Here is a 922,746-nt window from a genome sequence, read left to right as displayed (position 1 = left end):
AAGATACCACATAATCTTGGCAAAGCACCTATAGTTATTTATACAATATACTAAAGTCTTGTACGATTTACTTTACTGCTATATATAGCGACCATATGGCAGAATAAGCTAAAGCATTTGACTACCCAAAAAACCTAACCGCTCAAGATAACAACATTTTCAGCAATAGGCTCTCTGACAAAATATCAATATATAGTTAATAAGTCTCTCCTTTCAGTTAGTCACGTTTAAATTGAGGTGCGAAATATACCAAAGCTAAGAGATGATAATATTCCTTATTACCAAATACCTAAATTTCAATAGACTATTACTATAGCATTACTGACCTTCAACACCATGTATGGGCTTAACTTCACCCCAGTGCTGACAGCTGGGACATTGCCAGTGCAGTTCTTGACCTGAGAAGCCGCAGTTAATGCAGCGGTAGAGTGGCTTTCCATCGGAGAGTTTCCTTGTTAGTTCCCTTAACAATCCTAGATTCTTTTTTGACTTGCCTTCAGCGATACCAATATGGATATCTATAAGCTGATTCAAGCCTCTTAATGAGGGGCGCCTAGCAAGCTGTTCAGCTATAAACTTGCCAGCATCTTTAGCCCCTTGTTTCATTTCTATTTCTTTTGCTAGTGATAAAACTATAGCTACTGACGGGTAATCCTTTAAGCACTTCTGTAAGTAACTATTTACTGATTTTTGTATAGACCCTGACTGCTCTGTACGTAATTCTTCTAATAGAGGGACTGATTCTGATATATAGTCTGGGTCCTGATTATATATTTTCTGTAATGCTTTTAATGACTCTTTTAAATTCCCTTGGCTGTATTCCAGCTTACCTAAAACCAAGCTTGCTCGTACACATTGTTTGTTATACTTCAACGCTTGCTTTAAATATTCCCTACCTTCAGTTGTATTCGACTTGGCTACTTGTTCTTCAGCAAGCTCACAATAAAAGTGAGCGACCAAATTTGAGTAGCTGACCACATTATTCTTTAATAATTTCTTCCCAATTTCAATAGCTAAAAGCCATTCTTTTTCTTGCTGATAAATTGCAAGTAATAACTCTAGCGCTTCGACTTGAAAACCGGCACTGACTTCTACCAGTTGTGTCAACAAACCTTCAGACCTGTCCAACAATCCAGCCGAGTAATAGTCCCGTGATAGTTCCAACTGCACCATCAAAGATTGTTTTTTAGTAAGACTTGGCCGTGCTAATAGGCTTTGATGAACTCTAATTGCTCGATCAACTTCACCACGCTTACAAAATAGCCTTCCTAATGCAATGCAAGTGTCGAATGTCTCTTGGCTATCTGGGTTGGTTTCTAGTGCTTTAATAAAAGTATCAATTGCTTCATTGGTTTGTTCATTCAACAAATAATTCAAGCCAATAAAATACTCTTTAGATAGCCGCTCCTTTGACTTTCTAACTTTTTTGCGCTTATCTCGACGCCCTAACCAAAACCCAATGGCAATTGCGCAAAAAAAACCAAGCAAGTAAACCGTATCGTTCAAAGATTAACCTTTATAGCGAACTGGTGCGAAGCTTTTGAATTTCATCATCTCTACGCTTCAACTTTGACTTTAACTGTTTGTTTTTCAGTTGTAGTACAATAAGCAAAACAGCCGCTGAGATTAGTCCCATCACTGCACCAACAATAAATACGACTATCAGTATTACTGACAATTTGATCTGCTCTAACGAATAACCCAAAAAGCCGATGCTGATTTCTTGTTGGTTAGCGCCAATAAACTCGACTCCCGCTAGCAATAAGATAACAAATAACACTAGCCAGCCAGCCCACTTCAAGTAATTTAGTAATTTAACCAACATTTAGCTCTTGACCCACATAAGACCATATTATTAGTCAGAATTATAATGGCAAATAGGTAGCAGTAAAATGACAAATGCCGTATTTATCATAGCCTGTGTTTAGTAATATGCCACTTGTCTTTATAGATTACATAAACATGAGTTTGCTCAATCTTTTTAGCCATTTACTTCTATCGGACTAAAAATAGCTAACCAGTTCTTAATTAGCAAGTAAGTTCCTGATTATTAAGAAGATATAATTGCGTCACAAACAAAAAAGGCGACCTATTGGTCGCCTTTTTTATCGTAGCAAGAAGTTATTATTCTTTGCCACCATCCATTTGAGCTTTAATCAGGTCACCAATTGTAGTAGGACCAGAAGCTTCCAGCTCTTGCTTCCGCAACTCTTTTAATGCCGCTTTCTCATCCGCCTCATCTTTTGCCTTAATTGACAAGCTGATTACACGGTTTTTACGGTCAATGCTAATGATTTTAGTATCAAGCTCTTCGCCTTCTTTTAAGACATTAGTCGCATCCTCAACTCGATCACGACTAATTTCAGAAGCTTTCAGAGTACCTTCCACTTCATTAGCTAAGGTGATAACCGCTGCTTTAGCAGTCACTTCTTTAATCACACCTTTTACGATAGAGCCTTTTTCATGCAAGCTTGCATAAGAAGCAAACGGATCTTCTTCAAGCTGCTTGACACCTAAGGAAATACGCTCACGCTCTGGATCGATAGACAGGATAACAGTCTCGATTTCTTCACCTTTCTTGTATTTACGAACGGCTTCTTCACCTGCCTCGCTCCAAGAAATGTCAGACAAGTGCACCAGACCATCAATTGCACCATCAAGACCAATAAAGATACCAAAGTCAGTAATAGACTTGATGTTACCTTTAACTTTGTCACCTTTGTTGTTCTTGGTAGAGAACTCTTCCCATGGGTTAACTTTACATTGCTTGATACCCAAGGAAATACGACGGCGCTCTTCGTCGATGTCTAGTACTTGAACTTCAACTTCATCACCCAATTGAACTACTTTTGATGGGTGGATGTTTTTATTAGTCCAGTCCATTTCAGAAACGTGAACTAAGCCTTCAACACCTTCTTCAAGCTCAACGAAACAGCCGTAGTCAGTTAAGTTAGTTACTCGGCCAGAGGTACGAGCACCTTCTGGGAAGCGATTCTTAACAGCTACCCATGGATCTTCACCCAGCTGCTTAAGGCCAAGCGAAACACGGTTACGATCACGGTCAAACTTCAATACTTTAACCAGAATTTCGTCACCCACATTAACGATTTCGCTAGGATGCTTAATGCGTTTCCAAGCCATATCAGTGATATGTAGTAGGCCATCAACACCACCTAGGTCAACGAAAGCACCATAGTCAGTCAGGTTCTTAACAATACCCTTAACTTCTTGGCCTTCTTGTAGAGACTCAAGTAATGCTTCACGCTCAGCACTGTTTTCTGCTTCTAGTACACTACGACGAGAAACAACAACGTTATTGCGTTTCTGGTCCAGTTTAATCACCTTGAAGTCAAGCTCTTTGCCTTCAAGGTGAGCTGTATCACGAACAGGTCTAACATCAACTAAAGAGCCAGGTAGGAAGGCGCGAATGGTATTAATGTCAACCGTAAAGCCACCTTTAACTTTGCCGTTAATAATACCTTTAACAATATTTTCTGCTTCGTAAGCTGCTTCCAGCTCAGTCCAGGCTTCTGCTCGCTTGGCTTTTTCACGGGATAAACGAGTCTCACCAAATCCATCTTCTACAGTGTCTAAAGCCACTTGGACTTCATCACCAACTTGAATGGCTAACTCACCGCTTTCATTAAAAAACTGCTCTTTAGGAATAACACCTTCAGACTTCAAGCCAGCATGGACTGTTACCCAGTCGCTATCAATATCAACCACGATTCCACTGATGATGGAACCAGGTTTCATGTCTAATTCTTTTAAACTTTCTTCAAATAGTTCGGCAAAGCTTTCGCTCATACTCATTCCTACATAAATCAATTGATAATGTCACCTGTATCTCCCAGAACAAAAAATGGTTAGATAAACTGGATGACAAACCGCATTTCCAGCTAATACGGGGTAATTAAAAATATAAGGCGGTAGTAAGTATCACTGGAATCCTTACTACCGCCCCCGGTAAAGCTATTGTATAAACCTTTACAAGCCTCTAGCTTCCACTTCAGCCATCACTTTTGTTACAACTTCAGTAATGGTTAGCCTAGACGTATCAATTATAATAGCGTCTTCCGCAGGCTTTAATGGAGCAGTTGCTCGCTTCATATCGCGCTCATCCCGAGCACAAATATCTTCTAAAATCTGATCAATGTTAGCACTAAAACCAGATTCTTTCAATTGCCTAAAGCGCCTTTCAGCACGAACCTCTGCTGATGCGGTTAGATAAATTTTTAAGGGCGCCTTGGGAAACACAACTGTCCCCATATCACGCCCATCAGCCACCAACCCAGGAGCTTCAGCAAAAGCCCGTTGACGCTCCAATAATGCTTGTCTAACTTGCGTTAATGCCGCAACTTGGGATGCCAGTAAGCTGATATCTTCTGCACGTATTGCACGCTCTACTCGCTCACCTTCTAGAATAATTTTGGCTGATTCAGTTTCTGTTGCAGCCACAAATTGCACATCTAAATGAGCAGCCAACACTTTTAAGTTATCTTCATCAGCAAGGTCAACCCCATGAATTTGAGCAGCTAATGCAGTTAAGCGATATAAAGAGCCACTATCTAACAAATGCCAGCCAAGCTGATTAGCCAACAATGAAGCCACTGTGCCTTTTCCTGAACCACTGGGCCCGTCGATTGTTATGACTGGCACTTTGGTAAAATACAAATCTGCCATCACTTAGCCTTCAACAGTCAGGTTAAAGCCAGATGCCTGAGCCAACTCAATAAAATTTGGGAATGAAGTAGCCACATTGGCGCAGTCTTTTATCACGATTGCACCTTGAGCAACCAGCCCAGCTACAGCAAAGGCCATTGCTATCCGATGATCGCCTAAACTATCTACTTCACCACCAGTAATTGAACCACCCACAATTTCAATACCATCAGGCAGTGCTGTAGCGTTTACCCCAAGAGCTTGTAAGCCATCAGCCATGGCCTGAATTCGATCACTTTCTTTAACTCTTAGCTCTTCAGCGCCACGTAAGACTGTTTTTCCTTCGGCACAAGCAGCAGCCACAAACAATACGGGAAATTCATCAATCGCAAGTGGCACTTGATCTTGGGGTATTTCAATTCCCTTAAGCTTCGCATGTTTTACTTGAATATCGGCAACGGGCTCGCCACCCACCATCCGTTCATTTTTAAGGGTTAAGTCCGCCCCCATGGCTTTTAAAATATTAATCACACCAATTCGAGTTGGGTTTATTCCAACATGCTCAATCAGCAAATCTGAGTCTGACGTTATGGAAGCAGCTACCATAAAAAACGCTGCTGAAGAAATATCAGAAGGCACTTCAATATCTGCGGCAGACAATTTGCCCCCACCTGTTATACGAATACTGTCACCCACCACCTCTACTGGGTAACCAAAGCCTTGTAGCATACGTTCTGTGTGATCACGAGTCGGTGCAGGTTCAGTCACTTCAGTAATCCCTTCTGCATACATGCCAGCCAATAGTAAGCAGGACTTCACCTGAGCACTGGCCATTGGCATATTATACTTAATACCTTTAAGCTGCTGGCCACCACTGATTTTTAAGGGCGGTGTGCCGCCTGCTTCTGTATCAATCACTGCCCCCATTGATCTGAGAGGATTACCCACTCGCTCCATTGGCCGTTTTGATAAGGACTCATCCCCTGCCAATGTGACATTAAAAGACTGCGCAGCCATTAAACCAGCAAACAACCGCATGGCTGTGCCAGAATTCCCTAAATACAGAGGCCCTGGTGCAGGCTTCAAACCGTGAAGCCCTACACCATCAATTGTCACTTTACCTTGATGAGGACCTTCTATCACTACTCCCATATCACGAAATGCTTGCAAAGTGGCAAGGCTATCTTCGCCTTCTAAAAAACCACTGACTTGAGTTGTTCCCTCAGCCAGTGAGCCCAAAATAATCGAGCGGTGGGAAATAGACTTGTCTCCAGGTACACGGATAGTGCCAGTCAAACAACTAGCAGGCTTTGAACAATAAACGAGACTTTGTTGCTTCATAGGTTCTAGATATGCTTTTCGTGCCAACATTTTAGAAAAGTGTTCCCGAGCGACTTTAGCTCGAGTAAAAACACCTTTCATATATTGGCTGTTTCCTGTTTGAACGGCCACTTTTAATTTTTCAAGGCCGTCAGTGAAATCATTGAGTGCTTGGAGAACAGCTGCTTTATTTGCTACAAAAATATCATGCCACATGGTGGGATCACTGGCGGCAATACGAGTAAAATCTCTGAAGCCACCCGCTGCGTAGCGAAAAATCTCCTGGTTATCTCGCTCAGTAGCCAAGGTATCAACCAGTGAAAACGCTAGCAAATGGGGAAGATGGCTAGTCACAGCCAGCACTTCATCATGGCGCTGAACATCCATTAATAAAACTTCTGCCCCCATTTTTTCCCATAAAGCAGCAATAATTGTCACTGCCTGCTTATCTGAAAAAGCGTGGGGCGTTAGAATTACCTTATGATTTGCAAATAAATCTGCTTTCGCTGCCATCACTCCGCTTTGCTCTGATCCCGCAATAGGATGCCCTGGTATATATTGGGGAAGCAGCTGGCCAAAAACCTGCTCCATAGCAGTTAAGATATTATTTTTAACACTACCCACATCAGTGATTATTTTTCCAGTAAAATCACACCCTTTGATGGCTGTAAAAATACCTTCCATGCTTAAAATAGGTACAGCCAACACAATCAGGTCGGCTTGCGCAACCGCCTCAGACAAATCAAGGTAATAGTCGTCAATAATGTCTTTTACTTTAGCCAGTTTAAGTGCTTGCTCATCACAGTCACAGGCAATCACCCGGCCGCATATTTGATTTGCTTTAACAGCTTTGGCAACCGAGCCACCAATCAGGCCCAAACCAACAATGAGTACAACAGACTCTGATAGTGTTACGGATTTATTCATAAAATAAAGGGATAAAGCCAACGCTTTGGCTGATAACTAAAATTAAACTTACTGCATCGATACAAGAGTCAGCAGAAATAGACTTCAGACAGCAATCACCTGTTTAAGCACCGTTAACAGCCGCTGGTTTTCCTCAGGTAATCCAATACTCACTCTCAAATGATTTGGCATCTGATAATTCGCTACTGGGCGTACGATAACTCCCTCAGCCAACAGCTGTTGATAAATAACCTGGCTTTGTGCTCCCACTTCCACCGCAACAAAATTACCTTTTGATGAAATATAGCTTAAACCCAGCTCAGCAAAACCTGCCTCTAATTGCGCCATACCCTGCTGATTAATAGCAATCGAGTCGACTAAATACTGGTGGTCTGCTAATGCAGCTGCGGCTGCGACAAGCGCCAGGCTGTTTACATTAAATGCCTGACGAAGACGGTTTAAAATGTTAGCAACTGCCGGTGATGAAAGACCATAGCCCACTCTTAGACCAGCTAAACCATAGGCTTTAGAGAAAGTACGGGTAACCACCAAATTAGGGTATAGGCTTAAGTAGTCCAATCCATTTGGGAAGTTAGGGTCGTCAACATACTCTATGTAGGCTTCGTCCAGCACAACAATTACTTGGCTAGGAACCTTGTCTAAAAAAGCCTTAAGCGCTTCTTTACTAAACCAAGTGCCCGTTGGGTTATTAGGATTGGCAACAAAAATCAGCTTGGTTTTTTTCGTCACGGCATTAGCCATAGCGGTTAAGTCATGCCCCCAGTTTACAGCAGGAACAACTACAGGCGTAGCCTCTACTGCTTTGGTAGCATGAGGATAAACCACAAAAGCATACTCAGAAAAAATTACCTCATCACCTGGTCCTGCAAATGCCCGAGCAATAAGCTCCAACACATCATTAGAACCATTACCCAACGTAATTTGCTCTTGTTGAATACCATATTTTTCAGCAAGAGCACGCTTTAAAACAAAGCCATTACCATCTGGGTAACGGCTAAGCTCAGTAGCGGCAGACTCAATTGCAGTTAATACTTTTGGCGACGGACCTAGTGGGTTCTCATTACTGGCCAATTTAATAATATTGGCAGGCTCCAAGCCAAGCTCACGAGCCAATTCATCAATAGGTTTACCTGGCTGGTAGGGGTGAATCGTACGCACCCCTGCTCTGGTTAACACTTCTACATCACATACCATGAATTCACTTCCTTAATTTTTTATTTATAAAACCCCTTTAGGATAAGACCCCAATACCTTCAACTCAGATGCTCGGCGACCTACCTCTACTAATACTTTGCTCACGTCTTCATTATCAATATGTCCAATAAAGTCGATAAAGAAAACATAATTCCACGTGCCGCTGGTTGAGGGACGAGTTTCCACTCGAGTTAAGTCCACATTATGGGTATGGAATGGTTCAAGTAACGCATGAAGCGCTCCAGGCTGGTTACGCATGGCAACTACTATAGAAGTTTTATCATCACCACTGGCAGGCACAGCTTGATTACCAATAATTAAAAATCGAGTTGAGTTGTCTGGGCGATCTTCAATTTTTTCTGAGATTTTTTCTAAACTATATAATTCTGCTGCCATATCACCAGCAATAGCAGCAGAGTGCCACTCCGACTTAATTCGCTTGGCAGCTTCAGCATTACTATTGACAGCTATCCGCTCCGCATGAGGATAATGAGAGTCCAACCATTTACGGCACTGGGCAAATGACTGCGCATGAGAATAAATACGAGAGATTTTGTCTTTTTTCGTTGTATCAGCAATGAGCAAGTGATGATGAATTCTCAACTCAACCTCACCACATATTTGCAAGGGAGAGCCAATAAAGCTATCTAGGGTGTGATTGATCACCCCTTCAGTGGAGTTTTCAACTGGCACTACACCGTAATTCACAGCACCTGCTTCTACCTCACGGAAAACCTCATCAATAGCTGACATTGGAATACTAATTGCCGACTGGCCAAAATGTTTCAAAGCTGCAGCTTGAGTAAAGGTACCTTCAGGGCCTAAATAAGCCACTTTAATTGGTTGCTCCAGCGCCAAACAGGCAGACATAATTTCACGGAACAACCGAGCCATTTCTTCATCATTTAATGGTCCCTGGTTACTATCCATTACACTGCGTAATACTTGAGCTTCCCGTTCTGGCCGATAAAAAAAAGCATCTGCATTAAATGTCTTCTTAACCTTAGCCACTTGCTGAGCACAGTTAGCACGTTCACTAATCAAAGTTAAGATTTTATGATCAATATCATCTATTTTTTCACGCAATGCTTTTAAATTTTTTGCTGATTCTTCAGACATAATGGTTAACCACAACGTTGCTCAAAGTCTTTCATGTACTCAATGAGGGCATCAACAGCCTGCTCAGGAATTGCATTATAAAGGCTAGCGCGCATTCCGCCTACCAACCGGTGGCCTTTTAAGTTTAATAACTGGTTTGCTTCTGCTTCGACTAAAAACTGCTTATCCAGCTTATCATCAGCCAGGGTAAATGGAATATTCATCCAAGAGCGGCAGCTGACGTCTACTGGGTTCTGATAAAAGCTGCTTTGATCAATAAATTGATAAAGCTTTTCTGCTTTACGCTGATTAAGTGCTTCCATTGCAGCCACTCCCCCTTGCTGCTTCAGCCATTTAAATACCAATCCCGCTAAATAAATTGCAAAACTCGGCGGCGTATTTAACATAGACTGTTGCTTGGCCACTTGCTCATAATTCATTATCGAAGGTGTAATAGGCAATGCATTACCAAATAGGGATTTTTTTACAATAATCACTACCAAACCCGCAGGCCCAATATTTTTCTGTGCTCCAGCATAAATTAAACCAAACTGACTAACATCAATGGGTCGAGAAAGAATAGAGGATGACATATCCGCCACTAAAGGTACTTCACCTGTTTCCGGTACCCAGGCAAATTCAACCCCATTAATCGTCTCATTAGGGGTATAGTGGAGGTAAGCTGCTTGTGGGTTAAGTCGCCACTCAGCCATTTCAGGAATTTTGCTGTAGTTATTTTCTTTAGCAGAAGCAACAATATTTACTTCCCCATAACGAGCAGCCTCTTTACTCGCTTTTTGCGACCAAACACCAGTATCTACATAATCCATTTGCTGCTTACTACCCAGCAGATTCATTGGAATTGTCGCAAACTGAGCTGTTGCTCCACCTTGCATGAATAAAACCGCATACTCATCAGGTATTGCCATTAAATCACGCAAGTCTTGCTCAGCTTCTTCGACCACAGTAACAAATTCAGGGCTGCGATGACTCACCTCCATCACTGAAACCCCCCTTCCCTGCCAATCCAACAACTCCTGTTGTGCCTGCGCCAAAACTGCCTCAGGCATCGAGGCTGGACCTGAGCAAAAATTAAAAGCACGGCTCATAAACGTATTACTCCTCAGAAGGTAAACACCCAAGCACTTTATTTAGTTGTTACCCAATTAATGGAGACAGCCATAAAAGCTAAGACGACACTATCCAACGTATAGTTAGGGCAACTCAAAAATAAAGGGCCAGTATTCTGGCCCTTATTCAACTTGCAATTAGCTGCTACTCATCAGCAGGCAAGTCATCTTCAGGACCTGCCGCTTCATCAGTAGCCTCAGTATCCATAACATTATCATCAGCTTCATCATCCTCGGGTACTTCCCCAGGCTCAGCGACTCGCTCAATACCCACCAAGTGCTCATCGCCCGCCAGCTTAATTAAGCGAACACCCTGAGTATTTCGGCTTAATATAGAAATCTCGTCTACTCGGGTTCTCACTAAAGTGCCCTGATCAGAGATCAGCATCATTTCATCACCGTCGTCAACCAAAGTAGCTCCCACTAACGGGCCATTTCGCTCATTGCTTTGCATAGCAATAACCCCCTGACCACCTCTACCATAAACAGGGAAGTCTTCCAGACGGGTACGTTTTCCATAGCCATTTTCACTGGCAGTTAGCACTTGGCCAGTCTCACCAGGAATAATCAATGAAATAACTTGCTGGCCTTCTTGCAGTTTAATACCTCGTACACCTCGGGCCGTTCTGCCCATTGCTCGCACATCTGCTTCTTTAAAGCGAATAGCTTTACCCGCACTACTGAATAACATGGCATCTCTTTCACCATCAGTAATAGCAGCTGCTACTAGATGGTCATCATCATCTAGATCTACTGCAATTAAACCTGAAGAGCGAGGGCGACTAAACTGCTCCAATGGTGTTTTCTTCACAGTACCTTTAGATGTTGCCATAAAGACAAAGTGGCCATCGTTATACTCTTCAACCGGCAGAATCGTTGAAATCCGCTCATCTTCTCCTAACGGCAGAATATTATTGACTGGACGACCACGGGAAGTACGAGTTGCTTGAGGAATTTCATACACTTTCAACCAATAGACCTTTCCTCTGGTTGAGAAGCACAAAATTTGGGTATGGGTGTTAGCAACTAACAAGTGCTCAATAAAATCTTCATCTTTAACCCCACTCGCTGACTTGCCTCGCCCACCTCTCCGTTGAGCTTGGTAAGTATCCAGTGGTGTCGTTTTGGCGTAGCCACCATGAGAAATTGTCACCACCATGTCTTCTTCGGTGATTAAATCCTCAACGGTTAAATCCTGACGAGAACTGGTGATCACAGTCCGACGTTCATCACCATAACTTTCCTTGATCACATCCAGCTCTTCACGAATCACTTCCAATAAGCGCTCAGGACTAGCCAGAATCAAACCAAGCTCAGCAATCTTATCCAGCAACTGCTTGTATTCTTCCAGCAGTTTATCATGCTCAAGCCCCGTCAACTTGTGCAAGCGAAGGTCTAGAATGGCTTGGGCTTGAACAGGTGATAAGTAATAATGGTTATCACGCAAACCATATTGAGCGGGTAGCTCATCAGGACGACAAGAGTCTGCTCCTGCTTTATCCAGCATTGACAGGACTAAACCTGCTTGCCAAGGGGTATTAATTAACTTTTGTTTAGCCTCTGCTGGTGTGGGTGATTCTTTTATTAACTGAATAACAGGGTCAATGTTAGATAATGCAACTGCTTGCCCCTCTAAAATATGACCACGCTCTCTGGCTTTACGCAGTTCATAAACTGTACGACGAGTGACAACTTCACGGCGATGACGAACAAAGGCTTCTAAAATTTCTTTCAGGTTTAGTAGCTTAGGCTGGCCATCAACCAGTGCTACCATATTTATCCCAAATACAGACTCAAGCTGGGTTTGGGCATACAGATTATTTAAGACAACTTCACCTACCTCACCACGACGCAGCTCAATAACGACTCGCATACCGTCTTTATCCGACTCGTCACGAATTTCGGTGATGCCTTCAATTTTTTTCTCTTTAACTAACTCGGCTATACGCTCAATCAGTCGAGCTTTATTTAATTGGTAAGGAATTTCAGTGATGATAATGGTTTGTTTATTTTTCTTTTCATCAACTTCAATATCAGCTTTAGCCCGTACATAAATTCGGCCCCGACCAGTGCGGTAAGCCTGTAAAATACCTGCACGGCCATTAATGGTTGCTGCCGTAGGGAAGTCTGGGCCAGGAACATACTCCATTAAACCATCAATATCTAACTCTGGATTTTCTATCAATGCTAAGCAGGCATTAACCACTTCATTGAGGTTATGGGGTGGAATATTGGTCGCCATGCCTACAGCGATACCTGACGAACCATTAACTAATAGATTAGGAATCCGAGTAGGCATCACGACTGGAATCTGCTCAGAGCCGTCATAGTTTGGCACAAAGTCAACGGTTTCTTTTTCAAGATCCGCCATGATGTCATGGGAAATCTTTTCCATGCGAATTTCGGTATAACGCATGGCTGCTGCCGAGTCACCATCAACGGAACCAAAGTTCCCTTGCCCATCGACCAAGGTATAACGCATTGAAAAAGGTTGCGCTAACCGGACAATAGTGTCGTATACAGCAGAGTCACCATGAGGGTGGTATTTACCAATGACATCACCCACCACCCGAGCAGATTTTTTATACGGTTTGTTCCAGTCATTGCTTAGCTCGCTCATGGCAAATAACACACGGCGATGAACCGGCTTCAAGCCATCCCGAACATCTGGTAAGGCACGCCCCACAATTACACTCATCGCATAATCCAAATAGGACTGCTTCAGTTCATCTTCGATATTGACTGGAAGGACTTCTTTGGCAATTTCACCCATTATGGAATACGTTCCTTAATTTTGAGTACAAGCTAAAAGCCAACTGCGCCTGTAACGACATAAGGATCAGGCATCGGCACTGTTTAGAAATAAGGTTAAAAAGTCTTGGCTTGATAAATGACAAAACGGTTTTTCAACAATAAGAAATGGACGCCAAGTATACCTCAAATCATAGCCGCTGTATATTCAATAGCAGCGGGCTAACTCTATGATTTGCAGACTTTTTATCGTTTCTTCAGAAGTGACTGGCCAGTAATAATTTTAAACAGCACACGCCTCAAACAGATTTTTCAATTTTTCCGCTGTCGGATTAGCTACAATACCTCGTTCAGTCACAATAAAGTCCACCAATTCAGCTGGGGTAATATCAAAAACTGGGTTATTGACAGCCACGTTATCAGGCGCCAACTGCCGTTCAGCTAAATAACATAACTCAGTTGCTTCCCGATGTTCCAATGGAATATCACTACCACTCGCCATGGATAAGTCACACGTTGACAGTGGAGCAACCACCATCAACTTAGCCTGATGATAACGAGCCAACACAGCTAAACTGTAGGTACCAATTTTATTAGCCACATCCCCATTGGCCGTTATCCGATCAGCTCCCACTATTACCCAGCTTACCTTTTCAGTTTTGATTAGATGTGCAGCCGCACCATCAACATTAAGCTGGAAAGGAATGTCTGCCTGCTGCAACTCCCAACAAGTGAGCCGAGAACCTTGCAGCCAAGGGCGAGTTTCATCCACAAACAGTTGACTAATCAGCCCTTGCTGATAAGCACGACAAATCACCCCTAATGCTGTACCACTTCCTCCTGTAGCCAGCCGACCAGTATTACAATGAGTCAGGATATTACAAGGTGCATTAGACTGGGCTATTAATTCAGCGCCATAGGCAGCCATTTGCTGGTTAGCCACGATTTCCTGCTGAAAAATCTCGTTTGCCTCTGCTAACAAACACTCATCTAATTGACCTTCCTGGTGATGAATAACCCGCTTTTTCATTCGCTTAACGGCCCAATGCAAATTAACAGCAGTTGGCCGGGCTTGAGCCAGTGAGTCTAAAGTGTTTAATAATTCAGCTGTATCATGTTGTTTGGCAGCTAGCACTGCCCCATACGCTGCGGTAATCCCAATAGCAGGTGCTCCTCTGACGACCATTAGCTTAATAGCATCAATGACATCCGCTACCTGATAGCATAAAAAATATTGTTGCTGGACAGGCAGTTTACGCTGATCCAATAGTTGTAAATGGTCTCCACACCACTTAATGACTTCGTACACAAACGCTCCTTCTTTTAATGGTCATTTTGGGATAAACAGTACAGAACCAACCCGTTTTTATTAATTACCCACCTAACCTCGAAAAGTATTTAACATTCGTTATATACTCGCCAAATAACTTTAAGGAAAGGTAATAAGTGATTTATGTCTGAGTCAACTCAACAGGTCGATACCCTCATTCATGCTGGCTGGGTCATTCCAGTCAATGCTAGCCAAGATATTCTTGAAGATCACTCAGTGGCCATTACCAACGGTAAAATCACCGCCATTATGCCAACCGCTGAAGCCAAGCAGCAGCTACAAGCCAAGCATAACTATGATTTAACTGCTCATGCAGTCATCCCAGGACTAATCAATGCCCATGGTCATGCTGCCATGACCTTGTTCAGGGGTAAGGCTGATGACCTAGCATTAATGACCTGGCTCAACGACCACATTTGGCCTGCTGAGGCAGCTTGTGTGTGTGATGATTTTGTTCGTGATGGCACCAAACTGGCAATTGCTGAAATGCTACGCTGTGGCACTACCACGTACAGTGACATGTACTTCTTTCCTGATACAGCAGCACAAGTAGCCATTGATGCCAATATCCGTGCACAAATTACTTTCCCTATCATGGACTTCCCCACCAGCTGGGCACAAAACCATGATGAGTACTTCAATAAAGGGCTTGCCGTTTACAAGCAGTTTAAACAAGCCGAACTGGTAGATATTGCTTTTGGTCCCCATGCCCCCTATACCGTATCCGATGCACCAATCGAAAAGATTGCGCAACTCTCTGCAGACATGAATGCAATGGTGCAAATGCATATTCATGAAACGGCTCATGAGGTAGAAGAAGGCATCAAACTTCATGGTAAGCGCCCAATGCAGCGCCTTGCCGATTTAGGGTTACTCAGTTCAAGACTACAGTGTGTGCATATGACCCAGATTGATGACAGTGATATTGCGCTGCTGCAGCAATATGGCAGTCATATTGTTCACTGTCCTGAATCTAATTTAAAACTGGCCAGTGGCTTTAGCCCCATTGATAAATTACGAAAAGCGGGTGTTAATGTCGCCTTAGGTACCGATGGTGCTGCCAGTAATAACGACCTGGATATGATCGGTGAAATGCGTACCGCCGCGATTCTAGCCAAGGCTGTACACCAGGATGCAGAAGCGGTATCAGCTTACGAAGCACTGAAAATGGCTACTCTCAATGGCGCCAAGGCATTAGGTATTGATGATACTACTGGTAGTTTGGAGCCAGGTAAGGCAGCGGATATTGCAGCCGTTCGTTTAGACGACTTAGAAAACCTACCTTTGTATAACCCAGTTTCGCAACTTGTTTATACTGCTAGTAGTCGCCAAGTCTCTCATGTATGGGTCAATGGCAAACTTGTACTTGATAACAGAGAGCTTACTACCCTGGATATCGATGAAATCAAGCAGCTGGTCGCTGACTGGAAATCCCGCATTCTCTCTGCTCAAGCCTAACTTAACCAAACTAAGACTGTATCTATGGCCACTGAACACACCAATGTCGACCCTCAAGAAATTGCTAAATTTGAAGCACTGGCCCATCGCTGGTGGGACAAGTCCAGCGAGTTTAAGCCGTTACATGACATAAACCCATTACGTCTTAGCTTTATAGAGCAATTTGTTAACCTAGCAGAGCAAAAAGTCGTCGATATTGGCTGCGGTGGTGGTATTTTATCTGAAGCAATGGCCCTGCGTGGTGCACAGGTAACGGGAATTGATATGGGGGAAGAGCCCTTAACCGTAGCCAAACTCCATGGGCTAGAGTCTGGGGTAAAAGTTGACTACCAGCAAATAACGGCTGAAGGCTTAGCGGCCCAACAGCCTGACACTTTTGATATAGTGACCTGCATGGAAATGCTTGAGCATGTTCCTCACCCCATCTCAGTGATAGAAGCATGTAGCCAATTGGTTAAGCCAGGCGGCCACTTGTTTTTCTCGACCATAAATCGTAACCCCAAAGCCTATGCTTTAGCGGTGATTGGCGCCGAGTACATTCTCAAGATGCTACCAAAAGGTACTCACGACTATGATAAATTTATTAAGCCTTCTGAGTTAGCTGGCTGGGCAAGACAGTGTGGGTTAACAGTCAGTCATATTAAAGGAATGGCCTACAACCCCATTACTAAAGTTTTTAAATTAAGTGATGATGTGGATGTCAACTATTTAGTCCATGTCACCAAAGACCAACATTAAGTCTTTTCGTTATATAAGCATAGGGTGTTAATTAGGGGAGAGTTTTCTATGCCATACCCACTCACTGCAATACTTTTTGATCTTGATGGCACCCTGGTAGATACTGCCCCTGATTTTGTGCAGCCCATTAATCAGTTAAGAGCACAGGGGGGCTTACCAGCGCTTACCGAACAGGCTATCCGCAACGAAGTATCTAATGGTGCAAAAGCACTGGTACAGCTAGCCCTTTCGCTTAGAGAAGACCATCCTGAATTTACTCAAGCAAGAAGCGAGTTACTTGAGCTGTATTACCAAACCATTGGGAAAAAAGCTCAGTTGTTTCCTGGCATTTCCAAGCTGCTTGATACCCTTGAACAAAAATCCATCCCCTGGGGCGTGGTAACAAATAAACCTTGGTATCTCACGGAGCGACTATTGGAAAATATGGCGCTGTCATCCCGAACCAGTGTCACGATTTGCCCCGAGCATGTAAAAAATACCAAACCAGACCCAGAGCCATTATTATTAGCCTGCCACAAGCTAAAGGTTGATCCATATCACGTAGTGTATGTGGGAGACCATCAAAGAGACATTACTGCTGGCAACTCCGCCGGTATGCTGACAGTAGCCGCCAGCTATGGCTATGTAACAGCAGACCATGACATTGCCCAATGGCAAGCTGATCACGCCATTAGCAGTGCCGATTTGCTGCTAACTTGGCTGGAAGAACTTAACTGGCAACGAACAACCCAAGAGCCCTAACGAAATATATGTTTGACTATCAAGCACCTGAAAACCTGTTAAAAGACCGTATTATTTTAGTCACTGGTGCCGGCGATGGCATTGGTAAGGCTGCTGCCATTAGCTTTGCTAAACACGGTGCAACCGTTATTTTACTAGGCCGTACGACCAAGAAGTTGGAAGAAGTTTACGATCAGATTGAAGCCTCAAGTGGCCCTCAGCCTGCTATTTACCCCATGAATCTTGAAGGTGCCAGCCCTAAAGACTACGATGACTTAGCCAGCACCATCGAAAAAGAGTTTGGCCGATTGGATGGCCTGCTGCACAATGCCAGTTTACTGGGTAACCTAAGCCCCCTTAGCCAGTATGATATTGAAACTTGGTATAAAGTCATGCAGGTTAATTTGAATGCGCCCTTTTTAATGACTCAAGCGTTACTGCCTTTACTACACAAGTCTTCAGATGCTTCTGTTGTTTTCACCTCCTCTTCAGTGGGTCGAAAAGGCAGAGCACACTGGGGGGCCTATGCTATTTCTAAATTTGCTACCGAAGGTATGATGCAGACACTGGCCGATGAAGAAGAAGGTATTGGTCCTGTCCGTGTCAACACCATCAACCCTGGAGCCACACGGACCCATATGCGTGCTCAGGCTTACCCAGCCGAAAACCCCGAACAGTTACCAGCTCCAGAAGAGATTATGAATGTCTATCTGTATTTGCTCGGCTCAGACAGTCAAAAAGTGACCGGTCAGGCATTTGACGCTCAATAACCTCTTCCTGTAACCACTAGTTTAGCCCCCTGATATCACTTGCTTTTAATCTTCAGCGGGGTTAATACATTATTACTTTCTTTATTAGATTGATTAATAATGGACTATGGCTCAACAAAATAGTAGAGAATACTCTTAATAGGGTGTCACAAGAGGTAGCGACTGAGGCAACTATTTGCCTTAGTTATGCCAAAAGATTGGCAAGGCCGATAATTTCAATATTTTTTCCAGCCACAGAATTGACACCAGTCAAAATATTCCTCTTCTCAACCTAACAACCGTTTTAGGTACTTAGTACAAGTTCTTGTTTTTACGTTATTTATCAAAAGTATAGGGCGCTTGGCACAGTTATCGCACAGACTTCAACATAACATCAAAAGGAAACAAGCTTTACACAAAGGGTTCGCGAATGCAGTCAATGCCAGCAGCAGATAAGCCAAATAGCAGCAACATCAAGTTAATCACTCCCCTACCAACTAAAGGGAAACACCCAAACTCTACTGAAAGCCAGCTTCTACTCAAAATCAGGCTCATGAATCGACTGCAAAACAGCCTTGAGGTTGAACGGGTGCTTACCGTTTTTTTCCATGAGATTCAAACCCATGTCACCATTCATGGACTTAACTACATTCACAAAGAACTGAATATCAATGTATCAGTAGGTGAGCAAAGTCATCACAGTTGTAACTATCGACTGATTACTGACAATGAAGCTGTTGGCGAGATTACATTCCGCCGCCAACAGCGATTTCAAGAGGAGGAGCTCGCTCATATTGAGTCATTACTAGGCTGCTTGGTTTACCCTTTGCGTAATGCCCTTCAGTATCAACTTGCCGTTACCACTGCGTTAAAAGATGCATTAACCGGGGCTGGTAACCGAATTGCCTTTGATAATGCCATTAAGCGGGAGCTAAATATCTGCCGCCGTGAAAAGCAGCCTTTATCATTACTAATGATTGATATTGACCACTTTAAAAATATCAATGATAGCTATGGCCACCCGGCTGGTGATTATATTTTGAAAAAAACCGTTGACTGCCTTCAATACTCATTAAGAAATATTGATATGACCTTTCGGTTTGGTGGAGAAGAGTTTGTCGTTTTGCTTTCCAAAACAGACCTTATCAATGCAGAACTCGTTGCTGAACGGTTACGGCAAAATATTGCAGCGATGCAGTGCCATTACGACGGCCAGTCTATTCCCGTCACTATTAGTATTGGCACTGCGATGTTTGGCGAGGGAGACAGTATTTTCTGCTTGCTAGAACGTGCTGATAAAGCACTCTACCAAGCAAAAAATCAAGGCAGAAATAAAGTCTGTGCTATTGCCTAAGGGATAAGGCCCAGTCTATTTTTAGTAAAAGGTGCTTAGCGCTTATGAGTAGTTTTATGCTTAGCTTTAGGCTTTGTATCTTTTTTATTATTAGGTCGCCCTTCTGGCTTTAGGCGTTTCCGCTGTAGTCGTTTACCTTGCTCTTGCTGTTTTGGGTTGAGTGGTGTCACCGGTTTTGGTGATAACCCAACTGCATCAGCTAGTTTATCTACTGCCTGTTGATCTAAAGACTCCCAACGCCCCAACCGCAAATTACTTGGCATAATGACAGAACCATAACGCACCCGCTTTAGCCGACTCACTTGTAGCCCTTGAGATTCCCATAAGCGACGAACTTCGCGGTTTCTACCTTCCATAATCACAACATGGAACCAGTGGTTGATGCCTTCCCCCCCAGAGTCAACAATATCTGTAAACCGGGCAAACCCATCTTCCAGCTCAACCCCATTAAATAGCTGTGTGGTTGTCTCTTGAGTGACTTCCCCCATGACTCGTACTGCATATTCGCGCTCAACTTGATGAGACGGATGCATCAATCGATTAGCTAACTCTCCATCCGTTGTAAACAACAACAAACCTGAGGTATTAATATCCAGCCGGCCAATCGCAATCCAGCGCTCACCTTTAAGTGGAGGTAAACGATCAAATACTGTAGGACGACCTTCCGGATCATGTCGCGAACAAACCACACCTTCAGGCTTGTTATACATTAATACCCGTCGCAAGCCCGCTTGCTCAGACAATATTTTCACCTGCTGGCCATCCAGCTTCACATCATCCTTGGTTGATATCCGTTGGCCCAGCTCAGCTAGCACACCATTTACTGTTATACGCTGCTCAGCTATCCATTTTTCAATTTGTCGGCGTGAGCCAACACCTGCTCTGGATAAAGCTTTTTGGATACGCTCAGATTGGGTTGTATCAGTGGTCATCAAGGTAATTCTTAAGTTAACTTAGGAGTCTTGGGAATCAGAAGAGCGAGTAGCTAGCGACTCATCTGACGGAGTATGGTCAGTTTCAGTCTCATCCTGAAATATAGAGGGAATAACCGTGTCTGCCGAGCTTGTCAGTAGCTCAGTTGCCAACACATCTGCCGCCATATGATCAGCAGGTTCTGAATCTGTACTAGTGATAGTTGTAACAACTTCAGCTGTACCACTATCTTCCTCTTCATCAGCCATGAAAGTTGCTTGCTCTACTAGATCAGTATCTTGCGATAACTGGGTTGCACTATCATTATCAGTGCTATTACTTGCATTAGTCGTGTTGTTACTCGTTTGAATATCATTGAATTCATCAGCATCAGGCTCAACAACCAGCTCTTCCCTCTCCTGCTCATCCATTGCTTCTAGCTCACTGGCAATTGCTTCTAGCTCACTGACAACTGGTTCTGGGGAGTCAGCAGACACATCATCAAACAGCGAGGTCAACCCAGCTAACTCAGCATCTTCGATTACATCGGCTGCAATAGTGTCCACAGTTACATCATCACCAGCTTGCACATCACTATTGATAGCAAGCTCATCTTTATTTGTGGCTGGCTCATCACTGCTTGAATCGGTAACAGCAATGTCTGCAACCTCTGCTGCTTCATACTCTTCTTGTGGTATACCTGCCTGGATCAGCGATGTATCATCCGTTTCAGTGTCTTCAGCAGTTTCAATCTGTTCAGCATCAACAGGAGAAAGAGCCGTATCTTCTGCTTCTTTTGAGGCTTCTTCTTCAGGGTCTGATTGCTGCTTTTCTTCTAGAGCAGCCAGTTCTTCTGGCTCAAGCTTAGCTGGATCAATAAAGTCTTCTGGTAGATCTTTTTGCATTTCCTCAATTTCTTGGAAAAGCGCTTCTTCATCTACCTCTTCAGACTCTGCTTCTAACGATTCAGCTCCAGCTTCAGCTGGCGAATCAGTTGAGCTTAAAGTGTCGGAAATCACACTAGTAACAGCCTCGTCACCTTCTTCAAGCGCCAATTCTTGATTGGCTTTTTCAATATCCTGTAACTCAGAAAGTGGGGGTAGCTCGTCTAAATTGGTTAAGCTAAAGTAATCTAGAAACTGTCGTGTAGTCGCATACATCGCAGGTCTGCCAGGCACATCACGATAACCCACAATACGCACCCACTCTCGCTCCAATAGCGTTTTCATTATAGAAGAGCTAACACTGACCCCTCGAATTTCTTCAATTTCCGCACGAGTCACTGGCTGTCGATAAGCAACCAGAGCCAATGTTTCTAGTAAAGCACGGGTATATCGCTGAGGTTTTTCTTCCCACAGCTTACCTACCCAAGGTGCCATTTCCTGACGTATCTGAAAACGATAGCCACTGGCCACTTCCTTTAATTCAAAGCCCCGTCCGTCACAAGCAGCAGCAATATCAATCAGTGCCTGCTGAATTTCTTCTTTGCTTGGCCCAGCTTCTTCAGGAAACAACTGTCGCATTTGTTCCAGGTTTAATGGCTTATTAGAAGCTAACAAAGCAGCTTCAATAATATTGGCTAATTTAATCGCTGGTTGTTCCGTCATCATGAACTGCCTTCGCTTTAACATGAATGGGAGCAAATGGCTCGGTTTGGACAATTTCTACAAGTGACTCTTTGATTAGCTCCATAACCGCTAAAAATGTCACTACTACCCCTAGCCTGCCTTCTTCAACTTTGAACAAGGAAACAAAGGGTGTAAATGAGTCTGCTGATAACATACTCAATACTTGGGTCATTCGCTCTCGAGTTGAGAGGGCTTCTTGCTCTATTTGGTGATTTTCCGATAGTTCTGCCCGCTTTAGTACACCAGACAATGCAAGCAGTATTTCTTTAAGGTCAACATCTGGATGCTGCTTTTCGGCCACAATGGTTGGTGGTGAAGCAGACACTGGATAATAATCTCGACCTTCTCTTGGTAAGTTATCTAAGTCTTCAGCTGCTTTTTTAAACCGTTCGTACTCTAATAAACGACGAATTAATTCTGCACGAGGATCTGCTTCCTCTTCCTCCTCTACGGTTTCAGTGCGGGGCAATAGCATTCTGGACTTAATTTCAGCCAGCATTGCTGCCATCACAAGATATTCTGCTGCCAACTCAAACTGGACTGCCTTCATTAACTCCACATAGTCCATGTACTGCCGGGTAATATCTGCCACACAGATTTCCAATACATCCATGTTCTGCCGTTTAATGAGGTATAACAATAAATCCAGGGGACCTTCAAATGCCTCCAAGAAAACTTCTAGGGCATCAGGTGGAATATACAAGTCCTGTGGTATTTCAGTAACAGGCTTACCTTGTATAACCGCAAAAGGCAGCTCTTGTTGTTGATTGTGCTGACGAAACCGGCGCTTAACGCCTTCCTGATCTGTTGTGTCAGTATCAACAACCGCTTCAGCCTGCTCTGCTGCAACCACTGTTTCATCTGCATCAACAACAGCAACCAATTCGTCTACTGTTTCATCAGCTGTAGAAAGATCAACCTGTTTATTCATCAGACGGTTCTACTATCAAACAACCAAACCCAAACGACCAAACCATTAAAGTATTGTAGAGGTAAAACGTTGAGCATTTTATCAGCTAAGCAACCCAATCTTTTCATATGCAGTGCAGCTAAGGGCTTTCAAACAAACTAAGCAGCTGAGGGCTTTTAAATTATGCAGCTGAGGGCTCCTTAAAAGGCGATGGATCACCCTTGCCTTCACGCAATATCTCAGGCACATCATCCAGCATTGAGATAACAGTTGTTGCCTCCATACCACAGTAACCACCATCAATAATTAAGTCGACTTGTTGCTCCAGCATTTGCCGCATTTCATAGGGGTCGATCATTGGCTCTTTGTCACCAGGTAAAATCATGGTAACACTCATCATAGGTGAGCCTAAGGCTTCCAATAATGCTTGAGTGACTAGACAGTCTGGCACTCGTAAACCAATGGTACGACGTTTAGGGTGTAAGAAACGCCTGGGTACTTCTCTGGTCGCCTGTAAAATAAACGTGTAAGCACCTGGCGTATAAGTTTTAAGCAACCGATATACTGAATTATCAACTTTAGCGTAAGTAGAGATCTCAGCTAAATCACGACACATCAAGGTAAAGTTATGCCGTGCATCGATTTGCCTTATACGACGGATGCGGTCAATGGCTTTTTTTTCACCAATATGACAGCCAATTGCATAAGCGGAATCTGTAGGGTAAATCACGACCCCACCCTCACTAATAATATCGGCTGCTTGATTGATAAGGCGCTGTTGTGGATTTTCTGGATGAATTTGAAAAAATTGACTCACAAAACACCTGCTTGGGTTAATTGTCATCTCGACAAGGAATGTGCGAATGCCCTAAATATATCATTAATCTAGCAGTAAACCTATTATTTATCCTTCAGGAAGTGTCAACAGAACCGCATCTTTTCCAGCACCCAATTTTCCCACAGTGGTTTACATTGCTTAGGTAAAGGTGGTGCACCGCCTAGCTCAATCCATCGATTAAATGGGCCATGAAAATCACTGGCAACTGAAGCCAGCAACTCAAACTGGCAGGATAACTCTGCTAAAAAATGGGTTGCATCTTGAGACTGCCCCGCCAGGGCAACTTCTATCCCTTCTCCCCCTGCCACTTTGAATGCTTTAATTAATGCTCTTAACTTGGTATTAGTCATTTTGTATTTTAGTGGATGAGCCAATATCGCCACGCCCTTCATAGAGGTAATCCACTCAACCACTTGAGCTAATGAAGGCCACTGGCTTTTGACATCTCCTACTTTTCCTGCCCCTAAGTAACGATTAAATGCTGTCGCCATATCGGGTACATAGCCTTCACTCACCAAATACTTAGCAAAATGAGGGCGGCCTATTTGCACCTCAGCGGTTGGTAAGCCAGACAGGCTTTGAGCAACAGCAAGCGCACCTTCCAGGGTATTAGCAAAACCTCGCTTAGCCAGCTTAGTCGCTATTTTCTCTGCACGCTGCTGCCTGGCCTGACGTTGTTGGTCCAGATAGCCTGCCAATAATGTATCATCCAACGAAAAACCCAACCCAACTACATGAATGGTCACCCCCGACCAAACGGCCGATAACTCAATACCCGGTATTAAATAAAGCTGCAAGAGTGCCGCTTGCCCTTTTAAGTGTTGGTAACCTGCCACAGTATCGTGATCAGTTAATGACAACACTTCTACTTTTTGCTCAATTGCTCTTTGTACCAGCGCTAAAGGGGATAAAACGCCATCTGATGCGGTAGAGTGACAATGTAAATCGATTTTCAATCAAATTTCCTTACTGCTTTGTGGCTTGCTTGCAAATAAACCTGCTTATCTATTGCTAATTATCCTATTCTTATGCAATAAGGGAAACTACCTGCTCAGTCGAAAATCGTATATCATAGCCTTCATCTAAAAGCGGACAAAATTTAGCCTATTATGAAATTTTTCTTTGACCTGTTACCCGTCATTGCCTTCTTTGGTGTTTATAAGTATACCGGCGATATCCTGACTGCCACAGCCACTATTATCGTAACCACAGTTTTTCAAATGGCCTATACCTGGCTGAAGCATAAAAAGATTGAGAAAATCCATGTCATTTCAATGGTGCTAGTGGTCTTCTTAGGTGGCCTGACATTACTGTTTGAAGATAAAGCGTTTATTCAATGGAAACCAACTATCCTTTATTGGGTTCTCGCTGCCGCGCTCCTCATAAGCCATTTTGTTACCCATAAAAATCTTACTCAGCGAGCCCTAGAAGGAATGCTCAAAACCTCCAACATTATAATGACGGATGTGCCGGCAAAAATGTGGGAAAAGTTAAACTGGTTTACCTGTAGCTTCCTGTTTTTTATTGGCATCCTGAACCTTTATATTGCCTATCAATTTTCTGAAGACACCTGGGTGAACTTTAAACTATTTGGCTTAACCGCTTTAACCATGGTTTATATGGTTGGAGTAGTCATGTCTCTTTCCCGCTATATGAGTGAGCCCGAGAAAAACAGCCAGTCAATCAGCCAGCAAACTAAAGATTAGCGTTTATCACTATTAAGGATTTTTATGCTGTTTGCGATTACCTGTCAGGACGTACCTGATAGCTTAGCCAAGCGCCAGTCTGCACGCCCAGACCATTTAGCTCGTTTAGACACTCTACAGCAACAAGGCCGTCTAGTTCTGGCAGGCCCTTTCCCTGCCATTGATAATAACGACCCTGGCTCTGCTGGCTTCACTGGTAGTTTAATTGTGGCAGAATTTGCCTCCCTGGCAGATGCTGAAGCCTGGGCCAGTAAAGACCCTTATCTTGCTGCCGGGGTATATGAGCATGTTACTGTTAAGCCCTTTAAGCAGGTATTTCCTAAGTAAGCCTCTACCGGTCGATATGACCGAGGCCCTGGTCAGGGGCAATAATGTCCCTGACTCTTCGCTTCAGTGCCTTTGCTTCAGGAAATCCTCCGTCTTTTACTCGCTCCCAAACCAGCTGACCTGCCACCTGAACTTTAAACACTCCCCCAGAACCTGGTATTAATGCTACTTCACCCAAGTCAGTGCCAAACGTATTTAGCAGCTCTTGGGCTAACCAAGCAGAGCGCAACAACCATTGGCATTGAGTACAATATTCAATGGTGATTCTTGGTTTATCCATTGTTTTATTCCTGAACCGTTACACTTGTTAATCATGGTATCGATAGTGACAGCCACTTTTTCGAACTTGCAGTATGACCAAAGATCACTACAATTGGCCATCATTTCGCTGTAGAAAAAGATGATGAAAGACTTCCTTGTAAACCCAGCCATCGATCAATATTGCTTTGATCAAACAACTCCAGAACCCCCTTTATTACAAGAGCTTATTGATGCAACCAATGAGCAGATGGGCTACCCGGTGAAATTATCTGGTCGGATAATTGGTCGACTGCTCAAACTTATCACTCAATTAAGCCAAACCAAAACCGTGCTAGAAATTGGTATGTTTACTGGCTATTCGGCTCTGTCGATTGCCGAAGCCTTGCCAGAAGACGGCAAAGTTATTTGTTGTGAAACGAACCCAAGAGCCATTGAATTTGCTCAATCATTTTTTGATCGCAGCCCCCATGGTCATAAAATAGAAGTGCGTTTTGGCAAAGCCCTGGATACCATTAATACCCTACGAGATTTGCAATTTGATATGGTATTTGTGGATGCAGATAAAAAGAATTACTTCAATTACCTTAAGGCTACTTTTCCTCTAGTACGATCAGGGGGATTATTTGTCATTGATAACGCCCTTTGGCAAGGTAATGTACTTAACCCAAACGATGAGCGTGATCAGGCTATCGTTGAGCTCAACCAGCATATTGCCACCAATCCGCAGTTAGAAAATGTGTTTCTCAGTGTTCGAGATGGCGTCAATTTAGTCAGAAAAAATAGCTAATATGCCATTGCTAGCTATCGCCATTAGAGGCTTGGCTAATGTGCATTCCAACCAACCGTGCCACTAAAATCGTGAGAAAAAACTGGCCAGTAATCGCTTCCATTGCAGCAATTGACTGCACAGGCCTGGCCAGCGGTACCATATCGCCATATCCCAACGTGGTCAGAGTCACATAGCTAAAATAAATAAATTGGCTTAAATCGTGGGCGCTCTGATAACCAATACCGCCAAATGCATCTACTATCAATAAGTCAAGTAAAGCATAAACAAATGCCCACATAATCCCCAGTAACAAGTAAATACTCATTGCCCCATAAATAATATTTCGAGTTACAACGGAAGCACTAAAAATAATCTTGATTAACTCAAAAATCACATAAAGGAAAAACACTACGTTAGTTGCATTATCCACAATAGCTAAGGCAGGAGCCCCACTGATGATGGATAACCATGTCGAGAGTGCCGTAGGAATTGCTAATACCAAGCATATAATCAATGCTTTCTTGTTGTGGCTGAATATATATACCGAAGCAATCAGTAAGATACTAAAACTGCCTTTCAACAAAATATTTTGGGTAATTAGCTTGGGTATGAATGGATACACAATACCCACAAAAATCAGACAGATAAATAAACTGGCAAAACTATAACGAGGAAAATTAATCATAAATTAAATCTAGTTTACGCAACTTTTCAGGACATTGTTCATCATTTTAGAAACAAGCCTAGTGTCTGATACGGAATAAAAAACCTTATTAATTACCACTTTGCGTAGTGATCCTCCACAAACCCCAACATATTATTAATGGCTATTTTTTCACCTCCCACTGTTTCCAAATAACCATTAAAACACCCAAAGAGTTGATGAAAGTTAGAAGCCATCAACCATAAATTAAGACACTCCGCATGTTTGCCCAGCGGCCTAAACGTTAAGTCAACCTTGCCATCATAAGATTGAAGGCGCCAGGGCTGAAATAAATCCTGTTTTTGATAATGAAAGGCAACTGTATCCACTTTATGCAACTGACCATTCAGCCAAAAGCAGTTTTCTGTAAAGCCGGTTTCATTGACACCACAAGACACATTAAGCCCAATTAGCTGGCCATCATTTGTACGGCCTGATAAGCACCCCCAATTCCAAAACGTTTCACGGCGCATGTAGCCACTGGAATAATCATGATGAGCGCAAGCACCGAGTCCAGCTAAGTCAAATGTTCCCCACTGACATTCAATTGTGCCTTCAACTGGTATTCCTGCGGCCTTTTGAGCATAGACCCAACCATTCACACCCGCTTTAGTGCAAATACGCATAGGGGTAAAACTGTCGTGTTCACAATAATGGCAATCAATTGTTAACCCATGTTTTGGTAAGGAAACCTGTAAATACCGACTTTTAGGTTGAGACTGATTGATCATATCAATCCGCTGCTTACCCTGTGCGAAGGTTGTATTGCCTGCATCAGGGCTCGCAGCAAACTGACAGGCATGGGCAAAAGGCGACTTTAATGAGTAAGCCAACATTTCACCCGTTTGTGGTCGATACAAATAGCAAAAAGCTACACCCACCAATTTAGTATCAGCAATAGCACAGCCTAAAATTAGCTCGCTTGAAATGACCCCAAAATACTGAAACTGATTAAAGCCAAACCATTGCTGCCAACGATTAGCCGGCCTGCCAAAGGGTGTTAATAGCTGAAAGTCATAGACATTTATATTGCTAATAGGGTGATCAAAAATGCCAAATAAGGGTTCACCATTAGACTGAATAAGCCGTTGTGCTGTCATATATTGTTATTATTTATCTGGCGGAGTAATGTAGACAGTATTCTATGCTAGAAATTATGCTTAAAGAAAGCCTGCTTTAGGAACACACGATTATGTGGCGCTGGGTTTATATTGTAGTTGGACATTTAGCTGTAGGGCTTGGTGTTGTGGGCATTTTTTTACCCCTATTACCTACTACTCCTTTTTTGCTACTTGCAGCAGGTTGCTATGCAAAAGGCTCAGACAAGTTTCACCAATGGCTTATCAACCACCCACAGTTAGGTAATTATATTCGTTATTATCTTTCTGGTGAGGGTATGCCTGCCAAGGCTAAAGCCTACACATTACTATTACTTTGGCCTTGTATGCTATTTAGCTGCTGGCTAGTCAATAACTGGCTATTAAAGGGGTTATTACTAATTATCGCCTGTTGCGTCAGTTATTATATTGTAGTTAAGGTGCCCACATTAAAAGTTAAGCCCTACTCCACAGTATCATCTCAACAAGCAGATTAACTTATTGTCAAACGCGTTAGCAATGACCACTTTTAAATACCTAGCCTTTTAGGAAAATAGTTCTTCAACTAAAGGCTGAAGTTGATCCCACCCCATGTAACCATTCACCAAGATATGCCATTGCTGCTGGTCGAAGTAAAGTAGTGTAGGAAAGCCCTGAATACCTAAATTATAAGCTAAATCAAAATCCTGCTGAGTCAGCTCCTTAATTTCATCTGCAAAAAATGCATCCATAAATCTATCCACAGGCAACTGCGCTTTAATAGCTGCCTGTTTAATCCCATGGGGAGTAGTGATATCCAGCTGATCCACATAAAAACTTCGTTGTAGTGCCTCAACTAATATTTTCAATTGATCAGGAAACTGCTGCCTTGCTGCCACCACGGCTCTACAGGCTGGCTCTGTATCGTAGACAAACCCCTCTGGAAGCGCGCCTGCAAAGTTAAATGGTTGCCCCGTTGCCTGGGCCACATGCTGCCAGTGATCAAGAATATATTGCTTTAGCGGTGGAGTAAGTGGCTGACACTGCCCTGCTCGCAACCCACCTACTCGATAATTAAGCTGCCCTCTTCCCTCAAGACTGGTAGACAGCTTGTTAATGACAGGAGAAAAACCCCAGCACCAAGAGCACATGGGGTCAAATAGATAGGTGATGTCCATTAGCAAATACAGCTAATCCTTCATTTTTAAGCCCACTGGGTGAGGCTGGTTACGTTGCTTGGCTAGTTCAATTTGTTTTTGTCGAGACTCTGCTCGTTGCCGAGTTTTTGCATCCTGAGAGTCAAAACAGTGGGGACAAGACACACCTTCTTTATACCGCTCAGACTGCTTATCTTGGTCAGAAATCGGCATTCGGCAGCCAAAGCACATATCATAGCTGCCCTTATTTAGCTGATGATCCACCGTTACTCGGTTATCAAACACAAAGCACTCACCTTGCCATTTCGTTTCTGTGGCAGGCACTTCTTCCAAGTATTTCAAAATGCCACCTTCTAGGTGATACACTTCGTCAAAGCCCTGTTCTTTTAATAGCGCGGTAGACTTCTCGCAACGAATACCGCCAGTACAAAACATAGCTACTTTTTTATGCTTGGCTGGATCAAGCTGTTGCGCCACATAATCAGGAAACTCTCGAAAGCTTTCAGTTTTTGGGTTGATTGCACCTTCAAAAGTCCCTACCTGATATTCATAATCATTGCGGGTATCAACCAGTAGCACATCTGGATCACTGATCAACTGATTCCACTCTGCGGGTTTGACATAAGTGCCAACCACATGGTTAGGATCAATACCAGGCACGCCCATGGTCACAATTTCTTTTTTCAGTTTTACTTTGGTGCGATAGAAAGGCTGCTTGATATCGTAGGATTCTTTATGCGTTAAGCCTGCCAATGGTTCATGAGAGTTTAAATAATTTAATAGTTGATCAACCCCTTCTCGGCTACCTGCAACTGTACCATTAATTCCTTCAGCAGCTAATAGCAAGGTGCCTTTCACCTCAAGAGCAAGCATTTTGTCCAATAAAGGCTGACGCATCGCCTCAAAATCGGGTAAGCGAGTAAATTTATAAAGGGCGGCAATAACAAACTGAGACATCTTAATTCCTCTACCTTGGCAGATCGCAAATCTGCTGGCACAACCAAATTGATTAAAACGTCTTATTTTAGAGATTTAGTCACAGCAAGACCAGTTTTAGAGAGAGTTCACTTAAATTAAAGAGGTTTGCTCAGGCTCGTCTAGCGTCGACTCCCCTTTATCAACAGCTGTTTGTAGGGAAATAACCCGTGGCCAGCGTCCACTGTCATGAGTGGACTGGGGATGGGGTTCAGTCACCACATAGACTCGCTGGAAGCTACCATCAGTGGCCAATAGTCCTTGGATAATTTCATGGTTGTTTAATGGAAACCAGCGACTTTGTTCAGTCTCATCTTTTTCCATAAAGGAGGTGACAACAATTTTGACTGGCCTAGGGGTAAATTGTTGCCAAGCACCACGCTGGATAGACTCTAACCTGGCCCAACCGCCTTGAGGTGTATTGCCTGGCTGATTTTCTCGCCTGCCCCAAGGGACCATGGTAATACTGCCATCTTTTTGCAGTACTGGTAGCTTGGCCTTAGGGTTAGGGAAAAATACTCGGAAACGTTCGTTGTTTTGAACAAACTCTGCACCGCCACACATAGGAATAACAGCTTATCTTTTATTGGCGCAATTAGGGGAGTCAGGTGCCGACTCAGCCTGTTTTTTCCACTCATCTGGTGTATAAGTGTGCAGTGCTAACGCATGAATTTTATGTTGCACTTCTTCTGCTAATAAGCAATAAATCAACTGATGCCTTTTTACGGGCATTTTCCCAGCGAAGTCTGCCGATACAACTACAACTTTAAAATGTGACTCAGACCCTGGAGGCACATTATGCATATGGCTTTCATTGATAACAGCTAAGTAGGCAGGATTTAAAGCTTTAGTCAATTTTTGTTCAATTTCAGTTTGTACACTCATCACCTGTCTCCCATGCTTAACCAACTAGGTTAATCTTAACCTGAAACCAGCCAAGCGGAAAGGCAAGTACAGGTGAAAGACATTGCTAATGATTTAAAAAAGGGAAGGCAGCCAATGCACAGACTAAAACAAAAAACAGGCAAGGTGGTAGGTTACATAAAACCTGACAAAACTAAGTAGCCACCACTCTTGCCTTAAAAGCTCTACGCAAATAGAGCATTCCTTACGTCTGTCTAGCCTCAAACGTTCAGATCTTAGCGACCTGATTTTTGGCCAGCAGCCTGAGCTACTCGCCAAAACTGTAAAAAACTGTATGCTTAACGGTGATTGTTAATATCCTTACGAATTAGCAGGCCTACACCAACAAAAAAGCCAATCATCAAACCAATTGTAATCAGCGAAGCTAAAACTGTTTCATCGATATACATCGCTTACCTCCTGTTGGCTATTGCCTCTAAACGCAAAACTACAGTAACAGTTACTCAACTCGCTTTTATTGATTAAAATCAATCAGTCCAGGCTAATAGCGGGTTAACCACTGGTTTTTATTGACTCAAAGCAAATTATTCCGCTTCGTAGCACTTAATAAAGAGTTTAAAAAAGTTTGAGGAAAGCAAAACACAGCAACCAAACAGCAGCCAGCCCAGATCAAGCTTATACAGCACTATTAGATAGGATAGATGATTACAAATAGGCCAAGTAAGCTTTCAGGTAATCCTTGGTTAGGGTGAATTTGGATTGTTCCTTAACAAACTAATTGGATACAATACAGCTCCTATGGACAAACACACTGTATTTTTATACAGTAACAACCATAATAGCTAGCTAAACATCCCGCTAGATTAAACAAGCTTTAAACCACAGGTCTTATAAAAGTACTTAACCTTAATGTACTCAAACTTAGACCTACATTAATTTGGTCCATGCAAGAGGTGAGCGAATGGCCGTTATACCCATGTGGAAATGCGATAGGGACGGTAGTATGTTCTCAGATAAAAAAGCCGCCGAAGAACATGATAAGATGCTTGAACTGGCAGCAAATATCACCATGCTGCTAGAACAAACCTATGACAATATCGACGAAAAAATTGCCGAAGACATTGGTTTATTATTCGCCAAACATAAAGAAACCCTGGCAAAAGCTATTAAAGGTAAGCCTGAACTAGTACTAGAGATTGGCAAAGAGTCTGCAGCAGATCAATCGGCTGATGAAGATTCTAGCGAATAATTAACCATATTTATACTAGCCTACTTCCCCAGTAGGCTATTTCCCCCCCACTACTAAAAATCTCTGCCGAAAATAAGGCAAATCGACTATTGTTATTCAAAATATATTCGCTACCATATCGCCTTTTTCTGAGGTAGATAGGCGTACAGAATGACGACATTTGTTCCAGGACAACGTTGGATTAGTGATACAGAAACAGAGCTAGGCCTAGGCACTGTTTTATCCTTGGATCAACGAATGGTCACATTACTGTTTCCCTCCAATGGGCAAACTCGACTTTATGCGGTAAAAAACTCTCCGCTTACCCGCATTCGCTTTGTTGCTGGGGATATCATCGAAAGCCATGAAGGCTGGAGCATGGTAGTCACCGATTCAGTAGAAGAAGATGGGCATATTACTTACCAAGGCAAACTAGCTAATGGAGAATCAACAGAACTGCCTGAGTCTTGCCTAGGCAACTTTATTCAATTTCAAAAACCCAAAGAGCGCTTACTAGCAGGGCAAGTTGATCAAAATAACCACTTTAGTCTGCGTTATAAAACCTGGGAGCAAACCCGTAACCTCTATCAATCTCCATTGTTAGGCTTGTGTGGTGCTCGTACTAGTCTAATTCCTCACCAACTACATATCGCTGATGAAGTGGGTAAACGCCAGGCACCTCGTGTCTTATTAGCAGACGAGGTAGGCCTAGGTAAAACCATTGAAGCGGGTTTGATCATGTATCAACAGTTGCTCAGTGGTCGTGCTCAGCGGGTGTTGATTGTGGTCCCTGAAAGCCTGCTGCATCAATGGCTAGTCGAAATGTTAAGGCGCTTTAACTTGCACTTTAGCTTGTTTGATCGTGAGCGACTAGTACAAGCAAAAGCCGCAGATACTGGGAACCCCTTCGAAAGTGAACAACTGGTACTCATCAGTCTAAATGAGCTAACTCAAGCTCAGCACCTTGACGACGCACTGGCCGCTGAGTGGGATTTATTAGTAGTAGATGAGGCTCACCACCTAAGCTGGACACCTGAAGCAGCAAGCGAGGAATATTCAGCTATTGAGCAGCTGGCACAAAAAACAGCCGGTGTTTTATTACTAACAGCCACCCCTGAGCAGTGTGGTCATAGCAGCCACTTTGCCCACTTACGATTGCTGGACCCAGATAAATTTCACTCCTTGTCAGACTTTGAAAACCAGTCGCAACAATTTCAAGCTGTAGCTGAAATGGCTGAGGAGCTAATTGATAGTGAGGTTTTATCTGAGCCAACAATCAGCCGACTGACTAGCTATTTAGGAGACGAAGCCAGCCAGCTAGCTTTTATTATCAATAGTGATCAAGCGGATGACATTAAGCAGCAAGCCAAACAACAACTGTTATCTCATCTACTAGATCGCCACGGCACCAGCCGGGTACTTTATCGAAATACTCGATCAGCCGTATCTGGCTTTCCTGGCCGTGTGATGCAGGCTTATCCTCAAGCCTTACCAGAACTTTACCAGCTTGCTCTAGAAAATGGTGGTCACCCTTATGCAGGTTTATTTCCTGAGCGCACTTATGAAAAAGAAATTCTGGTTGAAGATAAAGACCCATGGTGGCGCTTTGACCCCAGAGTAGACTGGCTCATCAACCTATTAAAGCTACTGAAAAGCCAGAAAGTGTTAATTATTTGCGCCCATGCCGAAACCTGTATGGAGCTAGATGAGGCACTACGGGTTCGCTCTGGTATTGCCAGCTCGATTTTTCATGAAGGTATGAGCATTATTGAGCGAGACCGTGCTGCCGCTTATTTTGCTGATGAAGAATACGGTTGCCAGACTTTAATTTGCTCTGAAATCGGTAGTGAAGGTCGTAATTTTCAGTTTGCCCATCACTTAGTATTGTTTGATTTACCTGCACTGCCTGATTTACTTGAGCAACGCATCGGCCGTCTAGACCGGATTGGCCAGACTGAAACAATTAAAGTTCACGTGCCGTATTTTGAAAACTCATCACAAACTGTTTTATTTCGGTGGTATCACCACAGCCTTAACGCTTTTGAACAAATTTGTACCACTGGCGATAGTGTTTACCAGCAATTAAAACCTTCTTTAGAGGCTTTATTAACCACATCAGTTAATGAACAACAGGATATTGATGCTTTTATTGATGAAGCCAAAACACTCAATCAACAGCTGCGATCTAACCTGCAAGCTGGGCGTGACCGCTTGCTGGAATTACACTCACAAGGCCTTAATGACACCAGCGAATTAATTGATGCTATTCAATCTGCCAATGAAACCAAACCACTGAAAAAGTATTTAGATGCTTTATTTGACTGTTTTGGCATTGATTCCGAAGATCACTCGGAGCATGCCATTATTGTTCGCCCTGGAGAACAAATGTTATTACCCAGTTTCCCAGGGCTACCAGAAGATGGAGCTACTATGACTTTTTCTCGTGAGCAGGCATTAAGTCGCGAGGACATGCAGTTTTTAACCTGGGAACATCCCCTGGTTCGTTATGGCATGGAACAAATGCTAGATACTGAATTAGGTAATACGGCGGTTGCTTTATTAAAAAATAAAGCATTAAACCCAGGCACTATGCTGGTAGAAGCCATTTTTATCGTTGAAGCCCCTGTTCAACAGCAGCCTCAATTAAAGCGGTTAATGGTACCTGCTAGTATCCGTACGTTAATTGACCCTCAAGGAAATAACCTAGCAGATAAAGTTGCCTTTGAAACCCTGGATGCTCAATTACACCCTATCAAGAAAAAAACTGCCAGAAAACTGATCAAGGCACAATCAGAGCCTATTTCTGAAACCTTAAAAATTGCTGAAGACAAGGCTAATGAACAGGTAACAGCCATTGTGCAAACCGCTACTGAGCAATTACTGGCTAAATTAGGAGAGGAAATCAATCGACTGGAAGCGCTACAAAAAGTCAATCCGAATATTCGCGAAACAGAAATTGAGCAGTGGCGTGCTTTAGCAGCTCAAGGGGTAACAGCCTTGCAGCAGGCTAATTTAAGATTAGACAGCATTCGAATTATGTTTGCAGGATAACCTCTATTAACTGGACTTTCTCTGGAGCTGCTGTAAATAAGCTTAGTGTCTGATATGGAATAACAAGGTATTCTTCCTCCATTTTTGAAGAGCCATCCTTGGCTCTTCAAAACTAAAGCGACAATCCAGCCAGCACCCTTTATTTCAATTAGTGGTGCTGTCGTTAATCATGCAGTTGCTGATTAACCCATGTCGCCGCGACAGAATACCCTGCTACTCCATATTCATTAGCTTTTATGACAACCTATTTATAAAACTTAATAGATTTTAGCCTCCCCTTCAGGTCGAGTTTTAAAGCGTCTATGCAACCACATATACTGATCCGGCCGTTTCCGAATTTCCATTTCAATTAGCTTGTTGACTGTCACTGCATCCGCTTCTTCATCGTCAGTAGGGAAATTTTCCAACGGTGGTAATACCTGCACATGATAGCCTTTTCCATCTTCTCGACGATGTTGAACAAAAGGCACAACTTTCGCCTTACCTAATTTTGCAAATTTAGCGGTTGCTGTCACGGTTGCAGCAGTCACCCCAAAAAATGGCACAAAAATACTTTGCTTGGGGCCATAATCCTGGTCAGGGGCATACCATACGGTTCTACCTTGCCGTAAGGCTTTCAGCATGGTTCGTACTTCCTTGCGCGGAATTGTTTGTGATGAGGGATGGTAATTTTCCCTACCTTGACGCTGAATATAATCAAACACAGGGTTTTTATGTTTACGATACATACCATCAATCGGCATTTCCCTACCTAATAATGCAGCACCAATTTCCAGTGTTGAAAAATGCATGGCTAATAATAGAGTTCCCTTACCTTCCTGTTGCTGTAAATGCTCCAGACCATCAATTGTTGATAATTTAGCCAGCCGCCATTTAGGCCACCACCAAGCCATCCCTACTTCCAGTAAACTCATTCCCATTGAAACAAAGTTATTTTTGAGCATTTGCTCCTGTTCATCTGAGGTAAGCTCAGGAAAACACAGAGCGATGTTCGTTTTTGCAATATGTTTCCGACGACCAGCCAAACAATACATCAATTTACCAATGGCTCGGCCTAACCACATTAAACATGAATAAGGTAACCAACTGATTAGCCAGGCTATACCTAGCCACAACCAGGTCAGCCAGTATTTTGGGTTGAGGAATTTCGCTTTAAAGCGATTGGGTTCCAGCATACCTTTAACTACCAACTCCAGAAAGCCCCGACAATGCAGTGCTACAACCCACTATTCAGGGCGCACATAACATTGACTAATGGCTCCTTATTTAATTTCAAATCCACACAGACATCCAAAAAGTGCTATCTTTTAAATGTCTATATCATAATTAAAAGCGCGCCATTGTACGCAATTTACCCCATTGATCATAGAGGGGCTTATCTAACGAGTATGTATTGACTTGTGTCCTAATAACTATGTGAGCATTCCGATGTTTTCAGATTGCTCGCTCACAATATTAGTTTTTCTATTTGTGAATGTCCGAGTATTATCGTTTAACCTATGAGCTTATAAAGCAGCCAACGCAGCAACGACTATGACAACCAATGCAAATTTTGCTTCAAAGGAAGACAGCTGTTTTCAATTAAAAACCTGTCGCGTCAACCTGACTTCAATTGACTTATACCGGTACCAGCCAGAAAAGTTTGTTACAGCACTCTCTGAAAAAGTAGAGCAAGCACCCAATTTTTTTAAGCAAACACCTGTAATTATTAATTTAGCAAAGTGCATTAATAACCATAATTTGGATCTGCTAGAACTAAGGCAACAGTGCGCAAACCATGGACTACAAGTGGTGGCTTTTCGTTCTGATAATATTTATATTCGCCAGGCTGCTAGCAGCGCAGGGTTAGCCTGGCTCCCTGAAGAAAAAGCAACAGCGGCACAACATTCATTAAATCATCATCAAACTGACAACGTAACAGCACATACTTCAACTCGTTCCACAACAACTGAAGCCTGCACAAAAGGAACTTTGCAGCCTGAACTACCCTCAAAGCAACAAGTAGCAACCAAGTTCATTACTCATCCAGTGCGTTCTGGACAACAGTTATTAGCACCAGAAGGTGATTTGGTAGTCGTTGCACCAGTCAGTGCTGGTGCTGAATTATTGGCCGCCGGCCATATTCATGTATATGGACCATTACGTGGCCGTGCCTTAGCAGGTATTAATGGCAATCACGAGGCACGTATTTTTTGTCAGCGCTTTGAACCTGAGTTAATAGCCATTGCCGGCTGTTATCAAGTCGATAATGGTATTGCTAGAGATCAGTGGCAACAGCCAGTACAAGTCGTATTGTCAAATGAAGAGTTGCAAATTATCGCACTCTGAATCAGAGTGTGCTAATTAATAATTAAGAATCGCTTAATAAATCAGCAATAGAATTTTTAAGGGTCCTATTTTGGCAACAATTATTGTGGTGACCTCCGGGAAAGGAGGTGTTGGTAAGACAACAACAAGTGCTGCCTTTGCCACTGGCCTCGCGCTAAAAGGGCATAAGACAGTTGTCATCGACTTTGACATTGGTTTACGCAACCTGGATTTAGTGATGGGCTGCGAACGACGAGTGGTGTACGACTTTGTTAATGTCATTAATAAAGAAGCAACTATTCACCAAACCTTGATTAAAGATAAGCGGGTTGAAAATTTACATATTCTACCTGCCTCTCAAACGCGCGATAAAGACGCCCTGACAATGGAAGGGGTTGAAGCCGTATTGAGCGAACTGAGAAAAGAGTTTGATTATATTGTGTGTGATTCCCCAGCAGGGATCGAAAAAGGCGCACAAATGTCACTGTATTTTGCAGACGAGGCATTAATCGTTACCAACCCAGAAGTCTCGTCAGTGCGTGACTCCGATCGAATTCTAGGTATTCTTCACAGTAAATCCAAACGAGCTGAAGAAAATAAAGAGCCAATAAAAGAGCATTTATTACTTACCCGCTATGACCCAGACCGAGTTAATCGTGGCGAAATGCTGAGTGTGGCCGATGTTGAAGATATCTTGGCCATCCCTCTACTTGGCGTTATACCTGAATCGAAAGCGGTACTTAAAGCTTCTAACCAAGGGGTTCCGGTAATCCATGACCTCGAAAGTGATGCAGGCCAAGCATATAATGATGCAGTTTGCCGTTTTAAAGGTGAAGATTTACCCCACCGTTTCTTAGAGGTACAACGTAAAAGCCTGCTAAAAAGGATGTTTGGAGGCTAATAATGATGAGCTTGCTGGAAATGTTTAGACAAAAAAAGCAACCGAGTGCCAGTGTTGCTAAAGAGCGTTTACAAATCATCGTGGCTCATGAAAGGGCCACACGTGATGGCCCTGATTATTTACCTAAATTACAGCAGGATATTTTAGCTGTAGTCAGAAAATATATAGAGATCGAAAATGACCAAGTAACCGTAAGTGTAGATAACGCCGACAACTGCTCAATCCTAGAACTCAATGTCACCCTTCCTGGCTAGCCGCTTTTACGGCTAGTCATTCTTCCTTTCTTGTTAAAATTTTTCCTTATCACTACAATTTGCCCCCCCATGAACAGTGCTGTTATTTGAGGCTCAAATTCTTCTATGCAGTATCTCAACTGTATTTATTATGATGATGATCTAGCGGTTTTCGATAAGCCCGCCAAGTTACTGTCTGTACCTAGCAATCGCCCTGAGCTGAATGATAGTCTTGCTGCTCGTGTTGCCCGAGTCTTCCCTACAGCTAGGATTGTTCACCGGCTTGACTGGCAAACCTCTGGCTTAATTGTAATGGCAATGCATTTAGACAGCCTGCGCCACCTCAGTAAACAATTTGAAACGCGCGTGGTTGATAAAACCTATCAAGCCGTCGTCGCAGGCAAGTTACCCCAGCCTCAAGGCCGAATTACGTTGCCACTTTGTGTTGACTGGCCTAACCGCCCCAAGCAGCGTATTGATTATCGCATGGGCCGCAACGCTGACACACGCTGGAAAGTCCTGGAATATGATGGTCAGAAAAGTAGGGTAGAATTAAAACCAGTAACCGGTCGCTCTCATCAGCTGCGATTACACCTTAAAGCACTAGGCACTCCTATTTTGGGAGATGAATGGTATGCTCCTGCTAGTATTCATGCACAATCATCTCGGATGCTACTGCACGCTCACATTCTAAAACTCTACCACCCCAAGACCAATGCACCACTGGAGTTTGCCTCCCCTATTCCATTTTGAGGCTGTCATTCAGGATTCTTGATATACTCGGCTAGATCACAACATAATCCTCACTGTGTACCGGTAAAACAAAGCAAATGATGTCACTTGAAGCCTTTAACCAAAACCTGCTTAGCTTTTTAGCTCAATCACCAACCCCCTTTCATGCAACTGCTGAGATGGCAAACGCACTCAAAGCCACAGGCTTTAACCAGCTGTTTGAAAATGAAACCTGGCAGCTCAAGCCACAGCAGGGTTATTTTGTTACGCGCAACGACTCATCAATCATTGCCTTTACCACAGGCAGCGAAAACTACACCCAGCAAGGTTTTCGCATGGTCGGTGCTCACACCGACAGCCCCTGCCTAAAGGTCATGCCCAATGCAGAACGTTATCAGCAAGGCTACTTCCAGTTAGGTTTAGAAGTTTATGGTGGCGTGCTATTAGCCCCCTGGTTTGATCGAGACTTATCTCTGGCAGGGCGAGTAAGCTACACCAGCAAATCCGGCAAGTTGAAGAGCAAGTTGATCAATTTTGAAAAGCCAATTGGGATCATCCCCAGCCTGGCTATTCATCTTGATCGCGAGGCAAATAACAACCGCTCCATCAATCCCCAAAAGGACATACCGGTTATTCTTGGCCAACTACCAAAGGATAAAACTAACGTTCGTCAACTATTGTTAGAGCAGCTCCACCAACAAGGAGCTGAGGATGCAGCTAAGGTACTTGACTATGACATGGTCTGCTATGACACCCAGCTGCCTGGCTATATTGGTCTTAATCAAGAGTTTATCGCCAGTGCCCGCTTAGACAACTTGCTCAGTTGCTATACCGGCATGGCAGCATTGCTTACTGCCTATCAACAAGACCAACAACAACCTATGTTGCTAGTGTGCAATGATCATGAAGAAGTAGGCAGTTTGTCTGCTTGCGGTGCCAACGGTCCATTTTTAAAGTCAACATTAGAGCGTATCGTTAGCACAGGTGAACCCCTGACCGTTTGCCTGGAAAACAGCTTAATGATTTCCGCTGATAATGCTCATGGTATTCACCCCAACTATGCAGACAAACATGAAAGTAACCATGGCCCTAAGCTCAATGAAGGACCTGTTATTAAGGTGAATGCTAATCAACGTTATGCCACCACTAGCGAAACCAGTGCACTATTTCGCTGGGTATGCGATGAGGTCAATGTGCCTGTGCAAACATTTGTGTCACGAGCCGATATGGCCTGTGGTAGCACTATAGGTCCAATTACCGCCGGTGAAGTAGGCGTTAGAACTTTAGATGTTGGGGCACCCACTTTTGCTATGCACTCTATTCGAGAGCTGGCCGGGTCACAAGATGCTTACGCACTTTGTAAAGCGCTTAGCTACTTTATGCAGCTACAACAGTTGCCTCACCAGTAAGAGAATGCTGCATCAGGGTATTCTTTACATCACTCTAAAGACCACTTATGGTCTTTAGAGCTTTGGCTGAGTCTAGCCAGCACTCTTTCTTTTATATTATTAGAATTGCTGCCGTTTGCCTTACAGTAGTTGGCTCGCCTTAACAACTGCTTCAGGGCACCCTATCACTCTATACTTTCCAACTTTCTCGACAGCCCCTATGAAATAATCGCACAAGTGAAAGTACCCAGTAATCCACTGTCAAAGCACCTTACATTTTTCAAACCATGCTCATGGGATTCAAAAAAGCTGACTACCCCTCAATAAATTAAGAAAAACTTCACACTTAGCTCGTTAAATTACGTATAGATACGGATTATTCGTTGATCAATTGTTGCTAGACTAATCCTGTCAGAAACAAGGAAGCGCTAGAAAGTAAGGGGTATAGAACAAATTACCGAAGAAACTGCGCTTTATTATTGGAGCTTTAGCTATGCCTAGAACACAAAAAAACAGCTTTGCCGATCATATCGCTTGTCAACGTTTTAGCAAGAAGGCAGAGAAGCCAGTTAACGCCATTGTAAACCCGCTCCTCAAATCTCAGTTTATTACTACTAAACGCTCTGACCAAGACTGTAGCTTCGTATTAGGTTATAACTAAACCGAATTATTATTAGGTGGTAGTTTATTAAAATTACTGCCTATCTTCAAAACCCTGTCTTTCTTCAATCATTTCTCCATCCAACTTACGCTAAACTTTACCCTAAGCCACTCCTGTGGTACTAACTTATCTTGAATCACAACGTCAGTGGAACTTAGTTTGCAAGACTATTCTCAAACTCTTGTAACAGCAGTAAACCTAGCGTTTCAAGATAACATGAAAAGGTACCTTAAATAAGTTAGGTGCCCATAATTAGCTGAGTTGCATCCAATGGTATTAAAATTTGACAAAGGGGCTTTTGTCCGCCCTGTTGTTTCTATCCTGGCAGTATGGCTCTCCCTGTCTGCTCAAGCCCAAACAAGCAGTACAAATGAAGACCTCCCTCTGCTTAAGCCAACCCGAGAACAAAAAATTGCAGCAGTCACTGCGGTGCGCAATCTGCGTAACCACTATGAGCAAATACCGTTAAATGATGTGACATCAGAAAAAATCTATAACCGTTACCTAGAGAGGCTCGACCCCAACCGTCTCTACTTTTTAAAACAAGATATTGATAAGTTTAATCAGTATCGCTACAAGTTTGACAATCAACTGAAAACAGGCAATATCAAACCGGCCTTTGAAATCTACAACGTCTATCAACAGCGCATCCGCGAATATTTAAAATATAAAATTGACTTTATTCAGTCTGACCTGAAAACGCTAGACTTTAACAAAAACGAAACCATTGAGGTCGATCGAGAACATGCTCCCTGGCCAAAAGACATACAGGCCCAGCAAGATTTATGGCGAAAGTTCCTTAAAGATCAGGTATTACGGCTTAAACTAAGCGGTGAGTCGACTACTGAAATCGGCAAAAAATTGGCTAAGCGCTATCAAAACCAGCTTCATCGTTTAAACCAAAGCAATAACGAAGACGCCTTTTCAGAGTTCCTTAATGCGTTTACCCAAATTTACGACCCCCATACCCAATACCTATCTCCGACAAAAGCAGAAAACTTTAATATCAACATGAGCCTTTCTTTAGAGGGGATTGGCGCACTGTTAGAGCAAGATGAACGCTATACCAAAGTTGTCAGATTAATTGCCAAAGGTCCTGCTGAAAAAGCGGGTCAGCTCCAACCCGCTGATAAGATTGTTGGTGTTGGCCAAGGCAAAAAAGGAGATATGGTTGATGTTGTTGGCTGGCGGCTTGATGATGTAGTGAAGCTTATTCGCGGCCCGAAAAAAACCGTGGTTCGCCTGGAAGTCATTCCCTCTAGCGAAGCAGGTGATAAAACCAAAACGTACAGCATCATTCGTGACAAAGTGAAGTTGGAAGAGCAAGCAGCACAGAAACAGATTATTGAACTAAAGCACAACGGCTCTCCTTTAAAAGTAGGTGTTATTCAAGTACCTGCTTTTTACATTGACTTTAAAGCCGCTCAACAGGGTGATCCAAACTACAAAAGCACCACCCGTGATGTAAGAAAGCTAATCAAAGAGCTTGAAAATGAAGGCGTTGATGGTCTTGTCATCGACTTGCGCAATAATGGTGGTGGCTCACTCCAAGAAGCTAATGAGTTAACAGGCCTGTTCATCCCCAGCGGCCCAACTGTTTTAGTTAAAAATCATTTAGGCCGGGTGACACCCAAGGTAGATAGTGACAATCAGGTTGCATACAAAGGCCCCATGGCTGTGCTGGTTAACCGCCTAAGTGCCTCTGCATCTGAAATTTTTGCTGGCGCCATGCAGGATTATCAGCGAGCAATAGTCATCGGTGGTCGCACCTTTGGTAAAGGCACGGTTCAAGCAATCCAACCTATTAACCATGGCGAGCTGAAGCTGACCTTAGCTAAGTTTTATCGCGTATCCGGTGAAAGCACCCAAAATCAGGGCGTTATCCCTGATATTCAATTTCCTGCTCTTTATGATGTAGATAAAGTTGGGGAAAGCTCATTACCTGACGCTCTTCCTTGGGATCGAATCAAACCAGGCAAGTATGCAACCTACCAGGAAATTACCCCTTATCTTAACCAGCTTGAAAGAAGCTACCGAGTACGAACCAAAAATAATCCTGACTTTATTTATTATTCTGACTACCTGAAGCTACAAAAGGACATTCAGCAAATCACTGTACTGTCTTTAAACGAAAAACAGCGCAAAACCAATAATGAGCTCATTGATGAAAAGCGTCTAAATATAGAAAACAAGCGTCGTAAAGCCAAAGGTGAAAAACCCTATGCTTCACTGGAAGAGCTTGAAAACAAAGAGAAAAAGCTTGCCCGAAGTAATAAGCAAGTACCCGTTGAGGATGATCCATTATTGGCAGAAACAGGCAATATTCTGGCAGACTATATCAATATCCAGCACCGCCTTGCTGCAACAACTAATAATTAACGCATTTACACAACAGCCCACAACAAATAAAGCCTGGCCCTTACATGATAAGAGCCAGGCTTTATTTTAAATCACCTCAGCTAACCGTAAATCCTGCAAATTAATACCCAAACTAACATCTTCTTTTAAGCGCACTAGCTGGTGGAATAAACTCAGTTGCGCCTGACTACTCTTTAACAACGAAATAATTTTATGCTGATTAGCACTATTTTGACCAACGCCTTGCACTTCTAAAGGCTTATTAATCATGGTATTTATCGAGTCATAGTCATTTAACAACTGCTTTGCGGTTTTAGGTCCTACTCCTTTAATCCCTGGAATATGATTTGTGCTATCCCCTACCAGCGTCCAATAATCAATAAGCTGTTCCACACGAATACCATACTTTTCCCTTACATATTGCGCATCACGGTTTTGCTTAGCAAAATGGTCACGAACAATGACAGATGACGATATTAGCTGACAAAAAAGCTTGTCCGTAGATAACACTGTTACTTTTTTTACCAGTCTTTTAGCCTTACTAGTAATAGATGCGATAACATCATCAGCTTCATAATGATCGAGCTGAAAGCTGTTAATTCCATGCTCAGCAAACAATTGAACAAAGCGAGGTAGATTTTCTACAAGCGGCTGAGGTGCCTCTGCTCGATTGGCTTTATAGTCTGGATAAAGCTGCTTCCGCCAATTAGGGCCTTTCCCTTCCAAAACTACCAACGCGTGAGTAGGCTGAGAATCTCTTAAAGCCCGTCTTAGCGATTGAGCAACCAACTGCAAACTTTGCTCTATATCAGGTTGCACAGCATAAACCCGCCGAATCAGGTTTAAACCATCGATCAAAAGCAGATTTATTGGTTTCAATAGCATTCTCTTCTATATTTCAAAACTGGTTTGATCTTATCAGAGAAATATACGAGTGGAAAAAATCATGGGGTCTTGAGTGATGGCGGAGCGGACGGGACTCGAACCCGCGACCCCCGGCGTGACAGGCCGGTATTCTAACCAACTGAACTACCGCTCCAAACTAGAACATTCTGATTTTATTTTCGCTGACCGGGATATCCACAATCAACTAAATAATAATGGTGGGCAGAGAGGGGTTCGAACCCCCGACCCTCGCCTTGTAAGGGCGATGCTCTCCCAGCTGAGCTATCTGCCCACCGCGTCAGAACGGGGCGCATTATAAGCAACCTTTTGCTAAGGATGCAAGCCTTTTTCTTTATAAACAATTAAAGCGCTCTTTCATTGCACAAAATAAGATAAGGACTTTTTGAAAGCCAGGATTGAAGGCAAGTACAATGGATAGACTTAAGTAAGTGATCAGCCACAGACAAAACCAGACACTCACCTCTTTTAAGACCATCGCAAAAGGGCGTTGAAAATAAGTCTAGTGTGAGGGGGTAGGAGAAAAAAGAGATAACAGGGTATGGCATGGTAGTCTATAGCCAAAATCAAAAGCATGGCTCTCAATCCCAACAGCGAATTGAACACTATAAAGGCGAACCAAATGCTGAAAGCACTCTATCGTGACTAGGAAGAAATAGAGAAAATATAGTTACCTAAGTAATTAATGTCTTGAATATATACGAGAGGAATTTAATAGTTGGCGGAGCGGACGGGACTCGAACCCGCGACCCCCGGCGTGACAGGCCGGTATTCTAACCAACTGAACTACCGCTCCAAACTAGAACATTCTGATTATTATTTACACTAATCCGCTTTTCGCAGACATATAAATAAATGGTGGGCAGAGAGGGGTTCGAACCCCCGACCCTCGCCTTGTAAGGGCGATGCTCTCCCAGCTGAGCTATCTGCCCACCGCGTCAGAACGAGGCGAATTATAAGAGTCCTTTTACACCAAATGCAACCGTTATTTTAATTTTTTCTTGTCGAGCATTTTTCAACCAACAAATCGATAGATTTTTAGCATCACGGTTACTTTTACTTTTAACACTGGTCTTGCCTAGGCGGTTTTTTATCTCTTTGTTAAGATAGCCCCCCCCTCCAATATTGATCGAGCTTATAATGTGGTTTAAAAATCTATTTATTTATCGGCTGTCTGATGACTTTTCAATTGATGACTCCAAACTAGAGTCTCTTCTTGAGCAAGGTTGCTTTAAGCCCTGCGGAAAAATGCAACCTTTCAGCCTTGGTTGGGTAGCTCCACTAGGAAAGCAAAGTGATCAACTAGCCCATATTAGCCAGGGTAATTATTTATTTTCACTAAAAAAAGAAGAACGATTACTTCCTTCAGCTGTTATTAATGAGTTCGTAGCCGAAAAAGTTGAAGTCATTGAAGAAGAGCAAAATCGTAAGGTTACTCGCAAAGAGCGAGAATCAATAAAAGACGACACTATCGCTGAGCTACTACCTAAAGCATTCACACGATCCAGCTTTAGTTTTGGCTTCCTGGATACAGCACAAAAACTACTCATAATTAATGCAGGCAGCAGCAAAAAAGCCGAAGAATTTACCAGCCACCTACGCCATTGCCTGGGTAGTCTGCCTATTACGCCATTTACCGCAAAGCACACACCAGCAGACCAGATGACAGCTTGGCTCAACTTATCCGAAAGCTGCCCAACAGGATTCACTATTGGCGATGAATGCGAACTAAGGGACCCTGCGGAAGACGGTGGAATTATCCGCTGTAAACAGCTTGATCTCACCAGTGATGAAATTGAAGGTCATCTCAGCACAGGGAAAAAAGTTAATAAGCTTGCTCTTACCTGGCGAGATCAAATCCATTTTGTACTCAGCGATGATCTAACCGTCAAGCGCATCAAATATACTGAATTATTAATGGAGCAATCAGAAGATCACGAGGACAAAGCCCTCCAGTTTGATGCCGACTTTATGCTGATGTCAGAGTCATTGGTTAATTTAATCAAAGACCTGGCTGATGCGTTAGGCGGTGAAGATCCCTCCATCACCAAGCAGGTTGTCGCAAAAAGCTAGCGGATATGGGGTGACCGGGTGTTCTGTAACTAAGGCATAGATACCTTTTGAGCACTTGATGGGCCAGGGACGGCACATCAAGTGCGGCAGAAGAATATCCTGTTATCCCATATCGGACACTAGACTTATTTACAACACCTTCTAAGACAGGTGTAGCAGCTTACAAAGCTAGCTCCTGATCAGCTCAAAGGGGATTACCCCCTTTACTAACAAAGCACTACCATTTAATAACAGAATTCCCATTAGCCATTAGTGTAAAAAACTAAACAACTGACGCCTAAATTGTTTGGCTATTGGATTTCCAGCTCCTAACAAATCAAACACCTGAATCATTAGTTTTTGAGCAGCACCTTCATCAAACTGCTTATCTTTACGTAAAATTGACATTAACGCTATTAATGCAGGTTCAAACTCATCATCCAGCACCTGATGTATAGCTAGCTGATAAATTAAGTTTAAGTTTTCTTGATCTTTACCCAACAACTCCTCTAACTCTCCTCGCTCAGGCAATTCTGCTGCTAGCTCATAAAAACCCAGCTTTGCCTTTGGCTGAGCAAGCCCTAGCGTATCCTCTGGGATAGTTGCCATGACTTGCTTAGCATCATCAATTCGCCCCTGCCGCAATAAAATATTTGTCATCATCACCCGCAAGTTGTGATTATTCGGCTCTTGTTGTAGAAGTTGCTGTAAAAGATCTAGTGCCTGTTGCGCCTCCCCTGCTTCAACCAGCTGGTCAACTTGCTGTTTAATTCGATCAGCTGGACTCATGGTGACCTCATCCAGCACTTTACGTAGCTCACTTTCCTGTTGTAAACCTGTAAAGTCTTTAACTAATTGACCTTGAAAGATAAGCTTTAATGACGGTAGGCTGCGGACCCCAAGATGCTGAGCAAGTGCAGGCTCTCTATCTGCATCTATTTTGGCAACAACAAATTTGCCTTGATATTCAGTAGCTAGCTTTTCCAAAATAGGGAGCTGAGCTTTACATGGCTGACACCAATCCGCCCATACATCAATTAATACAGGTACTTCCTGGGATTTTTCCAAAACATCAGACTGAAAAGTCTGGGTTGTGACCTCAATAATATGAGGGTTATCAGACATACCTTTCACCTTAAATTTTTGTTATCACACTGACTATTATTCTAATGAAAAAGCAAGCGACTATCAGCCTACTTAACAACTAGGACTTTCGTCATCAAACTTTCGTTAAATCATAAAATTGTCATCTTTACCCACAGAATCTGTGGATAACCTTGTGGATCACTGACCAAGATCCAGCGCTATAGCTTGTCTATACTATCTCTTTAACAGTTTGCATACTTTTTCAGCACAACAATTTTTGTACTTAATTTTCAATAGTTTACTCTTTTTAGCTAAGCAAAACTTTAACTGTTCAACAAGCACTCAGCCAAGTGTTCTAAGTCATTTATTGGCTACGCCAATACAATGGACTTATACACAACGTTTGATAAAAACCTTCTCTTTCACAGCCAAACAACAAAAAGCCAGCAATTGCTGGCTTTTTGTTCAATCATCACGTTTCAAGCAGCTCAGATACTAATCAAAATTGATACCCAAGCGTTGGCCGACAGCTTCATAGGCTTCTACAACACCACCCAAACCTTGTCTAAAGCGGTCCTTATCCAGTTTTTCACGAGTATCTTTATCCCACAACCGGCAGCCGTCTGGTGTAAACTCATCACCTAATACGACCTGTCCTTTATATATTCCAAATTCCAGTTTGTAATCAACCAAGAGCAAACCAGCCTCAGCAAATAACGCTTTTAACACATCATTTACTTTAAAGGTCAGCTCTTTCATTACTTCAATATGCTCAGCTTTGGCCCAACCAAATGATTCAATGTGATATTCATTGATCATAGGGTCACCTAAATCATCATTTTTCAGGAAAAATTCAAAAGTTGGCGGGTTAAGGTCTAGCCCTTCTTGAACACCCAATCTACGACAGATGCTACCAGCAGAAATATTACGCACCACACACTCTACAGGCACCATATCCAGGCGTTTAACCAGCGATTCCTGATCTGATAACAGTTGGTCCATTTGAGTTGGGATGCCAGCTTCTTCCAACTTCTGCATAATATAGGCGTTGAACTTATTATTAACCATTCCTTTACGGTCTAGTTGTGCCGTTTTTTTACCATCAAATGCAGATGTATCATTACGAAAATAAAGAATTAAACGATCAGGATCATCAGTTGTATAAACAGATTTAGCCTTACCCTTATACAACTCTTCACGCTTTTCCATTATCAACTCCACCCATTCAAACCCTAAAAAAGCCTATGGATTATAGTGCACCTTAATACTATTGGCTAATTTATAGCGTTAGTAGACAGATACATTATTAAGTTTTTAACAATAAACAAAAACTCCGGCAAAAGCCGGAGTTGAAGATTAGATAAGTTAGCTAGCCAAGATGCTCTTTGATTAGCTGCAACAGTTGCTGACTAACACTAGTCGGAGCAATGGTATTAATATTCCGCTCCACAGATACCTGCACCTCATCATTAAATGGTGTTAGGCGAATCTGATAGGTTTCTTGCCCTTCAGTGACAACCTCTTTTTCATCGCCACCTAAAATACCAGAGAAAAAGCCTTCTTCTTGCTTTTCTGGTACTGGCTGCTGTTCTGCATCCAGTGCAATATAAAATAGACCTGCGGTCCGGTTTTTATCTGTAACTCTCACATTGGCCGCTTTAAGTGCATCAGCAACTGAAGTCCAAGCTAAACCAAAGCCAGTTTTAATTAATAAAATCGGATTACCATTACCATCTTGTTCAATAAAGGTTCGATCAGTAACAGGAAGATTTTGATCAACCAAACCAACGGATGTTTTTGCGGCCCGCGTTAAATAAAGTAGCAACTCATTTAACATGCCGGCTGAAAGGGAGTCAGTGCGCTTAGCCAGCTTTTCCCAAGGTACTTGCTTGCCTTCTTCAACAGCTTCATGCGCTTCACGTACATGCTGAAGAAAGTATCGGGTCTCCCCTGGCACTTCACTATCGACGATGGTCAGCTTAAATTTATCGGTAGCCAGCTCGTCATTTTCATCTCCAATAACACCCAAAATAAACTGACCTATAACATCCTGCTCACTATAGGATTTTGGGCGAATCCAGTCCGTTTCAATTATACCTGCTGCCTTATCAGTCGTTTCTAAGGGGACTTTATTATCTTTCCAAAACTCAACTAATAATGGCCAAACTTCTTGTTTTGGTTTATTAGTCACCAACCAACGCAACTGACCTGATTTTTCAACACGAAACTCATTAGTTTCTGCTCGAACAACAACGCGTTCAGGTCTTGGCAAAATAAATTCTTTAGGAGGCTGTACTGACCCTCTGATTGTGGGCACCACCATAACCCCTTCAGTTGACTTGCCATCCAGCTCTTCTGGAATATTAAGGCGAGGGTAGGATTTTGCCTTTAAATAATCGTTGGATCGGTCACGAATATAACCGCCTTCACCCACAACACCACAAGCAGACAACGATGCTGCTGCCAGCAGCAATGCCAATGGTTTGGTTAGTCCTTGATATACTCTGGTCATTAACAAGCAGCCTCCCCCTACAGTCTTGATTTACTCACTAAGCCAACATGTTCCATAGCGGCTTTCAATGGCTGGTGAAATTCCGGGGAAAGCTCAGTCAGTGGTAATCGAATACCTGATTGTATTCTGCCTAGCTCAGCCAACGCCCATTTCACAGGAATAGGGTTAGACTCTAAAAACAAGGCTTGGTGCAATGGCATCAACTGTTTATTTAGCGCTCTTGCTTGATCAGTTTTACCAGTATTGGCCAGCTGGCAAAGTTCAGCCATTTGTTTGGGGGCGACATTCGCAGTAACAGAAATATTGCCTTTCCCCCCCAATAACATTAATTCAACTGCCGTTTCATCATCACCTGACAGCAGTACAAAGTCATCTGGGCACTGATCTAAAACCTGTTTTGCTCTAACCAAGTCGCCAGTGGCTTCTTTAATACCAACAATATTGGCTAAATCCGCCAGTTTGGCTACAGTCTCTGGCAGCATATCCACCGCAGTACGACCTGGTACATTATACAGCAGTTGAGGAATATCAACGGCTTTAGCAATATGCATAAAGTGCTGATACAGCCCTTCTTGAGTGGGCTTGTTATAGTATGGAGTTACCAGCAAACAAGCATCGGCTCCAGCTTGTTTTGCTTCTTTGGTCAATACGATAGCTTCTGCTGTCGAGTTTGCCCCTGTACCAGCAATAACGGGAATCTTCCCGTTAACTTGAGCAACCACCCGTTTAATCACCAGACAGTGTTCTGCAACCGACAAGGTGGCCGACTCACCTGAGGTACCAACTGCCACGATAGCATCAGTACCCTCAGCCAAATGAAATTCAACAAGCTGATCCAGTGCCTCCCAATCTAATTCGCCATTGGGATACATTGGGGTAACCAAAGCAACTATGCTGCCTGTAATCATTGGGTGACTCCGTGGTTTAAACTGGGCTAATGTTACTGACCACAACAACCAAGTACAAGGGATTAAGCCATTTCCTTCAAGAAAAAATCACTTGCTCCGTTTATTTAAAGTAGAATGAGAAAAGTTTCACTTGGAAGCTGTATAAAACGACAGGCTCAGTGTATGCTGCAAGCAATAATAAATAAACTGGCCAGAATAGTTTATTAACAAGCTTCAGCAATATAAACGAACTTCATCGCTCAAGTGACTGCAGCAGCCTCTTTAACATACGGCTACTGCACCCACGACTGACTATTTATACAACTGAATCGACCAACAAGATAAGGACTTGTTATGACAGTTGCTTTAGGACAACCTGTTCCAGATTTTAAAGCCGCCGCTACTAGTAATAAAGATGTGCTGCTATCTGCACTGCAAGGTTACAATGTGGTCTTATACTTTTACCCTAAAGACAGCACACCTGGTTGCACGACTGAAGGGCAAGACTTTCGTGACCACTATGAAGCATTTAAAGCAGCCAAAACCATCATTTTTGGTGTCTCCAGAGATAGCCTGAAATCACATGAAAACTTTAAGGCTAAGCAAAACTTCCCGTTTGAACTTATTTCAGATCCTGACGAAGAATTATGTCAGTTATTTGATGTGATCAAACTCAAAAATATGTATGGAAAACAAGTATTAGGTATTGAGCGGAGTACATTTGTCATTGATAAAAAAGGGAGCCTACATAAAGAGTGGCGCAAAGTCTCTGTTGCTGGCCATGTGCAAGAAGTTCTGAATGTGGTGGATGCACTCAACCAGATTCAAGACTAGACCCAAGCTACAGTGGTTAACCTAATCAAATAAATAAAAGGTGCTGATATTTAGCACCTTTCCAAAGCCAATCAACCAGTAGTATGTTTGAGCCTAACTGTATTTCACAATACATAGATATTTAAGATCTAGGTATTTAAGCAGCATCTATTTCTTCATTATGATTGTTTTTGTCTTGATGACGGGGCCAGGCAGACATGATAGCTTTGAGCAATGTAGCCAACGGTATAGCAAAGAATACTCCCCAAAACCCCCATAAACCACCAAACACTAACACTGCAACAATGATCGCCACAGGGTGTAAATTAACAGCTTCCGAAAACAGCAGTGGTACCAACACATTACCATCAAGTGCTTGAATAATACCGTAGGCAACCATCAGGATAATAAAGTCATTTCCCCACCCCCACTGAAAGAATCCAATCAGGGCCACTGGAATTGTCACGACAGCTGCACCAATATAAGGAACAATAACGGAAAGCCCTACTAGCAAGCCTAGTAAAGCCGCATAGTTTACTCCCAAAAAGGCAAATACAATATAAGTCACTGCTCCTACAATAAAGATCTCAATGACTTTGCCCCGCACATAGTTGGCTATTTGATCATTCATTTCATCCGCCACTTGTTTCATTAACGGACGGTTTCTAGGCAGCAACGAAGTAAACCAATTAAGCATTAGCTCTCTATCTTTCAAGAAAAAGAATACCAAGATAGGTACTAAAACAAGGTAAATCAGCAGTCCAACAAAGTTAGGCAACAAAGTTAAAGAAAATGACAACACTTTCTGACCTAACCCTCCAAGTTGCTCACTTGCCTCACCTATCCACAGACTCACTTGTTCAGGAGAAATAAAGTCAGGATATCGCTGGGGTAACAGTAAGAGCAGCTTACGCCCTTTTTGCAGCATTCTGGGCAACTCATTCACCAAGTTGGTCACCTGCTCCCACACCAGAGGAAACAATACAAATAAGATAACAATGAAGAGAGTAAGAAATATCAAGAAAACTATATTAACTGACCAGATATGCTTGATTGATTTACGCTCTAGAAAACCAACTAAACCTTGTAACAAAAAAGCCAATACAGCACTTGCTAATACAGGGGCTAAAATACTACCCATCGTTAAAATAATCGCAAAGCCAATCACTAGCAGCAGGGTTAACAGAATGGCTTCTTCGTCAGAAAAATAACGTGCCAGCCAGCCTTTAAAAACATTTAACATGTATTACCCCTAAGCCTTCTGCAAAATATGGATATAAACATCTGCTTCTTGCGTTGATGAAAGCAACTGATGACCACTTAGTTCACAGTAAGCTTTAAAATCTGCAACTGAACCCTGATCTGTTGCTTTAACACACAATACCTGTCCACTTTCCATACTAGCTAATAGCTGCTTGGCTTTAAGAAGTGGTAATGGGCAACGTAGCCCAATAGCATTGAGTTCACGATCAATAGTTACCATTAATCAACTATCCTCGTTAGATTGGCATGGAACTCTTCAGGCACTTTTTATGCCCAATAAAATTACAATGGAAAAAGGACACCTCTAATAATTGTTTGCTGTCTCTGGCCTTTTGGTAAATTCGCAATCGAGGCGTTGCTTTGAAGGCATGCTGGTGGCCTGTCGAAAAGCAACAACACAGAGTACAGGTTTACCAAAAGGCCCTGAAAGGTGCTGCCTGACGGGTTCTTGCACTGTGTTGGCTTGCTTGGAAAGGCAACGGCCTTACACTTCGTAAGCCGTCTTGCGCAAGAGCCCATCAGATTGCACAGAGACCATAAACAATTATTAGAGGTGTCCATGTCATTATTTAGAGAATTAACCATTTGCGCAATAGTAGTTGCTCGTTAATAATGGCGGATGGTAGATCCTCGAAATGAGGATAGCCTTATTAGGCGTGACAAATGTTACTCCAAATAAGCTAAAAATGTAGCTGATGGTAATAAAACTGTCTTTAGCTGCTTACAAATGAAACAGATTAACCAGCCAGGCTGGCACAGTAAATTTTCACTAAATGCACTATTAACGATAAGGGTACCTTAGTATTTTATTTTCGGTTTCCTTCCAATCCAAAGAAAATAGCTATGTCTATACGCAGACTCCTTATTTTTGCTTGTTGTTTTACTCTTTTATTCAGCCACATATCCACCAGTTATGCAGATAATGGTCTGCCTAGTTTAGGGGACTCCACCTCTAGCGTGGTATCTCCTGAAAAAGAGCATCTACTTGGTAGAGCATGGCTGCAAAATCTCCGTAGCCAGGTAAAAACGATTAGCGACCCCGAGTTGAAGGCTTATGTAGAAGGCTTGATTTACCGCTTGGTTGAAACCAGCCAAGTACAAGACAGCCGCTTAGAAGTCGTTATTGTTGATAGCCCAGAACTTAACGCATTCGCTGTTCCAGGAGGCATTATTGGTATCAATGCTGGCTTATTTTTATACGCAGAAACAGAGCAGCAGTTTGCTTCTGTGCTGGCTCACGAACTTGCTCACTTAAGCCAACGTCACTTTGCCCGCAGCATTGAAGCCGCTAAACGGCAGCGGGCACCTATGCTAGCAGCTACCTTAGCCAGTGTTGTGTTATTGGCTGCAGGCGGTGGTGATGCAGGACTGGCCGCCATTGCTTCAACTCATGCGGCAGCACTACAAAACCGGCTCAACTATAGCCGCCAACATGAACAAGAAGCAGACCGAATAGGCATTCAAAATCTTGTAAAGGCTGGAATGGATCCTCGCTCAATGGCAGCGATGTTTGAGCAGATGAATCGTGCCCAACGATTTGCAGGGAGAAAACCACCCGAATTTTTACTCACTCACCCAGTGACTGAAAGCCGAATTGCCGACACCAAAAGCCGAGCTGAGCAATATCCAAAACGTTCAGTCAAGGATAACCCTAGTTACTACCTGATGCGGGCAAAAGTTGAACTTCATTACGCTCAAACACCTCACCTCGCAGCCAAACGTTTTAACGCAAAAATTAAAAGTGGTAATTCACATTTATCATTTGCTTATCAATATGGCTTAGCACTGGCCTACAACAAAGCAGGCGATACACAAAAAGCCTCTGCAGCACTCGCCCCTCTCTTAAAACAACAGTCGGATAATCCACACTATGTCTTATTAAAAAGTAATATTGCGATTACCGATCAGCAATACAAGCAGGCTCAACAACAGTTAGCATCTGCTCTACGCTACCATATTAATGACTTTGCCCTAGGTTACACTCAAGCTGAGGCATTTATGGGAGAGAAGCAATATCAGTCTGCTGAGAAAGTGTTAAGAAAGCTTGCCAAGCAGCGCCCAACTGACCCAGATATTTGGTATTTATTAGCTGAGACCCAAGGGTTAGCCAAAAATATTGCAGGTTTACATCAATCGAGAGCAGAGTATTTCTTCTTAAATGGTGCTATTGATAAAGCCATTGAGCACTTAGAATATGCATTAAAATTAAGCCAGAAGAGCTTTGCAACTACAGCAAAACTGAAGCAGCGAATAAAAGATATGCAAGACTACAAAAACTTAAATTTTAAACTCTAATCACTCAGCGTTTGATATACATTGCTTGCTCTCTATTTTAATTATCCTTTGAAAAGGATAAACATATAGTCAACAAGCAATGTTGCTTTCCTTTACTGCTATTTTCCTTTTAAGCGTTACCCTTAACCTTCAATTTCAACTCAGCAGCAAAGCCCAGCATACGCCTTAATGGAATCATGGCTTTTTCAGCTAAAGCTGAGTCGACGTCGATGGTATTAGTACCTTGCTCAAGTGCTGTCGCCAAGTTTTCCAATTGATTCATTGCCATCCATGGGCAATGAGCACAACTACGACATGTTGCGCCGGAACCAGCTGTAGGCGCTTCAATGAACTCTTTATGCGGCGTCAGCTGACGCATTTTGTAAAAAATGCCTCGATCGGTTGCCACAATAAAAGCAGGATTAGATAGGGTTTGGGAGGCTTTGATTAACTGACTGGTTGAGCCAACAACATCAGCCATATCCACTACACTAGCTGGTGATTCTGGGTGAACTAACACAGCTGCATCCGGATATAACTGTTTTAAATCTAAAATACCTTTTGCTTTAAATTCTTCATGGACAATACAGGCACTATCCCACATCAACATATCGGCACCTGTTTGCTTCTGAATATAACTACCAAGATGTTTATCAGGTGCCCAAATGAGTTCTTCACCTTCATCAATTAAGTGCTCAACGATTTCCAGAGCAATACTCGAAGTCACCACCCAATCCGCTCGCGCTTTCACTGCTGCAGACGTATTCGCATAAACCACAACTTTACGGTCAGGGTACTGATCACAAAAAGCAGAAAACTCATCAATTGGGCAACCTATATCCAGTGAGCAGGTTGCTTCTAGAGTAGGCATAATCACCCGCTTTTCTGGGGTAAGAATTTTTGCTGTTTCACCCATAAAACGGACGCCTGCAACAACTAGCGTCGATGCTGAATGCTGATTGCCAAAGCGAGCCATTTCCAATGAGTCAGCAACACAACCACCAGTTTCTTCCGCTAAAGCTTGAATAATTTCATCAGTGTAATAATGAGCCACCAGTACAGCATCTTGCTGTTTAAGCAGTTGCTTGATTTTGCTTATATAATGGCTTTTCTCTGCATCACTCAGCTCAACCTGACTAGCTTCAGTCGCTAAGTGTTGCTGAACTAATTCACGGCTATTTATCACTGTCATCTCAATTTACTAATGATCAATCTCGTGGGGCAATTTTACCACATGCGCAATTTAGCGAGAATCTTTGTTGAAAGAAAGGAGTTTACTGTAAGAAAAGAAGAGAATAATAAATGAGGTTTAAATGGTGGGTCGTGCTGGACTCGAACCAGCGACCAATTGGTTAAAAGCCAACTGCTCTACCAACTGAGCTAACGACCCTTTGAAGGCTGGGTATGATACAGAATTGAGCTGTTACATCAAGTTTTTTTAGCAATTAATAACAACTCAGTTAGCTTGATAACTACTGCCCTAGCCAAAAAGAGGGCCTCAAACCAAAACAGCTTTCACTCAAAAATAATAGCTATTGATAAACGGTGGCATCATCCAGTCCCGCATCAGCAAAGCCTTTGGTTCTTAGGCGACAGCTATCACAAACACCACAAGCTTGACCATTAGAGTCTGCCTGATAACAAGAAACTGTCATTCGATAATCAACACCCAGCTCTGAGCCACAGTGAACAATATCAGCCTTGGTCATATCCTTCAGAGGGGTTTGGATTTTAAATGACTGCCCTTCTACCCCCACCTTAGTGGCCAAATTTGCAAGCTTTTCAAAAGCCTCTATAAACTCTGGGCGACAGTCAGGGTAACCAGAATAATCGATGGCATTTACTCCAATAAAGATATCATAAGCACCAATTATTTCAGCCCACCCCAGCGCCAGGGATAAGAACACAGTATTTCGCGCAGGCACATAGGTGACAGGGATTCCTTCTGATAATTCTTCAGGCACATCAATAGACGTATCTGTTAATGCAGAACCACCCAGCTCACCAAAATTTAATGTCATTATTCGGTGCTCTTCAGCACCTAAGACATCCGCTATACGCTTTGCTGCTTGTAGTTCAGCCTGATGACGCTGTCCATAATTAAAGCTCATAGCATAACAGGCATAGCCTTGTGCTTTTGCCATTGCCAATACAGTGGTCGAGTCCAAGCCACCTGACAACAAAACAACTGCTTTTTTAGGCTGTGTAGAATTTTTAACGGATTCTGTTTGTTTTGACTGTTCCATATTATTACCGGGTAAAACCTTAATCAAAAATCCTGACTGATTAATCAAATATGCTCTTTTTCCAAAAGCGGTTGTCACAGTCAACTAAATTCATTCTTCAGTAACTTTGCGACACTCTCAAAACAGAGAAAGAATAACTTATATAGCGATGCAGAAAAAAGGCTTATATCGTTAGGAGATATAAAAATGAAGGAAACGCCTTAGCCACACAGAACTGTTTAATGGCCAGGCTCATCATTCCAAAGATATTTATGTAGCTGAATTTGCATTCGAACAGGTAGATTATCCGTCAAAATCCACTCTGCCAACTCAGTTGGATTTAATTCGCCATAAACAGGGGAAAACAACACCTCAGATACTTTGGCTGTCAAGTCATACTCTGCCAGCTTAAAAGCAGCCCAGTTGAAGTCATCTCGATTAGCAACCACAAACTTCACTTGATCATGGGGGAGCAGCCACTGAATGTTTTCATAACGATTACGATGCATTTCACCAGAACTAGGCGCTTTCAAGTCCATGACCTTAACAACGCGCGGATCAACCGGAGAAACATCAAGCGCACCACTAGTTTCCAACGAAACTTCGTAGCCTTGCTCTGCCAGCTCAACCAACAGATTAAAGCAATTTCGTTGCGCCAACGGCTCACCCCCCGTTACAGTTACATAACGAGGATTGTATTTAGCCACTTCTGCCAGGACGCTAGCCACTGTCACTACCTCGCCACCGTTAAAGGCATAGGCAGTATCACAATAACCACAACGCAAAGGACAACCAGTCAACCTAACAAACACCGTTGGTAAACCGATGGTCTTGGTCTCACCTTGAAGTGAATAAAAAATTTCAGAAATGCGTACCTTGAGCTCGCTCATACTGCCAGCTATTTGACCTCACTCACTAGACCAAGTATGTACAAAAAAAACTCAAAATACCTGACTAGCCAACTCTGGATTGACAAAGCGGCCAATCATAACTGAAGCAGTATTGCCCAGCAAGCAAAAACAGTTGTTTTAGTCCGTGTCATAATCGAAAGCAATTAAGTCATCACTTTCACTCTATTAAAGGTAATGCCGAAAGGGGGTAAGAGAAAAGTAGAAGAGCAGCTATCACTTCCTACTTCACCTATTGTGAAAGTCTTGCTAAGGGAGGTCAGCCGAGACCACTGGATTCAAGGCTAATAGAATATCTAAACAGATCAGACGTGAAACAAAAAAGCAAAGTACTGGGTTATTAGCAGCACAGCCAACTAACAACCCTGCATCATGAATAAGAATATTAGCGAATAGTCTGCAGCAGAGCGCTAGATAACCTAGCAGCTGACGAGTTGGGATAATCTTTAGTCACTCGACTTAGCATTGATTTTGCCTGACTGGTTTTCCCTTGCTGGTACAGCACCCGCCCTAGCTTATAAATGGCATCAGGTACTTTGCGGCTGGAAGGAAACTGGTTAATCACTTGCTCAAATTCAGTTTTCGCTTGGTCCAGGGCTTGACTGGTAAAGTAAATTTCGCCTAACCAATAGTGAGCATTGGCAGCATAACTACCCTGAGGAAACTGTTTCAATAAAGCTGTAAAAGCAACTTTTGCTTTATCATACTGCTTTTGTCGTACTAAGTTAAAGGCATCTTTATAAGCTTGTTTTTCAACACTTGGTTGACCATCCGACTGGCTTGAGGCGTTACTGGAAGGATTTTGATTGAGGTCAGGGTTTGTTGTTGGCAGTCCAGTGGCCTGAGTAGCAGCCCCTCCTGATAACTGTGAAATACGGCGATCAAGATCCAAATAACGATCCTTCTGTTCTCGGCGCATCCGCTCGATGGTGTAGTTTTGTTCTTCCACTAAACCACGCAGTGTTTGTACTTCCTGCTGCAAAGACTCTAACTGAAATAACAACCCAGCTGTACTATTTTGACTGGAACCACGTTGACTACCTTGCTGCTTGCCAAGTGGTGTTGAGCTAACCACTGGTACTTCAGCATATGTAGTAGAGGAAACACCGCATATCAATGCGACTCCAAGCAAACAAGCTTTTGTGGTTAAGCAATTTACTTTTGCCATAATGATCAATTTCCCCTCAACTCTCTGAACTTATATTTAAGTATAAGAGAGCCTTAACTGGTACCTCAAAAAGACTCACTTAAAATCAAAAATACAGGATTAAAAACTCCTGTATTTTTTATCGGCAACCAATTTTTTAGGATCACTTAAATAATAACTTGAAGCTTTCTGACCCATCGCCCACTGACAAAAACAAACAGTGTAGACTTTACAGGCCTACACTAAATTATTGCACAAAATCAGCTGGATAAATTGGGGATAAAATACAAGCTAATTATTAGGTGTCCCCTTAGTTGGTAATAATAATTGCACGACGGTTTTGCGACCATGAAGCCTCGTCATGACCAAAAGCAACTGGTTGCTCTTCACCATAACTGGTTGCTTCTATTTGTGAAGGTGCAACACCCTTAATAACCAAGTACTTTTTAATCGCATTAGCACGACGCTCGCCCAACGCTAAATTATATTCACGAGTACCACGCTCATCTGTATGACCTTGAATAGTAATTGACTTATTACTATTCGCAACTAGAGCACTAGCATGAGCATCAAGTGCCGCATAGTCATCTGGGCTGATTTTGGAATCATCAAACTCAAAAAGGAAGATTTTCTTATCCAATAATGCAGCGGAAGATGAATCTACTCCACCATCAATGCTATCAGTGGTAATGCTTGCCGTAGAGTCATCTTCCACTGTATCAGTAGTACCAGTACCTTTACCTCCGGTAGAGCTACAAGCTGCCAGCCATACGACAGAAGAAGCAAGCAGAACAACCTTACTAAGTTTAACCAATTGCATATCCAACTCCTGTTTTATATCTTTTATTGGCGACGTAAAATATCAGATATTTCCAGCACTTTCACGCTTATTTATTAATGGGTGACCAGGCTGGCTCTCTCACATCTCCCTCGGATGATGGCAGGGTTAACTTCACAGCGCCATCCGCAGAAACCGCAGCCAATACTCCTCGCCCCCTTTGTTGGGTGGCATAAATTAACATAGAGCCATTCGGTGCAACACTTGGCGACTCATCAAGCGGTGTGGAAGTTAATAATCGTAAACGCCCAGAATCCAGTTCCAAAACGGCAATATTAAACTGAGCAATACCTTCGCCTTTATGAACCATGGCAATCGATTTTCCATCTGGGAAAACCCTGGCCCTTGCATTGTACTTACCTTCAAACGTTAATCGCTTAACCTTGCCTGTCTGCACATTGGCTTGATATATCTGCGGTGCGCCTCCACGGTTAGAGGTAAACACCAAGTGTTGCCCATCAGGCATCCAACTGGGTTCAGTATCAATTGCAAAGTGTCGTGTTATTTGCCGTAACTGACGAGTGGCAACATCCATAATATAAATATCAGGGTTTCCACCTTTCGATAGTACCATCGCTAGCTTACGACCATCTGGTGACCAGGCTGGCGCACTATTTAATCCTTTAAATGCTGTCATTCGCTGGCGTTTACCTTGATAAATATCCTGAATATAAATACCAGGCCGACCTTTACTGAAATTAACATATGCCACCTTTTTAGCATCAGGTGACCAGGATGGCGAAAGAATAGGCTCTGAAGAATTTAGTATGGTTTTGGCGCCAAACCCATCAGAATCAGCATAGTTCAACTTATATCTAATCTTGTTGGCAGCAGCTCGGGTAGAAGTAACATAGAGAATTTTGGTATCAAATGCACCTGGCTTACCTGTTAGCTTCTCATAAATATCATCACTAATATTGTGGGCGACCTTTCTGTGATTAGAGCTAGAATAACTGTGTTCTAACAACTGCTGCTGTTTAATCACATCATATAAAACAAAGGTCGCCTTATAGCCATTACCTTCTTTTTTAACGTTGCCAATTACTAGGTAATCGACACCTGACTTACGCCAGTCGCTGTACACCACATCTTCTTTCTGTTGTGGCAAGCTCAACATATTGCCAGGAGCAAAAGGCTCAAATAAGCCACTGCGCTTTAAATCAGCACCAATTATTTCAGCCACATCATGGGGAGGCGTATCTCCTCCAAAAGGCACCACTGCAATGGGTACTGCACTGTCATTACCCTTAGTGATTTCAATCGTTAAGCCAGCCCATGCCGCCTGCCCAATACACAATAATACAAGTGCTGTCAAAACAGCTTTTATATGTCGTCCTATCACCCTGCTAAATCCTCCGGATTAAAAACTAGCCTCATACTACGAAAGTCTCTTTCAAAGGTTACAGAATTTACCTGTCGCACTTCAGGAAAACGCTCTGCTTTCTCTACCGCACGAACAGCTGCACGATCAAAGGTGCTATCACCACTGGATTGGGTTACTGTGACATTAATCACTTCACCTGTAGGCACCATCTGAATTTGTAGAATAACCTGCATTCCTCTTCGAGCAGTCGGCGGGCGACTCCAGTAGTTTTGTACTGTTTGAGTTATCACTCCAACAATTGCTGACACTTTCTCAGCTTGAGTCGCAGCAATACGCGCATTTTCTTCCGCCTCCTCTTCCTCAGCTAGCAGAGCCGCAAGTTCTGCTTCTTGGGCTTTTTTAGCTGCTTCTCGTTGTTTACGGAGTTTTTCTTCACGCTCCCGCTTTAACTTGGCTTCCCTATCACGGCGCGCTTTTTCTTCACGCTGTTTCTTTAATTTCTCTTGTCTTAGCTTTTCTTTACGGGCTTGCTCTTCTTTTTGTTTTTTCAGTTTTTCCTGCTTTAATTTAGCTTCACGTACTTTGCGAGCCTGCTCTTCCTTTTGCTTTTTCAGTTTAGCCTGCTGAGCTTTGCGTGCTTTTTCTTGCTGAATACGTTTTTGTTTTTCCGCTTCTGCTTTTCTTTTAGCTGCCTCTTCTTGTGCTTTTTGCTCAGCCAATTTGTCTTTATCTGGTTGTGGACGTGGCTTTTGGGCAGGTGGTTGTTTAGCAACAGCTGGTTTATTAGTAGCTGGTTTTAAGGCAATCAGCTTTGCCTTAATGTGATCAGGATTCGCTTTAACAGGAGGCTGATGCTCCTTCTGCCAGATATTGACCACTGCCAATATTGCAGCGATATGCAGGATTACTGCTATCGTAGCAGGTAAGGTATAACCGTTAGGCAATCTCACAACAATAACTTCTTATTAACCTGTTTGTTCCTGTGGATCGGTAATCAAGCCAACATTGGGTACACCTGCTGCTTGCAAGGCAGCCATTGCCTGAACAACGGTGCCATAGTCAACCTGTTGATCCCCCTTGATTAACACTAAGCGGTTAGGTTTAACCTTCATTATTTTAGAAACCTGTTCCTGTATTTTTTCCAGGGAAACAGCTTGCTCTTGATCCTTACCAATATTGATGTAATACGTGCCATCAGGTTTTACTGAAACAATAATGGCCTCTTCATCTTCTTTAACATCAAGCGGCTTTGCATCAGTATTTGGTAAATCAACATTAACCCCTTGGGTTAACATCGGAGCGGCTACCATAAACACAATCAACAGCACCAACATCACATCAATGTATGGCACCACGTTGATTTCTGACATTGGCTTACGCCGAATACGTTTAGTAGCCATGCTGCTTATCCCTGCTTAATTCGTGTATGCACCTTACGGTGTAAAATACTGGAAAACTCATCAGAAAAGGTATCGTAACTATTTAATAATTGATCAACCTTTGCAGAGTATTTGTTGTAAGCCACTACAGCAGGAATCGCAGCTAATAGCCCCATGGCTGTTGCAACCAATGCTTCTGAAATACCAGGAGCAACCGTCGCTAAGGTTGCTTGAGTTTGATTAGCAAGCCCTCGGAATGAGTTCATAATACCAATAACCGTACCAAATAGACCGATATAAGGACTGATGGAGCCTACCGTAGCAAGAAAGGGTAAATTTTGCTCTAAACGTTCTTGTTCTCTCGCCAAGGCTACTCGCATTGCTCGTTGAGTCCCTTCCATCACCGCATCTGGGTCTGCATTGGAGTCTTGTCTTAACCGGGTAAACTCTTTAAAACCCGCTCGAAATAAATGCTCCATACCATTATCAGGGTCAGGCTCACTGGTGACTTGGCGGAATAATTTACTTAAATCCATCCCCGACCAGAACCGATCTTCAAATGCAATAGCACTCCGCTTGGTATTAGATAATAAAAAACCGCGCTGCAAAATCATTACCCATGACACAATCGATGCCAACAGTAATATCAGCATCACCAGCTGTACAATCCAGCTAGCACCGGCAATTAAGGACCAAATTGACATTTCTGCCACAATACTTACCCTCAAGCTATTTTATGTAAGGTGACACTTATATATTAAGCTGCATTACATCCTGGGCAATACAGCATAAAAGGTGACACAGCCTCAGCAGGCGAAAGGCCGATCATACCACCTCTCTTTTCCCATTTTCGTGAAATTACCTAGAGTAATTGTATTTTTTGTTGCAAACTGGTTGGAATCATTGTTGGTCTCATATTATTAGACGACACACAAGCCACTTTTACTTCAGCCTCACAACACAAAACATTTGTCCGACAATTAACCACTTGTTGTATAAAAATAATAGCTACTTTTGTCAACTTCTTAACTGTTGCTGTCACTTTTAATTCATCATCCAGCCTGGCTGGGCTACGGTAGTTTATTGATGAACTATGGACAACAAACATCACATTTTGTTCGAGAAGCGAATGCTGCTCAATCCCCAAGCTACGCAATAAATCCGTTCTTGCTCGTTCCATATACTTCAAATAGTTTACATAATAAACAATTCCACCTGCATCGGTGTCTTCAAAATATACGCGGCAGCGAATCGCAAAGTTATCCACTCACTGTTTCCTCAAGCAATATAAAAAAACTGGCGCCTAATTATGGTGAAAAAAAACACTTTATAAATTAAGGTTGATAAAATGTCGGATCAAGACTCAGGCACAGATAAACCAAAGTGGAGATAGGCCCGCTCAGTAACAACCCGGCCTCTGGGTGTTCGCATAATAAAACCTTGCTGAATTAAATAAGGCTCTAATACATCTTCAATGGTATCACGCTCTTCGCTGATAGCTGCAGCCAAGCTATCGACACCAACAGGACCACCTGAAAACTTCTCAATCATAGCCAACAGTAGCCGCCTATCCATTTGATCAAACCCTTGATGATCCACGTCTAGCATACTGAGTGCCTGGTCAGCGATTGTCTGGTTAATAACTCCCGAGCCCTTTACTTCGGCAAAATCTCTGACTCGCCTTAATAACCGGTTAGCTATTCGAGGTGTTCCTCTAGAACGTTTAGCAATTTCTACAGCCCCCGCCTCATCTAAAGAAACCCCCAGTATATTTGCTGAACGCTGAACAATCGTAGATAAATGCTCCACTGAGTAAAATTCCAGCCGCTGAACAATACCAAAACGATCTCTCAATGGAGAAGTTAGTAGCCCAGCCCGGGTAGTTGCTCCCACTAAGGTAAAAGGCGGCAGATCCAGCTTAATTGAGCGTGCAGCAGGTCCCTCACCAATCATAATATCCAACTGATAGTCTTCCATCGCGGGGTATAAAACCTCCTCGACCACTGGGCTTAAGCGGTGAATTTCATCAACAAACAGTACATCACCTGCTTCCAAGTTAGTTAACATTGCAGCCAAATCGCCGGCTTTTTCTAACACAGGTCCTGAGGTGGTTTTAATTTGGCCACCCATTTCATATGCCAAAATATTAGCCAGTGTGGTTTTACCTAAACCAGGAGGACCAAATATTAGGGTATGATCCAAGGCTTCGTTACGTCGCTTCGCCGCCTCGATAAAAATAGTCATTTGCTCACGCACAGAAGCCTGACCAATATAGTCAGCCAAACTCTTTGGCCGAATTGCTCGGTCTTGACTTTCCTCTATGGGCGTTGCAGATGCCGCAATTAAGCGATCAGCTTCAATCATTGTTTATAGATCACCTGTTTTATCTACCTAGATCGCCGCGTATTAAGTAGCTTGAAAAGCTTATGAAATAGAGTAACAGTGTATTCTGTAGCTGCGACTGGGATGTCACGTTAGCTCTTGATAGGCCAGGGATAGCACTTCAAGAACGGAGGAAGAATAGCCTGCTATTTCATATCAAACACTAGACTTATTTTCTAGCGCCCTTTGCGACAAGTTCATGTTTCTAGCTACACCATCGCTTTTAACGCCTGGCGAATCAACTCTTCACTGGGTAATTGCTGGTCAGGTAGCGCTTTTATCGCTTTGGTTGCCTGCTGTGGTTTATAGCCTAGCGCGACTAATGCACTGATTGCATCGTCTAAGTGACTTTCGGGACTAGTAATTTGCTGGGTAATATTGACAGTTAAATCTGCATCAATGGGTAGCCAACTGGTTAACTTATCACGCATTTCTACTAATAACCGCTCAGCAGTTTTTTTCCCAACCCCTGGCAACTTCACTAGGCTAGCCACATCATTATCCTGAACCGTTCGTACAAAACTATCAGAGCTCATACCCGACAAAATAGTTAATGCTAGTTTTGGGCCTACTCCATTGACTTTAATAAGCACCCGAAATAACTCTCGTTCTTGCTTGGCAGCAAACCCATATAACTGTTGAGCATCTTCTCTTACCACAAAGTGAGTGTATAGCACGACAGTTTGCCCTGTTTCAGGCAATTGGTAAAAAGTGGTCATGGGCGCATCCACCTCATAAGCGACTCCCTGTACATCAATTAGTAGATGAGGTGGTTGTTTTTCTAATAAAACCCCTTTAATTCGACCAATCATGTCTCAATATTCTCATTCATTGACAGTTGTTGCATGTTTAATTACAAGCATTGTAGCTAGCGAATTCTACGCCGGCGAACGCTTCTGGCTCCGGCAATTTTTATTAGGCTCTGCTGGGTATGGGCATGGCACAAGGCTACGGCCAGCGCATCAGCAGCATCACTGGGTGGGCATCGATTCAAGTGCAACAGTTGCTGTACCATATGCTGCACCTGACTTTTTTCAGCATTGCCTTTACCAACCACTGACTGTTTTATTTGCCGAGCCGAATACTCTGAAACAGGCAGCCCATGATTAACCGCAGCCACAATCGCAGCGCCTCTTGCCTGCCCCAGTTTTAATGCGGAATCGGCATTACGCGCCATAAATACTTGCTCCACCCCCACCTGTTGCGGTGAAAACTGCTCAATAATAGTGGAAATACCCTGAAAAATCTGGGCCAGCCGGTCAGGAAGAGAGTCAACACTGGTGCGAATACAACCACTGGTTACATACTCACAGCGGTTTCCAAGTTGATTAATGATGCCATACCCAGTCACTCTTGAGCCTGGGTCAATACCAAGGATAAGACTCATATAAAACTACATAGTCAGGTTAATAATACTGTACACATATACATAACTTGATGCCAATTTTATTTTGAGCTGATTTTTACAGAGTGATTTTTATATAAGCGAAAAACAACTGTCAGTTACAAAGTAGCAACGTTTGTTACTAAAAACCTGTACTTTAGCTGTCTTTTTGGGCGTAGGCTTATAGTAAAACTTACAATAGTAAAAATGATGGAATCACCCTGGCTACTACTCAAAATATCGGCCACTATCGGTCTACTGTTTTTGTTGATGCTACTGGGCTGGTGGCTAGTCGCTTAGTATATATTCAAAAGAAATAGCTTTAACTTGCTTGCCTAGTTAGTTCATTAGGCCATGCGTCGTTTACGGCCTAATGAAACCAGTCATTGTGGTTGGGGTGGGGTTGTCAGTATTATGTACAACAACAGGTAAAGGTATACCCGCTACTCTAATGCGTCAGCTGGAAAGTCCGCATTAGTATAAACATTTTGTACATCATCCAGGTCTTCCAAGTGATCTATCAACTTGATTACCTTTTCTGACTGATCTTTATCAAGAGCCACCATAGTTGAAGCAATCATGGTCACTTCTGCATTAGCTGGTTCCAAACCAGCCTCTATTAAAGCATCTTTAACCTGACCAAAATCTACTGGATCTGTAATAACATCAATAGAGTCGTCATCATTAGTCACTACATCTTCTGCTCCTGACTCAAGACCCACATCCATTAATTTTTCTTCATCCTCACCCGGAGCAAAACTTAACTGGCCTTTTTTAGAAAACAGATACGCTACTGAACCATCAGTACCCAAATTGCCACCATGCTTACTAAATGCATGACGTACTTCAGCAACCGTTCTATTGCGGTTGTCTGTCATTACTTCAACTAACACTGCTACACCACCAACTGCATACCCTTCATAGGTCAGCTCTTCCATGTTGTCCGCATCATTGGTACCCGCTCCCCGAGCAATTGCACGGTCAATGGTGTCTCTGGTCATGTTGGCTGCCAGAGCTTTATCCATTGTTGCCCGCAGCCGTGGGTTATCTTCAGGTAAAGGGCCACCCTGCTTGGCTGCAACAACAAGCTCCCGAATGATTTTAGTAAAAACTTTTCCTCGCTTGGCATCTTGCGCTGCCTTGCGATGTTTAATGTTGGCCCACTTACTATGACCTGCCATAAAAATCTTCCTCGCTAAGATAAAATCAAAGAGAGATAACCTGTTAAGGACATTTTTAAAGATGTCCCTTAAGTTAAAAACAAATAATACAAAAAAGGGTTAGCCGATAACGACTAACCCTTCAGAGATAATTTAATTACTCTGCAGCATTGGGTTTGCGGAGTCTGATATTAAGTTCGCGAAGCTGCTTACTATCCACCTCACCTGGTGCATCTGTTAACAGGCAGGCCGCACTCTGGGTTTTAGGAAAGGCAATCACCTCACGAATTGAGTTAGCTCCGGTTAACAACATCACCAAACGATCTAAACCAAATGCTAAACCACCATGAGGAGGGCAACCATATTTGAGCGCAGATAATAAAAAGCCAAACTTCTCTTCGGCTTCCGCTTCATCAATGCCCAGAATAGTAAACACCACTTGCTGCATATCTTGCTGATGAATACGAATAGAGCCACCACCCAGCTCACAGCCATTCAGCACCATATCATAGGCTCTGGATAGCGCTTCTTCAGGGTTTTGTTTAAGTGCCTCTACACTGCAGGCCGGCGCAGTAAATGGGTGATGAAGTGGAGTTAAATTTCCTTCGCTGGCATCTTCAAACATTGGAAAGTCAACTACCCACATAGGAGCCCAGTCGCTTGTATAAAGGCTTAAGTCTTCACCTAACTTAATCCGGAGCGCTCCCAGCGCTTCATTGACGACTCTGGCTCTATCTGCACCAAAGAAAATAATGTCACCGTTTTCAGCACCCACAGCTTCCATTACCGCCATGACTTGTGACTCGATATGTTTCACAATAGGCGACTGCAACCCTTCAACACCCTGGCTAAGATCATTGACTTTAATCCAAGCCAGTCCTTTAGCCCCATAAATACCTACAAATTTACCGTAATCATCAATCTGCTTACGGGTCAGCAAGTTAGCCCCATTAGGTAAGCGCAGTGCCGCTACCCGCCCTTTGGCATCATTGGCAGGCCCTTTAAATACTTTAAACTCAGCATCTTTAACTAGATGGTCAATATCAACCAATTCTAAAGGAATTCGCAAGTCAGGCTTATCACTACCAAAGCGTTGCATTGCTTCTCGGTAAGTCATTCTTGGAAACTCACCTAACTGCACACCTAACAAGTCATCAAACACCTGACGAACTAACCCTTCAGCCATACCCATAATGGCGTATTCATCCATAAAGGAGGTTTCAATATCAACCTGGGTAAATTCTGGCTGACGGTCTGCTCTTAAGTCTTCATCACGAAAACATTTGGCAATTTGATAATAGCGATCCACCCCTGCCATCATCAGCAATTGCTTAAATAGTTGGGGAGACTGAGGTAACGCAAAAAACTCGCCTGAATGGGTACGACTAGGAACTAGATAGTCTCTTGCCCCTTCTGGAGTAGCCCGAGTTAAAATTGGCGTTTCAATATCCATAAAGTCGTTTGACTCAAGGTACTGTCGGATAATAGACGTCAATTTCGCTCTAACTTGCAGCTTTTCAAACATTTCTGGGCGGCGTAAATCCAAATAACGATACTTCAAACGAATATCTTCACCCACCTGCACATGCTCATCCAACTGAAATGGAGGAGTGGCTGCAGTATTTAGGATTTCTAATGCACTGCCCAACACCTCTACCTCACCGGTTTTCATCTCAGGATTCACCGTACCCTCTGGACGATGCCTGACCCGGCCAGTTACTTGAATAACATACTCATTACGCACTTTATCAGCCAAATTAAAGGCGTCTTGCGTATCTGGATCAAACACGACTTGTGCAATTCCATTACGATCACGCAAGTCAAGAAAGATAACACCACCATGGTCACGACGGCGATGGGCCCAGCCGCATAAAGTTACTTCTTGGTCAATAAACGAGGTGTTCAGTTCGCCACAATAATGGCTGCGCATTGGTAATACCCTATCTGCAATTTTATTCATAGGATTAGCAAGAATGGTGCCTCTGCTAGCAATAGCTCACCAACAAATAACCCTTCTTTAATAGATTTTCTTGCTTAATGCCTGCTTCCAATACTAATCAATAGCAAGCAATGACTGCTTGTTCTTAATTACTCCCAGTTGCTGCTGGAGTTGATGTTGCTTTTTTTTCAGCTGCAGGCTTGCTTTTGCTTTCACCTGAATCAACTAAATTCTTTTTAGCACCAGTCTTAAAGTCTGTTTCATACCAGCCAGAGCCTTTTAACCGAAAAGCAGGGGCTGAAAGTAACTTTTTAAGCCCATCTTCTCCACACTGCGGACAAGTGATTAGCGGATCATCACTAATTTTCTGAATTGCCTCATGGGTATTTTCACACTGCTCACAAAGATACTCATAAATAGGCATGGACTATCATCCTCTTTATCACTGCTGAACCTACTTTACAAATCAACTCACAAAAGAGCGCCATTATAGCCTAACTAGAGAGGAAATGGGCAGTCTTAGTAAAAGGCATCTCTCATAATTGTTTGCTCAACACAGCCACTCTAGCCCTAACAAAATAAAATTTTACATATATGCTATGAACTAAAGATATAAAAATTAAAACAACTTGCACCTGATTTAATAAATTTTTAATAATACTGCTTGAAAACTAAGCTATTTAATTAAGTCAGACTGTTTATTTTTTAAGCTATATTAATACATACTAAATCATGAGCGACCCTTATGTTACTCGCTCAAAGCATTTCATTTAAATGCAAGTAAGTACCTTGTGCGCTAGCCATTTAAGCTAATCTGACGCCAACCCAGTAAATGGCGTCAGAGAAAAACCTTAGGAATAGGTAATCATAAATACCTTAGGAGTAGGTTCAACAATGAAAACACTTAAACTTTCTGTATTAGCCGCTGCGATAGTTGCTGCAACCACCTCATATACAACACCTGTTCAAGCCGAGAGCTTTATTGACGATAGCTCTTTGCAGTTACACCTCAGGAATGTTTATTTTAACCGCGATGGTCGAACCAGCCAGAATCGATTTGATAACCGGGAGTGGGGCCAAGGCGTTATGCTCAATTATTCCTCTGGTTATTTTGCCGATATTATCGGGTTTGATATGTCTTATTTTGGCGGCGTCAAGCTTGATGACCCCGGCACAAACTTTACCAATTTTTCTCAACGGGATTCAGAACAAGATGGTATAGACAGCATCAGTAAAATTGCCCGCGCTTTTGTTAAAGCCAAAGTAGGCGATGACAATATGAACCTGAATGGTATTTACGGGCGAGTAGATATGGGAACCAACTTATTAATGACCTCTGGTTCTCGTTTACTACCCAGTTCCTTTAAGGGTGGCATGATTGAGGCAAATCTATATGGAGCAAAATTTTATGTCAATCGAGTAACAGAAATCTCTGAACGGGATGGTTCAAGCTTCGATGATTTTGGCAATGATGTAGACTATGTAAATACCTTCGGCGGCAGTTATGAGTTAGATAATGGGTTAGGATTTGCACTAGACTATGGCAGCTCCGATAGCTTTCTTGAGCAAACTTTTGCAAAGATATACTACACAATCGACCTAGGAAATGACACCAAGCTTTATCTAGAAGCCAATAAACAATGGTCTGAAGAGGATGGCAGCAATCACCCTACTCATAACATGGCTGACGAGTATGACTCCAGCTATACAAACTACAATGCTCAGTTATCAGGTGGGCCCATCACTGTTTCTTTATCTCACTCAAGAATAGGCGGTGATGACTTCCAATATAGTTGGGATGGTGATAAAGATTATGGCCCCATCAGTGCCTGGACTTCACGAAACTGGTCTGACTTCAACTTTGAAGATGAAAAAACCTGGCAAGTTGCCTTCTCTTATGACTTTTCAGATCTAGGAATACCAGGGCTGTCACTGGATACCGCGTATACCTATGGTTATGATATTGATGATCGAGGTAATACAAGACGTGACTCCGAATGGGAACGCGGCTCTAATATCAAGTACTCCTTCCAAGACACCATGTTAAAAGGCCTATCAGTTCGTTGGAACAACTGGACCTACAGAGGAAACACTCTAGCCGGCGACACTAACGGTAACCGTATTTATATCGACTACAAAATAGACCTTTTATAGGATAGTAATTGCAAATCTACGACTAGTTAACCTCCCAATATCAGTAAAGCTAAGCAAAAAACGCCACCAAACAATAAAGCAGGTGGCGTTTTTTATTCCTGACACAACTAACTATTCAACGTAAGCGAATACAAACTCAATAATACAACCTAATTTAGCTTATACTAAACTTGTGGTTTTTATTGGGTTCACCTGAATATTTTTCAGCCAATCCAATTTTATTCAACAAATATTACTTTAGTCGTGTCTTATAATAGCAAGCCAGCCTCTTACAAAACTGGTTAAAAAAACAACTTTATATGCCAACTACTTTGCCTTTTAAGCAATGCTGTGTAGTCATTTTATTGCTTTTAGTTCACCAAACTTACATAATTCTTTAGTATAAATCACATGACTATTTCTTTTACGTTTTTGTAAAGGCATCAACATTTAATATTGCAATACTTTTGATTTTTTATTAAAAACGGCATAATGCGTTAGTTCTTTCTCAGAACAAACAGTAGGATCTGTCAAATAAAGGCATCAAATTCTAAAGTAATTTTTTGTCCACCATGGTGGGTAAATTATTCATTAACTTTTGATGTCTACTTGAAGGTGTTGCAAAAGGTTATGAGCGAAGCAAAGACAAGGCAACAATTGGCGAAAAGGCGGAGTTTATGGCTTATAAATAAGTACTTTGAGCCAGTTTTTAACGCAGTATTTGCAGCGTAGTAGTAGTTTTGCAACAGCTTCTAACAGGATGGTGAAACGCATTCGGTTAAGCAGAGTTTTAACAATCTATATAAGTTCCGCTCAACCGCAAACAGCAACCTGTAAGACAGTCGTGAGTAAGGGGATTGATATGTCTTGTATATCGCTCATTACACACAACACCTTAGGAGTAGTTAGGAGTAGGTCACATAATGAAAACATTTAAATTTTCCACACTGGCTGCTGCAGTTGTTGCTGCATCTGCCGCTTCAATCAGCGCTGCCCAAGCTGAAGGCTTTATCGAAGACAGTACGGGTAAGCTAAGCATTCGCAACTATTACTTTAATGAAAATGGTAAGAATGGCGACTTAAAAGATCGCCGAGAATGGGTTCAAGGCTTCCGCTTTGATTTTGTTTCAGGCTATTTATTCGACACTATTGGCTTTGACTATTCAGCTGGCGCTGCGTTTAAGCTCGATAACCCTGCAGACAATACCAAATACAACGAAAAGTATAGTGCTACAAACCTTCCTGTTGACTCAGAAGGCAACGATGTAAATAACATTGCCGGCACTACTCAAGCTTACGTTAAAGCTAAGTTTGGTGGTGAAAACCTGAATGTAAATGGTAAATATGGCTTAATGCAGCAAGGCACCGAAACCTTTGGTACTTCAGGCTCACGTGTATTACCAAGCTCGATTTTTGGTACCTATGCAGAAGGTAATGTTTATGGCGTAAAGCTTTATGGCGCACGCTTTACTGAAACCAGCCCCCGCCATCAGAGCTATTTCTCGAAAGACTTAGAAAATGGGTCTGGTGAAGAAATAGATCAGCTAGACATTATTGGTGCAGGCTATGAGTTGAATAATGGCCTAGGCTTTGTTGTTGAGCACGGTAAGTCTGACGATTATATTAAAAAGAGGTTTGCAAAAGTATATTATACTGTAGACCTAGGCAACGATATGAGTCTAGATTTAGATGCTCGCTATGGAAAAGCCGAAGAAAACGGGGACAAGTTTGACAAGTTTTCAGGGGCAAACGCATATAAAAACGATGACTATGAAAGCCGCTACTATAATGCAACTGCCACTTTAAATGTTGGTGGGGCGTCTTTTGGTGTTGGCTACAACCAAACTAAGGACGGTGACTGGCACTCAGGCTACTTCGACCAAGATCATGGAACATTTAACTCATCTCTATCACTTTACAGCAATGACTTTGCTAATGAAGGTGAAAAAGCCTGGGTTGTCAATGCATCATATGACTTCGCCAACGCAGGAGTTCCAGGCTTAACTGCTGGTGTGTCATACGGATATGGTGATGGTATTGAAAGAGCAAACGATAGTGATGACAAAGAGCGTGAGTTTGCTCAAGAGGTCACTTATAAATTCCAAGATGGCCCTCTGAAAGACTTATCTGTACAGTGGCAACATTGGAACTATAGCGGTCACCAAACTGACGAAGACTCTCACCGTATCAAGCTAATCTACGATATCGCTTTATTCTAATTTCGCGATTACTAGATTGCCATAAAAACGCCACAACTGTGGCGTTTTTTATTCCAACCCCAAAACAAAATAAAAGCCCCTCCTTTTTTATTGCTCAGTAGCCCTTCCTTTCCCCCAAAAGCTGGCAAATATGGAGTGATAGGGTATTCTGGAACTGCTGTTGGGAACAGCTAAAGCTCTAAAGGCCAGGGATGGCCTTATAGAGCGGTGGAAGGATATCCTGTTACACCATATTTATACTCTCCCCCCTTTTGCATCACCTTTTGATTCTATATTTGCCCTCCCCTTCTATTTACTACACATCCAACAACTAGCTGCTAGATTTAAGAGGGTTATTTAAAAAATAATTAATAATAAAGGATACGGGGATGAACAAGCGATTATGGGCTGCAGTGTTTTTCAGCCCTCTATTTGCCAGCACTACTTCAATAGCCACACCTTTTATCGATGACTCAGCAGCAAACCTGCACTTACGCAACTATTACTTTAACCGCGACTTCAGACACAACCAAGGCGGGCAGAGTTATCGAGAAGAGTGGGCACAAACAGCCATGGTGAATTATGAGTCGGGTTACTGGGCCAACCTTATTGGAATAGATGCCTCCATCTACAACACCCTTAAACTGGATAGCGGTAGAGGGACAACCAACTCGGGCTTATTAGTAGTCACAGATGATGGTGATGCAGAAAGTTATTCAGCACTAGGGATTGCATTATTAAAAGCCAAATATGCACAAACAGAAGTAAAGTGGGGGCGCCAACTCACCACCTCTCCTCTTTTCTATTATGGAGACTCCAGAGCCCAGCCCCAAGCATTTAAAGGGTTAAATATTAAATCAACTGACATCAACAACCTCACCATCAGTGGCGGGCGATTTACCCAAACCAAATTGAAAGCAAGCTCAAATTTTGAAAACCTCCCTAATACCGAGTATGGATTTGAAGGTAGAGCTGACGAATTTTATTACTTAGGCTTCGATTATAATTTTGATAACGGACCAAGTTTAAGTTTTCATTCTTCCTTGTATGAAGATATTTGGAAACAGTTTTACTTCAATTACAACCACAGCTTTACATTAACCGATACTATCAATCTTAACCTGGACTTAGTGCATTACCGTACAGTCAATGATGGTAAGCCCACCGATAGAAATTATACTGATAGGGATAACAAAGCCAGCAGCATCAGTTTACAACTGAGCAAAGGAGGAGCCAGTATTAAAACCGCTTATCAAACCATCACTGGCGACTACTTATATGACTATGTTTTAGACTCTGACTCAATATTTCTAGCAAATTCTTTACAGCTTTATGATTTTAATTATGAAGATGAAAGAAGTTGGCAGCTACGTTTTGACTATGATTTTAGCGATGTAGGAGTACCCGGCTTACATTTTATGATTCGTTATGTGAAAGGTGACAATATTGATTTAGATTCCAAGTTATCTGATGCAGCACTTGGTATTAGTGGCATTTCAAGCCGTGGAGAAGAATGGGAGCGAGACATTGAAGCAAAATATACCTTTCAGGAAGGCTCTTTAAAAGGCATGAACTTTAGGCTTAGGCTAGCCTCATTACGTACTAACTATGATGATAGCGATCGAGATGAAATTCGACTCATTGTCAATCATATATTTGATCTGCTTTAATTTTTAATTTGTTTAGCTTCTCTAAAGCCTAGAGCTGGACCATAAAACAGCAAGAGCAGTTTACACAGCTACTCTTGCTAAAAACTGTTTTTACCAGTAGTAAAACAGTGACATGGCTCGATTAGCTTAAAGCAAAGTCCTTGAGTTTTTTCAGAGGACGTACTTTTACCTGAACAGTTGCAGGCTTAGCTTTAAACATCATTTCTTCACCAGTAAACGGGTTAACCCCTTTACGAGCCTTAACTGCAGGTTTTTTCTTAGTTGAAACCTTCAACAAACCAGGCAGGGTGAACTCTCCACAGCCACGCTTCTTAATATGTCTTTCAATCAGATCAGACAGCTCGTCCAATACAGCTGATACGTCTTTTTTAGTTAGCCCAGTGTTTTCAGCCAACTCCGTTAAGATTTGGGTTTTCGTGTATTTTTCTTTAACAGCGGTCAATTTTTTTCCTGTCATTGCTAATATACTCCAGTAAAAACATGCATCAGTTGAAGTAGCATAAAGTGATTTAGCCTGAAGATATGCAAATTTTTAGAGAGAATTTGCTACAACATCTTCTAGCCATTTTGCATGCTACAACTCAAGGGTAAATGCCTTGCAAAATATACGGCAACCAGTTTTATGCTAGACGTTATACGTATCATTTATAGCTGCACGAATAAGCCTACAATAAAAGTAGGATAAACAAGCAACTCTCGCAAGGCACTATAATATAAGTATTAGGGGTACGCACGCACTTTCTCTATTTTTTTTTGTTTTTAGCTGTCTGTCACAGCATACCCTGCCAGAGCCGTATTTTCTTACAACACTTACTAGCCCAAATTGCTTACCTGGCTACCTAATTTTAAAGGCATTCTGACTAAGCAGACACAGGTACATTATGCAGTACCTTCAAAGCCCTACAGCCTTTAGACCTCGCCGGGTTAGCCTCCGCTGGCGATTATTGGTATGAATATATTTGCTGTTTTGTTAACACTTAAAAATGAGTCGTGACCAGTATATGTCGATGAAAGTGCTGAGTTAAAAGGATATATTACAATAACCATACAATAACAGTTTGTTATGAGCTAAAATAAAGCTCATGCTTTATCTTAATTATAATTTTCAGATAAGCAGTGTTGTAATTGTTATCAGTGATAACCCAAACCTTCGCTGTTTCCCTTATTAAAATAGGTTAGCAAGGTAGAAGCTCAGCCTAAAACAGCAGGCTGAATTGTACTAGTCATCTTTTTGGCGGTCCTACGTTTTCAGTAATATCAGAAGGGCCAAAATCACCTTATCAACAAACTAAAATAACAAACGATGAAACTATCGAAACACGCAAAATGTAGTCACCTGTGGCTGGGCTTAATCAGCTTGGTGGCATTTTTAACTAGCCCAGCGATCTATCAAAGTCGGTTTAGTGAGGTATACGCTAACTATAGCACTGCAGATTTGTATAGCTTACCAGGCGCTATCAGTCTGTTAGCCATCGGTTTAACTAGCCTGGTTCTTGGCTTGCATTTAACAGTTCCAGCCAGCCGAAGAATGGAGCTGCTTCAGTTAATAGGCAGTAGCTGTTTTATAATTGCCAACCTCACAGTGCTGTTTTATTGGTGGCAACACTCAACAGCCAGCCAGCTATGGGTGTGGTGGTTAGCCATTGTAGCAACACTTCTCCACTTTTTGCCGCGCATACATTTATTAAAGTCCAGCCTTCCAGTACTTGATGCATCCAACCGAAAAGCTGGCTCAGTTAAATGGTTTAATGTGTCTAAAGGTTTTGGCTTTATTTCACAAGATAATGGCGACGATGTTTTTGTGCATTTTAAAGCTATTCGAGGTGAAGGTCACCGGGCATTGGTAGAAGGCCAACGGGTTGAATTTTTAGTGACAACCCGAGATAAAGGATTACAAGCTGAAGATGTAATACCTGCCAGAACAGAGGGCTAAACCCCTCCCCTTACTCTAAAGGCCACCCATGGCCTTTAGAGCTCTAACTGGGTCCAGCCTGTTTCAGCTTTCGCGACATATTCAATAGTGAGGAGGTTTTTCCTGACCACTCATACCACTGCCAGGGTCATTCATAATGGCTGCAATTGCTTGCTTTAATAGAGTCACCTGATCAATTAATTGGTCTATTTGTTGTTGCTGCTTAATTAACACTTGGTTCAGCTGATCAATCGTATCATCTTGAAAAGCCAGCTTAGTTTCCAGATCAATTAATTTATCTTCTAAGCTTTGTTTAGTCATCGGCATACTGCAAATAGGTAGTAAACAACGTACGCAGCTTGTCTTTTATTTGTACAACTGTTGCGTCATCATAAGGTTTTCTGGCCACTTTCCCCCACACAGGCTGCGGCCAGGCAGCATCTTTTTCATTTCGAGCAATTACATGAATATGCAGCTGTCTTACTTGATTACCTAAAGTCGCTACATTCATTTTAGTGGCTGCAAATAAATCTTTAAGTTTTTCTGCTACATAACTGATTTCCCACATCAGCTGCTGCTGATCCTCTTCAGATAGCTGAAATAGTTCCTGAACTTCAGGTACTCGAGGTACTAAAATAAACCAAGGGTAATTAGCATCATTCATGAGCAACAACTGTGACAATTTAAAATCACCGATCAAACAGGTGTCAGCAGTTAATTGAGCATCAAGTTGAAAAGTATCCATAAACCTCCAAAAATTTATTCACTGGTTTGTTTACTTCATTTGCTTTAGAAACTACTGCTTTAGGCGCTAGAGCCCTGGAAGTAACAGGGCATTCTGGTGCTATAAGTTTGAATCGGCCAAAGCATAGTACTGGTACCAAGGAACGTGCACGCCCCTAATCAAACTATCTCAGATTCTGGCAATTTATACTACATTTGGATATATGCAACAGTTAAAGGCTTTTAGGGTGACAAACCCTGCTCTCACAGCGTAGAATGGCAATCTTTTTTCAATCAGGTACTGGTTAGCCTACAATTATGCGATTAAGCCAATACTTAGCTCCAACACTAAAAGAAACCCCAACAGATGCAGTGGTTATTAGCCATCAGCTAATGCTGCGCGCCGGTATGATTCGTAAGTTAGCCTCAGGCTTATATACCTGGCTACCGTTAGGGTTAAGAACCTTACGCAAAGTAGAGCGTATTGTCCGCGAAGAAATGGACCGCTCTGGTGCCCAAGAAGTACTGATGCCTGCTGTCCAGCCAGCTGAATTATGGCAAGAAACTGCTCGCTGGGATAAGTTTGGTCCCGAGCTATTAAGAATTCAAGATCGTCACCAGCGCGACTTCTGTGTTGGTCCAACTCATGAAGAAGTGATCACCGATATCGCCAGAAATGAATTAAACAGTTACAAACAGCTACCTGTGAATTTTTATCAAATTCAAACCAAGTTTCGTGATGAAACTCGACCACGTTTTGGGGTCATGCGTGCCCGTGAGTTTTTAATGAAAGATGCCTATTCATTTCATATTAGTAGCGAATCTTTACAAGCAACTTATCAGGTAATGTACGACACTTACAGCCGTATTTTTGACCGTTTGGGCTTAGACTATCGAGCAGTATTAGCCGACACAGGCAGCATCGGCGGCAGCGCTTCTCATGAGTTTCATGTACTGGCAAAATCGGGAGAAGATGCCATTGCATTTAGCGATAGCAGTGAATATGCAGCCAATATTGAAAAAGCGGAAACTTTACCATCCACAGAAAGCTGTCCTACAGCAAGTCAAGAACTGAAAAAAGTTGCTACCCCTGAGGTACACACTATTGACCAACTTTGTCAGTTTTTATCAGTTGAAGCCAGTCAAACGTTGAAAACATTAATTGTGGTTGGTCAAACAGAAGAAAATGAGCCCGTAAAACTCGTAGCCCTCGTTATTCGAGGTGATCATGAGCTCAATGAAATTAAAGCGTCTCATTTACCTGAAGTCACCAGCCCTCTTACTTTTGCTACTGATGAACAAATAAAACAAGTTGTCGGCTGTGAGCCTGGCTCACTTGGCCCTATTGGTTTATCTATTCCTGTGATCGTTGATTATAGCGCTGCTCATTTAGCTGACTTTATTTGTGGCGCTAATGAAAATGGCTTTCATTTAACAGGAGCTAACTGGGAAAGAGACTGCCAATATACCCAAACTGCTGACTTGCGTAATATTATTGAAGGTGACCCAAGCCCTTGTGGCAAAGGCCATATAAATATTAAACGCGGCATTGAAGTTGGTCATATTTTCCAATTGGGCGACAAATACAGTGAATCCATGGGTGCTACTGTTTTAAATGAAAATGGTAAAGCAGTTGCGATGAAGATGGGCTGCTATGGTATAGGTGTTTCTCGTGTTGTTGCTGCAGCGATTGAGCAAAACCATGATGAAAACGGTATTATCTGGCCAGATGCTATCGCACCTTTTCAGTTAGGTCTAATTCCATTAAATATGGATCGCTCTGACGCTGTCAAAAATACCGCTGAACAGTTATATCAACAGCTACAGCAAGCCGGGTACGATGTATTATTGGATGACCGGGATCGAAAAACCAGCCCAGGTGTTAAGTTTGCTGATATGGAGCTTGTGGGTATCCCCCACCGCCTTGTAATAGGCGATCGCGGCTTAGAAAAAGGCATTATCGAATACAAACACCGAGCCAGCGATGAAAAGATCGAAGTACCACTGGGTGAGTTGATGACGTTTTTATCAGGCAAGGTTTCTATAAAATAAGCGTGTCTATCAAATAACAATTAAAACCTGAGACATTACCTAATTATCAGCTATGCTTCACTTTGGTCGGCCAACCTATAATGCTTTCCACTTCATTCAGTGGAAAGCAGTTAAACTTCTGCTCTGCTTACTAGGCTGCCTGAATAGTGCAAATGTGGCCGCAAGTGCACAACAACTGCCAGATGCAGAAATGCGGGCCTATTTAAAAAATACTATTGCTAAAGCAGATAGCTTTCATGATCGCTTTGATGCAGAAGTGTGGTTAGTCGATATGTCAGGTCGACTAAAACGCTATGTCAAGGACCATAAAAAGCGCTTAGAGATTCTTCGACTAGTCCATAAAGAAGCCTCTCAAGCAGGCTTGCAACCAGAGCTAGTGCTTTCTGTCATTCATGTGGAAAGTTTATTTAATCATTTTGCCATTTCCCGTGTCGGTGCCCAAGGGCTTATGCAAGTGATGCCTTTTTGGAAAAAAGAAATTGGCAGGCCCAACGATAACTTAACTGATATTGCCACCAATATTCGCTATGGTTGCACAATTCTTAGTTACTACCTAAAAAAAGAAAAAGGCAACCTCACCCGAGCACTAGCTAGATATAACGGCAGCTTAGGCAAAACCTGGTACCCTAGCCGTGTATTTACTGCCTGGAATCGCTTTTGGCAGGCTCGTTAACGTTCTTTTAGCTATCCTTATAACTACTGTTGTATGCTTTTTTACACATAGGCCACTAACAAGTAACAAAACCTTCGCTAGCTTCGCTCTCAGCATCGGCCACCTTAAGCTCATTAACTACAGCCATCGGTGGCCCCTCTTCCAGCCACTCAAGCAGTTTAGCTACGGATACTTCATTGCCACACATAAATACCTCAACCCGACCATCCTCAAGATTTTTGGCATAACCACTAATACCTAACTGATCAGCTTGCTGTTTAGTTGAAGCACGAAACCAAACGCCTTGCACCTTTCCAGACACCCAAGCTTTTTTATACACCTTGCCCATGTTTGTTACCTTTTTTTGAGGGTAATTATGAGAGCTTCCCTTATTTATATAAGCTTATCACTTGGTGAATTGACTCTGCTGTTTGTGGCCCCAATAATGTTTTTACAGGCTTGCCAGCTGGGCTAATCAGTACAGTAAAAGGCAACACATTGGGCCTACTAAACTGGTAATATTCTCTAGGGTCTTGCTGCAACACCGAAAATGCTATTGCTAAATCCTGTATTTGTTTATTTAACTCTACCTGATCAGGCAAATCAAAGTTCACCCCAAGCACTTTGATATTATTATGCTGTTGATCAAGCTGATTGAGCTCAGGCACTTCTTTACGACAAGGGGAGCACCAAGCAGCCCAATAATTGATAAGTAACCACTGCCCTTTATATGACTCTAACTCAACTGTTTTATTATTGTGATCATAAAAAACTGCTTTACTACAGCCAAATATACTTAAGCAAAGCAGGCAAACAGTCACTATCCTAAACATAAAGGGGTTCCTTCGACTATTAATTACTTTTTTATGGGCACTTTCATTAACACCGGTTTTTGCCCACAGAAGTATAACCAAAGCGAATGGTTTTTAGCGACGACAACAAACCCTAACATCCATTCGAATTTAGGTATAACAACAGTTATTGTACAAGCTGGTTGCTAATGTATCAGGCAGTAGTCATGTTATCAGTTCCAAAGCAACAAATTACCAGAAACATTGTCATCAATTGCACACCACAGGCAATCAAACAAGAATTAAAAGACTTACCTATCCAGGATATGCCGTATACCCTGCGCCAAACCTGTGCACTATTGGCTCTCATTAATCGTACCCAAATTAACGACAATAAACGTTTAGGCATTATGCAATGCTTTGACTATGCTTTTCGCAACCTTGACGAGCATTATCACTTACGCAATCCTCAAGCACTGCTTCATAGTACCAACAAAGAAAAAGACAAACTGGCTGAGCTAAAACAGGAAATGGCTTACGGCTACAAAACCATTTTATTAGAAGCCATTGCCCGAAATGACCTTACCCACAAGCCTATAGCAGAAATTATTTATATGGCGATGTATTATCTCGGCCACAGTATTATGCAGTGCTATGATAATTACACACTACCAAATAACGACCTTTGGTATGAAATAAACCAGCTCTATAGTTTCGCAGAGCGTTATCAAGTGCACCGGGTAACAATTGGCAGAGCATTTTCTTTACCTGCAGCCAACACTATAGAAGACTATTTTAAACAAATATTGTTAGTAGAGCTTGCTAATCCTTATCAGCTAAGCCCTAGTGAAAGTTGGCAGGTGTATAGCTATTTAGGCCATTGGGTCAAGCATGTAAAGCTACTGAATGAACCTCAATACCTGAATCACTCTGAATATTTTTTATTAGATTTAGACAGTCAGCGGTGTCCTCACCAGATTTTTGCTCCCCCACAGCCCGACCAGCACAGCTTTCGTTATCTCACACCCGATCGGCTTATCGCTCTCATCGAACAGCATATCAATACCTTACGGGGTGGCCACCGGCCTGCTGAAATTGGCATCCCTAACAGCAATAACAACAAACGAGCCATTGAGTTATTAATGGTCATCGAGCGTCAGTGGCAACATTTGAAACATCGCCAAGGACTTAGGCTACCTTGTGACTCGTTTACTGCAGTGGCCTGGGGTGTAGATACAATTCACGAGATATTAATTCCAAGTGACAACCTACCCATTCAGACCAGCGGCCAACATCGCGCTACAGGAAAAATGGTGAATGAGAGCCCCGGGGGTTATTGTTTAAAAATAAACCAGGCGTTAATGAGTGAATTTTACAATGGCCAAATCATTGCCATGCGCAGTGACAAACAATCTCACCCTCGCTGGCTATTAGGGTTTGTGCGTTGGCAACAGCAGTTGCCCCAGACAGGTAGCAGCTTAGTGGGTATTCAGTATTTAAAAGGGCATGTTCGCCCTGTAACCTTACACCCCATTCAAAAGCTGTCTAAAAAGCAAACGTTAGCCGGTTTAATGCTGACCAATCAGGAGAATGATGGCAAGCAACAACATTCATTGCTTGCTTCAGCAGGTAGCCTAGCCCTGGGTAGAGAACTTAAGCTGGTAGTACCACAAAAACAAAAAGGTTATGAAATTCAAACCAATCATCTGCTAAACCATACTCCTCTTGTTGAACAATATTCTTTTAAGGCTTTTGCAGCTTAACAGGCTTATTATCACCTTGCTGAGCAATTAATGAGACGACATTACCAGATAGCTGTTTAGCCGCTGCCTGGTTAGTACTATTCAGTTTTTCAACTAACTGCTTGGCCCAGGGAGGCAGCTGACCAGGCTTAAGTAAAGCTAACTCTTCACTGCTAGGTAGTGGCCATGGTAGTCCTTGAATAAACGGCCAAAGTGGTACTTCAGCTAAGTCGCGAGCCAATATCAGTTCATTCTCTTCATTTTTAGTGACAATCCCTTGAGTCAATAAATAGTTGGTGTATTGCTCCCAGTCTTCTAGTGCCATTCCCCACCCCATTGTTCGTACATCCTTTAACTCAGTAGGTTTTCCATGCTGAAACTGCTGCCAAAATGTAGCTAACACCATTAACATCCCAACAGTTTTAGGTATAGGCTGTTGCCGGGTAACTTCCTCCAACACTCCTAAGGCACGAATCAGCTCCGCGCCTAACAATACAATAACCCAGGATAAGTAAATCCATAATAGAAAAATTGGCACAGCAGCAAAGGCACCATAAATAAGTTGATAAGTCGGTGTTAATGTAACAAAGTAGGCAAACCCTTGTTTTGCTACCTCAAACAGTAATGCAACAATAGCGCTACCAATTAAGGCGTGCTTAAATCTGACTGGGCGATTAGGCACTGCCATATAAATCAAACAGAAAGCAGCCGTGCTTAATAACAAAGGTACTACCCGTAAGATAATTTGCTCGCCGCCCAGCAGGGAGGTAGCATCACTAAATAATTTTAACGAGGTTAAATAAGAACTGAGAATAAAACCGGCACCCAAGAGTATTGGCCCTAAACTTAAAATGGCCCAGTACAATAAAAAGCTTGCCATACCTCTTCGGCTTTGTCTTACATGCCAAATCGCATTTAGCGCCCCTTCAATGGTCCTGAGCATCATAAATGCAGTGATTATCAAAAAAATCACACCCACGACTGTTAAGCTTCTAGCCTGCTCAGAAAACTGCATCAGGTACTGTTGTACTTTATCACCGGTATTAGGCAAAAAATTACTGAAGATAAATGACTGAATTTGCCCCCCAACATCCTGAAAAGCAGGGATTGCAGCAAACATGCTATAAGTAACCGTCATCAAGGGAACCACAGCAAACAGGGTGGTATAGGTCAATGCTGCTGCACTGTTTAAGCAGCCATCGGCAGCAAATCGTTGACCAATATGAATCAATAAGCGCTTAACCGTTATCCACCCCTTATTCATTGTTCTCCCCCATTTGATATAATCCCCCACCAAGTACATCTCCAGCCATTACATCGATAGAACCTAAGGTAACAGCCCCTATGAGCAACGTCACTATTTATCATAATCCTCGCTGTTCAAAGTCCAGACAAACACTGCAGCGTATCGAGGCAAAAAATATTAACCCCGACATTATCCGTTACCTGGAAACCCCGCCCACTGCAGCGGAGCTGAAAAACATCCTGCAACTGTTGGGTCTCTCCGCCAAACAGCTCATCCGTACCAGTGAAGCAGAATACAAAACCTTGGCCCTGGATCTTGAAACAGCAACTGAAGATCAATTAATTACTGCCATGGTCCAACACCCCAAACTGATTCAACGCCCTATTGTGATTGCCAATGGCAAAGCGGTTTTAGGCCGTCCACCTGAAAATGTTGATGAGATTCTTTAGCAATGGCTAGTCCTTATATTTTAGTACTTTATTACAGTCGGCATGGCGCTACCCAACAGCTGGCTCAGTTAATTGCTCGCGGCGTAGAACAAGTGTCGGGCATTGAAGCGCGGCTGCGTACAGTACCTGCTGTTTCTACTGTATGTGAGGCAACCGCCGACAGCATTCCTGATCAAGGCGCTATTTATTGTACTGAAGATGATTTACGTTATTGCACAGGCTTAGCCATCGGCAGCCCCACCCGGTTTGGTAATATGGCAGCGCCACTTAAATATTTTTTAGATGGCACCAGTGCTTTATGGCTGTCAGGCGCATTAATTAATAAACCTGCGACAGCATTTACTTCAACAGCCAGCCTCCACGGTGGGCAGGAAACCACTTTATTAAGCATGTTATTGCCTTTATTGCACCATGGAATGGTGTACTCTGGTATTCCTTACAGCGAACCAGCATTATTAGCAACTACAACAGGTGGTACACCTTATGGGGTAAGCCATACGGCTGGACCAGACAATGACTGGGAAATATCGGACAGTGAATCGCAATTATGCTTGGCAACCGGAAAGCGCATTGCTGAGCTGGCTTTACAACTGTCTCCCCTACAAAAGCAACCTCCACCACAATAGCAGCCTACTTAAGCTGCTTTTATTTAGTTAGTATTTTATATGCCTGAATTTAACCACCCTACTGTTAGTCGGCTTTATCAAATTAACGTACTTTTGCTTACGTTATTGTTAGCCACTTTAACGCTCTGGATTTTTGTGATTAACCCCCCTAGCGTGGACCGACCTTACATTATCTGGCTGGTGCAAATTGTGCCGATTGCTATCACCATACCAGGGATACTAAAAGGCAATCCAAGAAGTTTTGCTTGGTTGTGTTTTATTATTTTGCTGTATTTTACCTCTGCGGTTCTCAACACCTATGAATCGCCAAGTGAGTTATATGGCTGGATCAAACTAAGCCTTTGTATAAGCTTGTTTATAACCGCGATGATGTATATTCGCTGTTACTATCGGCTGAATGGGGCCAAACAGTGAACAAATAACAACCGTGAATGAGCAAGAGCTTATAGCCCTTGCCAAAAATTGCTAAGCAGCCTGTATGGCAGGTGAGCTGGCAGTTGACTTTTAAGACGACCGGTCGTACGCTTTTAGATATGAAGAACTCAGCAAAAGCCCAAGATACACGTAGCGCGTTAATCGAAGCGGGTATCGAACAGCTTTCGAACTATGGCTACCACGGGACTGGCATCAAACAAATTTTGGATGCAGTCAACGTACCTAAAGGCTCGTTTTATAATTACTTCCCCAGCAAAGAAGCCTTTGTTGCAGATCTTTTAACCCATTACATACAAAGCCATCTTGATGAACAGGACGCCTTTACAGCCAACAGCCGAGCGAGCCCATTAAATACGTTGCGCCAACTTTTTCAGAAGGGCATTGAGCGCTATGAAGCTCAAGGTTGCCAGCAAGGCTGCCTGATTGGCTGCTTGGCTGCTGAAATAGGCAGCACTAAAGGCTTGTGCCAGAATGCGATGAAAGCCGCCGCTCATGCTTGGGAGGAACGCATCACCACTCTCATTGAGCAAGCACAGCAACAAGGAGAGGTTAGACAAGACCTCCCAGCTGCTGCTCTAGCACGTTTAGTGTGGAGTTGCTGGGAAGGTGCATTATTGCGAATGAAACTGGAAGGTAAAGTCGACCCACTGCAAGACGTCATCGACCATTTTATCGATAGACTACTCGCAGTCTAATACCGAAAAGAGAGGCCTGAAGGTCTTTCTTTTTTGCGCCAAAATAAGACGACCGGTCTATTAAAATAGTACAAATAACACATAACAGGGAGCACACCAAATGAATAAGTTGGATATGAATACCTTTTATGGTGGCAACGCAAAAAGCGTAAAAACTTCAATTCCAAAAAACATTCAGAGAAACGAGAATAAAAAGGCAGCTGTAGTATGAAAAAAATTCTTCCACCACTCCATCCACGTGATCCTAAAGAAGCCCATCGTGCCGCTACTCAGTTGGAGTTATTTTTCGATTTGGTTAGCGTCATCGCAATCGCAGCGCTCACCGCCAGTTTTCATCATGCACTGAGCGAAGGTCACGGTCTTGAAAAACTCCCTAACTTTCTACTCATCTTTGTTTCCATTTGGTGGGTATGGATGAATTACACCTGGTTTTCATCTGCTTTTGATAACGGTGATGCAACCTTTCGAATATTCAGTTTCTTGATCATTACCGGGGAACTGATATTCACCGCCGGCGTACCCTATGTATTTAAAACCTTAGATTTCAGTTTCACCCTATTGGGGTGGATCATCATGCGATTGGGCATGGCACTACTGTGGTTAAGGGCTGCCCTGGCCAGCCACCGAGTCAAACCTGTTGCGCTACGCTATTTATTTGGTATTTTGCTGGCCCAAACCCTTTGGACACTGCTGTACTTTTCTATCGAGCCAGGTACTTCATTATTTTTAGCACTAGCTTGCGGTATTTTTGCCTTGGAATTTTTGGTGCCTATCGTCGCTGAACAAGCTGGCAACACGCCCTGGCACCGACATCACATCGTTGAACGCTACGGATTATTACACATCATTGTGTTAGGTGAGGTCCTACTCTCTATATCCTTCATGTTTCGTGGATTATTTGAGGATGGAATGGGCGTTAATACCATCATAGCTGCACTTTCTGCTTTAACCATTGTGTTCGTAATCTGGTGGTTGTATTTCATCGAAACGGCTCACCTAAAAAGCTCAAAGCCATCGGATCAATTTATATGGAGTTACATACATGTGTTTTTATTTGTATCAACCTCCATATTAGGCGCTGGGTTTGCCGGTTATTTAGATTTTTTACAAGGGCATTCGCATAGCAGCGCCACAACGCTTATGTGGTACATCCATCTGTCAATCACCTGCTATTTATTTACCCTATGGCTAATACGAGACCGTTTTGAGCCTCACTCAATCACCCGCTCCGTTTTGCTCATAGCCAGCCTCTTTTTCGCAACCACTCCGCTATGGAATTCAAGTCTAGCCATCACCAGCATGCTGATGCTGCTTACACTAATCATAAGAGCAGGTTGTGATCAGGTGCCCAGCCCTCTATTAGCATCAACGCGCTTAAAATAAACTCATTACCAAAAAGGCATAAATAAATGAAAGCTTCTCACTCTTACACTTTGATCATTGGCGCCGGCCAGGGGCTTGGGCGTTCACTGGCATTGAAGTTTGCTCAAGAAGGCCACAACATCGCCTTAATGGCACGCAAAACTCAAACCATTGAAAACATCGCATCTGATGTTATGGCATTGAACCAAAAAGCCCTGTGCATTGCCGCAGACGTTACGGATATCGGTAGCATTACGAAAAGTATCCAACAGACTCAATCAGAATGGGGTACACCGGATGCTGTGATTTATAACGCCGGCGCCTTACAACCCGGTACCGTAATAGAGTTAACGCCAGAGCAATTTGAATCCCTATGGAAAGTCAACTGCATGGGTGCCTTTTTGGTTGCCAACACAATACTGCCAGCCATGATAGCGCGCGGATCAGGCTCTTTCCTATTGACAGGCGCTACCGCTTCCATTCGCGCCAGTGCAAAAGTCCCAGGTTTTGCTGTAGGAAAATTTGGTCTTAGGGCGCTAGCACAATCCATGGCACGTGAATATGGACCACAGGGTATTCATGTTGCCCACGTATTACTCGATGGCATGATCGGTAATGCGGCGCCTCTCATTCAGTCAACTAAACAAAATTTACGGCATATGAACCCTAACGCCATTGCAGCAGAATATTGGAAGCTACATCAACAACACCCAACAACTTGGACATCCGAGCTAGACCTACGCACCGCCATTGAACACTTTTAAACACCCGTAGGGGAAGTAAAACCAAATGTCAAAAAATCATCCCCCCATTTTAAGCACTCAACGCTTGACTCAACAAGAATGTAATAATATAACATTACAATCTTTCCGTTATTGATATCATGGACTATAAACAGTCGCTTTAGCACGAGTTAGTGCTGTATCAAAAAAGTTTAGGAGCCAACATGAAGTCAAAATACCTGGTTACAGCTGTTCTTGCCTCTACCCTGTTTAATATCACCTACGCCAAAGAAGGCCATCAACAGCATGATGCTCATGAGCATGGCCACGCCCAATTGAATATTGCTCAGGAAGGCAGCACCGTCACCATGCAGTTTATTTCCCCTGCTATGAATATTGTAGGGTTTGAGCATCAGCCTAAAACAGAAGAACAAAAAACACAGGTCAAACAAGCGATTAAACAGCTGGAAAATGGTAATGCTTTATTTGGATTCCCTGAAAAAGCCGGGTGTAAACTCACCAGTGCTAAAGTAGAAACAGCATTGATGGAAGCGCATGATGACCATGACGACGAGCATGGTGAAAAAGAGAAACATCATAAAAAAGACCACCACGATGATGAAGACCATCATGATGAACATAAAGAAGAAAGCCACAGCGAATTTGAAGTAGAATACAGTTTTAGCTGCAGTCAACCAAAGCAGTTCCACCAGTTGCAGGTACGCCTATTTGAAACCTTTAAGGGCATTGAAGAAGTACGCACTCAATATATTAGTGATAAAGGCCAACAAGGATTTGAGTTAACCCCTAAAGTTTCAGTTTTTAATCTACCTTAATAGTGGTTTTCCCGGTTTATTCACTGAACAGCTGCTAGCGAGCCTCTACAATCAGCCGCAAGCAAAACATTAAGGTATTAGTAGCCAAATATTCAACATGGAACATATCCACTTAACTAACGTGCAATACAGCTGGCAACCCGGCCAGCTCACTATTGATATTCCTGAACTGGTCATCGAGCGTCACTCCAGGGTATTTATCAAAGGGCCCAGTGGTTGCGGTAAAACAACCTTACTTGGTTTATTAGGTGGCATTATGTTGCCTAACCAAGGTAGCATTAATTTATTAGGTACTGATGTTGCCAAACTATCCAGCATTCAGCGAGACCATTTTCGTAGTGAGCATATTGGCTTTATTTTCCAAATGTTTAATTTGCTGCCTTACCTATCAGTAGTAGATAACATTATCTTGCCCTGCCGTTTTTCAAAGCAGCGTAAACAAAAAGCGCTGGCAGAATATGCCAGCTTACCAACAGCAGCTATGTCACTGCTGGCACAGCTAGGTTTAAACCAACCTGATTTACATCAGCGTAAAGTCACTGAACTGAGTATCGGCCAACAGCAACGGGTTGCTGCAGCCCGTGCCCTGATTGGCCATCCGGAGCTGATTATTGCCGACGAGCCTACTTCTGCGCTTGATACCGATGCCCGTGAGGGTTTTCTTAAATTGCTATTTGATGTATGTGAAAAGGCTGGTGCTACCCTGCTTTTTGTCAGCCACGATGGCACGCTTGAACACTTATTTTCCAACACTTTGGATATGCGCCTGATTAACAAGGCCAGTCAAACAACAGCCAGCGAGGTTGCCTAACAATGGCTGTCATGAGTCTTGCTTGGCATAGTCTACTAAACCGAAAAGTGACAGCTTGCCTGACCGTCCTGGCAATAGGTCTTAGCGTTACCTTGTTGCTAGGCGTTGAAAAAATTCGTCATGAAGCAAAACGTGGCTTTATCAGCACCATTTCAGGCACCGATTTAATTGTGGGTGCCCGAACGGGGCCTGTACAGCTTCTGCTGTACTCTGTATTTCGTATTGGTGATGCCACTAATAATATTGCGTGGGAAAACTACCAGCACTTTGCGAACCACAAAATGGTGAAGTGGAGTATTCCCTTTGCCCTTGGTGATTCCCATAAAGGCTACCGGGTTCTGGGCACTAACCAGGCTTATTTTGAACATTATCGCCACGGAAATAAGCAGCGCTTAAAACTCGCTCAAGGTAAGCGGTTTACTGATTTGTATGATGCGGTCATCGGAGCTGAAGTAGCCAAAAAGCTGGGCTATCAGCTGGGTGATAAGGTTGTTTTGGCTCATGGTGCAGGCAAGGCTAGCTTTGTAAAACATGATAATCAGCCTTTTCAAATTACTGGTATTTTAGCCCCCACTGGCACACCGGTTGACCAAACCATTCATGTTTCTCTAGAAGCTATTGAAGCAATCCATCTAGGCTGGGAACGTGGTACTCCCTCTGCATTAGCCAAGTCCATTACCCCAGACCAGGCTCGTCAGTTAGACTTACAACCAAAAACGATTACTGCTTTTTTACTAGGACTTAAAAGTAAAATCGGTACGTTTGTATTACAGCGAGAAGTGAATAAGTTTGAACAAGAACCCTTGCTAGCCATTATTCCTGGGGTTGCTATTACTCAGCTCTGGCAGTTAATTGGTACCGCAGAAAAAGCCCTTTTGGTTATTTCAGGCTTTGTTGTAGTCACTGGTTTAATTGGTATGCTGACTACTATTTTAACTTCATTGAGTGAACGCCGCCGTGAAATGGCTATTCTCCGCTCAGTAGGCGCCCGGCCTTTTCACATTTTTAGCTTAATGATTAGCGAAGCCGGACTCATTGCCATTTTAGGCTGTCTAACCGGCATTGGCTTTTTATATGGTTTAATGGCTATTGCCCGACCCATTTTTATGGAGCTTTATGGCATTCATATTCAAATTAGCTTTCTTACTCAGCACGAAATAATGCTACTTAGTATTGTAATTATAAGTGGCTTTTTTATGGGTATTTTCCCCGCCTGGCGTGCTTATAAAAACTCATTAACCGACGGAATGACAATTAGGACTTAGCATGGCTAAATTAAATGTCAAAGCTGCACTAATGAGCGCAGTGTTATTATTTTCACCCGCACTCACACAAGCAGATGTAAAAACGCTCCAGTGGGAAGACTTAGTACCAGAAGATATGCGTAAAGCCTTTTTGGAAGAACAAGCACCAAAAGACATTAACGCCCTAGCTGAAGCGCTAACCAAACAGGCCAAGGAAAAAACCAAAGGCACTGCTTCTGCTCCTGTCGTAGTTGCTTTAGACAAAAAAGAAGTCAAACTACCTGGCTATATTGTGCCACTTGACATGAAAGATGATGGTTCAATTACTGAGTTTTTATTAGTGCCTTACTTTGGTGCCTGTGTCCATGTGCCACCCCCACCACCTAATCAGGTCGTTCATGTTATTCATGAAAAAGGTCTTAATCCAGATGCATTGTATGATCCTTTTTGGGTGACAGGCACTCTAAGTATCACTGGGATTGAAACTGAGCTGGCGCAGGCAGGTTACACAATGAAAGCCAAACAGGTTGAGCTGTACACTGAGCCAGCAGAAGAAGAGCAACCTCCCGCAAGCAAAGAGCAGCAAGACAAGCCGAAAAAACAAGGCTCTCAAAGTCAGGATCAAACTGAACCCGCTGAACAGAAAAATTCTACTACCTCTGAAAAACCAAGTAGTGATAAGAAAGCAGGTTAATGCTAAAAAGTGAACGCTACCACTCCATAGTGGCTTTTACAAAAGGAATAGTTAACTTTCTTTTGGCTGAGAGTGAAGCTGAATCAAGCTGGTTTAATACATCAAACAGCTTAACCATTTCACGGGGGGAGCGATAGATAATGTAACGAGCCACGTCTTCTGTTAATTCAAGCCCACGCTGCTGGGCTCTCAACATCAATACCCCCACTTTATCCTTATCAGATAAGCCATTAATTTTTAATACAAGCCCCCAATTAAGCCGTGACTTGAAATCCGCTAACTGAATAGGTAAGTGATTAGGTGATTGAGTAGCACCCACAATAAGACGATTGCCAATTTGCCGAATGCGATTAAATAAATGAAATAGCGCCTCTTCCCAGACAGGATCACCTGCAATAGCTTCCAACTCATCAATACAAATCAGGTCAAGCGCTTCCAGGCCTTCAAGTAATGCCGTATCACAATCAAGCAGCTCTGACATTGGTAGATAAACACTCGTCATTTTAACGCTATCTGCCTGGTGGCAGGCAGCCTGAAGCAAGTGGGTGCAACCAACCCCACCGGGACCATACAGAAACACCACCGGCTCTATATTGTCCAGACTTGTTTGCTCTAGATCTATTGCCGCGACGACTGCTTCATTACCAACCGCGTAAAAGTTGGCAAACGTCGCATCATCCCGTAAATAAATGCCCAGCGGGAGTTGTACAGGCAAACTCATACTGTTGTTCAATCATCTTGTTGTGTAGGCTCTGGCGCAGTATGGTATAAATCACTCAGTTTATAAATATCATGGAGATGGCGCAACAACACCATAATAATCGCCGCCACAGGAAGGGCAATCAAAATACCAACAAACCCAAATAGCTGACCACCGGCTAGAATAGCGAAAATAACCGCTACTGGATGTAATCCTATCCGATCACCTACTAATAAGGGGGTTAATACCATCCCTTCCAAAATTTGACCCACTATAAAAACAACCACTACCCCAACAAAAGGCAGCATACTATCAAACTGGAATGCCGCTGCAATTAATGCAGCACCAATACCAATGGCAAATCCCATATACGGCACAATACTCGCCAGCCCTGCTATCAGCCCAATAATCACAGCAAACTGCAAGCCAACTATCCAAAGGCCAGTGGAGTATATTAACCCTAAACACAACATAACTATAAGCTGGCCTTTCAAGAAAGCACCTAACACTTCATCACATTCACTAGCCAGCTGCCTAACTACAGGCTCAATACTGCGAGGCAATAGACTACTAATCTTTGCCATCATGATGTCCCAGTCTCGAAGCAAATAGAATGTGACAACTGGCACTAAAAACAAATTCGCCAACGCTGTGACTATTGCCACACCCGATGCTGTGGCTGACTTAATTATTGGCGTTAAAAAGCTACCGGCATCGCGCCAAGTAGCCGTAATATGTTGGGTAATCGTATCTAACTTGAATGCACTTGGCTCTATACCTAACTGGGTGTGCAATATAGGAATCACATTCACTTGCAGCCATTGCTGCCAGATAGGTAAGTTTTGAATTAGGTTTTTTATTTGTAAAATCAATTGAGGCAACAAAATTATCAATAACAAAGTGCCCACGAATGACAATACAGTAAAAACTATTGTTACTGCCCAAGTTCGACTCAACCCTTTTGCTTCTAGTTTATCAGCAATCGGATCGCCTAAATACGCTAACACCATACCAACTAAAAATGGGGGAAGAATGGGTTTTAGTAGATAAATTAGAGCTATTACGATCAGTAATATCCCTAAAATAAACCAGCGCTGTGAGTCTGTAATCATACTTTTGCCCGTTCCCTTAAATACTGTCGCCCCCATACCCAAACATAGTCAGCGCCACTTAAAATAGTAACTGTTAACGTAATTAGTATTAATCCTTCCGCCAGCCAAATGGGGATACTCACAATCATAGCCAGATTAATGATCAACAGTATGGCTAATATAATTTGACAAAAGGTACTGAGTTTTCCAAGGGAGGTCGGTTTAAAGTCGTAAGGGCCCACTAAGTGATGATAAGCGACAGCGCCACTCACAATAATAAAGTCTCTACCTAGAATAACAGCCGTTAGCCACCAAGGAATAATGCTGGTTAACGTTAGCATGATGTAGGTAACGACTAGCAAGAGCTTATCAGCTAACGGGTCAACCATTGCTCCAAATCGGGAGTGCCAATTAAAACGTCGAGCAAGAAAGCCATCCAGACCATCTGACAACCCTGCGACAATGAACAAGATAAATGCCAGTTGATATGCTCTCCACCATAGGGCTAAGGCTACTGGTATAACCAACAGCAGCCTGATCACTGTAAGCACGTTTGGAATGTAACTTAAACTCAAAGCAGGACTCATGAAACAGTAGGCATGTGGTGCTTTACAAAAGCAATTCTGCCCCACCGCTCTACAATGACTGTTAGGATAACTAGTGCCACTTATTTATAAGTCGTAGCACTAGCTACTATAAGGGCGTTTTTGTGAAATTCAACACAGAGACCTGGAATCACTCTCTACCCATTATTCGCTGCATATATTCTTTCACTTAACACCCCTACTACTATTTTGTTACCGCTAGTTTTATTACCGCTACTCTTTCACCCATTGATACACCAACTGTCGTGATGCACCTTCAGTACTTTGTGGCGCATCAATTAATTGCATATAGCCACTGGTTTCCAACTCATCTTGCAATGCATTCACATCACCTTTTAGCACTAGCTCAAAGCTTGCTTGCGAGTCAGTCACTTCCAGCAAACTCACCTCTTCAACAACAGCGAGTTTCTCCAAAAACTTGCTGACTGAAGCATAGGCCGTCAGCCCTTGTACTCCCTGTACTGTCAGTTGAAGCCCGCCTGTCGTTGTTGCAGGATCAGCTTGGTTTACTTGCTGCTTTGTATAGGCTCCAGATAGCTTGCTAGCGACCAGCTTGATCCCTGCTTGCATAAAGTCTTGCATAGACACTTTAGACAAATCTTCAACATATTGATTGCCTTGAAGCAATAATACCCAACGTCCACTGTATTGATTTGCTGATATAGCATAAATCCGTCCCGCCAGTACTGACTTTGCCTGATAACGGGTTGACGCTTTATTAATTGCATCTGAAAACAGTCCCCAGGCATCTACTTCTGACAGGGAACTACTGTCTTCAAAATCCATTATAGGAAGAATAAGTGGAATATGGTGCTGCTTTGCCTGAGCCTTTAGAGCATCAATGGTAGTTTCCTCTTCATCTTCTGAAGAGAAAATCTGCCTTTTACCACCTGGTTTTTCTTCAATCAGCCAAACCAACGTTTCTTCCCGTTGCTGATCCCAGGCATTAAAACCATTTTTTTTCAACAACAGGCGTACGGCAGTTGGATCAAAACTCACCGCCAATTGTTTTAATGATGCCTGTTCCCCATCACTGGCCTGGCGTTGCTCACCGTACTTCACCACATAACGACTGGCTTCTGCTGATGCCGCTTGAATCTCAGGGTGGCTTAACACCTCTTCACTGCCGGTTACCATTGTAACCACTTGCTTAAATGCTGCTTGAATCGCTTGCTGCTGAGACGCCTCTGTTTCATCTGCAAGCGGAACCACTGTTTCATAAAACTGCCGGTCCACTTCTGCCACCCCTTGCTGGATCATGCAAATGCTTACCAAGCAGCTCAATAGCAACTGTTTTATAAGTTTCATCTAATGGTCCTTGCCTTAAGTAACGACCTGTTAATTAACTGATTAACATCCCTCCTATCTGAACCCAGTTACAACCATGGCCTGATAGGTTAACAACTGCTAGAATACCGCAGCTCAAAAAGGGCCACGAAAAAAGTCGGCTACTCTTCAGACGACGATTTAGCCACTTTGTTCGTCATAACCCAGATTTTGATAATCCAGTTTAAAATTGTGTATTGACTGTTTACCCTCTGTATCAGGCCAATAAATTAACGGTTTCACTCCGGAAATACTACCCTGATTGCAGTGGAATCAACTGTTTACTACAAGTTAGGGATACCCATGACCCAACACAACGCTTCCTCAGACAAAGCCAAGTCCCTCAGCTACAAAGATGCTGGTGTCGATATTGATGCTGGCAACGCATTGGTTGAGCGCATCAAGTCTGTGGCAAAACGAACCAGCCGCCCTGGAGTATTGGCAGGTCTTGGTGGCTTTGGTGCCCTGTTTGAACTACCTAAGGGTTATCAAGAGCCAGTGCTGGTTTCAGGTACTGATGGTGTGGGCACCAAACTTAGATTGGCAATGGACCTCAATAAGCACGACACTATTGGTATTGACCTGGTTGCAATGTGTGTCAATGACTTAGTTGTTGCCGGAGCAGAACCTTTATTCTTTTTAGATTATTACGCTACCGGCAAACTGAATGTAGATGTTGCAGCAGATGTCGTTGCAGGTATTGGCCAGGGTTGTGAGTTATCAGGCTGCGCCTTAGTGGGCGGTGAAACTGCTGAAATGCCAGGTATGTATGAGGGTGAAGACTATGACCTGGCTGGTTTTTGTGTCGGCGTTGTAGAGAAAAGTGAAATTATTGATGGCAGCAAAGTAGCAACAGGTGATGTATTAATTGGGCTTGCTTCTTCCGGACCACACTCAAATGGTTATTCATTAATTCGTAAAATCCTTGAGGTGGCTGATGCCGATCTAACCCAAATTATTGGAGATGTCAGTTTAGCCGAAGCATTACTTGCCCCTACCCGGATTTATGTTAAACCCCTGCTTGAGTTAATGAAGACAGTACCCGTACATGCACTTTCCCATATTACCGGGGGTGGTTTTACTGAAAATATTCCTCGCGTATTGCCTGAACACTTGCAAGCGAATATTGATGCCGACAGCTGGACCATACCTGCCGTATTCAACTGGTTACAGCAAGCAGGCAATATTGATCAGACTGAAATGTACCGCACCTTCAACTGTGGTGTAGGCATGGTTATCTGCGTACCAGCTACTGAAGCAAAAACAGCAATTAGCCTGCTGCAGCAAGCAGGTGAAACGGCCTGGCAGCTCGGCACCATTAGCGAAAAAGCGAGCAGTGACTCACCTGCCGTTGTTATTAAGGGTGAGTAAACCATTCTTCACCTTTAGATTATTGGGGAAAAGGTTCAAACAATAAGTCTAGTGTCCGATATGGAATAACAGGCCATTCTTCCACCGCTCTAAAAGTCCATCCCTGGCCTTTAGAGCTAAAGCTGTTCTAGACAGCAGCTTCAGAATACCCTGTTACTCCATATCCGCTAGTTTTTGCAACAACCTCTTAATCTCAAGCCACTGTAATTGGTTATTAACATATTAGCCTCGACTAACGCTTTTACCCACACAGTCAAAGCGTTACTACTAAACAAAAAGTGACCAGGAATCTTACGCGAATGAAAAAGCCTATTAATGTTGTTGTTGTCATCTCTGGCAGTGGCAGCAACTTACAAGCACTCATTGATCAGGCTGCAGCAATTAATATTAATATTACGGGTGTCATTAGTAATATTGCTTCTGCCTATGGATTAACTCGTGCTGCTCAAGCCAATATTCCTACCCAAGTTGTTGACCATACCCAATTTTCAGATCGAACAACATTTGATACAGCATTAATGGCAGCTATCGATAGTTACCAACCAGACCTAGTTGTGTTGGCAGGCTTTATGCGAATTCTTACTCCAACGTTTACCAAGCACTATACTGGTCGTATGCTCAATATTCATCCTTCCTTGCTGCCCAAATACCGTGGCTTGCATACCCATAAACGAGCGCTGGAAGCTGGCGATAAAGAGCACGGCGCCACTGTACACTTTGTAACAGAAGAGCTTGATGGTGGTCCAAATGTGATCCAGGCCATTGTTCCAGTTGCAGGCTCAGACACTGAAGCCAGCTTGATGGAAAAAGTTCAACAAAAAGAACACAAAATTTACCCTCAAGCAGTTGCCTGGTTCGCGGAAGGCAATTTAAAAATGGAGCACAATAAGGCGTTCCTGCTGGGGGAAATGTTACCTCCTACAGGCAAGCGACTGCCAAACGATAATAGCAAGTGATGAGTCAAATGGACTTGCACGGGCAATACGTTTGGCTGGAACTAAACAAGCTAACAATTAGATGGATTACTATCGCTTATGATTAAAAAAGGCGTTCTAGCAATCGCAGCGAGTGTTTTATACCTAGTGAGTGCAGCTAGTGGGGTAAGCGCTGCCTCAATCAAACCTTTTAAAGCATCTTATGGAGCCAAAGCATCCAGCATTCCAGTAAAAGGGAGTGCTACCCGTGAGCTCAGCCTGAGTAAAGATGGCACTTATCAACTCAGCTTTAATGCGGACATCGTATTGGTAAACCTTAACGAAAGCTCTGCCTTCACTCTTGATGAAAAACAACAAGTTAAGCCTATTAGTTATCATTTCAGACGCGGTGGATTGGCTAAAAACAAAGAAATTAGCCTTAAGTTTGATTGGAATAACAAGCAGGCTCAGAACATTGCTGATGATAATGTAAAGCCTTTTGCTATACCCTCAGGAACCCTCGACAAAATCAGCTATCAATTTCAACTCCGCCAAGACCTCATCAATGACAAAAAAGAGTTGCATTACACCATTGCAGACGATGATGAGCTTAAAACTTATAAGTTCAACCGTGTTGGGGAAGAAATCATAGAAACCCCCATCGGCTCAGTAAAAGCAGTTAAAGTGGAGCGGGTTCGGGAAGGAGACTCCGACCGCCAAACACTGATTTGGTTTGCTAAAGACTGGGACTATTTAATGGTTCGACTCCAGCAAATTGAAGATAGCAAACGCTATGATATTTTCTTGAAAAGCGCTTCGATTGAAGGCCAGCAGTTAAAAACAAATTAATATATACCAGCCAGCGATTGCTCAACTCTTTGCAATCGCTGGCTGTTAATACTCCACCCAATAAGACTTCCTGATCTTATTCCTCTGCCCCCTATCATTTCTTCATATTTTCCAGCTTTTTCGACAATATTCTTTATGGATAGCTGACAAAAGGTACACTCAATATAAGATAAAACTCCAAACCTTTTCAGTGTCCAACCAATTACTCAATTCACCTTGAAAATAACAGAGAAAGGTACAATAAATGTTGATATTCAGTCATCCTTTGTGGAGGCCACTATGTTGAGGATAGCTTTGTTTATTGGTACTAATTTAGCTATTTTGGTCTTGCTCAGTATTACCTTCCAGCTCCTTGGAATTGAAAGCTTACTCCAGCAAAACGGGGTTGATTTAAATCTGACTGCCTTGCTTATCTATTCAGCCGTCATTGGTTTTGCAGGCTCTTTTATCTCTCTGTTTTTGTCTAAAACGCTGGCAAAAAGAAGTATGCGAGTACAAGTGATAAATCAGCCTAGCAATTCAGCAGAACAATGGCTGTTAAAAACTGTACAACAACAAGCCGACCGTGCAGGTATCGGAATGCCTGAAGTAGGTATCTTTCACCACCCTTCTCCTAATGCCTTTGCCACTGGTTGGAATAAAAATGCAGCACTGGTAGCAGTCAGCACCGGTTTACTGGAACATATGAGCCAAGATGAAGTGGAAGCGGTACTAGGCCATGAAGTCAGCCATATAGCCAATGGAGATATGGTCACCCTAACCCTTATCCAAGGCGTAATGAATACATTCGTTGTATTTCTGTCACGGGTCATTGGCTTTTTGGTTGACCGACTTGTGTTCAAAGTTGAGCGGGGGCATGGGCCTGCCTTTTGGGTTGTTTCAATTGTCGCAGAAATTGTCCTGGGTATTTTAGCAATGACAATTGTGATGTGGTTTTCTCGTTGGCGTGAGTTTCGAGCGGATGCAGGAGGCGCTTCACTCGCGGGCCGAAACAAGATGATTAATGCACTTCAACGTCTGCAATCAGCCCAAGGCGCACCCACTATGCCTGATGAAATGGCTGCTTTTGCAATTAATGCAGGACGTGTACAAGCACTGTTTTCTAGCCACCCACCGCTGGAAAAACGTATCGCAGCGCTACAGCAAATGTCATAACGCCATACAACGAAAAACTGGAAAGTTAGCCTATGAGACTGTTACACACTATGTTGCGGGTTGCAGATTTAGATCGCGCAATAAACTTTTATACTCAGGTAATGGGGATGAAGCTGTTGCGGCAATCGGAAAACCAGCAATACCGCTATACCCTTGCCTTTGTTGGTTATCAGGATGAAACCGAAGGGGCTGTAATCGAACTTACCTATAACTGGGATACTAACCAGTATGATTTAGGTAATGCCTTTGGTCATATTGCTATTGAAACAGAAGACTTATACAACACTTGCGACAAAATTCGGGAAGCTGGGGGCACGATTACTCGTGAGCCAGGACCGGTGAAAGGAGGCACTACTGAAATTGCTTTTGTTAAAGACCCAGATGGTTATCTACTGGAGTTAATTAACAAGAAACAGGCAGGTAAAGGGCTAGAGGGCTAAAAACAGAATCCTGTTGCTAATCAGTGATTAGCAACAGGATTAATCGACTTATTACAACAGTTTGCGCCCTTTATTGGCTGCAATTTTCAGCCGCAATGCATTTAACTTGATAAAGCCTGCCGCATCGGCCTGATCATAAGCCCCTGCGTCATCTTCAAAAGTAGCGATATTTTCATCAAATAGGCTGTTATCCGATTGACGGCCCACGACTGTCACATTGCCTTTATACAGCTTCAGTCTTACTTTGCCATTAACTGGCAACTGGGACTGGTCAATCATTTGCTGAAGCATTTCACGCTCAGGTGACCACCAGTAGCCGTTATAAATTAATTTGGCATAACGAGGCATTAGCTCATCTTTTAAATGAGCCACTTCCCTATCTAAGGTAATTGACTCAATGGCACGGTGAGCTTTTAGCATAATAGTACCACCAGGCGTTTCATAACAGCCACGGGATTTCATGCCCACATAGCGGTTTTCAACGATATCCAAGCGACCAATACCATTATCACCACCGACTTTATTTAAATAAGCCAATACTGTTGCAGGTGTCATAGGTTGGTCATCAATTGCAACAATATCACCCTTTTGGTAGCTTAACTCAATATAGGTGGATTGATCAGGCGCTTGCTCTGGAGAGACAGACCAACGCCACATGTCTTCTTCTGCTTCAGCCCAAGGGTCTTCTAAAATGCCTCCTTCATAAGAAATATGAAGTAAGTTAGCATCCATCGAATATGGTGATTTACCCTTTTTCTTTTCAACGACAATATTATGCTTTTCACAGTAAGCTAATAGGCTTTCTCGTGAATTTAAATCCCATTCGCGCCATGGAGCAATCACTTGAATACCTGGCTTCAATGCATAAGCACCCAGTTCAAAGCGTACCTGGTCATTACCTTTACCAGTAGCCCCATGGGAAATAGCGTCAGCCCCAGTTTCATTAGCAATTTCAACCAGTCGCTTGGCTATTAAGGGGCGCGCAATAGAGGTACCCAGTAGATATTCACCCTCATAGATGGTATTCGCTCGAAACATTGGAAATACGAAGTCTCGGGTAAACTCCTCACGCAAATCCTCAATAAAGATTTCTTTAATCCCCAGCGCTTCCGCTTTGGCTCTGGCTGGTTCTACTTCTTCACCCTGACCTAAGTCAGCTGTAAAAGTCACCACCTCACAGCGGTAAGTTTCTTCCAGCCACTTAGCAATGACTGAAGTATCCAGCCCTCCAGAATAGGCTAAAACGACTTTATTCACTTGCTTCATTTAAAAATGCTCCGACCGATTCCCCAAGCGCGATTGTAAAATGCAGCGACATTAGTAATACAATATTACAAGCCCGCTATATTATACCGGTAACAGACTCAAGGCTATTGCAAAAGCTAATCGATATTAGGAAAGAAGTGTTCTCTGAAGAGGCTTAAGACATCGCAAGTCAAACACCATTAGCAAGTTATTACAAACAAAACAAGAGAAAATAAGTGATGACCTGTCATGTCTTTCCAGTTAAAATACTGTAAATAAATACAGCTAAAGTTCAGTAGGCCTCTTAACACATTTGCTACCTATAATTTGTATTTTGTCATGTTTTTGCTAGGAACTAATTAACATAAATTCAATCTTATATGACAACTGTTGTCTTATTAGAAAAACCTTTTGATAAATTAATATAATTCAGCAGTTGTCGTAAAAGTAAGCTAGACAATAGATAACGTCTTTAATGGCAAAGGTCATTAATCAAACAGCTAAAGCGTTAATGATCATCCACCAAAAAGCCACCTTAAAAGAGTAGAGGAGAAACAAACAATGGGGGAAACACTGTGGCATTATCGTGCACAGTTTCTAGTCAATAAAAAGCAGTTTCAACCACTGCTAGAAGCACTTTGCTATCACCCCCAGGATATATCGCCTGACAATATTTATGCCTTTGTCATGACAGAATTTAGTAGCTTTAATTTTGCTGTCACCTTTAACAAAACTGGTGATCTAAATAAAATTGAATTAATCAGCACGCCTGAAGGTGATATAGACGACTTATTAGTACCTATTGCCCCTTATGTGGAACCATCAAGCTTTATTGAGTGTGCATTTCGTCCTTCTAATCAATACTTAGCTAACAATGAAATTGCGCTTATTCGATGGGAATTCAGTCATCAGACTGTCAACTCAGCACTGTATGCGATACAACGTGATTACTATAGCCAACAAGAAGTCAGTAGACGTCTGTTACCTGATTTACATATTGCCGCCTAATCCAGGACTGCACTAGGATTTATTCTCCTGATCATTTGCTTCATCAGGCTGCTCACTATTTTCCACTTGCGTTTTTAAGGGCTCTTTATCAAGCCTAATCGTTACCCTACGGTTACGAGCACGATTCTCAGCGGTATTATTTTTTGCCACAGGATAGCGTTCGCCATGAAAGCGCATAACAATCATTTCCTCAGGTATACCCTTTTTTTGTAGATAGATGCGGACCGACTCAGCACGCTCTTTCGAGAGCTCTCGGTTGGAAAGACGGCGTCCCAGTGAGTCAGTATGGCCATCAATGTACATCGCTTTTATAGAGGGATCAGCTTTGATATAAATAGCAATATTATCCAGCAGTTGTTCTGCATCATTGGGTACTTTGGTTTCATTCGTACCAAAGAATATCGCCGAGCGCTGTATTTGATCAAAGTTAACGGGTAATAAGCTGGCAAGACAGTTGATGTACCGAGGGTAAACCTGCTGGAAATTAACCGCTGAAATTTCTACCGTAATTTTTTCTGCTAAGTTTCCTCCATACCAAGACATATTGGTAAAAGAGGGATACATCCCCTGAGCTAACTGACTAATCATCCAACTGGGCAAGTCACCTGCCAATACAACAGGCTCTTTACTTCCTGATACTGTCACTTTACCTTTTGCTTTGGCTCCTTGGTCAAACCGCCAGGCAGGTGCACTCACACCAAGATCAGCACTTCCTTGTTGCATGGGCCTGCTCCAGCTCAGTAACTTAAAGCCTACTCGCTCCCCTGCCCGATGACGAAAGACCGCCTTACCATAGCGAGGAATATCTTGAATTAAAGTACACTCAAAGATCGACTCTTCTAGTTGCCACTGAGTATTATCTATAGGTGCCCGAAAAGTCGCCGCAACTGCTTGGCCACTACCCCAGACTGTCCACTCAACCAGTAACCACCCTGTCACCAAGCCAAGGATTCGCCATTGTTTCCCCAACAACATAACAGCCCCTTTGACAGATTCGCGCTTATATGAATGGCACCTCATAAAATAAAGAGGCACCACTATGCATATCGGCTAGCTGCTAGTAATCTTGAAATAACTACCTGATTAAGGTGCCCTTAATCAGCGGTAGCCAGGTGAAGTTCCTTTGGGTAAGATGCCTCCCTGATCACCGACCCAACAACCTGGAAAGCCCAGATGACAACCACATTAACCATTACCCGGCCTGATGACTGGCATATTCACTTACGTGACAATGCTGCCTTACAAACGACCGTGAATGATGCCAGTCGCTATTTTGGACGCGTCATTGTGATGCCTAATCTGGTGCCTCCGGTAACCACCCCCGCACAAGCCTTCGCTTATCGACAACGCATTGTAGCGGCAGTGCCTGATCAACGTGTCTGGCAACCATTAATGACTCTCTATCTTACTGACAATACCTCACCTAACACGATCCATGAGGCAAAGACTACAGGGCATATCTATGCCGCTAAACTGTATCCGGCAGGGGCAACAACTAACTCAGACTCCGGTGTTACTGACATAAAGAAAATCTATCCGGCTTTAGAAGCTATGGCTGCAACAGGTATGCCGCTACTCGTTCATGGTGAAGTGACGGATGATCATATTGACGTATTTGACCGGGAAAAAATATTTATTGACCGCTATCTAAGTGAAATCATCAAGCAGTTTCCTACTCTTAAAGTCGTACTTGAACATATAACGACAGCAGATGCAGTCAATTTTGTACAAGAAGCATCCGATCAAGTTGCTGCCACTATTACTGCTCATCACTTGTTGTACAACCGCAACCATATGCTAGTGGGTGGAATTAAACCACACTACTATTGTTTACCTATTCTGAAGCGACAAACTCACCAGCAAGCTCTGCAAGCTGCAGCAACCAGTGGCAACCCCAAGTTTTTCTTAGGTACTGACTCTGCTCCTCATACTCAGTCAGCCAAGGAAAGCAGTTGTGGTTGTGCCGGTTGTTATACAGCCTATGCTGCCATTGAGCTTTATGCAGAAGCCTTTGAACAACTCAATGCTTTAGAAAAATTGGAACCCTTTGCTAGCTGGTATGGTCCAGACTTTTATGGTCTACCGCGCAACCAAGACACAATTACTCTGACCAAAACACCTTGGCAAGCACCAGAACAATTTATGCTCGGAGACCAGCCATTGATTCCACTAAGAGCAAACGAAACCATTCAATGGCAAGTGATTGAAAAGTAGTTATGACCTATAACTACTACCATATAATTAAGGCTGTATAGTGACAGAAATGATTGAACAATGCCCCTTAATCAGTAACCGCTTTAGGGGCTTTTTACCTGTAATTATTGACGTAGAAACAGGCGGATTTAATGCAAAAACAGATGCATTATTAGAGGTTGCAGCAGTAATCGTCAAAATGAATGAGCAAGGCTACCTGCAGCCAGGGAAAGAAATCAGCTTTCAGGTGGCTCCTTTTTTAGGCGCTAATATTGAGTTGTCTGCGCTGGAATTTACTGGCATCGAGCCTTTTGCTCCAGAGCGCAAAGCGGTTGCAGAAGCTGATTGCCTGAAGGAAATATTCAAAGCCATACGCCAAGAGCTTAAGTACCAGGAATGCACCCGTGCCGTTTTGGTCGGGCATAATGCCACTTTTGATTTAAGCTTTATTAATGAAGCCACTGCGCGTAATGGTATTAAGCGTAACCCATTCCACCCATTTTCGTGCTTTGACACAGCTACTTTAGCTGGGCTTGCATTTGGTCATACGGTATTAGCTAAAGCTTGCCAGTTAGCGGGTATTGAGTTTAGCAACCAGTCGGCTCACTCGGCAGCATATGATGCCAGAAAAACAGCTGAATTATTTTGCTGTATTGTTAATCAGTGGAAACAGTTGGGTGGATGGCCATTATCATCAGCTAATGATTAAAAAATAAAAAACCTGCCAGATTGGCAGGTTTTTTTAACAGTAATCCAGCTAAAAAGGATTACAGCTCTTCAGCACTTTCACTAAGGTACTTAGCTACACCTTCTGGAGAAGCCTGCATACCTTTGTCACCTTTTTGCCAACCAGCTGGACACACTTCGCCATGCTCTTCGTGGAATTGAAGTGCATCAACTAAACGGATCAGCTCATCCATATTACGACCCAGTGGCAAATCATTAATGATTTGAGAGCGAACAACACCTTCCTTATCAATCAGGAACGCACCACGGAAAGCCACGCCACCTTCAGACTCAACATCATAAGCCTGAGCAATTTCATGCTTCATGTCAGCAGCTAAGGTATATTTAACTGGACCGATACCACCATTATCAACAGAAGTATTACGCCATGCGTTATGAGAAAAGTGAGAATCAATAGAAACACCAATGACTTCTACATTACGCTCTTTAAAAGCATCCATCCGGTGGTCAAGCGCAATAAGCTCTGAAGGACAAACAAAAGTAAAGTCTAATGGGTAGAAAAATACTAACCCATATTTGCCTTTAATGGCTTCAGATAAGGTGAAACTATCAACAATCTCACCATTTCCCAGTACCGCAGGTACAGTAAAATCAGGAGCACGTTTGCCTACTAATACGCCCATGTTTTTCTCCATTTAGGTATGCAGTTGCTTAATCAATCACATTAAGACCACAGCAAATGTACAGCTACTGGAAACCGTTTGCTTTGGCTATTCAGGCTGACTTTAACTGGTATACGACTTAGACTGTGTATCTTAACTAAATTGTTACTTTTCAGTTAGCCAATTGCCTTTCACACGACAATTTTGGCGCACATAATAACCCGCATTCTAAACTGAGCCCACCGCTTTTATGATTGAATTTTTTTTACAGCTTGATAGGTAAAATTTATTAGATTGCTAAAACCTTGCAAAACAAGTGTTTGTATCTTTCTCTGTCTTGACTAGCCAATGACCCTGACTACTGCTAGCAACAGCTTTTCATCGCTAATTAAGACCCACTTAAACCAAATTAAGTCATTCAAACCACTAGCGCATTGACAATCATTCTCATTACCATTAGCCTTAGTGATATGAAGTTGCTTAACACCTTTTGCTAACCACCAGGGGTCGACTCACCATGTATGTATGCATTTGCAAGAATGTTACCTGCCATCAAATTCGTAATGCGGTTTACAATGGTGCAAGCTCTCTAAAAGACGTTCGTCAAGAGCTCTGTGTAGGCACTCAATGTGGGAAGTGTGTCAAAGACGCCAAACAGGTTATCAAAGAAACCCTGGTTGATAACCAAGCTCTTAATATGATCACTGCTGTTGCTGTTTACTCGATTCCGAAGTTTTTTTAGGTTGACATAACTGCTAATTTATTTATGCAGCCGCTCTGTATTTTAATGAGTCAGTGGGCTCTTGTTTGCCCAAATCTAAACCCGCTAAATGCTTTTTCGAGCGGCGCTCAGGAAGCACACTGATTATTGCAGCGGTAAAGGCTTTCAGTTGCTGTTTTGGTTCATCAGCCGTGACAACTGCTTCTACAGTTTTTATTAGGGCTTCTGTTTTGATTCGCTCAGTCAAACAGCCAACAGGAAGCCCGGGCTGCTTATTTTCAAGGCGGACGGATTGCTCTGGATGTAGCAGTAACATATGGTCGTACAGCAGGCTCATGATCACGCCTCGCGTTGATCCTTCTTCGCCTTGTTGTTTGGCCAATCGGTTCCAGCCAGCATGTTGCTTCCAGTCCTCAATGAAAACCTCAACTAACCATCTCAATGTATAAACCCTAGCAATATCACCATGCCGCCAGGACATGTCGGATGCCACTAGATATCGATAATTTTTTTCTCCCTCATATTTCAAAGCAACCACAAACCGCTTTTTACCATGGGCTTTCACATAAACCCGAGCCGCCAGCATGGTGATTGACTGTGTTTTTTGGCCTCGGATAATTAACTTGGTATCGACGCCTGTTTGGCGTGCAAAGTAATGTGTAAGTCGTACTTTTTTTCCTTGGGAAAGGATTAGTTGATTGGAGCGTAATTGACTCACCACTTGAGCACCACCCGTCGCAATGGAAGCCTTATCCATGAATTCTGCTGTGCTATACAGTGCATCAGCAATGACCGCATTAATCTTTATATCAGAAAATGACAATGAAAATGCTTCAACCATCTCAAGTGCTAAAGCTTGTTTGGTCGGATAATCTGGGTTGGGCTTAGGTTTTTTGGGTCTTTCTTTTCCAGGAATACCCAGCCTCTTTAGGGCTTTATTTTTCTGACGCCAAGCACTTAACGCTGGATCAGGTGTATAAAAGCGAAAAGCAATCGGTAAGGTAGCTACAGGTGTCACCAGTAGCATAAACACTAGCTCTTGCCCTTGAACATAGCCGCCGGATTTTTTATGTTTTATTTTATGCACACCTTTAATACGTCGTGTTCTCTTGGAGCGGACTTTATCACTATCGTCAAAAATGAGTACTCCTCTCGTAATATGATAGTGATTGAGTACTTGTCGGACACTGGCTTGCAACAACAATGACCAGGCAATTTTACTATGGTAAAACATCCAACGTAATTGGTCCTGCTTGAATGCTCCTAAGCTACACCGCTCAAAAACAGCCCAGCAAAATACACCAGTGACACCAATTCCCATCAGCATAATAGTTAACCAGCGACACTGGATACGACTTAATCCAGGAGATTGAAAAGAAACAGTCAAGGTGTCGTTTAGAGTTTGAACAAACTTTATCACATGGGGAATAGGGGTAATCAACACAAGTCGTCATCAAGTCGCTATTGAAATACAAGCGCGATATACTACACCATCACTGGTCTGCAGGTGTCGTGTTGATCGTTCTTTGCTAGGCGAAGAAATGGAGCAATACCTGTAGTCCAGTCTTCTGAATCTCTCTCATCGTGCTAGTCAAGCATTAAAAACTTCGGAATCGAGTGTTTAGCCTTTTCCTCAGTATCTACTCTAATCTTTTCAAGCCAAGCCACCCACCCTTGGCTGTTCGCCTACCCTATTAAATTACCCCCTGTACCCCTATTTACTTCCACCGAAATTCAGACCTATGGGACAACCCGCCCCCCATATCAGGCTCAGACTCGTCACCCTAAATCCTAACCGAAATACAACTGATAACACTTATCAAAAACAAGTGATTATCATTACATTTTCCTTTTAAAATCAATAAGTTACATTTGACAGCTGCACTTAGCAGCGCCATACTTTTACAGATGCAGTGCCCATATGCGGGCATCATCTGTCATAGCCACATAACATCAAACAAATACCACTAAAAACCTGATGAGGAACTCCACATGAAAGGCGACCCTAAAGTTATTGAATACCTAAACAAGGCCTTAGGTAATGAACTGGTTGCCATCAATCAGTACTTTCTACATGCTCGCATGTACAAAGATTGGGGACTTAAAGAGCTTGGTGAAAAGGAATACCATGAGTCAATCGATGAAATGAAACATGCTGACTGGCTTATCGAACGTATTCTATTTCTAGAAGGCTTACCCAATCTTCAGGACCTAGGTCGGTTAAAAATAGGTGAAAATACTAAAGAAATGTTGGAGTGTGACCTGGAATTAGAAACTAAACAGGCAGTTCCTTTACTAAGAGAAGCCATTGCTTATTGTGAGTCAGTACAAGACTACATTAGCCGAGAGTTATTTGAAAAAATCCTAGAATCTGAAGAAGAACATATCGACTGGCTCGAAACTCAACTTGAGCTTATTAAGAAAGTAGGTATGGAAAACTACTTGCAAACCGCTATGGGATCAATTGAGTCTTCTTAATAGACATCATCGTTAGCGAACGTAATACTAGCCTTTTCCATTATTAATAAAGGAAAAGGCTTTTGTTACATACCAATATATTTGTTCACAATCTTTACCACCCTCCCTTCTTTTTTCATACTAACTAGCTCCTGATTAAACAGCTGTACAAATTCCGCCCACGGCTTTGTAAACATTATCCGATACGCCACCTCATCAATAGCCCCTTTTGAAACATAAAATATACCCTTCGCTTTTTGCTGCTTAATAAGCCATAAGCCAACAAACTCTGAAATAACAGCGGCTTTAGCTCGTTCGTAACGCAACATATTCAGCATATTTTCTTCACTATTAGTATACATAACCTGTATTAATTTATTATCAACTAAATCAGCCAGGGTTGGATAAATATAGCCTTTACGCAAAATAATAGTATGTGTTTTAAGCTCCTCAACCCGACTAAAGTCAACAGGCTGTGACAACAGTGAAAAAAGGACATCTCTTTGCAGTATAATAGGGCTGGTAAATACATAGCGGTTTGGGTTAGCTTCCCACTCTATTGCTCTTGGTGTCGCATCCAATTTGCCATGTTCTAAACTGACCCTAACCCTTTTTTTTGACATTTTAACAGGAACCACCATATAACCCTGCTTATTGGCAAACGCCTGTAAAACATCGTACATTATTCCATTAGCATTGCCATTTTCATCAAAAAACATATAGGGTGGATACTCTTTATCCCCCATATTAAAAATAACTTTTCGATCATCAATATCTGCTATCGCTATTCCAGCAGCTAGCCATAGAACAACAAACCACAACCCACTCTTAAAATATTTCATAGTAATACTGCACACGAAAATTTAAATAAACGGCACCTCGATTAATTGTCACTAATCTTCACGAAGATGGACCGTACAACCCGCTTGCTCAAAAACCGTTTTAACTAACTGAATATCTAACCCTACTGCTTCAGAGTTTTTACCGGTATACATAAAGGGGAAAAATTCACCATACCCCACGATATAGCTCTCTTTAGCACAGGCAAAGAGACTTTCACGAGGTAACAACATAGTGTAAATTGCTATGAGAAATAACTGGATATATTTATATTTCATCATTTACAACCCAGCCATATGAAATATAATCAGAGGTGCCCTAAAGTATAACAGTGAAACCGATGAGCAGATTGAGTTTACACGTTGGGAAAGAAACTGATTAATTAAAAACCGCCAGCTACATCATTTCACGTACTTCCGCTGGAGAGGCAATTTCTCTACCAACTATCTGGGCGCAAGTAACTAACGCTTCTATTAGTTCTGCATTACTACGAGCCTTTTCTCCATTAGGTAAATAAAATGTATCCTCAAGCCCAGTTCTTAAGGACCCACCCAACTCTGCTGCTCGCTGGTGAAGTGGCCATACCTCTCTCCGCCCAATCGCCGTAACCTGCCAAAATGTATCTGGAATGCGGTATTTTACTAGTAACTGCAATAATTCAGGGTCCGTAGGCATACCAGACGCAACTCCCATAACAAAATTATAATGTGGCCTGGCAGGTGCCATGCCATTTTCAACATATAAACCAATAGACCGGACAATACCCACATCAAAACACTCAAATTCAGGTGTTGTATTCGTTTCAGCCATTGCCTCTAACATTTGCTGAATCTTTTTCACCGGGTTATCAAATACCATCGGCGGCCAAGCCCAGCTGCCATCTTTGCGAGTTTTTAAATAATTTAGGGTACCTGCATTGCAAGCGGCAATTTCTGGCTTTACTTTTTTTAAACAATTAATCGGGCTACTCACATCACTGCCTATTACGCCAGTACTCATATTAATAATCACCTCAGGGCAAGCTTGGCGAATAGCGGCAACAATATCTGCCGCCACTTCAGGCTCCCAACTGGGAAGGTGACCTTTACCTGACTGTTGACAACGAAAATGTACGTGCATAATAGCAGCGCCTGCATTATAGGCACCTTTACAGGCTTCAGCCATTTCTTCTACAGTAACTGGCACAGGATATTTTTGAGGGTCGGTTAATACGCCAGTAACCGCACAGGTAATAATTGCTTTATCCATTACTCAAACTCTTACAATTTTTTTATTTTTATCATGATGGATGTATATCGATTAATAATGTGCCTGCCTGCACCTGCTGTCCTGATGCAATGTACACTTTATCAATAGTACCCGAAAGAGGAGCAACAACCATGTGCTCCATTTTCATAGCCTCTATAACGGCTAATCTATCGCCTTTTGTCACAGCTTGATTAATTTCAACTAACACTTTTACCACACAGCCAGAAATAGGTGCCGATATATTATTATGAGCTTGCTCTAACTGCTGAGTCGATTCAAAACTCAGTTGTTTCAAGCAAATCTGTTGAGCCTGATCAGCGACAAAAACCTGATCTTGCTCAACCAAAACATAAGCAGTATTCACAACCCCTTCAACACTGTAACGCCATTGATAATCATCGATACTCACAATTTCCAGATCAATGGCTGGTAGTTCATTAATCATTATTTGATAAAAAGGATACGATAGCTTTTGCAGTTTGCAATTAAAGACGCTGTTATTGCCTGCTTTTAAACGACAATACCCACTAGCCAACCCGCTGTTACGCCAACCCCAATGCCTATGAAAATGGACATTTTTCATTGATAAGGTCACGCTAATAGCCGCTAAAGCGATAAGTTGGCTATTAATTATTTTATCTCTTTCACTGGCTGACACTGATTTATTGACAAACTGCTCCTCAATAAATTGGCAATGGGTCTTACCTGCAATGAATACAGATGACTGCAACAGTTCAACTAAAAATTGTCGATTGGTGATGGGGCCTAATAATACTATTTGTTGCAAAGCACGTATTAAACGACGCCTGGCCTCTTCTCGGGTTTCACCTGTACCAATAATTTTGGCCAACATAGGGTCATAGTATGCCGATATAGCCTGCCCTGTTTTCACTCCTCGATCGTACCGCACCCCTTCTACTTTAGGAAATCGACAAAATTTAATGTCACCGGTTTGGGGTAAAAATTGTTGGTCAGGATCTTCAGCATACAGTCGCGCTTCAATCGCATGACCAGTCATTAGGATATCTTGCTGTTGCACAGTTAAAGGTTGACCATCGGCTATTTTTAACTGCCACTTGACCAAGTCGATTCCCGTTACCATTTCGGTAACCGGATGTTCAACCTGCAATCGAGTATTCATTTCCAGAAAATAAAACTCACCACTTTCTGCTAACAAAAATTCAACTGTTCCAGCACCTATGTAACCAATGGCTTTTGCCGCACCCACTGCCACTTCACCCATTCGTTGGCGCAATACTTCACTCAACGCAGGTGAAGGGGTTTCTTCGATTACTTTTTGATGACGTCGCTGCAACGAACAATCACGCTCCCCTAAATGGATAGTATGTCCCTGCCGATCAGCTAAAATTTGAAACTCTATATGACGACCATGAATAATGGCTTTTTCCAGAATCAGTTGATCATCGCCAACAGCTGACTTAGCTTCTGATTTTGCAGATTCAATAGCAGCAGGCAGTTCTTCTGTAGACATCACTTGCCGCATTCCCCTGCCCCCTCCTCCTAAAGCCGCTTTAATATAAACGGGAAAGCCTATACCTTCTGCTTGCTGCTGAAAAGTATGCAACTGTTGGTCATGGCCACGATAGCCGGGAATACAAGGCACACCCGCTACCTCCATACAGTCTTTTGCTTGCGCTTTATTGCCCATCATATGAATGGCTTCCGATGAAGGCCCAATAAAAATTAAGCCTGCCTCTTCACAGGCTTGCGCAAAATCAGCATTTTCTGCTAAAAAACCGTAACCAGGGTGAATTGCATCAGCCTCTACTTTTTTGGCTGCATTGATAACAGCAGCAATATTTAAATACGAGTCCCTGCTGTTTGCAGCACCTATCAATACTGCTTGATCAGCCAATGAAATATGTAATGCAGCCCGGTCTGCTTCACTAAATACTGCCACGGTTTGATAGCCTAACTGATGGGCAGCGTTAATCACTCTAACTGCAATTTCACCTCGGTTGGCAACCAGTACTTTATTCATCATCTGACTTATTTCTGTTGTGAGGGATAAATACCATTTAATTTACAAATAATCCCTAGCATAATTTCATCAGCCCCAGCCCCTATGGACATCAGTCGGCCATCTCTAAACTGGCGAGAAATGCGAGTTTCCCACATATAACCCATCCCCCCCCAAAACTGCAGACATTTGTCAATCACTTCTCGGCACAACCGCCCAGCTTTTAATTTCGCCATACTGGCCAAACGCGTGACATCTTGCCCATCAATATAATCTTGCGCTGCTCGGTACACTAACGCTCTTAACGCTTCTACCTCAGTGGCTAATTCGCCTAAGGTAAAGTGCACATACTGATTATCAATAACTGGCTTACCAAAGGTTTGGCGGGTTTGGGTATATTCAATCGTATCTTCAATAGCATTTTCCAGCATTGTTACCACATTAGCAGCTCCCCACATACGCTCTTCTTGAAACTGCATCATTTGTAGGGTAAAACCCTGATTTTCTGCTCCGATAACATAACGCTGTGGTACTTTCACATCATCAAAAAATAATTGTGCGGTATCAGAGGAAGCCATCCCCAATTTTTTTAGTTTTTGGCGAGTAATCCCTTTCTCATGCAGTGGCACTACAATGAGTGATTTATTTTTATGAACAGGTCCATCACCAGTATTAGCCAAACAACACATCCAGTCTGCTTGCAACCCATTGGTAATCCACATTTTAGTGCCATTAATGACATAATCATCACCCACTTTACGGGCAGTGGTTTTAACCGAAGCCACATCAGAACCTGCCGAGGGCTCACTCACTCCAATACAACCCACTAATTCGCCTTGAATAGAAGGAGCCAAAAAATTACGTTTTAATTCTTCTGAACCAAATCGTGCCAGGGCAGGCGTACACATATCACTTTGTACGCCTATTGCCATGGGCACCCCGCCACAGTTGATTCGCCCCCATTCCTCAGCCATAAGCAATGCATAAGAGTAATCCAACCCCATACCACCATATTGCTCAGGTTTATTGACGCCTAAAAAACCCAGTTTACCCGCCTTTGCAAAAAGCTCATGAGCAGGAAACTGTTCTTTTTCTTCCCACTCATCAACAAAAGGATTAATTTCATTTTCGATAAATTTACGTACTTGATCCCGCAGGATTATGTGCTGTTCTGTAAATAACATTCCTTGTCCTTATGATATTTATTTTTTATAAATTTACATTCTTGCTACACCGAAACTATTAGCCTTTAACTGTCGTGTTTCTGCCTCTGCACAGATAGCCAAACATTCAGACAACACTCGTCGGCTATCCCTGGGATCGATAATGCCATCATCCCAAAGCCTGGCGGTGGCATATAAGGCTGTTGACTGTTCTTTAAACTGCTGTTTGATTTTATCTGTCATGCCAGATAATACTTCAGCAGATATAGGCTTACCCTGTTTTTTGTATTTTTCAATAGTCACCAACTCCATTACTTTTGCCGCTTGAGCCCCCCCCATTACCGAAATCTGGCTATTTGGCCAACTAAAACAAAAATTGGGATCAAACGCCCGGCCACACATCCCATAATTCCCTGCGCCAAAGGAGCCACCAATCACTAACGATATTTTGGGCACAGTCGCATTAGTCACTGCTTGAATCATTTTAGAGCCATGTTTAATTGCCCCCATGGCTTCAGCCTGCTTTCCTACCATATAACCGGTAGTGTTGTGTAAAAAAATTAACGGCACTGCGCTTTGACAACACAACTGAATAAACTGCGCAGCTTTCATCGAACCTTCTGGATAGATAGGTCCGTTATTACCGATAATGCCGCAGGAAAACCCACTAATTTTGGCATGGCCACATATCAGCTCTTTACAAAATAAAGGTTTAAACTCTAGAAAATCAGAATCATCGACTAACCGGCTAATCACCTCTCGCACATCATAAGGGGTTTTATAATCGGGAGGAACAATGCCTAACACATCGCCAATAGGATAACGGGGCTCCAAAACGTTTGCTGCTTGATAATATTCACTTTGCTGCCAGGGAAGCTTCGCCAGTAAATCCCGTGCTATTTGAATACCGTGCTGGTCGTCCTCAGCTAAATATTCAGCCGTACCGGCACAAGTAGCATGCATAATAGCTCCACCTAATTCTTCATCGGTAGCCTCTTCACCTAGTGCTGCTTTTACCAAAGGAGGTCCTGCTAAAAAAACTTTGCTTTTATCTCGAATCATCACCACATAATCTGACATACCTGGCAAATAGGCGCCACCCGCCGTAGAAGAACCATGTACTACGGTAATTTGTGGAATACCCGCTGCTGATAAACGAGCCATATTGGCAAATAAACGTCCGCCATCAACAAAAATTTCAGCTTGATACAACAAGTTTGCCCCAGCACTTTCAGCCAAAATAACCATCGGTAGTTTATGTTGCAAGGCGATTTCCTGTGCTCTCAGGCTTTTTTGCAGACCCATTGGTGCAACTGCACCGCCCTTAATGGCTGAGTCATGAACAAATACCACACAGCGTACGCCTGATACCCAACCAATACCAGTAATTACACCGCCTCCTGCCGCATTTTCATCACCGTCATCATCATGCATCTGATAACCAGCTAATGAGGAAAGCTCAATAAAAGGACTAGCAGGGTCCAATAAGTAATCTAACCGTTCTCTTGGTAATAATTGATTACGTCGACGAAAAGTTGCTTCTCGCTTTTGCGAATTTTGCCTGACTTTATTTTCGATAGAACGAAAGGCTGTAATTAATGCTTCATTTTGCTGGTAATGCGCTTTAAATTCAGGCACATCAGAATTAACAGCAGTTTCTATCACTGGCATATCGGTTATTCCGTCTCATCCTGAGCCATTAATACTTTAGGCAGTTTTCCTCGATGAAAACCATTATATGGCTGTGAGCGTTGATGGGGTGACATTGGCCACATCACCGTGGATAAAGGTGCAGCACCATCCACTTGAATGGTCTCCCCATTAATAAAAGCAGCCGCGTCACTAAGCAAAAATACAATAGCGGCACTCACTTCAGACTCCGTACCAAATCGTTGCAATGGCACTGCCTGACTTAATTTAGGTAATAATGATTTAAAGTTACTGTCATAATGATCAAATCCACTAGAGGCAATCCAGCCTGGTGCTACCCCATTCACTCTGACACCAGACCCAGCCCACTCTACTGCAGCAGTTTTTGTCAGGTTCACCATGCCTGCCCGAGCCGCACCTGAATGCCCCATTATTGGCATCCCTTTCCACATATCAGCGACAATATTGACAATAGCGCCACCCTTTTTAGCCATTGATTGAGTGAATACCTCACGGGCCATTAAAAAACCACCTACCAGATTGGTTCTCACAACAGTCTCAAACCCTTTTTGTGAAATCTGCGATAAAGGCGCTGGAAATTGCCCTCCAGCATTATTCACCAATCCATCAATGACCGCATGCTGTTTAATGATGCTTTCAACTGTTTCTTTAACTGACGTTTCTTGTCTTATATCACAACAAAAATAATGGGCAGTGCCTCCATCGGTTTGAATTTCATCAACGGTTTTTGTCAGCTTATCTTCGTTACGCCCAATAAGCACAACCGTGGCCCCCAGCGCAGCTAACTCATGAGCAGTACAACGACCAATACCACTACCGCCCCCCGTCACCACCATGGTTTTATTTTGAAATAAATCCGGTCGAAATACTGATTGATATGACATTGTTATTATTCTTAGTTTTGTTTTTTGTAGTCAGTGATAATTTAAAATTTAATTGGATGTTTGTTAGACTTAAAATTATCACCAAAGCTAAAGACGCTATCGCTCACTATGCAGTAGCTAGTGAGCCCCTATCCCAAAGGGCGAGGAGGGTTAAAAATACTTTCTGCAATATCTCCGGTGAGCTGCTCCCCCCTTTTTCAAAGGAGTAGGTTAGGTTGTGCTAGGATTCTAATAATCACCTCAAAAAGAGACAGAAATTATTAGTGTTTTTTCAGTCATTAAAAAATATCAAATAAAAAAGTCCGGTAATAACTCTTTATCTGATAACTCTGGATTAACTTTATATTGTGAAAAATCAGTAACTCCTGACTCCCTTAATACTTCTTCGTCAATAAAAAAGTTACCCGTAAATTCCCGACTATTTTTATTTAAAATTGCATAAGCTGCATCAGCCATAATCTCTGGCGTTCTGGCTTTCGAACAAACGGACTCTCCCCCCAATAAATTACGCACTGCAGCCGTTTCAATGACCGTTTTTGGCCATAGTGCGTTAAAAGCAATGCCTTCTTTTTTAAATTCTTCCGCCATCCCTAGCACACACATACTCATCCCATATTTAGCCATGGTATACGCCACATGCGGACCAAACCAACGGGGCTCCATATTTAATGGTGGTGATAAATTAAGCACATGCGGGTTGTCACTTTCTTTTAAAAAAGGGATACAGGTTTTTGAACAAAGAAAAGTGCCACGAGTATTAATCTGATGCATTAAATCGTAACGCTTCATTTCAGTATCGGTGGTTTTGGTGAGACTAATAGCCGAAGCGTTATTGACTAAGATATCAATACCACCAAAGGTTTGTGCTGCTTTTTTTACTGCGTTCTCCACTTGATCTTCAAAACGAATATCGACAATACAAGGGAGGGCCTTACCTCCTGCCGCCTCAATTTCTTCAGCTGCCGTATAAATAGTACCCGGCAGTTTGGGATGAGGCTCTGCTGTTTTGGCAGCAATAACAATATTGGCACCATCTCGGGCCGCTCTTAGCGCAATGGCTTTACCGATTCCACGACTTGCACCAGAAATAAAAAGGGTTCTACCTGATAAGCTCACAGCCTATTCCTTTTTCTCTTCAATTGAATGATTCTTCCTTGAAGGTAAATCGATCTTAACCCTAAATAAAATAAAAATGTCCGACTATTTAGTCTTTAGGGTGCTTTTTAGTCATGTATTTGTGTTTTTATTGAGACCATAAAAAAGGCCGCTTACGCGACCTTTTGAAACAACACGATCAAATGCTAATAGCTGTGTTAACTATTCCGCAGGCTTCTCGTCTTCTTGGGTAACTTCTGCCACAGCGGCTTTTACCAGCTTTTGTAGTTCGCCACTTTCATACATCTCCATCAAGATGTCACTGCCGCCCACCAGCTCACCATTAACCCACAACTGAGGGAATGTGGGCCAGTTAGCATATTGGGGTAAACTGGCACGAATCTCAGGGTTTTGCAGAATATCAACATAAGCAAACTTTTCGCCACAAGCCATCATCACTTGTGCTGCACGAGAAGAAAAGCCACACTGAGGCAACTTAGGAGACCCTTTCATATATAACAAAATTGGGTTGGATTTTATTTGTTCTTCAATTTGCGCCATGATGTCCATTCGATTACCTCATCACATATCAGCTCATTAAACACTGCCACCATTTTACCTAAGCCCTAACAAAATTGCTTCTATAAAATTTTCTTTGTAGTTGTGTGTCTAACCTATTTGTGTAAGACCTGAGGCACTCTTACGCCATTTCCATAACCACCCCCTCCAGGGGTATTAATCGTAAGTACATCGCCAGGTTTGGCAACAAAACTACACTTACCACCAATATCTCGATAATTCAGACCATTCAACCCTGCCATGCCATTTCCACCCGCCGCTATTCCCCAGGGTTCATTGATTCGTCGCTCAGTAAGTAGTGTTACTTGGGTCGGCTGTAAAAACTCAAACTCTCTGACAACCCCGTCTCCTCCTGGATTTTTTCCTTGCCCGCCAGATCCATAACGAATGGCATACCGCTTTATCCGTAGCGGGTAGTGCATCTCTAAACTCTCTATCGGTGTATTCAAGGTATTTGTCATATGACTGTGCACGGCTGTCAAACCTGGGCCAGCCTGACTTGCCCCCATACCACCAGCAACAGTTTCATAATAATCCCATCCAGCTTGACTCCCCTTTGCAGGCCAGCCCATCGCAATATTATTCATGGTGCCTTGACTAGCAGCAGGAATTCTCTCTGGAATCGCTTGTGCTAATGCCCCTAACACCACATCAACAATTCGAGATGAAGTTTCTACATTGCCGGCAGCTACCGCAGCAGGTCGCTTGGCATTAACCAGACACCCCAGCGGCGCTTGCAGCTGGATGGGTCTAAAACTACCTATGCAGGCTGGTGTTACATCTGGCATTAAACATCGAAAGCTATAATAAACAGCAGCGGCAGTAACCGATAAAGGACAATTGATATTCCCTGTAACCTGTTGGGCCGTGCCGGTAAAATCAACCTGTACAGAGTCTCCCCTAATGTGCAGACTCATATTAATGACAATATCACTGTTCCCTTGCCCATCATCATCCATTACATCATCAAAACAATAAGTCCCATCAGGTATTTGCTGAATAGTTTGGCGTGCCAGACGCTCGCCATAATCATTTAGCGATTGTAATAAGCTATCAAAACTGTCCATCCCATAATGACGTAACAGCGTCATTAGCCGCTCACGACCTAGCTGACAAGCACTCATTTGTGCATAAAAATCACCTGCCTGCTCCACCTGATCTGATTTGGCTAGGCGTGCAAACACCGGCTTCACTAGACTTCCTTGTTGATAAATTTTAGTAGGGGGAATCACTTCGCCCTCTTCTTCCAACCGAGAAGAAACAGGCATCGAACCTGGGGTCGCAGCACCGATATTGGCATGATGAGCCCGATTGGCAACAAATGCTGCAAGCTGATTATCAACGAATACTGGCGCAATGATCGTTACATCTGGCAGGTGGGTTCCCCCCAAAAAAGGATCATTAACAACCACCATATCACCGGGCAACCATTGGACAGACTCCACAATTTGCTGCATAGCATAAGCCATACTCCCCAAGTGCACAGGAATATGAGCCGCTTGCGCAGCCAGTTCACCTGCCTTAGAAAAAACAGCACAAGAAAAGTCCAATCGATCTTTAATATTAGGCGAAAACGCAGAGCGCTTTAATACAGCTCCCATCTCATCACAAACAGCACTCAAACGATTGGCAAATACACCCAGCTCTACTGCATTCATTAATTTACCTTTTTCAGTTGCAAACGTAGCCTGATCAGCTCTAACATAGCTCAATTCCAACACACGACACTTAATCATTTATATTTAGACCACATTAAAGATGGAACCACCATTACTTGCGTTAGATGATGTCCATAGTGGCTATAATCACCATACCATAGTTCATCAGATTAGCTTTCATATTAATCCAGGCGACATTTGTAGTCTGTTAGGCCCCAGTGGTTGTGGCAAAACCACGACACTAAGGGCAATTGCAGGCTTTGAATCCGTAAGCCAGGGCTCGATAAAATTAGCGGACACCCTACTATCAAGCCCTAAAAAAAGCATACCACCAGAACAGCGTAAAATTGGTATGGTGTTTCAAGACTATGCCCTGTTTCCTCACTTAACCGTTGCTAAAAATATTGCCTTTGGACTACCCAAACAAGCCAGTAAAGCAGCAACCATTGAAACACTGTTAAAACTGGTTAACTTAACTGGCTATGAAGAACGCTACCCCCACGAGCTGTCTGGTGGACAACAACAGCGGGTTGCCCTGGCTCGTGCATTAGCCCCAGCCCCCAAGCTGTTATTAATGGATGAGCCTTTTTCAAACCTGGATGTTGACCTACGCCGGCGCCTTAGCGAAGAAGTCCGAGAAATACTAAAAAGCCAAGGGATCAGCGCTATTTTAGTAACCCACGATCAAGAGGAGGCGTTTAGTTTTTCTGACAAAGTTGGTGTAATGAAAGACGGCAAGTTACTCCAATGGGATACTCCTTACAATTTATATCACGAGCCACGCTCACACTTTGTTGCTAATTTTATTGGCCAGGGGCATTTTATCCGTGGCAATGCCATTAGCCCAGAAAGTGTCGCAACTGAACTGGGTGAGTTAACAGGCAACCGCTCTTACAACTGGGTTGTTGGCACCCCTATTGAAGTGTTGTTGCGCCCAGATGATGTGATAGAAGCACCCGATAGCCCAATCAAAGCGGAAGTTGTACAAAAAGTATTTAAAGGTGCAATGACCCACTATCACTTACGCTTACCTACAGGCAGCATTGTTGAATCATTAATTCCCAGCCACCACAATTATGAAGTTGGAGAACAGATAGGTATTAAAGTAGAAGCAGATCACTTAGTGGCATTTTCATCTCCTACCGATGGCAATAAACCATCAGTACCACTATAAAATGTATTAATCAAAATAACATCAACTTTACCTGGTGAGAAAATGGCCAAAGGATACGACAATTATCACGCTCGCTTAAGCGACCTAAATTTATTGGGGAAAGATCTTACCCGTCGTGCAAAATCCTGCTGTGAACTATGCGAAGCTAGTGGTGTAAAGTTAACTATTTATGAAGTACCGCCTGTTCCCGTTGAGCCTGAACTTGATCAATGCCTACTGCTTTGTCAAACCTGTTATGAACAATTAAATCGGCCAAAGTCTATTCAAGCCGATCACTGGCGTTGCCTAACTAAAACCATGTGGAGCACACTACCTGCAGCCCAAGTTATTGCCATTAGAATGTTAAAGTTCTTAGCTGTACAAGCTGATTGGGCTGCCGAGCTATTGGAGCAAGTTTATCTAGAGCCAGAAATAGCAGAACAGGTTGACCAAGCTTCAATAAACGAGAAAAAGTAACCCTGCAAAAATAGTCAACATCATGACAAATGTTTACCAGCTGTCCAACCATGGCCTTTTAAAACTGTATCTGCCAATGCTTTGGGAGGTTCTTCCAAATCAGTGGCCATGGAATCATTCCAGCGATTTAAAAAACCATATAAACAAACTGCCGCCAGTATCTCTACAATTTCTTGCTCTGACCAATAGTGCTTCATGTTAATCATTAAAGCCTCATCCACTCCATTGGGTACTGAGCCTGCTGCTAATGCAAAGTCCAACGCAACTCTTTCAGCCTCAGTATATAAACCATTTGTTTTATAGTCCCAGACAGCCGCCACTTTTTCATCACTAACACCGTGAATTTTGGCCGCGACTAGTGAGTGAGCTTCACAATAGCGACACCCAGCTGCTTTACTAGCAAAGTGTGCAATCAATCGCTTAAAGCCCATATCAACTGAACCATGAGGGCTCATTACGGCCTCTGTTAATACAGTAAAACCTTTTACTATTTCTGGGCAGCGTTGCATCGTTAACATACTGTTAGGTACAAAACCTAAAATTCGCTCAAAAACACTAAAACTATCTATTAAATCAGGGTGATGAGTTGCTGATAATGGTTGTAAATAGGCCATAAAGAATTATCCTTTTCCAGGCTAGAAACATTTTACTCTAGCCAAAAAAATCAAATTCGAACAGCTACCCTGAATAAAAGACACTCTCTTTCAGATAAACTATGCACGAGCGACCAATGTGCAAAATAAGGTAACAACCTCTTCTTCATTTATCTTCTGGTTATGTTACTTTTTCTTGACGTAGGCCCGCTATATCTGCAAAAAACATGTCTGCAAAAAAACATGCCTGCAATAAAAGCGCCTTACCAGAAAATAAATGTCTTTGGAGACTGTTACCCAACTTTAGGCATGGAGCACTAGCGTGATAACCATAAACGTAACTATCTTTTATTTGACGAGACACAATAATAAAAACAACACAGTCAAAGTGTTGATCAGGATCCCTGAAAAATTAAATAAAAAATAATAAGCTTTTTTGAATAAACTTTACTTAAGAGCAAACTCCCAAGGCATTGAGCTATTATCTGCCTGGTCATAAGCCACTACACATAAAGTAACCGGTAGTTGATCCTTACTAAGCAATATATTAGGCCAGAATGGGATTTTATAGCCAGCATGATCATTACAGTCAATGAGGTCAGCAGCACCATGCTTAACTTTCAATAAACTAACCTTGGGTGGTAAGTAGTTTAATGACACCCTAATAGTATCCCCCCAATCTGTCAGCTGAACTAGCTTTACCTCCGCAGCAATTGGTTTCACAGTTCCAACTATTGAGTCTGCTATACAGTAACTTTCAATGACAGGAAAAAAAATAGTTACCCCAATTAACTTCGTTACAATACCCCACTTTTTCACTCGTCTTCCTTTGCTCCCTTAGTTATAGGCTTGACAGCCCTGGTCCTACACTTCTCATTAGCCCTTTTGAACCGACACTCACACTATATATACACTCAACATTTAACGTACCCTGCCAATTTTACCTTACTTGCAAGCTTATTTTTTTGGCAGCAGCAAACCTCGTTTTTAATGTATCTATTAGTATGAATATCAACCAAGCAATATACTTCAGTTGAGGTAATTCTTAGTAAAATAATTTTTGCATAAATAAGGTATATTACACAAGCATCTTTTCGATACCCGACTGAATTTCACTATACACTTCTAGATTGAGCAAGAGGGAAAAATAAGCTCTTGTAAAGTCAAAACCCATAGACAAGCTTCACCCTTTTTATAAAAGCACTCACCATATTCAAACGGTCGATTAAAACTATCCAAGCAGTCAACCTCAGCATAAAAATGAATATAAAAAAATTCACCATAGAATAAAAGTAAGGAGAAGCCATTTTGTGGCGCTCAATAAAATCGCTACTATTAGTAGTACTTTATTACCATTTGGACTTATCCGACAAAATATACTTATCACTCATCGCAAATAAAAATCATTCCCAGGATATAACAGTTGGTACTTCTCAAATAAAGCTTTCATTTTGCCGGTTTTAACCAACTGAATAACCCCTTTGTTCATGATATCAACTAGCTTATCCCCTTGCTTTATACGACGACTCACCATCATATAGAAGGGTTCTTGCTTAAGGCCAGGAAGTTTTGCATAACCTAGTAATGGGTCCTTCATCAGTGGATTGCCAATATAAGAAAAGCCAATCATAATTTCATAGCCTTCAATAAAAACATCACAACGGCGGCCATGTTTATGCAGTGCATTAATCAATAAATCATAGTTTTTTGCCCAAGCATCCACTTCATTTGCAGCAAATCCTCTCGCCGCATAGCTATATCCAAAAATACCGCAGGTTTTAAAACGTTTTTTTAAGTCACCGACACCCGTCACCCTCGGTGGTTTTTTATGGTATTTTTTAGAATAAAAAAAGAATAGATTCAATTGATAATATGGTTTGGTCAGCAAATAAGTTTTATTGCGCTTATCACTATATGATGCATTTAACAACATATGATAGCGATTGCCCTTGGCTACTTCTGCCTGAGCTCGCTGCCAAGGCAACAGCTCCACAGTGTAAGCCATATTATTTTGAGTAAAAATCCATTCAATCACATCAATGGATAAACCGGCAATTTGCTTGGAAACCTCACCATTTTTTTTACGAACAAAATAAGTGTAAGGCGGCCACTCCGCCAAATCATCAGCAATCCTGACTACATGGGTAGACCAGTAATCGTCCGCTAACGAGCTGGTACAACAGCTTATGATCAGCAAACAACTGACAATCGTTCTTACACTTTTCATGCATGAGTAATCTTTTCATTTACTACCAAATTGTAGCTTGTAAGGGACGTGCACGAAATAACTTGCTAGAATTTTGTTCCAAGGCACCCGTTTTGGATAGCGCAATCCCCATGCCAATCTGTAGATTATGTTATTTCTCCTTGAGGTTTAAGTTATTGCTAACTATAAATGCTGTTATCCCCTGTTTTTAGGTGAAAACAGCTATGAGTTACAAACACACCTTAAAGATGAGCGAGCTAGTTACGCCAGAAGTAGCAAACTTTTCTGGAAAAATGCATGGAGGAGACTTACTTAAACTACTTGATCGAGTCGCTTATACCTGTGCCATGCGCTATTGCGCTTCCTATGTTGTCACCCTCTCAGTGGATAAAGTGCTATTTAAAGACTCCATTGAAATTGGTGAGCTGGTTACTTGTCTGGCCAGTGTTAACTATACAGGCAATACATCCATGGAGGTGGGGATTCGTGTAGTAGCAGAAGATATATGCCGACGTAAATCCCGCCATACAAACAGTTGTTATTTTACCATGGTCTCTTTGGATGAAAACGGCAAACCCACTCAGGTTCCTCCCTTTACCCCCCAAACAGCTAATGAAAAGCGTCGCTATCAAGAGGCAATTCGCCGTAGAAAAATTAGGCTTGAGACAGCTGAGCTGGCAAGTTAATCCTTCAGTTATTGTGACAACCCAACCTAATGATTTAAAATAACAGTGGAATATCTCATAAACGCCACTAGTTGAGTATAATTGCCCTATAGTTACTTGCTACTATACACCACTTGTTTCGTTTTTTTAGTGCGAACCACCCCACAAAAGATCCAATTAAAATATGCGATATTTCGCGCTCGTTTTTTAGCCTGCTTCAAATACTTGAAATCAAAAGGAAACTGAAAGCCCACTCTAAAAAACACATAACTACTATTATACCGCTTTAACAGCGTATATTGGGGGATATTTATGAAACGAGCTCTCTATTACTTAAAACACGTCGGTTTAGCCCTTAAATCCCTAGCAATGGCAATATACGAGACAGGCTTTACTTTATTGCCAATTATTGTGTATGTGCTTATTTTATTATCCATTGGTAAAGAGTGGGATAGCATTAAGCACCTACCTGAATGGTCATTTATTACCATCGCTTTATGGGGTATTATGCTGCGTGACTCACTCACGAACTTTAGGCAAAAAAAATCAGATAATATTTTACTAACAACTGGGTTAATCATGTCTATCACAGGGCTAGTATTAACTACTGCGTTACTGACAATTTCAACATTGAGCCAGAATAAAATAAATTTACCTTTATTAAAGGTCTACTATAACTATCAGTTCATTATGTTCGTTTGCGCATTAATCCAGTGCTGGTTTTTAAAGACGGTAGGCTTTTATCAAGCATTACCCAAACCAGAAAAAATTCTGCCAAAGCCTTCAACAACCAAGAAAACTGAAAAAAAGCCAGAGCGTAAAACCCGAGCTGGTCGTCAGCAGTCACCTGTTGTGGAAGAGGATGAGTTAGAGGATTATTAACAGCCTATTTATTTGTTTTAATAGGTTTACTACCTATTTTAACAAGCCAAATCATGAGTTATCTACCATTTCTACCCTATTATTTGGACTTTGTTTACGATCTTATTTGGTTAATCGTTGCGGTTATTGAGATTTGTATATTATCACTGGCTTATAAGTGGATAGTTAAACTTAATGAAACTACCGCTCAAGTAGACTAATCGTAAGGACAGCTCAATATTAGATCGTTATGAAAAAGACACCCACAATTTTTATAAGAAGCCCTGATCGGAGAATGGCCAAAATTAAAAAGCGAGATTTTGGCCAAGCAAGATAAAAGTCTACATGAAAAGAGTGCTAGGAGGCTTACATAATCGCTTTGCTATCAAATTTTAGTGGCTATCCTTAAAGGCAGCTTTTACCCAAAACTCAACGCTTTTTGGTAAGCCTGACGCTGCCTTATCTTGGTAAGATAGGCCAATGTATTTTCGCGGCCTTCCAGTAAGCCAATGCTATTCGCAATCTCCAACATAATGGTCATCATAATATCTGCCACGGTAAACTCATCACCAGCAAAGTACGCGCGCTGGCTCAACGTAGATTCAATATAAACAAAATCTACGTTAATTTCCTTGGCAATGTAGCTATCCATAGGCTGGTCACCATTGCGCTTCTCTCTCTGCATAAACAGGTGAGTAATAACAGGCAACCCCAAGGAACCTTCAGCAAAGTGGGACCACTCAAGATATTGATAATACTCTGGGGTTCCTTGGGCAGGCCTGAAGCGCTTCTGCTCATCCAAATCGATGATGTATTCCATCACTGCACTGGATTCGCATAAAACCACATCCCCATCGACCACAACCGGGGCCTTACCCAACGGATGAACCTTTTTTAAGCTCGCTGGGGCCAGATGAGTTGTTTGATCGCGCTGGTGGTCAACACGCTGATAAGGCATGGAAAGCTCTTCCAACAACCATAGTACTCGTTTGGAGCGGGATTGATTTAGATGGTGTACTGTCAACATAGCTAATCCTATCATTACAGTGCAGTAGTCAAAATGTTACGACTAACTTCAGGTGTAATCGCACCATGTTCACCTAACTGAATCATTCCATGCTGGGTTAGCTTGTCGACTAGAGCATCAATACCCGTTTCAGCAATGTCGAGCTGTGATAAACGCACAGGGACTTGCATCGTTTCGAAAAACTGCTCCGTTAACTCGATGGCTCTGTTGATACGAACATCATCATCGCCCTCTGTCAGGTTCCATATGCGTTCAGCATACTGCAATAGTTTTTCGCGCTTAGAATCTCTACAGATTTTCATTACTGCGGGTAAAACAACCGACAGGGTCCGTGCATGATCAACCCCATAGGTACCAGTGATTTCATGACCAATCATGTGGGTTGACCAGTCTTGAGGTACTCCCGCTCCTATCAAACCATTAAGCGCCATGGTGGCTGCCCACATAATGTTGCCGCGAACTTCCAAATCATGTTTGGTGTCTGCCGCTAAAGCCTTTGGCCCTTCTTCAATAAGCGTAAGTAGCAGACCCTCAGAAAACCGATCCTGTACTTTTCCATTTACGTTGTAGGTTAAATATTGCTCCATAATATGAACAAACGCATCGACAACCCCGTTACTGATTTGCCTATCAGAGAGTGATAAAGTGACTGATGGATCAAGTACTGCAAATAACGGGCGCACTAAGGGGCTTTGGAACGCTAGCTTAGCGTTATCACGCGTCACTACTGCGCCAACATTGGTTTCTGACCCAGTGGCCGGTAGAGTCAGTACACACCCAATTGGTAGAGCCTGCTCAATAGCCTGCCCTTTGGCGACAAAATCCCAGGGGTCATTACCTTTATACAACGCAGCACCCGCAATAAACTTGGTACCATCAATAACAGATCCCCCACCAACAGCCAGCAGGAAATCAATATTATGTTGTTGGATTAAATCCAGTGCCTTCATTAAAGTGTCATAACTTGGGTTCGGCTCAATACCAGAGAATTCAAACCAAGTATGCTCACTCAGCGCTTCAGCCACTTGCTCATAAACACCATTCGCTTTGATAGAGCCACCACCATAAGTAACCAACACTCTTGCTGACGCAGGTATTGCCTGTCTAATGGTTTTAATTTGATCTTCACCAAAGTGGATTTGAGTCGTATTTTGAAAACTAAAATTCAACATCACAGATTTTCCTTCCTATACATCAAGTGCAGTAAGTAATTTATCAGCTACTTTCTGATATTCAGCGCCGCGGCTAGCCAGCTCATCTTCCAGCAAGAAGGGACAACATTTGTTAATGTCACAGCCTCTTTTTCACTGTTACTAAAACCTGTTACCGCCTTACCTTTAACCACATAGTTAACTTGAGCATCTTTAGCATTTAAAAGTACTGCAGGTGCATCACATACAGCTGTGACAGGTTTATTGGTGGTTAGTGTATGGCTGCGACTTATTTCTAACAATATGAAAAAAATTGACTTCATTAGTCAAATAATTGATACAATGAGGCTATGACATTAAATTTCGAACAACTCAAAAGCATGGTAGTTTTTGCTCAAGTCGTTGAGCAAGGCAGCCTTACCGCTGCAGCTAAGCACATTGGTTTATCGCGAGCAGTCGTCAGCTATCACATCAAAAAACTGGAATCTCAACTGGGGGTGAAATTACTCAACCGCTCTACCCGATCCATTGCACTGACTGAAGCAGGCAGTGCGTATTACCAGTCCTGCCGAATCATTGCTGAACAGGCGGCCACCGCCAATCAACAGATAGAGAATCTGAAAAATGAGCCTGTTGGTTTATTGAAAATAACCTGTCCAGTGAATGTTGGATTACAGATGATCGTGCCAGCATTGAACAACTTCCGTCGCCTTTATCCCAAAATTGAACTGGATATCATGCTGACTGATGAAGTAGTGAATATCATGCAAGAAGGTATCGATCTTGCCATTCGGGGAGCACCACTGTCTGATTCAGGACTTCAGGCCAGTAAGCTTTCCACTTTAGCCACCTGTTTGTGTGGGTCACCTGATTACCTTAAAAAACGCGGACGCCCAAGCACGCCTGCTGAGCTGGGACAACATGATTGGGTAATCTATAAACTCACTTCCGGCGCCATTAAATTAAGCAAAGGCAGCCGTTCATACAGTATCGCCGTGACAGGCAGTATTACCACCAATAACGCTGCAGCTCGCACCGCCTTTATCGAAGGTGGTCATGGGTTAGGGCGTATTCCCGTTTACGATGCATGGCCAAAAATCCAGGCAGGTTCACTAGAATTGGTGTTAGAGGACTACCAACTGAGTGATATTAATGTCTATGGCGTTTTTCCACCTGGCAGTGCCAAATCAAAGAAACTACGTCTATTGATTGACTACCTGAAGGATTACTTTGTAAAGGTTGATCGTCAAACTGCGTTTTAACAGACATCACCACTTTAGCTTAATAACCATTAAAAAATTTTAAGCTAAGATTCTGTTTTTTTCATACAAAAACCAACTTACTACTTAAATTTCTCTAATAATCATTATATAGAGAATCTCTGCCTACTATCAAAATGTATACTTCAGTATAGTTATATCTCTTGTCGAAAGTAATACAAAAATTTAAATAAAGGACACCTCTAAAACAGAGATCATTCATATGAAATTATCAGTTTCTACATTGTTAGTCAGTGTCACACTATTTACTTCCAGTGCATACAGCAATAGTGGTTTATTCAATACAACAAACTCACCTTATACTTCACTGTCGCCTACTTATGAAGAAAAACGTATCAATGATATTCAAACAAATCACACTGAAATACTTGCCCCCTATCAAAAATTTATTGATAAGTTCAGCAAAAATATAGAATCCATAACTGAGTTCAGTTCACTTCTGAACTTTGCAAAATCAACAGGGCATCAACTTTGGGCTATCGCAAAAAAGCCAAGCAATAATCAACTAAAAGACGATAGGCCACTATATTGGGCCAGGCTCGCAATAAGTCAAATACTACGACAACACACCCAGCTATTAGATTTAGATACAAATAAGCGAACAGAAATTTTTTGGCAGTATGAGTTGGCTTCTCGTGGGAAAACCGACATCAATTTTAAACCCAGTGGCCACTTTCAAGTTATTATTACTGGATTTGATCCTTTTTATCTCGATCAAAATATTATCCAAAATAATCCTTCTGGAGCCATTGCGCTTTCTCTAGATGGTAAAACAATAAATATTGATGACCATCAAGTCACGATTAAATCATTTATTTTACCTGTGCGATTCGAAGATTTTGATAAAGGAATGGTAGAAACACTGTTAACATCGTATATGAGAGTGCCATTAGCCGATATGGTGTTAACTGTTAGTATGGGTAGGCCTAAACAATTCGATCTTGAACGATTTCCAGGGTTACGCCGTTCAACACCATTTCCTGATAATCTTGATATTTATACTGGTGCCTCAGCGTCCAACCCATTATTGCCACGGCTGAATGGAACCACTTTATCTGGACCAGAGTTTGTTGAATTCAGTCTACCTGCAGCTGCTATGCAAGAGGCGACTGGTGCCTATTTAATAAAAGATAATAACCGAGTCGTGACAAACCAAGGAGAACGTTTTCCTAAAAAACTCGTAGAGCTGAATAACTTGATATCAGTAGAGGGTTCTGGTGGAGGCTATTTATCCAATGAGGTGTCTTACCGTAGCATGCTATTACGCAATCAATTTAAGCCTACTTTACCAGTAGGACATATTCATACCCCTTATGTGTCTGAATATAATGCTGACGAGCAGAGGGCCATTCTACAACAATTTGAGCGTATATTGATATCAGCAGTAAAAGCATCTGCAGCCCAATAAAAGCACTTTTGTAAGTTTATTGCAATCAACCGTGATATACTCATCATGAATCATTTTTAGGGGTAAAAATAAAGTGGTAGATACTCACAGCGAAGGATTATTTAGGCAAGAGCAATGAAGCCCCAGGAGTTTAGATAAACTAAATGACTGGGGTGAAGAGTGTAGATAACAAAACCAAACCAATTTGACTGGATCAAATTGGAACAGCGAAGGTAAATGCCAGGAAGGCATTTATAAAAATCATTCGCGAAGAGTATATATGCAGCATTTTGACTGAATCTATTTGGCAGTCTTTAAAGCTGATCACTGGATATACACTCTGCTAGCACATGATAAACGTTCAGTTCATCATATGATAATTACGACGAAACCATCGCTTTAAGTTTAACGTGAATTTCCATTTCAATATGACCGTCAACTCTAACATCATTCAGATAATGCTCTAGCATAGGAAAGTTATCTGGCTCAAATCCGCTATCAGGCAACCAGTCTGAATAAATACTCAATTGTGCCTTAATGGTTTCTTCTGGAGAACCTTTAAAATACAATACGGCGTATTTACCTTTTGGTATTTCCGACAAGTTAAATGGAGGGTTAACTTGTATGTTACTACCAATCACAATTGCAGCTTCATAACGACATTTGTCAATGGGTGTAACCGTTGGATTATCAAAAGCAAATGCAAAACGCTGTTGTTCATCCCGCTTTATTCCATTGCTAGCAGCCCACCCGATCAGTTTATCCCATGCTTCATAAATTGCCTTGGATTCATATCCGCGAGTAGAAGGTAAAGCACATACACGATATCCATCAATATCTCTTACTTCGATATTCATAATTGTATCCTCTCTATAGATTGCACTCGTCATCTCATTTGTGAGGCGAGTAGGATACAAATCGGAAGGATTGAAATCTTTTCCATACTTGCTGTATATTTTTCCAATCTTGCTATCTTTAATTTTATCTGGATTTCTTATTTCCGACGGACTAAAACCAAAGTACAGTTTCACAGCCTTTGAAAAATTGGCACTCGATGAAAAGCCATTACCTAATGCTACCTGAGTCATTGAAAGATCAGGTTTAAAAATTAATGTGTTGATCGCCCGCTCAAGCCGTCGCCTTGCAATGTAATCATTGATGGTCTCACCTACAATTCCTGTAAAAATGCGATGAAAATGATAAGGTGAAAAATGGCTTACTTTTGCCACGTCGGTCAGTAAAATTCTCTTAGACAGGTTTTCTTCGATATATTGAAGAGCCTGATCAATACGAGTTTTGTACTTTCTATTCATGAGCACCAAATCTAACTAAATTTCAGTCAACGATCGCACTTCGAAAAATAAACATCAATACCATAAATGGAAATAGTGATTTATTTTCTTTCCATGTTTTTGTAAACCAGTTTTTCACTCATTAGTCCTCACCCTCTGTGTTTGCACAAGTAACCATTTACATGCACCGCTATAACATACTCATTAGAAAGGCGTTAGAGGCCTTAAGGCTATTTTGATTAAATTACATACATTTACTCTGGCAGCAGCCTTAACAACTCCCCAGGGCTTTGGTCAGTTAGCAAGTAAACAAAACCATCAGGGCCTTCTGTGACTGCTCTGATACGTTTATAAAAGTTATAATGCTGCTCTTTACCCTTTTGTAATCCTGTTAAGGTTACCCTAGCCAATAGCCTATCTTTTAAAGCTCCTACTAAAAAATCACCTTGCCAGTTTTTAAATTGGTTACCTCGATATAAAGCCATACCAGAAGGTGCAATAGAGGGCACCCAATACCAATGGGGCTGTTCCATATGAGGATCATGGGTTTTCTCTGTAATGACATCACCTGAATATTCTCGGCCATAGGTAATCATTGGCCAGCCATAATTCTCCCCTGCTTTAACTAAATTAATTTCATCCCCACCTTTAGGGCCATGTTCATGTAACCAGAGTTGTTGAGTGGTGCTATCAAACACCATCCCCTGAGGGTTCCTATGCCCATAACTATAAATTTCTGGCAATGCATTTGTTGTTTTACTAAACAACCACCTACTAAAGTAGGTGGGTTAGTAATATGGACTGAAAGTCCGGATACGGGTCGAAGACCCGTTTTTTTTATCAGTCTTCAGTCCTAAAATTATCATCAATCCTCGGCTCAAAGTGATGTTCTAAATATTCTTTTATCATTTCTTCTGTTACATCTCCTGAAGTTACACAAAAATAACCTCTAGCCCAAAAATGTCGACCCCAGTATCTTTTCCTTAAATCAGGATAGCTTTCAAACAGTTTTGCCGACGTTCGACCTTTTACTCTTCGCATTATTTCGCTAGGAGCCATATTGGGTGGCGCTGAAACTAGCAGATGTACATGATCCTTACTAATGACACCCTTTAATATATCAATTTCAAAAGTATGGCATGTCTGTCGTATTAACTCTCGAGCCTTTAAACCAACATCACCTTTTAGCACTTGATAACGATATTTCGTTACAAATACAAAATGATACTGAATTTTGAAAACTGTATGGCTACCATATCTATAGTCCATCGCAATACCCCTACAGCATTATATAAGTAGACTCAGAGTATCATAGCTAAAGCTGACCGGCTAAAAGCCGGTGGTTTTAACCTTTCAGGTGACTAATAAAGGGATTATCTTTTGCAGGTTTACCTTCTGCAGTTAATCTTAAAACTTTACCTGCATGGGTATCTAAACGCTGAGAATTACGGCGATCTCCTCGATCGCCAATAGTCATATAAAGATAGCCTTGTTGATCAAACACAATTCTTGAGCCAAAATGGTGACTCGCTCGACTAGTGGCTGAGGTAAGTAATAATTCTTTTATTTGTTTAAGCTGACCATCATTAAAAATGCTTCTAGCTAAAACAGTGGTATAGCCACCAGTTACCGCTTTACTATACGTCAGATAGACCCAGCGATTTTGCTTAAACTTAGGATGTAGCGCAATATCCAATAAACCACCCTGCCCCACTTGAGCCACGGGCAAAGTAGCAATGGTTTTACTGGTCTGTTTATTAAGTTGTATATATTTAACCGCACCGCCTTTTTCAGTAATTAATAGCTCAGTAGGTGTTATAAATGCCATCCCCCAAGGGTAACGCAAATCACTTATCAAAGTTTGCACTTTAAAGGGCAGTTCTGCTGCTAATACTGCCTCGATGATAAGTATCCATAACAAAACACTTTGAAAAATCCATTTCATAGCAAGTTTTTATTTCAGGTTTGATATATTCTTATGGCTACCATCACACAGTGGTTTATGCTCGCTTACTTTACAGCCACAAAAGAATACTTTTTTAGACTCTTCTGCTTCATACTTGATAGGAGTAATGCCTGTACCTGAATGGGAACCGTCACAAAAAGGTTGGTTTTTGCTACGACCACAGGCACACCAGAAATAACTCATACCGGCTTTTACTTCTACTGCAAATGGCGTATCAGAGGCTCTCACAGGTGCTGTCATGTTTAACTCCTTGGTTTTTGCAGTTTCACTCTATTAAAACGTTATTATTGAAACTGTAGCCATCAATGCCTAATTTGCCACAATGTACTTAGCGACTAGAACAAGCTCAACATTCACTAATCCCCAACCCCCGCATGATGTAAAACAAACGCATATTCCATGGCTAACTCACGATAAGCCTGATAGCGGCCTGATACCCCACTGTGCCCTGCTTCCATTTCGGTATACAACAGGATTTGATTATTGCTAGTGTCATGCTGGCGAAGTTTAGCCACCCATTTGGCTGGTTCCCAATATTGCACTTGCGAGTCATGCAGCCCTGCTGTTATCAGCATATTAGGATACGCCTGTCGGGTAATGTTATCGTAGGGAGAATAAGACTTAATGTACTCATAGGCATGGCGATCATGGGGGTTTCCCCATTCTTCATATTCATTCGTGGTTAGCGGAATGGTTTCATCCAACATCGTGGTTAACACATCCACAAACGGCACCTCAGCCACAATACCTCGATATAATTCAGGAGCCATATTCGCTACAGCCCCCATTAACAAACCACCTGCACTCCCCCCCATAGCAAACACATTATCTGCTGCACCATAACCTGCTGAGACCAAATAACGAGTAACATCAATAAAGTCATTAAAACTATTCAACTTATTGTCAAGTCTACCCGCTTCATACCATTGGCGACCTAAGTCTTCGCCACCACGGACATGGGCCAGGGCATAAACAACACCTCTATCTAGCAGGCTTAATCGGGCGGAACTAAAAAAAGGATCTAATGAACTGCCATAAGCCCCATAGCCATAAATTAATAATGGGTGTCCAGCCTGACGGCGAAATCCTTTCCGGTAAACCAACGAAACAGGCACTTTCGTTCCATCTCTAGCAGACACCATCAATCGCTCTGATTGATAAAGCGAAGGCTTGAAAGCACCAATGACTTTATCCTGTTTTAATAGTGTTTTCTGACGTGTACGCATGTTGTAGTCAAATACAGAGTCAGGTGTAGTCAACGAAGAATAACCAAAGCGAAGGATTTCTGTATCCAACTCTTCATTGTGGCCTATGTAAGCCGTATAGGCTGGCTCGCCAAAGTCTAGATAGTGATCTTTATTATCACTCAACTGGCGTATTCTAAGCTGCAGCAAACCATTGGTGCGCTCTGCTATAACCAAAAAACCTTTAAATGCTTCTAAATCTTCCAGAAAAGTATCTACCCGGTGAGGAATCACTTCTTTCCATGCTTCTTTATTCCCCATATGGCTCTTGTCCACGGTCATTAATCGAAAATTTTCTGCCTGCCAGTTAGTTCGAATAAAGAACTTATCGGCAACATCAACAACCTCATACTCATGACCAGGCTCTCGACTAACAAATGAAATAGGTTTAGTCAGTGGGTTATTTGCATCTATCAATTTAATATCACTGGTGCGGGTGCTGGTTAATTCAATCACTACATATTGGTGAGATTTAGTTGTATAAAGGGAAATATAAAACTGATTATCCGTTTCTTCATACACCAGCTGATCTTGTTTTTGGTCAGTGCCTAGCTCATGCCGATAGACTTGATAAGGTAATAAGGTTTTTGGATGTTTGCGAGTATAAAACAGGGTTTTATTATCACTGGCCCAGGCAATATCACCAGAGGTGTTAGTTAATTCATCAACCAGTAATTTACCTGTGGTTAAATCTTTGATATGAATACTATATTGTCTGCGTCCCTGAGTGTCTTCTGAAAAAGCCAACAATTGTTGATTAATGCTAACTTCAGCCTCCCCCAGCTGATAATAATTATAGGGGGCAGCTCGTTGGTTCAAGTCTAAGATGATAGTTTCAACAGCAGTTAAATTTCCTTTTCTCCGACATAACTTTTCATACTCTTCATCTCCTTCAAAACGACTGTAGTACCAATACCCTCCCCGTTGATAAGGCACACTACTGTCGTCCTTTTCTAATCGGCCAATCATTTCCTGATAAAGCTGTTCCTGTAAATGCGAGACAGATTTTAAGCTTGTCTGGGTATAGCTATTCTCTGCCAGTAAGTAGTCAAGTACAGGTTGAGCCTTTCGTTCATCATCTCGCAACCAATAGTAAGGATCTACTCGCTCCTCACCATGAACTTTCAGTGTTTTAGGCTGCTGCGCGGCAACTGGAGGGGATTTCAACATATTGACAATATTCTCCACTGGTGTTGATACAACATTATTAGAAATCAGGAGTATAGCCAAGCTAACCAGCCAGATTATGCTACCACTGCTGCATTGTTTCATTGTATTCCTTGTTATACTACACAAATGGTATTACCCATCAACAGATTGCAAGACCTATTAGTTTGAAAGGAAATTCAAGTTTAATCAACATGATACCGTTACTAAATAAAGTGGCCTCAGCCCTTTATATTCTCTTCTATCAGGCTATTGTGTTTAGTATCCATTTGCATTAGGGATTTATTATGTCATCAGTTGACCAGTTTGAAAGTGTTTTCAGGGCCGCAGTAAAAGATGTCTATCACCACAAGCCTATTAAAGTTGAATCGGTACTTTTAATAACCGATCAAAATGAAGCTGATAGTGTAAAAATAAAACAACAGTTACAGCAGTTTTCGCCCCAACTCTGTTCTAATAGTATTCAATGGCATATAAATGCAGGTGAAAAATCAAAAACGACAGAAGCGCTATTACAGGAGGTTGAAGCAGTCAAACCTGATCTAATTTGCAGTTATCGGAATTTATACAGCAATGCCTGGCAGTATCCCCATAGTTTAGGAGAACATCTTGATGTATTACTGCAACATACCACAATACCAGTTCTAGTTATTCCACACCCTAAAGCCAGCTATGCCGGTAAACATGCGTTAACCAAAAGTAGTTCTGTCATGGTAATAACTGATCACCTTACCCTTGATCATGATTTAGTGAGTTATGGAGTAGCCTTTACTTCACCTGGGGGGAATCTACACTTGAGTCACATTGAAGATGAGGCCTATTTTCAACGGATTATTAAAGCAATCAGTAAAATTGCCACTATTAATACGGATGATGCACAAGAAAAACTGGCTAAACAATTGCTAAAAGAACCCCATGATTTTATTCGCTCATGCCCTCCAGCTCTAACTGAAGCTAATATTAATCTTAATGTGATTGAGCATGTAAACTTTGGACATCATATTAGGGACTATAAAAAGCTAATTGAAGAGCATGAGCTGGACTTGTTAGTGATGAATACTAAAGATGAAGACCAACTGGCAATGCATGGTCTCGCTTACCCTTTGGCTGTTGAAATGCGGCAAATTCCATTACTCATGTTATAGAGTGGCCTTTTTAATATTTTAGCCAGCTTCTCTTTTTTTACTTAAAAATATTTTCAGGAAAATAATCAATGAGTAATACCCCACAAGTAACGACTGATACCGTCGCTCATGGTGTTCACCATGTCAGTACTGAAGTAACAATAATCTTTGTGATTATTTTAGTACTGATGATAATCAGCTTGGCCCTAGAAGAAAAAATTCACGCAAAAAAATCACTAATTGTTTCAGTATTTGCTGCCATAAGCTTACTACTTGGAGCATTTTTTGAACTATTACCCTTCGGTAGCGTTGCCTTGCCTAATGGCCACGAGATTAACATGCCAGTATTTATCCCTGCTGTAGATTGGGGGGTAATTTCCATTATTCTAGGCTCCAGTATTTTTGTTGACGTAACTTCCCGGTCGGGGTTATTCACCTGGGTGGCAATCAAACTGACCAAGGCATCGGCCGGAGATCCGCTCAAACTATTGTGGTACTACGGAGTAATGACAGTGATTTTTTCTGCTGTATTAAATAATGTGACGGCAATGATTATTGTTGGCTCATTAACTGCTGTATCACTTAACAAACTAAACCGCTCTGAAAAATTACTAGGTTTTTTATTAGTCCAAGGCCTACTCACCAATATAGGTGGTTTGTTAACCCTAATTAGCTCTGTACCTAACATTATTGTAGGTAATACCGCAGGTATCAGCTTTGTTGATTTTTTCCTGAAAGCCAGCCCTTATGTACTGGTTGCAACCGTCATTACGTTATGGATGGGTGCCAAACTGTTTTCCATTCAATCGCTTGCATCTGAAAAGGAAAAAAATCAAGCCAAAGAGCTAGTAGCCAGTTTTGATGAAAGCGATGGCATAGAAAGCAAACGTTTTTTCCAGTTTGCAGGAGTTATGCTGATCATGTTTATCTTAACCATTGCTACCACTTCTATTTTACCTTTGGTTAAAGACTTAGGAATGGGGTTCGTTGCACTTGGCTTTGCAACAGTAATGATGATTCGTTACAAATCGGAAGTCGACCAGTTTTATAAAACTGTCGATTGGGATTTAATCACCTTCTTCTGTGCTTTATTTGTAGTGATTAATGTAATGGAACATGCTCAAGTACTAGATTTAATCGGAAAAGGTATTTCCACATTAATTGGCACAGAAGAAACCCCATTTGGCATCAGCATTTTATTAATTCTCTCAGCTATTTTTAGCTCTGTTACTGATAATATTCCCCTAGCCGCTATGCTTGCAAAAATTTTAGGTACAGCAGGCACAGCAAGCGAATCATCCCTCTGGTGGTCAGTGGTATTTGGTGCCAACCTAGGCGGTAACTTAACCCCCATCGGCAGTGCATCAACTCTAGTTGCAGTAACAATTATGCATAAGTACAAGCTTTCTTTGTCTTTTGCTGGCTTTGTAAAAAAAGCTCTACCGTTTGCTGCACTACATATTATTCTGGCTACTATTTATGTATTGATCGCTTAGAAACAAATATTTATCTCATTGTTTGGGAGTTCGAGAAACGATAGAGAACCTTATGAGGCATAGATGCTAATTAGAGCACCCTGCTGCGTGCTCTATATCATTTCTTGGACTCTATATAGAATGTATACTAATTTCTTCAACTGCTCACCAAATATCCCGGTAATATTGCCAGATACAATGGGATCATAATAATTCCCAAGGCGGTGCTGGTTAATACGGCAACTGAGGCTTTTTGGGGTTGTACATTCAACTCAACAGCCAATGCGATTGTATTCGCTGCCAGGGGTACCACTGCAACCAGCAACATAACGAATATCATTTGTTGATCAAGCCATTGAGCATACTGCTGATCAGCAAAAATCAATGCGACTATTAAGAGCGGCCAGCATATATACTTGCTAAAAGTAGTAAGCAGAATTAACCGCCAATCAATATGTTGTCGACCAACGTTAGCTAGAGAAAAACCAATTAACATCATCCCCAATACCGTATATGCCCCTTTAAATACAGCAAGTTGGCTCATGATACTGTCAGGTAACTGAGAGTGGGTTAAGTTAAGCATTAATCCTGCGCTAAATGCATAAATAAAGGGAATTTTGGCTAACTTCATCAGGCTTTTCTTAACTGAAAAACGTCCGCGTGCAGTAATATAAAAACCAATTGTATACTCGTAAAAGGTAATACCTAACATTGAAAAAATTACCAGTGCTACGCCATTATCATCTAATATCGCCATTGCCACAGGTAACCCAAAATACCCCGTATTGGCCGTACTACAAGACAATGCAAATAAGTGTTGAGTATTATCTTTCCAGCAGCGTTGCCCCACCCGTAAGCCAACTAAACCAAAAATCACACAAATCACAAAGAATATTATGGGTACAGCTAAATAAGCGGGAGTTAATTCTGCTTTAGCAGTACCACTAAAAATAACAATTGGTGATAATACATAAAGTAATAAGGTTGATATTGTTTTTAGTTCAATAGTAAAACAACGGCCAATTACAAAACCAAGTAGTACCAGGAAAAATAAAAAGCTTACTTTTTCAAGCAAGAAAAGGAAGTCAACCACGGTCACTCCTATGAGTATACCTGACTAAAACATTAAAAAGAAAACGGTAACCTAGCAGGGCAAGGTTACCTCCCCAGAATGGGTAAACATATCCGGAAGCTATTAGACGTGATTGCTAAGACTCAAGCAAACGATTAAAATGAACAGCATCATGAGAAAAACTCATACTTGTGTTTTAAATTGATTGGGTACTAAAGAACTATATGCCTCGTTACCTTCCTTCACTAAATGCCTTGAAAGCCTTTGAAGCTGCAGGTCGCCATCAAAATTTTACTCTGGCTGCTAACGAGCTGTTTGTTACCCAAGGAGCTATTAGTAGGCAAGTCAAACAATTAGAGGAGTACTTAGGCTTTCCATTATTTGAACGAAGAGGTCAAACCTTACAGCTCACTGCAGCAGGTAAACAATATTTAGCGGCAATCAAAGAAGCTTTAGATACAATGGATGAAGCCACCCAAAGCCTTATCCAACAGTTTCGTCCTAATGAAACTCTCACCATTAGTGTTTTGCCATCATTAAGTTCACGCTGGTTGATCCCTAAAATCAACCAGTTTAAACAACAACACCCCCATCTGCAGCTTAACATTATTACCAGTGACAATTCCGATGCATTATTTGAAGAAAATGTTGATATTGTGATTCGCAGTAGCAAAGAAAAAAGCTGGTCTAGAGTGGATGCAACCTGGTTGATGAATGAAGAACTGATTCCAATTTGTAGCCCAGATTTATTACAAAAAAATTATCCAATTAATACGGTAGATGATTTTCATCACTACACCTTACTAGAACATACATCTAGAAAACACATGTGGCGTAACTGGTTTAAACAGCATAACAGCAAAGAACCAACGGAAAAACGGCTTGGCTTTGAACATTATTTTATGTTGATTCAAGCTGCTCAGGAAAAATTAGGCATCGCTCTGGTTCCCCGCTTTCTTATTGAGCAAGAGTTGACAAGTCACTCATTAATATCACCTATACCAACCCCTTGCACCAGCCGGTATAGTTACTATCTTATTACCCGTAAAATGAAACAAATACCTCAAAAAATCAGCCTATTTAAAGAATGGATTTTGTTTATTTGCCAAGCATCATCAACCTCTAATTAGTATGACGGCAGTAATTTTACCTTTTTCAAACCATTGCCTATACTGGTAGAGCATGTGCATGAATAAGGTAGCTACCTTATTCATGCACTACTAGAAATGCTGAAAATGAAACAGTACTATTTATGCAAGACAGTTCGAAGGCCCCGCTGTAGTACCTCGTCTCGTTCTACATAAGTAACTTCTGCACTTCTCAGCTTAGCTTTTGGCTGGCTTTAATCAATATAACAGTCTAAAGCAACCACTAATAGTTTGAAATAGGTAAATAGCTTCTGGAGTAATTAAATGTCCTCTAATATTGGTCATGTAAAATGGTTCAATGAGACTAAAGGGTTTGGGTTTATTGAACAAGAAAACGGCTCAGATGTATTTGTTCATTACAGTGCAATTAATGGTACTGGCCATAAAACTTTACTTGAAGGTCAAAAAGTTCAGTTCAATATCAAACAAGGTCAAAAAGGGCCACAGGCCGATAATGTCATAGTAGTGTAACCCATCCTTATTACATGGCTGCTTTTCATACCGATAGCAGCCTACATGAAATATCTAAATGCTACCCAAATAAAACCTTCATATATACCATACATACCCTATAAATGTAACCAACTCACAGCTTCTTTCAACTTCTGCTGACCTGCTTGCTCAATAACTTCTCCATGAGCCATGACAATTCGTTCAAAGTTCCAATGTAAAACTTGTTGCAGTTGTTCCCTAGCATGGGCTTTATTGCGCATTAATAAGCGAAACAACCTACTCATAGCCAGTTTTCCTAAAACACCCGACAACCGTAAATAAAGGCTAAATAAAGAACGGTCCGCTTTTTGAATATTACATACTAAGTCAGTCACAATTAGACTATTGCTTGCTGAATGAAAAAAGACCACCTCATTCAAAAGCGGCAAAGCCGTAAATACAAAATGATTAAGCTCTCCTTGCCAAGGCTGAAAAGAGTGATTATCAAATACATAATCAAATGCTAGATCCTTGCGCTTGTCAGGCAAACCAGGAGCAACTAATAACTTAGCCTCAGGAAAGTGTTGCTTCGCTTGTTCAGCATACAAGTGATGCATCAAGTTAGGCGCCACAATATAAGCTATATCACCTAATTGGTTTAATGCATCAACCAATGCCTCATCTAATACCACTGGACTAATTAATACCAATTTGCTATCTGATAAGCGAACTACAGTCATCCTAAGTGCAATATCAGCCCCTAAAAAGCGCATACCGCTTTCTACCGTCCATAGGTTTTCTGCCAGTTGTTTTAACATAATAATGAGTTGACCTTATATGCAGTGATATAGATATCAAGAAATTATGCTTAGAAAGTTACAAAAATACCAGCATGGCTACTACTCAATAGCTATCTTTTGGCTAGGAAACGGATACCTCGCTTTAATTTCTTTAACTTTTGCCAACCATTGGAGCTTTTTAGTCTCAGCATTTGCTGGGCTACTGATCAAGTCATAATCATATTCATTTTTTAATGGATCCGCTTCAGTTGTGTACGCCTGTCGTCTCTTAGATTTTATTTCCTCAATTTTTTCCTGGTATTTATCTTCATTATTTTTTACCCGCCATTGGTTGTTGTCGCGGAAGAGTTCGTCAGTATATTCACATTCTAAATACTGCCAAGCACCAACAAAACGAGTAATATGTTTAATACCTTGCTCGTCAATAAAAAATTTATTTTGAGTACGTGCATCGATAATATTATGCCCATCATATCTCAAGTAGCTTAATGACAGTTCAAACTCACTCCCTTTTACTATTTTATCTTTATTTCCCAACACCCAGGCATTTTCTGCCCCTGCGATCACTAAATCTCGCTCAGTTTCATAATACATGTTAGTACCAGCCTATGACTTTAATTGATGAGTTTTTTATGAATGCATGATTTGATTCATTTGTAGGTTTTGTTCCCCACCCATCCCAGACCATAATAACTGATCCATTTTTACCATCATTATTTTGCGATGGAACCCATATAAAGTATTTTTCTGAATTAAAGGCGACAGCAACTCCACCGTACTCATCTGTTTCATCATCAACGGTATTAGCACTACCAGAAATAAAAGTAGCATCAAGAATCTCCTGATTGCCTTGATTCCCTTCTTTGCCATCAGCTTTTACCTGTGCCACCCATCGAATTGGTGGTCTTCTTAAATGATGTTCACCTGCTTTATAAGATCCCTCACCTGCCTGTGCCGATATTTTTATCCAACCCGACTCAAAACAAGGTTTGGTTTTATCACTACACACCTTTTCTATTATTGGCTTATCTTTATCGGGTAATAACGTCGCTAGTAATACATCATCATAATTACTATCAAACTTCATTGAATCATGGCTCAACTTATTTGGGTTGTAGTTAGAATCACTAAGCGCTAACAACTGAAAGCCTTCTTGAGGGCTCCACCGTAAGTGATAGGTTTTATTACTTGTGTATGAAAATGTCCTTTGCTGAACAGAGTAATCACTAGTATTAAATGTTTTCCAGCCTCGCCATAAGATGGTTTGATTAGGTAATATCACTAACTGATTATTGTCAGCTGTTAGAGCTAGTTTATATTCTTCATTTTGGATTTCTGCATAGATAGGTAAATTAGCTAGCTGAGAAAACCTAACCCCCTGCGCCACGTCATAATCCACTTTTTTCAAATACTGCGAATGAGGGTTTTCTTCAGCCACATGCTCTACCAGCTTCTCGCCAACAAAATCCTGGGTTGCGAGTACAATGGATGGATCAATTTTTAACTGCACGACTTCCGCATTAGAAACCTCAAACATTACCTTTAAATACAGGCTGCTACCCGCCCCTTCTGTCAGTTTGGGTTTATAGGTTTTTGGGTAGCCTCCAATGGCAATTAAATCACCTTCTGCATCAAAAATACCAAACTCTGTGATATACCAACCGCCAATTCCTTCAGGGATAACCGCTTCAACTACCAGGTAGTTTTCATTTTTATCGTCCACATAGATACGGTTGATATTTCCTTCCCAGCATTGGTTAACTAATTGGGTATCGTCTTCAGTAGGAAATACAACGTCACCTTTTTTGTCTCCACCATTACCAACCTGAATTTTTGTTAAATTCAGCTTTGTGCCTAATACTTGAGAATTCGTCAGTTTAGCTTTGCCCTGCTTGGTTAGTAAACTGTAAAACTGTTGTGTCATTAACTTGCACCATTCACTTTGACTATATATCCACTACTTTTTCTTTATTATCAATAAAACAGCTTGCCAATATCAGGTGAAATATTTCACTATCTCAAAAAATCTAAAAGCGCAAATAAGACCAAGGGATAATAAGAAAGAAAAGATTGAGCGAACGCAGCTAATTGAACCTCGACAATTGTTCCGGTACCTACTTTATACAGCGGTATTTATACCATCATGCATAAACTACATTCACACAGCCCCCTGAACACAAAACAACCAGTTTTGTCTGTTTCATCACCAATACAGCTGAGTTTGAACACTATTTCTTCATGATGGTTTATAATCAAGCTTATGATTTACACAATAGACTTCATAAAACAGGGTAAGATTATGAAATGGAGCCTAGCCACCTTGCTGTTGCTATGCTTTGCCATAGCTAATGCAAGCCCCACAGCAACACCGCACCTTCCCAAGTGGGCAGTAAAGCTCAATTGCAAAGGGTGGTCTGATTGTTATGCGGTGAATAATGGTAGTTATGGTAATCGAAATAATGCCAAAACCTTTACCACACAGCACGAAGCTTTGCAGTTTGTGAAAACATTCACTAAAAGCCTGCTGCGACTGGACCCCCAAGTGGTAGAAATACACCTTGCCCGAAACTAATATCACTTCGGGCAAGGTGTACACATGAGCCCTTATTCCTGTTGTTCTTTAACTCTTTTCTATTCTTTACTCTTAACTCTTTCTACTGCATCTTGCCAACCCCGATACAGTTTCTCTCTTTGGACTTGCTCCATGCTGACTTCAAACTGTTGCTCAGAGTGCCAACACTCAGCAATATCTTCTATCGACGGATATATCCCTTTGTGCAACCCAGCTAAATAAGCAACACCAAGCGCGGTGGTTTCTGTCACTTGTGGGCGTTCAACGGTCACCCCCAAAATATCGGCCAAAAACTGAACCATCCAGTTATTTACCACCATGCCACCATCCACTCTTAAGGTCGTCGGCTCTACACCATCAGCAGCCATGGCATTCATTAAATCTTTGGTTTGATAACAAACCGACTGCAATGCTGCTGCAACAATTTCCGCCACTCCAGTATCGCGAGTTAATCCCAAAATAGCACCTCTAGCATGAGGGTCCCAGTAAGGTGCTCCTAAACCGGTAAAAGCAGGCACCATGTACACTCCATGGGTTTTCTTTGCCACTTGAGCTAACGCCTCCGTTACATTAGCATGAGGAATCAGCCGCAACCCATCTCGCAACCACTGCATAGCAGCCCCAGCAATGAAAATACTGCCCTCAATGGCATAATTCACCTGACCATTGAGTCGATAGCCAATAGTGGTTAATAGCCGATTTTCAGACTGAATCACCTGCTCCCCAGTATTCATAATGACAAAACAACCAGTCCCATAAGTGCTTTTTACCATGCCAGGTTTGAAACAGGCCTGCCCCACTAATGCTGCTTGCTGATCACCAGCCATTGATAAAATAGGAATTTCACCACCAAATAAAGTACGTTCAGTTACGCCAAACTCGGCACTACAGTCCATTACTTCAGGCATTAAAGTGACAGGTACATTGTGCAGCTTAAGTAATTCTTCGTCCCATTGTTGGGTGTGAATATTAAACAATTGGGTTCGGGAGGCATTTGTGGCATCGGTTTTATGGCTTTTGCCACCAGTTAACCGCCACAATAAAAAAGTATCAATGGTGCCAAATAATAGCTTACCCGCTTCGGCATTTTCTCGAGCGTCAGGTACATTATCTAATAACCAGTTAAGCTTAGATGCAGAGAAATAAGGATCAATTAACAATCCCGTTTTTTGATTAATTAAAGCTTCCTTACCTGCCTGCTTTAATTTTTTACAATAGCTGGCTGTTCGTCGATCTTGCCAAACAATAGCGTTATAAATAGGCTTGCCTGTTTCACGATCCCATACCACAGTTGTCTCACGTTGATTCGTAATACCAATTGCCGCAATATCAGTCGATCTTAGTTTGCCTTTTTGCATAACCTGCTGGCAAACTTGCAAGGTTGTTACCCATATTTCTTCAGGGTCATGTTCAACCCAGCCATCATCAGGATAATATTGTTTGAATTCCTGCTGTGCTTGCCATAACGGCAAACCTTTTTCATTAAAAATAATTGCCCGAGAACTGGTAGTACCCTGATCAATCGCCAAAATATAGGTGGACATGGTTACTCCTTTTTTTTATTTCTTACCTGCAATTCCAATCAATGTTATAAAGCAGCCCTGATAGCAACGAGATAAAACAAGTACCTTATTATCAGGTAAACAATTATTAGAGGTGCCCTAAAGGGATACACTATGTCACAACATAGCCGACATCAAGAAATCGTAAAATGGGTGATTCAACATGGCTATGCCAATATTGATGATCTTGCCCAACACTTTAGTGTCACTCCCCAAACAATTCGAAGAGACCTCAATAGCCTAGCCAACAACGGTAAAATTGTTCGCTATCATGGTGGTGCCGTATCACAAACAAGTACTCAAAATACGGCTTATCACACCCGCCAAATTATGCAATTAAACGAAAAAAAGCGGATAGCAAAACAATTAGTGACTTATATCCCCAATCATGCTTCGCTTTTTATTAACATTGGCACCACAACCGAAACAGTTGCCAAGGCCTTGTTAAAACATCAAGGGCTAAAAATTATCACTAATAACATCCATGTGGCCAGTCTGTTTTGCAATAAAACTGACTTTGAAGTCATTTTAGCAGGAGGTCAGCTTAGACAGCCCGACGGCGGCATTGTTGGACAAGCAACAGTTGAATTTATTCAACAGTTTAAGGTTGACTTCGGGATTATAGGCATAAGCGGTATTGATGCTGATGGAGCATTACTCGATTTTGATTATCAAGAAGTAAAAGTATCTCAGGCTATTATCAATAACTCACGCGCCGTCTTTTTAGCTGCAGATCAGTCTAAGTTTGGCCGTAACGCAGTGGTCCGCTTAGGTCATATTACCCAGGTTAGCAAAGTATTCACTGACTACTGCCCCTTCCCCAAATTAAAACAACGATTAAATGACTGTGAAGTCGAACTAATTGAGTGCTAATACTTTCTTACTATTTCTTTTTAATAGCCGCTTTCTTACTTGTATCTATCAATATGCACACGTTACACTTGGGATAATGTTCTTTTTCGAAAATAATGTTCGAGACCTTACATTTTAAAGCGTAGCTATAGCCGCTATAAGAACATGGCTAGCTATCAGGCATGGTTAATAGCAAAACCCAATGAAAAAAGTCATTTTTAGCACACGCCTTTAGGCTTTAACCTCAAAAGGATACAAGTAATTTATGGATGCATCCGTCGGTATTACCCCAGCCACCCCTTTAGACCTGATTATTATTGGTGGTGGTATCAATGGTGCAGGCATTGCTGCCGATGCAGCAGGGCGTGGATTAAAAGTGCTTATTTGCGAACAACAAGATTTCGCCTCTGCCACGTCATCAGCCAGCAGCAAACTTATTCACGGAGGTTTGCGCTACCTAGAGCATTATGAATTCAGGTTAGTGAAAGAGGCTCTACAAGAGCGGGAAGTGTTATTAAAAATCGCTCCGCATTTAGTGAAACCCATGCGTTTTGTATTACCTCATCAACCCCATTTACGCCCAGCATGGATGATTCGCACCGGTTTATTTTTATACGACCACTTAGGTAAGCGGGAGTCATTAGAAGCCTCTCGTGGTGTTCGTTTTGCTGAAGACTCTGCGTTAGACGAAAAAATTAAACAAGGCTTTGAATATGCTGATTGCTGGGTTGATGATGCCAGGCTAGTCATTACCAATATTCAATCAGCCTTTCAGCATGGTGCTAATATTCGAAATCGAACATCCTTTGTGGAAGCATTTCGTGAAAACCACCATTGGAAGGTGGTACTACGAGACGAGCAAACCCAGCAGCTTTCCACTCATTATACTAAAGGTATAGTAAATGCTGCAGGCCCTTGGGTTGCTAATATTCTACAACAAAACATACATATGCAATCCCCCTATAAAGTTCGCTTAATCAAAGGCAGTCATATAGTGGTGCCTAAGTTGCATAATGGCTCTGAAGCTTATATTCTGCAAAACAATGATCAACGAATTGTTTTTGTCATTCCCTATTTACATGACTTTTCATTGATTGGTACTACAGATATAGAATATAAAGGAGACCCCAGGCGGGTAAAAATCTCTGCCACAGAAATTGACTATCTGATTAATATCACCAACAACCATTTTAAGCAGCACATTAGTGAAGCAGACATTGTTTATAGTTATGCAGGTGTACGCCCACTGTGTGATGATGAGTCAAGCGCCCCCTCAGCCATTACCCGCGATTATACCTTAACCATTGACCACCAAGATGGGCATACCCCATTACTATCAGTGTTTGGCGGGAAAATAACGACTTACCGTAAACTGGCAGAAGCGGCGATGGAAAAACTTATCCCTTACTTTGCTAATATGGAAAAACCCTGGACTCAACATACTCCTCTTCCAGGTGGTGATTTAAGTGAAGGCGTTGAAGGTTTGCAGCAACAGCTAGAACAGGCGCTTCCTTGGTTAGAGCCTAAAATCATAGATCGCTATGTGCATAGTTATGGTCATTGCTGTTATCAATTTCTTGAAGGAATCCAAGGCCCTGAGATGATGGGTCCTTATTTTGGCGCAGGGCTATATGGGTGTGAAGTGGATTACTTGGTTAAACACGAATGGGTCAATCAAATTGATGATATTCTATGGCGACGAACAAAAGTTGGCTTATTGATAAACCGTAAACAATATAATCACCTGGCTTATTACTTAGAGAAACAGCACAATTTAGTTTCATAAAAAAGTAAACTGTCGCTTCTAGCCTATCCACACTAAAATAAAAAAACATCGACTTTTAAGCTAAGGTTAGGCATGAAGCGCTTTAATATTATAACACTCATAGTGTCTTTCTTACTCCCATCACTATTCTTTCAGGCAAGCTTCGCTGAAATAGATGACCGTATAATGAAATATGGCATCACCCCTGACTCTTATCCTCCTTATTTGTTTAATAAGCAAGATCAATTAGATAATTATGAAGGAATTATTACTGATGCACTAAAAATAATTGCCAATCAGCTTGGCTATGAAGTAAAAACGGTGCTACTACCTCAAAATCGTTTAAAAAGGCAGTTATACAGTGGTAAAATTGATGTACTGCCTTTCGCTATTGAGTGGATAGATCAACCAGATAAAGTTGTGTATAGTGATACTATCATGAGAGTAAAAGACGTTGTCTGGTCTCTTAAATCAACGCCGGTTAAATACAGCAAACCTGAAGACTTATTTGGAAAAAAAGTGGTGACTCATATAGGATACCACTACCCTACTTTACAACCTTATTTTGATAGTCAACAAATTATAAAAAAAGAAACCAATACCAATCTAAATGTTTTAAAACTCATTACTAAAAAGCGAACCTCTACAGGCATTGTTGCTCAATTAACGGGCCAATGGTTAGCTCTACAAAATAACTGGACGACAGACTTATATTTCTCTGAGCAAGAGGTTAATGGCTTTAACTATCGTTTTTTATTTAGTAAAAAGTGGAAGGATCTCGTTCCCAAGTTTAACAAACAATTAAATAAGATAAAAACCAATGGTACCTTGACTACCATCATCAATAAGTATACTCAACAAAAGAAAGTAGCCAGTGTTACTTTTTAACTAAAGAGTGGCTAAAAAACAACAACTCCCAAGGCCGCCGAATTAATCGGCGTTTTTTTTATCTTATTTTTAGCAACCGCTAGTGGTCCATGCGTAAAGTTGGGTAACAGTCTTCAAAGCCATTTATTTTCTGGTAAGGCGCTTTTTTGCAAGCATAGTGGGTCTACGTCAAGAAAAAGTAACACAGCCAGAAGCTAAATGGAGAAGAAGTTGTTACCTTATTTTGCACATGGCCCACTAGCATATTTTATTAAAAATATACACTACCTACAATTTAGATAACTCCTAATGCACTATGCCTAAACCTGGATACCCCACTAAACACTCCCTACTATCACACCAACAGCGCGCTCATCTATTCATGCAGTTGAGTCGGTTGGAACAGTCTGGGTTATCGATGGAACACACCCTCAATTTACTCTCCGACGGTGATGACCAAGTAGCTAAACGAGCAAGTTTTGCTTTAAAGGATATAAAACGAGGTCAACCATTATCAACAGCAGGTAAACGTGCCGGACTCTTAACAGAACGAGATGCTTATCTAATAACAGTGGCAGAAGCCGGTGGCGTTCATACGGCAATATTTCGTCAATTAGCTGAAATATACCAAACCAGTGCCTCTCAACTTAAGCAAATCAAAAGCCGTTTAGTATTTCCTATCGTCATTTTAATTTGCGCCGTGTTTATTCGACAGTTTCCGGCTTTATTTCAAGGCAATATAACACTGTTTACGTATATTGCTGGTAATTTGTTCTTGCTAGGCCAACTTGGTGCCATTGCCTACATTGGTTGGCGACTACCCTATTGGATTCGCTATGGCTTTTTAGGGGCACTGAAAGGCAGTTGGGATAAATTGACAATCCATTTCCCCTATTTTGGCAACTGGTATGTACGCATACAAACCCGAGACTTTATCCAGGCACTGGGGTTATTACTGCAAGCAGGGCTACCCATTATGGAAGCCATCCCTAAAGCCTATCGTTTTATAGAAAATCAGCTGCTACGCGAACAGTTTGAAGAAATCGAGCAATCACTACAAGCAGGCAATAATTTCACTCAAGCATTTTCAAGCTTAGAAAACACCGCCTCCACTATTGTTCAATTAATTTCAACGGGAGAACACGCAGGAGACTTAAGTGGAATGATGTTGCGTTGCGCCAACATGGAAACTGAACAAATTAACTTGTATACCAGCATGGTAACCGAGTGGGTACCACGCCTAGTTTATGTATTAATTGCCGTATGGATCGCTTATGGCATTATTAAAGGTGGAGCACCAATGACTACAGTACCTTAGGCGACCCCATCAGCTTTCTAAACAGCTTGATACTCTTCTCGTAACTCTTTAGCCACTGTCACCATATTCGCTAATGCCTGTTCTGTTTCGGCCCAATCACGGGTTTTTAAACCGCAATCTGGGTTAACCCACAACCGTTTCAGGGCAATTTTATTCGCTGCTTTTTTCAATAGTTGTTTAATCCATGCAGGGCTTGGCACATTAGGTGAGTGAATATCATAAACACCGGGGCCTATATCATTAGGGTATGCAAAATCCTCGAAGGCATCCAATAACTCCATATCTGATCGGGATGTTTCAATGGTAATTACATCTGCATCTAACGCGGCAATTGCCTCAATAATGTCATTAAATTCGCTATAACACATGTGAGTATGTATTTGCGTAGTATTTTCTACCCCGCAAGAGGCAATTTTAAAGCAGCGCACCGCCCAGTCTAAATATTGTTGCCATTCTGCCTTTCTTAAAGGTAAGCCTTCTCGAATGGCTGGTTCATCAATTTGTATGACATGAATGCCCGCCTTTTCTAAATCCTGCACTTCATCCCTTAAGGCTAATGCTAATTGTAAACAGCTAACTTCACGGCTTACGTCTTCTCTTGGAAATGACCAGCAGAGCATGGTGACTGGACCTGTTAACATGCCTTTTAAGGGCTTTTCCGTTAGGCTTTGGGCATAGCGAATCCACTCAACTGTCATTGGCTGCTCTCGCTTTATATCCCCTAAAATAATTGGCGGCTTCACACAGCGGGAACCATAGCTTTGTACCCAACCATGCTGACTAAATAAAAAACCTGACAATTGTTCACCAAAATACTCCACCATATCATTACGCTCAGCTTCTCCATGCACCAAAACATCCAAGTCCAAGGCTTCCTGGCGACTGATAGCTTCTGCTATTTGCCGTTGCATTTCTGTACGGTAATCCGCTTCAGTGGTTTTACCTGCTTTAAACGCTTTTCTAGCCGCTCGAATTGCTGTAGTTTGAGGGAATGAACCAATTGTCGTGGTTGGCAATAATGGTAACTTTAATTGCTGGCGCTGTAATTCAATTCGCTCATGATACGGCAGTTGACGTGTTGCTATAGTATCATCAATCGCCTGAATTCTTGCTTGCACGGTTTGATCATGAATACGACTAGAACTATGTTTTGCTTTAAAGGCTAAAGAGGATTTCTCAAATGCAGCGTTAATCTCTGCCGACTCATTTCCATTTAGCGCTTTAGCTAATACGGCAATTTCTTTATTTTTTTGTACGGCAAATGCCAACCACTGACGGACATCTTCAGCAAACCCTTGTTCCTGATCCACATCAACGGGTGAATGTAATAATGAACAGCTTGGCCCCACCCACAAGCGCTCTCCAAGTTTTTGTTTAACAGGTTGTAATCGATCTAACCAGCCATTTAAATCCGTACGCCACACATTTCGACCATTAACAACCCCAACCGATAACACTTTATAGGCAGGCAATCGGTCAACTACCGATGTCAACTGCTCAGGTGCTCGCACCAAATCAATATGCAAACCTTCTGTAGGTAAATTAATAGTAGTTGCTAGGTTATCAGCTAATGCACCAAAGTAAGTTGCTAATAGTATGTTTAGCGAGCTGCTTTGCAAGCGGTTATAGGCAGTCTCAAAGCCTTGACGCCAACTGTTAGGTAAATCTAAGGTTAAAATAGGTTCATCCAATTGCACCCATTCAATACCTAATGCCGCTATTTTAGCAAGTAATTCGCCATATACACTGACAAGTTCATCAAGCAGCGTCAGCTTATCAAAATCACTGCCTTTAGCCTTACCCAGCCATAAATAACTTAAAGGGCCTAATAAAACGGGTTTAGCCTTTAACCCCAACTGACTGGCCTCTTCTATTTCATCCAATAATTGATTACTGGAAATCTTAAACGATTGGTTTTCAGTAAATTCTGGTACCAAATAATGATAGTTAGTATCAAACCACTTAGTCATTTCACAGGCAGCGACTTCACCTTGATCATCGGTGTAGCCTCTGGCCATTTTAAAATAAAGATCTAAATCAACTGTTGTGGACGTTTGCTGGGCATCTGCTAAAAATCGAGAGGGAATAACTCCCAATGTGCAAGATACATTCAATACCTGATCGTACCAGGCAAAATCGCCAACTGGCACGTAATCCAGTCCTGCCTCTGCCTGCCATTGCCAATGCTGCTGTCGTAATGCTTTTCCTTCCGCCAAAAGCTGTTCTTGAGTTAGCTCTCCTCGCCAGAAGGCTTCAACCGCTTTTTTTAGCTCCCGTCGCTTACCAATCCGCGGAAAACCCAAACTATGTGCAATCGTCATTTTGATCTGTTCCCATGTTAGCCCTTCAACTTAATAGACCTTAGTATGGAAATCCCTTACACTTGAATCAAACTCATATTACTAATAACCAACTTGAAAAATATTAAACTTGATTCATTATGATGAGCCTTAATGACTATGCTTGAACTTCGCCACCTGAAAACGCTAGCCACCTTAAAAGAGTCTGGCAGCTTGGTAGAAACTGCTGAACGGCTACATTTAACTCAGTCCGCTCTGTCTCATCAGATAAAAGACCTGGAGGAAAGAATTGGCTGCCAGTTATTTATTCGAAAAACCAAGCCCCTGCGTTTTACAACCGCTGGAAAAAGACTACTCAATTTAGCGCAGGATGTGCTGCCATTGGTTCGTTCTGCTGAACGAGACTTAAGCCGTTTGGCAGGTGGAGAAGCGGGTAGGCTGCATATGGCCATTGAGTGCCACAGCTGCTACCAATGGTTAATGCCGACTATTGATCAATTTAGAAACAACTGGCCAGAGGTAGAAATGGACTTGGCCAGTGGCTTTAATTTTGCCCCATTACCCGCCCTGGCTCGGGGGGATTTAGATCTTGTCGTCACTGCCGATCCGCAAGAAATTACCGGCATTAGTTATATTCCGTTGTTTAAATATGAGAGCTTATTAGCAATAGCCAATCAACACCCCTTAGCCAACAAACCATTTATTGAACCAACAGACCTCATTCAGGAAACCCTGATTATTTACCCCGTTGAACATGATCGGTTGGATATTTTTAAACAATTTTTAGACCCTGCTGATATTGAGCCGGCGCATATTCGAACGGCAGAACTCACCTTAATGATGATTCAACTGGTTGCCAGTGGCAGAGGCGTATGCAACCTGCCCAATTGGGCGTTAACCGAATATCTGGAAAAAGGCTATGTGCAAGCAAAACCTCTTAGTGCTGAAGGCGTTTGGGCCACGTTATATGCAGCGGTTCGAGATGATCAGCTAAATACCCCCTTTATGAAAGACTTTTTATTAACTGCAAAAGATGTATCGTTTGAAGCACTATCGGGAATTAAAAACGCTGATACACTTGCAAGTTAAAGAAGCCCCTGTTCTATAGCTGGGAGCCACAGCAGGTGATGAACGTAGCAAAGGACACAAAAAAAAGCCTGCTAAAAATTAGCAGGCCTTACACTCTATCTAGGAGATAAAATAACTTAACTTAATAGAACACGTATGTTCTAACTACAACCTCACTTGCACCTGTTGCAGATGCCCGCCCCCTAATGTTGGCAAAAGCTTACTGTTAGTTCTATATAACCTTTGTAACTAATGGAAACAATTTGTAATAAAGGGCACTCCCAACGCTTTCATACTGTCAGCTGAGTTAAAAGTTACCCTACAAAATATACGGCGCTTGTCTATTCACGACAAATCATCTGCTAGTACTTGACTATCACTACTAGATCCAAACATTATTCACCAAAAAAAAGACAACATGAGTAGTTTATCTGCTTTATATTTACCATTCAGTCACTTAACTACATAATGATGATGAAGACAATTCTTACCTGGCTAACAGGTTTTCAGATTATTTTGGCTGCTTTATCTCAAGTCAGCTATGCTAACTCTCAATTATCAGCCGACTTTCTTAGCAAAATTGGCAAATGCAGTGCTCCCAACAGGATACTAGCAACCACTCCCCCTGTTGACCTTACAGATTTAACAGGCGGTGATCCTTTTTACTATACCAGCAACCAAACCCCAAGACCTTCTACTACTCACTCTAAAATACCCCACCTACCGGTTTATTTTGGCTATATGAGCACTAATAATACCTACCGTTTTGTGAATATTGTCGAGCAGGTATTTACCATGATCGGAGAAGGTAAACACGGCCTATGGCGTGTTCAAGACAATGGCATGATACGGGAGTATCGCAAAGCTGGCGCTAAAGGTATTCCTCAAAACGCTGATATTTTTGATAAAAAATATTTAACTACCTTAACTGAAAGCTATAGTCATTATTTACCTGACGAAAGTTGGAGTGGTTACAAGCTGCCACAAGATAAAGTAGATGAAAGTGGCTACTTAAAATACATTGACTTGCCGATTAACCACCCTAAATATCAAAGTAGATACGACAGTCACCAGCCTATTGATCTTCCCCACTGGTATTGCACCATGTCTGACTTCCAATTCCCATATGCAAAAAAAGCAATGGAGTTTGCCTTTACTCAACCTGCTGCTAATAAAGCAGGTCCCCTAGGCAAACGAGCAGGCTTAGACATTAATGAAAACTATACCAATATTTTAAGATTAAAACTGTTTGAAGATGCCAGAACCTGGGTAAATACAGGTACTGCTAATGAAGTTGACTGGCAAGCAATCGATACCAATAAAACCAAAGCAGAATTTTATTTGGTTGAGCGTCCCTTTTTTAATGAAAAATACCTGTTTTTAACTGCTGTATTTGACAATAAAACCAATCAGGATTTTTCTTATATTCGGCCTAATGGACCATACTATGAACATTTAGTTGCTAGCGGTGAGCGTCGTTTAAAAACCCAGGTTACCCAACAGCCTCGTTTTCATTTAGCAAACGCTCACCGTACCCAAACAGGTAAGAAAAAAATTGTTAGCGCTACCGGCACTCACTTATACGGCGTTCATCACCCTGATCGCGCCGCTTTTAATGGTGGTGGTGCATGTCCAATGAAAGGAGGTGATTGGGCAGAATATCCGAAAACCTCGGGTGGTGCTGGTTGGCCAACTAACTATGAAGAAGTCACTCCTCTTTGTGATGCAGTATTAATTGACATTAAGCTCACCACCAACTTGGATGGTGAAACCTGGAATGACCCCACCAAGTATTTGGGTAATGCTGGGCATGGCAGTTTAACCGTCGACTATAAAATCAATCCAGAGGGCTTCTATGGTGAATTTGTTGATCCCTATCATGTCAAGCGAGGGGTTACCAATCCAGCAGCCACTTATATTGGGCCAGTAGAAACCTTACACTATAAAACCGTCCGAGAGCCTGTTCGTTATACTCCCGTAAAGCAATAAGCTATTATTTATAATCTTTTAGTAGCCCTTATCAAAAGGGCTAACTGACTCTTTTACCCAATGAAGGTGCCTCAAACTTGATATTGAGTTAGCTTATGCTGCAAGTGTTGTTTAACTGCAGGCCACTCGCTATTAATTATAGAAAATACAACCGTATCTCGATATACACCTTCTGCAGTCTGATGATGGTTTCTTAACACCCCATCTTGCTTAGCACCCAGTCTCTCAATAGCTCTACGAGAAGCTTGGTTGTGCCAGTGAGTTCTAAATTCCACTGCAATGACATTTAGCTGCTCAAAGGCATGGGTTAATAACAATAACTTCGCTTCTGTATTAATCGCAGTCCTTTGGCAACGCCTTGCATACCAGGTGTAGCCTATTTCCAAGCGGTGATTTTTATTGTCAATATTACAAAAGCGAGTAGTACCAACAACAGTATTTGATTGTCTATCACGCACAGCAAAAGGTAAAGCTACTTGCTGTTCAGCCATCGCCAATGCTGTTTGAACATAATTGGTTGTTTGATCAGGAGCTGGCACAGAAGTAAACCATAACCGCCATAAAGCTCCATCTTGGGCTGCTTCCTGTAAACCAGGTATATGCTCCATTGTTAACGGCTCTAGCATAACCTGCTCACCAATCAGGGTAACGGGTACTATCCAACGACTGCTATTATTATTGCTATACCCATCTTTACTCATATTCATTAACTACACCTTCCAAAAGTCTACCTTTTACTTGCCAAGTGGCAGTCAAACAACACTAACCTTAACCGAAGATGAAGATAAAGTAGAACGGTAGCTGTCCAGCGGAAAAATAATCTCGCCCTGAAGGGTTATGGCTGTAAAAGCACTACTCGTTGTTGCTCATTGTTGATTTAGAACAACTAGATTTCTCTCTTCACGCCTAGATTAGCGCTTTTACAGTCATAACAGTGACGGTTCAAATAGTGTTAACAGGCCCTAGCTAAAAGTGTCGTTTTAAAAATTATTAGCTACTCTTGTGTGATGCATTCAAAGGATTGGGTCATGACTAGAATACCTTATATAGATAAACCAACTGGATTATCAGACGAACAAAAAGCAGTTTACGATTATATTTATCAAAGTCGTAAAAAAGTGGTGGGTGTTTTTTCATTTTTATTAAATAGTCCTCCACTGGCTCAACCTATAGCAGACCTTGGTGCGTATTTACGGTTTGATTCTATCCTGCCCGCAAATCTTAAAGAAATCGTTATATTAGTGACACTTAGTGAAAATTATTGTCAGTTTGAATGGTCTGCCCATGAAGAACTCGCTTTAAAAGCTGGTATTTCACAAGAGACTATTGACGTTATTAAATATAAACGCTCATTAACTGACGTAGAGTTAAGAGAGCAAACTATCATTCATTATGGGCGTGAGTTAATAAATAACAAGCGGGTCAGTGACACTGTATTTACGAAATGTAAACAGCAATTTAACAAGACAGAAATCACTGAAATCACTACCCTAATGGGTTATTATTCAATGGTGGCCTGTATATTAAACGCATTTGGGCTAGGCCCTCAACCTGGCAAACCTTCATTGCCAGAGCCTTCATTTAATCAACCAACAGCAAGCTCAATTAAACACACAATACCTGAAGAGCAATCAGTATAGCTTCAAATTATACATAATAAATAAAGCCTTTCGTGAAGAGTCTATACCCCATATGCGAAGGCTATCAAGTGACAAAGCCTCATAAGCCTATTGAAATAGGTGATTGGGGTAAGTAACGATGATAACAAAACCTAAACATGATTCGCGACGGGTATATTAGCCAGGGGATGAAAAAGGATGTCTGTTGACCTAAACCAAACCAATATTGATATTGATGACCCTAACTTTAAGCATATTTTTACCCACTTACAGGGTAATATATTAAAAAGTCATGGGCGAGATCATTCTCGTCATCTATTTATTAAATTTAAAGACAATGCTGAAAATAGTCGAAAATGGGTCAAGGCGTTTGCTGATAAAATAACGTCAACCCTGGAGCAAGAAAACCAGTCCACAGACTTTAAAAAAAATGGTAACAATCATCTATTTATTAACTTAATGTTAAGCCGCTCGGGTTATCAGGCATTAGCCGTAGATAAGTCACAATGGCCAACAGATAAAGCCTTTCTGGCAGGGATGAAAGAGCTTAGCCAAGAATATGATACCACCCCCAGACTTGATGAAAAGCGCCAACACCATCACCCCAAAGCGAATCCACTCAATGATAATTTATCTGACTGGGAACCTCCTTTTAAATCAACCATAGATGGCCTGATCATTTTAGCTTATGGCAGGCAACCCAGTGTCGATTTTGCGATAGCTGATGCAGCCGCAGAACAATACCTAGATAAACAAGTGGACCAACTCTCCTGTGAACTGGAAGCAGTAGCAGACATTATTACTGTACAACACGGCCATGTTATGCGTAACGATCAGGGCCAAGTCATTGAGCATTTTGGATTTGTTGATGGGGTCAGTAATCCCAAATTTTTATTTTCTGACTTACAAGAAGATTTTGAAAATGGTGGTTTTAACCATTATGACCCCAGTGCCTCGCTTCATACAGTCATGGTTAAAGATCCTGGTGGCGATGTTAGCAGTTATGGCAGTTATGTGGTTTACCGTAAGTTACAGCAAAATATTAAGGGCTTTTGGGACCGCTTAGCACTATTAGCCGGGACGATTAACGAAGTCAGTGGCAACTCAGAACCGATTAATGCTGAATATGCCGGTGCATTATGTGTTGGTCGGTTTAAAGATGGTACTCCTATTTCCGAACAGGCAACCAATGGTTGGACTAATTTATTCAATAACTTCAACTATGATGACGATATCAATGGCTTACGCTGCCCAATTCATTCACATGTACGAAAAACCAATCCACGAAATGATACTTTAAGACAATTTAATGCCCCACCAACAATAGAGCGCAGTCGCCGTATTGTTCGCCGGGGAATCAGTTATGGCTCAACTGACTTGTTGCCAGAAGATGAATGGACGGATGCTGGTTTGTTATTCCTTAGTTTACAAGCCAATATCGAGCAACAATTTATTTTTATGCAAAATACCTGGTGCAACAATAATAATTTTCTTAAAAAAGATACAGGGCTTGATCCGCTTGTAGGGGTGCCCACACCTAAGACAAAACCTGCCGCACAAACTTGGCCAAAAAAATGGGGCTCTAATGATCTGACAGGCAACCCTCCTGTTACTTTTGAGTTTTCTGGCTTTGTTAAAAATCGTGGTGGTGAATATTTCTTTATGCCCAGCATTAATTTTTTAAAACAACTATAGAGCATTTTTGTCACCAAAATACCGATTAACAATATTATTTATGGGGGTTGGCTATGACGGACGGAACAAAATCAACAAACTATTTATTGAATACCATCAAACAATATGATGTTTCACATGTATTTATGGTTCCAGGCGGTGTAGTCGACCCATTTCTTGATGAGTTTAGCGATCAACCAAATGGGATAAATGCAGTGGTGGCAGCCAGCGAAACAGGTGCCGCTTATATGGCCGATGGTTATGCTCGTGCCAGCGGTAAGTTTGGAGTTTGCATGGGAATTGGTGGCCCTGGCACCGCTAATATGATCGGTCCATTAGCCACCGCTTATACAGATCAATCTCCTGTGCTCGCCATTACAGGAGAAATACCTACATTGTGGAATGGTAGAGGTGGGTTTCAAGATGCCAGCGCTGCGGGCTTAAATGATATTAGTTTATTGAGGCCTGTTACCGCATTTGCCCAACAGATTCCTAACAGTAAACTGGTACCCCATTATTTACAGACTGCCATTAGAACCATGTTAGGGAATAAACCTCAACCCGTCAGTTTAAGCCTTCCCAAAGACATACAAACAGAAACAATTAATGATGAGCAAAATCTCGCTGCCTCCCTTCAAAATGAAATTAAACAACCGAGTTTTATAGACTTAACGGGTGCCAACCAATTACTCACAGGCCTTACTCAACATGCAACAGGCAATATTGCCATTCTTGCTGGCAGTGGCTGCACCCGTTCAGAGGCCAGTGAGGCGTTATATCAGTTTGCCAGTCATTATCAAATTCCCGTTGCAACCACATTAAAAGCCAAAGGCGTTTTCCCCGAAGACGATCCTTTATCACTTGGTGTATTTGGCTATGCAGGCACCAATCACTCGACAAGAGCACTATTAAATCATGACCCAGCCGATGCAAACTGCCCTAATCAAGGCGTTGACAATATTACTCTGCTTATCGTGATGGGTTCTAGCCTTAATCAGCGAGACACAATGCGCTGGGATCAACATTTAAGCCCCAAAGCTGGTATTTACCATGTTGATGTGGATAGCACCATATTCTCCAAAAACTTTCCGATTAATTATGCGGTTAACGCTGATGCAAAAACTTTATTAACCTGGTTGTTAGACCCCAATCAAGCCAAACAACTTGAAACACTAAAACAAGGCAACAAAAATCGGCAACAATGGCTGGCCACCATCAAAGAATATCCTCGCTATTATCAAGCGGAGGATATGCAAAATAATGCAACTCCTCTACACCCTGCGCGAGTTATTGCTGAGCTACAAAAAGCTGCACCTAGAAATACGGTGATTGTCGGTGATTCTGGTGCTCACCGCGCATTTGCTGGACATTATTGGAATAGTTGTTTGCCACGTAGCTACTTAACAGCCACTGCATTAGCGCCAATGGGTTGGGCCATTCCTGCTGGGGTCGGTGCTAAAATTGCCTGCCCGGAAAAACCCTGTGTCGTAATCACTGGCGATGGTTGCATGTTAATGAACGGCATCGAAATACAAACTGCGGCACACCATAATATTCATCTAATTGTTTTAGTGATCAACAACAGCGCACTAGGCAATGTATTTTTAAGAGCCAAATCCCCTATTGCCAAAAAAATTACCACACTCAGTACCCATGACTGGGCCGCTTTTTCTCGCTCACTAGGTGGTGGCGGTATTCGAGTAGAAAATCCAGATCAACTAGCAAAAGCATTTGAGCAAGCATTTAAAGCAACCGGTCCATTTGTTATTGATGCCCGGTGTGACCCACATTATGAAACACCAATTAACCCCTGGCGACAAGAAATGATAGAGCACACATCCTGGGTAGACGGATAGAAATATCCTTCGCATTGGGTATTTCTTTAACTGTAGGCACAGGACTGATTATAGAAAATAAGGACGCATCATTATGGCGAAACTCCCCTTACCCACTAGAGATGAACTTGATGATCAGGGCAAGGCTGTTTATGACAAACTGGCAGGCCCCAGAACAAGCTTATCCGGCATGTATCGTACGTTACTTAATCACCCCATATTAGCAGAGCATGTTGGTCAGTTAGGTACTTATGTTCGTTATGAAAGTAACCTGGCAGACGATATTCGTGAGTTGGGTATTTTAGCTACAGCCCGAGAGCTGGGCGCCCCTTTTGTTTGGGAAAAACATGTCCAACCAGCGCTTAAAGCAGGCTTACCCCAAAGTGTCATCGATCAAGTACTTGCTGGTGATATTGCGACTGCAGAAATAAAGCCTTTATATTTAACTACCTGGCAGGCTGCCCAACATATTGTTCACCAACGAAACATTCCGCCCAAAACCCAAAATATTTTAATCGAATTTTTAGGTTTAGATGGTTTACTTGATCTTACCATTGCTTGTGGTCTGTATCGAATGATTACCACTATTGTTTTTTCTTTTGAAGTGCCCTTACCGGAAGAAGGAGTCGCTCCTTTTTAAGCATATACCCTTCGCGAATAACTTTTAGGGGTTGTTTGTCGTCACTTCTCACCCCAACCACCTATTATTCATAGGTTCATGGGGCTTCGTCGCTTGACAGCCTTCCCTAAAAAATATTCGCATTGGCTATACTAACTATAAAAAAGGAATATATATCCTATTATCAAGGAGGAATTATGCCACATTTTACACTTAAAGATTTAGCCCATGATAAACAGGTTCCAGCCAATGCAGACGTTGTTGTCATTGGTGCAGGTATGTCTGGCTTATATGCCACCTGGCGTATTTTAAAAGATTCTCCAGACAAAAATATCGTTATTTTAGAACGCTCTCATCGTACGGGTGGCCGTTTAGACTCTGACTTGATTGAATTCAATGATGAGATTACTGTTAAGGAGGAAGAAGGCGGTATGCGTTTTACCTTCGATAATATGGACGATTTAATGAGCCTGTTTTTATTATTGGATATTGACAATCAGATTGTCCCCTTCCCAATGAACAGTGGTGGTAACAACAGACTGTTTTTTAGAGGTGAGAGCTTTAATAACCAAGTTGCCAAAGAAAATAATTATTCAATCTGGCAAGAGCTTTATAACCTTGAACCTATTGAGCAAGGTATCGATCCAAAATCAATCATTAATACTGTTTTTAATCGAATTCTTGATGTTAACCCTAATTTTACCGAACGACCAGACAAACGCACCCCCACCTTTTGGCAAAAGTTCCGGTTGGAATGTCAGTGGAATGGAGTTTGTCTAAAAGATTGGACGCTTTGGAATCTCCTCACCGAAATGGGTTATTCCAATGAGTGTATTACCCTTCTCTATCGTTTATTAGGTTTTAATGGCACATTTTTATCACAAATGAATGCAGGTGTTGCCTATCAGCTATTAGAAGACTTTCCTAATGATCCTCAATTTAAAACCTTTAAAGATGGCTTTAGTACTTTACCAAATGCACTGGTCAACGCAATTGGCAAAGAACGTATTTTCTTAAAAACCCATTTAGAAAGCATTGATAGACACGAAGAAAATGGCGATTATGCACTAAGCTATCAAACCACCGCACCTGATGGCACTACAACCTCTAATGTGATTCATGCCAAGCAAGTCATTTTAGGATTACCCCGGCTGGCTCTGGAAAAGCTGTTTATTAACTCCAATGCACTAAATCGCTTACCTGATGATCAATCCAAACAGTTATGGGATACACTGCAAACCACCACCAATCAGGCCTTACTAAAAATTAACTTATACTATGATAAAGCCTGGTGGGGTAATAACATAACTGGGCGTCCACCGGTTTCATTTGGGCCTAATTTTTCTGACTTACCATTAGGTTCAGTCTATCCATTTTATGCGATTGATAATGAACTGGTCGCAGCACTCGAATACCAAAGTTGGCTCAAAAGTCATCAAAAAGACGTGCCCGAACATTTACGAGAAAAAATTGACCAAATCAATCAAAATAAATACGAAAAACCGGCTGCATTAACTATTTACTGTGATTTTCTAAATATCAACTTCTGGAAAGCCCTACAACATAACGGTCCTTTATTTAACTCCCCCCTACAAGAGAAATATAAAGGGCATTTCTTTGCTGCTTCTCAGTCAGTGGTTAATACAGCTACTGAATTCTTTAAGTCACTGTTCTCAACTCACTATGTACCACAACCCACTTTAACTAGTGCACGTATTTGGGATGGCAGCACCCGCTTTGATGAAAACCCCAGTGAGCAATTTGGTTATGGTGTGCATCAGTGGGCATTGCATGCCAATGATAAGGCTGTTATGGAGCAGTTGGCTGAACCATTACCAGGCTTATATATTTGCGGAGAAGCCTATTCAGATTATCAAGGCTGGGTTGAAGGTGCGCTGCGCTCAACAGACATTGTGCTTGCAAAAGGGTTTAACCTGCCGCCTATCAGTGCCGTTTATGAGGAAACCCACCAACAGACACCTTCTGCTGCCATTAAAGAAAGTTACAATACCAATGCAACCCATTTAATTCGAGAATATATAGACCCCGACTTTGAACCCAATGCCCCCAAGGAGACAATTAACGCACCCGATTTAGATACTTCAAAAGAACATAATTATCATATATCATTAAATTACTTTAGTAAACGTTAGCTCCATCATTAATAGCACTAAAATATGTGCGCCTAAGAAGCCCGCCTCTGTGAAGCGGGCTTCATTAATTAATTATATCTGTATTAGCAGACTTCCGAATAAAGATACTCTTGTTTAACCCAACCACCACCACGAGGAGGATCAACCTTCAACATAGGCACTACTTGACGAGACTCAATTCTATATTCATGGTATTGATAGCCTCCAGCACTATCCGTAATTAAATAGTGAGCAACTCTGCATTGGTTTGTGATATTGATGATTCGAAGAGGGTTCTGGATAATTCTAAAATATTTTTTAAAGTCCGTAGTCATTACATAATCAGGCATACTATCGACGTATTCCTGATACTTACCAATATTTCCTGTCACCGTATTTGGCGAAGCAAAAACCCCACTAACAAACAGTGTAAAAACCACACCTATAACAGTATTAATTTTATTTCTATTCATTTTTAACCCTGTATATTTTATGTTTATTATTAACCAGACTTTAGTCGTACAAACAACATAAGCTGATAGCAAGAACTAACAATATAGTGAATTGCATGAACTCTAGAAATTATGCTTTAGTAGTAAGATGCACTCTAAAGGATAACAAGGCAGGTTTTTTCTTACATTTATGGATATGAAATAGTTCAGTCTCACGCATCCCTATCTATGCTTATATAATCAGTTAACAGCAACAATTATCATGAGTTGTATGAGTTGTATGAGTTGTATGAGTTGTATGAGTTGTATGAGTTGTATGAGTTGTATGAGTTGTATGAGTTGTATGAGTTGTATGAGTTGTATGAGTTGTATGAGTTGTATGAGTTGTATGAGTTGTATGAGTTGTATGAGTTGTATGAGTATCAGATCATATTGAAGTGTTATACTAAAAAGGGATAATCAATTCAGTGCAAATATTTATTAATGCACAATATTTACACCAAATCAACATCAACAAATATTGTTGCCTCTTTAGCAACAACTATTTTTTAATTACTTAAACTTCCAAAGCTGACCAGTTACATTTTGGCAATTATCCATAAATGCAGCACCACCAAGTGTAGATTCTGGAGCAAGCCTATTGCCTTCTAAACACTTATTTTTATTTTCTAAGAATTTGGTCGTTAGCTTAAAGTAACCATTTCCTACTGGAATTTTTTTCCACAGTTGACCCGTTACATTTTGGCAAGTGTCCATAAAAGCAGCACCGCCTAAAGTAGACCCTGGTGCAACCTTGTTTCCTTCTAAACATTTATTTTCACTTTCAAGGAACTGAGTGGTTAATTTGAAGTACTCACCTCCTACAGGAATTAATTTCCAACGCTGCCCTGTAACATTCTGGCAAGTGTCCATAAAAGCAGCTCCTTTTAAAGTCGATCCAGGCGCAACCCTATTTCCCTCTAAGCACTTATTTTCATTTTCAAGAAACATTGTAGTTAGTTTGTGGTAACGGCCAAAGTCGTTTGCTGAAACACTCGATACAATAGCTACGCTTGCCAACAACATTGAAATTTTTTTATAGTTCATAGGTTTTTAGTCCATAAAAACAAGATAATATTATGGTGAAAACACATCATAGTAAAACAGTGCATAACACCGCAGGCCATCTTAACAAACCAATGACTGAATCTCCAGAAACTCATTTGGCATAAGCGATACCAAAACACTACAACAGTTTTTAATCGACAATAACTTTAACAGTATTTATTATGGTCCTGATAAAGCAGTACAAATAAGAGTTAGCACTAACAATTTATTTATACATAAAGAATCTTCTATAAATATCTGGCTTATTCTTAAGCTAATCAACACATAAAATATAACAACAGCTATTTTTTTAATATAGCAACAATGACTAGCTTGCCTCATGGAGGAATAATGAAAATACTCAAATACCTAACAATAGCAATTTCAACCAGTTTACCACTTCAATTGTTTGCAACCCCTAACGAACTTGAAGTATTTAACGACTCAGACAAGAGCATTGATATGCAAATACATGGTAAATTCATAGGTCATGAAGTCCCTGCTGAAATAGCAAGTAGTATATCATGGTCGAACTTGAAAGAGTTATGCAACGCGGGTGCATCCAATACTATTTCAATTTCAGCTGATTTATGTGCAGCCGAGGTTTATTTATCTCCAAATACTTTGGATCAAAAAGCACTAGGTATAATACTGATTAATTTAGTCAGAGGTAATATAATTATTGTTCGTCAAGATCCAGTGTTGACTGGTTATCAGATAGTGCCATATGGAAATGGTCAATTACTAATAGAAAATACACAATAAAGTATATGGCTAGCAATGGTAGTTTTGAAGTAAAAGCAGTCTTAAAGTGAGCAGTGTTATACATACTGCTCATACTCAACTGGGGTTTCCTGCTTTCTGCTTTTGTTCGCGAAGGTAACCATGCAAAATTTCTGCATCTAACCCATGTAGCATTAACCGAAAACCTGCCTGAAGGGTAGAAAAAGGCACCGTTGGGTGACGGTTACTCACTAAGGTCACAGCCAAAGGATCACGCATCAATTTACTAATATAAATAGCAAAGGTTTCGTCTAACTGTAATGAGTTACTGGCTCGCCAAAAGTCATGGTCAGATAGCAGTAAGGCATATAACGGTGTATAGGCTTCAACGGCTGTCTGTAAGTCAATGATATTCATTATCCCCTGTTTACCTGGGTCTATATCAAACTCATCGTCGGTGATTGCATCGTAATTAATGACTTCAGGGGCTTCAAACTCACGCCCCGCATCTGTTAGCTTTTGGTTCAGTTCTGCTATAAAGTTATATACGTTAAGATCATGAATAAGGAAAGTATCGTCTTTTAAATCTTCAAGTTTTTTCGGCCTTAGCGGTATGGTTGACTCAATTGTTATCCCTGTATTATCAGCAATAAACTGAAGCAGCTCAGTACCAATGTTAAAGTGTCTTAAAATCAAATAATTAGCATCTTTTTTTACAAAGTGCTTTAACCCCCAATAAATGGTGTAATGTAACACTTTTGACGAACTCCACTTACTGGGAATAATCATCCTCAACAATTGCACGACAATAATCATTAGTCGCGCAAAAGGCCTTATAATTGGCAATAATAATCGCCGAGACCCACTATTTTGTCCTTGCAATAAAGCTCTTTTCGCAGACTTATGCATGGGCAGACTATTATCAAGGTATAATGCTAACCAGGGGTTAGGGTCATCTTTATGAATCTTTTGGTCAGAGAAATTATTATGCCATGTCATTTTAGTAATTGCCTAATTCTTCTAACTGCAATAGATAAAGCCTGGCTGTCACTTTAGCCGTACGGATAATTTCATTTTGGATATCAGGGATCGTTAAAATACCTGTGCTTAATATAGCTTCCAACTCATCAAGATGATCACCATCATGCTCGGCATGATAAGTATAAAACTCCAACTGCTCTGCTGATATGCCCATATTGTGCTGCAATGCTTCAGCAAACGTTCGGGCAAACTGCTTGCCTAATCCTTCGATAATAAACATTGCACCGATTAAATCAAAAGGGTTAGCTTGACTGGCTTTATAATACATCCAGGCAGATAATGCCTCAGAACCGATATTTTTGCCTTGTTTATGCAGTTCATTAATATCACCACCAACGGTCTGATAACAGCGTTCAAGCATTTTATAATCCTGATGTTCAGTTGTCGCATGACCAATGAACACTGCCCGTTGTTCCAAATAAGGCTCTGTAATTGAAGACGCTGCTCGACAAATCCAACCACTCCCCTCTTTTACTTGATGATAATGGTCTGCCAATAAGCGGCGATAGTCTTCTAATTGCAGCTGGTTATTCATTGCCCGATAAATAATCGGTACTTGTAGTAAACGGCTTTCAAAATCAGCCCACACAATCGTCAGTTGACGTAATACCTGCTGAGTAGAAATCAACTGAGAATCTGAATTTGTCATAATGACAACCTTAATTATTATCAAACACGGAGAGATGCATAAATGAACAAATACCCCGACCACTTTCAGGCACAAAACACAATATTTTTTGACCTGCTGTCAGTGGTTTGGCTTTTACCAGTTCATCTAACATAATGAATATTGAAGCAGTACCTGTATTACCACAATGGACTAAATTAGAAAACCATCGCTCTTCAGGAATCATCGCCCCTGTTTTAATTAACAGTTTTTTCATTTCTTGCCCCAAAGATTGGGCAGAATAATGGGGAAGAAAATAATCGATACCATTAGGATCAAGTTGATAGTTATCCAACAACTCAAGGTAATACCCAACCCAGGCAGGAAACATTTTATAGAGCAAAGTAAAGTCTTGTTTCAGCGCAATTGCCCCTGCCTGGTATGCCTCAGCAGGGCTGTTATATAAGTTCCATGGCTGGTTCTTGGCTGCTTTATTTGTAGCAGCACCAGCATACATACAAGGGGGAAAGCGGTCAGCGAATGACTTTTGCTTGATCCAGTCGACTCGCAAAGAGATTCCTGTTGCTTTAGGTTCTGGTTCAAACACCACGGCACCGGCTCCATCAGAAAGGGTCCAGCGTAAAAACTCCAGTTCAGGATCTGGTCTTGAGTCTTCATTATAGAAAGGTTGATAAAACCCTGGTTGAAACCAACGGCTGGAAAACTCACTACCACTGGCAACAGCCAGCCGAGCCTCATGGGTTCGTACCGCAAGCCAGGCACTTTTAGCCGCCATTAGACTACTGGCACAAACACTTTGGAACGAAGCTAGCTCCAACGGTGGAATACCTAACTCACCGTGAACTGCACTGGCAAAACCTGGTACTAGATAGTCACCTTGTGTTGTGCTTGTAGCTAAATAATCAGCGTTATCAGGTGAACGTTTAGCATGAGCAAATGCATCATGAATAGCTTCTGCCGCCATTTGTGCATTAGTATGGGTATAGTTACCACTGGCTGTTAATGCGTAATAACGCTTTTTAATGCCATTTTTTCGTAAGGTTGCTGTACCCAGTGAATCACTTCGGTCACTAATCTTACCAATAATAGAGCCGATCTCATCATTGCTCACCGGCTCACCCGGTAGACATTTACCAACGCCTGTTATAAATACGTCTGTCATCTCATACACACTTTGCTAACAAACTTAGATTGCTTTTAGGATAACTGATAAGGTGATAAATGTCGGTAACCATTCTCAAAGTTCAAGCACCTGATACTCAACAGCCTATGGAGTAATACTGCTATACTGGTTATTTAATAAATTAAATCAGTAATTCTAAATATCACATCTATTGTGTACTATCAGGTACGTTATAGTCATGCTTATTAATGTTTACACGGAGATGTTGAGTGAATATTTGGATTTTTAGTGCAGGGGTTTTGGGGTTGTTAACTTCACTGGTTCATATTTTTGCAGGACAAATCGACCCTGTTCGGCCATTTCTTAAATCTGAGCTAGACGATATCCCTAAAGCAACGTTATTAGCCTGTTGGCATATAGTAACAGTCATTCTTGTCACATCGTCAGCGATATTGACATATGCCGGATGGGTGAATGCAAACTACCTTACTACTGTAGTGTTAGGGCTCTCTCTAACCTATGTTTCTTTCGCAGCTGTTTTTATGTGTGTGGGCTGGTACTTTTTTAAACATCACACATTCATTAAACTTCCACAGTGGGTGCTGTTACTGCCGATTGGTGCCTTAGGTTTTATTGGTTCAGGGCAATACTAGCGATGACTCTACCAACTTAGAAGGAGTCTTGGGTAAGTATTATGGTGGGCTAACCTCAGTCACGACGAGTGAATTAAAAATATGAGCTTGCATTGCGAAAAGCCATCATCAGTTTTCACTGAAAAGGTCGCAGCTGTGAGCGACCTCTATCCGTTATTTGACATAATTTCCAAGTTTAATTGTTTTAGAAAGTTTAACATGAACTGAGTTCTTTTCTTTGCTTCTAGTTTAGCTGACTCAGTGTTTACACTGTCAGCAATCAACAAAAGCTTCTTATAAAAATGATCAACGGTATATTTCTCATCATCTGGTAATCTTAACTGGCAAAACGGATCATCAGTACTATAAAGCTCTCGTTCTAGCTTCGCGCTTACTTGCATACATCGAGCGATGCCTATTGCACCAAGCGCATCAAGACGATCAGCATCCTGGACAATTTTGGCCTCTAGTGTTCTTGGTGTGATGTTAGCGCTGAAGCTATGGGCAACAATAGCATGATGTATTGGCTCTAAATATTTTTCAGGGTAATTGATTTCACTTAAAAACTGAACTGCTTTATCAGCAGCATATTTTGAGCTATTGGTTCTGTCAGGATGGTTCTTAGGTAATGAAAAACAATCATGTAGCCAAGCCGCTGGAGTTACTATTTCACTAGCAGCTCGTTCTTGTTCACATAACTCTTTAGCTGTTTTTACAACTCTTAATATATGGTTAAAGTCATGAGCTAAGTCTGTTTTCATCTCAGCAATAACAAATGCCGAAGCTAATTCTTCTAATTGATTTAACAAAATTCTACCACTCTTACCCTATTATGTATTAGCTGTATTTTGTTTTATGGGTGCTAGCAACGCATAAAAAATCCAAGCAAACCATGAGATAAAAACCAAAGCTAATAACCAAGCCAGTTTTTCGCCACCAGTAGTTTTACTCGATGATATTACGACAATTAAGTTTAACGTTACTCATACTTAGATAAGTATTAAACGTAGCAACGTTTAGATTAAAGAGGGTTGGGTGTTTCCTAACTAAAAAAGAACCTATTTAAGCTCGATCACCTACTTCTATTGCATCAACCACACCATCACGAAAAATTACTACACCTAAAAATTTACCTTTTCCTCGATTATATTTCCATTTTTCTATATTTATGTATGTAACCGCTTCAGAAGAGTATCCGTTTAAGTTATTCCAATTTGATTTGTTAACAATTTTTTGACTTAAATCTTCTTTTAACATTGGTTCTTTACAAAGCAAGAGTACCTTAGCTTTTGAATCACCTGATGTAATTAATTTACTACCACAACGCATACGGTCTGTATATCCATTTGCAACTGATACGAAAGTTGTAAGTAAAACTAATACAGATCTAACAGTTAGTTTTTTAGTAGTGCTTAGCATAGCTTTTTACCTTTCAGGTTATCGATAGCTTAGCTTCTCCTTATAGGACAGGTAACAAGATCGTTTTTTAATCAGCTAGTACATTCTTGTAACATACATATAAAAACCAAGAGCAGCTACAAGGGATTATACCTACTATGAACTGGTTAAGCTTTATGAACCGGGGTTTGAGGCGTTTACTCTACAACAAGTTGCTCTTTAGCAAGCTCTCCTGATAAACACCTTGGTATATCAACATCCTCATTATATACCGCATGATAGTGGTATATACCGAAAGGATAGTGGAATGTTGCTCCAACATGGCCATTACATTTATCAAGGTTTTGGGGGGGTAACCCTGTTATTTCTTTACGCCCATATATAGGAAAGCCATCCATTGCATACCCTGTCAGTTGTGATTCGTATTTTTGTGGTATTGATTCACACTGAACTTCAAAAATATGATTACGAAGGAGTTTTTCATTAATTGTTTCAGGGATAATATGTGAGTGATAAAAACCATCTAAGATATGTCCTCCACATGGATCCAATGCAGGCACACTACCGCCTCCTATATTATTTGGTCCTTTTACAACAGATGGCGGCAATCCATTCACAGGAAGGCCATGTAATGATAAGCCAACAATATCAATGGCTGACGCCATGGGTGTCACTTTATTTGCAAATTCAGGGTAAGCAGGAATTTTATACGTTAGTTGTAGATTAATGTCTTTTTCTGCTTCAATACAGTAGTCATACTGTTGATCTGGAGGCGGTGCCTGTTTGTCTAATCTCATGAAGTATTTACGTATATTTTCGTTTTCATCTACAATGTCATAACCATCTATTTCCATATTAATAAAAAACATTTTATCGAGCAGTCTAAGCCCCGGATTGGTTTTACCGTCATATATATAAATACCACCAATATCATCAAGTGTTTCTGGGCAATAAGGACCATCATTGATCGGCGTACTTTTTACTTTCAACTCAAAACATTGCGTTTTTCTTCCGTTGTTTAATGTGCAATCAACTAATGAAATGTTTTTTATAAAATTACTAATATTGTAATATACCGGGTCTAAAATGGGCAGGTGATTATATTCTTTATCAACGTGCATATTGTTGTATGCAACAGCTTGACTGCTACTTACTGACAAAGACGTGAGTATAAGCAAAATATTTTTTACCAACAAAACAACACTCCTTGTATTTCTTGTTATAAATTTTTATTGCTTTATTATAAGCATTCCCTTAAACAAGGCTTATTAACCAGTATCTTTTGGTAGACTCTGGCTCAAAGAATACAAAGTGCTATACATATTTACGAATATCTAAAGTTTTAAAAATTAGCAAATTAATTTACAATATTTACAATCAAGCTCACCTAGTTAACACTAACCAATCACCAAGCTTAGCTGTTTAAGTTACTTTTTATTAGGTGTTTACCCCTGTGACGAGTAGCACTTTTACAGCCAGCCGTGTTACAAGTCATTTATATAGAATGACTACACAGCATTCCTTGTGCCTTGCTGGACAAAAAACAGTCTCCGGCAGTGGTGGTTCAAATAGTGTTAACAGGCCCTAGTTACAATTTCTAACCCTTTTGTTGTATTAAAGTCACTATGCTTATAGCGTCTATCAATACCATCATAGTCTCTCAATTTAGTTCCTCCTATTGAAGGGGCACAATGTCACTCTGATGTAGTATTTTGGGAACCAGATTATTCTCAATTACATAACTGGCTGGCTATATGGCTTCCCATTTAATGTAATTATAATTTCTCTGATGTCTGTTTTAATACATATTTGACTTTTGCTCATCCAGTGTATCCCAATAATACCATCAATTAGTTCATCATCTAGATCTTCGACATTTTCTGAATATTTTACTATCTCCGGAAAAACAATCTTTTTTACATCATTCATATCTTCTGGATTATCGACAGCTATTAATACAACCTCCCGCTTAATAGCATCATAGTAAAGTTTGCTTAGATATGGAGATGCTCCACTCATTAGTTCAGTTGTAATATCCATGAACAACCCTCTAAATCACATAACTAGCAATGAACTTCTCTCTAGCTGGAAGAGGTGAGTTGGTTATTAGATACCTGGTTACTGCCATAGTTGCCCATCCTTTTCTATTAAGCAGTGGTAACAAGCACTAAGTTTATTGTCAACATTGTACCACTCATGTTGACCACCTGCTGCTTCGCAGTTTTGTCCCTTATCAACTATACCAGTTTCAAGTATGAACCAGGGAAGTTTGCTTCGAAGAAACGTCCTAATTCTAAATGGGCCTCCCCAATACTTCGGCACTAAAACTACTCCTAACAATTAGCTACTAATAAATATCACTCTGACATACTTACTGATGCTGTATTTTGACTGAAACAGTCTTAAAGCACAAACCACAAGTCCCTCAAGACTGCTCAGAGCTCTATTCTCAATCCACTTCTCCTGTAGCCTTCTCAAAACCTGTCGATAAACCTGTCCAGTGGCAATTATCAGGAAATATAGGACAGATTAGCTGTAGATTGGTAGACAGAAACAATACAGACACCTATATATAAAACACTACTTAACTAGGTGCTTTCACTCTTCATCGAAAAAGCCCCTTTTTAAGAATATTGAGTATGCTTCACATGCAGCTGTTACCAAAGTAGACCACTCTGCACACTCCTTAAGCTCTTCTATCTTCCAGGTACTGGGTACTTTTTGGTAGCTGCTTTCTAGAAGATTATGAAAGAGCTTAATAGCATTTATTTCATCAGAACTAAATACAGGCTCATCATAAAAAGCTAAGCGGTCTTCATCCATGTAGTCATACCAGCACTCGATGATCTCATCAGTCCCAACTACACTAACAGTTTCTTCATCTACAAATGCATCTAGAGACTCTATAAGTCGGTTTCTTAGCCTTTGCTTTAAAAGAGTATCGGAAATACCCATATATTTACCTAATCTGATATTTATGTGGAAGTTAGCTAGATAACAGATGAAATGCCATATAAAGGGTCATCTTTCAGCCATGGCTCACTATTGACTTCATCAATTTTTCCATCAGCCAGCTAGGTCATTTTTTCATTAATATATGCAGCCGTACGTTTATTATACTTTCTTTGCTGAAAAGAATTTACCAAACCTAGTACTTTAGTTGATAGCTTCCCGAATAGTGAACGTACTCCATTTGCATACACAGTCGTAGTAATCCTAGTTCCACTCTCACACTCAACAAATGAGACCACACAGGTCAATGTTTCCCATGGTATAAATGAACATCCTTCATTTATTTTACCTTCTTCATTCTTGGTTTCATATGAATAATTAAGTATATACAGATAAGGCTTTTTTATTTTTTCTAATTTCAGCAAACATCTAACCGAAATATCGCCATAATTAGTAACTACACTGTAAATTTTGCCAATATCTTCAACCCCTAATTCATTTGTTGTTACATATGCCTTATCAAAAAGCCCAACCTTGGTATGAAGGGATAAAATATCTAGAGCTGAATCAAAAGTTAAACTAATTGGCTTATTTACAATATAGCTTGTTTCAAAATATTTCATATTAAAATTTAATTTAAACTGACCCTATTTATTAATTGGCTTTTCGCATATTAAATAGTAACTAACTCTTTTATTTTCACCAAATATTTTTAATATCTCTTACATATATAGATTCAGGCTCATCCTCATCGACATATAGCATACCATTATCTTGTAGGATACCTTGCGATATAAGAGTATTTATTAGCTCTTCAGTTTTATCAATATATTCCCATACAGAATCCCTACTACCAATATTAAATGGCCAGTCACTATATGTGTCTGAAACAAACTGGATTTGGTCCCCTTGATTACTTAGAAGATACCAAGTGACTATTGCAGATTGCACTGAGTTGCCTGCCAGCTCTCTTTTTTTGCTACCATTTAAATGGTTAAAAGAGATCATTTCTCTTTTGGTTTCATTGACTAGAATGTACTCTACGCCCATGGGCCTTTCTTAAACATAGCTATTTATGATGTATTTCTTGGCAATGTATTTTGAACGAAATGACCTTATAGGTCTACTCCTTATGGCGTGTATAAAATTCAACCACAAGATTCCCAAGACCATCAATGTAATCACTTACCAACAAACTGCCACTACCCTCAATTTAAAAGTCTCCAATAACACCACCTTGTGGTAGTTACCGCGCCCTAGGTAAATATGTGTTAGTATGAAAATGTTTCACAACATAGATCTGCCTGAAGAGGTACTTTTCTTCCAAATAAAAGCGTTTTTTTAAGCTTAAAATAGTAAAATAACTCCTTGCTATTTTATACGCTAAATTACCTTTCTAAGGAGCTATTTATGGCTGATAAATACGACTCTAATAATATTGTCGTTTTAAAAGGTTTAGATGCGGTTAGAAAACGACCTGGTATGTATGTAGGTGACCTAGACGACGGTACTGGTCTCATCCATATGCTAATGGAGGTAGTGAGTAACAGTGTTGACCAGTTCTTAGCTGATAAGGCTTCTGTTATCTCAGTGCTACTACATGAAAACGGTGATATGGAAGTCATTGATGATGGTGAAGGTATACCAATTCATGAGCTTCATGGTAAGTCAGCCTTAGAAGTCATCATGACCACCCTTCACACTGGTGCAACTTGGGATAACCATAGACCCCATACTCATGTTGGAACCACAATAGGTATTGGTTTAGCCCCTATAAACGCTCTGTGTGATTACTTTGAGGTAGACAGCTTCAAGGATGGAACTCATTGGTATATGAGATTTGATAACGCTGAAGCTGGAAAACTAGAAAATAAGGGAGCAACTGACAAAACTGGTACTAGAATGCTATTTCATCCTAGTAAAAAATACTTTACCCATCCAGAGCTTGATGAAAAACTCATTTCATCACGGCTCAAGGAGTTATCTTTTCTCTGCGCAGGATTAAAGTTTCAGTTTCAAAGTAAACAGCATTCAAAGCTAGAAGAATATTACTGTCCAAATGGGATCATAGGCTACCTAGAAAAGGTTATGCCATCTAACGATAGCTCTTTACTTCCTATTTTACATTTTGAGGCTATTGAACAAAATACGAAAATTGAATTAGCATTATGTTGGTCCAGTGGACTAGGCTATCAACATAGTTTTGCTAACCATTTATGTACCAAAGATGGAGGTGTTCATGTGGATGCCGTTATTCTGGGATTGATTAAAGCTGCTTCCATAAAATCCTCTTCACAGGTTGAAATCGAGACCTGGACTAAGCGTCTTTCTAAAGGGCTTTACCTAATTGTTCATGTAAACATAGCAGATCCTAAGTTTGCGTCACCTACTAAAGATCGGTTAATTAATGAAGAAGTCTTTAGTGCGGTTATTGAAGCAACATATCAACAGGCTAAAGAGTATTTTTCCAAGAATTGGGAGTTTTTCTTCTCTTTGGAGTTTCATGAACACCATATAATTCCTTAATTACAAGTAAGTGTGGCAAGCAAGTAATTAGCACATAAATCAGAAGTAATAACAAAGGACTCTTTGCACTAATGGCAGCATAAATGTACAACAAGACTAGTAATAGCAGGGCATATTTATTGCGTTTAGTAATAAGTTTAAAAAAAACCGCAAATATTAGCCCAATAGCAAGCAGCCATACTTTATTTGTAGTACTGTGTACAAAACTACTCATTATATCAATGCTGAATGGCGCTGTAATCGCGAAAATCACACTCAGGCCAAACAGGATATAATTAATACCATCTGATATATGGAAACATATTTGTGTGAACTTCGATCGCATCATTTACACTTAGTTATTAATGAACGTCAGCCTAACAGTGGTGTGAACTGGTAACTATCAGCTAAGCATAGTAGTAATTTTTCTTAAACTCTGCCCACTCCTTAAGAGCTTCTTCTCTAACAAGATCACCTAAGCCTGATAATGTAGCTCTTAACTGTCTTAAATTGAAGGTAGGCCACCATATTAAAGACATTTGAAAGATAACCTCGCTTGTCTCTCTTTGAGTGACACCGACCTTTAAAGCATTTTTAATGTTAATTCTCAACTGTGGTAATGTTTGAGCTCCTTGCGCCGTTAATACAGCAATTGTCGCAATAAATCGCGTTTTAATGTCTAAACCTGGTCTTGAAACTAACTAATAGTTTCTACTTTATGTTTCATCCACTTCCCGCTGAATACTCTGACTCCAAGCTGACTTAAAAGCTTCGTCACTACTAAACAACCTGTAAAGATCCATTTCCTCTTTTCGGCGTTTTAACATAATATCCTGAAGTATTCTCTCAAATACCAGCTCTCTATTATACGGATCTGGGTTATTTTTATATTTAGCCTCAAAATCTGGATGTTTTTTAACACTGTCTGCGATATTAACAAATTTTACCTTTTGTTCCTCTGGGGTAGTACTCCAGCCTTGAAACCAACGCTCGTTAAAGTTTTTAATGATTTCATCTAATGAATTGGTTTCTTTTTCACTGACATAAGCACTATGAGGGTTAGCACTCTGCGGTTCTAGTTGCGACTCCGCTGCTTCCAATTCAATACTATGGTTCAATTTTTCACGCTGTAAACCATAAGAACTTAAGTCAACTGAGTTTAGCAACTCATCTAATAAATCATCGTCTGGGTTGTCTAGCTTCAGTTTAGGAATTAAAAACTTCAGAAACCAATATAGTTTCTCCCAATCGACTATTTCATACGGCATAATCGACGCCATTTGGCCGTATACTTTGACAAACTGCTTTGCTTTTACCTTAAAGTCCGCCTGTTCTATACTTTCCAGCTCAAGTTCAGTGTCAAACCTTGCAACGGCAATATCAATTACAGGACTTAATGTTTGAGCATCTTCATTATCAAAAAAACGTGTAATAAATTCCTCTACCTCATACCACTCATACACGCCTACCTCATCTAATGCGTCTTTCAGCTCATGCAGCACATTAACATCGGTCGCTTTAGATAAGGTGGTTGAAGTATAGAATGGATCAAACGCTTCCTTAATATCATCTACTGAGTTAAAAAAATCTAGAATAAATAAGTCTTCTGTCTTTTTACTTAATTTGGGCGCGGAACGGTTTAATCGAGATAGAGTCTGCACACATAATACATCAGCCAGTTTTTTGTCCACATACATGGCGCACAGTTTAGGCTGGTCAAAACCGGTTAAATATTTATTGGCTACGACAAGTAGCCGATAGTCGTCCGTATCAAACTTATCTTTGGTTTCTGTTTCTGCAAAACCATTGATACCTGATTCAGTATAGTCTATTCCATCCACTGTTTTAGATTCTGAAAAGGCAATAGCTGCCTTAAAAGGGTTACCTTGCTTTTCTAAAAGCCTGGTAATAGCCTTGTGATAACGAATGGCTGCTTCTATATTTTGCGTAACCACCATCCCCTTGGCTTTACCCTTAAGTTTTTTAGCATTCACCACATGTGGGATGAAATGCTCTAACATAACTTCAGCTTTGATATCAATCGTTTGCTGACTACGTTCAACATAGGCTCTCAATTTCTTTTGGGCCTTTTTACTTTCAAACTGAGGATTTTCAACTATCGATTTTTCAATTTCGTAATAGCTCTTATAAGTTGTGTAATTGACTAACACATCTAGAATGAAGCCTTCTTCAATAGCTTGTTTCATTGAGTAGAGGTGAAAAGGCTCATAACTTTCATCTTCCAGCGGCTCCCCAAACTTTTCCAACGTGCTTTTTTTGGGGGTAGCCGTAAATGCCAGGTAAGAAGCATTGCCTCGCATTTTACGCGAACGCATGGCTCGTAGTATTTTGTCTTGAGTGTCTTCTACTTCCTCTTGCTCTTGCCCCTTATTAGCTCCATTACTGCCTATGGCACGGTTCATATTATCGTGAGAAGAACCTGACTGGGAACTATGAGCCTCATCAATAATTACCGCAAATTGTTTATCACTTAAATCACTAATCCCATCCAGAATATGATGAAACTTTTGAATAGTGGTAATGATTATTTTTTTGCGCCCTTCTAAAGCTTTTTTCAGCTCTGATGATTTATGAGCATGGGCAATAATATTTTTTACTTCAGAAAATTCTTTAATATTATCTCTTAGCTGTTTATCCAGCAGACGCCTATCTGTAACAACAATAACAGAGTCAAACAGCGGTTGCTCCATTCCCTTGGCTCCAGCCACATGAGGATTGGCCGGATATGTTTCAATTAATTGGAAAGCTGCCCAAGTAATGGAGTTGGATTTTCCCGAACCGGCTGAGTGCTGAATTAAGTAGGTTTTTCCCACACCAAAGGTAGATGCATGATTAACCAGTTTGCGTACCACATCAAGCTGATGATAACGAGGGAAAAACAAAGTACGTTTATTAAGTGGGTCTTTACGGTTGCCATCTAAGCGCACAAAGTGCTGGATAATATTGGCTAAGCTTTCTTTAGTAAAAACTTCCTCCCAAAGGTAAGTGGTTTTATGACCGCTCGGGTTAGGTGGATTCCCCTGCCCCCAATTATATCCTTGGTTAAAGGGTAAAAAGAAAGTGCTTTTACCTGCTAATTTAGTGGTCATATAGACTTCATCAGTATCCACAGCCATGTGTACCAGACAACGCCCAAAGTTGAGCAAGGGTTGATTAATATCCCGATTTTCCCGATACTGCTTTTGCCCATGATAGCGGGCGGTTTGTCCTGTCCAGGCATTTTTCAACTCAAGGGTAATCAATGGAATCCCATTGATAAATAGCACCATATCAATTGATTGTAGTGGGTTTGCCTGCGAGTAATGCACTTGCCGGGTACAACTGAAAACATTAGCCGTAAATAGTTGTTTTGCTTTGTCACTACTGCTCGCTACTGGGGCAGGATAAAACAGCTTGAAGTGGGCATCATCAACATCGAAGCCTTTTTTAAGTAAATGCAATATACCGTGTTTTTTTACCAACCGGTCAAACCGTTCCAGTAGCTTACGCTGCCAATCATTGGCAAAATTAGTTGAAACCGCTCGTTTAAGTTTTTCTAATTTTTCAGCTTGAGTCGCTTCTAAAAACTGCCAGAAATAACGTTTATCAATGGCATATTGACTATCAAAATCTACCGACAGGCCTGTCTGAAAGCGCCGGTTATGCAGGTCAACAACAACGTCGCTTACCCCTTTTTTACGCTCCTCCAAACAGCTGCCAGTTAAATATTTTTCAATGGCAGCTTCTAATGCCTGTTCGCTGGTATTACTGACCATCACTCTCCCTTACTTAACTTAGTTTTCTTATTGTTCCTTGAGCACAACAAAATGCTCAATCAGGCGAATCATCAACGTTTTCTGATCAGGCTGACTCTCTGCCACAAGCAAAGCTAAAGCCACCAAGGTGTTATCATTTATGAGCTGCTCAACGGGCTTTGCTAGCAAGTGTTGATTGATACGCAAGTACCATAAAAATAGAAATGAGCCACTCCGTTTATTGCCATCAGCAAGCGAGTGATTCTTAATGACGAAGTAAAGTAAATGGGCAGCACGGCTAGCCACATTGGGGTAAAACAATTGATCACCAAAGCCTTGTTCAATTGTTGCAATGGCTGAGGCTAAGCCATCACCACGCAACTGACCAAACAACTCTGTGGCTTCTCCTTTAGCAATTAGCTCTTGTTTGAGTTGATTGATAGCGGTAAATGCTGCCTGGAAATCCAACGCTATCATTGCTGTTTGCTTAGTACACACTTCAGCTAAAGATTGCTCATCATAACCCTGTAATAGGCTCCAACTACGCGCATAATCATTGATTACGCTAAGTACAGCTTGACCTTCAGTACTCACCAACTGCTGGTTGGCCAATGTTTGAGAAAGCAGCTTAACAGCTTGTTCAAACTCAACCCCTCGTTCCTGCAAACGACGCTGATTGAGGGTATAGCCTTCAATCAGGTGGCTTTTAAGGGTCCGCGTTGCCCACTGGCGAAACTGCACGCCTCGCTGAGATTTAACCCGATAACCCACTGAGATGATCACATCCAATGAGTACAAAGCAACAGGCTTGTCAGAATGGGCAATATGCATTTTTTGCATATTGCTTTCACGTACCAACTCGCCTTCCTTGAATACATTGTTGATATGACGGGAAATCACCGATTGGTCACGTTTAAACAATTCAATCATTTGCGCCTGGGTAAGCCACACGGTTTCCTGGCTTAAAGGGACTTCCAGTTCCAGCTCACCATCCGCAGACAGGTATAACTCAGTTTGACTGACCATTCTTACTCCTTGGTCGTTTAAGTCGTTCTGTTACTTACTAACAAAAGTTTTAGCTCAATTAATTAATGGCCCTATTAAGCCTCACATAATTGGGCAACAGCCTGCTGCCCAATTACCGATAAACCTGTTAACTTATACCCAAAGCGTAGGGTTTTTAGGGGAGGCCGCCAAGTGATGAAGCCCCATGAGCCTATGTAATAATAGGTGATTGGGGTGAAGAACGACGGCAACAAACCCTAAAAGCGATTCGCGAAGGGTATATTTATGCCACTTTTATTTTGCCGGTTACCGCACTGTTAATTAAAGTGGTTTTGTATTCTTTTAGTTTTTGGATTTGCTTATTTTGAAGCTCTATTAGCACATCAATTTTATTTGACTTATCTCGAATAAAGCAAGTAATGGCTATCTGTTCTTTAATAGGAGGGCAAATTGTATACAGTTGTTTAAATTCATCCCAGTAAAGCCGTTTCCTAAAATCAGTAATACCCTTAGAAAATTTATCCATTTGATGAATAAACCCAGGGCTACGATACATATACTCAAAGTATGTCGAATCAATTTGGTTTGTTGGCTCTGCAATAATATACGCAGGGCTTACCATCCCCTCTACAGTAACAGCTCCAATCGCTCCTTGCCAAGCCCTCATCATATTGAAAACAATATCACCTCTACGCACAAAATTGTATTTGCTTTTATCTTCAATTTTAACTCTACCTCTAATATTGTTTTCTTCAGATAACTCCTCTGAAGATACCCCTGTGTGAATTGATACTGATAATAGTGGTAGACCTTCCTTACCTGATTCATTTCGCTCTTTAAAAAGAAATCTGTTTGTTCGAACTTCCCAATGCTCCGGTATCTTCCCTATCCAATCCACCCCCGAATCTTTCATCGGCACATTAGGATCTAGCCCTTGAGTCACTGCTTTTTGAATTATAATTTGCCTGCGTTCTTTTAATAAGGCAATTTGTTTTTCTTTGATCACAATTGCTTGATCGATTTGGGCTGTTTTACTTTTGAGAAAATCAATAATTTTTTTTAATTCAATCCTTGGAGGCACTGGCATTAAAAAGGCTCTCAGGTCATCTCTTTGAAGTTCTGTTTGTTTCGTAGCCCCTTCTGACATTTTAGAGTTAATAAAATCATAAAGAGTTGAGAAAACATAGTATGTAAAGCAAGTACTAAAACGCCCCTTTTCATCTCTTAATATAGTCACATGTGAGTCTGCAAATGCTTTTGAATCACTACTGTAAACAGCACACTTTCCAAGAACTCCTAGTCCAGTTGAAGCAATTAATAAATCACCTTTAAACAAATTTCCTCGAAAGCTAGAGGAGTCAACTCTTGAGTCATGAAATTTAGCTTTTTTAAAATTAAGCGAGTATGAACTAAGGCATGACTGATTAATAACAGTTATACCCTCTTCTGAATAGGAGGGTGCAGTACCCCTCTCTGTAAAATCAAACAAATATTTTATTTTTTTAAGCTCCCAATGTTCTGGCAGTTTTCCAATCCACTCAACCCCCGAATCCTTATACGCCTCATACTTAGGCATGGTCACCAGTGCATTCATAATACGGCTTCCCCTTCACCCTGAACTTCAGAAATATCCACACCTAAAATTTCCGCAATCAGTCCTTCTGCTTGTTGCTCCAGGGCAATAATATCTGCGGCCACTTCTTCCATAGAGCGTAGAGGTTTATGCTGGTAAAAATATTTATTAAAGCTGATTTCATAGCCTATTTTGGTGCTATCCAAATTAATCCAGGCTTCCGGCACATGAGGTTTTACTTCTGCTAAAAAGTAATAATGAATAGTATCCGCTAAGGGGACTGACTCCGCATCTCGTAAATCACTACAAGGTTCATAGGTAATAAACTCATTGGCTTTTTGAGTGGGATAATAACCAAAATCGGGCAAGTCGTCTTTACAGCAGCCTAGGTGATCAAGCAGTACATCAAGCTTGTCATCACTGAGTTTAACTACTTTTTTAATCACTTTTTCCGCTGTTTCGTCATACCAGCTCACGGCATTAAGGATGGCATTTTTCTCACTTACGCCCAGTTTAATTTGTTGGGCTTTCAGAGCTTTATCGACCGTTATCTTAAATTGGTTAAAGTCGTAATATTCTGTATCCCCTATAGTTGCCATTACTTTTTCAGCGGCTTGAATAGTAGTACGCAACTTAAGCCAATTATTAGTATCCAATAATTTCTTTTTAGCTTTGCTGTTCAGCGTTATGTCATTATCTTCACACCAGTCAAGGATGTCTTTTTCGATAGTTTTCAAAAAGTCCTTTTGATATACCTTGTCACCCTGTGTGCTATAAATAAACTCCATTACCTCTCGTAAGGCCTTATCAAAACGCAATGGGGCGATACGTTCTGCGCTAAACTGGGACTTACGACGATCAGGCCGCTCGATATTGACTTTGTAATAACCAAAATCCTGGTTGTTAAATACCTTTGCGGCTATTCCAATAGGATCATTATTATCCAATCGTCGCTCTACACTCAGGCCATCCAAGTAAGTGCGGGTAATTTCAGTAATATGTTCAGCTGAAAACGCACAGTTTTTATTACCCAGATTTTTTCGCAGTTTTTGGAACAACAGACTTGCATCAATCAGTTGCACGGTGCCTTGGCGATTTATTGGCTTATTGTTATTTAGTAGCCAAATGTAAGTTGTGATACCTGTGTTATAAAACAAGTTATTAGGTAACTGGATAATGGTATCAAGTAAATCATTTTCTATAACATAACGGCGAATATTACTTTCACCTGAACCTGCATCCCCTGTAAACAAACTAGAACCGTTGTGCACTGAAGCCACCCGTGAACCCAATGGGCTGTCGGTCGTTGACTTCATTTTGTTCACCATTTCCATTAAGAACAATAATTGACCATCGCTAGAGCGTGGAGTGGCGTCTACTGCCTCTTGTTTACCCCAGTAATCAGCAAGCGTGACTTTGAAACGGCTATCCGTCACATCACTACCATCTTTAATGTATTTTTGCTCAGATGCCCAGCTTTTGCCGTATGGAGGGTTTGAGAGCATAAAGTCAAAGCGCTGTCCGGCAAACTCATTAAAGGATAACGTCGATCCTACTTTGATGTTTTCTGGGTTATTGCCTTTTATCATCATGTCTGACTTACAGATAGCGTAAGTCTCATCATTAATTTCTTTTCCAAACAGATAAACGTCACGCTTCGAGCCTGTTGCTGGATATTTTTCTTCGATAAAATTCTGCGCTTCGGTCAACATTCCACCACTACCACAGGCCGGATCATAAACCGTTAAGGTCAAGGGCAAATCATCCTTTATTGGATCAAACACTAAGTGCGTCATTAGTTCGATCACTTCTCTTGGGGTAAAGTGTTCGCCCGCCTCTTCGTTATTTTCCTCATTAAATTTACGAATCAACTCTTCAAATACATAACCCATCCCCAGATTAGTTAACGCAGGTAATTTATTGCCTTCAGGGTCTTGCTTTGGGGTAGGTGTTAAGTTGATATAAGGCGAGACAAACTTTTCGATGACCTCAAGTAATACATCCTTACTTGCCATATGACGGATTTGGGCTGTCAGGTTAAAGCACTCAATAATTTCTTTAACATTAGTGCTAAAGCCTTTTAAATACTCTTCTACATTGGTCAGCAAGATTTGTTGGTTGTTTGTCGCTGTTGAGAATAGTTTCTCTAGCGTCCACTTTGAGGTGTTATAAAATACATAACCTGAGGCTTCTTTTAATGGCCCATCATCAAACTCAGTGAGTTTCATTTCTTCAAGCTGAAACTGAACCTCCTCCATTACAGCTTTTTTGGTAGGCTCCAGCAAGGCATCTAAGCGACGTAAGACTACCATTGGCAAAATAACATCACGATATTTACCACGTACGTAGACATCACGCAGACAGTCATCAGCGATTGACCAAATAAAAGAAATCAGCTTGTTATGTACGCTGTGATCCATAAAACCATCCTAAATGGGTTACTTGCCAGAGATCTAAGAAGGGCAATTATACGATAGATAAGCGAAAATACAGAATTAAGGTCAGCACTTAACAGCAGTTTGACCATATAAAATTATAAAGCAACTGATGACTGTTGAAATACTATCCACTAACTCCCCTTCCGCTTTGGCCACACCAGGCTAAACTTTGCCCCACCCAAACTACTGTGATCAACTTGTGCGGTGCCATTATGCCAATACATAATTCGTCGTACGATGGATAAGCCTAAACCATAACCACCAGAGGCGCGGGTGCGACTGTCGTCTAGTCGAGCAAATGGGGTGAATACTCGGTCCCATTCTGTTTTGGGAATACCTGGTCCGTCATCTTCTACATCAACACGACAGGTTTCGGCATTCACTGAAAAGCTGACGAGTACTTGTTGGTTAGCATATCGACAGGCATTCGCCACCAGGTTTTGTACTGCTCGGTGCATATAGCGGCGTTCAACATCCGCTTTACGGCGATGCTCAGATAATTGACTGGGTTGAAAAGCTATCACAATTGATGGGTTTATATGGGACTGTTCATTGACTACCTGCTCTAGAATAGTGTCAATATCCACCCGCTTAAAATGAATAACAGGGGCACCTTGCTCCAAACTGGCATAGGTTAAAATTTCATCTACCAGGTGATCCAACTCTTGAATATCTTTATCCATACCATCTAGCTGTTTTTGCTGTTCTGCTTTGGAAGTGGCATCGGCCACCATTTCTAAGCCAAAACGCAACCGCGCAACAGGGGTTCTTAACTCATGGGATACCCCACGAATCATCTCTTTTTGGATACTTAACAATCGTTGTATATGGCTGGCCATGCCATTAAATGCCATGGCTAAACGGCCAACAGAATCAGAGCCCCTCACCCTCACTCTGGCATCTAAATTACCACGAGAGATATTGGTGGCAGCCTGTTCCATTTTTTTTAGTCGCTGTTCAAGCCCTCTGACTAAAATATAAATGGCTAAGCTAATGGAGGTGAGCACAAATAATACAATAGTAATCATTAAGCTCAGGGGGTATAGTTCTAAAAACCATACTGGACCAACGGCTAATACTTTCTGATCTTCATCAATGCCGATTAAATTGCCCCCTTCAAGCCCAACATACAGCTTAATTGACTGACCTTCTGGACCTAATATCATCACCATATGGCCATCGCGTAAGCGCTGTTGGTGCTGTGCTGATAAGCCTATCTCTGCTGTTTTCAGCATATGCAAAGGGTAACTAAAAGCATCCTTCAACTGTTGTAGTTGCTCTTCTCGATTGGGGCTGGGAAAGCTAATTAAGTGCTGCTTAATTAGCATCAAAGTACCATAGGCCAGTTGCTCCGAAATGGAAGAAACCGTTCCTCGGAGGAGGAGTCCTGGTTGAATCCAAGCATATATATGTGCTTGTTTTTCAGCCAGAGGAATAACCTTAACATCCCCTGACTTCAATAGTTGTATATCTTCTTTATTGATTTCAACTACATCAGGCTGCTTGACTAACTCCAGTGGAATGCCTAATAAATGTTCAGCTTGTTGTAATAGCAGCACCTGCAAGGGGTCCTGTTTATTTTTTAGTTGCATTGCGACTAAGCGAAAGGTGCCTCTGGCCATTTCGGCCCGATACTCCTGAACCCGCACACTATTAATAATGGTAACGGCCAAACCAGATAGCAGCGCAACTAATACCAGCGTAAACAGCAGGCCTCCATATATCCTTAAGAAAATACTCGTCACGGTAACCAGCCTGACTATTTCATCAAATCATGAAGACTATTTGCCATTGGCTTCTTTGTCTTTGACAAATAGATAGCCTCTGCTGCGCACAGTTTTAATTAACCGAGGATGCATCGGATCATCACCTATTTTGGGACGAATCCGAGAAACACGGACATCAATGGACCGATCTTGGCCATCATATTCAATGCCGCGTAATGAAGAAAATATCTCTTCTCGACTTAATATACGGCCTGCATGACTAGCCAATAACCATAATAAGTCAAACTCTGCACTGGTTAAGTCAATGCTTTCGCCTGCTAACCAGGCTTCACGCATGGCATTATCAATCACCAGCTCACCAAACACCAAACGGGCCTGGCTATCCACTGGCTTGACAGGTTCAACAGAAGGGGTTGGAACACTGCGACGAAGTAAGGCACGGATACGTGCCAATAATATTCTGGGCCTGGCAGGTTTGGATACATAATCATCAGCGCCCATTTCTAAACCTAACACCTGATCCAGGTCATCGGTACGTGCCGTTAACATTAAAATAGGGCCATGATAATCATTTCTTACTCGACGACAAATGGAGACACCATCTTCGCCTGGCAGCATTAAATCGAGTACCACAAGATCCGGCTGCTCGTTACGAATTCTTTCTACCGCTTTACCACCATCCGCTTCAATGCTTACTTTTAAACCATTGCTTTCAAGATAGTCTTTGGTTAAAGCGGCTAATCGTTCGTCATCCTCTACAATAAGAATTCGATCGTTATCTGAACGTTCCACTACACTACTCTTCTCAGTTGGTACTACTTGTGTTATTAGTCGATGCTACTTGTTAGACAATGCAATGTGTTAATACGAAAGCTTACAGTATAATGCTGTCAAAGTAAGCCAGCACCGATCATACCGTTCGCCTGTAATGGTTACTGTATCAATCATGTAACAGGATAGACAATATTATCTAGCCTGGATAATTCACCCAGCTGTTATTCTTTGGCTATAGTATTTAATAAGATCATTAATCTGTGCAGTAAGTAGACACAAAGGCGGCTGACGTTGTATTTTTTTTAAACAAAACAGTTGTTAAATTATTCTTGCAAAACCGCTAACTATCTGAGTAAAAACGACTTATCGTTAGTACTTGCTAACCAATTGTTTTGTCATATATTTTTCAACGTTTCCCATAGAGAATTACTACTTGCAATAAATTAGAAACCGCATTATCTTGTGCCGCTTTGGACTTTCAATACCACATATAGTACTGCTTATTTTTTCGAGCTCTAGCATCATGAATGAGCAATTTCAAGTGCAAAGTGAATTTTTTTCCATAGCCCGATACCAGCAGTTATTCAATGAGGCAGTTAACACCTTCTTAAGGTGTCTCGCTGTAAGCACAAACAACTTTTGTACAAAAAACAACCTTTACTAACATCTATTATCGGTGTAGGTAGGCTTGTTTGATTTTTTACTCAACATTTGGTAGGTATCCACTACATGAATAAAAACCTGATGGTTACTAAGCGCGATGGGCGAACCGAACCTATCGATCTGGAAAAAATCCACCGGGTGATTACATGGGCAGCAGAAGGCCTTAATAATGTCTCTGTTTCTCAGGTAGAGCTAAAGTCACATATTCAGTTTTTCGATGGTATCAAGACCGCCGATATCCATGAAACCATCATTAAATCGGCTGCTGACTTAATTTCAACTGATACCCCTGATTACCAGTATCTAGCTGCACGTCTGGCTATTTACCATCTGCGTAAAAAAGCCTATGGCCAATTTGAACCACCTGCACTGTATAACCACGTGTGTCGTTTAGTTGAGCTGGGTAAATATGACCGCCATTTGCTGGAAGATTATACCGAAGCTGACTTTACCCAAATGGATCGCTTTATCGACCACCAGCGAGACATGAACTTTTGTTATGCTGCTGTTAAGCAGTTGGAAGGTAAATACTTGGTGCAAAACCGAGTCACTGGTGAATATTATGAAAGCCCACAGTTTTTGTATGTTTTAATTGCTGCCTGCTTGTTTGCAAAATACCCTAAAGAGCAGCGATTAAATTATATACAACAGTTTTATGATGCCGTTTCACAATTTAAATTATCACTGCCAACGCCTATTATGGCAGGGGTTAGAACACCTACCCGCCAGTTCAGTTCTTGTGTGCTGATTGAGTGCGATGACTCATTAGATTCCATTAATGCTACCTCAAGTGCCATTGTTAAATATGTCAGCCAACGTGCAGGTATTGGCATTGGCGCTGGTCGAATCCGTGCCTTGGGTAGCCCAATTCGGAATGGCGAAGCCTTCCACACCGGTTGTATTCCTTTTTACAAGCACTTTCAAACAGCGGTTAAAAGCTGCTCACAAGGTGGTGTTCGTGGCGGTGCAGCCACTCTGTTTTATCCTATCTGGCACTTAGAAGTTGAGTCATTGTTGGTGTTAAAAAATAACCGCGGTGTTGAAGAAAACCGGGTACGCCATCTTGATTACGGTGTTCAGTTTAATAAACTGATGTATCAACGTTTAATTAAAGGCGAGCATATCACCTTGTTCAGCCCTTCAGATGTACCTGGTTTATACGATGCTTTTTTTGCCAATCAGGAAACATTCGAAGCCCTTTATGTGCAGTATGAACAAGACCCAGCCATCCGCAAAAAGCAAGTCAAAGCGGTTGAGCTGTTCAGCTTATTTTTACAAGAGCGCGCCAGCACTGGGCGGGTTTATTTGCAAAACGTTGATCACTGCAACACCCACAGCCCTTTTAAAGCCGATGTTGCACCCATTAAACAAAGCAACTTGTGTCTTGAAATTGCCTTACCTACCAAGCCACTTAACCGCTTTGATGACCCCAATGGCGAGATAGCCCTGTGTACACTTGCTGCATTTAACTTAGGTGCCCTCACCGATTTAGATGAGCTAGAAGGCCTGGCAGACCTGATTGTACGTGCTTTAGACAGCTTGCTCAGCTATCAGCATTACCCAATCCCAGCGGCACAAAACTCTAGCGACAATCGTCGTACATTAGGTGTTGGCGTCATTAACTATGCTTATTATTTGGCAAAGCATGGTGCCAAATATTCTGATGGTTCAGCCAATAACCTAACCCATCGCACTTTTGAAGCTATTCAATATTACTTATTGAAGGCCTCTAATAATCTAGCTCAAGAACAAGGCGCCTGTAATAAGTTTAACGAAACCACCTATGCTGAAGGTATTTTACCAATCGATACCTATAAAAAAGATCTCGATGAGGTATGCCAAGAGCCACTCCATTACGACTGGGAAACATTACGTACCGATATTAAACAATACGGCTTACGTAACAGCACCTTAAGTGCTCTAATGCCATCAGAAACCTCATCACAAATTAGCAATGCCACTAATGGTATTGAGCCACCACGTGGCTATATCAGCATTAAAGCCAGTAAAGATGGTATCCTAAAGCAAGTTGTACCGGAGTTTGAGCAACTCAAAGAAAAATATGAGTTACTCTGGCAAATCCCATCGAATCAAGGGTACTTACAGTTGGTTGGCATTATGCAAAAGTTTGTTGATCAAACGATTTCAGCCAATACTAATTATGATCCCAGCAAATTTGCTGATGGCAAAGTGCCAATGAAGCTTATGATTCAAGACTTATTAAGTGCTTATAAGCTAGGAGTCAAAACGCTTTATTATCACAATACCCGTGATGGGGCTGAAGATACCCAAAATGATTTGGATGACGGTTGCGCGGGAGGCGCATGCAAAATCTAGCACACAAATGCTAGAGGCCCTGGCAACAGGGCCAATTATTAGCCTGAACACCAATCTGAGCCGATATTGCAACCATGAGCTACACCACATTCAACCGTGAACACTTTTCTTCTACAAGCCAGCCAATGTTTTTTGGTCAGCTTGTCAATATTGCTCGTTATGATATTCAAAGATATCCAATATTTGAAAAACTGATCGAGAAACAACTGTCTTTTTTCTGGCGTCCAGAAGAAGTTGACCTATCTACCGACAGACGCGATTTCGTTGACTTGCCAGAGCATGAAAAGCATATTTTTATTAGCAACCTGAAATACCAGACCCTGCTGGACTCTATTCAAGGGCGATCACCAAACGTGGCTTTACTACCTATTGTTTCGTTACCAGAGTTAGAAACCTGGATCGAAACCTGGGCCTTTAGTGAAACCATTCATAGCCGCAGCTATACCCATATTATTCGTAATATCATGAGCCAACCCAGTGAGGTGTTTGATGATATTGTCACCAACCAAGCGATTCAAAAACGGGCAATTGCAATTACTCAGTATTACGATGAACTGATTGAAGGTATCAATTTATATCATACCCTCGGCACTGGCACCCACAAAATAGGCAACGAAACCATTACCATCAGCCTACGTGATCTAAAACGGAAGCTGTATTTAACCTTGGTATCGGTTAATGTGTTAGAAGCCATTCGCTTTTATGTTAGTTTTGCCTGCAGTTTTGCCTTTGCAGAGCGTGCAACTATGGAAGGCAATGCAAAAATCATCAAACTGATCGCCCGGGATGAAGCCCTTCACTTGACGGGTACTCAGCATATGCTGCAACTGATGGCTAGCGGTGAGGATGACCCAGAAATGGCCGAAGTAGCTAAAGAATGCCGTGAAGAAGCACATCGAATTTTCATTGAAGCGGCTGAACAAGAAAAAGAGTGGGCAGAATACCTCTTCAAAGATGGCTCAATGATCGGGTTAAACAAAGATATTCTGGCACAGTACGTGGAGTATATAACCAACCAACGAATGCTGGCGATTGGCTTTACTGCCCCCTTTGAAACTAAAAATAATCCGCTACCCTGGATGAATGCGTGGCTAGTAAGTGACAATGTACAGGTTGCTCCCCAAGAGGCAGAAATCAGTTCTTATTTGGTAGGTGCTATCGATAGCCAGGTAGATACCTCGGAATTTACTGACTTTGACCTCTAATCCACTAAAACCTTGTGCCAGACAAAAAGGCTGACACAAGCCTCGCAATAAAATATAGCCAAAGCGAAGGGCATTTAGGCGAGGCCATCAAGTGATGAGTTCCAGTAGCAGACTTGCCCCCAGGAGCTTAGGTAAAACTAAGTGACTGGGATGACAGTTAAACGCTCCATGCTTTAACTGAATTTCCACCTTCCATGGTGGTCAAGAACGAAGATAACAAAGCCTAAAGGTCATTCGCGAAGGATAAATATGGCAAATATTATTAAAATAATTGACGGCTTCAGCTTTATTCCCCGTGATGAGCATACTTTGCTGGAAGCGATGGAAGCCCAACAGTTGGTAACGGAATATCAATGCCGCCAAGGTTATTGTGGAGCCTGCCAGGTAGAACTAATTGATGGCAAAATCGAATACACTGAAGAGCCTATTGCATTTACCCCCAAAGGGCGCATTCTCGCCTGCTGTGCTAAGCCAACATCTGATATCACTATTGAACTGCCCTACCCAGTTAAGCGAATTTGATAACCTCAATCAATTTCTCAACCAGGTTAGTATCTACAGGTTCCGAGTTATTTTCAGCATGCACAGCTGACGCCGCAGTCAAGACTAAAACATACGCTACATTCCTTAGGATATTAAGTGCCTTTATGTTGTATTTAGTAAAAAACGTAAAATACAACAATAATCGTATGCTAAATGTAACGCTTATTTATTGAAGTGCTTTAATAGGTAAAAAGCACTATGATTGTATTTTACTACCTAATACCCCTATTAACGACTACCAAGGAATTTCCTGGCCATCATAGGCATAAAATGAGCCACTATTTTCCAGAGTTAATAGTTCAACCACCTGACGCAACCCCTTAATTGAAGTAGTGACATCAATCAACCCACTAGGGCCTCCCATATCTGTTTTTACCCAACCTGGATGCAACAATACTACCTTAATACTTTCACTGTGTAGGTCTTCTGCTAAGCTTTTGCCAACCGCATTCAACCCTGCTTTAGAGCTTCGGTAAATATAACTGCCTCCGCTGGTATTATCTCCCATACTACCCATTTTACTAGTCATTAACGCAATGGTTTTCTGTTGGCTACGACGGATATGAGGCAAAAACTGTTGTACCAATAACAAAGGAGCAACCGTATTAACTTTTAACGTGTCCATCCAGACATCAGCGGTAATTTCTCCCAAACCAACTCCCTTAGGGCCATAAACACCAGCATTGCACCAGAGCAAATCAACGGCCTGCTGATCAAGCTGTTGAGCCAATAAAGTCATCGACTTAAGGTCATTCATATCCAGTTGATAAACACTGACTGACTGGCTCGCCTTTGCCAGCTGATTCAGTTCTATTGCTGAGTCTGGTGCACGACAGGTTGCGATCACCTGCCAGCCAGCTTCGCTGTATTGTTTGACAGCTTCCAGCCCCAAACCACGATTTGCGCCTGTGATTAAAACGGTATAATTATTTTCCATATTAGAGGTACCCTTTATATAAACCTTTCAACTGATCTAGCGAACGGTTTATTTTATGAACTAGTCATAGCTAGGTCTACCATTAATTCTAAAGTCGACGCACTTCAAACTACTATAATCAAAGTATTATAAATTAAGCCCCTTATTTATAGTAGTTATCAAATACAGTCAATAATCTTTTCACAATTCATCCATTTATTGACTATATCATCATATAGCCCTGAGACTTTCATTTGTGACAATTCTGCATTAAAAGCAACTGACAAAGCACGAATATTTGGATAATTTGACCTTTTCACAAATGGCATAGTATACCCTTTTTCAAATAAGGTTTTCGTTGAATATGTTACTTTATGCCTGAGTTTCAAATCATTAACAACAAAATGGCCTACTGTTTTATCAATAATAAATAAGTCTATCCTTCCATTAGCTAGTTTCAAAAAACTCTGTTGGACATCTGTTGCTTCTTCTAGCAGCGGATTCAAAGTACCATCATTTCTATTTGGGTACTTTTGCCAAAATGAGTCATGGTAAGAATAACCTCTTACAACTCCAATTGTATTTAAATTTTTTAGCGGCGTATCATAGTCAATTTCAACCGGTTTACTCATTTTTCCTCTAGAAAAAAATATATAACTACTTTTCCACATATCTTCTTGAGGGTAGTACACAAACGGCTCTCTAACTTTTTTACGTGAGGCACCAAGAATTGCATCGACTCTAGCATTTTCAACTTCATGCCATGCTCTTTTCCACGGCATTAACCTAACAGTATATTCAACCCCAAACTTATCAAATATATGCTTAATAATATCTATATCAATACCAACAACCCTACCCTCGTATTCAAACTCATAAGGGGGAAATGACTCACCAACAATATGCAACGGGCGAACCTCTGCACAAACAGAATTAATCAGTATACAAGCTGATAAAGTTAAAAATGCTCTCAAGGTTTTCATAATTAACCGCCTCCAATCATTATGTAGACTAGGTTAAAATCTGCGAAATTACCATGAAGGGGCTCTATAGCAGGCTATCGGAGCAAGCCTTGCATCGCTACTTCCTGACGGTATAACGAACGATAAGACCTAGCTCTAACTCTGTTTTCTAGCAGCTCGAAATCCAATACCCATCCCCAATCCATTTGGATTTTCGGTCGCTTATGGGGGGTAAGTATGATTAAGTGATTAGCAATAAGGCTTAAGTTAAAACAAACTCTTGGCAGCCAAGACTCATTCACAAGATGCATAGCAAAGCTGCATATAACTAGCTCATATTGCTTGTTAGCTATACATCCTTCAGCAATATCTTCAAAGCTAAATTTTTCAGCATCCCTGCCGGTGCGCCTTTTATAAGCTTTATATGTGTAAGGGTCAATGGCATCTATATTAGTAAAACCATGCTTCTCCAGTATTATTGTAATTTCACCACTACCACAAGCTAAGTCGAGAACACAGCCCTGGCCCATTGGTTTTCTATCAAGCGACTGCTTCAATAAACTTTCAAGTAGTGGCTCATGGGGGTTTCTATAAAGCTCACCTTCATTTTTGTAAAAGCCAGCGATTCCTTTTGACCTGTATTCATCTGATATTTTTTTATGCATTTAGCAATCTTCTAAATAAGTTTTTAACTACGCAATTATTTGTTTTCAGTAAATGCCAATTTCATCCCTAATGCTGCGAAGCTTCCAGCAAAACCTTTCTGAATCAACATATTCACTTTTTCAGCGTGAATAATATAGTGACGAATACGGTTCGCTAGCAGGCCATATATTATAAATACGATAAAAGTCATAATCATAAAAAAACTACCAACCGCAACCCTAAAGCAGTGATGTCAATTACTTTCATTTTCAAACTCCATTAACTGTAGCTTTCGCTTGGCAACAATTTTCTTGTGAACCTCACGGTATGCTTGTAACGCCGTTTTACTACAGATACCGAGGCCAGGAAACTTCAATGTATTATGAAAAGTATCAACTGGCCATTTAAATAAATGACAATCAGCAAAGAAGTTGGTCGTTAATGTAACAGGATCAACAAGAAATAGTTCGACTCTAATAGAGTGGTATTCAAAAGCTCGTTTATGCGAGAAACGTTTTTCAGGAATATCTACAAGCGTACCGTCAGACTCAAGCAAATTATCTACATAAGTAAAACAATGGTCTCTTACCAATAGATCAATATCACTATGCCAGCCAGGCTCTCTTAATTGATACAGTTCCTCTGCCCATCCGCCAAAAACCCAATTATCAATACCTTTTGCTAACAAGTATTGATGTACTACGGTAAGAAGCTCAATACTATTCATTTTATAAATTCAGGCTTTTCCGCTCATGCTCTAATAACCAACGCTTTCTCTCTAGCCCACCTGCATACCCTACCAGTTTACCATTTTTGCCAATGACACGATGACAGGGGATGATGATTGCTATTCGGTTACAGCCGTTAGCGGTTGCAACGGCTCTTACCGCTTTAGGTTTATTTATTTTTTCTGCTTGCTGTTGATAGGAACAAATTTGGCCATAGGGTATTGTTTTTAAACATTCCCAAACGCTGTTTTGAAAATCAGTGCCTGGCGTGTGTAGTGTAACAGTAAAGGCTGTGCGTTCATTTGCAAAGTACTCGGCTATTTCTTGTTTAGTCTGTTTAATATGTTGATTTTCACCAGCAATGATTTTAGCTTTTAGTCGCAGTTGTAAATCTTTAAATTCGGTTTCTAACATGCGTCTGTCTACAAACTCCAGCAAACAAACGCCTTTATCAGTAGCACAAACAAACATAGGACCTAATGGTGTGGTCAATCGACTAATTAAAATAATGGACTGTTCAGTACTATTTTTGGGTGATTTGCCAACAAATTTTTTATAAGTATAACCAAAACCGCTGAGTGACTCATACCCTGTACCAAAGGCTGTTTCCGTGGCTGTCTTGCCATCTTTTAATTCTTGAAGCGCATTATTGATTCGGTACATCCGTTGGTAGGCCTGAAACGTCATCCCATAATTTTTTTTAAACCACCTTCTCACTAGCTCAGGGCTGATTTGATGTTCTCGCAGCTGCCAGTCTGTAATTTTTTCCTTGGGGTTATCCTTCACCAGATTGATTGCTTTTTCTACTAGCTCTGGTGCCTCATTAGCATTTTCGGCAGGCTTACAAACTTTACAAGGCCGATAGCCTGCATCCAAAGCTTCTTTTAAGGTGGTGAAAAATTCAACATTTTCTAGCTTGGGTTTACGCGCTCGGCAGGTTGAAATACAAAATATGGATGTGGTTTTCACCCCCACATAAAATATACCTACATAGCTTGGTTCTCTATCTAATAGCGCTTGGTAGTAGTTACTTATTGTTTTCTGATCTGTCACTAGCATGTATATAACCTTTACATCCATATAGCCCACAAGCCGAGGCCATATTCTCTTAGCTATACAGTAGCCAATATGGCTATCAACCGACAACCGAAAACTGAACAAGTATTTTTGGGTATCGCAGTATCTACTGGCTTTTAAGACAACTTACTTCATCATGGAGGGTTCGAGGAGAACTGATCAGATATTTCATTAGCTGTACCAATTGAAATACCCAATCAGCCTCAACTCATCAAGCTCAACCAGCAGTCTTAATTTTCAACGTAATTTGCCTGGGTAGTTGATAACTTTCAAACGACACCTTTAGTACTTCTCTGACTGCATCCCAATCCGTCGTCATATATTGACTCATACCTTGCTTAACTTCAATTTGCCAACCATTGGGAAAATGACGGCGTGCGGGAATATAAATTTCTGTTGGTGCAGTTATTTGAGGATTGTGGTTAAAGGTTAGGGTAAATTCTTTTTTATTAGGCTCGTATAAAAAGCTTACGATTTGTCCGGCTACCGCTCTGGGATATACCCTCACTAGACCATCCACTAATACGGTTTCTTTACCTTCTCCATCTGTAGGTGCCCATGAGCCTGGATCATTTGACCAAAATGCCCAGCTGGCCCCCATATGGTCTGCCATAGTGGTTACATCATTTACAAAACGTAAGGCGCCTTCCTGGTTAGGACTAATTCCAAACTCACCTACCACCAAAGGCACTTTCATTTTATTCAACTCTTTAACCCGTGCATCGGGCCAGGATTTAAATGCTAGTACATTACCTTTATAAGCCGCGCCTTCATGAACCAAAACAGGATAAAAGTGTGGTGCATAAACTATACGCGAATTGCCTTGTCTTGGGTCATCAATGACACCTAACGTAGAAGCCACGCCAAAGTTAACTCCAAATGCCTGGGGCTCAATAAATAACCAGGTGTCATTATCCACTGCCCGAATTCTGCTGATGACTCGATCATAAAAAGGTTTTAATTTGAGTGGCTCAAACAATGGCCATAGAGAACTGCCCCCATAAGGCTCATTCATCAGGTCATAGCCAATCACATTTGGGCTGTCTTTAAAGTATTTAGCGACCTGCTGCCAGGCATTGGCATAGTGTTGTTGTAAATAACTATGGCTACCTGAACCATCCCAGAAATTATCAAACGCTCGGGTGACGCCCAGTTCTAGATAAGTTAACCACCAAGGAGAACGAACAGCTACAGGTAAGCCATCAGTCACGGTTGCCCAATCAGGCGCACCATCACCACCAAACTGTAACGCATACAAATCCTGATGCATATCCAGCAGTACATACATATTGTGCTTGGCATACCAACGTACCCTTTCTGCTATTTCAGCTAAATATTGTTGGTCATAAACACCTGGTGCAGGCTCTAGGCGATCCCAAAAGATTAAAAACCGTACAAAATTAAATCCCCAATTATTAGCGGCCCTTGCTACATCTTTTTCCTCAATCCAAGGCAGTCGATTGGGTGCAGACTTAGCACTGCTGCTGGTATTTAGCCCATGCAACACTAGAGAGCGCCCGTGGGGGTCTGTAATATAACGAGATTGATCGGGTTTGATTTTACAACCGGCCACCACTAAAACCATGGCCATCAATATCAGCCAATGAAAAGACCGTAATAAATCCTTTACAGAGTCAGTCATAGGTAGTCCTTTTTTATTATTTTTACTTTATTGGATGTTTTTTAAACCACAATATAAGTATTTACCGAAACATTGTTACTCATCTACGTATAGTTCATTATAATGCCGCCCTTAATTTCAGCAATTGGCAGGTAATGTGGGCAACGCTATTAAAAACACCTGAGAAATAAGCTAATTTTTGGGTGTTTTCTGTCCAAAAGACATCAGCATGCAGCATTTATGTAGCCAGAGTGAAGCGCATACGCTTCGCTTTGGGTGTAACGGGCGTAACTATCAAAAACAGCCCTAACACCTTGGTGCTTACTTACCCAGTAGGAGCCCTATTCCTCATTACCCTACAGCTGAACTATTACATTTTTGCACGCTGATAGGTTTTTAATGAATCATAACGCTAGTTTAAAAACAGTTGATATTATTGCCATTGGGCTAATGACCTTCGCCTTATTTCTTGGGGCGGGTAACTTAATATTACCACCAGGCTTAGGCTATGATGCAGGTGCGGAACTAACACCTGTCATGATTGGCTTTTTGCTTACAGGCGTTGGATTGCCACTATTAGGTATTGTTGCCACCGCTAAAATGAATGGTGGCTTACCTACCATTACTCAGCATTTACCAGCCAAAGTTGCTTTCATTATTGGCGTGGTTATTTATTTATCAATTGGCCCTCTGTTTGCTGCCCCAAGGACTGCTGTAGTCGCTTACGAGATGAGTGTCCTTCCATTCGCTGAGTTAACAGCAGACCCAAACCAATATTTGTGGTTGTACACCATCGTTTACTTTAGTGCTGTGTTGTTAATTTCACTATTTCCAGGCCGGCTGATGGACTCAATTGGTAAAGTCATTACCCCTTTACTGGTTGTTGTATTAGTACTGATTGCGCTGGGTACCTTCCTTAACCCACAAGGTGAATTACAATCAACAACTCAAATAGAAGGCTCGCCATTTAGTAAAGGCTTTACAGAAGGTTACTTAACCTTAGATACCTTAGCATCACTGGTATTTGGAATTATCATTATTAATAGTTTGCGCCAACGGGGCATTACCGACTCGAAGCAGCTAACAAAGTACACCCTGGCTGCTGGCTTTATTGCAGCAGCTGGTTTGTCGATGGTGTATATCAGTCTGTCTTACCTGGGTGCTACCAGTCATAGCTTAGTAGCTGAGAAAATCAATGGCGCCCAAATGATTGGTATCTATATCAACCAAATTTATGGCCACTGGGGGCAAGTGATTTTGGCCATTGCGATATCTTTAGCCTGCTTCACCACTGCGGTTGGGTTGATGACCTCTTGCGGTGAGTACTTTCATAAATGCTGGCCAAAAATTTCATACCGTACCTTTGTGATAATTTGTACAGCCGTTACTGCCTTAGTCGCTAATGTTGGTCTGAATCAATTGATGGCATTGGCTATTCCTGCACTATTAGCCATTTATCCAGTAGCTATTGGCTTAATACTGTTGTGCTTTATCAGTGACCAGCTAGCAAATCCTCGCTTGGTTAATAGCCTAACCTTGTTTGCTATTTTCTGTGTGAGTTTATTTGATGGTTTGAATGCTGCCGGTATTGAAGCCATCAAACCAGTTTACGACTTGTATCAGCAGCTGCCGTTTGCCAGTCAGGGGCTTACTTGGTTAATCCCAGGTATCGCAGGCTTTCTAGCAGCAATAGCACTATCCAAGTTGTCAGCTAATAGTCGATTGGCGCCTACATCTTAAGTACCCACTTAAGCACCACACGTCAGGGCTGTCTTAATTAACAGCCCCTATTGCTATAACTGCTTTGCCTACAGCAAGCCAGCAGGCTAAAATAGCAGCACTTCATTTCTGATACAGGAAAACTGTGAGTATGCGTTATCTATCTGTTTCTATCTTAGCTACTCTACTTGCTTTAATAACAGGCTGCAGCAAAGTGACCAGTGAAAACTACAACAAAATTAAACTGGGTATGGAAAGCAGCGAAATAGAGCAATTTTTGGGCAAACCGACCAAGTGTGATGCTATTTTGACCGCCAAACAATGTGTATGGTCTTCTGGTAATAAGTCAATTGATGTGAAGTTTGTGAGTGACAAAGTGGTGTTATTTAGCAATACCGGGCTTTAAGTCAAACACTGCATCAGAATGTTTTATTTTCTACCCAAGGTTTTTAGTGTTTTTACTCATATCGTTGTGAACCGATAGTCAATGGGAATAGCATAAGCACTCTTTGAGGTACTGCCTCAAGGGTGCTTAATCAACGCTAGCGCTACACTGATTGACACTAAGCCAAACTCTCGCCTAACCGCATAAATATTTTTCAACCAATTATCCGACCAGTCGATCATAAACAACGCATAATGAAAGAAAACTAACGCAGCCAGCCAAGCTGCCCACCTCACTACTTTTAACGAATCAACGGTTAAAGCAGCACCCAGTGCAGCTAATAAAAAAGCCGGTGCAGCAAAGGTTGGTATATGACCAAAGCCACCAAACAGCGCAGCCACTACTAGTGGCAAAATTAACGCATAACGTAATTTACCCCACAGCCCATACCAGTATTTTTCAGAAATGATGCCATTCAATTCATTGCTAACACTATAGAACCCTGGCCCTAGTTTATATAAAACAAAGGCTGCGATTGCCATTGCCACTTCGCGGATTTGTACAAGTGGGGCTGGTGCGGTATAAACCGCTACTTCCAGCTGAACATTAGGAATCGTCATAACAGGCAAAGCAATGACATAAAAAACCAACATAAAAAATGTCAGCATCGCATTCCACTTTACCGCCAAGCCAGCAATCAAACTGCAACCAACAACTAATTCAACCATTGCCATCAGGGCTAGCAAACTGGCAGGCGTCAACAAGTGCCCCCAACTGCTTTGGAACAAAAAATACTGAAAAAATTGATTAATATAACCTGCTGTACCTAAATAGAAACCAAGCATGTCAGCAAACTGGGTGGGAGACAATAACCCTAAAAACTTGATTAACGCTTCAACGACCAACCAACCACCCAAGCCTAGCCGAAGAATAAAGGCTGTTCGCATTACCGAAACTTGATAAGTCGATCTGGTTTGAAGCCCCCCAATTAATGCCTGTAACATATGTCACTCTACACATAAAAAAATCTCTACTGATTATAAAGACCCAGAAGCCCAGCCATTCCTTTCAAAATATTCTTTGGAGAGCGTCTGTTATACCAGTCACAATTCATTGTTAATGACATATACACACCAACTATCCCCAGTCTGGCTGCCACTGGCTGACTCTAGTAGTCCCTGGACAAAATAAGGAAACAATTTCACCATGCATCATAAGCATTTATTTGTACTAACAACACACATAGTTTGCCCATACAATGCAACCTTGCACGCATAAATAAATTATTGACATTTATTGTTATAATTTATTTATCACTAATCACCATCTGCTTTCAGGACTTATTTTGGTGCAACATTCTCAGCAAATATTTCTCATACTACAGAATCAGCTACTATTTTCACGAAAGAAAAAACAAAAAATATAATTAAGTTAATTTATTTTGCTCTCAAAAAAGTAAGTATTCACGTTTTCATAGGTAAAGCATGTCACTTAGAAAATTTCAACGTTTTGCTTTATTATCCCCTCTGACTGATTTTGGATTAATTAACTCCCATCTTAAAGTGTCCTGACTCATAGGTTATGAAAGTGGATATAATCAAGCGCTTAGGCTTACTTGGCCTTTTAGTTGCTATTTCACAAGTAGTGATTGCAAAAAACAATACAAAAATAGTCGTTGTATACTCTGTTACCAGTTTTAGTAAACAAGCAAGTAAAGCTTTTAGAAAGGCAACTGGCATTAAAGTACATGTTTTAGGTAGATCTGGCAGTGGAGCAACTCTGGCACGAATTACAGGCGAAAGGCGAAGTCCTAAAGCCGATGTGTGGGTAGGTGGTAGTCTAGGGGCACATGCACAGGCTGCTTTTAGCGGCTTAACTGAGCCCTATCGCCCAAATAATTTTGATGAGCTTGATCCAGAGTTTCGCGACCCCTTAGGTAATAATCGAGTGACAGGTCTTTACACCGGTGTATTAGGATTTATTGTCAATTATGACGTGTTAAAAGCAAAGCAACTTTCTGCCCCAAATAGTTGGCAATCACTACTTGAAAACCGTTATCACGGTTTGATTGGTATGAAAAGTCCGTTAGTTTCAGGGACAGCCTATACTACACTCGCCACTTTAGTCCAAATGATGGGAGAAGATGCTGCATTTAGTTATCTGAAAAGTCTCTATCATAACCTTGCTGGATACACTCACTCACACACCAGGCTCACTTCTCTAGGCAAACTGGGAATTACAATTACCTTTCTTCACGAAGCCGTTGAAGAAAAGTACAAGTTCCCGGAAAAAATATTGACGCAATCATACCAAAAGAAGGTACTGGCTATGAAATAGGTGGTTTAAGTCTCATCAAAAATGGTCCAAACCCAATCGCCGCAAAGCATTTTATTAATTTCATTCTCTCAGAAAAAGGTCAAATTTTATTCAACCAAACTAACTATCAATTTCCAGTTAATTTAAAAGTACAAAAATTCTCCAAAGCGCCCAAAGTCGATAAACGCAAATTAATAAACTTTAACTTTGCTTGGTCTGGTAAAAACCGACAACGTCTTATCGACCTATATAAAAAAGAAGTATTAGCCAACCCAAACAAAGCCAAACTCGATTATTAAACAAATCTACAAATTTAAACAAAACCATAGAAATTAAAAAATGGCCAATAAAGTTTTCAACAATATAAATTTAAAAAACAAACTAATATTCACTTACTTAGTAATAGGTATTATTCCTTTTATTGCTATATCCTTACTAATGCTAAGTTACTTCACAAAAAACTTAGAGCAACAAGCATTTAACCAGTTACTATCACTTCGTGACATAAAAAAATCGCAATTAACTGAGTACTTCGAACAGGTAAAAAATCAAACACAGTATTTCATTGGTAGTAGTGATAAAGAAAACATGAACACTACTAATACTCGTGTACTCCAGTACTTGATTGATTTTAGAGAAGATATAAAGCCTTTAACAACCAATAGCCAAGATGCATATACTATTCTACAAAAACTATACGTTATTGGAAGTGAAGACCAGCCAACAGATATTCAATTTAACCGCGATTACTATGACTATACCCATGAGGAAATACATCCTTTCTTAAAAACATTTGTTAATCAGTTTCACTTCGATAACCTCTACCTTGTTACTAGTGGTGGTAATATCGTCTATTCAGTATTCAAAGAAGCAAGCTTTGGCACCAACCTTACCAATGGCAAATATGCTAGCAGTAGTTTAGGCCAAGCGTTTATACAAGTTAAAAATGCTGTAGCAAATATCAGTGCAACGAGTAGCAGTGTATTTTTTTCCGATTTTGATCAAATTAACTCCAATATATCAGCTTTTATATCAATGCCACTTTATGAATATGGTAAGTTTCAAGGTGTCATTATCTTTCAACTACCCTTTCGCCATATTAACAATATTATGTCAACTCGATCTGGGTTAGGCGAAACAGGTGAAACCTATCTAGTAGGTCCTGACCAACTGATGCGCTCTGAAGGTTATCGAGCACCACACCAATATTCCATAAAATCAACTCTCAATAACCCTGCTCCCCCTCCAATAGCAACATTGCCTGTACAAACAGCACTCAAAGGAGAAGCTAATATATTAGTGACAACCTCCTATTTAGGGGATGAGGTACTGAGTGCTTATACACCTATTGATGTCTTTGGCTATCGTTGGGCATTGATAGCAGAGGTATCAACCAACGAAGCATTTGCAACAATCAATCAGCTACAACTATTAGCTATCTTTATCGCCTTGGCAATAATCATTGCTATCATATTTATTGGTTATACCATTGCCAGCACTATTGCAAAACCTATTCTTACCCTAACAGGCGCTGCAGAAAAAATTGCTGCTGGCAATTTACAACAAGCAGTTGATATCCAGCGTCAAGATGAAATCGGCCGATTAGCTCATAGCTTTGCTATCATGCGTACGGCAGTAGCCGATAAAATACATGAAATTGAACAGCAAAATATAGCGCTTAAAAAACTTGATGAATTTAAAAATAATCTATTAGCAAACACTACCCATGAATTAAAAACCCCCTTAAATGGCATTATTGGACTCACTGAGTCGTTAGTTGGTCAAATACCACAACGTTATACAAAGACTTTACATAATATCATCAATAGTGGTCGACGATTATCAAACTTAGTCAATGATATTCTCGATGCAGCCAAACTTAAACAAAAACAAATTCAACTAAAAGCCCAACCGTTAAATCTACGTCAAATCGTTGATTTAGATATTTCAATATCAGCTTCCTTAATTGGTGACAAACCAGTCAACTTGGTTAATTTAGTACCAGACTCAATATGCGCACATGCAGACCAACACCGGCTTCAACAAATACTGCAAAACCTGATTGGTAATGCCATTAAATTCACTGATAGAGGTGAAATTCAAATCATCGCTCAATCACAACAAAATATTATTGAAGTCAGTGTGATTGATACTGGTATTGGTATTAACCCCAATGACCAACAACGTATTTTTGATGCCTTTGAACAGTCGGAGTCAAGTGCAAATCGTAGTTACAGCGGCACAGGTTTAGGCCTAGCGATTACAAAGCACTTAGTAGAACTCCATGGTGGAAATATTCGAGTAGAATCAGTTCCCTCCAAAGGATCAAGTTTTATTTTTACACTACCCATTAGCCATGAAACGCCCAAATTTCAGGAACCAACACTAGAACCTACTGTGGAGTTCAGTCAGGTACTTGAGCCACCTCAATTAAATCAAGGTAAAGAAAAAGATTTTGTCATTCTAGCCGTTGATGATGAACCCATTAACTTAGACATTATTTTAAACCATTTAGCCAATAGCAATTGCCAAGTTATCCCTGCCTATTCAGGTAAAGAAGCCCTTGACAGTGTTCAAAAAAATAAGCCAGACCTTATCCTATTAGATGTTATGATGCCACAAATGGATGGCTATGAAGTTTGTAAAGTATTACGTGAACAATACACCAGTTATGATTTACCTATTATCTTCCTGACTGCTCGTAACCAGTTAAGAGACTTAATCTATGGCTTTAATGTAGGTGGAAATGACTACCTGACCAAGCCCTTTTTCAAAGATGAATTACTAGCACGGGTTAAAGTCCAACTGGAGCTATTAATTCATCGCAAACCAATGAAACAACTACATCAGTTCTCAAATAACATCAGCCAGTTTAAATCCCATGAAGAAATGGTTCAGGCCACTTATGAGCTTCTTGTCAGTGATCCTTTAGTAGAAGCAGCCGCAACCTTTTTTGAAGGAAATGTAACCAACAATACACCCTCTGCTACAGACCAGTTGATTCAATATCCACCTTCATTAGATAAAGAAATAGAGCTGTATGAAATTAATAACCACTTAGTTTCAATGTATATCAAAGTTTCTAGCTTTTATGCATTAGCGGCAACTTTCCCTAAGTCCTCTTCAGAAGAGTGGCTTCGCAATATTGTATTACAAGCCCATAAAAGTATAGAGCAAATTCGGCGCATCAGCTCAAGTCCTGATAATGCTATTATTCACAAACATATTGTGCCGTGCCTTAACGATATTCTATATATCAGAGTTGAGAAAAATTATTGCATTCTTGTTAAACATAATGGCCAACGAGTAGCCGAAGAAATACTGCGTATTCCATTCAAACAAGTGCTTTTTTATATTGAAAAAAATCAACTGTTTCAGGTTCATCGTTCTTATGCAATCAACCCTGACAAAGTAAAGTCAGCAAGTAGTAACAAATTAACTATTTATCTTGAAGATGATTTAGAAGTACCTGTTGCTAAAAAGTACTTACCTGACCTTAAAAAGCACTACCCCGAAAAATTCACTGGCGCTGTATTAACTACTTAAATCGACAGGGCTTACGCCCTGTGATTATATACCCACTAAAGCAGGTATGTACTAAATTACTGAGAACAACTGACTGATTCACCGACTTCTAAAACTGTATAGCTTGAAGAATCAACACTAATGCTAGTGCATTTGTAGATAGGTCCATCCATTTGTTGGGTTTTCAATTCATAGTAGAACTTACTATAATCAGAGCTAGGCTTAGAATACTTCAAATGAATTAAGAATTGACCGCTAGTCAGTGCTTGCACATTAGCGTCATTACTAATATTTGTTAGTGTATTAGCGCTAGCAATAGTTGAAGTGAATGCTAAAGCACCTAATAACATAGCGATTTTTTTGTTCATGATAATTTCCTTACTGTTGTTCAACCTAATTGAGTTAGTTTTATTACTCATGAGTACAAGTAGCCTATCCAACAAATTAACAAAAAGCTTTTTGTGAAAGGGTTACTAAGCGAGTGTTCTTGAAACACCACCTATGCTAGCCAATCAAATCAAGCCAAACTATCACTTTGGGACAACACGAATTGTTATGGGATAAACAGGGTAGATACTGGGATAACAACAATATAGTTTGGGATAACAGCCTGTTTATCAACTGTTATTAAGTAAAGGGGGCTTCTAATTCTTGTTTATCCCATTTAAATACTTCGTTTAGTTGTATGTTATCCCTACTTAAACTTGCTTTATCCCAAAAACGTCATTCGTTATCCCAAAACGATTCTCCTTACCCCAAATCATTTTTTGCAAAGCAATTGGTGTGGTTATATTTATCTCGTCAACCAAAAATAGGTTCACTGAACAACAAACGTCCTGAATAAAACTCAACCACTAAAAGGTATCTGTTATGAAAAAATTATTACTATCTGCAGCTCTAGTAGGCTTGTCTTCAATCGCTTCTGCCGACTATTTCCATCCTGTGACCATTAATAGAATTACAATAAACGACGCCGTCTCAATTTCATCTGGAGAATCAATCCAAAACACTTGTAGTTACTTCGGAGCAAAATTGAAATTTGATGCTACAACGCCCAAAGGAAAAAGTATGCTTAGCCTGGTGTTACTGGCTAAAGCCACAGGCCAACCCATTTCTGTATGGTATACACCCACTACTGGAACCGGAGATGAAAACTCTGGATGTAATCCAGGTAACTTAGCTGTAGTTAATGAGGTTGGTATGTATTAACAACTTCTCCTTAGTAATAAGGAACAACTAATAACAATAACCAGCACTTGAATTAAGAGATAGCAAGGAAAAACAGATGAAAAAACTACTAATTGCCGCTTCATTATCCCTGATGGTATGTACCCACGCTAATGCAGGTTGGGATGATAACAGTGGAAGTGGATATACAGTTAATACTGTTATTATTGAAGGTAATGAAGATGCAACTTGGTATAATGTTACTTTGTTGCCGTCCATCTCGACAACTCAACCCAGTTGCCAACAGCCTTTTATAGAATTAAATGCATCTACACCTAAAGGTAAACATTTATACGCCGCTCTGTTATTAGCAAAAGTAACTAGTTCAAAGCTATCTGTTCATCTTGATTTATCAAACTGCCAAAATGGTGGGCGTGCTCGGTTTGGTTCAATATCATTTATGTAATAACTTCAAAAATCTACTTTATTCATAAATATAGTACTTAGTGGAATGCGCCATGAAACGCTTAATATTAATAATTAGTCAATTCGCATTAACTTGTTCCATATCGAACACAAGTTATGCCGATACTACATTCCTCAGTGAGGATATTATAAAACAATATGCACCTGTCGTTTATCTACACTCAGATGAAAAATATCAACCATCATCGTTAGAGTGGTTTACTGATAGTCCTCAAATCAGCTTTGATGGAGCAAGGTATAACTATAACCATTCATTCGATGGCAACTATCATAATCCACCCAATGCAACTGTATTGTATGGACAAAAACCAGGAGCATCAGACACTACCCCTCCCTATTATGCCATTGTTTACCCAAGAGGCAATAACACTACCGACGTAGTATATGCAATGTTTTATCCTTACAATCAAGGGAAAAAAGGCTGTGAGTTTTTACAAGGGGACTATAAATTCAATGGTTGGAAAGACTTATCATCCAGCAAAGCCTGCACACTGGCATCGGTAGCAAACTATAACAAGTCGTATGGGAATCATGTAGGCGATTGGGAATCCGTTACTGTTCGTTTTAATGGTAATACACCCGTTGCCGCCTATTTAAGTGCTCATGGGGATCGACCAAAGCATAACTGGAACGAACTGGAGTTTGATGGTCAACGCCCAATAGTGTATTCCGCCTTAGGTTCACATGCTTTGTATAAAAATCAAGGCTATCATACCTCTAATATCACTGACATGCCAACGACTGTAGATGTCGCCATGTGTGCAGCATTTCCGAAAACCTATTCATCCTGTAAAGAAGTATGTATTCCAGTAGTAGGTTGTCATGATGTGTGCTCTCCCCCTATTCCTGATGTTTGCACTAATGTCAGAATGAACTTACGGGAACCTACCAATCGAGGTACTCAATGGAAGCCCTCTGCCAATAATATTCAGGTAATTCATTGGCATGGTAGAGTAGCAGGAGCTGATAGCCCACTCGCTAGAAATTATGTGGGCAAAGAGTCCTGGTTAAACTTTACTGGTCACTATGGTAATCCGGCTCAAGGTGATGAAGAAAGCGGTGAAAGTGAGCTTAATAGTGGCCCCACTGGCCCATTAGATGAGAGCCTTTTTAATAAGATTAGTGGTGGTGAAAAAGACTTAAGCTTTTTAACCCCTAGTGAAAAGCAGCAGTGGACAGGCTTGACTACAGAAGTTATTGCTCACATTATTAATCAAACATTATCATATTAGCTCCAATATTAAAAAACAGTAAAGCTGAAAAGCTTTACTGTTTTAACTTTCAAGCCTCTCAGCACGCCAAAAAAGTAAAAGATTGCGTTCAAAATCCAACCCTGCACAAGTTTTGATTAACTATAAAAATAATCAACTTAGATAAAAGGTTATGCTATAGTCTTGATCATTAAAGAGTTTAACTCCAATTATGGTTGAACAATGGTCAGATTAATTTCAGCATTAATCATAGTTTTTGCTTCTTCAATAACAACTGCTCACGTTAATCCAACTCAATTAACAGTCAAACATATTCAGAAAGCTGATGAGTATGTACTCAAGCTCCTGAATTTAGCTCTAGAAAAAACTCGTACAACTTATGGTCCCTATCAATTAAAAGGGGTGTCAAATGGTTCGACATTAGGAAGACGGTTAAAAATGCTAGAACAGGGCTATTATGACATTCTTCATTTTGGATTCAGCCATGAAAGAAATAAACGCTTTACGGCAATTGAAGAACCTATCTTCCGAGGCTTAAAAGGTTATCGCCTATTTCTTATCCATAGAAACAATATAAATATTTTTGCTAAAATTAAAACATTGAACCAACTTAAAAAGAACTTTACTGCTGGCTTTGGAGCACACTGGGCTGATATTACTACCCTAAAACAAAATGGCATCAAAGTACAAGAAGCAGTGGCAAGCCACCATTTAATGGGAATGCTCAATGCAAAACGATTTGACTACTTCCCTAGAGGTATTGATGAAATCTGGCAAAATTTAAGAGAAACAAATTACTCTGACATTACCATTGAAACCAGTTTAGCATTTTTTTACCCTTACCCTATATACTTTTATGTACAAAAGGACAATAAGTCATTAGCAAACCGCATTCAACGTGGTCTAATAGCAGCTAAAAATGATGGTACATTTAAACAGCTATTCTTAACCTACCATTCCACTTATATAAAAAGAGCAAACATTCAAGGCAGAAAAATATTTCACCTTCAGAATTCTGAGTTATCACCAGCTGCGTCATCTATTGATACCAGCTGGTGGCAGTAATATATAAGCAACATCAGACTAACGTATAATAAGCCCAACGACGCTCCCCCACTCTCATCAATTGTCCACTTCTGTGTAGCTTCTTTAGTAAGTAAGATGCCCGCTGATGGGTTATATTTAAAAGCTTTTGACACTGGTTATTATTAATGCATTTATTAGCTGCTAAATAGTCTAAAATGACAGCTTCTGCATTTTGATTACTATAAATAGGCAGTGAACTATTCTTTGTATTACTGAGTTTTAAATCATACTTGTTTGAACATCGTGAGCTATCAAAATGTAAGTTAGCTATAGGTTTATTATTTAAAGGTAGATGATATGGCATTATTGTATTGCCTCCACTACGAATCAAAGCATATTCAATAAAATTCCTAAGTTCACGAACATTACCAGGGAAAGCATATTGCTCCAAAGCCTTAATTGCCTCATAGCTTATTGAAACTGGAGTAAAAGCCATTTCATCCACCAGTTGAGCAAGAAAATGGTTAGCCAATAGTTCAATATCCTCTTGTCGTTCACGTAAAGGTGGTGTTTGTAGGCAATAGCCAGATAAACGAAAATATAAATCCTGCCTGAAAACTTTATCAGCAATCGCTTGCTGCAAGTCTACGTGAGTAGCAGCAATGATACGAACATCAATATCACGTTCTTTTACATCACCAACCGGTATAATTTTTCCTTCTTCCAAAACACGAAGCAACTTAGCTTGTAAACGTAGCGGCATTTCTCCCATTTCATCTAAAAATAAAGTACCGCCATTTGCAGCTTCAAAATAACCTTTGCGATCGCCTTGGGAGCCTGTATAAGCACCCTTAATAGAGCCAAAAAAGGTTGCATCAGCCAATTCTTCAGGAATTGCCGAACAATTCACCGCAATAAAAGGACCACTAGACCTACTGCTACCAAAGTGAACCGCCCGTGCAACCAATTCTTTTCCTGTACCACTTTCACCTAATATTAATACATTGGTTTTACTTACATGATGCAAACGACGTATTTCAGTTAATAAGCCCATTACTGCTTTACTTTTACCAACAAATGTCGCAATGCCCCACTTTTCAGCCTCCAGCTTTGACAATGCAGATAGGGCGTGGCTAGCTTGGTTAAAAGCAGCTTCTGCCTTTCTACGCTGATTTTTCTCTTCCAATAATTGGTTATTGAGCAAACTTAACTCTCTATTTTTTTGTGCTAATTCAGTTATTTGATGCCTAACTGTTATGTGTGTTCTCACCCTGGCTAATACTTCTTCTGCTTCAAATGGTTTAGTGATATAGTCCACCGCTCCATTTGTAAAAGCATCAAGTTTATGCGTTGTTGAGTTCAACATACTAATAAAAATAATGGGTATATCCCTCGTATGTGGATTAGATTTTAATTTCTGGCAGGTATCAAAACCATCAATACCAGGCATCAGAATATCGAGTAAAATCAAGTCAGGGTAATGTCTAACTGGGAACTCACTGAATAACAACTTCAATACTTGCTCACCACTGATAGCAATACTAACATCATAGTGGGATGATAAAATTTCTCCTAATATAAGAATATTTGCTCGCTCATCATCTACTATTAGTATTTTTCCATTATTATTCTGCATAATCTGTAGTAACTTCTAATTTTTTTATCATGTTATCAATAATATTCAGCGCTTGATCAAAGTCAAAAGCTGTAATAGCGAGTATAAGCTTTTCAAAAACATCAGCACAAGTCGTAGGCATTTCACTTTTTATCTCTACTGCCTGCTGGTTTGCACAAAAAGCATGTTGAGACAAACTATCACGCAAAACTGTTATTTTCTTATAGGTAGTAACATCTACACTTATCTTTCGATCAATAGTAGTGTCTGTCAAGCCATTATTTTTAGGCACAGACTCCAATCCTGCCCAGTTGTATAAACCTACAATCAATTTATCATGTTCTTCTATAAAATCTGAAATATCTTGCTCTTTACAATTAAGCTGCTCACAACATTTTTCTAATTTTGTTGCAACGAAAACAAGTTTATCTGCACCAATATTAGCAGCCGCTCCTTTAAGTGCATGTAATTTTTTTTGAGCAGAGATAAAATTCTTTTGCTCAATTAGTTGTTTAATTTGCACACCATCAGTGTAATGATCGGTGTAAAACACATTCAATATTTTATTATAAAATAACTGATTTCCTTTAATTCGGTAAATTCCTACTTGTGTATTTATTCCAGGCAAATCATCTGGTATTGGATTATATTGTGTAGCTGTTTTTCTGTTTAATCTAACAACGGAGTTAGTACTGCAACCCTTCAGCCAATGAGATAAACAATTATAGAATACTAGGGGATCAATCGGTTTCGTTAAAAAATCGTTCATCCCGGCCTGAGTTGCTTTTTCTCTCTCACTATCCAAAGCATTCGAGGTCAGCGCTATTATGGGTACATCTTTTAACTCTGGTAACTCACGTATTTTTCTTGCTGTCTGATAGCCAGACATACCCGGCATTTGGATATCCATTAAAACCAACTGATAATACTCACAACTAAGCATAGCAACTGCTTCACTACCATTATTTGCAACACTTACATCAATTTCGACTTGGTTTAATAACTCACTAATTACCTGCTGATTAACTCGATTATCTTCTACCACTAAGATCCTACATCCCCTACAAGCAAATGGATTGTTTGGCTCAATTACTGGTTGAGAGGGCACATAACCTAAATTAAAAGGTATTTCTACAATAAACTCACTGCCACACCCTAATTGCGATTTTACGTTAATGACACCTCCCATTAGCTCTACTAATTGGCGACTGATAGCAAGCCCTAGACCTGTACCACCATAACGCCTGGTTGTAGCAGCTTCTGCTTGAGTAAAACTTTCAAACAATGAGTCTATTTTAGATTCTTCAATACCAATGCCTGTATCCTTTACACAAAAACGTATAAATACAGGGTTGCTTTCTGATACTGCTATATTTACTTGCTTACTAGTAATACTTTGTTGTGTGACATTAACACAATCACCACCCTCTGATATTTTTACACTCACTGTGCCTGAATCAGTAAATTTCATCGCATTGTTGACCAAGTTAATAAATACTTGTTGTAGCCTTAATGCATCGCCTATCAAATAATCAGGTATATCCGGATTCAAAGTCACTATAAAAAGCAAGCCCTTTTCTTGCATCTGTTCAGTAAACATTTGCTCAATATTTTTTACAATATTTCTTAAACTAAAATTTGCACTCTCAATAGCTAACTTACCAGCCTCTATCTTTGACATATCCAACGTGTTATTGATAATCCCCAGTAAAACTTGAGAAGCTGATTGAATTTTATTCAAATAATCTTTTTGTTTTGGCGATAGACGAGTTTTCAAAGCTAAATAAGCTAATCCCGTAATAGCATTCAGTGGAGTACGAATTTCATGGCTGATATTAGCAAGAAATTGGCTTTTTGCTTCATTTGCTTCACTGGCTTTCTGTTGTGCAATCTCTAGCTCTTGAGTACGAATATTAACAGTTTTTTCCAGTTCAGTATTATAATCCGCTATTACTTGCTCCGCCTTTTTAAGTTTTGTTATGTCTGTTGCAATTGTGCCAACATCTTTAATTTGAGTCGTTGAGTCATAAAGAGGAAACTTAACCAATAAATAAGTGTGATCACCATCAGCAAGCCTTATAGTTTCTTCCACTTCTATGGGTCGTTGCTTTTCAAAAACTTGATCATCATTTGTAGAAAAAGCTATACTACCCTGTTCATTAATATTATTTTGATTTACTTGTGCACCTGTCTGCTCAGAAGCAAATGAACCAAAAACTCTTTCATACTCTTTATTTACCATTACATACTGATTCTGCTTATTTATTATAGTGATAATTGCAGGTGCATTATCGAGTATAGCTTGGAAACGTGCTGAACTCTCACTCAGCTGTTTATTTTTTTCGTCAATAGTTGTTTTTGAACGATATAAACTTGTAAGCATTTGGTTAAATGCTTCAGCTAACAGACTTATTTCGTTACGTACTTTAGTGTTAATAGAAATTTTTTGGCTAATTAATAAGTTTAATCTGATACCTTTTATAGCATGGGTCAATTCAGCCAAAGGTTTACGAATTCTTTGATTAAAAACCCAGAAAAATAGTAGCCATAGCACAATTGTTTTTAAAACAGCATTAACAACGATAAAGAAAAAACCCACCTTAACTTCATTCAAAATAACATTCATACTTGAAAACAAGACTACTTCGCCTATATTGATTGGCTGCCCTTCGTGCATAAAGTTAACCGTGAATTTATAGACACTTTCGTCGATATACTGCCCATCATTCTTTAGACCTTCACTGGCTTTGGAAAGGACTAAGCTGGATAAAGTTGAACTAGGCACTTGTCCAGCATGACCAATGATATTGCCATTCTCTCCTTTGAGTATGACTCCTTCAACGGATGGGTAGGCAACTAAACCAGACAAAACACTACTTACCTGTTCTTGATTGACATCCCACAACGCTTTAGCAAGTATCGGTTGAAATGTCTTGGCAATAGCAAACAATTCTTGTGAAACACCAGACTTTGCATGCAGCCACTCACTTACCATATGAACAGAAGTAACTGCTAAGGTAATGAACAAATAAAAGGAAAAAACGACTTTAAGTAACTCGCTAGCAAGTGACTCCGTTATTTTAATAGGTAGACCACTCTTGCTACTGCTCAGTATTTCACTATGCATAACCAAATAAAAACCACCAAAGCAAGTATTTACTTTCTCGTATTTTAATAGGCAATTTGCTTATAACATGCTTATAAACGTTTTTACAAGCTTATAGGTTGCTTATAGTAAGTTCTTTACATTTTATTTACTTTAAGCACTTAAACACCAAATTAGTTGTTAATTTATAAACCACAAAGAGTAAGCAAATAGACACTTTAACAACAATTTTTATCTACTTCTTATAATTGGCATATTTGCTGCCTATCCCTATCTGAGCTTAATTATTGAGCTTAGTTGTACTTTCATTTTTATATGTGTTACCGACAACTGATTGAGCAACTCAAAAAGATATCCTCAAATAGTTAGTTGGAACACAAATACAAAAATATTATTTTCAAGGTATTAATTATGCGTTTAAAAAAATTGATCGTTCCTGTTCTTACTTCTACTTTTTTGCTAAATGTTGGCGCTGCTTCAGCACTTTCTATAAAAGCTGGACCTATCTACAATCAAGCTGACGCAGAACAGAAATGTCCAGAAGCAACAAAACACTATGGCGGTTGGAATGGCCAGTGGAGAACAATAGAAAGTGGCGTCATGTCTGTGTGTGGAGCAGTAAATGGCTTTACTGGTAGTAATCCTTATAATATTAATGTAGGTCCTATTTGGGATAACGCTGACGCTGCACAGAAGTGCCCTTCTGCAACTCAATACTATGGCGGTTGGACCGGTAATTGGATAACTACAGTACCAGGCTCAATGTCAATGTGTGGAACCAATGAAATAGTAAACACTGACTATTAGAGTTTTCATTATAAATAAAGGGATGGCTACTACTCTAAAAGACTAGTCGACAATATTATTATTGCTAGCCATTCTATTTTGTTTTGTTTTAATCAGTTAGTAATTAGCAATATTTTTATTGCTAATTACATTTTACTAATCTAGACTTTAGCAAAATGCAATTAATCATGAAATAGTCATTTTCACCATACTCGAATTTTCTTTATTTTATGTATTCTACTCTACCATCTTTAACTGCAGTATTTACGAGAGTGTTAACGCAGCCCATAGATAAAACCAGTAATAAAGCAGTAATTTATTCCATAAGATATAACTGTTTATAATCCTCAGTTTCTATAAATTTATTCAATGACCGGTTAATTTACTCAATATCCTTTACAGGTACTGTTTTCTTACTAAACATATAGCCTACGTAACTCGTCCTTTGTCTTTTCTAAAATTTGTTTCTGCTCATCATCAAGATTCTTGCTTGCTCGATTAATATATAATACCAGCATTGGCATAGCAGAGCGGGATGCTGTTTCTTTTCGTTACTTACTTTCATCTGCCGATAGTTAGAAAAAATCTACGTACTGGGTATACCATCGAGCTTTCATATCCCTACATGAAAAAAAAATTTATAAACAAGTGTTTCAATTAATGTTTTTCACCCATACAATATATTCAATTTTTAACCACTCTTATTTATTGTTATAAAAGAGTTACTATGACTGTAGCTGTACAAAACTCATACTTATCGCCCCAAACAAATACACTAAAAGAATCAAGTAACGAAAGAAGCACACCAACATTTTTTGGCGTAAAGGGAAGAATTAATCGTCTTAGGTTTTTTATATACAATTTAGGGTTTTCACTCTTATCTAGTATCGTTGCTATTCCAATATTCATGATGGCAGGTGTTTTTATAGCCACAAGTAATAGTGAAAGTGCAATGGGTGCTAACCTTATACTTATGGTTATCCTTTACGGCTTATTCACAATAGGTGGATTAGCGTATTTTATGACAACCTGTATTCGACGTTGTCATGATCTGGGTAAAACAGGCTGGTTAACGTTGCTCATCTTTGTACCTATCCTTAACTTATTTTTCTATCTTTATATGTTATTTGCGAAAGGCGAGGATGATACAAATCAATGGTGTAATGCGCCAATCCCCTGCCCAACATGGCACCAATTAATTGCAGGGATATTTATTGGACTGTTTTTACTTGCCTTTGTTGGTGGAATAGTTGGCTCAATATTAAACTAATAAAAACAGATTTTACTTATTAATTGAGCCCAAGTTACTTAAATGGCCTATTTTTAGAGGCCATTTTTTATTGCATATAAAATGCAGCTTCCAGTTAGTATAGATTTCAACTTGATCATTAATATCCGATACCAGGATTTTGATTAAAGTTGATAGCCCCTCTCATCCAAGATATTGTTGAGTTCCACTTATCAGTTGAATCCAAGCATGATCAAAGTTAATCCACTCCATACTTAGCAAAGATCGCCTTAACTTCTCCGTTTTCTTTCATTTGTTTTAGTATACGGTCATATTTGGGAATAAGCTCTTCTATAATCGGAAAGGTTGATGCTTTAACAAAAGTATTATAATAAGGTTTGTCTTTAACTGGCTTAGGCAAATAACTAATTTTATCACGGTAGTTACCAACCTTAGCCTCATATAGAGTCACCATTGTAGGTAAAGGAACTATGTCAATTCTACCCAACAACAATTTTTTCATATGTAAGTCGTTAATAGGTACTTTGTCCACATAAAAAACACCTGACTCAGCTGCTTGCAAGAATTCTGGCGTATAAGAAAAACCTTCCGTCATTCCCATCTTCAATCCTTTTAAGTCTGAAAATGTATCATACTTAATTTTTCCCATATTTTTGCGCAAAATAAAAAAATGATATTGTGTGGTAATATGAGACTCTTTTGGATATATCAAATATTTTGTTCGCCATTTTTTATAGGAATAAGTAAATACCATATCTAAGGTTTTACCGGTTTTCCATAGTTGTTCCAAGCGCGATGATGAACTAATAATTACCACTTTATAATCAAGATTTAATTGTTTAAATACTCTATCAATGATATCTACATCAATACCAACTAACTTTCCATCATCATCTATATAGCGAATGGGTATTTCTGGAATGCCGCCAATAATTAACTGCCTGGCTATCAGCTGATTACTAATTGCAATAAAGAACACCGTTATAAACAAGCGTTTTATAAAGAGTTGTCTTATCAAAAGTAGCAATACACTCTCTCCTTAGACATGTTCTGTTGACTTTTAGCCTTGTCATGTTAAACAATATAACTCTTATTTATGGGAGCAAGTCAATCAAGAAATTATCAAATCGACTACCATTACTTCCCCAACTATAAGGAGCAATTGTGCCTTGGGTTAAATGACTATCCTCTACATTAAATATTGTCTCATCATCAATGATAATTTGTATATTGCTTCCATTAACAATGATTTTCAATTGATAGGTTTTACCTTGCTGATAAACCACATTATCTTCAGCCAGTAAGGTATAACTGTCGCCTACCCGTTTCACTAAACGTCGATACTGTCGCTGCTTATCCCACGAAAAACGATAGTAATGTTGATGGTCTTGATAACGAAACCCTACCCCTACCGCATCATCATCATCACTGCGTATCAAACAGCTTAACTGGTAGTTTACCCATTGCTTCCCAGGTTGATAAACCAGAAAAGTACCTTTTTTGGTAATATCAGTCACATCTGTTGGTTGACCGAAAACATTCGCATCTTCAACTAACATGCCTTGTGAAATATGCCAGTGGGCAGGTGCTGCAATATTACCATCAGTCACAACTTGCCAAAATGCTTCATTAAACTCACTGAAATCTTCATCCATAACCCGATCAGGAAATTCACTGTCAGTAACAGTTCCATAGTATATTTGTTGAGTATTCAAGTTATTATTTGTTAGTGTGGCTACAACTTTTACTGGTTGTGCTTTATCTACTTCTGCTGCTTGATAATTAACTGCAGCAGTCGTTGTAGCACTTAACTGGCCTATTCCAGTCAATTGCCAGTTATACTGAGTAGTGGGTGCTGAATCATTATCTACAACCACCGATAAACCTACCTGGCTGTTTTCATTAATAATTGCAGGTAACCCCTGTTCAGTACTTATGTGAGGCGGTTTCAAGTCAGTACTTAAATCAGTCACCAGCAACTCACTGAACTCACTACCTATGTTTGCCCAACTATATAGAGCAATAGTACCTTGTAAATAACTATCATCATTTACCTCAAAAATAAGCTGACCGTTAATAAACACTGATATTTGACTACCTTTTGCTATCACTTTCAATGAATAGGTCGCCCAAGGCTGATAACCTATATTATCTTCCGCTAATACGATAAAATTACTCCCCTCACGTTTCACCAGTTGTCGCTTATTCCCTGAACTATTCCAGCCAAACCGGTAATAGTGCTGACTATCAACCACTCGAAACATAACGCCTATTTGGTCATCATCGGTCGACCTCAACTTCATTTCCACTTGATAGTCTACCCAATCATTACCGGGTAAATACTGGATATAAGTGCCTAATTTGACAGGATCAGTTGGCTCTATCGGTGTAGAGTGAACATTGCTGTACTGAATTAATTTGTTTTGTTGAATTTCCCATTGAGCTGGTGATTCAATAGTACCTTCTGTTATTACTTGCCAATTGGCAAAATCAAAATCAGTAAATGACTCTTCTAATAAAGGTGTTGAAGTCTGACTTCCACTATCAGTTACTGTTATTGTCTGTTGCTGGCTAACCGCATTAACCCCATCAGACACCGTCACCTGTAAAACATGCTGTTCAGTTTCACTCACATCATTTGGTGTATATAGGGTTTGTAGGCCATTGCTATTAGATAATTGTCCTCCCCCTGTTATTATTTGCCACTGAATAGTCAGTTGCTCAGTAGGGGTATCAGGATCAGAAACCTCTACAGTTAATTGCGCTTGTTGTTGATCATTGATTTGACTTTCACTCACTTGTAACTGGTTAATAATAGGTAACTTAGGTGACCCTGCGGCCAACTCAGTGACTTGCAAGTTATCAAAAATACTCCCTTCATTTCCCCAACTGTACAATGCTAAGGTGCCCTGTAAAATGGGATTAAGCGTATCTGTGATAGTCAATATCTGCTGCTGATTCACCGAAACCACTAATTGATTACCATCAGCTCGAACAGTTAAATGGTAACTTTGGCCAGTGATATAAGGCTCCTGATCTTCAGCCAACACAATGAAATTGCCATTATAATATTTCACCAATCGACGATACCCTCGTGATTGATCCCAAGAAAACCGATAATAATTTCCTGCACTATCCTGACGAAACATAATGCCAATGGCATCATCATCTTGTGATTGAATATCAACATCAATAACAACATTTTGCCAGTCAAAACCGTGCTGATAGCGTATAAAAGTCCCTAGTTTGTCAGGTATTGAGCCATCATCATTGGGTAATGACCAAATATTACTTAACTGCCTAAGCTGTCCTTGTTGTACTTGCCATATACTGGGCGCTTGCTGATCTCCCTGGTCAGTCACTTGCCAATCAGATAAACCCAGTTGGGTAAAGTCATTAAAATAAAGTAACGGTGGAGCATTTGCGTCAGTTATGATTATTTCTGCAGTTTGGCTAACTTGATTAACCCCATCAGATACCGTCACCTGTAAAACATGCTGTTCAGTTTCACTCACATCATTTGGTGTATATAGGGTTTGCAATTCACTATCATTAGATAACTGTCCTCCCCCTGTTATTATTTGCCACTGAATAGTCAGTTGCTCAGTAGGGGTATCAGGATCAGAAACCTCTACAGTTAATTGTGCTTGTTGTTGATCATTGATTTGACTTTCACTCACTTGTAACTGATTAATAATAGGTAACTTAGGTGACCCTGCGGCCAACTCAGTGACTTGTAAGTTATCAAAAATACTCCCTTCATTTCCCCAGCTATACAATGCTAAGGTGCCCTGCAAAATGGGATTAAGCATATCTGTGATAGTCAATATCTGCTGCTGATTCACCGAAACCGCTAATTGATTACCATCAGCTCGAACAGTTAAATGGTAACTTTGGCCAGAGATATAAGGCTCCTGATCTTCAGCCAACACAATGAAATTGCCATTATAATATTTCACCAATCGACGATACCCTCGTGATTGATCCCAAGAAAACCGATAATAATTTCCTGCACTATCCTGACGAAACATAATGCCAATGGCATCGTCATCTTGTGATTGAATATCAACATCAATAACAACATTTTGCCAATCAAAACCGGGCTGATAGCGTATAAAAGTCCCTAGTTTGTCAGGCATTGAGCCATCATCATTGGGTAATGACCAAATATTACTTAACTGCCTAAGCTGCCCTTGTTGTATTTGCCATATACTGGGCGCTTGCTGATCTCCCTGGTCAGTCACTTGCCAATCAGATAAATCCAGTTGGGTAAAGTCATTAAAATAAAGTAGTGGTGGTGCATTTGCATCAGTGACAGTAATTTCTACAATTTGGCTGACTACATCGGTACCATCAGAGACCTCAAGCAGTAACTGATGTTGCTCACTACTAGTGACATCTGTTGGCGTATAATTAATTGAGTTCGCTGATACTGAACTAATTTGACCATTACCCGCCACTTGTTGCCACTGATAAGTGAGTGGTTCAGGTCCATCACTATCAGTAGCAAACACTGTTATCGTCGTACTTTGCTCATCAGTAATTGGGTTGGCATCAATAACAACTTGGTTAATCACTGGAAGCTGATTAGTTTCGCCAGAAGGACTCTCAATACCATAGTTAACGGTTGTCACTCGACTATTGCGCAGCCCTGCTGCAATAGTCATTGCTTTAATCACAACCGGTTGGTTAACGGCAAAAGGGCCTGTATAAACTAATGATTGAGCAGTAGGCTCCGAGCCATCAAGTGTATAATAAATAATACCCAGCTGTTGTTGAGTTTGCATGGTGACATTAATAAGCCCAGAGTAATCTCCACTAATTGGGCTGATGGTAGGTTTAATAGCTCTTTTTCCAAGCTGTGGGTGCTCCCATCCAACGGGCTTATACAACCAAACATTCCCTTCAATATTACCTTGCAATCCCATAAATACATCTAACTGTGTAATATATTTCCACTTTCCTAATACCCCTACGCCCGGTCCTATACTGGGGCCTTGGGTTTGAGATACAGGCATTTTTATTATTTGCCAGCCATCAGATGATACCGAAGCAGGCGGATAAAGCGCCCATACATCACTATAACCTTCCCACAATAAGTAACGATGACGATTAGCATCGTAGTCCATACCAAAATTATCATTCACTGCAAACTGACCGCTTAAATCAGTAAAATTAACCGGCTGATTACGATTGTCACTTCCTGCCTTAGCTAAATCCCAAAAAGTAAAAGTACTAACCCCTGATCGAATATAAATATTTAAAACAGGATCATACAAACCAGCCCCCTGACCACCAATGCCACTCCAATAAATACCCACGAGTGATACTTGATCCAAGCTCGGATTATTCACATCATTAATTATATATTTATACAGATTAGCTCCTGTCCCAGGGCCAGGGCGAGCATTAATATATACAACTTCTTTGCCATTTTCCTGAGTATAAGCTGATGTTCCATTAACAAAACTGTATGGTAAAGGTGGATTGCCGGGAATATTCTGGTAAATATCCCGATTTTCCCACATTTCTCCACCAATAATTTCTAACGTTGGTTGTTCCCGTTGCACATGAGAACCTGTCGTTCCTCCAACTTTATTTCCATCCGCTTTATTGGGATCAAATAAATAAGGCCCGGTACGAATTACAGTAAATGGATCGATTTCTCTTAAGTACGCATCACCATTGTTATAGGCAGCCCCACCAAATGTGAGAAAGCGATCCGCTATAGGCAAAAACAGTTGATTATCATAAGTATGAGCAGCTATAGGGGCCGCATCCACCCCATCAATGGCTATCCAGTGATTAAGCACACTTCGGGTAATTTCACTGGGTAATGATGCCCGTTCCCACTGTCTTGTAGTACCTCTCCAACGATATACATCATTACCTGGATAGTTAGCATGACCACCACCATAAATAATTAAATCACCTCGATTACTATCCCAAGCAAAGGAACTCCAAGCACCAATAATAGTTTGCGGTGTTATTGGTATAATTCCATCATAAAGTGGGCGAAGCTCGGGGGGCGTCCAAACATCACTAAACTGATTAAGATTCACTTTGACCCAGCTGCCTTCTGGAAGCAACTCAACAATAGCAACTAACCCAGTTAAATCTGGTGCTGCGAGTACTTTTGGTTGAATAACAAGTAATAACAGGCTAGCAATAAAAAACCATTGTTTAGTGTATTTATTAATTAACATAGTAGGACTTTACTATTAGTTATAAATTGTCTTATGGATTTCATTTAGAAGTAAATAACTTGTCATCTAAAGTTAGCAGAAATCTTAAGAGTTTGTTAAAGTGACTTAGCTTAAAGTATTTCATCAGAGGTAAGTGAATTTCAGTATTCAAGCTGAACTCGTCACTTCCTTGATTAAAACAGCTCTTTACCTAAATACTCTAATGACATATCAAAACATTAAGGAAAAGGAAAACCTATGAGCAAAAATATCGTACTTTGTTTTGATGGCACCTGGAATCGACCAGATGACCCTGACGATGAAACCAGTCAGGAAACGAATGTACGACTCTTTTACAAACAACTCATTAATAAGTCGCAACCAAAAACCACCTCTGACCAACAACTTGCTTTCTATGATGAAGGCGTTGGCTGCCATTGGTACGATCGCATCCGTGGGGGTATTTCTGGGTTTGGTTTAACCAAAAATATTCTTGAAGGTTACTACCATTTATGTCATAGCTTTCAAAAAGGCGATAGAGTCGCACTAATAGGCTTCAGCCGTGGTGCTTTTACTGCTAGATCATTGGCAGGCCTTATTTACAGCTGTGGCTTGATTCCTACAGTAACACTATCAGAGCATACGATTGAAGAAGCTTGGGAAGTTTATAAAGAAGCAGAAAAGCCCGAGAGAAATGCTTATAAAGCCAGACACATTTCATGCCCCATTGAAATGATAGGTGTATGGGATACCGTCGGTTCGCTTGGAATACCAATAGGGTTGTTAAAAAAAATTTCAGACAAGCTGGTACAATTTCACGACACTCGTTTAAATCCTGAGGTAAAAGCGGCTTACCATGCCCTGGCTATAGATGAACAGCGCTCAACCTTTGAGCCAACCCTTTGGGAAGATACCAGTCAGTCCCCTAATCAAACAGTTGAACAGGTATGGTTTGCCGGGGTGCATGCAGATATTGGGGGAGGCTATGTAAAAAGACATCACTCTAATGTCAGCCTTGCCTGGATGATCAGTAAAGCCAAACAGCATCAGTTACAGTTTAAAGAGCCCCTCACACCTTTGAACCATGATATTAGCCAACCTCACCATGACTCTTACCATTTATTATTTGGTAGAAAAAAACGTCGAGTGGCAAGTACTTCAGATAGAGTGCATCAAACCGTGCAAGAAAAGATAAACACAACGCCAGCTTATACTCCGCTTGCTCTTGTCGATCGAGAACCTGAAGGGTTAAACCCATATCAGATTGTGAAATAAACGAAAAAGGCATCTGAGTTTAATTCATTCAGATGCCAGATTTTCCATCTTTATTATTTTTATACGTCTTGAAAGGTATATTCTACTTATAGGTGGCTTTTAAGGTAACCCCTTTATAACTTGAGTAGCCCCTAATCATGATCTGATATTTACCAGAAGCCGGACGGGTAAAGTTACATACCTCATCATTACCCCATTGGTATGGACGACAGTCGTAGTTGGTTCTACTTGGCTTGCCATTACGTAGTACATACATATCTGCATCACCTGAACCACCTGACATTTCGACTTTTAATAATGACTTACCAGCAGGAACATTGATAAAGTAGAATCTTTCACTACCAAACTTCCCATCCAACCCTGTTACAGGCACACCATTTTTCAACTCACCATCAGTTGGATCTGGGCCTGGATCATCATCACAGGCATTGACACCTACTGTTTTAAATGCCGCTACTACATCCTTTTCACTATATCCCAAGTCCTTACTGGCCTTCTTAACTCCACAGCCCCCTTCATCAAAGGTTGAGTTTTTAGTCCAATGGGCTTGGTTAGCTAAAACAAAAGCTCGAAACGCTTTTTCTGTATTCCAGCCCGGTTTATGTGAAAGAAGGTAAAATGCCCGGTTAAACACACCTGAACTGTAGTGTACATTTAAACCATCATAATAGTCATCAGCATGCCCAATAGAGCGACCATCTTTAGTGGGATCTTCAAAATATCTTAGTGCTTTACCCACTGCGCCTTTGAAAATAGTTCCTCCTACCAGCCAGTCATTTCTCATATTGGCAGGGCGATCACTATTCATATAATATTCTGATGCTTCACCAGAAATATCAGAGAATGCTTCATTCATACCACCAGACTGATTACGATATTCTAATCCTGAATTTTGTTCAGTAAAACCATGACTGACTTCATGGGCAACTACATCTAGGCTAACCAAAGGGTAAAACCGGCTAGCACCATCACCAAAAGTCATTTGCCGGCCATCCCAAAAAGCATTTTCATAATTACGACTATAATGCACTCGAAGTTTTAACTTAAATGTTAAAGGCGCTGAATTAAACCAGTCTTTAAACATATCAAAAACAACATTACCAAAATAGTGTGCATCATTTAATGGCGAGTATGCACCATTTATTTCCTTATGAGTGTTTTCATCACAGGAAAATGAATGTATTTTACCACCAGAGGTCGAATGATTTAAATCAATTGTAGCAACATTGACGCTATCCATACTACAGGTAGAGCCATTCACTTTCACATCCATCATCCCATAGTCTTTACCAAAATAATACTTGCCTGTTTTTTCATTACCACCAGGCCCTTTACCTACTTTTTGATGAGCCAAGCCTTCCCATTGATCAATGATACTTCCATCTACTGCATCCATTATTACAAAAGGTCTGCTTGGCTTTTGACTATCAATCACAAATGAAACTTCATAGACAAGTTTGGCAGCACCTGTTTCATCTTGTATTATATAAAGCGTTGCTTGCTCATTATGAGTAGCTTGACTAGCATCAATATTTAAAGTGGATTTAGCATTATATAACGCTTCACTTTCATCAAAAGCAGCAATTGCAGAAGGTAAATCATTAGTGACATTATCCAATAATGAGCCACTAATATTACTGTATACGCCCATCACTGATAGGTCAGCAGCAATTGAAGCATTTCTTATCGGAATATTTTGATAATATTGTTGAAGTTTTTGTTTTACTTTACCATTAGGCAAAACTAGTGTTTTTACTGGCTTAAAGTCGTAATTAGAGTCCATTGCTAGCATGGCATTAATATCATTACCGCTATCTAATAATGCACTTAACTCATCAACTTCAACATAGTCGGCAGCATAAGAAGAAATTGCAAGTAAGCTAGTTACTGCCACTGCAAGCGGCTTAAGTTGGTACTTTTTCATCGTCTATCCCTGTTTAGATACTATGATTCCATTCCCAAACCAGCAGAGTGCTGGGAGGAGTTTTAAGAGCGGCCGCAAAATCGTCAGTAACTTTAAAGATGCACAAGACCAACCCGCAATGCAAAAAAAAATAAGTACAAACCGAACCAAAGCACTCAAATTAAGCCCCAACGGTAAGCAAGCAGATCAGTTAGGCTTTGCTTTATAGTGAATTCTTTATACTTTAGTATAATACTGAATAATCAGGCAGGAAAAGCAACATCGTAGATAATCTATAGGAATATGAAACCAAAAAAATAAAACACATGAATTATAAAAAAACAAAAAGACAACAATAATTTCTCACAACCTTAATCAACTGCACTAATTTATAGCATCATCCAGCTTAAAATCATTAGCTGTAAGGGTACAATTAATAGTTATAAAAATAAATAATAGCAAGCACCATCTACTATTTTTCATAAAGCCAAATGTAAACTCTCTTTTTTAGCAAAGTAACAAATATTTCACAAATTGATAGGAGCCCACTCAACTCACTTCAACCAACAACAATATTTACTATTCGCAATTTAAAACTATTCATCTATCAAATACGAGTTAATAATGTTTTTATAAATGCCTTCTCGCTTAATTTTATTAAGACTTTCCTTAAACTTAGAAACAGTATTATTATCTGTATCTTTATTAAAAGCCATATAATACCCTTCTGTAGACAAATCAGCTAAGTGAAACACTTTTTTTATAGTATACTTTGGCAGGAGCTTTCTTTTTTTTACTAAATAATATGCTGCTAGCTCATTCATCGGCCATAAGTCAATGCGTCCCTTAAGTAGTTTGAATAAATTCTGATCATGATTGAGTGAAGTAGAAATCTCACTACCTATTTTAAAGCCTTTATCAATCAAATATTGCTCTCTAACATCATTCATTACAGTACCCAACGTATACTGTTTTGCTTCATTTAAAGAGCTAATTAAAATATCATCTCTATTATGTAAGGAGAATAAATAAAATTGAGCAGGAGAAATAACTCCTACCCATTTAAATAGCTTTTCTCGCCTTTTGTTTCTCCCTAACGGGAATATTAACGTGTTTTTTTCAGTTAATGCAATGTTATACGCCCTTACCCATGGGTAAACACTGATTCTCAATCCATTCAACTTCAAGTCGTTTAGTACGGTCTTAACAATCTCTGTGCTTATTCCTTCTAGCTGCCCATCAATATAAATACTATAAGGAGGAAAATACTCAGTTATAATCTTAATATGCTCATTAGCAATAGAAACTTGCATCCATATTAGAAAACAAAAAAAGCAGCTCATTATTGACTTCATATTTACCCAAACTAGCCAAAAGCCTTAACATTCATTAACTATAAGCTATTACCAGATAAAATTATAAATCAATTATAAAACCAGAATTACTTGCAATGCTCTTTGTTTACAGCCACAAATATATCCCATATAGAAGGATTACCCATCATTTGAGTCGCTTTAAGCTTCAAAATAAAATGGTATATACTCACAGCGAAGGGTTATTTAGACGAAATCACCAAACTGATAATAATGCCAAACTAATTTGACTGGATAAGATTGAAACAGCCTTAACTAGCCGAATGTAAATACCAAGACGGCATTTATAAAAATCATCCTTGAGTGAGTATAAATTTGCTATTGAAAACAGCCCCCAACATTATCTATGGAGTACTAATAGTCCACAGACAAAACAAAGTAGTATTTATTTTTACAGATATTTTAAGTATATTGAGCAAAGGAAATACAGCCACAGAAGAAGTTGCTACCTTATTTAGAATATACACGACTAGTGAAACAGTAATAGCTTGAAAAAATAGCCTCTTAGCTATACTTACAGAATTAACAAGCTAGCAGGTATATATCAATGCCAAAAAAGCTTATCGCTTCACTATTTGCAATACTTAGCTTTCTAAGTGTTGCTGATACTAATCGTGTCAATATTTTAATGGTTTTATGGCGTGGAGATACACCAGCAGAAATTGGTTTTAAGCAGCAACTAAATAACTATGGATACGACGTTTGGTATACTGTTTTTGATGCGAAGCAAAACAGAGATGATTTAGTTTGGTTTGTCCAATCCGAAATAAAACCAAACCTAAAATACTATGATTACATTTATACTTTTGGTACAACAGTATCTAGCTTGGTAAAGCAAAGACAAGTTTCTACGGTCCCACAGCTATTTATGGTTGTCTCTGACCCCGTTAAAGCTGGGCTTGTCAAGTCATTAGCAGAACCAGTGGGTGGAAACATAACAGGCACTACTAGTAGTGTCTCACTGTATAAGCAGTTATATAATGCTAAAAAGCTTCTAGCTTTCACTAAAGTTGGTTTTCTATTTAATCCTAGAGAACTAAATTCTCAACATATTTCAAACAAACTCTTTAGCTTACAATCAGAACTGGGTTTTGAAGTTAAACGATTTAGAATCAAACCTGATAAAGAAGCCTCTATTAATGATTTTAATATAATTATGACAAAAATTGTCAACACAGGCATCAATACTGTTTATTTATCCAGTGATAGTTTTCTATTATCAAAGCGAAAACTGATAGCGCAATCGCTCATAGCCCATAAATTGAAATCTATCGCATCTGAGGAGGCGTTTGTACTAGACGGTGCTTTGTTAGGTACTGTTGCCAGCTACGAAAAGTTAGGACAACAAGCGGCTGATATTATCCACAAACACCAGCAAGGTGAGAAGATTGCAAATATGAAAGTTGTCACTCCTCAACAAGTCAAGTTCATTATTAATGCAAATACGCTAAAAAAAATAGGACTAGAAGTTAATCCTTCTCAGCTAAAGGATGTGACATTCATCGGCAGTGGTTGATAGCTACAAAAAATCGCTTAATAAAGATGAGTATACTCTTGACTGTGAAAACACCGCGCTATAACACTTTATAGTGGTCCCTAAAAATGATTCATGATAAGTATAATATCCCCTGTAGCAAAGCTTGTGGTAACCATAGGTAAATATCAGTTAATAATGACTGATAGGTTATACCACATCTGTTAGCTGTCACTTTAATAGCTTGATTAATTGATGTTGTATTCTTACAAGCTAATAAAAACTCATATTGCCAGTTTGTGATTGACTCTACTTTAACTCGATAATTGTTCCGGTAAAGAATAAGATGCTCTGCTTTTGGCTCAGGTAAATTAGCTGACTGATTAGAGTCTAGTTTTTGTAAATATTCAGCCAGTGGAAATGAATAACACCCCAATCGCGCTGTCTTAGATAAAGCTACAGATGAGTTATCAATAACAGGCAATATATCAAGATCAACGTAAATGTTTGTGTCATTTTCATGGCCAACACACCGTATCAGCTCCACACGCTGTCGTTCCAGTTTAGCCAGCTCAATCGGTAGTAATAACTGTTTTTCAAGCTCAGGGGAAATATCATCTCCATGGGGTCGTGTACGTGCTAAAAAATCAGAAAAGCCTTTACCTAACTCAAACAATGTAAAAGAACTGGAAGGTGTTTCCATAATATAAGCACGAGCAAACGTGTCAAACAGTGGTTGGCCTAGCATTGTGCATAATGCAGAGTAATCAGCTCGTAAGCACTCTAGCAGCCTGGCTACATAGCCATTTGCATAAATAGCTAAACGAGGCTTGCTGCCTATATGACCTTCCACAATCATTTGCTCAGCAGTTAAGTCATACTCTTGTTCCGCAGCTTGTAATCCATAGTAAAGCCCACTTTTATGGGTTGTTACTGCTTGAAACCATTGCTGGTGTCTGCTGAGGCAGATCTTGACTGAACTTCCACCGTCCCATCCCCCTTGCTGATTACAAGATTCACTGATTAATTTTAACTGACTCACCTGAGCTACCTAACTGAAAGTTAATTGGGTTTGAAATCATCTGCTGTGTTGATTCAAAAACAGCTGTATTGGGTATTTGCCCATTAATCACTTGTTTCGCTTTAAATACTTCCTCTGTTAATTGAGGGTAATCGGGTATATTAGCATCCCACTCTAATAAGGTAGAAACGCCTCCTGTCAGATGATGCACACGCTGATAAAGAAGCCAAACCTCTGTAGGGACAGGTTGATCATGGGTATCGATTAAACAATCACCATTCTTTGTTGGGCCTGCTAAATGCACTTGAACAATGTTCTCATGGGGTAAATTTTCAATATAAACCCATGGATCAAACCTATGATTATAGGCAGACACAAAAACATTGTTGACATCTAACAGTAAGCCACAGGCCGTCAATGCCGTTAGCTCACTAAGAAACTCCCACTCTGTTAATGTAGACTGTGTAAACTGTACATAAGTACTTGGGTTTTCCAGAATAAGGGGGCGTTCAAGAAAGTCTTGTACTTGCCTAACACGCTCTGCTACATACAGCAATGACTCTTCAGTTAACGGTATAGGCAACAGGTCGTGGGTATTGATACCGGCAATACCTGTCCAGCATAAATGATCAGAAACCCATTGGACTTGTATCTCATCAGCCAGTTGCTTTAACTTATTCAGATAGTCCCTATCTAAAGGATCACTACTACCAATTGATAGCGAAACCCCATGCATAACAATCGGTACTTTCTCTCTAAGCGAATTTAACACATACCGATCATAGCCATAATTATCGATAAAGTTTTCACTGATAATTTCAAACCAATCAACCTGCGGTTCATTTTGCATTAGATGGGGAAAGTGCTGATTTCTAAGCCCGACGCCTAAGCCTAAATGAGTCAGACCCAGGCGCCTTTTGCAGGATTGTTGTTTACTTATCATGTGGAAGGAGGAAATGCTAAGCGTAAATCACTAACAGCTGGTGGCGAGCTTGGTGATGATTTTCCACTGGCTTCAAGTGACTTACAATATGCCTTCCAGGCAATTTGGTAAACAGAGTCACCTTCTTTAAACTCAATATGACCATCCACTGGATCAGACGTACAATCAGACCCAGTAAATTTATATACCTGCATTTCACCACTACAAGGATAAAGCTGTGCAGCAGACATCGGCACCGCACAACCACCAAAGCCCCCACAAAAATTATTGCCAGGTGCAGTATAAAGCCCCGAGTCAGCGCTTGTATTTCCACTGTTTGAGCAATTTCCACCACCACTCACACTATGGACAAAACCACAACCACCTTGTCCTTTACATTGATTAGAGCCCTTACAGCTATGATAAACAGCTTTAGAAGCACAGCTTTGGGTTTCCTCTCCAGTATAACTAAGTCCTTGGCACGCATGATACATTTGACCTGATTTAACCTTTTCAATACCCAGTGACAAATCAGGGGCTTTGCCAAATATAGCCCAACAAATAGAGACTCGATCGCCTGAACCAAACATTGAGGGTGAAGGAAACTCCGTATTTGGGTTTTGCCAATATTGATTTAATACACTTGTAATACCGTAGATAGAACCTGCCGCTGTTTGACTGAACAACTGGTAATTTGATTCCCGACCTTCTAACTTGAGGTTATTTAATGCACAAGCAATATCATTTGGATCAGGTAGAACCTCTTGATATTTATTACAACCATAATATTCAGTTTTTAAATCATCTGCTGTCCAGTGGTGCTCTGGATCAGTATGCCACTTTTCCCAAGTCACAATTTGACCAAGTTTACTTTTAACCTCGATAAATCGTTCATAATGGTCATTCATACCATTATCAGCACGTGCTGCGGCAATATTACTATGATTGTACTCTAACTGACCTTTAGCTGAATAGTTTGGATAATCTTTTTCTAATGCCAGCTTATCAGGGCGATACCTAACTTTAACACTTCTTAAGTGCTGAATTTTCAATAAGTGATCTTCTAAGGGTATAGTTTTTAAGGCTAACATTAAGTCTCGATCTGACTTATTCTGTTCTTTTTCTAAATGACTAAAAACTAAAGCGCGAATATTTTTTATATCTAACAGATTGGTATCTTCACCTTCTGCTTTGGGGTGTTTGGCGTTAGGCTCATTATTAATAAAAGCCAATATTTCTTCCAGTTTTTCTTTCAAATGACCATTTGTCTGCGCTTTGCGAATAAGCCGTTCAACTATATTTTTTGCTGTAGTGGTAAGAAAGTCTAAGGAAGGTGCAACTGTACTACCTTCACCTTGATCAGTAATCGCATTAATCATGGTAAAGACTTTTTTCTTAGCCACTTCTGCTGTATGCTTTGCACTGTCCTTAGTTTTATTCTTAACAGTTGCATCAAATTTAGGGTATTCCTCATATGGGTGTCCACTATCCACCGCATTAAACTGGTCACGTTGCATAGAAACTGGCTGATAAAGGGCCTCCCAAAGGGTTGTATTATCGCTGTACCTAATCTCAAGGTATTGAGTTAAACACTTATACATATAACCAATGGAGCCAAACAATGGTAGGTTACTCTCATTATAATCTTCTTGCCAGCCTTTAAAGGGGACTGAAGGAAAATACTTATCACGGCACAATTCGTATTTAATCTGGCAATTTTTAAAGTGTTTATCTGTACCCAGCTCTTCTTCAGCAACATCTGAAGGCTCTTCTATTGCCAAAAACAGATCTAACTGATTCTCATCCACTGCTCCCAGCCTCACTTTTACATGGCTATAATGCTTAGTATCACGCAAATCTAAAATATGAGGAATAGTTGTTTTATCGTCACCATAGCAAATCCAACCAGCGTTTTCATTCTGCAATTCTTTACTGGTAAATGTGGGTGCAACACCCACGCTGCTGGCTATATTTGCGGCTAATTGTAAATGCAGCATCTCATCGATAAAGACACTATAGATAGTATTAAATGCTTTTTCATTCTCAGTAATTGGCTTTGCTACCGGTGCAGAACCTGGCCATCGATAGCCTAAATAAAGCTCATTATTAGAATTAATTTCATGCATCCCTTTAATTGAGTAAAGGGTTGTCATATAAAGGGGAATTGTAAAAAGTTCTACATTAACAGCAGCTTGAACTAGTGCTTTTACAGCTGAAATATCCGTATTGACATATTTAGGATCACGCTTTTTAAGTGCAGTTGCGTTTTTATTTTTTTCTGCGTCCATACCAGGCTATCCTTTTTTATTTATACTATTTATATTTTTATTAGTCAATACTTACATATTGGCTAAATTTTTATAGTGACAACAATGACATCTCGGCTACTTACCTGTATTCGCGATGGCTATTTGCGCATTTACACAAATAAATGGTTCATTATCAGAGCTTTGATTTTCTAACGCCTCCTTGCTATAAATATTAACTGATAATTACACTTTTTTTACGATTTTATTTTCCAGATCATATTTTTTAAAATTTCTTCAAACCAACCGCAACTTAGGCACTCTAAAGTTAGTTGGTTATTGCATTAAGTTCAAACTACTGCTAATAAGCTTCAACATTGCTTGGAGCATATTTAGTATTCCCTATAAAGGCTAGATTAGTCACTATTCTGACAGAATAGGTGAAATACCCCTTCGTCTACTAAGTAACTATTTAGGATTTTTAAAAAGCATAAGAAAGGAGATAACATATGGACCGCTATCCACTAGATTGTTTTGACCATGTTGTGGTTTTAATGCTAGAAAACAGGTCATTTGATAATTTATTGGGTTTGTTGTATCAAGAAGGCGTACCTCGGGATAAGCAGTTTTCTGGCTTACAAGACATTCATTTTTCAAATCCTATTCCATCAAGAGCAGCTAATGGCTGTTATCAGTCTGTTGACTTTTATACCGAAATAAATGACTCCGTTGCCTACCACCAACCATTTCCTGACCCAGGTGAAGTATATCAACATGTTAATACCCAATTGTACAATCATATTAATGAAGAGAATATTGGTGTAACAGAAGAGGTAATGCAACCGCCTTTCAACTTACCTTCTAGCCATTCAACTCCGTCAATGAAAGGGTTTGTTAATGATTATATCAATACCCTACAAGTACAGTGTGAGTATCAACCATTACCTACCTATAATGACTATAAAGTTATTATGCAGTGTTTTACGCCTAAACAAGTTAATGTATTGGCAACACTTGCTAAAGAATTTTCAGTTTTTGATCACTGGCATAGCTCTGTGCCTAGCCAAACTTGGTGTAATAGAGCTTTTTGGCATGCTGCTAGCTCTGGCGGGCTGGTACTAAATCCAACAGTCATATCAGCTAAAAACCAACATCAAGATACAATACCAGCAACTACCAACCACCCTCAAACAACAACTAATACAACAACCTCCACCATCACAACGGCTTATTCTACAACGACCACTACAACAACTGTCACCTCCACTCAGTTCTCGAATACAATATCAAAAACTAAACACTATACCTCTTTTGAAGAATGGAGCAGACAGGTATGGACAAAACCCACTTTGTTTGACCGGTTAGATGATAACAAAATTTCTTGGCGTGTTTATGCCCACCAACTACCATTAAGCGAAAGTGGCAATACCAAGTTTACTTTTAGCTTAACTTATTTCATCCATGGTTTTTACTGTAAAAAAGCTAAAAAATTAAACCCTATTGAAAAATTTTATCAAGATTTAGGTAATGGGTGTTTGCCTCAATACTCTTTTCTAGAACCCAACTATTTTGGGCAACATAATGACCAACATCCATCAGCAGCTAAAGTACCTCATAGTTTTGGATCAGATGAAAGAACCCATTTAGGTACGGTACTGTTAGGGGAAGAACTTATTTGGCAAGTTTACACAGCAGTTAAAAACAGTGCTTACAAAGATAAAGTATTGCTCGTAATTACTCATGATGAACATGGAGGTTGCTTTGATCATGTCCCACCACCCAACACGGTAGCGCCTGATGAATGTGACGGACAGTTAGGTTTTGATTTTAAGCGACTGGGGGTTCGAGTACCTATGGTGATGATTTCATCCTATATTCACGCAATGCTCGACTTTTCAGCCTATTAATTTAGATAACTGTAGTGGAGCATTGCCTTGGTTCCTATTAAATAATACACATAAGCTGTGCGATAACAGCTTGCGGGTCATTCGATTAGTCAAACTCCACAGGGTTCTGCCTTTGGTCCGCTGAATATTAAACCTTTCTACTAGCTGACCAATGGTTGTCTCAACTCGTCGTCGTAACCGATTAAGCTGGCTCCTCCAGGACTTGGGTAAAGGATCAATCATGTTATCTCTAACCGGGGTTTCTAGCTGAAGCGATTTTAACTCTAACAATTCAGCTTTAAATTCAGCCCCCAAATAACCTTTATCCCCTAACAACATGCCTGACGGCATACCTTCTGTTAACTCCCATACAGCTTCCCTTTCGCCATCACTTGCTGGGGTTAATGTAAATCCTGCTATGGCTCCATGAAAGTCAATAATGAGGTGCCCTTCAAAGCCATAATAGGTTTCCCCCTTGGATGCACAATAGCCATACTCAGCCTCTTCTTTAAAGCGGCGGCAATTTCTTGCACGTTTAAAGTGGCTAACAGGCAAAGGAAAACCATCGACAACATGTATAGGATCATTAATAGTACCCAGCTCAGCTGTTACTTGCTTTTGTAATTGTTGTTTTATCGCCCATAAATTAGCAGCTTGTTTAGCAAACTGGCTTCTTGAGCCTATGCCTGGAAAATACGCTTTCCAATGCTCTTTGAAGTATTTCCAGATAGCGGTATCAGCATCAAGGCCTTGAAATTCACCAATTAACTCCATGGTAATGACTTCTGCATCCGACAGTGAGGGCTTAATTCCTCGCTGACGTAATCGCCGTTGTTTTAATAAATCAGTTAAAACATCATCGACCCAACAATAAGTAGTTATGATAAACTCTTCCAGTGACATTCCCTTTCCTTGATATCCCTGTTTTCGCAAACTTAGGATGGGGTTAGGGTTTGTCATTTCAAGTTATTAAAAGTCGAGCATCGCGTTATATTCATAAAAATACTATTATCAATAATCAGTTTGACCATACCTCTTTTATCAAAACAATGTGTAATAAGTGGAACCTGGAGGGACTTACCAATAGGGATAAACATGCAAACTCATTTGAACAAGTTTTCAGTTCAACAAAAAGAAAAGACGCTTGGCCAGATATTCCAGAGCCAATACCAAACTATGAGCCTAAGTTAGAGATAAAAAATTATTTCCACTCACCTTTGAATAGTCTGCAAAAAAGCATGCTTCACTTTATCATAGGTTACGCAAAACAACGTGGTGTTAGTGTCGACCAATATGGCAATATCAATATTCAAACCTTAGGAGAGGCTATCCCCTTATTAAAAGAGATAAGTACACTATTTTTTTCCAAAAGTAGCGACTAACTATTTATATGACCAAAGCGAAGTTTATAGAGTCCTTTGTATGCAAAGGGCTCTATAAACCACTCAAACTTCTATCCCAATCTTTCCAAACCACTTCAAAACCCTTTTGCTTAATAATTTCAGCCATGACGGCTGGGCTTCTTTCATCAGATATTTCAAACTGTTCCAATGCCTGCTGACTTTCTTCTGCGTAACCGCCAGGCTGGGTGCTGGAACCTGCACTTAAACTGGTTATCCCTAAAGGTAATACATTATTTCGAAAATGGGCTGATTCTCGAGTTGAGAGTGATAATTCGACATCGGGGTTAAATAGCCGATAAGCACAAATTAATTGGACTAATTGGCGATCGGTCATGATTGACTTGGGTTGAAATTCGCCAGCACAAGGACGCAGCCGAGGGAATGAAATCGAATATTTAGTTTGCCAATAAGTGCGTTGTAAATAGTCTAAATGAACAGCCACATGATAACAGTCAGTACGCCAATCCTCTAAACCAATTAAGGCACCAATGCCTATTTTATGAATACCTGCTGCCCCTAACCGATCGGTGGTATGGATACGATAATGAAAATCTTGCTTTTTTCCTTTTAAATGGTGTTTTGCATAGGTGATAGGGTTATAGGTTTCCTGGTAAACCAAGACCGCATCCACCCCCAACTCGATCAGCTCTTCATATTCATGTTGCTCTAATGGCTGCACTTCCATAGAAATATGGGAAAATGCTTGCTTTAACTGGGGCAGCACTTGGCGAAAATAAGCCATACCCACCCGGTGTTCAGACTCCCCCGTCACGATGAGTACATGATCAAACCCCATGCGCTTAATGGCAACAATTTCAGCATTCAGCTGTTCACTATTTAATGTGGTACGACGGATTTTATTATGAATGGAAAAACCACAATAGCTGCATATATTTGCACACAAATTAGATAAATACAGCGGTATATACATTTGCATTGTATTGCCAAACCGCTGGCGGGTTAACTGCATACTCCGTTGTGCTAGTTGTTCCAAAAACGGTTCAGCCGCTGGCGAAATAAGCGCTTGAAAATCATCAAGTGATAATCGCTGGCGGGATAGTGCCCGTTCGACATCAACCGTGGTTTTACTCATGATAGCGAGTCGGCTGTCATCCCAGTTTATTTGTTGCAACCGTTCGTTAAAACTCATACGGCATCCTCTAAAAATGCCGTTAATGGGCTTGAAGCAACGGCTTGTGATTGCTGGCTAGCCAACCCTGATTCAAACGCCATTCGCCCTGCTTCCACTGCTAAAGCAAAAGCACGACTCATGACGACTGGATCAGCAGCCACAGCCATCGCCGTATTCACTAATACGGCATCTGCTCCCATTTCCATAGCCGCAGCTGCATGACTGGGTGCGCCTAAACCGGCATCCACAATAACCGGCACTTTTGACTGCTCAATAATAATCTCCAGGAATTCCTGGGTTTTTAACCCTTTATTAGAGCCTATCGGCGATCCCAATGGCATCACCGCAGCCGTGCCCACTTCTTCCAAGCGTTTACATAATACTGGGTCAGCATGAATATACGGCAACACCACAAAACCTTCTTTTGCTAGTATTTCGGTTGCTTTTAAGGTTTCAATTGGGTCTGGCAATAAATAACGCGGGTCTGGGTGAATCTCCAATTTTACCCAGTTGGTTTCCAACGCTTCCCTTGCTAATTTCGCAGCAAATACCGCTTCTTTTGCTGTGCGTGCTCCTGATGTATTAGGTAATAAATTCATACCATTCGCCATTAATGGCTGTAAAATATCATCAGTTTGGTTATCTAAATCCACCCGTTTTAAAGCCATGGTCACTAATTCAGAACCTGAAGCCTGTAATGCCGCGACCATGGTGGTTTTATCATTAAATTTGCCAGTCCCGGTAAATAACCGAGACCGAAATGTTTTATCTGCAATGGTTAACATGATTTATCCACCAGCGATTGCTTTAAATAACATCACTTGATCATTTGCCTTCAACTGATGTTGCTGCCACTGACTACGGCTAACAATGTTGTCATTAATTGCCACGGCAACCCCTTTGGCTGGCTGGTCAAGGAATATTAATAACTCTACAACCGTACAAGGGCCGTCTAACTGATGAGGGTTATCATTAACGGTAATGCTTAACCCCATGATTACTCTTTCCCAACCGGTAACTGGTAAATTTCAGCACCACTGGCTTTAAACTCAGCCGACTTCTGTCGCATACCTGCTTCTGCATCCAGGGTGATGGTTTCATCTACCAATTGAATGTTAATGCCTTTGCGCTCTTGTTCTGCTGCATAATCACGGACATCCTGAGAGATTTTCATCGAACAGAATTTGGGGCCGCACATCGAGCAAAAATGGGCTACTTTGCCAGATTCTTGCGGTAACGTTTCATCATGAAAGGCTTTTGCGGTATCAGGATCTAGCGCTAAATTAAACTGATCTTCCCAACGGAACTCAAAACGGGCTTTCGACATGGCATTATCACGGATTTGTGCCCCTGGATGGCCTTTGGCTAAATCCGCTGCATGGGCGGCAATTTTATAGGTCACCATACCCGTTTTGACGTCTTCTTTATTAGGCAGCCCCAAATGCTCTTTTGGGGTGACATAACACAACATCGCACAGCCATACCAACCAATTAATGCGGCGCCTACGCCAGAAGTAATATGATCATAGCCTGGTGCAATATCCGTCACTAACGGGCCTAATGTATAAAAAGGCGCTTCATGGCAGTGTTCCAGTTGCAAATCCATATTTTCTTTAATCATGTGCATAGGAATATGCCCTGGCCCTTCAATAATTACTTGCACATCATGCTGCCAGGCTACTTTGGTTAATTCACCTAAGGTTTTTAATTCGGCAAACTGAGCTTCATCATTGGCATCTGCCACCGAGCCTGGACGCAACCCGTCGCCTAACGATAGGGATACATCATATGCCTTACATATTTCACAGATTTCTTCAAAATGGGTATAGGCAAAGTTTTCTTGATGGTGAGATAAACACCACTTCGCCATGATCGAGCCACCACGAGAAACAATGCCTGTTACCCGTTTAGCCGTCATTGGTACATAACGCAGCAAAACACCAGCATGAATAGTAAAATAATCCACCCCCTGCTCTGCTTGTTCAATTAACGTATCGCGAAAAACCTCCCAAGTAAGATCCTCTGCAACCCCTTTTACTTTTTCCAACGCTTGATAAATAGGCACTGTACCAATAGGCACGGGGGAGTTTCGTAAAATCCACTCTCGGGTTTCGTGAATATTACGGCCCGTGGATAAATCCATTACGGTATCTGCACCCCATCGGGTTGCCCAAACCAGTTTTTCCACTTCTTCTTCAATGGATGAAGTAACCGCCGAATTACCAATATTAGCATTGACCTTCACTAAGAAGTTGCGGCCAATAATCATTGGTTCCGCTTCTGGGTGGTTAATATTGGCAGGTATAATGGCGCGCCCTTCAGCCACTTCTTTACGAACAAATTCAGGGGTAATGTTTTCTGGCAGGTTTGCACCAAAGTGTTGACCAGGGTGTTGTTGTTTCAACATTTCACTTCGCACCCGCTCTCGCCCCATATTTTCTCGAATAGCAATATATTCCATTTCTGGGGTAATCATGCCCTGACGGGCATAATGCATTTGAGTGACATTAGCACCAGGCTTGGCTCGAAGTGGTTTAGGTAAATGTTCAAAACGTAAATGGTCCAGCCCTTCATCGGCTAAACGCTGCTGGGCATAACGGGAGGTAACACTGTTCAGCTCATCCGTATCATTGCGCGCCGCTATCCAGTTTTTTCGTAAAGCCGGCAATCCTTTGTGTACATCAATTGTTACTGCCGGGTCTGTATAAGGGCCAGAAGTGTCGTACACTGGCACAGGCTGGTTTGGTTCATACTGTGGATTCGTTTTAGTGCCCCCCACTAAGGTATCAGTCAGATTAATCTGACGCATGGCTACCTGAATATCGTCTTGGCTACCCGCAATGTAGATTTTTTCCGAGTTAGGAAATGGCTGGCTGCTCAGGTTTTCAATAAAATCCTGGGCTTTTTGCTGGTTTTCTCTTCTAGACATAAGCACTCACACCCTGTTTTCTTAAGGTGACCCTAGTGGTCTGATAAAGTTTGTGATTGCTTGTCGTGAGTAGACAGATGGAGAGTAACGAAAGGGGCTGCTTGAATGCGTCACCAAACAGAAACTGTTGTAATACGACACTTCAAGGTTACTCTTGTTTCCCTTCGCTGGTACTAACCAGATCAGGTTCCACGGATCCCGCAACTGCAGTCTCAGCCAGAAAGATGAAAACATCCACCTCTACTGGCACTCCGACAAGATGGGGTAAAGTATAGGCAATTTGCAGATCAATGATCAAGGGGCAATAGAAAGCACCGCTTATAACCAGTCGAGTTATATTAGATGAGACCTACGAGCGGTGTTAACAAAACCTAAAGGTGATTAGTGAAAGGGATATACTATGCTATTAACAAGAGTTAAGTTGTAACGCTTGTGAGTTGTATGTTTATTCGCGTTAAAATCAGAGACACCGTATATGAAATTCATGAGGGTACTTTTGCTTCAAGCCCTGAGCTTACCCCCAAAATGTTTCTCAACCGTGCAGAAATCAAATCTTTTTACCGAAGCTGCCTGGATCAAGACAACGGCATAGAAAATCAGCTTGAATACTTATTAAAAACCCATAGTCACCTGGAACAAGCCTTTATTGAAGCCGTTGATCAGTGGCAAATAACCGTCAGTGCACGTAATGAAATGCCATTGTACCCCTTCGTGCAACCCGCTAAATCCGTTATTCCACCAGTCAGTCATTTACAACCCATTAGTGGTCAAGATAAAAAGGAGCAGCCAGCACCAGAACAACCCACGTCTAAATCACTCAAAGATGCAGCCCAAAAAGTCATTGCACCAGGGTTAGCGGCAGGGGCTGTGGTTGGTGCCAGTCAATTACAAAATAGGAATTACACCCTCACTTACGCTTATATAACCGAAACAGGTCAGCCACTCAAAAACATTCCCTACAAGACAACTGTGGCAGGAACACCTGTCGTTAATCAGCATATTGCAGATGGGCACACCAACACCAATGGAAAAACATCAACAGTATCAACCACTGCTGGAGAGGAGGTTGATCTCTACACCGCCTGGCCAAAAGTTAATATTGATAAAAGTTTTCTCAAATGGTGATTTATGTCGCTGAATGAACCCATAAAAGCCGTTAATGATACTCCTGATAAAACCGTAGATGTCGTTTGTAACTGTGATTTTTTATGGTCACTTGCTCAACTGTTTTGCATTTTACGTTTATCTGATAAGGCAGGTAAAAATGAATATGACCTTATTAACTTATATACCGCCAGAGCAAAACGTATCGCCGCTACCTATGCCCGCTTTTACTTAGAAACAGAAGAAGGTGGCGACCCAGCTAAGTTGGGCCGCTATTATTGGATGGCACTTGGCGCTTTTGCCAGTAAAACTGTATTTTGTTTCTTGGATACCATTCAAGTAAAGGGAGCCTATGCCATTTTTATCAAAAGTATTGGTAATAGCCTAGGCAAAGGAAATCTCTGGCTATTTATGGATATAGCGGCTTCACACTGGCTTTATAATAACTACCCAGAACATTTTCACAAAGGCATGCAGTGCGAAAGAAAACGCAATGCCAATCAATTGGAGCAGGCAGTCAAAGCCATGACCTATGATTTACCCTGGGCTGAAGAAGCCATTGATAAAATTAATAACTTTCAACCTTCCAGCGATATTGTTAAAGGGTTTAAGCTAATTAAGTCAATAGAAAAAATTAAAAATAAAAATAAAGTTCCTAACCTTCAACTGGGTAGCCTGTTAGCTATTGCTGAACATGAACAAGGTACCGTATTACAACCCCTTATTTATAACAACCCTGATTTCAGCAAATGGGCCCGGCGAGAGCGAGACTGGTTCCGCTGGGCAGCACCAACATATCAGCTCGTTTTTGCTCATACCTGTGAAACTGATGCCCCAGAACTAAAATCTGTTGCTCCAAATGACTTAATTGTTGAAGATTTTGATAGCCGTATGCATTGGATTGGAAATGCAGCGAAAAAATTTCATAAATTGATGCTACAACAAAATACACATATGATACAAGAACTCCAGACTATAGCTAACTGGGTTAACGAGCCGGATGCAGATATAGTTTATTAAAATGCGACTAATAGTTTTAATTATATTTTGTTTAGTTCTAATCGCTTGCAACAAAACCAATCAAGATAATAAAGGATCGGAAATGCCCAATTCTTCAATAACACTAAAAGTCAGCGAGCATTCACAACACTTTATAAAGCGATTACATCTAGATAAAAAAAACATTGATAAGCAGCCTGCAGGATTAAACTTCTATGAAAAGCATTTTAAAAGTGGACAGCGCCCAACAATACAAATTGAGCATGATCAGTACAGCTTTGATATCCCATTTGCTTTAAGCTTTTTGGGAACAGAAAATGTTGATTATCTTGAAAGAGGAATCTCCTCATTTGATATTAATAGTGGTTTTGCTAACTATTTTGAACCCATTCATCATGATAAGGCCAAAACCTTATTTATGAACAGAGTCCAGAAGCTGTTAGCATTAGGGTGGCAGCAATATATTCACTATGGTGACCCAAGACTAAAAGGCAAAGACTCTTATCGATTTATCGCCGAAGGTGAAGAAGTCATCTATGGGCCTGACCCCTCATATATCCCTACCTTAGAAGAATGGATGACATTAGACACTGACCACACCTGGACATTATATGTTGACGGGTTATTTTTAAATATTGGCTTTAGACGTGATAGAAAACGAATGGATCCTGATAAACCGGGCGCCTATTTAATAAACTATGAAGTATACGGCAAAGAAGAACATGCTGAAAATCAGTTTATGGGTGAGGATAGAAAAAAATGGCGTGAACTTTGGGTTGAAGACATGAAGCAGTCAAAGCGGCTACGTTATGAAATAGAAGCCGAACTGAAAACCAAAGGCTATACGATTGATACCAGTTATAAAGACCCCATTATTCACCCTGAAGACCCAGTGGAGCCTTGATGTTTTTTCGATCTAAAGCAATATTCAGGCTAGGCAGCTCAACTGATCCAGATGCTTGATTTAACGAAACACATTGATCTACTTGCTTTTACTATTATTACCGCTGGTTATTTTTGCCCTCTCATTTCAGACAACTTCTCTGCTTATGGTGTGCATCACTACAGAACCTTTTATGAAATGGCAGGTGTTTTTTTTATCATAGCATTTATCACAGCTATAGCCATCCTAATGGCTAAACGGAGATGGAAAAAAACTGGCACGTCAATAATACTATTACAATTTGCTTTTTTGCTAGCTTGGTTTTTTACACTATCAGTGTATATATTAGCAGTACCAAATCCGGTGATTTCATAAACTTCATTAACCAAGGTAACTTTGCATTTCTTGGCTTTGGCTGGTATCCAATATTCTTAGGCTTTATTTTGCTATTTATATCAATATACCATCATAGCAAAAGTCCTCATCCCAGATAATCAAGAGCAGTAAAACAGTGCAACTCATTACTCTACTTATCATATGTTTAGCTTTAACTGCTTGCGATGGACCTAGTCAATACATACTGGATTTTGCCAAACGGCAAAATGTTACATTTCAAATAAATTTGATAGATTAAAGACATGAAAGAATATTCATCCTACTTAACATTCGATAACTTAAGTGAATCACAACTTTCTGAGATATCCTCTTTAACTGATGAATATAATTTTGAGGTTGACTTTGACCATAAGTTCTTAGAGTTTAACTATTCTGGCCGAGACACATCACTTAACGTTATTAAATATTTCTATAAACTAGCCACAATCGTTCAAAATGCAAGTGGCGAATTAGTAAGTGAGATAGTCAACGATGATGGAGATAACGAGTTTGAGTTCTATAAGATCAAAAATGGTAAGTTGTTTTTTCAGTCAGGAAAAATTATTAGAGGTGAAGAGGAATTAATTGAAATAGATTAACCTTTATATGGTTTCGCTGCTTTATTAGAATAATAAACTAGGTTATACTAAAATTATTTCTAATAAATTAGCAGGAAAATTAAAGTGCCAACCAGTGGTGTATACCTGTCACGAATCATTAATTATAGAGTACTTATGTCAGCAAAAGAATTAACATTTTTTCTACCGAAAGGCTTAAACAAGGATCAGGTTATACAACCTCTTGTTGAAGGCCTTGCATTAAAAATGATAAATATTCCAAATGATATAGAAGTAAATTATGAGTTATTGGCTCGTAGAGGTGAAGGAAAATCCATTCTAGAAATGGAGTACACAGATAATGCTAGAGGGATAATTGAAGAACTTAGTGAATGGGAAAACCCGAGCGATGGGTATAAAGACCTATTATTAAACTGTCACTCATGTATAACTCTTTATTACAGGGATGCAGATGATGCACGGAATTTTATTAAGTCAATTGCTGCAGTGTTGAGTGAAATGGCAGCTACTTGTATTATCGAAAATGGAGAAGGTTGTTTGCTTACTCTTTCAGAGACTGCAAGGTGCTTGAGCAAAGATGAGACTTGGTCATGGGAAAGAAGGGAATTCCCTGAATTGCCTAACGTTGCCATTTCAGAGTGGGCGGAGATGAAGTAATTAAATTCTTGATCTAATCGATGCAATTACAAAAAATCGGATTAGGGGGCTGAAAGTGCAACCGATGTAGGCCAAACTAGCGCATCACGAAGTATGGAAGTAGTATTTAATAATACAACAGCAGTTAATGATGTTGCTTCAGACAAGAATTCGATCCGCGCTTCTAGAGAACAAGCTTTGATAGATGTTCGAAAAAATGCTGAAATCCAAGCTTAAGAAATGATGCGAGATATCAGAATAATTAAAGAAAGAGGAGGCTATTAACATGGCTGAGAAAATACCCAAGGCTATGCTTGAAAAGCACCCTCAACTTGAATAAATATTTGCAGCTATCGAAGAGTATCGGGTTTCAGGAGATTCAACTGTTTTATGCCCAAAATGTAATGGCAATGTGCAAGTCATCGAAGATAGGGATGTAGGTATACTAGAAACAATATGTGGTTGTGATTACTGCAAATACAGAATGAGCTGGAATCCCAGATAATATTTTACACCTCAAGTAAAAATACTTGAGGTGGGTTTCAGACAAACAGTAATTACAACAAACCCTTTGATTTACAGAAGGTTATAGAAAACAAACAGGGTTTCCAACGTTATGATAAATGCTACTGATTTCCCTTATGTTAGGTCGTTTTTATCTGCATACTTTCATCAAGATTGGTTGGATGAATATACATCACTAGATGAAGCAATAGAGGAGTATTGCTCTTGTGGTAATATAGAAGATAGAAAACTAGCACTTAGTGAGCTAAAAAGCTTAACTAGGCTGGCAGAAGCTGGTGAGTTTAATGAAGCAGATTTATTGTCTTTCAGTTGCTACTTCCAACCTTCAGTTAACAACATCACATTAAGTGACTGGCTTGAATATGTAAGTACATTTATAGCTAACAAACTACAAATAATCAGATAATATATAACTAACTTGTAGGAACTCAAATATAATTTCACCCCCATATGCCAAGACCACGGTGTCTTATCTAGTGGCCCATGCGCGATATAAGGTAACAACTTTACGCATGGACCACTGACAGCTTGTGCACATTCCACAACTCCTGTAGACTCACAAAACGCAATTAAGAACCATTATCATTTATTAGCTGCTACATATTTTTTGGATAATTTATGAACAGGGTTTATTAACACTTCAACTGTTAGCTATTCATACAGCCTATACAACTGAACAGGCATATAACCCACTAATTGAATCATGTGTTCATATAATCAAAACGAATGCTCCATTATGGAATAATGTATGTCTTCTTCCACTAACAACAATCGCTTAAGAAATATTACTTTATTACTAACCTGTACCATGACTGTAATGTCTGGCGCAACCATTGCGCCTGCACTGCCAGACATGCAAATGCATTTTCAACACATGGAAAATGCCGAGTTTTTAGTCAAACTGGTGCTAACCATTCCGGCTATTTTTATTGCTATTTTTGCACCTTTAGTGGGATGGCTATTAGATCATTGGAAGAAAAAACCAGTCATTATCTTATCTGTTGCTTTGTACGGGTTAGCAGGCACATCTAGCTACATCTTCACCGACTCACTATATGCAATATTAGCAGGGCGTGCTTTATTAGGTATTGCCGTTGCAGGCATCATGACTAGCTGCACAACCCTAGCCAGCGACTATTTTGCAGCAACACAGCTGAATAAGTTTATGGGTTTACAAGCTGCATTCGGTGGTTATGGAGGTGTGTTATTTTTATTGCTAGGGGGGTTTTTAGCCGATGTCAATTGGACTACGCCTTTTTTAATCTATTTAACTGCATTTTGTATATTACCCGCCATTATCATTTATTTGTATGAGCCCAATACCACAGGAAACACAAATCCATCAAACTCTTCATCCCTACCTTCTCAAGATAACACCACTTCTGTAGCAAAAGGGTTTATTATATTGTGTTTCTTTCTCGCTGTGGCTGAAGTACTTGTGTTATACATGGTTCCTACCCATTTTCCATTTTACCTTGCAGCAATTGAGCCTGTATCAAACACACAAACCGGTATCGCCATTGCAACCATGTTACTCACGATGTCAACCGTTTCAATGGGCTATCAAAAAGTCAAACGCTATCTCTCGTTTGCACAGCTACATGGACTGGGGTTACTATTATTTGGCGGAGGTTTTCTACTATTAAGTATCATGGAAAGCTATGCAGGCGCTTACTATGGATTAATTTTAAGTGGTATTGGCCTAGGACTAATACGTCCTAATTTAATGGTTTGGCTAATGTCATCAATACCACCTCACTCTAAAGGAAAAATCATCGGCGGCATTAGTAGCTGCTTTTTTATCGGCCAATTTTTATCACCACTACTCACCGAGCCATTGGTTAAAGCCGTGGATTTTGCCCAAACCTTTCAAATCATAGGTCTAGTTATCATCACATTAGCCCTACTATTTGTGAGCTATTGTGGAATACAGTATGTCGCTTATTTGAGGTCAAACGATAGCAAACTAGACAACAGTCGTCTTGCAGAAAAGTAAAAGGAACACGCCCCATTTTTAGTGGGGCAATTTATCAAACTCCTCAAATGATAACCTACCATTATACCCCACTTCAAACCAACCAATAGGTGATTTAAAGGAATAACATTCGTCATAATCTATGCCAGTATTAGTACAATATATATTGATTGAAACTAAGTTTTCAAAGCACAACTTAAGATCAAAAGCCGGAGGCTCGCAAATAATATTGGTAATTTTATTACCTATTACTTGACTAAAAACTTCCTGATAAGGACCATCTAACTCATTTGAATGGTAGCTTCCGCACAGTACATAATTATCATGGTCTATACGCCAAGGACAGTGAAGCATGAAGCCATACTCTGATTCATACCTTCTAACAAGATCAGATAAAAAGGTGTTCTTTAGTGGGTTATTCCTTAAGTACTTTTCCCCAATATTTAAGCTAATTATAGATCCAGTTCCTGCACCACCGACTATTCCCCAACATTCTTTTCCTTTTAATTTTGACAGCTCATCCAGAAAGGTTTTTTCTAACATCAGTAATACCGAAATTTATTAAGTAGAGTTTCATTATAGCAATGAGTGTCAAGAGAGCTACATAGATACCCTACTCCTTTTTATCTGTATCTTTTCTAAGAATCTCCTCTGCTAGCGCTACCAGCTCCTCTTTATTAGCAGTTGATGACTTCAACTCATATACAGATTTACCTGAAGAAAAGTACAAACTGTAGTATGCCAAGCCATCTTCCGATTGATTCTTTAGATAAGAGGCTGGGTACTCTTTGTTCAGGTAAACATTATCATAACCCTCTGTGATAAAAGCTGTCCCCCCCTGCCCCAGGTTACCTTGATCCACACTGATTAAATGATCTGCTTTTTTATAAACTTGAATCAATGAGTTCCAAGCCGCTTGAGTATAAACATCTTCATGGGGTGAAATAACACCAATGTAGTCATATCCAAGTGCTTCTATTTCATTGCTAACATCTACATATTGAAAACTTAGCCGCTCCGCAGGTACTTCATCAGTAGCAATATAGCTTTCTGCATCATAAAACAGTTCAGCACTTCGACTACTCACGTTAGCAAAACCATTCAGTGCTATCTCTTCAATATCTTGCTTTACACTACGCTTTTCTTCAGCTGGCAACTCTTCTAACAGTATTACGTCTTTGCCTGTAAATTGAGTAAACTTTTCAATTGCAGATGACTGATACCCAAGCTCTGACACAAAGTCTGCCATTGGATCTTGCACTATTTTCGCACCCTCAGGAAGGATTATTGTAGGTTTGTCAACAACGAGGTTGTTTGGTTTAACTTGTACAGCAGCCTGAGAATCATTCTCTTTACTCTGCTTCGCCACAATTTCAACTGCAGTATTTTCTAAAGCTATAGGCTGGTTCAGTGGTTTTTCATCAACAAATACCAGCTGAATAACAGCAAAAATCACTAATACGATGGGGATAAATAGCAGCTTATTCATATTCATTTATTTTATTCATACTTTTTACTCAACAACTGCAGTGGATACAGCCAATCGGCTGCATCCATCAACTTTATACCTATAATAAAGAGTATATAGTCAAAGCGAGTGGTTTTTAGGGGCGGCCGTCGAGTGATGAGTTCCAGTAGCACTTTTATGTAAATTAAGATAGCTACCGCAAGTCTTGCTATATCAGACTTGCCCCTATGAGTTTATGTTTTTATAAATGATTAGGGTGAAGGCTGTTAAATGCTCCTGCTGAAACTGCATTCCCACCATCCATGGTGGTCAGCGACGACAACAAACCCTAAAAATTACTCGCGAAGAGTATACTACCAGTTTGAAACACCCCAGGTAAGTAGATTACAGTTAGTAACCACATTACTGCTGCGTATTTCCATTTATGCAAACCTTGAACGCCTTTCACCCCATTATAGGAGTTATAATTTCCAGGATCAGCTACAAAACCAGCATAGGCACGCCAGGTCTTTTTTAAACTACCTGATGTATAAGTTAACCACTCATTATTAGGCAATTTATGATAAGATATTGCACTGGTTACTTCACTACCAAACCAGGTCACTGTAATCGATTCTTTGGCAAAAGCACCTGAACAATCACGGGATACATAACCTGGTTTGTTAACAGCCGCTAAAGTGAACGTGCTAGCAGAAAGTAAAGCAGAACATTTCCTAAATCTACTAGAAACATACTACTCAGCTTTATACTTTAGTATGATTTCCCTAACACTTATTGATAGTTAAAACTCTAATACTTCAGTCTTATATTCAGCTTAACAAATAATTATTTAATTATAAAAAGGGTATACAACCAAATTATCTACCAATAAAGAACGGCAGTTATTAAAATGAGAGTCGGGTAGCATTAAAGGAGCTCCATCACCTTTATCTTTGCCACTTATTTGACTTTGAATACATTTCCCTCGAATTGATATTTTTTGCCAAGTTTGTGGATGATTATAGTTTGGCAAATCCAATTCTAAAATTTGATCTTTCAATGGTATGCTAGAGGCATATATCCACTTTTCTTTTCCATATTTATTAAGGAAAGGAGCTGGACATCCACCAGTCACTCCATATTTATCTGCATGAATTTGTGCAGCTGAATTGTCAAGATACATTAGCCTAATCAATGTTCCTCCATACTCAACAGGGTTTTCAATATATTGTAAAAATATTCCTACCCCCTCCATGCTTAAATAGCTATCAGCGAGTTGGTAACGAAAATTAAAATCGCTATTTTCTATTACATACTCATTATTAGAATCAATTTTAATATCGAACTCGTCAGAGCTTCTCGATATAAAAAAAAATACTGCCAGTATAACGACTAATAACACTACAATTGATAATTTCATGGTACACCACTCCCAGCATTGCAATAATTAGTATATGAGTATTTATATTTTGTTATGACCAACCTGCTGCTAAACCATAAACAATCAAACTGAAGCCTATAACAAGCTGAAAGCTAATGATACTCCAAAACATGATGGGATGTTTATCGCGGGTGATATCAAAATAATCCAACGGATTAATATAATCAAAAAGCATAGAAGGATCAGTAGTATCGCTTCTAATTTCCCATATAGTCAAAACTATCAACAAAATTCCTAAAAAAACCAGCAGATCACTCATTCTTACTTAGCATCTCATAAGACATCATTACAAAAATAGGACATTTAACAATCACAGTCAAACAGGCATTTAGTATATCCATTGCGAATATTTTTTATAAATGCCTTCCTGGATTTCAATTAATTCATGTCACCTCCATTCATGATATTATGGTACCCTCCCATTTCTTTTAATTTATTCAAACCACTATTAAACATTTTCATTAATTTTGAATTTCTGTCAATTACTCTAGACAAAATCAAGTGATGAGTTCTTTTATTTATAGGTTTTTGATGAAAAGTAATTCTTCTCTTAAGTTTTGCAAAATGCTTAGACAACAACCATATCCCAACATGCTTTTCAAGAGCAATCACATCCACTCTTCTCGCGAGTAACTTATTGATATTTTGAATATCTGTTTTAACACGGAATACTTTGATTGTTTTTGACTCCTCTGCTTTTTTAAACTCTTCTCCATAGTAGTACCCAATGGTTGCTCCAATATTAATACCTATTAAGTCTTCCATTTTTTTCCAGGATAATTCAAATGACTTAAGATGAAAGAAAACTTCAGATGTATATAATACAGGGTCACTATAATAAAAGCTTTTCTCACGCTCTTTTGACCATGACCAAACTACAGAGCCATCAACTTCTCCATCTTTGGCTAAAGTATAACCTCTCTTCCATGGATAAAACTCATACTTCACTTCAATACTCTCAATCGCGAATGCTTCTTTTACTATATAAGAAGCAATACCGTAGTGCTTAATATTTTCACCCATAAATGGTGGCCACTCGCCATTCGATAAAGTAACTGTTTCTTCAGCATGGCTTTTTACTGAAATTAAAAATACAAAAATTAGACCAATGAGTCTTATATAGTTTTCACCATTAAATTTCAGTGTCAGCACAATATGTAATACTGCATCATAACTACTCATTTATACTCTTCCTGAATGATTTTTAGATTAGCTACCATTGCTAAAGCACCAAGAATGATGTGAATGTAGTTTATCTAAACTCCTGGAGCTTCATCGCTCAGTGAGCTCGCCCTTGTGCCCTAGGGGTATAAATAATCCTTCACTATGAATATATACCACTTTATTTTTTAAACCTAAAAATGATTAATGATCGATTATTATACTGGATAAAGTAATGATGATTATTCACTTGTTTACTATACCTTAGTATAGATCAATTTATTATATGTCAGTAGTTAATTTAGAGCATTTATTACTTTAGTAATGCTTCAATAAGAACAAAGGGTAGAGTTTGTACATTTGACTAGCAATCAATGCTCTATAGAACTAACCTGAGTTATTAGAGCATTAATAGGTCATTCGTTTTTATAGTGGAAGTAACAATGAAAATTTTATTCGTTAAATTAACCACGCTTACTGCACTTTTAACACTATCGGCATTATTACTATCGGCATTATTAATGCCAACCCATGTACTCAGCGCAGAAAAAATAACCATTGCCACAACAGAGTATGAGCCTTTTACAAGCTCAAAAGCCAAGCATAATGGCTTTGTTAACCGTGTTATCAAAGCTGCATTTGAAGTCAATGGTTTCAACGTTGAGTTTAAATACCGCCCTTGGAAACGGGCTTTAATTGAAGGACATGATAAATTTGATGGTGTATCTTTTTCATTTGCCAATAAAGAACGCGAGCAGGAATACTTATTTAGTGACACCTTGTCTGAGCACAGAGAAGTGTTATTTCATTTGAAGAAAACAACTATACCCAATTGGAATAGTCTGAGTGATTTAAAGGACTTAAAATTTGGTTTGACTAGAGGCTATACTTATACCCAAGCACTCTGGGACTTAGTTGAAAATAAAACATTAAAAGCAAGCATTATAGCGACTGATATCAACAATTTTAAAAAGTTGGCAGCCGGCAAAGTTGATATTTTTCCAATGGATGAGATTACAGGATGGCGCCTTATATCAACAGAGTTACCGGTTGCAAAAGAAACCTTAGCCATACACTCTAAGGCCTTGAGATCAACTACTGGCCATTTAATTATTTCTAAAAAAAGAAAAAATGCTGAAGATTTGCTTATGAAATTTAATGAAGGATTAAAAAAGCTGAAAGAAACCAAAACATATGACCAATATTTAGATGACTTGTTTAAAGGGATTTACTAAAGTTAGATAATAATTAGTGATACATGCCTAAAATAAGTGAACATCTTGCTCTGCTCATACTAGCTTTTCATTTACCTTTTGTATGCATTGCAGAGCAAAGTTCGACCCAACAACCTAATCAAAAAACCGTCACGTTATCATCAGGTGAATGGCCTCCCTATACATCTATAGATATAAAAGGGGAAGGGGTTTTCACTCAAGTAGCAGTCAAATCGTTTGAAATCATGGGCTATAGTGTGAAAATTAAGTACTACCCATGGAAGAGAAGCTATTTTTTAGCTGCAAACGGTCAGCTTGATGGATCCCTAGCCTGGGCCCCTACCCCAGAAAGAAAAAAAGACTTTTTATTTAGTGACCCCGTTATTTTCGCAACAAAAGTTTTTTTTCACCTTAAATCATTTAAATTTAACTGGTCTACTTTAGAAGATATAAAATATTTACGCACTATTGCTACCAAACAATATACTTATGGAGAGGATTTTGATCAAGCAGCAAAAGAAGAGTTAATTAATGTCATCTACTCGAATAGTGACGAACAGAAGTTAAACATGTTATTAGCTGGTAGGGCTGATTTAATCCCATTAGAAAAATTGGTAGGCATATATTTATTAAAATATAAAATAGGCGAACCCAAAGCAGCTAGAGTCACTTTTCACCAAAAGCCTTTACAAAATACTCCTATCTGCGTGGTCATTTCCAAGAAAATTGATCCCCAAAGAGCACGTGTATTACTCCATAATTTTAATTCTGGGCTTGCAAAATTAAGAGCAAATGGTAGTTACGATAAAATAATGAGGGATTTATAATCCACCCAAGTAAACCATTCACAAAAAACCCGGCAGAGCCGGGTTTTTTTATGTACTAGCAGCAATCATCAAGCCATTGCATATTGTCGTTTATTAACAACCGTTCGTGAGATAACTAATAATATTGTTAACAATAAAGGTAATAGAAAAATATTAAGTAACTTAATATTTTCACCTAAAGCTTCAATATCTTGCCCCAGCTTATGCTGAACATCACGTAATTCCTTGCGAATGGCCAGTTTATCTTTCTGGAACTGTTCAATTTCTTTCTGCTGCTCTGGGCTTAGGGATAATTTATCATCCCCTTGTTTTTGCTGTTGTAACTCAGCTAGTTTTGATTCTGTTTCATTTAGCTTTTGCAACAGCTCTTGCTCTTTAACACGGAACTTATCTTCTGCTTTCCTTTCAATTTCATCAACAACAGTAAAAGGTCGTGAAAACTGACCACGGCTACGAATACTGATTAGGTCAGCATTACCCACCATATTGTCAACAGCATTGATAAAAAATGCTCCATTATTAGCAAAAGGCTGCGCTATTCGTTGTCCGAAAAATGTCCTCACACTCACCCAAAGCATGTCTGCCAGCATGTCCGTATCTGCTACAACAACAACATTTATATCCTGCTTTGACTCACTCACAGGAGCAAGCAACGGCTTTTTCGGTTCTTCTTGTTCAGACGCTTCAGCAGTCACTGAACTTGCAGCAGCATTCTCTACTGTTGTTGTATTTTCTTCATCTATCACCTCAGCAGCTTCAGTACTTTCTGGTTTAACCTGTTCAGAACCTACCGGTGGTGGTGTTTGCTCAACAGTATCTTCTTCACCTGTTTCTTCCATGACTGCTTCAGTATCTGCTGACTCACTATTATCTAGTGGACTTTCAGTAGTGGCTGCTGGTGCTGATTTTTCATCGGCTGGTTCAGCTTTTTTCTCTGGGCGACCATCAGGAAAAGCAGTTTTAGCAGGCCCTTGAATACGAGCAGCCAATGCGTAACGTTCACCAGTAGGCTTAAAGTCGTCGTATAATTTTTTAGGGTCTGACATCATGGCAAGTTTACTGGCATCCATTAGCATGGCTTCAGTACTTGACTGTATCAGCGGCATCATTTTGGTGGAAGCGCCCTCAATGGCTTTAATAGCTCCCGCTGTTGCCATATTAATTTGCTCCAGCTCTACCATGACGACTTCTTCTGTATTAAATGCCTGTTGCTTCAGACCTAAAATACCTAAATGACGAACAGGACGCTTACCTGAACCCTGACTAATGGATAAAGCATAACCACTATCAGCTACCACTTTTTTTGAGTCCATTGTGACACCCCAAGCCTTAAATAATTTTTCAAGGTTAGAGCTTTTTGGCCCCATTGCCATCATCATGCCACCGCCCGTATCCTGGCCAGCTAATGGATCAACAAAAATTAACGTATTGCCTCCCCGCAGCACGTACTGATCAATAGCGAACTGCATATCATCACTTAATTCTTTAGGATGAATCACCACTAGCAAATCAAAATCATCACTGATCTCAACGGTATCATCTTCCAACCGCTCAACTTCAAATAATTGATCGAGTTGGCTCACCGCCATCCATGGGTCAGTGGGTTGACGAGTAGCCATATTGTAACCACCATCAACCTGTAACCCAGCAACAAGTGCTACTTTAGGCTTTTTCGTTTGGCTGGCAGCAAAAATAACTTTGCTAATGTCATATTCTAAAAAGTTTTCTCTATCTGGCTGAAAAAAAGTAATGCTTTCTTCAGCACTTTCTTTAGCCTGACCTTTAGCTACTAACCCAAAATATAATTCAGTTCCTCCTAAATTCACCGGAACCGCTTGCAAGCCAGCCTCAGATGCCTGATCTTCCTCTTCTGAAAACGGCTCTGGGTCAATCACATTCAATGTTAGTTTACCATTGGCCAACTCTTCATACTCTTCCAGTAATTCTCTTACTCGCTTAGCATAAGTGCGCCAAAAAGGTAAATCCTCACTGGCTTTATTGGTAAAATAAAATGTCAGAGTCACTGGCTCTTGCAGATTAGTCAGCATATTACGGGTACCATCCGATAAGGTATATAAATTATCTTCGGTTAAATCTACCCGTAAGTTTTTAAATAAACTGTTTACCAGCATTACCCCGATTAAAACAACGGCAGCCAACACAATGAGGCCAGCACTAGAGAATAATCGCTTAGTCATTTGCCACCTCTTTAATTAGCTTTCTTCATATCAATAACGACTGCTGTTGCGATTAACCAGGCAGCAATCATAACAAAAAAGAAAACTAGATCACGAATATCTAACACGCCTTTTTTAATTGCATTAAAGTGAGTTAGAAAGCTAAATGAAGCTATAGTATCCACTATTGTCTGAGGAAGTTTATGAGCAAAGTCCAGCACCATAGGAGAACCTGCAACCACAAACAGAAAACATACAACAACAGTTAAAATGAAAGCAATTACCTGATTATTGGTAACCGCCGACATACATGAACCAATCGCTAAAAAAGAACCTGCCATTAACCAGCTACCTAAATAACTGGCAACGATAATACCATTGTCAGGGTTACCCAAATAATTCACTGTCATCCAAACAGGAAAAGTGAATAGTAACGCTATGCCAGTAAATAGCCAAGCAGCCAGGAACTTCCCTATAACAGCATCACGTAAATTAATAGGTAATGTTAGTAGTAACTCCAGTGTTCCTGACTTACGCTCTTCTGCCCATAACCGCATGGCTATTGCAGGAATTAAAAATAAATACAACCAGGGATGAAAGTCAAAAAAAGGTAATAAGTCGGCCTGACGACGCTCAAAGAAGTTACCCAAATAAAAGGTAAATACACTGGTCAACATTAAAAAGATAACAATAAACACATAAGCCAATGGCGTAGCAAAGTAACTACTCAGCTCGCGTTTTAAAATAATATTTATTTTACCCATCAGGCAACCTCCTCTGCCTGTTTGCTAGTGGTCACATTTCTAAATACATCATCTAGTCGGCCACGCTCGACAAAGAGTTGTTCAACCACCCAGCCTTTTTCTTTAATCAGATTATTAACCGCAGGGAATACATCTTCACCCGATTTAGGGATTAAGATAAAACAGCGATCACTTTCTGGGCTGACTTCTACATCTTCCACTAGATCCAGCTGTTTGAGAGCATTCAATACATCTTCACCTTGTTGTAATTGTAAAGTCACAGCATGATGATAGCGAGAGCGCGCTTCTAGCTCTGCTGGCTTTTCATCAGCCACTAATTTCCCTTGGGAAATAATAATAGCGCGATTACATACCGCACTGACTTCTTCAAGGATATGAGTAGAAATAATAACGATTTTGTCTTTAGACAGGTTTTTTATTAGGTTACGCACCTGATGCTTTTGATTAGGGTCCAAACCGTCTGTTGGTTCATCTAGAATTAACACCTTGGGGTCGTGTAAAATGGCTTGAGCAATGCCTACCCGACGTTTGAAGCCTTTCGATAATTCTTCTATACGTCGATTCACCACAGACTTCAGTGCCAGTTGTTCTACGACAGCTTGCACGCGAGCGGCCTTTACTCCCCCTTTATACCCTCTTACCTCAGCAATAAAATTTAAGTACTGTAATGGAGTCATGTCCGCATATGCAGGCGCGCCTTCAGGTAGGTAGCCAATCAGCTCTTTAGCTTTTAAAGGCTCTTTTACCACATCATGTCCACAAACTGACACACTGCCAGCAGTGGGTGTTAAAAAACCACATATCATTTTCATAGTGGTCGATTTGCCCGCACCATTGGGGCCAAGAAAGCCCAACACTTCACCTGCGGCTACATTAAATGAGATGCCATCAACCGCTTTAAAGCTGCCAAAGGCCTTACTCAGGTTGTCTATTTTTATCATGATCCTGCAACTTTTATCCTGCAATTGGTTTTAAAAAACTGTCGTATAACTATTGACCAGCATAGAACAGCTTAAGGGTACCTTTTAGGGGTGCCCTAATCCAAATAGAGTCAGGTTACATTCAAGAAACACTTGCAAGCAACTAAAGCTAACAACCAACAAGAAATCAAATAGCAAAAAGGGTTACAAGCGAACAATTCTTGAGCTCACTACCTGACTCTTACCTATCCGGGATATATAGAAACGCCTAAATAATACCGATGTCAGTATTATTGACAACAAAAATTACCAAATGCTGCAGCAGCTCGATAGTTCATAAGGGTAAGTAAGGCTATCTGGTCATTTTTTTCACAAAAACAACCACAAAAAGCGCCATGGTAAAACTACCACTGAATGCTTCAATAGCTGCAATGGGTCTTGCCATCCCCAATGGCGTGATATCGCCATAGCCCAAGGTAGTAAACGTCACCACACTAAAGTAAAGGCAACCACCAAACTGTCGTAAGTTTTCCCATAGACCTAAACTGGTGTTTAACCCGGTGACGCCTCCGTCCTCTTCAATGCCAAACAAAAAATATAGACAGGCACATAACGCTATCAGCGTTAAAGAAAAACCCACCACTCTTAATGGTTTTTCACCATAGCCACAAAATAAATCAACGGTTTTAGAAAGTACGCGGTGGGGAGAAAAAACTGGCAGCTGCCTTCTACGCATGGTCATTTCACGGTAAAAAAATTTGCCCGCACTCTCAAAAAGCCCCTGATTTTCACAAGCTTTACGTACATTACGATATACTTCTTCTGCTTCTTGATAGAGCATATGCGCTTTATCTTTATCTCCAGCTTTCTCTGCTTGAACTGCCTTGTTCTCTTGCAGTATGTGATCACCCCAATTAATATTTTCTAACTTAGCATTGGTAAAATCAGCCCCTAGCAAGTTGCAATTTTCTAAATCAGCACAATGCAAGTTTGCGCTAACCAATTTAGCCTTCATTAACGATGCACCACGTAAATTAATTTTAAACATATGCGCATGGGTAAGATTGGCCCGGTAAAAATCTGCATCTGAAAGGTTATGGCCTGTTTTAGATCCTCTGTTCACCAGATCAACATCAACTAAATTAGCTGATTGCAGTTGAAACCCCGCCATACTATGGCCTGTTTTAGCAAAACATTCCAGGCGCTCCTTAACGTTGGGCTCGGTTTTTGGTTTGCTATTATCAAGCCAATAACCCAGCTCTTTCTCTATATCAAGGGCATTAGTTGATGTGCTTTCAGCATCATTTAAAGGGGTATTATCTGATATGGCATGAGCCATTTGAGTTGCCTTTTTACTGCCAATTACCACTTAGCCTAAAGCTTTTTACCTCATAGACTGAAGCGTCCATCAAAACCACAGTCATTTTACTGGTAGCCCAATGAAGCTGAACCGCCTGTTGACAGGCATCGTTCTGCACACATAGCTCTACACACATAGTTCTGTACAACAGTATAGCTTGTTTCGCTTTTATTGGTTTTATTTTTCGGCTGCAATCTTCGTTGCATAACCACATTCATCAGGCAATATTAACAACGGGTTATGGAAGCTTTTCTTATAAGCCAACCCTAAGAAAGTTAAGGCTTATTGAGGTAGGCTCGATCGCTTACATTATTGAAGCTTTTTTATTATTGATTTTTTTTTCATCACAGCAATAAACTTCAAGCAAGCTACAGCAAGCCGCTAAGCTATAATAATGAAAGAGATTACCAATGCGGTTTGTTCCTTAATCAGGGAGTTAAGCCATGGCTATGTCAGAAACCTTAAGACAGTACTTTGCCTCTCGTCATATTCGCTATGAGATGAAGTGGCATCCTTCGTCTGCAACATCTTACCAAACCGCTTTACTTGCTCATGTTTCACCTATGCAAATTGCTAAACCCGTTATTCTGAAAAATCAGCTTCAGCATTATGTTATGGCTGTCGTTCCTGCCAAGTCAAAACTACAAGTAAAGATAATTAATGAAATGCTTGAACATGCCTTTCATCTAGCCAAAGAAAGCGAATTACAAGCCAGTTTTCGTGACTGTGAGCTAGGTGCTATTCCCCCTGTTGGTCAGGCTTATCACATGGACACCATTGTAGATGACAAGCTACTGGCATTGGACGATGTTTATTTAGAAGGTGGCGACCATGAGGTATTGATTCATTTACACAAAGAAGATTTTGCTCTGTTAATGGAAGGCCTAATGCATGACCAGATTACCCAGTTAGAACCGTATGGCCGTTTTTATTATCATTAAACTTTGGATGGAATAAAGCATTATCTACTCGTTATGTAAATGACGAGTTGAGCGCAGTCTGGCAATATTGCTTATTATTTTGCAAGAAGGATATAGGATGAGCGACCAGACTGCCGAAGGGGTTATCAAATACCAGGCCGGTATCAAGGTTACGGCTTTGGCAACCTCAGTCAGCGTTTAACAGCTTTCACTCCAGCTCATAATCCAAACTGCTTTCTGATTACTGGTACCCAAACTGGGGCTTTAGCTCATCTCCGCTCTGCGGATTATGCTTTGGTGACTAACGCCTGTCCTACGCAAAATCAGCTGACAGCAGAAGGGTTAGCTGCCCCTTCTTCTGAAGCACTAAGTCATGCTGTCATCTACCAAACCCTACCTCACATCAATTTTGTCTTTCATGTTCATTGCCCAACTATTTGGCAGCTCAGCCAACAGCTTGCTATACCTTGCTTACCTGCTAGTTTGGCTTATGGCACCCCTGCAATGGCAACAGCAATTGCCAGCATAATTAAGGATAAACAGGTACAAACCCAGGGCATTATTAGCATGCTAGGCCATGAAGATGGGTTAATCAGCTTTGGTGAGACGGCAGAAAAAGCAGGTTGGCCATTAATCCATTATTGGTTATTGGCTGATAACGGTTGATGGAAATAACAAACGCCCGTTAATCTTTCAGGTATAGTGCCCTAACAATGCAATATTAGAGGTGCCCTGTAATGTGGTGTCGTGTTTTTTTTCTGGTTACCTTATTAATTCTCACTAGCTGTGCAGCTATTAAGCCTCAGCCAGTGAAACCATTGGCTGATATTCAGTTGGCTGGCTTAACTTGTGAGGCAGGCTTAGCCCTTCTTCATCAGCAAGTTATTCAAGCTAATGTTCAGGATGCACAGTTGCACCCAGTTCCAGGCACAACATATTTAGGCATCAACCGCTTTCTATTAAGCCTTGCACCCCACATAAAGACACCTACTCAGCAGCAGGCCTGGCTTAATGAACTGACCACGGTTAATCAAGACAAATGGCAAGTAGAAATTGCTAATTTAACAGGGCAAACCAACCACCCTTGGCATCAATATGCAAATAGCTGCCTTGCTAAACAAACCCAGCAGCTTCTGAATAATCAGCACCTTTTCACTCAATTAAAGCAAATGGCACCACCCAATGAGTATCAACAATGGGCTCAAGTAGCAGGAATATATCCCATTACTCAATATTTTTTGGTACCAGGAATAAAAAAGTGGCATGAAGATGTACATCAACAGTTTAACCAGCCATTAACTGGGACAATGCAAGTTTATAGTCCAGCAACAAGCTTCACTGGTGCTTTACCCAATCAACGTAACAAAAAGACTCATCAAACGATCCTACCCAAACAGTTGAAGCAATGGCTCACAAAAGCAAGCAAACAGCATCCTTTAACGTTGCCACAACTACCTACTATACAGCTGGAGCAAGTTGCTCAATCTTTAGCTCCCCATTGGGCCATTCAACAGCAAGGTCGCTTTGACTTACCAGGAACTCCAGTATGGCAAAATAACCAGTGGTATATCAGCCCAGCAAAAGCTACTGTTTACTGGCGTCCATCTTACGCCACTTTACAAGGACGGCATTTACTGCAACTCAATTATTTTATTTGGTTTTCTGAGCGCCCAGCAAATCACTGGTTTGATATTTTAGCAGGTAACATTGATGGAGTAATTTGGCGGGTAACACTTGATACAGATGGAACACCTCTATTATACGACACTATCCATTCCTGCGGCTGTTATCACACATTCATGCCAGTATCAGATCGATTAGTTGCTAAACCAACCTCTGGCCAACTAGAGCCACCTTTGATTATTCAAAATCCAGCTAATACCATTCCTGAAATTAAACACAAACTGTCGCCAGCTACGTTACAGCCCGCTGTTGTCGCAGTTAATAGTATTGATCACTGGGTGCTTGGGGTAGGTCACTTCCCTGTATCAGCGATGCATACATACCAGCTCAAACCATACGACAATTTACGTAGCTTAATGATTGGCCCTCAACAACGAAAAAACCTATTTGACAACACAGGGTTTATCAAAGGCACTGAACGACCAGAGCGATGGCTGTTTTGGCCATCAGGGGTACCCTCTGCAGGTACAATGCGCCAATGGGGACATCATGCCACTGCGTTTATTGGTGAGCGTTATTTTGATGACCCTGCTTTGATAGAAAAACTATTTTCCTACCATAATGAAGCAATAAAATAGCTAAAGCCATGATAAGACAAGTGGTGTATAAAAGGACACCTCTAGCATGAATCATTTTTAGGCATGAATCATTTTTAGGTGTAAACATAAAGTGGTATATACCCACAGCGAAGGGTTATTTAGGCGAGGCTACCGAGAGATGAAGCCCCAGAAGTTTAGATAAACTAAATGACTGGGGTGAAGACAGTTTATTGCTCCTCGACAATTGCTCCTGCATTGCTCTAATGAGTGGTATCCATACCACCATGCATAAAAACTGCATTCACACCATCCTTGGTGCTTAGCGACGGTAACAAAGCCTAAAAATCATTTGCGAGGAGTATAAGCACTGTTAACCATAATATCTGAAAATCGATCTCTAATCGTACTGCAGATATCATTGCGTTCAAACTCGCTAAATTCCGTGAGTGATGTTGGGTCAAATCGATGTAAATGTAAATAAGGCGTTTGTGACTTAAATTCTTTTAAGTCACCATTTACCAGTACCGGCAGAAATGGCGTGCCATAGCGCTTTTTATATAGCCTATCGAGAAACCCCACTGCAACTTCTAGCTCTAAATGATGATTTCTACGTTGCTTGCCTACAGGAATGCTGACGATAAACCCTCCCCTATTAATCGCCTCACCAGGAAATAACGAAATACCTGTTTGTTTAATGGAAACTTCACTGACTCGGTTAAATGTATCATGAAACGCATAAGGGTTAGGTAATACGATCAGGCCACTTCGATCCATATTCGACAGTATCACTTCAAAATTGCTATATAACTTTGCAACGGAAGGGCTATAAACACAAAAGGCTGTAGAAACATGCTTAAAAAAACTAATTGCTTTTTTCTTATTATGTAGTGCTGATAAATCCCAATATAAATCAGGGTTTTCAGGACGATCTGCAAGCTGTATTGGAGCTTTTTTCATTTGACTTTTCAAGTCCTTCCGCTTAATCAAGTACTGACTTTACCTACTAACCCTTTTTTCAAACAGTCGTCTATCATACCTATAACCAACTTATTATCAATAAGAAACTCAAAACATCCAATAAAAGTAAGCAATTTCTGCACGACAGTACAATTAAAGGATTTTTTGACCTATTCAGGTTACTGTAGTAATTAAGTCAAGTACTTATAGTGGTCAAGCCAAAGTAACCGAAGGTAAATGCTAAGAAGGCATTGATAAAAATTACTTGTATAACGTAATCTCAGAACAGAGGGAACTATAAATATGCAAACTGTATTAGCACTGGTTCATGATAGAGTAAATAAACAAAATAAAAGTCCATTTATCATGTGGCTAACAAATGATTCAATTCCGGTTGAGACCAGGCTATCAGCTTAGTACCCCTGTGCAGCCTTGTTCGCATTTGGGTTCAAAGATTTGAATAATATGATTCTTCGTTATCCAGACAATCAAGCTCAATCTGATCCTTCTTCCTTGAACATAGACTTATTTTTATAAGCTTTCCATTTATTTAGTATTGGTTGCATTGCTACTGATTTTACATAGTTATCTCCTTTCCTTTCACGCAAACGTTTCATAAATGAGTCAATATTTGAAGCATTAAAAAAATCATGACTTAAGGAAATAGAGTCCTCTAACACTACAGTTTGATGCCACCAGCCATCAGGCAAAATAAGTACTTCACCTGGCTCCAACACAAAATCAATTACTGGTGAAGCGTTTCTGTAAAGAGGGTAATTTACATAATCTGGATTAACCAAATCAATGCTGTTATCATCGTAATGCAACCACGGGCTATCCTCAGGTGGGTGTAGCAACCAACGTTTACGACCAAAAATTTGTGCTGAACAAACATGCTGCCCCAAACGATCACTATGATTCGCAATACCAGAACCTTTTAGTCCCATAAATATCCATGTAAGTGCATTACGCTCTTTTTCAGGTAAATCAAATGTCCAGTCTTTTTCGTTATTATCTAACAGTGACAAGGGTTTAAAATCTTCCCTAAGTAAACTCATAAAGTCATCTAAGCACCACATAGCATAATGAGGTGCATCAAATGGTGTTTCAAAAAATTTTTTTAATCGTATATGCTTGTTTTGATCATCACGGCTTTGAAAAAATTGAATAAATACACTGCCATAATGCTTCTTAAAGTATTCCACATTCCATTTTGACAACGCTGGCCACTCATCAATATATCCCTGTAATACGACAGGCTTATGAGGGATAAGATAATTTTCCAGCAGTTGGTCAAAGCAAATATATCCACTCACACGTTCAATCGGTGTGGTAATCCGCTTAGGTGATTGCTGCTGCCACTTAGATCGAAAGTTTATACTCGCTTTATGAAAGCTTGCAATTTTTGGATCTACTCCATAGCTGCGCTCTAGCTCATACTCAAAATGATCAATATTAGACTCATTAACAATATCTTGCGTAATGGAAATAGAATCTTCCAAAAGTGTTGTTTGATGCCACCAACCCACAGGTAAAAATAAAATTTCTCCTGCTTCTAGCACAAAATCTAAACAGGCAGCTTCAGCAAACTCAGGATATTTTTCTATAGACTGTTCTCTTTCTAACCAATTTGCTTTCCCTTCAGCCAAATAAGGCGTCATTTCAGGAGGGCTGATCAACCAACGTTTACGCCCACATACTTGCGTCGACCACAGATGGGTTCCCATACTGTCTTGATGGTTTTTAATGCCTGTGCCTTTGTTACCAATGAATATTACATTCATCTCACCATGGATCGTTTTTGGCAAATCAAGCAACCAGTTGAATTGTGGATCGCCCAAGAAACTGTTTTCTATAGGATAATCTTGACTAATTAAAGGCAACATTTCCCTTACATAAAGACTGGAATATAAAGTTTCACCACTAGTCATCCGGCTAAATAAATGTTTAAGCCGCATTTGCCTAGCTTCTCCCTCATTGCCATTAGAAAATACATTTGTAAAAATATTTCCAAAGTATTTTTCAAACCATTCAACACTCCATTTTTCTAGCGCAGGCCATTGCGTCGTTATTCCCCTCACAATGACAGGTCGGCGAGGAAAAAGATATTGTTGAGTAACAATATCTGCTTTCACCGGCATATCAATATGACAGATTTCATGTCCACCATACAGACAATTGAGAATATCTAAACCTTTGCTACTAACGATAGTTTCTATATTACTTTTATAATTTTTCATTTTATCAATATACTTCAAACATACAATTTTTATTTTTTAAACATCAACTGACGATGAGCAAACAGTCTTTTTACGTCATCTAAAGACTGACTATTGACCTGACGACGAACAGCACGTATTGTTTCTTTTTCATTGAGGCCACTTTCAAGCACAGTACATAGATCGTTCATCTGTTTTTTTGTAAGATTTAAACGCCCAAGTGCTAACATTTTTTTCAGAATAAATAGCAAATCACTATCAGTATCATAAAACGATTGGGAAATCATTATATTGCGATCAACACTTTCAACTGCATGCCACCAAAGCGTAGGAATATACAACACATCACCAGGCTCTATATCAGCGTGAAAAAGGGTTGCATGACAAAATTCTGGATAAGCACTCCAATCAACATTTTGTATATTAACAGGTGAGTAATTAACAGGACTATTGAGCGGATAGAGAAATGGAGTATCGGTAACATCAATTAACACCAAGCGTTTATATCCTGCCACCTGGCACAACATATTTTGATACCAGTCATAATGCAACGCTATTCTATTGCCACCCCGGGACATAATCATCCCACGCTTTATAGGCATGCTGAATGCTTTAAAGGTAGGAATATCTGGTGCATCAGCAACAAGCGTAGGAAATAACCAGCTCCCTACAAAATAGTCCGTCTCCCCTTCTGATAATGTTAAACGCTCAAGAAAGCGGGAAAAGGGCATCCATACTTTTTCTGCATCATCAAATAAATTTCCTTCAAATTGATCGCGGGATGTCTCTACATCTACTACATTATGACCAGCATTTCTATTTAAGTATTCATTATCCCACAATGACAGCGCATCCCAATAAGCAATACCTCCTTTTATTAATAATGGGCGATTTTGAGCGACATAATCTCGATTAAATGCACTCACTGAAATATTTTTAATACTATCGATAGGTTTCAGCTTACTTCCCTTAATATTTAATTCACTGACTCTTAGCACAAATATAACTCCCTATTGTGAGCTCAGTAAGTAGCATGCCCATAAAGGATATCAAATAAATTTTCTTCAATTAAGCGATGGAAAAGACTATGAGGATAGTAGGATTTACCTTGTTGCTGCTGGTATTCTCTATGATATTTCTTTAGTAATGCATTTCGTCGGGAAGGGGTTTCATCCAGTGCAATAATATTCAGAAGGTCATCTCGAATTGAATCTGATACTGGCAATATCCCTGCTTCAATTAACCTACCTGTTACTCGTACCCTCTGCTCCATAGACTCATTAATAATGTAAGAAACAGCGATATTACGGCCATAAGACTTCACTTGATGCCACCAATAACAAGGCACATAGAGTATGTCTCCTGCTCTAATACGCGCTACATAAGGAGTAGCTTTTGCCAAATACGGAAATTGGCTTAGCTCGTACTGTTCCAAGTTCACTAAAGAGCGATAATCTATTGTATCTTTTGGGTATAAATAGTTGAAATCTGTAATATCGAATAATAAAAACTCTTTTTCTCCATCAAACTGACACATCAAGTTTTCATTATCGTCATAGTGCAGGAAGGATCTTTGACCACTTTTTCCCCACCAAAATGTCCGTCGCCTTTCAACAGGAAATACTGAGGAAACACAGTGCTCATTTAGGTCTTGGTAAAGCGGTGGAGGTAGATTTTGATCTAAAATATAGTAACCGTGGGTTTCTTGAAAAAATTTTATAGTAAAGTCTTTAATTGACATTACTGCCTCATTACCAGATTCTAATAATATTTCCCCCTGTTCAGACAAAGGAAAAACATCTACTTTTACTCTCTGATCACCTGCTATTTTCAGCAAATATTCATCACTGCTCCATTGCATGGCTGACCAGTGTTTCACACCTCCACGAATAATCAATGGTCGATGTCTATCTACATAACAGCTTTTAAATTCTGCAGGCAAAATATCATTTACTTCATCTACTGCAATAGGTATTTTAGTTAGCTTCATTTAAATTGAATAAACCAAGATTTATACGGAAAAAGTTTTGCATTAAAAACAAAACAGGATAACTATAGTTATTTTTATTTTCACGTAAAGTATTAAATACAGTTTGGCGTAAGCGCTTAAATTCTCGTTCTATTGGAGTGACATCTTCGTTATGTTGGCTAGCATGAAAGTACAAAAAGCTTAGTCTAAGATAGGTCTCAAACAAATTATGTTCTAAAATAGAGTCAGTACCTAGTTCAGCCCTTGTGTTAACAATCGTTTCAGTTGGGTTATCCAATATATTTTCCAAACGACTTTTATCCATAGGAAACACATTATTACGAGCAAGCTTTGCAAATGCCATGAACTGCCCCCGTCGATCCAACCGTACCCATGATAATGCAATGGAACGTCCAAGGGCTTTGACTGCATGCCACCAATACCCTGGAACAAATAACATATCCCCTGCGTTAAGCTTTACTCGATAACATGTTATTGTTTTTAATGCAGGAAACTGATCGTAGTCAATATTATCTAGATTGACTGCAGAAAAATCAGGTGCTTTTGTATCATCATAAGGATACAAGCTATTGAAGTCAGCAATATCAAATAATAAAAACTCTTTTTGACCATTAATCAATATGTAAATATTTTCTTCATCATCATAATGGAGTGGTGCCAGCTGCTCCCCTGCCCCCATAAACATTCCCACTCGCTTTACATTAGGCTCGACTTTTTTAAATCCTTCCAACATTGAGTGAGTGCCCAAGTCTTGTACTAAAATAGAAGGCATGTTGGAGTCATTTACATAAAGACGGGGATTTTCTTGGTAAGAGTCTAAGAAGTCTGCAAAGCGTACTTGAATGATTGGCGATTGATGATCAAAGCCTAGGTCAGAGCGTACGGAAGTGGTCTGAAACACTTGGCGATTACCCGCTATTTGGCATAAGTAATTGTCATCCTCCCACACTTTCACTGCTTGCCAGTGAGTGACCCCTTCGCGAACTACACATGGTGTATTTTTTAGAAAGAAGTTTTCATAAAACTCATCGGCAGTGATGGTGTCAAACTCAGCAATATCCTTATACTGCATGTTAGTTCTTCCAAATCATTAATGGCATCCTCTAAAAGTTATTTATGAAGGGTATATAGTTAATCAGGATAGTGTACTTTATTAAGTACACTACTAAATAGATAGCCTTTAGTAGCGTACTTCAACCTATAGCTTATGAAAGAGTAGGCTTGCTTCTAGATTAGATGGATCGGCGACGATAGAATGAAATTGCCGCTTTACTTTCATCAAGTACATTATTGGGAATAAATTGTGGTAAAGCAACTTCTACCTGTTGATTATACTTTAATTCCACATAATTAGGGTTAGTCCGTAAAATAGGTGCGGCTAGGTAAGTCGTACCATTCAATACAACCTCACTTTTATGGACACTGGGTGAGTCGTCACCTTCTTCTGGCATTCCATCTTCTATATCTACCACCCTATCATTGGCTACATCAACAGCGTTATTAAATTCATTATCTAAATATTCAGGATATTGCTTTAGAAAGTTCACAGACACATACAACACACCATCAAGCTCTATTTCATTACCAAACACTGACTGGCTGTTATTCATTGGATTTAAGCCTCCATTCTTAGCACTATATTCATACATGAAGAGTATATGTTAAACTACTATAGCTTTATACACCTTATGTACACTAAATCCTATATTTAAAATGTAATATTTAGTGAAGTAAGTTATTACTTAAATACACCTCTAATCATTGTTTACAGTCTCTGGCCTTGAAGACATGTTGAAGCACATAGAACACCAACAGCACTGAGTGCAGGTATACTCTTTGCGCATAATAGAGCCAATTGCCAAACAGTTAATTATTTTTTAACTTTTATTAATATCAACCATTTATATTTATGGCAATTCTTGTTTCATTAACAGTCAAATAGCAAATCAATACATCACAGGTTCATGTCTTAGTAAGCAGTCATTGCACATAAACTATACTCTATTATTTGCTTTTAATTATTTTCTACCCTAAATTTGCACATGGAACTGTGAGCTTTACTGTATTTTAAAATTGGGCAGCCCAACGATTAGGTTTACTGTAACACCTAATTAACTTGGAGTTTATACTGACAATTATTAATACGGATTTAATAGTACACTTTAACTAATTATAAAAAAATGAGTACTTTACATGTCGGATTCAAAAAAAATAAAAAGCGAAAACAGACCAAATATTCTTTTGATCATGGTAGACCAAATGCGTTTTCCCATGCTGGGAAAAGAGGGTGGTTTTAACCAAGAACTTAAGTCAATTATTGGTTTTCAAGATAATCTAGGGGAAGATAATACCTTTAAAGATTTTTTCCCAGGATTAATGGCCCTGCGTAATAATGCCGTGGTACTTAACCAACATCGTATTTCTTCTTCTGCCTGTGTTCCCAGTCGAGCGGCTTTGTTTACTGGCCAATACCCTAACAAAACCGAGGTTAAATACACAGACGGTATATTTAAAGATGGCTCTAGTAAAAACTATCCTTGGTTGGACCCAACAGGATACCCGACAATTGGTGACTGGATGAGGGCAAACGACTACAACACGCATTATATCGGAAAATGGCATATTTCTAATGAATCACTCGACTCATTGGAAGAGTATGGATTTTCTAACTGGGAATGGAGTTACCCAGAGCCCTACGGCGGGCTTTATAATAATTTAGGCTACTACCGCGACTTCCAATTTGCTGATTTATCACGTACTTTTTTTCGCCGCATGGGATTAGGTGTTCCCTATATTCAAGCGGTTGTGCAAGAGGAAGACCCAGATACAAGTGCGAAAGTTCAGAACCCTTGGTTTACTGTCGTATCTTTTAATAACCCTCACGACATTGGCCTATACCCTGGTGTTCCACAGCAAGCCTGTGATCAGGTGATTTCTAGTGAACCTTTGGCGTTGGCCGTGCCATCGCAGGACACTAATGCAAAAATCCCTGAAGGGGGTACAAGGGGGTACTATCGAACTTCCGCTTAATCCGTTCAATTTTCCTCAAGACAATGCGACGACAATGGCAACCTGGAATGAAGATCTTGTTAATAATAATAAACCTGGTTGCCAGTTCGATTATTCCTACAAAATAGGGCTGGCATTTAATTCCCTCACAGCACAAAGTGTTACAGACTCTTCACTTGGCAATGCAACAGCCCCAGAAGAGAGGCTAGATTCTGCCGCTAATCTTACCCTAAATGCAGATATGTTAGGACTGCCCTTTGCGCTTACTTCGAACCCTTATCTCACCACTTCTGCTTTTATTCAATATTATGGCTTTCTATTACATCATGTAGATCAACATATCCATACTGTGCTTACTGAGCTGGAAGCCAGTGGGCAAGCAGAAAATACGATTGTTATATTTTGTCCAGATCACGGTGAATATAGTGGCTCTCACCACATGATGATGGAAAAATGGCATACTGGCTATGAAGAAATGATACATGTACCCTTGGTGGTGCGTTTCCCAGAAAATTATTACCGTGTTGAAGGCGGCTTGCAACAATTTGAGCAAGCGACGAGCCATGCAGACATATTGCCATCGATTCTCGGATTAACAGGCATCAACACCACCGAACAACAGCAAGAACTGTTAGCAAAAATTTCTGGGCATATTACAGACAACACAGCCATGCCAGTAGGTTCAGATTTTAGTCAGGCCATTCAAAGACTAGGTGATATTAATAAACCAAATAGTGACCAGCCACGTGAAGGGGTATTGTTTGTCACTTACGATACCATCACAGAGCCATTCAAAAAAGTCGTTTACGATGGTGATAACCCACCACCCATCACTGACAAAGATGGAAATCTAAATCCCTATAGTGTTTTCGTTGAAGCAATTGCCAAGCTTAAAGCACAGCAACCTAATCTAGCAGAAACGCTAGGTTCTGGGTCAGTCAGGCAACCCAATCTAGTGCATTGTGCAGTCAGTAATGATAATTGGAAACTAGTCCGCTACTGGGATCCAGCGTGGCTAATTGATGATGCTGTTTTTGAGCCTCAACAATTTGAACTCTACAATCTCAATATTGATCCAGCCGAGGAAGTTAATTTACTGGATGTAAATGACCCTAACTTTAATGTCATTGAAACAGTACCTGAGGAATTTGGTAGCAGGACAACTGTAGTAGATCAAGCAAACGCCATGCTTACCCTACTGGAATCTTTAGAATTTGAGTGGTTAAACGGTTGGACTGCACCCACACAGACTTCACCGGACCCATCCAAACAAGCCTCAAAGCAGAAAAAGGTAAAAGCTGACAAAGAAATGGCCTAACCTCAATAGTTACTTAGAGTTTTTTTGTCTTACGCCACAACGAGGATGTTGCAAAAGGTCAAAAGCGCAGTAGTTTTGCGACACCCTCCAATTAACTACAAGACATCCACTTGCTGTTTTCTTTTAAAGTGATTAGCTGCTATTAATAATGAAAACACAATAACAATAAATCCTATTACTGCAAATAGCCGTTGATAAAAATTATCCTGATAGAGATGATGTGTACTGAGAGCAGTCAGTTGATTTTTTGCAATTATTTTCTCAATATTTGACAAGTGAATCACTGGTACCTTTGTACTAATAAACTTCCACATCAATGAAGTGATTTCAGGTGATGACTCATCAGAAAGTGAGCGATTTAAGCCTGGTTTAAACAGCTTTTTTTTATCATTAATTGAACCAACAGAGGCTTTCCCACCACCAATATTAATAAATGCTTTTATTGGCTTATCTCCAGCAGCTGCATTGAAACGCAGCCACTTTTCTTCAATATTTCCATCAAGCGAACCTGTATATATAAGTGAAGGGTTGTTATTACGTTGAATTGCTTTTTGCAATAGCTGTATACCTTGTGGCGAAAGGTTTATAGCTAGGTCATTTTTTGCACCATAAGATACAGCCATTGGTATAAAGTTAATTAATCCTGCTTTATAAAGTAACGACCCCATATCAATCCATAACATTTCTGGCTGATTGGCTCCCCACTGTGATGCAGTTAAACTCAGCATTATTAGTGGTTTTGCACCAATTGTTTGTAATGCTGCATAAGTATACAAGTTTAATGCAGGAAATGAACCGGTTGCACTAATAGCCACATAGTCACCTTTTTCAACACCTATCTCTTTCAACCACCGATATATTAATAATGTTATATCTGGATTTAAAGAAGCTTGTTTTGCACTTAGATGACCAAAAATAGAGGTTATCGGAGTTGACTCCCATGTACCAATTAATCCTGTTTGTTTCAGGTCAACATTAATTGGTGCCATTAATCCTAATCGTTGTTTTTCCTTTTTTATCAGATTACTTCCTTGCTTAGCCAGCTCAACAGCTTGCTTCATTTCTATTTTATAATTCACTAGCAATCGCCACTCGACAATATAAAGAGTAACAACGGCTAGTAATGTCACTAATAATAGAGCTACAGTATGAATTTGATACGGGCGCCGATAGATAGATTTCATTATACCTTTAATTACCAATAGCTAATAGAACAAGCCTGACTAAAATTGAGCCAGTGATAACAGTGCAAATCGTAGTAACAACCCCTTGCCGCTCATACCAATTAGCCACTAAACCAGGAATAACATATCCAATAACACCAAAAATATCATTATTACTTCCAGGTAATACAAATGGTAACTGATCTCCAACAAAATTCACTGATGCGACATGCTCAAATATCCCGCCTAATAAAAAAGCAACCAATAGCATAGCAACATATTGTCGGCGACCATATAACATCACAAATATGGAAAGTGCTTTAACCAGCATATAAGTAAAGATACTAATTATTAAAGTAATCAATACACTGAAAGGATTATGTAAATGTAAAGCGATGTAGCCTGGAACAATAACGCCACCACAAAATAATGAAAATAACTCAATAAATAGCAGACCAACAACTAACCCTACCCCAATGGATATCGTTAACATACTAACCAAAATTAACCTCTAGAACGTCGACAATATTAGAAGATGAAGAAGAAGAAGACCGGCGAGAAAAAAAAGCTAATAAATCAGCTGCAACCCCTTTAATATTACCAATCCCCACCACTAACAACTTGTGCCCACCTAACAGGGTAAATTGTTCTACTAGTGACTTAGATGTTTGATCAATAGGTACCTCAATCAATTCAGCTGCTACCCCATGTTGCATAGCCGTTTTGATAAATGCCTGCCTACCAGTTCCCAATACAAACAGTTTATCTATATCAGTCAGCGAAGCGCACATTTTACCAAGCTGGATAGAGCGCTCTCGACGATCTGCACGACAGTTAACCAGCATAATTTTATGACTATTATCTACTAGTCGTTCTAAAGCCTGTTCCCAACAAAGCTTAGAAGATAATGGATCATTTGCAGCAAAAGCATTCACTAAAATTAATTGTGTTTCTTGCCAGGTTAACTGTTTAATATCCATTGCGCCTAGATCAGGCGTTGACTGCCACATTCCCTGTAAAGCCGTTTGGCGATCCACTCCTAAATCTCGACACACACTCAATGCCAGCGCTACATTCTCTTGATGTTCTATATAGCTGAAGCCATTCATATCTGCAGAACTAATACTATTTGAAGCAATAAGTGCAACTAGCTGAGAGTTACGGTCAGCTGCTGCCTTTTTAAATATATTTAAATATTTTTTCTCATTGGTATACAGCTTTCCGTTAACAGGTACTGTACCCGCTAATGCTTTTGCCACATCTCGTTCTGTTGGCCCCATCACATCCAAATGATCAGGACCACTATTGGTAATTACCCCATGGGTTGACTTAACTAATGAAAGCTCAGAATAAGCCTGCAACTCAGGCTTTAATGCCATACACTCTACTATTAATACATCTGCTCGATAGCTTTCTGCAAACTCAACTACTTTACACTGCTCAATTATATTTGGAATACAGCCCCTTTTAATCGTAATCTCATCTTTATTCCCTAACACGAGCTTCGCTTCTGAGCCAGTTGTTTTACATAATGTTTTCAAGCCCGCCTGACGTAATCCCGCAGCAATCAATCGAGCTACCGATGACTTACCTCGGGTACCATTGATATGAATTCGAATAGGAATACTTTGAAGATAACGATTATGCTTTCGTCGCTCCAGATAAGTGATAGCAATAAGAAAAAGCAATAATATCATTATAACGATAATATCCATTTACAAAGCTCAACTATTCGTTACTCTGTTAAGAATTCATCTACAACATAAGGTCATTTACCCAACTAAGTCACATAGTATATCTTCTCTTAATTGTCTTATAAACTGCATTTATTTTATTTGGCGTTTTTAACGATAATAGCTTAATAGTGTCTATATAAGAGCTGCCAGTCTCTAAGAGAATATCATGGCCTATGTATTCATTTTTTATCCAATTAGTAAAATAAATATCGTCTAACATCATTTCAGTTATTGACTCATTTGATTCTGGAAAAAAACTAAGGTTAGCCGAAAAACCTCGATTTTTATACGCTGGTGGATTAAATTCAAATGACACTTGTTGCCACTGATTTGCCTTTATCCCTACGGAAGATAGGGTTTGCCTCTTTCTTTCCTTAACTACAGTACCATTCATCTCATCGTAATCAATGGAAAATTGTAGCTTCCCTGAATGTTGTGGCTTTACCCAAGCATTCAACGAAATACTGCCATTATCCTTATAAATTCTTACTTTCCGTATCAGCTGTATTTGAGGTTGATTAGATTTGACAACGATACCAAACTGTCCATGTTTAGCTGCTTGTGGTGAAATAATAAGGTCTCCATCAATGGCCTTCCAATGATTTTGAGTGGATTTATCATGATCAATCCATTCAAAGCTATCCAAAGGCAATAAAATATTACCTTGATTAACCTGCATTACTCCAGCTGAAGACAATTGACTAAGGTATGTAAGCCCATCAGTTTCTTTAGAAAATCTTAAGAAAAGGTGGCTACCATTGTTATTTTGTATGGTGCGTTTTGATACTGTCGTAATCAGTTCATCTTGTCTGGCTGTAATCACTCCATGAGCCCCCGATTTATAAATATACACTTCATTAACTGCAGACAAATATCTTACTCGATTCAGCACATAGTGGTTAATATCAGATATTGCTGGCTTAGGCTGATATTTATCAATATAAATAGGAACAACTTCAGCTCGATGAAATGACTCTCCATCCATCCACACATACAAAATCATAGACGCCTGGGTACCATAATGATACTGATCAAAAATAAAATTCCCTAATGAATAGGCTACTAGTTTCCCTTTATATAGGTCAAACCCTTGAATAACATGAGGATGATGACCAATAGCTAAATCAGCTCCTTGATCAATCGCTAATTGTAATCGTAATTTCGTACTCTCATCAGGGTTCTCACCATATTCACGACTACCATGGTATTGAATAATGGAAGGGCCTTGATGATCAGCTAACTTTCTAAATGTATCGACTATATTGTTTTCATTGCCCCAAGCAGCCCCTCCTTTATCAAAAGAAGCTACTTGATTTGGGGTGACTTTTCCTGGCCACCCCACAAATCCTGTAAATGCAAAATTCTGTTTGTTTATATCTAAATATTTAGGTGATAGTGCCAACTTATCATTTAACCCAGCCCCTACATAGTCAAACGAGAGTTTATTAATGGCTTCCAGGGTACTTGTTAAGCCGATATCCAAATAGTCATAAATATGATTATTACCAAGGTTAACAAAATCAACGCCTGCCCACTTCAATGCTTTTAAACTTTCTGGCCGACTATAAAAGGTATAAGGCTTAATACTTTTTATTTCAGGCTCATTCTTTATTATGGGTGACTCCAGGTTAACACTGGTATAATCAGCTATTTCTAAATAGGGTTTAATAGTAGATAAAATTTTCTTACTGTCTTCATAAGCAGCTGTAGAGTGTATTATTGCCGTTCCAGGGTCCGCAGGGGTTAAAAAGCGTCTTCCCATCATCACATCTCCTGTAAATAGCAGTAGTGCTCTCCCCTTTTTACGAGCAACCAGCTCAATATCAGGTATTGTTCCTTTTGAAATATCAGTTTTAGAGAAATAGTGTAGCGAGGGATAGTAGCCTTTAGCTGAAACTAGTACTTTATATATACTATTTACTGGCACTGTCGCGCTATATTTTCCATTTTTTGATGTTTCCAAGAAGTAATCATTCACCTGGACCTTACTTTGAATGCCCTCTCCCTGTTCATTAATAATTTTTCCCGAAATTAAATGACTAGCACTAACTGACTCAGCAATTATAAATAATAGGATTAGCCATTCACTCTTCATTTACTGTCTCCTTACTACAAAAGACCACTGTGATTAAACATTACACTGATATCACAAATAAATTTACAAAGCTGAGTAAAAGTTTACCCAACGCCATAATATTAGATGGCCTTCGTATAATTCCGATAAAATAGTTATAGTGTTGCTGTATTTTATAATTTAATCAACTGCTACTGTCGTAATTAATGCTACAATGTCGTTATCTTTGCTTCTTGTAGTATAAAGGCCTTGATTTGATACAACCGCCTTTACAACTCATCGTTGATGCAACATTGTTAGCTTATACCCTTTTCATGGCGTATATTTATGTGTCAACTACTTGTTTATTCCTAGCTTTTGTTCATCTATTCTCTATTTAGGGCACCTCTAATGATTACGGCCTCTGTGCAAGCAGATGAGCCTTCAGGTAAACCAGGGATACCTCTCTATGCTTTATAAAGCAGTATTCAACATAGTTATTACGAGTTTGTTATTTTTCTTTAAAGTAAATGTTAACTCTGCGCCTATTCCGGTCTTTACAAAACCAGTACAACTAGAACCTTTTGTTGAAAAAATTGAAGCATTAGGCACCCTCAGAGCTAATGAGGCAGTCACATTATCTTCTACTGTTACTGAAACAATTACTGCTATTCATTTTAATGACAACCAACGAGTTAAAAAAGGTGATGTCTTAGTTGAAATGACCAGTACTGAAGAACATGCTCAACTAGAAGAGGCTCGCTCTACTTTGGAAGAATCCAAACGGCAGTATGAACGTGTCCAATCGTTAGTGAAATCTAACTTAGCCTCTAAATCACTATTAGATCAACGACGAGTAACATATGAAACTGCCCAGGCTAAGTTTTTTGCAACCCAATCCCGACTAGCCGATCGACTAATTATTGCACCTTTTAATGGTGTGGTGGGGTTACGTAATATCAGTGCCGGATCACTGGTAACACCAGGTGATCCAATTACTACACTTGATGACGATAGTGTAATGAAATTAGATATTACTGTACCTGCAATATTTTTAGGCACCTTAAAACCTGGTCTTGAGATCACAACCAAATCAAGAGAAGTGAATGACAATATTTTTCAAGGAAAGATTACCAGCATTGACTCTCGCATCAACCCTATCACCCGCTCCATCATTGTGCGCGCGATATTACCCAATCAGCAACAACGACTAAAACCTGGTATGTTAATGTTGGTTGAACTACGCAAGCCTGTTAAAGAAAGTTTAATGTTGCCAGAAGAGGCTCTAGTGCAAGAGGGTTTTAATAAATACGCTTTTGTCGTGAATACAACCACTACGCCACCAACCGTTGAAAAGCGCAAATTAACCACTGGTCCCCGACGGCCAGGCGCTATTGTTGTACAACGCGGGCTGCAACCCGGAGAAATAGTCGTCACTCACGGCCTAATGCGGTTAAATAATGGTAGTCCAGTAAAAATATTGGCTAAGCAGCGAACGAAGGCTAATCAATCTATCACTGACCTTTTACAACAGCTGCCTCCTAATCAATCATCTACTCAACCATACCGTCCCGTCCATCAGCTTAAATCATCAGATAAACAAGAGTAACCTAAATCATGTTCCTATCTGATATTTGTATTAAACGACCTGTTTTTGCTTCAGTTATTTCTATCCTGCTGATTGCATTTGGCATCATTGCCTTTGAACGACTGCCATTACGAGAGTACCCAGATATCGACTCGCCAATTGTATCAATTGATACTCGCTATCCAGGGGCTGCCGCTAATGTCGTAGAAACCCGAATTACCCAATTAATTGAAGATCGTATTTCTGGTTTAGCAGGCATTAAATACATCGAATCAGATAGCTCTGATGGTCGATCACAAATCAATATTGAATTTAGCTTAACCCGAGATATTGATGCAGCTGCTAATGATGTACGAGACAGAGTATCACGTATCTTAGATGACATTCCTCAAGAAGCCGAACTTCCTGATGTACAAAAGGTTGATTCTAACGAAGATGTGATTATGTGGCTTAATTTAACCAGTGATCGCCTGTCAGTACCTGAGTTAACTGATTATGCTGAGCGCTATCTAGTAGACCGTTTTTCTATTCTCAAAGGTGTTGCACGGGTACGTGTTGGTGGTGGCCAGAGTTTTGCTATGCGCATTTGGATTGATCGTGCCAAACTGGCTGCTCACAACTTGACGGTAAGTGATGTAGAAAAAGCACTGCGCTCAGAAAATGTAGAATTACCTGCTGGCAACATTGAGTCAATTAACCAAGAGTTTACCGTAAGGGTAAAACGGCTTTTTCTTAAGCCAGAAGACTTTAAACAGTTAGTATTATCCCGCGGTACTGATGGTTACTTGGTTAGATTAGGTGATGTGGCGACAGTAGAAAAAGGCACCACCGAATATCGCACCCTATTTCGTGGTAATGGGGAAAGTATGGTAGGCATCGGCATCACCAAACAATCCACCGCCAATACTATTGAAGTCGCCCGTGCGGCAACATTACAAGCAGATCGGATCAATAAAGATTTACCAGATGGCATGTACATTCATCAAAGTTATGATTCTTCCGTATTTATTGAAGAAGCAATTAACGAAGTTTATAAAACCCTTACTATTGCTATGTCCTTGGTTATTTTTACCATTTATTTATTTTTAGGCAGTGTACGTGCCATGTTGGTACCTGCGGTCACTGTCCCTATTTCATTAATTGCTACATTTATTGTGCTGATGATAATGGGTTTTACGGTCAATTTATTGACCTTACTCGCTTTAGTATTGGCAATTGGCTTAGTGGTTGATGATGCTATTGTCGTGTTAGAAAATATTCACCGTCGCATGGAAGAATATAGTGAACCGGCTTTAGTTGCCGCTTTTAGAGGCACTCGTCAAGTGGGTTTTGCGGTTATTGCTACTACACTAGTTTTGGTTGCAGTCTTCGCGCCTATTACCGTATTAGAAGGAGACATAGGTCGTTTATTTTCAGAATTCGCGGTTACGATGAGTGCTGCTGTAATTTTTTCCAGCTTAGTTGCCCTCACCCTGTCCCCCGTTTTAGCATCAATGGTATTAAAACCTACAAATGGCTCCTTTTTCCTGGTTAAAAAAGTTGATAGTTTTTTTAATTGGTTTAAAAAACACTATAAACATTGGGTACTAACCTGTCTCAAAAAACCCTATATAGTCATTTCATTGTTTATTTTAATGATTACATTGTCTGTATTTTTAGCTAATAAAATTCCTACCGAATACGTACCTAAAGAAGATCGCGGGGCATTTTTTATCTTAGTCAACGGCCCTGAAGGCGCTACTTATGCATATATGAAGCAGTATATGGATGAACTTGAACGACGCTTGATGCCTTTGGCAGAAAAAGGTGAAGCTCAAAGAATATTAGTACGTACTCCAAGAGGTAGTTTTAATTCAGGTATAGTAATTATGGTACTTAGTGAATGGAGCAAACGCCGTTCAGCCTGGAAAATAATGGCAGAAATGCGTAAAAACACAGCCGATCTTGCAGGCGTAAAAATTTACCCTATCATGCGACAAGGCATCAGAAGCCGCACAGCAAAACCCATTCAATTTGTCATTGGCGGTGGTACTTACGAAGAACTCGCCAAATGGCGCAACATTCTATTTACTGAAATTAACAAAAATAACCCTGGGTTTACTGGCCTTGATAGTGATTATAAAGAAACCAGCCCACAAATCCATGTTATGATTAATTACAACCGAGCAGCAGAGCTGGGCGTTTCCATTCAAAATATTGGCCACACCTTGGAAAGTATGCTCGCATCACGACGTGTGACTACTTATATAGAAGATGGCGAAGAATATGATGTACTGGTTGAAGGCAAGCGCGACCAGCAGAATAGTCCTAATGACTTAACTAATATCTATGTGAGATCTGAACGATCCGGCCAGCTGATTCCTCTTTCAAACCTAGTTAAACTGGAAGAATATGCAGGATCGAAAACCTTAAATCGCTACAACCGCACTCGCGCTATTACTATTGATGCTAATTTAGAAGACCATTTATTGTTGGGGGAAGCTCTCTCCTATCTGGAAAATCTAGTTAGAAAACATCTGCCTGATAGCGCTGTTTTTGATTACAAAGGCCAATCATTGGATTATAAAAACTCTGCCGGTGCCAGTTATTTCACCTTTGGGTTAGGTATTTTAGTCATGTTTTTAGTGCTGGCGGCTCAATTCGAAAGCTATATTACCCCTTTTATCATCACCCTTACTGTACCATTGGCTATTGCCGGTGGATTAATTGGGCTAATACTAACCGACAATACGCTCAACCTTTACAGCCAAGTCGGTTTAATCATGTTAATTGGCCTGGCTGCAAAAAATGGTATTCTTATTGTGGAGTTTGCTAACCAAATGCGAGACCAAGGGGCAACAATAAAAGAAGCCATTACCGAAGCAGCACAAGTACGATTACGACCAATTATAATGACCAGCATTACCACAACAGCAGGCTCAATTCCATTGATTATATCTTTTGGTGCAGGGGCTGAAACCCGACAAGTGTTGGGGATTACCTTATTTTTTGGGGTAACGGTTGCCACCGTATTTACTCTATTCGTCATCCCTGTTGCCTATCATTTGCTAGCAAGATATACAGGGGCACCAGGCGATACTGCCCGTAAATTAGAAACAGCATTGCAAGCAAATACCTTAGACTCAAGCGTCTCAGAAAAACAAATCAAAAGTGAGTAGTTGAATGAATGAAGTTAACTCACAAGCTAACAGAGCGTGGGGAAAAGCCTGTTTATGGTTAGCTTTTAGAATCAACATCGATACCCGCCATATAGCAGGTATCTTTCTCTAAAATGACTTACTAAAAGAAAGTTACGAAGAAGCAGGCTGCTCTTTTAACGCCTCAGGCTGAGTAGCAGCTGTTTTACTGGAAAACAAGCCTAACCCTATCACCAACATAGCCACTCCACCTAATACCCAGCAATAATAAACATTACCGATCAAGGCCAAGGGAGAAAGCCCAGCAATTGATCCCGCCAATAAAATCTGCGCCCCATAAGGCAATAAGCCTTGCACCACACAAGCAAAAATATCTAGCAAACTGGCACTTCGTTTACTGGTAATGCCATAATGCTGGCTAACATCTTTAGCTACACCCCCAGCAATAATAATCGCAATGGTATTATTAGCAGTAAATATTCCACTGATTGCGGCTAATAAACCAACAGATGCTTCACCGGCTTTTTGGCTTTTATTGGCAGAGTTTCTGCCTAGCAGAGTAATCTTATCAATAACCCACTGCATGCCACCTTGCTGTTTCATAATCATGGCCAACCCACCAATCAACATGGACAGGACCATAATTTCCAGCATTCCCTCATAACCTGCATAAATGTTTTTGCTAAGCGTTTCTAAACCATAATCAGGCGCAATCAGCATCCCCATAACACCTGATACGGCAATACCAATCATTAAGACAGCCAGTACATTCAACCCCATTACTGCGAGGGCTAATACGATAAGATAAGGTAAAGCCAACCACCCATTCACCGATTTAGCTTCTATCGCCTGACCTGGCTCACCCATCACAAATAATAAAATAATGGTAAGTACGGCTGCAGGTGCTGCAATTTTAATATTTTCTCTGAATTTATCTTTTAAATCACAACCTTGGGTTCGTGTCGCCGCTATTGTGGTGTCAGAAATAACGGATAAATTATCACCAAACATAGCGCCGCCAATAACAGCACCAATACAGACTGCTTCAGGCAACCCAGCTGTTACCGCCACTTGTAACGCTAAAGGCGCTACAGCTGCTATCGTACCCATGGACGTTCCCATCGCAGTGGCAATAAACGCTGAAATTATAAAAATACCTGGCAGTAACAAGCTAGCAGGAATAATGCTTAACCCAATATTGACGGTTGCATCGACACCACCAATGGATTTAGTAACGCTGGCAAATGCACCTGCAAGTAAAAATACAAGGCACATTAAGATTATATTTTGGTCACCCACACCTTTAACAAAAGTTTCAATTTTGCTATTAGCTTTCCCTTTAGCCAGGATAAAAGCTAAAATAATGGCAGGCAAAATAGCCACTGGGGCTTTGATTTGATAAAAAGCAAAATCTACCGCCTGTTGGTGGTAATAGACCCCGCTACCAATAAATATGCCTAAAAATAGCAATATAGGTAGTAATGCTATAAAACTACCAGTTTGTTTTTCCATCTTAATAACTCACCTAAATAACTAGTAGTCCACGCGGAAAATAATAAGGCAACGACTTCACGCATGTACCATTAGTGAATATAACCTAAAATATTTAATGGCAACTATTACCCTAGTAGTGCGCCGGCTAATAAATAACCAGCTCCTCCTATTCTATAAGCGTACCCTACATACTAGGCAAGGTTGCCATTCACAAGCCAGAACACAACTGTCTTATATGACCAATAAGAAAAGAAGCAGAAGGATATACTAAGCGTAGGAATGGTGGAACAATTAACAGATGACATTTTATTATGCATCTATAATTAAAGATTATACCCCATTAAAAATTCGGAAAATACGCATAGCTAATTTCTTGTTTACAAGATAGGCAATCTATAGCCAAAGCGAATGGTTTTTAGGGGAGGCCGTCGAGCGATGAATCCCTATGAGTTTATGTTTTTATAAATGATTAGGGTGAAGAGCGACGACAACAAACCCTAAAAATCATTCGCGAAGGGTATATTAACAGCGCTTTTTACCCCCCCTTAGTGAACAGCATTACTCTGACGAAAAAACCCGTAAAAGCCCTTAGCATAATAATTGTATCGTAGTAACAGCCACTACAGTGAATTTGCAGGCATTCTGCGCTAACAATGTTATAAAAGTTATTCAGCGTGGCTAGCTGTAATAACTACAATAGGACAACTACTCATCCAAGCCTTCTGTCAATAAGCACACACCAGAGGAGCAAAAACTTTCTTTTCATCGACTAGATATTGTTCACAAGTGCACACCTGAAGTACTTACCAAGCTGCTAAAAGATCACAAACTCAAGGTTTTAGGATTCTCTAGCTACAAAAACCCTGCATAATACTTCCGTCTTCATTTATCATCTAACATGGTTAAACAGCTCCTACTCATAAAGAGGAGCTGCCCTGGCTGGACCGCCTGACATATTTCAAGCCATCCAGCACAGGAGCAAGTGACTGTCTAAGAGGCTGAGGCTGAACCTCAAATCAACATGAGTCAAAGTTCACCCCTGACAATTACTGATAGCTCTGATATTAAGGGAAGCCATACAATAGTTGATAAGAATGAGAGCTAATTCTCTGAACTGATTAAACAATCACACGGTCTGAGTAATACTTTATTAGTCTACTGTTGAAATAGAAAGTATGCTTAAGCCCTAAGATCAGCGATGGTTGACTATAGTCATTCGTGAAGAATATAAGCATTAGCAACCATAGGTAACACCTATAATAAGGCCATTCATCTCTACAGCTAGGGAGTGATATGAAATATTTGCAGTGTCTGGTATTGATATCAGTTATTTGGAGCATCAATTCAGTCAGCTTTGGCCAGGAGGGGCCAGAACAGGCCATTCAGCCCGTAGTCACCACCATTGAAAACTGTACTGCTCCTGCGACTACATCTGAACAAGCGACTAAACAAGTAAAGCCTACAGGTAAGCAAGTTAAAACCAAAGTGCAGACTATCGTTTACTGCCCACAGGCTAAGCCAGCAGAAAAGGCAGAGGCCAATGGAGAGGAAAAAGAACCCGCTGATCAAAAGCTGGTTGTTGGTGAGTTAGAAAAAATAACCCTAACCCCACCAGGTATCACTTATGATGCACGGATTGATACGGGGCTGTCGACGTCTGTCTTACATGCTATTGATATCACTCCCTTTGAACGGGATGGTAAAAAATGGGTTAAATTCAAGGTGAAAGATCCAGGGTCGGGTGAGGTTACTGAAATCAGTCGCCAAGTTGTCAAAAAAGTGAAATCTAAACAGCCAGACTCCGATGGCCAAAAGGCTTATATCGTAAAAATGAATGTTCGTCTGGGCTCAATTGAGCAACGGATTTCATTCAGCCTGACAGACCGCAGCAACTATGACATTTCAGTTTTAATTGGTCGTAACTTTCTAAAGGATATGGCCGTTGTTGATGTCAGCAAACAATTTACCCAAAAAAACCCTACCCCTGAGCAAACGCCTAATTTGGCCGTAGATGAGCAGCAATAATGTCATCAAGAGCACAAGTTTATTTACTATCTTTCATTTTCATTTTTATTGGCATAGGCCTTACCATTTATAAGAACTCAGAGCTTGAGTTCCCGCTATTGCCTGGTGAGCGCAAAACTATCTGGACTGTGGAAGCAAAAATTGAATTTAAAGCCACCGATAAACCTGTCACGGTCTCGTTTGCTTTACCTCATAACCCACCAGAAATGGGTATTTTAGATGAAGACTTTACTGCCTCTGGTTATGGTTTTGGCTGGGACAGCAACCAGCAAGAGCGTCGAGCGCAGTGGGCCAAACGAAAAGCCAAAGGCAAGCAGGTTTTGTTCTACAAGGTGCAGGTTTTCAAACAGTCTGATACATATCCAGTTGAAGATGCTATTCCACCAACTGAGACCAAAGCACCCGACCTGTCGCCCAGTTTGAAAACCACTATCAGTCAGTTAGTCACTTATGTGTATAACCGTTCTGCTGACAACACAACATTTGCCACAGAACTAATACGCCTGATCAATGATAAAGAACCCATTGAAGATGTTCAGCTTTTATTAGGCAATCAAGGGTTAAGTAAAACTCGGCTGGCCTTAAATGCATTAGCGTTAGCCAATGTACCTGCGAGGGTTGCTAAAGGTCTGCGGCTAGAAGATGGCCGTCGCAACCAAAAGCTTACAACGTTAATTGAAATTTTTGATACTGATCACTGGGTCTTCTTAAACCCTAAAACGGGCCAAAAAGGGCTGCCAGATAATTTTATTCTTTGGCAACGAGGAGGCAGCTCACTGCTAGATGTGGAAGGTGGTGATAACTCTAAAGTATCATTTTCAATTATTAAAAACTCTCAGCCAGCCAAGTCTTTTGCTATTTTGCATGGTGCTGAAAACCAGGCAGCTCTGGTTGACTTTTCGATTTACAGCCTGCCAATTGAGCAGCAAAACGTTTTTAAATCGATTTTGCTCGTCCCTATCGGTGCTATCGTTGTGGTATTAATGCGCATCTTAGTGGGGGTAAAAACATCGGGTACCTTCATGCCGATTCTGATCGCCATTGCGTTCATTGAAACCACCCTGTTTACTGGCCTGATTATTTTCCTGGTGATTGTCACGATTGGGTTATTTATTCGATCCTATTTAAGTCGACTCAACTTGTTACTGGTGGCACGAATATCCGCTGTAGTTATCGTTGTAATTAGTATTATGGCGGGCATGAGCATTCTTAGTCACAAATTGGGTATCAGCGAGGCTATGTCCGTCACCTTCTTCCCAATGATCATTCTAGCTTGGACAATAGAAAGAATGTCTATTTTATGGGAGGAAGAAGGCCCCAAAGAAGTATTTACTCAAGGGGGAGGTAGTTTACTGGTAGCAACGCTTGCCTACCTATTGATGACCAATCAGTATGTTGAACACTTAACCTTTAACTTTCCTGAACTATTGCTAGCGCTACTAGGCTGTATCATCCTGTTAGGCCAATATACTGGCTATCGATTAACAGAGTTACGCCGGTTTCAACCATTAGCCGAGGATTAATCACGATGTTTTTTGCTAGACCTAGCAAATTAAGGCAAAAAGGCATTCTCGGCATGAATAAGCGTAACGTGTCGTATATTGCCAAATACAATCAACGCAGCCTTTATCCTCTAGTTGATAATAAACTAAAAACTAAGCTGGTTGCTGAAACGGCTAAGGTATCCACGCCAAAGCTGTTGCACACTATTGAATACCAGCATGAAATAAAACAACTGGGAGATGTCGTCAATAAATATGATGGTTTTGTCATCAAGCCATCGCAAGGTAGTGGCGGTAAAGGAATTTTAGTCATCACCGAAAGAACAGCGGAAGGCTTCTTTAAGCCCAGTGGTGAAACACTGACTCTTTCTGATATTAAACGACATGTATCAAATATTCTAAGTGGCTTACACAGCTTGGGTGGCAAAACGGATGTAGCAATGATTGAGGCGCTGGTCCAATTTGATCCGGTGTTCGATCGGTACAGCTATGAAGGTGTACCCGACATCCGGGTTATTGTCTTTAAGGGCTTCCCAGTAATGGCTATGCTCCGCTTATCAACTCACGAATCGGACGGTAAAGCCAACTTACACCAAGGTGCTGTTGGGGTTGGACTTAACCTGGCCAATGGTAAAGCATTATGTGCCGTACAAAGTAACCGCCCTGTTGACGAACACCCTGATACAGGCAGCCATTTTGAAGCATTACAAGTTCCACACTGGGATAAAATTCTTCATTTAGCCTCTTCCTGCTATGATATGACACGACTTGGCTACCTTGGTGCTGATATTGTTCTAGACCAACAGCTGGGGCCGTTGTTACTAGAGCTCAATGCAAGACCAGGACTTGCTATACAAGTAGCAAATAATACTGGTTTGGAACCCAGGCTTAAGCACATCGAAACCATGAAAAAGCATGGTTTTTCTGTCGATCAACGAGTTCAGTATTCTCAACAACAATTTGGCATTCTTTAAACTTTTCTCTAAAAAACACTAACCATATTATGAAACTGACCTCCTTAATTGTTCATCGAATCATCTTGGGAATGCTCTTTTTCTCTTGGAGTTTAGTCACAGCAGCCTCAAAAAATAATAACTATTATTATGTTGACTATGAGGTTAATCTCCAGCCAGCGACCAAAACTGCACAGGTCGCTATTAACCTGCGTAAAAATGCCCAGTTCATTCGTTCAATTCGCTTGAAAGTCGACTCACAACGTTACCTTAACTTTAAAGGTTCCGGACAAGTAAAAGTTAAGGAAGACTTCGTGCTTTGGCAGCCCAATGGTAAGCCTGGCTCCTTAACCTATACCGTAAAAATGAACCATCAACGCAAGTCAGGCCGTTATGACTCAATCATTACTGACAGCTGGGCACTGTTCAGAGGGTTCGATATTATTCCACAACTCCGTGTCGACATGCAGGATGGCACTCAATCTAAGGCAAAGCTGCTCTTTAAAATGCCAAAAAGCTGGTCAATAGCCACGCCCTATATTCGCTATACCAGTGGAGCTTATAAGGTAGACCACCCTAAAAGTGCATTTGACCGACCCAAAGGATGGATTGTAGCAGGCGATATTGGGGTTAAGCGGGAAACGATTAAAGGTATTAAAGTAGCCGTAGGGGCTCCTAAAAAACAGTCAGCCCGGCGACTCGATATTCTCGCTATGCTTAACTGGAACCTGCCCGTCTTTCTCGATATTTTTCCTGATTTCCCTAAGCGTATCAATATTGTCAGTGCTAATGACCCTATGTGGCGAGGAGCGCTATCTGGTCCCAGCTCTTTGTTTCTTCATGCAGACAGGCCTCTAATCACAGAAGATGGCACCAGCCCCCCGATTCATGAGCTGATTCATGTTGCCATGTCTGCCCGAGCAGAGCCTGGTCATGACTGGTTAGTTGAAGGGCTTGCAGAATACTACTCGCTAGAAATCATGCGTCGGTCAGGCACTATTACTCAAGAGCGTTTTGAAAAATCCATTAAAGAGCAAGTCAGTAGAGGGAAAAAAATATCCAAACTAAAAGTAGCTCGCTCTTACGGTCCAATCACAGCCAAGGCTGTTGGTATTTTATATAAAGTTGATCAAGAGATTCGCCAGCGTACTCATAATAAAGCCAGCTTAGATAATGTGATCAGAGCGTTAGCTAACCCTAACATTGCAATCACTTTACAAGAAGCACAAAAAATTACTGAAAAGTTAGTCGGCGCTCCTCTAGAGTCCTTACAAAATATTCGATAACTGTGGTGTAAAACTTAGCAAGCCTAGCAGCCAACAGGGTCGAACACTGATCTCGTTGGCTTTGCACAATAACTTCAGCCATAATGCAGACTTGTGTTTCCTGTTTGCTATGAGGCTAGAATGACATTATTTATTCACGTCCGTTCGCTCTTCCTGCTGCTATTAACGCTTGGGCTACTATCTGGTTGCCAAACGGCCTACTATGCTTCCATGGAAAAACTTGGCTATCACAAACGCGATATTTTAATTAACCGTGTAGAAGACACCCAAAAAGCCCAACAAGAAACTCAACAACAGTTTAAGGATGCTTTGGAGCAGTTTAAGGCTGTGGTTCAGTTTGATGGTGGTAACCTTCAGGAGACTTACGACAAACTCAATACTGAATATGAAGACAGTAAAACCACAGCAGAGAACTTACGCAGCCATATTGAGAAAGTAGAAGATGTGGCAGAAGCACTATTTGATGAGTGGGAAGAAGAGCTGGCACTCTATTCCAATGCCACGCTAAAAAGAGACAGTACCCGTAAGCTACAAGAAACCAAACGACAGTATAAAAAGCTAATTGCCTCCATGTGGCGAGCTGAAAAAACCATTGCCCCCGTCCTAACCACCTTACATGACCAGGTTTTGTACTTAAAACATAATTTAAATGCTCGGGCAATTGCAGCACTACGAGGTGAATTAAAAACCGTACAAAAAGACGTAGATCGTTTATTAAAGTCAATGCAGCAGGCTATTAGAGAATCACAGGTGTTTATCCAACAAATGCGGCGAAGTCAGTAGGACACCTCTTAAAACCCACTTTTTAAAAAGTGTCCAGAAAGTCATCCTATTGATAATCCAGAGGCTTTTCATGATGAGTCGAGCGACTTGTTTGCACCACCTTGCTATTTTTCGCTATCTAAGTATCTCTGTTCTTATGTTATGGCTAACAGGCTGTGCAACACTAGCACCCAACTATGAAAAGCCTAAAATACACATTACCTCTATCCAAGTGCTAGAACCTGATGGGTTTACTCAAAAGTTTTCAGTAGGTTTACGACTGATTAACCCTAACAGCACCTCTTTACAACTCAGCGGCATGTTTTACAGTATTAGTCTTGAAGGTTATGAAGTCATTTCAGGTGTTACCAATCAAATTCCTAGTGTGCCAGGCTATAGCAGCACAGACTTTACTGTCGAAACCTCAACCAACTTGATCAATAGCATTCGGTTTATTAGTGATGTTTTACAGCACCCCAAAAAACAACTGAATTATGAGTTAAAAGCAAAAATGCAAGGTAGCAATTTATTTAGCTCTACTACAGTTGTCGAAACTGGACAGATTCAACTTAACCATTAAAAAGCCTATTACAAACCAAGAGACATGCTTTCCAAAATCCTTTTACTTTACAACGCGCTTCAAATAGAGAAAGTCATCACGTTCCTGGCTGCGGAAATACGACTGAAAATAGGTAACTCTACTACTTTTTAAATACAAATAATTTCATAGACTAGCGGCCAAGCAAACCTACCCGTACAGCAATACGCAAGTACCCATTTGCCACCGGCTTGCTGCAAGTGAAAGCTCATCTGACCACCCCATTTAGGAATGAAGCTGACAGATGAAAAATACTTACAGCAGCAGGCCTCTAAGCAATAATTAAAATAGTACATAGTAGTTATAACCGACCATGTGGCAGCGTAAAAATCCCAAGAAAGACGGTAATAGCCCCCCTGTTCAGCTAACCAATCGGCCTCGCCACTGGTTAGAACGGCTACATATCAAAACCCAGGACGAACCCTGGAGCATCACTATGGTCAGTTTCGCCTGGACAGCAGGCCCTGTCACCTATTTGGCTGCTCTGGCTGGTTACTATGCTGGCTATGGTACTTGGATGCCAGCGGATAAAGGTATCTACTTTATTGGTTACTCAGTCGTTGCTGGTGTGCTGGGTATTCTATCTAAATACCTATACCACCTAACTACTGGCAGTAAAATAAAGCAGCAACAAAAAGCGATTAAACAAGCCATTGCAGCGCTACCTCTACTGGTATGGCAAGTTAGAGATCTATCATTAGCCAGCCTGACTGAAGAGGCTAGAAAATATCAAGCAGCAAGCTATTTACTCCAACAGGCAAGCTTGGGTGCAGAAGGTATTGAAGTAGCTGTTTATGAGTTAACTGAAGACCATCAGCTGGCTTTGCAGGCAAAGCGAATTGAAGTGTTACGACAAGCGGGTTTGTTTTCACGCATGGAAGACTTAATCCAACAAGTAACAGTCCAAGCAAATGAAGTAAACGAAAAGTTACGGGCCAATTATCCACAACTTGCCGATCAGCTATTTGAGCGCCTGAAAGGTATCGCACCCAGCCCTGAGCATGGTCGACAACGCTCTCCCTTATTTATTGAAAGGATATTATCTGCCATTGAGCAGGATAACTATGAGTTGATGACCCTGGCTGATACCGAAGAGTTATTTATCTTAGCACTTGAACTACTTTGTGATCGAGAAATCAGCTATCTAAAAATTGAGTATCAAGGTACCCAAGATATTGCAAAAGCCATTACCCGCTTAGAAGAAGAGCGCAATGATTACCGAATTAGTCGGGCTAAAGTACTCAGCCGCCTAAAGGCATTAACCAGTTATCTAAGCTTATGTAATGTCAACGAAGATATTCATGCAGACGAAGGGTTAACCGCCCAGGCACTACTGACGTCAGCGATTAATGGTATTGAGCAGCTTGCAAAAGACGTCAATAACAACCGGCAACTGACTGATCGCCATATTAAGTACACATTAAACTTACAAGAGCGAACCCAGCAGCTAGAGTCAGCCTTAGAGCTATATGAGCAAGCTCGTAAAGCTTATTTAAAACTCGGAAGAGACTTAGTGCATTTTCGCCGCGCATTGCAGCGTTGGCAGCATATTGCTCAGAAAAAACAACAAATGTTGACTAATGTGGGTGGCTTAAAGCGCAATATTGTATTTACTGAGCAATCCATCAAACTGGATTTAGATGAAAAGGCTGCGTTAGCTAAAACCCTTAATTTATTACTAAAAGAAACCAAGCGCGCTTTAAATCAGTCGCCTAAACAGGGTGCTACTGCCAAACAATTACCTTTACTAAAAGTGAAAGAGCTGGCAGTAGAGCTGACAATTATGTTGGATAAATATACCAAGCTTCATTCGCCCAAAATCCAGCGAGCCATCTACAGTTCCCATGCTATGTTAATTGATGCATTGGAACCTGATGCCAGTGTACAAGAGCGTGTTACAGAAGCAAAAGCCTTGGCAGAAGATGTACAAAATAATTTATCAGCAGCCGCAGAGCGACTAGCACAAAACCTGATTCGTTTTTACCGGGTACCACTAACCAATGAAATTATTGACTTTATGGTGTCACAATATGATGCAAGCCAGGAACGCCTGAACTTTATTGCTGAGAATGAAGTACCCTATAGTGCTAACTTTAATAATTTAAATACCCCTGCTATTCAAATACCAGAGGCTAAAAACCGTTGGAAGATTATATTATTTAATGCGAAACGTACGTTATCTCTTTACTCATAACATTTTTATTTAGCATTACAGCCCTGCCAAAAACTCCAGGGGCTCTTTATTACCTAAGTATTTTGGTGAGCGATTGATTATTTTTACATCTAACCAGGCGGATAATCTGGCCAAGACTTCTCGGCTGCGCACTTTAATGTGCCAACGCCAGACAGTGACATCCGCCGCCGCATACCCTACTGCATCCAGTTGATAGTGGTCTGCAATAAATAAAGCCCTTTCAACATGAAAGGGTTGAGAGACAATCACTAGTTTATTCAGGCCAAACACCTGCTTGGCTCGCACTACTGAGTCTAAGGTACGGAATCCGGCAAAATCCAGCCCTATCAATTCAGCAGGAACGCCTCTGGCGACTAAATCTGCTTTAATCATTTCTGGTTCGTTATAATCCTGTCGAGAATTATCACCACTGACCAGAAAGCCTTTCACCTTACCTGCTTGATATAACTCTACTGCCGCTTCAATTCTGGCGATATAAAATAAATTGGGCTGCCCATGAAAATATTTAGCGGTGCCTAATATCAGAGCCACCGAGTTACTGGGCAAGTGCTCTGGCTGGATGAATAAACGCCCTTTTGCCTGCCAGCTAATGTATCGATCAATACTTAACAACATGCACGTCATCAGTATACCTAACCAGAACAACCGCTTGAATATTTTCACTTCTACGCACCCTTATCCTAATGATGGAAGCTATTTCTGCCTCCTTTTACCCCTCTCTGAAGAGCATCTTGGTAAAAATATATGATCAGCAACCCACATTGAAACTTGGTATAATAGGCCAAAATTTCAGGTATATGTAGTTAACATGTTAGAAAATATTCGCATTGTTTTAATTAACACATTTCATCCCGGCAATATTGGTTCCGCCGCTCGGGCAATGAAAAATATGGGGTTATCACAACTCTATCTGGTAGATCCCCAACAGTTTCCTGCCACAGAGGCCACTGCAATGGCTGCTGGTGCCAAAGATGTGTTAGCCAATGTAGTCATTACTGAAACCCTGGCAGAAGCGATTCAAGACTGCTCATTAGTGATTGGCACCAGTGCACGCCAACGCACCCACAGTTGGCCTATGCTCAGCGCCCGAGAGTGTGGTGAAAAAGTAATCACTGAAGCTCCCCACCAACCCGTTGCATTAGTATTTGGCCGTGAAACTATGGGGTTACACAACGAAGAATTACAGCAGTGTAATTATCATGCATATATTCCTGCTAACCCAGAATACCCCGTACTCAACCTGGCAACCGCTGTTCAAACCATCAGCTATGAAATTTACCAGGCTTATCTTGCTGCCCAACAATACCCTGATGATCAATCAACGACCAACGCACCGGCTCACCCCAGTAATCAGCAAATGGAGTATTTTTACCAGCACCTGGAACAGGTATTAGCCGATACAGGCTTTATTCTTAAGCAACACCCAGGGCAAACCATGCTGAAATTACGCCGCCTATTTAACCGGGCAAGGCCTGAAAGGCAAGAGCTTAGTATTCTTAGAGGGATTTTAAGCAGTATCGAGAAGCCACAATCAAAAGAGCTGTTGCCAGAAAAAACACAACCAAAGGATGAGTAGTCTTTAATTTAATGTAGTACTACAGCAAATATTACACTTCAAGGATGAAGCCAACCCATGCCTTTTATTACTGCTAATCAGCAACGACTGTATTATGAAATGCAAGGCTCAGGAGAGCCTGTATTGCTCCTCCATGGTTTGGGTTCCAGTAGTCAGGATTGGCCTCATCAAGTATCAGCACTACAAAGCGACTTTCAGGTTATTACATTAGACTTGAGAGGTCATGGCCAGTCCAGCAAACCACCAGGCCCCTATAGCATTAAAATGTTGGCAGATGATGTCAGGTGTTTCGCAAAACAACTGGGTCTTCATCAATACCATCTAATTGGTATTTCCATGGGAGGAATGATCGCCTTTCAATTAGCTGTCGATCAGCCTCCGCAAGTCCTGTCATTATCTATTATTAACAGTGGCCCTCACCTTATTGCCCGCTCTTGGAAAATTCGCTGCTTAATATACCAGCGGCTACTCATTACTCAGCTATTGGGTATGCGAATAACAGGCAAGTTTATTATGCAAAAACTGTTTCCTAAACCAGAGCAACATGCGCTTCGACAACAAGGGGTTGAAAAATGGGCAGCTAATGATAAAGCGGCCTATGTCAATGCTTTTAAAGCTATTATTAACTGGTCAGTTGCGGTCCCTCTCAATAATATCAAGTGTCCCTGCTTAATTTTAACGGGTGATAGAGACTATACCCCTATCAGCTATAAAGCAGACTATTGTCAGCAACTCGCTAATGCCAAACTAGTAGTGATCGAAGACTCTGGCCATGCGTCTCCATTAGACCAACCTGCCCAAGTCAACCAAGCGCTACTCGACTTTCTTGACCAATATGACGCAACCAGAAACTATAAATCTACGGCAAAGAACGCTTGTACTTAAGAGCTTTATAGGTACCCTTAAACTGCCCTTTCATGTTGATTCATGCTAACCTAGTGCAGCGTCCTATAAAAAGTGCTCCTTAGCCCAAACCGCGTCATTTCACGATCTACGACATAAGCTTACTATCGCATGCTGTATACAAATATTTTTCTTATTTTTGGCATATTGATTATCTTAGGACTTAGTGCATGGGCAGTTGTCTTGTGGCGCGAGGTATTCGCGAATCAGGCCAAATTAAAGCAGTTTGAAAAACAACAAAAAGACTTTCTTGCTTCTAGTATAAAAATTCTGGCATTAGCCATCGCTAACGACCAACTCGACCTCACAGAAGGAGCAATTCGTCTCAAAATCCTTCTGGATAACATTGATGTCAACTTGGTGAAGCAGCCCGACTTAGCTGTATTTGATACTATTTATAATGCAACTAAACACATGGCAACCCATGATGCTCGTGAAGCAATGCAACTGAGTTTAAAAATCCAGCAGGATTCGGAACGGACCGATCTAGAAGAACAGTATGGAGAAGCAATAAAAGCGGCTGCAAAGAAATTACTATCAACCCGGTTTTAATAGCGTCTTACTACAAAATTATTACATTTACCAAATTCATTTAATTAATAGTATACAGCAACTGGCTTCTGATAATAGAAGCCAGTTGCTAGACTTTCAGCTTTTATATATGCAACACACCTATATCTGAAGCACGTCAACTGACTGCATCACTTGTTGCTGGATAGGCTCCAAGTTAAGTGACTTAGGCCCGATAAAAGCGACACTTCCTTGCTTCATATTAGTTAAAGCCACTTGCCACTGTTTAGCTTCCTCAGCAAACTCATCGCCAAACTGCTTGTGTGGCATTAGTAGAACTGTCACTGGGCCTTGATCGGTTTTAACTACCAAATGCGCCACCATTTTATCTTCAATAACACAATTTGCAGCATAAGTGACATTGGCCAACTCAGCCATGGGTTTAATTCCCACATTATTTAAGGTAAACCCAACCCGGCCAACAGAAATAGGTTCCTCTAAAACTAAAGAGTGAGCTTCATGTTCCATATGTTGAACAAACATTTCTGTCAGCTGCTGCTGCTCAGAGTTCAAATGGGCCTGCCAGAATACCACTCCCATCATCACAGAAGCGGCTACTGCAAAGCCCCCAATAAACTGACGAAAAGTTTTGCTTTTACTTTTGAGAGGTACAATTTTTGGCTCCGCTTCTGAAACTTCCTGATCAGCAGTTTGATCAAAGCTGCACTGGAGCATAATTTTTGCCGCTAAATCCTCCGGCACCGGCACTGCAAGAGCCTCCATTAACAACGCCTCCTGCTCTTGCAACTGGGTATAGTAGCGTTGGCAATCCTTACACTGCTGTTTATGCTCACTAAGTGCTGGTGGGAGTTGCTGCGGCTCTTCTAATACCACTCGGCGAAATTCTAAGCAGTTCATACTCCTACACCTCGTGAATATCCTTGCTCATCATTACCACCTAACATTGCTTGCAACTGTTGCCGTGCACGACGTAACCGAGTTGCTACTGTATTTGCTGGAATGTCCAAAGCCTGTGCAATTTCATCCTGTGAATAGCCTAAAACCAATTGCATCACTATCGGTTCACGGTATTTTTCTGAAAGTCTCCCCATGCAGTTTCTGAGTGCTTCCAAATTAGTAGAAAAAGCATAATGGCCGCTGTTATCAGGTAGTTCATCTGCTTCTATATCAGTGTATTCCAATGACTTACGTTGAAAACGACGAGCATTCTCACGCCGTAATATCGTTATCAACCACGACTTTGCCGCTTCAACGTTCTGTAAGCTATCTAAAGCTCGCCACGCTCTCATAAAAGTCTCTTGCACTAAGTCTTCGGCAACGGATTCATCACTTGTCAACCAATACGCATAACGGTACAAAGGCTTGTGGTAGGCCTCCACCAAAGCCTGAAACTGCTGGTCCTTATTCTTCATATACAAATAGACCTGTGTAAAAAGCAAAAACTTTCATTATAGCTAGTGGTACATATGCGAAATAAGCTAACAGCACCACTAGAGAGCAAGGTTTGCGCCTGGGGTTTATTGAACAACGCGAGACACACCATTTTGAGTTAGGATTCTGACTCGATCACCTGGGCGGAACCGAACATTGGGAGACACCTGTTGGACAACAGAAACATAAGAACCATCATATAGCTCAATGGTTAGCTGAACCCCTTGTGAGCGAGTGTACGCTTCTTCAGCTTTACCACCTAACAACCCACCTGCTACAGCACCCGCAATAGCAGCGATATCACTACCACGCCCACCACCAACAGTTGAGCCAGCAATACCACCTGCAGCCGCACCGGCAATAGCTCCAACACCACTTTTTGTGCCTTCAATCTGCACCAACTTCACATCAATCACTGTTCCCATTTTTACTGTCTGTAACTGTCTTGCTTCATTTCTTGAGTAAGACTCTCCTGACAGGTTTGATACACAGCCTGTCAGCATCACAAACAAACCAGACATCATACAAGCTATTACATATCTCATCACAAAATACCTTTCTCGCTACTTTCTAGATACTTTCTAGATACTTTCTAGATACTTTCTAGATACTTTCTCGCTGCTTTCTCACTAGACTTACTAGTCTCATCAGTAGCATTACCGCAAACGGATGTGCAACTGAGCACTTTTAATAGAGTTAGACTTTGCTTACCGCAAAATACTCTATGCCAAAGCAAGAAATTATGCAGATAACTTCTTTTTATTATTGCTTGAGAAAAAAACTATAGCCATTGAAAAATTATCTGCACTTGTAACAACATTTTCTAGATCGGCTTACTTTAAAAACAAGCAAACAAATGCCAAGTACAGATAATTAATGCAACAGCTGGATATTTAATGATAGATGGGTGTTATTTTTGACTGGCCGTAATGTTGTTCATTAGCATGATGCCAAGGTGCATCCATTATTGAGTTGACAGGGTATTCTGCCAACTCAGTAAACTCCTTAGCGGCTTTTTCAAGTTGAATAATCGCCTGCTGCCTCAAGCAAGGCGCTATATTAGTGGCACTAATCAGGCTTTGCAGCGATTGCCAAGCACACTGATAGTAATAATCAGCCACTTCACTATCCCCCATCATGTTGTGGGTATCAGCCAGATTACAACAAGCAATTAAAAATTGTTGCACTACTTGTTCTGCTGGTGGTTCAACTGGCTGCTCTGTTAGTTGTTCAACAAAGGCAGGTATTGTTTGAGCCTTATTTAGAGCAACTTCGGCTAAATTAAGCGCTTGTTGAAAACGCTCTTTTGCCAATAAATATTGCTCCTGCTGAAAAGCTTCTCCACCTCGGTGAATCAGCTCCCGCCACATAACGGTATTACTATACATAACCCGTTAGCCTCACTTGAATGAATAAAATCACATAATTAGCGTGTATATTAGAAGCACATCTCATCCCAAAGTTCAGCAGGAAAAACAGGCAATTTGCACTCTGCCTCACGCACTTATTGTGAACGGGCAAGCAGCAATAAAAACAATTCCCTATTGAGTTGTTTTGTTAAGCCTTTACAATACTGGCTTTTTTTTACCCAATTTATGCAATTTTTAGATGCCCAAGCGGGCCATGCCAGTATTTAAAGGAGTATCCATGCCTATTGCCCAAGCAGCCTGGGAGTATATCAGCCTTCACCCACAACAAAGCTTATTTATTCTGGCAACCATATACGGGATACTAGGTGGGCTATTGAGTTTAAGTGTGCGAATCCGTGCCAATGCCCGCTTGGCATCGGCCCCCTCCATAGTTACTAGCCATGAAGAGCACCTCCCAATCTCTAGCCATTTTGATTACAGCACGATTCAACACACCTGGAACCGATTATTTACAGGGGCAGCCTTGTTTTGTGGTGCCATGGCTGGAGGCTCAATTTTTGTAGGGCTCTGCTTTTTTAGCTAAATAAGCCAGATGACTGTTAAGAGAGGATTGACACTTTGTAGCAACTTTCTTGTATGGCTGAAATAATCACAAATAGAGCAGGCCCTAAGCATAAAACCATGAGTTAGGGCCGAAAAATCCATTTCAAAACCGTTTAGCTTTGCTGCAGCTTTAACTTATTAATGACGGGGTTTGCGTACATTCGCAATAACCATGGGCGCCATGCAGCATTACAACTAGCTAAACGCTCTTCAAAGCGCTGACGTCGCGCGGCTAAATCAATGTTGGGAAATTCTGTCCCTATCTTGTCCCAGTCCAATGGCTGTTGCGCTTCTTCCAGTTTTTCATAAGCAAAGTAGTTAGCTGGATAGAGCCGATAATGGGTTAAAATCTGTCTATCCATTGCATCAACCACCTGCTGAGGTGTATCAAGCTGTCCCGTTAATGGCTCACCAAAAGCAATATGGACATGCCCTTTAAAGCCACGAATGCCTTTGACAATACTTTGCACATCTTCGTTACTGGCTTTTTGGTAATGGCCATCGCGCTCAGTCTGGTAAAGCTCCCTTGCTTTTAGCCAGTCGCACGGATCATACTCATAAGAAATAGCAACCGGTACAAGCCTCAGATTATTAATGAAATCACTAAAACTGATGTCTTTTCCCCGCTGGCTTAACTGCAACATTTTAATAATGGCAGCTTCAGAAAAGTCATTGCCATCTTTCGCTCGCCCTTCTCGTTGTGCAATCCAGATTGACTCATTTTCAGCCAGTGAATCATTGATATAGCTGGAAAGCTGCTGATAAGCAGCTAGTTTTTCTCGCTTACCCTGCACGGAGCGACGGACAATAAAGCTTTTATTTAACCGCATTAAATCACTGACAAAGGGGCGAGTTAACAAGTTGTCACCAATTGCCAAACGTGGTGTCTTAATATTGTTATGGTATAAAGCAAAATTGACGAACGCAGGATCAAGCACAATATCTCGGTGGTTACTGATAAATAAATAACTCTGCTGCTTATTTAATTTTTCAGCCCCAGAGAAAGTGACATCCGTTGTAGTTAAATGAATGACTCGATCTACATATTTTTCTACGGCATCTTGCAAGCTTGTAACATCATTGACCGGCTTCAGCTCCCGACGTAATAGCCAACGCACGCAAGGATTAATCACAGGGCCTAACTTAGTTGCCAGCTTACCCAGCTTAAACTTTGCCATTGATTCAAGAAAGCCGTCATCGTAAAGCAGGCGATCAACAACTTCTCTTACTTCATGATCGTGGTAAGGTCTAATCTCTTCGTATTTATCCATACACACTCTAAGGTAGTTCGCTACGGTTAATTCTGGCGGCAAATCCTAGCACAGTTTTATCCAAATCGTTTATCCAAATTGGTATTTGCCAGTCAGGTTATTCATTTTAAAAGTAGTTTTGACTCATGTATCAACCCACTAGAATGGCTATGAGTAACGGCTAGGGACGATCTTCAATCATGCGATACTTGCAAATTACCCACCCTGGCAATAGCATTTAAACAATAGCCTACTTAAGGCTCTACTCTTCTGCATAGTTAGTTTTTGAAGGACATCAAGTGAAAGCGCAATTTTTAGCTATTTTATTACTTAGTTTATTATTTCCTAGTCTAATAGTAGCCAACCCCAATATCACCGCACTTGAAACATCGGCCAATGCAGGAAACTCTCGTGCACAGTTTGATCTTGCCAAAGCATACTACTACGGTCGTGATATCCAGCAAGATTACCCAACCGCCATCAAATGGTTAAAACAAGCATTAAGATCAGATAACCCTCAGGCAAAAACGCTGATGGGTCTGGCACTCACCTCTGGTCATGGTGTTAAAAAAAATCTAGAACAAGCCTTCCAATTGTTTGCAGAGGCCTCTCGTAGTAAAGATGGTGAAGCGCAATATTATCTAGGCCAGGCTTACTTAAAAGGGAAGGGTACCGACGCCAATATTATATCCGCCTATATCTGGCTCACCTTATCCAGTCATCAAGCCCACTCTAAACAGCCTGAAGCCAAGCAAACCCAGCAAGAAGTTGCCAAGCTAATGACCCCTGCTCAACTAAATAATGCCAATATTTTAGTTGAGCAGTTTAAAGGCATGTACGAGCAATAAATTAATTAGAAGAGACTACCTATCACTTCCTGCATTTACTCAATTACTCGCATAAAAGGGGGCAAACTATTTAATAGCATTGCCCCATAGCGCTGAGTTACCAATCGCCGATCTAATAAAGTGACTTGACCATGGTCTGCTTCAGTCCTTAAAAGGCGACCACAGGCTTGCACTAATTTAACAGCTGCATCAGGAATGGTAATTTCCATAAATGCATTGCGCCCTTGATTTTCAATCCATTCCGCGAGTGCTGACTCTATCGGGTCATCTGGAGTTGCAAAAGGGATTTTGGCAATAATCACATGCTGACAGTATTCGCCAGGCAAATCGATACCTTCTGCAAAGCTGGCAAGACCAAAAATTACGCTTGGTTGCTTCTTATCAATTGCCTGCTTATGTCGTTTAATGATTTCATGTTTTGCCAAGTCTCCCTGCATCATCACTAGACGACGGTCTTTTTCAGCTAAACCATAATACACAGCCAACATCTGTTTACGAGAAGCAAATAGCACCAAATTACCCGAATATTTGCTAACTAAAGCCGGCAACTGTTGGATAATTTCTTCTGTATGGCCCTGCTGGTCCTTTGGCCCACTTTTCATTGCAGGTACTACTAACTGGCCCGCTGTTGCGTAATCAAAAGGGCTGGGTACAACAAGTGTGGCACTATTTTTGGGAATGCCGGCACGCATTCGAAATCGGTCAAAGGTTCCTAACGCCGTCAAAGTGGCAGAGGTTATTACAGCAGCATGTGCTCGATTCCATAACGACTGACGCAAGGTTTCTGCCGCTAAAATAGGGCTTGAGGCTATCTCCACCTCAAGCCGCCCACCGATATCAATGCCGACCAACCAACGGGCCCAGGGTGGGCTGGTAGTGGGATCAGTTGCCGCATAACTCTGCCATAAGGCCAGGTTGGCCATTGAGCGGGTTAAGTGTACTCCAACCAAGGGATACCACTGCTCTGCCTCCTGCTTATCTACCCCAGTTAGCTTGCCATCAATGGCTTCTTTTAATAACTCAGCCACCTGGTCCAACACATCAGTTAACTGACTGAATTGCTGTTTAAGTTGTTCAGCCTGTGTTTTTAATAGCTCAGGGATCACTCCCATTGGAAATCGATAATTAATCGTCAGTTCTTGTTGTTGAGAACCTGCTGTGGGTTTGTTTTTTTGATACCCAGAAGAAGCTTGATTATTGGCTGTTTGCTGAGTGAGCAGTTGTGCTAATAGCTGGTAGCTTTCATCCAACAGCTTTTGCAGCTCAGGTGCCAAAAGACCAGCCTTTTCCATGAGCCGCCCAATTTCTCCAGGTAAAGCATGCTGTTGTAACCATTTACTCAATTGTTTAGCTAAACTATCTAACCACTGCCCAGTCGCTTTAATACGTGCTCCATGAGAAAAATGGTTAACCGCTTTATCCGGTAAGTGATGTCCTTCATCAAAGATATAAATAGCATCTTTTGGTGCAGGTAAAACCGCGCCTCCTCCCAAAGCTAAATCGGCAAGCACTAAATCATGGTTGGTGACAACCACATCAACTTTACCTAATGCTTCCCGTGCTTTAAAAAAAGCACATTGATTAAAAAACTCACAGCGCCGGTTGGTACATTGGTGATGATCTGTGGTGACAGCTCGCCAAACCTCATCATCTACTGGTTGAAGCCAATTATCACGGTCTCCATCCCACTTACCTGTTGCTAGTCGGTTCAGCATGTCTTGGAAAATAGGCTGTTTGCTGTTATCCAAGTCAACCTTATAGCCTACTTCAGCAAACAGCTCGACTGTACTCTGCATGTCATCAGCACTTTGCACTTGATGGTCTAGCTTTGTTAAACACACATATCGCCCCCGGCCTTTAGCCAGGCAAAAGTTAAATGACAAACCACTTTGTTGACGAATTTGAGGGAGATCTTTCAGAACAATTTGCTCTTGTAAGGCAACTGTTGCAGTAGAAACAATCAGTGTTTTTTCACTGTATTGAGCAATAGGAATAGCCGCAACTGCATAGGCGACTGTTTTACCGGTGCCTGTGCCCGCCTCCACTGCACAAACGGCAGGGTCTGACTCACGGTTACCTTCATCATCAACTTGAACCGCAGCTAATGACTTAGCAATCTCAGCAATCATCAACTTTTGCCCATAACGGGGCTTTAGCGACTGTTGCTCTAAAAACTGGCTATAGGCACGCTGAATGGTTTGCTTGAGTTCTTTATTTAACATCATCACCCTCTTTTACTAGAAGGTGATGATACGTGATTTTATAAAAGCTAAAAACAACCCCTTCAATACTTATCTCAATTATTACAGCGTTTCCACTTTAAACCGTAACGATGGGTTAACTTGCCTTCAACACTATCCAACCCAACGACCCCTTCTGCATTAGTGCCTGCCATATGGGTCTTTTTCAGGTTTAGCTGGGTGGTTAGTACTACAGGTGCCATAGCGCCACAATCAGACCAAACAAAAGATTCCACATCCAAACTATCTGATACAGTAAAGTCTCGATTAATCGGGCCACGCACTGAGCGCGCTAGGGTTGCCTCAGATAATTCCCCTTGAAAGTGATAGCGACTGACAAAGGTACCATTAATTCCATTATCAAGATCAGCATAACCACGATAATTAGCATCAACAATGCTATAGGAATAGCCACTGGGTACAGCCAATTCAACCCGTAACTCGCAATTTTTTCGTTTATCATGGCGAGCAAATCCATCGCCAATACCTGCAACATAATTGTCAAAAGAAATACCAAAATTTAAGCCACTTTTCGCTACCGATGTGGCAATGGTGTTTTGCGGACAACCTGATCCACCATAAATAATACTTTTAACTTTTACCTGACCTTCAGGGGGAGTGACATACTCAAAATCAGTCGCCTGAGCACTCTGTCCAGTAACAAAAAAGACACTGCTGATAAGGCCTACTCTTAATGATTTTATTGTTAGCATTATTAATTCCTTACAAATTCCTTTTAAGCCTATCTGCCTTTGATTTTATCTAAACGCAGCATGATAGGCTGTTTTGCATTATTCAAAAGTACCAGCCACTTCTCCACAACGACGCCAAACCAAGCCATATTCCTGAGTCAGCTTACCTTCAACACTATCAACACCAATTGTACCGCCCGCCTCTGGTGCTGCTACAGGTGTGGCATTTAAGCGAATTTGCGTATTTAGTACAACAGGTGCAGTGGCTCCACAGTCAGACCACACATAAGATTCAAGGTCTAGCGTATCTTCATAGGCAAAGTCTTTATCTACCTGTCCTCGAATAGTTTTCGAAAAACCCGCTTCCAGTAATTCTCCTTGGAAGCGATAGCGTGATTTAAGCGTACCGACTATTCCTTTATCTAACTCGGCATAACCGCGATAAATTATATCGGCAATTGCATAGGAATAACCTGAAGGGATATGTAAGTTAATCCTTAGTTCGCAGTATTTTCTTTTATCTGCACGATTATATCCATCACCAATACCCGCTATATATTGATCAAAAGACACACCAAAATTTAACCCGTTTGGTGCCACCGAAGTACCAACTGTTCCATTAGGACAACCAGTACCACCGTAAACAATGTCCTCTATATAAACTGAGTTTTCAGGTGGATCTTGCAGAGATATCGCAGGATTTGCCGATGCAGAAATAACAGGCAGTAACGCAAAGGTACAAATGGATGCTCCGAACAAGTGAGCTAAATATTTTTTTTCCATTGGAAATAAAATCCTTTTAAAAGCTAAATTACTTCATAACTGTTTTATACTATTGAACTAGCCCGAATATTTCACTAGACCATAGAGTCCTTGATATCTGGTGAAATATTCGAGCTAGAGCGGTTCGAATCTAGCACCTCGCCTAATAAATCACAATAAAAAATTCACTAAAATTCATGTTATTATTGTCAAACATTATTTAAAAGATGAGCGAGCAAATGAATAACCCTGCATCATGCCCTTGTGGAAGCAATCAAGACTTTATCAATTGTTGCCAACCACTAATTGAAGGTAGTCAATCTGCTGCAACAGCTGAACAGCTAATGCGCTCTCGTTATTCAGCCTATGCGGTAAATGCATTGGATTATTTAATTGCTACTACCCACCCCCAACAACAAGCAGGCTTAAAGAAAGAAGCAATAACATCCTGGGCCGATCAGTGTCATTGGGTAAAGCTGGAAGTGAATAAAGTGTGGGCAGGCCAAGCATCAGATGAGGTAGGAGAAGTTACTTTTAGTGCTTATTACCAATTGACCAGTAACCCTAAAACTCAAGTATTATCTGAAAACTCTCGTTTTGTAAAAATTGATCAGCGCTGGTATTACATTGACCCAACCGCACCATTTAAAGTACAAACAAAAATTAATCGTAATGCGCCATGCCCTTGTGGTAGCGGCAAAAAATACAAAAAATGTTGTTTACAACAAAACACCTAAAGGGCACCTCTAATAATTGTTTATTGATTTTTGTTAGCTCTATTTGGAACTGCAGAAATATTCAAACTCTCTCGGATATTTCTGCACTATCAAAGATCCCTTAAGTAACAGCTGGATGGTTTGTTGTCGCTACTCCTACTTTTCGAACTAATTCCATTAACCGGTGTGCATACATCCATTGCTCATCAGCCCATAGGGTTAAGCTAACCATCTCACTGCCAACCACTTGTGTAGCGGCGGCTTCCAGGCTTACTGAATAAGGCTGTTGCCATAGGTCATTTACCCATAAAGGCTCATTATTAACAGACAACAGTTGTCGGTAGCGCCCTTTTGCCGCTTTTTCCAACAAGCTATTCACTTCTGCGACTGTCGTTTTACACTCAACCAAAAAAGTACCATGTACTTGGGATAACTTTGCACTTGGCAAAAAATGCGCACTTGCAGCAAGCTGATGTTTAAAGCCAGGAAAAACTGATAAGAGTTCATCTGCTAACCAGGTAGGCTGACTGTAAACCGAGGCTTCTTCATAACTCAGACGCTGCTTAAAGTGTTGGGGGGATAAGTGATGACTTGCCGTATTATTTCCTGGCTGATAGTAAAAAGACGCATATTTTATTCCCAGCCCGTTAAGTAATACATTAAACACCGGTGCAACCATATGACAACTAGCTGACAAGGCCGAAATCAGTGAGTGATCATGAGGGGAGTATAAATGGTCATTAACCCCCATCACTAAAGCCAATACCTGTTCAACTGGGCGAGTTAATATTGCTTTGGGCAACAGCATTTTCAAGGCATGCAAGCTAACTTCTTCAGGCCAGGGCTCAGCAACCAGTACAATATCGACACCCAGCTTTCGCCAAGGAATTTCAGATATTTTAGCGAACTGAGTGCAAGCAACAGAGGTGTTATCAATCCTGATCGCTTTTTCTTCAGCCACTATCGACTTTTGCCAACAGCCACGGGTACTGTCCTGTTTTAGCATCCAAGCAACCTGCTCTGGTGTAACCGAGGCATCATTGACTAAAACAAATTCGACTTCCGGCCACTCCCAGGCAGCTCTAATTGCCAGTCGGCTTAGGCCATTAAACCCATATATCCCAACCTTCACCGCCATGGTTTATGTTTTTCACCCCACACTTTTCCACTCCACATTTTTCAACCCCGATTTTTGTCCACAATTAAACCACCCCACTCACCCATTGTGGTGCGGTATCTTAAGCAAGTTTCTGTTAAAAAGAAAACGATTGAATTATATTCAAAAAGGTCAGTACTACTAGCCTGTTCAATTAATCAGCAAAAAAAATACTTGGCCGCTAATTAGGCCTAACTACCTTGATTTTAAGTATTTTTCATCATGTGATAGCAATTAAAATCATTTATGTAGGTAAAAATACTTATAGTTATACGGGGTATTTGGTAATTAAATTGTTCCTTTTTTGTCAAACAGGCTGCAATTGACAAGGATTTGACTATAGTTAAAGCCGTATTTGTATAGTCATTGCACTACTGTTTTAACAAAAAAACAACCAGTATACCTGTTTGTTTAAAGGTATACCTACATAAAAGTAAAAGAGACGAGGTAAACATGTCCGTATTGAAAAAACTTTCCTATGGTTTAGTGGGTGTTAGCTTAAGTGTAGTGGGCATATCAGCAAGCCATGCTGCTGAACAACAATTTATTACCATCGGTACTGGTGGTGTTACTGGCGTGTATTACCCTACTGGTGGTGCTATTTGTCGTTTAGTTAACAAGGGCCGCAAAGAGCATGGTATTCGTTGCTCTGTAGAAAGTACTGGTGGATCAATCTACAACCTTAATACGATGCGTGCTGGCGAGCTGGATTTAGGCGTTGTCCAGTCTGACTGGCAGTATCACGCTTACAACGGTAGCAGCCAATTTAAAGATCAAGGTGCATACAAAGATTTACGCGCTGTTTTCTCTTTACATGTAGAAGCTTTTACAGTAGTTGCACGAAAAGACGCTAACATTAAGAACTTTGCTGACTTAAAAGGCAAACGCATTAATATTGGCAACCCAGGCTCTGGTCAACGGGCCAACATGGAAGTGTTAATGAAGCAGTACGGGTGGAACAAGAAAGCTTTCTCTTTAGTGTCTGAATTAAAGTCAGCTGAACAAGCAAAAGCCTTATGTGACAACAAAATAGATGCATTCGTGTTTGTCGCTGGTCATCCTAGTGGATCAATCAAAGAAGCAACCACCACCTGTGACACCACAATTGTTCCCGTTCAAGGTAAAGAAATCGACAAGTTAGTTGCTGATAACAGCTATTATGCTAAAACAGTGATTCCTGGCGGTTTATATGCAGGCAACGACAAAGATATTCCTACATTTGGTGTCGCGGCTACGCTAGTTAGCTCAACAAAAACCAAACCAGAAGTAGTATACAACTTAGTTAAAGCTGTATTTAGTAACTTCACTGACTTTACCTCTCTACACCAGGCTTTCTCCCACCTGAATAAAGAAAGCATGGTCACTGATGGACTTTCCGCACCACTGCACGAAGGTGCTAAAAAGTACTTTAAAGAAGCCGGCTTAATTAAATAATTTCGGCTTTTATGAGTTAGCCTGAAAGCATCATTTAGATGCCACCAACCTGGGTATGTTATGAAGTACATTAGTCCACAGTATTTAATGTTATTTCTTAAGATACCCAGGACTAAAATATAGCGGCTAAATATGAAAATTTTATTATCTTTATATAAAGCAGCTGTTAGTTTACGTGGCATCTCCCTGTGCTGCTGTCAATGGCTCAGCAGCCCTACCAGCTTGTTCTCTTTCGTATCTAAAGGCAAATACTGATATGACCTCGAAAGACCAGGATCTTCCTCTAGACCAAAACCTAGAGCAAATGATCGCCGAAGCTGATAGTGGAGCCAGAGCACCAAGAGGAATTCCTGCTTATGTGCTGTTACTGGTCCCTATCTGTTGGTCGCTATTCCAGTTATGGATTGCTTCCCCGTTACCCAGCGGCATTAACACGTTTATATACAACAATATCACTCAAGACTTCAGTTTTGGCTTATTCAACAGCACCGAGTCACGAGCTATCCACTTAGGTTTTGCGCTATTTTTGGCCTTTACCGCTTACCCCGCATTTAAACGATCACCGCGTTACTACATCCCTATTCAGGATTGGTTTTTTGCCCTTGTTGGGGTCGCATGTACGCTTTACTTGGTAGTATTCAAAGATGACCTAGCCAATCGTGCAGGTGCACCAACAACAGCTGACCTAGTGACAGCTGGTATTGGTATGCTGCTGTTACTGGAAGCAACCCGGCGAGCACTTGGGCCACCCTTAATGATTGTGGCGGGTGTATTTTTGGTTTACACCTTTGCTGGCCCCTACATGCCAGATGTTATTGCCTATAAAGGTGCCAGCTTACAAAAAGCCCTTTCCCATTTTTGGATTACATCAGAAGGTGTGTTTGGCGTCGCCTTAGGCGTTGCTACCGATTTCGTATTCTTATTTGTTCTTTTTGGTGCATTGCTTGATCGAGCAGGTGCAGGCAGCTACTTTATTCAAGTCGCCTTTTCACTGTTGGGACACTTAAAAGGTGGGCCTGCCAAAGCAGCTGTTGTTTCTTCTGGATTAAGTGGCATTGTCTCCGGCTCTTCTATTGCCAATGTGGTAACAACGGGTACTTTCACTATTCCCCTGATGAAAAGAGTTGGCTTCCCCGCCAGCAAAGCAGGTGCAATTGAAGTAGCAGCGTCTACCAATGGTCAGCTTACACCACCAGTTATGGGGGCTGCAGCCTTTTTGATGGTGGAATACGTAGGTATTGATTATATAGAAGTCATCAAACATGCCATTTTGCCTGCACTGATCTCTTACATTGCGCTGTTTTACATTGTGCACTTGGAAGCACTAAAATCCGGCATGGAAGGATTACCAAGGCCTTACAAACCAACTTTAGTACAGTCACTGCTTACCTTTATAGGCACAATTCTTGGCCTATGTGCATTAAGCCTGATTGTTTACTATGGCATTGGCTGGTCTAAATCATTACTGGGCGATGCTGCCATTTGGGTAATAGGTGCGATCACATTTATTGCTTATGTTGCACTGGTAGCTTATTCCACTAAATACCCGGCCCCTCATTTAGAAAATCCAGACCAGGATGTCATTGAAATGCCACCTGTTGGCCCTACTGTTAAAAGTGGCCTGTACTTTCTATTACCCATCGTGATTTTGGTTTGGTGTTTAACTGTTGAGCGTTTATCTGCCTCTTTATCTGCTTTTTGGGCAACTGTCTTTATGATTTTTATAGTGGTTACCCATCGGCCATTGAAGGTATTTTTTGCTCACAAGCGTGAAGCAAGCGCTGCAACGACCACAGCCACTGTAAGTGATTACGCTAAAGAACTTCGGGAGAAAACCAAACTCGGCTTTAGTGATTTAATGCTTGGCTTTGCAACTGGCGCACGCAACATGATCGGAATTGGTGTGGCAACGGCGGCAGCCGGTATTATCGTAGGCGTTGTAACCTTAACCGGTATTGGTCAAAAGCTAACTGAGGTGATTGGGTTACTCTCTCAAGGTAGCATTTTATTAGTACTGATCTTTACCGCCATTATCAGCCTAATTTTAGGTATGGGCTTGCCCACAACCGCTAACTACATTGTAGTTTCAAGCTTAATGGCGCCTGTCATTGTCTCCTTAGGCGCTGAAAACGGCTTAATTGTGCCACTGATTGCTGTGCATTTATTTGTGTTCTATTTTGGGATATTAGCTGATGATACACCTCCTGTAGGGCTTGCGGCTTATGCAGCAGCAGCGATTGCTCAAAGCGATCCGATCAAGACCGGTATTCAAGGCTTTATCTATGATATTCGCACAGCTATCCTGCCCTTTATGTTTATTTTTAACACACAATTGTTGTTAATAGACATTGGCGGCCCATTGGATCTGACACTAGTGATACTTAGCGCACTAGGGGCTATGTTAGTTTTCTCTGCCGCTACCCAAGGGTTTTGGTTTGTAAAAAACCGCTGGTATGAAACCGTTGGTTTATTGCTGGTAGCCTTTACTTTGTTCCGTCCAGGCTTCTGGTGGGACTACCTCTACGAGCCAACTAACTTCATCCCTGCCAAAGAAATCTACCAAATGGCAGAGCAAGTAGGTGAAGGGAAAGACCTTCGACTGAGAGTAGGTGGTGAAACCATTGATGGTCAGCATAAAGAAAAAACCGTTCTCTTACGCTTACCAAAAGGTGATAGTGGTGAAGCAATGATTCGCGCCGGTGGTTTAGAGCTACTCATTGACGACGTAAAAGGAACTGTTACAGTTGATTCAGTTGATCTTAGCTCTGCTATTGGCAGACAAGGGGTCGACTTCGACTGGCAAATTATACGCATTGAGCAAGAAAATACTGACCGCCCCAATAAGCAGTGGATGTTTATTCCTGCATTATTATTGCTCGGCGGTATTTTCTTAATGCAACGCCGCCGAAAACAGAACCAATCAACAACTGCTTAAGCATTTTTCAGAGCAGTAAAACATGGCCAAACTTTATTGCTAGAGAGCAATAAAGTTTGGCTTTTAAATGACACATGTCATTGCAGAAGTTTTTCTACTTTGACAACCTCTCTACCTACGTTAGTGAGGCCTACTTAAGCCCGACTAACACTGAGGTAGTTATTCAAGGTGTCCTATGTATAAAAATATCTTACTTCCTGTCGACTTAAATGAAACTGCGCTAGCTCAAAAAGCAATCGATACCGCCATTTTCCTTGCCCAGTCGAATAATGCCACTTTACATCTGTTCACTGTTATTCCTGGCTTTAATATGCCAATCGTATCAAACCACTTCCCGACGGAAGTGATGCGAGAAGCATTAGCGGACTTACAAACTCGACTAAACGAATATGCAAAACAGCAACTACCTGAAGGGATCAATTACGAAGTAGATGTAGCTGAAGGTAAAGCTTATAAAAAAATTCTTAAAAAAATCAGCCAAAGCGATATCGACCTGGTAGTCATTGCCACCCATAACAGCAAGCTAAATCACTTTTTCCTTGGCTCGGTTACGGCTAAAGTAGTAGAACACTGCAACACAAGTGTACTCGTTATTAAGTAATTACTTGCTTTTCACCTTTATCTAATAGAAACTACTGCTCCTTCCGCAAAAAGATAGCAGTGGTTTCTTCACAGTAATTTCTTCACAATAGTTTCTTCATCAAACACTTATGACTGAGTCCTGGTTTATAAGTATATTCCTCGTTAGCATCGTCCCCTAATAACAACTCACTAGCTAAACTTACCTACGTTATAAGTACCCTTAGCATCAACGCCAAATAATTTTTCGTATTAGTCCGGAGTGACAAAAGACCGTTAGGCAGTACACTTATTAAAGGCAACTTTAATAATTTAGCAATTAGATCAGGTAGGACTATGTACGATCATTTAAAAAGCATGGGCATTATAGCTATCGAAAATATCGATCGCTATAGCCTTCGTTCAGAAGCAGAATACGATATACTTAAAATTTACTACAAAAAAGAAAAAGGCTCATTATTTGCCCGTAGTGAAAAGTTTAAGTACCCCCGCCAAAAGAAAACAGTATTAGTTGATAGCGGTACTCACAAATATAAAGATGTTACAGAAATTTCGCCTATTTTAAGGCATGTTGTTGATGAATTAGATCGAGTCACCAAACATGACAAAGAAATAATTGATCACAAGAAAAAAATTCTTCAAGATTTAAAACACCTAGAAAAGGTCGTTAGCAATAAAATCACCGAAATTGAAGAGCAGCTTAAACATCTTTAACTGCACATTTTGGTAATATTATTCAGATCTTTTTGCGCAAGACACCTGCTTAATTGTTAAGCGGGTGTCATTGTTTATCAGAAGTCCCTCCTGGAAACAACTCCAACTGCTCAACAGGGTTCCTCTCATACAAGTCCATTAAACCAACGCCAACGCCTAAGAGCCTTACTGGCTTTTTACCTCTTTGAAATGCACTAGAAAATAATCTCTTATAATCATCAACAGTAAGCACTTCTTGTATAGATTGAGGCTGACAAGCTTCTGCCAGTGTAGTTTGGGTAAAGTCATGAAACTTAATCTTTACTAATCGCTTACTGATGGCATACCCTTCCCCCAGCTTGGGAGCCAACCTTACTTCTAAGTCTGCTAGTAATGTCGGAATGTGTATTTGAATAGCTGACCAGTCGCCTAAATCATCTGGATAAGTGTGCTCTACACTAAGTGACTTACGCCTTCTAATAGACTGCACTTGTCGATGATCAATACCTTGCGCTAGCTCATATAAACGCTCACCAAATATTCCAAACTTATTAATCAGCGTATCCAACGAAAACTGTTGCAGATCTCCGCAAGTTGCAATCCCCATTGCCTTCAGCTTTGCTGCCGTCACTTTACCTACCCCATATATTTTGTTGACTGGCAGCTTGAGCACAAACTCAGCGACTTGGTTTGGTGCAATAACAAACAAGCCATTAGGCTTACGCCAATCACTGGCAATTTTGGCTAAAAATTTATTGGGAGCAACGCCTGCAGAGATTGTAATATGTTGTGTATCATAGACTCGCTGGCGAATTTCTTCTGCTATCAGTGTGGCACTGCCTTTACAATAGGTACTGTTGGACACATCTAAGAAGGCCTCATCTAACGAGAGAGGCTCGACTAAATCCGTATATTCATGAAAAATTGTCTGAATAGAACAAGATATTTCGCGATAATACGACATTCGTGGGTTTATAATAATCAGCTCAGGGCACAGTTTTTTCGCATAAGCAGAAGCAATAGCTGAACGCACACCGTATTGGCGTGCTTCATAATTACAAGTTGCTATTACCCCCCGTTTTTCAGGTGCCCCACCGACAGCAACAGGCTTTCCTGTTAGTCGCGGATTATCTCTCACCTCAATAGCGGCAAAAAAACAATCACAATCTAAATGAATAATTTTCCGTTGCACTACACTTGTTACCAACTAAATTAGGTTTACGATAAACTGTTGCAAAATTAAACCGATTCCCACTACTATCTATTTTCTAAAATAAAACGCATAATGCCTTTAAAAGGGCATCCTGAGAATTGTTAAAGGTGCCCCATAGTCTATAAGTAGTAACCTTTGTTTATTTAAGCTTACCATAGCAAAACTCACTACCCATGGACTAACTGGCGATAGGACACGATATTAGAGGTAAGAAGGATGATAACTCCTTATACAATTGCCATTGCAGATGACCATCCTTTATTCAGGTCTGCGTTAAAACAAGCCTTAAGCCAAGGTTTTCCAGAGGCAACATTATTAGAAGCAGACTCTATGCTAAGCCTGCAGACATTAGTGCGCCAATGTCAGAATTTAGATTTAATTTTATTAGACTTGATGATGCCTGGTGCCGACGGTTTGTCAGGACTTATTTATTTGCGTAGCCACCATCCTGCTATACCCGTTGCTGTTGTCTCAGCATCTGAGGATCAAAGTGTTATCCAACAGGTGATGAATCAAGGCGCCGCGGGGTTTATTCCCAAGTCAGCCCCCTTACCCCTGATTAATAAGGCCCTGACTTGTATTTTTAATGGCGAAATATGGCTTCCTGAACAATATGCCAACCAAACAACTAGCACTAGCCCCGAAATTCATAACGTAACGGATAAGTTAGCCTCCCTCACTCCTCAGCAATATCGAGTATTAATAATGATGACCGAGGGTTTATTGAACAAACAAATCGCATTTGATCTAGGCGTTTCTGAAGCTACCATTAAAGCCCATGCTACCGCTATCTTTAAAAAGCTCAATGTTCGTAATCGCACCCAAGCAGTCATTTTAATGAAGCAACTAGCAGTAAAACTACCTGAACTTAATACAGCAAATGCCTCCTAACGGGGCATTTTAATCTACTGAATTTAATCTATGATTAGTGCTGCTTCTGCTTCCATTATCTGTTTGGCCATTAAAGCACGGAGTGCAGCTGGCTTAACCGGTTTAGCTAAATAACCTATACCTTTACTTTTTGTTCGCTGTACTACCCCTTCATCATTATCAGCCGTAATCAAAATAGCTGGGATAGTTTGTTGATAGTGCTCCCACAGTTTATCCACTACTTTCAGTCCATTAGTGGAGTCTGCCAAGTGGTAATCGACTAAAATCAAGTCAGGTGCAAAATCAGGCTCACTTTCCAACTCTTCTTGTAATAATGGCCAGTTAGGCGCTGCAACTGTCTTCAAACCCCATTTTTCTAATAGCCCCATCATGCCTTCTAAAATTAATAAGTCATTATCAACACAAATGACTTGCTTACCTGCTAAAGTATTAACCCAGTTATTAGTAGAAGTGCTTTGAGACGGCAAAGTCACAACACTTTGCGCTTGTATTGGCACTTCAACTGTAAATACAGTGCCTTTATTAACCCATGAATCTACGGATAAATTATGCTCAAGCACAGTTGCAATGCGTTTGGCAATCGCTAAGCCTAACCCTAAACCTTCTGCTTGTTCATGCTGATGATGATTCAGTTGTTTAAATTCTTCGAATATAATATCCCGCTGATGATCAGGAATACCCACCCCATTATCCCATACTTGCAAACTGAGAATTGCACCCTGCCGCCTCGCACCCAGTAGCACTCGACCACGAGAGTAACGAAAAGCATTGGTTAAATAATTCTGCAATACCCGTCGTAATAGTCGTTTATCACTGTAAATGCAACTATGGCAAACAACAACGGTAAAACTTATCTGTTTTTCTTGCGCCATTGCAGAAAACTCAATGGTTAACTCCTGAAATAGCTCAGCCAAACTAAACACATTTTTGTTGGCTGTTGTAACCCCCGCATCCAGTTTCGAAATATCTAGCAAGTCATATAAAATACCTTCTGCACTTTTTAAGGCGCTATCCAAATGATTTGCTGTTTGTTCATATTCTGTGTCTTTTAACTGTTGGGTTAGCATAGCGGCAAACAGGCGAGCCGCATTTAGGGGCTGCATTAAGTCATGACTGGCTGCTGCTAAAAACCGTGTTTTACTATGATTAGCTTGCTCTGCTTCTGCTTTAGCCTGCATTAGTGCAAGATTAAGTGTGGATAACTCCTCAGTGCGCTGTTGTACCCTTATTTCCAAAGACTCATTGGTTTCCTTTAATACCTGTTCTGCGCGTCGGAAAGGCGTAATATCTGTATAAGTAGAAACAAACCCTCCGCCAAATAATGGATTGATTTGCACCTCTATTACCGTGCCATTATCCCAGCACAATTCAATTCGATGAGGGAGTCCCTTTTTAAAGTAATTGATTCGGTTGGTCAGATAGTCTTCTACTACCACAGGACCGCACAACCCTCTAGCAGCATTATAACGAATTACCTCTGCAACTGATTTACCCACATGAATAAAGCTTTCTGGGTAGTCAAAAATTTCCAAGTAACGACTGTTCCAAACCACTAAACACAAGTCTTTATCAAGCACAGTAATACCTTGACTGATATTTTCTATAGCTACATGCAACATTTCCCGGCTAAAGTGAATAGCTGCAGATGCTTCATCTACAATCATGGCTACATCAGATAAATAAATATGTTGTCGCTTAGTGGCCAAATCGAGAATTAAACGTGCAGTGGCAGAGCCAATGTAGCTGGCTAGCAATCGCTCAGTATGAGCAACTAGCTCTAAAGAGGCTGGCTGGCTTAAGTTTAATTTTTCGTGATTAATGGCTTCAAAAAACTGAAAGCTGGCATTCGCTTTTTCCTCTCCAACAAACCGTACAGCTAATGCCAATAAATCATTAGAGCTGACTTTACTGGTTTGCATTTTTGGAGGTAGCCACTTGGTTGTATTTTGTTCTAGCAAACAAAGTGGCGAGTGTATGCGCTCACTAACAACGGATTCAAAAAACCATGAGCCCAGTAAAAAGCCCAGCAAGTTCACTGCTAAACTCACCAAAATGCCATGATTTAATGGATCTAAAGAGGAATAAAATAAAAACTGGTTAGGATCCAACCAAGTATGCTGCACCCAGTCAAGCCACCAACGAGCTTCTGCGGCGCCCCCCCACCCCAAAAATAAGGGTAAAATTAAGGTATAAAACCAGGTCAATGCTCCCAATGACAAACCAATAATGACACCCTTTTTATTGGCTTTATGCCAATAAATGATACCAATCAATGCTGGAGCCAACTGGCCTATCCCAGCGAGAGAAATTAACCCAATTGATGCTAAAGTTTCTACTTTGCCCAGTGAAATTTGAAATATAAAAGCCAGCAATAAGATAAGTACTATTGCCACACGCCGGGTATTAAGCAATAAACGGTTCATTGCCAGAGGCTGATGATGGTTATTCACTCGGTTACGTGATACTTGATTTCGCAGCAACAAAGGGTTAATCAGATCGTTACTTATCATGGTACTTAACGCAATGGTTGCCATAATAACCATACTGATGGCTGCAGAAGATCCCCCAATAAAGCCTACCAATGATAGCTGCTCATAACCTAATGCCATTGGTAAGCTAATTAGAAATGTATCGGGTGATACTTGACCATCAAAGTACATAGCTCCCGTTAACGCTAACGGAATAATAAACAGCGGAAATAAACATAAATATAATGGAAACAACCAACGCGCTCGACGTAAATCCTGATCAGAAGTATGCTCAACCACCATGACATGAAACTGCCTTGGCAAACAAATGATAGCCACCATCGCTAATAAAATATGGCTAGTAAAAGTGACAGGATTGGTCGTTTGTTGAAATAAGTCAGATGTCACCTGGTGAGTTTTAGCCAGCTGCCATACTTCACTCACCCCTCCATAAATAGAATAGGTAATCACCCCACCCACTAATAAAAAAGCAACCAACTTTAAAATAGACTCAAAAGCAATCGCCACCATCATTCCTGGGTGATGTTCAGTCACATCCAGCTGCCGAGTACCAAATAAAATTGTAAAAATCGCCAGCATAATGGTAATAATTAAAGCCGTTTGGGTGCCTGCTAGATTTTCTGCAGAGGCATGCGCAGTCCCTTCCGTTAAAATTGTATACCCCATTACTATCGATTTTAGTTGCATAGCAATATAAGGCAGAATACTTATCACCGCGAGCAATGTGACCATGACAGCCAGCGACCGGGATTTGCCATATCGCAAAGCAATAAAGTCTGCAATGGTTGTAATGTTTTCGGTTTTGGAAACAGCAATAATTTTTGCGAGTAGTGAATAGCCTAAACCAAAGACTAGAATTGGCCCTAAGTATAATGGTAAAAAAGACCATAAACTCTCTGCTGCTTGTCCCACTGCGCCATAAAAGCTCCAGGAACTACAGTACACAGCTAATGACAAGCTATACACCAACCAACGATTTTTTGGCCAGTGCTTAAACTTACTGTCCCCTAAGTAGGCAATAAAGAATATAAACGACACATATAAAATCGTTATGGTAGCGAGCGACCATCCAGAAATCATTTTCTTAACTATCAGGTTTAAACATGGCCAGTATACATAACACAGCTACCTGATAAATCCCAGTAGGTAATAGTCTAACGGCTGTTGATGTCTTATTTAGTGAAGACACTACTAGACTCCCATCTAAGTCTGCAGGCTGTTACACTGGTTACCTACATCCTATCAAATAGCAACCACTTACAATCAATGAAGACACTTGAACAACTCATCTCATTAAATAAACATATTCGCGTGATTGGGTTCGATGATGCTCCGTTTCAAAAGCATCAACAAGACCAGGTAAATATCAGTGGTATTATTTGCAACAATACTCGTTTCGAAGGTATGTTATGGCAAACCATTACACAAGATGGCTTTGATTCAACTGAGGTTTTAATTGATTGTATAAAAGCGAGTAAATTTTACTCACAAATCAATGTTGTCTTGCTAGATGGCATTGCCTTTGGTGGTTTTAATATTATCGACTTGCCTCGTTTAGCCTGTGACCTTGAACGCCCCTGTATTGCCGTAATGAGAAAACAACCAGACTTAGTGGCAATCAAACAAGCACTACAGAATCTGTCTAATTGGGAAGCACGCTGGCAGCTAATCCAAAACGCCGGGGTAATTCATTCCGTAGCGCCTTTTTACTTTCAAGTACAGGGAACAACACCAGATACAGCAGCACAAACGTTAGCAAAGTTAACAGATCAAGGGCATGTACCTGAAGCATTACGCATCGCCCACTTGATAGGCTCAGCAATAAAAACAGGTGAGAGCAGTCGTCGCGCTTAAGTTATAGCCATTGTTTTCAGCTATTGGCTAATGAACAATTTCCTGCTGACAGCAATATTGATTAATTGCCTCCACTGTTTTCCTACTAGTTTCAATCAAGGCTGTTAAAGTAGCTTCACTTGGAATCTGCCCATCTCTTAACTGATGCTCAATAATAGACGTGACCTGTTGTAATTGAATTGCAGAAAGGTTTGCAGCAACACCTTTCAATGAATGAGCATCATCCACTGCCTCAGTTAAAGCATTAGCGTGAATATTATCAACAATTTTTTCAGCCATTTGTGCATAATCAGCAGTAAACATTTTCAGCAGATTACAATACATGCTTTGATCACCTGCTAGTCGATTAATCGCATCTTCTATATCGACTAGAGGATATAACTCGCCTATTTTAATACTTGAGCTATTAGAATAGGTTTCATCTGTATGGCTGTTCTTACCATTATTTAGATCATAGCCACTATTTAGACTACAGTACTTGTCATGATGAAAGGTTAGCTGTGACGTTGTGAGAGAAACGGCCGTTAACTGCTTTTTCAATACCTCCAACAGTTGGTCTTTTTTTATCGGTTTGGCCAGATAATCATTCATACCCACAGCCAAACAGCGCTCTCTATCACCTTTCATTGCATTGGCAGTCATTGCAATAATGGGTAATGAGTTAGCAGAATACTCAAGCCGTATTTTCTGAGTCGCCTCATAGCCATCCATCACCGGCATTTGTACATCCATAAGTACTGCATCAAATGTCTGTTTTTTTAGTGCAGTAATAGCTTGTTGGCCATTGAAAGCAAAAGATAAAACTACCCCCGAATCACTTAAAAACTCTTTTACCAATAGCTGGTTTATTTTATTATCTTCAACTAATAATATTTTTACCCCTTGCAAGCTTTTCATTTGCTTGGCTTTTGGCTGGCTTAATTGAACTTTAGGAGATAAGCCAATCGCTTGAGTAACAGACTGCCAAAGCCCATAAGTCGTAAAGGGTTTAACCAAAAAATCCTTCGCTCCTACTTGTGCAGCCTGTTGTTGAACTTTTTCATTACCAAAGGCAGTTATAACAACTACTGGTAATTTCTGAAAAACTGGAATTAATCGCAGATGTTTAACTAGTTCAATGCCATTCATTTCAGGCATACACCAATCAATAATCAGTAAGTCACACATTGGCTGTTTAGCTAAATAAGTCAAGGCAGCGGCAGCAGAGTTAAATGTTATAATATCGGCTTCTGTTGACTTTAACATATGCTCTATAACACCAGTAACTAAAGGGTTATCATCAACAAGGACTATATGTTTATCTGATAATTGTGGCGCTAGTTCACTAATTTCTTTTGTAAGCTCCATTTCTAGTGGTAAATAAAAACTAAACGCACTACCTTTACCAGGTTCACTCGCTACTGTAATCGATCCCCCCATTAACTCAACTAATCTTTTGCAAATACTTAGTCCTAAACCCGTTCCTCCAAATTGGCGAGTAGTTGAGCTATCAGCTTGGGCAAACGCTTGAAATAACTTATGCTGCTTATCTAAAGGAATACCTACCCCTGTATCACTGACAGTAAATTGAAAATAAGTGCTATTTTCATTAATATATTTATTGCTTTGACTTCCTTTCTCAAGCACTGGCTGAGTATGTTTTTCAATTTTAATAACGACTTGCCCTTGATCAGTAAATTTAATCGCATTACTCACCAAATTAATGAGTACTTGATTTAGCCTTAGAGGATCTCCAATCAACTGATGAGACAAATTTGTTTTATCATCAATGATCATTTCAATTTGTTTTTGCTCACACCGGCGAGCGAACATATTACATAAAATATCAAGTTGTTTAGTTAAGTCAAAAGGAACTTGATCTATTTCTAACTTCCCTGCTTCAATCTTAGAGAAATCCAAAATATCATTAATAATAAGTAATAGTGACTCTGCAGAAACTTTGATTTTTCGGATAAAATCAACTTGCTTTTCGTTTAGCCTGGTCTGCAAAATTAATTCTGTAAACCCAAGAATGGCATTCATTGGCGTGCGTATTTCATGGCTCATATTGGCTAAAAAATGGCTTTTTGCTTGAGTAGCGGCTTCAGCCTGAAAACTTTTCTGAGCCAATTCACGATTTTTTCGCAAAATAATTAATAACACTAAAAACAATGTAACAACAATAAATGAACTGATTAATATAGTTTCTAAGAGTTGATAGCTCTGCAATTTTCTATCATGGTAATTAAGGATTTGATCTAACAGGCTCATCATTGGGTTATTTTTTAATTTAACCAACTGTGCTTCCTGTAGTTCTAAGTTTTCCAACAAAAAACCTGTATAAGAAGCCATTTGCCATAAACTACTAGCAAGCGTACGAAATATGGGCTCATCTGCAGAACGCGTTAAAAATTGAGTCACTTCCTGAGCTTGCTGTTTAGCTGCAGGCATTAAACGTAATTGATACAATAATAAACTACTGGAAAGCTGAACAATGTAGGGCGCTAATTGTTTATTACCCTTAAGTTGAGTACTTAACTGAGAGTATTGTAAAAAGGCTTGATCAATATCAAGCTTCAAATGATAAAAGCGTTTATATTGTTCCAAAAATTGGTAACTTGCCGTTAAAAATTGCTGGTGCTTAGTTTTATCATGCCATTTTTCTAAGTCATTGACTTGTAGTTGATATTGCTCAATAACCTGCTGTAACTCCAGCAACTGTCGACTTTGGCTATTAATGTTACGCTGCTGCTTAGGTGAAAGCTGAAGATCTTGAGCCATTAACAGGCTTATCTTGCGTTCAACCTGCATCAGCAAGTCAGCATGCAAGCTATCTTCATAGCCCAGCTGGTGCTTGAACCAATAACCAGCTCCTAATGCAATGAGTAAGCTGACCAGAAAGATGTATCCAATCTTATTATTCATAACCACTTGCTCTATCCATGAGCTCTTCTATCCTTGACCACTTTCCATTTTACACCCATCTCGAATGATTTTTAGGGTTTGTTGTCGTCACTAAGTACCCCCAATCATTTCTAAAAACATAAACTCATGGGAGTAAGTCTGCCACTGCAAGACTTACGACAACATCCTTAATTGATCTGGCTGGAACGCTTCACTCGACGGCCGCCTTTAGAAACCATTTGCTTTGCTATATACCAGTTGTGACGTGGAATGCTTAAAATAACAACATTCTATCTATATAACTCTATATAACTAGTATATCAGTACTAACCCTTCATCATTGTTTACTGTCTAAACAATATTTTTGTCACAGTAGCATTCGTTGACATTTAGCTGTAATGCCTCTAGTATAGCTGCCAAATTGATGCGGGGTGGAGCAGTCTGGTAGCTCGTCGGGCTCATAACCCGAAGGTCGTTGGTTCGAATCCAGCCCCCGCTACCATTTATATCTAAAGCTATTCTATAATGGATGGCTTTTTTGCTGTTTACAATCGATTAAAATTCCCTCTAATACTCTTAATATTCTTTAACTCCTTTTAAAAAGTTACCTTTAGTATCGCTGCTAAGACCATGCTAGATGCCTTAGATTTCTGCTGCAGTTAAATAACCCTCCATGCTGAGTATAAATGTCTATTGAGTAAAAAATTAATCATTTTTTCAAAAAAGATTGACATTATCATTAGCAATCAATATAGTTCGCACCCTCATAACGTTGGTGCGGGGTGGAGCAGTCTGGTAGCTCGTCGGGCTCATAACCCGAAGGTCGTTGGTTCGAATCCAGCCCCCGCTACCATTTTATTGCAAAGTTATGTTTTTCTGGTGCGGGGTGGAGCAGTCTGGTAGCTCGTCGGGCTCATAACCCGAAGGTCGTTGGTTCGAATCCAGCCCCCGCTACCAATTTATTGCAAAGTTATGTTTTTTCTGGTGCGGGGTGGAGCAGTCTGGTAGCTCGTCGGGCTCATAACCCGAAGGTCGTTGGTTCGAATCCAGCCCCCGCTACCAATTATTTTGTCTCTATAATCATCATTTCTGAACTCATTAGTTACTACCTTGCACTTGCCTGTATCTCCTTGCATTCATATTAATTTAACTATATCAAAGCTATTTTAATTATTGTGATTTGATAACCAAACCAATGAATACTTAGCTAAACTACCAGCAAGCTCTTCAGTCTAGTGGCGTGTATGTTTTTATTTGTTGCAAATTTAATGTGAAAAGAAGAAAACTATTGTCTATTAATTATATTCAACTGTTACTCATTACTGCCTATTGTTTCACCTCAGTACCACCTGCAAAAGAAGCTAATACATAGTGAAAATATTTTTCCTGTCCCGCAGCTATCAAATGCAATACATGATAACTACCAATAACTAAACGAACTCTCTATTGCTATTAATTCATAAACCGTAATTCATAAACCGTAATTCATAAACCGAAGTTTCACCATTCCAATTAAGCTACTAACTTAAGCATGATGCTAATGAAATTATTATTGTCGGTTTTAGGGAAACACCTAAACTCTCATTAAATTTTTCTTGCGCAACTTCATCTGCAAACAATCATCTAATACCTAAAAAAGTGAATGAGCCACCATTGATCACCGAGTAGCGCCGAACGGGTTTATCTGGTCGCTGTGCGACATAAATCCACAATAAGGACATAGCCATCATACAAAAGTGCAGATGATTAGTCACAGCATGCTCTTTGCTTGCCAGGCAAGATAAACTACCTTACTGGTAGTACAAGGTTTCCTTACACAAAAGCTTCATAGATTAACCAGTTATCAATATTTGCTTGACAATCTAGGGCCTGTTAACAGGCCTCAGTGTAAAACAAATACAGCCTGTAGGCAGGGATTGCATCAAACAAAGAAAATGGTTTTCAAACCAAATGATAATGATTATTATTGTCGCATAAAATGGATTCACTCCATAGGCTTCATCATAATAATGTAAAGGCCTATTGTGCTTACTTAGTAGATATATCCTTAATAATAAGCACTTACTCATTTTATTTTTAAGCACTAATGCTTTCAGGAATTAACAACAAACAGAAAAGGAGTCGGAATGAGCTTTCTTAAACCCTTGCAGGTAAAGAGTGGAATAGTCATTATGTCCACAATCACCGCTTTGCCACTTTATGCGAACCCTCAAACAAACAATAGCTTTGCCGTGCCAAATGAAGCCTACCGGCAAAATTTATCGGAAGATGCAGATCCCTATCTTGTTACTGATGAATATTTAGTCACTGATGGCTATTTAGTGGCTGATGGCTCTGGCATTCTTAATATAGAGCACACTGCATTTGCCGTTATTCGCTTAAAAAAACCACTACCCAAAAACGTTCAGTTCTCCCTAAACGGTGAAGCCGTGGTATTCCAGAAGGTCAATACCGCAGGCACTGTATTAAAGTGTGAGGTTGATAATGTAAGGGATAAATGGCTCGAAATTACCGGGCCACAAATTGATATCCGTCAATTACTTACATTTAAAGACTTATAAGGGACTTAAGATGATCAACAAACTACAGTATTTCATCGCTTTTTTATTACTCACCAGTCAGTCTGTAGCCTTTAGTGCCCCTCATGAAATATACGGTTACCTCCGTATGTCTGTATTTGAATATCACACTCGTTATTATGATGAAAACGGCAACGTTAAAGTCTATCCCAGGCAAACCCATATTGATTTAACAGCCGACGAAGCTGATATTCAATATCTTTTTGCTGATGACACACCACTTGGTCAAGATATTGTTGTGACTTTTGATCAAGATGCTGAATGGGAAAACGCTATTTATAAAGTGGCTAAAACGGATGATTCGGGCAACCCTAATCGAGAAAGAGAACTTAATTGGCATTTGCAGGATAATAAAATTATTATTGACGCGTCTTCAGCCCCTTTAGCAGGTTATAATGGCCAGCATAAAATAGTTGTAAGAGCCCATGGTTATCAACCCCGTTTTATTACTATCCATCTCGTAAAAAATGCACCTCGCATTTACGTCTCTAACGGAAGAACACCGGTAACTGGAGAAGAGCTACGGTTAAAACTAAAAGATTTCTCCTATCGCTTTGTCAATCCAGTTTATGAAGTAACAGTTGATGACAAGGTTTTAAGTCGTAGCGATCACCGGGTAATATCTAACTTAGTGACTATTGAAAAACATGTCATTCGTACACCAGGTTTACACACCATCACCATTAAAGCCTGGGGCTATAAAACAGCCAAAAGAACTCTGAAATTTCGCTCTGGTCAACATCCACTACCAGAAATACCTGTTACAGTGACCGAAAATGCTGCTTCCCATGAGCCAACAACAACTGAATCAGGTCCTTTTATGAATGCGGCGGTGGTATTTAATTTTGATTTGGTCAGTAATGCGTTTATTTTACAAAAACTGGGGCTTGCAACTCAGGCTGTTACTCAAATAATTGATGCCTGGGAAAATACTGATAAAACCATGGTAAGAACCACCGGGCAAACCCAATTTTATAGCTGGGAAAATTACACTTATGAAGCAATGGAAGCCGAAGTAGTCGGTGACTACCTTAGTTTTCAAGCTTTCTTGGCGCTTCAACCCAATGAATATTTAGGCAGACCCTACCAAGTGAAGTTCATGTTAAATGATGGCTATTTTGGTGAAGCGGTAGCATTTAATCAAGCTATTGCGGTAGACCCACCAGCAGTGGATATTGAAGTTGAAGCCACTACTGGTAATGTTGTAATTCGCACCGAATCGCCTTTCTGGTTGGAAAAAATTCGGCGGATTAAAGTTGGCGCCACTCAACTTTGGGACTACGAATATACCATAAATAACGGTGTTATTCGTATTCTCAGTCAGGATCGATTTATGAGTGGAAATAATTTAGTAACCATGATTGCAGATGGCTATCGGGATTTAAAATTAACTATTGTTTTAGATTAAAACTACATTCTAAGAGACTGCTACAAAAAGAGTTTTTAGCACCCTCTCCTTCTAAAGATGTCACGAAAGCTGGAAAATAGGGTGTGATAGGGTGTTCTGGAGCTGCTGTCGGGAACAGCTAAAGCTCTAAAGGCCAAGGATGGCCTTTAGAGCGGTGGAAGAATACCCTGTTACTCCCTATTTATTTTCTTCAATACCTTTTTTATCCTGCACCAGCACCCAAGGCCTTACCACCACTGCCCATAAAGTACAGTCATTTTCATACCAAGTCGTGGCTTGTTGATCAGTGACTTTATGTATTTTGCCTTCAGCCAGCCAGGTCTCAACTTGAGTTTTATTATCTTGAGATACTTGCGCTGCAACTTCAATTAAATCCAATGCTTCAGTAACCGCTATTACCTGCCCTGCAGCAAAAAAAGGTTGCAAGTCTTTCCAGGCAATGGTTGAGGTTTCAAGATTTAATTTAGCTTTCAGCAACTCCTGTTGATCAAGCTCTGTCATTATATCACTCCAAGCTCTCTCAGCCTTTCTTGCAGATATTCATCTGCTGTATAACGTTCTGACAATACAACATTTGGGTTAGGGTGCAAAAATAATGGTAACGAAATTCTCGACTTTTCGCGTCTGCCGCCACTAGGGTTAATCACCCGATGAGTAGTAGAGGGAAAATACCCTTGTGAGGCTTCCTGAAGCATATCACCAGTGTTAATAATTAATGTGCCGAAGTCACAGGGAACATCCAGCCATTCATCATTACTGCCCTTCACTTGTAAACCAGGCTCATTAGCTGCAGGCAAAATGGTTAGCAAATTAATATCTTCATGAGCAGCTGCACGAATTGCCCCTGGCTCTTCTTCACCCGTTAATGGCGGATAATGCAATACCCTTAACAAGGTACCACGACTGTTTTCTATCATTTTTGATAAAGGCATTGAATAGTGTTGTGCAATTTCAGCTGGTGTATTCGACTCTACCCAGCCCAATAACTCAGTGGCCAGTTGGTTAGCCATTTGATAGTAACTCATGGCTTCTGCTTTCAATTCAGGCGGTGTTTGTCCCCAGGGGTAAATATGGTAATACTCTTTAATGTCTTTAACCTGATGCCCTTTCGCTACCTCCGATACATCAGGAGGAAAATAACCATCTTGGCTATCTACATTGTATTGATACTGGTGTTTTTCATCACTGACAAAAAATTCGTACCAGTTCTGATAAATAGACTCTACCAATGATTGCGAAATCGGGTGGTTTTTTAATACCCCAAACCCTGTTGTTCGTAAAGATTCAACAAATCGCTGGGCACAATCAGGCGCTAAATAATCAACAGTTTGTACTTGCATTATTATGACTCTATTACTACAAAATCTTGACAGTTTAGCCAGCTATTGACTGATTCGCAACCAACTTGCCAGCTCACTTGGTTTATTAAGAGCAACTCAGTGCTAAAATTTCAGCAAATAATCCCCAAGTAGAAACCTTATGATTAATACCCAGTCCAGCTATACTGCTCATGCCTTTTATAAAGACCTCCCCAATGGTCGTTGCTCAGGTACGCTATCAATTGGCAAAGGAAAAGTTCTGTTTGCAGGTGGAGGACATGAGCTCAGCATTCCTATAGAAGGCAGTCAATTTAAATTAGGTGGTGCAAGTAACCGTCTAGTCTTTATTTCTCACCCTGATCAGCCTGAATTTACTTGCTATACCAACGATCTTGGAATCCTCAAAAACCCCTTATTGACCGACCAGCCTGCTATAGCCGCTCAATTTACCAGTGCCAAACGAAAACGGACCAAAAACAACCTTATTTTTACTACTGTTGCGCTATTAATACTTGCTAGCCCTTTTTCGCTCTACTTTGCCATGGGCCCTATTGCTGCGTTACTTGCCAGGCAAGTGCCGGTTAGCTGGGAGCAAGCGTTAGGAGAGCAAGCAATAAAACAATATCAACTAAGCAGCACATTTATGCCTGACAAACAGGTACAAGCGTTACTCCCCCCCCTCACCAAACCGCTAGTCGATGCAATCCCAAGCAACTCATATGAATTTCACTTTTATGTTGTCAAAGATGAAGATGTAAATGCTTTTGCATTACCCGGTGGCTATATTGTGATCCATTCAGGACTCATTTTAAAAGCAGACAGTGCCGAGGAATTATTAGGTGTTGTTGCCCACGAAATCGCTCATGTTACTGAGCAGCATGGGTTACGAAACATTATTAGTGCCACCGGCACTTTTATTATTGTGGATGCTTTGCTAGGTGATATGTCAGGTTTGTTAGCCGTCCTAGCTGATGCAGCCCCATTATTAATTAACCAAAGTTATTCCCGACAGTTTGAATCAGATGCAGACGAACAAGGCGTGGTTTTATTAAAAACCGCCAATATCAACCCACAAGGACTTCATCAATTCTTCAAAAAAATTCAAGAGGAAGAAACCAAGCGCCTAGCACAAATTGCTGATGAAGATAGCCACGAAGTTGTTCAACAATCTTTAGCATTATTAAGTAGCCACCCAGCCACATCAGATCGAATTAGTCAGCTAAAATTATTAACACAACAGAATGATCATTCGTACCGCAACCTGAACCAGGAGTTTCAACAATTGAAACAAGCCGTACAACAGTTTGTCACTCATACTTCATCGGACCCCACTACAGATGAAAACTGAAATTAAAGGCGGTCGTGCTTTTTCCTATTTAGACATTCAGCTTTCCCCCAAAGAAACCATAACGGCAGAATCCGATGCCATGGCAACCATGTCGGCCGATTTAGACCTGACATCAAAATTTAATGGCGGTTTTTTACCCGCCTTAGCCCGACGTTTTTTAGGAGGAGAAACCTTATTTATTAACGAATTTGCAAATAACAGCCAAGATAATCGACAAATAACGCTGGTTCAGCCAACCCCCGGTGAGATTAAAGAAATTGAGTTAAAAGGTAATCGCTTATACTTGCAACCTGGCGCCTTTCTCGCCTGTACCCAAGGCATTAAGCTTGGGGTCAAATGGGCAGGTATTGTTTCTTGGTTAGCGAAAGAAGGTCTGTTCAAAATAGTAGTTAAAGGGCATGGTAAAGTCTGGTACGGCGCATTTGGTGCATTATTGGAAAAACAAGTTGATGGTGAATATATTGTTGATACCAGCCATTTAGTTGCTTATGAACCCTCTATTAAACTCAAATTACAATTGGCAGGAGGGATTTTCTCTAGCCTATTTGGTGGTGAAGGCCTCGTCACTCGTGTTGTTGGTAAAGGCAAAATCACCATTCAAACTCGCAGTTTAGCGGGCTTAGCCGGCTGGATTAACCCTAAATTACCTTAGGGCTTTTATTCAGATGAATATACAACTATTACATCGCCCAGGAAATACTGCTGCCAAAGTTACCTTAAATCCTGCAGAAATTTGCACTGCTGAGTCAGGTGCCATGATTGCAATGAGTAATAATATTCAAATAACCACGACAACTCATAAACGCGGGAAAGGCAGTATTCTAAAAGCAGTTAAACGAATGGTAGCAGGTGAGTCACTTTTTATTAACCATTTTGAGGCGCAAAAAACACCAGGTGAAGTATGGTTTGGTACTGCATTGGCTGGCGACTTGGAAGTCATGCAGCTTGATAATGAAACCCTGATTGTTCAAGGTAGCTCTTTTCTAGCCTGTGAACATAATATTGAAATCGACCTGGGCTGGCAGGGGTTTAAATCAGTATTTTCAGGCGAACGAGTATTTTGGGTACACCTTCATGGAGCAGGAAAAGTCATTGTCAGCTCCTTTGGTGCGATTTATCCCATTCAAGTAGATGGTGAATACATTGTTGATACTGGCCACATTGTTGCCTTTAATGAAACGTTAGACTTTACCATCACTAAGGCTGGTAAGAGTTGGTTACATTCATTTTTAGGTGGCGAAGGCTTAGTGTGTAAGTTTCATGGCAAGGGGACCGTTTGGTGTCAATCTCACAACCCTAGCAGTTTTGGCTCATTACTTGGCAGTGATCTTAAGCCCCGCTAAAAATACAGCCAAGGCGAAGGACATAGCATATGTCAGATAACCAATACCAAGTCACCCTAACAGGCAAACTAGCCGGATCCACTCATCTAGAACAAGCAGCCACTGAGTTTGCTCAATTATTTAAAACATCACCTGATGTAGCTAAACAAACCCTGCAAAAAGGCCCGGTTACTATTAAAAAAAATATCAATAAAACAGCAGCTATGAAAATTCGTAATGCACTTGATAAAATTGGTATTGGTTGTCGTATATTAACCGCACAAGAAGCCGCAGCTGAATTAGCTGCTCTTGCTCAACAGAAAAAAATTCAAATCGAAAAAGCTCCCTCTTCTTCCACCTCAATTGATAGCACCCCAATTGCTAGCACCACTATTGATAGTTACGAGCCGCCTGCTGATCATCCTGGCTTGCAGTTTAAAATTGAAGGTAAACCCGATTACAGCTTTGTTACTGTACAATTACCAGCTAACCGAACGCTGAAAGTAGAAGCCTCAGCCATGGCAACCATGGATACCCATATTGAAATGAAAACTAAACTAAAAGGAGGCCTAGGCAGGTTTGTTACTGGAGAATCGATCTTTATTAATGAATTTACTGCCGCTCATGGCCCTGGTGAAATAGGCATTGCCCCTGGTGCACCTGGTGACATGGCCCACATTTATTTAGATGGCGATATTCTGTATTTACAAAACTCTGCTTTTGTTGCCTCAGCCATGAGTGTCAATATTGAATCAAAATGGCAAGGTTTTACTAAAGGTTTTTTTTCTGGAGAAAATCTATTCTTAATTCGAGCGTCTGGAAAAGGTGACTTATGGTTTAATAGCTATGGTGCCATCATAGAAATCGATGTTCAGGGTAATTACGTTGTAGATACTGGGAATATTGTAGCATTCACTGAACAACTGGATTATAAAATCAGTAAGGTCGGTGGTTATAAGTCTCTATTCTTTTCAGGGGAAGGCTTTGTCTGTCGCTTTTCAGGACAGGGTAAAGTCTGGATTCAAACCCGTGGTGTTGATGCCTTTGCCTGGTGGGCTCATGCCTATAGACCAAGTAGAAGTAGTGGTTAATATACCCGTCGCTGAGGGTATTTTGACTATTTTTAGAAGCATCCTTAATTGATTAATGTATTTTCATTAATTAATAATAAATTAGTCATCATACTTTATAGATACAAGGCTTATCACATTCTATTTGAATGTTTCATTATCATATATCACTCTATATAAAAAGCCCCTATATAAACAACACTACATCAATAAGGCTAGCATTTATTTTGAGTTAATATTTCATAAAAATACACTCAACAATTATCAGCAAAATTTCAACCTAAAAAAGTCTACCTTAAAAATAATATTTCACAATTAACTAAAAAATTATTTCAATCTTATTATAAGGCTAACCGGTTCTCGATTTTTTGGCAGTTAATTTCGTTATAGTCCTTCAACACTTTTAACTATTTATTAAAAACATACCCTTGGGGCCTATAAGCCCTCAAGGACTAGTTGCACCTTCAAGGCAGTCATCCATGAGTTTACCTAAATTACACCCATTAGCCTGTTTATTTACTACTCTGGTAACCGTTGCACCCTTTAGCTATCTTTCAGCTCAGTCGCAAACTGATCAAGCAGTGATACAAAATGTATTAACGTCTAAATCAGCAATAAGCCAAAATGCTGGAATAACTAGAAATGCAACAGTAACTACAGGTGCTACAATAAAAGAAAATTTATTAACTTCATTACTATCCACAAAAACAGAAAATAACACAACACAAACCGTAGAAGCTAGTGCACAGCCGCAAATAATTAAAATTGCAGATAAAGTCGTTACGGCTACTAGCTTAGTACCTAATCAATCACTCAAAAAAGATCAATCTCACACAATTCAGGAACCCGGCGCCAGCTTTATTAAAATTCATTTTAGTGCTTTTAGCCTTCCTAAAAACAGCCAAGTGATTGTCAGCAACCCTGATGGTAGCGAAGCATATCGCTATGGTAATACCAAACGCGATAATTTCACCTTTGACCCTGATAATGGAGAAGATGGTAAGCAGGCTTGGGCCAGTATGTCGATTAGTGGTGATACCGCCATCGTCAAAGTTGAAACTGATCCTCAATACCCCTGGGTAGAAGGTAAACATCAATTAAAAATTGGTCACTATTGGAAGGGCTACCCAGAAGAAGTGGTTGAGGAACTCATCCAAACTCGCTCCACCTGCGGTAAAATGCAACGAAAAGATGCTGTTTGTTATAAAGACTCTCACCCAACGGAATACGCTCATACCAAACCTGTTGCCCGCTTGGTCATGGGCGGCGGTTTATGTACAGCTTGGCGAGTCAGTGCCGACAACCGTATGTTTACTAATAACCATTGTATGAGCACTCAATCAAAAGTATCCAATTCAGAAGTCTGGTTTAACTATCAACGCAGCCAGTGTGGTGGTGGACAAAAAACTAAAGTGGTAAAAGTCTCTGGCGACAAAATGCTAAAAACCAGTCGTAGTAATAGCTTAGACTACACTTTATTTACTGTTAAAGACTTTAGCTCAATCAAGTCATTTAGTTATCTGGGCCTCGATGTAAGAGAACCTCAACAAAATGAAGATATTTATATTGCTCAACATGGCGCAGGCAACCCTAAAGAGCTGAGTATTGAAGACGATCAAAATTCACGTAACCGCTGCCAGGTAGATAAACCCACCAGTAGTCGTAGTAATTTAGGCTATAAATGTGATACTACCGGTGGTAGTTCTGGATCACCTGTATTAGCCAATAAGAGCCACAAAGTTATTGGCTTACACCACTGGGGAGGCTGCCCAAGCGGCACTAACTCGGCAGCTAAAATTAAAGATATCTGGTCAGAAGTCGCTGAGCATTTTAATAATAAAGTACCTGCCGATGGTGTAGGCGGTAATCCTACCCCTAATCCTGATCCCGATCCAAACCCCAATCCGAATCCAAACCCTAAACCCAACCCCGACAAATTTAAACCACTTTCCAACAAGCTTAATGCCTGCCTAGGAGTAAATAGCAGTGCCAAAATAAATGCCAGCAGCTGCCAAAACAATAAGTCACAACAATGGGAATTAGACACCAAAGGCCTCTTACACCCAGCCAGCGCACCTGAAAAATGCTTACAAATGCCACAATGGTGGAAAGGCAGCAACCGCGCCGTTATTGGCAGCTGCGACAACAAACAACTTCACCAACGCTGGCAACTAAAACAAGGCCGCCTTGAAAACCTGGCTTACCCAATGATTTATTTAAAACATTTCAAAGCCTACGGCGATTGGGTTGGCGTATGGACCAAGGATAATTCAGAAGGCGCACAGTGGCAGTGGAAATAGCTGTAGCTGTTAATTTTTATTTCATTTAAATGGAAGTATGTGAGAAAGTGACTGAATGAAAATTTGGTCACTTTTTTATAAACATTAGAAAATTTGAGTTACTGCCCCTAACAACCCTATTCTATAAAAAATAGCATTTATCCTATTGATTATATTTATACGAAGGCACTTTACCTCTCATCCGCTTATTATGTACTTGATAGTGGCCAAGAACGTCTAGCCCAAATTCCATCCACCCTTCCGCGCTGAATGCGATTGGACGAACAGAAATTACTGTCGAGGGTTAATCCAATACATCCTCATTTTGTTGGCTCTTTTTCTACCGTAGCAACTAGTTTAAAGTCAAGGTTGTCTTTCTACTCAAACTCTCTTGCCCACAAAAATAGCTAACGACTCAAGACAGGTATTGAATATTTTCGACACGGCTGAGACCATTTAGCACCGCTATATGGGGCAGTGTTTATGGAGCGTAGTTTTGAATATAAAGGCATCCATAATTTAAAAAGGCAAAAGTTTGATACTATACCCATCGCGAATCATTTTTAGGTTTTGTTATCGTCGCTCCTCACCCCAATCACCTATTAATATAGGCTCATGGGATTCGTCACTTGATGGCCTCACCTAAAAACCCTTCGCATTGGGTATATTCAATACTAAAATACCCATAAATTATGTTTTTAATTCGGGGAATCTTTGCCAATATAGTACCTAAAGCAGGTCTGCATTATTTTGTATTAACAAGTATGTATGCTATCTTCACATAGCATACATACTAGCTACTTTTAATCTATTTTCATAGTTACCCATCTAATCGAGAGAAGTAAAATATCTGGCTCTTGATAGTCTTCATATATTTAAAAGGTTTATATAGAACTAAGTGATCAATAGAGTTTAAGTGTTTGGGTAGGAATGAGCTTGAGCTAATTACAAACTCAGATCCTTTAAGTGATATAGACCCTTGACCATTGGGTGTACGGACAAACGAAGAGTCACAGTTCTCTGACAGTATTAATAATGATTTTTCTTCTGAAGAATTAGACATTGGTGCTATACAAAATCCTGTAAATTTATGTTTAATATAAAATGATCCATCTTCTTCATTCGTTGGTTCAATAATATAGTTTGCATACTTTTCTTTATCAGCCGTTTTAGGGTTGCATGCATCATAATCAAAAATAAGTGGCGAATTATTTTCAAGCTTTTGAGGTACAACACATGCCCCTGATAGGTGATGCTTAAACACATCAGCCTTAACATTCATCATTAAAGAATTTATTAATACAAACAAAATAACAAATCGCACTTGCATAGATTTCAATCCCACACGTTAAAATTTTTATTTAAGCGTTATCGGCATATCTAAAAACTAATTACTACTTATAGTACTATTGATCCAGCTTTTATATGAATAAACATTTGTAAAAACATCTAGAGAATTTGGAGCTGCACACCCGCGAGAAAAACTCGCCAACCCATATAACCTCGCCACTCCATTATCTTCATAAAATAATGGACTTCCACTATCCCCAAAACAAATTCCTGCTATTGGAGTAGATACAGAACTGACACATAGCTGATTGGATGAAGATATTAGCTTATTAACGGTATTATTTTTTGATGCAGCTTCTAGCAAAATATTATGCCTTAGCAATAGGCTCACTTCATTTACAAAGTACTGAATACTACTATCTATTTTTTTCTCCAATACCTTTAACTCTTCTATATTAGGATCAGAACCATCTAACAAATTTATTTTTTTATTTATTTTTAGCTGAGCTATTCCAAGCTTTTTTAAGTTATCTATAAAATTTGAAATAGCCTTAGGTATCTTCCATAAACGCGCAGTTACTCCTAATTCACTAAATTTACTATCTATACATTGCTCTGTACCTCTAATCTCATAAGTAACATCTTGTCTTATAGAAGTCGTCTTTTTACTGTTATTAACCAAATACATTTCTATACCATCATAGGTTGTTTTTTCGAAATTACTGCTATATTCAGTCAACCCCCACCCACTAGTTTTTGTAATTGAATTTTCTGGAAGATTTTGGTCAATAATACTGATAGGCTGCTTCGTTGACGCTTCTGTTTTTAGCTTTAACAATGCAATATCATTATCTAGCCAAGCCATACTTTTTAAAGGCGAATATGTTGAATAATATTTTGGGTGAATAATTATTTTACTGATTGATTTAACAGTTAAAGCATTGCTTTTTATTTCTTCATCTAAGTCTAATGCACCAACAGCCACAGAGATATTCTTATGATCTATATCTTCTACACAATGTGCTGCTGTAACAACCCAGTTTTTATTGATTAGTGCTCCCCCACAGAATTGATACTCTGATACTAATTTATTTTCTCCCGAAGCTGATGGCTGATCATAATCTTTTAATAGTGCTACAGTCCAATCAACTTGAGTTGTTGCGTTTGTACCATTTATACTCCTTTTGCTTCTTATATGATCTGCTGAAAAGCTACTAGCACTTATAAAGATTACTAATGAAGTTACTGCAATAGAGCTAATATTCACTATAAAACCTTTTAAATAATATTAATGAAAAACAAGTCGATAACCACTTGCATTAAGTATCTTTGTCACAATACCATGAATATTTCAACAATGTAACATTGCCTTTAAAAGACCAATACTAAGATATGCATAAATTATTCTTTAGCACCTCAGTTTGTTTTAGCAGGTGTAATTGCTAGTAAACTGATCACCATAATTTGGGGTCGCACAAAGAAGCAACACAGTTTATTGCTACGGGTACTTTTTCTAAAATATATTCATTAAGCACAATGGCTTGCCACCCAAAAGGATACTGAAGTTTGTAAGGCGCTGTATAATTACGAGCAGTTTCTGCATTAAAACCAAATCTTCCGTAATACTTTGGATCGCCGTAAACAAAGACGATATTTCCCCCTATCGTTAACAACTGTTGCATGCCATATTCAATCAACTTAGAGCCAATACGACGTTTTTGGTAGTTGGGTTGCACTGCCAGCGGCGCCAAAATATAAGCCTGGCAGCTCTCATCGCTTTTAATTCCAACTGGACTGAATGTGATGTGCCCCACCACAGAGCCATTAGCTTCAGCTATCAGAGGTATTGTTGATGGTGTCGTATTTTCGGAAAGTAGTGCAATGGCAAGTTTTGTGACAATCTCGCTCTCGTCTTTGGGAAACGCGGACGAATAGATTTTTTTGATACTGTCACAATCTTGCTTTGTTGCTATTCGGATGTCCATAATTATTTAGCTCAATAGACAGTTAAGTCAGGATGATCTCTTTGTTAGATAAGTTTCCTTCTAGACTATCCTGTATCTCTTAACTCTCTAAGCTTTTCAAGCACTTTTGCCCATTGATCTAAAGCCAGTGAGCCATATAAACTTCGCAGCAGTTTACATTTTAGACGAAATATTATTTGGTTTTTATTTCTGTTTTTTTGAATTTCAGAAAATAACCATTCTTTGTCAAATCCTTCCCACTCACCAGCTACATTTTGTAAATTCATAAAGCAAATAGGTGCAACATCGTAATAAAATATCTCATTTAGCTCCTTTTCAGTAAAAGAAGTTTTAAGCAATTCTTTTGCTATATGGTTTAGGTCTAAATCTCTAAGTTGATTGTCTAGGAACAATTCAGAGATAATACTCCACACAATTTTATTCTGTTCTAGCTGGTTGTTTTGCATATTAAAAGACCTCATTGATTACCATAATTAAGTCTACACCTACACAGCCAGCAATACCTAAAAAACTACCAAACATCATCATCTGTTATACCATAATCCTGCTCTATCCTTACACCCCAGAATAAGTCATTAGGCTTCAATCCTTTCTACTCAAAAAATCACTTCAAGAGTTTATTTCATTATTAGATGCATTAGAATTTCTTACTCCAGTGTTTCCAATGCATAGCTTTTGAGCTATCAAGATCCATTGTAAACTCAAACCCAATATCAGCTTTTCTTGTAACAGTAAATCCTAGCTTCCTATGAAATGCCAGAGATAATCTGTTCACTCTCAATACATTACTTACTAATTTACGTGCTTTAACGGATTCTAAGTGAGTGCTAATTTGAGAAAAAAGCTCACCAAAAACTTGTTTAGTTCTATGATTTGGGTGAGTAATGAATATAAGAATAAACCAAGTACCACTACCTATGTCTTTAAGCGTTGCATAGCTTAATAAAATACCATTTCGACGAACCTCAAATAGCAAGCCATTATTCATAGCTATTTCAAGTGATTCAAGGTAGACTTGTTCATCAATAGGTCTACCCGCTGCGCTGGAAATACCTTCTAATGTAAGAAGGGTTAAATCAATATATTCTCTCATGATTGCTAATACCCCATATAGTAATGTAGCAGCCTTATACCCTTCGCGAATAATTTTTAGGCTTTGTTGTCATCGCTCCTAATCACCAAGGATGGTGTGAATGCAGTTAATGCATGGAGCAATTAACTGTCACCCCAATCACCTATTATTTATAGGCTCATGGGGCTTCGCTGCTCGACGGCCGCCCCTAAAAACCCTACGCTTTGGGTATAGTTTGCCAAATACACTATGAATCCGGCAAAGGCTAATTGATTACTGGATCAATGATGAAATCATGCAGACCTTTGTGGAGTATGGATTATTTATTGAACATATATCATGCATTAAATAACTTTATCAACCCTGTAGTAAGTACATTTCCTTATGGCTGATTAAGTTATCTGCCTGTAATGTTACATAAGCGTATCATTACAGTCTCACAATCTATTTGCATATTTACGTAAGACTCCTATGACAATAAATAAAAAAGACGTTATTCAGCTTTATAAAAAATACTATTCGGATAGAGAAAATGAACAAGTTGACTTATTCCAATTATTAGAGCAGGAATTTTCGATAGTCAATGCTATATACCCTGGCAGCTATGTACAAATATCACCAGCATTTGTCTTTCCACAGGTAGTTTTCATTGACGCCGATAAAAATGCCATCAAATTTTTTAAAGACATAGGTAGGATTATCAATCTTATTAACAGCAGAAAGGATTATGACGCTACACCCAATATTGCATTTTATGGAATAGACTATAACAACCCCAGGGCAATCGCATATAAATTTACACGGAGCAAATTAACTTCATTAAATACTCATGATCCCAACCAGCAGAAAGCCTCTTATTTTTTATACCAATTTTATAAGTGTCATCTTGTTTAAGAATATTAAGGGCTATTTGCCTAATCCTAGACATGTTTTCTGCTGAATGACCTATACGAATTCGACTATCATCTTCCCTAAATGCAACATCCAAACTCCAATGTAGGCTGTTCTCAATTTGCCAATGATGTTGAATCATTTCACTGACAGCTTTTGCTGATAAGGGCTGGCTAGAAATATAATAGCGTTGTTCTTTTGATTTTTTGCCTTGCAAGGTACGTTCTGTCTCAACCCTAATGACAGCAGCTAAATCGATCCACTCTGTTGCTATAGGTAGTTTAGCCACTGAGTGATAAACCCAGCAGCGTCGTATCTCATGACGGCCATGCTGTTCTTTTTCTGAAGAATGAAAGTCAATAGCTGGACGTTGATACACTTTGGCTTTTTTAGAATACAGTTGTTCTTGAATAGCAGAATATAAGCGACGCTGGTTATTTTTAACTGCCAACAAGTAATGAGCCCCTTTTTCACGAATTTTTTTAGCAATGGCTTTATGACACCCCATCGCATCTATTGATACAACAGCACCTTTAACCGCTATCGCTTCTAATAGTTCAGGAATGGCGGTAATTTCATTGGATTTTATATCAGTCTTAAGTTGACCTAACACTAACTTATTTTCTATTGACCATGCATTAACCAAGTGAATAGCATTCTTCTTATCAGGTTCAGTAAATGATCGTCTAAGCGTTTTACCATCAATGGCTACCAACTTGCCAGGTAAGCTATCAGTGATTGACTGAACCCATTGGATGAAGCAGCTTTGAAACGATGTAGGGCAAAGGCGTGAGAAAAAACGACCAAAGGTATCATGAGAGGGTATTCCGTTGGGTAGCTCTAGAAAGCTCTTAAACCATGCTTCTTTGGCGTTACCAAATCGCTCAATAGCGACCCAGTCATCTGCCCCGCATAAAGCAGCACAAATCGTAATAGTAATAATATCAATGAGCTTATGACGACGACGGCGTTCCATTCGAGGATCATCTAACTGTTCAAAATGATCTAAAACTGTACTATTTTTTACCAATGTTGCACTCTATATCAGTTGCTTTTTATTCTATTATACTGATTTTGTTGTATTTTTATATGCAATTGCCCTGATAACAACCCCATAGAAGAATTGCTAGGCCGTTTTGATCTTTTAATTTCACAATATGCTGGCTTTATTTCCAGTTGCTGTAAACAGTACTTAAGGATTGGAGGGTACTTACTGGCAAATGACAGCCATGGTGACGCTGGATTAGCCGCAATTGATAATGACTACAAACTGGTAGCAACTATTAGCGAGTCAAACAGAAAATATAAACTATCTTACATTGATTTAGATAATTACTTTATTCCCAAAAAAAATGTTGCTATTACTAAGGAATATTTATATAAATTGGGTAAAGGCTTAAACTACACCAACAAGACTTCTTTGTATGTTTTTCAGCGCGTGATTTAATGGCAATTTTCTTGAGAACAGCAAACAATACATGTATCCATCGCGAATCATTTTTAGATTTTGTTATCATCGTCCCTCACCTAAAAATCCTACGCATTGGGTATATTTTCCCTGAAAAATGACTTAATTAGTTTTTTTATTTCTTTTAATACTTTTCAAATTTTGAATAGCACTACTTATTAACTACTAACTTTTTGTTAACTACTAACTTTTTTAGTAGTTTCTTACTAACGCCATTTTTTCCATATATCAAAAGCTAACTCATCTGGATTCAAATCCCGTGCATAAGGCAGTAAAAACATTGTCTCGAGATCACTACCAAAGATCTAACACTTAACTTCTCGCTCTTCACCCCAGTCATTTAGTTTATCTAAACTCCTGGAGCTTCATTGCTCGGTGGCCCCGCCCTTGTGCCCTAGGGGTATAAATAATCCTTCGCTGTTAGTATATACCACTTTATTTCTATACCTAAAAATGATTCATGATGGGTATATTTCAAGTGGTTTAGCAGAGCCTCTATGCATAAAACAACCGAGACTCTACTCTAGACCTAACATTTACAGGACTGACAGTTTGAATCAAATTACTTACTAGCTTTTAATGAAACTACTCCCATATTAATAAATAAGTTTTCCTCACCTGTATCAGCATGTGTTGTTAGTTTCCCGGTATTGAGATCCATTAAATTATAAAACTTATACCCACTTTCTTCTTCCCAAGAGAGATAAATAATATTTTCAGTAATTTGACTAGACAAATAAGAGTTATTTCCTGTGCTGGGGCCTTCAAAATTTCCTTTAACCAGCTCCCAATGCAGTGACTCTTTTGATGTAATAGTTATTTCATAAGCGTATGATCCATAATCATAGAGATACGTTTTCCCTACAATATTAGGAACTACATTTTTCACTTTACTGTTGCCTGCTATAAGATTCACTGAAAATAAACATAGTACTGCTACCAACAATGCTCGCATAATGTACATAAAAGTATTCCATTATTTTGTTTATTTATCTTAACTGTAAATGTTAATTTACTTTTCTACCCCATTTATAAAAACAGCACTGAACTCACCTGCAGACTCTCTCAGCGCCTTTAGAGGAGCATATTCATCAGAGTTATACCACTCGTTGGCTGCATCAATACTTGGAAACTTTATTATAACCGGTAGCGTCGGCGTCCAATCCCCCTCTTTAATCTCGGTACTTCCGCTCATAACAACATATTCCCCACCAAATGACTCAGTGATAGGCTTAACTTTTTCTGCATATTCTTTCATCTTGGCAGAATTGGTAATATTTAAATTTTGAAATAAGCAATAAGCTGACATCTCTCTATCCTGCAGTTTGATTTAATTTCAATGAGCAGTATCGCTCACCTTGTATGTAGAACCGTCCAGTACAGCAGCAATAGCCTGGTCAGTGATAAAACAGCTATCACGATTGGAATATGCCACTTGATAGTGATTTAACTTTAGAGTTGGAGTTCTCCACGCTTTGACCACTATATTATTTTTCTTTATGAGAAAAAATATATAATATAATGCATACTACTTTCTCAAAATTAGAAAGGTGTTTATGAATCGTTTTGCTGAGATGACAACTTTTGTTGAAGTTGTAGAAGCAGGATCATTGAGTGCTGCTGCCGATCAGTTGGGAATAGCGGTTTCCGCTGTTAGTCGCCGTATCCGGGAGCTAGAAACAAGACTGGGAGTTAGGCTAGCGAATCGGTCAACCCGAGGCCTCTCAACTACACCACTGGGACAAGCATACTACGAACGCTGTGTTCAACTATTGGCAGAGCTCGAAAATACAGAAGCACTGATCACTAAAAACGTAGACACATTGCACGGAAGATCACGTTTTTCAATTCCTCTGGAACTTGGTAAACAGTTCATGATGCCTATTCTTTTCAAGTTTGCACAAAAACATCCTGATGCAATTTTAGATATCGACCTAAGTGACAGAGCTGTTGATCTAATTGCTGAAGGTTTTGATTTTGCAATTCGAATTGGACACCAGCAAGATGCTAATTTGAACTCGATTAGAATAGGTAAAATGAGCTACTCTGTTGCCGCAAGCCCATCTTTCTGGGAGCAGTATGGGTACCCCGCATCACCTGAAGACATGACTGGTCTGCCAGTGCTTGCGTATCGACTCGCTATGCCTCAGGGAAAGCTGTTTTATGAGAGTCAAAATGCTCAAAACAATTATGTGCAATTAAAGCCTAGATTTTTGTCCAACAATGGAGTGTGTCTAATAGAAGCTGCTATTGCAGGCCTTGGAATCTGTTTAGAACCCGATTTTATGTTAACAACCGCTGTCAATGCAGGGCAACTTGAACCTGTTCTGACAGACTACACTTGGTTTAAACGTGAGATATACGCGGCTTATCCCAAAGGAAGGCCTTTGCCTATCCTAGCTCAGCGGCTTCTTGACCAAATTGTGTTAGAGCTAGGGCAATCAGCTGTTTTCAACATGTGATTTAATGGCAATTTTCTAGCAAGCAGAACTGGGTACTGAATAAAAAATTATTCAGTACCCAGTTCAACTATAACCAAGTCTATTTAAGCCATAACTATAGCCAGAGAAATGAAAGAAACACCTACAGAAAAATGAAATAACCGGGAGTACTCAAAAAGGACCCATGATATTTTCTCCATAATCAATGAGTAAAACAAATGCACTAAAAATGTTGAAAACAGTAAAATAACGACTAACCATAGTGCCTGTACCCAGTAAGCGTTCTCTACATTGATAAACATAGGAAAGATTGATGAAAAAAATAGCAATGTTTTAGGATTGAAACTGCTAATAATTACACCTTGTTTAAATGAAAAATTACTTAGTGCCGACTCATTAATTTTATAATTATGATATGAGGCAATTAAAGACATAACCCCAAGGTATCCAAGATAACTCAATCCTGCATATTGAACGAGATAATACAAGGTTGTTGAAGCTTTAAAAACAACTGCAAGCCCACTGATTGCTGCAATAGCTACAGAAAGCAAACCGAGTTGAATACCGATTATTAATGGAAGAGTATGCCGAAATCCATTTTGAATACTTTGTGCAACTACTGCCAAAGTGCCAGGTCCTGGAGTAGCAGCAGAGATAACACATAAAAATATATATGAAACGACAGTATCTGTATTCATATTTTTTGAACACCTAAAATAACTGAAAGCAACGACCGACAATCCTCTATACAACAAGGCTGTCAAGTGATATTAATTCTGGTTTTAGCAAATAGCAGTTACCTTAAGCCAATACAACGCTAGCTAGATGAAGCTAAAAGCATCTCTTTCATCAAAACCAAGCATGAATAGCTAAGCTTGATTATCAGGCGAGCTAAACCAGAGTTTTATTTACAGTTATTGATGATCAAAAAAATACGTACATTTTATACAAGCCAACTATGATTCATTTTAACAATAAAAAAGCTAAACGTAGCTGTTTACACCATTGACTACTAATGGATTGAATAAGTAGGTAGTCATGACAGCGTTACGAGAGTGTAACTTAGCATACTGATGGTATCAAGCTTTCTGAAACTGAAAAGCGCTAATCTAGGCGCGAAGAGAGAGGTTTAGTTGTTCTACATGAACAATCAGCAACAACGAGTAGCGCTTTTACAGCTACAAGCCTTTGGGCCGAGATTATTTTTCAGCCCAGCTGTGTTACAAATCCTTTATGTAGAATGCCTACACGGCATTCCTTGTGTCTTGCTGGACAAAAAAATAGCCTTCGGCAGAGGTGATTCAAATAGTGTTAACAGGCCCTAGCCTCATACGTATAACTTCAAACAAAGGCGTTAGCTTTCGTTTAATTGGATCAGGTTCACCTTTTTCCATAGCATCCCAATATTTCCAATGGACCTTTTCAGTACCAAGTTCATAGTCCATTCCATCCCAGTTATCTTCTCTGAAGCTATAGAATGCCCAGTGATATTTTTTTTGATCCAGAACAGTCAACACATCGTTTAAATAGTTCTTGCAACCAGGCAGTTTACGAATACAGCCAAACTCACCTGCCACCATTCTGTTAGCAGGTATACCATGTAACTTAGCCCACTGGCCTGGCAACTCAAGATACTTAGCTACTCTTTTGCCCCCCCAATATTCCGTGCCATTGCCAAAAGGCACTTTACCAGGGTAGTTATAAGGTTTTTTACGTTTCAGGTTAGGGCTACTGGTAGCCGCGTAAGGCTCATACATATGAAAACTATAGAGAACACGCTTATCGGCCAAAGGGGCAGGCCAATAACTGAGTGCATCCGCTGCCGCATACCAACCCGCATCCACCATAATCGGAGTTATAGGATCTACCTGGCGGATAGCACGGATCACTTTAGTATAAAAAGCGCGCAAATCTCTTGAGGTATCCTGTCGTTGCTTATACCAAGCTTGCATGGTGCGCTGGTCAGCATGTTCTGCCAATCCCCCTCTTTTTTCTGGAGCAGGTTCATTAATAATATTATAAGCAGCAACTGCAGGATTATCTTTGAGTTGTTTAGCTAAATCCTGCCAAAATTGCGCAGCCACATCCCAATGCTTTTTATTCTGCCACAGTCGGTCATCAAATTTGTTTCCATTATTCTGAGACCAGCGCATAAATGGGAGAGACAATGGTGTTACAACCACTTTAATTCCAGCTTGATGGGCACGCTCCAATGCATTAGTCAAAACGTTAAAGTCTTGCTGGGAAATACCACGATAGTTGTCAGCATCTCCCATCAAAAAATCACGCTTTTCTGCCTGCCACTTATCATAAGCGAGTCTTACCCAACTAGCACCATACCCTTTTAATGCTGCGAAATAAGCTTGACTAGGTGGTAGACGATTAAAACTATTGCCACCATGTTGTGGGGTATCCCAAAATTTAATCGCATCATCTGCAAAGCCGTTACATGCGACAAAACAGATAAAACAAATCATTATTGATCGAATAACTCTCACTTAATTAATTCCTCTTGCTCATAGTTGTGATATTAGTTATTCAAACTGATAGTTTCTCTTTATTTGTCATATAGATGTAAAAACCAAGCTAATATTTCACCAACCCAATAGGCAAACCTACTCCTTGTGCCCATTCGATTAAAATGTCACCTTGATAGAAGCTTTTATTCACAACAAGATTTGCTCGGTGGGCATTAGTAATATCATACGACCATATTAAAGGCTGATTAGTCAAAAGCACCTTTTGCCACAAAAGGTCAAAGCGATGATCTAGCACCTGTTGCTTTACCTTTGATGGGGGACAAGCAGCTATTTGACTGGGAATAGAATAATCAATTTGTGGTTTAACCGATGCTTGTGTTTTAATTTTAATCCAGTCCTGATCAGGTATAGGTGGCAAAATAAGGGTAACATGCCAACGGTGTTTCCCTCTGCTCAATACCAAGTCATACACACCTGCAGAGTAGGTATGAGGAAAATAGTCACTTTCTACTTCAGCATAACCATGTGCTTCTGATTGCTTAGCTGTTTTATTATTAATTAATCGCCTTCCATTGCTATCAGTAAGTTTGACTGTAAAAGGGGCATCAACGCCTTCAAAGCTCAATTTTACATGGTATTCAACTTGTTGAAGATTATAATGCTTGATTAGCACAACTCGGATAAAATTCGCAAAGTTATTATCTATCTTTACTGGAATATCTTGTCCACATCTGGTTTCTTGTAATAATACATCAAATACTAGTGGCCACTGTTGGTGTATTTCACTAGTTAATGGTTTCTTCAGTATAAGTAGCAATTGTTGCCATGCCTTCATAGGCTTTTTATCTACCAATGCCACATAGACATTTTTTAGCGGTGTTTCTTGAAACCAATTATTCCCGTTAGCCTGGCTAGCTACCAAAAATAAAAAAATAACTGTAAACAGATAATTTATTTTTATCTTCATACTTTTAATCGATACCCTATCCCTCTTACCGTCTCAATCTCTAAGGTAGGGAATTTCTGTCTTAAGTGTAATATATGGTTATCGATTGTTCGGGTTGTAGGAAATGATTGATAACCCCATACCTGGTTAAGCAACTCTTCTCGGCTATACACTCTATTTGGCTTTTGTATCAGCACTGAGAGTAACTTAAATTCTTTCTTTGTCAGTGTTACATCGACTCCTTGGTAAATCACCTGCTGCGTTGCTATATTGAGTTCCAAGTCATTAACAGATAATCGACTTTCACCCAACGGCCGTAACTGTGCTTGCACCCTAGCCAATAACTCTAGATGCTCGAACGGTTTAAGCATATAATCACGAGCCCCTGTTCTTAACCCTTCGATACGATCACCCACTTCAACTCTGGCAGTTAAAATAATGACGGGTAATGCTTTGTTTGAAAGCCATTGAGGTAATAGCCTTAAACTGTCGCCTTCAGGTAGTTGTCGGTCCAAAATCACTATATCGGCCTTTAACCAATATGGTTCAACCTCACTCGCCTTTGTTACCCAAAAACACTGATAACCTGACTGAGTAAGTAGCTTAACTAAACCTTCCCCTAACAACAGGTCGTCTTCTACCAGTAATACACTACTCATAGTGGATACTCAATTGTAAATCGGGTTGGGCACTTATTAATTTTAAGTTTACCACCCAACTGTTTAATAATTCGTTTGACTAAGCGTAACCCAATACCCATACCACGTAACTGGTGATTACTTCTAATTAATTTATATAAATAAGTTGAAGGAATATCTCCCGCATCTTGAACAGTAATAACTAGGTATTTGTTCATATGAGTGACTAAAAGGCGGATAGGAGGCTTACCATACTCCAAACTATTCCTTATTAAATTTTCCAGACAAATACCTAACCAATAGACAGGTAAATGGCAATGGTTATCCTGATCAAGAGAATACACAATATTATATTTAGCGCATAAATACTCCAACCACTCAGATAATAGAATTGGTTGGCTATCGAGGAAAGACTTTTTCCCCTCACTTAAATAGCCTTGGCTAGTATTAGTTAGCTGTTTTAAACGCTGATAGTCAAATGTTAAACGAGAAAAACTATCTTGCAGTGAAGGCGATAACTCATCAAACGCATCACGAAATTGTTCAACTGTCATTGCTAAACTCGCTATTGGTGTACGTAGTTCATGAGTCAACAGCTGCAAAATAAAGCCACGCTCTTTTGCTTCCAAGTATCGATTCAGCAGTAATTTAGTCAGTAGAAAAATACTGAGTAATACCAAACCACCTTCCAAAATAATTCTTATGAAACTGACCGTAGGCTTTTCTTGTATACAAAAATTACCTGGTGCTAATTGACAGATATTTGTATTGCTTTTAAATACCAAATCAATAGCATTATTTTTAGCCACTGCCAGCCAGATGTTATTTTCATATTGACTAATACCATTTTCATTATAAAACCAGAGCGATCCATCAGGATGCAAATACCACTGGTGTAGATTAAGAAGACTGTTTAAGCCCTCCGGACCTAATGGCATTAATTGATCATGAAGAGGGTGATCTGAATTGCCAAGTACAAGCAACTGGCTTAATTTTACTTTCACTTCTGCAGATGGCGGTGTTACTTCAAACTTAGCGACAGACTTCAAATATCGACCTGCGTAACTTCCTCCAGCAGGATGGTTAAGTTCTCCCTGTTTAAACCAATTTATAGGCAATAACTGTTGTCTGCATAAAGCTAATTCAAATTCTTTGGCACGAGCGGGTAGTTCAATGCCTTTGGGTTCAGCACAGGTTTTATTGAGGTGATGCAACCCTGCTATTTGTTGCCAGCTGTACCGGGTTAAGTCAGGATAAAGCGCCGAAGGCAACAACAAAGCAACCGGATATTGGTTTAACCGTTGTTGAGTAATGGTGATTTTTGCAGGCTGTGTGATTAGTGACCCTACAAAGCGTTCCCAGTTATCGTTAAGTTTTACACTCAACTCACTGGATAGACTCAGCCTAGGTTGACAAAAACCAAAAGCAACTGCCACCACAAGGTAACTAAGCCTCATCATGTATACTTACACCCAACCAGCAAAACGTAAACACAACACCAAAACCTTAAATGCAGTACAAACTAACCATTAAGACAAACCCATCTCTTAAGTTTGTCATGGCAATGTAAAAAATACACTTTCCTCGGCTGCTCCACGCTGAAGATTACCTATCAAACATAAGACGTCTACAACTATGAAACATTTGCCCTGCATGATGAACCCTAAAACACTGGTTTACTCTGCGTAAGTACAAAGTGGTACAGCTGATTAGTTCCTGCGACTCCCCCCTTATTCACTCAATATCTGCTTAATTATCACTCAACAAACACATTATTATCATGAAAATCAATATGTTAGTTGATTCTAGAGAAAGGTTTAGCTAGTCTAAGTGGTGTATCCTAAAAATAACTAGAAAGAGCTATAGGCCGCTTATTTTCAGGATACACCACTGAAGAGTCATCATCGACAGGGGGAGAAGGGAGATGACCAAATCGGAGCTGATTGAACGCCTAATCGAAGCCCAACAAGACTCAGAGCTGACAGCTAAAGATATTGAGCTGGCAGTTAACTTGCTACTAGAACAGATGTCAGAAGCCTTAATCAAAGGAGAGCGTGTAGAAGTTAGGGGGTTTGGCAGCTTTTCACTGAACTACCACGCACCAAGGACAGGCCGAAACCCTAAAACAGGTGAACCAGTTGAGATACCTGCTCGTTATGTACCCCACTTTAAACCTGGTAAAGAGCTTAGAGAGCGTGTCAACGCAACAGTTAATACTAATAGTAGGCACTCATTTTCTGCCATAAAGTAAAGAGGATGGCTACTCATAACCAAAACCCTATTGAGGGTGCTCAAACCCAACACCCTCTTATATTAGAGCAAGTAGCCCATAACATAGCGCAATAGCAATAATGGTAGTAATTGCAATCCAGTATTTATCAATCCAATGCTGCTGCCAGCTCTGTTTATTCATTTCAGCATCCATAATAATGATAATCATTCTCATTATAAATAATAAGCTAGATGTTGTCTAATTACATCTCCTTTTAACCCTGCTTCTCTGTTTAGACCCTCTCTTGACTTCAACATTGCACTCAAGTGGTTGAGGAAGGGAAATTATCTTCCCTTACCTTAAAGAGTCATAAAGCGACTATACATATTCACATCGATACACTCTGATCAAACCCGCAGTATTTGTTTATCACTCTCAATATACTTCCGAAATACTGCTTGTTGGTAAATTCGTGCAAGATAGCTTGATAGCGTTGGCCAACGTTTGGAGTCTACTTCATAGTCAGCATAAGCGGCATTAATCATTAAACAGGCAATTGAAAGATCAGCCACAGATAATGCCCCACACACAAACGCCGTTTCAGGTACAACCGACTCCAGATAATCTAGAACAGGGGGAATATTATGCTTAATATTATCCTCCACTATCTGTTCATTGGTGTCTTGTTTTAAAAATGTAGGCTTCACAATTCGCTCAAAAAATAAAGGCATACCAACCACTTCAGCAAGCTTGGTATCTGCATATTCTTCCAGCCACCAAGCCTTAGTACGCGCTTTTATGTCCGCAGGATAAAGCTGGTTTTTTCCATATTTCTCGTTCAAGTATTGGCAGATGACTGTAGAATCAGCAATAGCAAAACCATCGTCCTCAAGTGCTGGCACTTTTCCAAGTGGACTAATTTTCTTAAAGCCCTCAGGCGGGTCCATTGGGCTGACAGGGTTTACTGTGTAATCAAGCTCCAACATATCAAGGCTAATCAACACTTTTCTAACAAAAGGCGATAGTTGTACACCATAAACTGTAATCATTTTAATCTCCTTATTTTGCGTATGGACCACTAACCTAATATATAAAGCAACATTATTGTTAACAGCGGATGACACGTACTAGTCCGTATTGAAGACTGGTCCTTATCCAGCGACACTTAGCCCAATAAAAAGGGCATTCGGCTAAGTAATGAGGTATAGCCATGAATACTGACTCAGCTAACAATAACGACTACCGTGTTGAGTACGATTTGCTTGGTAGCAAAAAAATTCCCCAAGATGTTTACTATGGTATTCAAACCCAGCGCGCCATAGAAAACTTTCAAATAACTGGCGTACCCATTAGCCATTATCCAAGCCTGATTACATCAATGGCAATGGTTAAAAAAGCCGCGGCCCAGGCAAACCAGACCTTAAAACATTTAAGTGACACTAAAGCCAATGCTATCGTGCAAGCCTGTGATGAAATCATTGCCGGTCAATGGCATGAATATTTTGTGGTAGACATGATTCAAGGGGGCGCAGGTACCTCAACTAACATGAATGCCAACGAGGTGATTGCTAACCGAGCCCTGGAAATCCTTGGCCACCCCCGCGGGGCTTATACCCACCTTCACCCCAATACTGATGTCAACATGTCGCAATCGACAAATGATGTCTACCCTACAGCTGTCAGATTAGCCATTATTTTACGGCACAGTGAGCTAGCCCTTGCTGCACAAAACCTGAAGCATAGCCTCAAGCAAAAAGGCGAAGAATTTAAAGATGTCATTAAAATGGGCCGCACCCAGTTACAAGATGCCGTGCCTATGTCACTTGGCCAGGAATTTAACGCCTATGCCACAACCATTGATGAAGACGTTAAACTGATTAAAGGATTAGCGGATCTATTTAAAGAAATTAATTTAGGCGGCACTGCGATTGGTACTGGTATTAACGCTGATCCTGGCTATGGCAAACTAGCTATTGATTACCTAGCAAATATCAGTAGCGTTCCCCTAGTACAAGCGTCTGATTTAGTCGAAGCCACTTCTGATATGGGCGCATTTGTATTGTTCTCCAGCATGTTAAAGCGCTACTCCATTAAATTATCAAAAATATGCAACGACTTACGCCTACTTAGCAGCGGCCCACTGGCAGGTTTAAATGAAATTAACTTACCACAAATGCAGCCTGGCTCATCAATTATGCCTGGTAAAGTCAATCCAGTGATTCCTGAGGCAGTCAATCAAGTTGCATTTGATGTAATTGGTAATGACTTAAGCATTAGCATGGCAGCAGAGGCAGGACAATTACAGCTTAACGTGATGGAGCCATTAATTGTTTATAAAGTTATGCAATCTATAGAGTCTCTGATTAATGCTAGCACTATGCTCAGTGAAAAATGCATTACTGGTATTACTGCCAATCGAGAAAAATGTCGAGATTATGTCAATAACAGCGTTGGCATTGTGACTGCCCTAAACCCTTATATTGGTTATGAAAATGCCAGCCGGATTGCCAAAACAGCGCTTAAGTCTGGCCGCCGAGTAATTGATCTGGTTTTAGAAGAAGGCTTATTGGATGAAACTCAACTGAAAGAAATTCTAAAGCCTGAAAACATGCTCAACCCTTCAGCACTACAACTTAAATAGCAAAATCAATCAAGGAAGCTTTTGAGGGCTTGCCTGCTCTGTCACCACCTCGGTTATTAAATGAGCGGGCACTACCTCAAAATATTGATTTTTTATCTCCACATGGGCCAAGGAGGGCGCACCTAACTCATTACCATTATGCTGTTCTAGTTCAACCATACTGGGAAATAAATCAACTCTTTTAAATGTTTCACAGCATACATAAAAGGGTTTATTGGCAGCCTTCGCAGCTAAGGCTAATAAATAACTACCAGCCTTATTCACTACAGAGCCATCCTCAAGCAACATATCAGCACCAATAACAGCCATGTCGGCTTCCTCTAACCAGACACCCATTTGAGCATCTGTAATCAAACGGCAAGGGATTTCTAGCTCTGACATTAATTCAGCTGTTTTATAGCCTTCGTAACCAGGGCGCGATTCAGTCACAATCGCCTGGCATGGCCACTGGCTTAATAGGCAAAACAACTCACGGATAGTTGAACTCCAGCTATGGGTTATCACCACGCTACCAGGCTTAATTCGCTGTACCATAGCCCTGGCACTATGGGCAACCGCCTCTTTAGAGTACTGCACCAGCTGCATAGCATGGGCAGCAGCCTGAGCAAATGAAAGGTCATTTTGCTCGACTTCACGCAACCAGGTACCTAGTAACTGCTGCAGAGGCGCCATTGATGGCCGAACCCGCTGTAATTGTCTGGCTAAGCGGCAGGCTTGCTGAATATCACCTTCAGTTAAATGGGCTTGTGAGCAGTAGTCTGCCAAACCACTTAATGCTTGCCGGGCAATTTGCCCCGCTCCATCAACCCGGTTGTTTTGAATAGCATACAACAACCGTTGGGCAAGCTGATCATTCGTCACTGGCAATATCTTCTTATTAAAAAGTATTTTTAAAACGCGGTATATGACAATTTGTTATCAAAAGCTTAACAAAAAGCTGTCATCGTCCATCATCCCTCTCGATAATTTCATCACAAGCTGGCAAACTAAGCTATATTAATGACTGGTTTTTTCCAGCAATCATTCTTTCTTATTAAGTGCTTCTGGAGCTCATATGCAAGAACAACAACCTACTGTCTTTATCATTGATGACGACGAAGCTGTGCGTGATTCGCTAGGGCTGTTGATGCAATCAGTAGGTCAATCTGTCGAAGTGTATGCTTCTCCTGCTGATTTTCTCGCTGCTTATAACGAAAACCGTCCTGGTTGCATTGTGATGGATATTCGGATGCCTGGTATGAGTGGTTTAGAGCTACAAGCCAAGCTCAATGAAATGCATTGCATCCTTCCCATTATTTTTATTACTGGCCATGGTGATGTACAAATGGCAGTCCAAGCCATTAAAAATGGTGCCATGAACTTTATTCAAAAGCCTTTTCGAGATCAGGAGCTACTGGATCTTATCAACGATGGGCTGAAGCTGGATAGTGAGCAGCGTAAAGAGTTACTTGAACATAAAGAAATTCTAAAACGCCTTGCCACCCTCACCGATCGTGAGCGTGAGGTGCTACACCATGTAGTGGAAGGCAAAGCCAACAAAGTCATTGCAGCTGATATCAGCTTGAGCCAGCGGACAGTTGAAATCCATCGCTCCCGAGTCATGGAGAAAATGGGCACAAAGTCATTAGCTCACCTGGTACGTCAAATAATGCAAGTTAAAGATCAGGTTGAGATTTAACTAAGCGGCCCTCTTTAAAGACCCTCCTTAAAAGAGGGCTCTTAAAACTATAGTTGTACCCCCCATCAAATTGCCGGTATGCTAGGCCTAGCTTCCGTTTTAACATACCGGCTTCTTACTAAATACCCGTAACAGTCTCCGTATATTCCGAACCTGCCATGATACAACTACAGATTTTGTAAAGGTGGTAGCCATCATATACTCTGGTTATTAATGCTTGCCCCGATAAGAAAGACAGTTGTAGTGTGGGGCTAATTACTGCCTTTACTCACAGCCCAGCTTGCATTTATGACACAACTACACGCACCAACAGTATTATTATTTGACCAAGATCTACATACACAACAAACCGTTCAAGAGGTCTGTCAACAACATAATATTCCGTGTGCAGTCATGACTCAATTTGAGCAGTTACTACAATGCTTGGCCTGTAATCAGCCGCTTTGCATCATTTGTAGTGACACGGCCATTGGCATTGATGTACCTAGTCAGCTCGATCAAATTCATACTATCAACAGTCATATTCCTATTATTATGCTAGGAGAGCAGCAAGTTGAAGTCTCTGTTGCTGTCACTGCTATCAAAGCAGGAGCAATGGACTTCATTGAAAAGCCCGCCATTCGTCACCCTCTGCAACAACACCTTGATACCATCCTGAGTAGTCTGCATTAAAATTATTGTTTTATCTCCATGTTAGATTGCTAAGAATAGATATAATCTATGTTCTCAAACATAAGATACGTTGATAGATTATTAGTTAGCCACCTATGAAAAAAATGTCTCAACAACGGTTAAGACAACAGCTGAATGAGATTATCTTTGGCACTGAAACACCAGCAGGCAGAGGGTTTGATATCGCCCTTATTTACGCCATCCTTATTAGTGTTTTTATTGTTATTATCGACTCAGTTGAACACATATCTAGTGAATTCAAAGGGTTGTTATTTTTTTGTGAATGGTTATTTACCATCTTATTTTCCATTGAATATGCAGTCCGTTTATATTGTTCCCAACACCCCTTCCGTTATGCACGCAGCTTTTATGGCATAGTCGATTTGCTTTCCATACTCCCCTCTTACATCGCATTTTTTCTCCCGCAAGCCCAGTTTTTTATCATCATCAGATTATTTAGGGTCTTGCGAATTTTTCGGGTATTAAAGTTATTTCGCTATTTAGGCGAAGCAAACATGCTCATGCGGTCTATATTACTAGCCCGCCGAAAAATTTTTGTATTTTTGATGTCAGTTGTTGTGTTAGTCAGTATCTTTGGCTCACTTATGTATGTTATAGAAGGACCTGAGCACGGCTTTACCAGCATCCCCACCAGTATCTACTGGGCAATTGTTACCATCACTACCGTGGGCTATGGTGATATCACCCCCCAAACCGTTTTAGGCCAAAGCCTGGCATCAATCATTATGGTAACCGGTTATGCCATTATCGCCGTCCCCACAGGCATCATCACTGCCGAGTTAGCAGTAGAAATTGGTCGAGATAAAGGTGAACATGCTTGCCGTAATTGCAAAAAAACCGGCCATGACAGTGATGCAGTCCATTGCAAATATTGCGGCGCCAAAATGGAAATCCCTGTTTAAGATACCAACTATTAATTTATACATATGGGTGTCTCTAAAAATAGTGATTTTTTCGTGAGAGCAAGGCGGCACCGCACGGAAGGCCACAGTGTATATCTAATACATGAGGACCTGAGTACGGAGCCAACGCAGCTATCGCGAAAAAAGTGCATTTTGAGAGGTGCCCATAAAAAAATAGCAGGTAGGGTAGCTGCCTACACCCCCCTGCTATTGGCAATACCTGAAAAAATCAGGTGTAGTCCTAAAAACTGATCAGCATCATTAGCTGAAACTGACTGAAATAAACTTACAAGGCTCTGAAAGAAAAATAACGTAATGGTATTCCCCATCCTGAAGCTCATTTCCTCCCGGTTAGAGGGTGCCGACACCGTTAACGACACCCTCACTTCTCAAGGAGACAACATGTGCGCTGGGAAAATCCCACAAATGACACATATTATTTATAACAAGTAACGTGCCAACTTTTGACTTTCTTGATAATAAGGGCACCTCTAATAATTGTTTGCTGTTAATCAGTGAAAAAGCTTAGTAGACGCGAGAGTTATGTGCACCAAAAAGAGGTTGATGCACAATTATAGGATATGACTAACTACAGTTTAAGTACTTTTCGTTCTGGTGCCTCTTCAACAGGAACCGCCTTAAAGAGTTTTCTCACCAAAAAGTTGACTGCCGGTATTCGGTGCCGCGCCCAAACAAATGTAGCTTCTGGTTTTGCCCCCAACCCCGTTTTAGGTTCAACAGCCGTTCGACCAAAGGAAATGATATTACAACCCATACTGATACCATGCTCAATAATCAATTGCAGTAATCGAAAATAAATGGGGTATTCTGCATTAACCTGATAATCAACACCGACATAATAGCCTTTAGCTACCTTGCCATCTTTAATTGTAGAGACAAACCCCACGACATCTCCTTGATACTCAATAATCGAACAAGCAAAGTGATCACCGAGTGCTGTTGCTAATGCTGAAAAGTACCCTCTTGGTAAGGTAGCAGGTCGAATTTCAGCTTTTTGTTCAACCTGTAAATACAGGTTATGAATCACTTGCTCATAAGTCGAAAGGTCCGTTAGCTGTGTATCAGTAATTTCCGCTTGTTTTAGTTGTTTTTGAATTTTTTTGACTCGATTACGATACTTAGATGTCAGTAGCTGTAAATAGTCATCAAATGAAGTGCAATTATCAGGTAGTTCCAATACCATATCAGGATCGGTTTGTATTTTACGGTAACTGTAACGCTCCATCACCATTGATGCCTCAAGCTGAGTCAGGCCCAGATCCTTAACCAGCGCAAAATTAATTGAGCCATTCAGTTTTTCCCCCCGTCGAATACGATAAATCAGCTCAGCAACAATTCGCCATCCTTGCTCTGCACTTAAGTCACTTGTTAAGGCAACGCCATGTAATCCATTAGACACCAAATTGCCACATACCAGCACTCTCTCTCGGTACTGCTTAATGACTTTTTCTTTCAGTTTTTTATCGGGCAACACCAGTTGTTTACCAGAAATAGTTGCTATCTGACAAACAACAGCGGCTACTGGCTTTCCATCCTGGTAAGCCAGTGCATAACGCTGCTCAGTATTCGTTGGACTATTAGCATCAATCACTTGCAAGTATTGCCGGCTCATAAATACCGAAGCGTTAGCCACTACCTGATCCCAGTGAATAACATTAATAAAGTCTATGCTATCCGCTATAACATATTGGTAACCCAATGCCGTATGCCGCTCTTGATGGCGCTGCCGTTTATCCTTAATTGACTTGATTGTGCTTTTCATTACAGAACCTTCCCATTTTTTATCTATTATTGCTGGATTTGTTTAACCAACTCAGATACCGATGTACTATCTTCCCACATTAAACTTTTGTACTAATCACCACAAAATGCTTTGTCAGTTTCTAATAATACATGGGTAACTGTCGGTGTTGGTATAAAGCTGACTTCCACTTCTTGGGTACCCAAAAAACCTCCAGAACGTGGTTTGAACTCTATTTAGGTAGTCACTAGTAGTACAACTAAGAGGAACTGTTAATTTTACGAATAATTTTTAGAAGACTATTCTCATAGTAAGCAGCAAGTAAGATAACCCTTACATTTAGCTAGCTGTGTTGCAAACCAAAAAAGTTGCAGTAGCATGATAAGTCACTTAATGCTCAGGTTATTTTTGATAGTAGTTCTACTATCAAATATGGTTGTTGTACAAGCATCATCCACGACAATTCGCCTAACTTATAACATAGAACCCAATCCACCTTTTAATATGGGCAATCACTTAACTGAAAAGCCAGGGATAACCATTGAAGTGATCCGAGCAGCTGGACATCGACTGACACTTAATTTTGTGTTTGTCAAAATGCCCTGGAAGAGGTGTTTATATACTGTACAAAAAAATACAATGGATGGAACAATTGATGCCAGCTTTAAAAAAGAGCGAATGAAAGTTGGAGTTTACCCAATGGCCGATGGAGAAATAGATGCATCCAAACGAAACAATACACAAAGTTACTCTATTTTCACCACTCAAGCATCGGATATTGAATCAATTGAAGACCTATTCAATAAGTATATTGGTGTAACAAGAGGCTATTCAATAATTACTGACTTAGAAAGTAAAGGTATAAAAAATATCATAGAAACTAACGGTTCATTAGTCAGTTTACGTATGTTAAAACGAAAGCGGATTCATGCAGTTGTTGACTTAGAAGCAAACATTCAGAGCCAGCTGCATTCATACCCAAATGAATTTCAAGATATCCGCATGATCACACCACCAGTTAAAAGCAAAAATTATTATTTACTTTTTTCTCACAAGTTCTATAGAGAAAATAAAACACTCGCACACAAAATATGGAATGAAATAGCTAGCATAAGAGAGTCAAAACAATACCAGCAGCTATTTGATAAATATTAGTAGCATTGACTATTGTATTCCCTACTTAACAGCAATTAGCAATATTAATACATCACCCCATTCCCAGCAACTATAAACAAAGCTTGCATATAACTAGAATAAAAGCTTATAGCAACTATAGTGTAGATATATTTTAGGATCGTGGGGACAAAGTCTGTTACAAGACTTACAATAATGACTTATGTTGTGCAATTTCAAGAAAATTAATACAAAACAGATTATTGCTTACAGCATTCTCTATTCATTAGCTATCGAAAAAGCTACTGCAGAACAAGCATTAAACTCAGCAGATGATTTATTTGGGCTAAGCCTGGAAGAGTTATTAACCATTAAGGTACATTCTCGTTTGCCTGAATCAGATAGCACTATTCCTGGCACATTTACCATCATTAACCAAGAGTCAATTGATAAACAACGCGCTATTTTTAATGACCTCGGTTTTATTTTAAGCAGCTATGTACCGAGTTTATCCCCTTCCACTATGACTGCATTCAATCGCTCTACTACTATACATGGAAGAAAAATGGCAATATTGATTAATGGGGTTCCGATTGATACACCTTTACGTACTGGCGACCAGGCTTTACGTTCTTTAGATGCTTCTGTTCTGCAGTCCATCGAAGTAATGCATGGGGCGAATACGTTATATGGCGTAGGGAGTTCTGGTGGTACCATTAATTACATTACCAAAGATACAGAGCAAGACAGCGATATAGTATTAAGCTCCGAATTGGCCAAAAGTGCTGCTTTAGCCCATACCAAAAATAGTGGCAGTGCAAGCTTAGTACAATCCTTAAAAGGCAGTGTCAATAATCTGAGTTTTTTCGCATCAGCCTTTTATGAACAAGTTGATGGTTTTTTTGATGCTGAAGGAGACAGAATTCCCTCTAAGACTGCAGGTAATTCTTCAATAGGGCTACCAGAGTCTAAAAATATAAATCTTTATAGTAAACTTGCCTATAATTGGCAACAACAGCGAGTCGCGTTCAATGCTTTATACTATGAACACGCTATGGAGGATATATACGAGACAGTTGGCGGTGATGTCATTTCCAGAACCAAAGCCACTGCTGTACGCACGCCAGCCAAACGTAATACTGAAGACCCAGGAAGCAAAAACCTGGTGCTCAATCTAATCTATGAGCACCAAGCTATTTTTGGGAGTACATTTCATGCTCAAACCTATTATCAAGATTATGATAATATTTTTGGAGCATTTATAGAAAACTCACCATTGGTACGTAGCACTGATATGGTTGGACAATCAACCATCACTTCTAGAAAGCACGGTTTGCGATTTGACTTTAATACACCACTAGCAGCGCTATTTTATAAACAGCACGCATCACTTGACTGGGGCATTGATATATTAAGGGATAAAACTGGTCAAACCCTACTATCCGGCTCAATAGGAGGCGATACCTGGACACCCTTTATGACAATGACTCAGTATGCACCCTTTATTCAGTTTCAAAGCAATATCACTAAACGGCTGAGTACTAGAGCAGGCCTGCGTAATGAACATACTCAAATAAAAGTAGATGACTTCAATACTGTATTTGATGGCCATATTAATGGTGGCAAAGTGACTTTTCAGAAAACCTCACTCAATATTGGTCTAGTTTATAAACTGACTGATTCTACCGATATATTTGCAGGGGTATCTGAAGGCTATGATGTACCTGAAGTTGGAAGGGTATTACGCAACACAAGTAATACAATCGAGTTTGATAGTATCGATGTAGAAGCCGTGGATAACCGTAGTACCGAAATAGGCATTCGTATTAAACAAGATAACTTCAGTTTCTCATTTACCGCATACCGAAGCACATCTGATTTAGGACTGCAACTCACTGCCGTACCAGGCACAGATCTGTTAACACCAGAACAAACACCTGAAAGTATCGAAGGACTTGAGCTAACTACTCAGTACCACTATAACAAACACTGGATTACAGGAGGTACCTTTTCCTGGCTAGAAGGTGAAAGAGATACAGATACTGGAACAGAGTATTTATCCGGCCAACGAATTCCCCCTCCAAAAGTAACTGCCTATGTAGAGTATAAACTAATAAAAAATGCTTTAATTAGATTCCAAGCCTTATACTCTGGCAAGCGCAACCGCTTTCCAGACGATATTGGCAATGGAGAGCAATTTAAAGGTGAAGTGCACTCATTTACTACATTTGATCTACTAAGCAGGTATCAGCTTAACAATACCAGTATTACTTTAGCTATACACAACTTATTCAATAAAGACTATTTTACTGTTTTCTCACAGTCATCTAATCTAGACAGAAGAGTTGTAAAGGCACCTGGAAGAATGATAAACCTTACATTTAAAATAAACTACTAGCACCCTAAACTATAAACTCTGTTTTTTTAGCTTTAACTAAAAATAATTATTGGTTATCCCTAATAGTATCCAATAGAAGCTCTGTTAGCCTTTTAGGGCCATAACACCCCAACTCAATATCCGTAACCTGAAAATTAAACTCATTGGTAATTATAAACAACTTGTCAGTACATTTATAATCTTCTTGTATCGCATGAAAGCTTACCGTTACCTGATACATATTGTTTACTTTACTGACTTCTTCAATAAAGGTTTTATAAGCTAAGTCATGTGGCATGCTAGTAAAAAGCAATGTATCAACTAAATCAGGTTTAAGATTTGGCTGTTGTTTAATAAACTGCTCTTGCCGAATTTTTGCATCAATAAAAAGCTTTCTTAAATCTTTACTTAAGTATGGTTTTACTTCTTCATCAGAAGCTATCCCTATCCTAGTCAATAACGTAGAGTCATAAAAATCACGAACAAACTTTTTTATAGCTGAGTTTGATGTTGCACAACCACTCAGCAAGCATATAAAAGTGAAGTAGCATAATTTTCTTTTAAAAATGGAAAGCATATTAATTTACTATCTACATGCAAACTATCAACAAAGCTATCATTTTATTTAAATACACCAAATATTACAAAACAGTAACATTTATATATACCACTCACATAGTAGAAAAAGTACTTATAGTAAGTTCAATACCAGTAACACCAAGACTGAAAATAAGTATAACTCCTTATATTCTGTTTTTTCTATTCGCTGTAGTGTTACCAAAATGTAACATTTAAATAAGCACTTCATTACTAAAAAAATGAAAGCGCCCTTCTTTTTACAAAGGATATTTTATTTTTTTAACAATAGCCAGGTTATAATATGAGAAAATTATTAATTACAACATTCGCAATTGCCACTACATTAACCACAACATATGCTAGCGCTGAAATAAACATTACTGCAGATCAAACCCGCTGGTCTGAATCTGACTGCACCACTCAGTATAGTGGAAATGTGAAGCTAAGAGTTGATCGCGTAAAAGAAATTACAAGCAAGCACTCAGAACGTACTGATGAGACAAAAATCAGGTTTACAGACGATGTAAAAATACATCTTGAGAATGCAGTTATCACTACAGAGGCTGCAACCTACACGGCTTTAGATAAGCATGTATTAATAACCATGAAGTCAGCTACAGTTTCAAACACCTATAGCTGTAAGAATAAAAAGCAGGCAAAGTAACACAGAATTAAAGAAGTCTATAATATCATATAAAAGTGTATAGGATGAAATTAAACAACCTTTTAATATTGATTATTCTTTCTTTTATTTATGCTAACAGCTACGCTGTTGGTATGCGTTGTGATGGCAAACCTATCACATCAGGCTACACAAAGGCTAAAGTTGTACTGTTATGTGGTCACCCCATACTAAAAGAAACATTTCACCAAGAAACTACAGATATAAACAAAGCAAGTTTTTAAAGGTGATTATTTTTCATAAAGGTAGAGTTGAAAATATCGAATTTGGTGGTCGAGTAGAGTAACAAATGCTAACAAAGCAACCAAAACATAATCACCGCTATATACCACAAAAAAATCTAACATATCTCAAACTATTTTGAGTGAAATCAATGAAAAATATTTCTTGGCTCGTGTATTTAACTATTGTCTCCTCTCTTAATGTTATAGCAGATGAATCTGAATTCAGGTGTCTCAAATCAGTTGGTTTACACAACTCTATTAAGCTTCAATTTAACTTCCCTATGGGTAACGAAAAATTTGGCTATGTTTCATACCAAAAGGGAAGCGGAAAAATACTTGTCAGAAATACAAAAGAAGAAACTAAAGAAATATCGGTTGGAAGGCCTCTAGAATTTACAAATGAATGGGAAGAAGTAACCAGTGGTGGCACAGGTGGGAAATATATATTAGTAAGCCAAGGCGCATTAATTCACGATTTTAAATATATCAGAAAAAAGGATGGGAAAGTTTACAGTTTTGAAGAAGATTACCAGGCTATTTCCGAAAATGGTTGTCAATGGTCGGCTAGCTAAAATATACCCTTCATGAATCATTTTTAGGTGTAAAAATAAAGTGATATATACTCACAGCGAAGGATTATTTAGGCAAGGCCACCGAGCGATGAAGCCCCAGGAGTTTAGATAAACTAAATGACTGGGGTGAAAAGTGATGGTAACAAAGCCTAAAAATCATTCGCGAAGAGTATAACTAAATTTAATTAGCCTTAATCAGTACGTATATTTTATAACAGTTGATATATTTATTCTCACCATCTTTGTCAATCAGAAAGAGTGATTGCGAAATCTAGAAGTTATTCATAAGGGATATAAAGGAAATAAAGAGGTAATTGCTATTCAACAACTATCCACTAACACTTAGCTATTGCAAACTAACTTACCTTCAATTAAAATGTTGCAACCCTGTAACACAATACACTTTTCAAGTCACCGTTATTAATAGTAATATTTCGCTAAATAGGGCGCATATAAACGCCCATTATTTACTCATCAATCACAAAAGGGTAATTTTTAATCATTTGCATTAAAATTAACGTCAATCAACCTCTTTTAGAACGGCATGGCTAAAGCTATCCCATGCCAATAATAGCACCTCCTTCTCTGTGGACCTCCCTTGCTTAATTGACTCCCAAGAAGTAAAAAGTATTGAATCCAATAGTTGAAGAACCCAAAATACAGGTACACCTCGCCTAATTTGTTTAGACCTTTGCATACGCGTAATGATTTTCTTAAGTTTTTTATTTGTATCAGAAAACTGGCAGGTATTAGGATCATGTTCAGATTCATCAAAGTCTGCATGATGTTTGAGCACAGTCGCAATGTCGCCAAATGCAATACTGGAGTGAACATAATATTTGAGCTGCTCTACAGGCTTTTCGTGCAACTCTACTGCTTCATCCAGTATCATTTGGTATTTTTCAAAAACATATAAGACTATATTCTCTAATAGCTTTTTTCTATTACTAAAGTAGCGATTTATAGTCATTCTGCTAACACCAGCAGATGTGGCAATAGCTTCCATCGAGGCATTTGGGTTAGCTGCCAGCTCTTTTACCCCTGCCTCTAGGATTTTTTGACGTGTATTACACATTATATATAGACACCAATGTTACAATGGCGTATCATGCTTGCGAGTTAATATCAAAAAGCACATCGTCATTACTTAGTTCAAAAGCGATTAGCCACTTGCTACTACTCTGTTTCAACAACGCAGTATTAGTCAATCAAAACAGTATACTTTACCCCTACCTAATCCTTACAAGAAGGTAGACCCTACTAGCATTATTTAGCTTTCATTCGTGGCTACAAATCACTTAGCTTTGAAACAAGTGGATTTTAAACATTATGCAATCAGCTTTAAAGCGACTTATACTTTATTGTAGTGAATACACACCCTTATTTGCGCAACTTTTATTCAGTAAATCTACTTTCTATTTTTCATATTTCCACAGCGCATAAACATATTCATTATAGATATACTAGTTGACTATATAACACTCAATTTACTCAGATACAGTTGATCACCCTACAGATAGATCGCTTTTCAACCAACTATTACCAAAAGCACATACTTGACTTATATGCTCAGAGCCAAAGGTTTTTTTGTATTGTTTGCATGAGATCATAACTAAAGATTCAAGAAATAGGACAACGCATAAAGACGTTGTGACAGCCTCAGTGCATAAGAAACACACAACGCTTAAGAGTGCAGTAGCTGCTTGGTAATTGCAAACTCCTTATGCTGAATAGACTTGCCTCCATGCGACTATAAATACCTCCATGTGATTATAAATAAAAGGTGGTTGGGATGACTGTTAATTGCTTTCTTTGTTTTTAAAAGATAAACGAAATTCAGTTGTCATTTGATGACCTTTTATTGCAGGAACCGCAATTGCATTAAGCAACAGTTGCCCTAGCATAATCAATGTGGCGGTTGCTAACGCATCAAGAAACCAGCCAATGGCGACACCAGCCACTCCTAGATAAACAGGCATGGTTGCCAAATCTGGAATAGTTTGAATACCTGTAATTCCGTGTAAAAATAAACTAATCCAAAACCCAAAACAATATGGACAATGCCAAGCCTCATAAAGATACGCTAATGGTTTAGGTAAGCGATCTATAATCCAGTTAAACCACTTTCCCCAGTCGGGCAATTTTTCCCAAAGTAAAATATAAATAGCAAGCCCCATAAGCGCTAAAGTAAAGTTCATACTCAACCCCTCAATCATTATTGATAGAATGCTCTACTTACACATTCGCAGCCAAACGTTACATCAATGTAACATCCTACATATTCTAGTCAATAGCCCTCAGCTAAGTATTTCTTAATATTTCAGCAGTTTTGAGCTTCTTAAATCTATTTATTAACCTATCAATATTAGATAAATAACCAATATGCATTTCCTAAATAAATAGCAATACCCTTCAAAACAGTTAACGTTGAGAAATTATTAAGAAAAATATATAACCGAAGCGAATATTCTTTAGGTAAGATCATCGGTGTGATGTCTCTACGAGACTATAAATAATAGATAACAGGGTTAAAGACTGTTTATTACTCCTCTGCTCCTGCATTGCTCTAATTATTGGTATCCATACCACCATGCATAAACTGTATTCACACTATCCGCAGTGCTTAACGATGATAACAAAATCTAAACATCATTCGCGACGGGTATAAGGGTGACATTCTTTATCAGAAAGAATGCAAGTAAAGCCAATGAACACTTGCAAGAAACAGGTTACACACTTTTATACGTACATATACTATATAGCATCATTAGTTACATAAATGTAACATTCTATAATAAGTGCATCCAGAGAATGTGTAATAACTTGAAGTAGTACTATATACCTAACACCTATCCCAAAATACTTAACCTCAACCAGGGTAAACAGTGCCAATTAAAATTTATCAATAAAACGACTAACCTTAATTAGTACTATTATATAGCATTGTAAACATAATACTGAGGCTTAAAGTAAAACTCGCTTGGAATGCCACGATGACCTGTTTTCTATATCAAAATATAAAAGATACAATGCTAAAAATTACCTGCGTTATACTTCTCCTGGCTCTTCATCTATTTGTAGAAGCAAAAGCAGCAAAAAGATTAGTGAATATTAGTACAAGCAATCCTATCATCGAATTTGAAGAAGTGCTTGTTCGTAACTATAGCTATTATGTTGGAGACCTGTTTGGGAAACTAAATTACGACAAAACAGCAAGTGTTGCTCCACAGGCTTACTGGATAATGAGCACTGAAGTAACCTACGACTTATACCAAGCAATATACAACTGGGCTACTCAGCATGGTTACCAGCTAACTGATGGTTGTAACGGCTGGAAAGAATACTCCTGCTTTGATCAAAAAACAAACTCTCGTCAATACCCTGTCACACTGATATCATGGCTAGATGCTATTGTATGGGCTAATGCTTTAAGCGAAAAATTAGGTTTGCAACCAATTTATCAAACCAGCGCAGGAAAAGTAATCAGGAGTGCAGAAAACTCAAAAATAGATATTATAGTGAACAATGCTAACGGCTTTCGTCTTCCTACTTTAAATGAGTGGCATATCGCAGCCAGAGGTGGATACCCTGCTATTCAACAAGGTACTTATGGAACCATCCATGCAGGAAGCAATAACCAAAGCCTGGTTGCTTGGAATGAGGAAAACTCTCAGCTACAAGGTACAACAATTGTTAAACAACTAAAACCTAATGAACTGGGTCTGTATGACATGTCAGGTAATATCTCAGAATGGGTTTATGACAGCTACTTAAATGAAGATCAAATTAGTGCTGGCATGTTCAACAAAATGCATTACTTTTGTGGGGAAAGCTGGAAAAATAGCAAAGGTCTTAACTTAGCGTATTGTGATATACACTCTCGACATTATCGATTAGATGATATTGGTTTCAGGTTAGTAAGGAACTAATTTTGCTTCAAAAGCTTATTATTACGATATTATGCACCTATTCTTTGATTGGTCATTGTGATAACCCCATTGAACTACAATCAGGCCCTAACTTCCTTGACTTCAATAATGATGGTCTACAAGATGTTGTATTTAAGGGTTTATACGACAATAGTACCTCACACCCAGATACCACTTACACATTTTACATTAAAAGCAAAGAAGGCCATTTTTTGCATACTCCTATTGGAGAGAATATTCAAAATATTACCTTTTGGGACGAAAAAGTTTCTGGTTTAGGGTATCTATTTAGGGACCTACAAGTTTTTAAAATACAGAATAAAATGATCATCGTGATTGCCACTAAAACCCAGGTGAATAACTTTGATAAGTCGCCCGTTACTCTCACTTACTATCACTTAAGGAAAAGCCCCGATGGGCCTGGTCAAATCCCTTTTCGTTGGGTTGAATTTAAATCCAGCCAAACCAAACAACAGTATGAGTCTGTTGAATCTGCATTTAATGAAGTGAAATAAGTAAGTTACTAATAATGAAACTGTGGACATTTCAACATACTAAAGTTGCCGAACACTTAGAGTATAATAATATCTACTATGCCGACCCTAAGCATGTAGATGATAATTGGTTAATCGCTTATCGCTGGATGAGCGAAAGAATGCAAGAAAGAAATATCAATATACAAAATTCAACTCCAATTTGGTTGTGGGCTTACCAACCAACCTTCTCAATACTTTATGACCTTTTATCTGAACATGAATTTTCTCAAGGTATTTGTTTAATTGAAGTAGATGTTCCAGGAGAACAAGCTATTTTTTCTTGTTATGACCAATGGAACACGTTTCTATATTTTTGCCTTGAGCATAAAAAAATACCAATCATTGATAATAAATATAGAAAAATGTTCACATCATTTCATGACTTAACCCACAATGGTATTCAGGTAACACTGCCTTACCTCAAACGAGAATGGGTTAGTCAGGTTAAGGATTTGACTCATTATATTAGATCTAATGATTGGTGTGAAAACAATAGCTTAATTTCATTTGAAACTAACGTTTAGCACAACAAATCACACAAAATACTTAATCAAAATCTATTTTACCCTTCGTACTGGGGAGACAGACTTCTTAGCTATCTGGCTTTTCAGTTAACTGATTTATTTGGGCACAGCTTGATGATAAGGGATTAAGTTCTGAGCTTAAATCGGTATCCATTACAGGTGGTTGTGGCTTTGGGGTACAGGCCAGTTGTTTCTGGCCCACCAAACGATAGGCTAAGTAAATGCCAATCAATGAAAAGAACATGCCACCAATCGCCTGGCCAAGTAATACTCCTTCTGCACCATAGAGCTCTGCACCTAACCAAATAAACGGCACAGTGCCGAGAGAGGCTTTACCCCAGCTCATCATTGTAGAAAAAGTCGGCTTGCCCAGATTATTAAACGAAGCATTTGCTACAAATAAAATACCATTAAAAATAAAGGTAATAGCCACAAAATGACTAAAAAATCGTACTAATTTCCCTGCTTCATCCGTTAAGGTAAAAGCAGCAATCACATGATTGTTTACCAGAAAAAACAATAGACTGACCACGCTAATATAACCAATACAAAATAGGATGGCTTTATTAAGGCTTTCTTTGACACGATCCAGCTGGCCTGCACCATAGTTTTGGCCAACAATGGGCGCCACTGCACCTGAAAGCGCAAAAATCACTCCAAATAAAACCGGTATCAGTCGCCCGATAACGGCATAACCAGCCACAACATCATCACTAAATGCTGCCATTGCCTTAGTCACAAAAGCATTACTAGTAGGGGTCGCAATATTGGTGAGAATCGCGGGAATAGCAATCCCATTAATGCTACGTAAATCTTGTATGTAACGTTTGGGGTGAAAGCGTGTGTACAACTTGTGGTGTTTTACAATAGTCCAGCAAGCGATAACCAACATGGTAATTCGGGCAAAAACAGAGGCAATGGCTGCTCCCTCTACACCAAGGCCTAAACTAAAGATAAAAATAGGGTCTAGTACCGCATTAACCAATCCACCTGTAATGGTGGAGTACATCGCCCGTTTGCCATCACCAACAGCACGAAGGCCTGCACCAAGGCACATGGCAAGACTCAAAAATGGTAATGAGGGAATTAAAATATTTAAATAACTGACAGCAAGCGCAAGGGTTTTGCCCTGAGCGCCGAGTAGCGACAACAAATCAGGAATATAAATCCAGACAATACCAGCGACCAAACTCGAAAAAATCAATGCAGTCGCACACACATGCACCATCAGACGCTCAGCTTTAGCACGCTCATTTGCTCCTATTGCCTTTGATATGAGAGCAACAGATGATATGGAAAGACCAATACCAAAAGACGTAGTGAAAAATGCAACCGTACCTGCATACCCCACCGCAGCAGCCAACTCAGTAGTACCTAGCATACTGAGAAAGAACATGTCCAACAGATCCACCAAAAACAGTGCGGTAATACCCGCAGCACTTGTAAAACTCATTGCCAATATATGCGGCATGAGGGGACCGGTTACAAATCTAGGGCTATTCATGTTTGTTGGCTCTGTGACAAAAGTTGTTTAGTTTTTAGGATGTCTAATCTTTTTAGCACCATTAAACTGCTAAAACACAGAACTATTTAAACGCGGTCTTGTGCTTAGTCAGTGGATCAGCACATTACACTGCTAAGATTACCTGTTCAAGCAAGAACATAGCAAGCTTATGCTTACCCTGATGCCTGTATTACAGATATTTAAGATGTTTAGTTGTTTCGAAGTGTTTTGCTTAGCGGAGTAGCAAATAAAATTACTCATGATTACAAAGTAAGTATTTATACATATTTTATTTTCAGGCGTTGAACTTGACAGTTACATTGATGTAACATATTTTTATGACAAAGAGGCAATCAACCATGAAGTTAATCAAAACGTTGCTTTCTTATAGTTTAGTACTGAGCGTTATAATATTCACTGATTTTTTAGTTAGTTATTTCATTCTTCATTGGTTGGTACTCGATATAGGCTAGCTTAATAAGTTATACCTCAACTGTTAAGTTTAATTATTACAAGAGACAAAAGTGACTATAACTAAGCATCATTTTGAAACCTCTCGATTATTAATCACCGAATGGCACGCCATTGATAAGAATGTGCCCCCACAATTTAACTTAACAGACACAGTTCAAAAAATTTTGACTCCTGCTGTCACACATTCACTTCCTGCAGACTGGCAAAATATCCATACGGATGAGCATGCAAAAAATTGGATTAAAGCCAGAGATAGCGAGGGAGTAACTTTATTGATTATTGAAAAACAGACAAATATACCTATTGGGCTGTTTATTCTGACTAAAGATGAAGATAATAGTAACGAAACGGCATTGAGAATTGGTTATATATTAGAAGAGCCTGCCTGGGGCAAAGGGTTTGCAAGCGAACTCATTGAAGGGTTTATTGTGTGGTGCAGACACAACAATATTTCATTATTGACTGCTGGTATTGATAAAGACAATATTGCATCAAAACGTGTACTCGAAAAAAATGGCTTCACTTGCTTACTGCAAAACAATTCTGAAGATAGTATATTTTTTCAACACCATATAAACCCATAGTAGTTTTTACATATGAAGACCTTTCATTAGGGACTCCTTCATTGTTTGCTATCATTGAAGGTGCCCTTTAGGCTACATCTCAGCTTTTTGAATCTGTAACGATTCGACATACTTGTTAATATATTGTCTAATTAGTCTATTTTTCTGGTATTTAATTATCAATATATTTACTTTTTCAGATAAATCACCCAGTAGCTTTTTTTTGGAGAATCCGAAATAAAGTGATGGATTCGTAACAAAATGAGGTGAATAAGTGATTTTATCTGAAAGCCCCAATTGAGTTAATAGCTGCAAGCTATGATAAAATCCATTTATCGTATAATCAAATTGTCTTTTATTATCAGCTAATAGAGTAAATGCTCTTTTCGATCCTTCCACTCGATATAGATTTAGATATTGCTTTTCATATCGACTGAATTTATCTCCCAGCACATAACCTAAACCAGTCACCCCATTTTTTCCTTTTAAATCATCCCAGCTTTCATATTCAAATTCATTACCTTTTCTCATGAAAATGGCTGTTGGGTCAGGGATAATAGCTATTGAGTAATCTAAGTAAGTTTCTCTTACTTGGCTCCTGTAAAGCCCTGCGATCATATCAATACGGCCATGTTTTGCATTATTCAATACCCTTTTCCAGGGAAATATACGATATTCTACTGGTATTTTTAGTTTTGCAAAAATATCTTTTGAGAGATCAATGAATACGCCCTTCAGCTCACCATTTTCTTCAAATGAAAATGGAAAGTAGTCAGGCAAGCCTGAGACTATTATTGTTTTTGCTGATTTGCTAGCTGTAGCCAATAAATCAGCTGAGAGACTAAGACAAACAAATACACAAAGGTATTCAATGAGTTTATTCAAGTTTTTATGCCTCTACCCTTTTTCTTACATTTTAGTCGAAAAAAGAGCGAGTGGCTCATGCATAAAATTGTTACCTTATTTTGCGCATGGAACACTCGAGGCTTTCAGTTCAGACAACTGCTTTTAAACAAAAACTACAGTTTTATTGTCATGAATGATAACACGGTCTTCTAAATGATACCGTAAACCATGAGCAAGCGCCGTTTTTTCACAGTCTTTTCCTAATCTCACCATGTCCGCGACTGTATCTCGATGGCTAATTCGTACTATATCTTGCTCAATAATAGGCCCAGCATCTAATTCCTCTGTGACATAATGGCAAGTAGCACCTATTAACTTCACCCCTCGTTGATGAGCTTGATGATAGGGCTTTGCACCAATAAAAGAGGGTAAAAAGCTATGGTGAATATTAATGATTTTACCAGCATATTGCTTACACACTTCGGGCGGTAAAATCTGCATATAACGAGCTAATACAATAGTATCAGCTTCATGTTCTGTAATTAGCTCCATAACCCGAGCAAAAGATTTAGCTTTATTATCCTTATCAACTGGCACATGGAAAAAAGGAATGCCATGCCACTCAACAATACTGCGTAAATCATTATGGTTAGAAATAACACAAGGTATTTCACAGTGCAGATCACCACTGTGCCAACGGTGCAATAAGTCAACCAGGCAATGCGCCTGCTTACTGGCCATCAAAATAACTTTTTTAGGGGCTTCTGAGTCGGTAATTTGCCATTGCATATTAAACTCATTGGCAATGGGTGCAAATGCTGTTTTTAACCCTTCAAGGTCAAACGGCAAAGAGTCTGCACAGATTTCATGGCGCATAAAAAACCAATTGGAGTCTGTGTCTGAGTGATGATTGGCTTCAGTAATTGAGCCATTATAAGTAGCTAAAAAATTACTGACTTTGGCAACAATTCCTACCCTATCAGGACAACCTATAACCAACCGGTAACTACGTGACATATTTGCCTCATTTCTAACGGACAGTGATTACTGCCTCGTACAGATTACAATCCAACTATAACCAAAAGGAAACGAATTATATTACCTGACCTATTGGTTAAGCAATTAGCATTTAAACACTTTAAGGGAGTTGCAGAGCTGCTTGCTTTTCATCTGCAAATTGCTGTAACTGCCTTAGAATAGTCTGCTCATGAGGGGTTTGCTTGGTAGACAAGAGAGCCCTGATTAATGCTTGCAGTTCTGATAAACAAATACTGCCTCCTGCACCTTTATTCAGTAACCGGGCTTGACACCAACTTTGCCAGCGTTGATCTTCTGACGCAGTCAGTGTTTCAGGGTAGTTGCGAGCCCGATAGCGAAATAACATGGTATCCAGCCGACTATCTTGAAACTGCCCCACCATATCCGCTAGCTGACTAGGCGGCAACGTTTTTAAGCGATTCATTTGGCTACGATCATAAGGGCTAAAGAAGCCACCACTATAAAGCATTAAGTCTGGGTTATCTGTTTGGGTCTCAGGCAGCTGATTAAATACTTCTGCTACTTTATCTCCTAATCCTGGTGCTTCTACTAATACTCGATGATGTTGTTTATAACTGTTTAAATCGATTTGCCAACGTTCCTGGTCAGCTGGCTGCAACACATTTAGTGGAGCAATAATCGGGCATTTATTAATATGAATCGTTTTAAGGGGAATCCGCTCTACCCCTGTCGACAATTTACTAGCAGGGGTAAATAAACGTTCGCGAATTTCTTCCACAGATAAGGTTAACAAGGGAGTAGGATCTACGCTTAAATCATAGACAATACGACCATTATTATTAGTTGGATGCTCAGCGAGAGGCATGACCACGGCCATACAACCACGATTAGCAGAAAACATCCCTGAAATATGTACAACTGGCTGTCCTGTTGAGAGATATTTTAACACCTGCTTTTTATGGCGAATGCTTAGCATAAAATTAAATAACTTAGGCTGTTTTTCCCGTAACAGCTTCGCCAGGGCAATCGTAGCTCTGACATCTGATAAAGCATCATGAGCCTGAGTATGAGCAATCCCATTGGCTTGGGTTAATAGCTCCAACTTAAAACTTGGCAAACCTTCTTCATTAATGGGCCACTCGATGCCTTCTGGCCTCAATGCATAAGCTGCGCGTACTACATCCAACAAGTCCCAACGACTATTACCGTTTTTCCACTCTCTGGCATAGGGATCAAAAAAATTACGATACAACAGGTGACGGGTCACTTCATCATCAAATCGAATACTGTTGTAACCTAATACACAGGTGTGTGCCTGACTAAACTGCTGATAAATTCTATCTGCAAACGCCGCTTCAGTTATCCCATGTTGATAAGTAGTTTGTGGAGTAATACCTGTAATTAAGCAAGCCTCTGGATTTGGCAACTGATCATCAGGTAGTCGACAGTAAAAGCTATCAGGAGAGCCTATTTCATTGAAGTCTTGATCAGTTCGAATACCCGCAAACTGTGCAGGCCAGTCTTTGGCTGGGTCAGCGCCAAAGGTTTCAAAATCATACCAATATAACGTTGGGGCTTGTGGCATTGGTTACTCGTTATTTCTCGTGATGAACAGGCTAGGTGATTTTAGCTTGCCCTTTACTTTTATTAGTGATGGCTGCTGTCATCAACTGTTTGTTTTCCAGCGGCAGTTGAATGGCCATCTCCACATGGTCGGTATATTGACAGTCGATAATAGTTCCCTGATATTCAGGTAATAAGCTTTTTAAAATGGGTTCAAAGGAGTACTGACAACTAACGGTTGCAGTAATACACGGCACTTTTAATATAGTTGGTAACTTTTCAAGTGCAGCTTGGGTTACTCCTGAATAAGCTCGAACCAAACCACCCGCACCGAGCTTGACTCCACCAAAATAACGCACCACCACTACAAGTACTTCACCCACTTTATGATGTTGTACTACATTAAGAATGGGCTTACCCGCTGTACCTTGTGGCTCGCCATCATCATTAAAAGCAATACTGGTTGCACCTTCAGGTGGACCTGCAACATAAGCCCAACAATGGTGTCGAGCATCTGGATAACGTATTTTTATTTGCTCTATCGCTGCTAGTGCCTGTTGGCGATCTTGAATACGCTCAACTAAAGCGATAAACCGGCTGCGCTTAACTTCATGTTCAACTGCAATCGATTCGGCAGGAATTGCATAGGTTGATTCCGACTGTTCAGACATAAGGGAAGATAACTATCAAATACCACTCAATGTGAATTACATAAGGGTATTCTACGGGGTTAGCCTGCAAAACTAAATAAATCGTTAAATAAAGCTAGCTCTTAAACTAAAGTCGGTCCTTAACGTTAATCTTTAAAGCTAAAGTAGTGTTTTAGTGACTCAACAATATCTTCAATCCCCCGATGAGTGTGGATAATTTCAAATCCTGAGTCAAAGTAGCGCTGATCTACATCCGCCTTACACCATAAGCAGACTGCAATAAAATCTATCACTCCAGCGTTGTTAGGTAATTTAATCAGTAGCTGATACTCAGCACCTGTCATAATGGGAAGCTCACTAATCAGCATCAGTCCCTGTGTGGATATGTTACCAATAAAGCCCATCGCCCTATCGGTATAACCATTATAAACAGTCAGGTATTCAGTCAGATGGTGGCGAGGAATTAGACGTTTTTCATGAGTAAAGCTATGATTTGCCATTGTTAGTAAACTAGTAATTTCGTTATCAGTTGCACCTCCCTGTATGAACAAGCTCAGTAGATATATCACCACTACAAACAAATCACATGCCATCCTGTAGCTTGCGAATTGCACAATCTTAGTAAAAGTGTAGTCGTAAGTAATAAAAGTTAAAAGGCGAGTGTTAACAAACGGACATTAAAATGTCACTTAGCATAAGGGCTTCTACCCACTTTGCCACCCGTTAATACTCTGATTCTGGCTTTGGCACGATAGGCATATTCAGATTGAGGGTATGTCTGCTGAATGAAGCGGTAAGTTTCGATTGCGTCCATATACAGGCCTTGTCGTTCTAAACACAGGCCTCGTAACATTGATACTTCTGGTTGTAAAAAACGCCGAGGCTGCGAGCGAATCATTCGATCAACCCGACTGAGAGAGTGCAAAGCGCCAACACAATTACCATTATCATAGTGCTGATATGCAAAATCTAGCTCTTGGTTAATTCGGTGTGAAGCACAGCCAGCCAGTAATACACCAGTAGTTGTTAAAAGAAAAAATAAAACAGCTGTACGGTAACGAATACCAGAACGGTTCCAGAGAGAGAATGCTTGCTTTACCATCGTTCGCCCTGTCGTCAATAGAAAATAGCCATGTCACCAATATCGACCTTGGGGCTTTTTTCTTTAATCAACAAGCGCTTTTAATAAACAAACTGGTTTTACAAAGAGTCATTAAGCAGGCTGTCGCTTAGTAGAATAACTATCCCTTTACGTCTTTAAATTAGCATGAAACAAGCAACATCAGCAGAAGCTGGTAAACAGGCCTATCACCTGCTACCAACTCAGCTTTAGGTTATTACTCAGAAACTACTTTTTGTACACGGTCAACCGCTTCAATGGTAGCAACAACCCGACGATTTTGCTTACGGCCCAGAGGTGTTCCGTTATCAGCAATAGGTTCAGCTTCCCCCTTACCAATAGAGGTCAAGCGATTACCATCAACCTGATATTGTTCAATCAGCGCTTCACGTACTGCATCAGCACGAGATTGAGACAACATTAAGTTATAGGTGTCATTACCAACTGAGTCAGTATGCCCTTCAATAGTGACATGCACGTTAGAGTATTTGCGTAAGAACTGAGCTGCTTTTTCCAGCTCGCCGTAATACTCAGGCTTAACCTCAGACTTATCAAAGTCAAACTCAACATTAAGCCTCACACTAACAGGCTTATCGACATAAATCGTCTTCGGCTCTGCTACTGGTGTAGGTGCTGGCGTTACTTTACGCGGCTTGCTGGTTTTAGTATCACCCAAAGCATATTTGAGTGAGAACATCCAAGCTGCATCGTTATCATCTTCATCAAGACTATGGTAACCACGCACATCGGTTCTTAGCGCCAATCGATCTGTTAACTCACGCTCAATACCGACGCCTACGCCTAGTAGTGTTTCCTCATCAACACCAGAGGTATTTGGGTCTAGCCTCATGTGAGCCGCGCTGGCTAATAGATAAGGCTTCCATTTACCTGTTGGGTTGAAAAAGTAAAGGCCATCTAGGTGATACCACTGACCATCAACTTCGTTATCCAAACCAGGGTCTTCAGTTTTTAAACCACCTACCCCTAATTGAAGGGCAGTACGTTCATTAAACTGATAACCAAAGTCCAGACTGTAAATTGAGTCATCCTCAAGGCCACGGTCATTATTAAAAAAGTATTTGCCCACCGAAGGAGCAACATACGCGTGGGGCTTAACTTGCTCTTCGGCGACTGCTGTATAAGAAGCCAGACTTAGAACAATACCCACTGTAATTAAATTCATTTTTTTCATTAAGCCAAACTCTCCATTGCACGAATAAATCGTCCGAGAGGAGTATATAATGACTTTTTGCAATAAAAAAAACTGAACCGATTAAAAACGGTTACCAAACAACCAAACCGTGAATCAAATCACTATTTTTTTATGCCATAATAATAAATACTTGTTTAGATAATCATTATAAAACAGCGGTTAACCAATGAATTTTCTCAATACACTACATTCGTCTTTTGGTTTGGTGCTATTGGATTGGCCATTTTTTTCTCCCACTTTTTTAAATAAAGCAATAACGACAGCAGCCTTACTTGCAGAAGACGTTTATTATGCTGTGATAACTCCTAAGCCGCTTAAGTACTTACCCTTACCAAACTACCAGCTCCCCAATAATAAGCAAGTTGAAGCAGAATTAAGACAGCAGATTGAACAGATTTGTAGCCGATTAAATATAAATAAAACTCATCATTACTGTGGGATTTTTCTCGGCATAGAAGGTGTACATCAACTAAATCAGGTCTGCCTAGATAAACAGATATCCATGATTTTCAAAGACCTCCATCCGACTCTCTCTTTTACACAACACTTAATGGCTTTAAACACCCTTCAATTAGCTAAAGAGGCCAATACATCCATATGGTTTATCACCCAGTCAACACCAAGTCGACGAGGGTTAGTTTGTGTTAGCAACGAGTCACATGATACTCAGCACGAAACATTAACTCACAAAATAATAGCCACCAGCAGTTGGTTGGCTAACTGTTTAACCATCAAGCTTGAGTTATTTCATGCAGTAACGCCTTTAGTCGCCGAATGGCTGGTTGACACAGATCTTACCCAACCTCATCAAAATGAAGTTAAACAACGACAAACTTACTTTGATCAGCAAGTTCACCAACTGCTAAGTTCCCTGCCCACAGATACATTTGCCATTACCTGTATACAAGGAGAACCTGATTATGTCATCAAACAGCGATTACAACAGCAAATTGTCGACTTACTTATTATAGGTTGGCTACCTCAAAACCACTGGACCCATGCAATGCATGGGCAGCTGGCTGAGCGATTTATCAAACAAGGTGATTGCGATGTCATTATTATAAAATAACGCGTTACTTTTGTGATACTAGTTTAGCGGTAGGTGTGTTGTTCAATACGGCAATACAATCTAAAACAGCAGCTTGTTTCTTTTTAGTGTTTTTTTGTAATTTCTTTTGAAACGTCGTATTAAAAATATTTTTAACTTTTTCGGTGTTAATATACGGGTTTTTTTCAGCCATAAGCGCAATACAACCCGCTACCGCGGGAGTAGCCATGGAAGTGCCTGAATCAATTTTTGACAAGCTGTCTTTATCCATTAGATCAAAATTTTCATTTGTAGAAATAATATTATAACCTGGTGCAAGCACTTCTGTATGAGCAAACCGTTGTTGCTCAGCAATGGTTTCTTTATTTTCCATATTCTCTTTATAAGCACCTACAGCAATAACATTGTCTAAACAAGCAGGAAAATCCTTAAATACACTAAACCCTTCATTTCCCGAAGCCGCTACCACAATAATACCTTTTTGAGTGAGCTTATTAATATACTTTTTTATCTCACGCGCAGGTCCTGTTGGAGGCACACAAGACCAACTGGAAAACGAGCGACTACCCAAGCTCATATTAATAATTTTAACGTCTTGTAATTCGGGATTACTATCTATCGCTTTAAGCGCTGCTGCAATATCAAAGTTAGACCCATTATTCGCTTGATGCAGCACCCTCAAATTAACAATATCAGCTTGAGGAGCAACACCAGTTGGCGCACCACCACTCAGTGGTTTAGCTGCTATGATGCCAGCAACATGGGTTCCATGATCTGCAGGGTTATTACTACCATGATAATTATTTTGGCAACTGGCTTTTTTATAATTATTTTCTTTGTCCCAGTTTTCTGAAAAACAATAATGACGGGTAACATGACGAAGCTGTGGATGAGTACTATTGATTCCAGAATCAATTACCGCTACAGTAATCCCCTTTCCTGAATAAGTATCTGCATTCGCCAGAGAATTAAAATACAATATATTTATAAGTAATGAAAAAATTAATAAATGCTTCACCATGATACTGCTTATCCCTTTAAAATTTTCTTACTAAACACTGCTTATTTATTGTTAACCTCTTGATTAAAAACCAAAATAAGTTCTACTCTTTGTTACTCCTTCAAGAGTATTGATTTTGCTAAATTATGTAAATCAGCTCAGTTGATGACGAACACACCAATAGAGATAAATAGATCACATTTTGAGCTACTGTTATAAGCAAATACTTAACACAACTACAATAAGGGGTTTAGCGCTGAAACATGATCTATCTTGCCTTCTTCAGCTTTACGACAAGCCCACATACTGTTAACTTAATCACATTTAAAAAATACAAGATGATAGCGAATTTATATATGTCATTTTGTAGAGCAACGTCTGAGCATTCTCAGATTAATACCTCAATAACAAAACCCTAAGTTTTTGGTTATTCCAAGGGCGGTAGCGTGAATATTGAAGAACAATTATTCCTTGCGGCAGAGCAACATTACCCTGCCGGGTTTGGTGGAGCTGTAGCAATTAGAACGCAATCAGGTAAAATTTTGACTAGAACCTGAAACTAAAAATGATTCACTTGCTTTATGTATGGAAGTGGGATCTATTCTGGAAGCTCATAAACCCAACAAAGTAATCACTCACTCTGCGTTTGTCGGGAGACAGAACAGGACAACGTCCTAATCCTCAGTTTTTGTATACTTTGTCAGGAACGACTTGTCCACTGGAGTGGTGACGTGCAGGTTGCCATTAGTAATCCACAAAACCAGCTTATTTTTAAAGCAATTAGAGAGTTGCAACCTTATCATTGGTCCATCGTTAATGGAGAAACACTGTAACAACTCATGAATAAAATAAATATTCAATATTATCATTCACCCTGTGGGAAATTAATCTTAGGTGAATATAATGGTCAACTTTGCTTGTGTGACTGGCAATATAGAGAAGCAAGAACTACGGTTGATAACAGGCTGACGAAAAGACTTAACGCAATTTTTGTTGAAGAAGATAGTGATATTCTTCAAGCAGCCAGACAACAGCTGACAGAATATTTTAATGCGGAAAGAAATACCTTTGCTATTCCTTTATTGATGGTGGGCACCCCTTTTCAAAAAACTGTCTGGCAGGCATTGACAGAAATTCCCTTTGGCTCCACCACCAGTTACCTTCAACTTGCAGAAAAAATAGGCAATAAAAGAGCTACTCGAGCGGTTGCCAACGCAAATGGCGCTAATGCCATTTCTATTTTTATCCCTTGCCACCGTATTATTGGCAACAATGGCAAACTGGTTGGCTATGCAGGTGGTTTAGAAGCCAAGCAAAAGCTACTACATATAGAGCAGCAATAAAGCTAGTTACATTAACCAACCACTTTTAACTTTAAAAATATAAATAGAGTATGAATAGTTCAGTTGATAGCCATTTTGAAAATATAATACGCACCTATATACTGGCGAAAGATAACAACAAACCAGAATTAATGAAAAGTGCTTTTTCTGATGATGCCATTCTGGAAATAAAAAATAAAACAGCTAATATTAATTTTCCGGCTACCACCGTTGGTCTAACAGGTATTACAGATACATTGGTAACTAATTTCAACCAGTCTTTCGAAAATGTTTATACCTATTGTCTACTTGATTCAGTCCAAGCTACCCAATCCAGTTTATCATGCCAATGGCTAGTACTCATGACGGAAAAGGTTAACCAAAATATTCGCATAGGCTGCGGCCTTTATGACTGGGAAAATAATAATCAATCAAAGTGTCTCGCCAACAAACTGACTATTACCATTGAGCAGATGGTATTACTTCCGGCAGTTGATTTACCGGCCATCACCAAATGGCAAAGCAGTTTAGATTATCCATTTACTGAATCTACAAATATTATTAATAAAATGCCTGTTATAGAATCACTAAATGTAATAAAAGCGTATATACACCAGCCCCTCGATTAACACTTTAACCTTAATTTTTTTCCAAAGGAAATTGCAAATGTCTGAATACACGGCAACCATTAAGTGGCAAAAAGCTGAACAAGAAGACTTTTTAACTCACCAATACAGTCGAGCCCATACTTGGTCATTTGATGGGGGTATTACGGTACCTGCTTCTTCTTCTCCTCATATTGTTCCCCTACCTTACTCAGAAGCAACCAATGTTGATCCTGAAGAAGCATTTGTAGCAGCCCTATCAAGCTGTCATATGTTATTTGTTCTAGCTATTGCTGCGCAGCGAAAGTTTATTATTCACGAATATGTAGACAATGCTACAGGTACTCTAGAAAAAGACTCTGATGGTAAAATGGCAATGACTAAAGTCACTCTACGCCCGCAGATCACCTTCCTTGGTAACCAGCCTACCCGACAACAGCTGGAGGAAATGCATCACCTGTCTCACGAAAAGTGCTTTATTGCCAATTCAGTAAAAACCGAAGTCACTACCGAAATAATCGAATGAAAATCTACTATTTATGTAATAATCATAGCCCACTTTTAGGTCTACACATTTAATGAATGACTCCATACAAATAATCCCCTTTACTAACCTAGCACTGGCTTTCATTCCAGTAGCCGTTGTTATCGCTATTATTTGGAAATGGCAGTTAGATTATAAAGACGCTGTTTATGCCATTTGTCGTATGCTAGCCCAATTACTACTCATTGGTTATGTCTTAACCTATATTTTTGCTAGTGATAGTGCTTTACTTGTTAGCTCCGTTCTCACGATTATGATAGCTGCATCAAGTTGGATAGCATTACGTACTCTGTCAGTTCCGCGCCAGGCGTTATATTTAATTTCTTTTATTTCAATTACATTTGGCGGCGGAATTATTTTATTGCTAATTACTCAGTTTATTTTAGAACTACAACCTTGGTACATGCCGAACTATGTTATTCCTTTAGCAGGTATGTTATTTGCCAATGCGATGAACAGTGTCAGCCTGGCTGGAGAAAGAATAGAAGCTGAGTTGAATAGAGGCTTATCCTATGAACAAGCTCGCATTATTGCATTTAAAGCCTCATTAATTCCTATTACTAACTCTCTTTTTGCTGTTGGCTTGGTTTCACTTCCAGGAATGATGACAGGGCAAATATTATCAGGGGTTTCCCCCTTAATTGCAGTACGCTATCAGATTATGGTGATGTGTATGTTATTTGGTTCATCTGGCGTTTCGTCAGCATTGTTCCTTACTTTGATTAAGAACAAACTACAATCACAATCACAGCTAAAACAAACATAGTCAAAGTGAATGAATTACTAACTGATTAAATTAAACCACCAGAGTAGTGTCAGCAAAACCAGCAGTAAAGCTCCCCACCCCCAGAGTTTGAAACTACTATTATCAGACTTACTTGCATTTAATAATTCTTGTTGTTGCAAATTACTATTCAACTGATTAAGTGGCATAAAGCCCGCACTGGTTTTATGATAATTTTGATTAGTCATCGTTTGTGACTTTGTCCTGACCCTGGTTTTGCTTTGATCTTCAGGTGGGCCAATCACCACAAAGCTGTATTGGTCAAAGGTAATCAAGTCACCAGTACGAAGCCGACCTTCTGTAATCTGCAAATCATTAATATAAGAGCCGTTGGCTGAAATAAGGTCTTTCGCAAAAAGTAAACCATCAACTAGATACAGTTCTGCATGACGTCTAGATATATGAGGAGAAGATAAACACAAATCACAATCGGTGGCACGTCCTACTAATAGCTGATCAGTAACAGCAATGGTGTTTTCAGTGAGATCGTGATTAACTGGCTTAAGGTACCAGCCAGTTACTTTTTTGACTGGGTTATGAACAGGTGCTCTTACTTGTTTAGGGTCAGAAATTAATAGCTCAGTTGAACCAATTCGAATGGTATCACCAGCAAGTAATACCCGGTTTCTTAATACGGGTTCATTATTAACATAGGTGTTAATACCCCCCGTTAAATCGATTAGAGTAGCCTGATCACCTTGGATAAAAATACTAACGTGCTCTTCCGCAATTGCAGGGTCTTTTACAATAAAGTCACATGTAGCGCCATTACCAATAACCACTTTATTGCCTACTAACCATATCGCTCCTTTTGCACTGTGTTTATAGCCTAGTTTCAGCATGGACAGTATTTCCTAAAATGCAAAATAAAAATAAATAGTTGTGTCATACTAAAATTCAGCCTAACTCTGTATACATCTATTCTTTTATAGATAAGACAAATGGTTAGCGTATCCCCATATAAGTGTTTTTTTCAGATTAATCTTGCTTACAGTTGTAGACTGACTCTACAATGCCCATTAAGCCTTTGATAAGCTGATGCCCCAAACCTGTTAGTCTGCCTAAATCTCAATAAATTTAAACAATAGGTAACAAAAGTTTATACGGGCATCACAAATTCAACTTATTATATTTCTTTGAAGGATCTTTATGGCATTAACCTCAACCCCAAGGACTAATATCATTAAACACTATATACCCGTCGCGAATCATTTTTAGGTTTTGTTATCATCATTCCTCGCCCCCAATCACCTATTAATATAGGCTCATGAGGCTTCGTTACTTGATGGCCTCACCTAAAAATCCTACGCATTGGGTATATATTTTAGGTATATCATTTATTTAATGAGTTGTTTTAAGGTATTTTTACAAAACTCACTGGCTACTTTATCAGTGTATGCCATAATTTGTTGGCGCTGTTTAAGCGTGGGTTTTACACTGTTTTTTAGCGCATCCAGTGCCTCAAGCTGTAGTAATTTAGCCTCACAGTAAGCACTGTTCTTAGTCAGTTTTCCTTCCAATTGCTGGCTGGCAGAATCAACTAATACAAAGTCTATACGGCTGGCAACAAAATAAGGGCTAATATCTGCTGCTCGCTGCTCAGGTGCCGCTGATGTTAAGGTTTTAGAGTGGTCTGCAAACTTCATATGTACAACTGCGGGGGACTCAACCAACGGTTGGTCTGGAATAATCATGTAGCCAATTGTAGGCAAGTGCTCATTCAATAGTCGATTCAGGTATGACAAGTTATAAGGACTATGATCATCACCTAAATTCAAGTTATTGGATAACACCCAGCTTTTCATTACACAGTTTGTCATCCCTTGTTGCTCTCGGTTTGGACATTGACTTTCAACACTGGTAACAAAACGTACATGGTATTTCAGGGTGTTTTTTAGGGAAAGCATACTAAACTGCTGCTTTTCCTTAAACCAATTATGCAGCAGTGTTGTTTTTTCTATATCAGGGATAATTTCGTTGGCCGAATTCAATTTTAGGGCTGGTGTTAACAGGCCTTTTTGATTCCTGAACGCTCTGATCAACGGTTGCTTAATATTTTGGGGAATATGAAAACGTACTTGAACAATGGGCTTGTGTAATAAATCGCTGGTAATACTTTGTTTAAGCTGCGCCCAGTTAGTTGCTGTTAGAGAGAGCTCTTTTTGTTTAGGCTTGTAAAAGCCAAACAAGTCATAGCTCTTATTATTTTCCTGCCACTTACCTGCATACTGAAGACGCTGTGCGTAAGCACCTAACTGCTTATTATAGTCAGTCCCCTGATAATCATAAGAGGCCGATACAGCATTAAATGAAACTTGTTTCTTTATACTTGATTTTATCGGGGGATTGCTTGTACAAGCTGTTATCAGCAATACACTTAACATTGATACAGGCAACAATAAAGAAGAACTTAACCGCATCATGATAACTACTCTAATTATACCGGCCGCTGAAGCAGGTATATATTACCTTTTTTATATAAGACTCGTTGGCTACAGGTTAACTCATGGATTACTGAGAAACGACTTCCACCATACTACTATTAATTTACAAATAACCACACAATAGCATTACCCGAGTCTCACCCCATGAATAACTTGCCTCAATTCAATGGATTATAGCGGTGTCATTAGCTTTTGACGTGAACTAAACCAACTTATTTATATTGAATTATTAACAATATTCCTCAAGATAAGAATCAGTAGACACAACAAATGATAAATAGATATCTGTTGTATATCATTCGGGTTGGTTAAAGAAAAAATAAGACGGCATATCAATCAAACGGCAGGAGTGAAGCTTATTGAAAATCCCACTAACAACAGTGAAAAAGGCTCACCTAGTGGGATTTCCCTATCAGCTGATTACTTAAGCTTTTTCTTAATTTGAAGCAATTGATTATTTACTTGTCGCCTAAATGCATCTATCGCTTTTAGTGTTTCAGCATGGGCTTCCACTTGCTTGAGTAAATCAGCTTGCTTGGCCTTATCCTGTTGTCCTGCCAACTTTTGCTGTGCTGAAAGGGTTGCAACAGTTTGTTCCAATTGATTTAACTGCTCTGTTAATACAGAAATTGCTGTTTCATCCGCTGGGTTAGACCTCGGTTGTTTATTTAGCTGTTTGCTTAACTTGGCATTTGCTTTTTTCAACTGAGCTAACTCAGTAGTTAACGTAGCTATTTTGGCCTGGCTTGTTTTATAGTCCTTTGCCAGCTGCTCGACTGTACTTGCTTTATCACCAAGCTCATTCGTTAGCTTGGCAATGGCTTTTGCATTTTTTTCTGCGGCTTGCTGGTTAGCTACAATATCTGGTTTGTTACGCTTGTTAGATAAGTCCCATAACTTACGAATCTCAGTATGGGCCAACTCCAGCTGCTCTTTCATTTTGACACGTTGCGCTTCACGTTTAGAAGTCGTCTTAGCCAAATCTGCTCCTGTAGCTGACAGCTTACCCGTCACTTCACTCAAAATAGTTAGCGTTTTTTGCTGAGATTTTTTAAGACTGGCGTTTTCTTTCCTAAGCTTGTCGATGGTTAAATAACCAACCCCACCCAGTGCAGCCACCGCTATTACTAGCAGAAAGACGACAAATGCAAGCAGTGGACTGGACTTTTTCACGATTGTTTTTGGTCTGCCATAGTGTCTGCTATCAATATCATCATCTGCAATCGATACACTGGGTAAATCATCATATTCATCGTATCGGTTATCAGTCATCGCAAAACTTCTCACCCTTTATCATTGCCAGCCATTGTAGAATATTGGTTACTATTCACCAATAGGCTTTGAGCCTATTTATTAGTTAATTTTAACCATACTACTTGTGATACATGCACACTATAAACTAGCACTACCTTATTTATTGCAATACTTGTTTTCTGATGTACTAACTGACTGTATATCATTCAGCTGATAACATCATAACCAAGTCACAATTTCCTTGATTAACTCCACCTACCCTAATAGCCTACTAGCCCTGAAGCAACCTGAATCACTTTGTTCTGAATAGAAAATTTTAGGCAGGCGTAACTGCCACTTACTACATCAGTTGCCGGAGCCTCAACATATGCTGGAAAGCCAGTCAGGGACAATAAAAACCCAACAAACGCCTAAGTGGCTTATTTATGGTGCCAATGGTTATACCGGTCGTCTAATAGCCAAAGATGCGGTAAAGCAAGGGTTAGAGCCTATTTTGGCTGGGCGCAATGATCAAGAAATTGCCCCCTTAGCGATAGAACTAGGGTTGTCTTATCGTATTTTTGATTTGGCTGACCAGGACATTGTCAATCAAGCATTGGCAGATATTAATCTTGTGGTACTTTGTGCAGGCCCTTTTTCCAGCACGAGTAAAGCAGTGGTTTCAGCATGTATAAACCAAGGTACTCACTATCTTGATATAACAGGTGAAATCGATGTATTTACAGCAATTTTTGCTCAACACCAGGCAGCTAAAGCAGCTAATGTAGTACTTTGCCCTGGAGTAGGTTTTGATGTTATTCCGACTGACTGTATTGCAGCAACCCTGAAAAATGCACTACCTGATGCTAATTATTTAGCACTGGGCTTTGACAACAAAAGTCAGTTAAGCCCTGGCACTATGAAAACCGCTATTGAAGGAGTAAAGCTCGGCTGTAAAATTCGTGAAAATGGTATTATTAAAACTGTGCCGCTTGGATATAGACAGCGTAAGATTGATTTTGGTAATGGCTTAAAACAGGCTGTCACTATCCCTTGGGGGGATGTCGCAACTGCTTATTTTTCAACCCATATACCTAATATCGAAGTCTATATACCTCTATCTCCTGCAAGTATTCATCGCTTGCGCCGACTACGCTGGTATCGTCCTTTACTATCGCTATCACCCATACAACGCTTTTTAAAATACCAAGCATCACGTAAATGTCGTGGTCCCTCAGAGCAAGAGCGATTACAAAGCAAAGTATATGTTTGGGGAGAAGTTAAAAATGACCAAGGCGATATCAAACAAGCCTATCTAACCACCCCCAATGGCTACCAGCTAACAGTGGCAGGCACTTTATTAGCTGTACAACACTTGTTGCACTACCGTGGTGAAGGTGGTTATTTTACTCCTTCACAACTAATGGGTAGAAACACTATAGAAAGCCTACCAGGCACTTCTAGAATCAAAGTCATTAGTGGTACATTCAAAACCAATACCCAAGCCCTTTAACCCGAATATTTCATCCATTGGCTACCTCTTAAACCTGAATACTTTATGAAGTATTCAGGTTCCAATTAACCCTACTTTTTATCCCATAGAAAAGGCATCTCTTGAGTGCTATGATTTGCCTACTTCTGAAGTCTGTAGGGTATAAACTCAAAGCAAGGCCGACAAAAGATGGTTATTCAAAGGCAATCTTTGAGCAATATGCAACACATTGGTCATACATCTTTTTTTACAAAAGACAATTGATGTAAAAGTAAGCATGTAAAAACGATGTCATTGTATTGCCTTATTTGAAGTTATTGTCTATATAAGACATACCCTATTATTAAGCCTGATTGAATAATAAATGGAGTAACCACAATGGCTATTGAATTGCCTGCTCTTCCTTATGAACGTGATGCGCTTGAACCTCATATTTCCAAAGAAACCTTGGATTACCATTATGGCAAGCACCATAATACTTATGTTGTTAAGCTAAATGGCCTGATCGAAGGCACTGATTTTGCTGGTAAAGACTTAGAGTATATTGTTAAAAACTCTGAAGGTGGCGTATTTAATAACGCAGCTCAAGTCTGGAATCATACTTTCTACTGGAACTGTCTAAGCCCCAATGGTGGTGGTGAGCCTACTGGTGAATTGGCTGCAGCAATTAACGAAGCATTTGGCTCTTTTGCTGAGTTTCAAGCTCAATTAACAGACAAAGCCGTTAACAACTTTGGTTCTGGCTGGACCTGGCTGGTAAAAAATCCTGATGGCAGCGTAGAAATTGTCAATACCAGTAATGCGGCTACCCCGTTAACTGGCAACCAAAAGCCTTTGCTCACAGTTGATGTATGGGAACATGCTTATTACATCGACTACCGCAATGTACGCCCCGACTACTTAAAAGCTTTCTGGCAGCTGGTTAACTGGGAATTTGTTGCAGGTAACTTTGCTGGCTAAGTTTTCCCGTTAAACAAAATTGTGGGAGGTATACCACCTTCCACAATTCAATATAAAATGCCCCTTCACTACTTACTCTGCTTCTGGACTGCCTCCACTTACACCATCACTTTTCTTACTTAATTGCTGCTTGCTACCAGGCTTAACACTCGCCAGTAAGTTATCCATAAACTGTTGTTTCAAGTAAGTCATTAACTGTCCATAGATATGCTTTAAGCGAGGTTTTTGTTTAACAGCAAAAGGGATCGGCCGACATAAATTGATTGCCTGGTAACCCAGCCTAGCGGTAAGCAGACCAGCCCCCATTCCTTGAGTAAAACGAGTGGAAACCCGGCCAGCCAATTCCGCACCTAATAAGTCCATACCAATATCGGCAATAAGCTCCGTAGCCCCGGTATAAACCATATTACGAAATACCGTACGAATAAGAGAAATACGGCTCCAGTAGCCTAACTTGACACCGTAAACCTCGCATAACTTATCAATCATTTTAATATTACGCCAACCCAGGATTAGCATATCTGTAATAGCCAAAGGACTAATTGCCACTAATAAGGCGGCTTCTGAGGACCAGCGATAAACAATCTGTTCAGCTTGACTATCCAGTGGTTTCAGTACAGTTTGGCTATAGAGCGTAAGGACTTCTGCATCATTATGGCTACTATTAACAGCATTTAACCATTGTTGATAGCCATCTGTCGTGCGATAGCCACTTCGCTGACTTAACCTTTTAACAAAACGAATTGCCTCTCCTTGTTGCTCGCTTTGTTGTAAGCGATTAGCCTTCCGCTGCCATTGCCGTAGTTTTTTTAACTTAGTTAAACTGCGAAGCTCCCCAAACAGCACCTTACTCAGGCAAGCAACCAACAGGGCAACGCCAGCAGTATAAGCAGTTGCAATCAACTGGTTATGCTGCCACTGATCAACTAAAAACCAAGTTAATTCGGCCAACGCACCAGCCCCCACCAACCCTGCCGCAATCAGCAGCCAGCGCCCTGTTAATGACTTGGTCGGTTGAGGGGCTAAGGGTAAAGCTTGCTCAATAGGTTGCTCCAACTTTGGCGTAAATTGATCTGCTGAAAAGTCTTGGCGTTGTTGGACTTTCTCTGGTTGCTGTTGTTCAGCTAATGATTTGTCAAAGTGAACTGCTTGATGCAATTGTTCATCTTGTTTGCTCATTGCAGTTTATCTCCCAGTAAAAAATCCAATGCCTGATCCATCCGAATATGCGGGAGTGGCTGATTCAGCTGCTTAGCCGGCGGAAAAAACTCAACAAATTGAAACGGCTTCTTCTGCCAATAATCAGCCTTAGGTGGAGAACCAGGTACTTCTCCAGGAAATAAGGTCAATAAGCTACGATCCGTTAGTTGATATCCCTCAATTGCAGGTATTTGTTTTCCTTGGTAATCACAAAAACCTGCCTGCGTCGCTCTAATTGATGCCAAAGCCATCGACTCAACTGTAATACCATCAAACCGCACATGACGTTTAATCCCTTGAACCAGCTCTGCTAATAAGCCCACCAAATGACCATGCTGATCTGGCGTGACATGATCGGCCTTGGTTGCAACAAATAACAGACGATCTATCTTGGGTGAAAATAAACGTGTAAGAAAGCTGCTTTTACCATAACTAAAACTTTCTGCAATTTGCTCCAGTGCAAGCTGTAAGTCATTAAAGCTACCTGGCCCTGCATTTAAGGGCTGCAAGCAGTCTGCTAAAACAATTTGTCGATCAACCTGGGCAAAATGTTCTTTATAAAAGCGCTTAACAACCTGTTCGCAATAACTGTCATAACGACGGGTTAGCTCTGCCAACAAACTGTCACTAGTCTTTTTATCCTGCGAGGTTACAGGAATAGGGAAAAAATTGAGTATCGGTGCGCCTTTCATTTCACCTGGTAATAAAAATCGTCCAGGTTGCAAAAAATGTAATCCCAGCTCCACCCGAAATCGCTGGATAAGTGTCGTATATTGCTCAGCAAGTTCTCTGATTAACTGATCATCAGTTGCTTCATTAAAATCAAGCGCGGCTACACGATTTAACCAGTCACTGGCAAGCTCCAAACGCGGCGCCTGATTAAGTAATGCCCACTGCTGCTCACTCCAACTAGCAAAGCTTTGCTCCAGCATTGGTAAGTCCAGTAGCCACTCACCAGGGTAGTCAACAATATCCAGCAGCAGTGTTACTGGTTCAGCAAGCCAGCTAGATAACCCTGTCGCAGGCAAAAAGCGCAACGCCAACCGTATTTCACTTAACCCTTTAGTTGGTTCAGGCCATTCTGGCTGATCGCCAGATAACGACTGTAACGCAAGATCATAGCGAAAGCTGGCCACTTCTGGATGGGGTTGTTGTACACGCCGCACACCTAATAAGCGATCATCCTGAATCACTTCAAAAAACGGCAACTGTTGACTATGAGTGCCTTCCAATAACTGATTGACCAACGATGTAATAAATGCGGTTTTGCCACTACGGCTCAACCCTGTTACCGCCAAGCGAAGATGCCGATCAAAAGTACGCTTTAAAAGCTGCTGCCCTTGCTGTTGAATTCGCTGCCAATATCCAGCCATAGAAGATGATTACCCTATAAAATACCTGTCACATCACTAAATACCCTACCCTGAGGATATATGAGCTTAAAATATACAGTTTAGTTCGGTTAAGAAAGAGAAGAATACAGATAAAGCAGGAACCAACACAACTAACGCCAGGGCCAGCTGTGTTGATTACTAATGAAGGCGTTTATTTGTTATTTCAGCTAACTTTAAATAAAACGAGCCTATCCATGGATGAAGCAATAACAAGGAACAACAGTTGCTACTGAATTAACACCTTAAATACGCTTACTTTTTGGCCCGGTGTATGAACAACCGCCTTCACAGGGCAACGACCACGATTAGTATAACTGAAATACCATTCTGTATAACGGTCATCACCACTTTTACCCACAGTCACCGCTCTGTAACCAGGGTTAGAGCAACCTATTGACTGGTGAGGCCCCCAGTGAACCGAGCAGCCATTATCAGATACATAGCCTCTTTGAGTGCTAGCAAAATTACCGCATGTAGCAGGCGTGGAACAAGTCAGTCTCCAAGAACCTTGACAAGAGGCAGCTATTGGCTCTGCTTCATTAACGCCCTCTGTCGCATAGACACTTGTTATTGAAGTAACAGCGAATATTGATGATAGTAATAGTTTTTTTAACATAACCTTTCCTTGGGTCTAATCCTTCACATACAGTTATAGAGAAAAGCGTCTAAGGAGTATTTCCTCTATAGACTTTCGTTTATATTTATATTTTTTTAATTTAGCCATTAAACAAAACATGCAACAACCAACTTAACAGGCCAATAAACTACCAAAGAGAATTATATTTATCCACCGGACTCATGTATTAATTGAATTGATTTTTTCTTACAGAGTAAGTTTATACTTACAATTACATTTATTTATCTTAAAACCATTAAATTTATGTTTAATTACCCTACTATTACAGACTAAAATAAGCCTATAATTTATCACTCATTAGTCGCCAGCAATATTAGGGGAAATTGATGTACCAGATTATAGAAGAAGTCGTTGATGCCGAAAACTTTCTTCGTCTGCGCCAGGTTTCTGGATTAAGTCCAAGATCTAAACAAACTGCAGAAAAAGCCTTACCAAAAAGTATTTATGGTGTACATATCCGTTTAAATAACAAACCTATTGGCATGGGTAGAGTTGTTGGTGATGGTGCACTAAATTTTGATATTGTTGATATTGCTGTTGAACCTGAGCATCAAGGTAAAGGGTTAGGCCGAATAATAATGGAACACATTATGAGCTTTCTAGACAAGGAAGCACCAAAAGACTCGTATATATGTTTAATGGCTGATGTCCCGGCACTGTATGAAAAGTTTGGTTTCAAACTGACACGCCCACAAAGTGAAGGGATGTATATTGTAAAATAACTTAGTCAATCAGGTGACTTATGATGCTCACCTGGTTATTAAGATAAAGGCTATAATACATAGCAAACAACTAATAGCCGACTACTAAGCATCTAAACATGAACATTTACGGCATTATCTTTGGGGGGGTAATTTTTTTCCTTTTAACCACACTCAACAAAGTAAACGCCAGAGATTTAACAGCCAGTCTAGCAATATTGCCTATTCATTCTGAGTATGGGCCCAATGGCCAACCCAAAGGCGGCTTTGTAGAAGTTGTGCAAGCTATAGATAAAGTGTACACAGAGGGAGAAATTTCAATTGTCCTTTACCCATTTGCTCGCTCGCTGAGTAATGTGGTTAGTGGCGAAGCAGACTTTCATATACCTCTTATCAGATTACCTCACATTGCAGAAGAAACACTCCCTTATGCTTACGCTTCAGAAAGAATCACTCAAGTTGCTTTTATTTTATATACAAACGCAGCGAAACCAAAACTAAATAGAATGAATCTAAGCATGCACTCTATTGCTACCATGATGGGACATACTCACTTTTTCCCTTTCAAGACACAAGCACTCACCACCATAGCAAGCGGAGTAACAATGCTTGTGAATGACAGGATTGAGGGATACATTATGGAGCAAGATGCCGTTGACAGTTACATCCGAAAAAATAGAATTAAAAATGTTCGACGAGAATTATATTATCAGTGGGACTCATCTGTCGTTATTCCCAAAGGTAAAAAACGAGAAGAAATAGATACCATTATTTCAGAAGCATTACGTAAACTCAAAGCGAATGGAACACTGCAAAAAATCACCCAAAAAATCCATCAACCCTATATTGAATGGCAACCTGATTAACTCAAAGCTAGTCTATAAACCAGAGTTCAAGAGTGAACTGACGCCCAACACACCAAATGCTACCCACGTATAAATGCTATAGGGATTAAGCACTCCTCATCTACTATTATATTCATAGTCCTTATGACACTTATTTTTTTTATAAAAAAAAGAAGTAACTATTAGTATAGTTCATGAAAAAAACTAATAAAAAAATCACAACCTCCTCCCCAGCTTTTGATATTACTTCATATATTGAACTATTAGAGCCCCGTCTGCTTTTTGATGGTGCAATGACAGTTGAAGCTGATCTTGCCAATGATACAGATATTGAAGTAGATAATCATGAGGCTGCTCAGCAAGAAGCAGCTGAGCATCAGGCACTATTAACCGCTCTAGAACAGGTCAACTCAGACTTACCGACAACTGTAGCCTTTGTCGATTTAAACCTGAAAAATGCACAGGATATTGTGAACGCGCTGGATGATACTATTACTGTTTACCCGATTCCAGCGGATCAGAATGGGCTAGCGATTATTGCTAAAGCTGTTAACAGTCATCATACCATAGATGCTGTTCATATTTTTAGCCACGGTAGACCAGGTGAATTACTGTTAGGCAATAGCACTATCAATCAACTGACGATTAATCATTTCTATACTGACCAACTTAAATTATTAACCTCTAAGCTTAGCGATACAGCTGATATATTGATCTATGGCTGTAATATTGCCAGCTCTATTGATGGGCAAAATACTATTGCTTTATTAGCTAAACTCACAGGTGCAGATATTGCAGCTTCTACTGATATTACTGGGGCTACAACTAAAGGCGGTAACTGGCAGCTGGAATATCAGCTTGGTGAAATTAATCAGCAGCAATCTGTCTTATCATCAGATTTTCGCCAACATTACCCTCATATACTAGCGGCGCCAGGAAATATTGACGGTGGTAATCTCACTACTTGGTTAAAAGCAGATTCAGGTGTAACCTCTGCGGGAGGACTTGTTTCTTCATGGCAAGACCAAAGTGTTAATGGTGGTGATAACACCGTTGTCCAAGGGCTTGATGCACAAAAACCAACGTTATTAAATAGCAATAATGCTAATGCAGCAAACTTTAATCCTGTTTTATTTTTTGATTCATCAGGTGCGTCTGACGACCAGTTATTAAAAACCATGGTCACAGGCAGCGACCTGATCACTGCTGCTAATAATACTATTTTTACCGTAGTCAACGTTACCTCAGCAGGTGTTGTTGTCCAATGGGAGCAAATCAATGGTTTATTTGGCGACAACCGAATCAGTATTGAATATCAAGCACCTAACGACCCTCGCTTAGACTTTCCAACCGATGCAGTAACCAATACAATTGTCAGCAATACCGTTTCAACTAATTACCATATTGTCACTGGTGTTACATCAGCTGCCTTAAATAGCTTATTTGTTGATGGACTGGAAAAAGGTACCACAGTACCTTCCGCAACAGCCGATCCAACTCAGTCAGGCACTTTGGCCGTCGGTACTTTTCCTGAAATCCCTAGCTCAGTTAACCCAACCATGAACCTGGCTGAAATAATTATTTACAACACCAACTTATCACTTGCTAATAAACAACAAGTTGAGTCTTATCTTGCCATTAAATACGGCACAACGCTTGATACAACGGATAGTGATGGCTCTATAATAGAAGGAGATTATAAGTCCTCTGGCGGTACAACCGTTTGGGACTCTACTACCAACGCTGCATTTCATAACGATATAGCCGGCTTAGCTCAAGATGATGACTCAGCCCTTGATCAAATCCAGTCAAAGTCCATTAATACTGATAGTATTCTCACCGCCAGCGGGGCTTCATCACAAGACAACAGCGACTTTTTTATTTGGGGCAATAATAATGGAGCACTCACCGAAACAACCACAGAAAAACCCTTAGGGGTTAATCAACGACTTACCAGGGAATGGAAAGTACAAGAAACTGGTGATATTGGCACAGTTGATTTTTCTTTTGATCTAAGCACTATTGCCACTACCGGCACAGCGGCGAGTGATTTCGGGTTATTAGTTGATACCGATGGCGACGGGGATTTTACCTCCGGCACTATCAATACTATTGTCGCTACTAGTTATGACGGCACCAACCTGACTTTTGATAATATTGATCTTGCAACTGGTAATGTTTTTACTATTGCCTCTTCACTCAACCAATCTCCAGTAGTTAATAATCTTGGTGGCGATAGCGTTACTTATAATCGAGGCGACGGCGCGCAACTAATCGATCAAGGTAATAATGCCAATGTTGTAGATGCGGATAATGCCAATTTTAATGGCGGCAATCTCACGGTGCAATTTACCTCGGGTAGTGATAATGCCGAAGACCAACTGGCCATTCAACACCAAGGCAATGGGGCTGGACAAATTGGTGTAACAGGCAATACAGTCAGTTTTGGCGGCACGGCTATTGGCACATTTTCCGGCGGCACAGGAGGGACTCCCCTGCAAATTAATTTAAATGCTAATGCCACTCCAGCCGCCACTTCCGCCCTGGTCAAACAAATCAGTTATGAAAATACCGATACCACCAACCCCACGGCTGGTAGTCGCACCATTCAATATACATTGAATGATGGCAATGGCGGCAATAGCCTCCCAGTACAAGCCACTGTGAATATCAATGGCACCCCGGCCATTAATAATCTTGGTGGCGATAGCGTTACTTATAATCGAGGGGATGGTACCCAGTTAATCGACCAAGGCAATAATGCCAGTGTTGTAGATGCGGATAATGCCAACTTTAATGGTGGAAATCTCACGGTGCAATTTACCGCGGGTAGTGATAATGCTGAAGACCAACTGGCCATTCAACACCAAGGTAATGGCGCTGGGCAAATTGGTGTAGCAGGCAATACAGTCAGTTTTGGCGGCACGGCTATTGGCACATTTTCCGGCGGTACTGGGGGTACTCCCCTACAAATTAATTTAAATGCTAATGCTACCCCAGCCGCCACTTCCGCCCTGGTCAAACAAATCAGTTATGAAAATACCGATACCACCAACCCCACGGCTGGTAGTCGCACCATTCAATATACAGTAAATGATGGCAATGGCGGCAATAGCCTCCCAGTACAAGCCACTGTGAATGTCAATGGCACCCCGGCCATTAATAATCTTGGTGGCGATAGCGTTACTTATAATCGAGGGGATGGCACCCAACTAATCGACCAAGGCAATAATGCCAGTGTCGTAGATACCGATAATGCCAACTTTAATGGTGGTAATGTTACGGTGCAGTTTACCGCGGGTAGTGATAATGCTGAAGACCAACTGGCCATTCAACACCAAGGTAATGGGGCTGGGCAAATTGGTGTAGCAGGCAATACGGTCAGTTTTGGCGGCACGGCTATTGGCACATTTTCCGGCGGTACTGGGGGTACTCCCCTACAAATTAATTTAAATGCTAATGCCACTCCAGCCGCCACTTCCGCCCTGGTCAAACAAATCAGTTATGAAAATACCGATACCACCAACCCCACGGCTGGTAGTCGCACCATTCAATATACAGTAAATGATGGCAATGGTGGCAATAGCCTCCCAGTACAAGCCACTGTGAATGTCAATGGCACCCCGGCCATTAATAATCTTGGTGGCGATAGCGTTACTTATAATCGAGGGAATGGCACCCAACTAATCGACCAAGGCAATAATGCCAGTGTCGTAGATACCGATAATGCCAACTTTAATGGTGGTAATGTTACGGTGCAGTTTACCGCGGGTAGTGATAATGCCGAAGACCAACTGGCCATTCAACACCAAGGCAATGACGCTGGGCAAATTGGTGTAGCAGGCAATACGGTCAGTTTTGGCGGCACGGCTATTGGCACATTTTCCGGCGGTACTGGAGGCACTCCCCTACAAATTAATTTAAATGCTAATGCCACTCCAGCCGCCACTTCCGCCCTGGTCAAACAAATCAGTTATGAAAATACCGATACCACCAACCCCACGGCTGGCAATCGCACCATTCAATATACAGTAAATGATGGTAATGGCAGCAATAGCCTCCCGGTACAAGCTACAGTGAATGTCAATGGGACACCAACAATCAATAATTTAGCTGGTGATAGCCAAATCTATTTAAAAGGTTCTGGGCTTGTTCCCATTGATACAGGACAAAACGCCATTGTCATTGACCCTGACAATACCCATTTTTCCGGAGGTCAGTTAACCGTACAGTTAATTACTGGGAGTGACAGTCAACATGACCAATTGGCAATTCGTTCAACCAGCAACACTAGTCAAATTAGACTAGCTGGGAATACTATTAATTTCTCAGGGGTTACCATTGGTTCTTTCAGTGGCGGCAGCAAAAGCAACCCTTTAGTTGTTAATTTAAATGATCAAGCTACACCAACCGCCCTTTCAGCTTTAGTGCAAAATATTGCTTTTATTAATAACACTACCTTGCCTGTACCAGGTAATCGTACCATTCAGTTTCAGTTAACCGATGGGCTGGGTGGTTTTAGTTCAAATATTAATACTAGTATTGACGTTGCTAAGACCACTGCCCCGACATTATCTGGTTCAGTTAACTCAATAGCAGAGGCCGATACTGATCTGTCACCTAAAGAACCTATCATAAAAGATGATGATGAACTAACAACTACGACAACAGATGTACAACAACAATTAAATATTACCACTAGCGTTACACCACCTTTAACTCAGGCGAACTTGGTAACCACAACACAAGGCTATCAACCCATTGGCCACCACAACCCTGATACCACCCGTACAGCTAACAGCTTATTTAACCAAATCCCTGTTACTGACCAGGAAATAACACAACGCCCCGTTATTATTGGATTCGACAAGCCTGCTTTAGGTGCTTCTGAGTTTTTAACTATTAAGACAAAAGCCGACAATACAGGGTTATTTGGTTCTTTGGAGCATTCCAGCCAATTAAAAGGACAACAAGTGGTGGGCTATAGTGCTCAGTTAATAGATGGTTCAGATTTACCTGCTTGGTTTAACTTTAATAAAAACAAAGGCATATTTACTGGGTTACCACCAGCTGAAGTAGACCAGATTTCATTAAAAATACAGGTAAAACTTGCCAATGGTGATGCAGTATGGAAAGAAGTCGTCATTAATACCCACACTGGTGAAGTTCATTATCAACAACAAACCGCACAATAACCTACAAATGCTATACTACAGTAATAGATATAGTTTGTTGTAGTCTGTTGTTATGAAATGAATAAAACCATTGTTGTATTAGGTATTCTCATGGTATTGAGTGGTTGTAGTATCCACCCTATCCCAATTACTCTCAAGCAACACCAACAACGTTTAAGCCAAGACCAATCAGCATTACAGGCCAAACAGCAGCCACTCACTCAACCCCTCACTTTACCAGAAGCAATGGCCAGGGCTATTCGTTATAATCTTAATCATCGCATTAGTTTATTACACGGAGCACTTTCTGCTAAAGAGTTAAATACCGCCCGTTTAGAATTACTTCCAAAGCTTACCGCACAAGCAGGTTACAATTATCGGTCCAATCTAGATGCATCCTCTAGCGAGTCAATCGAAACAGGTACTGAAACATTAGAGCCATCCACATCTTCTGACCGAGAAATCAGTGAAGCCAGTTTATCCTTCACTTGGAGTGTACTTGATTTTGGCCTGTCTTATGTTCGCGCCAAACAACAAGCTAACCGTTATTTAATGGCTAAAGAGCATATCCGTAAAATTGCTCATCAAATTATGTTAGATGTGCGGTCTGCCTACTGGCGAACAGTCGCCCAACAACGCCTAATGAAGCATATCGACAAAGTGATGGCACAAGCAGAAAATGCGCTGAGAGACAGTGAAGTCATTCGTCAAAAAAGACTACAATCGCCTTTTACTGCACTAACCTATCAACGAGATATTTTATTAATTATTCGTGAGTTGCATATTTTACGGAAAAATGTACTCCCAGCGAAAGCCGAGCTAGCCAAGCTAATTAATGTATTACCCAGCAGCAGTATTACAGTGATAGAGCCTACTGCACACTCCATGTGGTTACCAGACCCACCTATGTCACTTGGCGAATTCGAACAACATGCACTATTGCACCGCCCAGAGCTCATTAATGAGGTTTATAAAGAGCGAATAACAACTGCCGAAACCAAGGCTGCAATGTTACAACTACTCCCTCATTTAAAGTTACAAACAGCCGGCTATTACAATAGTAATGATTTTTTAGTCAATCAGCATTGGGGGACCATTGGTATTGATGTTAGTTACAACCTACTGGGCACGTTTTCCCAACTAAGCCGCCTAAAAGTCGCTAAAGAAAAGCAAAATATTATTCGATTAAACCGGTTAGCCATGCATATGGCTGTATTATCTCAAATACATATTGCCTGGCAGGCATATTATCAAGCCATTGATGAGTTTAAAGCCGCTAGCCACTTTAGCCAGATCGAACAGAAAATTGTTCATCATGTCAGAGTCAACGCCAGGAAAAAACGCTTAGGTAAAAATGAACTATTAAGGGCAGAGCTTAACCATTTACTTGGCACATTAAGGCGTGACTTAAGCTATGCAGATGTACACAATACATTTGGTCAGTTACTAGTCGCTTCCGGTATTGATGTATTACCTACAACGATTACAGATAATACCTTAACTGGTTGGGCAAATGGTATAGAACAGAAAATGCTTGAATTAGGTGACAAAATAACTTCAGCTGATTAATTAAAGCACGTGAAGACCATATGCATTCATTACTCATTCATTCTATTTTTCTGCTGTTAGCAACCAGCACCAGTCACATTGGCGTTACGTTTAATACTATTTCAGCAGCTCAACATTTTACTAAACAACAGTCATTTGCTAATGCAAGCTCTCCTATATTTCAACAATCCTTAATTAGAGGCATTATTAAATCTCAACATCAAGTAGTGCTTTCCTCTCAAATCGGCGGACAAATCATTCAACTGCCGTTAGGTATTGGCAAAGCCTTTAAGCAAGGTGATTTATTAATGCGTTTGGATTGCCGTCACTATCAGGCAGAATATCAAGCAACAAAAGCAAAATACCGAGCCAAATTAAAACATTATCAGAACAGTCAATCATTGTTACAGCATAATGCAATTGGTCAATTAGAAGTAGCCCTAGCCAAAGCAGAGCTGGATATTGCTAAGACAAGCATTACAAAAGCCAATATCAGTGTTGAAGGTTGTAATATTAAAGCACCCTTTTCAGGCAAAGTTGCTCGATTGCTAGCACAGCCCTACCAAAGTATTAAAGCCGGGGATGCCATTATAGAGGTAATTGATCACAAGCATCTATCTGTAGAGCTAATTATTCCTGACAGTTTTTATTTTAAAGTCAAGTCAACCACACACCTTATTTTTCAGATTGATGATAGCCCCCATCAAATCCTCATCAGTATTACTCAGGTTAGTCCCACAATTGATCCTGTCAGCCAGACCTACCGTGCTTTTGCCCAAATTCACCAACATAATAATAAACAACTTGTAGTCGGTATGAGTGGTACCGCACTGGTCAAATGAACGATATAAATACTGGCATTAAACAGCCCAGCGCAAAATATATAACGAATTTAACTCGATTAATTCAACTGGAAAATCAAGTTCGTCAAACAACGTCTATTAAAGCGTTACAATTCCTTGCAGTTAACCATACCAGACAATTATTACGCTATGATCAAGCTTTTTTAGTTTTTCACCACCGATACCAATGGCAGTTAGTGAGTATAGCCAATACAACCGTTATAGATTCACACAGTCCTTTAGCCTGCATAGTCAAAGCAGTTACTCAAACCCATTCGACTTTTTTTAAACAACCAGCATTTAACCCTAACATTCAACAACTTTTCAAAAATACAGATAATAGTTATCGCAAATTAATAATGCCTCACATATTATATCACCCAATTAGGCTACCAACAGGTAAGCTAATTGGAGGATTATGGCTTGGGCGCACCCAAAAAAAGTGGCAACCCACTGAACAAACACTATTACGCCATCTATCAACTATATACGGCCATGGCTTTCAAGCTTTAGGCGTTAAAGAAAAACGACTCATCAAACTAACACCCAAAAGATACATTGTTTGCTGTATAGCGTTAATCCTCCTTTTCTGTTTTCCAGTCAGTTTAACCATTACCGCTCCAGCTGAAATTGTTGCTCGCGCACCAACTATTGTCAGTGCTCCTATCAACGGCGTTATTAAACAATTATGGGTTAAACCCAATCAGACTGTCGCATCCCAACAAAAACTATTTAGTTTTGAAACAACAACACTTGCCAACCAATATGCCATTAGTCAACAACAATTAAATCTTGCTTATACCCGTTATCATCAAGCGTTACAGATTTCATTAAAAAAATCTTTAGTTGAAAGTAACATTGGCCTTTATCAAGCTGAAGCTAAACTACGTTTAGCTGAGTCACAATTTACCCAAGCCCAACTGGCTCAGGCAGAAGTGATTGCTACTCAGTCAGGCATCGTGCAATTTTCCTCAGTCAGTGACTGGCAAGGGCGCCCTGTTGTTACTGGTGAACAAGTAATGACTATTAGTGACCCTCAAGATGTGATAGTTAATATCTATGTGCCAGTGAAAAACCACACTGTTCTGCCTGATAATGCTCAAATTAAACTGTTTTTAGATGCAGTTCCGTTACAACCATTACAGGCAACCCTACAACAGGTCAGCTTTGCAGCAACACCACACCCTGCTGCTGGTTTAAGTTACCAGCTATCAGCCTCATTGAATAACCAACCCAAAATAGCGCAAATTGGCTTAAAAGGTACTGCAAAAGTTTATAGCGAGTCAGTATCATTGTTTTACTATTTATTCAGACGGCCAATCACAGCTATCAGACAATTTTTAGGGATTTAGTGTGCAAACTCTCCACTTACGTCAAGACTTGCAACTTTTCCGTGGCCCTGAAAATATTAACGGCGAGCCTAGCTGGTCACTCTACGACCCTGCAAAAAACCAATATTTTCGCATTAGCTGGCGAACCTATAATATTATCCAGCAACAATTTTATTCTGCACCCTCAACAAGAAATCTATACGAAGGCTTTCAGACAACCGTTGATGAAATCAACCAAGTGAAATCTTTTTTAGTTAAGCACCAACTGGTTACCTACTCTCACCAACGTTACTCCCCAAGTAATAGCCTCCCTTTAACCCGACTGTTCAAACATTATTTATGCTGGCAAATCCCATTGTGGCAGCCTGATCGTTTTATCAATGCTTTATTACCTATTATAAAAAAAGCTTTATCTCCATATTTGTTTTATTGCTGGTTGTTAATGTGTATAGTTGGCAGCTTTTGGATTTACAAACAGTGGGATGTTTTTATCAATAGTTTTTCCTACTTAACCCAACCGGTAGGCATACTTCTATTTATTCTATGTTTGTTATTTACAAAATTTGCCCATGAATTAGGACATGCTTTTGCAGCAGCTTACTTTCAATGCAGAACCAATAGTATAGGTATTGCTATTATTTTATTATGGCCACGTTTTTATACTGATACCAGCCATAGCTGGCGATTGGTGCAACGTAAACAAAAAATGATTATTGATGGTGCAGGAGTATTAACTGAGTTCTTCATCGCCGGTCTAATGATATTTTTATGGCATTTTTTGCCAACCGGTCCGCTACAAAACTGTGCAGCTTTTATTGCGACTAGTGGTTTAGTATTAACGTTAGTTATTAATTTAAACCCTTTTATGCGCTTTGATGGCTATTATATACTCTCTGACTGGCTGGCTATTGACAACCTACAAACTAAAGCTTTTAATTGCGGCAAGTGGTTTTTACGAAAGCTTTGTTTAGGGTTAACCACCCCTTGTCCAATTAAAATCCCTATCAATACTATTCACCTACTTGTGATTTATGCCTGGCTAACCTGGATTTTCCGCTTAGTTGTATTTTTTAGTATAGCTTTGTTGGTGTATTCTTTTTTCTTTAAGGCATTAGGAATAATTTTGTTTTTACTTGAAATTTACTGGTTAATTTTACGTCCAATCTTTTCAGAACTAAAACAATGGTGGCAACTTAAGCAATTTATCAAAAAGCCAAAACAGTTGTGGGTACCGACTATCATAAGTTTGTTTATATTAGTATTACTTTGTTATCCATTTAGTTGGTCGTTCTTTATTCCTGCACTTTATCTACCTCAGCAAAGCCAGCAATTGTATGCTTTTACTACAGGGAAAGTCACTGCCATACATGTCGAGCATCAACAATCAGTTTCTGCTGGGACACCTATTCTATCCTTAGAAAATCCACTATTAAATCATCAAATACATGTTAGTCAGTTGAAAATCGCCCATCTTAAAGAGCAGTTACGTCAAACCATTGGCACTAATCAGTTATTGTTTAATCGTACTCTACTTTTAAAACAGTTGACTCAAGCTAAGCAACAACTGAATGGTTTACAGCAAAAACGGGGGTTACTGGACTTAAAAGCACCCTATACAGGCACACTTTACTGGCATAATCCGGCTCCACATATTGGCCAATGGGTAAACTCTCAATATGCATTAGGCCAGCTCATTACATCAAAACAGGTCTATTTAACAGGCTACAGCATAGCAACGACGCTCAATCAATTGAGTGACACCAAGTCAGGCATATTTTACCCCGAAATACCTGAACTATCTCCAATAAGAGTAAAATTAAATCAAGTCAGCGCTATTAACTCACCATTCCTTGAGCACGCTTTTTTTCAGTCAATTTTTGGCGGCCCTATTCCTGTACGATTAAATCAGAATAACCAAGCTGTACCAGAGCAGCCAATTTATCCAGTAACTTTCCAAGCAATAGAATTGGCTAGTTATCCTCCCCGAATGATTAATGGCACAGTAAGAATTGATGGTAGTGCGCAAAGTTTAATCACTCGAATTTATAGACAGATCTTAGCTGTTTTAATTAGGGAGTCAGGCTTCTAAAAAACCGTTTATTATTTGACCACCCCCCTTATTTTGACTAATCATTTTATATTGCGTGAAATCAATCAAACCTTTTTAGTGCTGTTTTGCATAGGATAGCCACCCAAACACATAAGCTATACATTCTTTGCGAATGTTTTACATAGCCAAGGCGAATAAGTAGTAACCAAGTAGTTGGCATAATATGATCAAAAATAAAGCATTACTTATCTTTAGCGTTAGCACCACCTTATTTTGTATTAATAGCTTTGCAGAAGAATCAGCCGAAACCAATAAGTGGGATGGCTGGTTATCAGGGGAAGGTGCTTATGCTGATGGAAGCTCATTCGGCGACTTCAATTCATTTATTCCATTAACCCAAGATGATTCAGGCCTTTCTTATTTAAATATTCTGGCTGAAGCTGACGAAGATTTTGCAGAAGGACAGGCTGGTTACGGTTACCGACAAATTATTAATGATGACTGGGCAGTCGGTGGCTATGGCTTTCTTGGTAAGAAACGTACTGAATTTAATAATGACTTTTACCAGCTAAACTTTGGTGCTGAAATAATTTCATTTGATTGGGATTTTAGATTTAATTTTTATATTCCAATAGGCGATAAAGAAAAAGAAGTCAGCCGCAACGCAACCACTAACCAAATTCGCAAAGAATTTGCCTATCATGGTGCCGACTTAGAAGTAGGCTATCGACTCCCCATCTGGGATGAAGCTGATGACAGTCAAATGCGTATTTATGGAGGCAGTTATTATTTTGATGCAGATGGTGCCGAACACATTGCTGGTGGTCGAGTCAGGTTGGAGTATGACATTGCCAATATCGTTAGCAGTATTCCTGGTAGTAGCATTACCTTAGGGGCTGAATATCAGCATGATAATGTCAATAAAGAAACGAATGTGCTGACTGCCGCCTTTACTGTGCCATTTGACTTTTTCAGAAGTAATAAACAAAGCCAGTATAATAGTTTAAGTCCCTTAGAAAAACGTATAAACCGAATTAGGTCTAGGCGTGTTAATGTCACTACTCATGTAGAAACAGACCCTCTCACCACCGCTGAGCCAGCACCGCCTGTAGTCATCCCTCCTCCACCTCCTCCCTTACCTGACGGAGATGGTATCGGAGAGTAGGATTTTTCTTAGTTACTCTTAAGAGCCACGTATCTTGAAAGCCGAATGATCTTCAAAAGAAAGCCCCATGCATTTATACCGCTGGGGCTTTTGAATTTGGCGAAATATTCCAGGTTAAAGCTTTTTCAAAATATTACGACCTTTTGCTGTCAGATAAATCAGTTTAAACCTTTTATCTTTAGCATCTTGCTTCACACGAATCAGTTGCTCATCTGGGTTGCCTGCCCGACCCTCTTCCAGGCGTCGAATTGTGGTGGCTACATTTTTTTCACCAACCTCCATCCGTTGAGCAATTTCAGATACAGAGCTACCTTCATTGTCTCCAATCGCTGCTAGAGTAGCGAGCGTACGTACGGTAATACGAGGGTATTTAAGTGACAGATTGATTACTTTTTTAGTGTTCATAATTGGCACTTCTATTACGGATATAAGTACCAATAAGCATGGCATGAAATTGTACAATATCAAGGTTTAAGCCTTCTAAAACCCGCTTTTCACAAGTCAGTAGGTGCTCAAACCTCTTATAGGATTAAACGGTAGGTCCGTTATAGTGAAAAACCTGCTTTAAATACTCCACATAGGTTGCATCTTGGCACATAGTTTTACCCGTACTGTCCGATAATTTCGCTACTGGCTGACCATTACACTCAACCATTTTGATAACAATGTTAAGGCTTGGGCTGCCTAAATCATTAGTTAGGTTGGTGCCAATACCAAAGCTGACATTTATTCTATTGGTAAAATGCTGATAAATTTCAAGTGCTTTTGGAATATCCAGACTATCACTAAAAATTAGCGTTTTACTACGAGGGTTAATACCTAGCCGTTCATAATGTGCAATCGCTTTTTCACCCCAAGTAATCGGGTCGCCAGAATCTTGCCGGATACCATCAAATAATTTGGCAAAATACATATCAAAGTCACGCAAAAAAGCATCCATACTAATCACATCGGTTAGTGCAACACCCAAATCACCCCGGTACTCTTTTACCCAAGCATCCAATGCAGCTTTTTGACTATCAATGAGTCTAACACCTAGCGCCTGGTGTGCCTGCAACCACTCATGAGCCATGGTGCCTATAGGAGACAGCTCAAGCTCACGGGCAAAGTCGACATTACTGGTGCCAACTAAATATTCACCCAGCTCATGCTTTAAAATGTCAACCACCTCAAACTGCCATTCTCTTGAAAAACGACGACGGGTACCAAACTCTGCCAGGCTAAAGCCTGACAAATCAATTTTGGTTGCCGCCTGCTTAATCATTTTTATTTTTTCATAAAGGCGACGGCGCCCTTCGTCATAGTCCACATCAGGATATTTATTACGTGCGACCACTTCGCTGATAATGGCTAATATATAAATTTCAAAATGGGTAATGTGAACCCATGGCCCATGAATAGTAATCGCCAGCTGACCATCTTCAATAAAGACTCTGACATGCTTAGGGTTTAACCGAAATAAGCGCAAATAGTCTACATAATCTTTTTTTATATACCGCAGTTGTTTTAAGTAGCGCAGCTCATCTTCACGGAAATACAGTTCAGACAACGCCTCTATTTCATCCCGTATTTCATGAAGGTATGGCCTTAAGTCAAAGTCACTACGACATTTAAAGCGCACCACAGCATCTGCCTCTGGATACTGATGCAACATCGCTTGCTGCATCGTGAATTTATATAAATCAGTGTCCAAAGGCGTTTTAATAATTGATCGGGACATGGGCTATTCCTTACTGACTGTTTTTAACTTGTGCCGCTGACTTTATAAGTAAAATACCCGCTTGATGCATATCATTAAGCGCTTCACTAATACTGTTTTCAGCTATTCCCCGACAGGCCGCTAAATTAACGATTACCTGAAAATTGGCTTTGGCCAGCTGCAAGGCCGTTGTTTTAACACAGTAATCCAACGCCAAACCACCCACTAACACCGTTTTCACCTTATTTACCAACAGGTATTCAATCACGCCCGTAGTTTTAGTATCTGCCAAGTCATGATAACAAGCACCATAAGGATGCATATCTGGCTCGACCCCTTTCCAAACAAAAAAGTCGTAAGCAGTTACTTCAGGCAACCCTTCAATAAGTGTAAACCCTTTTGTTCCTGGTACGGCATGGAGAGGCCAATAGACATCGACATTTTTCCCCTTGACTGGACTTAGCGGCGGGTGGCTCTGATCAGCAACCCAAACTGCGTGGGGTGAGTGAGCATCTTTAGAGCCTAAGCGATACTGTGCTAACTCAGCCTGCTGATTGAGCTCCGTCACAATTTCATTACCTGCTGGCACGGGAAGCTCATCAGGGCATACTGGCGTAAAACAGTTCTGTGCATCGACATCAAAGGAAGCAACAGTGTGCCTTGGCCCAATGCTAACAACCGCTGTTGTTACTACTGCAGATTTATCAATAGATTTAGCCATGACCCACCTCCTTAAAGAACTTAATTCACTAACATAATGAATTAGATTCCCTATCAAGTCAAGTAGACTTGTAATTTTTTTGATCAAATACAGAGTAATTGGTTTAAACCGCTATAACCAAAGTATCAAAAGGTTGTTATCCATGGAAAGTCATAAGGGCTCGTTCGCTAGATACAGCAAAACTTGCAGTAATCAAAATTAATGGTATAAACACAGCAGTATTAGTGCGTTGACAACAAGTTGCTTTGAAAACCATGGTTGATCACTCCCAACTGACAGAAGCTGAATATCTTGCTCAATATAATGTTCAAGATTTTGATGCACCATTATGTACTGTGGATATAGTGCCATTTCGGTTTCATGACCATCGGCTTCAGGTACTGACCTGTTTACGTCATCAGCACCCTGCCAAAGAGCAATGGGCACTGCCAGGTGGGTATATTGATATTAATCAGGATAATGATTTAGATACTACTGCACAGCGCAAGTTAGCTGCCAAAATAGGCACAGAAGCTCCCTATCTAGAGCAAGTGCAAACCGTTGGCAATCAACAGCGAGATCCCCGCGGCTGGTCTATTACTGTGGTGTACTATGCGCTGTTTCCTGGCTCGGCAGCCAATCAGACATTACTCTCAGATACCCGTTGGTTAACATTACAAGGCAATACGGTGGGTCAGCCGCTGGCATTTGACCATAATCAATTGATATCAGTGGCGTTAGAGCGCTTACAAAATAAAGTGCAATATACATCACTACCCGTTTACTTATTACCTGAATGTTTCACTCTGGCAGATATCAGTGATGTATTTCTGGCAATTCTTGGTAAAACACCTCCCATGCGCTCAATCCGCAATCGGTTTTTAAATGAAGACTTATTAGAAGACAGTGGTGAAAAGCGCTATGGCAGCAACCGACCCGCCACATTGTATCGGTTGAAAAAAACAGCTGCTGCTCAATTTTATAATCGGTTATATCACACAACTCAGTAATTAAGGACGGAGCTTACAATCCATTCCACCAATTTACACCTCTTTATTAACTCAACAAAAAAATGAGGCAGCTGCCTGTGAAATATTTTATTACACTAGCCACTTAGCTCATCTGGCGTCAACAACTCATAATAATATCAACAAATTAATAATAGCTATTTACAAGTCCTTAAATCACAAACAACAATACAAGCTTGGTGTTCTTGGCAGTACTTATTAAGTCACGCGGCAGAAACCCTATTGCTATTGCACTTTCGTACCTTTCAACGTGTATCTATACCACTATATACCACTAATAGAGGGCAGCAATTCACTTATTTTGCACACAACACATCCATTACATAATAAATTCACAAACGGGTGTTCTAAGCCTTTTTTATAAAGTCACTTGTTTTGTTTAACAATAAAAATTATATCTTGTTCTGAGACTTATCATTAGTCATCTATTGACTCACAACTGATACTCATTTTTTATATGATCTTATCCTCCTTTTGAAAACATACTCAATGCGAAGCAGGTATTAGTAGTATGGTAAAAATCAGCCATCTCAAATTAGCAACTACCAAATAATAACCAAGCGTTTATCACAGAATACACAACTCTCCTAGATAAAGCTTTTTTAGGTTAATAACTGCACATAAATACCTTTTTGGCTCAGGCATAATAAAACCCAGGCAATCCAGCAACACCTTTGATTGAAGCTTGTCTAGCTAATTATGATAATAAGTTCATAATTTATACATGACTATTTGTTATGGATAAAAAGTCCAAAAACACTGTCAGTAAACACAGACTTACTGTAGTGGATTATAAACAGCCCTTACCAGCGGGTAATTTTATCCACTAATTTAAAATTAATTTATTTTTTAGTGCAGTAATTCACAGTATCGCATAACTACTTATTTGATCTTTCTTAAATGAAGGGCGAAAATTACCAACCTTTATAAACTGTGAACCAGGTTTAGTTGTGAACAATCGATACATTGAATAACTGAATAGAGGGTGACCAACTTATGTTCAATTTAGTCAATAAGCTACTACTGATGACAACTCTGTTTAGCTTGACTATCCCAACGTTCAGCAATAGCCAAGCGGACATAGCCAACAATGAAAGCCGAGCATGGGGTTCAGAGCAACAAGAAGAAGTAGCCCATTTATTAGAGTTTGTCAGAAACTCAGCCTGCACCATGATGCGCAACGGCGCTTCTCATAACTCACTTGAAGCAGCCCAGCATATTCTAAACAAATACGACTACTTCAAAGAAGATATTCAAACCACTGAACGCTTTATCCAGCTGGCCGCCAGCCGCAGCACCTTAACAGGTAAAGATTATCAAGTGCAGTGTAATAACCAACCCTCTGTTACCAGTAGAGACTGGTTAATGACTGAGTTACAAAACTTCCGCAGTAACCAGTACCAATACTAAAGCTTCTGCGACAGAAGCTTTATATTTAATCAAGCAGCTCAAATAAGAGGCCATTTCACTAGACATCAACAGCCTTGGGCATTGTGGCCTCTGTTTGCTTATTCCCCCTCTGTTCCAACAACTTCAAATACCTTTGAAACCCCTTGGTAATTTTTCAGTTGATAAGTCCAGTTCTTTTTATAGGTACCTTCATGCCGGATACGGTAACGTCCTGGTTGCTGATCAACAGGAATCTGCCAACTAACTGTTACCACAGAAGTCCCCCATAAAGGGTCTTTGCGCTGCCAGTGATAGCGGGTATTCCAGTCATTGTCGTTATATATGGGCTTCCATGCCTGCTTCCCTTTAGTTGTTATTAACTGCTCAACAAATAAATAACTACCACCCGTCTTCATATTGTTTTTTGGATGACCTCCCCAAAAGCTCACCTGCACTATTTCACCAGAATGATAACTGGAGCGTACATCCATTACCCGATCTCCTATCTGTTTAAAAAGAGGAGGCTGATCATATACAACACCTGTTTGAAAGGTTAACTGATGTGCTGATAAGTCTCTGGGAGAAGGTTCCAAATCATGAGCTATTGCAGTACCTTCAACCAATGACTGGGCTAAACCTGCCAATATCTGCCGGTAAGCAGCAAGTGTCCAGGGGCCAAAGTGGGTAGAACCGCCCTCATAGTGTTGTTTATTATATTCTTCTTGTGTTGTTAAATAACCTGCATAAGCATTAGCATACCCTGCCACGACCAGATGAGAAAATAAGGCACTTGAATGTGCAGCAACTGTTGCTTTTAAGCGCCGTCCTGCCATCACAGTCACTTCCGCAGGTAACCCCAACAACCCTAGCTGACCAATTTGCAATAAGCTGACAGGTAGAACCTCTGGGCTCCATGGAAAGGGCTTGAAGTTACCGTGAGCCAATAAAAGAGGCTTAGGTGCCTGACACCGTTTTAGGTCGGTTGATGGCCGAGTCAACATCCAGGTAATAGCCCGCCAAAAAGGATTTTCCTTTAGTGCACCTTCTTTAAATGAAAATGGGCCTCGGCCATCTTCAGTTCCAGCCGCAAAAGCATAACCCAGTGCTGCAGTACAGGTTCTACGTTGCTCACCATCGGTAAATTCAGGTAACACTTGTTGGTTAGCCATGTTGACATAACGATGGCGAAATCCAATGGGACCCGTTATTTGAGTATTAGCTGACTGATAAAGGGACCAAGCTTTTTTGAATTGTCGTTCTCCAATAATCTGTGTATTAGAAAAAGAGTCTTTAGTTGGTCCTGTACCATCTAGCGCTAAATTTGGTGTCATGTCGGCAGCATTCGATTGAGCAAATGCAGCCACAAAATTTGCATCACCTATCTGCTGACGTATTTTCTGCTCAAATAAATAAGCCGCATAACCTTTATTATCACCTGAAATTAACTTGTTAGTATTAGACATGGAAACAGCGTGGGTGGGAAACCAAGACACTAGTCCTATAGGCTTTCCTTGCTGCACAAACTTTATAACCGTCATTTGCCGATCTTCAGGAGGAAAGTTGTCTGCATCAATATTATTCAAATAAGCAGCTAACGAACGGTTTTTATTAGCCCCGGTTAATTCACCTTTATTCAATAAAATATAACCCGGTTTAAGGTTTCGATCTGCTGCAATAATAGCATCTGCAATACCATCTACGACTACCTGAAAGTTTTCTTTAATAAAACCTTTACTGGAAATATTATACAAAGCATAGTGGGAAAACCCGCCTGGCCCACTGTGGGTATGAGTTGCAGTAATCAGCAAATTTTTGTCACTATAACGCTCGCCAAGTTGTTGTTGCAATTGTTTGACAACCGCTTGAGTGACGCCTTGAAAAACCATGCCAGCATCAATAGTGACTAAAGCAACCCGCTGTTGATCAAAACGGTCAGCCACCACAAAGGCTCTTGCCCATAGTCGTTGATGAATACCTGCTGCGACCTGATCCGATTTGGCATACCCTAACATCACCACTTCTGCTGCTGGCCCAGTAATATCTCGTTTAGCCTGCCCGACTAAGTAATTATTGGTATATGTCCAACTAAATGGTGAAATAAAAAATACATTTAGCGCGATATAAACTTGTATTAGTAGCTTCATTTACACACCTTATTTGTCTTATTCTTATTATTACAAAAGATAAGTATTAGTAGATAAAGCTATATTTAACCTCCCCATATTCGACTTATATCGCAAAAAAAAGATAACTATTGATTAACACAGCTAAGGCTCAGTAAGCTCTGAGCAAGGAAATAAAAGCACTCAAGTTCCACATTGCCTTCACAAATCGTCTTTAAGGTGTAAAATAAAAGAGAAAATAACTGTCTTGAAGCTACTTTTTTACAATTATTAATGGAGTAGAGTACTCATTGTACTATTCTTGATGAAACACAGCTCTTGATGAAACACAGTTCTTGATGAAAGGCAATTTTTAGTAAAGGACAACTATTTCCTTCATCGCATTATATTAAATGGATATTTTTATGAACAACAAAAGCATTCTTCACTTTACTATAACAATTACTACTATATTTTCCACTTTATTATTGACAAGCATATTAAGCTTTGCCAGCACCATTCAAAAAGGCAAATTCGAATATGTCTCTGACCTTAGGTTTAAAGATGAGTATTTTTACCGTTGTTTAGCTAAAAATGACAATCAAGTTTTAATGAAAATTGAAGCTGTTGACTGCCCTGATATGAAGATCATGTACGCAGATGAAATACTGTACCTTCCTAACCTTAAAAAACTCAATCTAGCAGATAATCAAATAATGCAATTAGATACTTCAAAAAACAAACTATTAGAAGAACTTAACCTTGCTGGCAATCAACTCTCTAAACTCAATTTAAACGATAATCAAAAACTCAGATTACTCACACTGTCTAACAATAAGATTAGAGACTTAAATACTACAAAAAATACTTTATTAGAAGAAATCACTATTGAAAACAACGTACTTAAAAAGATTAACCTTGCTAATAACGTCAAACTAATACATATAGATATTTCTTCCAATAAACTTCGCAATCTTGATATATCAAAAAACATCAATTTATCAACACTAAATGCTATAAACAACCTCATTACAAATTTAACACTTCCCGAGCTTAACAAATTTATAGTACTAGAAGTAAATAATAATCCTCTTAGCAAAGAAACCGTAGAAACATTAAAAGGGATTCAACTTTCGCAAGGTACGGTTAGATTTTAGGTGAGAAATCTGTTTTGAAGTAGATAAATAATTCATGACTTCTATGCAAAAGTAGGTTAACTTATTGAAAATAAGTGATTTGCCAGGAGTTTACCATGTATAGTGGTGAGTGCCTTTGTGGCACCGTGATGTATCAAGTCAATACAGCCATTTCAGCTATAGAGTGCTGCCACTGCCAAACCTGCCGAAAAGCACACTCATCAGCTTTTGCCATAGGCGTAACAATTGATGCTTCAAGCTTTCAATTAGTTCATGGAGAAGATTCACTCCAAGCATTTGAGTCATCCAACGGTAAGTTCAGGGTATTTTGTAAGCACTGTGGTTCTCATATCTACGCCTATCGGCCACAACAGCCAAACACACTAAGGCTAAGGGCCGCAACCCTAAATACGGACTTAAACCAGTTTTCTATTAAACATATCTATACCGAGAACAGAATTAATTTGGACTGACAGAACTTATCATTAACTCCCTATACAGCTATAGTTAACTGCCCATAAAGATAGCGACTCGCCCTAGCCCTGCATCTCGGTGAACTTGGCCACTATTGATAAGTTCCTACCACCAAACTGCTTGTTACTGTCAATAAGCCATTGCTGATAAGCTGAATAATCTTTAATTTTTAAGTGGAAAATTAAAGCTATCTTTTTCCCATTTGCTTCTTGCTCTAGTTTCTTACCAATGGCCTCTTGAGCAATTGCTGTTAATTGATTCATTTTAAAAACTTATTCCGTAGTAATTAAATAACTTACAATCAAACTGTCACACAATATTCATAACTGGCTAAATGTATATATTGCAAGTATTATATCCAAACCAATAAAAAATATACGATAAAATGTATGTAAACAAACACTCTTGCACCAACTAACGGAAAATACATGGAACAATACCAGTTATTTGAAGCAAATTTAATCAACTTTCTGGCCAGCGATCCCAACGGTTCTCTGGCTCTTGGTATCGCCAAAAACCTCAATGATTTACCCGACCCCTCTCTCGAAAACTGTTCTGCCAGAGCTAAACAAGCGCAAGACTTAATTAATCAAGCTATTCAATTAAAACAGACAACCACCGACTTTGAGTTACTTACAGATTTACATCTATCTGAGCTACACCTCAATAAAATCGTACATCGCTACCAACGGCGTTTTAATGACAGGCTAGAAGTTGCACAACATCCCACTGCCGGTGGTGACATCAGTGAAGGTATATTTACTTTATTTATTGATGACCCAAGACCTGCAGGAGATCGCTTAGAAAATATTTCATCTCGCATTGCTAATATTCCTACCTTTCTGCATAGTATGCTGGGGCGTTTAGACACACCAGTCAAACGCTGGCAAGCAATTGACTTAGAAACTGTTTCAGTATTACCAACCCTCTTTAAAGCCATTACCGACTGGGCATCCGAACAAAAATTCAGTGGTTTAAATGAATTAAAAAAACATATTGCCCAAGCTGATACGGCATTAAATCAGTATCAACGGCAATTAAACCAGTTACCTACCACTGAGCACTTTTCATTGTCTCAAGATGATGCACAACAAGTGATTCGTAATCATGGTATTGAGTTATCGTTCAATGAACTAAAATCACTGTCAGCCGACTTTCTACATAGCACTCAACAACAAATCGAAGAATTAACCCAAATCTTAACTAAAAAGTATCAACTAGCGGCTGATACGACACCCGAAGCACTTCAACAATTTTTAAATAAACACTATCAAGTTGAGCTTATTGACAACAAGCTTCATTCAATCATTGATATTTACAAGCAAGAAAATCAAAAAATTATTGACTTTATTAACCAGCATGATTTATTCCCAGTTTTTGCTGACCAGCAAATGCTGATTGAACAAACGCCTAAGTTTTTAGAGCCAGTCATTCCTGCTGGTGCCATGCGCTCTCCCCTACCCTTACGAGAAGGCACTCGCACTAGTTTGATTCACCTGACATTACGAGATGATTTAATTGATGAGCACAATAAGTTGGGTATTCCAGTGATGATGATTCATGAAGGGATTCCTGGCCATCACTTACAACTCGCAACGAGTACTACCCATACCAGCAAAATCCGTCGCATCCTTTTCGCACCAGAGCAAGCAGAAGGCTGGACTACCATGCTGGAAGACTACATGCTAGATATGGGTTATATGGGAGACTTAACGGATGAAGCGCGCTTCATCGCTAAACGAGAAATTTGCCGAATCGGCGCCAGAGTGGCTATTGACCTGTTTTTCTTAACTGGCGATAAACAATACCTGGATGTAGGCATTCCCTTGAAGAATAAAACTGACGACCCTTTCAGCTTAGCAGGAGAACTACTGCAAGTAGTTACCGGTTTTACCTCTGGGCGAGTTCAAGCCGAGTTAAACTGGTACTCAGCCGAACGGGGTTACCCTATGTGTTATTTGGTTGGTAACCAACTGGTTTGGCAACTAAAACGAGACTTCATAAAAAAACAGCAGTCCTCTTTGTCAGGTAAAAACTTAGACCGAGCTTTTCACCAGGCATTTTTAAGCACTGGTAATATGCCCGTTTCTATAATGAGGGAGGTTTTTGCTCATCAACAACTGATCTGAATACTTGAAAGGGCCGTTAGTTAAAGCAAAGGGGTTCAAAAGTAGCGGTCCTCATTAGGCATTTTTTGCTCTATAATGATAAATAACTAATTTTATCCCCCTGTCATATTCATAAACCGCACTAATTGTACATCACCCGTTGGATCAAAATAATGACGCTCAGGCTTTAAGTCCATAGCCGTTATGATAGTCTCTCGCAATTTATCCTGCTCACCTGGATAACGCCGGATAATATTTTTAAGATCAGCTGAGTGCTCATTACCTAAACACAACAGCAGCTTGCCTTCTGCTGTTACTCTTACTCGATTACAATCCCCACAAAAGTTATGGCTATGAGGTGATATAAAACCAATTTTATTTTGATAACCAGGTATTTGCCAATAACGGCTCGGCCCATTGGTTTCGTAAGCAGAAGACATTAGCTGATATTGCTGCTGGATAATATCTCTAACTTCTTCACTGGTACATAAAGTTAGTCCTCGTTGATGCTCTGAAATAGCACCTAAGGGCATTTCTTCAATAAAGCTGATATCCACTTTATTGGCTAAAGCATAATCGACCAAAGGTAATATTTGATGCTGATTACGCCCTTTCATCACTACAACATTAAGCTTAATTCCTTCAATGCCTGCCTGTTGTGCAGCATGAATTCCAGCTAATACCTTTTCAATGTTACCGGTTCGGGTTAATTGCTTAAATTCGGTAGGATCAAGCGTGTCTAAACTAACATTAATTCGTTTAATACCTGCTTTAGCTAAAGCAGGTGCATATTTAACTAACTGCGAACCATTAGAGGTAATCAGTAACTCATCCAGCCCTGGTAATGCGGTTAAACGCTCAATTAACCAGATGACATTATGACGAATAAGTGGTTCTCCGCCAGTTAAACGGATTTTCTTCACTCCAAGTGAAACGAATGTTTCAGCCACTTGAAGAATTTCTTCCAAACCTAAAATTTTTTGTCTGGGTAAAAATGTCATATCTTCCGCCATGCAGTAAACACAGCGGAAATCACAACGGTCAGTGAGCGAAAATCGTAAATAGGTAATCTTCCGGCCAAAGCGATCAACTAATGGAGAACTCATTATTATTACCTCTTTCACTCCTGACAGTATCTAGTGCTCTATCCTATAATTGAAGGGACAACACTAACAACACTATCTATTACCTATTTTACTGCACTTTAAAAGCCGTATTGATCAATATTATATGACTAGACAAGCTCGTTAAATGGCCAGTATTCAAGCCAATCACCAGGATTAACGTCTGTGTCTGCTGGCACAAGTGCCAGCCCAGTCGCCCAACTTGCAGATGACAGCACTCCTGAGCCTTGCTTAGGATAAGCTACAAGAGTTTGCTCATCTTCATGTACCTGTAATTGCACTCTAAGGTATTCTGCTCGACTACGATTTTTCTTCTTAACAAAGTTAGCTTTAAAGCGATAACTCGCTGGATGGGTATCATGTAAACCTTGCATTTGCTGCAATGCAGGGCGTGCCACCATTAAATAAGTGACTAATGATGAAATAGGGTTTCCAGGCAAACCAAACACGGGCTTTTTATTCAGCTGCCCGTATAGTAGTGGCTTACCTGGTTTGATAGCCAACTTCCATAAATGTACTGTGCCGTTTTCCTGGATCACGTCCTGTACATAATCCTCTTCACCCACAGAAACCCCACCTGTGGTAATGATTGCATCAGCTTGCTGGCTGGCTTTTAATAATGCTTGTTTAGTCGCTTCGTGCTGATCAGGCAAAGTACCGCCATCAATAATATTAAAGCCTCCTTGCTGTAATAGTCCCATTAGGGTATAGCGGTTTGAGTTATAAATTTTGCCATCGGGTAATGGCTGACCAGGTTCAATTAACTCATCTCCAGTGGTAAACAAAGCAACCGTTAAAGGCTTATAAACCGGTACTTGCATAATTCCCACGGAAGCCAGCAATCCAAGCTCCTGAGGTCTCAAGCGTTTACCAGCAGCGACTACCTGCTGCCCTTCGGCAATATCTTCACCAGCATTTCGAATATGCTGCCCTATTCGCCAGCCAGGCTGAACCTCAATCTGATCACTGGTAACCTTCACTAGTTCTTGGGGTATGACTAAATCAACATTGGCAGGAATAAAAGCCCCCGTAAAAATTCTTGCTGCCATACCAGAGGGTAGTGTTCCTGGTTGGTCACCGGCAGTCACTCTTAACCCAACAGGCAATTGAGTAGGCTGGTCAGGGGCTAAGTCTTTGGCATTGAAGCCGTAGCCATCCATTGCACTGTTGGCGGCAGGGGGCACATTTAAAGTAGACAATTGGTCTGCTGCTACCACTTTGTTTACAGCTTCTGCCAAAGACAGCCATTCAACATCTGCCTTATGTTCCAAGGTTTCTTGAATTTGGGCAATTGCCTGGCTCACTGTAATAAGGTTATTCTCTGAGCAGCTCATTAAACTATTTTCTCCACTTTTTTGATTCTACTTTAGCTAAAGCCCTCTAATTGATAGTCAAGCGCAATCCTGCTGCTTTACTTCAATTCGGCAACAAATGACACACAAAGTTGCAAGGGCGTGTCGTGCTATCCAGCTGTGGTTGAATGACTTTTTCCCAACCAGTCCTACAAGCTCCTGTTGACCCTGGTAAACAGAAAATGACTGTATGGTTTGCTAACCCAGCTAGCGCCCTTGATTGAAGTGTAGAAGTACCGATCTCCTCTTTAGAGACCTGCCTAAACAACTCACCAAATCCCGTTACTTCCTTGTCAAACAATACTGCTACTGCCTCTGGTGTACTGTCACGCCCAGTAAAGCCCGTCCCTCCAGTAATCAATACCACTTGTATAGCGTCATCGTAAATCCATTCAGAAACAATGGCACGAATATGGTAGATGTCATCTTTGATAATTTGCCGATGCTTTAATTGATGACCTGCTTCCTGCAAAGCGCTAATCAAGAACTGACCCGATGTATCAGTAGACTCATCCCTGGTATCACTTACAGTAAGCACAGCAATATTTAGTGGAATAAAATCAGTATGTTGATGCACTTTGGTTAATCCTAATCTAAGAGTAATTTAGCCTACCATCATAAATAGATTTAAGCCGGAATCAAAACGAAATGACTTTTATCTATTACGACCTTTATCTATTATGACCTTTTATTGCCTCTAATAACCTCACGACTATTGATGACTTAATTTGATGGCTTATTTTTGTAATAACTTACAACACTATTAGCCAACGTGGTCATCCAGCATAGCCAGCTTACTTTACCTATCCTAGCTTTACAGTTTTAAGCATTTTAGTTTACTGGTTCTTTTTGCATGCATATTGATTTTCGTCAATAGTCACTAACTCATTATCAGTTTCCTCAGGAACCAGCCTGACCTACAATTGAAAGTAAGTTTGAATCCCTGCTAACACGCTATTAGTTGCAACAGCAGCCAGTATTAACCCCATTACCCGACTAATGACACTTGCTCCCGCAGTACCAATCACTTTTTGAATGAGTGGTGCAATAAGTAACAACATCAGTGTTATAAACATGATGAGTACAACAATACCGGTAGTTATAGCCTGATCAATTAACGAAAAACGATGATTGTCAGTCAGTAGCACTACAGCCATCATGGCTCCTGGTGATGCAATGGAAGGGATGGCTAAAGGAAAAATTGCGCTATCAACCCCTTTATTTACCATTTGTAGTTCTTCTTCGGGTTTACTGTCACCAAATATCATCGACAGAGCAAAAACAAATAAGACGATTCCACCTGCGATCTGAAATGCAGATAAAGGAATGGACATCGCCTCTAACAGAATTTCACCAACAACGATAAAAAACAATAAAACCAGGGAGGCTACACCCACTGAAACCAAAGCAATTTTTCGATTATGCGCAACGCTGCCGCCAGCTGTGACAGCTAAAAAAACAGGCAGTGTACCTATTGGATCAATAACAGCCCAAAGTAATACAAACTGCCGTATTAAATCCTCCAACTGAAGCTCTCCTTATACTTCTACCCTTACATCACCCAATCAATCAGCAAGTTTAATAGGGTTAGCAGAATACTCCCCACAACAGCAGGTAAAAATCCCTTTACTTTAATACCTGACACAAAGGCAGCTGTCAGCTGTAGCATAAGCGCATTAATGACGAGCAAAAACAGCCCTAATGTGATAACAGTAATAGGAAAAGCTAAAAAAGAAATCACTGGCTTTATCACTGCATTACATATACCTAAAACAATAGCACCAAAAAATGCAGCACCAAAATTATTGATTTCAACACCTTTAACAAAGTTAGCGACTATTAACAGAAAAATAGATGTTAATAATAAGTGAACTAAAATGGCCAACATATTAAGGGCACCTCGAATACTTGTTTATAGCCTCTGCACAATCGAACAGATTATTGCACAAGACAGCTTGTGAAGTGTAAGGCTGGTTACTTTTCCACGCAAGCCAACACAGTGCAAGAGCTCTTCCGGCAGCGCCTTTTCGGGCTTATTGACTAAAAAACTGCCCTTGATACTGGGTAGGAGAAAGTCCAAGGTATTTTCTAAAGTAGTGCCGCAAATTCATTGCATTCCCAAACCCAACTCTTATTGCTATTTGTTCCACAGATACTGCTCCCTTTTCTAGCTGTTTTTGCGCCAAAGTCAAACGCTGTCGATTAATCCACTCTTTAGCAGACATTCCAAGTGCTTGCCTAAAGTGTCGATCGAAACTACGACGAGACATATGTGCTTGCTCAGCCAAGTCGTTTACTATCAGCGGCTGTTGCAAATGCTCAATTGCCCAATCCAGCGTTGCTGAAAACTGACTATGATGCTTGATAACGGGAGTTTCAACATACTGTGCCTGACCACCACTACGATGGGGCGAGACCACTAACCGACGCGCGACCTGATTAGCAATTACATACCCAAAGTCCTGGCGTATGACTTCGATCCCCAAATCAATCCCTGCGGCACTGCCTGCTGAACAACCAATTTGGCCATCAAACATATACAACACATTATCCTGATAGTTAACTTGAGGATACCGCTGTTGGAATAGTGCAGCATAACGCCAATGGGTGGTAGCACAACGACCATCAAGTAATCCTAACTCAGCCAACAAGAAGGCACCTGAGCAGAACGATATTATCCGCCCTCCTCGGCGATAGAGTTTGACGAGTTGCTGCTTGATCAGCTCTGAGACACCACATTGGTGAGTTGGCCAACCTGGAATAATCAAAGTGTGATAACTAGATAAGCTTGTCACTGGTTTTGCTGACATTAAGAAGCCACCTGTTGCTGCAACAGGTGATTTGTCAAAAGTCACCACCTCAGCCCTATACCATTGATCATACTCAGGACGCGGTAACCCAAATAGCTCAATGGCACAGCCAAACTCAAAAGTTGCGAGCCCTTGATAAGCTAAAATCGCGACTTTATACATCTCACTCATCATCTATCGTTTATCATTGTTCTAGCCTGATATGGCTTAAACTTAATGTATATTGTCTTTTAAGCCAATTTAATAAACAACTTTCGCTGAGTAGGATAAGGACATGAACCAAAAAGGAGAAACAACGTGTCATCAGTATCCAGGCTACCAGCTGCCCCTAGCGATCAAACACTCGCCCATTTTCAAAGTTTATTGTGCGGCCTCCCCATTGCAATGCAACAGAAAAAGCCGCTATTCGACTCGCCTAACTCAACTACCCAGTGAAAAAAATGATTGGTAGTGTTCGTGGTTTGATCAATGAGGGGTTCGCTTTAGGGCACCTCTAATAAATTAAATAAAAAAGCTCCTGCAATGAAATATCTTTATTGCAAGAGCTTTCTATTCTAGCTGCTAGTTATTTAGCTCCAACCATCCTATATAGAGTATTATCTTTTTTAACCAATTGATGCCAACATGCACCTAGAATATGTAAAGCCAAAATGGCAATCATAAAATATCCAGCAATATAATGAACTTCATGCGCAACGCCAGCTAACAAACCATTAATTGGTCTTTCAGTTGGTGCCACACTATCAAATAGTGAAAAACCAAAGAAAGGCACACCATACCCCCCGGCTGCAGATGAAATAACTCCTGATACCGGCATGATGATTGTGCAAATAAGTAAAACAAAATGTGCTAGTTTCGCAAGTTTATTCATTACTACTTGCTTATTATTCAACGCCTTTGGAAATCCTTCCTTAATGCGCCACACAACCCTGGCCATAGCCATTAACAAAGCCAGCACACCAACTGATTTATGCCAGGAGTACCAATTAAAATCTTCAAAATAAGTCATATAAACGCCAGAGGCCAGCAAAAAAATCATTATGATAGCAACAATCCAATGAAGAGAAATTGTTGTTTTACTTAACTTGTCAGCCCCTTGAGCTAATTGATTGGAACTAGGCATATAGTACAGCTCTCCTCAACAGAATAATATTGTTATTCAGACTTGCTTGGTAGACTACCTTACTTTCCTGATGATAAGCTGACTTTTTAAAGCATCTTATTTTAATTAGGATATAATTTTGGGCATCTCTACTATCAATAAGGTAAATTAAACTTACCTTTTCATAGGACCCATCATTTCAAACCAACCAGTTAGTTATAAAATAGGAAATTATGATTACTCTGCGCCCAATGATACAGCATGAATTTGGTGATTTTCATGCCAATGAAATAAAAGAATATGCTGAATGGATAACACATGCATACAAATTACCACCTGAAAGAGCACTAGCTACGGCCCAAGAGCAGCTTTCGTATAAGTACAAAGATGGCATTGATACAAAAGATCAGTACATTTATATAGTAGAAAATAGTAATCAACAAAAAATCGGTATTGTTTCTTATTCAATCATATAGTGCTTCACGTTTACAAAGAAAATGAAGTCGCTCAATCCCTATACAAAAAACAAGGTTATCGAGTTATAAGCCATATAATGGCGAAACAGCTTAATTATACTCTTCGCGAATGATTTCTAGGTTTTGTTATGACCACCATGGATGGTGAGAATGCAGCTAAAAACGAATAATGATAGGTATAATAAAAAAAATTGATCATTAATGCTACTCTCAAACCAATAAATCTAATAAAATAAGTAAACTTATTTTATTATAAGTAGAATCAATAAATGTTTAAAGTTGCTTTACTTAATACTATTCTTATATTCACTGCTACAGCTTGTAGTAACTCAAGTAATTCTATTCATGATATTTGCTATCAGCAAGAACATATTTGTAATCAAGTAGCAAATAAAGAAAGATGGCCTAGAAGAAATAATAACGAAGGGTTTGAGTACAAATGGCATCAACTACAACTAACCTTCCCCTCAAGTATTTCAGAAATGAAGCAAATCAACAACTCAGCAGTATTGAACTACCCCGAAAACACTTCGATCAAAGTGACTCCTCTAATCTTATTTAACACACCACTTCCGCCATCCATATATCAATCAACACATAACTCAGTATCATTGAATCAGTTTCAAGTTGAATTTCAACTAACGCTTAATGACCTACCAAAAACTATTGACAATTATGTAGAAGAAGCTGTATGGAAAAATGGGTTATTTGGTAAAATACTCAATGCAGATCAAAAAAAATGGTACTACTCTAATGAGTCAATCAATGCTTACATCTATCAGCATAACCAGCAGCACCATATAGCAATAATTACCCATAACAAAATTGCCCAGCAAGCACTAGAAATTATTATAAAGGGAGACTCAGTAAAAGTGGAAAATATTATTTCAACTATACAACCTAACAAAATCCAATAGCTGCTGATTAGCCTTCTATCAATAATCGAGTAGCCATCTTTTAGTCAGTTACAATACTTAATTACCAATTACTTCTATAACGTAGTGAGTTATATTGTTGCTTTGACCAGCGAGCATCACTTTCAAGACGATAAATCCTGTGTTGTAACTGTTGTTTTTTATCCCTAATATTATTTAATTCCTGTAGTATTGCTGAACGCTGCGCCGAAGTTAATCCCTCTTTGACTAATTTTCTTTCTTTTTTTCTAATATCTTCATCAAGCGTTTCAAGCTTAGACTTTGCATGCCTTAAGTCATCACGAATATCTTCCCATTCTTTTTTTGCCTGATAGACTTCTTTCCCTCTCCTATAGCCAGCTAAAAATAAAGATTCAGACTCGTAAGGGCAAACGCCTTTATAGCTATTGCCTTCAATACCTTCAGCATACCCTTTTGCTTCAGTGCAATACTTTTCAAGTCCTGAGCGTCGTCCCAATCGATAGTCTTCTAAAGTAGGCGTTACGCCATACTCAGCACAAGCTTCACGATAATCACCAACTCTTGATGATAATTGCCCATCAGCACCATCTTCATAACCAACGGTATACCAGTCTGCCGTCAAGCATTCTTCTCTTGACATAACACTACAAGCAGTAAGTTGTACTATTGAAGTAATCAATACTAGTTTTTTAACTAATTTCATTGGTCACCCTTTTAGCGTTTGGCGTTGATAAGGACTCAACTGCCAAAGCATAACATAATTAATGCACAATAGTTATCAATCGCTGTCAGCAAGTTGTTAGAAAGCCTCTTAAAATATAATGATTATCATCTACAATATTTACTTATTTATTGCCCATGGGTCTTATAAAGCAATTTAATTGAATCACATCTACGTAATAATACTTATTCAGCAAGTATAGTTTACCAAGCAGTATAAGAATATAGTTATAGCAACACTCATAGCGTTATAAATATAACTCTATAAGAAATACAAAGACTCCATATATAGTCAATACGAATGGTTTTTAGGTGCGGCCATCAAATGACAATAGCCCCATGATCCTATAATAATAGGTGATTGCAGTGAAGAGTGAAGACAGTTAAATGCTCCTCGGCAATTGCTCCTGCATTGCGCTAATACATGACATCCATGTCATAATGCATAAACTACATTCCCACCATCCATGGTGGTCATAATAAAACCTATAAATCATTCGTGAAACGTATAACACGAATAACATAAAACCTGAGAAACAATTTTATTTATGATATTTCTCACACTTTAATGTAAGCAAAGTGTAAATAGACTTATTCAAAAAAATACAAATAATTACAATTCATTATCGCTCAACTAATTGAGCCTTCAAAAATAATTCTTCATTGATTGGCGCAAAACAATGAAAACAAAACTTTGTTTATTAGCATTAATAACAAACTCATTAGTAGCTGAATCAACAGTTGCGGATACTGCTTCCACTAACCCAATGTTTGGCGATACAAAAAACCAAGTCATGTTTCATGGCGGCATGAGCTTTCGCGGTAAAGGATTTGAAAAGCTATATTTTGGTGGAATTTCTTATAGCCAGCCTGATACCTTTTTTCGTCTGCCAGCAAGAAACAATCTTGAATAAGGTGTCTTCCGAGGAAAAAGCTCCAAAAATGACCCCTCTAATAAAAGTTTTAAAGATGATGTAGACTTAAGCCAGTATGATTTAAATATGTTTGGTATATCGAAAGATGTCGCATTACTTAGCGGCACTAATGCTTACCTTACTCTAGGTTTAGGTGCTTATATTAAAGATAATGATACCAACCGTATCGGATCTAAATTCACTTTTGGTGAACGCTTAGCCGTTGGCTACCGCTTCAATAATGGTGTTGCTTTAGAGCTTTATGCCAGACACTTTTCCAACGGCTCACTCACTAAAGAAAATAGCGGTCAAAATTTTGCTGGTTTAAGTGTTGGTTATACATTCTAAACTCATAACCATTTCCCTCACAACAACAATACTCTCCTAACAACATGTCAAAAACAAGTCCATTATTTTCGTAATGGACTTTATCTTTTAAAGCTTATCTTACTCTCCTAACTGAGCTATATCTTAAGATTAAGTTGATAAATTAATTTTAAATTAACTCACCAAGATCACACTAGCGTGTAAAGATAAAATTTACAAAAGTAAAAATGCAAAACAAGCCAACATATTAACTAACCACATAATTAAAATAGCTTGCACTAACATACCATAGAATATCTCCAATAAAGTTAAGGATAAAATATGAAACTTAATAAACTAGCTTTTATAGCAACGACCACCCTTGCTCTTAGCTCATTAAGCCAGGCCAATGGTTATTTTGATAGTGACTCTTGCTTTCAATCAGATAAAGGTTTTTCAGAGTGCAGCAGCTCAGCTAGCTGGAATAGCTCTAACAAACACTCATCAAAAAAAGTCAACTCAACTAAAGCAAAACACTGGAATAGCCGAACTAAAAGTAATGATGACTGGTTTAACCAATCCTGGCCTTCTAATAATTGGCCAAGTACTAACTGGCCAAAACCGAATTGGCCAACAGATAATAACTGGCCTACTGATAACAATTGGCCCTCCCCTGGCGATGCAAATTCTAAAACTAAGTTATGTCAATCTATTCAGAAAGTAGACAAGCTCGCCAATTGGAAAACCACAGGTACAGCAAAGCTTTCAGAAGCCAAGCCCAGTACTTTATGTAAAGATAAAAATGAGTTCCATCTAACTAATACTTATGCCAGTGGTGGCGAACTTCAATATCAATTAAAAGAAGCCGGTAATTATCAGTTAGAAATGGTAGTTCATGGTATTAACAATCAAACAGCGACAATCAATGTCTATGCATGTGGCAGCACCAGTCGAATTACTGTATCAGGAAGTAATTCAACAGGTCGAGTCAATAGCAGTGTATATAACAACTGTGGCAATATTCGAATTTTTGCTGATGATCCTGCTAGTACGATTGTTATTGATAAATTGAAAGTGAGTAAAAAATAAAGAATTAGGATAACTACTACATATATGATAAGTATCAATAATTGATACTTATCATATATTCATAATTAACCTTAACCTAAAGAGCCTTTTATGAAAAATCACTTATTGTCAAGCTTAAGTCTTGCTTTTCTTGTTACTTGCAATGCAACAGCATCTGAAAATACTGGAGGCTCGAATAAACTCAGCCCCAAATTAATTAATGAAACAAACTTTAACTTAAAAAGCAAATTTAATTACCCCAACATTGCAGGACAGCTTAAAAGAAAACTGGAAACGACTAGAAAAAATTCAACGATAAAAATTTCTATTAAACTTTCAGACAGTCTGATAAATAGCAATAATACGAGCTTTGAAGATGAAGCAAAAGATATTTTAAACTCAGCAGGTATCCGTTATAGTAATTTTAACATGGTAGGAACATCACCATTATTTACAATAGAAACTACATATGAGGATATCATTAAACTGAGCAACTCTTCCAAATATATTTATATAGAGGAAGTTTCATCCAATACAGGAATTTTATCAACAAAGAATAGAAGTTATCGTACTTCATTTACCCAAAGTGACTATAGGCACACCAGCTTCAAAGATCTTACTGGAAAAGGTGTTACTGTAGCTGTTATTGATTCTGGCGTAGCCAATGTCCCACAATTGCCTAATGTTTCTCACTATTGCTTTTCTAAGCATATTGATAAGAAAGGAGAGCCATCCAATTGTCCACAAAATTACCCAACTGAAGGAGGCAGTGCTCGTACCATAGATGGCAAACAAGATAATCATGGTACACATGTAGCAGGAACTATTGCAGCTAAACCTCTTAAGGAAGGAGCCCCTGCTGGAATGGCCTATGATGCTAAAATTATCAGCTTACGTTCTTTACATAAAAAAGGCAATGGATCTCGCCATGACACTATTGAAGCATTAAATAAGATTGCATCAGACATTCCTGATGTGGATATCATTAATATGAGTCTAGGTAGTAGCATTTATTCTGCAGAAAATTGTGATGGTTTGTTATCAGGACATCTAGTTGATTATAAAAAAGCTATTGATAACCTAGTAAATAAAGGGGTAAAAATCGTAGTCGCTTCTGGTAATAATTACCAAAAAGGATATGTTGGCTTTCCAGCTTGCCTTCAAAATGTAATTTCTGTTGGCGCAATCTATCCAACATCAGGAGCAGACGACTATACAAATGAAACTTATAATAGTGGAAATATCACAGACTATACCAATTTATCTAAATATGTAACAGTCTTAGCACCAGGCCATGAGATAGAATCAACAAATGCAAACTATGATAAAGATGACCCCACCTCTTTAAAAATAAAATCATCAGGCACCTCTATGGCTACTCCTTACGTTTCAGCATGTATAGCTAGAATGCTAGAGAGAAATCCAAAATTAACAACGACTGAAATAAAAGACATTTTCAAATATTCAGTCAAACAAGGAAATAAGAAGAACGACTACGACATTAATACACCTACGCTAAATTGTGATGATGCACTATTACTAACGCCATCCTCTAGAATTTAGCTACTAAATAATACCATAATCTTAAACATACATTCTGGAATATAATATGAAGCCAGCCATAAAATTCAGCACTATTTTTTTTATAGCATTAAACTGCTCTAACTTAAAGGCAGTTACTGTAGATGAAGTCAAGAATGAGTTATCACCAAACCTAAATAAATACAGCAAACTCTTAATCAATGATATTGCCAATTCAAGTGATTATAAAAATGAGCTTTATAAAGTATGGATTGAAATTAATTTCAATCTTCCTGACAAAGAAAAAAAAGAGCTAGTAGAACTAGTAAATAGCAACTACCTAATTGGTTTGAACTATGAAAAACATATAAAGGGTCCTATTTATCGTGAGTATATGGCTCTTGATATTGATACTCTAAAAAAATTTGCAAATCATCCAAATATATTAAATATAATTGCAAGCCCAGAAGGAAGAAATATAAAAGTAGCTGTATTTACTACAGGGATACCGAGCAACCGACCCGAAATAGAGCATGTGGATGAACATTGCTTACTACCACTTTATGATATGGAAGGTTTTGACCCAGATTATGATGATGGTTTGTATGAGCCAGAAGATAAAAAATATCAAAAGAAATCTTCATGTCCATCAGGATCAAGTCGTCAATCTGGTAAAGGCGCTGCATATAATATTGATAATGCTAGCTATATGGGTGCAGAGATAGTAAGCAGTATAGCAGCCAAAAAGTACAAATCAGGTAGTAAAAAAGAATCAATCGCCAAAATTGGCAGTGCCTATCTTAGTGATATAAGCGTCTATAACGTGCATCATACAATTTATAGACCAAATAACTTATATGGAAGTGAGTTAGGCCCTGATGGTGGAACTTATGACTGGTTAGGTATTAAAGAAGGTTTATTAGAATATGTAAATAACCCCAATAAAAAAGTAGACATTATTTATTTACCAAGTTTATATTATAGAGGTGTTAAGGGTAGTGATTGCTCTGAACATTCTGTAGTTCAAAATAGTGAAAACACTTTCTTCCAAATAAGACAAGCCATTAATGACCTGATAGCCCGTGGTGTTGTAGTAGTTACTCCTACTGGTAACAAAGGCTACACAGGGCAAACTGCTTTTCCTGCATGTTTACCTGAGACAATATCAGTTACAGCCCACTCCCCCATTAATCTTCCCATCTTTTTTATTGATGATAGAGGTCTATTAGGTACACCTAGAGTAGGAGATTGGCTTAATAGTCCTTATACTGCTAATGTACCAATGCCTTTTGCCAACATCAGTAAAAATACAACTATCTCAGCAGAAGGAATTCCTATTAATTACGTCCCTACAATAAATAAGCTTGATGCAGAAGCAATAATTTCTGCAGGTAATAAGGAATATTTTAGTGCATCAACTCATTTAGCTGCTGCAGAAACCCTTTCCTGTATAGCTAAATTAAAAGAAATAGAACCGTCTCTTAATCAGCAGGCTATCAAAAATTATCTCACTAAAAATAGTTATGGTTATACCTATAAACCAGGTGATACCCTAAATCCTGTACCACTACTTAATTGTGATGCAGCAATCGATGACTTATTAAGTCGGTAAAATTTAGTTTTCTAGATGCAGTACTAGAAATCTGATAATTATATATCAGAACTTACTTAAACCACCTATTTTTAGGTGGTTTTTTTAATTTTACCCCACAGAACAATTTGTAAAAAGCACTAAAAATTGAAAAAACTTAGCAACCAGTTAATCAATATTGATAAAACCTAAAGGAAGAGACAATGCAACTAAAACCTTTATTTATAGCAATTTCACTAACAGCATTGAGCATGAATAATGTTTATAGTAATTCACAGCATAGTATAGTATAGAGTCCCCTACTGACACAAATAAAAACTCTTATTTACAGGCTAACTCAGAGCTTCTTATTAGCACCGATATTTTACCCAATATAAATGCAAGAATGGATCAAATTCTTATAGATCATTTTACTTCAGTTGGGATTACTGATCCCCAAGATATCATTGTAACAGCTGGATACCAGACAGAAGCAAGTGGTGTTTTTGTGACTCAAAATACTGCTTATGCTCAGTCAGGCTGGATACCATCGGTTCGGCCAACGGTTTACCAATGGAAGAGAGTCCCATTGCTTGAATTAGCTAAGACACGGGCCTTTGGCAGCTCGGCTCCTGCAAAAAAACCTGCATTAGTTGGTGCACATAAAAGCGGACAGCCCTTATTTCCAATTCCCCCCAGCGATCCCAATTCCTTACACCTAGAAGCAAAAGATAAACATCAGAAATGGCCTGATATCGACAAAATTAAAAAGGCATTAAAAGATTCAACGAATATTTTAATAAAAGACCACAGTCTTATTGATTTTTCTAAGATACGCTGGAAACAACGCTATGGACTACCAAAGAGTGTACCTCCTACCGCTTATATTCAATGGGTCACTAACACTGGTACCGCCGCGGAGGAAAATCAGCGAGCAAAAACAGGGAATAGTAGAATAGTTTCTGATATGTCAGATTTCAAAATATGGCATGTAGATCAACCCGCTATGAAATTTAGTAATGAAGCTAGAAAAGCATTTCTTCGGGTAATGAAAGCAGAATCCCTTGATGCTTCTGACTGGGCCTATATGATTCTTACCCAGGTGAAAGCGGAAACGACTGCAACTCTCGAAAGGTATTACCCTGATCAATTACTATACTCAGCACAACTAGCCTATCGTTCAAGTGGAGCAAATCCAGAAACCGGAGAATTGTCTCCAGAAGAAATGCAAGTGATAGAAAAATTCCATAGTGGTAACCCAGAGATTATCACTTATATCCCAGATTTAGCTGCACAAGGTAACGCTCCTGCGACACCTAGTAAACACCATGCTCTCATCACTGATGAAGCTGCCAGAATTTATATTTGGCATTTTAGTAGTGGACCAAAACAGGGAATGCGTGGTGGCTTTTCTACCAAAGAGGCAGCTTTAGCCTGGTATAAAAACTGGCTAATTAATACTACAACAAAGGCCGAAGTCTATCCTTATTATGCTCAATCATATTTACAAATGGGTACAGAAATAGAGCTTAATTTAAAAAATATTGGGAGAAAAGTTGACTACGGTAAGGCTATGACTAATCAATTTTTTCGAGTTGCCCTCACCGATATTGACACTAGTTACAAACAGCGTAGCGAACAGCATACAGAAAACCTAAAATATTGGTTCGATTTCACTTCTAATATTGTAGGAATTTTAGGTGTAGGTATTTCAGGTAAACTTTCAAAAATAGTAGATATGGCCGTGGTCGCAGGAGGAATTGGTGTTGGCGGTATTACTATTATAAATGCTGATAGCCCTAATGAAAAAATTGAAGGAATTGGCTCAATCATTGAGTCAGTGACTGACACCCTAGAAGCTACTGGTGTAGGAAACAAATTAGCACGTCAATCATCAGTGATGAAAAGCTTATTCCGAGGTGGATCAGCCAAACTCTATCAGTATGCTGCTCAGGGGTTAAAAGTAAATGGAGCAGCCTCAATTATCTTTGAAAACAAAGCATCAATTAACTTACAAAGTACTCTCAATCAAATCTGGGACACTACTGGAGAAACAGTAAAATCTGTTCACAATGCACGCAAGTATATTATTGAAAAAGGAAGCAAGAAATTACACAGCATTTTCTACCAAGGAAAAGCCTATGCTCGCTTCCCATATGGCTTTTGGTTCAATAGTAAACTTGATGCATCTTCTTTACAGGTTGTAAGTGGCTCTTCTCAAAGCTCATTGCCTGCAATCTATTCAATGAATGAACTAACTCAAATTGGTGGTGAAAACTCAGTGATTCCGCAAGAAATTACTCGAGCTGCACGAATTGGTGCTTCGATATCTGGAGGAGCGGAAGCAAAGTTTGCAGTGTCAGTACGCTCCGAAGACCAATCTGTTAAGTGTATTGAAAACGCTCGCGTCGTTAGATTAACAAATGGTAGTTTTGCAGTTGCAGCTCCTCGCCTTCAAGGTTCACAAGCGGATGTATTAGTTCTTCTAGGAAATTATCAAAATGGTGCTTTCGATAAAACTTCACTATATGTCAGAAAGAAACTAAATAGTGTGCCTGAAGTATATGAACTTACTTTCGATTATGCTAAAGGACGTGGAGGAGCACGTACAAACCGCTTTGGTACTATGATAAGTGAGGAAGATAATGTTGTTTCTAATAAAATCACTGAGATGTTTAATGACAATCCACAATTGATTACTAGTCAGGTTCCTATTGAAATTGACAACTTAATTGGCCCAATGGAAACAACTATAGTTTCAGGCTCTAGAATACAACGGATTGGCCAAAGTGGTTATTTCACCATAGATTATTTAAGAGGAGACAAAGGACATAACTCTGGCGTATTACGTTGGGTTAATAACCCAGAACTATCAGAAATTGATAAAAAAAATGTGATAGGTGGATACTATATTCCGTTTACACCAGATAGGTCACAAGGAGGACTTGTAGGTTATGTAGATATACCTAAAACTAACCCAGAATATAACTTTGCATTTACACCAGGATTAAATGGCTGCTCCATTATAGTTACCAAACATCCAACCGATCAAACAAAACTAAGGGTTTATCATGACTCTGATCCAGAAGGAAAAAACTTCAAAAACGAAGGAAAGCCGTATAGTGATGAAGATATTCTATTAAGACTCGATGACGCTATTTATAATACTAATGACAAAGGAGGTCGTAAAATGAATGAGTTTTTTGCTAACAACGCTAATGATAAACGTGGCGCTGGATATTTTAATTTTGTGTATTTAAACTATGATGACCAACGTGGTTGGGTAGTTACTAGCAAAACTGTTTTCCAAGAAAAAGAGGCTCAAGGCCCTTCTACAACCAAAATTAATAAACATATCCCTAATGACTTGCTTTATTCACAAGTTATTCCAACGTCATCACCACAATATACAACTTTTGAAGTTGCAGATAGTAGTAACGATAATCACTCTAAAAAGTTTGAGGGTTGGAACAGTGAGGATGGACGCTTTTTTTATAAAGAATCAGGAACAACCAAACCGTGGGTGTATGAGAATAAAGTTAAGTCTGGATCAAACTTAATACCTGGCAAATTTCAGCAAGCATATATCGATGAAATTAGGAAAACTAATCCTAGCTTTAAACCACCTATTTTTACCTATTTTGATATAAGTGAGCTTTAAACCAATAGAAATTTAGATAATATAAATTGCAAACTCCGACAGCCACCTATTTTAGGTGGCCTCTTTTATTATTTTCTATCCCTTTTCCTACAAACAGATGGCAAATACTCATTAGTAATGTCTGTTTTATTTTCTCCTATCGCTTCCATACCATCAACAGCATAATCATAACCACATAACCAAGAAATAGGGCTAACAGGGCTACCTTTCACTACAGCGGGTCTAAATGTCAGCACTTTCCCTTTAAGGGGATTGCCTATTTTATTACCAAGTGTGACATAAATTGCTCCATTAACAACCTCGATACTAACCACTCGATTGCCTATCATTTTATCTGGCTTAGGTAAACCTGCGTCCTGATTATTAATGGGAAATTCTTTACGATCATTATAATACTGAGTGACTCGATCTCTTGCTGTTGCTACTAAACTGATAGCTTCTGCTACTTCACTACGCCGTACATAATCTTGGTATTCAGGTATAGCAATAGTAGATAAAATGCCAATAATAGAAATGACTATCATTAGTTCAATTAAAGTAAATCCTTTTAAGTTTTTCATGCTATTTTTCCTAACCAAAATATTGGCCCGTACAAGTTTATAAAAATCCAAGCCACTGTTATCACAAACAAAATTGCTACTACAACCACTATTTTTTTTATATAGTTTTCACATTGCCTTATTAGCTTACTACCTTCTTGATTGAATAAAACTCCCATCTCATTACTAAGCACCAACCCTTTATTTTTAAGGCTATTTAAATGACCAGTTATTGAATGAGATTTAGCTTCAGCAACATCTGAGTTCATCTTCAACGGATACTCTATAATTTCTTGAATGTTCTTATGTGTTTTTTTTTATAGACTTAGGTATGATAAACAGTCTAGCCTGATTTGAAAAATGAGAATGAAATAGCTGCCCTATTTGATATGTGATCAATAATGATACTCCCAGTAGTAGTATTACTCCTAACAGAGCTATTGAATAGCTTTCAAAAAACCAGTTCATATCGTCAATAGGGAATCCTCCCGCCTGATAAAATGCCTCAAGAAATACAGGAAAAACCTTAACTCGATATACAAAGCACAGTAACAAAAACAAGGCGCAAACAGCCATAAGATAAATAATGATTCCTCTAAGTCGTGAGGGCATAGCAAGTTTATTAGAGAAATCAGATCGCGCATACAACTCTAAAGCCTTACGCTTCTTTTCTACATCCTTTTCGAGTTGGATAGACTTTAATAAGAAATCTTCTATACTACCAAGTTTAATTTTATTGCCATAAAACTCAATATTTCTTGACTTTATTAATTCATCATAACAGTCATCAAAACTGTTATTATTTTTCATACCATCATTAACTATTCGGCAAATATAATGAAACCTTCCCCAGCTCATTACTTCCTCCCAGTAAATTATTTATATGCTATAAGCACACTTTAGCAATTTATATAAAATCCTCAATAATCAAGCAGCAACTAAACCTAAAATAAAGGGCACTACTAATAACTTTCAATACTTTAAATAATAACGACAAAAAGCTAAAAGTTACCATCTATACTATAAGCACCTCTAAATTTCGCCTTCAAAGCAGCGTATGAACATTCTGAAAATTGTTTTGTTGATTACAATGGTAACCTCCACTTGTATGGCTAAAGAAAACCTTATTTTAGCGGGTGGAGAATGGCCTCCATACGTCTCTAAAGAGCTTAATCATTACGGAGTAACTCCCCGTATTATTACTGAAATATTTTCTTCATTTGGGGTTAAGGTTCAATATCAATTTCATCCTTGGTCACGATCGCTAGAAGCTGCTCGTCAAGGCATAGTTGATGGAACCTTTTTATGGTATAAAACACCTGAGCGAGAGAAAGATTTTTACTATAGCAAATACCCTATCGGACATATTACATTTGTGTTTTTCCACTTAAAAAGCACCCCTTTCACCTGGAAAAATTATAGTGATTTAAGAGGCTATAGAATTGGTGCTACTATCAGTTATCATTATGGTGAGCAATTCATACAGGAAGAAAAAAAAGGGAAATTGCAAGTTATTCGAGTTAAATCCGATGAACAAAATTTAAAAATGCTGCTCAAAGAGCGTATTGATATCTTCCCCCACGACCTTAGTGTTGGATATTTTGAAATCAACAAAATCTTCCCAAGATCAACTGTCCATATGTTCACCAACCATCCGCAACCATTAAAAAAAGAGAATACCTACCTATTATTATCCAAACAGAATAAAAATAACAAACAATTAATCAAACTATTTAGTGATGCACTCTATAAGTTTACCCAAGCAGGTAAATATGAGCAGTACTATTATGATGACTTAATCAAAAATGTCTATACAATAAAAAACAACTAGCCTATCAATATAGCTAAAGATCAGAGTATACATAAGTAAAAGCTATCCTAATCAGCTTATCGTCAGGATCAGATGGTAATTTATCATTACCATCCACTTATAATCTTTACGGAGTTCAAGCATGTCAATAAAGAGAATGATTTTTCGATTTCTAAAAATGGCACTAACATTATTTTTAGTCAATAATTGTTATGGGAATGAACAAGACATAATTCAACTATCATTACAAGGTAATACAACAGCAATTCAAAAGTTATTAGACAGCTCAAAATCTAATATAAACATAAAATCACCTAATGGCGACACACCATTACTAATTGCCGCAAGAAAAGGTAATTTAGAACTATTTGATCTGCTTATGAAGCATGGAGCAAATATCAATGTACTTGATAAAAATAATAGGGATATTTTAAATATTGCTGCTAAAAATAGGAATCCAGAACTAGCCAAGCTTGCTTTAAGCCATGGTATAGACCCGACTATGATTACATCTCGCTACCAAGGTTCAGCGCTTATTTATGCTTCAGCACAAGGCGAAGTTGAAATTGTTACAATGCTACTTAACGCGAAAGCTCCAGTAAACCGTATCAATAATATAGGTTGGACTGCTCTTTTAGAAGCCATCATTTTAGGTGATGGCAGTAAAAATTATATTGAAATTGTCAGGCATCTATTAGCAGCAGGTGCAGATAAAACAATAGCAGATAGGTCAGGTAAAACACCCTTAATTCATGCCAAAGAAAAAGGCTATTCTGAAATAACCCAGCTATTGCTTAAGTAGAATGTCTTATCTCCTCTAACAAAGCTGATTAAATTCTTAAGCACTCTGTTAGAGGGTTAACTAGACAATAAAAGTCTAGAAGGGTATTGGTGCTTTGCTATAGTAGTTACATATCTTTTTTTAACTTAGCATATTTTTCAACCAAACCACAACTTTCAAGCCACCCAAACGACTTTCACCAATAGTTACAGCACCACCGTAAAAAGCTGCAATTTCATTAATTATACTTAATCCAAGTCCTGCTCCCTGTATCCCATGGCCAGGTATACGATAAAATCGCTGGACTAATTTCTCCCTGTAATTTTCCATTACTCCAGGCCCAGCATCTTCAACAATAATTTTTACTTGCCCATCTTCCACTTCACAAGTAAATTGAATTTGCACTTTACCACTGTTAAGGTTAATACCATAACGCAATGCATTTTCAATTAAATTACGACATATCATTTCCATCGCTAGTGGATCGGCACAAACCTTGATTGAATTGGCACCTTGCATCTGACAGTCACAGTGGTTATGATCAACTATTAATTCTGCAATCACCTGACGAAACAACTCACACACATCAAATTTTTCAGACTGGTTAGCCAGTGCATTCGAGTTATTTGTTTTCGCTAAGCTTAAAAATTGATTCGCTACTCTTACAACTCTTAATGCAGCATTATTCACTTTATTAAAGTCAGAGCTTACATTATTATTTAAATAACCGAGGCTTTGCATTTGAGCAACTAAAGCTGTAACAGGCGTTCTTAGTTCATGAGTACAAGTATCTAAAAACTGCCTCTCTTTTAATAGCTGAGCTTTCATATTGTTGATTAATTGATTCAAGGCACATACAAGAGGTAACAACTCTTTTAATACTGATGATTCAGGCAAAGGGGGAAGCTTCTCAATAGATACACTTGATACTTGCTGGGTTAATAAATTAAGTGGTTGCAAACCTGATCTGACTGCATAATGCATTGCCAGCATAGCAATGCCAAAGATTATCAGTAACGGAACAAAAATAAGAATAACTAAGCCTCGAACAGCATGTTTTCTTTCAGAATCTCTAAGCCCTACTAATACGCAAGCATTATTTTGACAAGCTGTACTAATAACCCATTTATGCTTGTTTATTTTAATGACATAAGTTTCTTTTTTCGCTGGTTTTGAAAAAGTTACGTCGCCCTGCTGAATAACCAGCTCATTTTCACGCCATCCCAACAATAATAAACTAGGTTGTTGTTTTAATTGTAAGTTTCTAATTTCTGGTTGTAAAACAACCCCAATCCACCTTTCTGCCATCAGTTGAGTTTGGTGTTGAAAAAACTCCCGGGTTTTATACCAAGCAATTCCTTTGGAAAAAATCACCTCTATAAACCAAGCAGCTGTTAGAACTAGTGCAACTCTAAGTAATATACGGCCCTTTAATGAGCTTGATCGAACTTTGGAATTAAATAACCGATTCCACGCATTGTTTTTATTAGGCTGGGCCATAAATGTTTTCTCAACTGCGAAATATATACTTCTATAGTGTTTTCTTCGATATCCTGATCCCAGCGATAGAGGGCATCAATAATCTGCTGTTTGGTTTTTACACGCCCCTGTGACTCCAATAAATATTGAAGTAAGCGAAACTGTCGTAAGGGAATAGTGACAAGCTGTCGATCCAACAATACTTGCATTTGCCCTGGATCTAATGTCAGTGGACCATACTCAATGACAGCAGCAGCCCTACCCATCCTTCGCCTTAATAACGCTCTGATACGAGCAATCAACTCATCCATATTAAATGGCTTAACCAAATAGTCATCAGCACCACTATCCAAACCAAGCACTTTATCTCTTGGTTCATCCCTGGCTGTTAGCACTAAAACGGGTAACTCCATGCCATCACCTCGTAACTCACATAAAAGAGCTAAACCATCTCCATCAGGCAACCCTAGATCTAAAACAATCAATCCTACCCCCTGGTCTACCAATGCTAACTTAGCATCTTTAACACAAGTTACATGCTCCATTTGTAGGGCTGCCTTATTCAGCCCCCTAGCAATACCATCTGCGATCATTACATCATCTTCGACTAATAGTACTTTCACTACACAACCTATTTTTATATCGTGCTTGACTCAAATACTTAATCAGGCCCCTTGTATATTTTTCTCAACCTGATGAAATATCAAAACTAGGGGTATTATACTTACTTAAGCTGATGTCATACTGATTAATGACGGGGTTATTCTTCAGGTAATTTACAGGTGCAAATATACTACTATGGGGCAAATAACAACACTAATACCAAACAAATCCTTGTAACTTTACAAATTCTTTACACTTATCGTCAACGCTTAAATTCCTTCTTCTGCTATTGATCGGTCTACCTGCAAAAACTCTATAGGTGCTCCATTATCCTCAATAAAAGCAACTATAACACCAGGACTTGGGCTATTAGGCTCAATAATCACATTTTTACCTTCAATTGCTTTATAAATATCGTAAGCGCCAAACCAATCACAGGTGTTTTTTAACGAACCAATCAGTGTAAAATAACTATGGCTCTATATCAGGGCAATTGCATATAAAAATACAACAAAATCAGTATAATAGAATAAAAAGCAACTGATATAGAGTGCAACATTGGTAAAAAATAGTACAGTTTTAGATCATTTTGAACAGTTAGATGATCCTCGAATGGAACGCCGTCGTCGTCATAAGCTCATTGATATTATTACTATTACGATTTGTGCTGCTTTATGCGGGGCAGATGACTGGGTCGCTATTGAGCGATTTGGTAACGCCAAAGAAGCATGGTTTAAGAGCTTTCTAGAGCTACCCAACGGAATACCCTCTCATGATACCTTTGGTCGTTTTTTCTCACGCCTTTGCCCTACATCGTTTCAAAGCTGCTTCATCCAATGGGTTCAGTCAATCACTGATAGCTTACCTGGCAAGTTGGTAGCCATTGATGGTAAAACGCTTAGACGATCATTTACTGAACCTGATAAGAAGAATGCTATTCACTTGGTTAATGCATGGTCAATAGAAAATAAGTTAGTGTTAGGTCAACTTAAGACTGATATAAAATCCAATGAAATTACCGCCATTCCTGAACTATTAGAAGCGATAGCGGTTAAAGGTGCTGTTGTATCAATAGATGCGATGGGGTGTCATAAAGCCATTGCTAAAAAAATTCGTGAAAAAGGGGCTCATTACTTGTTGGCAGTTAAAAATAACCAGCGTCGCTTATATTCTGCTATTCAAGAACAACTGTATTCTAAAAAAGCCAAAGTGTATCAACGTCCAGCTATTGACTTTCATTCTTCAGAAAAAGAACAGCATGGCCGTCATGAGATACGACGCTGCTGGGTTTATCACTCAGTGGCTAAACTACCTATAGCAACAGAGTGGATCGATTTAGCTGCTGTCATTAGGGTTGAGACAGAACGTACCTTGCAAGGCAAAAAATCAAAAGAACAACGCTATTATATTTCTAGCCAGCCCTTATCAGCAAAAGCTGTCAGTGAAATGATTCAACATCATTGGCAAATTGAGAACAGCCTACATTGGAGTTTGGATGTTGCATTTAGGGAAGATGATAGTCGAATTCGTATAGGTCATTCAGCAGAAAACATGTCTAGGATTAGGCAAATAGCCCTTAATATTCTTAAACAAGATGACACTTATAAAATTGGTATAAAAAATAAGAGGCTTTCTGCTGGTTGGGATCATGAGTATTTAATGAAGTTAATTTGCTCCGTGTAAATTTATATGCGATTGCCCTGGGCTCTATATGGATTCCTGGTGGAGTTATACTAATAACTCCACTAAGTCATTAAGCAAACTTTTCCCACGACGTCTTACGTTATATATGAACTCAAATAATGCTAAATAATAAGGCAATTTTTCCTGAGATATTCCACGATGAGGTCTTAGCCATGATCGTAATAGAGACCAGTAGCCTTCTATTGTATTAACGTGTACCTCATAAAAGCCATCACCATCTTCATCTCGAGCGTACTCGCCTTTTCCATGACAAACTGTCTTATGCTGGTAGCCCCAACTTTTTAGCCGTGAATAGATATTATACTCATCAGTGTGCATGAGCGTATCTGGACTAACAAACTGCTTAATTATGGGTTCTATGGTTTTTTGTTTGACATTATCTAACATCCGTATAATCACTTGCCCACCTCGTTGAACAAGTCCAAAGATAGGCGGCTTTTCTTTTTCTAATGTGCCTCGTCCACGAGCACCTCTTAATCGATTTCTTCGACCTTTACGGCCTTTTTTTAACTGCCTCAGGATTACCCTTGTGGCCGGCCACTACATAGACCTCATCAGCCTCTACTTCACCACTGAGTACAGCCATTGGAAGCCTAGAAAAAATACTTTCTCGTAGCTGGTTTGTCATCTTTTGAGCATCGTCTTTATTGATATCAAGTTCTTGAGCAATTTGACGATTGGATAGATTTAATCCCATAAAATAAAGACATAATATCCAGACTTTAACTGGCTGGTGATGTCCAGAAAAAACGGTGAGTGTTAGGTCATCAAAGGTACGACAACATGCCTTGCAGAGATAACGCTTCCTGGCTTTTTGTTTCTGGTGATAGCCTTTGCTTTCAACCTGCTGGGACTGGCAATGGGGGCAACTGACGCCATTGGGCCAACGAGTCTGACGAATGAACTGATAACACTGTTTGTCGTTTACTAGCTGCTTAATATTGATCATTTTTTGTATATTATCTAATGACAGCCTTCCAATGAGGTCAAATAATACCTCATTTGTGGTATTGTGCTCTACCCCCTAGAAATCCATATAGAGCCTAAAATTAAACCTGCAGAAATCACCGCCACTTTTATTGAGTTCCATAACCAGGTCAACACTGGGAATGGAGGCTGAGTGATAGAGCCATCAGCTTGGGTAAAAGGAACTCCCAAGGCAAGCGACCAATGCTCTAAAGTAAACTGACTAGGAAATAAGTCTCCTGTTGAGAAGTTACCTGTACGAAAAGAAATGGACACAACCATCAACAGAGGGAAAATGATCAGTGCAACAAAGCCACACAACCCAATATGGGATAACCACACCCGGTATTTTGTAGATTTTGCTTGTACAATCGCCATAATTAATTATCCCTCTAGCTTCGACAATTTAAGTTTTACTAAAGCTAATGCCCCCACTAATAGAAAAATAAGTGTGGCAATCGCAGCAGCCAAGCCAAAGTTTTGACCAGAATCCTGAAAAGCGATTCGATAGGTATAACTCACTAATAAATCGGTTGTCCCTGCCGGGGTGGTAGCACCAATGATATCTGGTCCACCATTTGTTAATAGGGAAATCAAGACAAAATTATTAAAGTTGAAAGCAAAACAGGCAATTAACAAAGGGGTTAATGGTTTAATAATCATAGGTAAGGTAATTTTAAATAAGTTATCCAGCGGTCCTGCCCCATCCATTGCAGAAGCTTCATATAAGTCTTTGGGAATAGACTGCAGTAACCCCATACACAACAGCATCATATAGGGGTAACCAAGCCAGGTATTGACTAATAAAATCATTGATTTGGCTAAAAGTGGCGATGTAAACCAATCAAGCTTAATCCCCAACAGTTGGAATAATATCAAGTTTATCTCACCGGCATTCTGATTAACTAAACAACCACCTACTAAAGTAGGTGGGTTAGTAATATGGACTGAAAGTCCGGATACGGGTCGAAGACCCGTTTTTTTTATCAGTCTTCAGTCCTAAAATTATCATCAATCCTCGGCTCAAAGTGATGTTCTAAATATTCTTTTATCATTTCTTCTGTTACATCTCCTGAAGTCACACAAAAATAACCTCTAGCCCAAAAATGTCGACCCCAGTATCTTTTCCTTAAATCAGGATAGCTTTCAAACAGTTTTGCCGACGTTCGACCTTTTACTCTTCGCATTATTTCGCTAGGAGCCATATTGGGTGGCGCTGAAACTAGCAGATGTACATGATCCTTACTAATGACACCCTTTAATATATCAATTTCAAAAGTATGGCATGTCTGTCGTATTAACTCTCGAGCCTTTAAACCAACATCACCTTTTAGCACTTGATAACGATATTTCGTTACAAATACAAAATGATACTGAATTTTGAAAACTGTATGGCTACCATATCTATAGTCCATCGCAATACCCCTACAGCATTATATAAGTAGACTCAGAGTATCATAGCTAAAGCTGACCGGCTAAAAGCCGGTGGTTTTAACCTTTCAGGTGACTAATAAACCTCTAAAAACCAGGATAGATATAAATGCTGGTACCGCATAAGGTAAAATCAACATTACCCGGTAAACGCCTTTGCCTTTAATTTGGTCCCATTGTAGTAAACTTGCTAGTAACAAGCCTACTAAAAAGGTAAACAACACACTTAATAAAGAAAATAAGAAAGTCCAAATAAAAATTTGAATGAATGGTTCTCGAACACTGTCATCAAACAGCACACTGGTATAGTTATCTAAGCCTATAGTTACTGTAAACCCTGGTGGGTAAACTTTACCCTGACTGGTTTCATAAAACCCGGTTTGCCAGTTAGGTGACAACTGTTCACCTGTTTGGTTATTTATTAATAAATCATTTTCAGCTAATTGATACAGAGATTTACTCGCAGCAAACTGGCGCAACCCCGTCATTGACAACAAAGCTCCATTCGGCAACTCTAGGGTTAATTGTTTTAATGACTTTTTTAGTTTAATGATATCTTTAATAGCTAATGGTGATTGGGCAGGAAGGGATTGGGCAGTATGTACACTTACTGTTTTTGGCTGGCCATCTAGCGTAACATGATTTGATAACCACTGCTGCTGACTATATGGATCAGTTAAAGCAATTTGTAACTGGTTGCCTTGTTTAAACACTTTAAATGAATAGCGTTGACTCTCATCAATATACCGCTGCTGTATGAAATAGTCCTGCACTTTATCAAGTGTTAGTAAATTATTGCCACTATAGTTAGTAAGACTAATGCCTACCGTATATAACAATGGGAAAATAATAAAACAGGTTATCCCTGCCACGGCAGGGAAAGCATAACGAAGACTATAAGCACGCTGACTAATAAATACATATAGCCCGCCACTGATTACAACAAGAAATAAAAGTGCTAACCCCATCTGCTGTTGGGCATATAATACCATTATTAAGTAGAGGCCAAAGGCCCCCATAAAACCAAATAAACCCTGCTTAAGCCATTGGTTATACTTTATTTTTTGAATAGGGGCCGAGGTCAATATTGTCAACATATTAATCTTTTACTGCTTTGTTTATTTCTTGTGGGTAATACGTTTAGCCGCATCATCTAAGGCTGCTTTCACCGATTGCCGACCAGAAGTAATATTAGTTAACGCAGGCTTCATTGCTGCCCAAAATGCACCCATTTCAGGTACACTTGGCATAGCTTCACCTAATTTGGCATTTTCAAATGTAGCTTTAATATTAGGGTCTTTGCTTAACTCAGCCATTAGCTGCTTATTCGCTACAGCACCGAGTGGTACATCCTTATTAATTGTTTTTAAGCCTTCAACTTTTAACATATACTGTTCAAGAAACTCAACAGCTAACTCTTTATTCGGGCTTGCTGCATTAATCGTAGCCGCTAACACGCCAGTAAAAGGCTTACCTTGTTTATTATTAATGCTGGGGATACTCGTCACACCAAAATCAATACTGCTTTTCTTTAAGTTACTCCATGACCAAGGTCCATTAATCATCATGGCAACTTCGCCTTTATTAAAGGCAGCATCCATTACCCCGTAGTCAATACCTTTTGCCATTACCCCTTCGTCAATCAGGCGCTTAATCATATTACCCGCAACAAGCGAACCTGCATTATTCACACCAGTGTCATTTACATTATAGCCAGAGGCTGTCTTTTTGAATGCATAACCACCATTACTGGCAAACAGCCCCCAAGAAAAATAGGTGTTATTATAGTCCCACATAATGGCTTTTTTATTTTGCTTTGCCAGTTGCTTATGTAATGTAAAAATGTCATCGAATGACTTAGGAGGAGAAGCAATTAATTGCTTATTATAAATTAGCCCAACCGCTTCTAACGCTATGGGATAGCCATATACGTTGCCATCAATAGTAACTGCATCCCAAGTAAAATCAGCAATGGATTGCTTGGTTTGTTTGCTAGGATTAATCGGCGCAATCAAACCACTCTTCGCCCATTCTCCAAAGCGGTCATGGGCCCATATAAAAATATCAGGTCCATTACCGGTGGCAGCAGCCTGCTGAAATTTATCGGTCGCTTTATCAGGATGAGCGACTTTTACCACTATTTCGGTATCTTTAGTAAAGCGATCTGCAACTTTTTGTAAACCTTTATAGCCTTTATCACCGTTAATCCAAATAACCAGCTTTCCTTCCTCAATGGCTGCTTGAGCTGTAGTAACACCACCCAGACTAATTAAAGTACCTACTGATAGACAACTTATTATTTTTGTAATCATGTAACTTCCCCTTTAATTATTTTTTTGGTTGTACTCGTTCGATAAAATATTGCCTTATATTTTTTATTCCTACTCGTTCAGCCTCTTCGACATAATTCAGTGCTTTACTCACATCACCCTGCTGTAATGCTTTATTAATAGCTTGTTCAAAGTAATGTTGAGTTTCAGGCTGAACTTGATGACTGGAAATTGGTTGCTTAACCACAGATTGTACTGCACTAGGTGTATAGAACTTGGGAATATAAGGTTTTTTCTCGTAAAAACTATTGCCTTCTTCCTCAACCATTAACTCGATATGCCCTGTAGGGGAATGTAACGCAATGGGATCGGGTATATCAGGTGGTTGGTTATACCTGGCTTTGGCAAATGCTTTTGCCGGATGCACTAAAGTCGTCTGCCCTTGCATTTGCTCTGCTGTTGTAAAAACCACTAAATACATTTCATTATACGGATTGCCTGGTTGGCTTCGATCAATACGAAAGGTGCCATCGATACTATCGGTTTTAAAACCCCAGGCAGGTCGGTAAATAAAGTCCTCATCAGCAAGAATGCGTGTTATACGAAATTCACTATCTAACAATAACACCGAAGGAGAATATACCGTTTTACCTGCTTTGCTATACAATTTAATCTGCATAGAGCGTTGATTAACGGGTAATTTATATGCCGCTAGATAGCTTTTACCCGTGTCAAACTCAAACACAGGTGAACCACTGTCAATTACAATATCTGTTGTTTTATTTGCTTCAAGTGGCTGATATTGCAAATTAGCGAGGGATGAACAACATGAAGATGCTGATTTTAGTGCTGTACTTACCTGACTGACCTGCTGCTGGGTTGCTTTACTAATAACAGCACTTGTCCAGCCTGTTATCGAGTAAACAATTAACACCGCACCTACAATAAATTGGATTTTATATTTGATTGCCATTGCTAGCCCCAGAATATTGGTTTTTTAGGACCCAACCTACACTACACACTGAGTATGTTAAGTACAGCAGGTTGGGCTTTTCATTTAATCGATTTGATTACCACCAGGCTTCTACTTGAAAGCCAACCGTTATGCCATCATCTTCACCATCATCGATTGACTCACTAGCGGCATTATATTTATCACCATCCCATTTAGCGTAAGTAGCGAATGCACGTACGACAGGTCGAGCCCAAAAATTATTGCCTGCTGACCACTGTTGGGCTAATGTGATTTTTCTGAGATCAACGGTATCTTTACTGCTATCTTGAGGTTTTACCCTGTCATAACCGACTTCAACTGCCGTACTCATCACATCATTCCATTTATAAACAGGGCGAACACCAAATGACATCCAGGTTTGTCCTTTGTCATCAGATAAATCTTTTTTCTCATAAATACCGACATACATACCTTCAATATTATCGGTAAGGTTCACCACCCCCTGGTTAACAATACGGTACATTTTGCCATTTTCGGCACGACTACCATTATGTCCAGTGCCTACCATGCCATCGGTTGCATACTGAAATGCTAGTTTATTAAAACCACCAAACCAGTCTGACTGTGTGTGCTGAGTCGTAAATAAATAACCTTTTTGATCATCGAAATTTAAATCATCCTGACGATCAGTTAAGTTGGCTCTACCGTAATCAAACCCAAATTCTAATGAGCCGCCTTCATTGACTTTTAATCCAGATAAACGAATATCAAAGGTATCATTTGCTACATTGGTACCAGACTGTGCACCTTCAGACATATAGTCTTCATCTGAATTACGCACCCAAGCGAGAGATAATTTACCAAAGCCAAGATCTATCCCTTCGATACCAGCACCAGGTCCTGATACATCCCAATAATAATAATCGTTGATATGTACATCATGACGTTGATAATAACGTTTACCAGCCCATAGGGTAGCGCCTGGCAAAGCATCAATGACATTTTCCCCTTTTACATACATTTGTCTTAATGAGCCTTTTCCTCCCCCAACGTCATCACTCCCATCTAATGGCTCCCAGTCATTGGCCTGATTAGACACATAAGCAATCATGGTATCAACATAAAAGCGCCTTCCACCTTCATTGTATAATTCCTGCCCCAAACCAATTTCTGCATAAGTTTCACATTCATTCCCTAACCGATACTTTGCACTAGCTCCCCTGGCTTTAAAACAGGCTTGATCCCCTCCCCCCAACGTCGTACCAATACCGGATCGAATATAGCCATGGAAATCAACCGCCAAGGCCTGCCCTGCAGAAACAGTCAATAATGATGCCGCTAGCCAGGTTGAGATGGGTTTAAGGTGAAAATATGAAACAACACTTTTATTATTACTTGACATGATAATTGGTACCTTCACAGCTTTTGCCGAATAATTAGCACCTACTACAGGCAAGGGTGCTTTTGATCTATAACGTATCCGTGTAGTAATGTCCGTTTTATGCATTACCTCGTAGCAAAGGCAAGTGTATTCATCATGACGACTCAAGTCATCTAATACATCCTCCCTTAGCTTATTATTGGGGGCGTAGAATAATGGCGTAGTGAATATCTTTAACAGGTACAGGGTGTTAATAAACTACCAATAAGTAATGATTAACTTCCTTGCAGATAATTTATCAACCTGTTAGGTTGACGAAATAGATAAGAATAATTAATGGGTAACCTCTAAAAAAGCACACTTATAGAGGTACCCTTATATATAAGTGGCCAATAAATACTCATTGATAGAGTATTGTAGTTTCGAGTAATACTATGACATACGAAGGCAACGACCCATTTATTTTATTGCCCTCAAAAATATCAGTGCCAGAAATCGCCAGTAAAATATTGGTTAGATCGTCACTTAACCAGTTACTGGCAAGCCATCACACGGCTAAATTAGTGTTAGTCCATGCACCTGCGGGGTATGGAAAAACCACCTTGACTAGCCATTGGCTGGCTGAATCTCCCGCTCCTGTTGCTTGGTACTCGCTTGATATAGCTGATAACGAACCTACCCGTTTTGCAGCCTATCTGTTAGCAAGTTTAAAGCAGGCTATAGACTGTAGTACACATACACTAGCTAGCGCCATGCGCGGACAAATTAATAATTTAGAGCTACTGTTTTCTCAATTATTTAGTGAGTTATCGCAACAACAGATCTCACCATTAACCCTGGTTTTAGATGACTACCACCTAATTAATAATGAGAAAATTCATCAGGGGATCAGCTTTCTAATTAAACATTTACCCAGTCAATGGCAAATAATTATTACTAGTCGCAGCATACCCCCACTGGGTATTAGTAATTTAAAATTAAAAGGTCAATTATTAGAATTAACGGCTGGCCAACTGGCTTTTTCACTGAGTGATACCCAACAATTTTTTGAGCAATATTTGCCCTTTCAGATCACATCAACCCAGGTGAGTGATTTATTACAACATGTGGAAGGCTGGCCACCTGCTCTACAACTAATGACGCTTTCTGCAGATAATGCAAAAGGTTTTTCTGACTTGGCTAATGCGCTCGCTCAGGGCCATGCCGTTATTTTGGACTATTTAGCCGAAGAAGTCTTAGCCCAGGTTTCTTCTGAACTTAAAGACTTTTTACTGCAAACCGCTATCCTTGAGCGCTTTAACCAGCAAATCGCCAGTACCTTGACAGGTTATCCCCACGCACAGGCTTTATTGGAACAAATAGAAAAGCGGGGGCTTTTTTTAATTCCCCAAGATAATTTACGTCAGTGGTACCGTTATCATCCTCTATTTGCCAACTTTCTGTGCCATCAACTGACTAAAGAAAAACCACAGCAAATTAATTCACTCCATTTAAAAGCCTGTGAAGCATGGAGCCAAGCAGGATACCCAGAAGAAGCGCTTAAACATGCCCAACAAGCTAATCATCTTGAGACAGTTGCCAAGCTTTTAGAACAACATGGCTGGTCTTTCTATCAACAGGGCCAGCTTCAACTGCTCCAGCAAGCACTTGCTAAACTGGCCGATAACGTAATCGCTAGCAGTGCTAGGTTAACCATGTTAGCGGCCTGGATTGCGCAGGGACAATATCAATACGCGCAAGTAGCGCTTCTTTTAAAACGGGCAGAAGCAATTCTCCCCCAGCAGTTAGAAGCCAGTCAGTGGCAAATTGTTGAAGGCGAATTTGCCACCGTGCAGGCTCAAGTGGCAATGAACCAAGACCACCCTGAGCAGGCGCATCAGCTTGCCGCTAAAGCATTAGCGCTATTACCAGAGAAGCGCCATAGGGCTAGAATTGCCGCACTATCGGCCCTGGGCGAAGCACAATTCTGCCAAGGCAAACTCACCAAAGCCCAGCAATTAATGGAAACAGTTGAAGAGCTGGCTCAACAACGTCAGGCGAGCCAAATCGTCCTTTGGACTTTATGCCAACAATCAGAAATTAGCGTCGCCCAAGGCTATCTGCAAAAAGCCTATCGTATTCAGGACAAAGCCATTCAATACGCCAATGAACACCAAGTGGCTCACCTGCCAACCATGGAGTTTATCCATCGGGCCCGTGCTCAGGTTTTATGGGAATGGCACAATTTGGCTGCCGCCGAAAAAAGTGCTTTGGAAGGCATTAATAGTTTAACTCAGCAAGATAAAAAGTGGTCTATGCAATGTTATGTGTTGCTTGCTAAAGTCGCATTAGCCCAAGGTGACCGATCGTTGTGTACTGATTATCTAGCCACTGTACAGCAGTTGTTGGAGAAAGAAACTTACCACCGCGACTGGCAAGCAAATGCTGAAGCGACCCTGCTTACTTATTGGCATGCAACAGATCAACAGGATCTTATTTATCAGTGGCAACAACAAACCCATGAAGTGTCATCTGCTACAAACCACTTTGTACAATGTCAGGCCAGGAACATCGCAAGAGCTGATATTTATTTAAAACACTATACAACAGCTATTGATTTACTTAATGATTTACAACAGCAAGCCATTCGTTATCAACTCGTTACTGACCAAAATCGTAACCATATTTGCCTCGCTCATGCTTATTGGCTTCAAGAACAGCGAGAGCAAGCATTAAACCATCTCCATCAAGCCCTTCAGCTAGCCAACACCACAGGCTTTATTGGCAGTTTTTTACGGTTAGGTAAACTGCTGGTTATCATGCTAAAAGCATTAATCAAAGAACAACCACTTGAGCCCCTTTCTCAACAGCGAGCAGAACGGTTAATTGAGTTATCCCGGCAACAGCCTAGTCTCAGTCAACAGAACAAGCTCTCTATTGATGAAGCAGTCATTGACGATATTTTATCGCAACCTAATGTACCGGAATTATTAAAAACCACCCCACTGACTAAACGGGAATGGCAAGTACTTAATCTGATTTATACAGGCTTAGGGAATGAGCAAATAGCTGATAAACTAGCTGTTGCTCACAGTACAATCAAAACCCATATTCGCAGCCTTTATCAGAAATTAAATGTCGCTAACCGGCAGGAAGCCAAAGCGCTGGCTGAGCAGCTACTACAGCCTATTTATACGCTTCGTGAATAATATTTAGGGGGATTCTCAGCGTTTCAATCGTACATTAGGTTAAGGTATGAAGTAGTAGGTTATTTTGCAGCTAAGGCATGGATGCCTTTTTAGCTCTAAAGGCCAAGGATGGCCTTGTAGAGCGGCGGAAAAATATCCTACTGCTTGATACCCTACCTACTTAGGAAGGTGTTGAAAATAAGTCTAGTGTCTGATACGGAATAACAGGATATTCTTATGCCGCTCTTGAAGTGCCATCCCTGGCCCATCAAGAACTAAAGCGACTTCCTTGTCGCAGCTACAGAACACCCTGTCACCCCATATCCGCTAGCTTTTGCGACAGCCTCTTAGGGTGAGCAGGCTTTATTTAAACAGTAGTAGAAACGATAATAAGCCCTGCACTTTCTCATCCCCCTAACTCCCCCCAAAAAAAGATTAGCTAGGAGGATGCCTAAAACAGCCTTTCAGCTCAAAATAGCATTAACTATACCCTTCGCGAATGATTCGCTTTGGCTAAATATTACTCCTATAAAAAAGAGCACATCATATGCAATCACAACAAGAATGGTGGCGTGGTGGGGTCATTTATCAAGTCTATCCACGTAGCTTTTTTGATTCCAATCAGGATGGTATCGGTGACTTAGCAGGCATTACCCAAAAAATGGATTATATTGCCAGTCTTCATGTCGATGCTATTTGGTTGTCGCCTTTTTTTACCTCACCGATGAAAGACTTTGGTTATGACATTGCCAACTACCGCGATGTTGATCCAATTTTTGGCACATTAGACGACTTTGATCAATTACTAAAAACAGCTCATAGTCATGGTCTAAAAGTCATTATTGATCAGGTCATGAGCCATACCTCTGATCAACACCCTTGGTTTAAAGAAAGTCGTCGCAGCATAGATAACCCTAAAACAGACTGGTATGTTTGGGCAGACCCAAAACCGGATGGCAGCCCACCCAATAACTGGCTATCTATTTTTGGTGGTTCTGCCTGGGCATGGGATAGCCGCCGCAGACAATATTACCTGCATAACTTTTTAGCGAGCCAGCCAGATTTAAACTTCCATAATCCACAAGTCGTAGAGCAAGTACTGGCAGATGCAGAATTCTGGTTAAAGCGCGGTGTTGATGGTTTTCGGTTAGATACCGCCAACTTTTACTTTCATGATGCTAAGTTAACAGATAACCCTGCCAACCCCAGGATTCAATCTGCCGGCATTGGTGTTAGACCTGATAATCCTTACGCTTACCAACAGCATATTTATGATAAGTCGCGTCCCGAAAACATTGAATTTCTAAAAAAACTAAGAGCATTATTAAATCGTTACCCGAATACAACGACTGTCGGTGAAATTGGCTGTGATCACTCCCTAAAAACCATGGCGGCTTATACATCCGGTAACGATAAATTACATATGGCCTACTCCTTCGACTTATTAACCGAGCAGTATAGCGCAGCATTTATTCGTCATACTGTTGAAAGTTTAGAAACTGAAATTACCGATGGTTGGCCTTGTTGGTCGATTGGTAATCATGATGTCACTCGGGTGCTCAGCCGTTGGTCCAAACAACAAGATGAAGCTAGCCAAGCAAAGCTTTATCTTGCATTATTAATGTCATTACGCGGCAGTATTTGTCTTTACCAAGGCGAAGAACTGGGGTTAACTGAAGCAGAACTCTCTTTTGAAGATTTACAAGACCCTTATGGCATTAACTTCTGGCCTGAGTTTAAAGGCAGAGATGGCTGTAGAACCCCAATGCCTTGGCAACAAGATCAAATTAATGCAGGATTCTCTCAAGTGAAGCCTTGGCTGCCTGTTCCAGCAGAGCATTATATAAAATCCGTTGATGGACAGATAAATGATCCTGACTCGCTTCTGTCAATTTATCGAAGCTTACTGGCATGGCGTAAACAGCAACCTGCTTTAGTAACTGGAACTATTCAGTTTTTACCTTCCCCACAAGATACACTGTTTTTTACTCGGGAAAATGAACATCAACAATTAATGGTTGCTTTTAACTTAAGTCGTCAAGAGCAAGAGATAACCATCGATAGTGCAAACTATAACCTACTAGATGTGCCTTATATATCAGGTAGTATGGATAATAATAAAATTCACTTACCACCCTATCAAGCCTGTTTTTTAGAAAGAAACACAGCAAATAATCATGGTGAAATATAATGGCTAGTATCACCTTACATAATATCTGTAAGCGTTATGGCAATGCCAATATTTCTAACAATATTAATCTGGATATAGCCGCTGGGGAGTTTGTCGTTTTTGTTGGGCCTTCAGGTTGTGGTAAATCTACATTACTCCGAATGATTGCAGGGCTTGAAGACATTACATCGGGTGATTTATATATTGGCGAACAGCATGTCAATCAGATACCACCCAAAGATCGTCCTGTGGGTATGGTATTTCAGTCATATGCGTTATACCCACATATGACAGTAGCAGATAATATGGCTTTCGGTCTAAAGCTTGCCAAAGCCAACCAATCAGTTACTCAGGAAAAAGTCAGTCAAGTGGCTCAAGCGTTACAGCTGGACAATTTATTAGCCCGAAAGCCTAAAGATTTATCGGGCGGTCAACGCCAGCGGGTCGCTATCGGTCGAACCATTGTGAGAGAACCAAAGGTTTTATTATTTGACGAGCCACTATCGAACTTAGATGCCTCATTACGAGTAAAAATGCGTATAGAGCTTTCTAAACTCCATAAACGATTGGGGGCAACTATGATTTATGTCACCCACGATCAAGTAGAAGCCATGACATTGGCTGATAAAATTGTGGTATTAGAAAATGGCAACGTCTCTCAAGTAGGCAAGCCGTTAGAACTTTATCATTACCCTAATAATCAATTTGTTGCTGGATTTATTGGCTCGCCACAAATGAACTTTATTCCCTGTAAAGTCATTGAGTCATCCTCAACAACCGTTGCCGTACAGTTTATAAATAATAAAACCCTTAATTTGCACCTGGATGGTACTCATATAAAAGCCGGTGAACATGCCACGCTTGGAATTCGCCCAGAACATATTTGCAATGCAGAAGAAGCAGATATTAGTTTCGATTGCAAAGTCAATGTTGTAGAACGCTTAGGTGATGAAACCATGGTTTATGGTGAGCTACCAGGCTTAGTTGACGAGTTTATTATTAGAACCCATGGTAATACCATCACCCAAGAAAATGATAATTATAACGTTGGCGTTAAAGCACAATGTTGCCATTTATTTAATCAACTAGGAGAAGCCTGTAAGCGGCTTTATCAAGAGCCAAGCTTGAGTTATCAATAAGAGCACAATTAAAGAAGCGTTTCATACTCATCCCTGGCAATAGCCCAGGGAGTATCCCCTCTTCGTAGCTCATACATGGCAACAGATGCCGATACAGCTACATTCAGGCTACCTACAGGTCCATATTGTGGAATTGTCACTACATGAGTGCACTTTTTTATAAAGCTAGCCGGTAATCCATCTGCCTCATTTCCCAAAATTAACGCCGTCTTTTCTGGAAACGTAAACTGATTTAACAGTGATGTCTGTTCAGCAATTTCAATAGCAACGGGTGTATAACTATTCGCCATACACCACTCAAACACATCATCAGGGTTTGGCAGGTGAATAATTTTTGCCTGCTTTTCCAGCTTTCTTGAAAAAGACTGGCTACCTTTTTTAAATTGCCAGGGCAGTTCATGGCCAATAAAAACAACCTCGCTGCCGCCATGAGCAACATGGCTGCGGACTATCATCCCTACATTTTGGGGACTATTTAATGAATGAAGAACAGTGCAAAAATCAGACATCATTAATAATCTACATATAATCCAGTGGTAATTCAGTTGTGTGCTTCATGGTTTCCATGACAAAACTGGCGCTTACGTCGTATAAATCGGCTTTAATTAACGCTTTATATAACTGGTCATAGCCTGCCATATCAGTAATTACAGCTTTGATTAAATAATCTAAATCACCACTAGTGCGGTATACCTCTAATACCTGAGGCAAATTATTCACCACTTTGCGAAACTGCTCAGACCACTTTTCATTGTGTTTATTTGTTCGCACAGCAATATAGGCAGTCAGTGGTAAATTGACTTGTTCTTGACTCAACAATGCAACCCGCCCACGAATCACACCATCTTGCTCTAGCTTTTGAATCCGCCGCCAACAGGCTGTTTTTGATAGCGCAACTCGTTCAGCCACCTCTCCTACTGACAAACTGGCATCTTGTTGCAAAATTTCTAGTATTGCCTTATCAAACTTATCCATTGTTCACATATCACCCAACCCAACAAAATAATTTTCCTATAATAAGCCATTTAGAGAAACTTTGTTCTACTGACAATCAATATCTATGGCAATTTAGCAACAATGTTCAGGCTAACCAGAACTATAATGCATATACTAAGAATATAATGGAATGAAAGGGCAGTCTTATGCAGCATCTGATCGAGAGCATCCGCCAAGCCGTGATTGGTGAACACCACCCCATTGAAACCCCGTTCGGACAAAAGCCTTTAGTCTACGCAGACTACACTGCTTCGGGACGTGCCTTAGATGTCATTGAACAGTTTATCCAGTATCAAGTGCTGCCCTATTATGCAAACACCCATACTGAAACCTCATTCACCGGCCGCCAAACGACAGCACTTAGAGAGCAGGCCAGACACATCATCCGGCAGGCTGTTAATGGACAGGAAGATGACCAGATTATTTTTTGTGGCTCTGGCGCGACCGCTGCCATCCATAAGTTGATTGATATTCTTAACTTACGCCTGCCTGCAGACTTGGATGAACAGTATCAATTCAGCAAGCAAATCCCTGACGATAAACGCCCAGTTGTATTTATTGGCCCTTACGAACACCACTCGAATGAACTGCCCTGGCGCGAGAGTATTGCTGAGCTAGTCTCTATCCCACTTGATGATGATGGCCAAATAGACTTAAGTGCTTTAGCCAATGCTTTGGAACAATATGCCCACCGCCCCTTAAAAATAGGCAGTTTTTCTGCTGCCTCTAATGTAACCGGTATTAAGTCAGACGTTGATGCCATTACCCAGTTACTCCATAAACATAACACCTACAGCTTTTGGGATTATGCCGCAGCAGCGCCTTATGTTGCTATTGATATGACTGGCGAAAAAAATAAGGACGGCGACAGCAGTAAAGATGCTGTATTTATTTCACCTCATAAATTCATTGGTGGCCCTGGTACACCCGGTATTTTAATTGTCAAAAAACACCTGCTCACTAATCGTGTACCTGCTGTGCCAGGTGGTGGAACCGTTGTTTATGTTACCCCAGAAGACCATCGTTTTATTGAAAACCCAGAACGACGGGAAGAAGGTGGCACCCCCGCCATTGTTGAGTCAATTCGTGCAGGTTTAGTCTTTAAACTGCAACAAACCATCGGTACCGACACCATTGAACAGCGCGAGCACCAATTTGTTCAACAAGCTATTCAGCGTTGGCAACAACATGAAGCTATTGAGATATTGGGTAATCCTGATGCCTCTCGCTTATCCATTATTTCTTTACAGATTAAATGGCAAGAAAAATACTTGCACTATGGATTTGTTGTCGCCCTGTTGAATGACTTATTTGGTATTCAAGCTCGCGGCGGCTGCTCTTGTGCAGGACCTTATGGCCACTCATTACTTGGTATGGATATGTCGTATAGCAAGGCCCTGGAGGCTGAGTTATTGAATGACCAGATGATTTTACGTCCAGGCTGGGTGAGGCTTAACTTCAACTATTTCATTGATCAAGGGACTTTTGATTATCTCGTTCGAGCCATTGAGCTTATTGCCACCCATGGTTGGCGACTACTGCCTTATTACCAGTTTGACTGCCAATCTGGCGTTTGGTTATACCAAGGCCAAAAACCCAAGCTGGCTGTCACCTTAGACTCACTGGATTTTACTAAAACCTCATCTAAACAAGGCCAAGTATATTGCCCTACTACCTTAAAAGATTGTTTAGCGACAGCAGAAACAGAATTAACCACCCCCTCTAAAGACGCAAAACAATACGCAATTGAGCTACCGCCTAGCGCTGAAAAGCTACGCTGGTTTGCCCTACCTCAAGATACAACGCAACAAACAATTAAGGACTAACTGTGGCTCTTGTCATTTCAGTGGGTATTTTAGTTGGGTTAATGCTTGGACTAACAGGGGCAGGTGGTTCTATTTTCGCTGTGCCTCTGCTTATTCTGCTGCTTAATTTCTCCCCAAATGATGCGATGGGGATTGCTCTGGGGACTGTCAGTATTAGCGCCATTGTGGGTATTTTAGCTAGGCTGCATAATCAACAAATTGCTTGGAAACCAGCCATTGTTCTGATCGTTTCAGGTACAGCATTAGCCCCTATTGGTCGCTGGTTTGGTAGTTTAATAGACCAGAGATTGCTATTAGTAGGATTCATTTTATTAGCCAGTTATATCGCTATCCGCATGTGGCAGCTATCTGGAGCAACTACTACAGAAACAACTACAAACAGCCAAGAGGCTAAGTCAGGCTCCATTAATCACTCAGTAACCAAACATTCTCCATTACTCTGGCTAGCAGGTGCAGTTGCAGGATTTTTATCTGGGCTATTTGGAGTAGGCGGTGGCTTTTTGAACGTGCCTATTCTTACCCTTCTGACAGGTATGAGCATGAAGCGAGCAGTAGACACGTCATTACTGGTTATAGCATTAGTCAGTACTACAGGCTTTGTATTCCATGTTAACTGGGTAGCAGAGGTATCTACTGAGTTACTAATCATCGTTACCACTGGCAGCGTAATTGGCATTCTTATGGGTACTGTCTTAACCCGGTATATTGCCAGTTACCAGCTACAAAAGTTATTTGCTGTATCGGTTCTTGGACTGATGGCGCTTTCTGTTCCCAAAGTATTAAGCTAAAAGAAAGGAGCAAAACATGTTATTTCGTCAACTATTCGATGAAGCAACCTGGACCTATACCTACTTGCTAGCCGAGCACGAGGGCGGTCAAGCGCTGTTAATTGATCCAGTAAGGGAGAAGGTTCCACAGTACCAACAGTTAATCAGAGAACTAAAGTTACAGCTTATATATGCCATTGATACTCATGTCCATGCTGATCATATTACTGCATTGGGCAAACTCCGTGAGCTATATGGCTGTGAGACTATCTTTGGAGAGAGAACTCAAGCCCAGTGTGCCAGCCATATGGTTAAAGAGGGTGAAATTATTTCCTTGGGTAATCTGCACCTAAAAACAATTTATACCCCAGGCCACACTGATGATTCCTACTGTTTTTTATTAACCAATGAAACACCACAGCTGTTATTTACAGGTGATACTCTGCTGATTAGAGGGACAGGTCGAACCGATTTTCAGCAAGGTGATGCTCGCCAACAATATGAAAGTTTGTTTAATAAACTACTTAAATTACCTGACTCAACCCTTGTTTATCCAGGCCATGATTACAAAGGCATGACAGTAAGTACCATCGGGGAAGAAAAGCGGTTTAACCCACGCTTGCAGGTAAGCAATGCTAAGGAGTACTGTGAAATCATGGACAACCTGAACCTACCTAACCCTAAATTAATGGATGTTGCAGTCCCTGCTAATTTAGGTTGTGGCTTATAGTGCCCTTTTTCTTAGGTTTTAGATGGATCGTCTGTTAGTGGTTGACGGTATTGCTATACAAGGCAGGAGATGTGTGGTCTAGTGATCAACTAACAATATAATGATGAGAAATATAAGTAAAAAACATTGACTTGCCAATAGGGTTGTTTATAATTCACTCAGCTTGAAAGTACGGCGTTAATTTATGTTCAATTTTCACGATGTTCCTTTTGTAGTGCCTCGTTAGTTTGTCATAAGTCACACCTAAATTTCTCTGCTACACTGTCTTATACCTCTCTCCTAGAGGGTAAGGTTTAAGAAATTAGATTAATTTAATTGTTTAAAGAAAGATCCATATTATGTCTGATAGAAAAAACGGCACTGTAAAATGGTTTAACGAATCTAAAGGCTTTGGTTTTCTAGAGCAGCAATCTGGTCCAGATGTCTTTGTTCACTACAGTGCAATTCAATCTCAAGGCTTTAAGTCTTTGGCTGAAGGTCAACAAGTTGAATTTACTGTCACGCAAGGCCCTAAAGGCCCACAAGCAGAGAACGTAGTTCCTTTATAAGCAACTCTTATAATTGATACTTCTGTTCAGGACAGTGCTTAACTTGAGCACTGTCCTCGCACTTCATATCACTAACTTCTCAATACTCTCTCCTACATCCCTTTCAGTAATCACATCTAAAAGCCACATCAACTTCCTGACCTTTTAATCAACTTTTTTGCATTCCATCAATCTGTTGCCCATAAAAAAAAGCCAGCAATCACTGTGCTGACTTTTCATCCAAGGTTAATTGGTATTACTTTTTATTCAAGCCATTATGTAGCGACTTTAGTAATGTCGACTCCTGATCATCTTGACCTAAATGCCAAAACATCACGCCAGCCAACTTCTCTTGTTTGATGTAATCCGTTTTATATTTCATTGACTCCTTATCATCATAGGTAACAAACAGATTATGCTTGGCATTATGTAACCAAGGCGCTTTGGCTTCAGCGTGAAAATGACGTTTATAGCCAAAGTCACCTGCTAGCATTTTTTTAATATCAGCATAAGTGGCTATACGGGGCTCATTACGTTCAACACACTTATCACAGCCCACTAACCAAGTTGGATCACCACGGTAGGGGTCACCTTTTTGGGTATTAAAGGTTTGATATAGCCCATAGTTACCAGTACCTGCTTTTCTAAATGCGCGCCCATAAAAAGGTACACCCATTACAACCTTATTACGTGGTACCTTCATTATTAAGTGCTGCTTAACCGCTGCATCAGCGGTTAAAGCAAATGGACTTGGAAATAGCTTTTTAATCTCTTCCCAAGTTTTTGGTGGATTAAACTGTACTTCACGTAATGCATTATAAAATTTCGGTTCATCCTTAGCACCATATAAGTGAGCATGGAAATTGGTTTTAGTCACCCCTTGCCAAGGCCCATTAAAGTCATAGGTCATAAGGTTAATGTAGTCTAATGGCTCAACCACTTTATCCAATAAGTGATAGTAACGAGACATAAAGAAAGCACCACCCGCACCTGCAATGGTTAGCTGATAGTCAGATTGACTCGCTTTTTCTGCCTGATTAATTTGTTTACGAAATTCCTTCAACAACGCCACGAAATTGTTAGCATCCTGCTTTCTTGGGTATTCCCAGTCTAAATCAACACCATCAAACCCATGCTTTTTCATAAAAGCAATACAGGATCTGGCAAACTCAGCTCTTGTTACCGGGGTACTGGCTGCATCCCTAAACCGGTTAGCAGTTGGGCTGGCATCATTGGAAAAAGCCCAACCACCCACTGAAAACATCAGTTTCAGGTTCGCATTATATTGTTTAAGGTTCGTCAACAATTGAAATACTTCTGCTGACTTTTGCTCATTAGCTCCTTTTAATAAGTCACACTGACCTTTGTCGTTAATACCAATAAATGCATAGTTAATATGGGTAAGCATTTTAGCTTTTTCCGGTGAAATATTACTCACAGGGAAATCAACAGCAGGATATTTATTAATTTCATCTGGCCCCAACATGTAGTAACCAATCACCGCATACTTACCACTCGTGTTGGGTGACCCATCATCAGGATTCGGCTTATCTGGATCTGGTTTATCCGGATCTGGCTGCCCTGGATCAGGGTCAGGATTAGGTTTATCTGGGTCAGGACTGCCATCCACTCGCGTCCATGGACCCCATTGGTCTTTTCCTGGCTCATCACCACGGGTCCACCATTTCGCTTCATAAACAACCTGATTATATTTAACCCGATTACCTTTGATATAAGTAGCTGTAGCGCTCCAATCTTTTATATCTCCCGTATCTGGCTTATCAGAATCATCAGGATCTGGAGCTGGGTTTGGTTTATCGTTATCATCTGGCTTGTCATTATCATCAGGAGTCGGCTTAGGATCAGGGGTTGGCTTTGGTTTATCATCATCGGGTTGCCCCGTTAGCAGCTTCCATGGCCCCCACTGCCCCTTACCGGGTTGATCACCACGAGTCCACCATTTAGCCTGATAGGGTTTACCTTGATAGCGCACCTTATCTCCTGAGGTATACACTTTAGACGCATTCCACTCAGCTATGCCATCATCATCTGGATCAGGGGTTGGTGGCTTAGGTTTATCATCATCACCTGGATCAGGGTTTGGTGTAGGTGGCTTCGGCTTATCAGGGTCAGGTTTAGGTGGCGCAGGTGGTTTTCCATCTGAATTTAAGCCTTCATGCATCGCATTGAGAATTTGCCCATTATCTGCGTCGATTTCCCAAGCAAACAGACCTTTCAACTGTTTGCTTAATGCATAGGCGCCTTTTGCTTTAACTGAACGGGGATTATCATAGGTTATTAAGGTACCTTTATCAGCATTCCATACATAAGGTGCTTGTGCTTTTTCATCATAGTAATATTTAAAACCGTTAATGCCCTGACCATTGACTCCACCTAAGTAGTATTTTTCAATCCCTTTATAATCAATTACTCCATTTTCCCAAGTACCTTGCTGGGTATTTTTAGGTAGCGGGCCACCCCCTTTACCTGTAAATGGGTTATCAGGAAGGCTCCCATTTACACCTTTCCAGCCTCGGCCATACATAGCAACACCCATGACAATTTTATCTGAGGGAAAACCGGCCTTAATAATATTATTAACTGCATCATGACCGTTGTATTGCGGTACTTTTTCATGGTCAGCTGCGTAAATTCCCGCATGATGTCCCAATGTATTATCCCAGCCCCCATAAAAGTCATAGGTCATGGCAAACACATAATCCATGTATTGAGAAACCTGAGAATAATCAATACTGGCTATTTTTTTAGGCCCTGCCGATACTGCCGCAGTTAATAAATATTGACGTCCAGTTTGCTGGCTTAAATTATCCAAAGCTGCCCGTAGCTCTTGCATCAGCGCCGTAAAACCCTGCTTATCTTCTGGTTTACCTAAATCAGGGTTAGCGCCGGGTTGCCCTGGAAACTCCCAGTCTATATCCAAACCATCAAAAAAATCATACTTCTTGATAAAGTCTACTGCTGACTGAACAAACTTAGCACGCTTTTGTGGGTCATTCGCTAAATAATAAAATGGATCCGATAATGTCCATCCACCCAATGAAGGCAGTATTTTAATATGAGGGTTTGCAGCTTTCATGTTGGCTAACTGATTAAAGTTACCTTTAATCGGCTGATCCCATTTATCGCCAGGGTAGCTTTTTTCTAAAGCGGCAAATCGATCATGAATAGTAACGGTATAATCTTCTTGATCACTACACTCACGTTGTAGTGCACTATATCCTTGAGGGTTTGCTTTTTTTAGTGACTCATTAGGGCCACAAACTGCAATAAAGCCATATAATACATGAGTGAGTTTTTCTGCTGGTATATCTTTTACGTGAAAGTTGCGTCCATATATACCCCATTCAGCAAAATAGGCAGCCACAACTTTATCATCAGCAAGATTGTGACCATCAATAGGGGTCGCAAAAGATATTTCAGCTAAAGACAGACCTAAACCAAGCGTTATACTTAAACTCAGAGTCTTAGGTAGCAGATGTCGAAAAGACCGTCTGTTCATTTATGCCTCCACAGGCTTAAAAACGTAATTTATGTAAAAAAATAACGTGTTGTACTAGCTTAAGCAGCTTCCGGCTTGCTTCTTAGCAGCCAGCAAAAATAAGGATTAAAAAGCTATCAGACAAACCTAATGACAAACACCAAGCCAGCTTTTAATATTTCATAAAATGAGTGGGTTAAATAATTACAATTGGCAACATAGTGTTTTTAACACATCTCAGCCTAAGCATTTCAAAATTTATTTAAGCAACACTTAAAAAATAGGATAAAGACTTAAAAAACGATGAAACATTGCTGTCATAAGCCGCCTTTATACACAAGACAAAGCGATATGCACTCACAGCAAAAGATATTTAAGCAAATCCACTTAAGCCTACTATTACAACCTACATCTATTTTAAGCGTAGCAAAAGAATATAAAATGCCACCAATACAGTTCACATATTTCTGTGAACAATAAACGACAAAAGTAGTAAATATTTAAAATGGTGAACTCAAACAACACCAATTAAGGCCCAAACACAAAGCTTTATTAAAATAATTCAAGCGCATCTCAGCAACCAGGCGATTGCGATATTTGTCCAACAAACACCGCTCAACTCACTTCAAAAAAAGCATAACCATAAAACAATTAAAAAAGAAGTAGTTAACTTATTTTATGAAGAGATAACTAGTGACCACATCTTTAAAGCCATTTATTTTCCGGAAAGGCGCTTTTGCTAGTATCTAGAGGCTACGTCAAGAAAAAGAAGATAACTAAAGAATAAAGAAGACGTCGTTACATCATCTTAAACATGGACCACCAAGCAATAGGGAATATTTTTGAAGGTTTGTGAAACAAACTGGTTAATGATCAGTCATTTTGTAAAACATCATCTACACCCTTCCTTATTCAAAAGGGGGAGCACTGATTATTGAGTTTATAATAATCTCAACCTTACGGCCTTTTGATTGAGTAGAAGGCTGAGGCGTCAACATCAGCTGTAGAGGAAAAGCGTTTTTTTTAGCTAAAGCAGCTGGCAAATATTGTTGTGACAGGGTTATAAGCCCTCGTTGACTATGGCCTTTTTTAGTTTCAAACAGCACACCATTTTGATTCCAGTTAATACTATGTGTTAACCGACTGGCTTGCCAATTATATACACTCTGTTTACTCTCTACTTGTGCTTTCTGCTGCAACCAATAATGGGTCATTACACCATTTGTAGTATCTTGGCAGTGACTTGCACAACCCATCGTAAAACCAAGTCCACTGTTTTTGTCCTGATTTTGCAGACTAACAGAAAACTGGCCATTAGCGAGTAAATTTCTGGCTTGCGCAACTGTTTTAATTTGCAACTGGCCAGACGAAAAATTATCAACCGACTCTATACCAGCAGCTAACCATTGGCCATTCTGATACTCTAATACCAAATGCAACCGTCCACGCTGGTCCACAAAAACATTCTCTGGTGCCCAACGCCCTCCCTTCACTGAGCCTTGCTTAATTCGCCATTTGCTACCAGCAAAAACCAGTTTATTATTTTCTGCATATTCCACATGAACTCTGGCAGACTCATGATGGTTCAGATTTAATTTAGCCGATGACAATGTGGCACGATAAATCTTACCTTGGTAAATATAATCACTAGCAGTGAGCCAATATTCACCTGGCTCAACATTTGTCAGGCTATCCTGGCCAACTGATAGCTTTCGCGTTACTGGCTCGCCACCAGCCACAGGATGCAAAGTCAGTGTTGCTTTTGCTCCAAAAGGCAGACCGGTCACCTGAGTCGCAACCGCCAACTCACCTGTCGGCTGTAGAGACTGCTGAAACGTCAAATTGTACTGTTGTACCGCCTCTTTGCTAGCAGTAAACTCAAAGGGCTTTTCAACACTGGCACTGGGTTTATATTGAAAAGGCCAACGCTTGACGGGGTTAAACCATAGCCGATAACGGTGGCCTACCACCAAGTTATTTAACTGTTGAGCTTTAGCCCACTGTAACTGAAGTTGCTTAGGGTGTTCTCCATGAGTGGCATCTTGAATATAAGCAATAAGTGAGTCTGAGCGATCAACTACCTCAGCAGGGGTAACCAGCTGAATAGCAGTGGTATAGACAGGCTCATCGTATTTTATTTTGACAACTGCGGCAGACTTTCTATTGCTTAAGCGAATTGACTGTTCAACCATGCCAGGAAAGTCACCTACCTGCTCCGTATGAACGGTGTACTCACCATATGGCAATTGATCAAGAATAAATTTCTGCCCCCAGTCAACCGCAACCCGCTTTTCAAAGTCACCTGCTCCTTTCACTGTTACAACAGCCGGCATCCCTTTCACCTCAGGGCCAGGTGCTTTAGGCGCTCTAAAAAGAAGCTGGCCATGCTGGTAACTTACCTGCTGATCTTTATCTGATAAAAAGATGGTTGCTTTTGCTGATGATTGGCCTAGCTTTGCTTTTGACTCAAACTTCAACATCAAAGATAAAGTGGAGCCTGGATGCAACTCTGTTTGCAGCTTTTGATTTTCACTAAATGCTAGCACCAACTGGTTGTTGTACTGCCCACCAATTCTTTCTGAAACCAACACTCGGCGATCAGGCATTGAAATAGGGAAAAAACTGCCAGACACTTCAAGAACCCGATAAGGTGTGGCAAACTCAATTAAAGCATTAGTTAAATCAACCGTTTGTTTAGACTGGTTAGTAATTAATAGACGACCAGTTGCTTGTGTCTCTCCAAGGTGCTGAATAGAAATCACAGAAGCATGAAGACCAGAAGCAACAGCACCAGGCTTTTCTGCAACTGTTGCCGCTAGTGCAGATGCTGCCCCCAGCGAAATAACAGCTGTTGTTAAGCTTAGCCAAGCTTCAGTACTCAATGATCATCTCCCAATACAAACGTGTTTATCTTTAATGGCATTTGCAGTTCATATCAATACTAACAAGCATTAACGCAGTTAATGATAAAACGACTCAAACCTTATGTATCTTGCCGTCTTAAATTTGTCAGATGCTCGTTATAAGCTTTTGTTTAGAAAGCTTTCTGCTATAAACTTTTGATTACAAAGGATTCTACTACAATTGCCTACTAAGAAATACGGCATACTTCGAGAATTAAGCAGAACAATGCTAAAGCGTGCGGCCAAGGTACACGACCAAGGCCTTTATTCCTTTAGTCAGCCTCAGTAAATGCATCGCGAGTAATATTATGCGTACCCTGCTGCTGTACAATCACAGTATCTTCTATTCGAACACCACCATACGGCTTCAGCGCATCAACCACTGACCAGTTGATTAGTTTTTTCTGCACAGACGAAAGCTGCTCCAATAATAAATCAATAAAGTAAATACCAGGCTCAATGGTAAACGCCATCCTTTCAGTAATGGGCCTTTGTAGTCTTAAAAATGGATAATCAGGGTGTGCATTAAGCAAAGTACCTTGTTCATCCTGTTGCCAGCCACCCACATCATGAGTTTGTAAGCCAATCAAGTGGCCCAACCCATGAGGAAAAAAACTACGAGTCAACTGTTGCTCATAACAGGCATCAGCTGTGGTATTGACTATCTCCAGTTCAGTTAAAATAACAGCTATTCGCTGGTGCATTTGGTCATGTAAAACCGCATAGTCCATCCCTTTTTTAATCTGTTGAATAATCCGTTGTTGAGCTTGATCTAACTTTTCAACTAACTGATTAAACAACCCAGACTCTACCGCACTTGTTGTACGGGTAATATCGGCTATATAACCTGAAAAACTAGCGCCAGCATCTACTAATAAAGATAAATGCTGTTGAGGCGATATGGACTGATAATGGTCATAATGCAAAACTGCACCATGCTCATTTAACGCCACAATATTATTATAAGGCGCATAAGCTTCTTGATGGCCACAAGCTTTTAAAAAAGCCAGGTGAATCTCCAGCTCTGACTGCTGTTGCTGAAATGCAGCAATTGCAGCATTATGCCCTTTCATAGCAATTTGGTTAGCCAAAATTAGACATTGCTGCTCATAGTCAGTTTTATATGCTCGATGGTAACTTAGATAATTCACTAAATTGACAGGATTAACCTGCCCTATTCCCCACTCGGCGGCTAACTGGGTTTCTTCGCCAAGAAAGGCTAGCTGCTCCAGGTTTGCAGGCAACACATTTTTAAGTGCCTCAACTTTGTTAATAATTGTTAAATTAAAACTATCAACCCAATAACCTGCTGGCGGCTCAGGTGTTACATGCCAAAAATCCTGCGGCATAAAGTAAACAAGCTGCGGCTTTTCACCTGGCTTAATGATCACAACAGACTGAGGCAAGTTGGATAGTGGCACCCACCACTTAAAAAAAGGATTAGCCTTAAATGGATAATAGGTATCATCTAAAAATGCCGACTTGGGCTTTCCAGAAAAAATAACCACTCCCTCAACATCGGCTAACGTCATGGCTTTTTCAAATAATTGGCTAACCCTATCAATATGATTCGCATAAAGATGCTGCCAATTCATTTTTATTTCACTCATTTTATTGGTCTCAATTTTTTATTTTTGTAATGACTTGGTAAATTGCCTTACATAACAACTGACAGTCTTCTTGTTCCATTACATAAGGCGGCATAATATAAATCAGTTTACCGAAAGGACGAACCCAAACCCCTTCATTAACAAACAAAGGCTGGATAGTTTTCATATCAACGGGCTGTTTCAGTTCTACTACACCTATAGCACCTAACACCCTGACATCAGCCACATTTGCAAGTTCACGGCAAGGGGCTAAGCAGGCTTCCATCGTGATAGACAATTGTTCCACTTGCGCTTTCCAGTGCCCCGCTTGCAATAACTCCAAACTTGCTGATGCAACAGAGCAAGCTAATGGATTTGCCATAAACGTTGGGCCATGCATCAACACCCCCTGATTAGAGATAGTATGCGCCACCTGCTGGGTACATAAGGTAGCAGCTAAAGTCATATAACCGCCCGTCAACGCCTTACCAACACACATAATATCAGGGCTAATATCTGCATACTCACAAGCGAATAACTTACCAGTTCGACCAAACCCCGTCGCAATTTCATCCAGAATTAGCAGTACCTGATAATCATCACATAGCTCTCTAACCCGTTTTAAATAAGCGGGAGAATAAAAGCGCATTCCCCCTGCATTCTGCACAATGGGCTCTAAAATAACCGCAGCAATGGCCTGATGGTGCTTATCTAAAGCCACTTTAAACTCAGCAATATGCTCTTCTTGCCAGTCATCATGAAAACCACACTGCGGTGCTTCAACAAAGACGTTATCAAGTAACATGCCCGAAAAGACTTCATGCATACCTTCCGGGTCACAAACAGACATTGGCGCAAAGGTATCACCGTGATAGCCTTTTTTTACGGTTAGCAGTCTTTTTTTAGCTGGTTTACCGGTAGCCACCCAGTATTGAATCGCCATTTTGATGGCCACTTCTACAGATACCGAACCAGAATCGGCGAAAAAGACTTGCTGGAGAAGTGCTGGGGTAACGTCCAACAGCTGTCTTGCAAGGCGAATGGCTGGCGGGTGAGTAATCCCTCCAAACATAACATGCGCCATTTTCCCTAGTTGCCGCTGTAATGCTTCATTTAGCTCTGGGTGGTTATAGCCGTGAATGGCTGACCACCAGGAAGCCATACCATCAATTAGCTGACGCCCATCAGCCAAGGTAAGCCGAACTCCTTCAGCGCCAGTAACAGGATACATTTCATAGCAATTCGTTATTGAGGTATACGGGTGCCAGATATGCTGGCGATCAAACTCCAGATCTTCAACTGTTACGGTATCGGCCATAAAACATGCTCTCAGTAAAAGTGACTCGTGCTGCATTATATTAGAGTGCGGCACTAGTTTTTCACAAAATGGCGATGTCTGCATTACGGCAGTACAATAGACACCAAAGTGTTCCCTGAGAAGGAAGTAAAATGCCTGCTTTATTTGTTAAGCAACTAACGGTTATCGACTTTTCCTACTACTGCGCTACTCGTGGTCTAGTTGGTGAAAGCTGGTTGGTCGATGTTATCCTTGATGGCCAGCTCAATGAAGAAGGAATGGTGTTTGATTTTGGTCAGGTAAAAAAGACCATTAAACAAACAATTGATGACTTTGTAGATCATAAATTATTGGTGCCGGGTACTCACCCAGCGATCAATATTGCTGCTGAACATGGACGAATGAATGTTGCCCTATCGACAGAAAATCGTGGCAAAATTATTTGCGATGCACCAAGCAGCGCTATTATCACCATTGACGCCAGTGAAATATCCCCCTCGACTATCACCCCTGTGATAGAGCAGCATTTAAAACAGGTATTACCCGACAATGTTGAAAATATTACTTTAAGGTTATATCCAGAGATAATTAACGGCCCATTTTATCATTACAGTCATGGTTTAAAAAAACACAAAGGGTGTTGCCAGCGGATTGCCCATGGACACCGCTCTGCTATTAATATTTATCGTAATGGCGAACCAGACCCGCTACTGGAAGCAGATTATGCCAACCAGTTTCGTGATATTTATATTGGGACCAAAGAAGACATCACAGGCGAATTTATTGACAATGATATGGCTTATTTTAAGTTTGCTTATACAGCCCAGCAGGGTTATTTTGAACTAATTATCAGCCAACCCCATTGTTATCTAATTGACTCTGACAGCACTGTTGAACTGATTGCGCAACATATGGCAAACACAATTAAAACTGCTTATCCAAATGATAAAATTACTGTTCAAGCATTTGAAGGATTTAAAAAAGGTGCTATAGCAGAACTTTAATATTCTGCAACTAAAAAATCTCAAATCAACCCATGGTCTGTTACTGTTTGCACTTTTTAGCTATACATTAACAGACCAAATATTCACAACATTTATCACCCACTCAAAAAAAAGCTATTTATTTCCATCCCGAATAAAAAACATTTTTGACGAATATTAAAACATTTCTCATACTGGTAGGGTAAAAGCACTTATAGACCTTATAACCTGGGGAAGTCAATTTGGCTATAGCTAAACAGAACAGGTTATCAGTCAAACTGTTGCGGGTCGTTTTACTGTCCGCATGCTTGGTTGGACTTGTATTAAGTTTTGCTCAAATTGTATACGACGCCTATAGCGCCGATGAAGCCATCGATACCTCTGCCTATGCGATGCTAGCTATGGTCAGAGATCCCGCTATTCAGGCGGTATACAGCTTAGACAAGGAAATGGCTTCTCAAGTAGTTGAAGGCTTATTTGAGAACAATTCTATTCGCTATGCCGCTATTGGACACCCAGACGAACCCATGCTGGCTGAAAAAAGCCGCCCTCTCATAGACACCCCTTATCGCTGGCTCACTGACAAAATTTTTAATCAAGAACGTACTTATAAAGTGAACTTGTTTGGTCGCCTTCCTTACAGTGAATATTACGGTGACTTAGTAATTACTATCGATACTGCTCGGAGTGGCTCAGAGTTTGTCAATCGCTCAATCATAATTTTTACATCTGGTTTATTGCGAGCCTTTGCTATGGCCACGGTGCTTTATTTAATTTATACCTGGCTGCTCACCAAACCCCTAACCCGCATTATCGACAACTTATCAAGAATTAATCCTGACCAGCCTGGCCAAAAAAAAATCCCGATGTTGCCAGGCAATGAAAACAATGAGCTAGGCCTATGGATTCAAACAGCCAACCAGTTGTTGGATTCTATTGACCGTAATAATACAAAACGACAAAAAGCGGAAGCCCATGTGCTCAGGCTGGCCCAATATGACTTTTTAACCGGCCTACCTAATCGAGTCATGCTACAAAAGGAATTACAACAAATTCTTCAAGATGCCAGCACTCATAACAAGTCAGTCGCTGTACTCTGTTGTGGTATTGATGACTTTAAAGGCGTGAATGAGCAGTTTACCTATAAAGTAGGGGATCATATTCTGATGGCCCTTGCCGATCGGCTCAGAAATCAACACCATAAAGTTAAAGCAGTTGGACGATTAGGAGGTGACCAATTTGCCATTATCCAAGACGAAATTGACCAGCCCTATGAGGCAGCCGAGCTAGCCCAACAAGTGCTTAGTGACTTAGAAGAACCCTTTGTCATCAACAATATTCCCATCTCCATTCGCTCAACGATGGGCATCACCCTTTACCCCGAAGACGGCAATAACCCTGAAAAATTGTTGCAAAAAGCCGAACAAACCATGACATTGGCAAAAACCCGCAGCCAAAACCGCTTTCAATTTTATATTGCCAGTGTTGATACAGAAATGCGGGTGCGTCGCCAGCTTGAAAAAGACTTGCAAAAAGCGCTGGAAAATGAAGAACTCCACCTGGTTTACCAGCCTCAAGTGTCTTACTTAACTGGACGAGTCGCTGGTGCAGAGGCCTTAATTCGCTGGATTCACCCAGACAAAGGGTTTATTTCCCCAGACTTATTTATCCCCCTAGCAGAGAAGAGCAACACCATCATCGATATCGGTGAATGGGTGCTAAACCAAGCCTGTCACCAACTCAATAACTGGCATCAACAAGGGTTTGATGACTTTCGTATCGCCGTCAACCTCTCTGCAGTACAACTTCGTCATGAGAAAATTGAATCCTTAATTGCAGATACTATTCAAAAAAACAGCATCCCTCCCCACTGCCTAGAGCTGGAAGTGACTGAAACGGGTATTATGGAAGACCTTTCTATGGCTGCCGCCAAACTCAACAGTATCAAACGATCAGGCGTGATGATCGCCATCGATGACTTTGGAACTGGCTACTCATCTCTCAGCTATCTAAAGAAACTTCCCTTCGACAAAATCAAGATCGATAAAAGCTTTGTTCAAGATGTATTGGAAGATGAAGAAAACGCTACTATCGTTAGAGCCATCATTCAATTAAGTAAAAGTTTAAATTTAAGCGTTATTGCAGAAGGGGTAGAAACCGTTGAGCAAGAAGCCTACATCATAGAGCAAGGCTGTCAGGAAGGTCAGGGTTATTATTACAGTAAACCCGTTTCTGAAGAGCAGTTTCAACAATTCATAAAAAAAAACTACAAAGCAGCTTAGCCCACATTGAAGCCAACCCTCATTAGACTTTTTTTGCTAAAAACACCTCATCAGTAAAACACCTAGTAATAAACAACACTTTATTTATTATCCAATAAGATATTGTTAACCAATTACAGTAAAGTCATTTCTTACTTTTAAACGATAAACATTATCATTATACTCTCCAATCTTATTACTAAGATAAGCGTTAGGAGTGGATGTCAATGCAATCAACAGGTTTTACTCGAAATTTATTCGCTTGTGCTTTTGCCAGCATGGCTCTGGTTAGTTACGCTGGTGCTGAACAAACGCAGACAACTGCCGTATCAACTGTATCATCATCAGCGGTAGCTAACACTCAAGTAACACCAGCTGCTGTGGTTAAACATTACGCAGATATCGCCTATGCTAATTATTCCGATGGCTTAACGACAGCTAAAGCTTTACAAAAAACCATTGAAGCATTCCTTCAAGCTCCTACTGAAGCCAACCTAGCTAAAGCTAAAGAAGCCTGGATTGCAGCAAGAGTTCCCTATCAGCAAACTGAAGTATTTCGTTTTGGTAATGCCATCGTTGACGACTGGGAAGGCCAAGTAAATGCATGGCCACTAGATGAAGGCTTAATTGATTATGTTGATGCCAGTTATGAGCATGAATTAGGTAATGAAGGAGCCAAAGCCAATATCATTGCTAACACTACCCTGAAGTTAGGTAATAATTCATTAGATGTAAGTAAATTAACACCTAAATTATTGGCCGACTTAAATGAACTAGGTGGTTCAGAAGCTAACGTAGCCAGTGGTTACCACGCCATTGAATTTTTATTATGGGGTCAAGATTTAAACGGCACTAACCCTGGTGCAGGTAAACGCCCCGCCACTGATTATGCAGCAGGTAAAGCCTGTACCAACGGAAGTTGTGAACGTCGTGCCGCTTATCTGAAAGCAGCGGCTGAACTATTGATCAACGACTTAGAAGAAATGGTTAAACAGTGGTCACCAACTGTTGCCAATAATTATCGCCAACAGCTGCTGAGTGAAAAACCAGAAGATGGCTTACGTAAAATGCTGTTTGGGATGGGCAGCTTAGCACTAGGTGAATTAGCAGGCGAAAGAATTAAAGTCGCATTGGAAGCTAACTCTCCAGAAGATGAACACGACTGTTTCAGTGATAACACGCATTACTCTCACTATTACAATGGTAAGGGGGTTAAAAATATTTATTTCGGCGAATACAAGCGAGTTGATGGCTCTGTATTATCAGGCCCAAGCCTGGCTGACTTAGTTAAACAAAAAGATGCTAATAAAGCAAAAACCATTGCCAGCTCATTTAATAAAACAGAGCAAGCTCTTCAGGCTATGGTTGATTCAGCTAAAAAGGGCGTCGCATTTGATCAGTTAATTGCTTCCAATAACAAAAAAGCGAATCAAATTCCACAAAATGCAATTAAAGCGTTAGTGGCAGAAACCGCTGCAATTGAAATGGCTGCTGTTTTAATCGGTGTTAGTAATCTAAGCCCTGATACCGCAGATCATGAGTTTAATTAATTGATAATTACTTACATAGTATCCTGTTAGACTCTCTCGAAAGGATATTGAAAATAAGTCTATGTCCGATATGGAATAACAGGCAATTCTTCCTCCGCGCTTGAAGGGCCTCCATGGCCCATCAAGCGCTAAAGCGACTGCCATGTCGCAGCTACAGAATCCCCTGTCACTCCATATCCACTTATTTTTACGATAACCTGCTAGATAGTATCTAAAAAAACATAATAACGTAAATATAGAACATAAAACGCACTCATAGGCGTTGTTACGACATACACCATTATCCTGTTTTATTTTTAGGAAGTTTTTGATGATTAAGCCTATGGGGAAACGACCCACAACAGTAGTTGCCTGTTTTTTTGTATTACCGGTATTTGCAGGCAATGAACCCACTGAAGCACAAAAAACCAAAGCACTCTCTGGCGGTGCTGCCACTGTATTTAATACCACACATAATGCTTTCTCCCTTCCTTCAGCCAACATGCCATTAAGTCGTAAGCTAGATTTTAGCGTTGGCAACAGTTTTTTTCGCAACCCTTGGGTCATAGCTCCTGCAACAACAACGGCACGTGACGGTTTGGGCCCTGTTTTTAATACGAATGGCTGTCAGAACTGTCATATCAAAGATGGGCGCGGTCACCCACCAGAAAGCCCAAGCGATAATGCGGTCTCCTTACTAGTCAGATTAAGCGTGCCAGCTAAAACCTCAGAAGAAAAACAACAGCGGGTTTATTCAGGAATCATACCCGAGCCAACCTACGGTGGCCAACTACAAGATTTTGGGGTACCAGGGGTACCAGAAGAAGGTAAGGTGAATATTAAATATACACCCATTACTGTTAAGTTTGCCGATGGAGAAACTGTCACGCTACGAAAACCTAACTTAACCATAACTGGGCTTAATTATGGTCCCATGCAAAAAGACGCATTGTTCTCTGTCCGAGTAGCTCCCCCAATGATTGGTTTAGGCTTATTAGAAGCCATCGCTGAAACAGACATTTTAGTCAATGCTGACCCCGATGATCGTAATAACGATGGTATTTCAGGCAAAGCCAACCAGGTCTGGGATAAAACTAAACAGCAAACAACCTTAGGCCGGTTTGGCTGGAAAGCAGGCCAGCCATCCTTAATGCAACAAAATGCTGCTGCTTTTAATGGTGATATTGGGATTACTTCCAACTTATTTCCAGCCACTGATTGCACCCCTAAACAAGCAGCTTGTCAAAAGGCAGCAACTGGCGGTAACCCAGAAGTAGAAGATAAAATTCTTAAATTTGTGGAGTTTTACACACAAAACCTAGCGGTCCCTGCTCGTCGTAACCTGGATGATCCTCAGGTACAACAAGGTGAAAAACTATTTCAACAAGCCCAATGCGACAACTGTCATATCACTCAGTTTAAAACGCCCACACTTAAAGAACAGCCTGAGCAGTCCAATCAAGTTATTCACCCCTATACCGACTTGTTAGTACACGATATGGGCGAGGGGCTTGCCGATAATCGTCCTGAGTTTCTGGCCAATGGCAAAGAGTGGCGAACTGCACCCTTGTGGGGTATTGGACTTATCCAACAAGTCAATGGCCACACCTACTTGCTTCATGATGGACGCGCCCGCAATCTAATGGAAGCCATTCTTTGGCATGGCGGTGAAGCAGAAGCAGCGAAACAACGTGTCCTCAACATGGCTAAACAAGACCGCCAAGCTTTACTAGCCTTTCTCAATTCACTGTGATTTTTAAGATGCCGACATGAACTTTAAGCAACTTTCCACTATCTTAAATAAAACCTACCTCCTAACAACACTCCTAACAACATTGCTCATTGCCGCTAGTAACAGCTACTGGCTGAGCAATGTGGCTTCGGCCGATTCACCACCTCCAGCAGCACTAAGTGTACATCAACAAGTGTCAGGGTTTTATCAGCAACTGACCAACGCAGCCCGTTACTTCCAGCAGTCATCTTTAGAACTATGCCAATCACCTTCTACAGCAAAGTTCACCGTTGTACAAAATCACTGGCGACAGTTGATGAATAGCTGGATGATTGCCGAAGTGATTAATTTTGGTCCAGTACAACAGGGTAATATGGCTTGGCGGTTTCAGTTCTGGCCTGATAAAAAAAACCTGATCAAGCGAAAAGTAGAAGGTTTTTTAGCAGCTCACTCTCAACCGAGTACAATTGCTACAGAAACAGTTAAAACATCCAGTGTGTTGGTACAAGGGTTAAGTGCTGCTGAGTACTTGTTGTTTGATCCTCAGCTTAAGACTACTCAACAGGTCATTAACAATCCCCAACGCTGCCAAATGCTGGCCAGTATCAGTGCTAATTTATTTGCAAATGCTCAGCAGCTTGAAAAAAGCTGGCAAACTGAAACTGCTACTAATAAACCAACTGTCGAAGAGAGTATCAGCCAGCTGCTTAATGGCATGGCTACGCTTATTGAACGTAGCCATAAAAAGCTGGTTATGCCACTTGGCAAACAAAAAGCCAATCCTTATTTTTCAGAGTCCTGGCGTAGTCAGCATTCAATCGAAAATATTAAACACAATTTGATTAGCATCAAACAACTTTATCAGGTTCAACTAAAACCTCTGCTATTAGAGAAAAAACAAGGCAATTTATTAGCAGAGAAAATCGATCAACAATTTAACTTTACCTTTAAACTGCTTGGTCAATTTAAACAGTCACTTTTTGTTTTATTAAAACACCAGCAATTAGAGCAAACAACTCAACTGGCCCAAAGCTTAAAGCAATTAAAACAGCTATTCAGCCAACAATTACCCGACAAGTTAGGGGTAATCATTAGTTTTAACGCTAATGATGGAGATTAATGACATGAATCGGCGACAGTTTCTGGTCAGCCTTGTTGCTGGCAGTACCGGCTTAGCCGTCAGCCAGCTTAATTGGGCGCAGGCTTCTCCCCCACTCTTAATGAGTGCTTATAAGAATCAAACAGGCCAATACGGCATTGCTGCTTTTTCAACAACAGCTAACAAACCACTATGGCAACTACCTTTACCAGCCAGAGCCCATGCAGTCAGCTGTCACCCTAGTCAACCACTCGCAGCTGTGTTTGACCGTCGACCAGGCCAGCAGATACACATTATTGACTGGCAACAGGGTAAATTACTCACCACTATAAAAGCAGCTGCTAAACGGCACTTTTACGGGCACGGCACATTTAGCCGGGATGGCAAACAGCTATATTGCACAGAAAATAATTGGCAACATGGCACTGGCGTTATTGGTATTTATGATACCCAGGATTTTACTCGCCTAGATGAAATAGCCAGTGGTGGTATTGGCCCCCATGAGATAGTGCTACATCCCGATGGACAAACGCTGGTGGTCGCGAATGGAGGCATATTAACTCACCCGAACAGTGGTAGGAAAAAGCTCAACCTGGATAGTATGACCCCCAACTTGAGTCATATCAGCATTGAAACAGGCAAACTGGTTGATCAACAATCCTTTGTTCATCACCAACTGAGTATCCGTCATTTAGCTATTTCTCAACAAGGCCAGGTCGTTGCGGGTATGCAATATCAGGGTGACCAGTCAGATATTGAGCCTTTAGTTGCTAGCCAGTTTGCTCAAGGTCGCCCCCTAACCCCACTTGCTGGAGATGAACTAGCCTGGCTGCAAATGAACCAATATACGGCTAGCGTCTGTATTCTTGATCATGCTGATACTGTCGTTATTACTTGTCCTCGAGCTAATCAGATAATGAGCTGGCAGCTGAGCACTGGCAAGTTAGGCAGCATCCTTAATGTGGCAGATGCTGCTGGGGCAGTTGCAATAAGCAAAAATCACTGTGCTATTACGACCGGACTTGGGCACTTGCATACAATAAAATGCCACCAAGGCTCAATGACACCAATGACTCAACAACGTTTTGCAGATATCGCTTGGGACAACCACTTGGCACTTGCAACTATCTGATACTAAATGCCTCCTTCCCTACTGAGGTGTCGCAAAAGGGGGTTGAAAATAAGTCTAGTGTCCGATATAGAATAACAGGGTATTCTTTTGCCGCTCTTGAAGGGCCTTCCATAGCCCATTAAGAGCTAAAGCGACATCCCTGTCTCAGCTACAGAACACCCTGCCACTCCATATCCTCTAAGTTTTGCGACAGCCTCACTAGGTGCTAAATTTTAGTCACTCAATTGTAAAAAAACGTCAGCTTTCATCTACACTTAAACCTGTTAGCAACTTAGTGATTCACTCTGTCGGAAAGAAGCGTTTAGCTATTGAGGTGTTGTAATGGAGTGGCTAAAGCAAAGCTTGGTAGTCAAAATTTTCTCATTATTTATTGTGGGGCTTATCCTAATATTTGCTGTTTCCGAATGGGGTTTTCTAAGATTTAGTCATACTGTTGATCAACATCAAACGTTACTTAATCAAGAATTTAATAACGCACTTACCATTACTCAAATTAACCTTGAGTTTAAGCGACAGGTTCAAGAATGGAAAAATGTTTTAATTCGCGGTAGTGATGCTAGCCAACTCAATAAATACTGGGGGCGTTTTGAAGATCAAGAAAAAAAAATTAAAGGCATGCTAGCAACGCTTCAACAAAATGTTAAGGATAAAGAAACTCTCAACACCCTCGAAAAATTCAATACTACATACCAGGAAATGACTAAAAAATACCGCCAAGGAAAAGATACCTTTGTTCAATCCAAATTTGATATCAGTAAAGGTGATAAAAGTGTCAGTGGTGTTGATCGAGAACCATCAAAATTATTAGAAGAGGCTGCTGCACGTTTATCTACAATAGCCGCCGAAGAAGCCGCTACTGCAAAAGCAGACAGTAATAAAGTCAGTTTAGTGGCGACCTCTTCCATGGTAGTTATTTTAGTGATTGTTGGTGTTGCCTTAAGCTTAATGTTGCATCACTTCCTGGTAAAACCAACCAGACAAATAATCGACCATATCAGCAATGTTAGCCAGGGTGAACTTACTAACGTATTAGAGCTTGATCGTGAAGATGAGCTTGGCAGGCTTGCCAGTGCAGCCAACCAGCTTCAATTTTCCCTGAAAACGACTGTGACCAACCTAAAAGATGCGTTAAGCAGTTTATCTTTTTCTTCCTCAGAGCTAGTGCAAATTTCTTCTGGAATCAATAAAGGCATTCAGGAACAACACTCCAGAACAGATCAAGTCGCCACAGCAATGAATCAAATGACCGCTACAGCAAATGAGGTGGCAGAGCATGCCCAAGGTGCTGCTAGTGCTGCCAGCCAAGCGGATGAATCAGCCCAGGAAAGCATGACGGTAATGGAAGGCACCATTAAAACCATTGAAAGTATGTCGCAGGAAATCGCCAATGCTTCAGAGGTCATCCAAAAGCTGGAAGAAGACACTAAAAGCATTGGTACTGTATTAGACGTTATTCGCGGTATAGCAGAGCAAACTAATTTGTTAGCACTTAATGCAGCAATTGAGGCTGCTAGAGCAGGAGATCAAGGTCGGGGCTTTGCTGTGGTGGCTGATGAAGTAAGGACATTGGCCCAGCGTACTCAACAATCAACCGCTGAAATACAAGGCATTATTGAAAATGTACAGGTAGGTGCTCACCATGCGGTTGAAGCCATTGAGCGAGGCAAAACGCAAACAGACCTTGGCGTAGAAAGAGTGTCCCAGGCAGGCACTGCGCTAAAAAATATTACTCAAGCAGTTGAAGAAATTCGCGATATGAATCATCAAATTGCCACTGCAGCAGAAGAGCAGACGTCAGTGGCAGAAGATATCACTCAAAATATTCATGAAATCACCACCATTGCTTCTTCCAACAGCGATCAAGCAGAAAAAACCGCTCAAACCAGTGCAGCCTTAGAAGACTTGGCCAATGAGCTAGAGAAAATTGTTAATAAGCTAGGCCAATAAATATCTTTTTTGGTTTCCTCAAAACAAAAACCCCTCAGTTGAGGGGTTTTTTTAGCTACCAGAGAGGCTAGCGAGGCAAAACAGCCGGCATTACATCATGCCGCCCATTCCACCCATGCCGCCGCCCATGCCGCCCATATCAGGAGCAGCTTTTTCTTCTGGAATTTCAGCAACCATGGCTTCAGTAGTGATCATTAGACCAGCAATAGAAGCCGCTGCTTGTAGTGCAGCACGAGTCACTTTAGCTGGGTCAAGGATACCCATTTCGATCATATCGCCGTACTCACCCGTTGCCGCGTTGTAACCAAAGCTACCTTCGCCTTGCTTAACTTTGTCTACCACTACAGAGCCTTCATCACCCGCATTTTCAGCGATTTGGCGAATTGGAGACTCTAAAGCACGTAGAGCTAAGGCAATACCTTGGTTCTGATCTTCGTTATCACCTTGCACTGAGATATCTTGTAAAGCACGAATCAGTGCAACACCACCACCCGCAACAACACCTTCTTCTACTGCTGCACGAGTAGCGTGTAACGCATCTTCAACACGCGCTTTCTTCTCTTTCATTTCTACTTCAGAGCCAGCACCTACTTTGATGACCGCAACACCACCCGCAAGCTTAGCAACACGCTCTTGCAGTTTTTCTTTGTCATAGTCAGAAGTAGATTGCTCAATTTCAGCACGAATTTGCTCAACACGCGCTTGAATATCAGCAGCAGCGCCAGCACCATCAACAACAGTAGTATCTTCTTTAGTGATAGTGATACGCTTAGCTTGGCCAAGATCATCCAAAGTAGCGCCTTCTAAAGACAAGCCTACTTCTTCAGAAATAACGGTTCCGCCAGTCAGGATAGCGATATCTTGTAGCATAGCCTTACGGCGATCACCAAAACCAGGCGCTTTAACAGCAGCGACTTTAACGATACCGCGCATGTTGTTAACAACCAGTGTTGCTAATGCTTCGCCTTCAACATCTTCAGCAATAATTAACAGTGGCTTAGATGCTTTAGCAACAGCTTCTAGCACTGGTAACAGATCGCGGATGTTAGAGATCTTCTTGTCAACCAACAGAATGTATGGGCTTTCCAGCTCAGCACTCATGCTTTCTTGGTTGTTGATGAAGTAAGGTGACAGGTAGCCACGGTCGAACTGCATACCTTCAACAACGTCTAGTTCGTTCTCTAAACCACTGCCTTCTTCTACAGTGATTACACCTTCTTTACCTACTTTTTCCATTGCTTGAGCAATGATTTCACCTACTTGCTCATCAGCGTTAGCAGAAATAGTACCTACTTGAGCAATAGACTTTGAGGTTTCGCATGGAGTTGCAGCGGCTTGTAGTTTTTCAACAACAGCAATAACAGCTTTGTCGATGCCACGCTTCAGGTCCATTGGGTTCATGCCTGCAGCAACAGACTTCAAACCCTCATTAACGATAGCCTGGGCTAATACTGTAGCAGTCGTAGTACCGTCACCCGCTTTATCATTCGCTTGAGACGCGACTTCTTTAACCATTTGCGCGCCCATGTTTTCGAACTTGTCTTTCAGTTCGATTTCTTTCGCAACAGAAACACCATCTTTTGTAATGGTTGGCGCACCGAAAGATTTTTCAATAATTACATTACGACCTTTTGGCCCTAAGGTAGCTTTAACTGCATCTGCTAATTGGTTAACACCTAGCAACATGCGCTGACGGGCGTCATCACTGAAAACGACTTCTTTTGCCATGTTAATATCCTTACTTTGAACTAAATTATCTGTTTAAGAAAGCGAGAAATAAATTAAAAAGGCTTAGCCTTCCAACACACCATAAATTTCGCTTTCATTCATGATGATCAGCTCTTCGCCGTCAATTTTTACTGTGTTGCTTCCAGCGTACTGACCAAAAACGACCTTGTCGCCAACTTTAACACTTAATGGACGTACTTCGCCGTTATCTAAAACTCTGCCTTCACCAATAGCAACAACTTCACCTTGGTTAGGCTTTTCAGCAGCAGTACCTGGTAACACAATGCCGCCAGAAGTAGTGGTTTCTTCTTCTTGACGACGTACGACAACGCGATCGTGTAATGGACGGATTTTCATTGATCACTCTCCAATGTTTTTCAATTCGCCGAGTGTTGCTCAACTATCGTATAAATCAGCACAGCATAATCAGCTTATTGCTATGCAGCATTCCTTAAGAAAGCAGCCTTAAGAAAGCAGCTAAATTGATCCAGTCATCAGTAGATTACGCCTACAACTGGAAGGCAGACCATTCTATGACTGACATCAAACTTTTGTGTGAAGGAAGATGGGGTTGCTCCAAAAACTTTTCAACACCTTTCAACAAATTTTTTTAAATTTTTTTCTACCAAGAGAGTTAATCGACTAACTACTCAAGTAGTATTTTTAAGTGTGATAGCGCTGAAATGCTCATGAAGGTATCACCTACGAGCAGTGCTGAAGGTAACGGATAATGGTTACAGTAGGTAGCCCCCACTAGTAAGTAGTGGTCAGATGTAGTACGACATATAAATACTTTATGCCATTGACTCTATCCCATAGAGTATTTGTACTCGTTGTTATTTGTTTAGTTTATGCCAGTCATCTTCTCGCTTAAATTCTCCATCGATAATATGAGGGTCGCGATGAGAAGATGCTTCTGCGGTAAAGTGAGCTGAAGTATGCATATTATGCACTTTAAAACCCTTCTTAATTGCCTGCTTAATCAGCCAGTGACGGGTAAAAGGGAGTAAACAGCAAAAGCCAAGGGCATCAGTAACAAAACCTGGCGTGAGTAATAAAGCCCCTCCAACGGCCAGTATAATACCTTCAGCCATTTCCTTTGCTGGTATTTGCCCCTGCTGCATTTTTTGCTGAGCATGCATCAGTGTTGACAGGCCTTGCTGACGCAGCAACTGCAATCCAATCACCGCTGTTAGTAACACTAAACCGATGGTTAACCATGCACCAATCACTTCCCCCACTTTAATCAGCACAAACATTTCAACAATGGGGACAACAATAAACAACATTAGTAAGGGGCGCATGGTTTTAATCTCCTAAAGCACACTGATAAAGAAGTGAGATCACCCCTTCATAACATACTTTTTGCTAACAAAGCCTTCATGTCCTTATAAAGATGAAGGCAAATTCAGTTATTTTCAACCCCCTTACATGTAATAAATCATATAAGCGATTCATCAACCGGCCATAGCGACTAACTGCTTTCTCACTTGCTGAGGTGTTTCGGCCACTTCATGAAAAGCAAGCCGTATCACTTTGTCTGCGACTCGCAAGTTAAACCCTTCGCTATCAATCCCTGCCATCTGAGGAGTTACGCCATCTGGCAACTGAATACTAGCCTTTTGGCAATAGGTTATCATAGCTTTAGTATGATCCTGATTCATGTGTTGTACCATCCCCTGCTCAACCTCACCGAAGAAAGGGTTCGACTTGACTAGCAGCTCTGGCTCTAACCAATAAATTTCGCCAAACCCACCAATAAAACGAGCACGAACCAGCTCAATCACATAAAAATCAAAGTCGTGCGTTTGGTGATAGCCTCTGGCCTGAGGGAAAAATGCATAGTAACGCTCAGCCAGTAATGGATCATTTACCTGATAAGCATCGCCCACCCAAGTGAGTCTGGCTCCAGTTTGAATATCATCAATATCGGCTTCCGTTACTGTTAGCGACACTTTATTATCAGCCTCTATATTTTTTGTATGCTGAGCAATGCGACTGATCAGCATCACTAAATTCCCTTTGCCATCCAAGCAATAAGGCACTACCGAACCAAACGGATAGCCTGGTAATGAAAGTGATTGAGTAGCCAAAACACCATGATATTGGTTTAGTAACAACTGTCGTGCAGCTAAAGCTGCTTGCTCTTTTTTGCTCATTTTTCTAACCAATGGTATTACCAATAATAAACGAAGAGTTGCCAGAAAATAATAATCATTCTCACCTAAATAAGCTACTACTACCAGCTTAAATCAGATTACTTAGGAGCCACTAAATGGATATTACCAATAAAGTGATTGTCATTACTGGAGCTGCTCAAGGGCTTGGCCGGGCCATGGCCGAACGCTTTGCCAAACAGCACGCACACTTGGCATTAGTAGACCTTAATGAAGATAAATTGCTAGAAGCGGTTAATTACTGCCAATCACTTGGGGCAAAAGCTCACTCGTTTATAGCTAATGTGGCAGATGAAACATCCGTTGAAAACTTATTTGAGCAAGTGAGTCAACAGTTTGGAAGGGTCGATGTCCTCATCAATAATGCCGGAGTGTTACGGGACCGCATGTTAGTGAAAGTCAAAGACGGCCAAATCGTCAATAAAATGAGTTTGGCAGAATGGCAAAGCGTTATTGATGTTAATCTGACTGGGCTGTTTTTATGTGGTCGTGAATGTGCAGCAAAAATGATTGAAAAGCAGCAACCTGGCGTCATTATCAACATTTCCAGCATTGCTCGAGCAGGCAATATTGGTCAAACCAACTATGCCGCAGCCAAAGCCGGTGCAGTTGCCTTAACTGTTACTTGGGCAAAAGAACTGGCACGACACGGTATTCGTTGCGCAGCCATTGCACCAGGTTTTATTGGTACTGAAATGACCGCTAGCATGAAGCCAGAAGCATTAGAACGCATGACATCGCAAATCCCTTTAGGTCGGATGGGTGCTCCTGATGAAATTGCACAAGCGGCTGAGTTTATTCTACAGAATGATTATTTTTCGGGGAGAGTGGTAGAAGTAGACGGCGCCTTCCGCCTTTAGGGCAGCTCCAAAAATGTTCTTTTTCCGCGATAGCTGCGTTAGCACCGTACTCAGGTCCTCATGTATTATTTATACACTGCGGCCCTCCGTGCGGTGCTGCCTTGCTCTCACGAAAAAATTACTATTTTTAAAGACGCCCTTTACTCCACAAATTACACTCTACTCTGATCAACGTTAATGACCTAGCTGGCTCGAATAATACTCACAGCGAAGAGTATTACCACTTATAACCTACCCCAAAGGAGAAGGTACTGTCTTTCTTATGCTTACCCTCTGCTGGGTAGTTATCGTAGTCGTACTCATATTGCAGTACTGTTGAAATATTATAAGGTAGCCTGTATTCAAATCCAGTTTCACTTTCGAAGCGGAAGTTCTTACTTGATTCTTTAGGGATAAACATTTCGTGATTGTGGAAGAATGATAGCTTATCAAAAAATATCATTTCCTTGTTGTAATCGAGCGCCCAGCGGAACACCTCGAATTCTTTCACCCCTTCATCCCGATACTTTTCTCGAATATGGTTAATACCACCTTCAACAGAAAGCCTGTGTAATGGTGTATTGAAGAATTCATAACCCAAACCAATACCAGCCGAAAGTCGCTCATTCAGTTCTTTGATCCCATCCTCTTCATAGCCTAGGTTGGTAGTAAAGTACCAGTGCTGGTTGTAAAAGTAGTCATAGCTATAATCTGCCTGTAGCTTATCTTCTACTACATGCTCCTTTTTAGTCGTACGATCAGTTTCTAATCCTAGATTATGACGATGAACACCATGAACAAAACTTAAATCAGCATCAAAATTCAGTTCTTCTGACTCTGTATTTCCATCTTTTAACTCAATAAATGCGTAGGTTTTTCCAGAAAACCGCCAAGGTTTTTCTTTTTCCTCTTTAGGATAAAGCTGGCTGATTCCATTTAAAGCAGCGAACTCAACTACTTCACCATCGGCTTGCTTGACATGATACAGCGCCCCATCACTAGCCAGCTTGCCGTGCACCACATCACCAGAGCGAGTCACAATAGTCATTGGCTTTTTGGTCTTAATGGCTTTCACCTTAGTCCAGTCCAGCTGAATATTGGCATAGGGTGTTTTAATCACTAGTATCTCTTGGTCGAGATACTTAATTTTTCCAGAAACTTTATCGCCATTAGAGAGCGTAAGGGTATCAGCAACCGTAGAATCGCTGATAAATATAAGGCAGGTATAGACTATCTGTTTTATTAACCTTGACATGATACGATCACAGAAACTTCTTAATAAGGCCATCAGTTACTGACTAAGTTAGTAACCACGGGTTGAAATATGTTTGACTGATAATTAATACTTACTAAAAGAAAACTGAGTACGGTTAGATACATGCATAAATGAATAATTCAATTTGATAAAAAGTTTGTCATCGCTATGATGGCAGCTGTTTATGGCTAATAACTGCTTATTTGCTTCAACTAATTTATTGCAACCTGAATAATTAATTTTTTCAGCATCATCAACACAGTTATTGTCACCAATGTTAACCACTACTACCTCAGTCATGACTACCAATAAGTTGTTACGGCCACTAGTTATTACGACCAACTGAAAGAAGCAGCAATGGATCCAACAAAAAATGCCCGCATTTGGCAAGTCGTTAGTTTAATACCTAAAGGCCGAGTTGCTACCTATGGCCAAGTCGCCAGAATGGCTGGTTTGCCTAATCATGCACGGATGGTGGGCAGTGTACTAAAACAACTGCCACACGGTTCTGGGCTACCTTGGCACCGGGTAATTAATAGCAAAGGCTGCTTATCATTTCCGCGAGATAGTAAGCAGTTCTCAATACAAAAAGAAAAGCTTGAAGCAGAAGGTATTATCTTCGATAACCAAAAAGTTTCATTACAAAGGTTCCAATGGCAGGGTGAATAATATCAGGTTACACAACCTTAACAAGCGCTCACAAACTCAGTACTATCAATATGCACAGCCGTTGAAACTAATTAGCAGACTCTCACTTGAGTAAAAAATATGCAGGCAACCTTATCAAAGCTCCTTGACACCCTGGCTATATACACCCAGCGCCGGGTCATTACCATGCTGCTTCTGGGTTTTTCATCTGGTCTGCCCTTTATGCTGATTTTCTCTTCTCTATCTTTCTGGCTAAGGGAGGCAGGCGTCGACCGTGCATCAATCACTTTGCTCAGCCTGACAGGATTAGCGTTCGCCTTTAAGTTCTTGTGGTCTCCACTTGTAGATAAATTATCAATCCCGACATTAGGCCAAAAGTGTGGCCAGCGCCGTAGCTGGTTATTGCTATGCCAACTGACCATTCTGTCGTGCTTTCTTTTAATGGCTTTGCAAAACCCTTTAGCAAGCTCAGGCTTCCCTCTAGAAATAATGGCCACACTTGCGGTAATCGCAGCACTTAGTGCGGCTACTCAAGATATTGTTATTGATGCTTATCGAATTGAAATGGCAGAGCCAGAATTACAAGGAGCCATGGCTGCCATGTATATTGGGGGCTATCGAGTAGCCATTATTACAGGTGGTGCCGGCACACTTGGACTGGCTGCCTGGTTTTCAGGAGATCTAACAGGTTATCAGTACACCGCTTGGCAGAGTACTTATTTGGTGATGGGCAGTTTAATGTTAATTGGCGTTATAACCACATTATTAATGCCTGAGCCTGTCCGCACCGTTGATCAGGCAACGGTTGAGTTAGAACAAAAAAGTAACGCTTTTATCAGCCGCTATTTACCTGGCTCTTCGTTGCTTAAACAAATAATCACTGTTTTCGTTAGCGCCATCTGGGACTTTATTAAACGCTACGGCTGGCAAGCAGTAGTGATTTTGCTGTTAATCGGCAGTTATCGTATTGCTGATATTGTTATGGGGGTCATCGCAAACGTTTTTTATGTCGATATGGGCTTCACTAAGTCTGAAGTAGCTACAATATCAAAGGTCTATGGTGTGATTATGACCTTAGCTGGTGCAGCTTTAGGTGGTTTTATTATTAAGTATGTTGGTGTGATCAAAGTGCTATTTATTGGTGCTTTTATGTCTGCCGTCACCAATTTACTATTTGCTGCATTGGCCCATATTGGACATGACACCAGCTTTCTGATTTTTACCATTAGCTTAGATAATTTAAGCAGTGGGCTAGCTCAAGTTGCATTTATTGCTTACTTATCAAGCCTAACGAATGTGTCGTTTTCCGCAACTCAATATGCACTGTTTAGTTCACTGATGTTGCTATTTCCAAAACTCATTGGCGGAGGCTCAGGTTGGATCGTTAACCAAATTGGCTATTCCCACTTCTTCACCTTTACTGCTATTTTAGGTATCCCAGTACTCGTTTTAGTTGTCATTGCAGGTAAAGTGGCACCACCTGATACTACTAACAAGCAAGACAGAGATGCCAACAGCTCTCTACCCATACCCTAAAACAGCATGAGGGTGCCTCTAAAAAGGACATGTCATATATTCTTGAGGTAAAGGATCTTACTAAACAATACCCTGGGGTATTAGCCGTTGACCATATCAGCTTTGCTATTCCTCAAGGTATTTGCTTTGGCTTGCTCGGACCTAATGGTGCTGGCAAAACTACCACCATTGAAATGATTGAAGGCATTACCAAGCCTACCGCAGGTAACATACTTTTTGCTGGCAAACAACGGAACAATAACTTCAAACAACGCATTGGTATTCAGTTTCAAGCCACAGCCTTAATGGATTACTTAACAACACAGGAAATTCTGAAGCTATTTGCCAACTTTTATCGCCACACTCTACCACTCGCTACAGTGATTGAACTATGTAATCTAAGTGATATTTTAAACCGCTATGCCACTAAATTATCAGGAGGCCAACGACAGCGTTTACTATTAGCACTTAGCATTTTAAATGACCCTGACTTGATATTTCTTGACGAGCCCACTACGGGGCTAGACCCAAAAGCCAGAAGGCAATTTTGGCAATTAATTGAAAAAATTAAGCAGCAAGGTAAAACTGTATTGCTAACCACACACTACATGGATGAAGCTGAAGCACTGTGTGATGAGCTAATTATTATTGATCAGGGCAATATTATTGAACAAGGAACACCTGCCACATTACTGCAAAAGCATTTTTCCAGTGTTCATATTAGTATCCCTCGTGACAATATTACAACTGCCTTACCACTCAAGTCTTTTGCCAAAGCCCAGATAAGTAATGACAAAATTGTGTTTACAACAAACGAAGTCACAAAACTGATCAGCCAGTTATTAGCCGAGAACATTAACCTGGCGGGGTTAAGTATCAGAAGACACAATTTAGAAGATTTATTTTTAAAGCTAACCGGCCATCACTTGCAAGATGCTAAATCTTAAACCTTTTATTGCTATATTTATTGCTCGAACTAAAGAGTTTTATCGTGATAAAGCGGCTTGGTCTTGGTCGCTAATCATGCCGTTTCTATTAGTCATTGGTTTTAACTTCGCCTTATCAGATAGCCAACGTCAGCAATATAAAGTAGGTGTTGTAGGCAAGTCTACAGAGCAGTTAAACCCTCTTAAACACCTTAAGTTTATTGAATTTGTTTATTATCATGACCAGCAGCAAGCGATTGATCGGGTCAAATACCATCAATTGGATCTGTTAATCAAAGCTGCGTCCACACAGGTAAAATATTGGATTAATAGCGACTCAACTGGTGGCTATTTCATGGAACAGCTACTACTACAGCAAGCAGTGAATGCAACCAAGCAAACAGTGACAGGTCGCGAAATTCGTTATGTGGACTGGGTGATGCCAGGCATACTTGGCATGAACATTATGTTCAGTGCTTTATACGGCGTAGGTTTTGTAATTGTTCGCTACCGCAAAAATGGCGTATTAAAACGTCTTAAAGCCACCCCCTTGTCAGCACTGCAATTTATTACCGCCCAAGCTTGCTCTCGGCTAGTTATCATCCTGTTGATTAGTTTAACTCTCTACCTGGGCTGTTATTTAACAATCGACTTTTTAATGCTTGGCAGCCTGATTGACTTACTTGTCGTATTGTTGACAGGTGGCGCCAGCATGATTGCCATGGGGCTCATTATCGCCTCTCGCATTAGTACAGAAGAGGTTGCCGACGGTATTTTAAATGCTATTGCCTGGCCCATGATGTTTTTATCAGGTGTTTGGTTTTCCTTAGATGATGCTACACAAACCTTACAACTTATAGCCAACCTAATGCCTTTAAATCATATGGTCACTGCATCGCGGGAGATTATGATTAATGGAGCCAGCCTGGTTGATATCAGCAATCACTTACTGATTATGGCAATATTTACTGTTGTTTGCTTGGTAATTGCTGCCAGTTTTTTTCGCTGGGAACGTAATTAACCACCACGAACTGTTAGGAGGTCGTTGCAGCAACAACCTCCCCTCACCAATCAACTAGTCACGAAAGTTATTGTATTGTAGCGGCATATCTAGAGTGGTTTCTTTCAGCAAGGCAATCGCTGACTGTAAATCATCACGCTTTTTACCTGTAACCCTGACTTTATCTCCTTGCACTGCCGCTTGTACTTTCAGTTTTGCATCTTTGATCAACTTAACAACTTTTTTGGCAAGCTCTTTGTCCAACCCTTCTCGTACAGTTGCCTCTTGCTTGACTAACTTCCCTGAGCCGTAAAAATCGGCTATGTCCAAGCACTTTACATCAATCCCTCGCTTAATTAGCTTGCCTTTCAGCATTTCCAGCATTTGCTGTAACTGAAAATCAGCCTCTGCTGTCAGCTGAATCTGTTTCTCCGTTAAACTGAAGCTGGCTTCTATTCCACGAAAGTCATAACGGGTTTCCAGCTCACGATTGGCTTGATCAACCGCATTGGTTAACTCGTGGCTATCCACTTCAGAAACGATGTCAAAAGAAGGCATAAACTCTCCCAGCACTATAATTAATTAACGCTATTTCAGAAACGGCTAGTGTAGTGTCTTCTGATACGACGAGTGAAGAGAGGTGGAGCATATTTAAGAAACGATACCACTGTTTTTGTCAAGCCCCTTTAAGTCAGGATTTTGATTAAGTTCTAAATCGTCGCTTCAGATAACACACTACACTAGTGCTGTATCCTGCAAATAAGTAGCATTTAGCAGATCACTAAGTCGTTAGCTGCAAGGCATACTTCCGCAGGATACAGCACTAGTAACTTGTTGTATATTTGACAGACATTGCCAGCAGTTATTATAACTTAATTTTAGGTTAGTCTGTTTGGTGCTAGCCACTCACTTAATAAACAATATTACAGGACCCTAATGGCGAATCTTAATATACCAATAATGGTTGTGGACGACGCGAAGTTTAGTAGCGTAATGATTGGTCGTGCCTTAAAAGGAGCAGGCTTTCGGGATATCCGGTTCGCTAGTAGTGCTAATGAAGCTCTGGTTCAACTACAAAAACGTCCTGCCAGTATTTTAGTGGCAGACTGGCTGATGCCTGAAATGGATGGCTTGCAACTGACCCAGCAGGTTCGAGAATTAGACAAACGTTTACATCACTTCACGTATGTCATTTTACTAACAGCCAAAGAAGGGGTAAAAGCACTAGCAGAGGCATTTGATCGGGGTGTAGATGACTTTATTAATAAATCAGTAATGAACGATCAGCTATTACCGAGAATATTTGCAGCTGACCGAACAGCTCATATGCAAAATCAGCTGTTGGAGGAAAATAAGCTATTAGTTGATAACCTCCAACAGTTAGAAAAACATAGCCTCACCGATCATTTAACCGGCATTGGAAATTTACGTTTTTGCCTTAACCATCTAAGTGAAGCTATTCGCCATGTAGAGTCCCGTGATGCTTCTGCTTGTTTACTGGTCATTGCTCTACAAAATGCCAAACAAATTGAACAACAACGAGGGCTAGCTATTTATAATGAAGTGGCCAAAGGCGTAGCTCGACGCTTACAGCAGTTAATCAGACCACTCGATATTATTACTCGCACCGGTGATGATCAGTTTTCAATCATTACTACTCACCTACATGATGAACAATATACGCCAAAGAGCTTTCGCCGTATTTATGAAGGGCTTAATCTGAAGGCCTTTAAGTCATCTGTTGGTTATATTTCAATTAAAGCCGCCATGAGTATGTGCATATTAACCAACACCCCCCCATTACCCACTGCAGAACAGTTGTTAGTGGTTACCCGGAAAATGCTCCAAAAATCATGTGAAACAGGCCTAATTACTGCCACCCAATGGAACCCAGGCATGCTAAAGAAAAAGCCACCTCAAAGTGAAACAACATCATCGTAAAAATAAAATGACTCAGTATTACTAATAAGAATGCTGGTACCATTTTTTGCTGCTGTTATTATTCTTGCTATTGTTGTTATTTAGATAGCTTTTTCATAGCATGACTCAATCTCCTAATAACCAGCCTTGGTATATTCTTGGTGCCGGCGCTATCGGCTGCTTACTGGCTAGTCAACTCGTTAAGCAACAGCTACCAGTCAACTTGATAATTAAACGAGCACATACTCTTTCCCAAACCATTCATTACCAGCAAACTGACTTACACTTTTCTTGTAATGTACCAATCGTTGATCACTGTACCCGACACCATACAATTACCAAGCTAATTGTTACGACCAAAGCCTACGACGCGCTTCCAGCAGTTCAGTCAATCGCTCATTTACTCACAGCTGATGCTCAAATTATTTTGTTACAAAATGGCTTAGGCTCTCAGCAAGCTATTGCAAACACACTACCCGACCAACAAATTGCCGTAGGCTCAGTGACCCATGGCTGCTTCTTAACGAAGCCATTTCAAGTAGTGCACGCTGGCCTTGGTCAAATTATTCTCGGGGAGCTTAGCCCTCAGCTTAACAATGCTAAACCTAGCAGCCAGTTTCAGCAGTTTGCGCAGTTACCCCTGGATATTCACTGGACCACAACGCCACTCGCTACCCTTTGGGAAAAAGTAGCCATTAACAGCGCCATTAATGGCCTTACAGCACTTTATCAATGTAAAAATGGTGAGTTATGGCAAAACCAGGGGGTAAGGCAACGGGTCATTGCCCTTTGCTTAGAAACAGAGGCTATACTAAAGAAGCTGCAAATCCCCTTATCTGATCAATTAGCAACACTAGTGAAAAGGGTCATCTTACAAACTGCAGATAACTATTCATCAACTCTTCAAGATGTGAAGGCTGGAAAAGCCACAGAGTTAAGCTACATCAATGGCTATATTATTGATAAAGCCCAGATAATGGGAATTGACCTACCCCATCATCAATGGTTAGTTCGCACCTTAAAGGAAAAAGGCTACAGTTAATAATGTAACCTGCCGTAAAGGCTATAGTATTAAACCTATATATGACTCAATCATCAATCTCAGGATATCTGTCCAGCCTGCCCATTAGCCGCAAATTATTACTCCTGCTGCTAAGTGTTATCATTTCTATTGCGTTTGTTGCCAGCATTACGCTGGTGTTAACAACTTACTTAATATCCAAGGACTATATTGTTCCTCACAATGTTACAACTACCAGTAAGCTGTTAACTAATCCGTTATTAATTTCCCAAATTCAGCGTGAGCCTGAATTAGCGCGTCATTTGTTACAACATTTAAGTCAGTTTGATTATATTGAATCCATTAGTTTTTATGACCAACAAGATAAGTTACTGCTATCTTTTCCTGATGAACAACACCAGTCACAAACCAGTATTACTTCTCTAACCTTAGAGCCGTCTTCTTATGTTGAAAAAATCCAATTAGACGACGGTCAACAACTGACTCTTGAAATAAAAGCCAATCATTCATTACCTGAAATGTTATTTTTGGCAATGAAAGTAGCAATATTAATCATCATGATTTTTGCTGTATTGATTATGCTATTTGTGACCGGTGTTATCCGGCAGGTCATTACTAAACCAGTATTACACTTAATTAAACTGGCCCATACGGTCTCTATTGAAGAAAATTACTCAGTACGTGCAACTAAGTTTCATAATGATGAGCTAGGTATTTTAGCTACCGCCTTCAATACGATGCTGAATCGCATTGAAGCTAGAGATCAGCTGCTAAGAAAAGCACGTGATGAGGCTGAGCAGGCCAGTATGAAAGCTCAATCAATGGCTTTGGAAACCCAACGTACCAACAAAAAGCTGGAGCTAGAGGTTCAGGTTCGTACCCATATTGAGCAAAAGCTGACCGCTTTACAGAAATACCTCAACAATATTATTAACTCAATGCCTTCTGCATTAATTGCCATTAACACCAATAAACAAATTCAACAGTGGAATGAAGAAGCAGCTGCTTTATTTAATATTAAAGGCAACCAAGCATTACAGCGCCCTATTCAAGAGCTTTCGACTATTCTGGCTGAGCACGAGCCTGAAATAGATAAAGCACTGAGCCACCAAACAGTGGAAACTGTCGAGCGCGTTCCCCTTACTCACCACAATGAAGAAAACTATTTTGACCTAGTTATCTACCCACTTTGTGGAGAAGAGCACCAAGGAGCTGTCATCCGACTAGACAATATAACCCAGCGTATTCAACTAGAAGACACTATGGTGCAAACTGAAAAAATGTTGTCCGTGGGTGGACTGGCGGCAGGCATGGCCCATGAAATTAATAACCCGCTAGGTGGCATTGTGCAGGGAGTACAAAATATTTTACGCCGTATTTCTCCTACCTTAGCGAAAAACAAAGAAGAAGCAGAAAAACTACAGCTAGATATCCACCAACTATACATTTATATGGAGCAACGAGGCATTACTCGCTTTTTGAGTAATATTAAAGATGCGGGTACCCGTGCCTCCAAAATTGTGCAAAATATGCTGCAATTCAGCCGTCGAAGCTCAAGAACCTTATCCCCAACCGATCTAAGTGAGCTAATAAATCGCACCATTGAAATTGCTCACAGCGATTTAGATATTAAGCATGGTCTTGAACTAGAGCGAATTCATATCATCACTAACTTGGACGATACCCTTACCAGTGTACCTTGTATCGCCAACGAGCTTGAGCAAGTACTACTTAACCTCATCAAAAATGCCGCCCAGGCTATTAATCAACGAGAAGAACCAAAGTGGAATGGCAAAATCATCATTACTAGTAAACAAACGACTACCCAAGCCATTATTAAAGTTGAAGATAATGGTATCGGCATGGACAACACTACGCGTAAGCGTATATTCGAGCCATTTTTTACGACGAAAGAAGTAGGCATTGGCACCGGCTTAGGATTATCAGTGTCGTATTTTATTATCACTAATAACCACAAAGGGCAATTACATGTGAAATCAGCTGCAGGAATAGGCACAGAGTTTATCATCAGCTTACCACTAAAAGTTGAACTCACTCCCCCTATACCGAAACAAGCAAAAACGATAGAAACAGCCTTAAGAGACTAGTGGGCCGTGCGGCTAATTAGGTAACAGTTTCTTTGCTCGTTCCACAGAGGCAATAATACTTTTTGCACTTTTTACCCATTTAAATGGTTTAGCTAGTTCTCGATTATGTACGCTAATGAATCGGTAGATTTCATCCTTAAGTTCCTTAACACTTGTAAATACACCTCTATATAAGCTTCTACGCTCAAGCTGGGCGAACCACCCTTCCACAGCATTCAACCATGATGAACTTGTTGGAGTGAAGTGAAAGTGTAAATGCGGCTTTTTATTTACCCATTTCATGACATCAGGTGTCTTATGAGCACTTAAATTATCAAGAATGACATGCAACTCATACCCTTCTGGCGTCTTCTTTTCAATCTGCTTCAAAAAGCTTAAAAACTCTTTTGAACGTTGATTATCTGTCACTTTGCCTGTCACCTCGCCAGTCAGTACATTGAATGCAGTATATAAACAAACTGTTCCATTCCTTTTATAATCATGGGTTCGACTGCCGATTTTTCCTGGACTCAATGGTAGTCCCGGCTGGGTTCTGTCCAGTGCTTGTATTTGTGATTTCTCATCAACAGATAGAACGACTGCATTGGTAGGAGGATTCATATAAAGCCCCACTATATCCACCACTTTTTCTGCAAAGTCAGGGTCGTTACTAATCTTAAATGTTTTAATCCGATGAGGTTTCAGGTCAAAAGCTTTCCATATTTGCCTCACTTGCCAAGTGCTAATTTCGGCATATTTTGACATTAACTGAACACTCCAGTGTGTGGACTCATGAGGAATACGCTCAGTTGTCAACGTTAGAACTTTTTGTATGGTTGCTTCATCTATTAGGCTAGGTCTACCAGGACGTGGACGGTCAAACAAACCATCTACCCCTTCTTCAATAAAGCGGTTTTTCCACTTGTAAATGCTTTTGCGGGAAGTTTGCAGATACAGGGCTATGTAGGTAGGACTATGCCCCTCATCAAGCAATAAAAGCAGTCTTGCCCTCATTGCTAACCCTTGTGGCAAAGTTGTTAGTCGAAGCCACGCGCTCAGTTCTGCTTTATCGCTATTTGCTAAACGAAATTCATTTGTAGTATTCATACTACTATTTTATATTAAAACAATAAATGTTACCTTATTTTCCGCACGGCCCACTAGTGCTATAGAGCAAAATAAAACAGCAGCCTTATGTATGCGCCACTAATTATGAATTATGTTAACAAAGTAACTAGTGCAATTATTGCTCCCCAGATAACTACTGTTCGATTCAACAGCCCACGCACAGCCATCAGCTCATCAGCAGCCATTTGTTGCTGCTCTGCCGTATCTGTTGTTTGCTTAAACTCTTCCATATCCAATGGAATAGTTAGCGCCTGTAATCCCGTACGAACCACTAACTCCCCTGGAGGCTCAGCCCACCGCCGCCAGCTTTGCTGACATTCATGATAAGCTTTGGTGAAGTTGCCTGCCAAAGTAAATGACCAGGCAAGCACTCTAGCAGGCAACCATTCAATAATATATTTGAAGTCCCAAGCGACATGGGCAGAAGCCAGTTTGTTTGCATCATTTTGCTGCTGATTAGCCAGATACAGCTCATTCATACGGTAAATAAGAGCTGCCACAGGCCCTAACACAATAAACCAGAACACAACTGTAAACAGCTGTTCCAACACCTGGTAAAACACTAGTTGTCTGATTTGTTGATACTGATGAGACCATTCATCACGTAAATCTTTACTGAGTGTTGGAAACAATTCTTGCGCACGAATAAATACCGTTTCAGCATTAGCTACTTTCAATGAAGCTACATAGAGGTCTAGGCTATTTAAATACCCTTCCCTTCCCAAGGAATAGACTAAAAGAACCACACTTATCAACAACATGGGGAAACCTAGCCAAGCCTCATCAGCCTCACTGACTAACCAGGCGACAACTGCAGTAGGAATCAGCAACGTGATAACCCAAATCCACTCAGCTCCTAACTTACCACCTAGCTTGCTTGCCACTAGCTCAATCAGTTTATTAAACCAGTTATCATGCTGTATGAATTTACGGCTATCAGCCATAAAGAAAATAGCAACACCTATACACAAAGAAATGAATAACATAGCTTATCACCAGGGTTGTATGACCATTCGCAGAAGTATACATCACCTAACCATAGAGGCTATAAAACCATAATTAAACGCCAATGTACAAACCTAACATCAACAGGTCATTAAACGACTAAAATAGTGATTAATTCAAAAGAAAGCGTTCTAAAAATGCAGGAAGGGGTCACAAACGCAAGTGGACAGTTAACTTATACCAACAAAGGGAAACAACGCCATTATTTCCCTTTGTTGGTAGAGATTTAATACTTCACTTGATAATTAACGAAGAAAGTACGCCCACGTCCTTTAAAGTCATAAGCCTCTTCAGGTCCATAATAGGGAGAATAAAGCTTCTGCGCTCGCTGTGACCAAATAGTCGTGTATTCACGATTAAATACATTTTGCACACCGAAACCAACATCTCCGACGGGTAGCTTATAATTGCCTAAGAAATCCACAGTGGTATAACCAGACAACTCACCATTTTCACTTTTCCCTTTCAGTCGTTTAGCATCATCTCGCAGGCTAAACAAAGTTTGGCTTTGTAGTTTTAATGAGTATTTATCCTCATACCAGCCAACCCATGCTCCCGCTTTTGATGCACTACTACTATCAACTAATGAACGTTGCCAATGGCCATTTTTATCCTTTTCTTGGGTTTTTACATAATGCCCTGTTAGGCCAAGCTGGAACTTATCTGTTGCCCAATAACTTGTTTCAAATTCGAAGCCATAAACTCGCTTTTCATGATCACGTAACTCCAATAATAGGTTCTTATATGTAGCTACTTTATCCGACTCAGAATAATAAAGAGCTGTTTGAACACTTAAATCAGTTCCCGTATAGCGCCAGCCTAGCTCGTAGCTGTCAGTTTTTATGCCATCAAGCCGATCAGTACGAATATCTGAGCCTTTTACTAACTCTGCATGACCATCACCATTAGCATCAACATATTGACCATCACCATATCTTTTTGCTGTATCTGGCAGTTCAAAGCCTTGGGAAAAGTTTGCCCAGACTTGCTGATTAGCCGTTAAATCAAAAACGGCTCCTAGATTGAATAAGCCGAACTTATAGTGGGTTTGCCCACCAGGTACAGGGTCTGCCGATGTATATTTACCAAACGCAATATCTTTTTGAATACCTGCATCAATAAAGTCATCTACTTCATTCCTCATATATTGATAACGGTATCCTCCTTCAATCAATAACCGATCAGTTAACTGATAACTTACCTGAAAAAAGCCAGCAATAGATGAAACCTCTGTATCAGGATAGCGACCTATTTTATAGGCTTTTTTATTAACCAACCCACCACTGGCATTGGAAATATTTTGATCAAAAATTATTTGGTCATTCTCAAATTGATCAATATAGCCATCCACCCCATAACTCAGGGTTAGTTTATCAAATGATTTTACGAGTGCTGTTCGCAAACTAAAAACATCAGTATCCTGCTTAGATGCTGAGAAATAACCTTTATTAGACGGCTCCTTAGATCCACTGGGCCGAATAAACGGATTGTATGAAAATGACTCTTTACGATAAGATGCCTGCACTATTAACTCATGACCAAATACTTCTTCATGGTGATAAGTTGCATTAAATAAATAACGCTCTGTACCAAGATTTCGATCAGAAGAAAATCCTTTGCGTGTTTCAATTAAGTCATGGTTACTTTCTTTAGAACCAGCCAGATTTTCACCAAAATAAGTGCCATAAGGGCTATTTTGTTCACTATTATAGTGTTGAGCCAACAAAGTAACAGTTTGTTGATCGTCTAGTTTATACTCAAGCGAACCCATTAAATCAATTGTTTCATTAAACTGTAATGAGCCCTGGGTGCTATCTGGATTAATTAACTCACCATTAGCATCATAAAAAGCATTTGTTTCGCTATAAACAAGGGAGCCCCTAGCTTTTAATTTATCTGTTCCAGCACTGATTGACTGAGCAATTTTATAATCCCCATCATTTCTGTTATTAAACCCAGAGCTACCTCCAACATAAGTTTCTGCTGTTAATTCACCGGCTTCCGCACGTTTGGTAATAATGTTGATGACACCACCCGAAGCACCTGCGCCATAAATAGCCGTTGCACCGGATAATACTTCAATACGTTCAATATTAAATGGATCAATAGAGTCCAACTGTCGGCTAATTGATCGCGCAGAATTTAACGACACACCATCAATCATTACCAACATTGCACGGCCACGTAAGTTTTGGCCATAATTGGTTCTTCCCTGACTACCCACATCCAGGGAAGGTACTACAGTGGAAAGAATATCACTTAAGTTTTTCCCTCCATGAGACTGCTCTTCAACGGTTTCTTTATCCACTAGCCAAACAGTACCAGCAATATCACTAACCTGCTTTGGTGCTCGACTTGCAACGACAACCACTGAGTCCAGTTTTTCAATATTTTTCTGTTCAGCAGTTACCAAGGCCGGAGAAAGTAAGGTGGTAATCACCAGCGAATGGTAAAAATAATGGCGTGACTGCATAATATATAACTCACTTATGTAACTAACTACACCCTTTGTTGTGGGGGTATTATGATTATTTAATTAAACTATCCCCATTGTTACGGGTATTCATTACTGGCTTTGAATTAAGGTAATTTGCTCTTCTTTACTACGGCGGTTACACGTGCCACATAATGTCCTATTAGGTAAGCTGTATTTTAAACAGCAACTATTTCGTCTTGGTACACAAACATAACCCGTTGTTTTTTCAACCAACAACCACTCAAGTGCATTTTTTATAGGAGGTGAAAACGTCGATAAAAAATGTTTAATATTAGGCTGAACAGCTTCGCCTCCCTTACCAAAGCTCGCCAGCCGGCTCCATGGTGAAGCAATAGCCAATGCTGCATTTCCCCAAAAGGCTTTTGGATTAACTCGCAAAAGAGTACGAAAAACTTCAAAAAACTGATTAATTAAATCATCTAACCAGCTCACTAAAGACTCATTAGTGGTACAAAATGGCTGCCCACGCCATTGTATATTTTCAGAAAGAGCCTGATTAATAAAAAGCTGCTTTACATTTAATTGTGGTACTACACCACTGAATAAATACACTGCAACCAACGGTGATACAACACAACTCATCAATCGCTTTTGCACTAAGGAAGCGGCTACTCTACGATTGGTTATCAGTTCTTTTTCACAAAACTGATTAACAGCATTAATCAACCATTTTGAGTCATAAAACAACAAGTCTAATGAAATATGATCAGGCTCATCACTCTCTTTCCAATACCATTCAGCATTAAATAGCGCTAAGCTAGTTAACCCTGAATTAACATCATCGACTGCTGAAAAGTGTTGTTCAAAACAAGTTGGCAACATAACACTAAATGGCTTGCTGTAAAAGCGGTTGATTTTGGGTAAGCGGTTGCAACCAACTAATTAAACCATCACTAGAATCAAGATCAAATACTTCCTGTTGACACAAATGATTGATAATTTTTGCTGATCGCCAAGCCATTAAACTTAATTGAGGCTCAGCAATACCGTGACTATGTAAACCCGCATTCACAGCAAAAATTCGGTTTTCAGATGGACCATCCCAATCAACAGTAAAATGTTCATTTAATGAATAACGGCCTTTTTCATCAAGCATTAGTCGAGACCGTAAACCAGCTAAGCAATTTAAAGTCGGTGTAGTAAACCCTGTAGCTAAAATAATGACATCTGCATCATAATATTCTGTTTCCTGGGTTAAGCCATTAGTTGCCTGAACTTGATAAATATTATCAGCTTGGCTTACTTCCGTCATTTCTCTGTGTGGTAATAAATTCACCCATCTAGGTTCACACAATACATCAAAACGGTGATAAAGTGTGCGATATATAGTTAATAAACAATCTTGTGTTATCCCATCAGATGTTAACTTTTGGTTGTCAATTTCTCGCTCTTTAACCTGGTAATTTAGTTTATAAAAACTATCAACATAGTCTGGAGTAAAGTATTCATTGGAGAAAGCGGCTTCATCTAACGGTTGATAGTTTGCCCGCCTTGAAAGCCAATTAAGCACACTGGGTTTTCCCCAATAACCATTTAATGCATTAAGAAAAATATCAGCACCACTTTGTCCACCTCCAATTATCATTACCCGTTTACCGGAGAAATCATGAGAAGTCAGCCCGATATTCGCTGCATGAATGACCTGCTTACCTAGATAAGGTTGGGCACAATCAGGAATATATGGTCTTTTACCAGTACCTAAACACAAATTTTTTGCATAATAAACTCCTTTCGAAGTTTCCACTTCAAACTGACTATTCGTAAACGAAATATTTTCAACGTCTGTTGCAAACTGCACTGAAGGGATTTGTTGAGCCGCCCAACTAAGATAATCGGAAAACTCTGCACGACTAATACAGCTTAATTCTGCCGATAAAAAACGATAAAACTTCTTACGTTTAACTAAATATGATAAAAAAGAATAGGTACTATGAGGTGCAACAGCAGTGACTAAGTCTTTTAAGAACATCGTCTGCATATGGGTATCAGGTAATAGTAATCCAGGGTGCCATGCGAACTGTTCACGACTTTCAAAAAATCGTGCACTCAGCCCTTTTACTTGCTGAAGTAGTGCAGCCACACTTAGATTAAAAGGGCCTACTCCAATACCTGCCACATCAATTATTGAACTATCGGGTTGTGTTGGCTTAGCTAGCATCTGTTGACTCCTGATCACTGTTGACTGTCATTTCTGTTACAGCTATTTCTTCTTCAGCAATGTAAAGTGGGTTATCTAATAACTGATCCATATCCGGCAACATACGACTTTGGCTGCTATCAGTTTGATGACGGAATTTTGCCAGATTTAAGCCTATACGTAGTATTTTCGGCTTAAATAAATCCAATCGTTGAAAACGTTCATTTAATTCAGGGTATTGAGCCATGTAAACTCTAATTTCCTTGCCTAATAATCTATAAAAGACTGGCTCTGCTACTCCAAGCGCTGTTGTTAAAGGCGATATAAAACGCAATACCGTTACAAAGTGACCTGTCTGCAGGTCGTGAATAATTAACTCTTCAGGTAGTTTAACCGTTACTTCTTTCACTGAAGCAGGTAAATCTGCACTTTCAGGCAATTCTCGGTCAACTAAACGCATATCTCCTTGAAAATCTTTTAGTAATATTCGTTTGGGTTGATTGTCCTCTAAAATAATAGTGACATTTTGGCCATGAGCAATCAGTGAAACCCCGTACTTACACAACAAATGATAAAAAGGTAACACCACCACCCGAAATAACTTTGCTAACCAGTCTGTTGGCGATAAACCTGAAGCTTGTATATAAGCACCAATGACAGACTGTCCCTGCTCATCACATTCCATTAGAGCAGCCATCAATATTGCCGTTTCATTACTTTTTAGTTTTTCATTGATACTTTCACGCCAAATAACACCTAGCAGTTCATGGTAACGGTAGGGGGCTTGATTTAAATGGTTATACACAGGATGGCCAACAAAAGCACTGGCAGGCTCATGTAAAATTTCTGCCCCCATACTTTGCAAAAATAAATCTTGTTTAAAAACTTTATTCAACCATGATGAGGCTTCAGGCCCCGCTAAAATATAGCGGCGAGGAATTCCCCGGTAACAGGAAGTATTCATAATGGTTACCGGAAGCTTTATATCTAGGCCTTCTGGACGACTCATATTACTCAAAGTCCTTAACGACAATTGAGGTAAAAATAAGTCACCCCATTCACCCAGATAAATTATCTCACCATTAGCGATTAACTCAGCAAATAAAGTTGATAGCTTATTTTGCCATTGCCAAGGGTGTACAGGGAGCAATAAATAATCATCAGGATGACCACCATAATGTTGGACTAGCTTCTGCATTTCTACCTGCTCTTCAGCAGGTACGGCACTATCTATCAGTTTTTGCCAACTCCACTGATCTGCCACTGCAAATGTAGTATTTTCCTGTTTAACTGCAATCCAGCATAATTGAAAAGTCTGGCGAGACTCAGGCGCATACAATGCTAAGTCTTGACTCCCCCAACCTCTTCGGCCTTTATTAAATACAAATTTAGGGTGCCCATTAAATAGGCATTGCTGCTGATTGATATCCCATTTAATAAAGTCATCAGCCCTTAGGTCTTTTTTCATTGCCAGCAATTGACAGTCTGCAACCAGCGTTGCATACATATCTTCATAATGCTCGGCTAGACTTTCATCCACCAGCCCCAGTTCAGCTTTTGCGTCCAGCATAAAAGCTGCTGCAGAAATAGCTGGAGAATGGGTTATTTCCTTATCTAGATTTTCTAGAGCCGGTTGATAATTTTCTGACTCTTGTTGAACGACTATTTCTTGGCGAAATAAACTACTTGGTCTAATAACATATTGCCCCCAAATATTCTGCCAGCCTTCAAAGTGATAAATCACCCCTGACGCTAACTGTAAAGTTAAATGCTGAAATGAGGGCCTAACATCGCTTGAATTCGTTATTAACTGATCTGCTTCAGTATGGGCTAGCTTAATCTGAAATGCTTGCTCATAAGCAAGCTCAGAAATTAGTTTAGCCACCATAGTTTGATTAGCTATGATCCAATAACTGTGTAATGCCTGCTGGTTCATGGTGACTGAGCCTCCATTTGAACAACGAATTGCTGTCGGAAAAATGCCTCTCGCTCAACCATAACCAACGCTGATGTTTTATGGGGAAAGTCAAATTCAAATAAAATACGATAGCCTACGTCTTTAATTCGACAGAATAATCGTTGGTTATCATGACGAGGCTCTAGTACAACTCGCTGTGTACGTTGTTCATCAATAAATAAATAATGGGTTAACGCTCGCATCCAGCTTTTAAAAAACAGTGGTCCACGGAAGGCTTGTTCTCCAACTAATAAATGTATTCCTCTATCATAAGGCTCATTATCATAATATGGAGCTAACCGATCTTCAGTTACCCAATAAACTTCAAAATAGCCAAATGGATAACCATCAAATTCACCAATCAGAGGAATAATATGAGAGTCATTTTGTCGTTCAGCAATAAACTCCTCTAGCTTTTCTTGTGACCAAGCTTGCTCCCAAAACTCAGCTACCCGTGGGTCGTTCATCCAATCAGTAAAACGATTGATGTCTTTTTCCAAGTCAAAAGTACGAAAACTAATTTGTTTACCCACTAAACAATCAAAGCGGCTATAAACTTCACCTGTCGGCTTCGGAGGACGTTGTGGATGGAGACGCACTTGCTTAATACTTTGGATTAGTCGTTGAGGATAATGACTAGATAAATTATGTTTGTGCCAATGTAATGGTAGTTGATAAAACTGTTGCTGATATAAAACTTGATTAATAAAGGGAGTTAGAATGGGTACTTGACCAGCCAGCTTACTCCAAGCTTGGTCTTCATTCTTTACCAAGTAGCAACCTTCTACTTCAGGTAACGCTTGAAATAAACTATCAATTCCATTCGCCCAATGTTCAGTTAAATATTCAAGGGAGATATTATCCAAAACTTCAAGTTTAACAAGCTTCTCAGCATGTTGTTCAATAGCAAACAAGTTATCATACAGCTTAAGTGTATTTTCAAACATATCAAACTATCCCTGATACTACTTTTGTCGTTGATGTATTTTTAGCACTCGCTGACTGTTCAATTTTGGCTATAGGATTTTCAAGATCAAAATAAATGACGGCAGGATCAGGAATTGAATTTTCATTATAGTTTTGCAAATAGCAGAAAAAGTTGCCTTTACTACGAAGAGTCGCATTCTGTAAAACAAAATCTAAACAAAAGCTATCTTGCACACCCTGACTTTGCATTTGCTTTAAGCTGGCATGTAGTATGTGTAGCAAATCTTTTTCACTTACGTCACATCGTGCACTAATTGCTGCAATGGTGTTATAAGTAGAGTTAATAATTAAGTAATAAGGGAAATAGCGTAGTACTTTATCTTTACTCCAAAAGTTTTCTGGCATCTGAGCATCATCGATCAACTGCTCAGGAAATAGTTGATAAGCTAACTCTGTATATCCTGTCCCTTGGCAATCACGATAATACATGCCAACGGGCTCTCCTTGCTCCATTTTCAGTACAATATTTTGTTGGTGAGCCAATAAAACAATGCCGTAGTTGGCCTGTAAAGCAAATAAAGGTTCAACTACATACTGACAATACTGATTAAACCAGTATTTTGCAGCCTGACTAATCGATATATTTTTATGACTAGCAACAGTCTTCACTCTATCCGCAATTAAGGAGTCTTCTGCTAAAGGATGTTGCTGAGTTAATGTTGCCAGTACAACCGCTTCTTCTTGAGAAGCATGCATTAATAAGTTGTCACGCAAAGCAACCAATGATTCATCAATCGCTTCACTTTTTGAATTAATTAAGCCAATAAATGCTGGCTCTTGCATTACTTTAAATGAAGCATATTGTTGACCAAATGAACACAACTGCTCAGTATTAAATACCTGTTGTAATCGCGTCCCTCTTATGACTTCTTTAAGCGACAAGTTACGTATAGAGTTTGTGAGCTTAACACTGAGCGAAAACTTCAGCATATAAGGCAAACCAGGACTATAAAGCGAACGAGTAGAAGACGTTGGATACCAATTTGCACCGATTGCGCCTAAATTAACTAGTAATCCTTTTTCTTGATACTGTTGAATATCACGTATGTTTAGCAATAGCTTAGCCTGCCAGGGATGTACTGGTAACAATAAGTAATTGTCAGGCACCTTATCCAAAATAGCTTCACTTAATTGTGTATCTGCAGTTAACAGTTGTTGTATTCTTTCATTAATTTCATACTGACCTGTACTATCGGTAATAGCAATCGATGGTGAGACTGCAAACCAATATAGGGCAAACTGAGTCTGATGCTCAGGCGTAAAAAGCCGAGCATCAGACTCAGAAAATTGCTCACGACTTTTTGGTGCAGGATGTACAGAGTGGCCCGCTATTAGCCCTTGCTCTGCTTGCTCAAAGTTAAGTTCACCACTATAAATAGCCTGCAAGTTATCACGTGCCGCAATAGCTGCTTGTGTATTAGCACGGCTTTCAACCACTCGCTGAATAAATATCAACTTTTGCTCGTTGGTCAAGTCACCAACGATATCTACATCATTAATAATAAGCTGCAAAAATTCATTAAAGCTGAGTAGTTTTTCTTCTGATTCATCAAGCTGATTTACTAGTTTTAATGGCAACTGATATTCATGAATTCCCAACACAGAATGATAACTTACTGGTATATAAATCAGCTGTTGCCCATAATTTAGTGGAACAATTGCTAGTTTTTGATTATCACTACTCTTTTTCCAAGTAACTACTTTCGACTCTCTTAGAAAAGCATTTAAAAAACAGTTAATCGAAATATCAGTATGAGTACTTTCTGAGTCAGAGCCTACAGAAAAGTTTACTTCATTCACAAAATTCCCCTTACTACATAGAAAAGTTCTTGAGGAGAAAAGGCTTACCTTCTAAACCTTAGAATCAGGCAAAGCTTATCGAACAATAGATAAGATTGTTTAATCTGAGTAAACAGCTGTTTAATAACAAATAAATTACTCAAGACGAGTGACTTAACCCAACAAGGCAAATGATAATCATTTTCATCAAATAAAGCGAGCGCTTACTTGTTATTTTTTTAAAATAAAATACCCAAGGCGCAAATTAGCTATTTTAAATGAAGGAATAAACTCTATTTAAACAGTGGTGTATTTTCCACTAATTTACTCAATACGAAGTGTCTAGGTGAGCAGTGTTAACAGGCCTAGGCTTATCACTTTCTAAGAAACAGTAAAAAGAACCCACCCCCAATGATTGAGGCTAGTATTCCTGCTGGAATCTGCCAGGGAAATAACCAGTTACGTCCCAGCCAATCTGCAACCACCATTATGGTACTACCCATAAACCCTGCCGTGATTAGTTGATTACGAGCAGCATGTTGGCCACATAATTTAGCTAATTGCGGTGCCAATAAACCAACAAAACTCAACGGCCCGACTACCAACGTAGCAACTGTCGTTAATATTGCAGCAATTATTAGTAACCACAATCGTCCTTGCTGACAGTTCATACCTAATCCAGTCGCAGCGGCTTCACCTAATGTCAGCAAATCCAGGCAACGATGCAATAATAAAAGTACCACCAATAAAATAGTGGTAATAATTAATAGCAAGGCAACATCCATATTCGTTACCAAATAAGTTGATCCTGACAGCCAAGTTAAAACAGTTTTCGCCTGATCAGTACCACTTGTCAGTAATATACGAATAGTTGCGTCTAAAAATGCGCTGAGCGCAACGCCAACCAGAACCATTTGGGTAGGTGCAAATCGGCTACGCTGAGAAAATAACCACATTATACCGAATGCTAGCAATGCCCCCATACCACCAAACAATAGCTGCTCTCCACGAGATGATATCATTCCTGATATCACCCCCACGACCAGCATTAAAGCAACCCCAGAGCTGACACCCATCACTTCTGGGCTCGCCATGGGGTTAACAGTTATTCGCTGAATAACACATCCAGCTACAGCCAGCCCCCAACCTGCTAGAAAAGCAGCAAATACTCTAGGCAACCGAAGTGCCAACATGCTATCTACTAATTGAACAGACCAACCATGTTCATTTTTTCCTACTAATAAAGCAGTGGTTGTACATATTATTGCTACGATAAAACAAACTATAAGCAGTTTAACAAAAGCATACTGTCTTATATTTACTGGCTGTTCAGATGTTGCCTTTGCTACAACAGCAAGCGGGTTTTGTAGCAATAACCAAATCAGAAAAGGTGCCCCTATCAGTGCAGTTATAGCCCCAGTCGGTAACAACTCACCCCCTACTCCAGAAAAAGGGTGGACGACTAAATCTGCCATCAACATTAGCAAAGCACCTATGATTGCACTAACGATGAGCCTGGCATAAAACTGTCTAGCACCAGCTAATTTCGCAAGCGCAGGAGCCACTAACCCCACAAAGCCAATTATCCCCACTGTACTCACAACACTTGTTGTTATAAAAACGGCCAGCGTTAATGATATTAATCGGATAGCACCTACTTTCACACCTGCGGAGGATGCCAGCTGCTCACCCACCTGAAGTAATGTCAAAGGCCGCTGAAGTAACAACAACAACATAAATGGAATAGCAATTTGTGGTAATAAATGAGCTACGTTTTGCCAGTCCGTTTGACTAAGGTCACCTGCCCCCCAAATAAACAAGCTGTCCAGCTGCTGGTCATTAAGCAACACCAGCACTCTATTAATAGCACCAAACAATAAACTAATGACCATTCCAGCTAATACCATTTGTAATGGTGCAAAACCTTTAGAAGCTGAAATAAGAAATACCATACCTGTCGCTAGCAGGCCTCCAATAAAAGCAAACCAATCAGGATCAATAGCCAACCCAGTAGGCACCAATAATAAAGCACAGGCCAACCCTAATTCAGCTCCAGCAGCTACACCTAATGTAGTCGGTGATGCCAATGTATTATTTAACACCTGTTGCATAACACAACCAGACAACGCTAGTCCTGCCCCAACTAGTAGCGCAATGGTGATTTTAGGTAAAAAACTATAAAAGTAGATAACTTGTCTGAAGTCATTTTCATCGGGTTTCACTGTGGCTTGCCACACTAAGTCAAGTGGCAAACTAGTACTCAAATTAAAAAGAAAAAATCCTACGCCGATTAATATCAGGGCAGCTACCCATAAGACAGGTTGAGAATATTTGGTAAAAAAACTGCTTGAATGAGTAGAATGCAACAGATTTGTCATTTACTGACACTACTTTGTGATTGACTTTGCCGTTAGGAGGGCATCTGTTAATGTATCACTTAGCCTTACAGCTGCATTGATGCCACCAAACGCCCAAATAGGTGGCAGTTCATATACCCGCTTTTGACGAGTAAATGTCATTGCACGCCAAAGAGGTGTTGAAAATATCTTTGCTTTATTTGTTTTATTTAGTGGTCCAAAATACAGAACATTAGCCTGCTGACTAAGTGCCAGTTTATCCATACTAGCAGAAGCAAACCCCCACATATTAGCTGTTCCCTGCCAAGCATTCGTCAATCCCATCATTGTTAAGGTTTGCCCTGCCAACGAGTATTCCCCATGAATACGGATATGTTTATTACCGATAAAGCGAACCAGAAAAAAAGGGCGTGCAGCTTTGCCGGCTTTTTTTAGTCGACTACCATTGTTTTGAATATATTGTTCAGCTTCGCTAATTAGCTGAGCTGCTATATTTTCTTTTGTTGTTACAATAGCCAGTTGATTTAATATTTTTTTTGCCTGGTTAAATGGATCACGCTTTTCATTATAAACCGTCAATACCATTGTTGGTGCAATAGTTTGTAGCGACGGATATAGAGGGCTCAAGTGGCTACTCATTAAAATTAAGTCTGGTTTTAGCTGGGTCAATCGCTCTAAATTAGGTTCACGCCTTGACCCTACATTTTTGACCTGACTCGGTAACTGCGGCTTAACCACCCATTGGTTATAACCATCACTATCTGCAACAGCATACGGTGTTACTCCTAAAGAAAGCAGGCTTTCGGCCAATACCCAATCCAGCGCGACAATTTTAAAAGGTGTTTTAGTCAGCTCCAAAACTCCCATTTCATGCGTAATGGTTTTTGCTTGTACAGTAAAACCAAATAATAAACCAATCAGTAACAAATACTGCACTGCTGACTCCTTCACAAGCATAGAAATATTGTTGCACTATGCCTAGACACAAAAAACTGAAAATAAAAATACATTAACGGATAAAACTAATGACACTATCATCTTCTGGGTGAGTAAATAGCCCCATGGGAATACCATAAATAGCTTCTAACATTTCAGCTCGCATAAACTCTGTGGGGCTGCCTTGTGCCATCACCCTTCCTGAGTGTAAGGCAATTAAATAGTCACTAAACCGAGCAGCCATATTAATATCGTGTAGCACCATAATAACGGTTAGTTTCAATTCTTTATTTAAACGCCTAATTAGCGACAACAGCTCATATTGGTGGGCTATATCCAGTGCTGAAGTTGGCTCATCTAACAATATACAACGACTGTTTTGTGCCAATAACATCGCCACCCAGGCTCGCTGACGTTCGCCACCCGATAAAGTGCCGACTAAACGCTTGGTATAACTATTTAACCCTACCAAATCAATGGCGCGTGCAACCAGGGTACGATCTTCATCATTATATCGTCCCAAAGCCCCCCGCCAGGGATAACGACCAAAGCTGACTAATTCTTCTACTGTAACCCCATCAGGTGTCAGGGGTTGTTGCGGTAGATAAGCAACTTGCAAAGCAAATGTTTTAATGTCCAAAGCATTTAACGGCTGATCAGCTAACAGTATTTCACCACTACACGGCAACTGTTGTCTGCTTAACAACTTCATCAGCGTCGATTTTCCTGAGCCATTATGCCCCAGTAATGTAGTTACCTTTTCCTCTGGAAATACCAGAGAGGCCGGTTGAAGAATCTGTTGTCCTCCTGCCTCAAAAGTCACATTAGAAAGGGTGAACATTACCCTGAATATCCTATTGCTGATATAAATACTGGCGGATTTTACATAAGAGCACCTCTAACAATTATTAGGGGTGCTCTGTTATCAGTAACAATTTGTAGTCATTGTTAAAGTCAATGCAAAATCCTCAACATAAATGTAAATGATAATGATTTTTATGTTGATTACAATAGATTTATTTGCTTAACTACCCTGATCAGCCAAAACACATAAGAAACATGTGTTATTTCACTATTTTCGTTGTTTAGAAAATACTGGTTATCTCCTCACTCTACCCAATACGAAGGGTTTTTAGGTGAGGCCTTCAAGCGACGAAGCCCCATGAGCCTATAAGTAATAGATGATTGGTGTGAGTAGCAATGATAACAAAACCTAAAAATGATTCGTGAAGGGTATATGCTGTCAACTACTCTTGAACAGACTTCTCCTCCTTATAAGCTCTATTTAATTGCAGCAATTGCCGCCCTAATGGGAATTGGTCAAAACGGGTTGTTGGTTGCTTTACCTATTTTAACGGAATCATCAAATATTCCGCTTTATATTTGGTCAATTATTATCGCGACAGGTAGTGTACTTTTTTTACCAAGCTCACCTTTTTGGGGCCAATTCAGTGACCGCCATGGACCTAAACCAGTGGTTATTCAAGCATTAGCTGGTTTTGTTATTAGCTTTTCGTTGATGTTACTGTTTGTCTGGTTAGCCCACATTGCATGGCTAACGCCTACCCTCGCTATTACAGGTTTAATCTTAGCCAGAGTTATTTATGGTTTAACTGTTTCTGGCATGGTGCCAGCTGCTCAACACTGGGCAATTATTTTACAGGGTGAGCAAGATCGAATAACAGCTATTGCGATGGTAAGTGCAGGCCTAAGCTGTGGTCGCTTGCTTGGCCCACTGCTGGCATTAGGTTTATTACAGTGGCATCAGTTTGGCCCACTCATTATGATGTGTATCTTGCCCTTAATTGCACTGCTACTGGCCCTTAAATTAAAAGCCCCTTGCCATTTAAGCCTAAACCAGCCCCTAAATCCCCCCTCGACAAAAGCAAAACAGCAATGGCAGTGGCCCAGCTGGAATTTATTCCCAATGCTGATAATAGCCATCAGTTTATGTACTGCGGTTGCATTACTCCAATACACGCTTTCACCGTTAATTGAGCAGACTACACACTGGCCAACAGATACTGTTAGCCAGGTAATAGGGGCTCTACTGACTATTAGTGCAGCTTCGACTCTCAGTGTGCAGTTAGGCGTAGTAAAGACCAAACGGTTATCACTAACTTCATTATTCTATTGGGGAGCAAGCCTGTTTTTAATAGGCTTTATCATGTTTCTAATCCCTTATTTACCCGTGTTTTTTATTGCGATTAGTTTAATGTCCGCTGGCACTGCCCTGCTTGTGCCAGCCTATACAACAACTGCCACCCAACTAAGCAACCTAGGCCATGGTACAGTGACTGGCTATATTTCTATGTCGCATACAATCGGTTATGGCTTGGCAGCAATGATGGCAGCATCGGTGATTTTTTCACCTTATGTACCTATAGGAATATGTATAGTTTGCGGATTATTATGCTGCGCTTTTAGTATAAAGCAGGTAAGGTCTAACCAATTAAGGTTATAGATTTTGCAGTTAATAAACAGGTAAACAAAGCAAGTCAACCGAATTACAAAGCAATAAATATCTAAGCAATATGAGCTTTAGGTTTTCTTCATTTGTCTCAAGTTGCCAATGACTGACTCTAATGCTCGATCAAATAGTAGGTTATCGTCAAGTAAAGTGACGTTACCGTGATCAATATCTAACGCTAACTCTAAACGTGTTTTTTCAGCGACTTTCATACCTGTTCGGTTAACAAAGATATATTTATCTGCTGGTTTTATAAATGCTGCCAGTTTGGCACGAAACTTATTGTCTTCATTTAAACCAAACTCAACCCAATTACCTACTTTCAAGCTAGCTACTTTGTTTAAACTCTGTTCACTGACAGCAGGCTCATTCAGATTGGCTGGTTGCTCTGCCACTTTATTATCATTAGCAACAGTTGCAGCCGGCTGTTCATGCTCCTTTGTTTCAACTACTTCAACTTGCTCATTAACAACTGGTGGGGGCTGCTGTGGTTCAGACTCCGTTACCATAACAACAGGCTCAGCTACAGTTGTTTCTGATTCATCCGGTTGTTTTGCTGTTGTTTTAGCTACAAATGTAGGAGTCCTTGACTGCCTCAAACTTTGCACATGTAAACTCTGTAGCTGTTTAAATAACTGTCGCTGTTTATAAGGGTCAAATGAAATTTCTGTTAGACTATCCCTCAACTGCCTCATTAAGGGAGGCACCATCTTAAGCAGTTTCTTTTTCTCATCAGTGTTAGTATGAGGCTGAACACTCCATATTAACTCATCCATTGTTGCAATAGCACTTTGCCATGCTTGAGACTGTTCCCCTGCTTTTAAATATGCAATAAACAGTACATTGGTCCAGCCTTCTTGCAGCAACTCAGTTACAACATCAGGTAACGGATGACTTTCCAACCGTTTTTGAATTTCTTGGGTAGCTAGCTGTTTGGCCAGATCTGTTTTAGCCTTGCCTTCTTCTGCATCTTTAATTCTTTGCTCAACCAGTGAAGCTCGACGCTGTTCTTTTTGAACAAAAGCAGTAAAGTCTTCTAACAGCTCATTAAATAATTCAATATCATCTGCAAAACCTTGTAGCAGCTTTTGTACAACTTCTACCATCTTGTCGTATAGCTTTTGCTGGGCTGCATTGTCTTGCTCATCACAGCCTAGTGCAGCTGAAGCCATTTCATTCAATAAACGACGAGCAGGATGAGATGCTTTGCTGAATAGGGCTTTATCAAGAATAGCTACTTTTAATAAAGGAATTTGCAAACGACTAATGACGGCTTTGAATTGGTTGGGTAGGTTTCGATCATCCAGAATAAATTCAAACAGCATTGACACTAGATTAATGACATCCTGATCAACCTGACCTATGGATTTATTTTGGTCATAATTTTTTAAAAGATTTTCCAGTGCTGTTTTTATATCAACCTGTGGCGCTGATTGATTGGCTACAGGTAGTTGTTCTATTGCAGGTTGATGCTGAATTTGTGACAACATCCCCATTAAATCTGGCTGGCTAACGGCTGGTAGGTTATTGGTTGAAACTTGGGAGTTATGTGGAATTGATAATTGAGCAGCAACTAAAAGGTCTCTAAGTGCTAAAAATGCTTCCTGGGCTGCTTGAGCATCCATTGTTAGCTGCCCACTGCCTGCTGTCCCTCCACCATCAACAGTCCTTCTGTAAATAGGTGCTCTTTGGCTTTGTACAGGGCGACTGGTCAGCTCAGGCATTACCCCCGCTTCTTTTAGTAAATGATTTGCTTCACTGTAAATTTGATCAACAGCACCGAGTACATACTTCTCAAACAGTCTGAAAACAATGAGTTTAACCTTAATGTCTATATCTAACTTCTTTGTCGCTTGTACAAATGCCTGACAAAGCTTTTCTGGACCAATAGGATTAGTTTTATCATTAATAGTTTGTGGTAATAAGTTATCAATGCGGGTGGTTAAATGCATTAGTTGCATGCCATGATCACGGTTGATCACCTTCGATACCATCGTATCGATTGCAACTGTTTCTTCAAGATCTTCATTATTAACTAATGAAAGCGCATCAAAAGAAAGCTCATCTAGCTCAAATTGACTGCCTTGCTTTGGGGGGCCAACTAACTCATTGAAGTTTTGCTGGTAGGCTTCAAAAAAGGTCATTTCGATAGCTTTGCGCTTTAATCGAACCTCGCGCATGGCTTCAAAGTAAATATTTTGCTCTGTATTAGAACCTGCTCGATCGGCCATCTCGAACAGGGTGTCATCTGCATTTTCAAACAAACTGCGAATACAGGATTGAAGCTGATTAAGGCAATGTTCACAAACCTTAACTAATGGTGCTGAAAGGCGAGTAGCTGGTTTCACGGACTTGGTATTTATTGATGATAAGCGAACAACCTTCGAATCTTCCTGCATTAGCTATTTCTCCGCATTTGCCCGACCCACTTTCATGTACTGTCAAAAGCCGGGAAGACTTCCTGTATAGAAAACAGATAGCTGCACCTATCATACAACTGTATGAGAAATAGTTCCATTGATTTAGTGAGAGCCATCAAAGTTATTATAGTAACTTCAACACATTGAAAAGCGATTAAAAGCAAGGATATGAGATTAATGTCACAATATTTTACAGTACTAAAAAAGGTACTTAATATACCGAAGCTCGTGAGCTGAAGAACAACCGGTTAAAACAATAATCATTGGTGTTAAGCCATAATAACTTCAATAAATTTATGTCAATTGTTTATTTTTGATTAACTAGCTATTCCAAAATTGTCTAGTCAAATTAGCGCCGCCCTTTTACTCACCGCTTGCTTAACAATAGTGTTAGTATTACAAGTGCTTTTTGTAATTTATGTAGCACTAAGATGAGTAATACCGAAGAGACTCAAAACCATCAAAATACAGCCACACCTCATACTATTGGTCGTGGGATGTTAATTGCAGCCTGGATCACCGCATTGCTATTGCTAACCCTTTACTTCAGCAACTGGGAAGAACAGCGGCATAACCCAAACCAGGTTCCAATTGCCCAAGTGAATCAGGATGGCAGCCGTGAAGTCAGGCTAACGCGTAATCGCTATGGTCACTATGTTGCTACTGGTTATATTAATGGTAAAGCAGTCCAGTTTTTTTTAGATACTGGAGCAACTAATGTCGTGATTCCAGAAGGGGTTGCCAATAACCTTGGCCTTCCAAAACTAGCTACTCACAAAGCGCAAACGGCTAATGGCACAGTTGATATCTTTGTTACCCAGCTAGACAACCTTACTTTAGGCAACATTCGTTTTTTTGATGTCGATGCCAGCATCAACCCTCACATGGAAGGCGATGAAATTTTGCTGGGTATGAGTGCATTGCGCCAATTAGACTTCAGCCAGCAAGGCGACCAGTTAATTCTTAAGCTACCCCAGCAAAATTAGATATACTAATCCTCTTAAAACAACTAACCCTAAATTACCGAAGGCAATAATGATTGACCCAGTAATTCTAAAACAAGCTGTTATAGACAATGTGAACCAAGCACTGACTGAAGATGTGAGAAGTGGTGACATCACTGCTCAATTAATACCTGCTACAGCTGAAGCTACTGCTTATGTCATTTCTCGGGAAGCAGCCATCATTTGTGGCCAACCATGGGTAAATGAAGTATTTAAACAAGTGAACCCAAGCTTAATCGTCAACTGGCAGGTAGAAGAAGGTCAACTTGTTACTGCTAACCAACAGCTATTTAGTGTAACAGGCTGTGCTCAAGCAATCCTGACCGCAGAACGAACAGCCCTCAACTTTTTACAAACCCTATCTAGTACTGCCACTATTTGTCATGAATATGCGAAACTAGTGAAGCACACTTCAGCAAAACTACTGGATACTCGAAAAACCATTCCGGGTTTACGCATTGCCCAAAAGTACGCGGTAACTCAAGGTGGCTGTCATAACCATCGTATTGGCCTTTATGATGCCTACCTAATTAAAGAAAATCATATCAATGCCTGTGGCTCAATTACCAATGCAGTCACTCAAGCGAAACAGCTTAACCCTGGTAAACCTGTCGAAGTGGAAGTAGAAAGCTTTACCGAATTAGAAGAAGCGTTAGCTGCAAAAGCAGATATCATCATGCTGGATAACTTTTCTACAAGCCAATTAATCCAGGCAGTTGAGTTGGTAAAAGGAAAAGCCAAATTAGAAGCATCAGGGGGTATCAATAAACACACCCTGGTTGAAGTAGCCACCACAGGTGTCGACTATATTTCAATAGGAGCACTAACCAAAGATTGTCGAGCGATCGATTTATCCATGCGGTTTGAGAAGCAGGAATGAAAGTATGCAAAAAATTTTAGTAACAGGTGGAGCTGGCTACATTGGTAGCCATACCTGTGTTGAACTATTGAATAAAGGCTATGAAGTGGTGGTAGTGGATAATCTATCCAATAGCCACCCAGAATCATTAGATCGTGTTCAGAAAATATGTAGTAAACCGCTTACCTTTCATAAAATTGATATTTTGGATACTGAAGCCTTAGAGCAAGTATTTAAACAACATCAGTTTTATGCTGTTATCCACTTCGCTGGACTAAAAGCCGTGGGAGAGTCCTCTGAAATCCCACTTACTTATTATGAAAACAATGTGGCAGGCACCATCAAGCTGTGTCAAATGATGCAAGCCCATCAGGTTAAGAACCTGGTATTCAGTTCTTCTGCTACTGTATACGGTAACCCAGCCAGTTTACCTATTGCTGAAGACTTTCCACTGTCAGCCACTAATCCCTATGGCCGTTCTAAGTTAATGGTTGAAGATATATTAAGAGACCATTACCAGGCTGATAACCGTTGGAATATTGCCTTACTCCGCTACTTTAACCCAGTCGGTGCCCATGAGTCTGGATTAATAGGCGAAGACCCTAATGGCATTCCCAATAACCTAATGCCGTATATTTCCCAAGTAGCCATTGGTAAACGTAAGCAACTGAACGTATTTGGTAATGACTATAATACACATGACGGAACTGGCGTGAGAGACTATATTCATGTAGTCGACTTAGCAAAAGGGCATGTAAAAGCTATTGAAAAAATGGCAGATAAACCAGGCTGCCAAGCCTATAACCTAGGAGTAGGCAACGGATACAGTGTATTAGACATGGTAGAAGCCTTTGCCAGAATTAGCGGCAAACCAGTACCCTATCAAATCACCGACCGCCGCTCCGGCGATATAGATGCTTGCTACGCCAACCCGACATTAGCGAAACAGACACTTAACTGGGAAACCACCAAAACCTTAGAAGATATGATTTATGACACCTGGCGTTGGCAGCAGCAGAATCCTGAGGGGTATACGTCAAAATAGCCCTACGGCTAAAGCAGTGTTATAAACACTTAAAAGATAATTTCACCAAATTATTACAATTAACGTTTCATTAAGGTATAAGAGAAGCCTCAAGTAACCAAAAGAAATCTAACACTTCTCTTATATCTCTTCTATGCTTAAAGGTGTCGTCTAATAAAAAGCTGAGACCGGGATGAGTACCTTAGCTATTAATGATCGAATCACCTTACTCCTAACAAATGCAGCAAATAGAAATATTCTCATTTTAGTTTTCTTTTTATCTGGCTTTTCAGGACTCATTTATGAATCCATCTGGACCCAGTACTTAAAACTATTTTTAGGCCATGCCGCCTATGCTCAAACCCTGGTGCTTATTATCTTTATGGGAGGAATGGCCCTCGGAGCATGGCTAACCAGTAAATACTTACATAAGTTCAGTAATTTATTTCTAGCTTATGCAATCGTTGAAGCTATTATTGGTTTACTTGCATTAGTCTTTCATAATATCTATGTAGCAAGTACCGATTTCGCTTATAATACCGTTATGCCTTTTTTGGGCAGCAGTGGGCCAATCGAAATTTTTAAATGGAGTTTAGCGACTCTGTTGATCCTGCCACAAACCATCTTATTAGGCAGTACATTCCCTTTAATGAGTGCCGGCTTTATCCATTATTTTCCTGAAAAGAAAGGCCACTCACTCTCTATTTTATATTTTTCTAATAGCTTTGGCGCGGCAATTGGTGTACTAGTTGCTGGTTTTTATTTGGTTCGTACTGTCGGCTTACCCGGTACACTGCTAACCGCTGGACTTATCAACTTTGCGGTAGCGCTGGTTACTTGGTTCATTAGCAAACAGTTTGCCTCTGGCATAATACAACCTCCACATTTAGAAAAACAAGAAACGGCAGATCATAGAACCTTAAAAATACTACTGATTGTCGCTGCTATGACAGGTGCTGCATCATTTATGTATGAAGTCGCCTGGATCCGCATGTTAAGCATGGTGTTAGGCAGTTCCGTTCATTCATTTGAACTCATGTTAAGTGCTTTTATTCTAGGTTTAGCTATTGGAGGCTTTTGGATTAGAAATAAAATCAGCAACATAGCCAACCCAATTCAATGGTTAGGCTTTATCCAAATAATCATGGGAATCTTAGCCGCCTTAACCATCACTTTCTACAACTACACTTTCGATTTTATGGCCTTTACCATGCAGGCCTTACAGCGTACCGAACCTGGTTACATTTATTTTAACTTAATTAGTCACTTTATTTGCTTAGTAATGATGTTGCCTGCCACTATTTGTGCAGGAATGACACTACCATTAATCACTTATATTTTATTGAATAAAGGTTATAATGAACGAGCAATTGGCTGGGTATACTCATCTAATACAGTCGGTTCTATACTAGGGGTAGCAATAGCAGTACAATTGATTATGCCTTTACTGGGGCTAAAAAATCTGATTATTTCTGGTAGTATACTTGATATATTGATGGGCTTTTTCTTACTGACCTCATTAGCTCAGATATCAAAACTAAAGATAGCAGCCATTCTTATCATCCCTTTCTTGATTTCATTTTTAAAGTTTGATCAACTAAAAATGGCATCAGGGGTCTATCGCAAAGGAACCTTAGTCTCTCCTGAATCAGCAAAAATTATCTACCATAAAGATGGTAAAACAGCCACAATCTCAGTTATTGAATATGGTGATAAAGAAAACTCAATGCAAGTCATAACCACAAATGGTAAGCCAGATGCGGGAATAACTCACCTGAGTAGACCTGCAAGCCCTGATGAAGATACCATGATATTATCAGCAGCAATACCACTCGCACTACATAACAACCCAAAACAAGTAGCTGTTATAGGTATGGGGTCAGGCCTTACCTCACATGTCTTCTTATCTAGTGATCGTGTAAATCAGGTTGACACCATAGAAATTGAACCCGCCATGGTTGAAGGCGCTAAAAACTTTTACGAAAGAAACCACTTAGCTTATGAGGAAGCAAAAAGTAATATTCACATTGCAGATGCGAAAACATTTTTCTCTTCAAATCAAAAAAAGTATGACATTATCATGTCAGAGCCTTCAAACCCCTGGGTAAGTGGGGTTGCGAGCCTTTTTACACACGAGTATTACTCTTTAATTAAGAAATCAGTTAAAGAAGATGGACTTTTTGTTCAATGGTTACAAGCTTATGAGATCAGTCCAGAGTTAGCTCTTAGTATATTTTCATCACTAGATAAAGTTTTTTATGATTACCATCTCTACGCATCAAATCCTTCTGATTACATTATCATAGCTTCACCCAACAAGGTGTTACATACCGAGCTATATGATATCTTTTCAAACAAAAAACTAGCCAGTGAATTAAAAAGAATAAATCATGAATCTATCACTGACCTAAAAACCCATCATATAACATACAAGCCTGTAATAAAAAATATATTATTAGCAGGCAATATACAATCAAATTCTGATTTTTTTCCAATTGTACAAGAGAATGCAGACAAAACAAGATTCATGAACAGTACGGCTGCCTCACTAATTGACTTAAGATTAGTCAGTATTTTAAATGGGACTCAACAAGACAGTATAAACCCAGAGAGAATTAGCAAAAATAATAGTTTTGAAGTTGCAAAAGCAGCATTAAATAGCCTCTCAATTTTATCAAAGGACAATATTCCAACTTCTATAGAAGAAGTTAAACAAATCTGCAAAAATAATAAATCGATAAACAAGTGGATAAGAGAATTCTCCCAATCTGCAAACAATATATTATGGATAAAGAAAGAAACCATCATAAAATTTGTAAACAACCACTCCCATGTAACATGCAATAACAAAAAGATAGTAGCTATGTACGATTATTACAAAAGTATTGCCAAACAAAATCACTACAATATACTATCCAGCGTAAAAGAATACATAAAACAAAATAAATCTATTGATCTACAAATGAGACTAAACTATCTTTTCTCCCTTATAAAACTTAACAAGCTAAATGAAGCTGAATTAGAACTAGAACAAATAAAATTAAAAACCCACAATAATTTAATAGTAATTTATCTCGACTCTTTACTAAAAACAAAAAAAAGTAACATATATTCTCCCCTCAACATAACCATAAAATTTTAATTTTATGAAATACAGATTGCTAGAATTTTTAAAGGAACCTTCTACAGAAGAAGAATTTGAAGTTGAGGTATTTGAGTCATGCCAGCTTTCCCGTAATATAGAAATAAAACATGTACGTTGCAATCAATGGTGTCATAAAAATAATACAAGTCCATTATTAATTAACAAGCATGAATGTAATAGCTGTTATACCCTAGAAATCATTTCAGGAAAGCTAACAAGCAAACAGACAAAAGTAGAATACCCAATCATTAAAGGTGTTCCAAGAATATTACCACTAGATATATTAAAAGATACTTTAGAAAAAAATTATTCAGATTTTTTAGAAAAATTTGAAGAAAAATTCAGCTTTAAATTCAACTTAAAAATTAAATCAGAAAACAAAAACAAAAACATCATTAACTCATTTAGCTATCAATGGACTACCTTTATAAATAATTATGACCACTTTAAAGATATTTTTCTTAGCTTCACAAAACCTTTTTTAAAAGAAGAGGATTTTAAAAATAAAATAATGCTTGAAGTTGGATGTGGCTCTGGTAGACCTGCGGTTACTGCTTGTAAAATGGGTGCTGAAGTTATAGGAATGGATATTAGCCGAGCAGTAGATAGTGCATATATTCAGTCAGAAAAAATTGCTATGCTCCATATAGTTCAAGCTGATGCTTATGCACCACCTTTCAAACAAAAGTTTGATGTTGTATATTCTGTTGGTGTACTACAACATATTCCAAGTCCTCAAAAAGCGCTTGAAGGAATACGTACAACATTATCAGAAGTATCACCACTTATCCTTTGGGTCTATGGAGAAAGAGAGCTTTGGTATAAACCAATAGAGCTTTTTAGAAAAATTTCTGTAAAGCTACCACATAAACTATTACATGCAATATCGATTTTATTAGCAATTTTATCCGAACTTTTTTTGCTAATCCCCTATCGAGTTATGTCTAAAATATCAGCCTTAGATAAAATATCTAAAAAAGTGCCAGGAAGGATATATGCCAGATTTCCATTTAGGGAAAATGTTGTAGGCTGGTTTGATCGTTTGTCAGCACCAGTAACTTACTACTTTAATCAAGAATATATACATAGTCTCTTAGATAAAACGGGCTATTCTAATATCGAAATTGCTGCTAGAAAGAATGCTAGTGCCAGCTGGGTAATTCGTGCTACTAGAAATAGAAAGAAAAAAGTTTAATATATAAATATTATGTGCAAATTTAAAAGTAACTTAGATGAAGCTTATTAACTTAAGAATAGTAAAAAAAGCTCTTGAATCTCTTATTCACTACCCTTTTCACCCTCAATGGTATACAGCTCATAGTAGAATTTTAAAGAAACAATTAAAAGACATAAACTCAACTAATAAGATTCTTGATATTGGATGTTATGACAAATGGGTTCAATATTATTTAGATTCTCAATGTAGTTATATTGGTTTGGATTATCTTGAAACGGCTTCGAATTGGTACTTTTCAAAACCTGATATTTTTGGTGATGCACACACATTACCCTTTTCAACAAACATTTTTGATAAAGTACTATTATTAAATGTTTTAGAACACGTTTCATGTCTAGATACTGTGCTCAAAGAATCTTTTCGAGTTTTAAAAAAAAATGGCGAAGCAATTATTCAAATACCATTTCTATATCCAATTCATGATGCTCCTCGAGATTTTATAAGGATTACTCAACATGGTATGGCTGATAAATCTAAAAAAATAGGATTTAAAATAGTAAAATCTATTAGTATGGGTCACCCACTGGAAACAGCAGCTTTATTAAAAAATATTGCTATAAGCAAAACATTCATTAATTGCTTAAAACGGAAAAACCCTTTATGTATTGCTACCCCAATATTACCCTTTTATTTTTTATTTCAAAATTTAACTAGTTTCATTTTATCCAAGTTGACAATTTCAGATAATTTTATGCCTTACAGCTATATATTTATATTAAAAAAATAAATTATAATTCCTTTAATTAAAATGAAACTAATTAATCATGAGCATAAAAAAGAGCAAACAAAAATATCTGTAATTACAACCTCTTACCCTATTTCAACCAACTCTTCAAGTGGTATATTTGTAAAAAATCTTATAGATAATCTTCCACCAGATATTCACCGTACAGTTATCATACCTGGCTCAACAAATAGTATTCAGTTTGAAGCTCAACCTTATGAGAATTTTAAAATTTTTAGATATGCTCCAAAAAAATATCAATCCCTTGCACATCAACCAGGAGGAATACCTGTTGCACTTCACCAAAAAAAATGGCCCTATTTGATACTACCACTTTTTATTGTAAGCCTTTGTTATCAATGTATATTAGCAGCCTTTAAATCTAAACTTATTCATGCAAACTGGTCTGCAATTGGAGCTATTGCAGGTATTATAGGTAAACTCTTCAACACCCCAGTTATAACTACTTTAAGAGGTGAAGACATTTCCAGGGCAAGCACATCAGTATTATATAGCTTAGCACTAAAACTATGTATTATATCTAATAATAAAGTTATATGTGTCAGTACTAAAATGAAAGAAATTCTTATCGGACAATATCCTACGCTTAGAGATAAAGTAGTTCATATACCAAACGGTGTATCTAGTACTTTTCTAAATATACAAAGAAATAATAAAACCATATCATCTCAAAAGCTAAGGCTTAAGCTTTTAACTGTCGGTAGTCTAATACCAAGGAAATCTATAAATACAATTATAGAAGCATTAGCTACCTTCCCAAAATTTAATCGTCCTTTCTTAAATATTATTGGGGATGGTATTGAGAGAGAAAACCTTGAAAAACTATGCATCAGTCTTGACATTAGAGAATCAGTATCATTTGCTGGTAGCATTTCTCCAAATGAAATTATAGAATTCTACAAATCAAGCGATATTTTTATTTTATCAAGTTTAAGTGAAGGAAGGCCTAACGTACTTTTAGAAGCAATGGCATCAGAATTACCAGTAATAGCATCGAATATAGATGGTGTGATAGAATTAATTAAAGGTAATGGCCTACTTTTTGAACCAAAAAATCATAAAGAACTATCAAATAAAATTAGTATATTACTAAACGATAAAAAATATCGCGATATATTAGCAAATAAAGGAAAACAGTTTATCATCAATCAACACCTAACCTGGAACAATACTGGAAGTAAATATGCAAAACTTTACTATGCAACTATTAATGAGTAAGTAGTTATGTGTGGCATAACATTTATTTATTCAAAAAACAATGACTCTTATAGCTTATTTAAAAGAACTCAACTAGCTGTTAACCGGCTATACCATAGAGGCCCAGATCAACAAAATATTATATCAATTGAAAATGCTGTGCTTGGGCATACTCGGCTATCTATCATTGATATTTCTTCAAGCATGCAACCTATGCACACTCCTGACAAACGTTATTGGTTAGTTTTTAATGGAGAAATTTATAACTATAAAGAGTTAAAAAGTTCTCTAGCAGATAAATGGTTTTTTAATTCAGCCGGGGATACCGAAGTAATTTTGGCTGGATTAGCACTATATGGGGATAGCTTTATTAAATTAATGGAGGGAATGTGGGCTATCGCATTTTGGGATACAAAAGAAAAAAAACTGACTTTATCAAGAGACCCTTTTGGTAAAAAACCACTGTACTTTAAAATGGCAAAAGAGGAATTTATGTGCTCATCAGAACTTCCTGCCCTGAAAGCACTAGACCAGACGCCATGGAGTGAAGACCTTAATAGCACATCTGACTATTTCTCATATGGTATCTGTTTGCCAGGGCATACATTTTATAAGGATGTTAAGGAAGTATTACCAGGCCATAATTTAACCTGGAGTCCTGGCAATACTTATTCAACAGAGCCTTATTGGCAGCTTGAAACAAAAAGAATACAAGATATTAATAACCACAGTTATGAAAAACTAGAAGACCTTTTATTAAAATCGATAAAAAAGAGGTTAGTTGCTGATGTTGAAATAGGAGCTTTCCTATCTGGTGGCATCGACTCATCACTTATTGTTAGCCTAATTTCTAATAAAATTAAAAACAACTTAAAAACGTTCACAGTTTCATTTTGTAACAAAAGCTATGATGAAAGCAAGTTTGCAAAAGAAATATCTAAAAAATTTAACACACAACATATAATAAGTAATTTTGACTTATCATCTTCCCATAAAACTATTATCCCCCTTATTACTAATAGCATAGGCCAACCATTCTCAGATGCATCAATACTTCCTACTTACTTATTATCTAAAGTTACATCTTCCTACGTTAAGGTAGCTTTATCAGGAGACGGTGCTGATGAAGTTTTCTCTGGTTACCAGCGATATCAAGCCCGAGTGCTATATAACTGGTTCTTTCGTTTACCTAAAACATTGAGAAAAAATATAAAAATAATTCTGGATTATATACCTGAACCAATGGTTCATCACAGTGCTAGCCTTATAAAAAAAGCAAAATTATTTATTGAACTTGCTGAAGAATATCAGAAGGAACCAAATTATACTGCACCATTAGTATTCAATAGCTCTCTACAAAAAAGGCTTTGTCCAGAGTTAACAGGATATGGACATATTATTAACACACTACCTGAAGAAACAGAGCTTGATGGGGTAGAGCAAATGATGAGAAGAGATATGCTTATTTACCTACCACAAGATATTCTGCTTAAAATAGACCGAGCTTCAATGGCAAATTCATTAGAAGTTAGGTCTCCATTTTTAGATACACAACTAGTTAACTTTGCATTTACCTTTCCCCCTAATTACCATCGTAGCTGGTTACAAGGTAAAAAAATTTTAAGAAAAACATTCCAACCTTCATTACCTAAAAAGATATGGAGACGTAGAAAACAAGGCTTTTCTGTACCTATTCAAAAATGGTTCCAGAATGAGCTAGGAAGAAATTTAAGAGAAATTATCCTAGAAACTAACTCTCCATTATGCAAAAATACTGTCTTAGCGTTATTAGATGAACATTGTAAGCTTCATAAAGACTACAGTATTCAGTTATGGGCAATTTATATTTATTTAATTTGGAGAGAGGCTAACTAATCAAAGACCATGAAAATTATTAACTACCTAACATTATTTTTATCAGGTTTATTTATTGCCTTTATCATTTCAACTCAATGGAGTGAGATAAATAAGCTAACCTGGTCAATAAACATAAATTTATTTATTATTTCTTTATTGTTTCTATCTATAATATATTATTTAGCAGCTATGGGGTGGCATCTAATATTAAAATCAGACAATCAAAATATTTTATATTTAAAATCATTACAAATATGGATATTTTCGGCATTTTATAGATACATCCCAGGTATTATATGGCCATATATAAGCCGAATACATCTTACTAATAAAGAAAACATATCAAAAGCATCTTGTATAAAATCTATTTTAATTGAAAATGTACTAATTTCTATTTCTTCAATATCCGTTGGATTACCTACTATTTACTATATTTTAAAATCAAATTCTGTTTTTATGAGTTTATTGTTGTTTTTATCGATATTATTTATCTCACTGCTTACAATAAAAAAACATGCAGCCCATCTTATAAAAAGTGCAACTAAATTTTTTAACTTAACTCCAACAAAAATATTAAAATTATTTTTATTTTATTTTTTTTACTGGATACTATTTTCTTCTAATTTTTTTATATTGTATATAGCACTGTTTGGAAATAGTAATATTTACTCTATTAAGTCTATATATATTGCAACTTCTTTTTCAGTGAGCTTTTTAATAGGGTTTATTTCTTCATTATCTCCTTCAGGGATAGGTATCCGAGAAGCAGCACTTTACAGTATTTTGATATTACATATTCCAATACCTGAAGCCACAATATTAGCTATTATAAGTAGACTTTGGTTAATTGGTGGGGAAATTATCACTTTTTTATTAACTCTTTTAATTAAAGCATATCTTAAAGAAAAAATAAGTCGACTTAAATAAAAATCAAACTATTTTTTTAATATAAGTATAAAAGAGGGCAAAAAATTATACAAGTAAACCCATAAAAATTTTGGTACTTTTTCAATAAAACCTCCTTTAGTTATTAAGTCTCTAGCGCAATATTTATCTGGATAGTATACTATTTCAAGCGTATAGTCCTTAACATAAAATTTAGATATTAATCGTTTAATCCCCCAAGGAGTTTTAAGATTTTCATAATATTCGTTACCTTTATTAAATATTTTAATATATTTATTAGCTAATAGCTTTGGTAGCCAAGAAAGAAATGGTAATTTATAATGCGGTTCAATTATTGTTAGTCTTGATGCAGCCCCAAGATAACATACTCCTTCATTTGACAACACTCTTTCAATTTCTTCGAATAGCCTTTCAGCATCAGGGACATGTTCATACACATGATTACAAATAACTAGATTTACACTGTTATCAGAAAAAGGTAACTTCATTGAGTCGCCAATCATATAAGTAATATTTTCATAAGTTTGCTTCTGGCAAGCTATTGTTAAAGCACTATCATCGATATCCAAACCAACAACATTGTCAAAATATGGTGACAAGGCTCTAGTAAAAAATCCAGCTGAACAGCCTATATCTATTGCAAGTCCTCTATTACTCGATAGTGCTCCACAATCAGTAAGAATAGATATCATTTTATCAACTTTCGGCTGTTTATAGTTACTATCTAATAGAATTGGTGTTACTTTAGATAGCTTTTCCTGATATCTATATTTATTCATTTATTAGAGTAAATCAATGCAGTTATTTGTTCCGAAACTAGTCCTATTAAAAAAATCAACAATCCATTACTTACTAAAAGAGCACTCATATTGGTAAAAGTTCCAAAAGAGAAATACGTATAAATATAATAAAAAAATCCAAGTAGTATATGTATAATGCTTAGTGGAAAAAATATTTTCAATGGAGAGTAAAGCGTACCAATTTTGAATATTATAAGAAGAAACCTAATTCCATCTTGAAATGGATTAATATGACTATTTCCTTTTCTTTTGTGAAAGCTCATTGGAACATAATTAACTGAATAGCCAGCTCTATAAAAGGCCATTGTAATAGTTGTTGGGTAAGAAAATCCATTTGGTAACAAGTTAATAAATTGTTTAAACTTATATTCATTAACCACTCTAAATCCTGATGTCAAATCTGATATTTTATGTCCAACCATCCAGCTAGCAAGTATATTATATAATTTATTTGCAAATCCCCTTGATATATTTGCATGGGAATTTTTATATCTTGATCCAACGACCATATCAATGCCTTGCTTCATCACTTCAAGCATCAACTTTATATTATCTGGATCATGTTGACCATCAGCATCCATAAATATCAAGTATTTTCCATTTGCTTCATTAGCTCCAACTTTGATAGATGCACCATTACCCTTTGTGTATGGATTTTTAATGTAATTAATACCATATTTATGGCATATTTCCGCTGTATGATCTGTACTCCCATCATCAACCACTATAATTTCAGCGTTAATATCACTTGCTATATTTATAATTTTTGGAATTAATTCATCAAGTGACTTAGCCTCATTTTTAGCTGGCATTATAATTGAATAGTCATACATCTAGATTATCTCTTATTTTTTTTAGTTTCTTAACTTCTTTAATAAATATTTTTTTTCTAACGAAATTAGTATTATCTATAAGATCAATTTTATCAAACTCTACATCAAAATCATCAAACTTATTAAGAAATAAATATATAATAAATCTATTATAGTGCAACCTTAAGTCACTATAATTATACTTTATGGCCATATCTAATTTTTCTAATGCTTCATGATATTTTCCAGTATAAAATTTTATCATATATATTTTGTCATATAATACGCTTTTAGTTATATTTTCTTTATAATCCCTACTATAAATTAATTGCTTTATTATTTCCTCCAGTTCACTGAAGGTGTATAACTCGCACTTATTCTGTATTAACAGTTTTATTAAGTCATCTAGAAGCCCCATTGTACCACTATATATTTTTGCTTTCTCAAAGTTAAATTTATTTTTACCATCTAAACTTTTAACACCAAAAAAACAATCAAGAATAATATTCTGCATTAGTATATAACTATCTTCTTTAAATTTTAGCATAGAGTTAAAAGCAGTTTTTTTTGCTTCTTTAAAATCACCAGTATATATATATTCATTTATCATCATATGGTGTGCTCTTGGTGAATCAGGATGTTCATGATAATAAATAGTTATCATTTTCTTTCGATCACCCCATATTAAAGCTGACTGATAACTTAGCATAACTTCAACAACCAAATATGGCAAAAAAAATAATAATGTTATTTTCATATTATTTATAAAACTTATAATTCCAAAAACAAAAAATAAAACCCCTAAGATTGGCAGATAGTTTCTATGTTCAAAATAAATTTCAAGCGGTATAATTGTAGATTCTAAAGAGTGCCCTAATAAATACCACAAAAAACCTAATTTCATTAATACATTCCCATAATAAAAAACCACATACAAAGACAAACACCATGCTATTATTGATAAGCAGGTAGTTACTGGGTTAAGTATGCTTCTAGAAATAACCACATCATCATGAACTACCCCAGTACCTGTGGAACTCAACATCAATATTTTATATACATACTCCCATAAAACTCTAGTCTCTGTCATCAGCCTTTCAGGTAAATTATAGTTTCTCATAGACCACGCAAGATCACTTGAATATGAAAAATATATAATAATAATTAAATATAAAGCTGTTGGAATATAAATACAAAAAACTCCAAACCAATCATTTATTCTAAACCTATTCTTTAAAAGAATGCGATCCAGCAATAACAAATACAACGGTAGCAAAACACCATTCTCTTTTGATAAAATAGCCAAAACCGCTACAGCTCCATATATTACTGACAATATAAAATGATCAATAAAAGAGGTTATTTTTTCTCTTTTAATTAAAAAAACAAAAATAAACAACAAAACAAACAGTGTTGAAAGTTGATTCATTCTTTGCACAACAAGTAAAACGCCACTAATATTCATAGGATGAAGCAACCAAAAACACATAACTAGAATAGAAAATATTTCTCCTTGTGTTTCTGAACATACATCACTTTTTCCGAAAATCTGCCTTGAGATTACATAAACAAAGATTCCTACCAAACAATGAATTAAAACGTTTGTATATTTAAACCAAAATGGATCAGTCGGCCAATTATTATCATTAATTAAAAATGAAATAAGTGATATAGGGCGCCCTAGTGGTCCTGCTTTACCATCTAATAAATAGATTAACAAGTTGTCCAGTGTGGTTATTCCACCATATTCACCTATAAATTTTAAGTTAGGAGCGTCATCAAAAATAAAAGGCCCATATAAAGAAGGGTAATAAATCACATACGTTAAAACCAAAGCAGCTAAAAATGCAAGACAATATAATATTTCCCTCCAAGTAATTATTACTGAGCAGTCAAACTTCATACTTTATAAATACTATTTATCATAATTGACAAACCATTTAATAAGCCCACAACAACTTCATATAAAATAAAATATAGAATAAATAAATCTCTCATCTTGTAACAATTATTTTTTGCGAACAGTGAAACAATAACAACTTAAATGTAATACACATTGTATAAGAAGTAGATAGCAGAACCTGTATAGATATATTTAAAAGTTTGTTGTTAAGAACAATGATAGAAGAAGTTTTCTTTTTTGATTAAGTGCGTACTTTAAGTTTTCAATTTAAGTTTTTAAAACTTAAGCAATAACAATAAACATAACAATAAAGTACCTTTATTTAGTAAATAAAGGTACTTTATTAAATTAAAAATTTAATAACCTATCTGCAGTTTGCTGGAAGATATTTATCATCAACATCAGAAGTCCCCTGACCACAAGTCCATGTAACAGAGCCTCCACCAGCTGCTAATGTTGGAATTAATACTAGTTTTTTAGTATCAATAGCAGTGTCATTATTATATGTAACAGTAATTTTGCCACTATCGCCAACTGCTACACTTGCTACGTTATTACCTGTTATCTTTGTACTACCGGCTAAACCATAGCTAGCATTTGTTGAGGTTGGATAACGCCCCAGAGATAAACGTGTTTCAGCAACAGCCGATTTAGCACCAGAGGCCAATGTCATCCCCTCTGACACTTTCGTCCTAACCGTATAATCTTGGTAAGCAGGTATAGCTACCGCTGCTAATATGCCTATGATTGCAACCACAATCATTAATTCTATCAGGGTGAAGCCCTGTTGCTGCCTTATGGTTTTCATGCGTATTACTCCGTCTATTTTTTAAGAAAGTGGATACTCCCTGTCATTATTTATGCCAAACTGTTTTAGCCATCCTTTAAGTCAATGTAGACGCTATTTATAAGTTAGTTATAGCACTTCTTTGTGAAGCTGCAATTTTTGATGCAGTTTACTTATTAAACTATAGGTCACTAACTGACCATTTTGGTCAGTCACTAATACATAACTTTTTTATTACCATTTTCTTCCAGTATGAAAAGCTGACTGTTTCGCTCTATACTTGATTCGATCTAACAGATATATTTTCGATAGTTGTAGCCTAAGTAAGCGATAATAAAAGATGATTCTAACGGGACTTGCTAAACGTTTAGTTGATGATAACCTGCTCAGCCATGACCAGGCGAGCCAGGCCTATCAAGAAGCCTCTAAACAAAAAATTCCTTTTGTTACCCACCTTGTCCAAGCAGATTTGGTCAAGTCTAAAGATATAGCTCGACTTTCAGCAGAAGAGTTTGGCTCTCCTTTAATGGATATGGATTGTTATGATTTTACTCAGGCACCTAAAGAACTGGTCAATGAAAAGCTGATTAGAAAGCACCATACTCTGCCTTTGCTTAAGCGTGGCAATCGTTTATTTATTGCCGTTTCTGACCCTACCAACCTAAATGCATTAGATGAAATTCGCTTTAATACTGGTTTAAATATCGATGCAGTTTTAGTTGAAGAAAATAAACTATCAGCAGCCATAGAAAAGTTTCTCGAAAGTGCTGATGATGCCTTAAGTGATTTAGCAGACGAAGATTTGGATGCTCTCGAAATATCTGCTGGTGAAGAAGAGAAAGAAGCCGCTGCGGGTGGTGATGAAGCCGATGATGCACCTGTCGTTCGATTTGTTAATAAGATGTTACTCAGCGCGATTAAAGGTGGCTCTTCAGACCTTCACTTTGAACCCTATGAAAAGAGCTATCGGGTTAGATTCAGAACAGATGGTGTACTACATGAAGCGGCTAGACCACCAATTACTCTAGCCCCTCGCATTTCTTCACGACTAAAAATTATGTCTGCTATGGATATTTCTGAACGGCGCAAGCCTCAGGATGGACGGATTAAGATGAAATTATCCAAGACTAAAGCCATCGACTTTCGGGTTAATACCTGCCCTACCTTGTGGGGAGAAAAAATCGTTCTACGGATTCTTGACCCTACCAGTGCTCAAATGGGTATCGACAGTTTAGGTTATGAAGAAATCCAAAAAGATATGTATATGGATGCTCTACACCAGCCTCAGGGCATGATTCTGGTGACTGGCCCCACAGGGAGCGGAAAAACCGTCTCACTTTATACAGGACTCAACATTCTAAATACTGTTGAACGCAATATTTCCACCGCAGAAGACCCTGTCGAAATAAACTTGGAAGGTATTAACCAGGTTAATGTTAATCCTAAGCAAGGAATGGACTTTGCCCAAGCATTGCGTGCCTTTTTACGGCAAGATCCAGACATTATCATGGTAGGTGAGATTCGAGATCTAGAGACTGCCGGTATTGCCATAAAAGCTGCTCAAACCGGCCATATGGTGATGTCTACATTACATACCAACAGCGCAGCTGAAACCTTAACTCGGTTATTAAATATGGGGGTTCCGGCTTTTAACTTAGCCACTACAGTCAACTTGATTATTGCCCAACGGTTGGCTCGACGGTTATGCAGTAACTGTAAAGTGAAAGCCGATATTCCTAAAACGGCTCTACTCCATGAGGGTTTTACTGAAGAACAAGCACAGACTGCTGAACTTTATGGACCTAAGGGCTGTGACAAATGTAACAATGGTTACAAAGGACGACTAGGCATCTATGAAGTCGTTAAAATTACGCCTGGGCTTTCAAAAATCATTATGGAAGAAGGCAACTCGATTCAAATTGCTGAACAAGCACAAAAAGAAGGCTTTAATAGCTTACGTACTTCTGGCTTGCTCAAAGCATTACAAGGGATTACCAGCCTTGAAGAGGTAAACCGAGTGACAAAAGATTAGTCATAACTTTCAGCAGTAAAACAAGTCTGCTGGGTAAAACCTTAATTATTTGAACAAGTTAGCATTATAACTGGTTGTTTCTAACAGATTTAACGTGCATGCGTTACACTTATTCTGTGACGTAACTAGAAGGTACTTTGTGATTGCTGTGCTACCAGGCTGGTAGCATTATAAGCGACAGGAATCAACAAATGCCTTTATTATAAACACATAATGCTCGGTAGCGGGCCTTACCCAAGGAATCTGATAGTCAGGTACTCCAATGGCTACAAAAGCAGTTAAACCCAGCGCTTTCGTCTGGGAAGGCAAAGATAAAAAAGGTCGAAAAACCAAAGGGGAGATCCAAGGCGCCAGCATTGCCATGGTGAAAGCAGAACTGCGTAAGCAGGGGATCAACCCAACTAAGGTTAAGAAAAAAGCGATCAGTTTTGCTGGTAAAGGCAGAAAGGTCAAGCCGATGGATATTGCAGTCTTTACCCGTCAGCTGGCCACCATGATGAAAGCGGGCGTGCCGTTGATCCAGTCTTTTGAAATTACCGCTGATGGCTGTGAAAATCCCACTATGCGTGATTTGGTTAATGACGTTAAAAATGATGTAGCAGGGGGTAGTAGCTTAGCGGAAGCGTTAAGTAAACGCCCCAAATACTTTGATGACTTATATTGCAGTCTAGTCGCTTCTGGAGAACAATCAGGTGCACTGGAAAGCTTGCTGGACAGAATTGCCACCTACAAAGAAAAAACCGAGTCATTAAAAGCAAAAATCAAAAAAGCCATGACTTACCCTATTGCGGTTGTGGTGGTGGCAATCATTGTGACAGCCATCCTATTAATTAAAGTGGTACCTCAGTTCCAAGAAGTTTTCGCAGGCTTTGGTGCTGACTTACCTGCTTTTACTATGTTTGTTATTCAAATATCAGAATTTTTACAAGCCTATTGGCTGTACTTTTTAGCGGGTATTGGCGTGCTTATCTTTGCTTCTAGTAAGGCGTTAGAGAAATCAAAAGGGCTTCGTGATGGTCGTGACCGCTTCGTCCTAAAAATACCGATTATTGGCGATATCATTGATAAATCAGCTGTTGCTCGTTATGCCAGAACCCTTTCTACCACTTTTGCTGCCGGGGTTCCTTTAGTCGATGCACTTGATTCAGTGGCAGGAGCAGCTGGTAACGTGGTTTATTATCAGGCCGCCAGACAAATTAAAGAGGATATTTCTTCTGGCCAGCAGCTACAGTTTGCTATGAAGAATACTGCTGTCTTCCCAAGCATGGCAGTGCAAATGGTGGGAATTGGTGAAGAGTCTGGCGCTCTAGATGAAATGCTGGATAAAGTAGCCAACCACTATGAAGAAGAAGTAGACAACATGGTTGATAACCTCACTAGCTTGATGGAACCAATTATCATGTCCGTATTAGGGGTCTTAGTCGGTGGCCTGATTGTGGCAATGTACTTACCCATTTTCCAACTGGGTTCTGTCGTATAGCTTGCTTTTTATACTTCAAGTTTTGTTATTATAAGGGCGGTCATCACTGCCCTTTTTATTTGGTATTTTCCTTCAATGAATATTATCGATTACTTAGCCAGTAGTCCTGCGGCTTTTATTTTAGTTTCGCTTTTTTTAGGGTTGATTATTGGTAGCTTTTTAAACGTAGTTATTTTACGGCTCCCCACTATGATGAAACGGGACTGGCAAACCCAATGTTCTGAATTTCTTGAGCTACCGGCTCCTACTATGGAGCCCGCTAGGTTTAATTTAATATTTCCTCACTCTCACTGCCCAAAGTGTCAAGCGCCTGTTAAAGCCTGGCAAAACATACCGATAGTGAGTTACATTTTGTTAAAAGGAAAATGCGCCAATTGTCAGGCTCCTATCTCAATTCGTTACCCTCTTATTGAGTTTGCCTCTGGATTACTAGCAGTTGCAGCGGCCTATTACTACGGTTTTAGCTGGCAAATGCTCGCAGCAAGCAGTTTATTTTTTGCCATGATTGTACTCACCATGATTGACCTGGATGAACAATTATTACCCGATAGTATCACCTTGCCTTTTTTATGGCTTGGCCTGGCCTTAAACTATTTCGACTTTTTTACTGACCTTGACAGCGCAGTTTGGGGAGCTATTGCTGGATATTTGTCATTGTGGAGCGTGTATTGGGCTTTCAAGTTATTGACTGGTAAAGAAGGAATGGGCCATGGCGATTTTAAATTATTAGCCTGCTTTGGCGCCTGGCTTGGTTGGCAAATGTTGCCTGTTATTATCCTATTGTCTTCTTTTGTGGGGGCCTTGGTAGGTATTACTATGATTGGTTTAGGCCTTAAAGAACGCAACAGCAAAATCCCCTTTGGCCCTTACTTAGCCATTGCGGGTATTATCGCTTGTTTATGGGGTGAGGCTCTACTGAATAATTATCTACAAATAGCAAAATTCCATGGTGTATAAGATTGGTATTACAGGCGGCATAGGTAGTGGTAAAACAGCCGCAACAGACTACTTAGCCAACTCAAAACAAATTACCATTGTTGATGCCGATATTATTGCCAGACAAGTGGTAGAACCAGGTTCTTCTGCTTTATCTGTCATTACAGAACATTTTGGTATTCAGGTTTTACTTGAAGACGGCTCACTTAATCGCCAATATCTACGGCAACTGATTTTTAATTCATCCGTAGAAAAAAAGTGGCTAGAGAGCTTACTGCATCCTCTGATTCGTCAGCAAATTATTGTAGAACTAGAGCTGGCTATATCTGCTTATGCAGTGCTGGTATCCCCTTTATTATTTGAGACTAATCAGCATCTGCTTGTTGATCGTACTTTACTTATTGATGTGCCTGAAACAATCCAAATCACCAGAGCCTGTCAGCGAGACAAGATGTCAAAAGAGCAAGCTCAACGCATATTGGCAACACAAATGCCCCGAGAGAAGAAACGACAGAAAGCAAATGATATAATTAACAATCAAGGTTCACTTCAGCAACTTTATGCTCAACTGGATCAGCTTCACCAGCAATATTTAGGATTTGCTTGTCATGACTAGTGCTATCGTTAAGTGCCCTACCTGCCAAAAAGCAGGCCCTTGGACACCAAAAAATGAATTTCGACCCTTCTGCTCAAAGCGCTGCCAGTTGATTGATTTAGGTGCCTGGGCAGATGAGCAGCATTGTATTCCAGGTGATCCTGCTTATCTGTCTGATAATGAACTTTCAACAGAACACCCAACTGACCAGTTAGTATAATTGAGCTAACTAGGCCAGAATTGGCTGATGCCAGCAACTCCTTGGCTACCAACCTGCCTAGCTTGCCCTACATCAGAAGAACTTAGCCCACCTAAGCAGTACACTGGGCACTGAGCTAGTTTTATGAGTTGCTGAGCTGTTTTCCAGCCTAAGCCAAGTTGTCCTGGGTGACTTGCCGTTGGCTGAATGGGCGAAAGCGTAATAAAGTCCAGCGCGAGAGCATTAGCCTTAACTATTTCCTCAGCATTATGGCAGGATGCTGCAACTAGACACCCTTGCTTTTGATACTGAGTAATAACAGCTCCATTGCAGTCCATCAATTCAGCTACGGTTAGGTGAACACCGCTAATTCCTTTAAGATTATATATTTCTCTACTACAGTTTGATTGCTTAATAAGTAGCTGTACATTTGTTTGATAACAGTAGTCTGCCAGCGCTTTTACCAAATCTAGTGGAATAGGTTTTTCTGTAGTTCTTAGCTGTATTAGTTTAATCCCTGATGCTATAGCTGCTTGTACGCGCCTTAAGCAGTCTGCCTGATCTTCAAAATCACCTGAAATTAAATAATAATCTGGCAATAACAAAGCTTGAAGAATTGGACGATTAGCGGGTGGAAACTGAAAGTTAAATAACTGTGTTTTTGCTACCCACTGGATAGATTGCCCTTCATTACCAATAGGATCACCACTAAACTCTGTTACTTGCCATACATCAAGCTGTACAATTTTTTCAGGGTATTCATAGGTTATTTGAATTAATGGATTTGCAGTAACAACCTGAATAGCAAGTTCTTCATGCAACTCTCTTGTTAATGCATCCAGAACAGTTTCTCCCTGCTCTATTTTTCCACCAGGAAATTCCCACTTGCCACCTTGGTGTTTGTCATCCGGACGCTTAGCAATTAACACCTCGCCTGAAGTATTTATAATTGCTGCAGCTGCAACCTGAATTGATTTTTTGTACATAGTTTAATTCTCAGATATCAGGTCCGATACTCGGCATTAATTTTGACATACTCGTGGGAAAGATCAGTTGTCCAAATAGTTTCAGCTAAATCTCCGCAACCCAGCTCAATATCAATAGCAATAGTAGGCTCTACCATTGCCTGCTGACCTTGCTCTTCTGTATAACTGGCTGCCCGACCACCATTTTCAACAATCACTACATCATTCAATTTAATCTGCACTTTACTGACATCTAATTCAGCAATCTGTGCTCGGCCAACTGCTGCTAATATTCTGCCCCAATTGGGGTCACTGGCAAATAAAGCGGTTTTAACTAAAGGTGAATGTGCCACTGTATAGGCAACTTCCAGAGCATCTTGAGCAGTTTTGGCACCACCGACATTAATAGAGACAAATTTAGTGGCACCTTCACCATCACGCACAATCATTTGAGCCAGCTGCTTAGCCACCTCAATTAGCGTGCTTTTAAATAATTGAAATAACTGATCATTGGTATCTACTATGAGCTCATTATTAGCTGCACCTGTAGCTGCTACTATAAAAGCATCATTCGTGGACGTATCACCATCAATGGTAATACGATTAAACGACAGATTCGCTACATCTCCAGTGAGTTTTTGAAGTAAAGCCTGATCAATTGCTAGATCTGTTGCTATAAAAGCCAGCATTGTTGCCATATTGGGCTTTATCATCCCAGCCCCTTTTGCAATACCAGTAATAGTATAGGTATTACCCTTCCAGCTAAATTGCTTAGAAACACCTTTTGCCTGGGTATCAGTAGTCATAATAGCTTCTGCCACCTGATTCCAGGTCTGATCACTTAATTTGCTTACCAGTTGAGGTAGTGAATCGACTATTTTTTGGATAGGAAATAGCTCTCCAATAACTCCTGTTGAAAAAGGTAACACTTGTTGCTGAGTCAGACCTAACTGTTCCGCGGTCATACCACAACTATAGTAAGCATCTTCCAAACCCTGCTGACCTGTCCCTGCATTAGCATTACCCGCATTTATTAATAATGCTAAAGGCTGCTGCGACAAATGTTGCTTAGCCACTTGAACAGGGGCAGCACAAAAACGGTTTTGGGTAAAAACGCCTGCTACAGTACTGCCAGTCTTAAACTGCAATAATGCTAAATCTGTTCGTTGATTTTTTTTGATACCAGCAGAAACCGCTGATAAATTAACGCCTGGAACAGGCAACAGTTGCTTTATAGACTCTAAGCCGACCGCCATATTTCTTATTACCTCATAAAAAAGGCGACTAGCGTCGCCTTTTTTAATTACTTCTATTAAACAGCTATCTTATTGTGTTAGGTATATTTTATACAATCTTACCATGACACTGCTTATATTTTTTTCCTGAACCGCAAGGGCAAGGCTCATTACGCCCTACTTTTCGTTCCTGACGAATAAATGGTGTATTAGCAGCGTGCTCATCACCTTCTTCCGAAGTTGGCTCACCAGCCATACTTGCTGCCTCAGCATGCTGAAATTCCATTTGCTGAGCTAAAGCTGCTCTACGCTGACGCTCTACTTCTTCTGTATTATCATCTTGCTTGACTTGCACATGAGAAAGAATTTTAATGGTTTCATGTTTGATGTCTTCCAGCAGCTGTTGAAATAGCTCAAACGACTCGCGCTTATACTCTTGTTTAGGGTTTTTCTGAGCATAACCACGTAAGTGAATACCCTGGCGCAGGTAGTCCATAGTTGCCAGATGCTCTTTCCACTTATCATCTAACACTCTTAGCAGCATTTGTTTTTCGAACATACGAAGAACAGCAGCACCAGCTAATTCTTCCTTAGACTGATAATCATCCAACAAGTGCTGTTTAATTTTTTCTCTTAGGGGCTCTTCATAGAGCTTGTCATCTTCATCCAGCCACTGTTGAATAGACAAGTTAATAGCAAACTCTGAGGATAAATGCTCCTCTAAACCATTTACATCCCACATTTCCTGCAGACTTTGAGGAGGAATAAACTGGTTAATCGCTTGCTCCAAGACGTCTTCTCGGAACTCTGTCACCATTTCAGATAGGTCATCCTCACTCATTACCTTATTACGGAAACTATAGATGTACTTACGCTGCTCATTAGCAACATCATCATATTCTAATAAGGCTTTACGAATATCGTAGTTGCGGCCTTCTACTTTACGCTGCGCTTTTTCAATAGCATTGGTCACCATCCGATGCTCAATGGCCTCACCTTTTTCCATGCCAAGCCGCTGCATCAAATTGCGGATACCATCGGAGGCAAAAATACGCATTAAGCTATCTTCAAGAGACAAATAGAAACGACTAGAACCTGGGTCACCCTGGCGACCTGAACGCCCCCTTAGCTGGTTATCAATGCGGCGTGATTCATGACGCTCAGTACCAATAATATGTAGGCCTCCAGCATCTAATACCTGTTGATGCCGTTCTTGCCAATCTGCTTTAATACTATTAATTTGCTCTTCTGTTGGGTTCTCTAGCTTAGCAACTTCAGCTTCCCAGTTACCTCCCAACATAATATCTGTACCACGGCCTGCCATATTGGTAGCAATGGTTACAGCTCCTGGCTTACCTGCTTGAGCAATAATTTCTGCTTCTTTTTCATGGAATTTTGCATTTAATACTTGGTGTTCAATTCCCGCTTTCTTTAATGCACTAGAAACGCGCTCAGAAGATTCAATAGAAGCCGTACCTACCAAGATAGGGCGATGCTTGGCCACATTTTCTTTAATGTCTTCAATTACCGCGTCATATTTTTCTTCGATACTGAGATAAACTAGGTCATTATAGTCTTTTCTTACCATTGGCTTATGGGTAGGAATGACAATAACGTCTAAACCATAAATTTGTCTTAGCTCAACTGCCTCGGTATCTGCAGTCCCTGTCATGCCTGACAATTTTTCATACAAGCGGAAGTAGTTTTGGAAAGTGGTTGATGCCAGGGTCTGGCTTTCGCTTTGAATTTGCAGACCTTCTTTTGCCTCTAAAGCTTGGTGTAGGCCTTCAGAAAGCCTCCTACCAGGCATGGTCCGGCCAGTATGCTCGTCAACTAACAGCACCTGACCATTTTGAATAATGTAGTCAATATTTTTATGAAAGATTTGGTGGGCTTTTAAGGCAGCATAAACATGGTGGAGCAGATTTAGATTGTTCGGTGCATAGAGGCTTTCACCTTCACCCAACATTCCCTTTTCAGCCAGCAGCTCTTCTATAAACTGATGACCATCCTCATTTAGCTCAACCTGTCGAGTTTTCTCATCTAAAGTAAAGTGACCTTCAACAGCCTCTTCCTGCTTTTGTAGTTTAGGAATAAGTTTATTTATAACAGTATAAAGCTCAGAGCTGTCTTCAGCAGCACCAGAAATAATCAAAGGGGTTCTGGCTTCATCAATCAGAATTGAGTCTACTTCATCCACGATGGCATAGTTAAGTGGGCGCTGGGATTTATCTTCCAGGCTAAATGCCATATTATCCCGCAAATAGTCAAAGCCAAATTCGTTATTCGTTCCGTAAGTAATATCCGACTGATAAGCTGCTTTTTTTGATTCTGGATCTTGGCCTGATGTCACCACACCAACCGTTAAACCAAGAAATTCATATAATGGACGCATCCAGTTTGCATCACGACTAGCTAAGTAATCGTTAACCGTTACAACATGGACACCCTTGCCAGACAAGCCATTAAGATAGGCTGGCAAGGTTGCTACTAATGTTTTACCCTCACCCGTGCGCATTTCAGCTATACGACCTTCGTGAAGTGTCATACCACCGATTAATTGAACATCGAAATGGCGCATTCCCATCACGCGCTTACCAGCTTCACGCACGACAGCAAAAGCTTCGGGTAATAAGCTGTCTAAACTCTCACCTTTTTTGACTCGACCACGAAACTCATCAGTTTTAGCCTTTAATTGCTCATCTGACAGTTTACTCAATGACTCCTCTAGAGCATTCACTGCTTTCACTACTTTACGCATCCGGCGTAACTGGCGGTCATTTTTACTACCAAAGACTTTTCGAACTAAAGGCGCTAACATAATCGTTTACTTATTGTATCCACAAGATTAATACCAGGCAGCATCTCAAATGCTCGGCTGATTTTATAAAATAAACTTAGAAAAAGTAGCTGGATTGTAACGCTATTTACTTTAGACAAGAAAGCATTACCACAGCTTTTAAGAGAAACTACTCAAAGTGCTTATTGGTTTATCCATTTGCACGGGAAATGTATCTGGCGGGGTTAACAGCTTTTCCGTCTTTATACACTTCAAAATGAACATGTGGACCTGTTGCTCGCCCACTGCTGCCCATTAAAGCAATTCTTTGCCCTTTTTTAACTAAGTCACCTACTTTAACTAAGACTTTACTGTTATGAGCATAACGGGTAACAAAACCATTGCCATGGTTCACTTCAACCATATTACCATAGCCACCCCGCGAGCCAGCCCAAGTGATTACTCCAGACCCTACAGAAAAAATGCCGGACCCATATTTACCAGCAAAATCAATACCTTTGTGCCAGGCATAACGCCCATTGATGGGATCTGTTCGCCGACCAAATCGAGAAGATAGCCAGCCTTTCCTAATCGGGCTACCTGCTATTAACACATCGCTCTTTATTTTTCGCGAAGTAATTAAATCACCTAATAGCTCTAATTGTGCTTCTCGGTTGTCGATTTGTTTGATCAGCTGATCTATCAGATCAATAAATTGAGGGGGCTTAAATGTTTCATCGATATCATTGGACTCAGGGCCACCTAATCCAGGAGGCTCACTAAAATCAAATTCACCATTATCAAGGTCAGCAATTTGAGTAAGACGCTCACCCAATGCATCTAACCTGACGAGTCGACTTTGTAACTCAGATACTCGTAATGCTAATGCATCCAGCTCTGCAGTAGCTTGATCCTTAAGCGCACTAAGTTCACGTCGTTGGCTGGTTATTTCTCCTTGCCAATGTTGGGTAGTTTGATTACTAAGGGATTTGGCTGAAAGAGGGGTCAGGTAGGTATAGGTACCCCAGATAGAGAGACTAATAAGAGCGATGAGTAGAGCAAGCACAAGAAATGTAAGGCCAAAGGGGCCAATATGAAATGTTCGCGATCTATCTAGCTTTCGTCGGACAATAATAATATTCATTCACTTGCACTTTTATTTCACGGGGATTGCGTACCTCTAGCAAAAGCCACCTTAGACAATAATTCACTTAAGAGACAGAACTACTCAAGCTCTTACCGCCTGACTACAAGACAAGTACATCAATAAGTTGAATTCGCTACAAGCAATCATAGCTATTTATTTAAAGCAGCATCAACTGTCTATTACTTGCAGTCTTTAACCCCCAAAGTTACATCTATATGTATGTTAGCCGTATGACAAGACTAACAGTTTTAGGCTTTATCAGCCTTCAATAGAGCGTAGTCTTGCACACGAACTGGCAAATATTTGCCGCTTTACTCACTCATGGTTATTCTAGTTTTAACCATCAGCTATTTTATCTTTTTAGCATTATTAAGTCTTGGGCAAGAATTAAGCTGCTCTAAATACCACTTATATACTTAATACTATGCCAAAAGCATGATTTATTTAACTCAGACTTTCGTAACCCTATTTTGTAATCCTATGTAGCAAAATATTCACATGCTTATAATACAATAAGTATTTACCCTTACATAGCTTTTATAATACAATAATCTTGCCTATCTTAGTCAACAACATACAAATAGATTAGTACTTCCAATATATAAATTTATATCAGTACAGTACATATCTACCTGTGTTGTCTACTGCATATCAACGGGCGATTTCCTGCTCTATAGCCTTCAAGTACACATTTTTAATGTGTGAAAGCAACAAGCCCATTATTTACCTAATAAGATTTATACTGCAGCTACTGGCCGCATGTATGAGATAGGAGCTTCAGCAGGATCTTCAAATGTAACTACTTCCCACGCATCTTCTTGTGCAATTAAGGCACGTAATACTTTATTATTTAAAGCATGCCCAGATTTAACCGCACGGTACTCACCAATTAAGCTATTACCTAGTAAGTACAAATCACCAATGGCATCAAGCATTTTATGTCTGACAAACTCGTCATCATAACGCAAACCATCTTCATTCAGTATCCGATAGTCATCAACAACTATGGCATTGTCAACACTACCACCAAGCGCTAAGTTTTTAGACCGGAGATATTCAATATCTCGCATAAAACCAAAAGTTCTTGCGCGACTGACTTCTTTCACGAAGGAGGTGCTGGAAAAATCAACAGAAGCTGTTTGGATATTGCCTTTAAAGACAGGGTGGTCAAAATCAATCGTAAAGGTCACTTTAAAGCCATCAAAAGGTAAGAAGGTTGCTACCTTGTCACCCTCTTTATAGGTAACCTCTTTTTTAATTCGAATAAACTTCTTTGCTGTGTTTTGCTCTTCAATCCCTGCAGATTGAATTAAGAAAACAAAAGGCCCTGCACTGCCATCCATGATAGGTACTTCATGGGAGCTTACTTCTACATAGGCATTGTCAATGCCGAGGCCTGCCATTGCTGAAAGCAAATGCTCAACAGTGTCTACTCTAATGCCATCATTATTCATTAATGATGTACATAAAGTAGTGTCACCAACAAAGCTTGCTTTTGCGGGTATTTCTACAACCGGATCTAAGTCTGTCCGACAAAAAACGATTCCCGTATCTACAGGAGCTGGCTTCAATGTCAAGTAGACTTTTTCTCCCGAATGTAGACCTACTCCCGTAGCACGGATAATGTTTTTTAAAGTTCTTTGTCTAATCATATATGTACGCCGTCTTGATCAAATCCTGCCAGAAGGCAAACAATTGACCGGCGATTGTATCAAAAGCTGCACATTACACAAATGGTAAGTGAACTTTTTTAATACCCTAGTCAGCTTGCCTTCTTAAAAATGCAGGTATATCCAAGTAATCCATATTGTCTGTACTACGAGTCCGTTCCGGCTGGACAACTTGGTTGCCTGTTCCGGCGGCAGCTTGTTTTCTCATGACTGTAGGGCGATCTAATTTATTGTAGTCTAAAGTACCATCGCTTTTGGTATTATCGACTACTTTAACAGGTGCATCTGCTGCATCATTCGCCCCTAACCCTGTTGCTACCACGGTGACTCGTAACTCATCAGACATATCAGGGTCAATTACGGTGCCAACCACTACGGTAGCATTTTCTGAAGCAAACTGCTCTACAGTATTACCCACTTCTGAGAACTCGCCCAAAGAAAGATCTAATCCTGCTGTAATATTAACCAGTATTCCACGAGCGCCGTGTAAATTTACATCCTCTAAAAGTGGGCTGCGAATTGCCACTTCAGCTGCTTCTACTGCTCGATTAGAACCTGTCGCAGAACCTGTTCCCATCATTGCCATGCCCATTTCAGACATTACTGTGCGTACATCTGCAAAATCAACGTTAATCATTCCCGGACGAATAATTAGATCAGCAATACCTTGCACTGCACCAAGTAATACATCATTTGCCGCACTAAATGCTGATAATAAACTGGCATCTTTTCCTAACACAGGTAGCAATTTTTCATTAGGGATTGTGATTAAAGAATCAACATTTTCTGCTAATTCTTTGATCCCTTCATCAGCCACAATCATCCGCTTACGTCCTTCAAAAGGGAATGGCCTAGTGACGACTGCCACGGTTAAAATACCCATTTCTTTAGCAACTTGCGCAACAACTGGAGCTGCACCTGTACCTGTACCACCACCCATACCGGCTGTGATAAATACCATATCAGCGCCATTTAGCACTTCTTCAATGCGCTCGCGATCTTCAAGTGCCGCTTCACGGCCAACGTCAGGATTAGCGCCTGCACCCAATCCTTTAGTCACACCAGTTCCTAATTGCAGAACCGTTTTTGCCGCCAAGTTTTTTAACGCTTGTGCATCTGTATTCGCACAGATAAAATCAACACCATCGACGTGCTTATTTAACATGTGGTTGACAGCATTGCCACCTCCGCCGCCCACACCGACAACTTTAATGACCGCGTTTTGCGGCACATTATCAACCAACTCAAACATAACCCTCTCCTTTCTCTCAACTATCTACTACTATTCAATTTAATTTGTATTATTTATCGTTACTCCTGTTAAAAGTTTCCTTGAAACCAATGTTTCATCCGGCTAAAGATATTTACTTTAGCGGCAGATCTTACAGGCATGGCAACACTACCTTCTTTTTGATGCTGTAACCCATAATGTAACAACCCGACACCTGTCGAGAAGATAGGATTTTTTACCACATCAGAAAGTCCTTTAATATCCGTAGGCATGCCTAACCTAACGGGCATATGAAAAATTTCTTCAGCCAACTCCACAACACCCTCCATTTTGGCAGTACCGCCAGTCAAAACGATGCCAGCAGGAATCAGCTCTTCAAAACCACTACGTCTAAGCGCCCCTTGCACTAGGGTAAATAATTCTTCGTAACGGGGCTCAACCACTTCTGCCAGTGCTTGTCTTGATAAATCCCGTGGTGGGCGGTCACCCACACTAGGTACTTTTATTAACTCTTCTGCCCTTGCTAACTGAGTAAGTGCACAAGCGTATTTAATTTTAATTTCTTCCGCATGCTGAGTAGGCGTGCGAAGCGCCATCGCGATGTCATTCGTTACTTGGTCACCAGCAATAGGGATTACTTCAGTATGCCGAATCGAGCCACTAGTAAATACGGCAATATCTGTGGTTCCTCCACCAATATCTACCAGACAAACCCCTAGCTCTTTTTCATCTTCAGTTAGCACTGAGTAACTAGAAGCCAGCTGTTCCAAAATAATATCTTCTACCTCTAAATTGCAGCGCTTGACACATTTTTCAATATTTTGTGCTGCATTCACTGCGCAGGTAACCAGATGAACTTTTGCTTCCAGCCGAACGCCTGACATTCCCAGAGGTTCTTTAACACCTTCCTGGGTATCCACTACATATTCTTGAGGCAAGATATGTAGAATTTTCTGATCCGCAGGAATAGCAACCGCCTGAGCCGCATCAATAACCCGATCGACATCAGCTGGGGATACTTCTCGATCTCGAATGGCCACAATACCATGGGAATTCAAACTACTAATGTGACTACCAGCGATACCTGCATATACCGAGTGAATCTGACAGCCAGCCATTAATTCAGCTTCTTCTATCGCTCGCTGAATGGACTGAACAGTAGACTCGATATTTACAACAACGCCTTTTTTCAGCCCACGAGATGGATGAGCACCAATGCCGACCACTTTCAACGTACCATCATCAGCCACTTCACCTACTATAGCGACCACTTTAGATGTACCAATGTCTAGACCGACTATCATTTTTCCGTCTTGAGACGTTGCCATTCGAAAACCTTCCTACCCATTACACTTCAAGTGAAGTAATACCTTTGCGCCGTCTTATCTATACGCGATTGGTATATAAAATTTACACCCCATACTTGTTTATACCCTTGCAACTCTTTTCCTTGCAGCAGCATTCCAGATTACTGCTTTTCAAATCACTGGTTGCCTGTAATAGCATTAGCTTTTTAACTCACTAGTTTTCCACATCACTGCTACGCCGCTGCTATAACGTACATCAACTGATTTAATCAGCTCCTTTTTTCCTACTAGCTGCGCTTTGTAAACTTTAACAAATCGCTGTATTTTCTTAACCACATCATCCCTGCCAACCAACACACGAAAATGATCCGTTACAAATACCAGGGCCCCTCTTGAGCTGACATTTAGCTGTTTAATTGACATCCCTAATGGCCGAATAAGTTGCGCTATTTTATGATATTGAGCCATAACCTGCTGTTCTGTTCCGACAGGCCCTGTTAACTTTGGTAAGCTTTTTAACCCTGTCAACTTTTCAGGCTTAAACCGGTTTCCTTTGTTACTTAACAGCTCATCATCATTCCAGCGTGCAACTGCTATATGTTCAACTATTTTTACCTGAATTTGATCTGGCCACACTCGTCGTAAAGCCACAGTCTCAATCCAAGGTATTTTCTCTAAATCTGTTTGCAAACCAATTAAGTCAATATTAAAAAAACGACTACTTAGGTAGGGCTCTACTAGTTGTTGTACACTTGCCTTTTGTAATGCAGCAAACTGACCTTCAACCTGTACCCGTTTTACTGGCTGGTTAAAATAATCAGTCAGTTTTGGCCAACACCAGACACCTAAACCAATAAAACACGCCACTAAAGATAATTTTAGAAAGCTCCCAAGCAACCTGCTCCATTTTATTGACTTTTTTTGCGTTTGCTTTTTTTTACTTGCTCCTCGACGTTTTGCTTGTTTACGATTTATACCGTTATTGTCGCGTAACCGCACAGGGTACATCATTATTGCCTATGAATCTATTGCGCTTGCGCTGTAGCCAGGATTTCTAACACTAATTTCGAAAAACTATAGCCATCCTCTTTAGCAGCCATTGGCACCAAACTATGATCAGTCATACCTGGTACAGTGTTTACTTCTAAAACCCAAAAATCACCTGCCTGATCTTGCATAACATCTACACGCCCCCACCCTTTACACCCTAAACTTTCAAAAGCCTCTAATGCCAGTTTTTTCAGTTCATGTTGCTTTCTAGATGATAAATTACAGGGACAAATATATTGCGTATCGTTGGCAATATATTTGGCTTCATAGTCATAAAATGTTCGATCAGTTTTTAACTCAATAGGTGGCAGTGCCCGCTCATTTAAAATGGCAACCGTAAATTCAGCACCGGTTATCCAGGGCTCCGCTAAAACATCATCATCAAACTGCAGCGCAGTGGCTAAAGCAGCTGGAAAGTCTTCAGCAGTATTCACTTTAGTAATTCCAATACTGGAGCCTTCTTTAGCAGGCTTTAGGACACAAGGAAAAGCAACCTTAGGTGATAACTCAGTTGTTTGCTGGCTTTTTTGAAACAGTTGAAACACAGGTGTTGGTAAGCCTAATCCCTGCCAAAGTAATTTCGACCGATATTTATCCATCGCAAATGCTGAAGCCATTACACCACTACCTGTATAGGGAATTTCCATAAATTCCAGCAGTGCTTGTAAAGTGCCATCCTCACCACCCCGGCCATGTAAAGCAATAAAAGCAATATCTATAGGCTTTGCATCCTGCAACTGTTGAACAATATTTTTTCCCACATCAATCAATGAAACATCAACTCCTTCTTTGATTAATGCTTGATAAATTTCCTGACCACTTTTTAGTGAAACTTCACGCTCTGCAGACAAACCACCGTAAAGTACTGCTACATGTCCAAACTGATTACTCATGCATCACCTTTTTCAGCTAAGTTTTCATCTTTGACAAAGCAGCACTTAATTTCTGCCAAGTGGCTTGCAAGCCCACCGATATCACCAGCTCCTTGGGTGATTAATAAATCTCCATCTTGAATAACATCCCTCAGCACACTGGTAATATCTGAGTCTCGTTTTACATAAATAGGTTCCAGCTTGCCCCGTTGACGAATACTGCGACATAAACTTGGCCCATCCGCTCCTTTTATAGGTTTTTCACCTGCTGGATAGACTTCCATTAACAGTAAAACATCGACCTCTGATAGCACATCAACAAAGTCTTCATAAAGATCACGGGTGCGGCTATAGCGGTGTGGTTGATAAATCATCACCAACCTTTTTTCAGGCCAACCCTGTCGAATTGCCTTAACAGTTGCTTCAACCTCTCGCGGGTGATGACCGTAATCATCCACCAGCATCGCCTTACCGACACCTGTTTCAAACTCTCCATAAACCTGGAAGCGACGCCCCACTCCCTGAAAATTCACCAATGCCGTAATAATGTCTTGATTTGCTATACCTTCATCTTTAGCTATAGCAATCGTCGCCAAAGCATTTAAAACATTATGTTTACCTGGCATATTAAGGGTAATTTCAAATGGCGTTTCTTCACCTGCACAATGAACAGAGAAAGTGGTCTGTGTTGCTTGCTGCTGAATATTATCAGCCCAATAATCAGCATCTTCAGTCAGGCCATAGGTAACAATAGGTCGTTTAACCTGGGGTAAAATTTCTCTTACCACTGGATCATCAACACATAACACAGCCAGCCCATAAAACGGCAAGTGGTGTAAGAAATCAATAAAGGTTTGTTTGAGTTTTTCAAAATCTCCTTCATAGGTTGCCATATGATCAGCATCAATATTGGTAACCACTGTAATCATAGGCTGCAAGTGTAAAAAAGAGGCATCGCTTTCATCTGCTTCAGCCACCAAATAACGGCTGCCACCTAATTTAGCATTCGTGCCTGCAGAATTTAATTTTCCACCAATAATAAACGTAGGGTCAAAACCGCCCTGGGCCAACACAGAGGCCATTAAGCTAGTCGTTGTGGTTTTACCATGGGTACCTGCTATAGCAATGCCATGTCGATATCGCATTAGCTCTGCCAGCATTTCAGCCCTGGGAACAACAGGAATACGCTGTTTTTGAGCCGCTAATACTTCTGGGTTATTCGCTGCTACCGCTGTAGATACCACCACTACACTGACATTTTCTACATGCTCAGGCCGGTGACCAATACAAATTATTACGCCCAAAGAGGCTAACCGATCAGTGACTGTTGATGCTTTTATATCAGAGCCACTGATCTCGTACCCCTGATTTAATAATACTTCAGCAATGCCGCACATCCCTGCGCCACCAATCCCAACAAAGTGAATTCGGCGCACTCGACGCATTTCAGGCACTTCAAAAATAGTCGATAACTGTTGTGTATGGTTAGCCATAACTTATCTCCAAGCAGTGCTGAACAACTTTGTCAGTAGCTGCAGGCTCAGCAAGCTGGTGGGCATTAGTTGCCATTGCAACAAGTTTTTCAGGGGATTTTGAAAAATCAATTAACATATCTACCAGTTTATCAACCGTTAATGTTGACTGTGGCATTAATACCGCAGCTTCATTACGCACTAAAAACTCAGCATTTTTGGTCTGGTGGTCATCAACAGCAAACGGGTAAGGCACTAATAATGCCGCTACTCCTGCACTGGCTAATTCAGAAATTGTGAGTGCCCCGGCTCTACATAAAACCAGATCCGCCCATTGATAAGCAGCTGCCATATCTGCAATGAAAGGCTCAACCTTAATATTAGGAAAATTTTCAGCCTGATAAGCTGTTTTAACTTCAGTAAAGTGCTGTTTACCTGTTTGATGCCACAGTTCAAGAGAAACCCCTTGTTTAACACAGCTTTTTACCACAGCCGGCATAATATCATTGATCGCTTTAGCTCCCAGACTTCCTCCAACCACTAATAATTTAAGTAGCTGCTGGGATTGCTTAGAATTATCAACATTAACAATTTCAGAGCGAACAGGGTTCCCAGTACAAAATACTTTTTGCTGGCTTTGGAATGTACCAGGAAATGCTTCCAACACCCGGTTTGCCACCTTAGCCAGCAACTGATTAGTTAAGCCAGGAATTGCATTTTGTTCATGAATCACCAACGGTATGCCCAACAGTTTTGCAGCAACACCACCAGGCCCAGTTACAAAACCACCCATACCTAAAACACAAACAGGCTTTAACTGTTTAAATAATTTTCTTGCCTGCCAAATAGAACGTATTAAACGTACTGGAGCCTTAATTAATCCCATTACGCCTTTACCACGAATACCTTTTATAGGAATCAAGCTGATTGGTAAATTGTATTTAGGGATCAACTCCGCTTCCATACTATTTTCTGTGCCTAGCCAATGGACTTGATAGCCTTTATCTTTAAATAAGTTGGCTGTTGCTAACGCAGGGAAAATATGTCCGCCTGTACCTCCAGCCATCACAACGACTGTGCCTTTATTTGGCGATTGACTCATTTTCCTGCCCTCCCTTTTTTACGCCTTTTTGGGGAAGGCTTATTCATAACAAGCCTAGATTCATAGTCAATACGAAATAAAACTGCTAACGCAAGACAGTTAACAATTAAGCTACTACCACCATAACTTAAAAAAGGTAGTGTTAACCCTTTAGTAGGTAATAATCCTGTATTCACACCAATATTAATCAATGACTGCATACCAAATAATAAGCCAATGCCATAAGCTAAATACCCAGAAAAAGTTAAGCCTCGTTGTTGTGCTTGCAAGCCAATAAACAGTGACCGTAGAGTTAGCCCAATCAACAAACTAATAACAAGTAGCGCACCGACCAACCCAGTTTCTTCAGCCAATACAGCAAACACAAAATCTGTATGGGCCTCTGGTAAATAAAACGACTTCTGAATACTATTACCTAATCCAACGCCAAACCACTCTCCACGACCAAATGCAATTAACGCCTGCGTAAGTTGATAACCACTATCAAACTGATGACTCCACGGGTCAATATAAGTAGTTAGCCTAGCCATCCGATAAGGCTGTGATACCGCAATCGCTGCTGCCGCACCCGCACAAACCAAAATTAAAATAGAAAACCGCCACAGCTTAACCCCAGCCATAAATAACATACCAATGGCCGTACTCATCAATACAACCACTGCTCCAAAATCAGGCTCAAGCAGCAACAAAAAAGTAGCGATAGATAGCAACCCCATGGGTTTAATAAGCCCCAGCCAGGTATTTTGCACTGCTTCTTGTTGCCTGACAGAATATCCTGCCAAATAAACAATAAAAAATAACTTCGCTAGTTCAGAAGCTTGTAAGTTAAAAAGCCCTAAACTAATCCAGCGCACACTGCCGTTAATTTCACGGCCAATCAGCAGCACAGCAATTAACAGCCCCATTGCAGCAAAAAGTAATGCAGGGCCAAACCGCAGCCAACTATTCATCGGTACCATGAAAACGCAGCCGGCCAACAATAAACTGATTAATAAATAAGTCAATTGTCGGTAAAAATGAAACAGCGGGTCTTTATATTGAGAAGCCGCTACTTCAATTGATGCTGATGTCACCATAACCAAACCCAGCGCTAACAGCATGATTGCAATCAGCAACAATGGCAGATCAACAGCTGAGTTATTCAGTGATTTACTGAGCATCAACCAACCTCATGACTTCTTTTTTAAATACCTCTCCACGCTGCTCAAAGTTTGAAAACATATCAAAGCTGGCACAGGCTGGTGCTAATAACACTAGATCGCCTGGCTCAGCATAATGAAACGCTTTTTTAACCGCTTCAACTAAGTCAGCAACTGGCTGCTGAAAAGCAGCACCCGTTACTTCAGCCGCTAAACGTTCACCATCATCACCATAGGTCAATAAGCATTTCACATACTTTGCAATGGCAGGTTTCAGCTCACTAAAGTCAGCTCCTTTGCCATCACCACCTGCCAATAAAATAATTTTTCCAGTTAGCTGCTCACCTAAACCCTCTATAGATGCTTTAGCAGCCCCCACATTAGTGGCTTTAGTATCATTAATAAAAGTGATCTGATTATATTCAGCAACCCACTCGCAACGGTGAGGCAAACCTTTAAACTGTTGTATAGCTGCCAACATGGTAGTTTTTGACCATTGTAATTGCTGACCAATTGCCAGTGCCGCCAGTACATTCGCTTGATTATGACGACCTTTAATCAATAGCTGCGAGCTTTCCAGCCAATCATTCAAACCATACGACAGTTGCACACCATTATTTGATTGCCGACAGCCAAAATGTTTCAAGTCAGGCTCATTCAGTCCAAACGACACTTGAGGTACACTACTTGGAACGAGGGGTTGAGTTAAAGCATCTTGGCGATTAAACACCACACTTTGTGCACCTCTATAAATTCGCTGCTTCGCTTGATGATAAGCAGCTAAGTCAGCATAACGATCCATATGGTCTGGGCTGATATTTAAAATACAAGCCACCGCAGGTTGTAGCGAATAAGTAGTTTCTAACTGAAAGCTCGACAGTTCGAGCACGTATAAATCTGCTTTTTCAGTTAATAACTCCAGTACAGGCCGCCCAATATTGCCACCAACCGCTACTTTAATACCCGCCGCCTGTGCTATTTCGCCAACCAAAGTGGTGACTGTACTTTTACCATTGGAGCCAGTGATTGCTATGACTGGCGTATTACCTACAGCACGAGCAAATAGCTCAATATCACCTATTGCGGGCACACCTGAAGCAACCGCTTCAGCAATAGCTGGTTCAGCAAGTGCAATACCTGGGCTAACAATTAACTCTGAGGCTTGCTTTAACAGATTACTATCAAATACACCCAATTTGATGGGCAATTCTGGAAAATCCTGTTGCAATTGTGGCAAGTAAGGCGGCGACTGTCGTGAGTCGACTACCATTACCCGATGGCCTTGTTCAGCTAAAAAACGGGCACAGGAATAGCCGGTTTTACCCAAACCAATAACTATTCTTAGCTGGTCTGATGTAATCATTTTAGTGTCCAATTACTGCCTCACCCGTTTTCAAACTATTTATTTACATTAACGTACTTTTAAGGTGGCCAAGCCCACTAAAACCAGCATTAAGGTAATTATCCAAAACCGGACAATAACCCGTGGTTCTGGCCAGCCCTTCAATTCAAAGTGATGGTGCAAAGGGGCCATGCGGAAAATACGACGTCCTGTTAATTTGTAGGAACCTACCTGTAAAATCACAGAGACGGTTTCCATTACAAATACTCCCCCCATGATAAACAGAACAATTTCCTGTCGTACAATTACCGCAATGACCCCCAGCGCCGCCCCCAAGGAGAGTGCACCTACATCTCCCATGAAAACCTGTGCTGGATAAGTGTTAAACCATAAAAACCCAAGCCCTGCGCCCACCATGGCCGCACAAATGACAACTAATTCACCACTGCCTTTGATATAGGGAATATGCAAATATTCAGCAAACCCCACGTGTCCTGTTAAATAAGCAAATATACCTAGTGCACCTGCAACCATTACGGTTGGCATAATGGCTAAACCATCCAAACCATCAGTTAAGTTAACTGCATTACTGCTACCGACTATGACGAAGTAAGTCAGCACAATAAAAAATATGCCTAAATTAATGGTTACTTCTTTAAATACCGGCACAATTAATTGCAACTGATCGGGAGTGGAGGTTTGGTATAAAAAAACTGCTGCCCCTAACCCTGCAACCGATTGCCAGAAATATTTCCAACGGGCAGGGAGACCACGGGAGTTTTTCTCGATGACTTTTCTATAGTCATCAACCCAACCAACAGCTCCAAAAATAAAAGTGACAGCTAACACTACCCATACATAATGATTGGATAAATCAGCCCATAATAAAGTGCTAATTCCAATCGCTACGATAATCAGTGCCCCTCCCATAGTAGGCGTACCCGCTTTACTTAAGTGGGATTGGGGGCCATCATCACGAACCGCCTGCCCAATTTGGCGGCTGGTTAAATGCCTAATAATCTTTGGTCCAAGCCATAACGACATTCCTAATGCAGTTAACACACCAAAAATAGCGCGTAAGGTTAAATATTGAAAAACCCTAAAACTGCTTTCATAACTTGCTAACAGCTCAGCTAGCCACAACAACATTAGCCATTACCCCCTGTCATTCGACAAGCAGCAACCACTGTTTCCATTTTGGCACTACGAGAACCTTTAATTAAAACCACTAACGACTCACTTAATTGCTTATCTAAAAACTCAACCAACTCGGCTTTATTTGTAAAGTGTTGTGCACCTTCACCAAACCCAATGACACTTTGCTCAGTAAGCAGCCCTACTGCATATAAGCCATCCAAACCTTGTTGCTTGGCAAACTGGCCCACCTCAAAGTGCAGCTCGCCCGCTTTTTCACCTAATTCTCCCATCTCACCTAACACCAATATCCTTTTGCCGGGATATTGAGCTAATAGCTGAATGGCAGCTTTTACTGAACCAGGGTTTGCATTATAGGTATCATCAATCAGCCGACTCCCCTTTTTGCCTGATAGCTGGACACCCCGCCCAGCAACAGGCTGCATTTCCTGCAAACCTAAAGCAATTGCCTGTGGGCTGCAGCCTGCCGCAAAGGCAGCAGTCGCTGCTGCCAGAGCATTTGCGATATTATGCCGTCCTGGTAAGGGAAGCGTTACGCTAAAACAGTGATCCAGTAGATGTATTTTGAACTGAAATCCCTGATCAATAAGCTCAACATGAGTTGCATATACATTTGCTTCAGTATTTGTAACACTGAAACTTAATAATTTTTGATTGCCTGATAACAGTGTTTTCCAATAATCAAAAAACTGATCGTCTGCATTAAATATTGCAGTACCGTTATTCACTAACCCTTGGGTAATTTCACCCTTAGCTTGCGCGGTATTTTCTAACGAGCCAAACCCTTCTAAATGAGCGGCCATAACATTATTAATCAGGCATATCGTAGGCTGACTTAATCGACTCGTGTAAGCAATTTCTCCTATAGTATTAGCGCCAAGCTCAATAACCGCATACCGGTGTTCCGCCGTTAAACGACTTAACGTTAGCGGAGCGCCTAAATCATTATTTAAATTACCAGCAGTAGATAACGTAGGGCCTTGTTGTTTAAAAATAGCCGCTAGCATTTCTTTAACCGTGGTTTTACCACTACTCCCTGTTAATGCCACTAAAGGCCCCGAGAAATCTTCACGGTTAATTTGACCAATCAGTCCTAAGGCTATTCGGCTATCCTCAACAACGAGCTGAGAAATAAGTTTTCCCCCTGTTTTTTCAGCACCCATGGGTTTTTCAACAACGGCAGCAACAGCCCCTTGTTGTTTAGCTATTGCAATATAATCATGGCCATCAAAGTGTGGGCCTTTTAAAGCAATAAATAATTCATCTGGCTGAATAGTACGAGTATCAATACTTAAACTAGAAAAAGCTTGGTCATCACCTAGTAACTGGCTACCAGGTATTAGACGATGAATAGTACTGAGTTGATTACGCTTAATCATGGCTACTCCAATGTAATAATGCTTGTGTAGCCTGCTCAAAATCGCTAAAAGGTAGTCGTTTGCCCATTATTTCCTGGTAATTTTCATGACCCTTTCCGGCAATAACCACAATATCATTGGCTTTAGCTAATTCAATGGCACCCTGAATGGCTTCTCTTCTATCTTCGATAATGTCAATGGGTAACTCTGGGGCAGTAGGTAGGCCCTGACAAATATCATCTAAAATAGCTTTAGGGTTTTCCGTACGGGGGTTATCCGATGTAATAACCAGATGATCAGCATACTCATAAGCAGCCTGCGCCATTTCGGGGCGTTTTCCTTTATCTCGGTCCCCACCACAACCAAATACACAAATGATTTTCTGATTACTATGTAAGCGAACCGCTTTCAGTAATTGGACCAATGCATCTGGCGTATGAGCATAATCCACTACCACTGCTGGCTTATCTGTTCCCTGTTTTTTTTCATTGGTGTCTTCAGCACTTTTTACAGTTTGTAGTCTACCTGTCACAGGTTTAAGTGTTTCAGCCGCATCAAGCAAACGATTAAACTCAATACCATTAGCAGCTAAGCCAGTAATGACTGCCAACACATTAGATAAATTAAAATGCCCCAGTAAGGAAATGTGTATTTCCCCTTTGCCCCAAGGGCTTTCAATTACTGCCACAATACCATCATTTAAATAGCGAATTTGACTGGCAACCACATCTGCACGGGTATTTTGCAAGCTATATTGCCAGCGCTGGCAGGCAGGATGACAAGCCGCCAACATTTGTTCTGCATAAGGATCATCCTGATTAATCACTGCATGTTGCAAAGCAATATTGGAAAATAATTGAGCTTTTGCTGCTGCATAATCTTCCATTGTCTGGTGATAGTCCAAATGGTCTCGGGTTAAATTAGTAAAAATCGCCACATCAAAAGCAATACTCTCAACCCGGCCTTGAGCTAGACCATGGGATGAAACTTCCATCGCTAAATACGGTACTTGCTGGTTAACTAGCTGATAAATAAATTGATGTAGTTGCAATGCATCAGGTGTAGTGTTTACTAATGGAATTAAAGAGTCAGTAGTGCCATACCCAAGTGTTCCCACCACACCACAATTGATGTTTAATTTATTCAGCAGTTGACGAGCAAACTGGCTACAAGATGTTTTACCATTGGTGCCGGTAATACCCAGGATATTGATCTGGTTAGTCACATAACCAAAATATTCATTAAGTAGTTTTCCCAGCTGCTTATTCAATTGCGGCACTTCGATTACAGCTTGTTGGCCTAATACCTGTTGACCTGACATTGATTGACCAGACTGTTCGGCTAAAACAGCAGCGGCTCCTTGGCCAAAGGCATCCGCAATAAAACGGCGTCCATCTACTTGATAACCTTGCATGGCAATAAATAAATCACCAGGTTTCACTTGCCGGCTGTCGATGGCAACACCTGAAATAATAGGGTCAAACCCAGTTTGGGCTTGACCGATAGCAGCCAGCAACCGAGAAAGTGGCATTATTGGCAACTTCAGCATTGATTGGTCATCCCGCTTTGTTGTCATGTGTTGTTACTCCTGTCACGACCACGCTTGGCCAAACGTGCCGAATTATCCGGTGATACCCCTAATAGCTGTAAGGAACCAGCCACCACTTTTGAAAAAACAGGGGCTGCCACCTCACCGCCGTAATATTTTTTATTTTTGGGGTTATCTATCATCACCACAGCAGCCAGCCTTGGATTGCCAGCTGGTGCCAAACCACTAAACACCGAGTGGTGTTTTTTCTCTGAATATCCTCCTGCTTCAGCAATGCGCGCTGTCCCAGTTTTACCTGCCACCTGATAGGCATCAATTGCCCCCTGGGTACCCGTACCACCTTTTTCCACAACACTGGTCAGCATTTTTACAACATCATGTGCTACTTTACCGGGAATAACCTGCGAGGCTTCCGGCTGCTCATCCAGTCTCAATAAAGTGGTCGGTACTTTTTTTCCTCTATTCGCTAACACACCATAGGCTTGGGTTAACTGCACAGCAGTCACTGCCATACCATAGCCATAGGATAAGGTAGCCTCCTCAGTTGCCCGCCATTGACTGCGCAAAGGTAACAGGCCTGTGCTCTCACCCGGAAAACCCGTACCAGTGTCAATCCCAAACCCCATTCGATGTAACAGTGAAGCGACTGTTGGCGCCGTCACTTGCTGAATAATTTTGGTCATGCCGATATTGCTGGATTTTTTTAATACCGTGGTGATGTCAATCACCCCATAATTGCGGTGATCTTTTATTGTTTTACGCCCAACCATCATATAGCCAGGACTGGTATCAATCAGAGAAGATGATGTGAACTCACCGGTTTCCAGCGCAGCAGCAATGGTAAAAGGTTTAAGTGTTGAGCCTGGCTCAAAAATATCGGTCATGGCTCGATTACGAATAGCCCCCGCCCGAACCCGGCGACGGTTGTTGGGGTTGTATACGGGCTGATTGACCATCGCCAAGATTTCCCCTGTTTGCACATCCAATATCACCAGAGTACCGCCTGAGGCATTATTCCGTTTAACCGCTTTTGCCAACTCCCGATACGCTAGGTTTTGTACACGAAGGTCAATGCTTAAATACAGCTCTTTACCAGGCTGAGCACTTTTAATCAGTTCAGCACTTCTAACTAGTCGTCCTTTTCTATCTTTATACAAACGAACCTGGCCTGGCTTACCTGTTAGCCAATGATCAAAAGCTAACTCAATTCCTTCCTGGCCTTTACCATCAATATTGGTAAACCCCACAATATGGGCTGCCACTCTACCTGCCGGGTAGTAGCGTTTAAATTCATCAATACCATAAATCCCCCTCACTTTTTCAGCTAACAGTTGCTGAGCCAACTTAGGACGCATGTGTCGTTTAAGGTAAATAAACTCCTTTGAACGGTTATCATTCACTTTCTTGGCAAAGTAGCTTGAGCTAACTCCTAAGTGCTTGGCAATGACAGGCCATTGAGCCTTTGTTTGGCTCAGCTCTTTTGGGTTTCCCCAAATGGTAACAACAGGCGTGCTAACAGCCAGCGGCTCACCATTACGATCAAAGATAATCCCTCGGGTTGCAGCCACTTCAGAGTGACGAACTACTCGTTTCGCCCCTTCATTTTGCAGGAAATGACGGTCAATAACCTGCAAGTCAATAATGCGCCACCCCACTAGCGCAGAGGCCACTACCAGCACAGTTACAATAAGTCGAAAGCGCCAAACTGGCACCTGAGTGTTTAACTGGCTCATGGTTTAACGATCACCATTTCCTCGCTTGATGGAATATGCATGGCAAGCTTGCCTGTAGCAATTTTGTCCAGCCGACTAGGGGTAGTGAGCGTACTATGCTGCAATAACAGCTGCCCCCACTTCACTTGTGCTTCAGACTGCAATGTCAGCTCCGCCTGCAGCAAGTTAAACTGCTGTCGATTTAAGTGAGAGACATACACCACTGCTAGCGCGGACATCACTACCAACATAAATAACAGGCTTAATCCGACCACTGGCTTTGAAACCGTTAATTGCATGGAAGCCTCACCCCAATGTTTACCCGCTCAACGTTACTTAAGCTTCTCTGCTACCCGCATAATGGAACTACGGGAACGCACATTACCATCAACCTCCCGACCTGAAGGTTTGACTGCTTTCCCCACTGCCTTAAGTCGCTGATTCAGTTGATCAGCCGTCACTGGTAACCCTGGTGGTAATTCATCACCTTTTACATGCTTCTTAATGAAGCGCTTGACAATACGGTCCTCCAGCGAATGAAAGCTTATCACCACCAATCGACCACCAGGCTTTAACACCTCCAACGCAGCATCCAAAACCGCCTCAAGATCACCCAACTCATTATTGATGTGAATCCGAATTGCCTGAAATGCCCGTGTAGCCGGGTGCTTATGCTTTTCCCAGGCTGGGTTAGCCTCCGCAATAATTTTGGCCAGCTGTGTGGTGGTTGTGATCCGCTCCTGCTGACGAGCTGCAATAATGGCCTTCGCCATCCTACGAGAAAACCGCTCCTCTCCATAAGTCCAGAGCACATCCGCGATAGCTTTCTCTTCCGCAGTTGCAATCCAGTCTGCTGCTGACATTCCCGCTGCTGGGTTCATCCGCATGTCTAGCGGTCCCTCCTGCAAAAAACTAAAGCCCCGCTCTGGATTATCTAACTGAGGCGATGAAACACCTAAGTCAAGTAACACCCCCGAGACAGCAGATGGGCTATGCCATGCATTAGCAAACTTAGCAAGCTCAGCGAAAGAACCATGTCCAACCTGAAAGCGCTTATCTTCACTGGCTATTTGCTCTGCTACTGCAATGGCATCCGGATCTTTATCAATGCCTAGTAAATGCCCTTCACTAGATAGTCGGCTAAGAATTTGCCGGCTATGCCCACCCCGGCCAAAGGTACCATCAATATAATTTCCCGCTGGATCTACCACTAAGGCTTCAACTGCCTCATCCAGCAATACGGTCTGATGCTGATACATCGCTGTCATCGCTATAAGGAGAGTGACTCCAGCTCCACTGGCAGACTGTCACCACCACTGGCTTCTGCCAGGTACTGGTCACGCCGGTCAGTCCACTGCTGCTCACTCCAAAGTTCAAACTTCTTACCCTGGCCCAATAAAATGGTTTTCTTTTCCAAACCGGCATAATCCCTCAACAAAGGGGGAATCAACACTCGGCCACTACCATCTATTTCCAGGTCGGTTGCATGTCCGATAAGCAAGCGTTGAATTCGCCTGGCCACCGGGTTAAAGCTAGGAAGTGCTTCAATTTTGGCTTGAATGCCTTCCCATTCATCTATGGGGTAAATCAATAAACAGGGTTCCTCAGTATCAATAGTGGCCACCAACTGACCATCACACCGACTTAATAGCTTGTCTCGATGCTTAGTTGGTATAGCTAGACGCCCTTTGGCGTCCATATTGATAGAGCTGACACCACGAAACAAATTGAGAAACCCTCAAATCGGAGCCTGACACCAGACTCCACCAATAACCCAATATTCTCCACAAAAACCCACTTTCTTCCACTTTGAGACACTATAGGAACGCTCTTGTTCTTCGTCAAGCAGTCACTCGCGTTCCCTTAACCAAAAAAACCATAAAAATCAAATAAATAGCTAAACAAGTAAACCCTACGCGAGACTATAAGTGAATAAATCGCCATAAGTAACAAAGGCTTAGCGAGTGAAATAGAGAGAGCATCTGAACAGTGAGATTATTTAGCTCTAACAACATGTTGGCTTTGTGAATAAATGCATATAAGAAAAAGAGGGGATACACGAGGGTATTCAAAGAATTGGAGAGTTGGCCTGTAAGCCGGGTTCTGTCGAAGGCAACCATTCATCTGGGATGTATATCACTATACACCTCAAGCAACCTACCCGAATTCAGCGCGGGCCGCACTTAAGAATTCCTATTTGGTCTTGCTCCAAGCGGGGTTTACCATGCCATGACGTGTTACCACGCATGCGGTGCGCTCTTACCGCACCCTTTCACCCTTACCGGCAACTTACTTTTGCAAGCTCATTGCTTAGGCGGTCTACTCTCTGCTGCACTTTCCGTAGGCTCACACCCCCCAGGCGTTACCTGGCGCTTTGCCCTATGGAGCCCGGACTTTCCTCCCTTCAAATCCATAAAAAAGTGCTTACACACTTCCTTATATTATTGAACAGCGGTTGCCCAGCCAACTCTCGGCGCTAAATCTACCCCTGTTTCCGGGCTAGTGCAAGCTCGTAAAGCTGTTTCTTTTTATAGCCAGTAATTTTCGCCGCCAATTGGCTAGCTTGCTTAACAGATAACTCCGCTAGCAAAATATCCAATACGTTTATGACATCTTCAGGCAAATCTTCAGATTTGGCTTTGGCCGCACCTTCAATCAATACAACAAACTCACCTTTTTGTTGGTTTGGGTCAGCCTTTAACCACGCCAAAAGGTCTGTGCAGCTGCCTTTTTTGATAGTTTCAAAGGTCTTGGTGATCTCTCGGGCAATCGTTATTTGTCGACCGTGATCAATCAGTGCTACCAGGTCTTCAATACAAGCGACTATGCGATGGCAAGACTCATAACAAACCACGGTTGCCGAATACGTTAATAACGCTTCCAGTCGCTGCTGTCTAGCTTGTTGTTTATGGGGTAAAAATCCTTCAAACCAAAATCGATCAGATGGCAAGCCCGCTGCACTCAACGCTGCAATCATTGCACTGGCGCCAGGCACCGGTACAACTTTGATTGACTGATCTTGCGCGGCTTTCACTAACTGATAACCAGGATCTGACACCAATGGTGTTCCTGCATCAGAAATCAACGCCACCTGCTGCCCCTGTAGCAACTTTTCAATCAGTTGCTGGGTTCGTGCACGCTCATTATGATCATGATAAGAAACCAGTGGTGTACGAATAACAAAGTGCTTCAGTAGTTGCCCACTGTGGCGAGTATCCTCAGCAGCAATCAAGTCAACTGACTGTAATACTTTAACAGCTCTAGGCGTCATATCCTCCATGTTACCAATAGGCGTCGCAACAATGTATAAGACTCCCTGACGTTCAGCGCGTTGTTCAACAGATTCACTGCTCATTAGAAATAAAAACTCCGCTCCTGCTTACAAACGTGAGTAAGCGTTAAAGTTTTACTAAATATAAGACACTACACTAGGCTAAGGTTAACTATTATGAAGGAATTTTTGATAAGCTGTTATATCTGGCCAAGGTATTTCAGCTATTTTTTATTTATAAGTTTTAGGCCCTCGACTTTATCAACGCTTGTTGGAAGTAAACTCAGGTATGAAGCAAACAGCCCGTAATTTTATCAGTTTCGCTCTTGCCTCCACCCTTATTGTAGGTTGTGGTGGCATCAAACAAGTTCGTACTCATAGTGGGGTTGCCCCATTACCGGCACAAAACCTGGCTGAAGTCCAACGGTTACTCGCCGAAGCTGAAGCAGCACCTTCTCCACAAAAAGAAGCATTAAAAATTTCTGCTGCTAATTTACTGCTGCAGACCAATACGACAGATAGTTCTCGGGAAGCAGCAAACATTGTTAACGGTTTAAGCCCTCAAGGATTACCACTTAACTCCCAAGCAGAGTATGCGCTAGTTAAAGCACAACTAGCGCTGTCCAACAACAATACCGGAAAAGCCTTTGAGTGGGTGGATAGCCCCAATGTAATTAATGCTACCAACCCCAAGCTCACCAAACAGTCTTACCAGGTTCGTGCACAAGCATACGAGCGTAATAAAGAGTATCGAGCCGCATTAGATGAATGGCTATTAGCACTTCCACTATTAAATTCAGATGAAAAACGCATCGCCCATAAAGCAATATGGCGAAACCTGCTTAACCTGGACTCTAACACCCTAAGTCACCTCGCCAGCCAAACAGGCGACCAAGAAACCCAGGGTTGGGTCAGTCTGGCAGCTATCGTTAAAAAGCCAGAGGATATTGACCAACAGATTCAAGCATTTCAACAATGGCAACAACAGTGGCCTAATCACCCAGCAAACCAGCAAATTCCTGAAGCCATGCGCACTCTAGAACAAATTGCGGCGCACCGGCCAAATAAAATTGCTCTGTTGTTACCCATGACGGGCTCATTAGGCTACGCAGGCAAAGCGATTCGTGATGGATTTTTAGCCGCTTATTATCACGCCTTACAAAATGGTCATGTAGTACCAGAAATTAAGGTGATTAATACCAGCAAGCATTCATCAATTGACCAGGCTATTACCGAAGCAACCGCTCAGGGAGCCGAGATGATTGTCGGCCCACTAAAAAAATCACGAGTTAAGCAACTACAACAGCTGTCACCAACAATTCCTACTTTAACTTTAAACTATGGTGATCGAGAGGCTAACTCCCCAGCTAACTTCTACCAATTTGGCTTAGCTGCAGAAGATGAAGCCAAGCAAGCCGCACAACAAGCCTGGCATGACGGGTTTCGCGCCCCTGTCATTATTGCTCCCAAGTCAAATTGGGGGAACCGTGTAGTGACAGCGTTTGTTAATGAGTGGCAGTCTTTAGGAGGCTCTATTCGTGGTGAAGCTCGATTTGGTGGCAGTAGCGACTACAACGGGGTTATTGGAGCTTTACTTAGCCCGCGTGCCAGCACTTTAAGAGCCCATGAAGTGGAACAAGTGATCGGCAAGCAAATTCGCCATAATCCTAACCGCCGTGGCGATGTTGATATGGTATTTTTAGCTGCAAACGCTAAACAAGGCCGACAAGTAAAGCCTACCCTTGCTTATCATTATGGAGGAGATCTACCCGTTTACGCCACAGGCACTATTTTTACTGGAAACCCCAACCCAACAAAAGACAGTGATTTAGATGGGATTATGTTTCCCTCTATGCCCTGGTTAAGCGATCATTTTGATGACCCATTAAAGTCAAAAATTATTGATACTTGGGATCGCTCAAATACCCTTTATGGGCCTTTATTTGCACTGGGCATTGACGCCTATCGTCTCTACCCCAGGCTTCCTCAGCTAAAAACCGCTGAAGGCACTCGTTTATTTGGTGCATCTGGCTCCCTAACATTAAATTCTTATCAACAAGTTGAGCGAACCCAGCCATGGTTTTTCTTTAAAGGCGGCAAGCCACAACCAATGCCTGTAAACGCTTACCAACAAGAAAACAACGCGCCTGCGGTACATTATGGATTGGGGCAAGAATAAACCAACTGAAACAGGCCTGCGTTATCAACACATAGCGCAGCGCTTTCTTGAATCACAAGGGTTTAAAACCATTCAGTGTAACTTCCGCTGTAAGGTGGGAGAGCTTGACTTAATCATGAAAGACGGCGTCAACCTAGTATTTGTCGAGGTCCGATTTCGCAAAAGTCAGGCATACGGCACTCCTGCCAGCACAGTTACCCCACATAAGCAGCATAAAATAATTAAAGCAGCCCAGTATTATTTGATGGTGAAAAAACTAGACCTACCTTGCCGGTTTGACGTGGTTTCCATCACTAAAGATAGCCAGCAACAACCACATATCGATTGGATTCCTAATGCTTTTTTAGCTGATAACTAACCCAAAGCACAACTGCTTTGACATCTGCAAGCTAACTTTACGCATGCACCACTAGTGAATTCAGTTAAGAGAATTGATATTATAACAAGTTCCGTTGTCTATACCTTCTGCAGCACCCGTAATTAAGCCAATAACCGTATCAAAGAAAAGCTGATATAGAGTTATTGCAAGAGACCCTCTGATGGAAATAATTGATCACATTACCAATCATTTTTCGGAGAATATTGATGTCACTATTAAGTGCGCAGAATCACTCCCACCACTCATTGCCCACGCTAGTGAGCTATTAGTTAATACCTTACTCCACGACGGTAAGATTATTACCTGCGGCAATGGTGGCTCAGCAGCAGAAGCACAATATTTTGCTGCGAATCTACTCAATCGTTTTGAGCGAGAAAGACCTTCTCTACCTGCTCTCGCCCTAACAGCTGATACAGTCACTTTGACCGCTGTTGCCAGTGACTACAGTTATAATGAGGTATTCTCAAAGCAGGTCAGAGCACTTGGCCAACCAGGTGATATTTTACTCGCCCTATCTGCCAATGGCTATTCGGCAAATGTTGTACAGGCTATTCAAGCCGCCCATGACCGAGAAATGATAGTTATTGCGTTAACTGGCAAAGAAGGAGGTGATATGGCAGCCTTACTCCATGGCGACGACTTTGAAATCCGTATTCCATCACAATCTACAGCAAGAGTTCACGAGCTACACCGCTTTGTTATTCACTGTTTATGCGACTTAATTGATGAGCACTTATTTGGAGGAAGCTTATGAGAGCAAGCCATGCTATCTGTTTAATCAGCCTCCTGGTTTTCATAAATGGCTGTACTCCGATTTTAACAGCCACCCACGAAGGTCCTATTACTCAAAACCAAGGTAAACGTACTTTGGGCAGCATTGTTGATGATGAAACAATCGAAACCTTAGCCCAAGTCAACCTGGAAAAAGTAAACCCCGAATTTAAAAACAACCATGTTGTAGTCACCAGTTTTAATGGCACCGTTTTATTAACAGGACAAGTGGCCACAGAAGCATTGAAAAACCAAGCAGGCCAAGAAGCGAGAAAACTACAAAAAGTAAAACAGGTATACAACGAGTTAGAGGTATCCAGCCCCATTTCCTATCTTGCCCGTAGTAATGACAGCTGGCTCACCTCAAAAATTAAAACCAAAATGCTGGCTAATGAAAAAGTGCCTGCCTCAAGAGTTAAAGTGGTTACCGAAAATGGCGTAGTATTTTTAATGGGGCTGGTCACTCAGCAGGAAGCAAATGAAGCGGTTAACGTAGTACGCACATCTTACGGCGTACAAAAGATCGTCAAAGTGTTTGAGTATATTGATCAAGGATAATGGCGCTCTCTCCCACAGGAGGCTATCGCAAAAATCTCAAATCAAATTCCTTCTCCCCTACAAGAGAGAAGGAATTATAACAGCATTTATTTAACAACCTTCAAACTAGGACGTCCTGATGGCTTGCCTGATTTAACTGGTTCAGGAGACGTTGGAGCAGGATCAGGTGTTGGCTCTGGTGCTTCCTCAGAATCAAATACCATCCCTTGACCATTCTCTCTGGCATAAATAGCCATTACCGCATAAGTGGGCACATGCAAATGTCTGGCAATTCCGCCGAACCGACCATTAAAATCAATGGCATCATTACCAATTAGCAAGTCACGCACTGCTGTTGGAGAAATATTAAGAACAATCTGGCCATCTTTAACATATTCCTGGGGCACTTCAACTGTCTCCACCTCTGCATTCACTAAGACATAAGGTGTACAGTTGTTATCAACAATCCATTCATACAGTGCTCTAATAATATAAGGTCGACTACTACTCATCGACATAGGATAGTTCTCCAAACAATGGCCAGCTAAAACAAATAATACCTAAAAAGTAAAATTTAGATATAAAAAGAGGCACCAAAGTGCCTCCAACTCAATACTAAGTGCCAAATACCTTAGAGGCTTCGCATTTCTTTTTCTGCTTCAGACAGACTTTCCTTGAATGCCTCTCTGGCAAATATCCGCTCAGCATACTTTAATAATGGCTCTGCCTGTTTTGGTAGTTCAATACCCAACACCTGTAACCGCCAAAGAATAGGCGCTACACTACAGTCCACCAAAGTAAACTCTTCACTCATAAAGAAAGGCTTTTCAGTAAAAATAGCAGCTGTACTGGTTAAGCTTTCCTTTAGTTCTTTACGCGCACGATTTGCTGCCGTTTCTTTGGTTTTTGGATTTTGGATCAGGTCTACTAAAGCACACCAGTCTTTCTGAATCCGATAAACATAGAGTCGACTTTGCGCACGTGCCACTGGATATACTGGCAATAATGGCGGGTGCGGAAAGCGTTCATCTAAATATTCCATCATGACGTTAGGTTCATAAAGCACCAAATCACGATCAAGCAACGTTGGCAAGTTGTTATAAGGATTTAGGTCAGCCAGCTCTGCCGGCTTATTGTCTGGATCGACATCCTGAATATCAACAGCCACTCCCTTTTCTGCCAGGACGATTCTTACTCGATGGCAATAGTGATCTAAAGGGTCAGAAAAAAAAGTCATTGAGGAACGTTTGGCAACCACGCCCATTTTCACCCCCGCATAGAGATCAATTCAAACGAAATGCACGCCCTAAATATTTAATTTAGTAACGCGCACCCCACAAAAAAATACTTATTGTTTTACAGTCTAATGAACGTCTTTCCAAAATTCACGTTTCAATAGATAAGCAAAGACAAAAAATACAGCAAGAAATAGCAGCACATAAACACCAATCCGCTCTCTATCAAGGCGGGCAGGCTCACCAGCATAGGCTAAGAAACTGACTAAGTTTCTCACTGTTTGGTCATACTCTTCAGGTGTTTGCTCATGCTTTATGTCAGATTTAAGGGTTAATTCACATAAAGGCTTACCTGTTTGAGTATCTACTTCATGAGACTGCTGGCCATAACAGCTGTCATGCTGTAAGCCTTGCAGTTCAAGTAACACGTGAGGCATTGCCACATCAGGAAATACCTTGTTGTTCACTCCCCATGGACGAGACTTATCCTCATAGAAGGTTCTTAAGTAGGCATACAACCAGTTAGCTCCTCTAACCCGGGCAACCAAAGTAAGATCTGGTGGTGCTGCACCAAACCACTTTTTAGCCTCTTCAGGTCGCATGGCATTTTCCATTAGATTTCCGATTTTAACGTCATTAAATACCACGTTTTCCATCATCAACGCATGGGGAATACCCAAATCATCAGCAACTCGTTCATAACGCTGATACTTTGTAGCATGACACCCCATGCAATAGTTCATGTAGATACTTAAGCCCTGCTGCAAAGCGACTTTGTCCGTTAAATCGACCTCAAACCCATTCTTCTGTGCATAGCCATCCACATCGAAGCCTGAGCCTCCAGCCGCCCAGCTGGCAACTGGTAATAACATTAAAAAAGCGACTAATAGTTTTTTCATTACCCTGTCACCCTTTCTGGAACTGGTTTAGTTTTCTCCGCCCGGGTATAAAAAGGCATTAGGATAAAGAATAAAAAGTATACTCCTGTCCAAATCTGCGACCAAAGGGTTCGAATATCAGTGGCAGGTTTGGCTCCCAAATACCCTAAGCAAATAAAGCTAACAGCAAATAGGCCAATGGCAATTTTACTGAAAATACCTTTGTAGCGAATTGATTTTACAGGGCTACGATCTAACCAAGGCAATACAAACAACACCGCAATGGCTGCCCCCATGGCTATAACACCCCACAGTTTATCAGGGATAGCCCTCAGGATTGCATAGAAAGGAGTAAAGTACCAGACAGGTGCAATATGCTCAGGCGTTTTCAAACTATTGGCAGGCTCAAAGTTAGGCCCTTCAAGAAAGAAACCACCCATTTCAGGGAAAAAGAATACAACTATACAGAAAACAAACAAAAATACGACCACACCGGCAATATCTTTAACGGTGTAGTATGGGTGGAAAGGAATACCATCTAATGGAATACCATTAGCGTCTTTCTTTTTCTTAATTTCAATACCATCGGGGTTATTAGATCCCACTTCATGCAGTGCAATAATATGCAGTACTACTAAACCTAAAATAACAATAGGTAAGGCAATAACGTGCAGGGCAAAGAAACGGTTAAGCGTAATACCCGAAATTAAGAAGTCACCACGAATCCACTGCTGCAAGTCTGCACCAATTACAGGAATAGCACCAAACAGCGAGATGATTACCTGAGCGCCCCAATAAGACATTTGTCCCCAAGGCAGCAGATAACCCATAAAAGCTTCAGCCATTAGGCACAGATAAATGGTCATCCCAAATATCCACACTAGTTCCCGCGGTGCTTTATAAGAGCCGTATAACAACCCCCTGAACATATGCAGGTAAACCACCACAAAAAACGCAGATGCACCAGTAGAGTGTAAATAGCGAAGCAGCCAACCATACTCCACATCACGCATAATATATTCAACAGAGGCAAACGCCTGCTCTGATGAAGGCACATAACTCATAGTCAGCCAGATACCCGTCAGGATCTGGTTGACCAACACTAATAAAGCCAGTGAACCGAAAAAATACCAAAAGTTAAAATTTTTCGGTGCATAATATTTGCTTAGATGCTCTTCCCACATTTTAGTGGCGGGGAAGCGTGCATCCACCCATTCCATGAAGCCTTTCATTATGCGCTCTCCTCATCAACACCGATAATTAAGGTATTATCATCGATAAATGAATAAGGCGGCACTTGTAGGTTAATAGGTGCCGGTACACTTTTGAACACCCTTCCCGCCAGGTCAAACTTAGAGCCATGACAAGGACAGTGGTAACCACCTTTCCACTCCTGATCAAACTCCATTGGTTTTACTTCTGGAAAAAACTTTGGTGAACAACCTAGGTGGGTACAAAGGCCAACCAAAACTAAAATTTCTGGTTTAATAGAACGGAACTCATTTTTTGCATAGCTTGGCTGCTGAGACTCTTCTGTAGATTCTGGATCTGCCACTCGGCTATTTAATTGTTTTATATTTTCCAAAATCTCAGGGGTGCGTCGCACCACAAACACAGGCTTGCCTCGCCACTCAGCGATAATTTGTTGGCCCGACTCAATTTTAGCCAGGTTTACTTTTACCGGAGCGCCAGCTGCCTTAGCTTTTGCACTAGGGTTCCAGGAAGCAATAAATGGAACTGCAGCGCCTACTGCACCAGCAGCACCAACCACCGAGGTTGCTGCTACCAAAAAGCGTCGCCGGCCTTTATTTACGCCGTCATTTGTCATTAAACTTATCTCCCCATCAGAGCGAATTCGATGACCGTCTGAACAAACAGGTAACACGCGGACAACTAGTCAGGTTTTGCAACAGACTCAAAATGTGCGAATGGTAAAAAAATTATCAGCCGCTAGCAAGTTAGGCAACAACTGACAACAAGGCTTAGCGACCTGATTATCCTCAAAAATACTGCAATATTATATCCAATTTAGTTATGTAGGATAATCAATTTATTTACACCCAACATATTGGGTATATAGGCCTGCTGAGGTTTGCTCAAATAATACACTTTCAGGCAAGTATCAAAAGGCCTTAAAAAAAAGCCCGGGATATTTCCCAGGCTTTTCGACCACAAAAGCGATAAACAATAATTAACGCTTTGAGTACTGTGGACGCTTACGCGCTTTGCGTAGACCCACTTTCTTACGCTCAACTTCACGTGCATCACGAGTCACATAACCCGCCTTACGTAAAGATGAACGAAATTCTTCGTTATACTCAATCAAAGCACGAGTAATCCCGTGACGAATCGCTCCAGCCTGGCCAGAACCACCCCCACCTTTTACTGTTACTTTGATGTCGAAGTTTTCCAACATCTCAACAACTTCAAGAGGCTGACGAACAACCATCCGAGCAGTTTTACGACCGAAGTATTCATCTAATGGGCGACCATTAACTTCGATAGCACCGCCTCCAGTTTTCAGGAAAACACGAGCAGTCGAAGATTTGCGACGACCAGTTCCGTAGTATTGAGCCGTAGACATATTCAGACCTTCCCGTTAAATTTCCAAAACTAGAGGTTGTTGAGCTGCATGCTTGTGCTCGGCACCAGCATAAACTTTCAGCTTGCTGTACATAACCCGGCCCAACGGACCTTTTGGCAACATACCTTTAACAGCTTTTTCGATGATACGCTCTGGCGCATGATCAATCAGCTTTTCAAAGTTCATGGTACGCAAACCGCCAGGATAACCTGTATGACGATGATACAGTTTAGCCTTCGCTTTATTACCAGTGACATGCACTTTTTCAGCGTTAACGACCACAATGTAATCACCTGTGTCCACATGTGGTGTGTACTCAGGCTTGTGTTTACCACGTAGCCGCAGCGCAATTTCAGTTGCTAGACGACCCAGAGTTTTCCCTGAAGCGTCTACTACGTACCAGTCACGCTTTACAGTTTCTGGTTTTGCAGTATAAGTTTTCATATTACTTTATGCCTCGTAAGTCGATTTACTATCGACAAAATGTTACAAACTGAGCTTTTGGCAATCCTAAAACCACCAAAAGGGTTTCAGTGTTGCACACGGGCATCTCAATTCGCGGGAAACGAAGCCGGCGATTATAGCGCTAAGCGCCTGGATAAAAAAGCCCCTAATAACACTTTATAAACCTCAAGGGTAGTTTAATTTTCGGCCAGCATCATTATAACAAAATCATTATCGTTATATTTTCAGAGGCATTGTTAAATAAGCTATTTGATAAAGTATGCCAGTTAACTTAGAAACATTAGGAAAACCTCAATGCAATATCACCAATTAGGTAACAGTAGTCTTAACGTGAGTGCACTTTGTTTAGGCACCATGACTTGGGGAGAACAAAACAATCAACAAGAAGCATTTGAACAACTAGACTATGCAATCGACCAAGGCATTAACTTTATTGATACTGCCGAGCTTTACCCCGTCCCGCCTAAAGCAGAAACCTACACTAAAACAGAAAGTATCATTGGTGAATGGATAAAGCAGCGCGCTAACCGGGATCAGTTTATCCTGGCAACTAAAGTCACGGGGCCTGGTGACTGGGTAAGCTATATGCGCCTGGGGCCAAGGCTGGATAGACACAATATTATCACAGCAGCTGAAGCCTCTCTTGCTCGCTTAAATACCGACTACATCGATTTATATCAAGTTCACTGGCCCGAACGGCAAACTAACTTCTTTGGCCAGCTCAACTACCCTTACTCTATCGATGAACAAATCGTTGCTATTGAAGAAACCCTTTCAGCGCTGAATGAGCTAGTCATAAGTGGAAAGGTTCGGCATATTGGCATATCAAACGAAACACCTTGGGGTGCCATGCAGTATTTACAGCTAGCTGAAAAACATGGAATGGCTCAAGTGGTATCTATCCAGAACCCTTACAACCTGCTAAATCGAACCTTTGAAATTGGCCTGGCAGAATTTGCTCATCGTGAACAACTTAGCTTGCTCGCCTACTCTCCTATGGCATTTGGTGCGCTAAGTGGCAAATATTTACATGGTGCGAAACCCGCTAATGCTCGCTTGACGCTATTTAGCCGGTTTGCTCGTTATTCCAACCCTCAAGCAATTAAAGCGACAGAGCAATATGTCGCAATTGCCAAGCAACATAATCTAGATCCTGCCCAAATGGCTTTAGCGTTTGTCAGCAGCCGTCCATTTGTTACCAGTAATATTATTGGTGCCACCAGCATGGAACAGCTAAAAGCCAATATTGCTAGCATTAACTTAACGCTAGCAGATGAGGTGCTAGAGGAAATAGAAGCGGTTCATACTGAACAACCGAACCCCGCACCTTAAAGATACCCCCTCACCCCCGCACTCTCTGAGAGAGTGAGCTAAAAACCTTTTAGCTCACTCTTTTTAAGCCTTATGCGCTCGCCCAAGATACTCATGAGACTGCATTTCCAGCATCCTGCTAGTGGTTCTTTCATAAACAAACGTTAACTGAGTTCCCTGATAAATATCCGGAATTGCCACTTCAGCTGACATAATTACTTTGACGTTACGGTCGTAAAACTCATCAATTAAATTAACAAACCGACGCGCCTGATCATCTCTATTAGTTGTCAGTTGCGGTATATCACTAAGTAACACTGTCTGAAAAATCTTAGCCAACTCAATGTAATCATTCTGGCTTCGCGGTCCATCACACAGCTCTGTAAAACTAAACCAGGCAACATCATCACAGCACTTCAATGCAGTAATTGGCCGCCCTTCTATGATTAATGCTTCGTTTTCACTGATATGTGCTTTATCTGGCACCAATCGATTAAAGCTATCTTCCATACTGGCTGTTGCTTCAGCGCTCAATGGATAATGATAAATTTCTGCCTGCTCTAAAACTCGCAACCGATAATCAATACCGCTATCGACATTCACTACTTCGGTGTATTTTTCTACCAGCTCAATTGCAGGTAAAAAACGCTGACGCTGCAGACCATCTTTATACAACTCATTAGGTACAATGTTTGACGTTGCTACCAAAGTAACCCCGTTAGCAAACAATTGCTCAAACAACCCACCTAAAATCATTGCATCAGTAATATCCGATACAAAAAACTCGTCAAAGCAAATTACACAAGCTTCATCACTAAGTCGCTTAGCCACGATGGTTAATGGGTTTTTTTCACCTTTCAAGGTTTTTAATTCTTGATGCACCCGTTGCATAAACCGGTGAAAATGTGTACGCATTTTATTTTCGAATGGCAGACTATCAAAGAAAGTATCCACCAGATACGTCTTTCCTCGACCAACCCCACCCCAGAAGTACAACCCCTGGCAGGGCTCAATGGGCTTTTTTTGACTAAACCATTTCAACCAGCCTGTTACCGGCATAGACTGCTCTTGCTGCGCGGCAATTAGATCGTCATAAAGCCGTTGTAAGTGTTTTACTGCCTTTTCCTGCTCTGCATCATAACTGAAGTCATCTCGAAGCAAGTCTTGTTGATAGCGCTCCCAAGGTGTCATAACAACTGAACCTAACCCATTAACTGTTGCGTTGATTTTGTGAGCGCCACTTTAACCACCTTGAAAACATTGTGCAATTCGTTATAAGCCGCAATAAACTTGTCTCCAAGTGCTAAATTTTTTGACATAACCAGCTAAACTAGGGGTATCAGCTAGCAGTTCTATAAAAATGTGGTTGGCTGACCTTCGCTCCCTAATCACACTTCTAAAAATCACGTGTAAAGGGTATACATCAAATCAAAAAATAGCTAATTTAGGGGCATAAGCTGAAACAGTGGTGCTTTAGCTTAAGGCTGCCTAGAGCAAAGCGAGTTATACGACACAACAATAACAATGCTCGCAGATATCGGTAATATGCCGACCACTCTTGGCAAGTAAGTTGCTGGCAATAACCAATAAAACTCAGCAACACTATAGATAGGAACGACAACATTAGAGGCATTAGTTGTGGAAACAGCAAATCTCATTTGGTTTATTTTAGGAGTGATGGTGGGTGCCTCACTGCTGTATATGTTTAACTTCATGACAAGCAACAACAGCAAAAGTAATAAGCTGGAAAACCAGCTGCAGCAAACACAAAATGAGCTAAATAGCTATCACGAAAGCGTTAATGAGCACTTTAACCAAACTCGCGAGCTTGTTAACAAACTCACTGAAACCTATAAAGACCTTAACCAGCATATCGCAAACTCTGCCGCTACATTATGTGATATAGAAACGCAGCAAGGTGCTAGTGATGCTCTCCTGGCTACTGAGGCCTTAGTTTCAGGCAAAAAGCCAGAAGCAGATGAGCCCCATGATGCAATTGAGCCACCTAAAGATTATGCACCCAAAAAACATCCAAAAGAAAAAGGTACACTTTCAGAAGACTTTGGGGTCATAAGACAAGAAAACCCCTCTTTATCATAAGTCAGCACAAGCACAAAAAAAGCAGCCATTTGGCTGCTTTTTTTGTGCTTATTTTAAAGTGGCTTTCTATCTGGCTGGCTACTTATCTAAACTGTCTAAAAACTTTTCAGCATCCAATGCAGCCATACAGCCTGTTCCTGCCGATGTAATCGCTTGCCGATAGACATGATCCATTACATCTCCCGCCGCATAAACACCAGGAATGTTAGCTTGTGTTGCATTACCCTCTAAGCCGCTTTGAACTTTAATATAGCCATTATGCATATCCAGCTGTCCTTCAAATAAACTGGTATTTGGAGAATGACCAATCGCAATAAACACACCTGTTACCGCAATTTCTGTAGTTTCATCTGTATGCTTATTACGAACCCTAATGCCTGTTACACCAGCATCGTCACCTAACACCTCATCCAATGTACTATCTAGCACTAGCTCGATATTGCCATTCTTAACCTTATCCATCAGTTTATCCTGAAGGATTTTCTCAGCTCTAAATTGATCACGACGATGAACCAAGGTCACTTTGCTGGCGATATTGGATAAATATAAAGCTTCTTCTACTGCAGTATTACCACCACCAATCACTGCAACTTCTTGCTTTTTATAAAAGAAACCATCACAGGTAGCACAGGCTGAAACCCCTTTCCCTTTAAACGCCTCTTCACTATCCAGCCCTAAATACATGGCACTGGCACCTGTCGCAATAATCAAGGCATCACAAGTGTATTCACCGCTATCACCTTTTAAGCGAAATGGGCGCTGTTGCAGATCAGCTGAATGAATATGATCAAACACAATTTCAGTATTGAACCGCTCAGCATGCTGCCGCATCCGCTCCATCAGTGCAGGCCCTTGCAATCCTTCAACATCTCCCGGCCAGTTATCCACATCTGTCGTTGTTGTCAGCTGACCACCCATCTGAATACCAGTCACTAGCACAGGATTTAAGTTAGCGCGTGCAGCATATACCGCTGCCGTGTAACCAGCAGGACCAGAGCCCAAAATCAACAACTGGGCGTGTTTGACTTCTGACATTTAATTTTCTCCTTTAAAACCTCATCTGAGCCTGTCTTGCCAGGCTTAATGGCACCGTATTATGACGCTTATCTTCGCAGGATGAAATACTAGCCACAGCACACATGATGGGCCAATTTAAACTCGATATCATCTTTCAATGTATGAGCTGGTATCCAGGCTTGATATTAAATATTATCAATGATTGCTATAGTAAAAATCTATTTGGCTACACTTACAGTTTAAAGGCTCTTTTTTATGCTAGGAACCCAACAGTTTTTTCAAGGACTAAAGCTCATCAGCCAGCCAGGGCTCAGAAAATTTGTCGTTTTCCCCCTGCTACTTAATATTTGTGTGTTTACCATTGCCCTTATTTTATTATTTAGCCAGTTTGGTGCCTTGATAAGCTGGTTAATTGGCGACCTGCCAAGTTGGCTAATCTGGTTAGAATATTTATTATGGCCTTTTTTTGCGATTACTGCCCTTTTGCTGGTATTTTTCACCTTTAGTATACTAGGCAATATCATCGCATCACCTTTTCATGGTTTTCTGGCTGAAGCCGTTGAAAAGAAGATTACCAACAATCAAAACGAAGAAGAGTTTAGCTGGCAGCAACTGGCCGTTGTTGTGCCGAAAGCGATCGGTCGTGAGCTACGTAAATTGTTGTATTATTTACCCTGGCTGGTTATTCTCCTGCTGATCACCATAACGCCTGTGCTGAATATTATCGCCCCATTTGCCTGGTTTGCCTACAGCACCTGGATGCTTTCAGTTCAGTATGTTGACTATGCAGCAGACAATAATGGCGTTGGCTTTAAAGAAATGATTGATCAACTTAAACAAAGTCGTACCAATGCCCTAACCTTCGGTGGCACTGTTTATTTATTGATGTTTATCCCACTTGTTAACTTTTTAGTCATACCTGCCGCAGTAGCTGGTGGTACAGTAATGTGGGTGGAGTTAAATCGGAAAAAAATATAAATACAAAAAAATAAACGTATAAATATAAACAAACAGCACCTAGAAAAAACCCGGCTACAACCGGGTTATAAATCGAATTAGCGTATAATCCGTCCATCAAAAATTCGATCAATTCGTGTTTCAAATGATTGTGGAGAAATCTGTAATCACTCTTTTTCACAACCACTAACATAAAAGTGCAATGCTGTAACCTGACACTTAAAATACTTCCCTAGCATTATAACTATACTCTTCGCGAATGATTTTTAGGATTTGTTACCATCGCTCTTGACCGCCAGGGATTGGTGAAAATGCAGTTAATGCAGGAGCAATTAACTGTCACCCCAGTCATTTAGTTTATCTAAACTCCTGGGGCTTCATCGCTCGGTGGCCTCGCCTAAATAATCCTTCGCTGTGAGTATATACCACTTTATTTTTACACCTAAAAATGATTCATGATGGATATACTAACAAATAATTATTTTTTGCCGTGTTTGACAATAATCATTCTTGACTCATTACATCCTGTTAATACTAACAAAAAGCACTATGAAAAGCCCTGGAGTTGTTCAACAAGCTCAACAACATTATGAAAAAACTTGTAAGCAAAACAAAATGTACAAAAACAAGAGAAACTAAATACTCACATCAAACCCCGGCCCAAATCCCATTCCCCAAAACAGTGCGGTTATTACTTTCATTGTCACTAGCAATACCAAGCCAACACACACTACAGAAGTAGCAAATAGAAAGCCTTGCTCTTCAGGGATTGTCATCATTCTGGGTAAACCCACATAAAGCAAATAAACGGTATAAGCGACTCCAATAATCGAGCCAATTAAATACAAGGCTGTATTAGGATAAAGCGCTAACAGACCAACAAAGAATATAGGCGTTGCCGTATAGCCAGCAAAAACGATACATTTGGTATAGCTTGGTTTGGTTCCATAGGTTTTTGCCATCCAATGGATAAATAGCCCCATAAATACAATTCCAGCTAAAATGGCCATATAACCGGCGACAGACATCAATAAAGCACTTTGGTGATCAATAATAACTTTATCCAAAGTACCAATCGACCAGCCTACAGTAGTAGCACCATAATAAGAACTTACTGACGGGATAGCCGCTAAAATAAAGACATGCAGTAAGTAATATTTTTTATTGGCTAATGTCTCTTTTCTAATAAGATCATATTCTTCTTTAGGGTGAGCAAATAAACCCCAAATATGATTAAACAAGATCATAACTGTCTCCTGATCAAAATCCTTTTCAACTTTTCATTAAGCAGACGTTAACCCGTAACAATAATAATTAGTATAGCCTTCCTTAGCTCAAATAGTTCGTTATCAATAGTAGGTTAACTCTCCCTTAATACCACCATTGGGCTTTCAGTAATCACTCGGCGACTTGACCATAGTCCAATGCTGGCAATAATGCTACTGCCCAGTAAAGGTAAGCTAAGCCAGAGCCAGCCATTGGTTTGGTAACTCAAGTCAAAGGTGATGTTATATAATAACCGACAAACCAATTCGGTCCCCAACGCTGCCAATAACCCAGCGACTCCACCTAAAGCCGCAAACTCAATTAGCTGGCACTGACGAATCTGCTGGCGGCTTGCACCCAAGGCACGCATTACCCCCCCTTCTTGAATCCGATCTGCCAATGTGCCTTTAATTGCAGCATACAATACTGCTAAGCCAGCAATTAAAATAAATAACAAAACATATTCAATGGCAGAAGTGACTTGAGTCAAAATCAGTCGCACTTGATTTAACATCGCGGCAACATCTAACAACGTGATAGCTGGAAACTGCTTTACCAGCTCTGCCAATAAGTGCTGTTTATCTGCCAGTAAATGAAAACTGGTGAGGTATGTTGCAGCAAAAGGCTCAAGTACTGGCTTGGGAAAAATCATATAAAAATTGGGTTGAAAAGACTCCCAGTTAACTGTGCGGTAACTAGTGACAGTTGCTTCCAGATGTTGTCCTGCGATAGTGAACGTAAGCTGATCCCCAAGCTTAATATTCAGACGTCCGGCCAGCTCCTGCTCGATAGACACCTCTTGACTTGTTGTATTAGACTCCCACCATTGTCCTGCTATCAGTTCATTTCTGGGAGGCAGCTCATCTCGCCAAGTTAAATTTAGCTCTCGATTTAATGCATTATCCGCTTGCTGCTCTTTTGAAACTGCTTGTTTAACAGGCTTACCATTTATTTCTGTCAGCCGACCACGAATAATGGGATATAACTGGGTAGTTTCAATCTTATGTTTATCAAACCAGTCTGCGACTTGTTGCTGCTCTGCCAAGGGGATATTAATTGCAAAATAATTCGGGGTTTTTGGTGGTAATTCTTGCTTCCATTGTGTAAGCAAATCCGTTCTGACTACCAAAATAACGGCCATTGCTAATAGCGTTAAACCAAATGCCAGCAACTGCGTTGCTGTTAGTCCAGCCTGTCTTTGCATATGGTTCAAGCTTAATCGGATAGCTAACGGCCATTGCAATAGTTGAATTCGTGAAAATACCGTTTTCACTCCCCACTGCAAGCCAAACCAAACCACTAACCCTACACCCGCTACAGCAATCAATAGCCCCAGGGTCATCCACCACTCGCCAGTAAATTGCCATAGCAATACTGCCAGTGCAGTGAAAGCGACACCATAAATCAGGTAAGAAGATAAGGGAGGCGGCATCAGCTCCCGGCGAAATACTCGCAACGCGCTAACCTGTTGGAGCGAAATAATCGGTGGTAAGGCAAAACCAAGAATTGCTACAACACCAGTTAATAGCCCTAAATAAGCAGGCCAAAAGCCTGGCAAAGGTAGGTCGGCAGGCAGTAGCCCAGACATTAAAACAACAAACATCCAGTGCAAGATAAACCCTGCCACACAACCAACAGCACTCACGACCAATGCTAAGATCAACAATTGGCCAAGATAGAGCTTACCAATAAGCGAGCTTTGCCCTCCCAGGCAACGCATAATAGCGACTTGATCAAAATGCCTGGCAGCAAAGTGTTTTGCTCCAATCGCCACCGCTACGCCAGCTAAGAGTACAGCCATTAATGTTGCTAACCCCAAATAACGCTGTGCACGATTAATGGCCTTATGCAACGCTGGTCGACCTTCTTTTAAGGTGGTTAGTTTATCTGTTGCCGTTAATCGAGGCTTTAGCCATTGAAGCAATTGATTAACCTGAATATCATCCCCTGACACCAGCCACTTATAACGCACTCGGCTACCAGGCTGAATAATTTCTGCTGCCGCAAGATCCGCTTTATTCATTAGGGCTCGAGGCGCTAGGGTATAAAAATCACCTCCACGATCCGATTCATATAGCAATACTTGAGTGACTTTGAGTTGGGTAGCCCCCAGCTCAATCGTATCTCCCAGCTGTAACTTAAGCTGATGGAAAAGTCGCTGCTCCAGCCAGACCTCACCTAGTGATGGCACTTGCTTAACCTTGCTACCATCGGTATCTTCCAACGTATTACCGGTCGTTAGCCAGCCGACTAATGGGTAAGGTGATTCAGCTGCCTTAACTGCTGTTAATACCATTTGCTCCTGAAAAATCACCACACTAGGAAACTCAATCAGCTCCGTTTGCTTAAGCTGTAACTGCTCAGCCTGTCCCAACCACTCAGTAGGAGCTGTCGCAGACCGACCAATCAACAAGTCTCCTCCCAGCAACTCTGCTGACTGTCGATACATGGTTTTTTCAAGCCTATCGACAAAAAAGCCTATTGAGGTGGTTGCTGTAACTGCCACCAGCAAAGCCAACATAATGACCCGCAACTCGCCTGAGCGCCACTCCCGGCCTAATAGTCGCAATGCTAATTGAGCTACATTAGCCATGAGCAAAATCCTCTTCCTGTTTACCAGCTGTTTGCTCATGCAACTGCCCAACATCCAGGTGTAATTGCCGCTGACAGCGTTCAGCTAGCTGGATGTCATGAGTGACTAAAATCAGCGTGGTTTGATGTTGCTGGTTCAGCTCAAACAGCAACTCAATGATCGTAGCTCCTGTTGTTTGATCTAAATTACCTGTGGGTTCATCTGCAAATAAAACTTTTGGCTCTGTCACAAATGCTCTAGCAATGGCCACTCGTTGCTGCTCCCCCCCGGATAGCTGCTTAGGGTAGTGATCAAGCCGCGCTTGCAGACCAACCTGAGTTAACCAATGAATAGCTGATGCTTTTGCCTCTTTAACCCCATTCAACTCTAACGGTAGCATTACATTTTCCAAAGCTGTAAGCCCTGGCAGCAGTTGAAACGACTGAAAAACAAAGCCTACGGTCTGCGCCCTTACCGCTGCCCGCCCATCTTCATTGAGATGGCTAATGGGCTGACCTGCAAGAATAACTTCACCACTAGTAGGCTGATCCAGCCCCGCCAGAATACTCAGCAAGGTAGACTTACCCGCACCTGAAGCCCCTACAATGGCAACACTTTCACCAGCCTTGATAGCCAGCTGCAAATCTTTCAGAATAGTTAACTGGGTATTACCTGTGGTAACTTTTTTCACTAAATCCACTGCAGAAATCACGACAGGTGTCGACATGCTATCCTCGCTTATTGTTCGTTTACTAAAACCGCTCTTCCTACTGGTGCTCGTCAGCTTACCGCAATTAAGTCAGGCAAACACCCTCTTAATATTTGGCGACAGTTTAAGTGCAGGGTACGGATTAAAAGAGCATGAAGGCTGGGTTCACTTGCTAAAACAACGTATCGCACGAGATTACCCAACCTACCAAGTGGTTAATGCCAGTATTTCTGGTGAAACCACTACCGGCGGTCTGGCTCGCCTGACAAGCACATTGGACAAGTTTAAACCCACAATTGTTCTACTTGAATTAGGCGCAAATGATGGCCTACGCGGGCTACCCATACCGCAAATGCAGCGTAACCTGCAAAACATGATTCAACAGATTAAAAAGTCAGGTAGTGAAGTGATATTAATGGAAATGCGCATACCGCCCAATTACGGCAAACGCTATACAGAGCTATTTCAAAACAGTTATAGCCAGCTTGCAAAACAGGAAGAGATTAAACTAATGCCTTTTTTTCTGAAGAAAATAGCGGGACAACAGCAGTATCTGCAACCAGACAACTTACACCCTAACGCAAAAGCACAACCACTTTTATTAGATAATATTTGGGAGTTTATTAATCCATTACTTAAGAAATCTTCCACTTAAAACAACAGTATCATGATGATGCTTTTACTTAGTGCAGTATTTATTCATCTTGTTTAAGCGTAAAATAAAACGTACTGCCTTTGCCTACTTCTGAGGTCAGCCATATTTGACCTCCGTGATGAGCAACTGCTTTCTTGCACAAGCTCAAACCTAAACCACTGCCTTCAGCATCCGAGTTATGATGCAAGCGTTGAAGCAGCTGAAAAATACGCTGGTAATACTTCGCCTCAATACCTTGCCCATTGTCTGCCACTGCAAATTGCCAGCTTGCTGCCTGCTTTGTTCCTGTAATGGTAATCCGTGGTGGCTCCCACTCTTATTCCGTATCGCTATTCCTATCCAAACAATTATTACTATTATAAGGCATTTATACCCATCATGAATCATTTTTAGGTGTAAAAATAAAGTGGTATATACTCACAGCGAAGGATTATTTATACCCTAGGACACAAGAGCGATGGTAACAAAGCCTAAAAATCATTCACGAAGAGTATATTATCCATTAAGTCACTATACTGCAAATTAATGTATTTTATTTAAGCCGTACAGCAAAGCAGTTGACTTACAGTTTATTATTAAAAGCAATTAAACAGTATAACAGTATTTTTATGCTATTAAAGCATCAAGTTGATTAGAAAATAAATGGTTAATAATGTCCACTTCATTAGTTGTTCCATAGACCTCATCAAGTTTTACATCTTTAAGTACAATTTTCTGATCAATATCGTCATTTGCAGACAAACTAATATCAATTTCTGTTCCACCACTGTTAAAATTAATATCCAGATACTGATCGATAGAGTCGTCTAACCCTACAAGCAAGTCATCAATGTTCAACACATCTTGTTCAGCATTAAATCCAACAATAACATCAACTTCAGGTGTATCAGTATTAGACCGATCATCCTGTCCAAAAATAAAAATATCTTGGCCACTACCTGCAATTAAGTAATTATCAACAGATGTTTCATAGTGATTTTCTTCCAAAACAACGACTCTTAGCGCCTGTTGTGTGACAGAAGTTTGATCAGTTTTTTTCACGATATCAATCTTTAAATCAATATCCACTTTATTTGCGTCAGAATGATTACTAACAAAGTCATTGGTTAGCTTAATAGTCATCGATTGATGATTCCAGTCAGTAATATCAATTTCATTATCACTGATTTCAAGCTGATGTACACCATCAGACAAAATAGCACCTTGTGGCAATCCTCGTAACCAAACCAGCACATCATCTTTATCGGAAGGATGAGCATACTCAATTGCAAAGTCAGGTAAGTCAATTACCGTGTTTTCATATCCTGCAACTACACCGCCACCTGTAATTTCTGTTATTTGAAGATCATCTAAAAATGCTCCTCTTCCTTGAACTGAAGGGTCTCCTGTATGACGAATTGTTACTGTAGCAGGCTCACCATCACCGATCATTGTATATTTAAATAATTGCCAGTCTGTGTCCTTGAGATTAGTACCATCTAAAGCAATAGTTTTTATTACCTCATTGTTCCACAACACCTCTATTTCCGTCACACTTTCATTAAAAAACGGTCTGGCGGAATAATAAAAACTGAATTCATAGATACCCCCCTCCTGCGTATTGATGACTCGATTAATCTCAGTAGCACTCGTAACATCAGCAAAATTTGCAAAAGCAGGATATGGCCCGCTTGCTGGCTGCGCACTATTTAACTCAATAAAGTTGGTACCTGAGTGTGCTGAATACTTACCAAAACCGTATAAATTAGGAATTTCACCTTCTTCATATTCACGCCAAGCTTCTATTTTTTCGCCAGACTTAGGAAGCCAGCCATCTAAACTATCTACAAAGGTTCCCATAACGGGTTTAAAACCTTCTATATCAAAGTTAGTGAAAAACAATGATTTACTCACTACACTACTCAGGCTTATAGTTGGTGTAGTAAATGATGGTTCTGGAATTGGCTTGGGTTGAGGGGTAGGCTGTTCTGGCTCTGGTTCAACAGAGGGTTCCGGAGAAGGTTCAGGATGTTGACTAACATTCGGCTGTCGGCTGCCGATCGTACCACTGTCTATATCATCTATGTCTATATCACCTGTCTTGTTGCTCACTATATCCGTCGTATTGCTATCTATACCTGTCGTATTGGTACCTGTACTTAAGACATTATTAGTACTTACGATATTTTTCAAAAATATACGTTCAGGCGCTTCATCAGAATAAAATCGCTGCAAACCAATACTGACCTCTTCCGTATCGAATCCGCTGCTTGCAATCGTTTCATGGCCATCTCGATCAATAAAACGTATATTTACGCTACCTTCACTTCCTTCATCAACATTTGACACCTGGTTACTATTAGGGTTACCCGCCGCAGTTGCAGCCAACATAGCCGTTGGATCTCCCCCTTGCAATAAAGCTTGTTGAACACTTTCAAGATCAAGTACTGTAGAATCTAAAATAGCATGGCTTTTTGAATCACCCAACAGACGCTGACCTTCTTTATGTTCAGAGCCCTTACTGCCTTCAACTTGCTCAACTGAATTCGTAACTAATTGTGATGGGATTATTTGTGATGGAATTGTCTGTAATAGAATCTCTTCAGTTGCTACTAAAGTCTGACCAGTATTTACATCCTGAGCTGTAGGCTCCGCTAAAGCTTGTTGGTTTTTCATCGCCTATTTCCTTGGCAATTTCAAATAAAAAGATAGAAAATAACTTCTATGCATTTAGGTTAGCAGGCATTAAACACCACTTTCGGATTAGTATGCAATAATAAACAGATCAATAGTTTCAATTACTAATTACACAAACAGAATTATTATAATAAAATAACAATAAGAGCTAACCATAGGTACAACACTTTCGTAAAGCCACAGAAACTTCTTTTACCAATAAACTATACATACTACAAATAATTTGTAATAAATACGGGAATCACATGATCATAATCAAGCATATAATGTCAGCTTTCAATATAAGCTACTATTTTGCTTGAATAGTTTTGGGTAGTCTTGCAGACTCTAGCCAATAAGAAATAATTTGATTTACAATAGAAATGTAGTCTCTAATAATAAAAGGCTTAACAATATAGCAACTAGCATTATTTGTGTAAGAATCTATAATATCTACTTTTGATTCTGATGTAGAAAATATAATAACAGGTATTGATCTTAGGTCTTCATCATTTTTCAAAAACTCTAAAACTGAAGCACCTGACATTTTTGGCATATTTAAGTCTAACAAAATAATGGACGGTTTCGCTGCACTCTCAAACTCACCCTCCTTTTTTAAGTATCTAATACCTTCAACACCATCATTTACGACATTAATATTACAGTTAGCATCACAACGTTCAAATGCCACTCTTGCTAACTCAACGTCACACTCATTGTCTTCAATTAATAGTAACTCAAGCATTTTTGACCGATTCATTCATTGCATCCTTTATAAGCACAATAAAAATATTAATCAAAATAACAAGTCAATGCGCTTCAAGTAAAATATAAATTTCCCAATAGCCAAAACATACTCATCCCCACTTTACAATATTTTGTCTTACAATTAGAAATTAATTTTATTATAAAAATAGTACTAGTCAACCAACTTAAGTCTATACTACTGCCATACTAGACAACTAGCATAAATAATCCAAACCAATATACTTTACTTTATACCAATACGAATGGGTTTCTCATAAAGGCTTTATTCAAATGTCTAAGCAACTCTTATTGAAACTCATTACATTTATATCAATTGGGTTCTGCTTCTTGCTTGGCATGACAGTGTTAATAGGTTGGCATACAAGCACAGAAATTCTGATACAAGTGCTGCCTACATTTGTACCAATGCAATATAATACTGCACTAAACTTTTTACTGTGTAGTACTGCCTTGTTTTTCCTTTATCAAGATAAACTGCTACTTGGCATGATTGCCTGTAGTGTTGCAGGAATTATTAGCCTACTCACACTTATTCAATATTTTTTTGCTGTTAATATTGGTTTAGATGAATTTTTTATTACACACTATATTACAACTGAAACATCACATCCAGGCAGAATGGCACCTAATACAGCCATTTGTTTCTTTATTTTTACAGTGGCTTGCATCCTATATAACTTACATATTAAACAAGTCCAACTTAGCGGAGTATTGAGCACCATAGTATTCAGCTTAGGCTTTGTAGCACTTATCGGTTATCTAACTAATATAGAAACATCCTATGGATGGGGAAATTACACAAAAATGGCTGTGCATACGGCTATAGGATTCATGTTTCTTGGAGTAGGCCTCATAGCTCTCAGTTGGTTAACAGAATTTTTATATAATGGTCAAACGAATACAAAAGTGACTCCATTACTGATAGGTTATGCAGTTGCACTTACTATCGCTCTCTTCTTTATAGATTTAAGTTTACCATTAGGTGTTGCTGCTGTCGTATACGTATTATTAGTTCTTTATAGTTGGTTTATTCCCTCCTACCAGGCTACATATATACTTGCGTTAATAGCATCAGTATTATTAATTTTCGGTTACTTTTTTTCTCAACCAGGAAGTGCAACATGGGTAGTCTTTATTAATCGGTGCTTAGCCTTCATGGCTATTTGGATTACTGCCTACTTACTCATTAAGATCAAACTTAAAGAAACTGAACTCAAAGCACGTAATCAAGAATTAGAACAGTTTGCTTATATTACTTCCCATGATTTACAAGAGCCATTGCGTACTATTATGAGTTACAGTGAGTTAATCACCACTAGGTATAATAAGATTCTTGATGATACAGGGAAAAAAAGTTTACACTTTATTACACAATCCACCCACCATATGAGTATGCTGATAAAAGGTTTATTAGATTACTCACGCATTGGTTACAACAAAAAACGAAGTTTAATCAACTGCAATACTTTAGTTAAATCTATACAAGATGAGCTTCATTCACTCATTAAAATAACTCATGCAGTTATTAAAGTAGATGAATTACCCTCTATACAAGGCTATCCCGCTGAATTACGCATGTTATTTCAACACCTCATTTGCAATGCAATTAAGTTTCAAAAAAGTAACACCCAGCCTAAAGTAGAGATATTTGCCCACAAGGAAAAAAACTATTGGTTATTTGTTGTTCAAGACAATGGAATAGGCATTGAGGACAACTTAAAAAACAAAATTTTTGTTGTCTTTCAACGTCTTCATAAAAAAAATGAATATGAAGGGATAGGTATAGGTTTAGCTTATTGCAAAAAAGTTGTAGACTTACATAAAGGTCAAATTTGGGTTGATTCAAAACTCAATGAAGGTAGCACCTTCTTTTTTACAATACCAAGTTGAAATAGTCATATGAATAAAATATTAAAAAAAATACTACTAATTGATGACAATGAAGCAGACAACTTCCTACATGAATTAATAATTAAAAAATCAGGTATCACCGAAAGTGTCATCGCAATGACCTCCGCAACAGATGCCTTAGAGTACTTAAAATCAAAGCAAGGTAATAACCATCCTCAGCCTTGTCTTATTTTTCTTGATATCAACATGCCAAGGATGAACGGTTGGGAGTTTCTAGAAGAGTATGAAAGCCTTCCTTCAGAACAAAAGGCAAAAGTCGTGATTGTTATGTTAACGACATCGCTTAACCCAGATGACAAAGAAAAATCAAATTCAATAGATCATATCACTGAATTTTATACAAAACCTCTGACTCAGGCCATATTAGATAGAATTATAAAACAGTATTTCCTATAATTCCCTATAAAAAGTCATTCACACCCGGGTATATCAATATTTCACATATAGTCGACTGAAATATTCAGGCTAGTCAAATAAGCATTCGTTTATGCTGCTCTATTACTTATTTCCATTTATTTCTTTAACCCCACTCTAATCGCAGCTACAGTTTCTAATATATTTATAGAATAATAAATACTTTGTTCTTTAGCTCTTATCAATCAGCCATGGATGGATGAGTTGCAATGTTTGGCAATGACTTTCAACTATACGATGAAGTCATTTTTTATATCACCATCATTAACTTATATTAAACCCAGCCAAACTTTACCCTAGGAAGGGGCTATATTAAAAGCATGAACAGTGACGAATACAGTAAAACAATCTATTCAATCGCTCATGACTTAAGTGCCCCTCTACGAGGCTTAGATGGTTTCTCAACTATTTTAGTAGAAACCTATCAAGATAAGCTTGACGAACAAGGCCTTCAGTGGCTTTTAATGATAAAAGAAAATGCTATTAAAGCAAAAGTAATGCTAAATAGTATTGTAACTTACTCCCAAATCACATCAACTGATTATCCTCCCATTGAAGTCAACTTAAATCAATTAATAGATAAAATATTAACAAAAAACAAATATTTTAATAATTATTATTCAAATCAGATAACACCTACCCTAAAAATAACAAAGCTACCTACTATTAAAGGAATCGAACAGTTGTGGGATAAGCTATTAACAGCCCTCCTCGACAATGCATTTAAGTTTCAATATAAAGATAAGAAACCTATCATTGAAGTATCAACTATTCAGACAAAAGATTGTTGGTCATTACTCATTGCCGATAATGGTATTGGTATTAAAAAACAAGACTACGATATTATTACACGTATTTTTTCTCGACTACATAGTGAAAAAATATACCCTGGTGATGGTATGGGGTTAGCTTACTGCCAACAAATTATCAATATGTATGATGGCTCTATTAAATTTGATCAATCAATGCTAGGTGGATTGCTTGTAAACTGCACCTTTCCTAGCCGGTTTTTAGCCTAACAACCTAACAAGTAGAGGGGGCTATGAAAGAGTTCATCTTAAATTGTTATGAGCCAAATAGCAAAATATTAATGGTTGAAGATAACCCAAGTGATGCTTTGTTATTCAAAACCATGATTGAAAGGGCTTCTAATAATTATATATCAATTGATACAGTTGACACATATAGCGAGACTCTAAATAAACTGAAAGGTAATCACTATACAGCAGTTCTATTGGACTTACATTTACCCGATATCGATAATTTTGAAAACATTATAAAGACTATTGAAAAAATCACTCCTGAATTGCCCGTAGTTATTCTCACGGGTTCAGAAGACCATTCCTTGCCACTGAAATTAATTCGCCTAGGTGTTCAAGATTACTTATGTAAAAATGAAGTCACACCATCTATTCTGATGAGATCATTAAGATACGCAAAGGAGCGAAAAGAAATTCAACTAGAACTTAAAAAAGCCCTCAAAAACCAAGCAAACCAAAATGAACTATTAAAATCTATTGTCAGAAAAGACTCCTTAACAAGCTTACCCAACCGTATATATTTCTTTGATTTTTGTAAACGTGCTCTTAACTTAGCAAAACGCCAAAATACGGTAATGGCAGTTTTGTATTTTGATATTAATGGTTTTAAATGTATTAATGATACTTATGGGCATACTGCTGGCGACCAGGTTTTAAAAGAACTTGGAATTAAAGTAACCAAAGCACTTAGAAAAGAAGACATGCTATTCAGACTTAGCGGTGATGAGTTTGCCATTATTGCCGAGCACTTACATGCTGAAGTACAAGCCTATCCTATTGCTAAACGAATCAACGAAGCAGTTTCTACTCTCCCCATTAAAATTGGTCAATTTAATATTGACGTTACTATTAGTATTGGTATTGCCGTTTATCCTGATAGCCAAACAGTTCAGGAGTTGGTTAAACATGCCGATATTGCTATGTATGAAGCTAAGCACAACAGTGATCATTTTGCCTGCTTTTACAGCAAAAGGCTTGATAACCTAAATAACAGGAATATAAAAATTGCTAGCTTACTCCCATCAGGCCTTCGAAGAAAGGAGTTTTCTGTAGTCTACCAGCCAATAATCAATTGTTTAACAGGTGACTGCTCTGGTGTAGAAGCATTAATTCGATGGAATAACAGTGAATTAGGGTATATTCCTCCAGAGGAATTTATTAACATAGCAGAAAACTCAGTTTATGGAAGCACACTTTGTTGCTATGTTATACGTGAGGCTTCTAAGCTTATTAAACAACTGAATGGAAAATACTTACCATTCATTAGTGTGTCCATTAATGTGGCTGCTCGCCAATTTACCAATCCTACATTTTTTAATAATTTGATTAATACTATTAAAGAAGTAAACCTACCTCCCGAAATGCTATGCATTGAAATTACCGAGCGCCAAGTTATTCAAAACCTTAAAGTTTGTGAGACAGCACTAAATAAAATCAAACAGTATGGTATACAAATTGCCCTAGATGACTATGGCACTGGTTTTTCGTCAATTACTCATTTAAAAAATCTACCTTTCGATAAAATTAAAATCGATAGAAGTTTAATTAATAACCTGCATAAGGATGCCAAAAATTTTGCATTAACTGATGCTATCATTTCAATGGCAAGGCATTTAGATTTAACTGTTGTAGCAGAAGGAGTAGAACATCAAGAAGAGCTTGAAATACTCGTAAAAATTGGCTGTGATGAGGTTCAAGGATTTCACCTGAGTAAGCCTATTTCAGCTCATAATTTAAAAGAAAGCTTTGCTGATATTAAGTCCGATAAAAGCCAAAATAAAGTTCAAATTAATGGCTTTTAGTCTTTTATGAAAGCTTATCGTTTGAAGTTATTATAATTTTTAGCTAAAAAAAGCACCTAAAAATTTCTTGCGATGGATATATAAGCTAACCATAAAAAAGGCCTCCATTGTCATGCGCAAGAAGCCTTCTATATATTTTTACATTACCAGATATAGATAACTCACCTAACTAGTGAGCGTGACCATGCTCTAGCTCTTCTTCTGTAGCATCGCGCACATCAATCACTTTACCTTCAAAATGTAAGGTCACTCCAGCTAAAGGATGGTTTGCATCAACCGATGCTTCGCCATTGTCTATGGCGGTAATAACCACTGGAATATCGCCTTGTTCTGTTTGAGCAGTAAAACGCATCCCTACTTCTAACTTCTCTGGCTCAGGAAACGTGGCCAAAGGCACTTGTTGTACCAATTGTTCTACCCGCTCTCCATAAGCATCTTCTGGACTAACCGTTACTTGAAAGCTATCACCTGCCACTTTGCCCACTAACTCCTGCTCTAAGCCAGGAATAATGTTGCCAAACCCGTGAAGGTAAGCAAGAGGCTGGTCTTCTGCAGACTGGTCAATTACTGTGCCATCATTATCCTTTAACGTATATTCAATGCTCACTACACACTTGTCGCCAATCAACATAGTTATTCCTCAGTTATTCATAAAAATTCACTGGTAATGCATTGTCAGCTGCCTTAATTGACATGCTTTCTTACACCAAACGCTCTTACATCAAACGTTCTAACACCTGGCGTTATAAAAAATGTCTAATAAACGCAGGACCACCACAAATCCCAGGGTTTTACAGCAGGTTGAGGGATTTTATGAAGACAAAAGGAAATCAAGGATAGGGATCAGTGAGTTACTTATGACACCATAAAAGCCTTTCCGCTCAATAGCTAGTCTAACAGATATTAGATAATTCTCAATTTCAGGCTTGTATTGGGCAATAATCAAACAATTACTACAGGCGTCCAATGAATTAAATCCATCCGGTTAGTTGCTTTTTGTTTATACAGAACTATTGTGTGCATAGTGTGTTTCAACCAACTCTTCTACAGGAAACTAATTTATACATCGTGATAAAAATATATCAGATTAAAATTATATAGAAGCAAAATTATTTGTATATTAGAGAAGGCCTTTACTCTATTTATATAACATTAAAGATCGATCATTTCAAAATACTCAATCAATATTCACGCCTTTATTAAATTCACTTAACACTTGATAAATTTCATTAAATAAGTTGAACAGCCTCATAGTAATACATTTATTCAGGTGCAATATTCTCTTGCAGTTATGTTAACTGCTAATGACCACATCACTCTTATGGGCACTTCTAATATACCCAATGCGGTGGTTTTTAGGGCTAGCCTACAGCTGTGAGGCTAGCAATAACAGTATTAACAGCATTTCCACCATCCATGGTGGTCAGGAATGATGCTAACAAAACCTAAAAATGATTCACGACGGGTATAACCACTTTTTTAAGTAAAAGTTATTAACAGAGCCATTTGGTTTTTGTTTACAAGCAACTTATGGACAATAATCTATGATAAATCGGATTCAACCAACCTTACGCGCACTTTCATTTAGCATTTTATGTATTAGCTGCTCAGCAACCACCTCATTAAATGCAGAAAGTTATGAATCAAACGAGACCAGCAGATTGGCTAGTAATTTTGAAGCAACGCACTTGATTTATACGCCTGAAGAAATGCTTTTTTTTGATATTAAGGATTATCTCGATAAAAATGCCCCGCATTTATCACCTTATGCAGAAACCCTTTCTCACTGGAGTGGCTACTCAACAATCAGCCCTAAAGTGTTAATCACCTTGTTAGAAGAACAAACGGGCATTGTAAGCAATCAACCAGCAAACCCTAACCTATTGAAAAAACCATTGGGAAAACTATCCAATAAAAAAGGATTTTCAGCGCAAATTCGGGATGTTGCCATTCGTTTAGCCAAACTTCATTATTATCAGACAGAAGCCTTACATCACCAGGCTACTGAACAAGGTACTGCAAACTATGCAGCACACAGTGAATTTTTTGCCTCATCAATAGAAGCACTTTTATCTGCTGCCAAAGATAAAACAACTGACTCTCTAGCTCAATCCAATCAACAAGAAGCTATTGCCGCCTATCAGCAAACCGACTTAAACAGTTTTTACCAAACTTACCAGCGACTCTTCCCTACTGATCGCACACAAACAGAGCAACCACAAGCAGCTGAATATTATAATCGTGCGAACCTCCCCCCTGCGAACCTTTTGCAACTGCCCTACCCCAAGGGTAGCTATTGGTATTTTGGCGGCAGTCATACCAATACAGGTAGTGGAAGTTACCCTCAATCATCACTGGATTTGAATAATGGCGGCCGGTGGGGGGATAACCTGTCTAATATCTGGGTAGTATCAGCCGCTCCCGGAAGAGCTGTCAGGCACTCATCCTGCTCGTTAGAGATAGTCCATGAGGGGGGCTGGTCAACCACCTATTATCATTTGAGCAACATTCAAGTTCGTACTGGTCAAACGGTTTCGCGCAATCAGCGAATTGCTAACTATGCAAATAACCAGTCTCAAGCCCTCTGTAATGGAGGCCGCTCTACCGGCCCCCACCAGCACTTCTCGCTAAAACGAAATGGTTCATCCTTCCATTTAAATGGTGTTAAGCTCTCTGGTTATACGGTCCATACCGGTAGAAACAGCTACGATTCAGACTGCAACTACTTTTGGTTAGAAAAAAACGGCAACAAGTACTGTGCCTGGAACAAGCTATATAACACAGGCGTAGCAAACACTACTCCGAATCCCAATCCCAATCCCAATCCCAATCCCAATCCCAATCCCAATCCCAATCCCAATCCCAATCCCAATCCCAATCCGAACCCGAACCCGAACCCGAACCCGAACCCGAACCCGAACCCGAACCCAGACAATGGTAATCAACTAAGCAATGGAATAGCTAAGACAAATTTAGCTGCTAGAAAGGGCCACAAATACTATTTCACATTCACAGTCCCTCAAAGCGCTAAAAACCTCAGATTTATAATGGAAAACAATAGAGGCGATGCTGACATGTATGTTAGATACTACAGAAAGCCAAGCTTTAACTACTGGGGATGCCGCCCATACAAAGTAAGACAAAGGGAGTCATGCAGCTTTAACAGCTTCCCAGCTGGGACCTACCATGTCATGGTACATGCTTTTACTAACTACTCCGGGGTGAGTATAAAAGCAGAGTATGATTCAGGGTATCGTAATTAATAGATTATTCTTACTGAAAGGCTAAGAGGGGTTGCCCCTCTTAGCCAGAACAACGCAGCAAGTTATACAAAAGTGATATAAGGTAAAATAGTCAGGCCCAAGTTAAAAATAAAATCAAAAATAGGCACACCCATAATACTTAAAGCCATCAATACCAATAATGCACCAATACCATAACGACTGTTATATTCTTGGTACTTTATAGCCAAGTGCTTAGGCAATAGATAAGGCAAAATATAGTGGCCATCTAAAGGGCCTAATGGAATTAAGTTAAATATCATCAATACCAGGTTAATGATTGCAAGATAAACAAAAAAGAACTCAGGCCCTGACCCCTCAAATATGTCCCACCCTTGATTACGCCCAAAAGCAAACAGGTTAATAGTTACGATTGCTAACAAAAGGTTCATACCAGGCCCAGCGGCAGCAACAACCATGCTCGCCCAGCGTGAGGTAAAGTTACTAGGATTGGTCATAACTGGCTTGGCATAACCAAAACCAATAATTGCCACCATCAACAACCCAAGCGGATCAATATGAGACATAGGGTTAAGGTTTAACCGCCCCATTCGCTCTGCAGTATCATCCCCATATAACTTGGCAGTTAACGCATGACCATATTCATGAAAAGTAAGTGCCATCACAATGGCAATAAGTAGAAGGATAAAGGCGGCTATCTGACCTTGATAGAGTAATTGCAGCATTCTATGACTAACTCCTAGGGCACAGGGTAACAACAGTTCCCCTGTAATACACAAAGAACCAAGCTTACCTCCAGTTGATTCCATTAGCAAATAAGCAATTAAGGGCATCTAGGGCCTGTTAACACTATTTGAACCGTCACTGTTGTGTCTGTAAAAGCGCTAATCTAGGCGTGAAGAGAGAAACTTAGTTGTTCTAAATAAACAATGAGCAACAAGTACTTTATGTCTAGATATAATTTCTTTAAACATTGATGGCCTAGTGGCTGCTCCTACTTAAGCTTGAGCTCTTCAGGCATCCACCATGAGGTATCAAAGTGCTGGTAATTAAAATCTGAAGGTAAATTTGGGTTTTTCAGAAAAATTATTTTTCTTTTATCAATCTTCGCACGCTCGAGAAACTTTTGATGGTACGCCAAAAACCATTTTTTGAACGATCCATCATACAACATTAAAACAAGTCCTTTTTCGATTCTTTCTGCAAGTTTAACATTCGCTTTATTAACAAAGAAATAAACCGGATATGGGTAAAAAAATGCAATATGCTGATCAACTATTATATTAGGTGCATGGTCAGTATTTGCCTCTTGTTCAGTCCACACTTCATTAATACCCCTTGGAAAATAGTCAAAGCGTTTATTTTCCAACATTGTAAACAATGATTTATAACTAGCATGAAAAACCGTAGGCATATTATTTTCAATTAACACTATATGATCTGGCCAGTGATTATTAAACCCAGCATTAAACCGCTTAATTATATCATCTAACGTTTCAATATACTTGAAAGCATGCATGCTGTCTTTATGGACAAGATTTAACCTTAAACCTAATATTCCATTGAGAATGGGTAGCTTAACAGGCAAAAATCGCTTCTCCAGCTCATCATTAGTGGCAAAAAAAGCAAAGTCGACAATTCCTTTTTCCAAATGCTTCATGCCTCTGCCATAGTTAATTTCTTCGGGTAATTCTTTTAGCTTTACCTCCAGCCCTAACCTTTCTATCGCCATTTTAAATAACTTTACTTCATAAGGAAATCGTACTTGCTTTTGAAAGTGAGTGTATATATTTTCGGAAGTGGCGTGCGCAGATAGCCCTAAGAATAATAAGAAGCTCCACCATTTAAGCTGAGTACTGATTAACCTAAAGCAAAAACCTTGAAAAATATACATTAAACGCTTAATAGAACCTCTCTGGCTCTTTATTATAAAAGCCAGAGACAATCGCTGAGGAGGGACTTTCAAAGAAAGAGTTTTTATAATACAGCTAACAAACTGCCATTTGATATCAAGCATCTTAAATACAGCCATAACTACAACTACAGCCTTTAAGCAACAGCTTAATAGACATTTATCAGTAATCTATCAACAACTTTAGCTTGCCTAGAGATAAATGCTAGGTGGTTGGAATGTGCATAAAAATAACAAAGCCTAGAAGTTATTTGTGAAAGCTATACTATGCCCATCATGAATCATTTTTAGGTGTAAAAATAAAGTGGTATAGACTCACAGCGAAGGATTATTTATACCCCTAGGGCACAAGGGCGAGGCCACCAACATGCCTTCAAACCAACGCCTTGATTGCAAATTTACTAAAAGGCCAGAGACAGTAAACAATTATTAGAGGTGCCTTTTATATAACTACTTACTATTTATCACCTTACGAATGAACTATAAAGAGCTCATCTGCTTGTAGAGCATACATCAAGTTCGGTTACATTCATTCGTAAAGGTATCCTTACCAACCAATATCAAATAAATAAATTCTGATTTAATAATCTATATTGAAACTCTTTAGTTAACGCTTTAGATAAATCATCAAGCACGGACTTCTGCTGTAAAAATTTTCTCAACAGCTTAATGTAAAATGAACCCACATTGGTATCTTTAAACTTTATATTATTGGGATAAAGTTTTGTCACATAAATAGACAATGTATTCAAGTCCAAGTAGAGATCCATACTAATATCCATTGCTGCAGTAACATTACTATTTAAGAGTGGTATACGAAAAAACACCTCTCCTTTAAAGTTATGAATATTATTTCGACTTAGCAAATAGACTTTTCTATTACTGACTTTTACTACGGTCTTGTCTTCCAACATATACCCTTTAAATATACTATCAGTAATATCAACTGAAATACCTGAACCTAAATAAAACTTTTTATCTAAGACACCATCCAAACGAATGTGTCGATTAAAGAGCTGATATTTCATCCATTCAGTATGATAATCTTCATTACGATCACGGATATCTAAGTCTGAAGATCTAAAATCAACCTTTATACTAGCAATTGCTTCAAAAACCTCACTTCTTGACGGAAACTTATATTCAATCAACCCAGTAATAAATGCGTTATTTTGAGTCAATACTTTAAACAAACTTAACTGCTTTTTAGTAATTCGTAATTTGTAATACAACAAAGGGCTTTGGTTAAATACAGAGTCTGGTGTCAAGCTTGTTTGTATCGTTCCTACTTCATCAGGTATATTCAACACTGCCTGAGAATATTGTTTTGGTAATGGTAGAAATACAATAGTTGGATTACGGGCTTGAATTTCTGCTATCTTAGCGGCTGACTTCCTAAAATCAGGCCCAAGAATAAAATAAAGCTCATAATCACTTGTGTTAGGTATTTTTTCAAGAAAAACTTTACGATTATGAATATTCCACTCCCTAGGCACTACATAAATCACTTTCGGGTCAGTTGTAAGAAAGCCAAAAACTTCACCATTACTATCCAAAATAGCTTCGGTTACTTCAGGAGCATTAGTATCAGCCATCGTATTTGCGCAAAAAACAACCAACAAAATACTGAATAAATAATTTATTTTTTTTAACATATCTCTCTCATCAATCTTCTTCTTATAGATGCATTTCATTACAGGTAGCGTTAACAGATATTTCTCAATGCTTATCAAAGCCAAATAGGAATATACTCTTCGCGAATGATTTTTAGGCTTTGTTACCGTCGCTCATCACCCCAGTCATTTAGTTTAGCTAAACTCCTGGGGCTTCATCGCTCGGTGTCCTCGCCCTTGTGCCCTAGGGGTATAAATAACCCTTCGCTGTGAGTCTATACCGCTTTTTCTTTACCCCTAAAAATGATTCGCAAGTGGTATACCTATATCATTTGGTTGTGTCACTTTCTTTTTCTCTTCTAAAGATACCAAGCCATTCTTATCAACTGAATAAACATTAACACTAAAATTAGTGTCTTTTAGCTTTATTAATATTTTTATATATAGCTTACCATTTTCTGTTTCATCAAATTTAGCCAACTTTGGGTAAAACATATTATGAATGACACGTAAGCAAGCCTTTGGGCCAAAAGCACCATCACAATCAATATAGCTATTAGTACTCATATCAAATGGTTTTAACCTATTTAAATGTACTATTTTTGATTCATTAAAGCTAACTTGCATATCTTCATTATTTGGTAAGCTAACTAATGAATCTGCATATGGAAACAAGAATTGCTCCCCAGCAAAATCACCATTAATAATTCGTTGCCGTACTTCATTATTAACCAATAACCAACGCATTTCATCACTAAAGTCTGGATGATTAGATACCGTTAAAGCAACAAGTGGTACCTGTTCATCTGTATCTAAAGTATAATCTGTTTTTATCGTAGTTTTATTAATATCAACAAACGGATACTTTGCTAGCAAAGCAGTTACTGCACCTGTTTCGACATCACTATAGTCAATTGAGCTATTTATATACCAAACTAAATCTACTGGAGAAAGCTCTTGATCAATAAACGATATTTTTTGGAATAACAAGCCACCCATTGCACGAATATAACGGCCAAGCCCTAAGTCTTTGTGGTTTTTCTTAAGTGATTCAGAAACCAATATATCTTTCATATTAATTAGGCGTAACACCCATTTATCAGGAAAAGTACAGCTGATACTTTGTAAGCTTTCATCTTCATAGCGCCAAGTGAACTCAATTGTTTTATAATTTTCGGGCTCTAATTTATATGAAAATGTTTCTTCCTTACCATGATAATTCCAATTATCACGCTCCTCATTAAGCTGATCATAAATGGCTCGAATCCAGGTAGCAGACACTGTATGATCAATAACCGGTATAATTTTGGCACAAAGTTCTTTTTTCTCATTCGTTAGAGCATAGCTTTGAGTTTGCAATAGAACCAATACGATTGTGAATAAGATTTTTTTCATTTTTTAATCTTCTATAGAATAAGCCATATAGTTTTCTAGCACTTCTTGAGATACAACTTCATACCTTTTATTATAAATTTTATAAGCTTCCAACATCATTTGCTGCTCTTGTAACAACTGCTCTGTGAGTTGCTGTAGCTCCTGATTGACAACATCAAATGTCTCTTGGGAATAATTTTCCATATTAAGCTGCATATCAGCAAGTTTTGTTTCAAGCATTTGATATCTTTCTAATGATAAATCAACTGCTGCAACCTGCTCATCGAAGTACTGTTTTTCTTGTTTAGTTATTTCTTCAATCCTATTTATTATATTTTCATTAGGCTTGACTCCATTACTATCTAACTCTTCCACATAGGCTTGCATACCTTTAAGGTCTATTTTTTTTTCAATAACATTGTTTGTTTCTTTCTGTTCAGTTATTTTACTTTCAACTGTTTCATGCTCAAGCTTTGCGATAGGTTCCTGCTTTACTCCATCAAAATCACTCTCTAATTGAACAGGCAAAAAAACTACCGCCAATCCTATTAAAGCACTTAAACAAGTAATGATTAATATCCTTTTTTTAAACATGCCACACCCTATTATCTCACCTTCAATTAACAACCTATATCTGATAAAAAACAAAAAAGCAGGTAACAGCAATCATTCGCGAAGAATATACCTGCTTATTTAACTGTTAATTATAGTCTTACGTTTACATCTACAACTGCTGTACCATGGTTAATGGTGAAAGATTGCTCTTTATAATGACGAGAAATAACTCCTTTTAAGAAGTCTTTATTTTTAGTTCTACCTTTATTGCTACCAAATAGTTCAGCACCATTTTTAAGTATAATACTACCCACTTGACAGTACATATTACCACCACAGAGTGACATGAGTGCGGTGCCTGCAGCCTTAGCACCTTCACCATTAGGCACTACAGGTGAATTTTGTGATATTTTCCAGCTTTTTGCATAAGTCAGAATAAACTCGGCAGCAATTTCCTTGATCATCATTTGCCGTATATCTTCTATACGCTGACGCTCTTTGAGAGGATCTGGGTTCGCACCAGAGGGTGAAATATCCACATCACACTTCATCCCTGACTTATCAATTCGCTTACGCTCAGTTTCACTCCAGCTTTTACGCCAAAATAAGAAACCACTAGAGCCTTTTGATGCAATAAAAGACTGGAATTTCTCTATATCTAACCGACAGCTAACATTGATAGGGTCTGTTTTGACAAAGTAGTCGTAATCAAAAGCAACCGTTTGTGCCAGCACATTACTGCTTCTTGATTTATAATAAGGTACTGTAATTTCTGGATTAAAACTATAGTTTGAAGTCTTATATTCCGCTTTTACTATATTTTGTTGTGGTGTAGAAGATCCAGTACAATATGCGCCACGGGTAACTACGTTTCTAAAGTTTCCAGCTCCATTATTTTTCAGTGTTTTAGCTTCTGGCTCTACTGTCGCGCCATCTTTTGTAAACATATGTTCAGGCACGTCAGTATTTGTTGAAACAGCATGACTATTGCCTGTATCACCCACAGTGCTATGAGATAAAGTAGAAGTACCTATAGTAGACCCTGATACATTATTATTTATTTTCATATCTCTCTTGGCATGCCCTTTAATATTAAAGATAGGAAGCCGAGATACTGTATAACCATGGAAAAAGTGATTAATTGAACTGTATCGGTTCACTGCTGCACGAAGTAATGTTTCTTCTTGCCCCCAAATACTATAGCTTGCAGCAGCAATGCCCACTGGTGTTGTTTCAAGTTTTTGTCTAATTTCCTCACTTCTATCCCATGCTTCGATAGAACTATTATTGAACGTTACAAAAATTCTTGACAATGTTGATATTTGCTGCTCGATTTCCTCTATATTTGGTATTGCTGCCTGATAATCACCAAGTGCCTGGCTATAAAGAGGCCTCACTTTTATCAAACGTTTATAAGCTTCTTTGTACGCCGCTTTCGCTTCAGGTGTTTTTTCTTTTGCATTTTGTTTTGCCTCAGCAATAGCTTCTTTTAATGCAGCAATTTCTTCTTCATCTGTTGCTAAACCTAATAAGCTAATGAGTTCTGTAATTTTTGAAGATAATGCCTTTAGTTCACTATCTGCTTTATCAAAGTCAGCCTGAGCAGTATCAAACTCAAACTTATACTTGGTATACTTAGCCACTATTGTCTTATTTTTTTCCTTTAATCTGTCTATCTCAGCTATTTTATTAGCCATTTTATCTAAAATGGTCGTTTGCCTAACATAATTACCAAACTGACTATCAAAGTAGGGGGAAAAAGGACCTGCTTTAGCAGCAGCTTGTAAGTCACCAGAAGGCATATTATACGTTATGTTATATTGCCCTTGTAAGTAGTTACAACCAGGGGTACTGTTAATTTCAAATGAGCCAGTTTGTGTTTTTTTAGATGATGGAGAAACATATAGTACTTTAAGTCTAGGGTCATGATCTCCTAATATACTAACTCCCTTCAATAAAGGTTCATTTTTAATTGCATAGGACTGAAATTTATCTAATTTAGCAGTATTAGTGTTAGGTTTGGGCAATGCTACAGCTTGCATTGTGGCAGCAGAAACAGCCATGGCAAGTAGCGAAACAGTGAATTTACTTTTTAGCATCTCTGACATACATCCTTGCTTTTTCATTATTGTACCCCGAAGTAATGGAAATATATTATTTCACAATCCCATTGAATAAACTTTAGGCATTATTAATCTTTAAAGGTCCGCTAATTATTAGTTAGAGGTATCCTCAAGTAGCTTTTATTAATAGTAATTTGTGCACAAATCAAACTACCACGCTACTTTACAAACCAGCCAATCTATTTAACATACTTAAACAAATATATACTTTTTATGAATAATATTTATTACTAATTTAGTACAGATGATCTAAAAAACTAACAGCCTAACAAATCAGAAAACGAACAAACAAAGTATTTTATTTACCAAACCACTCACGTATTTTTTACACAAAAAAACCGTCAAACCCGCCCCTATAATATATAGAGCAAGTTTAACGGTTTATTTATATAGTCTTTTAATACTTAATTTTTAGATACTAATGCTGAATTTGAATGGTACGTTTAAGATAGTTTGTGCCTAACATCGTATCACTACTAATGCAGAATGATTGATCATTTTTTTCTACAAATAAGTCAATAAGCGTTTTCCACCCCAAATAAGGGTCCGTAGAGATAAATAAGGATGACTGAGTTTGTGCCAGTTTTGCACTATTATAAAATAGGAGGTGCTTATCTTTCGTACAAAAACCTTTATTTGGTCTTGAGTAGGATAAAACAGATTCAAATGATAACTTTTCAATAATTTCTTGGGTGGGTAAGGGTGGCAGTGATTCAAAGCTAATCGGTATATTCATATTCACCTTTAACACAGGATTACTGGCTAATAGACGAAAAGTTGAAGACTGATTTTCTGGCAAATAAAATACCATAACTTCACATAAGTAAGGATAATTACCAGGTAATAACTTAGGTTGGTAACTTTCTGGTAAGTCGCTGTAGTGCGCAACAACCTCAGGATCAATCTGACAACCTTGTTGCCCGGGAGGGATTAAGTTAACTTTTGCATCTTTGATATCATTATCCCGTACAAATGAATAGTATTTATTTTCTTCATGTGCTTTTGGGTATAATGATATGACAACTTTATTAAATTCAAATACCTTAGTTGGCTTTGAAACTACCTTCTTATACTTTGTATACCAAATAGGGCCTCGCTGAATATCTTTAATCGGTACAAATACCATATTATCCTGCTCGATAATACGATTCCAATCCAGCTCATTAAAATCTATAGGGTTAGCGGCCGTATAACTTGTTATAACTAACAAAGGCATTGCAAATAGCCAATAACCAAACCAGCATAGTATACGATTTATTACGTCCATTTTTTTTAGTTCCCGAAATGCAAAAAGCACTACATGCTAGTAAACATGTAGTGCAGTATAATTATGATAATATTTTATTTACAATCACTACTGATCAATCAATGCTCTACAACCTGGATCATCCATATTCCAAACAATACGACTCATTGGAGGTTGCTTCATACAACTGAAGTTAAGCGTAGTATTGTAGTGACGCATAACACCAGGGGTATAGTAGTACATGAACTCCTCACTACCCTTCATTAACTTGTCGTAGTTTGACTTCATGGTATAGATAGGATCCCACTGCTGCTGTTGCTGCCCTGGATTAGGAGAAGGTTGCTGCTGTTGCTGGAATGCAGCAACTTCATTAAATAGTTCCCCTTGTAACTTATCCCTTAATGCACCAACAGCCTGTTGATAACGGTCATCATCTGTTGATACGGGGCTAAAAGATCCATCATTTTGCTGGAATTGCACCACCGCACCACACTGTGATACATCTTGACACTGTGCTTGTTGCTGGAAGAATTGCTGAACTTCTTGCTCCTGGTTAGCATTTTGATTTTGACTGGTAAACTGACTGGCTTGATCAAATAACTTATTCCAATCAACTTTTACTTTGACTACATGGTATTTCTCATCAGTTTTAATTTTCCAATCAATACGAGCCGTTAATAAGTTATCCCATTGCCCCCCAGTCATGAGAATGTTATTAATTTGCTGATCCCAACCAGGTGTGGTTACTGCTTGGAATGGTAAGTCTTGGTTAACGACTGATTGACTTGGCACCATCATGGATCTGAATCGATACATGACATTAGTACTTAAGTCATACTCACTGCTTTCATCATTTAGCATGGTACATTTAGGTACTTGTATTTGTCGCTGCTGTCCACCTTGACCAATCGTCAGTTTCTCATTTGAACAAGCAATATCTAAACGACCATTATCAATTTGATTACCGGTTGCCAAGAAAGTGGTTTGAGCCTCAGTAGCAGGCGCAGGAAATGCTTTTAAACCATAGCGATTAGCTTCATCTAATAAATCTTGAAGTGCATCATAGTCGCCTAGTGTAGAAAATGAGCCTCCCATATAGCTTAATGTTTCACCTGCAAAAAAGCCGGATGTTTGCATTTTATGGAATACATTAAAACGAGGAATAGGCATAGAACTGGTAGCAGCTTGTATTGCAACATTACCACGCTTAGGAATGTAGTAAATTTTGCTAGAGTCATAGCCATCTTTCAACAAATAGAAGTTATCATAAATTCTTGCTGAAAATTGTACGTCTGGTGCTTCATCAATAGGTGCAGCAGCCGCTTGCTGAACCATAGCAGCAACAGCAACTGCCATAAGCGTTTTGCCTAATTTCATTATGACTTTCCTTGTAGAAAAAAATGAATAATATTTATACTAACGTTAATGAATTGAATACCTAACTGAATATTAAATTTTCAATAATATAATCGGAGCTATCTCTTATTATTTATACTTCTAACCACTGCACATTTACTTCTAATTACTACACTCTCTAGTTAGGCGCCAGTGATGCTATTTGCTAGGCATAAGCACTGTAAATTAGACTTTTGTCTAAGAAAAGTTAGTGATTCTCCACACAGAAAAATCTTTATTAAGGGTACTTACTCAAATCCTTTTGGGTACATTTAGAGGAAAGACTTACACAGCTAAAAAATAGCTTTTGATACAGATCAATAATTTTAGTTTTCATAAAAAATGTACGTATAGCATAAAGAAAAAAATTATGCGAGGCATTACTACATTATTTAAATTATGGTAACCTCTGTTTCATTACGCTCGCACTATCTTTCTAAAGACACCACTCTTTAAAAAGGTATCATTAAAAATAATAAACACCTTATTGGTATTACACTGATATCACAGGGAAGTTTCATGAAAGTAAAATTACTTCTTTTTCTATTACTTTATGCTCCTCTATCTTGCTTATCTGCAAATTTTTCAGCTGAGATTATTAGTCAGTTTCATTTAATAACTGATCCAAACAACCCAAAGCAGTTATTTTATATTTCTCGCTTTGGTGGCATTGAAAGGATCGCACCTTCAGCTACAGCCAATGTAAGTAATAACAACCTAATCAACACTAACGACGTCTTACCCAATTTTTACGCAGTAACACTGTATGGTTTAGCCCCACCTTTTACTGATAAAGAAATGGTTGGCTTTGGTGGTACTTTTTCAACCATTGAAAACAACGCCTTAGTTAAGCAACTAAAAAAAGAGGCTAAGCAGCTTGGCTATACATCAATACAACCAGCAAGACATCAATTTGCTCAGCTTAATTTCATTGCTACAGCATTTGATGTTATTAATGGCCAGCTAGCACTAGAGTGCAAAATAGAAAAAATTCCTGTTGATCATTCCAGTGAATCTCATGTGACCATGCCTTTATGTAAAATAAAGGGAACTGATCAGGTTTATGATATTAATATTAATCTTCTGTATAGTTTAGAAACTCAATTACACGAGCGAGGCAGTACAAGCACTAAAATTCCATTTGACGCAATTACCCTGCCTGGTTGGAAGCCCCACCTACAAGATTTATTGAACAATGGCAGCCCCTGGAACCATTTATTAACAGGTGTTGTTGACTGGACTATTAGTGACAAGCCTCTCAATATCATCAAGCTAAATGTCGACTGGATAAAACTATATAATTTTACTTTTAGAGAATTAAAATCAGGTATGAACCCATTACTAAGCAGAGAGGATGTTCGTACCAAAATGGAAGAGCTGCTTAAATGTAATGATATCAGACAATGTGGTATTCAATTTGCTGACTCACTAACGCCAGGTAAGGTTGAAGAATTAGGTGAAACATTGTCATTACAAGACACGCTCAGCACAGCCTTATTTACAGAAGCCCATCTTACCCTTAGACGACGAGACCCTTCCGCAACTGGACGAAATCGTTTATCTGCTGCGAATAATACAGAAGAAGTAAAAACCAACTTCATTCCTAAAGTAAACTTTTATCAAGTATTACAGCTTCAAAATGGCAAGCTGGAAATGTTAGCCCCAAATAACAATATTAAACAGTACCGGACTGTGCTAGACATCAACTGCATTAAAGGCAGTATTGATGGTGATATTAACTCAACCAACAACCAGTCTGGTTGTACCAGAACTGCTGATCGTTATGCAAACTATCAATGGAGCCGCTGGCAAAGTAAGCATCGTGCAAATTTTGTTGGTGATTTAGAAATGCCAGTTGGGTGCTCAAAACCAATTAGGGTAAAGGCCCGATCTAAAACAGGGCAACCTTATCTGAGCTTAAAAGAGCGCTTACTGCTCTCCCCCAGAAAGGGGCTATTTTGCTGGAATAAACATCAAGTAGATGGCAAGTGCGCTGATTACGAAGTAAGCTGGCTGTGTGAAAAAGGTTCTTCAGAGCCACCTATTATTATTTGGCCTGAGAGACCCCCAGTTTCATTTGAATTATAGTAACCCCTTTGGTAATTAATTTTTTATTAAGGAGCTGTTTCAAAAATAACAGCTTCTTGCCTCCTTATTGCTCCCCTTCTGTATTTGCTTCTTTGTAAACCAGTGTAAAGTTATTTGATAAGCTTTCTTGATACTGTTACTAATTTATACTCACTTCTATTACTTTATAAATACCATAAAGATAAGTAAGGATATCTATGCTTATTTTTTGCCACTTTTTAAAAGAAACTACTGTTGTAAACTATTTACTTAAAAATAAACAAGGACTAACTTTTTTAAAATTAAAAGTAATACGTAAATTTACGAAATATCTATCTCTACTATTACTTAGCGTCATATATTTCTTACTACCATCCCAAACCTTGGCTCACAGTGGCAATATGTCATTTTTCAGACTAACTCAGCAAGATTCCACCTGGCATTTAACCGCTATTCTAGCCCAGGCAACCGTGCAGTCTTATCTACCATCAACCAATAAACCACCACTTAAGGCAAAGCCTGCTAAACAACTACAAGAAAAACAACTAGTTGACTATCTACAAAATAATATAAATTTTACTATGAATGGCCAATTAGTCCCTTTAAAACTGAATAACGTTAAATTAGGACACCATGAAACCAAGGTCTCATTTAAGCTGAATGCCGTGCCCAAACAACTTGAAAGTATGGATATAGTGATCAAGGCTTTTGCTCATGGAAAAAACCACCATAATATCCTACTTATTTCCTCAACAAGCGCTAAGCAAAAAGTGATTCTCTCATCTAAAAACAACTATTCATCTAAGTTACAATTTACGCCATCCACTAACACTGTGAAGTAAGTGTCCAGCAAAACCCAGCTACCCCCTAACATTTACTTACCTGATGAGTAACGACTACAACATTAGGTAAGTAGCCAAAACACTCAAGTATCCATTAACCTGTCTACTAATCAAACAGCTATTCCACACCTCTACTTTATTTCGTAGCTTTACGTATTTTATTTACACACCAGTCAGTTAGACTAGCCTCGACCAAAAGTCAGCTAATTACTAGTGGTGCACTACAATAGATATGTGTCATCTCATATACCCAGTAGATGGGGTATGCTGTAGTGATTAACACTTTCATTTCTTAACAAAAGATAGTTTGCAGTGAATACTACACCTTCCAACATTCTGGTTATCAACTGTGGCAGTTCCTCCATTAAGTTTGCCGTCATCAACCCTGCTTCTGAGCAAGCGCTTATTACTGGCATTGCAGAACGACTAGGTGAGGCTGGCGCTCAACTAGTGTGGCGAGGCAGCCAACAAAAAAACACAACCGCCCTAGAAACTGCCGATCATGACTTGGCAATGCAAGCCATCTTAACGCTTTTGGCTGAACAGCAATTAGCCGACACGTTAATTGCCATTGGCCATCGAGTAGTACATGGTGGCGAAGCGTTTACTCACTCCACGTTAATTAACAAAGCAGTTAAACAGGCCATCGCTGATTGCCAGTCACTCGCCCCATTACACAACCCAGCTAACTTATTGGGCATAACCATTACCGAAAAATATTTTAGTCAATTACCTCAAGTGGCTGTGTTTGATACTGCTTTTCATCAGACCATGCCAGCCAAAGCCTATTTATATGCTATCCCCTATCGTTTTTATAAAGAAAAAAGTGTGCGTCGCTATGGCTTTCATGGCACCAGTTACCGTTATGTAGCTGAAACAGCTTGCCAACAGTTAGGTATTGATTACCAACACAGCCAATTACTCTGTGCCCATTTAGGTAATGGATGTAGTGCAGTAGCAGTGAGTAACGGCCAAGCTGTAGATACCACAATGGGATTAACGCCTTTGGAAGGCTTAGTGATGGGAACACGCAGTGGCAACTTGGACCCCAATTTATTCTCTTTTTTAGCCGATGAATATGGCTATAGCCTGGAAGACACTAGTCGCATTCTTAACAAAGAAAGTGGCTTACTCGGTCTTTCTGAACTCAGCAATGACATGCGCACCCTTGAAGAAGCAGCCAACCAAGGCAACCAACAAGCCCAGTTGGCCATTTCAGTTTTTTGTTATCAATTAGCCAAAACTTTAGGTGGCTTAGCCACAGCCCTTCCCCGCCTTGATGGCTTAGTCTTCACTGGTGGTATTGGTGAAAATTCATCTTTTGTTAGACAGCAAGTTATCAAGCAACTGGCTATTCTTGGGTTTACATTAGATGAACAAGCTAATCAGCAACATGGCAATAAACAAGGGGTCATTACTCAACCAGGATCAACTTGCGCGTTAGTGGTAAAAACCGATGAAGAGTTAATGATTGCCAGAGATACCGCCAGCCTGGTTAACCAAGCCCCTGCAACTCCTAATCACTGAGGTGAACAATGCATACATTTTACATTGCCCCGACTAGTTTTGGTGTTGGCCTCACTTCAGTTGCCCTTGGTTTAGTGCGCGCACTAGATAGTGTTGGATTAAGAGTCAGTTTTTGCAAACCCATTGCTCAGCAACATGCTTCTGATCAAGGGCCAGAACGCTCTACTCAAATGATACAACAAGTGATGGGATTTACTCCTCCCCCACCTATTTCGTTAGAGCGAGTAGAAGACCTATTAGGCGACAATAAGCGTGATATGCTGATGGAAGAAATTGTCGAGCAGTTTGATCGTGCCGCTATTGATGCAGATGTAGTCATTGTTGAAGGCTTAGTACCAACCCGAGCTGCCCCCTATGTGACTGGTTTAAATGGTGATATTGCTAAAACACTGGATGCTGATGTTATCTTGGTTGCCTCTGGCCAAGAGGATAGCCTGTCTGAAGTAGCAGATAAATTAGAAATTACCGCTGATAACTTTGGTGGTATCCAGCACCGAAAAGTAATTGGCTATATCATCAATAAACTATCCCTTGAGCAGGTTCAACAAATAGAAGACAGTAGCAGTGAAGTATTTGACAAACTGCCAGAGTTTCGTCGTAAGCAATTTCACCCGATAGGTTACATTCCCTGGAATGAGGACATGTCCTCTCCTCGCACCAAAGAAATTGCCGACCTGCTACAAACCCAAATTCTTTATAAGGGTGATATCGAGCAGCGACGAGTGACGGGTAAAGTGCTCTGTGCCAGAACCGCTGCTAATATTTGTCATTTACTCAAACCAGGTAAGCTCATTATTTGCCCAGGAGACAGAGATGATATCATCCTAGCAACCTGTATGGCTGCTAGTAATGGCGTACCACTTGCCGGGTTATTGCTTACCAACGGTATTGAGCCCCATGAGCAAATAATGAACTTATGCAAAAAAAATGTTCAGCAACATGGGCTACCTATTTTACTGACTCAGCTCAATTCTTATAACACGGCAACTACCTTAGACCGGCTAAATAATGAAGTGCCTATCGATGATAGAGAACGTATTGAACTGGTAATGAATTCAGTAGCTGACAAACTCAATGGCGAATGGCTTAAAGAGCGCTGTGGAACTGAAGTAGAAATTCGTATGTCGCCCCCCGCCTTCCGCTATCAGCTGATTAAACGGGCCAACCAGGCTAAAAAACGCATTGTGCTACCCGAAGGTAATGAGCCAAGAACCGTACGTGCTGCATCCATTTGTCACGAGCGTGGTATCGCAGAATGTATTTTACTGGGCAAAACAGACGAAATACATCAAGTGGCGCAAGACCAAGGCTTTCAGCTACCTGAAAGCATCATCATTATGGAGCCTGATATCGTCCGGGGCCGTTATATTTCTCCAATGGTTGAGCTACGAAAACATAAAGGGCTAAATGCCCCTATGGCTGAAGCCCAGTTGGAAGATAATGTCGTATTAGGCACCATGATGTTAGCCCAAGGCGAAGTCGATGGTCTGGTATCAGGTGCTGTACATACTACCGCCAATACAATCCGCCCAGCATTCCAGTTAATTAAAACCCACCCTGATGCAAAACTGGTGTCCTCTATCTTTTTTATGCTGCTACCAGAACAGGTCTTAGTATACGGCGACTGTGCAGTAAACCCAGACCCTAATGCCGAAGAGCTGGCTGATATTGCTATCCAAAGTGCTGACTCCGCAGCCGCTTTTGGCATCCTCCCTAAAGTCGCAATGATTAGCTATAGCACCGGCAGTTCAGGCACAGGAAGTGACGTGGAAAAAGTGCGCGAAGCCACCAAAATAGCACAACAAAAACGGCCTGATTTATTAATAGACGGTCCGCTACAATACGATGCTGCCGCCATTGAAAATGTCGCCAAGAAAAAAGCACCCAACAGCCCAGTCGCAGGTAAAGCGACAGTATTCGTATTCCCCGACCTTAATACCGGTAATACGACATATAAAGCTGTTCAGCGCAGCGCCGACGTGATTAGTGTAGGCCCTATGTTGCAAGGCTTGCGTAAACCCGTCAATGACTTGTCCCGAGGCGCTTTAGTCGATGACATCGTCTACACCATCGCCCTCACGGCTATTCAAGCAGATCAGTTTAGTAGTCGGAAGTAAACTCTTTCACTCCTGTCGCCGAACTTAGCGGGTATGGGGTGACAGGATGTTCTGTAGCTAAGCTTTTTAGCTCTTGATGGACCAGAGATGGTACTTCAAGAGCGGCGGAAGAATGCCCTGTTACTTCATATTTATTCTCCAGTACCCTTTCGCGCTCGCCCTTCTAGTCACCTAATATTCACTCTCTTTAAGCAAAGTGCTATTTTACTGTCATAATTTAATATACCCACTGCGAATGGCTTTTAGGGGCGGCCGTCAAGCTACGAAGCCTCATGAGCCTATAAATAATAGGTGATTGAGGTGAGGAGTGATGACAACAAACCCTAAAAATCATACGCGAAGGGTATAAGCAGTAACCTAATAGGATGTACCTTTCATATGCTTAAAAAACTGCCTCCACCGATAAAAGGCTGCATTGCCTGCTTAATGCTGGCTTTAAATACCATCATACTCAGCTGCCCATTACTTATCATTGCTCTATTAAAGCTTTTAATCCCTATCAAAGCGTGGCAACAAGCCTGTGCCAAAATATTAATCAAAATAGCCGAACTATGGATGTGTATAAACAGCTTATGGATGAAACTGACCCAACAACTTAAGTTAGATGTAAAAGGCTTAAGTAGCCTAAAAAAAGATGGCTGGTATCTAGTGACCAGTAATCATCAGTCCTGGGCAGATATCACCTTATTACAACATATCCTTAATCGTCGTATCCCCATGCTTAAATTCTTTATCAAACAAGAACTCATCTGGATACCTGTTATTGGTCTATGCTGGTGGGCATTAGACTTTCCCTTTATGAAACGATACAGCAAAGCCTATTTAGAAAAACACCCAGAAAAAAAAGGTCAAGACCTAGCCACCACCCGCAAAGCCTGCGAAAAATTCAAAGAAACCCCAGTCGCCGTGTTTAACTTTATAGAAGGCACCCGCTTTACCGATGAAAAACACCGTGCCCAGCAATCCCCTTTTAATCACTTATTAAAACCCAAAGCCGGCGGCATCGGCTTCGTCCTTGGCGCCATGGGTGATCAACTAAAAAGCTTATTAGATATCACCATCTACTACCCAGAAAAACAACTCAGCTACTGGGACTTCCTCTGCGGAAAAATCAATGACGTTGCTATTCGAATAGAGAAAATCGAAATTCCCAAAGAACTTCTTAATAAAGATTATATTAATGACGGCCAATTTCGCGAGCAGTTTCAATTATGGGTAACCGAATTGTGGGAGAAAAAAGATCAGTTGTTGGGGGAGTTGAGTAAGCAGAAAACAGTTGTTAGCTAAACTCCACTCCCTAAGTTAAAAAAACTATTAATTACTTCCTTTTAAATTATAGCAAAAAGTGAAGCTTATAAGAAAAAGCCAGCCAAGCTGGCCTTTTCTTGTTAGTTACTCATTTAATTCGGCAATTAAAAGTTCAAGTCCAATATTGCCATTAACATATTCCTTAAAAACTGCTTGTTTAGAAACCGGTGGCATGTAAAAGCCAATATAATCTAGTCGATCAAAAGTCACAGGCTTATTTTCCAATGTCGTTAGCTTTTGTTGATTAATTTCAGCTACACCTACTGGGCTGATAATATTTTTTTCATCATTATAACCAACCAACATGACATAGTATGGACCTTCTGCCGTATCAGGTAAATATTGGTAACTACCTTGAAACTTAGGTAAATCCATAGCTATCTTTATAGGGCCTGTTGCAGTTATTCCTGCCGGCTGCAACTGATATACCCAGCTGGGACCAGTTAACGGGTGGATTGGTCTGACAATGCCATTGCCTGGAACAAATTGAGTATGAATACGTCGTTCCTGATTTTCAGGGAAAATGAGTTGACCATTACCAAGATCAAAGTTTAGGGCTCCTTGTGCCAAAGATATCTTCGACTTTCCATAAGGAATATATTGATAAGGAATCGAAGGTTGTAAGCTAGGCACTTGTAACAATTTAAGTTGATTTCTTCGCCCCTCTTCAATGCTAACAGGTATATCAACCGAACCTAAAGTTTGGACTTTATGATTAGGGTTTACAACAAGTGTATAACGACCACCTTTAATAGCTAGTGTAGCAGTATCACCAAAACCAAAAGCAAAGGCACCATCCTTATTTGTAAGGGTTTTACGACCTAATTCTTTGATTAGTACTTCAACACCAGCCTGGCTTTTCCCTATTGCATTGACAACACCACCTTCAATAAAGGTAGGGAGTGAACGGGTAAAGAAAGTACTACGATAAAGCTCTTCACCTTTATACTTTACTGTTACAAACACCTGAGCATTGTAGCTTAAGGTTTCTTTACTATAGAAAGCTAAAGCATGTTTTCCTGGTAAAGAACTGGGTTGATAACTAACAGGGGCCTGATCTAAATCGACGCGCTTTAGTTGTTGACCTTTGGCAAATAAAAATTGTACATCCTTATCACTTTTATGCAGGTTATTGGTATTAATGTAGGTTAATCCATGTGCTGTTTGCCTAACCTCAATACTAATATCCTTATTCTTGATAGGCTGGTTAAACTGTAAGCTTATAAAGCTATCTGGTTCGATATGTTTAGCACCATTCTGAGGTGTAATCTGGCTTATAGATAGCGGTGCTACACTTTGGCTAACAGCATTAATAGTCCCCACTAACTCACCTATAACTGTATTGCTTGAGTGTTTTGCCGTTACAGTTAATCGATACTGGCCTACATTTTCAAGTTCAGGAATTGCAATTGAAAGCAATGCTCCTTCTTGAGTAATACCCAACAACCGTTGTTGACCATTAGCGTCAGTTAGTTGGGCGGTATATTCTTCAGAGTTGCTGCTATTAGTTACAGCGGCAAGAACAGTTAGCTGATCAGTTTCTCCTATTATCCATTGATATGGAAAACTAGGAGACACCCACTGCATGTTTAGCGGATTATTGGCTTTGAAAAGGATAGTTTTCTTGTCTTTATAGCCAGAGGCGTCCTTTGCTTCCAAACTAACTCTAAAAGGCTCATTTGCTGGAAGCTGAATTAAAGATTCAAATAAAAACCGGTTATCCCCAGCTGGTAATAAAGCAACAGGATTGCCATTAATGGTAAAGCTGCGGATATTATTATCAGTGACTTCTCCAGCTAATAAATACCGTTCCGTATTCACAATATTAACTGAAGAACCTGACTTTAATGTTGCAGGAAGAATAATCGTTGGTTCAGTGAAATCTTGGAACAACGTAATAATTTCAGTACTAGATAAGCCCAGCGCATCAGTAACAAGTAATTGATATTCCACTTTTTCCTGTTCAGGGACAGTAACCTGCTGTCTAAATAAATACTCATCACCTGTTACTTTGGTTAATTGAATAGGATCATTACTGTTTAATGTTGCAGTTAAACCACCAACTTTACTCGTTATTCGACCATACAAAGTAACCTTATTGTCTGTGATAAAGCTGCTTTTTCCAGGTGATAACAGGTTTATCTTAGGAGGTAAAATACCACTTAAATCATCAGGCTGATACTTATAAGTTATAGTCTGGTTGATGCTTTGAGCTGCAGTAACAATATTGAGATCTAAGGCATTATAACCATGATTTAATTGTAAGGTTGTAGAGAATTGAACTGTATTTGGCTTTATACCTGTAACTAATGCTAATTGTTTGCCTGCTAATTGTGCCGTTATTTGGTTTAAGTCAGTTATACTGGTTTCAAAATAACCGGTAATGCCTACTTCTTTATTATTAAGAATACTTCCAGATTCAGGGGAAATATTACCCAGCTTAAGCATGGATTGAAAGCTAAAAGCTAACTGCACTGAAGATTGATTGTCTTTATTATCTTTTGCCCATAAAGTAAATTCATTAAGTCCAGGTTGAAGAGGTAGCTCTAAGTTAAAGACACCGTTTTCATCCAGTTCTGGGTATATTTGGGTGTCATGGTTATTATGTTTTACCAGCCAAACTGATTTAACCCCACTACCTGAATCTGTCACCTTGCCTGCAATCGTTATGATGGATGTATTAACTGTACGCTCGGTAGCCCCAGTAAGCTCAATAATAGGTACTATGCTATCAGGAAAATCATTGGGATCTCTTGGATTGGTACCTGCTGCTATTTCATCCTCATTAGTAACATTATCCCCATCAATATCATTATCTTTTCCATCAAAAACACCATCATTATCCATATCTTGTGGTATATCATTGGGGTTATAAGGGTCACTTCCTGCTAGTATCTCATCATCATTGGTTATATTATCACCATCAACATCAGAGTCTTTACCATCATAAATACCATCGTTGTCTAAGTCACAAATACTGCCAAAGTCCAAATTTTTTAAAGCATTTGCTCGGTAGTGGACGCCACTACTGGTTTTTACCCGAATATAACTGGCAGCGACAGCACCATAAATATGACTATTAAAATTAATTGGAACAGTGCCTCGTGCATAAACAAAGCCACTGGTTCCTGACTCGCTGGAAAAGTTAATGGAGTCCCAGCCTATAATTAATAGATTTTCCGGCTTACCCCAATAGTTTAGCGATGCTTTAGAACCAACATTCAAGGTATTTTTGACAAATAGCCTTACAGTACCTTCTCCTTTCACTTCCAGTTTACTGCTTGAGCCAAAGCTAAGATTTTCTACCCAGTAATCACCAGGTTTCATAATAAGTTTGGAACTACCATTAACCGTTAACTTTTTAATCCGTGCAATATCATTAGCTGGCTCAAAATAAAGCTCATTATAATAGGTTGCATTAATTTCACCGTAGTCATTTCGTTTAAAGGTATATTTTGCACTATTTGAAAGCCTTTGATAGGAATCACTGGATGAATACTGAAAATCGGCTAGTGGCAAAGAAACTGATGGTTGGCCGTCGACATTACACCAGCCATGATAACAGTTGTAATAAACTGACCAGCCGCTTCCTGTTACCGAGCTAGCATGTAGTGTGGTTGAACTAGGGTCAGTAACCCGGGCATTTAACCAAAACTCAATTGGTCCGGCCGTATGAGACTGAACCCCATTCGCGAATGCAGCTAAACACTGGTTTTGGTAGGGCTTGGCATCTGCTATTAAAGCGCTTCGGCGTACTCGGTGCTGAGGTGCAAACCGGGGTAATACTTCTAAGTCTTCAGGCGCAGTATTAATTACTTCTGCATGACAAGGCACTGAGTTGCAATCAGAGGCTTTTACCTCATCAGAATTTGATGAACTGTGAGGAGAAGATAAACTATTAGAGTGAACTGTCATTGAAGCTAATAACATTAAGCTTAAAAAACCACCCAATAGATGGTAAAACTGTTTATTTTTCATCTGTCTTATTACCACTAAAAACTACCACCAATCGGGTATTAGCAAAAATGTGTAACTATATGCTGAAGCGTACAGTCGAACAAGGGGCCATATGTTTTATCACCTGATTAAAAGAAATCAAATGGTGCCAAGCTCATGAGAAACCACTAGCTATAAATGATATTGTCTGTACTAGCTCTTGAACAACTTTTAAGTTGCCATTAAGCATTGCATATAAATTAGACATAATTGCTTATTTTATTTCTTGAGTATAGTTGTTAAACTTTGCCATCGGCTTTTAGTTCTTCGTAGGTTTTGGCTCCAGCAGCACGTAATATGCAAGCAATTTCTTTATATTCTTGTTCATCAGCATCATCATTTCTTAATGCGCAGTCTAGAGCTGTAATTTCTAATTCTTTATTATATGCATTAACATTGACGTTGTGCTGCAATAAAATTTTAACTAAATGTATATCTCCATCATTAGAAGCGTCAATTATATACGAGTATATATTGCTTTTATCTAGTTTAGTCGTAATATCTAGTCCTTTACTTATCATTAATCTAAATACACTATTTCTTTCTTTTATCAGCTCAGGGTAATTTCGAGTTAAGTCAAATTTCAAGACTGCATATCCAGCTATAGGGTCGCCAAATTTGCTAACAGAGTTTACATCTGCTCCATTTTTTATAATATCAGCTGCCAAATTAAACTTATTACCTATAAGCATATGGTAGAGAATGTTTCTTTTATTATTATCAATATAATTTACATTTGCATTATATTTGCACAGCAGTTTAACAATTTTCTCTTGATCATACTCTGTAGCTACTATCAAACCATTTACCGTATTACCAGAAACATCTTGTTGTTCAGTGTTTACGTCAATGCCATTATCTAAAAAAAACTTAACTATATCATACTGACCGTGTTTTATTGCATGAAAAAATGCAGTATAACCATGAACAATAATGTTAGGGTTAACTCCTTTTTTAAAAAGCTTTTCTACATCAGAAAAGTTTCCTTCTTTTGACGACTTTGCTAACTCAAACTCATTAGCTGTATAGTTTTCACCTTCCAGCTGAGGATAAAACTTTTCACTTCTAACATTTCCATCTTCACAAATAAAACGTTCACGCTCATGGAATCCAGTATATTCATCACAGCCATCAGGGTGAAAAGCAACTAAAGTAAAATTGTTTGCTTTTGATGTTTTTAAAATATCCAACAATAAAAATACACTTTCGTATGATATGCAATATATTTCAATGTTAAACTTCTTTTTATGACTCAATGCTCGTATAGAGCTTATTTCATCATATAAAAACAATGAGTAGAACCTTTCATTCGACTCTTGATTTTCACATAACACAGTTGACAAATTATTCAGGCTTTCCTGGCTAAATCCCTCACTCAGTTTTTCCCACGCAGACCTAATACATTTAAAAATTTTAGTTCTTTTTAATTCATATTCAAGTTCAACAATAATCATTTTATCCACCTACTCCGGAACAGGAATGAAATTTACAAGCTCATTAGCAATATTTTTCTTTCCTTCCTTAGGCAAGCTTGTTGCTTTTAGTGACTCAAAAATCTCAAGCCATGCTGCTTCTGGTTTATTTGCTTTTAATGGGTTAATTGACTTCGCAGATACTTTTAAATACTCATCCCATGCTTCTGAAGTGTAGCTGGATTTATATTTAACCCCAAACTGCTCGGTAATATTTATTTTTTTCGGCTGTGAAGTTATAAAGGCTTCTACCTTGTTAGGAAGATTTTTTTTATCAATACCATATACTGTTTCTACTTCTCCTTTTTTCCCCTTTTTTTTCTTTCGCGTATACTCAAAATCTTGAACTACCCACTTTATTTTGTCTTTAATGTTATTTAAACCAGCATACGTTCTATCTAAAGTGAGCTGCCTTAAAGTATTTCCTCCTGTTTTGCTACACTCAACTCCCTTTATTTTTCCTGTCTTATTGTTTTTTTCATACTCATTGAATTCATTTGTTAACTTTACATATAAAAAGTTCCAGGTGGTGCTAAAGGAGCTACACATAAGCATAGACTTTACTTCGATCCATTTTTGGATTCCATTATCTTCTACAATAATATCAACTTCTCTATCTAGCTCTACTTCTACATTACCAAATACATTTGCAATTAATTTATTATTTTTCTCCACCGCAATCAGCTTGAAATTAGAAGCGAGGTAGCCTGCCACAACAGCGAGTTGAAATTGTGCGGCAGGAATATCATTAAAGTTGCCTACCGCAGGCTTAACGCCAGGTTTGCTTTTATCTTTGTCGCGTATTGCATTATTATAGCTATATGATCGTGACATTAATGTATATATACCTTTTAATAATTCCTCATTGACAGGCTTATTTTTAAATAATTTGTATTGAATAAACGCAATTATACCAATCATTTTATAGGTCGAAATTCTTTGTCCTTCAAATCCTTTTAGTAAGTTCATCATATGGTCAGAACCCACCCCTGCTTTCATGAAAAATGCAGCTCTCCAAAATTGAGGCTTAAGGAATATTTTTCGTATCTCTAATTTTCTCTTGATACTACCCTTGCTTTTTAAGTAGTCACGTATTTGAACAAAAATATCACCTATAATGTGATCACTAATATTCAAATCTTTTTTTAGTGCTTCAAATATTCTGAATCTCTTAAGCAAGCGTTTAACTGGTATCTTCAAACCTTTTACATCCGTTCTTGCATAGGCTTTAGGTACCACTGTATCAATTATGTTTATATACCATGGCATATGTAATTGGCTTGTGTCCCCCTGATAGCTCAATGCTTGTTCAAATCCTCCTTCTGTATACATAGCAAATAAGTCGATCCAAGCCATTAAGTGTTCACTGTTTTGGATAGTAGCTATAAATGACTTGAATTCTTCTTCATGCTCATCAATTAGCACTATTGCATCAGCCAAAAAGGCCATAAAAGCAGCAACATCTTGTAAGTCATCAAAACTACGTTTATCCCAACAACGTTTGGCAAGTTTTCCAATCGTTCCGGCTAATGCTTTGATAAACGGTGAGTTGGGATCGATTCGATCAAATAGTTTATTAAGTCCTTTAGATACCAATTTAAAGGGCTTGGTGACTGGTAAGGGGATAATGGAAATTGTTCCCAGTGCCCCAGTCAGTAGTTTGGTAGCTTCAAATTTAGGATCGTCAGTTGCCAGGTAGTATATTTGTTTACCTAATTCGGCAATATCTTCATAGGGCACAACCCAAGATAAGGCTTCTTTACCCCACTCTACGGCAGTTTCTGCCCAAGACTTCCAGTCCACATCCCAAAATGCATAAGCAGGTGTAAATACTGAACTTAAAGGTAAATTGACAGGTGTATTATTATAACCCACTGCATTGACAGTAGCCCCATGCATATTAGCGCTGGCAGTTAAGGTGTCACTAAATAATTGACTGGAAACCACCCCTAAATACTGTTCGGCTTGCTTAGAAACAACAGCCACTTTAACTAATCTAAGGTTGCTACCAGTGGGTTGTTGGTTTAATACCCCTGTACTGCTGATGTCGATTTGAGTCGTACCGTTTTGACCAATCGTGACTTCCATTTGTTGTTGGCCATTAGGTAGTTGTGCCAAAGCAGGAGCATTTAAGTTATACCAACGGAATCCACTGATTTGCCCTTTAAACCGTTTACCTAGCACTAATGCACGACTACTGCCGTAGCTGATATCACCTTCCGCTTGAGTTTCAAAACGTTGACCATTAACCAGCAAGGTCAGTTGGTTATTTTCATAACGGGCAACAACAGTAGCCCATTGATTTAGAGATAATACATCGCTGGTTAAGTGATAAATACCATTACTGGTGGTGACTTGATAGCGTAGCTTGCCTTCACTGGTCAGTAACAGCTTTTGACCAACGCCTAACTTAACAATTTCACCACTGTTCGCGGTGGGTTTAATCGCTAAACGAAAGCCTACATTTTGGTTTAAGGCTAAGTGTTCAGCATCTGACACCAGCAGTTTACTTTCTACGTTGTCTTCACCTTCAACAACACCAAAGCGATAACTAAAGCCAGCACTTAATGGGTGGTCTTTGACTAAATCGACGTTGGTCAATTCAGCTTCAAATAACCCAGTTTCATCTTTAACCTGATCCCTCCAGCGTTCATTCATTAAAAAAGCAGCCACAGGTGCAATGGCGGGTTCTGCTTCGCTACCTAATTTAACCGGCAGTTTCTCACCCGGCTGACCTTTTAAGGTAATAGTGGTTGAGGTAGGGTAACTAAGATCAAGCTGATTATTTGTAAAGGTAGTGAGTGTAAAGGTGGCATCGGTTGTTTGATCACCCACAATAACTGCATTACCAACATTTAAATGTGCTTTAACAGCAAGTGGTTGCACTGTCACTTCCTGGCTGGAAGAGTAGGTAATACCTGTGGTAGCAACTACTTTGCCTTTTTTATACTGAAAGCCAGTATGCCATAAGACAGAAGCTTTACCTTGGTTGTTAGTGATGACCTCATTATTAACTAATCGTCCGACATTACTAATAACGGAAATTGGTACATTGGCTAAGGTTTTACCTAAGCCGGTGGCGGTTACTTCAATAGTTTCCAGTGCATTTGGTCTAACCAGGCTAGGCGCTTTAATCGCTAAATCGATTGGATGAATAGTAATGGGCTCAGTACGAACAGCCTCACCAGACTTAATTGTTAAATCAAAGGTGCCATCTAATAAACTCCCTTTTAACGTGGCAGTGGCATAACCACGTTCATCCGTACTGTTATCTTGCTCAGTAATATACACATCACCTGCAATTGACCAGTCAATCGGGGTGTGTTCCGCGACAATATTATCGTGTTTATCAAACACCCGCACTTTAACTTTGGTTTCTCCCACCTGCTCAATAAAGGCGTTGTTTTCTACTTGATATTCAATGCGGTGAGGTTTACCAGGGAGCACTTCAACTGTAGTGAACTTGGCCGTATCTTCCGTTAAGCCTAGGGTTTTAACTGCCACAATCCCTTTAGCACCAGCGGTTGGAGGCATCGTGAGTGTATTACGGAAATAACCTGTATCATTTTGAGTAGCGGGTTTAGCCATACGTCCTGCGCCGTCTACTTCCCATTCAATAGTAGCGGGATCATTGCCTTCCGCATTATACCCCATGACCACTGCCCCTAGAGGTACAACCGGATCATCGGCGGTGACGACATAAGTACCATCCTCTCGCCAGTTTTGGTCATTACCAACAATGGGGCTACCAATAGCAAGATTGGTAAACGCATACTCCCACAAAATATTACTGGCATCATTATTCAGAAACAGTCGTAGGGTTAGATAATCTTCAGGTTCGATTTCAGAAAGGTGTTCGATATTGTTAAAGACAATGGTTTGTTCGCTGCCTTCTCGTTTTACTTCAAAGCCATATTCCTGCTCACCCATGGCGAGGACAAACTCTCGTTTGCCGTCGATGGTTTCCAGTTGATTAAAGGCTGGGCTGATTAAATCGAAGGCCACTTCTAAGGCATTGTCACTACCACTAATGACGGGTATTTTTTCCCCGTAGATATTAACGGTTTTATCGTCCCCCGTTTTACGGCGAATGGCGTCTATTTCTAAATCATAAACAGAGAACTGTAACTCAGGACGATAGACCCAATGATAGATAGGCTCAAACTCGTCTTCTTTATCTATTGCTTTAAGATGGGCTTTTCGAACAAGTGTATTTTTCTCATCATAAAGCTGTACTTGTAAAGGTACATAGGTTTTTGGGCGGTATTTTAATACCCCATCATGATCAGGGTTGCTAGAAAAGTCATTTTCCCGATCAATTGGGCTACCATTAACCTGAAAATAGTAATGAAAGTTACCGGCATTTCCCTCGGTAAACTTGACCACCTGCAAACGACGGCCAGGGTCTATTGCAATTTCATGAATTTGACTAGCGGCTAATGGATCGTTACTTTTGCTGGGGTCTTGCACAATTTTGGCTAAACGTGCCGTATAACCACGACCTTCCAATTCGGCAGGCAGCGGCCGTCCATCATTGTCTAACCATTCCGTGTGTACTTCAATAATATAGTCACTGGTTAAGGCTGTCCCTTCATTGCCGATATTATGACGCTTCGCATCGCTATTGGCTTTAATCCCTTGTGGTTGGTAACGACGTGTAGCCCATACTTTTAAATTAGGCGGTGATAGTATAATGGTGGGTACAGGTGATGTTATATTACCTCCAGCTTGGGTGCCTCCCAGGGTGGTTAATGCGGTACCGATATAACCGGTAGCCCGGTTAATGGCGATTACCCGAATGGGCTCACCTGTACGTAAATGATCTGCCTTACGTTCAAATAAAGCAGGATTCATTTTATTCTTGGCTTGCCAGTCACTCCAGTCATCATAAGCTTGGCGCTTAAAACTAAATACATCTTCTGGACTGCGCACCATCATTTGATAGAAGAAGCTATTATTTTTACTCACACCAGTATCATAGCTATTAGCTTCATTTTCGCTGAGCCCAACCCGTTCAGTTATTAATTCGCCTGTAGACTCACGAAACACATAAATATCAGTATTGGCTAAGTCTTCCTTGTTTATGGTTTTTAACAAACCCTGAGGAGTAGCATGGGCTTGTGTATCAATCAGTTTGGTAAAGTTAGGTTGATGATCACTACGAGGTGAGCCAGATAAAGAAATACCTTGTAAATCGCCTGCTTCATCCTTAATAAATTGACCATCTTCAGGATTAATCTTACCACGCTCCACAATATCATCTGTACCATCACCGTCATAATCCAAAGTTGGTTGTAGCATTAATACTTCTGGGCTAGCCTCTGCACTATAAGTAGTTTTATCTTCGGTGATTTCTACATTATTAAAAACTACCTGCCCACTAATTAAATGCACACCAACAGGTATGTCAATTCGCTGTACATTTTCAGGAGAAGCAATTACCAACCCTCTTACGTAATTCCATGCAGCAATGGCAGCTAGATCGTAGCCTGGCGGCCAAGCTCCCATTCCCATACAACGATCAACCGACAGCCGTTGTAGATAATAAGGGACTGTTGGCTTGCCCCGTGGGTTAAAGTTATTATAGTAAAGACGAATATGTGAATAGATCGTTGGCGTATAGTTAAATCCAGGACAAGGAGATAAACGATAAGTACTGGCATAGCGGCCATTTTCGTCTGTTACACCAAAACCATTGACATAACCTGTAATACTTTCAATGGATACCCCAGGAATAGGCGCAAAAAAGTTCTGCATTTTTCCATTGTAAGCATTTCCTTTATATTCTGAGCTATCTTCTACTTCATCACCAACTTTTTTAGTACCAAATGCAGTGAGATATCCAATCCGATTTTGGCTTTGATAAAGAATTTCACCATCTTCCGCTACTAATAAAGATTGAATGCTGTCCTCAATTGCTGGATATTTAATCAGATCTACTGGAAACGATTTAATAGCTAACTGTTCACCATCAGTTGTAGCACGGTGTTGTAAACCTGGTATAGCAACTACTTTTGTATCAACAGGTAATTGAGGCAGCTTTTGAATAGGCTGATTTAATGCAGAGTTAAGGGAGTTATTTTCACGGAAACTGTTGTATTGATCAATGGTTAATAAATCAACTTGATCTTCATAAATACGTTTGAGTTGTTGATACTGCTCAATATAAGACCTATAGGCATCACCAGCAATCACTAGAGATTTAAATGCACGTACTCCACTAACAGGTATGCGCGAATGCCCTCCTGCTTGATTATACTCAGCCCATAGAGGATATCCATCATCATCTTTTATGATGGCTCTGGCAAATACATGGCCGGTATGAATCCCTTGTTCAAATCCATCGGGGTTTAACCCATAAGCAGGGATTTGTGAAAGGCCAAATATGACCGCTGCCAAACTGAATAACCGCTTTAACAACATTGATTACTGCCTTTTCTTTACCACATAAGCCAGCAAGAAATAACTTGTACAACCTATAGTTAACCAAACAAACTATTTCCTACTGCCCCTGCAAATCCCGAAAAAAAAAATTAAATATAGCCAAAGCGAATGACTTTTAGGGGCGGCCGTCAAGCGAAGAGTTCCAGTAGCTCTTTTATGTAAATTAAAGTAGCTACCGCAAGTCTTGCTGTTTCAGACTTGCCCCCATGAGTTTATGTTTAAATAAATGATTGGGGTGATGAGTGACGACAACAAACCCTAAAAATCATTCGCAAAGGGTATAACTATAAGTATTCAACTTTAAGATCTTTTACAGCCTCTTCCGATGCTGTCTTGACTGCTTGCTTTAATTGCAATGGTGCCAGTATCTTTCTAATTTCATCACTAACGGCAACCAATGTTTTAGCTGGTGTTTTTATTTCAGCTACTACTTCCAGCCGATACAAATTACCGTTTACTACTGTTACTGGTGACAACTGACCTTGTGCCGTACCCTCTAATAATTTTTTTATCCCATCACTAATCAATGCAGGATTGACTTCAGCAGTTTGGATACTCGCAATTATATTTTGCTTCTTTAACTCTGCAACAGCCTCTTGCCAATTACTATTTTGACTTATCTCACTAAATAGTTCAGACGCCTCTGTTAGTTTGTTAGCTGGTAAATTAATAGTTTTAATTAAGCGATAACGTTTTCTTGTAATACCACCGAATTTTTCAGGGTGTTTTTGGTAGTAGTCTTGAATCATTTGATCAGTAACAGGTTCAACTTTAGCATTATCAGCCAAATATTGACGTACCAACAACTCTTCTCGATAGGCCTTTACTTTTAGCTCTAAAGCTGTTTTTTCATCAACAGAAAGTGCTGCAGATGCTTGCTGAGCCATCGCTTTAGATACGACTAAACTTTCTAATAGCTTTACACCAATCTGATCATACATAACTGCCAGCGTACTAGAACCAACGGTTCTTTCAGTGACAAAATCCAACTCTTGTTGGGTTATAAACCAGTCGCCTACTTTGGCAATTTTTTGGTCATCATCAGCCGTATTAACTTCTTCTGTAGATTGATGTTGATGTTCATTTTGATTTAGAGAAACAGGATCGTTATCTGCCTGCTGTTTTTCACATGCAGTCAGTAATAGTAACAATGGGAAAAATAATGGTATGAGATATTTCATATTGTAGAATAACCTAGACTATACCCTTCTCGAATGATTTTTAGGGTTTGTTGTCGTCGCTCTTCACCCCAATCATTTATAAAAACATAAACTCATGGGGCTTCATCGCTTGACGGCCGCCCCTAAAAACCATTCGCTTTGGCTATATATTAATATTGCTGTGTCCGAGCGGCTCATAAATATGTCCCCTCTTCATCACGGAAAGTATTGCAAAAGGAAGAATTAGAACAATGGCATAATCCAACCTCTTCCTTGGGGACTGTCGCAAAAGTCATTTTTAGCTCCCTCTCCTTCTGGGAAAGGGGCTCACTAGCTACTGCATAGCGAGCGATAGCGTCCTTAATTTTTATAAGAGCGCTAGCTGGAACGGGATGAGGGTATCATTACCTTAAAGTAACCGCTACGCGGGCCCCCTCATCCTAACCTTCTCCCCCACAGGGGAGAAGGGATTTTGCTTTAAGTACCTCTGCCACACCCTCACATAAGGAAAGGATTATAAAGCCCTTATCAAATACTCAAATCAACCCTTGCTACTGGCTATTTTTTCAACTTTCACTTGTTTTAACAGTTTTTCATACTCTGCTTGTTTAGCTTGTGCCCGTAATTGATAACGGATATCCCCTTTTACTGCTTCAAAAGGTTGCTTAACAACTTGGGGAGCTTGCAACTGCTTTATAATGTGAAAACCAAAGGGAGTACGAATAGGTTTGGAAAATTCACCTTCTTTTAAACTAAAAGCCACCTTAGAAAATTCACTATCAATAGTTCCTTCTTTTATCCAGCCTAGCTCACCATTTTTTTCAGCAGATAGCCGATCTTCTGAATAGTTTTTAGCCAGTTCCTCAAAGTTTTCATTTGCCCTTAACTTGCTATATGCTTCATAAGCTTTGGTTTTTACTACACCAATTTCCTGTTCACTCATTTTCGGGCGAACCCTTAATAAAATATGAGCAACATTCACCCGTTTGCTCTGAAATTGATCAGGGTTACCTGCGTAATAATTACGCAATGCATCTTCACTTACAGTTTGATTAAGGTATTTTTCAAAATAACGGCTGATCAACATTTGCTTACGGAATTCGTTTAATTCAGCCGCAGTCAACTCATTATCTAAAAACTGACTATCTTCAATAGCCTTCGCCAGAGCCTCACGCTCCAGATACTGATCTAAAGCAGCCTCAACACGCTTTTCTGCTGTTGTTGGGATATGTTTATGCTTTAAATAAGCTTCAAACTGAGTTTTGCTGATATTTTCATCGGCTACTTTGGCAACAACTTGTTTTTTTTCCTGGCAGCCAGCTAATAATAAACTGGCTGACACTAAACCAACGACTACTACTTTCATTGAACTAAACGACTCCCCAATAAGCTATTTTTTAAACAGCTATACAACGAGTGAGCTGTAGATACAGCTCAAATAGAGACCATTGTAAACTACATCCTGTGAATTGTTTATCGATTTTTTGTATACTAATGCGCTCGTAACTCACTTTTTAAAGTTCTGTTTCATCATTTAGTATTTTTAAGGTAGTATAGGCAACACCACCATTTGCTTGGTTATATGTAGACTTGGCAGACATGTTAGAGATTTTAATCTTTGTGGCTGACGACAAGTCAACCTGTAAATTAAAATCTAAGTTTCTATGCTCACCTGACAAGCTATTAAAACTAAGCTGCCCATTAGAAAAAGATAATATACCATTAGTTCTTGGATACTTTCCTTCTTGATTAGCTTTTTCTAGGTTTCCTAAGTTAGTGCCATACCATAATCCATGTCTAAACTCACCATCCCTCATTAATCTAATAGCTGCTAAAGTCTCACCTAAATCATTCTGAAATTCCATGTCAACATTGGCCTTATCCCCCCAATAAGTACTATTGTTACTCTTTAATTCTAGCCTCCAATTTAAGTTAAATACATCAATAACACCAGCATAAAACGGGGTTTCAATTTTCTCACTTGCACTATAATGATAATAAAAAATACCTATATCTTTTGTTTGTTGAAAATTATTATTCCACTCAGGATGTGATGTATTATTCGCATCAGCCTCAGATAAATGACGATTTATATTCGCAGCAACTATTGACAGTAAGTATCCCGTATTAACCTTGCTCCCAAATGGATCAGTGTGCCCTTTCCCTTCCTCAATATCTGTTAAGCCATCATTATCACTATCTAATTCATTATCATACTCTAAAAAGTCTATATTTAATGAATCAAAGTACTCATATTCCCAGCTATCAGATATACCATCATTATCAGAATCAAATTTAGCCGGTATAATTAAATTATCTAATTCAACATATGCTCCCTTTCGCCAAGAAATAGCTTGCAACTCAAGCGTATGCTTTCCTGAACCAACATAGTAGTTTAGTAATTGTTGACTTAATAATTCTGTATTTCCCCAATAACCTACTGGCTTATTATCAACCAATACCACAAAAGATATTCCTAAGCTTTTCGTTAAACTCAACTGAATTTGTCCACCAACTGTTGAGTTGAAAGTTAATTTAATTTTTGAATCTTCCTGCTGCCCAACACCTGTTGCTTGAAGTTTTTTTCCACCAATAGTATTAGAAGTTTCAATTTTCCAATGACCAAATCCAGACTGCTTCATATAGAACTTTGAGTAATCTTTTGAATCAAAGTTAATAACTGTTGCTACTGTTGTCCCTATACTTTGCAAATATTCATTCAAGTTTGTTATGCCATTCTCATTAAAATCTTCATTAGCATCTTGCTCATTTGGTTTTAAACCATTAGCTACTTCCCATGTATCAGGCATACCATCATAGTCACTATCTTTATTAAAAGAGCTTGCTTGTAGTTCATCAACTACCGTCTTATCAGAGCCATTACTAATAATCTTGAGAGTAGTATATGCAACGCCTCCACTTGCTTGATTATATGTTGAAATGGCAGACATATTGCTTACTTTTATTCTTGTTACAGACTTCATATCGCTCTTAAGCTTAAAGTCTGAATTAAGATGCTCATTAACTTCTCGGGAAGGATAACTGTTAAAACTTAAACTATTTTCAGTAAAGCTTAAAACACCATTAGTTAAAAGTGCATAAGGACCATTAGTTTTTCCAATTTTTTGAGGAGCCTTTTGGAGTTTGCTTAAATTTGGGCCATACCAAATATGATGTTTGAAGCTATCATAGTGTAATATACGGATAGCAGCGACGGTTTCTCCTTCATTATTCTGAAACTCCAAGTCAACGTCAGCTTTGTCTTCCCAATATGTAGCATTACGACTTTCTAATTCTAGCTTCCAATTTATATTAAAGTCATTAATTATACCTGAATAAGTAGGTGTGTATACTTTTTCACTATTACTGAAATGATAATGAAAAATGCCTATGTCTTTAGTTTGCTGGAAATTTTTATTCCAATCTGGATGCTCGGTATTGTTTACATCAGCTTCAATTTTATGCTTATTTTTATTCGCTGCCACAATCGAAAGCAAATAACCTGAGTTAATAACTTTACCAAAAGGATTACTATTTGCCTTCGCCTCTTCAAGGTCGGTTATTCCATCATCATCACTATCAAGCTCACTATTATAATTAGTAAAGTTCGTGTCCAATGATTTAAAATATTCATATTCCCAACTATCCACTACTCCATCTTTATCCGAGTCTGGTTCAGCAGGAAGTATTACGTTATCTAATTCAATAAAAGATTCCATTTGCTCCGGAACAAATTCAATAGTAACACTGTGCTTCCCAGGCTCAACTAGATATGTAAGTAATTTTTGAGCAAAGACATCCTCAGCACTCCAGTTACTAACTGGCTCATTATCAACTAGTATTGTTACAGCTCCTCCTACACTTTTTGTTAAATTCAATTGTATTTTCCCACCAAAACCTGAGTTAAAACTGAACCCTAGTTTTGATGTTTTGTGTAATTCTGTATTAACTACTCTTAATACCTTTCCATTAACTACTGAAGAAGGCTGTATTTCCCAGTTTCCAGAACCACTTTGCTGCGTAAAAAAGCCTGCATAATTATTAGAATTAAAGTCAAGTAATTTTGCGTCTTCACTGACACTTCGTAAATACTCATCTATATTAGAGACTTCATTATTGTCTACATCAATATTACGATCCTGAACCTTAGGGTTGGAACCATGCTCAATTTCCCACTTGTCAGGCATGGCATCATGATCAGTATCCTGGTGATGTGGGTCAGTTTGTAATCTGGCCTCCTCTAAATCAGTCAGCCCATCTTCGTCACTATCTAAGCTAGTATCATACTCTGCAAAATTAATTTCTAGAGAGTCAAAATATTCATACTCCCATCCATCAATTACCCCATCGTTATCCGAGTCTGGTATAGCAGGTATTTGTAGTTTATCAATACAAGCTAAATCTGTTCCAGAAACACCGCTACTGTCTTTAGTATACTCCCAGGTTAATTTATGGCGACCAGATGGCAGCTCATATTCAACAGGAGAAATACGAACAGCACCAGACCACTCTTCTATTAAATTATCACCAATATAAAAACGGAACTTATCATTTGAGTCAGCATAAACAGAGCGCTCAAAACGAAGTGTGCCGCCAATACTATTAACAATAGTACTTACTTTCGAAGTTTGATTATGATCAATTTCTCCTGATCGCCATGAGTAGCTGCCACTTTTAACACATGTTTCAGTTGTACGCTTCCATGGTTGATCTCCCTGATATTTCCAGAAAAAGCCTCCTATTGTAGACTCTTCAAAATCTATCAGTGTATTTGCACTGTTTATGAACTCTTCCCAATTGCTAATTCCATTCGAATTAGCATCTGCATCTTTATCAGCCAACAATGGATCAGAGCCATGCTTAACTTCCCAACTGTCTCCCATACCATCGTTGTCTGTGTCTGTATTATGAGGGTTTGTATGAGCTTTAGCTTCATCAAGATCAGTTAAACCATCCTTATCACTATCTAGCTCAGAACTGTACTCAGAAAAGTTAGTATCAAGACTCTCATTAAAATATTTATACTCCCAGCCATCAGCAACACCATCATTATCTGAATCAGGTAATGCAGGAATAATTAAATTATCAATCCAAACTGCATCATCACCACTACTTGAGCTATTATTCTTACTATAACTCCATGACAGTGTATGCCTACCTGGTGGCAACTCAAATGATACTTTCTTGTATTCATTATCACCTGACCATACCCCTTTAGTTTCACCGTCAATATAAAACTCTAACTTATCATGGTCACTTTCTGAACTAGTCGCCAAGTAAAAACTAACCATTCCCCCTTTACTATTGATGGACGTATTGACTTTTGTAAATTGATTATTGTCAATAGCTCCCGAACGTAAGGAATAGCTACCTTTAAACGGTTTACTAGAGCTTCGCTGCCAGAGCTTAGGTCCCTCATACAACCAGAAATAATTACCAAATTGTTTTACTTGCTCAAACTCTACTAATAACTTAAGAAAACTCGTTTCATCATGAGGATCTGTTCCTGAGATATATTCTTCAACATTTGTAGCTTCATCACCATCTGCATTAGCATCAGCATCACTATTATCTGCAGGGTTAAAACGATTTGATACCTCCCAAATGTCAGGCATACCATCTTTATCCCAATCTAAGTCAGCAGGATAGTTTGCTTGACTTAAAATATACTCAGATAAGTTATTTAACTCATCACCATCAACATCAGCAGCAGCATCAATTTTCCTAGGATTTGTATTATTCTCTAACTCCCAGGAATCACTCATACCGTCTTTATCAGTATCTAGCTCAAATGGATTGGTATGATGTATTTTTGCCTCATCTATATCCAGCAGACCATCCTCATCACTATCTAAGGTAATATCATAGCTTCTGAAATCAGTATCGAGAGATCCAAAGTATTTGTACTCCCAACCATCAAGCACAGCATCATTATCTGAGTCTTGATATGCAGGAATAATAATATTATCTATCCAAGCTTTGTCTGAACCATTATCAACAGTTCCATCTTTATAATATTTCCACGTTAATTTTCGCTTACCAGGAGATAGTTTATATCTAACTTTACTATATCCATGGTTTCCTGCCCATGAACCTCTAACATCTCCATCAACTATAAACTGTAAAAAATCGTATTTACTTTCAGAACTTACAGATTGGTAAAAGCTTATATAACCACCTTTACTATTTACAGTAGTTGTTATCTCAGTAAACTGGTTATGAGTAATTTTTCCTGACTCTAATGCATATTTACCTTCATACACCTTGCTAGATGTACGACTCCAGTAACTTTCTCCTGCATACTCCCAAAAATAACCGCCAAAATTTCTAGTATCTTCAAAGTCTACCAATAGCTTATGAACACTACCCTGGTTATTTGGATCAGTTTTCGCAACATACTCCTCAATATTAGTTGCACCATCTGCATCTGGATCTTGTTTAGCATCATCTTTTACAGGATTTAGCTTATTAGCTACTTCCCATATATCTGGCATACCATCTTTATCCCAATCTAACTTTTCAGAATAATTTTCATTACTTAGAACATATTCTGACAGGTTATTTAGTTGGTCGTTATCACCATCTTCATTACCGTCAGATACTACAGGATTAGCCTTATTATGCACCTCCCATATATCTGGCATACCATCTTTATCATAATCTAAATCAGCTGAGTAATTTTCTATGCTTAAAACATATTCTGAAAAGTTATTTACTCCATCATCATCTACATCTGCATTTACATCATTATTAACAGGGTTTGATCCATGCTGTGCTTCCCAAATATCTGGCATGCCATCACCATCCCTGTCTGCATCTGCTGGATGATTTTCTTTACTTAATACATACTCCGCATAATTAGTCACCCCATCATTATCGGCATCACCACCTTCATCATCACTTACAGGATTTGAGCCATGCTGAGCCTCCCATATATCAGGCATGTCATCACCATCCCAATCTGCATCTGCTGGATGATTATCTTTACTCAGTACATACTCTGCATAATTCGTAATCCCATCATTATCAGCATCTTCACTTACATCACTACTGACTGGGTTTGACCCATGATTAGCTTCCCAAATATCAGGCATGTCGTCACTATCCCAGTCTGCTTCTGTAGAATAGTTTTCAACACTTAACACATATTCAGAGAAATTATTAATACCATCCTTATCAGCATCACCATTTCTATCTTCATTAATGGGGTTTGAGCCATGCCTTGCTTCCCATATATCAGGCAGGCCATCACCGTCTCTGTCAGCATTGGCAGGATAGTCTTGTTGACTTAGCACATAAGCAGAGAAGTTATTACGACCATCATTGTCTTTATCTTCTGCCCCATCGTTACGAAGTGGGTGGGTTCCATAAGATAATTCCCATGAATCAGGTAAACCGTCATAATCTGTATCTTTATTATGTGGATTGGTATGAGCTTTTGCTTCTTCAATATCAGTCAAGCCATCATCATCACTGTCTTTGGATGAGTCATATTGCTTAAAATCAGTATCTAAGTTATCAAAATATGTGTATTCCCAACCATCAGCTACACCATCATAGTCAGTGTCATTTGAAGCTGGAATTACAAGGTTATCAATCCAAGCCGTATCAGAATTATGACTTTGTGAGTTGTCTTTTACATACTTCCAGGTAAGTTTGCGCACACCTTCAGCAAGTTCAAATTCAACTTTCTCATATTCAACATCACCAGCCCAAGAGCCTTTTTCTTCTCCATTAATGAAAAACTTCAAAGAATCACAACATTTTTCAGACCCTACTGAACGATAGAAACTTATTTTTCCTCCATCACTATATACAACAGTTGATACCTCAGAGCTTTGACTATCATTTATATCTCCAGATCTAAATGCAAATTGTCCTTCGTAAGAATTATGTTCGGATCTATGCCAGTAGCTCTGTCCTTGGTACTTCCAGAAGTATCCACCTAATGTTTCATTTTCAAAATCAACCAGTATTTTTGCATTTACACTGGTTTCATCAGTAGGGTCAGTGCCAGCTAAAAACTCTTCACGATTATTTTGTTTATCACCATCCTTATCCTCTGTAGCATCATTAGCTAAAGGGTTAAGTTGATACTGAACTTCCCAGCCATCAGGCAAACCATCTTTATCTGTATCAGCATCACTTGGATTTGTTAAAGCTCTAGCCTCTTCTAAATCCGTTAATTGGTCATCATCTTGATCAAGTTCAGGATCATAAATACTAAAATCAGTAGATAAATTATTAAAATATTCATACTCCCAACCATCAACAACTCCATCTTGGTCCTGGTCAGGTGAAGCAGGGATAATTAAATTATCTAACCAAATTCCCTCTTCAGAAGTGTTTTGAGCATTTTTAGCTGTATAAGTCCACTTTAATTCATGCTTACCAGCAGACAGAGTATAACGAATGTTCTTATAGTCGGTCTTTCCATCCCATGTACCAATTACTTTTCCATCAATCGAAAATGTTAAAGTATTTCCTGTAGTGGTATTAGTTGCTAGATCAAAAGAACCAAAGCCACCTTTTGAGTTCACAACCGTTTTAACAGACATGAATTCTCCTGAATTAATACCTGTTGCTTCCCAAGCAGAGGAACCTAGCCTTCCCATTCTCTCTTTTCGCTGCCACTGCTTTGTACCTTCATACTTCCAGAAATAACCACCTAGTACTTCTGTTTCAAAGTCAATAACCGGCTGCACCACCAGTGGAATACTAAAACGCTTCCTTGTTGATGATTTATCGCCTGTATATTCAGTGCTTATTGCTGTCGCAATTATTTCTATTTTATCTACTGGATTTTCTGCAGGTGGAATTATCATCAAATGTTTTAGCGACCAGTCTGAAATATTATAAATTCCACCTTCAAATGCGGTGACTGAATTTACTCCATCAGACATGACAGCATTTTCTGGTAAGCCTGTTAAGCTAACGGCTAAATCCTCAGAACCATCTTGATCAATTAAAGCCGCATTTAATGTTGGCAGCTTAATAGTGTTATCACCTGCATTGTTCATTAATTCAGTCATTTTAACTGTATCAATAAACCCTCCACGCCCATTTTCCACAGGTATACCAGCGGCTTTAAACTCAAGGCGTGCTTTACCTTCAATCCCTGGCAGAGTATAAGAATATTGCTGCCATTTTGTTTCAGATAAACCTGTCCCATCAGCAGCAATCGTATCGATTAACTGGCCTGCCCACCAAAGCTCGATTTTAGTTACATCACTTCCATATCCAGGTCTTGGCGAGTAAAAGAAAGTTAGTTGATACGAAACACCACCCCTAGTTTCAACCTCTCTATATACATTAAATGCATCAGGGTGATTATTAGCAGGGTCTTCATTTAGTTCAATAAAGTTAATTCCGCTATGGGCAGAATATCCCCAGCCTCTCACTTCTATTTTACTATTATCATCTGTTAGCCATTCTTCAATAGAAGACACATGATTTTCATCATTATTATTAGAGGTGATAGCCAACTCTTCAAAGTCACTAGCTAAAACCACACTATTATCAGTCATTAACTGGGTTGACCAAGCAAGATAGGGCACATCTGCTTTAGGTGTGATATTGACAACTACTGTTATATAAGTCAGATTACCCACTTCATCAGCCAACTGCAGACTGAAGGATGTGTATTGATAACCACTGGCGTTATTATCAGCTACAAAGCTAAACTGGTTGATATCACTAGCAGCAATCACAACGCCACTTACAGCACTTGCTTGGGTTATCCGCTCACCAAAAACATATAGGTTTCCATTATTAGGCAAGGTTATTATTTTAATTTCACTTAAAGTAACTCCCTCTTCTACATTATTAGAAATAACTCGGTTTAACTCTTCAAGACTGAAAATATAGGATGTGCCAGGATCATCTGCACTATTTCCATCAGTAGTTTTATGTTCAGCTATATCAATAACATGCTGTTTATGTACTAAACCATCTTTATCATCAGGTATTCCATTTCCATTAGAATCTGAAAGCAGAGGGTTAAGGCCATCAATAGCAAACTCAAAACCATTAGTTAAGCCATCATTATCATAGTCTCCATTTATTGGCAGTACCCGGTATGAAAGCGTATTAGCTACTTTTAGCGGCTCACTATTGTGGCCATGCTCAGCAGAAACTGAAAGTAATGAACTATAGTATGGCTTTAGACTGCTGCTTTCATTAACCAGTGTATTAACACTAGGTACCACTAGTTGGATATTTCTAGTGCCACCAAGGCTAATTTGCTCTTCAGCTAAAGCAAACCACTCTGCTTTAGCATTTTGAATAGACTGACTTATTGACTCAGTAAGTATGGTTATTTCACTGTTTTCAAGAACATATCGATAGCTTTGTCCATTTTCTTCCTTAATAAAACCACCTTCTTTATGGCTGATGTACAAGTCTGGCGCATTAACCGCGACTAGTTGTGGCAATACACCATCATTTTCAGCCTTTCCTTTTAACCAGCTTTTTGCAGTATCAAACTCATAAGTTTGACCTACAGCCAGCCTATACACAGGATCAAATTTTAGCTGGTTAGTCATAAAGGTCCATTTGCCAGCTAATCTTTGACTTGTATTTTTATCAACCAGAGCTAAACGTGAAGGTTCAAAAGAATAGTGAGCCAGCTCTTCAGTAAACTCCAAATAAACTGGCGTTATATGCAAGTCATTAACTGGCTCAAACTTTGTATTTTTTACTGCAGGCAAATATTTAACGAACTCAATAGTAAATAATTGAGTAATTTCTTTTCCTTCTACTATGCCTTTTACTTCAAATTTAATTAAAGCTGGTTTATTTGAAGCTAACTCAAAAGATGCCGTTTTCACCCCATTAATAATCACAAGACTATCAGGAAGCTCAACCAAGTCATTATTACCCCCTTCAATTAGGGTTAATTTAACTGGTATATCAACACTTCTATTCTGATTGCCCTCAGATACAGTGTTACCAAATGCATCTTGCACACCAATTGTAAGAGATACTTTTTCACCAGCCTCTAAAATATCAACACGTCCTAATGGAGGATTATCCATCAGCGTTTGATTCAGTACAAACTTGGTAAGCTTACCAGGAATAACTTTTATAGTAGGTTTCTTATGCCCACTGAGTTTTTGCCCCTTGATGCTTAAGCTAAGTGTATTTTTTGAAATATCAAATTCATAAGGCGTTCGATCCGCTTTAGTCGCAGCCTCAATTTCAACTTCTATCCCTTGTTTAACTAAAATTTGGGCACTTTCTCTATTACCATCATTAACTACATTCAGGTTATTGGAAAAACCAAAATGGAAGCCTTCAGGTAATTTCAAGGTTAATGGTACAGACTCTTCCAAGGTGACTTCGTTACTGGCTGCATCATAGGCAGCAAAGCGCATGGTAAAGCCGCTTCCTGCCACCACTTGTTGTGGATAATCCAAATCAATAGACGCCACTTTTCCAGGTATTATGGTGACTGGAGTAGAAACACCACCAATATAGGAGTATTCAGTCAGCTTCGCTTGAATAAAGTATTTCTTGGCTTCACGAACAGTATCAAAGGTTAATTGGGCAACGCCTGTTGTATCAGTGGCAGAGGTAACTATCGGTTTTGGGTCATCCCGGTTTTCATCATCTACTAATAACCATTGAATTTGCTGGTTAGCTACTGGTTTTGCCGCACTATCAAGCACTTTTACTTGATAAATCGCTGTATCGCCCACTTTAACCTTAGCCGGGTTAATTGCAGCATCATCACTTTTGATAAAGCTGATTGTGTTTGGTTTTTGCGTTAGTGGAATCGTAAAGGTTTCTGATTCCGCATCCTGACCTAAGCTATCAATGACTTTGACTTTAAAGCGATAGTTATCATCAGGAAAAACATCGGTTGTTGGCAGTTTTAGCGCTACATTTAAATAATTGCGCCAGCCTTTTTGGCTTGTTTCCTCTAAAAGAACCAGCTCACCATTAGACATCACTTGATAAATTTGAAGTAATAACTGCTTTTTCCCACCATCATCAATTTTATCTAAATTACTTAATTCAATAGCGGCATTGTTTCCATAAATACCTGCAACAGGCGGCTTAACTTTAAGCTTTTCGATATCAGGAGCCTGGTCTCTCACCAGTTTCACTGGCACTTGGTGCAGACGGACTTGTCCTGCATTATCGTATAATTTTACGGTTAAAGTAGTTTGCTCTCCTGTTTCAGCTACCCGAGCATCACGCAAATCATTTACTGTAAAATAAACAGAGCCTGAAGTATTTTTATAGAAGTCCTTAGTTTGACTAAAGCCATTCCAAACCACTTCAGCATGGTCTAAAGCAACATCGTCATTTGCAGCAACAGACACTTCAAAGCTGCTGCGTTCACGAACACTGGCTTTTACTGTTGATAATTGATCAAGTGCTAATGATTGCCCATTTATGACTAAGCCAGTTAATTTAGGCTGCGTATCTTCAATAACGGTATAACTTAAGTCAGTTGAATTAGTGTTACCACTATAGTCTTTGACAACCAGCTTATACTTTAACTGTTGGCCTTTTACAGGTGTGGTTTCAGTAAAATGAATTTGATTACCACCAACTTCCGCTTTCACCAGTTCGTCATTACGGTATAAGAAAGCAACATCAATTCCACTTTGCTCATCACTATAACTACCCAGTACTTCAAATGGGTGGCCTTCAATCACTTTATTGTTATAAACCGACTCACCTTCAATTCGTAAAGATAAGATGGGGTCTTTCGAGTCGTACTGTCGGGTAATGGGTTTAGCAGCAGACTCTGCTACATTGCCATAAATATCGATTGCCCGCACTTTAATATAATGTCCATTGCGTTCTTGTTCGTAATTACGATAGATCACATATTCCGGGCCATAATGTTTACCTATCATTTGATAGGCTCCATCGGCTGTTTTCCCTTCAGAAATATAATACTCTACCTGTTGTACAGGGAATGTAGAGTTATTAACTAATGCCTCAATTTTAAAGGGTTTTGGCAGATAGCTGGTGCTATCAATAAATAACTCAACATCAAACTCATTTTGTGGCAGCTCCTCACCCTGTAGCATTACTCCTCGCTCAGCCCCTTCAATTACTTCACCTGTGAAGGTTTCTATTCGGGAACGGATAAAGAATGGCTGGCCATTACGCAACTGGGCAGGTACCACAACACCTGCAGTAAATGGCGCTTGTTGAGAAGCACCAATAATGCTTTCTTCCGTTGTCACCCGATTACTGCCCACCTCTAATTCATAGTGGTCAATAATGCTCAGTACATACTGAACTGTTTTTACCGCTTGATTATTTTCTAAGGCAAAAGATAACTGATCGCCTTGTACAACAATATTCCATTGCTTAGGTTCAGCCAGTTGGGTTGCCGCATGTACTAATGCCATGGGGTATTGTGTTAATACAACACCTTCACCCCCTAGCCCAATCGCCAACCAATTGCCTTCCACTGCTATTGCAGTCACTTTGGCACTGGCACGGGTTTCAGTCAGTTCACTGACTGGCTTGGTTAACCCTTCAAGCCATTGTTGTTTTGCTAAACTGTACGCACTGATTAATACTTCGCCCGCATCATCAACATAACCAACCCAAAGCACTCCCTGATTGACATGTATTGCAGTAATTTGCCCTGCACTGCCTTCTGATAATTGCGGTAATTTACTATTTTTAGTTTTAAGTGTATTAACATCCAAAACCGTAATGGTTTGTAGTCCATTAACAAAATACAGTTTTTCAAAACCTGCTCCCACCAATGCAATCGCCGCTGCTGCTCCTGTATAAGCAGGTTCAATTTTGATCTGATGCGTTTCTATTGGCCATTGGCTACCTACATCCACACGGAAAATTCGTCCTTGTTGGGTAGTGACATAAACAATATTTTGTAAATTGGTTAGGCCAGTAATTACCTCACCTGCCGTAGCATCTTGCTTAGTCAAATCCACCATGTGGTTTTCATGGGTATGACGGTTGACATAAAACAGTCTTGTTCCTGAAGACGCCACGATATAGTCAGACGTAAGCACCATGCGCTCAACTTCAACTCCCGTTAAGAGTTGCTCAGTACGCATAGTAAGCCCTTGACCAGTCACCTTAATTAGTTGCTTGGTCTTCTTTAAAGCCAGATAGCGGTTATCTCCATCAGCTAATATATGGTTGACTTCATTGGTATAAGTGGACAGGTAATTCTCTAATTGCCAGTTACCATTGTGGAAGTAGCGTTGATAGGCTCCATAACCTGCTGCTGCAACATGTAGCCGGCCATTATGTAAACTCAGGTCTGTAACCAATCCTTTATTTGGCTGAGCAGCCAACACGGTTTGCCAATTGTTGTCATTAAACTGGACTTTATAAACGGCCCCTGTATGACCACCTAAATACAGGTTACCTTGGGCAAAGCTCACTTGATTACCCTGTAATTCAGGTACAGTAAATTGACCAATTAATTGTGGCTGATCAGCAATATGTGTATCGACCACATATAACTGCTGAGCAGCCTGATTAACCAATAATAAATAATTACCAACAGATAGGGCTTGGTCAGCTGAACCAGGTAAGGCAAGAGACTGCACTTGCCTTACTTTAGCTATACGATGCAGGGTATTTTGTTCCGTCATCACCCATACACCACTATTGTGCACTTTAGCCCACTTCGCTTCTTTAATTGATGCTACAGGGCTGGCGCTGTCCCAAGGGTATAAGCCATTTTGGGTGAGTAGATAAAACTGGTTATTCCACTCCACTGCTTGAATAAGCAGACTTTGGTTATTTTCATTCAAATTATTTAAGTTAACCGTCTGTAAGTTTTCTAATGCATTGCCACGAATTTGATAGCGGTAAGCTTGCTCATCACTCCAAGCAATCAGCTCACGACCATTTTGAACAAAACCTTTTAAGCCAGCTAATGGGTGACGTCCCACTTCTAAATAGTCTTCAGCTGGATCGATAAATAACAGCCCATAATTAGGATCTAAGCCAATTAACCGATCACCAAGCCGTTGTAACTGGGTGAAGTCCCTATCCAGCTGAGTTACTTTGCCATCAGTTGTGGTATATAGCTCACGGCCTTGCACATACCAGCTATAACCAACATCAGGTAACAACAGGTCATGAGCCAATAAATTATTAGTCTTCTCTAATATAAATGGACGAACCACCTTTATCTTGCGTACAACAGTCTCTTTATTACCAAAGTCATCAGTAATTTCTGCTGTCAGCTCAAGGGTTTGGTTAATATAAGACAAATCAGGTATAGCATAGCGAATAGATTTTTCACCTGCTGCTAACACATTCCCCTGTTCATCTTTCAACACCAGTTGGCCATAAGCACCCACAGGCAGGCTATTTTCAAGGGAAATATTTAAGTCAGCACCCGCCATAATCGATAGCGGTAAGCCCACTAACTGTGGTACAGGTAGCGTATACTTGGGTGATAACCGCAAGCCTACTACGACCTGATCGTATTGATAATGTGCCCCAGCATAAGCATCAACTTTTAACTGATAGTTTTCCTGTTCACCACGCAGTGAAGGCAGTTTAAATGACAGCTTACCTTTTGCAGATTTCACTATCCGACGGAAAATCAGCTGATCATTAAAGTCATATAAACCAACGACGGCATAGTGAAAATTAATATTTTCATTAGTATCAGGGTGAGTGGTGGCCACATGGTATTCAACTGTTACCTCATCACCTTCTTTTAACTGACTGTTATGTTGTGGCTGTAATACTTGCAAACGGGTATTAGCAGAACTGTCACTCGATTTAATTAAATTCCAGTTTAATGTCGTTGGCTGACTATTTAATTCAACAACCAGATTTGTCGGTTCTACAGTAGCTGGCAATTGCCACCAGCCAGTCGCCGCATTTGCTACTAATGCCATAGCCTGCTTATCAGCTAAACTGGCTTGACTGACTTTATTATCATTACCCAATAATGCAGTGACAGGTACTAAACCAGCGGAGGTTAACGACTGACCATTGGCTGGCTGCCAGCTTGTATTAGCAATAAAATTATTCACTGCAGGTAAATTAACAGCCATTTGTCCACTGCCTGCACGACTCTGCCAATGCAGATTTACGCTGTCATTTTTCTGAGAATAAGGCAGCAACAATTGCTGGCCATTACGAGCAGCAATTAATAATTTACCTTGCTGATCAGTCAACCACAGCTTTAAGTCAGGCTGTGATGTCTCTGGTTGTAATGGCGCAGCACTGACATCTAACTGCCAACCCGTAGCTGTTGTTTTAGTCGTTACCTTCGGTTGTGGTAATGATGTCGATGTTTGAACAGCACGCTGTAAAATCGCCTGAGAGGTTACTTCAAATAAAGCCGTTGGTGTAAATAACAGCTCATTAGCATGATAGTCTGCTACCTGGTTAGCTTGTTGATAAGCCTTCCATAAAGGCTGATTATCTTGTTCAGTTGCAAGCCAAAGCCATTGGTTATCCCAGTGAGCTTGGTTAATGGTATTAGGTAAGTTTATTGTTTGATCAATTGCTTGTATCAACTCACCTTGGTCACTAATCGCAAACTGCTGTACTTTAGTACCCGCTTGATTGGTTACCCAAGTAGCCAAACGATTACCACTGACTGCCAACCCTTGCTGGTCAGCTAAAGCCAGGAATAACTGCTGATTAAGCTGTAAAAAGCCATCCGCCACAGTTAAGCCAAATTGGTATAAACCAGAAGCCGTCAGTGCATATAACTGGCCTTGATCCAACTGCACGGCACGTATTGGCTCTGCCACACTAATACCTGCAGCAGGCACTGCTTGTAATTGGTTGTGTTGATTTGCAGTTAATACCACTGCTGACAGGGTTTGACCATATTGCAGGTATACTGCCTGACCATTTACTCCAACCAAATCACCGTAAATTTTTTGCTCTAATACAGATTGCCATTGACCTGCTTGAGCCTGGTATACCACTAGGTGGTCATCACCACCTTTTAATACCTGGGTGATTAATTGTTGACCATTAAAACCAAGGAATTTCACTTTTCCTTGTTCAGATGTTACTAACTGCTGCTCTACATTACGGATATTAAAACCACCGCCACGCTGGTTTTCCACCCAAATTAAAGCAGCGTTACTGTTATTAAAGCCTAGCGCATAAGCAGGATGCTCAATTTGCCAGGTAGCATCTGTTGTCTGATAAACAGGTAATTTATCGCCATTAAAGTAAGGCACCACCAGTAGGGTATTACTGGCAGTTTTACTATGGCCAGATAAGTCCTTTAATAAAGCCTCTAAGGTTAAGTTAGCTACATTGGTTGGTGTCTCCCAAAACTGAATGCCTTGCTTCAATTCTGCCTCAACTAATGCTGCCTGATCTGATTTAACCGCCAGTTTGGACTGCCTGCTATAGTCTACCATTTCTGGTTCTACCGCAGCCTGTACAGATAGCTCTGTACCCGACAAGATATGGGTTGCTGGCTGGCTGTTAATTGTTAATGCTTCATCAATACCCTTATCTTTTTTCACATTTAGGTGAGCACGGGCTTTTAACGCAGTGCCAGCTTCCACACGGGCTAACACAACCACGTCTTTTTCAATAGCAGGAATTGTCGTCGTTACAAATACCTGCTCTTTGTCTTCTGCACTACGCGTCAGTTTAATCGGTGTAGGGTTATCCAAGTGATCAGCCTGGCCAGCAATATCCAAATATAAAGTGGCCTCTAACACATTGCGCATTAATACTTCAAATGTCACTGGCTGTTTTTCGTGGAATACAGCCCCATCTGTTGGTGACAATATCTTTAGTTGTGGCGCACCTTGTTCTGGGTCATACAAATGTATGGTAATTTCCGACCGACCATTAGCCGCTGGATCACTTTCATTACCATTCGGGTCAAAGGCACGTACCTTAATGTTAATACTTTCAATACCGCCATTATTTGAGTTGCTAGCCTCTGGTTTTTCTTGAGTAAAACTATAATGGTTTGGTGTTTTTAATGACTGCCATTCTTCATTATTTTTCGCCAGTTCTACTCGATCAATACCATATTTATCAAATGAGTTGATGAGTACATCCACTCGCTCACCATAAGGTACAAAGTCATCATGCTTAGGCGAAACAATGCTGATGGTTGGTTTGGTTTTATCTAAATGCAAGGTATAAGTGGCATTTAAATCACTGATGGTATTTAAACCAATATTCACCCGCAGCCGTGCTTCAAGTTGCAAACTTCTAGGATTATCGCTGGTAAGCTCAATTAATTTAGGATGACGTAACTTGCCCGTAATGGTTTGACTACGCTTATCTGTTGATGCCTGTTTAGTTGTTTCAATTGGCTGCCACTTATTGTTGAGCTTCACCTGAACCTGGCTGTACTTCCAATCAACCAAGTCCACATCCCCAGTTACATTAAATACCAAGGTTGCAGTGGTAGCTTCTTCCACTACTTCAGGTGTCGTACTAAAAGAAGCTAATTTTATTTCGGGATCTTTTAGTTTAATCCGATAAATCTGCTCAACTTTTTGTTGTCCATCACTGGCAATTACCTTTAATGCAAGACCTTCAGCCTTATTATGAACACTTAAAGTAAAACTTTTTTGTCCATTTTTACACTGTCCTACTGATTTTTCAGGGCCAAAATTAAAGCCACCATCAAATGACTCACGGTATTTAAAGCTTAATTTGGCTTCCCTGTTATCTTCAGCTGAAACAATCAAGCAATACTCACGGTTTTTCGTTAACACCGCCTGACCATCACCATCATCACTGGTAGATGTAATAACCTGATTGGTATCAGCACGGGTTAATTGAATATTCCGTGGTGGTAAGCGGTCATGAGTTGGGACGTCATATTCATACCGTCCTGCAGTCACATCATTACCGTAAGCAATATTGTCATGCTTATCTTTAATTCCCTCTATTGTTACTTGATAGATAGAATTATGTGCTAAGGCATAACCTTTTTTGGGTTTAATTTGAATAATATTATTTGCCACCAACTGATCTTGAACAAAAAACTCAGTGACATCTTGTGGTGGTTGGTTGCCATAATCATTAAATACACGAACCACTTTAAACTGACTAAAGGTTACCGGCTCATCTGCCTCAAGTCGTACTGGTTGCTGATAATTCAAGTGATGTTTCACGCGAATATGAGGAGCTGTGTCATCCACCACCGTCAACATCTGGTTAGGTGTTAATGTCACTTGCTCATTGGTAGATTGTCGTACTACCTCAACCCGATACTTACTACCTGCCTTATAACTGTCGGTTTTAGCTACAGCAGGCACAGTAAAGTGGATTTCATTATTTTCATAACGATAATTCAGCTGCAGGCTAGTATCTTCAGCAAAGGTTTCTTTTTCAGCCAACCAATACAATTTCACATCCGTGCCAAGTCCTTTGCCTTGTAAGCGAATTGCTGTACCACCAATATCACTGATAATCGATGCCTGCTCAGTAGACCCTACATTTTCTTCGTCAGTTCCATAATGACTAACAGCTGCTGTTAACGCCAATTTCTCCGTTACATTAATAGCGGCTGGTAAAATAATGGTTTTTGCATTAGAGACTAAAAGTAACGAATGTAGCCCAACTTGAGTTAAACGCTGATTAAAGTGCAACTCATTGCCATCAGTAGACACAGTAAAATCATTATTAGCTTTTAATAACCTTTTACCTGCCACTTTAACTTCATTAATTTGATTTAAGTTTTGGCCAACAATAGTAACCTGGGTAGCATCCTCATTATTGATGGCAGTAGGTGCAATACCTGCAACAGAGGCTTGTTCAATATCAAATAGTTTTGCCGTTTTCACCTGACGTGGCACATTAAAGTCCATCGCAGGTAAGTTAACGGTTTGCTTGGGCTGGTTAAAAAAGCTTAATTTATAACGGCTATCTAACTGATATTGACCTCTTGGCTGGAAGCTAAGAATATTCCCTTTTAACGCCACATCACCAGGCACCAGCTCATTGGTGTCCGCTTTCCTCACCTGCACAATAACGGATTGCCATGCCTTACTTTCACCACTGGTCAGAAGACTAATTGGGTTGTCGTCGTTATCTAGTTGTTTGGGATATACTGCATAAGCATTGGCAATGGGTAGCTGTACATTGTAATACCAGCTGCTGTTATTCCACTCTAGTAAACTGCCTTGTAGGCTCAATTGATCAGTATTGGCAAAGCGAGTAAATACTGGCACCAAATCAGTTAATTTATTTTCTTGACTTGCATTAATGTCATAAACATTAATTTTTGATGATTGAGCAATAGCCAATAATTCTCCACTTAATGCAATATCCTTAATTTCAACATTAACGGGGTAATTCGTTGCCTCAATATTTTGTAAGCTGGTTGGTAAATTGCTGGTATCAATAAATTGCAAGCTTCGTTTACCTGCAATCACACCAATTGCCCCATTAACTTTCATAGTCAGTGGTTTTTCTATAATGCTGTGGCTAACAGTCTCAGCTATTGTTGCTGGGGTGGCAATTGAACGGGCTTCAATGGTTCTGGTTCTAAATAACAACAGGTGATCTTCTACAACTGCAACATCCACTAAGTGGTTATTTACATCAGTTAAGGCGACTTGTAATAAATCAGCGCCTAGCTCATTACCCAACACCAGATTATTTTCCGCATACCCAACAAAACCATTTGCCAGTGGCCGCAATTTATCCATAGCATAGCCACGGGCATTATTAATGGTATTCACCAACTCAGGTGAATAAGGGTCAGCGACAGACCACACCTGTACATCACAGCGTTTGCCTGTAGGCACAGTTTCCCCACAACCACTACCAACCAGCAAGGTCACATAACCATTATTCATTACGGCAGTATGGACAGGACGGTTGACATTAGCTGTAGACAATAACAGTGGTATATCACTTTCTAAGGTGGAATAAAGTCTGAATTCACTATCTTTCCAGACTAATAAATTAGAGCCATTCCGATACCAACCTGCAATATCAGTAATTTGTTGTTTTGGCTCCAGGGTAATTAACAGTTTTTTATTTTCAACAGGCTTTCCATCACCATTTTGAATAGAAATAGTGAGTTCACCTAAAGTGTTTGCAGGCAATCTAAAGCTGATTATTTCAGATGACTCAAATCGGACATCTTCTGCAGCGTTACCATTGATAAATACTTTAGTTGAAGGGCTAAAACCTTTACCTTGAATGGCAATAATATCCTGCTGATTAAACTGATACTGATGTATATTGTCATTTAACTCTTGATGATCACGAGAGTAACGACCAATTTTTTCAATAGTTGGGTCGGCTACATAAGTCAGCTGAGCCGCTTTAAAGTGACTTAATGAACCATTGCTTACGGTTATACCCACCAAACGATTTTCTGCAGGTGACTTAGTTAATACCGGAACAGTAACAGTTAATTGATTCGTTTTAGTCAATTTGACTGATTCAGTTGGCACAAGTTGGCCACCAATCGACACACTGCTATTCTCAGTAAAACCTTCCCCCGTAATTTGGACGGTTTCCCCCTTATGCCAGCTAGAGAATGCTGGGGTAACAGAGGCAAATTTTGGACGGACTTGTCCTGTGGCAACAAATTTAAAGCGGTAATCAGCACCTAAAGCCTCACCATGAATATCTTTAATACCACCAGACAATACGACACGATACTGCTTATTAGCTTGCCAAGAGGCCGCTGGGGTAAATACAAGTCGTGTACCCGCATTATTGGTATATGCTTTAACAGTACCACTCACAGGCACACCAGATAAGCTGACTGTAAATAACTGATTAATGCTCTCCTTAGCTAACTGGGTATTACTGATTAAACGGTTAAATTGCACCTCAACCTTTTCACCTTTGGCAAGTAGGCCACTTGGTGCAGGGAATTGCTCCATAATAGTGAGCAAATCATTTTTAATTGTATTTAAACCACCACCTAAAGCTGTTGGCAGCTCATCTGCTGGTGCAGGGTTTTCTACTGCCTTACCATTGTAATAACCAAAAGCTGTGCCCGCATAAAGTGCACGAGGCGATACAGCAAGTGCTGTGGTATTACCCATTACGGCATAGTAATAATGTAATGGTATAGGCTCAGCTACATTGCCGGCTAGCCAACTGGAAATATCAAATAACTGTACATCCCCTTCTTCTGCTACTACATAAAGGGTTTGGCCATGAAGGTATAGGCGATTTGCTGAAATATCTCCATTTGCCATTAAGTGGGCTAGTTTTAATTCAGCAATTTTAGTAGCCGATGTATCACTATCCAGGGCATAGAGCTGTACTGTTCCATTATGACCAGTAGCGACTAATAATAAATTATCCTGAATCCAAATATCTTCCACTTGAACAGGGCCATCCTGATTGAAAGGAATAATCTCACGAATAACCTTAAATTCACCACTAGCCAATTCAATTTGCACTAGCTTACGCGTTAGTTTTTGCGCTATCCATAAACTATTGTTTTCTACACGCAGTTGAGATGGCGAACCACCAATATCTTCAATAGAAAGACTGCGAATTAATAACAAATCATTCGCTAATATTTTATAGATACGAAGCCCTTTCCGTGTCGCCACATAAAGCACTTCATCCTTAACGGCCAAACTTCTAATGGTTTCACCATCTGATAAAGGATAATCCATTAATAACAGTGGATTAGTAGCTAAAGTAATATCGAAATAGTAAAGACGGTTCTTCCCTGCAACAAATAAACGATTACCTTCTAAAGTTATATCTTCAAATCCATTTAAACCTTCTACCTCAAAATGGAAAGGCCTGTTAAAACCATCATCATGTAGTTTTTCTAACACTTCAGGTTTTACTGGATCTGCAACATTTAACAATGACAAACGAGCTTTTTGGCTTAAAAGACTACCCCGATTTATACCTTGACGATCCCGGATACTAAACGAACCACCAGTAACCACATACAACAGTTGGTCCTTTTGCACTAATGCAGACACTGGACTAGGCACATCGGTTGGTAAATTAACAGAGCCAACTTGTTTACCTGCATAAAAATAGTTTTCAGTGGCTTTACTGACTTCACCAGGGAAATTAGGCTGCTCCACAGTAATGGAAACTGAACCAAAGTTGCCAGAAGGCGCACGCACTTCAATATGATGGCTATTAATAACCTTTAAATCACCCGCCAGATTATTACCAAACTTAACCGTAACACCATAACTGAAACCACGACCATAAATACTGACACGATTACCTCCCTCTGGTGGGCCAGATAATGGGAAGAAGCTGTCAATATGGGTTTTAGGCAGGATGGTCAGTGCACCTAATTTAATAGTGGTTAAGCCTGCTTGCTCCACTTTAATAGGCAACGTTGTCGCTGATACACCTAAATTTAAGGTTGGCATAGCAAAAGTAACACTCTTGCCGTCTTCCGCTACTGTGACTGAACCAGTAACCAGGGTTTCACCCACCCATATTTTTAAGCCAGACGCAAAGTGGTCACCTATTAATTTAACCGTTTCAGTCTTATCACCATGGAATAAGTGAGTGTTTTTATTAATAGTGCTTTCTGTAGTTGAACCATCTATTGCTGAGCTATCTATAGCTGAATCATGACTTGTATCTTCTGTTAGGCGCTCTACTCGCTCAATAGCAGGGCGTTGCACAGGTTGATAAGTGTAATGCGCTGTTGCACCAGCAACCATTGTCTTGCCGGTTAAGTCCAACCAGCCCTTCGCTATTTTTATAGTAAAGCCACCGGTTGGCATGGACTGATTAAAACTAATATCTAAATAAGCACCAACCAGACTATTAATGGCAGTTACTTTATAAAAAGACTGATCAATTAACTGACCTGCTTGGTCAACTAACTGTAACCACTCAGTTATTTTATCTTTGTCAGTATTCATTAAATTATTAAAACGAACCCGAATGGTTTGTTCTTTCGCAATGACACTGCCAGCAGCTGGGGTAAATGCGGTTACCGCTAAGTTAGCCGTGCGGATTTGTAGAACACCACCCTGATTAGACGACATCAGCTGGCCACCTTGGGCAAATAGCTCCCCGCCTTTTTCCCGCTTTTGCCAGTGAGAAAGCTGACATTCACCTGTTTGATCCGGCACTAATACCCAATGACGATTATGGGTACCAATATGGACCTGGCCATATTCCACTTGCATGGAAGCCTGTAGCAAGTCATTAGCTTGTCCTGCTTTAAAATCTTGCGCTGCTTCAATCGACAAGTTATGCAGCTTCTGCTGTAGAGTGCCACCAAAACCAGATACTTCAGCCAGTTTTAAGTTATCTTTATACAGGTGCAGGATAACCAACTTGCCATCCTGCCAGGCAATATCAATAGGCTGGCCTTGCAGCTGATTGTCGTCTGATTTTGCATGGAAAATAATGCTGCTATAACCAGCCGGTTGACCTAGCTCATCATCCGTTAAATCAAAGAAGCGAATAAAGCCTGAACCTAAATCATCAGCTACCGCTAAAGCTAATACTTGTTTAACTGGATCAATAGCCACATCCATTGCTCGTTGCCCAGGTAAACTAATAGAACGTACTCTAAACGGTTGAGCGGGGTTATTTACATCAACCAGCAATAAACCTTCTCGCTGTGCTGCTAAATAAGCAACACCATCAGCTACTGCCACACCAGTAATAGGAGATTCGGTTCTTAACTGAGCTAACCGAACGGGACGATCAGGAATAGATACATCATAGGTTTCAAAACCACTCGACATTAAAAATCGATTTATTGCCGTTGGTTTTGTACCTGATTTAACCCCGATAAATAACGTATCATCCCGCTCAAAAGCTGCACCGATCTCCATCGGTGGATAGTTTGGTAAATTCCATTCACGACCTACACCTGCCGTATAAGCAAATTCACCCAGTTTAATTTCTTGATGGCTGCCACCTGAAGGAATAATTGCATACACATCATAAACACCAGGGTATTCAGAAGCAGGTACTTTAAAGCGGAATTCTTCCAGGCTGATAACGTCGTCTTTTAAGTCACGAATCTCACCACCACCTGGCAAAAACTCAGACATAACAACTGTGTTATCTCTACGTGACTGGAACTTCACCTTGGTGCCAGGTAAGAAAATACCTTTGCCTTCAGGCGTGGTTGCCGTTACAGCATAGCCACCAGATTGCTCACCTGCGTCTAAATCCATTTGCACTTCTGCTTGCCCAAGCTCAGCGCCATAAACAATCGCACCAAGATAGACAGATGAAAGATCATCGTTTGCCAAGCGTAAATGATATTGACCTGGCTCCAGGTTAAGCTGTTGTAACACAACCCCTGAAATAGTTAATTCAGTAGCAGAGTTAACTGTGAAGTTAATTGGATAACTATTAATGTAGGCTTTAGTGACGCCAGCTTGGAAATGCTGACCAAATACTTTAACTTGCGCCTGATTATCATCCGCTAATAAGCTACCTTGAGCAATACGCGTCATGATTGGACGCTGGACAGCAGTTTTCGTGGTTTTAAATTCACGAATAAAGGGTGCCCATAAATGGGAGCCACGTAAATTTTCTACATGATTAACGGCTAATTCATAACGAGTATTTGGCTGTTTTTCGAATTTAACAGCAAAGGTTTTAGTCCGTCCTTCAACCTCATTTACTGGTTCTACCGTCACTTCAATTGGAGTTGGCTGGTCATCTTCTTCACTAATAACAGATAAAGTGACAGCACCCGCTGCTTGCAATGATTTAACACTAACAGGCTCGTTAAAGCTAAAAGTGAAATGGCTATCTTGATGGCTGGATAACAGTCCACCAGGCTGCACATTAGCTGCAACCACAAAGCTATGGGGTAACTGGAATACCCGTAAACCTGCTTTACCCCCAGCAGCAATTAAGCGGTCGTTAAAAATATCAATATCATCAACCGACTCAATATTACCAGCACTGATGACTTTAGGTTTATTAATGTCATTAATATCCAGCACCACCACAGAGCCATTTTCTGCGGCCAAGAATAACAGGTTGCCAAATATTTTTAACTTACGAACATGTCCAGCAGCGTGTTGTAGTTTTTCATCAATTAAGAACGGAGTTTGCTTTTCTAAATCATCTTTAGGGACAATTACAATGCCTTTACCGCCCAAAGCAATAATTAAACGATCACCATAAGCCACCACATCTTGGATATTGACATCAAAGTTTTGCGACTTGGTTAAGCTTGGATCAAGCAAGTTAATGGCACTAAAACTATTTCCTAATTTAGCGCTATCACCATCAGTTGTTGTAGAGGAATCTCCAACAGCATCACGACTACGATTCCCTTGAACCAGTCGCCAATGTCTACACTCTTCAATTGCTGGGGAATGAGCCTTTCCACCAAGAGTTCCACCTGCATATAACCACTCACCATCAAAGAATACTGTTGCACCACCAACAATACCAACATCGCCAAAACTGACTGGGTCATTGGCAGCTTTATACGACAGGCTTTGCACTGCACCTGGCGTAAATTTAGCACTTCCCCGTTTACAAGTCTCATCAACTCCAAGTTTTGTATCCCCACCATTGGCTGTGGCAGTAAATAGTGCATCTCCTTGTTTGATAATATCTGTCGTATGCTTAAAGGCATCTTCATGATTCACCACACTCACCAGCGGTAAACCATTACCATCATTTGCATTCAGTTGGACAACACCACCAGAGCCATTTGCAATATAAGCATATTTGGCTTCTACTAAATCAGTGCCGTTACTATCCAGCTCCCATTGTTTAACAATTTGCGCATTTAATGAGTCTAACGTTGTGGGTAAATAGCTATGCTGTACTTTCAGCCACTCATTTAATTCTTCTTCAGTAAGGTTGTCTTCCAACTTGCCATTTTCAAAGATAGAGTCAATTGGATCATCACCTAATGCTTTTGCTGCTAATAGTTTTCTAAGTAGCGCATTTTTTACCAATTCATCATCCTGTTTGGCTTCTGGCAATACAGGGGCACCACCAACTAATAAAGGCTGAGATGGATTGTTAATATCAAATGTGGCAAGGCGCAGCTGCTCAGGTAAATATTGATCTAGGTATTTCACCGCAAATGAGCGCATGACTGACGGATCTTTACCACTATAAGGGGTCACTTCAGTAAAGAAGCCAGTTGCGGTATAAGCCACACCATCGGTTTGGTCAACTGTCACAGCAACCGGGCCCACACGGGTAGCCTGAGTCACAGCCAGTTGTTTTAAGCCATAACCAAAACCGTTACTACGATCAAGACGTACTTGATCGCCAAAACGGTTTTCAGCAATCACTTCATGACGACCCACCACACCTTTAGGGGTACGCATAATTAATCGGTTGGTAGCCAGTACTTCGAAGTCAGTTACAGGAGTAGAGCCAATAAACAGCTGCAAACCATCCATTACCGTGTTACCAGGCTCAAAACCTTCACCTCTTAATTCAACTTGAGTGCCACCAGTTAATGGTCCCCAGCTTGGGGTAACAGAGTGCAATTTAATGGCATGATCAACGGCATAAGCGCCTTGTAAGATGGCTTTTTGCCAAATGCCTTGTTTTTCAACTTTTACCCATACATCGTAATAACCAGGTACATCAATTGCCGGTGCTTCAGCGGTGATCATGGCTAACCGCTCTTGGTTATCATGGCTTTCAATTTTACTGATGGATAACTGCTTACCTGCAACCCATAGTTCAACTCGGCTTTTATCTAGCGGTGCCCCATACACACCCACTGTTACCTGTTGGGTTTTACCTGTTAATACCCGTCTTGGTAAAATGGCTTCAATTGCAATGTTGTCTGGGCGCTTGCCACGAAAAGTTAAGGCTACTTGCTGGTCTTTTTCTAACTGATATAAGACTGTATTTGTCGTTTTATTATATGAGGCTAAACCACTGGCTACGTTAATAAACAGCTTATCATTAACTTTTAAACCATGATTTTTATTTAGCGTAACTTCAGCATCATTACCATTTAGATCGATAGCGTATTCAATTGTATCGCCATTTTCCTTAGTTACTGAAAACTTAGCTTTATTAAAGTCTGCTGCGATATCCTTGCTAAATACTAATTTAGCCAGCAGTTTATTTTCAGCATTGTAATCCAAAATACCATTTATAGGCTCAACCCGATGTAATGCTAACGCCACATCATTGGTTATCTGAATAACCCCTGGGTATTTTTTCCGATCCTGACTACCCGCCCCTAGGGCAGAATAAGGTAAAGCAATAACGTGGGTTAAATGACTAGACTGATAAGCATCCATCCCTTCTAATACTTTAGGTTGAGCGGGATCAGTCACATCAACTGATAATATTCCAGTGCTACCTTGTGCTAGATAGAGTAAATGCCCCTTACTGGCTATATCATACACATAGCCTATACCACTTAGACGACTTACGACGACTGGTTTAGCAGGGTTGCTAACATTAACAACCACTACCCCACGATCACCTGTCGCTAAATAGGCATAATCACCTTTAACAATGACTTTACTGGCCGGTATATCCAACTGGCTAACAATGGTTAACCCATTTTGACCACGACCAATAATATAGAAGCCCCCTTCTCCTGCACGTTCAGCACTGGTTAATTGCTGGGTTTTGTAGTCCCAGTCACCTGCAGCTACTGCATACAACACATCACGACTAGGCTTGTCAGCAAGCCGCGCAATACCCAAGGCTGGTAATTGATGAGGTAATTTTAAGGTTTCAAACAAATAGGCTTTACTTGGGATATAAATATCCACTAGGCCAATACCAGCGTCTCCCATGGCTAATACGGCATTATGGTCATTAACAGACAGCCCTTTGGCAAAATTAGCAGGTAATGGTAACTCCCTTAACGTAAGAACATTTTTAATATCAGTACTGACAGACAAAATAAATAATTTAGCATCCGTAAAACCATCACCACTCGGTTTGGCTGCTGTTACAAATATCCGATCGGTAGCATTTTTAAAATAACCCTGGATGCCTAAAGCTACATAGCCAGCGGGTAGGTTTGTAGTCATTATTTGGCGGTCATCAATACCATCTTTATCTAGGTCAACCAACTTCATTAAATTATCTGAATTTAGTGGGCCATCGAGTATTTCATCATTGTCAGTATCAGAAGATTGATTGATTAAATGACCATTACTAATTTTAAATAAGCGAATATAATTCCCTTGACCAACTATTAAGTGGGTGTTGTTGGAAGTGCCACCAATGGCCATCGCTGTAATCACTTGTTTAGTACTGATATTCTCTTTTGCAGGCTGTACATAGCGATAAGCTTTTTCCAGTACTTTTTCTTGATTATCAGCTAATTTTTTAACCGTTACATCAACCATCCCCAACCGGCCTGGCGGGGTTTTAACTTGTAGTGTTTGAGGGTCGAGTACTTTGGCTTCAGTGCTGGCAACCTTACCAAAACGTACTTCCAGCTGGCTGGCATCTAACGGGAAACCATCACCTTTAATAGTGACTATAGTTCCACCTTCTAAGCTGCCTTCGACTGGTGATAATTCTTTTAAACGAAGTGGCTCAACATAAACAAATGCACCTATCTGTTCTGCACGGCGACCAGTGCTGTCTGTTACAACTAACGTGGCTGGCCCTGGCAATCCATCAGGCACTTTAACCTGGTAAGTGATACCACCACCATCAGTGCTATCTGTAGTAGTCGCCGCCGATGTTTCTGAGCTAATAACAGTACCAGCGTTCTCACTCAATAGCCCTAATTGATCAGAAATGCTAAAGCTTGGGGTAGTACCACTCACTACATTTTTCAAAGTGACATTAATGACACCACCTTGTAATGGCACCACTTGAGGTGAAACGGTTTCAATCGCTAAGTTAGCACCAGTAAAATTAGCGGTAGTAAAACTTAATTGATAATTAAATAATTCTGCTGAGCGGCGTAATACTTTATCCCCAGTAACAACCAATTGATATTGAGAATTCGCCTGTAAAGACTTGGGAATAATACGCAATTGATTAGGCTGGTTTGCCTTAATAGCTAAATCAAACTCAACTATTTGGTTTTCACTATTTTCAGTGACTTTAACCAGTTTTATACCCTGCTTTAATACCTCTTTAGCTGTAGTAATAGGCCGAGTATAGGTGAGAATAATAGGTGTATCTAAGGCTACCCCTTGACTGCCATCAACCGGTGATGCTGCAACCAAGTCCTGTATTTTAGTATCAATCAAATACAAAATTGAAGACTCGGCGCTTTCTCCTCCCCAACGATTAACGACTGTCGCTAACACGCCATCATTTGTGTAATACAATGGCTGGCCAACATAACCTGCTTCCTGGCTATTAGTGTTTTCAAAATCAAATCCAGGGGAGTTATAACCTGTACAATTAGTTAGCTTAATTGCATCTAATAAACTAATTGATTCAACATCACTAACATCATAAATACCTAAATATTTACTAGAACCTTCTTCACAACCTGCACCACTGTTTTCAATTGTAGCCACGGTTGTTTGTTGTGAAGCTATCGCATCAGCCTGACCAGGCACTTCAAAGCCATAGCCATTAAATTTCCCTAACTGACGCCATAAGTCAGGTAAGGTATTTTCAAAAACTGCTACATCACCTGCTGCCAAACGGTACTGGCCAGCAACGCCAGTCATCGGCTGTTTATTTTCAAATGCGCCGATTTGTGGCAATGAAGGTTTAGTAATATCAAACACAGCCACAGCATCTGCTATTGCATAGAGGCGATTGTTTTTAATCACCAGTTGTTTTGCCGCTAATTTTGCAGGTTGGCCTTTATACTGGTAACGATTAATAATCTTAACCAATGATGGTTTTTCAGGGTTAAGGGTACTCACTACCGCGATACCATCATTACTTAAATTAATAAACAACAGCTTGCCTGCTTGTTGAATATCAATTGGTGCCTCATCAGTAGGCAACCTTAACGCATAAGTAATTCCTCTATTTTCCGACTCAGGCTGTACTGCATCATCAACGGGTTTATTTTCAATGCTATTAAATACTAACAACCAAGTTTGATCTTCATATTGAGTATCAAACTCATCGAAGTGAACCCCACGAGCGGTGACGTATAACTTTTTATCAGCCTTGTTCAAGGACATGCTGTATGGTTTTAGCTCTTGGGGTAAGTTGTAGTAGCCCAATCCAACCATAGGTGCAGCAGCGCTCAACCTAGCCCCAAAGCTATTACTTTCTGCTTCCAAATCTGGTTGATATGCAATAACACTAATCCAGCCAGGCACATAGTCATGCTCAAAAACATGGCGGTTTGCATAACTTGAAGGGTTAACCCGATTCGCATTAACCCCAACTCCTAATACATACAGCAGTTTTTCACTTTCATCTGCAACTAAGTCAGTAATTCGCCCCATCGGCATTTTAAGCGGATTGCGGGCAACAAAGTCCTTACTTGACGGTTCTTCAGTACTGGTATGCAAATCACGATTTGCATGTAATTTACCGTAAAAAATCGCTCTGGGTAGAACAAAACGACGGCCTTGGTCATCACTGATTTCAACATCAATAAAACCACGGTAATCAGGAAAACCTTTATCAGTAAAGTTAGGCAGCACCCAGTGCATGGTTTCTGCACTATAAAGCGATAATTTATCTTGATCGACTGTGGATACCTTTGCAGCCTCAGGCTTACCCGTTGGGTAAGCGGTAACCGTAATACCCTTATGGAAACCGTGGCCAACAATTTTTACTTGTTGATCACCAATTTGCTTGGTTGAAACCACTGATGGATCAATAAAAGACACATGCAGTTGATCCGTATAAATAAAGCCACCTACTCGCACAACAGATAATTCAGTAGCGGTATTTTTTACTTTAACTGCTGCTGCCCCCGCATAGTGAGGAGAGGTAATAATATGAATCGTCTGCTGCCCAGTGGCTTCATCTGTTTCAACAGACATTACCTGCTGTAGTTGGCCGCCAATCCACACTTGAGGGCTATCACCAAAGTTTTTACCTTTAATGGCAACTTCAGTCCCTCCTTGAATATCACCCACACTCGGGGTAATACCCTTAGAGCCTAACAATATTGTAGGTTTATTTGCTAACTGCTGAGGGTAAGTAACAAAATCAAATACATAGTCACTGCCCATGGCATCGCCATTTTCAGGCGCTAAATCCTTTTTCACCTGAACATAGTAACGGGTATTTAACTGGAGATTCTTAGTATCCTTAGGAACAAGCTCAACCCATCGTTTAGCCAGCTGATTGCCATCACGACGAGCAAATTTAATATTAAATAGATCGGTAACTTTTTCTCCTAATAACGGAAGCGAGCCAATTTCATCAAGACCAACGCCCAATTTATTGGCAACCAGTTTTTTTGCTTCATCACCATTGCCTGGAAGGCCAACCCATACATCAATATATTTAGCCAGCTTGGCTTCTTCTATGCCAATAACATCGGAAAACTCTATACTGATACGGTCATCTAATACTGGTGTTACGTCATTATCTGGCTCTGGCATCCACTGCTCACCCGTAGCAGGATAATGATTAGTGACAGCAAGTTCTGCTGTCTCTAAGCGAGCAATTCCCTGCTTACCTGCAGCGGCAAAAACAGAGCCACGGGCTAATGTTAAACCTCTGGCCCCACTGTCTAACCAACTGGCACGCTTATGGGTAATTGTTGGTAACGTAGCATCCAGTTGTGGATTAGCTAACCGGCCTAGATCAATCGTTTCAATTAAGGCTTGGGCAGGTTTATCTTCCTGATCAGAATAATGAACCGTGACATAAGCTTGATGCCCTACAATTTCAACATCATAAACACCATCTGCCACCCAATCTTCACGGGCAGGTATTAATGCAATTGTCCGTTGTAAACGAGGCTGATGAGGGGTAGAAATATCAATGACACTTAACTGAGATGCACCACCACTGCCAGACATATCCGTCACATAGAGTCTATTACCATCAATAGTCAGACGGTTGGCAACCCCAAGCGTATCCAACTTAGCCACAATCGGCATGGAAGGATCAGTAATATCCGCAACAACTACGCCATCGTGAGAAGCTGCAATAAAGGCAAAACCATTGGCTATTGCCACATCACGAGCAAAACCATCAGGCTTAATATAACCAACATGGTAAGGGGCTGTACGAGAACTAATATCAATTACCTGAACTCCACCATGACCGTTAGCAACAAAAGCCAAGTTATCTTGACGGCTAATGCCGTATACATCGTTATAAGGTAAACCAATTCTTCCTTGTAATGTGGGTAATAATCCAAATTGGCCATCTCCATTTTGCCAGGCAAAAATTAACAGTTCACTCCCTGCAAATTTATCATTACGGCCTTTAGCATCTGTTGCAGTATTTACTTTGTTTTGTTCTGCTACTAAGCCATTAACAAATTCATGTTCAGCTGTTTTCTCAGCATTATTTATAGACACTGCTGATTTAGCAGCCAACACAAAGTCAGACTGCACTGCCAGTTCAGAAATGACACCCGTAAATATATCTAAATAGCCATGCCAATTGTCATGCAGTAGTATTTCAGTTTTTTCACTGCTTCCACTACTATCCCTATCTTTAGCGAGCTCCAACATATAAAGGCCAGTACGAGGGTATACTGCTGATTTATTACCTTTATTTAATTGGCTAATGTTCTTGGTGCCAATACCCGGCTCATAGGTTAATGGATTAACAGTGCTCCAAGCGGCAATTACAGCCCCTTTACGTTCAAACGAGTTGTATTGATCAACTGCCGTATAAAAAACGTCTTTACCTACTGAATCACCACTTTCCCCACTAGGTTTTATATACAAACGCTGGCTAAATCGCTGCCCTATTTCATGGATAGACTCTTCAGCATAAACTTCACCATGATTTTCAGTTTCTACCCAAGCTTTTATTCTTAATCGCTTGTAACGGTGCTGTTGGAAAACAGTTAAGGTAAACCGGTGCCAGTAAATATAATGGTGGTTTTCAGGTTCACTTCTTGGCTCATCTCCCAACAAGTCTTGTTCATTTTGAGCTAACTCAATAGTGGTTGCTGGATTAATTGCATTCCATTGGCCATTTTCATCCTGATACTCATAAATAAGCTCTGCTTTAACCTTACGGTTATCACTGCCAATATCATCAACAGCAGCAAAAATACCAAACTCATCTCCTTCAGTGAGCACTTCACCAGACACAGGGCCTATTAGTGCAATTTTAGGGATAACAGTGTCATCAATTTTACCGACCCGAACAATTTGTGATTTGCCTAAATTTCCCAGAATATCATAAGCCATTACTTGAATAGCAAAGCTATCCACTCCCTGGGGTGGATCAATGGATGCGCTGAAATTAACTTTTTGAGCTGAGCTGCCTGTTTCAGTGGTTTTATTTTGATAACGAGTAGCAACCAACTGTCCATTCACATAAAACAGGACTCGGTCTACTCCATCAAAACCAAGATCATCTTTCACCTCAGCGGTAATTTCCAACGGTTGCCCATCAATCACAACCGACTGGTTATTATCAGGTTTGATAATTGCTACCTTGGGTGCTTGGTCTTTGGTGATATCAATAGTCAGCAAACCACCAGGTTGGGAGCGATAACCATCAATATCTTCTGCAATAGCTCTAAATTGTACTTTTTCACCCGGTTTTCTAGGAATAGTGTAATGGAACTGGAAGGGTGCTGTTTCGTCCGTTTTTAACTTAATATCTTTAGTGGGGTCTGCCGGATCTACCACCTGATAAAAACTAATGCGTTGAATTCCAACCCCATCTGGATCAACAGCAGAGGCTTCTAATATAACTTCTCTACCTTCAGCAATGGCTGTTGATAAAGAAGCTTCCTTGTTTTTCTTACCGTATTCTTTTGCTTTTCTATCAAATACCTTGATCGCTATTTGATGCGGTGGTTGATTACCCAGCAAACGAATTGCTCTAACATCACTTGGGGTGCTATTACCTGCTCCATCCGTAGCAATGGCTTCAAAGGTTAAGCTTAATTCCTTGGGTAAATCCCCTTCTCCTTGCCAATAATCTTTAATGGTTCCTATTTTAAATTGCCCTGCATAAGGTGCTTGTAAAGCAATCGACTTACCAATTACCTTATCACCATACTTCAATAAAAACTGTACTGATGCCACTCGCACATTATCTTCAGTTTCAACCAGAAAATCTAAATAGCCTTTTTCTCTCACACTGGCATTTGCTTCAGGTTTTACTACTGTTACAGGGTTTGGTCCTTCTTCATCTTTAACGACAACAACTCTTGTGGTTTCTACCGTACGAGCAACTCTTGCCTCAGCATCTGCAGTATATTTTTTCTCTACAGCTTGGGCAGACAACAGAATATCTTTTCCTGCCTGACCATAAGGAATATTAATTAAAAATTCATAAGGGAATTGAGCATCGGTCAGGGTTTTATTACCGGAAATCAGCCCTTTAACATTTAACGACACATGCTCAATACCTAAATCATCAATAGCATTGACTTGTACGAGTAACAACTCGCCTTCAATTCGCTTGATCAGCCCTGTAGATGAATCAGGTTTAGGTTCAGCAATGACAACGACTGGGCTTTCATCTTCAACAATTTCTAGTGAAAGTGGTTTACTGATCGTGTGCTTATCTAACGCATCTTTATATTTATTACCGAAGCTATCAATCGCATCAACTTTTAACTTCAAGATATTTTTACTTTTATCTTGTTTGTTAAATGCTGGCACATCGACAATAAAGTTATAAGGCGCTGCCTTTAACTTCATATCATAAATGGCTTGTTCTGGGTTAGCATTACCCGTATGGAAAACAGTCAAACGCAGGTGGTCAATCGCTACATCATCAAATGCATTGACATTAACGTATAACTTATCCCCTTCTGCTACTTTGCTACCATCCAATGGCTCTACAATATCAATATTAGGCTTTTCATCAACTCTGATTGAAAGAGCCTTCTCTTTCATCTCAGGGTTACCGTTGCTATCTGTCGCTTCCACTTTTAGCCAGATATCAAAGCGGTGATCTTCAGTAAAGCTACGCTGATCAATACCAAACTGTTTAATTAGTTCTAAAACACGCTTGCTATGAACCACCTGCTTATACACCGGGGTTTCAATATTAGGAGTACGATCATTAAAGTCTTTATCCTCAATACCCTGAATTGTCCTCACCAACTGGTAAGGCTGTTTTATGTAGCGGCCATCAGGGGAGTGTAAGCCATAAGTAGTATAGAGCTTAAGCTGGTTAACTTTTACATTATCAAACGCCTGAATACTAGCAGTAAAATCGGTGTTTTCTATAACACCATCTAACTCTGTTAGTTTATCAATGCTTATTTTTGGTGCTATTTTATCAGCTTCTGCCTTAAAAGTGACTTGATCACTACCTATTGCATTATCACTATCTGTAATCGTTGCCTGGATTGTGACATCCTCAGAATTACGCACAAGCCCACTTGGGATTTTCATAGCAAACTTAATTTGCCGTGAATTAGCACTGTCAACTCGACCAAAATCCCTCGCCAAAGTACGATTGTAATTCGTGGCTATGTCATTAAATATTTCATCAAAGTCATTGTTATAACTTTGATCAATTTTGGTGTCTAACCTCACATGCGTAATGGGTATATTCTGGTCTTTCACAGATATCTTTATTTTGTTCTGTGACAACTCCCGGTCATCAGCAACAACAACTACACCTTCAATTAATAAAGTGCCAGCAACTATTTTTTGTTTTTTAGTAGGAGACACTAGACGGACTTGTGGCGCCATATTCGCCATCGGGTGAATTAAAATGGTTCTTTTAGCAACCTGATTTAATGTATCAGTAAGAACAATCTCATATTCTGTAGGTTCAGCCTCGTTAAACTTAATTTTAAATGCTTCTTTCGCATGTTTAACCCAAGGCTTAGGGCATGATGTAATATAGTTCTCACTAGCAATTGGATTACCCAAATCCCCTGTACGAGACTTTTTGTAAATAGCAAATGATTTCAGACCAACATCATCATTTACCTGAGCGGCTATCTCAAAGGTTTCTCCTTGGCGTAACCAAAACTCACCATAATTAATTCGAACAGGATCGGTATAATTAATTTTAAATTCACTACCCACTAAGTAACTGCTAAAACGGGTAAGTTCAAAGTGCGGTACCTCATTTGTCACAAGCGGTAAATCCACTTGCTCAACAGCACGACGACCCGCTTTATCTTGCGCAACAACCTGTAAACTTAACTCACCTTGGTTGAATTCAGCAGGTACTTGATAAAACAGTTTATAGGTATCATCTTTTTTAAAGTACTGACCACCTAGCTCTTGGATTTTTTCGCCATTTTCAAATAATTGCAGACGTTCAATACCATGGCTATTGTCTTTAACCAATGCCTTCAAATCAAAACGTTGGTGTGGTTTGGCAATAGTGCCAGAAAGCGGGTTTTCAATGGTTAATTCAGGACGCAATAAATCACTGGACACTGAATGCTGGGTAAGCACTTTTAGCGCTACGGCATCACGAATGCTGCTTAAGTGGTCAACCGCATGAGCTAACGTCACCACTAGATCACCTGGTGTTAACCAGTTAGGTACAGCAGCCGCTGTCGTATAGCCAAATGATTTTTTATGAGCATCAATGCTTGGAATTAAACCTAACCACGCCCATTTAGTATTTTGATCAGCGCTTTCACTATTAACAGCCGTATTATCTCGCACCATTAAACTAATGGTTGCAGGAGCCTGGCTAACATTAAACTTATGCTGATCTATTTCATAAATGCGATGTGCAGGAGCAGTCCATTCAACCACAATCGCTTTTAACCAGCTCAGTGCAGGTTGACTTTGATTGATTGTGTTACCAGTATTGATTGCATTCCCAGCATTATTAGCTAACTCAGGATAAATAATAATTTGGCTGGAATGCCGCAGTGACCTAGCAAAAGGCATCAGCGACTCATTTAATTTTTCGTCAATCGCTAATACTTGATCAAGTTCTGCTTTGGATAAAACCTTCTCGCTCTCACTGGCAAGACAAACATTAGTACTTAAGGTTTTAACCCGATATTGAATATTAGCAGGAACATCCCCAGCAATTGCCAATGAGGTTAATTGAGTTATTTTGCCAATATTTGAAGAAACAACTAATTTGCCAGCTTTTGTTGTTTTTAACCACTCACTATTGTTAATTTGCAGAGAGATATCCTGACTGGCTTCAGGATAATTTATTTCAATCGCTGGAAAGTAAACGTTCTTGTTGCGTGAATCCGGAACAACTGTTAAACCTTTTGGCTGTCGGCTATTTTGTTGGCCGGTATTTTCATCCAAAGCAAGTGCTTCATGCTGATAAAAGCCTTGCAAGGAACTATACAGTGTAGCTGTTTTAATAGGCAGACCACTATCAGCATAATTATCATCAACCTGCCAGTTAATTAAGCTTAACAGACCTTGCTCCCAGTCCTGTTGCTTATGCTCTGCCATGGGTTTAATAACAGGTGCAGGGTCTGGATGTAGCTGAATTTTATGATCATATTCTGCTTTATTACCTAAAGCATCTTCCGCCTCTATGCGTAAGACTAAAGTACGCTGCTCAGTTACAGGGTTATATTTAGCCAACGACACCTTATCATTGTAATAACGTACCAGATCTGTATCAGCTGTATCTTCAGCTAATACTTCTTCTGTCTCACCATCCAGCCAATAAATTTTATAATGCTTAACATAAGATTGGTCAGAAATCTTAATATCTATTTTATATTTTTGCTGGTCATAAAGTAGCTTTTCTGGCTCTAATACGCTGATAACAGGCGCATCTTCATCCTTTAAAATATGTACAGGAATAGCCGGGCTTTGCTCCTCATTGTAGCCATTATCTCTTACAGTGACAGTAAATGAAGCCGATTTGCCTGCATATTTTACGAACTCAATCGGTAGTGTAATAATTCCTTTAAACGAAACATGATAGCGCTCAGCGACTTTCACTTCACCAAATGTACCAGGATTTGGTAAGGTGATTGCTTCTACTTCAGGTGTTGCACTAAATTCTGTCCAATCAACGACTTGTTGTTCACCATCAGGTAAGGTGAACGTGACTTTAACATTATTAATATCAATATATTTATCATCCCAGGCTTCACCTTTAATTTTAAAGGTCTGACCAGGATAAAGGGATACGGCTTCTAAGGGTTCTATTAAAGTTAAGCTAGGTTTATTTTGGTCATGTAAAATAGCTAAGGTTAATATTTCTTCAGTGGTTTGCCCAACTATCCTACCATTAACTGATTTATTATCTTTAGCAAATACACCAACTTTTACCTGACCTGTTTCAGGCAAATGGGGTACATGCATGCTTCTTACGATATAATCACCATCCTCAACTGCTGCAGCTAATTCAGATGACTTAATTGTTTCACGTACCAACTCTCGAACAAGCTGACCACTCTCATCATATTGCCGAATAAAGAAATAAACTTCGGTTAGTTTTCTATCATCATTCACCAGCGCAGCGAGTTGAAACGACTCACCTTCGACCAAACGTGAACCATGGGCTGGTGTACGAATACTGATCGTAGGTGGTGTATCACGACTGATTTGATAATGCCATATGGTCGGTTTCGTTTTATTTTCAAAACTGTCTTCTGCTGTTAATTCAATATCAATACCTGCTTTTGCTTCCTCTTTGGTTAACTCAGGTATGACAAACGAAAAACTACCTGTTTCTCTTTTGGTTAGCTCAGCATACTTTTTAGAAAATAAATCTTGAGAGCCATAAGTTGCCTTTAATGATTTTAAACCATTGTTATCTGCTGCAACCCATTTAAATGTAACAGACTGCCCAATAAATAGCTCTGAACCTTGCGCTGGGCTGGTTAATGCAAACTTAGGCGCCTCTGTATCATTTTTAATCGATATTGCTTTAGTGGCTGTGGTAGCAAACTGCTCAGTATTACGTTTATCGTAAGCGGTAACAGTTAAACTGAGAGTTTGATTTTTATTCGCTAGTTTTTCAGTTAAGGCTGCCAGTTTAAAGTCTTCAGTATGCTGGACAATTGCCTGGGGGATTAATCTATTTTTGTTAGTGCTTGCACTCAGCAGTTTTTCTATTAAGGTTTTGCCATTTTCATCCGTTAATACAAACTTTAATGCAGTAACCGCTAAATCGTCCGTTGCAGTTAAGCTAAGACGAATGTCATCTTTAGTACTGTAAGCTGATTTATCTAAAGTCAGATTTTTAATTTCTGGTTTTTGATCTCGTTTTACTTCAATAACAATCGCTGCTGGGGTTTTGTTACCTGCCTCGTCTTCAGCTACTACAGTGACTTGATAGCGTTTCACTTGAAGGCTTTCATCACCCACTTCAAACTTAGGCACTGTAACCAGCTTAAGTGCTGAATAGGCATTTAACCCAGTAGGCACCACTTGGGGTGGAAAGTCCTTACCCGTCAGAATATGTTCTTCATTACCTGTTAATTCATATCTCTGATTAGTTCTTTTTATGCCACGAACCGTTAGCTTGGTTACACCAATATTGTCATAGCCAGCTACTTTAAAAACTATTTCAGAATCTTCCGTAACAGCTGCAACACTTTCATTGCCCGCTGTCATTATAGCCACTGGAGATACTATATTTAGTACGGGCGGTTGTTCATCATAACCTAAGGTAACTTTAATCGTTTCACTGGTTTTGCTGACATCATTAGTGTCTGTCGCAACAGCGTAAATAGCGAGAGTTTGTTCTTCTAGTTTATCTTTAACCAAATTTTCCGGGGTTTGGTAGTTGACTGAAAAAGGGGCTTGGTAATCCGCACCAACACTGACACCATTGACAAAGAACTCTATTTTTTTAATGCCTACATCATCTGTGGCACTCGCTCTCAACTCTATTATTTCCCCTGAAGTGACATGCTGCCCTTTAACGGGGCTGGTCACAGCAACTGTTGGTGCCTGATCACCTTGAACTGAAACTTTTCGTTCAGATGAAACCACTACTTGACCATGCCAGTCAGTTACCCGAACCGATAGTTTAATAACCTCGCCTAACCAGCTTTTGCTAATGGGTAACTCAAAACTTTCCAGCTTGCCAGATGCTTGATAGTTATTGTTTTTATCTTCAGAACTTAAGGCTTTTTTCTCTTCGGATATATGCTTGGTTTTAACAACTTCACCATCAACCAGTAATTCCACTTGAGTGCCTTGATATAAAGTATCATCAATCACCTCTGTGGTAACCACTAAGTTTTCCCCAACAGTCGCACTGCTGTTAGGGATAGGATTTTTAATAAATACTGTTGGTCGTTGGTTTTTCAATACCCGTAATAGCCGAGCAGGGCTATCTTGGTAACCGCCCCCAGCAACATGTACTCTGGCATAGACACTCACACTGGTTGTGTCTGCAGAAATATTGGGTGCATTCAGTTTTAATTGCCAGACCTCATAAAGTGCTGTTTTTTCTTTACCATCAGCACCTTTAAACTTTCGTTGTTCAATAATAGGGAAAGTGACTTCACCTGCTTTTGTGCCATCATGGAAGATTTCTATACGAGTAATGCCACTACTTGACTCTATATTAGGGATAACACCCAATTTAGTAGCCAGTGCATAGCGATAAGGTGAATTTTCAACCACACGATTATTATTCACCGGCTGATCGATTGTATATTCTGGAACCACTGGCTTTTCAGGTGGAACAACCGACACTTGTTGTACTTGTGACTCAACTGCTTGATTTAAGCTATCAGTCACTACAGCTTTAAAAGACAGTTGTGATCCAGCCATGGATTCAACGGTTTGAAAGTTTATTTGATATGGAGCCTCAATCACCTCATCTAACAGATTCCCATTCAACCAAAATTTAACAGACTTAATTGCCACATCATCATTGACAACAGGTTTCAACTCAATTGATTCACTTGTTATTACCTTTTTAGGTAAAGTAAATTCAATTGTCGGTGGGGCATCCTTAGCCACTACATTGGTTGTAAAGGTTAGTCCTGGTAATAGTGGAGATGAGATCATCAACTTACCTGGCACAGATTCAGGAATAACAGCCTTTGCCATCAGCTCATTATTTTTATTGAGTTTTAGAACTTCACTGACCGCACCGGCTAGTTTTATCTCTACTGGGAAATTTGCTGTTACTTCTACTGGTGTCTCTTCACCTTTAAAATAGGCAACAACTGGTGGCAGCTTAATAAATTGATTCAGTCCATCAATTGTCAATACATCTGTTACGTCCTTAAACGCTAACCTCTCTAAGGTTTTAGAAAAATGTGCAGTAACTGGTACACTCACTTCAGGTAAACCAGGGTATAAAACGGTTACTGCAACCTGTTCGTCTTTAAACTCTTTTTGCGGAATTAATACACCAGAATCTGTTACTTTAACTAAATCTGGACGAGAGCTTTGATACTGTATGCCAGTCCCTAAACCTGGTAACTGGGTAGCACCTCTAAACTGAAAATCCACTACAGGTGTCAAGGCAACCGTTTCTAAAATATTAGTCAGGTTAACATTTGCAGGAAAAACACTCAGTGATTTTGCTTTTTCTTCAACATCGGTCCCTGTAAAGCGTAATTCACTTAAGGATTTTTTATTGCCAGAAGCATCAACTGCTGTAGCTTCAATTAATAAAATACCATCATGTTGCAGTGCTTCAGCAGTGAGCTGTTGTTTAAAAGGAATAGTAAAACTAAATTCCGTTTGACTGTCGGTTTCAGGAAATTGCCTAACGGTTCCCTGAGTAGCTAAAAATGCTGATTGTTTAGTAGCCTGAATGACGCCACCATTATTACGTAGATCACTAGCTCGCAGCCCTACCACATTGACTGCTAAGTAAGCTAAGTCAATATTATCATTACTGTTTAGTACTAATCGTAAAGCTTGCTGATCATCTAACGCTGAAAAACCAACTGTATTAATTGCTAATTGAGGCTGCTGATTATCTTCAAGAATAAATTGTTCGCTGTATGTTTCAGTGCTGCCATCAACAAAATGTACGTCTACTGATGGATTAAGAAAGTCCTCGGTCGCTGCATCCAAGGTAATTTCACATCCACCCAGCTGTTTGTTAGCAATCGCTTCGTTAACGGGGTATTTTTTATCTCTATATAAAAAATAATCAATTTGAGTACAATCCGACACATTCAGAGCATACTGAATTTTTTTGATGGATTGATGCAACCTTTGTTTAGACCGCAGGTCATAATTCACGGTGGAAGCGTTGGCCATGGCTGCCATAAAGGCAATTACCCAGGCGAAAAATGCAGCGATTTTACTAAATTTCATACAGCGAGAGACTACTTATGCAATTAAACTACAGCGAAGAAAGTGCGCAAAAATTTATACGGCAATTGTGTCAATACGTTTAATAGCAACATGGCTGACGACAATAAAAAGTGATAGTAGCCACCAAACCTGCCAAAAAGCATTATCTGAACCGTAAAATAAGCACACATAAATTCTGTAGAATATATCACACAACATGTTTTGTATCCAAGTGGTAATAACCTCTCTGTTACAAAACTTAACAACTTCCCACTCTATACTTTCTTCTAACAATTCGCCCTGCCCTATCAAGCAAACTTAATCAAACAACGATAAAAATATAACCAAATTTAGGGTTACTTGTAGCTTAAATATCTGGCAAAATAACCGCCCACTATTTTTTGATTAAATTTTATTCATCAAGATTTGTAGTGTGAACAGACTACTTATAATTTAAGTCAGTTGCTGTACAGATTATTCTCGCGGTTTTTCCACCACTCTTACAAAAGAGTGTCACAAGGCATGGTTAGCAGCTATACAGGCAGTAATAATAAATGTTGTTAAAGCGGTTATTCAGTTTGGCAGCGGCCATATTTGGCCTTTCACAACTCCCTGCTTATGGGTTAAATCCTAATGGTTTTGAACAAGGGATTCATTCTGGTTACGTATTCGCCAGAGCTATTGTTAAAGACAAGAGTGGTTATCCGCTTTGGGCTGAATATAACCAAGCAGGAGGACATACCCGTATTCCTGTGAGTGGTGAACAAGCAGCACAATCTCAGGTAATTTCAGGAAATACTTATCGTAATTTTATCAAACAATATGATGACTTAAAAAAGCTGTATAATAATCAAGTTGAATTACTGCCTATTAATCAATACAACAGCTTTCGTAATAATAACTCGCTTAACTCCGCATTAAACCAGCCTATTAAAAACCTGCCTCTATTACCCGCTGATACAAAAGTAGTTGCTATTCCCGCTTTACAACACCGAGGAGTAACTGATGGCGAGCAACTGGTTATTAAATCATTCCCCGTTGATTTACTAAACTACCCAACTATCGATGATAATATTCAGTCTTTATTAATTGCGGAAAATGGCGAAATTTTATACCAAAGCCAAAATCGTATTGGTTATCTCACTGCATTTGGCACCAAAAAAGAAGGTGACCAAGTAGAAGATAGCTCAGAATATAAATCCAGTTCTATTAGCGGTAGACTACAAAGCTTCTTTGCACCTATACCTGGTGTATCAATTGAAAGTGTTACTGGTTACGTGAATGGTTATGGCGTAACCGATGAAAACGGGCGCTATACAACCTCTTATCGTGTATCACCCTGCCCTGGTTTTAGCTACTCACCCACGGTCCATTCTTATACCCGCCTTTATTACAGTAACTTTAACCCAAGAGGAAAACCTACAGTTCCTTATTATATCCAAAAACAGTCATACGACTTGTGTGATGGTAGATCAGCTTACATTAACAGCACTAGCATAGCAGGACTAATGTCTCATATAGATAGTCAAGCAGCGACTAGCCTAATACCAGACAATATCACACGTATAGATATACCCGTTGCAGTCCATTTAATCAGCGGCCAAGTGATTTTTAATAACGTTGAAATCACCGAAGATAGAACCACTTATACAGCAGAAGCCAGCCCTGAAACCCTAATGCTGCAAGAAGGACTGGACTATGATGGTGATGGCACAAAGGACAGAATTGTTCGGGGTAAAATCAATCCAGATGATGGTCTTTTTGTTGACGATGCTGAAGGTGACCTGCAAGGTGTTTATTTATCCAGCAATGACCGGGGAAATGGTAAGCCGAATTTTACCAAACTGATTGATAAACAATCTCATACTACCCCTCAAGGTTTATTAAAAACGATTAGCAAAGAAGACTTAGCCAATACCGATATTTATGTGTTTCGTGAGTCTACTGGCGAATTAATTACTGAGCGGGTTGGGCTCAGTGATAATGAAGCCAAACTTCGTAAAGAAACCGGTATCAGTAAAAATAATAACTTTTACTATCAAATGATGGTACGCAGCCCAGAAGACTCTTTTAGTATTAAAAGGCGCCTATATGATAACTGGAGCGATTGGCAAGCCAAAAATAAAATGAACCCTGCCCTGTTTGAACATAAAGCAGATCATTTACGCACAGGTGAACCCATTCGAGTAATCGCCATTAATCGGGCTACGGGCTATATCGGCACTGCATTAACCACCCTGGGCAGTACTCAGGCTGGTGGTAACATTACCTCTCCGGTACCTACTATTATTATGTCACCCCCCAATTTAAAAGTATGGGCCACCCGTCGTTACCAACCACAAGGGATTAAAGCCAATGGCGATGCAGAGCGTCATAATATCGGCAATGAAGGGGCAGCCTTAACCAGTGACTATATTATTGAAGTACATACCGAGTGGTTGGATGAAAATGACCGACCATTACCTGCCGAGTTAGAAGGTCGTGGTTATACGGCACGTTTAGCCAAAATTGTGCAAGACCCCAGCAACAGTGATGATCCATTAGCAGCCAGTCAGATTCATGAAATTGCAATAGACCCTGGTCGCCGTTTGCAGTTGGTGAAATTTACTGAGGGAAATGCCGGTAACTTTCATTACTATTTTCAGGTTAATGGCAACCCAATCGATCGGGAAAATGACTTTTCTAGCAACCCTGATCATGATGGGGTATTAAAATACCGGCCAAAAACCTATGTACCTTTACAAGTACAGCTTTATGACGAGAAGCATACTCTTGCCCGAAAGGCAGAGTTGCAGCGTATAGATAAAGAAGACGAGTTTGAGCCTATTTACCATTGGGTCTATCGTCCCGAGTTACAGTTTTCTGTTTATGATTTAGAAATAGACGCCATCCGCCGTAAAACGGGTGACGATAAAACCGTTAATATCTATGGTGAAGAAATACCCGTCATTAGTGGTAGTGACAATGCCTTAGAAGTAGCCTTCGATTTAATCAGTCCAGCCTTTAATCAACTGGAAACCATCGACGGCAAACGAGAATTTGTGTTAGCCATGGGCGAGCAAGAATATGGCTTTGAAGTAAAACGAGAAGGCAGCGAACAAACTATCATCTTTAATAATATCGAACACCTTTCTGAAATCGAACCAGAAGATTATCTAACCCTACGACTATTTCTAAATAATGATGCCAGTAATATTTTGTGGGAGTATGCGTTTGAGTATCTTTCAATTGATCATCTGCTGATAGGTAATGATAATGAAGACGAAGATACCATTTACTTATCAGCTGACAACCCTACCTTACCATTACAAGCGTATTTAGTAGGATATGCCACCCGTAAACCTGAAAATAAACAGCCTGTAACTGTCATTTGGTCTAACCCAGAAAAAACAGGCTCATTTAGTAAAGCGGCTGAAACAGACAACAATCATGGGGTATTTGCTACTGACTTTACAATGAAACCAGTAAGTGGTTTAACTGCAACCGTTACGGCATCATTACAAGGTATTACTGAAACTACAGCCTCTTTAAATAAAAAAATCAAGGTTATACCTGGCAAACCAGCCAAACTGTCTGTAAAAGAATCAGGTAAACCAGAGCCGCTCGGTTTAAAACAATGGACAATAGAGGCAACTGTATACGATGCACATGATAATCTGGTAGCTGATGGTAGCGATGTTAAGTTTTCGCTATCTGGTCAGGCAAAGTTTGTTCATATGGATTCAGGCACAACAAATGGTAAAGCCAAAGCAATTATTACTGGTAATGGTTGGACTGATGATAATATCACAATTAGTGTTTCTGCTGGTGGAGTAACAGAAACTCTGCAATCCAGCACTTCTGAACTCATCATCAACCTTGATGTTCCCAATAACCTTTATACTGCACATGAGTATCCCGTTTCTATTCGTGTGGCAACGGCTAATGGCCAACCTGCCGCTAATGTACCAGTAGACTTGTCATCAACTTTTGCGCATTTTAAACCGAGCTTAGTCACCACCAATCATCAAGGCATAGCAACCGCTACCATGATGACTCCTCTTATTGCAGGTAAGGGGAGTATTTATGCTAAAGCGGGATACGCAGGGTATAAGAAGTTAGCGATTCAAATTAACCCAACAGTTGACTCAAGCTTGGATATGGAGCAGGCGTTGATCACTGGTGATGTTGCTCAAGATGGCTATGCCCCATTTCAACGGTATGATGGTGTCAAACTTGGTGTTGGCTATAAGGCACAACATACAATTTCTATTTTGGGGCAAGCAAATGGGAAACAAAAAGTCAGCTTAGGTGATGTTTTCGACCCTAACTTATCACCACTTGCTGCCTATTATATGAATCAACTAGACACTGATGAGGACAAGAATTTAGCGCCTGATGAAACAGGTCACTTCCCTGCGTTAGCTGAAAATATCACCATCGCAAAAGATCATATATTAGGTCGTGGTCATAGCTATGCTTTTACAGGGGGCGATAGCGACTCTCAAATCCGCTTATTAAAATCAGAGCCATTACAGAAATCTACAGCAACTGGATTTCGGCTTGAGTTTAAGGCCAGTAAAGCTGGAGGTGCTCTTGTTGATTTAGCAAAAGGTCAAACATTACAACTAGCGTCTGATAATAAATTAGTGTACTGGTTAAAAACAGACACTGGCATTTATAAGTTAGAGTCAGCACCTATTACATTAAATGAATGGCATACAGTAGCCGTCAGATATTATCAAAATAAAGTCGAGTTGTACGTTGATGACCTTAAGACAGCTTATCAAGCTGTTGCAGAAGGCAATATCAACTATCGTGGTCAGCAACTGCAAATAGGAAGTGGTTATCAAGGGTTAATTAACAGTCTGCGCTTTTATGACTGGAATAGTGCTCCCTTAGTCACAATTGGTGATGCAACTACCCATACAGCTAGTTTGAATGCTGAAGGAAAGACGCAAGTTGTCGTTCAATCGACAGGACAAATGAACACGGATGGTAAGTCGATAAGAATATTGCGCATAGGCATCAATGCAGGAGAAACCAGACAGTACTTATCGCTTATTTCAAAAGATGCCTATACGCAACTTGCAGGTCAGTATATTGAAACTGCTTATCAAGGTGGGCCTCCTATCAATATTGCAGGCTGGGATACTGTCAATCAACCTGCTGGCTCAATGCCTTTACAGTTCTTCATGTCACAGGCTCATGCCGCTTGGTGGGACTTCTCACTTGATGATGTATACGATGCATTAAAAGAAGTTGCCAGCTGGGTCGTTCCCTTTGAAGAGTTTGAACAAATGATTCTTCAACTGGGTTATCTGGTAGATGGTGATGAACGATTCGACCCAGTTAGTTTAACCATTAATGGACTCATTGTTGCCTCAGCTTTTCCGGTTGCTAAGCCAATACAAGGTATTTTAAAAGTACTAAAACCATTCATTAAAAAGCCTGCTAACCGCAAAATGATTAAAATGTTTGCTGAGGTATTGGGTGATGGCGTTAAGTATGCAGTACATGAACGAAAACTGGATAAATTAGCAGCAATAGTACCGTTTGTATTAACAGTAGGCGAAATATTATCTGATGAAGAATCACGAAAAGCGATTCCTCTATTTATTAGCACACTAAGTAGTGCTGAAGATTTAAGTGCCTGGATTCAATATCTAGCCCTACCAGCTAACGGCTGGGAAGGTGACACTATACCCAGTGTGATGGATGGGGATGAGCAAGCGTATAATCACAAGCTTCCACTTAGCTTTATGGTGAAAAGTGCTTATGCATCATCATTTAGAGGACCAAGGTATACTGCTAGAAGGGTTGCAGCTAAAGCCATTGCCAAAGTGATACGTGAAGTTGTTGAAATTGACGGAGCTCGAGCGAGACTTTTAAAAGAACCAAAAGATCTATCACGAGTACTCAAACAAATAGTTGATAATATAAACAAAACACAACACAAGGAGTTTAAACGATTTTTATTTAAAAAATCTTTCCTTAAAGGATGTATTATTGCATACAACCGAGGTATTAGTCGTTTAAGAGAATTTATAAGAGGCCGAGATAAAACACGCGTCGACCCACGCTGGTTAATTGGCAGTATGGTTATTCTTGAAGAAGCGATAGTTAACAATAAAATAACTGAAGAAATAGCAGTTCAAGTACATGGTCTTATGGCCGATGCTTTTATTGGCAGTAATAGCCAACGTGCTCAGTCAACAAGGTATGGAGCTAGATTTCACCTATTAGAAGCTGCTTACTGGTACTTAAATCCAAATTATGAAATAGTAAGTATTGAAGGCATTAGAGATATACACTTTTTTATTGAAGATACTGATGGAGAGCCTTCCATTTTTACGAAGAAACCTTATAACCGAACGGTTGATATTATATTAAAGCGAAAAGGACATAAAAAAGAAACATGGGCAGAGCTTAAGTCAAAAAAACATCCTTTCAAGAAAAGTGAATTTAAAGAATTTAAAATCAAGTCAAATATAAAAGGAAAGCACAGTATACACAAAGAATTCTTTGCTGATTTTACAGCTTATAATTACATAGAAGACTTACTAGATACTGAAAAAGTTTCTAGTAATATTGGCTTTATTTGGCGCTTTCACCACTTTAAGGTTAAACGCAATGCTCATAATTCTATAATTGAGCAAGGCCCTGATAAGAAAGATTTAAGCAACGCTAGAGAATGGTTATGCAAACCAGCAAAAGCAAAAGATATTGAAAGTATATTTAAAGCAACATTCAATATTGATACCAGTGAGAAAGTAAATAATCAGTGCAAAAAATATCACTCTAATGATATTCAAAGAGTAAAGCCAGAAGCATATTTTGCTCCAATGTTAGTCACTGGAGACTGGATTAAGGACTTACAAGATGAAATTTGAAGTTAGAAATGAGGCTTGGTTACTTCAGGACAAACAGTGGATGAGGGCTAGGAAAGAACAATGGAAGTATTTAGAAAAAAAGGTAAAAAAAACAGATGCATTTAATAGAAAACAACGGGGTTACCTAAAAGATTACTTTCTTAAAGGGATAAGGCCTGAGTATGACTATATTGATAACCCCATGCCAATTCCTTTATTATTTATGCTTTGGTTCCACCCAGATCATAGCGAAGCTTGCTGGGATAAAATCATCAAGTATATTTGGAAAATGCCAGATGATATAATTTATGAGCATTATAGGTTTTCCATTGATATTTTTAGAAAAAATGCAGGCTCACCATTTGACTACTTTCCTGAAGAGGGATTTTCTGATGGATTTATGGGTGGACTAGAAGAAAGAATTTTTATACTGTTATTTGGTGAGAAGTTTAAAACACATATCTACATATCGAATAAGTGGCAACTTAATTTTGAAGATATCCAACTATATCCTGCAAGATGGTTTTATCAGATTATTTGGTTAAACAAATCTATAAATAAAACCAATCCAACAGTCTATTGGCAGTACGATCATGCAGTTAACGCTTGTATTGAACATTTACAAAACGAGGATATCAAAGCTTTTTTGGGATTACACAAGCCTGGTTTTTCTGAGAGAAAAGAACGTGCTAAAACCAGGTTCTATGAATATCTTAATGTCTTAGCTAGCGACAACTACCCTGAAGGCGAGTTTAGAAAACGTTATATTCAAAAAATGCGAGCTAAGTTAGATGAAGGAAATATCCCACCGTTATTAGATGAACTATGGCAGAAAGCCAAGAAAGGTGAATTGGCCATTGACTAGTCAAAAAGTCGTATTTAAAATAAGGCCCTCAGCTTGGTTAACTAGTGACCGTGAGTGGCTAAAACAAAGAAAAAAAAGCTGGGATTATATTAGTAAAAAATTAAATCATGTTCATAGTATTGAGATAGACAGAAAACAACGGACTTACTTGAAAAATTATTATCTTAAGGGCATCAGGCCAAGATATGACCTCTTTTTGAATGCAACCCCCATCCCGTTGATTTTTATGCTTTGGTTTCATCCTGATCAAAGTGAAAAGTGTTGGCAAGAAATTATAGACTACATTTATCAAATGCCGGATATAGTGGTTTATGAGCACTATAAATTATCCTTTAGTATTTTTATGGAATGCTCAGGCAATCTAAATAGATTCTCACCAGCGTCTGGTTTTTCGGATGGTTTTATGGAAGGGCTAGAGGAAAATATGTTACCTGTTCTTTTTGGAAAGACTAATGAAAGAATACTCTCTATCTCAAAAGGATGGAGTTTGGATAGATATAGCTGTACTGGTGGTTCCCATCCAGCTAGTTGGTTTTATTCATACTCATTTTTAACGTCTGACATTAACAAAGTAAATAGATCATTGTTTACTCAGTATGGGTTTGCCATAGATTTATGTTTTTCACAGCTTAATAACAAGTGGATTGAAAGATTTTGTGGAAAAAATGCCCCACCTGTTCCAGGTCGAAAAGAGAGAGAAAGAAGTCGCTTTTATAGTTATATAAACTATCTAGCCTCAGATAAACAGCCCGAGGGAGAATTTAGAAAAAGCTACCTAGAAAAACTGAGAGAAAAACTAAATAAAGGAGATATCCCACCTTTATTAGATGAGCTATGGCAGAAAGCTAAGAAAGGTGAGTTAACTGTTGATTAGTAGAGCTTTTTAAATCATCTTTACGGAGTAAACAAAAAACTATGTCAAACCCATATGCAGTACCCGACGCCAACTTAAAAGTTGCTCAAGAACCAATACAGGAAATATCCACTTTACCAAGAATCAGTGCCTGGTTGGTTTTTTTATTTACTTTTATCACGGGTGGTATCTACGGCATGTACTGGCTATACCACCGCAGCCGATTGATTAACCAGTTTTCACCAAAGGTGATTTCTCCGGTTTTAATCAACCTAACCATGTTTACTTACATCGCTTCTTTCGCAGCTTCATTTGCGGCGGAAGACATAGTCATGATAATGATCAATTTAATTATTACCTTAATTTCCATTATTCTTTATATTGTTTTGCTTCTTGCGGTTAAAGATAGGTTAAACCTAATCACCCGCTCTAACAAAGGTGACAACTACTTTATCAGCAGTATTTTTACACTCTTGTTTTTTAATATTTATCTGCAATATAAGATCAACCAGATTATTGATGGTGAGAGTTAGTAGTTCACTCCATAAAAAGCAGGTTTTCCTAAAAATTTAACACCAACACAACCAACCCTAAGGAGTAAATAAGTAGTTATGTCTAATCCCTATGCAGCACCTGATGCAAGTTTAAATAGTAATAAAGCCATTGAAAACATTAGTGAGTTCCCTCGTTTTAGTGCTTGGGGCGTATTCTTTTTTATGATGTTTTTTGGTTTTATCTACTACCCAGTTTGGTTCCACAAGAGAACAAAAGTACTCAACTCTATTACCCAAAGACCTATTTCTGGCGTATTAACAGGTATAGCCTTAGTTGGGTACGTTGCAATGATACTGTCATTGTTTTTCATTTCTGGTTTAGCTTCACTTGCCCTAGTTGGCTTTATTTCTTTAACCATGACGGTTGTCTATATCATTTGGCTTTATGCATTTAGAAATAGGCTTAATGAACTGACTGGTTCAAAAAGAGGAGATAAATATTTTGCTGGAGGTATTAAAACCTTCTTTTTCACCAATATTTATCTGCAGTATAAAATCAATCAGATTATTGATGGTGAAAGGTAGTTTTAGTCGGCTTTACCTTCTTCCTTACTTAGCTTTATATTGCTGAACTCACTGTTCATGGTTACTATAAAACCATGAACAACAAACCAAATCTGTCTCCACCCTTTAGAATATTTCTCAGCATTCGCTGGAAGCTGTGTATCTTGGTTGTTATCGCTACCAGCCTGGTAGCCTTGACCATGTACAGCTTTATGCAGTGGAGTTTTGATCGTGGTTTTCTTCGCTACATTAACCAGCGTGACAGTGCGCAGCTTGAAAAGTTAGTGCCGTCGTTGACAAGTTATTATCAGCAACAACAACAAAGCTGGCAGGCGCTTACGCAAAATCGTCACCACTGGGGCGAGCTTGTGATTTCGGCTTTATCTCCTCGGTTAGTTAATCGTCCACCACGACACCCGCCGCCTTTCAGAAGATATGTACGCCGCTTTTTGTTGTTTGATCAGCATAAGCAGCTGTTGATTGGTAGAGTGCCTGATAAAGTGACACCGCTGTTGCACCCTATTGAATATCAACAGCAAGTGGTTGGCTATGTTGGGCTAATCCCCCGTAAAGAGCTGACTGAGTTTAACGACATCGCCTTTGCTGAAAAGCATCAAAAGCTGATGCTTATTATTACGGCAATTGTTGTAATTATCATGGCTCTGCTGGCCATTCCTTTAGCCAGTTCCATCGTTAAACCAATTCAACGGTTACGTATAGCTATGGATCAACTGGCAAATCGTCAGGCCCATTCACCATTATCGACAAATCAACGCGATGAACTGGGCTTACTTGCCAATGATTTTAATATCCTGAGCCAGTTATTAAGCCAACAGGAACTGCTGCGTAAACAATGGCTCGCTGATATTGCTCATGAATTACGCACCCCTATTAGTGTATTGCAGGCGGAAATGGAAGCCATTGAAGATGGTATTCGCCCCCTTAACCAAGACAGTATTCAGTCGTTAAAAATGGACCTTGGCCGACTCACCCATTTAGTGAATGATTTACATCATTTAGCCCTTGAAGATATTGGCGCCATTAGCTATCAGCTATCCCAACAGGCTATTATACCTATCCTGCACAATATACTTGAGCGACACAGCCAACTCATCAGCACCCACAATCTAGAACTTACCATTAAGTCTGACATTAGTGAAACCACAACAGTAACCGTTGACTCTAACCGAATACAGCAGTTGTTCACTAATCTGCTAGTCAACTCCATCCACTATACAGACAGTACGCCAGACAACCCTGGTCGTATTCAGGTTAGCCTTCAGCAACAAAATGGTGTTATCACTATCACTTGGGAAGACTCGGCGCCCAGTGTACCTGACTCAGCCCTTCCCTTATTATTTGAGCGGCTATATCGCGTAGATAGCGCCAGGCAGCGAGACAAAGGTGGGTCTGGTCTGGGGTTAGCGATTGTTAAAGCGATTATTGATGGACATCATGGCACAATCAAGGCAGAGCACTCTGCCCTTGGGGGTTTAAAATTAATTATTTCATTACCTCTCTGAGGATAATGCAAAAATTAATGGATATGGTGTAACAGGCTATTTTGTAGCGGCAACATGGATGTTGCTTTCGCTCTTGATGAGACAGGGATGGCTCTTCAAGAGCGGCGAAGAATAGCCTGTTATTCCATATCAGGCACTCAGTTTATTTTCGCAACACATAGAAACTAAGTAAATGATGAAGCCAATTCTAATTGTCGAAGACGAAGTCAAACTCGCTAAGTTGCTGGCCGATTATCTTCAGCATGCGGGCTTTAACCCAGCAATGCTACATAAAGGCACTGAAGTCGTTGCCTGGGTAAAAGCTAAGCAGCCAGAATTAATTTTGCTGGATTTAATGGTGCCTGAAATGGATGGCTTGGAAATATGCAAAGCGATAAGAAGCTTTTCCAATGTTCCCATTATTATGGTGACAGCCCGGGTTGACGAAATTGATAGACTGCTAGGTCTTGAGCTGGGAGCCGATGATTATATATGCAAACCTTACAGCCCTAGGGAAGTCGTCGCCCGGGTTAAAGCGGTATTACGCCGAGCTCACCCCCACACCAATACAGAAGCAACAGTCACTAGCCCACTGCAATTAGATGCAGAACAGCTCGCTGCTACCTATTTTGGCAAACCAGTTCCCTTAACAGCGATTGAATTTAAGTTATTGCAGATACTCGCCGACAAACCTGGCCGTATCTTTAATCGTCAGCAGTTAATGGAACACATTTACGAAGATCATCGCATCGTCAGTGATCGCACTATTGACAGCCATATCAAAAAAATTCGCAAAAAACTTGCCCTCATAAATGATGAGCAAGAAGTTATTCATTCAGTGTATGGGGCCGGTTATACTTTTCGTGAATAATTTTGTTAATTATTTCCTGTATATGAATTTATTTATATATTTAAACAAGTTCAGTTTATAAATTTAAAATCTTCAATAAGATTTAAACAACTATCAATGGCAAAGTGAGCTCCTTAATTTGTATTTTAAGGGGCTCTTATGCAGCAAGATAAAGAGATTGCTTTTGATCTTATGCGATGTATTGCATCAATTGGTGTTGTTGCGATTCATGTGATCAGCCCATACCGTCAGTTACTCAATGAAGTGCCTCTAAATGATTGGTTATTCGCTGTTAGTGTTGATGGATTTTTTCGCTGGGCTGTTCCTATTTTTATTATGATTTCTGGCGCATTATTACTGCATGATAGTCGTCCCTTTAACCTTACTTATTATACCAAACGCAGATTACTTAAAGTATTTATTCCTTTTTTAGTATGGTCAATATTTTACCTCGGTTTTTCTGGGCTTACTTATACTGGTTTTAACCCTGATATAATAATAACCAAATTACAAACCATTTATAAACAAGCCAGTTATTATCACCTGGGTTTCTTTTATTATTTTATCCCGCTTTATTTTGTTATCCCTTTGCTCAGGCCGCTGGCAAAAAGTAGTCAACCACTTTTTCTTTATCTATTACTATTAGCCTGGTTAACGGCAACAGGCTGTCACTTATTTTATTTTGATGGAGCATTTACTCATAAATTAGTGCTTTACTCAGGCTATTTACTTTTTGGTTACTTGCTATGGCAACACCCCATACAAGGCGTTAACTGGTTGCTAGTGCTAGCTGGGTTAGCCGCCACCATAACCACCATAGCAATGGTGGTTAACCTCAGTGTAGCAAATAACGATTTCACTGTTGGCCGTTGGTTATCCTATAAAACCCTTAATCGGGTGCTCATTGCAGGCATGGTATTTGTGGTTTTTTTATACTGCAGCCGCTACCTAAAAGGATATTGTAAAAAATTCGTCTGTTTTGTCAGCCAATACAGTCTTGGATTATATTTTATTCACCCTATTTTTCTTTGGCCATTAAAAGAGTATGCGCTTTACTTTGCTAACCCTTTATTGACGATATTCTGCTGGGTCAGTCTGGCTGGGGGCTTGGCGCTACTGTCGAGTTGGTTGTTGGGGAGGAATCAGTACACCAAGTGGCTAGCTCCCTAAATATACTCTTCGCGCATGGCAAGTTCCTTATTTCGTCCACATTTCTTCCTCATTTGTTGCGTACCTTTAAATCATCAACAAACAACAGCAGCAGCAACGAACGAGGTACTACACAATGAACAAACTGCGTTATGGCTTAGTAGCAATGGCACTTACGCTTCCTTTAGCTTTCAACAGTTTAGCCTGGAGTGAACCCCATCCTGGGCAACATAAAGGGCCTAAGATTGCTAAGGAACTATCCCTTACCGCTGAGCAAAAAGAAGCGTTTAAATCCATTATGAGTAATCAGCGTAAACAACGTTGTGCAATTCATGAAAAGTATCGCCCACAAATTCAAGCCGAAATGGAGCAAATACACCAGAGCACCATTAGTCAACTGTCCAGTGTTTTATCAGCAGAACAAATTGATAAGTTCCAGCAGTTTCATGAAAAACGCAAAGAACGTCGCCAACAGCATAAAAAGCGTTTTAATTGTGAACAAGGCTCTGGCTTTAAAGGTAGACATTCTGGTCGTGGGGAAAATGCAGGGCTATAGAATAGATGTTTAAAATAGCCGACAGACTTTTTTTCATTGCTCGGGAATAACTCCTCTCATCAAGTTGTTAATGAATATGACTGTGAGCAAAAAGCAACAATAGACTTTTCGCGAATAGTTTTATTCATTTAACAGGAGTAACTCGATGCATAAACTACGTCTTACCGCTGCCGCACTATTGATTGCTACCACTGCTGCTTGTGCCAACGCAGGCCATGGGCCAGCTCAAAAACAAAATGGCATTTTGGTAGGGGATAATGGCATGACACTTTATACCTTTGATAAAGATGTCGCCAATTCAGGGAAAAGCGTTTGTAATGGCAAGTGTGCGGTCAATTGGCCCCCTTTGTATGCAGATAAAGAGGCTAAGCCTAGCGGGGACTTTTCTATCGTTACCCGAGATGATGGCAGCAAACAGTGGGCGATTAAGGGCAAACCCCTATACTTTTGGATTAAAGACCAAAAACCAGGCGATACCACTGGCGATGGTTTTAAGAATGTATGGCATGTTGTTCAATAATCATTGCTGTTCTTGAGGTGATGTATGGATAGCTTTGAGGCTCATTTACCCCGCTTGCGCCGTTATGCTATTGCTTTGACAGGTGACCAACACGCAGCAGATGACCTAGTGCAAGACACGTTGGAAAGGGGCTGGAGAAAGCTATCATTATTTAGACGTGGTAGCCGGCTGGATAGATGGTTAATGACCATTATGCACAACGTATTTGTTAACCAATATCGTAGCCGCACACCACCATCAGACCCTTATCATGAGCTCAGTGAAGAACCCAGCAGCCGGGCCACCCAAACTGATGCTCTGGAAATCCGTGATATCCGAGTAGCTATTGCCCAGCTACCAACGGAGCAGCGAGAAGTGCTGCTGCTGGTCACGCTTGAGGAATATTCCTATGCTGATGCAGCCAAAATTCTCGGTACTCCCCAAGGGACAGTGATGTCGAGACTCTCGCGCGCCCGCGCCAAGCTGGCCACAATTCTTGCTAACAACAATAATCCAAGCAATGATAACCATCCACATTCGCTGAGGATTGTGAAATGAACAAGCCAAGTGAAAATGAACTACATGCCTATGTGGACAACCAACTGGATCCAGCTCGTCGGCATGAGCTGGAGCAGTGGCTAGCAGAGCATCCTGAAGAAGCAAATCAAGTAAATAACTGGAAAAAGCAACAACAGTTAATTCAGCAAACGTTTACCGCAGAATTATCAGCCCCCATCCCAGATCATTTAAAACTCGCTGCTCGCCGCCCTGCTGCCCAGAGACCAGCTTGGTTTCGGGTTGCTGCCGCCGTTGCCTGGATGACTTTCGGTGGAATAGTGGGCTTTAATCTTCAAGACAAACACATCCAAGAACAACATATTCCTCCTATTGCTGCCAACCCTCCACCCTCGTTTTTACCCATTGCTCAACAGGCTACTTTAGCGCATGTGGTTTACACCCCTGAAGTGCGCCACCCCGTTGAAGTCGGAGCAGATCAAGAAGCTCACCTTGTTAAATGGCTTTCAAAGCGCTTAGGTATTCAACTGCGTATTCCTCAGCTAACAAGCCGTGGTTACCGTTTAATCGGCGGGCGCCTATTACCTGGCGACAAAGGCCCAGTTGCGCATTTTATGTACGAAAATAATGCTGGCAATCGCCTTACTCTTTATGTACGCCATGATGCAGCAGAAAATCGTGAAACTGCCTTTCATTACACCCAAACTAATAAGGTAGGTGTATTCTATTGGGTAGACCGCGAATTAGGTTATGCATTAACAGGTGAATTACCGCGTGATCAATTACTGGGGTTGGCAGAGTTGACCTACGACCAACTAAGCTCATAACTAATTGATGGCATATCAATGAAAAAACTCATGATTTATTTCTCGGCAGGTTGTTTGGGTGCTCTTGCCAATAGCTTAGCAGTTTGGTCATTTGGCTATTTCGGGATTACCAGAGCAATGGATGTTGCTATTGCCCCTTTTCTCAGCCCTGATTGGCTTTACCCACGTATTGTATGGGGTGGTATCTGGGGACTGCTGTTTTTATTACCTTTTATGAAATCTAAGCTGTTGCTTAAAGGCACGCTATTGAGCTTAGGTCCAACTGCCGTCCAACTATTTGTAGTATTCCCCTATAAAGCCCATAAAGGTATGGCTGGCCTTGAGCTTGGGTTACTGACACCCGTATTTGTCGTATTTTTTAATTGGGTATGGGGATTTGTAGCAGCACTAGCAATCAAACTAGCCAGAAGGTAAAGCCTACCTTCTGGCTAGTAGAAAAGATTAATTCTGAGCAGGGGGTTGCAGGTTGATCTCTACCCGGCGATTCTGCTGACGACCACCCGCTGAGCTATTATCAGCAATGGGGTTATCAGGACCCGCACCATAATAACTGACTCGGTTTGGCGTCACACCTTGGTTGATCAAGTAACTGGCAACACTTTGCGCCCGTTTCTGCGACAGTTGCTGGTTGTATTGATAGCCACCAGTACTATCAGTGTGTCCAACAACTTCGACACCATTCTTATCAAACTCTTTCAATACAGTTGATACTGAGTTAAGCACTCGATAGAACCCAGCCTGAATGTCGTATGAGTTTGTATTAAAGGTAATGTTACCAGGCATGATCAGGCGTATATGGTTGCCCTGGCGCTGCACTCGCACGCCTGTACCACGAAGTTGCGCTCTTAGCTTGTCTTCTTGCCGGTCAACATAGTAACCGTACCCGGCACCTGCCGCAGCACCTACAGCTGCACCTTTAAGTGCACCTTTTTTACCATCAGCCAAACCACCCACTACAGCACCGGCTAGTGCACCAATACCACCGTATTTTGAGGTTTTATTAAACTCATCCTCTCCGGTATAAGGGTTGGTCGTTTGGCAGCCCGCCAGCACTGTTACAGCCAAAGTTGTTGCAGCAATTTTCTTTATCATATAAGCATCCTATACAAAAAGTGGATTACTTTCATAAAGCAATAGTGACCCACTGGCCACTTTTTTAGTTCAGCCGATTGTAACCTCATTGTTTGATGACAAAAAGTAAACGATCAAAGTTTGTGAAATCGGCATAAAAAAGATATATACCCAATACGAGTGGTTTTTAGGTGTGGTCATCGAATAACGAAGCCCATAAGCCTATATAACAGGTGAACTGCGCTCATACCTTCCATGGTGTTTAGTGATAATAGCGAAGCTTAAAAATCACTCGTGAATGAGTATACCTAAAAACATAATACCAGTACCTATCTACCGAGTGTCTTGCACTTTCGATAAACTGCCCCCCCTTTTCTTGAATAAGAACTCCAATTTAAACGGGCTTTCTGGTCAGTAACTCCGAGATTAGTCTCACACGATCAGTGGCTTTATTAGAAAGAACGATATCTGCCATCTGACATATCATCTGCTCAAAGTCTTCATCTAAGCAACTACCCCGCTCAAGCAGTGTGTTAAACTGATGGGTATTATGGTTAATAATTCCTTCACAATAACTCAGGTCATTATCATCAATGGGTAAACGAGCAATAGCCTGCACCAAATGTTGAGTGGTCTTTTCCGTCATAGTCGCCACTTGTTGTACCACTTCTTGACAACTATCCCCTGTCTTTTGCACATAACGATGAACCCTCAGAACTAACATTTTCATTATTTCTCGCTGTTCTTTCAGTAGGCTTCTCTCTTCTAGCACAGACAGCTGACGATCAATAACTTGAAGAATTTTTTCAATCAAAGTGAAAACTAAGTCTTTATCTTGCTCAATTTGCTCAGGAATAAATTTTACCAACAATGAAACATCACCATAATTAAATACCATTTTTTTACCAAACTGATAGCGCTTTCCCATTCCTTTTAATTGATCAAGCAACTGCGACTCCAGCGCCTTAGCCATACCATGCGCCTCCATATTCTTTACTGAATTATGACAACGCAATTGCAAGCTACACTCCAAATTAAAAGCCCTCATGGTTTTAAATAATTGCTGACTCAACTCATCAATATTCTCTGTCTGCAGTGCCTCTAAGGTAAAATCGATAACCGTATTTAGCAAAAATTTTTGCTTATCTTCAGCAAACTCAGGTATTTTTAACTGCAATCTTTTCTTCAATTGCCGGCTGGCAATCGAGTGGAATATCTCTTTTGTTATGCGAGCACTCAGCTCTTGATCTGACACTGTGCTTGCTATTAAGTCATGGCATCCCATTTCCAGCGCTTTCACTTTAAAGTCCAGCTCCTGGCAATCAGCTACTAATACCACTGAAATATTATTGCCTTGATCAAACTCATAAAGCTGCTGGCACAAGGTTAATAGCTGCTCATCACTCCCTATCACCCGTAACACAATGACATCAACAGCCGGATTTTCAGCAGCAGTAAAACAGTCATCAGCAACCTTTAAAGGGATTACTTCAAAGTACTTAGTAAGCCGTTGGGTTAAAGGACCATTGAATGACTCATCATAAATTGCGATGGTATGTTGCGACGACATACCCCCTCCTTGGGAAAACGAAAGCCGATTTTGATCCCATTAAGTGTAGCTGATGGGCAATGACTCGTGGTTGGTATATACCCTTCACGATTGGGTATACTACTCTTAAAGACCATAAATTAATTCTAAAAGACAATAAATCCCTTTAGACAATAAGTCCCTTTAAGAGTAGTAATATCTATTTAGTGCCTGACAGAAAAGTAGTCTAGTTTGCCAGTTGAAGGGGCAACTATTTTGGTCTTATAAGTTAATATTACTCATTTATGACTGTTTTTGACTTGGGTATATAAAATAAGGTTGTTTTTTGATCAAGCTTCTTTAGAATCGTCTTTTCACAGACAGCCAAACCTAGCCAGTTAGGCAAAGGCTCACTGGAAAATTATTTTAAATCTCAGTTAAGGACTATTAAGCTGCTTTTTTACGTATTCTTTTGGCTTGACGGTATTGCTCCTCTTTTTCTTGTTTATACAATAAGGCACCTAACTTTTGGATATTTCGTGCTAATACAGCAAATGAAACGTAACGCCTGAAGCCATTAATACCGCTATCTGGACATCGGTCAAGGCCATGTACTTCAAGCGCATTAATAGCAGACTCAACCGCTGAGTGCTGCTTTCTTGCTTTTTTGAAAGCCTCATCGTTTTCACGTTCTGTTTCCTTTTTTGATAAACGTCCTTTTTTAGGCAGCACTACCCGATTTAATTCTTCGGCCAACTTCAACTGATTCTCAGGTGAATGAAACCCTTTATCAAAACTGCACTGGTTGAGCTCAGGGAATTTAGCTTTGGTTGCTCTGATCATGACGATGGCAACATCAACATCTTGCTCTTTTTCCATCACACGATGGTGAAGAATAAAGCCATGCTGACATTCCATAACACACACTTTAATACCTAATTCCACTGGTACCCCTGCTTTCCCTTTGCTCACCCACTCAGTGTGAGGTTGAAATATTGAGTAAACTTTTTCATCAGCTGGGACTTTTTCATCTTCGACTACTCGCCTGTGAATTTGCGACACCTGCCGTTTAGCATGAGAAAGATTGTTGGCAATATTTCGTAATAACCAAATCGGGGCTGCTATGGCTTTAAGCTTATCCAATGTGAGTTCAGCTTTATCAATAAACCATTGCGCTTTATTCAGATAGTTGATATGTGTCTCACGTTTCTTGTCATCGGCATTTTTTGCTTTTGATTGGTTGCTTTGCCTTGCCTGATTAAAGCATTTTTTAAGTGACTTCAGATTGTGCCTATGTTGTCGCCAATCACTTAAATGGTAGTTTTCGCCCATATCAGCTAGTTGATTAATCACTTTTCTCATTGCATCCCATAATAAACTGATATCAGTGGGATAATGAACAGCTGTTTCTACCACAAATGAGTCACAACGCCCTTCAAGGCTTGCTTCTTCGTTTTTTTTTAACAGTTTATGCCCTGTCTCGACGACAACTGTGTTAATTTTGTCCAGAATTTCTGGGGTCAAAAGAGAGACGTTATCTTTTATGGTCTGCAAGTGATATTCTGTCAGATCTTCCCAATTGACACCATGCCCTAACATCGCTCGAATAGTTCGATGCTGATTCACTAATTCATGCAAACGATCATAGTCACAATTTAAGTTGATGCGCAAAACCCCCATCACCAGTATTTTCCAAAGTTCCATGCCTGGCCTTCCAAGTCTTGGATTCGTTTTACCCACTATAGACTCCTCTAAAATAGTGAATACCTGCTCTCTAACTTCGGGTGTAATATAAATGTACTGTAATCCCTTTAACAATTGAGGCACATCATCTCTAGACTTCGGGTCAAACTTGATCTCGGTAATATCTGTTTGGCCGAATTGAAGTTGTGGGTTTTGGACTTGCCTCATATCGTATTCTCCGCGAAGTTTGGCTGGTTTTAACTAAAAACCTAGGCCGATTCATTTTTATGAGGACTTAATATAGCAATCTTCGATGACGGATTTATGATGAATTATCTTATTTATCAATCAGTTATGATTTTTCGGTCAAGCACTATTTAGAGTACTTTTGATTGGTATCTGCTTATTCGATATCTGCTCGAATTTTCTTTTTATCTATTTTCCCTACACTGGTTTTAGGTATTGCCTCGACAAATTCAATTCGATCAGGAATCGCCCACTTATTAATTTCACCTGTATCAACATATTTTTGTAAATGTTGTTTAATCGTTTCCGCTGTTGCCGTCTGATCTTTTTCTATCACCAACATGGCAAAAGGCCGTTCTCCCCAACGATTATCGGGTATACCCACAACAGCCGCTTCCGCTATTGCTGAGTGCTGTGAAAGCAGGTTTTCTAAGTCAAGGGATGAAATCCACTCCCCTCCCGTTTTGATAATGTCTTTCATACGATCGCAAATTTGTACAAACCCTAGCTGATCAATAGTAGCCATATCACCGGTATGCAACCAACCTCCCTGCCATAAATCTTCGCTTTTTTCTGGTTCTTTAAAATAGCCTTGGGTTAACCAGGGCGTACGGCACACAATTTCGCCTACTGACTTGCCATCATGAGGTAATAATTTGCCATTTTCATCCATTACTTCTAAATCAACCAATGCTGAAGGAATACCCGTTTTAATCCGATAGTTTAATTGCTCATCTGGGTTTAAAGCTTGTAACTCATCATTCAGATAGGCAACGGCTAATAGTGGACAGGTTTCGGACATACCATAAGCCCCATTTAGGTGAATTCCCACCTCTCTTGCAGCCACAGCTAACCCTTTTGGTAATGCAGAACCACCAATTAAGACCTTCCAGTTATCAAACTTAATATTATTGGCCTTAGCTGCCTGAACAATCATAAACATAATGGTGGGCACACAATGAGAGAAAGAGACTTTTTCTGTCATATACAGCTTGAGCAGCATTTCTGGTTCATAACGTCCAGGATAAACCTGCTTTGCTCCCAACATGGTTGCTGCATAAGGCACCCCCCAGCCATGAACATGAAACATCGGGGTAATTGGCATGTACACATCAGAAGATTTCATTAAATCATGACCAGACAATGTACCTAACGCCTGCGCGATAACCAATGAATGTAAAACCAACTGTCGATGAGTGAAGTACACGCCTTTAGGGTTACCGGTAGTACCTGTTGTATAAAAGGTTGTGGCTACGCTATTTTCATCAAAATCCGGAAAATCATAGTGCGAATCAGCCTCAGCCAATAACTGTTCATATTCGCCAAGAAAAGGTAATTTGTCAGGCACTGCTGCATTTTTATTATCAGACAACAGTACATAGTTAGTAACTGTTTTTAGCTGATCATGAATACCTTCAATAATCGGTAAAAACTCATCATTGACTAGAACCAATGTGTCGTCTGCATGGCTCATCGTATACAACACCTGATCAGGCGATAGGCGTACATTAACCGTATGAATAATGGCTCCAATCATCGGGATTGCAAACATACATTCAAGATAACGATGACTATCCCACTCCAACACCCCTACCGCATCACCTGGCTTTACGCCTGCCTTTACCAGTAAGTTGGCTAGCCGACAAATACGCTCTTTTAATGTGGCATAGTTGTAACGAGTTTGATCGCGGTAAACAATCTCTCGATTGGGTTCATAGCGACCACCAGAGAGTAACAGTCGCTTCAGCAGTAAGGGATAATTATAAGCAGATTGAGTAGGGTCAATGATCTTGGTTTTCATTACCTGAGATTCCTTCTTGTTTTAGTATTTCTGTTTAATATTCCTGTAAAAGCTTTATCTACCTTTTTGTTACACTTGCTCAAGCATTAGCATACGTTAACTGACTTACAGTGCTGAAATATTTTGGGCTAGCAAAAAACGATGGAGCACGATAAAGTCATATCAAAAAATAACGCTATTATCACCAATTAGGATAGATCATGAGTCAGGATTCGATTGTTATCGTCAATGGTGCTCGTACCCCAATGGGTGGCTTTCAAGGTGTACTAAGCTTAGTTACTGCACCACAATTAGGTGCTGCTGCAATAAAAGAAGCTATCAGCCGTTCTCATCTGAAACCAGAAGAAATTGAAGAAGTGATTATGGGCTGTGTATTGCCTGCCGGATTAAAGCAAGGTCCTGCTCGTCAGGCATCATTATTAGCTGGTCTCCCTCCTGCTACTGGTTGCACAACAATTAATAAACTATGCGGCTCTGGAATGAAAGCCGTTATGCTGGCCCATGACCTAATTAAAGCAGGCACAAATAAAATTATGGTGGCTGGCGGTATGGAGAGTATGTCCAATGCCCCTTACTTACTGGATAAAGCACGCGGTGGTTATCGAATGGGCCACGCTGAAGTTAAAGACCATATGTTTTTAGATGGTTTGGAGGATGCTGAAACAGGTCGTTTGATGGGGTCTTTTGCTCAAGAAACCGCTGATAAACATAACCTATCCAGAGAAGATATGGATAATTTTGCTATTACTTCGTTAAAACGAGCCCAGCAAGCGATTGAGTCAGGCAAACTGGACGCAGAAGTTACACCAGTTACCATTAAGACTCGTAAAGGGGAGACAATTGTTAACGTTGACGAACAGCCTGGAAAAGCTCAGTTAGATAAAATTCCTCACTTACGAGCGGCATTTAGTAAAGACGGCACAATTACTGCGGCTAACGCCAGCTCTATATCCGACGGCGCATCTGCTTTGGTCCTTATGTCAGAAGCTGAGGCCCAGGCACGGGGTATTCAAGCGATGGCAAGAATTGTTGGTCATGCCACTCAGTCACAACACCCCTCACAATTTACTACCGCTCCAGTAGGCGCGATGACCAACTTATTTAATAAAGTCGGCTGGCGTACTGACGAGATAGACTTATTTGAAGTGAATGAAGCCTTTGCCATGGTGACGATGCTCGCTATGCAAGAGCATGGTTTACCTCATGAAAAAGTGAACGTGCATGGTGGTGCCTGTGCCCAAGGCCATCCAATTGGCTCTACCGGCTCACGAATCATTATTAGTTTAATGTATGCGTTAAAACATTATGGCAAACAACGTGGGGTTGCTTCGCTATGTATTGGTGGTGGTGAAGCAACCGCTGTAGCAATTGAGATGCTGTAGTTTTTATTCCTTCCCTCTTTTCTGAGGGGGCGAAACTCATTTTTAGCGCCCTCTCCCTCTGGGAGGGGGTTGGGGTGAGGGTGAAATGACCAACAACAAACTTTCCAAAGAAGATATGAAACGGGTGGAGCAGTTTCTTAACACCCCTGTCAATCAAGTAGAGCGACAACCCTTTAAGCCAATGAAGTTACTTTTTATCATTACTTTAGTAGTCATTGGCTTTGGTGTATTAAGCAGAGTAGTTGGCTGGTTTTATCTAAACAGCATAGTAAGCTAGCAAAAACCAGCTATTAGCTTAGGCAATCACAAGAAACAGAAAACGGGAGGATTTAAAAATATCGAAAGGGCTAACTACAAGGACTGAATTTGGAAATGGTGGGTCGTGCTGGACTCGAACCAGCGACCAATTGGTTAAAAGCCAACTGCTCTACCAACTGAGCTAACGACCCTTAGAAAATGGTCGGGGTAGAGAGATTCGAACTCCCGACATCCTGCTCCCAAAGCAGGCGCGCTACCAGACTGCGCTATACCCCGAGTGGCTCCCCGAACTGGACTCGAACCAGTGACCCAATGATTAACAGTCATTTGCTCTACCAACTGAGCTATCGGGGATCTTCAACAGCGGACGGATAACTTACTAGTTTAATCATCCTCTGTAAAGAGACCAGCTTCATTTAACCAGATTTTCACTTAAAATCCTATAGACTATAAGATCCTATAGACTAAAAGTATGTCTGCTTTAGAAGCTTGTTTTAGAAGCAGTTTTGGCTGCCCCCTCAACGTTGGTGGCGCGCATAATACCTTAGTGAGAAAAACTGTCAAGGGGTAGAGTAAAAATTCTTAATCTTTTTTCTGCGTCAGTTGATGCTTACCTAAAGGGTGCGCAGCCCTAGTAACTAAACTAAATCCTAGATTCTAAGTGGTTTTACTGGTTTGCCAATGCAATAACTAGGCAACTACTATACTAGTAGTAGTTAGTAGTGCTACCGCTTATATAGTCAGTGATATTGATTACGAGTATGACCGTAGCCCAGCGTTCTATTAAAATTTATCTTCCGGCTACTTTTACTTAGAATCTTAGATTAGTCTCAACGATTTGCATGGATTCACTTCACAAGGATCCCTATGAGCAAGCAGGATAACTCCAAAGTAGTTAACTTACATAGCAAACACCCTCAGTTTAGAGATGGCAATAATCAGCATGCCGAACTACTACAGGCATGTCGCAAGTCTATGATGAACTTTACTGCCAAAGCACTGGCAGAGATGTTTGACCATGTTGATGATGCGTTATTTGATGCAGCAGACAAAGCTGAAAGCAATAAAATCCAGTCGCTGTTTTTTGATGGGATGCGAGAGTTGCGTATTCAGCGGCCACAGGTTGAGCGGGATTTTCACCAAAAACTGTCCGCACGCTTTCAACACTTCATTGATTCCTTTACACCAAAATCCATAGATGCTGAAGATGGTCAACAAATAACATTTGAAGAACTATCTGTACTTCATGATGAAGCTTATGAAGAATCGATGATCTTACTTAACATTGCCACCCGTGCGGCAGGACAGTGTGCAGAAGTTTTATATGGTATGAATCAACGGTTATCTATTTTAGTAGGAGGCCAGAAAGTCACCGACGAAACCAACCCTATTGCCCCAAAACAGCTTATTGAGGTATTAAGCGAAGCACTACAACCTATCCAAGTTGATCGGCGAATAAAAGAAGCACTTTATCAATTATTTGACATTTATGTTATTGCCAAACTGCCTGCAACTTATCAGGCTATTAACAACCATTTTATTGAGGCCAATATATTACCAAACTTAAAATATACTGGAACCACTAGCGAGCATAAGTCTAAGTCAAAACCACAACAGTCTAATGCGCAACAGCTCAATGAAAGTGATATGACCGCTTTAAGTGAAGCTGCCAAAATTGCAGCCGCTATTGCCGCTAATAACACCACAAAAGAACAATTAGATGAACCACTGAACGAAGCACCAAGCCAACCAAGCGAACACGCTAAACTGGCAAATACAGCTGTTGACGCTTTAACCACTAATAACCCTTATGCTGCCCATGCGCCTGAGCAGTGGGATGAAGTGAGTCAGCAATTATTTGATTCCATTAATGGACTGATAGACTTACAACGTAAATATAATTTAGTCGGTGTAGATAACGAGCCCTGTAACTTTAAAAGTATTCTTCACTCTTCTGACTTAACTGATGAGCCCAATGCCGAAACCTTTAGTCAGGATGAGTTACTTTCTGCACTTGGTACCTTACAAAAAAGTAGCCTACAGGAAGATCAGCTCAATTTTGAAAAGGCTCAGCCGGTTGACCAGATTCAACAAAACTTTGTTAATGAGCTAAACCAGAGCAACCAAAGCCATACAATAGCTCAAGCCGATGCCGATATTATTGATTTGGTCGGCATGCTGTTTGACTTCATTCTGGATGACGAAAACTTACCTGATGTCTGTAAAACAGCATTAAGTCATTTGCACACGCCTTATCTAAAAATTGCATTGCTTGATAAGGAACTGTTTGTAAAACATCAACACCCTGCTCGTCGGTTGTTAAATTCCATGGCTCAAGCTGCAGTTTTATGGCCACCCACCAAAAACGACGAGCGCGGTGTTTTAGCAAAAATTCAACACATCGTACGACGAGTGGTAAAAGACTTTAGTGGTGATATCAGTCTATTTGATGAGCTCGTAGCTGAATTTAAAACATTTACTGAAACAGTCAAAAAACAAAACGATATCATTGAAAAACGAGCTGTTGAAGCAGCTAAAGGAAGGGATAAATTAGTAGCTGCCCGCAATCGAGCCAATTTAGTCATCAGCAAAAAACTATCGACGAATAATAAGATACCTTCAGCGGTTATCGAATTCATCAAAACCCAATGGCATGACGTTTTGGTGTTTATTCTATTACGCCATGGCACTGATAGCCCTGCCTGGCGCAAAGCCCTGCAAATTGTTGATGAGATTTTCTGGAGTGTCTTACCCAAATATACCGGGGAAGAAAAGCAGCTGCTGAAAGAGCGTCAGCCTCATTTAATGCATGATATTAAGCAAACTTTAATAGCTTTAGGCAGTTACCAGGCAAACGATATTACCGCAGCAATTAAACCAATCGTGTTGTGTCAACGAACCGCTATAAAGGCTCAACCTCCAAAAGACATGAAGCCTGAAACAGTCACTACCAGCCAGCCCCAAATAAAACAGCAAACAACACCTGTTGAAGCAGAGCCAGCAGGTATAGAAGTAGAGCACGACACTGAAAACCTACCAAATACCTTAGAGGGAATTGATGAAAGCCTAATTGAACAATTAAAAGCACTGGAGTTTGGTACTTGGTTTAAGTTTAATGTAAAACAAAAACCTACCCATATGAAGCTGTCCTGGTTTAGCCCCACAACCTGGAATTATATGTTTGTCGATAAATCAGGTAATCGAGTTATTGTTAAGTCAATTGAAGTATTAGCAAGAGAGCTTACCAATGGTGACGCTGAAATTAGTTATGTAGAAAAAATTCCACTGATGGATCGTGCATTGGATACTATCCACAGTGTATTGAAACGCTTAAGCAAGAAGCAAGCGGCTAGTGTTTCTTAGCCTGATATTTTTTAATATTTTTATTTAACATTTGCCTAAGTAATGGCATAAGCAGGTTTAAATAGGTATCTACCATGGAAAAACGTCAGCTATTACGGACAGAAGCAATTCAACCTGTAAATGTATACGACACGCTTTCAGGTGACTGCCTGGGAGCGCTAGTGAATATCTCTACCGAAGGCTTTATGCTAATCACGACCAAACCGCTTCCTGTCAGCCGACTATATCAATGCCAAATCAAAATATCATTTACTGCTGGCGGTAAAGATACGATTGATCTGGCTGCCGAGTTACTGTGGTTAAAAGGGAGTAATACACCTGAACATAGCTGGGCAGGCTTTCAAGTAATTGATATATCAGAACATGGCTTACGCCAAGTACAACAGCTGGTGGAGCTATTGGAGCAAAAAACCGCATAAGGCTCTTGTCAAAAGCCTAAGCAACCAGTTTAACTCATATAACTTAAGCCTTGACTATCTGATGTGATATCCAAGCTAGATATCACTGATGCTTAGTATTAACTACAGCAACCCAAAGTATCACCGGATAATACTTTACTATTTGAGTGGACTGCCCTGTCACACTTGAATACCCTACCTGTCGACTAAAGGGCTCCTCTACTAATTAATTGTTTGCTGCTGTGTTAATAAAATGAAATCAATAAGGACATTAATCCGTAGTTTATTTTCAGTTACTATGACTTGGTTTATCTTGTCTCTCATTGGTAAATCGTTTGATAGCTGTGATTGCTGTAGCACCCCGCTACTACTACAGCCAATAACGTTAGTTACAGCATTAAATGACTCTCTGATCTGGCACTATAAACTAAGCAGCACAGTTGCTTTTCTTATTTCATATAGTTTTTGTTTTATTCTTTTTCTTATTTTACTTTATATCAGCCGATTTCCATTAAAAAGATTCAGCCACTTAAATCAAAGCATCTACAAATAATAAATCATGTTTTTGATTGAATACTAATAAAAAGCCAACTGAAGCTTAACAAAACTATTGTTTATATAACGGGTTTGTGAGATATTATACAAAATTTTTATACACATGTTTTAGCCTCTAATTGTCACCTACCCCAATGACCAAATCTATATTCACCATAATTTGCTCTACATTACTGTCTGCTTGTGCCACCACTTATCAACCGACTTTTGATGGTCCCACTGCCACCCTGAAAACCTTTTATCAGGGAATTATCTTCACCAATCAAAATAATTGCTCTAAGGGAGAATATTTTAATTACGCAAGCAGTAGCTTTCACCCCCAAATAATTAAGATACCTGCCAATAAAATGAATACTTTCTGGTTTGTTGGAACACCTCCCTATGGCAATAATATTTGTCAGATAGTGGTTGAGTTTCATGCCAACGCCAATGAACAATACACACCGCTTTTTCAATCACCCGCTAATACCGATAGTAATAGCTGCACTATGGCTATATTTGACAGTAACAACCAACCTGTGAACTACCGTACTCGACAATTAAAAGCATTTCGTTTAGGCAAATACACGCCTTATTGTTATCCGCTGGCAAAGGGCACCCCTAAAGATTAAACACTCCTCTTTAACACTCAAGCCAAACAGTGCATTTACTCGCCTGCTGGCGTATAGTAGCTAATCGGAGATATCTGCTTCAATAATTAGGGATATAATATATGAAGCCACATAGCTTAATACTAACAACAATACTCACTGCTATACCTGCCCTGTCATTCAGTAACCCCATATTGGCTAGCGATCAAACCGTTGATGAGTTTTTAAAACAACAGGGGCTGGATGACAAAACCAGAGCAGCCCTAACAGAGATATTTAAGCAGCACCAACTGACTTTCCAACAAGATGAATTTGGCAACCCAACGATTATTAGCCAAGCTAATAAGCAAGGTAGCTACGCAATGAAAATTGAACGTCGGCAACCTGGCTCTGAAGTTGTTAACCATCTGGATCAAGGTTATAACGATAGGCTTGCAACCCTAGAACAAGAAATTAAGCAGCTTAAACAAATGCTCAAGGATATGAGCCAGCAACTAAGCCAACTAAAAAGCCAATAAGCTATCAAGCTGCCATTCGATTAGCTACAGCAATTCTGTTAGCTGCATACTATTTATAGGATGCAGCCCTATTAACACCTGCTACTCTTATCTTTGTGTAAATTTTAAGCATTAACCTGCCGTAACTCAAAGTCGTTGTATGCCAGTAGCCGCTAATAGAAGCCAATTCACTATTAAAGTATCAGGGTGCAAGGAAGAGCTACGTGTTGTCTCTTTCTCTGGTACTGAAAACTTATCTGATACATACAGTTTCAATGTTTTCGTTGTTTGTGAAAATCCTGCCTTGGACTTCAAACAGCTCTATCAACAAGCCGCTCTGTTAACATTGCTAGACGAACAGCAGTCTCGGTTTATTCATGGAGAAGTGAGTCAGTTTAAACAATTAACCGTCGGTCGACGTTTTAGTCGCTATCAACTACAAATTGTACCAAAACTTTGGTTTTTAAAATTTCGGGCGACCAGCCAAATTTTTCAGCAGCTCACTACACCAGAAATCATCAAGCAAGCATTGGAAAATGCCAATATCAGTGGAGAAAACTACGAGTTTCGTTTAGCCAATAGCTATCAACCTCGTATTTATTGTGTGCAAAGCCAAGAAACGGATTACGATTTTATCTGCCGACTAATGGCCGAAGAAGGCATTCACTTTCATTTTGAACATCAAGCAGAACGCCACACGCTTATTTTTGGCGACAGCAAGCCAGCATTTACTTTTGTTGAAGGCAAAAGCATCATATTTAAAGCAAAATCCAGCATGGTTGCAGAACAAGATACAACTTTTAGTCTCTCACTTAAGCGAGCTGTGGGGATAGGTAAAGTCTCGCTAAGAGACTACGACTTTACTAACCCACGATTAGATCTGGAAGTCAGTCAAAATACCGAACACTATCAACAATTAGAGCGCTATCATTACCCTGGTCAATATCTTCGTCCAGATGCAGGCAATAAACACAGCAAACGACAGCTAGAAGCAGACCAGGCAAGCCAGGTTAATATGGTCGGCAAAAGCACATCGGTACGCTTAATTGCCGGCTATCGCGTGCAGCTCCAACAACACCCCACTAAGCGGCTTAATCAGGAAATTATTATAAAACAAGTCAAGCATGTGGGTGAACAACCTCAAGCAGAGGAAGAGGAAGCCACTACCAATAGAGGCAGCCAATACCATAATAGCTTTACAGCAATGCCTGCCGAACAACCCTTTCGAATAAAAAGCCAGCAAACTAAACTGCATTTAAAGGGTTTACAAACGGCAATTGTCAGCGGCCCTGCCGGCGAAGAAATTTATACCAATGAATATGGGCAAATAAAAATCCAATTTCAGTGGGACCGCCAAGGCCAAAATGATGAAAACACATCAAAATGGGTACGAGTCATTCATAATTGGACCGGCCCACAATGGGGACAACTCACCCTGCCCCGCCTAGGCCAAGAATTAATGCTGGACTTTATCAATGGTGACCCCGACCAACCCATCGCCCTTTCTAGAATTTATCACGCCAATAACAAACCACCTTATAAGTTACCCCCCAATAAAACCCGGCTAACACTAAAAAGCCAAAGCTCATTAGGTGGTGATGGTTTTAATGAAATTCGCTATGAAGATAAAAAAGGTCAAGAGCAAGTTTTTTTTCATGGTGAAAAAAATTGGAATTTAATTGTTAAACATGTCCAGCGAGAACAAATCCAAGCTAACCGCCACTTAATCGTCGATGCATCCCGCTATGAAACCATCAAAGGCGAACACCACCGAAAAAAAGACCAACTGGCTAATCGCCAAGTCGGCCAATCCGAAAACATCACCAGCGGCCAACAATACCAACTAAAAACCACCAGTATACACACCGAAAAAACCGGCACTGAACAACTATTTCAAGCCAGCATGAAAATGGTTATCGAAGCCGGCAACGAAGCCACCGTCACCGCAGGTGGATCTTTTATAAAGGTCAATGCCGCCGGGGTGTTTGTATCGCCTAAATCGACGATAAAGAGTGGCAAGGTGGGGCATGGGAGTTTTAGTTTGTCTTTGCCTGTTGGCATGGTTAGAGGTGTTTTAGCAGCATTGACTAATGCAGCACTGACTGGCACCCCATTAGTGGAAGACTGCCGACTAAAAGAGGAATGTGAGGATTGTGGTTTATAATTGATACTCAAACAAACATCCCATGAAAATTACAGACTACCTTAATCAACATATCTTTAGTAACAATTTAAATCTGTATGGTGTTATAGATACCGTTATATTCAGTGAATTTACAGCTATTCTTTTTGATATTGACCCAGAGGCCAAATATTTTCCGCTATACAAAAATACCCAACTAGAAGCATGTATTGAAATTTCACCCTACTTAGTTTCACTCACACCAAGCTCAAAGCTACTAAATTTTTTAACGGTAAATAAAGCGCCAAAAAACTGGGGAATATTCTTAGCAACGAATAGTAATTGCCACTTTGATAAATTAATACTCTATTTACAAAGTATTTTCTATATAAAGTCACCTGAGTCAGAAGAACTTATTTTTCGTTATTATGATCCAAGAGTGATTAATCCACTGTTACAATCAAGTAATGACCTGGAAAAAAGTCAGCTACTAGGCCCAGTTGAACACCTAATTGTACCTAACCATTACCATTCCGAGCGATTCCAAAATGTATTAGCACCAGACTGGGTATTATGGTTAACCCCAGAACCACTGAATAGTGATATTCCAGGACATCTACCTTGGTATGAGTTTAGTAATAACCAATGGCAAAGTTTGTTGGATGAACATCGAATAAAAGTAGAAGAAACCATCGCTAATCAGCTTATTTCCAAAAATCAAGATTATACCAATTTAACTAAAATACAAATGCACAATATGATTCAGTTTTGGATAGACCAGGCTGCAGAATATGGTATAGAGCAAACAAAACTAGTTATCAGACTCATTGAAGTTATGAATCAATTTGGCCAAGCAATGCCTGAGAAAGAATTGAACTACCTAGAATCAGCAATATTAGAAAATAAAAAATATGATAGTGAAGAGAAAGTACAGCTATTGGAAAAATATGCAGCCTTAGTATATGAAAACCCTGAATTACCTTTTGACCCAATACGTTGCATAACCTATGAAATGTTATTTGAATATGATGGAACTATAAAGCCAATCAAGCCATTTGACGAACAGGATATGGGTAAACGAGTATTATATATGAACACATACCAGAAAATACGCAATAAAAAGCAGCAAGCATTCCAGGCAATGGGGTATTTATATCAATATTATCAAAGTGAACTTATCGATAGCCAACAACGCTATATACCAGTGAATTATTTTTCTCACGAATTCGATAAATATCGAGTTGCACTTGTTCATTTTTATGCTTTATTAACTAACCAAACTAATGAATAATACTACTCAGTATAATAAACTCGCATGCAACTATATAAAGTAAAACTAAGAGATACCTTCGAATCAATTGCACATGAACACTGTATCTCAGTTGAAGAGCTTCACCAAGCCAACCCATTTTTAGACCCAACACAACCATTAAGTTTGAATTGTACTCACCTAAGGATACCTTCAACTACTACTCAACAGCCAGAATTACCTCACTCAATCGAAGAAATAGAAAAAATCACACCCAATCAAAAACCTATTAAGCCGAGTAAAGTTAATGACTGGGAACTAAAGACAGATACTCCAAAAACAACAAGAGATGTTGCTACACCAATACCTGATCAAAGTAAACTTCCCACCACTAGCAAAACTGCAACAATCGAATCCTCATTACCAGCAGATAAAGAAAGCCAGATTAAAACACAGCAATCAGCTAGTACATCAAGCACTAAAGCTCGTTGGCCAGACTCAAAATTTGATTCTACTCCTAGCTCGCCTACTTCTAAGTTTGATACAGCAAGCGGTAAGTATGGTTCACCTGCTAGTAAATTTGAGCCACCTGTGGAACCAGAACCGATTGAATCAAAAGAAACAGCTACTACTGGGCCCCAAAAAGACACTACAATCAAATCAGATGAAAAAACAGCTACTCAAAGTAGCGCAACAAAGCCTTGTGAAAAATGTATGGAGACTTGCTGTTTTACCATTAAATGTTCACATGAAAAAAGAAAAAAACTAACAGAGAAACCTAAAGAATATTATGCAGTAATAGCTGATAAAGTAAAGAACAACTTATATCATGATGAAATAACTATTACACTTGAAGGAGAAAAAGCACCTGACAAGATAAAATATGAGTGCGAAACTATCTCACAAAAAAAGAAAAGCCCTAAATATATACGCACTAAGAAAGAAGTAAAAGCTAAAGTAACACAGGCTGTAAAAGAGTTCACTTTTGAAGTTCTTTATGGAGTGAAAACAATTGCTGGCACTGCAGATAAAATAATTACACAATTTCTATATATTTATAAAACTTTTTATCCAGAGTACAAAACATACAAAGTGAGGGGTGATTGTTTTAGTGAGTTTGTCATTCGGGTTCACAACCCAGATAAATGGGAACTAAAGGTAGGCTTTCCTGCCTGGAAAGAATATAAAAAAGGCCGTCGTCACTATGGAAGCACAAAAATTGAAAACGAAAATTCTGGAATATTGTTTAGTGACCAAAAAAGAAATATGATCGAGGAATCCTCAAAAGCTACATTTGGTCGAAAAAAGAAAGAGGACCAAAAAGCAATAGTTTATGACTCAGAAGGTAGAAGAACTGATAAAAAGGGTAGACCAGTTGATGAGAAGGGAAACTTGATTCATCAAACAGAGGATCGAGGCAGTGAAGAAGGTGATCCTATTTCAGTAGAAGAAAATGATCCAAAATTTAATTTTCCCTTGGGAATCTCATTAATTTGTAATGGAAAAAAAATAACAATTGATGCACTCAATGCATTAGAGGCCATTATTTTTGTAGGCGCTAAACTTGAAGAGGTTTTCGCTGCATTCGATAAATTAACTTCAGGCCCTAAGTTTGGTCTTTATATAAAAGCTAACTTTTCACTAATGAAAGGCGGAGTGGAGGCTAAATGGCATCGTCAGGAGTGTGAAAAATCCCATAAAGTTTATAACTTTTTTGAGTTGGCTCTATGTTTACAGATTATTAGTCTTAGTCTGGAAGCAGGAATAGGAATTAGTTATAACGGGGATATTGGTGCTCAACTTTATTTAAAAATAGGTGGAGGAATTTCTACCAAAGGAGGGATGATTTGGAAAACAGAAGAAAAACCAAGTGAAGACAGTACTTGTGAATTAGAGATTAATGGTAAGCTTGAAGTCGAAGCTGGTTTACGAGCAGAACTTAAGGAATATTTAACATTAGAAGCTATTGTTTGCTCAGGAATTAGAGCAAAAGGCAGTTGCACCATCACTCCAAACGTAAAATCACCAACACAACGAAATTGGTTAATGACAGTTTTACCAGTTGAATGGACTGGCATAACAGGAAAAATTAATATAGTTCTTAATATTGGTGATATTGGGGATTTTGAGGTAGATTTAGAAAAGAAATTTATTGAAGAACAAAATATTGCTAACATCAAATGGCCAACATTTGATGCTACTATGAAATATAGTCCAGATGATATTTCAAAAAACGAAATAAAAAGAATATTCAAAGATAAGCTTAATAGCTGGGGATGCGTAAAAATAGAGTCTTTCGGAAAAAATAAGTATAGGACAACAGATACAATAGCTGAAGACCTAATAGAACCATTCAAAACTAACAAATACTTAAAGAAAGACAAGAAATCGATCATATTACTTATTCAACAGATCAATGAGTATTTTGAGGAAAATAGCGTTGGCAATGTTGTTAGTAATATTTCATATTATGTATTCATAACTAAGGACTACCCCTATATGCTTCAAGAAAATTATACAGATCAGGCTAAAAAAATAAAAGATGAGTTACAAAAAAAGTAAAAAAACAATAAACACTTTCATTACCATACAATATTTAAAGCAAAAACAATGATACTATACCATTATAATTCTTATAAAAATGTATAGTTTGAATATGACTTAAGTAAAATCAGTCTATTATAGAACAGTACATTTATAGACTTATAACAAACAATAAAAAACAAATAATTAGTTAGATAATTTTTCAGGCTATTAGTGTTACTCCTTTTCTAGTGACTAAGTAGTAAGATATTATAATGATGACATTGCACACCTGAAACCCACAAATACCAGCTCACCAGTATCTACAGGTGCTGACCTCCTATTATATAAATATATTAACTTAGGGTTATTACCTATCTTATTACCTCTGTATACTTTATTTTTACCATTTTTTGGTCCTTCTGGGTTATGTAATGGTGAATTTTCAAAGTAGTTTTTATCAAACCAGTCATTAACCCATTCACTAACACCTCCTTCCATACCATACAATCCTAATGGATTTGGTGGATAATGGCCTACAGGTTCAGGTAGTTCCTTATAAGTTTCTAAAGTATATAAATCCGTATTTATATCCACTTTTAAAGTTCCATCATTTGTTGAATAATTAATATCCTTACCTCTATTACGTGCAGCATATTCCCATTCAGCTTCAGTAGGAAGTCTAAAGGGTTTACTTGTTAGGTCAGCTAACCAATTACAATAATCGTTAGCATTATTCCAACTAACGTAAAATGCTGGAACTTTAGGGGAGAATTTTTCAATAACATAGTTAGTTGTTTCTTCATCTACATCTTTTATAGAATTAACTTTAATAAAAATATAAAACTCTTCAAATGTTACTTCAAATTCACCTAAATAAAAATCATCGAGCTTTACTCGATGTTTTACTCTAGATAGCTCACTACTACTGATATTAGGATCATTAGGATCCTGATCTCCCATCCAAAACTCACCTCCTTTAATAAACACCATATTAACTTCTGCACGCTCAGCCAAATCTTTGACTGCTTGCTCTAATTCCTCAGGTGTATATTCTTTAGCTAAAACAGTACTATTTAAAGTACTTAATATAATCCAAACCAAAAAAAACAAAATGCTATATATACCCATGACAATACCTGCAACTACTACTATACTTAAAAATCTACTATTATTATTGTAGTTAGTGACGCATCAACCTGCCAAGTACAATAACCTAACAATTATAAGCTTGTAGCTATGAATAATGTGATAATAGCTCTGTTATTGCTCCTATTAGCTTGCTATACCTCTTTAGTCAAGGCCACTAATAATAACTTAAGTCTATTAGAGGCTACTGAAGCAGGTAACCTTGAACAAGTAAAAGCATTACTTAAACAAGGTAGGGATATTAATGCCACTGGTATTCATAAAGATGACTCAACGCCCCTTATTTTAGCGGCTAAGCATGGCTATCTTGATATTGTTAAAGAATTACTAGTCAATGGTGCAAATATTGAAGCAAAAGATCGTGATAATAGAACAGCATTAACACATGCTGTAAAGAACAATCACCTGGATACAGTAGCTTATTTACTTGAGTATGGTGCAAGCCCTGATGTAAAAGACGACTTTAATAGCTACATTTTAATGTCAGCAATTGAGAATAAAAGCACTTCAATTGCTAAATTACTTATTACTAAAGGTGTCAATACTCATATAACAGATGAAGATGGGTTTACACCCCTTATGATTGCTATAAAAAACCTGGAAATCGATCTGGTTAAACCATTAATCGATAAAGGAGTCAATCTTGAAGCAAAAGATAGTCATGGAAGAACGCCTCTTACTATTGCGGTTATACAAAGTTGGATAGATGAAATTGTTGATATTGTTAAATTACTACTTGCCCATGGCGCTAATATTGAAACTACAGATCAGCAAGGAGCAACACCATTAATGTTCGCAGTCAGAAAGCCAGTTATACCTGTTATTGAGTTATTAATTAGTAAGGGTGCAAACTTAGAAGCAAAAAATAAGGAAAGCTTCACCCCACTTATGATAGCAGCCAAGAAAAACTTTCCTGCAGTAATCAGTTTGTTACTTGATAAAGGTGCTGATATTGAAGCTAACAGTACCTTTGGACTACGCCCACTTATGATAGCAGCACTCAATAACAACCTTGAAAGTGTTAAATTACTTATAGAACGGGGAGCAAACATAGATGCACAAGATAACTATGGTAGAACAGCATTGATGGCTGTCATTCAATACAAACGACTAGCAGCGGCCGAACTATTAATTGAATTAGGTGCTAATCTTGAAGCTAAAAACTTAGATGACCAAACCTCACTAATCATTGCAGCCAAATATAACACCCCTTCGATTATTAAATTACTTATAAAAAAGGGAGTCAAACTTGATACAAAAGATAATCAGGGGAAAACAGCTCTGGATTGGGCTAGAGATAAAGGGCACCACAACATTATTGATCTAATAGCCCAGAATAACAAACAATAATTTACTGCTTGCTCTAATCTCTCAGGGGTTCCTCACTAGAGAAGTGTAAAGAAAGCTGACTTTCATAAGTTAAAACGCTGTTCATTACTAATAGTTGTACTATAATTGTGGTAGATCTATCTCAGCGGTATTAATAATGAAGCCCTATCTAACTCTTGATATATCTAGCGAAGATACAAATTTTACTGTCTATATAAATGGTTTATATTGTGGTTACAACCATACAATAAATCGCAGTGAATTTAAGAAGCCTATAAATCAACTATTGGTATCAGGTAATAATTCTATTCAACTGATATTGCTTCCTAACAATAATCTTATCGATTTTCTTAAAGCTGATACATACTTGAAAGTTGAGTTAAACCAACCAAAGTCTGATGATAAAAATGTGGTCAAAGAATCGACCATTACACCGATGAACCTATTTAAAAATGAAAATAATGAGTTTTTATTTTCCGTAAAATTTGACTATAACTTATTCAATATTGGTCCCTGGCTAACCAATTTATCTCCATTAACCAAAAATGAAGTTACTCAGTTTACTCATTACTTACTAAAGTTAATTAAAGAAAAACAACTAGATGCTCTATTACAGCTTTTCTATGTAAGAAGCCAAATTTATGCTACAGCTTATGGGGAAGAATTTAATAGTAATTTGAGTTTTTTTACTAGTTTTCTCAAAAGCAATGTATTAGCAGCTAATTTAATAAGTCCAACAGTTAAAGACCATCAACTCTACCTCGACTTTACTTTAGACTCACGAATTTGTAATGTTTATCTAAAGCCAGAACTAGAAATAGACACTTTGTTACCTCTTGATCGAAGTTCGCTAACACCAATAATAAGTACTACAGGAAAACATTTTGATGGTGTCTATTCTTTAAAAACTGCTGTAGTTAAGTATAAAGGTCAAATGATGCTGTTTGTTTAATGAAAAGTTAGTAAGGTAGGCGAAGGACTAAAGCAGCAATGTAAATTTATTCAACATGATTTGTTATCCTACGTTCAATTACCTTAAGTGTAATGAATAATGCACTCTATTTACAGATAAGTTCATTGGAGCTGACTCATGTTTCATTCATACTGAAAGTCAGCAAACTAAACTACATTTAAAAGGTTTATAAACTGCAGCTGTCAGCGGCCCTGCCGGCGAAGAAATTTATATCAATGAATATGGGCATAGAGACTATCTTATGGATATTTACTACTTTCGCCTGCATGATTCATCACACACAATATAAAACCTTGAGTATAGTTTAGTGATTCTGAACTAATCGATGATCAATATAGTTGTAGGTAATAATGCAGCAGGCCCTTCGGGTCACAACTCACTCGTTCAACAGCTTCGTTAAAGTGTTTAAGAATAGATGGCTATTCACTGCACACTTTGCCTTGCTGTTAAACGAGTGAAGCTGCGACAAAAATAATAAATAACCATAAGATAGTCTCTTAAATCCAATTTCAGTGGGACCGCCAAGGCCAAAATGATGAAAACACATCAAAATGGGTACGAGTCATTCATAATTGGACCGGCCCACAATGGGGACAACTCACCCTGCCCCGCCTAGGCCAAGAATTAATGCTGGATTTTATCAATGGTGACCCCGACCACCCCATCGCCCTTTCTAGAATTTATCACGCCAATAACAAACCACCTTATAAGTTACCCCCCAATAAAACCCGGCTAACACTAAAAAGCCAAAGCTCATTAGGTGGTGATGGTTTTAATGAAATTCGCTATGAAGATAAAAAAGGTCAAGAGCAAGTTTTTTTTCATGGTGAAAAAAATTGGAATTTAACCGTTAAACATGTCCAGCGAGAACAAATCCAAGCTAACCGCCACTTAATCGTCGATGCATCCCGCTATGAAACCATCAAAGGCGAACACCACCGTAAAAAAGACCAACTAGCCAATCGCCAAATCGGTCAATCCGAAAACATCACCAGCGGCCAGCAATACCAACTAAAAACCGCCAGTATACACACCGAAAAAACTGGCACCGAACAACGATTCCAAGCCAGCATGAAAATGGTTATCGAAGCCGGCAACGAAGCCACCGTCACCGCAGGTGGATCTTTTATAAAGGTCAATGCCGCCGGGGTGTTTGTATCGCCTAAATCGACGATAAAGAGTGGCAAGGTGGGGCATGGGAGTTTTAGTTTGTCTTTGCCTGTTGGCACGATAAAAGGTCTACTGGCGGCACTTAGTGCCACATCATCGGTGCCATCAACAGCAGAAGACTGCCAATTACAAGAAGAGTGTAAAGACTGTAACTTAACCTAAGTTTTTAAGTTATTATGAATATTCAATCATATATTGAGCAACAACAAAGCGTAGGCCAAAATTGTTATGTATTAGCTGATGGCGCAGTAATAGAGAATATTCTTGAAAAAATATACGACACCGAAGGTGACCCAACTTTTTATCCTATATACAAAGAAACAATTCTTGAAGCCGTTATAGAAAAAACACCTTGTTTAGTTGAAATTAAGTCAAATTCCCCCTTTTTAAGCTTTTTACTACAAGAACCCACTGATGACGAAAGCTGGTTAATTCTGTTTAGCCAACATCCCCTATCAACACTGGTCAGTCACTGGCAAAGTCTGCTGTATACGACAATACCAGATAGTGGTAAAGAAGTGTTATTTTTTGCTTACCGCTCAAGGGTATTTAAGCAACTGATGGCAGGTAGCAGTGAATTAGAGAAAAGCCAGTTGTTAGGCCCCATAGAACAACTACTTACATTAGATTCAGCAGGCACTGAAATTGATGGCTGGCATATTTGGCACAATACAGAAGCATGGAATGGTCAAATACCAGAGGAAAGGCCTTGGTATCATTTGAGTGATGGTCAGTGGCAGCATTTACAAGCTATCCACCATAATAAAGTGATAAAAATCATTTTTGTCCGTTTAGTTCAAGAAAATAAAAATTTTGCTTTAACCAGCGACGTTCAATTAACCGCACTAATTGAATACTGGTTGAAGAAAGCAGAATCTTATCAAATTTTCAATACAGAACAGGTCATTAAACTAATCCAGGTGATGACCGAGTTTGGTGAGCACCTTCCAGATGAAACCTTTTCCCAAATGGAAAATAATTTACTTCTTAATGATCAACTTTCAGAACAAGAAAAAATCAATTATCTGGAAAACTACGCCGCATTGGTTTATGAGCATCCTAACTACCCAATTAATCCCATGCGGTGTTTGGCGTATGATAAAATTTATCAATACACAAAAATAAGTCGTCGTGCTATAGACCCATTCAATGATTTTGACAGTAATCTTCGGCTTGTTTTTATGCAAGCTTATCAACAATTACTACCTTACCGAGAACAAGCATATCAAGCAATGCAAGCGATGTATCAATATTATGGCAACCAGTTGATTGACCGAGAAAGACATTATTTGGCAATTAGTTATTTTTCCGACAGGGATACAACCTATCGAAATACTCTATATCATTATTTTAATCAACTGGTTGAATCTCATGTATAACACAAAACCTCTGTATAAGTAAAAGAAATCATAACAATGCAATTACATACTACACGTCATGGTGATGACTTAAGCAGTATAGCTGCCAAATATGATACAACCGTAGATGATATTTTGAACTATAATAAACATCTATCGAATGCAACGACCCTACCTGCTGGCAGCAAAGTAATTATTCCAGTAGAGGCAGTAGAATTCGATACTGATTCAGTATCAGCAAGCAACCCTCATCCCAAAATAAAAAAGGTTAACCCTCAACCAGATAAAGTACCTAGTACCCCCAAAGGTCCAAAAATAGAAGCTGCAGAATCAGACAAGCAAATCAAAAATACGCATCCAGATTTAGTTAAAAATGATTCTAAGCCTATTAATGAGATTTCCCAGAAAATTGACAACCGAGAACAAGCTAACCCTTTAGAAAGTGAAGTAACTCAAAATAAGACTACCAATCAAAAAACTCAAGAAGACTGTTTGCCTTGCAAAGCAAAATGCCAAATTAAAATTGGTTGCCAACATAACTTAAGAATTTATGAGAAAAAACCACCCTATTATGCGATTGTACCTGGCAACAAAGAAAAAGACCAAAATAAAGATGGCCATTATTGTGATAAAATTAATATATGGTTGAAAGGATCCTACGTACCTAAAGCTATTTACTTAGATAAAGAGATTATCAAAAAAAAAGGAGCTGACCATGGAGGGAGTCATTTCCAAAAAGAAGTTCCTTATACCCAGTCTTTTTCTATAGCATCATTTGAGTCGCTTAATTTAATAGGCCTGAGTAAAATGATTAACCCGCCAATTGAGAACTACTTACTATACGGTGACTGCCTTGGAGCTATACCAATAAAAGTACATAGCCCAGATGTATGGGAGTTAAAGATTGGTTTCCCTGCCTGGAAAAGTGTTGAAACCGGTAGAAAAAGTTTTGGCTCAGTACGACCATCAGAAGCAGATGAATACGAAGTATATCGTAATAGAAGAAGCGGAACACGATCCACAACAGTGTCTCGAACTCGACAAAGAGCACCAGATGGTGAAGAAACTAATAATACCCAGCCAACTACAGTAAGTGGAGGAAACCAGCAATCTCAGACAGCCACAGGCTCCAATGAGGCAAACTCAACAAGTAGTACCACAGCTAGTTCTATAACTAATACTTCACCAAACACTGGAGGTTCAAACACTCAAACAGACTCATCAACGAGTACTACATCTAGCTCTACAGCTAATACTGCAAACCAACAAATTCAGACAGCAACAGATAGCTCCGACACTGTAGTACAATCTACAAGCCCAACGACGAGTTCTTCCACCACAACCACTCCTTCAACTGATGAACAAAGTCAACAAACTCAAACAAGTTCCAGTAGCAGCAGTAGTCATGAGCTAGAAGCGAATGTGGCTACAGATTCCTCAGCCAACACTGGAACTCAATCCCATCAAACAACTACAACGGATACTAGCTCTCCCCCTTCTAGTTCCTCATCCGAAGGAGCAGGGGAAAGCATTTCACGCGAAGTTAAATATAATTTTCCACCAGGAGTTGAATTAAAATGTAACAATCAAACCGTTACTCTTAATAGTCTACATAACTTGTATCAAGTGATCGTAGCAGCCAAAAATATTTTAAATATAGTTGGATATGTACAAAGTGTTATTCTATCGATAAAGCCTAAATGGGGAGTCTACGTTAAAATGTCATTAGGCTTTATGGAAGGGGGTATTCATGCTAAATGGCATGAAAAAGAGCACCAAAAAGATCATAGAGTATATACTTATTTTGAGTTTGGCATTAGTTTGAAGTTTATCAAAATAGAGCTAGAAGTGGGGATAGGAGCCTCTATTTCAGATGATGTTGGTATACAACTTTATTTAAAAGCTACAGGAGAAGTAAGCGCCACCGATCTAATTGTTTTTGATGAGCCGGACCTTAATTACAAAAAAGTTAAAAAAGATATTCTATTCAAGGGTGCTGTTGAGTTTTCAATAGGCTTTCGTGCACAGGCTAAGGAGTACTTTAAAGTAGAAGGATGTTTTAGTTCAGGCTTTGAGATACCAATTAATGCTATTTTAGCACCAGGCAATGACCCCTTTTTTCATATTAAAGGCAAACTAATTTGGACAGGGGTAAAGGGTAAACTTGAAGTTTCAATCAGTACTGGTAAAGACTCAGGCTTACTTAAGTTTGATTTTGAAGAAGATTTCATCCCACCTAAAGATATTGCTGAATTCAACTGGCCAGACAAACCTCAAGAATATAATCCTTCTTTTACTCCGTCTCAAGAAATAAAAAAAATATTTGAGGAGCAATTAACTGACTGGTGGAACATTAAAGTAGGTAAAAAATATATAAAGGAAGATGTGTGGTTAGGATTTAATAGTATAAAATTCACTGAAATTACAACCAAAGATATTGTTGATGCTTTAGTAGAACCAATTATTAATCATCCCTATATGCTAACTGACAAACAAACCATTAAACTGATCGCTCAAAAGGTCAATGAAGATTTAGACAAAATGGGTGAGCGGGATTGGGAGCGAGATTATGTAGATCAAGACGAATTTTATAATTATATTAATACTCAATACAAAAAAATCTTAAAAAACTATGAAGATCAAGCAGCTATTAATGCTGATAAGCTTGCTAAAAACTGAGTAAAATCAGGAGTATGAATCTTAGAAAACATTAAAAACTAAATTGCAGATTGAGCACACCGAAAGCCAATAAAACTGTGGTCACGTGGTATAGGCTCCATACTTTTTCTTTTATAAAGGTATTTAAAAGTTTGGTCTCTATTTTTATGCGCACCTCTGATTACTTTTTCAGTGCCCTCAGCAGGCCCTTGAGGATCTTTTTCTGGAGAATGAAAGAAATAATCGCTGCTATACCAATCGCTCACCCATTCAGCATAACCACTTTCCATTCCGTAAATCCCTAGGGGGTTCGGCAAGTATGCGTCTACTGACGCAGCCCAAGATAAGAATTCTATAGGTTCAGTGTTAATAGCCGGCTTTAGGGTATTATCATCTGTTGCATATTTTACATCTTGCCCTCGGCTACGAGCAGCGTATTCCCATTCAGCTTCAGTCGGAAGCCGATATGGTTTACCTGTTAAGTCCGCTAACCATTGACAATAGTTATTCGCATCTTCCCATGAAACACGGTTAATTGGTGATTTAGGGGAGCGTCCTTTAATTTTTTCTGTGTTAATTTCAGCAATATAGTTATTAGTAGCTTGTGCAAAAATTTGGAAATCCACCAAAGTGGTTTCATATTTGCTTATATAGTAATCACTAAGAGTTACCTTATGTTGGTGGGCATTATTTACTAAGGTAGGGACAAGTTCTTTATAGTTGGGTGGTTGATTACCCATAATAAAGGAGCCCCCTTCAACAAATACCATATTGGCATCAGCCCTTTCCAACAGTTCATTGATGCGTTCTTTCAGCTCTGCACGACTCAATTCTTTAGAACATCCTGTGCCAATAATAACTAAAAGCACAATACTAATCCAAAGAAAGCCAGTTAATGGTTGCTTCATCACCTAATCAATAACCCTTTTCATAACAAGTTTAGCCTTATCTACTTCACCTTCAACTATCATGACTTAATAAAAGTATAAATAATTTGTTTACTGTTTGTAATCAAATTAACCGTAACTTAACTGCAATTCTTAAGCAGGATATCCTATGCTATAAATACACTCAGAGTAAACATAAGTATTATGAAAAAATTTATACCAAGGAACCTTTCACTTATCATCCTCGGGTTAGTAATGCTAGGGATAACAGGTGGTATCGGTTACTTTATATCCTACTACGAATATGAGAACGGCTTTATTATAAGGAAACAAGCTCCAATGAAAGAGCATTTAGTATTGGATATTACCGCCCAAAATTCTTTAATTACTATTCAGGTCAATGGCCTGCTTTTTACGCATTTAAGAACTTTGCAACGAAGTGGGCTGAAAATGCCATTTAATGAGCTACTTGTCAAAGGAGAAAATCAAATAAAACTGGAAATATCCCCTAGTGGACCTATTGCTGATTTTCTTAACGAGACTATAAACATACACATATACAGCAAATTCCCTAAGTATGATGATGCTAAAAAAGTTGTTATTTTTCAGCAATCAGTAAGACCTAACGAATTAACTAAAATCAAAGATCAGGAAACATATCAGTATATCATAAAATTTCCCTACCAGGGTTTTGACATAACACCCGTATTAAGCCAGCTTTCACCCGTGACACAACAAGAAGCCATAGCATTTGCTCTTCATGCAGTAAGTTTGATCGAAAATAAAGATTTGGAGTCATTTGCTAACTTATTTTACATAAGAAAAAAAATATTCTCTCAGGCTTACAACGAAGAATTTGAGAAAAATTTTAGGCAACAAATAAATATTTTTAAGTCAACATTTATGAGTACAGGCCTAGAGAAAATGGAAATAGAAAATCACGAATTTGTCCTTACCCCTCACGTAGGTGGCAAAGTGTATAGTATTTACATCAAACCTGACTTTGAACTAGATATCAATAAAAGTTTAGACAAATCTGAAATATTACGTAACTTGCTGATAAGCAAACGTACCAGAGGTACCCCACAATACAGTTTAGAATGTTCAATTGCTAAATATCAAGGCAAGTTAATTTTTTTTATTTAACAAGTAAGATTTTTATTTAAGTGGTTACAAACACTAAGAAATAATTTAATGCTGATTTTTATATTTCCGAGAACCGCCCATTAATATTCCACCAATAGTAATTAGAACTACAGCCCCAAAACTCAAACCAATAATAGCTAGAAATAAGTCAACAAATGAATAAATTATGAGCTCTCGCGGATTAAATGGGTTATAGTAGATTTCCACTTTAGAATCTATAGAGTAAGGTTGCTCACTAGAGCCTGTCTTATTAGTAGCAGTAATTTCTACACCACGATCTGACGTATACTCTACAACTGGATAATAAGTATCCAGGTCTTTAGGTTCAATAGAGATTCGTTTATAGGTCTGGTAATCTATAACAACACCTGTAGTCTTTATACCATTAAAGTAAAGATAAGTGGAATAATTGTATATATAGTAGCAACCATAGATTAATACACATGCTAGTGTAATAAGACCACAGCCTGCGGCTAAATATTTAGCTTTATTAGTCATTATTTTTATTAACTATCTATAATCACACTAGTAAGATTCACTATAGCATAGAATAGATCTATAGTAATCATCCTAAAATACAGATTATCTTTCAATGGTGACTCAAGCCTCTGTGTTCATAAAATCCTTCTTGGTGCAATCGCCAACATGTGATATTGGCATTGACAATAATAAGGCTCCGACAACGCTGAGTGGCATTTATTAGTTGAATCCACTACTTATAAATGATTCATTGGAAATAAACTTCTCTTTAACAGAAAGAAGCCAATGCAACAACATAGTAGACCTTGGTCTCCCAAACCTGTTGATGAAATAAGAAGACAGCAATTGTATGCTATACGAAGTATGTTTTTAGATGGCTCTAATAAAGGTCAATATGCTTAAGGTAACTTATCTTGATAGTTTATGACACAGCGAACACCTATGGACCGTCTTGAAGGGCCACTTGGATTAAGTAGGCTTTTTTCATAGTCACCTTGCGATCCCCTGCCTATATTATCATTTTTGAAACTATTCCCTTCCATACCACTTCGCCAAGCATGCTTATCGCCTTCCTTAGGTCCTTGGGGGTTATGTTCAGGAGAGTACTCATAGTAATCGGCAGCATAATAGTCCTTTACCCATTCCCCCACGCTGCCCATCATATTATATAAACCTAATTGGTTTGGCGGATAATGCTCATTCACTAGAAACCTGTTGTTTAAATCAAAATCATCCCCCTTAACAACAGGCTCATTGAGCTTACCTGTTTTATCAAACTGGCCCGTTGCTGTAGCAAATGGATGCTCTTGCCCTCGACTACGAGCAGCATACTCCCACTGGGCTTCAGTTGGTAAATCAAAAGGGAGTTTTGTCAGTTTACCCAACCAATCACAATAGGCTTTAGCCTCTGTCCATAGCAGAAGATGAGCAGGTTTGTAATCTTCCGCATGTGCCTTGCTGAACTTTGGTAATTCCCATCCAATTGGATTATATTTTTTAAAGATCTTCATTTCCCAATTATTGGCCTCATATTTATACATATAGAAGCTATCTAGAGTTACTTTATGCACAAAATCATCATCAGGGTAGGCTGTGATTCTATAACGCTTGCCATTTTCCACAAGACCAAAATCCCCCATCATGAAAGAGCCCCCCTTAACAAACACCATATTATCCAAGGTATGTTTAATCAGCTTTTTAACATCTTCATTTTGAGTGATATCCTCACTTTCTGCATTACATCCAGCGCTAAGCACGACTGTAAGAGAAAGCCAAGGCAGCAATGTAAATTGCTTCAACATGATTAGTTATCCTACGTTCAATTACCTTAAGTGTAATGAATAATGCACTCTATTTACAGATAAGTTCATTGGAGCTGACTCATGTTTCATTCATACTGAAAGTCAGCAAACTAAACTACATTTAAAAGGTTTATAAACTGCAGTTGTCAGCGGCCCCGCCGGCGAAGAAATTTATATCAATGAATATGGGCATAGAGACTATCTTATGGATATTTACTACTTTCGCCTGCATGATTCATCACGCACAATATAAAACCTTGAGTATAGTAATCTGGAACTGTTATGGATAAAGCTAAAGTATTTGATCACTGGGGAGAGCCAAATGTTCTTGTTCGTGTTCCGACTAAGGCAGTCACCTCGGCTAAAGTACCAAGGCCTTTTGGTAATACTCACGACGTTGGCTGGGAACCAAATACAGAAGCATACCCCGGTGCAGGTACAGGAGGCTACAATCAGTTTCTAATGACCACAGACACCTGGGATGACTCTTGGGTAATACCTTTAAAATCTACCAAAAAGCCATCTAGTTCCACAAAGAAGGAGCCTAATAGTGAGTAAAGATATCCAGTTGCTATTAGCGCAAGGTATAAATGAAGAATTACATAAAGCAATACTTGAGAAAATCTTATTTGCGTTTAGAAATTCTAGTATAACTGTATCAAGAAAAGATTTTCTGAGTATGAAGCATGGTAGTGTTAGTGCTGCTCAGAAAATTTATAAAAATTTAAGAAATTGTTCTTGCTCTAAAATATGGCCGGAAGGTGAATTAAAGAACTATGATAGTTATCAAAAATGTTCAGTAAAGGTTAATAATAGTAACAGGCAACTCTCAGTTTTTTCTGAACCTTCTTGGTCAGACCAATCTAATTATGAGCTAAACCCCACAGTTAGCTTGGAGCTCATTTAAAAAAAATATGGAAGATAAATTAGACTTAGTCGGTTAATTTTCTTTCGCTGAAGACTCTATAAAAAAAATGCCTATACAGAATACCACCCAGGCGATACGAATTATTGGAGCGAGAATGCTCCTATAGCAATTCATTATTACCCATATCATGAATCCTATATTAGATCTTGCAAAAAATGCAAGGCAATATTTTTAACTTATACGGAGTATGCCGGACATGGTCCTCAAAATCGTATAAGATATGTTCGCAAAGAGTTAATTCAAAGGTAAAGATAGAACATATAGTGAACTAGGGAAATCGTGCTATAGTTGATATTAAATAACTCCCCTTCTATTTTTATAAGAATACGAAGGGGATAAAATCGCATCTACACTTATAAAATCACTCTCCCATCTTTTTTTTACACTCCCTGACACAACGGCTAGCAACAGCATGTTTTGGATACTTATCCAGGAACTGAGTGAATGCGTCGATGGCATCTTGATATTTGCCTAATTCTTGGTAAATATGCCCCAAGTTGAGGGCTGCACTGGGGAAGTCATCACTTAATGCCTGCGCTTTTTGATAAGCTTCAATTGCCGCGGGATAGTTCCCATCATTGGTTGCTAACCAACCTAAGTTATACCATGCAGCTGGATGTTTTGGCGTAATTTCCAAACATTTATCCACCATTGCTCTAGAGAGTTTAAAGTTTTTATGATGAGCTGCAGCAGAGGCTCGCTGTAATAGTTCTTCTGTTTCCCACTGCGGTAAAACATCCTCTGTTTGAGCTTTAACTATCGCATCATCACTTGAAAGCACACCTTTTTTTTGTTGCTCTTTAAGATCATTAACAATGACATAAACATAATTCATAAAACCACAGCGACAGCGTAAGGCTGCTTTATAATACAACAGTTCTCCACACGTTCGTTTTGGCCCTATATCGCCCGTTATATATTGACCTTTCTTATCACAGGCTATACAAAGATGGTTAGCGGTTGACTCTTCTTTTTCAATATTTGTTGTTGGTCGATATCCATAATAAAGTGATAAACCTTTACAGCATGTAGTTTTTGTTTTTTTCATATTGCACATATCATTCACATTACTATCCTCATTTTTATAATTAATATATTTCTATCCACTTGTTATACAACGATCACGATTAAATAATATTTTTATTCGACCAAACTCCGCATTTAGCTTTTTTTCCATAATTAAGTCATCACTAAGCGTTTCACTCACATCATTCTCTTCTGGAAGGCTAACTTTAAACCCAGTAGGAAAATCCATATCTCCCTCTCCATCTCCATCAATATCTTCATGTTTTCGTTTTTGCTCTTCAGAGACATACTCCATTCGAATTGGTAACTCAATTTCAACCCGATCTATGTTGTAACGATATTCCTTACCTGATTTTTCCATTAAATTATTAGCATTTCTTAAAGTACCATAAAGTGCATATAGTATTTCATGCAGCTCACGTTTTATTCTATTACTACGTTTACCTGCATCAGATGTATTATCTTTCTTTTTCATAATCACCCCTACCTATGAATTCTATTCTACTATTTACTTCTTATAAAACCTTTCTTTTACAATATTATTTAAACAGTCATTTCATTATACTTAATAAATTATTGCGTATTTATTACCAAATAGAGCATACCCTCTTTTCCAAACGCAATAACAGTATTATAGCTTAACAATAGCACTACAGATAGTTTATCTATTTTTACAAATAAAACTTAATACTAATCAAACATTCAGACTATTATAAAACATTATATATCTTAACAAGATTTATTTGATATACCTTGCTATACATTTAACTGCATGTTTGAAAGTAATAAAAAAAATCATTTTCAAGGAGAGATCACAATGGCTAATGCTGTAGAATTATCAGGTTATATAGTTGCTTTTGCGGGAGCAGCAAGAGTTGCTCAAGCTGCTATGTCTACTGGCACAGATCCAATGACAATAGCAGAATATACTTTTGAAATTAATATTTCAGCAGACTTTGATATCAAATCAGATACAGATGTTAAAATAAATCTATGGAGAGTAAATTTAAACCAAAAAATAACCACTGAATATAAGAATCATTGGGGCATTAGAGTTGAGTGCAAAATAAAACCTGCAGCTGTAATAGCTGCTGAAACTTAGGAGCGTCTTAATTTCTAACTAAAAAAATATAATGGAAGTTAAATAAAGCATACTATGTATGTAAAATTTTTCTTCCATTTATAACCTAACAGCACCAATCCAACCGACCTTTTAACTACTAGCAAAAAGCAATATACCACCCCTATATTTTAAAACATAAACCATCAAAAGAAACAAAAAACTAGATCAAATAATATTAATTATAAACAAATAAGCAGATTAGCTTTAGTTGAAACACCAAGCAATAAAAATCAATTTTAAAAGAGATATATAAAACTCAGCCAAGATCAGGGAAAAACCATGAACTATATTACAGACCCAAGTTATTTATCGTTACATGAGAACTACAGCAATGAAAAAAAAACAACACAAGAGTTACAAGAAAACACTTATTTAAACTCATTTGCATGGAAATTTATAAGTGATGCCGAAAACAAAGGGATAAAAATAAAGAAAATTATTGATAACAAAATTAAAGAGGGTGGCTTCAAAGACTTTTCAGGAATAGATGAGCCTAATAACCTCCTTAAAAATTTCTTTTACATTGCAAGATATGCAGATATAAATAAAAATGATTTCACCCAAAAGGAAAAAATTTCCAAAAACTCTCCACTCTATTACAAAGAACTCAAAAAAGCAACTTATGATGAAAAACCATGGAACTTAGACTGGAGGCAAATACCTGATTATATTAAGAAACACATATACATAAATAGAGAAAAAATTTTTACACGCCCTTTTAATAGTGAGTTCAAAATAAACTCCGTAAATTTTAATTCCGATGAAAATAATTTTATACATGATACAGGAAAAATATATGATAGACTTGAAAGCTCTACAGACCCCAAAAAAGATGGAACTAGGTTTAAATTTATCTCTAAATGTGCAAAATGTAACAGACTACAAAGCAATCCAATCATTCAATATCAAGATGATAACCATCCTTATATGGAAGGATATTTGATGAATGTCTTAGATAACAAAGATACCCATGCAAAAAAGTATTATAAAACTGCCTATGATAGTAAATTAGGCCTACTTTCCGGACCAAGCGGAACTTCACATAGAGTAAAAAATCTAATAACCTCTTTATACAAAAATCATGATCAAAACCTTGATTTAATAATTACTTCTATTTGTTTAGCTTGTTTAGGAATCCCTTATAACTGCCACTCTTTTTATGAAATAGTCACCGTGATTATGCCAGACAACAAAGATTTTCATAATATAGATAAATTTAATTTATCTTACAAAAAAATAGACTGGAATATAAAATACGCCACATAAAATACTATTTTTACTATATATTTACAGCACCCTCACTCACCTATTATCATTTAAATTATTTGGTGGTGAGGGTGTAAGTAATTTTTTAAGCACTCAAACAAGGCAAACTGTATGAGTCTAGCTATAATTTTTAGGTGTAGCAGAATAACTAATCTACAAGCTCAGCTAATCCATTACCCATGATTGAAAAAATCTCATCATAGCACTTATCCTGACTTCGAGAGAAACTTTTACAGACTTTTTTAATGTATAAAATTTATCATAATAGAGACTTTATAAAATATAATTTCTGCACACTCCCCATAAACGTTATATTAAATTTAATTCCAGTGAATAGGCTTTTAGGAATACTAGTACTAGTTTTATCCTCGACTTGTTCAGCCTGTCTTACATGGTGGCAGAGTAATAATACCTTGCACTATCCACTATCACGTAAATCGTCTGAGCCTGTAGATACCTTTTCAAATAGTTAAAAAGATAAATGGTTGAATCTAAATTGATATTGTCTTCATTAAATAGAGCAATCGTTTCCAGGGTTTCTGCTCTCATCACACCATGAATATTGTAGCAAGATCGACCTGTATTCGACTTTGTTTTTTCTTGCCCTTTCTTAATCCAGCTATACGCGGCTTCTGTACAGTACAGTCGGGAGCATCGTATCAAGTACTTCATCAACCTACTTTGTCTTCATTAATTGATTATATTGCTCAAGAAACTCTTCTTGAGCCTGTACATTGGGATTAGCTGGCACAGAAAACCGGTCATACCACTAGTACTGTATTTAATACCAAAGGTTGCTTTTAGATAGTGACAAACACTTCCTATACTCAAATAATATATGATTATCAAGTTATACTCACAGACGTTTTTTGCTCATCGGAAAGCTTAGATTTACTGCCTTTATGATTCTTTTTTAGTAATACAAATCATGGTAAATAATCTGTAAAATACTTTGTCACAGTATTTAACTTAATTTGACTATGAGTTTAATAATGGCAAGGATTACTTCTATTCCAGATGAGTTGTATGACTACGACTTTGATGCCTTACTAAATAAACACAACCAAGAACAAGGCTTTATTTGTTAGCGATGACTCATTTACAAACAGGTTAGTCCCAAACTGAAATTGCACTAGGCATTAACATGGAAGGACATAAAGAGCTATTAGGGTTGTGGATCTCCGAAAATGAAAGCGCTAAGTTTTGGTTGTCAGTATTGACGGAGCTAAATAATCGAAGGGTTAAAGATATCCTGATTGCCTGCGTGGATGGGCTAATGGGTTTCCCTGATGCTATAGCCACCGTATTCCCTAAAACGTCAGTTCAGCTCTGTATTGTACATATGATTCGTAACTCACTTAAGTATGTCTCCTGGAAAGACCGCAAGGCACTGGGGGCTGGCTATCCAACACTTTTCAATTGCATTTAGCGATTGGATTAAATTAGACTAAAACCTAATGGGCATGTGGACAATTTAAATTACAGACTCTTAAAAGCTTGTGCTCCAGGTGCTGGGCTGTTTTAACAAGCTAATAAACAGAATTGTTATGCTAACACCATCTTGTTTATAGCAGTTAGCGTAGCACTCTGATTGTTTCATCATCTAAGAGTAGAGCTTCTTTTACTGCCTGAAGTGTCTAACCAGTCTTGTAAGCATCTATGGCATGCTTACAACACTTGTGGGCGACTTAAAGCTCTGCGAGTGCTGTTGGTGATAGTTCGAACTTTCCCATAACAGTTGACTATACACATGATAATGTATTATTGAACCTAGAAATGATTCGCGACTGCTATAAATGCTTCTTTAGCAAAAGTATATCATTTTCTTAACATATAAAACTTTATAATTTTACCCACAAAAAAATTTAAGTCTTATTAACTATCAATCTTATCCTATTTCTTTAACTGCTGTTCAATTTAAACTAAAATAGGATTAGTATTATTTTTCTAGAAGTTTAAGTTTTATGTAAATGTTGTGACTTATTGATGTAAGCGGTAATAAAGTTATGGCTAAAGTTGTAGAGTTAACGTCCCGTCAATTAAACCCTTCTAAACGCCCTGGTCTGTCTCTTAAATATGCTTATCGACCACAAACTAATCAAGAAAGGAATCTTGTCCATACTACACACCCTTGTTTAGCTTGTGGTCGAAAAGGTCATATTATTAATGGTGATTGTGGCCCAGAAAGAAAAAAAGGAGATATTATTTATTTTCGAGTTGCCCTAATATGCGACTGTAGTTACATGAATTTTGTTAATGTGATTGTGAATGAATTACCTGAATATTCAAAAAGAGCCAGACATCCTGTTACCGATGACTTGTTTGATTCTCTATCTGATTGGCGAATAGAAGAGCTTCTCCAGTTATCTGCAGCATCAGGTCACCTAGGTAATTTTACCATGGCTAGAAAATTGGTTGACCGCTGCATTCAAATTGCTCCTGATAGCCAAGGTGCATGGTATAATCTTGGGTGGCTCCATGTCAATGATGGAGATTATCAACAAGCAATTGATGCTTATAAAAGAGTTTTAGAACTAGGTAGCGACTTTCCCAGTGCACTTTTTAATTTAGGTAATATTTATAAGGATTTACAATGGTATAATGAAGCTTGTGATGCTTTTAATAAATTTTTAAAGCTTTATCCAAAACATATTCAAGCGAAGAAGAGTTTAAAGGAGTGTGAAGCAAAAGTTTAGTTATATACTCTTCCCGAATGATTTCTAGGCTTTGTTACCATCGTTCTTAATCACCAAGGATGGTGTGAATGCAGTTAATGCATGGAGCATTTAACTGTCACCCCAGTCATTTAGTTTATCTAAACTCCTGGGGCTTCATCGCTCGCTGGCCTCGCCCTTGTGCCCTAGGGGTATAAATAACCCTTCGCTGTGAGTATATACCACTTTATTTTTACACCCAACACATGAGTTCACTTTATTAAACCACAGCAGTCATCTAACTCCATACGCTGCTGATCGGCAGGAGATTTTAGGTCCTCAGTATATAAATTTTCGGGGTGTTGGTTTATCGAAGGCTTGATATTTTGTAAATCAATGGGGAGATGATCACTATCTATCCATATTTCACCACCTTGACAGATTAAATCTAAGTGAGAAGAGCAGCTATATTTAGCAACTTCAGGTAACTGATTATGATCACCAAACCCTAAGTGAATACCTGGCACTCTTTCGTTTATATGTGAATTAAGTGAAACAGCTTGCTTGATACCGATATTTGTGCCAAATCCTAGTTCACCAACCAATTTTCCATTTTCATTATTAAAACAATAATTGATTATTTCAGTTACTTGTTTATTTTTACATTGGAAGTCAACCGCTTGGCCATCTTCAATTGTAACGGATACAGGGTTATTTGCTAATCTTGCATCTACATCCGTGAGAACATTTACATTAAACGCAAACTCAGCAACTAACACACCATTAATACTAGCAGGAAATGTAGCTACTTCTCCTGCAGGTAACATCATAAAGCTATTATCTTTTATTATTCCCCTATTACTTATCCAACGATATCGATTATTATCTAATGTCACTTTTAAATTTGTACCACTTTTTGTTGTTATAACTAGCTCTTTTGCCTTCATTAGTTTTTCAAGTATCGTAGTATTTTTCCTAGAGAGTATTTCTGGTGTTACAGCTAATGATTGCGCAAAAAAATCATAACAAGCACTTATCACTCTTATGACACGACATTTTTTTTCATGGCAATTCATTACGATTCTTCTGAAGATATTATTATGTGACATCGTATTTTTTTCAAAAGTCATAAATACGATATCGCCTTGTAGATCTGCTGCATTAGGTAGTAAGCAGGTTAGCTCATATAAAAGGGCTTCATCATTCAATGGACTCATCATGGTAACATGATGCTTTATCCTTTTTAGCTTTAAAGACTCACTAACCAAAGCGACAGACTCTACACTATCTTCTGTGCAAGCCATTATCACTAGATCATCTATGGAAATTTTTGCATAATCATTAATGAGTAATTCAACACCATCACAAACCTGCTGATTTAATTGAAAGTTCATTTGTTTTCCCATCTATAAAAGAGTTGATCTAACCCATAAACATTTTTTTACACTTACAGAAGCTACTATATTTATAAACTCAATATAAAAACTCAGGAAAAAATTCCTGAGTTTTATTATTTATTGTTTATCTTGGCTTGTCTCCCACGAGATTTTCCAGGTAGGTGCCTTATGCGCATCTTTAATTAATTCGATTTTTTCTCCTGGTTTTTGTTGTTTACCTTCAATTTCCTTTAAAGAGCTTATAATTTGATCTGTCATGTCTGGGGTTAGTTTTGACATTTCTATCTCCATTAACTTATTTAATTTTGCTTGTAAAGACTGTCCAGCCGACTGCCTTCAAATACTAACTGGCTATTCCAAGTCCTCACAGGAACGTCCAATACGATTTTTAATGGAAAAGTTAGTTACCAGCATTCATAATTTTGTAACATCTCATTGACAAGTTATCACGCATAATCTATACGTTAAAATTTAGCTGTATTAAAATTATTCTAATTTCTTCTACGTGTAACAAGTTATTTATAGCTTATTGATATATTTACTTGGACATCAGCTCGCCAACTATCCCTCATGAAACAGTTTATTTGTTTAGTTATTTGTTTTTTTTATTATTGTTACAGTACTACCCTATTTGCCAAAGAAAAAATACACTGGCAAACCATTCACTGGCCACCCTGGATGATTCTTGAAGGTAAAAATAAAGGGCAGGGGTTTGCTGATCACCTGCTGCAAACAGCTAAGCAATATCAGGAGTTGATTGAGTCAGGCTACTCAAAACCTGACGAGATTAAAACACTTAGAAAATATTATCCTTGCTTTATCAACAACTCACTTGAACAACAATGTACAACTCTTCACGAATAATCCATCATTCACTATATTTCGAAAAGCATATACTCAAAGTGAAGGTTTTATAGGCGAGGCCATCGAGTGATGAAACCCCAGGGCAAGTCTGCAACTGTAAGACTTGCGGTAGTCACTTTAATTTATATAAAGGCACTGCTGGGCGCTTATAATAATAAGTGACTGGGGTGTCAGTTAAATGCTCCATGCATTAACTGCATTTCCACCATCCTTGGTGGTCAAGATCGAAGATAACAAAGCCTAGAAAACATTCACGAAGAGTATATTTAGTGTCCGGCTACTGTCATGCTCTCAATCAAAATCGATCCCGTCCGAATATTACCTCGGTAATCTACATCACTACCTACTGCTACTACCTTGTTAAATATATCTTTTAAATTACCTGCAATCGTCACTTCTGAAACGGGGTATTGAATTTCGCCATTTTCAACCCAAAAGCCTGCAGCACCTCTTGAGTAATCTCCTGTTACGATATTAACGCCCTGCCCCATCAACTCCGTTACCAACAGTCCTTTATCCATCTTTTTAACTAATGCTAATAAGTCTGCTGCGGGCTCAGTTGGATCAATAATTAAATTATGGGCTCCTCCAGCGTTAGCTGTACTTTCCATTTTTAATCGTCTTGCTGAATAGGTACCCAACATATAGTTGGTTAATACACCTTCTTTAACAAAATTTTTGGCATAAGTGGCTAGCCCATCATTGTCAAAAGCAGCACTTCCAATTGCTTGAGCTAAACGAGGTTGCTCATGGATATGGATATTATCAGGGAAAATCTGTTTTCCTAAGTGATCCAGCAAAAATGACGACTGACGGTACAAGCTTGAACCACTGATTGCACCGATAAAATGGGATAACAAACTCCCAGCTAATTCAGCAGAAAATAATACAGGTACTGTCGTAGTAGACACTTTTTTAGAGCCTAACCGCTTTAAGGTACGGTCTGCTGCTTTTCTGCCCACATCTACTGCAGTTTCTAACAACTGAGCATTACGGTTAACGGTATACCAGTAATCACGTTGCATTTCTTCTTTTTCTTGGGCAATTAACACACAACTAATGCTGTGTCTTGATGATACATAACCGCCAATAAACCCGTGACTGTTACCATATACCCGACAACCTTGATGGCTCGATACTGATGCCCCTTCAGAGTTGGTGATTTTTTTACTCACCTTAAAAGCAGCAGCTTCAGTTTCTTTAGCAATATCAATTGCCTCTTCAGCGTTAATTCCCCAAGGGTGGTACAAATCTAAGTCAGGGATATCGGTTGCCATTAATTTGGGATCAGCCAAGCCAGCATACTGATCTTCTGAAGTGTATTTAGCTATGTTGAGTGCTGCCGTAACCGTTTCTTTAATCGCTTTAGCAGAGCTATCAGAAGTACTGGCTGATCCCTTACGCTGACCAATATAAACAGTAATGCCAAACCCTCGATCACAATTAAACTCAACTGTGTCTACTTCCCCTTTCCGAATACTGGCAGATAGACCTGTGTCTAAACTTACCCCTACTTCTGCTGCAGAAGCACCCTGTTGTTTTGCTTCTGCCAAAATATCCGATACTAGACTCTCAAGATGCTGTTCTTCTATTTTTGGATTAAGCGACTGATTATCACGTTGCAAAGTCATATATATTAGCTTTTATAGTTAAAACGGATTTGTCTTGGGCTTACTTTATATGTGCTAAGTGTATTGTAGCTTGCCCCTCGATGCATACCAAGATAACCGCTCTATATTATCGGGGTATTTAGCGCTACAATTCTTGGTTAGAGATCTAAGCTGTATAGACTAACAATATTATGAGTGATAACGAGCAGTTCGATGATGATGAGCTTGAGCATAAAAGTAAAACTCAAGTTAAAAATGAAATGCATGCATTGCAAGCCATGGGTGAACGTCTGTTGACCCTGCCTGCCAAAGTGTTTGAGCGACTTCCACTAACCCCTCGGCTGAGAGAGGCGCTGGAAGAAAGCAAGCGTATTACCAGCTTTAATGCTCGCAAGCGACACTTTCAATTCATAGGCAAATTGATGCGGGATCAAGACCTGGAAACCATCCAGAACATCTTAAATCATTTTGATACAGCAAGTGATGAGTATAATCGTCAGTTTCATTTAATGGAGCGCTGGCGTGACCGGCTGTTAACTGAAGGGAATACAGCACTTGCCGAGTTTGTTGAAGCTTATCCTGGCGCTGATCGACAACACTTACGGCAGTTGATCCGCAATGCTTTAAAAGAGCAGCAACAGAATAAGCCACCAGCTGGCTCACGAAAACTATTTCGTTACATTCGTGACTTAGCTGAAGAAGCATCTTTTAACAGCAGCGATAAAGAAAAATCGGAGTAATTATACCCTCACCCAGAGGAGATTGTCGCAAAAGTAATTTCGCCTTCTCCCCCACGGGGGGAGAAGGGACTTGATTTGAAGTACTTTCGCGACATCCTTTTAAATAAAGCTTTGTAGTACTCTCTAAATTCTTCGGATATACCTGAATAAGAAGCGAGCAATTTGCTCTTAAATCGAGGCGGGGAAAATACCCGAAGCGCAGTTTACTTGCTGGTAAATGAGCATCGGAAGATTTTTCCCAACAAAGAGTTAAGAACAAAGGGCCGCTTCCTTGAGGATATCTTACTCGCCAGTTCCGCCTACCGTAATCTCTTCTATCTTAACGGTAGGCTGGCCAACACCAACTGGGACTGACTGCCCCTCTTTTCCACAAACCCCAATCCCTGTATCCAGTTTCAAGTCATTACCCACCATTGACACTTTATTCATGACTTCTGGGCCATTGCCAATTAATGTAGCACCTTTTACTGGCGTTGTTATTCTGCCTTTTTCAATCAGATAGGCTTCACTGGTAGAGAACACAAACTTGCCGGAAGTAATATCAACTTGACCACCCCCTAAATTGGCGGCGTAAATACCTTTATCAACTGAAGCAATAATTTCTTCAGGATCATGTTCACCCGCCAGCATATAAGTATTGGTCATTCGCGGCATGGGTAAGTGGGAGTAAGACTCCCGTCGGCCATTGCCGGTTGGCTTATGCCCCATTAGTCGTGCATTAAGCTTATCTTGCATATAGCCTTTTAGTACACCATTTTCAATTAATACGGTGCACTCAGTGGTGGTTCCTTCATCATCAATATTTAAAGAGCCACGACGACCAGCCAAGGTACCATCATCCACGACAGTACATAAAGGCGAAGCAACTCGCTCACCTATCCTGCCAGAAAAGGCTGAACTGCCTTTACGGTTAAAATCTCCTTCTAAACCATGGCCAACGGCCTCATGCAGTAATACACCTGACCAACCAGGCCCAAGCACAACGGGCATAGCACCAGCAGGTGCAGGCACTGCTTCTAAGTTAATTAATGCCTGGCGAACGGCTTCTTCAACATAGCTTTGGGCACGATCATCTTCTAGAAAATACTGGTAATTGGTCCGCCCACCCCCACCAGCGAAGCCACGTTCTAAGCGGCCATTTTGCTCAGCAATAATGCTTACATTAAGTCGAATTAATGGACGCACATCTGCCGTAAACGTACCATCACTGGCAGCTACCAGAATGGTTTCATAAACGCCTGCCAGGCTCACCGTCACTTGCTTAACGCGTGGGTCCATGGCTCTAGCCTGTTGATCAAGAGACTGTAAAAGAGCGACTTTGTCTTCTTGCACCAAACTAGCCAGCGGGTTCAAAGGTTGATACAAGTCTAGTGGCTGGCTTCGACTCCAGGCTTGCAACTGCTTGTTTTTGCCTTGCTTAGCAATGCTTCTAGCAGCAAATGCCGCTTGCTCTAAAGCAGGCAAAATAATTTCATTTGAGTAAGAAAACCCGGTTTTTTCACCGCTGATCGCCCTTACGCCAACGCCACAGTCAACGTTATAACTACCCTCTCTGACAATGCCATCATCCAGCACCCAGGACTCATGATTAGTATGCTGAAAGTACAAGTCAGCCGCATCAATGGTATGACCCAACATACCATTTAACACTTGCTGAATCTTCGCTTCGGTTAACTCACCTGGCGTGAGTAACTGTTGTTTAACTGATGTAAGTATATCCGACATAAATAGCCTGTTTTTTAATCATAAGGAACAGCACAAGCAGCCACTTTTTTATTTTTATGGAAGTTATTTCATGCTCTGTTTCTAAGCTTAAGAATAGTGATAAACCTTTATGTTTCGCAACAGCTGGTCTTGCCGGTGTTTTAAACTAGGCATACGCCCCCTTAACTGGTGAAGCCGATTTAAATCGACTTCAGCCATGATCACTTCTGGCTGGTCTGTTTCTGCAGCAGCGATGACCTTACCCCAAGGGTCTACAATCATAGAGTGTCCAAAGGTTTCTCGCCCATCAGCATGAATACCCGCTTGATCAGCCCCTGCCATATAACAAAAATTTTCAATTGCCCTGGCTCTCATTAATACATCCCAGTGAGCAGCACCAGTCACGGCAGTAAAAGCCGAAGGTAAACAAATGATTTCAACCCCATAGTTGATCAGGGCCCTAAATAACTCAGGGAAGCGTAAATCATAACAAATCAGTGGTGCCAATCGGCCAATTGGGGTGTCCACAATTAATAAGTGGCTACCCGACATGTACTCCTTAGATTCCTGGTATTGGCCTTTACTATCTGAAACAGTGACATCAAATAAATGAATTTTGCTGTATTGACCTAGCTCTTTACCTTTATCGTTATAAACAAAGCAGGCAGAAAAAGCGCGTCGATCAGCACTGTTTTCTTTTGGTAAAAAAGGAATCGAACCACCAATCAACCACACTTTATGTTGTGCAGCCAGCCTGGCTAAAAGCTGTCGAATGGGGCCATTGCTGTCACTCTCTTGTTTGGCTATTTGCAAGGTATCTTTACCTGCATAACTGGCAAAACACTCAGGCAACACAATCACTTTGGCACCACGATAGGCTGCTTGCTGAATTAGCTTTTCAGCTTGAATGAGATTGCCCTCAACCTTATCAGAAGAGTTCATTTGTAATACAGCTAATTGAGCCGCCATATCAATCCTTACTGTTGTTTTGTTTTATTGGTAAAAAACTTGTCCAACGCAATAGTTGGGTTTGAAAATGAACCCGTCAGCTTGTAGCGAGCACTAGCAAACTTTTCTACCTTATCACCCAGCAACTTATCAAATAGATAAATTGCCCCCCCTACCTGTGGTGCACCCATCAATACAGCAAGAAAAGGTAAATTATTGGTCACAGGCAAAGTAACTAACAACGACATATTAAGTGTATCGTTTATCAAGTTGGCTTTACCGGATAGAGCAAAGTTTGAAGATGGCCCTTCAATTTCTACAGGCTCTTTAAACCACATTTCACCATTAGCAAATTGCGTTGTGGCTTTTATTTTGTCAAAACTGACTCCTGACTTTAACAGGTCAGAAAAATCCAGTTTTATTCGACGCGCAATTGAGTTGAAGTTAAGCAAACCAAATACTCTTAACACATTGGCAGAGCCTTTAGCCTCAAGAAATCGGCCATGCTCAATCTTGCTATAAATCTCACCATTCAACTTTGCTATTGATAAGTTGAGTGGGCTACCCGGCCAGTTAACGTCAATAGAAAACTTAGCTTTTTTGCTAGTAATTGATGCTGATTGCCCCCAGGCTTCTAGCACATCTGCTAAGTCAACAGCTCTTACAACCCCTTTAAAATCTGTTTGCTGTTTCTGCCAGTTTATATTGCCCTTCACTCTTAAATGGTTAATTTGTGCTGAAATATTGCTAATATTTAGTGCTTTCGAGGTAGTTTTTAACTTAGCCGCAAAACTACCAGACACTTGATTGCCTATTTTTAGATCAGCAACTTCAATCTCCATATCAGGCAGTGTTAGAGGGTTAAAATCAGCTAATGGGTCTTGCTGATCACTATTCTTAACTGTTTTAGGTAATGTAGGCAGGTGCAAACGCTTTAGCGCAATTTCATAAGGCTTCTGATGGCTATTAAATGGGATCACCGCCCGACCAGCAAGCTGATCACTTCCCACCTCCGCTTGCCAGACCTGTTGATAAGTATTAAGTGACAATACCAAATTCTCTAACACGCCCATTGGCGAGTGCAACTGATTTAATTCCAACTGATCAACTGACAACTGCCATTTAGGTTGACGTTTTTGTTGCTGCTGGGTATCTGCTGATTGAGTGAACATATCGACCCATGGCCACCACTTCGTTAAATCAAGTTCTGCCAACTGGCCACTTATATTAAGCTGCTGCCGTTTCAACTTCGATGCCTGTCGCCCTTGGCCAAATACAAGGTCAGCTCCCGCCAGCTGGCCTTGCTGTACTAGCCATTCCGACTGTAACAATGACCCCAGCTGTACTCGCCAACGATTAGTCTTACCAAACTGATTGAGCTCCACATTCACTGTTTGCTGTTCAGTAGCAGATTTATAGAGTGGCTCAGGTAAATTGACAGCCGTTCCTTTCAAGTTAGATTTCACAAACAGCTTAAAGTTTTCAGGCTGATTAAATGGCATGGTTGCCTTGGCACTGTAGGCAAACTTGCCTTTAGCAATGTTATTAAATTGTTGCTGCTGTGTTTTGTTGAGTTGATTATTCAGTTCAAGTTGATGCTGTAGCCAGTCTGCTACCTTAGGTGCATCGGCTTTACCGGTTAAGCTAAATTGCTGCTGCAATTGTCGTTTAACTGGCTGAGCAGACATATTCAAACGTGCAGGATGGCCAAATACGTTAAGCTGAATATCATTGCCAGTAATGCCTTTTTTCGAGTGATAGGCTATTTGACCATTGACTTGTTTGATTACCAGTCCTAAGTCTGCAGCATTGATGGTCCCCTCTTTGGCCTGAGTAATAACAGCCACTTCTGTTTCCTCTGGCTTATCAATCGGAATCATCAACTCTAGTGTTGAGTCAAACTGTCCATTAATCTGCCAGTTTTTATCGGCTTTTTTAGCCTTATCTTTTTCTTCATTTTTATTACGGGTACCTAGGGCGTCACCAATAGGAGAGTGAGTTAATAAGTGATTTACCGTCGGCCCAGGTACTTTTAATTGACTATTAACCGTTACAGCAAATTTATCTTTGCTTTGCTCAGCCACTTGTAACTTCAGTTGCTGTATATCAGCTTGATGAACTGCACCACTGGCTATATTCACTTCAACTTGCTTATTATCAACTAATACCTGGCCAGTCAGCTTGTCTGCTTTCGGCCATTGACTATCATACTGAACGGTACCTTCTGCCACGTTAAAAAACAGACCAAAGCTAATATCATTTTCAACATCAGTTGCTGTGACAGGGCCATTATACATAAAGGCACCTTGCTCAACTTTACCTGCAACAATGGCTTCATCCAGCCACTTCACCAGTTCTTCAGGTAATATATCGTGCTTGGCTGGAATATATTGATAAGCCAAACCTGCATTGGCATTTTTTACTCCCACCTGCAAAGCCATGGTTATAGGCCCTTCAATTAGGGGAAAAACTAAGCGGAGCTTAGCATTATACTCCGCGCCACGATGCTTCAGTTGCGCTTGGTTAGTATAAAGCTGAAATGCCTTTGGGGTTTTTAACCAAGCAAGATGGGCTGTTGCTTGCCGGTATTGCCACGGTTTTCTAAACAGCTCGACCATACCCAGGCTAAACCCTTGCTGACTATCCAAGTCAAACCACCCCTGTTCAGCGGTGGTATATAGCAGCCCAGAAACACCTGATGCTGAAGGCGCAAACCCTTTGGCAGCCACTGCAACTTGCTTCAGTTTACCTAGCAATTGAAAGTCATTCACATCGGATGACCAATCAACCACTAACTGTTGTATAAGCCCCTTTGGGCTTAATTCATTAACCAGCTGGGCTGGCAACTCGGGTAGTAACTTGGTAGCAAGAGAAGACTCTTTGAGCAAATTTAGGTTAATCTGCTCACTGGCAACGGTCCATTTTCCTTGTTGGTAGCGAATAAAAGCATTATGAAATGGTGCAGCTATTCCATTCAGCCGAAAATTGGCAGAAGGTAATGCAAGTTGCCAGTTTTTATTAGACTGACGGTTAAAGCTAAATTGTAAATAGCCTTTAGATAACCGCTGCTTAGGCAAGTCTTGGTATTGGATGGCAAGATCAATATTTTCCAGCCGACCACTCAGGGTTAACTGCTTATTTTGCCAGTTTAACCAAAGTTTTCCTCCCAAGTTAAGCTGATCTAATTGAATATCTTGAGGAGTAATCAGTGCTATCCAAGGCTTCCAATTATTAGGTGAAGCATCTATAAACAACTGTAAATGACCTAGTGAGCTAGGAGACACTTGCTGCATCTCTGCTATTAGTTTTGCCTCACCCCCTTGAGCTTGCCTAACATAGCCATCCAACCGATAGCCTTCACTTGTCTGGTTAAATGCTAGCTTGGCATCTTCTAGGGTTTCTACTTGTCCTTCTCTATCCTGAAAGTGGATAGTGGTATTGGTAAACTGGATATGCGGTTGCTTGAGCAACGAAGCAAGAATTAACCGTGGGTCTGCCTCACCTGCTGTAGGATTAAAACCTTTTAAATGCCAACTCCCAGACTGCCCTTCAATCAGATACAGTTGTAAGCCTTCTACCTGCAAATAACGAAACACTGGAGACTGCTCAAGCAGTGTTGAAAAAACATCAAGCTCAGCCAGCACACGATTAGCACTCAGTGATTGCAGCTCAGTATCGCCAATCTGCACGGTTTTTATATCTAGCGCTGGATTAAAACCAGACCAGGTACCAGTCAGTTTTGCAACAGTGACGGGAACATTTAAAGTAGTAGACAGCTCTTGTTGTAAGCTTTCTCGATAATCAGCCAGCAATGGCAATAACATTCGCCCTAAACTGACATACAGAGCAAGTAACACAACCCCAACAATTGAAACACTCCAGATCAGTCGGGTAAAAAATTTGGCAAAACGTTTCACTAACAAATTCCATCAGTACAGCTTGAGACCAAAAGCGACAAATAAAAAACACGCGACCTAAATCAACACTACATCAAACTGCTCTTGCGAATACATTGGCTCAACCTGAAATTTAATGGTGCGACCAATGAATGCTTCCAAGTCAGCCACATTATCAGACTCTTCATCTACCAGCCGATCAACCACTTTTTGTGAAGCCAACACTAAATACCCTTCGCTTTCATAAGCTCTGGCTTCACGAAGAATTTCCCGGAATATTTCATAACAGACAGTATCTGCCGTTTTTAAGGTACCTCGCCCCTCACAGGTCGGACAAGGTTCACACAATACATTTTCCAGACTTTCTCGGGTACGTTTACGGGTCATTTCTACCAAGCCCAGTTCAGATACCCCAGTGATATTGGTTTTGGCATGATCGCGTTCAAGCAGCTTTTCAAAAGTCCGCAACACTTGTCGTTGGTGTTCAGCCTCTTCCATATCAATAAAATCGATAATAATAATCCCACCCAAATTGCGCAGCCTGACTTGCCGAGCAATCGCGGTTGCTGCTTCCAGATTGGTTTTAAAAATCGTTTCTTCTAGGTTACGATGGCCAACAAACGCCCCTGTGTTGACATCAATGGTAGTCATTGCTTCCGTTTGATCCAAAATTAAATAGCCACCCGACTTTAGCTGTACTTTTCGACTAAGTGCTTTTTGAATTTCATCCTCAACCCCATATAGATCAAAAATAGGCCGTTCACCAGGATAATATTCCACTCGCCCTTCTATTTGCGGAATGAGCTTTTTTACAAACTTGCAAACTTTCTGATAAGTTTCTCTTGAGTCTATCCGCACCTTTTCTATTTTAGGATCTACCAAATCCCTCAGTGTGCGTAAATGAAGTGGTAAGTCTTCATAAACCGCCTCTGGAGCCTTAACTTCTTTAATGCCTTCAGAAACAGACTCCCACAAACGATGCAAAAACCGTATGTCAGCTAGTACTTCTTCAGCGCCAACCCCTTCAGCTGCCGTACGTAAAATAAAACCACCTTTTTCTTCTGCTTGTTCTGCTGCCAATGCATGTTCAACCAACTGCTTAAGACGATCTCGTTCTTCTTGGTCTTCAATTCTTAATGAAATGCCTACATGGTTAGTATCAGGCATATAAACTAAATAACGGGCAGGAATGGAAATATGGGTGGTAAGTCTGGCGCCTTTGGTACCTAACGGATCTTTGGTGACCTGTACAACTAACGATTGGCCTTCATGAACAAGTTCGTGAATTAGTGGTTCAGTTGCATCGTCATCTTCTTTTGTATCGTTCTTGGGGACTATTTCACTAACATGAATAAAGGCAGCACGCTCTAAACCAATATCAATAAAAGCGGCTTGCATACCAGGGAGCACTCGAACCACTTTACCTTTATAGATATTCCCGACAATGCCACGCCGCTGGGTCCGCTCAATATACACTTCTTGTAAAACGCCATTTTCCACCACCGCCACTCGAGACTCCATTGGGGTGATATTCATTAATATTTCTTCGGACATGGCTTTTTCCTACATTATCAGGGACCATCATTAAGGAGAAGTTTTAGCGCTGCTATCATCTGAAGCTTTATTTTTTAAACGACACAACTTAAGTAAGCATTATGGTTTTTTAAGCGTCATCATTGCTTAAGTATTATAAATTCGTAAGTGCTATCACTGTCTTAAACACCATGGCTTTGCCAGACATCAACCTCAAACTGGGCCAGCAGCGCAGCCGTTTCAGTTAAAGGTAGTCCCACTACACCACTGTAACTGCCTTTTATTGCAGCGACTAGTATCGCTCCCAGCCCTTGAATACCATAAGCCCCTGCTTTGTCATTAGGCTCTCCTGTTGCACAATAGCGGTCAATTAATGACTCAGTTAATGGCTTAAATAGTACATCAGTGATACTGGTTATCAGTTTGGTTGCTTCAGCATTCACTACGGCAACTGACGTCATTACTTGGTGCGGCTTTCCTGATAAATCTGTCAGCATGGCTTTAGCATCAGCCACAGAGGAGGGCTTGCCTAAAATGACCCCCTCTAATACAACTGCCGTATCAGCTGCCAGCACGGGTCGTTGAGCCAAACCACTGGCTTTTAATAGCTGCCATCCGGCTTCTGCTTTGGCTTCAGCAATACGCTCAACATAATGTTGTGGGTGTTCATTAAGCAAAGGGGTTTCATTAACCTCTGAAGCAAGAACCTGATAACTAACCCTAATTTGCTCCAATAGCTCTCGCCGCCGGGGAGATTGGGATGCTAAATAAATACTTGGAACGTCCATACTGGTTTTTAATTAACTTTATATCGCCTTCTTAAATCTCGTAACAAAATAAACAACCACGGCCATAATAAGGCACTGACGACAGTTGGCAACAAAAACAATAAATTAGGAGGTGTACGACCACTAAAAGATTTAGCCCACAGATTCAGCATTTGATAAATGCCAATAACTACAAATACCACCATAGATTGCTGGAGTAACGGATAAATACGCATCCGTCGATGCAGCTTATGGGCAACATAGACCACAATCACCATGCCAAGGGCATTTTGTCCAAGCAACACCCCTTGCATCACATCAAGCATCAGGCCAACAATCCAGGCCAGTATTAATCCTATTCGATCAGGCAATGCCAGTGCCCAGTAGAGCATTACCATCGCAAGCCACTCTGGCCGACCTAGCTCTAGATAAGAAGGCATTGGCAATAAGCTTAATACATAGGCAAAAAAAATAGTCGTCCAGATTACCATGCGGCCCTGGGGTCGATCAGTTGACATTAGGCGCTTCACTTACTTGGGTCTCATCTACCGCAATCACATCATTGTTATCATTAGCTTCTTTACCACTGAAGACCAATAACACATGACGACTGCGATCTAACTTTGCAGAAGGTCTTACTTTGATGATGGCAAAAGGTTTGCCAGGGTCGTGGATAACCTGGATCACTTTACCCACTGGATAGCCTACCGGAAAACGCTGCCCTAGGCCTGAACTGACTAGAATATCACCTTCACGGATATCAGCAGTATCCGGCACATGGCGTAGTAGCAGCTCATCCAATTTACCTGTGCCTGCAGCAATGGCACGAGCACCGTTACGATTCACTTGAACAGGCACACTATGATTAGCATCGGTAATAAGCAGAATACGGCTGGAAAAAGGGCTGACGGAAATAACTTGCCCCATCAAACCACTGGCATCCAGTAAAGGCTGTCCAACAAAAACTCCATCTGTCGAGCCTTTATTAACAATAACCTGGTGAGCATAAGGGTCGGGATCTACCCCCACTAGCTCCGCAATCAGAACTCGCTCATCAAGGAGTTTTGAGGAATTCAGTAATTCTCGTAAACGGATATTTTGTGCCGTGAGTGCCGCGAGCTTCTGAAGGCGACGCTCCAGTAGCAAGTTTTTCGCTTCTAACTTCGCGTTTTCTAAAATAAGTTCTTTGCGAGTTTTCAGGGCGTCATCAGCCATCCCCCACATTTGTGCAGGAAGATCAGCCACCCACTGCACAGGTGTAGCGACTACGGTCAGCCAGGCTCTCACTTTGTTAAGGCCATTGTCCAGGCCATCAAACCGCTGCTCAGAAAGCATCAAGCCTAATGACAACACAATAAAAAACAGCAGCTGTGCGGTGAGAGATTGTTGCTTAGAAAATATTCGCTTAATTGGTGACTCCCACATTTTGTCTTTTAACTACATTGGAGACTGTTACCTTAAAAAGCCAATACCTTTAATTAAGAATTAAGCTACAACAGTCTCCTACCTACTGAATAGGTTGCAAGACCATAAAAAAATCTGTCTTGCAATGTTGAATACCTTATCAATTAGACTCACTTAAGCTCTAGTAAGTCCTATTGGTTTTGACTACTCAGTAGATAAAAGATCAAATGCATGGCGTTCCATTATTTCTAGTGCTCGTCCTCCCCCTCGGGCCACACAGGTCAGAGGATCTTCAGCCACCACCACAGGCAACCCAGTTTCTTCACTCAGCAGGCGCTCCAAACCTTTTAGTAACGCACCACCGCCTGTCAGAACCATACCTCGCTCTGCAATGTCGGAAGCGAGTTCAGGTGGTGATTGCTCTAGTGCACTTTTCACTGACTGCACAATGGCTGCTAAAGATTCCTGAAGTGCTTCCAGAATCTCATTACTATTAAGGGTAAAACTGCGAGGTACCCCTTCTGCCAGATTACGGCCTCTTACATCAATTTCGCGCAGTTCATCACCTGGGTAGGCACAGGCAATTTCTTGTTTAATTCTTTCTGCCGTGGCATCACCGATCAGGCTGCCATAGTTACGACGAACATAAGTGACTATGGCTTCATCAAAGCGGTCACCCCCCACCCGGACTGACTCCGAATAAACAATCCCGCTTAGCGAAATAATAGCTATTTCAGTGGTTCCCCCACCGATATCCACAACCATTGAGCCATGGGCTTCTTCAACAGGTAGGCCAGCACCAATGGCTGCAGCCATTGGTTCTTCTATTAAATACACTTCACGAGCACCCGCACCTAGCGCTGACTCACGAATGGCCCGCCGCTCAACTTGAGTCGACTTGCAAGGCACACATACCAACACCCGTGGGCTTGGCTGAATAAAACTGTTTTCGTGTACCTTATTAATAAAATGCTGGAGCATTTTTTCAGTGACACTAAAGTCAGCGATCACTCCGTCTTTCATAGGCCGGATAGCTGTGATATTACCAGGGGTTCTACCCAGCATTCGCTTCGCCTCAGTACCCACTGCGGCAACCGTTTTCTGACTACCATGATGACGAATAGCCACCACCGAAGGTTCGTTTAACACGATCCCTTTATCTCTAACATAAATCAGGGTATTAGCAGTACCTAAGTCAATTGACAGGTCACTTGAAAAAAATCCCCGTAGTTTCTTGAGCATGCGTGGTATTCTTCCCAACAAACAAAGAATGTGAATATGGTTGCAGTGTTTTACACAAGCGCATTGATTAGCTGTAACTTAATAATAAAGATCAGTGCAACCGGCCAACAAAACAGTTTACGCTTTATATCTAAACTTGCTATCTACCTAATCTCAGCCACCTTTTAATAAGCTGACTCTCAGTAAAAAGCACCTAACTAATAAGTCAAATAAATAAGATTGACTGTGGTTTTTATTCATAATCTTGCAAATTGCTGCAAACTCTAACAACCGCGCTTACATAGAGCAAGTTAAGAAGCTATCTCATAGTAAACTATTATACCCTTAGTTAAGGGCAAGCCTGTCAGTTAACACCAACTTCGTTACTTGCTACAGCCATAACTAATGCATTGTGTCTTACTTATACTGTAGTCTAACCTTTTAATTGATTGACAAAAATCTGTCTTCTATTTCTATTTTTTTATTTACTATCTCTCGTTCAATCACTCACAAGCGCTTGAGATTGTCACTGCAAACCCCTACATTTGCAGTTTGGCTTTTAGTTGGAGAGCACCCATGGCCCTTGATCAAACCGATGTTGAAAAAATAGCCCACCTGGCACGCATTGCTATCGACCAGCAAGATATTGCCAATACTACTGAAGGGTTAACCCAAATTTTAACCATGATCGACCAAATGCAGGCTGCTGATACTGATAATGTAGAGCCTTTGGCTCACCCACTGGAGATGGAACAACGGCTGCGCGCAGATGCAGTCACCGAAACCAACCAGCGGGAAACCTTTCAGGCCATTGCCCCTGCTACTGAAAACGGCTTGTATTTGGTACCTAAGGTTATTGAGTAATCAAGTCCGTCAGCAAAAACTATCACCTTGCCGCACAAACACCTGTATTAGGACCTGTACAATCCAATAGGACCTGTAATTACCATGCAAAACAAAACTGTAGCGCAACTGGCAGCTGGTCTTGCCAAAGGCGAATTTTCCAGTGTTGAACTAACCCAGCATTACTTGAACCAGATTAAGCAGTTCGATAATCAGCTGAATAGTTTTATCAGTATCACGGAAGACCAGGCGCTAACTGCAGCCAAAGCAGCCGACAATTGCCGTGCAAATAATAATGCAGGCCTATTAACCGGCGTCCCTATTGCTCATAAGGACATTTTTTGTACAAATGGCATTAAAACAACCTGCGGCTCTAAAATGCTCTCTAACTTTATTGCCCCTTATGAGTCAACTGTCTCACAAAAGTTCCAAGACGCAGGTTGTGTTATGTTGGGTAAAACCAATATGGATGAGTTTGCCATGGGCTCTTCCAACGAAACCAGTTACTTTGGTGCAGTCAAGAACCCTTGGCAATTAGACTCTACTCCTGGCGGCTCATCAGGTGGTTCGGCTGCAGCCGTTGCTGCCCGGTTGGCACCTGCAGCCACAGGCACAGATACGGGCGGCTCCATTCGCCAACCTGCTGCCTTATGTGGCATTACCGGATTAAAACCCACCTATGGTCGTGTATCTCGTTGGGGCATGATTGCCTTTGCTTCAAGCCTTGATCAAGCTGGCCCAATCACCCAAACCGCCGAAGATGCCGCCTTGTTAATGAATATCATGGCAGGGTTTGATGAAAAAGACTCAACCTGTGCCAATGAGCCCGTACCAGATTATACAGCCACGCTTAACGACAGTATTGCTGGGCTGAAAATAGGCTTGCCTAAAGAATATTTTTCTGCCGATTTAGATAGCCAGATCGCCGCTAATGTAGAGCAGGCCATTAAAGAACTGGAAAAGTTGGGTGCAACAGTTAAAGAAATCAGTTTGGCTAATTCTCACCTGGCATTACCCGCTTATTATGTCATTGCCCCAGCGGAGTGCTCTTCCAATTTATCCCGTTTTGATGGTGTACGATTTGGCCACCGCTGTGAAGACCCCAAAGACCTGGAAGACCTATATAAGCGCACCCGAGCTGAAGGCTTTGGCTCTGAAGTCAAACGGCGTATTTTAGTTGGCACTTATGCCTTATCTGCTGGCTATTATGATGCTTATTACATCAAAGCCCAAAAGCTGAGACGATTAATTAAAAACGATTTTGTGGCCGCCTTTAATGATGTAGATGTTATTGTTGGCCCTACTACCCCATCCCCCGCGTTTAAGCTGGGCGAAAAAACCAACGACCCGGTAGCGATGTATTTATCGGATATTTATACCATTTCCACCAACCTGGCTGGCTTACCTGCTATGTCAATTCCAGTGGGCTTTACCAAAGGCCTACCTACGGGTATGCAACTGATTGGTAACTACTTTGCTGAAGCCAGACTATTAAATGTGGCTCACCAATTTCAGCAACAGACCAACTGGCACCAACAATTACCAACCGCAACGCAGGTATAAGGGGAATTTATCGTGAAATGGGAAGTTGTTATTGGGCTGGAAATTCACGTTCAGCTCGCCACACAATCTAAAATATTTTCAGGTGCCAGCACTGCCTTTGGTGCCGAACCCAATACCCAGGCTTGCGCTGTTGATTTAGGGCTGCCTGGTATTTTACCCGTAGTGAACAAAGAAGCCGTGCGAATGGCCACCATGTTTGGTATGGCTATTCATGCACAAATTAATCAGCGCAACATATTTGCCAGAAAAAATTACTTTTACCCCGACCTGCCAAAAGGCTATCAAACCAGCCAAATGGATTTACCCATTGTAGGCCCTGGTTATGTAGACATCACCTTGGACGATGGTGAAACCAGACGCATCGGTGTAACCCGTGCTCACTTAGAAGAAGATGCGGGTAAATCACTCCATGAAGATTTTCATGGCATGACTGGTATCGACCTGAACCGAGCCGGCACACCCTTATTAGAAATTGTATCTGACCCAGACTTACGTTCTGCAAAAGAAGCCGTTGCCTATTTAAAAACGATTCATTCGATCATCCGTTATTTAGGGATATCTGATGGCAACATGGCGGAAGGCTCCATGCGTTGTGATGCTAACGTATCCATCCGCCCGCAAGGCAGTGAGAAACTGGGCACCCGCACAGAAATTAAAAACGTCAACTCTTTCCGTTTTATTGAAAAAGCCATTAATTTTGAAATTGAGCGGCATATTGATGTACTAGAAAGCGGCGGCAAAATCGTCCAGGAAACCCGCCTGTATGATTCTGAAAAAGACGAAACTCGTTCTATGCGTGGCAAAGAAGAAGCCAACGATTACCGTTACTTCCCCTGCCCTGATTTACTACCAATAGTATTGTCAGTAGAATTTTTAAATGAAGTAAGAAGTACACTTCCTGAATTACCTGAGCAAAAGCGGCAACGCTTTATTGATGAATTAGGCTTAAGTGAATACGACGCTGGTGTTCTATCAGCCAACCGTGAAAACGCTGAATATTTCGAAGCGGTTGCTAGCCAATGCCAAGACCCGAAATTTGCCGCCAACTGGGTAATGGGCGAGCTGGCCAGTCGCCTCAATAAAAACCAACTGGAAATCAGCGAAAGCCCTGTTTCAGCAAAACAGTTAGGCGAAATGCTAATCCGCTTAAAAGACGAAACCATTTCCAGCAAAGGGGCAAAAACTGTTTTTGAAGCTATGTGGAACGGCGAAGGCTCAGCCGATGAAATCATCGAAAAGCGCAATTTAAAATCCATTACTGATACCTCAGCGATTGAAGCCATGATCGATGAAGTCATTGCTAATAATGCTGCACAAGTTGAGCAATACCGCAGTGCCGAAGAAGCCAAGCAAGGCAAAATGATCGGCTTTTTTGTTGGCCAGGTAATGAAAGCCTCCCGCGGCGCAGCAGAACCAGGAGTGGTAAATAAATTGTTGCGGGAGAAATTGAAGGGGTAGTTTTAGGGCAATATTTATTTTTTTCAATAAAAATAGAGTACAGCTCCCCTTTGTTTTGAGGCATTACAGAAAAACTCCAAACCAGGTTCCTTCTCCCCTTCGGGGAGAAGGCTACTATTGTAAGACTAGCGACAGCGACTTAAATTGAAATAAAAAAATGCTAGTTGTTCCGCGTAGCAGCTATTTCAAAGTAAATATCCTCACCCGATAACCAGTTACTAATCGACAAAGTTTATCGAATTGGGCTTATAGAGATTTTTTGATAGCTTGAGCTTGCTGTCTCTTTTTCAAACTGCAAATGAGTGTTAGTTGATGCTTTTAGATTCATGGTCATTTTGGATTATTATAGCCATTGTTATTATTTGGTATTTCAGCAAACCTAATAAAAGAAAAGAAGACAAACACTCTCATGCCGTCACCTCTTCCCACCTCCCAAATAACCAGCGTCAAAATGAAAATAAATCTGCAAGTAATTTGGATACAACTTCAGTTAGTGAAATTGAAGGCAGAAATACTCTTAGTGATAAAGATGACGAAAAACTACAGTTTTATGAAGAACAGCTTAATCAAGTTAACCAATACACATATACTAGCAAACCTCTCCTTAATCACTCAGAAGTTAAACTATACTGGGTTCTCGTGAATTTTTTTAAAAGCAAGCAATTATTAGTATTTGCTCAAGTTAATTTAGGTCAGCTACTCGGACATCATGATAATGATGTCCATGCAATAATAAATTCTAAACGAGTAGATTTCTGTATTACTAACAGAAGATACCTTCCTGTACTTGTTATTGAGTATAACGGTAAAGGTCACAACCAAGCTTATGCTCAGCAGAGAGATCAAATAAAACAAAAAGCAGTAGAGGGAGCTGGCATTATATTTGAGGCAATTGAACCTAAAGATATGAATATCATCAATCAAAAACTTGATAATATCTATCAAAAAATTATGGCCTCAAATTAGTAGGTAGTTTAAAGTATAAAAAAACTAACACAAACACATCAAGTAAGATGACTCGATTGTTAAGGGTGAGAATATGCCTCACTATGATAGAATGACTTCTTTGACCGAAACAGAGATAGGATTACATCAATTGGAGAAAGGGATTTTACTCTTCCTTAATGAACAAGATTTTATCTGTTCGATAACCCTTGCTGGCGCCGCAGATGGAATATTTAGCGGTCTATTAAAAAAACAAGAAAAGCAAACAGCCCACGATGCCCTTAAACTAATTTTGGAAAAAAATAAACATAGCCTTACGCCAAAAGAGTTGAACGATCAGCACCTCAATCTAGTTAGAAACGCTTTAAGCACTCAACTCAGGTCTATGGTACATCAAAAGAATATGCACTTGAAACTGAATCAATTTTCTACATAACTAGGGCAATTGACAATTACATTCGATTAGGGTTAAAAGCAACAGTGCCTATGCAGTCTTTCGTCCTTTGGGTAAACCAAAATAGAGAAGATCTTACTAAGCCAGATGGTACAGTAGAAATAATTAGACCTTAACAAGCTGTCCTAAGGCTATTCATACATCCTTTTATTCAAACGGTTTAGCAAAGACGGCTAGCAGTAAGTCTTTTTTCGATAATTATATTGACCGTTTCAAATGCCGTCTCTACTCGTAACTCCCCTTATAAAAACTAAACAGACCGCTCCTGCAACTCCCAATCCCGATAATTAAATACCTGCCCATTGTTCAATGTGGTGCTGATATGCCTATCAGCCCTTAAAATAACCAATATACAACTACACAATTATTTGAAAAAAGTGAGTAAGAGAAAACGTAGAGAACACTCACTGGCAAACCGTTGTTTTAAATAATTTCAATGATATTATTGAATTTTTCTGCGCAGTATAAAATATATCTATGAACAAGAAAAATAATAGTAAGTACTTATATCCCTAGCGATTGATCAGGGTACACTAGTTTCACCAGAGAGGATCAATTCGTATTCCTCGGTTACACATTAAAAAATCAGCTAAATAACCGTCATGGGGCACACGATAGTCCATCCAGGTAGTGGGAATATGGCCTATATAAACATTAGCTATCGAAGAATCTCCAAGTACTTTGTTAATGATACTTTTCTGATGTGTAAGCAGTGTCACGACCAGCGAGCCAGATAAGGCTTTATAGCCTTCCTCTCCCAGCTGGTTGAAGGGGGCAATCGTGACACAAGGAAAGGGAAGCTCTCGCTGAACTTTGGAATCAGAAGCACTTTCAACCAATGCAACATGGGGTTTTAAAGGACAACCCTCAGAAATCAAAGTACGATCATAATTCCAGGGGGCATCATCAGATCTCAGTAGATTTTCATAAATTTCAGCTTCTTGTTTTTTAGCTAAAGCCATCGGCTGAACTTGGGAGTGAGCTTCAAACACCTGCCTTAATTTTCTAGCAAAGCCCCCTGGGTTCTCCTCCACCAATACTGCACTAGCCGACACACAAGCCGCTCCTCCAAGTGATAAAACCGATTGAGCAACTACCTCAACCGCTTCTTCATGACAAACATCGTTACCAACAACAACTTTTGACTGGCCTGGTCCCTGAACAAGCACACGTGGATTACTACCATACCGGGCAGCAACATCTGGACCGCCATATACAACAGCCAGATCACTTTGCGAAATCAACGTTTCTACCCCCTTATGATCTGTAGGGATCAGTGCCACATAGTCTGCTAGCCCAGCCTGCTCAAGGGCACAAATAAGGCGCTGTGCGGTGAAGGGTTCTCTGGTTGAAGGGCGAACAAGGGTCCGGTAGCCCATTGCAACAGCTTGAGGCCAGAGACCATGAGCACCAGGCCCATTACCCGCAGCAATAATTGAGACGACCTCTCCCCTTCGCGAAAAAAGGCTACAACCACTATTCACTAAGGGGTGACTGTATTCCCAGACGGCCCCTGCTGGAGTCGCTGCTTGCAAAATTTCACTCATATGCCGAAGGCCATGGGAAATGTTGGCTAATGACTGCTCAATGACAGATGGCTGCAAGCCGGTAACCTTAGTGACAAGTTTGGCATAGGCTTTGGGTTCCAAACCAGCTAATGTCGCTTGCTCGTAAAACTGGCCTGCTTTTTTTAATCGCTCAAGCCGTTCGGAAAGGCTGCTTGATGGCGCCTCACGCATTTGGGCGATTTTATCCTGAATATAAATTGCCGGCATGACAGCACTTTCACCAACAAAGCTATTAGCAACATCATATATTTCCTGGCGACGACGAGAGCTCTGGATAACACCAAGACAACGAGCTTCTACCGTATAAACTACAGGGCTGTTAGCACAAGTGTCGGCTCTATTTTCATCGGAATGCATCAATACACCCCCTCAATGACAACTTGACCTGAAACTTCGGTAACCGGTTTTACATCAGATACAGCGACACCTGGATAGTCACCTTGAGAGGTAAGCCTCACAGCAGTATCTCGCTCAAGAATATTAGGAAAAAGGGCGAACTTGCTCAGATGATTCATAACAACCCGCCCTCTCTCACCATACTGAACTGGCTTACCTGTTTCAGTATCAACGACTTCAAGCAATACATAGGGTGCAAAGCTATCAAAAATAGGTGAACCATCATAAGCCTGGCCCATTCGTGCCTTGGTTTCAGACAGAATCATGGTGCTTCCATAGCTAGCAGTCATGGTGACATCCGGAAAAACTGCACTCTGTAGATAGTCCAGTGTATCTGCGTCCATTTGGGTGCCACCCCAGGTAATCATCTCAAGCGTCTGATTAAGATATTCAGCCAGTGAACGTCGACGCGCGATAGCCTCTAATAAGGGCGGAGTAGCAACAAGATAGGCAATAGATTGAGTAGCCAGTATTGGCTCAGCTTGATCAATCAAATGATTAGAATAGGCTGTAACCCCCTCTGTATCACCTGATTTAATTAGCTTTTTAACCCAGCGTGGGTCCAAGTCTACAGTAAAACAGTGCCCCCCTAGCGCTTTGGCCCGGCGCTGATTGATTGCACCCACTATGTGGGGTCCGCCAGGGATAATTGCTAACGTGTTTTTGAGTTGCTTGTCAGTTGAGTGACCAAAGCCTTCCAAACGCCAGCTCACAAGCTGTGTAAGCCACTCTTCATAAGCGATCACTCGTTTTGCCTGGCCCGTTGTTCCACCACTTTCAAATACACCCGCAAGCTTGGTATCGATGAGCCCTTTAGGCTGAAGATCTTCTACAGCAACCTCTCGCAGCGCAGCGCTGATATCGGGAAACAAAGCCAAATCAGCCAATGAGCGAACATCGTTAATTGGGTCAAAGTCCAGTTTATTGCGCATACCCAGCCAGAAAGGGGAACCAGTATCTGGTGAAAAATGCCAGTTCATAACATCGGTTAAGTGTTGCTGAAAGCTAAGCTGAGCCATGAGTGTCTGCCTTGAATGAAGTGTGAGTAGGATTAAGGTTGAAGTTTGGTACTTTCCCAGGCTGTTTCGGTACGCTCAAACCGCAACCTTCTATGCAAGCGGTTGGAGCTTGATGCCCAGAACTCAATAGCAAGGGGCTCAAGCACATAAACCTTAAACCGATCTGGACAAGGGAGTACACCCGCATCCTCAAGCTGCTGTGCAGCAGTAAGAAGCTGTTCATACGACTTTAAGGGTTCACTTTGCCGAGAAACAGTTGACATGGCATGCAAGGGAATTGGGCGCTTACTCCATGCCTCTTCAGCCTGCTCATATCCAAGCGATTTGATCCTTCCACTCACTGAAAGCTGCCGCCCCAGTTCTTTCCAGTAAAAATGCCCACAAGCTAAAGGCGATTCTTCTGCATCTTTTATTTTTCTGCTGCAGCTATGAGTGGCAAAGACAATACCAGTATTGGAGAACGCTAAAATAGCCATTACCCGGGATGACATCATGCCACTACTATTGGCTGTAACTAGCACCATTGCCCGTGGCTCACGCACTTTTTCTTCAACTGCTTGTTGATACCAGTTTTGCGCTAAACCAATGGGATCATATGAAGGGGACTCATATTCAGGAAAGCAATAATCTACTTTACCTGTCATGCTTTCAAATTTACTGCTCATTGTTACTCCCTAAACAAAGTATTCGCCAGTTGCAATCTGAAATCCGTAACCACCCGCTTTAATACTTGGCGTGTTTTGCTCCATACAGGCAACAGCATTCATCCTGGATGGTCTGCCCATTTCAACACCTTGGGTAATTTTTATATTTTCACCAAACTCAGCAAAGCCATACCGGCAAAGATGTAACGCTAACGGACCGGCTGCAGACCCTGTTGCGGCATCCTCTGCAACGCCATAGGCTGGCGAAAACATACGAAGCCGCCAACCACCTGCATCATCAGGGCTAAAACAAAGAGCCGCCATATTCTTGAAAACCGACAATTTTTTTAAATCAGGGCTGATTTTTGACAGAACAGAAATACTTTCAACCCCAACAAATACATGCCTAGGCCCAACATCATACATATCAACGGGTAAAGTACTTTTTGCTATGCCCAGAGCTTCAAGTAATGCTTGCTGATATTCGTAAGAGGAAATGACTGGGGTTGGTTGCTCCATTTCTACATGGGCTGTAAATGGACTCTCTTTAACCGGCTCAACAGAAAATTGAAAAGTGCCTTTTAAGGTTTCTATTTTTATTTTTGAGCATTTTCTTGTTTTTGCCAAAGCGACTGCTGTACCAAGTAATGGGTGTCCTGCAAAACCTAGCTGATTGACAGGCGTAAAAATTTTAACCCTGGCGTCCCCACCATTTTGAGGTAGGCAAATAAATGTTGTTTCAGACAAGTTAAGCTCAGCCGCAAGTTGTTGCATGCATTTCGCATTAAGATCATCACAATCAAAAAAAACAGCGACGGGGTTTCCAGTAAAGGGGTCACAGCCAAAAGAATTTACAATTGTGTATTTATGCATATTTCACTCACAGACCATCAACATTATTTTTTGAGTTGCAATAGAACTCGGCACTAGTGGTATATACGCAAACCTGGAAACAGTTGTTACCTTATTTTGCACATACACCACTCGTTTCATACAAAACATCAAAAGCAATTCGATGATCAGGCGGCCTACCAATAATATCAGCTGACATATTACGCGGCATTTTTGCCACGTCGGGTTTGTCGCCATGCCAAATCATCAACGCTCCCCAACGAGGAGTATCTTCTGAGCCAAGCCAAAGTTTCATTGTCAGGTTTGGCACCAATGCCCATTGTTCTAAAATTTGGTTGGTCAGACTGGTCGATAAAAAATTCTGCGTAGGATCATTTTCATTGAGGTCCCACCAAGCTAGTTCAATACGCATTCCGTGTTCACCGATAAAATGGCGTCTTTCAGAATTCTAGGGCCATCCATAGTCAATACAGATTCCGGATGAAACTGCATTGAACAAAAGCTTGGCCCTTGTAACCCATAAACCTGTTTTGAATGTAGATCCCGATAGACTTGAACCTTACCAGCAGGGCTTTCTATATGCGTGTTTTCAGAAATAGCTGTAAATGTATTATAAAACCCTACCGTTTCCGTTTTACCGAAAACTGAGATTTGCTTTTGTAACCCTTGGTTAGGTTTGTGCAACCGTCGAATAGGCAAACCAAGCAGTGAGCATAAAACCTGATGCCCAAAACAAACTGCAATAAAAGGCTGATTCAATTCCAAAGCACTCATCATCATATACCGACTGGTTATCACCCTTGGATCAGTCTGTTTGCGTGGATCCCCAGGTCCTGGCCCTACAACAAGTAACTCGTTATCATTAACTCTGTCCATCGCAGAATACGACTTAACCTTAACTGTCAGCCCTAGTGCTTTCAGCTGATATTCCATCATCGATGTAAAAGCATCTTCATTATCAAGGATGACAACCGAAGGGCCTTCCCTCTGAGCAATAAGAGGAAAGTTACGGGCTTGATCCCCCTGACGTAACCAAAAGTTCGAGAGCCGTTCGTTCCTCTTACTAAGCGATTCAACAATGGGTTCTGAACCAGACAAAGAACATATAGTATTAACCCCCATCGCATTTTGTAATGCTGCCGCCTTTGCCGCTGTCTCCTGAGTTTCTGAACGGGGGTCAGAATCACGCACCAGCGTCGCACCAACGCCAACTTCCATTTTTCCATCGTTTGTAATTTCGGCTGTACGAATAAGAATGGCAGAGTCTAATAACGGTCCATTGTCGTTATTTTCAATAAGAGCGGTAAAGCCACTATAGTATGAGCGCCCACAGGTTTCATAACGAGCAATTACTCTAGTTGCATTTTCCAATGGGCTTCCTGTAACAGTAGGCGCAAACATTGAGCGCTTCAGGATCTGGGATATAGGTAACTCAGTAGCGCCTTCAATTCGATAACCAACATGCGCCAGTCGAGACATTTGAATAAGATAGGGCCCTTGAGCATTAACGTCTGCGGCGCAAATATTAGTCATCATTTTTAATTCTTCATCAAGCACCATAGATAACTCATATTCTTCTTTGGCGTTTTGCAAAAACGCTAAGAGACCTTCTTGGGTAGGTCCTTTAGTCGGAAACCGGTACGTACCACTTATTGGAGTCATCACTGCTTTTTTATTATTGAGCTTGATGTGCATTTCTGGGGAAGCACCAACTAAGGTAACGCCATTCATACGAATAAAAAAAGTCCAATAGGCACCCGTTTCCTGTCGCAATAAATTACGGAAAATCGTCAGCCCAACTCGATCTTCATAATGATCAATATCACCGGTTAAAGTGCGCTTAATTACGAAGTTGGCTCCCTCTCCAGCACCAATTTCTTGCTGAATAACTTGTTTTACGATTTCTTCGTAAGTTTTATCATCTTGCTTAAAATGAGGTGTTTTTAGATTAATGGGTGCATCAGGTAAATCCGCCAGCGCTGTTCCAAGCGGCAAGGTTTTACAGTCATTAATTTCAAGTGCTAAAAAAGGCACTTGGTCATTAATAACTGTGTAACCACGCTCTTCAATTTGACGGTAAGGGGCAACCAGTAATGTGCCCCATTGATCTGTTTCAGATTGCTCGCGTTGTACCTGATCAAATTCGGACAAATTGTCAAGCACTCGCTCTGAGCCAACTAACACTTCAAGTGTCGGCTTTTTATATCGGTCAGGTCGATAAACCAACGCATAGCTATTTAGTTTTCCTTCAATAGCCATTTGTAAAAGTGTTAGTGCCTCAGCCGTTAGAGCTGTCATCACTTGCACACCTCCTGAGTTGGTATAACCTTGGCGCAACATTCAGCCGCATAATTTAACGCCTGTAAGTGAGCCTGCTTTGAAAAGTCAGCAATGGCATCCTGAACCAAAAATACTTCAATATCTCTCGAATAAGCGTCAACAGCACTCGCTAGAACACCAATATGGGCATAAACCCCACAGATTATTATCTGATCACGTTTGTGTTCAAGAAAAATTTTATCCAGTGGAGTAGAATGAAAAGCACTATAACGCCATTTAGCCAGCACGGCTTCTTCATCCTGAGGTACGATTTCCTCTGTAATAGCCGTATGAGCTGGATCACGGCTCATGCCTTTTCCCCAAATATCAATAAGGAGCCCGCGCTCTTTCTCTGTCATATTTCCACGTTGAGCAGTATATACAACAGGTATGTGATGTTTTCTGGCATATGAAACAAGCTTCTGGCAATTTTCTACCAGCTCACGACGTAAAGAAGATGGAAATAAGCTCAGAAAATATTTTTGCATATCATGAACAAGCAATATACTTCTATTATTTTCTTTCTCCCATTTCACAATATTTTCAGCACTTAATTCAGGCGATCTCAGTTCATAGTTTTCAATCTGTGGAATACTCATTTTATACCTCCTATTATGGGTATAGGAATATTTTTTTGCATAACACTCATTACAAACAAATTAGCACTTTATTTTTACACCTAAAAATGATTCATGATGGGTATAGCCAAGACAAATAATTTTCAGGAAGCTGGTGATAACCGCTCTAACTGAAATTAAAAAATGCTAGCAAAATCGTTAGATAACAAAATCCTTCAAAAAGCACTTAACCTGAATTACAAACAATAAAAACAAATTAAATTAAGAAAACTAACTAAAAGAGCACTTCAAATCATAGACTGACTTTAATAAAAACTTAAAAAATGTCAGGTTAAAGACTATACCAGGCTGAGCTTTTTAAATTTAAGCAGGAATACCAGCTCTAACAATTTTAGGGACATCAATACCAAGTGCTTTAAACTGTTGACATGGATTCATAAACTCACGCTGAAGTTTTATCTTGCCATTTTCAAACTCAAAATAGTGGATAAAGTGATTTTCATATATACCTTCTGGATATCCCTCAAAACGTATTAATCCTTTTCCATCACATTCAACCCAAAATTTATTAGGGTCTTGGCTATCAAAAATATCGATGTTATACCATTCCCAATCAGGGAAGCATTGTAAAGACCAAACGGCATGTTCTGCTAAAAGCGCTTTGCTACGAATAACAATAGGCTCTCCAGTATCTGTGGTCCAAAGCCCGCCGCAACCATCCTCAGTGAATAACTCATGTCGTTTTAATCGATCTTGCCCCTTTGTATTCATATACTGCTCAACAATACGACGATTGTGTAACCGAGTTTCTTCTTTATTCATTACTGTTTTCCTTTATTTATAACCAATAATATTTATTTTTTTGTTTTTCATTAGAAGACTTTATTCGCTTATATCAACCATTTTTTATAGTTATCTATTCTCTTCGCGAATGATTTTTAGGCTCTAATACTGCTGATACTCAAACAAGCAGCACCCCCACTTCATACCCGTCGAAATGGCACTCATCACAATCCGGTTTCCTGGTTTAAAAACGTCTTGCTTTTGCATCATGTCGAGTGAAATTAATAAATCAACGCATCCCATATGCCCAAGTTCGGCTACCAAGGCAATATTAGTGTTATCAACTGCAATGCCTAACTTAGCAGCAAGCATCGCTATACTCTGTCGGCCTTCCAGTGTATGGAGCAATATCAAGTTACTTTCTTTCGACCAGCTCGCTTCATTCAGACATGACTCAATAATTTGAATTGTATTATCTGCACGAAGGGCCAAGAACTCAGTAAGATCACTACCAGTCAATCGATATAGTTCCATGATTTTTTCCCGGCCTAGCTGATCATTCCGACTATCATGATCGGGTAAAACTACCGGCTTCAAACCACCCCCACGCTCGATACGCATCATATCTACAAAGCGCGTATCTGATATGTCTTGACCACTTTTATAAACAAAGCAGCATTCTGCCGTTGAAGTACTGTTGGTTTTACCTACTATCGCAGCTGCAGCGCCGTCACTTAGAATGGCGTTCATCAAGCCAAACCTGTCGTAGTGTGGCTCACTAACACGCTGGGCAAGTACAACCACGCCAACCTGCCCGTCATCTAGGGTGTCTATAAGACCACGAGCGGTAATCCAAGCACTGATAGCCGTTCCACAGCCTTCTACTAGGTTAACAGTCTTTAATTGTAAGCCTCCTAGTTCAGCTCCAATCTGGCAGGCAAGATCAATTCCAATGAAGTCAGGAACACTAGACTGACCAGCGACAATAAACCCAACATCATCAGCACTGTAACCAGATGCTTCCAGCGCTTTAGTCACAGCCTGAGCCCCCATCACGCGTGTACTAGTATTGTCTATCCCGTATTTGTCATAGCCTGCAAGGCGAATGGCTTCCAGTTGCATTTTGTTAGGGTGCTTAACATCTGCGAGCCTGCTAGATTGTGGAAGCACATGACCAAGACCAAGAACCTTCATTCACAGCTCTCCAGTTGTGTTTCAGTAAACTCTATGAAGACATTTTCAAGACGATCACCCAACAACTGAGCTACGTTTATCTCAATTTGCTGCTCTTTTAGCATGCTTGCCACCTGCAGTGCTAACATCGAGTTACCACCCAGCTCAATAAAATGATCTGTAGGTCTTATATCTGGCTCATCAAGAATCCGCCCTACCTCAGCCAGTAATGCTTGTTGTGCGATACTATATTTCTCCACAGGTACTCCTTCTCAATGCCAGTCGATCAGTCTTACCCCTATCGTTAACTGGCCACTTATCATCATTAAGTAGTAAATATCGAGCAGGCCTCAGGTAAGGAGGTAATTTTGAGCAGGCCAACCGCAGATCACGCGTGGACAGTTGGGCCCCCTTTTGCACCCTGATACATGCCATCAAAAAACTGCCCTGATGACTGTTTTCAACTAGAACAACCGCTTCATCAATATTGGGAATAGACTGTAGATACTCCTCAACTTCATAGGGCTCTACACGAAATCCGTTAATTTTTTGATAGCCACTTGATCGACCAAGGCAGACAAACTTCCCCTGACCAACAACCTGACACATGTCACTGGTATGGTAACCATCAGTGATAAGCTCACCGCCTAGGTAGCCATCAAACACCTGAGCTCCACGCAATACTAATTCGCCCACACCCAGCTCATTAATCGCCACTAACTCAAACTTCATCCCAGGGAATGGCTTACCTATTGGTATCGATTCCAACTCAAGATCAGCCTTAGAAATAAGGTGATGAGAACAAAATACTGTAGCCTCTGAGGGACCATAAGTGTTGAACAGACGTACCCTGTGTCGACTTAACTCATCAAACACAGCTAATAGAGTACTAGGTGAGAGTTTTTCACCACAGAAGATAACATCGGTGAGATGCAAGCTTTCTACACAATGCTGGTTATTGGCCTGTGAAAAGATATAGCGAAATTCTGAAGGCGTCACCGACAGTATGTTGACTCCCGCCTTTACCATGAGAGCGAAGGTAGCCTTAGCATCACGTTTGATATGTTCGTCGAGAATTACCAAGCAGCCATTATGGGCTAAACATCCAAACGTCTCCCATATCGAGAAGTCAAAAGACAGGTCATGTATCCACAACCACTTAGCGTATTTGGGAGCAGCCAAGGTCTGCTGAGTGTTATCTAAAAAGGCTGTTAGTTGTCCGCTATTGATTGGAACAACTTTAGGTTCACCTGTTGTACCAGAGGTCCTAACACAATAAATCTCAACACCAGTTTTACTGTCCTTTGCTGGCGTTTGGGTACATTCAGCCAGCTTAAAAAAACGTCCAATGTCCGTAATGGCTATACCATCGCCTGGAAATAGCGGGTTATTTGACAGGACTCCCACACAGTTAGCCTTTTTAGCCGTTTCAAGCCCCTTAGTCTGATCAAGCCCTCGAGGCAATGCCATAAATGATATACCCGCAACCAAACAGCCTAAGATCGTTTCATATAGTGCTATGGAACGAGGCAGATCCAGTGCAAGACGCTGGCCTGAAATCACCCCTGCATTAAGCAGCTGGTCAGCTATGCGCTGTGCAGCCTCACTGAGCTGTCGGTATGATCTAACAACATCTCCTTGTTCAACAGCTGGTGCATCCGGATTTTGATCCAGAACTTCACTAAACGCCGCTATAATTGGTTGTAGCTCAGCGCTTACTTGTGTTGCTATTTTATTATACGCCGTCACTCTTTTTCTCCGTTCTTAACCCTTTGCATTCCAGGACTAGCTAGAACATACGAGTCAGTGTTTTCGGGTCACGTCCAAGAACAGATAGGCCAACCGCTTCCTCTGGAACAAGTTTGGAAAACCCACCATGACGGGCACCAACGTTTACATCACGCCATATCCGTTCAAGGGGATTCTCCTTATCTAGTCCAGAGGCACCATTAACCCAAAGCAGGTCTTGTACAATATCTACACAACCACGCATAATCTGTGTTGCCCGCCCTCGAATATCAACCCGATCTTGAGTAGTCAGCGCTATGTCAGGCTCTCTTGCAGCTTGGTCGATAATGTCAGCATTGTATTCTGCTGCTCGCTTGTACAAGTCCAGTGCACTATGCAGCCTTCCAATCTCTGCTCTGATTGCGCCCGAGTCACTCATAAACTCGTAGTGACTACCAAGCACAGGGTGCTTATCTGCAGTAGTGATTATGTACTCAAAGCCAGCTTCTACCGCTCCAAGCATCGAGCCAACTAGGCAATTCATTAATACGCCAGTGAACAGCCCAGAGTACGACGCTTGCTTTCCATTACCGTTGAAGTGACTTTGTGAGCGGTTTTTTCCAGATAAAATGCACGAGTAGTCTTCTATATGATCGTCTGGTACTTCAATGCCTTGAGCGCGAACGGTAACACTTTGAGTTCCTCGCAACCCTGTGGACTTCCAGGATTCAGCCTCATCTAGTTGTTCAGCTGGAATAGCCACTACGCGAACATCTTGTCCATTGGAGTTTTCAACTGCAGCAAGACAAAAGAAAAAGCTGGAATATCGCCATCCTGATGCATACCGCCACTCACCATTTAGCAGCCACCTACCTGATAGCTTGTCTTTTACCAAAACCCCTGGACGTCCCAGCACCATGGCTAGAATTTTGTTGTGCCTCATCGCAAGCGCTGAAGAGTCCAACGACTGAAAGCACCCTCGCATTGTCCAAGCGGAATTAGATACCCCAACAACCCACGCAAGAGATGCATCAGTCTTACCAAGCGTTGTACAAACTTGCAGCACATCTCGAAGAGAGCCAGGGCCAGCATTGCTCTTTTCATCAAGTATCTTTACAAGATCTGAAGTGCTAACAACATCGAGGAGCCCTTTAGTTAGCTGCTCACGATCTGCCTCAGAATAAGCACTCACAATTTTTTCAATGTCAGTACTCGCTTTAATCTGTTGTGTATAGGCCAAATTAGTCATCAAAAACTGCCCTCCAATCCCGAATTTTTTGTTGGGCTTCTTCTACAGCAAACTCAACAAACTCACGGGAAGTTGCGATTCGTTGTGGCATAACAGGGCTATCAAACATTTTCCAAAAATAAGGTAAGCTTGCAGTGGGATCCTCAATGTTGTAGCCACATGACGCTCGCTTCATAAGTTCGGATGCGTTGTAATTGGCACTGATCTCATGACGACGAGCATAGGTGCTAGCCCATCCAGTCTTATGCGGACCAGGCTCTATGCAACCTACTTGAATACTTGAACCCTGAAGCTCCTGACGAAGAGTGTCGGATATAGCTTCTATTGCATATTTACTGATTTGATACGCGCCAAGCAAAGGCCAACAGGCCACACCGCTCATGCTTGAAACCAGTAGAATTCTTGATGAATCCATCTCTCGCATAAAGGGTAAAAGCGGCCGAATCACATTCAAGCAACCTTCAACATTGGTCGTAAATTGCGCTCTGATTTGCTCATTAGACACATCCTCTAGGGTTCCAAATTGGGCGTATCCAGCTGCGGTTACAACCCGACTCGGTGTGCCAACTGTTCGCACTGCACTGATTAGCTTTTCTGTTAAGTCTTTTGAATCTTGGACATCTGCCACACAAGGCACAAAGTGACCTTGATATGCATTGACCATTTCTTCAGCAACTTCCTTTGAACGGGTAATGCCAATTACTGTGTCTTGACGATCGGTAATTATCGAGTGTGTCCAACACCGACCCAAGCCACTTGAGCAACCACTAACAACCCAAGTATTCATAGTTATTTTCTCCATTTATTTCTGTTAGAGCTTGGCTAGTGCAGGCTCCTGACGACTACTGGATAGATAAGCCCCAACCGACAGGCTGACAGCAATCAGCAGGAAGCAACCAAAGGCTGCATATGCAGTAACATCCGGTGATTCACGAAGACTAATAATTGTTACTTCACCCCTTTGATTAAGCTGATGCCGCACAATCGAATCAAACGCAATTGCTACAATGACCCCACCTAATGCACTCATAACCTGACGTATAGAGTTAAAGAAAGCAGCTGCTCGACCAATAGTCGCTATTTGAGCTCGTCCAAGAGCCAAGTTGGCAAGTGGAGCAAATGCCAGTCCTGTACCTGCCCCCGCAATGACCATAGCTGTACAAAGTGCTATAAAGGCCAGTGCACCTCCAGGAATAAACAAACCAATTAAGCCTAATGAAGCACTTGCGAGTGCAAATAATGTCAAACCAGTTCTGACTATTATTTGTGGAGCCATACGATCAGAAAATTTGCCAGCGAATGGTCCTACCAATGCATTTGATAAAGCGATAGTGATCATGACTACACTGGTCGCAACTGGACCAAACGCCATTCGTATATCCAAGAGAAAAGCTAACGGTAGATAAAAAGCTGTCAGGCTGAAGCCAAGTAACCCCGAAATAAAGCATATTCTGAGAAAGGTAGTGTCAAACCATAATTCGCGAGATAAAATATATTCACGCTTTTTCTTTAATTCATTCCTAATTAAAATAGCTGCAACAATGGCACTGGTTAGTAACAGGATAGCCCCTGAATTTGCTGTAGATTCCGTGGCACTCAAAAATTGAATTCCAACAATTATTCCAGCCAAACACGCTCCATATAAACTACTCACCAACGTTTCTTTAAATTTAATGCCTCTCCCTGGGTCACCTGGCAAACTCAAAATAGCGACTAGCAAGCAAACCAACGCAACAGGAATATTAATCCACATCACCCAACGCCAATCAGCCGTTGTTAAAAAGAACTGAGTAGCAACAGGACCCGTTGCAGTAGCAATGCCCGCTACAGCCCCCCAAACGCCTAGAGCAGCTCCTCGTCCACCATCGGCGAAAAGAATTGAAATATACGCCATGCTTTGTGGTGTTAACAGACCAGCACCTACCCCCATCAAGGCTCGACCAATAACTACCTCGGTAAAAGTTTGCCCAGCACCACTAATGGCTGCACCTATACCAAGAACAAATAAAGCCACCAACACTACAGCCTTTCGATTTGCCGAGTCTCCCAGTCGTCCCCCTAAAAGAAGGAATGCGGAATAGGTAATTAGATAAATATTGTTGACCCAAGCTACCTCTGCCGGGCTCACATTAAACTCATTCATAAGTGTCGTGTAAATCAACGGCACAGTGGTAGTGTCCATCATGACAATAAAGAAGCCTAGACACAGTCCAATAAAGGAGAGGTATTTTCGCTGCATTTTTTAGCCCTTAGTTTATTATCATTAAATTGTGGTATGAAGAACTAAATGCCATGCCGGAAGACGTGTCCTCCCATTGTTATCAAGCTGAATGTTTAGCCCTTTTTTCTCCTGAAAATCCTCAATGGCAACTGCATTACCTTTATATTCCACTCGCTCCGCCAGCTTAATTTTCCAGCCACTTGCTTCGATAATATGTGTAATTTCCGATAATTCACTCGCAAGAGGTTTTGGCATTCCGTTCAATGATGGGGCAAACGTTATAAGATGAAAAACTGTTTTTTCTGATGATAAACGGTACATTTCTTTTAAATATATCAACCGCTTCTCAATAGGTATTGCATGGTATGCTGCAGAATCTAAAATAATATCGAAGACTGGTGATAATGTGGTATCGCAAGCATCAAGCACTAAAAAAGAAATTTCAGAGTCTGCATACTGTTGACGACACATATCAATTGCCGCGCTAGAAGTATCAATTGCAATTACATTAAAACCACAATCATAAGCTGCTTTAGCATTTCGTCCAAGACCACAACCAACATCTAATAACCGACCAGAATGAGTTATATTCTTAAGAATGTCAGACACGATGGGTTGTGGCTCTCCTATTTCCCAAGGAACATTGGTAATTTCTGCACTTTTTAGCAGTGATTTACCTTCATATACTCCTTTGAAGTCTGCGCGATCATATTCGCTCATTCTGTTTCCTCTATATTTTTTAACAATATTATTTTTAATTCACTGTATTTCTTTATTAAAAACGAACAAATCAGAAGCACATTTTTATAAATGTGCTCATAGCACTCATTACTTAATCACAAATACTTATTATTTTTCTCGATAATCTCAAACTTTCGTATAAATACAGCCAATGCTATAGATGAGACTAAAATTAACATTAGCAATAACTTACCTGCCACTTATAGTAATTATTAACTTTTGCAGCCTTGCAAACCAAATAGGTAGCGAATTCTTTAATAAACAATAACCAACAATAGTCCAATCAACCAAACTATTAGAATTTTATCAATCAATAACGATAGCAGTGTAAAGAATAAATAGTTAACTTGTTAATAGCACTTAAGTCGTATACAAAACCAACTCAATACAACCTTAACAAACAACAGTATCAGGAAAGCAAGAGTAATAGCTGACTCACAAACACTAAAATTATTAAGTAAAACTGAATAATTAGTAACAATCCAAGTCTTTTAATCACAAAAAGTAATTTAATCGACACACTTCATACAATCACTCAAACAAATTATTGATCTAGATCAATGGATTATTATCATATTTTTTGTAAGTATCTCATGTAAAAACATAATGGTATCTAACAAGCAGGTAAGCGTAATAAGCCACATAAAAAATACAAACAATACTATAACCTGATTGACTTTCCAGCTTTTAGACAAAATTTATGAGGGAATTCTTTGTAAGTAGTCTGATATTGGTTATAGACAAAATTACTCATTATTGACAACTCAATAGTAATACTGTTAATTTCGCTCAACACAAAATACACCACATGGAAATTTGTGGATTTCTAAATTTTGAATCGAGGCTAGATGATGACTTCGTTCCCTAAACCCAATCTTCAGCTTATTTATGTATCTGACATTGAACGTTCGACAACTTTCTATAAAGCGCTTTTTAATACTGAACCCGTATTTTCGAGCCCTCGTTATGTAGCATTCGCCGCTGACACAGATGGTGAAGCATTGTTTGCTCTTTGGACAGGAGGAGTACAACCAGATGCCTCCGTTCAACGCTTCTCTGAAATAGGAATTATGATGCCAACTAACAATGATGTTGATAGATTATTTGATGAGTGGCAGGATAAACCAGGGATCAAGATTATTCAAGAACCATACACTGAAGTCTTCGGTCGTACTTTTCTTATTGAAGACCCTGATGGCCACATCATCAGAGTGTGCCCTGTAGACTAATACAATTTTAACCCTCATACTTAACAGTATGCGGATAATCCTATACATCTACACTGAAAATATTTGTATTATTCCCTACAAGCTACCTACCAACCACTGGCTAAGCCAGTGGTTATATAAACGTTACTCTGACCTAACCCTAGATGCTACACCAGATGTACCTCTGGCACCGCTCCCACCACGATAAAGAATAACAGCATCACTCTTAGGTAATATATTTATTATTTTTACCAAATCAGCGGTACTGCCAAAACCGTTTCACAAAAGGGGCTGGCATCGTATATTATTTTTCATACCTTAACAAAAAATTAAGGAGGCCTTTTTGATCGAGGTTATCGCGGCTAACAGCAGGTTGCAGACGCACAGATTATTTTACCCAAATCACCTTTGAAACGAGACAGTCGGTATCAGAAAAACAAGAAGCGAAAAAAGTGTCGGCAGCGGGCAGCTATTGAGCCGATAATTGGACATTTAAAAACAGACCACAGACTGGCAAAAAATTATTTAAAAGGCGTCATTGGTGATGCTATCAACCTTTTGATGGCTGCATGTGCCTGGAATCTGAAGAAGTAGATAAATCAGTTTATTAATCGAATTTTGGGTTTTTTACAGCAAGTACTGATAGTTATTTTTAGGCGTTAGCCCCCATGGCGGGAATAATAACCCTCTAGAGTGTCAGTAGCCTCTCTCGCAAAAATTTGATTTTAGCGAAGTGAGACTAAAAAAACATTTTTTCAGGGGCGACTAAATATTTTTCAGCAGAGGAAGGCTGAACTGATTTCTTACAATTAACAACTGTAAATGCAAATAATACTTATTAACTCGACTCCATAAGCAATCACTTCTATAACCCTTATTATGTAGCAGCCGAATGCGATTTTATTTTAGTTCTAACCGTTGCCACCATTGCAGATTATGAATTGTTAACTCGAAAGCTATTTTTTGATAACCCAAATATCAAACGGTTTCGAACCTTTGTTGTAATGGAGTCTGTTAAGGCTAGTTTGGCAGTGCCTCTTGCCAGTTAATAACACCACCTTCATAGCAAGTACATTTTATCATCTATATATAGTTTAGCCCATCCTAATACTGCACCGCTTTTGCCTAAGAGCTCGCTAATAAAAAACTTACAAATCCTTGGGCAGGTGCATTTAAATAGCTGTTTTCGTTACTAAGTAATGAAAAACGTCGAGTTAAATCTAGAGGTGTTTTTAAAACAACCAATTGCCCCGCAACAATTTCATCTGCTATAGCTAATTGAGAAAGGCACCCTAGTCCAAGTCCAGCTTTAACTGATTGTTTAATTGCTTCATGGCGCGTTAATTCCAAGCCTAAGATGGCTCGCCCTCCTATTCGCTCAATTGCCGCATCAAATACCGCACGGGTACCTGACCCAGGCTCTCGTAAAATCCATTGCTGCTGCTGTATATCTTTAATGGTTAGTTTACCTTTTTTTGCCAGTGGATGTTCCGGGTGACAAAATATATTCAGCTGATCCTGACGCCAAGGCTTGATAGTAAGGTGCTGATGAATAGCCGGTCCTTCAATTAAACCAATATGCGCCTGACCTTTATCTAACTTTTCAATCACATCCTGGGTGTTGGCTATTTTCAGTTCAGGCTTAACCAGTTTATGAGTGGCTATAAATTCAGCTAGTAATTTAGGCATTAAAAACGAGGCAATGGTTTCGCTAGCGACTACCCGTAAAACTCCCGTTACTTCGTTGGTTGGAGCCACCTGCAGCTCATTAACCATATCGGTAATTTGGCGAGCTTTAGCTAATACATCTAGCCCAACATCAGTAATCACCAATTCTCGCCCAACCCGGCTGAACAAAGGATACCCCAACGACAACTCCAGCTCTTTCAATGCTTGACTTGCCGCAGACTGACTCATAGCTTGCTCATCAGCCGCTGCTGTTAGGTGCCCTAACCGAGCAATCGCTTCAAATAACCGTAGCTGCCTTAACGTAACACTCATAGCTTTTCCTACATTATAAACGTTCGGTTTATCTTATATATTATATTAAAAACATTCATTATTCTTATAGTTATACAGCGCATACAATCTTATTCGCTAATGATCTCCCCTTGGATAGGGTCTGTTGTAAAAGGTCAAGCGTCTAGTAATTTTAGGATTCTCTCAATATTGAGGTTGTTATTATGCCTGTTGTTATCCTACTACCCTTACTCGCCATTGCGGCTATAGGGCTAGCACAAATCAGCTTTTTTAGTCAGCTTGGTTTAAGTGCCCTACCACTGGCAATTATTTTAGGCACTACTATTGGCCATCTACCACAGCATCAACCTGACTCTCGAGAATTATTATTTATTAAGTTTTGCCAACAACAGCTATTAAGGCTTGGTATTATTTTATTTGGCTTTAGCTTAAGCTTTCAACAAATTGCCGCCGTTGGCTGGCAAGCATTAGTTTTGGATGTTTTTATTATTTTAATTATTTTTTGTATTGGCTCATTGATAGGCATTAAACTATTTAAGCTTCCTCGTGATATGGCTATTTTAACTTCTGTGGGCAGTGCCATCTGCGGTGCGGCTGCTATTCTAGCCACTGAAACGTCTATTAAAGCCCGTCAACAACATGTGACAATTGCTGTAGCCACAGTCGTTTTATTTGGTACTCTGGCAATGTTCAGTTATCCCTTTATTTATCAGTTTTCAGGCATATCAGAGCAGGCATTTGGTATTTATATTGGCAGTACAGCCCATGAAGTAGCACAAGCGATTGCTGCAGGCCAGACTATTAGTCAAAACACCATGCAAACGGCAGTAGTAGTCAAATTAATTCGTGTTATGCTATTAGCTCCTTTTATTTTAATGCTTACCATGGTGTTAAAGTTAGATAAAACAGCCTCAGAAGATAATTCAAGTAAAGCCAAAGTTACCATTCCCTGGTTTGTAATAGGGTTTATAATAGCTGCAGGTATAAACTCCTATATTGAAATACCACAACCCATTCTCAAGATAATAAGCTTTATTAGTCAATTCTTATTAGCCATTGCTATGGCAGCCTTAGGCATGCAAACCCAATGGAAAGTGATTAAATCAGTTGGAAGCAAACCTATTTTATTAGGATTCATATTGTTTATATTGTTGTTATCAGGTGGATTTTACCTGAACTATTTACTTATCAACGGTTGATCACCAGATTAATGTATCGCGACACAATAAAAATAAGGGCACAAGCATAACTTATTTAACCCTTGTGTCTTTCGATTTATTCAAAGTTTATCTAAAAACCGTGCACACTTCCTTTTAAAACTCAATCAATAAAGTACCATGAGCAGGTAAAAAAATAATAACTTCCATAGGGACTAAATGGAATGGATATACTCTCTTCAAAAGACAAGTTATTCAAGCCAAACTTCAATTTTCGTCATATTTTTGTTTTAATCAATTTAATTTTCGTTAATATAGCTTCACTGTCATGGTCTGCCGAGCCAAGAATTCAGTACACCCTCAATTCTGCCAAAGAGCAAAAAACTAAAGCCCCTATTAATAGCAATCCTCCCAAAAAGCCTGAGATCACCTTACAGCTAGATAACTCGCCTATCGATATTAACGACCCCTACTCAATTAAAATAGAAAATAAGTTTGATAATAGATTCGAAAACAACTTAAAAGAGCCTGGCGTAAAAATTAATTTTACAATTTGGTTTGATTAACTCTATTCCCTTCATGAATAATTGACAGTGTTCACTCTTGTCGCTCATCATTTACCCGCATACTTCAATAAAAGACACTTCTAATAAGTACCCTATACTCTATAATGAAGATATCAACAGCTCATTAATGGGTACTATTGAAGACAAATTGCTGTTTTCCTTGATTAACTTGGTCATAATCTATGCAATCAGAAAGTCAACACCATGATCTGACTTTTTACCAGAACCTTCCTACGTTTACTACATTTTCAGCCTTCATTAACGCCCAACACTTTGCTCCAGCCCCTGATAACTGGTTAATTGTAATCAGCGACGTGGTTCATTCATCAAAAGCAGTGGCTAATGGGCGTTACAAAGAGGTTAACATGGTAGGCGCCAGCTGTATTACGAGTGTGCGTAACGCCTTGCCCAACTGTGAATTTCCTTTTGTATTTGGAGGAGATGGTGCAACAATGTTAGTGCCAGCTATATACAAAAATATTGTCGAACAATCACTGATGGGCACAAAACAGTTGGCTGAGCAAACATTTCAATTACAGTTAAGAGTTGGCATAGTGCCTATATCTGCTGTAAGGAAGCAAGGCAAAGACGTGTTGGTTGCCAAATTTGAATTAAGCAATGGCAACCAACTAGCTATGTTCAATGGGGGCGGAGTTGAACTGGCTGACCGTTTGATTAAAGCAGATATTAATGCACAACAGTATGCACTAAACCAAACCGACTCTGTTACAGCGCCAGACCTCACGGGGCTTTCCTGCCGCTGGGAATCATTAACACCTCGTAATGACCATATGTTGTGTATTTTAGTTCAGCCTTTATTCAGTGATATTGAGCAACGGGAGCAAGTATTTCAAACGATTATCCCCCGTTTAATGAAAATTACTGGCCAGGACTTTCAATTAACTAAACCTGTTACTCAAGCTAACTTACAGTTTAAGTGGCCACCTCAAGGTATAATTCTTGAGGCCAAAATAAGTAAAGGCACCAAACCATATTGGCAGCGCTATTTGTATTTACTGTTTAATAGTTTTATCCAGGCAATCCTTAATAAGTGCAATCTCTCAGCAGGGTCTTATAATGCCCCTGTTTATCGCAACCAGCTCTGTGATAACGCTGATTATCGACGTTTTGATGACTCGTTACGATTGGTACTTGATTGCACCAATGAGCAGACAACACAAATAAAACAACTTTTAGAAGAGCAATACCAGCAAGGACAGTTGGTGTATGGTATCCACCAGGCCAATCAAGCGTTAATGACCTGTATGGTTTCCAGCCTGGAAAATAGCCAACATTTACACTTTATTGATGGTAGTGGTGGTGGATTTTGGGCAGCTTCAGTAAGGTTAAAAAATCAACTCAAAAATCATCAAAAGGACTAATGAGGAAAATATATGTTTGTGGCTGCGGCACCCAGTGCGCAATATGCCCTTACTGAATATCCCAATGATTTATACAGCGCAGGTTATCAAGCTTGGGACTTATCAACGCCTTCAAATCCCCAATTTTTACAACAGCTGACCATGCCAGGCCAAATTATTGGAAACCAATGGCATGAATACATTTACCAACAAAACCCACGGGCAGGTAACAGAACCTCTTGGATGGGGGCACGAATGTCCCTTTTTATTCCCAAGCCTATTGCAGCTGGTGGCAAATACGGATTTGCTGCAATGGGAGGATTAGGCTTTTATACCGTAGATATCAGTCAGCCCAATAATATGAAAGTAATCAGCCATCTTGACTTCCCTCCCAGTGTTGCAGGCACTGAAGGTGATTTCATTGATACCAGCCAATTTGCGCACTCTGAAATACTATATTATAGCGGCTATCCTCTTAATGAAGACTGTTGGGAGCCTTATAAGCATATTTATCAAATAGATGTCAGCAACCCCAAACAACCCAGAATTATCGGTACACTACCTCGCCCTCGTCCACCAAAACAGGCCGCATTTACAGACTACTGCCAACGTAAAGGTAGTTTTGGCCCCAAACGTACCGGTGCTTACACTCAACCTGGCGTATCTAAACCAGGAATTCTACCCTATAACTTTTATAATGCAGGGCTCCAAGTTTATGATGTAAATGACCCAAAGCAGCCTTATATCAGTGCTTACTTTGTTCCACCTTTTGCTCCCGATCGTGTTGCAGACTATGCAATGGGTAATTTATCTCATAGTGTTTATGTAGAATATGATCGCAACTTATTTTGGTTATTTACTAATCACGGCTTTTATTTACTAAGCAGCCCAGTGCTAGGCAAACCAGACTTCGGTCCACCAACCATACCCTGGCCAGCTAAAAAAACTATTGTTCAACTACAATAATATTTTATCTAGTATTATTAATAGGCCATTTTTACTAAATGCTTTTCTTTGCTATCGCTAGTCAAAGAAAAGCGCTTGTATTTAAATAATACTATACTAAAGATTAAGAGAAGCAATATATAAAGAGCACTTCAAAATAGTGAAACACATTAAGTAAATTTTTAGTGTTCCTCTTTAGTTAGTGCTTCTCTTTAGAAAGTAAAGGTACATGCTGCGTCATAATCGCGCTCCTTTACCATTGGAAGTAACAACTTATATATCTGTAGTTTCTTTCTGGCTTTCTACTTGATACACCAAATACTGTGCAGCTAAAAACTGATTGAAGACTGAAACGAGCTTTTGGAAATTAACAGCTGTTTTATTACGCGTATAATGAGATAGTGCTAACTTTAATTCTGCTTGCAAGTCTTGATCATTAATTTGTGCGAATAAAACAGTCATCTCTGAGTTAACTACTGAATGTTCTTTAGCCATATTACTAAACAGCTTTTTTAATGCATGCTCATGCTGGTGAGTAAATTGTTTCCAACGATCAGACTGATTAGCACCTTGCAGGGTATTATGGATGGGTAGTAAATAACTGAGTGTATTATTACCCAGCCACTCTTTTTGAATGGTGGTTTGACACGCCTTCACACTGGCACCAATACTACTGTTTATACTTGGTAATATCGGGAGGTTAACATCAGGGCTTTTGATGGTAAGTCCTGAATGGGTAGCCAACCTGACAAATTGTAACACCCACTTGTTTACCAACTTGATTTGCTTAAGGCGAAAATGCAAGCTGGTTTTTCCATCAAGCCCAATATCACCAACATTACTCAATACTTCTTTTAGCTGCCCTGTTATAGCAGCGGTAGAAAGCTCAGCCTGATTATCATTCAGCTGCAATATATCTTTTAGGCTACTAAATGCTGCTCTTTCCGATGCAATCATGGTTAATAGCTCAGATAATCCCAATTGCCCCTTCAACTCAATGGTTATATCCAAATACTGACCTTTTCGGTAATAATTAGGGTGCTCTTTGGTATTAAAATGAGTGATGTGTAAACCTATTGCTGCATTTTCTGTAGGCAATGATACTTGTAGAGAACCACCTTCATAAGTGCGTTTTAATATACTCCGTACAGCAAAAGTCAGCTTATTAATGAAACTTTTCTCAGCCAAGTGAAATAATGGACGCTTCAAGGTTGCCTCAAATTGACTAAAATAAGCCAGGTTTTTGTTTTGCTGCTCATCAGCAACATTGGTCATATAGAGTTGATGTAATGCTGCATACGCAATGGTCACTGCTTTAGTGAACTCTCCGCGCCCTTTTACACCACGGCCAGCCTCAAAAGAAGCTTTTATCTGCTTGGCTTGGCTAAGCTGCTGTTTATTTATTTGTTTAGGATGTTGCTTTGCATAATCACAGAATTGAACTAGCTGGCTATAATGGAGAAACTCAGCTTCTAACTCCTCAACTACCTGTTTGGTTAAGTCAGGGAGTGAGCTAGTATGTACACTTTGCTGCCTCAACTCAGCAAGTCGATTAATACTTGGCGTATATGTTTGCTGGTTATAGCGATAAATACGGCTACTTTCTTGCTTTAAGCTATCTAATAATGGTTGCCGACTCATAATATCCATATTTAACTGACTTTTTTGATAGCTTCCTTGAAAGATTCGCTGAAACAACTTTAAACCTGCATGTAATTTTCCTTGCACTAGTTTACACTTTCCTGGTACTAGTTTAGCTGGAGCTGTATGTGTTTTTACTTCACTTGCAAATCCATGCTTTAATAATAAATTATTAAGTCGGTGCTGGTTAGTTAATGCTTGCTGTTGAATTTTCTGAAATATTCTTTCCTGCTTCCACCCTTCCATATGACGACTATTTTTACTGACACCAGTAACTAGTAAGGCTTCCATTAAATGATCTGTATAACGATTAACAAAATCAGTTAAACAACCATCACTATAAACTGTGCCGACTTCTTTAGAGCCCGTTGCAACCCCCTTTAGCATATTACTACCTACTTGAATGCCTAATTCAATGCCACCTGAACGGATTTCAAGAATACCACTATCATCGTCAGTTAATAATTGAAATCCCAACCTAAATGAAAGTTTACTATCAATAAAGTTAACCCCTAATAATCCTGCACCGGCAGATAACTGTAATGACAAACGTATCTGGCTGCTAGCACCTGGCTGTTCAAACTTTTTTAATTGTTGATAAAGTTGTGATTTAATCGTTTCTCTAGTAGTTAAAAGCCCTTGCAAGCGAACTTGAACTGATAGGAGTTGAGTCAATTCATGTAGCTCTCCCTTAGGTAATACTAGGCTTACTTCTTCTAATAACTGATAAAGTGATTCGACTTCTGTCTGTGCTAGATGAGTATTAGAAGACGAACTAATACGCTCAATAAGTAATTGCAAACTAACTAATGGTATCGCTAACTTGGTGTTTGTAGCTTCTACCGATCCCTCCAACTGCCTATGGAGATTCTTTAATAAATATAGGGATTGCTCACTGGATAAATGTCCTTGTTGATCAAACCAATTAAAAACAGGCTCGGGAGGTGACCCAACTGCAGATTCAACAATGGATACAGGAGTTTGATTAATGGTATGGATAGGTTGCTGAAGACAGACTGATTCGTCACTGTTAAATAATGAATCTTCTGTGTATTTAATTGATGACTCACTAAACTGACGTTTAAATAATATTAAAGCCTGTCGTGAAGCTAGCCTATCTGAAGTGGATGAGCTCAGGCTTGTACTGGGTAACAAGCCTGAATTAACTTTATTTATTTGCTTATTTTCTTGACTCCTATTCAGGTTTAACAAACGGTTGGCAGCACAGCCATCCAGGCGAAATATTGAGTTCATAGTGACTCCTCACCTGCTAGTAGCTGTCTTAGACTAAAAGCTCCTCTAATGTCTTATGCTGAAAATACTTTTTACTAAATGGTTTTTACTAAATAGTTTTTTGGCAATCTGTACCATCATCTGAACATATAATAGCCATCATGAATCATTTTTAGGTGTAAAAAAATAAAGTGCTGTATACTCACAGCGAAGGATTATTTAGGCGAGGCCACCGAGCGATGAAGCCCCAGGAGTTTAGATAAACTAAATGACTGGGGTGAAGAGCGATGGTAACAAAGCCTAAAAATCATTCGCGAAGAGTATATAGCCAAGCAAACAACCACTTACCATAATAATATATAAAATCATGGCTCAAGCACTCATTAAAAATCTACGTTTTATGGGCACTTACGATAAATTTACACTTCTTTATTATGGACATATACCTTTTAACATTTATATACGATACAACATCGTATGTAATGATTTTCTTTTTTTAGAACGTATTTTCGCTAAGCACAGACATTATTCAAATATTAGTAGCAGTTTATTTATTGTATCCAAAACAGCTTATTTATGTTTTTTTATTTTTATAGCTTTATATCAAAAAAATCTCTTATTGACTTTTCTCATTTATTAACGAGAAGTTAGTTTATCTATATATCAATTAAATTACAAGTGGATTTCCATGTCACTTATACTTCTACTTTATTAAGAACACCCTCTATTAAGCTTCATCTAATATTAAAGCAATATTTAACCTCTCCAACTGTAAATTTGGTATTTTCATCTTGTGTTAACAACCAACATACTACTAATCTACTATATAGTGTATATAGTGGTCAGTTACTCCAGACCGAATATTTCGTCGGCTATCAGTTGCGGACATGTTCGCTAGACAGGTTCTCCTTCCTTAGTAGAGTACAGCTATAAATATGGATAACCATTACAAAACCGATTATTTCATAGATTATTGGCACAAGCAGTTTTACTTACTAAAAAACATAAAAATAATCAATAAGCTAGCAATATTCTCCATAAAAAAATCTCTACATGAGTTATTTAGCACTAGCGATATTTGTTTTGAGAGAGTATCAACTAATTCTTATCATATTTTTATCTACTTTGTAGATGGTCAATACGAAACAACCAACCCTCCAATTACATTTTCACTTAAACTTCTTGAAGAAGTCAAAATCAGTAAGTCGATCAATCAAAACCCTGTTAATTTAAACCCTGATGATGTATTGCCTTCAACCGAATATTTTAATTTTGCCGAGTTAGAAGATACCTTATCGACCAATAGTTGCTTACTTAAAATTTATGCCAATGAGTTAACTGATAATGTTACTGATGATTTACATTATTTTTCATTTGTTAAATTTGATAATATTAGCCAAGTCGAAGTAAAAGTAGCCAATATGATTAATAATCAAATAGTTGATTTTCTTAAAGGTATAACTCCCTCTCGTGGTAAAGTAGAGTCACCTACTATCTTGAATGTATCCTCACTACTTGACGAAGTACAGCTATAACCTTTCTAAAACTATACCCATCATGAATCATTTTTAGGTGTAAAAATAAAATGGTATCTATTCACAGCGCAGGATTATTTAGACGAGGCCACCGAGCGATGAAGCCCCAGGAGTTTAGATAAACTAAATGACTGGGGTGAAGACAGTTTATTGCTCCTGCATAAACTGCATTCACACCATCCTTGGTGCTTAGTGATGGTAACAAAGCCTAAAGATCATTCGCGAAGAGTATATTTATAGGCTCATGGTGCCACGTCATTCGATGGCCGCATCTAACAACCATTCGTATTGGGTATAAAAAACTGTTACATATAACTATGGCGAGAGTTGATCAAGTATATGGCCTTAGTATTAAGGTAAAATATAGAGGGTTTCATTATTCAATGCTATCTTTCAATTACTCTTATCTTTTATTTAATTTATAAGTAGTAGTTTGTAGTTGGGGATCGTACTATGACTAATGAAGAATTAGAACAAGCTGTTATTGATTATATTACAAAAAACAATATGATTGCCCCCTCCAAACTTATTCAGGCTAAAATCATTACCAGCTATTCAGACAACTTGATCTATGAAGTACTTCATGATCTCAATTTACTAACAGTTGAACAGCTAAACGAAGTGCTTTCTGAAGTGACTGGCTACCCTGTAACCGATCCTCTCTATGAGATTACACAGCGTACCATCCCAGAAGAGCTATTTAATTTATTTTCCAATGAATTAGTACTTAAGTATATTGTTTTTCCCTTTCGTCTTGAAGATGAGCATCTCCATGTTGCCATGTCTAACCCTACCGATAATAAACTGGTCGAAGAGTTGGAAAAGAACTGTGGTAAAGCCATCAAGCGCCATGTTTGTTATTTTAAAACCATTCTTCGAGCTATTGTTAGACATTACCCTTATGCAGAAGGGAAAGAGTTCAATGATGTTATTGAAGATACAATCGATGAAGTGACTGGTAAAAAAGATATTGAACCCTATGTTAGTATTTGGACTGAACCACTGGGTCAAGCGTTACAACGAGAAATCTCCCTATTTACTAAACATACTGAAGCCCCTAGGGCAGGTGAAGTAGGTGTTTCTATTTTAATTCAAAAAATACTTGATTATGCTATTTATATAGGTGCTACTGATATTCATATTGAACCTTATGAAGATGCAATAAAAGTTCGCTTAAGAAAAGATGGTATTCTAGCAACTCAGTGGTATTTACCTAAAATTATCCAATCCCGTTTTTTTAATCGATTAAAAGTAATGGCAAAACTTCAGCCCACCTTAAAAACCCAAGCACAAAATGGCAGCTTCACCTATGAAAATGTAGTTGATACAGGGGTAGACATTCGCATTGCAACGGTACCTAGTATCTATGGAGAACGATTTGCACTACGGCTTCTAGACAAAAACAAACGTATTTTATCTTTAACTGACCTTGGCATGAGTGACGAAGAATATGATAAACTCATTGTTCACTTAAACTCAAAACAAGGACTTATCTTAGTTGTTGGGCCTACAGGCAGTGGAAAAACTACAACTATCTATGCAGCCTTAGAATATTTAAATAGAGATGACTGCTCGATAATGACCTTAGAATCGCCAATTGAATATCAAATGCGTGGTATAAATCAAATTCATGTGGATTTTTTCAAGAATTACAGTTTTGATGATGCTTTTGAAGATGTTCTACGACAAGACCCAGATATTATTTTACTAGGTGAAATTCTAGACCAAGCATCTGCAGAAACAGCTATTATGGCTGCTGCAACTGGTCATCTGATTTTCTCAACGCTTCATGCCACCTGTTCAGCATTTGCTGTACCGCGCTTATTATCATTAGGTGCTACAGCATCTATTCTTTCTGATGTATTGCAGGTCGTGTTAGCACAGCGACTCATTCGTGTTTTATGTCCTCATTGTAAAAAACGTGATTCTTTAAGCAAGAAACGATTAAAAATATTAGGATTATCAGAAAGCCAACTAGGTGGTAGTCGTTATTTCACAGCCAACGGTTGCGATAAATGTAATCAACGAGGCTATTATGGACAAGTTGGTGTCTTTGAATTACTGATTGTAGATGAATACATTAGAGATATGATTTTAAAAGGAAATACAGGTATGGAAATTTACCACTATGCCATTCAGCAAGGAATGACTCCTCTGTTTTCTGATGCAATGGATAAAGCCAAAGCAGGTATTACTTCATTAGATGAAGTTGTCTATCGAATACCAGCAGAACCTCGCATAATTACTGATATCAGTAAGCCACCCGCTAAAGGCCACTTACGAAGAGCATAGGAGATTAATCTCCTATGCTCTGGATAATAATTAAATCGCTTCTAATACAATGTCTACTGTTTCAGCCAATCGACTTAAGTATTGGTTTAGCATACTATCCGTTACCCTTGAAAGGGTGATATTTTGACTACCCAACGATTTTTCGGTCAATTCCTGATCAATCGAAAAACTAGCGACTTTAGCTGTACTATCGAAAATACCATGCAAATAAGGGGCAACAGGTAAGTTGCTATTCTCATTGACAACAGACTTTGCAGTGGCAAGCCATTCCTGCCAACTCACCTGTGTTAGTGTTGTATTTTTCGCTAATACTTGATTCCAGTCTACCGTTTGACTACCGATTAAATGGAACACTCTCAGGGTTTGTGAATGCTGCCCAACCATTCTAATAACTGCATCAGCAACAGTATCTACAGTAATTAATGGTTCCTCAAATAAATTATCAGGAAAAATACCTAACATCAGACAAGATCGCAAATAACGGCCAATCACATCGTCTGGAGCACCTTGTCCTGTATTACTATCAGCAGCTACTCGCCCCAATCTGAAAATAAATAAATCTAGTCCTTTTTGTTGTGCAGCAAGTAATAGTCGTTCTGCTACCCATTTTGAAGCACCATAACCTGAATGAACGAGTTGTCTTTCACTTTCTGTTGAGGTTGTTTCTGTGACGTTATCTCTTCCTGGTTGGCTACTGAATATCCCAGTTGTTGATATATAGGCAAATCGAGTTGCCCCCCCCTTACTTGCTAGCTCAATTAATGACAATGTAGCATTTACATTAGCCATTTTTAACTGTTGATAAGGTAACAAGTGATTAACCCAAGCACCATTATGAACAATAAGATCAATTGCTTCTGCTAATGACTCCCATAAACTATCTACTATACCTAATCTTTCCTGATTAAGATCACCCAATACGACAATTATTCGATCACTATAAGAGGCTTGCCATAAGCCAAATTTTTGTAGGTTTTGTTTTACTCTTAAAAATCCCTCATTAATATCCGTAGCTCTTACTACGCAGTAACAGACAGCTTTCGCCCATTGAGTAAGTGCTTTGTTTAGCAAATACGCTCCAACAAACCCTGTTACTCCAGTTATCAGAACATGGTCAAATCCTCTTTTAAAGTCTGTTGATGGTTGAGAAAAATCAGGGATCGCTGATAGTAAATTCTCATCAATTATTACTTGCCGGTATTCAAGTGGATTGACTTTAGCCTCTGCGCCAATTTCCTTATTTTTACTTCCTTCTATAAAATAGGCCAGCTCTCTAATCGTTGGGTTAGCAAATAATTGCTGAATACTCAGTTTAAAGTCTAGCTCTTTATTAATTGCTGCAACTAAGCGCACAGCTAAAATCGAATGCCCACCCAATGCAAAAAAGTCATCTGTAGTACCGAAAGCTTTATTACCATCTAATACAGTCTGCCAAATAACTAATAGCTGCTGCTCTAAATCTGTTTCAGCCGTTTCGATGGCTTCTTGACTGCTGTGGAATACTGGTTCTGGTAATGCCTTTCGGTTAACCTTTTGATTGGGTGTTAAAGGTATTTGGTCAATTACCATGAAGCAAACTGGTACCATATAATCAGGCAAACGTTGCTTCAAATATGCCTCAAGCTCTCTTTGTAACATTTGCTGGCAAATATCACTATCATTACCTATAACAAGGTAAGCGACAATTTTCTTTTCATCTCCATCACTACCATAAATAACTACTACTGAATCAGACACCCAATCATGCAAATTCAGTTGTGTCTCAATTTCACCTAGCTCAATTCTATAACCACGAATTTTAACTTGATTATCAATCCGTCCTAAAAACTCTAAATTACCATCCGGAAGCCACCGAACTCTATCACCAGTGCGGTACATTTTAACATCACCAGTGCTTTTAAGGTCAGCATATGGATCTGCAATAAATTTTTCTGCTGTTAATTCAGGACGTCCTAAATACCCTCTTGCAACCCCATCACCGCCAATATATAACTCACCAGGAACACCAACGGGAACTAATGACTGATATTGATCCAATACATATAGTTTAGAACCTGCTGTATTACTGCCTATAGGAATTGAGTTATAAGATATATTATCAGGGATAATATAATAAGTAGATGCAATAGTCGCTTCAGTAGGACCATAGATATTAACTAATTGGCAATGTTGATTAGCCAGACTAGTTGCCCATGCTTTGGCAAAATCTGCGGGTAATACATCACCTCCTACAATGACACAATGCAATTTAGCTTGTTGCCAAAACTCAGTATCATTGACATAAGGTAATAATACTTCTTTCGCATATAGTGGTGGTAAATCAATATGTGTTAGCTGGCTTTCAATTAATAATTTTGCAAATTCCTTATCAGTCACTAACCCTTTATCATGCAAATATAAAGTGGCACCAGCTAAAAAACTAACAAAAAACTGTTCAGTTGCAGCATCAAACCCAATATTAAAAAACTGTAACACTCTATCTTCTGGACTTACCTGGTAAGCTTTAATCACCACATTAATATGATTAACTAGCGATTGATGCTCAACCATAACACCTTTCGGCAATCCAGTAGAACCTGAGGTATAAATTAAATAGGCTAAATGGTGACTAGCTAGATTAATTGCTTCTGGATTAATATTATTTTCTGGATAGTTTACCAGCAGCTGTTGTAAATCCTGCTCATCAATACAAACTACATGTTGATGGTGACAATCCAGTTTATCTAATAACAACTTATTAGTAATCAATTGTTTAACACCAGAGTCCTCCAACATATAGTTTAAACGCTCATCAGGATAGGTTGGGTCAAGCGGCAAATAAGCACCGCCGGCCTTCAAAATTGCTAAAATAGCAATCATTAAATCAATTGAGCGTTCAAGGCAAATTGCTACTATATTATCAGGCTTAACTCCCTGTTCAACTAGGTAATGAGCCAGCCGATTCGCCATTTTATTTAAAACAGCATAATTTACACTTTGCTTACCATACACTACAGCCGTGGTGTCAGGATACTGATTTGCTATTTGTTCAAATAACTGATGAATGCAAATAGGCTCATCATTATTTAACAGTGTTTGCTGCTGATGTATATTGAGTAACTGTTGCTCCTCAAAGTTTGTTAAAATTGGCAACTTAAATACAGACTGACCTGGCCGTGCAGTAGCAAATGTCATTATTTTTTCAAAACGACGGGCCATGTTTTCTATAGTTGATTCATAAAACAAGTCAGTATTATACTCCCAGCACAAACTGAATTTACCTTCTCTTTCCACCACATTCAGGGTTAAGTCAAACAGTGATGCTGTCAGTTCCATCGGTTCACTGGCAATGCTCAATCCACTAAACTGTAAGTCACTGCGTTGGTTATTCTGTAATGCCAGCATTACTTGAATAACTGGGTGATAGCTTAAACTACGGGCAGGCTGTAAACTTTCAACCAAATGATCAAATGGTACTTGTTGATGGGCATAGGCTGCTAAGGCCGTCTGTTTACATTGATTTAGTAATTCATTAAAGCTTAGTTCAGTAGATAAATCACAACGTAAAACTAAGGTATTAACAAAAAAGCCGATTAATGAAGCTATTTCTGCTTGCTCACGATTGGCAACAGGTGTACCAATTACAATATCTGTCTCACCGCTATAACGGCTCAGTAAAGTAGCTAGTACAGCATGAAGCCCCATAAACAATGTAGCACCCTGAGTCTGGCACAATGTTTTGAATCGCTTTGCCAGTTCAGAATCAATTTCACAGAAATAATGTTTACCATTAAACTGCTGAATAACGGGTCTAGGCTTATCCAAAGGTAAGCTATGTATTTCAGGAATACCCGCTAATTGTTTTTTCCAGTAGTCTAACTCTCGCTCCAGTACTTCCCCTTGCAGCCACTGTCTTTGCCAAACCGCATAGTCCCCATATTGTATTGTAAGCTCAGGTAAATTTGTTGAATCTTCAATAACGAGGCTATTATACAGCTGATTTAACTCATCAATTAAAATACCCACTGACCAACCATCAGACGCAATATGATGCATAGTCACTAATAATAATGCTTCATCACTCGCTAGCACGACAAGATGTGCTCTAAGCATTAAATCCTGACTTAAATCAAACCTTGTTTTATGTAAATGCTGTTTTAAAGCATTAACTTTTTCTTGTTGATTTTCAGTAGGGTAATGTTTCAAATCAGTAACAGGTAGTAACCAATCAGCTGGTAGTGGTTGCACCATCTGTGCAGCTTTACCTTCATGTAATCTAATTACGGTTCTTAAGCTCTCATGACGAATTAATAACTTAATAAATACCTGAGATAAAGCTTCGTAATTAATCTTACCGGTTAATCGATAAATAAAAGGTATATGATACTGTTGACTCCCTTCTTCCATTTGATCGATAAACCATAATCGCTGTTGTGCATAAGAAAGAGGAAGAGGGATTGACCGGTCTACTGAAACAATTTTAGGCTGCTCACTTATTCTTGCCTGTTCAATACACTTAGCAAGTGTTGCTACTGTAGGTGCAGTAAAAATATTTCTAACACTGATATCAACATTAAACTTCTGTCTTATCAGTCCACTTAAACGAACAGCTAGTAATGAATGCCCTCCTAATGCAAAAAAGTTATCATTTACGCTTAGTTTATCGTCAATCCCCAATACCTTCTGCCATAATTCAGCTAGTGTAACTTCTACTTCAGATTCAGGATCAACTATAGCCGATTCGGCCTGGTAGACTGGTTTAGGTAGTGCTTTTCGGTCCACTTTTCCATTAGGAGTCAAGGGCAGTGCTATTACTTCAACCAATGCTGAAGGAATCATATATTCAGGTAGCTGCTCAGTTAATTGTTGTAATATTGCAGGCTTAATTATGGTAAAACTACTATATTCATCAACAACTATATACCCAACCAGTCGTTTATCACCAGGCTGATCTTCACGAGCAATTACTACAGCTTCTTTTACTCCGTCACAATTCAGTACCTGAGCTTCAATCTCTTCCAACTCTATACGAAAGCCGCGTATTTTTACCTGGTGATCAATTCTACCCATGAAAGCTAAATTACCATCTGGCAACCAGCGCACTAAGTCACCTGTTGCGTACAATCGAGCATCAGGATCGCGACTAAAAGGGTTGGCAATAAATTTCTCTGCAGTTAGCTCAGGTCTATTTAAATAACCTTTAGCAACCCCTATTCCTCCAATATAAAGCTCTCCTGGTACACCAACGGGTGCTACTTGAAGGTTGTTATCTAACACATAGGCTTCTACTCCAACAAATGGTTTACCAATATGGACAATTGGACTATTTTCAGTGATTCTAGCAATGGTGGCACAAATAGTTGCTTCAGTAGGCCCATAAGCATTAAACAATATTCTATTTTGCGCCCATTGATTAGCCAGTCCCAGTGGACAGCTGTCGCCTCCTATAATTAGACATTTCACTGATTGCCAGCTGTTCTCATCTAATAGCGGCAGTACCGCAGGTGGTAATAATGCATGTGTTAGTTCAAAACGAGCCACTTGCTCAGATATCGTTTCTAATGATGCTATCATCGATTGTGGGAATAAATATAGTGTAGCACCAGAAGTAAGTGCCATACTCCATTCCCAAGTAGCCGCATCAAAACTAATGGACGCAAACTGAAGTACTCGACTAATAGGTGATAATTGCAGTTTATCCTGCTGAGTTTGTAAAATATTAACTAAGCCTTGATGTTTAACCAATGCCCCCTTTGGCTTGCCTGTAGAGCCAGAGGTATAAATAATATAAGCTAGATCATCTCCAGCAATATTAACGATCGTGTTTGGTATATTATTAGCCGGGTATTGATTAATCTTTTCAATTATCTCTGGCTCATCAACATAAATAATATTGGACTGGCTTATTTGTATTTGATCCAATGGCGATGTATCAGTCAACATTTTATTCATCAAGACAAATTTTACCTTACTATCTTCAATCATGAAGGACAAACGATCTAAAGGGTAGTTAGGGTCAAGGGGCACATATACACCACCAGCTTTTAAAATACCTAAAATAGCAGTAATTAAGTCAAATGAACGAGGTAAGCAAACTCCTACAAAAGATCCTGGAGTAACCCCTTTATCAATCAAATAATATGCTAATTGGTTGGCTCTTTCATTTAACTGCCGATAACTCAGTTGTTGGGATTCAAATATCACTGCCGTTTGTTCAGGTGTGCTGTCTGCTTGTTGCTCAAATAGATGGTGAATACAACTGTCATTTATAACAGCATTGGTTGTAGGTGAAAAATTAGCTAATAATTGTTTAGCTTCTTGTTTTGATAACAATGGCAGCTGTGTCACTGGTATATCAGGAGTTAATATAGCCTGCTCTAATATCTGGTTAAAATATTTAGCAAACCGAGTGATTGTTTCAGCTTCAAATATAGCCGTATTATACTCCCAGGTCAGACCAAAACTATTTTCTCGCTCTTCTGCAATTAATGTTAAATCGAATTTAGCAACAGGAAAATCAGGCTTTAGCAGTTCCGCAGAGATACATTCTAAAGCAGGTGCAACTTGCTCATTATTTTGCAGAGCCAGCATCACTTGAAATAAAGGATGATAACTCAAGCTACGCGAAGGTTGTAACCGCTCTACCAAGTGATCAAAAGGTACTTGTTGGTAAGAGTAAGCGGCTAACGCTGTTTGTTTCGAATGCTTTAAAACACATTTAAAGCTCGTTTCACTCGATAAATCACTACGCAATACTAATGCATTTACAAAGAAACCAATTAGTGAAGTCACCTCTGCTTGTTCACGATTAGCCACTGGAGTACCAATAACAATATCTGTTTCTCCACTCAGGCGATTCATTAAAATAGCCAAGACTGCATGCAACCCCATAAACAGGGTAGCCCCCTGGGCTTGACATAAAGCAGTAAGCCGCCTGATCTGATCTATCTCTACTTCGCAAATCAGTCGATCACCCTGATATTGCTGTATCGCTGGCCTGGGCTTATCCAATGGCAAACTATGTACTTCAGGCATACCCAACAACTGTTGCTGCCAATAGTCAAGCTGCTGCTCTAAAACATCTCCTTGTAACCAGTTTCGTTGCCAAACCGCATAATCACCATATTGAATAGTTAGCTCTGGGAGGTTAGCTTCGATGGCTTTTCCTTGACAAATATTGTTATACAGTACATTAAGCTCGTTAATTAATACCCCTACTGACCAACCATCAGAAGCAACATGGTGCATATTCATCAAAAGTAATGCCTCTTGATCCTTTAGTTGAACCAAGTGTACACGTAACATCAAATCCTGATTTAAGTTATAAGGTGTTTTATGTATTTGCTGCTTTATTTTATCAAGCTGCATTTGCTGGTAGCTATTGGAGTTGCTGCGTAAATCGGTAATAACCATACACCAGTTATCTGGTAGCTTTTGTATATATTGTTGTGCTTCCCCATCTACCAACTTAAAGGCTGTTCTCAAACTTTCATGACGTAATAAAATTTTTCTAAATGCTTGTGATAATGCTTCTTTATTTAAAGAGCCAACCAGCCGGTATATATAAGGCATATGATACTGCTCACTGCCCTCTTCTACTTGATCAATAAACCATAGCCGCTGTTGAGCATAAGATAAAGGTAGGGGGAGTGAGCGATCAGCCACAGTAATAGTGGTTTGCTCCACTTTGCCTGATTTCTCAATAATCTCAGCCAAACCAATCAAAGTAGGAGCGGTAAATATATCCCTTACATTAATATCAACATTAAATTGCTGTCGAATTATTCCAATGAGTTTTACTGCTAATAACGAATGTCCTCCTAGGGAAAAGAAATTATCAGTGACACTTAATCCATCTGTTATCCCCAATATTTGCTGCCAAAGCTGAGCTAATGCTATTTGTAGTGGACTGACTGGCTCAATCAACACTGAGTGTTCACGATAATCTGGCTTAGGTAAAGCCTTGCGATCAACTTTACCATTTGTTGTTAGCGGCATGACAGTTAGCTCTACCAATGCAGCAGGTACCATATACTCAGGTAACTGAGTCGCTAACTGCTTCATTAGGCTATTTTTTAGTATTGAAAAATTAGCCGTTGGCTCTGCAACTATATAGGCAACCAGTCGTTTATCACCTGGCTGATCTTCTCTGGCAATAACGGCTACTTCATGTATCTGTGCATGAGTGGCAATTAATGCCTCTATTTCTCCTAGCTCAATCCGAAAACCACGTATTTTAACTTGATGATCTACCCGTCCGATAAAAGCTAAGTTTCCATCTGGAAGCCAGCGCACTAAATCCCCTGTTCGATATAATCGAGCATTAGGTTCAGAGCTAAACGGGTGTGGTATAAACTGTTTTGACGTTAGTTCAGGCCGGTTCAAGTAGCCTTTTGCTAAACCATCACCACCCACATACAGCTCTCCTATAGCGCCTACCGGTAGTAAGTCCAACATTTCATTTAATACATACAAATGGGTACTACCAATCGGCTTACCAATCGGTAACGCTTGGCTCTGATTAAAGTGGCGAGGTATAGGATAGCAACACGTAAATGTGGTATTTTCTGTTGGGCCATAGCCATTTATCACTTGAATATGAGAGTGCTGCTGATAAAGTTTATAAACAGACTCAGGTGAAACCACATCACCACCAGCTAATAAAAATCGTAATGAGTTTAATGGTGTTACTGACTGCTGAACAAAGTGATCAAATAAGCCAGCTGTTAACCAAACTGTATTTATTTGGTACTGATTAATTGTGGTTTCTAGTAACTGGATATCAACCGTATCTTCACCATAAAGTACTACCTGCCCGCCATTTAACAAAGCTCCCCATATTTCAAATGTGGCTGCATCAAAGGCAATTGAAGCAGCTTGCAAAGTGACTGTTGTAGCTGATAAAAATGATAATACCTGATTATTATCAACTAACCGCACAATACCCTTATGGGGAACCAGGGTACCTTTTGGCCTACCAGTTGAACCTGATGTATAAATAACATAAGCAAGTTTGTTGATACTGGTTTTCTCTGGTAGATTTTGATCAGAGTAATTTTGAATTTTCGGCCAATCCGTATCGATACAAATTAGCGAGCCATCATATTCAGGTAATTTACTTGATAAGTTGCTTTGTGTAATTAGTAATAAGGGTTTACTGTCATCTAATATATAAGTTAAGCGATCTTGAGGATAACTAGGATCAAGAGGAAGGTAAGCCCCACCCGCTTTTAATATGGCTAAAATACTTACCAACATTTCAGCAGACCGATCAATACATAATCCCACGATAGTTTCAGTATTCACACCTTTAGCTTGAAGAAAGTGAGCTAATTGATTTGCTTGCTGATTAAGTTGATAGTACGTTAGTTGCTGCCCTTCACTTATCACAGCTATCGAATCTGGTGCTTTTACTGCCTGTAACTCAAATAGTCGATGAATAGTCTGGCTACCTTGATAATTAGACTGAACATTACTTCTGTCAATTAATAAACTCTGCCGTTCATCTTTAGTTAATAAAGATAGCTGTTTAAAAGGCAAATCAGGCGTTGACACTACCTGCTCAATTAATTGGTTAAAGTGCCTTGCTAGCTGCTCAATAGAGTCGTGGTTAAATAATGCTGTATTATATTCCCACCATAAAGTAAACCCTGCTGAACTTGATTCAATATTAAGCATTAAGTCAAATTTAGCAGTGAATAACTCAGGTTTAAGCAGCTTAGATTTTATACCTGGAAACTGTAACTCTGCTTGTTGATTATTTTGCAAAGCCAGTACAATTTGAAAAATAGGATGATAACTTAAACTACGAGAAGGTTGTAAATGCTCTACTATATTATCAAAAGGCACTTGCTGATGAGCATAGGCAGCTAATGCTGTTTGTTTTATTTTATTTAAAAGCTGATTAAAACTCATTTGAGCAGATAAATCAGCTCTTAACACTAAAGTATTTACAAAAAAACCTATCAATGGTGCAATTTCAGCTTGCTCCCGATTTGCCACCGGAGTGCCAATTACAATATCTGTGTCTCCACTATAGCGATTTATTAATATGGATAAGATCGCATGCAGTCCCATAAATAAAGTAGCTTCTTGCTTTTGACACATCCTTTCAAATTGTTGTGTCAAACTAGCAGGAACAGTTAAATTTACTCGCTTACCCTGATATTGTTGAATAACTGGTCGAGGCTTATCTAAAGGCAAATTATGTACTTCAGGAGCCCCTGCTAGTTGCTGTTGCCAATAAGCCAACTCTTTTTCAAGTACTTCACCTCGTAGCCAGTTTTTCTGCCATACTGCATAATCACCATATTGAATGGATAATTCTGCTAGTTTAGGTAGATGCTTAGCAACCACTTCACTATAAAGTTGATTTAACTCATTAACTAAAATTTCTACTGACCAACCATCCGCAGCAATATGATGCATTGTAATTAATAGCTGAGCCTCATAATCCTGCAGTCTGATCAAATGGGCACGCAGCATTAAGTCATGGCTTAAATCAAATGGTATTTTATGTAGCTGTTGGTTTAAGCTATGTATTTGTTGATGTTGCTCTTCTATATTTTTATCACGCAAATCAGTCACAGCTATCTGCCAGTTCTTTGGCAACGGCTTAATAATTTGCTGAGCTTCTCCTGAATTTAACTGAAAAACTGTTCTTAACGATTCGTGACGTCTAAATAATTGGTTAAACGCCTCAGACAATGCATTAATATCAAGGCTACCTGATAAATGATATGTCACTGGTATATGATATTGCTGACTGTTTTCTTCCATTTGGTCAACAAACCACAAACGTTGCTGGGCGTAAGATAAAGGTAAAGGCTTAGTACGGTCAGTAGGATGAATCTGTGGTAACTCAGTCGCTTTTGACTTTGCTATCACATTAGCTAATGCACCAAGCGTTGGCTGAGCAAATACAATATCAATACCAATATCAACTTTAAACTGCTGGCGTACTTGGCTAGCTAGTTTTGCAGCTGATAATGAATGTCCTCCTAAATTAAAAAAATGATCATGTAGACTAAGCTGTCGCCCAATACCCAGCAGTTGTTGCCAGATTGATGCAAGTGATTTCTCAATAGGACTGGTTGGCATACTTATATCACTAGCCTGACTATAATTAGGCTTGGGAAGTGCTCGATAATCAACCTTGCCATTTTCTGTTAAAGGCAGTACTGATAGCTGGGTAATAGCCATAGGTACCATATACTCTGGCAGTTGACCTGCTAGATACTGAAGCAACTCATTTTCGAGTATTGTAGTGTTTTTATTTGCTTCAATTGCTGTAACTACATAAGCAACCAAGCGTTTATCCTCTGGTTGATCTTCTCGTATTATAACAACCGCTTCAGTTACTTGTTCATGCTGCTCTAATAGCGTTTCTATTTCACCTAGTTCAATTCGAAATCCACGCAGTTTTACTTGATTATCAATACGCCCTAAAAACTCTAGATTACCATCTGACAACCAGCGAACTAAATCACCCGTGCGATAAAGCCTGCTCTTAGATTCTGGACTAAATGGGTTAGCAATAAATTTTTCAGCTGTTAACTCAACCCTATTTAAATAACCTCTAGCTACCCCTACCCCACCTACCAGTAACTCACCAGCAACTCCAACAGGGCATAAATTGTTTTTTGAGCTAACAACATAAGCACTTGAATTGCTTAAAGGGATACCAATAGGGTATGAGTTCTGTTGGGACTGTATTTCATACCAAGTACTAAAAGTGGTGTTTTCTGTAGGTCCATATACATTGAGTAAGTGCCTGGGCTTACCAGCCTTTAAAACTCGATTAATATAGTTTGGTGAAGCAGACTCCCCTCCAAATAACACATTTGTTAATGGTTTAAATGTATCCGGCAGTTGCTCAGCAACAGCATTAAAAAGTGCTGTTGTCATAAAAATTGTGGTTATTTTATCGCGATGCAATTGCTCTTTCAGTGCTTCTGGCACTAATAACACCGCTTTATTAATGCAAACTAATTTAGCACCATTCAATAGTGCACCCCAGATTTCAAAGGTGGCCGCATCAAAAGAATGGTTAGATGCTTGAGCAATAATATCTGCAGAAGATAGTGAAATATAATTGGTGTTTTTTACCAGCCGTATAATACCTGACTGCTCAATAGCTACACCTTTAGGTTTACCGGTAGAGCCAGAGGTGTAAATAACATAAGCTAGGTTACTTAAGCTGCCGCTAACAGATAGATTCTGCTGAGGATAGCATTGAATATCTACCCAGTCTGAGTCAATACAGGTAATATTACCACTATAATCTGGCAGCTCTGTTAACAACGCTTTTTGTGTTAGTAACAATAGAGGCTTACTATCGTCTAATAGATAAGCTTGTCGCTCCTTGGGATAGCTTGGATCTATCGGCAAATATGCACCTCCTGCCTTAATGATGGCAAGCATACCAATGACCATCTCGATAGAACGCTCGACACACAGCCCAACCAAAGTATCTGGTTTAACACCTTGTTCTCGTAAATAATGAGCTAACTGATTAGCTTTATAATTAAGTGCCTGATAAGTTAACTGCTGTTGTCCAAAAACTACTGCAACAGCATCAGAATGACAGTTTACCTGATCTTCAAATAACTGATGAATTGTCTGCTGATTTAGCTCATCACTATCTTGAGTAGCACTTTGCTTAGAGCTGGCCCATGATTGAATAAGCGCTTGTTCGACGGGGTTAATAATTTCAATATCATTAATGAGGCAATCAATATTACTCTTAAACTGTTGTAGTATATGAATAAGTCTATTAGCAAAAAGTGTAGCTTCCTGCTTGTCCAGGTAGTCATCCCGGTAGATAATTTTCAACGTTAAAGATTGATGCTCACCGAAGTCACACCAAAAAACATGAAGAGGTAGCGGCTTCTGTCGGCTTATAATTTGTTCTATTGAATATTTCAGCCCATTTAACTCTAACTGATAATCAAACTTGCCATAGTTAACCGCAACATCAAAAAACTCAGGGCTTTGACTAAATTTTTCTGCTAACAACCTTTTCAGATGAGCAAGAGGGAAACTTTGATGAGAATAGTCTTGTTTCCTAATAACTTTTATATCTGCTAATAAAGATTGCACTGTTTGTGATTTATTAGTTTTTGAGCAAAAGGGCACTAAGGAAGTAAACATCCCCACTGTTTGTAACTGCTGTTTACTCAAGCGATTATGCAGAGGAATTCCAAACACAGGCGCTTGCTTCCCTTCTGCATTAGTAAAATAGATGCTCAATGCTGCTATAGTAAGTTGCAATAAACTGCTTTTGTGGTTATTTACAAGCTGCTGAAGTTGATTTCTTATTGACTCAGATAGATCAATATCAATGGTTTCGCTACGAAACTCTTTGTGGTGCTTTTTGCGAGAAAGCAAGCTGTCAGGAAGCTTATCAAACTTTCTCATCCAATAATCAGAGTCTTCTTTATACTGTTCCGAGTTAAAGTAGTGGCGAGAGTGTTTAATTGCATCCAGATAGTTAGGTATAGTTTGTTGCAGCCAATCAGTGGATTTACCTTCAATAATAGAGGTATACAGCTTCGCCGTTATTTTGCAAAATAGAGATATACCAAATCCATCAATTAAAATATGATGAAAGCGTGAACACCACCAATACTCCGTGTTGGTTATCTTTAATAAATAAAATTCAAAAAGCTTTCCTGAAAATAGATCAAAAGTGGTATCAAACTTATCTTTAATAAATGCTCTAGCCTGTTCTGAAGATTGCGCTTTACCACTAAAGTCTAATTGTCTTATATAGCTTTTATTATTTTCATGTTTTTTATATAAGTAAGGTACTCCTTCATGCTCATTAACTTTAAGCTGAAATAAATCTAAATTATCAACAGCTAAATTTAATGCCTCTATAAATACTTCAACATCAAGAAAACCAGTTATTTTAATATTATTACCTATATTCCACTGGGTGGTTTTAGGGTTTTTAACCTGATCAAAAAATATTTCTTCTTGAGATAGATGTAAGTTAATACGAGCAACCATTTCGTTTCCTTGATTTTTAATTTAGCACTACAACAGGTTTTAAAATGGAGCTATACCCTGCATTTTTTTAATTTCAAAATAACCTTTTTATTACCAGCTAAAGGTATATCAATACTATGCCTTCTATGAGAAGGCTATAACCAATAAAATGTTAGTATCAACACACCATATAGGTCTCTATAGCCAACAATAAGGCTTTATATCCTACAAAAGATATTTCCAGTAAGTACAGCTCCATGACTACTCAGACAATTGTCAAACAGTGAGGTACTGGGTATTTTCGGGCTTCTTTGACAATTAGTAAATTGTTTTATTCAATTTAGTTTTGAAAAAGTTTTTAAGCTGTCTAGAGTTAACAGTAATTGCTTACCTTAACTATTTATAATTACAGCTTAATGACCAGCAAATATAAAATTTTGCTTTTATATAATACCAACCCCATTAAATACTCTAAAAAAATTCTTGTTAGCCTGATTTTTTTCTAAGTATGAAAATCAATATTTTGTGTATTATTTTTATACGAGCTTTAGCTAATATGAATGATATAGGTGCATCACAGTATTATTCACAGCATAATGATATCTGATAAATCAGCATGGTTATGAATTGGTATTATCACTTTCTACTCTTACCCAGGTTTACACAACGATACCAACGGTTACAAAAATAACACCGCAAATATAAATCATTATCATTTATATTCTATAAACTGTCGTATTACGTAATAACCCAAAATTGAATGTATAGCAGTCAATACAAAGCCAATTACCTACTTATTGATTCCCTACTTAGTCAATACCTCTTCCACTTTGGCTGTATCTAACCTGGCTATTTAAGAGGATATCCAAGAGCACAAGTTCTTTGACTGAAGAAATCCCAAACCAATATAAGTCCAGGTATCCCCTGCTTTACTGATTCTATTTATCTAGCACACACCATCTGGAGTAGATTGTACTGATGGCTCAAAATATAAACGACTTATCAAGCCTAACCTCTAGTGAACAACTTAAAAGCACATATGGCGTCTCTATTTCTAAAAGCAACTCAAATAGCTTTCCCTGGAAAGTTAGTGGAGGCCCTCTAGAGCAAACAATGCATTTCACCAATCTTGATGATGCACAGACTGCTCTGCAAAAAGGCTATAAAAGAAGTCGAGCAAAACATCTAACATGGTTATTTCGAAAGTTGAGAGGCCGTAATGGTCATAATGTGTCGCCTATTGCATCTGGTGAAAGTGGCCCGGTATTGGTTATTGATGGTGGAGATGATTTAGCCGTTAGTTTAGAAAATTCAGGATTACCAAGAAAGCTTGTACAAACAGTGCAGGCTCTAGGCTTATATCCTGGATTTATTGCAGTGGTACATAAAGGTTGGTTAGGTGCTCTAGAAGAACGTAATGAAGCATCAGAAGCGTTTGCCGAATTAAAAGATAATATCAGTGAGCTAAAGGAAGAGCTAACAAAAACACTACAAACTGAATTACTTGCTAAAGAACAGCAATTAACAAGTGACCACCCCCCCAGTGTAGACTCTCTTGTCAAGCAATTACGGTTTAAAAAAGCTTTATTTAAACAATTTAACCAGCTCAAACTAAGCGATGATACTGAAATTAGCGATGCTGTTACCCAAGTAAGAAAGTTAATTGACACAATATCCGAGCATAGAGTAACTATTGAGCAACAACTTGCAAATAGTGATAGCAACAATAGTAATGAAAATATCAACCAACTACTGAAAGCTTTAGACAATGCCAACCTTTTTGATCCCAAATCACCGGATACTCAAACACTATTACAAAAAATTGCAGAGCTTCGAGGTGCACAAGAAGAAAAATGGCTAAAGTTTATTGAAAGTCGTTTAGCCGGGAATTTTACTGAGTCTGGTTTAGGCTCCATGTACTGGGGTATGATTTCATTTGAAACCAGAGCTACCAGTCAGCTTTTAATAGGTGAAAACACCATTCCTTATGGACAAGTGATTAGCACTATTGGCGATACTTTTAATGTTATTGGCCAGGCCCAAATGGTGGTAGCAGGACTAGCAAAAGCAGGTTTAGGTATTCAAGAAGTCAAAACCCTTAATGAGTGGCTAGGTACCTTACGTAATAATGAACTCATCAACGCCAGCCCTGAATTACGACAAGTTAAGGGTATTATCAACCAGTTTTATACCAATCAACGCAATGCTCATATAGTTGATATTTTTGGCAATATTGTATTAACCGCCGGTCAGTTAGGCATGATCTTAGGCGGTCCTTATGGAATTGGTGTTAGTGCTATCTTATTTGCTGGCGTAGGTGCAACTATTGGTGGTGTTGGCTTTACTCAAGCCATTGCCCAATATATGAGCCGCCGCTTTGATATTATCGAAACACCCACTAAAGCCGAAAAAGCCATTTTATCAAGTGAAGGGAATTCTGATGACTCCCTTCGCCAACTGTTAGTTGATCGAGTGAGCAACCTCTACCAATTTTCAAAAGATCAAGCACCCGCTAGAGTCTGGCAAAAGATCTATCGACAACTATTAAAAAACCCTCATTACAGCGCTGAACGAATACTGAATAAACTTGAAAGACAGTTCGCTTCTGGAGATGATCACTACCGTCGCCTTTATCGTGAAGCCTTATCAGATATTCGCGCCCAACCAGATCAACTTAAGCTGCTAGATACTGCGGTACAGTTAGTTAAAAGCCAAGATGTAGATGATCAATGGCAATTATTTAGCCAAATCAGTGAACACCTACGATCTATAAAAACAGGAAGTCCTTATACACAAAGCTCAGGGCGCATCCAAGACAGAATTATTACTCTTATTGAAGCCGCTGATGCTTTAGGCTTTGGCCCAGAATTAGACCGGCGCTTTATTACGCGACTGGTTAATAATCCTAATTATTTTAAACGACACAAGATAGATGTTAGTCGCTACATTAGTGAAATTACAACTGTAAAAAGCAAGAAACCTTGGAATATCCCTAACCCACTTCGCCCTGTTGTCCATGTAGTTGAACTAATCAGGGGCCCAAATGCAAACCCTTTAAAACCTTTATTTAAAATTTCGTGGGGACATAAGAAAACCAAAATTTTAACCTTTCATAGAGAACGTTTCTTAGCTGACTTAGCTAGTAATGAGCAGTTTTCTGATACCAGTAAAACGTTATTAGGCGCTTTATTCCACCACAAAGAAGGTTTAGCTAATTTATTTGGCCGAGATAAACGCAGTATATTTGCAGCAGCTTTAAATAGTGTCGGTAAGCGCATTTTACGCTCTGATGTGTTACGCCCTCTGATGGTAGGCGTCAAAAGCCAAGTTGAACTCAGTGAGTTACTTCGTCCAGCGCTCGATGCTGAAAACAGTGCCGCCACCAAGTTAAACCTGACCTCCACAGAACTGGAACATGCCTTCTTAACTGCAGCAACCAAGAACCTAGAAAATGGCTTGGAGTTTGCCACAAACCAAGCAAAATTAACCATTTTATCTGCGCTACCAACAGAAATTGATGGTGAAAGCCAACAGCGTACGGCTTTTTCAGAGCAAATAAAAACCATTTCAGTCAATAGCATCAATGAGCTTGCCAATGGCACTAACATAAGCCCATTGATAGCCACCCTACAGTCTTTTAGTGGCAATAAACAAACGTTGCTTTATCGTTTGCAATTTAAAAATCAACAATTTGCACTGGTTCAACAAAAAAATCAGTTAACTCTCTATCATGCCGATACGGCGAAAGCCTATCAGTTACCCACAATCAAATCACTAAGACTACTCTTTAAAGAACTTAATATAGACACGAAACAATGGCAACTGACTGAAGTTCAAACAGATTTAACCACCAACAATAGAGCTGTTGATGAAATCTCAGCACCAATAATCCCCACTTGGCAGAGACTGGTAGAAGCAGATAATCTGTTTGGCCGGGTTAGCGTAGCCGACATTAGTTTGAGCCGGGTAGATTTATGGACTTTAGGTTTAAGTCAGAATGGGCAACGGCTTACAGGACAGCAAATTGCTGAGTTAACTAACTTAGAGCCGCTACTCATAAAACAACAGCTGAGCCTGGATGCTAACCATATTTATCACTGGTTGAAGACAGTTGATGGTGACCAAGCTTATCAGGCATTACTATTAGTTCAGCGATTACAACAAACAGGTGAACACCCTTTAAACTTCAGTGGTGATCACGATGCCCAACAAATTTTACAGCAACGGCTAACCACAGTAGCTAATTTAGAAACAAGCGAGCCTAAGCTAACAATTCTTAATAAACAACTGGAACAAACTTTAAAAACACTAACTGAGGTTGATCAGAATCAACGCAGTTTATATGGCAACTCCCAGCAACATGGTAGCAAACTGGCTCCCATCGCCAGAAACATTAGCCGTATTAATATGGGATTGCAACTAGCACGACTCCCTGGCTCTATTTATCAAACTCTGGCAGCAGCTAAATCAGGCAATTATTATGATGCTGCCAAAGAAGGGCTTGGCTCTACAACAGATGTATTAGATATTTCCTTAGATTTAATTGCCAACAGTCAACGCATCCAAAGTTTATCCAGCAAATTAGCAAATACTGCAGGTAAACTTGGCGCTGCCATGAATTTTATTGGTGCAGGCTTAGGCACTTGGTATGCAGTAGATTCTTTTAAGGCAGCCAGCCAAACGACTGGTGCTGAGAGAACCGATCATTTAGTTGCAGGCTCATTAGCAATAGCAGGCACTATTGTTTCCATTGCAACTGGCATTGCCTCATTAATTACTGTTACTGCAGGCCCAATCGGTGCTGCTATTGGCTTGGCAATCAGTATTGCACAAGGTATTTATAATGCAGTCAGGGCAACCAATAACCTTCGTGCAGCCGGTATTAGTGAAGGCGATTTATGGCGTGCCGGTGCAGCTGTGTTTTTTGGCTTTCCAGTACCTGAAGATATTCAAAACCAAGCGGCTTATAATCAAACCTGGAAAGTCTATCAACAGCAAATTGACCAACAATTTCAAACCCTGACTGAATCAGGAATTGATAAATTAGTGTATAGCCAGGGCCATATTGAAACCCATTATGGTAAAGTATTTGGTGGAGTGACTGGCCGCCATGACTACCATAACTTATCTCCAAAACAGCGCAAAGAATACGACAAACATGTGCCACCACATTCACCAGGGCATGTATTTGGCCATACGCCTAAACCTGCATTAGTCAAAACCAAAGGTAACTTATCAGCTAATGGCTCTACCTTATTTATGCTAGGCAATGGTTATGATGCCGCCCAAGGTGATCAACAAAGACGCAATATTTTTAAAATAACCGGCTGGGGTCGTAAGCATTTATTTGGTGGGAATAAAGCTGATATTTTTGAACTGACTGGCTGGCGCCACGGTAAAGGTAATGCCGATAATGGCAAGTCACAATTTTTTGGTGGCCTTGGAGAAGATACCTTATCAGTAAGAAGCTATTTCTCCAGCCGTTATATGCAAAAAGGAGTACAAGGTGTCAGTATTAATTTAACGCAAGGTATTGGTGATACACCTTACAGTTATGGGTTTGAAGTATCAGGTATAGAACATTTAATTGGCTCTGATAAAAATGATAAATTTATAGGCAACGCTCAAAGCAATACCCTAGCGGGTTATGCAGGTGATGATCAATTAAACGGTAATGAAGGTGATGATCAACTGGCTGGCGGTACGGGAAATGATACTGTAACCGGTGGACAAGGCAGTGATAGCTATATCATTCAATTAGACGACTTGATTGAAGACACCTCTGTTGACATCATTAATAACTTTGATGACCACTTTCAAAAAAACTGGCAAGAGCTTTATGATGATTACTTTTCAGGCGGAATGCGGTTAAGAGAACATAAACTTTCTTATCAAAGTGACAACTGGCAACATACATTAGATTTCCAGTCGAAGCATCATGCGAACCACTGGGTTAGCAGACAGTCCACTGATAAGCCCCTACAACCAGTCGAAGACTATTTAATTACTAATCTGGCTACGCTAACGGCCAATCAGTCAGCGAATGACTTGGTAATATCTGTTGATAGTCGTTGGCTTGACTACCAACGTTTAGTTAAACAGTTGCATTCTTTGGTCGTTAAAAACAAAGAGAATAAAAGTTTAGCTGAACAAGTCACCAGTAAATTACCTAAAGCACTTGTAACCCAACCAAATAGCCAACTAAATCTTAATCCGTTAATTCATACACTGGCTAATCCAACTAAAACCAACCTCGCGAATAACAGTCAACTACAGTTGCTGTATAGCTATTTTCAACAACAGCAAGCAAACCAAATAACAGTTGCTAAAGTAGATAACTACTTTACGGGTAGAGCCTATCAACACCTGACTATTGTGGATATGCTGGGTAATAAATACTCTTTTGCCAACCAACCGAATGAACAAAGCCAATTACCATTAGCAGCAATTCAGCTCTCTGAGCAACTGGGTACTAAAACCATTAGACTAGATTTGGCAACTAAAACCATTAGTTATCAAAATAATCAAGGGCAGCAGCAATCCAGTATGCTTGCAAGCCACCAAGTCAATCATGCCCGTGGCAGCCAAAACAACGATCTGCTGTTAGGTAATAATAAAGATAACTGGCTACATGGAGACCAAGGGTTTGACACCATTGAGGGCTATGGGGGTAACGATACATTAGTAGCCGGCATAGGAGGCGGATACTTAAAAGGTGGCGAAGGATTCGATACTTACCAAATCCAAGGCAATGAAACTAAGGTTGAAATTGACAACATAGCCACTGATGAAAAACAAGACACTTTACGTTTTACTCAAGGCTTACAAAATCTTGCCTTACAAAGAAAAGGTCACCACTTAACTTTGGCCTATCTTGCTACCGAGGTTCAGCTAATCGATTGGTTTACGCAACAAAAACATCACTTAAGTGTTTCAGTAATTGATGAAACAAACCACCAAGCAGGAGAGCTTAATTTTGCTATTGTTAATCAGACCCTAGAGTTGCAATACCTGAATTTAACTTATGCTAATAATACGTCATATAAAGTCGATTTGATGGATGGTTATTATCAGTGGCAACATCAAGGCCGAACACATACCCAACAATTAAACCAGCTAAGTCAAACTAAAGTCTTTGTACAAATGGGCAATGGAAACGACTGGTTGAGTACAAGTAAGGGGCTTAACCATGTTAGCGGTAGTAATGGTAATGACACTTATGAATTAACTGAGCAAGACACTACCCTCGTCATAGAAAACTATGCAGAAGATAATAAATTAGACACACTAGAGTGGGCTAATTTACGCTTTGAAAGCCTCAGTATAAAACGAGAAAACAATAGCTTACTACTGCTGAATGCTGCCGATCGTAGTCAGCAGGTTATTGTTAAAGGCTGGTTCACAGGAGCTCAATATCGTCATCTTCAAGTCAAAAACCAACAAGGAGACACCTATAGTAGCAGTGATCTAGAGCAGCTAGTGCAAGCCATGAGCAGTTTTAATGACAAGACCCAGATAACCTCTACATTAACCAATGCGCGTTTATCTGGTCATCATACCGTAAACTCAATAGTAACAGCACAATAACATTAATCTGTATTTGTTGCCTAATATCATAAGCCTTGGTGATCCCAAGGCTTTCCCCCTCTTAGCATAATACTAATAAATATTCTATAGGGTATTAAAAAGGCAACCAGCCTTACACTGCTCAAACCTCCTTGTTCAAGAGCCCATCAGCTTGCGCAGAGGCCATCAATAATTATTAGAGATGCACTATACTAGAATAAGTTGTAAAAATAAAAATTAACGCCCGGCCATAGCCAATCATTTAGTTATTTTATAGCTATTAAATTGTAATAAATTATGACAATTAAAGTAAATAATGATTACTTAGGCCGAGAGTTTCCTATGAGCGATAATGACTTTGCTTTTATTCAGAAAACTGCTTATAACATATCCGGAATCACACTCCACAAGCATAAAAAAAACATGATATATGGCCGCCTTGCGCGTCGCCTGCGTAGTTTAAAACTAAAAAATTTTTCTCAGTATTGCGATCTACTTAAGAAAGAAAATAATAAAGAACATAAAGAGTTTGTTAATGCAATTACTACCAATTTAACTTACTTTTTCCGGGAACCCCACCATTTCGACTTTTTAAAAAAAACAGCACTTCCTCTAATCATCCGCCACCACCAACATGACAAACGAATCCGCATCTGGTCCGCAGGCTGCTCCACAGGCGAAGAACCTTACTCCATTGCCATTATTATGCGAGAGATGATCAACCCAGGGTGGAGCGCAAAACTTTTAGCCACCGACGTAGACTCAAATGTACTTAATTGTGCTAGAACTGGTCTGTATCGCCCAGATCAAATTAAAACCATCAGTAGTGAACGACAAAAAAAATGGTTCTCTTATTCAGCACATGATAACAAAGTAAAAGTGAAAAAGTCGGTTCAAAAGATAATAACATTTAATCAATTAAACCTTTTGCATAATTGGCCAATGAAAGGAAAGTTTGACATTATCTTTTGCCGAAATGTAATGATTTATTTTGATCGAGATACGCGAAATACGCTTATTAATAGATATGTGGATATACTAAGACCAAATGGTTATCTATATATCGGACATGCTGAAAACTTACATAATAACAACCATTTTAAACCCTTAGGCTACACAATATACCAACGAGTTAACTAGACTCTTTTCTCGTTATCATAAGCGATCGAAGCAGCTTCAAGCTGCTCAATATTATCAGTACACACCCACCGACGCATAGCAACAAACTTTTCCTCTGGCCAGTCATATATTGCTAAAGCCAACAGACTACCAATAACGTCATCAGAAAACCGCATTTTAATTACTTTTGCAGGGTTACCCGCGACAACAGCATAAGGAGGCACATTCTTGGTAACTACTGCATTGGCAGCAATCACAGCCCCTTCACCTATATTTATACCTGGCATAATCATCGCTCGCATACCAATCCATACCCCATCACCGATCACTGTATCACCCTTCCCTTGGTATGACTCAGCAATCTTGTCAACAAAAGGATAAAGGCTAAACCAATCCATCCGGTGGGTATGATTCCCTCCCATCAGAATAACTGCTTCCGCACCAATGCAAACATAATCACCAATAAATAGCTGATCTATTTTCCATTGGGGAATCCAAGTTGCCTGACTATACTCATCACCATATAAATAACGAACAACAGTATCTTCAAAGCGACCTGACCAAGCATCACTGTAATAACTATGTGAACCTTTAATATGGATATTAGGGTTGGTAACCGTTTGGTGAAGGTACTCAACTTTTGACCAGTGTTTTTTGTCTGCCTTTGTATTTGCCATACTACTCCCAACTTTTACTAATCAGTCATGCTTATTGGTAAGCATAACCCTATTTAGTGTTTTTAGATAAGTAATCGTCTTAATTAGATAAGCACTGAACTACATAACTCGTATAAAAATCACTATGCTAAACGCTTCACCACAATACTAACCAAACTCAATAATTTATACCCCAAGGGTTATTAGCTTCTAAGTTATTATATGCAAACTAAGTCATGGCCAATAGGCGCCACATGTATTTTATTTGCGGCAACTACATTTGCTTTTCAGCCTGTATTTGCTGCTGTTATCTATACAACCGGTGCTAACCCAGCAGGACTGTTATGGATACGATTTATTGGTGCAGCTGCCTGCTTACTAACAGTGCTTCAGCTACAGAAAAAGCCGATGAATAAACTATGCTGGCCAAGTATATGTCTAGGTGTTATCTATGCTGCCATTGCACTATGTTACTTCTCAGCCATACAACATGCCTCCGCAAGCTTAGTGGTTATTCTACTATACTTGTTTCCTATTCTTGTTATGATATTAGCCAGATTTGTATTTAAAGAACAATTAAGCAAACTGAAAATAACCGCATTAGCTATCGCTCTTATTGGAGTGCTTTTCGCCGTTGGGTTAAACCCCAAAGGTAGCCTAATAGGTATTTTATTTAGCTTAGCTGCAGCACTTGGTTATGCTCTTTATATTTTATTATCAAACCATTATCTAACCAATAAAGATATTATGGTGAGTACGACTTACATTTTTATTGGTGCAGCATTAACCTATACGTTGGCAGCCTTAGTCACCAGTGAAGTGAAGCTACCCCAACAAACCAGTGGCTGGTTAGCAATCGCAGGATTGATTGTTTTTAGTACAGTTTTACCCATCATTGCACTTAACTTAGGCAATATGATTATTGGCGCTTCTGATACTGCAATTTTATCGACATTAGAACCGATAGTCACCATTTTCCTTGCAGTACTAATCTTAAATGAAGAGCTTAATCTATATAGAGTGGCCGGTGGCTTTATGGTGGTGGCAGCTGTGATTATGATTAGTCGGGAGAAACTGGCAACAACTACCAGCCAACTTAAGGATACATTCAATAGCTGACTGGCAGTAGCCACCTGTTGAAGGTTTATAAGACCTTCGCTTTGACTAGGTATATAATTACTTTATATCACATAATGCTTGTGTTCGTGGTACTCATGCTTGAGTAGTTTCTTGTGACACATATCCTCTATATTTAGCTGTATTTTATGAGCAATATTTTCTATTGGGATACTATTAGGGTTATTCTTAAAGGGGGCCTGAATTTCATCACATAGCTCATAGATGAGAAGAAATAAAGATGGCACCATGAACGATATGAATATTTCAATTGGTGCAGATAAACCATTAATTGAAACAGGAAGGATAGTTGCAAAAACATAGATCCCAATTTTTATAATCAGTTTATATGAGATAGGAAATATTGTGTTCTTTATCCTTTCACACTGCCCCATGTAATCACAAATAAGATTCAGCGACTTATTTATTTGCAATTGCTGTATTTCATTAATAGCTCTTTTATTTCTAAGCTGATTGACTTCATTATAGTGTAAATCAAGCAATGTATTAGGCACATGATTGTCAATGTTTTCTTTTTCAATATACTTTAAAACTACCGTAGTAAACTTATCATACCGTAAATGCTGAGCCATCGCATGGCACCAGATAATTTGTCTTAATGCAATATTATGCTGGTGCTGTGCTAGATCATCACCCACGAATGTAATCACTTTTCTTATGAGGGTTCTAGACTCATTAACAATTCCTCCCCATATTTTTCTTGCTTCCCACCAGCGATCATAAGATTGGGCAAGCATAAAAGAACACAATATGCTGAGAAACGTACCAAGAATAGACACCAGATATACCGGAATTTCAATGGTTTTAAAAAGCTCATCAATTCGTTCAACCACTATCGCATATATAAATACAATAGATAATTCCGGGCCGATCCCTTTAAGCAACGTATAAAATGAAAAAGGCTTATTTTTGATCATAATAACTACTGCTGCTGCTTTACCCTTTCACTAAAGGGCTTTATTTATTGCCACTGAGTTGATTATTTTTTCCATGGCTGTTTGATAATTCATTTCTAAAGTATCTCTACTTGAACAGCTCATCCCCAAGTCAAGCAGCTTGCCATCACCAATCCCATAAACCACCCCATGGATTTCTATGTCCTGCCCACGCTCCCAAGCATTTTGCATGATGGTAGAGTGACCCAGGTTATATACCTGCGCTGCTACATTGATTTCACAGAGTTTATTTGTCCATTGGTCTTTGGGTAGGCTTTCAAGACTTGTACGATATTTAAGATATAAGTCGCGGATATGAAGCAACCAGTTGTTGATTAGCCCAAGCTTTGGGTTTTCAATAGAGGCCTGAACACCACCACAACCGTAATGACCACAAACAATTACGTGTTTCACCTTGAGTACATCAACAGCATATTGAACCACAGATAAGCAATTTAAATCGGTATGAATAACCTGATTGGCTACGTTGCGATGAACAAACAGTTCTCCTGAATGCAGTCCAGTTAAACGTTCAGCCGGTACACGGCTATCGGAACAGCCAATCCATAAAAAACCAGGGCTTTGCCCTTGATTTAATTTGGCAAAATATTCGGGTTTCTCTGATTTGATTGACTCAGACCATTTTGTGTTATTTGCAAAAAGCTGTTTAATTTCTGGCATGATATTTCCTACAACAATGTAACGTCTAGACTCTTCGCGAATATGACGTTAAAACAAAAGAAATCAAACATATATTTAGATTCACTAAATGTATGTTTTTCAACCAATAAATCTGGTGCAATAGTGTAATTATTTTATATTAAATGAACCTTAAGTTATATATTGCATCACTCCCCATTACTTGAGTATTTTCCGAAAATAAATGATCATCTACAGTCAAAGCGAATGGTACAAACTAAAAAAAATTGACTAATAAAATAAAAATCATAAACATAAATACTGCACCTATCTAATACATTTGTACGATATGGGCCTACACTAAAAGCCATCACAGATGAAAATGATTATCAACTAGTATTTTACACAAGCAGAAAGACCTTATTCAGTGTCTTAATTAACTATTGCCATGTCTTAAACGGCTATGCATGTTTGTCTAGTTGCCGTTTACCCTTCCTAGATTGAACAACAATAACAAAGCCCTTGATTATCAATGGGTACACACCAACGAATGTGGTTTAACCGAGGTGAGGAACAGAATGCAGGGTAACTCTAGCTGGGACAGGCAACTAGTTGAAAAGTCGATTGACTCATTAAAAGACAAGCCCGGTGCGTTGCTGCCTATTTTACACAGCATCCAAGATCAATTGGGCTATATTCCTTCCGATGCCGTGCCACTGATTGCTGACAAACTCAATCTATCTCGTGCTGATGTTCATGGAGTGATTAGCTTTTATCATCACTTCCGGTCCAAACCCTGCGGTGAATTTGTGATTCAGGTTTGTCGGGCGGAAGCCTGCCAAGCCATGGGTAGCCGTCAGTTAGAACAAACCATTAAGCAAACGTTAGGTATTGATTATCACCAAACCACCCTGGATGGCAGCTTTACTTTAGAACCTGTTTACTGCTTGGGCAATTGCGCTTGTTCACCATCCATTCGCGTGAATGATGATATTCATGGCCGAATGACAACCAGCAAATTCAGCCAGCTGGTTGATAAAATGCAAACTGTTGCTGTGGAGGTCCAATGACAGCATTGACTCAAGCAACTACAGCAACATCACAACCAGCTGGTCAGCAAGCCCCTATTAAAGTGTTTGTGCCCTGTGACTCTTCCTCCCTATCAGTAGGTGCTGATCAGATAGCAGCCACTATCGAAACTCTGGCAGTAGAATATCAAGCCAATATTCAGCTGGTACGAAATGGCTCCCGTGGGTTATTTTGGCTAGAGCCTTTAATTGAAGTAGCAACCGCTGATGGACGAGTAGCTTATGGCCCAGTTCAACCGGAAGATATTACCTCATTATTTGAGTGTGATTTTTTATCTGGTGATCCACAACATCCGCTGTATTTAGGTTTAACTGAAAAAATCCCTTATTTAGCAAAGCAACAGCGATTAACCTTTCAACGTGCAGGCATTATTGAGCCAGCCTCTATTGAAGATTACACAACACATCAAGGTTTTATCGGTTTACAAAAAGCACTGGAAATTGGCCCGCAAGCCATTATTGATGAAGTGAAGCAATCAGGTTTACGCGGCCGCGGTGGCGCGGCCTTCCCTACCGGCATTAAATGGCAAACCGTGTTAGACACCCCCGCAACACAAAAATATATTGTTTGTAATGCAGATGAAGGCGACTCTGGCAGTTTCGCAGACAGACTAGTAATGGAAGCGGACCCTTTTTCGTTAATTGAAGGGATGACCATTGCCGGGATCGCGGTTGGCGCTAACCAAGGTTATATCTATTTACGCTCAGAATACCCCCATGCCCACCAAATGTTGAATAAGGCGATAGCTGTCGCCTATCAACATGGTTATTTAGGTAACCATATTTTAGGCAGTGATTTCAGCTTTGATTTAGAAGTACGCTTAGGTGCAGGTGCTTATATTTGTGGCGAAGAAACCTCGCTGCTGGAAAGTTTAGAAGGTAAACGGGGGTTAGTCAGAGCCAAACCCCCTATTCCTGCCATCGAAGGTTTATTTGGTCAGCCTACCATCGTTAACAATGTGTTATCCCTCGCGACTGTGCCTATTATTTTAGAGAAAGGGGCTGCTTATTATGAGCATTTTGGTATGGGTCGCTCTCGCGGTACGTTAGCCTTCCAACTGGCAGGTAATATCAAACAAGGTGGCCTGGTAGAACTGGCCTTTGGTATCAGTTTGCGTGAATTATTGGAAGAATACGGTGCAGGCACCTTAACCGGGCGCCCGATAAAAGCGGTACAAGTCGGTGGGCCGTTAGGTGCCTATTTGCCTGAGCATCAGTGGGATACCCCGCTAGATTACGAAGCATTTATGCAAATCGACGCTATGGTTGGCCATGGTGGTATTGTCGTGTTTGATGACAGGGTTGATATGTTGGAACAAGCCCGCTTTGCCATGGAGTTTTGTGTAGAGGAGTCCTGCGGCAAATGTACACCTTGCCGAATAGGCTCCACCCGTGGTGTAGAAGTTATCGATAAAATTCGCGCAGGAGACAATACCCAGGCCAATACGGTATTGCTGACTGATTTATGCGACACCATGACCCACGCCTCACTCTGTGCTATGGGGGGCATGACCCCTTACCCAGTAATGAGCGCACTTAACCACTTCCCTGAAGATTTTCAGCCGACTAATACTAAAACAGGAGGCTGCTGAGCATGTTAGAATATTTCGACCCCAATAAAGATTATGGCACTCCCCCAAAATTATCAGGCAAACAAGTTAATTTGGTAATTGATGGTGTTTCTGTGACTGTGCCTGAAGGTACTTCGGTGTTAAGAGCCGCAGCAGAAGTCGATATTAATATCCCCAAATTATGCGCGACTGATTCGTTAGATGCATTCGGCTCCTGCCGTTTATGTGCTGTAGAAGTTGAAGGCCGCCGAGGTTACCCTGCCTCTTGTACAACACCTGTCACTGAAGGCATGGTGGTCAATACCCAAACGCAAAAACTTGCCACATTACGCCGTAACGTGATGGAGCTGTATATCTCTGACCACCCCCTCGACTGCCTCACCTGCCCTAGTAATGGCAATTGTGAATTACAAGATATGGCTGGTGATGTTGGCCTGCGGGAAGTGCGCTATGGGTTTGATGGCAATAACCATTTATCAGCTGAAAAAGATACATCTAACCCTTATTTCACCTTTGACCCTAGCAAATGCATTGTTTGCTCCCGCTGTGTGAGAGCGTGTAGCGAAGTACAAGGCACCTTTGCCCTAACCATTCAAGGACGCGGTTTTGAGTCAACAGTTTCACCAGGGCAAGATCAGGCTTTTATGGATTCGGAATGCGTCTCCTGTGGTGCTTGTGTGCAAGCCTGTCCTACTGCCACCCTAATGGATAACAGTGTTATCGAACATGGCCAGCCAGAGCATAGCGTGGTGACCACCTGCGCTTATTGTGGGGTTGGCTGTAGCTTTAAAGCTGAAATGAAAGGCAATCAGGTTATCCGCATGATGCCGTATAAAGGGGGCGAAGCTAATCAGGGTCATTCTTGCGTTAAAGGGCGTTTTGCTTTTGGTTATGCTACCCATAAAGACCGCATCACTACCCCAATGATTCGTGAGTCCATTGACCAACCTTGGCAACCAGTCAGTTGGGAAGAAGCACTACAGTTTGCGGCTGATAAACTGTCTTCTATTCAGCAAACATACGGCCGTGGTAGTGTAGGAGCAATCACGTCTTCTCGCTGTACCAATGAAGAAACTTTTTTAGTGCAAAAATTAGTACGGGCAGTTTTTGGCAATAACAATGTCGATACCTGTGCTCGGGTTTGCCACTCTCCCACTGGCTATGGCTTAAAAATGACCTTGGGTGAGTCTGCCGGTACCCAAACCTTTTCTTCAGTTAAATATGCTGATGTGGTCATGGTGATTGGGGCCAACCCCACGGATGGCCACCCAGTTTTTGGCTCTCAGCTGAAAAAGCGCTTAAGAGAAGGTGCAAAACTGATTGTGGTAGACCCTCGTCAAATCGACTTGGTAAAAAGCCCCCATATTCAAGCGGCACACCATCTTAAATTAAGGCCCGGTACTAACGTGGCATTTATTAATGCCATCGCTCATGTGGTTATTACCGAAAGCCTACATAACCCAGCGTATATTACTGAGCGTTGTGATACTGAAGCCTTTAACCAGTGGCAAACATTTATTAGTGATGAGCGCCACTCACCAGAAAACACCCAAGACATAACAGGTATTCCTGCCAACGAATTACGCCAAGCGGCCAGGCTTTATGCAAAAGCCAATAACGGTGCAATTTATTATGGATTAGGCGTGACCGAACACAGCCAAGGTTCTACCATGGTAATGGGGATTGCCAACCTCGCTATGCTAACAGGCAACGTAGGCCGTGAAGGCGTTGGGGTTAACCCATTGCGCGGGCAAAATAATGTGCAAGGCTCCTGCGATATGGGGAGTTTTCCCCATGAGTTACCAGGCTATCAACATGTGTCGGATAATGCTGTTCGAAAACTTTTCGAACAAGCCTGGGGGGTTAATTTAGATAACGAACCTGGTTTACGTATCCCCAATATGTTTGATGCTTCAATTAATGGTGAATTTAAAGCCCTGTATTGCCAAGGAGAAGATATTGCCCAGTCTGACCCCAATACCCATCATGTAGAGGCCGCGTTAAAAGGCTTAGAGTGCCTTTTAGTGCAAGATATTTTCTTAAACGAAACGGCTAAATTTGCCCATGTATTTTTACCGGGTGCTTCTTTCTTAGAAAAAAATGGGACTTTCACTAACGCCGAGCGTCGTATATCACGGGTACGTAAAGTGATGCCACCATTAGCAGGAAAAGAAGACTGGGAAGTCACTGTAGCACTAGCCAAAGCACTTGGTTATGAAATGCCGTATAACCACCCGTCAGAAATTATGGATGAAATTGCCTCACTCACGCCTACCTTTACGGGTGTTAATTACGACAAGCTGGAAAAGCTTGGCAGCATTCAATGGCCATGCAATGAGTCAGCGCCTACTGGCACTCCAATTATGCATACCGATGCATTTGTGCGAGGTAAAGGTTGGTTCGCTATTACCGAATATGTAGCCACCGAAGAGCGAGCTAATCGCAAGTTTCCTTTACTACTCACCACTGGGCGTATTCTCAGCCAATACAATGTCGGCGCCCAAACCCGCCGCACTGATAACGTTGCCTGGCATCAGGAAGACATGCTGGAAATACACCCGCACGATGCAGAAGACCGTGGTATTAATGAAGGTGACTGGGTAGGCATCAAAAGTCGTGCCGGTGAAACAGTATTACGTGCCAAAATCACTGAACGGGTACAACCGGGTGTCGTATACACCACATTCCACCACCCCGCCAGCGGCGCCAATGTAGTAACCACTGATAATTCCGACTGGGCCACTAACTGCCCAGAATATAAGGTAACGGCAGTGCAAGTGAGTAAAGTAGCTAAACCCTCTAACTGGCAACAACAGTTTCAACGCTTTACTGAACAACAATTGGAGTTTTTACCCACTAACTCTTAAAAATAAAGCTTCAAATGGTGTTGCAATTTGAGTAACTTGAATAATAAATTATCTGTTGTAAATTTGAGTAAGATCAACAAACGCTTGAATAGCCACTGGCAAGATGATACTTCACTGGATAGTCGTTTGGTGAGTAATCAGCAAACAGGCTACACTCACAGCCACCAAACTGTGACTGTTACCCAGTGGCAACAGAATGATTTGCATCAGCTTGAGGATGAAGTTGCGACGGAAACTCCAATTGCAATGAGCTACAATGGAGTATCTCATGCAGTAATGATGGCAACACCTGAGAATTTAGAAGATTTTGCTGTAGGATTCAGCCTATCTGAAGGGATTGCAGACAAAGCTGAAGATATATACGACATGCACATTATTCACCACTCACAAGGACTGGAAGTGGCTATCAATCTTGCTTCAAATTGCTTTAATCGATTAAAGCACAGACGCCGCCAACTGGCAGGAAGAACCGGTTGCGGCTTATGTGGTGTTGAGTCATTAGAGCAAGCAATACGACAAGTTAAACCACTGACTCCCCAATCACTACCTGCACATAACTCAGTGCAAGCTGGCTTAAATGCATTAACCAAGCATCAACACTTACGCACATTGACAGGTGCAGTACATGCAGCAGCCTGGTGTGACCAAGCTGGTGAAATACAATTAGTACGAGAAGACGTTGGACGTCATAATGCATTAGATAAATTATTAGGTGGGTTAGCAACCACTGGCATCAATATCACAACAGGTTTCGTTATTGTATCTAGTCGTGCTAGCTATGAAATGGTTCACAAAGCTTGTCAGCTTGGTATTTGTACGTTAGTTGCTGCCTCTGCTCCCACATATTTAGCCGTTCGTCAGGCAAAGTATGCAGGAATGAATTTAATTGCTTTCGCTCGTGGCAATCGGCATGTAATCTATAATCAAGCATATAAATAAAAATAATGATTAAGGGCACCCTGCCCCCTATTTTGAACAGAATCTTTTAAACCCAATTATGGAGCACAATCAATGAGTAATACCCATCTTGAAAAGCTGATTAACATGGCCAACCATATTGCAGCCAACTTGTCTCACCAGCATGCCCCCGAGCAGGCTGCCGCCGCCGTAGCAAACCATATCAACCGGTTTTGGGCTAGACCAATGAAGGATCAAATCATTCAAGGGCTGCATGAACGCCAATCTGAACTTGAGCCAATTGCATTAAAAGCTGTTAGACAGTTAGCAGAACAAGTGAACTAATCGAAAAAACAAGCTAATATAAAAGAAAACAGACCCATTTATGATTGCTGTAACGCAGTAACTTGCTGTCCCAAGCCGCCTACACGCTAAAAGGATTTAAGGGCAGCAAGTTAATTTATTTGTCATCATGCCTCTTTATATAAGCCAAACCGTCTAAATTTGATCAAGAATCATACCATAGCAAGCTGTTTGAGCTTTGTTCTGCCAATTTGAACACGCTTTCTTGCTGTAGGCTGAGCAATATTCAGCCTAAAAGCAATTTCAGTATAATCAAGCCCCTCAATAAACCGATAGACAAGAACTGACTTTATATTTTCTGGTAGCCTTGTAATACATTGCATAACTTGCTCATAGTTGTCATTTCGAATAGCAAAATCCTCTAAATCTTCACTACTATTTGAAGCAAATGGAAGCATCTCAGGTAAACAAGCAACCTGTTCAACTAATGTTAACTGTCGTTTGTTGTTTCTATATAAATCAATGCAAACATTAAAAGCAAGTTTATACAACCAAGAATGGATATTTTTAATATCATTTTCTCCTTTCTTCAAACAAGTAAAAGCCTTTATTGCTGTTTCTGACAATGCATCTTCAACATCTGCAGTATTACCATTTAGCCACCTATAGCATTTTTTTGATATTATCGGTTTATACTCCTCCCAAAGGGTCCAGAATGCATTTAACGTCTGACAAAATGAGGCTTCGTTAGCACTTTGTGCATATTTATTATTCACAATAAATACCATTGTTGTTATTTAAATTATTCGCACAAACTAGGACGACTACTTTAGGTATTTTGTGAACAGAATGTAAATATTTTTTATTCAGACGTATCAATTTAGTAAAAAAATAAAACCCAATTCACTTTTTCAGAAAAAGCTAAAGCAACATAAAAATAAAAGTGCTTGATTAATATAAAATCCTAAACAATAATAGTTATAATGAGGATTCAAGCATCAACAAAAAAAAGAAAATGCAATTATAAAATATAAAAATACAACAAGATTTTATTGATACAACATCAATAGAAATCGTGTTGTACACAAAAACATATTAAACAGAAAAAACTACAGTCTATAATTTTTAAAATTCAAAAATTAATTATAAGCTGTTTGCATATACAAACTACTACAGACACTCACAATTTATAAAAATATAAGTATCTACAAACTAATAGTTAAACATATCTACTCGTTTAAACCATATAATATAACTACTACAAAAACCAACTCCTATAGCTAACTATCAAAAGTTTAGTTACCAAACTCTCTATTACAACTGCTACCAAATTTGCTACTACTATGAGTTAGTAGTAGTAAGCTATATTAAGCGCAATCCCACTAAAGTTATACTATAACATATAACTTTAAATAATAAAGTGCAAGAGCACTGACGTGCGAATTTTTAGCTGCGACAATATGTCACAAGGTGATAATTGATCAAGTACATAGTATTAACTCAAATCTTCACTTAGCAGTAAGAATGCATATATACCCTTCGCGAATGATTTATAGACTTATGGGGATTCGTCACTCGATGGCCATACCTAAAACCCATTCGCATTGGGTATAGCAGAGAAGTTTTCTGGAAGGTTTTTAAAATACTGTAATATTACATGAAAAGCAGTGTTAAAATAAGCAACAATAACTATACCATTCGCTTTTGTTATAACTATACAATCATTGTGAGGTGTTTTATATTTTGTATATTACTATTATATACCCAATCCGAAAAAACCAATAAAACCCCAATTTTATCACATAAATGTAAGACAATTGTATTGTTTTTATATATTAGTGGATAGCAGTTATTTAACTACAGCAGCCTGAATATACCCGTCGCGAATCAATTTTATGTTTTGTTATCATCGCTCCTCACCCCAATCACCTATTAATATAGGCTCATGGGGCTTCGTCACTTGATGGCCTCACCTAAAAATCCTTCGCATTGGGTATACATAGATTAAAACAGTTGTTTGAGTTAATCTATAACCCAGTACTCGTCATGTAGGTTACTTAGTGATCTATAGGCAGGTGCAACCCATATTTTCAATGGGCGAGAATTTTGAACTACTTGACTTCCACTAATAGATAGTGGCTGTTGTTTATTTACGCCTACTGTAGAACAACCGGATAATATAAAAGTAACTATTATAGTCATTATCAACCTATCCATTAGGTGATGAATATTAATTAGACAAACCATATTTACAAGACCTCAATCAGAGCTGACTACGCTAGCTTCTAATGCTATATAAAACTGCTTTTCTTCATTTGCTTTTAACTGGCTATTCGGAAATACCAATACTGCAATTATTCCCCTTCCACGACAAGACGTCTCATTAACGGTTATAATATTTTCTGTTAAATTTTTTGCAGCCCCCATATAAACAACTAATCCATTACCAATGATTGGATGTTTTATATCAAAATCTATATTAGCTTGCTGGCATTGTATTCCAAGCTTATTATTTGAGTTTTTCTTCAAATGGTATCCCGTTGGCTGCTGACCATTAACTAGCTTGACAAATAGACTGGCAGCTTGTTCTAAGTAAGCTTGGCTAGCTTTTTGCCAACGATCGTCAATATCTACTAATGCATTATTAATAATTCTTTTATTTCCTGTAGAAGTATAAACTGAAGGAGGTTTTGCTTGATTTGAAACCTTAGGAGTGAGAATAAACAATCTTTCTTTATTTGTATTTTTTTGTGTTTCACTGGAAAACAAACTACCAATAACAGGCAAGTTTCCAAAAAAAGGAACTCGTTTTATATTTTTTTCTGTAGAATGCATATGATAGCCACCCACCACTAAAGAACTGTGCTCTGCAATCAATGCCTTAGTGTTTATAGTCGCTTTAATTACACTAGGGGTTTTTGCATCTTTTGTTTTTTCTATTGAGCCATCTTCAATCTCCAGGGTTAATATTATTTTATTTAGCCCTCCCTTTACCAATACACTCGGTGTCACATTGAGTAAAGTCCCAGCTGTTACTGATTGTACATCAGCAACTCTTTCACTAACCGTTTGAATATACTCAGTTTCACTCAAATCAATAACAGCAGGTTGATTTTCCATAGTAAGGATTGAGGTATTAGCTACTATAGAAGCATCTCCAGTCTCTTCTAAGGCTTTAATTTTAGTATAAAAGAAACCTAATTCATCAATGGAAATGGTTGCATTAGCACTTAAACTTGCTTTAGAACCTAAGATGGTTGAAGTTGAAATAGTGTTTTTCCTATTATTATTGTTAAAATTCCAATCAACTCCTATTTCATCTAGTTTATTAGTATTTATATCAACAATAACAGCATCAATTTCAACTAAATTCTGAGAAATATCAAGCTTATCGATTAACTTTTTATAATAACTGTAATTTTTTTCTGATGACTTAATAATGATTGAGTTGGTTCGCACATCAGCCTCTACAACCGTCTTGTGTTTACTATGCCTTTTTTGACTATAAGAAGAATTTATACCTGTCGTTGTTGTAGTTTTATTCTTTGAGTTTAGCATATTAGGGATTTCTGGAATATCTAAACCATTGTTAGAACGTCGCTTGCCTTCTAACAAACTTTGTAAAATTGTTGCAACCCCAGGAATGACGGTTGTTTCGCCTCTTGAACGAATAGTTCTGTCCACAACCAAAGCATGGTTTAGTGGGAAAATAAATATTTCAGAGGACTTATCTTGGTATTCTTCATCTACAATATAAGCTTTTATTAAGTTAATGTACTTTCTTGGTCCAGAAACAAGTATAATACCTTCTTCAATAAACTCACCCCAACCAAATTTTTTCTCAAATAAACCGATCCCAACCAATGCAGCTTTTAAGCCAGCAGAAACATTAGGCTTAAGCAACAAACGCTCAACCCTATTATCTTTTAGACTACTTATATATAAGTTTTGATTGTAGACAAACCATTGTAGCTTGTACTCTTGAGATAACTGATCAAGAAAACTAACTGCACTTTCAGAACGTTTCCAACCATTTGATAAACCATTGATCTGACTGACCATAACCAGATTAACACCAAAACTATCTGAAAAGTCCTGTAAAACTGAAGTTATTGGTGTATTATTACCTTCAAATGCATAAGCACTTGTTTGCCAGTATTTTGGTGTGACTGCGTGAGCCGTTATTAGATTGCATAAGAGAAAAGAGTAAGTAACATACAATAACACAGCCTTTAACACACCAGAGATACTCATAAAGATTAGCCTATACTATTAATAATATTTTTAATAATCTCATGGCGTACTTTAACCTGTTCATTAACCGCCCAGGATACATTTTTTGCATCATTAATTGCTGTTATAAAATCATTCATATCCTGCTGAGAAGAGGGATCCATAGTTTCATATCGGTCTTTAACTTGTTCATTTGCTCTGATAAATTTCATATCAAAAGTTCGCTGTGTAAGATTAATTTCAGACATAGTCACTTTCCTTATATATATGTTTCTTTAATTACAGATATTAGCCTATCAACTCTACCCTGAAAGCTACTTTTAAATTTACCTGTATCAACATCCAAAACACAGGCATCTTCCGCTAGTTGTGAATCTTCTTTTAATTTCCAGGTTGATGATTTAATAATAGATCCAGCAAATATGTAGTATTTAGGATTAACCCAAAGTGTTGCTAGTTTTTCCTCTCTTGCTTGATTGATAACAGATAGTAAAGTAGTTTTAATTTTTTCCTCATCAGGCACATCATTTAGTAAACAGTTAATAGTAGTCGTCACTACTTTCTTACACTGTTCTTCAAACTTGTCAAAGTAATAGCTACGCTGTGCTTCAAAATCATTAATACAGTTTATTACACGAGCCCATACTGCTTCTTCTGTCTGTTTACGAGTATTTTCTTTTATAGTTTTTGCGGTTTGCTGTGCATCAACTAGTAATTTCTCTGCTTTATACTTACTATGCTCAATTAATACCGTTACGTTTTGAATACTATTAATATCCGTGCTTTTAATCACATTAGGAATAGTAGCCACATCATTTCCATCAACAGAGAGAATTATATTTTTTTGAGTAAATCCCACTATTTTTCCTCATGTATTACAAACCTGTACTCTTCATCAACCATTTTTACAACTAAAAATAATCCAGGAAAGGTATATGAATGGATTAAAGGAGCCAAAAATATAAACTATCTATTTATAGATATTCTATTGGTAATATTTCTCCAGAAACGCAATAACACTGCCTGGCTTTTAATTGATAAATCTGATACAGAATGAAGGGCTTCAATGTTTTTTACCATAGATGGCTCAAGTGCAAGTTTAAGTCTCTGCCAACTTTCAAAATGCTTAGATTGCAATAGTGCATACATTAACCAAGCACCTTTTTCTTTAGCTTTTATTAGTTCATTAGGTATAGCAAATCTTTGATTAATAGCCAATGCATTAGCAAGCTGACTCGCCCAACGTCGGTATGAAGCTTTTACTACCCCATAGCTTGCTGCATTTATATCATTTACGGTAGCTATACCCGCTATTTCTAAACAATCATCTAAATGGGTTAACAGTAGGATTATCAGTTGCTGCCAATCAGCATTCACTTCTTGATCAAACACTACTGCTAAATTTAAATCCTGACAAAAATGTTGAAATGCAATATTCCACAATATTTGTGATGAATCAGTATTAATGTATGTTATACCAGTTTCATTAAACCAGTCTGGATGAATATACAACTTTGGCTGATACCAAAATTCTCGCCAACTAATCATTGTATTATTTATCATTTTTAACCGGATCACTAGTCGCTGGTAAAAAGTTAAATTTTGTTTGCAACCAGAGATTAGTTTTAGGATATAGAATTGTTACCAAAAGCCCCATGAATAATAATATCACCATAAAGCAACTAATAAGTGTATACTGCAATAATACTACAGAAGCCTTAGCAACCTTAAATGGACCGAATGTTTCCCACTGAATAGTATTTCTTGCTGGACTTGATTGAGTAAAAACAACCGATATTTTATGAAAGCCTGTTCCACTTAATCCTGGTATACTACTAGCAACCATATGCTTAATACGACGAGTTATGACATCTGGGTCCAGTTGTGGAAGATGTTTTATAAAAACTGCTGCAGATGAAGGCTGGATGGGCTCTCCTGGAGCAATACGCTCAGGTAAGACAATATGTACCCTAGCAATGATTACACCTTCCAACTGTGAAAGTGTAAATTCAAGCTCTTGCGACAAAGCATAAATATACCTAGCTCGTTCTTCAAGCGGCGTAGAAATAATACCTTCTTTTTTAAACACTTCTCCAATATTTGTTTGGCTACGGTTAGGTAAACCACTTGCTTTAAGTATAGCGACAGCGCGAGCCATATCGAGTTCATCAATTAGAACGGTCACCCCTGATTTATCACTGCGTTTACTGGCTGCGATGCCATTTTCTAAAAGCATAGCAATGACTTCATTAGCATCAACTTCTGAAAAATCTTTATACAATACGATTGTTTTGCTACAAGCACTAACAAATAATATTAGTAATATTAAACATATACTCCGAAGAAATAATCTAACTAAACAAGAACGCATAATAAATTATCTTTATTGTAGATTAGTCAGGCGGTCTATTGTTGAAGTGGTTTTACTAATTAGTTTAGTTGCCATTAACATTTCAAGTTGATAATTTGATATATCTCTATTGGCCTGTAGAATATCAATAGGGTCTGAGGATTCAGCTGCTTTTAATATTGAAGTTTCATAATCAGACTTTTGTTTACTCAAGTGTTCAGTTAAGTTAGTGACACCTTCTTTTAATTGACTTGCTAAAGAAGTGGTTTCATTAACTAAGATACTGTTTGCAGATAGAGATGGTTCATTGTTTTTATCAAAACTTAAAGACATCTCTTGAGTAAATTGGTCATAATCTTGCTGATCCCAAAATGTTTCCTGAACAGCTTGTCCATGAAAATCTGTACTATCATCCGAAGAAGAAACTAGTAGTTGCTCTGTAATATCTAGCAGCCTAGAGGGTATTACTTGAAAACCAGATTTCAACTTAAATCTCCCTAAAATAGTAATATGAACTACTCTATAGCACAGTTAGACATCTATACCACTGATTAAATTTTCTCAACAAGGACTCCCCTAATAATTATCTGCTGTCTCTGAACGCCTTGTTTAAGAACCCATCAAGTTACGAAGCGACCATAAACAATTATCAGAGGGGCCCTAGCAAAATTTAAATTTGAATAGCAGAAGTTACTTCACGCCCAGCTGCAGCAACATCTTTCGAAAATTGTGCAGCATCTTTCGCCATTGCGGCTTCTGTTCTTGCTGTATCCATATGTCGGTTAAATGCATTTTGTTCCAGTGCATTATTCATCTGGTGCTCTGCTGTTTTTTTACTATCATTTGACATAATGTCTGTCATTGCATCAAAAGGACTACTATTTGCGCCTTTTGATCCACCAAAAACACTACCGATAAGATTAGCTGCTAAACCAAACATGATTATACCCTCTAATTTTTAAGATTTAATAATATGAGCTAATTTACTCAATAGATAAGTGGTCAGATGGTAGCTTTTGTTCAAAAATTTATATATTTATTGTAAAAAAAATAAAGCAAATGAATTTTATATTCATTTTGAGTAATCAATAACCTCATTACCCACATCATCAGATACCGTTTTCAATACACGATATATAGCGGCTATGGCTTTTATTGTCTGCCTGGGGATTCGCTTTCCTTCTTTAGCAGTGCTATATAAGGTTCTTGCTAACCAAACATATCGTATAACTGGTATCTCTTTTTGCTTTGCAAGCTCAATTATAACCTGGGCTCTTTCATCAACCCCTTTGCATAGTACTAATGGTAACGATTCTTCCTCTAGATTATAGTAAACTGCCACAGCAAAGTGGGTTGGATTAACGATAACAACATCAGCCTCTGATATTTTTTCACAAAGAGCCTGATCACTCATTGCCAATTCCATGGCAAGCATCCGACGCTGCCCTTTTACCATGGGATCACCTTCTGACTGCTTAAACTCATTTTTAATGTCTTCAATACTCATTTTTAACTGCTTAATAAAAAAGTAATTCTGCAATGTGTAATCCAGTATCGCAAGAAATAGAAATACACCTACTGAAATACGGGCTGCATAAATGAGCAAAGCTGCAGTTGACTGCCAGGCCATATTTAATGTACCTGTTGAAAGCAGCAATACTGTTGATAAGGACTCACTAATTACACCAAAAAAGACAAATGTTAATACTAATGCTTTTGTAATATTGATTAGCAACTCCGAAACTTTTTTAGCTGAAAAAATCTGTTTTGCATTACTAACAGGATTAAGCCTTTTTATATCAATTTTTAGCGACTTTGGTGAAAACATGACACCAATTTGAATCCAGCTTGCCAATATTCGAGTTATTACAGCCACTGCAATAAAAACACTGATTAACGATATTGCTAAGATAAATGTCTTATTGACAACTTCAACAACAGCAGATGAGAATGGTTGGCTTATCCGTGAAATTGGCCAAGATATCAACTGTTGAAGCAATGACATACCATAATGCTGAGATGCTATCAGAAGCTCAAAAAGCATAAAAGATGTTACCAGTTTGATAATATCTTGACTTTGAGAAACTTGTCCTTGTTCTCTCGCATCTTTTAACTTTTTGGGAGTAGGTTTATGTGTTTTTTCACTCACAATGACAGCTCCATCAAGAGGAAAATATAACCGTCATAGCAGTCAAACACCATCTGTTTTAAAGAGTAATGAAAATAACTTAGGTAGATCAGTATATTGCTTGATATCACCGCCCGCTAAGTACCATAAAGTGGCACTATAGAGTGATAATACTATTAGGGCAGCTAAACTTTTTGCCGGCATCGATAAGAAGTAAACCTGTAGTTGAGGACTATATAAGCTGAGAATAGCAAAACCAAGATCTATTAAAAAAAGTATAGCAATAGGCGGTGCACTATATAAAACAACCTTTTGCATCATATTAGACATGTGCTGAATAATTACATTGTGTCCATCTATTACTGGTTCTGGTATCCAGTTTGTAGGAGGCCATAAGGTAAAGCTGTCTATTATGATTGTAAAGAATAGAGCAAATACACCGGTTTCTATCATCAAAATAACCAGTGTTTTTTGTAGAAACTCCCCCAGCATTGATGAATTCCCTCCCATCGCAGGGTTGAAATAACCACCAGATAAGGCTCCTCGCTGATTGTCTAAAAATGAACCAACAGACTCAAACAGCCAAAAAGGTAATGCTAATAAGTATCCTATCATTAGTCCTATCATCGCTTCTTTAAAAGCCAATAAAGCAACTGTTAGTACATTAATGGAATCAATAGGTAGCTGAAATTGTAGGCCAAATGCAACAGGCAATGCTACCCCCAAGACAATAGCATTGCGTACCATACCTTTAATAAACCTAAATGAAAAAAAAGGAATTATTAACAAACATACAAGTACTCTTGGTATAGAGAGTGTATAAGCTAATAAGAATTGTTGAAATGGTTCAAATAGCTCTATCATTTAGGAGTTTCTTTATATACCCATCATGAATCATTTTTAGGTGTAAAAATAAAGTGGTATATACTCACAGCGAAGGGTTATTAAGGCGAGGCAAGCAAACGATGAAGCCCCAGGAGATTAGATAAGCTAAATGACTGGGGTGAAGAGTGATGGTAACAAAGCCTAAAAATCATTCGCGAAGAATATACATTCATCTGGACATTTATACCTTTTTGGTTATCTACCGATAAAAGAGATCAAACTAAATACTAATGACATTAACTGAATAAGCTCACCACCAATCCAACGACCAGTCAGAGCTAAAGTAACACCTACTGTAACCAACTTAATAGCGAAAGGTAAAGTCTGATCTTGTATTTGTGTGAGGGTTTGTACTAAAGAGGTAAGAACACCTGCTGCAATTGCAATAATTAATGGAGGTGATGTTAACATAACAACTAATATCAGACCTTTTTCGAATAAACTTATTGTTTCAACACTCAAATAATTTCCCCTTTAAGCAGGTATTGAAAATATCATGGGTCATTAAGCATATGAAAGCACTAGATTCTGTAAAAGCTTATTCCACCCTTCAACTAATACAAACAGTAAAACCTTTAATGGCAGTGAAACTGTCATTGGAGCAACCATTTGCATCCCTAGTGCTAATAAAATATTTGATACTATCAAATCAATTACAATAAATGGCACATAAATAAGGAAACCAATTTCAAAGCCTTTTTGTAACTCAGAAACAACAAATGAAGGGATAAGAATAATAAAGTCATCTAGTTTAGTACTATTCACCAATTCAGATGGCCACATTTGTTTTGCAGATTCAAGAAATGTGTGCTGTATATCTGAAGAGCTTTGCTTCAACATAAATGCTTTCATCGGTTCAGAGGCTTGCAACACAGAATCTACTATGGTGCTTTTATCTACATTTTCCGTTTTCAATTCAGTTATATGTTCTCCTACCTGTTTAATAACAGGTGCCATAATAAAGATTGTCAATGCTAATGCCATACCGTAGACAACCATATTAGGAGGAATTTGTTGTATCCCCATTGCATTTCTGACCATCAATAACACGACTGATATTTTTAGAAATGAGGTGGTAATAACCATTAGCAAAGGCAATAGTGCTATTCCACCTAAGAAGAGGGTAATGGTTACAGGGTCAAACCCCGCTGCATTCATTCTTCTTGCCCCCAATGCCTTACTATTTCTACTCCTAATCGACCAGCAACATCAACTAATATCCCTCTTCCAATTACTTTATTACCAGATAACAGCTGAACCTCTTCTGGGCAAGGTGAACTTAGCATTAATACTACACCATTTGCTAATTTATCTAACTGACCAACACTAACAGAAATTTCTCCCAGCTGAACTTTTATATTAATCAGTAATTCATCAATTTTTTTAGGTTCACTTTCTGAGTTTGGTATAATTTTAGATACAACTTCAAGTTCATTATGGTTTTCATTATTTTCTACATTTATTGAGTCTGCTGCCTCTACTGAATCCACTCCGATCACCCATTGTATTAGTTGTATTTGAGGTTTATTACTTAAATGTTGATAAACTACATTAGCTCTTCGACCAAATATAGATATATTTCCTTCACCTTTTACATTGAAGTAACTCCTTTCTAGTACAAGTACATCACCAACATTTAGTTTGATCCAAGTACTTAGCTTTAGATCCAAATCACCCACAATACAATTTTCTTTAATGGTAAAATTATTTTTTATCCAAGATGCTGGATTACAGTCTTGCCACCCATCCTTAGTAAAAAATGCTAGCCAAAACTGGGGTTCGGCCCATATTTGGGTAAGAATATTACAATCTTTAGTTTGAACTCTACAGTTCAATTCTATAGCTTTTTCATTCTTTCCTACTCTGCTACTGGGTGATAGCCAACCAAATAAGCTACTAAAAGTGTCAGGAAGTTGATTTAATATTAAACTAATAGTTGGCTCTAGCAATTCTTGATCCTTATCAATAGAAATACCACTGACACCCTTGATAAAGAGCTCAAAGTCATATAGCCAAAAATTTCCATAATCTGAAGTTAAAGCTAAACATCTAGTGGAAGTAGTATCATATATATCGTATTTATTTCCATCATAAGGTAATTCGAAAAACAACCTAACTTTTTCATTATTACAGCCTATTTCTCTATACAGCCCACTACTAATTATGCAGCGCAGTTGTGCTTCTTCAAGCGAAATTTTCTTTTTAATATATTGATTAAGTGCAGTTGGGTATTGACTCATGCATCACCACTTTATCAAAAGCTACTACTTACACTTAAAACAACTTTTTTATCAATAGTACCTTCTATAGCATTCATCAGTTCAACTTTTGAGCCATTAATTTTATTTAAAATATCTTTACTCCTGACTATAATATTTATATAACAATTATTGTTACCATCATATTCAAGTAAAACATCTATTTTATTTTTTACTTCAAACTCAAAGCTAAGCTTTATACTCTCTCCTTGCTCTAGCTTAGCGTTTCCTGATAATACTTGATTATATATCCCAAAACATAGCTCATCTAAGTAATTTTTTTGTAGACTATTATATACAAATTTGGTATTTCCATTTTTTTCTATCCATTTATACTTTCTACTCCGGGCATATAAAGTTTCAATAGAAGCAGTAGATACCCCCTCTCTGTTATTAATTAGTTTAGTAAAATCAATATATTCGTGATACTGATCCAGATTTTTATTATTATTTTTTACAGAAGTATAACGTTTTACATTTTTTTCTTTATATTTCGATTCCGAAAATACATCATTATTTGTATTAATGTATTTTGATAGCCGGGCATAGCTCATAAAACCACCTATCAATTTTTCAGCTTATTTTTTACAATATTTAATTTTTCTACACTTTTTGTTACTGCAAGATAATTTTTCTTTGCATCATTCATTAATTCCGTTCTTTCAGAGAGTTCTTCAACAGCTTTTTTGTACTCATCAACTTGTAACTTAGCTGCTTTTTTTAGTTTATAGTCTATGTTTAACCAGCTTTTAAGTTCTTTTGGCAGCATACTTGAGCCTATATAGCTATCATCTAATAAGTTTCTCGTTTCTTTACAACACTCTTCTTCAGTTTCCATTTTTTGCAATCTAAGATTGACATTGTCCTTTGCTTCCTTGACTATTTTAGCAGCATTATTATATGTATTGGTAACCTGCAACAAACGTTTTTCACGGATTTTTATTATTTTTTCGAGTTTAGCAATCTCATCTCTAGAACCAACATCTAATACATCACAATCTTCTATAAGGTATTTGGTTTTTATTTTTTTCATTAACTAATATACGAATTATCAGATGATGGGTATATATTCATTGGTATGATTATATACTACCTAAATTTTTGACTTAAAAAGAATCAACGCAGGTGTATTTCATGATGCCAATAATAAGTTTAACTGACTTGTGCTATATTCTAACGAATATACATCACGAGTATCTTGCTGGAGAAACTCATTAATTTTAGGGTAAAAACCAACTGCTTTATCAGATATGTTATCAGAACCAGGTTGATACTCACCTAACCGAATAAGCATTTCTAACTCACCATAACGATTAAGTAACTGCCTAGCCTCTATCGCCAACTTGCTATGTGTAGGTTCAACAATATTATTCATTACTCGGCTTAAACTTCCTAATACATCAACCGCAGGGTAATGACCTTTTTCTGCTAGCTGTCTAGACAACACAATATGACCATCTAATAAGGATCGAGCTTCATCAGCAATAGGGTCTGACATTGAATCTTTTTCTATTAGTATTGTGTAAATTGCAGTAATGGATCCTTTATTGGTTTTCCCTGCTCGTTCAATTAAGCGCGGTAACATTGTATACACTGATGGAGGAAAACCTCCTCTAGCGGGAGGTTCTCCTGCAGCAAGCCCAATTTCTCGTTGTGCTCTAGCAAACCGAGTTAATGAGTCTAGTAATAATAACACTCGTTTCCCTTGGTCACGTAATCCTTCAGCAATAGCTGTCGCAGTAAAGGCAGCTCTTGATCGCTCCATTGATGTACGATCCGATGTTGCACAAATGACAATTGATCGGCTCAAAATCTCATCATCAAGCTCATGTTCAAGAAATTCCCTTAGTTCTCGTCCACGCTCACCAATTAAAGCAAAAATAATCACATCAGCATCTGCACTTCGTGCTAAAGAAGCCAATAAGGTTGTTTTACCACAGCCTGCACCCGCGAATAACCCTATTCGTTGTCCTTCACCTAAGGTAACAAACGTATCTAGGGATTTAATTCCTGTTATTAACGGTGTTGTTATTCGTGCTTTTTCAATGGGACTGACTGCATCAGCAAGTACCGAAAATGTATCATTGCTTGGATTAGCACAAAAAAAACCTTTATTAGAATCAACCATTGCACGGCCAAAACCATCGACTACTTGGCCAAAAATATCACCTTCAATTTTAAGGCGATGGTTACAGCCTAAAGGCTGAATATATGTTCTACTTGAAACCCCCTCTAATGGACTTAATGCAGATAGCAAAGCAGTTTGATCAGTAAAGCCTACAATTTCTGCCAGAATAGATTGCTCAGGTAAGTCAAAGTCAATCAACCGACATAATTCACCAATTTTAGCACCCGGGACAGAGCCTTCGATTAATGTCCCTAAAACTTGCTTTACCCTACCTAATACTTTTACACAAGAGTAGCTCGCTATGGTATTACATAATAATGTAGCCCACTTATCTATCTTATTGCATAGTACTAGATCGTTATTATATATCTGATTATCACTGCTATTTACCATGCTATTTCTACTTTATGTTTTCCATCAAACAGTAATTTATTTCCCTTAATCGATTTTAAGCGAAAACCATCAAGTGACTCACCCAGTGTTATTCGTTTATTATCATCAGTAACAATATGAGCATATGGCCCTGCTGTAACTCTTATAATATGAAAAGGTAAAGAGCGATCAACCTTTCTAACATGATTACTTATAATAAAATCATTTGGATGTTGTAAATTAAACCGAATAAGCATTCTTTCTAGTCGCCCTAATTGATCTGGTTTTAACTCACCAACTAATCTCAATTGCTTATTTTTAACATCAATACTAACTGAATCTAAATCACGCTCTTTCAACATGTGTTTAAAATTTGCTAAAAGCATTTTTTGGTTATCTGTTGATTTTATATCTTCTTTAATATGAGCACTGCTACTGCCTATAGTATTATTACTATCTGAATATCCATTTGCATATATAATTACACAGGCGCCTACTAAAAATAATGTTAAATAACGAGTTAGTTTTGTTATTTTTTGCTTAAGCCTATTCGAGCTGGTTGTCTCTTTTCCTTTTTCAAAACTCAGCCTATTGGGGGCATACAAACACTGATCAAACATTGGCCAAATTTCATTAGTATCTGATACACAGATCCATACGCCTCCTACACTAAACTTCTCATCTTTTCTTATACACTTTTTTTCAGTTATCAGTTCACCAGTAGCATCCCAACTATCTCCTTCTAACTTAACTAACAACCAGCTATCTGATATCACATCGTTGTAGGCTTGATTAGTTCCAATACTAATATGTTGCTCACTAATGCCTGGATCTACCAACACCAAATCAGCTTCTAATGAAGAACCGATTACAATTTGCTCACCGTCTAAAAGAAGTGATACCCCCCGATGTAGACCATTTAGCACCCTTAGCTCAAACATAGCAGTCTCAAATAAATTTGCCTTTATCCCATAAGTGCCCAATTCCAAAGAATTGTTCATTTTATTTAAAATTACTTTTGTTCAGCAGTTGGACTAAATACCACTGTGGAAATGCCAACTATTTAATGGGAACAAATAACCAAGCAAAGACTACTAACCACTATGGAAAGAATAAAAGGTGCCTCAAATAACTGTATACCCTACGTTTTGGGTATATATTAAACTGGAACAGTATATGAATGCCGATTCAATTATTTATAATATTGGTGAACACTTGGGTATACCAGAACTTAAGCTAAGTGATAATTTAACTTGTAATATTGTGTTAGACAATCAACTATCAATAAATATCGAATATTCACAAGAAAGCAATGAGTTACATTGCTACACTATATTCCCTCCATCACTCTTCGCCAATTTCACCGATACTGCTACTAAATTACTAGAAGCAAACTTATTTACATTTGAAACGCAAGGTGCAACATTTGCGTTAAACAAAACAACTGGTGATATTATCCTGTGCCAGTGTTTTGATTTACTGTTTATTAATTATCAATTATTCAACGACAAGTTTGATATCTTTGTACAAACTGCCGCCTATTGGCAAGGTCAATTCAATCAAGGACATTCTTGGTGAAGAACGGTGTATGAATAAACAATGAGGGTAATAATCACATGATGCAGCAAATAGGCAGACAAGCCTCTAGAGCTATGATAGTAAAAGCTGGTGACTTTACTAGTAAACTCCCAAATGAAAATGCAAAACAAGGTATCGCTCCCCCACCATTAAGAGCAATGGGTTTGCCAGAAGCCGAAATGGCAAAATCACAAGAAAAAGCTAAAGCATTTACAATTTCAATGTCATCTAGCACAATTAAAAATATTAAGGACTTATTGCAAGGCACTGATGACAAGAAACCAGTTCAAGTCCATCAGAATAAAACTAAAGGAGATAAAAAAATTGATGATTTCATTGATAAACACCCTGAAAAAACATTAGATTTTGCTGATTTCCCTAAAAATCGTCTACATACAGCAGAAAGATTATTAGGTAGAGATATACCTGACCTTAGTAAAGTTAAAGAAATTTATGATAAACATTCTAAAACCATAGAATCCGTCAGCCAATTAGATGAAGGGGAAATAAAGTCTGCAGTAGCTAAAGCTACTGTAGAACATACACTAATACAAGCAGCGAAAAAACCACAGCAAGCCATTACATTTATGATGGATGGAGTAGATAAAGCTCATACTATTTCTTCTATAACAGATGAAAAGCAATCAGATTTGATCAATCATTTAACGGAGCTTGCTAAACATGATATGACGCAACTTTCTGTTAATATGGGTGAGAATGTATTGTTAAATACAGGGGGACGATTAGCAGCCTCTGCAATAGGTGGTCCAGCCGGAGTTGCTCTAAATGTAGCTGTAACAGCTAATCAAGCTCTAGGTGCTGCCCAATTAGGTTATGCAATTAGCGATGCAGCTAAAAAATTAGATCAATTTGAAAGTGACAATCCAGGTTTATTAGATAGAATTGCAGAAGAAATTCATCAAAAAGCTGATACAAAAATGGATAGCAAATTAGAGTAACTCATATCGTTTAACCAGAACAGCCAACTTTAGTAGCCTCATAAAATGAGGCTAACCATTCCCAGTAATGTCATGTAACCTTACACCACTCTTATACTTAATATTATATTGATATTTTAATCAAAGATAAAATCTTTATATTATCACTGATTTCTGCATAGGACATTACATGGATATGGAAATACTCAACTTCGATTAAATTCCTCAAGTGTCGTCTGATATCTTGAGCAACTAACAAAACAGGACACTTTTTATCAGTACAAGCATTAACTACCTCTCCTATCTGATCAAGCAAGTGCCGAGTCATTTCACCTTCCAATGCAAGAAAACCACCATTGGATGTATTTCTTATTGCTTTCCTTAAAACGTCTTCAGTTTCTAAGCTTAGTAACATAACTGATAGTTGATTATTATCTGCAAATTCATAACAAATTTGATCACGTAAAGCTACACGAATATGTTCAACCAAAACGGCTATATCTCTTTCATTTCCTGCATGTTCGACTAATGTTTCCAAAATTTTACGCATATTTCTTAAACCGATACGCTCTGCCATCAAACGCTGGAGTATTTCAGCTATTCGAACATACGGAATAACTCTAACCAACTCTTTTGCTAACTCTGGACGCTCTTTTTCCAGCCAAGCGGCAATCTTGGCCACTTCTTGTACGCCCGTAAATTGTGGACCTTTCTGAAAATAGATTTTTTCAATTGCTTGTTCAACCAGTTCATAACAAGAAAAACATTGTATATTCGCCGAAGCTAACTGCTCCTTATATTGATAATCTACCCAATTAAGCTTCCCTTCATTTCGTTCCTCAAGTCCCTTATCAAATGGAATAGCCAACTGTTGCAAGGTTGCTTCGTTATTTATCACAGCTAATTTAGCTGAACAAACCGTCCCCATAATAGCTGGTACTTCATAAACACAAAATTGGTAACAACTTGTTGAAATACTATCAGTATATGAAACAGCTAGTTTGGGTATTGACATGCCATAATGAGTTACAATGTGATTTCGTATACTCCTGAGCTTTTCAATGAGCCGTTCAGATTCTTTACTACCATCAAGTGATGTATGTAGCTTCAATAAAAATGGTTGCGTTGGAATATATTGAGTTGCATCCACTTTGCCTAATTTTATCTCTTCATCCGTTGGGGGACTCGAATTTGGAATTGCAGCCTGTTGCTGTGCCTGTTCATTGGCTTTTAATTGAGTAAAACCCAATACTGCAGATATTAATGAGAGACAAATAAATACCGCTGTGGGCATTCCAGGAACACTTGCAAAACCTAACATCACTGTTGCAGCGATTAACCAGGCTTTAGGCTGACTTAGTACCTGTTCAACAATTTCTTTACCTACATTAAGCTTACTTTCAACATTATTACTACTTACCCGAGTAATAATCATTCCTGCTGTCAGCGCTAATAACAAAGCAGGAATTTGTGCTACCAATCCATCACCAATAGTCAAAATTGCATAGAGTTGTAACGCCTCTGCTCCTGTCATCCCCTTTTGCAAGGCACCAATAGACGCACCACCAATCAAGTTAACAAATACAATAATTAAACCTGCGATAGCATCCCCCTTAACAAATTTCATGGCACCATCCATAGCACCATAAAGCTGGCTTTCTTTACCAAGTGCCTCACGAGCAGCGGCTGCATGGTATGGGCTAATTAAGCCCGCTCTTAAGTCACTATCAATTGACATTTGTTTGCCAGGCATTGCATCTAAACTAAAACGTGCTCCCACTTCTGCCACTCGTTCAGAGCCTTTTGTAATCACTAAAAACTGCACTATGGTTAAGATCAAAAAAATCACTACACCTACCGCAAAATTACCACCCACTACAAAATGACCAAATGCCTCTACAATAGAGCCTGCATCAGCCTGTAATAAGATAAGGCGAGTTGTTGTAATTGACAAAGCTAACCGAAATAAGGTGGTAATAAGAATTACTGAGGGAAAGGTTGAAAATGCTAAAGGGCCTGGCAAGTACATTGCCAGCACGACTAATAATGAGGAAACACAAATATTCAGTGCAATAAGACCATCTACTAACATTGTTGGCAATGGTAATATCATCATAAAGACAATACCAACAACAGCTAATGGTATTAAAAGCTCTGCGTGTGTTATAACAGCATTAGAGATAAAATTGATTTTTTGTAGTATTTTATTAACTTCCATGATAGCCGGCCTTTTCATAATCGATACCGTATATCAAACTGCGATGAACCGCACTCTTCTATCGTTTTTTGGTCAATATGCTGTAACATAGCACTTAATATTTCTTGACGACCTGGCTCTTCAGCCCATAATTTTTTTGGAAGCTTACACATAATAGAGTAGAATCCATTAACAAAGGATAATGTTTCTGCTGGATCCGTTACTATTCCCCTAGCTGTTAATTCTTCAAAGTCACTACTCACAAATTCAATTTCAGTAAAAAAAACGGCTTGTTTAGCTAGCATTACAGCACTAATCGATATTTGATTATTTAAATCTGCTTTATTTAATAGACAGCGGCAATCCTCAACTATTGAGCGAGCTCCATTACTTGATTCAAGGTCATTAAAGATTCCTTTTAAGTATTGAGTAGCCATTGATGGATGATTTGCATTGAGGTCAGCTGATACCGCAAGCGTAAAAGCATCAAGCGCATTAATAAATTCATCCTCAGCAACAGTATCTAATAATTTAGTGAATATACCACGAATTGTCTCAGAGCCTATAATCGTTTCATAATAATTTTCACGTAACTGCCGCTGCTGGTTATTATTTGCTATGTTTTCTGCTATCGTATCGGCTATATTAAATCCAGCTTGGATTGCCTGACCATGACCTAATAGATAAATAGAAATATCTTTACTTATTTTATCGACTAATTTTTCATTATTATCATCTCTAAGACAAGATTCAACTTCTTTCAAAATAATGAACTTTTTTAATGGTTCAAAATCACTACTTTTATGCCATTCATCAAGATCTCCATCATGATTAAGATAATGATAAAGCTGTTGCGATTGGTTTTTTAATGTATCTTCACTGCCATCCTCTTCTAACAACTGATAGACTTCTCTTAGTGCCTCAATTTTTTCTATTCGTTTATCTAACTCAATGTCATAGTTATTTAGCTTATTCGTACCTGACTTCGCTTTTCTCTCTTCTTTTTCACTGAATTGTAGTGTTAGTTCTTCTGTACTTTTTGTTAGTTGTGCTGATATTCCTTCTTTAATATTATTCGGCTGCCTTGGTAAACTTGCAGTACGTGACAAAGTGCCAGACTGAGCTAAACTATTGTTTAAATTAACTAGTGACATATAATGCCTTAATTATTATAGATATACCTTTCTCGAATTTCTTTAGGCTCACAAAAGCTTAGCTCGAATCATTTCTCTTGCTCTGGCTACTCTAGATTGAACAGTACCCAGAGGTATTGACAGTTCCTCAGCAACCTGCGCATAACTGCTTTCATTAATAATTACATTAACTAATGTTTGCACAATTTTATTTGGTAACAGTATTTTATTAGATACGATAAAATCTAGGATTTCTTTTCGCTCAATAATGTTATATGGATCGTCAGTACCATACCCATTCACTTTTTTATATTGACAATCGTCCTCTACAGATATATTTACAGACAATTCTCCTACTGGTTTTCTGCATTGATTACGTATTAAATTAAAAGCTATACCAAACAACCAAGTTTTAGGTGTTGATTCGCCTCTAAAATTTTTAGCGCACCGTATAGCCTCTAAAAATGTAGACTGATAAATATCATCAACATCATTTTTATTCCATAAGTGATAACAAATAAATTTCCTAAGGTCTTTGCCATGCTCTCTGACTAAGTTAACAATATTAATTTTTGGATTATCATTTTTTTCTTTATTATCATCAAGCTTAAAGTAATCTTTTTTATGACATAATAACATCTACTACCCCAAATAGTATTCTTCTGGCTTTATTTATGGAATATATTGATAGAGCAAAATAAGTATCCACTTACATTTAATCTGCGATTAAATGCAATAATTACTTATATGCCTATATGACGTCTGAACGATGGATTTGTGAATAAAAAATTTGAAGAAGAAGAATTTAGAGAAACGCATGCTTCATGACGGATTGTTTGACAAAAAAGCCGGGGGCAGAAGACCTTGGCTTTTCTCTTGTAGCCTATAGCTATTTAATATCAATTCGACGAATTGAAGGGCTAGTTTCTTCTAGTTTTGGCGCTTTTAATGTAAGAACTTCATCTTCAAGCTTCGCTGAAATGTCACTCTCATGGACATTATTTCCCACACTAAAGCTGCGCATTAGTTTACCGTAACGTCTTTCTTGCCTAATGACTTTACCTTCTCTTTCCTCCTTACCTTCCTGTTTGGTTTCAGCTTCTAACGTTAATGTGCCATTTTCAAGTGTTAAGTGAATATCCTCCTTTTTAACACCGGGAATCTCAGACTAATAGTTCATAAGAATAATGATTTATTATTTAAAGTCATTGACTGGACCAGCATCCATATCAACATCAACGAAGCCATCTTCCCCCATCCTAAGTTTCGGGCGACGCTCTGAACCAGGAGAGCTGTAATATTCAACAGGCTTTATTACTATACCATCTACAGTGTTCATTATTATACCAGGAACACAAGTGTATACCCTGTTATCCTTATTGGCATTATTAGCATCAATATTTACCGTTGTACCACTATGATTATCAATTAACATTGATACCTTGTAGCGACGAAATGAACCAGTACCATTTGATTGGGCTGAATAGGCAACGGGGACAACAGCCAGTATATTTTCTGTTAGCCTAATTTTAATGGTTTCTGTCTTTACTTTACTTTTCCCCCTACCAACATCCCCCAAATGTTCAATAGCACCATTTTGGTAATTTTGTAGGGGTGGAATGCCATCTGCTCCAAACATTGCAACATCAATCTGTTTACCCTCTGTAGTATAAACTAACGCATAAACATCATAATCTGTACCACTACGCCATGATATAGAAGCCGTAATTTCTGCTGTTTTTTCTATTACAATTGGTTTTTGTCCCTTAACCAAGTCTATTTTGCCACTTGCTTTTTCAAGGTTAATAGCTAGCGAACTGGAAGAATTTGCTGGTTGTTGGGCCGCTTTTGTTTCTATCTTTGCTGGCTCACTAGGGCTGTCTTGAACTTCAACGCCATAATGCTCGCATAACCCAGCTAATCCTGATGCAAACCCTTGCCAGATTGCCCTTGCTTTTGCCTGGTTATTTCTAACATATAGCTCCAATACAATAATGCCATTTTCTGAACTAAAGCTGGCAGGAACTAATTCCACTACCTGACCACCGGCATGCACTTCAGCTTTTAAGTTACTAGCTAACGCAAATCCATTATGATGGTCTTCAGTTAACGTAATTGACACCTTAGCAATGTTTGTAGGCGCTTTGGATAAATCAAAATCAATCTGATGCTTTCTTTGCTCTCCTACATCTTTAGGCGGTGAAAAAACCGCCACACTCGCAGGGTCAGAAGGCTGATTAAAAAATACAACCCCACTATCATTCAATACTTTTCCAGAACCGCTCAGGATGAATGCTGTTAAATTAATGTCTAATTTTTGATCAATTTTATGACTTACTATCACCGTTCCTGAAAATGCCTCAAGTAGAATATTACCACCTGGTTGCAGCGTCTGAGTCATATACAACTCCTTCTATTTATACCCTTAAGTTTTAAATAACATCTATTTTAACTATTTTTGATATTCTTACTATAATTGACTTATATCAGCAGCGTAAACATTGAAAATGAATTTTTGGTATAACAATAAAATAATAGATATATTCATAATTTCTATCTTATTGTCTTCAGCAGCAATAGGTGCAGCTCAACAGAAAAAACTCTGGACAGGTAATATCTACTTTGAAAACGACTTGTTTACTGAAACCGATCAAAACTATACCAATGGTATCAAGTTTTCTCTAGTTTCACCCAATTTACAAAGTTTCGAGGAAGATGATCAGCTTCCTGACTGGTTTACTCATATTAACCAACAGCTGACTTTTTTTCATCCAAAAATAAAAGTCAATCATAATATTGTCATATCTTTTGCTCAAGTCATGTACACTCCCGAAGATATTGATAGTAAGACACTGATTGAAGATCAACGACCTTACGCTGGCTGGCTTTATTTTGGTACTGCTTATCATGCTCGTTCAGAGCACCAACTTGACACAATTGAGTTAAATCTGGGAGTAGTTGGCCCCCTTGCTTTAGCTCATGAAACTCAGGACTTTATTCATGACTTAAGAGGGCTTGAAAAGTCTAATGGTTGGGATAATCAGCTGAAAAATGAACCTGGACTGATCGCGCTTTATGAACATAAGCATAAGTTTATTTCACAAACCGCTAATTATGGCATTGGTTATGATGTCATATTACACGCAGGTGGCGCTGTGGGCAATGTTGCAACCTATTTAAATACCGGGTTTTCAGTACGAGGAGGTTGGAAGATCCCTGATGACTTTGGTACTTCATCAGTACGCCCTGGAGGTGATAATAGCGCTCCAGGTAAGGGGTGGGTACTAAACAATGGGTTTGGTATTCATATGTTTGCTTCTGTTGATTCTCGTTTTGTAATTAGAGATATTTTTCTCGATGGGAACACTTTCAGAGACAGCCATTCTGTTGATAAAGAATTATGGGTTGCAGATGCCTCTGTAGGTCTTAGTGTAACAGTAGAAAATGTCAAAATTTCTTTTGCCAGAGTCTTTCGTACTAGGGAATTTAAAAAACAACCTCATTCTCATAGCTATGGCTCGTTATCTATATCTTTTTGGCAGTTTTTTTAATATAAAATGTTCATGGTGCCTGTACAATTTGATGGGTCTTGCATAAGACGGCTTGCGATGTATAAGCCTAATTACCTTTCCAAGCAAAACAGCAAAATATAAGCCCCCATCAAACAGCTCCTTTGCCAATCATGAACATAACTAGCTTTTAAACAAATTAGGCAAACCTCCCTTACCATGACCGTCATAACCAAACTTATCTAGCTTAACGCCCATTGTATTAGCAATTGAAACCAAGAGTTTAGTATGAGCTTCTTCTTTGTATTTTAAATATCTTCCTGTAGTTAAGTCACCACCAGCTCCACCGATTAACAAAAAATGGCATATTGTTGTGATCATGGCGTGCTCCATCACCAAGCTCTGAACATACCATAATTAAGGTATTATCAAGCATAGTGCTACTACCTTCAGGCCTATTTTTAAGCGCATTAACCAAATACAACAAACGCCCCATAAATCAACGTTTAAGTTTGATGAAATTTTTCGCTAAAGTACCATTTGGATTATTACCATAATGAGAAGCATCATGATTATTAATACTTACGCCAGTTTCAGCAATTTTAGTTGGACTAACTGGGTGCGACCACATCAGTATTCGCCTGCCGTTGCGAGTAACACCTCTGCTTCATCATGTTGATGTTTATTAGCTGAATCAAATGAGGATAATTTAACATTATGGATTATTTGATCATTTACTTTAACCTTCCAGTGGTCACCTTTATTGCCATACCAGATATCCCAGCCAACTTTTACTTTATTGCCCTCAGGGTTCTGTGGTAATTGTGTGGGAAAATACCATTCTCTTAACTGGGGTTTGGCTGGCACCATATCAGCTTTTACATTCGCAGCAAATACTGCCAAACCAATGCCGCTGACTAGTGATAGTCCACTAAGCCAAGGCAGTCTGCACTTGTTTTGTTTAGTCACCAGTCACTCTCCCATCAGCAAGCGGTGTATATATCCTTCTTGAATGATTTTTAGAGCTTGTTATCATCGCTCTTCACCCTAATCATTTATAAAAATATAAACTCATGGGGCTTCATCACTTGACGGCCCCCCTAAAAACCATTCACTTTGGCTATAGTTTTTCTATAGGCAACTATCTATACAGGCTGTTTTATTCACAGGCTATCAGGTATGGGGAAACAAACCGTTTAGTATTGAGAAGAGTATAAAAAATAGAAGCGTACTGGCTAACAACCGAATCATCAAAATAAAAACTGCATTATTTGTATAGTTATTATATGTGACCCACATTTAAATAAAACAAAAAGCGCACTCTAAAATAAGGGGATTCAACCAATAATAAGTACAGCTACGCAATGATTAGAATAAAAACATAAAAAAAGCGCAGTTCACACTGCGCTTTTGATAAATTACCTTTCAACTTTAGCTTAGCATTTTTCTCCTTGATGCCATACCTAACAAGCCTAATCCTAAAATACCTAAAGTGGCAGGCTCAGGTACATACATTAGTTGAGCGAAGGTATACAAACTAGTCATATTTTCTTCATCAGTGATAAACTCAGCCATACCATTCACACTCAGGATTGCATTATTAATGTCACCGGTAGGATCATTAATAGTATTGAAAATGGTTAGCATGTAAGCTTCTGAATTGATGAGTAACTTAATTTGAATGGGAATTGGAATACCACCAAATAGTGTTGACATAAATTTATCATCACAAGGAGGAGTCAAGTCACCATTCAACCCAAAGTCACAATCACCACCTGGAAAGTTTAGTGTTTCCATAAAAGTGAAGTTAAATAAACTAGCAATGGTATTATCGATATCAGCGCCTCCTGGTAATGACGTACCAGCCTCAGTAAATACCGCATTGGCCACATCAGCCAAGGTTGGACTACCTGGTAATTTATAATGGGCTGTGCTTAAAGTACCCATGCTATCCATTTCCAAAACACCATAAATTTGCCCAGAATCTAAGGTTGGTGCAGGGATTGGATTGTTTACATGTTTAATGGTTGATAACAGAGCAGAAGTACCTGCTGAGTTAAGTTCCACATGGTTCTCAGTAGTTAACTCTAAACTACTCGAGTCACCATTCGACCCCCCCCATGAGATGCGACTGATAGTCTGAGTTGCATTAGTACTATTAGTTGCAGGAATAGGGTCGCCATTGGTATTCACTGCATTTATAAATTCACCACCATCAATTAAATCAAACGTTAATAATGCAGCAGATGTACTGAGTGATGTAACCATGCCGCCTGCTAATAAGGTCGCTGTAACTAAGGATTTTAACTTCATCAGGATTTCCCTCAAGGATATTAACGATAGCTTTTCAAGCCGCCTACGTGCATCCTCTATTGCATGTAAGGTACCAACCCTAAAAAGTTAAATTATTTCAACGTATTACGTTTACTATCAGCACAAACTTTACACCCTATGTAAAATATGCAAACAAGCTCCTTATAAAAATAATAATAATTCAGTAGCACTTATACCCGATAAGACAGTTGAAGCTGGTTAGTTAGGTGGTTTTAGTTGTATATCCACTTAAGAAAGGTTAAAACGATAGCCAAAATTGTGGGAGAGGCCATTGATTAGAAAATGAAGCTACAAGCACCTCAAAATCAATCACGAATAAATAGACTATATAAAACTGTCATAAAAGATATTCCATTCAGACTAAATTTAAAGATAGCTTTATTTTTTTGACTGAACTAAAGTGCCAAATTTACAATTTTATAACTGATAAAAAAATAAGAACAATATTATCATGAATCAACTATATGACTTTGCCATTATTGGCACTGGTGCTGCGGGTAGTGTCTTAAGTTATTTTTTAAGCCAGTCTGGTGCAAGTGTCTGCTTACTCGAAGCAGGTAAAAATATCCCTGCAGGTCAGTACCCTACTAATGAACTACACGCTAACAGTCGACTATTCTGGCAAGGTGGTATGGAGTTAAATCATCAGGCAAACCTACTCTTTTTAAGAGGTAAAGTAGTTGGTGGAGGCACCGTTGTAAATCAATGCTTACTTGATCGATTCGATCAAATAGCTATCGATAATTTTAAACAGCATTCAGGCATCAGTTGGTTTAACTCTCAAGAATTAAATCAGCATTACTGTCAAATCGAACAACATCTTAGACTTGAAGTAATTCCTAAACAATACTGGAATGGAAATGCTCACCTCTATGCGAAAGGCTTTGAGAGTAACCAATTAAAGTATGCACCACTACGGCGAGGACAAAACCAGTGTCATAATCATAAAGCCAATGACTGCATTGTCTGTTTAGGCGGTTGTAATCGCCAGTCTAAGCAAAGCATGACTGTCACTTTTTTACCTAAAGCATTGCAACAAAACGTTCATTTAATTGACCAGGCTCAGGTTCAGCAAATTATCTATGGTAAACCACAAGTTGTTGTTTATGGAACTAAAAATAATCATCCCCTTCAGGTAAGGGCTAAACGTGTTATCGTAGCTGCTGGAGCTATAGGCAGCACTGAGTTGTTATTAAAATCTGGTTTTGGTCAATCTTTGCCTGCTCTAGGAAAAGGCTTTTTCTGTCATCCACAGCACATGGTATTTGCAGATATGCCCGAGCCTGTCGATGCCCATAAAGGTGCATTTCAAGCATTAAAATCAGCAGACCCTAGGTTTCGCCAACAAGGTTTTAAACTAGAAAATGTATTTGGTGGCCCTATTGCCACCGCTATGATGAAATCTGGTTATGGAATTTCTCATCACCAGTTTATGCAGCGCTATCGTCACCTTGCTTGTATTGAAGTGGCTATCCAAGATGAAAACGCTGGCCAAATCAAGCTCACTAGAAAAGGCCAGCTCAGAATCCATAAGGTTTTATCTGACCTTGACCAGCAGAAGGTCAATGCAGGTATAGAGCAAATCTATAATATTTTCTCTAGTCTTCGTCCTAATGTCATCTATAAGCCACACATGCCCATTGGATTACATTTAATGGGTGGCTGTACAATTGGTATCGATCCCAACCAGGCAGTCATTAACGAAAACTTTCAATTATTTGGTTACGACAATATTCATGTGGTCGATAGCTCCATTTTTCCTTGTGCACCAGGCATTAACCCTTCGTTATCAGTAATGGCCTTAGCACATAAGGCAAGTCAGGTTATTTTAGACTTAGCTGGCTATCAACCTGTTACTACTCACTCTAAACAGCCAACTTGGTTAGAAGAAGCACTATAAGTTCTATCTACAAAGTTCTATCTACATTACATATAAAAAATTTTTTAATATATCTATAATCATTTTCCTATAAAAACAATACTATGAAATCCGTCATTTCCCATCAATTATCAACTCGTCAACTTGATGTATTACAGCAAGTGGGAGATATACTTGCCCCAGGTTACGGACAGTTGCCTTCCTTTAGTGAAACAGGCTGCTTACATCATATTGACGAAGTATTAGACTTTACCTCTAAGCAAAATATTAAGGAATTGAAAAATCTATTAACTTGTCTATCATTTCTACCCTCTCGCTGTATTCCTCTTTTTATCAGCTCATTAAACACTCTCAGCCATATCCCAGGCTTTATCGGTCAGCAATGTCGTTTAGGCTTTTGGGGAGTGAAAGGCCTTATTTTCAGTTTGTATTACAGCAACCTCACAGACCCATACCAGAACACTAGTCGTGTTTATGATGCAATCAACTACCATGTCAGTTGTCAGCCAATCACTCAAAGCAACGTTATTATAAAAAATAATCAGGAAAGCTAGCTCATGTCTACTAAATCTCCATCCCAGCAACCGAGCCACCCAACGGATGACTATTTTAAATTAAGAAAGCCACTGACAATTCAAGAAACTGATGCGGCTCCAATCAAAGATATCTATCACGCACTGAGAGCAGCTCAATTGGATTTACAGCAATTTTCAATTCGTCAACGTGCAGCAGAAGTTGATAAGATCATCGATCACATAAAGTCCAGTAAAGAATTAATTTGCAATAGAATTGTCAAAGACACAGGTAAATCTAGAACAGATGCCCTTGTTTCAGAGGTACTGGGAGTATTAGATAATTTACATTGGAATAAGGCCCACGCTCACAAAATTCTTAAAGCATATAAAGTCTCGACCCCCATTTCATTACTTGGCAAGAAATCTTATATTCAACATGAACCTTATGGAACGGTATTAGTGATTGCTCCCTGGAATTACCCTTTTCATATTGCAATGACTTTTATTACCGGAGCATTTCTTGCTGGAAACAGTATTATCTTTAAACCTTCTGAGCATACACCGCTTACCGGCCTGATCGAAGAAATTTGTGCCGTATCCCCTCTACTAAAACAAAACCTAAAAGTCATCTATGGCTCAGGTGTTACTGCTGAAAGATTGATTGATGAAAAACCAGATAAAATTTTTTTTACAGGAAGTACTCGTACCGGAAAGGCGATTCTCAAAAAAGCAGCTCAGCATATCATCCCCGTCGATTTGGAGTTGGGAGGCAAAGATGCGATGGTGGTTTTCCCTGATGTTGATATTCAGCGTACGGTAGCAGGCGCATTATGGGGAGGGCTCACTAATGCAGGACAATCCTGTACATCAGTAGAGTTATTATGTGTTCATGAGGATATTTTCGAACAGTTTAGCAAACAGCTAACTACCCAAATACAACAGTTAGTGATTAACACAGGGGATCAAGGAGATGCTGATATAGGCGCAATGACAACTGATTTTCAACTAGATATTGTCAAACAACAGTTGGATGATGCTATTGAAAAAGGGGCAACTATCATTACAGGGGGAAACACCTTTAATGAAAAGGGGCGGTTTTTTCCACCTACCCTAATTACCAATATTTCACCAGAGATGAAACTATATAAAGAAGAAACCTTTGGCCCTGTTATTGCTTTATTGCCATTTTCTAATGAAAAACAGTTAGTCACGCAGTTAAATCAATTACCCTATGGCCTCAGTGCAAGTATCTGGAGTCGAGACCTTAGCAGAGCCAAACGAATGGCTAGTGCCCTTCAGGTGGGTGCAGTTTCCATTAATAACGTTATGTTAACTGAGGGAAACCCTGCTTTGCCCTTTGGAGGTGTTAAACAGAGTGGCTTCGGTCGAGCAAAAGGTAAGGAAGGTTTGCTTGCATTTACTAGAAGTAAATCCATTTTAGTTGACAAGCAGTCAAATAAAATCGAACCTAACTGGTATCCTTATACCTTAAAAAAATATCAACTATTCCAACAGTTAATTGACACTTTATTTACATCCTCTTGGTCAAAGCTTATCAGGCTTGCCAAAATTGGTATGGCACTAGAGAGCGAAGCCAAAAAAAGTAGACATAATATTAATCATTAGATAAATACAAAAGCAATAAAAATATATCACCTCAACTTTAATAGGATCAGCGCATTAATAAAATACAGTTTTATTAATGCACTGATCGCTAACACTGCTCAACAAGCAACTCGTCACAAATACACAGTTAATATCTATCGGCTATATTAATAACAAACAACTAAGCAAAAGTATTAGTTTAACTGGCCGAAATTATCTTGTAGACTACACATCAATCATAAAAAAATTAAGGAGCACCTCAATAAGTACTCAATACTCATCAACCAATTATTTCTATTTTTATAGAAATAACTTTATATCTACAGCAGTGACATGCCTGCAAGAAATCATTTTTATGAAAATCCAAAGTGGTCAGCCTGCGAGTATTAATCATGAATAAAGAAGTTAAATATATTTTTGTTGACCTAGATGGTACACTCATACGTACCGATTTATTTCTTGAGTCCATACTAAAGCTTATCAAACAAAAGCCACTTTATATTTTTCAAATTTTTTTTTGGTTACTCCAAGGAAGACAGCTAGCTAAAGCAAAAGTAGCCAATTTAGTTGAAATCAATGTTGAAAGCCTTCCTTATACAACTGAGCTAGTCGACTACTTAAAAGTACAAAAAAAACAAGGCAAACGACTGATTCTAGCTACAGCATCAAACCAAACCTTTGCAAATACAGTTGCTAAGTACCTTGGTATTTTCGATCAAGTGATTGCATCTGATAGCACAAATAACCTTAAAGGTACTAATAAACTAGCAAGCATACAGAGCATAGTCGGGAGCGATGATTTTATTTATGCTGGAGACAGTTTAGCTGATCGTCCCATTTGGCAGAAAGCATATTCAAACATATTTGTAGATGCACCCATTAAAGATATAGAAAAAGCTAGACGTAATGGGAAAGCAGAAAAAATTATTACCCACACTCAGTCAACAGGCATTGCCTTCATCAAAGCAATGCGAATACATCAGTGGGTTAAAAACCTGTTAGTGTTTGTACCTTTATTTACCTCCCACAGTTACTATGAGCCAGCAACTGCATTTTCTGCTCTAATTGCTTTTTTCTGCTTTAGTATTTGTGCCTCCGGAGGTTATTTTTTAAACGACATGCTAGATTTAGAAGCTGATCGCAGCCATAGCACCAAGCGATTTAGACCATTAGCTGCCGGCACCCTACCGCTGTCGATTGGCATAGCAAGCGCCATTATTTTACCTTTACTTTCTTTTATACTTGCCTGGTTACTGCTTCCTTTATCCTTTTTCATAATACTTATTTTTTATTACATTGCCATCAATGCTTACTCATTTATCATTAAACAAGTATCAACTGCTGATGTAATGACACTTGCTATTCTATACACAACACGTATTGTCGCTGGATCAGTAGCTATTGGTGTTGCCTTATCATCTTGGTTACTCAGCTTTTCAATTTTTATTTTTGTTAGTTTGGCCTATCTAAAACGCTATATTGAACTTTATTCCCTTTCTGAGGCCACTAATCACAGTGTGAATAAAGCTATTGGGCGAGGCTATAGTGTTTCTGATCAGGAAACAATGTTTACCCTAGGTATCGCTAATATAACAGCCTCAGTGTTAGTTCTCTCACTTTATATTAATAGCGAAGAAGTGATCAGTTTATATCAAAGCCCTCAATTGCTATGGATACTTTGTTTTTTAATTCTTTATTGGGGTAATCGTGTATGGGTTGGTGCACGACGAGGAAAAATAGCTGACGACCCGATTGTATTTGCAATAAAAGACAGAGTCAGCCAGCTTGTGGGGCTAGGATTTCTTATTGTTGTACTTTCAGCTAAGTACTTTCAAATATAGTAAGGTTATTATATGACATATCTTGTTCTCAGTTTAACTTTACTAACCGTAACACTATCTGCTTGTGCTCAACTCGCATTTAAGCTAGGAGTAACTAAGCCCACTATGGCCTCTGCTTTGCAAAGTAGTATTACTGAATCACTACTGGCTGCTGCAATATCTCCTTTTATTTGGGTAGGGTTAATAATTTATGGATTAAGTGTTGCCATGTGGTTATGGGTACTATCAAAAGTGGAGCTGTCTGTCGCCTATCCATTTGTTGGTGTCAGCTTCTTGGTGACAATGGCTTTTAGCGCATTACTACTTAATGAAACATTAACACCAACCCGAGTGTTCGGAACAGTTCTTATTGCTTGTGGGTGTGTGTTAGTTGGTAAATCAGCATGAGTATACTCGTGAGTATATGCCACTTTATTTTTACGCCTAAAAATAATTTATGATGGGTATATAAAGATGAAGTTTAGACAATATCAAAGCACCATTTTTTGTATTTTACTTTGCTTCATAGTTGCTTTTTTATTTTTGACGGGAGCACCTGCTGGCGGTGCTTTTTCATGGCCAGATTCACCACGCCATGCATTAAATGGTGCTTTTGTAATGGACTTTATTGGAGCAGCTCCATTTTATGATCCTGTCACTTATGCTTATGATTATTATTCACAATACCCAGCTCTCACGATTTTATTTTACCCACCACTTTTCTCCTTCTTATTAGCACCTTTTTATGCAATTTTTGGAGTTTCTCAAGAAACCGCTTTATTTGTACTTTTCATATGTTATGTATTTTTTGCTTGTGGATGTTATTTTTTAGCTCGCCAATGGTTAACAGCACCATTATCTTTTGGTGTAGCACTCATGATTATCGCTTCTCCAGAAATAGCCTACTGGGGCCGTCAGATAATGTTAGAAATACCTGCTTTTGCCTTTTTAGTATGGAGTAGCTATTTCTTAGTCAGATACACTCGTGAACAACGTATTTCATACTTATACCTAAGTATTGCCTTACTAGTGCTAGGCATATATACAAAACTTTCTATTGCATTTGTTTGTTTGCCTTACTTAATTGCCTTAATAAGTGCCAGAGGATACTCACTAATTAGAGATAAACATAGCTATATCATTGCAGGGCTAGCAATTATAGGAATTTTACCATTAGTATATTTAACAATTGAGTTTGGGCAAACAAATGTTCAATCTGCAATGGGTATTAGTGATGCTATTGTTTCAAGACTATCAATTGACGGCTGGATTTGGTATGCATTACAATTTCCAGCACAAGTTGGTTGGCCTGTACTACTTATCTCAACTGTTTTTCTTATACTATGGCTCTCACCATTCACTACTCAACCCAATATTCATAATAGTTTATTTTTAATCTCATGGTTGATAGTAGGATACCTGTTTTACTCATCTATCGATTTAAAAGAGACTAGACACAGTATCTATTTGCTTCTTCCTATCGCTCTATTTGCTGGCTTTTCGTGCCATTATTTATTTCAAAACAAGTTAGTTCAAAGAGGTTTGTTTCAAAACAGGGCTTTTCAAAACAGAGCTCTTCAAAACAGAGCTCTTCAAAATAAACTATTTAAAAATAAAGAACTATGGGCTGCCACAAGCTGCATTTTAATTGGGGTATTAACCCTGACCATAACCACTATTTCACGCCCAGTACATTATGTAGATGGTTACAGCGATGTTGTTGACTATATAGCCGAAGTTACACCAGACAACAGTAATGTATTATTCTCTGGCTACCGTGATGGCTCATTTATTTTTAATATGCGAGCCAAATCAAATCGCCCTGACATAAATATTTTGCGTGCAGACAAGCTGTTATTGGAGGTTGCAGTCCGACGATCACTAGGGGTTAAACAACAAAGCTACAGTGAAGTTGAAATAAATGATTTAATTAATAAAATGGGTGTTCACTACATTGTAGCCCAACCCAATTTTTGGGTAGATCTGGATCAAATGGCTAAGCTACAAAATGTTCTTAGAAGCGATAAGTTTAAAGAAGTTAAGCGGTTTAAAATGCCCTCTAATTATAATGCCCAGGAAAAAGAGCTTATAGTTTATCGCAATCTAGGCAATATAGCGGACGGACCAATAAAAATTTCAAATAATTTACCAATTATTGGTAGAAAGATTACCAACTCTCCAAAAACAGGCGGATAATAACTATTCTAAAATCCTGCAACGAAAAGTATATCTTTCGCTGCAGGCTTTTACATCTTACTTAGTACCAAAAATCTTATCTCCAGCATCTCCTAGGCCAGGAATAATATAACCACTTTCATTAAGCTTCTCATCAACAGATGCTGTAAATATTTCTACATCAGGGTGAGCATCTGTTACTTTTTTGATACCTTCAGGTGCTGCAACCAATACTAATACCCTAATTTCATGGCAACCGGCTTTTTTTAGCATTTCTATAGTAGCCACCATTGAGCCCCCTGTTGCTAACATAGGGTCCACTATCAGCGCCATACGCTCATCAATATTACTGACCAACTTTTCAAAGTAAGGTACAGGCTCTAAGGTTTCTTCATTACGGTAAAGTCCTACCACACTAACCTTGGCGTTGGGAATAAGCTCTAATACACCATCCAACATACCAAGACCTGCACGTAAAATAGGCACCACAGTGATTTTCTTGCCTTTTATTTGCTTAACCGTCACATTCCCTGCCCAACCTGCAATCACCTTATCTTCTAGAGGCAAGTCTTTTGTTGCTTCATAAGTAAGCAAACATCCCACTTCACTCGCTAACCCACGGAATCCCTTGGTACTAATCCCTTCTTTACGCATTAAACCAAGTTTATGCTGTACCAAAGGATGCTTAATCTCATGGACTTTCATGTTTCACTCTGCTTGTTATTAATCAATTACTTATCATAGTGCTCATCATGTCGTGCTTCATACTAAGTGAGGTTTACCCCTCACTCAAGTTTCTTAAAGCCTTTTTGACTGCAATTAATACAGGTATGAAGACATACAACAATACTCGTTGGTTTAACTGCACATATTCGTTCAGCTCAATAGATGCCACTTCTACTGTATTATTAGAACAATCAGACCGTTGTCATTAGCTCCAAGAAAAAGCTTGCTCAATTGGTTAATCCTTAGTATGGTTGCGCCCTTTATATCTAGTGTATGGCACCAAACTCAGGGTAAAATCGCTGGTTACTGTTAGGCGCATTACACTAGTAACAAGCTCATCAGAAACCTAAGTTTCTGATATGTCATTTTGGCTATTGTATTTCATACTTATCCAACGCTTAGTGAGGTCCCCATTCATGCCTGTTGATCTTGACCATATTAAAGAGGTGTATGCTGAAGCAGACTGCTTATATGATGATGCAGAAGTTGAAGCAGCCATCGACCGCATGGGACAAGCCATCACAGCTGATCTGGCTAACAGTAATCCACTGGTTTTCTGCATTATGAATGGCGGACTTGTCACCAGTGGTAAACTATTGACCAAGCTGAACTTCCCTTTACAGATAGATTATATCCATGCAACTCGCTACCGTAATGAAACTCGGGGAGGAGAGTTAAATTGGCTTGTTAAGCCAAATACCGAAATGGAAGATCGCAATGTTCTAATCATCGATGATATCTTAGATGAAGGACATACTCTTGCAGCAATTGTTGAGTATTGCCAAAAAGCTGGGGCCAAATCAGTAATCACTGCCGTGCTGGTTGAGAAAAAGCATGATAGAAAAGGGGTGAGTCTTGATGCTGACTATATTGGCTTACAAATAGAAGATCGCTATATATTTGGATATGGTATGGACTATAAAGGCTACTGGCGTAATGCACCAGGCATTTATGCTTTGAAAGGCCACTAATAACCATATTGCTCACCATTTAAAATATATGGCTTGAGTATTAGCTACCTTACTTAGGCAACTAATATTCAAGCCATACGCTTATCCCTGTTGTATTCTTTTCAGCCTGTCATAGCCTACTTCCCATAAGCCTGGTAAAATTTACCCTGTTGACTTTGTTTTAGCAGGTGTATTTCAGTGAAAAAAGATAAGCAAAAAGTTATTGGCGAAGATGTATCTGATGAACGTCTAAAAGGGCTTTTAACCATTCAATCTCATGATGGCACCAATAATGACTACCACATGCTGACCAACGCTTACCGAGCATTACGTGAGGATGATTTTAGTCGATTCTTAACGTTTTTTATTGCTGCAGGCCATAACATCAATGCCACAAATAAAGAAGGTGAAACCTTCCTAACAACCATTAGCAGCCACCAACAAGCTAGTGTGTATATAAACGCACTGAAGCAGGCAGGTGCCAGCTAAGCTATTTTCCGCGAATGATTTTTGGGCTAATCATATAAAAGTTTGCCTTAACATTCATTCGCGAAAACTACATTCAGCAGCTAGTTATGCCCAAAAGATTAATACCAAAAATGAATTACAACAAATAATTATAAATCAAGCTAACAGTTATTAATAAAAAAGTAGTAACTTACATACTATCTACCCAAAGAAAATACTCTATGTATCCACAATAATATTAACCCTTAAAAATATATTGTAAAAAATTTTACATCTCTCACTAAAAAACATTACCAACAATTAAAGTTAATAAAAACTACTATTAATTGTCATAGTGATTTTTAAAATTCTATAAAGTATAGATAGCCTATGTTATATTAAACAAAACCTTACTTAATAATAAACCAACTAACAATAAGTCATATTTTGTATACATGAGCAACACCGATATTACAAAAAAAATGGGCATTGGAGCAGTTTGGATGGTAGTCCTAAGACTGTGTGTTCGCCTGTTAAGCATTGTTAGCTTGTTTATTATGGCAAGGCTACTTGTTCCTGAAGATTACGGAATTGTTGCACTTGCTATGAGCTTTTATGCCATTTTGGATGTTGTCACTACTTTTAACTTCGATTTACCGTTAATACAAAACCAACAAGCGACTAAAGACGACTACAATACGGCATGGAGCTTAAATATTCTAATGGGGCTATTCATTGCAATAGGCCTACTGATTGGTTGCTACCCTATCGCAAGCCTGTTTAATGAACCCCAGCTAGTTGCAATTTTTCTTTGCCTAGCAGTCATGGCCATCATACAAGGGTTCACTAACATTGGTGTCGTGAATTTTCGTAAAGAGCTAAATCTAAAGAAAGAGTTTAACTTTGAATTCGGCAAAAAAATTCTATCGTTTTTAGTAACAGTGGTTGCAGGCCTTTTATTAAAGTCTTATTGGGCTCTAATTTTTGGTATGATTACAAACTGCTTAGCAGGACTGATTCTCAGTTTTGTTATGAGTAACTATCGCCCTTCTCTTTCCTTGAAGAGTTGGCGTAGTTTGTTAAATTTTTCAAAATGGATGCTATTTACAAATATTCTGCTCTATGCAAATAATCGCTTGATGATGCTAATTGTTGGAAGCTCACTCAATACCAAAGTACTTGGAAACTATTCAATGATGAAGGAGATTTCTGATATTACTACTGTTGAGTTAGTACTCCCTATACAGAAAGCGTTATTTCCTGGCTATTCAAAGCTAACAGATAACAAACCCCAATTAGCTCAAGTCTTTCTTAATAGTATTGCTATGATTGCATTTTTTGGTGTACCAATAGCAACTACACTTGCAGCACTAAATGAACACTTTGTTATCACTTTATTAGGCGAAAAATGGCTAAGTGAATCATGGATGTTAAAGATTTTTTGTCTTTCTGGAGCATTTTCATTAGTCACAGGAGCAACTCTATCAATCTATTATGCTCTAGCAAAACCTCACATAGTAACTGCTATTCTATTCATTCAAGGTGCAATCAGAATTTCTTTATTCAGCTACTTTATTGTACAAGGTTATATAGCAGAAGCACTGCTTAGTATTCTTATAACGGCTATCCTCAGTACAACGTTAAGTTTAGTCATCAGTTGTCGATTACTCTCCTTACCAGTCTTTCAATTACTTTGGCCATTAACCCGAACAGCTTTATCAGCTGTTTTACTGATGGCTTCTTTGTTAGTGTTAACAAAATGGTTTCCATTACAATATAACTTTTTCATGGACTTCCTGGCTATGTCTGTGATGTCCCTTATTGGTATGATTGTTTATAGTGCCTGTCATTTTAGCTTATGGTATTTTACCTATAGTAGCGAAAACGCTTCTTACTGCTCAAAAACAACAGGCGCAGAAAGCATTATCATTCAATTGATTAAGCCTAAGCTATCTGCACTAAAGTTGAGACTCAGTACATAAGTCGTCTTCTCTTTACCTCCTACCTTGTGATGACTCCTTGATGCAGCTATAGTAAAAAGCATAAATATTGTAAACACTTACAAGCATATGCCTCTCATGTATTTTTATACTTAGTAACTGTCTTGCGCTCATCAAGCAAATTATATTATTGCTACACTTAGTGTGTTTTATAGGTATGTTTAAATAAAAATACAAAATGGTTACTGTTAAAGGGGCATATATAACAGTCTGTGACAATCTTAATCACTTATAGCTTGCTGAATATTAGACAGGAGATGGCATATTATGAAAAAACAGCTAGTAATTTCTGACTATGTTACAGAATGTTCAGATAGTAGCGTACGCCATTCAGCCAAACTAAATAATGATGTAATTTGGTTTGAGATACCAAAAGCTATATCCCCACCATCACCTGGTGAGATGTTTTTAGGTGCAGCTCTTCTAGAAGCGATGGTAAGCCAGCAAGATATTATAATTGAAGCGCCATTAACTATATCTCCCTTACTCTTAACAAAAATTCATGATATCCAGCAAATATACCACAACTGGAATCCTAAATTGCATCCTATCAAGATACATACAGATACCATAGAAAATATAACTACTAATAAAACTACCTCCTTAAAGGCTGGTAGTTTTTTTTCTGGTGGAGTTGATAGTACTTTTACTCTAATTTCACACTTAGACGATATAGACTATCTCATTTTTTTAACCGGATTTGATCAATTTGACCCAGCCGACCAGCACCAAACCATCATAGAAAAACTTAATAATATTGCAAAAAAACACAACAAAACATTAGTTGTAATAAAAAACAATATTCGCGAATATATTAACGAAAAGAAAATTTCCAATGAATTTCAACATGGCATTACGATGGCATCACTTGGGATAAGTTTGCCTTTAGCTAAAGTATATATTCCTTCTTCATTTACATATAACTTCTTAATTCCTTGGGGCTCTCATCCATTAGTTGATCCGATGTGGAGTAGTGAAAAAACCGCTGTTTTTCATGATGGATTGCAAGCATCTCGTGTTGATAAAACACTGGCTATCATCAAAAAAGAAAAATTTCATGATGACTTACAAGTATGCTGGAGATATGTTGATCATAACTGTGGACAGTGTTCTAAGTGTATTCGAACATTACTAGTGTTTGAGTTAATTAATAAGTCAACGAATGCTTTCCCAGATATTAATATTATTAATCACCTAAAATATTTAAAACCAAACAACGTTGTGGCAGAAAATTTCATTCAAGAGCTAATCGATCTAAGTCAAAAAACAAATAACCGAAATATTGAAATAAAATTAAGGCGGCTAATGTGGCTTTATTTGGTTAAATTTCATAGCCATAAATTAGCTCATCTTTTAACATTTAATTTAACTAAAAAAGCATTAGATAAATTTTCTAATGCCTCATGGCGCAGTTATCGTGTAAGGATTGACTGGGTTAGCTAATATCAATTAGCACTGAATATTTGATCATTGATTAAACATTCAGTGCTCTTAAGAGTTACCAACTACTACTTAACAGTTCCCACCGTTTACTTTTAAGCAAGACACCTGATGACTATTAATAGTTTGCAAAGTGGGTCGTTGTTGTTGACAACGCTCTTCTGCTATAGGGCAGCGAGTGCAAAAAACACATCCTTTAGGTGGATTAATGGGGGACGGTAAATCACCAACTAAAATTTGCGCCTGTTTATCTCTTTCTTTTTCAGGATCAGCCAATGGCACCGCTGACAATAATGCCTGAGTATAAGGGTGCATTGGCTTACTATATAATTCTTTACTACTGGCCAGCTCCACCACATTCCCTAAGTACATGACCATGACCCGATCACTGATGTGTTTAACCACACTTAAGTCATGAGCGATAAACACTAGAGAAAGCTTCATTTCTCGTTGAAGCTCTTTAAGTAAGTTAACTACTTGTGCTTGGATAGATACATCTAATGCACTCACAGGTTCATCACAAACCACTAGCTTAGGCTCTAAAATTAATGCCCTGGCAATACCGACCCGTTGACACTGACCACCAGAAAATTCATGAGGGTAACGGTTAACCACGTTGGGTAATAAACCTACCTTACCCATCATGGCTTTAACTTTTTCTTCTATCTGACGTTTACTCATGTCTGGGTAAAAGGTTTGTAATGGTTCGGCAATAATTTCACCAATCGTCATTCTGGGGTTAAGAGAAGCTAATGGATCCTGAAAAATGAACTGTAAATCCTGTCGTTTTTCTCTCAATTCATCCCGATTTAACTGAGTAAGATCTTGTCCTAGCCATAAAACAGAGCCAGAGTGCGCAGGTATTAAACCAATCAAGGCCCTGGCTAAGCTGGACTTTCCACAGCCAGATTCACCAACAACGCCTAAAGTTTCACCCTCATATATATCAAAACTCACTCCATCTACCGCTTTTAAAGTTGGCTTTGGTTGCCATGGCCAGCCACCTTTATGATCAACTTTAAAGTGAACCTTGAGGTCTCTAACTTTTACTATCACTTTTTCAGACGCTGCCATCATACTATCACCTCTTGCCTAATTACTTGCTGCTCAGTTTTTTGATTCACTGCTTCTTGCTGTAAATGACAAGCTCTTTGTCGATAACCATCAAATGTTTCAAGTTCAGGTGATATCTGTCGACAACGATCAAAAACATAACCACAGCGCTCTTGGAATGGACAGCCTTGAGGTAAATTTAATAAATTGGGTGGATTACCTGGAATTGTTGGCAACTCCGCTTGGTCTGCCACTAAATCAGGTATTGATGCTAATAAACCTTTAGTATAAGGGTGAGTTGGCTGGTAGAACACATCATTCACCGCACCATATTCCATCGTACGCCCCGCATACATCACAAGGACTTTATCACAAAGCCCTGCTACAACACCCAAGTCATGGGTGATCATAATGATCGCCGTGTTAAACTCCTGTTTTAGCTCATTTAATAGAGTTAATATCTGAGCCTGTACAGTTACGTCAAGCGCCGTAGTTGGCTCATCAGCAATCAACAGCTTAGGGCGACATAATAATGCCATTGCAATCATCACCCGCTGACGCATTCCTCCTGAAAACTCATGAGGGTACATATCAATGCGCTTATGGGCTTCAGGAATATGCACAGCTTCTAGCATGCGAATTGACTCAGCCCTAGCCGACTTTTTATCCATGCCTTTATGTAAAATTAACACTTCAGCTAGCTGTTTTCCCACTTTCATATAAGGGTTAAGCGATGTCATAGGATCCTGAAAAATCATCGCAATTTGTTCAGCTCTGATTTTATTCAGCTCTGCACTGGTTAATTGCAAAACATCTTTGTCATTAAATAAGGCTTTACCTGATGTATGACCATTTTTGGCAAGTAGTCCCATTAAAGCAAAAGCAGTTTGACTTTTACCTGAGCCAGACTCTCCTACAATACCCAAGGTTTCACCTTCAGATAACGCAAAATTCAAGCTATTTACGGCTGTCACCATGCCATCAGGTGTTTCAAACGCCACCCGTAAATCTTGTACATCTAATAAACTCATGCTAACACCCCCTAGCGATCCTTAGGATCCAATGCATCTCTTAATCCATCACCCACAAAGTTAAAACAAAATAGCGTCAGCACGAGAAAACTGGCTGGAAATAGCAGCTGCCATAGAGTGATATCCATGGTTTTTGCCCCTTCAGAAATAAGTGCTCCCCAACTGGTCTGTGGCTCCTGAATTCCTAGCCCTAAATAACTTAAAAAGGATTCAAATAAAATCATGCTAGGCACCAGCAAAGTAGCATATACGACAACCACCCCCAACACATTAGGCACTATGTGTCGAGTAACTATTTTATTAGTTCTAACACCACAGGCATGAGCGGCCTCTATAAATTCCTTGTTTTTCAGGCTGAGGGTTTGGCCTCTAACAATCCTGGCCATATCAAGCCAGGACACCATACCAATAGCAACAAAAATCAGGAGTATATTGCGCCCAAAAAAGGTAACTAATAAAATAACAAAAAACATAAAAGGAAATGAGCTGAGTACTTCTAATGTACGCATCATAAAGCTATCCAGCTTCCCTCCTACAAAACCGGAAACAGCGCCATACAAGGTACCTACTACCACAGCAACCAAGCTGCCCATTACCCCTACCATCAGGGATATTTGTCCTCCCATCATGACTCGTACAAATAAATCACGGCCAAGGGGATCAGTACCAAAGTAATGTCCTGTTTCAACAGAGGGTGCAGCATTCATTGCCAACCAATCAGTATCATCGTAAGCAAACTCACTTAAAAATGGGCCAACGATGGTCATGATACTAATCAGCAACAAAATAATTAGGCTGACAATTGCGGCTTTATTGGAAATAAAACGGCGCCAGGCGTCTTCCCACAGGCTACGGCCTTTTACATCAGCATCTGCTGCAGCCTGCTGTAAAGACTCAATTTTTTTTGTTAAAGCAAGCATGACTATCTCTCGTAGTATTTTATTATTTTCTTAGGAATAACGTATTTTTGGGTCTATCACTGCATATAAAATATCTACTATCGCGTTAAACATGATAGTAAGCACCCCTACAACAATTGTCAGCCCCATTACCATAGAGTAGTCTCGGTTAAGTGCCCCGTTAACAAATAACTGACCTATACCACCTAAACCAAAAATAGTTTCAATGACGACTGATCCAGTAATAATCCCTACAAAAGCAGGCCCTAAATACGACACGACTGGCAATAATGCAGGGCGTAATGCATGCTTAAAAATAATTTGGCGAGCAGGTAACCCTTTTGCTTTCGCAGTTCGAATAAAATTGCTATGCAATACCTCGATCATACTGCCCCGCATAATCCTAGCGATCGCAGAGATATAATGAGTAGACATGGCAATAACGGGCAAGATTAAGTATTTAAAGCTGCCATCATTCCAACCACCAGCTGGTAGTACTTTATAAAATATGGCAAAGATTAAAATTAACAATGGCGCCAAGACAAAGCTGGGAATAACAACGCCTGTCATGGCAATAGTCATACTAGTGTAATCGATCCAAGTATTTTGCCTTAATGCAGCAACCACTCCAAAAGCAACACCAAATACCACTGCAACAATAAAAGATACAAGCCCTAACTTAGCCGAAACAGGAAAACCCTGGGCTAGTAGTTCATTAACAGTGAAGTCTTTATACTTAAATGATGGGCCTAAATCACCTTGTATTAAATTACCTAAATAGATGAAATACTGCTTCCATAAAGGCTCATTTAAATGGTATTTAGCTTCAATATTGGCTAATACTTCAGCGGGTAAAGTACGTTCAGAAGAAAAAGGGCTACCAGGTGCGGCATGCATCAAAATAAATGAAACTGTAATTAATACCAATAAGGTCGGTATTGCGACACCAAACCGCCTAACAATTAACTTAAGCATTGCTACTCTCGCTCACTTATTATTATATCAATCCCTTAGTACATAAAGATACTAAGGGATTAGGTTAGTAAGTTATTATGCTAGTATTAATGAGCGATTATATAATAATTTTTCGTATAGGTATTATCTAAAGGATTCCCTTTATATCCACCCACATATGGCTTAATCAGTCGTGTAGTGACATCCTGATAAATAGGGGCTACTGGCATGTCTCGGGCAATAATGGCTTCTGCTTTAGTATAATACTCAGATGGGTTTTCAGCTGTTTTTGCTTTGGCTAATAGCGCATCATATTCTTTATTACGGTATTGTGAGCCATTTAGTGAGTTATTTGAAGTGAGCAAATCAAGCATCGTTGAGGCTTCGTTATAGTCACCATTCCAGCCTGCACGGGCCACATCATAATTACCTAGTCGTTTATTATCTAAATAAGTTTTCCACTCTTGATTTTCTAAGTTAACTTTTGCACCTAGCTTTTTCTTCCACATTGAAGAAATAGCAATTGCAATTTTTTTGTGGTTATCATCTGTGTTATACAACAAAGTAAATGATAACGGTTTATCTTTACCAAAACCCACTTCTTTCAGCAGCTTAATTGCTTCTGCATCCCTCTGTTGTTGGGTCATTTTGGCATAGGGATTTGCTGGCGGTACAAAGCCATCTAAGTTATTTGGGGTAAAGTTAAAGGTGGGGATTTGTCCCTGGCCTAATATTTTGCTCGCAACTACATCGCGGTCAATAGCTAACGACAATGCTTTTCTTACTCGAACATCATTAAACGGCTTGCGTTTATTATTAAAAGCATAATAGTAAATAGACGCTCTTCCTGTAACCTTTACTTCATTGGGAATTTCTTTTTTCAAACGTCTGAAATGCTCTAAGGCTATCCGCTCATAGCCCATATCCACATCACCTGCACGGTAACGGTTAAGCTCTGTATTTCTATCAACAATTGGTAAATAAGTGACCTTATTAATTACTGTTTCTTTATCATTCCAGTAGTGGCTATTACGTTCAAGTACAATGCGCTCATTTACAGCCCAGTCTTTCAGCTTATAGGCACCACTTGAAACAATATTACTGGGTAGTGTCCATTTATTACCATACTTTTCGATTGTTGCCTTATGTACAGGGAAAGTGGTGTAATGAGCCATCATCCGAACAAAGTAGGGTATAGCCTTATTTAATGTGACCTCAAAGGTATAATCATCAACTGCACGAACAGCTAACTCAGAAGGCTTCTTTTTCCCCTTAATAATTGCTGATGCATTTTTAATCTCAGCCAGCTCCATGTACCAGGAATAGTTAGATGCCAATTTAGGGTCTACAGCCCGCTGGAATGAATAAACAAAGTCATGAGCCGTAATTGGATCACCATTAGACCATTTTGCATTTTTTCTAATCTTAAAGGTATAGATTGTCTTGGTTTTATCTGCTGACCAGCTTTCTGCTATACCAGGTACTGTACCACCACCAGGGCTATCACTGACCAAACCTTCAAATAGATCACGAGTTACATAAGCACCAGGTACACCTTCTATCTTTTGTGGATCAAGAGATGAGGGCTCAGAGCCATTCACTCGAACAATTTCCTGTTTTTTAGCCAATTTTACACCAGCAGGTACCTCTGCTGACTGTACTGAAGAAACACTAAGCACTCCTGCAAGAAAAGAAGCAGAAATAGCCGACAAAGCAAGCCGTTTAGTTTTCATACTGACTCCTAATAGTTAAGTACTTGTTTTATTAGTATTTTTTTAAATTGGTCACTAGTCACTCACTTATTATACTTCCTGCGTATCATGGACAGACCAATACTTTTTTTGTATTAAACTATTTTTACAACAGAAAAAAAAGTTTACATAACGATAGTTAAATTTTAGCCAAAAATAAACAAATTGTTACATTATACACGTGCTACTTTTGTACTAAACAAAAGTTGTCGATCAATCTAACATCTTTTATGTGATTTTTGTCAATCTCATCAGGTGTCAGACTAATAAGATGAAAGGGGGGAGTAAAGAGTAAATAAAAGCTCTGATAGGTAAATTATGAGCCCTACTTAATAAACAACTAATTTAGTACCAACTTACTAATATAATAGGCTATCGTTAATAAGTGATTGCGCAAACCAACCCTATAACCACTCAGTAATAGCGAAAACCGAAATTTTATTAAAATAAATTTATAAGTAGTACTACCCCTCCAAAAACTCTTTCAAGCCAGTCTGGCGATAACCATTATCATGCTTTTGATTTACATAAACAGCCATAAATGAATTAACTTCAACGATGACAGGACCATTTGGTGTAATGGCCACATCCCAGCCTAAAAACTGAGGGCGTGGTAAACACGAGTGTGCTGTTTTTACGGTATCGATCACTTCTTGATAAAATGGAATAGTAATACCCGTCAAGCTAATGCCTGAGTCAGGATGACATTCAAAAATTTTGTTGCCGTTTACAGAATACCCCTTACTTAGCTTTCCATTGTCATCAATATGACACCCTATACCGCCAGCTCCCATATTATCGATCATTGACCCAGCAGTTCCAAATTTCATCATGCCATCCAATAGTATAAACTCACCTTTTTCATTGGTTGCCGTAAGAATTCTAGCGGTATTGACTGATGATGAATTAATTTGCTTTAACGTTTCATGCTGCACTACCAACTCTTGAAATATCCAATCGCACTTTGAAAAATATTCACGCTGAAAGTCTTCTACACTTATTCTTTTACCTGATCGCAGTTGTACTATGTTAGATTGTTTATCATATTCATCAACAATATCAAATCCATCTCCATGCCCTCCACCAGCTGGCTTAATAACAAATGGGCAGGGTATTAATTCTAACACCTCACTAATTTTTTTGTTCACCAGCGTCCTTTCACCCAATTGATACACAGATGCTCTTGGCCCCATAAAGCCGTAGGTTTTAACATGAGGAATATTATTTGCCTTCCAGACACACGACTGAATCCACTTATCAAACTCAACTATTCCAGTACTTCTAGGGTTAACACGTTTTTCAAAAATTGAATATTCTCGATAACGAATAAGATTTGCAGGGATCTCATATAACAGTGGGTAAGACAGAAATTCCTTCAGACCAAACCCTTTCAAATAACAGATGATAAACCGCCATAATACATAGAAAAAACTTACCTGGTTTTGTTTTGAAAAGGCATTCAAGCTTGAAGTGACATCGACTATTTTCTGAACCATAATTAACTCCCTAACCCAAAGCTCTCAATAAATATCAAAGATCCAGGGTAATTTAGCTAGCTTTCCTTAACGGTCTGCCCACCTAACAAACAAAGATACTTAAACCGCTTTTGCTCTTGAAAACCAATTTTATCAGCCATCATTATTGGTATTTTATTTGTTGGCTCAATTGCCTGATAAATGTACTTTAAATTGAGCTTATTAACTGCATAGGTGATGCATGCATGTAATACTGCTCTGTATAAACCTCTTCCTCTTGCCATGGGTGATGTATAAACGTTGTATATAACTGCAGAACCTTCAGGATAGTGAAAATGCCGCCTAACCAGTGGGAATAAAGAGGCTTTTGCTTGAGGGATTAACCAGGCAAAGGCAAGAATTTTCTGGTTCTCAACGACTCCGAACATTAACTCTCCTTCACTCATGCGATGTTGAAAATCTCGTCTTAATTCCTCAACATCTTGCCAATCTTCCCAAGCCTCAAGCAATTGAAGCTCGTCCTCACTAAGCAGTTTCACATGAGAAGTGCGTTGAAAGCAGGCTTTTTCCTTATCTAACTCTAAGCGATAAACCGCTAGCTCATGACGCTGAAAAATCCATGATAATGCAGGCTGTTTGAGCAGCTTATGTAATAGTTTCACCCCTTGGAAATACAGTTTTCCCAAACGCCCACTTCGAATAATTTCCCATTTTTGACGCAAAAATAACTTGCTATCGCCAGGAAAAATTAAGTCATGGTGTAATGTTGGATCAAGATACAAATAAAAAAAGGATAAAAAAGAGCACAACTTTTGCCATGCAGAAAATTCATTACTCTTTAACACCGATACTACATGTCCTAAGTCGGCAGGGTAATCCCAACGACAACGAACTGAAGTATATTGATTGGGTATGTCAGGTGTCGCGCCAAAATGGCACTCAGCCAGATACCTTGGGAAATCAGCCCCTGCAAACAAAGCCAAATGCATCGCGGCCCAAATACGCGCATTAACTTCCATAAAAAAGAATTGCCCTGTCGTTTGATCCAGCCGGTACTCAACCATAGCAACTCCCTGCCAATCCATAGCCTGTAATTTAGCAAGGGCATCAGCTTCCATTTCAGGGTGTTCAATCACCGATCTGATTGCACCCAGCCCACCAGTATAAGGAGACTCCCGATCACAAACGTTAGCAAGTGTCGTAATAACCTTACCTTGCCATATTAATACATTGACTCCAGCTCCTTTCCCTGGAGCAAATGCTTGAATCAAAACATGTCTATGTGTTTGTAAAAAAGCTCGAACAACACTAATTACATCTGCATAGGTTTGGCATTTCCGAACGGCACTAGAGTATGCAGTTGGAGCCCCCTCTTGAATTAAGTCAACTTCATCAACTTTTACAAAACAAGGATACCTAAAGCACGTCAACTCAGTATCCGACATTAGCGCTTCGATTGATGAAATAACTTTCGACTCAGGCAGATTGTCACTCACACCACTATCAATAAAATGCTGTATTGTCTGGGCTTTACTAAAAGCTCTTGCTAACAGAGCTTGAGCATAGGGCACTGCAAACAAGTGCTTAAAAGCATCCCAATCAGGCAATAAAGCCAAGATGAGTGGCTCACAAGGCATTACCAATTCGATATTGTTATAGCTTACATATCTGGAAAACCAGGATATAAATCCTGCTGAACTGAACTCAGGTGCAACAGTTGTTTTAAATACAAAACGGGAGTAAAAGCCCAGTGCACGAGACTGGGAAGAAGCAACAAAAACCATGCAACCAGCTCTGCCAAGCGAACGAATTGCTCCGATATTACCTAACGCTTGTCCAGGCAACACTAATATTCTTTTGCCTGCGATCGCGTTAGAAATTCCCTGCCGTTGCATTGAGAGCCTCACTTACTATTATATTGTTTGTGTTCTCTTAATAGTGAATCTCTTATTTTTTCGTAACTCATAAGTATAATTTTATTTACATCGTAAATACTTGCAGACTAACAACTATACTCTACGTATACTCCACATCTAGATTAGCCTGCATATAGTTCACAGACTACCAGAAAAATCAGTTGAAAAGTCAACTAATACTCACTACAAAATATTATCCTGTTCTTTTAACCGTAATATAACAAACAACCAAAGAAGTTAGCAGCTCAAAAAGCGAATGAGATAAGGTGAATTTTATCCTTAAACTGACGAAAGTACAAAACACTATACTTGTGGTAGAAGGTTAAAAATAAGCAAGCTCAATAAAGCAAACACTTACTTTTATTTTATTTTACAGAAAGACAACTCAACTAAAAAAGAAACAAGTTTACAACCAATAAATAATAATTAATTAAACTTTATCATACCCATCACGAATCATTTTTAGGTGTAAAAATAAAGTAATATATACTCACTCACAGCGAAGGATTATTTAGGCAAGGCCACCGAGCGATGAAGCCCCAGGAGTTTAGATAAACTAAATGACTTGGGTGAGCGATGGTAACAAAACCCTTGTGCCCTAGGGGTATAAAAATCATTCGCGAAGAGTATACTTACTTTGCTTGCAATTATTTAAAAAGTATTTATAGGCAACTAAAAAAATAGCAGAAGCCCTTTGCTTTACATTTAGCGAGCTTCTGCTAATTAGTTAGCTAATAGGTTAACAATTACAACAAAGCTTCTTTAAATGCTTCTTCATCAAACTGACAACCTAAATGCTTAACAATTTCCTGAATATCCTTTTCTGCATTATCAAGACAGCTGGTACCACCAGGTGATGGTGTCATATTAAAGATAATCCCTGGCTTAGTGATTTTGGCTTCTCCCATCAACAGTTGCTTTTGCTCTTTATCTATCAACTGTGGTCTAACTCCGCCAAAGCCTTTTGCAAAACGCACATCTTTCAGCTCAAGTGAAGGCACTATCTTTTGTGCATCTTTTAAAAATAACCGGCGACGCAAGTATGGGACTTCAAATAAGATGTTCTTCAGAATGTAGTTACGAATGTCTTTAACTTTGAATAAATCCCAAAATACTTTAAACACAGCGCCATCTAAACGCAGCACCTTAAAAAACTCTGGAATGGTCTTGTAATTAAAGCGCTCAAGCATTGGTAATAGCAATGCAGTAGGCCCAAATCGAGTTTTACCTGGCACAAGCACATCAGGGTCACCATGAATCGCCGCAAATGGCAGCTTATCATTCTGCACCGTATAAACCTTGCCGTTGAGTACTTTTGGGGTGAAGTAAAAGCTACCTGCCATTGGCATACAAGAGAAGTTCATTCCATATCCCATTTGCTGGGCTAATAGCAAGCTGTGTCCACAGGCGCATACAACAACAAAACGAGCTTCGAAAGTTCCTCTATCAGTAACAACCTGATGATTATCACCAACTTTCTTAATTTCGGTTACTTTTGTGCCTAAGCGAATATCAATATCCTTATCAGTATCCTTCTCCACTTGTTTAACAAAGGATTTTGATAAGGCTGCAAAATCTATTGCTGTATACTCGTCAGTAGCCGCCAATGCCACTAATGGCTCTGGGCGCTCTACGCCATTGATTTTCACCACATTGGGTTCAATTTCAGCAATAGCCTCTTTTTCCAACAGCTTTAAGTTTGGAAAAAGCTCTTTAAACACCTCATAACGCTGTCGCAAGAAAGATGTTTCCTTCTCTCCCACTCCAAGCACCATTTTAGGGTATTTGAAGATTATTTGGTCACGTTCTTCCTCAGGCAGCTTGATAGCGTAATTACGCACCATGTCCGCAGCCCGTTTAACAACTGCTGCTTTTTCAAGGGTGTAGTTGGTTTCAATGTCACCACAGTGAATAGTCTGGCTGTTATTACTGCCTTTAGAGCTAACTTGAGCCAACTCGTGGTATTTTTCAACCAGGCAAATGCTCTTTAGGTCAGTAAACTTGGCTAGCTCATAGAGTAATGCGGTTCCTGAAACACCACCACCAACAATGAGCACATCGTACGTCTTTACTGTCATAACGGGTAATTGCTCTCTAAGGAGTAATAAGTAAGTTAAAACTCTTCTGACGTGCATCCCGGTAAATCAGTACTGATAACCAAAGCAAGTATCAGCAAGCAAAGCAGTTAACCCCAGAGCATCGTCAGCGTCTATTTTTCATCCAAGCAATAGCAGTATATACCTGCTTGTGGAGTTCAGCCGGTCAAGCTTTCTAAAGTAACCTTGTGACTGCCTGATAGACATTTCAACATAAAGCTAAAATCGGCAGTTACTCGCTTACACCAGACCAATACTCACGGGGCAAACATTATAGCTAATTTTTTTAATAATGGGCTGATATAATTATTTTTTACAAAAATATTGCCCATAACTTGCAATGATGAATTAAACCTTATGTCACTAAAGGTCATTGAAAGACTCATCAGTTTCTAAACAAGTCTGACAAAACTTTGAAATTTTTGAATGTGTTCGCTCTAATTCAGCAGCACTAAGCTTACTTAGCTCGTAAAATGTAGCCCAACTTGCAAATGATTTGTGACACCAGTAGTTTACTGCTGCTTTAACTTACAGCCAGCTGCTACGACATTGCTTGTAGTGGCTGCTGGCATAAGAGGTTGTCACAACACATTATGAGTGCATTAGTTTTGCGACAGTTTCATGGGCTTTCAGGGAATCACTAAGAGGCTATCAACTCATTTCATGCCAGCAACTTCTGCTCATCAAACATCCAGTCGATTAATGTTCGGTAAAATGCGCACCAGGGTACCTATTGCCTATAAACTAGCACTGATTCTTACCATAACAGTTACCATTGGCATGGTGATCTTAGGTAGCATCATTACTACCAACCAATACCATCTAATGAAAAGCCAGGTCGATGACTTCGGTACAACCATCGTAAACCAGCTTGCTGCTGCTGCCCAAGAGCCCGTATTTACTGATGATGTAGTTGGCCTAAAAGTTTTAGCCAATAATCTTAGTAGCGAACCCGATATTAAAGGTGTTGCTATTTTCACCAATACCAGTGACGTATTGGTGAAACAAGGACTGATTACCTCTGTTCCTGTTGATGGTAGTCATTCTACCTTGAAAGCAGCAGAGTTAACCGATGGCACCTATCGTCTGGAGTGGAAACAACGCACCAGCAGGCGCAAGTACACGGATATGGTGTCGTATATCAGCCCCATTCAGTTTCAAGAAGTAGTCGCAGGCTATGCCATGGTCAGTTTCAGCCAGGTAAAAATGCTTGAAGTGGCACGCTCTTCAGCCAATGGCATTATTCTCGCCACCATTCTTTTATCCATTGCCATGAGTTTCATTGCGATTGTCATGGGAAGGCGTCTGTCCCGTCCTATTCATCACTTAATGGATGTCGCAAGTGATGCTTTGAATAAAGGCGATTATAAAAATAATCGGATCAGTGAAGATGAATTAGGTTTTTTGCTTAAAAGCCTTCAACAGCTCGGCCAAGGTATTGATCAAAAGTCTCAGTTGGAAGATGTCTTTGGCAAAGTCATGGCAAAAGACGTTGCCAAGCAAATGCTGGATAAGCTCGAAGAGGTTGAAATTGGTGGTCACCAAGTAGAAGCCACTGTGATGTTTGTCGATATAGTCGGCTTTACCAGCCTTTCTGAAAAACTGACGCCACCAGCCGTAGCCATGTTTTTAAACGAGTATTTCAGTTATTTCTTCCATTGTGCCAATGCATTTAATGGCATTGTGGATAAATTTATTGGCGACTGTGCCATGATCGTATTTGGCACCCCCAAAAGTGATCCTGACCACCGTTTTAACGCAGTAGCTTGTGCAGTGACTATCCAGCAACTGGTATTAAAGCTAAACCAAGAGCGTAAACAAAAAGGGCTATTTCCAGTTAATGTTCGCATTGGTTTAAATGATGGCATGATGCTGGCCGGTTTTTTAGGGGCAAAAGAGCGTATGGAATATACCGTAATTGGTGATGCTGTAAATATTGCATCGCGTTTATGTGATAAAGCACAAGCCGGGCAGATCATGATTCCTGCTTCCATTCATGATCATTCGTCCGTAAACTCTAAAATCGTTTGCCAGCATCATGGCAGCTTGTCTGTTAAAGGTAAGTCTGCAACCATTGATACCTACCGGGTAAAGAACTTACGCCCTAAATATCAAGGGGCTGCGAAAAAAGTGTTGTATAACATGCTAAAGGGGCTTGCCAACTAATGAAGAAACAGATAGCCAGTTGTTGTATTTTAGCGATCAGTCTATTCATGGCTGGCTGCCAACTAAATAAGGGCGTTCTGTTACCTTCAGTCTCTATTCCTCCAGCCAAACTTGCACAAATCAATGATGTAGAAGAGCTTAAGGAAAAAGCTGAGCAAGCCATTCAACGACAGCAATGGAGTGATGCGCTCGCCTATTATCAACGAGCGAAAGAGTTACAGCCAGATGATGAAGCCCTACAGATGGCTTACCAAAATACCTTAGATCAACGCAACATCCACATTACCAAGTTACAAAATCGTCTTTACTTGCTACAAGCCTCTGTATTAAGTGAAGAAATCAAGTTATTACAAGGCATGGCAGCTGCTGACCCAAACAACCCGACTGTACGAACGAAGCTTCAACAAGCTATGAGCAAGCAAGGAGATTTACATCGCTTTCTAGTTGAGTGTGCTGAAGCAGCAATTGCAGTAGCCCGGCCACAACGAGGCAAAGAGTGCCTGGAAATGGCTAACAAATTACCCTATAAAAGTGCAGACACTGAGCACTTAGCACTTATCAATAGCACTTTGGATGAACTCACTAAAGCCCATCAAAGCACAAAAGCCAGTAGCAATAAAAAAACAGCTAATTCAACAGAAAGTAGCCTGACACCTGTAGCAGACAACCAAAATGTAAACAACACTAACGACTATAAAATACTCGCTCTGACAAAAGTTAAACGCATTGAGTTATATGAAAAATTTAACGAAGCAGTACAACACCAGCAGTTTAAAGAAGCACAGCTGCTACTCAATGAAATACAACAATCTCAACCTTATTATCGCACTCGTAAGCAACATAATCAGCTTAAACAAGCAATAAGTGTTTATGTAAAAAAACAAACTCAAAAAGGGATTGAGCTCTATAGTACTGGTGACCCCGAAGGCGCGTTAGCTATCTGGCAGCCTTTAATTGAACTAGCACCACATAATGAAGAGTTGAACAACCACATAAGCAGGGCTAAACGCTTTATTAGCAAACTTAATCAGCTGCAAGAAAATGAGAATGCTAACAGCTCAACAAAAACCCAATAATTGGATTTACCTTAGTAGCCTTTAAAAGTTCTAATTTCTAGAGATATTAAATAAGCCTTTTAAAGCTAATGGGTTACAATAAAACTCAAGCTCTGTAGTGAACTAATAGCAATAATGAGTCTATGATGATAAAAAAACTTGTTCATACTGCCTTATTATCAACGCTTATCGTAACTGGTGGTTGTGCACTAAGCCCACAACAAGTGGAAGTTGCACCAAATATTACCCTGCCTGTTAAAGTGCCAGTAGTAAAAAATACCGTTAATGTATCTGTTGTCGATGATCGCTTAAGCAAAGTATTGGGCACTCGTGGTGGTATTTATGATAAAACCAGTACATTAACCATCAAAAATGATATTACTCTGGCAGTTAAGCATGCTGTTGAGCAGGCTTTACTAAAAATGGAAATGCAACTAGATCCAAATAACCCTGCTGTCCGTTTTACTGTCTACATTGATAAAATTGATTACAGCACACCCGCTCAAAACTACGTGACAGAAGTCAATATCAATGCAGTTGCCCGAGCTGAAGTTAAATTCGGCGATCGTGTTTATCATGGTCGCTACCAGTCAACAGCAAAACATAAAGTAGTAAAAGCACCCTCTGAAACCAAAAATGAAGAAATCGTCAACGGTATTATTAATAATGTACTAGACCGAATGTTTAGCGACCAAGCTCTAGTCAAATTCCTAAGATCAGGTTAAGGGTACCTTTACAAAAACAAATTACATTTTATCTAGCTGTGGGTAGTGATCCCATGATTGCTTCAACCAATCGGTTAGCACACCTACCCACTCCGCATCATCATTTAAGCAAGGGACCAAGGTTAATGATTCACCTCCAGCTTCAATAAAAGCTTCTTTGCCCTGCATACCAATTTCTTCTAGTGTTTCTAAACAATCAGCAACAAATGATGGGCAAATAACGAGCAACCGCTTTACTCCTTGTTGAGCAAGCTCAACGAGCCTCTCACTTGTATAAGGCGTTAGCCATTTATCCCGACCAAGCCGAGACTGAAAAGCAACAGAGTATTGCTCTTCTTTTAAACCCAACTTATTAGTTAATAGTTCTGCTGTTTTATAAACCTGGGCTCGATAGCAGGTTTGATGGGCTTGATGAGGCTGCTGACAACAGTCAGGCTTAGACAGACAATAACTACCTGTTGGATCATCTTTGCGTAAATGCCGCTCCGGTAGTCCATGATAGCTAAACAGCAAATGATCAAAGGGCTTTTCGATATAAGGCTTAGTCACCTCTTCCAAAGCAGAAATATATTGCTCATGACCAAAAAATACTGGGTGTAACCGAACCTTAAGACTCAGGTGATGCTTGGCAAGCACTCGCCTAGCCTCCTCAATACAAGTCTTCACAGTAGACATTGCATAATGAGGATAAAGTGGCACCAATAGCAGCTCTTCAATCCCCGTTTTAGCGAGCTGTAGTATCTCTTTCTCCATTGCAGGCTCGCCATAACGCATAGCAAAATGCACGGGGCAATCCACTTCCTTTGTTAGCTTATCGGTTAAACGCTGGGTAAGCACTACAAGTGGTGACCCATCAGGCCACCATATACTCTGATAGGCTTCTGCTGACTGCTTTGGTCGTGAGGGCAGCACCAAGCAGTTAACTATCAGCCACCGTAACCAACCAGGTAAATCAACCACATAAGGATCCATTAAAAACTGCTTTAAATATTGCCTGACATCTTTTTCTTGTGGCGAGTCAGGTGAGCCCAAATTAACCAGTAATACAGCTTGGCTTATCATCGGACATTACACCTTTTGTGGTTATTTAGTTAACTGACGGCTGGCTTGCAGGAACATTACTCTTAGCCAAAAACCGAAAAATTACATATCCCCATACAGCAGACACCACAGACCCCATTAATATGCCAATCCGGTCCGTTGTTAAGTAGTCTGGTCCTGCATGCTGAAACGCTAATGTGCCAATAAATAAACTCATGGTAAAACCAACGCCACACAACACAGCTACCGCGTAAAGTTGCAGCCAACTGGCATGAGTGGGTAACTTACCTAACCCCAACTTTATCGCCAGCGCAGAGAACAAAAATACACCAACCTGCTTACCAACAAATAGCCCAGCAATAACGCCCAGTGGCACAGGATCTCCCATTTGTTGCACATCAGTTAGTGACAAACCTACACCCGCATTAGCAAAGGCAAAAATAGGCAAAATAGCATAAGCGACCCAATGGTGAAGTTCATGCTCAACCGTCTTGAGCGGCGAGTGCCCTGGTCGCTTTTGACATTCCATAGGAAGAGTAAATGCTAGCAGAACCCCGGCAAGTGTGGCATGTACCCCTGACTTCAGTACACAAATCCACATAATAATACCCACTACGATATAAGGGGTTATCCTACTGACTTTTAATCGATTAAGGGTTACTAAGATTAGAAAGCAAATTCCTGCTAAAGAGGCTGACATTACTGATAAGCCTTCCGTATAAAACAGTGCAATAATAATAATTGCACCCAAGTCGTCTATTATTGCCAATGCCATTAAAAATACTTTGAGCGAAGGCGGCACTCGGTTACCCAACAAAGCAAGAATACCCAAAGCAAAAGCAATATCAGTTGCAGTAGGAATAGCCCAGCCTTGCAGAGCAGTATTATCTCCCCAGTTAAACCAGCAATAAACCAGTGCTGGAACAACCATTCCTCCCAACGCAGCTACTGCAGGCAAGGCAATCTTAGCTGGAGAAGCCAACTCACCCGCAATAAACTCTCGCTTTACCTCTAAGCCAATTAGTAGGAAAAATACAGCCATCAGGCCGTCATTAATCCACAACAAAAGTGGTTTATCTATTTCCAGCGCACCCACTTTGACGCCAACAGGTACAGATAAAAACAAATCATAAAGACCGACAAGGGGGGTATTAGCAAAAATCAACGCCAGCGCAGTTGCAATCATTAGCAAAATCCCGCTAGCGGACTCTTTCTTTAAAAAATCTTTGATATCGTCTGAGAGTTTAAATTGCATTTAATCTTTTTACCTATTCGACTTTAAAGCAAAACACTTAGCTAGTATTGGTTATTATAAATACATATCCAACTCTAGTGTGGTATATCAATGTACCAGTTTCAGCTGAATAAATTAAATATACTAATCTTATCCAGGTAATTAACAAAATCACTTAAAGCCAGATAAGCTCATCGAGGCTGACTCAAAAGCAGCCACACAGCTATTATTAACAACTATCCGCACACACTGGACAGGCAGGATCTGCTGCCATTTTAATAGTTCGAAACTCCATAACCTTCCCATCAACCAGTAACAGCTTACCCAACAATGGTTCTCCAATACCTGTAATCACTTTTATGGCTTCAATAGCTTGAATTGTGCCAACCAAACCAACCATAGGCCCCAGTACACCGGTTTCTGCACAGCGTAACTGATCTTCTCCCTCTGGTGAGTAAAGACAACGATAGCAGGGAGACGCTGGTTGTCGACTATCAAATACTGTCACCTGCCCTTGTAAGCCAATTGCTGCCCCTGACACCAATGGGCACATTGCCTGAACACAAGCCGTATTAATTGCAAACCGCACAGCAAAGTTATCAGTAGCATCAATTACCAAATCAGCTGTGGTGATCCACTGTAGCAGGTTATCTTGGCTTGCTTTTTCAACAATAGGAGTAGCTACGCAGTCAGAATTCATACCACGCAAGGTTTCAGCTAGTGCTTCTGCTTTAGGCTTACCAATGGCTGACTGGTTATAGGCAATTTGCCGCTGTAAATTAGTTAACTCAACCTGATCAAAGTCCATTAGCAATAACTCACCCACCCCTGCTGCCGCTAAGTACATTGCAACAGGGCAACCAAGCCCACCCAGCCCCACTATTAATACTTTAGCTGCTTTAAGTCGCTGCTGACCTTCAATATCCAGCTCAGGTAGCATAATATGTCGGCTATAGCGTAATAACTCCTGGTCAGTTAGCGTTTTGCCTGTTATTGGTTCCATTTAAATTTTACCCGTCAGAGTGATAGCAAGGTTATATTAATGCTTTCCAGGGTAGCGAGAATATAATACGCCTGTCACCATTTAGGCCTTATGAGTTAGAAATGACGCATAAGCTAGCAGAAATAGAATAATGGCCTTATATAGGTTCGCTACTTTGATTTGGTGATAATTAGCAATACAGAGCAAAGGTAATTCGGTCGTTTTTTCCTAGATCTTGCTTACATTGAATCGCTTGATAATTGAACCCTGCTAAAATTTCTCTGACAGCTGTCGCCTGATCATAACCATGCTCAAAAAACAGATAACCACCAGGCTTTAAAAAGTCTGAAGCATTTTTAGCAATTTCGTTGATAGCGGCTAGGCCTCGTTGCTCAGCAACCAATGCAGACTTTGGTTCAAACCGAACATCGCCTTGCTGCAAGTGAGGGTCATCTGCTGGGATATAAGGAGGGTTACTCACCACCAGATCAAACTGGCCAATCGTTTCTGGTAGTGCTTCAAACCAATGACCAGCAAAGAATTGAACATTAGTTAAACCTAAGCGCTTCCCATTACGTGCCGCCAGCTCAACTGCTTCTGGTAACAAATCAACGCCTGTGACTTGCCAGTTTGGCCGTTCATAGGCCAATGCTAAAGCAATTGCACCAGTACCTGTACCCAAATCAATGACATGTAAAGACTGATTAGCATCAGCTACGGCCAGTACCTGCTCAACCAGGATTTCAGTATCAGGTCGAGGAATCAGGGTTGCTTCACTGACTTCTAACTCAAACTGCCAAAAACCACGAGACCCTGTAATGTAAGCAATGGGTTTACCCTTTAAGCGCTGAAATAAGCAGTTATCAAATGTGGTTTGCTGCTCAGCCGTAAGCTGTTGATCTGGCCAGGTAAACAAGTAACTGCGTGGCTTTTGCAGCACATGACAAAGTAGTTGCTCTACATCTTCTTGGGGGGATGGGCTAGCAACAGCAAGTTGAGAGCTTGCTAGCTGTTGCAGCTCACTGATAGACTTCATTTTACTCTTCAGACATTTTGGCTAACAACTCAGCCTGATACTCTTGAATTAATGGATCAATCACCGGGCTCACATCCCCTTCCATCACTTCAGGTAGTTTGTAGAGGGTTAAGTTAATCCGGTGGTCTGTTACCCGGCCTTGTGGATAGTTATAGGTTCGAATTCTTTCAGAGCGATCGCCACTACCTACTAGACTTTTCCGCTGATCAGCTACCTGTTGCTGAGCGGCATCTTGCGCTGCCGAGTTTAGCTTTGCTGCTAATAAAGACATCGCCTTGGCCCGGTTTTTATGCTGAGAGCGCTCATCCTGACACTCCACCACAATCCCTGTTGGTAAGTGAGTGATTCGAATAGCAGAGTCAGTTTTGTTTACGTGCTGACCTCCCGCACCAGAGGCACGATAAGTATCAATTCGCAAATCCGCTTTATTAATTTCAATATTTTCTACTTCGTCTGGTTCAGGCATGATGGCCACTGTACAAGCAGAAGTATGAATTCGACCTTGAGACTCTGTTTCTGGCACACGCTGTACCCGATGGGCACCTGACTCAAATTTTAATTTACCGTAAACACCATCGCCTACTACACGACTGATGATTTCTTTAAAACCACCATGCTCACCTTCATTGGCACTGACCACTTCCACCTTCCAACTACACCGCTCAGCAAAACGGGAGTACATTCTAAACAGGTCACCAGCAAAAATGGCAGCTTCATCTCCACCCGTTCCGGCCCGAATTTCTAAAAATATATTGTGGGAGTCATTAGGGTCTTTGGGTAACAGTAAGGTTTGTAGCTCTAAATCAAGAGTTTCAATGGCGTCATTGGCTGTCGCTATTTCATCCTCAGCCATCATCTTCATTTCAGGGTCATCCCCTGTTAACCACTGCTCAGCCTCAGCACGATCTTCTTTTGCCTGCTGATAACGCGCAAAAGTTTTTACCACTGGTTCGATTTCAGCGTACTCTTTGGAAAACTTACGAAACTTGTCTTGGTCAGTGATGACCTCAGCATCACTTAACAGCGCAGCTAGCTCTTCATAGCGCTCAGTTAAGTTTTCTAATTTAGCTAATATGGATGGTTTCATGACTTCTTATCAGTTAATTGATCAATCTCAAAAAGCTGTTTTACCCACTCTATTCGATCCAGCTGTCCCGCTGCACCTGCTTGTTTAATTTGGACACTAGGACCATGCAGCAATTTATTGGTTATGGCTTTAGCAAATCGAGCCAGCACTTGTTCAGGGTCAGCACCATTGGCCAATTTCTTACGCGCCTTGGCCAATTCTTCCTGGCTTAGCAGCTCTACTTTAGTACGAAATTGCTTGAGCACCTCAACTGCCGTTAGCTCCCTCATTCGACTCATAAAAGCAGCAGAGCCATTAAGGACTAAGTTTTCTGCCTCTACCGCTGCTGTCTGACGGTTTTTTAAATTCTCTTCGATGACTTCTCGCAAATCATCAACGGTATATAAATAAATATCAGCCAAAGTAGCTACCTGTGGTTCTATATCACGTGGTACTGCAATATCTACCATGAAAATAGGCCGATGCTTACGCAGCTTAAGCGCGCGCTCTACAGCTCCTTTACCTAATACAGGTAATTGACTCGCTGTAGAGGCAATTACAATGTCAGCATTGGGTAATAGGTCAGGCAAATTACTCAAGCTTGCAGGCGTTGCTTGAGTAAACTGGCTTGCCAGTAGTTCTGCATTAGCCAACGTTCGGTTAGCTATAGTCAGCCCTGCAATACCAACCTCAGATAGGTGCCTAGCGACCAGCTCAATGGTTTCGCCCGCTCCAATTAAAAGGGCCTGGCTTTGGCTAATCTCTCCAAATATCTGGCGCGCTAATGCTACCGCAGCATAGGCAACAGATACAGGGCTTTCACCAATCGCAGTTTGGGTTCTCACTTGCTTTGCGGTTGCAAAGGCACTTTCAAACCAGCGGCTTAGCCCAAAACCCACCGTGCCAGCGGCTTGTGCCTGGGCATAAGCCGACTTTAACTGCCCCAAGATTTGGGGTTCACCTAACACCATAGAGTCCAGCCCACTGGCTACTCGCATCATGTGCTGAACAGCTGATTCATCCCAATACTGATAAATTGAATCAGCAATTTCGGTTACGGCTAATTGTTGATAATTTGCCCACCAGGCAAGCAGTGGCTGGTCTTGCCCTGGGACCACCTCACAGTAGATCTCGGTACGATTACACGTTGAAAGAATGGCGACTTCATTAACCGATGAAAGCTTTTGAATACTCTGAAGAGCATCTGCCAAGTGCTCAGGGGCAAAAGCCACCTTCTCTCGAAAAGCAACTGAGGCAGTCTGATGATTTATGCCAAGCGCAAGAAACCCCATAATAAAACTATCAATATCACCATCAACTATCAGCGGGTTGGAGCCACAAGGTATGTTGTAGCTGCCTTCAAAGCAGGGAATTCTCCTACTAATACAGCTTAAGTGCAAATATCCTTACTGTGATGGTTAAATTTTATCTAACTTAACATTAGGGTAACGAAAAAGCGCTGATAAGAAGAGAGTAGATAATATTTCCCTACAAATTTCATGCAATCATAGATATAAAGGAACAGGTTTATCGCTAATCTTGTCTACAGTAATAGAAAGAAATGCAGGTGTTATTACCGTTAGTACTGCACCATCTGTTTTAGCCAGCACACGCTTAAACCTGTTAAACCAATTTAAGGAAAAATTGATACGGACATACGACTTCATTTCACTACACTGCAGGCATTCTCTTGTAGTCTGGTGAAATATCCAGGCTAAAACAGTTGAAGTGTATTTATACGACGCTATTGTGAGACACCACCTTCATTTCAAATCAAGATCATAGCGTATCCATTCAAGATACTTTAGAGTTGGGCAATTCGCTTTGTTGCCATTGCCAGGCAAGTGGCCAAGTATTGTTACCAGGTATTGCAAATAGATGAATAACTACTTTCGCGTCAAACACTTTCTTGCCTCAGGGCTGATTATCAGCTTATTTGGCTGCTCAGGTATTAAACCACAAAATAACACCAATAATCAGGCAACCGTTGAGCCTGCTACTGAAGCCACCACCCCCATTAGCAAGGATACCCTCTTTGCACTCCTCGTAGCAGAAGTGGCTGCTAATCGCGGCCAATTAGATATCACTCTAGGCAATTACCTTCGTGAAGCACATAAAACACAAGACCCTGGCGTGGCAGAGCGTGCCTATCAAATTTCCCAATACTTAGGAGAGTCTCGCGGTGCGCTAATTGCGTCAACTATTTGGGCTAATAATGATCCAGACAACTCCCAAGCGATTCAAGCCAATGCCATTGAGCTTGGTAAAGCAGGTCAGCTCAATGCTGCAGCAGAGCGAATGAGAGAGCTACTGGAGAAAAACGGTGGTGAAACTAAATTTGATATTCTCGCTATCAACGCTATTAACTTAACCCAGGATGACCGCGACAAGCTGCTGGCCACCTATGACACCATTGCAAAAGAATACCCTAATAACCTAGAAATAAAATTTGGCCAAGCAACACTGCTTCACCAAAGTGAGCGCCATGAAGAAGCCCTGCCATTAACCAACCAAGTTATTGCCAAGCAACCTAATTATACTAGAGCGCTTATCCTTAAAGGTCGGCTGTTATCTGCTTTAAAAAAAGACCAGCAGGCACTTGATTTTCTTGAGAAGCAAATTAAAAAACATCCAGATAATCGCCGTATTAGATTACTTTATGCTCGTTTATTAATTCAGGCCAATCAGCTCACCAAAGCTAAACAACAGTTTGAGTATTTGGTTTCTCAAACACCTGATGATGATACGTTACTCTATTCACTCAGCATTATTAGCTTTGAAAGCAAACTCTACGATCAAGCAAAGCGTTACTTTCAAAAGCTATTAGCTACTAATAAACGTAATGACGTTGCTCACTACTACTTAGGCGCTATTGCTGAACAACAAAATACCCCTCAGGCAGCCATTCACCATTTTGAGCAAATCAAACCTGGCCAGTATTTATTTGATGCATTTAAAAGGATAGCATTACTCCTAACTAAACAAGGTGAGTCCGCGGAGGCAAGAAAGCGTCTTAAAGCTGCTCGTCAAGCCTACCCAAAGTTCGCGCCAGAGCTATACATTATTGAATCTGAAGTGCTAGCTCAGCAAAAGCGATATAAAGATGCTCGGAAGCTGCTAAATCAAGCACTCAAAAAGCATAAATCTCATACTCGCCTACTTTATGCCAGAGCAATGATTTCAGAAAAACTCAATCAAATTGACAAGCTGGAAAAAGACCTACGGAAAATTATATCTGTCCAACCCAACCATGCATTAGCATTAAATGCGCTTGGGTATACCCTGGCTGACCGCACTAATCGCTACCAAGAGGCCAAAGAGCTTATTACCAAAGCTTACCAGCTGACACCCAATGATCCTGCTGTAGTGGATAGCATGGGCTGGATTGAGTTCAAATTGGGAAATTTAGAGGATGCGATTAAATTCCTCAGGCAAGCATATCAAGCATTTCCAGACCATGAAGTAGCTGCTCATTTAGGCGAAGTATTATGGACCAGTGGCAAGCAAGAGGAGGCGCTCAGCATTTGGAACGAAGCACTCAAGGAACAGCCTTCCAGTGAAATCATCAAAAAAACAATGCGCCGGTTAACAGGCAAGCCTTGACATTTGTGTGATCCCTTGCAGACTTATCGCCAAGCACTGCAAGGGCCGTATTAGTTTGAACAACTCGCCCTCTATCGCATCATAAAACTTATCGCAATGAATACAGTGAAGATTTTGTGAATAAAAGAACCCTTATTTTCTTAATCAGTTTTTTATGGTTACCAGGTTGTAGCTGGTTACCCCAAATCCCTGACCCTTTTGCTGATAAACCCCCTGTAGTAAAAGATCAGGCAGCCAGCTGGAAGCAGCACTTGGCTTTTATTAAAGGCATGAAAAACTGGCACCTTAACGGAAAACTGGGTATCCGAACCCCAGAAGACTCCAACAGCGCTTATATTGACTGGCAACAACAGCACAATAGATTCACGATTGTACTTTCAGGCCCTCTAGGCCAAAGTATCGCCAAACTCAATGGCGAGCCTGGCCATGTTGAACTCAACACTGCCGATCATGGCCGTTATTTTGCCAATACACCAGAGCAGTTAATGCGTAATGAGCTTGGCTGGAACCTTCCCGTTTCCAACCTTAAATTCTGGGTAAGAGGCATTCCTGCACCACAAGGCAACCAAACCATCAGCCTTAACCCACAAGGATTGCTTGCCAAACTTCAGCAAGCTAATTGGACGATTCATTACGACCGTTACCAGCAAGTAGGCGACACCTGGATGCCTGGCAAAGTGCGCTTTTTTAGTAAGCAGTTAAAGTTAACTTTTGTAATTAAAGACTGGCAACTGTCGCAATGAGCTCTGAATTAAATAAGATTCAACTGCCCTCACCAGGCAAGCTTAATTTATTTTTACATATCACTGACAGGCGAGCAGATGGCTACCACCAGCTGCAAACATTATTTCAGTTTATTGAGTTAGCCGATGAGCTAACCTTTTCACTCCGTACAGACGCAAAAATTCAGCTGACAAGTGATCTGCCTTTTAAAGCTGAAGATAACCTGGTCTATAAAGCAGCTGCTACTCTGCAACAAGCCGCTCAAATCAGCCAGGGAATAGATATTCTGTTGGATAAAAAATTACCCATTGGTGGTGGCGTGGGTGGTGGCAGTTCTAATGCTGCAACCACTTTATTAGCACTAAATAAGCTGTGGCAACTAAACTGGTCATTATCTCAACTAGCTGAATTAGGTATCACTCTTGGTGCTGATGTGCCTATTTTTATTCATGGTTTTGCTGCCTGGGCAGAGGGCATTGGTGAAAAGTTAACCCCAGTTACACCAAAGGAGCTTTGGTATTTGTTACTGGCACCTGACTGTCATGTCAGCACCGCAAAAATTTTTAATCACCCAAACCTGCCAAGAAGCACGGCTCCTGTTACCTTCGAGGATTTTTTAGCTAATCGGTGCCATAATGATTGTGAATTTTTAGTAAGAAATTTATATCCTGGGGTTGATAAATGTTTTCAATTTCTGAATAATCTCGGCCCCGTAAGGATGACAGGCACAGGTGCGTGTTTATTTGTACCTTTTGATTGTCATTCAGATGCAGCGAAAGCTTTTGCTCAATTACCTAATGGTATGCAAGGCTTTATTACTAAGGGTAGCAACCAGTCAATGTTACATCGATGCTTGCAAAGCCTCTCGAAATAGCATATAAAACGCACCCATCCAATCGTATGCAATTGGGGTGTCGCCAAGCGGTAAGGCAACGGGTTTTGATCCCGTCATGCGCAGGTTCGAATCCTGCCACCCCAGCCATTAAATTTCACATTCCTCAAAAAACCGTCCAAACTCATCCAAGCCCTCAAAAAAAGGTAATTACCGTGTCCAAGATGATGGTGTTCGCGGGTAACTCCAACCCGGGTCTCGTACAAAAGGTTGTTGACCATCTGAATATCCCTATGGGTAGTGCTTATGTTGGTCGATTCAGTGATGGCGAAGTGGCTGTAGAAATTAATGAAAACGTGCGAGGTAAAGACGTTTTTATTATTCAATCTACTTGCGCCCCTACCAATGACAATCTGATGGAGCTGATAGTCATGGCTGATGCCCTGCGCCGCTCATCAGCACAACGAATCACAGCTGTAGTGCCCTACTTTGGCTACGCACGACAAGATCGTCGGCCACGCTCTTCTCGGGTGCCGATTAGCGCTAAGGTAGTTGCTGATATGATGGCTGCTGTTGGTATTGACCGAGTATTGACTGCTGACTTACACGCAGACCAAATTCAAGGCTTCTTTGATATTCCTGTTGATAACATCTATGGCTCTCCTATTTTGCTAGATGATATTGAAAGTCAGCGTTATGAGAATACGATGGTGGTTTCTCCTGATATTGGTGGCGTAGTAAGAGCCCGTGCCGTAGCCAAACGCCTCAATGCTGATTTGGCCATTATCGACAAGCGTCGCCCAGCAGCCAATCAGGCTGAAGTGATGAACATCATTGGTGATGTTGAAGAACGTACCTGCATTCTGGTTGATGACATGGTTGATACTGCTGGCACCTTATGCCAAGCCGCTAAAGTACTTAAAGAGCGCGGCGCTTCTAAAGTATACGCCTACTGTGTTCACCCGGTTTTATCTGGCCGCGCCTTGGAAAATATTAACCATTCTGAGCTGGACGAACTAGTTGTTACTAACACTATCCCATTAAGTGATGCCAGCAGAAATTGCCCTAAAATTCGCCAGCTGGATATGTCACCACTGATTGCAGAGTCGGTTCGACGGATTTCTAATGAGGAATCAATCAGCGCTATCTTTCGTTAAGCCTTCAAAAAACCTCAAGAAAAATAGACACTCAAAAAACGGTCACTTTGACCGTTTTTTTATAAATGCTTAACTTGTCTTTGCAGACAGTAGCTAAAAAATGCGCTATGATCCGCGCCTGCTTAATACAAGCATTTTTTCAACCACAACCCTTAACTGCTTGGTCGCAAAGTAGCTTAGGGTTTATTAGGAGATTCACATGTCTAACGAATTTACTTTAGTTGCAGAAAAGCGTACCGACATAGGGAAAGGTGCGAGCCGCCGCCTACGTCGTGAAGCTGGCAAAGCTCCAGCCGTTATTTACGGTGCTGAAAAAGCGCCAGAAAGCATTACAATTCTGCAAAAAGATATCTTAAAAGCGCTCGAGAACGAAGCTTTCTACTCTCATATTCTGACGCTTGATGTTGCAGGCGAGAAGCATGAAGTTATCTTAAAAGACCTTCAACGCCACCCAGCGAAAGACATTATTTTACACGCTGACTTCTTACGTGTTACTGCTGATCACAAACTAACCACCCATGTACCTTTACACTTCATTAATGAAGATAAGTGTGCTGGCGTTAAGAAAGGCGGAGCTATTACTCACAACGCAATTGAAGTTGAAGTACGCTGTTTACCTGCTGACTTGCCAGAGTTTATTGAAGTTGACATGAGTGATGTTGACCTAGGCCAGATCCTTCACTTATCTGACATCAAACTACCTAAAGGTGTAGAGCTAGTTGAGCTGGCTCATGGTGAAAACCATGACTTAGCCATTGCTAACATTCAAACACCTCGTGGTGGTGCTGACGAAGAAGCCGAAGAAGGCGAAAGCGAAGCATAAGCCGTGGCGAAAGCAACACAAAGCGAGCCCATCCAGCTGGTTGTTGGATTGGGCAACCCTGGTGCTGAGTATGAAGATACTCGGCACAATGCAGGGGCAATGTTTGTTGAAATGCTAGCACGCCGCTATGGCGCCAGCCTCCGTTCTGACAAAAAGTTTTCAGGGGAGCTGGGACAGGTGACTATTGCCGGGCAAGCTATTCGATTATTGATTCCAACCACCTATATGAATCTCAGCGGCCAAGCGGTTGGAACACTGGCCAACTTTTATAAAATCCCTCCCCAAGCCATTCTGGTTGCCCACGACGAGCTTGATATTCCTCCTGGCACTGCACGCTATAAGCAAGGCGGTGGTCATGGTGGCCATAACGGGCTAAGAGATATCATTGCTAAACTTGGCAATTGTCGTGATTTTGCCCGCTTACGTATTGGAATTGGCCATCCAGGCCATAGTAAGCAAGTGGTTAATTACGTGCTTAGCAAGCCTCCTCAGACAGATCAGCAACTCATCGACGATGCTATTAATACGGCAATAGACACCATTCCTGAAGCCTTAACTGGCGCTTGGTCAGCAGCCGTTCAACAATTGCACTCGTTTAAAGCCAGCTAAAAAACAAACAGGTTTACACATTATGGGTTTCAAGTGCGGTATTGTTGGCTTGCCTAATGTTGGCAAATCCACTCTATTCAATGCATTAACCAAAGCCGGAATTGGCGCAGAAAACTTTCCTTTTTGCACCATTGAACCAAATGCCGGCGTAGTCCCTATGCCAGACCCCCGTCTCGATAAGCTAGCGGCTATCGTCAATCCACAGAAAGTAGTCGCCACTACCATGGAGTTTGTGGATATTGCCGGGTTAGTTGAAGGGGCTTCTAAGGGTGAAGGGTTAGGTAACCAGTTTCTTGCAAATATTCGAGAGACTGATGCGATTGCTCATGTGGTTCGTTGCTTTGAAGACAGCAATGTGGTCCATGTCAGCAGCCAGGTAAATCCTGCGGCCGATATTGATGTAATTAATACTGAGCTGGCATTGGCAGACCTAGAAAGCGTTGAAAAACAACTACAACGAGTTGCCCGGGTTGCCAAAAGTGGTGACAAAGAATCGATCAAACAAAAAGCTTTACTTGAAAAGCTGGTTCCTCACCTTAATGAAGGACATCCGGTTCGATCATTAGCACTCACTGATGACGAAAAAGCTGAAGTTAGGCAGTTTCATCTGCTAACAACAAAACCAGTGATGTATATTGCCAATGTGGATGAAGATGGTTTTGAAGACAACCCTCATTTGGACACCGTTAAATCAATTGCCGCTAATGAAGGGGCAGTAGTTGTTCCTATCTGCAACAAGCTAGAAGCGGAAATTGCCGAGCTTGAAGATGAAGAAAAGACTGAGTTTTTAGCTGACCTTGGCATGACTGAGGCTGGTCTTGATCGTGTGATTCGAGCGGGTTACCAGCTTTTAGGGCTACAAACCTATTTTACGGCCGGTGTTAAAGAGGTCAGAGCTTGGACTACTAAGGTAGGTGCTACAGCTCCACAATCCGCTGGTGTCATCCACACTGACTTTGAAAAAGGCTTTATTCGTGCAGAAGTCATTGGATATAACGACTATGTGGACTGCAATGGCGAGCAAGGAGCAAAAGAGGCAGGTAAATGGCGTTTAGAAGGGAAAGATTATATCGTTGCTGATGGCGATGTCATTCACTTCCGCTTTAATGTATAAAATTTTCAGGATAAAGGGTTGACAACAAAGGCCTAAATCCTGAAAATACGCCGCACTTCCTGGCTACGTAGCTCAGTTGGTTAGAGCACAGCATTCATAATGCTGGGGTCAGTGGTTCAAATCCACTCGTAGCTACCAGTTTACAAAGGAGTCAACTGACTCCTTTAATTTTCCTAATGGGGTGTCGCCAAGCGGTAAGGCAACGGGTTTTGATCCCGTCATGCGCAGGTTCGAATCCTGCCACCCCAGCCATTTTTAATCGTTTATTTTTTTATTCCTTCTCCAGCTTCTGTAAAAAAATCTTCGTTAATTAAATCATAATTTGTCTCATCAAAAGTATTTTCTTGATAGTCTGCTGACAATGTAACACCGCTATAATTCGCATAAGCATGAATTCCTACAAAGTATTCTACTTGCTTAGTTACTGCACTCACTTCACAGGTTTCATTATTACCATAGTAATATGGACGACAAGTGTATTTAGACAAACTGGGTTTACTGCCTACATTGACATACAAGTCACCATCACCTGTACCACCAGCTGTTTTAATGACTAAACTCTTAGCACCTGCAGGTACAGTAATTTTGTAGTATCTCCACTGCCCTTTATTAGCTCCCAAATTAGTAATAGGCTTACCTTTAACTAACACACCTACACCACTACTGTCGGATACTGTTACTCCTTTTTGCGCTTGATCCGTTAATCCATCATCGTCAGTTACTGCTAAAGTTGCTGTGTAGGTTCCTGCTTTCGCATATTTATGAGTAGGATTTGCTGCAGCCGAGGTATTACCATCACCAAAATTCCATTTGTAACGAGTGATATTGCCATCAGAGTCTTTACTGGTACTAACAAACTTAACCGTTAGCCCAGTAACTTGATAGTTAAACCCTGCAACCGGTGGTTTTTTAGTGGGCCCACCATTATCACCATCAGGCACCTTACCATCAAAATACTGAGAAACCTGCGGCCAGATTTTACTGATTTTTACCCCTTGATTAGGGCAGCCACCATAATGATGCAAACCAATTGCTTTATTTGTATCTGCCGCTAATACAGGTGATCCTGAACTACCACCAATGGTATCGCATAAATACCCCAAATCAGTCCCCTGCCCCCTACCATTGGCTGAAGGCACATCTACTCGACAACGGTTACCCGTATTTTTATCACTCTCTACCGCCAGCTCTTTCGGATTACCTGAACCATGCTGAGCAATATAAATTCTTTCTTGATTGACTGGCTCACTAATATCTAAACCGTAATAGCCAAAACTTTTTACTGCGCTGAAGTTATCAACCGTAAACAAGGTATAATCCAGGGTATAGTCGGTTTTCAACATTTGTTTTCCCGACACTTTGGTGGTAGTTGCCATACTCCCACCCCCACAACCTGTACGCTGATAATTAAACCAAACCTCAGATGCTGCTACTTTACTTTGCGTACTCATACAGTGGTTATTGGTAAATACCCGGTTATCTGAGCCCACTCGCCAAGCTGTACATAACGAGCCGCTCATCACCAGCCTGGCTACTGGCCGGGTTCGCTCATACTCAACAGGAAATGTATCTTTATAGCAGATAGCATCTTTTCGCTGGTTAGTGCCACAAGTTGAAAATGTACTATCGATCAATGACTCGATTACTGCTTGCGGAAAACCTTTTAAATAGGAACCAATAATTAATTTATGCTTCTGTTCATTCCAATTGTTTTGATCATCATTATTATGAAACTCAATAATCGCTGTATCGCCATTGACTGACATACTAGCCCATGTATTCTCTCCATCTTCACCAGCCTCAATATCAAAAGTAAAACTATCTCGATGATTATTACTGTAGTGGTAAACCTCCGTACCTTCTGGATTAGAAACTGTTACATAACTACCATCAGGAATATTAAAATGCTTGAAGTGAACTTTAATAAAGCTGGCATTAGGCTCCGTTATAACCAGCCTACCGCTCTCTGATATACTGCTATCAGACATCACATCTAACTGTGTAGCTACGCGATCTGCAATTATTATTGGAGAAGGATTAAAAAAAGTATCGTTGGTCTGTTGACTTGCTTCGACCTGCAGTAGCGAAGTAAAACCAATAACACCTACCGATACTGCACAGACAAGCTTTTTTTGATTAAGTATTTTCACAGTTATCCTCCATGATATCTCGCTTAGAGTGAAAAAAACGCATTTATAAATAGCGATCAACAAAATAACTGCCTAGTATTGCAATCCAACCAATTATAAATCGCCTTACCTAACACTCTTTTAGCTATACCCTAACATTAGGTATATTTTTCCTATTTGGCACAATTAAAAATATTCAGATAAAAGTACTATTACTTATATCCATACAACTTTTTCAACTTTATCTTTCACCTGATAAAGTATAGTGTGCTTACAATTAACAGGAGAATACTCATTGAGTATTTTTAGCTTTAAGCAGAAAAATAATATAGCTTTAAGCTACCAACCAATACACTAATAATATGGAAATTAATTTTGCGCCGACACCATTCGGGATATTTCTGGAAAAGTGGTCTTTTATAAATACCAATGTAATCAAGGAACGACCCTAGAACTGTGTTTTACCCAACCACTTTAGTACGACAATTCAAATGTAGTCACTATACTGGTATATGTTAAAGATTCTCTGAAAGTGTTTTTCGACAAAATACCAAGAGAAAAGCAGTCAATACATAAACTGTATCGAGACAAAAATAAGAGGATAAAAAAGCATAGCCAAAAGATTTGATTAGTGATCTCTTAACAAACCAATACCATTAACAGACCACCAAAACCCACTCCAAGCAATGACAACTTTATCAGTTGCTTAACCTATATTAGTGAGACCTTAGTAATACTTCCTGACTTTTTGCTAAGCGCCGCCTAAAACTCTGCATAGTACGACGGATTTTATGAAAGCCCGCCGTTTCTACTACTTGTGCATCAATTGGCTGGTATTCGACTACACCTATTTTATTTGGATCAAGATAGTCTGCTTGTAGTCGTTTCATTATTTAACCTCCTTAAATAGGATCTTTAATTCCCTACTTTCTTAGCAATAACACAGCCAACATGCACAAATAAATAGGGTAAGCCCTAACAATAATCCCTGTTAACATAAAATATTTTATTAATCAAGAAGATAGTATCTATTACAATTACTTGCTAAGTAATTACCTTCTGAAATATATAAATAATTAGCAGCTTACCAGAAAATAACCAACCTTTGTTGTATATTTGTTTGTTATTACATAGGATTGATAATTACTATTGGTCACTAGATGACATTTTTTTGAATTGTCAGTCAATTTCTTGCCGTTATTCACAAAGCACAACAATTTTATTTGCACTATTTACAACAATAGACTTATTGAGACTACCCCTCAGTACTGCTGTCTTATTCACCAGCAAACAGAATGATCTCTCTAATCCTAACCACTTTGCACACGATATAGATTATATTGTTATATCTATATTAGAATATGATCTACCAAACACCCTTGATAACCCAAGCCTTAACCACAACCCTACGACAATTACCGGCCCGTTGAGTACCACTACAGTTTATGCCTTTCAACAATAAGAAATCATCAGCCCAACATTCACACCAACAAGATCAGCTAACAAAGTACTTATCTCAACATGAGGGCTGTATGAGTCAATCACAACTGGAAGGTTTTATATTCGCTATTAGTTGCTGCCCAGATAGCCACATCGGCAATAGCTGGCAACATCAAGTACTACCAAAGGTACAGTTGCAAGATGCCTCATCAGTAAGCTGTCAACTAATTGGCATTCTAGATGACTTGTTTAGCCATACCCAGCAGCAAGTACTAGACTTAACCTATCAGCTCCCAATTAACTGTATTCCTGACGCTAACGCCATTAGTAACTTTTTACCCTCCTCATCTTTCCATCAATGGAGCCTTGGGTTTATGAGAGGATATTTATTGACCTATGAGCTTTGGCGAAGCTTTTTAACCGCTGAGGATCACCAAGATTTCAGTACAGCCGTTTTTATCTTAGGTTTTTTTGCTGATCAAACCATAGCTGAAGAAGTATGCCAAGAAAATAATTTAGGGAATTTTACTAAGTTTTGCTTACTATTACTGACTAAAATACCAGAAGCAATCGATACGGTTAATCGATTCAGCCTAGACTTACACCATGCAATAACTGCTATCGAAGCGCCTTCAGCCAGCAGAAACAGGTAACACTAATAGATGATACTAAAAACCATTAAATGGTTGTTAATTCTGTTAACTTTAATATTCAGCCTGATTTTAACTACTTGGCTAACAACACCTATTTGGCTAGTAAAACTGACTAACTATTTTATTGCCCCTTATGATTTACAAATCCATAGTCAGAAAATTACTACCCACTGGCCTTTTCAACTAAATATCAACAACCTTGATTTAATAAACACTAACAACCATGACAAACAACCGTTAATCCAAATTGAACAGCTCACACTATCGTTACACCTTTTACCAGATAGCCAGCTACCACTAGAAATAACAATATCAATGAATGACAGCACTCTTCAGCTAGAACAGCTGAAAGCGCTAAAGCCAACAGCTTCTGAAGATACGACTCTTACCTCCTGGTCTATCAATGATCTGCTTGGCATTCCCATTAGCTGGAAAATTAGTAACCTCACAATTGATCGCCGACAACATCCAACAGTATCATTATTTAGTTATTTAGAACAAAGTCAAACAGGCCCGCAATTCAAGCTACATTTAACACATAATGAGCAAACTTTTCTTACCATCAATACCCAGTGGCAAACCGATAATAACCAACTAATTAACGAAGTCAGCGTTATTCCTGCTGCATTAACATCACTACTAGACATAAGTGAGCCATTAACCTTTCTCACACCAGACAACAGCCAACTGACGGCAAATTTAAAGCTCAATTTACCTGAATCCTTTCGTACAGCAGATTTCTTAAACAAAAGCCAACTAAAACGAATCAGTGGCAATGGTACAATACAGTATCAAGCAACTTCGACAATGGGTGAAATTACAATTGACGCTAACTGGCAGCAACAGCAAGGCACTTTCACAGCTAAATTAATACCCCACATTCATTGGAATAATCCCTCAACAAACCTCCACAGCACATCAGCTCCTAATACTCAAACAAACGGAGCAAACAATGCCTCTAAGCCTCTACTCCTCCCTCCAAAAAAGATTACATTTTTCTGCCAATCGCCATTAGAAATTATCTATCAATTTAATCAACAGCAAGCCAATCTATCAGGAGAATGTCGTACAAATTTAACTCATCCTCAATACCAACTGCAATTGACTAGCCAACTAGAAAGTACTAATAAACTCACTCAGTGGCATGTCTACTCGAAACTACATGGCCAGTTAGCACCTGCAACTGAAAGCACAAATCAGTTTAACGGCCAGCTTAACGGTAATATACAACTAGCAGCTAATAGTATTAGCTTTCAATTAACAGATAGTGCCACTGCCTCGCTTACTACAGCAGAGTTTGAACCTTATGCTGCAAATGCAGTGCAACTGTTAATTAAACAATTATCAGCTGATATAACTGACTTAAATAAGCCTGACAGCAGTTTTAAATTGTCTACACTTTTTGATCTAACTCTTAACCAACCAACTCTGTTTAGCCAGCCAATAAGTCCAAAGATAACTAGCCAGCACCAAGTAAAAACTATAAACCAACTCACTGAATATCAAGGTAACTGGCAAATCGACCAGACAGCCACATTAACAAAGCAGCTACAATGGCAACTGGGAGAACAACAAGCAGCTATAAACTGGCAATTAAAAGTCAGTGATGCCGCACAGCTTGCCAACTATTTAGCTCCAATAATACCTAACTGGCCAACGTCGCTATCAATCCAAAGCGGCCAATTTAGCAACAGTTTCTCAGGTACAGTCCTATTTAATCCCCTGTTAATATCAGGCAAAATGTTATCTACATTAAATCAATTCAACCTACTGTATGAAAAAAACAACCTAAATAACATTAATGGAGAGTTACAGTTTCGAGTAAAAAACAACCATGTCACTTCAAGCAATTCACACCCTAACTCTCTTAAAGTAAAGCTCATTGATATAGGTATTCCTATTGAAACCATATCCACACAACTTAGATTTAATAGTAATCTAAGTCAGCCAGACCAAACTATAATCCAACTAAAACAACTTAAAGCCAATTTGCTTGGCGGTACCATTACAGCTCCTAGACTCAACTTGATACCTTTTTCAAACCAACAAATAACAATATCAGTAAAAGCGATTGATTTAGCCAAGTTAGTTGCTTTAGAGCAACAGCCTGCGGTTACAGCATCAGGTATAATTAACGGCAAGCTACCAATCAAAGTTGTTAATAATAAACCCAGTATCAACAATGGCACACTACAAGCTACAGGCGCTGGTTGGATTAAAGTAAACCAGCCATCTCTAACTGAAAGCTTATCGGCTTCAAATGAAAGCTTAAAACTCGCCCTTTCTGCTCTAGCAAACTTTCAGTATGATCGCCTTGAAAGTGATGTTGCATTGGCACCCAATGGCGACTTAGTACTATCCGTCAGCCTTGCCGGAAAAAACCCTGACTTTTACCAGGGAAAACGCATACACTTTAATTATAAACAGGAAGAAAATATCTATTTGTTGATTAAAAGCGTTCAATTAGGTCAATATATTGGCGAAAATGTTACAAAGAAACTCCAACGACCTTCCAAGGATTGATTATGCAAATAAAGCTTAGGTATCTTCCAGGCTTAGTGCTGCTGTTGACGGCTTGCACCCCAAAAGTACAAGTAACAGCACCCGAGAAACCAATTACCATCAATCTAAATGTAAAAATTGAACATGAGATTAAAGTTAAGCTGGATAAAGAGCTTGATAAAGTGTTCAGTGATGATAGTGAGCTATTTTAGGAGCCACCATGGATAAAATAAAAATCAAACAATCTCTGCTACTATGCACACTACTAGCTGTATTATTCTCGCCTTTCAGCTGGTCTCTAGACTTAAAAGAAGCCAAACAACAGGGGCTCATTGGCGAACAACAAAATGGCTACCTAGGCCTTGTAAAGAGCCATCCTGAAGCCAAACAAATCGTTAAGCAGATTAACGCAAAAAGAAAAGCCAAATATAAGCAACTCGCCACCCAAAATGGCATTTCACTTGATGCAGTGAGTCAACTTGCAGGACAAAAAGCCATAGCCAAAACACCTTCAGGGCAATATGTTCAATCAGCAGCTGGAAAGTGGATCAAAAAGTAAACTAGCAATTTTTCAGCTCTAAGGCCTTAGCTCTTAGCGCCATTTGCCAAGTTCATTAAGAAGCAAGCAACTCTAAGTTGTATAGCTTTTATTCAAGCATATAAGAAACAACCCTTAAATAACCACACACTAGCTAGTTATTAGACAAACTGTCTATAAAACAAACATGTTTCATAGAATGTGTAGATGAGAATAAAGGCTTTGCTTACTAATGACACTCTATTTGCAAAACAATGAACCTGGATCAAGTAGCTTAAAGCCCTTCTTCAACTACCAACAAACAGCTGTTATTAATTAACAAGCAAATAGATCGAAGCCAATTACTTGGCATATGCAACGTATTGAGGTAGTATTTCAGAAAGCGTCTTTAGTCTCGACCAATTAATGCATCTAAATCTCCGTTCCTTTAAGGTACCCTGCGTACTTTCAACGGTCGAGGCGGTGGTAGTATTTAATAAAAGGAAGCAGCCCATGTTTGTTGGTATTGGGCTTTTTTTGCATTCATTTACTTGTCGAGCAGCCATGCCCTGTTATGGTAGTGCTTTGCAAGTGAATTTTGTGTGTAAATATAATTGGCAAGCAAAACGAGCAGAGTAATTGAAAAGAATAGCTTAGTAAGAGTCCAATACGATTAAAGCTGATTAAGACATTTCAAAAAATTAAAGATTATCCTACTGGTTCAAAAGTCACCAAGACTTAGCCAGAACAAGTTGACACTACAGCTATAGCTCAGAGGTTAGCAGCTTACCTAACTCAGTGTCACCTTGGTTGAAGATATTCCATACCCGTTACGGGTATATTTATGAAGTGTCGCAATTTGTCCTTTTATTTATGTTAGCCACTGACAGAAATGAATTATTGAATATAAATACTGAAGTGAGAACTAAATGAGAAAATACGTTTGTATACGCGCACTAAATTTAAGAGATGCCAAGTTGGGCCTCGCGAACCAAAATGCTACTATAGTGAGAAGCAACGTAGAACAGGTAGACCCAGCCTTTCGAAATTTGGTTTATGGTCTTGAAGCTCAAGGTTTAAAAAACAAGATTGATGAATGCCCATTGTTTTGCTTTTTAGTTGAAGATAAAAAGGGTATTGATTTTAGTCAATTTAATGAAGTAGAAGTTTCTTTTCCCATGGAGTGGTTTGAATCTGCAAAATCTACTGTACGTCACTTAACAGGTCTTGCTTATTGTGAAGCAACCAGCGAACTCGCTAATGGCCTTGAACTAAAAGATCAAAACCGAAAAGTAATCTATCAACGCCCTAAAGCCGTTTAAAATCTATACTACATAGAACAGTTTAAAATTAGGCCGAACAATACAGCCATCTCTATAGTCATCATTGTACCCCGCAGCGAACTGTATGCTGCAATACTAATGAGATGGCTGACGACTTTGTTTTATATGCCCCCCCTTCTATGTTCTTATTCTCCTGCCTAAAATACTAAATTAGCTAAAAATACTCCCCTTAAAAACCGCCCCTCACTGGAATAGATACAACACTTGCTAATACTTTATTAAATACTTCTTTATCTAAACCATAATTATAAATTTTTAATAATACATCAGGTGCATCTTTTACTGTTATAAACACCATATCAGTAATCGGCCCAACTTGCACCTCTGCATGATATAAATTAAAATCGTTCATTTTACTTATATAAAAGCGGCCTGAGTTAAAATAATTTCCCTTATTGGCTAATGCCAAGCGCCAAATATATCTATCATAATAGTCTGCAGGCTCAGGTTGTTGCAATCTATTCAAAAACATAATGGCTGGATAATCACTTACTTTAAATCGACTTTTTGAAAAAGCTTTTGGAATATCAAGCATAAAGTCTTTTTCTTCTACCTGTTCAACCAACAATCCAGTATGGTTTGGATAAACTATTTGTTTTTTAGTTAGGGTTGACTTATGAATTGTACCATTAATTGGTACTTGCAATTTAAAAACTGGTGTTTTAACTACTTCTGTTTGTTCCGAAAACTCCAGTTTGGGATAAGATCTAGTCACTGCTATATCATTACATACCTCAGCCTTGCAATACTGATCTGTTTTCAGCAACATAGGAATACCAGCACAAGCTATTAACAGAGAATTCAGCGCCAACACCCCCAAGTATTTTAAATAAATGCTTTTCATAAACTATACCATCATGAGTCATTTCTAGATGCAAAAGTTAACCACACTCACACCATCCTTGGCGTTCCGCGACAGCAACAAAGCCAAACCAATTTGGCAAGATCAAATTGGAACAGCATAGCTCACCGCAGATAAATACCAGGGAGGTATTTATCTCATTGACGAAGAGTATAAATCAGATCTCATACTTGTTTAAAGCCAGTAGTATCAAGAATATTGATCGAATATCACTATATCCCAAATAGCACTTATTAGTAAATTTTGGCCTCACCTGCAGGCCTGTTTTTAAACCGACGATGCAACCAAAGATATTGCTCAGGGTGCTGTTTAATGTATCCTTCAATTAAGCTATTAATTCTTGCCATATCTGCTACAGCGTCTTCAGAGGGAAAGCTATTTAGAGGGGAGGAGCACTTAATATGATATCGTCCTTGCTGGTCCCTAGAATAAAAAATCATTGCTACTTTAGCCCCTGTTTGTTTTGCAAAATCTGTAGGGCTAGTAATAGTCGCTGCAGGCACACCAAAAAAAGGCACAAAAATACTACGTTTTAGCCCCATATCATTATCAGGTAAAATAACACCCAATTCCCCTTTCTGTAAGAAGTACAACAGGTCCTTTACTTGTTTTCTAGGAATAAATCTCGCTTGATATTTTTGTCGACACTTACCGCTTACATACTCATAAACAGGGTTATCATGAACACGATACAGTAGGTTATAAGGCACCTGTAGACCTAATGCTCTAGCAACCATTTCCACCGAGGTCATATGCAAACCGCATAACAGGACGCCTTGTCCTTGATCAAGCAACTGTTTTATATCCTCGGCACCTTCAACAGTACAAAGGTGCTTAATCTTTTCTTCACTACTCCACCAAGCGAGACCAGGCTCAATCAAGGCAAACCCAACTGCCTCAAGATGACACTTTAATAACGACTCTCGCTGTTGTTGAGTTAGACTGGGGAAACAAAGCTCCAGATTTTTCCGAGCAATATTAAGACGCCTCCCTCCTATTTTGTATAATAAACGCCCTAACAGCCGGCCAATATTATTTAGCCAGGATAATGGGAACTTCGCTAGTATCCACAATACTCCCATTAATAGCCAAATACCCCAATATTTTGGATGAGCTAACTGCCAATTAAAAGTATAGTCATGCAAGTAAGCTTTTTGACGAACAGTTTGCTCAAGTTGATTATAGTTATTCAATGTATGCTCTCTTGTTATTTTATCGTTTATCAGCTGACTTATCCTAAAATTATATGCCTTACAAAGCAAACCTAAACGACAGTATTCTATTTATTATAAAGAATAAATAATTCAACTCAAAATAGCGCCTTTAATTCACCAAATATCAAAATCACTAAATATAAACTTGCTTTATTTTCCAGTAACCTATAACTGTACAAAAATCACTTGAGTCCGATAAAGTATTTTAGTTAAATGTGGTATGAGTCCACTAAGACTTGTCACGAATGTTTATACTTACTATTCATAATAACTAAGACTATTAAGGAATCGCTTTCTCCTGCTTAAAAGAAAAGCATTGCTAATAGCCGAAGAAACGAGATTCATGCCTAATATGGGGTTGTGTATGCTTCCTTCCCTCTTAAAAGGACAACTCATTACTGTAAAACTTACAGCAATAACGGTAATCACTAGAACAGCTATGAACTGAAAAGGCTTCACTGCCTTAGTTTAGGCTGTAGAGCTTGTTGTTAATCCTATCTACAAGCTTTACAAGTCTCCTTCTATGGAAAACAGTATCACCAGAAAGCAAATAATAACCATTAGTATTGAGAATAGTAGCCGTTTTATTCTAATACTTGATAATCACTCGCTTTTGCAGCTATATCCTAGTCAGTGACCACTTCATTTTCTAAACACCATAGGGTACAAACACCGTTAATTGGTTTGTGAGTAAAAACTAATCGTTTACTCTTATGTCAAATAAGGTAGAAGCTGTTTAGTTAATGCCGTTAAGCTTAGAGGGATATCAGCTAGCTAGCAAAGCTTGATCTAAGTGGAGAAAACCATATGAACTGCATCAAATCTGAGCTAGAAAACATGTTGGGTATTCTCTCAATACCCTATGCAGTGTACTTGCTTTATAAAATTCGCCAAGAAGAAAAAGTTTTGCTTGGTAGTAAGTAACCTGAAATTATTTGCTTTAACCTATCAATTTTTGAAAGCTTTTCAGACTAAAAAGCTCTTCTTTTGTGCAGTTTTGTAATAATTAATTGCCAATAAGCACTTTAACCAGCTACCAAATAGTTCAACACGATTAAAATACCACTTATGTTTTGCTGTTAACAACATAAATACTATAATTACCAATATAATTAGAATATCAACTAGGTAACAAAAGAGGAAACACAACCAAGCAAACTAGTTAAAATATTACAATATAACAACTAAAACTAGGCTAAATTATTAAGCCGTTTACTTGTTTTTTTATTAAGTGCCTGTGTGATAATAGGAGTTAGCGTATGAATAGCAAGCCTAAGCTCGCTGCCAGGTATGTGAAGTCAGAAATAGACAACGTTTTTGGTATTCTGTCTTTACCCTATGCATATTTTTTAGCCTACAAGTTAGCAAAAGAAGAAAAAAACTTAGTAGGAAAGTAAATTAGCTCCCAACTTGTGGGAGTCAACAGACACAATATGCATAATTAAAACCAAGCTATTTTACTTAATGTTGAATGCTTGTTTTGTATTTTGAGTAGTCTGTTTGGTAAGTGACCCAACGTCTATTTCCCTTAAACCTGCTATTATTTCAGCAATTTTAGGGATGTTCTCAGGTGAATTACAGCCAGTTTTTACAAAGCTAGGCAGCATATCAGGTGCATCAGTTTCAAGTACAATATTCTCCAGAGACAAGCAAGTAACTAGCTTTCTCAGTTTGCTCGCTCTTGTATAGGTTACAGCTCCCCCAAACCCCAACTTAAAGCCCAATTCAATAAAATGCTTTGCTTGCTGCTCACTGCCTGCAAACGCATGAACAATACCACCTTCTTTCAACTTTACCTGCCTGAGTAGCTTTAGCACCTGGTCATAGGCTTTTCGTATATGTAACACAACGGGTAACTGTGCTATTTTGGCGATAACTAACTGCTTCTGTAATAGCCGATACTGCTTATCAAAACCATTTTCATCTAGCATAAAGTCTAAGCCTATTTCACCAACCGCTAGAGGCTGATGTGTTGCCAGCATAGTCTCTAAGCACTCTAACGCATTTGAGTCGTGCTCATTAAGAAAGTACGGATGTAAGCCAAAGCCATAATGTAGCGATACGTTAGTCATTTGCTGCTCAATGATAGCTAATTGACGTTGCCAACCGCTTTCACTGATACCAGGAACAAATATAGAGCTTACTCGCAGGCGTTCGCAATTCGCCAGCACCTGAGACCGATTATGGTCAAATTCGTTAAAATCAAGATGGCAATGGCTATCAAAATAAGTGTCAAGTTTGTTGTTCAACATCTATCTTTCAATGACTTCAGTTCATCAATAGCTTTATGGCGCTGTTTTTTAATAATTTCAAGCTCATCCTCTAGCGCTTCTCTACGCTTAAGGTTGGTTTCCTCTACCAGTTTTGCTTTTAGCTGCTTCTGTTGTTCTTTTAGCTTTTTTAACACTTTTTTTATAGAGTGATACTGTTCAGCCTGCTCATGAGGGGGGCTAGCTAAAAACGCTTTTACCTTAGCAAGCCATCGCTTAGCTTTACGTTTCATATTGCTATAACCTCAACCTCATAGCGATGATCCTTTTAAAATTTCTTGCAACTCAGAACGGTCTAATTCAATTTCTTGCTTCAATATTATCAACTCTTCGGCCCCCTGACTCATTGCAACAACAGCCCCTTCCACTAGATGTCGACAAATATCATATACATAGCTATTATCATTCAGCAGCGAACTCGCTATAAGTGGATCAATCGCTTCGTTACGGATTAACTCTTCTAAAACACCATTATATGCTATATCTTGCTTTTCTATTTCTAATTTAATCATTTCTGATTGACTTAAAAACATGCGACTAGCTTCTAGCTCAAAGTTTTGGTTTATCAAACGCAATACTTCAGCTACTCGAAACCGTAGCATATCATATTCTTCACGAACGGCTTTATTTGCTGACTGCCCATAAATAATCAGATTTTTTGACAGATGTTTTACATCTTTTACAGCATCAATTAAGTGCCTGGCAGCCAGCATTAAGGCTATCGCTTGATTACCCTGCTCAGTAGTCATATAACGACGACTATCACCCACAAAACGAATAATATCTGAATAAATTCCTTTCAAAAAATGCTTATAAACATGGTCCACAGTCCATTGCTGCAAGCGAATTGGAGATCTTTTGATTATTTTGGCCAGGTTTTGGTTTGATTTAATATCGGTGCTTGTTACCTGGATTGCATAACAAATAACTTCAAAAGTACTATTAAACAAACCTAGAGACTCCTTTCGTAGCGCACTAATTGCACTGTCAGCATATCGAACAGAGGCAGGATTCAAATAATAAGCTCTAACAACAGGGAGCTCTGATTTACTAGTTAAATCTACAACAACAGAAGCCTTTTCAGGCAGCCACTTAACTAATTGTTTTGCAAAAACACTTACAAAGGGTAATAGTAATAATACACCTAATAAATTAAATAAAGTATGGAACAACGCTAACCTTAACGTATAGTCATCACTACTGATTGTTAACCAATTAGCAAACAAATCGGTGCAATACATGACTTGCTTGATCAATAACAATGTCACTATACCAGTAAGTAAGTTAAAAATAACATGAGCCAACGCCAGACGCTTACCCTGCACATTAGCTCCCATTGCCCCTAAAATAGCTGTTATTGTAGTCCCTATATTAGCTCCTATAGCGATTGCTAGAGCATTCTCATAATTAACTTGTGCTGAAGAAAGCGCCGTAATAATAAGTAGCAGTGTGGCATGACTCGATTGCATTATTACTGTTGCAATAACACCAACAAATGTAAAAATGATTAACCCCTTTACCCCTCCAACTGAATACTGGGTTAATTCAAATCCTCCCCTAAATGCTTCAAACCCTTCCTTAATATAGTGAATACCTAGAAAAATAAAGCCTATACCCAACAAAATATAGCCAGTACCTTTTCGATAACTGCTTGTTTGTAGCAAAAATAACAGACCAAAGACCAACATTGGCATTGCATAGGTAGATATATTGACTTTTAAACCAAGCCCAGCTATCAACCAGGCTCCAGTCGTTGTACCAAGGTTGGCTCCTATAATAATGCCGATCCCTTGCCCCAAGCCTAATAAGCCCGCGCTTAAAAAAGAAATGGTCAATACAGATACTAGTGAGCTAGACTGCATTAAGGTGGTCGTTAGCACACCAAAACTAAAGCTTTTCCAAGTTCGATCAGTCGCTACATTCAGTATTTTTTCAATTAAGCCGCCAGTAAAAGTATTAAACCCTTTTTCAAGCGATATCATTCCATATAAAAAAATAGCTAAGCCTGCAGCAATCAATTGAATATCTTTACTTAGCCAAAAGCTGTAGCTTAGAACAATAATAATTACTGGTAAGGCTAGTTTTTTTATCATTTTACCATAAGGTTCAGCATTGACTTGACCAAACTCTCTGAAGAATACTACTGCTAAACTATGGTATAAATGGATATCACTAGTGCTGCAAACATTCATACCAATACACTAAAGGTAGTACAATGGGGAACACTTCCGTATCACAAACTAATGTCACTGCCAGTAAACACTATTTGTATCGCAATATTGATAGTCATACTCCACTTGATCAAAAAACACGTAAGAAGATTAAAAAGCGTTATCGTAAAGCACTTCATCACTTACAAATTGAGCTAGTAACCCTACAGGAATGGGTTAGGGATAAAGGCTTAAAGATTGTTGTTATATTTGAAGGACGAGATGCTGCAGGAAAAGGCGGTGTCATTCAGCGCATCACTGACTGCTTAAGTCACCGGGTTTGCCGTGTTGCCGCTTTACCAGCTCCCACTGAAAGGGAAAAAACCCAGTGGTATTTTCAACGCTATGTCGCCCACCTCCCTGCAGCCGGAGAAATTGTGTTGTTCGACCGTAGTTGGTATAACCGAGCAGGTGTAGAAAAAGTGATGGGTTTTTGTACCGAGGAAGAATATCTAGAGTTTTGCCATTCTTGCCCCGAATTTGAACGTATGCTGGTTCGCTCTGGCATTACGCTAATTAAGTACTGGTTTTCAGTGAGTGAGTCAGAGCAAAAACGGCGCTTTGAAGCACGCATCAATAATCCACTTAAGCGCTGGAAGCTGAGCAATATGGATTTAGAGTCTCACCGGCGTTATCACAAATACTCTGAAGCCAAAGATAAAATGCTGGCGTATACCGATATCAAGCAAGCGCCTTGGTATGTAGTAAATGCAGACGATAAAAAACGTGCCAGGCTCAATTGCATTGCTCACCTACTTAGCCAGATCCCTTATCAAGAAATACCTCAAGAAAAAATATCCCTTCCCAAGCCTGAAGCTGAAAAATTATATGTACGCCGTCCTTATGATGAGCAGACTTTTGTCCCCGACATTTACTGACTAGTGACGCCGGATTATGCGGCAAAATGCCGCAACTGAATCACTATACCAGCCCCTTATAAGCTCTTATAATATGCAGCCTATCTGTTAACCCGCAATATTGTAGCTAAAAGCCAAAGCGAGTAAATTTTAGGGGGCTAACTTACTACGGCAAGTTTAGTGATGATAATGAGTCCTAAAACTTATTCGAGAAGGGTATATAATGAATCTTTCTCCACCTAAAGCAATGATAAGCATCATTTTCTTTGCTTGCTTAATCATGTTGCTGCTTTATCTACCCACTATGTTGGCATCAAATAGCCCTGCTGCCGACTATATCCGCTGCTCACCACTACAAAATAACTGCATCAGTAAACAGTCGCCACTAGGGTATCTAAAACTACACATCACTCCTGATGACTTACCTTATGACAAGCCAATTAGTGTAGTGGTCAGTAGTGACAACCCAAGTATCCAACAGCTTACACTCCAATTCAAAGGCCGCGATATGGAGATGGGGCTATTACCCCTAACGCTCTCCACCTCTCAACCTGGCACCTATTCAGGCACTACCGGGTTAAGCTATTGTACCTTAGGTGACAAAATGGTTTGGTTAGCAGAACTGACTGTCGTCACCCCCCAAAGTAACTATCGATTAATATTTGAGCTTAACAATGAAGTATAAGTCTTATGCCATACTGTTCAGCAGCCTGGTTTTAATCATGTTATCTGGTTGCAGCCCAACTGAACCTGCTACAACATCAAATAACTCGTTAGCACCTGGTAAACCAGCGCCTAATTTTACCCTACAATCTAACCAGGGGCCTATTAGCCTGGCGGATTTTAAAGGAAAAGGTGTAGTATTATTTTTTGGTTACACCAACTGCCCAGATGTTTGCCCTACTGGTTTAAGCTCGTTAACTCAGGCACTTAAACAGTTACCCAAAACCACTCAACAACGGTTACAGCCTATTTTTATAACTCTAGATCCAACAGTTGATACCCCTGCCCGACTAGCAGAGTATCTACGCTATTTTCATTCCAACTTAATTGGCTTAAGTAGCAATCAGCAAACACTTGAACAGATTACACAAGCGTACCATGTAGTTTACAAGCGCCAACCACAACCTAATAGTGAGTTTGATTTTATTCAACACACAGCTTATTTCTATTTTATTTCACCAACTGGAAAATTAAGTCAATACTTACCTCATCAGTCGTCGATAGAAAACTTAAAACAAGCACTAACCATGCTTGTGAAAACCAAGCAAAAGGAACTTATATGAAAATGCTTATTTCTTCAGCCTTACTGTTAAGCAGCTTATTTATTGCAACACCTACTCTTGCTTGTGATGATCATAAGCTAGAAATTTCCGACTCGTATGTCAGAGAAATGCCACCCGCCAGCAAAAATACGGCAGCTTATATGCAACTAAAAAACACCACTGACAAACCGTTAAAGCTGCTTGAAGTGCAAAGTGATATCGCTAAAAAAATAGAATTGCATAACATTGTTAATGTTGATGGGGTATTGAAAATGCAACCCCAACCTTATATTGAAATAGCAGCCAATAACAGCCTTATATTAAAGCCAGGCAGCTATCATGTCATGATGATGGGGGTTAAACGCCAGTTAAAGCAAGGAGAAGAAGTTAAAATGACATTAAAGTTTGAAGGGGGGATGACAAGAGAGTTAACCGCCCCTGTACAACCAATTATGCCTAAATCGGCTAAAGCAGGGAGTTAACAAAAAATAAAAGGCTCCTTTGGAGCCTTTTCTCTTAGTGTTCTCGTGTAGCTCTAAACTCTACTTCAGGATAACGTTCTTGTGCCAATGATAAATTAACCCGTGTTGGTGCTAAATAAGTTAAATAACCACCACCATCTATGGCTAAATTATCCGCACACTTTCGCTTAAACTCTTCTAGTTTTTTAGCATCAGTACAGTCGACCCAACGGGCAGTCTGCACGGTAATAGGCTCATAAATACATTCTACTTTATATTCTTCCTTTAATCGGTGCATAACCACATCAAACTGAAGCACACCCACTGCTCCCAAAATTAAGTCGTTGTTATTTACCGGCATAAACAACTGGGTAGCCCCTTCTTCCGACAACTGTTGTAAGCCTTTTTGTAGCTGTTTTAGTTTTAGCGGATCTTTTAAGCGCACTCGCTTGAATAATTCTGGCGCAAAGTGAGGAATGCCTGTAAAGCGCATTTCTTCACCCATAGTAAAAGTATCACCTATTTGGATGGTGCCATGATTATGTAAACCAATGATATCACCCGAAACAGCTTCTTCTACTTGAGAGCGATCACCTGCTAAAAACGTCACTGCATCAGCAATTTTTATATCTTTACCAATCCGCACATGACGCATTTTCATCCCTTTAGTGTATTTACCAGAACACACCCGCATAAAAGCAATTCTATCCCTGTGTTTAGGATCCATATTCGCTTGAATTTTAAATACAAACCCAGAGAACTTACTTTCATCTGCAGGTACGGTACGGTCTTGGGTATCTCTGTTTTGCGGGGCTGGTGCCCAATCCACAAAATAATCCAACATTTCCCGCACGCCAAAGTTACCCAGAGCAGTACCGAAAAATACTGGCGTCATCTTGCCTGCTAAAAAAGCTTCTACATCAAATTCATGACTGGCACCACGCACTAGCTCAATTTCTTCCAATAGCTCATCAACTAAGTCTTCCCCCAGCTTTTCACGAGCTTCAGCAGAATCTAACCCTTTCACCTGAATATCATCAGGAATAGTATGACCCTGCCCTTGGGTGTATAAATGAATGGTATCAGTATACAGGTTATAAATACCCTTAAAGTTTTTACCCATTCCCACTGGCCAGGTAATAGGCGCACATTGGATTTTTAGAATGTCTTCAATTTCATCCAGCACCTCAATGTGATCCCTTACCTCGCGATCCATTTTGTTGATAAAGGTAAAAATTGGAGTATCTCTTAGCCGACATACTTCCATCAATTTAATCGTCCGATCCTCAACCCCTTTGGCACCATCAATCACCATCAAACAACTGTCAACTGCCGTCAGAGTACGGTAAGTATCCTCAGAGAAGTCTTCGTGTCCCGGGGTATCCAGCAGATTGACCATCCGTTCGTTGTAAGGGAATTGCATCACCGAGGTCGTAATCGAAATCCCCCGCTGCTGCTCCATGCTCATCCAGTCCGAAGTCGCTGCTCTAGAGCCCTTCTTGCCTTTCACCGTACCCGCCATCTGGATAGCATTTCCAAACAACAACAACTTCTCAGTAATGGTGGTTTTACCTGCATCAGGGTGGGATATGATAGCAAAAGTTCTTCTACGCTTTATTTCAAGGGGTAATTGAGTATCTGACATCGCTCTTTCTTCGATTTTGTACACAAATTTGTACACAATTAATAAAGTACCCCCTAAATACAGAGGCGTAACAAAAGAGCGCAATTTTAACCAATATGACCGCTTGTTCCAATCACTCAATCAGGCTGCTTTAACAGTTGCCCTCAAGTTAGCTTCAAAGCCTGCACTACTAAGACCATGTGTTACTTGCTCAGCCATTCACTCCCTCCCTGAACCCATTTCCCTTATTCCGCTTCCATTCACAGTCATATCGATGATCGTGTTCCCTCGGCAACCATGCAATAGTAGAAATATTTTAAGCATCGATGCAGGGTTTCCAAGGGAATATGGTCTACTTTAGGCTTCAACTGAGCAGACTAAGGCAATTATTCAAGTAAGCTCCTCCTAATATTGACTTCTTTGTTTTTCAATGTTGTTACTGTAGTTTTTAATATATTCATCAATGTTTTCAACAAGCATTTTTTCATATTGCTCTTTAAAATATTTTACTGCTTCTGGTTTTTCCGCTTTTAATTCTTCAATGTTCCTGACTGACGAGGCTACAATAAAAGCATTAAATCTAGCTGCAGCGAAAAGTAGAGATAAGCTTACACTTTCATTTGCTGTACTGTCACATTGAGTGTTAGCAAGACTAATTATTTCGTCTGCTCGCTTGAAGAATTCATGATCTTTAGTGTAGTTGCTCATATAATTTGCTCACTAGCTTTTAATAAACATCAGTATGATGTACCCGTTGCGGCCTTATTTTGACTGAAACCTCTACCCCTTTAAAGCTCACGACTATAACAGTAAATAACTTACACATTATACGATTAATATCGTCTATTCAATCACCTATCCGCTCTAGTACGCTGCTCACATCTAGTTGACAGCCGTTTATCGTTGTAATGAAATCACCCAAAATTGAGACACTAACCGTCGAAGGCTTTGAACAATTACGCCTGGCCATTGAGCAGTCAAATTTAACAGAGGCACACAAGATTTTAGTTATCGGTGTATTGGAGCTGTGTTTATGGCTTCAGGAACAACTGACATTCTCCAAAATCAGTATTAACAACCTTAAAAAAGCATTTGGTATCCAGTCAGAGAAACGTTCTCGCAGTAAAAAGCCACCCACTGAATCTGATGAGCCATCTATTGAAAGTAACGTCAGTCAGGATAATGATACCAATAAGGCTGACAACAGCCAGCCTAAGTCAAGTGCCAATACGACAGATAAACCTAAATGCCCTGGTCATGGTCGATTACCTGCCAGTGCTTATACCGCCGCTGAAACCGTTGAACTGAGTCATCCTGACTATACAGCAGGTGATCCTTGTCCTACTCAATGTGGCGGTAGGCTCTATCAAATCAAGAAGCCTGGTGTCTTTGTCCGAATTGAGGGTGGGCAACTATTCAATGCCATTCGCTATGAGCGACAACGGTTACGTTGTGGGTTATGCGGTGAGCTCTATACAACACCGTTGCCTGCTGGTATCAATATCACTGAGAAATATGATGAGCGAGCCAAGGCGATGGTTGCTGTTTTAAAATACCAAATAGGCCTTCCCCTGTATAGACTTGCTCAGTGGCAACAACAGACGGGAGCTCCTATCCCTGATACGACTCAATGGGGGTTGTGTGTTGATGTTCACCAAGTCGCGACTTATGTTTTTAATGCCTGCATCATTTTAGGGGCACAAAGCCCTTTATTCTTTCAGGATGATACGACAGTCAAAGTGCAATCAGTAATGACGGGTAAGGAGGTGAATCCTGATAAGCCAGATAAAAAAGGCACATTTACTACCGGTCTGGTAGCGGATCATCAAGGTCATCCTATCTATTTATTTTTCTCCGGCCTCAAAAATGCGGGGCAAAACCTAACCGATGTATTAAATAAGCGGGAGGAGGATTTACCTATCCCGTTTCAAGCTTGCGATGCCTTATCTCAGAATAATGTTGATAAAGCCTTAGAAACCATTGTCTGTCACTGTATTGTACACGGTCGCAGAAAATTTGTTGAGCTTGAAGCCGATTATCCTGATCAGGCTACACTCGTCTTGGATACGGTTGGGCAAGTTTATGCTAACGAAGCTCACTGCAAAAAGCATACACTATCCCCTGAAGACCGACTGGCTTTCCATCAGGAAAGAAGCAAGCCATTGATGGAAGAAATGAAGCAGTGGATGGAGCAGCAATTGGCGGTAGAAGAGCCTAAAACGCCCTTAGCGAAAAGCTACCGCTACTGGCTTAAACGCTGGGACACATTGACTCGGTTTTTAACCCACGTCGGTGCACCGTTGGATACCAATACAGTTGAGCGTGCTTTGAAGCTGGCTATCCGTATTCGGAAAAGCAGCTTATTCCACAAAACCCTCAATGGTGCCAAAGTGGGTAGTGAATTAATGAGTGTTATCCATACTGCTTTAAAGAATGGTATTAACCCCATTGATTATTTAACGGCATTACAGCAACACCAAGCGCAAGTAAAACAAGACCCATTTGCTTGGTTGCCCTGGAATTACCAACAAACATTACAAGCACTGGTAGAGGAAACTCCACTCGCCGCATAATATTCACACTCATTTAAAAACCATTAAGCGGCAACTGATTTCCAATCTTCCATAATGGCAGCGCGTCTCGGGTCGCCTTGATATAAGAGGATTTGTAGCTCTTTAGCACTGATTTTATAAGTAGTGTCACCAGCCTTTGGCCACCATTTTAATTTGCCCTGGGAGAAGCGTTTCATGCAAAGCCAAAACCCTTGACCATCGTAGACTAATAATTTAACCGCTTCTTTACGTCGATTGGTAAAGACAAAAATGGTCCCCGAATCGGCTTCTTCACTCAATTGCAATTTACAAAGAGCTATAAGACTGTTGATTCCTTTTCGGAAGTCTACCGGTTTTACTGCCAATAGCAGCCGATGCTGAGGCGTTAGTTGCAGCATAATATTAAGCAATAAACCGTGTAATTAATGCATCAACGGCTTGTGATGATATTGCACTCACCTTTAGTACAGTGCCATCAGGCCGCGTTAGCTCAACGGATAAAGTCTCTGGCAAACATGACTCTGTTGCAGATGATTTTGCTGTTTCACCACTAAAATCGACTTTAATAAACTCATTGGCTGGTGGAACTGCTCTTTCAGTTGACTTAGCTTTACCATTTAATCTTTGCTCTTGCACCCTTAATTGAGCATGGCTGATCCGTAAAGTGGATAATATTTTTGATATTTTATAGTACTCCTGAAGTGCAATAACATCACGCCAATATGCCTTTGGAAATGGTTGACGTTTACCTGGTCGCTGTCGCCAGGCCTCAAACTTGGCTTGCACTGCCTCAAGAGTTAATGGAGATTCGGTGGGGGTTGCTGCTTCGGTCATTATTATCCTCAACAAGGCTGATAACTGTTGAGGTTAGGCTATCAGGGAAGGTTTGTACGAGTCACGCATGCTTACCAAGGGGACACCGATGATCTTTTCTTTTACCCCTGGCTGGTAAGCTTAATTGCTATAATCCAATATAAATGACTTTTTACAAAGTACACTCTTACACTGAGTACACAACACATTAACTGTAGCCAAACATAGGTTTGGGCCACCACCCTGTAACAATTCAACTTTGACAACCGCATTCTCGCAGTTTCTATCTTTGGTTCGATCTTACCATTCTAAGACCAAAAACCATTGAGTTTTACTTGACCACTTGTATCTTTCTCTGATGGATGGCTTGAGTAATTGATTGATTTGCATGGTTCCTGTTATAGGGGAACAGGAGTGGTGGGGAAAAAAGATAGATCATCTTAACTCAAATATTTATTCAAACTTTACTAACCCAAGTTTAAGTATCTCTAATTGTTTAATAAAAGAGTCGATTACTTGAGCGTGAGGCTGTTTAATTGAGTTAATAAACATTAAGACCCTACCCTTATGAGATATATCTAATCCGCTAAACGCCAATAAATTTTCAACTGGCTGTTCAATATAAGCTTTTGCACGCTGCAAGTTAGCTTTACCATAATACTCAATATATTGCTGTGGTTTTACAGTTTTTTGCTTCTCAAAAATATTTGCTTTTTCAATCATCTTTTGTAAGTTACACTTACTTAAAACCTCGCACCGATTGTTTATCCCGCGAACATCTTCAAATGAACTACCTGTATTATTCCATTCTATTGATATACAGCCTTCAGGATTATTAAAATTTATAAAACTAAGACCATACAAAGCTGTATCTGACGTATGCCACCATTGAGCATATAACTGAAGCTCAACGTTATAAAAAACAGTTACTATAAACTGCATATCAATACAGCCGTTATTAAGCCGCATAATACCAACCTCATCAAATCCATTTTGGATGAGCTGAGAGTCAATATCTACTATTTCTTTTTTCTGTCTAAATTTAGTTTCTTCTTTTTTTTCTTTTTTAGTTAACGGCCCATCATCTGGAATATTATAACCTTGAACAAGACTTACTAGCTTTTCAGCTTCAGGTAATTCTCGTATAAAACTATTAATTTTCTCTGTTATTCGGCCTAATCCTCGAAAAATAATTGATTCAGAAATGGCAACAGATTTTATCTCTTTTTCACTTAAATTTAGCTCATCCTCATTTTCTAACTCACCTTCATCATCATACTCATCTTTTTCAAAAATAATTCCAGACTCTTCATTTATGTAATACTCTCCAGACTCTAAGTCTTCACCATAGCTTTTTAAAAAGTCACTCCAAGAGGGAGCAAGTACTACTGTATCACTCTCACAAACGTCGATTATTTGTCCTTTAGTACCTTTTGGACCAGGGGCCATATCTATATAAGTAAATCCCTTGACTGTATAAATATCTTTAGCTATAGGAATCCAATCTGGATGGTAATACAGTGCAGAAAATAAAAGGTCGTACTCATCCTCTTCATCATAAAAGCCATCTTCATCATCTTGGGCATCTGCGTGCCATTCTTTTTTAAGCTCGTAATAAGAGATGATTTCATCTACAGACAACATTATAGAAATTCCAGGTAGTAAATAACGATCTTCATCTTCACCGCCCCCTTTATCTTCTGACTCCCCATTATGTACAGCTAAGCTGGCTAGAAAATCCTCTGGTATATCAGGAAAATACGCCTTTAATTTGGCAATAGTTTCCGATGATGCCGGGCCATTTAGTCCAGCCAAACGTTCTGGAAAATTGACTTTCATCCACTTTTTGATGGTTTCATAGTGAGTAGAGATAATACTGATATTAGACATGATGATACTTCTTTAAGATTTCAACAAACAATTTGTTACAGAAACGTAACATTGCATTCTACTAAAATAAATAACTATTTGCTATCAATCAAAATAGCACTAAACCACCCCCTCCACCCATACCATCCGATGCGGTTTAATCACTCGGGTGGTATGGTAGTATCCATCACATACCAGGTAGGGCCGTTATAATTTGGATCCTTAATAATATTGGATACGCTCTGGTCATTGGCCAACAGTGGCAAGGTTAATTCATCAGGAAAAGCCGTAGTTGCTCTGCCTATCCCCTCAAACTGTCAGTGCCAGTGCTAAAAGTCCTATGATTGCCAAAATAAAATGTCCTCTCATTAAATCGACCATGCTGTTAGTGATATCACCAACACTGGAGTGTGGTCATGCTGTGCCAGGAGGACTATCACATGATAATCCACTTACATCGCCAAGGGATTTACCAAAAAGATATTGCTAAACGTGTAGGCTGTTGTGAAAGAACAGTAAGGCGGGTATTACAGCAAGGTGGATCGCCGCCATCAAAATCGCGCAAACCAAAACCCAGTAAACTCGATCCTTATAAGCCAACGATTGATCGTTTATTGCAAGAAGATGTCTGGAATGCAGTGGTTATTTTTCGTGAAATTGTAGCGCTAGGTTATGATGGCAGCACCAGTTTGTTGCGCGCTTATATTACACCGAAGCGACCATTACGAAAAACAAAAGCAACGGTACGATTTGAAACCCCACCAGGGAAGCAGTTGCAGCATGACTGGGGAGAAATCGAGACCCTCATTGCAGGTCAAGTAAAGAAAATTTATTTTTCAGTTAACACTTTAGGTTACTCCCGTCGTTTTTATTTTTGGGCAACAGAGTGTATGGATGCGGAGCATACACTAGAAAGCCTGATTCTCAGCTTCCAATGGTTTGGTGGCATTCCACAGGAAGTGCTTGTTGATAATCAAAAAGCCTTAGTATTAGCCCATAGCCCAGGTGGTCATGTCCGTTTTAACCCACGCTTTTTGGATATGGCCAGTCACTATGATTTTATGCCAAAAGCCTGTCGTCCAAGGCGCCCGCAAACCAAAGGCAAGGATGAACGGATGGTGGGGTATATTAAGCACCACTTTTTCCAGCGTTATCGCCAATTTGACAGCCTGGATCATTTAAATCAGCAGGCACAACAATGGTTGCAAACAGAAGCCGATCAGCGTATTCATGGCACCTACAAAGCGCCCGTGATGGAACGGTTTCACCAAGAGCAAACGGCGTTAATTCCCCTTCCTATGCAACGTTATGACACCAGTTACCGTGAAAGTCGCTTGGTCAATTGGGATGGCTACATTGATGTATCGGGTAATCGCTATAGCGTGCCGGACTCTGAAGTGGGTAAACAAGTCATCATTCGTATTAGCTTAGACGGTGAGTTACGTATTTATGATGGAGAAAATCATCAACTTCTGACGAGGCATTTACTGCAGCCGATACAGCAAGGATGGCAAACACAAGCAGATCATCATCGTGCTCTCTGGGCTCAATGTACCGTAGAGCAACGTAGTTTAGCCATTTATCAGGAGGTGATCGATGAACCTCTGCCAACTATTTGAACGACTCCGGTTTGAATATTTACCCCTACAGCTTGATAGTGTCTGTGAACAAGCCACACAACAAAGCCTTAATTTACAGGAGTTTTTAACCGAAGCATTGGAAGTGGAATGGGCAGGCCGTTATCAAAAAGGGCTAGAAGGACGGCTCACGCAGGCCCGATTACCATGGGTTAAGTCATTAGAGCAATTTGATTTTAGTTTTCAGCCCAGCATAGATAAAAAAGTGATTCGTCAATTAACCTCACTTCGTTTTATTGAGCAGGCTGAAAATGTCGTCCTACTTGGTCCTCCCGGTGTTGGTAAAACCCATTTAGCCATTGCCTTAGCGGTTAAAGCGGCTGAAGCAGGCCAGCGTGTGTTATTTCTTAGCTTTGAACAATTAATGACAAAACTCAAAAAAGCGGAATTAGAAAATAGGCTGGATCGTCAGTTACAACAATTAATTTACCCTCGGGTACTCGTGCTGGATGAAATTGGCTATTTACCATTAACTCATCAAGAAGCGAGCTTGCTGTTTCGCTTAATTGCCAGACGCTATGAAAAAGCCAGTATCATCCTGACGTCAAATAAAAGCTTTATTGACTGGGGTGATGTGCTAGGTGATCAAGTGATTGCAACAGCCATTTTAGATCGGCTTCTTCATCACTCAACGACAATCAATATTAAAGGAGAAAGCTATCGACTGAAAGATAAACGTAAAGCAGGCATATTAACAAAAGTAACAAATGCGACTAAATCAAAAGAAGAGGCATCATAATGGTGCTAAAAACCGGACATTTTAAATTGGCAAACAGCGGACTTTTTAAGTTGGCATTGACAAAACATTTACTTCAAATCTGACGATTGCCTGCTCCACCGTAGCTCCAGGCCCAACGCCGCTAATAGTTTTTCATCCATAGTAGCTTACTCTTATGACTAACGCTGATTGAGTGCTTTTAAGTGAAGGTTTGGTTGATTGGTTAATCCTGCAGAAGACAAGCGCAAAATATGCCCGAAGTCATAAGTAAAAACCGGTGAGATGCTTACTGGTGAATAATCCCGGTTCCGGGCGACTAAGCCCCAGATACTACCGCCTTCATGGGCCTCCAACTGTTTGACCCAGGCCACTGTTCGCTTTTTGGAGCTTTATGTTCCGACGCATGCTCAATATCAATGAATAACGCGACCCCATCAGGAATAAGCTGGACCTACAACGGGCATTGGATGAGGGTTAGGGGAAATTTTTATCTGTAAAGACTCTGTAAGGCTATGTGACTTTTATCTCATATTCAAACACACAACTGTTCAGAAAACATTCAATCATATATATTGCACACGCGATTAACTAACACGTTAAAGGTTAGTGACCATCAAAAAAGGATTTTAGATATTTATCGATTTTATTTTGAAGATTGTGTTTCTAAATCATAGCAGTGCGTAGTATATATGGCGTCAAATAACGTTCTCCCATTTTACCATCAGAAAGCCCTTAATTTATTTTTTAACAAGGCTGATGCGTCAACAGAAAATATCAAATTACGATATGAAAAAATGCGTTCTGTCTATTATCAAGATAGAATTCAAGAAGCGTTGGACCTTGCTAACTCATTGCTACAGCTTAACTTAAAGTCGATGGGTAAAGGGTATTTAGAGTCCAGTATTTTGCATTACAAAGGTGGCTGTCATACCCAGTTAGGGGAGTTTAAATCTGCGCTAGCCTGCTACAAGCAAATCACAGAAATTAACAGAGTCAATAATAGTGCCTGGGCTGCTATCACCTTAATTTACTTGAAGCTAGGTCAAAAAGACAAAGCTGAGCAGGCTGCTAATAAAGCACTAGAAATATTTCCTGATGAAAAGCAGTTTGATTTTATGAGAATAGAGTTGAACCTGTAAAATTTAATTTATCGTTGTTTATACTGCACAAAAACAATCACCTAGCCATGAACTTATCAGCCCCCAAGTAGGGGGCTATGGAAGCAATTATCTAGAGCTAAAATAAGTAGCAACAACCATTTCAGTGGAAGGATTTTCTTGCCCAAGACCATTAAAAAGTACGATAGGCACCTTACCATTTAGTATATTCGCTGTTTGTTGCATTTTTTGCTCTTGTTCTTTTGTAAATCTAAATGACACAGAGCTTATTAGGCTATTTGGAATACCTAACTTAGTTAATTGATCAGCTAGTTCACGTGCACGACGAGCCTCTTCTCTCGAACAGTTCGCAGGAGCCAAAATCATAACATGATTTGTTTTTGTTTCATTAGGCATTACAACAGGAATAAATTTATTTAAGTTTGTCCCACTTGAGTTTTTACTTATGCTTAATCCGCTTGAACTATCACTATAGAAGTTCCAATAGTAATAAAGCCCACCTAAAATTAGCATTAAAATAACAAATTTAAAAAAACTCATGTCTTTAGTCCAGCGCTGAAAACCCTCATCAAAAATTATAGTCAAACAGGCTTTTTCTTATATTGTAACCTATAAGCACCAGTATGATTTATTTAAAAGAGTTTTTAGGTGTTCCCCTTCTAACCATATTGTAAAACTTTCTATCACATTACAGAGGGACCCAATTAATAGCAGTAGTTGATGATGGTTAGCCCTATCTCAGAATGTCTTTAGTGTTTCCCCCAATCCCGCCAACAACTGCTTAATCTTCAACACACTCGCTTTCTTAATCAAAGCATAATCTGGCATGCACTCGCGAACAAACTGAGCCAGGTATTTTGGTTCCGTGGATGTAAGTAGCTCATCTTCCTTAATTGCACTTGTGTGCACCAGGCTGCCTTTTTCGAAGACCAACAACATCCGCACACGATCTAACAGGTTGGTAACAAGGGATTGCAAGTTCAGTTCTGGCTGGGCAGGTTGGGCTTCCTGTTGTAGCTTTTCCTTCAATTACCTTTCGCATTCAATGATGTAACGACGTGCTTAGCAGGCTTATTCTCCAAAGGGTGTTGTATTCGTTGCCCTCCTGGCATAAACCGAGTGAATCCGTTTTTCAAGCATAAAAATACCAACGCTTTCGGGGTTGATTTGTACCATTCTTTATACCTATCACAAGTCATTTTTGGGTTATGATAGGTATATATAAACTATTCGTCATTGTCAGCTATTTTAGTATTTTTTATTTTAAAACCCTATATTAGGTTTACCTTATTTCAACAATGAACTCCTGAAACCCTTCGGCTTCTGATGGTTCTATCTTATCAACTGATTTAAAAGGTAACCGTTTAAAGGCATGTTGCCAGAAAGTTCGAGCTTTCTTATCATCCTTATAAATAGCAATATGCCAAGCCATTGGGCTTTTAAACATTAGCTGTTTAAGCACAAGATAAGCTAAACCTTTACCTCGATATTTGGGCAAAATAAAAATATCAGCTAGCTCAGGTATTTCTTGTCCAGCAATTTCTGTAGGCTCAATAAATACAAAACCGCATAACATATCATTGAAATACAGCAAATAAGCCTCACCCTCTTCTTTGCCTGTAGCAATATCTAAAAAAAACTCCTCATCAATATCAAAAGTGCCATCAAGCTCCAAATCTTCTTTTGAATAGTAAGACCTATCGTATTCATAAAACTGCCAGAGCATTTTAAAAGCAGCAAAATTTTCTGTTATAACTTTTTTGATTGATAATGCCATATTTTTCAATAATTATTTCACTAAAATCACAAGTTTCACTGATGTCATATACCTCAGCACTTTATCAGCCTACCTTCATGTCTCATGATAGACATGTATATATTGGTATTATGCCTTGCAATACAGCTCTCATCATTAGTAGCATGAAATAAAGTGATATTTATACGATTTCTTGTATTAGCAAGCAATACTTAATATCATTTCAAGACTATATAACCATTATTACTATAATGCTTATGCATTACTTCAGTAAAGTTAAAAACAGAATACTAAAAATCATTTCATTATTGTTTGCTATTAATTTAGTCCTAGCAATATCATGGCTAACTTATGTCAATAACCATTTTACCCAGAAAGCCGCGCCCTTTGCAGATGCGACCATTATTTTAATGGGTAATTTTAATTCAACATATACTGCACTGGGTAATAAAACCTTACGCCGTCTAAATCATGCACTACAGCTATACAAACAAGGATTTACAGCCACTTTTTTATGTGTAGGAGGCTCTCGCCCAGATAAAGGTGTTTATGGTGCAGAGTTAATGAAGCAATACCTCATCAGCCAAGGGGTAGCAACTTCTGCTATTTTGATTGAGAAAAACTCTTTTGACACACAAACAAACTGGAAAAATGCAAAGCAAGTTATTGCTAACCAGAAATGGAAAAGCGTTCAAGTTATAAGTACTGCCCTTCACTTATACAGACTGAAAGGCATCATCGAGCAGTACCCCTCCCCACTAAATATCACTTACTTACCGATTTCCCTCTCACAACCAAACCCAGCTGCATCTTACTTTGAACTATGGTTTAATGTCCATTATGATTGGGCTGCTCATCTTAGTTACCTTTTACCACAGGCAACATACAGCTGGCTTATCAAAGTTATACGCAGTCAAAACTAAATGACTACCCTATTTATGGATGCAGTTTATTTTAGAACAATAAACCGCACCCATATCTAGAAATAGGTTATGATAGGTGCAAAATTTTTATTTTCCGAGGAATAAAGACAACTTCAATAAGAGTAACAATAAACAGTGTTATTCTGCCTCTACAGTTTGTGCTTGTCTAGAAAAATCATATTCTTCTTCAATTATAGGTTTAGCAAACATGGACTTTATTTTTCTTAACCAATTACTATCATAACGTTTGATCATCCTATAAATTTCTTCATGTCCACCTTCTTTAGCCAATAATGCAGCTGTTTTTCCTTTATGGTTTTTAAGGTCTGATTTAACCTCTCGAATTAATAACGATTCTACAATTGACTTATATCCATGTCTGGCCGCAAACATGAGTGCTGTCCAGCCATGCTTGTTTTGCAAATCAGGGTCAACCCCTTGCGCCAGCATTAAGTCAAATAAGTCTCTATCCCCTGAAAAGGCCGAAGTCATCAGGGTAGTCCCACCAAAATAAGTGCGTGCAAACGGATTTGCTCCTTTAGCAAGCAACAAACAAACAATTTCAATTTGCTTATTTCTAATCGCTTGATAAAGTGGTGTTCCCCCTTTATTATCTTGAAAATTAATATTCGCACCATTCTCAAGTAATAAATTAATTATTTTTCGATTACTTTTTCTAACAGCAATCTCTAATATAGTTTGACCTCTATTACAGTAGTTTGGATTAGCACCTTTAGATAATAGAAGTTTCACTGTATCAACACGGCTTTTACACACTGCATGCATTAATGGTGTGAATCCCCCACCGTCTTGTAAATCAAGGTTCCCTCCACGAGAAATCAAAAACTCGGTAATAGCGCATCCTCTATCATCTACTGCAGCCATTTGGTGAACCTCTCTTTCCATCTATCAAATAACAAGATGACTTAATAAATAAACCTCAAACCAGTTACAACAATTTACTATTTGAGCACCTTTAACTTAATAGAGGCAAGCTTAGTGCCAATAAAAATACCTATAATTTTCAATTAGTTAGAAAAAAGCAAATTACATATTGTAAAGTTATTAAAAATTAGTTTTTTGCTCAAACAAAAGCTAGTCATCAAGGTCTAGTAGAAACAAACTAAATAGCAAATATATTGACAGTGGCCTTATGAACAGGAAAAGTTATCACGCAACCAGTCAAATACTTCTTCTCGACGCTGTTTTTTTCGAGGTAGATCTTTTCTAATCATATCCTCCAATGTATGCAAGTATTTTTTATACGATTTACGGTTACTTAATTGTTTATACGTCTTTTTCGAAGACCTTAAATACTCGAGCACCTTTTCCAACATTGGAATAACTTCTTCCACTTCATATCGATAAAAAGTGGTTTTATCTGGCTTTCCAATAAATTTAGGCGAGTCATTATTTGTTGAGTGCTCTAAGTAGGCATATTTGAGATCTTTACTTCTAACTTGAATACCCATAACTACCCCCAAATTCAGCTAATAAAAACTCAGCAAAATTTATACCTATTACTAACCTCACTTATAATTCAGCAAGTTACAGTCTTTAAATGGTATTTTAGCTAACAGAGGGTAAAGTTGAATATACGATAGTTAAAGTGCTATACACTGATCTAATGAATGTTTAACAGTTTGAATTGCCTCTTGCAATGGCATTTTTTTTATTACATCATTCCATGGCTCAACTGTAACAGGGCCTTCATAACCTTTACTTTTTAGGGACTGTATAAAACCAGAAATATCCGTCACACCTGTTACCAATGGTAACTCCCGAGTAAACTCAGGCATATTAAATAGATGATATCCATTCAAGGCATCATTTAATTCAACATACACTATATACTCTGTATCAAGATGTTTTAAGTCTAGCAATCCCGCACCACTATATTGCCAGTGATGTACATCTAGCTTAAAACCAGCATAACCATATAAGTCTGCACTTGCAATTAATGCTCTAACACCATCAATAGTATGAATAAAGTCGTAATGGGTGGTTAACCTTGTTTCAACTGGACCAATAAACTCAAAGCCAATTTTAATTTTATGCTCAATTAAAATTGGCTTTAGTTGCTTCAGCCGCTTTACCATTAGCTGAAAATAATCATTAAACGACAAATTATCTGAAAAGGGGGGGATATAGAAAAGTGCAGCGTCACTACCTACTTGATGAGCAAAAGCAGCCTGCTCAGCAAAAGTATGTAAACTTTTTAAGTAGTCCTGCTCTGAATGACGACAGTACATGTCTACATCCAAGCTAAATGCAGCAGGCCTTAGTTGGTATTCTCCCAGCAATTGTTTGACATCTGTTACCGTGAACCGCTTTTGTATTAGCCGCGCGATATCTAAATTAATGCCATCAAACCCATAACTAGAAGCAAGCTTACATGCTAACTCTACTTCATTAACAACATGCCCCAAGTTTCCACAGTGGGTAATATCATCTGTTACATTGAGTACTGAGTACATGGTCTATCCTTAGGATCGCCAAAAGACGAATAATAATTATTATCATTTAAGGCGATAATATACCTATTTAGTACCCGCACGCAAGCCTGCGACAGTCTGCCACATAGTCAATTATGATAGATAAAGATACACTAGCGGCTCGTAACAACGTTCTATGCTTGAGCCTGGATACAGGCCTAACTTTAGGCGATTATCTTAAGTGGGTTATACTGACTCATTTGCTGTAATCGCCCATTTTTTGAGTTATGATTTTTTTCTCTAAAGCTCCACTAAACCTTTCTGTTTCTCGGCAAAACCTATTTCGCCTGGGCATGGTACGCACCGTATTTTTATGCAGCTTGTGCGTTATATTATTGCTAGCCACTAATTACACACCACTCATCATAAACACTCAGCTAGTTGCAGGTGTCTTATTAGTAATGGGGGTTGTTAATATTTTTACATATTGGCGCTTTCGACAGCTGACACCTGTCAGTGAATGGGAGTTTTTTGCCCAGCTACTTTTTGACTGCTTTTCACTAACGCTACTACTCTACATTAGTGGTGGTGCAAGCAATCCGTTCGTCTCTTATTACCTCATCCCCATCATTATTGCCGCTGCTACATTGGCATTACCTTTTACTGTTACCATTACCTTAATCTGTTTAAGCAGTTATACCCTGTTACTATTTTTCTACCAGCCACTACCTCAACTGATCCCAGTGTTTGATAATAGTACACAGCAATTTCAAATGATTAACCTACATGTTGTAGGCATGTGGCTTAACTTCAGCTTAAGCGCTCTACTGATATGCAGCCTTGTTGTTCGAATGGCGCAAACTTTACGACAACATCAAGCGCAACTAGCGATAAAGCGTGAACAAGACTTACGTAACGAACAGTTATTTGCAGTCGGAAGCCTGGCAGCTGGTGCAGCCCATGAATTAAATACGCCACTTAACACTATGATGTTATTAGTTAATGAAATGCAGCAGGATTATCGGCAACACACTGCCATTGCAGAAGATCTCAATTGTTTAACAAGCCAATTAAGTCAATGCAAGCAAAGCCTTCGCACACTGATTGCGGAAGCTCAGGTCAGCCTCCAACCCACCCAACAACCTATTAAAAAAATTATTGACCAACTACTAGAACGCTGGCAAGTGCTTCGACCAGAGGTTTCAGTTGAATCGAATACTACTGATTTAGCAGACTCACAAGTTTTAGCCGATGCCTCCTTACCCCAGGCACTATTAAACTTGTTAAATAATGCTGCAGATCAATCCCACCAAAAGGTTCAGCTTTTTGCTAAAACAGCTAAACAACATGTTGAAATAGTCATTAGAGATTTTGGGACAGGCCTGGATATGGCCAACTTGGAGAAGCTCGGCACTCCTTTTTACACTAATCAGCCTGACAAAGGATTTGGCCTTGGTTTAACCCTTAGCCAAGCCTCTATTGAACGACTGGGCGGTTCTGTTACGCTGCTAAATCACGCCGAACAAGGTACCGAAACCCATATTCAGCTACCTTTAGTGACACACCCATAAAGCGAACTAATTGATGAGTAATACACACCCCATCTTACTAATTGTTGATGATGATACAGCCTTGCTTCAGGTATTGGCTCGTGCAATGCGCAAGAGAGGTTATGAAGTCATTACAGCCTGCTGTATAGAAAGCACATGCAAACTGCTTAAATTATTTACTCCTCAATTTGCAATTATTGACCTCAAACTAGCAAATGAGTCTGGTTTAGAAGTTATCCCAATAGTTAAACAACATGCACCAAATGCAAATTTACTGGTATTAACCGGTTATGCCTCTATTACTACAGCGGTTGCAGCTGTAAAGCTAGGAGCCAACAATTACTTATGCAAGCCCGCAACTGCAACAGAAATTGAAACAGCTCTCACTCAGCAAGAGACTAACCCTATACCTGAATTAAGTGAAAAACCCATGACCGTTGAACAACTTGAGTGGGAGCACATACAGAAAGTGTTATTAGCAAATCAGGGCAATGTCTCTGCCACAGCAAGGGCTTTAGGTATGCATAGACGTACTCTACAGCGCAAACTACAAGTAGGTGAACGTAAAAAGTCAACGATTTAAGTATTTTTGCTGATTAAACGTAATGACCCAATCAGGCTTAAATACCGTTACCGCAGAAACCACCATGCCATTAATAACCGCTTCAGGCATAACAATGAGCGGTGTATAGGGTAGATAGTCAGGCCAATTAGCTGGAAACTCAAAACCATCACTCCCCCATAGAACAATAATTACTGCCACAATCACTAATAAAGCACTAAATAAAGATCCGACAAAGCCAATGCCAAAAATATAGGTAAAGATATTGCGTGACTGAAAGTGTTCTATCCATTGATAAAATAACTGCATAGCCACTACTGGTACTACGATCATTACCAGCCCATTAACACCAAAGCTTACCCAATCAGCCTGCTGAAATAATGTCAGTAGTGCTAACACGACAAAGCCACTCATAATTGCTCTAGGCCAACCAATAACTAGCGTAACAGCGGACATACCCAAGAAATGCAGACTGACACCTATCGGAAAGTCTCGATGAATCAGCCACAACAGGCTCAAGCAAAAAATACTGGCGCCAAACCGGTGTTGTAGCCCGCTATCAGCTAAAATGGCAGATATGTCCAGAAACAACCAAGCAACTAACAAAACAGCGCCTAATAGTACCAACGAACCAAACACCTGGAGATCAGTTAATAAAAAGCCTGCGAAACTCAAAATGATACCTTGCAATAAAAAAGAAAGTCGTAGTAGATACCTGTGATAGGTACATCAGCATCAGGTTTTGTGTAGTGAAAATACTGACTCTTTTGTACCCAGGTTATGATATGATCCTGCGCCAATTTGGGTATCCGGCTAAACCCTACATTTAACAACCTCTAGTCTGGGTATTTCATAAACTTGCATAAATATAATGTTATGAAATACCCAACTCGTAGTAACTAATGAAGTAACCTGATGATAGATCTTATCACGCAAAAAACCGCATCACTGAAAAATGACTTACTTTCTGGCCTAACTGTTGCGTTAGCGTTGGTGCCTGAAGCAGTTGCCTTTGCTTTTGTGGCAGGGGTCGAGCCCTTAGTTGGTCTCTATGCTGCTTTTATGGTGGGTCTAATCACTTCGTTAATTGGTGGCCGTCCAGGTATGATTTCTGGTGCCACTGGCGCCCTGGCTGTTGTCATGGTCACTTTGGTCGCGGAGCATGGCGTCGAGTATTTATTTGCAACTGTCGTATTAATGGGATTAATTCAAATAACAGCTGGGGTCCTAAAGCTGGGTAAATTTATCCGTATGGTGCCTCACCCTGTCATGCTAGGCTTTGTGAATGGTTTAGCAATCGTTATTTTCTTAGCCCAGCTGGGCAGTTTTGGCAAAAACAGTGGTGAAGGCTGGTTAGCCAATACAATATTAGAAGGTTCAGTTATTGATGTAGCCTGGATGCAAGGCCCCGAACTCTGGGTCATGCTTGGCTTGGTCGCGTTAACCATGGCGATTATTTTTATCCTGCCTAAGCTGACTAATGCCATCCCAGCCTCTTTGGCTGCTATCGTCACTATTTCACTGCTTGTGATTGGCTTTGGTATCGAAACCAAAACCGTTGGCGATGTCGCCTCTATCGCTGGTGGCTTGCCTAGTTTTCATATCCCGATGGTGCCACTTACTTTTGAAACTCTCTGGATCATACTACCCTACTCAGTGATCCTGGCTGCCATTGGCTTAATTGAGTCTCTCCTGACATTAAGCCTTATTGATGAAATTACCGAAACTCGTGGTAAAGGTAACCGCGAGTGTATCGGGCAAGGTGTGGCAAATACTGTTACTGGTTTATTTGGTGGCATGGGTGGATGTGCGATGATTGGCCAGAGCATGATAAATGTAAATTCTGGTGGTCGCGGCCGCTTATCTGGCATTACTGCAGCCTTGTGCTTGTTAGCCTTTATTTTATTTGCTTCATCATTAATTGAGCAAATTCCGATTGCTGCCTTGGTTGGCGTGATGTTTATAGTGGTAATTGGTACTTTTGAATGGACCAGCTTCAGAATTATCCGCAAAATCCCAAAGTCTGACGCCTTCGTGCTCGTCCTGGTTTCAGGGGTTACCGTTGCGACAGATTTAGCAATAGCAGTGATCGTAGGTGTTATTGTTTCTGCCTTGGTATTTGCCTGGGAGCATGCCAAGCACATTTACGCAGAACTTAGTGAAGAAGGTGAAAGTAAAATTTATTCTTTAAGAGGGCCGCTGTTTTTTGGTTCAGTCTCCCACTTTAGAGAAATTTTCCACCCTAAAACAGACCCAGACCATGTAATCATTGACTTTCAACACTCACGAGTTTGTGACCATTCAGGTATTGAAGCAATAGATGCATTAGCCGAGCGCTATCAAACCGCAGGTAAAGTATTACACCTACGTCATCTCAGCCCTGAATGTATCGAGCTATTAGAAAAAGCCAAAAACCTGGTTGAAGTAGATGATATGACTGACCCTCACTATCACATTGCCACAGACAAGTTGGCTTAATACTCCAACCAGTCATTGCAAACCTACCGGCAGTAGTCGGTAGGTTTCTTCAGAGTTGACCTTTAACTTTTTCACGCTGAGTCAACAGTATGTCTGGTTTTAATAAACCACTTATATTTTTGTCAATACTCTTTTCTTTGCTTTAAAAGAATTATGCTGGTGATGAGTGGAGGCCGTAAAGATATAAAATACCAAGATGATAAAGCTTAAAAATACGACACTAGCAAATAATTCTAAGCTGTCTCGATAAAGAATATTCCAGCCTCCGAGTAATAAACCAACCCACCCTAAACACAGGATGAGCCAGCCTGACCAGTGAATAAAACGGCAAGCTAAACCCAACACAGTAATGACTACTACAATAGTCATCCACTTAAACCAAGTACTAATAATTAATACATGGAGCCACCCTTGTAACTTAGAAGCTCCTGTATAACCAACATTGACTAAGTGGGTTAAATTGAGTAAAGCAATGTTTTCAATAAAATCAGTCGCCAAAATAATCACTGCTAAACCTAAACACCAATAGGTTAAACCTGCCAGCAAAGGCTTATGCAGCCATAGCAGTACAGCTAAAAAACTGACATAAACAGCCATGAAAATAAAGTCGACATAGTTACCCCAATCCATAGCTCTCACAAGAGCATCACGCAAATCTATACCATCACCAAACAAATGAAATACTTCGGTTGGTGTCTGCGCAAACTCAAAGGCAATTATGGGGGTCTTCACCCCAGGGTAGGTCCAGGCTAACTCAGCAGGAAAGATAAATCGAAGCACTAACCCTATTAGTAAGGTCATCACCCCTAAGCAGCGGGCAATTGATAATACAGTCCATGGCATCATAGAAAACTAACAAATTATTGAGCTGCTAACATTATTTATACTACACATTATCTACGACTCTCCATCATCAACACCCCTGATGTCATCTCAGTTTATCTAACTTAAATAGCTTTATGTGGTGTTAGACAACTAATTAGTGGTGAGTACACCATAGATTCTGAAAACAAACCCTAGCGTTTTAAGTTATATGACATTACCAACGCATCTTCCCGTCCATCTGCTGCGGGGTAATAGTTTTTCCTTAATCCAATTTCTTCAAATCCAATTCGCTTATATAACCTAATAGCACTTAAGTTAGAGGATCTCACTTCAAGAAACATTACCTCAGCGGCCAACTCCCTTGCCCTTGATAAAAAATAACTTAATAAAATTTGCCCGTATCCATTACCTTGAAACTCCGGTGCAACTGTAATATTGAGTAAATGCGCTTCACCTACTGCTACAGAGAAAACTCCATGGCCAATTAATTTATCTGCATTATCAATTACCCAACACTCATAGTCAGACTTTAGACAGTCTTTAAAAATACCTTTACTCCAAGGGTAAGAATAAGCTTTGCACTCTACCTTCATTACGTCATCTAAACGCTTACTGGTCATAGGCAACAGTTGTAAATCATCTGTCATCATAGGCTTAGTTTATGCTGGCGACCAGTCTATCTTGGTAATTGCTGCAAGATCCTTCCAGGCTTCTTTTTTATATTGAGGTAATCGTAAAATCTCATTCAAGCTATGAGTAACAGCTAGCCATTGCTCGCCTTGTTGCTTAAGCCCTCGCACCGATTCAAAATCCTTATCTAAACTTAAACCATATTTTACCGCCGTCGCCCCCATCAAGATCACCAGCTTTTTACTTGAAAAACCTAGTTGCCCCTCCAAATATGCTTTTACTGCAGCACTGGCAACAGGCTCAGACTGATCAACAAATTGCTGAAAGGTAAATGGCCATTTAAAGCTCTTAGCCTCATTAACAATACTTTTAATATTTAATGCAGTAAGTAGGTTATTAACTAACGAATAATGTAATGCTGATAGTTCATTGACTCCACTATAAGGCAACTCAGTAACTAACATCACTTGCTCATTAGGCGTCATACAAACCAGCTGAAAATAGCAAGGCTCGGTTAGCACTGCTTGTATTTCTTTAACTTGTTCAGCTTCTAGTTCTGGCTGGCCTGTTATCCCTTCTTTAGAGATCGTTGCCGACTTATCACTATTAACCAGAGAGTCACGAATTTGCAATTTTGCCAATTTAGGCCGCTCAGTTAAACTCTCAGGTAAGTAACGTGAAGGGTTAGCTGATTCTTCTGACTGAGTTGTAGCTGCTTGCTGATTGATCGCTGAAGCCTCGACTAAACTTCCATTGTTAGTGACAGGCCAATAGTAATCTGGTGTAGGCAGCGCACTGGGTAGCTGATAACGAGGAAACCAAGAAGGGATTCCCATCGCTTGCAGATAAGCCTGTCGCTGCTGCTCTAACATTACATTACTCCCAAAAACTTAACTTAAACATTACCAGCTTGAGGGTGAGCTCTTTGAACCCCTGCTTCTAGTAAATTAAGGGCGTTAATGTAAGCCTTAGCCGATGCAATGACAATATCCGTATCAGCACCATTGCCATTAACAATTCTTCCTCCTCGTTCCAGCCTTACAGTTACCTCTCCTTGCGAGTCAGTTCCACTAGTAATCGCATGCACTGAGTACAGCTCCAAAGATGTATTAGATTCAGCAATTACCTCAATTGCTTTAAAGGTTGCATCCACCGGCCCACTACCTTCAGAACTCGCTCTTCGCTCTTTACCACTGACTGTAAGTGTTATTTTGGCAACTGGTGTTTCTCCAGTCTTTGAGCATACTTCTAATGTTTGTAATTTATAGGTTTCAGTAATCTCAGAAGTGCGTGTATCACTGACTAGCGCCTGCAAATCCTCATCAAATATTTCATGTTTTTTATCTGCAAGTTCCTTAAACCTAGTAAATGCAGTATTTAACTCAGCTTCTGAACTAAAGTGCACTCCCAACTCTTCAAGACGACCTTTAAAAGCTGTTCTTCCTGAGTGTTTACCCAACACCATTTTATTTGCTTTCCAACCTACATCTTCTGCCTTCATTATTTCGTAGGTTTCTCTATGCTTTAACATGCCATCTTGATGAATGCCTGACTCATGAGCAAATGCATTTGCTCCCACAATGGCTTTGTTCGGTTGAATTGGAAATCCGGTAATACTCGATACTAACCGAGAAGTGGACACAATGTGTTTTGTATCAATATTGGTTTCAACATTTAAAACATCTTGGCGGGTTTTAATTGCCATCACAATTTCTTCAAGTGAAGCATTGCCTGCCCGCTCACCTAAACCATTGATCGTACATTCCACCTGCCTGGCACCATGAGCAACTGCAGCCAAGGAGTTAGCTACGGCAAGTCCTAGATCATTGTGACAATGCACTGAAAAGATAGCTTTATCTGCATTTGGAATCCTTTCTATCAGCTGCTGAAAAGTCTCACCAAACTGATGAGGGATGGCATAACCAACCGTATCAGGGATATTGATTGTTCGAGCACCAGCATTAATAGCAGCCTCAATAATCCTACACAAGAAGTCTAAGTCTGATCGGCCCGCATCCTCGCAAGAAAACTCCACATGATCTACTAGCTTACGAGCTCGCTTCACCGCATGAACGGCTTGCTCTAAAACCTTTTCTGGCTCCATTCGCAGCTTATACTTCATATGGATTGGTGATGTTGCTATAAAGGTATGTATTCTAGGTACTGTAGCGTTTTTAAGTGCTTCCCCTGCTCGGTCAATATCACCATCAAGCGCCCGAGATAAGCTACAAATACTGCTGTTTTTAATCGTCTCAGCAACCGCTTTAACTGACTCAAAGTCACCTGGACTCGCCATAGCAAAGCCTGCTTCGATCACATCTACCCGCATTTTCTCTAAGGCTTTAGCAATTCGTAGCTTTTCATCCTTAGTCATTGAAGCACCAGGGCTCTGCTCACCATCACGCAATGTCGTATCAAAGATCACGACTCGATTATTATTCATAAAAACACTCCTACATAAGCCTATCAATGGCTAATCAGAATCACTTTATAGATTAGAGAAATTAAGCGTTTGGTTGGATAAATATTTAGCTTTCTGCCCTAAGGCAGGAGGAGAAGGTAGAGCCGCATAGAACAAAGAGCTTGGAAAATCAATGTCTTCATATTCTCTGCTGAAAAGGTCATGAATGTTATGTTGTAATATCTATATAATTTTTTATGAACCACCCGTCAATAATAGTATGCTTTATTAGTCAATGCAAAGGAAGCTCAAGGCCTTTTCTTAAAACCTTCCCCACTTACTTCTTTTTCAAGACGCCTGTGATCCTCTTTTTCCCAGTGATATTTATATGAAGCGGCATCATCCTGAAGTGCCTTCCGCAAAATCGAGCTGTCTTCAATCATCTCGTTAATATGTGCTTGCTTTTTTGCCAGACGCTCTTGCTCTGATTGAAATAGCTGAGGCAGCGGGCTTAGTACTTGCTCCTCTTCTGTTATTTTCGAGTCACTAGCAATTTCTTCCGAATCAACCGATATATCAAATGCTTGAGTAGGGATAGAGGAAATAACCGTCATAGCAATAAAGCCAAAATAAACAATTACGTTTTTCATATTCTGTACTCTACCTATTAGTTAGCCTTACCAAATAAAGCTAAAGAAACAAAACTTCTGACAAATAGCCCCACAAAAGCAAAAACCCCCAACACTTTGTGCTGAGGGTTTTTAAAATAAGGCGCTTGACGATGACCTACTCTCACATGGGGAGACCCCACACTACCATCGGCGCGGAGCGGTTTCACTACTGAGTTCGGGATGGATTCAGGTGGTTCACACTCGCTATAGTCGTCAAGCAAAACTGGAATTTGGAACTGTTTTGCGTTGGTTTTCGTAATTTGAATTCTGCGTTGTACTTTTTTGGTGATACTCTTTAGCTTATTTTTAAGCTTTGCGTTCGATGTATTATTTCGTTGTGCTTGTCTATTTCGCTTTGGATTTGTACTCAAATCACTTTGGCGTTATATGGTCAAGCCTCACGAGCAATTAGTACGGGTTAGCTCAATGCCTCACAGCACTTACACACCCCGCCTATCAACGTCTTAGTCTTAAACGGCTCTTTAGAAGGCTCAAGGCCTAAGGGAAGTCTCATCTTGAAGGGGGCTTCCCGCTTAGATGCTTTCAGCGGTTATCCCGTCCGAACTTAGCTACCGGGCAATGCGTCTGGCGACACAACCCGAACACCAGTGGTTCGTCCACTCCGGTCCTCTCGTACTAGGAGCAGCTCTCCTCAAACTTCCAACGTCCACGGCAGATAGGGACCGAACTGTCTCACGACGTTCTAAACCCAGCTCGCGTACCACTTTAAATGGCGAACAGCCATACCCTTGGGACCGGCTTCAGCCCCAGGATGTGATGAGCCGACATCGAGGTGCCAAACACCGCCGTCGATGTGAACTCTTGGGCGGTATCAGCCTGTTATCCCCGGAGTACCTTTTATCCGTTGAGCGATGGCCCTTCCATACAGAACCACCGGATCACTAAGACCTACTTTCGTACCTGCTCGACATGTACGTCTCGCAGTCAAGCGCGCTTATACCTTTACACTAACCGCATGATGTCCGACCATGCTTAGCGCACCTTCGTGCTCCTCCGTTACTCTTTGGGAGGAGACCGCCCCAGTCAAACTACCCACCACACACTGTCCTCGATCCCGATCAGGGACCAGAGTTAGAACCTCAAACATACCAGGCTGGTATTTCAAGATTGGCTCCACGATAACTAGCGTTACCGCTTCAAAGCCTCCCAGCTATCCTACACAAGTAGGCTCAAAGTCCAGTGTGAAGCTGTAGTAAAGGTTCACGGGGTCTTTCCGTCTAGCCGCGGATACACTGCATCTTCACAGCGATTTCAATTTCACTGAGTCTCGGGTGGAGACAGCGTGGCCATCGTTACGCCATTCGTGCAGGTCGGAACTTACCCGACAAGGAATTTCGCTACCTTAGGACCGTTATAGTTACGGCCGCCGTTTACCGGGGCTTCGATCAAGAGCTTCGCCGAAGCTAACCCCATCAATTAACCTTCCGGCACCGGGCAGGCGTCACACCCTATACGTCCACTTACGTGTTTGCAGAGTGCTGTGTTTTTAATAAACAGTCGCAGCCACCTGGTATCTTCGACCGGCTCCAGCTCCATTCGCAAGGAATTTCACCAGCTCCGGCGCACCTTCTCCCGAAGTTACGGTGCCATTTTGCCTAGTTCCTTCACCCGAGTTCTCTCAAGCGCCTTGGTATTCTCTACCTGACCACCTGTGTCGGTTTGGGGTACGGTTAATAATGACCTGAAGCTTAGAAGCTTTTCCTGGAAGCATGGCATCAATTACTTCCTCATCCGAAGATGAGTTCGATATCGGCTCTCAGTATTAGCACCCCGGATTTGCCTAAGATGCCTACCTACAACCTTAAACCTGGACAACCATCGCCAGGCCAACCTAGCCTTCTCCGTCCCTTCATCGCAGTCATTATTAGTACAGGAATATTAACCTGTTTCCCATCGACTACCACTTTCGTGCTCGCCTTAGGGGCCGACTCACCCTGCGCCGATTAGCGTTGCGCAGGAAACCTTGGTCTTCCGGCGAGGGAGCTTCTCACTCCCTTTATCGTTACTCATGTCAGCATTCGCACTTCTGATACCTCCAGCAGACCTCCCGATCTACCTTCGCAGGCGTACAGAACGCTCCTCTACCACCCTAACCTAAGTTAGGATCCGTAGCTTCGGTGTCTAGTTTGAGCCCCGTTACATCTTCCGCGCGAGCCGACTCGACCAGTGAGCTATTACGCTTTCTTTAAAGGGTGGCTGCTTCTAAGCCAACCTCCTGGCTGTCTGGGCCTTCTCACATCGTTTCCCACTTAACTAGAACTTTGGGACCTTAGCTGACGGTCTGGGTTGTTTCCCTTTCCACGACGGACGTTAGCACCCGCCGTGTGTCTCCCGTGATTGCACTCATGGGTATTCGGAGTTTGCATCGGGTTGGTAAGTCGGGATGACCCCCTAGCCGAAACAGTGCTCTACCCCCCATGGTGAGACACGAGGCGCTACCTAAATAGCTTTCGAGGAGAACCAGCTATCTCCGGGCTTGATTAGCCTTTCACTCCGATCCACAAGTCATCCCCTGGCTTTTCAACGACAGTGGGTTCGGGCCTCCAGTCAGTGTTACCTAACCTTCACCCTGCTCATGGATAGATCGCCCGGTTTCGGGTCTATTCCCAGCGACTGTTCGCCCTATTAAGACTCGGTTTCCCTACGCCTCCCCTATTCGGTTAAGCTTGCCACTGAAAATAAGTCGCTGACCCATTATACAAAAGGTACGCAGTCACATGCCGAAGCATGCTCCCACTGCTTGTACGCATACGGTTTCAGGTTCTATTTCACTCCCCTCAACGGGGTTCTTTTCGCCTTTCCCTCACGGTACTGGTTCACTATCGGTCAGCTGGGAGTATTTAGCCTTGGAGGATGGTCCCCCCATTTTCAGTCAAGATATCACGTGTCCCGACCTACTCGATTTCACTTAAAATGGCCTTTCGTGTACGGGGCTATCACCCTGTATCGCGGAACTTTCCAGATCCTTCCACTAAACCATAACAAGCTTAAGGGCTAGTCCGCTTTCGATCGCCTCTACTCACGGAATCTCGGTTGATTTCTTTTCCTCCGGGTACTTAGATGTTTCAGTTCCCCGGGTTCGCCTCATACACCTATGAATTCAGTGCATGATAACCACCTAAGTGGTTGGGTTTCCCCATTCGGACATCGACGGATCACAGTTCGTTTGCCAACTCCCCGTCGCTTTTCGCAGGCTCCTACGTCCTTCATCGCCTCCAGCTGCCAAGGCATCCACCGTATGCGCTTAATCACTTGACCATATAACCCAAAATAATCTGAGTCACACTTACAAACAATTACAACGATATTTTACGCCGAACGCTTGAGTATCACATTTCTGTATACTCAGCAGTTATTTTCAAATTACTACAGTTCCAAATTGTTAAAGAGCAAGTGGCTTAAAAAAAGCCATGGATAAAAAGTAACTTCCTAACCTTTTATCGATGACTTCTTGTTCCCTATCGTATTCCCAGTCGCTTGTTGGTGGAGCCATGCGGGATCGAACCGCAGACCTCCTGCGTGCAAAGCAGGCGCTCTCCCAGCTGAGCTATGGCCCCATACTTGGTGGGTCTGGCTGGACTTGAACCAGCGACCTCACCCTTATCAGGGGTGCGCTCTAACCAGCTGAGCTACAGACCCAAATCTTCCGGGTCAGCGACCCAATAGGGTTTTAACCTTTCAATCAGACAATTCATGTGGACTCTTAACTGCAATGACGAGCTTCGTTTAAGGAGGTGATCCAACCCCAGGTTCCCCTAGGGTTACCTTGTTACGACTTCACCCCAGTCATGAATCACACCGTGGTAACCGTCCTCCCGAAGGTTAGACTAGCTACTTCTGGTGCAACCCACTCCCATGGTGTGACGGGCGGTGTGTACAAGGCCCGGGAACGTATTCACCGTGACATTCTGATTCACGATTACTAGCGATTCCGACTTCATGGAGTCGAGTTGCAGACTCCAATCCGGACTACGAGACGTTTTATGAGATTAGCTCCACCTCGCGGCTTGGCAACCCTCTGTACGCCCCATTGTAGCACGTGTGTAGCCCTGGCCGTAAGGGCCATGATGACTTGACGTCGTCCCCACCTTCCTCCGGTTTGTCACCGGCAGTCTCCTTAGAGTGCCCACCATCACGTGCTGGTAACTAAGGACAAGGGTTGCGCTCGTTACGGGACTTAACCCAACATCTCACGACACGAGCTGACGACAGCCATGCAGCACCTGTCTCTGCGTTCCCGAAGGCACCAATCTATCTCTAGAAAGTTCGCAGGATGTCAAGGCCAGGTAAGGTTCTTCGCGTTGCTTCGAATTAAACCACATGCTCCACCGCTTGTGCGGGCCCCCGTCAATTCATTTGAGTTTTAACCTTGCGGCCGTACTCCCCAGGCGGAACACTTATCGCGTTAGCTTCGCCACCAAGCGATCAAGTCGCCCAACGGCTAGTGTTCATCGTTTACGGCGTGGACTACCAGGGTATCTAATCCTGTTTGCTCCCCACGCTTTCGTGCCTCAGTGTCAGTATCAGTCCAGGCAGTCGCCTTCGCCACTGGTGTTCCTTCCTATATCTACGCATTTCACCGCTACACAGGAAATTCCACTACCCTCTACCGTACTCTAGCCTAACAGTTCCAGATGCAATTCCCAGGTTGAGCCCGGGGCTTTCACATCTGGCTTATCAAGCCACCTACGCACGCTTTACGCCCAGTAATTCCGATTAACGCTCGCACCCTCCGTATTACCGCGGCTGCTGGCACGGAGTTAGCCGGTGCTTCTTCTGCGAGTAACGTCACAGATGCAAGGTATTAACTTACACCCTTTCCTCCTCGCTGAAAGTGCTTTACAACCCTAGAGCCTTCTTCACACACGCGGCATGGCTGCATCAGGCTTGCGCCCATTGTGCAATATTCCCCACTGCTGCCTCCCGTAGGAGTCTGGGCCGTGTCTCAGTCCCAGTGTGGCTGATCATCCTCTCAGACCAGCTACGGATCGTCGCCTTGGTAAGCCTTTACCTTACCAACTAGCTAATCCGACGCAGGCTCATCTGATAGCAAGAGCTTATAAATAGAGGCCCTCTTTCCCCCTTAAGGCGTATGCGGTATTAATCCGGATTTCTCCGGGCTATCCCCCACTACCAGGTAGATTCCTACGCGTTACGCACCCGTCCGCCGCTCGACAGCGGGAGCAAGCTCCCCTGTTTCCGCTCGACTTGCATGTGTTAGGCCTGCCGCCAGCGTTCAATCTGAGCCATGATCAAACTCTTCAGTTTAAATCAGGTTGTCTTGCTTAAAGTGCAAAACGAAACTTGGCTCATCGCGTTATCTAAATCTCAAATATATTGACTTTTAGCGCAATGACAATTTTTGTCTCATCATTACAGCTAAAGCCCACATGAATTGTCTGATTAATTTGTTAAAGAACTTGTTAGCTGCGCTTGGCTCGCTAACTGAGGGCGCTCATTCTATCGTTTAACCTTTTAAAGTCAAGCGATTTTTTTCGCCCTTCCTG

Annotated in this window: 750 protein-coding genes, 17 tRNA genes, 3 rRNA genes, 1 other RNA gene, 5 pseudogenes and 1 riboswitch (1 of these 777 only partly in view); of the genes and pseudogenes, 342 read left to right on the top strand and 434 right to left on the bottom strand. The window is 39.9% G+C overall.

Annotated elements, in window-relative coordinates:
- The 11 genes from OQE68_RS21620 to mtnA all read right to left on the bottom strand — a co-directional run.
- A protein-coding gene (locus OQE68_RS21620) for a transcription termination/antitermination NusG family protein (protein ID WP_180569625.1) crosses the window boundary here: on the bottom strand, positions 1-12 show its beginning. The gene continues 165 nt to the left of window position 1, outside the view; 12 of the gene's 177 nt are visible here — the first part of the coding sequence; the start codon lies at positions 10-12; the stop codon falls past the left edge of the window.
- A 306-nt stretch (positions 13-318) separates the two neighbouring features.
- Complete coding sequence (gene lapB, locus OQE68_RS21615) at positions 319-1,506, bottom strand: lipopolysaccharide assembly protein LapB (RefSeq protein ID WP_180569624.1); 1,188 nt, start codon at positions 1,504-1,506, stop codon at positions 319-321.
- A gap of 10 nt (positions 1,507-1,516) precedes the next feature.
- Positions 1,517-1,825: a LapA family protein gene (locus OQE68_RS21610; protein ID WP_180569623.1), complete on the bottom strand. Its 309-nt coding sequence runs from the start codon at positions 1,823-1,825 to the stop codon at positions 1,517-1,519.
- 299 nt (positions 1,826-2,124) lie between these two features.
- Positions 2,125-3,807 carry a 30S ribosomal protein S1 gene (rpsA, locus tag OQE68_RS21605; protein ID WP_180569622.1) on the bottom strand — a complete coding sequence of 561 codons (1,683 nt, stop codon included), beginning with the start codon at positions 3,805-3,807 and terminating at the stop codon, positions 2,125-2,127.
- A 180-nt stretch (positions 3,808-3,987) separates the two neighbouring features.
- Positions 3,988-4,683 carry a (d)CMP kinase gene (cmk, locus tag OQE68_RS21600; RefSeq protein ID WP_180569621.1) on the bottom strand — a complete coding sequence of 232 codons (696 nt, stop codon included), beginning with the start codon at positions 4,681-4,683 and terminating at the stop codon, positions 3,988-3,990.
- A gap of 3 nt (positions 4,684-4,686) precedes the next feature.
- Complete coding sequence (locus tag OQE68_RS21595; protein WP_180569620.1) at positions 4,687-6,909, bottom strand: bifunctional prephenate dehydrogenase/3-phosphoshikimate 1-carboxyvinyltransferase; 2,223 nt, start codon at positions 6,907-6,909, stop codon at positions 4,687-4,689.
- A gap of 84 nt (positions 6,910-6,993) precedes the next feature.
- Positions 6,994-8,103 (bottom strand): histidinol-phosphate transaminase, encoded by a 1,110-nt coding sequence (hisC, locus tag OQE68_RS21590; protein WP_180569619.1) that lies wholly within the window; start codon positions 8,101-8,103, stop codon positions 6,994-6,996.
- Positions 8,104-8,127: 24 nt separating this feature from the next.
- A complete protein-coding gene (gene pheA / locus OQE68_RS21585; RefSeq protein ID WP_180569618.1) occupies positions 8,128-9,222 on the bottom strand; it encodes a prephenate dehydratase in 1,095 nt (364 codons plus the stop codon).
- Positions 9,223-9,227: 5 nt separating this feature from the next.
- The gene (serC, locus tag OQE68_RS21580; RefSeq protein WP_180569617.1) at positions 9,228-10,310 is read right to left on the bottom strand and encodes a 3-phosphoserine/phosphohydroxythreonine transaminase; all 1,083 of its coding nucleotides are present in this window, start codon (positions 10,308-10,310) and stop codon (positions 9,228-9,230) included.
- 166 nt (positions 10,311-10,476) lie between these two features.
- A complete protein-coding gene (gene gyrA / locus OQE68_RS21575) occupies positions 10,477-13,104 on the bottom strand; it encodes a DNA gyrase subunit A (protein WP_180569616.1) in 2,628 nt (875 codons plus the stop codon).
- A 261-nt stretch (positions 13,105-13,365) separates the two neighbouring features.
- Positions 13,366-14,391, bottom strand: coding sequence for an S-methyl-5-thioribose-1-phosphate isomerase (gene mtnA, locus OQE68_RS21570; RefSeq protein WP_266195792.1), 1,026 nt, complete (start codon positions 14,389-14,391; stop codon positions 13,366-13,368).
- A 144-nt stretch (positions 14,392-14,535) separates the two neighbouring features.
- Between mtnA and OQE68_RS21565 the strand changes: the two genes are divergently transcribed.
- The 5 genes from OQE68_RS21565 to OQE68_RS21545 all read left to right on the top strand — a co-directional run bounded on the left by OQE68_RS21565 (position 14,536) and on the right by OQE68_RS21545 (position 19,431).
- A complete protein-coding gene (locus OQE68_RS21565; protein ID WP_180569615.1) occupies positions 14,536-15,870 on the top strand; it encodes a TRZ/ATZ family hydrolase in 1,335 nt (444 codons plus the stop codon).
- A 24-nt stretch (positions 15,871-15,894) separates the two neighbouring features.
- Positions 15,895-16,608: a bifunctional 2-polyprenyl-6-hydroxyphenol methylase/3-demethylubiquinol 3-O-methyltransferase UbiG gene (gene ubiG, locus OQE68_RS21560; RefSeq protein WP_180569614.1), complete on the top strand. Its 714-nt coding sequence runs from the start codon at positions 15,895-15,897 to the stop codon at positions 16,606-16,608.
- Positions 16,609-16,656: 48 nt separating this feature from the next.
- Positions 16,657-17,349: an HAD-IA family hydrolase gene (locus OQE68_RS21555; protein WP_180569613.1), complete on the top strand. Its 693-nt coding sequence runs from the start codon at positions 16,657-16,659 to the stop codon at positions 17,347-17,349.
- Positions 17,350-17,357: 8 nt separating this feature from the next.
- Positions 17,358-18,098 (top strand): YciK family oxidoreductase, encoded by a 741-nt coding sequence (locus OQE68_RS21550; protein ID WP_180569612.1) that lies wholly within the window; start codon positions 17,358-17,360, stop codon positions 18,096-18,098.
- Positions 18,099-18,507: 409 nt separating this feature from the next.
- Positions 18,508-19,431, top strand: a complete 924-nt coding sequence (locus tag OQE68_RS21545; RefSeq protein ID WP_180569611.1) for a GGDEF domain-containing protein — start codon at positions 18,508-18,510, stop codon at positions 19,429-19,431.
- A 35-nt stretch (positions 19,432-19,466) separates the two neighbouring features.
- Here the strand turns inward: OQE68_RS21545 and rluB are convergent, their stop codons facing one another.
- The 5 genes from rluB to OQE68_RS21520 all read right to left on the bottom strand — a co-directional run bounded on the left by rluB (position 19,467) and on the right by OQE68_RS21520 (position 24,675).
- On the bottom strand, positions 19,467-20,363 hold the full coding sequence (gene rluB / locus OQE68_RS21540) for a 23S rRNA pseudouridine(2605) synthase RluB (RefSeq protein ID WP_180569610.1): 897 nt from the start codon (positions 20,361-20,363) through the stop codon (positions 19,467-19,469).
- A gap of 21 nt (positions 20,364-20,384) precedes the next feature.
- Positions 20,385-21,953 carry an SMC-Scp complex subunit ScpB gene (gene scpB, locus OQE68_RS31125; protein ID WP_255490949.1) on the bottom strand — a complete coding sequence of 523 codons (1,569 nt, stop codon included), beginning with the start codon at positions 21,951-21,953 and terminating at the stop codon, positions 20,385-20,387.
- Positions 21,928-22,902: a segregation and condensation protein A gene (locus tag OQE68_RS21530; RefSeq protein WP_180569609.1), complete on the bottom strand. Its 975-nt coding sequence runs from the start codon at positions 22,900-22,902 to the stop codon at positions 21,928-21,930. Before OQE68_RS21530 ends, scpB begins: the two co-directional genes overlap by 26 nt.
- Positions 22,903-23,062: 160 nt before the next feature.
- Complete coding sequence (locus OQE68_RS21525; protein WP_180569608.1) at positions 23,063-23,698, bottom strand: L-threonylcarbamoyladenylate synthase; 636 nt, start codon at positions 23,696-23,698, stop codon at positions 23,063-23,065.
- A 104-nt stretch (positions 23,699-23,802) separates the two neighbouring features.
- A complete protein-coding gene (locus tag OQE68_RS21520) occupies positions 23,803-24,675 on the bottom strand; it encodes a PHP domain-containing protein (protein WP_180569607.1) in 873 nt (290 codons plus the stop codon).
- Between the two features lie 153 nt (positions 24,676-24,828).
- On the opposite strand from OQE68_RS21520, the gene OQE68_RS21515 reads away from it, so the two are divergent.
- Together OQE68_RS21515 and OQE68_RS21510 are read left to right on the top strand one after the other, a co-directional pair.
- Positions 24,829-25,425 (top strand): septation protein A, encoded by a 597-nt coding sequence (locus OQE68_RS21515; protein ID WP_180569606.1) that lies wholly within the window; start codon positions 24,829-24,831, stop codon positions 25,423-25,425.
- 24 nt (positions 25,426-25,449) lie between these two features.
- Entirely contained in the window at positions 25,450-25,752 is a 303-nt protein-coding gene (locus OQE68_RS21510) for a YciI family protein (protein WP_180569605.1), read from the top strand.
- Between the two features lie 4 nt (positions 25,753-25,756).
- Here the strand turns inward: OQE68_RS21510 and OQE68_RS21505 are convergent, their stop codons facing one another.
- The gene (locus OQE68_RS21505; RefSeq protein WP_180569604.1) at positions 25,757-26,032 is read right to left on the bottom strand and encodes an Rdx family protein; all 276 of its coding nucleotides are present in this window, start codon (positions 26,030-26,032) and stop codon (positions 25,757-25,759) included.
- A 120-nt stretch (positions 26,033-26,152) separates the two neighbouring features.
- On the opposite strand from OQE68_RS21505, the gene OQE68_RS21500 reads away from it, so the two are divergent.
- Entirely contained in the window at positions 26,153-26,800 is a 648-nt protein-coding gene (locus tag OQE68_RS21500; RefSeq protein ID WP_353618565.1) for an O-methyltransferase, read from the top strand.
- Between the two features lie 10 nt (positions 26,801-26,810).
- Here the strand turns inward: OQE68_RS21500 and OQE68_RS21495 are convergent, their stop codons facing one another.
- On the bottom strand, positions 26,811-27,467 hold the full coding sequence (locus OQE68_RS21495; protein ID WP_180569603.1) for an ion channel: 657 nt from the start codon (positions 27,465-27,467) through the stop codon (positions 26,811-26,813).
- Between the two features lie 92 nt (positions 27,468-27,559).
- Positions 27,560-28,585: a DUF2804 domain-containing protein gene (locus OQE68_RS21490; RefSeq protein WP_180569602.1), complete on the bottom strand. Its 1,026-nt coding sequence runs from the start codon at positions 28,583-28,585 to the stop codon at positions 27,560-27,562.
- Between the two features lie 92 nt (positions 28,586-28,677).
- Here OQE68_RS21490 and OQE68_RS21485 point away from each other — a divergent pair, with 92 nt between their 5' ends.
- Entirely contained in the window at positions 28,678-29,079 is a 402-nt protein-coding gene (locus OQE68_RS21485) for a YbaN family protein (protein WP_180569601.1), read from the top strand.
- Between the two features lie 48 nt (positions 29,080-29,127).
- Here OQE68_RS21485 and OQE68_RS21480 read toward each other — a convergent pair whose 3' ends face one another.
- The 5 genes from OQE68_RS21480 to ccoM form a co-directional block, all read right to left on the bottom strand.
- Positions 29,128-29,739, bottom strand: coding sequence for a DsbA family protein (locus OQE68_RS21480; protein ID WP_180569600.1), 612 nt, complete (start codon positions 29,737-29,739; stop codon positions 29,128-29,130).
- A gap of 12 nt (positions 29,740-29,751) precedes the next feature.
- Positions 29,752-30,675: an oxygen-dependent tRNA uridine(34) hydroxylase TrhO gene (trhO, locus tag OQE68_RS21475; protein WP_180569599.1), complete on the bottom strand. Its 924-nt coding sequence runs from the start codon at positions 30,673-30,675 to the stop codon at positions 29,752-29,754.
- Between the two features lie 111 nt (positions 30,676-30,786).
- Entirely contained in the window at positions 30,787-31,257 is a 471-nt protein-coding gene (locus OQE68_RS21470; protein ID WP_180569598.1) for a hypothetical protein, read from the bottom strand.
- Positions 31,258-31,269: 12 nt separating this feature from the next.
- Positions 31,270-31,578, bottom strand: a complete 309-nt coding sequence (locus OQE68_RS21465) for a BolA family protein (protein ID WP_180569597.1) — start codon at positions 31,576-31,578, stop codon at positions 31,270-31,272.
- A gap of 317 nt (positions 31,579-31,895) precedes the next feature.
- On the bottom strand, positions 31,896-32,006 hold the full coding sequence (gene ccoM, locus OQE68_RS30625; RefSeq protein ID WP_289623321.1) for a cytochrome c oxidase subunit CcoM: 111 nt from the start codon (positions 32,004-32,006) through the stop codon (positions 31,896-31,898).
- A gap of 512 nt (positions 32,007-32,518) precedes the next feature.
- Here ccoM and OQE68_RS21460 point away from each other — a divergent pair.
- Positions 32,519-32,806: a YebG family protein gene (locus OQE68_RS21460; RefSeq protein WP_180569596.1), complete on the top strand. Its 288-nt coding sequence runs from the start codon at positions 32,519-32,521 to the stop codon at positions 32,804-32,806.
- A 150-nt stretch (positions 32,807-32,956) separates the two neighbouring features.
- Complete coding sequence (rapA, locus tag OQE68_RS21455; RefSeq protein ID WP_180569595.1) at positions 32,957-35,836, top strand: RNA polymerase-associated protein RapA; 2,880 nt, start codon at positions 32,957-32,959, stop codon at positions 35,834-35,836.
- A gap of 257 nt (positions 35,837-36,093) precedes the next feature.
- Here the strand turns inward: rapA and lpxL (OQE68_RS21450) are convergent, their stop codons facing one another.
- Positions 36,094-37,011: an LpxL/LpxP family Kdo(2)-lipid IV(A) lauroyl/palmitoleoyl acyltransferase gene (gene lpxL, locus OQE68_RS21450; protein WP_219340092.1), complete on the bottom strand. Its 918-nt coding sequence runs from the start codon at positions 37,009-37,011 to the stop codon at positions 36,094-36,096.
- Between the two features lie 358 nt (positions 37,012-37,369).
- On the opposite strand from lpxL (OQE68_RS21450), the gene minC reads away from it, so the two are divergent.
- The 7 genes from minC to OQE68_RS21415 all read left to right on the top strand — a co-directional run bounded on the left by minC (position 37,370) and on the right by OQE68_RS21415 (position 44,437).
- The gene (minC, locus tag OQE68_RS21445) at positions 37,370-38,164 is read left to right on the top strand and encodes a septum site-determining protein MinC (protein ID WP_180569594.1); all 795 of its coding nucleotides are present in this window, start codon (positions 37,370-37,372) and stop codon (positions 38,162-38,164) included.
- Positions 38,165-38,234: 70 nt separating this feature from the next.
- Positions 38,235-39,044 (top strand): septum site-determining protein MinD, encoded by an 810-nt coding sequence (gene minD, locus OQE68_RS21440; protein WP_180569593.1) that lies wholly within the window; start codon positions 38,235-38,237, stop codon positions 39,042-39,044.
- A gap of 5 nt (positions 39,045-39,049) precedes the next feature.
- Positions 39,050-39,298, top strand: coding sequence for a cell division topological specificity factor MinE (minE, locus tag OQE68_RS21435; RefSeq protein WP_180569660.1), 249 nt, complete (start codon positions 39,050-39,052; stop codon positions 39,296-39,298).
- A 105-nt stretch (positions 39,299-39,403) separates the two neighbouring features.
- Positions 39,404-40,030, top strand: coding sequence for an RluA family pseudouridine synthase (locus OQE68_RS21430; RefSeq protein WP_180569592.1), 627 nt, complete (start codon positions 39,404-39,406; stop codon positions 40,028-40,030).
- Between the two features lie 77 nt (positions 40,031-40,107).
- A complete protein-coding gene (locus tag OQE68_RS21425) occupies positions 40,108-41,418 on the top strand; it encodes a M18 family aminopeptidase (RefSeq protein ID WP_353618564.1) in 1,311 nt (436 codons plus the stop codon).
- A gap of 472 nt (positions 41,419-41,890) precedes the next feature.
- Positions 41,891-42,058: a hypothetical protein gene (locus OQE68_RS21420; RefSeq protein WP_180569591.1), complete on the top strand. Its 168-nt coding sequence runs from the start codon at positions 41,891-41,893 to the stop codon at positions 42,056-42,058.
- Between the two features lie 270 nt (positions 42,059-42,328).
- A complete protein-coding gene (locus OQE68_RS21415; protein WP_180569590.1) occupies positions 42,329-44,437 on the top strand; it encodes a carboxy terminal-processing peptidase in 2,109 nt (702 codons plus the stop codon).
- 66 nt (positions 44,438-44,503) lie between these two features.
- Here OQE68_RS21415 and OQE68_RS21410 read toward each other — a convergent pair whose 3' ends face one another.
- The 5 genes from OQE68_RS21410 to OQE68_RS21390 all read right to left on the bottom strand — a co-directional run bounded on the left by OQE68_RS21410 (position 44,504) and on the right by OQE68_RS21390 (position 46,251).
- Positions 44,504-45,295 carry a 5'-3' exonuclease H3TH domain-containing protein gene (locus OQE68_RS21410; RefSeq protein ID WP_180569589.1) on the bottom strand — a complete coding sequence of 264 codons (792 nt, stop codon included), beginning with the start codon at positions 45,293-45,295 and terminating at the stop codon, positions 44,504-44,506.
- 83 nt (positions 45,296-45,378) lie between these two features.
- Positions 45,379-45,455: transfer RNA gene (locus OQE68_RS21405), tRNA-Asp, on the bottom strand.
- A gap of 62 nt (positions 45,456-45,517) precedes the next feature.
- Positions 45,518-45,593: transfer RNA gene (locus OQE68_RS21400), tRNA-Val, on the bottom strand.
- A 445-nt stretch (positions 45,594-46,038) separates the two neighbouring features.
- Positions 46,039-46,115: transfer RNA gene (locus OQE68_RS21395), tRNA-Asp, on the bottom strand.
- A 60-nt stretch (positions 46,116-46,175) separates the two neighbouring features.
- Positions 46,176-46,251, bottom strand: a tRNA-Val gene (locus OQE68_RS21390).
- A gap of 208 nt (positions 46,252-46,459) precedes the next feature.
- Here OQE68_RS21390 and rdgC point away from each other — a divergent pair.
- The gene (rdgC, locus tag OQE68_RS21385) at positions 46,460-47,392 is read left to right on the top strand and encodes a recombination-associated protein RdgC (RefSeq protein WP_180570008.1); all 933 of its coding nucleotides are present in this window, start codon (positions 46,460-46,462) and stop codon (positions 47,390-47,392) included.
- Between the two features lie 249 nt (positions 47,393-47,641).
- On the opposite strand, the gene OQE68_RS21380 is transcribed toward rdgC, so the two are convergent.
- The 4 genes from OQE68_RS21380 to dapA form a co-directional block, all read right to left on the bottom strand.
- Positions 47,642-48,496, bottom strand: coding sequence for a tetratricopeptide repeat protein (locus OQE68_RS21380; protein WP_180570009.1), 855 nt, complete (start codon positions 48,494-48,496; stop codon positions 47,642-47,644).
- Positions 48,497-48,952: 456 nt separating this feature from the next.
- On the bottom strand, positions 48,953-49,666 hold the full coding sequence (purC, locus tag OQE68_RS21375; protein WP_180570010.1) for a phosphoribosylaminoimidazolesuccinocarboxamide synthase: 714 nt from the start codon (positions 49,664-49,666) through the stop codon (positions 48,953-48,955).
- A 160-nt stretch (positions 49,667-49,826) separates the two neighbouring features.
- Positions 49,827-50,969, bottom strand: coding sequence for an NlpB/DapX family lipoprotein (locus tag OQE68_RS21370; RefSeq protein ID WP_180570011.1), 1,143 nt, complete (start codon positions 50,967-50,969; stop codon positions 49,827-49,829).
- 17 nt (positions 50,970-50,986) lie between these two features.
- A complete protein-coding gene (gene dapA, locus OQE68_RS21365; protein ID WP_180570012.1) occupies positions 50,987-51,877 on the bottom strand; it encodes a 4-hydroxy-tetrahydrodipicolinate synthase in 891 nt (296 codons plus the stop codon).
- A 333-nt stretch (positions 51,878-52,210) separates the two neighbouring features.
- On the opposite strand from dapA, the gene OQE68_RS21360 reads away from it, so the two are divergent.
- A complete protein-coding gene (locus OQE68_RS21360) occupies positions 52,211-52,690 on the top strand; it encodes a peroxiredoxin (RefSeq protein ID WP_180570013.1) in 480 nt (159 codons plus the stop codon).
- A 136-nt stretch (positions 52,691-52,826) separates the two neighbouring features.
- On the opposite strand, the gene OQE68_RS21355 is transcribed toward OQE68_RS21360, so the two are convergent.
- Together OQE68_RS21355 and OQE68_RS21350 are read right to left on the bottom strand one after the other, a co-directional pair.
- Positions 52,827-53,912 carry an AI-2E family transporter gene (locus tag OQE68_RS21355; RefSeq protein WP_180570014.1) on the bottom strand — a complete coding sequence of 362 codons (1,086 nt, stop codon included), beginning with the start codon at positions 53,910-53,912 and terminating at the stop codon, positions 52,827-52,829.
- Positions 53,913-53,921: 9 nt separating this feature from the next.
- A complete protein-coding gene (locus tag OQE68_RS21350) occupies positions 53,922-54,152 on the bottom strand; it encodes a sulfurtransferase TusA family protein (protein ID WP_180570015.1) in 231 nt (76 codons plus the stop codon).
- Positions 54,153-54,775: 623 nt separating this feature from the next.
- Between OQE68_RS21350 and OQE68_RS21345 the strand changes: the two genes are divergently transcribed.
- The gene (locus OQE68_RS21345; RefSeq protein WP_180570016.1) at positions 54,776-56,227 is read left to right on the top strand and encodes a M48 family metalloprotease; all 1,452 of its coding nucleotides are present in this window, start codon (positions 54,776-54,778) and stop codon (positions 56,225-56,227) included.
- Between the two features lie 109 nt (positions 56,228-56,336).
- On the opposite strand, the gene nadA is transcribed toward OQE68_RS21345, so the two are convergent.
- From nadA to OQE68_RS21260, 17 genes are all read right to left on the bottom strand, one after another.
- The gene (gene nadA / locus OQE68_RS21340) at positions 56,337-57,398 is read right to left on the bottom strand and encodes a quinolinate synthase NadA (RefSeq protein WP_180570017.1); all 1,062 of its coding nucleotides are present in this window, start codon (positions 57,396-57,398) and stop codon (positions 56,337-56,339) included.
- Between the two features lie 122 nt (positions 57,399-57,520).
- A tRNA-Lys gene (locus OQE68_RS21335) sits at positions 57,521-57,596 on the bottom strand.
- Between the two features lie 142 nt (positions 57,597-57,738).
- Positions 57,739-58,452 carry a 7-cyano-7-deazaguanine synthase QueC gene (gene queC / locus OQE68_RS21330; RefSeq protein WP_180570018.1) on the bottom strand — a complete coding sequence of 238 codons (714 nt, stop codon included), beginning with the start codon at positions 58,450-58,452 and terminating at the stop codon, positions 57,739-57,741.
- Between the two features lie 218 nt (positions 58,453-58,670).
- Positions 58,671-59,321, bottom strand: coding sequence for a 7-carboxy-7-deazaguanine synthase QueE (gene queE / locus OQE68_RS21325; protein WP_180570019.1), 651 nt, complete (start codon positions 59,319-59,321; stop codon positions 58,671-58,673).
- Between the two features lie 403 nt (positions 59,322-59,724).
- Positions 59,725-60,507, bottom strand: coding sequence for a tol-pal system protein YbgF (gene ybgF, locus OQE68_RS21320; RefSeq protein WP_180570020.1), 783 nt, complete (start codon positions 60,505-60,507; stop codon positions 59,725-59,727).
- A gap of 289 nt (positions 60,508-60,796) precedes the next feature.
- On the bottom strand, positions 60,797-61,306 hold the full coding sequence (gene pal / locus OQE68_RS21315) for a peptidoglycan-associated lipoprotein Pal (protein ID WP_180570021.1): 510 nt from the start codon (positions 61,304-61,306) through the stop codon (positions 60,797-60,799).
- A gap of 67 nt (positions 61,307-61,373) precedes the next feature.
- Positions 61,374-62,666 carry a Tol-Pal system beta propeller repeat protein TolB gene (tolB, locus tag OQE68_RS21310; RefSeq protein ID WP_353618572.1) on the bottom strand — a complete coding sequence of 431 codons (1,293 nt, stop codon included), beginning with the start codon at positions 62,664-62,666 and terminating at the stop codon, positions 61,374-61,376.
- Positions 62,663-63,598, bottom strand: coding sequence for a cell envelope integrity protein TolA (tolA, locus tag OQE68_RS21305; RefSeq protein WP_180570022.1), 936 nt, complete (start codon positions 63,596-63,598; stop codon positions 62,663-62,665). The genes tolB and tolA overlap by 4 nt, the downstream gene beginning before the upstream one ends.
- A gap of 15 nt (positions 63,599-63,613) precedes the next feature.
- A complete protein-coding gene (gene tolR / locus OQE68_RS21300) occupies positions 63,614-64,048 on the bottom strand; it encodes a protein TolR (RefSeq protein WP_180570023.1) in 435 nt (144 codons plus the stop codon).
- Positions 64,049-64,053: 5 nt separating this feature from the next.
- The gene (gene tolQ, locus OQE68_RS21295; RefSeq protein ID WP_180570067.1) at positions 64,054-64,731 is read right to left on the bottom strand and encodes a protein TolQ; all 678 of its coding nucleotides are present in this window, start codon (positions 64,729-64,731) and stop codon (positions 64,054-64,056) included.
- Between the two features lie 158 nt (positions 64,732-64,889).
- Positions 64,890-65,294, bottom strand: a complete 405-nt coding sequence (ybgC, locus tag OQE68_RS21290; RefSeq protein WP_180570024.1) for a tol-pal system-associated acyl-CoA thioesterase — start codon at positions 65,292-65,294, stop codon at positions 64,890-64,892.
- 89 nt (positions 65,295-65,383) lie between these two features.
- Positions 65,384-66,391 carry a Holliday junction branch migration DNA helicase RuvB gene (ruvB, locus tag OQE68_RS21285; RefSeq protein WP_180570025.1) on the bottom strand — a complete coding sequence of 336 codons (1,008 nt, stop codon included), beginning with the start codon at positions 66,389-66,391 and terminating at the stop codon, positions 65,384-65,386.
- A gap of 227 nt (positions 66,392-66,618) precedes the next feature.
- Positions 66,619-67,221, bottom strand: a complete 603-nt coding sequence (gene ruvA / locus OQE68_RS21280) for a Holliday junction branch migration protein RuvA (RefSeq protein ID WP_180570026.1) — start codon at positions 67,219-67,221, stop codon at positions 66,619-66,621.
- Positions 67,222-67,277: 56 nt separating this feature from the next.
- The gene (gene ruvC / locus OQE68_RS21275; protein ID WP_180570027.1) at positions 67,278-67,796 is read right to left on the bottom strand and encodes a crossover junction endodeoxyribonuclease RuvC; all 519 of its coding nucleotides are present in this window, start codon (positions 67,794-67,796) and stop codon (positions 67,278-67,280) included.
- 440 nt (positions 67,797-68,236) lie between these two features.
- The gene (locus tag OQE68_RS21270; RefSeq protein WP_180570028.1) at positions 68,237-68,974 is read right to left on the bottom strand and encodes a YebC/PmpR family DNA-binding transcriptional regulator; all 738 of its coding nucleotides are present in this window, start codon (positions 68,972-68,974) and stop codon (positions 68,237-68,239) included.
- 136 nt (positions 68,975-69,110) lie between these two features.
- Positions 69,111-70,883, bottom strand: a complete 1,773-nt coding sequence (aspS, locus tag OQE68_RS21265; protein WP_180570068.1) for an aspartate--tRNA ligase — start codon at positions 70,881-70,883, stop codon at positions 69,111-69,113.
- A 154-nt stretch (positions 70,884-71,037) separates the two neighbouring features.
- Complete coding sequence (locus OQE68_RS21260) at positions 71,038-71,316, bottom strand: FmdB family zinc ribbon protein (RefSeq protein ID WP_180570029.1); 279 nt, start codon at positions 71,314-71,316, stop codon at positions 71,038-71,040.
- 470 nt (positions 71,317-71,786) lie between these two features.
- On the opposite strand from OQE68_RS21260, the gene OQE68_RS21255 reads away from it, so the two are divergent.
- From OQE68_RS21255 to OQE68_RS21245, 3 genes are all read left to right on the top strand, one after another.
- Positions 71,787-73,046: an OprD family outer membrane porin gene (locus OQE68_RS21255; RefSeq protein WP_180570030.1), complete on the top strand. Its 1,260-nt coding sequence runs from the start codon at positions 71,787-71,789 to the stop codon at positions 73,044-73,046.
- 902 nt (positions 73,047-73,948) lie between these two features.
- Positions 73,949-75,244 carry an OprD family outer membrane porin gene (locus OQE68_RS21250; RefSeq protein ID WP_180570031.1) on the top strand — a complete coding sequence of 432 codons (1,296 nt, stop codon included), beginning with the start codon at positions 73,949-73,951 and terminating at the stop codon, positions 75,242-75,244.
- A 368-nt stretch (positions 75,245-75,612) separates the two neighbouring features.
- A complete protein-coding gene (locus tag OQE68_RS21245) occupies positions 75,613-76,893 on the top strand; it encodes an OprD family outer membrane porin (RefSeq protein ID WP_180570032.1) in 1,281 nt (426 codons plus the stop codon).
- Positions 76,894-77,014: 121 nt separating this feature from the next.
- Here the strand turns inward: OQE68_RS21245 and OQE68_RS21240 are convergent, their stop codons facing one another.
- Complete coding sequence (locus OQE68_RS21240) at positions 77,015-77,350, bottom strand: HU family DNA-binding protein (protein ID WP_180570033.1); 336 nt, start codon at positions 77,348-77,350, stop codon at positions 77,015-77,017.
- Positions 77,351-78,196: 846 nt separating this feature from the next.
- Between OQE68_RS21240 and OQE68_RS30620 the strand changes: the two genes are divergently transcribed.
- Positions 78,197-78,826, top strand: a complete 630-nt coding sequence (locus OQE68_RS30620) for a cold-shock protein (protein WP_289623322.1) — start codon at positions 78,197-78,199, stop codon at positions 78,824-78,826.
- Positions 78,827-78,907: 81 nt separating this feature from the next.
- On the opposite strand, the gene OQE68_RS21230 is transcribed toward OQE68_RS30620, so the two are convergent.
- Both OQE68_RS21230 and OQE68_RS21225 read right to left on the bottom strand, forming a co-directional pair.
- The gene (locus OQE68_RS21230; protein ID WP_180570034.1) at positions 78,908-79,126 is read right to left on the bottom strand and encodes a SlyX family protein; all 219 of its coding nucleotides are present in this window, start codon (positions 79,124-79,126) and stop codon (positions 78,908-78,910) included.
- Complete coding sequence (locus OQE68_RS21225) at positions 79,119-79,550, bottom strand: HIT domain-containing protein (protein WP_180570035.1); 432 nt, start codon at positions 79,548-79,550, stop codon at positions 79,119-79,121. Before OQE68_RS21225 ends, OQE68_RS21230 begins: the two co-directional genes overlap by 8 nt.
- A 296-nt stretch (positions 79,551-79,846) precedes the next feature.
- Between OQE68_RS21225 and OQE68_RS21220 the strand changes: the two genes are divergently transcribed.
- Both OQE68_RS21220 and OQE68_RS21215 read left to right on the top strand, forming a co-directional pair.
- A complete protein-coding gene (locus OQE68_RS21220; protein ID WP_180570036.1) occupies positions 79,847-81,580 on the top strand; it encodes a proline--tRNA ligase in 1,734 nt (577 codons plus the stop codon).
- Between the two features lie 154 nt (positions 81,581-81,734).
- Entirely contained in the window at positions 81,735-82,253 is a 519-nt protein-coding gene (locus tag OQE68_RS21215) for a transglycosylase SLT domain-containing protein (RefSeq protein WP_434801430.1), read from the top strand.
- A 55-nt stretch (positions 82,254-82,308) separates the two neighbouring features.
- Here OQE68_RS21215 and OQE68_RS21210 read toward each other — a convergent pair whose 3' ends face one another.
- Positions 82,309-82,581, bottom strand: coding sequence for an acylphosphatase (locus OQE68_RS21210; RefSeq protein ID WP_180570038.1), 273 nt, complete (start codon positions 82,579-82,581; stop codon positions 82,309-82,311).
- Positions 82,582-82,621: 40 nt separating this feature from the next.
- The gene (locus OQE68_RS21205) at positions 82,622-83,065 is read right to left on the bottom strand and encodes a TlpA family protein disulfide reductase (RefSeq protein ID WP_180570039.1); all 444 of its coding nucleotides are present in this window, start codon (positions 83,063-83,065) and stop codon (positions 82,622-82,624) included.
- Positions 83,066-83,232: 167 nt separating this feature from the next.
- Here OQE68_RS21205 and OQE68_RS21200 point away from each other — a divergent pair, with 167 nt between their 5' ends.
- Positions 83,233-84,786, top strand: a complete 1,554-nt coding sequence (locus OQE68_RS21200; protein WP_266195791.1) for a cyclic-di-GMP receptor FimW-related protein — start codon at positions 83,233-83,235, stop codon at positions 84,784-84,786.
- Here OQE68_RS21200 and OQE68_RS21195 read toward each other — a convergent pair.
- Positions 84,767-86,029 carry a virulence factor BrkB family protein gene (locus OQE68_RS21195; protein ID WP_180570041.1) on the bottom strand — a complete coding sequence of 421 codons (1,263 nt, stop codon included), beginning with the start codon at positions 86,027-86,029 and terminating at the stop codon, positions 84,767-84,769. The two genes, OQE68_RS21200 and OQE68_RS21195, sit on opposite strands and share 20 nt — an antisense overlap.
- Before the next feature lie 80 nt (positions 86,030-86,109).
- Here OQE68_RS21195 and arsC point away from each other — a divergent pair, with 80 nt between their 5' ends.
- The 10 genes from arsC (at position 86,110) to OQE68_RS21145 (ending at position 93,885) form a co-directional block, all read left to right on the top strand.
- Entirely contained in the window at positions 86,110-86,460 is a 351-nt protein-coding gene (gene arsC / locus OQE68_RS21190) for an arsenate reductase (glutaredoxin) (RefSeq protein ID WP_180570042.1), read from the top strand.
- Between the two features lie 2 nt (positions 86,461-86,462).
- Complete coding sequence (gene wrbA, locus OQE68_RS21185; protein ID WP_180570043.1) at positions 86,463-87,086, top strand: NAD(P)H:quinone oxidoreductase; 624 nt, start codon at positions 86,463-86,465, stop codon at positions 87,084-87,086.
- A gap of 39 nt (positions 87,087-87,125) precedes the next feature.
- Positions 87,126-87,500 carry a DUF2069 domain-containing protein gene (locus OQE68_RS21180; protein ID WP_180570044.1) on the top strand — a complete coding sequence of 125 codons (375 nt, stop codon included), beginning with the start codon at positions 87,126-87,128 and terminating at the stop codon, positions 87,498-87,500.
- A gap of 38 nt (positions 87,501-87,538) precedes the next feature.
- Positions 87,539-88,216, top strand: a complete 678-nt coding sequence (locus OQE68_RS21175; RefSeq protein ID WP_180570045.1) for a TetR/AcrR family transcriptional regulator — start codon at positions 87,539-87,541, stop codon at positions 88,214-88,216.
- A gap of 207 nt (positions 88,217-88,423) precedes the next feature.
- A complete protein-coding gene (locus tag OQE68_RS21170) occupies positions 88,424-89,599 on the top strand; it encodes a low temperature requirement protein A (RefSeq protein ID WP_180570046.1) in 1,176 nt (391 codons plus the stop codon).
- A 50-nt stretch (positions 89,600-89,649) separates the two neighbouring features.
- The gene (locus OQE68_RS21165; RefSeq protein WP_266195790.1) at positions 89,650-90,342 is read left to right on the top strand and encodes an SDR family NAD(P)-dependent oxidoreductase; all 693 of its coding nucleotides are present in this window, start codon (positions 89,650-89,652) and stop codon (positions 90,340-90,342) included.
- A gap of 182 nt (positions 90,343-90,524) precedes the next feature.
- Positions 90,525-91,136, top strand: a complete 612-nt coding sequence (locus OQE68_RS21160) for a DUF2796 domain-containing protein (protein ID WP_180570048.1) — start codon at positions 90,525-90,527, stop codon at positions 91,134-91,136.
- A gap of 97 nt (positions 91,137-91,233) precedes the next feature.
- Entirely contained in the window at positions 91,234-91,947 is a 714-nt protein-coding gene (locus OQE68_RS21155) for an ATP-binding cassette domain-containing protein (protein ID WP_180570049.1), read from the top strand.
- Between the two features lie 2 nt (positions 91,948-91,949).
- Complete coding sequence (locus OQE68_RS21150; protein ID WP_180570050.1) at positions 91,950-93,212, top strand: ABC transporter permease; 1,263 nt, start codon at positions 91,950-91,952, stop codon at positions 93,210-93,212.
- Position 93,213: 1 nt separating this feature from the next.
- A complete protein-coding gene (locus OQE68_RS21145; protein WP_180570051.1) occupies positions 93,214-93,885 on the top strand; it encodes a DUF3299 domain-containing protein in 672 nt (223 codons plus the stop codon).
- Between the two features lie 16 nt (positions 93,886-93,901).
- Here OQE68_RS21145 and hda read toward each other — a convergent pair whose 3' ends face one another.
- The 4 genes from hda to OQE68_RS21125 all read right to left on the bottom strand — a co-directional run bounded on the left by hda (position 93,902) and on the right by OQE68_RS21125 (position 97,589).
- The gene (gene hda / locus OQE68_RS21140) at positions 93,902-94,606 is read right to left on the bottom strand and encodes a DnaA regulatory inactivator Hda (protein ID WP_180570052.1); all 705 of its coding nucleotides are present in this window, start codon (positions 94,604-94,606) and stop codon (positions 93,902-93,904) included.
- An 8-nt stretch (positions 94,607-94,614) separates the two neighbouring features.
- Complete coding sequence (locus OQE68_RS21135) at positions 94,615-95,697, bottom strand: AI-2E family transporter (RefSeq protein WP_219340132.1); 1,083 nt, start codon at positions 95,695-95,697, stop codon at positions 94,615-94,617.
- Positions 95,694-96,263, bottom strand: a complete 570-nt coding sequence (locus OQE68_RS21130; protein ID WP_266195789.1) for a CDP-alcohol phosphatidyltransferase family protein — start codon at positions 96,261-96,263, stop codon at positions 95,694-95,696. The genes OQE68_RS21135 and OQE68_RS21130 overlap by 4 nt, the downstream gene beginning before the upstream one ends.
- A gap of 231 nt (positions 96,264-96,494) precedes the next feature.
- Complete coding sequence (locus tag OQE68_RS21125) at positions 96,495-97,589, bottom strand: DUF2066 domain-containing protein (protein WP_180570054.1); 1,095 nt, start codon at positions 97,587-97,589, stop codon at positions 96,495-96,497.
- Positions 97,590-97,910: 321 nt separating this feature from the next.
- On the opposite strand from OQE68_RS21125, the gene purM reads away from it, so the two are divergent.
- From purM to gloA, 5 genes are all read left to right on the top strand, one after another.
- On the top strand, positions 97,911-98,978 hold the full coding sequence (purM, locus tag OQE68_RS21120) for a phosphoribosylformylglycinamidine cyclo-ligase (RefSeq protein ID WP_180570055.1): 1,068 nt from the start codon (positions 97,911-97,913) through the stop codon (positions 98,976-98,978).
- Between the two features lie 299 nt (positions 98,979-99,277).
- Positions 99,278-99,934 carry a phosphoribosylglycinamide formyltransferase gene (purN, locus tag OQE68_RS21115; protein ID WP_180570056.1) on the top strand — a complete coding sequence of 219 codons (657 nt, stop codon included), beginning with the start codon at positions 99,278-99,280 and terminating at the stop codon, positions 99,932-99,934.
- A gap of 78 nt (positions 99,935-100,012) precedes the next feature.
- On the top strand, positions 100,013-100,741 hold the full coding sequence (locus tag OQE68_RS21110) for a DUF3108 domain-containing protein (RefSeq protein WP_180570057.1): 729 nt from the start codon (positions 100,013-100,015) through the stop codon (positions 100,739-100,741).
- Between the two features lie 279 nt (positions 100,742-101,020).
- The gene (gene htpX, locus OQE68_RS21105; protein ID WP_180570058.1) at positions 101,021-101,896 is read left to right on the top strand and encodes a protease HtpX; all 876 of its coding nucleotides are present in this window, start codon (positions 101,021-101,023) and stop codon (positions 101,894-101,896) included.
- A gap of 32 nt (positions 101,897-101,928) precedes the next feature.
- Positions 101,929-102,336 carry a lactoylglutathione lyase gene (gene gloA / locus OQE68_RS21100; RefSeq protein ID WP_180570059.1) on the top strand — a complete coding sequence of 136 codons (408 nt, stop codon included), beginning with the start codon at positions 101,929-101,931 and terminating at the stop codon, positions 102,334-102,336.
- 51 nt (positions 102,337-102,387) lie between these two features.
- On the opposite strand, the gene OQE68_RS21095 is transcribed toward gloA, so the two are convergent.
- Positions 102,388-103,602: an argininosuccinate synthase gene (locus tag OQE68_RS21095; RefSeq protein ID WP_180570060.1), complete on the bottom strand. Its 1,215-nt coding sequence runs from the start codon at positions 103,600-103,602 to the stop codon at positions 102,388-102,390.
- Positions 103,603-104,142: 540 nt separating this feature from the next.
- Between OQE68_RS21095 and OQE68_RS21090 the strand changes: the two genes are divergently transcribed.
- The gene (locus tag OQE68_RS21090; RefSeq protein ID WP_180570061.1) at positions 104,143-104,589 is read left to right on the top strand and encodes a hypothetical protein; all 447 of its coding nucleotides are present in this window, start codon (positions 104,143-104,145) and stop codon (positions 104,587-104,589) included.
- 12 nt (positions 104,590-104,601) lie between these two features.
- On the opposite strand, the gene OQE68_RS21085 is transcribed toward OQE68_RS21090, so the two are convergent.
- The gene (locus OQE68_RS21085; RefSeq protein ID WP_180570062.1) at positions 104,602-105,564 is read right to left on the bottom strand and encodes a flagellar protein MotY; all 963 of its coding nucleotides are present in this window, start codon (positions 105,562-105,564) and stop codon (positions 104,602-104,604) included.
- A gap of 198 nt (positions 105,565-105,762) precedes the next feature.
- Between OQE68_RS21085 and pyrC the strand changes: the two genes are divergently transcribed.
- On the top strand, positions 105,763-106,803 hold the full coding sequence (gene pyrC / locus OQE68_RS21080; RefSeq protein WP_180570063.1) for a dihydroorotase: 1,041 nt from the start codon (positions 105,763-105,765) through the stop codon (positions 106,801-106,803).
- Positions 106,804-106,852: 49 nt separating this feature from the next.
- The gene (rnt, locus tag OQE68_RS21075) at positions 106,853-107,491 is read left to right on the top strand and encodes a ribonuclease T (protein WP_180570071.1); all 639 of its coding nucleotides are present in this window, start codon (positions 106,853-106,855) and stop codon (positions 107,489-107,491) included.
- A 58-nt stretch (positions 107,492-107,549) separates the two neighbouring features.
- Here rnt and OQE68_RS21070 read toward each other — a convergent pair whose 3' ends face one another.
- Positions 107,550-108,152 carry a peroxiredoxin gene (locus OQE68_RS21070; protein ID WP_180570064.1) on the bottom strand — a complete coding sequence of 201 codons (603 nt, stop codon included), beginning with the start codon at positions 108,150-108,152 and terminating at the stop codon, positions 107,550-107,552.
- A 496-nt stretch (positions 108,153-108,648) separates the two neighbouring features.
- On the opposite strand from OQE68_RS21070, the gene OQE68_RS21065 reads away from it, so the two are divergent.
- Positions 108,649-108,873, top strand: a complete 225-nt coding sequence (locus tag OQE68_RS21065; protein WP_180570065.1) for a bacterioferritin-associated ferredoxin — start codon at positions 108,649-108,651, stop codon at positions 108,871-108,873.
- Between the two features lie 22 nt (positions 108,874-108,895).
- Here the strand turns inward: OQE68_RS21065 and OQE68_RS21060 are convergent, their stop codons facing one another.
- Positions 108,896-110,296: a transposase gene (locus OQE68_RS21060; protein ID WP_266195417.1), complete on the bottom strand. Its 1,401-nt coding sequence runs from the start codon at positions 110,294-110,296 to the stop codon at positions 108,896-108,898.
- 548 nt (positions 110,297-110,844) lie between these two features.
- Between OQE68_RS21060 and bfr the strand changes: the two genes are divergently transcribed.
- A complete protein-coding gene (gene bfr / locus OQE68_RS21055) occupies positions 110,845-111,330 on the top strand; it encodes a bacterioferritin (RefSeq protein ID WP_180571097.1) in 486 nt (161 codons plus the stop codon).
- Between the two features lie 65 nt (positions 111,331-111,395).
- Here the strand turns inward: bfr and OQE68_RS21050 are convergent, their stop codons facing one another.
- The 10 genes from OQE68_RS21050 to OQE68_RS21005 form a co-directional block, all read right to left on the bottom strand.
- Positions 111,396-112,151 carry a substrate-binding periplasmic protein gene (locus tag OQE68_RS21050; RefSeq protein ID WP_180571096.1) on the bottom strand — a complete coding sequence of 252 codons (756 nt, stop codon included), beginning with the start codon at positions 112,149-112,151 and terminating at the stop codon, positions 111,396-111,398.
- A gap of 51 nt (positions 112,152-112,202) precedes the next feature.
- Positions 112,203-112,382, bottom strand: a complete 180-nt coding sequence (locus OQE68_RS21045) for a hypothetical protein (RefSeq protein WP_180571095.1) — start codon at positions 112,380-112,382, stop codon at positions 112,203-112,205.
- A 163-nt stretch (positions 112,383-112,545) separates the two neighbouring features.
- The gene (locus tag OQE68_RS21040; protein ID WP_180571094.1) at positions 112,546-113,397 is read right to left on the bottom strand and encodes a beta-keto acid cleavage family enzyme; all 852 of its coding nucleotides are present in this window, start codon (positions 113,395-113,397) and stop codon (positions 112,546-112,548) included.
- Positions 113,398-113,428: 31 nt separating this feature from the next.
- Positions 113,429-115,402 (bottom strand): acetyl/propionyl/methylcrotonyl-CoA carboxylase subunit alpha, encoded by a 1,974-nt coding sequence (locus OQE68_RS21035; RefSeq protein ID WP_180571093.1) that lies wholly within the window; start codon positions 115,400-115,402, stop codon positions 113,429-113,431.
- A gap of 5 nt (positions 115,403-115,407) precedes the next feature.
- The gene (locus OQE68_RS21030; RefSeq protein WP_180571092.1) at positions 115,408-116,562 is read right to left on the bottom strand and encodes an acyl-CoA dehydrogenase family protein; all 1,155 of its coding nucleotides are present in this window, start codon (positions 116,560-116,562) and stop codon (positions 115,408-115,410) included.
- 33 nt (positions 116,563-116,595) lie between these two features.
- Positions 116,596-118,212 carry an acyl-CoA carboxylase subunit beta gene (locus tag OQE68_RS21025; RefSeq protein ID WP_180571091.1) on the bottom strand — a complete coding sequence of 539 codons (1,617 nt, stop codon included), beginning with the start codon at positions 118,210-118,212 and terminating at the stop codon, positions 116,596-116,598.
- 5 nt (positions 118,213-118,217) lie between these two features.
- Positions 118,218-119,096: an SDR family oxidoreductase gene (locus tag OQE68_RS21020; protein WP_180571090.1), complete on the bottom strand. Its 879-nt coding sequence runs from the start codon at positions 119,094-119,096 to the stop codon at positions 118,218-118,220.
- A gap of 288 nt (positions 119,097-119,384) precedes the next feature.
- Entirely contained in the window at positions 119,385-120,212 is an 828-nt protein-coding gene (locus OQE68_RS21015) for an SDR family oxidoreductase (protein WP_180571089.1), read from the bottom strand.
- A gap of 201 nt (positions 120,213-120,413) precedes the next feature.
- A complete protein-coding gene (grxD, locus tag OQE68_RS21010) occupies positions 120,414-120,761 on the bottom strand; it encodes a Grx4 family monothiol glutaredoxin (RefSeq protein WP_180571088.1) in 348 nt (115 codons plus the stop codon).
- Positions 120,762-120,865: 104 nt separating this feature from the next.
- Positions 120,866-122,506 carry a hydantoinase B/oxoprolinase family protein gene (locus OQE68_RS21005; RefSeq protein ID WP_255491057.1) on the bottom strand — a complete coding sequence of 547 codons (1,641 nt, stop codon included), beginning with the start codon at positions 122,504-122,506 and terminating at the stop codon, positions 120,866-120,868.
- Positions 122,507-122,528: 22 nt separating this feature from the next.
- On the opposite strand from OQE68_RS21005, the gene OQE68_RS21000 reads away from it, so the two are divergent.
- Positions 122,529-123,602: an ABC transporter ATP-binding protein gene (locus OQE68_RS21000; protein WP_180571087.1), complete on the top strand. Its 1,074-nt coding sequence runs from the start codon at positions 122,529-122,531 to the stop codon at positions 123,600-123,602.
- A gap of 42 nt (positions 123,603-123,644) precedes the next feature.
- Positions 123,645-124,058 carry a phnA protein gene (locus OQE68_RS20995; RefSeq protein WP_180571086.1) on the top strand — a complete coding sequence of 138 codons (414 nt, stop codon included), beginning with the start codon at positions 123,645-123,647 and terminating at the stop codon, positions 124,056-124,058.
- A 20-nt stretch (positions 124,059-124,078) separates the two neighbouring features.
- Here the strand turns inward: OQE68_RS20995 and OQE68_RS20990 are convergent, their stop codons facing one another.
- From OQE68_RS20990 to OQE68_RS20980, 3 genes are all read right to left on the bottom strand, one after another.
- Complete coding sequence (locus tag OQE68_RS20990; RefSeq protein WP_180571085.1) at positions 124,079-124,672, bottom strand: carboxymuconolactone decarboxylase family protein; 594 nt, start codon at positions 124,670-124,672, stop codon at positions 124,079-124,081.
- Positions 124,673-125,098: 426 nt separating this feature from the next.
- Entirely contained in the window at positions 125,099-125,470 is a 372-nt protein-coding gene (locus OQE68_RS20985; RefSeq protein WP_180571084.1) for a hypothetical protein, read from the bottom strand.
- A 568-nt stretch (positions 125,471-126,038) separates the two neighbouring features.
- A complete protein-coding gene (locus tag OQE68_RS20980) occupies positions 126,039-126,878 on the bottom strand; it encodes a substrate-binding periplasmic protein (RefSeq protein WP_180571083.1) in 840 nt (279 codons plus the stop codon).
- Between the two features lie 203 nt (positions 126,879-127,081).
- On the opposite strand from OQE68_RS20980, the gene OQE68_RS20975 reads away from it, so the two are divergent.
- A complete protein-coding gene (locus tag OQE68_RS20975; RefSeq protein WP_180571082.1) occupies positions 127,082-127,543 on the top strand; it encodes an acyl-CoA thioesterase in 462 nt (153 codons plus the stop codon).
- Positions 127,544-127,834: 291 nt separating this feature from the next.
- Entirely contained in the window at positions 127,835-128,404 is a 570-nt protein-coding gene (locus OQE68_RS20970) for a hypothetical protein (RefSeq protein ID WP_180571081.1), read from the top strand.
- Positions 128,405-128,801: 397 nt separating this feature from the next.
- Here the strand turns inward: OQE68_RS20970 and OQE68_RS20965 are convergent, their stop codons facing one another.
- From OQE68_RS20965 to OQE68_RS20955, 3 genes are read right to left on the bottom strand one after another with little or no spacing between them, the layout of a single operon-like run.
- Complete coding sequence (locus OQE68_RS20965) at positions 128,802-129,410, bottom strand: glutathione S-transferase family protein (RefSeq protein ID WP_180571080.1); 609 nt, start codon at positions 129,408-129,410, stop codon at positions 128,802-128,804.
- A 14-nt stretch (positions 129,411-129,424) separates the two neighbouring features.
- Positions 129,425-130,582, bottom strand: coding sequence for an iron-containing alcohol dehydrogenase (locus OQE68_RS20960; protein WP_180571079.1), 1,158 nt, complete (start codon positions 130,580-130,582; stop codon positions 129,425-129,427).
- A 47-nt stretch (positions 130,583-130,629) separates the two neighbouring features.
- Positions 130,630-130,884, bottom strand: coding sequence for a type 1 glutamine amidotransferase family protein (locus tag OQE68_RS20955; RefSeq protein WP_219340200.1), 255 nt, complete (start codon positions 130,882-130,884; stop codon positions 130,630-130,632).
- Positions 130,885-130,911: 27 nt separating this feature from the next.
- Here OQE68_RS20955 and OQE68_RS20950 point away from each other — a divergent pair, with 27 nt between their 5' ends.
- Both OQE68_RS20950 and OQE68_RS20945 read left to right on the top strand, forming a co-directional pair.
- Positions 130,912-131,823, top strand: a complete 912-nt coding sequence (locus OQE68_RS20950) for a LysR family transcriptional regulator (protein WP_180571078.1) — start codon at positions 130,912-130,914, stop codon at positions 131,821-131,823.
- A gap of 220 nt (positions 131,824-132,043) precedes the next feature.
- Positions 132,044-133,249, top strand: a complete 1,206-nt coding sequence (locus tag OQE68_RS20945) for a PA0049 C-terminal domain-containing protein (protein ID WP_180571077.1) — start codon at positions 132,044-132,046, stop codon at positions 133,247-133,249.
- A gap of 359 nt (positions 133,250-133,608) precedes the next feature.
- On the opposite strand, the gene OQE68_RS20940 is transcribed toward OQE68_RS20945, so the two are convergent.
- From OQE68_RS20940 to OQE68_RS20915, 6 genes are all read right to left on the bottom strand, one after another.
- Positions 133,609-134,541, bottom strand: coding sequence for an AraC family transcriptional regulator (locus OQE68_RS20940; RefSeq protein ID WP_180571076.1), 933 nt, complete (start codon positions 134,539-134,541; stop codon positions 133,609-133,611).
- 233 nt (positions 134,542-134,774) lie between these two features.
- A complete protein-coding gene (locus OQE68_RS20935) occupies positions 134,775-135,287 on the bottom strand; it encodes a PQQ-dependent sugar dehydrogenase (RefSeq protein WP_180571075.1) in 513 nt (170 codons plus the stop codon).
- A gap of 73 nt (positions 135,288-135,360) precedes the next feature.
- Positions 135,361-135,789: an IS200/IS605 family transposase gene (tnpA, locus tag OQE68_RS20930; RefSeq protein ID WP_180572236.1), complete on the bottom strand. Its 429-nt coding sequence runs from the start codon at positions 135,787-135,789 to the stop codon at positions 135,361-135,363.
- Positions 135,790-135,865: 76 nt separating this feature from the next.
- Positions 135,866-136,465: a PQQ-dependent sugar dehydrogenase gene (locus OQE68_RS20925; RefSeq protein WP_180569099.1), complete on the bottom strand. Its 600-nt coding sequence runs from the start codon at positions 136,463-136,465 to the stop codon at positions 135,866-135,868.
- A gap of 9 nt (positions 136,466-136,474) precedes the next feature.
- Complete coding sequence (locus OQE68_RS20920) at positions 136,475-136,726, bottom strand: CDGSH iron-sulfur domain-containing protein (RefSeq protein WP_180569100.1); 252 nt, start codon at positions 136,724-136,726, stop codon at positions 136,475-136,477.
- A 116-nt stretch (positions 136,727-136,842) separates the two neighbouring features.
- Positions 136,843-139,002: a S9 family peptidase gene (locus OQE68_RS20915; protein ID WP_180569101.1), complete on the bottom strand. Its 2,160-nt coding sequence runs from the start codon at positions 139,000-139,002 to the stop codon at positions 136,843-136,845.
- 182 nt (positions 139,003-139,184) lie between these two features.
- Between OQE68_RS20915 and OQE68_RS20910 the strand changes: the two genes are divergently transcribed.
- Positions 139,185-140,042 (top strand): hypothetical protein, encoded by an 858-nt coding sequence (locus OQE68_RS20910; RefSeq protein WP_180569102.1) that lies wholly within the window; start codon positions 139,185-139,187, stop codon positions 140,040-140,042.
- A gap of 68 nt (positions 140,043-140,110) precedes the next feature.
- Entirely contained in the window at positions 140,111-141,517 is a 1,407-nt protein-coding gene (locus OQE68_RS20905; protein ID WP_180569103.1) for an ArsB/NhaD family transporter, read from the top strand.
- A gap of 136 nt (positions 141,518-141,653) precedes the next feature.
- On the opposite strand, the gene OQE68_RS20900 is transcribed toward OQE68_RS20905, so the two are convergent.
- On the bottom strand, positions 141,654-142,589 hold the full coding sequence (locus OQE68_RS20900) for an AEC family transporter (RefSeq protein WP_180569104.1): 936 nt from the start codon (positions 142,587-142,589) through the stop codon (positions 141,654-141,656).
- 203 nt (positions 142,590-142,792) lie between these two features.
- Between OQE68_RS20900 and gcvA the strand changes: the two genes are divergently transcribed.
- Positions 142,793-143,698 (top strand): transcriptional regulator GcvA, encoded by a 906-nt coding sequence (gene gcvA / locus OQE68_RS20895; RefSeq protein ID WP_180569105.1) that lies wholly within the window; start codon positions 142,793-142,795, stop codon positions 143,696-143,698.
- A gap of 282 nt (positions 143,699-143,980) precedes the next feature.
- Positions 143,981-144,187: a cold-shock protein gene (locus OQE68_RS20890; RefSeq protein ID WP_180569106.1), complete on the top strand. Its 207-nt coding sequence runs from the start codon at positions 143,981-143,983 to the stop codon at positions 144,185-144,187.
- Positions 144,188-144,285: 98 nt separating this feature from the next.
- Here the strand turns inward: OQE68_RS20890 and OQE68_RS20885 are convergent, their stop codons facing one another.
- The 3 genes from OQE68_RS20885 to OQE68_RS20875 all read right to left on the bottom strand — a co-directional run bounded on the left by OQE68_RS20885 (position 144,286) and on the right by OQE68_RS20875 (position 146,872).
- Positions 144,286-144,966, bottom strand: a complete 681-nt coding sequence (locus OQE68_RS20885; protein ID WP_180569107.1) for a DUF4336 domain-containing protein — start codon at positions 144,964-144,966, stop codon at positions 144,286-144,288.
- Between the two features lie 81 nt (positions 144,967-145,047).
- Positions 145,048-145,542 (bottom strand): hypothetical protein, encoded by a 495-nt coding sequence (locus OQE68_RS20880; RefSeq protein ID WP_180569108.1) that lies wholly within the window; start codon positions 145,540-145,542, stop codon positions 145,048-145,050.
- Between the two features lies 1 nt (position 145,543).
- On the bottom strand, positions 145,544-146,872 hold the full coding sequence (locus OQE68_RS20875; protein WP_180569109.1) for a phage tail protein: 1,329 nt from the start codon (positions 146,870-146,872) through the stop codon (positions 145,544-145,546).
- A gap of 375 nt (positions 146,873-147,247) precedes the next feature.
- Between OQE68_RS20875 and OQE68_RS20870 the strand changes: the two genes are divergently transcribed.
- Entirely contained in the window at positions 147,248-147,520 is a 273-nt protein-coding gene (locus OQE68_RS20870) for a hypothetical protein (protein ID WP_180569110.1), read from the top strand.
- 59 nt (positions 147,521-147,579) lie between these two features.
- Here the strand turns inward: OQE68_RS20870 and glpK are convergent, their stop codons facing one another.
- Positions 147,580-149,064, bottom strand: a complete 1,485-nt coding sequence (gene glpK / locus OQE68_RS20865; protein WP_180569111.1) for a glycerol kinase GlpK — start codon at positions 149,062-149,064, stop codon at positions 147,580-147,582.
- A gap of 132 nt (positions 149,065-149,196) precedes the next feature.
- On the opposite strand from glpK, the gene OQE68_RS20860 reads away from it, so the two are divergent.
- The 4 genes from OQE68_RS20860 to OQE68_RS20845 all read left to right on the top strand — a co-directional run bounded on the left by OQE68_RS20860 (position 149,197) and on the right by OQE68_RS20845 (position 153,884).
- Positions 149,197-149,955, top strand: a complete 759-nt coding sequence (locus OQE68_RS20860; RefSeq protein WP_180569112.1) for a DeoR family transcriptional regulator — start codon at positions 149,197-149,199, stop codon at positions 149,953-149,955.
- Positions 149,956-150,199: 244 nt separating this feature from the next.
- On the top strand, positions 150,200-151,720 hold the full coding sequence (glpD, locus tag OQE68_RS20855) for a glycerol-3-phosphate dehydrogenase (RefSeq protein ID WP_180569113.1): 1,521 nt from the start codon (positions 150,200-150,202) through the stop codon (positions 151,718-151,720).
- 72 nt (positions 151,721-151,792) lie between these two features.
- Positions 151,793-152,587, top strand: coding sequence for a substrate-binding periplasmic protein (locus OQE68_RS20850; protein WP_180569114.1), 795 nt, complete (start codon positions 151,793-151,795; stop codon positions 152,585-152,587).
- Between the two features lie 295 nt (positions 152,588-152,882).
- On the top strand, positions 152,883-153,884 hold the full coding sequence (locus tag OQE68_RS20845; protein WP_266195788.1) for a type II secretion system F family protein: 1,002 nt from the start codon (positions 152,883-152,885) through the stop codon (positions 153,882-153,884).
- A 17-nt stretch (positions 153,885-153,901) separates the two neighbouring features.
- On the opposite strand, the gene metE is transcribed toward OQE68_RS20845, so the two are convergent.
- Entirely contained in the window at positions 153,902-156,205 is a 2,304-nt protein-coding gene (gene metE, locus OQE68_RS20840) for a 5-methyltetrahydropteroyltriglutamate--homocysteine S-methyltransferase (protein ID WP_180569116.1), read from the bottom strand.
- A 138-nt stretch (positions 156,206-156,343) separates the two neighbouring features.
- Here metE and OQE68_RS20835 point away from each other — a divergent pair, with 138 nt between their 5' ends.
- The gene (locus OQE68_RS20835; RefSeq protein ID WP_180569178.1) at positions 156,344-157,273 is read left to right on the top strand and encodes a LysR family transcriptional regulator; all 930 of its coding nucleotides are present in this window, start codon (positions 156,344-156,346) and stop codon (positions 157,271-157,273) included.
- Positions 157,274-157,720: 447 nt separating this feature from the next.
- Complete coding sequence (locus OQE68_RS20830) at positions 157,721-159,241, top strand: RNA-dependent RNA polymerase family protein (protein WP_180569117.1); 1,521 nt, start codon at positions 157,721-157,723, stop codon at positions 159,239-159,241.
- Positions 159,242-159,312: 71 nt separating this feature from the next.
- Here the strand turns inward: OQE68_RS20830 and OQE68_RS20825 are convergent, their stop codons facing one another.
- Complete coding sequence (locus tag OQE68_RS20825; RefSeq protein ID WP_255490903.1) at positions 159,313-159,948, bottom strand: GNAT family N-acetyltransferase; 636 nt, start codon at positions 159,946-159,948, stop codon at positions 159,313-159,315.
- A gap of 321 nt (positions 159,949-160,269) precedes the next feature.
- Here OQE68_RS20825 and OQE68_RS20820 point away from each other — a divergent pair, with 321 nt between their 5' ends.
- The 5 genes from OQE68_RS20820 (at position 160,270) to OQE68_RS20800 (ending at position 167,141) form a co-directional block, all read left to right on the top strand.
- Positions 160,270-160,881 (top strand): carboxymuconolactone decarboxylase family protein, encoded by a 612-nt coding sequence (locus OQE68_RS20820; protein ID WP_180569118.1) that lies wholly within the window; start codon positions 160,270-160,272, stop codon positions 160,879-160,881.
- Positions 160,882-161,058: 177 nt separating this feature from the next.
- Positions 161,059-162,555 carry a Dyp-type peroxidase gene (locus tag OQE68_RS20815; RefSeq protein WP_180569119.1) on the top strand — a complete coding sequence of 499 codons (1,497 nt, stop codon included), beginning with the start codon at positions 161,059-161,061 and terminating at the stop codon, positions 162,553-162,555.
- 53 nt (positions 162,556-162,608) lie between these two features.
- Positions 162,609-164,390, top strand: coding sequence for a thiamine pyrophosphate-binding protein (locus OQE68_RS20810; protein WP_180569120.1), 1,782 nt, complete (start codon positions 162,609-162,611; stop codon positions 164,388-164,390).
- A 73-nt stretch (positions 164,391-164,463) separates the two neighbouring features.
- Positions 164,464-165,009, top strand: coding sequence for a carboxymuconolactone decarboxylase family protein (locus OQE68_RS20805; protein WP_180569121.1), 546 nt, complete (start codon positions 164,464-164,466; stop codon positions 165,007-165,009).
- Positions 165,010-165,185: 176 nt separating this feature from the next.
- Positions 165,186-167,141, top strand: a complete 1,956-nt coding sequence (locus OQE68_RS20800) for an FAD-dependent oxidoreductase (RefSeq protein WP_180569122.1) — start codon at positions 165,186-165,188, stop codon at positions 167,139-167,141.
- 83 nt (positions 167,142-167,224) lie between these two features.
- Here OQE68_RS20800 and OQE68_RS20795 read toward each other — a convergent pair whose 3' ends face one another.
- Positions 167,225-167,593 carry a hypothetical protein gene (locus tag OQE68_RS20795; RefSeq protein ID WP_180569123.1) on the bottom strand — a complete coding sequence of 123 codons (369 nt, stop codon included), beginning with the start codon at positions 167,591-167,593 and terminating at the stop codon, positions 167,225-167,227.
- Between the two features lie 255 nt (positions 167,594-167,848).
- Here OQE68_RS20795 and OQE68_RS20790 point away from each other — a divergent pair, with 255 nt between their 5' ends.
- Positions 167,849-168,031: a hypothetical protein gene (locus tag OQE68_RS20790; RefSeq protein ID WP_266195787.1), complete on the top strand. Its 183-nt coding sequence runs from the start codon at positions 167,849-167,851 to the stop codon at positions 168,029-168,031.
- 93 nt (positions 168,032-168,124) lie between these two features.
- Here the strand turns inward: OQE68_RS20790 and OQE68_RS20785 are convergent, their stop codons facing one another.
- A complete protein-coding gene (locus OQE68_RS20785; RefSeq protein WP_180569124.1) occupies positions 168,125-168,658 on the bottom strand; it encodes an RICIN domain-containing protein in 534 nt (177 codons plus the stop codon).
- 351 nt (positions 168,659-169,009) lie between these two features.
- Here OQE68_RS20785 and OQE68_RS20780 point away from each other — a divergent pair, with 351 nt between their 5' ends.
- Positions 169,010-169,423: a hypothetical protein gene (locus OQE68_RS20780; protein WP_180569125.1), complete on the top strand. Its 414-nt coding sequence runs from the start codon at positions 169,010-169,012 to the stop codon at positions 169,421-169,423.
- A gap of 75 nt (positions 169,424-169,498) precedes the next feature.
- Here the strand turns inward: OQE68_RS20780 and OQE68_RS20775 are convergent, their stop codons facing one another.
- Genes OQE68_RS20775 through OQE68_RS20765 form a run of 3 tightly spaced genes read right to left on the bottom strand, consistent with a single transcriptional unit; the run spans position 169,499 to position 172,212 of the window.
- The gene (locus OQE68_RS20775) at positions 169,499-170,380 is read right to left on the bottom strand and encodes a DUF6999 family protein (RefSeq protein WP_180569126.1); all 882 of its coding nucleotides are present in this window, start codon (positions 170,378-170,380) and stop codon (positions 169,499-169,501) included.
- A gap of 1 nt (position 170,381) precedes the next feature.
- On the bottom strand, positions 170,382-171,071 hold the full coding sequence (locus tag OQE68_RS20770) for an iron-containing redox enzyme family protein (RefSeq protein ID WP_180569127.1): 690 nt from the start codon (positions 171,069-171,071) through the stop codon (positions 170,382-170,384).
- Between the two features lie 10 nt (positions 171,072-171,081).
- Positions 171,082-172,212 carry a beta-ketoacyl-ACP synthase III gene (locus OQE68_RS20765; protein WP_180569128.1) on the bottom strand — a complete coding sequence of 377 codons (1,131 nt, stop codon included), beginning with the start codon at positions 172,210-172,212 and terminating at the stop codon, positions 171,082-171,084.
- A 230-nt stretch (positions 172,213-172,442) separates the two neighbouring features.
- On the opposite strand from OQE68_RS20765, the gene OQE68_RS20760 reads away from it, so the two are divergent.
- Entirely contained in the window at positions 172,443-172,826 is a 384-nt protein-coding gene (locus OQE68_RS20760) for a hypothetical protein (protein WP_180569129.1), read from the top strand.
- Between the two features lie 146 nt (positions 172,827-172,972).
- On the opposite strand, the gene OQE68_RS20755 is transcribed toward OQE68_RS20760, so the two are convergent.
- The 8 genes from OQE68_RS20755 to OQE68_RS20725 all read right to left on the bottom strand — a co-directional run bounded on the left by OQE68_RS20755 (position 172,973) and on the right by OQE68_RS20725 (position 178,205).
- Entirely contained in the window at positions 172,973-173,614 is a 642-nt protein-coding gene (locus tag OQE68_RS20755; RefSeq protein WP_255490904.1) for an HD domain-containing protein, read from the bottom strand.
- 21 nt (positions 173,615-173,635) lie between these two features.
- The gene (locus tag OQE68_RS30935; protein ID WP_353620497.1) at positions 173,636-173,764 is read right to left on the bottom strand and encodes a PLDc N-terminal domain-containing protein; all 129 of its coding nucleotides are present in this window, start codon (positions 173,762-173,764) and stop codon (positions 173,636-173,638) included.
- Between the two features lie 103 nt (positions 173,765-173,867).
- The gene (locus OQE68_RS20750) at positions 173,868-174,224 is read right to left on the bottom strand and encodes a DUF2845 domain-containing protein (RefSeq protein ID WP_180569130.1); all 357 of its coding nucleotides are present in this window, start codon (positions 174,222-174,224) and stop codon (positions 173,868-173,870) included.
- Positions 174,225-174,400: 176 nt separating this feature from the next.
- Positions 174,401-175,399 (bottom strand): YHYH protein, encoded by a 999-nt coding sequence (locus tag OQE68_RS20745; protein ID WP_180569131.1) that lies wholly within the window; start codon positions 175,397-175,399, stop codon positions 174,401-174,403.
- 538 nt (positions 175,400-175,937) lie between these two features.
- Complete coding sequence (locus tag OQE68_RS20740) at positions 175,938-176,243, bottom strand: hypothetical protein (protein WP_180569132.1); 306 nt, start codon at positions 176,241-176,243, stop codon at positions 175,938-175,940.
- A 558-nt stretch (positions 176,244-176,801) separates the two neighbouring features.
- The gene (locus tag OQE68_RS20735; RefSeq protein ID WP_180569133.1) at positions 176,802-177,158 is read right to left on the bottom strand and encodes a hypothetical protein; all 357 of its coding nucleotides are present in this window, start codon (positions 177,156-177,158) and stop codon (positions 176,802-176,804) included.
- 119 nt (positions 177,159-177,277) lie between these two features.
- On the bottom strand, positions 177,278-177,778 hold the full coding sequence (locus OQE68_RS20730) for a hypothetical protein (RefSeq protein WP_180569134.1): 501 nt from the start codon (positions 177,776-177,778) through the stop codon (positions 177,278-177,280).
- Between the two features lie 76 nt (positions 177,779-177,854).
- Positions 177,855-178,205: a hypothetical protein gene (locus OQE68_RS20725; protein ID WP_180569135.1), complete on the bottom strand. Its 351-nt coding sequence runs from the start codon at positions 178,203-178,205 to the stop codon at positions 177,855-177,857.
- Between the two features lie 360 nt (positions 178,206-178,565).
- Between OQE68_RS20725 and OQE68_RS20720 the strand changes: the two genes are divergently transcribed.
- The gene (locus tag OQE68_RS20720) at positions 178,566-179,681 is read left to right on the top strand and encodes an ATP-binding protein (protein WP_180569136.1); all 1,116 of its coding nucleotides are present in this window, start codon (positions 178,566-178,568) and stop codon (positions 179,679-179,681) included.
- A 386-nt stretch (positions 179,682-180,067) separates the two neighbouring features.
- Here OQE68_RS20720 and OQE68_RS20715 read toward each other — a convergent pair whose 3' ends face one another.
- The 8 genes and pseudogenes from OQE68_RS20715 to OQE68_RS20685 all read right to left on the bottom strand — a co-directional run bounded on the left by OQE68_RS20715 (position 180,068) and on the right by OQE68_RS20685 (position 190,950).
- Positions 180,068-180,199 carry a hypothetical protein gene (locus tag OQE68_RS20715; RefSeq protein ID WP_255490905.1) on the bottom strand — a complete coding sequence of 44 codons (132 nt, stop codon included), beginning with the start codon at positions 180,197-180,199 and terminating at the stop codon, positions 180,068-180,070.
- 3 nt (positions 180,200-180,202) lie between these two features.
- A pseudogene (locus OQE68_RS30930) lies at positions 180,203-180,343 on the bottom strand (carboxymuconolactone decarboxylase family protein); the annotation flags it as partial.
- A 33-nt stretch (positions 180,344-180,376) separates the two neighbouring features.
- The gene (locus tag OQE68_RS20710; protein ID WP_180569137.1) at positions 180,377-183,436 is read right to left on the bottom strand and encodes a type I restriction endonuclease subunit R; all 3,060 of its coding nucleotides are present in this window, start codon (positions 183,434-183,436) and stop codon (positions 180,377-180,379) included.
- A 27-nt stretch (positions 183,437-183,463) separates the two neighbouring features.
- Positions 183,464-184,441, bottom strand: coding sequence for a virulence RhuM family protein/type II toxin-antitoxin system death-on-curing family toxin (locus OQE68_RS20705; RefSeq protein WP_180569138.1), 978 nt, complete (start codon positions 184,439-184,441; stop codon positions 183,464-183,466).
- Between the two features lie 262 nt (positions 184,442-184,703).
- Positions 184,704-186,014 (bottom strand): restriction endonuclease subunit S, encoded by a 1,311-nt coding sequence (locus OQE68_RS20700; protein ID WP_180569139.1) that lies wholly within the window; start codon positions 186,012-186,014, stop codon positions 184,704-184,706.
- Positions 186,011-188,413 (bottom strand): type I restriction-modification system subunit M, encoded by a 2,403-nt coding sequence (locus tag OQE68_RS20695; RefSeq protein ID WP_180569140.1) that lies wholly within the window; start codon positions 188,411-188,413, stop codon positions 186,011-186,013. The genes OQE68_RS20700 and OQE68_RS20695 overlap by 4 nt, the downstream gene beginning before the upstream one ends.
- A gap of 149 nt (positions 188,414-188,562) precedes the next feature.
- Positions 188,563-190,176, bottom strand: a complete 1,614-nt coding sequence (locus OQE68_RS30925; RefSeq protein ID WP_180569141.1) for an ATP-binding protein — start codon at positions 190,174-190,176, stop codon at positions 188,563-188,565.
- A gap of 36 nt (positions 190,177-190,212) precedes the next feature.
- Positions 190,213-190,950: a response regulator gene (locus tag OQE68_RS20685; protein ID WP_180569142.1), complete on the bottom strand. Its 738-nt coding sequence runs from the start codon at positions 190,948-190,950 to the stop codon at positions 190,213-190,215.
- 711 nt (positions 190,951-191,661) lie between these two features.
- On the opposite strand from OQE68_RS20685, the gene nrdA reads away from it, so the two are divergent.
- From nrdA to yfaE, 3 genes are all read left to right on the top strand, one after another.
- Entirely contained in the window at positions 191,662-193,932 is a 2,271-nt protein-coding gene (nrdA, locus tag OQE68_RS20680) for a class 1a ribonucleoside-diphosphate reductase subunit alpha (RefSeq protein WP_180569143.1), read from the top strand.
- A gap of 74 nt (positions 193,933-194,006) precedes the next feature.
- Positions 194,007-195,137, top strand: coding sequence for a class Ia ribonucleoside-diphosphate reductase subunit beta (gene nrdB / locus OQE68_RS20675; protein ID WP_180569144.1), 1,131 nt, complete (start codon positions 194,007-194,009; stop codon positions 195,135-195,137).
- A 249-nt stretch (positions 195,138-195,386) separates the two neighbouring features.
- Positions 195,387-195,659, top strand: coding sequence for a class I ribonucleotide reductase maintenance protein YfaE (yfaE, locus tag OQE68_RS20670; protein ID WP_180569145.1), 273 nt, complete (start codon positions 195,387-195,389; stop codon positions 195,657-195,659).
- Between the two features lie 256 nt (positions 195,660-195,915).
- On the opposite strand, the gene OQE68_RS20665 is transcribed toward yfaE, so the two are convergent.
- The 6 genes from OQE68_RS20665 to OQE68_RS20640 all read right to left on the bottom strand — a co-directional run bounded on the left by OQE68_RS20665 (position 195,916) and on the right by OQE68_RS20640 (position 201,650).
- A complete protein-coding gene (locus OQE68_RS20665; RefSeq protein ID WP_180569146.1) occupies positions 195,916-196,617 on the bottom strand; it encodes an SDR family oxidoreductase in 702 nt (233 codons plus the stop codon).
- 158 nt (positions 196,618-196,775) lie between these two features.
- Complete coding sequence (locus tag OQE68_RS20660; RefSeq protein ID WP_180569147.1) at positions 196,776-197,579, bottom strand: substrate-binding periplasmic protein; 804 nt, start codon at positions 197,577-197,579, stop codon at positions 196,776-196,778.
- 74 nt (positions 197,580-197,653) lie between these two features.
- A complete protein-coding gene (locus tag OQE68_RS20655; RefSeq protein WP_180569148.1) occupies positions 197,654-198,223 on the bottom strand; it encodes a class I SAM-dependent methyltransferase in 570 nt (189 codons plus the stop codon).
- Positions 198,224-198,456: 233 nt separating this feature from the next.
- Positions 198,457-198,930, bottom strand: a complete 474-nt coding sequence (locus OQE68_RS20650; protein ID WP_180569149.1) for a nucleotidyltransferase domain-containing protein — start codon at positions 198,928-198,930, stop codon at positions 198,457-198,459.
- Position 198,931: 1 nt separating this feature from the next.
- On the bottom strand, positions 198,932-199,990 hold the full coding sequence (locus OQE68_RS20645) for a bifunctional transcriptional activator/DNA repair enzyme AdaA (protein ID WP_180569150.1): 1,059 nt from the start codon (positions 199,988-199,990) through the stop codon (positions 198,932-198,934).
- A 235-nt stretch (positions 199,991-200,225) separates the two neighbouring features.
- Positions 200,226-201,650, bottom strand: coding sequence for a cellulase family glycosylhydrolase (locus OQE68_RS20640; RefSeq protein ID WP_180569151.1), 1,425 nt, complete (start codon positions 201,648-201,650; stop codon positions 200,226-200,228).
- 378 nt (positions 201,651-202,028) lie between these two features.
- On the opposite strand from OQE68_RS20640, the gene brnQ reads away from it, so the two are divergent.
- Together brnQ and OQE68_RS20630 are read left to right on the top strand one after the other, a co-directional pair.
- The gene (gene brnQ / locus OQE68_RS20635; RefSeq protein WP_180569152.1) at positions 202,029-203,369 is read left to right on the top strand and encodes a branched-chain amino acid transport system II carrier protein; all 1,341 of its coding nucleotides are present in this window, start codon (positions 202,029-202,031) and stop codon (positions 203,367-203,369) included.
- A gap of 130 nt (positions 203,370-203,499) precedes the next feature.
- On the top strand, positions 203,500-203,754 hold the full coding sequence (locus OQE68_RS20630; RefSeq protein ID WP_180569153.1) for a DUF3862 domain-containing protein: 255 nt from the start codon (positions 203,500-203,502) through the stop codon (positions 203,752-203,754).
- Positions 203,755-203,870: 116 nt separating this feature from the next.
- Here the strand turns inward: OQE68_RS20630 and OQE68_RS20625 are convergent, their stop codons facing one another.
- Positions 203,871-204,737 (bottom strand): DoxX family membrane protein, encoded by an 867-nt coding sequence (locus OQE68_RS20625; protein ID WP_180569154.1) that lies wholly within the window; start codon positions 204,735-204,737, stop codon positions 203,871-203,873.
- Between the two features lie 583 nt (positions 204,738-205,320).
- Here OQE68_RS20625 and OQE68_RS20620 point away from each other — a divergent pair.
- The 3 genes from OQE68_RS20620 to OQE68_RS20615 all read left to right on the top strand — a co-directional run bounded on the left by OQE68_RS20620 (position 205,321) and on the right by OQE68_RS20615 (position 209,595).
- Positions 205,321-206,070, top strand: coding sequence for an extracellular solute-binding protein (locus OQE68_RS20620; protein WP_180569155.1), 750 nt, complete (start codon positions 205,321-205,323; stop codon positions 206,068-206,070).
- Positions 206,028-206,348 (top strand): ABC transporter substrate-binding protein, encoded by a 321-nt coding sequence (locus OQE68_RS30920; protein WP_180569183.1) that lies wholly within the window; start codon positions 206,028-206,030, stop codon positions 206,346-206,348. Before OQE68_RS20620 ends, OQE68_RS30920 begins: the two co-directional genes overlap by 43 nt.
- A 139-nt stretch (positions 206,349-206,487) precedes the next feature.
- Positions 206,488-209,595 (top strand): ATP-binding protein, encoded by a 3,108-nt coding sequence (locus OQE68_RS20615; RefSeq protein WP_180569156.1) that lies wholly within the window; start codon positions 206,488-206,490, stop codon positions 209,593-209,595.
- A 56-nt stretch (positions 209,596-209,651) separates the two neighbouring features.
- Here OQE68_RS20615 and OQE68_RS20610 read toward each other — a convergent pair whose 3' ends face one another.
- Entirely contained in the window at positions 209,652-209,942 is a 291-nt protein-coding gene (locus OQE68_RS20610) for a hypothetical protein (protein WP_180569157.1), read from the bottom strand.
- 502 nt (positions 209,943-210,444) lie between these two features.
- Between OQE68_RS20610 and OQE68_RS20605 the strand changes: the two genes are divergently transcribed.
- From OQE68_RS20605 to OQE68_RS20590, 4 genes are all read left to right on the top strand, one after another.
- Positions 210,445-210,783: a hypothetical protein gene (locus OQE68_RS20605; protein ID WP_180569158.1), complete on the top strand. Its 339-nt coding sequence runs from the start codon at positions 210,445-210,447 to the stop codon at positions 210,781-210,783.
- Positions 210,784-210,859: 76 nt separating this feature from the next.
- Positions 210,860-211,207, top strand: a complete 348-nt coding sequence (locus OQE68_RS20600) for a hypothetical protein (RefSeq protein WP_180569159.1) — start codon at positions 210,860-210,862, stop codon at positions 211,205-211,207.
- Between the two features lie 52 nt (positions 211,208-211,259).
- Complete coding sequence (locus tag OQE68_RS20595) at positions 211,260-212,459, top strand: Vps62-related protein (protein ID WP_180569160.1); 1,200 nt, start codon at positions 211,260-211,262, stop codon at positions 212,457-212,459.
- A gap of 201 nt (positions 212,460-212,660) precedes the next feature.
- A complete protein-coding gene (locus tag OQE68_RS20590; RefSeq protein ID WP_180569161.1) occupies positions 212,661-213,503 on the top strand; it encodes a type 2 periplasmic-binding domain-containing protein in 843 nt (280 codons plus the stop codon).
- Between the two features lie 13 nt (positions 213,504-213,516).
- Here the strand turns inward: OQE68_RS20590 and OQE68_RS20585 are convergent, their stop codons facing one another.
- Complete coding sequence (locus tag OQE68_RS20585) at positions 213,517-215,100, bottom strand: sigma-54-dependent transcriptional regulator (protein ID WP_180569162.1); 1,584 nt, start codon at positions 215,098-215,100, stop codon at positions 213,517-213,519.
- Positions 215,090-218,206 carry a response regulator gene (locus OQE68_RS20580; protein ID WP_180569163.1) on the bottom strand — a complete coding sequence of 1,039 codons (3,117 nt, stop codon included), beginning with the start codon at positions 218,204-218,206 and terminating at the stop codon, positions 215,090-215,092. The genes OQE68_RS20585 and OQE68_RS20580 overlap by 11 nt, the downstream gene beginning before the upstream one ends.
- A 390-nt stretch (positions 218,207-218,596) precedes the next feature.
- On the opposite strand from OQE68_RS20580, the gene OQE68_RS20575 reads away from it, so the two are divergent.
- The gene (locus OQE68_RS20575) at positions 218,597-218,992 is read left to right on the top strand and encodes a mannan-binding lectin (RefSeq protein ID WP_180569164.1); all 396 of its coding nucleotides are present in this window, start codon (positions 218,597-218,599) and stop codon (positions 218,990-218,992) included.
- Positions 218,993-219,387: 395 nt separating this feature from the next.
- Here the strand turns inward: OQE68_RS20575 and OQE68_RS30915 are convergent.
- A pseudogene (locus OQE68_RS30915) lies at positions 219,388-219,510 on the bottom strand (DUF3175 domain-containing protein); the annotation flags it as partial.
- Between the two features lie 188 nt (positions 219,511-219,698).
- On the opposite strand from OQE68_RS30915, the gene OQE68_RS20570 reads away from it, so the two are divergent.
- Positions 219,699-220,241, top strand: coding sequence for a DUF805 domain-containing protein (locus OQE68_RS20570; protein ID WP_180569166.1), 543 nt, complete (start codon positions 219,699-219,701; stop codon positions 220,239-220,241).
- 217 nt (positions 220,242-220,458) lie between these two features.
- Here OQE68_RS20570 and OQE68_RS20565 read toward each other — a convergent pair whose 3' ends face one another.
- Both OQE68_RS20565 and OQE68_RS20560 read right to left on the bottom strand, forming a co-directional pair.
- Positions 220,459-221,247 carry a substrate-binding periplasmic protein gene (locus tag OQE68_RS20565; protein ID WP_180569167.1) on the bottom strand — a complete coding sequence of 263 codons (789 nt, stop codon included), beginning with the start codon at positions 221,245-221,247 and terminating at the stop codon, positions 220,459-220,461.
- Positions 221,248-221,314: 67 nt separating this feature from the next.
- The gene (locus OQE68_RS20560) at positions 221,315-226,426 is read right to left on the bottom strand and encodes a 3-keto-alpha-glucoside-1,2-lyase-like domain-containing protein (RefSeq protein WP_266195786.1); all 5,112 of its coding nucleotides are present in this window, start codon (positions 226,424-226,426) and stop codon (positions 221,315-221,317) included.
- Between the two features lie 237 nt (positions 226,427-226,663).
- Here OQE68_RS20560 and OQE68_RS20555 point away from each other — a divergent pair, with 237 nt between their 5' ends.
- Complete coding sequence (locus OQE68_RS20555; RefSeq protein ID WP_180569170.1) at positions 226,664-227,680, top strand: T6SS phospholipase effector Tle1-like catalytic domain-containing protein; 1,017 nt, start codon at positions 226,664-226,666, stop codon at positions 227,678-227,680.
- A gap of 82 nt (positions 227,681-227,762) precedes the next feature.
- On the opposite strand, the gene OQE68_RS20550 is transcribed toward OQE68_RS20555, so the two are convergent.
- Complete coding sequence (locus tag OQE68_RS20550) at positions 227,763-229,604, bottom strand: M4 family metallopeptidase (protein ID WP_180569171.1); 1,842 nt, start codon at positions 229,602-229,604, stop codon at positions 227,763-227,765.
- Positions 229,605-230,179: 575 nt separating this feature from the next.
- Positions 230,180-230,896: a substrate-binding periplasmic protein gene (locus tag OQE68_RS20545; RefSeq protein WP_180569172.1), complete on the bottom strand. Its 717-nt coding sequence runs from the start codon at positions 230,894-230,896 to the stop codon at positions 230,180-230,182.
- Between the two features lie 607 nt (positions 230,897-231,503).
- On the opposite strand from OQE68_RS20545, the gene OQE68_RS20540 reads away from it, so the two are divergent.
- Complete coding sequence (locus OQE68_RS20540; protein WP_180569173.1) at positions 231,504-232,472, top strand: ABC transporter substrate-binding protein; 969 nt, start codon at positions 231,504-231,506, stop codon at positions 232,470-232,472.
- A gap of 91 nt (positions 232,473-232,563) precedes the next feature.
- On the opposite strand, the gene OQE68_RS20535 is transcribed toward OQE68_RS20540, so the two are convergent.
- Genes OQE68_RS20535 through OQE68_RS20525 form a run of 3 tightly spaced genes read right to left on the bottom strand, consistent with a single transcriptional unit; the run spans position 232,564 to position 236,661 of the window.
- Positions 232,564-233,472 (bottom strand): HvfC/BufC family peptide modification chaperone, encoded by a 909-nt coding sequence (locus OQE68_RS20535; protein WP_180569174.1) that lies wholly within the window; start codon positions 233,470-233,472, stop codon positions 232,564-232,566.
- Complete coding sequence (gene bufB, locus OQE68_RS20530; protein ID WP_180569175.1) at positions 233,447-234,394, bottom strand: MNIO family bufferin maturase; 948 nt, start codon at positions 234,392-234,394, stop codon at positions 233,447-233,449. The genes OQE68_RS20535 and bufB overlap by 26 nt, the downstream gene beginning before the upstream one ends.
- Positions 234,391-236,661 (bottom strand): ferritin-like domain-containing protein, encoded by a 2,271-nt coding sequence (locus OQE68_RS20525; RefSeq protein WP_180569176.1) that lies wholly within the window; start codon positions 236,659-236,661, stop codon positions 234,391-234,393. Before OQE68_RS20525 ends, bufB begins: the two co-directional genes overlap by 4 nt.
- 467 nt (positions 236,662-237,128) lie before the next feature.
- Here OQE68_RS20525 and OQE68_RS20520 point away from each other — a divergent pair, with 467 nt between their 5' ends.
- On the top strand, positions 237,129-238,526 hold the full coding sequence (locus OQE68_RS20520; RefSeq protein ID WP_180569177.1) for an alkaline phosphatase family protein: 1,398 nt from the start codon (positions 237,129-237,131) through the stop codon (positions 238,524-238,526).
- Here OQE68_RS20520 and OQE68_RS20515 read toward each other — a convergent pair.
- Positions 238,515-239,408: an IS982 family transposase gene (locus OQE68_RS20515; protein ID WP_266195400.1), complete on the bottom strand. Its 894-nt coding sequence runs from the start codon at positions 239,406-239,408 to the stop codon at positions 238,515-238,517. The two genes, OQE68_RS20520 and OQE68_RS20515, sit on opposite strands and share 12 nt — an antisense overlap.
- A 50-nt stretch (positions 239,409-239,458) precedes the next feature.
- On the opposite strand from OQE68_RS20515, the gene OQE68_RS20510 reads away from it, so the two are divergent.
- The gene (locus OQE68_RS20510; RefSeq protein ID WP_180569268.1) at positions 239,459-239,887 is read left to right on the top strand and encodes a hypothetical protein; all 429 of its coding nucleotides are present in this window, start codon (positions 239,459-239,461) and stop codon (positions 239,885-239,887) included.
- A 52-nt stretch (positions 239,888-239,939) separates the two neighbouring features.
- Here OQE68_RS20510 and thiH read toward each other — a convergent pair whose 3' ends face one another.
- Genes thiH through thiC form a run of 4 tightly spaced genes read right to left on the bottom strand, consistent with a single transcriptional unit; the run spans position 239,940 to position 243,969 of the window.
- Positions 239,940-241,058: a 2-iminoacetate synthase ThiH gene (gene thiH / locus OQE68_RS20505; RefSeq protein ID WP_180569267.1), complete on the bottom strand. Its 1,119-nt coding sequence runs from the start codon at positions 241,056-241,058 to the stop codon at positions 239,940-239,942.
- Complete coding sequence (locus OQE68_RS20500; protein WP_180569266.1) at positions 241,055-241,825, bottom strand: thiazole synthase; 771 nt, start codon at positions 241,823-241,825, stop codon at positions 241,055-241,057. Before OQE68_RS20500 ends, thiH begins: the two co-directional genes overlap by 4 nt.
- A 3-nt stretch (positions 241,826-241,828) precedes the next feature.
- Positions 241,829-242,035 (bottom strand): sulfur carrier protein ThiS, encoded by a 207-nt coding sequence (thiS, locus tag OQE68_RS20495; protein WP_180569265.1) that lies wholly within the window; start codon positions 242,033-242,035, stop codon positions 241,829-241,831.
- Positions 242,036-242,037: 2 nt separating this feature from the next.
- Positions 242,038-243,969, bottom strand: a complete 1,932-nt coding sequence (gene thiC, locus OQE68_RS20490) for a phosphomethylpyrimidine synthase ThiC (RefSeq protein WP_180569264.1) — start codon at positions 243,967-243,969, stop codon at positions 242,038-242,040.
- Between the two features lie 141 nt (positions 243,970-244,110).
- Positions 244,111-244,233: riboswitch (TPP riboswitch) on the bottom strand.
- 168 nt (positions 244,234-244,401) lie between these two features.
- Here thiC and OQE68_RS20485 point away from each other — a divergent pair.
- The 8 genes from OQE68_RS20485 (at position 244,402) to OQE68_RS20450 (ending at position 251,065) form a co-directional block, all read left to right on the top strand.
- Positions 244,402-245,094 carry a hypothetical protein gene (locus tag OQE68_RS20485; RefSeq protein WP_180569263.1) on the top strand — a complete coding sequence of 231 codons (693 nt, stop codon included), beginning with the start codon at positions 244,402-244,404 and terminating at the stop codon, positions 245,092-245,094.
- Between the two features lie 3 nt (positions 245,095-245,097).
- On the top strand, positions 245,098-246,093 hold the full coding sequence (locus OQE68_RS20480) for a DUF2515 family protein (RefSeq protein WP_180569262.1): 996 nt from the start codon (positions 245,098-245,100) through the stop codon (positions 246,091-246,093).
- 82 nt (positions 246,094-246,175) lie between these two features.
- A complete protein-coding gene (locus OQE68_RS20475; protein ID WP_180569261.1) occupies positions 246,176-246,976 on the top strand; it encodes a hypothetical protein in 801 nt (266 codons plus the stop codon).
- A 51-nt stretch (positions 246,977-247,027) separates the two neighbouring features.
- On the top strand, positions 247,028-247,330 hold the full coding sequence (locus OQE68_RS20470; RefSeq protein ID WP_180569260.1) for a hypothetical protein: 303 nt from the start codon (positions 247,028-247,030) through the stop codon (positions 247,328-247,330).
- A gap of 263 nt (positions 247,331-247,593) precedes the next feature.
- A complete protein-coding gene (locus OQE68_RS20465; protein ID WP_180569259.1) occupies positions 247,594-247,929 on the top strand; it encodes a hypothetical protein in 336 nt (111 codons plus the stop codon).
- A 135-nt stretch (positions 247,930-248,064) separates the two neighbouring features.
- Positions 248,065-248,565, top strand: a complete 501-nt coding sequence (locus OQE68_RS20460) for a hypothetical protein (protein ID WP_180569258.1) — start codon at positions 248,065-248,067, stop codon at positions 248,563-248,565.
- Between the two features lie 595 nt (positions 248,566-249,160).
- Positions 249,161-249,475 carry a contact-dependent growth inhibition system immunity protein gene (locus OQE68_RS20455; RefSeq protein WP_180569257.1) on the top strand — a complete coding sequence of 105 codons (315 nt, stop codon included), beginning with the start codon at positions 249,161-249,163 and terminating at the stop codon, positions 249,473-249,475.
- Between the two features lie 342 nt (positions 249,476-249,817).
- Complete coding sequence (locus tag OQE68_RS20450; protein WP_180569256.1) at positions 249,818-251,065, top strand: MFS transporter; 1,248 nt, start codon at positions 249,818-249,820, stop codon at positions 251,063-251,065.
- 18 nt (positions 251,066-251,083) lie between these two features.
- On the opposite strand, the gene OQE68_RS20445 is transcribed toward OQE68_RS20450, so the two are convergent.
- The 5 genes from OQE68_RS20445 to OQE68_RS20425 all read right to left on the bottom strand — a co-directional run bounded on the left by OQE68_RS20445 (position 251,084) and on the right by OQE68_RS20425 (position 255,114).
- A complete protein-coding gene (locus tag OQE68_RS20445; protein ID WP_180569255.1) occupies positions 251,084-251,587 on the bottom strand; it encodes a hypothetical protein in 504 nt (167 codons plus the stop codon).
- A 70-nt stretch (positions 251,588-251,657) separates the two neighbouring features.
- Entirely contained in the window at positions 251,658-252,533 is an 876-nt protein-coding gene (locus OQE68_RS20440) for a hypothetical protein (RefSeq protein WP_266195785.1), read from the bottom strand.
- Positions 252,534-253,341: 808 nt separating this feature from the next.
- Positions 253,342-253,911 (bottom strand): hypothetical protein, encoded by a 570-nt coding sequence (locus tag OQE68_RS20435; protein WP_180569253.1) that lies wholly within the window; start codon positions 253,909-253,911, stop codon positions 253,342-253,344.
- Positions 253,912-253,963: 52 nt separating this feature from the next.
- Positions 253,964-254,191: a hypothetical protein gene (locus OQE68_RS20430; protein WP_180569252.1), complete on the bottom strand. Its 228-nt coding sequence runs from the start codon at positions 254,189-254,191 to the stop codon at positions 253,964-253,966.
- A gap of 119 nt (positions 254,192-254,310) precedes the next feature.
- Complete coding sequence (locus tag OQE68_RS20425; RefSeq protein WP_180569251.1) at positions 254,311-255,114, bottom strand: substrate-binding periplasmic protein; 804 nt, start codon at positions 255,112-255,114, stop codon at positions 254,311-254,313.
- A gap of 422 nt (positions 255,115-255,536) precedes the next feature.
- Here OQE68_RS20425 and OQE68_RS20420 point away from each other — a divergent pair, with 422 nt between their 5' ends.
- Complete coding sequence (locus OQE68_RS20420) at positions 255,537-256,328, top strand: substrate-binding periplasmic protein (RefSeq protein WP_180569250.1); 792 nt, start codon at positions 255,537-255,539, stop codon at positions 256,326-256,328.
- Between the two features lie 23 nt (positions 256,329-256,351).
- Positions 256,352-257,134 (top strand): substrate-binding periplasmic protein, encoded by a 783-nt coding sequence (locus OQE68_RS20415; protein ID WP_180569249.1) that lies wholly within the window; start codon positions 256,352-256,354, stop codon positions 257,132-257,134.
- Between the two features lie 68 nt (positions 257,135-257,202).
- On the opposite strand, the gene OQE68_RS20410 is transcribed toward OQE68_RS20415, so the two are convergent.
- The 4 genes from OQE68_RS20410 to OQE68_RS20395 form a co-directional block, all read right to left on the bottom strand.
- Positions 257,203-259,332, bottom strand: a complete 2,130-nt coding sequence (locus OQE68_RS20410; RefSeq protein ID WP_180569248.1) for a GldG family protein — start codon at positions 259,330-259,332, stop codon at positions 257,203-257,205.
- Between the two features lie 11 nt (positions 259,333-259,343).
- A complete protein-coding gene (locus tag OQE68_RS20405) occupies positions 259,344-260,075 on the bottom strand; it encodes an ABC transporter permease subunit (protein WP_180569247.1) in 732 nt (243 codons plus the stop codon).
- On the bottom strand, positions 260,075-261,016 hold the full coding sequence (locus tag OQE68_RS20400; protein WP_180569246.1) for an ABC transporter ATP-binding protein: 942 nt from the start codon (positions 261,014-261,016) through the stop codon (positions 260,075-260,077). Before OQE68_RS20400 ends, OQE68_RS20405 begins: the two co-directional genes overlap by 1 nt.
- Before the next feature lie 331 nt (positions 261,017-261,347).
- Positions 261,348-262,334, bottom strand: coding sequence for a pentapeptide repeat-containing protein (locus tag OQE68_RS20395; RefSeq protein ID WP_180569245.1), 987 nt, complete (start codon positions 262,332-262,334; stop codon positions 261,348-261,350).
- 464 nt (positions 262,335-262,798) lie between these two features.
- On the opposite strand from OQE68_RS20395, the gene OQE68_RS20390 reads away from it, so the two are divergent.
- The 3 genes from OQE68_RS20390 (at position 262,799) to OQE68_RS20380 (ending at position 265,536) form a co-directional block, all read left to right on the top strand.
- Complete coding sequence (locus tag OQE68_RS20390) at positions 262,799-263,296, top strand: aminoacyl-tRNA deacylase (RefSeq protein WP_180569244.1); 498 nt, start codon at positions 262,799-262,801, stop codon at positions 263,294-263,296.
- Between the two features lie 129 nt (positions 263,297-263,425).
- Positions 263,426-263,941 (top strand): class II aldolase/adducin family protein, encoded by a 516-nt coding sequence (locus OQE68_RS20385; protein WP_180569270.1) that lies wholly within the window; start codon positions 263,426-263,428, stop codon positions 263,939-263,941.
- A 71-nt stretch (positions 263,942-264,012) separates the two neighbouring features.
- A complete protein-coding gene (locus OQE68_RS20380; RefSeq protein WP_180569243.1) occupies positions 264,013-265,536 on the top strand; it encodes a hypothetical protein in 1,524 nt (507 codons plus the stop codon).
- A 306-nt stretch (positions 265,537-265,842) separates the two neighbouring features.
- Here OQE68_RS20380 and OQE68_RS20375 read toward each other — a convergent pair whose 3' ends face one another.
- From OQE68_RS20375 to OQE68_RS20350, 6 genes are all read right to left on the bottom strand, one after another.
- Positions 265,843-266,454, bottom strand: coding sequence for a hypothetical protein (locus tag OQE68_RS20375; RefSeq protein WP_180569242.1), 612 nt, complete (start codon positions 266,452-266,454; stop codon positions 265,843-265,845).
- Between the two features lie 494 nt (positions 266,455-266,948).
- Positions 266,949-268,694: a cupin-like domain-containing protein gene (locus OQE68_RS20370; RefSeq protein WP_180569241.1), complete on the bottom strand. Its 1,746-nt coding sequence runs from the start codon at positions 268,692-268,694 to the stop codon at positions 266,949-266,951.
- A 29-nt stretch (positions 268,695-268,723) separates the two neighbouring features.
- Positions 268,724-269,671: a cupin-like domain-containing protein gene (locus tag OQE68_RS20365; protein ID WP_180569240.1), complete on the bottom strand. Its 948-nt coding sequence runs from the start codon at positions 269,669-269,671 to the stop codon at positions 268,724-268,726.
- 23 nt (positions 269,672-269,694) lie between these two features.
- On the bottom strand, positions 269,695-270,663 hold the full coding sequence (locus OQE68_RS20360; protein WP_180569239.1) for a cupin-like domain-containing protein: 969 nt from the start codon (positions 270,661-270,663) through the stop codon (positions 269,695-269,697).
- On the bottom strand, positions 270,650-271,735 hold the full coding sequence (locus OQE68_RS20355; RefSeq protein ID WP_180569238.1) for a cupin-like domain-containing protein: 1,086 nt from the start codon (positions 271,733-271,735) through the stop codon (positions 270,650-270,652). Before OQE68_RS20355 ends, OQE68_RS20360 begins: the two co-directional genes overlap by 14 nt.
- A gap of 160 nt (positions 271,736-271,895) precedes the next feature.
- Complete coding sequence (locus OQE68_RS20350) at positions 271,896-272,273, bottom strand: hypothetical protein (protein ID WP_219340069.1); 378 nt, start codon at positions 272,271-272,273, stop codon at positions 271,896-271,898.
- A 583-nt stretch (positions 272,274-272,856) separates the two neighbouring features.
- Between OQE68_RS20350 and OQE68_RS20345 the strand changes: the two genes are divergently transcribed.
- Both OQE68_RS20345 and OQE68_RS20340 read left to right on the top strand, forming a co-directional pair.
- Positions 272,857-273,693: a sulfatase-like hydrolase/transferase gene (locus tag OQE68_RS20345; protein ID WP_180569236.1), complete on the top strand. Its 837-nt coding sequence runs from the start codon at positions 272,857-272,859 to the stop codon at positions 273,691-273,693.
- Entirely contained in the window at positions 273,641-274,990 is a 1,350-nt protein-coding gene (locus OQE68_RS20340; RefSeq protein WP_180569235.1) for a sulfatase-like hydrolase/transferase, read from the top strand. The genes OQE68_RS20345 and OQE68_RS20340 overlap by 53 nt, the downstream gene beginning before the upstream one ends.
- A 95-nt stretch (positions 274,991-275,085) precedes the next feature.
- Here the strand turns inward: OQE68_RS20340 and pgsW are convergent, their stop codons facing one another.
- The 4 genes from pgsW to OQE68_RS20320 all read right to left on the bottom strand — a co-directional run bounded on the left by pgsW (position 275,086) and on the right by OQE68_RS20320 (position 279,984).
- Positions 275,086-276,174, bottom strand: a complete 1,089-nt coding sequence (pgsW, locus tag OQE68_RS20335) for a poly-gamma-glutamate system protein (RefSeq protein WP_180569234.1) — start codon at positions 276,172-276,174, stop codon at positions 275,086-275,088.
- 7 nt (positions 276,175-276,181) lie between these two features.
- A complete protein-coding gene (gene pgsC, locus OQE68_RS20330) occupies positions 276,182-276,646 on the bottom strand; it encodes a poly-gamma-glutamate biosynthesis protein PgsC (RefSeq protein ID WP_180569233.1) in 465 nt (154 codons plus the stop codon).
- A gap of 1 nt (position 276,647) precedes the next feature.
- Complete coding sequence (pgsB, locus tag OQE68_RS20325) at positions 276,648-277,868, bottom strand: poly-gamma-glutamate synthase PgsB (RefSeq protein ID WP_180569232.1); 1,221 nt, start codon at positions 277,866-277,868, stop codon at positions 276,648-276,650.
- A 70-nt stretch (positions 277,869-277,938) separates the two neighbouring features.
- Complete coding sequence (locus OQE68_RS20320) at positions 277,939-279,984, bottom strand: CapA family protein (protein ID WP_180569231.1); 2,046 nt, start codon at positions 279,982-279,984, stop codon at positions 277,939-277,941.
- A 427-nt stretch (positions 279,985-280,411) separates the two neighbouring features.
- Here OQE68_RS20320 and OQE68_RS20315 point away from each other — a divergent pair, with 427 nt between their 5' ends.
- Together OQE68_RS20315 and OQE68_RS20310 are read left to right on the top strand one after the other, a co-directional pair.
- On the top strand, positions 280,412-281,551 hold the full coding sequence (locus tag OQE68_RS20315) for an efflux RND transporter periplasmic adaptor subunit (RefSeq protein ID WP_180569230.1): 1,140 nt from the start codon (positions 280,412-280,414) through the stop codon (positions 281,549-281,551).
- Between the two features lie 8 nt (positions 281,552-281,559).
- On the top strand, positions 281,560-284,688 hold the full coding sequence (locus tag OQE68_RS20310; RefSeq protein ID WP_180569229.1) for an efflux RND transporter permease subunit: 3,129 nt from the start codon (positions 281,560-281,562) through the stop codon (positions 284,686-284,688).
- Positions 284,689-284,820: 132 nt separating this feature from the next.
- On the opposite strand, the gene OQE68_RS20305 is transcribed toward OQE68_RS20310, so the two are convergent.
- Positions 284,821-286,179 (bottom strand): Na+/H+ antiporter NhaC family protein, encoded by a 1,359-nt coding sequence (locus tag OQE68_RS20305; RefSeq protein WP_180569228.1) that lies wholly within the window; start codon positions 286,177-286,179, stop codon positions 284,821-284,823.
- Positions 286,180-287,454: 1,275 nt separating this feature from the next.
- Between OQE68_RS20305 and OQE68_RS20300 the strand changes: the two genes are divergently transcribed.
- The 7 genes from OQE68_RS20300 (at position 287,455) to OQE68_RS20270 (ending at position 295,481) form a co-directional block, all read left to right on the top strand.
- Positions 287,455-288,186, top strand: a complete 732-nt coding sequence (locus OQE68_RS20300; RefSeq protein ID WP_180569227.1) for an ATP-dependent zinc protease family protein — start codon at positions 287,455-287,457, stop codon at positions 288,184-288,186.
- On the top strand, positions 288,186-289,709 hold the full coding sequence (locus tag OQE68_RS20295) for an inactive transglutaminase family protein (protein WP_180569226.1): 1,524 nt from the start codon (positions 288,186-288,188) through the stop codon (positions 289,707-289,709). The genes OQE68_RS20300 and OQE68_RS20295 overlap by 1 nt, the downstream gene beginning before the upstream one ends.
- A 5-nt stretch (positions 289,710-289,714) precedes the next feature.
- Positions 289,715-290,662, top strand: coding sequence for an alpha-L-glutamate ligase-like protein (locus OQE68_RS20290; protein ID WP_180569225.1), 948 nt, complete (start codon positions 289,715-289,717; stop codon positions 290,660-290,662).
- A gap of 29 nt (positions 290,663-290,691) precedes the next feature.
- Positions 290,692-291,927 carry a hypothetical protein gene (locus OQE68_RS20285; RefSeq protein ID WP_180569224.1) on the top strand — a complete coding sequence of 412 codons (1,236 nt, stop codon included), beginning with the start codon at positions 290,692-290,694 and terminating at the stop codon, positions 291,925-291,927.
- A gap of 120 nt (positions 291,928-292,047) precedes the next feature.
- Positions 292,048-292,710, top strand: coding sequence for a DUF2959 domain-containing protein (locus OQE68_RS20280; RefSeq protein WP_180569223.1), 663 nt, complete (start codon positions 292,048-292,050; stop codon positions 292,708-292,710).
- Between the two features lie 70 nt (positions 292,711-292,780).
- On the top strand, positions 292,781-293,269 hold the full coding sequence (locus tag OQE68_RS20275; protein ID WP_180569222.1) for an LEA/WHy family protein: 489 nt from the start codon (positions 292,781-292,783) through the stop codon (positions 293,267-293,269).
- A 331-nt stretch (positions 293,270-293,600) separates the two neighbouring features.
- Positions 293,601-295,481, top strand: a complete 1,881-nt coding sequence (locus tag OQE68_RS20270; protein WP_180569221.1) for a sbcc family protein — start codon at positions 293,601-293,603, stop codon at positions 295,479-295,481.
- Between the two features lie 15 nt (positions 295,482-295,496).
- Here OQE68_RS20270 and OQE68_RS20265 read toward each other — a convergent pair whose 3' ends face one another.
- Positions 295,497-296,105: a SanA/YdcF family protein gene (locus OQE68_RS20265; protein WP_180569220.1), complete on the bottom strand. Its 609-nt coding sequence runs from the start codon at positions 296,103-296,105 to the stop codon at positions 295,497-295,499.
- A 184-nt stretch (positions 296,106-296,289) separates the two neighbouring features.
- Here OQE68_RS20265 and trmJ point away from each other — a divergent pair, with 184 nt between their 5' ends.
- From trmJ to OQE68_RS20250, 3 genes are all read left to right on the top strand, one after another.
- Positions 296,290-297,057 (top strand): tRNA (cytosine(32)/uridine(32)-2'-O)-methyltransferase TrmJ, encoded by a 768-nt coding sequence (trmJ, locus tag OQE68_RS20260; RefSeq protein WP_180569219.1) that lies wholly within the window; start codon positions 296,290-296,292, stop codon positions 297,055-297,057.
- 57 nt (positions 297,058-297,114) lie between these two features.
- The gene (locus OQE68_RS20255) at positions 297,115-297,942 is read left to right on the top strand and encodes an alpha/beta fold hydrolase (protein WP_180569218.1); all 828 of its coding nucleotides are present in this window, start codon (positions 297,115-297,117) and stop codon (positions 297,940-297,942) included.
- A gap of 129 nt (positions 297,943-298,071) precedes the next feature.
- A complete protein-coding gene (locus tag OQE68_RS20250) occupies positions 298,072-298,512 on the top strand; it encodes a DUF2489 domain-containing protein (protein ID WP_180569217.1) in 441 nt (146 codons plus the stop codon).
- A 120-nt stretch (positions 298,513-298,632) separates the two neighbouring features.
- Here OQE68_RS20250 and OQE68_RS20245 read toward each other — a convergent pair whose 3' ends face one another.
- The 4 genes from OQE68_RS20245 to OQE68_RS20230 all read right to left on the bottom strand — a co-directional run bounded on the left by OQE68_RS20245 (position 298,633) and on the right by OQE68_RS20230 (position 301,310).
- Positions 298,633-299,388: a DUF3379 family protein gene (locus OQE68_RS20245; RefSeq protein ID WP_180569216.1), complete on the bottom strand. Its 756-nt coding sequence runs from the start codon at positions 299,386-299,388 to the stop codon at positions 298,633-298,635.
- Positions 299,385-299,909 carry a sigma-70 family RNA polymerase sigma factor gene (locus tag OQE68_RS20240; protein ID WP_255490919.1) on the bottom strand — a complete coding sequence of 175 codons (525 nt, stop codon included), beginning with the start codon at positions 299,907-299,909 and terminating at the stop codon, positions 299,385-299,387. Before OQE68_RS20240 ends, OQE68_RS20245 begins: the two co-directional genes overlap by 4 nt.
- 99 nt (positions 299,910-300,008) lie before the next feature.
- A complete protein-coding gene (locus OQE68_RS20235; protein WP_180569214.1) occupies positions 300,009-300,467 on the bottom strand; it encodes an outer membrane lipoprotein in 459 nt (152 codons plus the stop codon).
- Positions 300,468-300,815: 348 nt separating this feature from the next.
- Positions 300,816-301,310, bottom strand: coding sequence for a DUF2753 family protein (locus OQE68_RS20230; RefSeq protein ID WP_180569213.1), 495 nt, complete (start codon positions 301,308-301,310; stop codon positions 300,816-300,818).
- Positions 301,311-301,569: 259 nt separating this feature from the next.
- On the opposite strand from OQE68_RS20230, the gene OQE68_RS20225 reads away from it, so the two are divergent.
- On the top strand, positions 301,570-301,875 hold the full coding sequence (locus OQE68_RS20225) for a hypothetical protein (protein WP_180569212.1): 306 nt from the start codon (positions 301,570-301,572) through the stop codon (positions 301,873-301,875).
- 133 nt (positions 301,876-302,008) lie between these two features.
- Here OQE68_RS20225 and OQE68_RS20220 read toward each other — a convergent pair whose 3' ends face one another.
- On the bottom strand, positions 302,009-303,166 hold the full coding sequence (locus OQE68_RS20220) for a 1-acyl-sn-glycerol-3-phosphate acyltransferase (RefSeq protein ID WP_180569211.1): 1,158 nt from the start codon (positions 303,164-303,166) through the stop codon (positions 302,009-302,011).
- Positions 303,167-303,444: 278 nt separating this feature from the next.
- Between OQE68_RS20220 and OQE68_RS30910 the strand changes: the two genes are divergently transcribed.
- Positions 303,445-303,993 carry a tetratricopeptide repeat protein gene (locus OQE68_RS30910; RefSeq protein ID WP_180569210.1) on the top strand — a complete coding sequence of 183 codons (549 nt, stop codon included), beginning with the start codon at positions 303,445-303,447 and terminating at the stop codon, positions 303,991-303,993.
- Positions 303,994-304,028: 35 nt separating this feature from the next.
- On the opposite strand, the gene dinG is transcribed toward OQE68_RS30910, so the two are convergent.
- From dinG to OQE68_RS20200, 3 genes are all read right to left on the bottom strand, one after another.
- On the bottom strand, positions 304,029-306,218 hold the full coding sequence (gene dinG, locus OQE68_RS20210) for an ATP-dependent DNA helicase DinG (RefSeq protein ID WP_255490914.1): 2,190 nt from the start codon (positions 306,216-306,218) through the stop codon (positions 304,029-304,031).
- 71 nt (positions 306,219-306,289) lie between these two features.
- A complete protein-coding gene (locus tag OQE68_RS20205) occupies positions 306,290-306,946 on the bottom strand; it encodes a DUF4360 domain-containing protein (RefSeq protein ID WP_180569209.1) in 657 nt (218 codons plus the stop codon).
- 78 nt (positions 306,947-307,024) lie between these two features.
- Entirely contained in the window at positions 307,025-307,708 is a 684-nt protein-coding gene (locus OQE68_RS20200; RefSeq protein WP_180569208.1) for a DUF4360 domain-containing protein, read from the bottom strand.
- Between the two features lie 218 nt (positions 307,709-307,926).
- On the opposite strand from OQE68_RS20200, the gene OQE68_RS20195 reads away from it, so the two are divergent.
- Complete coding sequence (locus OQE68_RS20195) at positions 307,927-308,424, top strand: YchJ family protein (protein WP_180569207.1); 498 nt, start codon at positions 307,927-307,929, stop codon at positions 308,422-308,424.
- A 100-nt stretch (positions 308,425-308,524) separates the two neighbouring features.
- On the opposite strand, the gene OQE68_RS20190 is transcribed toward OQE68_RS20195, so the two are convergent.
- Positions 308,525-309,541: a glyceraldehyde 3-phosphate dehydrogenase NAD-binding domain-containing protein gene (locus OQE68_RS20190; protein WP_180569206.1), complete on the bottom strand. Its 1,017-nt coding sequence runs from the start codon at positions 309,539-309,541 to the stop codon at positions 308,525-308,527.
- A 471-nt stretch (positions 309,542-310,012) separates the two neighbouring features.
- Here OQE68_RS20190 and OQE68_RS20185 point away from each other — a divergent pair, with 471 nt between their 5' ends.
- The 4 genes from OQE68_RS20185 to OQE68_RS20170 all read left to right on the top strand — a co-directional run bounded on the left by OQE68_RS20185 (position 310,013) and on the right by OQE68_RS20170 (position 315,221).
- Positions 310,013-310,993: a TAXI family TRAP transporter solute-binding subunit gene (locus tag OQE68_RS20185; RefSeq protein WP_180569205.1), complete on the top strand. Its 981-nt coding sequence runs from the start codon at positions 310,013-310,015 to the stop codon at positions 310,991-310,993.
- Positions 310,994-311,249: 256 nt separating this feature from the next.
- A complete protein-coding gene (locus OQE68_RS20180; RefSeq protein WP_180569204.1) occupies positions 311,250-313,928 on the top strand; it encodes a TRAP transporter permease in 2,679 nt (892 codons plus the stop codon).
- Positions 313,929-314,103: 175 nt separating this feature from the next.
- On the top strand, positions 314,104-314,529 hold the full coding sequence (locus OQE68_RS20175) for a universal stress protein (protein WP_180569203.1): 426 nt from the start codon (positions 314,104-314,106) through the stop codon (positions 314,527-314,529).
- Between the two features lie 314 nt (positions 314,530-314,843).
- Positions 314,844-315,221 carry a DUF3461 family protein gene (locus OQE68_RS20170; RefSeq protein ID WP_180569202.1) on the top strand — a complete coding sequence of 126 codons (378 nt, stop codon included), beginning with the start codon at positions 314,844-314,846 and terminating at the stop codon, positions 315,219-315,221.
- 67 nt (positions 315,222-315,288) lie between these two features.
- On the opposite strand, the gene dinB is transcribed toward OQE68_RS20170, so the two are convergent.
- A complete protein-coding gene (dinB, locus tag OQE68_RS20165) occupies positions 315,289-316,392 on the bottom strand; it encodes a DNA polymerase IV (protein WP_266195784.1) in 1,104 nt (367 codons plus the stop codon).
- Between the two features lie 237 nt (positions 316,393-316,629).
- Between dinB and OQE68_RS20160 the strand changes: the two genes are divergently transcribed.
- On the top strand, positions 316,630-317,304 hold the full coding sequence (locus tag OQE68_RS20160; protein ID WP_180569200.1) for a response regulator transcription factor: 675 nt from the start codon (positions 316,630-316,632) through the stop codon (positions 317,302-317,304).
- A gap of 23 nt (positions 317,305-317,327) precedes the next feature.
- Here OQE68_RS20160 and OQE68_RS20155 read toward each other — a convergent pair whose 3' ends face one another.
- Positions 317,328-320,873, bottom strand: coding sequence for a hybrid sensor histidine kinase/response regulator (locus OQE68_RS20155; protein ID WP_180569199.1), 3,546 nt, complete (start codon positions 320,871-320,873; stop codon positions 317,328-317,330).
- Positions 320,874-321,059: 186 nt separating this feature from the next.
- Between OQE68_RS20155 and OQE68_RS20150 the strand changes: the two genes are divergently transcribed.
- Positions 321,060-321,647, top strand: coding sequence for an endonuclease dU (locus tag OQE68_RS20150; RefSeq protein WP_180569198.1), 588 nt, complete (start codon positions 321,060-321,062; stop codon positions 321,645-321,647).
- A 27-nt stretch (positions 321,648-321,674) separates the two neighbouring features.
- Here OQE68_RS20150 and OQE68_RS20145 read toward each other — a convergent pair whose 3' ends face one another.
- On the bottom strand, positions 321,675-324,551 hold the full coding sequence (locus OQE68_RS20145; RefSeq protein ID WP_180569197.1) for a response regulator: 2,877 nt from the start codon (positions 324,549-324,551) through the stop codon (positions 321,675-321,677).
- A 404-nt stretch (positions 324,552-324,955) separates the two neighbouring features.
- On the opposite strand from OQE68_RS20145, the gene OQE68_RS20140 reads away from it, so the two are divergent.
- From OQE68_RS20140 to OQE68_RS20115, 6 genes are all read left to right on the top strand, one after another.
- A tRNA-Met gene (locus OQE68_RS20140) sits at positions 324,956-325,032 on the top strand.
- Positions 325,033-325,306: 274 nt separating this feature from the next.
- A tRNA-Met gene (locus OQE68_RS20135) sits at positions 325,307-325,383 on the top strand.
- Positions 325,384-325,410: 27 nt separating this feature from the next.
- Positions 325,411-325,487: transfer RNA gene (locus OQE68_RS20130), tRNA-Met, on the top strand.
- A 28-nt stretch (positions 325,488-325,515) separates the two neighbouring features.
- A tRNA-Met gene (locus OQE68_RS20125) sits at positions 325,516-325,592 on the top strand.
- Positions 325,593-326,656: 1,064 nt separating this feature from the next.
- Positions 326,657-327,091, top strand: a complete 435-nt coding sequence (locus OQE68_RS20120) for a hypothetical protein (RefSeq protein ID WP_180569196.1) — start codon at positions 326,657-326,659, stop codon at positions 327,089-327,091.
- A 10-nt stretch (positions 327,092-327,101) separates the two neighbouring features.
- The gene (locus tag OQE68_RS20115; protein WP_180569195.1) at positions 327,102-328,517 is read left to right on the top strand and encodes a hemoblobin-interacting domain-containing protein; all 1,416 of its coding nucleotides are present in this window, start codon (positions 327,102-327,104) and stop codon (positions 328,515-328,517) included.
- Positions 328,518-328,694: 177 nt separating this feature from the next.
- Here OQE68_RS20115 and OQE68_RS20110 read toward each other — a convergent pair whose 3' ends face one another.
- Both OQE68_RS20110 and OQE68_RS20105 read right to left on the bottom strand, forming a co-directional pair.
- Entirely contained in the window at positions 328,695-329,018 is a 324-nt protein-coding gene (locus OQE68_RS20110; RefSeq protein ID WP_180569194.1) for a DUF2288 domain-containing protein, read from the bottom strand.
- Positions 329,018-329,857, bottom strand: a complete 840-nt coding sequence (locus tag OQE68_RS20105; RefSeq protein ID WP_180569193.1) for an isopenicillin N synthase family dioxygenase — start codon at positions 329,855-329,857, stop codon at positions 329,018-329,020. The genes OQE68_RS20110 and OQE68_RS20105 overlap by 1 nt, the downstream gene beginning before the upstream one ends.
- Positions 329,858-329,996: 139 nt before the next feature.
- Between OQE68_RS20105 and OQE68_RS20100 the strand changes: the two genes are divergently transcribed.
- From OQE68_RS20100 to OQE68_RS20080, 5 genes are all read left to right on the top strand, one after another.
- A complete protein-coding gene (locus tag OQE68_RS20100) occupies positions 329,997-331,184 on the top strand; it encodes a M48 family metallopeptidase (protein ID WP_180569192.1) in 1,188 nt (395 codons plus the stop codon).
- Positions 331,174-331,836, top strand: coding sequence for a TIGR00266 family protein (locus OQE68_RS20095; protein ID WP_180569191.1), 663 nt, complete (start codon positions 331,174-331,176; stop codon positions 331,834-331,836). Before OQE68_RS20100 ends, OQE68_RS20095 begins: the two co-directional genes overlap by 11 nt.
- 13 nt (positions 331,837-331,849) lie before the next feature.
- On the top strand, positions 331,850-332,527 hold the full coding sequence (locus tag OQE68_RS20090; RefSeq protein WP_180569190.1) for a TIGR00266 family protein: 678 nt from the start codon (positions 331,850-331,852) through the stop codon (positions 332,525-332,527).
- A gap of 29 nt (positions 332,528-332,556) precedes the next feature.
- Entirely contained in the window at positions 332,557-333,597 is a 1,041-nt protein-coding gene (locus OQE68_RS20085; protein ID WP_180569189.1) for a TIGR00266 family protein, read from the top strand.
- Between the two features lie 458 nt (positions 333,598-334,055).
- Entirely contained in the window at positions 334,056-335,876 is a 1,821-nt protein-coding gene (locus OQE68_RS20080) for a trypsin-like peptidase domain-containing protein (RefSeq protein WP_180569188.1), read from the top strand.
- Between the two features lie 799 nt (positions 335,877-336,675).
- On the opposite strand, the gene OQE68_RS20075 is transcribed toward OQE68_RS20080, so the two are convergent.
- From OQE68_RS20075 to OQE68_RS20040, 8 genes are all read right to left on the bottom strand, one after another.
- Positions 336,676-337,185, bottom strand: a complete 510-nt coding sequence (locus tag OQE68_RS20075; protein WP_180569187.1) for a hypothetical protein — start codon at positions 337,183-337,185, stop codon at positions 336,676-336,678.
- Positions 337,186-337,242: 57 nt separating this feature from the next.
- The gene (locus tag OQE68_RS30905) at positions 337,243-338,412 is read right to left on the bottom strand and encodes a S1 family peptidase (RefSeq protein ID WP_219340068.1); all 1,170 of its coding nucleotides are present in this window, start codon (positions 338,410-338,412) and stop codon (positions 337,243-337,245) included.
- Between the two features lie 187 nt (positions 338,413-338,599).
- Complete coding sequence (locus OQE68_RS20065) at positions 338,600-339,130, bottom strand: GNAT family N-acetyltransferase (RefSeq protein ID WP_180569186.1); 531 nt, start codon at positions 339,128-339,130, stop codon at positions 338,600-338,602.
- Between the two features lie 65 nt (positions 339,131-339,195).
- A complete protein-coding gene (locus OQE68_RS20060) occupies positions 339,196-339,576 on the bottom strand; it encodes a DUF7079 family protein (RefSeq protein WP_180569185.1) in 381 nt (126 codons plus the stop codon).
- 191 nt (positions 339,577-339,767) lie between these two features.
- On the bottom strand, positions 339,768-340,223 hold the full coding sequence (locus tag OQE68_RS20055) for a GNAT family N-acetyltransferase (protein ID WP_180569184.1): 456 nt from the start codon (positions 340,221-340,223) through the stop codon (positions 339,768-339,770).
- A 775-nt stretch (positions 340,224-340,998) separates the two neighbouring features.
- A complete protein-coding gene (locus OQE68_RS20050; protein WP_219340303.1) occupies positions 340,999-342,123 on the bottom strand; it encodes an ISAs1 family transposase in 1,125 nt (374 codons plus the stop codon).
- 1,000 nt (positions 342,124-343,123) lie between these two features.
- Positions 343,124-343,525 (bottom strand): MoaF-related domain-containing protein, encoded by a 402-nt coding sequence (locus OQE68_RS20045; RefSeq protein WP_180569421.1) that lies wholly within the window; start codon positions 343,523-343,525, stop codon positions 343,124-343,126.
- A gap of 48 nt (positions 343,526-343,573) precedes the next feature.
- On the bottom strand, positions 343,574-343,870 hold the full coding sequence (locus OQE68_RS20040; RefSeq protein ID WP_180569422.1) for a DUF1330 domain-containing protein: 297 nt from the start codon (positions 343,868-343,870) through the stop codon (positions 343,574-343,576).
- Positions 343,871-344,117: 247 nt separating this feature from the next.
- On the opposite strand from OQE68_RS20040, the gene OQE68_RS20035 reads away from it, so the two are divergent.
- The gene (locus OQE68_RS20035; RefSeq protein WP_180569423.1) at positions 344,118-345,023 is read left to right on the top strand and encodes a LysR family transcriptional regulator; all 906 of its coding nucleotides are present in this window, start codon (positions 344,118-344,120) and stop codon (positions 345,021-345,023) included.
- An 83-nt stretch (positions 345,024-345,106) separates the two neighbouring features.
- Here OQE68_RS20035 and OQE68_RS20030 read toward each other — a convergent pair whose 3' ends face one another.
- From OQE68_RS20030 to OQE68_RS20010, 5 genes are all read right to left on the bottom strand, one after another.
- The gene (locus OQE68_RS20030) at positions 345,107-345,700 is read right to left on the bottom strand and encodes a LysE family translocator (RefSeq protein WP_180569424.1); all 594 of its coding nucleotides are present in this window, start codon (positions 345,698-345,700) and stop codon (positions 345,107-345,109) included.
- 603 nt (positions 345,701-346,303) lie between these two features.
- Entirely contained in the window at positions 346,304-347,500 is a 1,197-nt protein-coding gene (locus OQE68_RS20025; protein WP_266195783.1) for a glycoside hydrolase family 5 protein, read from the bottom strand.
- Positions 347,501-347,588: 88 nt separating this feature from the next.
- Positions 347,589-348,449 carry a DUF2861 family protein gene (locus OQE68_RS20020; protein ID WP_180569425.1) on the bottom strand — a complete coding sequence of 287 codons (861 nt, stop codon included), beginning with the start codon at positions 348,447-348,449 and terminating at the stop codon, positions 347,589-347,591.
- Positions 348,446-349,087: a response regulator transcription factor gene (locus OQE68_RS20015; RefSeq protein WP_180569426.1), complete on the bottom strand. Its 642-nt coding sequence runs from the start codon at positions 349,085-349,087 to the stop codon at positions 348,446-348,448. The genes OQE68_RS20020 and OQE68_RS20015 overlap by 4 nt, the downstream gene beginning before the upstream one ends.
- A complete protein-coding gene (locus OQE68_RS20010) occupies positions 349,084-350,526 on the bottom strand; it encodes an ATP-binding protein (protein WP_180569427.1) in 1,443 nt (480 codons plus the stop codon). The genes OQE68_RS20015 and OQE68_RS20010 overlap by 4 nt, the downstream gene beginning before the upstream one ends.
- Positions 350,527-350,990: 464 nt before the next feature.
- Here OQE68_RS20010 and ihfB point away from each other — a divergent pair, with 464 nt between their 5' ends.
- The gene (gene ihfB, locus OQE68_RS20005; protein WP_180569428.1) at positions 350,991-351,317 is read left to right on the top strand and encodes an integration host factor subunit beta; all 327 of its coding nucleotides are present in this window, start codon (positions 350,991-350,993) and stop codon (positions 351,315-351,317) included.
- Positions 351,318-351,685: 368 nt separating this feature from the next.
- On the opposite strand, the gene OQE68_RS20000 is transcribed toward ihfB, so the two are convergent.
- Positions 351,686-352,327, bottom strand: coding sequence for a glutathione S-transferase family protein (locus tag OQE68_RS20000; RefSeq protein WP_180569430.1), 642 nt, complete (start codon positions 352,325-352,327; stop codon positions 351,686-351,688).
- 161 nt (positions 352,328-352,488) lie between these two features.
- On the opposite strand from OQE68_RS20000, the gene aspA reads away from it, so the two are divergent.
- Complete coding sequence (gene aspA / locus OQE68_RS19995) at positions 352,489-353,919, top strand: aspartate ammonia-lyase (protein ID WP_180569431.1); 1,431 nt, start codon at positions 352,489-352,491, stop codon at positions 353,917-353,919.
- 9 nt (positions 353,920-353,928) lie between these two features.
- Here the strand turns inward: aspA and OQE68_RS19990 are convergent, their stop codons facing one another.
- Positions 353,929-354,780, bottom strand: a complete 852-nt coding sequence (locus OQE68_RS19990) for an eIF2B alpha/beta/delta subunit family protein (RefSeq protein WP_180569432.1) — start codon at positions 354,778-354,780, stop codon at positions 353,929-353,931.
- A 193-nt stretch (positions 354,781-354,973) separates the two neighbouring features.
- Here OQE68_RS19990 and OQE68_RS19985 point away from each other — a divergent pair, with 193 nt between their 5' ends.
- The 3 genes from OQE68_RS19985 (at position 354,974) to OQE68_RS19975 (ending at position 357,192) form a co-directional block, all read left to right on the top strand.
- Positions 354,974-355,597, top strand: a complete 624-nt coding sequence (locus tag OQE68_RS19985; RefSeq protein ID WP_180569433.1) for a response regulator transcription factor — start codon at positions 354,974-354,976, stop codon at positions 355,595-355,597.
- Between the two features lie 288 nt (positions 355,598-355,885).
- On the top strand, positions 355,886-356,269 hold the full coding sequence (locus OQE68_RS19980) for a response regulator (RefSeq protein ID WP_180569434.1): 384 nt from the start codon (positions 355,886-355,888) through the stop codon (positions 356,267-356,269).
- A 95-nt stretch (positions 356,270-356,364) separates the two neighbouring features.
- The gene (locus tag OQE68_RS19975; RefSeq protein WP_255490931.1) at positions 356,365-357,192 is read left to right on the top strand and encodes an ion transporter; all 828 of its coding nucleotides are present in this window, start codon (positions 356,365-356,367) and stop codon (positions 357,190-357,192) included.
- A 589-nt stretch (positions 357,193-357,781) separates the two neighbouring features.
- On the opposite strand, the gene OQE68_RS19970 is transcribed toward OQE68_RS19975, so the two are convergent.
- Positions 357,782-358,975, bottom strand: a complete 1,194-nt coding sequence (locus tag OQE68_RS19970; RefSeq protein WP_180569435.1) for a GNAT family N-acetyltransferase — start codon at positions 358,973-358,975, stop codon at positions 357,782-357,784.
- A gap of 411 nt (positions 358,976-359,386) precedes the next feature.
- On the opposite strand from OQE68_RS19970, the gene OQE68_RS19965 reads away from it, so the two are divergent.
- On the top strand, positions 359,387-360,109 hold the full coding sequence (locus OQE68_RS19965) for a substrate-binding periplasmic protein (RefSeq protein WP_180569436.1): 723 nt from the start codon (positions 359,387-359,389) through the stop codon (positions 360,107-360,109).
- Between the two features lie 181 nt (positions 360,110-360,290).
- Complete coding sequence (locus OQE68_RS19960) at positions 360,291-362,465, top strand: TonB-dependent receptor (protein ID WP_180569437.1); 2,175 nt, start codon at positions 360,291-360,293, stop codon at positions 362,463-362,465.
- 46 nt (positions 362,466-362,511) lie between these two features.
- On the opposite strand, the gene OQE68_RS19955 is transcribed toward OQE68_RS19960, so the two are convergent.
- Positions 362,512-363,021 (bottom strand): YqhG/Tai3 family protein, encoded by a 510-nt coding sequence (locus OQE68_RS19955; protein ID WP_180569438.1) that lies wholly within the window; start codon positions 363,019-363,021, stop codon positions 362,512-362,514.
- Between the two features lie 303 nt (positions 363,022-363,324).
- Between OQE68_RS19955 and OQE68_RS19950 the strand changes: the two genes are divergently transcribed.
- The 3 genes from OQE68_RS19950 to OQE68_RS19940 all read left to right on the top strand — a co-directional run bounded on the left by OQE68_RS19950 (position 363,325) and on the right by OQE68_RS19940 (position 364,501).
- On the top strand, positions 363,325-363,687 hold the full coding sequence (locus OQE68_RS19950) for a hypothetical protein (protein ID WP_180569439.1): 363 nt from the start codon (positions 363,325-363,327) through the stop codon (positions 363,685-363,687).
- A gap of 44 nt (positions 363,688-363,731) precedes the next feature.
- Positions 363,732-363,929: a DUF2845 domain-containing protein gene (locus OQE68_RS19945; RefSeq protein ID WP_180569440.1), complete on the top strand. Its 198-nt coding sequence runs from the start codon at positions 363,732-363,734 to the stop codon at positions 363,927-363,929.
- 149 nt (positions 363,930-364,078) lie between these two features.
- Positions 364,079-364,501: a hypothetical protein gene (locus OQE68_RS19940; protein ID WP_180569441.1), complete on the top strand. Its 423-nt coding sequence runs from the start codon at positions 364,079-364,081 to the stop codon at positions 364,499-364,501.
- Between the two features lie 520 nt (positions 364,502-365,021).
- Here the strand turns inward: OQE68_RS19940 and OQE68_RS19935 are convergent.
- Together OQE68_RS19935 and OQE68_RS19930 are read right to left on the bottom strand one after the other, a co-directional pair.
- The gene (locus OQE68_RS19935) at positions 365,022-365,576 is read right to left on the bottom strand and encodes a TetR/AcrR family transcriptional regulator (RefSeq protein WP_180569442.1); all 555 of its coding nucleotides are present in this window, start codon (positions 365,574-365,576) and stop codon (positions 365,022-365,024) included.
- A 724-nt stretch (positions 365,577-366,300) separates the two neighbouring features.
- Entirely contained in the window at positions 366,301-366,699 is a 399-nt protein-coding gene (locus OQE68_RS19930) for a hypothetical protein (protein WP_180569443.1), read from the bottom strand.
- 906 nt (positions 366,700-367,605) lie between these two features.
- Between OQE68_RS19930 and OQE68_RS19925 the strand changes: the two genes are divergently transcribed.
- The 3 genes from OQE68_RS19925 to OQE68_RS19915 are packed head-to-tail and all read left to right on the top strand — an operon-like array spanning position 367,606 to position 369,490.
- Positions 367,606-368,430, top strand: a complete 825-nt coding sequence (locus tag OQE68_RS19925) for a formylglycine-generating enzyme family protein (protein WP_180569444.1) — start codon at positions 367,606-367,608, stop codon at positions 368,428-368,430.
- Between the two features lie 2 nt (positions 368,431-368,432).
- Complete coding sequence (locus OQE68_RS19920) at positions 368,433-368,945, top strand: carbapenem self-resistance protein CarG family protein (protein ID WP_180569445.1); 513 nt, start codon at positions 368,433-368,435, stop codon at positions 368,943-368,945.
- A 14-nt stretch (positions 368,946-368,959) separates the two neighbouring features.
- Positions 368,960-369,490, top strand: a complete 531-nt coding sequence (locus tag OQE68_RS19915; RefSeq protein ID WP_180569446.1) for a DUF3841 domain-containing protein — start codon at positions 368,960-368,962, stop codon at positions 369,488-369,490.
- Positions 369,491-369,557: 67 nt separating this feature from the next.
- On the opposite strand, the gene OQE68_RS19910 is transcribed toward OQE68_RS19915, so the two are convergent.
- Positions 369,558-370,943 carry an MATE family efflux transporter gene (locus OQE68_RS19910; protein ID WP_266195782.1) on the bottom strand — a complete coding sequence of 462 codons (1,386 nt, stop codon included), beginning with the start codon at positions 370,941-370,943 and terminating at the stop codon, positions 369,558-369,560.
- A gap of 575 nt (positions 370,944-371,518) precedes the next feature.
- Between OQE68_RS19910 and OQE68_RS19905 the strand changes: the two genes are divergently transcribed.
- Positions 371,519-372,052 (top strand): GNAT family N-acetyltransferase, encoded by a 534-nt coding sequence (locus OQE68_RS19905; protein ID WP_180569448.1) that lies wholly within the window; start codon positions 371,519-371,521, stop codon positions 372,050-372,052.
- A gap of 72 nt (positions 372,053-372,124) precedes the next feature.
- On the opposite strand, the gene OQE68_RS19900 is transcribed toward OQE68_RS19905, so the two are convergent.
- The 7 genes from OQE68_RS19900 to OQE68_RS19870 form a co-directional block, all read right to left on the bottom strand.
- Positions 372,125-372,916, bottom strand: coding sequence for a substrate-binding periplasmic protein (locus OQE68_RS19900; RefSeq protein ID WP_180569449.1), 792 nt, complete (start codon positions 372,914-372,916; stop codon positions 372,125-372,127).
- A 123-nt stretch (positions 372,917-373,039) separates the two neighbouring features.
- Positions 373,040-373,894, bottom strand: a complete 855-nt coding sequence (gene purU / locus OQE68_RS19895; RefSeq protein WP_180569450.1) for a formyltetrahydrofolate deformylase — start codon at positions 373,892-373,894, stop codon at positions 373,040-373,042.
- 121 nt (positions 373,895-374,015) lie between these two features.
- The gene (gene sbcB / locus OQE68_RS19890; RefSeq protein WP_180569451.1) at positions 374,016-375,461 is read right to left on the bottom strand and encodes an exodeoxyribonuclease I; all 1,446 of its coding nucleotides are present in this window, start codon (positions 375,459-375,461) and stop codon (positions 374,016-374,018) included.
- A 31-nt stretch (positions 375,462-375,492) separates the two neighbouring features.
- Positions 375,493-376,110, bottom strand: a complete 618-nt coding sequence (locus tag OQE68_RS19885) for a YigZ family protein (RefSeq protein WP_180569452.1) — start codon at positions 376,108-376,110, stop codon at positions 375,493-375,495.
- Positions 376,111-376,235: 125 nt separating this feature from the next.
- Positions 376,236-376,589, bottom strand: coding sequence for a PilZ domain-containing protein (locus OQE68_RS19880; RefSeq protein WP_180569453.1), 354 nt, complete (start codon positions 376,587-376,589; stop codon positions 376,236-376,238).
- Positions 376,590-376,774: 185 nt separating this feature from the next.
- Positions 376,775-377,191: a tetratricopeptide repeat protein gene (locus OQE68_RS19875; protein WP_180569454.1), complete on the bottom strand. Its 417-nt coding sequence runs from the start codon at positions 377,189-377,191 to the stop codon at positions 376,775-376,777.
- Positions 377,192-377,426: 235 nt separating this feature from the next.
- Positions 377,427-378,401 carry an OmpA family protein gene (locus OQE68_RS19870; protein ID WP_180569455.1) on the bottom strand — a complete coding sequence of 325 codons (975 nt, stop codon included), beginning with the start codon at positions 378,399-378,401 and terminating at the stop codon, positions 377,427-377,429.
- A 187-nt stretch (positions 378,402-378,588) separates the two neighbouring features.
- Between OQE68_RS19870 and OQE68_RS19865 the strand changes: the two genes are divergently transcribed.
- Entirely contained in the window at positions 378,589-379,491 is a 903-nt protein-coding gene (locus OQE68_RS19865) for a universal stress protein (protein WP_180569456.1), read from the top strand.
- A gap of 4 nt (positions 379,492-379,495) precedes the next feature.
- Here OQE68_RS19865 and OQE68_RS19860 read toward each other — a convergent pair whose 3' ends face one another.
- A complete protein-coding gene (locus tag OQE68_RS19860) occupies positions 379,496-380,491 on the bottom strand; it encodes a S8 family peptidase (RefSeq protein WP_180569457.1) in 996 nt (331 codons plus the stop codon).
- A gap of 818 nt (positions 380,492-381,309) precedes the next feature.
- Between OQE68_RS19860 and OQE68_RS19855 the strand changes: the two genes are divergently transcribed.
- The 4 genes from OQE68_RS19855 to OQE68_RS19840 are packed head-to-tail and all read left to right on the top strand — an operon-like array spanning position 381,310 to position 383,707.
- A complete protein-coding gene (locus tag OQE68_RS19855) occupies positions 381,310-381,813 on the top strand; it encodes a methylated-DNA--[protein]-cysteine S-methyltransferase (protein ID WP_180569458.1) in 504 nt (167 codons plus the stop codon).
- Between the two features lie 50 nt (positions 381,814-381,863).
- Entirely contained in the window at positions 381,864-382,421 is a 558-nt protein-coding gene (locus OQE68_RS19850; RefSeq protein ID WP_180569459.1) for a hypothetical protein, read from the top strand.
- Between the two features lie 37 nt (positions 382,422-382,458).
- Positions 382,459-382,923: an OsmC family protein gene (locus tag OQE68_RS19845; RefSeq protein ID WP_180569460.1), complete on the top strand. Its 465-nt coding sequence runs from the start codon at positions 382,459-382,461 to the stop codon at positions 382,921-382,923.
- A 52-nt stretch (positions 382,924-382,975) separates the two neighbouring features.
- Positions 382,976-383,707, top strand: a complete 732-nt coding sequence (locus OQE68_RS19840; RefSeq protein ID WP_180569461.1) for an ABC transporter permease — start codon at positions 382,976-382,978, stop codon at positions 383,705-383,707.
- Between the two features lie 17 nt (positions 383,708-383,724).
- On the opposite strand, the gene OQE68_RS19835 is transcribed toward OQE68_RS19840, so the two are convergent.
- From OQE68_RS19835 to OQE68_RS19825, 3 genes are all read right to left on the bottom strand, one after another.
- On the bottom strand, positions 383,725-384,567 hold the full coding sequence (locus tag OQE68_RS19835; protein WP_180569462.1) for an FHA domain-containing protein: 843 nt from the start codon (positions 384,565-384,567) through the stop codon (positions 383,725-383,727).
- A 495-nt stretch (positions 384,568-385,062) separates the two neighbouring features.
- A complete protein-coding gene (locus tag OQE68_RS19830) occupies positions 385,063-386,148 on the bottom strand; it encodes a hypothetical protein (RefSeq protein WP_180569463.1) in 1,086 nt (361 codons plus the stop codon).
- A 441-nt stretch (positions 386,149-386,589) separates the two neighbouring features.
- Positions 386,590-387,441, bottom strand: coding sequence for a hypothetical protein (locus tag OQE68_RS19825; RefSeq protein ID WP_180569464.1), 852 nt, complete (start codon positions 387,439-387,441; stop codon positions 386,590-386,592).
- A 349-nt stretch (positions 387,442-387,790) separates the two neighbouring features.
- On the opposite strand from OQE68_RS19825, the gene OQE68_RS19820 reads away from it, so the two are divergent.
- Positions 387,791-388,915, top strand: a complete 1,125-nt coding sequence (locus OQE68_RS19820) for a saccharopine dehydrogenase family protein (protein ID WP_180569465.1) — start codon at positions 387,791-387,793, stop codon at positions 388,913-388,915.
- A 357-nt stretch (positions 388,916-389,272) separates the two neighbouring features.
- Entirely contained in the window at positions 389,273-389,854 is a 582-nt protein-coding gene (gene sodB / locus OQE68_RS19815) for a superoxide dismutase [Fe] (protein ID WP_180569466.1), read from the top strand.
- A 72-nt stretch (positions 389,855-389,926) separates the two neighbouring features.
- Here the strand turns inward: sodB and OQE68_RS19810 are convergent, their stop codons facing one another.
- The 3 genes from OQE68_RS19810 to OQE68_RS19800 form a co-directional block, all read right to left on the bottom strand.
- Entirely contained in the window at positions 389,927-391,033 is a 1,107-nt protein-coding gene (locus OQE68_RS19810; RefSeq protein ID WP_180569467.1) for a YcjF family protein, read from the bottom strand.
- Positions 391,030-392,427: a YcjX family GTP-binding protein gene (locus OQE68_RS19805; protein ID WP_180569468.1), complete on the bottom strand. Its 1,398-nt coding sequence runs from the start codon at positions 392,425-392,427 to the stop codon at positions 391,030-391,032. The genes OQE68_RS19810 and OQE68_RS19805 overlap by 4 nt, the downstream gene beginning before the upstream one ends.
- Positions 392,428-392,674: 247 nt before the next feature.
- The gene (locus OQE68_RS19800; RefSeq protein ID WP_180569469.1) at positions 392,675-393,064 is read right to left on the bottom strand and encodes a hypothetical protein; all 390 of its coding nucleotides are present in this window, start codon (positions 393,062-393,064) and stop codon (positions 392,675-392,677) included.
- Positions 393,065-393,411: 347 nt separating this feature from the next.
- On the opposite strand from OQE68_RS19800, the gene OQE68_RS19795 reads away from it, so the two are divergent.
- The 8 genes from OQE68_RS19795 (at position 393,412) to OQE68_RS19760 (ending at position 406,741) form a co-directional block, all read left to right on the top strand.
- Positions 393,412-393,807: a GNAT family N-acetyltransferase gene (locus OQE68_RS19795; protein WP_180569470.1), complete on the top strand. Its 396-nt coding sequence runs from the start codon at positions 393,412-393,414 to the stop codon at positions 393,805-393,807.
- Positions 393,808-393,905: 98 nt separating this feature from the next.
- Positions 393,906-394,652: a substrate-binding periplasmic protein gene (locus OQE68_RS19790; protein WP_180569471.1), complete on the top strand. Its 747-nt coding sequence runs from the start codon at positions 393,906-393,908 to the stop codon at positions 394,650-394,652.
- Positions 394,653-394,825: 173 nt separating this feature from the next.
- Positions 394,826-399,826 (top strand): DUF4347 domain-containing protein, encoded by a 5,001-nt coding sequence (locus tag OQE68_RS19785; protein WP_266195781.1) that lies wholly within the window; start codon positions 394,826-394,828, stop codon positions 399,824-399,826.
- 57 nt (positions 399,827-399,883) lie between these two features.
- Positions 399,884-401,374, top strand: a complete 1,491-nt coding sequence (locus tag OQE68_RS19780; protein WP_180569473.1) for a TolC family protein — start codon at positions 399,884-399,886, stop codon at positions 401,372-401,374.
- A 20-nt stretch (positions 401,375-401,394) separates the two neighbouring features.
- The gene (locus OQE68_RS19775; protein ID WP_180569474.1) at positions 401,395-402,195 is read left to right on the top strand and encodes an efflux RND transporter periplasmic adaptor subunit; all 801 of its coding nucleotides are present in this window, start codon (positions 401,395-401,397) and stop codon (positions 402,193-402,195) included.
- On the top strand, positions 402,192-403,547 hold the full coding sequence (locus tag OQE68_RS19770) for an efflux RND transporter periplasmic adaptor subunit (protein WP_180569475.1): 1,356 nt from the start codon (positions 402,192-402,194) through the stop codon (positions 403,545-403,547). Before OQE68_RS19775 ends, OQE68_RS19770 begins: the two co-directional genes overlap by 4 nt.
- 1 nt (position 403,548) lies before the next feature.
- On the top strand, positions 403,549-405,615 hold the full coding sequence (locus tag OQE68_RS19765) for a biotin/lipoyl-binding protein (RefSeq protein WP_180569476.1): 2,067 nt from the start codon (positions 403,549-403,551) through the stop codon (positions 405,613-405,615).
- Positions 405,616-405,799: 184 nt separating this feature from the next.
- On the top strand, positions 405,800-406,741 hold the full coding sequence (locus OQE68_RS19760; protein ID WP_180569477.1) for an inverse autotransporter beta domain-containing protein: 942 nt from the start codon (positions 405,800-405,802) through the stop codon (positions 406,739-406,741).
- 114 nt (positions 406,742-406,855) lie between these two features.
- Here the strand turns inward: OQE68_RS19760 and OQE68_RS19755 are convergent, their stop codons facing one another.
- The 3 genes from OQE68_RS19755 to OQE68_RS19745 all read right to left on the bottom strand — a co-directional run bounded on the left by OQE68_RS19755 (position 406,856) and on the right by OQE68_RS19745 (position 409,161).
- A complete protein-coding gene (locus tag OQE68_RS19755; protein ID WP_180569478.1) occupies positions 406,856-407,146 on the bottom strand; it encodes a MarR family winged helix-turn-helix transcriptional regulator in 291 nt (96 codons plus the stop codon).
- 124 nt (positions 407,147-407,270) lie between these two features.
- Positions 407,271-408,461 carry a nicotinate phosphoribosyltransferase gene (gene pncB / locus OQE68_RS19750; protein ID WP_180569479.1) on the bottom strand — a complete coding sequence of 397 codons (1,191 nt, stop codon included), beginning with the start codon at positions 408,459-408,461 and terminating at the stop codon, positions 407,271-407,273.
- A 10-nt stretch (positions 408,462-408,471) separates the two neighbouring features.
- Positions 408,472-409,161, bottom strand: coding sequence for an isochorismatase family protein (locus tag OQE68_RS19745; protein ID WP_180569480.1), 690 nt, complete (start codon positions 409,159-409,161; stop codon positions 408,472-408,474).
- Between the two features lie 254 nt (positions 409,162-409,415).
- Between OQE68_RS19745 and OQE68_RS19740 the strand changes: the two genes are divergently transcribed.
- A complete protein-coding gene (locus OQE68_RS19740; RefSeq protein WP_180569481.1) occupies positions 409,416-410,150 on the top strand; it encodes an NUDIX hydrolase in 735 nt (244 codons plus the stop codon).
- A 1,014-nt stretch (positions 410,151-411,164) separates the two neighbouring features.
- Positions 411,165-411,578 (top strand): DUF5329 family protein, encoded by a 414-nt coding sequence (locus OQE68_RS19735; RefSeq protein ID WP_180569482.1) that lies wholly within the window; start codon positions 411,165-411,167, stop codon positions 411,576-411,578.
- A 98-nt stretch (positions 411,579-411,676) separates the two neighbouring features.
- Here the strand turns inward: OQE68_RS19735 and OQE68_RS19730 are convergent, their stop codons facing one another.
- Complete coding sequence (locus OQE68_RS19730; protein WP_180569483.1) at positions 411,677-413,701, bottom strand: neutral/alkaline ceramidase; 2,025 nt, start codon at positions 413,699-413,701, stop codon at positions 411,677-411,679.
- A 383-nt stretch (positions 413,702-414,084) separates the two neighbouring features.
- On the opposite strand from OQE68_RS19730, the gene OQE68_RS19725 reads away from it, so the two are divergent.
- Entirely contained in the window at positions 414,085-414,816 is a 732-nt protein-coding gene (locus OQE68_RS19725; RefSeq protein WP_180569484.1) for a leucine-rich repeat domain-containing protein, read from the top strand.
- 95 nt (positions 414,817-414,911) lie between these two features.
- Positions 414,912-415,268: a GFA family protein gene (locus tag OQE68_RS19720; RefSeq protein ID WP_180569485.1), complete on the top strand. Its 357-nt coding sequence runs from the start codon at positions 414,912-414,914 to the stop codon at positions 415,266-415,268.
- 63 nt (positions 415,269-415,331) lie between these two features.
- On the opposite strand, the gene OQE68_RS19715 is transcribed toward OQE68_RS19720, so the two are convergent.
- Positions 415,332-415,532 (bottom strand): hypothetical protein, encoded by a 201-nt coding sequence (locus tag OQE68_RS19715; protein WP_180569486.1) that lies wholly within the window; start codon positions 415,530-415,532, stop codon positions 415,332-415,334.
- Between the two features lie 165 nt (positions 415,533-415,697).
- Between OQE68_RS19715 and OQE68_RS19710 the strand changes: the two genes are divergently transcribed.
- Complete coding sequence (locus OQE68_RS19710; RefSeq protein WP_180569487.1) at positions 415,698-417,398, top strand: DUF885 family protein; 1,701 nt, start codon at positions 415,698-415,700, stop codon at positions 417,396-417,398.
- Between the two features lie 92 nt (positions 417,399-417,490).
- Here the strand turns inward: OQE68_RS19710 and moaA are convergent, their stop codons facing one another.
- The 7 genes from moaA to OQE68_RS19675 all read right to left on the bottom strand — a co-directional run bounded on the left by moaA (position 417,491) and on the right by OQE68_RS19675 (position 423,786).
- The gene (gene moaA, locus OQE68_RS19705) at positions 417,491-418,483 is read right to left on the bottom strand and encodes a GTP 3',8-cyclase MoaA (protein ID WP_180569488.1); all 993 of its coding nucleotides are present in this window, start codon (positions 418,481-418,483) and stop codon (positions 417,491-417,493) included.
- 128 nt (positions 418,484-418,611) lie between these two features.
- Positions 418,612-419,835: a molybdopterin molybdotransferase MoeA gene (locus tag OQE68_RS19700; RefSeq protein ID WP_180569489.1), complete on the bottom strand. Its 1,224-nt coding sequence runs from the start codon at positions 419,833-419,835 to the stop codon at positions 418,612-418,614.
- Positions 419,836-419,917: 82 nt separating this feature from the next.
- Positions 419,918-420,430, bottom strand: coding sequence for a molybdenum cofactor biosynthesis protein B (moaB, locus tag OQE68_RS19695; protein WP_180569490.1), 513 nt, complete (start codon positions 420,428-420,430; stop codon positions 419,918-419,920).
- A 340-nt stretch (positions 420,431-420,770) separates the two neighbouring features.
- Positions 420,771-421,379, bottom strand: coding sequence for a MarC family protein (locus tag OQE68_RS19690; RefSeq protein WP_180569491.1), 609 nt, complete (start codon positions 421,377-421,379; stop codon positions 420,771-420,773).
- A 26-nt stretch (positions 421,380-421,405) separates the two neighbouring features.
- Positions 421,406-421,741, bottom strand: a complete 336-nt coding sequence (locus tag OQE68_RS19685; protein WP_180569492.1) for a phage holin family protein — start codon at positions 421,739-421,741, stop codon at positions 421,406-421,408.
- 145 nt (positions 421,742-421,886) lie between these two features.
- Positions 421,887-422,825, bottom strand: a complete 939-nt coding sequence (locus tag OQE68_RS19680; protein WP_180569493.1) for a helix-turn-helix domain-containing protein — start codon at positions 422,823-422,825, stop codon at positions 421,887-421,889.
- A 403-nt stretch (positions 422,826-423,228) separates the two neighbouring features.
- Positions 423,229-423,786 (bottom strand): cytochrome b, encoded by a 558-nt coding sequence (locus OQE68_RS19675; RefSeq protein WP_180569494.1) that lies wholly within the window; start codon positions 423,784-423,786, stop codon positions 423,229-423,231.
- Between the two features lie 212 nt (positions 423,787-423,998).
- On the opposite strand from OQE68_RS19675, the gene OQE68_RS19670 reads away from it, so the two are divergent.
- Both OQE68_RS19670 and OQE68_RS19665 read left to right on the top strand, forming a co-directional pair.
- Positions 423,999-424,241 (top strand): hypothetical protein, encoded by a 243-nt coding sequence (locus OQE68_RS19670; protein ID WP_180569495.1) that lies wholly within the window; start codon positions 423,999-424,001, stop codon positions 424,239-424,241.
- Between the two features lie 269 nt (positions 424,242-424,510).
- Entirely contained in the window at positions 424,511-425,158 is a 648-nt protein-coding gene (locus tag OQE68_RS19665; protein WP_180569496.1) for a hypothetical protein, read from the top strand.
- A gap of 61 nt (positions 425,159-425,219) precedes the next feature.
- On the opposite strand, the gene OQE68_RS19660 is transcribed toward OQE68_RS19665, so the two are convergent.
- Complete coding sequence (locus tag OQE68_RS19660) at positions 425,220-425,840, bottom strand: DUF2799 domain-containing protein (protein WP_180569497.1); 621 nt, start codon at positions 425,838-425,840, stop codon at positions 425,220-425,222.
- Positions 425,841-426,537: 697 nt separating this feature from the next.
- Between OQE68_RS19660 and OQE68_RS19655 the strand changes: the two genes are divergently transcribed.
- The 6 genes from OQE68_RS19655 to OQE68_RS19630 all read left to right on the top strand — a co-directional run bounded on the left by OQE68_RS19655 (position 426,538) and on the right by OQE68_RS19630 (position 434,897).
- Entirely contained in the window at positions 426,538-426,771 is a 234-nt protein-coding gene (locus tag OQE68_RS19655; RefSeq protein ID WP_180569498.1) for a hypothetical protein, read from the top strand.
- 87 nt (positions 426,772-426,858) lie between these two features.
- Positions 426,859-427,119 (top strand): acyloxyacyl hydrolase, encoded by a 261-nt coding sequence (locus OQE68_RS19650; RefSeq protein WP_180569499.1) that lies wholly within the window; start codon positions 426,859-426,861, stop codon positions 427,117-427,119.
- Between the two features lie 300 nt (positions 427,120-427,419).
- Positions 427,420-428,166, top strand: coding sequence for a hypothetical protein (locus OQE68_RS19645; RefSeq protein ID WP_180569500.1), 747 nt, complete (start codon positions 427,420-427,422; stop codon positions 428,164-428,166).
- A gap of 90 nt (positions 428,167-428,256) precedes the next feature.
- Complete coding sequence (locus OQE68_RS19640; RefSeq protein ID WP_180569501.1) at positions 428,257-429,708, top strand: S8 family peptidase; 1,452 nt, start codon at positions 428,257-428,259, stop codon at positions 429,706-429,708.
- 46 nt (positions 429,709-429,754) lie between these two features.
- On the top strand, positions 429,755-431,278 hold the full coding sequence (locus OQE68_RS19635) for a S8 family serine peptidase (protein WP_180569502.1): 1,524 nt from the start codon (positions 429,755-429,757) through the stop codon (positions 431,276-431,278).
- 364 nt (positions 431,279-431,642) lie between these two features.
- A complete protein-coding gene (locus OQE68_RS19630; protein WP_180569503.1) occupies positions 431,643-434,897 on the top strand; it encodes a hypothetical protein in 3,255 nt (1,084 codons plus the stop codon).
- A gap of 68 nt (positions 434,898-434,965) precedes the next feature.
- On the opposite strand, the gene OQE68_RS19625 is transcribed toward OQE68_RS19630, so the two are convergent.
- Genes OQE68_RS19625 through OQE68_RS19610 form a run of 3 tightly spaced genes read right to left on the bottom strand, consistent with a single transcriptional unit; the run spans position 434,966 to position 436,246 of the window.
- Complete coding sequence (locus OQE68_RS19625) at positions 434,966-435,457, bottom strand: pilin (protein ID WP_180569504.1); 492 nt, start codon at positions 435,455-435,457, stop codon at positions 434,966-434,968.
- On the bottom strand, positions 435,454-435,705 hold the full coding sequence (locus OQE68_RS19615) for a hypothetical protein (RefSeq protein WP_180569505.1): 252 nt from the start codon (positions 435,703-435,705) through the stop codon (positions 435,454-435,456). Before OQE68_RS19615 ends, OQE68_RS19625 begins: the two co-directional genes overlap by 4 nt.
- A 34-nt stretch (positions 435,706-435,739) precedes the next feature.
- Positions 435,740-436,246, bottom strand: coding sequence for a hypothetical protein (locus tag OQE68_RS19610; RefSeq protein ID WP_180569506.1), 507 nt, complete (start codon positions 436,244-436,246; stop codon positions 435,740-435,742).
- Between the two features lie 298 nt (positions 436,247-436,544).
- On the opposite strand from OQE68_RS19610, the gene OQE68_RS19605 reads away from it, so the two are divergent.
- Positions 436,545-437,267, top strand: a complete 723-nt coding sequence (locus OQE68_RS19605; RefSeq protein ID WP_180569507.1) for a substrate-binding periplasmic protein — start codon at positions 436,545-436,547, stop codon at positions 437,265-437,267.
- Positions 437,268-437,388: 121 nt separating this feature from the next.
- Positions 437,389-438,048, top strand: a complete 660-nt coding sequence (locus OQE68_RS19600; RefSeq protein WP_180569508.1) for an ankyrin repeat domain-containing protein — start codon at positions 437,389-437,391, stop codon at positions 438,046-438,048.
- 120 nt (positions 438,049-438,168) lie between these two features.
- Here OQE68_RS19600 and OQE68_RS19595 read toward each other — a convergent pair whose 3' ends face one another.
- Positions 438,169-439,527: an ATP-binding protein gene (locus tag OQE68_RS19595; protein WP_180569509.1), complete on the bottom strand. Its 1,359-nt coding sequence runs from the start codon at positions 439,525-439,527 to the stop codon at positions 438,169-438,171.
- The gene (locus tag OQE68_RS30900) at positions 439,458-440,129 is read right to left on the bottom strand and encodes a response regulator transcription factor (protein WP_180569510.1); all 672 of its coding nucleotides are present in this window, start codon (positions 440,127-440,129) and stop codon (positions 439,458-439,460) included. The genes OQE68_RS19595 and OQE68_RS30900 overlap by 70 nt, the downstream gene beginning before the upstream one ends.
- A 538-nt stretch (positions 440,130-440,667) precedes the next feature.
- Here OQE68_RS30900 and OQE68_RS19585 point away from each other — a divergent pair.
- Positions 440,668-441,792 carry an ISAs1 family transposase gene (locus OQE68_RS19585; RefSeq protein ID WP_219340303.1) on the top strand — a complete coding sequence of 375 codons (1,125 nt, stop codon included), beginning with the start codon at positions 440,668-440,670 and terminating at the stop codon, positions 441,790-441,792.
- A 45-nt stretch (positions 441,793-441,837) separates the two neighbouring features.
- Here OQE68_RS19585 and OQE68_RS19580 read toward each other — a convergent pair whose 3' ends face one another.
- The 9 genes and pseudogenes from OQE68_RS19580 to OQE68_RS19540 all read right to left on the bottom strand — a co-directional run bounded on the left by OQE68_RS19580 (position 441,838) and on the right by OQE68_RS19540 (position 448,837).
- Positions 441,838-442,332, bottom strand: a complete 495-nt coding sequence (locus OQE68_RS19580; RefSeq protein ID WP_266195897.1) for an IS1595 family transposase — start codon at positions 442,330-442,332, stop codon at positions 441,838-441,840.
- Positions 442,307-442,762, bottom strand: a complete 456-nt coding sequence (locus tag OQE68_RS19575) for a transposase (protein ID WP_266195780.1) — start codon at positions 442,760-442,762, stop codon at positions 442,307-442,309. Before OQE68_RS19575 ends, OQE68_RS19580 begins: the two co-directional genes overlap by 26 nt.
- A 68-nt stretch (positions 442,763-442,830) precedes the next feature.
- The gene (locus tag OQE68_RS19570) at positions 442,831-443,157 is read right to left on the bottom strand and encodes an ABC transporter permease (protein WP_219340314.1); all 327 of its coding nucleotides are present in this window, start codon (positions 443,155-443,157) and stop codon (positions 442,831-442,833) included.
- Between the two features lie 6 nt (positions 443,158-443,163).
- A pseudogene (locus tag OQE68_RS19565) lies at positions 443,164-443,688 on the bottom strand (ABC transporter permease subunit); the annotation flags it as partial.
- Positions 443,689-443,765: 77 nt separating this feature from the next.
- Positions 443,766-444,194, bottom strand: a complete 429-nt coding sequence (tnpA, locus tag OQE68_RS19560) for an IS200/IS605 family transposase (RefSeq protein ID WP_180572236.1) — start codon at positions 444,192-444,194, stop codon at positions 443,766-443,768.
- An 84-nt stretch (positions 444,195-444,278) separates the two neighbouring features.
- Entirely contained in the window at positions 444,279-445,307 is a 1,029-nt protein-coding gene (locus OQE68_RS19555; RefSeq protein ID WP_180570610.1) for a hypothetical protein, read from the bottom strand.
- A gap of 21 nt (positions 445,308-445,328) precedes the next feature.
- Positions 445,329-446,522 carry a maltose/maltodextrin ABC transporter substrate-binding protein MalE gene (malE, locus tag OQE68_RS19550; RefSeq protein WP_180570611.1) on the bottom strand — a complete coding sequence of 398 codons (1,194 nt, stop codon included), beginning with the start codon at positions 446,520-446,522 and terminating at the stop codon, positions 445,329-445,331.
- Between the two features lie 16 nt (positions 446,523-446,538).
- Entirely contained in the window at positions 446,539-447,453 is a 915-nt protein-coding gene (locus OQE68_RS19545) for a MalM family protein (RefSeq protein ID WP_180570612.1), read from the bottom strand.
- Between the two features lie 97 nt (positions 447,454-447,550).
- Positions 447,551-448,837, bottom strand: a complete 1,287-nt coding sequence (locus tag OQE68_RS19540; protein ID WP_180570613.1) for a maltoporin — start codon at positions 448,835-448,837, stop codon at positions 447,551-447,553.
- A gap of 413 nt (positions 448,838-449,250) precedes the next feature.
- Here OQE68_RS19540 and malT point away from each other — a divergent pair, with 413 nt between their 5' ends.
- The 3 genes from malT to malK all read left to right on the top strand — a co-directional run bounded on the left by malT (position 449,251) and on the right by malK (position 455,292).
- Complete coding sequence (gene malT / locus OQE68_RS19535) at positions 449,251-452,004, top strand: HTH-type transcriptional regulator MalT (RefSeq protein ID WP_180570614.1); 2,754 nt, start codon at positions 449,251-449,253, stop codon at positions 452,002-452,004.
- 526 nt (positions 452,005-452,530) lie between these two features.
- On the top strand, positions 452,531-454,174 hold the full coding sequence (locus OQE68_RS19530) for an alpha-glucosidase (RefSeq protein ID WP_180570615.1): 1,644 nt from the start codon (positions 452,531-452,533) through the stop codon (positions 454,172-454,174).
- Positions 454,174-455,292, top strand: coding sequence for a maltose/maltodextrin ABC transporter ATP-binding protein MalK (malK, locus tag OQE68_RS19525; RefSeq protein WP_180570616.1), 1,119 nt, complete (start codon positions 454,174-454,176; stop codon positions 455,290-455,292). Before OQE68_RS19530 ends, malK begins: the two co-directional genes overlap by 1 nt.
- A gap of 8 nt (positions 455,293-455,300) precedes the next feature.
- Here the strand turns inward: malK and OQE68_RS19520 are convergent, their stop codons facing one another.
- Positions 455,301-455,804 (bottom strand): TrmH family RNA methyltransferase, encoded by a 504-nt coding sequence (locus OQE68_RS19520; protein WP_180570617.1) that lies wholly within the window; start codon positions 455,802-455,804, stop codon positions 455,301-455,303.
- Between the two features lie 7 nt (positions 455,805-455,811).
- Positions 455,812-456,267, bottom strand: a complete 456-nt coding sequence (locus OQE68_RS19515) for an Lrp/AsnC family transcriptional regulator (protein WP_180570618.1) — start codon at positions 456,265-456,267, stop codon at positions 455,812-455,814.
- Between the two features lie 167 nt (positions 456,268-456,434).
- Here OQE68_RS19515 and OQE68_RS19510 point away from each other — a divergent pair, with 167 nt between their 5' ends.
- The 4 genes from OQE68_RS19510 to OQE68_RS19495 all read left to right on the top strand — a co-directional run bounded on the left by OQE68_RS19510 (position 456,435) and on the right by OQE68_RS19495 (position 460,159).
- On the top strand, positions 456,435-458,114 hold the full coding sequence (locus OQE68_RS19510) for an aminotransferase class V-fold PLP-dependent enzyme (RefSeq protein WP_180570619.1): 1,680 nt from the start codon (positions 456,435-456,437) through the stop codon (positions 458,112-458,114).
- A gap of 2 nt (positions 458,115-458,116) precedes the next feature.
- Positions 458,117-458,902, top strand: a complete 786-nt coding sequence (locus OQE68_RS19505; protein ID WP_180570620.1) for a sulfite exporter TauE/SafE family protein — start codon at positions 458,117-458,119, stop codon at positions 458,900-458,902.
- A 16-nt stretch (positions 458,903-458,918) separates the two neighbouring features.
- Complete coding sequence (locus OQE68_RS19500; protein WP_180570621.1) at positions 458,919-459,611, top strand: MBL fold metallo-hydrolase; 693 nt, start codon at positions 458,919-458,921, stop codon at positions 459,609-459,611.
- 338 nt (positions 459,612-459,949) lie between these two features.
- Positions 459,950-460,159 (top strand): cold-shock protein, encoded by a 210-nt coding sequence (locus OQE68_RS19495; RefSeq protein WP_180570622.1) that lies wholly within the window; start codon positions 459,950-459,952, stop codon positions 460,157-460,159.
- A 235-nt stretch (positions 460,160-460,394) separates the two neighbouring features.
- Here the strand turns inward: OQE68_RS19495 and OQE68_RS30580 are convergent, their stop codons facing one another.
- The 4 genes from OQE68_RS30580 to bioA all read right to left on the bottom strand — a co-directional run bounded on the left by OQE68_RS30580 (position 460,395) and on the right by bioA (position 469,447).
- Positions 460,395-463,658, bottom strand: a complete 3,264-nt coding sequence (locus tag OQE68_RS30580) for a glycosyl hydrolase family 18 protein (protein WP_180570623.1) — start codon at positions 463,656-463,658, stop codon at positions 460,395-460,397.
- An 887-nt stretch (positions 463,659-464,545) separates the two neighbouring features.
- A complete protein-coding gene (locus OQE68_RS19475) occupies positions 464,546-466,519 on the bottom strand; it encodes a LamG domain-containing protein (RefSeq protein ID WP_180570624.1) in 1,974 nt (657 codons plus the stop codon).
- Between the two features lie 293 nt (positions 466,520-466,812).
- Positions 466,813-468,150 carry a Xaa-Pro dipeptidase gene (pepQ, locus tag OQE68_RS19470; RefSeq protein ID WP_180570625.1) on the bottom strand — a complete coding sequence of 446 codons (1,338 nt, stop codon included), beginning with the start codon at positions 468,148-468,150 and terminating at the stop codon, positions 466,813-466,815.
- A gap of 10 nt (positions 468,151-468,160) precedes the next feature.
- Complete coding sequence (gene bioA, locus OQE68_RS19465) at positions 468,161-469,447, bottom strand: adenosylmethionine--8-amino-7-oxononanoate transaminase (RefSeq protein WP_180570626.1); 1,287 nt, start codon at positions 469,445-469,447, stop codon at positions 468,161-468,163.
- Positions 469,448-469,578: 131 nt separating this feature from the next.
- On the opposite strand from bioA, the gene OQE68_RS19460 reads away from it, so the two are divergent.
- From OQE68_RS19460 to OQE68_RS19430, 7 genes are all read left to right on the top strand, one after another.
- Positions 469,579-470,430, top strand: coding sequence for a 6-pyruvoyl trahydropterin synthase family protein (locus OQE68_RS19460; protein ID WP_180570627.1), 852 nt, complete (start codon positions 469,579-469,581; stop codon positions 470,428-470,430).
- A 221-nt stretch (positions 470,431-470,651) separates the two neighbouring features.
- Positions 470,652-472,691, top strand: a complete 2,040-nt coding sequence (locus tag OQE68_RS19455) for a putative bifunctional diguanylate cyclase/phosphodiesterase (protein ID WP_180570628.1) — start codon at positions 470,652-470,654, stop codon at positions 472,689-472,691.
- Positions 472,692-472,897: 206 nt separating this feature from the next.
- Positions 472,898-474,220: an imelysin family protein gene (locus tag OQE68_RS19450; RefSeq protein ID WP_255491021.1), complete on the top strand. Its 1,323-nt coding sequence runs from the start codon at positions 472,898-472,900 to the stop codon at positions 474,218-474,220.
- 310 nt (positions 474,221-474,530) lie between these two features.
- Positions 474,531-475,952 carry a di-heme oxidoreductase family protein gene (locus tag OQE68_RS19445; RefSeq protein WP_255491022.1) on the top strand — a complete coding sequence of 474 codons (1,422 nt, stop codon included), beginning with the start codon at positions 474,531-474,533 and terminating at the stop codon, positions 475,950-475,952.
- 16 nt (positions 475,953-475,968) lie between these two features.
- On the top strand, positions 475,969-477,051 hold the full coding sequence (locus OQE68_RS19440) for an imelysin family protein (protein ID WP_180570629.1): 1,083 nt from the start codon (positions 475,969-475,971) through the stop codon (positions 477,049-477,051).
- Positions 477,052-477,055: 4 nt separating this feature from the next.
- On the top strand, positions 477,056-478,162 hold the full coding sequence (locus OQE68_RS19435; protein WP_180570630.1) for a DUF1513 domain-containing protein: 1,107 nt from the start codon (positions 477,056-477,058) through the stop codon (positions 478,160-478,162).
- Positions 478,163-478,483: 321 nt separating this feature from the next.
- Complete coding sequence (locus OQE68_RS19430) at positions 478,484-480,109, top strand: methyl-accepting chemotaxis protein (RefSeq protein WP_180570631.1); 1,626 nt, start codon at positions 478,484-478,486, stop codon at positions 480,107-480,109.
- Between the two features lie 90 nt (positions 480,110-480,199).
- Here the strand turns inward: OQE68_RS19430 and groL are convergent, their stop codons facing one another.
- The 4 genes from groL to OQE68_RS19410 form a co-directional block, all read right to left on the bottom strand.
- Complete coding sequence (gene groL, locus OQE68_RS19425; RefSeq protein ID WP_180570632.1) at positions 480,200-481,837, bottom strand: chaperonin GroEL; 1,638 nt, start codon at positions 481,835-481,837, stop codon at positions 480,200-480,202.
- A gap of 63 nt (positions 481,838-481,900) precedes the next feature.
- Entirely contained in the window at positions 481,901-482,194 is a 294-nt protein-coding gene (locus tag OQE68_RS19420) for a co-chaperone GroES (protein WP_163832621.1), read from the bottom strand.
- Positions 482,195-482,673: 479 nt separating this feature from the next.
- Positions 482,674-483,141: an FxsA family protein gene (locus OQE68_RS19415; protein WP_180570633.1), complete on the bottom strand. Its 468-nt coding sequence runs from the start codon at positions 483,139-483,141 to the stop codon at positions 482,674-482,676.
- A 153-nt stretch (positions 483,142-483,294) separates the two neighbouring features.
- The gene (locus tag OQE68_RS19410; protein WP_180570634.1) at positions 483,295-483,996 is read right to left on the bottom strand and encodes a HugZ family pyridoxamine 5'-phosphate oxidase; all 702 of its coding nucleotides are present in this window, start codon (positions 483,994-483,996) and stop codon (positions 483,295-483,297) included.
- Positions 483,997-484,112: 116 nt separating this feature from the next.
- Here OQE68_RS19410 and OQE68_RS19405 point away from each other — a divergent pair, with 116 nt between their 5' ends.
- Positions 484,113-484,874, top strand: a complete 762-nt coding sequence (locus OQE68_RS19405) for an SDR family oxidoreductase (RefSeq protein ID WP_180570635.1) — start codon at positions 484,113-484,115, stop codon at positions 484,872-484,874.
- Between the two features lie 217 nt (positions 484,875-485,091).
- Here OQE68_RS19405 and OQE68_RS19400 read toward each other — a convergent pair whose 3' ends face one another.
- Together OQE68_RS19400 and OQE68_RS19395 are read right to left on the bottom strand one after the other, a co-directional pair.
- A complete protein-coding gene (locus tag OQE68_RS19400) occupies positions 485,092-486,108 on the bottom strand; it encodes a DUF481 domain-containing protein (RefSeq protein ID WP_180570636.1) in 1,017 nt (338 codons plus the stop codon).
- Between the two features lie 84 nt (positions 486,109-486,192).
- Entirely contained in the window at positions 486,193-486,408 is a 216-nt protein-coding gene (locus tag OQE68_RS19395; RefSeq protein ID WP_180570637.1) for a hypothetical protein, read from the bottom strand.
- A gap of 57 nt (positions 486,409-486,465) precedes the next feature.
- Here OQE68_RS19395 and OQE68_RS19390 point away from each other — a divergent pair, with 57 nt between their 5' ends.
- From OQE68_RS19390 to OQE68_RS19375, 4 genes are all read left to right on the top strand, one after another.
- Positions 486,466-486,777: an MGMT family protein gene (locus tag OQE68_RS19390; protein ID WP_180570638.1), complete on the top strand. Its 312-nt coding sequence runs from the start codon at positions 486,466-486,468 to the stop codon at positions 486,775-486,777.
- 99 nt (positions 486,778-486,876) lie between these two features.
- Positions 486,877-488,292: an AmpG family muropeptide MFS transporter gene (locus OQE68_RS19385; RefSeq protein ID WP_180570639.1), complete on the top strand. Its 1,416-nt coding sequence runs from the start codon at positions 486,877-486,879 to the stop codon at positions 488,290-488,292.
- A 29-nt stretch (positions 488,293-488,321) separates the two neighbouring features.
- Complete coding sequence (locus OQE68_RS19380) at positions 488,322-489,218, top strand: ABC transporter ATP-binding protein (protein WP_180570640.1); 897 nt, start codon at positions 488,322-488,324, stop codon at positions 489,216-489,218.
- Complete coding sequence (locus OQE68_RS19375) at positions 489,205-490,218, top strand: ABC transporter permease (protein ID WP_180570641.1); 1,014 nt, start codon at positions 489,205-489,207, stop codon at positions 490,216-490,218. Before OQE68_RS19380 ends, OQE68_RS19375 begins: the two co-directional genes overlap by 14 nt.
- A gap of 54 nt (positions 490,219-490,272) precedes the next feature.
- On the opposite strand, the gene OQE68_RS19370 is transcribed toward OQE68_RS19375, so the two are convergent.
- On the bottom strand, positions 490,273-490,755 hold the full coding sequence (locus OQE68_RS19370; protein WP_180570642.1) for a YajQ family cyclic di-GMP-binding protein: 483 nt from the start codon (positions 490,753-490,755) through the stop codon (positions 490,273-490,275).
- A 378-nt stretch (positions 490,756-491,133) separates the two neighbouring features.
- On the opposite strand from OQE68_RS19370, the gene OQE68_RS19365 reads away from it, so the two are divergent.
- The 3 genes from OQE68_RS19365 (at position 491,134) to OQE68_RS19355 (ending at position 495,246) form a co-directional block, all read left to right on the top strand.
- On the top strand, positions 491,134-492,138 hold the full coding sequence (locus OQE68_RS19365; RefSeq protein WP_180570643.1) for a response regulator: 1,005 nt from the start codon (positions 491,134-491,136) through the stop codon (positions 492,136-492,138).
- 100 nt (positions 492,139-492,238) lie between these two features.
- Positions 492,239-493,159 carry a ketopantoate reductase family protein gene (locus tag OQE68_RS19360; RefSeq protein ID WP_180570644.1) on the top strand — a complete coding sequence of 307 codons (921 nt, stop codon included), beginning with the start codon at positions 492,239-492,241 and terminating at the stop codon, positions 493,157-493,159.
- Positions 493,160-493,200: 41 nt separating this feature from the next.
- On the top strand, positions 493,201-495,246 hold the full coding sequence (locus tag OQE68_RS19355) for a sensor histidine kinase (RefSeq protein ID WP_180570645.1): 2,046 nt from the start codon (positions 493,201-493,203) through the stop codon (positions 495,244-495,246).
- A 12-nt stretch (positions 495,247-495,258) separates the two neighbouring features.
- Here OQE68_RS19355 and OQE68_RS19350 read toward each other — a convergent pair whose 3' ends face one another.
- The 11 genes from OQE68_RS19350 to OQE68_RS19300 all read right to left on the bottom strand — a co-directional run bounded on the left by OQE68_RS19350 (position 495,259) and on the right by OQE68_RS19300 (position 510,849).
- On the bottom strand, positions 495,259-496,332 hold the full coding sequence (locus OQE68_RS19350; RefSeq protein ID WP_266195779.1) for an IS630 family transposase: 1,074 nt from the start codon (positions 496,330-496,332) through the stop codon (positions 495,259-495,261).
- A 110-nt stretch (positions 496,333-496,442) separates the two neighbouring features.
- Positions 496,443-497,339: a hypothetical protein gene (locus OQE68_RS19345; RefSeq protein ID WP_180567719.1), complete on the bottom strand. Its 897-nt coding sequence runs from the start codon at positions 497,337-497,339 to the stop codon at positions 496,443-496,445.
- Positions 497,340-497,584: 245 nt separating this feature from the next.
- Positions 497,585-499,831 (bottom strand): TonB-dependent receptor, encoded by a 2,247-nt coding sequence (locus OQE68_RS19340; RefSeq protein WP_180567718.1) that lies wholly within the window; start codon positions 499,829-499,831, stop codon positions 497,585-497,587.
- A gap of 93 nt (positions 499,832-499,924) precedes the next feature.
- A complete protein-coding gene (locus OQE68_RS19335; protein ID WP_180567717.1) occupies positions 499,925-500,677 on the bottom strand; it encodes a (2Fe-2S)-binding protein in 753 nt (250 codons plus the stop codon).
- A 4-nt stretch (positions 500,678-500,681) separates the two neighbouring features.
- Positions 500,682-502,013, bottom strand: coding sequence for a lysine N(6)-hydroxylase/L-ornithine N(5)-oxygenase family protein (locus OQE68_RS19330; RefSeq protein WP_180567716.1), 1,332 nt, complete (start codon positions 502,011-502,013; stop codon positions 500,682-500,684).
- Positions 502,003-503,928 (bottom strand): IucA/IucC family protein, encoded by a 1,926-nt coding sequence (locus OQE68_RS19325; protein ID WP_180567715.1) that lies wholly within the window; start codon positions 503,926-503,928, stop codon positions 502,003-502,005. The genes OQE68_RS19330 and OQE68_RS19325 overlap by 11 nt, the downstream gene beginning before the upstream one ends.
- Entirely contained in the window at positions 503,925-504,896 is a 972-nt protein-coding gene (locus tag OQE68_RS19320) for a GNAT family N-acetyltransferase (protein ID WP_180567714.1), read from the bottom strand. Before OQE68_RS19320 ends, OQE68_RS19325 begins: the two co-directional genes overlap by 4 nt.
- A gap of 1 nt (position 504,897) precedes the next feature.
- Entirely contained in the window at positions 504,898-506,736 is a 1,839-nt protein-coding gene (locus tag OQE68_RS19315; protein ID WP_180567713.1) for an IucA/IucC family protein, read from the bottom strand.
- A 353-nt stretch (positions 506,737-507,089) separates the two neighbouring features.
- A complete protein-coding gene (gene fhuB / locus OQE68_RS19310; RefSeq protein WP_180567712.1) occupies positions 507,090-509,093 on the bottom strand; it encodes a Fe(3+)-hydroxamate ABC transporter permease FhuB in 2,004 nt (667 codons plus the stop codon).
- A gap of 9 nt (positions 509,094-509,102) precedes the next feature.
- Positions 509,103-510,008 carry an ABC transporter substrate-binding protein gene (locus tag OQE68_RS19305; RefSeq protein WP_219339965.1) on the bottom strand — a complete coding sequence of 302 codons (906 nt, stop codon included), beginning with the start codon at positions 510,006-510,008 and terminating at the stop codon, positions 509,103-509,105.
- Positions 510,009-510,081: 73 nt separating this feature from the next.
- Positions 510,082-510,849, bottom strand: coding sequence for an ATP-binding cassette domain-containing protein (locus OQE68_RS19300; RefSeq protein WP_180567710.1), 768 nt, complete (start codon positions 510,847-510,849; stop codon positions 510,082-510,084).
- 396 nt (positions 510,850-511,245) lie between these two features.
- Here OQE68_RS19300 and OQE68_RS19295 point away from each other — a divergent pair, with 396 nt between their 5' ends.
- A complete protein-coding gene (locus tag OQE68_RS19295) occupies positions 511,246-512,472 on the top strand; it encodes an MFS transporter (RefSeq protein WP_180567709.1) in 1,227 nt (408 codons plus the stop codon).
- Positions 512,473-512,549: 77 nt separating this feature from the next.
- Here OQE68_RS19295 and OQE68_RS19290 read toward each other — a convergent pair whose 3' ends face one another.
- Positions 512,550-514,877 carry a DUF1631 domain-containing protein gene (locus tag OQE68_RS19290; RefSeq protein ID WP_180567708.1) on the bottom strand — a complete coding sequence of 776 codons (2,328 nt, stop codon included), beginning with the start codon at positions 514,875-514,877 and terminating at the stop codon, positions 512,550-512,552.
- A 452-nt stretch (positions 514,878-515,329) separates the two neighbouring features.
- Here OQE68_RS19290 and OQE68_RS19285 point away from each other — a divergent pair, with 452 nt between their 5' ends.
- The 9 genes from OQE68_RS19285 (at position 515,330) to OQE68_RS19245 (ending at position 526,893) form a co-directional block, all read left to right on the top strand.
- Positions 515,330-515,884, top strand: coding sequence for a retropepsin-like aspartic protease family protein (locus OQE68_RS19285; protein WP_180567707.1), 555 nt, complete (start codon positions 515,330-515,332; stop codon positions 515,882-515,884).
- A gap of 49 nt (positions 515,885-515,933) precedes the next feature.
- The gene (gene nadC, locus OQE68_RS19280; protein WP_180567706.1) at positions 515,934-516,782 is read left to right on the top strand and encodes a carboxylating nicotinate-nucleotide diphosphorylase; all 849 of its coding nucleotides are present in this window, start codon (positions 515,934-515,936) and stop codon (positions 516,780-516,782) included.
- 4 nt (positions 516,783-516,786) lie between these two features.
- Positions 516,787-517,806, top strand: a complete 1,020-nt coding sequence (gene galE / locus OQE68_RS19275) for a UDP-glucose 4-epimerase GalE (RefSeq protein ID WP_180567705.1) — start codon at positions 516,787-516,789, stop codon at positions 517,804-517,806.
- Positions 517,807-517,978: 172 nt separating this feature from the next.
- Positions 517,979-520,927, top strand: a complete 2,949-nt coding sequence (locus OQE68_RS19270; protein ID WP_180567704.1) for a spermine/spermidine synthase domain-containing protein — start codon at positions 517,979-517,981, stop codon at positions 520,925-520,927.
- A gap of 4 nt (positions 520,928-520,931) precedes the next feature.
- Positions 520,932-522,125: a class I SAM-dependent methyltransferase gene (locus OQE68_RS19265; protein WP_266195778.1), complete on the top strand. Its 1,194-nt coding sequence runs from the start codon at positions 520,932-520,934 to the stop codon at positions 522,123-522,125.
- Between the two features lie 37 nt (positions 522,126-522,162).
- Positions 522,163-522,894, top strand: a complete 732-nt coding sequence (locus OQE68_RS19260) for a class I SAM-dependent methyltransferase (protein WP_180567702.1) — start codon at positions 522,163-522,165, stop codon at positions 522,892-522,894.
- Positions 522,895-522,915: 21 nt separating this feature from the next.
- Positions 522,916-524,130, top strand: a complete 1,215-nt coding sequence (locus OQE68_RS19255; protein WP_180567701.1) for a glycosyltransferase family 4 protein — start codon at positions 522,916-522,918, stop codon at positions 524,128-524,130.
- Positions 524,131-524,136: 6 nt separating this feature from the next.
- Entirely contained in the window at positions 524,137-525,984 is a 1,848-nt protein-coding gene (gene asnB, locus OQE68_RS19250) for an asparagine synthase (glutamine-hydrolyzing) (RefSeq protein WP_180567700.1), read from the top strand.
- Positions 525,985-525,993: 9 nt separating this feature from the next.
- Positions 525,994-526,893, top strand: coding sequence for a lysylphosphatidylglycerol synthase domain-containing protein (locus OQE68_RS19245; protein WP_180567699.1), 900 nt, complete (start codon positions 525,994-525,996; stop codon positions 526,891-526,893).
- An 8-nt stretch (positions 526,894-526,901) separates the two neighbouring features.
- Here the strand turns inward: OQE68_RS19245 and OQE68_RS19240 are convergent, their stop codons facing one another.
- The 4 genes from OQE68_RS19240 to OQE68_RS19225 form a co-directional block, all read right to left on the bottom strand.
- The gene (locus OQE68_RS19240) at positions 526,902-527,651 is read right to left on the bottom strand and encodes a class I SAM-dependent methyltransferase (protein ID WP_180567698.1); all 750 of its coding nucleotides are present in this window, start codon (positions 527,649-527,651) and stop codon (positions 526,902-526,904) included.
- On the bottom strand, positions 527,648-528,505 hold the full coding sequence (locus OQE68_RS19235; protein WP_180567697.1) for a glycosyltransferase family 2 protein: 858 nt from the start codon (positions 528,503-528,505) through the stop codon (positions 527,648-527,650). The genes OQE68_RS19240 and OQE68_RS19235 overlap by 4 nt, the downstream gene beginning before the upstream one ends.
- The gene (locus OQE68_RS19230) at positions 528,498-530,387 is read right to left on the bottom strand and encodes a hypothetical protein (protein WP_180567696.1); all 1,890 of its coding nucleotides are present in this window, start codon (positions 530,385-530,387) and stop codon (positions 528,498-528,500) included. The genes OQE68_RS19235 and OQE68_RS19230 overlap by 8 nt, the downstream gene beginning before the upstream one ends.
- Before the next feature lie 364 nt (positions 530,388-530,751).
- Positions 530,752-531,195 (bottom strand): pilin, encoded by a 444-nt coding sequence (locus OQE68_RS19225; protein ID WP_219339964.1) that lies wholly within the window; start codon positions 531,193-531,195, stop codon positions 530,752-530,754.
- Positions 531,196-531,514: 319 nt separating this feature from the next.
- Between OQE68_RS19225 and pilB the strand changes: the two genes are divergently transcribed.
- The 5 genes from pilB to yacG all read left to right on the top strand — a co-directional run bounded on the left by pilB (position 531,515) and on the right by yacG (position 536,437).
- On the top strand, positions 531,515-533,206 hold the full coding sequence (gene pilB, locus OQE68_RS19215) for a type IV-A pilus assembly ATPase PilB (RefSeq protein WP_180567695.1): 1,692 nt from the start codon (positions 531,515-531,517) through the stop codon (positions 533,204-533,206).
- Between the two features lie 262 nt (positions 533,207-533,468).
- Entirely contained in the window at positions 533,469-534,686 is a 1,218-nt protein-coding gene (locus OQE68_RS19210; RefSeq protein WP_180567694.1) for a type II secretion system F family protein, read from the top strand.
- A 75-nt stretch (positions 534,687-534,761) separates the two neighbouring features.
- Complete coding sequence (locus tag OQE68_RS19205) at positions 534,762-535,643, top strand: prepilin peptidase (protein ID WP_180567693.1); 882 nt, start codon at positions 534,762-534,764, stop codon at positions 535,641-535,643.
- On the top strand, positions 535,633-536,238 hold the full coding sequence (coaE, locus tag OQE68_RS19200) for a dephospho-CoA kinase (protein ID WP_180567692.1): 606 nt from the start codon (positions 535,633-535,635) through the stop codon (positions 536,236-536,238). The genes OQE68_RS19205 and coaE overlap by 11 nt, the downstream gene beginning before the upstream one ends.
- Positions 536,231-536,437: a DNA gyrase inhibitor YacG gene (gene yacG / locus OQE68_RS19195; RefSeq protein WP_180567691.1), complete on the top strand. Its 207-nt coding sequence runs from the start codon at positions 536,231-536,233 to the stop codon at positions 536,435-536,437. Before coaE ends, yacG begins: the two co-directional genes overlap by 8 nt.
- 5 nt (positions 536,438-536,442) lie before the next feature.
- On the opposite strand, the gene OQE68_RS19190 is transcribed toward yacG, so the two are convergent.
- The 22 genes from OQE68_RS19190 to rsmI all read right to left on the bottom strand — a co-directional run bounded on the left by OQE68_RS19190 (position 536,443) and on the right by rsmI (position 562,856).
- Entirely contained in the window at positions 536,443-537,402 is a 960-nt protein-coding gene (locus OQE68_RS19190) for a Nudix family hydrolase (RefSeq protein WP_180567690.1), read from the bottom strand.
- A 17-nt stretch (positions 537,403-537,419) separates the two neighbouring features.
- Positions 537,420-538,637: a bifunctional glutamate N-acetyltransferase/amino-acid acetyltransferase ArgJ gene (gene argJ, locus OQE68_RS19185; RefSeq protein ID WP_180567689.1), complete on the bottom strand. Its 1,218-nt coding sequence runs from the start codon at positions 538,635-538,637 to the stop codon at positions 537,420-537,422.
- Positions 538,638-538,725: 88 nt separating this feature from the next.
- Positions 538,726-541,437, bottom strand: coding sequence for a preprotein translocase subunit SecA (gene secA / locus OQE68_RS19180; protein WP_180567688.1), 2,712 nt, complete (start codon positions 541,435-541,437; stop codon positions 538,726-538,728).
- A gap of 169 nt (positions 541,438-541,606) precedes the next feature.
- Complete coding sequence (locus tag OQE68_RS19175; protein WP_180567687.1) at positions 541,607-542,539, bottom strand: M23 family metallopeptidase; 933 nt, start codon at positions 542,537-542,539, stop codon at positions 541,607-541,609.
- A gap of 740 nt (positions 542,540-543,279) precedes the next feature.
- Positions 543,280-544,194, bottom strand: a complete 915-nt coding sequence (lpxC, locus tag OQE68_RS19170; RefSeq protein ID WP_180567686.1) for a UDP-3-O-acyl-N-acetylglucosamine deacetylase — start codon at positions 544,192-544,194, stop codon at positions 543,280-543,282.
- 106 nt (positions 544,195-544,300) lie between these two features.
- Positions 544,301-545,464, bottom strand: coding sequence for a cell division protein FtsZ (gene ftsZ / locus OQE68_RS19165; protein ID WP_180567685.1), 1,164 nt, complete (start codon positions 545,462-545,464; stop codon positions 544,301-544,303).
- Between the two features lie 68 nt (positions 545,465-545,532).
- Positions 545,533-546,771: a cell division protein FtsA gene (ftsA, locus tag OQE68_RS19160; RefSeq protein WP_180567684.1), complete on the bottom strand. Its 1,239-nt coding sequence runs from the start codon at positions 546,769-546,771 to the stop codon at positions 545,533-545,535.
- Positions 546,772-546,948: 177 nt separating this feature from the next.
- A complete protein-coding gene (locus OQE68_RS19155; protein ID WP_180567683.1) occupies positions 546,949-547,761 on the bottom strand; it encodes a cell division protein FtsQ/DivIB in 813 nt (270 codons plus the stop codon).
- Between the two features lie 14 nt (positions 547,762-547,775).
- Positions 547,776-548,693: a D-alanine--D-alanine ligase gene (locus OQE68_RS19150; RefSeq protein WP_180567682.1), complete on the bottom strand. Its 918-nt coding sequence runs from the start codon at positions 548,691-548,693 to the stop codon at positions 547,776-547,778.
- The gene (gene murC, locus OQE68_RS19145) at positions 548,690-550,165 is read right to left on the bottom strand and encodes a UDP-N-acetylmuramate--L-alanine ligase (protein ID WP_180567681.1); all 1,476 of its coding nucleotides are present in this window, start codon (positions 550,163-550,165) and stop codon (positions 548,690-548,692) included. The genes OQE68_RS19150 and murC overlap by 4 nt, the downstream gene beginning before the upstream one ends.
- A complete protein-coding gene (gene murG / locus OQE68_RS19140) occupies positions 550,158-551,246 on the bottom strand; it encodes an undecaprenyldiphospho-muramoylpentapeptide beta-N-acetylglucosaminyltransferase (protein WP_180567680.1) in 1,089 nt (362 codons plus the stop codon). Before murG ends, murC begins: the two co-directional genes overlap by 8 nt.
- The gene (gene ftsW / locus OQE68_RS19135; protein WP_180567679.1) at positions 551,243-552,406 is read right to left on the bottom strand and encodes a putative lipid II flippase FtsW; all 1,164 of its coding nucleotides are present in this window, start codon (positions 552,404-552,406) and stop codon (positions 551,243-551,245) included. Before ftsW ends, murG begins: the two co-directional genes overlap by 4 nt.
- Positions 552,396-553,748 carry a UDP-N-acetylmuramoyl-L-alanine--D-glutamate ligase gene (gene murD / locus OQE68_RS19130; protein WP_180567678.1) on the bottom strand — a complete coding sequence of 451 codons (1,353 nt, stop codon included), beginning with the start codon at positions 553,746-553,748 and terminating at the stop codon, positions 552,396-552,398. Before murD ends, ftsW begins: the two co-directional genes overlap by 11 nt.
- Before the next feature lie 48 nt (positions 553,749-553,796).
- Complete coding sequence (gene mraY, locus OQE68_RS19125) at positions 553,797-554,876, bottom strand: phospho-N-acetylmuramoyl-pentapeptide-transferase (protein ID WP_180567677.1); 1,080 nt, start codon at positions 554,874-554,876, stop codon at positions 553,797-553,799.
- A complete protein-coding gene (locus tag OQE68_RS19120; RefSeq protein WP_180567676.1) occupies positions 554,876-556,261 on the bottom strand; it encodes a UDP-N-acetylmuramoyl-tripeptide--D-alanyl-D-alanine ligase in 1,386 nt (461 codons plus the stop codon). Before OQE68_RS19120 ends, mraY begins: the two co-directional genes overlap by 1 nt.
- Complete coding sequence (locus OQE68_RS19115) at positions 556,254-557,816, bottom strand: UDP-N-acetylmuramoyl-L-alanyl-D-glutamate--2,6-diaminopimelate ligase (protein ID WP_180567675.1); 1,563 nt, start codon at positions 557,814-557,816, stop codon at positions 556,254-556,256. The genes OQE68_RS19120 and OQE68_RS19115 overlap by 8 nt, the downstream gene beginning before the upstream one ends.
- A complete protein-coding gene (locus OQE68_RS19110; RefSeq protein WP_180567674.1) occupies positions 557,813-559,522 on the bottom strand; it encodes a peptidoglycan D,D-transpeptidase FtsI family protein in 1,710 nt (569 codons plus the stop codon). The genes OQE68_RS19115 and OQE68_RS19110 overlap by 4 nt, the downstream gene beginning before the upstream one ends.
- Positions 559,519-559,800, bottom strand: a complete 282-nt coding sequence (gene ftsL / locus OQE68_RS19105; protein WP_180567673.1) for a cell division protein FtsL — start codon at positions 559,798-559,800, stop codon at positions 559,519-559,521. The genes OQE68_RS19110 and ftsL overlap by 4 nt, the downstream gene beginning before the upstream one ends.
- A gap of 33 nt (positions 559,801-559,833) precedes the next feature.
- Positions 559,834-560,769 carry a 16S rRNA (cytosine(1402)-N(4))-methyltransferase RsmH gene (gene rsmH, locus OQE68_RS19100; RefSeq protein ID WP_180567672.1) on the bottom strand — a complete coding sequence of 312 codons (936 nt, stop codon included), beginning with the start codon at positions 560,767-560,769 and terminating at the stop codon, positions 559,834-559,836.
- A gap of 2 nt (positions 560,770-560,771) precedes the next feature.
- Entirely contained in the window at positions 560,772-561,227 is a 456-nt protein-coding gene (gene mraZ / locus OQE68_RS19095) for a division/cell wall cluster transcriptional repressor MraZ (protein ID WP_180567671.1), read from the bottom strand.
- A gap of 350 nt (positions 561,228-561,577) precedes the next feature.
- An RNA gene (gene rnpB / locus OQE68_RS19090) (RNase P RNA component class A) lies at positions 561,578-561,972 on the bottom strand.
- 11 nt (positions 561,973-561,983) lie between these two features.
- Positions 561,984-562,856: a 16S rRNA (cytidine(1402)-2'-O)-methyltransferase gene (gene rsmI / locus OQE68_RS19085; RefSeq protein WP_180567670.1), complete on the bottom strand. Its 873-nt coding sequence runs from the start codon at positions 562,854-562,856 to the stop codon at positions 561,984-561,986.
- 205 nt (positions 562,857-563,061) lie between these two features.
- On the opposite strand from rsmI, the gene OQE68_RS19080 reads away from it, so the two are divergent.
- The 4 genes from OQE68_RS19080 (at position 563,062) to OQE68_RS19065 (ending at position 566,659) form a co-directional block, all read left to right on the top strand.
- On the top strand, positions 563,062-564,951 hold the full coding sequence (locus OQE68_RS19080; RefSeq protein WP_180567669.1) for a penicillin-binding protein activator: 1,890 nt from the start codon (positions 563,062-563,064) through the stop codon (positions 564,949-564,951).
- Positions 564,932-565,309, top strand: a complete 378-nt coding sequence (locus tag OQE68_RS19075) for a YraN family protein (RefSeq protein WP_180567668.1) — start codon at positions 564,932-564,934, stop codon at positions 565,307-565,309. Before OQE68_RS19080 ends, OQE68_RS19075 begins: the two co-directional genes overlap by 20 nt.
- Before the next feature lie 181 nt (positions 565,310-565,490).
- Positions 565,491-566,084, top strand: a complete 594-nt coding sequence (locus OQE68_RS19070; RefSeq protein WP_180567667.1) for a phosphoheptose isomerase — start codon at positions 565,491-565,493, stop codon at positions 566,082-566,084.
- Positions 566,081-566,659: a BON domain-containing protein gene (locus tag OQE68_RS19065; RefSeq protein ID WP_180567666.1), complete on the top strand. Its 579-nt coding sequence runs from the start codon at positions 566,081-566,083 to the stop codon at positions 566,657-566,659. The genes OQE68_RS19070 and OQE68_RS19065 overlap by 4 nt, the downstream gene beginning before the upstream one ends.
- Before the next feature lie 86 nt (positions 566,660-566,745).
- Here the strand turns inward: OQE68_RS19065 and OQE68_RS19060 are convergent, their stop codons facing one another.
- From OQE68_RS19060 to rplM, 7 genes are all read right to left on the bottom strand, one after another.
- Positions 566,746-567,156 (bottom strand): ClpXP protease specificity-enhancing factor, encoded by a 411-nt coding sequence (locus OQE68_RS19060; RefSeq protein ID WP_353620494.1) that lies wholly within the window; start codon positions 567,154-567,156, stop codon positions 566,746-566,748.
- A 113-nt stretch (positions 567,157-567,269) separates the two neighbouring features.
- Positions 567,270-567,902: a glutathione S-transferase N-terminal domain-containing protein gene (locus OQE68_RS19055; protein WP_180567664.1), complete on the bottom strand. Its 633-nt coding sequence runs from the start codon at positions 567,900-567,902 to the stop codon at positions 567,270-567,272.
- 99 nt (positions 567,903-568,001) lie between these two features.
- Entirely contained in the window at positions 568,002-568,772 is a 771-nt protein-coding gene (locus tag OQE68_RS19050; protein WP_180567663.1) for a cytochrome c1, read from the bottom strand.
- Positions 568,772-569,983: a cytochrome b gene (locus OQE68_RS19045; RefSeq protein WP_180567662.1), complete on the bottom strand. Its 1,212-nt coding sequence runs from the start codon at positions 569,981-569,983 to the stop codon at positions 568,772-568,774. Before OQE68_RS19045 ends, OQE68_RS19050 begins: the two co-directional genes overlap by 1 nt.
- Positions 569,983-570,579 (bottom strand): ubiquinol-cytochrome c reductase iron-sulfur subunit, encoded by a 597-nt coding sequence (gene petA, locus OQE68_RS19040; RefSeq protein ID WP_180567661.1) that lies wholly within the window; start codon positions 570,577-570,579, stop codon positions 569,983-569,985. The genes OQE68_RS19045 and petA overlap by 1 nt, the downstream gene beginning before the upstream one ends.
- A 363-nt stretch (positions 570,580-570,942) precedes the next feature.
- On the bottom strand, positions 570,943-571,335 hold the full coding sequence (gene rpsI, locus OQE68_RS19035; protein ID WP_180567660.1) for a 30S ribosomal protein S9: 393 nt from the start codon (positions 571,333-571,335) through the stop codon (positions 570,943-570,945).
- Between the two features lie 15 nt (positions 571,336-571,350).
- Positions 571,351-571,779: a 50S ribosomal protein L13 gene (gene rplM, locus OQE68_RS19030; protein ID WP_180567659.1), complete on the bottom strand. Its 429-nt coding sequence runs from the start codon at positions 571,777-571,779 to the stop codon at positions 571,351-571,353.
- 315 nt (positions 571,780-572,094) lie between these two features.
- Between rplM and OQE68_RS19025 the strand changes: the two genes are divergently transcribed.
- Positions 572,095-573,132 carry an NADP(H)-dependent aldo-keto reductase gene (locus OQE68_RS19025; protein ID WP_180567658.1) on the top strand — a complete coding sequence of 346 codons (1,038 nt, stop codon included), beginning with the start codon at positions 572,095-572,097 and terminating at the stop codon, positions 573,130-573,132.
- A 63-nt stretch (positions 573,133-573,195) separates the two neighbouring features.
- Here the strand turns inward: OQE68_RS19025 and zapE are convergent, their stop codons facing one another.
- A complete protein-coding gene (gene zapE / locus OQE68_RS19020) occupies positions 573,196-574,302 on the bottom strand; it encodes a cell division protein ZapE (RefSeq protein WP_180567657.1) in 1,107 nt (368 codons plus the stop codon).
- 447 nt (positions 574,303-574,749) lie between these two features.
- Between zapE and OQE68_RS19015 the strand changes: the two genes are divergently transcribed.
- A complete protein-coding gene (locus OQE68_RS19015) occupies positions 574,750-575,211 on the top strand; it encodes a Z-ring associated ZapG family protein (RefSeq protein WP_180567656.1) in 462 nt (153 codons plus the stop codon).
- 78 nt (positions 575,212-575,289) lie between these two features.
- Here OQE68_RS19015 and trxB read toward each other — a convergent pair whose 3' ends face one another.
- Positions 575,290-576,246 (bottom strand): thioredoxin-disulfide reductase, encoded by a 957-nt coding sequence (trxB, locus tag OQE68_RS19010; protein ID WP_180567655.1) that lies wholly within the window; start codon positions 576,244-576,246, stop codon positions 575,290-575,292.
- A 237-nt stretch (positions 576,247-576,483) separates the two neighbouring features.
- Here trxB and cysZ point away from each other — a divergent pair, with 237 nt between their 5' ends.
- Positions 576,484-577,206, top strand: a complete 723-nt coding sequence (gene cysZ / locus OQE68_RS19005) for a sulfate transporter CysZ (protein ID WP_180567654.1) — start codon at positions 576,484-576,486, stop codon at positions 577,204-577,206.
- A 614-nt stretch (positions 577,207-577,820) separates the two neighbouring features.
- Here cysZ and OQE68_RS19000 read toward each other — a convergent pair.
- The 3 genes from OQE68_RS19000 to OQE68_RS18990 all read right to left on the bottom strand — a co-directional run bounded on the left by OQE68_RS19000 (position 577,821) and on the right by OQE68_RS18990 (position 581,750).
- Positions 577,821-578,432 carry a Yip1 family protein gene (locus OQE68_RS19000; RefSeq protein ID WP_219339963.1) on the bottom strand — a complete coding sequence of 204 codons (612 nt, stop codon included), beginning with the start codon at positions 578,430-578,432 and terminating at the stop codon, positions 577,821-577,823.
- A 113-nt stretch (positions 578,433-578,545) separates the two neighbouring features.
- Positions 578,546-581,044 carry an ABC transporter permease gene (locus OQE68_RS18995; RefSeq protein WP_180567653.1) on the bottom strand — a complete coding sequence of 833 codons (2,499 nt, stop codon included), beginning with the start codon at positions 581,042-581,044 and terminating at the stop codon, positions 578,546-578,548.
- Positions 581,037-581,750, bottom strand: coding sequence for an ABC transporter ATP-binding protein (locus OQE68_RS18990; protein ID WP_180567652.1), 714 nt, complete (start codon positions 581,748-581,750; stop codon positions 581,037-581,039). The genes OQE68_RS18995 and OQE68_RS18990 overlap by 8 nt, the downstream gene beginning before the upstream one ends.
- Here OQE68_RS18990 and OQE68_RS18985 point away from each other — a divergent pair.
- The gene (locus OQE68_RS18985) at positions 581,749-582,387 is read left to right on the top strand and encodes an arylesterase (protein ID WP_180567651.1); all 639 of its coding nucleotides are present in this window, start codon (positions 581,749-581,751) and stop codon (positions 582,385-582,387) included. The genes OQE68_RS18990 and OQE68_RS18985 overlap by 2 nt on opposite strands.
- 40 nt (positions 582,388-582,427) lie before the next feature.
- Here OQE68_RS18985 and OQE68_RS18980 read toward each other — a convergent pair whose 3' ends face one another.
- The 3 genes from OQE68_RS18980 to OQE68_RS18970 form a co-directional block, all read right to left on the bottom strand.
- Complete coding sequence (locus tag OQE68_RS18980) at positions 582,428-582,679, bottom strand: sensor histidine kinase (RefSeq protein ID WP_266195893.1); 252 nt, start codon at positions 582,677-582,679, stop codon at positions 582,428-582,430.
- Positions 582,680-582,993: 314 nt separating this feature from the next.
- Positions 582,994-585,042 (bottom strand): hypothetical protein, encoded by a 2,049-nt coding sequence (locus tag OQE68_RS18975; RefSeq protein ID WP_180567650.1) that lies wholly within the window; start codon positions 585,040-585,042, stop codon positions 582,994-582,996.
- Positions 585,043-585,352: 310 nt separating this feature from the next.
- Positions 585,353-585,802 carry a response regulator gene (locus OQE68_RS18970; protein WP_180567649.1) on the bottom strand — a complete coding sequence of 150 codons (450 nt, stop codon included), beginning with the start codon at positions 585,800-585,802 and terminating at the stop codon, positions 585,353-585,355.
- A 278-nt stretch (positions 585,803-586,080) separates the two neighbouring features.
- Here OQE68_RS18970 and OQE68_RS18965 point away from each other — a divergent pair, with 278 nt between their 5' ends.
- The 4 genes from OQE68_RS18965 to OQE68_RS18950 all read left to right on the top strand — a co-directional run bounded on the left by OQE68_RS18965 (position 586,081) and on the right by OQE68_RS18950 (position 590,977).
- A complete protein-coding gene (locus OQE68_RS18965; RefSeq protein WP_180567648.1) occupies positions 586,081-587,700 on the top strand; it encodes a sensor histidine kinase in 1,620 nt (539 codons plus the stop codon).
- Positions 587,701-587,709: 9 nt separating this feature from the next.
- A complete protein-coding gene (locus tag OQE68_RS18960) occupies positions 587,710-588,117 on the top strand; it encodes a response regulator (RefSeq protein ID WP_180567647.1) in 408 nt (135 codons plus the stop codon).
- Positions 588,118-588,455: 338 nt separating this feature from the next.
- Positions 588,456-589,154 carry a sensor histidine kinase gene (locus OQE68_RS18955; RefSeq protein ID WP_180567646.1) on the top strand — a complete coding sequence of 233 codons (699 nt, stop codon included), beginning with the start codon at positions 588,456-588,458 and terminating at the stop codon, positions 589,152-589,154.
- A 71-nt stretch (positions 589,155-589,225) separates the two neighbouring features.
- On the top strand, positions 589,226-590,977 hold the full coding sequence (locus tag OQE68_RS18950) for a GGDEF domain-containing response regulator (RefSeq protein ID WP_180567645.1): 1,752 nt from the start codon (positions 589,226-589,228) through the stop codon (positions 590,975-590,977).
- Between the two features lie 169 nt (positions 590,978-591,146).
- Here OQE68_RS18950 and OQE68_RS18945 read toward each other — a convergent pair whose 3' ends face one another.
- Positions 591,147-591,608, bottom strand: a complete 462-nt coding sequence (locus OQE68_RS18945) for an FKBP-type peptidyl-prolyl cis-trans isomerase (RefSeq protein WP_180567644.1) — start codon at positions 591,606-591,608, stop codon at positions 591,147-591,149.
- Between the two features lie 913 nt (positions 591,609-592,521).
- Between OQE68_RS18945 and OQE68_RS18940 the strand changes: the two genes are divergently transcribed.
- Positions 592,522-594,240 carry a LasA N-terminal domain-containing protein gene (locus OQE68_RS18940; RefSeq protein WP_180567643.1) on the top strand — a complete coding sequence of 573 codons (1,719 nt, stop codon included), beginning with the start codon at positions 592,522-592,524 and terminating at the stop codon, positions 594,238-594,240.
- Positions 594,241-594,302: 62 nt separating this feature from the next.
- Here the strand turns inward: OQE68_RS18940 and OQE68_RS18935 are convergent, their stop codons facing one another.
- The 8 genes from OQE68_RS18935 to OQE68_RS18900 form a co-directional block, all read right to left on the bottom strand.
- Positions 594,303-594,944 carry a site-2 protease family protein gene (locus OQE68_RS18935; RefSeq protein WP_180567642.1) on the bottom strand — a complete coding sequence of 214 codons (642 nt, stop codon included), beginning with the start codon at positions 594,942-594,944 and terminating at the stop codon, positions 594,303-594,305.
- A 269-nt stretch (positions 594,945-595,213) separates the two neighbouring features.
- Positions 595,214-596,251, bottom strand: a complete 1,038-nt coding sequence (locus OQE68_RS18930; protein ID WP_180567641.1) for a type 2 periplasmic-binding domain-containing protein — start codon at positions 596,249-596,251, stop codon at positions 595,214-595,216.
- Between the two features lie 440 nt (positions 596,252-596,691).
- Positions 596,692-597,726 carry a hypothetical protein gene (locus OQE68_RS18925; protein WP_180567640.1) on the bottom strand — a complete coding sequence of 345 codons (1,035 nt, stop codon included), beginning with the start codon at positions 597,724-597,726 and terminating at the stop codon, positions 596,692-596,694.
- 315 nt (positions 597,727-598,041) lie between these two features.
- Positions 598,042-599,139: a hypothetical protein gene (locus tag OQE68_RS18920; protein WP_180567639.1), complete on the bottom strand. Its 1,098-nt coding sequence runs from the start codon at positions 599,137-599,139 to the stop codon at positions 598,042-598,044.
- A gap of 3 nt (positions 599,140-599,142) precedes the next feature.
- On the bottom strand, positions 599,143-599,712 hold the full coding sequence (locus OQE68_RS18915; protein ID WP_180567638.1) for a hypothetical protein: 570 nt from the start codon (positions 599,710-599,712) through the stop codon (positions 599,143-599,145).
- Positions 599,713-599,822: 110 nt separating this feature from the next.
- On the bottom strand, positions 599,823-601,799 hold the full coding sequence (locus OQE68_RS18910; protein ID WP_180567637.1) for a hypothetical protein: 1,977 nt from the start codon (positions 601,797-601,799) through the stop codon (positions 599,823-599,825).
- 415 nt (positions 601,800-602,214) lie between these two features.
- Positions 602,215-603,063 (bottom strand): hypothetical protein, encoded by an 849-nt coding sequence (locus OQE68_RS18905; protein WP_180567636.1) that lies wholly within the window; start codon positions 603,061-603,063, stop codon positions 602,215-602,217.
- Positions 603,064-603,150: 87 nt separating this feature from the next.
- Positions 603,151-604,419, bottom strand: coding sequence for a hypothetical protein (locus OQE68_RS18900; protein ID WP_180567635.1), 1,269 nt, complete (start codon positions 604,417-604,419; stop codon positions 603,151-603,153).
- 537 nt (positions 604,420-604,956) lie between these two features.
- On the opposite strand from OQE68_RS18900, the gene OQE68_RS18895 reads away from it, so the two are divergent.
- The 5 genes from OQE68_RS18895 to yihG all read left to right on the top strand — a co-directional run bounded on the left by OQE68_RS18895 (position 604,957) and on the right by yihG (position 612,277).
- Entirely contained in the window at positions 604,957-606,525 is a 1,569-nt protein-coding gene (locus OQE68_RS18895) for a hypothetical protein (protein ID WP_180567634.1), read from the top strand.
- A gap of 380 nt (positions 606,526-606,905) precedes the next feature.
- Positions 606,906-607,346: a hypothetical protein gene (locus OQE68_RS18890; RefSeq protein ID WP_180567633.1), complete on the top strand. Its 441-nt coding sequence runs from the start codon at positions 606,906-606,908 to the stop codon at positions 607,344-607,346.
- 312 nt (positions 607,347-607,658) lie between these two features.
- A complete protein-coding gene (locus OQE68_RS18885) occupies positions 607,659-608,873 on the top strand; it encodes an acetate/propionate family kinase (protein WP_180567632.1) in 1,215 nt (404 codons plus the stop codon).
- An 8-nt stretch (positions 608,874-608,881) separates the two neighbouring features.
- Entirely contained in the window at positions 608,882-610,990 is a 2,109-nt protein-coding gene (pta, locus tag OQE68_RS18880; protein ID WP_180567631.1) for a phosphate acetyltransferase, read from the top strand.
- A gap of 378 nt (positions 610,991-611,368) precedes the next feature.
- The gene (yihG, locus tag OQE68_RS18875; RefSeq protein WP_180567630.1) at positions 611,369-612,277 is read left to right on the top strand and encodes a 1-acylglycerol-3-phosphate O-acyltransferase, YihG family; all 909 of its coding nucleotides are present in this window, start codon (positions 611,369-611,371) and stop codon (positions 612,275-612,277) included.
- A gap of 105 nt (positions 612,278-612,382) precedes the next feature.
- Here yihG and OQE68_RS18870 read toward each other — a convergent pair whose 3' ends face one another.
- From OQE68_RS18870 to OQE68_RS18845, 6 genes are all read right to left on the bottom strand, one after another.
- Positions 612,383-616,276: a thrombospondin type 3 repeat-containing protein gene (locus OQE68_RS18870; protein ID WP_180567629.1), complete on the bottom strand. Its 3,894-nt coding sequence runs from the start codon at positions 616,274-616,276 to the stop codon at positions 612,383-612,385.
- Between the two features lie 257 nt (positions 616,277-616,533).
- Positions 616,534-617,748, bottom strand: a complete 1,215-nt coding sequence (locus tag OQE68_RS18865; protein ID WP_180567628.1) for an ankyrin repeat domain-containing protein — start codon at positions 617,746-617,748, stop codon at positions 616,534-616,536.
- Between the two features lie 9 nt (positions 617,749-617,757).
- Positions 617,758-624,189 (bottom strand): LamG-like jellyroll fold domain-containing protein, encoded by a 6,432-nt coding sequence (locus OQE68_RS18860; RefSeq protein ID WP_266195777.1) that lies wholly within the window; start codon positions 624,187-624,189, stop codon positions 617,758-617,760.
- 305 nt (positions 624,190-624,494) lie between these two features.
- Positions 624,495-625,391, bottom strand: a complete 897-nt coding sequence (locus OQE68_RS18855; RefSeq protein ID WP_180567626.1) for a peptidyl-prolyl cis-trans isomerase — start codon at positions 625,389-625,391, stop codon at positions 624,495-624,497.
- Between the two features lie 520 nt (positions 625,392-625,911).
- Complete coding sequence (locus OQE68_RS18850) at positions 625,912-626,736, bottom strand: peptidylprolyl isomerase (RefSeq protein ID WP_180567625.1); 825 nt, start codon at positions 626,734-626,736, stop codon at positions 625,912-625,914.
- A gap of 148 nt (positions 626,737-626,884) precedes the next feature.
- On the bottom strand, positions 626,885-668,488 hold the full coding sequence (locus OQE68_RS18845) for an Ig-like domain-containing protein (RefSeq protein WP_180567624.1): 41,604 nt from the start codon (positions 668,486-668,488) through the stop codon (positions 626,885-626,887).
- 533 nt (positions 668,489-669,021) lie between these two features.
- On the opposite strand from OQE68_RS18845, the gene OQE68_RS18840 reads away from it, so the two are divergent.
- The 13 genes from OQE68_RS18840 (at position 669,022) to OQE68_RS18780 (ending at position 684,407) form a co-directional block, all read left to right on the top strand.
- Positions 669,022-675,339: a LamG-like jellyroll fold domain-containing protein gene (locus tag OQE68_RS18840; protein WP_266195776.1), complete on the top strand. Its 6,318-nt coding sequence runs from the start codon at positions 669,022-669,024 to the stop codon at positions 675,337-675,339.
- Positions 675,329-676,183, top strand: a complete 855-nt coding sequence (locus tag OQE68_RS18835) for a hypothetical protein (protein ID WP_180567622.1) — start codon at positions 675,329-675,331, stop codon at positions 676,181-676,183. The genes OQE68_RS18840 and OQE68_RS18835 overlap by 11 nt, the downstream gene beginning before the upstream one ends.
- A complete protein-coding gene (locus tag OQE68_RS18830; protein ID WP_180567621.1) occupies positions 676,176-677,057 on the top strand; it encodes a hypothetical protein in 882 nt (293 codons plus the stop codon). The genes OQE68_RS18835 and OQE68_RS18830 overlap by 8 nt, the downstream gene beginning before the upstream one ends.
- Before the next feature lie 41 nt (positions 677,058-677,098).
- Positions 677,099-677,569 carry a DUF4234 domain-containing protein gene (locus tag OQE68_RS18825; RefSeq protein WP_180567620.1) on the top strand — a complete coding sequence of 157 codons (471 nt, stop codon included), beginning with the start codon at positions 677,099-677,101 and terminating at the stop codon, positions 677,567-677,569.
- Between the two features lie 78 nt (positions 677,570-677,647).
- Positions 677,648-678,115 carry a hypothetical protein gene (locus OQE68_RS18820; RefSeq protein WP_180567619.1) on the top strand — a complete coding sequence of 156 codons (468 nt, stop codon included), beginning with the start codon at positions 677,648-677,650 and terminating at the stop codon, positions 678,113-678,115.
- Positions 678,116-678,189: 74 nt separating this feature from the next.
- Positions 678,190-679,617, top strand: coding sequence for an ATP-binding protein (locus OQE68_RS18815; RefSeq protein WP_180567618.1), 1,428 nt, complete (start codon positions 678,190-678,192; stop codon positions 679,615-679,617).
- Positions 679,618-679,792: 175 nt separating this feature from the next.
- On the top strand, positions 679,793-680,467 hold the full coding sequence (locus tag OQE68_RS18810; protein WP_219339966.1) for a response regulator: 675 nt from the start codon (positions 679,793-679,795) through the stop codon (positions 680,465-680,467).
- Positions 680,468-680,605: 138 nt separating this feature from the next.
- Positions 680,606-681,616: an acyltransferase gene (locus OQE68_RS18805; protein WP_180567616.1), complete on the top strand. Its 1,011-nt coding sequence runs from the start codon at positions 680,606-680,608 to the stop codon at positions 681,614-681,616.
- A gap of 115 nt (positions 681,617-681,731) precedes the next feature.
- Complete coding sequence (locus OQE68_RS18800) at positions 681,732-682,151, top strand: Spy/CpxP family protein refolding chaperone (RefSeq protein ID WP_180567615.1); 420 nt, start codon at positions 681,732-681,734, stop codon at positions 682,149-682,151.
- Between the two features lie 145 nt (positions 682,152-682,296).
- The gene (locus tag OQE68_RS18795; protein ID WP_180567614.1) at positions 682,297-682,671 is read left to right on the top strand and encodes a COG4315 family predicted lipoprotein; all 375 of its coding nucleotides are present in this window, start codon (positions 682,297-682,299) and stop codon (positions 682,669-682,671) included.
- A 24-nt stretch (positions 682,672-682,695) separates the two neighbouring features.
- The gene (locus OQE68_RS18790) at positions 682,696-683,208 is read left to right on the top strand and encodes an RNA polymerase sigma factor (RefSeq protein WP_180567613.1); all 513 of its coding nucleotides are present in this window, start codon (positions 682,696-682,698) and stop codon (positions 683,206-683,208) included.
- On the top strand, positions 683,205-683,993 hold the full coding sequence (locus OQE68_RS18785; RefSeq protein ID WP_180567612.1) for an anti-sigma factor family protein: 789 nt from the start codon (positions 683,205-683,207) through the stop codon (positions 683,991-683,993). The genes OQE68_RS18790 and OQE68_RS18785 overlap by 4 nt, the downstream gene beginning before the upstream one ends.
- Before the next feature lie 18 nt (positions 683,994-684,011).
- The gene (locus tag OQE68_RS18780; RefSeq protein WP_180567611.1) at positions 684,012-684,407 is read left to right on the top strand and encodes a hypothetical protein; all 396 of its coding nucleotides are present in this window, start codon (positions 684,012-684,014) and stop codon (positions 684,405-684,407) included.
- Between the two features lie 27 nt (positions 684,408-684,434).
- On the opposite strand, the gene OQE68_RS18775 is transcribed toward OQE68_RS18780, so the two are convergent.
- The 4 genes from OQE68_RS18775 to OQE68_RS18760 all read right to left on the bottom strand — a co-directional run bounded on the left by OQE68_RS18775 (position 684,435) and on the right by OQE68_RS18760 (position 690,322).
- A complete protein-coding gene (locus OQE68_RS18775) occupies positions 684,435-685,085 on the bottom strand; it encodes a YiaD family glycine zipper/OmpA-like lipoprotein (protein ID WP_219339962.1) in 651 nt (216 codons plus the stop codon).
- Between the two features lie 373 nt (positions 685,086-685,458).
- Positions 685,459-686,634 carry a response regulator gene (locus OQE68_RS18770; protein WP_180567610.1) on the bottom strand — a complete coding sequence of 392 codons (1,176 nt, stop codon included), beginning with the start codon at positions 686,632-686,634 and terminating at the stop codon, positions 685,459-685,461.
- Between the two features lie 405 nt (positions 686,635-687,039).
- The gene (locus OQE68_RS18765; protein ID WP_266195432.1) at positions 687,040-688,503 is read right to left on the bottom strand and encodes an ISNCY family transposase; all 1,464 of its coding nucleotides are present in this window, start codon (positions 688,501-688,503) and stop codon (positions 687,040-687,042) included.
- A 175-nt stretch (positions 688,504-688,678) separates the two neighbouring features.
- On the bottom strand, positions 688,679-690,322 hold the full coding sequence (locus OQE68_RS18760; RefSeq protein ID WP_180571393.1) for a fatty acid--CoA ligase: 1,644 nt from the start codon (positions 690,320-690,322) through the stop codon (positions 688,679-688,681).
- A gap of 200 nt (positions 690,323-690,522) precedes the next feature.
- On the opposite strand from OQE68_RS18760, the gene OQE68_RS18755 reads away from it, so the two are divergent.
- Both OQE68_RS18755 and OQE68_RS18750 read left to right on the top strand, forming a co-directional pair.
- Positions 690,523-691,704: an acetyl-CoA C-acyltransferase gene (locus tag OQE68_RS18755; RefSeq protein ID WP_180571394.1), complete on the top strand. Its 1,182-nt coding sequence runs from the start codon at positions 690,523-690,525 to the stop codon at positions 691,702-691,704.
- A gap of 85 nt (positions 691,705-691,789) precedes the next feature.
- Positions 691,790-691,981, top strand: coding sequence for a DUF3094 family protein (locus tag OQE68_RS18750; protein WP_180571395.1), 192 nt, complete (start codon positions 691,790-691,792; stop codon positions 691,979-691,981).
- Between the two features lie 96 nt (positions 691,982-692,077).
- Here OQE68_RS18750 and OQE68_RS18745 read toward each other — a convergent pair.
- The 3 genes from OQE68_RS18745 to OQE68_RS18735 form a co-directional block, all read right to left on the bottom strand.
- Positions 692,078-692,153 (bottom strand) — tRNA-Lys (locus OQE68_RS18745).
- An 8-nt stretch (positions 692,154-692,161) separates the two neighbouring features.
- A tRNA-Pro gene (locus OQE68_RS18740) sits at positions 692,162-692,238 on the bottom strand.
- A gap of 2 nt (positions 692,239-692,240) precedes the next feature.
- Positions 692,241-692,316, bottom strand: a tRNA-Asn gene (locus OQE68_RS18735).
- Positions 692,317-692,829: 513 nt separating this feature from the next.
- Between OQE68_RS18735 and OQE68_RS18730 the strand changes: the two genes are divergently transcribed.
- The 7 genes from OQE68_RS18730 (at position 692,830) to OQE68_RS18700 (ending at position 703,298) form a co-directional block, all read left to right on the top strand.
- A complete protein-coding gene (locus OQE68_RS18730) occupies positions 692,830-695,325 on the top strand; it encodes a DUF1631 domain-containing protein (protein WP_180571396.1) in 2,496 nt (831 codons plus the stop codon).
- A gap of 74 nt (positions 695,326-695,399) precedes the next feature.
- Complete coding sequence (locus OQE68_RS18725; RefSeq protein WP_180571397.1) at positions 695,400-695,744, top strand: PilZ domain-containing protein; 345 nt, start codon at positions 695,400-695,402, stop codon at positions 695,742-695,744.
- Positions 695,745-696,412: 668 nt separating this feature from the next.
- Positions 696,413-696,889, top strand: coding sequence for a hypothetical protein (locus tag OQE68_RS18720; protein ID WP_180571398.1), 477 nt, complete (start codon positions 696,413-696,415; stop codon positions 696,887-696,889).
- 101 nt (positions 696,890-696,990) lie between these two features.
- Positions 696,991-697,386 (top strand): hypothetical protein, encoded by a 396-nt coding sequence (locus OQE68_RS18715; protein ID WP_180571399.1) that lies wholly within the window; start codon positions 696,991-696,993, stop codon positions 697,384-697,386.
- Between the two features lie 139 nt (positions 697,387-697,525).
- A complete protein-coding gene (locus OQE68_RS18710; protein ID WP_266195775.1) occupies positions 697,526-699,529 on the top strand; it encodes a type VI secretion system Vgr family protein in 2,004 nt (667 codons plus the stop codon).
- Between the two features lie 22 nt (positions 699,530-699,551).
- A complete protein-coding gene (locus OQE68_RS18705) occupies positions 699,552-700,778 on the top strand; it encodes a DUF4123 domain-containing protein (RefSeq protein WP_180571469.1) in 1,227 nt (408 codons plus the stop codon).
- Between the two features lie 24 nt (positions 700,779-700,802).
- On the top strand, positions 700,803-703,298 hold the full coding sequence (locus OQE68_RS18700) for a LysM peptidoglycan-binding domain-containing protein (protein WP_180571470.1): 2,496 nt from the start codon (positions 700,803-700,805) through the stop codon (positions 703,296-703,298).
- A gap of 231 nt (positions 703,299-703,529) precedes the next feature.
- Here OQE68_RS18700 and OQE68_RS18695 read toward each other — a convergent pair whose 3' ends face one another.
- A complete protein-coding gene (locus OQE68_RS18695) occupies positions 703,530-704,390 on the bottom strand; it encodes a formylglycine-generating enzyme family protein (protein WP_180571471.1) in 861 nt (286 codons plus the stop codon).
- A gap of 108 nt (positions 704,391-704,498) precedes the next feature.
- Here OQE68_RS18695 and OQE68_RS18690 point away from each other — a divergent pair, with 108 nt between their 5' ends.
- From OQE68_RS18690 to OQE68_RS18670, 5 genes are all read left to right on the top strand, one after another.
- Positions 704,499-705,758: an ankyrin repeat domain-containing protein gene (locus OQE68_RS18690; RefSeq protein WP_180571472.1), complete on the top strand. Its 1,260-nt coding sequence runs from the start codon at positions 704,499-704,501 to the stop codon at positions 705,756-705,758.
- A 136-nt stretch (positions 705,759-705,894) separates the two neighbouring features.
- A complete protein-coding gene (locus tag OQE68_RS18685; RefSeq protein ID WP_180571473.1) occupies positions 705,895-706,689 on the top strand; it encodes a hypothetical protein in 795 nt (264 codons plus the stop codon).
- A 522-nt stretch (positions 706,690-707,211) separates the two neighbouring features.
- Positions 707,212-708,042: a type VI secretion system Vgr family protein gene (locus OQE68_RS18680; RefSeq protein ID WP_266195892.1), complete on the top strand. Its 831-nt coding sequence runs from the start codon at positions 707,212-707,214 to the stop codon at positions 708,040-708,042.
- A 14-nt stretch (positions 708,043-708,056) separates the two neighbouring features.
- Complete coding sequence (locus tag OQE68_RS18675; RefSeq protein WP_180571731.1) at positions 708,057-709,259, top strand: DUF4123 domain-containing protein; 1,203 nt, start codon at positions 708,057-708,059, stop codon at positions 709,257-709,259.
- A gap of 36 nt (positions 709,260-709,295) precedes the next feature.
- A complete protein-coding gene (locus tag OQE68_RS18670; RefSeq protein ID WP_266195774.1) occupies positions 709,296-711,917 on the top strand; it encodes a LysM peptidoglycan-binding domain-containing protein in 2,622 nt (873 codons plus the stop codon).
- Positions 711,918-711,955: 38 nt separating this feature from the next.
- On the opposite strand, the gene OQE68_RS18665 is transcribed toward OQE68_RS18670, so the two are convergent.
- Complete coding sequence (locus OQE68_RS18665) at positions 711,956-712,804, bottom strand: formylglycine-generating enzyme family protein (protein ID WP_180571713.1); 849 nt, start codon at positions 712,802-712,804, stop codon at positions 711,956-711,958.
- Between the two features lie 183 nt (positions 712,805-712,987).
- On the opposite strand from OQE68_RS18665, the gene OQE68_RS18660 reads away from it, so the two are divergent.
- A complete protein-coding gene (locus tag OQE68_RS18660; RefSeq protein ID WP_266195773.1) occupies positions 712,988-713,929 on the top strand; it encodes a hypothetical protein in 942 nt (313 codons plus the stop codon).
- Between the two features lie 45 nt (positions 713,930-713,974).
- Here OQE68_RS18660 and OQE68_RS18655 read toward each other — a convergent pair whose 3' ends face one another.
- On the bottom strand, positions 713,975-714,427 hold the full coding sequence (locus tag OQE68_RS18655) for a DUF3592 domain-containing protein (RefSeq protein WP_180571711.1): 453 nt from the start codon (positions 714,425-714,427) through the stop codon (positions 713,975-713,977).
- Between the two features lie 380 nt (positions 714,428-714,807).
- The gene (locus OQE68_RS18650) at positions 714,808-715,710 is read right to left on the bottom strand and encodes a formylglycine-generating enzyme family protein (RefSeq protein WP_180571710.1); all 903 of its coding nucleotides are present in this window, start codon (positions 715,708-715,710) and stop codon (positions 714,808-714,810) included.
- Positions 715,711-715,992: 282 nt separating this feature from the next.
- Between OQE68_RS18650 and OQE68_RS18645 the strand changes: the two genes are divergently transcribed.
- A complete protein-coding gene (locus OQE68_RS18645) occupies positions 715,993-716,268 on the top strand; it encodes a hypothetical protein (protein ID WP_180570430.1) in 276 nt (91 codons plus the stop codon).
- Positions 716,261-716,617 carry a hypothetical protein gene (locus OQE68_RS18640; RefSeq protein WP_180570429.1) on the top strand — a complete coding sequence of 119 codons (357 nt, stop codon included), beginning with the start codon at positions 716,261-716,263 and terminating at the stop codon, positions 716,615-716,617. The genes OQE68_RS18645 and OQE68_RS18640 overlap by 8 nt, the downstream gene beginning before the upstream one ends.
- A 382-nt stretch (positions 716,618-716,999) precedes the next feature.
- On the opposite strand, the gene OQE68_RS18635 is transcribed toward OQE68_RS18640, so the two are convergent.
- Together OQE68_RS18635 and OQE68_RS18630 are read right to left on the bottom strand one after the other, a co-directional pair.
- Positions 717,000-717,686 carry a tetratricopeptide repeat protein gene (locus OQE68_RS18635; RefSeq protein ID WP_180570428.1) on the bottom strand — a complete coding sequence of 229 codons (687 nt, stop codon included), beginning with the start codon at positions 717,684-717,686 and terminating at the stop codon, positions 717,000-717,002.
- Positions 717,687-717,737: 51 nt separating this feature from the next.
- The gene (locus OQE68_RS18630) at positions 717,738-718,139 is read right to left on the bottom strand and encodes a hypothetical protein (RefSeq protein WP_180570427.1); all 402 of its coding nucleotides are present in this window, start codon (positions 718,137-718,139) and stop codon (positions 717,738-717,740) included.
- Between the two features lie 342 nt (positions 718,140-718,481).
- Here OQE68_RS18630 and OQE68_RS18625 point away from each other — a divergent pair, with 342 nt between their 5' ends.
- Together OQE68_RS18625 and OQE68_RS18620 are read left to right on the top strand one after the other, a co-directional pair.
- Entirely contained in the window at positions 718,482-718,766 is a 285-nt protein-coding gene (locus tag OQE68_RS18625; protein ID WP_180570426.1) for a hypothetical protein, read from the top strand.
- A 300-nt stretch (positions 718,767-719,066) separates the two neighbouring features.
- Positions 719,067-720,053: a hypothetical protein gene (locus OQE68_RS18620; RefSeq protein WP_180570425.1), complete on the top strand. Its 987-nt coding sequence runs from the start codon at positions 719,067-719,069 to the stop codon at positions 720,051-720,053.
- Between the two features lie 387 nt (positions 720,054-720,440).
- On the opposite strand, the gene OQE68_RS18615 is transcribed toward OQE68_RS18620, so the two are convergent.
- Positions 720,441-720,725 carry a hypothetical protein gene (locus OQE68_RS18615; protein ID WP_180570424.1) on the bottom strand — a complete coding sequence of 95 codons (285 nt, stop codon included), beginning with the start codon at positions 720,723-720,725 and terminating at the stop codon, positions 720,441-720,443.
- A 454-nt stretch (positions 720,726-721,179) separates the two neighbouring features.
- Between OQE68_RS18615 and OQE68_RS18610 the strand changes: the two are divergent.
- Together OQE68_RS18610 and OQE68_RS18605 are read left to right on the top strand one after the other, a co-directional pair.
- Positions 721,180-721,452 (top strand): annotated as a pseudogene (locus OQE68_RS18610) (transposase); the annotation flags it as partial.
- 607 nt (positions 721,453-722,059) lie between these two features.
- Positions 722,060-722,749, top strand: coding sequence for a tetratricopeptide repeat protein (locus tag OQE68_RS18605; protein WP_180570423.1), 690 nt, complete (start codon positions 722,060-722,062; stop codon positions 722,747-722,749).
- Positions 722,750-722,979: 230 nt separating this feature from the next.
- On the opposite strand, the gene OQE68_RS18600 is transcribed toward OQE68_RS18605, so the two are convergent.
- Both OQE68_RS18600 and OQE68_RS18595 read right to left on the bottom strand, forming a co-directional pair.
- Entirely contained in the window at positions 722,980-724,101 is a 1,122-nt protein-coding gene (locus tag OQE68_RS18600; protein ID WP_180570422.1) for a 2,5-dihydroxypyridine 5,6-dioxygenase NicX family protein, read from the bottom strand.
- Between the two features lie 120 nt (positions 724,102-724,221).
- Positions 724,222-724,383 carry a hypothetical protein gene (locus tag OQE68_RS18595; protein ID WP_180570421.1) on the bottom strand — a complete coding sequence of 54 codons (162 nt, stop codon included), beginning with the start codon at positions 724,381-724,383 and terminating at the stop codon, positions 724,222-724,224.
- 291 nt (positions 724,384-724,674) lie between these two features.
- Here OQE68_RS18595 and OQE68_RS18590 point away from each other — a divergent pair, with 291 nt between their 5' ends.
- Positions 724,675-724,968, top strand: coding sequence for a hypothetical protein (locus OQE68_RS18590; RefSeq protein ID WP_180570420.1), 294 nt, complete (start codon positions 724,675-724,677; stop codon positions 724,966-724,968).
- 266 nt (positions 724,969-725,234) lie between these two features.
- Here the strand turns inward: OQE68_RS18590 and pmbA are convergent, their stop codons facing one another.
- A complete protein-coding gene (gene pmbA, locus OQE68_RS18585; protein ID WP_180570419.1) occupies positions 725,235-726,599 on the bottom strand; it encodes a metalloprotease PmbA in 1,365 nt (454 codons plus the stop codon).
- A gap of 170 nt (positions 726,600-726,769) precedes the next feature.
- Here pmbA and yjgA point away from each other — a divergent pair, with 170 nt between their 5' ends.
- On the top strand, positions 726,770-727,318 hold the full coding sequence (gene yjgA, locus OQE68_RS18580; RefSeq protein ID WP_180570418.1) for a ribosome biogenesis factor YjgA: 549 nt from the start codon (positions 726,770-726,772) through the stop codon (positions 727,316-727,318).
- A 282-nt stretch (positions 727,319-727,600) separates the two neighbouring features.
- Here yjgA and tldD read toward each other — a convergent pair whose 3' ends face one another.
- The 8 genes from tldD to OQE68_RS18540 form a co-directional block, all read right to left on the bottom strand.
- Positions 727,601-729,043, bottom strand: coding sequence for a metalloprotease TldD (gene tldD, locus OQE68_RS18575; protein WP_180570417.1), 1,443 nt, complete (start codon positions 729,041-729,043; stop codon positions 727,601-727,603).
- A gap of 87 nt (positions 729,044-729,130) precedes the next feature.
- On the bottom strand, positions 729,131-729,991 hold the full coding sequence (locus OQE68_RS18570) for a carbon-nitrogen hydrolase family protein (protein ID WP_180570416.1): 861 nt from the start codon (positions 729,989-729,991) through the stop codon (positions 729,131-729,133).
- 8 nt (positions 729,992-729,999) lie between these two features.
- Positions 730,000-733,887, bottom strand: a complete 3,888-nt coding sequence (locus OQE68_RS18565) for a YhdP family protein (protein WP_180570415.1) — start codon at positions 733,885-733,887, stop codon at positions 730,000-730,002.
- A gap of 57 nt (positions 733,888-733,944) precedes the next feature.
- The gene (rng, locus tag OQE68_RS18560) at positions 733,945-735,420 is read right to left on the bottom strand and encodes a ribonuclease G (RefSeq protein ID WP_180570414.1); all 1,476 of its coding nucleotides are present in this window, start codon (positions 735,418-735,420) and stop codon (positions 733,945-733,947) included.
- A 161-nt stretch (positions 735,421-735,581) separates the two neighbouring features.
- Positions 735,582-736,187 carry a Maf family protein gene (locus tag OQE68_RS18555; protein ID WP_180570413.1) on the bottom strand — a complete coding sequence of 202 codons (606 nt, stop codon included), beginning with the start codon at positions 736,185-736,187 and terminating at the stop codon, positions 735,582-735,584.
- Positions 736,188-736,195: 8 nt separating this feature from the next.
- Entirely contained in the window at positions 736,196-736,684 is a 489-nt protein-coding gene (mreD, locus tag OQE68_RS18550) for a rod shape-determining protein MreD (RefSeq protein WP_219340160.1), read from the bottom strand.
- Positions 736,674-737,591 (bottom strand): rod shape-determining protein MreC, encoded by a 918-nt coding sequence (gene mreC / locus OQE68_RS18545; protein ID WP_180570412.1) that lies wholly within the window; start codon positions 737,589-737,591, stop codon positions 736,674-736,676. The genes mreD and mreC overlap by 11 nt, the downstream gene beginning before the upstream one ends.
- Before the next feature lie 183 nt (positions 737,592-737,774).
- Complete coding sequence (locus OQE68_RS18540) at positions 737,775-738,812, bottom strand: rod shape-determining protein (protein WP_163832504.1); 1,038 nt, start codon at positions 738,810-738,812, stop codon at positions 737,775-737,777.
- A gap of 555 nt (positions 738,813-739,367) precedes the next feature.
- Here OQE68_RS18540 and gatC point away from each other — a divergent pair.
- The 5 genes from gatC (at position 739,368) to OQE68_RS18515 (ending at position 744,036) form a co-directional block, all read left to right on the top strand.
- Complete coding sequence (gene gatC, locus OQE68_RS18535; RefSeq protein ID WP_180570411.1) at positions 739,368-739,655, top strand: Asp-tRNA(Asn)/Glu-tRNA(Gln) amidotransferase subunit GatC; 288 nt, start codon at positions 739,368-739,370, stop codon at positions 739,653-739,655.
- A gap of 84 nt (positions 739,656-739,739) precedes the next feature.
- Positions 739,740-741,197, top strand: a complete 1,458-nt coding sequence (gatA, locus tag OQE68_RS18530; protein WP_180570410.1) for an Asp-tRNA(Asn)/Glu-tRNA(Gln) amidotransferase subunit GatA — start codon at positions 739,740-739,742, stop codon at positions 741,195-741,197.
- 12 nt (positions 741,198-741,209) lie between these two features.
- Positions 741,210-742,655 carry an Asp-tRNA(Asn)/Glu-tRNA(Gln) amidotransferase subunit GatB gene (gene gatB / locus OQE68_RS18525; RefSeq protein WP_180570409.1) on the top strand — a complete coding sequence of 482 codons (1,446 nt, stop codon included), beginning with the start codon at positions 741,210-741,212 and terminating at the stop codon, positions 742,653-742,655.
- Between the two features lie 312 nt (positions 742,656-742,967).
- Entirely contained in the window at positions 742,968-743,621 is a 654-nt protein-coding gene (locus OQE68_RS18520; protein ID WP_180570408.1) for a DUF2726 domain-containing protein, read from the top strand.
- Between the two features lie 73 nt (positions 743,622-743,694).
- Positions 743,695-744,036 carry a hypothetical protein gene (locus tag OQE68_RS18515; protein WP_180570407.1) on the top strand — a complete coding sequence of 114 codons (342 nt, stop codon included), beginning with the start codon at positions 743,695-743,697 and terminating at the stop codon, positions 744,034-744,036.
- A gap of 557 nt (positions 744,037-744,593) precedes the next feature.
- Here the strand turns inward: OQE68_RS18515 and OQE68_RS18510 are convergent.
- The 15 genes from OQE68_RS18510 to OQE68_RS18440 all read right to left on the bottom strand — a co-directional run bounded on the left by OQE68_RS18510 (position 744,594) and on the right by OQE68_RS18440 (position 759,304).
- Positions 744,594-745,979 (bottom strand): aldehyde dehydrogenase family protein, encoded by a 1,386-nt coding sequence (locus OQE68_RS18510; protein WP_180570406.1) that lies wholly within the window; start codon positions 745,977-745,979, stop codon positions 744,594-744,596.
- Positions 745,979-747,037: a phenylacetate--CoA ligase family protein gene (locus OQE68_RS18505; protein ID WP_180570405.1), complete on the bottom strand. Its 1,059-nt coding sequence runs from the start codon at positions 747,035-747,037 to the stop codon at positions 745,979-745,981. The genes OQE68_RS18510 and OQE68_RS18505 overlap by 1 nt, the downstream gene beginning before the upstream one ends.
- 32 nt (positions 747,038-747,069) lie before the next feature.
- Positions 747,070-747,702: a pyridoxal 5'-phosphate synthase gene (locus tag OQE68_RS18500; protein ID WP_180570404.1), complete on the bottom strand. Its 633-nt coding sequence runs from the start codon at positions 747,700-747,702 to the stop codon at positions 747,070-747,072.
- A 9-nt stretch (positions 747,703-747,711) separates the two neighbouring features.
- Entirely contained in the window at positions 747,712-748,554 is an 843-nt protein-coding gene (locus OQE68_RS18495) for a PhzF family phenazine biosynthesis protein (protein ID WP_180570403.1), read from the bottom strand.
- Positions 748,555-748,645: 91 nt separating this feature from the next.
- Positions 748,646-748,945 (bottom strand): hypothetical protein, encoded by a 300-nt coding sequence (locus OQE68_RS18490; protein WP_180570402.1) that lies wholly within the window; start codon positions 748,943-748,945, stop codon positions 748,646-748,648.
- Positions 748,930-750,831: an anthranilate synthase family protein gene (locus OQE68_RS18485; protein WP_180570401.1), complete on the bottom strand. Its 1,902-nt coding sequence runs from the start codon at positions 750,829-750,831 to the stop codon at positions 748,930-748,932. The genes OQE68_RS18490 and OQE68_RS18485 overlap by 16 nt, the downstream gene beginning before the upstream one ends.
- Positions 750,831-751,451 (bottom strand): isochorismatase family protein, encoded by a 621-nt coding sequence (locus OQE68_RS18480; protein ID WP_180570400.1) that lies wholly within the window; start codon positions 751,449-751,451, stop codon positions 750,831-750,833. Before OQE68_RS18480 ends, OQE68_RS18485 begins: the two co-directional genes overlap by 1 nt.
- Before the next feature lie 342 nt (positions 751,452-751,793).
- The gene (locus OQE68_RS18475) at positions 751,794-752,252 is read right to left on the bottom strand and encodes a PhzA/PhzB family protein (protein WP_180570399.1); all 459 of its coding nucleotides are present in this window, start codon (positions 752,250-752,252) and stop codon (positions 751,794-751,796) included.
- Positions 752,253-752,375: 123 nt separating this feature from the next.
- Positions 752,376-753,407 carry a 3-oxoacyl-[acyl-carrier-protein] synthase III C-terminal domain-containing protein gene (locus OQE68_RS18470; RefSeq protein ID WP_180570398.1) on the bottom strand — a complete coding sequence of 344 codons (1,032 nt, stop codon included), beginning with the start codon at positions 753,405-753,407 and terminating at the stop codon, positions 752,376-752,378.
- A complete protein-coding gene (locus OQE68_RS18465; protein ID WP_180570397.1) occupies positions 753,404-753,646 on the bottom strand; it encodes a phosphopantetheine-binding protein in 243 nt (80 codons plus the stop codon). Before OQE68_RS18465 ends, OQE68_RS18470 begins: the two co-directional genes overlap by 4 nt.
- Positions 753,633-755,135: an AMP-binding protein gene (locus OQE68_RS18460; protein ID WP_219340159.1), complete on the bottom strand. Its 1,503-nt coding sequence runs from the start codon at positions 755,133-755,135 to the stop codon at positions 753,633-753,635. Before OQE68_RS18460 ends, OQE68_RS18465 begins: the two co-directional genes overlap by 14 nt.
- 40 nt (positions 755,136-755,175) lie before the next feature.
- Positions 755,176-756,363 carry an acyl-CoA dehydrogenase family protein gene (locus OQE68_RS18455; protein WP_180570433.1) on the bottom strand — a complete coding sequence of 396 codons (1,188 nt, stop codon included), beginning with the start codon at positions 756,361-756,363 and terminating at the stop codon, positions 755,176-755,178.
- Complete coding sequence (locus OQE68_RS18450) at positions 756,356-757,150, bottom strand: SDR family NAD(P)-dependent oxidoreductase (protein WP_180570396.1); 795 nt, start codon at positions 757,148-757,150, stop codon at positions 756,356-756,358. The genes OQE68_RS18455 and OQE68_RS18450 overlap by 8 nt, the downstream gene beginning before the upstream one ends.
- Positions 757,151-757,174: 24 nt before the next feature.
- A complete protein-coding gene (locus OQE68_RS18445) occupies positions 757,175-758,602 on the bottom strand; it encodes an MFS transporter (RefSeq protein ID WP_180570395.1) in 1,428 nt (475 codons plus the stop codon).
- Between the two features lie 24 nt (positions 758,603-758,626).
- Positions 758,627-759,304 carry a class I SAM-dependent methyltransferase gene (locus tag OQE68_RS18440; RefSeq protein WP_180570394.1) on the bottom strand — a complete coding sequence of 226 codons (678 nt, stop codon included), beginning with the start codon at positions 759,302-759,304 and terminating at the stop codon, positions 758,627-758,629.
- Between the two features lie 869 nt (positions 759,305-760,173).
- On the opposite strand from OQE68_RS18440, the gene OQE68_RS18435 reads away from it, so the two are divergent.
- The 3 genes and pseudogenes from OQE68_RS18435 (at position 760,174) to OQE68_RS30895 (ending at position 761,582) form a co-directional block, all read left to right on the top strand.
- The gene (locus tag OQE68_RS18435) at positions 760,174-760,554 is read left to right on the top strand and encodes a VOC family protein (RefSeq protein ID WP_219340157.1); all 381 of its coding nucleotides are present in this window, start codon (positions 760,174-760,176) and stop codon (positions 760,552-760,554) included.
- A gap of 366 nt (positions 760,555-760,920) precedes the next feature.
- Positions 760,921-761,124: pseudogene (locus OQE68_RS18430) on the top strand (transposase); the annotation flags it as partial.
- 260 nt (positions 761,125-761,384) lie between these two features.
- Entirely contained in the window at positions 761,385-761,582 is a 198-nt protein-coding gene (locus OQE68_RS30895) for an Lrp/AsnC ligand binding domain-containing protein (RefSeq protein WP_180570431.1), read from the top strand.
- A 76-nt stretch (positions 761,583-761,658) separates the two neighbouring features.
- On the opposite strand, the gene OQE68_RS18425 is transcribed toward OQE68_RS30895, so the two are convergent.
- Entirely contained in the window at positions 761,659-762,534 is an 876-nt protein-coding gene (locus OQE68_RS18425) for a LysR family transcriptional regulator (RefSeq protein ID WP_180570393.1), read from the bottom strand.
- A gap of 182 nt (positions 762,535-762,716) precedes the next feature.
- Between OQE68_RS18425 and OQE68_RS18420 the strand changes: the two genes are divergently transcribed.
- From OQE68_RS18420 to OQE68_RS18405, 4 genes are all read left to right on the top strand, one after another.
- Positions 762,717-763,712 (top strand): YeiH family protein, encoded by a 996-nt coding sequence (locus tag OQE68_RS18420; RefSeq protein WP_180570392.1) that lies wholly within the window; start codon positions 762,717-762,719, stop codon positions 763,710-763,712.
- Between the two features lie 182 nt (positions 763,713-763,894).
- Complete coding sequence (locus tag OQE68_RS18415; protein ID WP_180570391.1) at positions 763,895-764,236, top strand: hypothetical protein; 342 nt, start codon at positions 763,895-763,897, stop codon at positions 764,234-764,236.
- A 182-nt stretch (positions 764,237-764,418) separates the two neighbouring features.
- Positions 764,419-765,618, top strand: a complete 1,200-nt coding sequence (locus tag OQE68_RS18410) for a DUF3095 domain-containing protein (protein ID WP_180570390.1) — start codon at positions 764,419-764,421, stop codon at positions 765,616-765,618.
- Positions 765,619-765,630: 12 nt separating this feature from the next.
- Positions 765,631-766,563, top strand: coding sequence for an LVIVD repeat-containing protein (locus OQE68_RS18405; protein WP_219340155.1), 933 nt, complete (start codon positions 765,631-765,633; stop codon positions 766,561-766,563).
- Between the two features lie 252 nt (positions 766,564-766,815).
- Here the strand turns inward: OQE68_RS18405 and OQE68_RS18400 are convergent, their stop codons facing one another.
- Entirely contained in the window at positions 766,816-769,437 is a 2,622-nt protein-coding gene (locus OQE68_RS18400) for a hypothetical protein (protein ID WP_180570389.1), read from the bottom strand.
- Positions 769,438-770,351: 914 nt separating this feature from the next.
- On the opposite strand from OQE68_RS18400, the gene OQE68_RS18395 reads away from it, so the two are divergent.
- Together OQE68_RS18395 and OQE68_RS18390 are read left to right on the top strand one after the other, a co-directional pair.
- Complete coding sequence (locus tag OQE68_RS18395; protein ID WP_180568184.1) at positions 770,352-770,951, top strand: hypothetical protein; 600 nt, start codon at positions 770,352-770,354, stop codon at positions 770,949-770,951.
- A 453-nt stretch (positions 770,952-771,404) separates the two neighbouring features.
- Positions 771,405-773,243, top strand: coding sequence for a GspE/PulE family protein (locus tag OQE68_RS18390; RefSeq protein WP_180568185.1), 1,839 nt, complete (start codon positions 771,405-771,407; stop codon positions 773,241-773,243).
- Between the two features lie 30 nt (positions 773,244-773,273).
- On the opposite strand, the gene OQE68_RS18385 is transcribed toward OQE68_RS18390, so the two are convergent.
- Entirely contained in the window at positions 773,274-787,235 is a 13,962-nt protein-coding gene (locus OQE68_RS18385) for a non-ribosomal peptide synthetase (protein WP_180568186.1), read from the bottom strand.
- Positions 787,236-788,192: 957 nt separating this feature from the next.
- On the opposite strand from OQE68_RS18385, the gene OQE68_RS18380 reads away from it, so the two are divergent.
- Positions 788,193-794,801 carry a hypothetical protein gene (locus tag OQE68_RS18380; RefSeq protein ID WP_180568187.1) on the top strand — a complete coding sequence of 2,203 codons (6,609 nt, stop codon included), beginning with the start codon at positions 788,193-788,195 and terminating at the stop codon, positions 794,799-794,801.
- A 276-nt stretch (positions 794,802-795,077) separates the two neighbouring features.
- A complete protein-coding gene (locus OQE68_RS18375) occupies positions 795,078-795,920 on the top strand; it encodes a CheR family methyltransferase (protein ID WP_180568188.1) in 843 nt (280 codons plus the stop codon).
- On the opposite strand, the gene OQE68_RS30575 is transcribed toward OQE68_RS18375, so the two are convergent.
- Entirely contained in the window at positions 795,917-796,576 is a 660-nt protein-coding gene (locus OQE68_RS30575) for a CatB-related O-acetyltransferase (RefSeq protein WP_180568189.1), read from the bottom strand. The genes OQE68_RS18375 and OQE68_RS30575 overlap by 4 nt on opposite strands.
- A 201-nt stretch (positions 796,577-796,777) precedes the next feature.
- Here OQE68_RS30575 and OQE68_RS18365 point away from each other — a divergent pair, with 201 nt between their 5' ends.
- Positions 796,778-797,674 (top strand): DMT family transporter, encoded by an 897-nt coding sequence (locus tag OQE68_RS18365; RefSeq protein WP_180568190.1) that lies wholly within the window; start codon positions 796,778-796,780, stop codon positions 797,672-797,674.
- A 62-nt stretch (positions 797,675-797,736) separates the two neighbouring features.
- Here the strand turns inward: OQE68_RS18365 and OQE68_RS18360 are convergent, their stop codons facing one another.
- Positions 797,737-798,609, bottom strand: coding sequence for a bestrophin family protein (locus OQE68_RS18360; RefSeq protein WP_180568191.1), 873 nt, complete (start codon positions 798,607-798,609; stop codon positions 797,737-797,739).
- Between the two features lie 30 nt (positions 798,610-798,639).
- Complete coding sequence (gene can / locus OQE68_RS18355; RefSeq protein WP_180568192.1) at positions 798,640-799,308, bottom strand: carbonate dehydratase; 669 nt, start codon at positions 799,306-799,308, stop codon at positions 798,640-798,642.
- A 536-nt stretch (positions 799,309-799,844) separates the two neighbouring features.
- Between can and OQE68_RS18350 the strand changes: the two genes are divergently transcribed.
- From OQE68_RS18350 to OQE68_RS18330, 5 genes are all read left to right on the top strand, one after another.
- Positions 799,845-800,336, top strand: coding sequence for a formate dehydrogenase subunit gamma (locus OQE68_RS18350; protein ID WP_180568193.1), 492 nt, complete (start codon positions 799,845-799,847; stop codon positions 800,334-800,336).
- Complete coding sequence (locus OQE68_RS18345) at positions 800,333-801,946, top strand: formate dehydrogenase beta subunit (protein WP_180568194.1); 1,614 nt, start codon at positions 800,333-800,335, stop codon at positions 801,944-801,946. Before OQE68_RS18350 ends, OQE68_RS18345 begins: the two co-directional genes overlap by 4 nt.
- A 2-nt stretch (positions 801,947-801,948) precedes the next feature.
- The gene (fdhF, locus tag OQE68_RS18340) at positions 801,949-804,792 is read left to right on the top strand and encodes a formate dehydrogenase subunit alpha (protein WP_180568195.1); all 2,844 of its coding nucleotides are present in this window, start codon (positions 801,949-801,951) and stop codon (positions 804,790-804,792) included.
- A gap of 63 nt (positions 804,793-804,855) precedes the next feature.
- On the top strand, positions 804,856-805,731 hold the full coding sequence (fdhD, locus tag OQE68_RS18335; RefSeq protein ID WP_266195772.1) for a formate dehydrogenase accessory sulfurtransferase FdhD: 876 nt from the start codon (positions 804,856-804,858) through the stop codon (positions 805,729-805,731).
- 72 nt (positions 805,732-805,803) lie between these two features.
- Complete coding sequence (locus tag OQE68_RS18330) at positions 805,804-806,034, top strand: formate dehydrogenase subunit delta (RefSeq protein ID WP_180568196.1); 231 nt, start codon at positions 805,804-805,806, stop codon at positions 806,032-806,034.
- Positions 806,035-806,204: 170 nt separating this feature from the next.
- On the opposite strand, the gene OQE68_RS18325 is transcribed toward OQE68_RS18330, so the two are convergent.
- The 17 genes from OQE68_RS18325 to OQE68_RS18245 form a co-directional block, all read right to left on the bottom strand.
- Complete coding sequence (locus tag OQE68_RS18325; RefSeq protein WP_180568197.1) at positions 806,205-806,768, bottom strand: RNA polymerase sigma factor; 564 nt, start codon at positions 806,766-806,768, stop codon at positions 806,205-806,207.
- A gap of 1,483 nt (positions 806,769-808,251) precedes the next feature.
- Positions 808,252-810,246, bottom strand: a complete 1,995-nt coding sequence (sctC, locus tag OQE68_RS18320) for a type III secretion system outer membrane ring subunit SctC (protein ID WP_180568198.1) — start codon at positions 810,244-810,246, stop codon at positions 808,252-808,254.
- Positions 810,247-810,251: 5 nt separating this feature from the next.
- A complete protein-coding gene (locus OQE68_RS18315; RefSeq protein ID WP_180568199.1) occupies positions 810,252-810,473 on the bottom strand; it encodes a hypothetical protein in 222 nt (73 codons plus the stop codon).
- Between the two features lie 11 nt (positions 810,474-810,484).
- Positions 810,485-811,084, bottom strand: a complete 600-nt coding sequence (locus OQE68_RS18310; RefSeq protein WP_180568200.1) for an HrpE/YscL family type III secretion apparatus protein — start codon at positions 811,082-811,084, stop codon at positions 810,485-810,487.
- Between the two features lie 107 nt (positions 811,085-811,191).
- On the bottom strand, positions 811,192-811,788 hold the full coding sequence (locus OQE68_RS18305) for a hypothetical protein (protein WP_266195771.1): 597 nt from the start codon (positions 811,786-811,788) through the stop codon (positions 811,192-811,194).
- Positions 811,778-812,596: a type III secretion system inner membrane ring lipoprotein SctJ gene (gene sctJ / locus OQE68_RS18300; RefSeq protein ID WP_180568202.1), complete on the bottom strand. Its 819-nt coding sequence runs from the start codon at positions 812,594-812,596 to the stop codon at positions 811,778-811,780. Before sctJ ends, OQE68_RS18305 begins: the two co-directional genes overlap by 11 nt.
- A gap of 12 nt (positions 812,597-812,608) precedes the next feature.
- On the bottom strand, positions 812,609-813,061 hold the full coding sequence (locus tag OQE68_RS18295; RefSeq protein WP_180568203.1) for an EscF/YscF/HrpA family type III secretion system needle major subunit: 453 nt from the start codon (positions 813,059-813,061) through the stop codon (positions 812,609-812,611).
- A gap of 184 nt (positions 813,062-813,245) precedes the next feature.
- Complete coding sequence (locus tag OQE68_RS18290) at positions 813,246-813,515, bottom strand: hypothetical protein (protein ID WP_180568204.1); 270 nt, start codon at positions 813,513-813,515, stop codon at positions 813,246-813,248.
- A 132-nt stretch (positions 813,516-813,647) separates the two neighbouring features.
- Complete coding sequence (gene sctU / locus OQE68_RS18285; RefSeq protein WP_180568205.1) at positions 813,648-814,724, bottom strand: type III secretion system export apparatus subunit SctU; 1,077 nt, start codon at positions 814,722-814,724, stop codon at positions 813,648-813,650.
- A gap of 42 nt (positions 814,725-814,766) precedes the next feature.
- Positions 814,767-815,567: a type III secretion system export apparatus subunit SctT gene (gene sctT / locus OQE68_RS18280; RefSeq protein ID WP_180568206.1), complete on the bottom strand. Its 801-nt coding sequence runs from the start codon at positions 815,565-815,567 to the stop codon at positions 814,767-814,769.
- A gap of 216 nt (positions 815,568-815,783) precedes the next feature.
- On the bottom strand, positions 815,784-816,050 hold the full coding sequence (sctS, locus tag OQE68_RS18275) for a type III secretion system export apparatus subunit SctS (RefSeq protein ID WP_255490839.1): 267 nt from the start codon (positions 816,048-816,050) through the stop codon (positions 815,784-815,786).
- A gap of 42 nt (positions 816,051-816,092) precedes the next feature.
- Positions 816,093-816,746: a type III secretion system export apparatus subunit SctR gene (gene sctR / locus OQE68_RS18270; protein ID WP_180568207.1), complete on the bottom strand. Its 654-nt coding sequence runs from the start codon at positions 816,744-816,746 to the stop codon at positions 816,093-816,095.
- Positions 816,743-817,828: a FliM/FliN family flagellar motor switch protein gene (locus tag OQE68_RS18265; protein ID WP_180568208.1), complete on the bottom strand. Its 1,086-nt coding sequence runs from the start codon at positions 817,826-817,828 to the stop codon at positions 816,743-816,745. Before OQE68_RS18265 ends, sctR begins: the two co-directional genes overlap by 4 nt.
- A gap of 14 nt (positions 817,829-817,842) precedes the next feature.
- Complete coding sequence (locus OQE68_RS18260) at positions 817,843-818,400, bottom strand: hypothetical protein (protein ID WP_180568209.1); 558 nt, start codon at positions 818,398-818,400, stop codon at positions 817,843-817,845.
- An 11-nt stretch (positions 818,401-818,411) separates the two neighbouring features.
- A complete protein-coding gene (locus tag OQE68_RS18255) occupies positions 818,412-818,879 on the bottom strand; it encodes a hypothetical protein (RefSeq protein WP_180568210.1) in 468 nt (155 codons plus the stop codon).
- A 99-nt stretch (positions 818,880-818,978) separates the two neighbouring features.
- On the bottom strand, positions 818,979-820,367 hold the full coding sequence (locus tag OQE68_RS18250) for a FliI/YscN family ATPase (protein WP_180568211.1): 1,389 nt from the start codon (positions 820,365-820,367) through the stop codon (positions 818,979-818,981).
- Positions 820,361-821,347, bottom strand: a complete 987-nt coding sequence (locus OQE68_RS18245; protein ID WP_180568212.1) for an FHA domain-containing protein — start codon at positions 821,345-821,347, stop codon at positions 820,361-820,363. The genes OQE68_RS18250 and OQE68_RS18245 overlap by 7 nt, the downstream gene beginning before the upstream one ends.
- A gap of 175 nt (positions 821,348-821,522) precedes the next feature.
- Between OQE68_RS18245 and OQE68_RS18240 the strand changes: the two genes are divergently transcribed.
- Positions 821,523-821,924 carry a type III secretion system chaperone gene (locus OQE68_RS18240; RefSeq protein WP_180568213.1) on the top strand — a complete coding sequence of 134 codons (402 nt, stop codon included), beginning with the start codon at positions 821,523-821,525 and terminating at the stop codon, positions 821,922-821,924.
- A gap of 38 nt (positions 821,925-821,962) precedes the next feature.
- Positions 821,963-822,883: a hypothetical protein gene (locus OQE68_RS18235; protein WP_180568214.1), complete on the top strand. Its 921-nt coding sequence runs from the start codon at positions 821,963-821,965 to the stop codon at positions 822,881-822,883.
- A 103-nt stretch (positions 822,884-822,986) separates the two neighbouring features.
- On the opposite strand, the gene sctV is transcribed toward OQE68_RS18235, so the two are convergent.
- The 5 genes from sctV to OQE68_RS18210 all read right to left on the bottom strand — a co-directional run bounded on the left by sctV (position 822,987) and on the right by OQE68_RS18210 (position 828,593).
- Positions 822,987-825,080, bottom strand: a complete 2,094-nt coding sequence (sctV, locus tag OQE68_RS18230; protein WP_180568215.1) for a type III secretion system export apparatus subunit SctV — start codon at positions 825,078-825,080, stop codon at positions 822,987-822,989.
- 14 nt (positions 825,081-825,094) lie between these two features.
- Complete coding sequence (locus OQE68_RS18225; protein WP_180568216.1) at positions 825,095-826,213, bottom strand: HrpJ domain-containing protein; 1,119 nt, start codon at positions 826,211-826,213, stop codon at positions 825,095-825,097.
- Positions 826,214-826,261: 48 nt separating this feature from the next.
- Positions 826,262-826,831: an RNA polymerase sigma factor gene (locus tag OQE68_RS18220; RefSeq protein ID WP_180568217.1), complete on the bottom strand. Its 570-nt coding sequence runs from the start codon at positions 826,829-826,831 to the stop codon at positions 826,262-826,264.
- Between the two features lie 250 nt (positions 826,832-827,081).
- Positions 827,082-827,354 carry an Hsp20/alpha crystallin family protein gene (locus tag OQE68_RS18215; RefSeq protein ID WP_180568275.1) on the bottom strand — a complete coding sequence of 91 codons (273 nt, stop codon included), beginning with the start codon at positions 827,352-827,354 and terminating at the stop codon, positions 827,082-827,084.
- A gap of 33 nt (positions 827,355-827,387) precedes the next feature.
- Positions 827,388-828,593, bottom strand: coding sequence for a TerD family protein (locus OQE68_RS18210; RefSeq protein WP_180568218.1), 1,206 nt, complete (start codon positions 828,591-828,593; stop codon positions 827,388-827,390).
- Between the two features lie 106 nt (positions 828,594-828,699).
- Between OQE68_RS18210 and OQE68_RS18205 the strand changes: the two genes are divergently transcribed.
- On the top strand, positions 828,700-829,743 hold the full coding sequence (locus OQE68_RS18205) for a lipid A deacylase LpxR family protein (RefSeq protein WP_180568276.1): 1,044 nt from the start codon (positions 828,700-828,702) through the stop codon (positions 829,741-829,743).
- Between the two features lie 141 nt (positions 829,744-829,884).
- Here OQE68_RS18205 and OQE68_RS18200 read toward each other — a convergent pair whose 3' ends face one another.
- The 4 genes from OQE68_RS18200 to OQE68_RS18185 form a co-directional block, all read right to left on the bottom strand.
- On the bottom strand, positions 829,885-830,082 hold the full coding sequence (locus OQE68_RS18200; protein WP_180568219.1) for a hypothetical protein: 198 nt from the start codon (positions 830,080-830,082) through the stop codon (positions 829,885-829,887).
- Positions 830,083-830,200: 118 nt separating this feature from the next.
- Positions 830,201-830,332, bottom strand: coding sequence for a DUF1552 domain-containing protein (locus OQE68_RS18195; RefSeq protein WP_219340000.1), 132 nt, complete (start codon positions 830,330-830,332; stop codon positions 830,201-830,203).
- The gene (locus OQE68_RS18190; protein WP_180568220.1) at positions 830,332-830,670 is read right to left on the bottom strand and encodes an early set domain-containing protein; all 339 of its coding nucleotides are present in this window, start codon (positions 830,668-830,670) and stop codon (positions 830,332-830,334) included. Before OQE68_RS18190 ends, OQE68_RS18195 begins: the two co-directional genes overlap by 1 nt.
- Before the next feature lie 462 nt (positions 830,671-831,132).
- The gene (locus tag OQE68_RS18185) at positions 831,133-832,014 is read right to left on the bottom strand and encodes a PEP-CTERM sorting domain-containing protein (protein WP_180568221.1); all 882 of its coding nucleotides are present in this window, start codon (positions 832,012-832,014) and stop codon (positions 831,133-831,135) included.
- A gap of 472 nt (positions 832,015-832,486) precedes the next feature.
- Between OQE68_RS18185 and OQE68_RS18180 the strand changes: the two genes are divergently transcribed.
- The 6 genes from OQE68_RS18180 (at position 832,487) to OQE68_RS18155 (ending at position 840,050) form a co-directional block, all read left to right on the top strand.
- Complete coding sequence (locus tag OQE68_RS18180) at positions 832,487-833,935, top strand: FAD-dependent oxidoreductase (RefSeq protein WP_180568222.1); 1,449 nt, start codon at positions 832,487-832,489, stop codon at positions 833,933-833,935.
- Positions 833,936-834,018: 83 nt separating this feature from the next.
- Positions 834,019-834,468, top strand: coding sequence for a hypothetical protein (locus tag OQE68_RS18175; protein WP_180568223.1), 450 nt, complete (start codon positions 834,019-834,021; stop codon positions 834,466-834,468).
- 3 nt (positions 834,469-834,471) lie between these two features.
- On the top strand, positions 834,472-836,055 hold the full coding sequence (locus OQE68_RS18170; protein WP_180568224.1) for an aldehyde dehydrogenase family protein: 1,584 nt from the start codon (positions 834,472-834,474) through the stop codon (positions 836,053-836,055).
- A gap of 371 nt (positions 836,056-836,426) precedes the next feature.
- A complete protein-coding gene (locus tag OQE68_RS18165; RefSeq protein ID WP_180568225.1) occupies positions 836,427-837,875 on the top strand; it encodes a UbiA family prenyltransferase in 1,449 nt (482 codons plus the stop codon).
- Positions 837,876-837,887: 12 nt separating this feature from the next.
- Positions 837,888-838,262 (top strand): EamA family transporter, encoded by a 375-nt coding sequence (locus OQE68_RS18160; protein WP_180568226.1) that lies wholly within the window; start codon positions 837,888-837,890, stop codon positions 838,260-838,262.
- 66 nt (positions 838,263-838,328) lie between these two features.
- Entirely contained in the window at positions 838,329-840,050 is a 1,722-nt protein-coding gene (locus tag OQE68_RS18155; RefSeq protein ID WP_180568227.1) for an ArnT family glycosyltransferase, read from the top strand.
- Positions 840,051-840,107: 57 nt separating this feature from the next.
- Here the strand turns inward: OQE68_RS18155 and upp are convergent, their stop codons facing one another.
- Complete coding sequence (gene upp / locus OQE68_RS18150; protein WP_180568228.1) at positions 840,108-840,734, bottom strand: uracil phosphoribosyltransferase; 627 nt, start codon at positions 840,732-840,734, stop codon at positions 840,108-840,110.
- A 437-nt stretch (positions 840,735-841,171) separates the two neighbouring features.
- On the opposite strand from upp, the gene OQE68_RS18145 reads away from it, so the two are divergent.
- The 4 genes from OQE68_RS18145 to OQE68_RS18130 all read left to right on the top strand — a co-directional run bounded on the left by OQE68_RS18145 (position 841,172) and on the right by OQE68_RS18130 (position 845,595).
- Positions 841,172-841,726, top strand: a complete 555-nt coding sequence (locus tag OQE68_RS18145; protein ID WP_180568229.1) for a hypoxanthine-guanine phosphoribosyltransferase — start codon at positions 841,172-841,174, stop codon at positions 841,724-841,726.
- A 177-nt stretch (positions 841,727-841,903) separates the two neighbouring features.
- Positions 841,904-842,194 carry a PA4642 family protein gene (locus OQE68_RS18140; RefSeq protein ID WP_180568230.1) on the top strand — a complete coding sequence of 97 codons (291 nt, stop codon included), beginning with the start codon at positions 841,904-841,906 and terminating at the stop codon, positions 842,192-842,194.
- Positions 842,195-842,607: 413 nt separating this feature from the next.
- Positions 842,608-844,134: a lipopolysaccharide biosynthesis protein gene (locus tag OQE68_RS18135; protein WP_353620493.1), complete on the top strand. Its 1,527-nt coding sequence runs from the start codon at positions 842,608-842,610 to the stop codon at positions 844,132-844,134.
- A 285-nt stretch (positions 844,135-844,419) separates the two neighbouring features.
- On the top strand, positions 844,420-845,595 hold the full coding sequence (locus tag OQE68_RS18130; RefSeq protein WP_180568232.1) for a hypothetical protein: 1,176 nt from the start codon (positions 844,420-844,422) through the stop codon (positions 845,593-845,595).
- Positions 845,596-845,664: 69 nt separating this feature from the next.
- Here OQE68_RS18130 and oppF read toward each other — a convergent pair whose 3' ends face one another.
- The 8 genes from oppF to OQE68_RS18090 form a co-directional block, all read right to left on the bottom strand.
- Positions 845,665-846,666, bottom strand: a complete 1,002-nt coding sequence (gene oppF / locus OQE68_RS18125; RefSeq protein WP_289623313.1) for a murein tripeptide/oligopeptide ABC transporter ATP binding protein OppF — start codon at positions 846,664-846,666, stop codon at positions 845,665-845,667.
- A complete protein-coding gene (oppD, locus tag OQE68_RS18120) occupies positions 846,666-847,676 on the bottom strand; it encodes an oligopeptide ABC transporter ATP-binding protein OppD (protein WP_180568234.1) in 1,011 nt (336 codons plus the stop codon). Before oppD ends, oppF begins: the two co-directional genes overlap by 1 nt.
- Before the next feature lie 11 nt (positions 847,677-847,687).
- Entirely contained in the window at positions 847,688-848,596 is a 909-nt protein-coding gene (gene oppC, locus OQE68_RS18115) for an oligopeptide ABC transporter permease OppC (RefSeq protein ID WP_180568235.1), read from the bottom strand.
- Between the two features lie 30 nt (positions 848,597-848,626).
- The gene (gene oppB, locus OQE68_RS18110) at positions 848,627-849,550 is read right to left on the bottom strand and encodes an oligopeptide ABC transporter permease OppB (RefSeq protein WP_180568236.1); all 924 of its coding nucleotides are present in this window, start codon (positions 849,548-849,550) and stop codon (positions 848,627-848,629) included.
- Positions 849,551-849,636: 86 nt separating this feature from the next.
- Complete coding sequence (locus OQE68_RS18105; RefSeq protein WP_180568237.1) at positions 849,637-851,262, bottom strand: ABC transporter substrate-binding protein; 1,626 nt, start codon at positions 851,260-851,262, stop codon at positions 849,637-849,639.
- A gap of 482 nt (positions 851,263-851,744) precedes the next feature.
- Positions 851,745-852,776 (bottom strand): sugar-transfer associated ATP-grasp domain-containing protein, encoded by a 1,032-nt coding sequence (locus tag OQE68_RS18100; protein ID WP_180568238.1) that lies wholly within the window; start codon positions 852,774-852,776, stop codon positions 851,745-851,747.
- Positions 852,777-852,832: 56 nt separating this feature from the next.
- The gene (locus OQE68_RS18095; protein ID WP_180568239.1) at positions 852,833-854,650 is read right to left on the bottom strand and encodes a GNAT family N-acetyltransferase; all 1,818 of its coding nucleotides are present in this window, start codon (positions 854,648-854,650) and stop codon (positions 852,833-852,835) included.
- A gap of 767 nt (positions 854,651-855,417) precedes the next feature.
- Positions 855,418-856,749: an FAD-dependent oxidoreductase gene (locus tag OQE68_RS18090; protein WP_180568240.1), complete on the bottom strand. Its 1,332-nt coding sequence runs from the start codon at positions 856,747-856,749 to the stop codon at positions 855,418-855,420.
- Positions 856,750-857,430: 681 nt separating this feature from the next.
- On the opposite strand from OQE68_RS18090, the gene OQE68_RS18085 reads away from it, so the two are divergent.
- The 3 genes from OQE68_RS18085 (at position 857,431) to OQE68_RS18075 (ending at position 860,713) form a co-directional block, all read left to right on the top strand.
- A complete protein-coding gene (locus tag OQE68_RS18085; protein WP_180568241.1) occupies positions 857,431-858,933 on the top strand; it encodes an adenylate/guanylate cyclase domain-containing protein in 1,503 nt (500 codons plus the stop codon).
- Positions 858,933-860,009: a hypothetical protein gene (locus OQE68_RS18080; RefSeq protein ID WP_180568242.1), complete on the top strand. Its 1,077-nt coding sequence runs from the start codon at positions 858,933-858,935 to the stop codon at positions 860,007-860,009. The genes OQE68_RS18085 and OQE68_RS18080 overlap by 1 nt, the downstream gene beginning before the upstream one ends.
- Before the next feature lie 122 nt (positions 860,010-860,131).
- Positions 860,132-860,713, top strand: a complete 582-nt coding sequence (locus tag OQE68_RS18075; RefSeq protein ID WP_180568243.1) for a YajG family lipoprotein — start codon at positions 860,132-860,134, stop codon at positions 860,711-860,713.
- 21 nt (positions 860,714-860,734) lie between these two features.
- Here OQE68_RS18075 and hemH read toward each other — a convergent pair whose 3' ends face one another.
- The 6 genes from hemH to hemA all read right to left on the bottom strand — a co-directional run bounded on the left by hemH (position 860,735) and on the right by hemA (position 867,472).
- Entirely contained in the window at positions 860,735-861,775 is a 1,041-nt protein-coding gene (gene hemH / locus OQE68_RS18070) for a ferrochelatase (protein WP_180568244.1), read from the bottom strand.
- A gap of 25 nt (positions 861,776-861,800) precedes the next feature.
- Positions 861,801-863,009: a Na+/H+ antiporter NhaA gene (gene nhaA, locus OQE68_RS18065; RefSeq protein WP_180568245.1), complete on the bottom strand. Its 1,209-nt coding sequence runs from the start codon at positions 863,007-863,009 to the stop codon at positions 861,801-861,803.
- A 208-nt stretch (positions 863,010-863,217) separates the two neighbouring features.
- Positions 863,218-863,991, bottom strand: a complete 774-nt coding sequence (locus OQE68_RS18060; RefSeq protein ID WP_180568246.1) for a HesA/MoeB/ThiF family protein — start codon at positions 863,989-863,991, stop codon at positions 863,218-863,220.
- Between the two features lie 169 nt (positions 863,992-864,160).
- Positions 864,161-865,006: a peptide chain release factor N(5)-glutamine methyltransferase gene (gene prmC, locus OQE68_RS18055; protein WP_180568247.1), complete on the bottom strand. Its 846-nt coding sequence runs from the start codon at positions 865,004-865,006 to the stop codon at positions 864,161-864,163.
- Position 865,007: 1 nt separating this feature from the next.
- Positions 865,008-866,093, bottom strand: coding sequence for a peptide chain release factor 1 (gene prfA / locus OQE68_RS18050; protein ID WP_180568248.1), 1,086 nt, complete (start codon positions 866,091-866,093; stop codon positions 865,008-865,010).
- On the bottom strand, positions 866,090-867,472 hold the full coding sequence (gene hemA, locus OQE68_RS18045; protein ID WP_353618535.1) for a glutamyl-tRNA reductase: 1,383 nt from the start codon (positions 867,470-867,472) through the stop codon (positions 866,090-866,092). Before hemA ends, prfA begins: the two co-directional genes overlap by 4 nt.
- A gap of 478 nt (positions 867,473-867,950) precedes the next feature.
- Here hemA and OQE68_RS18040 point away from each other — a divergent pair, with 478 nt between their 5' ends.
- From OQE68_RS18040 to OQE68_RS17995, 10 genes are all read left to right on the top strand, one after another.
- The gene (locus OQE68_RS18040; protein WP_180568249.1) at positions 867,951-869,675 is read left to right on the top strand and encodes a tetratricopeptide repeat protein; all 1,725 of its coding nucleotides are present in this window, start codon (positions 867,951-867,953) and stop codon (positions 869,673-869,675) included.
- Positions 869,676-869,791: 116 nt separating this feature from the next.
- Positions 869,792-870,418: a lipoprotein insertase outer membrane protein LolB gene (gene lolB / locus OQE68_RS18035; RefSeq protein ID WP_180568250.1), complete on the top strand. Its 627-nt coding sequence runs from the start codon at positions 869,792-869,794 to the stop codon at positions 870,416-870,418.
- Positions 870,415-871,272 carry a 4-(cytidine 5'-diphospho)-2-C-methyl-D-erythritol kinase gene (ispE, locus tag OQE68_RS18030; RefSeq protein ID WP_180568251.1) on the top strand — a complete coding sequence of 286 codons (858 nt, stop codon included), beginning with the start codon at positions 870,415-870,417 and terminating at the stop codon, positions 871,270-871,272. The genes lolB and ispE overlap by 4 nt, the downstream gene beginning before the upstream one ends.
- 33 nt (positions 871,273-871,305) lie before the next feature.
- Positions 871,306-871,380, top strand: a tRNA-Gln gene (locus OQE68_RS18025).
- Positions 871,381-871,445: 65 nt separating this feature from the next.
- Complete coding sequence (locus tag OQE68_RS18020; protein WP_180568252.1) at positions 871,446-872,387, top strand: ribose-phosphate pyrophosphokinase; 942 nt, start codon at positions 871,446-871,448, stop codon at positions 872,385-872,387.
- A 199-nt stretch (positions 872,388-872,586) separates the two neighbouring features.
- Positions 872,587-873,210, top strand: coding sequence for a 50S ribosomal protein L25/general stress protein Ctc (locus OQE68_RS18015; protein WP_180568253.1), 624 nt, complete (start codon positions 872,587-872,589; stop codon positions 873,208-873,210).
- 30 nt (positions 873,211-873,240) lie between these two features.
- Positions 873,241-873,819: an aminoacyl-tRNA hydrolase gene (pth, locus tag OQE68_RS18010; protein ID WP_434801425.1), complete on the top strand. Its 579-nt coding sequence runs from the start codon at positions 873,241-873,243 to the stop codon at positions 873,817-873,819.
- A gap of 22 nt (positions 873,820-873,841) precedes the next feature.
- Positions 873,842-874,933: a redox-regulated ATPase YchF gene (gene ychF, locus OQE68_RS18005; protein ID WP_180568255.1), complete on the top strand. Its 1,092-nt coding sequence runs from the start codon at positions 873,842-873,844 to the stop codon at positions 874,931-874,933.
- 61 nt (positions 874,934-874,994) lie between these two features.
- Positions 874,995-875,071, top strand: a tRNA-Met gene (locus tag OQE68_RS18000).
- Between the two features lie 39 nt (positions 875,072-875,110).
- Positions 875,111-875,185 (top strand) — tRNA-Gln (locus OQE68_RS17995).
- An 11-nt stretch (positions 875,186-875,196) separates the two neighbouring features.
- Here the strand turns inward: OQE68_RS17995 and OQE68_RS30570 are convergent.
- A complete protein-coding gene (locus OQE68_RS30570; protein WP_180568256.1) occupies positions 875,197-877,083 on the bottom strand; it encodes a PKD domain-containing protein in 1,887 nt (628 codons plus the stop codon).
- Between the two features lie 695 nt (positions 877,084-877,778).
- Positions 877,779-877,952: a hypothetical protein gene (locus OQE68_RS17975; protein WP_180568257.1), complete on the bottom strand. Its 174-nt coding sequence runs from the start codon at positions 877,950-877,952 to the stop codon at positions 877,779-877,781.
- Between the two features lie 555 nt (positions 877,953-878,507).
- Here OQE68_RS17975 and OQE68_RS17970 point away from each other — a divergent pair.
- The 5 genes from OQE68_RS17970 to OQE68_RS17950 all read left to right on the top strand — a co-directional run bounded on the left by OQE68_RS17970 (position 878,508) and on the right by OQE68_RS17950 (position 883,496).
- Complete coding sequence (locus OQE68_RS17970) at positions 878,508-879,155, top strand: UPF0149 family protein (RefSeq protein ID WP_255490841.1); 648 nt, start codon at positions 878,508-878,510, stop codon at positions 879,153-879,155.
- A gap of 9 nt (positions 879,156-879,164) precedes the next feature.
- Positions 879,165-881,678, top strand: a complete 2,514-nt coding sequence (locus tag OQE68_RS17965) for an intermembrane phospholipid transport YdbH family protein (protein WP_180568259.1) — start codon at positions 879,165-879,167, stop codon at positions 881,676-881,678.
- 2 nt (positions 881,679-881,680) lie between these two features.
- The gene (locus OQE68_RS17960) at positions 881,681-881,869 is read left to right on the top strand and encodes a YnbE family lipoprotein (protein ID WP_180568260.1); all 189 of its coding nucleotides are present in this window, start codon (positions 881,681-881,683) and stop codon (positions 881,867-881,869) included.
- 8 nt (positions 881,870-881,877) lie between these two features.
- Positions 881,878-882,216 carry a YdbL family probable chaperone protein gene (locus OQE68_RS17955; protein WP_180568261.1) on the top strand — a complete coding sequence of 113 codons (339 nt, stop codon included), beginning with the start codon at positions 881,878-881,880 and terminating at the stop codon, positions 882,214-882,216.
- Positions 882,217-883,103: 887 nt separating this feature from the next.
- Entirely contained in the window at positions 883,104-883,496 is a 393-nt protein-coding gene (locus OQE68_RS17950) for a hypothetical protein (protein WP_180568262.1), read from the top strand.
- Positions 883,497-883,686: 190 nt separating this feature from the next.
- Here the strand turns inward: OQE68_RS17950 and OQE68_RS17945 are convergent, their stop codons facing one another.
- Complete coding sequence (locus OQE68_RS17945; protein ID WP_180568263.1) at positions 883,687-884,361, bottom strand: hypothetical protein; 675 nt, start codon at positions 884,359-884,361, stop codon at positions 883,687-883,689.
- A 251-nt stretch (positions 884,362-884,612) separates the two neighbouring features.
- A complete protein-coding gene (gene lpxL / locus OQE68_RS17940; protein ID WP_180568264.1) occupies positions 884,613-885,572 on the bottom strand; it encodes an LpxL/LpxP family Kdo(2)-lipid IV(A) lauroyl/palmitoleoyl acyltransferase in 960 nt (319 codons plus the stop codon).
- A gap of 1,280 nt (positions 885,573-886,852) precedes the next feature.
- On the opposite strand from lpxL (OQE68_RS17940), the gene OQE68_RS17935 reads away from it, so the two are divergent.
- Positions 886,853-886,990, top strand: a complete 138-nt coding sequence (locus tag OQE68_RS17935; RefSeq protein ID WP_163832441.1) for a hypothetical protein — start codon at positions 886,853-886,855, stop codon at positions 886,988-886,990.
- A 60-nt stretch (positions 886,991-887,050) separates the two neighbouring features.
- On the opposite strand, the gene OQE68_RS17930 is transcribed toward OQE68_RS17935, so the two are convergent.
- The 3 genes from OQE68_RS17930 to OQE68_RS17920 are packed head-to-tail and all read right to left on the bottom strand — an operon-like array spanning position 887,051 to position 890,055.
- A complete protein-coding gene (locus OQE68_RS17930; protein ID WP_180568265.1) occupies positions 887,051-887,845 on the bottom strand; it encodes a TatD family hydrolase in 795 nt (264 codons plus the stop codon).
- Positions 887,839-888,096, bottom strand: a complete 258-nt coding sequence (locus OQE68_RS17925; RefSeq protein ID WP_180568266.1) for a hypothetical protein — start codon at positions 888,094-888,096, stop codon at positions 887,839-887,841. Before OQE68_RS17925 ends, OQE68_RS17930 begins: the two co-directional genes overlap by 7 nt.
- Positions 888,097-888,114: 18 nt before the next feature.
- On the bottom strand, positions 888,115-890,055 hold the full coding sequence (locus tag OQE68_RS17920) for a Na/Pi cotransporter family protein (protein WP_180568267.1): 1,941 nt from the start codon (positions 890,053-890,055) through the stop codon (positions 888,115-888,117).
- Between the two features lie 23 nt (positions 890,056-890,078).
- On the opposite strand from OQE68_RS17920, the gene ppk2 reads away from it, so the two are divergent.
- The 4 genes from ppk2 (at position 890,079) to OQE68_RS17900 (ending at position 892,677) form a co-directional block, all read left to right on the top strand.
- The gene (gene ppk2, locus OQE68_RS17915; RefSeq protein WP_180568268.1) at positions 890,079-890,951 is read left to right on the top strand and encodes a polyphosphate kinase 2; all 873 of its coding nucleotides are present in this window, start codon (positions 890,079-890,081) and stop codon (positions 890,949-890,951) included.
- A gap of 202 nt (positions 890,952-891,153) precedes the next feature.
- On the top strand, positions 891,154-891,615 hold the full coding sequence (locus tag OQE68_RS17910) for a hypothetical protein (protein WP_180568269.1): 462 nt from the start codon (positions 891,154-891,156) through the stop codon (positions 891,613-891,615).
- Positions 891,605-892,216, top strand: a complete 612-nt coding sequence (locus tag OQE68_RS17905) for an SCO family protein (protein WP_180568270.1) — start codon at positions 891,605-891,607, stop codon at positions 892,214-892,216. The genes OQE68_RS17910 and OQE68_RS17905 overlap by 11 nt, the downstream gene beginning before the upstream one ends.
- Positions 892,213-892,677 carry a copper chaperone PCu(A)C gene (locus tag OQE68_RS17900; RefSeq protein ID WP_180568271.1) on the top strand — a complete coding sequence of 155 codons (465 nt, stop codon included), beginning with the start codon at positions 892,213-892,215 and terminating at the stop codon, positions 892,675-892,677. The genes OQE68_RS17905 and OQE68_RS17900 overlap by 4 nt, the downstream gene beginning before the upstream one ends.
- Before the next feature lie 34 nt (positions 892,678-892,711).
- Here the strand turns inward: OQE68_RS17900 and OQE68_RS17895 are convergent, their stop codons facing one another.
- Together OQE68_RS17895 and OQE68_RS17890 are read right to left on the bottom strand one after the other, a co-directional pair.
- Positions 892,712-894,301, bottom strand: coding sequence for a peptide chain release factor 3 (locus tag OQE68_RS17895; RefSeq protein ID WP_180568272.1), 1,590 nt, complete (start codon positions 894,299-894,301; stop codon positions 892,712-892,714).
- A 384-nt stretch (positions 894,302-894,685) separates the two neighbouring features.
- The gene (locus OQE68_RS17890; protein ID WP_180572215.1) at positions 894,686-894,988 is read right to left on the bottom strand and encodes a DUF3144 domain-containing protein; all 303 of its coding nucleotides are present in this window, start codon (positions 894,986-894,988) and stop codon (positions 894,686-894,688) included.
- A gap of 200 nt (positions 894,989-895,188) precedes the next feature.
- On the opposite strand from OQE68_RS17890, the gene tnpC reads away from it, so the two are divergent.
- Complete coding sequence (gene tnpC / locus OQE68_RS17885; protein WP_266195626.1) at positions 895,189-896,853, top strand: IS66 family transposase; 1,665 nt, start codon at positions 895,189-895,191, stop codon at positions 896,851-896,853.
- Between the two features lie 23 nt (positions 896,854-896,876).
- On the opposite strand, the gene tnpB is transcribed toward tnpC, so the two are convergent.
- The 3 genes from tnpB to OQE68_RS17870 all read right to left on the bottom strand — a co-directional run bounded on the left by tnpB (position 896,877) and on the right by OQE68_RS17870 (position 899,535).
- The gene (tnpB, locus tag OQE68_RS17880; protein ID WP_180571489.1) at positions 896,877-897,230 is read right to left on the bottom strand and encodes an IS66 family insertion sequence element accessory protein TnpB; all 354 of its coding nucleotides are present in this window, start codon (positions 897,228-897,230) and stop codon (positions 896,877-896,879) included.
- Positions 897,231-897,234: 4 nt separating this feature from the next.
- Positions 897,235-897,666: a hypothetical protein gene (locus OQE68_RS17875; protein ID WP_180571490.1), complete on the bottom strand. Its 432-nt coding sequence runs from the start codon at positions 897,664-897,666 to the stop codon at positions 897,235-897,237.
- Between the two features lie 432 nt (positions 897,667-898,098).
- Complete coding sequence (locus OQE68_RS17870; protein ID WP_180571858.1) at positions 898,099-899,535, bottom strand: SMI1/KNR4 family protein; 1,437 nt, start codon at positions 899,533-899,535, stop codon at positions 898,099-898,101.
- Positions 899,536-899,930: 395 nt separating this feature from the next.
- Here OQE68_RS17870 and istA point away from each other — a divergent pair, with 395 nt between their 5' ends.
- Together istA and istB are read left to right on the top strand one after the other, a co-directional pair.
- Positions 899,931-901,133 (top strand): IS21 family transposase, encoded by a 1,203-nt coding sequence (gene istA, locus OQE68_RS17865; protein WP_180571876.1) that lies wholly within the window; start codon positions 899,931-899,933, stop codon positions 901,131-901,133.
- Positions 901,111-901,890, top strand: a complete 780-nt coding sequence (gene istB / locus OQE68_RS17860) for an IS21-like element helper ATPase IstB (protein WP_180571877.1) — start codon at positions 901,111-901,113, stop codon at positions 901,888-901,890. Before istA ends, istB begins: the two co-directional genes overlap by 23 nt.
- Positions 901,891-902,048: 158 nt before the next feature.
- Here istB and OQE68_RS17855 read toward each other — a convergent pair whose 3' ends face one another.
- The gene (locus OQE68_RS17855; RefSeq protein WP_180571278.1) at positions 902,049-902,240 is read right to left on the bottom strand and encodes a phage protease; all 192 of its coding nucleotides are present in this window, start codon (positions 902,238-902,240) and stop codon (positions 902,049-902,051) included.
- A 318-nt stretch (positions 902,241-902,558) separates the two neighbouring features.
- Here OQE68_RS17855 and OQE68_RS17850 point away from each other — a divergent pair, with 318 nt between their 5' ends.
- Positions 902,559-903,008 (top strand): tetratricopeptide repeat protein, encoded by a 450-nt coding sequence (locus OQE68_RS17850; RefSeq protein WP_180571279.1) that lies wholly within the window; start codon positions 902,559-902,561, stop codon positions 903,006-903,008.
- 87 nt (positions 903,009-903,095) lie between these two features.
- On the opposite strand, the gene OQE68_RS17845 is transcribed toward OQE68_RS17850, so the two are convergent.
- The 3 genes from OQE68_RS17845 to OQE68_RS17835 all read right to left on the bottom strand — a co-directional run bounded on the left by OQE68_RS17845 (position 903,096) and on the right by OQE68_RS17835 (position 904,764).
- Positions 903,096-903,527 carry a hypothetical protein gene (locus OQE68_RS17845; RefSeq protein WP_180571280.1) on the bottom strand — a complete coding sequence of 144 codons (432 nt, stop codon included), beginning with the start codon at positions 903,525-903,527 and terminating at the stop codon, positions 903,096-903,098.
- 198 nt (positions 903,528-903,725) lie between these two features.
- A complete protein-coding gene (locus tag OQE68_RS17840) occupies positions 903,726-904,016 on the bottom strand; it encodes a hypothetical protein (protein WP_180571281.1) in 291 nt (96 codons plus the stop codon).
- Positions 904,017-904,269: 253 nt separating this feature from the next.
- Complete coding sequence (locus tag OQE68_RS17835; RefSeq protein WP_255491067.1) at positions 904,270-904,764, bottom strand: GNAT family N-acetyltransferase; 495 nt, start codon at positions 904,762-904,764, stop codon at positions 904,270-904,272.
- Between the two features lie 236 nt (positions 904,765-905,000).
- On the opposite strand from OQE68_RS17835, the gene OQE68_RS17830 reads away from it, so the two are divergent.
- Positions 905,001-905,666, top strand: coding sequence for a YdcF family protein (locus OQE68_RS17830; RefSeq protein WP_180571283.1), 666 nt, complete (start codon positions 905,001-905,003; stop codon positions 905,664-905,666).
- Between the two features lie 138 nt (positions 905,667-905,804).
- On the opposite strand, the gene OQE68_RS17825 is transcribed toward OQE68_RS17830, so the two are convergent.
- From OQE68_RS17825 to OQE68_RS17815, 3 genes are all read right to left on the bottom strand, one after another.
- On the bottom strand, positions 905,805-906,551 hold the full coding sequence (locus tag OQE68_RS17825; RefSeq protein ID WP_180571284.1) for an ankyrin repeat domain-containing protein: 747 nt from the start codon (positions 906,549-906,551) through the stop codon (positions 905,805-905,807).
- 266 nt (positions 906,552-906,817) lie between these two features.
- Complete coding sequence (locus tag OQE68_RS17820) at positions 906,818-907,138, bottom strand: hypothetical protein (protein ID WP_180571285.1); 321 nt, start codon at positions 907,136-907,138, stop codon at positions 906,818-906,820.
- 132 nt (positions 907,139-907,270) lie between these two features.
- Entirely contained in the window at positions 907,271-908,143 is an 873-nt protein-coding gene (locus OQE68_RS17815; protein ID WP_180571286.1) for a sugar phosphate isomerase/epimerase family protein, read from the bottom strand.
- A 419-nt stretch (positions 908,144-908,562) separates the two neighbouring features.
- Between OQE68_RS17815 and OQE68_RS17810 the strand changes: the two genes are divergently transcribed.
- Positions 908,563-909,672, top strand: a complete 1,110-nt coding sequence (locus OQE68_RS17810; protein ID WP_180571287.1) for an ATP-binding protein — start codon at positions 908,563-908,565, stop codon at positions 909,670-909,672.
- A 13-nt stretch (positions 909,673-909,685) separates the two neighbouring features.
- Positions 909,686-910,234 (top strand): response regulator transcription factor, encoded by a 549-nt coding sequence (locus tag OQE68_RS17805; protein ID WP_180571288.1) that lies wholly within the window; start codon positions 909,686-909,688, stop codon positions 910,232-910,234.
- On the opposite strand, the gene OQE68_RS17800 is transcribed toward OQE68_RS17805, so the two are convergent.
- Complete coding sequence (locus tag OQE68_RS17800) at positions 910,223-910,888, bottom strand: energy-coupling factor ABC transporter permease (protein ID WP_180571289.1); 666 nt, start codon at positions 910,886-910,888, stop codon at positions 910,223-910,225. The genes OQE68_RS17805 and OQE68_RS17800 overlap by 12 nt on opposite strands.
- 240 nt (positions 910,889-911,128) lie before the next feature.
- On the opposite strand from OQE68_RS17800, the gene OQE68_RS17795 reads away from it, so the two are divergent.
- Positions 911,129-912,691, top strand: coding sequence for a SulP family inorganic anion transporter (locus OQE68_RS17795; RefSeq protein WP_180571290.1), 1,563 nt, complete (start codon positions 911,129-911,131; stop codon positions 912,689-912,691).
- Between the two features lie 111 nt (positions 912,692-912,802).
- Here OQE68_RS17795 and OQE68_RS17790 read toward each other — a convergent pair whose 3' ends face one another.
- The 10 genes from OQE68_RS17790 to OQE68_RS17745 form a co-directional block, all read right to left on the bottom strand.
- Positions 912,803-913,537: a hypothetical protein gene (locus OQE68_RS17790; RefSeq protein ID WP_180571291.1), complete on the bottom strand. Its 735-nt coding sequence runs from the start codon at positions 913,535-913,537 to the stop codon at positions 912,803-912,805.
- A gap of 170 nt (positions 913,538-913,707) precedes the next feature.
- On the bottom strand, positions 913,708-914,166 hold the full coding sequence (gene rimI, locus OQE68_RS17785) for a ribosomal protein S18-alanine N-acetyltransferase (RefSeq protein ID WP_219340215.1): 459 nt from the start codon (positions 914,164-914,166) through the stop codon (positions 913,708-913,710).
- Between the two features lie 9 nt (positions 914,167-914,175).
- Positions 914,176-915,018, bottom strand: coding sequence for a uracil-DNA glycosylase family protein (locus OQE68_RS17780; RefSeq protein WP_180571292.1), 843 nt, complete (start codon positions 915,016-915,018; stop codon positions 914,176-914,178).
- Positions 915,019-915,041: 23 nt separating this feature from the next.
- On the bottom strand, positions 915,042-916,589 hold the full coding sequence (locus tag OQE68_RS17775) for a 2-isopropylmalate synthase (RefSeq protein ID WP_180571293.1): 1,548 nt from the start codon (positions 916,587-916,589) through the stop codon (positions 915,042-915,044).
- Between the two features lie 266 nt (positions 916,590-916,855).
- Positions 916,856-917,197 (bottom strand): hypothetical protein, encoded by a 342-nt coding sequence (locus tag OQE68_RS17770; protein WP_180571294.1) that lies wholly within the window; start codon positions 917,195-917,197, stop codon positions 916,856-916,858.
- A gap of 123 nt (positions 917,198-917,320) precedes the next feature.
- Positions 917,321-917,436: ribosomal RNA gene (gene rrf / locus OQE68_RS17765) — 5S ribosomal RNA — on the bottom strand.
- Positions 917,437-917,605: 169 nt separating this feature from the next.
- Positions 917,606-920,497, bottom strand: a 23S ribosomal RNA gene (locus OQE68_RS17760).
- A 223-nt stretch (positions 920,498-920,720) separates the two neighbouring features.
- Positions 920,721-920,796, bottom strand: a tRNA-Ala gene (locus tag OQE68_RS17755).
- A gap of 5 nt (positions 920,797-920,801) precedes the next feature.
- Positions 920,802-920,878, bottom strand: a tRNA-Ile gene (locus OQE68_RS17750).
- 88 nt (positions 920,879-920,966) lie between these two features.
- Positions 920,967-922,507: ribosomal RNA gene (locus OQE68_RS17745) — 16S ribosomal RNA — on the bottom strand.
- The 16S, 23S and 5S rRNA genes sit together here with 2 tRNA genes alongside, the layout of an rRNA operon.
- Positions 922,508-922,746: the final 239 nt, after the last annotated feature.

It is taken from the genome of Spartinivicinus marinus, assembly GCF_026309355.1.
GTDB classification, from domain to species: Bacteria; Pseudomonadota; Gammaproteobacteria; order Pseudomonadales; family Zooshikellaceae; genus Spartinivicinus; species Spartinivicinus marinus.
The sequence above is the reverse complement of the archived record's forward strand: the minus strand, read 5'-3'. Positions and strand labels throughout refer to the sequence as shown.

Bases quoted from the DNA above. Each gene is read 5' to 3' on its own strand.
- OQE68_RS18655 (WP_180571711.1), bottom strand. From the start codon at position 714,427: ATGACTAATAAAGCTAAATATTTAGCCGCAGGCTGTGGTCTTATTACA.
- OQE68_RS18890 (WP_180567633.1), top strand. From the start codon at position 606,906: ATGTCATTTTTCAGACTAACTCAGCAAGATTCCACCTGGCATTTAACC.
- OQE68_RS19545 (WP_180570612.1), bottom strand. From the start codon at position 447,453: ATGGCAATCAAATATAAAATCCAATTTATTGTAGGTGCGGTGTTAATT.
- OQE68_RS17930 (WP_180568265.1), bottom strand. From the start codon at position 887,845: ATGTTGAACAACAAACTTGACACTTATTTTGATAGCCATTGCCATCTT.
- OQE68_RS19810 (WP_180569467.1), bottom strand. From the start codon at position 391,033: ATGAGCAAACAAGATGAACAATTGCATCAAGCAGTTCACTTTGACAAA.
- OQE68_RS20825 (WP_255490903.1), bottom strand. From the start codon at position 159,948: ATGAATATGAGTAAAGATGGGTATAGCAATAATAATAGCAGTCGTTGG.
- istB (WP_180571877.1), top strand. From the start codon at position 901,111: ATGAACCTCTGCCAACTATTTGAACGACTCCGGTTTGAATATTTACCC.
- OQE68_RS18195 (WP_219340000.1), bottom strand. From the start codon at position 830,332: ATGTGGTCGCACCCAGTTAGTCCAACTAAAATTGCTGAAACTGGCGTA.
- OQE68_RS19720 (WP_180569485.1), top strand. From the start codon at position 414,912: ATGTATAGTGGTGAGTGCCTTTGTGGCACCGTGATGTATCAAGTCAAT.
- ispE (WP_180568251.1), top strand. From the start codon at position 870,415: ATGAGCTCTGAATTAAATAAGATTCAACTGCCCTCACCAGGCAAGCTT.
- OQE68_RS17780 (WP_180571292.1), bottom strand. From the start codon at position 915,018: ATGTTAGAGCAGCAGCGACAGGCTTATCTGCAAGCGATGGGAATCCCT.
- OQE68_RS19755 (WP_180569478.1), bottom strand. From the start codon at position 407,146: ATGAACACTAAAAAAGTAATCAATCTGTCACTTAAATACCCTCGTATT.
- OQE68_RS18305 (WP_266195771.1), bottom strand. From the start codon at position 811,788: ATGATAAATAATACAATGATTAGTTGGCGAGAATTTTGGTATCAGCCA.
- OQE68_RS20270 (WP_180569221.1), top strand. From the start codon at position 293,601: ATGTGGCAGCGTAAAAATCCCAAGAAAGACGGTAATAGCCCCCCTGTT.
- OQE68_RS21595 (WP_180569620.1), bottom strand. From the start codon at position 6,909: ATGAATAAATCCGTAACACTATCAGAGTCTGTTGTACTCATTGTTGGT.
- OQE68_RS19330 (WP_180567716.1), bottom strand. From the start codon at position 502,013: ATGCTAGCTAAGCCAACACAACCCGATAGTTCAATAATTGATGTGGCA.
- OQE68_RS20735 (WP_180569133.1), bottom strand. From the start codon at position 177,158: ATGGGTATTTCCGATACTCTTTTAAAGCAAAGGCTAAGAAACCGACTT.
- OQE68_RS19045 (WP_180567662.1), bottom strand. From the start codon at position 569,983: ATGAAAGGCTTCATGGAATGGGTGGATGCACGCTTCCCCGCCACTAAA.
- ppk2 (WP_180568268.1), top strand. From the start codon at position 890,079: ATGGGGAACACTTCCGTATCACAAACTAATGTCACTGCCAGTAAACAC.
- OQE68_RS21495 (WP_180569603.1), bottom strand. From the start codon at position 27,467: ATGATTAATTTTCCTCGTTATAGTTTTGCCAGTTTATTTATCTGTCTG.
- OQE68_RS19255 (WP_180567701.1), top strand. From the start codon at position 522,916: ATGAAACTAATTAATCATGAGCATAAAAAAGAGCAAACAAAAATATCT.
- ruvB (WP_180570025.1), bottom strand. From the start codon at position 66,391: ATGATTGAAGCTGATCGCTTAATTGCGGCATCTGCAACGCCCATAGAG.
- gyrA (WP_180569616.1), bottom strand. From the start codon at position 13,104: ATGGGTGAAATTGCCAAAGAAGTCCTTCCAGTCAATATCGAAGATGAA.
- OQE68_RS20905 (WP_180569103.1), top strand. From the start codon at position 140,111: ATGAGTAATACCCCACAAGTAACGACTGATACCGTCGCTCATGGTGTT.
- tnpC (WP_266195626.1), top strand. From the start codon at position 895,189: ATGAAATCACCCAAAATTGAGACACTAACCGTCGAAGGCTTTGAACAA.
- OQE68_RS21000 (WP_180571087.1), top strand. From the start codon at position 122,529: ATGGAACCACCATTACTTGCGTTAGATGATGTCCATAGTGGCTATAAT.
- OQE68_RS17870 (WP_180571858.1), bottom strand. From the start codon at position 899,535: ATGTCTAATATCAGTATTATCTCTACTCACTATGAAACCATCAAAAAG.
- rplM (WP_180567659.1), bottom strand. From the start codon at position 571,779: ATGAAAACTTATACTGCAAAACCAGAAACTGTAAAGCGTGACTGGTAC.
- OQE68_RS20155 (WP_180569199.1), bottom strand. From the start codon at position 320,873: ATGATTTCTGGATGGTCGCTCGCTACCATAACGATTTTATATGTGTCG.
- OQE68_RS18060 (WP_180568246.1), bottom strand. From the start codon at position 863,991: ATGGAACCAATAACAGGCAAAACGCTAACTGACCAGGAGTTATTACGC.
- OQE68_RS20740 (WP_180569132.1), bottom strand. From the start codon at position 176,243: ATGGATATTACAACTGAACTAATGAGTGGAGCATCTCCATATCTAAGC.
- OQE68_RS19940 (WP_180569441.1), top strand. From the start codon at position 364,079: ATGAAAAATATTTCTTGGCTCGTGTATTTAACTATTGTCTCCTCTCTT.
- OQE68_RS20320 (WP_180569231.1), bottom strand. From the start codon at position 279,984: ATGAAGAGTGAATGGCTAATCCTATTATTTATAATTGCTGAGTCAGTT.
- rnt (WP_180570071.1), top strand. From the start codon at position 106,853: ATGATTGAACAATGCCCCTTAATCAGTAACCGCTTTAGGGGCTTTTTA.
- OQE68_RS17775 (WP_180571293.1), bottom strand. From the start codon at position 916,589: ATGAATAATAATCGAGTCGTGATCTTTGATACGACATTGCGTGATGGT.
- moaA (WP_180569488.1), bottom strand. From the start codon at position 418,483: ATGAGTTCTCCATTAGTTGATCGCTTTGGCCGGAAGATTACCTATTTA.
- OQE68_RS18145 (WP_180568229.1), top strand. From the start codon at position 841,172: ATGCCTGTTGATCTTGACCATATTAAAGAGGTGTATGCTGAAGCAGAC.
- OQE68_RS21020 (WP_180571090.1), bottom strand. From the start codon at position 119,096: ATGTCATATCAATCAGTATTTCGACCGGATTTATTTCAAAATAAAACC.
- OQE68_RS20560 (WP_266195786.1), bottom strand. From the start codon at position 226,426: ATGTTAATTAATAAATACACTAAACAATGGTTTTTTATTGCTAGCCTG.
- OQE68_RS18605 (WP_180570423.1), top strand. From the start codon at position 722,060: ATGGCTAAAGTTGTAGAGTTAACGTCCCGTCAATTAAACCCTTCTAAA.
- dapA (WP_180570012.1), bottom strand. From the start codon at position 51,877: ATGATTACAGGCAGCATAGTTGCTTTGGTTACCCCAATGTATCCCAAT.
- OQE68_RS19415 (WP_180570633.1), bottom strand. From the start codon at position 483,141: ATGCGCCCCTTACTAATGTTGTTTATTGTTGTCCCCATTGTTGAAATG.
- OQE68_RS19820 (WP_180569465.1), top strand. From the start codon at position 387,791: ATGCTGGAAAGCCAGTCAGGGACAATAAAAACCCAACAAACGCCTAAG.
- OQE68_RS17875 (WP_180571490.1), bottom strand. From the start codon at position 897,666: ATGACCGAAGCAGCAACCCCCACCGAATCTCCATTAACTCTTGAGGCA.
- OQE68_RS19830 (WP_180569463.1), bottom strand. From the start codon at position 386,148: ATGATGCGGTTAAGTTCTTCTTTATTGTTGCCTGTATCAATGTTAAGT.
- OQE68_RS20345 (WP_180569236.1), top strand. From the start codon at position 272,857: ATGTCGGATTCAAAAAAAATAAAAAGCGAAAACAGACCAAATATTCTT.
- OQE68_RS20465 (WP_180569259.1), top strand. From the start codon at position 247,594: ATGAAAGAATATTCATCCTACTTAACATTCGATAACTTAAGTGAATCA.
- OQE68_RS20400 (WP_180569246.1), bottom strand. From the start codon at position 261,016: ATGATAAAAATAGACAACCTGAGTAAGGCCTTTGGCAGCTTTAAAGCG.
- ftsZ (WP_180567685.1), bottom strand. From the start codon at position 545,464: ATGTTTGAGTTGGTTGATAATGTGCCGCAAAACGCGGTCATTAAAGTT.
- OQE68_RS18775 (WP_219339962.1), bottom strand. From the start codon at position 685,085: ATGATAAAGAAAATTGCTGCAACAACTTTGGCTGTAACAGTGCTGGCG.
- ruvA (WP_180570026.1), bottom strand. From the start codon at position 67,221: ATGATTGGTCGAATTAAAGGGGTTTTATTAGAAAAACAACCACCTCAT.
- OQE68_RS20765 (WP_180569128.1), bottom strand. From the start codon at position 172,212: ATGACAGACGTATTTATAACAGGCGTTGGTAAATGTCTACCGGGTGAG.
- rdgC (WP_180570008.1), top strand. From the start codon at position 46,460: ATGTGGTTTAAAAATCTATTTATTTATCGGCTGTCTGATGACTTTTCA.
- OQE68_RS20375 (WP_180569242.1), bottom strand. From the start codon at position 266,454: ATGAAAAAAGCTCCAATACAGCTTGCAGATCGTCCTGAAAACCCTGAT.
- OQE68_RS20730 (WP_180569134.1), bottom strand. From the start codon at position 177,778: ATGAAATATTTTGAAACAAGCTATATTGTAAATAAGCCAATTAGTTTA.
- murD (WP_180567678.1), bottom strand. From the start codon at position 553,748: ATGATTACATCAGACCAGCTAAGAATAGTTATTGGTTTGGGTAAAACC.
- OQE68_RS17890 (WP_180572215.1), bottom strand. From the start codon at position 894,988: ATGAGCAACTACACTAAAGATCATGAATTCTTCAAGCGAGCAGACGAA.
- OQE68_RS20445 (WP_180569255.1), bottom strand. From the start codon at position 251,587: ATGTTAGAAAAAACCTTTCTGGATGAGCTGTCAAAATTAAAAGGAAAA.
- OQE68_RS20725 (WP_180569135.1), bottom strand. From the start codon at position 178,205: ATGGGCGTAGAGTACATTCTAGTCAATGAAACCAAAAGAGAAATGATC.
- OQE68_RS18855 (WP_180567626.1), bottom strand. From the start codon at position 625,391: ATGAAATATCTCATACCATTATTTTTCCCATTGTTACTATTACTGACT.
- OQE68_RS19265 (WP_266195778.1), top strand. From the start codon at position 520,932: ATGAAATACAGATTGCTAGAATTTTTAAAGGAACCTTCTACAGAAGAA.
- OQE68_RS19495 (WP_180570622.1), top strand. From the start codon at position 459,950: ATGTCTGATAGAAAAAACGGCACTGTAAAATGGTTTAACGAATCTAAA.
- OQE68_RS18955 (WP_180567646.1), top strand. From the start codon at position 588,456: ATGAACAGTGACGAATACAGTAAAACAATCTATTCAATCGCTCATGAC.
- wrbA (WP_180570043.1), top strand. From the start codon at position 86,463: ATGGCTAGTCCTTATATTTTAGTACTTTATTACAGTCGGCATGGCGCT.
- OQE68_RS21050 (WP_180571096.1), bottom strand. From the start codon at position 112,151: ATGAAATATTTTAAGAGTGGGTTGTGGTTTGTTGTTCTATGGCTAGCT.
- OQE68_RS18990 (WP_180567652.1), bottom strand. From the start codon at position 581,750: ATGTCGACACCTGTCGTGATTTCTGCAGTGGATTTAGTGAAAAAAGTT.
- ftsA (WP_180567684.1), bottom strand. From the start codon at position 546,771: ATGGCAACGTCTCAAGACGGAAAAATGATAGTCGGTCTAGACATTGGT.
- OQE68_RS19870 (WP_180569455.1), bottom strand. From the start codon at position 378,401: ATGAAAAAAATGAATTTAATTACAGTGGGTATTGTTCTAAGTCTGGCT.
- hda (WP_180570052.1), bottom strand. From the start codon at position 94,606: ATGAGTTTGCCTGTACAACTCCCGCTGGGCATTTATTTACGGGATGAT.
- OQE68_RS20420 (WP_180569250.1), top strand. From the start codon at position 255,537: ATGAAAATTTTATTCGTTAAATTAACCACGCTTACTGCACTTTTAACA.
- OQE68_RS19390 (WP_180570638.1), top strand. From the start codon at position 486,466: ATGGATCCAACAAAAAATGCCCGCATTTGGCAAGTCGTTAGTTTAATA.
- bufB (WP_180569175.1), bottom strand. From the start codon at position 234,394: ATGATAAGTAAACAACAATCCTGCAAAAGGCGCCTGGGTCTGACTCAT.
- OQE68_RS18235 (WP_180568214.1), top strand. From the start codon at position 821,963: ATGATGCAGCAAATAGGCAGACAAGCCTCTAGAGCTATGATAGTAAAA.
- OQE68_RS21155 (WP_180570049.1), top strand. From the start codon at position 91,234: ATGGAACATATCCACTTAACTAACGTGCAATACAGCTGGCAACCCGGC.
- murG (WP_180567680.1), bottom strand. From the start codon at position 551,246: ATGAGTCAATCGCCAAATAAAGGCACAGTCGTTGTGATGGCTGGAGGT.
- OQE68_RS17795 (WP_180571290.1), top strand. From the start codon at position 911,129: ATGATAGATCTTATCACGCAAAAAACCGCATCACTGAAAAATGACTTA.
- OQE68_RS20785 (WP_180569124.1), bottom strand. From the start codon at position 168,658: ATGAACTATAAAAAAATTTCAATGTTGTTGGCAAGCGTAGCTATTGTA.
- OQE68_RS17910 (WP_180568269.1), top strand. From the start codon at position 891,154: ATGAATCTTTCTCCACCTAAAGCAATGATAAGCATCATTTTCTTTGCT.
- OQE68_RS20500 (WP_180569266.1), bottom strand. From the start codon at position 241,825: ATGTTAACCATTGCAGATAAAACATTTCGGTCTCGGTTATTTACCGGG.
- OQE68_RS19450 (WP_255491021.1), top strand. From the start codon at position 472,898: ATGCAATCAACAGGTTTTACTCGAAATTTATTCGCTTGTGCTTTTGCC.
- OQE68_RS18080 (WP_180568242.1), top strand. From the start codon at position 858,933: ATGAAGAAACAGATAGCCAGTTGTTGTATTTTAGCGATCAGTCTATTC.
- OQE68_RS18165 (WP_180568225.1), top strand. From the start codon at position 836,427: ATGAATAAAGAAGTTAAATATATTTTTGTTGACCTAGATGGTACACTC.
- OQE68_RS19770 (WP_180569475.1), top strand. From the start codon at position 402,192: ATGAACGATATAAATACTGGCATTAAACAGCCCAGCGCAAAATATATA.
- OQE68_RS18600 (WP_180570422.1), bottom strand. From the start codon at position 724,101: ATGAACTTTCAATTAAATCAGCAGGTTTGTGATGGTGTTGAATTACTC.
- OQE68_RS19445 (WP_255491022.1), top strand. From the start codon at position 474,531: ATGATTAAGCCTATGGGGAAACGACCCACAACAGTAGTTGCCTGTTTT.
- OQE68_RS19210 (WP_180567694.1), top strand. From the start codon at position 533,469: ATGGCTACAAAAGCAGTTAAACCCAGCGCTTTCGTCTGGGAAGGCAAA.
- OQE68_RS18915 (WP_180567638.1), bottom strand. From the start codon at position 599,712: ATGTTTAAAAAAAGGATATTAATCATTACTTGTTTAAGTGCTTTAATA.
- OQE68_RS18785 (WP_180567612.1), top strand. From the start codon at position 683,205: ATGAACAAGCCAAGTGAAAATGAACTACATGCCTATGTGGACAACCAA.
- OQE68_RS21350 (WP_180570015.1), bottom strand. From the start codon at position 54,152: ATGGTAACTATTGATCGTGAACTCAATGCTATTGGGCTACGTTGCCCA.
- OQE68_RS21240 (WP_180570033.1), bottom strand. From the start codon at position 77,350: ATGACAGGAAAAAAATTGACCGCTGTTAAAGAAAAATACACGAAAACC.
- OQE68_RS18950 (WP_180567645.1), top strand. From the start codon at position 589,226: ATGGTTGAAGATAACCCAAGTGATGCTTTGTTATTCAAAACCATGATT.
- trmJ (WP_180569219.1), top strand. From the start codon at position 296,290: ATGTTAGAAAATATTCGCATTGTTTTAATTAACACATTTCATCCCGGC.
- OQE68_RS21420 (WP_180569591.1), top strand. From the start codon at position 41,891: ATGCCTAGAACACAAAAAAACAGCTTTGCCGATCATATCGCTTGTCAA.
- OQE68_RS18810 (WP_219339966.1), top strand. From the start codon at position 679,793: ATGAAGCCAATTCTAATTGTCGAAGACGAAGTCAAACTCGCTAAGTTG.
- OQE68_RS20695 (WP_180569140.1), bottom strand. From the start codon at position 188,413: ATGGATCACAGCGTACATAACAAGCTGATTTCTTTTATTTGGTCAATC.
- OQE68_RS21465 (WP_180569597.1), bottom strand. From the start codon at position 31,578: ATGAGTGTACAAACTGAAATTGAACAAAAATTGACTAAAGCTTTAAAT.
- OQE68_RS18160 (WP_180568226.1), top strand. From the start codon at position 837,888: ATGACATATCTTGTTCTCAGTTTAACTTTACTAACCGTAACACTATCT.
- OQE68_RS21565 (WP_180569615.1), top strand. From the start codon at position 14,536: ATGTCTGAGTCAACTCAACAGGTCGATACCCTCATTCATGCTGGCTGG.
- OQE68_RS20160 (WP_180569200.1), top strand. From the start codon at position 316,630: ATGATAACTCCTTATACAATTGCCATTGCAGATGACCATCCTTTATTC.
- OQE68_RS18250 (WP_180568211.1), bottom strand. From the start codon at position 820,367: ATGGTAAATAGCAGTGATAATCAGATATATAATAACGATCTAGTACTA.
- OQE68_RS20180 (WP_180569204.1), top strand. From the start codon at position 311,250: ATGACCTCGAAAGACCAGGATCTTCCTCTAGACCAAAACCTAGAGCAA.
- tolR (WP_180570023.1), bottom strand. From the start codon at position 64,048: ATGGCTACTAAACGTATTCGGCGTAAGCCAATGTCAGAAATCAACGTG.
- OQE68_RS20910 (WP_180569102.1), top strand. From the start codon at position 139,185: ATGTCATCAGTTGACCAGTTTGAAAGTGTTTTCAGGGCCGCAGTAAAA.
- sctV (WP_180568215.1), bottom strand. From the start codon at position 825,080: ATGGAAGTTAATAAAATACTACAAAAAATCAATTTTATCTCTAATGCT.
- OQE68_RS20600 (WP_180569159.1), top strand. From the start codon at position 210,860: ATGAAAAAACTACTAATTGCCGCTTCATTATCCCTGATGGTATGTACC.
- purM (WP_180570055.1), top strand. From the start codon at position 97,911: ATGACCCAACACAACGCTTCCTCAGACAAAGCCAAGTCCCTCAGCTAC.
- OQE68_RS20950 (WP_180571078.1), top strand. From the start codon at position 130,912: ATGACATTAAATTTCGAACAACTCAAAAGCATGGTAGTTTTTGCTCAA.
- OQE68_RS20915 (WP_180569101.1), bottom strand. From the start codon at position 139,002: ATGAAACAATGCAGCAGTGGTAGCATAATCTGGCTGGTTAGCTTGGCT.
- OQE68_RS18710 (WP_266195775.1), top strand. From the start codon at position 697,526: ATGCCAGTAGCCGCTAATAGAAGCCAATTCACTATTAAAGTATCAGGG.
- OQE68_RS20585 (WP_180569162.1), bottom strand. From the start codon at position 215,100: ATGCAGAATAATAATGGAAAAATACTAATAGTAGATGATGAGCGAGCA.
- nhaA (WP_180568245.1), bottom strand. From the start codon at position 863,009: ATGCAATTTAAACTCTCAGACGATATCAAAGATTTTTTAAAGAAAGAG.
- OQE68_RS18475 (WP_180570399.1), bottom strand. From the start codon at position 752,252: ATGAATAAAGAAGAAACTCGGTTACACAATCGTCGTATTGTTGAGCAG.
- OQE68_RS17835 (WP_255491067.1), bottom strand. From the start codon at position 904,764: ATGGCATTATCAATCAAAAAAGTTATAACAGAAAATTTTGCTGCTTTT.
- mraY (WP_180567677.1), bottom strand. From the start codon at position 554,876: ATGTTGTTGTGGCTAGCTGAGCTGTTAGCAAGTTATGAAAGCAGTTTT.
- OQE68_RS18625 (WP_180570426.1), top strand. From the start codon at position 718,482: ATGGCTAATGCTGTAGAATTATCAGGTTATATAGTTGCTTTTGCGGGA.
- OQE68_RS18220 (WP_180568217.1), bottom strand. From the start codon at position 826,831: ATGTTATTATGTCATAAAAAAGATTACTTTAAGCTTGATGATAATAAA.
- OQE68_RS21245 (WP_180570032.1), top strand. From the start codon at position 75,613: ATGAACAAGCGATTATGGGCTGCAGTGTTTTTCAGCCCTCTATTTGCC.
- OQE68_RS19025 (WP_180567658.1), top strand. From the start codon at position 572,095: ATGCAATATCACCAATTAGGTAACAGTAGTCTTAACGTGAGTGCACTT.
- OQE68_RS18155 (WP_180568227.1), top strand. From the start codon at position 838,329: ATGAAGTTTAGACAATATCAAAGCACCATTTTTTGTATTTTACTTTGC.
- OQE68_RS18470 (WP_180570398.1), bottom strand. From the start codon at position 753,407: ATGAAGGTTCTTGGTCTTGGTCATGTGCTTCCACAATCTAGCAGGCTC.
- OQE68_RS18765 (WP_266195432.1), bottom strand. From the start codon at position 688,503: ATGAGGCAAGTCCAAAACCCACAACTTCAATTCGGCCAAACAGATATT.
- OQE68_RS18975 (WP_180567650.1), bottom strand. From the start codon at position 585,042: ATGAAAAACCAACAAGCTTTAGCGGAGCCTACAGCTCAGGATGTAAAT.
- OQE68_RS19570 (WP_219340314.1), bottom strand. From the start codon at position 443,157: ATGGCGATTGTACAAGCAAAATCTACAAAATACCGGGTGTGGTTATCC.
- OQE68_RS20020 (WP_180569425.1), bottom strand. From the start codon at position 348,449: ATGAAGATAAAAATAAATTATCTGTTTACAGTTATTTTTTTATTTTTG.
- OQE68_RS20720 (WP_180569136.1), top strand. From the start codon at position 178,566: ATGGCTGATAAATACGACTCTAATAATATTGTCGTTTTAAAAGGTTTA.
- OQE68_RS19420 (WP_163832621.1), bottom strand. From the start codon at position 482,194: ATGAAAATCCGTCCATTACACGATCGCGTTGTCGTACGTCGTCAAGAA.
- OQE68_RS20665 (WP_180569146.1), bottom strand. From the start codon at position 196,617: ATGGAAAATAATTATACCGTTTTAATCACAGGCGCAAATCGTGGTTTG.
- OQE68_RS18205 (WP_180568276.1), top strand. From the start codon at position 828,700: ATGAATTTTTGGTATAACAATAAAATAATAGATATATTCATAATTTCT.
- OQE68_RS18015 (WP_180568253.1), top strand. From the start codon at position 872,587: ATGTCTAACGAATTTACTTTAGTTGCAGAAAAGCGTACCGACATAGGG.
- OQE68_RS20100 (WP_180569192.1), top strand. From the start codon at position 329,997: ATGATTAATACCCAGTCCAGCTATACTGCTCATGCCTTTTATAAAGAC.
- OQE68_RS18795 (WP_180567614.1), top strand. From the start codon at position 682,297: ATGCATAAACTACGTCTTACCGCTGCCGCACTATTGATTGCTACCACT.
- pgsB (WP_180569232.1), bottom strand. From the start codon at position 277,868: ATGGATATTATCGTTATAATGATATTATTGCTTTTTCTTATTGCTATC.
- OQE68_RS20350 (WP_219340069.1), bottom strand. From the start codon at position 272,273: ATGAATAACAGCCAGTCAGTGTTTGGTAATGAAATAGAGCTTGATGGT.
- OQE68_RS19295 (WP_180567709.1), top strand. From the start codon at position 511,246: ATGCTGTCAACTACTCTTGAACAGACTTCTCCTCCTTATAAGCTCTAT.
- OQE68_RS20815 (WP_180569119.1), top strand. From the start codon at position 161,059: ATGTCTGTTGACCTAAACCAAACCAATATTGATATTGATGACCCTAAC.
- sctJ (WP_180568202.1), bottom strand. From the start codon at position 812,596: ATGCGTTCTTGTTTAGTTAGATTATTTCTTCGGAGTATATGTTTAATA.
- OQE68_RS18995 (WP_180567653.1), bottom strand. From the start codon at position 581,044: ATGGCTAATGTAGCTCAATTAGCATTGCGACTATTAGGCCGGGAGTGG.
- OQE68_RS18865 (WP_180567628.1), bottom strand. From the start codon at position 617,748: ATGATTATTGTTGAACTTGAATATGAATTAAAAAGAACTAAAATTTTT.
- OQE68_RS21125 (WP_180570054.1), bottom strand. From the start codon at position 97,589: ATGAAACTTATAAAACAGTTGCTATTGAGCTGCTTGGTAAGCATTTGC.
- OQE68_RS19685 (WP_180569492.1), bottom strand. From the start codon at position 421,741: ATGTTGGCCATTTTAGTTCACTTATTATTAACATCTATTTTTCTGTTA.
- OQE68_RS19680 (WP_180569493.1), bottom strand. From the start codon at position 422,825: ATGTATAAAGTCGCGATTTTAGCTTATCAAGGGCTCGCAACTTTTGAG.
- OQE68_RS18510 (WP_180570406.1), bottom strand. From the start codon at position 745,979: ATGCATTCCGATGAAAATAGAGCCGACACTTGTGCTAACAGCCCTGTA.
- OQE68_RS19795 (WP_180569470.1), top strand. From the start codon at position 393,412: ATGTACCAGATTATAGAAGAAGTCGTTGATGCCGAAAACTTTCTTCGT.
- pta (WP_180567631.1), top strand. From the start codon at position 608,882: ATGCATACATTTTACATTGCCCCGACTAGTTTTGGTGTTGGCCTCACT.
- OQE68_RS18485 (WP_180570401.1), bottom strand. From the start codon at position 750,831: ATGACAGCTCTAACGGCTGAGGCACTAACACTTTTACAAATGGCTATT.
- OQE68_RS19980 (WP_180569434.1), top strand. From the start codon at position 355,886: ATGACACAACTACACGCACCAACAGTATTATTATTTGACCAAGATCTA.
- OQE68_RS19845 (WP_180569460.1), top strand. From the start codon at position 382,459: ATGTCTGAATACACGGCAACCATTAAGTGGCAAAAAGCTGAACAAGAA.
- OQE68_RS21460 (WP_180569596.1), top strand. From the start codon at position 32,519: ATGGCCGTTATACCCATGTGGAAATGCGATAGGGACGGTAGTATGTTC.
- OQE68_RS18425 (WP_180570393.1), bottom strand. From the start codon at position 762,534: ATGAGTGTTACGTTAAGGCAGCTACGGTTATTTGAAGCGATTGCTCGG.
- OQE68_RS19600 (WP_180569508.1), top strand. From the start codon at position 437,389: ATGTCAATAAAGAGAATGATTTTTCGATTTCTAAAAATGGCACTAACA.
- tnpA (WP_180572236.1), bottom strand. From the start codon at position 135,789: ATGGACTATAGATATGGTAGCCATACAGTTTTCAAAATTCAGTATCAT.
- OQE68_RS17975 (WP_180568257.1), bottom strand. From the start codon at position 877,952: ATGAAACGACTACAAGCAGACTATCTTGATCCAAATAAAATAGGTGTA.
- OQE68_RS19615 (WP_180569505.1), bottom strand. From the start codon at position 435,705: ATGAACTCAGATGTTGCTGAAGCTAAATCTCATTCAATAACTGGTCAT.
- yfaE (WP_180569145.1), top strand. From the start codon at position 195,387: ATGGCAAATATTATTAAAATAATTGACGGCTTCAGCTTTATTCCCCGT.
- OQE68_RS19530 (WP_180570615.1), top strand. From the start codon at position 452,531: ATGCAATCACAACAAGAATGGTGGCGTGGTGGGGTCATTTATCAAGTC.
- sctR (WP_180568207.1), bottom strand. From the start codon at position 816,746: ATGAATGCAGCGGGGTTTGACCCTGTAACCATTACCCTCTTCTTAGGT.
- OQE68_RS19595 (WP_180569509.1), bottom strand. From the start codon at position 439,527: ATGGCCCAGCCTAATAAAAACAATGCGTGGAATCGGTTATTTAATTCC.
- OQE68_RS18770 (WP_180567610.1), bottom strand. From the start codon at position 686,634: ATGTCGTCGCAACATACCATCGCAATTTATGATGAGTCATTCAATGGT.
- OQE68_RS21530 (WP_180569609.1), bottom strand. From the start codon at position 22,902: ATGAATAAACAGGTTGATCTTTCTACAGCTGATGAAACAGTAGACGAA.
- OQE68_RS21030 (WP_180571092.1), bottom strand. From the start codon at position 116,562: ATGTTATTTACAGAACAGCACATAATCCTGCGGGATCAAGTACGTAAA.
- OQE68_RS21110 (WP_180570057.1), top strand. From the start codon at position 100,013: ATGATTAAAAAAGGCGTTCTAGCAATCGCAGCGAGTGTTTTATACCTA.
- OQE68_RS18240 (WP_180568213.1), top strand. From the start codon at position 821,523: ATGAATGCCGATTCAATTATTTATAATATTGGTGAACACTTGGGTATA.
- malK (WP_180570616.1), top strand. From the start codon at position 454,174: ATGGCTAGTATCACCTTACATAATATCTGTAAGCGTTATGGCAATGCC.
- OQE68_RS18090 (WP_180568240.1), bottom strand. From the start codon at position 856,749: ATGACAGTAAAGACGTACGATGTGCTCATTGTTGGTGGTGGTGTTTCA.
- OQE68_RS21430 (WP_180569592.1), top strand. From the start codon at position 39,404: ATGCAGTATCTCAACTGTATTTATTATGATGATGATCTAGCGGTTTTC.
- OQE68_RS18105 (WP_180568237.1), bottom strand. From the start codon at position 851,262: ATGAAAACTAAACGGCTTGCTTTGTCGGCTATTTCTGCTTCTTTTCTT.
- OQE68_RS18540 (WP_163832504.1), bottom strand. From the start codon at position 738,812: ATGCTCAAGAAACTACGGGGATTTTTTTCAAGTGACCTGTCAATTGAC.
- OQE68_RS19350 (WP_266195779.1), bottom strand. From the start codon at position 496,332: ATGAATACTACAAATGAATTTCGTTTAGCAAATAGCGATAAAGCAGAA.
- OQE68_RS30575 (WP_180568189.1), bottom strand. From the start codon at position 796,576: ATGGCAAATACAAAGGCAGACAAAAAACACTGGTCAAAAGTTGAGTAC.
- OQE68_RS19965 (WP_180569436.1), top strand. From the start codon at position 359,387: ATGGTTGTTGTACAAGCATCATCCACGACAATTCGCCTAACTTATAAC.
- OQE68_RS21130 (WP_266195789.1), bottom strand. From the start codon at position 96,263: ATGAGTCCTGCTTTGAGTTTAAGTTACATTCCAAACGTGCTTACAGTG.
- ftsL (WP_180567673.1), bottom strand. From the start codon at position 559,800: ATGCAATTAACGGTTTCAAAGCCAGTGGTCGGATTAAGCCTGTTATTT.
- OQE68_RS21545 (WP_180569611.1), top strand. From the start codon at position 18,508: ATGCAGTCAATGCCAGCAGCAGATAAGCCAAATAGCAGCAACATCAAG.
- OQE68_RS20655 (WP_180569148.1), bottom strand. From the start codon at position 198,223: ATGCATAAAAAAATATCAGATGAATACAGGTCAAAAGGAATCGCTGGC.
- OQE68_RS18825 (WP_180567620.1), top strand. From the start codon at position 677,099: ATGTCAAACCCATATGCAGTACCCGACGCCAACTTAAAAGTTGCTCAA.
- OQE68_RS18695 (WP_180571471.1), bottom strand. From the start codon at position 704,390: ATGGGTATATATAGCATTTTGTTTTTTTTGGTTTGGATTATATTAAGT.
- OQE68_RS20105 (WP_180569193.1), bottom strand. From the start codon at position 329,857: ATGCAAGTACAAACTGTTGATTATTTAGCGCCTGATTGTGCCCAGCGA.
- OQE68_RS20580 (WP_180569163.1), bottom strand. From the start codon at position 218,206: ATGCATAGTGAAATACTGAGCAGTAGCAAGAGTGGTCTACCTATTAAA.
- OQE68_RS20015 (WP_180569426.1), bottom strand. From the start codon at position 349,087: ATGAGTAGTGTATTACTGGTAGAAGACGACCTGTTGTTAGGGGAAGGT.
- OQE68_RS19785 (WP_266195781.1), top strand. From the start codon at position 394,826: ATGAAAAAAACTAATAAAAAAATCACAACCTCCTCCCCAGCTTTTGAT.
- OQE68_RS19395 (WP_180570637.1), bottom strand. From the start codon at position 486,408: ATGACTGAGGTAGTAGTGGTTAACATTGGTGACAATAACTGTGTTGAT.
- OQE68_RS20980 (WP_180571083.1), bottom strand. From the start codon at position 126,878: ATGAAAAGTGTAAGAACGATTGTCAGTTGTTTGCTGATCATAAGCTGT.
- pheA (WP_180569618.1), bottom strand. From the start codon at position 9,222: ATGTCTGAAGAATCAGCAAAAAATTTAAAAGCATTGCGTGAAAAAATA.
- OQE68_RS18920 (WP_180567639.1), bottom strand. From the start codon at position 599,139: ATGAAAAAAATCTTATTCACAATCGTATTGGTTCTATTGCAAACTCAA.
- OQE68_RS18590 (WP_180570420.1), top strand. From the start codon at position 724,675: ATGAAACAGTTTATTTGTTTAGTTATTTGTTTTTTTTATTATTGTTAC.
- OQE68_RS19345 (WP_180567719.1), bottom strand. From the start codon at position 497,339: ATGTTATTCATTTCTTTGTGTATAGGTGTTGCTATTTTCTTTATGGCT.
- OQE68_RS18135 (WP_353620493.1), top strand. From the start codon at position 842,608: ATGAGCAACACCGATATTACAAAAAAAATGGGCATTGGAGCAGTTTGG.
- OQE68_RS18945 (WP_180567644.1), bottom strand. From the start codon at position 591,608: ATGTTGATTGGCGACAAGTGTGTAGTGAGCATTGAATATACGTTAAAG.
- OQE68_RS19065 (WP_180567666.1), top strand. From the start codon at position 566,081: ATGAGAGCAAGCCATGCTATCTGTTTAATCAGCCTCCTGGTTTTCATA.
- OQE68_RS19630 (WP_180569503.1), top strand. From the start codon at position 431,643: ATGGATCAAATTCTTATAGATCATTTTACTTCAGTTGGGATTACTGAT.
- OQE68_RS19675 (WP_180569494.1), bottom strand. From the start codon at position 423,786: ATGCCTAGTTCCAATCAATTAGCTCAAGGGGCTGACAAGTTAAGTAAA.
- OQE68_RS18935 (WP_180567642.1), bottom strand. From the start codon at position 594,944: ATGCTGCAATTACTCTATCAAGGTCAGATAGCCGCCTTTATCCTTCTA.
- OQE68_RS19060 (WP_353620494.1), bottom strand. From the start codon at position 567,156: ATGTCGATGAGTAGTAGTCGACCTTATATTATTAGAGCACTGTATGAA.
- OQE68_RS18175 (WP_180568223.1), top strand. From the start codon at position 834,019: ATGAAATCCGTCATTTCCCATCAATTATCAACTCGTCAACTTGATGTA.
- OQE68_RS20920 (WP_180569100.1), bottom strand. From the start codon at position 136,726: ATGACAGCACCTGTGAGAGCCTCTGATACGCCATTTGCAGTAGAAGTA.
- gatC (WP_180570411.1), top strand. From the start codon at position 739,368: ATGGCCCTTGATCAAACCGATGTTGAAAAAATAGCCCACCTGGCACGC.
- OQE68_RS18410 (WP_180570390.1), top strand. From the start codon at position 764,419: ATGCAATCAGAAAGTCAACACCATGATCTGACTTTTTACCAGAACCTT.
- OQE68_RS21360 (WP_180570013.1), top strand. From the start codon at position 52,211: ATGACAGTTGCTTTAGGACAACCTGTTCCAGATTTTAAAGCCGCCGCT.
- OQE68_RS18900 (WP_180567635.1), bottom strand. From the start codon at position 604,419: ATGAAATTAGGCAAAACGCTTATGGCAGTTGCTGTTGCTGCTATGGTT.
- OQE68_RS30620 (WP_289623322.1), top strand. From the start codon at position 78,197: ATGAAACTATCGAAACACGCAAAATGTAGTCACCTGTGGCTGGGCTTA.
- OQE68_RS21550 (WP_180569612.1), top strand. From the start codon at position 17,358: ATGTTTGACTATCAAGCACCTGAAAACCTGTTAAAAGACCGTATTATT.
- OQE68_RS19640 (WP_180569501.1), top strand. From the start codon at position 428,257: ATGAAAAATCACTTATTGTCAAGCTTAAGTCTTGCTTTTCTTGTTACT.
- OQE68_RS19725 (WP_180569484.1), top strand. From the start codon at position 414,085: ATGAACAACAAAAGCATTCTTCACTTTACTATAACAATTACTACTATA.
- OQE68_RS20340 (WP_180569235.1), top strand. From the start codon at position 273,641: ATGCAAAAATCCCTGAAGGGGGTACAAGGGGGTACTATCGAACTTCCG.
- OQE68_RS20630 (WP_180569153.1), top strand. From the start codon at position 203,500: ATGCGTTATCTATCTGTTTCTATCTTAGCTACTCTACTTGCTTTAATA.
- OQE68_RS20200 (WP_180569208.1), bottom strand. From the start codon at position 307,708: ATGGAAAAAAAATATTTAGCTCACTTGTTCGGAGCATCCATTTGTACC.
- OQE68_RS18395 (WP_180568184.1), top strand. From the start codon at position 770,352: ATGGATAACCATTACAAAACCGATTATTTCATAGATTATTGGCACAAG.
- OQE68_RS21510 (WP_180569605.1), top strand. From the start codon at position 25,450: ATGCTGTTTGCGATTACCTGTCAGGACGTACCTGATAGCTTAGCCAAG.
- OQE68_RS21555 (WP_180569613.1), top strand. From the start codon at position 16,657: ATGCCATACCCACTCACTGCAATACTTTTTGATCTTGATGGCACCCTG.
- prmC (WP_180568247.1), bottom strand. From the start codon at position 865,006: ATGAAGTCTATCAGTGAGCTGCAACAGCTAGCAAGCTCTCAACTTGCT.
- OQE68_RS18505 (WP_180570405.1), bottom strand. From the start codon at position 747,037: ATGGCTCAGCTTAGCTTTCAGCAACACTTAACCGATGTTATGAACTGG.
- brnQ (WP_180569152.1), top strand. From the start codon at position 202,029: ATGAATCATAACGCTAGTTTAAAAACAGTTGATATTATTGCCATTGGG.
- OQE68_RS20440 (WP_266195785.1), bottom strand. From the start codon at position 252,533: ATGAATAAGCTGCTATTTATCCCCATCGTATTAGTGATTTTTGCTGTT.
- OQE68_RS20525 (WP_180569176.1), bottom strand. From the start codon at position 236,661: ATGGACGCAGAAAAAAATAAAAACGCAACTGCACTTAAAAAGCGTGAT.
- OQE68_RS20710 (WP_180569137.1), bottom strand. From the start codon at position 183,436: ATGGTCAGTAATACCAGCGAACAGGCATTAGAAGCTGCCATTGAAAAA.
- OQE68_RS18970 (WP_180567649.1), bottom strand. From the start codon at position 585,802: ATGAATCGGTCAAAAATGCTTGAGTTACTATTAATTGAAGACAATGAG.
- OQE68_RS21370 (WP_180570011.1), bottom strand. From the start codon at position 50,969: ATGACCAGAGTATATCAAGGACTAACCAAACCATTGGCATTGCTGCTG.
- ybgF (WP_180570020.1), bottom strand. From the start codon at position 60,507: ATGGCAAAAGTAAATTGCTTAACCACAAAAGCTTGTTTGCTTGGAGTC.
- OQE68_RS19500 (WP_180570621.1), top strand. From the start codon at position 458,919: ATGTTATTTCGTCAACTATTCGATGAAGCAACCTGGACCTATACCTAC.
- OQE68_RS18905 (WP_180567636.1), bottom strand. From the start codon at position 603,063: ATGGACGTAATAAATCGTATACTATGCTGGTTTGGTTATTGGCTATTT.
- OQE68_RS18800 (WP_180567615.1), top strand. From the start codon at position 681,732: ATGAACAAACTGCGTTATGGCTTAGTAGCAATGGCACTTACGCTTCCT.
- OQE68_RS19080 (WP_180567669.1), top strand. From the start codon at position 563,062: ATGAAGCAAACAGCCCGTAATTTTATCAGTTTCGCTCTTGCCTCCACC.
- OQE68_RS20605 (WP_180569158.1), top strand. From the start codon at position 210,445: ATGAAAAAATTATTACTATCTGCAGCTCTAGTAGGCTTGTCTTCAATC.
- OQE68_RS18520 (WP_180570408.1), top strand. From the start codon at position 742,968: ATGCTTTTAGATTCATGGTCATTTTGGATTATTATAGCCATTGTTATT.
- OQE68_RS18390 (WP_180568185.1), top strand. From the start codon at position 771,405: ATGACTAATGAAGAATTAGAACAAGCTGTTATTGATTATATTACAAAA.
- OQE68_RS18730 (WP_180571396.1), top strand. From the start codon at position 692,830: ATGAGCAAGCAGGATAACTCCAAAGTAGTTAACTTACATAGCAAACAC.
- ccoM (WP_289623321.1), bottom strand. From the start codon at position 32,006: ATGTATATCGATGAAACAGTTTTAGCTTCGCTGATTACAATTGGTTTG.
- OQE68_RS20470 (WP_180569260.1), top strand. From the start codon at position 247,028: ATGCTTGATTTAACGAAACACATTGATCTACTTGCTTTTACTATTATT.
- tnpA (WP_180572236.1), bottom strand. From the start codon at position 444,194: ATGGACTATAGATATGGTAGCCATACAGTTTTCAAAATTCAGTATCAT.
- thiC (WP_180569264.1), bottom strand. From the start codon at position 243,969: ATGTCTAGAAGAGAAAACCAGCAAAAAGCCCAGGATTTTATTGAAAAC.
- OQE68_RS18085 (WP_180568241.1), top strand. From the start codon at position 857,431: ATGCCAGCAACTTCTGCTCATCAAACATCCAGTCGATTAATGTTCGGT.
- OQE68_RS21070 (WP_180570064.1), bottom strand. From the start codon at position 108,152: ATGGGCGTATTAGTAGGCAAACGTGCTCCTGATTTTACTGTACCTGCG.
- OQE68_RS20060 (WP_180569185.1), bottom strand. From the start codon at position 339,576: ATGCAAAACAACCAGCTAGAACAGAATAAAATTGTGTGGAGTATTATC.
- OQE68_RS20355 (WP_180569238.1), bottom strand. From the start codon at position 271,735: ATGCAGTATAAGGATATTGCTGAGTTTGACACCATCACTGCCGATGAG.
- OQE68_RS20960 (WP_180571079.1), bottom strand. From the start codon at position 130,582: ATGTTGAATTTTAGTTTTCAAAATACGACTCAAATCCACTTTGGTGAA.
- OQE68_RS21210 (WP_180570038.1), bottom strand. From the start codon at position 82,581: ATGGGCAAGGTGTATAAAAAAGCTTGGGTGTCTGGAAAGGTGCAAGGC.
- OQE68_RS20965 (WP_180571080.1), bottom strand. From the start codon at position 129,410: ATGTTGACAGTACACCATCTAAATCAATCCCGCTCCAAACGAGTACTA.
- OQE68_RS19710 (WP_180569487.1), top strand. From the start codon at position 415,698: ATGGAACAATACCAGTTATTTGAAGCAAATTTAATCAACTTTCTGGCC.
- serC (WP_180569617.1), bottom strand. From the start codon at position 10,310: ATGAGCCGTGCTTTTAATTTTTGCTCAGGTCCAGCCTCGATGCCTGAG.
- OQE68_RS19050 (WP_180567663.1), bottom strand. From the start codon at position 568,772: ATGAAAAAACTATTAGTCGCTTTTTTAATGTTATTACCAGTTGCCAGC.
- OQE68_RS19840 (WP_180569461.1), top strand. From the start codon at position 382,976: ATGAATGACTCCATACAAATAATCCCCTTTACTAACCTAGCACTGGCT.
- OQE68_RS17805 (WP_180571288.1), top strand. From the start codon at position 909,686: ATGAGTAATACACACCCCATCTTACTAATTGTTGATGATGATACAGCC.
- OQE68_RS19885 (WP_180569452.1), bottom strand. From the start codon at position 376,110: ATGTCTGAACAGTCGGAATCAACCTATGCAATTCCTGCCGAATCGATT.
- OQE68_RS20955 (WP_219340200.1), bottom strand. From the start codon at position 130,884: ATGAAGTCAATTTTTTTCATATTGTTAGAAATAAGTCGCAGCCATACA.
- OQE68_RS18820 (WP_180567619.1), top strand. From the start codon at position 677,648: ATGTCTAATCCCTATGCAGCACCTGATGCAAGTTTAAATAGTAATAAA.
- OQE68_RS20610 (WP_180569157.1), bottom strand. From the start codon at position 209,942: ATGAACAAAAAAATCGCTATGTTATTAGGTGCTTTAGCATTCACTTCA.
- OQE68_RS18210 (WP_180568218.1), bottom strand. From the start codon at position 828,593: ATGACTCAGACGCTGCAACCAGGTGGTAATATTCTACTTGAGGCATTT.
- OQE68_RS21005 (WP_255491057.1), bottom strand. From the start codon at position 122,506: ATGATTAAGTGTCGTGTGTTGGAATTGAGCTATGTTAGAGCTGATCAG.
- OQE68_RS18100 (WP_180568238.1), bottom strand. From the start codon at position 852,776: ATGGTTCAGAAAATAGTCGATGTCACTTCAAGCTTGAATGCCTTTTCA.
- OQE68_RS21065 (WP_180570065.1), top strand. From the start codon at position 108,649: ATGTATGTATGCATTTGCAAGAATGTTACCTGCCATCAAATTCGTAAT.
- OQE68_RS21505 (WP_180569604.1), bottom strand. From the start codon at position 26,032: ATGGATAAACCAAGAATCACCATTGAATATTGTACTCAATGCCAATGG.
- OQE68_RS21270 (WP_180570028.1), bottom strand. From the start codon at position 68,974: ATGGCAGGTCATAGTAAGTGGGCCAACATTAAACATCGCAAGGCAGCG.
- OQE68_RS17925 (WP_180568266.1), bottom strand. From the start codon at position 888,096: ATGAAACGTAAAGCTAAGCGATGGCTTGCTAAGGTAAAAGCGTTTTTA.
- OQE68_RS18705 (WP_180571469.1), top strand. From the start codon at position 699,552: ATGAAAATTACAGACTACCTTAATCAACATATCTTTAGTAACAATTTA.
- lpxL (WP_219340092.1), bottom strand. From the start codon at position 37,011: ATGCTGGAACCCAATCGCTTTAAAGCGAAATTCCTCAACCCAAAATAC.
- OQE68_RS18415 (WP_180570391.1), top strand. From the start codon at position 763,895: ATGGATATACTCTCTTCAAAAGACAAGTTATTCAAGCCAAACTTCAAT.
- OQE68_RS18675 (WP_180571731.1), top strand. From the start codon at position 708,057: ATGAATATTCAATCATATATTGAGCAACAACAAAGCGTAGGCCAAAAT.
- OQE68_RS19355 (WP_180570645.1), top strand. From the start codon at position 493,201: ATGACTCAATCATCAATCTCAGGATATCTGTCCAGCCTGCCCATTAGC.
- oppF (WP_289623313.1), bottom strand. From the start codon at position 846,666: ATGGCAGCGTCTGAAAAAGTGATAGTAAAAGTTAGAGACCTCAAGGTT.
- OQE68_RS18870 (WP_180567629.1), bottom strand. From the start codon at position 616,276: ATGAAAAATAAACAGTTTTACCATCTATTGGGTGGTTTTTTAAGCTTA.
- OQE68_RS19240 (WP_180567698.1), bottom strand. From the start codon at position 527,651: ATGAATAAATATAGATATCAGGAAAAGCTATCTAAAGTAACACCAATT.
- yjgA (WP_180570418.1), top strand. From the start codon at position 726,770: ATGAGTGATAACGAGCAGTTCGATGATGATGAGCTTGAGCATAAAAGT.
- OQE68_RS17945 (WP_180568263.1), bottom strand. From the start codon at position 884,361: ATGAAAAGCATTTATTTAAAATACTTGGGGGTGTTGGCGCTGAATTCT.
- OQE68_RS20435 (WP_180569253.1), bottom strand. From the start codon at position 253,911: ATGAAATTATCAATTGTAGTGTTATTAGTCGTTATACTGGCAGTATTT.
- OQE68_RS20945 (WP_180571077.1), top strand. From the start codon at position 132,044: ATGAAATTATCAGTTTCTACATTGTTAGTCAGTGTCACACTATTTACT.
- OQE68_RS20245 (WP_180569216.1), bottom strand. From the start codon at position 299,388: ATGAACTGCTTAGAATTTCGCCGAGTGGTATTAGAAGAGCCGCAGCAA.
- OQE68_RS18930 (WP_180567641.1), bottom strand. From the start codon at position 596,251: ATGGCTGTATTTAAGATGCTTGATATCAAATGGCAGTTTGTTAGCTGT.
- tldD (WP_180570417.1), bottom strand. From the start codon at position 729,043: ATGTCGGATATACTTACATCAGTTAAACAACAGTTACTCACGCCAGGT.
- OQE68_RS19875 (WP_180569454.1), bottom strand. From the start codon at position 377,191: ATGGTAAAGCAAGCATTCTCTCTCTGGAACCGTTCTGGTATTCGTTAC.
- OQE68_RS19325 (WP_180567715.1), bottom strand. From the start codon at position 503,928: ATGAACCAGCAGGCATTACACAGTTATTGGATCATAGCTAATCAAACT.
- OQE68_RS20705 (WP_180569138.1), bottom strand. From the start codon at position 184,441: ATGGTCAGTCAAACTGAGTTATACCTGTCTGCGGATGGTGAGCTGGAA.
- murC (WP_180567681.1), bottom strand. From the start codon at position 550,165: ATGGCTAACCATACACAACAGTTATCGACTATTTTTGAAGTGCCTGAA.
- malE (WP_180570611.1), bottom strand. From the start codon at position 446,522: ATGATTACAAAAATAATAAGTTGTCTATCAGTAGGTACTTTAATTAGT.
- OQE68_RS21225 (WP_180570035.1), bottom strand. From the start codon at position 79,550: ATGGATACTTTTCAACTTGATGCTCAATTAACTGCTGACACCTGTTTG.
- OQE68_RS18360 (WP_180568191.1), bottom strand. From the start codon at position 798,609: ATGATCAAAAATAAGCCTTTTTCATTTTATACGTTGCTTAAAGGGATC.
- OQE68_RS19915 (WP_180569446.1), top strand. From the start codon at position 368,960: ATGAAACTGTGGACATTTCAACATACTAAAGTTGCCGAACACTTAGAG.
- upp (WP_180568228.1), bottom strand. From the start codon at position 840,734: ATGAAAGTCCATGAGATTAAGCATCCTTTGGTACAGCATAAACTTGGT.
- zapE (WP_180567657.1), bottom strand. From the start codon at position 574,302: ATGACACCTTGGGAGCGCTATCAACAAGACTTGCTTCGAGATGACTTC.
- OQE68_RS18700 (WP_180571470.1), top strand. From the start codon at position 700,803: ATGCAACTATATAAAGTAAAACTAAGAGATACCTTCGAATCAATTGCA.
- OQE68_RS21345 (WP_180570016.1), top strand. From the start codon at position 54,776: ATGTCTATACGCAGACTCCTTATTTTTGCTTGTTGTTTTACTCTTTTA.
- OQE68_RS20405 (WP_180569247.1), bottom strand. From the start codon at position 260,075: ATGGGTAAAATAAATATTATTTTAAAACGCGAGCTGAGTAGTTACTTT.
- OQE68_RS19805 (WP_180569468.1), bottom strand. From the start codon at position 392,427: ATGGCTGGATATTGGCAGCGAATTCAACAGCAAGGGCAGCAGCTTTTA.
- tolQ (WP_180570067.1), bottom strand. From the start codon at position 64,731: ATGTCAATTTGGTCCTTAATTGCCGGTGCTAGCTGGATTGTACAGCTG.
- OQE68_RS19405 (WP_180570635.1), top strand. From the start codon at position 484,113: ATGGATATTACCAATAAAGTGATTGTCATTACTGGAGCTGCTCAAGGG.
- ruvC (WP_180570027.1), bottom strand. From the start codon at position 67,796: ATGAGTCTTATCCTTGGTATTGACCCAGGCTCAAGAGTGACTGGGTAT.
- OQE68_RS19435 (WP_180570630.1), top strand. From the start codon at position 477,056: ATGAATCGGCGACAGTTTCTGGTCAGCCTTGTTGCTGGCAGTACCGGC.
- OQE68_RS19230 (WP_180567696.1), bottom strand. From the start codon at position 530,387: ATGAAGTTTGACTGCTCAGTAATAATTACTTGGAGGGAAATATTATAT.
- OQE68_RS17830 (WP_180571283.1), top strand. From the start codon at position 905,001: ATGCATTACTTCAGTAAAGTTAAAAACAGAATACTAAAAATCATTTCA.
- OQE68_RS19515 (WP_180570618.1), bottom strand. From the start codon at position 456,267: ATGGATAAGTTTGATAAGGCAATACTAGAAATTTTGCAACAAGATGCC.
- nadA (WP_180570017.1), bottom strand. From the start codon at position 57,398: ATGACAGTGATAAATAGCCGTGAATTAGTTCAGCAACACTTAGCGACT.
- pyrC (WP_180570063.1), top strand. From the start codon at position 105,763: ATGACAACCACATTAACCATTACCCGGCCTGATGACTGGCATATTCAC.
- OQE68_RS19000 (WP_219339963.1), bottom strand. From the start codon at position 578,432: ATGATCTTGTTTAATCATATTTGGGGTTTATTTGCTCACCCTAAAGAA.
- OQE68_RS17955 (WP_180568261.1), top strand. From the start codon at position 881,878: ATGGATAAAATAAAAATCAAACAATCTCTGCTACTATGCACACTACTA.
- OQE68_RS18965 (WP_180567648.1), top strand. From the start codon at position 586,081: ATGTCTAAGCAACTCTTATTGAAACTCATTACATTTATATCAATTGGG.
- OQE68_RS21490 (WP_180569602.1), bottom strand. From the start codon at position 28,585: ATGACAGCACAACGGCTTATTCAGTCTAATGGTGAACCCTTATTTGGC.
- OQE68_RS17825 (WP_180571284.1), bottom strand. From the start codon at position 906,551: ATGGCTGCAGTAGATGATAGAGGATGCGCTATTACCGAGTTTTTGATT.
- OQE68_RS19150 (WP_180567682.1), bottom strand. From the start codon at position 548,693: ATGAGTAATCAGTTTGGACATGTAGCAGTACTTTACGGTGGTTTGTCT.
- pepQ (WP_180570625.1), bottom strand. From the start codon at position 468,150: ATGAGTGAAATAAAAATGAATTGGCAGCATCTTTATGCGAATCATATT.
- OQE68_RS19800 (WP_180569469.1), bottom strand. From the start codon at position 393,064: ATGTTAAAAAAACTATTACTATCATCAATATTCGCTGTTACTTCAATA.
- OQE68_RS20380 (WP_180569243.1), top strand. From the start codon at position 264,013: ATGTGGTGTCGTGTTTTTTTTCTGGTTACCTTATTAATTCTCACTAGC.
- OQE68_RS18185 (WP_180568221.1), bottom strand. From the start codon at position 832,014: ATGAAGTTAAAATCCTTAGTTACAGCGACCTTATTAGCAGGCGGCATG.
- OQE68_RS19865 (WP_180569456.1), top strand. From the start codon at position 378,589: ATGAATTTTCTCAATACACTACATTCGTCTTTTGGTTTGGTGCTATTG.
- OQE68_RS19975 (WP_255490931.1), top strand. From the start codon at position 356,365: ATGAAAAAAATGTCTCAACAACGGTTAAGACAACAGCTGAATGAGATT.
- hisC (WP_180569619.1), bottom strand. From the start codon at position 8,103: ATGGTATGTGATGTAGAAGTGTTAACCAGAGCAGGGGTGCGTACGATT.
- OQE68_RS18660 (WP_266195773.1), top strand. From the start codon at position 712,988: ATGAAAAAATTTATACCAAGGAACCTTTCACTTATCATCCTCGGGTTA.
- OQE68_RS19945 (WP_180569440.1), top strand. From the start codon at position 363,732: ATGAAATTAAACAACCTTTTAATATTGATTATTCTTTCTTTTATTTAT.
- OQE68_RS19540 (WP_180570613.1), bottom strand. From the start codon at position 448,837: ATGTCAAGTAATAATAAAAGTGTTGTTTCATATTTTCACCTTAAACCC.
- OQE68_RS18835 (WP_180567622.1), top strand. From the start codon at position 675,329: ATGAAATTTGAAGTTAGAAATGAGGCTTGGTTACTTCAGGACAAACAG.
- OQE68_RS18925 (WP_180567640.1), bottom strand. From the start codon at position 597,726: ATGGCTGATACTAATGCTCCTGAAGTAACCGAAGCTATTTTGGATAGT.
- OQE68_RS20315 (WP_180569230.1), top strand. From the start codon at position 280,412: ATGCTTTATAAAGCAGTATTCAACATAGTTATTACGAGTTTGTTATTT.
- OQE68_RS18040 (WP_180568249.1), top strand. From the start codon at position 867,951: ATGAATAACTACTTTCGCGTCAAACACTTTCTTGCCTCAGGGCTGATT.
- OQE68_RS20310 (WP_180569229.1), top strand. From the start codon at position 281,560: ATGTTCCTATCTGATATTTGTATTAAACGACCTGTTTTTGCTTCAGTT.
- trxB (WP_180567655.1), bottom strand. From the start codon at position 576,246: ATGTCAGAAGTCAAACACGCCCAGTTGTTGATTTTGGGCTCTGGTCCT.
- lpxC (WP_180567686.1), bottom strand. From the start codon at position 544,194: ATGATTAGACAAAGAACTTTAAAAAACATTATCCGTGCTACGGGAGTA.
- OQE68_RS20150 (WP_180569198.1), top strand. From the start codon at position 321,060: ATGAAGACACTTGAACAACTCATCTCATTAAATAAACATATTCGCGTG.
- htpX (WP_180570058.1), top strand. From the start codon at position 101,021: ATGTTGAGGATAGCTTTGTTTATTGGTACTAATTTAGCTATTTTGGTC.
- OQE68_RS20770 (WP_180569127.1), bottom strand. From the start codon at position 171,071: ATGACAAATTCAGATTCTCAGTTGATTTCTACTCAGCAGGTATTACGT.
- pncB (WP_180569479.1), bottom strand. From the start codon at position 408,461: ATGTCCCGATCAATTATTAAAACGCCTTTGGACACTGATTTATATAAA.
- OQE68_RS21205 (WP_180570039.1), bottom strand. From the start codon at position 83,065: ATGTTTAGGATAGTGACTGTTTGCCTGCTTTGCTTAAGTATATTTGGC.
- galE (WP_180567705.1), top strand. From the start codon at position 516,787: ATGCAAAAAATTTTAGTAACAGGTGGAGCTGGCTACATTGGTAGCCAT.
- OQE68_RS19055 (WP_180567664.1), bottom strand. From the start codon at position 567,902: ATGGGCGTGGTTGCCAAACGTTCCTCAATGACTTTTTTTTCTGACCCT.
- OQE68_RS18665 (WP_180571713.1), bottom strand. From the start codon at position 712,804: ATGAAGCAACCATTAACTGGCTTTCTTTGGATTAGTATTGTGCTTTTA.
- OQE68_RS19205 (WP_180567693.1), top strand. From the start codon at position 534,762: ATGAATATTATCGATTACTTAGCCAGTAGTCCTGCGGCTTTTATTTTA.
- OQE68_RS21480 (WP_180569600.1), bottom strand. From the start codon at position 29,739: ATGGACATCACCTATCTATTTGACCCCATGTGCTCTTGGTGCTGGGGT.
- can (WP_180568192.1), bottom strand. From the start codon at position 799,308: ATGCCAGAAATTAAACAGCTTTTTGCAAATAACACAAAATGGTCTGAG.
- OQE68_RS18940 (WP_180567643.1), top strand. From the start codon at position 592,522: ATGATAAATCGGATTCAACCAACCTTACGCGCACTTTCATTTAGCATT.
- OQE68_RS21195 (WP_180570041.1), bottom strand. From the start codon at position 86,029: ATGAATAAGGGGTGGATAACGGTTAAGCGCTTATTGATTCATATTGGT.
- OQE68_RS19910 (WP_266195782.1), bottom strand. From the start codon at position 370,943: ATGAGTTTTACAAGTGCTGCGGGTATTACCGCACTGTTTTTGGTGGAT.
- OQE68_RS20890 (WP_180569106.1), top strand. From the start codon at position 143,981: ATGTCCTCTAATATTGGTCATGTAAAATGGTTCAATGAGACTAAAGGG.
- OQE68_RS19650 (WP_180569499.1), top strand. From the start codon at position 426,859: ATGTTTGGTATATCGAAAGATGTCGCATTACTTAGCGGCACTAATGCT.
- scpB (WP_255490949.1), bottom strand. From the start codon at position 21,953: ATGATGACGGAACAACCAGCGATTAAATTAGCCAATATTATTGAAGCT.
- OQE68_RS20860 (WP_180569112.1), top strand. From the start codon at position 149,197: ATGTCACAACATAGCCGACATCAAGAAATCGTAAAATGGGTGATTCAA.
- OQE68_RS20080 (WP_180569188.1), top strand. From the start codon at position 334,056: ATGAGTTTACCTAAATTACACCCATTAGCCTGTTTATTTACTACTCTG.
- OQE68_RS21180 (WP_180570044.1), top strand. From the start codon at position 87,126: ATGCCTGAATTTAACCACCCTACTGTTAGTCGGCTTTATCAAATTAAC.
- OQE68_RS18750 (WP_180571395.1), top strand. From the start codon at position 691,790: ATGACCAACAACAAACTTTCCAAAGAAGATATGAAACGGGTGGAGCAG.
- OQE68_RS20515 (WP_266195400.1), bottom strand. From the start codon at position 239,408: ATGTCACTGGAAGAGTTTATCATAACTACTTATTGTTGGGTCGATGAT.
- OQE68_RS18450 (WP_180570396.1), bottom strand. From the start codon at position 757,150: ATGAATACTTGGGTTGTTAGTGGTTGCTCAAGTGGCTTGGGTCGGTGT.
- OQE68_RS19860 (WP_180569457.1), bottom strand. From the start codon at position 380,491: ATGGTGAAGCATTTATTAATTTTTTCATTACTTATAAATATATTGTAT.
- OQE68_RS17845 (WP_180571280.1), bottom strand. From the start codon at position 903,527: ATGAGTTTTTTTAAATTTGTTATTTTAATGCTAATTTTAGGTGGGCTT.
- OQE68_RS20885 (WP_180569107.1), bottom strand. From the start codon at position 144,966: ATGTTAAAACAACTGGCAGAAAACCTATGGACGGTAGAAAGCGGTATG.
- OQE68_RS20870 (WP_180569110.1), top strand. From the start codon at position 147,248: ATGAAATGGAGCCTAGCCACCTTGCTGTTGCTATGCTTTGCCATAGCT.
- OQE68_RS19400 (WP_180570636.1), bottom strand. From the start codon at position 486,108: ATGTCAAGGTTAATAAAACAGATAGTCTATACCTGCCTTATATTTATC.
- OQE68_RS20120 (WP_180569196.1), top strand. From the start codon at position 326,657: ATGAGCTTTCTTAAACCCTTGCAGGTAAAGAGTGGAATAGTCATTATG.
- OQE68_RS20545 (WP_180569172.1), bottom strand. From the start codon at position 230,896: ATGCAAGTTTCTATTGCTAATGAGCATATTAAGATTATAACTGAGTAT.
- OQE68_RS20185 (WP_180569205.1), top strand. From the start codon at position 310,013: ATGTCCGTATTGAAAAAACTTTCCTATGGTTTAGTGGGTGTTAGCTTA.
- OQE68_RS17905 (WP_180568270.1), top strand. From the start codon at position 891,605: ATGAAGTATAAGTCTTATGCCATACTGTTCAGCAGCCTGGTTTTAATC.
- OQE68_RS20000 (WP_180569430.1), bottom strand. From the start codon at position 352,327: ATGATTACAGTTTATGGTGTACAACTATCGCCTTTTGTTAGAAAAGTG.
- OQE68_RS19440 (WP_180570629.1), top strand. From the start codon at position 475,969: ATGAACTTTAAGCAACTTTCCACTATCTTAAATAAAACCTACCTCCTA.
- mreD (WP_219340160.1), bottom strand. From the start codon at position 736,684: ATGTCAACTGATCGACCCCAGGGCCGCATGGTAATCTGGACGACTATT.
- OQE68_RS19645 (WP_180569500.1), top strand. From the start codon at position 427,420: ATGAAACTTAATAAACTAGCTTTTATAGCAACGACCACCCTTGCTCTT.
- OQE68_RS20110 (WP_180569194.1), bottom strand. From the start codon at position 329,018: ATGACAGAGCTTGATCAACAGGAGTTGCTGAAAGCTAAATTAAATCTT.
- yacG (WP_180567691.1), top strand. From the start codon at position 536,231: ATGACTAGTGCTATCGTTAAGTGCCCTACCTGCCAAAAAGCAGGCCCT.
- OQE68_RS21470 (WP_180569598.1), bottom strand. From the start codon at position 31,257: ATGTGTGGCGGTGCAGAGTTTGTTCAAAACAACGAACGTTTCCGAGTA.
- OQE68_RS19985 (WP_180569433.1), top strand. From the start codon at position 354,974: ATGCAAGAACAACAACCTACTGTCTTTATCATTGATGACGACGAAGCT.
- OQE68_RS21220 (WP_180570036.1), top strand. From the start codon at position 79,847: ATGCGATTAAGCCAATACTTAGCTCCAACACTAAAAGAAACCCCAACA.
- OQE68_RS18420 (WP_180570392.1), top strand. From the start codon at position 762,717: ATGCCTGTTGTTATCCTACTACCCTTACTCGCCATTGCGGCTATAGGG.
- OQE68_RS17920 (WP_180568267.1), bottom strand. From the start codon at position 890,055: ATGAATGTTTGCAGCACTAGTGATATCCATTTATACCATAGTTTAGCA.
- OQE68_RS19235 (WP_180567697.1), bottom strand. From the start codon at position 528,505: ATGTATGACTATTCAATTATAATGCCAGCTAAAAATGAGGCTAAGTCA.
- OQE68_RS19410 (WP_180570634.1), bottom strand. From the start codon at position 483,996: ATGAGCAAAAAAGAGCAAGCAGCTTTAGCTGCACGACAGTTGTTACTA.
- OQE68_RS20995 (WP_180571086.1), top strand. From the start codon at position 123,645: ATGGCCAAAGGATACGACAATTATCACGCTCGCTTAAGCGACCTAAAT.
- OQE68_RS20845 (WP_266195788.1), top strand. From the start codon at position 152,883: ATGCCTAAACCTGGATACCCCACTAAACACTCCCTACTATCACACCAA.
- OQE68_RS19260 (WP_180567702.1), top strand. From the start codon at position 522,163: ATGAAGCTTATTAACTTAAGAATAGTAAAAAAAGCTCTTGAATCTCTT.
- sbcB (WP_180569451.1), bottom strand. From the start codon at position 375,461: ATGCCACAAGCCCCAACGTTATATTGGTATGATTTTGAAACCTTTGGC.
- OQE68_RS21085 (WP_180570062.1), bottom strand. From the start codon at position 105,564: ATGTTGTTGGGGAAACAATGGCGAATCCTTGGCTTGGTGACAGGGTGG.
- OQE68_RS20540 (WP_180569173.1), top strand. From the start codon at position 231,504: ATGCCAAAAAAGCTTATCGCTTCACTATTTGCAATACTTAGCTTTCTA.
- OQE68_RS20395 (WP_180569245.1), bottom strand. From the start codon at position 262,334: ATGGCTCATGCCATATCAGATAATACCCCTTTAAATGATGCTGAAAGC.
- OQE68_RS18350 (WP_180568193.1), top strand. From the start codon at position 799,845: ATGCAGGGTAACTCTAGCTGGGACAGGCAACTAGTTGAAAAGTCGATT.
- OQE68_RS19290 (WP_180567708.1), bottom strand. From the start codon at position 514,877: ATGCAGGAAGATTCGAAGGTTGTTCGCTTATCATCAATAAATACCAAG.
- OQE68_RS20805 (WP_180569121.1), top strand. From the start codon at position 164,464: ATGGCGAAACTCCCCTTACCCACTAGAGATGAACTTGATGATCAGGGC.
- OQE68_RS20575 (WP_180569164.1), top strand. From the start codon at position 218,597: ATGCGTTTAAAAAAATTGATCGTTCCTGTTCTTACTTCTACTTTTTTG.
- OQE68_RS20090 (WP_180569190.1), top strand. From the start codon at position 331,850: ATGAATATACAACTATTACATCGCCCAGGAAATACTGCTGCCAAAGTT.
- OQE68_RS21160 (WP_180570048.1), top strand. From the start codon at position 90,525: ATGAAGTCAAAATACCTGGTTACAGCTGTTCTTGCCTCTACCCTGTTT.
- OQE68_RS19670 (WP_180569495.1), top strand. From the start codon at position 423,999: ATGATTACTCTGCGCCCAATGATACAGCATGAATTTGGTGATTTTCAT.
- OQE68_RS17850 (WP_180571279.1), top strand. From the start codon at position 902,559: ATGGCGTCAAATAACGTTCTCCCATTTTACCATCAGAAAGCCCTTAAT.
- OQE68_RS19760 (WP_180569477.1), top strand. From the start codon at position 405,800: ATGATCAAAAATAAAGCATTACTTATCTTTAGCGTTAGCACCACCTTA.
- OQE68_RS18315 (WP_180568199.1), bottom strand. From the start codon at position 810,473: ATGTCTGAAATTAATCTTACACAGCGAACTTTTGATATGAAATTTATC.
- OQE68_RS20615 (WP_180569156.1), top strand. From the start codon at position 206,488: ATGCTAAGTTACTTCACAAAAAACTTAGAGCAACAAGCATTTAACCAG.
- OQE68_RS18480 (WP_180570400.1), bottom strand. From the start codon at position 751,451: ATGAGTATTCCACAGATTGAAAACTATGAACTGAGATCGCCTGAATTA.
- OQE68_RS18960 (WP_180567647.1), top strand. From the start codon at position 587,710: ATGAATAAAATATTAAAAAAAATACTACTAATTGATGACAATGAAGCA.
- OQE68_RS18345 (WP_180568194.1), top strand. From the start codon at position 800,333: ATGACAGCATTGACTCAAGCAACTACAGCAACATCACAACCAGCTGGT.
- OQE68_RS18200 (WP_180568219.1), bottom strand. From the start codon at position 830,082: ATGATCACAACAATATGCCATTTTTTGTTAATCGGTGGAGCTGGTGGT.
- OQE68_RS19930 (WP_180569443.1), bottom strand. From the start codon at position 366,699: ATGAACTTTACTTTAGCGCTTATGGGGCTTGCTATTTATATTTTACTT.
- groL (WP_180570632.1), bottom strand. From the start codon at position 481,837: ATGGCAAAAGAAGTCGTTTTCAGTGATGACGCCCGTCAGCGCATGTTG.
- nrdB (WP_180569144.1), top strand. From the start codon at position 194,007: ATGAGCTACACCACATTCAACCGTGAACACTTTTCTTCTACAAGCCAG.
- OQE68_RS20835 (WP_180569178.1), top strand. From the start codon at position 156,344: ATGCTTGAACTTCGCCACCTGAAAACGCTAGCCACCTTAAAAGAGTCT.
- thiS (WP_180569265.1), bottom strand. From the start codon at position 242,035: ATGGGGTTAAGCATTACCGTTAATGATAACCCTCATCAGTTAGACGGC.
- OQE68_RS18670 (WP_266195774.1), top strand. From the start codon at position 709,296: ATGCAATTACATACTACACGTCATGGTGATGACTTAAGCAGTATAGCT.
- OQE68_RS19225 (WP_219339964.1), bottom strand. From the start codon at position 531,195: ATGAAAACCATAAGGCAGCAACAGGGCTTCACCCTGATAGAATTAATG.
- OQE68_RS20055 (WP_180569184.1), bottom strand. From the start codon at position 340,223: ATGAGAGAATATATTGATTTAACCCTTCTTACATTAGAAGGTATTTCC.
- OQE68_RS19825 (WP_180569464.1), bottom strand. From the start codon at position 387,441: ATGACTGATAACCGATACGATGAATATGATGATTTACCCAGTGTATCG.
- OQE68_RS18500 (WP_180570404.1), bottom strand. From the start codon at position 747,702: ATGAGCAGTAAATTTGAAAGCATGACAGGTAAAGTAGATTATTGCTTT.
- OQE68_RS20220 (WP_180569211.1), bottom strand. From the start codon at position 303,166: ATGGATAAATACGAAGAGATTAGACCTTACCACGATCATGAAGTAAGA.
- OQE68_RS18715 (WP_180571399.1), top strand. From the start codon at position 696,991: ATGAAGCCACATAGCTTAATACTAACAACAATACTCACTGCTATACCT.
- ychF (WP_180568255.1), top strand. From the start codon at position 873,842: ATGGGTTTCAAGTGCGGTATTGTTGGCTTGCCTAATGTTGGCAAATCC.
- asnB (WP_180567700.1), top strand. From the start codon at position 524,137: ATGTGTGGCATAACATTTATTTATTCAAAAAACAATGACTCTTATAGC.
- OQE68_RS19070 (WP_180567667.1), top strand. From the start codon at position 565,491: ATGGAAATAATTGATCACATTACCAATCATTTTTCGGAGAATATTGAT.
- OQE68_RS20075 (WP_180569187.1), bottom strand. From the start codon at position 337,185: ATGCAAGTGCGATTTGTTATTTTGTTTGTATTAATAAATTCTTTAATG.
- OQE68_RS19115 (WP_180567675.1), bottom strand. From the start codon at position 557,816: ATGACAACAAAGCGGGATGACCAATCAATGCTGAAGTTGCCAATAATG.
- argJ (WP_180567689.1), bottom strand. From the start codon at position 538,637: ATGGCGGTCGGCTTAGAGTCTATAAAGCAACTGTTGCCTGTTCCAGGC.
- prfA (WP_180568248.1), bottom strand. From the start codon at position 866,093: ATGAAACCATCCATATTAGCTAAATTAGAAAACTTAACTGAGCGCTAT.
- OQE68_RS21425 (WP_353618564.1), top strand. From the start codon at position 40,108: ATGATGTCACTTGAAGCCTTTAACCAAAACCTGCTTAGCTTTTTAGCT.
- thiH (WP_180569267.1), bottom strand. From the start codon at position 241,058: ATGAGTTTTAACGAACGGTTGCAACAAATAAACTGGGATGACAGCCGA.
- OQE68_RS20975 (WP_180571082.1), top strand. From the start codon at position 127,082: ATGAGTTACAAACACACCTTAAAGATGAGCGAGCTAGTTACGCCAGAA.
- OQE68_RS20370 (WP_180569241.1), bottom strand. From the start codon at position 268,694: ATGAAAAATTATAAAAGTAATATAGAAACTATCGTTAGTAGCAAAGGT.
- OQE68_RS18435 (WP_219340157.1), top strand. From the start codon at position 760,174: ATGATGACTTCGTTCCCTAAACCCAATCTTCAGCTTATTTATGTATCT.
- OQE68_RS20775 (WP_180569126.1), bottom strand. From the start codon at position 170,380: ATGACATGGCATAATAATTTCTCTGACCAAAAGATTCATAAAGATGAC.
- OQE68_RS20115 (WP_180569195.1), top strand. From the start codon at position 327,102: ATGATCAACAAACTACAGTATTTCATCGCTTTTTTATTACTCACCAGT.
- OQE68_RS20250 (WP_180569217.1), top strand. From the start codon at position 298,072: ATGCTGTATACAAATATTTTTCTTATTTTTGGCATATTGATTATCTTA.
- OQE68_RS18595 (WP_180570421.1), bottom strand. From the start codon at position 724,383: ATGTCAAAACTAACCCCAGACATGACAGATCAAATTATAAGCTCTTTA.
- OQE68_RS17820 (WP_180571285.1), bottom strand. From the start codon at position 907,138: ATGGGTATTCAAGTTAGAAGTAAAGATCTCAAATATGCCTACTTAGAG.
- OQE68_RS21145 (WP_180570051.1), top strand. From the start codon at position 93,214: ATGGCTAAATTAAATGTCAAAGCTGCACTAATGAGCGCAGTGTTATTA.
- OQE68_RS20850 (WP_180569114.1), top strand. From the start codon at position 151,793: ATGAAGCGCTTTAATATTATAACACTCATAGTGTCTTTCTTACTCCCA.
- OQE68_RS20170 (WP_180569202.1), top strand. From the start codon at position 314,844: ATGTACGATCATTTAAAAAGCATGGGCATTATAGCTATCGAAAATATC.
- OQE68_RS19625 (WP_180569504.1), bottom strand. From the start codon at position 435,457: ATGAAAAACTTAAAAGGATTTACTTTAATTGAACTAATGATAGTCATT.
- OQE68_RS18570 (WP_180570416.1), bottom strand. From the start codon at position 729,991: ATGGCGGCTCAATTAGCTGTATTACAAATGAACTCTTCTGATAAGGTT.
- OQE68_RS18690 (WP_180571472.1), top strand. From the start codon at position 704,499: ATGAATAATGTGATAATAGCTCTGTTATTGCTCCTATTAGCTTGCTAT.
- OQE68_RS19110 (WP_180567674.1), bottom strand. From the start codon at position 559,522: ATGAGCCAGTTAAACACTCAGGTGCCAGTTTGGCGCTTTCGACTTATT.
- OQE68_RS21485 (WP_180569601.1), top strand. From the start codon at position 28,678: ATGTGGCGCTGGGTTTATATTGTAGTTGGACATTTAGCTGTAGGGCTT.
- OQE68_RS18255 (WP_180568210.1), bottom strand. From the start codon at position 818,879: ATGAAAAAAATAAAAACCAAATACCTTATAGAAGATTGTGATGTATTA.
- OQE68_RS20295 (WP_180569226.1), top strand. From the start codon at position 288,186: ATGTCATCAAGAGCACAAGTTTATTTACTATCTTTCATTTTCATTTTT.
- aspA (WP_180569431.1), top strand. From the start codon at position 352,489: ATGAATACTGACTCAGCTAACAATAACGACTACCGTGTTGAGTACGAT.
- OQE68_RS20205 (WP_180569209.1), bottom strand. From the start codon at position 306,946: ATGCTAACAATAAAATCATTAAGAGTAGGCCTTATCAGCAGTGTCTTT.
- OQE68_RS18630 (WP_180570427.1), bottom strand. From the start codon at position 718,139: ATGAAAAAGAAAGATAATACATCTGATGCAGGTAAACGTAGTAATAGA.
- OQE68_RS17965 (WP_180568259.1), top strand. From the start codon at position 879,165: ATGATACTAAAAACCATTAAATGGTTGTTAATTCTGTTAACTTTAATA.
- OQE68_RS20880 (WP_180569108.1), bottom strand. From the start codon at position 145,542: ATGTATTATGAAACTGAGCGAGATTTAGTGATCGCAGGGGCAGAAAAT.
- OQE68_RS20275 (WP_180569222.1), top strand. From the start codon at position 292,781: ATGATGAGTCGAGCGACTTGTTTGCACCACCTTGCTATTTTTCGCTAT.
- OQE68_RS17895 (WP_180568272.1), bottom strand. From the start codon at position 894,301: ATGTCAGATACTCAATTACCCCTTGAAATAAAGCGTAGAAGAACTTTT.
- rsmH (WP_180567672.1), bottom strand. From the start codon at position 560,769: ATGACAGCGATGTATCAGCATCAGACCGTATTGCTGGATGAGGCAGTT.
- OQE68_RS20810 (WP_180569120.1), top strand. From the start codon at position 162,609: ATGACGGACGGAACAAAATCAACAAACTATTTATTGAATACCATCAAA.
- OQE68_RS21090 (WP_180570061.1), top strand. From the start codon at position 104,143: ATGGGGGAAACACTGTGGCATTATCGTGCACAGTTTCTAGTCAATAAA.
- OQE68_RS19430 (WP_180570631.1), top strand. From the start codon at position 478,484: ATGGAGTGGCTAAAGCAAAGCTTGGTAGTCAAAATTTTCTCATTATTT.
- OQE68_RS18815 (WP_180567618.1), top strand. From the start codon at position 678,190: ATGAACAACAAACCAAATCTGTCTCCACCCTTTAGAATATTTCTCAGC.
- OQE68_RS20305 (WP_180569228.1), bottom strand. From the start codon at position 286,179: ATGGAAAAACAAACTGGTAGTTTTATAGCATTACTACCTATATTGCTA.
- yihG (WP_180567630.1), top strand. From the start codon at position 611,369: ATGCTTAAAAAACTGCCTCCACCGATAAAAGGCTGCATTGCCTGCTTA.
- OQE68_RS18845 (WP_180567624.1), bottom strand. From the start codon at position 668,488: ATGAAATTTAGTAAAATCGCTGCATTTTTCGCCTGGGTAATTGCCTTT.
- OQE68_RS20030 (WP_180569424.1), bottom strand. From the start codon at position 345,700: ATGAATACAGATACTGTCGTTTCATATATATTTTTATGTGTTATCTCT.
- sodB (WP_180569466.1), top strand. From the start codon at position 389,273: ATGGCTATTGAATTGCCTGCTCTTCCTTATGAACGTGATGCGCTTGAA.
- nadC (WP_180567706.1), top strand. From the start codon at position 515,934: ATGATTGACCCAGTAATTCTAAAACAAGCTGTTATAGACAATGTGAAC.
- OQE68_RS20410 (WP_180569248.1), bottom strand. From the start codon at position 259,332: ATGACTAAGCGATTATTCTCTAGTGCTGGCCTCATTGTGTTGGCTGCC.
- OQE68_RS19190 (WP_180567690.1), bottom strand. From the start codon at position 537,402: ATGTACAAAAAATCAATTCAGGTTGCAGCTGCAGCAATTATAAATACT.
- petA (WP_180567661.1), bottom strand. From the start codon at position 570,579: ATGACAAATGACGGCGTAAATAAAGGCCGGCGACGCTTTTTGGTAGCA.
- OQE68_RS20970 (WP_180571081.1), top strand. From the start codon at position 127,835: ATGAAACGAGCTCTCTATTACTTAAAACACGTCGGTTTAGCCCTTAAA.
- OQE68_RS17810 (WP_180571287.1), top strand. From the start codon at position 908,563: ATGGGGGTTGTTAATATTTTTACATATTGGCGCTTTCGACAGCTGACA.
- fhuB (WP_180567712.1), bottom strand. From the start codon at position 509,093: ATGACAAATCTGTTGCATTCTACTCATTCAAGCAGTTTTTTTACCAAA.
- OQE68_RS19270 (WP_180567704.1), top strand. From the start codon at position 517,979: ATGAGTACCTTAGCTATTAATGATCGAATCACCTTACTCCTAACAAAT.
- OQE68_RS21170 (WP_180570046.1), top strand. From the start codon at position 88,424: ATGAAAAAAATTCTTCCACCACTCCATCCACGTGATCCTAAAGAAGCC.
- cysZ (WP_180567654.1), top strand. From the start codon at position 576,484: ATGCTAGGAACCCAACAGTTTTTTCAAGGACTAAAGCTCATCAGCCAG.
- OQE68_RS20040 (WP_180569422.1), bottom strand. From the start codon at position 343,870: ATGTCAGCTTATTGCTTATTTCAAAATTTAAATATTACCAATTCTGCC.
- OQE68_RS18405 (WP_219340155.1), top strand. From the start codon at position 765,631: ATGTTTGTGGCTGCGGCACCCAGTGCGCAATATGCCCTTACTGAATAT.
- OQE68_RS18385 (WP_180568186.1), bottom strand. From the start codon at position 787,235: ATGGTTGCTCGTATTAACTTACATCTATCTCAAGAAGAAATATTTTTT.
- OQE68_RS18290 (WP_180568204.1), bottom strand. From the start codon at position 813,515: ATGTTTGGTTTAGCAGCTAATCTTATCGGTAGTGTTTTTGGTGGATCA.
- rpsA (WP_180569622.1), bottom strand. From the start codon at position 3,807: ATGAGCGAAAGCTTTGCCGAACTATTTGAAGAAAGTTTAAAAGAATTA.
- OQE68_RS18780 (WP_180567611.1), top strand. From the start codon at position 684,012: ATGAAAAAACTCATGATTTATTTCTCGGCAGGTTGTTTGGGTGCTCTT.
- OQE68_RS20640 (WP_180569151.1), bottom strand. From the start codon at position 201,650: ATGACTGACTCTGTAAAGGATTTATTACGGTCTTTTCATTGGCTGATA.
- OQE68_RS18130 (WP_180568232.1), top strand. From the start codon at position 844,420: ATGAAAAAACAGCTAGTAATTTCTGACTATGTTACAGAATGTTCAGAT.
- OQE68_RS21150 (WP_180570050.1), top strand. From the start codon at position 91,950: ATGGCTGTCATGAGTCTTGCTTGGCATAGTCTACTAAACCGAAAAGTG.
- OQE68_RS20750 (WP_180569130.1), bottom strand. From the start codon at position 174,224: ATGCTAAGCACTACTAAAAAACTAACTGTTAGATCTGTATTAGTTTTA.
- OQE68_RS19835 (WP_180569462.1), bottom strand. From the start codon at position 384,567: ATGCTGAAACTAGGCTATAAACACAGTGCAAAAGGAGCGATATGGTTA.
- OQE68_RS19245 (WP_180567699.1), top strand. From the start codon at position 525,994: ATGAAAATTATTAACTACCTAACATTATTTTTATCAGGTTTATTTATT.
- hemH (WP_180568244.1), bottom strand. From the start codon at position 861,775: ATGATAAGCCAAGCTGTATTACTGGTTAATTTGGGCTCACCTGACTCG.
- gloA (WP_180570059.1), top strand. From the start codon at position 101,929: ATGAGACTGTTACACACTATGTTGCGGGTTGCAGATTTAGATCGCGCA.
- OQE68_RS20555 (WP_180569170.1), top strand. From the start codon at position 226,664: ATGAGCAAAAATATCGTACTTTGTTTTGATGGCACCTGGAATCGACCA.
- OQE68_RS19365 (WP_180570643.1), top strand. From the start codon at position 491,134: ATGGCGAATCTTAATATACCAATAATGGTTGTGGACGACGCGAAGTTT.
- OQE68_RS19610 (WP_180569506.1), bottom strand. From the start codon at position 436,246: ATGAAAAATAATAACAGTTTTGATGACTGTTATGATGAATTAATAAAG.
- OQE68_RS18910 (WP_180567637.1), bottom strand. From the start codon at position 601,799: ATGAAAAAGCAAGGATGTATGTCAGAGATGCTAAAAAGTAAATTCACT.
- OQE68_RS20875 (WP_180569109.1), bottom strand. From the start codon at position 146,872: ATGACACAACAGTTTTACAGTTTACTAACCAAGCAGGGCAAAGCTAAA.
- OQE68_RS19285 (WP_180567707.1), top strand. From the start codon at position 515,330: ATGAGTAATACCGAAGAGACTCAAAACCATCAAAATACAGCCACACCT.
- queE (WP_180570019.1), bottom strand. From the start codon at position 59,321: ATGAGCGAGCTCAAGGTACGCATTTCTGAAATTTTTTATTCACTTCAA.
- OQE68_RS18985 (WP_180567651.1), top strand. From the start codon at position 581,749: ATGCTATCCTCGCTTATTGTTCGTTTACTAAAACCGCTCTTCCTACTG.
- sctC (WP_180568198.1), bottom strand. From the start codon at position 810,246: ATGAGTATCTCTGGTGTGTTAAAGGCTGTGTTATTGTATGTTACTTAC.
- OQE68_RS19655 (WP_180569498.1), top strand. From the start codon at position 426,538: ATGAAAACAAAACTTTGTTTATTAGCATTAATAACAAACTCATTAGTA.
- OQE68_RS19320 (WP_180567714.1), bottom strand. From the start codon at position 504,896: ATGTTTGAAAATACACTTAAGCTGTATGATAACTTGTTTGCTATTGAA.
- OQE68_RS19370 (WP_180570642.1), bottom strand. From the start codon at position 490,755: ATGCCTTCTTTTGACATCGTTTCTGAAGTGGATAGCCACGAGTTAACC.
- OQE68_RS18650 (WP_180571710.1), bottom strand. From the start codon at position 715,710: ATGTTGAAGCAATTTACATTGCTGCCTTGGCTTTCTCTTACAGTCGTG.
- OQE68_RS18895 (WP_180567634.1), top strand. From the start codon at position 604,957: ATGAAAGTAAAATTACTTCTTTTTCTATTACTTTATGCTCCTCTATCT.
- OQE68_RS21380 (WP_180570009.1), bottom strand. From the start codon at position 48,496: ATGTCTGATAACCCTCATATTATTGAGGTCACAACCCAGACTTTTCAG.
- rsmI (WP_180567670.1), bottom strand. From the start codon at position 562,856: ATGAGCAGTGAATCTGTTGAACAACGCGCTGAACGTCAGGGAGTCTTA.
- OQE68_RS20085 (WP_180569189.1), top strand. From the start codon at position 332,557: ATGTCAGATAACCAATACCAAGTCACCCTAACAGGCAAACTAGCCGGA.
- OQE68_RS20590 (WP_180569161.1), top strand. From the start codon at position 212,661: ATGGTCAGATTAATTTCAGCATTAATCATAGTTTTTGCTTCTTCAATA.
- OQE68_RS20010 (WP_180569427.1), bottom strand. From the start codon at position 350,526: ATGATGAGGCTTAGTTACCTTGTGGTGGCAGTTGCTTTTGGTTTTTGT.
- OQE68_RS18225 (WP_180568216.1), bottom strand. From the start codon at position 826,213: ATGTCACTAGTTAATTTAAACAATAGTTTAGCTCAGTCTGGCACTTTG.
- OQE68_RS17950 (WP_180568262.1), top strand. From the start codon at position 883,104: ATGAGAAAATACGTTTGTATACGCGCACTAAATTTAAGAGATGCCAAG.
- OQE68_RS18685 (WP_180571473.1), top strand. From the start codon at position 705,895: ATGAAGCCCTATCTAACTCTTGATATATCTAGCGAAGATACAAATTTT.
- OQE68_RS21040 (WP_180571094.1), bottom strand. From the start codon at position 113,397: ATGGATAAAGCAATTATTACCTGTGCGGTTACTGGCGTATTAACCGAC.
- OQE68_RS18850 (WP_180567625.1), bottom strand. From the start codon at position 626,736: ATGAAAGTAGTAGTCGTTGGTTTAGTGTCAGCCAGTTTATTATTAGCT.
- OQE68_RS21415 (WP_180569590.1), top strand. From the start codon at position 42,329: ATGGTATTAAAATTTGACAAAGGGGCTTTTGTCCGCCCTGTTGTTTCT.
- OQE68_RS21045 (WP_180571095.1), bottom strand. From the start codon at position 112,382: ATGTTGTTACCTCGTGAAAGTCTCTTTGCCTGTGCTAAAGAGAGCTAT.
- OQE68_RS17770 (WP_180571294.1), bottom strand. From the start codon at position 917,197: ATGAAAAACGTAATTGTTTATTTTGGCTTTATTGCTATGACGGTTATT.
- OQE68_RS20360 (WP_180569239.1), bottom strand. From the start codon at position 270,663: ATGAAGCTAACTAAAATACCTATTGCAGTAGATGAAGTAAATGATATT.
- OQE68_RS20660 (WP_180569147.1), bottom strand. From the start codon at position 197,579: ATGAAAACCTTGAGAGCATTTTTAACTTTATCAGCTTGTATACTGATT.
- gatA (WP_180570410.1), top strand. From the start codon at position 739,740: ATGCAAAACAAAACTGTAGCGCAACTGGCAGCTGGTCTTGCCAAAGGC.
- OQE68_RS19960 (WP_180569437.1), top strand. From the start codon at position 360,291: ATGTTGTGCAATTTCAAGAAAATTAATACAAAACAGATTATTGCTTAC.
- OQE68_RS20925 (WP_180569099.1), bottom strand. From the start codon at position 136,465: ATGAAATGGATTTTTCAAAGTGTTTTGTTATGGATACTTATCATCGAG.
- OQE68_RS18555 (WP_180570413.1), bottom strand. From the start codon at position 736,187: ATGGACGTTCCAAGTATTTATTTAGCATCCCAATCTCCCCGGCGGCGA.
- oppB (WP_180568236.1), bottom strand. From the start codon at position 849,550: ATGCTTAAGTTAATTGTTAGGCGGTTTGGTGTCGCAATACCGACCTTA.
- OQE68_RS21035 (WP_180571093.1), bottom strand. From the start codon at position 115,402: ATGATGAATAAAGTACTGGTTGCCAACCGAGGTGAAATTGCAGTTAGA.
- purC (WP_180570010.1), bottom strand. From the start codon at position 49,666: ATGGAAAAGCGTGAAGAGTTGTATAAGGGTAAGGCTAAATCTGTTTAT.
- OQE68_RS20450 (WP_180569256.1), top strand. From the start codon at position 249,818: ATGTCTTCTTCCACTAACAACAATCGCTTAAGAAATATTACTTTATTA.
- OQE68_RS18455 (WP_180570433.1), bottom strand. From the start codon at position 756,363: ATGACTAATTTGGCCTATACACAACAGATTAAAGCGAGTACTGACATT.
- mreC (WP_180570412.1), bottom strand. From the start codon at position 737,591: ATGTGGGAGTCACCAATTAAGCGAATATTTTCTAAGCAACAATCTCTC.
- OQE68_RS21230 (WP_180570034.1), bottom strand. From the start codon at position 79,126: ATGACTAAACAAAGCTTAGAAGATAAATTAATTGATCTGGAAACTAAG.
- OQE68_RS19340 (WP_180567718.1), bottom strand. From the start codon at position 499,831: ATGCAGTCACGCCATTATTTTTACCATTCGCTGGTGATTACCACCTTA.
- OQE68_RS17970 (WP_255490841.1), top strand. From the start codon at position 878,508: ATGCCTTTCAACAATAAGAAATCATCAGCCCAACATTCACACCAACAA.
- OQE68_RS19955 (WP_180569438.1), bottom strand. From the start codon at position 363,021: ATGCTTTCCATTTTTAAAAGAAAATTATGCTACTTCACTTTTATATGC.
- OQE68_RS21500 (WP_353618565.1), top strand. From the start codon at position 26,153: ATGATGAAAGACTTCCTTGTAAACCCAGCCATCGATCAATATTGCTTT.
- arsC (WP_180570042.1), top strand. From the start codon at position 86,110: ATGAGCAACGTCACTATTTATCATAATCCTCGCTGTTCAAAGTCCAGA.
- OQE68_RS18860 (WP_266195777.1), bottom strand. From the start codon at position 624,189: ATGTTGTTAAAGCGGTTATTCAGTTTGGCAGCGGTCATATTTGGCCTT.
- OQE68_RS20190 (WP_180569206.1), bottom strand. From the start codon at position 309,541: ATGGCGGTGAAGGTTGGGATATATGGGTTTAATGGCCTAAGCCGACTG.
- OQE68_RS18365 (WP_180568190.1), top strand. From the start codon at position 796,778: ATGCAAACTAAGTCATGGCCAATAGGCGCCACATGTATTTTATTTGCG.
- OQE68_RS20145 (WP_180569197.1), bottom strand. From the start codon at position 324,551: ATGAATAATAAGATTGGATACATCTTTCTGGTCAGCTTACTCATTGCA.
- OQE68_RS20255 (WP_180569218.1), top strand. From the start codon at position 297,115: ATGCCTTTTATTACTGCTAATCAGCAACGACTGTATTATGAAATGCAA.
- OQE68_RS20475 (WP_180569261.1), top strand. From the start codon at position 246,176: ATGCCCAATTCTTCAATAACACTAAAAGTCAGCGAGCATTCACAACAC.
- OQE68_RS20195 (WP_180569207.1), top strand. From the start codon at position 307,927: ATGAATAACCCTGCATCATGCCCTTGTGGAAGCAATCAAGACTTTATC.
- OQE68_RS18790 (WP_180567613.1), top strand. From the start codon at position 682,696: ATGGATAGCTTTGAGGCTCATTTACCCCGCTTGCGCCGTTATGCTATT.
- OQE68_RS17960 (WP_180568260.1), top strand. From the start codon at position 881,681: ATGCAAATAAAGCTTAGGTATCTTCCAGGCTTAGTGCTGCTGTTGACG.
- OQE68_RS19385 (WP_180570639.1), top strand. From the start codon at position 486,877: ATGCAGGCAACCTTATCAAAGCTCCTTGACACCCTGGCTATATACACC.
- OQE68_RS18440 (WP_180570394.1), bottom strand. From the start codon at position 759,304: ATGAGCGAATATGATCGCGCAGACTTCAAAGGAGTATATGAAGGTAAA.
- ftsW (WP_180567679.1), bottom strand. From the start codon at position 552,406: ATGCTCAGTAAATCACTGAATAACTCAGCTGTTGATCTGCCATTGTTG.
- OQE68_RS18330 (WP_180568196.1), top strand. From the start codon at position 805,804: ATGAGTAATACCCATCTTGAAAAGCTGATTAACATGGCCAACCATATT.
- OQE68_RS20035 (WP_180569423.1), top strand. From the start codon at position 344,118: ATGAATCGTTTTGCTGAGATGACAACTTTTGTTGAAGTTGTAGAAGCA.
- OQE68_RS19605 (WP_180569507.1), top strand. From the start codon at position 436,545: ATGGCTAAAGAAAACCTTATTTTAGCGGGTGGAGAATGGCCTCCATAC.
- OQE68_RS19740 (WP_180569481.1), top strand. From the start codon at position 409,416: ATGGTTGATCACTCCCAACTGACAGAAGCTGAATATCTTGCTCAATAT.
- OQE68_RS20480 (WP_180569262.1), top strand. From the start codon at position 245,098: ATGTCGCTGAATGAACCCATAAAAGCCGTTAATGATACTCCTGATAAA.
- OQE68_RS21250 (WP_180570031.1), top strand. From the start codon at position 73,949: ATGAAAACATTTAAATTTTCCACACTGGCTGCTGCAGTTGTTGCTGCA.
- rpsI (WP_180567660.1), bottom strand. From the start codon at position 571,335: ATGTCTACGGCTCAATACTACGGAACTGGTCGTCGCAAATCTTCGACT.
- OQE68_RS20285 (WP_180569224.1), top strand. From the start codon at position 290,692: ATGAAACTGACCTCCTTAATTGTTCATCGAATCATCTTGGGAATGCTC.
- OQE68_RS18840 (WP_266195776.1), top strand. From the start codon at position 669,022: ATGTTGTTAAAGCGGTTATTCAGTTTGGCAGCGGCCATATTTGGCCTT.
- OQE68_RS18170 (WP_180568224.1), top strand. From the start codon at position 834,472: ATGTCTACTAAATCTCCATCCCAGCAACCGAGCCACCCAACGGATGAC.
- OQE68_RS18095 (WP_180568239.1), bottom strand. From the start codon at position 854,650: ATGCAACGGCAGGGAATTTCTAACGCGATCGCAGGCAAAAGAATATTA.
- OQE68_RS20550 (WP_180569171.1), bottom strand. From the start codon at position 229,604: ATGAAAAAGTACCAACTTAAGCCGCTTGCAGTGGCAGTAACTAGCTTA.
- cmk (WP_180569621.1), bottom strand. From the start codon at position 4,683: ATGGCAGATTTGTATTTTACCAAAGTGCCAGTCATAACAATCGACGGG.
- gcvA (WP_180569105.1), top strand. From the start codon at position 142,793: ATGCCTCGTTACCTTCCTTCACTAAATGCCTTGAAAGCCTTTGAAGCT.
- glpK (WP_180569111.1), bottom strand. From the start codon at position 149,064: ATGTCCACCTATATTTTGGCGATTGATCAGGGTACTACCAGTTCTCGG.
- OQE68_RS19970 (WP_180569435.1), bottom strand. From the start codon at position 358,975: ATGAAAAGCACAATCAAGTCAATTAAGGATAAACGGCAGCGCCATCAA.
- OQE68_RS18400 (WP_180570389.1), bottom strand. From the start codon at position 769,437: ATGAACTCAATATTTCGCCTGGATGGCTGTGCTGCCAACCGTTTGTTA.
- rimI (WP_219340215.1), bottom strand. From the start codon at position 914,166: ATGATGACAGATGATTTACAACTGTTGCCTATGACCAGTAAGCGTTTA.
- OQE68_RS19850 (WP_180569459.1), top strand. From the start codon at position 381,864: ATGAATAGTTCAGTTGATAGCCATTTTGAAAATATAATACGCACCTAT.
- queC (WP_180570018.1), bottom strand. From the start codon at position 58,452: ATGGAACAGTCAAAACAAACAGAATCCGTTAAAAATTCTACACAGCCT.
- OQE68_RS19520 (WP_180570617.1), bottom strand. From the start codon at position 455,804: ATGATGTCTGATTTTTGCACTGTTCTTCATTCATTAAATAGTCCCCAA.
- OQE68_RS19120 (WP_180567676.1), bottom strand. From the start codon at position 556,261: ATGATTAAGCGTAATCAACTCAGTACTATTCATCGTCTAATACCTGGT.
- OQE68_RS18490 (WP_180570402.1), bottom strand. From the start codon at position 748,945: ATGCGTATTGAACTAGCTTGGTGGGACCTCAATGAAAATGATCCTACG.
- OQE68_RS20265 (WP_180569220.1), bottom strand. From the start codon at position 296,105: ATGACGTGCATGTTGTTAAGTATTGATCGATACATTAGCTGGCAGGCA.
- OQE68_RS19460 (WP_180570627.1), top strand. From the start codon at position 469,579: ATGCCTGCTTTATTTGTTAAGCAACTAACGGTTATCGACTTTTCCTAC.
- ihfB (WP_180569428.1), top strand. From the start codon at position 350,991: ATGACCAAATCGGAGCTGATTGAACGCCTAATCGAAGCCCAACAAGAC.
- OQE68_RS30580 (WP_180570623.1), bottom strand. From the start codon at position 463,658: ATGAACAGACGGTCTTTTCGACATCTGCTACCTAAGACTCTGAGTTTA.
- fdhF (WP_180568195.1), top strand. From the start codon at position 801,949: ATGTTAGAATATTTCGACCCCAATAAAGATTATGGCACTCCCCCAAAA.
- metE (WP_180569116.1), bottom strand. From the start codon at position 156,205: ATGACGATTGCACATAGTTTGGGTTTTCCGCGGATTGGTAAGCGACGG.
- OQE68_RS21610 (WP_180569623.1), bottom strand. From the start codon at position 1,825: ATGTTGGTTAAATTACTAAATTACTTGAAGTGGGCTGGCTGGCTAGTG.
- OQE68_RS20625 (WP_180569154.1), bottom strand. From the start codon at position 204,737: ATGTTACAGGCATTAATTGGGGGGCTTCAAACCAGATCGACTTATCAA.
- OQE68_RS20460 (WP_180569258.1), top strand. From the start codon at position 248,065: ATGTCAGCAAAAGAATTAACATTTTTTCTACCGAAAGGCTTAAACAAG.
- OQE68_RS20700 (WP_180569139.1), bottom strand. From the start codon at position 186,014: ATGAATGCACTGGTGACCATGCCTAAGTATGAGGCGTATAAGGATTCG.
- OQE68_RS17935 (WP_163832441.1), top strand. From the start codon at position 886,853: ATGAATAGCAAGCCTAAGCTCGCTGCCAGGTATGTGAAGTCAGAAATA.
- OQE68_RS19665 (WP_180569496.1), top strand. From the start codon at position 424,511: ATGTTTAAAGTTGCTTTACTTAATACTATTCTTATATTCACTGCTACA.
- OQE68_RS18615 (WP_180570424.1), bottom strand. From the start codon at position 720,725: ATGAAGTACTTGATACGATGCTCCCGACTGTACTGTACAGAAGCCGCG.
- OQE68_RS20290 (WP_180569225.1), top strand. From the start codon at position 289,715: ATGTTTTTTGCTAGACCTAGCAAATTAAGGCAAAAAGGCATTCTCGGC.
- pgsC (WP_180569233.1), bottom strand. From the start codon at position 276,646: ATGTTAACGATATCCATTGGGGTAGGGTTAGTTGTTGGTCTGCTATTT.
- nrdA (WP_180569143.1), top strand. From the start codon at position 191,662: ATGAATAAAAACCTGATGGTTACTAAGCGCGATGGGCGAACCGAACCT.
- OQE68_RS21515 (WP_180569606.1), top strand. From the start codon at position 24,829: ATGAAATTTTTCTTTGACCTGTTACCCGTCATTGCCTTCTTTGGTGTT.
- OQE68_RS19745 (WP_180569480.1), bottom strand. From the start codon at position 409,161: ATGGCTAAATCTATTGATAAATCTGCAGTAGTAACAACAGCGGTTGTT.
- OQE68_RS20800 (WP_180569122.1), top strand. From the start codon at position 165,186: ATGCCACATTTTACACTTAAAGATTTAGCCCATGATAAACAGGTTCCA.
- OQE68_RS18245 (WP_180568212.1), bottom strand. From the start codon at position 821,347: ATGAACAATTCTTTGGAATTGGGCACTTATGGGATAAAGGCAAATTTA.
- OQE68_RS18515 (WP_180570407.1), top strand. From the start codon at position 743,695: ATGCCTCACTATGATAGAATGACTTCTTTGACCGAAACAGAGATAGGA.
- istA (WP_180571876.1), top strand. From the start codon at position 899,931: ATGCTGTGCCAGGAGGACTATCACATGATAATCCACTTACATCGCCAA.
- OQE68_RS19950 (WP_180569439.1), top strand. From the start codon at position 363,325: ATGAGAAAATTATTAATTACAACATTCGCAATTGCCACTACATTAACC.
- OQE68_RS21260 (WP_180570029.1), bottom strand. From the start codon at position 71,316: ATGCCTATTTATGAGTATCTTTGTGAGCAGTGTGAAAATACCCATGAG.
- OQE68_RS19700 (WP_180569489.1), bottom strand. From the start codon at position 419,835: ATGAGCTGCTCAGAGAATAACCTTATTACAGTGAGCCAGGCAATTGCC.
- OQE68_RS20830 (WP_180569117.1), top strand. From the start codon at position 157,721: ATGATGATGAAGACAATTCTTACCTGGCTAACAGGTTTTCAGATTATT.
- OQE68_RS20595 (WP_180569160.1), top strand. From the start codon at position 211,260: ATGAAACGCTTAATATTAATAATTAGTCAATTCGCATTAACTTGTTCC.
- pilB (WP_180567695.1), top strand. From the start codon at position 531,515: ATGATTCTAACGGGACTTGCTAAACGTTTAGTTGATGATAACCTGCTC.
- OQE68_RS18635 (WP_180570428.1), bottom strand. From the start codon at position 717,686: ATGAAAAAAACAAAAACTACATGCTGTAAAGGTTTATCACTTTATTAT.
- OQE68_RS19780 (WP_180569473.1), top strand. From the start codon at position 399,884: ATGAATAAAACCATTGTTGTATTAGGTATTCTCATGGTATTGAGTGGT.
- OQE68_RS19735 (WP_180569482.1), top strand. From the start codon at position 411,165: ATGTTCAATTTAGTCAATAAGCTACTACTGATGACAACTCTGTTTAGC.
- purN (WP_180570056.1), top strand. From the start codon at position 99,278: ATGAAAAAGCCTATTAATGTTGTTGTTGTCATCTCTGGCAGTGGCAGC.
- secA (WP_180567688.1), bottom strand. From the start codon at position 541,437: ATGTTAGCGCCTTTAGTTCGAAAAGTCTTTGGTAGTAAAAATGACCGC.
- OQE68_RS19155 (WP_180567683.1), bottom strand. From the start codon at position 547,761: ATGATGTACCCTGTGCGGTTACGCGACAATAACGGTATAAATCGTAAA.
- OQE68_RS21135 (WP_219340132.1), bottom strand. From the start codon at position 95,697: ATGATTACAGACTCACAGCGCTGGTTTATTTTAGGGATATTACTGATC.
- OQE68_RS19380 (WP_180570640.1), top strand. From the start codon at position 488,322: ATGTCATATATTCTTGAGGTAAAGGATCTTACTAAACAATACCCTGGG.
- OQE68_RS20520 (WP_180569177.1), top strand. From the start codon at position 237,129: ATGGACCGCTATCCACTAGATTGTTTTGACCATGTTGTGGTTTTAATG.
- pgsW (WP_180569234.1), bottom strand. From the start codon at position 276,174: ATGAAATCTATCTATCGGCGCCCGTATCAAATTCATACTGTAGCTCTA.
- OQE68_RS19300 (WP_180567710.1), bottom strand. From the start codon at position 510,849: ATGTTCACCCTTTCTAATGTGACTTTTGAGGCAGGAGGACAACAGATT.
- OQE68_RS19715 (WP_180569486.1), bottom strand. From the start codon at position 415,532: ATGAATCAATTAACAGCAATTGCTCAAGAGGCCATTGGTAAGAAACTA.
- OQE68_RS19775 (WP_180569474.1), top strand. From the start codon at position 401,395: ATGCATTCATTACTCATTCATTCTATTTTTCTGCTGTTAGCAACCAGC.
- OQE68_RS20175 (WP_180569203.1), top strand. From the start codon at position 314,104: ATGTATAAAAATATCTTACTTCCTGTCGACTTAAATGAAACTGCGCTA.
- OQE68_RS19335 (WP_180567717.1), bottom strand. From the start codon at position 500,677: ATGTTGCCAACTTGTTTTGAACAACACTTTTCAGCAGTCGATGATGTT.
- OQE68_RS18720 (WP_180571398.1), top strand. From the start codon at position 696,413: ATGACCAAATCTATATTCACCATAATTTGCTCTACATTACTGTCTGCT.
- OQE68_RS19855 (WP_180569458.1), top strand. From the start codon at position 381,310: ATGAATAAAATAAATATTCAATATTATCATTCACCCTGTGGGAAATTA.
- OQE68_RS18075 (WP_180568243.1), top strand. From the start codon at position 860,132: ATGATGATAAAAAAACTTGTTCATACTGCCTTATTATCAACGCTTATC.
- OQE68_RS20795 (WP_180569123.1), bottom strand. From the start codon at position 167,593: ATGAATAGAAATAAAATTAATACTGTTATAGGTGTGGTTTTTACACTG.
- pal (WP_180570021.1), bottom strand. From the start codon at position 61,306: ATGCAATTGGTTAAACTTAGTAAGGTTGTTCTGCTTGCTTCTTCTGTC.
- OQE68_RS20230 (WP_180569213.1), bottom strand. From the start codon at position 301,310: ATGTATAGTAATACCGTTATGTGGCGGGAGCTGATTCACCGAGGTGGA.
- bioA (WP_180570626.1), bottom strand. From the start codon at position 469,447: ATGGCCGATACCGTAACAGTTGAAGATCTGGAGTTTGATCGCCAGCAT.
- OQE68_RS17790 (WP_180571291.1), bottom strand. From the start codon at position 913,537: ATGATGCCATGGACTGTATTATCAATTGCCCGCTGCTTAGGGGTGATG.
- glpD (WP_180569113.1), top strand. From the start codon at position 150,200: ATGGATGCATCCGTCGGTATTACCCCAGCCACCCCTTTAGACCTGATT.
- OQE68_RS19660 (WP_180569497.1), bottom strand. From the start codon at position 425,840: ATGAAATTAGTTAAAAAACTAGTATTGATTACTTCAATAGTACAACTT.
- OQE68_RS20065 (WP_180569186.1), bottom strand. From the start codon at position 339,130: ATGGACATCCGAATAGCAACAAAGCAAGATTGTGACAGTATCAAAAAA.
- OQE68_RS21095 (WP_180570060.1), bottom strand. From the start codon at position 103,602: ATGAAGCAAGTGAATAAAGTCGTTTTAGCCTATTCTGGAGGGCTGGAT.
- OQE68_RS21355 (WP_180570014.1), bottom strand. From the start codon at position 53,912: ATGTTAAATGTTTTTAAAGGCTGGCTGGCACGTTATTTTTCTGACGAA.
- OQE68_RS19575 (WP_266195780.1), bottom strand. From the start codon at position 442,762: ATGATCAATATTAAGCAGCTAGTAAACGACAAACAGTGTTATCAGTTC.
- OQE68_RS20225 (WP_180569212.1), top strand. From the start codon at position 301,570: ATGCCTATTGCCCAAGCAGCCTGGGAGTATATCAGCCTTCACCCACAA.
- OQE68_RS20990 (WP_180571085.1), bottom strand. From the start codon at position 124,672: ATGGCCTATTTACAACCATTATCAGCAACTCATCACCCTGATTTAATA.
- OQE68_RS20430 (WP_180569252.1), bottom strand. From the start codon at position 254,191: ATGAGTGATCTGCTGGTTTTTTTAGGAATTTTGTTGATAGTTTTGACT.
- OQE68_RS19075 (WP_180567668.1), top strand. From the start codon at position 564,932: ATGGATTGGGGCAAGAATAAACCAACTGAAACAGGCCTGCGTTATCAA.
- OQE68_RS20455 (WP_180569257.1), top strand. From the start codon at position 249,161: ATGATAAATGCTACTGATTTCCCTTATGTTAGGTCGTTTTTATCTGCA.
- OQE68_RS19175 (WP_180567687.1), bottom strand. From the start codon at position 542,539: ATGAATATTATTATTGTCCGACGAAAGCTAGATAGATCGCGAACATTT.
- minE (WP_180569660.1), top strand. From the start codon at position 39,050: ATGAGCTTGCTGGAAATGTTTAGACAAAAAAAGCAACCGAGTGCCAGT.
- OQE68_RS19730 (WP_180569483.1), bottom strand. From the start codon at position 413,701: ATGAAGCTACTAATACAAGTTTATATCGCGCTAAATGTATTTTTTATT.
- OQE68_RS20940 (WP_180571076.1), bottom strand. From the start codon at position 134,541: ATGAATAGAAAGTACAAAACTCGTATTGATCAGGCTCTTCAATATATC.
- OQE68_RS20095 (WP_180569191.1), top strand. From the start codon at position 331,174: ATGAAAACTGAAATTAAAGGCGGTCGTGCTTTTTCCTATTTAGACATT.
- OQE68_RS19635 (WP_180569502.1), top strand. From the start codon at position 429,755: ATGAAGCCAGCCATAAAATTCAGCACTATTTTTTTTATAGCATTAAAC.
- OQE68_RS20235 (WP_180569214.1), bottom strand. From the start codon at position 300,467: ATGAGATATGTAATAGCTTGTATGATGTCTGGTTTGTTTGTGATGCTG.
- OQE68_RS18620 (WP_180570425.1), top strand. From the start codon at position 719,067: ATGAACTATATTACAGACCCAAGTTATTTATCGTTACATGAGAACTAC.
- tnpB (WP_180571489.1), bottom strand. From the start codon at position 897,230: ATGCTGCAACTAACGCCTCAGCATCGGCTGCTATTGGCAGTAAAACCG.
- rluB (WP_180569610.1), bottom strand. From the start codon at position 20,363: ATGACCACTGATACAACCCAATCTGAGCGTATCCAAAAAGCTTTATCC.
- purU (WP_180569450.1), bottom strand. From the start codon at position 373,894: ATGTCACGTAGTTACCGGTTGGTTATAGGTTGTCCTGATAGGGTAGGA.
- OQE68_RS20415 (WP_180569249.1), top strand. From the start codon at position 256,352: ATGCCTAAAATAAGTGAACATCTTGCTCTGCTCATACTAGCTTTTCAT.
- OQE68_RS18645 (WP_180570430.1), top strand. From the start codon at position 715,993: ATGGATAAAGCTAAAGTATTTGATCACTGGGGAGAGCCAAATGTTCTT.
- OQE68_RS20650 (WP_180569149.1), bottom strand. From the start codon at position 198,930: ATGAATAGTATTGAGCTTCTTACCGTAGTACATCAATACTTGTTAGCA.
- oppD (WP_180568234.1), bottom strand. From the start codon at position 847,676: ATGAGTTTATTAGATGTACAAGATTTACGGGTGGCGTTTGAAACACCT.
- OQE68_RS17900 (WP_180568271.1), top strand. From the start codon at position 892,213: ATGAAAATGCTTATTTCTTCAGCCTTACTGTTAAGCAGCTTATTTATT.
- OQE68_RS20570 (WP_180569166.1), top strand. From the start codon at position 219,699: ATGACTGTAGCTGTACAAAACTCATACTTATCGCCCCAAACAAATACA.
- OQE68_RS17815 (WP_180571286.1), bottom strand. From the start codon at position 908,143: ATGTACTCAGTACTCAATGTAACAGATGATATTACCCACTGTGGAAAC.
- OQE68_RS19510 (WP_180570619.1), top strand. From the start codon at position 456,435: ATGCAGCATCTGATCGAGAGCATCCGCCAAGCCGTGATTGGTGAACAC.
- OQE68_RS19360 (WP_180570644.1), top strand. From the start codon at position 492,239: ATGACTCAATCTCCTAATAACCAGCCTTGGTATATTCTTGGTGCCGGC.
- OQE68_RS20045 (WP_180569421.1), bottom strand. From the start codon at position 343,525: ATGTACATTATGCGAGCATTGTTGGTAGCAGTACTATGTTTATTTTCA.
- OQE68_RS21255 (WP_180570030.1), top strand. From the start codon at position 71,787: ATGAAAACACTTAAACTTTCTGTATTAGCCGCTGCGATAGTTGCTGCA.
- minC (WP_180569594.1), top strand. From the start codon at position 37,370: ATGACAACCAATGCAAATTTTGCTTCAAAGGAAGACAGCTGTTTTCAA.
- oppC (WP_180568235.1), bottom strand. From the start codon at position 848,596: ATGCTTGCTTTAACAAAAAAAATTGAGTCTTTACAGCAGGCTGCAGCA.
- trhO (WP_180569599.1), bottom strand. From the start codon at position 30,675: ATGTCTCAGTTTGTTATTGCCGCCCTTTATAAATTTACTCGCTTACCC.
- bfr (WP_180571097.1), top strand. From the start codon at position 110,845: ATGAAAGGCGACCCTAAAGTTATTGAATACCTAAACAAGGCCTTAGGT.
- OQE68_RS19790 (WP_180569471.1), top strand. From the start codon at position 393,906: ATGAACATTTACGGCATTATCTTTGGGGGGGTAATTTTTTTCCTTTTA.
- ubiG (WP_180569614.1), top strand. From the start codon at position 15,895: ATGGCCACTGAACACACCAATGTCGACCCTCAAGAAATTGCTAAATTT.
- pmbA (WP_180570419.1), bottom strand. From the start codon at position 726,599: ATGACTTTGCAACGTGATAATCAGTCGCTTAATCCAAAAATAGAAGAA.
- OQE68_RS18760 (WP_180571393.1), bottom strand. From the start codon at position 690,322: ATGAAAACCAAGATCATTGACCCTACTCAATCTGCTTATAATTATCCC.
- OQE68_RS19880 (WP_180569453.1), bottom strand. From the start codon at position 376,589: ATGGCAAATCATAGCTTTACTCATGAAAAACGTCTAATTCCTCGCCAC.
- OQE68_RS20780 (WP_180569125.1), top strand. From the start codon at position 169,010: ATGAAAATACTCAAATACCTAACAATAGCAATTTCAACCAGTTTACCA.
- dinG (WP_255490914.1), bottom strand. From the start codon at position 306,218: ATGATGTTAAATAAAGAACTCAAGCAAACCATTCAGCGTGCCTATAGC.
- OQE68_RS19375 (WP_180570641.1), top strand. From the start codon at position 489,205: ATGCTAAATCTTAAACCTTTTATTGCTATATTTATTGCTCGAACTAAA.
- OQE68_RS20645 (WP_180569150.1), bottom strand. From the start codon at position 199,990: ATGCTAGTGACAGATCAGAAAACAATAAGTAACTACTACCAAGCGCTA.
- aspS (WP_180570068.1), bottom strand. From the start codon at position 70,883: ATGCGCAGCCATTATTGTGGCGAACTGAACACCTCGTTTATTGACCAA.
- OQE68_RS18380 (WP_180568187.1), top strand. From the start codon at position 788,193: ATGGCTCAAAATATAAACGACTTATCAAGCCTAACCTCTAGTGAACAA.
- rapA (WP_180569595.1), top strand. From the start codon at position 32,957: ATGACGACATTTGTTCCAGGACAACGTTGGATTAGTGATACAGAAACA.
- OQE68_RS20390 (WP_180569244.1), top strand. From the start codon at position 262,799: ATGGCTATGTCAGAAACCTTAAGACAGTACTTTGCCTCTCGTCATATT.
- OQE68_RS18755 (WP_180571394.1), top strand. From the start codon at position 690,523: ATGAGTCAGGATTCGATTGTTATCGTCAATGGTGCTCGTACCCCAATG.
- OQE68_RS18725 (WP_180571397.1), top strand. From the start codon at position 695,400: ATGGAAAAACGTCAGCTATTACGGACAGAAGCAATTCAACCTGTAAAT.
- sctT (WP_180568206.1), bottom strand. From the start codon at position 815,567: ATGATAGAGCTATTTGAACCATTTCAACAATTCTTATTAGCTTATACA.
- OQE68_RS20820 (WP_180569118.1), top strand. From the start codon at position 160,270: ATGACTAGAATACCTTATATAGATAAACCAACTGGATTATCAGACGAA.
- OQE68_RS18260 (WP_180568209.1), bottom strand. From the start codon at position 818,400: ATGAGCTATGCCCGGCTATCAAAATACATTAATACAAATAATGATGTA.
- coaE (WP_180567692.1), top strand. From the start codon at position 535,633: ATGGTGTATAAGATTGGTATTACAGGCGGCATAGGTAGTGGTAAAACA.
- OQE68_RS19555 (WP_180570610.1), bottom strand. From the start codon at position 445,307: ATGTTGACAATATTGACCTCGGCCCCTATTCAAAAAATAAAGTATAAC.
- grxD (WP_180571088.1), bottom strand. From the start codon at position 120,761: ATGGACATCATGGCGCAAATTGAAGAACAAATAAAATCCAACCCAATT.
- OQE68_RS20300 (WP_180569227.1), top strand. From the start codon at position 287,455: ATGAAATATTTGCAGTGTCTGGTATTGATATCAGTTATTTGGAGCATC.
- OQE68_RS21025 (WP_180571091.1), bottom strand. From the start codon at position 118,212: ATGCCAGTGATAGAAACTGCTGTTAATTCTGATGTGCCTGAATTTAAA.
- OQE68_RS20280 (WP_180569223.1), top strand. From the start codon at position 292,048: ATGACATTATTTATTCACGTCCGTTCGCTCTTCCTGCTGCTATTAACG.
- OQE68_RS18265 (WP_180568208.1), bottom strand. From the start codon at position 817,828: ATGAGTCAATACCCAACTGCACTTAATCAATATATTAAAAAGAAAATT.
- OQE68_RS19935 (WP_180569442.1), bottom strand. From the start codon at position 365,576: ATGTGTAATACACGTCAAAAAATCCTAGAGGCAGGGGTAAAAGAGCTG.
- OQE68_RS18445 (WP_180570395.1), bottom strand. From the start codon at position 758,602: ATGCAGCGAAAATACCTCTCCTTTATTGGACTGTGTCTAGGCTTCTTT.
- OQE68_RS21200 (WP_266195791.1), top strand. From the start codon at position 83,233: ATGTATCAGGCAGTAGTCATGTTATCAGTTCCAAAGCAACAAATTACC.
- rng (WP_180570414.1), bottom strand. From the start codon at position 735,420: ATGTCCGAAGAAATATTAATGAATATCACCCCAATGGAGTCTCGAGTG.
- OQE68_RS18805 (WP_180567616.1), top strand. From the start codon at position 680,606: ATGCAGCAAGATAAAGAGATTGCTTTTGATCTTATGCGATGTATTGCA.
- OQE68_RS18375 (WP_180568188.1), top strand. From the start codon at position 795,078: ATGACAATTAAAGTAAATAATGATTACTTAGGCCGAGAGTTTCCTATG.
- OQE68_RS18180 (WP_180568222.1), top strand. From the start codon at position 832,487: ATGAATCAACTATATGACTTTGCCATTATTGGCACTGGTGCTGCGGGT.
- OQE68_RS20425 (WP_180569251.1), bottom strand. From the start codon at position 255,114: ATGAGTAGTTATGATGCAGTATTACATATTGTGCTGACACTGAAATTT.
- OQE68_RS20715 (WP_255490905.1), bottom strand. From the start codon at position 180,199: ATGTCTTTAATATGGTGGCCTACCTTCAATTTAAGACAGTTAAGAGCT.
- malT (WP_180570614.1), top strand. From the start codon at position 449,251: ATGACATACGAAGGCAACGACCCATTTATTTTATTGCCCTCAAAAATA.
- OQE68_RS18495 (WP_180570403.1), bottom strand. From the start codon at position 748,554: ATGCATAAATACACAATTGTAAATTCTTTTGGCTGTGACCCCTTTACT.